This window comes from Leifsonia sp. NPDC058194 (genome assembly GCF_042883605.1).
Classification (GTDB): Bacteria; Actinomycetota; Actinomycetes; order Actinomycetales; family Microbacteriaceae; genus Leifsonia.
On sequence record NZ_JBHVVL010000002.1, the window covers coordinates 1 to 902,864 of the forward strand.

General features: G+C 70.8%; 838 protein-coding genes, 19 tRNA genes, 2 other RNA genes, 5 pseudogenes and 1 riboswitch (1 of these 865 running past the window's edge). Of the genes and pseudogenes, 457 read left to right on the forward strand and 407 right to left on the reverse strand.

Translation table 11 applies throughout. The features are described 5' to 3' along the window. Positions 1 to 112: 112 nt before the first annotated feature. Positions 113 to 1,639 (reverse strand): DEAD/DEAH box helicase, encoded by a 1,527-nt coding sequence (locus ACFVU2_RS06775; RefSeq protein ID WP_387872416.1) that lies wholly within the window; start codon positions 1,637 to 1,639, stop codon positions 113 to 115. Between the two features lie 123 nt (positions 1,640 to 1,762). Here ACFVU2_RS06775 and ACFVU2_RS06780 point away from each other — a divergent pair, with 123 nt between their 5' ends. Next, a complete protein-coding gene (locus ACFVU2_RS06780) occupies positions 1,763 to 2,479 on the forward strand; it encodes a ferritin-like fold-containing protein (protein WP_387872417.1) in 717 nt (238 codons plus the stop codon). Positions 2,480 to 2,523: 44 nt separating this feature from the next. Here the strand turns inward: ACFVU2_RS06780 and ACFVU2_RS06785 are convergent, their stop codons facing one another. Continuing rightward, positions 2,524 to 2,826 carry a hypothetical protein gene (locus ACFVU2_RS06785; RefSeq protein WP_387872418.1) on the reverse strand — a complete coding sequence of 101 codons (303 nt, stop codon included), beginning with the start codon at positions 2,824 to 2,826 and terminating at the stop codon, positions 2,524 to 2,526. Between the two features lie 11 nt (positions 2,827 to 2,837). Further along, positions 2,838 to 3,062: a DUF3107 domain-containing protein gene (locus tag ACFVU2_RS06790; RefSeq protein ID WP_387872420.1), complete on the reverse strand. Its 225-nt coding sequence runs from the start codon at positions 3,060 to 3,062 to the stop codon at positions 2,838 to 2,840. 125 nt (positions 3,063 to 3,187) lie between these two features. On the opposite strand from ACFVU2_RS06790, the gene ACFVU2_RS06795 reads away from it, so the two are divergent. After that, positions 3,188 to 6,361, forward strand: coding sequence for an ATP-dependent helicase (locus tag ACFVU2_RS06795; RefSeq protein ID WP_387872422.1), 3,174 nt, complete (start codon positions 3,188 to 3,190; stop codon positions 6,359 to 6,361). Between the two features lie 82 nt (positions 6,362 to 6,443). Then, complete coding sequence (locus tag ACFVU2_RS06800; protein ID WP_387872423.1) at positions 6,444 to 9,797, forward strand: UvrD-helicase domain-containing protein; 3,354 nt, start codon at positions 6,444 to 6,446, stop codon at positions 9,795 to 9,797. Here ACFVU2_RS06800 and ACFVU2_RS06805 read toward each other — a convergent pair. Then, on the reverse strand, positions 9,728 to 10,801 hold the full coding sequence (locus ACFVU2_RS06805; RefSeq protein WP_387872425.1) for a phosphotransferase: 1,074 nt from the start codon (positions 10,799 to 10,801) through the stop codon (positions 9,728 to 9,730). The two genes, ACFVU2_RS06800 and ACFVU2_RS06805, sit on opposite strands and share 70 nt — an antisense overlap. Before the next feature lie 65 nt (positions 10,802 to 10,866). Here ACFVU2_RS06805 and nudC point away from each other — a divergent pair, with 65 nt between their 5' ends. Together nudC and ACFVU2_RS06815 are read left to right on the forward strand one after the other, a co-directional pair. Further along, positions 10,867 to 11,886 (forward strand): NAD(+) diphosphatase, encoded by a 1,020-nt coding sequence (gene nudC / locus ACFVU2_RS06810; RefSeq protein WP_387872426.1) that lies wholly within the window; start codon positions 10,867 to 10,869, stop codon positions 11,884 to 11,886. Next, on the forward strand, positions 11,883 to 13,652 hold the full coding sequence (locus tag ACFVU2_RS06815) for an ATP-dependent helicase (protein ID WP_387872428.1): 1,770 nt from the start codon (positions 11,883 to 11,885) through the stop codon (positions 13,650 to 13,652). Before nudC ends, ACFVU2_RS06815 begins: the two co-directional genes overlap by 4 nt. A 948-nt stretch (positions 13,653 to 14,600) precedes the next feature. On the opposite strand, the gene ACFVU2_RS06820 is transcribed toward ACFVU2_RS06815, so the two are convergent. Beyond that, complete coding sequence (locus tag ACFVU2_RS06820) at positions 14,601 to 15,944, reverse strand: zinc-dependent metalloprotease (protein ID WP_387872430.1); 1,344 nt, start codon at positions 15,942 to 15,944, stop codon at positions 14,601 to 14,603. 158 nt (positions 15,945 to 16,102) lie between these two features. On the opposite strand from ACFVU2_RS06820, the gene ACFVU2_RS06825 reads away from it, so the two are divergent. The 3 genes from ACFVU2_RS06825 (at position 16,103) to ACFVU2_RS06835 (ending at position 21,674) form a co-directional block, all read left to right on the forward strand. Further along, a complete protein-coding gene (locus ACFVU2_RS06825) occupies positions 16,103 to 17,239 on the forward strand; it encodes a PDZ domain-containing protein (protein ID WP_387872431.1) in 1,137 nt (378 codons plus the stop codon). A 106-nt stretch (positions 17,240 to 17,345) separates the two neighbouring features. Beyond that, a complete protein-coding gene (locus ACFVU2_RS06830; protein WP_387872433.1) occupies positions 17,346 to 20,267 on the forward strand; it encodes a UPF0182 family protein in 2,922 nt (973 codons plus the stop codon). 276 nt (positions 20,268 to 20,543) lie between these two features. Continuing rightward, entirely contained in the window at positions 20,544 to 21,674 is a 1,131-nt protein-coding gene (locus tag ACFVU2_RS06835; RefSeq protein ID WP_387874348.1) for an ROK family protein, read from the forward strand. Between the two features lie 19 nt (positions 21,675 to 21,693). Here ACFVU2_RS06835 and ACFVU2_RS06840 read toward each other — a convergent pair whose 3' ends face one another. After that, positions 21,694 to 22,842: an ROK family protein gene (locus ACFVU2_RS06840; protein WP_387872434.1), complete on the reverse strand. Its 1,149-nt coding sequence runs from the start codon at positions 22,840 to 22,842 to the stop codon at positions 21,694 to 21,696. An 81-nt stretch (positions 22,843 to 22,923) separates the two neighbouring features. Here ACFVU2_RS06840 and ACFVU2_RS06845 point away from each other — a divergent pair, with 81 nt between their 5' ends. Beyond that, on the forward strand, positions 22,924 to 23,442 hold the full coding sequence (locus ACFVU2_RS06845) for an isochorismatase family protein (RefSeq protein WP_387872435.1): 519 nt from the start codon (positions 22,924 to 22,926) through the stop codon (positions 23,440 to 23,442). 7 nt (positions 23,443 to 23,449) lie between these two features. On the opposite strand, the gene ACFVU2_RS06850 is transcribed toward ACFVU2_RS06845, so the two are convergent. The 4 genes from ACFVU2_RS06850 to ACFVU2_RS06865 all read right to left on the reverse strand — a co-directional run bounded on the left by ACFVU2_RS06850 (position 23,450) and on the right by ACFVU2_RS06865 (position 29,362). Next, positions 23,450 to 26,875 (reverse strand): ATP-binding protein, encoded by a 3,426-nt coding sequence (locus ACFVU2_RS06850; RefSeq protein ID WP_387872437.1) that lies wholly within the window; start codon positions 26,873 to 26,875, stop codon positions 23,450 to 23,452. After that, positions 26,872 to 27,621, reverse strand: a complete 750-nt coding sequence (locus tag ACFVU2_RS06855) for a DUF4194 domain-containing protein (RefSeq protein WP_387872439.1) — start codon at positions 27,619 to 27,621, stop codon at positions 26,872 to 26,874. Before ACFVU2_RS06855 ends, ACFVU2_RS06850 begins: the two co-directional genes overlap by 4 nt. Continuing rightward, positions 27,618 to 29,180, reverse strand: a complete 1,563-nt coding sequence (locus ACFVU2_RS06860) for a DUF3375 family protein (protein WP_387872441.1) — start codon at positions 29,178 to 29,180, stop codon at positions 27,618 to 27,620. The genes ACFVU2_RS06855 and ACFVU2_RS06860 overlap by 4 nt, the downstream gene beginning before the upstream one ends. A 105-nt stretch (positions 29,181 to 29,285) precedes the next feature. Continuing rightward, a tRNA-Met gene (locus ACFVU2_RS06865) sits at positions 29,286 to 29,362 on the reverse strand. 134 nt (positions 29,363 to 29,496) lie between these two features. On the opposite strand from ACFVU2_RS06865, the gene ACFVU2_RS06870 reads away from it, so the two are divergent. The 7 genes from ACFVU2_RS06870 to ACFVU2_RS06900 are packed head-to-tail and all read left to right on the forward strand — an operon-like array spanning position 29,497 to position 35,472. Continuing rightward, complete coding sequence (locus tag ACFVU2_RS06870; protein ID WP_387872443.1) at positions 29,497 to 30,561, forward strand: response regulator; 1,065 nt, start codon at positions 29,497 to 29,499, stop codon at positions 30,559 to 30,561. Beyond that, positions 30,558 to 31,556, forward strand: coding sequence for an ATP-grasp domain-containing protein (locus ACFVU2_RS06875; protein ID WP_387872445.1), 999 nt, complete (start codon positions 30,558 to 30,560; stop codon positions 31,554 to 31,556). The genes ACFVU2_RS06870 and ACFVU2_RS06875 overlap by 4 nt, the downstream gene beginning before the upstream one ends. 14 nt (positions 31,557 to 31,570) lie before the next feature. Then, entirely contained in the window at positions 31,571 to 32,329 is a 759-nt protein-coding gene (locus tag ACFVU2_RS06880) for a PHP domain-containing protein (protein WP_387872446.1), read from the forward strand. Continuing rightward, positions 32,326 to 32,481, forward strand: a complete 156-nt coding sequence (locus tag ACFVU2_RS06885) for a hypothetical protein (protein WP_387872448.1) — start codon at positions 32,326 to 32,328, stop codon at positions 32,479 to 32,481. The genes ACFVU2_RS06880 and ACFVU2_RS06885 overlap by 4 nt, the downstream gene beginning before the upstream one ends. Further along, entirely contained in the window at positions 32,478 to 32,864 is a 387-nt protein-coding gene (locus ACFVU2_RS06890) for a response regulator transcription factor (protein ID WP_387872450.1), read from the forward strand. The genes ACFVU2_RS06885 and ACFVU2_RS06890 overlap by 4 nt, the downstream gene beginning before the upstream one ends. Then, positions 32,861 to 34,669, forward strand: coding sequence for a sensor histidine kinase (locus ACFVU2_RS06895; protein ID WP_387872451.1), 1,809 nt, complete (start codon positions 32,861 to 32,863; stop codon positions 34,667 to 34,669). The genes ACFVU2_RS06890 and ACFVU2_RS06895 overlap by 4 nt, the downstream gene beginning before the upstream one ends. Then, positions 34,666 to 35,472, forward strand: a complete 807-nt coding sequence (locus tag ACFVU2_RS06900) for a carbon-nitrogen hydrolase family protein (protein WP_387872453.1) — start codon at positions 34,666 to 34,668, stop codon at positions 35,470 to 35,472. The genes ACFVU2_RS06895 and ACFVU2_RS06900 overlap by 4 nt, the downstream gene beginning before the upstream one ends. Before the next feature lie 9 nt (positions 35,473 to 35,481). On the opposite strand, the gene ACFVU2_RS06905 is transcribed toward ACFVU2_RS06900, so the two are convergent. Then, positions 35,482 to 36,678 carry a pyridoxal phosphate-dependent aminotransferase gene (locus ACFVU2_RS06905; protein ID WP_387872455.1) on the reverse strand — a complete coding sequence of 399 codons (1,197 nt, stop codon included), beginning with the start codon at positions 36,676 to 36,678 and terminating at the stop codon, positions 35,482 to 35,484. A 167-nt stretch (positions 36,679 to 36,845) separates the two neighbouring features. Between ACFVU2_RS06905 and ACFVU2_RS06910 the strand changes: the two genes are divergently transcribed. From ACFVU2_RS06910 to ACFVU2_RS06925, 4 genes are all read left to right on the forward strand, one after another. After that, positions 36,846 to 38,684: a trypsin-like peptidase domain-containing protein gene (locus ACFVU2_RS06910; RefSeq protein ID WP_387872457.1), complete on the forward strand. Its 1,839-nt coding sequence runs from the start codon at positions 36,846 to 36,848 to the stop codon at positions 38,682 to 38,684. Positions 38,685 to 38,802: 118 nt separating this feature from the next. Continuing rightward, a complete protein-coding gene (locus ACFVU2_RS06915; RefSeq protein ID WP_387872459.1) occupies positions 38,803 to 39,846 on the forward strand; it encodes a glycosyltransferase family 2 protein in 1,044 nt (347 codons plus the stop codon). A 2-nt stretch (positions 39,847 to 39,848) separates the two neighbouring features. Then, positions 39,849 to 40,667 (forward strand): CDP-alcohol phosphatidyltransferase family protein, encoded by an 819-nt coding sequence (locus ACFVU2_RS06920; protein ID WP_387872461.1) that lies wholly within the window; start codon positions 39,849 to 39,851, stop codon positions 40,665 to 40,667. Continuing rightward, positions 40,660 to 41,544: a glycosyltransferase family 2 protein gene (locus ACFVU2_RS06925; RefSeq protein ID WP_387872463.1), complete on the forward strand. Its 885-nt coding sequence runs from the start codon at positions 40,660 to 40,662 to the stop codon at positions 41,542 to 41,544. Before ACFVU2_RS06920 ends, ACFVU2_RS06925 begins: the two co-directional genes overlap by 8 nt. Here ACFVU2_RS06925 and ACFVU2_RS06930 read toward each other — a convergent pair. After that, positions 41,541 to 42,485, reverse strand: a complete 945-nt coding sequence (locus tag ACFVU2_RS06930) for a hypothetical protein (RefSeq protein ID WP_387872464.1) — start codon at positions 42,483 to 42,485, stop codon at positions 41,541 to 41,543. The genes ACFVU2_RS06925 and ACFVU2_RS06930 overlap by 4 nt on opposite strands. A 142-nt stretch (positions 42,486 to 42,627) precedes the next feature. Between ACFVU2_RS06930 and ACFVU2_RS06935 the strand changes: the two genes are divergently transcribed. Next, positions 42,628 to 42,930: a helix-turn-helix domain-containing protein gene (locus ACFVU2_RS06935; RefSeq protein WP_387872466.1), complete on the forward strand. Its 303-nt coding sequence runs from the start codon at positions 42,628 to 42,630 to the stop codon at positions 42,928 to 42,930. Between the two features lie 58 nt (positions 42,931 to 42,988). On the opposite strand, the gene ACFVU2_RS06940 is transcribed toward ACFVU2_RS06935, so the two are convergent. From ACFVU2_RS06940 to ACFVU2_RS06955, 4 genes are all read right to left on the reverse strand, one after another. Beyond that, complete coding sequence (locus ACFVU2_RS06940; RefSeq protein WP_387872467.1) at positions 42,989 to 43,195, reverse strand: hypothetical protein; 207 nt, start codon at positions 43,193 to 43,195, stop codon at positions 42,989 to 42,991. A gap of 250 nt (positions 43,196 to 43,445) precedes the next feature. Then, positions 43,446 to 44,180: an ABC transporter ATP-binding protein gene (locus ACFVU2_RS06945; RefSeq protein WP_387872469.1), complete on the reverse strand. Its 735-nt coding sequence runs from the start codon at positions 44,178 to 44,180 to the stop codon at positions 43,446 to 43,448. Next, positions 44,181 to 45,068, reverse strand: coding sequence for an ABC transporter permease (locus ACFVU2_RS06950; protein WP_387872471.1), 888 nt, complete (start codon positions 45,066 to 45,068; stop codon positions 44,181 to 44,183). Between the two features lie 51 nt (positions 45,069 to 45,119). Continuing rightward, the gene (locus tag ACFVU2_RS06955; RefSeq protein WP_387872472.1) at positions 45,120 to 45,812 is read right to left on the reverse strand and encodes an NTP transferase domain-containing protein; all 693 of its coding nucleotides are present in this window, start codon (positions 45,810 to 45,812) and stop codon (positions 45,120 to 45,122) included. Positions 45,813 to 46,193: 381 nt separating this feature from the next. Between ACFVU2_RS06955 and ACFVU2_RS06960 the strand changes: the two genes are divergently transcribed. From ACFVU2_RS06960 to ACFVU2_RS06970, 3 genes are read left to right on the forward strand one after another with little or no spacing between them, the layout of a single operon-like run. Beyond that, positions 46,194 to 47,162, forward strand: coding sequence for an ABC transporter ATP-binding protein (locus ACFVU2_RS06960; RefSeq protein ID WP_387874351.1), 969 nt, complete (start codon positions 46,194 to 46,196; stop codon positions 47,160 to 47,162). Next, the gene (locus tag ACFVU2_RS06965; RefSeq protein ID WP_387872474.1) at positions 47,138 to 48,715 is read left to right on the forward strand and encodes a hypothetical protein; all 1,578 of its coding nucleotides are present in this window, start codon (positions 47,138 to 47,140) and stop codon (positions 48,713 to 48,715) included. The genes ACFVU2_RS06960 and ACFVU2_RS06965 overlap by 25 nt, the downstream gene beginning before the upstream one ends. A gap of 23 nt (positions 48,716 to 48,738) precedes the next feature. Beyond that, positions 48,739 to 49,017 (forward strand): DUF3039 domain-containing protein, encoded by a 279-nt coding sequence (locus ACFVU2_RS06970; protein ID WP_387872476.1) that lies wholly within the window; start codon positions 48,739 to 48,741, stop codon positions 49,015 to 49,017. A 51-nt stretch (positions 49,018 to 49,068) separates the two neighbouring features. On the opposite strand, the gene ACFVU2_RS06975 is transcribed toward ACFVU2_RS06970, so the two are convergent. After that, positions 49,069 to 50,379 (reverse strand): nicotinate phosphoribosyltransferase, encoded by a 1,311-nt coding sequence (locus ACFVU2_RS06975; RefSeq protein WP_387872478.1) that lies wholly within the window; start codon positions 50,377 to 50,379, stop codon positions 49,069 to 49,071. A gap of 52 nt (positions 50,380 to 50,431) precedes the next feature. Here ACFVU2_RS06975 and murI point away from each other — a divergent pair, with 52 nt between their 5' ends. The 4 genes from murI to ACFVU2_RS06995 all read left to right on the forward strand — a co-directional run bounded on the left by murI (position 50,432) and on the right by ACFVU2_RS06995 (position 53,600). Continuing rightward, positions 50,432 to 51,250: a glutamate racemase gene (murI, locus tag ACFVU2_RS06980; protein ID WP_387874353.1), complete on the forward strand. Its 819-nt coding sequence runs from the start codon at positions 50,432 to 50,434 to the stop codon at positions 51,248 to 51,250. A 26-nt stretch (positions 51,251 to 51,276) separates the two neighbouring features. Next, positions 51,277 to 52,017, forward strand: a complete 741-nt coding sequence (gene rph / locus ACFVU2_RS06985) for a ribonuclease PH (protein WP_387872480.1) — start codon at positions 51,277 to 51,279, stop codon at positions 52,015 to 52,017. Positions 52,018 to 52,022: 5 nt separating this feature from the next. Then, positions 52,023 to 52,616 (forward strand): RdgB/HAM1 family non-canonical purine NTP pyrophosphatase, encoded by a 594-nt coding sequence (gene rdgB / locus ACFVU2_RS06990; protein ID WP_387872482.1) that lies wholly within the window; start codon positions 52,023 to 52,025, stop codon positions 52,614 to 52,616. Between the two features lie 81 nt (positions 52,617 to 52,697). After that, the gene (locus ACFVU2_RS06995) at positions 52,698 to 53,600 is read left to right on the forward strand and encodes a cation diffusion facilitator family transporter (RefSeq protein WP_387872483.1); all 903 of its coding nucleotides are present in this window, start codon (positions 52,698 to 52,700) and stop codon (positions 53,598 to 53,600) included. 21 nt (positions 53,601 to 53,621) lie between these two features. On the opposite strand, the gene ACFVU2_RS07000 is transcribed toward ACFVU2_RS06995, so the two are convergent. The 4 genes from ACFVU2_RS07000 to ACFVU2_RS07015 form a co-directional block, all read right to left on the reverse strand. Further along, a complete protein-coding gene (locus ACFVU2_RS07000) occupies positions 53,622 to 54,329 on the reverse strand; it encodes a DedA family protein (RefSeq protein ID WP_387872485.1) in 708 nt (235 codons plus the stop codon). Between the two features lie 140 nt (positions 54,330 to 54,469). Beyond that, positions 54,470 to 54,551: transfer RNA gene (locus tag ACFVU2_RS07005), tRNA-Leu, on the reverse strand. 18 nt (positions 54,552 to 54,569) lie between these two features. Then, on the reverse strand, positions 54,570 to 55,607 hold the full coding sequence (locus tag ACFVU2_RS07010; protein ID WP_387872487.1) for an LLM class flavin-dependent oxidoreductase: 1,038 nt from the start codon (positions 55,605 to 55,607) through the stop codon (positions 54,570 to 54,572). A 78-nt stretch (positions 55,608 to 55,685) separates the two neighbouring features. Continuing rightward, positions 55,686 to 56,951 (reverse strand): MFS transporter, encoded by a 1,266-nt coding sequence (locus ACFVU2_RS07015; protein WP_387872489.1) that lies wholly within the window; start codon positions 56,949 to 56,951, stop codon positions 55,686 to 55,688. 70 nt (positions 56,952 to 57,021) lie between these two features. Between ACFVU2_RS07015 and prfB the strand changes: the two genes are divergently transcribed. From prfB to ACFVU2_RS07045, 6 genes are all read left to right on the forward strand, one after another. Then, complete coding sequence (gene prfB / locus ACFVU2_RS07020) at positions 57,022 to 58,140, forward strand: peptide chain release factor 2 (protein ID WP_387872491.1); 1,119 nt, start codon at positions 57,022 to 57,024, stop codon at positions 58,138 to 58,140. 100 nt (positions 58,141 to 58,240) lie between these two features. Beyond that, a complete protein-coding gene (gene ftsE / locus ACFVU2_RS07025; protein WP_387872493.1) occupies positions 58,241 to 59,341 on the forward strand; it encodes a cell division ATP-binding protein FtsE in 1,101 nt (366 codons plus the stop codon). After that, positions 59,338 to 60,243: a permease-like cell division protein FtsX gene (ftsX, locus tag ACFVU2_RS07030; RefSeq protein WP_387872495.1), complete on the forward strand. Its 906-nt coding sequence runs from the start codon at positions 59,338 to 59,340 to the stop codon at positions 60,241 to 60,243. Before ftsE ends, ftsX begins: the two co-directional genes overlap by 4 nt. Positions 60,244 to 60,314: 71 nt before the next feature. Next, a complete protein-coding gene (smpB, locus tag ACFVU2_RS07035; RefSeq protein ID WP_387872497.1) occupies positions 60,315 to 60,791 on the forward strand; it encodes an SsrA-binding protein SmpB in 477 nt (158 codons plus the stop codon). Positions 60,792 to 60,832: 41 nt separating this feature from the next. Beyond that, a complete protein-coding gene (locus tag ACFVU2_RS07040) occupies positions 60,833 to 61,573 on the forward strand; it encodes a tyrosine-protein phosphatase (protein ID WP_387872498.1) in 741 nt (246 codons plus the stop codon). Between the two features lie 85 nt (positions 61,574 to 61,658). Continuing rightward, positions 61,659 to 62,219 carry a hypothetical protein gene (locus tag ACFVU2_RS07045; protein ID WP_387872500.1) on the forward strand — a complete coding sequence of 187 codons (561 nt, stop codon included), beginning with the start codon at positions 61,659 to 61,661 and terminating at the stop codon, positions 62,217 to 62,219. A 128-nt stretch (positions 62,220 to 62,347) separates the two neighbouring features. On the opposite strand, the gene ACFVU2_RS07050 is transcribed toward ACFVU2_RS07045, so the two are convergent. Beyond that, positions 62,348 to 62,923, reverse strand: a complete 576-nt coding sequence (locus ACFVU2_RS07050; protein ID WP_387872502.1) for an SIMPL domain-containing protein — start codon at positions 62,921 to 62,923, stop codon at positions 62,348 to 62,350. A 127-nt stretch (positions 62,924 to 63,050) separates the two neighbouring features. On the opposite strand from ACFVU2_RS07050, the gene ssrA reads away from it, so the two are divergent. Further along, positions 63,051 to 63,445, forward strand: a transfer-messenger RNA (tmRNA) gene (ssrA, locus tag ACFVU2_RS07055). A 95-nt stretch (positions 63,446 to 63,540) separates the two neighbouring features. Here ssrA and ACFVU2_RS07060 read toward each other — a convergent pair. Next, positions 63,541 to 64,890: an APC family permease gene (locus tag ACFVU2_RS07060; protein ID WP_387874356.1), complete on the reverse strand. Its 1,350-nt coding sequence runs from the start codon at positions 64,888 to 64,890 to the stop codon at positions 63,541 to 63,543. Positions 64,891 to 65,141: 251 nt separating this feature from the next. Between ACFVU2_RS07060 and ACFVU2_RS07065 the strand changes: the two genes are divergently transcribed. Beyond that, positions 65,142 to 66,269, forward strand: a complete 1,128-nt coding sequence (locus ACFVU2_RS07065; RefSeq protein ID WP_387872504.1) for a serine hydrolase domain-containing protein — start codon at positions 65,142 to 65,144, stop codon at positions 66,267 to 66,269. Positions 66,270 to 66,277: 8 nt separating this feature from the next. On the opposite strand, the gene ACFVU2_RS07070 is transcribed toward ACFVU2_RS07065, so the two are convergent. After that, on the reverse strand, positions 66,278 to 67,108 hold the full coding sequence (locus ACFVU2_RS07070) for an alpha/beta fold hydrolase (protein WP_387872506.1): 831 nt from the start codon (positions 67,106 to 67,108) through the stop codon (positions 66,278 to 66,280). Continuing rightward, positions 67,105 to 68,163 (reverse strand): adenosine deaminase, encoded by a 1,059-nt coding sequence (locus tag ACFVU2_RS07075; RefSeq protein WP_387872508.1) that lies wholly within the window; start codon positions 68,161 to 68,163, stop codon positions 67,105 to 67,107. Before ACFVU2_RS07075 ends, ACFVU2_RS07070 begins: the two co-directional genes overlap by 4 nt. A 96-nt stretch (positions 68,164 to 68,259) precedes the next feature. Between ACFVU2_RS07075 and ACFVU2_RS07080 the strand changes: the two are divergent. Beyond that, positions 68,260 to 68,568: pseudogene (locus ACFVU2_RS07080) on the forward strand (DUF2809 domain-containing protein); the annotation flags it as partial. A gap of 37 nt (positions 68,569 to 68,605) precedes the next feature. On the opposite strand, the gene ACFVU2_RS07085 reads toward ACFVU2_RS07080, so the two are convergent. From ACFVU2_RS07085 to ACFVU2_RS07100, 4 genes are all read right to left on the reverse strand, one after another. After that, positions 68,606 to 69,586 carry an NAD(P)H-quinone oxidoreductase gene (locus tag ACFVU2_RS07085; protein ID WP_387872509.1) on the reverse strand — a complete coding sequence of 327 codons (981 nt, stop codon included), beginning with the start codon at positions 69,584 to 69,586 and terminating at the stop codon, positions 68,606 to 68,608. Next, positions 69,586 to 70,827 (reverse strand): ABC transporter permease, encoded by a 1,242-nt coding sequence (locus tag ACFVU2_RS07090; protein WP_387872511.1) that lies wholly within the window; start codon positions 70,825 to 70,827, stop codon positions 69,586 to 69,588. The genes ACFVU2_RS07085 and ACFVU2_RS07090 overlap by 1 nt, the downstream gene beginning before the upstream one ends. Position 70,828: 1 nt before the next feature. Further along, positions 70,829 to 71,704 (reverse strand): ABC transporter ATP-binding protein, encoded by an 876-nt coding sequence (locus tag ACFVU2_RS07095; protein WP_387874359.1) that lies wholly within the window; start codon positions 71,702 to 71,704, stop codon positions 70,829 to 70,831. Positions 71,705 to 71,802: 98 nt separating this feature from the next. Further along, a complete protein-coding gene (locus ACFVU2_RS07100) occupies positions 71,803 to 72,585 on the reverse strand; it encodes an inositol monophosphatase family protein (RefSeq protein ID WP_387872513.1) in 783 nt (260 codons plus the stop codon). Between the two features lie 72 nt (positions 72,586 to 72,657). On the opposite strand from ACFVU2_RS07100, the gene ACFVU2_RS07105 reads away from it, so the two are divergent. After that, the gene (locus tag ACFVU2_RS07105; RefSeq protein ID WP_387872515.1) at positions 72,658 to 73,419 is read left to right on the forward strand and encodes an SDR family oxidoreductase; all 762 of its coding nucleotides are present in this window, start codon (positions 72,658 to 72,660) and stop codon (positions 73,417 to 73,419) included. Positions 73,420 to 73,512: 93 nt separating this feature from the next. Then, positions 73,513 to 73,791 (forward strand): hypothetical protein, encoded by a 279-nt coding sequence (locus tag ACFVU2_RS07110; RefSeq protein ID WP_387872517.1) that lies wholly within the window; start codon positions 73,513 to 73,515, stop codon positions 73,789 to 73,791. A 146-nt stretch (positions 73,792 to 73,937) separates the two neighbouring features. On the opposite strand, the gene ACFVU2_RS07115 is transcribed toward ACFVU2_RS07110, so the two are convergent. Then, positions 73,938 to 74,507, reverse strand: a complete 570-nt coding sequence (locus ACFVU2_RS07115; RefSeq protein WP_387872519.1) for a hypothetical protein — start codon at positions 74,505 to 74,507, stop codon at positions 73,938 to 73,940. Positions 74,508 to 74,525: 18 nt separating this feature from the next. Here ACFVU2_RS07115 and ACFVU2_RS07120 point away from each other — a divergent pair, with 18 nt between their 5' ends. After that, on the forward strand, positions 74,526 to 74,663 hold the full coding sequence (locus ACFVU2_RS07120; protein ID WP_387872520.1) for a hypothetical protein: 138 nt from the start codon (positions 74,526 to 74,528) through the stop codon (positions 74,661 to 74,663). Here ACFVU2_RS07120 and ACFVU2_RS07125 read toward each other — a convergent pair. Further along, positions 74,642 to 75,547 (reverse strand): NAD(P)H-binding protein, encoded by a 906-nt coding sequence (locus ACFVU2_RS07125; protein ID WP_387872522.1) that lies wholly within the window; start codon positions 75,545 to 75,547, stop codon positions 74,642 to 74,644. The two genes, ACFVU2_RS07120 and ACFVU2_RS07125, sit on opposite strands and share 22 nt — an antisense overlap. A gap of 67 nt (positions 75,548 to 75,614) precedes the next feature. Between ACFVU2_RS07125 and ACFVU2_RS07130 the strand changes: the two genes are divergently transcribed. Beyond that, on the forward strand, positions 75,615 to 75,953 hold the full coding sequence (locus ACFVU2_RS07130) for a metalloregulator ArsR/SmtB family transcription factor (protein WP_387872524.1): 339 nt from the start codon (positions 75,615 to 75,617) through the stop codon (positions 75,951 to 75,953). A 29-nt stretch (positions 75,954 to 75,982) separates the two neighbouring features. Here ACFVU2_RS07130 and ACFVU2_RS07135 read toward each other — a convergent pair whose 3' ends face one another. From ACFVU2_RS07135 to ACFVU2_RS07185, 11 genes are all read right to left on the reverse strand, one after another. Next, positions 75,983 to 76,375: a DUF86 domain-containing protein gene (locus ACFVU2_RS07135; RefSeq protein ID WP_387872526.1), complete on the reverse strand. Its 393-nt coding sequence runs from the start codon at positions 76,373 to 76,375 to the stop codon at positions 75,983 to 75,985. Beyond that, the gene (locus tag ACFVU2_RS07140; protein ID WP_387872527.1) at positions 76,350 to 76,655 is read right to left on the reverse strand and encodes a nucleotidyltransferase family protein; all 306 of its coding nucleotides are present in this window, start codon (positions 76,653 to 76,655) and stop codon (positions 76,350 to 76,352) included. Before ACFVU2_RS07140 ends, ACFVU2_RS07135 begins: the two co-directional genes overlap by 26 nt. A gap of 118 nt (positions 76,656 to 76,773) precedes the next feature. Continuing rightward, positions 76,774 to 76,849 (reverse strand) — tRNA-Lys (locus ACFVU2_RS07145). Positions 76,850 to 76,937: 88 nt separating this feature from the next. Beyond that, positions 76,938 to 78,044 carry an AI-2E family transporter gene (locus ACFVU2_RS07150; protein ID WP_387872528.1) on the reverse strand — a complete coding sequence of 369 codons (1,107 nt, stop codon included), beginning with the start codon at positions 78,042 to 78,044 and terminating at the stop codon, positions 76,938 to 76,940. Between the two features lie 107 nt (positions 78,045 to 78,151). Further along, a complete protein-coding gene (locus tag ACFVU2_RS07155) occupies positions 78,152 to 79,225 on the reverse strand; it encodes a glycosidase (RefSeq protein ID WP_387872530.1) in 1,074 nt (357 codons plus the stop codon). Further along, entirely contained in the window at positions 79,222 to 80,247 is a 1,026-nt protein-coding gene (locus ACFVU2_RS07160; RefSeq protein ID WP_387872532.1) for a hypothetical protein, read from the reverse strand. The genes ACFVU2_RS07155 and ACFVU2_RS07160 overlap by 4 nt, the downstream gene beginning before the upstream one ends. A 22-nt stretch (positions 80,248 to 80,269) precedes the next feature. Next, positions 80,270 to 81,136, reverse strand: a complete 867-nt coding sequence (locus tag ACFVU2_RS07165) for a carbohydrate ABC transporter permease (protein ID WP_387872533.1) — start codon at positions 81,134 to 81,136, stop codon at positions 80,270 to 80,272. Continuing rightward, positions 81,136 to 82,092, reverse strand: coding sequence for a carbohydrate ABC transporter permease (locus ACFVU2_RS07170; RefSeq protein ID WP_387872535.1), 957 nt, complete (start codon positions 82,090 to 82,092; stop codon positions 81,136 to 81,138). The genes ACFVU2_RS07165 and ACFVU2_RS07170 overlap by 1 nt, the downstream gene beginning before the upstream one ends. A gap of 2 nt (positions 82,093 to 82,094) precedes the next feature. Then, a complete protein-coding gene (locus ACFVU2_RS07175) occupies positions 82,095 to 83,402 on the reverse strand; it encodes an extracellular solute-binding protein (protein WP_387872537.1) in 1,308 nt (435 codons plus the stop codon). Between the two features lie 36 nt (positions 83,403 to 83,438). Then, complete coding sequence (locus tag ACFVU2_RS07180) at positions 83,439 to 84,461, reverse strand: LacI family DNA-binding transcriptional regulator (RefSeq protein WP_387872538.1); 1,023 nt, start codon at positions 84,459 to 84,461, stop codon at positions 83,439 to 83,441. Beyond that, positions 84,458 to 86,551: a hypothetical protein gene (locus ACFVU2_RS07185; RefSeq protein ID WP_387872540.1), complete on the reverse strand. Its 2,094-nt coding sequence runs from the start codon at positions 86,549 to 86,551 to the stop codon at positions 84,458 to 84,460. The genes ACFVU2_RS07180 and ACFVU2_RS07185 overlap by 4 nt, the downstream gene beginning before the upstream one ends. Positions 86,552 to 86,740: 189 nt before the next feature. Between ACFVU2_RS07185 and ACFVU2_RS07190 the strand changes: the two genes are divergently transcribed. Beyond that, positions 86,741 to 87,862, forward strand: coding sequence for a hypothetical protein (locus ACFVU2_RS07190; RefSeq protein WP_387872541.1), 1,122 nt, complete (start codon positions 86,741 to 86,743; stop codon positions 87,860 to 87,862). Between the two features lie 28 nt (positions 87,863 to 87,890). Here the strand turns inward: ACFVU2_RS07190 and ACFVU2_RS07195 are convergent, their stop codons facing one another. The 3 genes from ACFVU2_RS07195 to ACFVU2_RS07205 are packed head-to-tail and all read right to left on the reverse strand — an operon-like array spanning position 87,891 to position 90,465. Then, a complete protein-coding gene (locus ACFVU2_RS07195) occupies positions 87,891 to 88,394 on the reverse strand; it encodes a DUF2017 family protein (RefSeq protein ID WP_387872543.1) in 504 nt (167 codons plus the stop codon). After that, positions 88,391 to 88,693, reverse strand: coding sequence for an ATP-dependent Clp protease adapter ClpS (clpS, locus tag ACFVU2_RS07200; protein WP_387872544.1), 303 nt, complete (start codon positions 88,691 to 88,693; stop codon positions 88,391 to 88,393). Before clpS ends, ACFVU2_RS07195 begins: the two co-directional genes overlap by 4 nt. Continuing rightward, positions 88,690 to 90,465, reverse strand: coding sequence for a glycoside hydrolase family 15 protein (locus ACFVU2_RS07205; protein WP_387872546.1), 1,776 nt, complete (start codon positions 90,463 to 90,465; stop codon positions 88,690 to 88,692). The genes clpS and ACFVU2_RS07205 overlap by 4 nt, the downstream gene beginning before the upstream one ends. 29 nt (positions 90,466 to 90,494) lie before the next feature. On the opposite strand from ACFVU2_RS07205, the gene ACFVU2_RS07210 reads away from it, so the two are divergent. Then, positions 90,495 to 91,871 (forward strand): glucose-6-phosphate dehydrogenase, encoded by a 1,377-nt coding sequence (locus tag ACFVU2_RS07210; protein ID WP_387872547.1) that lies wholly within the window; start codon positions 90,495 to 90,497, stop codon positions 91,869 to 91,871. 29 nt (positions 91,872 to 91,900) lie between these two features. Here ACFVU2_RS07210 and ACFVU2_RS07215 read toward each other — a convergent pair whose 3' ends face one another. Further along, positions 91,901 to 92,278 (reverse strand): hypothetical protein, encoded by a 378-nt coding sequence (locus tag ACFVU2_RS07215; RefSeq protein WP_387872548.1) that lies wholly within the window; start codon positions 92,276 to 92,278, stop codon positions 91,901 to 91,903. Positions 92,279 to 92,442: 164 nt separating this feature from the next. Continuing rightward, positions 92,443 to 92,661, reverse strand: a complete 219-nt coding sequence (locus ACFVU2_RS07220) for a hypothetical protein (RefSeq protein WP_387872550.1) — start codon at positions 92,659 to 92,661, stop codon at positions 92,443 to 92,445. Positions 92,662 to 92,737: 76 nt separating this feature from the next. Here ACFVU2_RS07220 and ACFVU2_RS07225 point away from each other — a divergent pair, with 76 nt between their 5' ends. After that, complete coding sequence (locus ACFVU2_RS07225; RefSeq protein WP_387872552.1) at positions 92,738 to 93,892, forward strand: SLC13 family permease; 1,155 nt, start codon at positions 92,738 to 92,740, stop codon at positions 93,890 to 93,892. A gap of 32 nt (positions 93,893 to 93,924) precedes the next feature. Here the strand turns inward: ACFVU2_RS07225 and ACFVU2_RS07230 are convergent, their stop codons facing one another. Together ACFVU2_RS07230 and ACFVU2_RS07235 are read right to left on the reverse strand one after the other, a co-directional pair. After that, the gene (locus tag ACFVU2_RS07230) at positions 93,925 to 95,850 is read right to left on the reverse strand and encodes a YhgE/Pip family protein (protein WP_387872554.1); all 1,926 of its coding nucleotides are present in this window, start codon (positions 95,848 to 95,850) and stop codon (positions 93,925 to 93,927) included. Continuing rightward, positions 95,850 to 98,732 carry an MMPL family transporter gene (locus tag ACFVU2_RS07235; protein WP_387872555.1) on the reverse strand — a complete coding sequence of 961 codons (2,883 nt, stop codon included), beginning with the start codon at positions 98,730 to 98,732 and terminating at the stop codon, positions 95,850 to 95,852. The genes ACFVU2_RS07230 and ACFVU2_RS07235 overlap by 1 nt, the downstream gene beginning before the upstream one ends. 128 nt (positions 98,733 to 98,860) lie before the next feature. On the opposite strand from ACFVU2_RS07235, the gene ACFVU2_RS07240 reads away from it, so the two are divergent. Together ACFVU2_RS07240 and ACFVU2_RS07245 are read left to right on the forward strand one after the other, a co-directional pair. Further along, positions 98,861 to 99,532, forward strand: coding sequence for a TetR/AcrR family transcriptional regulator (locus ACFVU2_RS07240; protein WP_387872557.1), 672 nt, complete (start codon positions 98,861 to 98,863; stop codon positions 99,530 to 99,532). A gap of 67 nt (positions 99,533 to 99,599) precedes the next feature. Then, positions 99,600 to 100,472 (forward strand): SGNH/GDSL hydrolase family protein, encoded by an 873-nt coding sequence (locus ACFVU2_RS07245; protein ID WP_387872558.1) that lies wholly within the window; start codon positions 99,600 to 99,602, stop codon positions 100,470 to 100,472. Positions 100,473 to 100,485: 13 nt separating this feature from the next. Here ACFVU2_RS07245 and ACFVU2_RS07250 read toward each other — a convergent pair whose 3' ends face one another. Then, positions 100,486 to 101,283, reverse strand: coding sequence for a sugar phosphate isomerase/epimerase family protein (locus ACFVU2_RS07250; protein WP_387874362.1), 798 nt, complete (start codon positions 101,281 to 101,283; stop codon positions 100,486 to 100,488). A 144-nt stretch (positions 101,284 to 101,427) separates the two neighbouring features. Here ACFVU2_RS07250 and otsA point away from each other — a divergent pair, with 144 nt between their 5' ends. The 8 genes from otsA (at position 101,428) to ACFVU2_RS07290 (ending at position 111,067) form a co-directional block, all read left to right on the forward strand. Further along, positions 101,428 to 102,954, forward strand: coding sequence for an alpha,alpha-trehalose-phosphate synthase (UDP-forming) (otsA, locus tag ACFVU2_RS07255; protein WP_387874364.1), 1,527 nt, complete (start codon positions 101,428 to 101,430; stop codon positions 102,952 to 102,954). Between the two features lie 40 nt (positions 102,955 to 102,994). Beyond that, positions 102,995 to 103,801, forward strand: a complete 807-nt coding sequence (gene otsB / locus ACFVU2_RS07260) for a trehalose-phosphatase (protein WP_387872560.1) — start codon at positions 102,995 to 102,997, stop codon at positions 103,799 to 103,801. Positions 103,802 to 103,882: 81 nt separating this feature from the next. Further along, positions 103,883 to 104,989, forward strand: a complete 1,107-nt coding sequence (locus tag ACFVU2_RS07265) for an acyltransferase family protein (protein WP_387872561.1) — start codon at positions 103,883 to 103,885, stop codon at positions 104,987 to 104,989. Between the two features lie 49 nt (positions 104,990 to 105,038). After that, complete coding sequence (gene ilvD, locus ACFVU2_RS07270; protein WP_387872562.1) at positions 105,039 to 106,733, forward strand: dihydroxy-acid dehydratase; 1,695 nt, start codon at positions 105,039 to 105,041, stop codon at positions 106,731 to 106,733. 54 nt (positions 106,734 to 106,787) lie between these two features. Continuing rightward, positions 106,788 to 108,596 (forward strand): acetolactate synthase large subunit, encoded by a 1,809-nt coding sequence (locus ACFVU2_RS07275; RefSeq protein WP_387872564.1) that lies wholly within the window; start codon positions 106,788 to 106,790, stop codon positions 108,594 to 108,596. A gap of 20 nt (positions 108,597 to 108,616) precedes the next feature. Beyond that, positions 108,617 to 109,126 (forward strand): acetolactate synthase small subunit, encoded by a 510-nt coding sequence (ilvN, locus tag ACFVU2_RS07280; protein WP_025157344.1) that lies wholly within the window; start codon positions 108,617 to 108,619, stop codon positions 109,124 to 109,126. A gap of 75 nt (positions 109,127 to 109,201) precedes the next feature. Continuing rightward, positions 109,202 to 110,230 (forward strand): ketol-acid reductoisomerase, encoded by a 1,029-nt coding sequence (gene ilvC, locus ACFVU2_RS07285; protein ID WP_387872566.1) that lies wholly within the window; start codon positions 109,202 to 109,204, stop codon positions 110,228 to 110,230. A gap of 99 nt (positions 110,231 to 110,329) precedes the next feature. Then, a complete protein-coding gene (locus tag ACFVU2_RS07290; protein WP_387874366.1) occupies positions 110,330 to 111,067 on the forward strand; it encodes a copper homeostasis protein CutC in 738 nt (245 codons plus the stop codon). A 10-nt stretch (positions 111,068 to 111,077) separates the two neighbouring features. Here the strand turns inward: ACFVU2_RS07290 and ACFVU2_RS07295 are convergent, their stop codons facing one another. Beyond that, positions 111,078 to 111,467: a DoxX family membrane protein gene (locus ACFVU2_RS07295; protein WP_387872567.1), complete on the reverse strand. Its 390-nt coding sequence runs from the start codon at positions 111,465 to 111,467 to the stop codon at positions 111,078 to 111,080. A gap of 140 nt (positions 111,468 to 111,607) precedes the next feature. On the opposite strand from ACFVU2_RS07295, the gene serA reads away from it, so the two are divergent. The 3 genes from serA (at position 111,608) to ACFVU2_RS07310 (ending at position 114,984) form a co-directional block, all read left to right on the forward strand. Beyond that, positions 111,608 to 113,200: a phosphoglycerate dehydrogenase gene (gene serA, locus ACFVU2_RS07300; RefSeq protein ID WP_387872569.1), complete on the forward strand. Its 1,593-nt coding sequence runs from the start codon at positions 111,608 to 111,610 to the stop codon at positions 113,198 to 113,200. A 133-nt stretch (positions 113,201 to 113,333) separates the two neighbouring features. After that, positions 113,334 to 113,699: a YciI family protein gene (locus ACFVU2_RS07305; RefSeq protein WP_387872571.1), complete on the forward strand. Its 366-nt coding sequence runs from the start codon at positions 113,334 to 113,336 to the stop codon at positions 113,697 to 113,699. A gap of 34 nt (positions 113,700 to 113,733) precedes the next feature. Further along, on the forward strand, positions 113,734 to 114,984 hold the full coding sequence (locus ACFVU2_RS07310) for an RNA polymerase sigma factor (protein ID WP_387872573.1): 1,251 nt from the start codon (positions 113,734 to 113,736) through the stop codon (positions 114,982 to 114,984). A 51-nt stretch (positions 114,985 to 115,035) separates the two neighbouring features. On the opposite strand, the gene ACFVU2_RS07315 is transcribed toward ACFVU2_RS07310, so the two are convergent. Next, the gene (locus ACFVU2_RS07315; protein ID WP_387872575.1) at positions 115,036 to 115,587 is read right to left on the reverse strand and encodes a TetR/AcrR family transcriptional regulator; all 552 of its coding nucleotides are present in this window, start codon (positions 115,585 to 115,587) and stop codon (positions 115,036 to 115,038) included. Between the two features lie 60 nt (positions 115,588 to 115,647). Here ACFVU2_RS07315 and ACFVU2_RS07320 point away from each other — a divergent pair, with 60 nt between their 5' ends. From ACFVU2_RS07320 to ACFVU2_RS07330, 3 genes are all read left to right on the forward strand, one after another. Then, on the forward strand, positions 115,648 to 117,180 hold the full coding sequence (locus tag ACFVU2_RS07320) for an MFS transporter (RefSeq protein ID WP_387872576.1): 1,533 nt from the start codon (positions 115,648 to 115,650) through the stop codon (positions 117,178 to 117,180). A 72-nt stretch (positions 117,181 to 117,252) separates the two neighbouring features. After that, positions 117,253 to 118,308 carry a 3-isopropylmalate dehydrogenase gene (locus tag ACFVU2_RS07325; protein WP_387872578.1) on the forward strand — a complete coding sequence of 352 codons (1,056 nt, stop codon included), beginning with the start codon at positions 117,253 to 117,255 and terminating at the stop codon, positions 118,306 to 118,308. Between the two features lie 38 nt (positions 118,309 to 118,346). After that, positions 118,347 to 119,477, forward strand: a complete 1,131-nt coding sequence (locus ACFVU2_RS07330) for a branched-chain amino acid aminotransferase (RefSeq protein WP_387872579.1) — start codon at positions 118,347 to 118,349, stop codon at positions 119,475 to 119,477. Between the two features lie 133 nt (positions 119,478 to 119,610). Here the strand turns inward: ACFVU2_RS07330 and ACFVU2_RS07335 are convergent, their stop codons facing one another. Then, complete coding sequence (locus ACFVU2_RS07335) at positions 119,611 to 120,660, reverse strand: aminotransferase class V-fold PLP-dependent enzyme (RefSeq protein WP_387872581.1); 1,050 nt, start codon at positions 120,658 to 120,660, stop codon at positions 119,611 to 119,613. Between the two features lie 82 nt (positions 120,661 to 120,742). Here ACFVU2_RS07335 and ACFVU2_RS07340 point away from each other — a divergent pair, with 82 nt between their 5' ends. The 8 genes from ACFVU2_RS07340 (at position 120,743) to ACFVU2_RS07375 (ending at position 128,289) form a co-directional block, all read left to right on the forward strand. Continuing rightward, on the forward strand, positions 120,743 to 121,687 hold the full coding sequence (locus ACFVU2_RS07340; RefSeq protein ID WP_387872582.1) for a LysR family transcriptional regulator: 945 nt from the start codon (positions 120,743 to 120,745) through the stop codon (positions 121,685 to 121,687). Continuing rightward, positions 121,684 to 122,553 carry a ketopantoate reductase family protein gene (locus tag ACFVU2_RS07345; RefSeq protein WP_387872584.1) on the forward strand — a complete coding sequence of 290 codons (870 nt, stop codon included), beginning with the start codon at positions 121,684 to 121,686 and terminating at the stop codon, positions 122,551 to 122,553. Before ACFVU2_RS07340 ends, ACFVU2_RS07345 begins: the two co-directional genes overlap by 4 nt. Position 122,554: 1 nt before the next feature. Next, the gene (locus ACFVU2_RS07350) at positions 122,555 to 123,322 is read left to right on the forward strand and encodes a fumarylacetoacetate hydrolase family protein (protein ID WP_387872586.1); all 768 of its coding nucleotides are present in this window, start codon (positions 122,555 to 122,557) and stop codon (positions 123,320 to 123,322) included. Between the two features lie 13 nt (positions 123,323 to 123,335). Continuing rightward, the gene (gene gltX / locus ACFVU2_RS07355; RefSeq protein ID WP_387872588.1) at positions 123,336 to 124,853 is read left to right on the forward strand and encodes a glutamate--tRNA ligase; all 1,518 of its coding nucleotides are present in this window, start codon (positions 123,336 to 123,338) and stop codon (positions 124,851 to 124,853) included. An 8-nt stretch (positions 124,854 to 124,861) separates the two neighbouring features. Continuing rightward, positions 124,862 to 125,815: an NAD(P)/FAD-dependent oxidoreductase gene (locus tag ACFVU2_RS07360; protein WP_387872589.1), complete on the forward strand. Its 954-nt coding sequence runs from the start codon at positions 124,862 to 124,864 to the stop codon at positions 125,813 to 125,815. A gap of 58 nt (positions 125,816 to 125,873) precedes the next feature. Then, positions 125,874 to 125,945 (forward strand) — tRNA-Gln (locus tag ACFVU2_RS07365). Between the two features lie 137 nt (positions 125,946 to 126,082). Beyond that, entirely contained in the window at positions 126,083 to 127,573 is a 1,491-nt protein-coding gene (locus ACFVU2_RS07370) for a serine hydrolase domain-containing protein (RefSeq protein ID WP_387872590.1), read from the forward strand. A gap of 20 nt (positions 127,574 to 127,593) precedes the next feature. Then, on the forward strand, positions 127,594 to 128,289 hold the full coding sequence (locus ACFVU2_RS07375) for an SDR family oxidoreductase (protein ID WP_387872591.1): 696 nt from the start codon (positions 127,594 to 127,596) through the stop codon (positions 128,287 to 128,289). Between the two features lie 30 nt (positions 128,290 to 128,319). Here the strand turns inward: ACFVU2_RS07375 and ACFVU2_RS07380 are convergent, their stop codons facing one another. From ACFVU2_RS07380 to ACFVU2_RS07395, 4 genes are all read right to left on the reverse strand, one after another. After that, on the reverse strand, positions 128,320 to 128,646 hold the full coding sequence (locus tag ACFVU2_RS07380) for a hypothetical protein (RefSeq protein ID WP_387872593.1): 327 nt from the start codon (positions 128,644 to 128,646) through the stop codon (positions 128,320 to 128,322). A 116-nt stretch (positions 128,647 to 128,762) separates the two neighbouring features. Continuing rightward, complete coding sequence (locus ACFVU2_RS07385; RefSeq protein ID WP_387872595.1) at positions 128,763 to 130,514, reverse strand: hypothetical protein; 1,752 nt, start codon at positions 130,512 to 130,514, stop codon at positions 128,763 to 128,765. Between the two features lie 158 nt (positions 130,515 to 130,672). Beyond that, entirely contained in the window at positions 130,673 to 132,715 is a 2,043-nt protein-coding gene (locus tag ACFVU2_RS07390; protein WP_387872597.1) for a fibronectin type III domain-containing protein, read from the reverse strand. Positions 132,716 to 132,925: 210 nt separating this feature from the next. Further along, complete coding sequence (locus ACFVU2_RS07395; RefSeq protein ID WP_387872599.1) at positions 132,926 to 133,852, reverse strand: Ppx/GppA family phosphatase; 927 nt, start codon at positions 133,850 to 133,852, stop codon at positions 132,926 to 132,928. A 58-nt stretch (positions 133,853 to 133,910) separates the two neighbouring features. On the opposite strand from ACFVU2_RS07395, the gene ACFVU2_RS07400 reads away from it, so the two are divergent. Beyond that, positions 133,911 to 134,768 carry a siderophore-interacting protein gene (locus ACFVU2_RS07400; RefSeq protein WP_387872601.1) on the forward strand — a complete coding sequence of 286 codons (858 nt, stop codon included), beginning with the start codon at positions 133,911 to 133,913 and terminating at the stop codon, positions 134,766 to 134,768. Positions 134,769 to 134,780: 12 nt separating this feature from the next. On the opposite strand, the gene ACFVU2_RS07405 is transcribed toward ACFVU2_RS07400, so the two are convergent. Continuing rightward, positions 134,781 to 135,452, reverse strand: a complete 672-nt coding sequence (locus ACFVU2_RS07405) for a GntR family transcriptional regulator (RefSeq protein ID WP_387872603.1) — start codon at positions 135,450 to 135,452, stop codon at positions 134,781 to 134,783. Positions 135,453 to 135,735: 283 nt separating this feature from the next. Between ACFVU2_RS07405 and ACFVU2_RS07410 the strand changes: the two genes are divergently transcribed. From ACFVU2_RS07410 to ACFVU2_RS07480, 15 genes are all read left to right on the forward strand, one after another. After that, positions 135,736 to 137,010, forward strand: a complete 1,275-nt coding sequence (locus ACFVU2_RS07410) for a Gfo/Idh/MocA family protein (protein ID WP_387872605.1) — start codon at positions 135,736 to 135,738, stop codon at positions 137,008 to 137,010. Between the two features lie 60 nt (positions 137,011 to 137,070). Continuing rightward, entirely contained in the window at positions 137,071 to 138,315 is a 1,245-nt protein-coding gene (locus ACFVU2_RS07415) for an extracellular solute-binding protein (RefSeq protein ID WP_387872607.1), read from the forward strand. A 65-nt stretch (positions 138,316 to 138,380) separates the two neighbouring features. Continuing rightward, complete coding sequence (locus ACFVU2_RS07420) at positions 138,381 to 139,334, forward strand: carbohydrate ABC transporter permease (protein WP_387872609.1); 954 nt, start codon at positions 138,381 to 138,383, stop codon at positions 139,332 to 139,334. Then, positions 139,331 to 140,197 carry a carbohydrate ABC transporter permease gene (locus ACFVU2_RS07425; protein WP_387872611.1) on the forward strand — a complete coding sequence of 289 codons (867 nt, stop codon included), beginning with the start codon at positions 139,331 to 139,333 and terminating at the stop codon, positions 140,195 to 140,197. The genes ACFVU2_RS07420 and ACFVU2_RS07425 overlap by 4 nt, the downstream gene beginning before the upstream one ends. A gap of 30 nt (positions 140,198 to 140,227) precedes the next feature. Beyond that, positions 140,228 to 141,250, forward strand: coding sequence for an NAD-dependent epimerase/dehydratase family protein (locus ACFVU2_RS07430; protein ID WP_387872613.1), 1,023 nt, complete (start codon positions 140,228 to 140,230; stop codon positions 141,248 to 141,250). Beyond that, positions 141,250 to 142,287: a dihydrodipicolinate synthase family protein gene (locus ACFVU2_RS07435; RefSeq protein ID WP_387872615.1), complete on the forward strand. Its 1,038-nt coding sequence runs from the start codon at positions 141,250 to 141,252 to the stop codon at positions 142,285 to 142,287. Before ACFVU2_RS07430 ends, ACFVU2_RS07435 begins: the two co-directional genes overlap by 1 nt. Then, the gene (locus tag ACFVU2_RS07440) at positions 142,287 to 143,300 is read left to right on the forward strand and encodes a hydroxyacid dehydrogenase (RefSeq protein WP_387872616.1); all 1,014 of its coding nucleotides are present in this window, start codon (positions 142,287 to 142,289) and stop codon (positions 143,298 to 143,300) included. The genes ACFVU2_RS07435 and ACFVU2_RS07440 overlap by 1 nt, the downstream gene beginning before the upstream one ends. Continuing rightward, positions 143,297 to 144,235 (forward strand): Gfo/Idh/MocA family oxidoreductase, encoded by a 939-nt coding sequence (locus ACFVU2_RS07445; RefSeq protein WP_387872618.1) that lies wholly within the window; start codon positions 143,297 to 143,299, stop codon positions 144,233 to 144,235. Before ACFVU2_RS07440 ends, ACFVU2_RS07445 begins: the two co-directional genes overlap by 4 nt. After that, positions 144,232 to 145,155 carry a GNAT family N-acetyltransferase gene (locus ACFVU2_RS07450; protein WP_387872620.1) on the forward strand — a complete coding sequence of 308 codons (924 nt, stop codon included), beginning with the start codon at positions 144,232 to 144,234 and terminating at the stop codon, positions 145,153 to 145,155. The genes ACFVU2_RS07445 and ACFVU2_RS07450 overlap by 4 nt, the downstream gene beginning before the upstream one ends. A 43-nt stretch (positions 145,156 to 145,198) precedes the next feature. Beyond that, positions 145,199 to 146,578 (forward strand): hypothetical protein, encoded by a 1,380-nt coding sequence (locus tag ACFVU2_RS07455; RefSeq protein ID WP_387872622.1) that lies wholly within the window; start codon positions 145,199 to 145,201, stop codon positions 146,576 to 146,578. Beyond that, the gene (locus ACFVU2_RS07460; RefSeq protein WP_387872624.1) at positions 146,575 to 148,746 is read left to right on the forward strand and encodes a peptidase C14; all 2,172 of its coding nucleotides are present in this window, start codon (positions 146,575 to 146,577) and stop codon (positions 148,744 to 148,746) included. Before ACFVU2_RS07455 ends, ACFVU2_RS07460 begins: the two co-directional genes overlap by 4 nt. A gap of 18 nt (positions 148,747 to 148,764) precedes the next feature. After that, positions 148,765 to 150,981, forward strand: a complete 2,217-nt coding sequence (locus ACFVU2_RS07465) for a peptidase C14 (RefSeq protein WP_387872626.1) — start codon at positions 148,765 to 148,767, stop codon at positions 150,979 to 150,981. Between the two features lie 59 nt (positions 150,982 to 151,040). Next, entirely contained in the window at positions 151,041 to 151,826 is a 786-nt protein-coding gene (locus ACFVU2_RS07470; RefSeq protein WP_387872628.1) for an SDR family NAD(P)-dependent oxidoreductase, read from the forward strand. Further along, positions 151,823 to 152,905: an enolase C-terminal domain-like protein gene (locus ACFVU2_RS07475; RefSeq protein WP_387872629.1), complete on the forward strand. Its 1,083-nt coding sequence runs from the start codon at positions 151,823 to 151,825 to the stop codon at positions 152,903 to 152,905. Before ACFVU2_RS07470 ends, ACFVU2_RS07475 begins: the two co-directional genes overlap by 4 nt. Next, positions 152,902 to 153,705: an SDR family NAD(P)-dependent oxidoreductase gene (locus tag ACFVU2_RS07480; protein WP_387872631.1), complete on the forward strand. Its 804-nt coding sequence runs from the start codon at positions 152,902 to 152,904 to the stop codon at positions 153,703 to 153,705. Before ACFVU2_RS07475 ends, ACFVU2_RS07480 begins: the two co-directional genes overlap by 4 nt. Positions 153,706 to 153,742: 37 nt before the next feature. Here ACFVU2_RS07480 and ACFVU2_RS07485 read toward each other — a convergent pair whose 3' ends face one another. Further along, positions 153,743 to 154,078, reverse strand: a complete 336-nt coding sequence (locus ACFVU2_RS07485) for a nuclear transport factor 2 family protein (RefSeq protein WP_387872632.1) — start codon at positions 154,076 to 154,078, stop codon at positions 153,743 to 153,745. 42 nt (positions 154,079 to 154,120) lie between these two features. After that, positions 154,121 to 154,870 carry an SDR family NAD(P)-dependent oxidoreductase gene (locus ACFVU2_RS07490; protein ID WP_387872633.1) on the reverse strand — a complete coding sequence of 250 codons (750 nt, stop codon included), beginning with the start codon at positions 154,868 to 154,870 and terminating at the stop codon, positions 154,121 to 154,123. Positions 154,871 to 154,948: 78 nt separating this feature from the next. Between ACFVU2_RS07490 and ACFVU2_RS07495 the strand changes: the two genes are divergently transcribed. After that, a complete protein-coding gene (locus tag ACFVU2_RS07495; RefSeq protein ID WP_387872635.1) occupies positions 154,949 to 155,926 on the forward strand; it encodes a C-terminal binding protein in 978 nt (325 codons plus the stop codon). An 11-nt stretch (positions 155,927 to 155,937) separates the two neighbouring features. After that, the gene (locus tag ACFVU2_RS07500) at positions 155,938 to 156,795 is read left to right on the forward strand and encodes a fumarylacetoacetate hydrolase family protein (RefSeq protein WP_387872637.1); all 858 of its coding nucleotides are present in this window, start codon (positions 155,938 to 155,940) and stop codon (positions 156,793 to 156,795) included. Here ACFVU2_RS07500 and ACFVU2_RS07505 read toward each other — a convergent pair. Together ACFVU2_RS07505 and ACFVU2_RS07510 are read right to left on the reverse strand one after the other, a co-directional pair. Next, positions 156,792 to 157,709: an SMP-30/gluconolactonase/LRE family protein gene (locus ACFVU2_RS07505; RefSeq protein WP_387872639.1), complete on the reverse strand. Its 918-nt coding sequence runs from the start codon at positions 157,707 to 157,709 to the stop codon at positions 156,792 to 156,794. The genes ACFVU2_RS07500 and ACFVU2_RS07505 overlap by 4 nt on opposite strands. A gap of 70 nt (positions 157,710 to 157,779) precedes the next feature. After that, on the reverse strand, positions 157,780 to 158,571 hold the full coding sequence (locus ACFVU2_RS07510) for an alpha/beta fold hydrolase (RefSeq protein WP_387872641.1): 792 nt from the start codon (positions 158,569 to 158,571) through the stop codon (positions 157,780 to 157,782). A 179-nt stretch (positions 158,572 to 158,750) separates the two neighbouring features. Between ACFVU2_RS07510 and ACFVU2_RS07515 the strand changes: the two genes are divergently transcribed. Continuing rightward, on the forward strand, positions 158,751 to 159,356 hold the full coding sequence (locus ACFVU2_RS07515; protein WP_387872642.1) for a hypothetical protein: 606 nt from the start codon (positions 158,751 to 158,753) through the stop codon (positions 159,354 to 159,356). Between the two features lie 28 nt (positions 159,357 to 159,384). Here the strand turns inward: ACFVU2_RS07515 and ACFVU2_RS07520 are convergent, their stop codons facing one another. The 5 genes from ACFVU2_RS07520 to ACFVU2_RS07540 form a co-directional block, all read right to left on the reverse strand. Next, positions 159,385 to 161,334 carry a collagen binding domain-containing protein gene (locus tag ACFVU2_RS07520; protein ID WP_387872644.1) on the reverse strand — a complete coding sequence of 650 codons (1,950 nt, stop codon included), beginning with the start codon at positions 161,332 to 161,334 and terminating at the stop codon, positions 159,385 to 159,387. Positions 161,335 to 161,407: 73 nt separating this feature from the next. Beyond that, complete coding sequence (locus ACFVU2_RS07525) at positions 161,408 to 161,605, reverse strand: hypothetical protein (protein ID WP_387872646.1); 198 nt, start codon at positions 161,603 to 161,605, stop codon at positions 161,408 to 161,410. A 42-nt stretch (positions 161,606 to 161,647) separates the two neighbouring features. Continuing rightward, positions 161,648 to 163,024 carry an NtaA/DmoA family FMN-dependent monooxygenase gene (locus tag ACFVU2_RS07530; protein WP_387872647.1) on the reverse strand — a complete coding sequence of 459 codons (1,377 nt, stop codon included), beginning with the start codon at positions 163,022 to 163,024 and terminating at the stop codon, positions 161,648 to 161,650. After that, on the reverse strand, positions 163,021 to 164,136 hold the full coding sequence (locus tag ACFVU2_RS07535; protein WP_387872649.1) for an LLM class flavin-dependent oxidoreductase: 1,116 nt from the start codon (positions 164,134 to 164,136) through the stop codon (positions 163,021 to 163,023). The genes ACFVU2_RS07530 and ACFVU2_RS07535 overlap by 4 nt, the downstream gene beginning before the upstream one ends. Further along, positions 164,133 to 164,966 (reverse strand): DUF1684 domain-containing protein, encoded by an 834-nt coding sequence (locus tag ACFVU2_RS07540; protein WP_387872651.1) that lies wholly within the window; start codon positions 164,964 to 164,966, stop codon positions 164,133 to 164,135. Before ACFVU2_RS07540 ends, ACFVU2_RS07535 begins: the two co-directional genes overlap by 4 nt. Positions 164,967 to 165,104: 138 nt before the next feature. On the opposite strand from ACFVU2_RS07540, the gene ACFVU2_RS07545 reads away from it, so the two are divergent. Then, the gene (locus ACFVU2_RS07545) at positions 165,105 to 166,382 is read left to right on the forward strand and encodes a SufS family cysteine desulfurase (protein WP_387874368.1); all 1,278 of its coding nucleotides are present in this window, start codon (positions 165,105 to 165,107) and stop codon (positions 166,380 to 166,382) included. Next, positions 166,379 to 166,822, forward strand: a complete 444-nt coding sequence (sufU, locus tag ACFVU2_RS07550; RefSeq protein ID WP_387872653.1) for a Fe-S cluster assembly sulfur transfer protein SufU — start codon at positions 166,379 to 166,381, stop codon at positions 166,820 to 166,822. The genes ACFVU2_RS07545 and sufU overlap by 4 nt, the downstream gene beginning before the upstream one ends. Positions 166,823 to 167,076: 254 nt before the next feature. Here the strand turns inward: sufU and ACFVU2_RS07555 are convergent, their stop codons facing one another. From ACFVU2_RS07555 to ACFVU2_RS07575, 5 genes are all read right to left on the reverse strand, one after another. After that, complete coding sequence (locus tag ACFVU2_RS07555; protein WP_387872655.1) at positions 167,077 to 167,358, reverse strand: hypothetical protein; 282 nt, start codon at positions 167,356 to 167,358, stop codon at positions 167,077 to 167,079. Between the two features lie 114 nt (positions 167,359 to 167,472). After that, positions 167,473 to 168,492 carry a transporter substrate-binding domain-containing protein gene (locus ACFVU2_RS07560; RefSeq protein ID WP_387872657.1) on the reverse strand — a complete coding sequence of 340 codons (1,020 nt, stop codon included), beginning with the start codon at positions 168,490 to 168,492 and terminating at the stop codon, positions 167,473 to 167,475. 39 nt (positions 168,493 to 168,531) lie between these two features. Continuing rightward, a complete protein-coding gene (locus tag ACFVU2_RS07565; RefSeq protein ID WP_387872658.1) occupies positions 168,532 to 169,320 on the reverse strand; it encodes an amino acid ABC transporter ATP-binding protein in 789 nt (262 codons plus the stop codon). Further along, entirely contained in the window at positions 169,317 to 170,309 is a 993-nt protein-coding gene (locus tag ACFVU2_RS07570) for an amino acid ABC transporter permease (RefSeq protein ID WP_387872660.1), read from the reverse strand. The genes ACFVU2_RS07565 and ACFVU2_RS07570 overlap by 4 nt, the downstream gene beginning before the upstream one ends. Next, positions 170,306 to 170,836 (reverse strand): GNAT family N-acetyltransferase, encoded by a 531-nt coding sequence (locus ACFVU2_RS07575; RefSeq protein WP_387872662.1) that lies wholly within the window; start codon positions 170,834 to 170,836, stop codon positions 170,306 to 170,308. Before ACFVU2_RS07575 ends, ACFVU2_RS07570 begins: the two co-directional genes overlap by 4 nt. Before the next feature lie 156 nt (positions 170,837 to 170,992). On the opposite strand from ACFVU2_RS07575, the gene ACFVU2_RS07580 reads away from it, so the two are divergent. After that, positions 170,993 to 172,999: an FAD/NAD(P)-binding protein gene (locus ACFVU2_RS07580; RefSeq protein ID WP_387872663.1), complete on the forward strand. Its 2,007-nt coding sequence runs from the start codon at positions 170,993 to 170,995 to the stop codon at positions 172,997 to 172,999. Here ACFVU2_RS07580 and ACFVU2_RS07585 read toward each other — a convergent pair. The 4 genes from ACFVU2_RS07585 to ACFVU2_RS07600 form a co-directional block, all read right to left on the reverse strand. Continuing rightward, positions 172,893 to 173,648 (reverse strand): amino acid ABC transporter ATP-binding protein, encoded by a 756-nt coding sequence (locus ACFVU2_RS07585; RefSeq protein ID WP_387872665.1) that lies wholly within the window; start codon positions 173,646 to 173,648, stop codon positions 172,893 to 172,895. The two genes, ACFVU2_RS07580 and ACFVU2_RS07585, sit on opposite strands and share 107 nt — an antisense overlap. Then, positions 173,645 to 174,514: an amino acid ABC transporter permease gene (locus ACFVU2_RS07590; RefSeq protein ID WP_387872667.1), complete on the reverse strand. Its 870-nt coding sequence runs from the start codon at positions 174,512 to 174,514 to the stop codon at positions 173,645 to 173,647. Before ACFVU2_RS07590 ends, ACFVU2_RS07585 begins: the two co-directional genes overlap by 4 nt. Positions 174,515 to 174,535: 21 nt before the next feature. Continuing rightward, on the reverse strand, positions 174,536 to 175,384 hold the full coding sequence (locus tag ACFVU2_RS07595) for an ABC transporter substrate-binding protein (RefSeq protein ID WP_387872669.1): 849 nt from the start codon (positions 175,382 to 175,384) through the stop codon (positions 174,536 to 174,538). A 162-nt stretch (positions 175,385 to 175,546) separates the two neighbouring features. After that, entirely contained in the window at positions 175,547 to 176,041 is a 495-nt protein-coding gene (locus ACFVU2_RS07600; RefSeq protein WP_387872671.1) for a MarR family winged helix-turn-helix transcriptional regulator, read from the reverse strand. A gap of 39 nt (positions 176,042 to 176,080) precedes the next feature. On the opposite strand from ACFVU2_RS07600, the gene ACFVU2_RS07605 reads away from it, so the two are divergent. Continuing rightward, positions 176,081 to 176,998, forward strand: a complete 918-nt coding sequence (locus ACFVU2_RS07605; protein ID WP_387872672.1) for a DMT family transporter — start codon at positions 176,081 to 176,083, stop codon at positions 176,996 to 176,998. Here ACFVU2_RS07605 and ACFVU2_RS07610 read toward each other — a convergent pair. Next, complete coding sequence (locus ACFVU2_RS07610; RefSeq protein WP_387872673.1) at positions 176,908 to 177,876, reverse strand: Dyp-type peroxidase; 969 nt, start codon at positions 177,874 to 177,876, stop codon at positions 176,908 to 176,910. The two genes, ACFVU2_RS07605 and ACFVU2_RS07610, sit on opposite strands and share 91 nt — an antisense overlap. Positions 177,877 to 178,186: 310 nt before the next feature. Between ACFVU2_RS07610 and ACFVU2_RS07615 the strand changes: the two genes are divergently transcribed. Continuing rightward, on the forward strand, positions 178,187 to 179,536 hold the full coding sequence (locus ACFVU2_RS07615) for a glycine betaine/L-proline ABC transporter ATP-binding protein (protein WP_387872675.1): 1,350 nt from the start codon (positions 178,187 to 178,189) through the stop codon (positions 179,534 to 179,536). Further along, the gene (locus tag ACFVU2_RS07620) at positions 179,533 to 181,248 is read left to right on the forward strand and encodes an ABC transporter permease/substrate binding protein (RefSeq protein ID WP_387872677.1); all 1,716 of its coding nucleotides are present in this window, start codon (positions 179,533 to 179,535) and stop codon (positions 181,246 to 181,248) included. The genes ACFVU2_RS07615 and ACFVU2_RS07620 overlap by 4 nt, the downstream gene beginning before the upstream one ends. Before the next feature lie 25 nt (positions 181,249 to 181,273). Here the strand turns inward: ACFVU2_RS07620 and ACFVU2_RS07625 are convergent, their stop codons facing one another. Then, entirely contained in the window at positions 181,274 to 182,470 is a 1,197-nt protein-coding gene (locus tag ACFVU2_RS07625; protein ID WP_387872679.1) for an alpha/beta fold hydrolase, read from the reverse strand. 32 nt (positions 182,471 to 182,502) lie between these two features. Between ACFVU2_RS07625 and ACFVU2_RS07630 the strand changes: the two genes are divergently transcribed. Continuing rightward, a complete protein-coding gene (locus ACFVU2_RS07630) occupies positions 182,503 to 183,378 on the forward strand; it encodes a metal-dependent hydrolase (RefSeq protein ID WP_387872680.1) in 876 nt (291 codons plus the stop codon). Between the two features lie 27 nt (positions 183,379 to 183,405). Here ACFVU2_RS07630 and ACFVU2_RS07635 read toward each other — a convergent pair whose 3' ends face one another. Both ACFVU2_RS07635 and ACFVU2_RS07640 read right to left on the reverse strand, forming a co-directional pair. Further along, positions 183,406 to 184,167: a nuclease-related domain-containing protein gene (locus ACFVU2_RS07635; protein WP_387872682.1), complete on the reverse strand. Its 762-nt coding sequence runs from the start codon at positions 184,165 to 184,167 to the stop codon at positions 183,406 to 183,408. Between the two features lie 65 nt (positions 184,168 to 184,232). After that, positions 184,233 to 184,487, reverse strand: coding sequence for a hypothetical protein (locus tag ACFVU2_RS07640; protein ID WP_387872684.1), 255 nt, complete (start codon positions 184,485 to 184,487; stop codon positions 184,233 to 184,235). 38 nt (positions 184,488 to 184,525) lie between these two features. Here ACFVU2_RS07640 and ACFVU2_RS07645 point away from each other — a divergent pair, with 38 nt between their 5' ends. Continuing rightward, positions 184,526 to 184,789: a hypothetical protein gene (locus ACFVU2_RS07645; RefSeq protein WP_387872686.1), complete on the forward strand. Its 264-nt coding sequence runs from the start codon at positions 184,526 to 184,528 to the stop codon at positions 184,787 to 184,789. Positions 184,790 to 184,834: 45 nt separating this feature from the next. On the opposite strand, the gene ACFVU2_RS07650 is transcribed toward ACFVU2_RS07645, so the two are convergent. Then, positions 184,835 to 186,229: a cryptochrome/photolyase family protein gene (locus ACFVU2_RS07650; RefSeq protein WP_387872687.1), complete on the reverse strand. Its 1,395-nt coding sequence runs from the start codon at positions 186,227 to 186,229 to the stop codon at positions 184,835 to 184,837. After that, entirely contained in the window at positions 186,226 to 186,864 is a 639-nt protein-coding gene (locus ACFVU2_RS07655) for an MBL fold metallo-hydrolase (RefSeq protein WP_387872689.1), read from the reverse strand. The genes ACFVU2_RS07650 and ACFVU2_RS07655 overlap by 4 nt, the downstream gene beginning before the upstream one ends. A 112-nt stretch (positions 186,865 to 186,976) precedes the next feature. On the opposite strand from ACFVU2_RS07655, the gene ACFVU2_RS07660 reads away from it, so the two are divergent. From ACFVU2_RS07660 to ACFVU2_RS07670, 3 genes are all read left to right on the forward strand, one after another. Beyond that, complete coding sequence (locus ACFVU2_RS07660; RefSeq protein ID WP_387872690.1) at positions 186,977 to 189,079, forward strand: copper-translocating P-type ATPase; 2,103 nt, start codon at positions 186,977 to 186,979, stop codon at positions 189,077 to 189,079. Between the two features lie 44 nt (positions 189,080 to 189,123). Beyond that, positions 189,124 to 190,026, forward strand: coding sequence for a diacylglycerol kinase family protein (locus ACFVU2_RS07665; RefSeq protein ID WP_387872691.1), 903 nt, complete (start codon positions 189,124 to 189,126; stop codon positions 190,024 to 190,026). An 80-nt stretch (positions 190,027 to 190,106) separates the two neighbouring features. Next, positions 190,107 to 190,182, forward strand: a tRNA-Glu gene (locus ACFVU2_RS07670). Positions 190,183 to 190,235: 53 nt separating this feature from the next. Here ACFVU2_RS07670 and ACFVU2_RS07675 read toward each other — a convergent pair. From ACFVU2_RS07675 to ACFVU2_RS07685, 3 genes are read right to left on the reverse strand one after another with little or no spacing between them, the layout of a single operon-like run. After that, positions 190,236 to 190,724, reverse strand: coding sequence for an SRPBCC domain-containing protein (locus ACFVU2_RS07675; protein ID WP_387872693.1), 489 nt, complete (start codon positions 190,722 to 190,724; stop codon positions 190,236 to 190,238). After that, on the reverse strand, positions 190,721 to 191,113 hold the full coding sequence (locus ACFVU2_RS07680; RefSeq protein ID WP_387872694.1) for an ArsR/SmtB family transcription factor: 393 nt from the start codon (positions 191,111 to 191,113) through the stop codon (positions 190,721 to 190,723). The genes ACFVU2_RS07675 and ACFVU2_RS07680 overlap by 4 nt, the downstream gene beginning before the upstream one ends. A 57-nt stretch (positions 191,114 to 191,170) precedes the next feature. Further along, complete coding sequence (locus ACFVU2_RS07685; protein ID WP_387872695.1) at positions 191,171 to 191,383, reverse strand: KTSC domain-containing protein; 213 nt, start codon at positions 191,381 to 191,383, stop codon at positions 191,171 to 191,173. Between the two features lie 210 nt (positions 191,384 to 191,593). Between ACFVU2_RS07685 and ACFVU2_RS07690 the strand changes: the two genes are divergently transcribed. The 8 genes from ACFVU2_RS07690 to ACFVU2_RS07725 all read left to right on the forward strand — a co-directional run bounded on the left by ACFVU2_RS07690 (position 191,594) and on the right by ACFVU2_RS07725 (position 199,954). Then, positions 191,594 to 192,682, forward strand: a complete 1,089-nt coding sequence (locus ACFVU2_RS07690) for a TerC family protein (protein ID WP_387872697.1) — start codon at positions 191,594 to 191,596, stop codon at positions 192,680 to 192,682. Further along, positions 192,679 to 193,434 (forward strand): PP2C family protein-serine/threonine phosphatase, encoded by a 756-nt coding sequence (locus tag ACFVU2_RS07695; RefSeq protein ID WP_387872699.1) that lies wholly within the window; start codon positions 192,679 to 192,681, stop codon positions 193,432 to 193,434. Before ACFVU2_RS07690 ends, ACFVU2_RS07695 begins: the two co-directional genes overlap by 4 nt. Before the next feature lie 120 nt (positions 193,435 to 193,554). Beyond that, positions 193,555 to 195,045: a 3-isopropylmalate dehydratase large subunit gene (leuC, locus tag ACFVU2_RS07700; protein ID WP_387872701.1), complete on the forward strand. Its 1,491-nt coding sequence runs from the start codon at positions 193,555 to 193,557 to the stop codon at positions 195,043 to 195,045. Then, complete coding sequence (gene leuD / locus ACFVU2_RS07705; protein ID WP_387872702.1) at positions 195,045 to 195,644, forward strand: 3-isopropylmalate dehydratase small subunit; 600 nt, start codon at positions 195,045 to 195,047, stop codon at positions 195,642 to 195,644. The genes leuC and leuD overlap by 1 nt, the downstream gene beginning before the upstream one ends. Beyond that, positions 195,641 to 197,011, forward strand: coding sequence for a UDP-N-acetylglucosamine 1-carboxyvinyltransferase (gene murA, locus ACFVU2_RS07710; RefSeq protein WP_387872704.1), 1,371 nt, complete (start codon positions 195,641 to 195,643; stop codon positions 197,009 to 197,011). The genes leuD and murA overlap by 4 nt, the downstream gene beginning before the upstream one ends. 58 nt (positions 197,012 to 197,069) lie before the next feature. Next, complete coding sequence (locus tag ACFVU2_RS07715) at positions 197,070 to 197,819, forward strand: lysophospholipid acyltransferase family protein (RefSeq protein WP_387872706.1); 750 nt, start codon at positions 197,070 to 197,072, stop codon at positions 197,817 to 197,819. Beyond that, entirely contained in the window at positions 197,812 to 198,960 is a 1,149-nt protein-coding gene (locus ACFVU2_RS07720; RefSeq protein WP_387872708.1) for an NAD(P)H-dependent glycerol-3-phosphate dehydrogenase, read from the forward strand. Before ACFVU2_RS07715 ends, ACFVU2_RS07720 begins: the two co-directional genes overlap by 8 nt. After that, complete coding sequence (locus ACFVU2_RS07725) at positions 198,857 to 199,954, forward strand: D-alanine--D-alanine ligase family protein (protein ID WP_387872709.1); 1,098 nt, start codon at positions 198,857 to 198,859, stop codon at positions 199,952 to 199,954. The genes ACFVU2_RS07720 and ACFVU2_RS07725 overlap by 104 nt, the downstream gene beginning before the upstream one ends. A gap of 12 nt (positions 199,955 to 199,966) precedes the next feature. On the opposite strand, the gene ACFVU2_RS07730 is transcribed toward ACFVU2_RS07725, so the two are convergent. Further along, positions 199,967 to 200,491: a DUF3515 family protein gene (locus tag ACFVU2_RS07730; protein WP_387872711.1), complete on the reverse strand. Its 525-nt coding sequence runs from the start codon at positions 200,489 to 200,491 to the stop codon at positions 199,967 to 199,969. A gap of 26 nt (positions 200,492 to 200,517) precedes the next feature. Here ACFVU2_RS07730 and thiL point away from each other — a divergent pair, with 26 nt between their 5' ends. Further along, on the forward strand, positions 200,518 to 201,519 hold the full coding sequence (gene thiL / locus ACFVU2_RS07735) for a thiamine-phosphate kinase (protein ID WP_387872712.1): 1,002 nt from the start codon (positions 200,518 to 200,520) through the stop codon (positions 201,517 to 201,519). A gap of 465 nt (positions 201,520 to 201,984) precedes the next feature. Here the strand turns inward: thiL and rsmD are convergent, their stop codons facing one another. Beyond that, on the reverse strand, positions 201,985 to 202,557 hold the full coding sequence (rsmD, locus tag ACFVU2_RS07740; protein ID WP_387872713.1) for a 16S rRNA (guanine(966)-N(2))-methyltransferase RsmD: 573 nt from the start codon (positions 202,555 to 202,557) through the stop codon (positions 201,985 to 201,987). Between the two features lie 82 nt (positions 202,558 to 202,639). On the opposite strand from rsmD, the gene ACFVU2_RS07745 reads away from it, so the two are divergent. From ACFVU2_RS07745 to mutM, 9 genes are all read left to right on the forward strand, one after another. Beyond that, positions 202,640 to 204,859, forward strand: a complete 2,220-nt coding sequence (locus ACFVU2_RS07745) for an ATP-dependent DNA helicase RecG (RefSeq protein ID WP_387872715.1) — start codon at positions 202,640 to 202,642, stop codon at positions 204,857 to 204,859. A gap of 55 nt (positions 204,860 to 204,914) precedes the next feature. Next, a complete protein-coding gene (gene coaD, locus ACFVU2_RS07750) occupies positions 204,915 to 205,397 on the forward strand; it encodes a pantetheine-phosphate adenylyltransferase (RefSeq protein ID WP_387872717.1) in 483 nt (160 codons plus the stop codon). A 13-nt stretch (positions 205,398 to 205,410) separates the two neighbouring features. Next, positions 205,411 to 206,472, forward strand: a complete 1,062-nt coding sequence (locus ACFVU2_RS07755) for an AAA family ATPase (protein WP_387872718.1) — start codon at positions 205,411 to 205,413, stop codon at positions 206,470 to 206,472. Between the two features lies 1 nt (position 206,473). Beyond that, positions 206,474 to 207,781, forward strand: coding sequence for a DUF58 domain-containing protein (locus ACFVU2_RS07760; protein ID WP_387872720.1), 1,308 nt, complete (start codon positions 206,474 to 206,476; stop codon positions 207,779 to 207,781). Next, positions 207,774 to 210,038, forward strand: a complete 2,265-nt coding sequence (locus ACFVU2_RS07765) for a transglutaminaseTgpA domain-containing protein (protein ID WP_387872721.1) — start codon at positions 207,774 to 207,776, stop codon at positions 210,036 to 210,038. The genes ACFVU2_RS07760 and ACFVU2_RS07765 overlap by 8 nt, the downstream gene beginning before the upstream one ends. Positions 210,039 to 210,115: 77 nt before the next feature. Continuing rightward, positions 210,116 to 210,613 (forward strand): YceD family protein, encoded by a 498-nt coding sequence (locus ACFVU2_RS07770; protein ID WP_387874370.1) that lies wholly within the window; start codon positions 210,116 to 210,118, stop codon positions 210,611 to 210,613. Between the two features lie 2 nt (positions 210,614 to 210,615). Beyond that, a complete protein-coding gene (gene rpmF / locus ACFVU2_RS07775; RefSeq protein ID WP_021759817.1) occupies positions 210,616 to 210,819 on the forward strand; it encodes a 50S ribosomal protein L32 in 204 nt (67 codons plus the stop codon). A 13-nt stretch (positions 210,820 to 210,832) separates the two neighbouring features. Continuing rightward, positions 210,833 to 211,561, forward strand: a complete 729-nt coding sequence (rnc, locus tag ACFVU2_RS07780; protein WP_387872723.1) for a ribonuclease III — start codon at positions 210,833 to 210,835, stop codon at positions 211,559 to 211,561. Beyond that, positions 211,539 to 212,450 carry a bifunctional DNA-formamidopyrimidine glycosylase/DNA-(apurinic or apyrimidinic site) lyase gene (mutM, locus tag ACFVU2_RS07785; RefSeq protein WP_387872725.1) on the forward strand — a complete coding sequence of 304 codons (912 nt, stop codon included), beginning with the start codon at positions 211,539 to 211,541 and terminating at the stop codon, positions 212,448 to 212,450. Before rnc ends, mutM begins: the two co-directional genes overlap by 23 nt. 39 nt (positions 212,451 to 212,489) lie before the next feature. On the opposite strand, the gene ACFVU2_RS07790 is transcribed toward mutM, so the two are convergent. Beyond that, positions 212,490 to 213,560 (reverse strand): GNAT family N-acetyltransferase, encoded by a 1,071-nt coding sequence (locus ACFVU2_RS07790; RefSeq protein WP_387872727.1) that lies wholly within the window; start codon positions 213,558 to 213,560, stop codon positions 212,490 to 212,492. Between the two features lie 241 nt (positions 213,561 to 213,801). Between ACFVU2_RS07790 and ACFVU2_RS07795 the strand changes: the two genes are divergently transcribed. From ACFVU2_RS07795 to smc, 6 genes are all read left to right on the forward strand, one after another. Beyond that, positions 213,802 to 215,022 carry a branched-chain amino acid ABC transporter substrate-binding protein gene (locus ACFVU2_RS07795; RefSeq protein WP_387872728.1) on the forward strand — a complete coding sequence of 407 codons (1,221 nt, stop codon included), beginning with the start codon at positions 213,802 to 213,804 and terminating at the stop codon, positions 215,020 to 215,022. A 117-nt stretch (positions 215,023 to 215,139) separates the two neighbouring features. Then, the gene (locus tag ACFVU2_RS07800) at positions 215,140 to 216,147 is read left to right on the forward strand and encodes a branched-chain amino acid ABC transporter permease (protein WP_387872730.1); all 1,008 of its coding nucleotides are present in this window, start codon (positions 215,140 to 215,142) and stop codon (positions 216,145 to 216,147) included. Then, positions 216,144 to 217,388, forward strand: coding sequence for a branched-chain amino acid ABC transporter permease (locus ACFVU2_RS07805; RefSeq protein ID WP_387872732.1), 1,245 nt, complete (start codon positions 216,144 to 216,146; stop codon positions 217,386 to 217,388). Before ACFVU2_RS07800 ends, ACFVU2_RS07805 begins: the two co-directional genes overlap by 4 nt. Beyond that, on the forward strand, positions 217,385 to 218,281 hold the full coding sequence (locus ACFVU2_RS07810; protein WP_387872733.1) for an ABC transporter ATP-binding protein: 897 nt from the start codon (positions 217,385 to 217,387) through the stop codon (positions 218,279 to 218,281). The genes ACFVU2_RS07805 and ACFVU2_RS07810 overlap by 4 nt, the downstream gene beginning before the upstream one ends. Beyond that, a complete protein-coding gene (locus ACFVU2_RS07815) occupies positions 218,274 to 218,981 on the forward strand; it encodes an ABC transporter ATP-binding protein (RefSeq protein ID WP_387874373.1) in 708 nt (235 codons plus the stop codon). Before ACFVU2_RS07810 ends, ACFVU2_RS07815 begins: the two co-directional genes overlap by 8 nt. A gap of 102 nt (positions 218,982 to 219,083) precedes the next feature. After that, positions 219,084 to 222,644, forward strand: a complete 3,561-nt coding sequence (gene smc / locus ACFVU2_RS07820) for a chromosome segregation protein SMC (RefSeq protein ID WP_387872734.1) — start codon at positions 219,084 to 219,086, stop codon at positions 222,642 to 222,644. Positions 222,645 to 222,708: 64 nt separating this feature from the next. On the opposite strand, the gene ACFVU2_RS07825 is transcribed toward smc, so the two are convergent. Then, the gene (locus ACFVU2_RS07825) at positions 222,709 to 223,479 is read right to left on the reverse strand and encodes a CHAD domain-containing protein (RefSeq protein WP_387872735.1); all 771 of its coding nucleotides are present in this window, start codon (positions 223,477 to 223,479) and stop codon (positions 222,709 to 222,711) included. 30 nt (positions 223,480 to 223,509) lie between these two features. Here ACFVU2_RS07825 and ftsY point away from each other — a divergent pair, with 30 nt between their 5' ends. The 3 genes from ftsY to ffh all read left to right on the forward strand — a co-directional run bounded on the left by ftsY (position 223,510) and on the right by ffh (position 226,545). Continuing rightward, a complete protein-coding gene (gene ftsY, locus ACFVU2_RS07830; RefSeq protein ID WP_387872736.1) occupies positions 223,510 to 224,385 on the forward strand; it encodes a signal recognition particle-docking protein FtsY in 876 nt (291 codons plus the stop codon). Between the two features lie 10 nt (positions 224,386 to 224,395). Next, on the forward strand, positions 224,396 to 224,896 hold the full coding sequence (locus tag ACFVU2_RS07835) for a DUF2004 domain-containing protein (RefSeq protein WP_387872737.1): 501 nt from the start codon (positions 224,396 to 224,398) through the stop codon (positions 224,894 to 224,896). An 80-nt stretch (positions 224,897 to 224,976) separates the two neighbouring features. Further along, positions 224,977 to 226,545, forward strand: coding sequence for a signal recognition particle protein (gene ffh / locus ACFVU2_RS07840; protein ID WP_387872738.1), 1,569 nt, complete (start codon positions 224,977 to 224,979; stop codon positions 226,543 to 226,545). A 26-nt stretch (positions 226,546 to 226,571) separates the two neighbouring features. On the opposite strand, the gene ACFVU2_RS07845 is transcribed toward ffh, so the two are convergent. The 3 genes from ACFVU2_RS07845 to ACFVU2_RS07855 form a co-directional block, all read right to left on the reverse strand. Beyond that, entirely contained in the window at positions 226,572 to 227,276 is a 705-nt protein-coding gene (locus tag ACFVU2_RS07845; RefSeq protein WP_387872739.1) for an SGNH/GDSL hydrolase family protein, read from the reverse strand. Between the two features lie 87 nt (positions 227,277 to 227,363). Next, positions 227,364 to 228,071: an SGNH/GDSL hydrolase family protein gene (locus ACFVU2_RS07850; protein ID WP_387872741.1), complete on the reverse strand. Its 708-nt coding sequence runs from the start codon at positions 228,069 to 228,071 to the stop codon at positions 227,364 to 227,366. A 73-nt stretch (positions 228,072 to 228,144) separates the two neighbouring features. Continuing rightward, the gene (locus ACFVU2_RS07855) at positions 228,145 to 229,281 is read right to left on the reverse strand and encodes a glutamate--cysteine ligase (protein ID WP_387872742.1); all 1,137 of its coding nucleotides are present in this window, start codon (positions 229,279 to 229,281) and stop codon (positions 228,145 to 228,147) included. A 182-nt stretch (positions 229,282 to 229,463) separates the two neighbouring features. Between ACFVU2_RS07855 and rpsP the strand changes: the two genes are divergently transcribed. The 3 genes from rpsP to rimM are packed head-to-tail and all read left to right on the forward strand — an operon-like array spanning position 229,464 to position 230,830. Then, positions 229,464 to 229,946 (forward strand): 30S ribosomal protein S16, encoded by a 483-nt coding sequence (gene rpsP, locus ACFVU2_RS07860; protein ID WP_387872744.1) that lies wholly within the window; start codon positions 229,464 to 229,466, stop codon positions 229,944 to 229,946. Positions 229,947 to 229,950: 4 nt separating this feature from the next. Beyond that, positions 229,951 to 230,181, forward strand: a complete 231-nt coding sequence (locus ACFVU2_RS07865) for an RNA-binding protein (protein WP_387872746.1) — start codon at positions 229,951 to 229,953, stop codon at positions 230,179 to 230,181. A gap of 1 nt (position 230,182) precedes the next feature. Further along, entirely contained in the window at positions 230,183 to 230,830 is a 648-nt protein-coding gene (gene rimM, locus ACFVU2_RS07870; protein ID WP_387872748.1) for a ribosome maturation factor RimM, read from the forward strand. 55 nt (positions 230,831 to 230,885) lie between these two features. On the opposite strand, the gene ACFVU2_RS07875 is transcribed toward rimM, so the two are convergent. Beyond that, a complete protein-coding gene (locus ACFVU2_RS07875; RefSeq protein WP_387872750.1) occupies positions 230,886 to 231,548 on the reverse strand; it encodes a GntR family transcriptional regulator in 663 nt (220 codons plus the stop codon). 68 nt (positions 231,549 to 231,616) lie between these two features. Here ACFVU2_RS07875 and ACFVU2_RS07880 point away from each other — a divergent pair, with 68 nt between their 5' ends. Next, the gene (locus tag ACFVU2_RS07880; protein ID WP_387874375.1) at positions 231,617 to 232,837 is read left to right on the forward strand and encodes an MFS transporter; all 1,221 of its coding nucleotides are present in this window, start codon (positions 231,617 to 231,619) and stop codon (positions 232,835 to 232,837) included. Positions 232,838 to 232,847: 10 nt separating this feature from the next. After that, positions 232,848 to 233,534: a tRNA (guanosine(37)-N1)-methyltransferase TrmD gene (gene trmD, locus ACFVU2_RS07885; protein WP_387872752.1), complete on the forward strand. Its 687-nt coding sequence runs from the start codon at positions 232,848 to 232,850 to the stop codon at positions 233,532 to 233,534. A 9-nt stretch (positions 233,535 to 233,543) separates the two neighbouring features. Here the strand turns inward: trmD and map (ACFVU2_RS07890) are convergent, their stop codons facing one another. After that, positions 233,544 to 234,308 (reverse strand): type I methionyl aminopeptidase, encoded by a 765-nt coding sequence (gene map, locus ACFVU2_RS07890; protein WP_387872754.1) that lies wholly within the window; start codon positions 234,306 to 234,308, stop codon positions 233,544 to 233,546. 121 nt (positions 234,309 to 234,429) lie between these two features. Here map (ACFVU2_RS07890) and ACFVU2_RS07895 point away from each other — a divergent pair, with 121 nt between their 5' ends. From ACFVU2_RS07895 to ACFVU2_RS07935, 9 genes are all read left to right on the forward strand, one after another. After that, positions 234,430 to 234,924, forward strand: coding sequence for a hypothetical protein (locus ACFVU2_RS07895; protein WP_387872756.1), 495 nt, complete (start codon positions 234,430 to 234,432; stop codon positions 234,922 to 234,924). Between the two features lie 183 nt (positions 234,925 to 235,107). Next, the gene (gene rplS, locus ACFVU2_RS07900; protein ID WP_387872758.1) at positions 235,108 to 235,455 is read left to right on the forward strand and encodes a 50S ribosomal protein L19; all 348 of its coding nucleotides are present in this window, start codon (positions 235,108 to 235,110) and stop codon (positions 235,453 to 235,455) included. 87 nt (positions 235,456 to 235,542) lie between these two features. Then, positions 235,543 to 236,289 (forward strand): signal peptidase I, encoded by a 747-nt coding sequence (gene lepB / locus ACFVU2_RS07905; RefSeq protein WP_387872760.1) that lies wholly within the window; start codon positions 235,543 to 235,545, stop codon positions 236,287 to 236,289. Continuing rightward, positions 236,289 to 236,951: a ribonuclease HII gene (locus tag ACFVU2_RS07910; protein ID WP_387874378.1), complete on the forward strand. Its 663-nt coding sequence runs from the start codon at positions 236,289 to 236,291 to the stop codon at positions 236,949 to 236,951. The genes lepB and ACFVU2_RS07910 overlap by 1 nt, the downstream gene beginning before the upstream one ends. A 29-nt stretch (positions 236,952 to 236,980) precedes the next feature. Next, the gene (locus tag ACFVU2_RS07915; protein WP_018190696.1) at positions 236,981 to 237,304 is read left to right on the forward strand and encodes a DUF2469 family protein; all 324 of its coding nucleotides are present in this window, start codon (positions 236,981 to 236,983) and stop codon (positions 237,302 to 237,304) included. A 104-nt stretch (positions 237,305 to 237,408) separates the two neighbouring features. Further along, entirely contained in the window at positions 237,409 to 237,765 is a 357-nt protein-coding gene (locus ACFVU2_RS07920) for a YraN family protein (protein WP_387872762.1), read from the forward strand. Continuing rightward, positions 237,765 to 239,306 (forward strand): YifB family Mg chelatase-like AAA ATPase, encoded by a 1,542-nt coding sequence (locus ACFVU2_RS07925; RefSeq protein ID WP_387872763.1) that lies wholly within the window; start codon positions 237,765 to 237,767, stop codon positions 239,304 to 239,306. Before ACFVU2_RS07920 ends, ACFVU2_RS07925 begins: the two co-directional genes overlap by 1 nt. Next, positions 239,303 to 240,553: a DNA-processing protein DprA gene (gene dprA / locus ACFVU2_RS07930; RefSeq protein WP_387872765.1), complete on the forward strand. Its 1,251-nt coding sequence runs from the start codon at positions 239,303 to 239,305 to the stop codon at positions 240,551 to 240,553. The genes ACFVU2_RS07925 and dprA overlap by 4 nt, the downstream gene beginning before the upstream one ends. Positions 240,554 to 240,665: 112 nt before the next feature. After that, positions 240,666 to 241,571, forward strand: coding sequence for a tyrosine recombinase XerC (locus ACFVU2_RS07935; protein ID WP_387872767.1), 906 nt, complete (start codon positions 240,666 to 240,668; stop codon positions 241,569 to 241,571). Between the two features lie 7 nt (positions 241,572 to 241,578). Here ACFVU2_RS07935 and ACFVU2_RS07940 read toward each other — a convergent pair whose 3' ends face one another. Further along, positions 241,579 to 242,103: a murein hydrolase activator EnvC family protein gene (locus ACFVU2_RS07940; protein ID WP_387872769.1), complete on the reverse strand. Its 525-nt coding sequence runs from the start codon at positions 242,101 to 242,103 to the stop codon at positions 241,579 to 241,581. A 333-nt stretch (positions 242,104 to 242,436) separates the two neighbouring features. Here ACFVU2_RS07940 and ACFVU2_RS07945 point away from each other — a divergent pair, with 333 nt between their 5' ends. From ACFVU2_RS07945 to ACFVU2_RS07990, 10 genes are all read left to right on the forward strand, one after another. Next, a complete protein-coding gene (locus tag ACFVU2_RS07945; protein WP_387874380.1) occupies positions 242,437 to 243,873 on the forward strand; it encodes a sugar porter family MFS transporter in 1,437 nt (478 codons plus the stop codon). 254 nt (positions 243,874 to 244,127) lie between these two features. Beyond that, positions 244,128 to 245,063: a 30S ribosomal protein S2 gene (gene rpsB, locus ACFVU2_RS07950; RefSeq protein WP_387872771.1), complete on the forward strand. Its 936-nt coding sequence runs from the start codon at positions 244,128 to 244,130 to the stop codon at positions 245,061 to 245,063. Between the two features lie 44 nt (positions 245,064 to 245,107). Next, positions 245,108 to 245,938, forward strand: coding sequence for a translation elongation factor Ts (gene tsf / locus ACFVU2_RS07955; RefSeq protein WP_387872773.1), 831 nt, complete (start codon positions 245,108 to 245,110; stop codon positions 245,936 to 245,938). 128 nt (positions 245,939 to 246,066) lie between these two features. Beyond that, the gene (gene pyrH / locus ACFVU2_RS07960; RefSeq protein WP_387872775.1) at positions 246,067 to 246,780 is read left to right on the forward strand and encodes a UMP kinase; all 714 of its coding nucleotides are present in this window, start codon (positions 246,067 to 246,069) and stop codon (positions 246,778 to 246,780) included. Positions 246,781 to 246,865: 85 nt separating this feature from the next. Further along, positions 246,866 to 247,420 (forward strand): ribosome recycling factor, encoded by a 555-nt coding sequence (frr, locus tag ACFVU2_RS07965; RefSeq protein WP_387872777.1) that lies wholly within the window; start codon positions 246,866 to 246,868, stop codon positions 247,418 to 247,420. Positions 247,421 to 247,422: 2 nt separating this feature from the next. Then, the gene (locus ACFVU2_RS07970; RefSeq protein ID WP_387872779.1) at positions 247,423 to 248,421 is read left to right on the forward strand and encodes a phosphatidate cytidylyltransferase; all 999 of its coding nucleotides are present in this window, start codon (positions 247,423 to 247,425) and stop codon (positions 248,419 to 248,421) included. Positions 248,422 to 248,433: 12 nt separating this feature from the next. Continuing rightward, the gene (locus tag ACFVU2_RS07975) at positions 248,434 to 248,973 is read left to right on the forward strand and encodes a DivIVA domain-containing protein (protein ID WP_387872781.1); all 540 of its coding nucleotides are present in this window, start codon (positions 248,434 to 248,436) and stop codon (positions 248,971 to 248,973) included. Between the two features lie 71 nt (positions 248,974 to 249,044). Then, positions 249,045 to 249,749 (forward strand): lytic transglycosylase domain-containing protein, encoded by a 705-nt coding sequence (locus tag ACFVU2_RS07980; RefSeq protein WP_387872782.1) that lies wholly within the window; start codon positions 249,045 to 249,047, stop codon positions 249,747 to 249,749. 35 nt (positions 249,750 to 249,784) lie between these two features. Then, positions 249,785 to 250,096 (forward strand): hypothetical protein, encoded by a 312-nt coding sequence (locus tag ACFVU2_RS07985; protein ID WP_387872784.1) that lies wholly within the window; start codon positions 249,785 to 249,787, stop codon positions 250,094 to 250,096. Positions 250,097 to 250,131: 35 nt separating this feature from the next. Then, positions 250,132 to 250,863 (forward strand): alpha/beta hydrolase, encoded by a 732-nt coding sequence (locus tag ACFVU2_RS07990; RefSeq protein ID WP_387872785.1) that lies wholly within the window; start codon positions 250,132 to 250,134, stop codon positions 250,861 to 250,863. Positions 250,864 to 250,871: 8 nt separating this feature from the next. Here ACFVU2_RS07990 and ACFVU2_RS07995 read toward each other — a convergent pair whose 3' ends face one another. Together ACFVU2_RS07995 and ACFVU2_RS08000 are read right to left on the reverse strand one after the other, a co-directional pair. Then, positions 250,872 to 251,909 (reverse strand): AI-2E family transporter, encoded by a 1,038-nt coding sequence (locus ACFVU2_RS07995; protein ID WP_387872787.1) that lies wholly within the window; start codon positions 251,907 to 251,909, stop codon positions 250,872 to 250,874. A gap of 20 nt (positions 251,910 to 251,929) precedes the next feature. After that, on the reverse strand, positions 251,930 to 254,698 hold the full coding sequence (locus ACFVU2_RS08000) for a hypothetical protein (RefSeq protein WP_387872789.1): 2,769 nt from the start codon (positions 254,696 to 254,698) through the stop codon (positions 251,930 to 251,932). Between the two features lie 184 nt (positions 254,699 to 254,882). On the opposite strand from ACFVU2_RS08000, the gene ACFVU2_RS08005 reads away from it, so the two are divergent. The 3 genes from ACFVU2_RS08005 (at position 254,883) to ACFVU2_RS08015 (ending at position 258,620) form a co-directional block, all read left to right on the forward strand. Then, complete coding sequence (locus tag ACFVU2_RS08005) at positions 254,883 to 256,736, forward strand: hypothetical protein (protein WP_387872790.1); 1,854 nt, start codon at positions 254,883 to 254,885, stop codon at positions 256,734 to 256,736. A gap of 73 nt (positions 256,737 to 256,809) precedes the next feature. Then, positions 256,810 to 257,784, forward strand: coding sequence for a tetratricopeptide repeat protein (locus ACFVU2_RS08010; protein WP_387872792.1), 975 nt, complete (start codon positions 256,810 to 256,812; stop codon positions 257,782 to 257,784). Positions 257,785 to 257,834: 50 nt separating this feature from the next. Then, a complete protein-coding gene (locus ACFVU2_RS08015) occupies positions 257,835 to 258,620 on the forward strand; it encodes an SDR family oxidoreductase (RefSeq protein WP_387872794.1) in 786 nt (261 codons plus the stop codon). On the opposite strand, the gene glgB is transcribed toward ACFVU2_RS08015, so the two are convergent. Together glgB and ACFVU2_RS08025 are read right to left on the reverse strand one after the other, a co-directional pair. After that, positions 258,604 to 260,811, reverse strand: coding sequence for a 1,4-alpha-glucan branching protein GlgB (gene glgB / locus ACFVU2_RS08020; RefSeq protein ID WP_387872796.1), 2,208 nt, complete (start codon positions 260,809 to 260,811; stop codon positions 258,604 to 258,606). The two genes, ACFVU2_RS08015 and glgB, sit on opposite strands and share 17 nt — an antisense overlap. 53 nt (positions 260,812 to 260,864) lie before the next feature. Beyond that, positions 260,865 to 262,829: an alpha-1,4-glucan--maltose-1-phosphate maltosyltransferase gene (locus ACFVU2_RS08025; protein WP_387874383.1), complete on the reverse strand. Its 1,965-nt coding sequence runs from the start codon at positions 262,827 to 262,829 to the stop codon at positions 260,865 to 260,867. A gap of 259 nt (positions 262,830 to 263,088) precedes the next feature. Here ACFVU2_RS08025 and glgP point away from each other — a divergent pair, with 259 nt between their 5' ends. After that, a complete protein-coding gene (gene glgP, locus ACFVU2_RS08030; RefSeq protein WP_387872798.1) occupies positions 263,089 to 265,662 on the forward strand; it encodes an alpha-glucan family phosphorylase in 2,574 nt (857 codons plus the stop codon). A gap of 7 nt (positions 265,663 to 265,669) precedes the next feature. On the opposite strand, the gene ACFVU2_RS08035 is transcribed toward glgP, so the two are convergent. The 3 genes from ACFVU2_RS08035 to ACFVU2_RS08045 are packed head-to-tail and all read right to left on the reverse strand — an operon-like array spanning position 265,670 to position 269,696. Beyond that, complete coding sequence (locus tag ACFVU2_RS08035; RefSeq protein ID WP_387872800.1) at positions 265,670 to 266,200, reverse strand: hypothetical protein; 531 nt, start codon at positions 266,198 to 266,200, stop codon at positions 265,670 to 265,672. Next, positions 266,197 to 268,179, reverse strand: coding sequence for a primary-amine oxidase (locus tag ACFVU2_RS08040; RefSeq protein ID WP_387874386.1), 1,983 nt, complete (start codon positions 268,177 to 268,179; stop codon positions 266,197 to 266,199). Before ACFVU2_RS08040 ends, ACFVU2_RS08035 begins: the two co-directional genes overlap by 4 nt. 14 nt (positions 268,180 to 268,193) lie before the next feature. After that, the gene (locus ACFVU2_RS08045; RefSeq protein WP_387872802.1) at positions 268,194 to 269,696 is read right to left on the reverse strand and encodes an APC family permease; all 1,503 of its coding nucleotides are present in this window, start codon (positions 269,694 to 269,696) and stop codon (positions 268,194 to 268,196) included. A gap of 204 nt (positions 269,697 to 269,900) precedes the next feature. On the opposite strand from ACFVU2_RS08045, the gene ACFVU2_RS08050 reads away from it, so the two are divergent. Both ACFVU2_RS08050 and ACFVU2_RS08055 read left to right on the forward strand, forming a co-directional pair. Beyond that, on the forward strand, positions 269,901 to 271,400 hold the full coding sequence (locus ACFVU2_RS08050) for an APC family permease (protein WP_387872804.1): 1,500 nt from the start codon (positions 269,901 to 269,903) through the stop codon (positions 271,398 to 271,400). After that, a complete protein-coding gene (locus ACFVU2_RS08055; RefSeq protein WP_387872806.1) occupies positions 271,397 to 272,071 on the forward strand; it encodes an IclR family transcriptional regulator in 675 nt (224 codons plus the stop codon). Before ACFVU2_RS08050 ends, ACFVU2_RS08055 begins: the two co-directional genes overlap by 4 nt. 71 nt (positions 272,072 to 272,142) lie before the next feature. On the opposite strand, the gene ybaK is transcribed toward ACFVU2_RS08055, so the two are convergent. Beyond that, positions 272,143 to 272,640, reverse strand: a complete 498-nt coding sequence (gene ybaK / locus ACFVU2_RS08060) for a Cys-tRNA(Pro) deacylase (protein ID WP_387872808.1) — start codon at positions 272,638 to 272,640, stop codon at positions 272,143 to 272,145. Continuing rightward, the gene (glgX, locus tag ACFVU2_RS08065; protein ID WP_387872809.1) at positions 272,640 to 274,715 is read right to left on the reverse strand and encodes a glycogen debranching protein GlgX; all 2,076 of its coding nucleotides are present in this window, start codon (positions 274,713 to 274,715) and stop codon (positions 272,640 to 272,642) included. Before glgX ends, ybaK begins: the two co-directional genes overlap by 1 nt. Before the next feature lie 69 nt (positions 274,716 to 274,784). Here glgX and ACFVU2_RS08070 point away from each other — a divergent pair, with 69 nt between their 5' ends. The 12 genes from ACFVU2_RS08070 to ACFVU2_RS08125 all read left to right on the forward strand — a co-directional run bounded on the left by ACFVU2_RS08070 (position 274,785) and on the right by ACFVU2_RS08125 (position 290,108). After that, complete coding sequence (locus ACFVU2_RS08070) at positions 274,785 to 275,963, forward strand: cysteine desulfurase family protein (protein WP_387872811.1); 1,179 nt, start codon at positions 274,785 to 274,787, stop codon at positions 275,961 to 275,963. A 46-nt stretch (positions 275,964 to 276,009) separates the two neighbouring features. Then, entirely contained in the window at positions 276,010 to 277,110 is a 1,101-nt protein-coding gene (gene mnmA / locus ACFVU2_RS08075; RefSeq protein WP_387872813.1) for a tRNA 2-thiouridine(34) synthase MnmA, read from the forward strand. Between the two features lie 65 nt (positions 277,111 to 277,175). Then, the gene (ligA, locus tag ACFVU2_RS08080; protein ID WP_387872815.1) at positions 277,176 to 279,554 is read left to right on the forward strand and encodes an NAD-dependent DNA ligase LigA; all 2,379 of its coding nucleotides are present in this window, start codon (positions 277,176 to 277,178) and stop codon (positions 279,552 to 279,554) included. 231 nt (positions 279,555 to 279,785) lie between these two features. Beyond that, on the forward strand, positions 279,786 to 281,000 hold the full coding sequence (locus ACFVU2_RS08085) for an alpha/beta hydrolase (protein WP_387872817.1): 1,215 nt from the start codon (positions 279,786 to 279,788) through the stop codon (positions 280,998 to 281,000). Positions 281,001 to 281,029: 29 nt separating this feature from the next. Continuing rightward, positions 281,030 to 282,814, forward strand: coding sequence for an alkaline phosphatase family protein (locus tag ACFVU2_RS08090; RefSeq protein ID WP_387872819.1), 1,785 nt, complete (start codon positions 281,030 to 281,032; stop codon positions 282,812 to 282,814). Between the two features lie 62 nt (positions 282,815 to 282,876). Next, a complete protein-coding gene (gatC, locus tag ACFVU2_RS08095) occupies positions 282,877 to 283,173 on the forward strand; it encodes an Asp-tRNA(Asn)/Glu-tRNA(Gln) amidotransferase subunit GatC (RefSeq protein ID WP_387872821.1) in 297 nt (98 codons plus the stop codon). A gap of 2 nt (positions 283,174 to 283,175) precedes the next feature. After that, the gene (gene gatA / locus ACFVU2_RS08100) at positions 283,176 to 284,723 is read left to right on the forward strand and encodes an Asp-tRNA(Asn)/Glu-tRNA(Gln) amidotransferase subunit GatA (protein WP_387872822.1); all 1,548 of its coding nucleotides are present in this window, start codon (positions 283,176 to 283,178) and stop codon (positions 284,721 to 284,723) included. Further along, on the forward strand, positions 284,723 to 286,222 hold the full coding sequence (gene gatB, locus ACFVU2_RS08105) for an Asp-tRNA(Asn)/Glu-tRNA(Gln) amidotransferase subunit GatB (protein ID WP_387872824.1): 1,500 nt from the start codon (positions 284,723 to 284,725) through the stop codon (positions 286,220 to 286,222). Before gatA ends, gatB begins: the two co-directional genes overlap by 1 nt. A gap of 112 nt (positions 286,223 to 286,334) precedes the next feature. Next, complete coding sequence (locus tag ACFVU2_RS08110; RefSeq protein ID WP_387872826.1) at positions 286,335 to 286,892, forward strand: YbaK/EbsC family protein; 558 nt, start codon at positions 286,335 to 286,337, stop codon at positions 286,890 to 286,892. Next, the gene (locus ACFVU2_RS08115; protein WP_387872827.1) at positions 286,889 to 287,806 is read left to right on the forward strand and encodes an oxygenase MpaB family protein; all 918 of its coding nucleotides are present in this window, start codon (positions 286,889 to 286,891) and stop codon (positions 287,804 to 287,806) included. The genes ACFVU2_RS08110 and ACFVU2_RS08115 overlap by 4 nt, the downstream gene beginning before the upstream one ends. 80 nt (positions 287,807 to 287,886) lie before the next feature. After that, on the forward strand, positions 287,887 to 289,620 hold the full coding sequence (locus tag ACFVU2_RS08120) for an APC family permease (RefSeq protein WP_387872828.1): 1,734 nt from the start codon (positions 287,887 to 287,889) through the stop codon (positions 289,618 to 289,620). 53 nt (positions 289,621 to 289,673) lie between these two features. Next, on the forward strand, positions 289,674 to 290,108 hold the full coding sequence (locus ACFVU2_RS08125) for a PaaI family thioesterase (RefSeq protein ID WP_387874389.1): 435 nt from the start codon (positions 289,674 to 289,676) through the stop codon (positions 290,106 to 290,108). 25 nt (positions 290,109 to 290,133) lie between these two features. Here the strand turns inward: ACFVU2_RS08125 and ACFVU2_RS08130 are convergent, their stop codons facing one another. The 4 genes from ACFVU2_RS08130 to ACFVU2_RS08145 are packed head-to-tail and all read right to left on the reverse strand — an operon-like array spanning position 290,134 to position 293,160. Further along, entirely contained in the window at positions 290,134 to 290,538 is a 405-nt protein-coding gene (locus ACFVU2_RS08130) for a VapC toxin family PIN domain ribonuclease (RefSeq protein ID WP_387872830.1), read from the reverse strand. Further along, positions 290,535 to 290,756, reverse strand: a complete 222-nt coding sequence (locus ACFVU2_RS08135) for a type II toxin-antitoxin system VapB family antitoxin (protein WP_387872832.1) — start codon at positions 290,754 to 290,756, stop codon at positions 290,535 to 290,537. The genes ACFVU2_RS08130 and ACFVU2_RS08135 overlap by 4 nt, the downstream gene beginning before the upstream one ends. Before the next feature lie 39 nt (positions 290,757 to 290,795). Continuing rightward, entirely contained in the window at positions 290,796 to 292,484 is a 1,689-nt protein-coding gene (locus ACFVU2_RS08140; protein ID WP_387872834.1) for a long-chain-fatty-acid--CoA ligase, read from the reverse strand. A 10-nt stretch (positions 292,485 to 292,494) separates the two neighbouring features. Continuing rightward, entirely contained in the window at positions 292,495 to 293,160 is a 666-nt protein-coding gene (locus ACFVU2_RS08145; RefSeq protein WP_387872836.1) for an SDR family oxidoreductase, read from the reverse strand. An 86-nt stretch (positions 293,161 to 293,246) separates the two neighbouring features. Here ACFVU2_RS08145 and ACFVU2_RS08150 point away from each other — a divergent pair, with 86 nt between their 5' ends. The 5 genes from ACFVU2_RS08150 (at position 293,247) to ACFVU2_RS08170 (ending at position 296,019) form a co-directional block, all read left to right on the forward strand. After that, the gene (locus ACFVU2_RS08150) at positions 293,247 to 293,552 is read left to right on the forward strand and encodes a DUF6412 domain-containing protein (RefSeq protein WP_387872837.1); all 306 of its coding nucleotides are present in this window, start codon (positions 293,247 to 293,249) and stop codon (positions 293,550 to 293,552) included. Between the two features lie 73 nt (positions 293,553 to 293,625). Continuing rightward, positions 293,626 to 294,399 carry a YidC/Oxa1 family membrane protein insertase gene (locus tag ACFVU2_RS08155; RefSeq protein ID WP_387872839.1) on the forward strand — a complete coding sequence of 258 codons (774 nt, stop codon included), beginning with the start codon at positions 293,626 to 293,628 and terminating at the stop codon, positions 294,397 to 294,399. Between the two features lie 46 nt (positions 294,400 to 294,445). Further along, the gene (locus tag ACFVU2_RS08160; protein WP_387872840.1) at positions 294,446 to 294,772 is read left to right on the forward strand and encodes a hypothetical protein; all 327 of its coding nucleotides are present in this window, start codon (positions 294,446 to 294,448) and stop codon (positions 294,770 to 294,772) included. 1 nt (position 294,773) lies between these two features. After that, positions 294,774 to 295,310 carry a DUF1697 domain-containing protein gene (locus ACFVU2_RS08165; RefSeq protein WP_387872842.1) on the forward strand — a complete coding sequence of 179 codons (537 nt, stop codon included), beginning with the start codon at positions 294,774 to 294,776 and terminating at the stop codon, positions 295,308 to 295,310. A 49-nt stretch (positions 295,311 to 295,359) separates the two neighbouring features. After that, positions 295,360 to 296,019: a hypothetical protein gene (locus ACFVU2_RS08170; protein ID WP_387872843.1), complete on the forward strand. Its 660-nt coding sequence runs from the start codon at positions 295,360 to 295,362 to the stop codon at positions 296,017 to 296,019. Between the two features lie 29 nt (positions 296,020 to 296,048). On the opposite strand, the gene ACFVU2_RS08175 is transcribed toward ACFVU2_RS08170, so the two are convergent. Next, positions 296,049 to 297,053 carry an aldo/keto reductase family protein gene (locus ACFVU2_RS08175; protein ID WP_387872845.1) on the reverse strand — a complete coding sequence of 335 codons (1,005 nt, stop codon included), beginning with the start codon at positions 297,051 to 297,053 and terminating at the stop codon, positions 296,049 to 296,051. An 86-nt stretch (positions 297,054 to 297,139) separates the two neighbouring features. Between ACFVU2_RS08175 and ACFVU2_RS08180 the strand changes: the two genes are divergently transcribed. After that, positions 297,140 to 298,384 (forward strand): DNA polymerase IV, encoded by a 1,245-nt coding sequence (locus tag ACFVU2_RS08180; RefSeq protein WP_387874392.1) that lies wholly within the window; start codon positions 297,140 to 297,142, stop codon positions 298,382 to 298,384. A gap of 30 nt (positions 298,385 to 298,414) precedes the next feature. On the opposite strand, the gene ACFVU2_RS08185 is transcribed toward ACFVU2_RS08180, so the two are convergent. Next, positions 298,415 to 299,332, reverse strand: a complete 918-nt coding sequence (locus ACFVU2_RS08185; protein WP_387872847.1) for an endonuclease/exonuclease/phosphatase family protein — start codon at positions 299,330 to 299,332, stop codon at positions 298,415 to 298,417. A gap of 105 nt (positions 299,333 to 299,437) precedes the next feature. Here ACFVU2_RS08185 and ACFVU2_RS08190 point away from each other — a divergent pair, with 105 nt between their 5' ends. The 6 genes from ACFVU2_RS08190 (at position 299,438) to ACFVU2_RS08215 (ending at position 303,731) form a co-directional block, all read left to right on the forward strand. Continuing rightward, a complete protein-coding gene (locus tag ACFVU2_RS08190) occupies positions 299,438 to 299,767 on the forward strand; it encodes a GerW family sporulation protein (protein WP_387872849.1) in 330 nt (109 codons plus the stop codon). 14 nt (positions 299,768 to 299,781) lie between these two features. Further along, positions 299,782 to 299,892, forward strand: a riboswitch (TPP riboswitch). A 36-nt stretch (positions 299,893 to 299,928) separates the two neighbouring features. After that, on the forward strand, positions 299,929 to 300,549 hold the full coding sequence (locus ACFVU2_RS08195) for an ECF transporter S component (protein WP_387872851.1): 621 nt from the start codon (positions 299,929 to 299,931) through the stop codon (positions 300,547 to 300,549). 17 nt (positions 300,550 to 300,566) lie between these two features. Next, positions 300,567 to 302,090, forward strand: a complete 1,524-nt coding sequence (locus ACFVU2_RS08200) for an ABC transporter ATP-binding protein (RefSeq protein WP_387872853.1) — start codon at positions 300,567 to 300,569, stop codon at positions 302,088 to 302,090. Continuing rightward, entirely contained in the window at positions 302,087 to 302,866 is a 780-nt protein-coding gene (locus tag ACFVU2_RS08205) for an energy-coupling factor transporter transmembrane component T family protein (RefSeq protein ID WP_387872855.1), read from the forward strand. Before ACFVU2_RS08200 ends, ACFVU2_RS08205 begins: the two co-directional genes overlap by 4 nt. Then, the gene (locus ACFVU2_RS08210) at positions 302,850 to 303,455 is read left to right on the forward strand and encodes an ATP-binding protein (RefSeq protein WP_387872857.1); all 606 of its coding nucleotides are present in this window, start codon (positions 302,850 to 302,852) and stop codon (positions 303,453 to 303,455) included. The genes ACFVU2_RS08205 and ACFVU2_RS08210 overlap by 17 nt, the downstream gene beginning before the upstream one ends. 9 nt (positions 303,456 to 303,464) lie before the next feature. Next, positions 303,465 to 303,731 carry a hypothetical protein gene (locus tag ACFVU2_RS08215; protein WP_387872858.1) on the forward strand — a complete coding sequence of 89 codons (267 nt, stop codon included), beginning with the start codon at positions 303,465 to 303,467 and terminating at the stop codon, positions 303,729 to 303,731. Positions 303,732 to 303,779: 48 nt separating this feature from the next. Here ACFVU2_RS08215 and ACFVU2_RS08220 read toward each other — a convergent pair whose 3' ends face one another. From ACFVU2_RS08220 to ACFVU2_RS08235, 4 genes are all read right to left on the reverse strand, one after another. Further along, positions 303,780 to 304,133 carry a metallopeptidase family protein gene (locus ACFVU2_RS08220; RefSeq protein ID WP_387872860.1) on the reverse strand — a complete coding sequence of 118 codons (354 nt, stop codon included), beginning with the start codon at positions 304,131 to 304,133 and terminating at the stop codon, positions 303,780 to 303,782. Positions 304,134 to 304,135: 2 nt separating this feature from the next. Continuing rightward, entirely contained in the window at positions 304,136 to 305,206 is a 1,071-nt protein-coding gene (locus ACFVU2_RS08225; RefSeq protein ID WP_387872862.1) for a hypothetical protein, read from the reverse strand. 45 nt (positions 305,207 to 305,251) lie between these two features. Then, complete coding sequence (locus tag ACFVU2_RS08230; protein WP_387872864.1) at positions 305,252 to 306,022, reverse strand: hypothetical protein; 771 nt, start codon at positions 306,020 to 306,022, stop codon at positions 305,252 to 305,254. Positions 306,023 to 306,340: 318 nt separating this feature from the next. Further along, on the reverse strand, positions 306,341 to 307,603 hold the full coding sequence (locus ACFVU2_RS08235) for an MFS transporter (RefSeq protein WP_387872866.1): 1,263 nt from the start codon (positions 307,601 to 307,603) through the stop codon (positions 306,341 to 306,343). Between the two features lie 73 nt (positions 307,604 to 307,676). Between ACFVU2_RS08235 and ACFVU2_RS08240 the strand changes: the two genes are divergently transcribed. Next, complete coding sequence (locus tag ACFVU2_RS08240; RefSeq protein WP_387872867.1) at positions 307,677 to 308,219, forward strand: ArsR/SmtB family transcription factor; 543 nt, start codon at positions 307,677 to 307,679, stop codon at positions 308,217 to 308,219. Between the two features lie 63 nt (positions 308,220 to 308,282). Here ACFVU2_RS08240 and ACFVU2_RS08245 read toward each other — a convergent pair. The 3 genes from ACFVU2_RS08245 to ACFVU2_RS08255 all read right to left on the reverse strand — a co-directional run bounded on the left by ACFVU2_RS08245 (position 308,283) and on the right by ACFVU2_RS08255 (position 309,857). Beyond that, positions 308,283 to 308,355, reverse strand: a tRNA-His gene (locus ACFVU2_RS08245). Between the two features lie 49 nt (positions 308,356 to 308,404). Continuing rightward, on the reverse strand, positions 308,405 to 309,028 hold the full coding sequence (gene orn / locus ACFVU2_RS08250) for an oligoribonuclease (protein ID WP_387872868.1): 624 nt from the start codon (positions 309,026 to 309,028) through the stop codon (positions 308,405 to 308,407). A 10-nt stretch (positions 309,029 to 309,038) separates the two neighbouring features. Then, positions 309,039 to 309,857, reverse strand: coding sequence for an SGNH/GDSL hydrolase family protein (locus tag ACFVU2_RS08255; protein WP_387872870.1), 819 nt, complete (start codon positions 309,855 to 309,857; stop codon positions 309,039 to 309,041). A gap of 95 nt (positions 309,858 to 309,952) precedes the next feature. On the opposite strand from ACFVU2_RS08255, the gene ACFVU2_RS08260 reads away from it, so the two are divergent. Next, entirely contained in the window at positions 309,953 to 310,255 is a 303-nt protein-coding gene (locus ACFVU2_RS08260; RefSeq protein ID WP_387872872.1) for a thioredoxin domain-containing protein, read from the forward strand. A 147-nt stretch (positions 310,256 to 310,402) separates the two neighbouring features. Here the strand turns inward: ACFVU2_RS08260 and ACFVU2_RS08265 are convergent. Further along, a tRNA-Arg gene (locus ACFVU2_RS08265) sits at positions 310,403 to 310,475 on the reverse strand. A gap of 134 nt (positions 310,476 to 310,609) precedes the next feature. Then, positions 310,610 to 311,914, reverse strand: coding sequence for an MFS transporter (locus ACFVU2_RS08270; RefSeq protein WP_387874394.1), 1,305 nt, complete (start codon positions 311,912 to 311,914; stop codon positions 310,610 to 310,612). A 167-nt stretch (positions 311,915 to 312,081) separates the two neighbouring features. Between ACFVU2_RS08270 and ACFVU2_RS08275 the strand changes: the two genes are divergently transcribed. After that, positions 312,082 to 312,936 (forward strand): LysR substrate-binding domain-containing protein, encoded by an 855-nt coding sequence (locus ACFVU2_RS08275; RefSeq protein WP_290471149.1) that lies wholly within the window; start codon positions 312,082 to 312,084, stop codon positions 312,934 to 312,936. A gap of 19 nt (positions 312,937 to 312,955) precedes the next feature. Here the strand turns inward: ACFVU2_RS08275 and ACFVU2_RS08280 are convergent, their stop codons facing one another. After that, the gene (locus ACFVU2_RS08280; protein WP_387872874.1) at positions 312,956 to 314,173 is read right to left on the reverse strand and encodes a cation:proton antiporter; all 1,218 of its coding nucleotides are present in this window, start codon (positions 314,171 to 314,173) and stop codon (positions 312,956 to 312,958) included. Positions 314,174 to 314,254: 81 nt separating this feature from the next. Between ACFVU2_RS08280 and nadE the strand changes: the two genes are divergently transcribed. Next, positions 314,255 to 315,097, forward strand: a complete 843-nt coding sequence (nadE, locus tag ACFVU2_RS08285; protein WP_387872876.1) for an ammonia-dependent NAD(+) synthetase — start codon at positions 314,255 to 314,257, stop codon at positions 315,095 to 315,097. Positions 315,098 to 315,221: 124 nt separating this feature from the next. On the opposite strand, the gene ACFVU2_RS08290 is transcribed toward nadE, so the two are convergent. Beyond that, a complete protein-coding gene (locus ACFVU2_RS08290) occupies positions 315,222 to 315,908 on the reverse strand; it encodes a hypothetical protein (protein ID WP_387872878.1) in 687 nt (228 codons plus the stop codon). A gap of 219 nt (positions 315,909 to 316,127) precedes the next feature. Between ACFVU2_RS08290 and ACFVU2_RS08295 the strand changes: the two genes are divergently transcribed. From ACFVU2_RS08295 to ACFVU2_RS08310, 4 genes are all read left to right on the forward strand, one after another. Continuing rightward, the gene (locus ACFVU2_RS08295) at positions 316,128 to 316,502 is read left to right on the forward strand and encodes a single-stranded DNA-binding protein (RefSeq protein ID WP_387872880.1); all 375 of its coding nucleotides are present in this window, start codon (positions 316,128 to 316,130) and stop codon (positions 316,500 to 316,502) included. 10 nt (positions 316,503 to 316,512) lie between these two features. After that, positions 316,513 to 317,043 carry a DUF6993 domain-containing protein gene (locus tag ACFVU2_RS08300; protein ID WP_387872881.1) on the forward strand — a complete coding sequence of 177 codons (531 nt, stop codon included), beginning with the start codon at positions 316,513 to 316,515 and terminating at the stop codon, positions 317,041 to 317,043. Positions 317,044 to 317,144: 101 nt separating this feature from the next. Continuing rightward, positions 317,145 to 318,827 carry an energy-dependent translational throttle protein EttA gene (gene ettA, locus ACFVU2_RS08305; RefSeq protein ID WP_387872883.1) on the forward strand — a complete coding sequence of 561 codons (1,683 nt, stop codon included), beginning with the start codon at positions 317,145 to 317,147 and terminating at the stop codon, positions 318,825 to 318,827. A gap of 18 nt (positions 318,828 to 318,845) precedes the next feature. Continuing rightward, complete coding sequence (locus tag ACFVU2_RS08310; protein WP_387872885.1) at positions 318,846 to 319,322, forward strand: acyl-CoA thioesterase; 477 nt, start codon at positions 318,846 to 318,848, stop codon at positions 319,320 to 319,322. 30 nt (positions 319,323 to 319,352) lie between these two features. Here the strand turns inward: ACFVU2_RS08310 and ACFVU2_RS08315 are convergent, their stop codons facing one another. Continuing rightward, positions 319,353 to 319,868, reverse strand: coding sequence for a hypothetical protein (locus ACFVU2_RS08315; protein WP_387872887.1), 516 nt, complete (start codon positions 319,866 to 319,868; stop codon positions 319,353 to 319,355). 6 nt (positions 319,869 to 319,874) lie between these two features. Continuing rightward, on the reverse strand, positions 319,875 to 320,339 hold the full coding sequence (locus ACFVU2_RS08320) for a ubiquinol-cytochrome c reductase iron-sulfur subunit (RefSeq protein WP_387872889.1): 465 nt from the start codon (positions 320,337 to 320,339) through the stop codon (positions 319,875 to 319,877). A gap of 140 nt (positions 320,340 to 320,479) precedes the next feature. Here ACFVU2_RS08320 and ACFVU2_RS08325 point away from each other — a divergent pair, with 140 nt between their 5' ends. Together ACFVU2_RS08325 and ACFVU2_RS08330 are read left to right on the forward strand one after the other, a co-directional pair. Further along, on the forward strand, positions 320,480 to 320,992 hold the full coding sequence (locus ACFVU2_RS08325; protein ID WP_387872890.1) for a sigma-70 family RNA polymerase sigma factor: 513 nt from the start codon (positions 320,480 to 320,482) through the stop codon (positions 320,990 to 320,992). Continuing rightward, positions 320,989 to 321,687 (forward strand): anti-sigma factor family protein, encoded by a 699-nt coding sequence (locus ACFVU2_RS08330; RefSeq protein WP_387872892.1) that lies wholly within the window; start codon positions 320,989 to 320,991, stop codon positions 321,685 to 321,687. The genes ACFVU2_RS08325 and ACFVU2_RS08330 overlap by 4 nt, the downstream gene beginning before the upstream one ends. Before the next feature lie 5 nt (positions 321,688 to 321,692). Here ACFVU2_RS08330 and ACFVU2_RS08335 read toward each other — a convergent pair whose 3' ends face one another. Next, the gene (locus ACFVU2_RS08335; protein ID WP_387872894.1) at positions 321,693 to 322,571 is read right to left on the reverse strand and encodes an acyl-CoA thioesterase; all 879 of its coding nucleotides are present in this window, start codon (positions 322,569 to 322,571) and stop codon (positions 321,693 to 321,695) included. Positions 322,572 to 322,610: 39 nt separating this feature from the next. Here ACFVU2_RS08335 and ACFVU2_RS08340 point away from each other — a divergent pair, with 39 nt between their 5' ends. Continuing rightward, entirely contained in the window at positions 322,611 to 323,297 is a 687-nt protein-coding gene (locus ACFVU2_RS08340) for a hypothetical protein (protein WP_387872896.1), read from the forward strand. Positions 323,298 to 323,325: 28 nt separating this feature from the next. Here the strand turns inward: ACFVU2_RS08340 and ACFVU2_RS08345 are convergent, their stop codons facing one another. The 8 genes from ACFVU2_RS08345 to pepN all read right to left on the reverse strand — a co-directional run bounded on the left by ACFVU2_RS08345 (position 323,326) and on the right by pepN (position 333,086). Continuing rightward, positions 323,326 to 324,993: an FAD-binding dehydrogenase gene (locus tag ACFVU2_RS08345; protein ID WP_387872897.1), complete on the reverse strand. Its 1,668-nt coding sequence runs from the start codon at positions 324,991 to 324,993 to the stop codon at positions 323,326 to 323,328. Between the two features lie 33 nt (positions 324,994 to 325,026). Then, positions 325,027 to 325,434 carry a globin gene (locus tag ACFVU2_RS08350; protein ID WP_387872899.1) on the reverse strand — a complete coding sequence of 136 codons (408 nt, stop codon included), beginning with the start codon at positions 325,432 to 325,434 and terminating at the stop codon, positions 325,027 to 325,029. A gap of 1 nt (position 325,435) precedes the next feature. Next, positions 325,436 to 326,641, reverse strand: coding sequence for a mechanosensitive ion channel family protein (locus ACFVU2_RS08355; protein ID WP_387872901.1), 1,206 nt, complete (start codon positions 326,639 to 326,641; stop codon positions 325,436 to 325,438). A gap of 55 nt (positions 326,642 to 326,696) precedes the next feature. Then, positions 326,697 to 327,374, reverse strand: coding sequence for a response regulator (locus ACFVU2_RS08360; RefSeq protein WP_387872902.1), 678 nt, complete (start codon positions 327,372 to 327,374; stop codon positions 326,697 to 326,699). Then, positions 327,371 to 328,699 carry a histidine kinase gene (locus tag ACFVU2_RS08365; RefSeq protein ID WP_387872904.1) on the reverse strand — a complete coding sequence of 443 codons (1,329 nt, stop codon included), beginning with the start codon at positions 328,697 to 328,699 and terminating at the stop codon, positions 327,371 to 327,373. Before ACFVU2_RS08365 ends, ACFVU2_RS08360 begins: the two co-directional genes overlap by 4 nt. Next, complete coding sequence (locus tag ACFVU2_RS08370) at positions 328,696 to 329,535, reverse strand: ABC transporter permease subunit (protein ID WP_387872906.1); 840 nt, start codon at positions 329,533 to 329,535, stop codon at positions 328,696 to 328,698. The genes ACFVU2_RS08365 and ACFVU2_RS08370 overlap by 4 nt, the downstream gene beginning before the upstream one ends. After that, positions 329,532 to 330,443, reverse strand: a complete 912-nt coding sequence (locus tag ACFVU2_RS08375) for an ATP-binding cassette domain-containing protein (RefSeq protein WP_387872908.1) — start codon at positions 330,441 to 330,443, stop codon at positions 329,532 to 329,534. Before ACFVU2_RS08375 ends, ACFVU2_RS08370 begins: the two co-directional genes overlap by 4 nt. Before the next feature lie 96 nt (positions 330,444 to 330,539). Beyond that, positions 330,540 to 333,086, reverse strand: a complete 2,547-nt coding sequence (gene pepN, locus ACFVU2_RS08380; RefSeq protein WP_387874397.1) for an aminopeptidase N — start codon at positions 333,084 to 333,086, stop codon at positions 330,540 to 330,542. 99 nt (positions 333,087 to 333,185) lie between these two features. Between pepN and ACFVU2_RS08385 the strand changes: the two genes are divergently transcribed. The 4 genes from ACFVU2_RS08385 to ACFVU2_RS08400 are packed head-to-tail and all read left to right on the forward strand — an operon-like array spanning position 333,186 to position 336,758. Further along, complete coding sequence (locus ACFVU2_RS08385; RefSeq protein ID WP_387872910.1) at positions 333,186 to 333,674, forward strand: ribose-5-phosphate isomerase; 489 nt, start codon at positions 333,186 to 333,188, stop codon at positions 333,672 to 333,674. Continuing rightward, positions 333,674 to 334,666 (forward strand): Fpg/Nei family DNA glycosylase, encoded by a 993-nt coding sequence (locus tag ACFVU2_RS08390; RefSeq protein ID WP_387872911.1) that lies wholly within the window; start codon positions 333,674 to 333,676, stop codon positions 334,664 to 334,666. Before ACFVU2_RS08385 ends, ACFVU2_RS08390 begins: the two co-directional genes overlap by 1 nt. Positions 334,667 to 334,674: 8 nt before the next feature. Then, a complete protein-coding gene (locus tag ACFVU2_RS08395; RefSeq protein ID WP_387872913.1) occupies positions 334,675 to 335,313 on the forward strand; it encodes an FMN-binding negative transcriptional regulator in 639 nt (212 codons plus the stop codon). Further along, on the forward strand, positions 335,310 to 336,758 hold the full coding sequence (locus tag ACFVU2_RS08400; RefSeq protein WP_387872915.1) for an amidohydrolase: 1,449 nt from the start codon (positions 335,310 to 335,312) through the stop codon (positions 336,756 to 336,758). The genes ACFVU2_RS08395 and ACFVU2_RS08400 overlap by 4 nt, the downstream gene beginning before the upstream one ends. Before the next feature lie 123 nt (positions 336,759 to 336,881). Here ACFVU2_RS08400 and ACFVU2_RS08405 read toward each other — a convergent pair whose 3' ends face one another. After that, on the reverse strand, positions 336,882 to 337,364 hold the full coding sequence (locus tag ACFVU2_RS08405; protein WP_387872917.1) for a Dps family protein: 483 nt from the start codon (positions 337,362 to 337,364) through the stop codon (positions 336,882 to 336,884). A gap of 230 nt (positions 337,365 to 337,594) precedes the next feature. Here ACFVU2_RS08405 and ACFVU2_RS08410 point away from each other — a divergent pair, with 230 nt between their 5' ends. After that, on the forward strand, positions 337,595 to 338,968 hold the full coding sequence (locus ACFVU2_RS08410) for a sensor histidine kinase (RefSeq protein ID WP_387872919.1): 1,374 nt from the start codon (positions 337,595 to 337,597) through the stop codon (positions 338,966 to 338,968). A gap of 75 nt (positions 338,969 to 339,043) precedes the next feature. Here the strand turns inward: ACFVU2_RS08410 and ACFVU2_RS08415 are convergent, their stop codons facing one another. The 3 genes from ACFVU2_RS08415 to ACFVU2_RS08425 form a co-directional block, all read right to left on the reverse strand. Further along, complete coding sequence (locus ACFVU2_RS08415) at positions 339,044 to 339,256, reverse strand: antitoxin (protein WP_387872920.1); 213 nt, start codon at positions 339,254 to 339,256, stop codon at positions 339,044 to 339,046. 49 nt (positions 339,257 to 339,305) lie between these two features. Then, positions 339,306 to 339,971, reverse strand: a complete 666-nt coding sequence (locus ACFVU2_RS08420) for a response regulator (RefSeq protein ID WP_387872922.1) — start codon at positions 339,969 to 339,971, stop codon at positions 339,306 to 339,308. A gap of 116 nt (positions 339,972 to 340,087) precedes the next feature. Next, a tRNA-Gly gene (locus ACFVU2_RS08425) sits at positions 340,088 to 340,161 on the reverse strand. A 100-nt stretch (positions 340,162 to 340,261) separates the two neighbouring features. On the opposite strand from ACFVU2_RS08425, the gene ACFVU2_RS08430 reads away from it, so the two are divergent. The 6 genes from ACFVU2_RS08430 to clpX all read left to right on the forward strand — a co-directional run bounded on the left by ACFVU2_RS08430 (position 340,262) and on the right by clpX (position 345,299). Continuing rightward, positions 340,262 to 340,336 (forward strand) — tRNA-Pro (locus tag ACFVU2_RS08430). Positions 340,337 to 340,396: 60 nt separating this feature from the next. Next, the gene (gene tig / locus ACFVU2_RS08435; RefSeq protein WP_387872924.1) at positions 340,397 to 341,833 is read left to right on the forward strand and encodes a trigger factor; all 1,437 of its coding nucleotides are present in this window, start codon (positions 340,397 to 340,399) and stop codon (positions 341,831 to 341,833) included. Between the two features lie 93 nt (positions 341,834 to 341,926). Then, positions 341,927 to 342,412, forward strand: a complete 486-nt coding sequence (locus tag ACFVU2_RS08440) for a tetratricopeptide repeat protein (protein WP_387872926.1) — start codon at positions 341,927 to 341,929, stop codon at positions 342,410 to 342,412. A 111-nt stretch (positions 342,413 to 342,523) separates the two neighbouring features. After that, positions 342,524 to 343,120 carry an ATP-dependent Clp protease proteolytic subunit gene (locus ACFVU2_RS08445; RefSeq protein WP_387872928.1) on the forward strand — a complete coding sequence of 199 codons (597 nt, stop codon included), beginning with the start codon at positions 342,524 to 342,526 and terminating at the stop codon, positions 343,118 to 343,120. 30 nt (positions 343,121 to 343,150) lie between these two features. After that, complete coding sequence (locus tag ACFVU2_RS08450) at positions 343,151 to 343,834, forward strand: ATP-dependent Clp protease proteolytic subunit (RefSeq protein ID WP_387872930.1); 684 nt, start codon at positions 343,151 to 343,153, stop codon at positions 343,832 to 343,834. Between the two features lie 190 nt (positions 343,835 to 344,024). Further along, positions 344,025 to 345,299 (forward strand): ATP-dependent Clp protease ATP-binding subunit ClpX, encoded by a 1,275-nt coding sequence (gene clpX / locus ACFVU2_RS08455; protein ID WP_387872932.1) that lies wholly within the window; start codon positions 344,025 to 344,027, stop codon positions 345,297 to 345,299. Positions 345,300 to 345,313: 14 nt separating this feature from the next. On the opposite strand, the gene ACFVU2_RS08460 is transcribed toward clpX, so the two are convergent. After that, a complete protein-coding gene (locus ACFVU2_RS08460; protein ID WP_387872934.1) occupies positions 345,314 to 346,621 on the reverse strand; it encodes an ion channel protein in 1,308 nt (435 codons plus the stop codon). Between the two features lie 116 nt (positions 346,622 to 346,737). Continuing rightward, the gene (locus ACFVU2_RS08465) at positions 346,738 to 348,774 is read right to left on the reverse strand and encodes a M3 family metallopeptidase (protein ID WP_387872936.1); all 2,037 of its coding nucleotides are present in this window, start codon (positions 348,772 to 348,774) and stop codon (positions 346,738 to 346,740) included. Positions 348,775 to 348,849: 75 nt separating this feature from the next. On the opposite strand from ACFVU2_RS08465, the gene ACFVU2_RS08470 reads away from it, so the two are divergent. The 4 genes from ACFVU2_RS08470 (at position 348,850) to ACFVU2_RS08485 (ending at position 351,884) form a co-directional block, all read left to right on the forward strand. After that, positions 348,850 to 349,656: a class I SAM-dependent methyltransferase gene (locus tag ACFVU2_RS08470; RefSeq protein WP_387872938.1), complete on the forward strand. Its 807-nt coding sequence runs from the start codon at positions 348,850 to 348,852 to the stop codon at positions 349,654 to 349,656. 115 nt (positions 349,657 to 349,771) lie between these two features. Continuing rightward, the gene (locus ACFVU2_RS08475) at positions 349,772 to 350,410 is read left to right on the forward strand and encodes an ArsR/SmtB family transcription factor (protein ID WP_387872940.1); all 639 of its coding nucleotides are present in this window, start codon (positions 349,772 to 349,774) and stop codon (positions 350,408 to 350,410) included. Continuing rightward, complete coding sequence (locus ACFVU2_RS08480) at positions 350,407 to 351,702, forward strand: MFS transporter (RefSeq protein ID WP_387872942.1); 1,296 nt, start codon at positions 350,407 to 350,409, stop codon at positions 351,700 to 351,702. The genes ACFVU2_RS08475 and ACFVU2_RS08480 overlap by 4 nt, the downstream gene beginning before the upstream one ends. Further along, positions 351,699 to 351,884: a hypothetical protein gene (locus tag ACFVU2_RS08485; protein WP_387872944.1), complete on the forward strand. Its 186-nt coding sequence runs from the start codon at positions 351,699 to 351,701 to the stop codon at positions 351,882 to 351,884. The genes ACFVU2_RS08480 and ACFVU2_RS08485 overlap by 4 nt, the downstream gene beginning before the upstream one ends. An 18-nt stretch (positions 351,885 to 351,902) precedes the next feature. On the opposite strand, the gene ACFVU2_RS08490 is transcribed toward ACFVU2_RS08485, so the two are convergent. The 5 genes from ACFVU2_RS08490 to ACFVU2_RS08510 form a co-directional block, all read right to left on the reverse strand. After that, positions 351,903 to 352,169 carry a hypothetical protein gene (locus ACFVU2_RS08490; RefSeq protein WP_387872945.1) on the reverse strand — a complete coding sequence of 89 codons (267 nt, stop codon included), beginning with the start codon at positions 352,167 to 352,169 and terminating at the stop codon, positions 351,903 to 351,905. Further along, positions 352,169 to 352,624 (reverse strand): GNAT family N-acetyltransferase, encoded by a 456-nt coding sequence (locus ACFVU2_RS08495; protein ID WP_387872947.1) that lies wholly within the window; start codon positions 352,622 to 352,624, stop codon positions 352,169 to 352,171. Before ACFVU2_RS08495 ends, ACFVU2_RS08490 begins: the two co-directional genes overlap by 1 nt. Positions 352,625 to 352,696: 72 nt before the next feature. After that, positions 352,697 to 353,143 (reverse strand): GNAT family N-acetyltransferase, encoded by a 447-nt coding sequence (locus ACFVU2_RS08500; protein ID WP_387872949.1) that lies wholly within the window; start codon positions 353,141 to 353,143, stop codon positions 352,697 to 352,699. Further along, on the reverse strand, positions 353,140 to 355,749 hold the full coding sequence (gene valS / locus ACFVU2_RS08505; protein ID WP_387872951.1) for a valine--tRNA ligase: 2,610 nt from the start codon (positions 355,747 to 355,749) through the stop codon (positions 353,140 to 353,142). The genes ACFVU2_RS08500 and valS overlap by 4 nt, the downstream gene beginning before the upstream one ends. A gap of 88 nt (positions 355,750 to 355,837) precedes the next feature. Next, the gene (locus tag ACFVU2_RS08510; RefSeq protein ID WP_387872953.1) at positions 355,838 to 357,160 is read right to left on the reverse strand and encodes an MFS transporter; all 1,323 of its coding nucleotides are present in this window, start codon (positions 357,158 to 357,160) and stop codon (positions 355,838 to 355,840) included. 66 nt (positions 357,161 to 357,226) lie between these two features. Between ACFVU2_RS08510 and ACFVU2_RS08515 the strand changes: the two genes are divergently transcribed. From ACFVU2_RS08515 to ACFVU2_RS08545, 7 genes are all read left to right on the forward strand, one after another. Further along, positions 357,227 to 357,835, forward strand: coding sequence for a TetR family transcriptional regulator (locus tag ACFVU2_RS08515; RefSeq protein WP_387872955.1), 609 nt, complete (start codon positions 357,227 to 357,229; stop codon positions 357,833 to 357,835). Positions 357,836 to 357,839: 4 nt separating this feature from the next. Next, positions 357,840 to 358,241 (forward strand): hypothetical protein, encoded by a 402-nt coding sequence (locus tag ACFVU2_RS08520; protein WP_387872956.1) that lies wholly within the window; start codon positions 357,840 to 357,842, stop codon positions 358,239 to 358,241. A gap of 232 nt (positions 358,242 to 358,473) precedes the next feature. Further along, entirely contained in the window at positions 358,474 to 361,812 is a 3,339-nt protein-coding gene (gene ileS, locus ACFVU2_RS08525; RefSeq protein WP_387872957.1) for an isoleucine--tRNA ligase, read from the forward strand. Continuing rightward, on the forward strand, positions 361,809 to 363,185 hold the full coding sequence (locus tag ACFVU2_RS08530) for a bifunctional folylpolyglutamate synthase/dihydrofolate synthase (RefSeq protein WP_387872959.1): 1,377 nt from the start codon (positions 361,809 to 361,811) through the stop codon (positions 363,183 to 363,185). Before ileS ends, ACFVU2_RS08530 begins: the two co-directional genes overlap by 4 nt. Next, complete coding sequence (locus ACFVU2_RS08535; protein WP_387872961.1) at positions 363,182 to 363,616, forward strand: DUF4233 domain-containing protein; 435 nt, start codon at positions 363,182 to 363,184, stop codon at positions 363,614 to 363,616. The genes ACFVU2_RS08530 and ACFVU2_RS08535 overlap by 4 nt, the downstream gene beginning before the upstream one ends. Further along, positions 363,613 to 364,035 (forward strand): nucleoside-diphosphate kinase, encoded by a 423-nt coding sequence (gene ndk, locus ACFVU2_RS08540; protein WP_387872963.1) that lies wholly within the window; start codon positions 363,613 to 363,615, stop codon positions 364,033 to 364,035. Before ACFVU2_RS08535 ends, ndk begins: the two co-directional genes overlap by 4 nt. Before the next feature lie 84 nt (positions 364,036 to 364,119). Beyond that, positions 364,120 to 364,875, forward strand: coding sequence for an SDR family NAD(P)-dependent oxidoreductase (locus ACFVU2_RS08545; RefSeq protein WP_387872965.1), 756 nt, complete (start codon positions 364,120 to 364,122; stop codon positions 364,873 to 364,875). Between the two features lie 46 nt (positions 364,876 to 364,921). Here the strand turns inward: ACFVU2_RS08545 and ACFVU2_RS08550 are convergent, their stop codons facing one another. Beyond that, positions 364,922 to 365,539, reverse strand: coding sequence for a vitamin K epoxide reductase family protein (locus ACFVU2_RS08550; RefSeq protein WP_387872967.1), 618 nt, complete (start codon positions 365,537 to 365,539; stop codon positions 364,922 to 364,924). Between the two features lie 301 nt (positions 365,540 to 365,840). On the opposite strand from ACFVU2_RS08550, the gene ACFVU2_RS08555 reads away from it, so the two are divergent. Further along, entirely contained in the window at positions 365,841 to 368,372 is a 2,532-nt protein-coding gene (locus ACFVU2_RS08555; protein WP_387872969.1) for an Rne/Rng family ribonuclease, read from the forward strand. A 46-nt stretch (positions 368,373 to 368,418) separates the two neighbouring features. On the opposite strand, the gene ACFVU2_RS08560 is transcribed toward ACFVU2_RS08555, so the two are convergent. Next, positions 368,419 to 368,694 (reverse strand): DUF4031 domain-containing protein, encoded by a 276-nt coding sequence (locus ACFVU2_RS08560; RefSeq protein ID WP_387872971.1) that lies wholly within the window; start codon positions 368,692 to 368,694, stop codon positions 368,419 to 368,421. Positions 368,695 to 368,958: 264 nt separating this feature from the next. Here ACFVU2_RS08560 and rplU point away from each other — a divergent pair, with 264 nt between their 5' ends. The 11 genes from rplU to ACFVU2_RS08615 all read left to right on the forward strand — a co-directional run bounded on the left by rplU (position 368,959) and on the right by ACFVU2_RS08615 (position 376,531). Further along, positions 368,959 to 369,267, forward strand: a complete 309-nt coding sequence (gene rplU, locus ACFVU2_RS08565; RefSeq protein ID WP_025155948.1) for a 50S ribosomal protein L21 — start codon at positions 368,959 to 368,961, stop codon at positions 369,265 to 369,267. 30 nt (positions 369,268 to 369,297) lie between these two features. Next, the gene (gene rpmA, locus ACFVU2_RS08570) at positions 369,298 to 369,555 is read left to right on the forward strand and encodes a 50S ribosomal protein L27 (protein ID WP_387872973.1); all 258 of its coding nucleotides are present in this window, start codon (positions 369,298 to 369,300) and stop codon (positions 369,553 to 369,555) included. Positions 369,556 to 369,637: 82 nt separating this feature from the next. Next, on the forward strand, positions 369,638 to 371,194 hold the full coding sequence (gene obgE, locus ACFVU2_RS08575; protein ID WP_387872974.1) for a GTPase ObgE: 1,557 nt from the start codon (positions 369,638 to 369,640) through the stop codon (positions 371,192 to 371,194). Beyond that, positions 371,191 to 372,033: a glutamate 5-kinase gene (proB, locus tag ACFVU2_RS08580; RefSeq protein WP_387872976.1), complete on the forward strand. Its 843-nt coding sequence runs from the start codon at positions 371,191 to 371,193 to the stop codon at positions 372,031 to 372,033. Before obgE ends, proB begins: the two co-directional genes overlap by 4 nt. A 9-nt stretch (positions 372,034 to 372,042) precedes the next feature. Then, positions 372,043 to 373,311, forward strand: a complete 1,269-nt coding sequence (locus tag ACFVU2_RS08585; protein WP_387872978.1) for a glutamate-5-semialdehyde dehydrogenase — start codon at positions 372,043 to 372,045, stop codon at positions 373,309 to 373,311. Between the two features lie 54 nt (positions 373,312 to 373,365). Next, entirely contained in the window at positions 373,366 to 373,602 is a 237-nt protein-coding gene (locus ACFVU2_RS08590; RefSeq protein ID WP_387872980.1) for a hypothetical protein, read from the forward strand. 11 nt (positions 373,603 to 373,613) lie between these two features. Further along, complete coding sequence (gene nadD / locus ACFVU2_RS08595) at positions 373,614 to 374,219, forward strand: nicotinate-nucleotide adenylyltransferase (protein WP_387872982.1); 606 nt, start codon at positions 373,614 to 373,616, stop codon at positions 374,217 to 374,219. Next, positions 374,216 to 375,526, forward strand: coding sequence for a hypothetical protein (locus ACFVU2_RS08600; protein ID WP_387872984.1), 1,311 nt, complete (start codon positions 374,216 to 374,218; stop codon positions 375,524 to 375,526). Before nadD ends, ACFVU2_RS08600 begins: the two co-directional genes overlap by 4 nt. Positions 375,527 to 375,581: 55 nt before the next feature. After that, the gene (gene rsfS / locus ACFVU2_RS08605) at positions 375,582 to 375,959 is read left to right on the forward strand and encodes a ribosome silencing factor (protein WP_387872986.1); all 378 of its coding nucleotides are present in this window, start codon (positions 375,582 to 375,584) and stop codon (positions 375,957 to 375,959) included. Positions 375,960 to 376,033: 74 nt separating this feature from the next. Continuing rightward, positions 376,034 to 376,339, forward strand: a complete 306-nt coding sequence (locus ACFVU2_RS08610; RefSeq protein ID WP_387872988.1) for a zf-TFIIB domain-containing protein — start codon at positions 376,034 to 376,036, stop codon at positions 376,337 to 376,339. A 116-nt stretch (positions 376,340 to 376,455) separates the two neighbouring features. Then, positions 376,456 to 376,531 (forward strand) — tRNA-Ala (locus tag ACFVU2_RS08615). A gap of 66 nt (positions 376,532 to 376,597) precedes the next feature. Here ACFVU2_RS08615 and ACFVU2_RS08620 read toward each other — a convergent pair. Together ACFVU2_RS08620 and ACFVU2_RS08625 are read right to left on the reverse strand one after the other, a co-directional pair. Further along, positions 376,598 to 377,077, reverse strand: coding sequence for a hypothetical protein (locus tag ACFVU2_RS08620; RefSeq protein WP_387872989.1), 480 nt, complete (start codon positions 377,075 to 377,077; stop codon positions 376,598 to 376,600). Between the two features lie 130 nt (positions 377,078 to 377,207). After that, positions 377,208 to 378,644 carry a hypothetical protein gene (locus ACFVU2_RS08625; RefSeq protein WP_387872990.1) on the reverse strand — a complete coding sequence of 479 codons (1,437 nt, stop codon included), beginning with the start codon at positions 378,642 to 378,644 and terminating at the stop codon, positions 377,208 to 377,210. Positions 378,645 to 378,802: 158 nt separating this feature from the next. Here ACFVU2_RS08625 and ACFVU2_RS08630 point away from each other — a divergent pair, with 158 nt between their 5' ends. The 6 genes from ACFVU2_RS08630 to ACFVU2_RS08655 are packed head-to-tail and all read left to right on the forward strand — an operon-like array spanning position 378,803 to position 386,142. Further along, entirely contained in the window at positions 378,803 to 379,765 is a 963-nt protein-coding gene (locus ACFVU2_RS08630) for an ABC transporter permease (protein WP_387872992.1), read from the forward strand. Beyond that, positions 379,762 to 380,697 (forward strand): ABC transporter permease, encoded by a 936-nt coding sequence (locus ACFVU2_RS08635; RefSeq protein ID WP_387872993.1) that lies wholly within the window; start codon positions 379,762 to 379,764, stop codon positions 380,695 to 380,697. Before ACFVU2_RS08630 ends, ACFVU2_RS08635 begins: the two co-directional genes overlap by 4 nt. Next, positions 380,694 to 382,349, forward strand: coding sequence for a dipeptide ABC transporter ATP-binding protein (locus ACFVU2_RS08640; protein ID WP_387872995.1), 1,656 nt, complete (start codon positions 380,694 to 380,696; stop codon positions 382,347 to 382,349). Before ACFVU2_RS08635 ends, ACFVU2_RS08640 begins: the two co-directional genes overlap by 4 nt. After that, positions 382,346 to 383,983: an ABC transporter substrate-binding protein gene (locus ACFVU2_RS08645; RefSeq protein WP_387872997.1), complete on the forward strand. Its 1,638-nt coding sequence runs from the start codon at positions 382,346 to 382,348 to the stop codon at positions 383,981 to 383,983. Before ACFVU2_RS08640 ends, ACFVU2_RS08645 begins: the two co-directional genes overlap by 4 nt. Positions 383,984 to 383,995: 12 nt before the next feature. Further along, the gene (locus ACFVU2_RS08650; RefSeq protein ID WP_387872999.1) at positions 383,996 to 385,120 is read left to right on the forward strand and encodes an LLM class flavin-dependent oxidoreductase; all 1,125 of its coding nucleotides are present in this window, start codon (positions 383,996 to 383,998) and stop codon (positions 385,118 to 385,120) included. Continuing rightward, positions 385,090 to 386,142, forward strand: a complete 1,053-nt coding sequence (locus ACFVU2_RS08655; protein ID WP_387873001.1) for an LLM class flavin-dependent oxidoreductase — start codon at positions 385,090 to 385,092, stop codon at positions 386,140 to 386,142. Before ACFVU2_RS08650 ends, ACFVU2_RS08655 begins: the two co-directional genes overlap by 31 nt. Here the strand turns inward: ACFVU2_RS08655 and ACFVU2_RS08660 are convergent. Genes ACFVU2_RS08660 through ACFVU2_RS08685 form a run of 6 tightly spaced genes read right to left on the reverse strand, consistent with a single transcriptional unit; the run spans position 386,124 to position 392,455 of the window. Continuing rightward, the gene (locus ACFVU2_RS08660) at positions 386,124 to 387,089 is read right to left on the reverse strand and encodes a RimK family alpha-L-glutamate ligase (RefSeq protein ID WP_387873003.1); all 966 of its coding nucleotides are present in this window, start codon (positions 387,087 to 387,089) and stop codon (positions 386,124 to 386,126) included. The two genes, ACFVU2_RS08655 and ACFVU2_RS08660, sit on opposite strands and share 19 nt — an antisense overlap. Continuing rightward, a complete protein-coding gene (locus ACFVU2_RS08665; protein ID WP_387873004.1) occupies positions 387,086 to 388,432 on the reverse strand; it encodes an amidohydrolase in 1,347 nt (448 codons plus the stop codon). The genes ACFVU2_RS08660 and ACFVU2_RS08665 overlap by 4 nt, the downstream gene beginning before the upstream one ends. After that, positions 388,429 to 388,845, reverse strand: coding sequence for an SRPBCC domain-containing protein (locus ACFVU2_RS08670; protein WP_387873006.1), 417 nt, complete (start codon positions 388,843 to 388,845; stop codon positions 388,429 to 388,431). Before ACFVU2_RS08670 ends, ACFVU2_RS08665 begins: the two co-directional genes overlap by 4 nt. Continuing rightward, positions 388,838 to 389,944: an LLM class flavin-dependent oxidoreductase gene (locus ACFVU2_RS08675; protein WP_387873008.1), complete on the reverse strand. Its 1,107-nt coding sequence runs from the start codon at positions 389,942 to 389,944 to the stop codon at positions 388,838 to 388,840. The genes ACFVU2_RS08670 and ACFVU2_RS08675 overlap by 8 nt, the downstream gene beginning before the upstream one ends. Continuing rightward, the gene (locus tag ACFVU2_RS08680; RefSeq protein ID WP_387873010.1) at positions 389,941 to 391,269 is read right to left on the reverse strand and encodes an NtaA/DmoA family FMN-dependent monooxygenase; all 1,329 of its coding nucleotides are present in this window, start codon (positions 391,267 to 391,269) and stop codon (positions 389,941 to 389,943) included. Before ACFVU2_RS08680 ends, ACFVU2_RS08675 begins: the two co-directional genes overlap by 4 nt. Before the next feature lie 13 nt (positions 391,270 to 391,282). Then, positions 391,283 to 392,455 (reverse strand): LLM class flavin-dependent oxidoreductase, encoded by a 1,173-nt coding sequence (locus tag ACFVU2_RS08685; protein WP_387873012.1) that lies wholly within the window; start codon positions 392,453 to 392,455, stop codon positions 391,283 to 391,285. Between the two features lie 273 nt (positions 392,456 to 392,728). Between ACFVU2_RS08685 and ACFVU2_RS08690 the strand changes: the two genes are divergently transcribed. Both ACFVU2_RS08690 and ACFVU2_RS08695 read left to right on the forward strand, forming a co-directional pair. Then, on the forward strand, positions 392,729 to 394,042 hold the full coding sequence (locus ACFVU2_RS08690; protein ID WP_387873014.1) for an LCP family protein: 1,314 nt from the start codon (positions 392,729 to 392,731) through the stop codon (positions 394,040 to 394,042). A gap of 48 nt (positions 394,043 to 394,090) precedes the next feature. After that, positions 394,091 to 395,482, forward strand: coding sequence for an MFS transporter (locus tag ACFVU2_RS08695; protein WP_387873016.1), 1,392 nt, complete (start codon positions 394,091 to 394,093; stop codon positions 395,480 to 395,482). On the opposite strand, the gene ACFVU2_RS08700 is transcribed toward ACFVU2_RS08695, so the two are convergent. Then, positions 395,461 to 396,297: a UbiA family prenyltransferase gene (locus tag ACFVU2_RS08700; RefSeq protein WP_387873017.1), complete on the reverse strand. Its 837-nt coding sequence runs from the start codon at positions 396,295 to 396,297 to the stop codon at positions 395,461 to 395,463. The two genes, ACFVU2_RS08695 and ACFVU2_RS08700, sit on opposite strands and share 22 nt — an antisense overlap. A gap of 75 nt (positions 396,298 to 396,372) precedes the next feature. Between ACFVU2_RS08700 and ACFVU2_RS08705 the strand changes: the two genes are divergently transcribed. The 7 genes from ACFVU2_RS08705 (at position 396,373) to ACFVU2_RS08735 (ending at position 404,627) form a co-directional block, all read left to right on the forward strand. After that, complete coding sequence (locus ACFVU2_RS08705; RefSeq protein ID WP_387873019.1) at positions 396,373 to 397,374, forward strand: LacI family DNA-binding transcriptional regulator; 1,002 nt, start codon at positions 396,373 to 396,375, stop codon at positions 397,372 to 397,374. Positions 397,375 to 397,683: 309 nt separating this feature from the next. After that, positions 397,684 to 399,333: a glycoside hydrolase family 13 protein gene (locus tag ACFVU2_RS08710; protein WP_387874400.1), complete on the forward strand. Its 1,650-nt coding sequence runs from the start codon at positions 397,684 to 397,686 to the stop codon at positions 399,331 to 399,333. 37 nt (positions 399,334 to 399,370) lie between these two features. Next, positions 399,371 to 400,747, forward strand: a complete 1,377-nt coding sequence (locus ACFVU2_RS08715; protein ID WP_387873021.1) for an extracellular solute-binding protein — start codon at positions 399,371 to 399,373, stop codon at positions 400,745 to 400,747. Positions 400,748 to 400,817: 70 nt separating this feature from the next. Continuing rightward, entirely contained in the window at positions 400,818 to 401,756 is a 939-nt protein-coding gene (locus tag ACFVU2_RS08720) for a carbohydrate ABC transporter permease (protein WP_387873023.1), read from the forward strand. Next, entirely contained in the window at positions 401,753 to 402,748 is a 996-nt protein-coding gene (locus ACFVU2_RS08725; protein ID WP_387873024.1) for a carbohydrate ABC transporter permease, read from the forward strand. Before ACFVU2_RS08720 ends, ACFVU2_RS08725 begins: the two co-directional genes overlap by 4 nt. 16 nt (positions 402,749 to 402,764) lie before the next feature. Then, positions 402,765 to 403,949 carry a glycoside hydrolase family 3 N-terminal domain-containing protein gene (locus ACFVU2_RS08730; RefSeq protein ID WP_387873025.1) on the forward strand — a complete coding sequence of 395 codons (1,185 nt, stop codon included), beginning with the start codon at positions 402,765 to 402,767 and terminating at the stop codon, positions 403,947 to 403,949. 126 nt (positions 403,950 to 404,075) lie between these two features. Beyond that, positions 404,076 to 404,627, forward strand: coding sequence for a YceI family protein (locus tag ACFVU2_RS08735; protein ID WP_387873027.1), 552 nt, complete (start codon positions 404,076 to 404,078; stop codon positions 404,625 to 404,627). Positions 404,628 to 404,708: 81 nt separating this feature from the next. On the opposite strand, the gene ACFVU2_RS08740 is transcribed toward ACFVU2_RS08735, so the two are convergent. From ACFVU2_RS08740 to ACFVU2_RS08750, 3 genes are all read right to left on the reverse strand, one after another. Then, on the reverse strand, positions 404,709 to 406,097 hold the full coding sequence (locus ACFVU2_RS08740) for an NAD(P)/FAD-dependent oxidoreductase (protein WP_387873028.1): 1,389 nt from the start codon (positions 406,095 to 406,097) through the stop codon (positions 404,709 to 404,711). Between the two features lie 100 nt (positions 406,098 to 406,197). Beyond that, the gene (locus ACFVU2_RS08745) at positions 406,198 to 407,610 is read right to left on the reverse strand and encodes an aspartate aminotransferase family protein (RefSeq protein WP_387873030.1); all 1,413 of its coding nucleotides are present in this window, start codon (positions 407,608 to 407,610) and stop codon (positions 406,198 to 406,200) included. 2 nt (positions 407,611 to 407,612) lie between these two features. Continuing rightward, a complete protein-coding gene (locus tag ACFVU2_RS08750) occupies positions 407,613 to 408,095 on the reverse strand; it encodes an Lrp/AsnC family transcriptional regulator (protein WP_021763306.1) in 483 nt (160 codons plus the stop codon). An 89-nt stretch (positions 408,096 to 408,184) separates the two neighbouring features. Here ACFVU2_RS08750 and ACFVU2_RS08755 point away from each other — a divergent pair, with 89 nt between their 5' ends. Both ACFVU2_RS08755 and ACFVU2_RS08760 read left to right on the forward strand, forming a co-directional pair. Further along, a complete protein-coding gene (locus ACFVU2_RS08755) occupies positions 408,185 to 409,615 on the forward strand; it encodes a gamma-aminobutyraldehyde dehydrogenase (protein ID WP_387873032.1) in 1,431 nt (476 codons plus the stop codon). 110 nt (positions 409,616 to 409,725) lie between these two features. After that, entirely contained in the window at positions 409,726 to 411,246 is a 1,521-nt protein-coding gene (locus ACFVU2_RS08760; protein WP_387873034.1) for an APC family permease, read from the forward strand. 97 nt (positions 411,247 to 411,343) lie between these two features. On the opposite strand, the gene ACFVU2_RS08765 is transcribed toward ACFVU2_RS08760, so the two are convergent. Genes ACFVU2_RS08765 through ACFVU2_RS08775 form a run of 3 tightly spaced genes read right to left on the reverse strand, consistent with a single transcriptional unit; the run spans position 411,344 to position 415,118 of the window. Beyond that, entirely contained in the window at positions 411,344 to 412,738 is a 1,395-nt protein-coding gene (locus tag ACFVU2_RS08765; RefSeq protein ID WP_387873036.1) for an aldehyde dehydrogenase (NADP(+)), read from the reverse strand. After that, on the reverse strand, positions 412,735 to 413,901 hold the full coding sequence (locus ACFVU2_RS08770) for an acyl-CoA dehydrogenase family protein (protein WP_387873037.1): 1,167 nt from the start codon (positions 413,899 to 413,901) through the stop codon (positions 412,735 to 412,737). The genes ACFVU2_RS08765 and ACFVU2_RS08770 overlap by 4 nt, the downstream gene beginning before the upstream one ends. Next, a complete protein-coding gene (locus ACFVU2_RS08775; protein ID WP_387873039.1) occupies positions 413,898 to 415,118 on the reverse strand; it encodes a CaiB/BaiF CoA transferase family protein in 1,221 nt (406 codons plus the stop codon). The genes ACFVU2_RS08770 and ACFVU2_RS08775 overlap by 4 nt, the downstream gene beginning before the upstream one ends. Before the next feature lie 90 nt (positions 415,119 to 415,208). Between ACFVU2_RS08775 and ACFVU2_RS08780 the strand changes: the two genes are divergently transcribed. The 10 genes from ACFVU2_RS08780 (at position 415,209) to ACFVU2_RS08825 (ending at position 431,672) form a co-directional block, all read left to right on the forward strand. After that, entirely contained in the window at positions 415,209 to 416,000 is a 792-nt protein-coding gene (locus ACFVU2_RS08780) for a FadR/GntR family transcriptional regulator (protein WP_387873041.1), read from the forward strand. After that, positions 415,993 to 416,715 carry a cache domain-containing protein gene (locus ACFVU2_RS08785; protein ID WP_387873042.1) on the forward strand — a complete coding sequence of 241 codons (723 nt, stop codon included), beginning with the start codon at positions 415,993 to 415,995 and terminating at the stop codon, positions 416,713 to 416,715. Before ACFVU2_RS08780 ends, ACFVU2_RS08785 begins: the two co-directional genes overlap by 8 nt. 46 nt (positions 416,716 to 416,761) lie before the next feature. Beyond that, positions 416,762 to 418,036, forward strand: coding sequence for an FHA domain-containing protein (locus tag ACFVU2_RS08790; protein WP_387873044.1), 1,275 nt, complete (start codon positions 416,762 to 416,764; stop codon positions 418,034 to 418,036). After that, entirely contained in the window at positions 418,033 to 418,869 is an 837-nt protein-coding gene (locus ACFVU2_RS08795) for a PP2C family protein-serine/threonine phosphatase (protein ID WP_387873045.1), read from the forward strand. The genes ACFVU2_RS08790 and ACFVU2_RS08795 overlap by 4 nt, the downstream gene beginning before the upstream one ends. Before the next feature lie 164 nt (positions 418,870 to 419,033). Next, complete coding sequence (locus ACFVU2_RS08800; RefSeq protein WP_387873047.1) at positions 419,034 to 420,464, forward strand: serine/threonine-protein kinase; 1,431 nt, start codon at positions 419,034 to 419,036, stop codon at positions 420,462 to 420,464. Continuing rightward, positions 420,461 to 426,400, forward strand: coding sequence for an Ig-like domain-containing protein (locus tag ACFVU2_RS08805; RefSeq protein WP_387873048.1), 5,940 nt, complete (start codon positions 420,461 to 420,463; stop codon positions 426,398 to 426,400). The genes ACFVU2_RS08800 and ACFVU2_RS08805 overlap by 4 nt, the downstream gene beginning before the upstream one ends. 76 nt (positions 426,401 to 426,476) lie before the next feature. After that, positions 426,477 to 427,448: an AAA family ATPase gene (locus tag ACFVU2_RS08810; protein WP_387873050.1), complete on the forward strand. Its 972-nt coding sequence runs from the start codon at positions 426,477 to 426,479 to the stop codon at positions 427,446 to 427,448. Continuing rightward, a complete protein-coding gene (locus ACFVU2_RS08815; RefSeq protein ID WP_387873051.1) occupies positions 427,445 to 428,788 on the forward strand; it encodes a DUF58 domain-containing protein in 1,344 nt (447 codons plus the stop codon). Before ACFVU2_RS08810 ends, ACFVU2_RS08815 begins: the two co-directional genes overlap by 4 nt. Beyond that, positions 428,785 to 431,100: a transglutaminaseTgpA domain-containing protein gene (locus ACFVU2_RS08820; RefSeq protein ID WP_387873053.1), complete on the forward strand. Its 2,316-nt coding sequence runs from the start codon at positions 428,785 to 428,787 to the stop codon at positions 431,098 to 431,100. Before ACFVU2_RS08815 ends, ACFVU2_RS08820 begins: the two co-directional genes overlap by 4 nt. Beyond that, a complete protein-coding gene (locus tag ACFVU2_RS08825) occupies positions 431,097 to 431,672 on the forward strand; it encodes a zinc-ribbon domain-containing protein (protein WP_387873055.1) in 576 nt (191 codons plus the stop codon). The genes ACFVU2_RS08820 and ACFVU2_RS08825 overlap by 4 nt, the downstream gene beginning before the upstream one ends. Before the next feature lie 336 nt (positions 431,673 to 432,008). Here ACFVU2_RS08825 and ald read toward each other — a convergent pair whose 3' ends face one another. After that, positions 432,009 to 433,124 carry an alanine dehydrogenase gene (gene ald / locus ACFVU2_RS08830; protein WP_387873057.1) on the reverse strand — a complete coding sequence of 372 codons (1,116 nt, stop codon included), beginning with the start codon at positions 433,122 to 433,124 and terminating at the stop codon, positions 432,009 to 432,011. Between the two features lie 362 nt (positions 433,125 to 433,486). On the opposite strand from ald, the gene ACFVU2_RS08835 reads away from it, so the two are divergent. From ACFVU2_RS08835 to ACFVU2_RS08850, 4 genes are all read left to right on the forward strand, one after another. Further along, a complete protein-coding gene (locus tag ACFVU2_RS08835; RefSeq protein ID WP_387873059.1) occupies positions 433,487 to 434,701 on the forward strand; it encodes a PotD/PotF family extracellular solute-binding protein in 1,215 nt (404 codons plus the stop codon). After that, positions 434,701 to 435,900, forward strand: a complete 1,200-nt coding sequence (locus ACFVU2_RS08840; RefSeq protein WP_387873060.1) for an ABC transporter ATP-binding protein — start codon at positions 434,701 to 434,703, stop codon at positions 435,898 to 435,900. Before ACFVU2_RS08835 ends, ACFVU2_RS08840 begins: the two co-directional genes overlap by 1 nt. Continuing rightward, on the forward strand, positions 435,901 to 436,821 hold the full coding sequence (locus ACFVU2_RS08845; RefSeq protein ID WP_387873062.1) for an ABC transporter permease: 921 nt from the start codon (positions 435,901 to 435,903) through the stop codon (positions 436,819 to 436,821). A gap of 95 nt (positions 436,822 to 436,916) precedes the next feature. Then, positions 436,917 to 437,693, forward strand: coding sequence for an ABC transporter permease (locus ACFVU2_RS08850; RefSeq protein WP_387874403.1), 777 nt, complete (start codon positions 436,917 to 436,919; stop codon positions 437,691 to 437,693). A 70-nt stretch (positions 437,694 to 437,763) separates the two neighbouring features. On the opposite strand, the gene ACFVU2_RS08855 is transcribed toward ACFVU2_RS08850, so the two are convergent. Further along, positions 437,764 to 438,759, reverse strand: coding sequence for an asparaginase (locus tag ACFVU2_RS08855; RefSeq protein WP_387873064.1), 996 nt, complete (start codon positions 438,757 to 438,759; stop codon positions 437,764 to 437,766). 8 nt (positions 438,760 to 438,767) lie between these two features. Further along, positions 438,768 to 440,123, reverse strand: a complete 1,356-nt coding sequence (gene gabT / locus ACFVU2_RS08860; RefSeq protein ID WP_387873066.1) for a 4-aminobutyrate--2-oxoglutarate transaminase — start codon at positions 440,121 to 440,123, stop codon at positions 438,768 to 438,770. Positions 440,124 to 440,160: 37 nt separating this feature from the next. Here gabT and ACFVU2_RS08865 point away from each other — a divergent pair, with 37 nt between their 5' ends. Continuing rightward, positions 440,161 to 440,634, forward strand: a complete 474-nt coding sequence (locus ACFVU2_RS08865) for an OsmC family protein (RefSeq protein WP_387873068.1) — start codon at positions 440,161 to 440,163, stop codon at positions 440,632 to 440,634. 23 nt (positions 440,635 to 440,657) lie between these two features. Here the strand turns inward: ACFVU2_RS08865 and ACFVU2_RS08870 are convergent, their stop codons facing one another. From ACFVU2_RS08870 to ACFVU2_RS08880, 3 genes are read right to left on the reverse strand one after another with little or no spacing between them, the layout of a single operon-like run. Continuing rightward, positions 440,658 to 441,416, reverse strand: coding sequence for a lysophospholipid acyltransferase family protein (locus tag ACFVU2_RS08870; protein ID WP_387873070.1), 759 nt, complete (start codon positions 441,414 to 441,416; stop codon positions 440,658 to 440,660). A 19-nt stretch (positions 441,417 to 441,435) separates the two neighbouring features. After that, the gene (locus ACFVU2_RS08875) at positions 441,436 to 442,179 is read right to left on the reverse strand and encodes an ABC transporter ATP-binding protein (RefSeq protein WP_387873072.1); all 744 of its coding nucleotides are present in this window, start codon (positions 442,177 to 442,179) and stop codon (positions 441,436 to 441,438) included. Next, positions 442,176 to 443,240, reverse strand: coding sequence for an FtsX-like permease family protein (locus tag ACFVU2_RS08880; protein ID WP_387873074.1), 1,065 nt, complete (start codon positions 443,238 to 443,240; stop codon positions 442,176 to 442,178). Before ACFVU2_RS08880 ends, ACFVU2_RS08875 begins: the two co-directional genes overlap by 4 nt. Positions 443,241 to 443,405: 165 nt before the next feature. Between ACFVU2_RS08880 and ACFVU2_RS08885 the strand changes: the two genes are divergently transcribed. Then, positions 443,406 to 444,611 (forward strand): sensor histidine kinase, encoded by a 1,206-nt coding sequence (locus ACFVU2_RS08885; protein WP_387873076.1) that lies wholly within the window; start codon positions 443,406 to 443,408, stop codon positions 444,609 to 444,611. Continuing rightward, positions 444,608 to 445,234: a response regulator gene (locus ACFVU2_RS08890; protein WP_387873078.1), complete on the forward strand. Its 627-nt coding sequence runs from the start codon at positions 444,608 to 444,610 to the stop codon at positions 445,232 to 445,234. Before ACFVU2_RS08885 ends, ACFVU2_RS08890 begins: the two co-directional genes overlap by 4 nt. A 33-nt stretch (positions 445,235 to 445,267) precedes the next feature. Here ACFVU2_RS08890 and ACFVU2_RS08895 read toward each other — a convergent pair whose 3' ends face one another. Continuing rightward, entirely contained in the window at positions 445,268 to 446,125 is an 858-nt protein-coding gene (locus ACFVU2_RS08895; protein ID WP_387873080.1) for a hypothetical protein, read from the reverse strand. A 10-nt stretch (positions 446,126 to 446,135) separates the two neighbouring features. Further along, on the reverse strand, positions 446,136 to 447,473 hold the full coding sequence (locus ACFVU2_RS08900; RefSeq protein ID WP_387873082.1) for an aminotransferase class III-fold pyridoxal phosphate-dependent enzyme: 1,338 nt from the start codon (positions 447,471 to 447,473) through the stop codon (positions 446,136 to 446,138). A gap of 102 nt (positions 447,474 to 447,575) precedes the next feature. Here ACFVU2_RS08900 and ACFVU2_RS08905 point away from each other — a divergent pair, with 102 nt between their 5' ends. From ACFVU2_RS08905 to ispG, 5 genes are all read left to right on the forward strand, one after another. Then, positions 447,576 to 448,547, forward strand: a complete 972-nt coding sequence (locus ACFVU2_RS08905; RefSeq protein WP_387873084.1) for an FKBP-type peptidyl-prolyl cis-trans isomerase — start codon at positions 447,576 to 447,578, stop codon at positions 448,545 to 448,547. Next, a complete protein-coding gene (locus ACFVU2_RS08910) occupies positions 448,547 to 449,638 on the forward strand; it encodes a 1-deoxy-D-xylulose-5-phosphate reductoisomerase (RefSeq protein WP_387873086.1) in 1,092 nt (363 codons plus the stop codon). Before ACFVU2_RS08905 ends, ACFVU2_RS08910 begins: the two co-directional genes overlap by 1 nt. 47 nt (positions 449,639 to 449,685) lie before the next feature. Then, positions 449,686 to 450,354, forward strand: coding sequence for a hypothetical protein (locus ACFVU2_RS08915; protein WP_387873088.1), 669 nt, complete (start codon positions 449,686 to 449,688; stop codon positions 450,352 to 450,354). Between the two features lie 72 nt (positions 450,355 to 450,426). Continuing rightward, a complete protein-coding gene (locus ACFVU2_RS08920; protein ID WP_387873090.1) occupies positions 450,427 to 451,758 on the forward strand; it encodes a M50 family metallopeptidase in 1,332 nt (443 codons plus the stop codon). Positions 451,759 to 451,835: 77 nt separating this feature from the next. Beyond that, positions 451,836 to 452,975, forward strand: coding sequence for a flavodoxin-dependent (E)-4-hydroxy-3-methylbut-2-enyl-diphosphate synthase (gene ispG / locus ACFVU2_RS08925; protein ID WP_387874406.1), 1,140 nt, complete (start codon positions 451,836 to 451,838; stop codon positions 452,973 to 452,975). A gap of 57 nt (positions 452,976 to 453,032) precedes the next feature. Here the strand turns inward: ispG and ACFVU2_RS08930 are convergent, their stop codons facing one another. After that, positions 453,033 to 454,463 carry an RNB domain-containing ribonuclease gene (locus tag ACFVU2_RS08930; protein WP_387873091.1) on the reverse strand — a complete coding sequence of 477 codons (1,431 nt, stop codon included), beginning with the start codon at positions 454,461 to 454,463 and terminating at the stop codon, positions 453,033 to 453,035. A gap of 59 nt (positions 454,464 to 454,522) precedes the next feature. Between ACFVU2_RS08930 and ACFVU2_RS08935 the strand changes: the two genes are divergently transcribed. Further along, positions 454,523 to 456,289, forward strand: a complete 1,767-nt coding sequence (locus tag ACFVU2_RS08935) for a proline--tRNA ligase (protein WP_387873092.1) — start codon at positions 454,523 to 454,525, stop codon at positions 456,287 to 456,289. Positions 456,290 to 456,312: 23 nt separating this feature from the next. On the opposite strand, the gene ACFVU2_RS08940 is transcribed toward ACFVU2_RS08935, so the two are convergent. The 3 genes from ACFVU2_RS08940 to ACFVU2_RS08950 all read right to left on the reverse strand — a co-directional run bounded on the left by ACFVU2_RS08940 (position 456,313) and on the right by ACFVU2_RS08950 (position 459,588). After that, positions 456,313 to 457,362: an aromatic acid exporter family protein gene (locus ACFVU2_RS08940; protein WP_387874408.1), complete on the reverse strand. Its 1,050-nt coding sequence runs from the start codon at positions 457,360 to 457,362 to the stop codon at positions 456,313 to 456,315. Between the two features lie 15 nt (positions 457,363 to 457,377). Then, a complete protein-coding gene (locus ACFVU2_RS08945) occupies positions 457,378 to 458,457 on the reverse strand; it encodes a winged helix DNA-binding domain-containing protein (RefSeq protein WP_387873094.1) in 1,080 nt (359 codons plus the stop codon). Positions 458,458 to 458,520: 63 nt separating this feature from the next. Beyond that, positions 458,521 to 459,588 (reverse strand): App1 family protein, encoded by a 1,068-nt coding sequence (locus ACFVU2_RS08950; RefSeq protein WP_387873096.1) that lies wholly within the window; start codon positions 459,586 to 459,588, stop codon positions 458,521 to 458,523. 211 nt (positions 459,589 to 459,799) lie between these two features. Between ACFVU2_RS08950 and ACFVU2_RS08955 the strand changes: the two genes are divergently transcribed. The 5 genes from ACFVU2_RS08955 to ACFVU2_RS08975 all read left to right on the forward strand — a co-directional run bounded on the left by ACFVU2_RS08955 (position 459,800) and on the right by ACFVU2_RS08975 (position 463,926). Next, a complete protein-coding gene (locus ACFVU2_RS08955) occupies positions 459,800 to 460,456 on the forward strand; it encodes a TetR family transcriptional regulator (protein ID WP_387873098.1) in 657 nt (218 codons plus the stop codon). Positions 460,457 to 460,642: 186 nt separating this feature from the next. Further along, positions 460,643 to 461,521, forward strand: coding sequence for an ABC transporter ATP-binding protein (locus ACFVU2_RS08960; protein ID WP_387873099.1), 879 nt, complete (start codon positions 460,643 to 460,645; stop codon positions 461,519 to 461,521). Then, positions 461,518 to 462,204 carry an ABC transporter permease gene (locus ACFVU2_RS08965; RefSeq protein WP_387873101.1) on the forward strand — a complete coding sequence of 229 codons (687 nt, stop codon included), beginning with the start codon at positions 461,518 to 461,520 and terminating at the stop codon, positions 462,202 to 462,204. The genes ACFVU2_RS08960 and ACFVU2_RS08965 overlap by 4 nt, the downstream gene beginning before the upstream one ends. Continuing rightward, positions 462,201 to 462,950, forward strand: a complete 750-nt coding sequence (locus ACFVU2_RS08970) for an ABC transporter permease (protein WP_387873103.1) — start codon at positions 462,201 to 462,203, stop codon at positions 462,948 to 462,950. Before ACFVU2_RS08965 ends, ACFVU2_RS08970 begins: the two co-directional genes overlap by 4 nt. A gap of 49 nt (positions 462,951 to 462,999) precedes the next feature. Next, positions 463,000 to 463,926, forward strand: a complete 927-nt coding sequence (locus ACFVU2_RS08975; RefSeq protein ID WP_387873105.1) for an ABC transporter substrate-binding protein — start codon at positions 463,000 to 463,002, stop codon at positions 463,924 to 463,926. Positions 463,927 to 463,935: 9 nt separating this feature from the next. Here the strand turns inward: ACFVU2_RS08975 and ACFVU2_RS08980 are convergent, their stop codons facing one another. From ACFVU2_RS08980 to ACFVU2_RS08995, 4 genes are all read right to left on the reverse strand, one after another. Then, on the reverse strand, positions 463,936 to 464,610 hold the full coding sequence (locus tag ACFVU2_RS08980) for a DedA family protein (protein WP_387873107.1): 675 nt from the start codon (positions 464,608 to 464,610) through the stop codon (positions 463,936 to 463,938). Continuing rightward, positions 464,607 to 465,197, reverse strand: a complete 591-nt coding sequence (locus ACFVU2_RS08985; protein WP_387873108.1) for a TetR/AcrR family transcriptional regulator — start codon at positions 465,195 to 465,197, stop codon at positions 464,607 to 464,609. Before ACFVU2_RS08985 ends, ACFVU2_RS08980 begins: the two co-directional genes overlap by 4 nt. A 78-nt stretch (positions 465,198 to 465,275) precedes the next feature. Further along, entirely contained in the window at positions 465,276 to 466,220 is a 945-nt protein-coding gene (locus ACFVU2_RS08990; protein ID WP_387873110.1) for a M56 family metallopeptidase, read from the reverse strand. A gap of 7 nt (positions 466,221 to 466,227) precedes the next feature. Then, positions 466,228 to 466,596, reverse strand: coding sequence for a BlaI/MecI/CopY family transcriptional regulator (locus tag ACFVU2_RS08995; protein ID WP_387873112.1), 369 nt, complete (start codon positions 466,594 to 466,596; stop codon positions 466,228 to 466,230). A gap of 96 nt (positions 466,597 to 466,692) precedes the next feature. Between ACFVU2_RS08995 and ACFVU2_RS09000 the strand changes: the two genes are divergently transcribed. The 4 genes from ACFVU2_RS09000 to cydC are packed head-to-tail and all read left to right on the forward strand — an operon-like array spanning position 466,693 to position 472,491. After that, entirely contained in the window at positions 466,693 to 468,105 is a 1,413-nt protein-coding gene (locus ACFVU2_RS09000) for a cytochrome ubiquinol oxidase subunit I (protein ID WP_387873114.1), read from the forward strand. Between the two features lie 13 nt (positions 468,106 to 468,118). Beyond that, positions 468,119 to 469,138 (forward strand): cytochrome d ubiquinol oxidase subunit II, encoded by a 1,020-nt coding sequence (cydB, locus tag ACFVU2_RS09005; RefSeq protein ID WP_387873116.1) that lies wholly within the window; start codon positions 468,119 to 468,121, stop codon positions 469,136 to 469,138. 4 nt (positions 469,139 to 469,142) lie between these two features. Next, positions 469,143 to 470,816 carry a thiol reductant ABC exporter subunit CydD gene (gene cydD, locus ACFVU2_RS09010; protein ID WP_387873118.1) on the forward strand — a complete coding sequence of 558 codons (1,674 nt, stop codon included), beginning with the start codon at positions 469,143 to 469,145 and terminating at the stop codon, positions 470,814 to 470,816. Continuing rightward, complete coding sequence (cydC, locus tag ACFVU2_RS09015; protein ID WP_387873120.1) at positions 470,806 to 472,491, forward strand: thiol reductant ABC exporter subunit CydC; 1,686 nt, start codon at positions 470,806 to 470,808, stop codon at positions 472,489 to 472,491. Before cydD ends, cydC begins: the two co-directional genes overlap by 11 nt. Here the strand turns inward: cydC and ACFVU2_RS09020 are convergent. Beyond that, a complete protein-coding gene (locus tag ACFVU2_RS09020; RefSeq protein ID WP_387873122.1) occupies positions 472,466 to 473,260 on the reverse strand; it encodes an aminotransferase class IV in 795 nt (264 codons plus the stop codon). The two genes, cydC and ACFVU2_RS09020, sit on opposite strands and share 26 nt — an antisense overlap. 17 nt (positions 473,261 to 473,277) lie before the next feature. On the opposite strand from ACFVU2_RS09020, the gene ACFVU2_RS09025 reads away from it, so the two are divergent. The 5 genes and pseudogenes from ACFVU2_RS09025 (at position 473,278) to holA (ending at position 481,678) form a co-directional block, all read left to right on the forward strand. Further along, on the forward strand, positions 473,278 to 474,732 hold the full coding sequence (locus ACFVU2_RS09025) for an anthranilate synthase component I family protein (protein WP_387873124.1): 1,455 nt from the start codon (positions 473,278 to 473,280) through the stop codon (positions 474,730 to 474,732). A gap of 124 nt (positions 474,733 to 474,856) precedes the next feature. Then, on the forward strand, positions 474,857 to 477,445 hold the full coding sequence (leuS, locus tag ACFVU2_RS09030; protein ID WP_387873126.1) for a leucine--tRNA ligase: 2,589 nt from the start codon (positions 474,857 to 474,859) through the stop codon (positions 477,443 to 477,445). A 116-nt stretch (positions 477,446 to 477,561) separates the two neighbouring features. Beyond that, the gene (locus ACFVU2_RS09035; protein WP_387873128.1) at positions 477,562 to 478,233 is read left to right on the forward strand and encodes a helix-hairpin-helix domain-containing protein; all 672 of its coding nucleotides are present in this window, start codon (positions 477,562 to 477,564) and stop codon (positions 478,231 to 478,233) included. 65 nt (positions 478,234 to 478,298) lie between these two features. Further along, positions 478,299 to 480,374: pseudogene (locus tag ACFVU2_RS09040) on the forward strand (ComEC/Rec2 family competence protein); the annotation flags it as partial. 323 nt (positions 480,375 to 480,697) lie between these two features. Next, entirely contained in the window at positions 480,698 to 481,678 is a 981-nt protein-coding gene (holA, locus tag ACFVU2_RS09045) for a DNA polymerase III subunit delta (protein WP_387874411.1), read from the forward strand. Between the two features lie 9 nt (positions 481,679 to 481,687). On the opposite strand, the gene ACFVU2_RS09050 is transcribed toward holA, so the two are convergent. The 3 genes from ACFVU2_RS09050 to ACFVU2_RS09060 form a co-directional block, all read right to left on the reverse strand. After that, on the reverse strand, positions 481,688 to 484,084 hold the full coding sequence (locus tag ACFVU2_RS09050; RefSeq protein WP_387873130.1) for a HelD family protein: 2,397 nt from the start codon (positions 484,082 to 484,084) through the stop codon (positions 481,688 to 481,690). A 204-nt stretch (positions 484,085 to 484,288) separates the two neighbouring features. Next, the gene (gene rpsT, locus ACFVU2_RS09055; protein WP_387873131.1) at positions 484,289 to 484,549 is read right to left on the reverse strand and encodes a 30S ribosomal protein S20; all 261 of its coding nucleotides are present in this window, start codon (positions 484,547 to 484,549) and stop codon (positions 484,289 to 484,291) included. Between the two features lie 143 nt (positions 484,550 to 484,692). Continuing rightward, positions 484,693 to 485,583, reverse strand: a complete 891-nt coding sequence (locus tag ACFVU2_RS09060; protein WP_387873133.1) for an NAD-dependent epimerase/dehydratase family protein — start codon at positions 485,581 to 485,583, stop codon at positions 484,693 to 484,695. 70 nt (positions 485,584 to 485,653) lie between these two features. Between ACFVU2_RS09060 and ACFVU2_RS09065 the strand changes: the two genes are divergently transcribed. Beyond that, positions 485,654 to 486,874 (forward strand): amidohydrolase, encoded by a 1,221-nt coding sequence (locus tag ACFVU2_RS09065; RefSeq protein WP_387873135.1) that lies wholly within the window; start codon positions 485,654 to 485,656, stop codon positions 486,872 to 486,874. Between the two features lie 64 nt (positions 486,875 to 486,938). After that, on the forward strand, positions 486,939 to 488,792 hold the full coding sequence (lepA, locus tag ACFVU2_RS09070; protein ID WP_387873136.1) for a translation elongation factor 4: 1,854 nt from the start codon (positions 486,939 to 486,941) through the stop codon (positions 488,790 to 488,792). A gap of 18 nt (positions 488,793 to 488,810) precedes the next feature. Here lepA and ACFVU2_RS09075 read toward each other — a convergent pair whose 3' ends face one another. After that, entirely contained in the window at positions 488,811 to 489,428 is a 618-nt protein-coding gene (locus ACFVU2_RS09075; protein WP_387873138.1) for a dihydrofolate reductase family protein, read from the reverse strand. Positions 489,429 to 489,547: 119 nt separating this feature from the next. Between ACFVU2_RS09075 and ACFVU2_RS09080 the strand changes: the two genes are divergently transcribed. Together ACFVU2_RS09080 and hemW are read left to right on the forward strand one after the other, a co-directional pair. Continuing rightward, positions 489,548 to 490,195 (forward strand): DUF1990 family protein, encoded by a 648-nt coding sequence (locus ACFVU2_RS09080; protein WP_387873140.1) that lies wholly within the window; start codon positions 489,548 to 489,550, stop codon positions 490,193 to 490,195. Then, positions 490,195 to 491,424, forward strand: a complete 1,230-nt coding sequence (gene hemW / locus ACFVU2_RS09085; RefSeq protein WP_387873141.1) for a radical SAM family heme chaperone HemW — start codon at positions 490,195 to 490,197, stop codon at positions 491,422 to 491,424. Before ACFVU2_RS09080 ends, hemW begins: the two co-directional genes overlap by 1 nt. Before the next feature lie 9 nt (positions 491,425 to 491,433). On the opposite strand, the gene ACFVU2_RS09090 is transcribed toward hemW, so the two are convergent. Continuing rightward, positions 491,434 to 491,814 (reverse strand): DUF4870 domain-containing protein, encoded by a 381-nt coding sequence (locus ACFVU2_RS09090; protein WP_387873143.1) that lies wholly within the window; start codon positions 491,812 to 491,814, stop codon positions 491,434 to 491,436. Between the two features lie 126 nt (positions 491,815 to 491,940). Then, positions 491,941 to 492,450 carry a DUF4870 domain-containing protein gene (locus ACFVU2_RS09095; protein WP_387873145.1) on the reverse strand — a complete coding sequence of 170 codons (510 nt, stop codon included), beginning with the start codon at positions 492,448 to 492,450 and terminating at the stop codon, positions 491,941 to 491,943. Between the two features lie 174 nt (positions 492,451 to 492,624). On the opposite strand from ACFVU2_RS09095, the gene hrcA reads away from it, so the two are divergent. From hrcA to leuA, 19 genes are all read left to right on the forward strand, one after another. Continuing rightward, the gene (gene hrcA / locus ACFVU2_RS09100; protein ID WP_387873147.1) at positions 492,625 to 493,644 is read left to right on the forward strand and encodes a heat-inducible transcriptional repressor HrcA; all 1,020 of its coding nucleotides are present in this window, start codon (positions 492,625 to 492,627) and stop codon (positions 493,642 to 493,644) included. 32 nt (positions 493,645 to 493,676) lie between these two features. After that, entirely contained in the window at positions 493,677 to 494,795 is a 1,119-nt protein-coding gene (gene dnaJ / locus ACFVU2_RS09105) for a molecular chaperone DnaJ (RefSeq protein WP_387873149.1), read from the forward strand. Positions 494,796 to 494,799: 4 nt separating this feature from the next. Beyond that, positions 494,800 to 495,528, forward strand: a complete 729-nt coding sequence (locus ACFVU2_RS09110) for a 16S rRNA (uracil(1498)-N(3))-methyltransferase (RefSeq protein WP_387873151.1) — start codon at positions 494,800 to 494,802, stop codon at positions 495,526 to 495,528. A gap of 18 nt (positions 495,529 to 495,546) precedes the next feature. Beyond that, positions 495,547 to 495,909, forward strand: a complete 363-nt coding sequence (locus ACFVU2_RS09115; protein ID WP_387873153.1) for a histidine triad nucleotide-binding protein — start codon at positions 495,547 to 495,549, stop codon at positions 495,907 to 495,909. Positions 495,910 to 495,916: 7 nt separating this feature from the next. Further along, a complete protein-coding gene (locus ACFVU2_RS09120; RefSeq protein ID WP_387874414.1) occupies positions 495,917 to 496,990 on the forward strand; it encodes a PhoH family protein in 1,074 nt (357 codons plus the stop codon). A 7-nt stretch (positions 496,991 to 496,997) separates the two neighbouring features. After that, entirely contained in the window at positions 496,998 to 497,459 is a 462-nt protein-coding gene (gene ybeY, locus ACFVU2_RS09125; RefSeq protein WP_387873155.1) for an rRNA maturation RNase YbeY, read from the forward strand. 8 nt (positions 497,460 to 497,467) lie between these two features. Next, the gene (locus ACFVU2_RS09130) at positions 497,468 to 498,832 is read left to right on the forward strand and encodes a hemolysin family protein (RefSeq protein WP_387873157.1); all 1,365 of its coding nucleotides are present in this window, start codon (positions 497,468 to 497,470) and stop codon (positions 498,830 to 498,832) included. Continuing rightward, positions 498,829 to 499,722 carry a GTPase Era gene (gene era / locus ACFVU2_RS09135; protein ID WP_387873159.1) on the forward strand — a complete coding sequence of 298 codons (894 nt, stop codon included), beginning with the start codon at positions 498,829 to 498,831 and terminating at the stop codon, positions 499,720 to 499,722. The genes ACFVU2_RS09130 and era overlap by 4 nt, the downstream gene beginning before the upstream one ends. A gap of 96 nt (positions 499,723 to 499,818) precedes the next feature. Further along, entirely contained in the window at positions 499,819 to 501,699 is a 1,881-nt protein-coding gene (locus ACFVU2_RS09140; RefSeq protein ID WP_387873161.1) for a sensor histidine kinase, read from the forward strand. Further along, positions 501,696 to 502,388: a response regulator gene (locus ACFVU2_RS09145; RefSeq protein WP_387873163.1), complete on the forward strand. Its 693-nt coding sequence runs from the start codon at positions 501,696 to 501,698 to the stop codon at positions 502,386 to 502,388. The genes ACFVU2_RS09140 and ACFVU2_RS09145 overlap by 4 nt, the downstream gene beginning before the upstream one ends. A gap of 218 nt (positions 502,389 to 502,606) precedes the next feature. Next, the gene (locus ACFVU2_RS09150; RefSeq protein ID WP_387873165.1) at positions 502,607 to 506,398 is read left to right on the forward strand and encodes an ALF repeat-containing protein; all 3,792 of its coding nucleotides are present in this window, start codon (positions 502,607 to 502,609) and stop codon (positions 506,396 to 506,398) included. A 182-nt stretch (positions 506,399 to 506,580) separates the two neighbouring features. Further along, positions 506,581 to 507,261: a hypothetical protein gene (locus tag ACFVU2_RS09155; protein ID WP_387873167.1), complete on the forward strand. Its 681-nt coding sequence runs from the start codon at positions 506,581 to 506,583 to the stop codon at positions 507,259 to 507,261. 63 nt (positions 507,262 to 507,324) lie between these two features. Continuing rightward, positions 507,325 to 507,924: a hypothetical protein gene (locus ACFVU2_RS09160; protein WP_387873168.1), complete on the forward strand. Its 600-nt coding sequence runs from the start codon at positions 507,325 to 507,327 to the stop codon at positions 507,922 to 507,924. Positions 507,925 to 507,947: 23 nt separating this feature from the next. Further along, positions 507,948 to 509,987 carry a cell wall-binding repeat-containing protein gene (locus tag ACFVU2_RS09165; RefSeq protein WP_387873170.1) on the forward strand — a complete coding sequence of 680 codons (2,040 nt, stop codon included), beginning with the start codon at positions 507,948 to 507,950 and terminating at the stop codon, positions 509,985 to 509,987. A gap of 139 nt (positions 509,988 to 510,126) precedes the next feature. Continuing rightward, on the forward strand, positions 510,127 to 510,918 hold the full coding sequence (locus tag ACFVU2_RS09170; protein ID WP_387873172.1) for an ABC transporter ATP-binding protein: 792 nt from the start codon (positions 510,127 to 510,129) through the stop codon (positions 510,916 to 510,918). Then, entirely contained in the window at positions 510,915 to 512,348 is a 1,434-nt protein-coding gene (locus ACFVU2_RS09175; protein ID WP_387873174.1) for an FtsX-like permease family protein, read from the forward strand. The genes ACFVU2_RS09170 and ACFVU2_RS09175 overlap by 4 nt, the downstream gene beginning before the upstream one ends. Positions 512,349 to 512,424: 76 nt before the next feature. Then, the gene (locus ACFVU2_RS09180; RefSeq protein ID WP_387873175.1) at positions 512,425 to 513,738 is read left to right on the forward strand and encodes an alpha/beta hydrolase; all 1,314 of its coding nucleotides are present in this window, start codon (positions 512,425 to 512,427) and stop codon (positions 513,736 to 513,738) included. Continuing rightward, positions 513,735 to 516,338, forward strand: a complete 2,604-nt coding sequence (locus tag ACFVU2_RS09185; RefSeq protein ID WP_387873177.1) for a bifunctional lysylphosphatidylglycerol flippase/synthetase MprF — start codon at positions 513,735 to 513,737, stop codon at positions 516,336 to 516,338. The genes ACFVU2_RS09180 and ACFVU2_RS09185 overlap by 4 nt, the downstream gene beginning before the upstream one ends. Positions 516,339 to 516,472: 134 nt before the next feature. Next, positions 516,473 to 518,248 (forward strand): 2-isopropylmalate synthase, encoded by a 1,776-nt coding sequence (gene leuA / locus ACFVU2_RS09190; RefSeq protein ID WP_387873179.1) that lies wholly within the window; start codon positions 516,473 to 516,475, stop codon positions 518,246 to 518,248. A gap of 68 nt (positions 518,249 to 518,316) precedes the next feature. Here the strand turns inward: leuA and ACFVU2_RS09195 are convergent, their stop codons facing one another. Continuing rightward, complete coding sequence (locus ACFVU2_RS09195) at positions 518,317 to 519,096, reverse strand: trimeric intracellular cation channel family protein (protein ID WP_387873181.1); 780 nt, start codon at positions 519,094 to 519,096, stop codon at positions 518,317 to 518,319. A 45-nt stretch (positions 519,097 to 519,141) separates the two neighbouring features. Between ACFVU2_RS09195 and recO the strand changes: the two genes are divergently transcribed. From recO to ACFVU2_RS09215, 4 genes are read left to right on the forward strand one after another with little or no spacing between them, the layout of a single operon-like run. Then, a complete protein-coding gene (gene recO / locus ACFVU2_RS09200) occupies positions 519,142 to 519,882 on the forward strand; it encodes a DNA repair protein RecO (RefSeq protein WP_387873183.1) in 741 nt (246 codons plus the stop codon). After that, the gene (locus ACFVU2_RS09205; RefSeq protein WP_387873185.1) at positions 519,879 to 520,712 is read left to right on the forward strand and encodes an isoprenyl transferase; all 834 of its coding nucleotides are present in this window, start codon (positions 519,879 to 519,881) and stop codon (positions 520,710 to 520,712) included. The genes recO and ACFVU2_RS09205 overlap by 4 nt, the downstream gene beginning before the upstream one ends. Before the next feature lie 29 nt (positions 520,713 to 520,741). After that, on the forward strand, positions 520,742 to 521,413 hold the full coding sequence (locus ACFVU2_RS09210; protein ID WP_387873187.1) for a DsbA family protein: 672 nt from the start codon (positions 520,742 to 520,744) through the stop codon (positions 521,411 to 521,413). Next, on the forward strand, positions 521,410 to 521,604 hold the full coding sequence (locus ACFVU2_RS09215) for a hypothetical protein (RefSeq protein WP_387873189.1): 195 nt from the start codon (positions 521,410 to 521,412) through the stop codon (positions 521,602 to 521,604). The genes ACFVU2_RS09210 and ACFVU2_RS09215 overlap by 4 nt, the downstream gene beginning before the upstream one ends. A gap of 21 nt (positions 521,605 to 521,625) precedes the next feature. Here the strand turns inward: ACFVU2_RS09215 and ACFVU2_RS09220 are convergent, their stop codons facing one another. Beyond that, positions 521,626 to 522,207, reverse strand: a complete 582-nt coding sequence (locus ACFVU2_RS09220; protein WP_387873191.1) for an endonuclease domain-containing protein — start codon at positions 522,205 to 522,207, stop codon at positions 521,626 to 521,628. A 117-nt stretch (positions 522,208 to 522,324) separates the two neighbouring features. Between ACFVU2_RS09220 and ACFVU2_RS09225 the strand changes: the two genes are divergently transcribed. Beyond that, on the forward strand, positions 522,325 to 522,459 hold the full coding sequence (locus ACFVU2_RS09225; protein WP_387873193.1) for a hypothetical protein: 135 nt from the start codon (positions 522,325 to 522,327) through the stop codon (positions 522,457 to 522,459). 217 nt (positions 522,460 to 522,676) lie between these two features. On the opposite strand, the gene ACFVU2_RS09230 is transcribed toward ACFVU2_RS09225, so the two are convergent. After that, positions 522,677 to 523,195, reverse strand: a complete 519-nt coding sequence (locus ACFVU2_RS09230) for an aminoacyl-tRNA deacylase (RefSeq protein ID WP_387873195.1) — start codon at positions 523,193 to 523,195, stop codon at positions 522,677 to 522,679. A 33-nt stretch (positions 523,196 to 523,228) separates the two neighbouring features. Between ACFVU2_RS09230 and dusB the strand changes: the two genes are divergently transcribed. The 16 genes from dusB to ACFVU2_RS09310 all read left to right on the forward strand — a co-directional run bounded on the left by dusB (position 523,229) and on the right by ACFVU2_RS09310 (position 540,489). Beyond that, on the forward strand, positions 523,229 to 524,419 hold the full coding sequence (gene dusB / locus ACFVU2_RS09235; RefSeq protein ID WP_387873196.1) for a tRNA dihydrouridine synthase DusB: 1,191 nt from the start codon (positions 523,229 to 523,231) through the stop codon (positions 524,417 to 524,419). Beyond that, positions 524,412 to 525,704 carry a deoxyguanosinetriphosphate triphosphohydrolase gene (locus ACFVU2_RS09240; protein ID WP_387874417.1) on the forward strand — a complete coding sequence of 431 codons (1,293 nt, stop codon included), beginning with the start codon at positions 524,412 to 524,414 and terminating at the stop codon, positions 525,702 to 525,704. Before dusB ends, ACFVU2_RS09240 begins: the two co-directional genes overlap by 8 nt. Positions 525,705 to 525,774: 70 nt before the next feature. Next, on the forward strand, positions 525,775 to 526,893 hold the full coding sequence (locus ACFVU2_RS09245) for a DUF4282 domain-containing protein (protein ID WP_387873197.1): 1,119 nt from the start codon (positions 525,775 to 525,777) through the stop codon (positions 526,891 to 526,893). A gap of 59 nt (positions 526,894 to 526,952) precedes the next feature. Further along, complete coding sequence (dnaG, locus tag ACFVU2_RS09250) at positions 526,953 to 528,812, forward strand: DNA primase (protein ID WP_387873199.1); 1,860 nt, start codon at positions 526,953 to 526,955, stop codon at positions 528,810 to 528,812. Positions 528,813 to 529,022: 210 nt separating this feature from the next. Next, positions 529,023 to 530,654 (forward strand): ABC transporter substrate-binding protein, encoded by a 1,632-nt coding sequence (locus ACFVU2_RS09255; protein WP_387873201.1) that lies wholly within the window; start codon positions 529,023 to 529,025, stop codon positions 530,652 to 530,654. Between the two features lie 75 nt (positions 530,655 to 530,729). Then, positions 530,730 to 531,827 carry an ABC transporter permease gene (locus ACFVU2_RS09260; RefSeq protein ID WP_387873202.1) on the forward strand — a complete coding sequence of 366 codons (1,098 nt, stop codon included), beginning with the start codon at positions 530,730 to 530,732 and terminating at the stop codon, positions 531,825 to 531,827. 1 nt (position 531,828) lies between these two features. Next, entirely contained in the window at positions 531,829 to 532,935 is a 1,107-nt protein-coding gene (locus ACFVU2_RS09265; RefSeq protein ID WP_387873204.1) for an ABC transporter permease, read from the forward strand. Continuing rightward, complete coding sequence (locus ACFVU2_RS09270; RefSeq protein WP_387873205.1) at positions 532,932 to 534,620, forward strand: dipeptide ABC transporter ATP-binding protein; 1,689 nt, start codon at positions 532,932 to 532,934, stop codon at positions 534,618 to 534,620. Before ACFVU2_RS09265 ends, ACFVU2_RS09270 begins: the two co-directional genes overlap by 4 nt. 9 nt (positions 534,621 to 534,629) lie before the next feature. Beyond that, positions 534,630 to 535,484 carry an ATP-binding cassette domain-containing protein gene (locus ACFVU2_RS09275; RefSeq protein WP_387873207.1) on the forward strand — a complete coding sequence of 285 codons (855 nt, stop codon included), beginning with the start codon at positions 534,630 to 534,632 and terminating at the stop codon, positions 535,482 to 535,484. A 49-nt stretch (positions 535,485 to 535,533) separates the two neighbouring features. Continuing rightward, positions 535,534 to 536,550, forward strand: coding sequence for a D-isomer specific 2-hydroxyacid dehydrogenase family protein (locus ACFVU2_RS09280; protein WP_387873208.1), 1,017 nt, complete (start codon positions 535,534 to 535,536; stop codon positions 536,548 to 536,550). Positions 536,551 to 536,638: 88 nt separating this feature from the next. Further along, positions 536,639 to 536,714: transfer RNA gene (locus ACFVU2_RS09285), tRNA-Asn, on the forward strand. 110 nt (positions 536,715 to 536,824) lie between these two features. Continuing rightward, the gene (locus ACFVU2_RS09290) at positions 536,825 to 537,061 is read left to right on the forward strand and encodes a hypothetical protein (protein ID WP_387873210.1); all 237 of its coding nucleotides are present in this window, start codon (positions 536,825 to 536,827) and stop codon (positions 537,059 to 537,061) included. A gap of 104 nt (positions 537,062 to 537,165) precedes the next feature. Beyond that, positions 537,166 to 538,347 (forward strand): sensor histidine kinase, encoded by a 1,182-nt coding sequence (locus ACFVU2_RS09295; RefSeq protein ID WP_387873212.1) that lies wholly within the window; start codon positions 537,166 to 537,168, stop codon positions 538,345 to 538,347. Further along, the gene (locus tag ACFVU2_RS09300) at positions 538,344 to 539,006 is read left to right on the forward strand and encodes a response regulator (protein ID WP_387873214.1); all 663 of its coding nucleotides are present in this window, start codon (positions 538,344 to 538,346) and stop codon (positions 539,004 to 539,006) included. Before ACFVU2_RS09295 ends, ACFVU2_RS09300 begins: the two co-directional genes overlap by 4 nt. A 143-nt stretch (positions 539,007 to 539,149) precedes the next feature. Continuing rightward, positions 539,150 to 539,509: an SHOCT domain-containing protein gene (locus ACFVU2_RS09305; RefSeq protein WP_387873215.1), complete on the forward strand. Its 360-nt coding sequence runs from the start codon at positions 539,150 to 539,152 to the stop codon at positions 539,507 to 539,509. A 101-nt stretch (positions 539,510 to 539,610) separates the two neighbouring features. After that, positions 539,611 to 540,489, forward strand: coding sequence for a sensor histidine kinase (locus ACFVU2_RS09310; RefSeq protein ID WP_387873217.1), 879 nt, complete (start codon positions 539,611 to 539,613; stop codon positions 540,487 to 540,489). Between the two features lie 8 nt (positions 540,490 to 540,497). Here the strand turns inward: ACFVU2_RS09310 and def are convergent, their stop codons facing one another. Next, a complete protein-coding gene (gene def, locus ACFVU2_RS09315) occupies positions 540,498 to 541,064 on the reverse strand; it encodes a peptide deformylase (RefSeq protein WP_387873219.1) in 567 nt (188 codons plus the stop codon). 40 nt (positions 541,065 to 541,104) lie between these two features. Here def and ACFVU2_RS09320 point away from each other — a divergent pair, with 40 nt between their 5' ends. The 3 genes from ACFVU2_RS09320 (at position 541,105) to ACFVU2_RS09330 (ending at position 543,505) form a co-directional block, all read left to right on the forward strand. Continuing rightward, the gene (locus ACFVU2_RS09320; protein ID WP_387873221.1) at positions 541,105 to 542,070 is read left to right on the forward strand and encodes a DMT family transporter; all 966 of its coding nucleotides are present in this window, start codon (positions 541,105 to 541,107) and stop codon (positions 542,068 to 542,070) included. Between the two features lie 91 nt (positions 542,071 to 542,161). Continuing rightward, positions 542,162 to 543,412: a glycosyltransferase gene (locus tag ACFVU2_RS09325; RefSeq protein ID WP_387873223.1), complete on the forward strand. Its 1,251-nt coding sequence runs from the start codon at positions 542,162 to 542,164 to the stop codon at positions 543,410 to 543,412. Between the two features lie 16 nt (positions 543,413 to 543,428). Further along, positions 543,429 to 543,505, forward strand: a tRNA-Ile gene (locus tag ACFVU2_RS09330). A gap of 12 nt (positions 543,506 to 543,517) precedes the next feature. Here the strand turns inward: ACFVU2_RS09330 and ACFVU2_RS09335 are convergent. Both ACFVU2_RS09335 and ACFVU2_RS09340 read right to left on the reverse strand, forming a co-directional pair. Further along, complete coding sequence (locus ACFVU2_RS09335) at positions 543,518 to 544,807, reverse strand: MFS transporter (RefSeq protein ID WP_387873225.1); 1,290 nt, start codon at positions 544,805 to 544,807, stop codon at positions 543,518 to 543,520. Between the two features lie 58 nt (positions 544,808 to 544,865). Continuing rightward, positions 544,866 to 545,597 carry a helix-turn-helix domain-containing protein gene (locus tag ACFVU2_RS09340; RefSeq protein WP_387873227.1) on the reverse strand — a complete coding sequence of 244 codons (732 nt, stop codon included), beginning with the start codon at positions 545,595 to 545,597 and terminating at the stop codon, positions 544,866 to 544,868. A gap of 103 nt (positions 545,598 to 545,700) precedes the next feature. On the opposite strand from ACFVU2_RS09340, the gene ACFVU2_RS09345 reads away from it, so the two are divergent. The 7 genes from ACFVU2_RS09345 to ACFVU2_RS09375 all read left to right on the forward strand — a co-directional run bounded on the left by ACFVU2_RS09345 (position 545,701) and on the right by ACFVU2_RS09375 (position 554,317). Then, on the forward strand, positions 545,701 to 547,380 hold the full coding sequence (locus tag ACFVU2_RS09345) for an ABC transporter transmembrane domain-containing protein (RefSeq protein ID WP_387873229.1): 1,680 nt from the start codon (positions 545,701 to 545,703) through the stop codon (positions 547,378 to 547,380). Next, on the forward strand, positions 547,377 to 549,140 hold the full coding sequence (locus ACFVU2_RS09350; RefSeq protein WP_387873231.1) for an ABC transporter ATP-binding protein: 1,764 nt from the start codon (positions 547,377 to 547,379) through the stop codon (positions 549,138 to 549,140). The genes ACFVU2_RS09345 and ACFVU2_RS09350 overlap by 4 nt, the downstream gene beginning before the upstream one ends. A 104-nt stretch (positions 549,141 to 549,244) precedes the next feature. Further along, positions 549,245 to 550,333, forward strand: coding sequence for an iron chelate uptake ABC transporter family permease subunit (locus ACFVU2_RS09355; RefSeq protein WP_387873233.1), 1,089 nt, complete (start codon positions 549,245 to 549,247; stop codon positions 550,331 to 550,333). Continuing rightward, the gene (locus ACFVU2_RS09360; RefSeq protein WP_387873235.1) at positions 550,330 to 551,409 is read left to right on the forward strand and encodes a FecCD family ABC transporter permease; all 1,080 of its coding nucleotides are present in this window, start codon (positions 550,330 to 550,332) and stop codon (positions 551,407 to 551,409) included. Before ACFVU2_RS09355 ends, ACFVU2_RS09360 begins: the two co-directional genes overlap by 4 nt. Then, a complete protein-coding gene (locus tag ACFVU2_RS09365; protein WP_387873237.1) occupies positions 551,406 to 552,242 on the forward strand; it encodes an ABC transporter ATP-binding protein in 837 nt (278 codons plus the stop codon). The genes ACFVU2_RS09360 and ACFVU2_RS09365 overlap by 4 nt, the downstream gene beginning before the upstream one ends. Positions 552,243 to 552,301: 59 nt before the next feature. After that, complete coding sequence (locus ACFVU2_RS09370; RefSeq protein ID WP_387873239.1) at positions 552,302 to 553,279, forward strand: ABC transporter substrate-binding protein; 978 nt, start codon at positions 552,302 to 552,304, stop codon at positions 553,277 to 553,279. A gap of 60 nt (positions 553,280 to 553,339) precedes the next feature. Beyond that, positions 553,340 to 554,317, forward strand: a complete 978-nt coding sequence (locus ACFVU2_RS09375; RefSeq protein WP_387873240.1) for a zinc-binding dehydrogenase — start codon at positions 553,340 to 553,342, stop codon at positions 554,315 to 554,317. 28 nt (positions 554,318 to 554,345) lie between these two features. On the opposite strand, the gene ACFVU2_RS09380 is transcribed toward ACFVU2_RS09375, so the two are convergent. From ACFVU2_RS09380 to ACFVU2_RS09395, 4 genes are all read right to left on the reverse strand, one after another. After that, a complete protein-coding gene (locus ACFVU2_RS09380; protein WP_387873242.1) occupies positions 554,346 to 555,662 on the reverse strand; it encodes a M1 family metallopeptidase in 1,317 nt (438 codons plus the stop codon). After that, positions 555,659 to 559,609 carry a Pls/PosA family non-ribosomal peptide synthetase gene (locus ACFVU2_RS09385; RefSeq protein ID WP_387873244.1) on the reverse strand — a complete coding sequence of 1,317 codons (3,951 nt, stop codon included), beginning with the start codon at positions 559,607 to 559,609 and terminating at the stop codon, positions 555,659 to 555,661. Before ACFVU2_RS09385 ends, ACFVU2_RS09380 begins: the two co-directional genes overlap by 4 nt. A 44-nt stretch (positions 559,610 to 559,653) precedes the next feature. Beyond that, the gene (locus tag ACFVU2_RS09390; protein ID WP_387873246.1) at positions 559,654 to 560,028 is read right to left on the reverse strand and encodes a hypothetical protein; all 375 of its coding nucleotides are present in this window, start codon (positions 560,026 to 560,028) and stop codon (positions 559,654 to 559,656) included. A gap of 66 nt (positions 560,029 to 560,094) precedes the next feature. Next, on the reverse strand, positions 560,095 to 560,574 hold the full coding sequence (locus ACFVU2_RS09395) for an NUDIX domain-containing protein (protein WP_387873248.1): 480 nt from the start codon (positions 560,572 to 560,574) through the stop codon (positions 560,095 to 560,097). 50 nt (positions 560,575 to 560,624) lie between these two features. On the opposite strand from ACFVU2_RS09395, the gene ACFVU2_RS09400 reads away from it, so the two are divergent. Continuing rightward, positions 560,625 to 561,083 (forward strand): NUDIX domain-containing protein, encoded by a 459-nt coding sequence (locus tag ACFVU2_RS09400; protein ID WP_387873250.1) that lies wholly within the window; start codon positions 560,625 to 560,627, stop codon positions 561,081 to 561,083. 26 nt (positions 561,084 to 561,109) lie between these two features. On the opposite strand, the gene ACFVU2_RS09405 is transcribed toward ACFVU2_RS09400, so the two are convergent. Continuing rightward, positions 561,110 to 561,445 (reverse strand): hypothetical protein, encoded by a 336-nt coding sequence (locus ACFVU2_RS09405; protein WP_387873251.1) that lies wholly within the window; start codon positions 561,443 to 561,445, stop codon positions 561,110 to 561,112. Positions 561,446 to 561,555: 110 nt separating this feature from the next. Here ACFVU2_RS09405 and ACFVU2_RS09410 point away from each other — a divergent pair, with 110 nt between their 5' ends. Both ACFVU2_RS09410 and ACFVU2_RS09415 read left to right on the forward strand, forming a co-directional pair. Further along, positions 561,556 to 563,259, forward strand: a complete 1,704-nt coding sequence (locus ACFVU2_RS09410; RefSeq protein WP_387873253.1) for a bifunctional 3'-5' exonuclease/DNA polymerase — start codon at positions 561,556 to 561,558, stop codon at positions 563,257 to 563,259. A 66-nt stretch (positions 563,260 to 563,325) separates the two neighbouring features. Continuing rightward, complete coding sequence (locus ACFVU2_RS09415; RefSeq protein WP_387873254.1) at positions 563,326 to 564,174, forward strand: DUF1684 domain-containing protein; 849 nt, start codon at positions 563,326 to 563,328, stop codon at positions 564,172 to 564,174. Positions 564,175 to 564,184: 10 nt separating this feature from the next. Here the strand turns inward: ACFVU2_RS09415 and ACFVU2_RS09420 are convergent, their stop codons facing one another. Beyond that, complete coding sequence (locus tag ACFVU2_RS09420) at positions 564,185 to 564,751, reverse strand: PadR family transcriptional regulator (protein WP_387873256.1); 567 nt, start codon at positions 564,749 to 564,751, stop codon at positions 564,185 to 564,187. 190 nt (positions 564,752 to 564,941) lie between these two features. On the opposite strand from ACFVU2_RS09420, the gene ACFVU2_RS09425 reads away from it, so the two are divergent. Next, a complete protein-coding gene (locus ACFVU2_RS09425; RefSeq protein WP_387873257.1) occupies positions 564,942 to 565,445 on the forward strand; it encodes a DUF3145 domain-containing protein in 504 nt (167 codons plus the stop codon). Positions 565,446 to 565,590: 145 nt separating this feature from the next. Here the strand turns inward: ACFVU2_RS09425 and ACFVU2_RS09430 are convergent, their stop codons facing one another. The 6 genes from ACFVU2_RS09430 to aceE form a co-directional block, all read right to left on the reverse strand. Further along, the gene (locus ACFVU2_RS09430; protein WP_387873259.1) at positions 565,591 to 566,826 is read right to left on the reverse strand and encodes a beta-ketoacyl-[acyl-carrier-protein] synthase family protein; all 1,236 of its coding nucleotides are present in this window, start codon (positions 566,824 to 566,826) and stop codon (positions 565,591 to 565,593) included. Positions 566,827 to 566,937: 111 nt separating this feature from the next. Then, positions 566,938 to 567,189 carry an acyl carrier protein gene (locus ACFVU2_RS09435; RefSeq protein ID WP_021765217.1) on the reverse strand — a complete coding sequence of 84 codons (252 nt, stop codon included), beginning with the start codon at positions 567,187 to 567,189 and terminating at the stop codon, positions 566,938 to 566,940. Positions 567,190 to 567,244: 55 nt separating this feature from the next. Continuing rightward, on the reverse strand, positions 567,245 to 568,249 hold the full coding sequence (locus ACFVU2_RS09440) for a beta-ketoacyl-ACP synthase III (protein WP_387873262.1): 1,005 nt from the start codon (positions 568,247 to 568,249) through the stop codon (positions 567,245 to 567,247). A gap of 10 nt (positions 568,250 to 568,259) precedes the next feature. Further along, positions 568,260 to 569,180 carry an ACP S-malonyltransferase gene (locus tag ACFVU2_RS09445; RefSeq protein WP_387873263.1) on the reverse strand — a complete coding sequence of 307 codons (921 nt, stop codon included), beginning with the start codon at positions 569,178 to 569,180 and terminating at the stop codon, positions 568,260 to 568,262. 86 nt (positions 569,181 to 569,266) lie between these two features. Then, on the reverse strand, positions 569,267 to 570,475 hold the full coding sequence (locus tag ACFVU2_RS09450; RefSeq protein WP_387873265.1) for a PucR family transcriptional regulator: 1,209 nt from the start codon (positions 570,473 to 570,475) through the stop codon (positions 569,267 to 569,269). 8 nt (positions 570,476 to 570,483) lie between these two features. Next, entirely contained in the window at positions 570,484 to 573,210 is a 2,727-nt protein-coding gene (gene aceE, locus ACFVU2_RS09455) for a pyruvate dehydrogenase (acetyl-transferring), homodimeric type (protein WP_387873266.1), read from the reverse strand. 225 nt (positions 573,211 to 573,435) lie between these two features. Between aceE and ACFVU2_RS09460 the strand changes: the two genes are divergently transcribed. Continuing rightward, positions 573,436 to 573,909: a peroxiredoxin gene (locus ACFVU2_RS09460; RefSeq protein WP_387873267.1), complete on the forward strand. Its 474-nt coding sequence runs from the start codon at positions 573,436 to 573,438 to the stop codon at positions 573,907 to 573,909. 33 nt (positions 573,910 to 573,942) lie between these two features. After that, positions 573,943 to 574,015: transfer RNA gene (locus ACFVU2_RS09465), tRNA-Val, on the forward strand. An 88-nt stretch (positions 574,016 to 574,103) separates the two neighbouring features. Here the strand turns inward: ACFVU2_RS09465 and ACFVU2_RS09470 are convergent. Further along, a complete protein-coding gene (locus ACFVU2_RS09470) occupies positions 574,104 to 575,690 on the reverse strand; it encodes an ABC-F family ATP-binding cassette domain-containing protein (RefSeq protein WP_387873269.1) in 1,587 nt (528 codons plus the stop codon). A 315-nt stretch (positions 575,691 to 576,005) separates the two neighbouring features. On the opposite strand from ACFVU2_RS09470, the gene ACFVU2_RS09475 reads away from it, so the two are divergent. The 4 genes from ACFVU2_RS09475 to ACFVU2_RS09490 all read left to right on the forward strand — a co-directional run bounded on the left by ACFVU2_RS09475 (position 576,006) and on the right by ACFVU2_RS09490 (position 579,256). Further along, positions 576,006 to 576,788, forward strand: coding sequence for a 3-oxo-5-alpha-steroid 4-dehydrogenase (locus ACFVU2_RS09475; RefSeq protein ID WP_387873271.1), 783 nt, complete (start codon positions 576,006 to 576,008; stop codon positions 576,786 to 576,788). Positions 576,789 to 576,825: 37 nt separating this feature from the next. Continuing rightward, positions 576,826 to 577,896 carry a zinc-ribbon domain-containing protein gene (locus ACFVU2_RS09480; RefSeq protein ID WP_387873273.1) on the forward strand — a complete coding sequence of 357 codons (1,071 nt, stop codon included), beginning with the start codon at positions 576,826 to 576,828 and terminating at the stop codon, positions 577,894 to 577,896. 70 nt (positions 577,897 to 577,966) lie between these two features. Beyond that, entirely contained in the window at positions 577,967 to 578,389 is a 423-nt protein-coding gene (locus tag ACFVU2_RS09485; protein ID WP_387873274.1) for a VOC family protein, read from the forward strand. A gap of 24 nt (positions 578,390 to 578,413) precedes the next feature. Continuing rightward, positions 578,414 to 579,256: a class II glutamine amidotransferase gene (locus tag ACFVU2_RS09490; RefSeq protein WP_387873276.1), complete on the forward strand. Its 843-nt coding sequence runs from the start codon at positions 578,414 to 578,416 to the stop codon at positions 579,254 to 579,256. A 7-nt stretch (positions 579,257 to 579,263) separates the two neighbouring features. Here ACFVU2_RS09490 and ACFVU2_RS09495 read toward each other — a convergent pair whose 3' ends face one another. Beyond that, complete coding sequence (locus ACFVU2_RS09495; protein ID WP_387873277.1) at positions 579,264 to 579,752, reverse strand: FBP domain-containing protein; 489 nt, start codon at positions 579,750 to 579,752, stop codon at positions 579,264 to 579,266. Positions 579,753 to 579,996: 244 nt separating this feature from the next. Here ACFVU2_RS09495 and ACFVU2_RS09500 point away from each other — a divergent pair, with 244 nt between their 5' ends. Together ACFVU2_RS09500 and ACFVU2_RS09505 are read left to right on the forward strand one after the other, a co-directional pair. Next, complete coding sequence (locus ACFVU2_RS09500) at positions 579,997 to 580,386, forward strand: RidA family protein (protein ID WP_387873279.1); 390 nt, start codon at positions 579,997 to 579,999, stop codon at positions 580,384 to 580,386. Positions 580,387 to 580,404: 18 nt separating this feature from the next. Beyond that, positions 580,405 to 581,100, forward strand: coding sequence for a hypothetical protein (locus ACFVU2_RS09505; protein WP_387873281.1), 696 nt, complete (start codon positions 580,405 to 580,407; stop codon positions 581,098 to 581,100). Between the two features lie 12 nt (positions 581,101 to 581,112). Here the strand turns inward: ACFVU2_RS09505 and ACFVU2_RS09510 are convergent, their stop codons facing one another. Further along, positions 581,113 to 582,144, reverse strand: coding sequence for an NAD-dependent epimerase/dehydratase family protein (locus ACFVU2_RS09510; RefSeq protein WP_387873283.1), 1,032 nt, complete (start codon positions 582,142 to 582,144; stop codon positions 581,113 to 581,115). A 127-nt stretch (positions 582,145 to 582,271) separates the two neighbouring features. On the opposite strand from ACFVU2_RS09510, the gene ACFVU2_RS09515 reads away from it, so the two are divergent. Together ACFVU2_RS09515 and ACFVU2_RS09520 are read left to right on the forward strand one after the other, a co-directional pair. After that, on the forward strand, positions 582,272 to 583,144 hold the full coding sequence (locus ACFVU2_RS09515; RefSeq protein WP_387873285.1) for a helix-turn-helix transcriptional regulator: 873 nt from the start codon (positions 582,272 to 582,274) through the stop codon (positions 583,142 to 583,144). After that, positions 583,137 to 583,601, forward strand: a complete 465-nt coding sequence (locus tag ACFVU2_RS09520) for a phage tail protein (RefSeq protein WP_387873287.1) — start codon at positions 583,137 to 583,139, stop codon at positions 583,599 to 583,601. Before ACFVU2_RS09515 ends, ACFVU2_RS09520 begins: the two co-directional genes overlap by 8 nt. Here ACFVU2_RS09520 and ACFVU2_RS09525 read toward each other — a convergent pair. The 7 genes from ACFVU2_RS09525 to ACFVU2_RS09555 form a co-directional block, all read right to left on the reverse strand. After that, positions 583,585 to 584,193: a hypothetical protein gene (locus tag ACFVU2_RS09525; RefSeq protein ID WP_387873289.1), complete on the reverse strand. Its 609-nt coding sequence runs from the start codon at positions 584,191 to 584,193 to the stop codon at positions 583,585 to 583,587. The two genes, ACFVU2_RS09520 and ACFVU2_RS09525, sit on opposite strands and share 17 nt — an antisense overlap. Beyond that, entirely contained in the window at positions 584,190 to 585,407 is a 1,218-nt protein-coding gene (locus ACFVU2_RS09530; protein ID WP_387873291.1) for an alpha/beta hydrolase family protein, read from the reverse strand. The genes ACFVU2_RS09525 and ACFVU2_RS09530 overlap by 4 nt, the downstream gene beginning before the upstream one ends. 53 nt (positions 585,408 to 585,460) lie before the next feature. Continuing rightward, positions 585,461 to 586,030 carry a DUF6790 family protein gene (locus ACFVU2_RS09535; protein WP_387873293.1) on the reverse strand — a complete coding sequence of 190 codons (570 nt, stop codon included), beginning with the start codon at positions 586,028 to 586,030 and terminating at the stop codon, positions 585,461 to 585,463. 89 nt (positions 586,031 to 586,119) lie between these two features. Then, on the reverse strand, positions 586,120 to 588,780 hold the full coding sequence (locus ACFVU2_RS09540) for a LuxR C-terminal-related transcriptional regulator (RefSeq protein ID WP_387873295.1): 2,661 nt from the start codon (positions 588,778 to 588,780) through the stop codon (positions 586,120 to 586,122). A 53-nt stretch (positions 588,781 to 588,833) separates the two neighbouring features. Then, positions 588,834 to 589,784: a methyltransferase family protein gene (locus ACFVU2_RS09545; RefSeq protein ID WP_387873297.1), complete on the reverse strand. Its 951-nt coding sequence runs from the start codon at positions 589,782 to 589,784 to the stop codon at positions 588,834 to 588,836. A 79-nt stretch (positions 589,785 to 589,863) separates the two neighbouring features. Beyond that, a complete protein-coding gene (locus tag ACFVU2_RS09550; RefSeq protein WP_387873299.1) occupies positions 589,864 to 590,433 on the reverse strand; it encodes a YbhB/YbcL family Raf kinase inhibitor-like protein in 570 nt (189 codons plus the stop codon). An 11-nt stretch (positions 590,434 to 590,444) separates the two neighbouring features. Then, positions 590,445 to 590,870: a MarR family winged helix-turn-helix transcriptional regulator gene (locus tag ACFVU2_RS09555; protein WP_387873301.1), complete on the reverse strand. Its 426-nt coding sequence runs from the start codon at positions 590,868 to 590,870 to the stop codon at positions 590,445 to 590,447. 169 nt (positions 590,871 to 591,039) lie between these two features. On the opposite strand from ACFVU2_RS09555, the gene ACFVU2_RS09560 reads away from it, so the two are divergent. The 5 genes from ACFVU2_RS09560 to ACFVU2_RS09580 all read left to right on the forward strand — a co-directional run bounded on the left by ACFVU2_RS09560 (position 591,040) and on the right by ACFVU2_RS09580 (position 594,473). Next, a complete protein-coding gene (locus ACFVU2_RS09560) occupies positions 591,040 to 591,684 on the forward strand; it encodes an NAD(P)-dependent oxidoreductase (RefSeq protein WP_387873303.1) in 645 nt (214 codons plus the stop codon). A 10-nt stretch (positions 591,685 to 591,694) separates the two neighbouring features. Next, the gene (locus tag ACFVU2_RS09565) at positions 591,695 to 592,468 is read left to right on the forward strand and encodes a phosphotransferase enzyme family protein (protein WP_387873305.1); all 774 of its coding nucleotides are present in this window, start codon (positions 591,695 to 591,697) and stop codon (positions 592,466 to 592,468) included. A 166-nt stretch (positions 592,469 to 592,634) separates the two neighbouring features. Continuing rightward, positions 592,635 to 593,537 (forward strand): patatin-like phospholipase family protein, encoded by a 903-nt coding sequence (locus tag ACFVU2_RS09570; protein ID WP_387873306.1) that lies wholly within the window; start codon positions 592,635 to 592,637, stop codon positions 593,535 to 593,537. A gap of 148 nt (positions 593,538 to 593,685) precedes the next feature. After that, the gene (locus ACFVU2_RS09575; RefSeq protein ID WP_387873308.1) at positions 593,686 to 593,826 is read left to right on the forward strand and encodes an MBL fold metallo-hydrolase; all 141 of its coding nucleotides are present in this window, start codon (positions 593,686 to 593,688) and stop codon (positions 593,824 to 593,826) included. Positions 593,827 to 593,843: 17 nt separating this feature from the next. After that, positions 593,844 to 594,473, forward strand: a complete 630-nt coding sequence (locus ACFVU2_RS09580; protein WP_387873310.1) for an MBL fold metallo-hydrolase — start codon at positions 593,844 to 593,846, stop codon at positions 594,471 to 594,473. Between the two features lie 22 nt (positions 594,474 to 594,495). Here ACFVU2_RS09580 and ACFVU2_RS09585 read toward each other — a convergent pair whose 3' ends face one another. Continuing rightward, the gene (locus ACFVU2_RS09585; RefSeq protein WP_387873311.1) at positions 594,496 to 595,347 is read right to left on the reverse strand and encodes an aldo/keto reductase; all 852 of its coding nucleotides are present in this window, start codon (positions 595,345 to 595,347) and stop codon (positions 594,496 to 594,498) included. Between the two features lie 58 nt (positions 595,348 to 595,405). After that, positions 595,406 to 596,132 (reverse strand): annotated as a pseudogene (locus ACFVU2_RS09590) (SDR family oxidoreductase). Positions 596,133 to 596,256: 124 nt separating this feature from the next. On the opposite strand from ACFVU2_RS09590, the gene ACFVU2_RS09595 reads away from it, so the two are divergent. Both ACFVU2_RS09595 and ACFVU2_RS09600 read left to right on the forward strand, forming a co-directional pair. After that, the gene (locus tag ACFVU2_RS09595) at positions 596,257 to 597,159 is read left to right on the forward strand and encodes a helix-turn-helix domain-containing protein (RefSeq protein ID WP_387873313.1); all 903 of its coding nucleotides are present in this window, start codon (positions 596,257 to 596,259) and stop codon (positions 597,157 to 597,159) included. Next, positions 597,156 to 597,479 carry a carboxymuconolactone decarboxylase family protein gene (locus tag ACFVU2_RS09600; RefSeq protein ID WP_387873315.1) on the forward strand — a complete coding sequence of 108 codons (324 nt, stop codon included), beginning with the start codon at positions 597,156 to 597,158 and terminating at the stop codon, positions 597,477 to 597,479. The genes ACFVU2_RS09595 and ACFVU2_RS09600 overlap by 4 nt, the downstream gene beginning before the upstream one ends. A 38-nt stretch (positions 597,480 to 597,517) precedes the next feature. On the opposite strand, the gene ACFVU2_RS09605 is transcribed toward ACFVU2_RS09600, so the two are convergent. The 3 genes from ACFVU2_RS09605 to ACFVU2_RS09615 all read right to left on the reverse strand — a co-directional run bounded on the left by ACFVU2_RS09605 (position 597,518) and on the right by ACFVU2_RS09615 (position 599,635). Continuing rightward, positions 597,518 to 598,855, reverse strand: a complete 1,338-nt coding sequence (locus ACFVU2_RS09605; protein WP_387873316.1) for an alpha/beta hydrolase family protein — start codon at positions 598,853 to 598,855, stop codon at positions 597,518 to 597,520. A 130-nt stretch (positions 598,856 to 598,985) separates the two neighbouring features. Then, a complete protein-coding gene (locus tag ACFVU2_RS09610; protein ID WP_387873318.1) occupies positions 598,986 to 599,165 on the reverse strand; it encodes a hypothetical protein in 180 nt (59 codons plus the stop codon). A gap of 62 nt (positions 599,166 to 599,227) precedes the next feature. Beyond that, positions 599,228 to 599,635, reverse strand: a complete 408-nt coding sequence (locus ACFVU2_RS09615; RefSeq protein ID WP_387873320.1) for a hypothetical protein — start codon at positions 599,633 to 599,635, stop codon at positions 599,228 to 599,230. 293 nt (positions 599,636 to 599,928) lie between these two features. On the opposite strand from ACFVU2_RS09615, the gene ACFVU2_RS09620 reads away from it, so the two are divergent. From ACFVU2_RS09620 to ACFVU2_RS09640, 5 genes are all read left to right on the forward strand, one after another. Then, a complete protein-coding gene (locus tag ACFVU2_RS09620) occupies positions 599,929 to 601,383 on the forward strand; it encodes a P-loop NTPase fold protein (RefSeq protein WP_387873322.1) in 1,455 nt (484 codons plus the stop codon). A 40-nt stretch (positions 601,384 to 601,423) separates the two neighbouring features. Continuing rightward, a complete protein-coding gene (locus ACFVU2_RS09625; protein ID WP_387873324.1) occupies positions 601,424 to 601,888 on the forward strand; it encodes a DUF1801 domain-containing protein in 465 nt (154 codons plus the stop codon). Beyond that, positions 601,885 to 602,418, forward strand: a complete 534-nt coding sequence (locus ACFVU2_RS09630; protein WP_387873326.1) for a hypothetical protein — start codon at positions 601,885 to 601,887, stop codon at positions 602,416 to 602,418. The genes ACFVU2_RS09625 and ACFVU2_RS09630 overlap by 4 nt, the downstream gene beginning before the upstream one ends. A 207-nt stretch (positions 602,419 to 602,625) precedes the next feature. After that, on the forward strand, positions 602,626 to 602,832 hold the full coding sequence (locus ACFVU2_RS09635) for a hypothetical protein (RefSeq protein ID WP_387873327.1): 207 nt from the start codon (positions 602,626 to 602,628) through the stop codon (positions 602,830 to 602,832). A gap of 43 nt (positions 602,833 to 602,875) precedes the next feature. Next, positions 602,876 to 603,175 carry a hypothetical protein gene (locus ACFVU2_RS09640; protein WP_387873329.1) on the forward strand — a complete coding sequence of 100 codons (300 nt, stop codon included), beginning with the start codon at positions 602,876 to 602,878 and terminating at the stop codon, positions 603,173 to 603,175. Here the strand turns inward: ACFVU2_RS09640 and ACFVU2_RS09645 are convergent. Both ACFVU2_RS09645 and ACFVU2_RS09650 read right to left on the reverse strand, forming a co-directional pair. Next, positions 603,162 to 603,626, reverse strand: a complete 465-nt coding sequence (locus tag ACFVU2_RS09645; protein ID WP_387873331.1) for a hypothetical protein — start codon at positions 603,624 to 603,626, stop codon at positions 603,162 to 603,164. The two genes, ACFVU2_RS09640 and ACFVU2_RS09645, sit on opposite strands and share 14 nt — an antisense overlap. A 285-nt stretch (positions 603,627 to 603,911) precedes the next feature. Beyond that, positions 603,912 to 605,042 carry an MFS transporter gene (locus ACFVU2_RS09650; protein WP_387873333.1) on the reverse strand — a complete coding sequence of 377 codons (1,131 nt, stop codon included), beginning with the start codon at positions 605,040 to 605,042 and terminating at the stop codon, positions 603,912 to 603,914. On the opposite strand from ACFVU2_RS09650, the gene ACFVU2_RS09655 reads away from it, so the two are divergent. Then, positions 605,041 to 605,190, forward strand: a complete 150-nt coding sequence (locus tag ACFVU2_RS09655) for a hypothetical protein (RefSeq protein ID WP_387873335.1) — start codon at positions 605,041 to 605,043, stop codon at positions 605,188 to 605,190. The two genes, ACFVU2_RS09650 and ACFVU2_RS09655, sit on opposite strands and share 2 nt — an antisense overlap. Before the next feature lie 11 nt (positions 605,191 to 605,201). Here ACFVU2_RS09655 and ACFVU2_RS09660 read toward each other — a convergent pair whose 3' ends face one another. After that, entirely contained in the window at positions 605,202 to 605,612 is a 411-nt protein-coding gene (locus ACFVU2_RS09660; protein ID WP_387873337.1) for a cupin domain-containing protein, read from the reverse strand. Beyond that, positions 605,609 to 606,481, reverse strand: a complete 873-nt coding sequence (locus ACFVU2_RS09665) for a helix-turn-helix transcriptional regulator (RefSeq protein ID WP_387873339.1) — start codon at positions 606,479 to 606,481, stop codon at positions 605,609 to 605,611. Before ACFVU2_RS09665 ends, ACFVU2_RS09660 begins: the two co-directional genes overlap by 4 nt. A gap of 101 nt (positions 606,482 to 606,582) precedes the next feature. Here ACFVU2_RS09665 and ACFVU2_RS09670 point away from each other — a divergent pair, with 101 nt between their 5' ends. From ACFVU2_RS09670 to ACFVU2_RS09680, 3 genes are read left to right on the forward strand one after another with little or no spacing between them, the layout of a single operon-like run. Further along, entirely contained in the window at positions 606,583 to 606,957 is a 375-nt protein-coding gene (locus ACFVU2_RS09670) for a DUF2255 family protein (RefSeq protein ID WP_387873340.1), read from the forward strand. A gap of 11 nt (positions 606,958 to 606,968) precedes the next feature. Beyond that, a complete protein-coding gene (locus ACFVU2_RS09675) occupies positions 606,969 to 607,322 on the forward strand; it encodes a carboxymuconolactone decarboxylase family protein (protein WP_387873342.1) in 354 nt (117 codons plus the stop codon). Positions 607,323 to 607,325: 3 nt separating this feature from the next. Then, positions 607,326 to 608,183, forward strand: coding sequence for an aldo/keto reductase (locus ACFVU2_RS09680; RefSeq protein ID WP_387873344.1), 858 nt, complete (start codon positions 607,326 to 607,328; stop codon positions 608,181 to 608,183). Positions 608,184 to 608,377: 194 nt separating this feature from the next. On the opposite strand, the pseudogene ACFVU2_RS09685 reads toward ACFVU2_RS09680, so the two are convergent. The 6 genes and pseudogenes from ACFVU2_RS09685 to ACFVU2_RS09710 all read right to left on the reverse strand — a co-directional run. Next, a pseudogene (locus tag ACFVU2_RS09685) lies at positions 608,378 to 608,590 on the reverse strand (aquaporin); the annotation flags it as partial. Positions 608,591 to 608,640: 50 nt separating this feature from the next. Next, positions 608,641 to 609,603, reverse strand: coding sequence for a thioredoxin-disulfide reductase (trxB, locus tag ACFVU2_RS09690; RefSeq protein ID WP_387873346.1), 963 nt, complete (start codon positions 609,601 to 609,603; stop codon positions 608,641 to 608,643). Further along, positions 609,600 to 610,262 carry an arsenate reductase ArsC gene (locus ACFVU2_RS09695; RefSeq protein WP_387873347.1) on the reverse strand — a complete coding sequence of 221 codons (663 nt, stop codon included), beginning with the start codon at positions 610,260 to 610,262 and terminating at the stop codon, positions 609,600 to 609,602. The genes trxB and ACFVU2_RS09695 overlap by 4 nt, the downstream gene beginning before the upstream one ends. Positions 610,263 to 610,267: 5 nt before the next feature. Then, a complete protein-coding gene (locus ACFVU2_RS09700; protein ID WP_387873349.1) occupies positions 610,268 to 610,681 on the reverse strand; it encodes an arsenate reductase ArsC in 414 nt (137 codons plus the stop codon). Positions 610,682 to 610,735: 54 nt separating this feature from the next. After that, positions 610,736 to 611,647: a metalloregulator ArsR/SmtB family transcription factor gene (locus ACFVU2_RS09705; protein WP_387873351.1), complete on the reverse strand. Its 912-nt coding sequence runs from the start codon at positions 611,645 to 611,647 to the stop codon at positions 610,736 to 610,738. Between the two features lie 36 nt (positions 611,648 to 611,683). Beyond that, on the reverse strand, positions 611,684 to 612,994 hold the full coding sequence (locus ACFVU2_RS09710; protein WP_387873353.1) for an NAD(P)-binding domain-containing protein: 1,311 nt from the start codon (positions 612,992 to 612,994) through the stop codon (positions 611,684 to 611,686). An 83-nt stretch (positions 612,995 to 613,077) separates the two neighbouring features. On the opposite strand from ACFVU2_RS09710, the gene ACFVU2_RS09715 reads away from it, so the two are divergent. The 3 genes from ACFVU2_RS09715 (at position 613,078) to ACFVU2_RS09725 (ending at position 615,018) form a co-directional block, all read left to right on the forward strand. Beyond that, positions 613,078 to 613,434 carry an ArsR/SmtB family transcription factor gene (locus ACFVU2_RS09715; RefSeq protein ID WP_387873355.1) on the forward strand — a complete coding sequence of 119 codons (357 nt, stop codon included), beginning with the start codon at positions 613,078 to 613,080 and terminating at the stop codon, positions 613,432 to 613,434. 165 nt (positions 613,435 to 613,599) lie between these two features. Beyond that, positions 613,600 to 614,226: a GNAT family N-acetyltransferase gene (locus ACFVU2_RS09720; RefSeq protein WP_387873357.1), complete on the forward strand. Its 627-nt coding sequence runs from the start codon at positions 613,600 to 613,602 to the stop codon at positions 614,224 to 614,226. 177 nt (positions 614,227 to 614,403) lie between these two features. Further along, positions 614,404 to 615,018: an HdeD family acid-resistance protein gene (locus ACFVU2_RS09725; RefSeq protein WP_387873358.1), complete on the forward strand. Its 615-nt coding sequence runs from the start codon at positions 614,404 to 614,406 to the stop codon at positions 615,016 to 615,018. Between the two features lie 99 nt (positions 615,019 to 615,117). Here the strand turns inward: ACFVU2_RS09725 and ACFVU2_RS09730 are convergent, their stop codons facing one another. Together ACFVU2_RS09730 and ACFVU2_RS09735 are read right to left on the reverse strand one after the other, a co-directional pair. Beyond that, complete coding sequence (locus ACFVU2_RS09730) at positions 615,118 to 617,124, reverse strand: S9 family peptidase (RefSeq protein WP_387873359.1); 2,007 nt, start codon at positions 617,122 to 617,124, stop codon at positions 615,118 to 615,120. 9 nt (positions 617,125 to 617,133) lie between these two features. Continuing rightward, on the reverse strand, positions 617,134 to 617,904 hold the full coding sequence (locus ACFVU2_RS09735; RefSeq protein ID WP_387873360.1) for an SDR family oxidoreductase: 771 nt from the start codon (positions 617,902 to 617,904) through the stop codon (positions 617,134 to 617,136). 114 nt (positions 617,905 to 618,018) lie between these two features. On the opposite strand from ACFVU2_RS09735, the gene ACFVU2_RS09740 reads away from it, so the two are divergent. The 4 genes from ACFVU2_RS09740 (at position 618,019) to ACFVU2_RS09755 (ending at position 620,756) form a co-directional block, all read left to right on the forward strand. Continuing rightward, positions 618,019 to 618,537, forward strand: coding sequence for an NfeD family protein (locus ACFVU2_RS09740; protein ID WP_387873361.1), 519 nt, complete (start codon positions 618,019 to 618,021; stop codon positions 618,535 to 618,537). Beyond that, entirely contained in the window at positions 618,534 to 619,520 is a 987-nt protein-coding gene (locus tag ACFVU2_RS09745; protein WP_387873362.1) for an SPFH domain-containing protein, read from the forward strand. Before ACFVU2_RS09740 ends, ACFVU2_RS09745 begins: the two co-directional genes overlap by 4 nt. Beyond that, positions 619,517 to 620,269: a glycerophosphodiester phosphodiesterase gene (locus ACFVU2_RS09750; protein WP_387873363.1), complete on the forward strand. Its 753-nt coding sequence runs from the start codon at positions 619,517 to 619,519 to the stop codon at positions 620,267 to 620,269. The genes ACFVU2_RS09745 and ACFVU2_RS09750 overlap by 4 nt, the downstream gene beginning before the upstream one ends. Before the next feature lie 115 nt (positions 620,270 to 620,384). Then, positions 620,385 to 620,756, forward strand: coding sequence for an RNA polymerase-binding protein RbpA (locus ACFVU2_RS09755; RefSeq protein ID WP_387873365.1), 372 nt, complete (start codon positions 620,385 to 620,387; stop codon positions 620,754 to 620,756). Positions 620,757 to 620,782: 26 nt separating this feature from the next. On the opposite strand, the gene lnt is transcribed toward ACFVU2_RS09755, so the two are convergent. From lnt to ACFVU2_RS09805, 10 genes are all read right to left on the reverse strand, one after another. Then, positions 620,783 to 622,333, reverse strand: coding sequence for an apolipoprotein N-acyltransferase (gene lnt / locus ACFVU2_RS09760; RefSeq protein WP_387873367.1), 1,551 nt, complete (start codon positions 622,331 to 622,333; stop codon positions 620,783 to 620,785). A 57-nt stretch (positions 622,334 to 622,390) separates the two neighbouring features. After that, a complete protein-coding gene (locus ACFVU2_RS09765) occupies positions 622,391 to 624,823 on the reverse strand; it encodes a DEAD/DEAH box helicase (RefSeq protein WP_387873368.1) in 2,433 nt (810 codons plus the stop codon). A gap of 9 nt (positions 624,824 to 624,832) precedes the next feature. Then, positions 624,833 to 625,585 (reverse strand): twin-arginine translocase subunit TatC, encoded by a 753-nt coding sequence (gene tatC / locus ACFVU2_RS09770; RefSeq protein WP_387874419.1) that lies wholly within the window; start codon positions 625,583 to 625,585, stop codon positions 624,833 to 624,835. Positions 625,586 to 625,628: 43 nt separating this feature from the next. Continuing rightward, positions 625,629 to 625,850, reverse strand: coding sequence for a Sec-independent protein translocase subunit TatA (tatA, locus tag ACFVU2_RS09775; RefSeq protein ID WP_387873370.1), 222 nt, complete (start codon positions 625,848 to 625,850; stop codon positions 625,629 to 625,631). Next, positions 625,850 to 626,203 carry a hypothetical protein gene (locus ACFVU2_RS09780; protein ID WP_387873372.1) on the reverse strand — a complete coding sequence of 118 codons (354 nt, stop codon included), beginning with the start codon at positions 626,201 to 626,203 and terminating at the stop codon, positions 625,850 to 625,852. Before ACFVU2_RS09780 ends, tatA begins: the two co-directional genes overlap by 1 nt. Positions 626,204 to 626,212: 9 nt before the next feature. Then, positions 626,213 to 627,187, reverse strand: a complete 975-nt coding sequence (locus ACFVU2_RS09785) for a helix-turn-helix transcriptional regulator (RefSeq protein ID WP_387873373.1) — start codon at positions 627,185 to 627,187, stop codon at positions 626,213 to 626,215. Further along, positions 627,180 to 628,214, reverse strand: coding sequence for a helix-turn-helix transcriptional regulator (locus tag ACFVU2_RS09790; RefSeq protein WP_387873375.1), 1,035 nt, complete (start codon positions 628,212 to 628,214; stop codon positions 627,180 to 627,182). Before ACFVU2_RS09790 ends, ACFVU2_RS09785 begins: the two co-directional genes overlap by 8 nt. Positions 628,215 to 628,233: 19 nt before the next feature. Beyond that, positions 628,234 to 629,136: a peptidylprolyl isomerase gene (locus tag ACFVU2_RS09795; protein WP_387873376.1), complete on the reverse strand. Its 903-nt coding sequence runs from the start codon at positions 629,134 to 629,136 to the stop codon at positions 628,234 to 628,236. A gap of 64 nt (positions 629,137 to 629,200) precedes the next feature. Beyond that, complete coding sequence (locus ACFVU2_RS09800; RefSeq protein ID WP_387873378.1) at positions 629,201 to 630,214, reverse strand: tRNA (adenine-N1)-methyltransferase; 1,014 nt, start codon at positions 630,212 to 630,214, stop codon at positions 629,201 to 629,203. Continuing rightward, on the reverse strand, positions 630,211 to 630,933 hold the full coding sequence (locus ACFVU2_RS09805) for an HAD family hydrolase (protein WP_387873380.1): 723 nt from the start codon (positions 630,931 to 630,933) through the stop codon (positions 630,211 to 630,213). Before ACFVU2_RS09805 ends, ACFVU2_RS09800 begins: the two co-directional genes overlap by 4 nt. An 87-nt stretch (positions 630,934 to 631,020) precedes the next feature. Between ACFVU2_RS09805 and ACFVU2_RS09810 the strand changes: the two genes are divergently transcribed. Then, the gene (locus tag ACFVU2_RS09810; RefSeq protein ID WP_387873382.1) at positions 631,021 to 631,962 is read left to right on the forward strand and encodes a proteasome assembly chaperone family protein; all 942 of its coding nucleotides are present in this window, start codon (positions 631,021 to 631,023) and stop codon (positions 631,960 to 631,962) included. Positions 631,963 to 631,968: 6 nt separating this feature from the next. Here the strand turns inward: ACFVU2_RS09810 and ACFVU2_RS09815 are convergent, their stop codons facing one another. After that, positions 631,969 to 632,832, reverse strand: a complete 864-nt coding sequence (locus ACFVU2_RS09815; RefSeq protein ID WP_387873384.1) for an undecaprenyl-diphosphate phosphatase — start codon at positions 632,830 to 632,832, stop codon at positions 631,969 to 631,971. Between the two features lie 39 nt (positions 632,833 to 632,871). Beyond that, entirely contained in the window at positions 632,872 to 634,176 is a 1,305-nt protein-coding gene (locus tag ACFVU2_RS09820; RefSeq protein ID WP_387873386.1) for a M20/M25/M40 family metallo-hydrolase, read from the reverse strand. A 156-nt stretch (positions 634,177 to 634,332) separates the two neighbouring features. Between ACFVU2_RS09820 and ACFVU2_RS09825 the strand changes: the two genes are divergently transcribed. From ACFVU2_RS09825 to ACFVU2_RS09840, 4 genes are all read left to right on the forward strand, one after another. After that, positions 634,333 to 634,417 (forward strand) — tRNA-Leu (locus ACFVU2_RS09825). Between the two features lie 74 nt (positions 634,418 to 634,491). Continuing rightward, positions 634,492 to 635,442, forward strand: coding sequence for a cation diffusion facilitator family transporter (locus ACFVU2_RS09830; RefSeq protein ID WP_387873387.1), 951 nt, complete (start codon positions 634,492 to 634,494; stop codon positions 635,440 to 635,442). 40 nt (positions 635,443 to 635,482) lie between these two features. After that, positions 635,483 to 636,445, forward strand: a complete 963-nt coding sequence (locus tag ACFVU2_RS09835; RefSeq protein ID WP_387873389.1) for a helix-turn-helix transcriptional regulator — start codon at positions 635,483 to 635,485, stop codon at positions 636,443 to 636,445. A 10-nt stretch (positions 636,446 to 636,455) separates the two neighbouring features. Continuing rightward, complete coding sequence (locus ACFVU2_RS09840) at positions 636,456 to 637,565, forward strand: VIT1/CCC1 transporter family protein (protein ID WP_387873391.1); 1,110 nt, start codon at positions 636,456 to 636,458, stop codon at positions 637,563 to 637,565. Here the strand turns inward: ACFVU2_RS09840 and ACFVU2_RS09845 are convergent. Beyond that, a complete protein-coding gene (locus tag ACFVU2_RS09845; protein ID WP_387873393.1) occupies positions 637,562 to 638,077 on the reverse strand; it encodes a DUF1707 domain-containing protein in 516 nt (171 codons plus the stop codon). The two genes, ACFVU2_RS09840 and ACFVU2_RS09845, sit on opposite strands and share 4 nt — an antisense overlap. 105 nt (positions 638,078 to 638,182) lie before the next feature. Between ACFVU2_RS09845 and ACFVU2_RS09850 the strand changes: the two genes are divergently transcribed. Together ACFVU2_RS09850 and ACFVU2_RS09855 are read left to right on the forward strand one after the other, a co-directional pair. After that, complete coding sequence (locus ACFVU2_RS09850) at positions 638,183 to 638,473, forward strand: DUF6504 family protein (protein ID WP_387873395.1); 291 nt, start codon at positions 638,183 to 638,185, stop codon at positions 638,471 to 638,473. Between the two features lie 99 nt (positions 638,474 to 638,572). Next, entirely contained in the window at positions 638,573 to 639,409 is an 837-nt protein-coding gene (locus ACFVU2_RS09855) for a DUF3097 domain-containing protein (RefSeq protein ID WP_387874421.1), read from the forward strand. Between the two features lie 416 nt (positions 639,410 to 639,825). Here the strand turns inward: ACFVU2_RS09855 and ACFVU2_RS09860 are convergent, their stop codons facing one another. The 6 genes from ACFVU2_RS09860 to ACFVU2_RS09885 form a co-directional block, all read right to left on the reverse strand. Continuing rightward, positions 639,826 to 640,362, reverse strand: coding sequence for a hypothetical protein (locus ACFVU2_RS09860; protein ID WP_387873397.1), 537 nt, complete (start codon positions 640,360 to 640,362; stop codon positions 639,826 to 639,828). A gap of 666 nt (positions 640,363 to 641,028) precedes the next feature. Then, complete coding sequence (locus ACFVU2_RS09865; protein ID WP_387873399.1) at positions 641,029 to 641,262, reverse strand: hypothetical protein; 234 nt, start codon at positions 641,260 to 641,262, stop codon at positions 641,029 to 641,031. 429 nt (positions 641,263 to 641,691) lie between these two features. Next, positions 641,692 to 642,486, reverse strand: a complete 795-nt coding sequence (locus tag ACFVU2_RS09870; protein WP_387873401.1) for a hypothetical protein — start codon at positions 642,484 to 642,486, stop codon at positions 641,692 to 641,694. Beyond that, entirely contained in the window at positions 642,476 to 642,907 is a 432-nt protein-coding gene (locus ACFVU2_RS09875) for a hypothetical protein (RefSeq protein WP_387873403.1), read from the reverse strand. Before ACFVU2_RS09875 ends, ACFVU2_RS09870 begins: the two co-directional genes overlap by 11 nt. Positions 642,908 to 642,926: 19 nt before the next feature. Then, on the reverse strand, positions 642,927 to 649,244 hold the full coding sequence (locus ACFVU2_RS09880) for an RHS repeat-associated core domain-containing protein (protein WP_387873405.1): 6,318 nt from the start codon (positions 649,242 to 649,244) through the stop codon (positions 642,927 to 642,929). Between the two features lie 14 nt (positions 649,245 to 649,258). After that, the gene (locus ACFVU2_RS09885; protein ID WP_387873407.1) at positions 649,259 to 649,927 is read right to left on the reverse strand and encodes a hypothetical protein; all 669 of its coding nucleotides are present in this window, start codon (positions 649,925 to 649,927) and stop codon (positions 649,259 to 649,261) included. Positions 649,928 to 650,183: 256 nt separating this feature from the next. Here ACFVU2_RS09885 and ACFVU2_RS09890 point away from each other — a divergent pair, with 256 nt between their 5' ends. The 3 genes from ACFVU2_RS09890 to ACFVU2_RS09900 are packed head-to-tail and all read left to right on the forward strand — an operon-like array spanning position 650,184 to position 655,834. Beyond that, positions 650,184 to 650,891, forward strand: coding sequence for a hypothetical protein (locus tag ACFVU2_RS09890; RefSeq protein ID WP_387873409.1), 708 nt, complete (start codon positions 650,184 to 650,186; stop codon positions 650,889 to 650,891). Beyond that, on the forward strand, positions 650,892 to 652,445 hold the full coding sequence (locus ACFVU2_RS09895; protein ID WP_387873411.1) for a DNA polymerase Y family protein: 1,554 nt from the start codon (positions 650,892 to 650,894) through the stop codon (positions 652,443 to 652,445). After that, a complete protein-coding gene (locus tag ACFVU2_RS09900; protein WP_387873412.1) occupies positions 652,445 to 655,834 on the forward strand; it encodes an error-prone DNA polymerase in 3,390 nt (1,129 codons plus the stop codon). The genes ACFVU2_RS09895 and ACFVU2_RS09900 overlap by 1 nt, the downstream gene beginning before the upstream one ends. Before the next feature lie 15 nt (positions 655,835 to 655,849). Here ACFVU2_RS09900 and ACFVU2_RS09905 read toward each other — a convergent pair whose 3' ends face one another. After that, the gene (locus ACFVU2_RS09905) at positions 655,850 to 656,575 is read right to left on the reverse strand and encodes a VIT family protein (RefSeq protein WP_387873414.1); all 726 of its coding nucleotides are present in this window, start codon (positions 656,573 to 656,575) and stop codon (positions 655,850 to 655,852) included. An 86-nt stretch (positions 656,576 to 656,661) separates the two neighbouring features. Here ACFVU2_RS09905 and gdhA point away from each other — a divergent pair, with 86 nt between their 5' ends. Then, positions 656,662 to 658,014, forward strand: coding sequence for an NADP-specific glutamate dehydrogenase (gene gdhA, locus ACFVU2_RS09910; protein ID WP_387873416.1), 1,353 nt, complete (start codon positions 656,662 to 656,664; stop codon positions 658,012 to 658,014). 31 nt (positions 658,015 to 658,045) lie between these two features. Here gdhA and ACFVU2_RS09915 read toward each other — a convergent pair whose 3' ends face one another. Beyond that, positions 658,046 to 659,827 carry a DEAD/DEAH box helicase gene (locus ACFVU2_RS09915; RefSeq protein ID WP_387874423.1) on the reverse strand — a complete coding sequence of 594 codons (1,782 nt, stop codon included), beginning with the start codon at positions 659,825 to 659,827 and terminating at the stop codon, positions 658,046 to 658,048. Positions 659,828 to 659,966: 139 nt separating this feature from the next. Between ACFVU2_RS09915 and ACFVU2_RS09920 the strand changes: the two genes are divergently transcribed. Beyond that, the gene (locus tag ACFVU2_RS09920; protein WP_387873419.1) at positions 659,967 to 660,758 is read left to right on the forward strand and encodes an SGNH/GDSL hydrolase family protein; all 792 of its coding nucleotides are present in this window, start codon (positions 659,967 to 659,969) and stop codon (positions 660,756 to 660,758) included. Positions 660,759 to 660,787: 29 nt separating this feature from the next. Here ACFVU2_RS09920 and ACFVU2_RS09925 read toward each other — a convergent pair whose 3' ends face one another. Beyond that, a complete protein-coding gene (locus ACFVU2_RS09925) occupies positions 660,788 to 662,044 on the reverse strand; it encodes a D-alanyl-D-alanine carboxypeptidase family protein (protein WP_387873422.1) in 1,257 nt (418 codons plus the stop codon). Between the two features lie 19 nt (positions 662,045 to 662,063). Beyond that, on the reverse strand, positions 662,064 to 662,888 hold the full coding sequence (locus ACFVU2_RS09930) for a TrmH family RNA methyltransferase (protein ID WP_387873424.1): 825 nt from the start codon (positions 662,886 to 662,888) through the stop codon (positions 662,064 to 662,066). A 117-nt stretch (positions 662,889 to 663,005) separates the two neighbouring features. On the opposite strand from ACFVU2_RS09930, the gene ACFVU2_RS09935 reads away from it, so the two are divergent. Both ACFVU2_RS09935 and ACFVU2_RS09940 read left to right on the forward strand, forming a co-directional pair. After that, positions 663,006 to 663,851, forward strand: coding sequence for a Sir2 family NAD-dependent protein deacetylase (locus tag ACFVU2_RS09935; protein WP_387874426.1), 846 nt, complete (start codon positions 663,006 to 663,008; stop codon positions 663,849 to 663,851). A gap of 43 nt (positions 663,852 to 663,894) precedes the next feature. After that, on the forward strand, positions 663,895 to 664,494 hold the full coding sequence (locus ACFVU2_RS09940) for a histidine phosphatase family protein (RefSeq protein ID WP_387873426.1): 600 nt from the start codon (positions 663,895 to 663,897) through the stop codon (positions 664,492 to 664,494). Here ACFVU2_RS09940 and ACFVU2_RS09945 read toward each other — a convergent pair. Continuing rightward, positions 664,475 to 665,575: a glycosyltransferase family 4 protein gene (locus tag ACFVU2_RS09945; protein ID WP_387873429.1), complete on the reverse strand. Its 1,101-nt coding sequence runs from the start codon at positions 665,573 to 665,575 to the stop codon at positions 664,475 to 664,477. The two genes, ACFVU2_RS09940 and ACFVU2_RS09945, sit on opposite strands and share 20 nt — an antisense overlap. Further along, complete coding sequence (locus ACFVU2_RS09950) at positions 665,572 to 666,516, reverse strand: alpha/beta fold hydrolase (RefSeq protein ID WP_387873432.1); 945 nt, start codon at positions 666,514 to 666,516, stop codon at positions 665,572 to 665,574. Before ACFVU2_RS09950 ends, ACFVU2_RS09945 begins: the two co-directional genes overlap by 4 nt. Positions 666,517 to 666,651: 135 nt before the next feature. On the opposite strand from ACFVU2_RS09950, the gene treS reads away from it, so the two are divergent. The 3 genes from treS (at position 666,652) to ACFVU2_RS09965 (ending at position 669,503) form a co-directional block, all read left to right on the forward strand. Further along, entirely contained in the window at positions 666,652 to 668,361 is a 1,710-nt protein-coding gene (treS, locus tag ACFVU2_RS09955) for a maltose alpha-D-glucosyltransferase (protein WP_387873434.1), read from the forward strand. 69 nt (positions 668,362 to 668,430) lie between these two features. Then, positions 668,431 to 669,114 (forward strand): 3'-5' exonuclease, encoded by a 684-nt coding sequence (locus ACFVU2_RS09960; RefSeq protein WP_387873436.1) that lies wholly within the window; start codon positions 668,431 to 668,433, stop codon positions 669,112 to 669,114. 74 nt (positions 669,115 to 669,188) lie between these two features. Further along, complete coding sequence (locus tag ACFVU2_RS09965; RefSeq protein WP_387873439.1) at positions 669,189 to 669,503, forward strand: DUF4190 domain-containing protein; 315 nt, start codon at positions 669,189 to 669,191, stop codon at positions 669,501 to 669,503. Between the two features lie 84 nt (positions 669,504 to 669,587). Here the strand turns inward: ACFVU2_RS09965 and ACFVU2_RS09970 are convergent, their stop codons facing one another. The 3 genes from ACFVU2_RS09970 to glgA form a co-directional block, all read right to left on the reverse strand. Beyond that, on the reverse strand, positions 669,588 to 669,839 hold the full coding sequence (locus tag ACFVU2_RS09970; protein ID WP_387873441.1) for a type B 50S ribosomal protein L31: 252 nt from the start codon (positions 669,837 to 669,839) through the stop codon (positions 669,588 to 669,590). 125 nt (positions 669,840 to 669,964) lie between these two features. Beyond that, positions 669,965 to 670,765: an ABC transporter ATP-binding protein gene (locus ACFVU2_RS09975; protein ID WP_387873442.1), complete on the reverse strand. Its 801-nt coding sequence runs from the start codon at positions 670,763 to 670,765 to the stop codon at positions 669,965 to 669,967. Positions 670,766 to 670,789: 24 nt separating this feature from the next. Beyond that, the gene (gene glgA / locus ACFVU2_RS09980; protein WP_387873445.1) at positions 670,790 to 671,971 is read right to left on the reverse strand and encodes a glycogen synthase; all 1,182 of its coding nucleotides are present in this window, start codon (positions 671,969 to 671,971) and stop codon (positions 670,790 to 670,792) included. A 46-nt stretch (positions 671,972 to 672,017) separates the two neighbouring features. Between glgA and ACFVU2_RS09985 the strand changes: the two genes are divergently transcribed. Both ACFVU2_RS09985 and serB read left to right on the forward strand, forming a co-directional pair. Beyond that, positions 672,018 to 673,262 carry a glucose-1-phosphate adenylyltransferase gene (locus ACFVU2_RS09985; protein ID WP_387873448.1) on the forward strand — a complete coding sequence of 415 codons (1,245 nt, stop codon included), beginning with the start codon at positions 672,018 to 672,020 and terminating at the stop codon, positions 673,260 to 673,262. Beyond that, positions 673,259 to 673,975, forward strand: a complete 717-nt coding sequence (gene serB, locus ACFVU2_RS09990) for a phosphoserine phosphatase SerB (RefSeq protein WP_387873450.1) — start codon at positions 673,259 to 673,261, stop codon at positions 673,973 to 673,975. The genes ACFVU2_RS09985 and serB overlap by 4 nt, the downstream gene beginning before the upstream one ends. Positions 673,976 to 674,262: 287 nt before the next feature. Here the strand turns inward: serB and fabG are convergent, their stop codons facing one another. Then, complete coding sequence (gene fabG / locus ACFVU2_RS09995) at positions 674,263 to 674,973, reverse strand: 3-oxoacyl-ACP reductase FabG (RefSeq protein ID WP_387873452.1); 711 nt, start codon at positions 674,971 to 674,973, stop codon at positions 674,263 to 674,265. A 64-nt stretch (positions 674,974 to 675,037) separates the two neighbouring features. On the opposite strand from fabG, the gene ACFVU2_RS10000 reads away from it, so the two are divergent. Genes ACFVU2_RS10000 through ACFVU2_RS10010 form a run of 3 tightly spaced genes read left to right on the forward strand, consistent with a single transcriptional unit; the run spans position 675,038 to position 676,439 of the window. Continuing rightward, on the forward strand, positions 675,038 to 675,343 hold the full coding sequence (locus ACFVU2_RS10000) for a DUF3099 domain-containing protein (RefSeq protein ID WP_387873455.1): 306 nt from the start codon (positions 675,038 to 675,040) through the stop codon (positions 675,341 to 675,343). Then, entirely contained in the window at positions 675,340 to 675,579 is a 240-nt protein-coding gene (locus ACFVU2_RS10005; RefSeq protein ID WP_387873457.1) for a hypothetical protein, read from the forward strand. The genes ACFVU2_RS10000 and ACFVU2_RS10005 overlap by 4 nt, the downstream gene beginning before the upstream one ends. Further along, positions 675,576 to 676,439, forward strand: coding sequence for an SURF1 family protein (locus tag ACFVU2_RS10010; RefSeq protein WP_387873459.1), 864 nt, complete (start codon positions 675,576 to 675,578; stop codon positions 676,437 to 676,439). Before ACFVU2_RS10005 ends, ACFVU2_RS10010 begins: the two co-directional genes overlap by 4 nt. Before the next feature lie 73 nt (positions 676,440 to 676,512). On the opposite strand, the gene ACFVU2_RS10015 is transcribed toward ACFVU2_RS10010, so the two are convergent. The 7 genes and pseudogenes from ACFVU2_RS10015 to sufB all read right to left on the reverse strand — a co-directional run bounded on the left by ACFVU2_RS10015 (position 676,513) and on the right by sufB (position 682,260). Beyond that, a complete protein-coding gene (locus tag ACFVU2_RS10015; protein WP_387874429.1) occupies positions 676,513 to 677,574 on the reverse strand; it encodes an ABC-F family ATP-binding cassette domain-containing protein in 1,062 nt (353 codons plus the stop codon). 36 nt (positions 677,575 to 677,610) lie between these two features. Continuing rightward, positions 677,611 to 678,120, reverse strand: a pseudogene (locus ACFVU2_RS10020) (ATP-binding cassette domain-containing protein); the annotation flags it as partial. 73 nt (positions 678,121 to 678,193) lie between these two features. Continuing rightward, complete coding sequence (locus ACFVU2_RS10025; RefSeq protein WP_387873461.1) at positions 678,194 to 678,523, reverse strand: metal-sulfur cluster assembly factor; 330 nt, start codon at positions 678,521 to 678,523, stop codon at positions 678,194 to 678,196. Positions 678,524 to 678,532: 9 nt separating this feature from the next. Next, positions 678,533 to 679,327 (reverse strand): Fe-S cluster assembly ATPase SufC, encoded by a 795-nt coding sequence (sufC, locus tag ACFVU2_RS10030; RefSeq protein ID WP_387873462.1) that lies wholly within the window; start codon positions 679,325 to 679,327, stop codon positions 678,533 to 678,535. A 5-nt stretch (positions 679,328 to 679,332) separates the two neighbouring features. After that, positions 679,333 to 679,659 (reverse strand): non-heme iron oxygenase ferredoxin subunit, encoded by a 327-nt coding sequence (locus ACFVU2_RS10035; protein WP_387873465.1) that lies wholly within the window; start codon positions 679,657 to 679,659, stop codon positions 679,333 to 679,335. Beyond that, complete coding sequence (sufD, locus tag ACFVU2_RS10040) at positions 679,659 to 680,840, reverse strand: Fe-S cluster assembly protein SufD (RefSeq protein WP_387873468.1); 1,182 nt, start codon at positions 680,838 to 680,840, stop codon at positions 679,659 to 679,661. The genes ACFVU2_RS10035 and sufD overlap by 1 nt, the downstream gene beginning before the upstream one ends. 1 nt (position 680,841) lies before the next feature. Beyond that, on the reverse strand, positions 680,842 to 682,260 hold the full coding sequence (sufB, locus tag ACFVU2_RS10045) for a Fe-S cluster assembly protein SufB (protein ID WP_387873470.1): 1,419 nt from the start codon (positions 682,258 to 682,260) through the stop codon (positions 680,842 to 680,844). A 324-nt stretch (positions 682,261 to 682,584) separates the two neighbouring features. On the opposite strand from sufB, the gene ACFVU2_RS10050 reads away from it, so the two are divergent. Continuing rightward, positions 682,585 to 683,529 carry a heme A synthase gene (locus tag ACFVU2_RS10050; protein WP_387873473.1) on the forward strand — a complete coding sequence of 315 codons (945 nt, stop codon included), beginning with the start codon at positions 682,585 to 682,587 and terminating at the stop codon, positions 683,527 to 683,529. Here the strand turns inward: ACFVU2_RS10050 and ACFVU2_RS10055 are convergent. Continuing rightward, on the reverse strand, positions 683,500 to 684,048 hold the full coding sequence (locus ACFVU2_RS10055; RefSeq protein WP_387873476.1) for a GNAT family N-acetyltransferase: 549 nt from the start codon (positions 684,046 to 684,048) through the stop codon (positions 683,500 to 683,502). The two genes, ACFVU2_RS10050 and ACFVU2_RS10055, sit on opposite strands and share 30 nt — an antisense overlap. A 77-nt stretch (positions 684,049 to 684,125) precedes the next feature. Beyond that, complete coding sequence (locus ACFVU2_RS10060) at positions 684,126 to 685,046, reverse strand: heme o synthase (RefSeq protein ID WP_387873478.1); 921 nt, start codon at positions 685,044 to 685,046, stop codon at positions 684,126 to 684,128. A 305-nt stretch (positions 685,047 to 685,351) separates the two neighbouring features. Between ACFVU2_RS10060 and tkt the strand changes: the two genes are divergently transcribed. The 6 genes from tkt to pgl are packed head-to-tail and all read left to right on the forward strand — an operon-like array spanning position 685,352 to position 693,492. Further along, complete coding sequence (tkt, locus tag ACFVU2_RS10065; protein ID WP_387873480.1) at positions 685,352 to 687,445, forward strand: transketolase; 2,094 nt, start codon at positions 685,352 to 685,354, stop codon at positions 687,443 to 687,445. 27 nt (positions 687,446 to 687,472) lie between these two features. Continuing rightward, positions 687,473 to 688,585 carry a transaldolase gene (gene tal / locus ACFVU2_RS10070; RefSeq protein WP_387873483.1) on the forward strand — a complete coding sequence of 371 codons (1,113 nt, stop codon included), beginning with the start codon at positions 687,473 to 687,475 and terminating at the stop codon, positions 688,583 to 688,585. Next, positions 688,582 to 690,192 (forward strand): glucose-6-phosphate isomerase, encoded by a 1,611-nt coding sequence (locus ACFVU2_RS10075; RefSeq protein WP_387873485.1) that lies wholly within the window; start codon positions 688,582 to 688,584, stop codon positions 690,190 to 690,192. Before tal ends, ACFVU2_RS10075 begins: the two co-directional genes overlap by 4 nt. Before the next feature lie 32 nt (positions 690,193 to 690,224). After that, positions 690,225 to 691,766, forward strand: coding sequence for a glucose-6-phosphate dehydrogenase (gene zwf / locus ACFVU2_RS10080; protein ID WP_387873487.1), 1,542 nt, complete (start codon positions 690,225 to 690,227; stop codon positions 691,764 to 691,766). Continuing rightward, positions 691,763 to 692,725 (forward strand): glucose-6-phosphate dehydrogenase assembly protein OpcA, encoded by a 963-nt coding sequence (locus ACFVU2_RS10085; RefSeq protein ID WP_387873489.1) that lies wholly within the window; start codon positions 691,763 to 691,765, stop codon positions 692,723 to 692,725. Before zwf ends, ACFVU2_RS10085 begins: the two co-directional genes overlap by 4 nt. Beyond that, positions 692,722 to 693,492: a 6-phosphogluconolactonase gene (gene pgl / locus ACFVU2_RS10090; protein ID WP_387873491.1), complete on the forward strand. Its 771-nt coding sequence runs from the start codon at positions 692,722 to 692,724 to the stop codon at positions 693,490 to 693,492. The genes ACFVU2_RS10085 and pgl overlap by 4 nt, the downstream gene beginning before the upstream one ends. A gap of 167 nt (positions 693,493 to 693,659) precedes the next feature. On the opposite strand, the gene ACFVU2_RS10095 is transcribed toward pgl, so the two are convergent. The 24 genes from ACFVU2_RS10095 to polA form a co-directional block, all read right to left on the reverse strand. Further along, positions 693,660 to 694,025 carry an RNA polymerase-binding protein RbpA gene (locus tag ACFVU2_RS10095; protein ID WP_025159474.1) on the reverse strand — a complete coding sequence of 122 codons (366 nt, stop codon included), beginning with the start codon at positions 694,023 to 694,025 and terminating at the stop codon, positions 693,660 to 693,662. Positions 694,026 to 694,050: 25 nt separating this feature from the next. Then, a complete protein-coding gene (gene secG / locus ACFVU2_RS10100; RefSeq protein ID WP_021764733.1) occupies positions 694,051 to 694,296 on the reverse strand; it encodes a preprotein translocase subunit SecG in 246 nt (81 codons plus the stop codon). A gap of 90 nt (positions 694,297 to 694,386) precedes the next feature. Continuing rightward, positions 694,387 to 695,190, reverse strand: coding sequence for a triose-phosphate isomerase (gene tpiA, locus ACFVU2_RS10105; protein WP_387873493.1), 804 nt, complete (start codon positions 695,188 to 695,190; stop codon positions 694,387 to 694,389). Beyond that, on the reverse strand, positions 695,178 to 696,395 hold the full coding sequence (locus ACFVU2_RS10110; RefSeq protein WP_387873496.1) for a phosphoglycerate kinase: 1,218 nt from the start codon (positions 696,393 to 696,395) through the stop codon (positions 695,178 to 695,180). Before ACFVU2_RS10110 ends, tpiA begins: the two co-directional genes overlap by 13 nt. A gap of 15 nt (positions 696,396 to 696,410) precedes the next feature. After that, complete coding sequence (gene gap, locus ACFVU2_RS10115; protein ID WP_387873499.1) at positions 696,411 to 697,415, reverse strand: type I glyceraldehyde-3-phosphate dehydrogenase; 1,005 nt, start codon at positions 697,413 to 697,415, stop codon at positions 696,411 to 696,413. Positions 697,416 to 697,517: 102 nt separating this feature from the next. Continuing rightward, positions 697,518 to 698,144, reverse strand: a complete 627-nt coding sequence (locus ACFVU2_RS10120; RefSeq protein WP_387873501.1) for a superoxide dismutase — start codon at positions 698,142 to 698,144, stop codon at positions 697,518 to 697,520. A gap of 126 nt (positions 698,145 to 698,270) precedes the next feature. Further along, positions 698,271 to 699,251: a DNA-binding protein WhiA gene (gene whiA / locus ACFVU2_RS10125; RefSeq protein WP_387873503.1), complete on the reverse strand. Its 981-nt coding sequence runs from the start codon at positions 699,249 to 699,251 to the stop codon at positions 698,271 to 698,273. Positions 699,252 to 699,309: 58 nt separating this feature from the next. After that, a complete protein-coding gene (gene rapZ / locus ACFVU2_RS10130; protein ID WP_387873504.1) occupies positions 699,310 to 700,185 on the reverse strand; it encodes an RNase adapter RapZ in 876 nt (291 codons plus the stop codon). Between the two features lie 34 nt (positions 700,186 to 700,219). Then, positions 700,220 to 701,530 (reverse strand): acyltransferase, encoded by a 1,311-nt coding sequence (locus tag ACFVU2_RS10135; protein WP_387873506.1) that lies wholly within the window; start codon positions 701,528 to 701,530, stop codon positions 700,220 to 700,222. A 135-nt stretch (positions 701,531 to 701,665) separates the two neighbouring features. Further along, on the reverse strand, positions 701,666 to 702,337 hold the full coding sequence (locus tag ACFVU2_RS10140) for a response regulator (protein WP_387873508.1): 672 nt from the start codon (positions 702,335 to 702,337) through the stop codon (positions 701,666 to 701,668). Further along, a complete protein-coding gene (locus tag ACFVU2_RS10145) occupies positions 702,334 to 703,569 on the reverse strand; it encodes a sensor histidine kinase (RefSeq protein ID WP_387873510.1) in 1,236 nt (411 codons plus the stop codon). Before ACFVU2_RS10145 ends, ACFVU2_RS10140 begins: the two co-directional genes overlap by 4 nt. Next, positions 703,566 to 704,258: a DedA family protein gene (locus ACFVU2_RS10150; RefSeq protein ID WP_387873512.1), complete on the reverse strand. Its 693-nt coding sequence runs from the start codon at positions 704,256 to 704,258 to the stop codon at positions 703,566 to 703,568. The genes ACFVU2_RS10145 and ACFVU2_RS10150 overlap by 4 nt, the downstream gene beginning before the upstream one ends. A 75-nt stretch (positions 704,259 to 704,333) precedes the next feature. Then, complete coding sequence (gene uvrC, locus ACFVU2_RS10155; protein WP_387873514.1) at positions 704,334 to 706,331, reverse strand: excinuclease ABC subunit UvrC; 1,998 nt, start codon at positions 706,329 to 706,331, stop codon at positions 704,334 to 704,336. A gap of 8 nt (positions 706,332 to 706,339) precedes the next feature. Continuing rightward, positions 706,340 to 709,216, reverse strand: coding sequence for an excinuclease ABC subunit UvrA (gene uvrA, locus ACFVU2_RS10160; protein WP_387874432.1), 2,877 nt, complete (start codon positions 709,214 to 709,216; stop codon positions 706,340 to 706,342). 237 nt (positions 709,217 to 709,453) lie between these two features. Beyond that, entirely contained in the window at positions 709,454 to 710,005 is a 552-nt protein-coding gene (locus tag ACFVU2_RS10165) for a hypothetical protein (protein ID WP_387873516.1), read from the reverse strand. Continuing rightward, the gene (locus ACFVU2_RS10170; RefSeq protein WP_387873517.1) at positions 710,002 to 711,342 is read right to left on the reverse strand and encodes a DUF58 domain-containing protein; all 1,341 of its coding nucleotides are present in this window, start codon (positions 711,340 to 711,342) and stop codon (positions 710,002 to 710,004) included. The genes ACFVU2_RS10165 and ACFVU2_RS10170 overlap by 4 nt, the downstream gene beginning before the upstream one ends. Continuing rightward, positions 711,339 to 712,340, reverse strand: a complete 1,002-nt coding sequence (locus tag ACFVU2_RS10175; protein ID WP_387873520.1) for an AAA family ATPase — start codon at positions 712,338 to 712,340, stop codon at positions 711,339 to 711,341. Before ACFVU2_RS10175 ends, ACFVU2_RS10170 begins: the two co-directional genes overlap by 4 nt. Before the next feature lie 46 nt (positions 712,341 to 712,386). Continuing rightward, the gene (locus ACFVU2_RS10180) at positions 712,387 to 712,842 is read right to left on the reverse strand and encodes a hypothetical protein (RefSeq protein WP_387873523.1); all 456 of its coding nucleotides are present in this window, start codon (positions 712,840 to 712,842) and stop codon (positions 712,387 to 712,389) included. Positions 712,843 to 712,904: 62 nt separating this feature from the next. Then, complete coding sequence (locus ACFVU2_RS10185; protein WP_387873526.1) at positions 712,905 to 713,633, reverse strand: DUF4129 domain-containing protein; 729 nt, start codon at positions 713,631 to 713,633, stop codon at positions 712,905 to 712,907. A gap of 53 nt (positions 713,634 to 713,686) precedes the next feature. Then, positions 713,687 to 715,753 carry an excinuclease ABC subunit UvrB gene (gene uvrB / locus ACFVU2_RS10190; RefSeq protein WP_387873528.1) on the reverse strand — a complete coding sequence of 689 codons (2,067 nt, stop codon included), beginning with the start codon at positions 715,751 to 715,753 and terminating at the stop codon, positions 713,687 to 713,689. Positions 715,754 to 715,816: 63 nt separating this feature from the next. After that, positions 715,817 to 716,419, reverse strand: coding sequence for a dephospho-CoA kinase (gene coaE / locus ACFVU2_RS10195; RefSeq protein ID WP_387873531.1), 603 nt, complete (start codon positions 716,417 to 716,419; stop codon positions 715,817 to 715,819). Positions 716,420 to 716,566: 147 nt separating this feature from the next. Then, positions 716,567 to 718,009: a 30S ribosomal protein S1 gene (gene rpsA / locus ACFVU2_RS10200; RefSeq protein ID WP_387873533.1), complete on the reverse strand. Its 1,443-nt coding sequence runs from the start codon at positions 718,007 to 718,009 to the stop codon at positions 716,567 to 716,569. 205 nt (positions 718,010 to 718,214) lie between these two features. Further along, positions 718,215 to 719,888, reverse strand: coding sequence for a DUF885 domain-containing protein (locus ACFVU2_RS10205; protein WP_387873534.1), 1,674 nt, complete (start codon positions 719,886 to 719,888; stop codon positions 718,215 to 718,217). 32 nt (positions 719,889 to 719,920) lie between these two features. Next, entirely contained in the window at positions 719,921 to 722,593 is a 2,673-nt protein-coding gene (gene polA / locus ACFVU2_RS10210; protein ID WP_387873536.1) for a DNA polymerase I, read from the reverse strand. Positions 722,594 to 722,659: 66 nt separating this feature from the next. On the opposite strand from polA, the gene ACFVU2_RS10215 reads away from it, so the two are divergent. Further along, positions 722,660 to 723,067, forward strand: coding sequence for a hotdog fold thioesterase (locus ACFVU2_RS10215; RefSeq protein ID WP_387873538.1), 408 nt, complete (start codon positions 722,660 to 722,662; stop codon positions 723,065 to 723,067). Between the two features lie 51 nt (positions 723,068 to 723,118). Here ACFVU2_RS10215 and ACFVU2_RS10220 read toward each other — a convergent pair whose 3' ends face one another. Then, complete coding sequence (locus ACFVU2_RS10220; protein ID WP_025155760.1) at positions 723,119 to 723,724, reverse strand: ANTAR domain-containing response regulator; 606 nt, start codon at positions 723,722 to 723,724, stop codon at positions 723,119 to 723,121. Positions 723,725 to 723,762: 38 nt separating this feature from the next. Here ACFVU2_RS10220 and ACFVU2_RS10225 point away from each other — a divergent pair. Continuing rightward, positions 723,763 to 723,845, forward strand: a tRNA-Leu gene (locus ACFVU2_RS10225). Positions 723,846 to 723,871: 26 nt separating this feature from the next. On the opposite strand, the gene ACFVU2_RS10230 is transcribed toward ACFVU2_RS10225, so the two are convergent. The 6 genes from ACFVU2_RS10230 to ACFVU2_RS10255 form a co-directional block, all read right to left on the reverse strand. Beyond that, entirely contained in the window at positions 723,872 to 724,111 is a 240-nt protein-coding gene (locus ACFVU2_RS10230; protein WP_387873540.1) for a ferredoxin, read from the reverse strand. Further along, positions 724,108 to 725,334 (reverse strand): NADH-ubiquinone oxidoreductase-F iron-sulfur binding region domain-containing protein, encoded by a 1,227-nt coding sequence (locus tag ACFVU2_RS10235; RefSeq protein WP_387873542.1) that lies wholly within the window; start codon positions 725,332 to 725,334, stop codon positions 724,108 to 724,110. The genes ACFVU2_RS10230 and ACFVU2_RS10235 overlap by 4 nt, the downstream gene beginning before the upstream one ends. Beyond that, complete coding sequence (locus ACFVU2_RS10240; protein WP_387873543.1) at positions 725,331 to 725,888, reverse strand: ferric reductase-like transmembrane domain-containing protein; 558 nt, start codon at positions 725,886 to 725,888, stop codon at positions 725,331 to 725,333. Before ACFVU2_RS10240 ends, ACFVU2_RS10235 begins: the two co-directional genes overlap by 4 nt. 8 nt (positions 725,889 to 725,896) lie before the next feature. Continuing rightward, positions 725,897 to 726,898, reverse strand: a complete 1,002-nt coding sequence (locus ACFVU2_RS10245) for an FAD:protein FMN transferase (RefSeq protein ID WP_387873545.1) — start codon at positions 726,896 to 726,898, stop codon at positions 725,897 to 725,899. Further along, complete coding sequence (locus ACFVU2_RS10250) at positions 726,867 to 727,193, reverse strand: hypothetical protein (protein WP_387873547.1); 327 nt, start codon at positions 727,191 to 727,193, stop codon at positions 726,867 to 726,869. The genes ACFVU2_RS10245 and ACFVU2_RS10250 overlap by 32 nt, the downstream gene beginning before the upstream one ends. A gap of 157 nt (positions 727,194 to 727,350) precedes the next feature. Beyond that, a complete protein-coding gene (locus ACFVU2_RS10255; RefSeq protein ID WP_387873548.1) occupies positions 727,351 to 727,878 on the reverse strand; it encodes an FBP domain-containing protein in 528 nt (175 codons plus the stop codon). Between the two features lie 40 nt (positions 727,879 to 727,918). On the opposite strand from ACFVU2_RS10255, the gene ACFVU2_RS10260 reads away from it, so the two are divergent. Further along, positions 727,919 to 728,245 carry a thioredoxin family protein gene (locus tag ACFVU2_RS10260; RefSeq protein WP_387873551.1) on the forward strand — a complete coding sequence of 109 codons (327 nt, stop codon included), beginning with the start codon at positions 727,919 to 727,921 and terminating at the stop codon, positions 728,243 to 728,245. 10 nt (positions 728,246 to 728,255) lie between these two features. Here ACFVU2_RS10260 and ACFVU2_RS10265 read toward each other — a convergent pair whose 3' ends face one another. Beyond that, positions 728,256 to 729,065: a hydrolase gene (locus tag ACFVU2_RS10265; protein WP_387873552.1), complete on the reverse strand. Its 810-nt coding sequence runs from the start codon at positions 729,063 to 729,065 to the stop codon at positions 728,256 to 728,258. Between ACFVU2_RS10265 and ACFVU2_RS10270 the strand changes: the two genes are divergently transcribed. Then, positions 729,064 to 730,137: an LLM class flavin-dependent oxidoreductase gene (locus tag ACFVU2_RS10270; RefSeq protein WP_387873555.1), complete on the forward strand. Its 1,074-nt coding sequence runs from the start codon at positions 729,064 to 729,066 to the stop codon at positions 730,135 to 730,137. The two genes, ACFVU2_RS10265 and ACFVU2_RS10270, sit on opposite strands and share 2 nt — an antisense overlap. A gap of 7 nt (positions 730,138 to 730,144) precedes the next feature. On the opposite strand, the gene ACFVU2_RS10275 is transcribed toward ACFVU2_RS10270, so the two are convergent. Further along, positions 730,145 to 730,597 carry a GNAT family N-acetyltransferase gene (locus ACFVU2_RS10275; RefSeq protein WP_387873557.1) on the reverse strand — a complete coding sequence of 151 codons (453 nt, stop codon included), beginning with the start codon at positions 730,595 to 730,597 and terminating at the stop codon, positions 730,145 to 730,147. Positions 730,598 to 730,739: 142 nt separating this feature from the next. Between ACFVU2_RS10275 and ACFVU2_RS10280 the strand changes: the two genes are divergently transcribed. Continuing rightward, positions 730,740 to 731,681: a hypothetical protein gene (locus ACFVU2_RS10280; protein ID WP_387873559.1), complete on the forward strand. Its 942-nt coding sequence runs from the start codon at positions 730,740 to 730,742 to the stop codon at positions 731,679 to 731,681. Between the two features lie 50 nt (positions 731,682 to 731,731). On the opposite strand, the gene ACFVU2_RS10285 is transcribed toward ACFVU2_RS10280, so the two are convergent. Continuing rightward, positions 731,732 to 732,196: a VOC family protein gene (locus ACFVU2_RS10285; RefSeq protein ID WP_387873561.1), complete on the reverse strand. Its 465-nt coding sequence runs from the start codon at positions 732,194 to 732,196 to the stop codon at positions 731,732 to 731,734. A 60-nt stretch (positions 732,197 to 732,256) separates the two neighbouring features. Here ACFVU2_RS10285 and ACFVU2_RS10290 point away from each other — a divergent pair, with 60 nt between their 5' ends. After that, a complete protein-coding gene (locus ACFVU2_RS10290; RefSeq protein ID WP_387873563.1) occupies positions 732,257 to 733,033 on the forward strand; it encodes an SGNH/GDSL hydrolase family protein in 777 nt (258 codons plus the stop codon). A gap of 6 nt (positions 733,034 to 733,039) precedes the next feature. Here the strand turns inward: ACFVU2_RS10290 and ACFVU2_RS10295 are convergent, their stop codons facing one another. Then, complete coding sequence (locus tag ACFVU2_RS10295) at positions 733,040 to 735,484, reverse strand: phosphoketolase (protein WP_387873565.1); 2,445 nt, start codon at positions 735,482 to 735,484, stop codon at positions 733,040 to 733,042. A 63-nt stretch (positions 735,485 to 735,547) separates the two neighbouring features. Here ACFVU2_RS10295 and ACFVU2_RS10300 point away from each other — a divergent pair, with 63 nt between their 5' ends. From ACFVU2_RS10300 to ACFVU2_RS10310, 3 genes are read left to right on the forward strand one after another with little or no spacing between them, the layout of a single operon-like run. Beyond that, a complete protein-coding gene (locus tag ACFVU2_RS10300; protein WP_387873569.1) occupies positions 735,548 to 736,384 on the forward strand; it encodes an alpha/beta fold hydrolase in 837 nt (278 codons plus the stop codon). A gap of 10 nt (positions 736,385 to 736,394) precedes the next feature. Continuing rightward, positions 736,395 to 736,979, forward strand: a complete 585-nt coding sequence (locus ACFVU2_RS10305; protein ID WP_387873572.1) for a GNAT family N-acetyltransferase — start codon at positions 736,395 to 736,397, stop codon at positions 736,977 to 736,979. After that, the gene (locus ACFVU2_RS10310; protein WP_387873575.1) at positions 736,976 to 737,860 is read left to right on the forward strand and encodes a DMT family transporter; all 885 of its coding nucleotides are present in this window, start codon (positions 736,976 to 736,978) and stop codon (positions 737,858 to 737,860) included. Before ACFVU2_RS10305 ends, ACFVU2_RS10310 begins: the two co-directional genes overlap by 4 nt. A 16-nt stretch (positions 737,861 to 737,876) precedes the next feature. Here ACFVU2_RS10310 and ACFVU2_RS10315 read toward each other — a convergent pair whose 3' ends face one another. The 48 genes from ACFVU2_RS10315 to ACFVU2_RS10550 form a co-directional block, all read right to left on the reverse strand. Beyond that, positions 737,877 to 738,746 (reverse strand): ABC transporter permease, encoded by an 870-nt coding sequence (locus ACFVU2_RS10315; protein ID WP_387873577.1) that lies wholly within the window; start codon positions 738,744 to 738,746, stop codon positions 737,877 to 737,879. Beyond that, the gene (locus ACFVU2_RS10320) at positions 738,733 to 739,671 is read right to left on the reverse strand and encodes an ABC transporter ATP-binding protein (RefSeq protein ID WP_387873580.1); all 939 of its coding nucleotides are present in this window, start codon (positions 739,669 to 739,671) and stop codon (positions 738,733 to 738,735) included. Before ACFVU2_RS10320 ends, ACFVU2_RS10315 begins: the two co-directional genes overlap by 14 nt. Further along, complete coding sequence (locus ACFVU2_RS10325; protein ID WP_387873582.1) at positions 739,668 to 740,741, reverse strand: outer membrane lipoprotein carrier protein LolA; 1,074 nt, start codon at positions 740,739 to 740,741, stop codon at positions 739,668 to 739,670. The genes ACFVU2_RS10320 and ACFVU2_RS10325 overlap by 4 nt, the downstream gene beginning before the upstream one ends. Positions 740,742 to 740,858: 117 nt before the next feature. Beyond that, positions 740,859 to 742,274, reverse strand: coding sequence for a pyruvate kinase (pyk, locus tag ACFVU2_RS10330; RefSeq protein ID WP_387873584.1), 1,416 nt, complete (start codon positions 742,272 to 742,274; stop codon positions 740,859 to 740,861). Between the two features lie 74 nt (positions 742,275 to 742,348). Then, positions 742,349 to 743,806, reverse strand: a complete 1,458-nt coding sequence (locus ACFVU2_RS10335) for a glutamate synthase subunit beta (RefSeq protein WP_387873586.1) — start codon at positions 743,804 to 743,806, stop codon at positions 742,349 to 742,351. A gap of 42 nt (positions 743,807 to 743,848) precedes the next feature. Beyond that, the gene (gene gltB / locus ACFVU2_RS10340; protein WP_387873588.1) at positions 743,849 to 748,426 is read right to left on the reverse strand and encodes a glutamate synthase large subunit; all 4,578 of its coding nucleotides are present in this window, start codon (positions 748,424 to 748,426) and stop codon (positions 743,849 to 743,851) included. 181 nt (positions 748,427 to 748,607) lie between these two features. Beyond that, the gene (gene lgt / locus ACFVU2_RS10345) at positions 748,608 to 749,597 is read right to left on the reverse strand and encodes a prolipoprotein diacylglyceryl transferase (protein ID WP_387873590.1); all 990 of its coding nucleotides are present in this window, start codon (positions 749,595 to 749,597) and stop codon (positions 748,608 to 748,610) included. An 86-nt stretch (positions 749,598 to 749,683) separates the two neighbouring features. Then, positions 749,684 to 750,466: a tryptophan synthase subunit alpha gene (gene trpA / locus ACFVU2_RS10350; protein WP_387873592.1), complete on the reverse strand. Its 783-nt coding sequence runs from the start codon at positions 750,464 to 750,466 to the stop codon at positions 749,684 to 749,686. Continuing rightward, complete coding sequence (gene trpB, locus ACFVU2_RS10355) at positions 750,463 to 751,674, reverse strand: tryptophan synthase subunit beta (RefSeq protein ID WP_387873594.1); 1,212 nt, start codon at positions 751,672 to 751,674, stop codon at positions 750,463 to 750,465. The genes trpA and trpB overlap by 4 nt, the downstream gene beginning before the upstream one ends. Beyond that, the gene (trpC, locus tag ACFVU2_RS10360) at positions 751,674 to 752,444 is read right to left on the reverse strand and encodes an indole-3-glycerol phosphate synthase TrpC (RefSeq protein ID WP_387873596.1); all 771 of its coding nucleotides are present in this window, start codon (positions 752,442 to 752,444) and stop codon (positions 751,674 to 751,676) included. The genes trpB and trpC overlap by 1 nt, the downstream gene beginning before the upstream one ends. Before the next feature lie 3 nt (positions 752,445 to 752,447). Beyond that, positions 752,448 to 752,678, reverse strand: a complete 231-nt coding sequence (locus ACFVU2_RS10365; protein ID WP_387873597.1) for a DUF6704 family protein — start codon at positions 752,676 to 752,678, stop codon at positions 752,448 to 752,450. A gap of 69 nt (positions 752,679 to 752,747) precedes the next feature. After that, entirely contained in the window at positions 752,748 to 753,503 is a 756-nt protein-coding gene (locus tag ACFVU2_RS10370; protein WP_387873598.1) for a Trp biosynthesis-associated membrane protein, read from the reverse strand. 5 nt (positions 753,504 to 753,508) lie between these two features. Beyond that, entirely contained in the window at positions 753,509 to 755,077 is a 1,569-nt protein-coding gene (locus ACFVU2_RS10375; RefSeq protein ID WP_387873600.1) for an anthranilate synthase component I, read from the reverse strand. Further along, positions 755,074 to 755,463 (reverse strand): phosphoribosyl-AMP cyclohydrolase, encoded by a 390-nt coding sequence (hisI, locus tag ACFVU2_RS10380; protein WP_387873602.1) that lies wholly within the window; start codon positions 755,461 to 755,463, stop codon positions 755,074 to 755,076. The genes ACFVU2_RS10375 and hisI overlap by 4 nt, the downstream gene beginning before the upstream one ends. Then, entirely contained in the window at positions 755,460 to 756,224 is a 765-nt protein-coding gene (gene hisF, locus ACFVU2_RS10385) for an imidazole glycerol phosphate synthase subunit HisF (RefSeq protein ID WP_387873605.1), read from the reverse strand. Before hisF ends, hisI begins: the two co-directional genes overlap by 4 nt. Then, a complete protein-coding gene (gene hisG, locus ACFVU2_RS10390) occupies positions 756,224 to 757,063 on the reverse strand; it encodes an ATP phosphoribosyltransferase (protein ID WP_387873607.1) in 840 nt (279 codons plus the stop codon). Before hisG ends, hisF begins: the two co-directional genes overlap by 1 nt. A 63-nt stretch (positions 757,064 to 757,126) precedes the next feature. Continuing rightward, positions 757,127 to 757,390: a phosphoribosyl-ATP diphosphatase gene (locus tag ACFVU2_RS10395; RefSeq protein ID WP_039921834.1), complete on the reverse strand. Its 264-nt coding sequence runs from the start codon at positions 757,388 to 757,390 to the stop codon at positions 757,127 to 757,129. Between the two features lie 41 nt (positions 757,391 to 757,431). Next, positions 757,432 to 758,088: a ribulose-phosphate 3-epimerase gene (gene rpe / locus ACFVU2_RS10400; RefSeq protein ID WP_387873610.1), complete on the reverse strand. Its 657-nt coding sequence runs from the start codon at positions 758,086 to 758,088 to the stop codon at positions 757,432 to 757,434. Between the two features lie 9 nt (positions 758,089 to 758,097). Further along, positions 758,098 to 759,543, reverse strand: a complete 1,446-nt coding sequence (locus ACFVU2_RS10405; RefSeq protein ID WP_387873613.1) for an RsmB/NOP family class I SAM-dependent RNA methyltransferase — start codon at positions 759,541 to 759,543, stop codon at positions 758,098 to 758,100. Further along, the gene (gene fmt, locus ACFVU2_RS10410; RefSeq protein WP_387873615.1) at positions 759,540 to 760,454 is read right to left on the reverse strand and encodes a methionyl-tRNA formyltransferase; all 915 of its coding nucleotides are present in this window, start codon (positions 760,452 to 760,454) and stop codon (positions 759,540 to 759,542) included. The genes ACFVU2_RS10405 and fmt overlap by 4 nt, the downstream gene beginning before the upstream one ends. Positions 760,455 to 760,534: 80 nt before the next feature. Continuing rightward, positions 760,535 to 762,526, reverse strand: coding sequence for a primosomal protein N' (locus tag ACFVU2_RS10415; RefSeq protein WP_387873618.1), 1,992 nt, complete (start codon positions 762,524 to 762,526; stop codon positions 760,535 to 760,537). 2 nt (positions 762,527 to 762,528) lie between these two features. Beyond that, positions 762,529 to 763,722: a methionine adenosyltransferase gene (gene metK / locus ACFVU2_RS10420; protein ID WP_387873621.1), complete on the reverse strand. Its 1,194-nt coding sequence runs from the start codon at positions 763,720 to 763,722 to the stop codon at positions 762,529 to 762,531. A 38-nt stretch (positions 763,723 to 763,760) separates the two neighbouring features. Continuing rightward, a complete protein-coding gene (locus ACFVU2_RS10425) occupies positions 763,761 to 765,044 on the reverse strand; it encodes a bifunctional phosphopantothenoylcysteine decarboxylase/phosphopantothenate synthase (RefSeq protein ID WP_387874434.1) in 1,284 nt (427 codons plus the stop codon). Positions 765,045 to 765,122: 78 nt separating this feature from the next. Continuing rightward, positions 765,123 to 765,380, reverse strand: coding sequence for a DNA-directed RNA polymerase subunit omega (gene rpoZ, locus ACFVU2_RS10430; protein WP_387873623.1), 258 nt, complete (start codon positions 765,378 to 765,380; stop codon positions 765,123 to 765,125). A gap of 108 nt (positions 765,381 to 765,488) precedes the next feature. Continuing rightward, a complete protein-coding gene (gene gmk / locus ACFVU2_RS10435) occupies positions 765,489 to 766,415 on the reverse strand; it encodes a guanylate kinase (RefSeq protein WP_387873626.1) in 927 nt (308 codons plus the stop codon). After that, positions 766,408 to 767,280 carry an orotidine-5'-phosphate decarboxylase gene (gene pyrF, locus ACFVU2_RS10440; protein ID WP_387873629.1) on the reverse strand — a complete coding sequence of 291 codons (873 nt, stop codon included), beginning with the start codon at positions 767,278 to 767,280 and terminating at the stop codon, positions 766,408 to 766,410. Before pyrF ends, gmk begins: the two co-directional genes overlap by 8 nt. Then, entirely contained in the window at positions 767,277 to 770,555 is a 3,279-nt protein-coding gene (gene carB / locus ACFVU2_RS10445) for a carbamoyl-phosphate synthase large subunit (RefSeq protein ID WP_387873631.1), read from the reverse strand. Before carB ends, pyrF begins: the two co-directional genes overlap by 4 nt. Beyond that, complete coding sequence (carA, locus tag ACFVU2_RS10450) at positions 770,555 to 771,733, reverse strand: glutamine-hydrolyzing carbamoyl-phosphate synthase small subunit (RefSeq protein ID WP_387873635.1); 1,179 nt, start codon at positions 771,731 to 771,733, stop codon at positions 770,555 to 770,557. Before carA ends, carB begins: the two co-directional genes overlap by 1 nt. A 1-nt stretch (position 771,734) precedes the next feature. Continuing rightward, positions 771,735 to 772,280: a hypothetical protein gene (locus tag ACFVU2_RS10455; RefSeq protein ID WP_387873638.1), complete on the reverse strand. Its 546-nt coding sequence runs from the start codon at positions 772,278 to 772,280 to the stop codon at positions 771,735 to 771,737. Beyond that, a complete protein-coding gene (locus ACFVU2_RS10460; protein WP_387873641.1) occupies positions 772,273 to 773,595 on the reverse strand; it encodes a dihydroorotase in 1,323 nt (440 codons plus the stop codon). Before ACFVU2_RS10460 ends, ACFVU2_RS10455 begins: the two co-directional genes overlap by 8 nt. 7 nt (positions 773,596 to 773,602) lie before the next feature. Next, on the reverse strand, positions 773,603 to 774,553 hold the full coding sequence (locus tag ACFVU2_RS10465; RefSeq protein ID WP_387873644.1) for an aspartate carbamoyltransferase catalytic subunit: 951 nt from the start codon (positions 774,551 to 774,553) through the stop codon (positions 773,603 to 773,605). Beyond that, positions 774,550 to 775,119, reverse strand: coding sequence for a bifunctional pyr operon transcriptional regulator/uracil phosphoribosyltransferase PyrR (gene pyrR, locus ACFVU2_RS10470; protein WP_387873647.1), 570 nt, complete (start codon positions 775,117 to 775,119; stop codon positions 774,550 to 774,552). The genes ACFVU2_RS10465 and pyrR overlap by 4 nt, the downstream gene beginning before the upstream one ends. Positions 775,120 to 775,198: 79 nt before the next feature. After that, positions 775,199 to 775,906, reverse strand: coding sequence for a DsbA family protein (locus ACFVU2_RS10475; protein ID WP_387873650.1), 708 nt, complete (start codon positions 775,904 to 775,906; stop codon positions 775,199 to 775,201). 25 nt (positions 775,907 to 775,931) lie between these two features. Then, entirely contained in the window at positions 775,932 to 776,351 is a 420-nt protein-coding gene (nusB, locus tag ACFVU2_RS10480) for a transcription antitermination factor NusB (protein WP_387873652.1), read from the reverse strand. Continuing rightward, entirely contained in the window at positions 776,351 to 776,914 is a 564-nt protein-coding gene (efp, locus tag ACFVU2_RS10485) for an elongation factor P (protein ID WP_387873654.1), read from the reverse strand. The genes nusB and efp overlap by 1 nt, the downstream gene beginning before the upstream one ends. Positions 776,915 to 777,018: 104 nt before the next feature. Continuing rightward, positions 777,019 to 777,456 carry a type II 3-dehydroquinate dehydratase gene (locus ACFVU2_RS10490; RefSeq protein ID WP_387873657.1) on the reverse strand — a complete coding sequence of 146 codons (438 nt, stop codon included), beginning with the start codon at positions 777,454 to 777,456 and terminating at the stop codon, positions 777,019 to 777,021. A gap of 5 nt (positions 777,457 to 777,461) precedes the next feature. Continuing rightward, positions 777,462 to 777,854: a hypothetical protein gene (locus ACFVU2_RS10495; RefSeq protein ID WP_387873660.1), complete on the reverse strand. Its 393-nt coding sequence runs from the start codon at positions 777,852 to 777,854 to the stop codon at positions 777,462 to 777,464. Further along, positions 777,854 to 778,939: a 3-dehydroquinate synthase gene (aroB, locus tag ACFVU2_RS10500; protein WP_387873663.1), complete on the reverse strand. Its 1,086-nt coding sequence runs from the start codon at positions 778,937 to 778,939 to the stop codon at positions 777,854 to 777,856. Before aroB ends, ACFVU2_RS10495 begins: the two co-directional genes overlap by 1 nt. Next, positions 778,936 to 779,433, reverse strand: a complete 498-nt coding sequence (locus tag ACFVU2_RS10505; RefSeq protein ID WP_387873666.1) for a shikimate kinase — start codon at positions 779,431 to 779,433, stop codon at positions 778,936 to 778,938. Before ACFVU2_RS10505 ends, aroB begins: the two co-directional genes overlap by 4 nt. A 5-nt stretch (positions 779,434 to 779,438) precedes the next feature. Then, positions 779,439 to 780,647, reverse strand: a complete 1,209-nt coding sequence (gene aroC, locus ACFVU2_RS10510) for a chorismate synthase (RefSeq protein WP_387873669.1) — start codon at positions 780,645 to 780,647, stop codon at positions 779,439 to 779,441. A gap of 50 nt (positions 780,648 to 780,697) precedes the next feature. Next, entirely contained in the window at positions 780,698 to 781,849 is a 1,152-nt protein-coding gene (locus ACFVU2_RS10515) for a shikimate dehydrogenase (RefSeq protein WP_387873671.1), read from the reverse strand. Continuing rightward, positions 781,842 to 783,272 (reverse strand): endolytic transglycosylase MltG, encoded by a 1,431-nt coding sequence (gene mltG, locus ACFVU2_RS10520; RefSeq protein WP_387873674.1) that lies wholly within the window; start codon positions 783,270 to 783,272, stop codon positions 781,842 to 781,844. Before mltG ends, ACFVU2_RS10515 begins: the two co-directional genes overlap by 8 nt. A gap of 65 nt (positions 783,273 to 783,337) precedes the next feature. Beyond that, positions 783,338 to 783,805 (reverse strand): Holliday junction resolvase RuvX, encoded by a 468-nt coding sequence (ruvX, locus tag ACFVU2_RS10525; protein ID WP_387873677.1) that lies wholly within the window; start codon positions 783,803 to 783,805, stop codon positions 783,338 to 783,340. 5 nt (positions 783,806 to 783,810) lie between these two features. Then, positions 783,811 to 786,468, reverse strand: a complete 2,658-nt coding sequence (alaS, locus tag ACFVU2_RS10530) for an alanine--tRNA ligase (protein WP_387873679.1) — start codon at positions 786,466 to 786,468, stop codon at positions 783,811 to 783,813. A 42-nt stretch (positions 786,469 to 786,510) separates the two neighbouring features. Then, on the reverse strand, positions 786,511 to 786,702 hold the full coding sequence (locus ACFVU2_RS10535) for a hypothetical protein (protein ID WP_387873681.1): 192 nt from the start codon (positions 786,700 to 786,702) through the stop codon (positions 786,511 to 786,513). A gap of 77 nt (positions 786,703 to 786,779) precedes the next feature. Next, a complete protein-coding gene (locus ACFVU2_RS10540; protein ID WP_387873684.1) occupies positions 786,780 to 787,160 on the reverse strand; it encodes a DUF948 domain-containing protein in 381 nt (126 codons plus the stop codon). Between the two features lie 132 nt (positions 787,161 to 787,292). After that, complete coding sequence (gene rpsD / locus ACFVU2_RS10545; protein ID WP_387873686.1) at positions 787,293 to 787,916, reverse strand: 30S ribosomal protein S4; 624 nt, start codon at positions 787,914 to 787,916, stop codon at positions 787,293 to 787,295. A 194-nt stretch (positions 787,917 to 788,110) separates the two neighbouring features. Beyond that, a complete protein-coding gene (locus tag ACFVU2_RS10550; RefSeq protein ID WP_387873689.1) occupies positions 788,111 to 789,451 on the reverse strand; it encodes a replication-associated recombination protein A in 1,341 nt (446 codons plus the stop codon). 169 nt (positions 789,452 to 789,620) lie between these two features. On the opposite strand from ACFVU2_RS10550, the gene ACFVU2_RS10555 reads away from it, so the two are divergent. The 3 genes from ACFVU2_RS10555 to ACFVU2_RS10565 all read left to right on the forward strand — a co-directional run bounded on the left by ACFVU2_RS10555 (position 789,621) and on the right by ACFVU2_RS10565 (position 792,411). Further along, positions 789,621 to 790,424 carry a peptidylprolyl isomerase gene (locus ACFVU2_RS10555; protein WP_387873691.1) on the forward strand — a complete coding sequence of 268 codons (804 nt, stop codon included), beginning with the start codon at positions 789,621 to 789,623 and terminating at the stop codon, positions 790,422 to 790,424. 76 nt (positions 790,425 to 790,500) lie between these two features. After that, positions 790,501 to 791,730: a DUF349 domain-containing protein gene (locus ACFVU2_RS10560; RefSeq protein ID WP_387873694.1), complete on the forward strand. Its 1,230-nt coding sequence runs from the start codon at positions 790,501 to 790,503 to the stop codon at positions 791,728 to 791,730. Between the two features lie 87 nt (positions 791,731 to 791,817). Further along, positions 791,818 to 792,411, forward strand: coding sequence for a hypothetical protein (locus ACFVU2_RS10565; protein ID WP_387873696.1), 594 nt, complete (start codon positions 791,818 to 791,820; stop codon positions 792,409 to 792,411). Here the strand turns inward: ACFVU2_RS10565 and ACFVU2_RS10570 are convergent. From ACFVU2_RS10570 to pdxS, 12 genes are all read right to left on the reverse strand, one after another. Beyond that, entirely contained in the window at positions 792,398 to 794,647 is a 2,250-nt protein-coding gene (locus tag ACFVU2_RS10570; RefSeq protein ID WP_387873698.1) for a RelA/SpoT family protein, read from the reverse strand. The genes ACFVU2_RS10565 and ACFVU2_RS10570 overlap by 14 nt on opposite strands. Before the next feature lie 69 nt (positions 794,648 to 794,716). Continuing rightward, positions 794,717 to 795,070 carry a rhodanese-like domain-containing protein gene (locus tag ACFVU2_RS10575; protein WP_387873700.1) on the reverse strand — a complete coding sequence of 118 codons (354 nt, stop codon included), beginning with the start codon at positions 795,068 to 795,070 and terminating at the stop codon, positions 794,717 to 794,719. Between the two features lie 9 nt (positions 795,071 to 795,079). After that, positions 795,080 to 796,099 carry a protein translocase subunit SecF gene (secF, locus tag ACFVU2_RS10580; protein WP_387873702.1) on the reverse strand — a complete coding sequence of 340 codons (1,020 nt, stop codon included), beginning with the start codon at positions 796,097 to 796,099 and terminating at the stop codon, positions 795,080 to 795,082. After that, positions 796,099 to 797,844 carry a protein translocase subunit SecD gene (gene secD / locus ACFVU2_RS10585; protein WP_387873704.1) on the reverse strand — a complete coding sequence of 582 codons (1,746 nt, stop codon included), beginning with the start codon at positions 797,842 to 797,844 and terminating at the stop codon, positions 796,099 to 796,101. The genes secF and secD overlap by 1 nt, the downstream gene beginning before the upstream one ends. A 65-nt stretch (positions 797,845 to 797,909) precedes the next feature. Continuing rightward, positions 797,910 to 798,329 (reverse strand): preprotein translocase subunit YajC, encoded by a 420-nt coding sequence (gene yajC, locus ACFVU2_RS10590; protein WP_387873707.1) that lies wholly within the window; start codon positions 798,327 to 798,329, stop codon positions 797,910 to 797,912. 56 nt (positions 798,330 to 798,385) lie between these two features. Further along, positions 798,386 to 799,423, reverse strand: a complete 1,038-nt coding sequence (gene ruvB / locus ACFVU2_RS10595) for a Holliday junction branch migration DNA helicase RuvB (RefSeq protein ID WP_387873709.1) — start codon at positions 799,421 to 799,423, stop codon at positions 798,386 to 798,388. Continuing rightward, on the reverse strand, positions 799,420 to 800,040 hold the full coding sequence (ruvA, locus tag ACFVU2_RS10600) for a Holliday junction branch migration protein RuvA (RefSeq protein ID WP_387873710.1): 621 nt from the start codon (positions 800,038 to 800,040) through the stop codon (positions 799,420 to 799,422). The genes ruvB and ruvA overlap by 4 nt, the downstream gene beginning before the upstream one ends. Further along, on the reverse strand, positions 800,037 to 800,648 hold the full coding sequence (gene ruvC, locus ACFVU2_RS10605) for a crossover junction endodeoxyribonuclease RuvC (protein WP_387874435.1): 612 nt from the start codon (positions 800,646 to 800,648) through the stop codon (positions 800,037 to 800,039). Before ruvC ends, ruvA begins: the two co-directional genes overlap by 4 nt. Before the next feature lie 17 nt (positions 800,649 to 800,665). After that, entirely contained in the window at positions 800,666 to 801,430 is a 765-nt protein-coding gene (locus tag ACFVU2_RS10610; RefSeq protein WP_387873713.1) for a YebC/PmpR family DNA-binding transcriptional regulator, read from the reverse strand. Between the two features lie 32 nt (positions 801,431 to 801,462). Next, the gene (locus ACFVU2_RS10615) at positions 801,463 to 802,116 is read right to left on the reverse strand and encodes a hypothetical protein (protein WP_387873716.1); all 654 of its coding nucleotides are present in this window, start codon (positions 802,114 to 802,116) and stop codon (positions 801,463 to 801,465) included. Further along, complete coding sequence (gene pdxT / locus ACFVU2_RS10620) at positions 802,113 to 802,715, reverse strand: pyridoxal 5'-phosphate synthase glutaminase subunit PdxT (RefSeq protein WP_387874436.1); 603 nt, start codon at positions 802,713 to 802,715, stop codon at positions 802,113 to 802,115. Before pdxT ends, ACFVU2_RS10615 begins: the two co-directional genes overlap by 4 nt. Before the next feature lie 3 nt (positions 802,716 to 802,718). Continuing rightward, on the reverse strand, positions 802,719 to 803,621 hold the full coding sequence (pdxS, locus tag ACFVU2_RS10625) for a pyridoxal 5'-phosphate synthase lyase subunit PdxS (RefSeq protein ID WP_387873717.1): 903 nt from the start codon (positions 803,619 to 803,621) through the stop codon (positions 802,719 to 802,721). A gap of 87 nt (positions 803,622 to 803,708) precedes the next feature. On the opposite strand from pdxS, the gene ACFVU2_RS10630 reads away from it, so the two are divergent. Continuing rightward, on the forward strand, positions 803,709 to 805,091 hold the full coding sequence (locus ACFVU2_RS10630; protein WP_387873720.1) for an aminotransferase class I/II-fold pyridoxal phosphate-dependent enzyme: 1,383 nt from the start codon (positions 803,709 to 803,711) through the stop codon (positions 805,089 to 805,091). Beyond that, entirely contained in the window at positions 805,088 to 805,939 is an 852-nt protein-coding gene (gene pdxY, locus ACFVU2_RS10635; protein ID WP_387873723.1) for a pyridoxal kinase PdxY, read from the forward strand. The genes ACFVU2_RS10630 and pdxY overlap by 4 nt, the downstream gene beginning before the upstream one ends. Positions 805,940 to 805,951: 12 nt before the next feature. Here pdxY and ACFVU2_RS10640 read toward each other — a convergent pair whose 3' ends face one another. The 3 genes from ACFVU2_RS10640 to ACFVU2_RS10650 form a co-directional block, all read right to left on the reverse strand. Then, on the reverse strand, positions 805,952 to 806,557 hold the full coding sequence (locus tag ACFVU2_RS10640) for an HIT family protein (protein ID WP_387873726.1): 606 nt from the start codon (positions 806,555 to 806,557) through the stop codon (positions 805,952 to 805,954). After that, positions 806,545 to 808,527, reverse strand: a complete 1,983-nt coding sequence (thrS, locus tag ACFVU2_RS10645; RefSeq protein WP_387873730.1) for a threonine--tRNA ligase — start codon at positions 808,525 to 808,527, stop codon at positions 806,545 to 806,547. Before thrS ends, ACFVU2_RS10640 begins: the two co-directional genes overlap by 13 nt. A gap of 87 nt (positions 808,528 to 808,614) precedes the next feature. Beyond that, complete coding sequence (locus ACFVU2_RS10650; protein ID WP_387873732.1) at positions 808,615 to 809,082, reverse strand: GNAT family N-acetyltransferase; 468 nt, start codon at positions 809,080 to 809,082, stop codon at positions 808,615 to 808,617. 106 nt (positions 809,083 to 809,188) lie between these two features. On the opposite strand from ACFVU2_RS10650, the gene ACFVU2_RS10655 reads away from it, so the two are divergent. The 4 genes from ACFVU2_RS10655 to ACFVU2_RS10670 all read left to right on the forward strand — a co-directional run bounded on the left by ACFVU2_RS10655 (position 809,189) and on the right by ACFVU2_RS10670 (position 811,907). Beyond that, positions 809,189 to 809,587: a hypothetical protein gene (locus ACFVU2_RS10655; protein ID WP_387873735.1), complete on the forward strand. Its 399-nt coding sequence runs from the start codon at positions 809,189 to 809,191 to the stop codon at positions 809,585 to 809,587. 132 nt (positions 809,588 to 809,719) lie between these two features. Continuing rightward, positions 809,720 to 810,031, forward strand: coding sequence for a helix-turn-helix domain-containing protein (locus ACFVU2_RS10660; protein WP_387873737.1), 312 nt, complete (start codon positions 809,720 to 809,722; stop codon positions 810,029 to 810,031). Positions 810,032 to 810,034: 3 nt separating this feature from the next. Beyond that, positions 810,035 to 811,435, forward strand: a complete 1,401-nt coding sequence (locus ACFVU2_RS10665) for a type II toxin-antitoxin system HipA family toxin (protein ID WP_387873740.1) — start codon at positions 810,035 to 810,037, stop codon at positions 811,433 to 811,435. A gap of 307 nt (positions 811,436 to 811,742) precedes the next feature. Continuing rightward, the gene (locus tag ACFVU2_RS10670) at positions 811,743 to 811,907 is read left to right on the forward strand and encodes a hypothetical protein (protein ID WP_387873743.1); all 165 of its coding nucleotides are present in this window, start codon (positions 811,743 to 811,745) and stop codon (positions 811,905 to 811,907) included. Between the two features lie 19 nt (positions 811,908 to 811,926). On the opposite strand, the gene ACFVU2_RS10675 is transcribed toward ACFVU2_RS10670, so the two are convergent. From ACFVU2_RS10675 to ACFVU2_RS10690, 4 genes are all read right to left on the reverse strand, one after another. Then, positions 811,927 to 812,061 (reverse strand): hypothetical protein, encoded by a 135-nt coding sequence (locus ACFVU2_RS10675; RefSeq protein WP_387873746.1) that lies wholly within the window; start codon positions 812,059 to 812,061, stop codon positions 811,927 to 811,929. Positions 812,062 to 812,325: 264 nt separating this feature from the next. Then, positions 812,326 to 812,397: transfer RNA gene (locus ACFVU2_RS10680), tRNA-Val, on the reverse strand. Between the two features lie 25 nt (positions 812,398 to 812,422). Continuing rightward, positions 812,423 to 812,493, reverse strand: a tRNA-Cys gene (locus ACFVU2_RS10685). A gap of 70 nt (positions 812,494 to 812,563) precedes the next feature. Beyond that, positions 812,564 to 812,636: transfer RNA gene (locus ACFVU2_RS10690), tRNA-Gly, on the reverse strand. A gap of 177 nt (positions 812,637 to 812,813) precedes the next feature. Between ACFVU2_RS10690 and ACFVU2_RS10695 the strand changes: the two genes are divergently transcribed. Continuing rightward, a tRNA-Val gene (locus ACFVU2_RS10695) sits at positions 812,814 to 812,889 on the forward strand. 113 nt (positions 812,890 to 813,002) lie between these two features. Then, on the forward strand, positions 813,003 to 814,205 hold the full coding sequence (locus tag ACFVU2_RS10700; RefSeq protein WP_387873749.1) for a MalY/PatB family protein: 1,203 nt from the start codon (positions 813,003 to 813,005) through the stop codon (positions 814,203 to 814,205). 81 nt (positions 814,206 to 814,286) lie between these two features. Here ACFVU2_RS10700 and ACFVU2_RS10705 read toward each other — a convergent pair whose 3' ends face one another. The 5 genes from ACFVU2_RS10705 to zapE all read right to left on the reverse strand — a co-directional run bounded on the left by ACFVU2_RS10705 (position 814,287) and on the right by zapE (position 819,974). After that, positions 814,287 to 815,582 carry an O-acetylhomoserine aminocarboxypropyltransferase/cysteine synthase family protein gene (locus ACFVU2_RS10705; RefSeq protein ID WP_387873751.1) on the reverse strand — a complete coding sequence of 432 codons (1,296 nt, stop codon included), beginning with the start codon at positions 815,580 to 815,582 and terminating at the stop codon, positions 814,287 to 814,289. 87 nt (positions 815,583 to 815,669) lie between these two features. Then, on the reverse strand, positions 815,670 to 816,176 hold the full coding sequence (locus ACFVU2_RS10710) for a type II toxin-antitoxin system PemK/MazF family toxin (RefSeq protein ID WP_387873754.1): 507 nt from the start codon (positions 816,174 to 816,176) through the stop codon (positions 815,670 to 815,672). Next, positions 816,091 to 817,317, reverse strand: a complete 1,227-nt coding sequence (locus tag ACFVU2_RS10715) for an ammonium transporter (protein WP_387873756.1) — start codon at positions 817,315 to 817,317, stop codon at positions 816,091 to 816,093. Before ACFVU2_RS10715 ends, ACFVU2_RS10710 begins: the two co-directional genes overlap by 86 nt. A 122-nt stretch (positions 817,318 to 817,439) precedes the next feature. Continuing rightward, the gene (locus ACFVU2_RS10720; RefSeq protein WP_387873761.1) at positions 817,440 to 818,714 is read right to left on the reverse strand and encodes an ammonium transporter; all 1,275 of its coding nucleotides are present in this window, start codon (positions 818,712 to 818,714) and stop codon (positions 817,440 to 817,442) included. A gap of 204 nt (positions 818,715 to 818,918) precedes the next feature. After that, entirely contained in the window at positions 818,919 to 819,974 is a 1,056-nt protein-coding gene (gene zapE, locus ACFVU2_RS10725; protein WP_387873764.1) for a cell division protein ZapE, read from the reverse strand. Between the two features lie 153 nt (positions 819,975 to 820,127). Here zapE and ACFVU2_RS10730 point away from each other — a divergent pair, with 153 nt between their 5' ends. Together ACFVU2_RS10730 and ACFVU2_RS10735 are read left to right on the forward strand one after the other, a co-directional pair. After that, complete coding sequence (locus ACFVU2_RS10730; RefSeq protein ID WP_387873766.1) at positions 820,128 to 821,027, forward strand: sulfurtransferase; 900 nt, start codon at positions 820,128 to 820,130, stop codon at positions 821,025 to 821,027. A 9-nt stretch (positions 821,028 to 821,036) separates the two neighbouring features. Further along, positions 821,037 to 821,471, forward strand: coding sequence for a SufE family protein (locus ACFVU2_RS10735; RefSeq protein WP_387873768.1), 435 nt, complete (start codon positions 821,037 to 821,039; stop codon positions 821,469 to 821,471). 43 nt (positions 821,472 to 821,514) lie between these two features. Here ACFVU2_RS10735 and ACFVU2_RS10740 read toward each other — a convergent pair whose 3' ends face one another. Next, positions 821,515 to 822,702, reverse strand: coding sequence for an alpha/beta hydrolase family protein (locus tag ACFVU2_RS10740; RefSeq protein WP_387873771.1), 1,188 nt, complete (start codon positions 822,700 to 822,702; stop codon positions 821,515 to 821,517). Positions 822,703 to 822,803: 101 nt separating this feature from the next. Here ACFVU2_RS10740 and ACFVU2_RS10745 point away from each other — a divergent pair, with 101 nt between their 5' ends. The 4 genes from ACFVU2_RS10745 (at position 822,804) to ACFVU2_RS10760 (ending at position 828,015) form a co-directional block, all read left to right on the forward strand. Then, the gene (locus ACFVU2_RS10745; RefSeq protein WP_387873774.1) at positions 822,804 to 823,400 is read left to right on the forward strand and encodes a DUF3000 domain-containing protein; all 597 of its coding nucleotides are present in this window, start codon (positions 822,804 to 822,806) and stop codon (positions 823,398 to 823,400) included. Beyond that, positions 823,393 to 824,589: an HRDC domain-containing protein gene (locus tag ACFVU2_RS10750; RefSeq protein WP_387873777.1), complete on the forward strand. Its 1,197-nt coding sequence runs from the start codon at positions 823,393 to 823,395 to the stop codon at positions 824,587 to 824,589. The genes ACFVU2_RS10745 and ACFVU2_RS10750 overlap by 8 nt, the downstream gene beginning before the upstream one ends. A 72-nt stretch (positions 824,590 to 824,661) precedes the next feature. Then, entirely contained in the window at positions 824,662 to 825,870 is a 1,209-nt protein-coding gene (locus ACFVU2_RS10755) for a thiolase family protein (protein WP_387873779.1), read from the forward strand. Between the two features lie 6 nt (positions 825,871 to 825,876). Further along, positions 825,877 to 828,015 (forward strand): 3-hydroxyacyl-CoA dehydrogenase NAD-binding domain-containing protein, encoded by a 2,139-nt coding sequence (locus tag ACFVU2_RS10760; RefSeq protein WP_387873781.1) that lies wholly within the window; start codon positions 825,877 to 825,879, stop codon positions 828,013 to 828,015. Between the two features lie 54 nt (positions 828,016 to 828,069). Here ACFVU2_RS10760 and ACFVU2_RS10765 read toward each other — a convergent pair whose 3' ends face one another. Continuing rightward, positions 828,070 to 828,660 (reverse strand): TetR/AcrR family transcriptional regulator, encoded by a 591-nt coding sequence (locus ACFVU2_RS10765; protein WP_387873782.1) that lies wholly within the window; start codon positions 828,658 to 828,660, stop codon positions 828,070 to 828,072. Positions 828,661 to 828,758: 98 nt separating this feature from the next. Between ACFVU2_RS10765 and ACFVU2_RS10770 the strand changes: the two genes are divergently transcribed. The 4 genes from ACFVU2_RS10770 to ACFVU2_RS10785 are packed head-to-tail and all read left to right on the forward strand — an operon-like array spanning position 828,759 to position 834,881. Then, a complete protein-coding gene (locus ACFVU2_RS10770) occupies positions 828,759 to 830,099 on the forward strand; it encodes an ABC transporter substrate-binding protein (protein ID WP_387873784.1) in 1,341 nt (446 codons plus the stop codon). Next, on the forward strand, positions 830,096 to 830,983 hold the full coding sequence (locus ACFVU2_RS10775; RefSeq protein WP_387873787.1) for a carbohydrate ABC transporter permease: 888 nt from the start codon (positions 830,096 to 830,098) through the stop codon (positions 830,981 to 830,983). Before ACFVU2_RS10770 ends, ACFVU2_RS10775 begins: the two co-directional genes overlap by 4 nt. Next, positions 830,980 to 831,915, forward strand: coding sequence for a carbohydrate ABC transporter permease (locus tag ACFVU2_RS10780; protein WP_387873790.1), 936 nt, complete (start codon positions 830,980 to 830,982; stop codon positions 831,913 to 831,915). The genes ACFVU2_RS10775 and ACFVU2_RS10780 overlap by 4 nt, the downstream gene beginning before the upstream one ends. Next, positions 831,915 to 834,881, forward strand: coding sequence for a glycoside hydrolase family 2 TIM barrel-domain containing protein (locus tag ACFVU2_RS10785; protein ID WP_387873793.1), 2,967 nt, complete (start codon positions 831,915 to 831,917; stop codon positions 834,879 to 834,881). Before ACFVU2_RS10780 ends, ACFVU2_RS10785 begins: the two co-directional genes overlap by 1 nt. Before the next feature lie 79 nt (positions 834,882 to 834,960). Here ACFVU2_RS10785 and ACFVU2_RS10790 read toward each other — a convergent pair whose 3' ends face one another. The 8 genes from ACFVU2_RS10790 to dut all read right to left on the reverse strand — a co-directional run bounded on the left by ACFVU2_RS10790 (position 834,961) and on the right by dut (position 845,770). Then, positions 834,961 to 835,941 carry an aldo/keto reductase gene (locus tag ACFVU2_RS10790; RefSeq protein ID WP_387873794.1) on the reverse strand — a complete coding sequence of 327 codons (981 nt, stop codon included), beginning with the start codon at positions 835,939 to 835,941 and terminating at the stop codon, positions 834,961 to 834,963. Next, the gene (locus tag ACFVU2_RS10795) at positions 835,938 to 836,342 is read right to left on the reverse strand and encodes a MerR family transcriptional regulator (protein WP_387873796.1); all 405 of its coding nucleotides are present in this window, start codon (positions 836,340 to 836,342) and stop codon (positions 835,938 to 835,940) included. The genes ACFVU2_RS10790 and ACFVU2_RS10795 overlap by 4 nt, the downstream gene beginning before the upstream one ends. Before the next feature lie 114 nt (positions 836,343 to 836,456). Continuing rightward, positions 836,457 to 838,394 (reverse strand): 1-deoxy-D-xylulose-5-phosphate synthase, encoded by a 1,938-nt coding sequence (gene dxs / locus ACFVU2_RS10800; protein ID WP_387873799.1) that lies wholly within the window; start codon positions 838,392 to 838,394, stop codon positions 836,457 to 836,459. A gap of 78 nt (positions 838,395 to 838,472) precedes the next feature. Next, positions 838,473 to 841,349, reverse strand: a complete 2,877-nt coding sequence (acnA, locus tag ACFVU2_RS10805; protein WP_387873801.1) for an aconitate hydratase AcnA — start codon at positions 841,347 to 841,349, stop codon at positions 838,473 to 838,475. 92 nt (positions 841,350 to 841,441) lie between these two features. Then, a complete protein-coding gene (locus tag ACFVU2_RS10810; RefSeq protein WP_387873803.1) occupies positions 841,442 to 843,817 on the reverse strand; it encodes an HAD-IC family P-type ATPase in 2,376 nt (791 codons plus the stop codon). Between the two features lie 22 nt (positions 843,818 to 843,839). Further along, positions 843,840 to 844,625, reverse strand: coding sequence for a DUF3159 domain-containing protein (locus ACFVU2_RS10815; RefSeq protein WP_387873806.1), 786 nt, complete (start codon positions 844,623 to 844,625; stop codon positions 843,840 to 843,842). 6 nt (positions 844,626 to 844,631) lie between these two features. Continuing rightward, entirely contained in the window at positions 844,632 to 845,270 is a 639-nt protein-coding gene (locus tag ACFVU2_RS10820) for a DUF3710 domain-containing protein (RefSeq protein WP_387874438.1), read from the reverse strand. A gap of 41 nt (positions 845,271 to 845,311) precedes the next feature. Continuing rightward, positions 845,312 to 845,770: a dUTP diphosphatase gene (gene dut, locus ACFVU2_RS10825; protein WP_387873808.1), complete on the reverse strand. Its 459-nt coding sequence runs from the start codon at positions 845,768 to 845,770 to the stop codon at positions 845,312 to 845,314. Between the two features lie 39 nt (positions 845,771 to 845,809). Between dut and ACFVU2_RS10830 the strand changes: the two genes are divergently transcribed. Continuing rightward, positions 845,810 to 846,256 carry a DUF3093 domain-containing protein gene (locus ACFVU2_RS10830; protein WP_387873810.1) on the forward strand — a complete coding sequence of 149 codons (447 nt, stop codon included), beginning with the start codon at positions 845,810 to 845,812 and terminating at the stop codon, positions 846,254 to 846,256. Between the two features lie 29 nt (positions 846,257 to 846,285). Here the strand turns inward: ACFVU2_RS10830 and ACFVU2_RS10835 are convergent, their stop codons facing one another. Then, positions 846,286 to 846,579: a DUF4193 domain-containing protein gene (locus ACFVU2_RS10835; RefSeq protein WP_387873813.1), complete on the reverse strand. Its 294-nt coding sequence runs from the start codon at positions 846,577 to 846,579 to the stop codon at positions 846,286 to 846,288. Between the two features lie 206 nt (positions 846,580 to 846,785). Between ACFVU2_RS10835 and sepH the strand changes: the two genes are divergently transcribed. After that, positions 846,786 to 847,901 (forward strand): septation protein SepH, encoded by a 1,116-nt coding sequence (gene sepH, locus ACFVU2_RS10840; RefSeq protein WP_387873814.1) that lies wholly within the window; start codon positions 846,786 to 846,788, stop codon positions 847,899 to 847,901. 9 nt (positions 847,902 to 847,910) lie between these two features. On the opposite strand, the gene ACFVU2_RS10845 is transcribed toward sepH, so the two are convergent. After that, entirely contained in the window at positions 847,911 to 849,035 is a 1,125-nt protein-coding gene (locus ACFVU2_RS10845; RefSeq protein ID WP_387874440.1) for an alkaline phosphatase family protein, read from the reverse strand. Between the two features lie 66 nt (positions 849,036 to 849,101). Here ACFVU2_RS10845 and ACFVU2_RS10850 point away from each other — a divergent pair, with 66 nt between their 5' ends. Further along, complete coding sequence (locus ACFVU2_RS10850; protein WP_387873816.1) at positions 849,102 to 851,594, forward strand: DNA topoisomerase (ATP-hydrolyzing) subunit A; 2,493 nt, start codon at positions 849,102 to 849,104, stop codon at positions 851,592 to 851,594. A gap of 75 nt (positions 851,595 to 851,669) precedes the next feature. Here ACFVU2_RS10850 and ACFVU2_RS10855 read toward each other — a convergent pair whose 3' ends face one another. Beyond that, a complete protein-coding gene (locus tag ACFVU2_RS10855; RefSeq protein ID WP_387873818.1) occupies positions 851,670 to 853,754 on the reverse strand; it encodes a type IIA DNA topoisomerase subunit B in 2,085 nt (694 codons plus the stop codon). A gap of 211 nt (positions 853,755 to 853,965) precedes the next feature. On the opposite strand from ACFVU2_RS10855, the gene ACFVU2_RS10860 reads away from it, so the two are divergent. The 3 genes from ACFVU2_RS10860 to alr are packed head-to-tail and all read left to right on the forward strand — an operon-like array spanning position 853,966 to position 856,025. After that, a complete protein-coding gene (locus ACFVU2_RS10860; RefSeq protein ID WP_025155638.1) occupies positions 853,966 to 854,202 on the forward strand; it encodes a hypothetical protein in 237 nt (78 codons plus the stop codon). A gap of 36 nt (positions 854,203 to 854,238) precedes the next feature. Continuing rightward, positions 854,239 to 854,952, forward strand: coding sequence for an alanine racemase C-terminal domain-containing protein (locus tag ACFVU2_RS10865; RefSeq protein ID WP_387873819.1), 714 nt, complete (start codon positions 854,239 to 854,241; stop codon positions 854,950 to 854,952). Continuing rightward, complete coding sequence (gene alr, locus ACFVU2_RS10870; RefSeq protein ID WP_387873820.1) at positions 854,949 to 856,025, forward strand: alanine racemase; 1,077 nt, start codon at positions 854,949 to 854,951, stop codon at positions 856,023 to 856,025. Before ACFVU2_RS10865 ends, alr begins: the two co-directional genes overlap by 4 nt. 49 nt (positions 856,026 to 856,074) lie before the next feature. On the opposite strand, the gene ACFVU2_RS10875 is transcribed toward alr, so the two are convergent. The 5 genes from ACFVU2_RS10875 to ACFVU2_RS10895 form a co-directional block, all read right to left on the reverse strand. Then, complete coding sequence (locus tag ACFVU2_RS10875; RefSeq protein WP_387873822.1) at positions 856,075 to 856,791, reverse strand: type 1 glutamine amidotransferase; 717 nt, start codon at positions 856,789 to 856,791, stop codon at positions 856,075 to 856,077. Then, positions 856,788 to 858,062, reverse strand: a complete 1,275-nt coding sequence (locus ACFVU2_RS10880; protein WP_387873825.1) for a MurT ligase domain-containing protein — start codon at positions 858,060 to 858,062, stop codon at positions 856,788 to 856,790. Before ACFVU2_RS10880 ends, ACFVU2_RS10875 begins: the two co-directional genes overlap by 4 nt. A gap of 4 nt (positions 858,063 to 858,066) precedes the next feature. Further along, positions 858,067 to 859,365: an RNA polymerase sigma factor gene (locus ACFVU2_RS10885; RefSeq protein WP_387873827.1), complete on the reverse strand. Its 1,299-nt coding sequence runs from the start codon at positions 859,363 to 859,365 to the stop codon at positions 858,067 to 858,069. Between the two features lie 241 nt (positions 859,366 to 859,606). Then, positions 859,607 to 860,947: a nitrate/nitrite transporter gene (locus tag ACFVU2_RS10890; RefSeq protein ID WP_387873828.1), complete on the reverse strand. Its 1,341-nt coding sequence runs from the start codon at positions 860,945 to 860,947 to the stop codon at positions 859,607 to 859,609. 35 nt (positions 860,948 to 860,982) lie between these two features. Next, positions 860,983 to 861,912 carry a proteasome assembly chaperone family protein gene (locus ACFVU2_RS10895; RefSeq protein WP_387873830.1) on the reverse strand — a complete coding sequence of 310 codons (930 nt, stop codon included), beginning with the start codon at positions 861,910 to 861,912 and terminating at the stop codon, positions 860,983 to 860,985. Positions 861,913 to 862,017: 105 nt separating this feature from the next. Here ACFVU2_RS10895 and ACFVU2_RS10900 point away from each other — a divergent pair, with 105 nt between their 5' ends. From ACFVU2_RS10900 to sucB, 3 genes are all read left to right on the forward strand, one after another. Then, entirely contained in the window at positions 862,018 to 863,505 is a 1,488-nt protein-coding gene (locus ACFVU2_RS10900) for a leucyl aminopeptidase (protein ID WP_387873832.1), read from the forward strand. 104 nt (positions 863,506 to 863,609) lie between these two features. After that, positions 863,610 to 864,983 carry a dihydrolipoyl dehydrogenase gene (gene lpdA / locus ACFVU2_RS10905; RefSeq protein ID WP_387873833.1) on the forward strand — a complete coding sequence of 458 codons (1,374 nt, stop codon included), beginning with the start codon at positions 863,610 to 863,612 and terminating at the stop codon, positions 864,981 to 864,983. Positions 864,984 to 865,050: 67 nt separating this feature from the next. Beyond that, entirely contained in the window at positions 865,051 to 866,547 is a 1,497-nt protein-coding gene (sucB, locus tag ACFVU2_RS10910; RefSeq protein WP_387873835.1) for a 2-oxoglutarate dehydrogenase, E2 component, dihydrolipoamide succinyltransferase, read from the forward strand. A gap of 5 nt (positions 866,548 to 866,552) precedes the next feature. Here sucB and ACFVU2_RS10915 read toward each other — a convergent pair whose 3' ends face one another. Further along, a complete protein-coding gene (locus ACFVU2_RS10915; protein WP_387873838.1) occupies positions 866,553 to 868,010 on the reverse strand; it encodes a hypothetical protein in 1,458 nt (485 codons plus the stop codon). A 136-nt stretch (positions 868,011 to 868,146) separates the two neighbouring features. Here ACFVU2_RS10915 and lipB point away from each other — a divergent pair, with 136 nt between their 5' ends. From lipB to ACFVU2_RS10930, 3 genes are read left to right on the forward strand one after another with little or no spacing between them, the layout of a single operon-like run. Next, entirely contained in the window at positions 868,147 to 868,809 is a 663-nt protein-coding gene (gene lipB / locus ACFVU2_RS10920) for a lipoyl(octanoyl) transferase LipB (protein ID WP_387873839.1), read from the forward strand. Beyond that, on the forward strand, positions 868,806 to 869,795 hold the full coding sequence (gene lipA, locus ACFVU2_RS10925) for a lipoyl synthase (RefSeq protein ID WP_387873841.1): 990 nt from the start codon (positions 868,806 to 868,808) through the stop codon (positions 869,793 to 869,795). Before lipB ends, lipA begins: the two co-directional genes overlap by 4 nt. Positions 869,796 to 869,844: 49 nt before the next feature. After that, a complete protein-coding gene (locus ACFVU2_RS10930) occupies positions 869,845 to 870,543 on the forward strand; it encodes a DUF4191 domain-containing protein (RefSeq protein WP_387873844.1) in 699 nt (232 codons plus the stop codon). Positions 870,544 to 870,606: 63 nt separating this feature from the next. On the opposite strand, the gene ACFVU2_RS10935 is transcribed toward ACFVU2_RS10930, so the two are convergent. Next, a complete protein-coding gene (locus tag ACFVU2_RS10935; protein ID WP_387873845.1) occupies positions 870,607 to 871,032 on the reverse strand; it encodes an RDD family protein in 426 nt (141 codons plus the stop codon). 137 nt (positions 871,033 to 871,169) lie between these two features. Between ACFVU2_RS10935 and glnA (ACFVU2_RS10940) the strand changes: the two genes are divergently transcribed. After that, the gene (gene glnA, locus ACFVU2_RS10940; protein ID WP_387873846.1) at positions 871,170 to 872,594 is read left to right on the forward strand and encodes a type I glutamate--ammonia ligase; all 1,425 of its coding nucleotides are present in this window, start codon (positions 871,170 to 871,172) and stop codon (positions 872,592 to 872,594) included. A gap of 93 nt (positions 872,595 to 872,687) precedes the next feature. On the opposite strand, the gene ACFVU2_RS10945 is transcribed toward glnA (ACFVU2_RS10940), so the two are convergent. Together ACFVU2_RS10945 and glnA (ACFVU2_RS10950) are read right to left on the reverse strand one after the other, a co-directional pair. After that, positions 872,688 to 875,693, reverse strand: coding sequence for a bifunctional [glutamine synthetase] adenylyltransferase/[glutamine synthetase]-adenylyl-L-tyrosine phosphorylase (locus tag ACFVU2_RS10945; RefSeq protein ID WP_387873848.1), 3,006 nt, complete (start codon positions 875,691 to 875,693; stop codon positions 872,688 to 872,690). A 7-nt stretch (positions 875,694 to 875,700) separates the two neighbouring features. Continuing rightward, on the reverse strand, positions 875,701 to 877,038 hold the full coding sequence (glnA, locus tag ACFVU2_RS10950; protein ID WP_387873849.1) for a type I glutamate--ammonia ligase: 1,338 nt from the start codon (positions 877,036 to 877,038) through the stop codon (positions 875,701 to 875,703). Between the two features lie 81 nt (positions 877,039 to 877,119). Here glnA (ACFVU2_RS10950) and panB point away from each other — a divergent pair, with 81 nt between their 5' ends. Further along, on the forward strand, positions 877,120 to 877,971 hold the full coding sequence (panB, locus tag ACFVU2_RS10955) for a 3-methyl-2-oxobutanoate hydroxymethyltransferase (protein WP_387873851.1): 852 nt from the start codon (positions 877,120 to 877,122) through the stop codon (positions 877,969 to 877,971). On the opposite strand, the gene ACFVU2_RS10960 is transcribed toward panB, so the two are convergent. Next, positions 877,968 to 878,180: an SPOR domain-containing protein gene (locus ACFVU2_RS10960; protein WP_025157580.1), complete on the reverse strand. Its 213-nt coding sequence runs from the start codon at positions 878,178 to 878,180 to the stop codon at positions 877,968 to 877,970. The genes panB and ACFVU2_RS10960 overlap by 4 nt on opposite strands. Before the next feature lie 12 nt (positions 878,181 to 878,192). Here ACFVU2_RS10960 and map (ACFVU2_RS10965) point away from each other — a divergent pair, with 12 nt between their 5' ends. Next, on the forward strand, positions 878,193 to 879,059 hold the full coding sequence (map, locus tag ACFVU2_RS10965) for a type I methionyl aminopeptidase (protein ID WP_387873854.1): 867 nt from the start codon (positions 878,193 to 878,195) through the stop codon (positions 879,057 to 879,059). Here map (ACFVU2_RS10965) and ACFVU2_RS10970 read toward each other — a convergent pair. Further along, positions 879,046 to 880,509: an MDR family MFS transporter gene (locus tag ACFVU2_RS10970; RefSeq protein WP_387873857.1), complete on the reverse strand. Its 1,464-nt coding sequence runs from the start codon at positions 880,507 to 880,509 to the stop codon at positions 879,046 to 879,048. The two genes, map (ACFVU2_RS10965) and ACFVU2_RS10970, sit on opposite strands and share 14 nt — an antisense overlap. A 68-nt stretch (positions 880,510 to 880,577) precedes the next feature. Between ACFVU2_RS10970 and ACFVU2_RS10975 the strand changes: the two genes are divergently transcribed. From ACFVU2_RS10975 to ACFVU2_RS11010, 8 genes are all read left to right on the forward strand, one after another. Then, positions 880,578 to 881,198, forward strand: a complete 621-nt coding sequence (locus tag ACFVU2_RS10975; RefSeq protein WP_387873859.1) for a TetR/AcrR family transcriptional regulator — start codon at positions 880,578 to 880,580, stop codon at positions 881,196 to 881,198. Positions 881,199 to 881,208: 10 nt separating this feature from the next. After that, a complete protein-coding gene (ppgK, locus tag ACFVU2_RS10980) occupies positions 881,209 to 881,964 on the forward strand; it encodes a polyphosphate--glucose phosphotransferase (RefSeq protein WP_387873861.1) in 756 nt (251 codons plus the stop codon). Between the two features lie 214 nt (positions 881,965 to 882,178). Further along, positions 882,179 to 882,268, forward strand: coding sequence for a potassium-transporting ATPase subunit F (locus ACFVU2_RS10985; protein WP_290472258.1), 90 nt, complete (start codon positions 882,179 to 882,181; stop codon positions 882,266 to 882,268). 1 nt (position 882,269) lies between these two features. Next, the gene (kdpA, locus tag ACFVU2_RS10990; protein ID WP_387873864.1) at positions 882,270 to 883,934 is read left to right on the forward strand and encodes a potassium-transporting ATPase subunit KdpA; all 1,665 of its coding nucleotides are present in this window, start codon (positions 882,270 to 882,272) and stop codon (positions 883,932 to 883,934) included. A gap of 4 nt (positions 883,935 to 883,938) precedes the next feature. Further along, positions 883,939 to 886,098, forward strand: coding sequence for a potassium-transporting ATPase subunit KdpB (gene kdpB / locus ACFVU2_RS10995; RefSeq protein WP_387873867.1), 2,160 nt, complete (start codon positions 883,939 to 883,941; stop codon positions 886,096 to 886,098). Between the two features lie 24 nt (positions 886,099 to 886,122). Then, on the forward strand, positions 886,123 to 886,731 hold the full coding sequence (gene kdpC, locus ACFVU2_RS11000) for a potassium-transporting ATPase subunit KdpC (protein WP_387873869.1): 609 nt from the start codon (positions 886,123 to 886,125) through the stop codon (positions 886,729 to 886,731). 2 nt (positions 886,732 to 886,733) lie between these two features. Next, positions 886,734 to 889,223, forward strand: coding sequence for a DUF4118 domain-containing protein (locus tag ACFVU2_RS11005; protein WP_387873871.1), 2,490 nt, complete (start codon positions 886,734 to 886,736; stop codon positions 889,221 to 889,223). Further along, entirely contained in the window at positions 889,220 to 889,912 is a 693-nt protein-coding gene (locus ACFVU2_RS11010) for a response regulator (RefSeq protein ID WP_387873874.1), read from the forward strand. The genes ACFVU2_RS11005 and ACFVU2_RS11010 overlap by 4 nt, the downstream gene beginning before the upstream one ends. On the opposite strand, the gene ACFVU2_RS11015 is transcribed toward ACFVU2_RS11010, so the two are convergent. The 5 genes from ACFVU2_RS11015 to ACFVU2_RS11035 all read right to left on the reverse strand — a co-directional run bounded on the left by ACFVU2_RS11015 (position 889,885) and on the right by ACFVU2_RS11035 (position 894,442). Then, positions 889,885 to 890,268: a hypothetical protein gene (locus ACFVU2_RS11015; RefSeq protein ID WP_387873875.1), complete on the reverse strand. Its 384-nt coding sequence runs from the start codon at positions 890,266 to 890,268 to the stop codon at positions 889,885 to 889,887. The genes ACFVU2_RS11010 and ACFVU2_RS11015 overlap by 28 nt on opposite strands. 34 nt (positions 890,269 to 890,302) lie before the next feature. Then, positions 890,303 to 890,672, reverse strand: an RNA gene (rnpB, locus tag ACFVU2_RS11020) — RNase P RNA component class A. A gap of 51 nt (positions 890,673 to 890,723) precedes the next feature. Then, positions 890,724 to 891,458 (reverse strand): zinc ribbon domain-containing protein, encoded by a 735-nt coding sequence (locus tag ACFVU2_RS11025; RefSeq protein WP_387873878.1) that lies wholly within the window; start codon positions 891,456 to 891,458, stop codon positions 890,724 to 890,726. Positions 891,459 to 891,499: 41 nt separating this feature from the next. Continuing rightward, entirely contained in the window at positions 891,500 to 892,318 is an 819-nt protein-coding gene (locus ACFVU2_RS11030; protein WP_387873881.1) for a Nif3-like dinuclear metal center hexameric protein, read from the reverse strand. Positions 892,319 to 892,336: 18 nt separating this feature from the next. After that, on the reverse strand, positions 892,337 to 894,442 hold the full coding sequence (locus ACFVU2_RS11035) for a cytosine permease (RefSeq protein ID WP_387873884.1): 2,106 nt from the start codon (positions 894,440 to 894,442) through the stop codon (positions 892,337 to 892,339). A 66-nt stretch (positions 894,443 to 894,508) separates the two neighbouring features. On the opposite strand from ACFVU2_RS11035, the gene ACFVU2_RS11040 reads away from it, so the two are divergent. Both ACFVU2_RS11040 and ACFVU2_RS11045 read left to right on the forward strand, forming a co-directional pair. After that, on the forward strand, positions 894,509 to 895,318 hold the full coding sequence (locus ACFVU2_RS11040) for a thymidylate synthase (protein ID WP_387873886.1): 810 nt from the start codon (positions 894,509 to 894,511) through the stop codon (positions 895,316 to 895,318). A 7-nt stretch (positions 895,319 to 895,325) separates the two neighbouring features. Next, positions 895,326 to 895,808, forward strand: coding sequence for a dihydrofolate reductase (locus ACFVU2_RS11045; RefSeq protein WP_387873888.1), 483 nt, complete (start codon positions 895,326 to 895,328; stop codon positions 895,806 to 895,808). Here the strand turns inward: ACFVU2_RS11045 and ACFVU2_RS11050 are convergent. Continuing rightward, on the reverse strand, positions 895,801 to 896,445 hold the full coding sequence (locus tag ACFVU2_RS11050) for a DUF1345 domain-containing protein (protein ID WP_387873891.1): 645 nt from the start codon (positions 896,443 to 896,445) through the stop codon (positions 895,801 to 895,803). The genes ACFVU2_RS11045 and ACFVU2_RS11050 overlap by 8 nt on opposite strands. A 62-nt stretch (positions 896,446 to 896,507) precedes the next feature. Between ACFVU2_RS11050 and ACFVU2_RS11055 the strand changes: the two genes are divergently transcribed. Together ACFVU2_RS11055 and ACFVU2_RS11060 are read left to right on the forward strand one after the other, a co-directional pair. Continuing rightward, entirely contained in the window at positions 896,508 to 897,797 is a 1,290-nt protein-coding gene (locus tag ACFVU2_RS11055) for an aminotransferase class I/II-fold pyridoxal phosphate-dependent enzyme (RefSeq protein WP_387873893.1), read from the forward strand. A 7-nt stretch (positions 897,798 to 897,804) separates the two neighbouring features. After that, positions 897,805 to 898,335 (forward strand): GNAT family N-acetyltransferase, encoded by a 531-nt coding sequence (locus tag ACFVU2_RS11060; RefSeq protein WP_387873895.1) that lies wholly within the window; start codon positions 897,805 to 897,807, stop codon positions 898,333 to 898,335. Between the two features lie 96 nt (positions 898,336 to 898,431). Here the strand turns inward: ACFVU2_RS11060 and dhaM are convergent, their stop codons facing one another. Genes dhaM through trpD form a run of 4 tightly spaced genes read right to left on the reverse strand, consistent with a single transcriptional unit; the run spans position 898,432 to position 901,896 of the window. Then, on the reverse strand, positions 898,432 to 899,142 hold the full coding sequence (gene dhaM / locus ACFVU2_RS11065) for a dihydroxyacetone kinase phosphoryl donor subunit DhaM (RefSeq protein ID WP_387873898.1): 711 nt from the start codon (positions 899,140 to 899,142) through the stop codon (positions 898,432 to 898,434). Continuing rightward, positions 899,139 to 899,771 (reverse strand): dihydroxyacetone kinase subunit DhaL, encoded by a 633-nt coding sequence (gene dhaL, locus ACFVU2_RS11070; protein WP_387873900.1) that lies wholly within the window; start codon positions 899,769 to 899,771, stop codon positions 899,139 to 899,141. Before dhaL ends, dhaM begins: the two co-directional genes overlap by 4 nt. A gap of 34 nt (positions 899,772 to 899,805) precedes the next feature. Further along, complete coding sequence (dhaK, locus tag ACFVU2_RS11075) at positions 899,806 to 900,807, reverse strand: dihydroxyacetone kinase subunit DhaK (protein ID WP_387873902.1); 1,002 nt, start codon at positions 900,805 to 900,807, stop codon at positions 899,806 to 899,808. Between the two features lie 39 nt (positions 900,808 to 900,846). Further along, a complete protein-coding gene (gene trpD / locus ACFVU2_RS11080) occupies positions 900,847 to 901,896 on the reverse strand; it encodes an anthranilate phosphoribosyltransferase (protein WP_387873903.1) in 1,050 nt (349 codons plus the stop codon). Positions 901,897 to 902,028: 132 nt separating this feature from the next. Between trpD and ACFVU2_RS11085 the strand changes: the two genes are divergently transcribed. After that, positions 902,029 to 902,691, forward strand: a complete 663-nt coding sequence (locus ACFVU2_RS11085; protein WP_387873904.1) for a heme-copper oxidase subunit III — start codon at positions 902,029 to 902,031, stop codon at positions 902,689 to 902,691. Positions 902,692 to 902,717: 26 nt separating this feature from the next. Further along, positions 902,718 to 902,864 carry the start of a c-type cytochrome gene (locus ACFVU2_RS11090; RefSeq protein WP_387873906.1) on the forward strand. The gene runs 690 nt beyond the window's last position, so only the first 147 of its 837 coding nucleotides appear in the window; it begins with the start codon at positions 902,718 to 902,720; its stop codon lies off the right edge, out of view.

Here is a 902,864-nt window from a genome sequence, read left to right on the forward strand (position 1 = left end):
GGCGCCGGGCAGTCTCATAGACCTACCGAGGGGCAGGCGCCGCGCCCGCCGCGGGGGGGGGGGGCGCCCCCCCCCTTCCGTGGTCACCGGCGCCGGAGAGACCGGCGCGGGGTCAGTTCGCGGGCGGGGTGCTCGGCGCGCTGGACGCACCGCCGCGCGAGCGCCGGCGGCGTCGGCGCGGGGCGCTGTTGCCGTCGCGGTGCTGGGCGCCGCCGCCGTCGTGGGTGCCGCCGGCGACGTTCTCGCCGCCCTCGGCGGTCGCCGTCGTGGTGCCGGTCGTGTCGACGGCCGCGGCCGACTCGCTCGAACCCTCGCCGCGGGTGCGGCGACGGTTGCGGGTGCCGCCGGCGCGCTCGCCGTCGCGGGAGGAACCTCCGTCACGAGAGGCCCCGCCCGAGCGGGAGCCCTCGGAACGGCCGCCGCCGGAGCGGGAGCCCTCGGTCTTCACGACCGGGGTGCTCTTCAGCCGTCCCTTGGACCCGGCGGGGATGTCGAGGTCTTCGTACAGGTGCGGGCTCGACGAGTAGGTCTCGACCGGCTCCGGCTGGCCCATCTCGAGGGCGCGGTTGATGAGCGCCCACTTGTGCAGGTCGTCCCAGTCGACGAAGGTCACCGCGATACCGGTCTTGCCGGCGCGGCCCGTTCGGCCCGCCCGGTGCAGGTAGGTGTCGTGGTCGTCGGGCACCGTGTGGTTGATCACGTGGGTGACGTCGTTGACGTCGATGCCACGGGCGGCCACGTCGGTGGCGATCAGGATGTCCTTCTTGCCGGCCTTGAACGCGGCCATCGCGCGCTCGCGCTGCTCCTGGTTCAGGTCGCCGTGCACGGCGGCGGCGTTGAAGCCGCGGTCGTTGAGCTCTTCGACGAGCTTGGCGGCCGCGCGCTTGGTGCGCGTGAAGACGACGGTCTTGCCCCGGCCCTCGGCCTGCAGGATGCGGCCGATGACCTCGTCCTTGTCGAGCGAGTGCGCGCGGTACACGACGTGCTTGATGTTCGCCTGCGTCAGGCCCTCGTCGGGGTCGGTCGCGCGGATGTGGACCGGGCGCGTCATGAAGCGGCGGGCGAGGGCCACGATCGGGCCGGGCATCGTCGCGGAGAAGAGCATCGTGTGGCGCGTCGCCGGGACCTGCTGGAAGATCTTCTCGATGTCGGCGAGGAAGCCGAGGTCGAGCATCTTGTCGGCCTCGTCGAGCACGACCTCCTGCACCTGCTTGAGGTCGAGGAGGCGCTGGCCCGCGAGGTCGAGCAGACGCCCGGGGGTGCCGACGACGATCTGGGCACCGGCCTTGAGCTGCTCGACCTGACCTTCGTAGGCCTTGCCGCCGTAGATGCTGACGACGGTCGTGGACCGGTTGGAGGTGGCGAGCTCGAGGTCTTCGGCGACCTGGACGCAGAGCTCACGGGTCGGGACGACGACGAGCACCTTCACGCCGGGGGCCGGGTCGAGGCCGATGCGCTGGATGATCGGGAGGCCGAAGCCGAAGGTCTTGCCCGTTCCGGTCTTCGCCTGGCCGATGATGTCCTGGCCGCTGAGTGCGAGGGGGATGGTCTGCGCCTGGATGGGGAAGGGCTCGACGATGCCCTTCGAAGCGAGGGCGTCCACCATGTCCTGGTCGATATTGAGTTCGGAGAAAGTCAAAAGGTATGCCTGTCGTTCGATACGTAAGGTCTACGCCCTGTTCCTGTCGCAGGCGTAGGAGCCGCCGATCCAACGCCGACGGACAGGAGAAGCCTACTGGACGACCCCGATACACTGCTGTACGTGTCAACCTGGTTCACGCGCCGACGCCCCGCGGTCGAGCTGCCGCGTCTCGCTCCCCGCGCCGATCGCGCACCGGCGGTGCGGGTCGATCTGCACGAGGTCATGCCCGACCTGCTGCCCTATCTGGGTCAGGCGGCGTACATCCAGCTGGAGCAGTTCCAGACCCTGTCGCGGGTCGCGGCGGGCGCCGGCTCGCTCCGCGCGAAGGAGCTGGTCGCGGCCGCCGCGGGACACGCGCTCTCGAAGCACCAGGGCATCGTGGCCGAGATCCGTCGCCGCGGGGACGACCCCGGCGAGGTGATGAAGCCGTTCGCGGACGAGATCGAGGGGTTCAGTGCCCTCATCGTCGGCTCGGACTGGCGCGAGACGCTGCTATCGGCGTTGGTGACCGGCGGACTGCTCGACGACTTCTTCATCCGGCTCGCGGCGGGCCTCCCGGGCGACATCGGACCGCGCGTCGCCCAGCTGCTCGGCTCGGACTCCGGTCAGGAGGGGGTGCTCGAGGTGCTGCGCACGGAGATCGGAGCGGACCAGCAGCTCGCGTCGCGCCTGGCCATGTGGGGCAGGCGCCTCGTCGGCGACACCCTGCTGGTGGCGCGCTCGGCCCTGCACCTCTCGGGCAACCGGATCACCGACGACGAGCGCATCGAGCCGATCTTCACCGAGCTGATCGCCGCGCACACGCGCAGGATGGACGCGCTCGGCCTGACCGCCTGACCGCCTGACAGCCGGCGCGGCGGGCTGCGGCGACCCGGGCCGGGTCAGCGCGCGACGGCACCCTTCGCGAGCGAGTGCAGCAGCTGGTCGTCGTGGCCGGCGCGCACGCGCCCGATCACCAGGTCGACCACCACCGCGATGACGGCCGTTCCGCCGAGGGTGATCCACCAGATCCACCCGCCGTCCCACTTCAGGCCCGCCCACGTGAGCGCGACCCAGAGCGCGCACGCGACGATGACGCCGATCGCGGGGATCAGCACTGCGCCGTGGGTGTGACGGCCGGGGAGCAGGTAACGGGCGCCGAGGCCGAGCAGGGCTCCGCCGAGGGCGACGAAAAGGAGTTCCACGAGACGGGAATCTAGCCGACGAAGCCGATGCGGCGCGACTCCTCGGCGCCGATCTCGACGTAGGCGACGCCCGCGGTCGGGACCACGTAGATGCGGCCCTTGTCGTCGGTCAGGCGCAGCACGCCGGTCCCGCCGGCGATGGCGGCCTCCACCTGCTCGGCGATCTCGTCGGGCGACTGCGCCGACTCGAATCCCAGCTCGCGGGGGGCGTTGACTACTCCGATGCGGATCTCCACGGCGTGCCTCTCAGGTGTTCAGGGCGGTCGCGAAACCGACCGTCCGATGTGAGTTCAGACTACGGCACACGGCTCGCGGCTCCGGGTCACGTTCTCTGTCGGCGGACGCCGATACCGTGAAGGACATGACGACCCGAGGTTTCCGTCCGCGCGCCGACCGGCGCCGTGCGAACGGCGACCCCGTCCTCGACGAATCCCAGGCCGCCGTGCTCGGCCTCGGCGACGGGGCATCGGCGGCCGTCCTGGGAGCCCCGGGCACCGGCAAGACGACGACCCTGGTCGAGGCCATCGCCGAACGGGTGCTCGGCCGCGGGTACGCGACGGACGAGGTGCTCGCGCTGAGCGCCTCCCGGACCGCGGCGACCGCACTCCGGGACCGCATCGCGCTCCGGCTGGGGGTGCCCACCAACGGACCGCTGGCCCGGACCGCCACCTCCCTCGCCTTCCAGCTGGTCGGCGCCCGGGCCCGGCGCACCGGGGAGGACGCCCCGCGGCTGCTCACCGGCGGCGAGCAGGACCAGATCATCGCCGAGCTGCTCGCCGGCCACATCGAGGACGGCACAGGCCCGCACTGGCCGGAGCCCCTGGTCGAGGAGGTGCGGTCGCTGCGCGGCTTCCGCACCGAGCTGCGCGAGCTGATGGCACGCTGCGCCGAGCACGGAATCGGCCCGTCCCGCCTCTCGGAGCTGGGGGCGGTGTCCGGCCACGACGAATGGCGGGCGGCCGCGCGGTTCCTCGCCGAATACCAGACCGTCGTCGACAGCTACCGGGGAGGGTTCGTCGACTCGGCGGAGCTCATCGCCTCCGCCGTCGCCGTCGTGCGTGAAGGGAGTGCGCTCGACCGCCTGCGCGTCGTGTTCGTCGACGACCTCCAGGAGGCGACGGTCGCGACGATCGCGCTGCTGAAGGCGCTGAGCGAGCGGGGGGTTGCCGTCGTCGCGTTCGGCGACCCGGACGTCGCCTCCACCACGTTCCGCGGCGCGGAGACCGGCGCGCTGGGCCAATTGGCCGTGCGCCTGGGCGTCCCGGTCGAGCGCTTCGTGCTCGGCACCGCTCACCGTCAGAGTCCCGCACTCCGCGACCTGACCGTCCGCGTGACGGAACGCATCGGCACGGCAGCCGCGGGCGTGCAGCGTCTCGCGTCCGCCGGGCGGCGTGCGCCCGACGGCGCCGGCGACGGGCCGGAGACCCGAACGGAGACCCCGCCGGAGACCCGAACGGAGACCCCGCCGGAGGTGCTGCGGATCCTCGCGGCGTCCGCGCCGGCCGAGGCGGCCCGACTCGCGCGCCGGCTGCGCGAGCGTCACCTGCTCGACGGCATCGCGTGGGACGAGATGGCGGTCGTGGTGCGCTCGGGAGCCCACGTGCCCGGTCTCGCACGGGCGCTGGCGGTCGCGGAGGTCCCGACCAAGACGAGCATCGCCGGTCGCGCACTGCGCGACGACTACGCGGCGCGCCAGCTGATCACGGTGGCCGGCGTGGAGCTGGGGGCGGTCGAGACCACTCCCGCCGTCGCGACCGAACTGCTGCTGGGTCCGTTCGGCGGGCTCGACGCGGTCAGCCTCCGCCGTCTCCGGCTCGCGCTCCGTCAGGAGGAGCTCGCGGGTGCGGGGAACCGGCCGGGGGACGACCTGCTGGTGGAGGCGCTCGCGGATCCTGCACACCTGGCGACCATCGACTCGTCGCCCGCGCGCCGTGCCGGCCGCCTGGCCGAGACGCTCCGTGCCGGGCGCGAGAAGGCCGCCGCCGGTGCGACGATCGAGGAGCTCCTGTGGCACATCTGGGAGCGCAGCGGGCTCGCCGGACGCTGGCTGGAGCAGTCGGAGCGCAGCGGGATCGTCGCCGACGAGGCCAACCGTCATCTGGACGGCGTCGTCGCCCTGTTCACCGCCGCCCGACGGTTCGTGGAACGCTATCCCGAACGCCCCGCGGCCGATTTCGTCGTCGAACTGCTGGGCGCCGAGGTCCCGGAGGACACCCTCGCGGCCCAGACTGCGGGGCCGGCAGTGCTGGTGTGCACCCCGAGCGCGACGGTCGGTCGCGAGTTCGAGGTGGTCGCCGTCGCCGGTCTCCAGGAGAGCGTCTGGCCCAACCTCCGGCTGCGCGGCTCGCTGCTGCACCCGCAGGAGCTCGGCGATGCCCTCGCCGGGCGTGAGACGGCGACGGAGGACCAGCGCGCCCAGGTGCTCGGCGACGAGCTGCGGATGTTCGCCCTCGCCGTCTCGCGCGCACGCGGCCAGGTGATCCTGAGCGCCACCGCGAACGACGACGAGCAGCCCTCCCCGTTCCTCCGGCTGCCCGGCGACCTCGCGGTCGACGACCGGGACGAGGGCATCCACCCCCTCTCCCTGCGCGGGATGGTCGGCCGGCTGCGGCGCCGTCTCGCGACGACGGGCTCGCCCGACGCGGCGGACGCGCTCGCGCGCCTCGCCGACGCGGACGTCGAGGGAGCCGACCCCGGCACCTGGTACGGCCTCATCGAGCCGTCCACGGTCGATCCGCTCGTCGATCTCGACGACGAGGAGGCCGTCGTCCGTGTCTCGCCCTCGCGCCTCGAGACCTTCGAGAAGTCCCCGTTGGCCTGGTTCGTCGACGCGATGGCCTCGTCGTCGAGCGGCCTGGCCGCCGGTATCGGCACGGTGGTGCACGCGGTCATGGAGGAGGCGAGCACCAGCGACGACCCCGACCTGAGCGTCGAGCGGCTCTGGGGCGGCATCGAGCGCCGGTGGAGCGAACTGACGTTCGAGTCCCCGTGGCTGGAGGAGAAGGAGCGGCGGCGGACCCGCATCCTGGCTCAGGGCGTGTCGGAGTACCTGCGCGACTTCGAACGCGCGGGCGGCGCCTTGCTCGGCTCGGAGGGCGAGTTCGAGTTGCGCATCGGCCAGGCGCTGGTGCGCGGCACGATCGACCGCGTGGAGCGCACGGCCGACGGGACGGTCGTCATCGTGGACCTCAAGACCGGCAATCGCACGCCGACCGCGGCGGAAGCGGTGGAGCACGCCCAGCTCGGGGCGTACCAGCTCGCCCTCGAGCACGGTGCGATCGAGGTCGCCGACGGTCTTCCCTCCGGCGGGGCGAAGCTGTTGTTCGTCGCCAAGGGCGTGCGCGGCAAGGGATACCGCGAGGTCGCCCAGGACCGGGTCGACGCAGCCGGCCTGGAACGGTTGAAGGAGCGCGTCGCCGATGCGGCGACGGGCATGGCCGCGGCGACGTTCGCCGGGGTCGTCGACCTCGGCGACCGCGACCCGCACGCGAAGTACGAGTACCGCATCCACCTCGTTCCGGCGGTGAGCGCCTGATGGGCCGGGCGACGGGGACCGCGGCGAGTGCGAGGACGACGACGGGGACGACGACGGGGACGACGACAGGGATGAGGCGGCCGTGAACGACGAGAACGTGCTCGAATGGGCCGCCGCCGACGCTGATCTGGACCTCGTCGAGCAGGCGCTCACCCTCGACGACCCGACCGTCGAGGAGGAACGCGGTGCGCGTCCCGCGCGCGCGGTCAGCGCCGTCGAGATCGCCCGTGCCCTCGGCCTCCCCGAGCCGACCGTGCAGCAGCAGGCGGTCATCGAGGCGCCGGTGCGCCCGGCGATCGTGGTGGCCGGAGCCGGCAGCGGCAAGACCGAGACCATGGCGAACCGTGTCGTGTGGCTGCTCGCCAACGGGCATGCCCGCGTGCCCGAGATCCTCGGTCTGACCTTCACGCGCAAGGCCGCCGGCGAGCTCGCCGCCCGCATCCGCACGCGCATCGAGCAGCTCGACGGGTCCGGACTGACCGACATCGTCTTCGACCCGTTCGAGTCGCCCGAGGTCGCGACCTACAACGCGTTCGCCAACGCCATCTTCCGCGAGAACGCGCTCCTGATCGGGCGCGAGCCCGAGTCGGCCGTGCTGACGGAGGCGTCGGCGTGGCAACTCGCACGGCGGCTCGTGGTCGGGAGCACCGACGAACGCCTCGTCGACCTGGAGCGCGGGGTGGACGCCGTCACCAGCGCGGTGCTCTCCCTGAGCCGCGCGCTGAGCGAGAACGTCGCCGACGCCGCCGAGGTGGAGCGAATGGTGGCCGGGTTCGCGAGGATCGTCGAGCTGCCCACGGGGAACGGTCGTGTGAAGGATGCGTATGCGTCCGTCCGCACGGCGGTGGGGGCCGTGGGGTCGCTCCCGCCCCTGCTCGATCTGGCCGAGGCGTTCGCCGAGGAGAAGCGCCGCCGCGGCTTCGTCGAGTACTCCGATCAGGTCGCTCTCGCGCTGTCGATCGCGGAGCGGCTGCCGGACGTCGTCGACGACTACCGTCGCCGTTTCCGTGTCGTGCTCCTCGACGAGTACCAGGACACCTCGGTGGTGCAGACCCGGCTGCTGTCCACGCTGTTCGCCGGGCAGGCCGTGATGGCCGTGGGCGACCCGCACCAGTCCATCTACGGCTGGCGCGGGGCCAGCGCGGCCAACCTCGGGCGGTTCTCGGCCGACTTCACCGGTCGGCGGGCAGGATCGGAGCACGGCGGGGCGGATGAATACGCGCTGAGCACGAGCTGGCGCAACCCGACGAGGGTCCTCGATGCGGCGAACACCCTGGTGCAGCCGCTCTCGGCGGCCTCGCCGGTGCACGTCGAGATGCTGCAGCCTCGCCCGGGAGCGGTGGCCGGCGAGCTGACGACGGAGTTCGGCCAGACGGTGGCGGACGAAGCCGAGACGGTCGCCGCATGGCTGGGCGAGCGGATCGCCGCCCGCGACGCGAACGGTGTGCCGCCGAGCGCCGCGCTGCTCTGCCGCTCCCTCAAGAAGATCGACGTCTTCACGGCCGCGCTGGCACGCCGCGGCATCCCGTACCACGTCCTGGGCCTCGGCGGCCTGCTGGAGCAGCCGGCGATCGCCGACCTGGTGAGCGCGCTGCGGGTGATGCACGACCCCACGGCGGGCTCAGAACTCATCCGGCTGCTCACGGGAGCACGCTGGCGCGTCGGCCCCAAGGACATCGCCGGCCTGCGTCGGGTCGCCTCGTGGCTGTCGACGCGCGACCACCGGTTCCAGGAGCTCGACCCGGATGTGCGCGACCGGCTGCGGCGATCGGTCGCGGGGGAGGAGTCCGCCTCGCTCGTCGACGCGCTCGACTTCGTGGTCGAGGCGCCGGAGGGGCACAGCAAGCTCGACGAGATCAGCCCCGTCGGGCTGGACCGGATGCGCGACGCCGGGCGGCTCCTCGACCGGCTGCGCTCGCGCGTCGGCCTCGACCTCCTCGACCTCGTGACCCTCGTGCAGCAGGAGCTCCTGCTCGACATCGAGGTGGCCGCGAACGAGTCCGCCCAGCTCGGGCAGGCGAGCCTGGACGCGTTCGCCGAGCAGGTGGCGTCCTACCTCGCCGCCGACGACCGGGCCACGCTCGGCTCCTTCCTGGCCTGGCTCGCAGAGGCCGAGCAGCGCGACAACCTGGCGCCCCGCAGCGAGGACCCGGAGCCGGGGACCGTGCAGATCCTCACCATCCACGGCTCCAAGGGCCTCGAATGGGACATCGTCGCCGTCCCGCGCCTGGTGGACGGCGAACTGCCCGGCCCGCCGCAGAGCCGGAAAGGCTGGCTCGCCTTCGGCCAGCTGCCGAACGAGTTCCGCGGCGACTCGGCCGAGCTCCCGGTGCTGGCCTGGCGAAACGCCGAGGACCAGAAGCAGATCGACGAGTCGATCGACGCCTTCGAAGCCGAGAACCTGCGCCGGCATCTGGACGAGCAGCGGAGGCTGATCTACGTCGCCGTCACGCGCGCCAGGGAACGGCTCCTGCTGACGGGGTCCTACTGGTCGACGCAGACGAGGCCGCGCGGTCCCGGTGCGTACCTTCTCGAACTGCAGGCCGCCGGCCTGCTCCCGGCCGACGCCTTCCCGGAGTGCGACGAGCCCGACGAGAACCCGCTGTCGCTCACGGCGCAGACCGTCGCCTGGCCGCTCGATCCGCTCGGGACGCGGCGGAGTCGCGTTCTGGCCGCGGCGGAGTCCGTGCGCTCGCGACGCGAGCAGGGCGGGTCGTCGGGGGGCGCCTACAGCCGTGACCTGGACCTCCTGCTCGCCGAACGCGCCAGCCGGGCACAGGACGCCGGGCTCGTCGAGCTGCCGACGCGCATCCCGGCCTCGCGCTTCAAGGACTACATCTCCGACCCGGGGACGGTCGCCGCCACGCTGCGCCGCCCGATGCCCGAGCGGCCCTACCGGCAGACGCGGCTCGGCACCCTGTTCCACCACTGGGTGGAGGAGCGGTTCGGCTCGACCGCCGGCGGCTCCGACGTCCTGGACGCGGCCGCGACCGAGCTCGACGACCCCGCGGGCGAGATGCTGGAGGCGGAACGCCTCGCCGAGCTGCAGGCCACCTTCGCGGCGAGCACCTGGGCCGGCCGTCGGCCGGAGGAGGTCGAGCTCGAGATCCACGTGACCCTCGCCGGCCAGGTGGTGGTGTGCAAACTCGATGCCGTCTATCGCAGCGACGACGGCGTCCACGAGTACCAGATCGTCGACTGGAAGACCGGGAAGGCGCCGCGCGACGCCGCGGACCTCGAGCGCAAGCAGCTTCAGCTCGCGCTCTACCGCCTCGCGTACGCCCGTTACTCCGGCGTCGATCCTGCACTCATCGACGCGGTGTTCTACTTCGTCGCCGACGACGAGGTCGTGCGGCCGGAGCGCCTCTACGAAGAGGAGGAGCTGCGCTCGCTCTGGTCCTCGGCGACCGGCTTCATCCCGCCCGAGCGACCGTAACCGTCGGCGCGGTCGCCGGGGGTGCGGTCGAGCATCGCTTCGACGTCGCCGATCGCCATGATCGGTCCGGTGGCGTTCGAGAGCGGATTGACCGCGTTGCTGTGCACCCGGTCCACCAGCCCGTCGAGCATGAGGACCGCGTCGTCGACGATGCTCTGATCGCGGACCTCGCGGCCGTGGAGCAGCCAGCGGGCGACCTCCAGCTCGGCGTACAGCATCGCGCGCTGCGTGAACTGGCGATCGGTGGCCACCTGGCGCGCCGAGGCGTAGGCGGTGAGGGCACCGTCGGTGGCCTCCGGGTTCATGGCGAGCAGCCAGTGCAGATCGCGGGCCGGGTCGCCCACCCGCAGCGCGGACCAGCCGAGGACGGCGGTCACGGAATCCTCGTCGACGAGGAAGGAGTCCGCGGTGAGGGCCCCGTTGATCACAGTCGGCTGGAATTGCCACAGCGAGTGGTCGGCGGTGGCGTCGCGCCAGCGGTCCCGCAGCGCCGCCGGGAGGAGGCCCGTGGCGGCGGCCGACTCGATGAGCGACGTCGCCGAGCCGAGCGAGTCGGCGGCGGAGAGCACGGGCAGGCCGGCCTCCCCGACGAAGCTCGTGGGCAGGGTGTGGATCGCGGCGATCGCGTGCCCGATCGAGCCCGCGAGGCCGTCGCCCGGCGGCACCTCCTCGACCGTCACGTGGTCACCGGGGAGGAAGTCGTAGACGAGCGCCCGAGTCCCGCCCACCGGCGCCTGGCCGAGGAAGTGGGGGACATCGAACGGCAGCCGGCTGCGGATCCCCGTGGTCAGCGCACGGAGGGCGACGAGGTCGGCGCTCTGCTCCGACTCGGCGGACTGCGACACCGGGACGCGGACGATGCAGACGCGGCCGTCCCGTTCGTCGAGCAGCGCTGAATCGAACTCGCCTGCGCCGTCGCGGGAGTAGCTGCGGGCGCCGGTGACGGCGAGGTCGGGCACGGCCGAAGCGGCCAGCGCGGCTAGAGTGAAGTGGGATCTGGCCATGGTTCCTAGGCTAAATGGACATCCGCGCGTGGGCTCTGATCGCCACGCCTTGAAAGGTTCTCTCGATGTCGTCCGCACCTCCGTCCGCTCCGCTGCTGGACCTCCCGCTCTCGCGTCACGCGGTCGATCGCGATCACGCGGCGCGCTCGCGTCCCGCGCTGTTCGACGAGCTCTGGGAGGAACCGGGCACCCGCGTCCTGGCGCTGTGGAAGGGGCGTGCGCTCCTGACCCCCGAGAGCATTCCGGGGGCGACCCCGTCGGGAGACGGCTGGAGCTCACCGGACGCGGGCGAGACCGCGCTCGACCTGCTCCCCGTCGAACGCGTCACGTCGGCGCTGGTCCGGGTCTACCTCGGTCGCACGCTCGTGGCCGCGCCGACCGAGCCCGTCGGGTCGGCCGTCGTGCTCGAGGTGCTCACCGACGCCGCAGCTCAGGAGCTGGAGCCCGACGAGGCGCGCTGGGGCAACCTGCGCACCGTCGCGACGACCCTCAGCGACCGGGATGCCGGACTCTTCACCGAGGCGCTCGCGATAGCGAACTGGCACGCCTCCCACACCCACTGCCCGCGCTGCGGCACCCCGACGGTCGTCCAGCAGGCCGGCTGGGTGCGGCACTGCTTCGAGGACGGCTCCGAGGTCTTCCCCCGCACCGATCCCGCCGTGATCGTGACCGTGCTCGACGCCGACGACCGTCTCCTGCTGGGCTCGAACGCCATGTGGGAGCATTCGCGGTACTCGCTCCTCGCCGGATTCGTCGAGCCGGGGGAGTCGTTCGAGTCCGCTGTCGAGCGCGAGATCTTCGAGGAGGCGGGGATCCGGGTCGTCGACGCGCGCTACAAGGGCTCGCAGCCGTGGCCGTTCCCCGCCTCCGTCATGGTCGGCATGACGGCTCGCCTCGCCGAGGATCAGGCGCCGTCCGCCCTCGCCCCCGACGGCGAGGAGATCCTCGACCTGCGCTGGTTCAGCCGCCTCGAGCTCTGGGACGCGCGGGAGCAGATCATCCTGCCGGGTCGTTCGTCGATCGCCCGTGCCCTCATCGAGGACTGGTACGGAGGGTCCCTCGACGAGCCGCCGGCGGCACCGTGACCGAGGGGCCAGCCACCCCCGCAGCACTGCTGGCCGGTCTGGACACGCAGCAGCGGGTCGCCGCCGAGGCCCTCTTCGGCCCGGTCTGCATCCTGGCCGGGGCGGGAACGGGCAAGACGCGTGCGATCACGCATCGGATCGCCTACGGGGTCGCCTCGGGTGCGTTCACTCCCAACCGGGTCATGGCGCTGACTTTCACCAACCGTTCCGCAGCGGAGTTGCGCGGCCGCCTGAGGCAGCTCGGGGCGGGCGGTGTCGCCGCGCGGACGTTCCACGCCGCCGCGCTCGCGCAGCTCAACTACTTCTGGCCGCAGGTGACCGGCGGCCAGCTCCCGAGCGTGCTCGACGGCAAGGGCCGGGTGCTGGGGCATGCGGCCGAGAAGCTCTCCCTGCGCCTCGACACTCCGACGCTCCGAGACCTCGCCGCCGAGATCGAGTGGCGCAAGGTGTCGGGTCTGACCCTCGACCAGTACGCCGCCGCGCTCGCCTCGCGCCCGCTCCCCGGAACCCTCACGGTCGACCAGCTGGTCGACCTGCATCGCACCTACGAGGAGCTCAAGGACGAACGCAAGCAGATCGACTTCGAGGACGTGCTGCTCGTCTGCGCCGGCATGATCGAGATGGAACCCTCCGTCGCGATGCAGGTGCGCGAGCAGTACCGCTACTTCGTGGTCGACGAGTACCAGGATGTCTCGCCTCTCCAGCACCAACTGCTCCAGCTCTGGCTCGGCACCCGTCGCGACCTGTGCGTGGTCGGTGACGCCAGCCAGACGATCTACTCGTTCGCGGGCGCACGGAGCGAGTACCTGCTCGGGTTCGAGCGGGAGAACCCGGGCGCGACCGTCGTGCGCCTGGAGCAGAACTACCGATCGACGCCAGGGGTGATCGAGACGGCGAACCGGCTCATGCGCGGGCGGTCCGGCGCCCTCACCCTGAGGGCGGCCGCAGCGGGGCATGCGCGCGACGGCCGGGATGCGGCGGACGTCGCGCCGCCGGCGGCGTTCGACGACGACCGGGCCGAGGCCCGGGCCGTCGCCGAGCAGATCGCGGCCGAGCTGGCGGCGGGCGCCCGCCCGGAGAGCATCGCCGTCCTCTACCGTGTCAACGTGCAGGCGGCCGTGCTCGAGCAGGCGCTCGGCGATCTGGGCATCAGCTACCAGGTCAGGGGCTCGAAGCGGTTCTTCGACCTGCCCGAGGTGCGCCAGGCGATCATGACGCTCCGCGCGGCGAGCGTGGCGGCCACGGACGAGCCCGTCTTCAAGTCCGTGAGCGACGTGCTGCGCACTCTCGGCTGGTCGGTTCAGCCGCCGTCCGGACGCGGCGCCGTCCGGGATCGCTGGGAGTCCCTCAACGCGATCATGGGGCTCGTCGATGAGATGGCGCCCGGCACCACGTTCCGCCGGTTCACGGACGACCTGCTGGCGCGCCAGGCCGGTCAGCACGAGCCCACCCTCTCCGCGGTCACCCTGGCGACGCTGCACGCGGCGAAGGGCCTCGAATGGGAGTCGGTTTACCTGGTGGGGCTCAGCGAGGGTCTCGTCCCGATCAGCTTCGCGACCGGCTTCGAGCAGATCGACGAGGAACGGCGTCTGCTCTATGTGGGAATCACCCGTGCGCGTCAGCGCCTGCGGCTCAGCTGGGCGCATCGCGGATCCCATCCCGGCCGGCCGGTGTCCCGTCAGCCATCGCGCTTCCTGGCGGAACTCGCGGCGCCGGCCCGGCCGGCTCGCTCGATCGACTCCCGGCCGGTGTCTCCTCCGGCGTGACCGGCAGCTGAAGGCACCCGCATTCCGGATGCGGCATATGCTCGCGTGTGCTCCAGTCGCCGGTGGCGGGGTGGAAGTGGCGGCTCAGCGCGGGCGCGGGCATGCGGCCCTCTGTGCCGCCCGGGGCCGTCGTGCGCCTCGTGTCCGTCCCGCTGTCGATCGCCGCGCAGACCATCGCGACGGCGACGGAGGCGACCGCTCCGCAGATGAGTTCGGACTCTCCGGGGTGCGGCCGGGCGTGGAGCTGGGCGGCCATCGCAGGCCACGCGGGCTCCGCATCGGTGCGGTGCAGGTCGACGCACCGGATGCACGGCCCCCGACCGGGGCGGACGAGCGGCCCGACGCCGACACCGCCATCGCTGAAGACGACGGGCAGATGGGGCACGTCGCGGCGCAGCCATCGGCTGTGGCGGGACGGCTCGATCGCGAACGAGCCGACGACGACCGCGAGCGCGGTGCGATCGAGGGCCGGATCGCTCCAGCCGAGCCCGCTGCGGACCTCCACCCCCGCGTCGCGCAGCAGACCGACCATGCGGCCCGCGGTCGGCCCGTCTCCGTCGAGGACGACGAGCGGTGGCGTGCCCCCGCCCTCCGGATCGCGGTCCAAGACCGGGGCGAGCCGTCCGAGCAGCGCGTCCACGACCTGCGGATCGGCGCGCGCACGCTTCGCGATCATGCGCAGCCCCGCCGGCGAGACCCCGTCGGCCAGGGCGGCGATCATGCGCTCCTCGGCGAGGCTCACCCGGTCCAGCACGAGCCGGGGCACATCGACCCCGAACTGCAGGGTCTCCGGGGTGCGCCATACCCGGGGGATGCGGGGATCGAGTGCGAGGACCATCCCGTCATCCTGCCCGGACGCGCGCGCCGTCCCGCGGTTATCCACAGGCGACGAACGGTCGCGCCGATCATCCCCAGGCGGCCGGGAGCCACCGCCGCGTGACGGCCGGGTCAGTCCTCCGCGGGACGCTCGCCGTCACCGCGGAGCAGATCCTCGATCGCCTGATCCAGTTCGTCGCGCTCGGGCTCGGTGCCGGCCGCAGCCGCAGTCAGCCGGGCGACCAGCGCCGACGGGTCGTCGAGGTCGCCTGCCTGGGGGAGGAGGTCGGGGTGCGACCAGAGCCCGTCGCGGGCGTCCTGCCCGACGGCGTCCGTGACCGCCTGCCACATGGCGGCCGCCTCGCGCAGGCGGCGCGGGCGCAGTTCCAGTCCCACCAGTGTCGCGAACGCCGACTCGGCGGGGCCTCCAGATGCCCGTCGGCGCCGCACCGTCTCGGCGATGGCGTCGGCGCGCGGGAGCAGGCGGGTCGCACTGGCGGTGACGACGTCGACCCAGCCCTCGACCAGTGCGAGAACGGTCTCGAGCCGGGCCAGGGCCTCCTGCTGCTCCTCCGTCTTCGGCGGGATGAGCGCGCCGCTGACCATCGCGTCCCGCAGCTCCTCGGGGTTCGAGGGGTCGAAACTCTCGGCGAGCGATTCGAGCCGCTCGGTGTCGATGGTGATGCCCTTCGCGAACGCGGTGATCTGGGTGATCAGCTGCAGCCGCAGCCACTTGGCGTGACGGAACAGGCTCGCGTGCGCCAGTTCGCGCACCGCGAGGTAGAGCTGGACCTGGTCCTCCGGGATGTCGAGGCCCGCGCCGAACTCGGCGACGTTCTGGGGGATGAGCGCCGCCGTGCCGTCGGCCAGCAGGGGGATGCCGATGTCGCCGCCGGAGACGACCTCCTTCGCCAGCTGACCGACCACCTGGCCGAGCTGCATGGCGAAGAGGGCGCCGCCGATCGAGCGCATGAGCTGCCCGGCGTTCTGCAGCATCCCCTGCATCTCTTCGGGCGCCTGCTCGGCGAGGACGCGCGTGAGGGCGTCGGAGATGCTGAGGGCGACCGGCTCGGCCAGCTGCGTCCAGAGCGGCATGGTCTGGCGTGCCCACTCGGCGCGGCCGATCAGCTCGGGCGTGCCGGAGAGCCCGGCGACCGTCGTCGCCTGATCGAGCCAGAGCCCGGCCACGTTGAAGGCCTGGTCGAGCGAAGCGCGCTCGGCCGGGGTCACCGCGTGGGCGCCCTCGCCGGCCAGTGTGCGTGCCTGCTGCTCGGCGATGTCCCAGTTGATGCCGCCGCCCGGGTTGAGGAGGGCGTTCTGCAGCTGCCCGAGCAGCTTCTGGATGCTCGCCGGATCGTTCGGGAGGCCGGCGGCACCGGCGAGCTGGCTCGGGTCGATCGACGAGTCTCCGGAGAGGAACTCGCGCAACATGTCCCGGAACTCGTCGTCCGGCTCCTTGTTCGGCTCGTCGGCCATGGTGCGCCCCTCGTCTCGAATCGATGCCGCTCGCGGTGTGCGGCTTTCAGGCTCGCCATCTACGCTAGCTCCTGATCTCCAAGAGCCGGGTGGGAATCCGCCTCGCTTGCCTCGCGCGCGGTGCGCCCGTGGCGAACACGACCGAAGGGACCACCCGAGTGAGCCTGTTCACCGACGACGAGCTTGCCGCGACGGAGCAGCCGCCATCGATCCGGCCCTCCCGTCGCGTGGTCGTCGGCTGGGTCTCGGTGCTCGCCGCCTTCGCGCTGACCCTCGTCCTCGCGCTCGCGCCTGCGCCGTTCGTCATCGAGATCCCCGGTCCGGTCTTCAACACGCTCGGCACCGACCAGCAGGTCGGCACGGCAAAGAGCGACGACGCGAAGCAGCTCATCACCATCCCGGGCCAGACGACCTACCCGACCTCGGGCTCGCTCGACCTCTTGACCGTCTCCGTCGTCGGCAACCCGGACTCGCGCCCGAACTGGTTCGACATCGTCACGTCGTGGTTCCAGCCGAGCCGCGCCGTGCTGCCGATCGACTCCGTGTTCCCTCCGGGCACGACGACCGAGCAGTCGAACGCCGAGAACGCCGCGCTGATGGTGGACTCGCAGCAGGACGCCGTCGCGGCGGCGCTCAACGAGATGGGCTACGACTTCCCGCAGGCGGTCGTGGTCAAGCAGCTCATCACGGGCTCGCCGGCTGCGAAAGCACTCAAGGAGGGCGACGAGATCACGAGCGTGAACGGCGCCGCGGTGAAGAGCGTGCAGGGTCTGCGGGACGCCATCGCCGCCAATGGCACCGACAAGCAGGCGCAGGTCGGCATCCTGCGCGACGGTGCGGCCAGCACCGTCGGGATCACGCCGGCCGAGTCCTCCGGCGGCGCCGTGCTCGGCATCGGCGCCGGGATGGACTACACCTTCCCCTTCGAGGTGAAGATCCAGCTCGACAACGTGGGCGGCCCGAGCGCCGGCCAGATGTTCGCCCTCGGGATCATCGACAAGCTGACCCCGGGCGAGCTGACCGGCGGCAAGCGGATCGCCGGGACCGGGACCATCGACAACGTGGGCAACATCGGCGCGATCGGCGGCATCCGGCAGAAGATGTACGCCGCCCGCGACGACGGCAAGGCCGCGTACTTCCTCGCTCCCGCCTCCAACTGCGACGAGGTCACCGGGCACATCCCCGCCGGGCTGAAGGTGTTCGCGGTCAAGACGCTCTCCGACTCGCTCGCGGTGCTCAAGGCGGTGAGCTCGGGGGGCAGCACCAGCGGTCTGCCCACCTGCCCCGCCTCCTGACGCGCCCGGGAGTGCACGGCCCAGCGGCGGGCACGGCGTTCTCCAAGCGACGCCCGCCTAGGATGGATGCTGATCTGCACATCACGCGAGAGCAAGAGGGCCGCACGTGAGTTCAACAACCGCCGCACGACCAGCAGGACGCCGCCGTGCGGCCGTCTGGATCACCCTCGGGGTGATCGTCGCCCTGGTGATCCTGTTCTTCGTCTTCGCCGGACTGTACGCGGACATCCTGTGGTACCAGCAGGTCGGATTCCTGAATGTGCTGACAACGCAGTGGTTCGGTGCGATCGCGATGTTCTTCGTCGGGTTCCTCGCGATGGCGCTGCCGCTGTGGGCGTGCATCCAGCTGGCCTACCGGCTGCGACCGGTGTACGCCAAGCTGAACAGCCAGCTCGACCGCTACCAGCAGGTCATCGAGCCGCTGCGTCGTCTGGCGATGTACGGCATCCCGATCGTCTTCGGCATCTTCGCCGGCGTCTCGTCGTCGAGCCGCTGGCAGCTGGCGGCGGCGTGGATCAACGGCACGCCGTTCGGCAAGACCGATCCGCTGTTCCATATCGACATCGGCTTCTACGTCTTCGCGCTGCCCTTCTACCGCAGCGCCGTGGGCTTCGCGTCGGCCGTGGTGCTCATCGCCCTGATCGCGACGCTGGCGACTTGCTACCTCTACGGCTCCATCCGGGTCTCGGGTCGCGAGGTGCGCATCAGCAAGGCCGCCCGGGTCCAGATCTCGGTCATCGCGGCCCTCTACCTGCTCCTGCAGGGCGTGAGCATCTGGCTCGACCGCTATGCCACGGTGACCGATTCGAACGTCAGCGACACGATCAACGGCGCCGCGTACACCGATGTCAACGCGACCATCCCCGGTCGCGCGATCCTCGCCGGAGCCGCGATCTTCGTCGCCATCCTCTTCGTCGTCACGGCGTTCGTCGGCCGCTGGCGGTTCCCGCTGGTCGGCACGGCCCTGCTCATCGTCGCCGCCCTCGTCGTCGGCGCGATCTTCCCCTGGGTGATCCAGCGCTTCCAGGTGGAGCCGAGCCAGAAGACGCTCGAGACGCCGTACATCCAAGACTCCATCGACGCGACCAGAGCGGCGTACGGCCTGAGCGACATCGAGGTGATCCCGTACGACGCCAAGACGGATGCGGAGGCCGGCGCACTCCGCCAGGACGCGCAGACCACCGCGCAGATCCGCATCATCGACCCGGCGATCGTCAGCCCGTCGTTCCGTCAGCTGCAGCAGTTCCGCCAGTACTACGCGTTCCCGAACACGCTCAACGTCGACCGCTACACGGTCAACGGCGCCGAGCAGGACGCGGTGGTCTCGGTCCGCGAGCTCCAGCAGTCCGGTCTCACCAGCGGCAGCAACTGGTACAACAACACCCTCGTCTACACCCACGGCTACGGCATGGTGGCGGCGTACGGCAACCAGCGGTCGTCCGACGGACAGCCGGTGTTCATGGAGTACGGCATCCCGACCCAGGGGACGCTCGGTGAGTACGAGCCGCGCATCTACTTCGGCCAGCAGTCGCCGACGTACTCGATCGTGGGCGCTCCGAAGGGCACCAAGTCGGTCGAGCTCGACTACCCGGGCGGCGCCGACGGTGCCCAGCAGACGTACACGACGTTCAACGGAAACGGCGGTCCCAAGCTCGACAACATCTTCAAGCGCCTCGTCTACGCGCTGAAGTTCCAGGACGAGCAGATCGTGCTGTCCGACGCCGTGAACAACAACTCGCAGATCCTCTACGACCGCGACCCGATCAAGCGCGTGCAGAAGGTCGCCCCGTACCTGACCCTCGACTCGCAGGCGTACCCCGCCGTGGTGGACGGCCGGGTCAAGTGGATCATCGACGGGTACACCACGAGCGACCAATACCCCTACTCGCACGTCGGCAGCCTGAGCGACGCGACGGCGGACACCGAGACGCCGAAGCCGGCCTACGCCTTCGACGACATCAACTACATCCGCAACTCGGTGAAGGCCACGGTCGACGCCTACGACGGATCCGTCACGCTCTACGCGTGGGACGCCAAGGACCCGGTGCTCAAGACCTGGGAGAAGGTCTACCCGTCCACGGTCAAGCCCATCAGCGACATGAGCGCACAGCTGCTGAGCCACGTGCGCTACCCGGCCGACCTGTTCAAGGTGCAGCGCTCGGTGCTCGGGCAGTACCACGTGACCGACGCGGGATCGTTCTACTCCCGCGAGGACGCGTGGACGACTCCGCCGGACCCGACCTCGTCGTCGACCGATCCCACCCTGCAGCCGCCCTACTACCTGACGCTGCAGATGCCGGGGCAGACCTCGCCGAGCTTCTCGCTCTACACGACGTTCATCCCGCAGGCCTCCAGCGAGGCCAGTAGATCGGTCCTGAAGGGCTATCTGGCGGTCGATGCCGATGCCGGCTCCACCAAGGGGAAGGTCGCCGCCGGTTACGGCAAGTTGAGACTCTTGTCCCTGCCCTCCAGCGACACCATACCGGGGCCGGGTCAGGTACAGAACAACTTCAACTCCGACCCCACGGTCTCGCAGGAGCTGAACCTGCTGCGCCAGGGCAAGACGGATGTGATCAACGGCAACCTGCTCACCCTGCCGGTGGGCGGCGGTCTGCTCTACGTGCAGCCGGTGTACGTCAAGTCGACCGGTGAGACGAGCTATCCGCTGCTGCAGAAGGTGCTCGTCGCGTTCGGCGACAAGATCGCGTTCGAGGACACCCTCGACCAGGCGCTCGACTCGTTGTTCGGGGGTGACTCCGGGGCGACGGCCGGCGACAACAACGTGCCGGGCACCGACACCGGAGGAACCGGTACGGGCACGGGGACGGGCACCGGTACCGGAACGGGAACCGGCTCGTCGGGATCGACGACCAACGCGGCCCTGCAGGCCGCGCTCCAGCAGGCCAAGCAGGCCCTCGCCGACCGCGAGACCGCGCTGAAAGCGGGCGACTGGACGGCCTACGGTCAGGCGGACGCCCGCCTGCAGCAGGCACTCCAGGACGCGCTGGCGGCGGAGGGCGGCAAGTAGCCCTCACCGACGATCGCTCCGACGGCGGCCCGTGCGAGATCTCGCATGGGCCGCCGTCGCGTTCGCCGGCACCAATTCCCTCGGTCGCCGCCCTAAGCAGGACGGCGGCCGATGGCGTGCGTCCGCCGAGTCGATGAATTCTCTGCCAATCCAGGGATTTCCCGGGAGCGACGCTTGCCAGAACTTTGATTGTCCACTTTACTAACAAACATGCTCCTCGATGATGTCCGCCGGTCGGCCGCGCTCGACCCGATCCCGCCGGCGTTCGATGGGCCCATGGTGCCCGGCCGCGCATTGCGACCGCGCACCAAGGTCCTCCCGGAGCACGCCCGCAATCACAATCGATCGCTGGTGCTGCAGTCGCTGTATCGCGACGGTCGCGCGAGCCGTGCCGACCTCGCACGGGGGACCGGACTCACGCGGGTGACCATCTCGGATCTGATCGGCGAGCTCATCGCCGAAGGCCTCGTGGTCGAGCTGGGCCACCGTGACGACGCACGCCCCGGCAAGCCCGCCGTCCTGCTGGACATGGATCGCGGAGCGACCCAGATCATCGGGGTGGACCTCAGCGAGCACGCCGTCTTCCGCGGGGCGGTGCTCGACATCGACGGCCGCGTGCTCCAGAGCGCGGAGGTCCCGCTTGCGGGCAGCCGCGGCGACGAGGCGATCGCCAAGGCGCTGGATCTGGTGGCGTGCCTGGTGACCCTCGCGACGGCCCCGGTGCTCGGCATCGGGATCGGTTCGCCGGGAGTGGTCGACGCCTCGGGCACGGTGGTCGCAGCACCGAACCTCGGATGGTCCGGCGTCCCTCTCCAGCAGCTGATCGCCGAGCAGGCGGGCATGACGGTGTTCGTCGCCAACGACGCGAACGCCGCGGTGCTCGCCGAGCACGGTTTCGGAGCGGCCGACGGGGACATGATGCTGGTCAAGGTCGGCCACGGCGTGGGGTCCGGGCTCCTCGTGGCCGGCGCCATGGTGGTGGGCAGCAGGTTCGCCGCGGGCGAGGTCGGACAGGTCATGGTCGGCACCGACGAGGGCGCGGAGGCGCCGTACGACCGCGACCGGGTGCTCGAAGCGTGGCTGGCGGTGCCCCGCCTCGAATCACGCGTGGCCGCGGCCGCCATCGCGGGCGACCCGGTCGAACCGGTCCTCCGTGAAGCCGGTCAGAGGCTCGGGGTCGCCCTCGCTCCCATCGTCGGGGCGCTCGACCTCGCGGAGGTCGTGCTCAGCGGTCCGGAGGAGCTGCTCGACGGCGCGCTGATCGGCGCCGTGCGCACCACGCTCGACAATCGCACGATGGCCGGGTTCCACTCCGCCACGACCGTGAGGATGACGAGTCAGGGCCGGGACATCGTGTTGCGCGGATGCGTCATCATGGTGATGTCGGCTCAGCTCGGCGTCTCCTGACGCGGTCTGCGGTCTGCTGTCAGCGCGACCAGCTGACACCGAAGGTCGACTGCAGGGCGTGCTGCGCCGCTCCGCGGAACGGCTGGTCGATCGCCGAACGTGCGTAGCGGAAGTTCAGCGGCATCGCGGCGCGCACGGGATGCCGGGCGGCCTCCGCGCGCAGATGCCCGATGAAGTCCGGTCCGAGCTCGGCCGACGCCCCGCCGAGGACGACGTTGGGCACATCGAGGGCGGCTCCCACGAGGAGGAGTGCGCGTGCCAGGATCCGCGCGCCGGACGCGATGCGTGCGCGGGCCTCGGACGCCGAGGCGAGGACCGCGATGTCGACGGCTTCGAGGTCCGCGCCGTGGGGGAGCCCGAGCAGGCTCGTGACCGAGACCACCTCTTCGAGGCAGCCTCGGTTGCCGCAGGCGCAGACCGGTGCGTCGTCGCCGAAGAGCACGGGGACGTGCCCGATCTCGCCGGCCCGGTGCGCCGCCCCGGCGACCACGACGCCGTCGACGATCACCGCGGCACCCACTCCCGTGCTCAGGGAGACGAAGAGCCGGTTCGCCCCGAAGCCGTCGTCGGCGGACGTGTCGGCGATGGCCTCGGCATCGGCGTCGTTGACCAGATGGATCGGGGCGTCGACCACTCCCGAGAGGGCAGCGGCGAGATCGAGATCGCTCCAGCCGAGCTGCACGCTCTCGCGGATCAGCGGGCCGTCCGCGATGCCGGGAACCTGGACGCCGATCGCCGCCACCCGTGCGCCGGTGGAGGCGGCGGAGGCGGCGAGCCTGCGGATCACCGTGCGGATGTCGTCCACCGAGCCCGGCGCCGACGGGCGGTGGGAGAACCGGTGGAGCTCGTCGCCCAGCATGCTGAGGACCGCGCCGCGGATCAGGGCCGGCTGCACCAGGACCGAGAGCAGCACCTGCCGCTCCGTGTCCACGCGGAGGGTGGTGGCGCGTTTGCCGCCGGTGCTCTCCGCGAGGTCGCCTTCGGCGACCAGTCCGTCGGCGATCAGTCCCGCGAGCAGGGACGACACCGTCGCCGACGTCAACCCCGTGCGGCGGGCGATGCTCGCCCGTGTCGCCGCCCCGTTGCCCGAGAGCACGAGCTGCAGGGCGGTCGTCAGGTTCTTCTCGCGGACGGCGGCCTGCGTCGCCTTGCCGTGATCGTCTGCCACTGCTCCTGCCATCCTCGCCGTGCGCCGATCGCGGCGCGTCCTGCCCTTACGACCCTAGCGAATGGGGCGCAAGATGGGGTCATGGGGTATGGACTGATGCTCGTGGACGTGCAGCGCAACATGCTGGAGGGCGCGACGGCGATCCCGGGTGCCGACGCGTTCCGGGCAGCGCTGGGCGCCCTCCTCGAGGCCGCACGCGACGAAGGCGTCCCGATCGTGCACGTGGCGAACGACGGAGGTCCTGGCGAGCCGGACGAGCCGGGCACCGCCGGATGGGAGTTCGTGTTCGCTCCCGAGCCGGGCGAGCCCGTGGTGCGCAAGGACGACCCGGACACGTTCCTGTCGAACCCGGCCCTCGCCGACGTCCTGCACGCGATGGGCGTCGACACCCTGGTCGTCGCGGGGCTGCAGAGCGAGCGCTGCGTGCAGGCGACGGCCCTCGGCGCGCTGGAGCGCGGCTTCGCGGTCGTCGTCCCCTCCGGGGCTCACGCGACGTTCGACGGGGGTGCGCCCGCCGCCGAGGTGATCGCCCAGGTGACGCTGGAGCTGGACGCCGCCGGTGTCGAGGTGGTCGAGCTCGACGAGGTGATCTTCCGCTGACGGTGCGTCAGACCGCGTCGCGCTCCAGCTCCACCGCCTCCCGGATGCTGAGGGCGTAGATCCGCGACCGGCCGGGACGCGACGGGTCGCCGGTGACGTAGGCCACGGACTCGACGTGCTGCTCGAACGCGTTCACCTTGTCGCGCGGGGCGCCGACGATCAGCTGGAACCCGAGGCTGCGCAGGGCGGACAGGGCCCGGCCCGTGTACTCGTTGTCCGCCTTCACGAAACCCTCGTCGAGGACGATCGGGGCGTAGACGGGGACGCGGTCGGTGCCGTCGCCGAGGCGGTAGCGCAGGGCGGCGCCGAGGACGAACGCGATTAGCTCCTGGCCTTCGCCTCCCGATTTGCCTGCCACCCCTTCGTGCACGATCTGGGCGCCGTCGCGACGCGTCTCGATCGCCCGGAACTGGAAGTGCTCGCGGGCGTCGAGGACGCGCCGGCGCCAGGCCTCCCCGACCCGCGAGCGCTCCTCCAGACGTCCGAGGTCCGCGCGGAGGGACAGGAAGTCGCGCTCCACCCGCACCGGGTCCCGGGTCGTGCCCGGTTCGGTCGCGGTGTGCTTGCGCAGCGTGCGCTTGAACTCGGCGAGGTCGCTGTTGGTGGAGGGGCGCGGATCGATGTCGAGGGTGGATCCCTCGCGGAACTCGATGCCGTGGAGCGCCGCCGAGATCGGGCGGACGCCGCGGCGGATCGCGCGTCCGTCCTCCTCGATCTGCGTCAGCAGCGCGCGCAGGCTGTCGCCCATGCTCGCTCCGGCCTTGGCGAGCCAGTCGGCCTTCGCCCGCGGAAGGTCGTCTTTCACGAGCGAGCGCTGGAGGGCGAGGGCTGCGGGAAGGCTGTCGATCGAGGCGTCGAGCTCCGCCGACGGGTCCAGCTCGCGGAAACGCTCGAAGGCGCTGATCAGCAGCGTCTGGGACTGCTCGAGCGTGCGGTCGTGCGCGTCGATCTGGTCGCGGACCAGCCGTTCTGCGTCGGCGTAGCGGCGGCGGACGTCGGCGACCTCGCGCGGAGCGGCGAACGGCAGCGAGCCGAGCAGTGCACGCTCGGCGTCGTCGAGCACGGTGGCGTCCAGGTGGTCGGCCACCTCGTCCTCGATGTCGGCGAGAGCCGCGTGCTCGGCGTCGAGCTGGTCGATCACGCGCTGGATGCCCGCGCCGCGCCGTGCCGCGGCCAGGCGGGCTTCGTCCTCGCGGTCGGCCGTCGCGGTGAGCTCGGCGACCTCCGGACGCTCCACGGCGACCCGCTCCAGACGGGCGGCCAGCTCCGCGACGCGTGCCGCGGCCGGCGCGACGTCGATCGACGCCCAGTCGATCTCGGCCACCGAGGTCAGCGCCTCGCGGCGGTGCCGTTCGCCGGCGAACCGCGTCTCGGCCGCGTCGGAGGCCGTCCGCGCCTCCTCGAGCTCGGATTCGAGGCGTTCGATCTCGGCGGCCAGGTCGACGATGCGGGGTGCGTTGTCGAGGCCGATCCAGGAATCGACGGCCCGGTCGTCCTTGATGACGCGGTCGCGCGAGCCGGTGCGGAGTCCGGTGCGGGTGACCGCGCCCTTGACACCGGCCGGGAGGGTCGCGTCCAGCTCGTCCGGGGACTCGACGCAGAGCATGCTGCGGTCGGCGACGATCTCGTCGTGCAGCCAGCCGTGGAACGGACTCTGCTCGTCGAACGACAGCATCGCGGGGACTGTGCCGTGCACAGCCGTCCGCTCCGCCGGAGCGCCGACCGCGGCGGGCACCAGGACGACACGACCGCGCATGTCGTTGTCGTTCACGTACCGGCGCGCGGCGGCGAACCGGCTCTCGTCCACGACGAGGTTCGTCGCGAGATCGCCGAGCACGCGCTCGACGGCCCGGGTCCAGTCCCGGCTCCCGGCGGCGACCTCGAACAGTTCGCCTGCGTACGGGAGGGCCTCGGGGGCGACGCCGATCCCGTCGGCGATCCGTCGACGGCGGGCGTCCGCCTCGGGCGGAACGTTGCTGCGGCGTCGCTCGTAGGACGCCTTCTGCGCCGTCTTCTCCGCCAGGGAGCGCTTGACCGTGTCGACCCGGGCCGCGAGCTCCCAGCGCTGCGAGCGGTCGTCGGCGAGCTCGGCCGTCTCGCTCAGGATGGCGGCGGCGCGTTCCTGCGATGCGACGAGCTCGTCGGCGGTGAGCGGCAGGTCGAGGCCGGCGCTCGTCAGGACGCGCGCGGCGCGGTCGCGTTCGCGTTCCAGCTGCGCGAGCATCATGCCTGCGACCTCCTGCTCGCGGCGGATGCCCTCGGACGGGTCGCCGCCGACGGCCGCGAGTGTCTCGAGCGCGTCCTTGTGCGCGCGGTGCGCAGCGGACTCCTCCTCCGCGGCGGCACGACGGAGAGCCTCCTGCTCGCGCTTGGCGTCGCGGACGCGATCGACCTCGACCCGGACCCAGTCCGCGACCTTCGCCGAGAGCCAGACCCAGAGCCGACTGCTCTCCTCGTCAGAGAGCGGCGCGAGGAGCCTCCGCTTGCCGGTGCCGTCCTCCAGGGCCGCGCGGTACTGCTCCGCACGCGCCGGGACGTCGGCGAGCACGTCGAGCTTGCGACGCGTGGTCTCGAAGACGTCGTAGAGGGCCGAGGCCTCACGATAGCTGCTGAGCGTCGTCTCCCAGCGGGAGAGCGCACGCGGCTCGGTGAGCACGAACTGCTTGAAGAGGTCGTCGATCGAGAAGACGCCCTTCGACGCCTGCGCGCGGCGCAGCAAGGTCAACGCCTTCAGCTGCGACTCGTCGCTTCCGCCGATCCCGAGCTCTTCGCACAGCCGGACGCGGAACTCGGGCTGCGAGCCGGTGGCGAGGTCGCGGAGCGGATCGATCAGCCGGCCGAGCGACCCGCGGGTCAGCGGTGACGAGCTGCCTGGCTCGGGGCGGAGCTCCGCCAGGCGGGTGAGCGGGAACTCGCCGTGCACGAGCAGGTACACGGTGGAGGCGGTGACCTCGTCCTGAGTGGCGGTGTCCCGTCCGAGCCAGGCGAGGCGCGCGGCGGTGATGGTCTCGCCGAGCTCCGTGCGCCACGTGATGGCCGCGCCGGAGGCGAAGGCCGTTCCCAGCGGGCGGAGGAAGTGGGTGGTCGTGACGTCGGAGCCCGCCTCCCGCACCTCGTCGGTCTTACCGCGGGCGTAGCTGTACACCGTGCGCTCGGATCGCTGACGGGTGTCGTCCCGGGCGGCGCGGTTGAACTCCTGCGGATTGGGCATGATGACGGCGGCCATGGCGTCGAGCACGGTCGACTTGCCGCGACCGGTCGGCCCGAGGATCGCGAGCCCGCCGCGCCCGACCGGCATGGTGTGGAGGTCGTCGTAGCTGCCCCAGTTGAGGATCTGCACCTGCTCGATGCGGAACTGGCCGCTGTGGATCAGTCCGTCCGCCGGCGGCAGATCGTCCACGTCTTCGTGCTCCGCCGTGATGAGGTCGGTCACTCGTCCACCTCCGGGGATTCGTTGCGGGTGCGTTGCGTGTCGGGTGCGTCGTCGTCGCGCGCGTCGGTTCCGCTCGCCTCCTCGAACAGCCGCGTGAGATGCGCCAGTTCAGTCGTGGTGACGAGCGGCACGACGGCGGGGGAGACCACGTAGAGATCGGGGTCGTCGCTCTCGGCCAGGAGCAGTCCGAGGCGCTCCATGGCGGCGATCGCCGCCCGGATGCGCCGGTCGACGCGCACTTCGTCGTGCACGGCGTCCGTCTGGAACCGGCCGAGGAACTCGGCGATGTGATCGCGGCTGACGGTGACGGCCTCGTCGGAGGCGTCGGTGTAGGCGTGCTCCTGACGCAGGAGCACGAGGAGCAGCGATGCGTCGCGCGACAGGGGCTTCTCGCGGCGGAGGAGGACGGGCGCCCCGTCCTCCTCGCTCTGCCGCTTGAACGCGACCTCATGGTCGCGGTCGATGGTCAGCGTGAGGAAGAGCTCGTCCAGGCGGGCTCGCACGTCGTCCTCGTAGTCGATCAGCCCGGCCCAGGCCTCGGGCTGCGCGGCCCGGGTGATGAACCGGCTGGTGAGGAGCGTGACGAGGGCGCGCCGCGCCGGCATCGGGAGACGGTCGTCGGGGGAGTCCCCGAAGGCGTCGGCGCCGTCGTGCGAGACGTCGGCCAGGGCCTGTTCGGTCTGCTCGCCGGCCTGCGCGCCGGTCTGCTCGCCGGTCTGCTCGTGGTGGGTGGCGATGTCGGTCACCGGTCCGTCCTCTCGCCGCGCAGCGCGGCCGTCTCGTCGTCCGCGCCGCCGAAGCGGGTCCGCGGGAAGGTCACGTCGCGCTCCGCCTCGCCGGCGACCGCGATGCGTACGGTGTCGTCGCCGTCCAGCACCGAGTCCGCTTCGGCCGCGCGGTCCAGCAGGCTCACCAGCAGGCCCAGCCGGCGGAACTCCGGCGGCGTCGCGGCGTAGACGTCGGCACCCGAGACCTGCGGACGCTCGGCGAGGAGCCGGTCGATCGTCTCCTGCACAGCGTCGGGGCTGGTGCCGACCGCGAGTCGCAGGGCGGCGCGCTCCGAGTCGGGAAGGGCGTCGCGGCTCTCCGTGACGGCGACCCCGATGTCCGGGCGCTCGCTCCCGCGCCACGGCTGCGTCTGGGTGACGTCGGTGAGAGCCCACGGGCCGAGCCCCAGCACGTCCTCCGGCACCGCGACGGGACCCGGGCGCACCCGGGCCCACTCCGAACCGGCCGCCAGGGCGCGATCAGCCAGCGACAGGAGGCGCTGGTGCTTCGCGGCGCCCGACCGGCTGAGGAACCGCCGCAACGACGACATCCACCGGACGTAGGTCTCCTGCACGGTCTGCTCCTCGGCGAGCAGCGAGCCGATCAGCGTCTCGAGCTGCAGGCGCTGCCGCTCCGTCATCTCCTCGATCGCGACCGGCTGGCCGAGTACGCGCTCGAGGTCGGCGCGCATCCCGTCGAGCCCGTTCGACGAGAGCATCGACGCGAAGCTGCGGTAGGCACGACCTTCCGGAGTCTGCTCCAGGAGGTCGTTGTCGCGCAGGTATTGCTCCACCAGGGCGCCCTTGCCCACCTGCTCCTCGGTCGCCCGCCTCGCCACCTCTCGATGACGCTGCTCGACCATGGCGCTCAGCCGGCGGAAGTCCTCGGGGAGGGAGGCGGTGAGGCGCAGCACCTCGCGCAGCTGGCGGCGCACGGCTTCGCCCGAGGCCGGCTCCACTCCGCCGGCGGCGATGCCGTCGCGGCGCGCCTGCAGCCGGGCGATCTCCTCGTCGATGCGGGCTAGCTGGGCGTCGGCGTCCGGGTCGGTCATGTCGGCCAGCTGGTGGACCGCGTGGGCGATGCTGCCGAAGCGCGCCTCGGAGACGACCGAATCGGCGTCGACGAGCTCGCGGACCATCCGGAGCGCCTGCAGCGAGTACTGCGAGAGCCGGTATTCGGCCCGGCCCTCGCGGCCGTGGGGACGGGACCGGACGAGCCACCGGTTGTCGACCCAGCCGCGGCAGTAGTCCGCGGGCGCCGAGCGACGGGAGAGGGAAGTGTCGGGGAGGGCGGCGTCGTCGAGGGAGGCGTCGGCGACGTCGAGGGCGACCGGGACCGCCTCGCCGTCGGAGACCGAACCGAGGGCCTCGGCGACCTTCTGATGGAACCAGTCCGCCGAGACGGGGCCGTCGGCGAACTCGAGATGGCGGGAGAAGAGGGGGAGGATCCAGCGGCCGTTGTGACTGCGCAACAGCGCCCAGGTGGGATGCTCCTCCCAGGCGTCCGCGACCGGGTCGGCGGCGAGGGCCTCGTCCATGTTCCTCCGCGCTGGGGTCTCGCCCGAAGCGCCGCGGACGGCGCCACGGGGCCGGGATCGAAAAAAGGCCCGGACCGGGGATTTCTCCTCGAGTCCGGGCCTGACTGGTTGCGGGGGCAGGATTTGAACCTACGACCTCTGGGTTATGAGCCCAGCGAGCTACCGAGCTGCTCCACCCCGCGTCACAAGAGATGACTCTATCACGGTGCTGAGGGGCCGGGAAATCGAGCCCGGATCCCGGGCGCGTCCGGCGTGCTCTTCCGCCAGGTAGACCGTCCGTCCCACTAAAGTCGGGTGCAAGACGTAGGGGAAGCGTATGGCGAGTAGTGCTCAGAAGTACCGGGTGGTCGTGATCGAGGACGACCCGGATGTGGCCTTCTTCATGAAGACCGTGCTCGAGAAACGGGCGGACGCGATGGTGATCGCCGTCACCGATCCGTCTCGAGCCCTCTCCACGATCGCGGACTTCGAGCCCGATCTGGTCCTCACCGACATCGAGATGCCGGGCATCTCCGGGCTCGACCTGCTCAAGGAGCTGCGCGCGCAGTACCCCGGCATGCCGGTCGTCGTGATGACCGCCCACGTCTCGGTCGACTACGCGGTCGCGGCTCTGCGCAGCCAGGCGGACGAGTTCCTCACCAAGCCCGTCGCCTCCGCCGACCTCGTGGCGATCGTCACCCGCCTGGCCGAGGAGGGGCGGACCAAGCGGTCCGCTGCCCGCCCCCAAGTCGTGCTCGCGATCGGCGCGCACCCGGACGACGTCGAGATCGGCGTCGGCGGCATCCTCGCCGCACACCGCGACGCGGGCAACCAGGTCGTCATCCTCACCCTCTCCCGGGGCGCACGCGGCGGGGACGCCGACGACCGGCAGCACGAGTCGCTCGCCGCGGCCGAGCTCCTCGGCGCGCGGCTGTTCCTGGAAGACCTCGAAGACACCCACATCTCGGCGGCCGATCCGACCGTGTCCATCATCGAGCGCGTGGTGCGGGAGGTCGAACCCGACATCGTCTACACGCACTCCGCCCACGACCGCCACCAGGACCACCGCGCCGTGCACGCCGCGGTCAGCGTGGCGACCAGGAACGTGCGGACGGTCTGCTGCTTCCAGAGCCCGAGCGCGACCATCGACTTCCGCCCCACGCGCTTCGTCCCGATCGACGGCTTCACCGACGCCAAGCTCGCCCTCATCGACTGCTTCCGCTCGCAGGACCTGCGCGCCTACCTCGAGCACGACTTCGTGCTGGCGACCGCGCGCTACTGGTCCCGCTTCGGGGGCGGCACGATGTGCGAGCCGCTGGAAGTGATGCGGGACACCGCGGACATCTCCATCCCCGCCTCGACGATCACGACCGAGGCCCGACTCAAAAGGACCGCCGAATGACCAGAGTTCTCGTGACAGGCGCGGGCGGCCCCGCCGGTGTCGCCGTGATCCGCTCGCTGCTCGCGAGGGACGACGTCGAGGTGCTCGCCGCCGACATGGACGGCTGGGCGAGCGGCCTCTACCTCGTGCCCTCCGCGAATCGCCGGATCGTGCCCGCCGGCCGCTCGGAGACCTTCGTCGACGAGCTCATCGCGATGTGTGGGGCCGACGGAGTCGACGTGCTGTTCTCGACCGTCGACGTCGAGCTGCCCGGGCTGGCTGCACGGCGCGACGAGCTGCAGTCGGCCGGTACCGCGCTGGCCGCGCCGAGCCACGACACCCTGGTCACCTGCCTCGACAAGTTCCAGCTCGCCCAGCGGGTGGACGGCTCCGCACGCATCCCGCGCACCCGTCTGCTGACGGCGGAAGGTGTCGCGGAGGACTGGGACTTCCCGGTCATCATCAAGCCGCGCAGCGGTGCCGGCTCCCGCGGCGTCCGGCTCATCCCGGACCGCGAGTCGCTCGAGGCGCTGACGCCGGACGACAGCATCCTGATCCAGGAGAACCTGCCGGGCGAGGAGTTCTCGGTCGACGTCCTGGCCGGGCTCGACGGCGGAGTCATCGCCGCGGTGCCGCGTTCGCGCGAGCGGGTGGACTCCGGCGTCTCGATCGCGGGGCGCACGGTCAAGCGCGCGGAGCTGTCCGAGACGGCCGCCGCGGTCGCCCGGGCGATCGGGCTCACGGGCGTCGCGAACGTGCAGCTGCGCTACAGCGTCGAGGGCGTCCCGGCTCTGCTGGAGGTCAACCCCCGATTCCCCGGCGCCATGCCGCTCACGATCGCGGCCGGTGTCGACATGCCGTCCCTGCTGCTCGACCTCGTCCTCGGCCGCCCGGTCCCCGCCTCCATCGACTTCCGCGAGCTCGCCAACGTGCGCTTCCTGGAGGACGTCTTCCTCGACCCGGCCGACGTGCTGGTCTCGGAGAACGCCGCGCACGCCGACGAGCTCGACGAGTGACCGCGGCGCCTGCGATGCTCGACGTCCCTGGGCTGCTCCGTGGCGACTTCCACGTCCACTCGACGTTCTCGGACGACGCCGTCAGCACCCTCGCGGAGAACATCGCCGCGGCCGGAGCAGCCGGTCTCGAGCGGCTCCGGCTGAACGATCACGTCCGCGCCTCGACGACCTGGGTGCCCGAGTTCGTCGCCGCCGTCGCCGCCGAACGCGTTCCGGCCGACCTCACCCTGCTCACGGGGGTCGAGACGAAGCTGCTGGATGCGACTGGAGCCGTCGACATCCCGGCCGACCTGGTCGTCGGGCCCGGCGGCGTCGACACGATCGTGATCGGCGACCACCAGTTCCCGGGGACGGACGGTCCCTGGTCGCCGCAGGCGACGCGCGACCGGCTCGCCGCGGGGCTCTCCGCCGACGACGCGCTCGACCTGCTGGTCGGCGCGAGCATCCGCGCGATGGAGCGGACCCCGCACGCGCAGCTCGCGCACTGGTTCTCCATCCTGCCGAAGGTCGGTCTGGCGGAGACCCGGCTCGGTGCGGACCGGCTCACCGCCTGGGCACAGGCTGCCGCCGCCACCGGCACCATCGTCGAGGTGAACGAGAAGTGGGCGTGCCCCGGGGTCGACGCGATCGTCGCGCTCCAGCGGGCGGGAGCGCGTATCGTTGCCTCCACCGACAGCCACATCGCGACCGACGTCGGCCGGTACGACCGGGTGACCGCGCTCCTCACGGAGGCGGCCGGCAGGCTCGCGACCGAGGGTGAGGACGAGGGATGAGCCCCATCGAACTGAATCGCGCGCAGCGCACCGAGATGCAGCGCGAGATCGATCAGAACCGTCGCTGGGAGCTGCGCCTGCCGATTTACGCCGGGATCGCCCTCCTGGTACTCGCCGCGATCGTCGTCGTCCGGGTGGTGTTCTTCTCGTGACCGAACGCGTGCCCCGCATCGTCATCGCAGACGACGACGACGACATCCGCGGCCTCATGGTGATCGCCGCCAACCGCGCCGGCGTCGAGGTCCTGGCCGCGGTGGACAACGGCCGCTCGGCTCTGGACGCGCTCCTCGCCGACGAGGTCGACCTCGCCGTCCTCGACATCTCCATGCCCGGGCTCAACGGGGTGGAGGTCGCCGAGGCGGTCCGCGCCCAGCGGCCGCAGACCCTGATCCTGATGGTCTCGGCGTCGGTGCAGCTGCTCACGGATCACGGCGTCGTCGCCGAGCGGTCGGACAGCTTCATCATCAAGCCGTTCAGCCCGCGCGTGCTGACCGAGCGCATCCGGCAGATGCTCGGGATCGAGGTCAGCGCGTGACGCTCGACCGCTGGCTCGGCCGGCTGCCCATCGACTCGCCGTCGGTCCTCATGAAGCAGCTGCCGACGCTCGTCGGCTTCGTCCTGGCGCTCGCCGTCGCCTTGATCCCCGACTTCGTGCCGGTCGACCACCCGGACTACGTGTGGGCGTCGATCGCGCTCGTCGCCGTCGCGACGATCCTGGCGGCAGCGATCCGGTGGCCGCGCATCCACCCCGGGTGGATCGTGATCGTGCCGCTCCTGTCGATGCTGGCGATCGGGCTGCTGCGTCTCGGGACGGGCGGCTCGACCTCCCCGATCGGCGTCATCCTGCTGCTGCCCTTCGTGTGGATCGCCACCGAGGAGGGGCGCCGGAACATCCTGGTCGCCACGCTCGGGATGTTCGTCGTCCTCCTCGCCCCGCTGTACGCCGCGGGCGTGCCCGGTACCGCCGTCGACCTGGTCCGGGCGCTGTTCTCGCCGGTCATCTACTTCATCCTCGCGACGGTGATCAACGAGATCGCCCACCGCCTGCGCTCGCAGCTGGCGGCGACGAAGGCCGCCGCCGAGCAGCGGGCGGAGCTGCTCGCCCAGGCGGTGAACGCCCAGGACGAGCTGGTCCTCAACGAAGCCAGGCTGAAGACGGCCAACCGCCTCATCCAGAGCATCTGGAACGCGGTCACCGAGCAGTCGGTGATCGGCACCGATCTCGACGGCCTGATCGACGTGTGGAACCCGGGCGCGGAGAAAATGCTCGGTCTCACGGAGAAGCAGGTCGTGGACGGCGACCGCCACATCGTCGAGTTCCACCTCGAGTCCGAGTTGGAGGAGCGGCTGCGCGACATGGACGCGCGCTTCACCACGGTGGCGAGTGCGGACGACTTCTCGGCCCTCGTCGACACGGTGCGCGCCGGGTACGCGGACGTCCGGGACTGGACGTACATCCGTGCCGACGGCAAGCAGGTCCCCGTCCAGGTCGCGGCGACGCCCCGCCTCGACGAGAACGGCCATCGCGTCGGCTTCATCTTCGTGGCCACCGACATGACGCAGGCGCGCGAGTTCGCGCGACTGAAGGACGAGTTCGTCGGCCTGATCTCGCACGAGCTGCGCACGCCGCTCAGCTCGATCCTCGGCTACCTCGAGCTGATGCGCGACGACGAGGAGTCGCCGCTGTCGGAGGAGCAGCTGCAGTACCTCGCCGTCGCCGAGCGCAACGCCCACCGGCTCCTGCGGCTCGTCGGGGACCTCCTGTTCACGGCTCAGGTCGAGTCGGGACGGTTCCCGCTCGACATCAAGGACGTCGAACTCGGTTCGGTCGTCGCGGCGTCGATCGAGACCGCGCGCCCGATCGCCGGTGCGGCCGGCGTGACACTGGTCAGCGAGGTGCCGGAGGGGCGGGTGGAGGTACGCGGCGACGCCGTCCGCCTGGGCCAGGCGGTCGACAATCTCATCTCGAACGCGGTCAAGTTCACACCCTCCGGAGGCACGGTCACCGTGTCCCTGCGACCGGGTACCGCGGAGGCGGTGATCGCCGTGACCGACACGGGCATCGGCATCCCCGCCGTCGAACTGAGCCAGCTCTCGCAGCGGTTCTTCCGCGCGTCCACCGCCACCCGCAACGCGGTCCCCGGCGTCGGGCTGGGGCTGACCATCACCAAGGCGATCGTCACCGCGCACGGGGGGCGCCTCGACATCGCGAGCGAGGAGGGCGTCGGCACCTCGATCAGCCTGGCCTTGCCGGTCGAGACCCCGCAGCCTGTCGTGGACGCGCTCCCGGGTGCGGACGCCGTGCCGGCGGCGGGCTCGGTGCGCGGGGCCGCGTCGTGACCACCGTGTCCGTCGCGGTGGTGCAGTTCGCACCGGGCGACGACCGGGTGCACAACCGCGAGATCGTGACGGGTCTGATCGCGGTGGCGGCAGAACGCGGAGCCCGGCTGATCGTCCTCCCCGAGTACTCGTCCTACTTCACCGACCCGCTGGGGCCGTCCTTCGCGCACAACGCGGAACCGGTCGACGGCGAGTTCGTCACGGCGCTGGCCGGCGCCGCGCGCGACCACGGCGTCCACGTCGTCGCGGGGCTGGTCGAGCGCACGGGGGAGCGGCACCGCTTCGCGAACACGCTCGTCGCCGTCGATCCCTCGGGGGACGTGGTCGCCACGTATCGCAAGCAGCATCTCTACGATGCGTTCGGTTCGCGCGAGTCCGATTGGGTCGTACCCGGAGAGACGGGCGAACCGGAGCTGTTCGAGGTGGACGGACTGCGGGTCGGGCTGCAGACCTGCTACGACCTCCGCTTCCCGGAGGTGACGCGCCTCCTCGCGGATGCCGGAGCCGATCTCGTCGCCATCCCGGCGGAATGGGTGCGCGGACCTCTCAAAGAACACCACTGGTCCACCCTCCTGCAGGCGCGAGCGATCGAGAACACCCTGTACGTGGCGGCAGCGGACCACACCCCGCCGATCGGCGTCGGCGCGAGTGCGATCGTCGACCCGATGGGCGTCGTGGTGGCCGCGGTCGCGGAGGTCGCGGGCATCGCCGTCGCCGAGGTGTCGGGCGAGCGCATCGCCCGCGTGCGGGAGGTCAACCCGGCGCTGGCTCTGCGCCGGTACCGGGTCGTGCCGCGCGACTGAGCCGGTCGCTCAGCCCCGGAGGGTGCCGAGGCGCGCGGCGGCCTCCTCGAGGACGTCGATCCGTTTGCAGAAGGCGAACCGGACGAGCGATGCCGTGCGCTCGGCGTACTCGTCCCGGCAGAACGCGGCGAGAGGCACGGCGACGACGCCCGCGAGGTCCGGGAGCGCGCGACAGAACTCCACCGCGTCCCCGTGGCCGAGCGGCGCGGCGTCGGCGACGACGAAGTAGGTGCCCTCGGTGGGCAGCACGCCGAAGCCCGCCGCCCGCAGGCCGTCCGACAGGATGTCGCGCTTGTGGGCGAGCCCGGTGGCGATGCCCGTGAAGTAGGCGTCGGGCAGAGCGAGTCCGGCGGCGATCGCGGGCTGGAGCGGTGCGGCATTCACGTAGGTGAGGAACTGCTTCACCGCGAGGATCGCCGTCACGAGCTCCGCAGGCGCCGTGAGCCAACCGACCTTCCACCCCGTCGTGTTGAACGTCTTGCCGCCGGAGGAGATGCTCACCGTCCGCTCCTTCGCGCCCGGCAGCGTCGCGATCGGGATGTGCTCGGGCCCGAAGGTGAGGTGCTCGTACACCTCGTCCGTGACGATGATCGCGTCGTGCCGCTCCGCGAGCTCGACGATCGTCTGCAGCAGCTCGCGGTCGAACACCGTCCCCGTCGGATTGTGCGGTGTGTTGACCAGGATCACGCGCGTGCGATCGGTCACCGCATCCCGCAGCCGTTCCGGATCGGGCAGGAACGCCGGCGGCTCCAGGGGGACCGTGACGTGGCGGCCGCCGGCCAGGGCGATCACCGCGCCGTACTCGTCGTAGAAGGGCTCGAAGGTCACGACCTCGTCGCCGGGCTCGAGCAGGGCGAGAAGCGTCGCCGCGATCGCCTCGGTCGCCCCGGCGGTGATGAGCACCTCGCGATCAGGGTCGGGATCGAGGCCGTAGAAGCGACGCTGGTGGTCGGCCACCGCTCGGCGGAGCAGCGGGATGCCGGTGCCCGGCGGGTACTGGTTGGCTCCGTTCCGGATGGCCTCCACCGCCGCGTCGAGGACTGCGGCAGGTCCGTCCTCGTCGGGGAACCCCTGACCAAGGTTGATCGCGCCGGTGCGGGCCGCGAGTGCGCTCATCTCCGCGAAGATGGTCGGCCGGACCGATCCGTCGGCGCCGAGCAGCCCCGCTCCGCCGGCTGCCCGTCGCCACGCTCCCGAGACCGTCATGTCCACCTCTTCCTTGTGTGCGCCTCCAACCTAACCGCCCGCGTCGTCGCGAACCCGTCGAGTACGTTAAGGAGAGTCATCGACAGGCGGAAGGCAGCCCACAGGGGGCGCAAATAGAACACCCAGGTTCGCGTCCCAAGCTGTTCCTGCTTGGAAGGAGCAACACCATGACCGACACCCCGATCACCCCGGAGCCCGCGAAGGCCCAGCACGACGCCGACACCGACGCGGTCGTGGATGCTGGCACCACCGCCTCCACCGACGCCGTGAACGCGGACGCCCCTCAGGCCGAGGCCGCGCCCACCGTCCCGGCAGCCCAGACCCCGGCCGCAGACGTGCCGGCCACTCCGGCCGCCCCGGCCGCTCCGGTCGTCGAGACTCCGACGCCGCTCGTCGTCGAGCAGCCCGCCGCGCCGGCGGCCGCAGCCCCGGCCGCCCCGGCGCCTGCAGCGCCCGCCGGATGGACCGCTCCCGCGGCCGAGCAGGCAGCCCCGGCGGCCCCGTCCGCTCAGCAGACGCAGCCCACCCAGCCCCTCGCGCCGCAGCAGCCGTACGGCTCCCACCCGGCGCAGCAGCCGACGGCGCAGCAGCCGACCGTGCCGCAGCCGACCGCGCAGCAGCCCGACTACGGCAACGGCTCCTTCGGCCAGCCCGCCTACGCGGGCGCCGCTCCCGCCGGCCCCTACGCGCCGCACCCCCACCAGCACGCCTACGCCGCGGCCCCCGGCACGCCTGCGCCCGGAGCTCCCGGTGCGCCCGCCGCCGACCGCCCCGCGAAAAAGCGCAACACGGGCCTGATCATCGCGACCCTCGCGATCGGCGCGCTCGTCGGCGGCCTCGCCGGCGCCGGGGCAGGCGTCGGCATCTACTCCGCCGCCAACTCCAACAGCGCGACGATCAAGACGGTCTCCGGCCCGCAGAACATCACCGTGAACGACGCCAACAACGCGACGACGGTCACGGCGGTCGCCGCCAAGGCGTCGCCGAGCGTCGTCACCATCTCGGTGACGGCCTCCAGCGAGGGCGGCACCGGGTCCGGCATCGTCCTCACCTCTGACGGCTACATCCTGACGAACACCCACGTCGTCACGCTCGACGGCGCCGCCTCCGACGTCTCCATCAGCGTCACGGACAACGACGGCAAGATCTACTCGGCGAAGATCGTCGGCACCGACCCGACGACCGACCTCGCGGTGATCAAGCTCGACGGCGCGTCCGGGATGACCCCGATGACGTTCGCAGACTCGAGCAAGCTCAACGTCGGCGACACGGCGGTCGCGATCGGTGCCCCGCTCGGACTCTCCGGCACGGTCACCGACGGCATCGTGAGTGCCCTCAACCGCAGCATCAGCATCGCCTCCTCGGCTGCGCCGAAGTCCAGCGACGGCTCGTCGAGCGGTGACGGCAGCTCGCAGAACCCGTTCAACTTCGACTTCCCGGGGCAGGGCGGCAGCGGCTCGCAGCAGCAGCAGACCACGACGCAGGGCACGATCTCGCTTCCGGTCATCCAGACCGACGCCTCGATCAACCCCGGCAACTCGGGCGGCGCTCTGCTCAACAGCAAGGGCGAGCTGATCGGCGTCAACGTCGCCATCGCCAGTGCCAGCGGCAGCAGCAGCGGCTCCAGCGGCCAGTCCGGCAGCATCGGCGTCGGCTTCGCGATCCCGGCCAACCTGGCCAAGCGCGTCTCCGACGAGCTGATCAAGAGCGGCACGGCCTCCCACGGCCTCCTCGGCGCATCCGTCGCCGACGCCAGCTCGGACAGCAAGGCGACCACCGTCGGCGCCCTGATCAAGGACGTCACCTCGGGCGGCGCCGCCGCGAACGCCGGTCTGAAGGCCGGTGACGTGGTGGTCAACTTCAACGGAGTGCCGATCACCGACGCCACCGACCTCACCGCCCAGGTGCGGGCTCTCGCGGCCGGCGCCTCCGCCGAACTGACCTACACCCGCGACGGTCAGACGAAGACCGCCACTGTGACGCTCGGCTCGCTCGCGACCGACTGATCCGCCCCGCAGACGGAAGGCCGTCCCGTGTTCGCACGGGGCGGCCTTCCGTCGCGTCCCGGAGCCCTTCAGGCCCCGGCTGCTAGGCTCGTGCGGACCCGAATCACGAATGGAACACATGCCGGACGACACCCCGAACACCCTTCCCGGTGTCTCGTACGTGATGCCCGTGCTCAACGAGGCGACGCACGTGCGCGCCGCCGTCGACAGCCTGCTCGAGCAGGACTACGCCGGACCGATCGAGGTCACGATCGCGCTGGGCCCGAGCATCGACGGCACCACCGAGCTCGTCGCCGAACTCGCCGCCGTCGACCCGCGGATCCGCGTCGTCGAGAACGTCGTCGGCTCGACGCCCGCCGGTCTGAACCTCGCGATCCGAGAGTCGCAGTTCCCGATCGTTGTCCGAGTCGACGCGCACAGCGTGCTCCCTGCCGACTACACGCGCATCGCGGTCGAGACCATCCTGGAGACGGGCGCCGACAACGTCGGCGGCCTCATGGACGCCCAGGGCACCACGGACTTCGAGCGCGCCGTCGCCCGCGCCTACGGCAGCCGTGTCGGCCTCGGCGGTACGAAACTGCACGTCGGGGGAGCGGCCGGCCCGGCCGAGACGGTCTACCTCGGCGTCTTCCGGCGCGATCGTCTGCTGGAGGTCGGCCTGTTCGACGAGGAGATCAAGCGCGGGCAGGACTGGGAGCTCAACCGGCGCATCCGTGGCGCCGGAGGAACGGTCTGGTTCACGCCGCGGCTGACGGTCACGTATCGGCCACGTCCCAACCTGTACCGCCTCGGACGCCAGTTCTTCTCGACCGGCATCTGGCGGGGCGAGCTCGCCCGACGGTACCCGGCCTCCAACGGTGTGCGGTACTTCGCACCGCCCGTCATGGTCCTCGGCGTCGCACTCGGCATCCTGCTCGGGATCGCCGGCCTCGTCCAGGATCTGCTCGGAGCCACGCCCTGGCTGCTCTGGGGGTTCGCCGCCCCGGTCTTCTACATCCTGATCGTGACCGTCTCGGCGCTCCTCTGGGGCCGACGTGACGGTTTTCGCTCGTTCCTCTGGTTTCTCGTAGTCTTGCCGTGCATCCACTTCTGCTGGGGGATCGGGTTCGTCCTCGGATACCTCTCCCTCACGCGCAACATCACGGCCCACACGGGAAGGTAGGCATGTCAGCACAGGGAAGCGGGGCGCGGACCACGCGGCCGGCCTCGATCGCCGAGTTGAAGGCGGTGGCACAGCCGCCCGAGGTCCGCGGCCGACGCAACGCCGAGCACTGGACGGCGTCGCTGTACCTGCGCAACCTGTCGCCCTACCTCACCTGGATCCTGCTCAAGACGTCGATCTCGGCCAACGGCGTGACCGGCCTGATGATCCTGACGGGATGGGCCACCGCCGCGAGCCTGCTGATCCCCGGCATCGGTGGAGCGGCGCTCGCACTCGTCCTCGGCCAGCTGCAGATGCTCGTCGACTGCTGCGACGGAGAGGTCGCGCGCTGGCGCAGGACGTCGTCCCCGGCGGGGATCTTCCTCGACAACGTGGGCCACTACACGACGGAGACCCTGATCGCCATCGCCCTCGGCGTGCGGGCCGCAGGCTTCCCGTTCGAGGCGCCCCAGGACCTCCTCTGGACGAACCTGGGCACGTTGCTCGCACTGTTCATCGTGCTCAACAAGGCGCTGAACGACATGGTCCGCGTCGCGCGTGCGAACGCGGGGCTCCCCAAGCTCGCGGACACCCAGGCCGCCTATGCGCCGACCAACGGGCTGGTCGCGCGCCTGCGCCGGGCGGCCCGCTTCCTCCCGTTCCACCGGCTCTACCATTCGGTCGAGCTGACCATCCTGATCTTCGTCTTCTCGATCGTCGGCCTGTTCATCGGACCCGTGCTCGCCGACCGGATCCTGCTCTCCGCCCTCGTGCCCCTCGCTCTTCTCGCGGTCATCGGGCACTTCGTGGCGATCATGTCCTCGCGGCGGGTCCGTGGCTGAACCGCCCACGGTCGGCGTCGTGGTGCTCACCCAGGGCACCCGTCCCGTCGAGCTCCGGCACGGACTCGAATCCGTCCTGGCGCAGCAGGGCGTCCGGACGGACATCGTGGTCGTCGGCAACGGGTGGGATCCGGCCGCATCCGATCCGCCCCTTCCCGACGGGATCGCGGGCCTCGCTCTTCCCGAGAACATCGGAATCCCAGCGGGCCGGAACCGGGGGGTGCCGCTGGTCGCTGGGGACTGGCTGTTCTTCCTCGACGACGATGCGAGCATCCCGTCCTCGACGTTCCTGGCTGACGCGATCGCGACCATCACGTCCGACCCGTCGATCGGCATGCTGCAGCCGCGGCTCGCCGATCCGCAAGGAGGGGAATCCCCCCGCCGCTGGATCCCGCGCATCCGCAAAGGCGACCCCACCGACTCGAGCAACGTCTTCTCCGTGCTCGAGGCGGCGATCGTGCTGCCACGCGCGGTCTTCGAGCGTGCCGGAGGCTGGGCGGACCCCTTCTTCTACGCTCACGAGGGCATCGACCTCGCCTGGAAGGTGTGGGATCAGGACCGTCGCGTCTGGTACGCCGGCGACCTCCTCGCCGAGCACCCGTCGGTGTCGCCCACCCGACACGCCTACTACTACCGGCTCAACGCCCGCAACCGGGTGTGGCTGGCGCGGAGGAACCTTCCCGCGGTGCTCGTTCCGCTGTACGTCGGCTCCTGGACCGGCATCCAGCTTCTGCGCTGGTTCCGCAAGCCGGCGGTGCTCCGTGCCTGGTTCTCGGGCTGGGCCGAAGGGTGGCGAACCGACCCGGGTGAGCGCAGACCCATCCGGTGGCGCACCGTGTGGCGCATGACGGTCGCGGGCCGGCCGCCCATCGTCTAGCGTGCGCCGACCGCGGGCGGCTCCGGGTCATTCGTGCCGGTGGGCTCCTGCTCCTTCGGATCGACGCTGTTCTCGAGCTCGCGCGGCGGCGTGATCGCAGCCCGTGCGCGCCGTCGGGGGAGTGCGCCGCGGACGACGGAGCCGACGCGTACGACGCGCGCTCCGGTCGCCCGCCCGAGCCGGAGGGCGACACCGGGGCCGTCGGACGGCAGCAGGACGTCGGGGACGACGAGAGGAGCGGGTCCGAACGCGAGCCGGGAGTTCTGGACGACCCGGCGCCCGAGGATGTTGTTGCCCGCGCCGCCGATCACCGCGCCGACGCCGAACGGGATGGCTCTGGCGATGATCCCGGCCCCGCCGCGGACGGCGAACTGGCGCAGGAAGACGCTCTTCAGACGGTCGACGAGGGGGCCGACCACCATCGACGGCAGCGTCGACGTCACGAGTTCGCCCCAGTAGGCCGTCCGCGTGACGCTCGCTCCGCCGACCTGCCCGGCGAGCTGGCGCACCAGATCCGAACCTTCCTTGCCGAGCATCATGGTGAGGACGAGCGCGCGCGCCCGTCGGGGGTCGTCGACGGCGATCCCGTGCAGTTCGCTGAGCGACTGCGCGTACAGTGCTGTCGCCTCCAGGAACGCGGCTGTCTCGACGCCCGAGAGCGCGAGGGTGATACCCGTTCCGATCGCCGGGATGACGGCGGTCGCGCCGACGGCCGCTCCTCCGGTGGTGACCGCCGCGAGATAACGCCGTTCGAGGATGGCCGCGAGCTCGGGGCCCGACGCGTCGGGATGGCGACGGCGGAGTCCTCGGAGGTGCGCGATGACCGCAGGGCGCTGGATGCCGAGGAAGCGGTCGAGGGTGGCATCGACGAGTCGGGGAGTGTCTCCGCCGCGCGGAGGACCGCCCGTCATCGAGACGTATGGTTGCTGTTTCTTGGCCATCCGTATCGAGTGTAGGCGTCGATCCGCCCGTGCCCTCACCCCTTGCCAATACTTGTGTTTCATGTACTTGCATCCTGAGGCTGGAGCGGGGGAGGCTCTTCCGCTCTGGTTCGGCCCGACCGGCGTCACTAGTAATAGATGGATGATCGAACCACTCTCACCAGCCGCTCGCATGTTCGGAGACCGCGTCCGCAGCGCTCGTCTGGAGCTCGGGCTCAGCCAGGAGGCTGTGGCCGAGCTCGCCCAGATGCACGTCACCAACTTCGGCAAGGTCGAACGCGGCACGGCGAACCCGAGCTTCCTCACCGTGCTCCGGATCGCCAGTGTGCTCGGTCAGGATCTCTCGGCGCTCACCGACGGGATCACCGCGGAGCACTTCCCGGATGAGTCGACCGTGCTCACGGCAGCCGACTTCATCGGGGCTCGCGAGCGCGCGCGGGACTGAGCGGCGGAGTCCGTGCGGTGCGGGCGCCGTACGCGGGATCCCGCACCGCACGGGGTGATCAGAACGCGATCTGCCAGAGGTACTCCCGTCCGTCCGGCGGGAACCACCGGACGACGAGGAGTGTGTCCCGAGCCGGATCGCGCCCGGTCACACTCGCGCGGACCGACTCGCCGGGGTGGACGGATGCGGGTGCGCTGACGCGCAGCCGGGAGCTTCCGGCGACGCTGATGCTGACGCCCCGGAGCACCTCGCGGCTCGTGTTCACGAGGCGATAGTGAGGCGCCGCACTCCGGTCGACGTACCAGGGGACCGGGTAGGCGATCCGGCGGAGTCGGGGAGCGGGACGGGGGCTGCGAAGGATTCGTAGGTGTCTCATGCCGCCGACGTTAGCCACCCCGTCCGACGCTCCTGGCCTCAAATCGGGCAGTTAAGCCTGATCGGGGGACAACCCGGCGGAATCTTTTCTGTGGAGGGTTTCGTGCCTCCGTGAAAACCTGCCCTGATCAGGCTTTCGATCAGCTGCCGTAGTCCTGGTTGTACAGGTCGAGAACGTCTTCGATCGGGCCGTCCAGCATGAGCTGACCCTTGTCCAGGTACAGTCCCCGTGCGCAGAAGCGTCGAAGATCCTTCTCGTTGTGGGACACGAAGAAGAGTGTCCTGCCTCCCGCGAGGAGCTCGTCGATCCGGCGGTAGCACTTCTCCCGGAATCCGCGATCGCCGACGGCAAGCACCTCGTCGACGAGGAGGACGGGCTCCTCGAGCTGCGAGATGACGGAGAACGCGATGCGCACCTTCATGCCGCTGGAGAGATGCTTGTACGGTGTGTCGACGAAATCGCCGATCTCGGCGAAATCGATGATCTCGCCGAATCGCGCGTCGATCTGTGCGCGCGTCATGCCGTGGAGTCCGGCGGTGAGGTAGACGTTGTCCCTGACGGTGAGGTCGTCGACGAACCCGCCGGTGATCTCGATCAGGGGGGCGACGCCCTCGTGCACCCGCACCGTCCCCTCATCGGGGAGCAGAACGCCCGCGACGAGCTTGAGGAGGGTCGATTTGCCTTGGCCGTTGCGGCCCACGACGCCGATGGCCTCGCCGGCCTCCACCCGGAAGCTGACGTTGCGCAAGGGCCAGAAGTCGTCGGGCCGTGTGCGGCGCTGACGGGACGCGAAGAGGTCCTTGAACGAGCGGCGTGCGCCGCGGTTGCGGCGGAAGCGCACCCCGAGTCCGCTGACATCGATGACGGCGGCCACTCAGATCTCCTTCAGCACGTCGCGCTCGAAGCGCTTGAACACCAGCCAGCCCACGAGGAGGAACAGCACCGACATCCCGGCGCTGACCCCGACCAGGAACCAGTCGAGCTCCTGGGCGAAGAACGTGGCGCGGTACAGGCTGAAGATACCGGTGAGGGGGTTGAACGCCGACCAGAAATGCAGGGAGAAGAGGGTGTCGGCCTGCGCCCCTGGATTCGCCGCGACATAGGCGGCGCAGTGCTTCGCCGCCACGGTCGCGCCTCCGCAGCCCCCGGGGAGGTCGCGGGCGCTGTAGATGATCGGCGATGCGTAGAAGAGGAAGCGCAGCGCGAGCTTCACCACCCGCTCGAGGTCGCGGAAGAGGACGACGAGGGGAGCGATGAGCAGTCCGATGCCGACGGTGAGAACGGTCTGGATGAGCACGGCCAGCGGGAACAGCAGGATGTCGAAGTTCACCTTGGCGCCGGTCGCGATCGCGAACACCGCGAGGACGGGCAGCGAGAGGAGGAACTCGATTCCCTTCGATGCGACGATCCGATTGACCCAGATCGACCGGGGGATCATCGTCGAACGGATCAGCTTCGCCTCACGCAGGAACGCTCGCGTGCTGTCCGACACGGCTCCGTTGAACCACATCCAAGGGAGGAGCGCGGCCAGCAGGAAGACGATGTACGGGTCCTCGCCGACTCCGCGATGGAAGATCACCGTGAAGACGAACCAGTAGATCCCGCTCATCACGAGGGGGTCGAGGATCGACCACACGTAACCGAGGGCGCTGGTGGAGTAGCGGACGCGCAGATCGCGTTTGGTCAGCAGCCAGAGGGAGTGCCGGTAGCGCGCGAACGGCGTCCGCTGCGCAGGGCGCACCTCAAGGGAAGAACTGGTCACGAGTACACATCGTATTGATCGAAGCTGCGTGAGGCGTTCACGCGGCGACGACTACACGAAAAGATTCGCGCGCTCCAGGTCCTCCTGGAAGTCGACCTCGACGGCGTAGAGATCGGAGATGTCGACCGGCTCGGCCAGGAGGCGGTCCTGCACGATGGCGAGCTCGATGCCGCGCTCGAAGTAGTCCTGGTCGGCGACCCGCTGCAGCTGGCGCAGCAGGGCGGCCTTGTCGGAGCTGGAGACGTAGTTGATCCCGACCGCCTCGCCGAGACCGCCCTTGACGGTCTTCGAGAGCTCGTGGATGTACCCCTCGGGGCCGGTCGTGTACTTGACCTCCTCGTCGGCCACCGACGAGGTGTTGACGGTCACGAAGGTCTGGTCGCGGTTCACCATCGCGGCGCCGCGGACGAGGACGGCCGGGTCGAAGACGACGTCGCCGTTCATCCAGAGGACTCCGCCGGGGCCGGAGGCCTGGAGTGCGCGCATGAGGCTTTTGGACGTGTTCGTCTGGTCGTACTGCTCGTTGTAGACGAACTCGGCGTCCGGAAACGCCTCGATGATGTGCTCGAGCTTGTACCCGACGACGATCGTGACCTTCACATCCGTGCCGAACGCGGCGTGGATGTTGTCGAACTGCTGCTGCATGATCGTGCGGCCGTCGTTCAGCTCGGTCAGCGGCTTCGGAAGGCTGCGGCCGAGGCGGCTGCCCATCCCGGCCGCGAGGATCACTACCTGGGTCGTCACAATCATCTCCTTGGGATCCGCGCGGACGGGCGGTGCGGCTCCATAGCCGTTCGCCGGGACTGGGATGGGTTCACCCAGGGTTCATCTGCGCTTACGCGTATCGACACCCCTTCATGCCTCGACCAGAATACCGGCGACCCCTTTCCGGGGGCAGGGGTTGACGGATCTCGTTGTGGGGTCGTTATGTTCCTCACAGGGGTTTCGGAGGTGCGCCGCCGCGCCGGAATCGTTCGGAGGGGTCCCCAAGAGCGAGCGTCTTGGTACGTTAGCGGGGTGAGTTTCGAGCGCGCGCAACAGGACGACGCCGAGCCCTCCGAGGGCGCGGCCGTCTCCGTCGAGGGCGCGACCGCCACGGGGGATGCAGGGAGCACGGGGGAGAGCATGACCGAGAGCACGACCGACGGGGCGGACGCCCCGGCGAAGCCGCGGGCGGCGCCGAGGCGCACGCCCGCGAAGACGGCCGCGGCGGCGGCGGGCACCAGTACGCGCGCGCCCCGCAAGCGGACCGCGCCGGCGAAGCCGCGAACCGCGGCGAAGGTCGCGGAGGAGCCGGCGCCTGTTCCCCCGGCGGCCGTCGTGCCGGATCCCCGGCCCGCTGTGCTGACGGTCACCGGACTCCGCAAGCGCTTCGGCGACACGGTCGCCGTCGACGACGTCAGCCTCGACGTGCGAGAGGGCTCCTTCTACGGCATCGTCGGCCCCAACGGCGCGGGCAAGACCACGACGCTCTCGATGGTCACGGGCCTGCTGCGCCCGGATGCCGGATCCGTCGTCGTCCACGGGGTGGACGCCTGGGCCGAGCCCGTTCGCGCCAAACATGTCATCGGGGTCCTCCCCGACCGCCTCCGGCTGTTCGACCGCCTGACCGGCGCGCAGTTCCTGCAGTACGCGGGAACCCTGCGCGGGCTGAGCGCCAAGACGGTGCGGGCACGCTCCGGCGATCTGGCCAAGGCCTTCGGGATCGAGGACGCGCTCGATCGTCTCGTCACCGACTATTCGGCCGGGATGACCAAGAAGATCGCTCTGGCGGCCGCGATGATCCACTCGCCGCGCCTCCTCGTCCTCGACGAGCCGTTCGAGTCGGTCGATCCCGTCTCCGCCGCGAACGTCGTCGACATCCTCCAGCGCTACACCGCGGCAGGCGGCACGGTGGTGCTCTCCAGCCATGGCATGGACATGATCCAGCGCGTGTGCGACAGCGTCGCCATCATCGTGCGCGGCAAGGTCCTCGCCGCCGGCACCATCGACGAGGTCCGCGGCGAGCAGACGCTCGAGGAACGGTTCGTCGACCTCGCGGGCGGGCGCAAGGCAGCGGAGGGCATGGAGTGGTTGCACAGTTTCTCGGACTGAAGCTCCGGCTGATGGCCAACGCCTTCCGGCGCAGCCCCTGGCAGGTGTTCGGGCTCGTGCTCGGGATCGTCTACGGGGGCGTCATCACGGTGCTCGCGGTCTCGGCACTGATCGCGGCCCGGCTCGTGCCCGACGTGGGCGCGGTCAGCGATGTCCTCGTCGTGCTCGGCGCGATCGTGGTGGTCGGCTTCCTCCTCCTGCCGCTGATGTTCGGGGTGGACGACTCGCTCGACCCGCGCAAGTTCGCCCTGTTCGGCATCCCGAACCGCGTGCTGTCGACCGGGCTGCTCCTCGCCGGCCTGATCGGCATCCCCTCGTTCGTGCTCATCGTGTGCAGCGCCGCGACCGTGGTGACGTGGTCGCGCGACCCTGCCACGACGGTGATCGCCGTCGTGTGCGCCGTCCTCGTGGTGCTCACGTGCGTGCTCGCCTCGCGTGTCTCGACGGCGCTGGCCTCGTTCCTCCTCGCGACCCGCCGCTCACGGGAGGCCGGCGGCGTCATCGCCGCCCTGCTCCTGGTGCTGCTGGCGCCCGCCATCCTGCTGCTCGTGACGGTCGATTGGGGCCGTGACGGTCTCGCCACCGTTTCGCGGACCGCCGCCTGGCTGGCCTGGACCCCCCTCGGCGCCGTGTGGGGCGCTCCGGGTGCGGCTGCCGCAGGCGACTGGGGAACCGCCCTGCTTCAGCTGCTGATCGCCGCGGCGACCGTCGGGCTGCTGTGGCTGGTGTGGGATGTCCTGGTCCGGACCGTGCTGGTGAGTCCTCCTCGACAGTCGCGCGCGAAGTCGTATCACGGCACGGGCTGGTTCGGTCGTCTGCACGGCGGCCCGACCGCCGCCATCGCCGCCCGGTCGATGACGTACTGGGGGAGGGACCCGCGCTACTGGGTCTCGCTCGTCATGATCCCGGTGATCCCGGTGTTCGTCCTCGTCGCGCTCCTGCTCGCCGGGCTGCCGGCGCACTACGTCTCCCTCGTCCCCTTGCCGCTCGTCTGCTTGTTCCTCGGCTGGAGCGTCCACAACGACATCGCCTTCGACGGCACGGCCATCTGGTTGCACGTGGTCTCGGGCACCCGCGGCATCGCCGATCGGGTGGGGCGCATGTTCCCGCCCATCGTGGTCGGAATCCCGGTGATCGCCGTCGGCTCGATCGCGACGACGATCGCGTACGGCGACTGGGCGATCCTGCCGACGGTGGCCGCGCTCAGCGGTGCGATCCTGGTGATCGGACTCGGTCTCTCATCGATCTCGTCCGTGCTCTTCCCGTATCCGGCAACCAAGCCGGGGGACAGCGCCTTCACGCAGCCGCAGACCTCCGGGGCCTCCGCGGCGCTCGTGCAGTCGTTGAGCTTCTTCGCCATCCTCGTCCTCGCCTCGCCGGCGATCGTCTTCCTGGTGCTCGGTCTGACCATCAATCCGTTCTGGCTGGGCATCGCCCCGGTCGTGGCCGTGGTCATCGGCTTCGCCTCCCTGTTCGGAGGCCTCTGGGCGGGTGCCCGTCTCTTCGATCGCCGCGGCCCGGAGCTGATGGCCTTCGCCACGCGCAACGGGTGAGCAGGCGCGTCTACACTGGAGGGATGAACGAGGCGAGCATCTCCGAACCTGGCGGCCTGCCCACCGGTGGCGGTGCGACGACCCTGGATCGCGAACTGGAGGAGCTCCTCCAGAACGTCGAGCCGGGCGACCACGAACGCTTCTCGCACTATGTGAAGAAGGAGCAGATCCTCGAGTCGGCGATCACCGGCAAGCCGGTGAAGGCGCTGTGCGGCAAGATGTGGACTCCGGGCCGCGACCCGGAGAAGTTCCCCGTCTGCCCCACCTGCAAAGAGATCTACGCGAAGCTGCGCGACGAGTAGTCGTACGGGCAGTGGTCCTCCGGGGCAGTAGTCCGCGACGGGCCGGCCCGCTCATTCGAAGATCGTCGGAAGCACCGGGTCGCCGCGGCCCACGCGGAACGCCTGCTCAGGCAGCTCCTTCATGGCGAGCTCCCGGTGCTCGCGCGCCCGGCGCGTGCCTTCGGCGCCCAGGTGCTCCCGGTGGACTTCACCGGCGGTGACCAGCGGGACCAGCAGATCGCGGCCGGTGTCGTCGGGGCGATCGCCGCTCTCGACGATGTGCACGACTTCGGCGATCGCGACACCGCGTTCGTCGAGTCGGCGGATCGGGTGCTTGCGCCCGCCGACGCTCGCCTTGCCGTCCGACTTCTTGGCGACCGGGATCCACTCGCCGGTCCCGTCGACGGTGCGGTGGGCGACGAGCTTGTAGACCATGCCCGAGGCGGGGGAGCCGGAGCCCGTGACGACCGAGGTCCCCACACCGTACGAGTCCACGGGGGAGGCCGCCAGGGCGGCGATGGTGAACTCGTCGAGATCGTTCGTGACGGTGATGCGGGTCCTGGTTGCGCCCAGGGCGTCGAGCTTGTCGCGCACGCGGCGGACGAGTTTGGGGAGGTCGCCCGAGTCGAGCCGCACGGCGCCGAGCTCGGGACCGGCGACTGCGACGGCCGTCTCGATCGCCCGATCCACGTCGTAGGTGTCGACGAGCAGCGTCGTGCCGGGACCGAGGGCGTCCACCTGCGCACGGAAGGCGTCCTCCTCGCTGTCGTGCAGCAAGGTGAACGCGTGTGCGGCGGTCCCCATCGTCGGGACGCCCCAGGTGCGGCCGGCCTCGAGGTTGGAGGTGGCGCCGAAGCCCGCAATGTACGCGGCCCGGGCCGCGGCGACGGCGCTGCGTTCATTGGCGCGCCGGGACCCCATCTCGGCGACGGGTCGCCCGCCTGCCGCGGAGACCATGCGAGCGGCGGCGGACGCGACGGCCGAGTCGTAGTTGAAGACGCTGAGGATGAGGGTCTCGAGGATCACACCCTCCGCGAACGGTGCGTCGACGATCAGGAAGGGGGATCCGGGGAAGAACACCTCGCCTTCGCGATAGCCGTGGATGGTGCCGGAGAAGCGGTACCCGGCGAGCCAGTCGAGCGTCTCGGAGCGCACCACGGCGTTGTGGCGCAGATACTCCAGCTCCTCGTCGCGGAACCGGAAGCCTTCCAGGAGTTCGAGCAGCCGCCCGGTGCCGGCGAGCACGCCGTACCGTCGCCCCGCGGGGAGCCGGCGGGTGAAGGCCTCGAACACGCACTCGCGGTCGTGCGTGCCCTTGCGCAGGGCGGCGTCGATCATGGTGAGCTCGTAGCGGTCGGTCAGGAGCGCGGATGACTCGGTCACGCTGTCAGCCTACCGGCGTGCCGTCGCGGGCGGCGGGGTAGGCTGGATGGCTGTGACGGATGCGCCGATTGGGATCTTCGACTCGGGAGTCGGCGGGCTCACCGTGGCGCGCGCCATCCGCGATCAGCTCCCCAACGAGTCGATCCTCTACGTCGGGGACACCGCCCACTCCCCGTACGGCCCGAAGCCGATCGCCGACGTGCGCCGGTACTCGCTCGAGGTGCTCGACCTCCTGGTCGAGCAGGGCGTCAAGATGCTCGTGATCGCGTGCAACACCGCCTCCTCCGCCATGCTGCGCGACGCACGCGAGCGCTATTCCGTTCCGGTGATCGAGGTCATCCAGCCCGCCGTGCGCCGGGCGGTCGCCGCCACCCGCACGGGCAGGGTGGGCGTCATCGGCACGGCCGGCACGATCGCCTCGCGCGCCTATGAGGACGCCTTCGCCGCGGCGCCGACGCTGGAGCTGTTCACGCAGGCGTGCCCGCGGTTCGTCGAGTTCGTCGAGGCGGGGATCACCAGCGGTGCCGAGGTGCTGCAGGTGACCGCCGAGTACCTCGAGCCGCTCCGTCGTGCGGATGTGGACACCCTCGTCCTCGGATGCACGCACTACCCGTTCCTGAAGGGCGCGATCTCGTACGTGATGGGGGAGGGCGTCTCCCTCGTCTCCAGCGACACCGAGACCGCGAAGGACGTCTACCGCACGCTCGTCGGCGGCGGGCTCGAACGGCGCTCGGCGGAGCCGCCGACCGTTCACTACGAGGCCACGGGTCTCGACGCCGACAACTTCCTGCGCCTCGCGCACCGCTTCATCGGTCCGGAGGTCTCCCGGGTCGACCTGGTGCAGACCGGCGTGATCGACCTTCCGCTCTGACCCACCCACCACACGAGGAGAACCACGTGACCGACATCATCCGCGCTGACGGGCGCACCGCCGACCAGCTCCGCCCGGTCACCATCGAGCGCGGCTGGAGCAAGCAGGCGGAAGGATCGGCCCTGATCTCCTTCGGTGAGACGCGGGTGCTCTGCACGGCGTCCTTCACCAACGGGGTGCCCCGCTGGATGTCGGGCAAGGGCCGGGGCTGGGTCACCGCAGAGTACGCGATGCTCCCGCGGTCGACGAACGACCGCATGGACCGCGAGGCGGTCAAGGGACGGATCGGCGGCCGCACGCACGAGATCAGCCGGCTGATCGGCCGCAGCCTCCGCGCGGTCGTCGACATGAAGGCCCTCGGCGAGAACACCATCGTGCTCGACTGCGATGTGCTCCAGGCCGACGGCGGGACGCGCACGGCCGCGATCACGGGCGCGTATGTGGCCCTCGCCGACGCCCTCGAGTGGGGTCGCGAGCACCGCTTCATCGGCCAGAAGGCGACTCCGCTCATCGACTCGGTCTCCGCGGTCTCCGTCGGCATCATCGACGGCACGCCGATGCTCGACCTCGCGTACGTCGAGGACGTGCGTGCCGAGACCGACATGAACGTCGTCGTCACCGGCCGCGGCCTGTTCGTCGAGGTGCAGGGGACCGCCGAGGGCGCGCCGTTCGACCGGAGCGAGCTCAACTCGCTGCTCGACCTCGCGCTCCTCGGCACGACCGAGCTCGCGGGTGTGCAGACCGCCGCGATCGGCGCAGAGGCCTGACCGGGATGGTCCGCGTCGTCCTGGCCACCCACAACAGCCACAAGGCGCTGGAGTTCCAGCAGATCCTCGGCGACGCCGTGCCCGGCCTCGAGATCGTGCGCTACGACGGTCCCGAACCCGTGGAGGACGGCTCGACGTTCGCCGAGAACGCCCTGATCAAGGCGCGCGCGGCGGCCGACCACACCGGGCTGCCCGCGCTCGCGGACGACTCCGGGATCTGTGTCGATGTGATGGGCGGTTCGCCGGGGATCTTCTCGGCGCGCTGGGCCGGGCACCACGGGGATGCCGAGGCGAACCTGCAGCTCCTGCTCGATCAGCTGTCGGATATGCCGGAGGGCTCGCGGTCCGCGCACTTCACCGCGACGCTGGCGCTCGTCGTGCCCGGCGCGGAGCCGACCCTGGTCGAGGGCGTCTGGCCGGGAAGCATCGCGCGGCACGCGCGGGGCGGTCATGGACACGGGTACGACCCGGTGTTCGTGCCGGAGGGGTACGACGCCACGGCGGCCGAGCTGGGACCCGACGTGAAGAACCGGGAGAGCCATCGTGCGCGAGCCTTCGCCGCGATCGTCCCCGCTCTGCGCGCGCTCGCCGAGCGCTGACACGCCAGGTGAGAACGGCACTCATTCCTAACTAGCGGGAACGCTGGCGCCGCGGCGTCCTCGGTGTCTACCGTAGAAGCGATGAGTCACGACCACGGGCATTCCGCCAACCGCAACCGCCTCCTGATCGCGATCGGCATCGTATCGGCGGTGCTGGTCGTGGAGATCGTCGGCGCCTGGCTGAGCGGTTCGCTCGCGCTCCTCGCGGACGCGGGTCACATGCTGAGCGACCTGACCGGCCTCATCGTGGCGCTCGTGGCGACCATCATCGCCGCCCGCCCGGCGACCGACCGGCAGACGTTCGGCTACCGGCGCGCCGAGGTGTTCGGCGCGCTCATCAACGGGCTCATCCTGCTGGTCGTCGCCGTCGGTGTCACGATCGGCGCGATCGGGCGCCTCGTGGGCGGCGAGTCGGAGGTGCAGAGCGGGCCGATGCTCGTCGTCGCCGCGATCGGGCTGGTCGCCAACCTCGTGGCGCTCCTGCTCCTGCGGCCCGCGGCCGGACATTCGATCAACATGCGCGGGGCGTACCTCGAGGTCTTCGGCGACCTCGTCGGCTCGATCACGGTCATCGTCGCCGCGATCGTGATCATGACCACCGGCTTCGGCCCGGCCGACGCCATCGCGTCCCTCCTGATCGCGGCGTTCATCGTGCCGCGCGCCTATCTGCTGCTGCGCGATGTCGTGCATGTGCTCAGCGAGGCTGCGCCGGCGGACACCGACGTGGCGCAGATCCGGGACCACATCCTGCGGGCGAAGGGCGTGGTCGCCGTGCACGATGTCCACGTGTGGGCGATCACGTCGGGCGCGCCCGTCTTCACGGCGCACGTGGTAGTCGAGCAGGAGGTGTTCCGTTCCGGCGGGACCGGCGCCCTGCTCGACGAGCTGTCCGGCTGCCTGGCCGAGCACTTCGACGTCGAGCACTCGACGTTCCAGCTGGAGCCCTCGGAGCACGCCGAGCACGAGGACGAGTTCCACCGCTAGGCGGTCGCCGGGGGAGCGGCGTCAGACCTCCGGGGTCGGTGCGGGGTGCGCGGCCGCTTCGTCGGCTTCGGCGAGTCGCTTCTTCTTGGCCTTGCGCAGCGACTGGAAGTAGTGGAAGAGCGTCGGGATGAGCGTGATGACTACGGCCCCGATGAGGATGATGTCGATGTAGCTCGACACGAAGTGCGCGACCGGCGGGATGTAGCCGATGAGGAAGCCGAAGAGGGTGAGGCCCGCACCCCAGATCAGCGCGCCGATGGCGTTGTAGAGCGAGTACTTCTTGTAGTTCATGTGGCCGACGCCGGCAGCGACCGGGGCGAAGGTGCGCACGATCGGGACGAAGCGCGCCAGGATGATCGCGAGCGCGCCGAAGCGGTCGAAGAACGCGTTGGTGCGGCGCACGTTCTCCATGCTGAAGAGACCGCTCTCCCGGCGCTCGAACACACGCGGGCCGGCTTTGTGGCCGATCAGATAGCCGACCTCCCCGCCGAGGAACGCGGCGAAGGCGATCGCCAGGCACACCCACCAGATGTCGACGCCGAAGACGAGGGAGGTGTGGGTCAGCAGGCCCGAGATGACGAGCAGCGTGTCGCCCGGCAGCAGGAATCCGATCAGGAGCCCGGTCTCGGCGAAGATGATGCCGCACACGACGACGAGCGCCCACGGCCCTGCGGCCGTGATGATGGTGTTCGGGTCGAGCCACGGGATGAGGCCGGCGTGATGGATCAAGACGCTCCAGACGGGGTTCGGGGTGTGGAGCCGAGTTTAGTGTCCGGAAGCTGCACGAACCGTGCGAATTCGTCACGCGCGGGCGAAGATCATCCTGTGGTCTTACTGTGCGGCTGCTTTGCCGGTGCGATGGTCTGATGTGCGGGAGAAGGGACTCGAACCCTCACGCCGTGAAGCACAGGAACCTAAATCCTGCGTGTCTGCCAGTTTCACCACTCCCGCGGCGCGCGCTGGGCGCGGCTACGACAATAGCTCATGCACGCGCGGGGCGACCTCGGTGCCATAGAGCTCGATGGCGCGCATCAGGTGGTCGTGGCCGAGCGTCCCGTTGCTTATCTTGAGGTCGAAGCGCTCGATCCCGAGCCCGCGGGCCGTGTAGGCGATCTTCTTCGCGACGGTCTCGGGCGAGCCGACGACGAGGGCGCCGTCCTCGCCGGCCTCGTGCTCGAAGCGGGCGCGGGAGGCCGGCGGCCAGCCGCGCTCGCGGCCGATGCGGTTCGTCATCGCCTCGTAGTGCGGCCACAGGATCTCCTTGGCCTCCTCGTCGGTCGCAGCGATGAATCCCGGGGAGTGCACACCGATCGGGAGAGTGGTGTCCTGTCCGAACTGGTCGAGCGCCTTGCGGTAGAGCTCGGCGAGCGGCTGGAAGCGCATCGGTCCACCGCCGATGATCGCGAGCATCAGCGGAAGGCCGTAGTGCGCGGCGCGCACCACCGATTCGGGGCTGCCGCCGACGCCGATCCAGGTCTTCAGCTGCCCCTGCTCGAGGTGCGGGTACACCGACTGGCCGGTGAGTGCGGGACGGAGGCTGCCCTCCCAGGTCACCGGCTCCTGCTTGCGCAGTTCGGCGAACAGGTCGAGCTTCTCGTCGAAGAGCTCCTCGTACTGTCCGAGGTCGAGCCCGAACAAGGGGAACGACTCGATGAAGGAGCCGCGTCCGAGGATGACCTCGGCGCGCCCGTTCGAGACGCCGTCGAGTGTGGCGAAGCGCTGGAACACCCGCACCGGGTCGTCGGAGCTCAGGACGGTGACGGCGGATCCGAGGTGGATGTGCTCGGTGCGGCCGGCGATCGCCGCGAGCACGACCTCCGGTGCCGAGACGGCGAAGTCTTCACGGTGGTGCTCGCCGACGCCGATGAAGTCGAGCCCGACCTGGTCGGCCAGCACGCCCTCCTCGACCACGTTGCGCAGCACCTGCGCGTGCGTCAGGGGTGCGCCGTCGGCGTCGCGGGTGACGTCTCCGAACGTGTCGATGCCGAGTTCGAGCGTGGTCGCCATGTCAGTCCTCACATTCATGCGTTTGCATGAAGCCGAACGGCCTCGGCCCCGAGCCTATTCCCGCGGGCCGTCGGACGGTCAGGCGGGACGGAGCTTCCGCGGCACGTAGCGCGGGATGTAGCGGGCGAGCATCCCGGCCCCCACGAGGCCGAGGACGCCCATCACCCCGCCGGCGAACGAGATGGAGACGACGGCGGTGAGGAGCGAGACGACGAGTGGAGCCACGGCCTGGCCGGCATCGCTCGAGAACCGCCAGGCCCCGAGGAAGGCCGCAGGCGTCTCCCGCGGCGCGAGGTCCGCGCCGAGCGTCATCACGATCCCCGAGCCGATGCCGTTCGCGACGGAGAGGAACAACGAGACGCCGATGTACCAGGCGACCCGTGCGTCCAGCTCGTGGGTGAACGAGAGCGCGAGGAAGCCGGCGCCGAGGCCGATCATCGACGGGATGGCGCTCCACATCCGCCCGAACCGGTCCATGATCTGGCCGCTCGCGTAGAAGAGGGCGAAGTCCACTGCTCCCGCCAGGCCGATGATCAGAGCCGTGTTCGCCTCGCTGAGCCCGATCGAGACCGCCCAGAGCGGCATCAGGACGGTGCGGGCGGAGCGCACCGCGCTGACGAGCGCGACACCGGACCCCATGCGCACCAGCACGGCGCGGAACGCCCAGATCGTGCGGAACAGGCCGTGCGTCCGCTCCTCGGCCTCCTCCTCGCCGGCGGTCACCCGCTCACCGGCCGCATCGGTGGTGCGCGTGCTCGGCCCGAACATCTTCTCCGGGTCGGGGAGGGCGATGAGCACGACGACCGCGCCCACGCAGCCGATGACGAAGATCCAGAAGACCGACTGCGTCGAACCGGTCAGGGCGATCACCGCGGACGCGATCAGCGGACCCACGAACCAGCCGCAGCGGAAGATCCCGCCGAGGGTCGAGAGGGCTCGCGCGCGGTAGCGCTGCGGCACGTAGGTGGTCATGAACGCGTGGCGGGCGAGGGCGAACACGGCGGTGGCCAGGCCCACCACGAAGATCCCGACCATCAGCACCCAGTAGTTCGGCGCGAGCAGGCAGACCGCGATGCCGCCGATCGCGACCGCGGCCGCGGCGATCATCGACCGGCGCTCGCCGAAACGCGAGACGATCCAGCCGCTCGGGATGTCGCCCGCGAGCTCGCCGAGCATCACCATCGAGGCGATGAAGCCGGCCATCGCGAGCGAGGCGCCCAGGTTGCCCGCCGCGATGGGGATGATCGGGATGATCGCCCCCTCTCCGATGGAGAACAGGAGCGTGGGCAGGAAGGCCGCGAGGGCGACGGAGCGGAAACTGAAGGGGCGCTCGTCGGAAGTCATATCGTTAACACCGTACAACTTCCTCGCGCCGCCCCCGCGCGGACCACCGGCCGGTAGGCTGGACGCCGACATGATTGAACTGGACCTCACCCCGCAGATCGGCGAGCTGCGCTCGACCCTGAGCGACATCACCGCCGTCGTCAACCCGGACAAGCTCCGCGCCGACATCGCCGCACTGAGCGAGCAGGCAGGTGCACCCGATCTCTGGGACGACACCGCGAACGCGCAGAAGGTGACCAGCGCGCTCAGCCACCGGCAGTCGGAGCTCGGCCGCATCACCGCGATCGAGCAGCGGCTCGACGACCTCGAGGTGCTCGTCGAGCTCGCCAACGAGGGCGACGACGAGGAGTCGGCCGCGGAAGCCCGCGCCGAGCTGGAGGCGCTGCAGAGGGCGCTCGGTGCGCTCGAGGTCCAGACCCTCCTGAACGGCGAGTACGACGAGCGCGCCGCCATCGTGACCATCCGTTCCGGCGCCGGCGGCGACGACGCCACCGACTTCGCCGAGATGCTGCTGCGCATGTACCTGCGCTGGGCCGAGCGCCACAAGTACCCGGTCAAGGTGATGGACACCTCCTACGCCGAGGGAGCGGGCATCAAGTCCGCGACCTTCGAAGTCGACGTGCCCTACGCCTTCGGCACGCTGTCCGTGGAGGCGGGCACGCACCGCCTCGCGCGCATCAGCCCGTTCGGCTCGGCGGACAAGCGCCAGACGTCGTTCGCCGCCGTCGAGGTCATCCCGCTCATGGAGGAGGCCGTGCAGGTCGACATCCCCGAGGGCGACATCCGGGTCGACGTGTTCCGCTCGTCCGGCCCCGGCGGCCAGTCGGTCAACACGACCGACTCGGCGGTCCGCCTCACCCACCTCCCGACGGGCATCGTCGTCTCCATGCAGAACGAGAAGTCGCAGATCCAGAACCGCGCGGCCGCGATGCGCGTGCTCCAGACCCGTCTGCTCCTGCTCCAGAAGGAGGAGGAGGCGGCCAAGAAGAAGGAGCTCGCCGGCACGATCACCGCGAGCTGGGGCGACCAGATGCGGTCCTACTTCCTCTACGGCCAGCAGCTCGTCAAGGATCTGCGCACCGGATTCGAGTCCGGCAACCCCAGTTCGGTGTTCGACGGAGACCTCGACGGCTTCATCGCGGCAGGCATCCGCTGGCGCGCCGGAGCCAAAGCGGAGGCTCAGGCCTGATCGACCGCGCATCGACCGCGCGCACGGCGCGCTGTCAGGCTCGCGCCACGCCCAGGCCGATACGCCGGATAGCCCGGATGATGCATAGTCTCTACACGTCATGATCCGGTTCGAACACGTATCCAAGCAGTACTCGGGCACGACCCGTCCGGCGCTGAACGGCATCAACCTCGAGGTGCTGCGTGGTGAGTTCGTCTTCCTCGTCGGCGCGTCCGGCTCGGGCAAGTCGAGCTGCCTGCGCCTCATCCTGAAAGAGGAGAAGCCCACCAAGGGCAACATCCACGTGCTGGGGCAGGACCTCGGCTCGATCTCCTCCCGCAAGGTGCCGTACTTCCGCCGCAACCTCGGTGTCGTCTTCCAGGACTTCCGCCTCCTTCCCAACAAGAACGTCTTCCAGAACGTCGCCTTCACCCTGCAGGTCATCGGCAAGTCCCGTGGCTTCATCCAGGAGGCCGTCCCGGACGTGCTCAAGATGGTCGGGCTCGACGGCAAAGCGCAGCGCCTGCCGCACGAGCTGTCCGGCGGTGAGCAGCAGCGTGTCGCGATCGCACGCGCCGTCGTCAACAAGCCGCAGATCCTGCTTGCAGACGAACCGACCGGCAACCTGGACCCGGCGACCAGTGCCGGGATCATGGGCGTGCTCGAGCGGATCAACGCCGGTGGCACCACTGTGCTCATGGCGACGCACGAAGCGGCGATCGTCGACCAGATGAAGCGCCGCGTGATCGAGCTCGTCGGCGGACAGATCGTCCGTGACGAGCGTCACGGCGGCTACGGTGTGACCGCGGCGGTGCCGATCCAGCGCGAGCAGGTCGTCGCCGCGGCTCCGGCCCCCGCCGTCCCGGTGGGAGCGCCCCCGGCGGCCCCGTTCGCGTCGGAGCCGATGGCCCGGCCGCACGCGCCCGTCGGCAACCCGACCGGCCCGGTCTCCGTGCCGCAGCCGACGGGGCCGCAGCCGTCCGTGCCCCAGCAGCCGGCGTATCAGCAGCCGGCCTACCAGCCCGCGTACCAGCAGCCTGCTTACCAGAAGCCGGCCGTGCAACAGCAGCCGGTCGCGCCGACCCCGCCGGTCGAGCCCGCACCCGCCCCCGCTGGCGAGGCGCTCCCGGACCACCTCAACTTCACCGCGAACCTCGACCTGCGAGGCCTGCGCGAGAACACCGACCGCGACGGCGAGCAGAATGTGGGGCCGACCAAATGAGATTCGGCCTGATCTGGTCCGAGGTCGGCAACGGCCTGCGGCGCAACCTCTCCATGGTGATCTCCGTCATCCTGGTGACCTTCATCTCGCTGACCTTCGTCGGCACGGCCGTCCTCCTCCAGGTGCAGATCACCCAGATGAAGACCTACTGGTACGACCGCGCGCAGGTCGCCGTGTACATGTGCACGGAGGCGGACAACTGCCAGGGCGGAGCCGCGACCGATCAGACCGTCGAGGCCGTCAAGAAGCAGCTGGAGTCGCCGGAGCTGTCGCCGTACATCCAGAAGTTCTACTTCCAGAACCAGCAGCAGGCGTACGACGAGTTCAAGCAGCAGTTCAAGGGCAACCAGATCGCCGACTTCGTCACGCCGGACATGATCCCGCAGACGTTCTGGGTCAACCTCAAGGACCCGAACCAGTCGGCCGTGCTCACGGAGACCCTGGCGGGTTCGGCCGGGGTCCAGAGCGTCGTCGATCAACGCAGCTATCTCGACCAGATCTTCAACATCCTCGGCGCCGCCAGCGCCACGGCGCTCGTCGTCGCGGTGGTGATGCTGGTCGCGGCGGTCCTCCTCATCGCCACGACCATCCGGCTCTCCGCGTTCTCGCGACGGCGGGAGATCGGGATCATGCGGCTCGTCGGGGCTTCGAACAGGTTCATCCAGACGCCGTTCATCATCGAGGGGGTGCTCGCCGCCCTCATCGGCGCGGTGCTCGCCGGGACCGTCCTGGTCCTGATCGTGCAGTTGTTCGTGCGCGGTCCGTTGCAGAACAGCATCCAATCGATCAACTTCGTCTCGATGTCGCAGGCCTGGCCGGTGATCCCGTTGATCGTGCTCATCGGAGTCCTTCTGGCGGCGGCCTCGGCCAACTTCGCGATCAAGCGCTACCTGAAGGTCTGACGCACGATAGACTGGTCTGCTGCCCGGCGATGCGCCGGGCAGCACCATCGTCTGAACGTCAGGAGTGAGCCGTGCCCAGGGAACAGGGACAGAAGGTCGTCGCGACCAACCGTCGCGCCCGCCACGACTACCTCATCGAGGACACCTTCGAGGCCGGTCTCGTCCTCACCGGTACCGAGGTGAAGTCGTTGCGCATGGGACGGGCGTCCCTCGTCGACGGCTACGCCTTCGTCGACCGCGGAGAGGCCTGGCTCGACGCCGTGCACATCCCCGAGTACGCGGACGGCACGTGGAACAACCACGCTCCGCGCCGCAAGCGGAAGCTGCTCCTGCACAAGGCCCAGATCGTCAAGATCGAGAACAAGGTCAAGCAGGGCGGATACACGATCATCCCGCTGCAGATCTACTTCAACGACGGCCGTGCGAAGGTCGAGATCGCCGTCGCGAAGGGCAAGAAGGACTACGACAAGCGTCAGGCCCTCCGCGAGCGTCAGGACAACCGCGAGGCCGAGCGGGCGATGTCGAGCCGGCGCCACCTCGGCGAATAGCGCGCGACCCGGTAGGTGGCGCACCCTGGCAGACTGAGGTGATGAGCACCCCTCCGCAGCGCATCCCCGTCCACGGCACCTACAACTTCCGCGACGTCGGCGGATACCCGCTGGCGGGCGGCGCGACCCGGAGCGGGAAGCTCTTCCGGGCTGACGCCCTCGGTGCGCTCGGCGATGAGGGCAAGGAGACCCTGCGGGGACTCGGTGTCCGGGTCGTGATCGATCTGCGCGACGACTTCGAGATCGAGGTCCGCCCCGATGATCTCGCCGGGCTGGATGTCTCCGTGCTGCGACTGCCGGTGTTCGAGGGGTCGGGGGCGTCGCAGGCGACCATCGGAGCGACCCTGGCCGACCTGTACGAGAAGATCCTCCTCCAGCACCGGGACGTCGTCGTGCGTGCGCTCCGCGAGATCGCCGACACCGGCGACGAGCCCGTGGTCGTCCACTGCACCGCAGGCAAGGACCGCACCGGGATCGTGGTCGCCCTCGCGCTCCTCGCTGTCGGCGTGGACCGCGAGACGGTCCTCGACGACTACGCGGCGACCGAGCAGAACCTCGCAGGTGAGTGGCTCGACGGGATGCTGACCCTCGTCAGGAACCACGGCGTCGAGGTGACGCCCGACCTCCGGATCATCATGGGCGGCAGCCCGCGGGAGGCGCTGGAGGCTGCACTCGACCTGCTGGACCGCGACTTCGGGGGTGCCCGCGCCTACCTGCTCGATGCGGGTCTCGACGAGGTGGAGCTGGCGAAGCTGCGTTCGGTGCTGGTGCAGCCGGCCTGACCCTCTCAGACTCCGCGCGGGATTCACAGCGAAGTCATCATGGCCTCGCAGTCCGATCGCGGGCTCCGCATGCTTTCCTGTGATCATGGACGAGAACCGACCGACGGAGCCGCTGCCTCCCACGCCACCCGCGCGTGAGCCGTTCTACAAGCGGCACGGCCTCGCGTTCGCCATCTCGACGCTCGTGCTCGGCATCGTCGTCCTGATCGGCGTCGTCGGCGTCGGGACCGTCGTCGCCGTGAACGTCGTGACCCACTCGGTGTCGGCGTTCGCGCACAACCCGCCACGCGACGGGACCGCCCCCGGCCGGCAGGACGGCCGCCCGGGCCAAGGAGGCACCGGCAGGAACGGTGGCACCGCCCAGCGCGAACTCGTCCGCGGCACCCTCGAGTCGGAATCCGGATCGTCCTGGACGGTGAAGACGGCCTCCGGTTCGACCGTGACGGTGAAGGTCACGTCGTCCACCGCCTACGGCCTGCCGAACCAGTCGGCGTCCGCCTCCGACTTCGCGACGGGCGACGAGGTGGTCGTCGTCGGCTCCGATCGCACCGGGGACACGATCACCGCCACCCGGATCCTGAAGCTCACCGACTTCCCGCGCCCGCCGTCGACGCCCGGCCCGACGCCCGGGTCGGGAGCGCCCTGAACCGGCGCGCTCTGATCCGGAGCGCCGCTCGGGACGTCAGGAGGCGGCGAAGCGGGCGTGCACCTCGACCGCCACGTCGATCTCGGCCGGCTTGAGGGCCAGCGGGGAGCCGCTCACGTCGGCCGACATCATGCGGGCGGCGAACGGAGGGGCGGCCTGCGGGGGAGCGGATCCCTCGCCGAGCATGCCCGGGTCGCTGAGTGCCACCGGCCGGAGGCCGTCAGGCCGAGGCTGCTCGCGTAGCGTCGTGCCTTCGCCACCGCGTGCTCGACCGCGCGACGGGAGACCTCCTCGGTGAGGGCGGCGAGCGTCTCCTCCGAGAGGGACCACGTCACTCCCTCCACCGTGACACCGTCGCGCAGGGAGACGGAGCCGACCCAGTCGGACAGGGCGGCGGTGTCGGAGAACTCGGCTTCGACACCGACCTGGGCGTGATGCACGATGGGGAGCTGTTCGCCGGTCTGGCTCCACGGGCGATCGCCCCACACGCGCAGCTGATCGGACGACCAGCTCAGGAGGGGGCCCGCGCTCGCGCCGTGGATCTCGCGCAGACCGGCGGCGAGCTCCGCATGACGCTCGGTGGTCAGCGCCAGCGTCTCGTGACGGGACTCGCCGTCGTATGTCACCAGCACCCGCGCGACGCCGCGCTCGGCCGCCCGTCGCTCGCGGTGTTCGCCCTGGACCGTGATGATCGTCTCCGACATGGACCGATCGTGGCATAGAAGGGCGTTCGCCGCTGTTGTATGATGAGAAGCTCGTCGGCAACGGCGAGACCAGCACCTCCACAACTCAACAGCGCGCGACAGCGACCCAGCCTTTTCGGCTGCGCATGGGGATGATCGGTTTCGACATTGTCTGCGTGACTGTGAGAAGCGGGTCGAGGATGCATGCTTATCTCGTTAACGATGCATGCAAAACCATAAGTGCCAATTCCAAGAGCACTGTCTCGGCCAAGGCCGACTTCGCCCTCGCGGCGTAAGTTCTCCTCCGCCATTTAAGAGACCGTCAGACCGGGAACCGTCTTCTACCCGGATCCTGGCGTCATTCAGAGGACTAGCTTCTGTGTTGAGTGTCAGGGCACAGAGGGACTCGAACTGATGCTGGGCCCGTCGGATCAGGTGCCAGTGGCAAGATCCGGGGCCGAGAACACGCCTTCACTGGCTACACCCGTAGAAGGCACATGACCACAGCAGTGGACGGGGGTTCGATTCCCCCCATCTCCACCATCAGGCCGCTGTCGCGCGTTGTTCAGACCTGGAGCCGCAACGACGAAGGCCGCCCGTGTGATCACACGGGCGGCCTTCGTCGTTCGCGGGAGGCGTCAGTCGTCGTCCTTCCTGATCGCCTTGTTGAAGCCGGTGACCGGCTGGGCCTCGTCGAAGGCGGCCGCCTTGCGGCGGAAGCCCCGGGTGAGCACGAGGAGGTAGACGAAGCCGATGGCCGCCCAGATCACGCCGCCGACGAGCGCATCCACATGGAGGTTGGCCCACAGGACGCCGGTCATCAGCATGCCGATCCCGGGCAGCACGATGAAGGTGAAGATGTCCTTCGGGGTCTTGCGGCGCCCCTTGCGGATGGCGAACCAGGCGATCACCGAGACGTTGACGAACGTGAACGCGATGAGGGCGCCGAAGTTGATGAAGGCTGCGATGAGCTCCAGGGTGAAGGCCGCCGCCAGGAGGCTGATGACACCGACGAGGACGATGTTGAAGGTCGGCGTGTGCGTCTTCGGGCTGATGTAGCCGAAGAGGCGCTTCGGGAGGACGTTGTTGCGTCCCATCACCAGGAGCATGCGCGACACGGATGCGTGCGAGGCGAGTCCCGACGCGAGGGTCGCGGCGAAACCGGCCGCGGTGAGCACGGCCTGCAGCACCGGACCGCCGACCTGGAGGCCGATCTGCGGGAGCGTGCTGTCCTCGATCGCGTCGGTCGGGAACGCCGACGACGACGGGAACCGCAGCTGCGTGAAGTAGGCGGCGATGAGGAAGATCGCGCCGCCGATGATGACCGTGAAGAGGATGGCCTTCGGCATGATGCGCGGGTGCTTCGCCTCCTCCGCGTACATGGTGACGGCGTCGAAGCCGATGAACGAGAAGCAGACGATGGTCGCGCCCATGAGCACGGCTCCCAGCGTGACGCCGTCGTGGAAGAACGGCTGCATGGAGGCGACGGTGCCGGCTCCCTGGCCCTGGGCCAGCTGCGCGATGACCATGATGACGAACACGGCCATGACGACGATGGAGAACACCAGCAGGAGCATGTTCATGTTCGAGGTGCCGCGCATCGTCAGGTAGATGACCGAGGTCACGACCGCGCAGTAGATGACCACCCAGATCCAGCCCGGCACGTCCGGGAAGATGGCCTCGAGGTAGCTGCGGATGATCAGGCAGTTGACCATGGGCAGGAGCACGTAGTCGATGAGCGACGTCCAGCCGACCATGAATCCGACGTTCGGATGGATGGACTCCCGCACATAGGTGTACGCGGAGCCTGCGCTGGGGATGGCGCCGGCCATCTTGCCGTAGCTGATGGCGGTGAACATCATCACGACCAGCGCGACGAGGTAGGCGGCGGGGACGACGTTGTCCGTGTCGCGCGCGACCATTCCGAACGTGTCGAAGACGACGGTGGGGGTCATGTAGCCGAGACCCAGGCCGACGATGGCCCACAGTCCGAGGCTCCGTTTGAGGTTCCCGGACTTCGGGATCGCGGGGGCGGATGTACTCGTCAAGGCGTCTCCTTACCGACAGGGCGCGGACGCAGTGACCCACCACTCGTCCGCGAGCAGTGACAGCCATCATGGCAGAGCCGGAGACGGGGCCGCACCACACACTCCGCCCGGATGACGGGTGAAACCCGGATGATCTGACCGTCTGCGGACGGTCCTTGCGGTGCGCGACACGCGCAGGCCACGATGAAAGAATGAAGAACCGCCACGCCGGTGCCCTCGCCGCCGCCCTCGTCGTCCTGCTCGCAGCGGCGGGATGCGCCGCCCGGCCGGAGGCGGAGAGCACGCCGGCGGACGCCTGGCAGCACGCGGCGCAGTCCGCGTTGGAGGACGCGCTCCGCACGACCGGGATCCCCGGCGGGGCGATCACCGTCACCCACGGCGACGCCACCTGGACCGGCGTCGCCGGTCTCGCCGATGTGGCGACCGGACGTGAAGTCACGGCCGACGACCGCTTCTCCTTCCGCAGCATCACCAAGTCGTACACCGTCACCGCGATCCTGCAGCTCGTCGACGAGGGCAGGCTCTCCCTCGACGACCCGGTGTCGAAGTATGTGGACGGCGTGCCGGAGGGGGACAGGATCACCCTGCGCGAACTGGCGCGAATGAGGTCCGGCCTGCCGAACTACTCCGCGACACCCGCGTTCCAGGACGCCCTGCGGATCGACCTGACGAGGGACTGGACCGACGCCGAGATCCTGCAGGCGGCCTTCTCCGAGCCCAACGACTTCGCCCCCGACGCGCGCTACGAGTACTCGAACACGAACACCATTCTGCTCGGGGAGGTGCTGCAGAAGGTCACCGGCCGGCCCTGGTACGAGGTGGTGCAGGAGTCCATCCTGACTCCGCGCGGGCTCAGCACGACGACGTATCCCGACTCCGACCCCATCCCGTCGCCGCTGGCCGAGCCCTACCAGGGCGGCGGCGAGGGGCAGGATCCGGAGCTCCTGCCCGCCATCCCGGCCAACTCGCTCTCGGCCGCGGGCGGTTTCGCCGGAACGATCCGCGACCTCGGCCGCTGGGCGCGCATCCTCGGCACCGGCGAACTGCTCGACGAGGCGACCGCGGCGCAGCGCACCTCGGACGCCGCGCTGTCGCCGACGACCGACGACCCGAACAGCCCGTTCTACGACGCCTACGGCATGGGGATGGGCGAGATCGACGGCTGGATCGGCCACACCGGCAACGGGCTCGGCTATCAGGCGTTGGCCATGTACGACCCGGCGACGGGGGACAGCGTCGCCATCGTGATGAACGGCACGGGCGACGACCACGACGCCCCGGCCCATCTGCTGCAGAAGCTGCTGCCCGCGCTGGGCTGAGCAGTGCGCTAGCGGTCGGTCGCCCAGCCCAGGGCCACGCCGAGACCGGTCAGCACGGAGACGTGGCCTTCGCGGGGGCGCAGCCAGAGCTCGCCGCGTGCGAGGCGCTCGAGCTGGAGCGCAGCGTGCCCGGGCGGGACGACGCGGTCGGCTCCGCCCTGGACCAGCAGCACCGGGCAGCGCACGGCGGCGAGGTCCACGCCCCACGGCGACACGTAGGCGACATCGTCGTCGACCTCGCCGTCGGGTCCCTCGGCCGCCCCGGCACCGGCATCCGCGCCGAGCGGACCCCAGTCGCCGTTCAGGGCCTCGTAGTCGCGGGCGGTGAACGAGTCGGGATCGAACTCCGCCTTCTCCGCGTGCGCGAGGCGGGCCTCCCGGCCACCGAGCGCTGCGCCGAGGCCCGACGGGTCCGCCATGCCGGTGAACCAGTCGGGCGTCGATGTGTACGGCGCGATCCCGGCCAGCACGACCGCAGCACGCACCCGCTCGGGAGCGAGGGCGGCGAGAGCGAGGGCGTGCGGTCCGCCGCCGGACGCGCCCGCGGCGACGACCTCCGCGATGCCGAGTTCGTCGAGCACCGCGACGACGTCACCGGCGGCATCGGCGACGGACCGCCCCGGGAGCGGGTCGGAGCCGGGGTAGCCCGGCCGGGCGCACGACACGACGCGCAGCCCGTGCGCGGCGGCCGCGGAGGCGACCGGCGCGATGACGGCTCCGGTCTGCGGGGTGCCGTGGTGCCACACCAGCACGGGGGCGTCGGCGGCGCCTCCGGTGTCGAACCAGCGGACGAGGCGCCCGTCGGCGGTCGTCAAGGATCCTGCAGTGCTCGCGTTCATCCGCGCCACGCCTCCAGCTCCGTGATCAGCTCGGCCTTGCGCCGGTCATCGGCGAACGACGCCTCGATGGAGTTGCGGGCGTAGCGGGCGGCCTGCTCGGCGGTCAGCCCCAGGGCGTCGCGCACCGCGATGAAGTTGTCGCCGACGTAGCCGCCGAAATACGCCGGATCGTCGGAGTTGATGGTGACCAGGACCCCCGCCTCGTCGAGCCGGTGCAGCGGGTGGTCGGCGAGGTCGGGCACGGCACGCAGGCGTACGTTCGACAGCGGACAGACGGTGAGCGCGATCCGCTCGGCGGCCAGACGGGCGAGGAGCGCAGGGTCCTCGATGGACCGGATGCCGTGGTCGACCCGCTCGACCTGCAGCAGATCGAGCGCTTCGACGACGTAGGCGGCCGGTCCCTCCTCGCCGGCGTGCGCGACGACGCGCAGGCCGGCCTCACGTGCGCGGCGGTAGACGGCCTCGAAGAGGGCCGGCGGGTAGCCGACCTCGGCGGAGTCGAGACCGACCCCGACGATCCGGTCGGTGTGGCTGAGCCCGGCGCTCAGGATCTGCTCGGCCGACTCGACGGGCTCGTCGCGGAGGAAGCAGAGGATCAGGCCGCTCGTGATGCCGAGATCGCGCTCCGCCTCGTCGAGGGCGGAGCCGATGCCCGCGATGACCTCCCCGATGCGGAGACCCCGCGCGACGTGCGCCTGCGGGTCGAAGAACAGCTCGACGTGCCGCACCCCCTGCTCCGCGGCGCGAGCGAGGTAGCGGCGCGTCAGCTCGGCGAAGTCGTCCGCCGTGCGCAGCACATCCATCGTCGCGTAGTAGAGGTCGAGGAAGGACTGCAGGTCGTCGAACTCGTACGCACCGGCCAGCTCCTCCACCGACGCGAACGGCAGCGACACCCCGTTGCGACCCGCCAGCTCGAAGGCGAGGTCGGGTTCGAGCGTCCCCTCGATGTGCAGATGGAGCTCGGCCTTCGGCAGGGCCAGCAGGGCGGCGTCGGAGGGGGAAGCGTGAGGGGCGGTGGAGGAAGCGGGGGAGACGGCGGGTACGGCATCGGTCATGCAACGATCCTCCCACCTGCGACGGGGTCGGATCATCCGGCGAGATCATCCGTCCGGCCGATGCCCGTCGCCCACCGCGGTCGGTAGCGTCGCAGGATGCGCCGACTCCTCCTGCTCAGCTGCGCCATCGTGGTGCTGGCCGCCGGGCTCGCCGTGTACGAGTGGGTGCCGGGCGCCTTCGGCGCCTTCACCGGGGACGCGCTCTACGCCGTCCTCGTGTTCCTGCTCGTCTCGCTGGTCGCCCCGCGCGCGCCCCTCCTGCTGACCGCGGGTGCCGCGCTGGTGTTCTGCTGGGGGATCGAGCTGCTCCAGCTCACCGGCGTCTCCGCCGCGCTGTCCCGAGCGGTGCCGGGGGCGTACCTGGTCCTGGGAAGCACCTTCCAGACGATCGACCTCCTCGCCTACGCCGTCGGCGTCGGCGCGGCGGCCGGAGTGGACGCCCTCAGCCGACGCGGAGCAGGATCTTCCCGAGGTGGGCGGACGACTCCATCCGCCGGTGCGCCTGTGCCGCATCCGCCAGCGGGAACACCGAGTCCACCACCGGCCGCAGCCGGCGATCGCCCAGAAGCGGCCACACCCGCCGCTCGACGTCGGCGATGAGCTCCCGCCGCTCCGTCAGCGGACGGGCCCGCAAGGTCGTCCCGTGGACGAGAGCGCGCTTGCGCATGAGGAGTCCCACATCGAGCGAGGCGGGCTCCCGTTCGCGGGTCGCGATCGACATGATGCGCCCGCCGACGGCCAGCGCGTCCAGATCGCGGGCGATGTACGAGCCGCCGACGATGTCGAGCACGACGTCGGCGCCGCGCCCGTCGGTGAAGGCGAGCACGGCCGCCACGAAGTCCTGGGTGCGGTAGTCGACCGCCGCATCCGCACCGAGCTCGCGGCAGAAGGCCGTCTTCACCGCGCTCCCGGCCGTGGCGACGACCCGGGCGCCGTGCGCCACCGCGAGCTGGATGGCGGTGCTGCCGATGCCGCTGGACCCACCGTGCACCAGCAGTGTCTCTCCGGCGGTGAGCCGGCCGAGGCGGAACACGTTCGACCAGACCGTCGCGACGGCCTCGGGCAGTCCGGCCGCCTCGACGAGGTCGACCTCCTCCGGCACGGGCAGCACGAGCCCGGCGTCCACCGCGACGAGCTCGGCGTAGCCTCCGCCGGGCAGGAGAGCACAGACGCGGTCCCCGACCCGCCACCGCTCGACGCCGTCGCCGACGGCCGAGATCGTCCCGGAGACTTCGAGTCCCGGCCACGCGGGAGCGCCCGGCGGCGGGGGATAGTGCCCGCGCCGCTGGCTCAGGTCGGCGCCGTTGATGCCCGCGGCGACGACGCGGATGAGCACCTCGCCCGCACCGGGCTCGGGGTCCGCGACCTCGCCGAGCCGGAGGACGTCCGGGTCGCCAGGTTCGGCGATGGTCACGGCCCGCATCAGCGCGACACGCGCTCCGCGTCGCTGCGCGCGCTGAGCACGTCGCGGATCTTGACCCGGCTCGAGTACTGGATCGAGCCGTAGCGGAACAGTCGCACGGCCAGGCGCAGCACGATCGCGGCGAGGACGAACAGCTCGACGATGATCACGATCGCCTGCCAGAGCGGCAACGAACCGAAGGCGTTCAGGATCAGGGCGGTGATGGGAGCCGTGTACGGGAAGAACGCGAGGATCTGCACGATCGGCGACTCGGGTGCGCTGACGGCGAAGCTCGACGCGTACAGCGGGATCACGACGGCGAAGATGACCACCGAGAACACCGGGGCGGCGTCCTTCGCGGTCGGCATGACGGCGCCGACCGCCACGAGCGTGCCGGTGAACAGGGCGAAACCCCCGATGAGGATCAGCGATCCGACGATCATCTTCTGCGGGTCGAAGACCAGCCCGCTGAGATCGAGGTTCGGGATGTTGAGCTGATCTCGGAAGAACAGGTACCCGATCAGGACCGGCAGCGCGAACACCGCTATCTGGATGATGCCGACCGCGAACAGCGAGATCACCTTGCCGATCAGCAGGTTCGTCGGGTTGATCGTCGTCAGGATCATCTCCGTGACGCGGTTCTCCTTCTCCTCCAGCGTGGAGTTGAGCATCTGGTTGCCCAGGAACACGATCACGATGAAGAACGCCGCCAAGAAGATGAGCGCCGGGATGATGGCCTCGAAGCCGGGGGCGACGGCGCCGTCCTTGAACGTCGTGGTGGAGGTGTTCACCTCCCCGCGCAGCACAGCCACATCGGTGGGGGAGTCCAGCCGTTGCTCGACGCTCGCCGACAGCAGGGACTCGGCGACGGAGGAGTACTTGCCGTTCTGGAAGACGCCGGCGTCGGCGCCGTAGACCTTGATCGTCTCGGTCTTCGGGTCGGCCGGGTAGTCGAAGTAGGCCTTCGTGCCGCCGATCTGGACCTCTTCGACGCCCTCGGCGTCGCTCTCGATCAACTTGCCGCCGTATTCGCGGGCGATCGTGGGGTTCACGAGCCCGGAGGCGTCGCTGTAGAGGAAGTCGAAGCGGGCGTTCTTCTGCTGGTCCGCCGAGTTCGACGTCGAGACGTTGGCCGAGATGATCAGCGCGCCGAGGCCGAACACCAGGAGGGGGAGGATGAGGGTGACGACCCAGAACGACCGCTTCGTGACGGTGCGCTTGAACTCGAACGAGATGACGGTGGAGAGATTGTGGCGGGCCATGTCAGTCCTCCTGGCGGCTTTCGGCGCCGTAGACCTCGACGAAGATGTCGTCGAGCGACTTGCGGGTGGGGGCGAAGCGGGTGATGTTCAGGCCCGCGTCGAGCAGGCTGCGCAGGATCGCGGCGTCGTCCGCGTCGTTGCCGACCTCCAGCTGGGCACGACCGGCCGCGTCCGAGGCGATCCGGTAGGCGGGGGAGTCCGGGACGACACCGTCGTGGTCCACGTGGATGATCGTGCCGCCGAACTGCTCCTGCACCTCCGGCACCGTGCCGTAGGCGCGCGAGACGCCGTCCTTCAGCAGGATGACGCGGTCGCAGAGGCGTTCGACCTCCTCCATCTGGTGCGTGACCATCATCACGGTCGAGCCGGCGCGCTTCTGATCGGCGATGATGTCCATCAGCAGGCGCCGGTTGACCGGGTCGAAGCCCTTGGTCGGCTCGTCGAGGATCAGCAGCTCGGGGTCGTTCATGATCGTCACGCCCAGCTGCACCTTCTGCTGCTGGCCGCCGGAGAGCTTGTCGAGACGCGTCTTCTCCTTGTCGGCGAGACCGACGCGCTCCAGGTACTCCCGCGACCAGTGGCGGGCCTGCTCGGCGCCGAGGCCTTTGAGGCGGCCGAAGTAGACCATCACGTCGATGACGGACTCCTTCTTGTAGAGCCCGCGCTCCTCGGGGAGGTAGCCGAGACGTTCGCCGGTCTCGGGCGAGAACGGCTTGCCGTCGATGTGCAGCACGCCCGCGGTCGGCTGGTAGATGCCGAGCAGCGCGCGGATGGTCGTGGTCTTGCCGGATCCGTTGCTGCCGAGGAATCCGAACGTCTCGCCGCGCACGATGTCGAAGGAGAGGTCGCGGATCACCGTGGTGCGGCCGAAGTCCATCCGGAAGCCCTGGATGTGGACGAGGGGTTCGAGTGTCGATGCGCTCACGCGTCCAGCCTAGGGGCGGCCCGCGACGGTGCGCCGGGGCCACGCCCGGTTCAGGCGAGCGCGGAGAGCAGGGCGGGGTGGAGGCGTCCGTTGCTGGCGAGCGAGGATCCGTTGCCCGGACCCGGGGTGCCGTCGACCGAGGTGAACACACCGCCGGCCTCCTCCACGATCGGGATCAGGGCCGCCAGGTCGTACGTCTTGACGTCGAACTCGCCGACCGCGTCGAGGACGCCCTCGGCCAGCAGCATGTACGACCACATGTCGCCGTATGCGCGGTCGCGCCACACCAGGCGCGTCAATGCGATCAGCTTGTCCAGGTAGCCGGCGTCGTCCCACTGGGCGATGCTCTGGAAGCTGATGGAGGCGTGCTCCAGGTCCGCGACGCCGGACACCTGGAGGCGACGGGGCTCGCCGGCCGCCTCGTCCGCGGTCCAGGCCCCGTCGCCGGTGGATGCCCACCAGCGCCGGCCGAGGGCCGGGGAGCTGACCACGCCCACGACGGGGACGCCGTCGACGGCGAGGGCGATCAGCGTGCCCCAGACCGGCACGCCGCGCAGGTAGTTGGCGGTGCCGTCGATCGGGTCGATGATCCACTGCCGGGCGCCGTCCCCCTCCGTCCCGTACTCCTCGCCCAGGATGCCGTCGGCCGGTCGTTCCGCGGCGATCAGCTCCCGCAGCGCCCGCTCGACGGCCAGGTCGGCCTCGGTCACGAACGATCGGTCGGGCTTCGTGTCGATCTGGAGGTCCTGGGCACGGAAGTGCTCGGACGAGATCCGGTCGGCGGTGTCGGCGAGGCGCAGGGCGAGGGCGAGGTCGTCGCTGTGGCGGGTCACGGATCGAGCCTATCGTCCGCAGGTCGAACCGGCCCCCTGGTTTCCCGGCGGCGCGGAGGTACAGTGCACAGCGTGACGACGACGATCGCCCTGGTGACCGGGGCAAACAAGGGAATCGGCTACGAGACGGCCCGGCGGCTCGGCGAGCTCGGGATGACCGTGCTCGTGGGGGCGCGCGACGAGGAGCGCGGCAGGGCGGCGGAGGCGGCGCTGCGCGCGGGTGGCGCGGATGCCCGGTTCGTCTGGCTGGACGTGACGGACCCGGAGTCCATCGCGGCCGCGGCCCGCTGGATCGACGCGGAGTTCGGCCGCCTCGACGTCCTGGTGAACAACGCCGGCAGCGCGACGATCTCGCGCCAGCGGGCGCTCGCCAGCGAGACCTCCCTGGAGGACATGCGGGCGGTCTACGAGATCAACGTCTTCGGGCTGGTGGCCGTGACCAACGCGATGCTGCCGCTCCTGCGCCGTGCCGACGCCGCGCGGATCGTCAACGTGTCGAGCGAGGTCGGCTCGATCGGGTCGCAGTCCGACCCGGCCAGCCCGCTCTACCCGATGCCGGCCTCGGCCCAGTACCCGTCGTCCAAGGCGGCGGTGAACATGCTCACCGCGATGTACGCGCGAGAGCTGAGGGACACCCCGATCAAGGTGAATGCGGCCAATCCGGGCTTCACGGACACCGACTTCAACGACCATCGCGGCATCCGGTCGGTCGAGGAGGGTGCGGAGCCGAGCGTGCACCTCGCGACCCTTCCCGCCGACGGCCCGTCGGGCATCCTCTGGGGTCACCTGTGGCTCGCGGACCGCGAGGGCGGCTACGGCGTGCTGCCCTGGTGACGACGCGCGATCCGGAGGTGCGCGAGGTGCGCAAACGCGGACCGCGCGCGATCCCAGACGGCTCGGTGCGGATGAGGGCGGCGCCTTCCGCCGGTGCGGCAAACTCTCCTGTATGTACGGCGAACTCGCGGCGCTCATCGCGCTCTGCTGTGCGTCATCCCGTACAACGCCGACCTCGCTCCGGCGACCCTCCCGCTGGATGCGCGTCAGCTGCTCGCTGCGGCGGTCACGGCGTGGGTGTTCGGTGGTGTGGGATCGTGGAACGACATCGGGTTCGCCAACACCGCTCGCCGATCCGGGCATGACCCGCTGACCGACACTCTCTATCGCAGCGTCCTTGCTGCCCTCGTGGCCGTAGCCGTGACCGACTGACCGCTATCGTGCGCGGAACGGAGGCTTCCGCGATCGTGGCAACGACCGCCCTCGAGTACATTCCCTCTCACGGCCAGCGGTGCAGGGTCGTAGGCGCGCGGTCAGTAGTTCATCCAGACGAACGCGATCGATCCACGGGAACGACGCTAGATCTCATCGTCCAGACCGAACGCGAGAAGCGACCACGGTGGACAGATCCGCGGATCCACGCCGTCCACGGAGTGCGCCGCACGTCCCGCGCCGAATTCACGCTGGACGTAGTCCAGCACATCTCGCCCGTAGACGATGACGTCCGTCTGCCACACCGAGAAGACCGGGGCATTCCTGCCGGCCGGCGATGCAGGCACGAAGCGATGGCCATACAGCGGGACAAGGGTGGGCCATGTCGCGATCTGCTCGTAGGCACGTCGTAGACGATTAGGCAGGCTAGGCGGAGCCTCACCCCATGACCGTGGCCAGAAGTCATTCTCTTCGACGTCGAACATGACGCCCTCGGCGGGGCGGGAGAGAGCTTCCTGGATCGCCCGATCGTCGCCACGCCAATCTATCCAGCCCTCACCCTGGGGCGCCGCGATCGACAAGAAGTCGCGATGATCCGGATTGAACTCGAAACCGAAACGCGATTCGATCGCCGAAATCTCCGGTGCGGTCAGTCCGGGAGCGAGCCGAACCCCGCGCGCTCTGAGCAACTCGATGCTCTCGGGTGCGGCGACCATGCACGCAGCCTACCGATCGTGGACGCGGAAGTGGAGGAAGGCGCCGAACCGAGCGTGCATCTGGCGACCCTGCCCGCGAACGGCCCGTCGGGCATCCTCTGGGGTCATCTGTGGCTCGCCGACCGGGAGGGCGGCTACGGCGTGCTGCCCTGGTGACGACGTGCGATCCGGAGGTCGTCCCGAGTGAACCGTCCGGTGGGCAGTGCGGCGCGGATGCTCGCGTCGTCGAAGGGCCGTGACGGGCGGATCCCCTCCGGGGCCTCGGGCGCGGGCGGCGCGGCCTCGCTGACGCCTTCGTCGAGCATCCGCGCCTGGGCCTTCGCAACGAGCGGGACGACCATCGTCCACTCCGTCAGCTGCGCGAGCAGACGGATGGTCCAGACCGGGGCGGGGAAGAACACGGGCCGCCGGCCGGCCACGCGCGCGATGCGCCGGACGGCCTCGCCGAGGCTGGACTCGTCGGCTCCCATCACCGCCACCGTCGGCTCGGCGATGCGTCCCTCGAGGGCGGCGACCAGCACATCCACCGCATCGTCGACCGGGACCGGACGGACCGTCCGCTCGCGGAAGCCCACGGTCGCGAACAGGGGCACGGTCCGCACGGCACGTGTCACGTGGTCGACCATGTGATCGCCGGGACCGTAGATCATCCCTGACTTCAGGATCGTGTGGTCGATGCCAGACTCCCGCACGAGCTCTTCCGCGGCCCATTTGGTCTCGTGGTACGGGGAGCCGCAGTCGGGCCGTGCGCGCAGGAAGCTGACCATCACGATCCGCTTCACTCCTGCTCGCTGCGCCGCTTCGACCACGGCGCGCGTCCCTTCGACGTGGACGCGCTGAAAGGTCTGGTCGCCGACCTCACGGTTGATCCCGGCGCAGTGCGCGACGGCGTCGCAGCCCGTGAACGCCTCCGTCAGGGCGGCCACGTCGTCGATCTCGACGCCCGTGCGCCGGGAGACGATCACCGTCCGGTCGCGGCCGAGCTGGTCGGCGAGGTGCCGGCCGACGAACCCGGTGCCACCCGTGATGGCTACGCGCATGGTGTTGCTCCTTCGCTTGTTAGCAATGTAGCTAAACTGTATATAGCAATGGTGCTATATTGCAACCATGACCGACAGTGCGACCGATGTGTTCGCCGCCCTCGCGCATCCGACGCGGCGGCAGATCCTCCAGGACCTCAAAGACGGCGAACTCGCCGCGGGCGAGATCGCTTCCCGGTTCAACGCCACCGGCCCTACCATCTCGCGTCACCTGAGCGTGCTGCGGCAGGCAGGGCTCGTCAACGAGCGCCGCGACGCCAACCGCATCCTGTACTCCCTTGCGGGGGACCGGCTCGCCCTCTCGGTCGGCGACTTCCTCTCCACCGTCTGCCCCGAGCAGATCGTGCTGCGCGAGGTGCGCAAGCGCGGGCCACGCGCGGGGACCGAGCGGGCGGTCGAGGCGTAGCGCGCCGTTGCAGAGTCGGGAGCAGGTGGTCAGGCTTCGGGATCCGAAGTCTGCGCCTCCATCGCGTCGACCTCGGCGAGCAAACCATCGAGAACCGGGATCAGCACGGGGAGGTCGTCGGTCAGTATCTCCCATACGCGCCGCTGATCCACCTGCGCGTACGCGTGGACGAGGATGTTCCGCGTGGCGATGATCGCGTGCACATCCGGGATCCGAGCAGCTGTCTCCGCATCGGCCGATCGCACGTTCTTGAGGGCTTCGCCGAGAACCTCGAGTTGGCGCTCGACCGCGGCCTGAAGAACCCAGTCGGCGAGGTACGCCGCCCGGCTGTGGACGTGGGAGACGGATACCGCCTTCGTAGCCGCGTCCCGGGCGTCCCAGAGGAGTGCGGGTGACTCAGGCCGCATAGACGTCCTCGGCACTGGTGAATGCCGATCGTGCGAAATACGGGTTGCGCACGGCGCCGGCATCGACGAGATCGACTCCGCGCCCCACGATCCGTTCGAGCTCTTCCTTCAGGTTGAAGTAGTCATGAAAGAGTCCGCCGCGGCCCGGCAGGAAGTCGACGAGGAAATCGATATCGCTCGTCTCCCTGTCGAACCTGTCGCCGAGTACCGACCCGAAGATGCGCAGGCGTTCGACTCCGTGCTCTTCGCAGGCGCGGGCGATCGCCTCGACGTCGACGGGCACTGCGGTGATCATGGAGCAATTGTCCCATGGCGACGAGTTCGACCGCCGGACAGGCACACCCGCCGGGCTCCCTGTCCAACGAAGAAGCCCCCGATCCCACTGTTTCCAGGGGATCGGGGGCTGTTCTCTGTGGTGCGCCCCCTCGGACTTGAACCGAGAACCCATTGATTAAGAGTCAATTGCTCTGCCGATTGAGCTAGAGGCGCATTCGATCCGGTAACCCGAACCGAGGCTCAACATTAGCATCGGTTTCAGCCGCTCCGCCAATCGAGCGATCCTCGGGTGTGTCGGGTGTCAGCGCAGTTCCTTGCGGGGCATCACGATCTCCTTGATGATCAGGATGATGCCGGCGGAGATCGGGATGGCGACGAGCGCGCCGGGCAGGCCGAAGAGGGTCGAGCCGGCGAGGGCGGAGATCAGGACGACGGAGCCCGGCACCTGCACCGCCTTGCCCATGACCTTCGGGGTGAGGATGTACGCCTCGACCTGCATGTAGACGAGCATGAAGATCAGGACGATGATCCCGCTCACGGGGGAGTGGATGAGGGCGAGCACGGTCATGATCGCGGTCGTCAGCACTGTTCCGATGAGCGGGATGAGGGTGATGAAGAAGGCGGCGAGACCGATGAGGAACGCACCGGGGACGCCGGTGACGACCAGCAGGATGGTGCTGTAGACGGCGTTGAAGAACGCCAGCACGACCATCCCGCTCAGATACTTGCCGAAGTTCTGCAGGATCCGCTCGGTGTACTTCGTGAAGCTGTCCCGGTGCGACCGGGAGACGAGCCGGTAGAGCGACGCCTTGGTCGCGTCGTAGGAGGCGATGAAGTAGAGGGTCAGGATGGCGATGAAGAACCCGGTGGTGAGGCCGTTGACGATGGACAGCCCGAAGCCGACCAGGCCGGAGCCGACGCTCGCCCACAGCTGCGGATCCTGAGCCTCCTTCGCGATCCAGTTGAGCGCTGCGGCGAGTGTGCCGTTGCTGGTCTCGTTCGCAGGATCGAACCAGCCCTGCGCCTTGAGCGCGGAGATCTGCTTGGGGATCGAGACCGCGAGCGACTGGATCTGCTCGATCACCAGGGGGAGCACGACCCAGATGATCGCGACGATGACACCGATGAGCAGCAGGCTGACGGTCACGATCGCCCAGCCCCGCTTCATGCCCCGCCGCTGGAACCAGCGGATCAGCGGGTCGAGGCCGACGGTGGCGAACGCCGCGAGGAACACCGAGAAGATGATCGACCGCAGGCCGTACAGCATGAGGCCGGTGAGCACGGCGCCGACCGCGCCGAGCGTGATCAGGTACCCGAAGAGCAGAGGGCTGCGGTTCAGGAGCGGTTCGGTGCGGCGCTCCTCGATCGCGCGGGTGGCCGGGGTCGCCGGCGGACGGGTGAAGCGCATCGCGCCCTCCTTCAGGTTCGGCACTGAGCGTATGGGTCGCGCGTCGTGCGCGACAACTCCGACACGCTCGCCGGACGAGCGGGGTCAGGCGGTGCCGCGCCCACCCATCATGACCCCGCGTCGGTCCGCGACAGGCGGGCGACGCCGATCTTCGAGTCGGCCATGCCGTAGAACACCCAGTCCGTGCCGTCGATCCGCTCGATCGCCGTCGGGAAGACGACGTTGGGGACGATGCCGCTGCGCTCGTCGTCGGTCTCCGCAGCGAGCAGGGGCTCCGCCGTCCGCTGCAGGACCCGCCACGGCTCGTCGGCGTCGAGGATCATGGCGCCGGCGGCGTAGTTGACGTTCTGCTGCTGCGCCACCCCGGTCTCCAGCCGTCCGGTGACACCGTGGTGCAGCAGCAGCCAGCCCTCCGGCACCCGGATGGGCGCCGGTCCCGCGCCGATCTTCAGCTCTTCGAACGGGTGCTCGGGTCCGGCGAGGAAGCGGTTCTGCCGCCACCGGGTCAGCTCGCGCAGATCGTCGAGCACGGCGTCCAGCGGCAGGAACGCGATCCAGATGCTCGGCCGTCGCTCGCCGAGTGCCGCGGGCGGATGTGCGCCCTCGCCGGCCCGGATGTCGTCCAGATCCCACACCGGCCGGTGCAGCACCGCGAGGCTCGGTGTGCCGTCCGGGGCGGTGACGGGCTCGGGGAAGAAGACGGTGTCCTTGTTCGGGAAGAGGGCCAGGTCGACGCCGATCGCATCGTCGTACTCGAACGTCGCAGGGCCCAGCCGCCGCCAGTGGCGCAGATCGTCCGACACCGCGACCGCGGTGCGTGGGCCGAGCGGGCCGTAGGCGACATAGGTCATCACGTGCAGGCCGAGGCGGGGGATGAACGTCACGCGCGGGTCCTCGACGCCCGCATTGCTCGTCCCGCGCTCGAACTCGCGATCGGGCTCGAGCACGACGCCCTCGCGGTCGACTCCGACCGGTGCTCCGCCCTCCAGCCGTACGCGCGCGAGCCCGACCCGGGAGACGTTCCCGGCGGCGACCAGCCGCGGAAGCAGGTAGACGGCGCCGTCGGGGGCGCGACCGGAGGCGGGGTTGAGCACGCCCTCGACCTCCAGCGGGTCGCCGGGGGCCGGCGTCATCACCACCCCGGAGCGGACGAGGCGGTAGGGGAACGGCGTGCCGGTCATCGGAGGACCTCCCGGTAGAAGAAGAGTTCGCGCTCGCCGGGGGCGGCATCCCACCCTTGGGCGAACGACCAGCGGCCGTCGAGCTTCTGGAGACCGCCCCACGCGAGCGAGCCGCCGCGGTTCAGCGCGAGCTGGGTGAACGGATCGTCGAGCGCGTAGAGCGCCTGCGCCGCGGCGAAGTCGCCGTCCGCGTCGGCGTAGAAGAAGTCGAGCACCATCCGGTCGCCCTCGACGGCCGCGCAGGCGACCTCGTACAGGGTTCCCGGCAGCGGCGAGAGATCGAGGTACGGCTGCTCCTCGAAACGCCAGGACAGCAGGTCGTCGGAGTGGCCGACCATCGGGCGGCCGCCGCACCCCTCGGAGAGGAACATCAGATACTCGCCGCCGATGCGCACGGCGCTGCCGTGCTCGTCCCGCGGCACGACCGCTCCCTTCGCCCACCGCTGCGACACCGTGTAGGGGACGGCGAGGCCGAGGCGGTGCCAGGTCGTCAGGTCGTCGGAGACGGCTGACATCACGTCGCACGCGACCTCGCCGCCGTCCGTGCGCCAGATCGCGTTGTAGAACAGCACGTAGCGGCCATCGGCCTCGTAGATCTTCGGGTCCTCGCAGCCGAGCGCTTCGTTCGCCGTCATCGGGCGCACCACCGGGTTGGCGGGATCGTCGTGCCACGCGCCGTCGCGGTGGACGGCGTGCCCGATCCGGCTCGCCGTCGACTCCTTGCGGGGGGACGCGCGGTAGAAGAGGTGCAGCTCGCCCTCCGCTTCGATCACGGTCGGATTGAAGACGGAATCGCTGGTCCAGCCGACTCCGGTCGGGTCGGCCCACTGTCCCTCGGGCCGGAAGGTGAGGCGGTCGTCCCGCTCGAACGGGCCGATCGCCCAATCGGGCCGCTCGTCGTACCGCGCCGAGAACTGGTCGGTCGAGATGCGGTCGGTCAGGGCGTTCGTGTGCTCGAGCGCCTCCCGGTAGCTGGCGCGCAGGGCGTCGATGGTGACGGGGACGGTGTCGACGGTGTCCACGGATCTCCTTGGGGTGGTCGGCTCAGCCCTTGACGGACGAGCCGATATCGGTCGAGGTGAAGTAGCGCTGGAAGACGATGAACAGCACGACGACGGGCGCGGCGAGCACGACCGCTCCGGCCAGGATGGCGCCGAACGGGTTGCTCGTGGAGGCTGCGACAGTGCTGATGTAGTTCGCCAGCGAGACGGCGAGCGGCTGCATGCTCGCCTCCTTCGTGATCAGGAAGGGCCAGAGGAACTCGTTCCACGGGCCGATGAAGGTCAGCAGCACGACCGTCACGAGCGCCGGCCGCACGAGCGGGAGGGCGACCCGCCACAGCACGGTGAACTCGCCCGCCCCGTCGATCCGCGCCGCGTCGAAGAGCTCACGCGGCAGCTGCAGGAAGTACTGACGGAAGATCAGCACGGCTGCGGAGTTGATCGCGAACGGGAGGATCATCCCGAGATAGTTGTCCGCCAATCCGTAGTTGCGCGCGATGAGCACGTAGAGCGGGATCATCAGCAACTGGAACGGGACGGTCTGCACCAGCAGGGCGAGCGCGAACGTCGTGCCGCGCCCCTTCCACTGCAGAACGGACAGCGCGTACCCGGCCAGCACACCGAAGACGACGGTGCACAGCAGCACCCCGCCGGTGAAGATTCCTGAGTTGGCGAGCCCGGACCACAGGTTGATCCGGGAGTTGATGGCCCCGTAGTTCTGCAGCGTCAGGTTCGCGGGATTCGGGAACGCGCCCGCGATCGAGGTGTCGGGGGTCGCCTGCAGCGAGCCCACGAGCATGTAGTAGAAGGGGAACAGGAAGGCGATCGCGCCGATCGTCAGGACGACGCCCTGCAGGATCGCCTGCGGCCGGCTGAGCGCTCGGGATGCCGCCAGGTCTTTGCGTGCCATCAGTCTCGTCCTCCCGCGAATCGGTTCTGCAGCCAGCCGATGATCAGCACCAGGATGACGAGGACGACGCCGATCGCCGCCGCGTAGCCGGGGTGCCCCTGCTGGATGCCCTGTTGGTAGATGAGCAGCACGGGCGAGGTGGAGTGGCCGTCCGGGCCCCCGCCTCCCGTGAGCAGGTAGGGCTCGGTGAAGAGATTGGCTCCGGTGATGGTGGAGAGCAGCAGCACCAGCACGGTCGCGGGTCGTACCCCCGGCACCGTGACCGAGAAGAACTGGCGCACGCGTCCCGCGCCGTCCGTCGAGGCGGACTCGTAGAGCTCCCGCGGCACGTTCTGCAGGGCCGCGAGGTACAGCAGGATGTACAGGCCGAGCTGCTTCCAGGTCACGTAGATCGCGATGGTCGGCATGGCGAGCCACGGGTTGACGAACCAGGTCGGGTTCGGCGCCAGCGGCCCGAGGATGTGGTTGACCAGGCCGTTCCCACTGAACAGGAAGAGCCAGACGCCGATGATCGCGACGCTCGCCGTGACGTAGGGGACGTAGTAGCTGACCCGCAGGAACGTGCGGAACCGCGTGATGCTGTTGAGCCCGCTGGCGAGCACCAGCGACAGGATCACCGTGAGCGGCACGTTGATGATCAGGAAGACGCCGACGTTCAGGAACGACTGCAGCACCGCCGGGTCGGTGAAGACCTGCACGTAGTTGTCGAAGCCCACGAAGGGCTGGTTGACGTTCGCGCCAGGGGCGGCGAAGAAGTAGTCGAAGAACGAGATGTAGACCGCGTAGCAGAGCGGGTAGGCGAAGATCACCAACACGAACAGCAGGTACGGCGCGCCGAACAGCCAGCCCAGCGGGTTCTTCCCCAGGATCCGCTGGACGAGCGGGCGCCGCCGTCGGGGCGGCGGCCCGGCGGCGGGCGTGGTGCCCGCCGCCGGGGGAGCGGAGACGGTGCTCACGGCTACTTCTGCGCCTGGAGCTTGTCGATCTTGTCGGAGGCGGCCTTGAAGGCGTCCTCGACCGAACCGCTGCCGTTGATCACGGCCTTGCTGTAGGCGTCGCGGAGCGCCTGCATCTGGGCGATGGTGTTGCTCCCGGTCGGGTCGTCGACCGTCCGCGCGCTCTGGTCGCCGAACTCCTTGTAGTCCGGGTGGGACGTGAAGTAGTCGGCGTAGGTGGTGGCCAGGTCGGTGCGGATCGGCATCTGGCCGGTCACGTCGAGCAGCTTGCCGTCCTGCTCCTGGCTCGTGGCGAACTTGAGCACGTCCCAGGCCGTGCCCTGGTTCTTGCAGGAGGAGTACATCCCGATGTTCTTGGCGTCCGGGAAGGTGTACACCTGGTCGGCCGGCTTGCCTTCCTTGGTCGGCACCGGCACGGAGCCCCACTGGACCTTGTCGCCGTAGTAGGCGATCGCCCACGGTCCGACGATGGCCATCGCGGCCTTGCCGTCCGCGAACGCGTCGCCCTGGTACTGCTCCTTGCCGGCGAGTCCGTCGCTGTAGACGGTCTTCCAGAAGTTCGCGACGTCGAGGGCGTCCTGGCTGGTGATGGCGGCCTTGCCGTCCTCGATGAAGGTCTTGCCGCCGGTCTGGGCGGCCAGCAGGGGGAGGTAGTCGAAGTTCACCTGGAAGAACTCGCTGGTCGGCGCCGGGTAGATCGCGTAGGGCGCGGCTCCCGAGGCCTTGATCTTCTGGGCGGCGGCGAGGAACGAGTCGTACGTCGCCAGGTCGGGGTTGTTCGGGTCGAGGCCGGCCTTGGCGAAGATCGCCTTGTTGTAGAAGATCATGACCGGGTTCTGCTTCCACGGCATCTGGTAGAAGTCGCCGTCGGAGGACGTGTACTGGTCGGCGGCCTTCCCGCTGCGGTCCTCGATGTACTTGGCTCCGTCGGGGAACTTCGACAGGTCGACGAGTCCGCCCTGCTTCTGCCACTGGCCGGTGGCGGCCGGGAGGTTGTTGAAGACCAGGCACGGGGTGGTGCCGGCCGTGATCGCGGCGCCGATCACCTCTTCCGTGCTCTTGCCGGCGGGCACCTCCTGCGCCTTGATCTGCTCCTTGGGGTGCGCGGAGTTCCAGGCCGACACCATCGACTTGCCCCACTGCACCTCCTGCTCGTTGTTCGAGTACCAGATGGTGATCGGTCCGTGGGCTTTCATGGCGTCGGATCCGCCGCCGCCGCTGGATCCGCAGGCGGCCAGCGTTCCGGCGACCATGCCGGCGGTGACGATCGCCAGGGCGGCCCGGGTGAGGGCTGTTCTGTGTGTTCGCATGAGTTGTTCTCTTTCGTGGGTGGGGTGTTCGTCTGATCAGTCGGTGGCGGGAGGGGCGGTGGAGGCGCGCACCACCAGCCGCGCCGGGGGCAGGTCGACATCGGCCGGCTCGTCGTGCTCCACCAGCCGCAGCAGTGCGGTGGCGGCGGCGACGCCCCAGCCGGCCGGGTCGTTGTCGAGGGTCGTGAGGGCGGGGTAGATGTAGGTGCCGATCTGCGAGCCGTCGAGGCCCGTGATGGACAGGTCGTGCGGGAGCCGCAGGCCGCGCTCGTGGGCGACGCCCATCCCGGCGATGGCCATCGGGTCGTTGCCGTAGACGATGGCGGTCGGCGGTTCGGGCGCGTCGAGGAGCGCCTTCGTCGCGGCGGCGCCCTGCTCGGGGGAGAAGTCGGTCGGCACGATGACGGGCTCGAGGCCCGCGGTGCGCATCGCGCTCTCGAACCGCTCGCGCCGGCGTAGTCCGTGGAGCATCCGCTCGTCGCCGGAGACATGGACGATGCGGCGGTGCCCGAGGGCGACGAGGTGGGCGACGAGCTCGTCGATCCCGGCGTCGTAGTCGCGGGTGATGACCGGGAAGGCACTGCCGCCGACGGGTTCGCCGAGCGACACCGCCTGGGAGCCGAGCCGCTCGATCAGGCCGATCCGCTCGTCGGCCGCCAGGAGGTCGGTGAGGAGGAAGCCGTCGACCCGCTTGTCCGAGGCGAGCCGCGTGTACGCGCGCTCCTCGGCCTCCCGGTCGGCCACGACCGTCAGCACGAGCACCTGGCCGCGCTCGGCGAGGACGGTCTCCACCCCCGCGATGAAGGCCGCGAAGAACGGGTCGACCTCGATGGTGCGCGCCGGGCGGCGCAGGATGAGACCCACCGCGTAGGCACGTCGCGTCGTCAGTCCGCGGGCGCTGGGGTTCGGCGTCCAGCCGAGCTCGCGCGCCACGGTGAGGATGCGCTCGCGGGTCTCGGCCGCGACTCCCGGCCGCTCGTTCAGGGCGAGGGAGACGAGGCCCTTGCTGACGCCGGCGGCGCGGGCGACGTCGTTGATCGTGACGGCGGACGGGTTCATCGCGGCACCACCGTGGTGAAGCCGCCGGGCTCGACCGCGACGAGGCCGCGCGGGCCGACCGTCTGAGCGGCGCCGACCTGGCGACCGGCACTGTCGAAGCGCGTGACGGTGACCGGGACGGTCGTGCTCAGCCGCTGGGGGACGGGCAGCTTCGTGGCGTTGACGTAGAGGTCGAGGCTCGACGCACCCGCGAGGGCGAGGTGCGACACGATCGGCTGCACCAGCACCGCATCCAGTTTGGCGGTGCCCGAGACGTGCGCCGTGATCGATCCCGTCGACGCCGTCACCGCGAGGGTCAGGGTCTGCGGCAGCAGGAAGACGGGGCTCGCGCCGCTGCCCTGGGTCGCGCCGGCGCGGACGTTCGCGGTGCTGCCGAGCGGCACGGAGAGCCGGCCGAGCTGAGCTGTCCAGCGCGTGCTCCCGGAGCCCGCGGGCAGTCCGGTCGTGGGGTCGCCCGGTCCCAGGTCGGCGATGGGCAGCAGTCGGGAGGCGGAGTGGCCGGCCGGCAGGTCGATCGTCACGGTCGATCCCGCGTTCGCAGCGACGTACGCGCCGCCGGACCAGTTGGCGGATCCGGTCCAGGCGGAGGCGGGCGTGACCACCGAGGCCGCCCCGGTGAGCCGGCCGGACTCGGCCTCGATCACCTGGAGGCCGTCGGCGGTGGTCGTGCGGGTCAGCGCGGTCGCCGTGCGGGCGATGGCGGGATGGGCGTCGAGAGCGAGCATGGTGAGCTGGGTGTGGATGGCCGACTCGGCACCGCAGTTGCGGTTCACCGTGCCGTCGGATGCGATCCCGTCCACGCAGACGCCGGTGGCGGGGTCGTATGCCGGGGTGCCGGCGGGGTTCGCACCGAAGAACCAGGCGGCCTGAGCCCCCGCGAGGGCGGCGAGACCGCCGGCGCCGGTCGCGTCTGCTGCGGCGACGAGCCCCTCCACCCGCGAGTCGACGCCGTAGGCGATCTGCGTGCGGTCGGCCGGGGTCGGCGTCCAGCCGTTGTCCGGGCCCCCCGAGGTCAGCAGCTGCGCGGTGAACTGCGCGAGATCGGTCGTCGCCGCCTTCTGGAGCGACGGGTCGCCGAGCGTCTGCGCGGCGGCGGTGAGCGCGGCGGGCTGCATCGCACCCCAGGCGTGCCAGAACGTGGGGGAGTTCGCCTCCGGGAGCAACGCGCCGAACGGCCACTGACCGACACCGCCGCTCGCGAGCTTCGCGATCCCCTCGGAGTACCGGGCGAGCGCCGTTCGCGCGGCCTGGTCGCCGGGAGCCGCCGCACTATACGCGCTCAAGCCCAGGACGGCCTCCGCCGTCGGGCTGGCGCTCCCCGAGATCAGCCAGCCCGGCACGGTGACCCCGTTGGCGGTCGTCGTGGTGCCGTATTTCGCCAGCGACTGCCGGCCGAGCGCGCCGAGCGCGAGACCGAGCCGGTCGGCGAGGAAGCCGGCGAACTGCGGATCCGCGTCGCGGAACCCGGCGTAGCCTTCGCCGAGCGCCCACACGGTTCGCGCGAGCCAGAACGACTCGGCGGAGTCGCTCGGGTCGGGCAGCTCGACGGGGATCGCCGAGGGGTTCAAGGTGCCGTCCGACTGCTGCCAGAGCACGACGTTCCCGGCGTTCGGGCCGGAGTCCGTCTGCAGGTAGGTGAGCGAGCGCAGGAGCTCGTAGGCCGACTCCCGGCTCGAGGCCGTGCCGTTCTGCTTCCAATCGCGCAGGTAGACGACGGCGGCGCGGGAGATGTCGTCGGCGTCGAATGCTCCCTGCGCGTACCAGCCCTTCGCGACGTCCGTGATCGGGCCGCCGCCGACGCGCGTGAACGAGCCGTCGGGCTGCCGGTCCGCGTAGACCCACGGAGCGCGTGCGGTCGGTTCCGCATCCTGACGGTAGGTCGTGTGCCCGGCGACCTGGGGGAGGAGGGGGACGTCGCCGAGGAGGAAGTCGAGGTGCGAGAGATTCGTCAGGTGCGCCGGCACGGCAGACCCGCTTCCGCTGGCCGCGGAATGCGACGGCGACGGCGCGGCGACGGCCGCGGCCGGCAGCGCGAGCGCTGCCGTGACGATGGCCGCGGTGGCGGCGGCGAGCAAGGTGATCCGCTTCATTGCGTGTCCTTCATGCGAGAGGTCGACCGATGTCTAAACCGGTTTAAAGCACGGTAGGCGCGATCCGCCGATCTGTCAACGGCCGTTCTCGCACGAGGACCTCGCGGGGCTTGTGGCACCGATGGCGGACGGCGAGACTGGGCAGACCGGTCGCGGACGACCGCGACCGGCGACGACCGAGGAGGAACCGTGGAGTACAAGGACATTCCCACCAAGGCCGACATCGAGAGGATCGCCGCTCTGCGCGAGCCGGGGTGCGTCAGCATCTACCTGCCGACGGGCACGACGCCGCCGGAGGCGGATCGCGCGCGCATCGAGCTCAAGAACCATCTCAGCCAGGCCGTGCGGGCGCTCGAAGCGCTCGGGGTGGCGAAGGCCCGCATCGCAGCAGTTCAGGCGGAGGGGGAGGTGATCCTCGAGGACCGCGACTTCTGGCGCTACCAGTCCCGCTCCCTCGCCGTCTTCCTCGACGGGGAGGTGGCCGAGACGTTCCGGCTCCCGAACCGCCTGAACAGCGTGTGCGAGGTCGCCGACCGCTTCTACGTGAAGCCGCTGCTGCGCGCGGTGACGTTCCCGCAGTCCGCCCTGATCCTGGCCCTCGCCCAGAACTCGGTCCGGCTGATCCGGATCGCCGCGGAGGCGCCCGCCACGCTCGTCGAGGTCGCAGGGATGCCGCACGACGTCGCGGCGGCCGCCGGCCTGTCGTCGATCAGCGGGCGTTCGCCGGACGGCCGCATCCAGGGCTCGGAGGGGCAGAAGGTGCGGATGCTCGAGTACGTGCAGGCGATCGACCGCGCCCTCCACCCGCTGCTCGCGAACAGCAGCGAGCCGCTCATCCTCGCCGCGGCCGAGCCGCTGAGCGGGATCTTCCGCGGGGCGAGCGCGTACCCGCACCTCGTCGAGGAGACCATCGGCGGCAACCCGGAGGAGAAGACCGAGGAGGAGCTCTCGACCGCCGCTCGCGGCGTCCTCGACGCGGTCTACGCCCGCAAGACCGCCGCGCTCAAGGAGGACTTCGAGGCCAGGATCGCGGCCGGCACGGCGCTCGTCGACCTCAGCGACATCGCCCGGGCGGCGACGTTCGGCGCCGTGGAGGCGCTGATCTTCGACATCGACCGGCGCGTGCCGGGAACGGTCGACGACGAGTCCGGGGCGATCAGCCTCGCGCCCGACGACGCCCCCGGGCACTACGGAGTGGTGGACGAGATCATCCGCCGGTCGCTGGGCTCCAAGGCGAAGGTCTACGCCGTGCGGTCGGAGGACGTGCCGGGCGGTGGCGCGGTCGCCGCCGCCGTGCGCTTCCCGGTCTGACCGGCTGAGCGGCTGCGCGGCTGCGCGCCTAGCGGCGGCCGAGCGACAGCACGAGGGACTCCTGCACGACGGCGAGCCAGTCGAAGACCGTCCGACGGATCTGCGACTCCTCGTCGTGCAGGTCTCCCTCGTCGCCGTCCTGCACGATCCCGAGCCGTGCGGCGAGCACCAGTCGGATGTCGGTGAGGCACCGCAGCCAGGCACCGGCCTGCGCCTCGTCGAGCGTGACATCCACACGGGAGGCGTCCGACCGGGCGAGGCACTCGACGACGATCCGCGCGTTGAGGGCCTTGCGCTCCGCGAGGCCGTCCGCGGTGAACCGGCGGAACTCGGCGGACGCCGCCGGGTCGCCCGGGTAGGCGTCGGGCATCAGGCGGATGATCGCCGGATCGCTGCGGGCGTCGTCGTCCTCCAGGGCTGCGGCGGAGGCGAGCTCGGCGGCGTCCGTGGCCAGCCGCAGCAGCAGCTCCGCCTCCTCCGGCTCGAAACGGGCGGTGACGCGGCCATGACCGACCGGGTGGAAGAGCCTCATGCGTCGGCCTTCGTCAGGGTCGCCCACAGCCCGTAGTCGTGCATGGCCTCCACGTGACGCTCCATCTCCTCGCGGGTGCCGGTCGCCACGACGGCGCGTCCCTCGTGGTGGACCAGCATCATCAGCCGCTCGGCCTCCCTGTTCGGGAAGCCGAAGTAGGTCCGGAAGACATGGGTGACGTACGACATGAGGTTCACCGGGTCGTTCCAGACGATGGTGACCCACGGCGAGCCGAGTTCCAGCCTCTCCTCGAGCACGACGTCCGCATCCGTGCGTTCCGCCGGCCGGGCGTCAGTCACCGCTCCGCCTCCGCGATCGCGTCCGCCGCCCGGACGAGCGTGAGGTGCGTCAGCGCCTGTGGTGTGTTCCCCGCCTGGGAGCGGCCGTCGACGTCGTACTCCTCGGACAGCATCCCGACGTCGTTGGCGAGCGAGACCAGCCGGTCCATCAGGCGCCGGGCGTCGGCGAGCCGGTGCGACTGCGCATACTGCTCGACCAGCCAGAACGAACACGCGAGGAACGGGTGCTCGCCCGGCGGCAGGCCGTCGACGCCCTGCTCGGTGCGGTAGCGCAGCACGAGGCCGTCGCGCAGCAGGTCCTCCTCGATCGCGCGGACCGTGCCCAGCATCCGTGGATCCTCCCAATCGCAGTAGCCGACCTGGGCGAGCTGGAGCAGCGAGGCGTCGACCTCGCGCGTGCCGTAGTGCTGCACATAGGTGCCGCGCACGGCATCGAAGCCGTTGGCCTCGATGTCGGCCCGCACCTCGTCGCGCAGCGTGCGCCAGCGGACGACCGGACCTTCCAGGCCGTCGCGCTCGACCGCGCGCACGGCGCAGTCGAAGGCCGCCCACACCAGGGCGCGAGAGTGGGTGAAGGTCTGCGGCTCGCCCCGGATCTCCCAGATGCCGTGGTCCGGCTCGCGCCAGTGCTCCTCCAGATACCCCATGAGCGCACGCTGGAGCGCCCAGGAGAAGCGCGTCTCACGGGCGCCCACGGCGCGACCGCGGTCGAGGCCGATCATGACCTCGCCGATCACGTCGGCCTGGAACTGCGTCGACGCCCCGTTGCCGACGCGCACGGGATGGGCTCCCTGGTAGCCCGGCAGGGTGGTGAGCTCGCGCTCGTCGAGGTCGCGCTCGCCCGAGAGCCCGTACATGATCTGGAGGTCGGCCGGATCGCCGGCGATCGACCGCAGCAGCCAGTCGCGCCAGTGGTCGACGTAGTCGTCGTAGCCGTGCGCCAGCAGCACACCGATCGTGAGCGAGGCGTCCCGCAGCCAGACGTAGCGGTAGTCCCAGTTGCGCTCGCCGCCGAACGCCTCCGGGAGCGACGTGGTCGCAGCCGCGACGATGCCGCCGGTCTCCAGATGCGTCAGCGCGCGCAGCAGCAGCAGCGAGCGGACGACCTCGTCGCGGTAGGGGCCGTCGTGGTCGCAGCCCTCCGCCCAGCGGGTCCACCACGAGCGGGTCTGCGCGAGCGCGCGGTCCACGTCGAGGGCTTCCGGGGTGGATCGGTGCGACGGGAACCAGGTGAGGCTGAGGTCGACCGTCTCTCCGGCCTTCACGGTGAACTCCCCGTGGTGCGAGTGGTCGGCGGCGTGCAGCAGCGGCCCGCGGACGACGATGGCGTCGGGGCCGGCGACGGCGACGAGCGCGGACGGATGCTCCGACGTGTCCTTGCGCACCCAGGGCACGGCCGAGGCGTACCCGAACCGGATGCGCAGCTCCTGCTGCATGCGCACCGCGCCGCTGACGCCCCGCACCCGCCGCACGATGTCGGCGCGGTGGTCGCCCATCGGCATCGCGTCGGTGACCTCCACCTCGCCGTCCGCCGTCCGCCACCGGGTGACGAGGATCATGGTGTCGGCCTCGTAGTGCCGCGTGCTCGCGACGGAGGCGTCGGCGGGGGCGACCAGCCACCGGCCGTGGTCCTCGGTGCCGAGGAGCGCCCCGAACATCGACGACGAGTCGTAGCGGGGCAGGCACAGCCAGTCGATGCTGCCGTCCTTGCCCACGAGCGCTCCGGTGAAGCAGTCACTGATCAGGGCGTATTCCTCGATGGGGAGCGACATATCCCCAGTATGGCCGTACTGTGAAGTCCATGACGCAGACCGTCGACACTCTCGCGATTCTCGGAGCGAGCGGCGATCTCTCCGCCCGCCTGCTCCTCCCCGCCATCGGCCAGCTGCTCTCGGATCACCCGGACCGCCGGTTCCGGCTGGTCGGCGCCGGTTTCGAGGACTGGACCGACGCGCACTGGCGATCGGTGGTCCGTGCCTCGTTCAAGACGATGAAGGCGTCGGGTCCCGCGGTGGACGAGGTGCTGAAGCAGACCGTGTACGTCCAGGCGGATGTGACGGATGCCGCCGACCTCGAGCGGATCTTCGCCGCCTGCGAGGGCGCGCCGGCGCTCTACTTCGCGCTCCCGCCCGCGATCACCGCGAAGGCCTGCGGCGTGCTCGGCACGATGGACCTCCCGCGCGGGCTGACGCTCGCCCTCGAGAAGCCGTTCGGCACGGACAAGCGCAGCGCGATCGCGCTCAACAAGCAGCTCGCCACCCTGGTGCCCGAGGACCGCATCCACCGCGTCGACCACTTCCTCGGCCGCTCGACCGTCTTCAATCTGATCGGGCTGCGGTTCGCGAACAGCATCCTGGAGCCCCTGTGGAACGGCGACCACATCGAGCGCGTCGACATCGTGTACGACGAGTCCCTCGCCCTCGAGGGCCGTGCGCGGTACTACGACAATGCCGGCGCGCTGGTCGACATGATCCAGAGCCACCTGCTGCAGGTGCTCGCCGTCGTCGCGATGGAGCCGCCGTCCACCCTCGACGCGGTCGACCTGCGCGACGCCAAGGCGACGGTCCTGCGGGCCACCCGCATCTGGAACGACAGCCCGGTGGAGTCGAGCCGGCGCGCCCGCTACACGGCCGGCCAGGTCGACGGGGAGACCGTGCCGTCGTACGTCAAGGAGCCGGGCGTCGATCCCTCCCGCGGAACGGAGACGCTCGCCGAGGTGACCCTGCAGATCGACACCTGGCGGTGGGCGGGCGTGCCGTTCACGCTGCGTTCCGGCAAGGCGCTGGGGGAGCGGCGGCGGGAGGTCGTGGTGACCTTCAAACCCGCCCGCCACGTGCCGAAGGGACTGAAAGGCACCCGTGAGCCCACCAAGCTGCGGATGATGCTCGCACCGGACGAGATGTCGCTGGAGATCAACGTCAACGGCCCGGGCGACCCGTTCGAGATCGAGCGCGCGGCGCTCAGCGTGGAGTTCGGTCCCGGGCAGCTGCTCGCCTACGGCGAGGTGCTGGAGGGGATCCTCGACGGGGACCCGGCGCTGTCGGTGCGCGCGGACACCGCGGTGGACTGCTGGCGGATCGTGGCACCGGTCGTGACGGAGTGGCGCAAGGACGACGTCCCGCTGCAGAACTACCGCGCGGGATCGGGCGGGCCGGCCTCCTGGAAGCGGATCGGCTGACCCGGATCGGCTGACGCGGGCCGGCGGGGTCAGGCCGCGTTGCGCTCGACGATCGCGGGGATCTCGCCGGTGACGGGCTTGCGGAGGTCCGTCCAGATGGTGATGGGGGCGGGCTCCCATCCGAACGCCGCCGGTTCGTCGGCGACGTGCTCGGCGGCGCTGTCGCCGGCGGGAGCGGTCTCCGTCGGAGCGAGGTGCTGCGGCTCGGTGACGGCGCCGATCTCACCCGACTCCAGTCGACGACGCGCATCGACGAGGGCGGCGGCGATGCCGACCGACACGGACTGGGCCAGCACGGAGTGGAAGATGGTGTCGGTGTCGTCGGCCGAACGGCGCGAGACCGTCCACTCGCCGTCTTCACCGATGAGCTCGGCGATCTTGCCGTGCACGATCTCGAGGATCTGCACGTCCGTCAGCTGAGGGACCGGCGCCGCCGGAACCTCAACGGCGGCGTGCCGCCTGCGTCCAAACATCGCGATACCCCTTCCCTGGCTACCCGTCGGTACCAGTGTCGGGGAGGAACGGGCTGTCTGCGGCGCGGACACGCCGGTTGATCAGCGGAATTCCGCGGTCAGGAGCCTTTTCGGGAGCCCAGCGGCTTCGCTTCGCGCTCGGCGGCGTCCCGCGACTCCTCGACCACGGTGCCGATGGCGATCGCCAGGGACAGCGCAGCGCTGATCCACAGCAGGGGGACGCGCCAGTCGCGGACACCGTTCCTGGTCGACTGGATGGTGGTCCACAGGCCCATGATGGCCGAGATCACCGCGCCGTTGAAGACGAACTTGCGCATCCGCATCCTTTCGCTCTTCCCGTAGCGTACGCTGCCTACGGCGCCGGGGGCACCCGGCCCGGCGGAAGGGAACCGGATGCGCACTGCCGTCGTAGGGGTCGTCCTGCTCGTGCTCGGGGCGATCGCCGTCGGGGTCGGCATCCTGCCGCTGCCGGAGGTCGCGGTGCTGTGGGATCGCGTGTGGCCGATCCTGCTGTTCGTCGTCGCCGTCACCGTCGTCACCGAGCTGGCGGCCGAGGCGGGGCTCTTCACCTGGGTGGCGCAGCGTACGGCGCGCTGGGGGCGCGGGCGGGCGTGGATCCTCTGGCTGCTCGTGGTGCTCGTCGCCGCGCTGTGCACGATCTTCCTCTCGCTCGACACGACGGCCGTGCTGCTGACGCCGGTGGTGGTCGTCCTGGCCCGGCACGCGGGCCTGAACCCCCTGCCGTTCGCACTGACCACCGTGTGGATGGCGAACGCGGGCTCGCTCCTGCTGCCGGTCTCCAACCTCACGAACCTGCTGGCCCAGCACGCGATGGGGGATCCGTCTCCCGCGGCGTTCGCGGGCCTGATGTGGGCGCCGGCGCTCGTCGCGATGGCGGTGCCCATGGTGGCGGTGTTCGTGATCTCGCGGCGCACACTGCTGGTGAGGTACGAGCCGGGGGAGGAGGAGCCCGTGCGCGACCGCGTGCTCTTCGTCGCCAGCGCGGTGGTCGTCGTCGCGCTGGTGCCGCTGCTGGTGTCGGGGCTCCCGGTGTGGATGCCGGCGTCGGCCGCGGCCGTCGCCCTGGGCGTGGTCTTCCTCGTCCGGCGGCGCTCCGTGCTGCGTTTCGGCCTCGTCCCGTGGCAGCTGGTGGTGCTCGCCTCCGGGCTCTTCCTGTTCATCGAGGCGCTGCACTCGCTCGGTCTCGACCAGCTGCTCGCGGTCGTCTCGGGCACCGGGGAGTCGCCGCTCGCGCTCCTGCGCCTCTCGCTGACCGGGATGGTCGGGGCGAACGCGATCGACAACCTCCCCGCCTACCTCGCGCTGGAACCGGTCGCGGGTTCGCCGCTGCGTCTCGCGGCCCTGCTGATCGGCGTCAACGCCGGCCCGCTGATCACGCCGTGGGCGTCGCTGGCGACGCTGCTCTGGCACCAGCGGCTGACGTCCTTCGACGTCGAGCTGCGCTGGAAGCGCTACGTGCTGCTCGGGGCCGCAGTCGCGCCGCTGACCGTGGTGCTCGCGACCCTGGCGCTCGCGGTCACCGCCTGATCGGCGGCCGCGAGGCCGGGGAACGACGAAGGCTATTCGGCCGGGAGCAGCTGGGACGCGCGGACGACCCTCCTGCGCGCGATCGCGACGAGCGCGAGCCCGAAGCCGAACGCCGCCCAGAGGAGCAGGCCGCCGAGCCCCCGCCACACGTCCGAGCTGCCGGCCACCACGCCCTGGAGGGCTGTGATCGCCGGTGACGTGGGCAGCCAGGGGATCGCGCCGTCGAAGAACGCGGGCGCGGTGGAGACGATCCCGGAGGCGAGCGTGATCACCACCACGAGCATCGAGAGGAAGCGCCCGACGCCGCCGAGGAGCGCGACCAGGCCGTGGTTGACCGCCGCGAAGGCGACCCCGACCCCGACCGCGACGGCGGCGAACCCGATCCAGCGCCCGGCGTCGAGCGACAGCGCGGGCTGCATGATGGCGGCGACCAGCACGCCCTGCACGGCGCCGAGGACGGCGGCCGGTACGAAGCCGTCGAGGGCGATGAGGCCGGCGGCGCGCGAGGTCAGCAGCGCCCGGCGCGAGACCGCCTGCAGCACCAGGAACGAGGCCAGGGCACCCAGCCACAGCGCCACCGACGCGAACAGCGGGATGCTGGTCGAGCCGAACGCGGCCGTACCGTCGGCCTTCTGCGTCACCGGCTCGGAGGCGACCGAGGCCAGGTTGGTGCGCTCGCCCGAGTCGTAGCTCGGCAGCTGGGCGACGGCGGTCTTCAGCCCGGAGGCGAGGGAGGCCGCGCCCGACGCCGACTGATCGGCCCCGGTCGCCAGCGGGGTGATGCCCGATGCCAGCTGCGCGACGCCGTCGGAGAGCTGCGCGGCGCCCGAGGCGCTCTGCGACGCGCCGTCGGCCAGCTGCGCGGCCCCGGCGGCGGACTGCTGCGCGCCCGTGGCGAGCTGCTGGGCCCCGGAGGCGCTCTGCGCGATGCCGTCCGTCAGTGCGGGCATCCCCGCCGCGAGCTGCGCGGCTCCGGCCGCGATGCCCGCCTGACCCGGCACTCCGTTGACCGTCGCGGCCTGCGTGGCGATGTCCGTGCAGAGCTCGGCGCTGCCGCCTTCCTTGACGCACAGTTGAGCGAGAGCCGAGAGCTTCGTCCCGACGCCCGCGATGGCACCGGAGAGCTGCGCGGTCTGTGCCGGCAGAGCGGTGGTGCTGCTCTGCAGCCGGCCGAGCCCCGTGGCCAGGCCGGACGCACCGGTGGAGAGCTGGGAGACGCCGCCCGAGAGTGCCGATGCCCCTGTGCTCAGCTGCCCGATCCCGCCGGAGAGCGATGACGCGCCCGTCGCGAGCTGCCCGGCCGCGTCGTTCAGCTGGTGCGTGCCGCTCGCCAGCTGGGTGAGCCCGTCCGAGAGCGAGGCGGCCCCGGTCGCGGCCTGACCGATCTGGTCGTGCAGGGTGTTGAAGCCCACGTACACGTTCTCCAGGTAAGTCGAGGTGAGCTGCTTGTTGAGCACCGTGGTCGCCGTCGAGGTCACCACCTGGCTGATGGCCGGGTCCACGAGCTTGGACGTGGAGCTGGTGCGCACGTCGATGGTCGCCTGGGTCGCGGCGGCCGCATCCCCCGACGGCGAGGTGGCGGCCTTCGAGAACGACTTCGGGATGGTGACCACGGCGACGTAGCGGCCGTCGGCGATTCCGCTCTCGGCATCCTTCTGGTCGGTGAGCACCCAGCTGAAGTTGTCCTTCGTGCTGTCCAGGAGGCCGGCGGAGAGCTGCCGGCCGAGCGGCACGGTCTGGTCGCCGATCTTCACCGGCTGGTCGAGGTTGACCACCGCGGCCTTGACGTCGCCGAGGCGGTCGGTCGGGTTCCAGAGTGCCCAGACGAGCAGGCCGCCGATGGCCAGCGGCACCAGGACGATCCCGACGATCGTGAGCCAGGTGATCCGCTTGTCGGAGCGCATCCGCTCCAGGGAGAACAGGGATCCGGGGCGGCGGAGGGGGGACGGGCTGGTCATCAGGCGTTCGCCTTCTCGAGGTGGGCCGGCAGATGGGCCGGGTGATCGGGGAGTGCGGAGGGGTCGTCCGGCAGCAGTACAGTGCCGGTCTCGACGCCGTCGGGCAGGAGGTCGTCGAGTCCCGCGGGGTCGACGACGCTCACGACGAGAGCGAAGGGGCGCTGCTCGACGTGCGAACGGCTGAGCGCGGCCGAGAGCTCGGAGCGGATGCGGCGGCGCTCGACCGGGTCGGTCACCGTGTCTGCGGCGTCGAGCGCGAGAAGCTGCGGGCGACTGGCCAGTGCCCGTCGCACGTCGTCGACGGGGGTGTCGGACGTGCCCAGACGGACGACCGAGGTGCGGCCGCGCACACCGGATCCGCGGGTGGGGAGCACGAGGCCGGCCACCTTCATCGTCCCGGCGTCGGGCTTGGTGCGCCCGGTCATCGCCATCAGCAGGGTGAGGGCGGCCATCCGGTCGCCGCCGTGCACGACGAGCACCTCGTGGTCGCCGAGGCGGAAGGACACGTCGCGCAGGACGGCACGGCCTCGCACGCTGACCGACAGGCTGTCGGCCGCCGCGACGAACCGCGCACCCGGCTCCGGCCAGTCGGCCAGCTCCAGTTCCTTCTGCAGCCCGTCGCCCTCCACGTCGAAGGAGGGGAGGAGGCGGTCGAGCCAGCGCGGCATCCACCACGCCTTGTCCCCGAGCAGCTGGAGGACGGCCGGAACGAGCGTCATCCGCACGATGAATGCGTCGACGAACACGCCGACGGCGAGGCCGAGGGCGATGGGTTTGATGGAGGTGTCGCCCTCTGGCACGAACGCGGCGAAGACCGAGATCATGATGATCGCGGCGGCCGTGACCACCTTCGCCGATCCCACGAAGCCGCTCTGCACCGCGCGGCGCGCGTCGCCGCCGTGCACGTAGTCCTCACGGATGCGACTGACGAGGAACACCTCGTAGTCCATCGCGAGCCCGAAGAGCACGCCCATCAGGATGATCGGCATGAAGCTGATCACCGGGCCTGTCTTGTCGATGTTCAGCGCGTCGGCGAACCAGCCCCACTCGAACACGACCGTGACCGCGCCGAAGGCGGCCCCGACCGAGAGCAGGTACCCGAGCGCGGCCTTGATCGGCACCGCGATGGAGCGGAACACCATCGTGAGCAGCACGAGGGAGAGTCCGACGACGAGGATGCCGAAGGGGAGGAGCGCACCGGCCAGCCGGTTCGAGACGTCGATCTGGGCGGCCGTGGTGCCGGTCACCTTCAGATCGACGCCGTACTCGTCGAGGAAGTGCTGGTGCTTCGCGCGCAGCTCGGCGACGAGGTCGGCGGTGCGCTGGTCGTCCGGGCCCGTGGCCGGGATGACCTGCACGATGCCGGTGTCCGCGGTCTCGTTGGGCGTGGAGAGCGGCACGGCGGCCACGCCGGGCAGCTCGGCGATCTCGGCACCGATCTTGTCCATGAGTCCGACCGGATCGGTGCTCGAGATGATCGAGCCGGTCACGATGAGCGGGCCGTTGTAGCCCGGACCGAAGTGCTCGGAGATGAGGTCGTAGGTGATGCGGGCCGGATCGTCGGCGGCGTGCGAGCCGGCGTCGGGGAGGGCGAGCCTCAGCTGCAGGGCGGGGACGGCCGCGATCCCGAGCGCGACGACGACCGCGACCACGGTCACGATCGGGAAGCGCGTGACGGCGCGCACCCAGCCCCGGAAGAAGCCCTTCGGGATCTCCGCGGTGGCGGCGTGGGCGAGGCTCGGGGCCGCTGCGGCCGGTCGCTCGACGGGAGCGGAAGCGTCGGCCGGAGCGTCAGCGGGAGCACCCGCGCCGGCCGCAGCCCGGGCGGCGCGCTTCGCCGCGCGACGGGAGGCACGGCGCCCGGGGGTGATCCGGGCGCCCGCGAAGCCGAGGAACGCGGGGGTGAGGGTGAGCGCCACGAGCACGGCGATCGCCACCGCCGCCGAGGCGGCGAGTCCCATGGTGGTGAGGAAGGGGATGTTGGCGACGGCGAGGCCGGCCAGCGCGATGATCACCGTGATGCCCGCGAAGAGCACCGCCGATCCGGCCGTGGCCAGGGAGCGCGCTGCCGACTCCTCGGGATCGACTCCGGCCTTCAGCTGGCTCTGATGGCGGGAGATGATGAAGAGCGAGTAGTCGATCCCGACGGCCAGCCCGAGCATGAGGGCGAGCAGCGGGGTGGTCGACGAGATCGGCCCGAAGATCGTGGCGATGAAGATGAGGGCCATCGAGAGCCCGACTCCGAGGAGTGCGGTCGCCAGCGGCATCCCGGCCGCGATGATCGACCCGAAGGTCAGGATGAGGACGACCAGCGCGATCCCGACGCCGACCAGTTCCGTGACCGAGAGCGTCGGGAGGCTCTGCGAGAACAGCTGACCGCCCACGGCGACCTGCGAGCCATCGGGCAGCTGTTTCTGCAGGTCGGCGCCGGCATCCTTCAGCGCGGTCTTGGTCTCCTCCGTGACCGTCGTCTGCTGGCCGGTCAGCTGCACCGTGACGATCGCGGCCGTCCGGTCGTCGGAGATCAGGTTCTTGACGGTCGTGCTGTACGGCGAGGTGGCGCCCGAGACGCCGTCGACCTTCGCGAGATCGGCGACGGTGCTCTCCACCGGCGTCTCGATCGACGACTGGTCGACCGTCTCGCCCTTCGGTGCGACCACGACGATCTGCGCGCTCGTGCCGCTGACCTGCGGGAACGTGCGGCTCAGCGTGTCGAGCGCCTCCTGGGATTCGGTGCCCGGGATGCTGAAGGTGTTGTCGGTGCCCTGGTTGAACGCGATGGCGCCGCCGGCGACCAGCACGAGCAGCAGGAGCCACAGCGAGACGACCAGCTTGCGGGCGCGGAAGGCCCAGCGGCCGATCGAATACAGGAGTGAGGACACGCGTTCTCCAGTGGTGATGTGACCGGGGGTGTCACAGGAATGAAGGGCTTCGATACACTGTTGTATCCGATGCTCGACTGTATCGGATACACTCGTGTATCTGGAACTCGACTCAGGAAGGTTTCAGCTTGGACAGCACAGCTCTCAGAGACGGTCGCGACGACGCGCCCGCCGAGTCCGCGCGCCGCCGCCGCACCCGTGAGCGGCTGCTCGACGCCGCGTTCGACGTCTTCGCCGAGCAGGGCGTCCGCGCGGCGAGCGTCGAGACCATCGCCGAGGCGGCGGGCTTCACCCGGGGCGCGTTCTACTCCAACTTCTCCACCAAGGAGGAACTCTTCTTCGCCCTGATGGAGCGCGAGAAGACGATGCGGCTCGCACAGCTCGACCAGGGCCTCGCCCAGCACCTCGCCCCGTTGGTCGAATCCGGCGTCACCGAGATCGACGACGCCCAGGTGATCGACATCGTCACCAAGATCCTCGAGCTGCAGTCGGACGACCGGCGCTGGTGGCTCGTGCAGTCCGAATTCCAGCTCCTGGCGCTGCGCGATCCGGCGATCGCGGGAGGCTATCTGGCGTTCCAGGACGGCTTCTACCGCGACCTGACCGAGATCGTGATCGCGGCCCTGGCGAGCGCGCACCGCCGCTTCACCATCGACCCGGCGGAGGCCGTGCGGGTCATCGCCGAGCTCTGCGCCAGCGGCGAGGCGCACGCGCTCCTCGCCGGCGACGAGCGCAAGTTCGCCGAACGCCTCTCCGAGAGCGTGCCCGCCGTGCTGCTGGCCCTCACCGAACGGATCTGACCGCCTCCCGCCGACCTCCCGGCTGGATCGGACCGAACGCCAAGGCATCTTCGGTACGCTCGATCAGATGCGACGCAGAGCCCTCCCGACCGCGCTCGCCGGTGCACTGGCCGCCGCGGTGCTGACACTGGTGGCCGCCTGCGCCGGCCCGTCCGCCGTCGCCCCGGCGGCGACCGCGCAGGCGGAGTCGACCGCGACGCCGTCCGCCACGCCGGACCCGTTCCCGCGGCAGCCCCTCACGGCGAAGACACGGTACGTCGCCCTGGGCGACTCCTTCGCGGCAGGGATGGGAGGCGGCGGCGAGACGGGCAAGTGCCGGTCGAGCTCTGCGAGCTACCCGTCGGTCTTCACCCGCGAGTCCGGCGTCGACCTCGTCGTGAACGCGTCGTGCTCCGGCGCCACCACCTCGGACCTCCTGCGCAAACAGCTGATCTCCCTCGACGACCGCACCGACCTCGTCACCGTCAGCATCGGCGGCAACGATCTGGGCGTCGCCGCGATCGCGGCGGACTGCGCGGCGGGAAAGGCGGCCTCGTGCCGCAGCCAGCTCACGTCCGCGCTGTCGCTCCTCAACGTCCTCCCGGAGCGTCTCGCCACCGTGTACGACGCGATCCTGCAGGCGGCGTCGAACGCGCGGGTCGTCGTGACCGGGTACGCCCTCATGTACGACGCCTCCGACCCGAACGCCAAGGACTTCGGCATGGCCGCGGCGATCAACGCCGCGACGATCGGCCTCAACCAGGTGATCGACGACGCGGTCGACGCCGAACGGGCCAAGGGCGCGCCGATGACCTTCATCGGCGTCGACTTCGCCGGGCACGCCATCGGGGACGCGAAGCCGTGGGTGCACACGAGCGGCGTCGACGCGTTCCACCCGACTGCGGACGGCTACGCCGAGTACGCGCGGCAGCTCGTCCGGCGCCTCGGCACGGCGGGCTGAGCGGGCCGTTCGGCTAGGGGGCCGCTGCGCTGCTGTGCTCGCGGGCGAACTCCAGCGTCTCGCGCAGCAGGTCGAGCCGCTCCGGCCGGGTGCGCGCCTTGCGGGTGTTGACCTCTGCCACCACCGAGCCGCTCCAGCCGGTCGCGGCGAGCAGTCGCAGCACCTCTGCCACCGGCTGCGTTCCCCTGCCCGGGACCAGGTGCTCGTCGAAGACCCGGGAGTCGTCGAGGGTGCCCGAGCCGTCGCACAGGTGCACGTGGCTCAGCCGCGTGCCGAGCTCCTGTGCCAGACGCAGGCCGTCGACACCGCTCAGGGCGGCGTGCGAGAAGTCGAGCGTGACCGCGTCGCAGTCCATCCCCAGAGGATTCCAGCCGGGGGAGTAGGCCGCCATCGAACGCCCCGCGACCTTCCACGGGAACATGTTCTCGACCGCGACGGTCACCCCGGACGCCGCCGCCGTCCCGCGCACGATCCCGAGGAAGTCGTCGGCGTACCCGGACTGCCAGCGGAACGGCGGGTGCACCACGACGGTCTCCGCGCCCAGGTCCGCCGCCAGCGCGGCCGAGCGCTCGAGCTTCACCCGCGGATCGCGGCCCCAGACGAAATGGGTGAGCAGCAGGACGGGGGCGTGGATGCTGAGGATGGGCATCCCGAACCGCTCGGACAGCGCGCGTAACGGCGCGGCCGCCTGGGTGGCGTCGTCGCGGGTGACCATCACCTCCACGCCGTCGAAGCCCAGCTCGGCGGCCGTGCGGAAGGCTTCTTCGGGGCCGAGGGGGTAGACGCAGGTCGTTCCCATGCCGATGCGCATCACGGCCGAACTCTAGCCCCGGGCACTGAACGACGCGTGTCGTACCGCCGAACGGCGTCCCCGTCCAGGCCCCGGACCGCCGGGAGCGACGCTGGTACTGTGGCGGGAAGCCACCCCCACCGACGCCGAGGGAGAGGATCCACCATCTCAGCGAAACCCGACACCGCATCCGCCACCGAAACCTACGATCTGGTCATCGTCTCGAACCGCCTGCCGGTCGACCGGGTGATCGACGACGACGGGAACGCGGACTGGCGCCCGTCGCCCGGTGGTCTGGTGGCGGCGCTGGAGCCGGTGATGCGGTCGCAGGACGGGATCTGGATCGGCTGGGCCGGCGTCTCCGGCGAGGAGGTCGAGCCCTTCGAGGCCGACGGGATCAACATCCTGCCGGTGCCGCTCAGCGAGCAGGAGCTGCAGGAGTACTACGAGGGGTTCTCGAACGACACCCTCTGGCCGCTGTACCACGACGTGATCGCACAGCCGAGCTTCCACCGCGAGTGGTGGGAGAGCTATGTGAAGGTCAACCGCCGGTTCGCCGACGCCGCCGCCGGCGCCGCCGCACGCGGCGCCGTGGTGTGGGTGCACGACTACCAGCTGCAGCTCGTCCCCGCGATGCTGCGCGAGACGCGGCCGGACCTCGTCATCGGCTTCTTCAACCACATCCCCTTCCCGCCCTACGGCATCTACTCGCAGCTGCCCTGGCGCCGCCAGATCATCGACGGGCTGCTCGGAGCCGACGTCATCGGCTTCCAGCGCGTCGCCGACGCGGGCAACTTCTCGCGCGCCGTCCGCCGCCTCAAGGGCTACGAGACCCGCGGGCCCATCATCGAGGTGCCGATCGACAGCGACGACCCCGAGGCCGGTTCGCACCGCCACGTGACGACGAACCGTCACGGCGGCCTGGCGCGCACCGTGCTCGCCCGGGCCTTCCCGATCTCCATCGACGCGGACAAGTACCAGGAGCTCGCCCGCCGCCCGGACATCCAGGCCCGTGCCCGCGAGATCCGCGAGGAGCTCGGCAACCCCGAGACGATCATGCTCGGCGTCGACCGGCTCGACTACACCAAGGGGATCGGCCACCGGCTCAAGGCGTTCGGCGAGCTGCTGCGCGACGGCGACCTCTCGGCCGAGGACGTGACGCTCGTCCAGGTGGCGAGCCCGAGCCGGGAGCGCGTCGAGACCTACCGGCAGCTGCGCGACGAGATCGAGCTGACGGTCGGTCGCATCAACGGCGACTACTCGACGCTCGGCCACAGCGCGATCGCCTACCTGCACCACGGGTACCCGCGGGAGGAGATGGTCGCCCTCTACCTCGCGGCGGACGTCATGCTCGTGACTGCTCTGCGCGACGGGATGAACCTGGTCGCCAAGGAGTACGTCGCCTCGCGCGTCGACGACGACGGCGTCCTCATCCTGAGCGAGTTCGCGGGTGCCTCGGACGAGCTGCGGCAGGCCCTCCTGATCAACCCGCACGACATCGAGGGGCTGAAGGAGTCGATCCTCCAGGCCGTCGCGATGCCCAAACGCGATCGCACGCGCCGCATGCGCGCACTGCGCAAGAAGGTGCTGACGAACGACGTCGCACGCTGGTCGGCGTCGTTCCTGGACGCCCTGACACGCGCCGCGCACGGCGACCACCCCCTCCAGAACCCGATGGTGAACCGCCGCTGACCCGGCGTGCCCGACCTCCCGCACCGAACCGGAAAGCCGCATGACCGACTCCACGCCGTCCTTCCCGCCCGACTCCGCCATCGCGATCGCCGCCGCCGTGCGCCGGCTGGCGGAGGCCGACCGGCTGCTGCTCGCCCTCGACTTCGACGGCACGCTCGCACCGTTCGTCGACGTCCCCCGCGGCGCGCGCGCCCTGCCGGAGGCCAAAGCCGCGCTCGACCGGCTCGAGAAGCTCCCGGACACCTGGGTCGCCTACGTGTCCGGCCGGCCGCTCGAGAGCCTGGAGGCCGTGACCGAGGCGGACGAGGACGCCCTGCTGATCGGATCGCACGGCGTGGAGATCCGGTTCGGCCGCGACGGCGTCTCCCTCGACCTGAGCGACGACGAGCGCACGACGCTCGACCGGCTGGGGGAGACCCTCGGCCGGCTGGTGGACTCTGTCCCCGGGACGAAGCTCGAGGTCAAGCCGGTCGGCTTCGGCGTGCACTACCGCACGGTGGAGGGCGACCGCGGCGCCGAGGTCGTCCGGCGGGCCTACGAGGCCGCCGGCGAGGTCAGCGACGCCCTGACGGTGCGCGACGGCAAGGACATCATCGAGTTCTCCGTGCGTGGCGCCGACAAGGGGGACGGCATCGAGCGGCTGCGCGAGTACACCCGGGCGACGGCGGTGCTCTTCGCGGGCGACGACGTCACCGACGAGGACGGCCTGCGCGTGCTGCGGCCGCACGACGGAGACGTGGGCGTCAAGGTCGGGGAGGGGGAGACCGCGGCCCAGTACCGGGTGGCCGACGAACGTGCGATCGCCACACTGCTGACGCTGCTCGCGGAGGCGCGCGCCTCGCGCTGAACGACGGTCGCCGCGGCGTCGATGCGTCGCTGGCGATAGAGTCTCTGCGGCGGTAGAGGGGTTCGGACGCGGGGGAGAGTCATGACGGAGGCCATTGAGGCGCGGGCGGTCGTCGCCGAGGGTGCGCACAGATCACGGATCGACGGGCTCGACTATCTCCGGCTCATCGCCGCCCTCGCCGTCGTCGCATTTCACTGGATCTACTACGGCCCGTGGGTGGGGATCATCCCCCTGCGCACGTCCTTCGTGCTCGGCGCATCGTATGGTGTGCTCGGCGTCGAACTCTTCTTCATCATCAGCGGGTTCGTCATCGCCACGTCGATCCACGGTCGCGATGCCGGTGGATTCTTGGCGAGCCGCGCCACGCGTCTGTATCCCGCCTATTGGGCAGGATTGATCGTCTCGGTAGGGGTTCTCGCGCTCACGAACGGACTCGGGATCCACGGGGTCAAGCAGATCCTCGCCAACGTGACGATGTTCGCGCCGCTTCTGGGGTACGAGAACCTCGAGGGCGTGTATTGGACGCTCCAGATGGAGCTGCTCTTCTACATCATGGTCGCCGTGTTCGTCTTGGCGGGCAAGCGCAGCTGGCTCGACCTCTTCTTCCCCATCTGGGCCATCGGCATGCTCGTCTCGACCATCCTCCTGCCGCTGGTCTCCGAATTGCCGCTCCTCGGGTATCTGAACCTCTTCTTCGCCGGAGGCGCCGTGATCGCGGGAGGAGCACGCAGCGGGTGGACGCCGTTGCGTATCGCGGGATTGGCCGCGGCCGTGATCGGCGGGGCGATCGCCGCGGTCCGGCACGGTCTCAAAGGCCCCTTGGTGCCGTGGGAGCCGGCGATCGTCGTCGCGGTGGTGGTGGGCATGTTCGGCGTCGTCCTCCTCCTAACCGTTCCGCGTATCGCCCGTGCCCGCCTGCCCGGCAGCCGTGTCGCCGGTGCGATCACCTATCCCCTCTACCTCGTGCACTGCGCGATCGGCTATGCGCTCATTGCGGCGGTCGCGACGCCGGAGACCGCGTGGTGGGTCACCGGCGCCTGTCTCGTCGTGGTGCTCGGTGTCTCCTATCTGATCCACCGGCTCGTCGAGCAGTTGCCGGCGGGGATCTGGCGCACGGTGTTCGGCGTCTGTATCGCACGGCCGGTGCGGAGACTGCAGACCGTGTTGACAGGAGGGGCGGACCGCTAATTCCGCGGACATGAACGGACGAGCATTCGAGACGTCCTAGAGTTGTCCCATGCCAGAGATCGATTGGAAGCCGCGTTCACGCGTCGTCACCGACGGAATCGAAGCCACGACGAGCCGGGGCATGCTCCGCGCGGTCGGCATGGGCGACGCCGACTGGGAGAAGCCGCAGATCGGCATCGCCAGCTCGTGGAACGAGATCACCCCCTGCAACCTCTCCCTCGACCGGCTCGCCCAGGGCGCCAAAGAAGGCGTGCACTCCGGCGGCGGCTACCCGCTGCAGTTCGGCACCATCTCCGTCTCGGACGGCATCTCGATGGGCCACGAGGGCATGCACTTCTCACTCGTGTCGCGTGAGGTCATCGCCGACTCGGTCGAGACGGTCATGATGGCCGAGCGTCTCGACGGCACCGTGCTGCTCGCGGGCTGCGACAAGTCGCTGCCCGGCATGCTCATGGCCGCGGCGCGGCTCGACCTGTCGGCCGTGTTCCTCTACGCGGGCTCCATCGCTCCGGGCTGGGTCAAGCTGTCGGACGGCACCGAGAAGGACGTCACGATCATCGACTCCTTCGAGGCCGTCGGCGCTTGCAAGGCGGGCAAGATGAGCGAAGAGGACCTCAAGCGCATCGAGTGCGCGATCGCTCCGGGCGAGGGCGCCTGCGGCGGCATGTACACCGCGAACACGATGGCCTCCGTCGCCGAGGCGCTCGGGATGAGCCTCCCGGGCTCGGCCGCCCCGCCGTCGGCCGACCGCCGGCGCGACTACTTCGCCCACCGCTCGGGCGAAGCCGTCGTCAACCTCCTCAAGCTCGGCATCACCGCCCGCGACATCCTCACGAAGGAGGCGTTCGAGAACGCCATCGCCGTGGCCATGGCGTTCGGCGGCTCGACCAACGTCGTGCTCCACCTGCTCGCCATCGCGAACGAAGCCGAGGTCGAGCTCACGATCGACGACTTCAACCGCATCGGCGACAAGGTCCCGCACATCGGCGACCTCAAGCCCTTCGGCAAGTACGTGATGAACGACGTCGACCGGCACGGCGGCGTCCCGGTGGTCATGAAGGCCCTGCTCGACGCGGGACTCATCCACGGAGACTGCCTCACCGTCACCGGCAAGACCGTCGCGGAGAACCTCGCCGAGATCAACCCGCCGGCTCCGGACGGCGAGGTCATGCGCACGCTCGACAACCCGATCCACGCCACAGGCGGCATCACGATCCTCAAGGGATCGTTCGCCCCCGAGGGCGCCGTCGTGAAGACCGCGGGCTTCGACGCCCAGGTCTTCGAGGGACCGGCGCGCGTGTTCGAGCGCGAGCGCGGTGCGATGGACGCCCTCACCGAGGGACGTATCAACGCCGGCGACGTGGTGGTCATCCGCTACGAGGGCCCCAAGGGCGGACCGGGCATGCGCGAGATGCTCGCCATCACCGCGGCCATCAAGGGCGCGGGCCTCGGCAAGGATGTACTACTATTGACGGACGGACGATTCTCAGGCGGCACAACCGGCCTGTGCATCGGCCACATAGCACCCGAAGCGGTGGACGCAGGTCCCATCGCCTTCGTGCGCGATGGTGATCTGATACGGGTCGATATCGCGGCTCGCTCCCTCGACCTACTTGTCGACGAGTCTGAGCTGAATGCCCGCCGTGAAGGCTGGGCTCCTCTTCCTCCGCGCTATACCCGTGGCGTTCTCGCGAAGTACTCCAAGCTCGTGCGTTCTGCAGCAGAAGGCGCGGTCACGGGGTAGTCCTTCGCCTCTCCAGCAGTATCAACCGTTTCGTACGTAAGGGACCGATAAGGCATGTCCTCGGATGCAACCCCCAACACCGTGTTGCCCTCCGCGACGCCGGGCAAGGCGTCGCCCGAACAACTGACCGGATCGCAGTCCGTCGTCCGCACCCTCGAGCTCCTCGGCGTCACCGACGTCTTCGGGCTCCCGGGCGGGGCGATCCTGCCGATCTACGACGCGATCGTGGACTCGTCCAAGATCCGACACATCCTCGTCCGCCACGAGCAGGGCGGCGGCCACGCCGCCGAAGGCTACGCGGCGGCCTCCAACAAGGTCGGCGTCGCCATGGCGACCTCCGGCCCCGGTGCCACCAACCTCGTCACCGCGATCATGGACGCGCACATGGACTCCGTCCCCGTCGTGTTCATCACCGGCCAGGTGTTCTCGACCCTGATGGGGACGGACGCCTTCCAGGAGGCGGACATCGTCGGCATCACCATGCCGATCACGAAGCACTCCTTCCTGGTCAAGCGCGTGGAGGACATCCCGGCCACCATCGCCGCGGCGTACCACATCGCCGGAACGGGCCGCCCGGGCCCGGTGCTCGTCGACATCACCAAGGACGCACAGCAGAACACGGCACCGTTCGTGTGGCCCCCCAAGGTCGACCTCCCCGGCTACCGGCCGATCACCAAGGCCCACGGCAAGCAGATCCTCGCCGCGGCCCAGCTGCTCGTCGAGAGCAAGAAGCCGGTCCTCTACGTGGGCGGCGGCGTCATCCGCTCGCGCGCATCGCAGGAGCTGCTGGAGCTCGCCGAGACGATCGGCGCCCCCGTGGTCACCACGCTGATGGCGCGCGGCGCCTTCCCGGACTCCCACCAGCAGCACCTCGGCATGCCGGGGATGCACGGCACGGTCCCGGCCGTGCTGGCGCTCCAGGAGTCCGACCTCATCGTGTCGCTCGGCGCGCGGTTCGACGACCGCGTCACCGGCAACACCTCCCTCTTCGCGCCCAACGCGAAGATCGTGCACGTCGACGTCGACCCTGCCGAGATCTCCAAGATCCGCATCGCCGACGTCCCCATCGTCGGCGATGCCAAGGACGTCATCGTCGATCTGACCGCCGCGTTCCAGGACGCGTCCGCGTCGGCCGGTGCGCCCGACATCGTCGAGTGGTGGACGTACCTGAACGGGCTCCGCGAGGAGTTCCCGCTCGGGTACAGCGAGACGAGCGACGGCCTCCTGGCCCCGCAGTTCGTGATCAAGCGCATCGGCGAGCTGACCGGACCGGAGGCGATCTACACCGCCGGCGTCGGACAGCACCAGATGTGGGCCGCTCAGTTCATCAAGTACGAGCGTCCCAACTCGTGGCTGAACTCGGGCGGCGCCGGCACCATGGGCTACTCGGTGCCCGCCGCGATGGGCGCCAAGGTCGCCCAGCCCGACCGCACGGTGTGGTCGATCGACGGCGACGGCTGCTTCCAGATGACCAATCAGGAGCTCGCCACCGCCACGCTCAACAACATCCCGATCAAGGTCGCGATCATCAACAACTCGTCGCTCGGCATGGTGCGGCAATGGCAGACGCTGTTCTACGACGGTCGCTACTCGAACACCGACCTCAACACGGGGCACGACACCGTGCGCGTCCCGGACTTCGTGAAGCTGGCCGAGGCGTACGGCGCCCTGGGCATCCGCGTCACGAAGGAGGAGGAGGTGGACGCCGCCATCGCACTCGCCCTGGAGACGAACGACCGCCCGGTCGTCATCGACTTCGTCGTGAGCGCCGACGCCATGGTGTGGCCGATGGTGCCGCAGGGCGTCAGCAACAGCTACGTCCAGTACGCCCGCGACCACAGCCCCGCCTTCGGAGAGGAGTGACCCCCGTGAGCACGACCGGTATCACCACCCATGTCCTGAGCCTCCTCGTGGAGGACAAGCCCGGCCTGCTGACGCGGGTCGCCGGCCTGTTCGCCCGGCGCGGGTTCAACATCCACTCGCTCGCGGTGGGCACCAGCGAGGTCGAAGGGCTCTCGCGCATCACCGTTGTCGTCGACGTCGAGGGCCTGCCGCTCGAGCAGGTCACCAAGCAGCTCAACAAGCTGATCAACGTCATCAAGATCGTGGAGCTCGACCCGGCCCAGTCGGTCCAGCGCGAGCACCTGCTCATCAAGGTGCGCGTCGACAACTCCACCCGCTCCCAGGTCCTGGAGGCGGTCAACCTGTTCCGCGCCCGCGTCGTCGACGTGGCCACGGACGCGCTCGTGATCGAGGTCACGGGCGACTCCGGCAAGACCCAGGCACTGCTCAAGGTGCTCGAGCCCTACGGGATCAAGGAGATGGCCCAGTCGGGCCTGCTCGCGATCGGACGCGGTTCGAAGTCGATCACCGAGCGCGTCTTCAAGAACTGACCCGCCTCCCCGGCGGCGGCAGAAGCAGTCCGAACTCAGAAGCAGTCAGAAACACGTACGAAGGAGAATCCCCCAGTGGCTGAGATCTATTACGACAACGACGCAGACCTCTCGATCATCCAGGGCAAGAAGGTCGCCGTCATCGGCTACGGCTCGCAGGGTCACGCGCACGCGCAGAACCTCCGCGACTCGGGCGTCGAGGTCGTCATCGGCCTGAAGGACGGCTCGAAGTCGAAGCCGAAGGCCGAGGAGGCGGGCTTCCGCGTCCTCAGCGCCGCCGACGCCGCCAAGTGGGCCGACGTGGTCGTCATCCTCGCCCCGGACCAGGTGCAGCGCCACCTGTACGCCGAGGACATCCAGCCGAACATCGAAGAGGGCAACGCACTCGTCTTCGGTCACGGCTTCAACATCCGCTTCGGCTACATCGAGGCCCCCGAGGGCGTCGACGTGATCATGGTCGCCCCGAAGGGACCGGGCCACACCGTGCGCCGCGAGTACGAGGCCGGCCGCGGCGTCCCCGTGATCGTCGCCGTCGAGAAGGACGCCACCGGCAACGCGTGGCCCCTCGTCCTCAGCTACGCCAAGGGCATCGGCGGACTGCGCGCCGGCGGCATCAAGACCACCTTCACCGAGGAGACCGAGACCGACCTGTTCGGCGAGCAGGCCGTGCTCTGCGGCGGTGTGTCGCAGCTCGTCCAGTACGGCTTCGAGACCCTGACCGAGGCCGGCTACCAGCCGCAGGTCGCCTACTTCGAGGTGCTGCACGAGCTCAAGCTCATCGTGGACCTGATGTGGGAGGGCGGCATCGCCAAGCAGCGCTGGAGCGTCTCCGACACCGCCGAGTACGGCGACTACGTCTCGGGCCCGCGCGTCATCGACCCGCACGTCAAGGAGAACATGCAGGCCGTCCTCGCCGACATCCAGTCCGGCGCCTTCGCCGAGCGCTTCATCGCCGACCAGGACGCCGGCGCGCCGGAGTTCCTCGCGCTGCGCAAGAAGGGCGAGCAGCACCCGATCGAGGCGACCGGCCGCGAGCTGCGCAAGCTGTTCGCCTGGAACGCGTCGAACGACGACGACTACGTGGACGGCGAGGTCGCGCGCTGACCCAGCGCACCGACCGGCGCCGCTCGACGGCGCACTAGTCTGAGGGGTGCCGTGCTCGACAGAGCACGGCACCCCTTCGTCGTCGAGAGGAACAGCACCATGGGCCGCCCCGCCGTCGAGATCGCCGTGCAGGACCTGCCGGGCATCCGCATCGCCCTCGCCGAAGGAGCCGACCGCATCGAGCTCTGCTCGGCTCTCGGGCTCGGCGGGCTGACGCCGTCCGCCGGACTGCTGCGCGGCGCGGTCGCGGCGGCCGAGGCCGCATCCCGGCCGGACTTCGTCCACGTGCTGGTGCGACCGCGCGGCGGGGGGTTCGTCTACGACGAGGACGAGCTCGCGACGACGGTCGCCGACATCCGGTTCGCCCGGGAGTCCGGGGCATCCGGCGTCGTCGTCGGCGCGCTGGACGAGCAGAACCGGGTCGACCTCGCGGCCGTGGAACGCTTCGTCGCCGCAGCCGATGGGGCGGCGGTCACCTTCCATCGGGCGCTCGACATCGTGCCGGACCCTCTGGAGGCCCTCCAGCACCTGGCCGATCGCGGCGTGACCCGGGTGCTCACGTCGGGCGGTGCCGCCCGCAGCATCGACGGGCGGGACGGGCTCGCCGCCCTCGCCGACCGCGCGGCCGGCCGCATCCAGGTGATGGCGGGCGGGGGAGTGCGGGTGGAGGACATCCCCGCGCTCGTCGCGGCCGGCGTGGACGCAGTGCACCTGTCGGCGCGCGACACCGTACACGGCGCCCCGAGCGGCCCGGGAGGCGGCGAGGCCGTCTACGACATCACCGATCCGACGACCGTGCACGCGGCGGTCGCGGCCGCCCGCGCTGCGCGCGACTAGACCGCTACCGTCAGAGCGCGCAGACCACGCAGAGCGCGATCAGGACCAGCTGCAGCAGCGCGCGCGGGATGAGCGGCGTCCCGAACGCGCCGAACTTCTGCGGGTGCCGCGCGGCGTACGCGTTCGCCGGGAACACCGCGATCAGGAAGACGACCAGGCAGATCGCGGCGGCGACGCGCGTGGCCGGGACCAGCAGCCCGACGCCGCCGGCCAGCTCGCAGACACCGGTGAACGCCACCAGCACGGGCGGCGCGAGGACGCCCGACCCGCGCAGGGCCGGCGGGATCATCGCCGCCATTCCCCGTGCCGGCCCCGGCACGAAGTGCAGCACCCCCATCACGACGAAGACGACGGCCAGGGCCAGCCGGGTCACCAGCTGCACGATCTCGAAGACGGTCACCGGCCCATCCTCTCCCGCGCGGGCGTAACGCGGCGAAAGCACGCCCCGCGCGCCCGCTAGAGTTAAGCCGGACTCGCGCCCCGACGCCTGCGGCGCTCTTCTCTCCCAAGTCAGCCCTGCACCTCGAAGGAATCTGCCACGTGACAAAGCCGGTCGTCCTGATCGCCGAAGAACTCTCGCCCGCCACCGTCGACGCCCTCGGGCCCGACTTCGAGATCCGCTCCGTCGACGGCACCGACCGTCCGGCTCTGCTCTCCGCCGTGGCCGATGCCGACGCGATCCTGGTCCGTTCCGCCACCAAGGTCGACGCCGAGGTCATCGCCGCCGCCCCGAAGCTGAAGGTCGTCGCCCGCGCGGGCGTCGGGCTCGACAACGTCGACATCAAGGCGGCCACCTCGGCGGGCGTCATGGTCGTGAACGCCCCGACCTCCAACATCATCTCGGCCGCGGAGCTCACGGTCGGGCACATCCTGAGCCTCGCCCGCCACATCCCGCCGGCGCACAGCGCGCTCGCGCAGGGACAGTGGAAGCGCTCGAAGTACACCGGCGTCGAGCTCTACGAGAAGACGATCGGCATCATCGGCCTCGGCCGCATCGGCGCGCTGATCACCGCCCGCCTGCAGGCGTTCGGGACCAAGGTCATCGCGTACGACCCCTACGTCACCTCGGCCCGCGCCCAGCAGCTGGGCGTGCAGCTCGTCACCCTCGACGAACTGCTCGCCGAGGCGGACTTCATCACGATCCACATGCCGAAGACGCCGGAGACCACCGGCATGATCAGCGACGACCAGCTCGCGCTGATGAAGGAGACGGCGTTCATCGTGAACGTCGCCCGCGGCGGCCTGATCGACGAGGACGCCCTCTACCGCGCGCTGACCACCGGCTCGATCGCGGGCGCAGGGCTCGACGTCTTCGTCAGCGAGCCCCCGACGGACTCGCCGCTGCTCTCCCTCGAGAACGTCATCGTCACCCCGCACCTCGGCGCGTCGACCGACGAGGCGCAGGAGAAGGCGGGCGTCTCGGTCGCCCGTTCGGTGCGCCTGGCGCTCTCGGGCGAGCTCGTCCCGGATGCGGTGAACGTCGCCGGCGGTGTGATCGACCCCTACGTCCGCCCCGGCATCCCGCTCGTCGAGAAGCTCGGACAGGTGTTCTCGGGCCTCGCCGAGAGCCCGCTGACCAGCATCGACGTCGAGGTGCGCGGCGAGCTGGTGGACTACGACGTCAGCGTGCTGAAGCTCGCGGCGCTCAAGGGCATCTTCACCAACATCGTCAGCGAGACCGTCTCGTACGTGAACGCGCCGCTGCTGGCGGAGCAGCGCGGCATCGAGGTCCGGCTCATCACCGACTCGGTGAGCGAGGAGTACCGCAACCTGATCACGCTGCGCGGCGCCCTCAGCGACGGCTCGCAGGTCTCGGTCTCGGGCACGCTCACCGGGACGAAGCAGATCGAGAAGATCGTCGAGATCAACGGCTACGACGTCGAGGTGCCGGTCGCCCAACACCTCATCGTCATGGTCTACGACGACCGCCCGGGCATCGTCGCGGTCTACGGCCGCGAGTTCGGCGAGTCGTCCATCAACATCGCCGGCATGCAGATCGCCCGCACCTCGGCCGGCGGCAAGGCGCTCAGCGTCCTGACCGTCGACTCGCGGGTGCCGGAGGGGCTGCTCGAGAAGGTGCGGGTCGCCATCGACGCCGATCTGATGCACGAGATCGACATCACCGAGGCCTGATCGATCCCGATCGACCGTACGACAGCCCGCCGGAGAAGTTTTTCCGGCGGGCTGTCGATTTCCGTGGTCGACTGACGTCGTACTGGTGTTCACATCAGAGAGCGCGCATGCGCGCGAGACGTAAGGAGACATCATGTCCGAGGAGTACGTCCTGCTCATCCGGGAGCCCGACTGGGATCCGGCGTCGATGAGCGCGGAGGACTGGGAGGCCGGGATGGCCGGTCACCGGGCGTTCCAGGAGGCGGTCGCAGCGGCGGGGGAGAAGATCCTCGCGATGAACGCCCTGCAACCCGTCAGCGCCGCGACGAAGATCACCCCGCGCGCCGGCGGCGCGCCGCTGATCACGGACGGCCCGTTCGGCGAGACCCGGGAGGTCGTGACCGGCTTCTACGGCTTCACCGCATCGAGCCCGGAGCAGGCGCGCGAACTCGCGGCGCTGGTGCCGACCGCCGGCTGGGTGGAGCTCTACCCGGTGCTCGTCCTCGACCGCGTGAACTGATTGTGCCGGTGGTCGCAGCTTGTTTGAATGAGCTGTGACCACCGCCATCGAGCGCGCGTACCGCACCGAGGCGCCGCGCATCCTGGGCGCCGTCGCCCGCACCACCGGCGACCTGCTGCTCGCGGAGGACGCCGTGCAGGAGGCCTTCGCGCGCGCCGTCGCCGAGGAGGCGGCCGGGCGGGAGCCCGCGAATCCCGCGGCCTGGATCACCACCGTCGCGCGGCGGATCGCGGTCGACATGCGTCGCCGCGAGTCCACCGCGCTGCGCGCCCTTCCCGGGCTGGCTGCGGACGAGGCCGGGCGCGCGGGCCTGATCGGATCGGCGGAGGCCGACATGCTGGCCGATGATGTCTTCACGGGCGACGAACGGCTCGAGCTCATCCTCCTGGTCTGCCATCCCGAGGTGGCCGAGGAGACCAGGGTCGCACTCGCGCTGCGGTTCGTCTGCGGGGTGCCGACGGCCCAGGTGGCCGAGGTCTTCCTGGTGCAGGAGCCGACGATGGCCGCACGCCTCACCCGGGCGAAGAAGCGCATCCACGACTCACGGCTCCGTTTCGCCGCGGACGATCAGGGCGACCTGACCGCCCGGCTGCCGGACGCGCTGACGACCGTGTACCTGCTGTACACGATCGGGCACGCGCGCGCCGACGGTCGTCTGCGCTCGTACGCGATCGAGCTGGCGCGGGATGCGCACCGGCTGCGGCCCGACGATCCGGAGGCGACGGCAGTGCTCGCCCTGCTGCTGCTCACGGAGGCCCGGCAGACGGCGCGACTGTCGGTGCCGGACGACTTCGTCACGCTCGCGGATGCCGACCGCTCCCAGTGGGATCGCGGGATGCTGGCCGAGGGCGAACGGCTCGCGACCGGCGCGTTGACGACGGTGACGGAGGAGGGCCCCGGCCGGTTCGCGATCCAGGCGGCCATCGCGGGCCTCCATGGGATCGCCCGCACGTGGGAGGCCACCGACTGGCCGGCGATCGCGCGGCTGTACGACGGCCTGGTGAGCCGGTGGCCGTCGGCGACGGCGCAGCTCGGCCGGATCGTCGCGCGCGGGTACAGCCCGGACGTCGGGCCCGACGCGGCTCTCGCCGAGCTCGACGCGCGACCGGAGGTGTTCGACGGCGTGGTGGCGGGCCAGGCGCTGGCGGTGCGGGCGGATCTGCTGCGCGCCGGCGGGCATCCTGCACGAGCCGAGGAGGCCTACGCCCGCGCGATCGACGCGACCTCGGACGAGCGGGTCAGGCGGTTCCTCCTCCGCCGGCTCGCCGAGGTACGCGGGGCGTGACGGGCCGGCGGGCGTGTAGGTGGTCCCACCGGTGGTCCCACCGGCGTCGGGTCAGACGGTCGGCCCGTCGGCGAGCCGCTTGACGAGCTCGATCACGCGGTCGAGATCGGTCTCGCTGCGCAGGACGGCGTTCGTGTCGGGGAGCAGGGCGGTGTTGTAATACATCCCGTCGCCGATGAGCATGATGATCCGCGCCACCAGCGGATCGCCGACCGACGACTCGAGGATGTCGAGCCAGGAGCGCTGCATGGCGGCGAGCGCGTCCCTCGCCCGGCTGTCCGAGCTCTGCGCCAGGCGCGCGACCGCGACGATCGAGCGTTCGAGGTCGTTGTCGGTGGGGATGGAGGTGCGGATGAAGTAGTCGACGGGCCCCTCCGGCGCGGTGCGCATCCGCTCCAGGTCCGTCTCGACCTGTGCGGTCAGGCGGGCGAGCACGCCGTCGACCATCGCGTCCTTCGAGGCGAAGTGGTACAGCAGGCCGCCCTTGGAGACGCCCGCGCGCGCCGCGACGGCATCCAGCGTCGCCGCTCGCTCGCTCTGCTCGCCGAGGAGCTCCTCGAAGGCGTCGAGGATGCGGTCGCGGGCGGAGGGGGTTTCGGCCATGCCGCCATGCTAGCCGCTCGAGCTTGATTGCTGTACCGTCCAGACGGTACAGTAGATGCCATGTCCACGCCGAACATCACCCTGCCCGCGCCCTCCGTCGCCCCGCGCGCCGGTGCGCGCGAATGGGTGGCGCTCGCCGTCCTCATGCTCCCGGTCCTCCTGGTCTCGATCGACAACACCGTCCTGAGCTTCGCCCTGCCCGCGATCTCGCAGGCGCTCGAGCCGAGCGGCACCGGGATGCTCTGGATCATCGACGCCTACCCCCTCGTCCTCGCCGGCCTCCTCGTCTCGATGGGCAGCCTCGGCGACCGCATCGGCCGTCGCAAGTTGCTCATGATCGGGGCGACGGGATTCGCCCTCGTCTCGGTGGGCGCGGCCTTCGCGCCGACCACCGAGCTGCTGATCGCCGCTCGCGCGAGCCTCGGCTTCTTCGGTGCGATGCTCATGCCGTCCACGCTCTCGCTGCTGCGGAGCGTCTTCACCGACCGCGAGCAGCGCCGGCTGGCCATCGCGGTGTGGGCATCCGGGTTCGCGGCGGGATCCGCCCTCGGGCCGATCGTCGGCGGCCTTCTGATCGAGCACTTCTGGTGGGGCTCGGTGTTCCTGCTGGCCGTGCCCGTGCTGATCCCGCTGCTCGTCCTCACGCCGCTGCTGGTGCGCGAGTCGCGTGATCCCAACCCCGGGCCGATCGACGTGCCGAGCATCCTGCTCTCCCTGCTCACCATGGCGCCCGTCGTCTACGGCATCAAGACGCTCGCGTCGGACGGCTTCTCGGTCGCCGGGATCCTCGCGATCGCGATCGGCGTCGTCGCGGGCTGGCTGTTCGTGCGCCGCCAGCTGCGCCGACCCGTCCCGATGCTCGACATGCGGCTCTTCCGGCGCGCGTCGTTCAGCGGAGCGGTGCTCATCAACCTGCTGAGCGTGGTGTCGCTCGTCGGCTACCTGTTCTTCGTGTCCCAGCACCTGCAGCTCGTCCTCGGGCTCAGCCCGATCGAGTCGGGGCTCGTCCTCATCCCGGGACTCGCGACCATGATCGTCGCCGGCCTCGTCGTCGTTCCGATCGCCCGACGGGTGCGGCCCTCCGTGGTCGTGCCGGTCGCGCTCACGATCTCGGCGACCGGCTACCTCGTGATCGCGCTCTCGGGAGGCGATGCGCAGGCCGGGACGCTCATCCTGTCGTTCGTGCTGCTGGGGCTCGGGATCGGTGCGGCGGAGACCGTGTCGAACGAGCTCATCCTGACCAGCGCCCCCGCGGAGAAGGCCGGGGCGGCCTCCGCCGTTTCCGAGACCGCGTACGAGCTGGGCGCCGTGCTCGGCACCGCGACGCTCGGCACCATCCTGACCGCGTCGTACCGATCGGCGGTGGTGCTGCCGAGCGGGCTGACCGAGGCGCAGGCGCACGCCGCGGGGGAGACCCTGGGCGGTGCGACCACCGTGGCCGGTCAGCTGCCTGCGCCGCTGGGCGAGCAGCTGCTCGCCTCGGCGCGCGAGGCCTTCGACTCCGGTGTCGGTCTGACCGCCGGGATCGGCGTCGGCCTGATGGTCGCGGCCGCCGTGCTCGCCGTGGTCTCGCTGCGCAAGCTGCGCGGCTGAGACGGCGCCCGGCGGGCCGCGCCCGGCCGGTAATGTGGGGGTGTCCGCCCGCCTCGACCACGCAGGAGTGCCATGTCCCAGACCGTCAAGCTCGCCGTCATCCCCGGAGACGGAATCGGCCCGGAGGTGATCGCGGAAGCGGTCAAGGTCCTCGACGCGGTGAGCGCCGGGAGCGACCTCGCATTCGAGAAGACGCACTTCTCGCTCGGGGCCGACCGCTACCTGGCCACCGGCGACGTGCTGACGGACGACGACCTCGCGGCGATCTCGGCGCACGATGCCATCCTGCTCGGCGCCGTCGGCGGCAAGCCCGGAGACCCCCGGCTGGCCGGAGCGAACATCGAACGCGGCCTGCTGCTGAAACTGCGCTTCTCGCTCGACCACTACGTGAACCTGCGCCCGACGACGCTCTTCCCCGGCATCGCCAGCCCGCTCGCGGACCCGGGAGAGGTCGACTTCGTCGTCGTCCGCGAGGGCACGGAAGGGCCGTACGTCGGCAACGGCGGGGCGATCCGCCAGGGCACACCGCACGAGATCGCGAACGAGGTCTCGGTGAACACCGCGTACGGTGTCGAGCGGGTCGTGCGCTTCGCCTTCGAGCAGGCCGAGCACCGCAGGCGGAAGCTGACGCTGGTCCACAAGACGAACGTGCTGACCTTCGCGGGCGGCCTGTGGAAGCGCATCGTGGACTCCGTCGCCGCCGAGCACCCCGGCGTCGCCGTCGACTACCTGCACGTCGACGCGGCGACGATCTTCCTGGTCACCGATCCTGCTAGATTTGACGTGATCGTCACGGACAACCTCTTCGGCGACATCCTCACCGACCTCGCGGCCGCGATCAGCGGCGGCATCGGGCTGGCAGCGTCGGGCAACATCAACCCCGCCGGCGCATTCCCGAGCATGTTCGAACCGGTTCACGGATCGGCTCCGGACATCGCCGGCCAGCAGAAGGCCGACCCCACCGCCGCGATCCTCTCCGTCGCACTCCTGCTCCGCCACCTCGGCGCCCAGGAGCAGGCGACCCGCGTGGAGCAGGCGGTGTCCGCCGACCTGGCCTCCCGCAGCGGGCCGCAGCGCACGACTTCCGAGATCGGCGACGCGATCGCCGCCCGGGTGGCGCAGAATTAGATCACCCTGCTACCACGCATGCAGCGCAAAGGACTCTCATGACTTCTACCAGCATCTCCCTCACCAGTGGCCCGACCGAGACCAGCGGCCTCCTGTGGCAGGTCACGCGCAATGAGGCGGCCCGCGCCGCCGCCGAGCGCGAGGAGATCCTCGCCGACCCCGGGTTCGGCAACCACTTCACCGACCACATGGTCGACATCTGCTGGTCGGCGAAGGGCGGGTGGCACCGGCCGCGCGTCTCTCCGTACGGTCCCATCCAGCTCGACCCCTCTGCCGCCGTGCTGCACTATGCGCAGGAGATCTTCGAGGGGCTGAAGGCGTACCGCCACGAGGACGGCTCGATCTGGACCTTCCGCCCGGAGGCCAACGCCGCCCGCATGCAGCGCTCGGCCTACCGGCTCGCGCTGCCCGAGCTGCCGGTCGAGCACTTCCTCGACTCACTGAAGCAGCTCGTCGCGGTCGACGGGGACTGGGTGCCGTCGGCTCCCGAGACGAGCCTCTACCTGCGCCCGTTCATGTTCGCCAAGGAGGCCTTCCTGGGCGTGCGCCCGGCCAACAAGGTCGCCTACTACCTGATCGCGAGCCCGGCGGGCGCGTACTTCAGCGGCGGCGTCGCGCCGGTGTCGATCTGGCTCTCCGACCGCTGGTCGCGTGCCGGCCAGGGTGGCACGGGAGCCGCGAAGACCGGTGGCAACTACGCCTCCAGCCTCCTGCCGCAGGCCGAGGCCTCCGAGCACGGCTGCGCCCAGGTGCTGTTCCTCGACTCGGTCGAGGGCAAGTACCTCGAAGAGCTCGGCGGGATGAACGTGGTGCTCGTCTACAAGGACGGCACCGTGGTGACCCCCGAGTCCGACAGCATCCTCGAGGGGATCACGCTCGACTCGATCCTGCAGCTCGCCCGCGACCGCGGCCACACGGTGGAGCGCCGCCGGGTGACGATCGACGAGTGGCGCGACGGTGTGGAGAGCGGCGACATCGTCGAGGTGTTCGCCTGCGGGACGGCCGCGGTGATCACCCCGATCGGCGAGCTCAAGTCGGACACCTTCACCGTGGGCGACATCACCGCTCCCCCCGGGGAGCTGACGATGGCACTGCGCCAGGAGCTGACCGACATCCAGTACGGCCGCGTGCGCGACCGTCACAACTGGATGATGCGCCTCGACGGCTGAGCCGGCCGCTAACGGAGGAGTCCTCGCCCGGCGCGCCGGGCGAGGGCAGGCAACGGAGGAGATCCCGCCCGAAACGGGCGGGATCTCCTCCGTTGCGTGTGCCGGGCGCGCGTCGCGGCCCGGATCTCCTCCGCTACCGACGGGCCTCCGCCAGGAGCACGCTCAGGGCGGCCTCCACGTCGTCCGGCGTGTTCCAGAGGTGGAAGGCGACGCGGGCGCGCCCGGCTCGTCCCGAGGCACGCAGACCGCCGGCGGTCAGGGCCGCCAGCGCTGCGCCCTCCGGGTCCGGCCACGTGACGATGGCGCGCCCGCGCGCGCCGAGGCCGAGCCCCTCGGCGAAGGCGTCGCCCAGCGCGGTCGCGTGGGCGTGGACCTCCACCGGGTCGAGCTCGTCGAAGAGGGCGAGCGCAGCGGCGGTGCCCGGCCACACGGGCCACGCGGGGGAGACGTCGAAGCGGCGCGCGTCGGGGGCCGGCACGGCGAGGGCGCCGTAGCACGAGGTCCACGGGTCGTCTCCCGCGAACCAGCCCGCCTGCACGGGCACGAGTGCGTCGAGCAGGGCGTCTCCCACCGTGAGGAAGGCCGAACCGCGCGGGGCGCACAACCACTTGTAGGCGTGGGTGACGGTCGCGTCGAACCGGGAGGCGTCGACCGGCAGCCAGCCCAGCGCCTGCGTGAGGTCGGCGAAGGTCCGGGTGCCGCTACGCGTGCAGGCGTCGAGCAGCGCGTCCGCGTCGGCGATCGCTCCGGTCGCCGACTGGACCAGCGAGAACGCGACGAGCCAGACGGTCTCGTCGACCGCGTCCGCCAGGCGCTCGAGCGGCGCCGAGCGCACGACGACGCCGCGATGCGCCTGGGCATGGAACGGCTCGACCATCGAGGCGAAGTCGCCTTCGGCGCAGAGCACGGTGGTCCCGTCGGGAACCGACGCCGCCACGAGCGCCGCCAGCACCGAGACCTGCGAGCCGATCGCGACCGCCTCCACCGGCACTCCCGCGAGGCGGGCGAACGAGGCGCGCGCACGGCGCACCGCCTCGTCGTAGCCGGCGGGGGAGGACTCGCCGGCCGCCCACCGGTCCAGGTCGGCTCTGCCTGCCGCGACGGTCTCGTGGGTCGGCAGCCCCTGGGTGCATGCGGCGAGATAGCCGGTGCCGGCGGGGAAACGGTGCTGAACGGTGAGCATGGAACAACGGTGCGGCATCCGTCATACATCGCGCCAGGGCAGGTATTCAATCGAACACATGCACTGTGCTTATGATTGCCGCATGCTGCCCGACGACCTCGACTCCCACAGCCTGCGCGTCGTCCGCGCCATCGCCGACGAAGGGTCGATCACCCGCGCCGCCGATGCCCTCGGCTACAGCCAGCCCGCGATCAGCCAGCACCTGCGCCGGCTCGAGGCGCGCATCGGCCTCCCGGTCGTCTCCCGGGCCGGACGCGGGGTGCGGCTGACCGAGGCCGGGCGCGTGCTCGCCCGCCACGCGCTCACCGTCACGACGGCACTCGACGCGGCGGCCGGCGAGCTCGACGACCTGCGCGGGCTCCGCACCGGTCGCGTCCGGCTGGCGGGATTCCCTTCCGCGTCCTCGTCGATCGTCCCGCGCCTGCTGAGCACCATGGAGGCGACCCATCCCGGCGTGCGGATCACCTACCTGGAGGCCGAGCCTCCCGAAGCCGTCGCGGCCGTGCGCGCGCAGACCGCCGACCTGGCCATCACCTTCAGCTATCCCGGCGACCGTGTCGATCCGCACCGCGAAAGCGCACGCGGCCTCGCCGTCGCCCCGCTGTGGGACGACGAGATGCTGGTCGCCCTCCCGGCCGGCCACCGACTCGCCGCGGCTCCCCGGGTGGACCTCGCCGACCTCGCGGGGGAGTCCTGGATCGGCGGCTGCCCGCGGTGTCGCGGGCACCTCCTGGAGCTGACGGCCGGCCGTGGCTACGAGCCGCGCATCGCCTACGAGACCGACAACTTCGTGGCGGTGCTGCGCATGGTGGCCGAGGGGATGGGCGTCGCGCTGCTGCCGGGTCTGGCGGTCGGCTCGGCCGGTGCGCAGCCCGGTGTCGTGCTGCGATCGACGGGCAACCGCGACCGCCGCACGATCAACCTGGTCGGTGCGGCGGGAGCCGATGTCGTGCCCGCCATCGCAGCGACGGCCGAAGCGATCACGGCCCTCGCCGTGGACGAGTGGCGGCTAGCATCGGTGGGATGAGCGACGACACGGTTTTCGCGGTGGTCGGACCCGGCGCGGTCGGCGGCCTCCTGGCCTGGCTGCTGCATCGGGCAGGGCACGACGTCGTGGCCGTCGGTCGGCCGGCGACGGTCGAGGCGTTGCGCGCGGACGGCATCGAGGTGCGCAGCGCGCAGTTCGGCGACGGGATCCAGCGCGTGCCGGCGGCCACGCAGGTCCCGGCCGGCGCGAGCGTCCTCCTCGCGACGAAGGCCTACGGTCTGGAGGCCGTGCTGCCCGACGTCGCGGCCTCCCGGCCCGTCGAGGTCGTCTCGTTCCTGAACGGCGTCGAGCATGTCGGGCCGCTGCGCGCGGCGCTCCCGGGGATCCCGGTGGCGGGGGCCTCGGTCGCGGTCTCCGCGCTCCGGCTCTCGCCGACGGTGATCGACCACCGCAGCCCGTTCGTGAACATCGAGGTGCCGGAGGCCGCTGCCGGGTTCGCCGCCGTGCGGGCGCTCGAGGGCGCCGGCCCGCGGGTGCGCGCCCAGGGCACGGAATCGGAGGTGCTCTGGGCGAAGTTCCGGATGCTGTCCACCCTGGCCCTGCTCACGTCGTACTGGCGGCAGCCGGCAGGCAGCGCCCTGAGCGAGGACCCGGAGCTGACCGAGGCCGTCGTCGCCGAGATCGTCGCGTGCTCGACGGCGGAGGGCGTGCCCGCCTCCGCTCTCGATCTCATGCGGGTGCTCGGCACCGTCCCGGGCGGGATGCGCACGTCGCTGCAGGAGGACCTCGCCGCGGGCACGCCGAGCGAGCTCGACGCCATCGGCGGCGCGCTGCTGCGGATCGGGGAGCGGGACGGCGTGCCGACGCCCGCCATCGCCCGGATCGTGGCGGCGCTAGGCTCGTAGGGTGAAGATCGCACGGTTCAGCCACGAAGGCGCCATCGACTACGGAATCGTCGACGAGGACGCCCTCGTCGTCCTCGCCGGAGACCCCATGTTCTCCGGCTTCGACACCACGGGAGAGCGCGTCCCGCTCGGGAAGGTCGGTGCGCTGCTCGCGCCGGTCATCCCACGCTCCAAGGTGGTCGCGGTCGGCAAGAACTACCGGGAGCACGCCGCCGAGATGGGCGGGGAGGCCCCCGAGGAGCCCCTGCTGTTCCTCAAGCCGAACACCGCTGTGATCGGCCTGGGCGACGCCATCCTGCTGCCGCCGCAGTCTCAGCAGGTGGAGTTCGAGGGCGAGCTGGCCGTGGTGATCGGCAAGATCGCGCGCAACGTGCCCGCCGAGAAGGCGCACGAGCACATCTTCGGCTACACCGTCGCCAACGACGTCACCGCCCGCGACCTGCAGAAGAAGGACGGGCAGTGGGCGCGCGCGAAAGGCTTCGACACGTTCTGCCCGCTCGGCCCGGTGATCGAGACCGAGCTCGACCCGGAGGCGTTCCTGCGCACGCGCGTCAACGGCGAGCTCAAGCAGGAGGCGCGCCTGTCGGAGATGGTCCACGACATCCCGTCGATCATCGCCTACGCGTCGAGCGTCTTCACCCTGCTGCCCGGCGACGTGATCCTGACCGGGACGCCCGCCGGCGTCGGGCCGCTCGTTGCCGGCGACACGGTCGAGGTGGAGGTCGAGGGCGTCGGCTCCCTCGTCAACCCGGTGCGCGCTCCCAAGTAGGATTGGACGCGGTATGTCAGACAACGCCTCGCACCCCTTCTCCACGGCCACCGGCTCGGACGTCCGCGTCCGCTTCTGCCCGTCGCCGACCGGCACCCCGCACGTCGGGCTGATCCGCACCGCGCTCTTCAACTGGGCGTACGCGCGGCACACCGGCGGCAAGCTCATCTTCCGCATCGAGGACACCGACGCGGCCCGCGACAGCGAGGAGAGCTACGGGCAGATCCTCGACGCCCTCACCTGGCTGAAGCTGGACTGGGACGAAGGGGTGAACGTCGGCGGCCCGCACGAGCCGTACCGCCAGTCGCAGCGCGGCGGCATCTACCGGGAGCTCATCGAGCGCCTGGTCGCCTCCGGCCACATCTACGAGAGCTTCGCCACCGGCGAGGAGATCGAGGCGCGCAACGTCTCGCTGGGCCGCGACCCGAAGCTCGGCTACGACAACTTCGAGCGCGACCTCACCGACGACCAGAAGGCCGCCTTCCGCGCCGAGGGCCGCGAGCCCGCCCTGCGCCTGCGGGTGCCGGACGACGACCTCAGCTTCGACGACCTGGTGCGCGGCGAGATCACCTTCCCGGCCGGCTCGTTCAGCGACTTCGTGGTGGTGCGCCCGAACGGGCAGCCCCTCTACACGTTCGTGAACCCGGTGGACGACGCGCTGATGGGCGTCACGCACGTGCTCCGCGGCGAGGACCTCCTCTCGTCCACCCCTCGCCAGATCGCGCTGTACCACGCGCTGATCGACGCGGGTGTGACGACGTTCGTGCCGCGCTTCGGCCACCTCCCGTACGTGATGGGCGACGGCAACAAGAAGCTCTCCAAGCGCGACCCGGAGTCGAACCTCTTCCACCACCGCGACCGCGGGTTCATCCCCGAGGGCCTGGTGAACTACCTCGCGCTGCTCGGCTGGTCGCTCAGCCACGACCGCGACGTCTTCTCGACGGCCGAGATGGTCGCCGCATTCGACGTCGCCGACGTGAACCCCAACCCGGCCCGCTTCGACGTGAAGAAGGCCGAGTCGATCAACGGCGACCACATCCGGCTGCTGGAGGTCGGGGACTTCGCCGAGCGCACCATCCCGTACCTCGTGGCCGCCGGCGTGCTGACCGAGCCCCTGACGGACACGCAGCGTGCCGTCCTCGCGGAGGCGGCCCCGCTCGTCCAGGAGCGCATGCAGCTGCTGGGCGAGGCGCCGGGGATGCTCGGCTTCCTGTTCACGGACGCCGCCTCCCTGGTCGTGGAGGACGACGCGCGCGCCTCCCTGCCCGCCAACACCGGCGAGGTGCTCGCCGCCTCCCTCGGCGCCCTCGAGGACATCCCCGAGGCCGAGTGGATGCACGACGCGATCGAGAGCGCTCTGCGCGACGCCCTGATCGAGACGATGGGCCTGAAGCCCCGCGTCGCGTTCGGGCCGCTGCGGGTCGCCGTCTCGGGTCGTCGCATCTCGCCTCCCCTCTTCGAATCGATGGAGATCCTCGGCAAGGCCGACACCATCGCGCGGCTCGACCGGCTCTCGGCGTCCCTGGTCTAGGGGGAGCGGTGCCCGAGCAGAGCGAGCACGCCGCCTACGAGGTCGTCGTCGTCGGCGGGGGCCCGGCCGGGCTCTCCACCGCCCTCAACCTCGCGCGCGCCCGCCGGCGCGTGCTCGTGGTCGACGGGAACCGTCCGCGTCACGCCGCGACCCTCATCGCGCGGGGCTTCCTGACCCGAGACGGCGTGTCTCCGCTGGAGCTGCGGCGTCTCGGCCGCGAGGAGGTCGACGCCTACGACAACGCGCAGGTCGTCTTCGCGCAGGTCGGCTCCGTGGAGGTGGACGGCTCCGGATTCCGCGTGCGCGCACGCGGGGTGCGCGGGGGAGCGGATGTGGACGCCGTCGCCCAGACGCTCGTGCTCGCCACCGGCGTCACCGAGACGATGCCGGCCATCCCGAGCCTGCGCGCCTACTACGGCACGCAGCTCCACAGCTGTGTCGAATGCGACGGCTTCGAGAAGGCCGACAAGCCCCTCGCGCTGATCGGCGAGTCCGCCGACCTCGCCGAGCGCGCCCTGCTGCTCACGCAGTGGACCGACGACCTCATCGTCTTCACCAACGGCGTCGCGCCCGTGAGCGCCGACGAGGAGCGCGCCCTGGCCCGCCTCGGCGTCGGTGTCGAGCGGCGCCCGATCGACGACGTGGTGGGCGACAAAGGCGTCATGTCGGGTGTGCGCCTGGGCGACGGCACCGTCGTCGAGCGCGCAGGCGGCTTCGTCCGGCCCGGCTGGGCTCCGGCGCTCGGCTTCGTCGACGACCTCGACCTCGACCGGGACACGGACGGCTACCTCGTGACGGACCGGCACGGCCGCACCTCTCTTCCCGGCGTCTACGCCGCGGGCGAGACGACGGCCCCCGGCCCGCAGCAGCTCATCGTCGCGGCCGGCTCCGGAGCGGTCGTCGCGGCCGCCGTCAACCGCGACCTGATCGGCATCCAGGTCGACGAGCGCGCCGTTTTGTAGTTCATCGCGCGCGTAGGCTAGAGTTGTTTCTCGTGCCCGGGTCTAGGCCCGAAGCCCTTGGGGTATGGTGTAATTGGCAACACGGCGGTTTCTGGTACCGTTGTTCTTGGTTCGAGTCCAGGTACCCCAGCAAAATCAAGCTCCGGTTAATCCGGGGCTTTTTTGCTGTCCGGCGCGACTAACCGATGGGCGATTCGTGCCGAATGTGGGGTTTGGGCGTTGCGTTGTCGACATTCGGCACGAATATGCGCGCGAAGGAGGTCCGCCGTGATCCCTCGTCCCACGAGACGTCGCCGTTCCCGTTCCGTCGCCGCGGCCCTCGCAGCGGCCGCGATGGCCGGCCTGGCCACGTCCGCGGCGGCCCCGGCCGCCGCGGTGGACGCGACCCCGGTGTCGGTCGTCCGGATGACGCCCGCGCTGCACGACGAGATCCAGCGGAGGGTCGAGGCGTTCCGCGCCGACAACGGGCTCCCCGGTCTGTCCGTGGCCGTGGTCACGCCGGACCCCGACGGGCAGGGGCCGGTCATCACGACGTTCGCCGCGGGCGTCCCGACGCTGGGATCGCCGACACCGGTCGACGCCTCGACCCAGTTCGAGCTCGGGTCCGAATCGAAGATCTTCACCGCCGACCTGCTCGCCTTCCTCGTCGCCTCCGGCCGGGTGGCGCTCGACGACCCGGTGCAGGACTTCGCGCCACCCGGGATCATCGTTCCCGACTGGACGGATCCGGACACCGGGGCGAAGACCCGCATCACACTGCGCGATCTCGCCACCCACCAGGCGGCGCTGTCGGATCTGCCGCCGAACTTCGAGCGCGGGTGCGAACCCGCCACGACGTGCGCGAACCCGCGCCCGGGCTACACCCAGTCCATGCTCTGGGATGCCGTGCAGGGGTACACCCTGCCGTGGCGGCCGGGCACCGACTGGCTCTACTCGGACTGGGGCTTCGGCCTGCTCGGGACGATCCTGGCGAACGTCGTGCAGGCCGTGCCCGAGCCGCAGCCGCCGGCCTACCAAGCGGCGCTCGACGGCGTGTTCCTGGATGCGCTGGGGCTGTCCTCCACGATGCTCGAGATCCCGGGACCGCGCCTCGCGACGCCGTACGCCGACGATGGTCAGCCGGCATTCCCCTGGGACAACACCAACGCCCTGAGCGGAGGAGGCGGGCTCATCTCCGACGCGACGGACATGGGCACCTGGGTCGCCGCACACCTCGGGTACCTCCCGGCCGGCGCACCGCTCGGCGTGCGCACGCTGGAGGACACGCTGCAGCCGGTCAGCACCATCACGCGGTCGTGCACCTCCACCACGCCGCCTCGCGGCTGCACGACGGTCGACTTCCGGATGGGGCTGGGGTGGGAGCTCAAATCGGCCGCCTCCTGGCAGGTCGGCGTCCCGTGGGCGTTCAAGGACGGCGACACGGCCGGCTCCAGCACCGACACCGCCCTCGCCCCGAGCTTGCGTGCGGGTGTCACGACCATGTTCAACAAGCACCGGGAGACGGGTGAGCAGCTCGCCATCCCCCTGCTCGCCCTGCTGGTCGCCGACGGGACGCCCGGACCGGAACCGCAACCGACCGCCCCGGCGACCGACCCGGCGGCGGCAGCGGCGCCCGCGGAGCTGGCCGCGACGGGGGTGACGACCTCCGGGCTGATCGGCCCCGCCCTCGGCGCCGTGGCGATCCTGGCGATCGGGATCGCGGTGCTCCGGCGGGACCGCAGACGACGCGCGACGCGGTACGGCGGTTCCGCCCGCTGACGGTCGCCTAGGCTCGAGGGATGACCTCGACCTCGCTACCCCTCGCCCTCGTCACCGGCGCCTCCCGCGGCATCGGCGCCGCCATCGCCCGCGATCTCGGCCGCACCCATCACGTGCTCGTCGGCGGGCGGGATGCGGCGGCGGTGGATGCGGTGGTGGCGCAGCTGCCGTCGGGGGAGCCGTTCGTCGGTGATCTGGCCGCAGACGATCTGCCCGAGCTGCCGGGCCTGCCCGAGCGGCTCGACGTGCTCGTCCACTCGGCGGGTCTCGAGGACGGCGGAACGGTGCAGGACACCGATCTGGCGACCTGGCGGCGGCTGTTCGAGGTGAACGTGTTCGCGGTGGCCGAGCTCACCCGCCGCGCGCTGCCCGCGCTGCGCGCCGCGCAGGGTCTGGTCGTCGTGATCAACAGTGGCTCCGGCCTCACGAGCGGGGCCGGAGGCGGACCGTACGCGGCGTCGAAGTTCGCGGCGCGAGCCCTGACGGATGCGCTGCGCGAGGAGGAGAGGCCGCACGGCGTCCGCGTCAGCAGCATCCATCCGGGCCGCGTGGACACGGACATGCAGCGCGCACTCGTCGCCCGGGAAGGACACGCCTACGACGCGGCGTACACGATCACGCCGGAGATGGTCGCGGCGACGGTGCGGACCGTCGTCGACCTGCCGCCGGCGGGGACGGTGGAGTCGCTCAGCGTGCGGCCGATGCGGCGCCGCTGAGCGATCCGGCCCGGCCCCGAGGGGCCGCTGTCAGCCGATCAGGCTCTGCACGGCCGCGAAGCCGCCGAACGCGATCACGAAGATCGCCAGCAGGATCCAGACGCCCATCGCGAGCAGATTGAGGGCGATGCCCCAGCCGGCACGGCCGCGGGCGTACGGCTCGCGACTCCGGGACGAGACGCCCAGGATCAGCCCGATGACGGGGGCGAAGAAGGTCCAGCCGACCAGCAGCGAGCAGATCCCGAGCACGAGGCTCGCGGTCCCGCGCCCGGTGCCCGGCTGGGGCGCGATGCCGGCCTGGGGCCGGGTGCCGGAGGGGGCGGACGCAGTGGGGTGGGGTGCAGTAGTGGCGGTCATGTCTTCCACGCTACGGACGATCACCGCCGACCGGATCGGCCGGAGGTGCCGTCGACGTCGTACCGGGAGACGACCTGCGCGGCCGGCCGCGTCATCCCGGCGTCGCGGCGGGAGTGCTAGGGCGTCGTCGTGATGAGCCGCACGAAGCGCACGGCCAGATCGTCCGCACCCGTGTCGAGCGAGAGCCGGATGCGCAGGTCTTCGGACGAGCCGGCCGAATGGCGGATGCCGGGGAGCGACACGGTCGCGGTCTTCCACTCCCCGTCGCCGGTGCGCGGGATGTCAGCCGATCGGCCGCCGGGATAGTCGACGCGGAACGAGCCCGAGCCGCTGTCGCGGAACGTCACCTTCAGCACGAGGTGGTCGCCGGCCGTGGCCGCGGCGAAACGGTCGTCGACGGTGAAGACCAGGCCTGTGTCCCCGTCCGCCGTGCTTGTCCGCAGCCCCTCGTATGCGGTGCCGTTGTCCGGCTCGAACACCTTCCGGTGAACGTCGGCATCGCTGCGGTGGGCGACGGAGCCCGGGACGTCGGTCTGCACCAGCCAGCGCTCGAGGTTCCGCACGTAGGGCCGGTCGATCCAGGTCGCGGGGTCGGCGAACCGTCCGGTGGGCTCGCCCGCCCAGTACGTGTCCTCCGCGTCACGGAGATCCGCCCACGCGTCGGCCGAGGTGGCGGCCGTCTTGCCGAGGGAGAGCCGCACCCAGTCCCAATGCGGGGCGTACTGCCGCAGGTAGGAGTCCGTGGGGACGACGTACATCCAGTTCACCCGCAGCTGCAGCGCTTTGAGGTTCGACTGCCGCACGGCGTAGTACGGGTCGTCGGTGGTGTAGCCGCAGGCGGTGTAGCACTCGTTCTCCGTGGCGACGACACGGGAGCCGTCGTGGATCGGCAGCGACTCGTCGACCACGAGGTGACCGTTCGGGAGGACGGACGACCCGTACGACGGGGCCTCGCTGAGATGGAAGTTGGAGAGCTCCGTGATGCCGGTGCGGATGCCGAGGCCGGCGTCCACGGCCTGCCGTGCCAGGAGGTCGTCGTCGGCGCCGAACGGACCGAACGGATAGTCCTCGCCGGTGAAGACGAGCTTGTCGGAGTCCGCACCGAAGATGTCGACCAGATCGGTCCAGGCGTGGTCGTACCACGACCGGTAGGTGGCGAGGTCCAGGCTGCCGTCGGCCGCGGCCGACCCGATGATGTCGTAGTCGAACTCGGCCCAGGTGAAGGCGCCGGGCACGTACACGAAGCGCAGGCGCGGGTCCGCGGCAAGGCCCTGCGTCTGGAAGAGCTCGCGGTAGGTGTCGAGCAGCGCCGACCACACGCACTCGTTCCAGATCGGCAGGTGCATCTGCCCGTCGTAGTCGGGCCCGATCGGGGTGACGCCGCAGCGCTCGGCGACCCACGTCGGCGCCCAGTCCTCACCGCTCGCGAACAGGCGCATCCAGAACGGTCCGTCGGTGGCGAGCTGGTCGTTCAGCGATGCGAACTCCATCTCCTGAGCCCCGCCGGTCGCGTCACGATCGATCGGGCCGCCCTGTGCGGGCTGCACTTGGCGCCACGTCGCATCGACCGAGCGGACGGCGACGCGGTCGGCGGGGGACGCCTGCTCGGAGAAGAACCCCGACGCGGCGGTCGGACGCACCCCGGCGGGGAGGGTCCAGTCGTCGCCCTCACGGACGGTCACCCCGGAGGGACCCGCCGTCACGAACGGCCGATCCGGGCCGTCGTCCAGACGGGGCGAGCCGCTGGTCGCCGTCGACGGAGGGGGCGCGGACGGGGTGCAGGCGACGAGCGCCATCGTCGCTGTCGCGAGAAGCGCAGCGGCGACGAGCAGTCGGGTGCGGGGGCGTCGGGGTCTCGGGGAGGCCATCCCCGGACACTAACGGGCTGGTGCGAAACGGTCCACGGAACGCAGGAAAATGCGCACCGACGGTGAGCGTCCGCGGCCCGGACCGCCGCACGACGAAGCGCCCTCCCGTGCGGCACGGGAGGGCGCTGTCCGGGAATCGGACGCGACGTCGAACGGCCTCAGCTGTGACCGTGGACCGACCGGCGGCGGCGGAGCACCGCCACGACGCCGGTGGCGACGGCGGCGAGGGCGACCAGCGCGGCGGGCAGGACCCAGCCCGACTCGGAGCCGGTCTGCGCGATCTCTGTCGTGACACCGGGCGTCTCGGCCGGCGGGTCGACGACCGGGGGAGCGGCCTTCGCGAGCGTGATGCGATCCACCTCGGTCATGTCCGTCGTCCGGTACGTGGTGAACGTCACCGTATTGCCGCTGAACGCGACGTTCGAGACGTTCGCGACGTACTCCTGGTTCTTCACCGCGACGTAGTCGAAATCGTGGTCCTCGACGACGTCGTAGAACTTGTGCCCGCTGGAGTTGTTGCCCGTGATGTAGAGCACTTCGCCGGGAGCAGGTGTGAGGGTCCCCTCGAGCGACCGGTTGCTCGGCTCCGATCCGTTCATGAGGAAGGTGCGCGTGTAGGTGTGGTCGTGCCCCATCAGGACGAAGTCGATCCCGAGTTCGCTGAACACGGGAGGGAGCTCGGCGCGCCGCTTGATGGTGTCGTCGTCGAGAGCGTGGTCGGCGACGCTGAACACGGATTGGTGGAACGTCACCACCTTCCATCGCGCTTTCGCGCCGTGCTCGGCGACGACCGTGCGGAGGAACTCGGCGTGGTTGGCGTTGTCCTCGTTGTTGGTGTTCAGCGACAGGTAGAGGACGTCGTTGTAGGTGAACCAGTAGTCACCTCCCGAGCCTTCGCCCGCGGAGGCGCCGCCGTAGTTGTCATCGATGTTCGGCATGAAGAAGTGCTGCCGGTAGGCGATGCTCTCGTTGTCGTGGTTGCCGATGTTGGTCGCGAGCGGGGTGGTCCGCATGAGTTCCGGAGCGAGGAAGGCCGAGGTCTGCGCCTCGTTCCCGGCGTTCTCGCCCTGGTCTCCCGCCGAGAGGATGAAGCTCGATCCGGGGAACGTCGCGTCGGCCTTCGTGATGGTGTCGGTCCAGCCGGCCTGATCGTCGACCAGGTCGGTGGCGCCGATCTGCGGGTCGCCGACGAACGTGAAGTGGTAGTCGGACGAGAACGTCCCCGTGCCGAACCGGTGGGAGCGTGACCAGCCGTGATCGGCGCTGCCGACGCGGTACAGGTACTCGGTGTTCTCCATGAGACCGGTGACGGTGGAGTGATGCCACTGCTGCGAGTGCTTCGCATCGCCCGAGGTCGACGGGAAGGCCTGCACCGCTCCTGCGGGGAACGACTCGGCATCGGCGACGGAGGCGGGCACGACCTGCACGACCTCGTCGGCACCCGAGTCGGAGTACCAGGTGAGGTTCCGCTGGGTCTCGTCGGAGCCGACCTGGAGACTGAGGGCGGAGATCTGCGACGGCGCGGACCGGCTGACTGCCCAGAGGGTGTCGAACTCGAAGAAGACGTCCGGGCTCTCGGGCGTCGCCTGGTGGACGGCCACGGCCACGGTGTTCGTCCCGGGCCGGAGCACGGACGCGTCGATCGCGAAGTCGGCCACGGCCGGCGCGTCGATCTCACGGCTGCCGTAGGTCAGGTTGCCCGTGACCCCGTCGTCGTTCGCACCGCCGACCTTCACCCCGTTGATGTAGACCTCGAGGGCGTCGTCGTAGACGACGGACGCCTCCAGTCGCGCGATGTCGGCCAGCCGCTCGTCGGTGAGGTCGAAGCTGGAGCGAAAGAACAGGGCGGGGATGTTGATCGTGTGGGCGTCGTCGACATACTGTGCCGTCTGGGTGCGGATGCGGTAGTCGCTCCCGATGTCCTCCGTCGCACCGTACGCGGAGCCGAAGCCCTTGACGCCCTCCAGCCAGGCGGAGTCGTCGTAGTCTCCGCGCGTCCACGCGAGCGGATCGGTCGGGGTGCCGGGATCGACGTTCGTGTCGAGGTAGCGCCAGCGCGTCGTGTCCTTGAAGAGGAGGGGCTCGGACTCGCCGAGCGCGCTCGCGGAGGTGCCGGCGGCGATGCCTGCAGCGGCGGCGACGGCCGCGACGATGAGCACGATGGTGGGGCGTCGCCAGTGACGCCGGGGGAGCAGGTTCATGTGTGTCCTCTCAGGAACGGGCAAGGTGCGACCGAGTATCCCGAGAGGGGTTTTGCGTTGTCCACGGTTCGGGCGAAGCGCACAGCGGCGCTGCGCGCTTCGCGCAGGAGGGGTGATCGAAGGTCACGGTTCGGCCGCGATCCGAGCCGGGGCGGGCCCGTCGGTCGTACGCTGTCCGTTTGCGCGCCGGGGGACCCGCCCTGCGGACGCTCAGTCCAGATGGTCGAGGTAGCGGAGGATGACGCCCTCCCGCAGGGCCCAGGGCACGACCTCCAGCTCGTCGACGTCGAAGGCGCGCATCGTCTCGCGGAGCACGATGCCGCCCGCGACGATCTGGAACGTGCGGTCGGCGGTGATCCCCGGCAGGGCCGTGCGCGATTCGGCGTTCATCTTCGCCAGGCGGGGCACCCAGTCGGCGAGGTCGGTGCGGCGCAGGACGGTGCGCTCCGTGCCGCCGGGGCCGGCGACGGTGGAGCCGGCCAGACGGGCGAGGGAGCGGATGGTCTTGGAGGTGCCGATGACATGCTCGTCCGAGCGACGCTGCGAGAAGAGCTCGACCGCGCCGGCGAGGGTCGCCCGGGCGTGGTCGCGCAGGGCGTCCAGCTGGTCGTCGCGAGGCGGGTCGTCGGGGAGGAACCCGATCGTGCTGCGCCCGGCGCCGAGTGGGACCGACACCGCGACCTCCGGGTACTCGTCGGAGCCGGACGCGATCTCCAGCGAACCGCCGCCGATGTCGAGGAGCAGGATGCTGCCCGACGACCACCCCGACCAGCGCCGGACGGCCAGGAAGGTCAGGCGTGCCTCGTCCTCGCCGGAGAGCACCTGCAGGTCGACGCCGGTCTCGGTGCGGATGCGTTCGAGCAGTTCGGGACCGTTGGCGGCCTCCCGGATGGCGGAGGTGGCGAACGGGAGGAGCTCGTCGATGCCCTCCTGCTCGGCGACCCGCATCGAGGCCGCGATGGCGTCGAGGATGGCAGCGCACCCCTCGGGGCTGATCGATCCGTCGGGGGTGATGTAGCGCATGAGCCGCAGCACCGACTTGTGCGTGGCGGCGGGGATCGGCCGTGCGCCGGGGTGCGCGTCGACGACGAGGAGGTGGATGGTGTTCGAACCGACATCGAGGACTCCGAGGCGCATGGTTCGACAGTAGTGCGCTCTCGGGATACCGAAATACACCCGCGATACGATCGAAAACATGACCCTTCCGCTCTCCGACGCCCGTCCTCCGCGCCCGGCCCGCTCGCAGCACGTCTTCGAGGTGGTCGGTACCGAACGGCTGACCCCGCATCTCGTGCGCGTCGTGATCGGCGGTCCGGCGTTCGACGCGTTCATCGCGGAAGCGGACCCGGCGAAGTTCGCGACGACGGACACGTACGTCAAGCTGCTGATGGCGAAGCCCGGGCTCGGGCTGCGCCCGCCATACGACCTCGACGCCCTGCGCGGTGAGCTGGCCCCGGAGGACCTCCCGGTGCGCCGCACCTACACCGTGCGCGAGATCGACGCGGCGGCCAAGACCCTCGCGATCGACTTCGTCGTGCACGGCGACGAGGGCGTCGCGGGACCGTGGGCCGCCTCGGCGCAGCCCGGCGACCTGCTGGCGCTCTCCGGCCCGGGCGGGATGTACGCGCCGACCGAGGACGAGTCGGTCGAGCACCTCCTGATCGGCGACGACAGCGCCCTGCCCGCGGTGGCGGCCGCCCTCGACGGGATGCCCGCGCACGCGCGCGGACTCGCCGTGATCGAGGTCGGCGGCGCGGCGGACCAGCTCGAGCTCGCGCACCCGCAGGGCATCGAGGTGCGCTGGGTGCACCGCGGCGACGCCGTGGCGGGGGAGCGGCTCGTGGAGGCCGTGCGCGGCCTGCCGCGCCCGGCCGGCCCGGTGCAGGTCTTCGCCCACGGCGAGCGGACGGCGATGAAGGGTGTGCGCGCCGTGCTGCAGGGCTGGGGGCTCACCCGCGACGACTTCTCGCTCTCCGCCTACTGGGCGCTGGGCCGCGCCGAGGACACGTTCCAGGCCGAGAAGCGGCTGCCGGTCGGCGACCTGTTCGCCTGACCGGGCGGTCCGTCAGCCGGCGGAGTCGCCCGCGCCGGCGGGATGGGACACCGCGTTGATGCGGTCGGCGGCGATCTCGACGTGGTCCGCCATCGCCGCTTCGGCGCGCGCGGGGTCTCCGCTGGCGAGCGCGTCGACGAGGGCCTCGTGCGAGCGGGCGTGTGCGACCAGCTCGTCGGCGGCGAGCGAGCCGTTGGCGGCGCGCAGGAACCCGTTGATGCGACTCCGCAGCTGGGACGCGATGGTGAGGAGGGTGCGGTTGTCGGCCATCTCCCACAGGGTCTCGTGGAACCGGCTGTCGAGGGCGAACATGCTCTCGAGCTGCTCCTTCTCGGCGGCGGCGACCATCTGCTTGACGATGCGCCGCAGCGCCTGATCGGACTTCGCCGTCCAGGCCTGCTGCACGCTGCGGGCGACGTACTGCTCCAGCACGATGCGCAGGCCGGTGATCTCCTGCAGCTCCTTGTCGCTGAGGGAGGCCACGCGCGCTCCGCGACGGGGGGTCCGCTCGACGAGCCCCTCTTCGCTGAGCTTGGCCAGCGCCTCCCGCACGGGGATGTGGCTGACGCCGAGGCTGTCGGCGAGCTTGCGCTCCACCAGCCGTTCGCCCGGCTCGAGCCGGCCGTTCTGGATGGCGTCGCGGAGCTCGTCGGCGACTTTGGCCGAGATGTTCCGGTCGGACACGCTCCCGATTGTCATGGCTCTCCCTCCTGAGTCGAACGGTCCCTGGCGTGGGTGGTTCCGCTACAAGCTATAGGACGCGAGGATGGATTCGCGCAATACACCGTTCGTGTCCTCTGGCCGCGAGGCCGATTGTTTCGGGCGGGTAAAGCTTTCATCCTCAGGTCGTCATTTGCTACATGCTATAGCAATAATGCTATCGTGGGAGCGTTCGACGGCGAACCGCTCCCAGCGAAGCCGTCGGCCCGGATCACCGGGCACAGCAGATGAGAGAGCGCGAGGAACGATGCAGCACACGCCCGTAGTCGGCCGCCCGGTGCGGATCGCCGTGATCGGCGCCGGCAACCGCGGCCAGTCGTACGCGAAGTGGGTCCACGCCAACCCGGACCGGGCGCGCATCGTCGCCGTCGCCGACCCGCGACCGTTCCAGCGCGGAGTGATCGCCGTCGGAGACCCCGAGGTGCGGCATTTCGACGACTGGCGCGATCTGGTCGCCGAGCCGGAGCGCGTGGCCGACATGGTCATCGTCTCGACCCAGGACCGACTGCACGTCGAGCCCGCGGTCGCCTGCGCCGAGCGCGGCTACGCCATCCTGATGGAGAAGCCGCTCGCGCCGACCGAGCAGGAGTCGAGGCGCATCGTCGCCGCGATCGAGTCCGCCGGCGTGCTGTTCGGCGTCTGCCACGTGATGCGGTACATGCCGTACACCGACCTGGTGAAGAGCGTCGTCGACTCCGGAGTGCTGGGCGACATCATCAATGTTCAGCATCTCGAGCCGGTCGGCTGGTGGCACATGGCGCACTCCTACGTGCGCGGCCCGTGGCGCCGCGAGGACCTCGCGACGCCGATGCTGCTGGCCAAGTCCAGCCACGACCTCGACTGGATCCGCTACGTGACCGGCAAGCGAATCGCGACGGTCGCGAGCTTCGGCTCACGCCACCACTTCCGTCACGAGAACAAGCCGGCGCTCGCCGCCGACCGCTGCCTCGACTGCCCGCTCCAGGAGTCCTGCCCCTATGCGGCGCAGAAGCTCTACCTGCCCGTCGTCCGGGAGGAGGGCGCGGTCTGGCCGGTCACGGTCATCACCGACGATGCGACCGAGGAGGGCGTGATCGAGGCGCTCCGCACCGGGCCGTACGGCGTCTGCGTCTACGGCGCGGACAACACCGTGGTGGACAACCAGGTCGTCGCCCTCCAATTCGAGGACGGCACGGCCGGGACCTTCACGATGACGGCCTTCAGCGAGCAGGAGCACCGCAAGACCCAGCTCTTCGGCTCGCACGGGATGCTCGACGGCGACGGCGAGCGCGTGCGGGTCACCGACTTCCGCACCGGCGAGTCCACGGTCCACGAGACCGGGCCGACGGGAGCGGCGAACGCCGGAGGCGATCACGGCGGCGGGGACGGCGGCGTGATGAGCGCCTTCGTCGCCGCCGTCGCCGCCGGCGACCCGGGCCTCATCCGGTCCGGTCCGCGCGAGTCCCTCGACAGCCACCTGGCGGTGTTCGCGGCCGAGCGCTCGCGGCACGCCGGGACGGTCGAGGCGGTCCCGCGCTTCTAGCAGCACCACCAGCACCAGCGGCATCCGCCGCCCATTCCCACCCACGCACGAAGGAGCAGCATGCGGTACACGAAGACGATCACGGCGGCCGCCGTGGCAGCCACGGCGGCGCTCGCGCTGGCCGGCTGCAGCGGCAGCTCCGGCGGCTCGGACGGCTCGAAGAAGACGGTCACCATGTGGATCTATCCGGTGATCGCCGACGAGGCGAAGCACAAGACGTTCTGGGACGACACCGTCAAGGCGTTCGAGGCCGAGCACAAGGACATCACCGTCAAGTACGAGATCTACCCCTGGGCCAACCGCGACGAGTCGCTGTCCACGGCGATCGCGGCCGGCAAGGGACCCGACCTGGTCTACCTGATCCCGGACCAGCTGAGCACCTACCAGAAGTCGATCGAGCCGATGGACTCCTACCTGCCGAGCGCGCAGAAGAAGGACATCCTCGACAACGTCGCGGAGTCGATCACCATCGACGGCAGACTGATGGCCGCGCCCATCCTGACCAGTGCGAATGCGCTGATGTGCGACGCGAAGGCATTCGAGGCGGCGGGCGTCACCGAGTACCCGAAGACGTGGGACGACCTGGAGAAGCTGGCCCCGACGTTCAAGGAGAAGGGCATCTACGTCACGCAGTACTTCGGCTCGCCGGACGTGACGCTGAACATGACCTTCTACCCGCTGCTCTGGCAGGCCGGCGGCTCGGTCTACAACAAGGACGGCAGCAAGGTCGCCTTCGACAGCAAGGCCGGCGAGAAGGCGCTCGGCATGATCTCCGACTTCGCCGCGAAGGGTTACATCGAGAAGGACCTGATCTCGACCATGCCCGCGCTGGAGCAGACCGCGCTCGCGACGAACAATGTGGCGTGCACCTGGCAGTCGGGTCCGAGCGACGTCACGAGCTTCTGGGGCGAGGACGCGATCAAGATCCTGCCGCCGCTGACCGACGAGAAGCAGGTCTCCTACGGCACGGTCGGCTCGCTGGCCATGCTGAAGGGCGCCAAGGACAAGGACGCCGCCGGCGAGTTCGCCGCGTTCGCGACGGACGCCGAGAACTCGAAGAAGTTCGACCTCGCATCCAACTTCTTCTCCCCGCTGAAGTCGACCGGCGAGCTCTACGCCGACAACCCGATCCAGAGCGCGATCGAGAAGACCATCCCGACCAGCAAGGTCGGGGAGCTGCAGCCGAGCGCCCGCGCCGTCATGGGCGTGCTCGCGCCGGAGATCCAGGCGGCCCTGCTCGGCACGAAGACGCCGGAGCAGGCGCTGAAGGATGCGGCCGCCGCCGCCCAGCCGCTCATCAAGTGACCGACGGGACCGGACGGGGCGTGCGACGCGCTCCGTCCGGTCCCGGGACCCGAGGAGACGCCCCCGTGACCACCACCCCCACTCAGCCACGGCCGCCCGCGGTCGGCGGACGACCGGACGGCGAACGGCGTGATGCCCGCCCGCCCGGCCTGACCAAGCGTGTCCTGGCGCGCCGGGAGGCGCGGATCGCGCTGCTCTTCGTCCTGCCGGCCTTCCTGCTCTTCCTGGCTTTCCGGTTCGGGCCGGCCATCGCCGGTGTCGGGCTCAGCTTCTTCGACTACGACATCTCGGGCGAGCTCGACTGGGAGGGGCTGAAGAACTTCGAGCGGATGCTCTCCGACCCGACGTTCTGGCAGGCCCTGGGCGTCACGCTGGCGTACTCGGTCCTGGCCGTCCCGATCTCGCTCGCGCTGTCGGTCGCGATGGCGCTCGGGGTGCGCCGTGCGTTCCGCGGTTCGCGGTTCTTCCGCTCGGTGTTCTTCCTCCCGGTGATCACCTCCCTGGTGCTGGCCGGCGCGATCTTCAAGTGGATCTTCTCGACCGACGGCCCGTGGTCGGCGATCATGACGCCGCTCGGCCTCGGGGGCTCGTGGCTCAACTCGACGGTGCTCGTCATCCCGGCTCTCGTGATCGTCGGGGTCTGGTCGCGGTTCGGCTACGGGATGCTCATCGTGATCGCCGCATTGCAGGACGTCCCGCGTGAGCACGAGGAAGCAGCGCTGATGGACGGCGCCGGGGCGTGGAACCGGTTCCGGTACATCGTGCTGCCCCGCCTGAAGCCGACGCTGTTCTTCCTGGCGGTGATCGAGACGACCGCGTCGTTCCAGGTCTTCGACCTGGTCTACGTGATGACGCAGGGCGGCCCGGCGCATGCCAGCTACTCGCTCGTCTACATGCTCTACGACCAGGGCTTCAAGTACACCGACTACGGGTATGCCGCCGCCATCGGCGTCGCCCTCTTCGTCATGACACTCGTCGTCGCGCTCATCCAGCGCCGCGTCATCGGGAGGCAGAAGTGACCACCGCGACCCCGCGCATGAAGCGCCCGCGCTCGTTCCGCGCTCTGGAGCCGACCCGCGGCGGACTCGTCGTCCGCTACATCTGGCTCTCGATCGCCGCGGTGCTCGCCTTCTTCCCGTTCTACGCGATGGTGGTGCTCAGCCTGAAGCCGGGCCTCGCCGTGCAGTTCCCCCAGAGCCTGATGCCGTGGAACCTCTCGACGGCCTCGTACGAACAGGTCCTCGGCGGCCAGAACCTGCTGGTGTGGCTCGGCAACACCCTGATCTACGCGATCGTGAGCGTCGTCGCGGTGCTGCTGCTGTCGGCGATGGCCGGGTACGCGTTCGCGAAGAAGCGGTTCCGCGGCAAGGAGACCATGTTCTGGTCGTTCCTCGCCATGGTGATGGTGCCGTTCCACGTGACCCTGATCCCGACCTTCATCGTGCTGGCGAAGCTCGGCGGCGTGGACACCTACTGGGGGCTCATCCTCCCGACGCTGGCGAACGCGCAGGCCGTCTTCCTCATGCGCCAGTTCATCGAGGGGCTGCCCGACGACTTGTTCGAGGCGGCGCGGATCGACGGCGCGGGGGAGTTCCGCATCTTCCTGACGATCGTCCTGCCGCTCTGCAAACCGGTGCTGGCGACTCTCGGGATCTTCATCTTCCTCTGGCACTGGAACGACTTCCTCTGGCCGTTGATCATGGCCAAGAGCTCCGACATGTGGACCCTGACGGTCGGCATCGCATCGCTCCAGCAGCAGAATGTGCCGCTCAGCGTGATGCTCGCCGGTTCGGTGGTCGCACTCGTCCCCATCTTCTTCGCCTACCTCGTGGCCCAGCGCTACGTGCAGGAAGGCGTCACCTCTGCGGGGATCAAGGGCTGACGCCCGACCCGACCGATGCGAAAGGCAGACATGTTCACCAGTGAGAAGGAGCTCGAGGAGGCTCTGGCGACGCCGAGCGCGGCCCTCGTCGCCGACCTGGCGGAGTCCCGCGGCGACCTGGTCGTGCTCGGCGCCGGCGGCAAGATGGGCCCGAGCCTGTCGGTGCTCGCCCGTCGAGCGCTCGACGAGGCCGGGCGCGGAAGCGACACCGTGTACGCCGTCTCGAGGTTCTCCAGCGACGACGCACGACGCTCCCTCGAGGCCGAACGGGTGGAGGTCGTGCCGTTCGACCTGCTCTCGGACCGGGATCTCGGCGAGCTGCCGGACGCCCCCAACGTCGTCTTCATGGTCGGCGCCAAGTTCGGCGCGGCGACCAACGCCTCCTGGGCGTGGGAGGTCAACGCGGCGCTTCCGGATCGGGTCGCCCGACGCTACCGCGACAGCGCCATCACGGCGATGTCGACCGGCAACGTCTACCCCTTCGTGACCCCGGGTTCGGGAGGCTCGGTCGAATCGGACGCCCCCGGGCCGGTCGGCGAGTACGCGATGTCGTGCCTCGGCCGTGAGAGGGTCTTCGAATTCGGCGCGGTCACCCGCGGGACCCGCGTGTCGATCGTCCGGCTCAACTACGCGGTCGATCTGCGCTACGGCGTGCTCGCCGACATCGGCGCGACCGTGCTGTCGGGGGCGCCGGTCGATCTCACCACCGGGGCTGTGAACGTCGTGTGGCAGGGCTACGCGAACGAAGTGGTGCTCCGTTCGCTCGGCCACGCCAGCGACGCCGTCTTCACCGTCAACCTGACCGGGCCCGAGCTGCTGAGCGTGCGCGGGATCGCGGAGCGCTTCGGCGCCCTGTTCGACCGGGAGGTGTCCGTGGTGGGCGAACCCGCCCCGTCCGCGCTGCTCAACAACGCCGGGCGCTGCTTCGAGCTGTTCGGCTACCCGGGCGTCCCCGCGGGGACGCTGATCGAGTGGCAGGCCGATTGGCTCCGTCGCGGTCTGCCCACCTCGGGCAAGCCGACCAAATGGGCCGTCCGGGACGGGAGGTTCTGATGGGCGCAGAGCTTCTCGCCGAAGGGCTCGTCGTCCCCGCGCATCCCCTCGCCCTCACCGCGGAGCGCCGGCTCGACGAGCGCCGCCAGCGCGCCCTGACCCGCTACTACCTGGCGGCGGGGGCCGGTGGCGTCGCCGTCGCGGTGCACACGACACAGTTCGAGATCCACGAGCCGGAGCGCGGCCTCCTGGAGCCCGTCCTCGCCCTCACCGCCGACGTGCTCGACCGCGAAGCGGATCGGGAGCTGGTGCGCATCGCCGGAGTGGTCGGTCCGACCGCGCAGGCCGTGGCCGAAGCGGAGCTCGCGGCCGGCCTCGGCTACGACGCGGTGCTGCTGAGCCCGCGCCTGGCCGGGGCGACGGAGGACGCGCTGATCGAGCGCGCCCGCGCGGTCGGCGACGTGCTGCCGGTGATCGGTTTCTATCTGCAGGAGGCCATCGGCGGTCCGGTGCTGTCGCGCGCGTTCTGGCGGCGCTTCGCCGACCTGCCCGCCGTGGTCGCCGTGAAGGCGGCGCCGTTCGACCGCTACCGCACGATCGAGCTCGTTCGCGGGGTCGGCGAGTCCGACCGCGCCACCGACGTGGCGCTCTACACCGGCAACGACGACGCGATCGTCGCGGACCTCACCGCGGTGCACCGTGTGCAGGCGGCGACCGGTGCGCGCGAGCTGCGCTTCCGCGGCGGCCTGCTCGGCCAGTGGGCGGTCGGCACCCGTGCGGCGACCGGCGTGCTCGCCCTCGCGAAGCAGGCTCAGGCCGGAGACGGCGCCGCGGCGCTCGAGCTCGCGGACCTCGCCGCCGATCTGACCGACCTGAACGCCGCGGTCTTCGATCCCGGCAACGGGTTCGCGGGAGTGATCGCGGGCGTCCACGAGGTGCTCCGCCAGCAGGGGCTGCTGGAGGGCATCTGGTGCCTGGATCCGGACGAGACGCTCTCGCCCGGACAGGCGGCGGAGATCGAGCGGGTGCGTCTGGCGTACCCGCGGCTCAGCGACGACGCGTTCATCGCCGAGAACCGGGACGCGTGGCTGCGCTGATGGCCGCTCCCGTCGTGCTCGTCGCGGTCCCCGCCGTGTTGCGGCCGCAGTTCTTCGCCGACGGCGACGAGGCGCGGCTCGCGGAAGCGGCGACGCGACTCGGGGGAGGCCTCGCGTTCGCGGAGTCGATGGCCCAGGCCCGTCACGCGCTCGACCTCGCGGCCGTGCGCGTGCTCGTCGTGGCGTGGGGCGTCCCTCCGCTCGATGCGGCCCTCCTGGACCGGATGCCGGGACTGGAGGTCGTCGCGCACTGCGGTGCGAGCATCCGGCCGTTCGCGACCCCGGAGCTGTTCGCGCGCGGAGTGCTCGTCACCCAGGCGGGCGCGGCGATGGCGCGATCGGTGGCGGAGGTGTCGCTCGCCTTCACCCTCGCGCTGCTGCACCGACTCCCGCGCTTCGACCACGCGCTGCATGCCGGGGCCGAGTGGGAGGTCGCGGAGAGCGCGCCCGCACAGCACGAGCTGCTCGGCGCGCCGATCGGCGTCGTCGGCGCCTCCCGCACCGGCCGCGCCTATCTGGCCCTGCTCGTGGCGCTCGGAGCGCGACCGCTGCTCGCCGACCCGACCATCGGCGACGACGAGGCCCGCGCCCTCGGGGCGGAGCCGGCGGCGCTCGACGCGCTGCTCGCGAACAGCCGGATCGTCGCGCTGCACGCCCCGAGCCTGCCCGAGACCCACCGGATGATCGGTGCCCGCGAGCTCGCCCTGATGCCGGACGGCGCCGGCCTGGTCAACACGGCACGGTCGTGGCTGGTCGACGAGGCGGCACTGCTCGCGGAGCTGCGCACCGGCCGCCTCGACGCCGCCGTCGACGTCTTCGACGACGAGCCGCTGCCCGCCGACAGCCCGTTCCGCGGGCTTCCGAACGCGCTGCTCGTCCCGCACAAGGCCGCCGGGACCCGGGAGGGCCGGCTGCGCCAGGGCTCGACGGTCGTGGGCGAAGTCGAACGCCACGCCAGTGGCCGCCCCCTCGAACACGCGATCTCCGAGCAGGACCTGGAGCGGATGGCATGAGCGCGCCCACGGTGGCGTTCGCAGGCGCGGCGCACTCCCATCCCTTCGCTGACGCGGCGAACCTGGTCGCGCGCGGCGCGCACGTGACGGGCGTATGGGAGGCGGACGACCCCGAGCGGAGCCGTGACTTCGCGACGCGGTTCGCCACGACCGGGCACGACACGCTCGACCGCCTGCTCGCGGACCGCCCCGATCTCGTCGTCGCCACGCCCCGCACACCGCGCGCCCCTTCGGTGATGGCGGCCTGTTCCGAGGCGGGGATCCCCGTGTTCTTCAACAAGACCGTCGCCGCCTCCGTCGACGCGCTGACGACGTTCGACGCGGCAGCCGCATCCGGCGCGCGTGTCTCGACGTCGTCCGTGCTGCGGTTCGCGCCGGCGGTCGCTGCCTTCGCCGCCGGCCTCGCCGGGAGTCGCGTGCGGGCGGTGGAGGTGGTCGCCCAGCATGACATCGCCGGCTTCCTCGTGCCCGAGCGCGCCTGGCAGGACGATCCGGCCGCCGGCGGCGGCACCCTGATCTCGATCGGCGTCCACGCCGTGGACCTCGTCGACGCGGTGCTTCCGGCGTCGGAGGGTGCGGCGCTCGCGGGGGCGACGCTGGTCGACGCCCACGCCGCGACCGGTGACCTCCCGACCCGGTCGGAGTCCGTCGCCGTGGTGCGTGCGGTCACCGCCGACGGCATCCCCGTGACCGCCACGGTCAGCGGCGTGCCCGGGCCGGACCGTTACGCGGTGCGCGTCGTGGCCGACGACGGCCTGCACGAGCTGGCGCTGGGCGACGGCGACGACCTCGGCTACGCCGGTCTCGCCGACGCCCTGATCGCGTTCGCCTCGGGAGGCCCGGCGCCGGTTCCGTGGCTCCGGACCTCCGCCGGCTACCGGCTGCTGCTCGCCGCGGCGGCGCGCACGCGCGGGAACGAGGAGGCGGCCGGATGACGGACATCCGCGTCGCGACCGCCACCGACGAGCCGGGCATCCTGGCCGTCTGGGACGAGGCCTTCGGCGAGCCCGACATGGCCCCGCGCTGGCGCCTCGACCCGAACCGCCGATCCTGGACCCTGGTCGCCGTGGACGGCGAGGAGGTGCTCGGCGCGGTCTCCCTCGTCGACCAGCGACGGCGCAGTGCGAACGGCCGGATCGCCCCCGTGCTCGGTCTCGCCAACGTCGGCGTCGCCGTGCGCGCCCGCGGGCGCGGGATCGCGCGTGCCCTGACCGACGCGTCGGTCGCGTTCGGTCGCCGCGCCGGGTACGACTGGTCGCTGCTCTTCACCGCGACCCCGGCCGTCTACGCGCCGAGCGGCTACGAGCAGTTCGCGCAGCGGCGCCGCCGCAGCGGAACGCTGATGGCGAACGCGGCGGCGCCGGGACGACCCGCGCGGCTGCGCGCGGGAGGCGTCGAACTGCTCAGCGTCCCCGGTATCGCCGCGCTGCACGACCACGATGCGGACCGGCCGCTGACCGCCGTCCGCGACGAGCTCGGCTGGCGCCGGACCCGCTTCTGGTACGCGGGTTGCCGGGTCCACGTGCTCGACGGGCCCGGCGGCACCCCGACGGCATACGCCGTCACGCGGTCCGGCGGCGAACCGGCCCTGCTGGAGGCGGCGGGGGACCGAACGGCGCTCGCGGTGCTGGGGCACGTGATCCGCGCCGACCTCCTCCGCTCCGGCGCCGCGACGGTGTCCATCGAAGTGCCCGTCGGCGAGCCCTACGACGATCTCGTCGCCCAGCTCGTCGCCGATCCCGCGCCCGTCCCCGACGACACCGGGATGTTCCACCCGCTCGACGCCGACCCGTCCGTCGTGCGCGAGACCCTCGACCATCCCCGCGCCTTCCACTGGACCGGGGACTACCTGTGACCGGCACCCCCGCCTCATCCGACATCGAACGAACGGAGCACGCATGACCGAGCTGGGCGCACGCCTCGCCGTCCCGCGCACCGATGCCCCTGTGGGCGTCGCCCGGCGGGACGTCACACCGCCGACGGGCATTCGGGCGAAGAACTGGGGACCGGCCGACTGGGAGCGTTCCGAAGGTGCGCACCGGCCCTTCACCGCGACGGCCCTCGCGCTCGGCGCGGACGATCCGCTGGTGCTGGTCGCGGTCGACGGGACGTGGTGGCGCCGCGTCGACGACGAGCGTGCCGTGCGCGGCCGGGTGCTCGACGCGCTCGGTCTGAGCGAGGAGCGCCTGATCATCGCGCTGTCGCACACCCATGCCGGAGCCGTGCTCTGCAGCGCCGACGCCGGCCTTCCCGGCGGGGAGCTGATCCCGGGCTACCTCGAGTCGCTCGCCGACGGCATCGCGGCCGCCGCGCGCGAGGCGCTCGAGGGCCGCGTGGCCGGTCACGTTGATTGGACGACCGGCCGCTGCGCGCTCGCCGCTGATCGCGAGCTCGACATCGACGGTCGCGCCCTGGTCGGCTACAACCCCGACGCCGCTCCGGCCGACGACACGGTGCTGGTCGGCCGGATCACCGACGCCGCCGGACGACCCCTCGCGACGATCGTCAACTACGCGTGCCATCCCACGACACTCGCCTGGCAGAACCGTCTCGTCTCGCCGGACTACGTCGGGGCGATGCGCGAGCTCGTGGAAGCGCAGGCGGGCGCACCCGTGCTCTTCCTGCAAGGGGCGTCGGGGGAGCTGGCCCCGCGCGAGCAGTACACGGGCGACACAGGCGTCGCCGACCGTCACGGGCGCGCACTCGGCCACGCCGTGCTCGCCGCGCTCGAACTGCTGCCCGCACCCGCGGCCGAGCTCGAGCTGAGCAGCGTGGTGGAGTCGGGCGCACCGCTCGGGATGTGGACGGAGGCGGAGCAGGAGCCCGCCACGGCCATCGCCGCCGTGCGGGCGCAGGTCGAGCTGGAGCTGAACGAGCTGCCGACCCTCGACGAGCTCGCCCGACGGTGGGCGGACATCGACCCGCGCAGCCGCGAAGAACGTCTCGGCCGCGCACGCAACCTCCGCGACGGATACATCGACGGTCCGACCGTGCAGCATCCGTTCTGGGCCTGGCGGCTCGGCGATGCGCTGCTCGTCGGTCATCCCGGGGAGGCGTACTCGGCGTTCCAGACCGGCGTGCGGGCTGCGGCCGGCGACCACCCCGTCGTCGTGCTGAACCTCGCGAACGGGCCGGGGTTCGTCTACCTCCCGACCGACGAGGCCTACCGCCGCGGCGCCTACCAGGCCTGGCAGACCCCGCTCGCCCCGGGCGGCCTCGACCGCCTGACGGCCGCCGTGTCCACGACCCTCCACGAGCTCGTGGGAGGGGAGCGATGACCGACGGCACGCGTCGGGGCCTGCTCGTCGGCCTCGGCGCGGCGGCCCTGGGCGGCGCCGGCATCCTCTCGCAAGGGCCGGCGGGGCCCGCGGCTGCAGCGGTGCCCGCGTCCGACGGGGGAACGGGAGCCCCGACGATCGTCCGCACGGTCGCCGACCTGGGCCGCCGGAAGGCGCAGACCGGCCAGCTCGCGATCGCATCCGGCTACCGATCGCCGGGCGACGCCGGGACACTCCTCTACGTGGGCGCTCAGCGCTCCGATGCACGGCCGAACGGCGGCACGATCGTCGCCGGGCGCAACGGCACGGTGTGGCGGCTGCTGCACGACGGCACGGTCGACTTCCGCGTGTTCGGCGTGCTAGGGCCCGAGGCCCCCGCCGACGATGCGCTCGACGCCCTGCTCGCGGACCCGGCCGTGCAGCGGATCGAGGCGCGCACCGACCTCCATTTCGTCCGGCGGCACACCTCCACCCGCTCCGGGATCGAGCTCGATTTCGGCGGCCACCTCGTCACCACCGACGGCATCGAGCCGAACACGCACGACAATCCGTTCGGCGCCGTGTTGTTCTTCACGGGGAAGCCGACCGGAGCGAACGTCGAGTACGCGCTCGCGGAGGCATGGCCCGAACGGACCGACGCCGTCGCGGTGCCCGACGCGAGCGCGTTCCCGATCGACTCGTGGTGGGCCGTCCAGTGCGACGAGGTCGCCGGCGGCGGGGCGGACGAACGCGAGCTCCAGCGCTTCGTCCGCGTCACCCAGCGGATCGACGCGACGCACGTGCGCGTCGACTACCTCAACGGCTGGCCGCTGGAGAAGGGTCGCCGACTGCGCTGGCGCGGTGTCGCCCCGGTCGAACGGGTGCGCATCCACGGCATGCGCTTCGTCGGCGCGGGGCCGTTCGACGGACCCTCCGACGGCTCGCTGCCCGACTCCCGAGAGATCACCGGTTCGCACCCCGTCGCGTTCGAGTACGCCGTGCACTGCGACGTCGCCGACATCCACGCGTCGCAGACCTGGTGGCCGGTGATCATGCGCCGCTGGAACAGCCACTTCGTCACCGAGCGCTGCTCGCTGGAGAACCCGCCGACCGTCTTCTACGGCGGCGCCGGGTACCTCACCCAGCAGATCTACTGCCTCTACGGCACGGTGCGGGACTGCCGCAGCTCCAACGCGCGCCACCTCAACGACCTGACGGCGAGCGCGTACTGCCTGGTCGAGAACTGCCACGGCGACGGCGACGACCAGGGCGGCAACCCGTTCACGACGCACGGCCAGTACGAGCACGACCTCACCTTCGTCGGCAATTCGGGCCTGATGGACATCGCCAACTCCGGAGCGCAATGGGGGACGAGCGCCAAGCGGATCACCGTGCGCGACCACACCTGCTCGTGGTTCGTGGCGAGCACCAAGATCACCGACCTGACGCTGGAGAACGTGCACGTCCTCCCGCGCAGCACGTTCGACCCGCAGGCGACGCTGACGATCAACGCCGACGGCGCCCAGCTGCGCGGCTGCACGGCCGGGCTCTTCGCCGTCGGCCAGCGCAGCAGCCGGTCCTCCCGTCCCACGGTGATCGAGGACTGCACGTTCTCGCTGCCCAAGGGGCAGGTGCTCGTCCAGACCCCCGTCACCGCTACGGTCACCTTCTCGGGCTGCCGCATCGACGGCGTGGACGGCACGGTGGCCCGCGGTCCGGGCGCGCTGCGGTTCGTCGACTGCTCCCTGAGCGGCCCGGCGTCGGGCGACCCGTTCCAGATCGCGAGTGCCGACCTCACGATCCGGGGCGGGAGCGCGGACGGCGTCGCCCTGGTCGCCACCGCCGTCCGCGACCAGCGCGTGACCGTCGACGGCACCCGCTTCTCCACCACCCGCACGTCCGCGCCGACCGTCGCCCGCGGCGACGGTCCCGGCACGGTCTCCTGGCGGATCGACGGGATCGCGTCCGACGCGCCCGCCGGCACGCCGCATCTCGCGATCGAGCGCGGGACGAACCACCTCCGCCTCACGGGCGCCGAGCTCACCGGCGGCGGCCTGAGACTCCCGGCGGCGGGGTTCGGCTCCGGCTCGACCCTGCTCTACGACGGCGCGACCGAGCGCCGCGTCGAGCGGACCCTACCCGAACCGACGAACCGCATCCTCGTCGGCGACGTCGTCGTCGCCGACTGATCGAAAGGACCCTGCTTCATGACCAGCTCCTCGGTTCCACCCACCGGCTCCCGCCGCACCCGCGTCGGCCGGCGTGCCGACGCCGCCGCGACCACTCCGGACGTGCCCCGCTCCGGCAGTCGTCGCGGCCTCCTCGTCGGCCTCGGCGCCGCCGCCATCGGCGGCGTGACCGCCGTCGGCGGCCTGGGCCCGGGGGACCCCGCCACTGCCGCCGCCGTGCCGGCGACCGCCGCCGCCTCCGGGTCGCTCCGACAGGTGCGCGTCGTCGGCGACCTGGCGAAGGTCAAGGCGAAGGACGGCGAGATCGCCATCGCCTCCGGATATCACCAGCCGGGCGACGCCGGCGGCCTGATCTACCGCGGGGCCTCCGGCCAGGGCAAGACGCCCAACGGCGGGACGGTGCTGGCCGGCAAGAACGGCACTGTGTGGCTGCTCGTGCACCAGGGCACGGTCGAGTTCCGCCAGTTCGGGATCATGGGACCGGACGCCCCGGCCGACGCCGCACTGGAGGCGATGGTCGGCGACGCCTCCATCGCCCGGATCGAAGGACACACCGACCTTAATTTCGTGAAGCGCCACAAGCTGGTCCGCTCGCACCTCGAGCTCGACTTCGGCGGCCACCTGATGACGACCGAGGGCATCGAGAACGCCGGGAACGACGACCCGTTCGCGGCGGTGATGTTCTTCCAGGGCGTCCTGTCGTCCGAGACGCAGACCGCGACGCTGTCGGCGACCATCCCCGACCTCGGCGACATCTTCGAGGTGGCCGATTCGTCATGGTTCGCCGTGGACTCCTGGTACACCGCCGAGGTGAACGCGCTCAGCGGGCGCTGGGAGCGCGAGCTGCAGAAGCTCGTGCAGGTGACCCAGATCGTCGACGCCACGCACATCCGGGTCGACTACAAGAACGGGTGGCCGCTGGCGAAGGGCCGCACGATCACGTGGACGCGAGTCAAGCCGGTCGAGGGCATCCGCATCGCCAACCTCGTCTTCCGCGGCAAGGGCACCGACCAGTTCACCGGCTCGCACCCCATCGCGTTCGAGTTCGCGGTGCGCTGCGACGTGGAGAACATCGTCGGCTCGCTGACGTTCTGGCCGCTGATCATGCGGCGCTGGAACACCTTCTACTCGACGATCGGCTGCACCCTCTCGAATCCGACATCCGTCACCTACGGCGGCGCGGGCTACCTGACCCAGCAGATCTACTGCCTGTACGGCTACGTGGCGAACTGCCACACCTCCAACGCCCGGCACCTCAACGACTTCACCGCGAGCGCGTACTCGATGGTCGAGAACTGCCACGGCGACGGGGACGACGAAGGCCCCTTCGTCACGCACGGACAGTACGAGCACGACCTCACCTACACCGGCAACTCGGGCCTGATGACGTTCGCCAACTCCGGTGCGGCGTGGGGATCGGCGGCCAAGCGGATCACCGTGCGCAAGCACGTCTGCTCCTGGTTCGTCGCCCGGGTGAAGATCACCGACCTCACGCTCGAGGACGTGCGCGTGATCGGCAAGCCGAGCCTGGCCGGCTCCGGGATGCTGTGGATCAACGCCGACGGCGCCCGGCTCACCGGCTGCACGGCCGACAGCACCCTGGTGATCACCCAGTCGTCGACGGCCTCCACCCGGCCGACCGTGATCCGCGACTCCTGGTTCGGATTCGCCGCGCCGGGCAGCCTGACGGACGCGAGTGTGAAGGTCCCGGTGACCTTCGAGAACACGACGCTCGAGAACGTCGGCGGCATGAAGATCCTGGGCGCAGGCGAGGTCACGTTCCGCGGGTCGACGCTCAGAGCCCCGGCCGGGTCGGATGCGGTGCAGACGGCCTCGACGCGCACCCGGTTCACCGGGACGACGCTCGACAACGTGTCGATCCAGGCGGCCGGGACGGCGGAGCAGACCATCGAGGTCACCGCCGGCAGCGTCGTGACCGGCGCGGGCGGGACCGCGATCGGTCGCGGCGGGGACAAGGCGCTCACCCTGCTGCTGGCGGACAGCTCGTTCGCCCGCTCCGAATCGGGCAGCAAGCACGTGTCCCTCACCGGCGGCTCGAACCACTACCGTGCCACGGGCTGCCGCTTCGAGGGCGGTGCGCTCGAGCTCACGTCCGGTGGATTCGGCGGGACGTCGACCCTGCTGCACACGGTCAACGTGGAAAGCTCGGTGACGCGCAGCGGATTCCCCGCGGACTCCGCACGCGTCGTGACCGTCGGCAACCTCACCGTCTGAACCACCGCTCCGACCGCGGCCTGAACCGCCGCGCCACGGCACCACTGGAAGGAACCCCCATGCCCGCATCCGCATCCGCAGCGGCCGCCCCCGCTCCCGTCGCCCTCGTCACCGGAGGTGCGGCCGGCATCGGCTGGGAGATCGGCAGACGACTCGTGGCCGACGGCTATCGTGTCGTCGCCGCCGACCTCGTACCGGGGCTGACCGCGACCGAGCCCGAGGCGGGGATCGTGCACAGGCGGCTCGACGTCACCGACCCGGTGGACGTCGAGACCGTGTTCGGCGGCGTCGTCGCCGAGTTCGGGAGGCTGGACGCCGTGGTCAACAACGCGGGCATCCAGCGCCACCGCGCGATCGAGGACCTCGCGTGGGACGAGTGGAAGGCCGTCGTGGACGTGAACCTGCACGGCGTCTTCCTCTGCCTCCAGGCCGCCGGCCGGCACATGCTGGCGGCCGGCGGCGGGCGGATCGTCAACATCTCGTCGATCTCGTCCCGCGGTTCGGCCGGCCGGGCGCCCTACGCCTCGACCAAGGCGGCGGTGATCGGTCTGACCGCGACGGCGGGCGCGGAGTGGGCGGCCCGGGGCGTGCGCGTCAACGCGGTCGCGCCGGGCTACGTCGACACCGGTGTCTTCCGGCAGGGGGTCGCGGCCGGGACGCTGAGCGAGGAGACGATCCTCGCCCGCATCCCGGCCGGGCGGCTCGCGCAGGCGGCCGAGATCGCCGCGACGGTGTCGTTCCTGCTCTCCGACCAGGCGAGCTACTTCGCCGGGCAGACCCTGTACGCCGACGGCGGCTTCATGGTCGACTACGGCGTGCCGCTCGCGTCGGTGCCGAAGCCGTGACGCGGGAGCTGCGCACCGCGACGACCGCGCTGCCGCTGCCCGCCCCGCTCCAGCTCGGAGCCATGACGGTGACGCGCCGCGAATTCGTCGCGGTCCGGGTGGAGGAGGGCGGCGAGGCCGGCATCGCCTACGGCCTCACCCGCGAGGCGCCGATGGCGGAGATCGCGGAGCGGCTGATCGCGCCGCACGTGCTCGAGGGCGACCTCGACCCGGAGGCGCTCTGGGAGCGGGCGTTCCGCGGCAGCGCGATCGTCGGCCGGGTCGGACTGGTGCGTCGCGCGCTGGGACTGGTGGACGTCGCGCTGTGGGACCTGCACGCGCGTCGGCTAGGCGTCCCGGTCTGGAGCCTCCTCGGCTCCGGGGACGCGCCGCGACCGGTCATGCTCGTGGCCGCCTACCCGACGCCGGGCCGGACCGTGGACAGCCTGGTGGAGGAGGTCGTCGGCCAGGCGAGGGACGGCTGGCCGCAGGTGAAGATCTCCCGCTCGCCGGATCGTGCGCTGATGCGCGCCCTGCTCGCCGAGCTCGACCGGGAACTCCCGGACGACTGCGGCCTCGTGGTCGACGTGGGCTTCGGCTGGCGCGACGCCGACGAAGCCCTCGAGGAGATCGCGGACTGGGGGAGTCCGCGGCTCGCCTGGCTGGAGGACCCCCTGCTCCCGGAGGACGTCGCAGGCTGTGCGCGCATCCGCCGGGAGACCGGGCTGACGGTCGCGGTCGGCGACGAGGTCACCGACCCCACCGTCCTGCAGGCCCTCGCCGAGGGCGGCGGCATCGACCTGGCGCGGCTCGATGTCGTCGCCCTCGGCGGGATCACCCCGTCCCGGGCGTTCCTCTCCTGGGCGGCGGAGCGGGGCCTGCCGGTCTCGTGCCACATCGGCCCCGAGATCAGCGTGCACCTGCCGGGCGTGCAGATCGAGACGTTCGCCCGCGGGCCGCTGCCGAACCCGTACGATCCGTCGCCCGTGCTCGTCACGGGCGGCCCGGCGTTCTCCGGAGGACGCGCGACGCCGCCTCCCGGCGCCGGACTCGGTTTCGGCTTCGCTCCCGGTACGTTCGACTTCGGGAGGTCGTCATGAACAGTGGTGCAGCGCAGCCGCGCAGCGTCGTCGTCACCGGGAGCGGCAAGGGGATCGGCCGCGGCATCGCCGAGCGGCTCACGGCGGACGGCTGGATCGTCGTCGGGGTCGAGCGCTCGCCCTCCGACACGGTGGACGCCGGATTCTGCGCCGCCGTCGTGCACGGCGACTCGGCCGAGCGCGACGTCCACACGCGGGCGGCCGACCGGGCCATGGAGCTCGCCCCGCTCGCCGGCTGGGTCAACAACGCCGGCATCACCGTCCGCACACCGCTGCACGCCCTCGACGAGGACGAGGTGCGACGGGTCGTCGAGACGAACGGTCTCGGCTACCTCTGGGGCTGCTCGGCCGCGGTGACCGCGTTCACCGGTCAGGCGTCCGGCGGCGCGATCGTGAACGTGGGCTCCATCCACGGCCGGGCCAGCTTCGTGGACCACGCGGCGTACGAGTTCACCAAAGGCGGGATCGACGCGCTGACCCGCAGCGTCGCGGTGACGTACGGCCCGTTCGGCATCCGCGCGAACACCGTCGCACCGGGCGGTGTGCGCACGCCGCACCTCGACGCCCAGATCGCGAACGCCGCGGACCCGGCGGCGGAGGAGCGCGGCCTCGCCGAGGGGCCGCCCCTGCGCCGCGTCGCCACGGTCGCCGAGGTCGCCTCCCTCACGGCGTACCTGCTCGGCGACGAATCCTCGTACATCAGCGGGCAGTCGATCGCGGTGGACGGCGCGTGGACGTCGGCCTTCGGCCGCCCGGAGCCCGACCCCGACCTGGCGGAGCGCTACGGGCTCGATCGCTGAGCTCGCCGTCGCCGCCTCGGCGTCACCGCCCGGCGGCTCAGGCCTTGACCATCGACGCGCGCCGGATCAGACCGTCGCGCACGTCGAAGGTCGCGATCGTCTCGGTCGCGACGCCGTCGCGGACCACGTGCTCCTGGGCGATCACCCACCGTTCGCCGAAGAGCGTGTGGGCGGCGATGGTGCAGCTCAACGCCGGATGGTCGAGGCGGTCGGCGTAGAACGCCCGGATGGCGTCCCGTCCGGTCAAGGGAGCAGCGCCGACGCCGGTCACGACGGCGTCCTCGGAATAGGTGGCGACGAAGGCCTCGAGGTCGTGCGCGTTGAATGCGTCGACCTGCTCGGTGACGACGCGGAGTGCGTCCAATGCGGTCATGGGGGTCCTCCGGGGATGGGTGGGCGAGGGGACGGGGCGCCGTCAGTCGATCCGGACGCCGCCGTTGACGTCGTAGGTCGCGCCGGTGACGAAGCCGGCGCGCGGGGACGCGAGTGACGCGATCGTCCAGGCGACATCGGCCGGCGCCCCGAATCGGCCCAGTGGGATGGACGACTCGAGCGCGTCGTGGCCCTCCGTGCTCAGCTGATCGGTGATCGCGCTCGTCACCGGTCCGGGCGTGACGGCGTTGACCCGGATGCCTTCGACGGCGAGATGCCGGGCGAAGCTGCGGGTCAGAGCGAGCAGGGCGCCTTTGCTCGCCGCGTAGTGCATGCCGGTCTGGAGTGCTCCGAGCTGGCCCGCGATGGACGAGAGGTTGATCACGCTGCGGTCGCCCGACGCGGCGCGCAGCAGGGGCAGCATCCCGCGGGTGAGCAGGAACGTGCCGCGCACGTTGGTCTCCATCACGGAGTCCCATTCGTCGAGCTCGATGTCCTCGTAGGGGCGGTAGGGGCAGACGCCGCCGTTGTTGACGAGCACGTGGAGTTCGCCCCACTCGGCCGCGACCTCGTCGATCAGCTCGGTGACGGACTCCGGCGAACGGAGGTCGAGCCGGCTGACGCGGACGTCCGGGGCGCCGGCGGCCCGGCATTCGGCGGCGACGCGCTCGGCGGCGGGTCCGCCGGATGTGAAGGTGAGCCAGACGGCGTTCCCGGCGGAGGCGAGTTCCACGGCGGTGGCGGATCCGATGCCGGAGCTGGAGCCGGTGATGAGGCTGCGACGGAGTGTCATGGGAAAACGCTATAGCAACCAGGGGTCGCAGGGCCAGCCGACTGGCCTGAAAACGCTAGATGCTATAGCGTTTTGGGCATGACTTCCGATCTCGTTGTGATCACCGACTGCGATCTGCCCGGCACCGCCGCCGACGACGCCCTGACCGCCGCCGGCCTGCGCGTGCGGCGGGCGGCCTCGGCGTCGGCCGCGGACATCGTCGCCGCCGCGGCCGACGCGTCCGCGCTCATCGTGCAGTGGGCGCCGATCACGGCCGACCTGCTCGACCTCCTCCCGAACCTCCGGTTCATCAGCAGACTCGGGATCGGCTACGACATGATCGATGTCGAGGCGGCGACCGAGCGCGGCATCCTGGTCGCCAACACCCCCGCCTACTGCCTCGACGAGGTCGCGACGCACACACTGGCCATGATCCTCGCGCTCGGCCGCGGGCTGGTCGGGTACGACCGAGCGGTGCGGGCGGGCGAGTGGTCGGCGGTGGATGCGCGGCCCATGGGCTTCCGTCCGGCGGCGACGACCGTGTCCGTCATCGGCTACGGCCGTATCGGTTCGCTGGTCGCACGGCGCTGCGCCGCACTCGGCTTCCATGTCGTGGTCGCAGACCCCCTGGTGCCCGATGCGGACATCCTCGCCGACGGGCTCGAGCCCGCTCCGCTGGCCGACGCGATCGCGCGCGCGGACGTGCTGACCGTGCACGCGCCGCTCACCGAAGCGACCCGGCACCTCGTCGACGCCGCGGCGATCGGCACGATGAAGCCGAGCGCCGTGATCGTCAACACGTGCCGCGGGCCGCTCGTCGACGAGGTGGCGCTCGCCGATGCCCTGGAGGCGGGACGACTGGCGGGTGCGGCGATCGACGTGTTCGAGAACGAGCCGCTGCCCGCGTCGAGCAGGCTCCGGGGCCTGGAGAGCGTGCTGCTCACCCCCCACGCCGCGTGGTACTCGCCGCAGGCTCTCCTCGACCTGCCGCTCCACGCGGCGGACAACGTCATCGACCACCGGGCGGGGCGACCCGTGCCCGCCGTCGTCAACAGGGCCGCGGTCGCGGCAGACTGAAGGGACCTCCGATGCGATTCCTGCGCCTGGGCCCCGCCGGGGCCGAACGTCCGTTCGTCCGCTCCGAGGGTCGGCTCTACGAGCTCGACCTCATCGCTCCCGACATCGACCCGGCATTCTTCGCGTCGGACGGCGTGGCACGGACCATGGTCGCGCTCCAAGCCCGTGAGCTGCCCGAGGCGGCTCCCGGGGCCGCTGCGCTGCGCATCGGACCGCCGGTGACGCGTCCCGCCGCGATCGTGTGCATCGGCCAGAACTACGCCGCCCACGCGGCCGAGTCGGGCGCGGCGCCGCCGGAGCACCCGATCGTCTTCTTCAAGCACCCGAACACGCTGGTCGGCCCGAACGACGAGATCCTCCTGCCGCCGGGGGCGGAGAAGGTCGACTGGGAGGTCGAACTCGCCGTCGTGATCGGCCGCCGGGCGCGCTACCTCGACACCGACGAGCAGGCGGAGGCGTGCATCGCCGGCTTCGCCGTCTCGAACGACGTCTCCGAGCGGGCCTGGCAGCTCGACGTCTCGGGCGGCCAGTGGTCGAAGGGCAAGAGCGCAGAGACGTTCAACCCGTTCGGTCCCGAGCTGGTCACCCCTGACGAGGTCGACCACACTCGTCTGCGTCTCTCGTCCTGGGTCGACGACGCACCGCGACAGGACTCGTCGACCGCCGACCTGATCTTCGGTGTCGCGGCGCTCATCCGCGACCTCAGCCAGCACCTCGTGCTGGAGCCCGGCGACATCGTGAGCACCGGCACCCCCCAGGGCGTCGCGCTCTCGGGGCGCTTCCCGTACCTGGTGGAGGGGAACACGGTCCGCGTCGCGATCGAAGGACTCGGGGAGCAGCGCAGCCCGGTGCGGCGCGCGGTCCGCTAGCCGGCGCGGTACTCGGGCTGCGGGAGGCCGCGGGCCTCCACCTCGACGGTGAACAGGGCGCCCGAGGCGGGGGAGCCGGCGAGCTCGGCGGCATCGAGCCCCTCTCGCGCCGTCGTGATCACGAGTGTGCGCAGCTCCGGCCCGGCGAAGGTCAGGCTGGAGGTGTGGGGTGCGTCGACGGCGACCGTGTCGACGACGTTTCCGGAGGCGTCGTAGCGGCGCACCTCCCCGGCGCCCCAGAAGGCGATCCAGAGCAGCCCGTCGGCGTCGGCGCACATCCCGTCGGGCATCCCGCCCACCAGCTCGCGACCGGTGAGGTGCGCTCGGCGCTGACTGGTCGCGCCGGTGCCGACGTCGTAGTCGCGCGCCCAGACGGTCGAGGTGAGGGTGTCCACGGAGTACAGCGTCCGGCCGTCCGGCGACCAGCAGAGTCCGTTCGACAGCAGCAGGTCGTTGTCGAGCACACGGACCTGCCTGCCGTCGACCTGGACGAGAGACTCCGGCCCCTCTCCGCCGTCGAAGGGGTGCGTTCCGACGAGGAGTCGGCCGGCGGGGTCCACGGCGGCGTCGTTCGTGCGGCTGGCGACGCCGGCCGGCACCACCAGCGCGCCCTGCTCGACGCCGGCGTGCGCGCCGTCGTCCGTCCCGTCGTCTGCCCCGCCCGGGGCCAGCAGGATGCGGTCGCGCGCGACGACCGCCAGACGGCCGTCCTGCACGGGCAGCACCGCCCCGACGGGGCCGGCGAACGCGCGACTGCCCGTGACCGTGATGCCGTCGCCGTCGAGGCGCCCGGTGAGCACCGTCCCGGCGAGGATGTCCACCCACAGCAGCCGGTCGCGCGGGCCGTCCCAGACGGGCCCCTCCGCGAGCTCGTACGTCTCGGTCGTGGCGCGACGGGCGCGGTAGAGGGTCATGCTCCGATCCTGGCAGAGCCGGCCGCGGCCCCGGGCCCCGTCAGGCCATCCCTGTCAGGCCGATCCACTGTCAGGCCGATCCACTGACGAACTGCGTCAGCACCGGGCCGTTCGCGTCGGGCTGCACGTCATGGGTCTGGTCGGGGAGCGCGACGTACTGCCCGTCGGCCGCCTCGGCGGCGATCGTGTGCGCCCCGTAGTGCAGGAACGCCGGGCTGGCGGCGCCGGCGATCCCGAGCACCGGCACGCGGAGGGCCGCGACGATCTCGTCGGGCACGAGCGAGTCGCCGAGGGCCGCGTCGTCGTACGCCAGCGTCGGCGCGAGCGCGGTGGTCGCCGGCCAGTGGGGCGACTGCCGGAGGCCGGGGAGCTGCTCCTCGGGAACGCCCACCCGGCGGAAGAACAGCTCGACCGCTGCGTCCCGATCCCCGCGAGCGAGGGCGTCGCCGAGTGCGGCGGTGTAGGCCAGCGCCGGAGCCTGGGCCTCCTCCGGCAGGTACGGCGGCTCGTACACCGCCAGTCGGGTGACGGTGTCGGCGCCGAGCGCGGCGGCCGCGGTGAGGGCGAGCGCCCCGCCCGACGAGAACCCGACGACGGCCGCCGAACCGCCCTCCGCGTCGATCAGTGCTGCGATGTCCTCGATCTCGCGCTCGACCGCGAACGGCAGCGTGTCGCCGCTCTCCCCGCGGCCGCGCCGGTCGTAGACGACGACGGTGAGGCGCCCGGCGAGGGCGGCCGCGATCTCGCGAGAGCGGCCACCCGCACGGTAGGCGGAGGCTCCGTCGACGAGCACGATCGTCGGTCCGGAGCCGACGGTCTCGTACGCGATCGTCGTGCCGTCGGCCGAGGAGACGGTGGGCATGGGAGGCTCCTTCCTCGCGCGCAGGGGCGCGCGGAGCGATCACGGCCGAGTCTAGGCAGCCTCCCGCGCCACCACCAGAGCCGGTGGCCGGGTCCCTCTCCCGCAGGCTGCGCTGCGCGGGTAGTGTGGCCCCACACGGTCCGTCCCTGCACCCGAGCGGCGGACGGATGGGGGTGTTCATGAGGTTCTTCCCCGAGCGCGAGCAGCGCTCTGCGGACCGCCGCGGCGCGCAGCGGGACCGCTCCCCGCGGTGGTCGCGCCCGCCCGAGGACGAGCTGCCGCATGCGCTGGGCGAGACGGCCGTGCTCGCCACGACGGAGAACCTGGCCCTGCTGCTCTGCGGGGTGCGCGCCTATTCCGACGGCGCCCTGTTCCTGGTCGAGTGGAGGCTGCGCCGGCTCGACGAGGACGACGCCGCCTGGGCATCGCTCGTGCGGCGGGTCGGCGGTCCGCGCCTGCCGGGCGAGCAGGAACTGGGCTCCTTGCGTCTCGGGGTGCAGCTGGCCGACGGCGAGAGGCTCGTGGCCGACGGCGACTCGTGGTGGCTGCCCGGCGAGCTCTCCGAACCCGACCGGCACGTCCTCGGCATGGCGAATTGGAGCGGTGGCGGCAGTGACGACACGCAGATATTCGCGGGCGACCTCTGGCTCTGGCCGCTGCCGCCCGAGGGGCCTCTGACGCTGGCCTGGGAGTGGCCGGCATTCGGTCTGACCGAAGGGACCAGGGAGCTGTCCGGGGGGCTCATCCGGGCCGCCGCGGGTCGCGCGCGCCCGATCTGGGAGTGAGGTCCTAACGGGCTGAGATCGGCGGCCGTCAGCCGCGGCCGGAACGGATCCGTCGCGACCGCCGGGTGCCGAGCAGCAGTGCGGCTCCGCCGAGACCGAGGAGGGCGGCAGCGGCCGCGAGCGGGGCGCCGCCCGCCGAGCCGGTGTCCGCCAGTCGGTCCGTCGTCGACCCGTCGGAGGCCGAGGAGACGCCGTCCGTCCCTCCCGCCGGCGGTGTCGGTGCGACGGGGACGGCCGTGACCGCGAAGTCCTGGCCGGTCACGGCGTCGCCCGCGTCGGTGATCGTGACGGCCCGCGTGAGCGGGCCTGCCGCCGTGTAGCCGTCCGGCAGGGTGAGGGTGATCGTATAGTCGCCCGGCGGGAGGTCGCCCAGGCCGTAGGTCCCGTCTCCGGCGGTCGTGATGGTCGCTGTGCCGTCCGGTCCGGCGATCGCGACGGCGGCTCCGGCGACAGGGCCGGTCCCGGCCGTCACGGCCCCGGCGAGCGATCCGGTCTTGGCGAGGGCGAAGTCCACTCCGGTGACGTCGGTCGCCGCCACGGTCGCGTCGCGTTCCGCGGGCCCGCTGACGAGGTATCCCTCGGGTGCGGCGACGGTCACCGTGTACGCCCCGGGGCCGACCTTCGGCAGCGAGTAGGTGCCGTCCGCGCCCGTGACCGTGCTGACGGTGCCGTCCGGCCCGGTCGCGCTGATCACGACGCCCGCGACGGGTCCGGCCGCATCGGTGACCGTCCCGCCGAGGCTCGGATTCTCGCGGACGGTGAAGTCGACTCCCATGATCGGCGTCTCCGACCCCGGCGGGACGGTGACGGGTTGCCCGGGCGTGACGACGGTGTATCCGGCCGGGACGCCGGTCACCTCCACCGTGTACGGGCCGACCGCGGCGTGGTCGAACAGGTACCCGCCGTCCGGGCCGGTGATCGTCGTGACGCCGGGCGCGAGCTGGACGGTCGCTCCGGGTACCGGGTTGCCGCCGGTGTCGCGCACCGTGCCTCCGATCGCCACCGGCACGATCACGTGCATGGCGAAGTCGGCGACCGCGTCGGTCGCCGAGAGGTCGGCGGGCCGCGACAGCGGGGTGTCCGCGATCCATCCCGAGGGAGGTGTGATCGACACGGTGTACCCGGAGGTCGCCTGCACCCCCGGGAACGCGTAGGAGCCGTCGGGCCCGGACGTGGTGGTGCCGACGACGGTTCCGTTCGCGTCGGTCAGCGTCAGGGTCGCGCCCGCGGGGCTGCTCGCGTCCGTCGTCGACACCGTTCCGGTGATGTCCCGGGCGAGGGAGGCGAACCACGTCTGATAGACGGGGAATCCCGAGCGCTGGGTGTAGACGAACGTCAGGGCCGAGATCGGGGTGTTCGGTTCGAACCAGCCGGCGGCTCCGTTGGTGTCGGTGGCGGTCGGGTTGCCGGTGAGCGTCTGCGTCCCGGCGTCCCACGACGGGATGTCGGTCGCGGATCCCGTGCACGAAGGCTTGCCGGCGACCCCCGGGGCGCAGTAGTTGAACCCGCCGTTGAAGCCGAGCTGCGCGGCGGTCAGGGCGGTGCCGTCCGGGCCGACGGCACGGACCTGCACCTTGTCGGCGTCGATGTCGCCGAGCACGAACGTCCATCCCGAGGTCGGGGTCGGCTCGGCGAACGAGTAGGTGGTCGTCGAGGGCGAGGCCGCGTTGTCGGCCTTGGGCCGCAGGTTGAGATAGGAACGGCCCTGGCTGGACCCGTACTTCGCACCGACCGGTGTGCCCTGCCCCAGCCAGGTCGAGGCGCCCGAGATGACACCGATCTGCCCGGTCCGGGAGTCGGTGGCGACCGTCGCCGTCATCGGCGGGGTGTTCGCGACCTGCACGGTGTACGCGGTCGGGCTCGTGGTGCCCCATCCCGCCCACAGGCCGGTGGTCGCGGCGGAGGCCGGAGTCGCGGCGACGAGCGGCAGAAGGGCGAGGGCCGCGACTGTCGTGAGAACCGGCAAGCGAGAGCGCACGACGCGACGGTACGCCCCGGCCTCCGGCCTGTCCAGCAGGGCGGGAGAGCCCGACGGGATGCGCGCCTCGCGGTCAGCGGCCGTGGCGCCTGCGGATGCCGAACCCCAGGAGCACGGCGCCGCCGATCGCGACGAGCACCCCGGCGCCGCGGACGAGCCACTGAACCTGCCCGAGAGCCGCGTCGACCAGGAGCGGCACGGCCAGGCCGAGGGCGATGAGCGCGATGCCGGCGATGAAGAACCAGGGGGAGCCGTTCGTGCGTTCGACCATTCACACAGCCTACCGAGCGGCACGCCCCGTGGCAGTCCGGCCTCAGGCGCTCTGGGCGGCCCTCTCGCGCCTGGTCAGCGGCGGGCGGAGCCCCAGGTTCTCCCGCAGGGTGGTCCCGGCGTACTCCGTCGGGTAGATGCCGCGCTCCTGGAGCTCGGGCACGAGCAGGTCGACGATGTCGTCGAGACCGGAGGGGATCAGCCAGGGCGTGATGTTGAACCCGTCGACGATGCCCGCATCCGCGTAGCGCTGGAGGGTCGCGGCGACCGAGCCGGCGCTGCCGACGAAGCCGCGCGTCGAGTTGAGCGCGATGACGAGGTCGCGGATGGAGAGCCCCTCGGCCTCCGACCGTTCGCGCCAGGCGTCGGCCGTCGTCTTCGCCTGCGCCGCGCGGAAGGCGGTCCCGCGCGTCTCGCCCGTCGTCTCCTGCACCGGGTCGAACGCGGGCAGCGGTCCGTCCGGATCGAGCGCGGAGAGGTCGGTGCCCCAGATGTTCTCGATGAAGGCGATCGCCGTCTGCGGGGAGATCTGGGCGCGGCGCAGCCAGCGCGCCTTCTCCTCCGCCTCGGCGTCGGTGTCCGCGATCACGAACTCCTGACCGGGGAAGATCTTCAGGTCGTTCGCGGGCCGGCCGGCCTTCAGGGTGCGCTGCCGGATGTCGGCGGCGAAGGCCTCCGCCGCGTCGAAGGCGCTGTGCGCGGAGAAGATGACGTCGGCCTGCCGTGCGGCGAAGTCCCGGCCGTCGGGGGAGTCCCCGGCCTGGAACAGCACCGGGTGGCCCTGTGGACTGCGGGGGAGGCGCGTGGCGGCCTCGGCGGCGTAGTGCGCGGTCTGGGCCGTGACCGTGGCCGAGGTGTGACCGGACGGTCCGTGGTGCGACCAGGTCGCGGCGTCGGGGGACTCCGCGATCTCGGCGTCCCACGCGTCCCACAGTGCCTTGGCGGCGACGACGACCGCTTCGGCGTGCGTGTACCGGTCGGCATGATCGAGGTAGCCGCCGCGACGGAAGTTCGCGCCGGTCCACGCGTTGTCCGTCGTCACGATGTTCCAGGCCGCGCGGCCTCCCGACAGCAGGTCCAGGCTGTTCAGACGATGCGCCAGGTCGAACGGGTCGTTGTAGGTCGTGTTCTGCGTGGCGACGAGCCCGATCCGCTCGGTCACGGCCGCCAGGGCGGCCAGCTGCGTCTGCGCGTCCGGCCGGCCCGCGACGTCGAGCTGATGCAGTCGTCCCAGGTGCTCGCGCAGCCGGAGCCCCTCGCCGAGGAAGAAGGCGGAGAAGAGCCCGCGCTCGGCGGTCTGCGCCACGCGGCGGAAGCTCTCGAAGTCGATCTGCGACCCGCTCGCCGGGTCCGACCACACGGTGCTGAAGTTGACGCCCTGGAAGAACACGCCGAAGCGGAGGACGGTGGGCGCGGTCATGCTGACTCCTCGAGTCGGTCGGCGGATCCGGGGAGGCGGGCGGCCTCCGGGAGTCCCAGGGTGGTGCGGAGGGTGTCGCCCGCCCGCGGCGTCGCGACGGGGATGCGCGCGCGCAGGGCGGGGACGACGGCGCGGCCGAGCTCCTCCAGATCGACGTCGAGCACGGCCGGATGGAGGCGGACGCCGTCGACGACGGTGGCGAGCGCCGCGAGGAGCTCGACGAGGGCGGGAGCGGCGCCGGTGAAGCGCGCGCGTGTCCGTGCCCACGGCGCGTGCGCGTCGAGGGCGGCGACGCGGGAGGCCGCGGGGACGCCGGCGGCGTCGAGGGCGACCTCGAGGTCCAGCACCGCGAGGCCCGTGCCGCGGGAACGCAGGGTGGAGGCGAGGGCGGAGGCTGCCGAGACGAGCTCGTCGGGATCCCCGGACACGACGTCGAACAGTGCGACGTCGAGGTCGATGCGCTCGGCCAGTGCGGCTGACCCGAACACCGGCAGGAGGCCCTGCGGCGGCCGGGGGACGATCGACGGACCGATCACCCGGTAGTCGTCGCCGTCGAAGTGGATGTGGCGCACTCGTTCGCGGTCCAAGTACCGTCCGGTCGGGACGTCCGCGATGACCGCGTCGGGCTCCCACGAGAGCCAGAGCCGTCGCGAGACCTCGACGGCGTCGGCCGCACGGTCGGCTGCCGTCGACGACGGCACCGCGGGACGGCCGAAGGCGGCGGCGGCACGCGCATCGGCGTCGGCCGCGACCAGCCAGCCTCCCCGGCCGTGCGAGGCGTAATCGAGGCTCGCCAGCTGGGTGCCGATGTGGAACGGCTCTCCGTAGACGCCGTGCACGGTCGGGACGATCCCGAGCGCTGAGGTGAGCGGGGCGACATACGCCGCGCGCAGCACCGCGTCGAGCCGCGCCTGCGGTCCGGCGGCGTCGGCCGGCGCGACCGGGGCGTCGTCGAAGGTGGCGAAGGCGAAACCCGCGCGCTCGGCGAGCTGCGCACGGTCGGCGACGACGCGCCCCGTCACCAGCTCGGCCGGGGTGTGCGCCGATGCGCGCCAGGCGGCGGGATGCGCCCCGTCGCCGTCCAGCTCGACACCGAGGACGAGGCCGGTCATGCGTCGGCCCGCTCTCCGCCGCGCTCGACCGGGATGCGCTCGCCGGCCGTCACCGCGAAGGGGAGCCGGTTGCCGGCGGGCGGCAGCGGGCAGGTCGCGAAGTCGGTGTACGCGCACGGCAGGTTGACCGCGCGGGTGAAGTCGAGCACGACGGAGCCGTCCGCAGCGGGTGCGGCCACACCGAGCGACCGGTTCGCGGCGTACGTGGTCACGCCGCTCGTCGCGTCCAGGAACAGCACCAGCAGGGAGCCGGGGGTGCGGCCGTCGAAGGCGATCAGGCGGTGCTCGGCGCCGTCGTGCTCGAACACGACCTCGCCGGGAGCGGCGTACACATGCTCGAGGCCCTCGGCGGCCGAGCCGACCGTCACCTCCCGGGGCTCGTCGAACGGCTCGAAGCGGCCGGCGACCGCCCAGCGCTCGTCCGGCGCGTACGTCGGGGTGCCCGCGTACGAGGTCCGCAGCGCGGCGTCGGGGTGGCGGGGCCGCACGATGTCGGAACCGCCGCGGCGGGCGACTTCGACGACGGCGTCGCCGAACGCCGCGGTCCGCTGATCCCGCTCGGCGATCGGGCCGAACGCGTACCGGCCGGTCACCGGTGCTCCGTCGACGATGAGCTCCTCGCCCTCGCCCAGCAGGACGACCGGGCCGTCCTCGCCCGTCGACCAGGCGCCGGGCACGTCGTCGAAACGCTCGGGCTCCGCTGCCAGCCAGCGGAGGGAGGTGACGGCGAGGAACCCGTGGGCGTCGGCGCGCGCGGTCTCGTGCGCGTCGTGCCAGGCGGTCCACGCGGCAGTGAAGGCGGTGGTGTCGGTCTCGGTTGCGATGCTCATGGCGCAGGACGCTACCCGCCGGGCACCGGGGGTCGGCAAGGGCCGCCGACACGCGGCGTAACCCCCGTCACGCGGGGTCACGCGGGTTGCATGACGCACGGCGGGATTGCAGGAGCCGCTTGTATGGTTGAGGACCGTATGCGCACCGACATCCTCGACACGGCCCGCCTGCGCGCGGACTTCCCGATCCTCGCCCGCGAGGTGATCGGCCACCCCTTCGTCTACCTCGACTCCGGGGCCACCTCCCAGAAGCCGCGGCAGGTGCTCGACGCCGAACGCGCGTTCGCCGAGACGTACACGTCGGCGGTCCACCGCGGCGCCCACACGGTCGCCGGCGAGGCCACCGAGCTGTTCGAGCAGGCCCGCGAGCGGGTGGCCCGCTTCATCGGCGCCCGCCCTGACGAGCTGGTCTGGACCTCCAACGCCACCGAGGGGCTCAACCTGATCGCGTACGGGATGTCGAACGCCTCCCTCGGCCGTGGCGGCCCGGAAGCCGCGCGGTTCCGGCTCGGCCCGGGCGACGAGATCGTCGCGACCGAGGCCGAGCACCACGCCAACCTCATCCCCTGGCAGGAGCTCGCCGCCCGCACCGGCGCGACCCTCCGGATCATCGGCCTCCACGACGACGGCACCCTGCGCCTCGACCAGGCCGCCGAGCTGATCGGCCCGCGCACGCGCGTCGTCGCATTCGCCCACGTCTCCAACGTGCTCGGCGCCGTCGCCCCGGTGGAGGAGCTGGTCGCCCTCGCCCACGAGCACGGCGCCCTCGTCGTCCTCGACGCGTGCCAGTCCGTCCCGCACCTCCCCGTCGACGTCGCCGCGCTCGACGTCGACTTCGCCGTGTTCTCGGGCCACAAGATGCTCGGCCCGACCGGAGTCGGGGCGCTCTACGGGCGCGCCGGCCTGCTCGACGCCCTCCCGCCGTTCCTCACCGGCGGCTCCATGATCACGACCGTCACGCTCGAGAGCGCCGAGTACCTCCCGGCGCCGCAGCGCTTCGAGGCCGGCACGCAGCGGGTCTCGCAGGCGGTGGCGCTCGCCGCGGCCGTCGACTACCTCGATGCGGTCGGCATGGCGGCCATCGCCGAGCACGAGGAGGCCCTCGGCGGCCGCATGCTCGCAGCACTCGGCGAGATCCCCGGGGTGCGGGTGCTCGGCCCCGGTGCCGGCACCCCGCGCGTCGGCCTCGCCAGCTTCGTCGTCGAGGGCATCCACTCGCACGACGTCGGGCAGTTCCTCGACGACCGCGGAATCGCCGTGCGCGTCGGCCACCACTGCGCCCAGCCCGTGCACCGGCGTTTCGGCGCCACCGCGAGCACGCGTATCAGCACCTACCTGTACAACACCGCGGACGAGGTGGATGCGGCCGTCGCCGCCGTCGCCGATGCCCGCGCCTTCTTCGGAGTGGCCGCATGACCTCCAGCGATCTGCAGAACCTCTACCAGCAGGTGATCCTCGATCACGCGCGCGAGAAGCACGGCTACGGCCTGCGCGACGACGCCGCGGCGAGCTCGCACCAGCTCAACCCCACCTGTGGCGACGAGGTGACGGTCGGCGTGCATCCCGGCGCCGACGGCCGCATCGCCGCGATCAGCTGGGAGGGCCACGGCTGCTCGATCTCGACCGCGTCGGCGTCCCTCCTGAGCGACCTCGTGGACGACGTCGACCGCGAGCAGCTCGGGACGGCGGTGGCCGCGTTCCGCGAGCTCATGCAGTCCAAGGGCGCGCTCGAGGGCGACGACGAGCTGCTCGGCGACGCGGTCGCCCTGGCGGGCGTCTCGAAGTACGTCACGCGCATCAAGTGCGCCATGCTGCCCTGGGTGGCCCTCGAGGACGCCCTCCTCAAGTCCGCCTGACCGCGCGCTAACGCGTCACCGAGCCGCACGCCTCGACGGCCGAGCGGCTATCGGAGGAGATCCGGGTGCGAAACTCGGGATCCCCCTCCGGTGCCGGTCTCCGGCCGGCGTGTCGCCCGTGATCTCCTCCGTTGCCGCTCCCGTGTATCCAGCGGAGGAGAACCAGGCGGAACACGGCACGAATCGCGGGTAACGGAGGAGATGCGGGCGGGCTGGGCCGATCGGTCCTCCGCTGCGGCGTGGCTTCTCGCGCGCTAGGGGACAGGGGCCAGGTCCACTTCGTCGGCGATCGCCTCGAGGGCGGAGGGCAGCGACGGGAAAGTCGTGCCGTAGATGAGGCCGGAGGGGCCTGCGGCCGTCCACGCGGCCGAGCCGCGCTCGACGGTCCCGACCAGGTAGCGCTTGTGGCCGCCGAGCACCTGGCGCTGCGCGATGGGCAGGGTCAGGGGGAACGCGTACACGTCGCCCTGGGGGCTGACGACCAGCTCCCACCGGGCCTTGCCGGGATTGAATTTACTCGTGAAGATGCGCGACATGATCGAACCGTTTCTACCCTCCTGACGGGGTCGGCCGCCATGTACATGACGACCTGTTGCAGACGGCCCGGCCGCACGGTGCGATGATCCGTGCGGCCGGTCCGTCCGCGGGGGTCACTCGTTGCTGAGCGGGAGTCCTGCCGGGTTGACCTCGGAGGTCGTGACCGACTCGTTCTCGAGGTTGTAGGCCTTCAGGACCTTCGCGTACTGACCGTGCTCGATCACGTAGTTGAACGCCTCCGCGACGGGTTCGGCGAGGCCGCTGCCCTTCTTCGAGGTGGCGGCGATGAGTCCCTTTACCGTCTCACCCGCACCCGAGAAGGTGCCCGCCGTGCGGATCGGGTTGGCGGTCTTGGCCGCCTGGGTCTCCTGGTAGGCGACGGAGGGGTTGGGCGTGAAGTACGCGTCGATCTTGCCCGAGTTGAGGGCGAGGAAGACCGTGTTCGCGTCCGGGTAGTACTTGATGTCGAGCGTCTTGCCCTCCGCCTGGAGCTTCTGCTGCCACTCGAGCAGGATCTTCTCCTGGTTGGTGCCGCGGTCGGTCGCGACGGTCAGGCCGGCGAGGTTCTGGTAGTCGCCGTCGAACTCCCACGCGCTCTTCTTGGGCACCGCGAACGCGAGGATGTCCTGGCGGTAGGAGGCGAAGTCGTACTTCTGCTTGCGCTCCTCGGTCACGGTGATGTTCGAGAAGCCGGTGTCGATGGTGCCGTTGTCGATGCCGATGAACAGGTTCTGCCAGGTCGCGTTCTTGAACTCCGGCTCCAGCCCCAGCACCTTCGCGACGAGGCGCGCCAGGTCGGGGTCGGTGCCGGTGTACGTCTTCTGGTCGTCGCCGACGTAGGCGATCGGCGGGAAGCCGGACGGCAGGGCGCCGAGGCCGATGACGAGCTTGCCACTCTTCTTCACGCTCTCGGGGAGCTTGTCGCGGATGCTGTCCACCTGCTTCAGCTCGACGGTCGTCTCGGTGGCGACGCCGTTCGAGTGGGCGCCGATGGCGATGGAGTCGGAGCCGCCGCTGGTGCTGCTCGCCGACGCCTGTCCGGAGCAGGCCGCGAGGGAGGCGACGAGGGCGGTGGCGACGAGCGCGGCGGACACGATGGTCCGTCGGCGGCGCCGGGGGAGGTGCTGTGACATGGGTTCTCTCCAGGGGTGCGGGTTCGGTGTGGATGGTGTTCAGAGCACGCGGCTCAGGAACTCTCTGGTGCGCTTCTCGCGCGGGGCGTCGAGCACCTGGGACGGGGTGCCCTGCTCGACGACGACGCCCTCGTCGAGGAAGACGACGCGGTCGGCGACTTCGCGGGCGAAGCCGATCTCGTGGGTGACGACGACGAGCGTCGTGCCGCTGCCGGCGAGCGAGCGGATGACGGCGAGCACCTCGCCGACCAGCTCGGGGTCGAGGGCGCTGGTCGGCTCGTCGAAGAGCAGCACCTCCGGCTCCAGAGCCAGCGCGCGGGCGATCGCCACGCGCTGCTGCTGGCCGCCGGAGAGCTGACGCGGGTACGCCGACTCCTTCTCGGCCAGGCCGACGCGGTCCAGGAGGGCGCGGGCGCGTTCCCGGGCGGCGGCCGGCTGGACGCCCTGCGCGATCGGCGCCTCGGTGACGTTCTCGAGGATCGTGAGGTGCGGGAACAGGTTGAAGCTCTGGAAGACGAAGCCGATGCGGGCGCGCTGGGCGAGGATCCGCCGTTCGCTGAGCTCTTTCAGGCGTCCCCGGTGCACGTGCACGCCGATCAGCTCGCCGCCCACGACGACGTACCCTTCGTCGAGCGGCTCCAGATGGTTGATGGCGCGCAGCAGCGTGGACTTCCCCGAACCGGACGGCCCCAGGATGACCGTGACCGTCCCGGCCTCGATGGTGAGGTCGATCCCGCGCAGGACGGGCTTGTCGCCGAAGGCCTTGGTCGCGTTGGCGATCTCGATGCCGGCGCTCCCGATGCCGGCGCTCCCGATGCCGGCGCTCACAGGGCACCGTCCTGACGGTTGTTCGCCCAGCCGCGCAGCCGCTGAAAGGGCGTGGGCGGCAGAGCCCGGACCGAGCCGCGGGCGTAGTACCGCTCGATGTAGTACTGGATGGTCGAGACGATGCTGGTGAGCACGAGGTACCAGATCGTGGCGACCACGAGCAGCGGGATGATGTCGCCGGGATAGGTGCTCCCGATGCTCTGCACGACGCCGAAGAGGTCGAGGAGCGACACGTAGAACAGCAGGGAGCTCGCCTTGAGCAGCCCGATGATCTGGTTGACGTACGCCGGCACGATCGAGCGCAGCGCCTGCGGCATGATGACGCGGCGGAACTGCCGCCCGCGGGGGAGGCCGAGGGCCTTGGCGGCCTCCTGCTGGCCCGGGTCGACGGCGAGGACGCCGGCGCGGACGACTTCGGAGGCGTAGGCGATCTCGCTCAGGCTCAGGCCGATGACGCCGAGCGTGAGGTCCGACAGCACGGTCACCGTCGGCACCGTGATCTGCGGACCGAACGGGATCCCGATACCGATCGACGGATACAGGTTGCCGAGGTTGTACAGGAAGATCAGCACCAGGATGAGCGGCACCGATCGGAACAGCCACACGTAGAGCCAGCTCACCGAGTTGAGCACCGGATTCGGGGAGAGCCGGCCGAGAGCGATCACGACGCCGCCGACGAAGCTGACGACCGCGCTGATCGCGGTCGCCGTGAGGGTGAGCTGCAGACCGGTCAGGATCGCCGGGCTGAACAGCCATTTGCCGACCTTCGCCCACTCCCACGACGGGTTGGTGAAGAGCGACTGCCCGGCGTTGACGAGCAGCAGGACCACCAGCGCCGCGCCGATCCACCGGCCCGGGTGCCGGAGCGCGAGCACCGGGCGGTCCGCGAGCCGGCGGAGCTCGGCCGCGGACGGCAGGGGCGTGCGCGCCTCCGCGACGCCGGGGGTGGTGGCGACGCTGTCGACCGCCTCCGCCGCCGTCGTGCTCATCGTCGACCTCCCGTGGCCCGGGGCGCCGCGGCGGACAGGGTCTTCTCGAACGGATGGATGCCGACCTCCTCGGCGGGCAGCGCCGGGTCGTACAGGGGCGTGTACCCCGCCGCCAGGTACAGGGCCTTCGCCTCCGGCTGGCGCGGACCCGTGGTGAGGTAGACGCGGGTGTAACCGCGGCGCACGGCCTCCGCCTCCAGCTCGGCGACGACCAGGCGGCCGAGTCCCTCACGGCGATGCGCCGAGCTCGTCCAGATGCGCTTGAGCTCGGCGGTGCGCTCGTCGTAGCGCTTGAACGCGCCGCCGGCGATGGGCGCACCGGCGCGCAGCAGGAGCACGAAGGCCCCGTGCGGCGCCGCGAAATCCTCGGCGGGGTAGCGGCTCAGCTCGGTCGAGGCGCGCTCGCCGAAGAAGTCGCCGTACCGGGTGTCGTATTCGAGCTCGAGCTCGGCGAGGAGCGGGCGGGCCAGCTCGTCGGTGGCGTCGACGTAGCGGAACTCGTCAGCGATGACGGGGGATGCGGTCATCGACGGGCCTCCAATCGGATGGGGAGCGGAACGGTTGCCGACGACCGTATGGGCGGGCGTCAAGCGGGCGGGAGCTCCCGTTACGGATTGCGACGCGCGCGTCACACGGCGAAACGCAGGCTTGGCGCCCGGCGCCGGCCGCGGGACGCTGCTCGGATGCCGACCACCGATCCCATCGCCTCCGTCGCCCTCGTCGGGGCCGGTCCGCGTGCGGCGGGCTGGCTCGAGCGCTTCGCTGCGGCGCGGTCCGAGCGGGCCGATCCGCCGCCCGTGACGGTGCATCTCGTCGACCCGTTCCCGCCCGGTGCCGGACGCATCTGGCGCCGCGACCAGTCACCGCTGCTGAAGCTCAACTCGATGGTCGAGGACGTCACGATGTTCACGGACGACTCGTGCACCATCGCGGGCCCGGTCCGGCCGGGTCCGTCGCTTCTGGAATGGGTGGAGGGTGTGCGCGACGGCAGCATCGGCGACCTGCGCATCGACGACCCGATCGTGGCGGCCGAGCTGAGCGGGCTGGGCCGCGGCGACTTCCCGACGCGCCGGCTTCAGAGCCACTACCTCGACTGGTTCCTGCGCCGGGCGGTCGACGCGCTCGACGACGGCGTTTCGCTCGTGGTGCACCGCGACGCGGTGCGCGCCGTCGAGGGCGACGACGGGCCGCAGACCGTGCGCCTGGCCGGCGGTGGCAGCCTCACCGTCGACGGGGTCGTCTACGCGCTGGGCCACGCAGGGAGCGACCCGGTAGGGGATGCCGACCGGTTCTCCGCGTTCGCCGCCCGCCACGGCTTGGACTACCTCGCGCCGGCCTTCACCGCCGACGCCGATCTCGACGCGTTCGGCCCCGGCCGCACCGTCGCCGTCCGCGGCTTCGGGCTCGCGGCGGTCGACCTCCTCGTGCTCCTCACCGAGGGGCGCGGAGGCCGCTACTCGCGTGACGGCGACGGCGACGGCGGCGGCGTGCTGCGGTACACGCCGAGCGGGCTCGAGCCGCGACTGCTGATCGGCTCGCGCCGTGGCGTCCCGTACCGCTCGAAGATCTCGTCCCGGCTGGTCGGCGCCCCTCCGGCCCTCCACCATCTGACCCCGGAGGTCGTCGCGCACCTCGCGGCGTCACCCGAGCGACTCGACTTCCGGCGCGACGTCTGGCCGCTGATCGCACGCGAGCTCGTCCACGGCTACTACCGCGAGCTCTTCACCGGGCATCCCGAGCGCGTCCGCGTCGCGTGGCCGGAGTTCGAGACCGCCCTCGACCGCGTCGGCCCGGACGGCGACGAGTACCGCGCGCTCGTCTCCTCCGCCGTGCGGGATCAGGCCGACGAGCTGCATCTGGACGCCTTCGACCGCCCGCTCGACGGCCTGCGCTTCGACGACGCGGACGTGCTGCAGGAGTGGCTGCGCGGCCACTTGCGTGACGATCTGCATCGCCGCACCGACCAGGGTCACAGCGCCACGCTCGGTCTGTTCACGGCGCTGCTGCACGCATTGTTCGCGATCGCACCGCATCTCGCGGGGGAGTTGTGGACCGAGGAGTCCCGCCGCCGCGACGTGGTCGGCTGGTGGCCCGGCTACTTCAGCTACGTCGCCTCCGGCCCGCCCGGGCATCGCCTGGAAGAGCTCGTCGCCCTGTCCGAGGCGGGCATCGTCACCTTCGCCGGGGCCGGGATCCGCGTCGAGGCGGACGACGAGGCCGGCGTGTTCCGGATCGGCAGCGCGAGCGTCGCCGGCGAGACCGCGGTGACGGCGCTGATCGACGCCTGGCTGCCGGCGGCGTCGGCCGAGACGAGCGACGAGCCCGCATTGCGCGACCTCGTGGAGTCGCGGGCCGGGACGGTGCGCCACGGGCAGGTGCGCGTCTCCGAGGACGACTCGCGGCTGCTCCGCCCGAACGGCGAGCCGCATCCCGCGCGCTGGGCGATCGGCCCGTTCACCACCGCGCCCTTCGCCGGAGCCTTCTCCCGCCCGCGCACGAACGCGCTGGCCTTCCGCGAGAACGACCGGGTCGCCCTCTCCGTGCTCGACGCGCTGACGGCCTGGGCCGTTCGACAGGCAGCGGCTAGGGAGCCGACGGCGTCCAGCCCGAGAACCGCGCCAGGAACTCCTTCGTCCGCTGCTGCTGCGGTGCCCCGAACAACTGAGCCGGGGGCCCTGCCTCGGCGATGACGCCGTGGTCGAGGAACACGACGCGGTCGGCGACATCCCGGGCGAACGCCATCTCGTGCGTCGCCATGATGATCGTGGTGCCGCCGGCCTTGAGCTGCCGCACCAGCTCCAGCACTTCGCCGACGAGTTCCGGGTCGAGCGCGCTCGTCACCTCGTCGAGCAGCAGCAGCTCGGGATCGGTCGCGATCGCGCGGACGATCGCCGCACGCTGCTGTTGCCCGCCGGAGAGCCGGTCGGGGAACTCCTTCGCCTTGTCGCCCAGGCCGATCCCGTCGAGCAGGTCCCGCGCCCGCTGCTCCGCCTCGCGGCGCGGCACGTGGTGCACCCGGCGAGCGGCGAGCGTGACGTTGTCCAGCACCGAGAGGTGCGGGAACAGGTTGTAGTGCTGGAAGACGACGCCGATGCGTGCGCGCACCGCATCCGCGTCGGCCCGCGGGTCGCTGATGTCCTCGTCGCCGAGGTGGATCTGCCCGTCGTCGATCGGCTCCAGGAGGTTGATCGCGCGCAGGAGGGTCGACTTGCCGGACCCGCTGGCCCCGATCAGCGCCACCACCTCGTGCCGGTCGACCGTCAGGTCGATGCCCTGCAGCACCTCCGTCTCGCCGAACCGTTTGCGGACGCCTGCGAGCCGCAGCACCGCCGCGCTCATATGATGCTCCCGATCTGCTCACGGCGGCGCACGCGTGCCGAGTACCAGTCGGTCAGGCGGATCATCGGCAGGGCGAGCACGACGAACAGGAGGCCCGCCAGCACGTAGGGCGTGAAGTTGTAGGTCGCGGCCGTCTCGATCTGCGCGGCGCGCACGGCATCCACCGCGCCCAGGATGGAGATCAGGCCGACGTCCTTCTGCATCGCGACGAAGTCGTTCATCAGGGCGGGCGTCACCTTGCGGACCGCCTGCGGCAGGATCACCAGACGCAGGGTCTGGTAGTGGCTGAGTCCCAGGCCGCGCGCGGCCAGCCGCTGCGAGGGGTGGACCGCTTCGATGCCCGCCCGGAAGACCTCGGAGACGTAGGCGGAATAGACCAGGACGAGCGCGATGGTGCCCCAGAACTCGGGTGGCAGGCGCGGGAAGACCCCGAGCCCGGGGAGTCCGAAGCCCACCAGGTACAGCACGATGATGAGCGGGGTGCCGCGGAAGAGGTCGGTGTAGCCCGCCGCAAGGGCGCGCAACGGGAAGAAGATCGGCCCCCGCAACGTGCGGACCGTCGCGATGACGATGCTCACCACCAGCACGCCGAGAGCGGCGACGATCAGAACGCGGATGTTGAGCAGGAGTCCGTCGAACACTCGCGGCCACGCCTTCACCGCGACGGCCGGATCGAAGAAGGTCTGCTGCACGCTCGCCCATCCCGGCGTGTTGATCACGAAGAGCCAGGCCAGCACCGCGACCACGGCGGTGCTCGCCAGGCTGATCAGCACGGATCGCGTGGTCTGCGTGCGACGGTAGAGCCGGCGGTCGACCTCGACCGCGCTCGGGGCGGGCGCGGAGGCGGGGGGACGGGTGGTGCTCACCGTGGCGGGAGGGTCTCGGCGCTACTTCAGGACGGGCGCGTCGCCGTCGGCGGCCAGCCACTTCTCGGCCAGGGCGTCGAGCGTCCCGTCGGTGCGGAGCGCATCCACGGCCGCGGTCACCTTCGCCGTGAGCGGGCTGCCCTTCGGGAGCACCAGGCCGAACTGGTCGCCCTGCTGGCCGTCGACCTTCGGCAGCTGGCCGACGATCTTCCCGCCGGTGAGCTCGGCGTCGCGCAGGTAGAAGGCGGTGGGGAGGTCGACGACGATCGCGTCCACCTGCTTGTTCTCGAGGGCGAGCTTGGCGTCGTCGTTGGAGTTGAACGCCTGCACGCCGCCCGACGGGGCGATCTGCTTCTCGGCGGCGGCGAAGCTCGTCGTGCCGGTCTGCGCCCCGATGACGAGCGACTTCAGGTCGGCGAGCGAGGTCGCCTTCGATGCCGGCGACGCGTCGATCGTGACGACCGCCTGCGTCGTCTCGTAGTACGGAGACGAGAAGTCCACGGCCTTCTTGCGCTCAGCGGTGATCGAGAACTGCTGCAGGTTGAAGTCGAACGTCTTCGGGCCCGGTGCGATGGCCTGGTCGAAGGTGGTGCGCACCCAGGTGACGTCACCCGCGGCGAAGCCCAGCTTCTTCGCGACGGCGTAGGCGACGGCCGCCTCGAATCCCTTGCCGGACTGGGGCTTGTCGTCCTGCACCCAGGGAGCGTAGGCCGGTTCGGCGGTGCCGATCGTCAGCGTTCCGGCGGTCAGGTAGCCGGCATCGGCCGCGTCGCTGGAGGCGGATCCGGAGCCTGCGGAGCAGCCGGTCACGGCGAGGGCGGTCGCGGCGAGTGCGGCGGCGACGGCGAGAAGGCGGCGCGGACGGGACATGGCATCCTCCGAAGGTGGGGGCACTGGTGGTGAGGGACGACCAGCCTCGCGCACGCCTGCAATCCCGGCAACTTTCGGTCGCCGTGTTACGCGCGAGACGTGACTGGTTGCGGGTCCGCCCGCGCTCTGACCCGCAACGACTCACCTCTCGCGGCGTCGGCGTCAGGGTTCCAGGGTCGCCAGCCAGCGGGTGAGGATGCGCTCAAGGGCGGCCGCGTCGGCCGGGTCGAGCTCCTCCACCAGCCGCTTCTCGTTCGCCATGTGGGCGGTGAAGGCCGCGTCGATGGCCGTTCGACCCTGCGGGGTCAAGGCCACCACCCGGCCGCGTCCGTCGCCCTCGGCGGCGCGCCGCGCGACGAGACCGCTGCGTTCGAGGCGGTCGAGGCGTTTGGTCATGCCGCCGGTGGTGATCATCGTGTGCTCGGCGAGCTCGCCCGGGGTCCGTTCGTACGGTTCGCCCGCGCGCCGGAGGGCGGCGAGCACATCGAAGTCGCCTTCGCCCAGCCCGTGCTCGGCGTACACCGTCGCGAGCTCGTCGGTCAGCCGCGCGGCGACGCGGTGCAGCCGGCCGATGACGCCCTGCGGGGCGACGTCGAGGTCGGGGCGCTCGCGGCGCCACTCCTGCTGGATGCGGGAGACGTGATCGGGGTGCTCCATGTGTTCACAATACCTTCCACGGAAGCTAAAGTAGCTTCCATGGAAGCTAAATGGGGTTGGATCGCCCTCACCGCCGTCGCGCCGATCGCGTGGGGGTCGACCTACGTCGTTACCCGGGCCGTGCTCCCGGGCGAGCCGCTCTGGGGAGCCGTGCTGCGCGCACTCCCGGCGGGACTGCTCCTGCTGCTGGTCAGGAGGCGCGGGCCGCGGGGAGCGTGGTGGTGGCGGTCGGCGGTGCTCGGCATCCTCACCTCGGGCGGCTTCTTCGCGCTGGTCTACGCGGTGGCGCACCTCCTGCCCTCCGGGGTCGCCGCGACGGTGATGGCGGGGTCGCCGCTGGTGATGATGGCGCTGGCGTGGATCGTGCTGGGCCAGCGGCCACGCGTTCTGGCACTCGCGGGCGGGGTCGCGGGTGCGGCCGGGGTCGCGGTGATGCTGCTGGGCGCTGCGGACGGCGTCGATCCGCTGGGCGTCGTCGCGGCCGTCGCGGCCATGCTCCTGTCGTCCGCCGGCTACGTGCTCGCCACCCGCTGGGAGGGGGAGGTGGACGTGTTCTCGACGACCTCGTGGCAGCTCATCGCGGGCGGGCTGCTGATGCTGCCGCTCGCGCTCGTCGTCGAGGGGGCGCCTCCTGCGCTCGACGGGCCGGCGCTCGCCGGCTTCGCCTACGTGACGGTCATCGCGACGGCGGTCGCGTTCCTCGCCTGGTTCACCGGGCTGCGCCATCTGGGACCGTCGACGGTCGGTCTCATCGGCCTCCTGAACCCGGTCACCGGGGTGCTCCTCGGCGCGCTGATCGCCGGTGAGACGCTGACCGCGCGCCAGCTGCTCGGGCTGGGGATCGTGCTCGCCGGGATCGCGGTCGGTCAGTCGGCCAGCGCCTCCAGGAAGCCGCGCGTCGGGGCGAAGAACGTCGTGCCGGTCGCGGCGGTCGAGAAGTCGAGGATGCGGTCGTAGGAGCCGACCGGGTCTCCGACGAACATCCTCTCCAGCATCCGCTCGATCACCCACAGCGCGCGCGAGTAGCCGATGAAGTAGGTGCCGAACTCGGCCTGACCGGGCCGGCCGAACGGCATGTTGTCGCGCAGGATGTCGTGCTCGACGCCGTCCTCCCCGGTGATCGTGGCGAGCGTCTTGTGCGCCTTGCGGCCCTCCGTCACGTCGTCGAGCTCGACGTTGTCGATCTTGGTGCGGCCGATGACGGCCTCCTGATCCGGGACGCCGATCGCGTTCCAGGCGTCGAGGTCGTGCAGGTACTTCTGCACGACGACGTAGCTGCCGCCCGCGTGCACCGGGTCCTCGTCGCCGACGATCGAGGCGTCGTCCATCTCGGAGCCGGTCGGGTTCGCGGTGCCGTCGACGAAGCCGAGCAGGTCGCGCGAGTCGAAGTAGCGGAAGCCGGACACCTCGTCGACGACCGTCACGGAGTCGCCGAGCGCGGACAGCAGCAGGCGCTCGAACTCGAACGTGAAGTCGCCGCGCTCCGCCCGGATGTGGAACAGCAGGTCGCCCGGGGTCGAGACGGCCGTGTGGACCGGTCCCGCGATCTCCCGGAACGCATGCAGCTCGCGCGGCGGGGCGACGTCGGTGAGCCGCGGCCAGAGCGCTGCGCCGACGGCGACATTGCACGACAGATGGGCGTTCAGATCGCGGAAGCCGACGGTCTTCACCAGCCCGGAGAGATCGCCGAGGACGTCCTTCACCGTGCCGACGGCCTCCGGCGAATCACCCACCGTCACCACGAGGAACACGGCGGCGCGGGAGAGCGGCGCATCGACGCTCTGCGGCTCGATCGGGACACGCTGACGGCTGCGATCTGCGGTGGTGTCGGGCATGACGACCACTCTGCCGTATCACGTCCCCCGCCCGGAAGCCATTTGGCCTCGACCCCCGGGCGGCTGATAGCGTCGAAGAGCCCCGGTGTGCTCCGACAGCACGGAACGGGGCCGTGAACCCAGCCCGCGACCAGGGCGCGCGGCCGTCACCAGCGGCCCGCCCTGGACGTACGGTCGGCTGGGCGTGGGTGCACCCCGATGGTCGCGCCGGCGGTGGCGATTCGCGCGGAAGGTCCGCGCTCGAGTCGCCCGGATACCGCAGCACGCCCACCACCCGGGCGCAACCACCGGCCGACATCGTGCCCGTGCGATGCGTGCCTGCGGAGAACAAGTGAGCGAGTCTGTCGCCGTCGAGGCGAGGAACATCTACAAGGTATTCGGGCGCAAGCCCCAGGAGGCGGTCCGCCGCCTCCGGGACGGCGCCACCAGGCAGGACGTGTCCGGCCAGGGGACCGCTGCCGTGATCGACGCGGGCCTGACCGTCCGCCGCGGCGAGATCTTCGTCGTGATGGGGCTGTCCGGCTCCGGCAAGTCCACCCTGATCCGGCTGCTGAACGGCCTCTTGGAGCCGACCGCCGGGGAGGTCGAGGTGATGGGGACGACCATCACCGGCCTGACCGGCAAGCGGCTGCGGGAGGTGCGCCAGCGCCACATCTCGATGGTCTTCCAGCACTTCGCGCTGTTGCCGCACCGCACCGTGCTCGACAACATCGCCTACGGGCTGGAGGTGCGCGGCACGCCGAGCGCCGAGCGCCGTGCCCGCGCCGAAGAGGTGCTGGAGCTCGTCGGCCTGGGCGGCTGGGGCGACAAGCTCCCGAGCGAGCTCTCCGGCGGGATGCAGCAGCGCGTCGGCCTCGGCCGGGCGCTGGCCGCCGACACCGACGTCCTGCTGATGGACGAGGCGTTCTCGGCGCTCGACCCGCTGATCCGCCGCGAGATGCAGGAGCAGCTGCTCGAGCTGCAGGGCACCCTCGGCAAGACGATCGTCTTCATCACCCACGATCTCAACGAGGCGATGTTCCTCGGCGACCGCATCGCCGTGATGCGCGACGGCCGCATCGTGCAGACCGGGACGCCGGAGGAGATCCTCACCGATCCCGCCACCGACTACGTCGCCAGCTTCGTGCAGGACGTGGACCGCGCCCGTGTGCTCACCGCCGCGAGCGTGATGGAGCCGGCCCGCGCCCTGGTCACCGTGGCGGGCGGCCCGCGGGCCGCCATGCGCACGATGCGCGACCTCCAGACCTCCGCTGCCTTCGTCGTCGGCCAGGGACGCACCCTGCTCGGCGCCGTGCGCGACCGCGACGTGATGCGTCAGGTGCGCGAGGGGCGCAGCGACCTGCGCGAGGTCATCCGCGAGGACATCGCCTCCGTCGACCGCGACGAGGTGCTGAGCGAGCTCGTCGAGCCGTCGGTCGGCAGCGACCTGCCTCTCGCAGTGATCGACGACAAGCAGCGGCTGCTCGGGGTCATCCCGCGCGTCACCCTGCTCGCCGCCCTCGGCAACGTGTCCAGCGACACGATGGAGATCCCCGTGATCGTGGAGCCGCCGGCGACCGTGTCGGTCGACGCGATGACGCTCGCGCTCAGCGAGACCGCCGGCGACGAACCGTCCGGTCGCGACGAACCGTCCGCCCGCGGTGAGGAGGTGCCCGCGTGAACGGCATCCGCCTCCCGCTCGGCGAGTGGGCCTCCCACGCCGTCGACTTCGTCACCACCACCCTCGGCGGCTTCTTCGACGTCGTCCGCGTGATCTTCACCGGCATGTACGACGGCATGGACTGGCTGCTGCAGACCCCGCCGTTCTGGGGCATCATCCTCATCATCGCCGTCCTGGCCGTGTGGCTGCGCGGCGGGGTCTTCGGGGCCGGCACCGTCGTCGGGCTGCTCGTGATCGTGAGCGTCGACCAGTGGTCGAACGCCATGGACACGCTCGCGCTGGTGCTCGTCTCGGCCGCCATCGCGATCGCGATCAGTGTGCCGCTCGGCATCCTGGCCGCGCGGTCCAAGACCGCGTCCGCGATCATCCGCCCGGTGCTCGACTTCATGCAGACGATGCCCGCCTTCGTCTACCTGATCCCCGCGCTGATCCTGTTCCGCGTCGGTGTCGTGCCGGGCATGGTCGCGACGATCGTGTTCGCGATGGCTCCCGGTGTGCGGTTGACCGAGCTCGGCATCCGCGGGGTGGACAAGGAGCTGGTGGAGGCCGGACGCGCGTTCGGCTCGCCGCCGCGCCGCATCCTGCGCCAGATCCAGCTGCCGCTCGCCATGCCGTCGATCCTGGCCGGCGTCAACCAGGTCATCATGCTCTCGCTGTCGATGGTCGTCATCGCCGGCATGGTCGGCGCGGGCGGTCTCGGCCGTGACATCGTGCAGGCGCTGAGCCGAGTCGATGTCGGGCTCGGCTTCGAGGCCGGTGTCTCCGTCGTCATCCTCGCCATCATCCTCGACCGGCTCACCGCGTCGGTCGGCCGAGCGCGCCTGCGCATGCCGAAGCGCGCGCTCGCCGTGCTGGGCGCCGCCCTGATCGTCGTCGTCGGCGGGACCGCGGTCACCGCCGCCTCCACCGCCTCCGGGGGCGACAAGGGCACCGTCAAGGTCGCCGTGTTCAACGGCTGGCCCGAGGGCGAGGCCGCCTCGTACCTCTGGAAGCACGTGCTCGAGAAGGAGGGGTACACCGTCGACTTCGAGTACGCCGACGCCGGCCCCGCGTTCGCGGGTCTCTCGACCGGCGACTACGACGTCGCGTTCGACGGCTGGCTGCCGACGACGCACGAGGCGTACATGAAGAAGTACGGCGACAAGCTGACCGACCTGGGCGCCTGGAACACGGAGGCCAAGCTGACGATCGCCGTGAATAAGGACGCGCCGATCGACTCGCTCGACGAACTGGCCGCCCATTCGGCGGACTTCGGCGACCGGCTGGTGGGCATCGAGCCGGGAGCCGGGCTGACCGAGGCGACGCAGAACAAGGTGATCCCGGAGTACGGTCTGGGCTCGATGGACTTCGTCACGTCGTCGACCCCCGCCATGCTCGCCGAGCTGACCGCCGCGATGAAGAAGGGCGACGACGTCGCCGTGACGCTGTGGCGGCCGCACTGGGCCTACGACGAGTTCGATCTGAAGGATCTGAAGGATCCGAAGGGTGCGCTCGGCGAAGCGGAGTCCATCCACTCGATCGGCAGCGCGGGCTTCGAGAAGAAGTTCCCCGAGGTCGCCGGGTGGGTGAAGGGCTTCGCGCTCGACTCCGACCTGCTCTACTCGCTGGAGAACGCCATGTTCAACAGCGGGGCGCAGTCGTCCCAGTACGACGGCATCGTGTCGAAGTGGATGGACGAGCACGCCGAGTACGTGGACTCGCTGACGTCGTAGACCCGGCACGTCCGCGATGAGGAGCTCACGTCGCGGACGTGCTCGTCCCGCTCACTCCGACACTGTGCAACCAGTCGAAGAGCGAGCGGAGCGAACGCAGCGCGACGGTGGCGTGCGTCGCACCGGGGATCCGGTCGTACGTCACCGTCGTTCCGTCGCCTTTCGCTCGCGCGACGAACGCGTCCGTGGCGGAGGGGCGCACCAGCTTGTCGCTCTCGCCCTGGGCGACGAAGAGCGGCATCGCGAGTGCGCTCCCGCCCGGCGTGTTCTGCGCGAGCAGCCCCGACCACGGTTCCGTGGTCTCCGGGTCGGAAGTCAAGAATCGGCCGACCAGCGGCTGCGCGATCGTGTGCAGCGCCTTGTTCTGCGTGAGCAGGCAGAGGTCGTTCATGGCCGGCAGCGCCGTGATCGCGTGCGGGGTGAGGATGGTGGTCAACGGTTCGTCGTAGACCGTCGAGTAGGCCTGGAACGCGTACGAGCCGATGGTCACGCCGGAGATGTCGCCGATGTCGTCCCGCAGCAGCGAGGCGAGGTCGGTGGCCGGTGCCGCGACGGCGGCGGCCTCCACGTCGAGCTCCGGGGCGTAGCTGCGGGCGAGCTGCGCCGCGAAGAGCACGGCCTGGCCGCCCTGGGAGTGGCCCCAGAGCACCACCCGGTCGCTGACCGTGCTCCCGAGCACGTCGCGCGCCGCGCGGGCCGCGTCGAGGATGTTGCGTCCGGCGGTGTCTCCGACGAGGTAGGAGTCCGGCCCTGCCGTGCCCATCCCGGTGTAGTCGGTGTAGACCACGGCGTAGCCGCGGTTCAGGAAGTCCGTGAGACCCTCGACGCTTGCGTACGGGTCGAGTGCGCGCGAGGGCGCGCATCTCTCCGCGACGCCGGTCGTCGGGTGCCCCCACGAGACGATGGTGCGGCCGCCGGCGGGGGCGGGGGAGTCGGGCACGACCAGCAGTCCCGAGTTGACGACGGGCCGGCCGTTCAGGTCCGTCGAGCGGAACAGGATGCGTGTCGCGACGGAGCCGGGAGGGGCGCCGAGCACCGGCGCCGACCGGATGACGCTGCCGGGCTCGCCGGACGGCAGCGGATCCGGCTGCGTGTAGAAGGCCGTGACCCCCGGTGCCGAGTCCACGTCCTCCTGCAGCCGGGCCGTCTGGATCGGCGAGCACGCGGCGAGCAGCCCCACGGCCGCGATCATGGCCACGGCGGAAGCTGCTCGTCGGATCACGGCGTCAGCCTAGCGGCCCGTACGCTGGAGGGATGACCCTCCCGCGGACCGACACCGTCGTCACCTACCCCTCCGGCGACCTCACCTCGACCGGAACTGTCCTCCACACCGTGCCGCTGCCCGACGGCCGCACGGCCGTCGTGCTCGATCGCACGGCGTTCCACGCCGTCGACCCGGTCTGGCCGGACCAGCCCGCCGACGTGGGGACGATCGCGGTCGACGGCCGCGCCCGCGCCGTCGTCGACGCCGTCGTCGGCGCGACCGACGGCGACGTCTTCCACGTCGGCGACGCTCCGGTCCGTACCGGAACGGAGGGCTGGTCGTTCGTCGTCTGCCACCTCGTCGACGACGCCGCAGGACTGACGCCCGGCAGCCCCGTCACCGTCGACGTCGATCCGGAAGCCCGCCGCGCCCTCTCCGCCGGTCACACCGCCTGCCACCTCGCCTCGCTCGCCCTCAACGAGGCGCTCGCACCCCTCTGGACGAAGGAGGTGCCGGGCGACGGCCGCGGGCGCCCCGACTTCGACCGGCTGGCGATCGTCACGTCGCGCATCCTCCCGGACGCCTCGCGCGACGAGTACCGCATCGGCAAGAGCCTGCGCAAGAAGGGGTTCCCCGCCGCGGAGCTGCCCGCACGGCTCGACGAGATCGTCGCCTCGGCCAACGCCCTGCTGGCCGAGTGGGTCGCGACCGGCGCCGCCGTGTCCATCCAGCGCGAGTCGGAGGGCCTCGGCGACCGGCGGCTCTGGACGTGCGCGCTGCCCGGCCGCACCGCGTCCATCCCGTGCGGCGGGACGCATCTGCGCTCGCTCGCCGAGCTGAGCGGCGTGGAGATCGCGCTGGAGGCGGTGGAGGCCGAGGGTGCGCTGACCGTCGTCATGACCACGACGGCGCATCCCGCGTTCTGAATCCCCCCGGCTGAGAGGACGCCGGACTCAGCGCGGCAGGAACGGCAGCGCCACCGCGACCAGGGCGAGGGCCGCCGCGACCGCCCAGCCGGCGCGGACCAGGCGGGCGCTGCGCACCTCGCGCTCGATCCGGTCGAACCGGTCGGCGACGTCGGGGTGGAGGTCGGCTTCGCGCCAGGTGCCCGGCGCATCGACCAGGCTCGCGACCGCGGCCACGGTGGCCGGGTCGAGCACGGGCGGGCGACGGACGAGCCAGCGCACGAGTCCCTCACCGCGCACGACGTCCACCGTGCGCGGCCGTGCGCGCACCCGCAGCTCCTTCGCCCCGACGACGGCGACGACCGCACGCACCGGCGCGTCGATCCCGGCTCCCGCGAGCAGCCCGCGCACCCGCGACGTCTCGAGATCGGCGTTCCGCAGGTAGGGCTTCTTGGCGCCGTCGACCAGCACGGCCCGTTCGGCGACCCAGACCCGGGCCCCCCGATGATGCTTGGTGTTCACCACGAAGACGCCGCCGGGCCCGACCACCAGGTGATCCAGATCGGCATCGCCCGACCCGACCGGAAGGGCATGGAAGACCCGCCAGCCGTCCGGCAGGTGCGCCAGCCGCTCGCCGACCTCCCGCTCGCCGAGGGCACCGACGAACCACGGGACCGTCTCGTCGTCGAGCGGGGCGATACCGAGCGCCCGGGCGAACGCCGAACGGGGCGGGGCCGCGTCGTGCAGGCGCACGACCTGCGCCATCACCGCTGCTCCCGGTGCCCGCTCGCTCATCCGTCCGCCGTCCATCGCGCCACGCTATCGAGCGGTGCGCGGGTTCCGGGAGTCCCCCCTCCGGGCCGCTCCGGAGCGGCCTACCCCTGGTCGGGGGAGCGGGAGGCGCCGCCGCTGTGGTCGTCGCCGGGCAGCCGCTCCTCCAGCGACGTGTTGCGCTCGGCGACCGTGTCGAGCTGGTCCTCCGGCGTCTCCCCGAGTCCGGCGACGGCGTCGAAGAGGGCGTCCGCACTCGTCGCGGTCGGATCGTCGCCGTCGCCGATGCCGGCGTCGGTGTCGGCGTCGGCGGAAGCGGGGGCGGGGATGGGGGCGGGGGTCTCGTCACGATCGGTCATGCGGCGCACAGTACCCCCCGCGGAGTAGCATGCGGCCCATGAGCCGCATCGAAACCGGGATCGTCTCCTACACCGTCTCCGGCGACTACTTCGCCCGCGTCGGCGCCGACTTCGACGCGGAGGCGGTCGACGACGCCATCCTCGCCGAACTCAACCGCCGCCTGCCGAACGGCATCGTCGTGGAACGCAGCGGCAAGGTCCTCGCCGAGGAGGCGCAGGCGGACGAAGCGCGCGCCCTCGACTGGGGTGCGCTGCTCGCGAGCATCGACGTGGACCAGATCCTCGCCGAGCACGGGCGCTGACCCCGTACGGGCCGCGCCTCTCGCCCCTGCTTCGGCGCTTCGTGCTCACCGCGCCTTCTTGACGGCGTCGAACGCGGCCAGCGCCGCCCGCCGGGTCTCGGCGAGGTCGACGATCGGCTCCGGGTAGTCCGCCGTGTCCCACTCGGGGACCCAGCGGCGCACGTAGTCGCCGTGCGGGTCGAACTTCGTGCGCTGGAGCTCGGGGTTGAAGACGCGGAAGTACGGCGCCGCGTCGGCGCCGCTGCCGGCGACCCACTGCCAGTTGAACGGGTTGCTCGCCGGGTCGGCGTCCACCAGGGTGTCCCAGAACCATTGCTCGCCGCGTCGCCAGTCGATGAGCAGGTTCTTGATCAGGAACGACGCGACCACCATGCGCACGCGGTTGTGCATGGTCCCGGTCGTCCACAGTTCGCGCATTCCCGCGTCCACGAGGGGGATGCCGGTGCGACCCTGATGCCAGGCCCGGAGAGCCGCAGGGTGCAGGCGGGGCCAGGGGAAGGAGTCGTACTCGCGATGGATGTTGACGGTCGCCAGCTCGGGGTGTTCGAAGAGCGTGTGATACGCGAACTCGCGCCAGCCGATCTCGCTCAGGAAGGTGCTCGCGCCCTCGGCGTTCGACCGGTCGCGCGCCTCGGCGGTCGCGTGCCAGACCTGGTGCGGGCTGAGCTCGCCCCAGCGCAGATGGGGGGAGAGCCGGGAGGTCGCATCGATGCCCGGGGTGTCGCGATCGTCGCGGTAGCGGGCGACGTCGTCGTCGAGGAACTCGGCGAGCCGCCGCCGGGCCGCCTTCTCGCCCGGCTCCCACGCATCGCGGAGTCCGCCTGACCAGTCGGGGTCGGTGGGCAGCAGCTCCAGCGCGTCGATGCTCTCGCCGTCGAGCGGGGCGGCGGGCGTCAGCTCGCGTGGTGCCGAGAGCGGTCTGCGGGGCGGGGGCGCAGCGAGACAGGCCCGCCAGAACGGCGTGTACACGGAGAACGGCGTGCCGGCTCCCGTGCGGATGGTCCAGGGTTCGAAGAGCAGCGAGCCCGCGAAGCTGGTCGCTTCGATCCCGCCTGCGCGCGCGGCCGTCTTGACGGCCTCGTCGATCCGTCGTTCCGCGCCGCCGTAGCGCCGGTTCCAGACGACGGCGCCCGCCCCCGTCTCGCGCAGGACCTGCGCGACGACCCGCTCGGCCGGGCCGCGGCGCACGGTCAGGCGCGCGCCGATCCCTTCGAGGTCGGCGGACAGCGCCGTGAGCGAGTGGTGCAGCCACCAGCGTGCGGCGCCGCCGGGGGGCCGCACGCCCTCCGACTCCTCGTCCCAGACGAAGAGGCAGAGCACCGGCCGCCCGGAATCCGCGGCCGCGCGCACGGCGGGGTTGTCCGCGATCCGGAGGTCGTCGCGGAACCATACGACGACCGGCGCGGCCGACGTGTCGTCGGGGGAGGGCGTACCGCTCACAGATCGAGGGTGTCGCCGGGCTCCAGGGCGAAGTGCTCCCCGCCGTTCTGCTCGGTCGCCCAGGCGATCCGCGCGTTCGACATGTCCTTGCTCGCACGCGAGAGCACCATCTCGTGCGTCGGGAAGCTGCGCTTCGGCTTCACCGCGAGCACGTAGTCCATCACCTCGGCGACCTTCATCCACGGAGCCCCGGCGGGCGCCGCGAGCACGTCGACCTCGACCCCCTCGGGAATCGTGAAGGAGTCGCCGGCGTAGTAGAGCTCGTCATTGATCAAGACGCCGAGGTTGTCCACCGTCGGGATGCTGGAGTGGATCACCGCGTGGACGCCGCCGAAGAACCGGAGGGTGAACGGACCGGCCTCGACAGTGTCGCCGGCGTGCACCACGGTGACGTCGAAGTCGGCCGCCGCCCGGGCCACGCCCTCCGGGGCGAAGATCGTCGCCTCGGGGTTCAGGTCGAGCACGCGGGTCAGCTGCTCGGGGGTCCAGTGGTCGGCGTGCTCGTGGGTGATGACGACGGCGACCGTGTTGGCCGTGTCGGTCAGGGGCGTGGTGAAGCTGCCCGGGTCCACGAACAGCTTCTTTCCGGAGTCCTCCAGGAGCAGGGCGGCGTGTTCGAACTTGGTGAGTCTCATGCCCCAAGGAAATACCGATCCGGCGGCGCGTGCAAGCCGGGGCGGGGATGCGCGGCGGCATCGGGTCACGGGGTGGTGGAATATACCCGGGAGGGGTATCGTTCGTGGTGTCATGGACAGCAGCAGCGCACACCAGGATCAGCACACCTCGCACCGTGGCGCCGAGACGGCCGAGCACACGCAGGTGCACGGCCACGGCGAGCACGACCACCACGACCGCGAGGATGGCGGCGGTCACGACCACTCCGGACACTCCGGACACGATCCGGCGATGTTCCGGCGCAAGTTCTGGCTGACGCTGGTCCTGACCATCCCGACGCTGGTCTTCTCGCACGGCCTCCAAGAGATCCTCGGGCTCTCCGGCCCCCGGTTCCCGGGCAGCCAGTACATCCCCGCCGCGTTCGGCATCGCGATCTTCTTCTACGGCGGACTCGTCTTCCTCCGGGGCGCCGTCGACGAGCTGCGCGGGCGTCGGCCGGGCATGATGACGCTCATTTCGCTCGCGATCGTCGTCGCGTTCGGGTACAGCCTCGCCGTCACTCTCGGCCTCCCCGGCATGGACTTCTGGTGGGAGCTCGCCACTCTCATCCTGATCATGCTGCTCGGGCACTGGATCGAGATGTCCGCGGTGATGGGCGCCCAGGACGCGCTGGGCCAGCTGGCGAAGCTCCTCCCGGACACCGCCGAGCGACTCGCCGACCCGCACGCCGACCCCGAGGTCGTCCCCGTCGCGGCGCTGGTGGTCGGGGACCTGGTCCGGGTGCGCCCCGGCTCCGCTGTCCCGGTCGACGGCGAGATCGTCGACGGACGCAGCGACCTGGATGAGTCCCTGCTGACCGGCGAGTCCAAGCCGGTCACCCGCGGACCCGGCGAGCAGGTCGTCGCCGGGAGCATCTCCGGCAGCGGCTCCCTCGTCGTCCGCGTCGGACGGACCGGCGGGGACACCGCCCTCGCCGGCATCATGCGTCTCGTCTCCGACGCGCAGGCGAGCAAATCGGGCACACAGGTGCTGGCGGACCGTGCCGCGGCGTGGCTCTTCTACGTGGCGCTCGCCGTGGCGACCGTCACCCTGGTGGTGTGGATCCTGCTGCGCCCCGGAGACCCGGCCTTCGTGCTCGAGCGGGTCGTCACCGTGCTGGTGATCGCCTGCCCCCACGCCCTCGGCCTCGCCATCCCGCTGGTCGCCCAGATCTCCACCGCGATCGGCGCCCGCAACGGCCTCCTCATCCGCGACCGCCACGCCATGGAGGACGCCCGGCGCATCGACGTCGTCCTGTTCGACAAGACCGGCACGCTCACAGAGGGGCGGCAGGGCGTCGCCTCCGTCGCAGCCGAGGACGGCGACGAGGACGCCCTGCTGGCGCTCGCCGCCGCCGTCGAGACTCCGGCCGAGCACCCCATCGGGCGCGCGATCGTGACCGCCGCCCGGGAGCGCGGCCTGTCCATCCCCTCCGTCGGCGACTTCGAGGCGCTGGGCGGCCGCGGGGCGGCGGGACTGGTCGAGGGCGAGCGCATCGTGGTCGGCGCTCCTCGTCTGCTCGCCGAGCGGGGAGTGTCGGCGGGAGCGGCCGTCTCGGCCGCCGCCGACGAGGCCGCCCGGTTGGGGCAGACGGTCGTCTACGTGCTGCAGGGCGATCGGGTGGCCGGAGCGATCGCCCTCGCCGACGTCGTCCGTCCCGAGTCCGCGGAGGCGGTCCGGGCGCTGCGCGACCGCGGAATCCGCGTCGCGATGCTCACCGGCGACTCCCGTGCGGTGGGGGAGGCCGTCGCCGCCGGCCTCGGCATCGACGAGGTCTATGCGGAGGTCCTCCCCGGCGACAAGGCGGGGACGGTCGCGCGGCTGCAGCGCGACGGCTCCCGCGTCGCGATGGTGGGCGACGGGGTGAACGACGCACCGGCGCTGGCGCAGGCGGACGTCGGCATCGCGATCGGAGCGGGGACCGATGTGGCGATCGAGTCCGCCGGGATCGTCCTGGCCTCCAGCGACCCGCGGGGGGTCGCGAAGGTTGTCGAGCTCTCGCGGGCGACCTACCGCAAGATGCTGCAGAACCTGGCCTGGGCGACCGGCTACAACGTCGTCGCGCTCCCCCTCGCCGCCGGAGTCGCGACCGGCATCGGCGTCGTCGTATCGCCGGCGTTCGGCGCCGTGCTCATGTCGGTCTCGACGATCGTGGTGGCCCTCAACGCGCAGCTGCTGAGGCGCGTGCGTCTCTGAGTCGTGCGTCCGCGGGGTGCGGTCGTGTGCCATCATCGTGCACTATGGCCGCACCCCAGAGAACCGTCGTGGTCGCGGTCAATCCCATGGCGTCGTTCGGGCACCACCGCGAGGTGGGGCCTCTCGCCGTGGAGCGCCTCCGGGCCGCCGGGTACGCGGTGGTCGCCGTGGACGAGGCGAACATCGAGCTCCTCCGGCGCGAGACCGCGCACGCCGTCGAGGCGGGCGCCGACGCGCTGGTCGTCGTCGGCGGCGACGGGATGGCCAACCTCGGCATCAACATCGTCGCCCAGACCTCGACGCCGCTGGGCATCGTCCCGAGCGGCACCGGCAACGACCTCGCCGACGGCCTCGGGATCCCGGTGGGCGATGCGGAGGCCGCGATCGCCCACCTGCTGTCCGCCCTCGACCGCGAACCGCGCACGATCGATGCCGGCGTGGTGCGGCACGGCGACCTGTCGACGTGGTTCGGCGCCGTGCTGTCGGCGGGCTTCGACGCCACCGTGAACGAGCGGGCCAACCTGATGACACGCCCGCGCGGCCGCAGCCGCTACATCCTCGCCCTGTTCCGCGAGCTGGCGACGCTCGCGCCGCGCCCCTACCGCATCGTCGTCGACGGCGAGACGCTCGACGTGGAGGCGATGCTCGTCTCCGTCGCCAACAACCGCTCCCTGGGCGGGGGGATGCGCATCGTCCCGCACGCCGCCCTCGACGACGGCCGACTCGACCTCTTCATCGTGCGCCGCATGTCCAAGGCGCGGTTCCTCCGGATGTTCCCGAAGGTGTTCCGGGGCCAGCACGCCGACCTCGCCGAGGTGTCGTTCCGGCCACTGAGCAGCGTCCGGATCGAGGCGGAGGGTGTCGTCGCCTACGCGGACGGCGAGCGCATCGGGCCGCTCCCGGTCGACGTGAGCGTCGTGCCGGGCGCCCTCCGCGTCCTCGCCTGACGGCCGCGACACACCCGGATTTCGCCCTCGTTTTGGAGGAAGAACCCGAACTGTGGCATGATCATTGAGTTGTAAAACACGGCCCCATCGTCTAGCGGCCTAGGACGTCGCCCTCTCACGGCGGTAACGCGGGTTCAAATCCCGCTGGGGTCACCACTCAGAAAAGCCCTCTCGGACCATGTCCGGGAGGGCTTCTTCGTTGTGCGGGCTCAGCTCACGACCATCGCCTCGTAGTCCGGGGTGAGCTCCTTCCAGCGGGGCTGCCACGCGGAGTCGGCTCCCGACAAGGTGCGTGCCAGGTCCTCGAGGTGGGCCTGCCAGCCCGCGCCGTGGAAGTGCAGGACCTCCAGCGGCAGCCCGCGCTCCTCCACGACGAGCCGGGTGCGGTCGCCCTCGGCGGTGAGTCGGGCCTCGATGGCGGTCTCGTCGTCCGCGCCGGGGGAGAGGGTCACGACGAGCCGGTCGGGCGCTTCGCAGGCCTCGACGCGCGCCGGCCCCTCCCATCCGCTCGTGAAGGCGGCACGGAACGTGTCTCCGAGCGTGGGCTCGCCCTCCACGGCGGCGACCCACCTGGCGAGTCTCGCGGGTTGCGTGATGGCCGCCCACAGGTCGTCGATCCCGGTGTCGTAGACGTCCTCCACGCGGACGGCGCCGTGCTGCTCGTCCAGCCGGCGCATGGTGCCGATGATGCGGTTCACTGTGCTCTCCTGTTCTGATCCGGTGCGTTCGGATCCGGTGCGTTCTGTTCAGGCGCGTCCTGCTGCGCCGCGGGATCCCGGTGGTGCGTGCCGCGGGCGATCTCGGTGTGCAGGGCGTCGAGCCGGTGCTCCCAGATCGTGCGGTACCCGTCCAGCCAGGCGTCCAGCTCGACGAGCGGCTCCGGCCGGAGCCGGTACACCCGCCACTGGGCCTGCTGGTCGACGTCGACGAGCCCGGACTCGCGCAGCACGCGGAGGTGCCGCGACACGCCCGGCCGTGCGATCGGGAGCGCCTCGGCCAGCTCGCCCGCCGTCGCCGGCCCGCTCCGGAGCCGCTCGAGGATCGTGCGCCGGCTCTCGTCGGCCAGTGCGTGCAGCAGTGCGTCCATGGCCTTCAATGTACCCGCATTGGTACGTAACCGATAGGGTACGCGGCGCGAAAGGTGTCAGGGCAGCCATTCGGTCGGGAAATGGTCCCGGATGCGCTCCGCGAAGTAGCGGCCCGCCGACGGCGCCGAACGGAATTCACGCCAGATGCGGTCCGAGACGAGGCGGTACCGGTAGTGCGCGCCCGACATGAAGACGATCTCGAGCAGGTGCTCGCCGTCGTCGAAGCCCGCCGCCGCGACCACCGCGCTCTCGAACTCGACCCACTCCACGGGCGGCACTGTACGCGCGTGACCGGAGCCCCGGGGAGTCCGGTAGAATAGGTCTTCGCGAAGGGGAGTATCCCGGACGGTCGCGGTGCACGCACCGCCGCCGGCGCTGTGAACGTCATCACGGTCCACTCGGACCCGGGCACGGCGGCACCCGACAGGGTGCGGGAGAGACTTTCGGCTCTTTTACGATGCCCTTCGAAAGGTCCCTCCATGGAACTCGCCCTCCCGCTCTGGTTCGAGATCGGCTCGATGGTCGTGCTGCTGCTCGTCCTCGCGTTCGACCTCCTGATCGTTTTCAAGCGGCCGCACATCCCGAGCCCGAAGGAGTCGGCGCTCTGGGTGTCGTTCTACGTCGCGCTCGCGCTCGTTTTCGCGCTGCTGATGCTCCTGATCGGAGACGCGGAACACGCCGGGCAGTTCCTCGCCGGCTGGCTGACCGAGTACAGCCTCAGCATCGACAACCTGTTCGTGTTCGTGATCATCATGGGCCGGTTCGCGGTGCCCAGGAAGTACCAGCAGGAGGTGCTCATGGTGGGCATCATCCTGGCGCTGATCTTCCGCGGGATCTTCATCGTGCTCGGGGCGAGCCTCATCGCGAGCTTCAGCTGGATCTTCTACATCTTCGGCGCGTTCCTGCTCTGGACGGCCATCAACCAGGCGTTCGGCAACCACGACGACGAGGGCCAGAAGGACAGCTGGTTCATCCGCTTCTCGCGCAAGCGTCTCAAGGTCTCCGACCAGTACGAGGGCAACAAGCTGCGCACGACGGTCAACGGCCGGCGGATGTTCACCCCGCTGATCATCGTCTTCATCGCCCTCGGCACGACCGACCTGCTGTTCGCCCTCGACTCCATCCCGGCGATCTTCGGCATCACCCAGAGCCCGTTCATCGTGTTCACCGCGAACGTGTTCGCCCTGATGGGTCTGCGCCAGCTGTACTTCCTGCTCGGCCACCTGCTCGACAAGCTCGTGTACCTCAAGTACGGAATCGCCTTCATCCTCGCCTTCATCGGGGTGAAGCTCGTGTTCCACGCGATGCACGAGAACGAGCTGCCCTTCATCAACGGCGGCCACCACATCGAGTGGGCGCCCGACATCGACACCTGGACGTCGCTCGCGGTCATCGTGGGGTCGATGCTTGTCGCTACCATTGCAAGTCTGGTGAAGCTGCGGATGAGCGGCTCCACCCTCGCCGAGGCGATCCACGGCGAGGACGACGACGAGGCCGACGAGGCCCCGCGGGCCGGGACCGCCGAGGTCGTGGTCCCGAGCGATCAGCAGGAGGACCCCCGCACATGACCTCACACGTCGGCGTGAGCGCCCGGAGCGACATCGGGGCGGTACGCCACGTGAACGAGGACGGCTTCCTCGCGGAGGACCCGGTCTACGTCGTCGCCGACGGCATGGGAGGCCACGCCCGGGGCGATCTCGCCAGCCGGACGGCGGTCGAGAGCCTGGCCCGGACCCTGCAGCCGGGCAGCCGGCCGACCCCGGACGAGGTCGTCGCCGCGATCGACGAGGCCAACGCCGCGGTGCGGGCGCTCTCGGGCGCGGACGAGTCCGGCGCCGCGGTCGCGGGCACGACGCTCGCGGGCGTCGTCCGCGTGCGCGTGCCCGAGAAGGCTGTGGAGCAGTGGATGGTCGTGAACGTCGGCGACTCGCGCGTCTACGCCTGGGACGGCACGGCCCTGACCCAGCTGACCGTCGACCACTCGGCGGTGCAGGAGCTCGTGGACGCCGGGCTGATCACCGAGGCCCAGGCCGCCGTGCATCCCGAGCGCAACGTCATCACCCGCGCCCTCGGTGCGGAGGACTTCGTCGACACCGACACCGAGCTGCTCCCGGAGGCCGACCGCCGCACCTTCCTGGTGTGCTCGGACGGACTGACCCGCGAGCTCAGCGACGCGCGCATCGCGGCGATCCTGGCGACGCAGCCGGACGATCCGGCGGGCGAGCTCGTGGAGGCCGCGGTCGAGGCCGGCGGCCACGACAACGTGACGGTGCTGGTCATCGCGCCGGACGAGGCCGAGGGACCGTCGGTGATATCCTGACTCTCGTGCACGCGGGTCTTCTCCTCCTTAGCCGCCGCGGCGAGTCCTAGTCCTCAGGCCACTCTCGCCGCGGAGTCCGTCGACGGCTGATCCGCACGCAAGCTAAGGAGCACGAGCACAATGACGACCGAAAACGATCGCTCTCCGCTGACCCTCGCAGAGAAGGTCTGGCGCGACCACCTGGTCGTGAAGGGCGAGGACGGCTCGCCCGATCTGATCTACATCGACCTGCACCTCGTCCACGAGGTGACCAGCCCCCAGGCCTTCGACGGCCTGCGCGTGGCCGGCCGCCCGGTGCGACGACCGGACCTCACGATCGCCACCGAGGACCACAACACCCCGACCATCGGCATCGACCGGCCGATCGCCGACCTGACGAGCCGCACCCAGATCGAGACGCTGCGTCGCAACGCCGAGGAGTTCGGCATCCGCCTGCACTCGCTGGGCGACATCGAGCAGGGCATCGTGCACGTCGTGGGCCCGCAGCTGGGACTCACCATGCCGGGCATCACCGTGGTCTGCGGCGACTCCCACACCTCGACGCACGGCGCCTTCGGTGCGATGGCGTTCGGCATCGGCACCAGCGAGGTCGAGCACGTCATGGCGACGCAGACCCTGCCGCTGAAGGCGTTCAAGACCATGGCCATCACGGTCGAGGGCGACCTGCGCCCCGGCGTGACCGCGAAGGACATCATCCTGGCGGTCATCGCCAAGATCGGCACCGGCGGCGGCCAGGGGTACGTGCTCGAATACCGCGGCAGCGCGATCCGCGCCCTCTCGATGGAGGGCCGGATGACGATCTGCAACATGTCGATCGAGGCCGGCGCCCGCGCGGGCATGGTCGCCCCGGACGAGACCACCTACGCCTACCTGAAGGGCCGCCCGCACGCTCCCGAGGGGGCCGACTGGGACGAGGCGGTCGCGTACTGGGACACCCTCTCCACCGACGACGCCGCCGTCTTCGACGCCGAGGTCTACCTCGACGCCGCCGACATCGAGCCGTTCGTCACCTGGGGCACCAACCCCGGCCAGGGCGTCTCGCTCAGCGAGTCCGTGCCGGATCCGGCGCAGATCGCCGACCCGAACTCCCGTGCCGCCGCCGAGCGCGCGCTGGAGTACATGGACCTCGAAGCCGGGACGCCGATGAAGAGCATCCCCGTCGACGCCGTCTTCATGGGCTCCTGCACCAACAGCCGCATCGAGGACCTCCGTGCCTTCGCATCGCTCATCAAGGGCCGCACGAAGGCCGAGAACGTGCGCGTCATGGTCGTGCCGGGAAGCGCCCGTGTGCGCATCGAGGCCGAGGCCGAGGGCATCGACAAGATCGTCGAGGAGTTCGGCGCCGAATGGCGTTTCGCGGGCTGCTCGATGTGCCTGGGCATGAATCCCGACCAGCTCGCACCGGGGGAGCGCTGCGCCTCCACGTCGAACCGAAACTTCGAAGGTCGCCAGGGCAAGGGAGGCCGCACGCACCTGGTCTCGCCGCTCGTCGCGGCGGCGACCGCGATCCGCGGCACCCTGTCCAGTCCCTGGGACTTGGATAACGATGGCGGCGACACGCCGAGCGGCGGCGACGCGGACACGCGCGCCGGAGAGAAGGTGAACGCCTGATGGAGAAGTTCGAGACCGTGACCGGCGTGGCCGCCCCGCTGCGCCGTTCCAACGTGGACACCGACCAGATCATCCCGGCGGTGTTCCTCAAGCGCGTCACCAAGACCGGCTTCGAGGACGCCCTGTTCCACGGGTGGCGTCAGGACCCGGACTTCGTCCTGAACCAGGAGCCGTATCAGGGAGCCTCGGTGCTGGTCGCCGGCGCCGACTTCGGCACCGGCTCCTCCCGCGAGCACGCGGTCTGGGCGCTGCGCGACTTCGGCTTCCGGGTCGTGCTCAGCCCGCGCTTCGCGGACATCTTCCGCGGCAACTCGGGCAAGCAGGGACTGCTCGCCGGCCAGATCACCGAAGAGGACGCCGAGCGTCTCTGGGCGGCCATCGAGGCACAGCCGGGAATAGCGGCGACCGTGGATCTGGTTGCCAAGACTGCGACGATCGGTGAGGTCCAGGTGTCTTTCGACATCGACGATTACACTCGCTGGCGTTTGCTCGAAGGGTTGGACGACATCGCTCTGACCCTGCGCGATGAGGCGCGCATCTCCGAATACGAAAGCAGCCGCGCTGGTTGGCGGCCCAAGACACTCCCGGTGAAACTTTGAACTCACTTCTTCAGGACGCTCAGGCAGCTGGAGCGCGCGTCGGCCTCAAGGGCGACCGCATCACGATCAACGGCGGCATCCCCCTCCGGGGCCGCATCGAGGTCCGCGGGGCCAAGAACTTCGTCACCAAGGCGATGGTGGCCGCGATCCTCGGCGAAGGCCCGAGCGTCCTGCGGAACGTGCCCGACATCAGCGACGTGCGCGTCGTGCGCGGGCTGCTCGAGGTGCACGGCGTCAAGGTCACAGACGGCGGCGAGGACGGCGAGTTGCTGCTCGACCCGAGCGCCGTCGAGTCGGCCCACATGGCCGACATCGACGCGCACGCCGGCTCCAGCCGCATCCCGATCCTGTTCTGCGGGCCGCTGCTGCACCGTCTGGGCGAGGCGTTCATCCCCGACCTCGGCGGATGCCGCATCGGCGACCGCCCGATCGACTACCACCTCGACGTGCTGCGCCAGTTCGGCGCCGTCGTCGACAAGCGCCCGACCGGTATCCGCCTCAGTGCCCCGAACGGCCTCCACGGTGCGAAGCTGTCGCTCCCGTACCCGAGCGTCGGCGCGACCGAGCAGGTGCTCCTCACGGCCGTCCGCGCCGACGGGATCACCGAGCTCTCCGGAGCGGCGATCGAGCCCGAGATCATGGATCTCATCAACCTCCTGCAGAAGATGGGCGCCATCATCTCGGTCGACACCGACCGGGTGATCCGCATCGAGGGCGTCAAGAAGCTCGTCGGCTACAGCCACACGGCCCTCTTCGACCGCAACGAGGCCGCCAGCTGGGCTGCTGCCGCGCTCGCGACGAACGGCGACATCTACGTCGGCGGCGCCCGCCAGCCGGAGATGCTGACCTTCCTCAACGTCTTCCGCAAGGTCGGCGGCGCGTTCGAGATCCACGACGACGGCATCCGCTTCTTCCACCCCGGTGGCAAGCTCAAGCCCGTCGTGATCGAGACGGACGTGCACCCCGGGTTCATGACCGACTGGCAGCAGCCGCTCGTCATCGCGCTGGCGAAGGCCGAAGGCGTGTCGATCGTGCACGAGACCGTGTACGAGCAGCGGTTCGGCTTCGTCGACGCGCTGATCGACATGGGCGCGAAGATCCAGGTGCACAAGGAGTGCCTCGGCGGGCACGCCTGCCGCTTCGGCCAGCGCAACTTCAACCACTCCGCGGTGATCATGGGCCCGACGGACCTCAAGGGCGCCGACATCGAGATCCCGGACCTGCGCGGCGGCTTCAGCCACCTCATCGCGGCGCTGACCGCCGAGGGCCGCTCGACCGTCAGCAACGTCGGGATCATCAGCCGCGGGTACGCGAACTTCATCACGAAGCTGGAGCAGCTCGGAGCGGACTTCGTCCTCGAAGGGTGACGGCACGGATAATAGGGATGTGTCACATCCCGAAGATCCCGCCGTCCAGCGTCCCCCGGTGAAACGTCAGCGTTCGGAGAAGAGCCGCCCGTCGATCTTCTGGGTCCTCGCCGGGCTCGTCGTCCCCATCGGCAGCCTGATGGCCGGTTTCCGCATCGTGGACCGGGAGAAGATGCCGCGTCACGGCGCGTACATCGTCGCCCCGAACCACTACAGCGAGATCGACCCGGTCATGGTCGGCATGGTGCTGTGGAAGCTCGGACGGCTCCCGCGCTTCCTCGCCAAGGAGAGCCTGTTCCGCATCCCGGTCGTGGGCTGGTTCCTGCGCAAGTCCGGCCAGGTGCCGGTGGCGCGCGGCGGGGGCGCCCGCGGTGCCACGACGCTCGACGCCGCGCAGAAGATCATCGAGGAGGGGCGCATCGTCGTCGTCTACCCCGAAGGCTCGCTGACGCGCGACCCCGACATGTGGCCGATGCGCGGCAAGACGGGCGCGGCCCGCATGGCGCTCGAGCACGGCATCCCGGTGATCCCGATGGCGCACTGGGGCACGCAGCAGGTGATGGCGCGGTATTCGAAGAAGATCAGCTTCTTCCCGCGCAAGACGATCGACGTGAAGATCGGCGACCCCGTCGACCTCTCGGCGTTCGAGGGGCGCAATCTCGACGCCGCGACGCTGGCCGAAGCCACCGCGGTCATCATGCAGGCGATCACCGCGCTGCTCGAAGACCTGCGCGGCGAGAAGGCCCCTGCGGAGCGCTGGGACCCGACGCAGCACAACCAGAAGGAGACCGGCCGCTTCGATGGCTAAGACGGCACGCAAGGCCCCTCCCACGCCGCCGCGCCGCATCGCGGTGCTCGGCGCCGGAAGCTGGGGCACCACGTTCGCGAAGATCCTCGCCGACGGCGGATCGGACGTCGTGCTCTGGGCGCGCCGCCCGGAGCTCGCCCGCGAGATCAACGAGGTCAAGCGCAACAGCGACTACCTGGAGGGCATCAACCTCCCGCGCACCCTGCGGGCGACCTCGAAGCTCAGCGAGGCGATGCGCGACGCGGAGGTCGTGTTCATCTCCATCCCGAGCCAGACCCTGCGCGACAACCTGGAGGCGATCAAGCCCTATCTCGGGCCGTCGACGATCGTCGTCAGCCTGATGAAGGGCGTCGAGAAGAGCACCGGGATGCGGATGAGCGAGGTGATCGCCCAGGGCCTGCCGATCGAGGCCGAGCGCATCGCCGTCGCCTCCGGTCCGAACCTGGCGCTGGAGATCGCGCGCGAGCAGCCGACCGCGGCCGTGGTCTCCTCGGTGAGCCTGGAGACCGCGCAGACGGTCGCGATGGCCGCCACCAACCGCTACTTCCGCAGCTTCGTGAACACCGACGTGATCGGCACGGAGTTCGGCGGCGTGCTCAAGAACCTGATCGCCGTCGCCATCGGCATCGTGGACGGCGTCGGCTACGGCGAGAACACGAAGGCGTCGATCATCACGCGCGGGCTGGTCGAGATGACCGATTTCGCCGTGGCGTACGGCGCCGAGGCGCAGACCCTTTCGGGCCTCGCGGGCCTCGGCGACCTGATCGCGACGTGCGAGTCGTCGCTCAGCCGCAACAACACCGCCGGGCGGCTGCTCGGCCAGGGCTACAGCTTCACCGACGTGGTGAAGCAGATGAACCAGACGGCGGAGGGGCTGGCCTCGGTCGCTCCCGTGCTGAGCCTGGCGGAGGCGCGCGGCGTGGAGATGCCGATCGTGCGGCAGGTGAGCCAGGTGCTCGCCGGCACGCTCGATCCGAAGGACATCGCGCCGCACCTCACGACGGACTCGGACGAGCCGCAAGGCGAAAGGACGACGGATGACGGACACGGCCGCAGTGGCTCTTCTCTTCGGGGGGCGTTCAAGCGAGCATTCGATCAGCTGCGCAACGGCGGCCGGGGTCCTGGCGGCGATCGACCGTAGCGCGTACCGCGTCATCCCGATCGGCATCACCCACGACGGCGCCTTCACGCTGCAGCCGGACGATGCCGCACGCTTCGCGCTGAACGCGGAGGTGCTGCCCGAGGTCGAGGACAACGGCACCCGCGTCCACTGGCCCGAGAGCGTCGCCACGCGCGAGCTGACCGTGACGCATCCGGACGGCACCGTGGAGTCGCTCGGCGACGTCGACATCGTCTTCCCGATCCTGCACGGCCCGTGGGGCGAGGACGGGACCATCCAGGGGCTGCTCGAGCTCGCCGGCCTGCCGTACGTCGGCAGCGGCGTCCTCGCCAGCGCCCTCGGCATGGACAAGCACTTCACGAAGTCCGTGCTGCTGCAGGCGGGCATCCCGGTCGCCCCGTGGCAGACGGTGACCGCCCACCGCTGGCGCACGGCGCCCGACGCCGTGCGCGTGGAGGCGGAGACCCTCGGCCTGCCCGCGTTCGTGAAGCCCGCTCGTGCCGGGTCGAGCGTCGGGGTGACCAAGGTCAAGGAGTGGTCCGAGCTGGATGCGGCCATCGAGATCGCCCTCGCCGAGGACGACCGCGTGCTCATCGAGTCGGCGCTGGTCGGCCGGGAGGTCGAGATCGCCGTCCTCGGCGGGCGGCCAGGGGAGCCGGCGCGCGCGTCGGTCGCGGGCGAGGTGGTGGTGTCGGGACGCGACTTCTACGACTTCGCGGCGAAGTATCTCGACGCTCCGGGCATCGACCTCATCTGCCCGGCCGACCTGAGCGACGCCGAGCTGGCCGACATGGCGGATCTCGCCGTGCGCGCCTTCGACGCCATCGGCGGCGAGGGGCTCGCCCGCGTGGACTTCTTCCTGACCGCGGACGGCTTCGTGATCAACGAGATCAACACGATGCCCGGCTTCACGCCGATCTCGATGTTCCCGCGCTGCTGGCAGGAGTCGGGCCTGTCGTATCCGGACTTGATCGACGAGCTGATCCAGGTGGCGCTGGCGCGCGCCGCGGCCTGAGCCCGATCGCGGTCAGCCGGCGGGAGTGGTGGTCGGCGTCGGCGTCGGCGTCGCGGTGGGCGTGAGGCTCGTGTCCAGGGTCGAGAGGCACTGACGCGTCTGCTTGATCGTCGACACCGCCGATGCGAACTCGGGCAGGACGGACGAGTCGGAGACACCGGCGACGTGGTCGATCACGACATCGGTCGCGGGAGTGCGGCCGAAGGTCTGATAGACGATGGTCTTCGCCGTCGGCTCGGTCATGAGCACCCAGTCGACCCCGTTGACGTTGACGCACGGCTGCGTGGTCGGCCCGATCGGCGGCACGCCGCAGCGCAGGATGACCGCGGCCGGGTCTCCCCAGGCGCCGGTGGCCTGGGCGTCCGTGACGCGCTTGTCCTTGTCGGCCACCGTGTCGGGCAGGCGCACGCTGATCTCGGCGCAGCCCGGGTCGTTCGCGGCGGCGCCGGGCTCGAGCGAGACGGTGGGCGCGCAGCCGGCGAGGGCGAGAGCGGCGGCGGCGAGGACGGCGGCGAGGGCGGTGCGGCGTACGGACACAATGATTCAGGCTAGCGTTTCCAGACATGGGAATGTCTGAGAGCACGGCCGCCGGCGCGACGATGGGGGAGACCTCCGAGCGCGAGGCGCTGCGCCGCATCTTCCCGCGGCTCCCCGCCTCGGCGGCGACGCTGGTCGGCCCGGGCGACGACGCGGCCGTGCTGGCGGCTCCCGACGGCCGCTATGTCGTGACGACCGACATGATGGTGCACGGGCCCGACTTCCGCCTCGCGTGGTCGTCGCCCGAGGACCTGGGGTGGAAGGCCGCCGCGACGAACCTCTCCGACGTCGCCGCGATGGGCGCCGTCCCGACCGCGCTCGTCGTCGCGATCGCCGCCCCGTCCTCCATGCCCGTCGCCGATCTGGAGGCCGTCGCCGACGGCTTCCGCCTCGCGTGCGAACAGCTCGCACCCGGCTGCGGGGTCGTGGGAGGGGATCTGTCGGTCTCCGAGACCCTGACCTTCGCGGTCACCGCGTTCGGCGACCTGCAGGGGCGCCCTCCCGTCCTGCGCAGCGGCGCGCGGCCCGGGGACGTCGTCGCGGTCTCCGGAGCGCTCGGGGCCGCGGCGGAGGGGCTCCGGCTGCTCTTCGCGGAGGGCGTGGATGAGGTAGGGGTGCCGAGCCGCGAGCGGTTCCACGCCGTCGCCGCGACGCATCCCACGGCGGTCGGCGCCCAGCTGCGTCCGCGTCCGCCGATCGCCGACGGGCCGTCGGCAGCGGAGGCGGGCGCGACGGCGATGCTCGACCTCAGCGACGGGCTCGCCCTGGACGCCCGCCGGGTGGCCGAGGCCAGCGGTGTCGCCATCGATCTCGACCCCGCGCTGCTGGGAGACGACCCGCGGGCCGCACTGACGGGGGGAGAGGACCACAGCCTGTTCGCCGCGTTCCCGGCCGGCACCGCTCTGCCCGGCGGCTTCCGCCGCATCGGCACGGTGCGGGAGGGCGCGGGCCTCTTCGTCGCCGGCCGACCCTTCGACGAGCGCGGCGGCTGGGACCCCTACCTCGAATGGGATGGCGCCGCCGGCTGACCCGGTCCGACCCGACCGCGCCTCCGCGCCCGCGACTCCGAGCCTGTGCCTCCGAGCCCGTGCCTCCGCGCCCGCGCCTCCGCGCCCGCGCGCTTGCCTCGCGCCGCGATCCGCGCTGACCACTCGATCCAGTGGTCGCAACACGCCGCGGCGGCACCTGCAAACGCGGCGTGTCGTGACCACCGGTTTTCGAGGCGCGGCGTGTTGTGACCACTGGCTTGCGGATGGCGGCGTGTTGCGACCACTGGATCTCGGGATGCAGCGGTTCGCGACCAGCGTGCTGTGCGCCGCGATCCGCGCTGACCACTCGATCCAGTGGTCACGACACGCCGCGGCGGGACCTGCATACGCGGCGTGTTGCGACCACCGGTTTGCGGGTGGCGGCGTGTTGCGACCAACAGTTGCGCGCGGCGCGGGCCGCGCTGGCCGCGGGCCGCGCTTGCCCCGCGCCGCCCGAGACGCGGCTCAGGAGGCCGTGGGCTCCAGCCAGAAGAGGACCGTCTCGCCGTAGTCCTTGCGGCGTGCGAGCTCCAGACCCTCGGGGAGGGACGGTGTGCCGGTGCGGGTGCTGCGCTCCACGCAGACCGACGCGTCGGGGGAGAGGAGGGGGACGAGCGCGGTGAGGACGCCGAGCAGCTCGACGTCGTCGACGTCGTACGGCGGGTCGACGAACACGAGGTCGAAGGGCCCGGCCGCCCCGCCGAGAAAGGCCTGGACGCTCGTCGCGCGCACCTCGACAACGGGGCGCGCGGACGCCGGTGCCGCCCGGGTGACCGCGGCGGCGTTGCGGCGGCAGATCTGCGCGGCGGCGGCACTGCGCTCCACGAGGGTCACGGCGGTCGCGCCGCGGCTGGCGGCCTCGAGCCCCAGCGCACCTGAGCCGGCGTAGAGGTCGAGCACGCGCGCGCCGTGCACGGAACCGCGGGCGTCGAGGGCCGAGAAGGCCGCCTCGCGCACCCGGTCGCTCGTGGGCCGGGTGCCGCTCTTCGGCACCTGGAGGGTGAGGGAGCCGGCGTATCCGGAGACGATTCGGGTCATGGCCATCCGAGCCTATCCGCATCCCGCTCCGACCCCCGGGTCACGCCCCCGCGCTGACGGCGGCTGCGCCTACGATCGAATCATGACCAACGCCTCCGCCCCGGCACCCGAGGGCGCGATCACCCTCGACTCGCGGCTCAGCGGAGTGCTCGGCGGCCGCACGGCCTCCGCCTTCGAGAAGGCCTTCGGGATGCGCACGGTCGGCGACCTGCTGCACCACTTCCCGCGGCGGTACGCGCGCCGCGGGGAGCTGACCGCCCTCGCCAACCTGCCGCTCGACGAGAACGTGACGATCATCGCCGAGGTCCTGCGGGTGCAGGAGCGGTCGATGCGGGCACGGCGCGGCTCGATCCTCGAGGTCAAGATCTCGGACGGCGAGGGCATCCTGACGCTGACCTTCTTCAACCAGTCGTGGCGTTCGAAGGATCTCGTCCCGGGCGTCCGCGGGATATTCGCGGGCAAGGTTTCCGCGTACCGCGGAGCGCTGCAGCTCGCGCATCCCGACTACGAGCTCTTCGAGCCCGATTCCGCGAACGCGGTCGTCCCCGGCAGCGCCGCCGCGAAGGAATGGGCGCAGACGCCGATCCCGATCTACCCGGCGACGGGGACGGTGGCGAGCTGGCAGGTGCAGAAGGCCGTCGAACTCGCCCTCGACGCCCTGGACTCCGCGCCCGATCCGGTGCCGGCGTCGGTGGCCGCCGAGCGCGGGCTGGTGTCGTACCGGGACGCGCTGGAGGGCGTCCATCGCCCGCAGAAGGACTCCCAGTGGCAGCGCGCACGGGATGCGCTCCGGTTCCAGGAGGCGTTCGTGCTGCAGGCCGCACTGCTGCAGCAGCGTGCCGCAGCGCGGACCGTGGCGTCGACGCCCCGGCGCGCGGAGCCGGGCGGCCTGCTGGAACGGTTCGACGCCACCCTGCCCTTCACCCTGACCGACGACCAGGCCCTGGTCGGCAGCGAGATATCCATCGACCTGGCCGGCACGGCCGCGATGCATCGGCTGGTCCAGGGCGAGGTCGGCTCCGGAAAGACCCTCGTCGCGTTGCGGGCGATGCTCGCGGTCGCCGACTCCGGCGGCCAGTCCGCCCTGCTGGCGCCGACCGAGGTGCTCGCGGCGCAGCACCTGCGATCGATCGCGGCCATGCTCGGCCCCGACCTCTCGGCCCAGCTGATGCCGACCCTCCTGACCGGCCAGCTCGGCGCCCAGGAGCGCAAACGCGCGCTGCTGCGCACGGTCTCCGGGCAGGCCCGCATCGTGATCGGCACCCACGCCCTGCTCGGCGACGCCGTCACGTTCTTCGATCTGGGGCTCGTCGTGGTGGACGAGCAGCACCGGTTCGGCGTGGAGCAGCGGGAGGCGCTCCGGGCGAAGGGCGGCACTCCGCCGCACGTGCTCGTGCTCACCGCCACGCCCATCCCGCGCACGGTCGCGATGACCGTCTTCGGCGATCTCGACATCTCCACGATCGCCCAGCTCCCCGCCGGCCGGCAGGGGATCGAGAGCTTCGTCGTGCCGCTGGCGGACCGCCCCGGATGGGAGCGGCGGATCTGGGAGCGCGCCTCGGAGGAGATCGCGAAGGGGCGGCAGGTCTTCGTCGTGTGCCCGGCGATCACCGGCAAGGAGGCCGAGGACGACGGTGAGGGTCCGGCCGCCGCGGACGGCGCCGAGGGTGCGGAGGGGCCTCCGCGCGCCGTCGCCAGCGTCGAGTCGGTGGCCGCGCAGGTGCAGGCCGACCCGCTCTTCGCCGACACCAGGATCGCCGTGCTGCACGGCAAGCTCCCGAGCGACGCGAAGGACGACGTCATGCGGTCCTTCGCCGCGGGAGGCATCGACCTGCTGATCGCCACCACGGTGATCGAGGTCGGCGTCAACGTGCCGAACGCCTCGGCCATGGTGGTCCTCGACGCGGACCGATTCGGCGTCTCGCAGCTGCACCAGCTGCGCGGCCGGGTCGGGCGCGGCGACATCCCGGGCCTGTGCCTGCTGGTCACGGCGGCAGAGGAGGGATCCCTGGCCCGGGAGCGGGTCGAGGCCGTCGCCGCGACGCTCGACGGCTTCGAGCTCGCGAACGTCGACCTCGAGCTGCGCCGCGAAGGCGACGTGCTCGGGAGCCGTCAGTCCGGCGGGCGTTCGTCGCTCCGGCTGCTGCGGGTGGCGTCGGACGGCGACCTGATCGGCGAGGCCCGCGTCGCCGCTGCCGAGACCCTCGACACCGAGGGCGGTCTCGGCGCGCTCCCTGCGCTGCAGGCGGCGCTGGCCCGGCGGCTCGACGAGGCCGAGCGCGCCTACCTCGGCAAGTCGTGAGAAGGTAACGGATTCACAACGAAATGCCGGGTACTGCGGGATAGTCTGGTGCCCTATGAACAGGATCGCCGTAGTCCCTGGATCGTTCGACCCGGTCACCCTCGGTCACCTCGACGTGATCGAGCGCGCCGCGCGGCTCTGGGACGAGGTGCACGTCGTGGTGGTCCACAACCCGGACAAGTCGGCTCTGCTGCCCATCGCCCAGCGGGTGGCCCTGCTCGAGAAGTCGATCGAGGAGGCCGGGATCGTCGGCTCGATCGTCGTCGCGTCCTGGTCGATGGGCCTTCTGGTGGACTACTGCACGGACGTGGGGGCGAACGTGCTGGTCAAGGGCATCCGCTCGCAGGTCGACGTGGCGTACGAGACGCCGATGGCCATCGTGAACCGGCACCTCGCCGACGTCGAGACGGTCTTCCTGCTCCCCAACCCCGCCAATGCGCACGTCTCCAGCTCGCTGGTGCGTCAGGTCTCTGCGCTCGGCGGCGACGTCAGCCCGTACGTCCCGCCCGCGGTCTTCGAACTGCTGTCATCGAGATGAGAGTGCAGGAGCCATGAACAGCTACGCGACGCGCCAGCCCACGGAACCCTCGGTCGCACCGGAGGAGGAGCACGGCCGCGCCGCGCCCAGCATGGACCTGGTCGGGCTCCGCCGGGCGGCGGAGCAGATCACCGCGAACGTGGAGTCGGTGATCGACGGCAAGCACGAGGCCGTGCGCACCGCGCTCGTGGTGCTGCTGGCCGAGGGGCACCTGCTCATCGAGGACGTTCCCGGCGTCGGCAAGACGATGCTCGCGAAATCGCTCGCCAAGTCGGTCGACTGCACCGTGAGCCGGATCCAATTCACCCCGGACCTGCTCCCGAGCGACGTGACGGGCGTGTCGGTGTACAACCAGGCCGAGCGCCGGTTCGAGTTCAAGCCGGGCGCCGTGTTCGCGAACATCGTCATCGGCGACGAGATCAACCGCGCGAGCCCGAAGACGCAGTCCGCCCTGCTGGAGTGCATGGAGGAGCGTCAGGTCACCGTCGACGGGTCGACGTATCCGCTCGCGGCGCCGTTCATCGTCGTCGCGACCCAGAACCCGGTGGAGATGGAGGGGACGTACGCCCTCCCGGAGGCGCAGCGCGACCGCTTCATGGCACGGATCGCGATGGGCTATCCCGACGAGGAGTCGGAGCTGGCCATGCTCACCACGCGCGACACATCGAGCCCGCTCTCGCGCATCGGGCCGGTCGTCACCTCGGAGCAGCTGCGGTCGATGATGACGACGGCGCGTAGCGTCTTCGCCTCCACCCCGGTGAAGCAGTACGCGGTCGACCTCACCCGGGCGACACGGGAGGACCGCGACCTGCGCCTCGGGGCCAGTCCTCGCGCCACGCTGCAGCTGATCCGCGCGGCGAAAGCGCTCGCCGCGCTCGACGGCCGCGACTTCGTGCTGCCCGACGACATCGACGTGCTCGCGGTGCCCGTGCTCGGCCATCGGCTGCTGCCGACGAGCCGTGCCCTCGGCCACCACCACGAGAGCGCCCCGGTGATCGCCGACATCGTGCGGCGCATCGTCGCCTCGACACCGGTGCCGGTCGGCTCCGGCGCGATCGGTTCGGGCGGGCGGTAGCGTGCCGTCCCGCGGACGGGCGTCGAGCCCGCTCACGAAGCCGCGGCCCACCGCGCGCGGGTGGACCCTGGGCGTGATCGGCGTCGTCGCCCTGGCGGCCTCGGCCTTCCTCGGCCGGACCGACGTGCTGTTCGTCGGCGTGTTCCTCACCGTCCTGCCGCTGGCGGCGATGATTTCGGTCACGTGGGATCGCCCGCGGCTCGGCGTCTCCCGGAGCTTCCACCCCGACGTGGTCGCGGTGGGGGAGAAGACCACGATCGTGACGACCGCCCGCAACCTGGTCGGCCGGCCCAGCCCAGCGGCCCGCTGGCGGGAGTTCGCCCCTGCCGCCATCGAGGTGCAGCGCCGGGCCCCGTTCCCGCGGCTCGGCCCGCACGAGCCGAACGCCGTGCACGGACGCGACACGGCCGTCCTCCGTCAGGATGTCGTGGCCGACAAGCGCGGCTCCCACCCGATCGGACCGCTCGTGATCAGCCGTACCGACCCGTTCGGCATCGCGTACGCGGAGTACGCCCTCGGCCAGCCCCGTACGCTGCTGGTGACCCCGCGGGTCGTGCCGCTGGCGCACGGCGAGCTGGACATCGCGCACAGCGAGGGCACCGAGCACGAGCTGCTGCGGCACAGCATCCCGAGCGCCGACGAGCTGATCGCCCGCGAGTACCGTCCCGGCGATCCGCTCCGCCGCGTGCACTGGCGGGCGACGGCGCGCCACGACAAGCTGATGGTGCGGCAGGAGGAGCAGCGCAGCAACCCGGAGGCCTGGCTGCTGGTGGACACGCGTGGCTCTCTGGCGGGGGAGGCGGTGTTCGAGGCGCACATCGATCTGATCGCCTCGGTCGGGGTGCACCTGCTCGACGAAGGGTTCGCGGTGAGCGCGGTCGAGACGGCGGAGCGGCAGCTCAACGGACGCAGCGGCGCGGGACGGACCGGCACCCTCGGCGGCACCAGCCCGACCTACGACCTCGGTGGCGCCGACCGGCTCCTCCTGGCGGACCTCGCCGCCGTCGAGGCGGGCGAGGATCCTCGAGACGACGCGGTCGCGGAGCTCGCGACGGGTCTGCGTCGCGCCGGACGGTCGGTCCCGGTGTTCGCCTTCCTCCTCGGCGGCACGCGCGAGCTCGGCTCGCTGGCGGCTCTGCGGTCGATGGGCGATCCCGCCGTCGCCTTCCTCGCCTCCTCCACGCCACCGGAGGTGGAGGAGGTGCTCGTGGACGCGGGCTGGCTCTGCGTCCCGTACGGACCGGACGACGATCCCGCCGCCTGCTGGCAGCGGGCTCTCGTGCGACAGCGGGCGGCCGCGCATGGTTAGCGAGTCCGTCGCGGTCGCCGTGCCGCGGACGATCCGGCGCCGGGTGGGCTATTGGCGGCTCACCGGCGCCATGATGCTCCAGATGCTCGCGGTGAGCGTCGCCCTCGTCGGGCTCATCCAGGGCGTCGGCTGGTGGTTCGCGCTCATCGTGACCTCCGCCGTCCTCCTCGTCGCGGGCGCGGGGTTGCGCACGCTCGGAGTGCACCGGGGCATCGTTCCCGTGCTGGAGCTGGCACTCGGCGCGATCATCATGACCGCTGTGTTCGGCGGTGGCACGGGACTGCTCGGCCTCCTCCCGACTCCGGCGACCTTCGCGCACTGGTGGGGGCTCCTGCAGCAGGCGATGCTCTCGATCTATCAGCAGGGGACGCCGGCTGAGAGCCTGCCCGAGTTCCTGTTCCTCGTCATGGGCGGCGCGTGCCTGATCGCCGTGATCCTGGACACTCTCGCGGTCGCGATCCGCGCGCCGGCCTTCACCGCCGTGGGAGTGGGCGCCGTGCTCGTCGTGCCCGGCGCGCTGCTCGGCGACGGTCTGGACCCGAGCGCGCTCGCGCTCTCGGCCATCGCCTACCTCTGGCTGCTGCGCGCCGACGTGCGCACCCGCAGGCCGGGCTCCCCGCGACCGGGCGCAGCACTCGCCGTCGGCGCCTCTGCGACCGTCGTCGCCGTGCTGCTCGCCGGCACCGCCCCGGGCTTCGACCGTGGAGGCGCCGCGTCCTTCACCGCGGGCGGCATCAACATCGGCGGGACGGTGACCCCGCTGATCGACCTCGGCAAGGACCTGCGGCGCCCGACCGCCGTGCGCGCGCTCACGTACACGACGACGGCACCGACGGGCCAGTACCTCAAGCTCGCGTCGCTCGACCAGTTCACCGGCTCGGTCTGGAAGCATCGCGAGCGCGACACGAAGCGGCTCGCGGAGGGGACGCCGATCGGGCCGGTCGCCGGGCTGTCGGACCAGGTGCCCACCACGAAGATCACGACCACCGTGTCGATCGACAACATGCAGAGCCGGTGGCTGCCGGTGCCCGCGCCGGTGCAGTCGGTGAAGGGGCTGACCGGCACCTGGTCGTGGGATCCGGACGACCTGACGATCGGCGGTATCAACACCACGACGCAGGATCAGAAGTACACGGCGACCAGCCTCCTGCTCCAGCCGACCGCCGAGCAGCTGAAGACGGCAGGGGGATCCATTCCCGAGGACGTCCAGCGCGATCTCTTCCTGCCCCCGAACCTGCCGTCCATCATCGAGAAGACGGCCATCTCGGCCACGGAGGGCGCGACCTCGGAGTACGAGCAGGCGGTGGCGCTGCAGGACTACTTCCGCGACAACGGGTTCGTGTACTCGACCCAGACCCCGCTCAAGCAGGGCTACGACGGCGACGGCGCCCGGGTCATCGCCGCGTTCCTGGAGGCGAAGAGCGGATACTGCGTGCACTTCGCCTCCGCGATGGCGCTCATGGCGCGGTCGCTCGGCATCCCGTCGCGCGTCGCGGAAGGCTACCTGCCGGGCGCCACGGGAGGCGGCTCGGCGAACAACCCGGGCGAGTACACGGTCACCAGCGACGACCTCCACGCCTGGCCCGAGCTGTACTTCGCGGGCGTCGGCTGGGTGCCGTTCGAGCCGACGGTCGGCCGGGGCACGATTCCGAGCTACACCCGGGCGGACGCCGCGGCGGCCGCACCGACATCGGCACCGGCCGCCGGCGCGACGTCGGCGCCCAAGCGGATCGTCCCGACCGACCCGGCGCAGGTCGCCGGGGCGACCGGGGCGACGGCGGCCTCGCCTCTCGAACCGGTCCTCTCCGGCCTCGGGATCGCCGTCCTGGTGATCGCCGTGCTCCTCATCCCCGCCGTCGCCCGCCGGGTGCGGCGCCGACATCGACTGAGACGGCTGTCGGAGTCGTCCGGCGGCGCGGCCGTGGTCTGGGCCGAGCTGCGCGACACGGTGCGCGATCTCGGCTGGACGGCCCCCGAGACGGAGACGCCGCGCGTGTTCGCCGAGCGGGTGGCGGACGCGGTCGCCGGAACGTCGGGGGAGGAGGCCGTCCGCCGGCTCCTCGCTGTCCGCGAACGCGATTCCTACGGGCCGCCCGTGCGCGGCTCGACGGTCGGCCTGCGCGACGACCTCGTGCGCGTGCTCGACGCGGTCGAGGGGCGCGCCGGCGCGGGGAGGCGCGTGCGCGCAGTGCTGCTGCCTGTGTCGTTGCTGCCAGCAGGCTGGCCGGTCGCTGCGAGCCCGGGAAGTGCCGCGTAGACTGGCCGACCGTGACCTCGTTCAAGAACACCCCATACACGGTCAACGTGTACGACCTCGTGCACCGTCCCGGCTCGATGAAGGAGCAGGAGCTCAGCATCCCCGTCCGGGAGAAGCTCGGCGAAGGCCTGCTCTCGATTCCGGAGGGCGCGAACCTCGACCTCGACCTCCGGCTGGAGTCCGTCCACGAGGGCATCCTGGTCACGGCGGAGGGGGCGACGACCGCCACCGGCGTCTGCGGACGATGCCTGATCGACATCGAACAGCCTGTCCAAGTCGATTTCCAGGAACTTTTCGCGTATCCTTCTGGAGAAGCTTTCGATTATGAGGTTCACGACGACCACGTGGATCTTGAACCTCTGATCAGGGATACGGTGGTGTTGTCACTGCCGTTTCAGCCGGTGTGCCGGCCGGATTGCCCAGGTCTCGACCCCGAGACCGGCGAGCGGCTGGCGGATCAACCGGACCAGGAGCCCACTCAGACCGTCGATCCCCGCTGGTCTGCGCTTGCGGCTTTCCAGGCTTCCGACACCGATGAATCAGCCCCGTCCACCGGGAACACAGAAGAGAGATAGTCATGGCCGTTCCGAAGCGGAAGCAGTCTCGCGCCAACACCCGCGCCCGTCGTTCGCAGTGGAAGGCCGAGGTCCCCACGCTCGTCAAGACCGTCGAGGGCGGCAAGGTGACCTACAGCCTGCCGCACCGCGCCAAGGTCGTCGAGGACTCGGCGGGCACCGCCCTCTTCCTCGAGTACAAGGGCCGCAAGGTCGCTGACGTCTGATCGTCCCTCAGCAATGAGAGGGCACGATCTGGTCGGGGAGAACTCCGACCGCACTGCACTCATCGAGAAGCTCGGGGTCGATATCGACCCCGAGCTTCTCGGGCTTGCGCTGACGCATCGTTCGTACGCGTACGAGCACGGCGGCATCCCGAACAACGAGCGTCTCGAGTTCCTCGGCGACTCGATCCTCGGGCAGGCCGTCACCGTCAAGCTGTACCGCGAGAACCCCGACCTCGACGAGGGTGAGCTCGCCAAGCGCCGCGCCAGCCTGGTCAGTTCCGTGGCGTTGGCGGAGGTGGCGCGCGGCATCGGACTCGGCGAGTACCTGCTGCTGGGCCGCGGCGAGAACCAGAGCGGCGGGCGGGACAAGGCGTCCATCCTCGCCGACACCGTCGAAGCGATCATCGGTGCCGCCTATCTGGACCTCGGCGGCAGCGACGCGACCGCTCTCGTGCTGCGCCTCGTGGAGCCCCTTCTCGGCGACCCGGCGCGGTTCGGCGCGGCGATGGACCCGAAGACGAGCCTCCAGGAGGCCGCCGCCCACCGCGGCGCCGGACTCCCGGTCTACACGGTGACCAGCACCGGGCCCGACCACTCGAAGGTCTTCCACGCGTCCGTCTCGGTCGGCGACCTGGTCACCGCCGACGGCGAGGGGACCAGCAAGAAGCAGGCCGAGATGGCCGCCGCGCTCTCCGCCTGGACCGAGCTGACGAGACGACGTGCCCGAGCTCCCCGAAGTTGAGGTCGTCCGCGCCGGTCTCGCTCCCGCGGTGTCCGGTGCGACCATCCTCGGCGTCGAGGTGCTCGAGCCCCGCTCGCTGAAGCGGCACGACCCCGTCGACGGCGAGTTCGAGGCGCTCCTCACCGGGAGTGTCATGCGCGCTCCGGTGCGTCGCGGCAAGTTCCTCTGGATCCCCCTCGACGGGGAGCCGCGCCGTGCGATCGTCGCGCATCTCGGGATGAGCGGTCAGATCCTGCTGCGCGATCCGGGTGCGGTCGAGGCGGGCCTCCTCCGCATCCGGCTGCACATCGAGACGACGCCCGCGGCGGACGGCACGCGCCGCGAGCTGTGGGTGCATTTCGTCGACCAGCGCATCTTCGGTTCGATGGCCGTCGACGCGCTCATCCCGACCGTCGATGGCGCAGCGGGCGGTCTCGGCACCGACGAGCCGCTCGTCCCCACGCAGGTCGCCCACATCGCCCGCGACCCGCTGGACCCGGCTTTCGACGACCGCGGCTTCGCCACCGCGCTCGCTCGCAAGCACACCGGGATCAAGCGCGCCCTGCTCGACCAGACCCTGGTGAGCGGGATCGGCAACATCTATGCCGACGAGGCGTTGTGGGCCTCTCGCATCCATTACGCCCAGCCGACGTCGTCGCTGAGTGCGGCGAAGGTGCGGACGCTGCTCGCCGAGGTGCGCCATGTGCTGGAGAAGGCCCTGGCGGAAGGCGGCACCAGCTTCGACGCGCAGTACGTCAACGTGAACGGCAACTCCGGCTACTTCGCCCACAGCCTCAACGCGTACGGCCAGGAGGGCCGCCCGTGTCCGCGGTGCGGGACGCCGATCGTGCGCGAGAAGTTCATGAACCGCTCGTCGCACTTCTGCCCGCACTGCCAGCGCCTGCGCTGAGGGCGCCGGTCGTGAGGGCGCTGTTCGTGAGGTCGCAGGTCACTCCAGCGTCTTCTGCCACGTGCCGGTCAGGGCGTGGGGGCGGAACCCGAACGCCCGGTTGATCGCGATCATCGGGGTGTTCTCGTCGGCGTTCCACGTGAGCAGCCGGCGGATGTGCGGCGCGTGCTCGGCGAGCTCGTGGATGTTGTGGAGCTTGACCAGCGTCCCGAGCCGGTGCCCGCGGTGCGCGAGCGCGACCAGGGTGTCGTACTGCTCGGCCTTCTCGCCGTCCGACGGGACCGCGATCTCGGTGTAGGCGGCGAGGTCGCCGGTGGGTTCGTGCTGGGCGACGGTCACCAGGAGGGGCTCTCCTCGGGCGGCGAGCTCGCGCTCCTGGGCGCGCACCCGATCGGCGGTCCAGGCCTCCCGGTCGAGGGCGATCCCGCTCTGGGGGACGTCGACGACCATGCGTTCCTTGAGCGCGGCGAACGCCTCCACGAGATCGGCCGGCGCCGTGCCGAACCACGAGACGACGCGGTAGCCGTGCGCGGTGGCGGCGGTGCTGGAGAGCGCCACCTCGCGCACCGGCGGCAGCGGCAGCACGAGTTCGCTCGAGCGCTCGATCTGCCCGAGCCGGTAGCCGTGGCGCAGCGCGAACCGCACTCCGGGGTCGTCGGCGGGCAGGCCCGCGGAGCCGACCGGTGCGTGCACCCACGACCCCTCCTCGGGGAGGGCGTGCACGGGATGCTCGGTGTAGGTGCTCACCACGGTGCGGCCGCCCTCCGCTGCGAGCTCCTCCCCGGCCGCAAGCAGGGCGGAGCCGATGCCGCGACTGCGGAGCGCCGGCACGACGTCCACGAGCAGGGAGACCGTCTCGGCCTCCTCGTCCAGCGGGAAATCGGCCTCGACCCGGCCGACGATGGCACCCTCGACGACGGCGACCAGGATGATCTTCTCGTGGTACTCCTGCTCACGTAGAGCGGCCAGGGCCTCCTCGGTGGTCTCGACGAAGTCGTCGTCGCCCCACAGGTGGAAGACGATGCCGTTCAAGACGCCGATCAGCTCTTCGAACGCGGCCGACTCGGGCGTGCCGAGCCGCTCGGGAGGGGGGAGCCGACGGATCTCCAACGCGCACCACCTCCCCCTCGAAGGTCCGTACCGGGCAGCGTCGCCGGGCCGGAACGCCCCAGCCTATTCCGCTGGAAGCCGCGTGTGAAGAGCATGGACCGGTTTGGTTTCGATCGTGTAAATCCCGGGCATCCAGCCGGTTGCAAAAGCTTGCACAGCATGTAGTCTCAGCACACATATTCGTGGTGCGACGTGGCAACTACGCCACGTTCGTGACGCATTTCACGTCGAGAGGCAGAAGATGTTACGAAAGAAAGTCACCATCGGAGCGGCCGTTGCAGCGTCGGTCGCGCTCCTTCTGGCTGGTTGCGCCAACCAGCCGTCCACCGGCGGATCCACCAGCAACGGGTCCAAGGTCGACATCCCGGCGATCACCTCGATCGACACCCCGAAGGACGCGGTCCTGCCGGCCGGAGACGGCAAGGCGACCTGTCCCGCGGGTCTGACGATCGGCTACGTCGGAGCGGAGACGGGCCCCAACGCCCAGCTCGGCATCAACATCTACAACGGCATCCAGCTCGCCATCAACCAGCACAACGAGGCGAATTCGGGCTGCCAGGTCGGCTTCAAGAAGTTCGACACCGAGGGCGACCCGAACAAGGCGACCGGCCCGGTGACCCAGGCGGTCAACGAGGCCGACATCGTCGGCGTCGTCGGCCTCCCGTTCTCGGGCGAGTCGAAGGCCACCGGCAACATCTTCGAGCAGCAGGGTCTGGTGCACATCACCCCGTCGGCCACCAACCCCGGCCTGACGCAGAACGGCTGGAAGACCTTCTTCCGCGGCCTCGGCAATGACGCCGTCCAGGGCCCGGCGGCAGCGAAGTTCCTCACGGACCAGCTCAAGGCCAAGAAGGTCTACCTCGTGCAGGACGACTCCGACTACGGCATCGGCCTCGGCACGCAGACCTCCCAGGCCCTGGGCGACGCGCTGGTCGGCACCGACAAGGTGACCACCGGGCAGAAGGACTTCTCGGCCGTGGTCTCGAAGATCCTGAACGCCAAGCCCGACGCCGTCTACTACGCCGGCTACTACGCCGAGGGCGCCCCGTTCGACCAGCAGCTGGTCAACAAGGGCTTCACCGGCACGTTCGTCGGACCGGACGGTGTGAAGGACGACCAGTTCATCAAGCTGGCCGGCGATGCCTCGAGCAACGCGTACTTCACCTGCCCCTGCATCCCGGGTGAGCTGATCCCCGACTTCGAGTCCGCCTACAAGAAGCTCGCGAACGCCGAGCCGGGCACCTACTCGATCGAGGGCTACGACGCCACCACCGTCCTCCTCGCCGGCATCGACAAGGGCAAGACGACCCGCGCCGACCTGCTCGACTGGGTGAAGAACTACGACGCCGACGGTCTGAGCAAGCACTACAAGTGGGACGACAAGGGCGAGCTCCAGGCCCCGACCGTCTACGGCTACAAGGTCGACGGCGGAAAGATCGTGCCGATCGGCACCATCGGATAGCGCGACAACAGGAGGATGCGGCGGGTCGCTCCGCGCGGCCCGCCGCATCCCTCGTCCCTACTGTCCGCACCGAAGGGGATCGACGCTGATCCCCTCACGATGGATCTGGATGCCTGAATGCTCGAAACCCTTGTCCTCCACCCGGTCATCGACAACTCCTGGATCAACTTCGACGTTCCGTCCCTCATACAGAACTTCTGGGGCGCCACCTTCGACGGCCTCACGTTCGGCGCCATCTACGGCCTGATCGCCGTCGGCTACACCCTGGTCTACGGGGTGCTGAACCTGATCAACTTCGCCCACTCCGAAGTGTTCATCGTCGGCGCGTACGGCGTCGTCATCACCCTCACCTCGCTCGGCTTCGGCCCGTCGATCCCCAACCTGTCGCTCGCCGCGATCGTCGGGGACCTCCTGCTCGCACTGCTCGTGGGCATGCTGGCATCGGCCATCACGGCCTTCCTGCTGGAACGCATCGCATACAGGCCGTTGCGAAAACGGAATGCGCCTCGATTGGCGTTCCTGATCACCGCCATCGGCGCCTCGTTCGCCATCCAGTCGCTGATCTTCGTGATCCGCGGAGCGAACGCCGAACCGGCCGTGACCATGTTCCGCCCGATCGCCGTCTTCGACGTGTTCGGCACGATCATCAACAACCAGTCGCTGATCATCGTGATCGCGGCGGTCGTCCTGATGATCCTCACCGACATGTTCATCCGTCGCACCCGGACCGGCCGCGGCATCCGTGCCGTCGCGCAGGACCCGGACACCGCGACCCTGATGGGCGTGAACAAGGAGCGGATCATCGTGATCACGTTCGTGCTCGGCGGCATCCTCGCCGGCGCGGCGGCCCTCTTCTACGTGATGCTCGTCCCCTCGGGCGTCATCTACACGGGCGGTTTCGTGCTGGGCATCAAGGCGTTCGCGGCGGCGGTGCTCGGCGGCATCGGCAACGTGCGCGGCGCCCTGCTGGGCGGCCTCCTGCTCGGATTGATCGGAAACTACGGACAGATCCTGCTGGGCGACTCGCAGTGGACCGACGTCATCGCCTTCGTGGTGCTGGTGCTCGTGCTGCTGATCAAGCCCACGGGAATCCTCGGTACCTCGCTGGGGAGGAGCAGAGCATGAGCACGTCAGACGGACCCCGGGTGCTCCCGGATGCGCGCAGCGACCAGGCCATCGACGCCGCGGAGGCGCGCACGAAGAAGGGCGGCCCGCTGCAGGGCTTCCGCGATCGCTGGAACAGGCTTCCCCGCCCGATCCAGTGGTTGTGGATGCTCATCGTGGTCGCGATCGCCTTCGCGCTGCCGTACCTGAACTTCTTCCCGCTGACCACGGAGCCGGGCAACGACTGGGCGCTCGCCTGCTTCAGCATGGCGGTCTACGCGCTCATCGCGGTCGGCCTGAACGTGGTGGTCGGCTACGCCGGACTGCTCGACCTGGGCTATGTCGCGTTCTTCGCGGTCGGGTCGTACACGGCGGCCATGCTGACCAGCCCGGACTCGCCGTTCGTCAAGATCCCGTACCTGTGGACGATCCCGGTGGCGATGGTCGTAGCGATGATCTTCGGCGTCGTGCTCGGCGTCCCGACCCTCCGGCTGCGCGGCGACTACCTCGCGATCGTGACGCTCGGCTTCGGTGAGATCGTGCGCATCCTCGCCACGATCATCCCGGCGCTGAAGGGCCAGGTCGGTTTCCAGAACGTCGGGCACCCGCCGGGGGAGGACGCGAAGGGCATCCCGATCTTCTCGAACTCGAACGGCATCCCGTGGTACTGGCTGACGCTGGTGATCATCATCATCGTGCTGCTGCTGGTCGGCAACATGGAGCGCAGCCGCGTGGGCCGCGCCTGGATCGCTATCCGGGAGGACGAGGACGCCGCCGAGATCATGGGCGTCCCCACCTTCAAGTACAAGGTGTGGGCGTTCGCGATCGGCGCGGCGGTCGGCGGTCTCTCCGGTGCGCTGTTCGCCGGGCAGGTCGGCTTCGTGAACAACCAGAAGTTCGACGTGCAGACCTCCATCCTCTTCCTGGCGGCGGTCGTGCTCGGCGGCACGGGCAACAAGGTGGGAGCGCTGCTCGGCGGCGCGATCGTGGCCTACATCCCGTTGCGCTTCACCGCGATCGCCGACTACAAGTACCTGATCTTCGGCGTCGCCCTGGTGGTGCTGATGATCTTCCGGGCGAAGGGCCTCGTGCCGGCGAAGCAGAGACTGCTCGCCTACGGCCGGAACGCGTACAAGTACCTGGTGAGCAAACCGACGCCGCCTGGGACGGGCAGCACGTCGACGGGCAGCACCCCGGCGTCTCCGCCGGGACCGCCCTCACCGCCGACCACCCCAGCCACGCCGAACGGAGGCGCATCATGACCGACGCACGCGACGAGCTGCCCGACGGCGCCGACCCGGAGGCCCTGGCCGACCTCGACGTCGACCTGGAGGTGGCCGCGGCCGCCGCTCCCGACCGCGAGATCGCGGTGGACGTCGGCGACAAGCTGGTGGAGGTGAAGAACCTCACGGTGAAGTTCGGCGGCCTCACCGCCCTCGACGACGTCAGCTTCGACATCAGGCGCGGCGAGATCCTCGGCCTGATCGGGCCGAACGGGGCGGGGAAGACCACCTGCTTCAACGCGATGACCGGCGTCTACAAGCCCACCAGCGGCGACGTGCTGCTGGAGGGGACGTCGATCAAGGGGCAGAAGCAGCACCGGATCACCCGGCTCGGTCTGGCGCGCACCTTCCAGAACATCCGCCTCTTCGGCGAGATGAGCGCCCTCGAGAACGTCGTGGTCGGACTGGACGCGCGCCACCGCACCAGTGTGCCCGGCGCGCTCGTGCGCTCCCCGCGGCACATCCGCGAGGAGAAGTCGTCGATCGAGCGCGGGATGGCCCTGCTCGAGTTCGTCGGCATCGCCGACCTCGCGAGCACGGCGTCGCGCCAGCTGCCGTACGGCTACCAGCGCCGGCTCGAGATCGCGCGGGCCCTCGCGACGGACCCGAAGGTGCTCTGCCTCGACGAGCCGGCGGCCGGCTTCAACCCCGCGGAGAAGGAGGACCTGATGGACCTCATCCGCACCATCCGCGCCGACGGTTACACCGTGCTGCTGATCGAGCACGACATGCGCCTGGTGATGGGAGTCACGGACCGGATCGTGGTGCTCGAGTTCGGCCGCAAGCTGGCCGACGACGTCCCCGTCGCCATCCGCAACGACCCGCGCGTGATCGCCGCCTACCTGGGGGAGCCCGAAGATGACGTTGCTTGAGCTGAAGAACGTGAGCGTCTCGTACGGGCGCATCGAGGCGATCCACGACATGTCGTTCTCGGTCGACGAGGGCGAGATCGTCAGTCTGATCGGTGCGAACGGCGCGGGCAAGTCGACCACGATGAAGACGATCTCGGGCATCCTGAACCCGTCGCAGGGGAGCATCCACTTCGACGGCCAGGACATCACGAAGATGAAGGCCCACATCCGTGTGGTCCGCGGGATCTCGCAGGCGCCGGAGGGCCGGGGCATCTTCCCCGGCATGACGGTGATGGAGAACCTCGACATGGGCGCCTTCGGCCGCAAGGACCGCAGCGGGATGGCGGCCGACTTCGAGCGCGTGTTCGGCCTGTTCCCGCGCCTCGCGGAGCGCAAGACGCAGGTGGGCGGCACGATGTCCGGGGGCGAGCAGCAGATGCTCGCGATCGGGCGCGCGCTCATGTCGAGCCCGCGTCTCCTGCTGCTCGACGAGCCATCGATGGGGCTCGCCCCGCAGTTCATCAAGCAGATCTTCTCGATCATCGCGGAGATCAACGAACAGGGCACCACAGTGCTGCTGGTCGAGCAGAACGCGAACCAGGCGCTGGCGCGGGCCCACCGGGCGTTCGTGCTCGAGACGGGCAGCATCACCCGCTCCGGCACCGGGCGCGAACTGCTCGCCGACCCGGCCATCAAAGAGGCATACCTGGGCGTCGGCTGATGCCGCGGCGTGGGTCGCCGCCTGCCGCCGTCCGGCGGCGTAGGCGGCGACTCACGCCCGGTGAACGCGGTGTGGCGCAGTCGTTACGGTAAATTCACCTGCGTGTATCTGAAGAGTCTGACGCTCAAGGGCTTCAAGTCGTTCGCCCAGCCGACGACGTTCGCCTTCGAGACCGGTGTCACCTGCGTGGTGGGCCCGAACGGCTCCGGCAAGTCCAACGTCGTCGACGCTCTGGCGTGGGTGATGGGGGAGCAGGGCGCCAAGACTCTTCGCGGCGGCAAGATGGAGGACGTCATCTTCGCCGGCACCTCGACCCGCGGTCCGCTGGGGCGCGCCGAGGTGCAGCTCACCATCGACAACTCCGACGGCGCGCTGCCCATCGAGTACTCCGAGGTCACCATCTCGCGCACGCTCTTCCGCAACGGCGGCAGCGAGTACGCGATCAACGGCCAGTCGTGCCGGTTGCTCGATGTGCAGGAGCTGCTGAGCGACTCGGGCCTCGGGCGCGAGATGCACGTGATCGTCGGTCAGGGCCAGCTCGATGCCGTCCTGCGCGCGAGCCCCGAGGAGCGCCGCGGCTTCATCGAAGAGGCGGCCGGCATCCTCAAGCACCGCCGCCGCAAGGAGAAGACCCTCCGCAAGCTCGACGCCATGCAGGCGAACCTCACCCGGCTGAGCGACCTGGCGGGGGAGGTGCGCCGTCAGCTCAAACCGCTCGGCCACCAGGCCGAGATCGCCCGCGAGGCCCAGTCCATCGCCGCCGTGGTGCGGGATGCGCGCGCCCGGCTCCTGGCCGACGAGGTGGTCGGACTGCGCCGCGTGCTCGACGTGCACACCCGCTCGGAGGCGGAGCGGCATTCCGAGCAGATCGTGCTGCAGGAGCAGCTCGAGCAGAAGCAGTTGCGGCGCACGCGCCTCGAGCAGGCGCAGATCGGCGACGCGGTCGACGCCGCCCGCAGCACGGCCTTCGCACTGGAGTCGGTGCAGGACCGCCTGCGCTCCCTCTACACGCTCGCCACCCAGCGGCTCGCGCTGCTCGGCAGCCAGCCGGACTCCACGGACGACGGGCCGCGGGTCAGCCCGCAGATGGTGCAGGACGCCCAGGACGAGACCGCCCGCCTGCGTGCCGTCGTCATCGAAGCCGAGGCCGCGTGGGCGGCGGCGCAGGCCGCGACCCGGGCCTCCCGCGAACGCCTCGACGCCGTCGACGACGAGATCGCCGCCCAGAGCGCACTCGTCTCGCGGCACGACTTGGAGATCTCCAAGCTGAGCGGTCAGGCCGACGCCGCGTCTCAGCGCCTCGCCGCGGTGCGCGGAGAGGTCCTGCGCCAGCAGAACGCCCTCGATGCCGCCGCAGAACGACTCGCCCAGGCGCAGGCCGCGTTCGAGCAGCGCGAAGCCGAGGCGGAGGACTCCGACGCGGGGGCCGGGACCCTCGACGAGACCTACGAGCTCGCGCAGGCCGACGTGTTCGAGGCGGAGGGTGAGATCGAACGGCTCCGGGAGGAGCTCCACACGCTCGAGCGGGAGCGCGACGCCCTCGCCGCCCGCACGGGCGCGCTGTCGCTCGCGCTCGACCAGAAGGACGGCTCCGCCGCCCTGGTCGCGGCCCGGCTGTCCGGGGTCCGCGGGCTGGTCGCGGAGCACATCCGGGTGCATCCCGGCTTCGAAGCAGCCGTGGCAGCCGCACTCGGCTCCCTCTCCGACGCCGTGCTGGCGGAGGATCGCGCGTCGGCGTTCGACGCCGTGGCGCACGCCGCACGGGACGACCTCGGCCGGGTGGAGGTGGTCCTCGCCGAAGCCGCCGTGCCCGACGTCGACCTCACCGGCATCGCGGGCGTCGTGCCCGCCCGCAGCGTCGTCGACGCGCCCGCCGGCGTGCTCGGCCTGCTGGCGTTCACCGCCGTCGCCGACGACCTGGATGCAGCCCGCGCCGCCGCGGATGCGTTCGCCGCACGCGACCTCGGCGGCCCGGTCACCCTGATCACCCGCAGCGGGGACGTGCTGACCAGTTACGTCCTGCGCGGCGGGTCGGGAGCCAAGCAGAGCCGCATCGAGCTCATCGCCGAACGCGACGCCGCAGCCGATCGGCTGGGCGAGGTCACCTCCCTCCTCGAGCGGGCCGGGTTCACGCTGGCCGAGCAGCGCGGGGTGCTGCAGGTGGCGAAGGAGCAGTCCCAGGCCGCGCTCACCGCCCTCCGCGAGTTCGATGCGAAGCTCGCCGCGCGGACGGAGCAGCTCAACCGTGTGAAAGTGCAGCTGGAGGGTGCGCTCGCGGAGTCCGAGCGACTCGGCAAGGCGCACGAGCAGGCCGCCGAGCGGGTCGCCGAGGCCGAGGCCGCAGCCGACCGGGCGAAAGCCGAGCTGGAGACCGCCCGGTCCCGGCCCCGGCCGATCCTCGACGTCAGCGCGCGCGACGCCCTCTCGGGCGAGCTCGACGGCGCGCGCGAAGCCGAGGTCGAGGCCCGGCTCGGCGTCGAGACGGCCAAGGAGCGCGTGCGCGCCGAGCAGGCGCGCGGAGAGGCGCTCGGCCGGCAGCTCGAGGCGGAGCGCGCCGCCGCGGAGGAGGCGGCCCGGCGCGCCGTGATCCGCCGCCGCCAGCTCGACGCCGCGCAGGGCGTCGTCGACGCCCTGCCGCCCGTGCTCGCCTCCGCCGATCGCTCGGTGGCGCAGGCTCGGCTGGAGCTCGCCACGGCCGAAGCGCAGCGCGCCAGCCAGAACGAGGAGCTGGCGAACGTCCGCCGCGACGAGAACGCGCTCCGCGAGCGCCTGCACGGGGTCACCGAGAACGTCCACGGGCTCGAACTGCAGATCTACGAGAAGAAGCTGCACCTCTCGAGCCTGCTCGAGCGTGTCGGCAGCGAGCTCGGCCTGGTGGAGGACGTGCTCGTGGCCGAGTACGGACCCGAGGTCGGCATCCCGGTCGAGGGCGACGCCGGCCTGCAGGCCGAGCAGGGCGACGCGGCCGTGTCGGAGCAGGAGCAGCCCACCATCCCCTTCGTCCGGGAGCAGCAGCAGAAGCGGCTCGCGTCCGCGGAGCGCAAGCTCGCGCAGCTCGGGCGGGTCAACCCGCTCGCGCTCGAGGAGTTCGCCGCGCTCGAGCAGCGGCACAAGTTCCTCACCGAGCAGCTGACCGATCTCACCAGCACCCGCGCCGACCTCCTGACGATCATCGAGGAGATCGACGAGAAGATGCAGACCATCTTCGAGTCGGCGTTCGCCGACACCAAGGAGGCGTTCGGCCGCGTCTTCCCCATCCTGTTCCCCGGAGGCACCGGGAGCATCGAGCTCACCGACCCGGGCGACCTGCTCACCACGGGCATCGAGGTGTCCGTGAAGCCGGCGGGCAAGAAGATCGAGCGGCTCTCCCTGCTCTCCGGCGGCGAGCGGTCGCTCGCCGCGGTGGCACTGCTCATCGCCATCTTCAAGGCGCGCCCCAGCCCCTTCTACATCATGGACGAGGTCGAGGCCGCGCTCGACGACGCGAACCTCGGCCGCCTCCTCACGATCTTCGAGGACCTGCGCGAGAGCAGCCAGCTCATCGTCATCACCCACCAGAAGCGCACGATGGAGATCGCGGACGCCCTCTACGGCGTCTCGATGCGACAGGATGGGGTCTCGGCCGTCGTCGGACAGCGCGTCGCCCAGGAGGCGGCGTCATAACAGCGGGCACACGTTCCGCCTCGGCCAGCACGATGGCGAGCGCGACGCCTCCCGCTGACCCGGGTCAGAAGTCGATGGCCGCGAGCTTCGCCTCGAGGCCCTCGACGGCATCCTGCGCGCGATCCTCGCACCGGATCGCCGCCTCGCCGAGCCCGCGTTCGCGGAGGTACACGGCCAGCAGGACCGCGTCCCGGTGCGTGCCGAGGGCGTCCTGCACGGCCTCCGCGGCTGCGGCGAGCCGCACCGCGTCGCGCCCGAGATCGTCGGCGACCGCCTCAGCCGCGTAGCGCAGCCGCCGGGCGGCCTTGCGGGTCGTGTGCCGGTCCTCGAGGGAGTCGCTGCGCGGGGCGCGCACGCGGTCCACGGCCTTCGCAAGGCCGTGCGTGGTGATCCGCCGGGGGTGCGAGCGACCCGCCCGGGTGAGCGGAGGGTCCGCGACGAAGACCTGGAGATCGGCGAGCAGTCGCCGATGGGCCCGGCCGCGCAGGTGCTCCAGCAGGGCGACGAGCTCGCGCGCGTGTTCGGCGCGCGCCTCCGCCGCGAGAGCCTCGACGCCGTCGATCAGTGCGGGGTCGTCGTCCGCGAGGAGCACGCCGTCCAAGGCGGACGCCCGGACCTCGCGATCCCGCACCTCGCCGAGCCGGGCTCCGAGCGCTTGCAGCCGCGCGCGCAGCCGTCGCGTCTCCTCCGGCTCGAACGCCCGCTTGTACACGCCGAGGATGCTCCGCAGCCGGCGCACCCGGGTCCGGGCCTGATGCACGGCGTCCTCCCCGCCCGACTCGATCGCGACCAACTGCTCGGCGAGCTCGGCCGACACCGCCACCAGGGAGAACATGGCCCCACGCTAGCAACTAGTCTGAGTGGCATGGCAGACCGCACCCCCTGGTCTCTGTCGGGCGCCCTCCGCGGGCTGTTCGCCAAGAAGACCATCGACGAGAACACCTGGGACGACCTGGAGGCGGCGCTCATCACGGCCGACTTCGGGCCGGACGTGACCGAGGCGATCGTCGCCGACCTCCGCGCCAACGTCGAGCGCTTCCACACCACCGACCCGGCCGACCTGCAGCGGATGCTGCGGGAGACCCTGGAGGAGCGGCTCTCCCGGTTCGACACCACCCTCAAGCTGAGCGAGCGCCCGGCGATCGTCCTCGTCGTCGGCGTCAACGGCGTCGGCAAGACGACCACCATCGGCAAGTTCGCCAAGTTCCTGCGCACCTACGACCGCACCGTCGTCGTCGGGGCGGCCGACACGTTCCGCGCCGCCGCGGTCGAGCAGCTCGCCACGTGGGCCGAGCGCGCGGGCGCCTCCATCGTCCGGCCGCAGCAGCAAGGGCAGGACCCGGCCTCGGTCGCCTTCCAGACCGTCGAGAAGGCCAAGAACGACGGCACCGAGATCGTGATCATCGACACCGCCGGCCGCCTCCAGACCAAGGGCGGGCTGATGGACGAGCTCTCGAAGATCAAGCGCGTGGTCGAGAAGCAGGCGCCCATCGCGGAGGTCCTGCTCGTGCTCGACGCGACGACCGGTCAGAACGGGCTGGCGCAGGCGGAGGCCTTCCTCGAGCACGCAGGCGTCACCGGACTGGTGCTGACGAAGCTCGACGGCTCGGCCAAGGGCGGCTTCGTCCTCGCCGTGCAGGAGCGCACCGGCATCCCGATCAAGCTCGTCGGCCAGGGCGAGGGCATCAACGACCTCACGGGCTTCACCCCGCACGTCTTCGCACAGCAACTGGTCGGGTAGGGCAGCGCACATGGCGATCGAGCACGACTACTTCGGCATCATCGACGAGACCGCGTCGGGCGGCCTGGCCTGGTCCGACACGGTGGACATGGCCGATCAGGCCGTCGAGGTCGAGCTGCTGGCCGACGACGAGACGGCGGTCACGGAGTACGCCCTCGACTCGGCCGCGGCGCTGATCCAGGCGCTGGAGGGCTTCGACGCGCGCGCCAGGGACGCCCTGATCGCGGAGCTCAGCTCCCGGCAGTCCGCGACCACCACTTACATCGACCGGCACGTCGACGCGATGGGGGAGAGCCTGATCGACCTCCTGGTGCACAACTCGGGGGACATCGCCGTGGACGTCCTGCGGTCGCTCCAGCTCCTCCACGTCGTCCTCCAGCCGGACGACGCCCGCGAGGACGAAGTGTTCGCCACGTTCGACTACTCCATCAGCCCCGACGACACGGACGCGATCCTCTCGGTCGCGTTCGACGTGCGCGGCGACGTCGTGGCGGTCGACACCCAGGGGTGATCCCGGTCCGCCCACAGCGGACACCGGGCGGCCCGGCACACGGCGGACGCCCGGTCCGCTCCCGGTAGACTTGTCGGATCATGGCTACTTTCGGCACGCTGTCCGACCGTCTCGCGGACACCTTCAAGAACCTGCGCACCAAGGGCAAGCTGTCGGCGGCGGACGTCGACGGCACCGTGCGCGAGATCCGTCGCGCCCTGCTCGACGCCGACGTCGCGCTCGACGTGGTGAAGGAGTTCACCGGCAAGGTCCGCGAGCGCGCGCTGAGCGACGACGTGAACAAGGCCCTCAACCCGGCGCAGCAGGTCGTCCAGATCGTCAACGAGGAGCTCGTCGCCATCCTCGGCGGCGAGCAGCGCCGTCTGCAGTTCGCGAAGAAGCCGCCGACGGTGATCATGCTCGCCGGTCTCCAGGGCGCCGGTAAGACGACCCTCGCCGGCAAGCTCGGCAAGTGGCTCATCAAGGACGGCCACACCCCGCTCCTCGTCGCGGCCGACCTCCAGCGCCCGAACGCGGTGACCCAGCTGCAGATCGTGGGCGAGCAGGCCGGTGTGCCCGTGTACGCCCCCGAGCCCGGCAACGGCGTCGGCAACCCGGTGAAGGTCGCGAAGGACGCACTGAAGTTCGCCGAGACCAAGCAGTACGACACGGTCGTCATCGACACCGCCGGCCGGCTCGGCGTCGACGCCGAGCTGATGAAGCAGGCGGCGGACATCCGCAAGGCGACCGATCCCGACGAGGTCCTGTTCGTCATCGACGCGATGATCGGCCAGGACGCGGTCGCGACGGCGAAGGCCTTCCAGGACGGCGTCGACTTCACCGGCGTCGTGCTCTCGAAGCTCGACGGCGACGCGCGCGGCGGCGCCGCGCTCTCGGTCGCCTCCATCACGGGCCGTCCGATCATCTTCGCCTCCACCGGCGAGGGACTGGACGACTTCGAGCCGTTCCACCCCGACCGCATGGCGTCGCGCATCCTCGACCTCGGCGACATCCTCACCCTCATCGAGCAGGCCCAGGAGGCCTTCGACGAGGAGGAGGCCCGCAAGGTCGCCGAGAAGTTCGCGACGGACAGCTTCACCCTCGACGACTTCCTCAAGCAGATGCAGCAGCTGCGCAACATGGGCTCCATCAAGAAGATGATGGGCATGCTCCCGGGCGCCGGGCAGATGAAGCAGCAGCTCGACAACTTCGACGAGAGCGAGATCGTCCGCACCGAGGCGATCATCCAGTCGATGACGAAGGCCGAGCGCACCACGCCCAAGCTCCTCAACGGCTCGCGCCGCCTCCGCATCGCGAAGGGCTCCGGAACCACGGTGACCGAGGTCAACCAGCTCGTCAACCGCTTCGAACAGGCGGCGAAGATGATGAAGACGGTGGCCAAGGGCGGCGTCCCGAACGTCCCCGGCATGGGTCCGATCCCGGGCGCGGGCTTCGCCGGCCGCAAGCCGCAGGCCAAGAAGAAGAAGGGTTCCCGCTCGGGCAACCCGGCGAAGCGTGCCGCAGAGAACGCCGCGATCGCCCAGGGCGTCGACCCCAACGCGACGTCGGCTCCCGCCGGCAGCGGCTTCGGCCTCGGCGGAGGGGGCGGCCAGAAGGGCGGCCCCACCGAGGAGGAGCTGGCCTCGCTGCAGAAGTTCCTGGGCCGCTAGCTCCGCCCGCTAGGCCCCAGGCCGCTCTAGAGTGTTGCGGCGAGCGGCGCCAGGCGATTCTCGATGCGGGCGGCGACGGCCCGCTGGCCCGCGGCGTTCGGATGGATGCCGTCCGGCTGCAGGAGGTCGGCCTTGCCTTCCAGCGGCCGTCCCAGGTCGAGGAAGTCCCCGTCGACTCGCTGCACGGCGGCGCCGACGATCTCGTCCACGCGATCCAGGGTCGCCGGCTGGGCATCGGCTCCCCAGATCCCCGTGATCCCGATGATGTGCGCGTGCGGGAAGGTGTCGCGCAGCTCCCCGAGCAGCCGGTCGGCCGACGCCGTCACGGCGGCAGGATCCTGGTCGCGGTCGTTGCGCGTCGCCGCGATGAGGATGAACTCGGGGTGGAGCTTCAGCGCGCGGTCCACCTGGTCGCGGTACGTCATGCCGTTCCAGCCGGCCTTCACGAAACCCGAGCCGGAGACGGCCAGGTCGTCGAGCCGCCAGCCGTGCTGCTCGGCGACGAGGGCGGGCCACGACTCATCGGGGGCGACGCCCTTGCCGAACGCGATGGAGTCGCCGATGGCGACGGCGGACGGCCGCTCCGCGGCGGCCGGTGCTGCCGCGGATTCGGCGGCGACCGGACGAGCCGTCGCCGCGCAGCCGGCCAGCGCCGTGACGACGACGCTCAGGGCGGCGAGGGCGATGGCGCTCCTCAGAGCGCGACGCGCGCGCGGGCGGGTGATCTGCACGAAGCGAGGATAGATCCCCGAAGTTGCGTGAATGCTGAGTGCCGCCCGGCGCGTCCGATTCCCCGGTCAGGCCCGTATTCCGTGCGGTCAGGCGTGCGGTGTCGCCGTGCCGGCGGCGCGTGCCTCCAGCAGGCCGTCGAGCTGTGTCAGAGCGACGGCCGCGATGGCCTGCTGACCTGCCACGGTCGGGTGCTCCCCGTCCGCCTGTACGAGCCCGCCCTGGTCGCGGTAGGGCTCGCCGAGGTCGATCCAGGTGCCGCCCTCGGCCGTCACCGCGGTCTCGAGCGCCAGGTCGAGGGGAGCGAGGTCCTCGTCGGATGCCGCCCCGCTGAGCGCGTCGTAGCCCAGGATCCGTGCGTGGGGGAGTGCGGTGTGCAGTTTGGTCACCGCAGCGGTCATCGCGGCCGACACGGTCGCCTCGTCCTGGCCGAGGTCGTTGTCGGACGCGCCGATCAGCACGAGCTGCGCGTCGTCCGCGATCGCATCGTCGACCTGGGCGTCGAACGTGGCTCCATCCGAGCCGGTCGCCACGAAGCCGGCGCCGGAGACGCTCAGGTTGTCGAGCACCCAGCGCCGGTCGACGGCCAGCAGCTCGGGCCACGCCTCGTTCGATTCGAGTCCGAGGCCGGCCTCGATGGAGTCTCCGATCACCGCGACGCGGGTGTGCGCGTTCGCCACCGGGGAGGCGACGGCGGCCTGCGGGGCCGCGCTCGAGCATCCGCTGAGCGCCACGGCACCGATCGTCGCCACCGTGACGATGGCGGCGAGGGCGGTGAGTGGACGATGAGTGAGCATGGAGGAGAGCCTACGAACCCAGGCTATGCCTTCCCTATGCGTGCCCGAGGTCGTCGCTGTGCGCGGCCGGTGCTCATCGGCCCAGACCGCCGCGCAGCTCGTGCGTCAGCGAGCTGACGACCGCCTGGAGGCTGCCGCCGTTCGCGGCCGCGACCGCGAGCTGCCGCTGGTAGCTGGCGCCGCCGTCCAGGATCCGCGTCACACCCTCCAGCTCCTCCACGCAGCCGAGGCGGTCGGCGGTCGGGCGCAGGTCGTCGACGAGCTCGCGCAGGGCCTCCGAGACGAGCCGCTCACGGCCGTCCGGTGCCACGATGATCTCGGCATCGAGCCCGTATCGGGCGGCGCGCCACTTGTTCTCCCGGACGAACCAGGGCTGCAGGGTCACCGGCTCCACCCCGTCGTCGAGGTCGCCCGCCATCCGGTCGGTCAGGCAGTGGATGAGCGCGCCGACCGCCCCCACCTCGTCCGCCGTCGACAGCCCGTCGCACGCGCGCATCTCGACGGTCCCCCACTTCGGCGACGGCCGGATGTCCCACCGGACCTCGGAGTGGTCGGTGACCACGCCCGTCGTCACGAGATCCTGGACGTACTCCTCGTAGTTCGCCCACGAGCCGAACTGCCAGGGCAGGCCCGCCGTCGGCAGCTGCTGGAACATGAGGGCGCGGTTCGAGGCGTACCCGGTCGCCGCCCCCGCCCAGTACGGGCTCGACGCGCTGAGGGCCTGCAGGTGCGGGTAGTAGGTGAGCAGGCCGTTGACGATCGGCAGGGCCTTGTCGCGCTCGTCGATGCCGACGTGCACGTGGACGCCCCAGATCATCATCTGGCGCCCCCACCACTGCGTGCGGTCGAGCAGGCGGTCGTAGCGCTCGTTCGGCGTGACCTTCTGGTCGTACCACTGGGCGAAGGGATGCGTCCCGGCGCACAGCAGCTCGACGCCGAGCGGGTCGGTGACCTCCCGCACCATCCCCATCAGCTCCTGCAGGTCGGCCACGGCGGCGGGGACCGTCCGGTGCACCCGGCTGACGAGCTCCACCGTGTTCAGGAGCAGCTCGTGGGTGATCTGAGGGTGCTCGCGGCCGTCGGGTGTGCCCAGCTCGCGGAGCACTTCGTCGGCGATGTGGACGAGGTCTCCCGTGGCGCCGTCGACGAGGGCGATCTCCCACTCGATTCCGACGGTGGAGCGCTCGGACTCCGAGAATTCGATCTGCAAGGGTGTCGTCCCGTCCGTCCGATTGTTCAAAGCAGGGCAGTATCTGACAGAATAGCTAGTTGAGTTCCGCCTTACCCGACCCTCTATCCGGTTCGGCGGGATACCAAAGACCTCCTGCCGAGTGTGCCCCCACGCCCGCGGCAGTCAGTTCGACGAAACTCACTCATCAACACAGGAGAATTGTGGCTGTCAAAATCCGTCTGAAGCGCCTCGGCAAGATTCGCGCTCCGTACTACCGCATCGTCGTCGCCGACTCGCGCACCAAGCGCGACGGTCGCGTCATCGAGGAGATCGGTCTGTACCACCCGACCGAGGAGCCCTCGCGCATCGAGGTCGACTCCGACCGCGCCCAGTACTGGCTCAGCGTCGGCGCTCAGCCGTCCGAGCAGGTCCTCGTGCTCCTCAAGCTCACGGGCGACTGGGGCAAGTTCAAGGGCGACAAGGACGCCGTCTCGACCGTGAAGACGGCCGACGAGAAGGTCGCCTTCGTCGCCGACGAGAAGAAGAAGCCGGTCCTCAAGCCGAAGGCCGAGAAGCCTGCTGCCGTCGCCGCCGAGGCAGAGGCCGTCGTCGAGGCCGAGGTCGTCGCCGAGGAGGCCGCTGAGGCCGAGGTCGTCGCCGAGGCCGAAGAGATCGTCGCCGAGGCCGACGGCGAGAAGGCGTAACACCTTGCTCGCACCCGCGCTCACGCATCTGGTCAAGGGCATCGTCGACCACCCGGACGACGTGCACGTCGTGGCCAAGAATTCGCCGCGTGGCGAGGTCCTCGAGATTCGTGTGAATCCCGAGGACCTCGGCCGGGTGATCGGTCGCTCCGGTCGTACGGCCAAGGCGCTTCGCACGCTCGTGTCCGCGCTGGCCGACGGCCGTCGCGTCCGCGTCGACGTCGTCGACGACTGAGGTGGCCGACCACAAGCTGCCCCGCAAGGACGTCGCTCCGCGACCTGATCAGACCGAGCTCCGCATCGGGCGGCTCACGAAGGCCCACGGGCTCAAGGGAGCCCTCAAGCTGGAGCTGTTCACGGACGAGCCGGAGAAGCGGTTCGTCCCGGGCGCCGAGTTCACCCTCCAGGTGCCGACGGCGTCGAAGTGGCACGGCAAGACCCTCCGGCTCACCGAGCTGCGCTGGTACAACGGCCACGCCGTCGGGTTCTTCGAGGGCGTCGACGACCGCGACGAAGCCGAGACCCTGGTCAAGGCCATCCTCTGGGTGAGTCAGGACGTCAAAGAGCTGCCCGAGGAGGAGGACGCCTGGTACGACCACCAGCTGGTCGGCCTGAGCGCCGTCCGCGACGGTCAGCCGGTCGGAACGGTCGCCCGGGTGGATCACCTCCCGGCGCAGGATCTGCTGGCGATCAAGACCGACGCCGGCGAGGTCCTCGTGCCGTTCGTCAAGGCGATCGTGCCCGAGGTCGACCTTGCCGCCGGCACCGTCATCCTCACTCCGCCGACGGGGCTCTTCGAAGAGATCCCTGAGGTCGAGGAATCGGCGCCCGAGGAATCGGACACGGAGGATTCCGCCACCGAGGAGCCGTCGGCCGACAGCTGACCACGCATCATTCGACGCCAAGCGCCCCGACCGGACGGTCGGGGCGTTTCGCGTCTCAGCCGACGATCGCCAGCCCCCGCGCGCGGAGCCCTCGCGCATCCGTCCCCAGTGCGCCGGCGAGGCGCTCGTGGGTCGCGACGATGTGCCGGTGGATGTACTCCGCCGCGGCGTCCGCATCCCGTGCGGCGACCAGGTTCATAATGCTGCGGTGCTCCTCCCAGGCGGTCCGCCGGGATTCCTCGCTGCGGACCTCCAACCAGCGCGTGCGCGACAGCCGCGTCATGGCGGAGTCGACCGAGTCGGCGAAGAAGTGGTTGCCGCTGAGGGCGGCCAGGCGCACATGGAAGCCGGTGCCCGCACCGATCGCGTCCTCGTGGGTGCGCCCGAGGTCGTACTTCCCGAGTCGCTCGGCGAGAGCGGCGATCTCCTCGTCGGACGCCCGCGCGCAGGTGAGGCGGACCGCTGCCGTCTCGAGGGCATCGCGGAGCTCGCTGAGCCGCCCGATCTCGCCCAGGTCGATGGGGGAGACCTGCCAGGCGCGCCCGTCGCGCGAGACGAGTCCTTCGCCCTCCAGTCGCATCAGGGCGGCGCGCAGGGGGGTGCGGGAGACCCCGAGGTCCGTCTCGAGTCCGCGCTCGGTGAGGCGTGATCCCGGCACGCGGTCGAGGTCGAGGATCTCGGCCCGCAAGCGTTCGTAGGCGGTCGGCTGCTCGCTCATGGCGTCCTCTCGACGTCGACTGCCGGTTTGGTGCACCGGCTTGGTATACCACTAGGGTATACCGCATGATGCCCGTTCTCCAACGATCCGGCCCGCGACGTCCCCGCCCGTGGCTGATGCTCGGCTTCGGCGTGCTCGCCCAGGCGAGCTCCACCGTGTTCGTCTCGACGCCGGCGTTCCTCATCCCGCTGCTCCACTCCGAGCGCGGGCTCAGCCTCGCCCAGGCGGGGCTGCTCGCCTCCGCACCCACACTCGGGCTGGTGCTGACGCTGATCGCGTGGGGCGCCCTCAGCGACCGCATCGGGGAGCGCTGGGTCATCGCCTCCGGGCTCGCCCTGACCGCGCTGGCCGGACTGGGCGCGATGTTCGTCTCGTCCTACGTCGCCCTCGGCGTCTTCTTCCTGCTGGGCGGGATGGCTGCGGCCAGCCCGAACGCGGCGAGCGGCCGGGTCGTCATCGGCTGGTTCCCCAAGGAGCGCCGGGGACTGGCCATGGGCATCCGGCAGATGTGCCAGCCGCTGGGCGTCGCCATCGCGGCGATCTCGATCCCCGTGCTCGCGAGCGCCGGGGGCGTCGCTGCGGCACTCGTCGTCCCGACCGTGCTCTGCGCCGTCTCCGCCGTGCTGTGCGCCGCCGGGATCGTCGACCCGCCCCGTCCGCCGCGCACGGCGCGGGCCGGTGAGGCGCCGCACCAGCAGGCCGTCTGGCGCCCGTATCGCGAGACGTCGCTGCTCTGGCGCATCCACGGTGTGTCGATGCTGCTCGTCGTGCCGCAGTTCACCATCTCCACCTTCGGGCTGGTGTGGCTCGTCACCCAGCTGCACTTCTCGTCGCTGGCGGCGGGAGTCGTCATCGGCGTGAGCCAGTTCGCCGGCGCGATCGGGCGGATCGGGGTGGGCGTGCTGAGCGACCGGGTCGGCAGCCACCTGAGGCCCCTGCGCTGGGTGTCGTTCGCCGCCGTCGGCGTCATGCTGCTCATGGCGGCGGCCTCGGCCCTCGGCTCCGTCCCCGCCGCCGTGATCCTGATCGTCGCCGCGATCGTCACCGTCGCCGACAACGGGCTCGCCTACACCTCGGTGGCCGAGATCGCCGGGCCGTTCTGGTCGGGACGCGCGCTCGGGGCGCAGAACACCGGTCAGTTCCTGGCGGCCTCCGTCGTAGGGCCGGCGGTCGGCGGTCTGATCGGCTGGCTCGGCTATCCGGTCGCGTTCGCGCTGGTCGCGCTCTGCCCCGCGGTCGCCACCCCCCTGGTGCCGCGCGATCGGGAGCTGGCCGTCGTGCCCGAATAGACTCGACTCCATGCGCATCGATATCGTCACGATCTTCCCGACGTTCTTCGATGTGCTGGACATCTCCCTGCTCGGCAAGGCGCGCCAGTCCGGCATCATCGAGCTCGGCGTCCACGACCTCCGCGACTACACCCACGACCGGCACCGCACGGTCGACGACACCCCGTACGGCGGCGGCGCCGGAATGGTGATGAAGCCGGAGCCCTGGGGCGAGGCGCTGGATCACGTGCTCGGCGACGGTGCGGACGACCCCGTCGTGATCTTCCCGTCTCCGGCGGGGGAGGTCTTCACCCAGGCCATCGCACGCGAGCTCGCCGGCGAGCAGCACCTCGTGTTCGGCTGCGGCCGCTACGAAGGGATCGACCAGCGCGTCTTCGACGACACGTCCGCTCGGGCGCGGGTGCGGTTGATGAGCATCGGGGACTACGTGCTCAACGGCGGCGAGGTCGCCACGATGGCCATGATCGAGGCGGTCGGGCGACTGATCCCCGGGGTCGTCGGCAATCCGGAGAGCCTCGTCCAGGAGTCCCACGAGGACGGCCTGCTGGAGTACCCGAGCTACACCAAGCCCGCCGAATGGCGCGGCCACCCGGTGCCGCCCGTCCTGCTCTCGGGCAACCACGGGGCGATCGCGACCTGGCGGCACGACCAGCAGATCGAGCGCACCCGCCGCGTCCGGCCCGACCTCCTGCCGTGACCTGCCGCGCTACGGCGCGGAGAGGATCAGCGGGCCGGCGTCGGTGATGGCGACGGTGTGCTCCGAGTGGGCGCCACGTGAGCCGTCCGCACTGCGCAACGTCCAGCCGTCGGGATCGGTGAAGATCTCGTCGGTGGTCTCGAGGAACCAGGGCTCGATCGCGATGACGAGTCCGGGCTTCAACGGGAATCCCCGTCCGGCGCGGCCGTCGTTCGGCACGTGCGGGTCGCCGTGCATCGTGCGGCCGACGCCGTGGCCGCCGAACTGCGTGTTGATCGAGTAGCCCTCGGCGTGCGCGACAGCGGCGATCGCGGCGGAGATGTCGCCGATCCGTCCGCCGGGCTGCGCGGCGGCGATCCCCGCGGCGAGCGCGCGGCGGGTGGTGTCGATGAGGCGGAGGTCCTCGTCGCGAGCCGACCCGACGACGATGGAGATCGCGGAGTCGGCGACCCAGCCGTCGACGCTCGCGGCGAAGTCGAGGCTCAGGAGGTCGCCGTCCTGTAGACGGTAGTCGTGGGGGAGGCCGTGCAGCACGGCGTCGTTCACCGAGGTGCAGATCACCTTGCCGAACGGGCTGGCCCCGAACGACGGGTGGTAGTCGATGTAGCAGGACTCGGCGCCGCGCTTCCGGATGAGCGCGTGCGCGATGCGGTCGAGCTCCAGCAGGTTGACGCCGACCGTGGCGGCCGCGGCCGTCTCGGCCAGCACCTCGGCGACGAACCGGCCGGCCGGCCGCATCTGCTCGATCTCCGCGGGGGTCCTCAGCTCGATCACGGGTGCGTCCTCCTCCGGTCGCCGCGCACGTCGTGCACGGGCGGATCCCAGTCTTCCACGGCGATTCGGCCCTCGGCGAACCCGCAGCCGCCGCACAGGCGCGCGCGGCTACCCTGAAGGCGTGATCATCCGCAAGGCGTTCTACTGGTGGCTCTTCCCGTCCGCCGTGGTGCTCCCGGTGTGGCTGCTGATCGGCTGGGCGTCGTTCAGCCAGGGCAGCGGCTGGAGCTTCCTCGGGCTGCTGATCCTGTGCCCGATCCTCTTCCTCGCCCAGCTGGCCGTCGGCGGCATCACGGTCGCCCGCCGCAGCGCGCGCGATGTCCGTGCGGTCTCCTGGGCGGACGTCGCCCTGCTGACCGGGTGGCACGCCTCCGTCATCGCCTTCGGGTTCTTCCCGGCCGGGGCGACGGGCTGGCTGGCGGTGCTCGCTGTCGTGTTCTTCCTCGGGACGTTCTGGCTCGTGCTCTGGGAGCTCGTCACCGACATGCGTGCGCGCGTGCAGGAGACGTTCGCCGCGTACGAGCGCGCTGCGCAGCCCCAGCAGGTGCACCGCCCGGACCCCCAGTTCGACAGCGTGGAGTACATCGTCGTCGAAGAACGGCACGACGAGCGCTGACCCGCTTTGGCGGTTGAGGCCTCGGCATGGCAGAATTGATACTTGTGCCGCGGCCAGGCTCTGCCACAGGGGAGCCAGCATCTCTCGCGCACACCCCAACCGAATGAAACGGCCGGCCGCGCGCGAGCCCGGAGGCCCCGAATCCGTCCCCGACCTGTCGGCGGGTGCAGAGAGCGAACATCCATGCATATCCTCGACCAGGTCGACGCCGCGTCCCTCAAGTCGGACGTCCCCGCGTTCCGCGCCGGCGACACCGTCAAGGTGCACGTCAACATCATCGAAGGCACGCGCTCGCGTGTCCAGGTCTTCCAGGGCGTCGTCATCGGCCGCTCGGGCGAGAGCGTCCGCGAGACCTTCACGGTCCGCAAGATCAGCTTCCAGGTCGGCGTCGAGCGCACCTTCCCGGTGCACTCGCCGGTCATCGACAAGATCGAGGTCGTCACCCGCGGTGACGTCCGTCGGGCCAAGCTCTACTACCTGCGCGAGCTGCGCGGCAAGAAGGCGAAGATCAAGGAGAAGCGCGACAACTGAGCTGCCCCCAGCAGCGACTCGCGCGGCATCCGCCGCCGTCATCCTGAGCTCCCGGTCCTACACTGGACCGGGAGCTCAGGCGGTTAAATGACGGAAGAGACTGTTTCCCCGAGAGCGCAGCGAGCGCCGGGGGAGGAGCGCGACAGGCAGCGCTCGGTCGTGCGATTCGTCCGGGACATCGCCGTCATCGTCGTGGTGGCCCTGCTGGTCTCGTTCCTGGTCAAGACCTTCGTCGTCCGGTCCTTCTACATCCCCTCCGGGTCGATGGAGAACACCTTGCAGATCCAGGACAAGATCATCGTCAACGAGCTGCAGCCGTCCCTGTTCCCGGTGGCCCGCGGCGACGTGGTCGTGTTCCGCGATCCGGGCGGGTGGCTGCCCCCTGCGGCACCCACCCACCAGAACGCGATCGGGCAGGCCGTCGACACGGCGTTGACCTTCGTCGGGCTCTCCGCCTCGGACAGCGACGACCATCTGGTCAAGCGGGTGATCGGCCTCCCCGGCGATCGGGTCGCGTGCTGCAGCGCCACCGGACGGCTCACGGTGAACGGGGTCGCCATCGACGAGCCGTACATCATCATCCCCTCCGGGCAGCAGAACGCCGCGACCCTCGCGTTCGACGTCACCGTCCCTGCCGGCGAGCTGTGGGTGATGGGGGACAACCGGTACGGCTCGCAGGACTCCTCCCGCAATCAGGGCCTGCCGGGCCACGGGTTCGTCCCCCTGGCCAATGTGGTCGGGCGCGCGTTCGTGATCAGCTGGCCGGCGAGCCGGTGGACCTGGCTGGACGACTATCCTGAAGTCTTCGCACGTGTGGAGGAGAAGTCAGGATGATGGCCCCGGTGACGCCGACGCTGCGCTTCGAGAAGGCGCTGTACCGCGACGGTGTGACGTCGATCGTCGCCGTTGACGAGGTCGGGCGCGGCGCCCTCGCCGGCCCGGTCGCGGTCGGCATGGTCGTCATCGACACCGCGGTCAAGCGCATCCCCGTCGGGCTGCGCGACTCGAAGCTGCTGCCGGAGCCCGCCCGCGAGGCGCTGGAGCCCGCGTGCCGTCGCTGGAGCCTGTTCCACGCCGTCGGGCTCGCCTCGGCCGCCGAGGTCGACTCCGTCGGAATCATGAAATGCCTGGGCCTCGCCGGCGCGCGCGCCCTCGCGCAGCTGGAGGAGCAGGGCGCCGACGTGCGAGACAGCACGCTGATCCTCGACGGCAACTACGACTACCTCAACCCGTCGCTGATGCGGCCCGCCCGCGTCGTCACACGGGTGAAGGCCGACCGCGACTGCGCGTCGGTGGCCGCGGCCTCGGTGATCGCGAAGGTGCATCGCGACCGGCTCATGATCCAGCACGACACGCAGTACCCGGGCTACGGCTGGGCGAGCAACAAGGGCTATTCCTCCCGCGAGCACTTCGCCGCGCTCTCCACGCTCGGGCCGAGCGCACTGCACCGGCTCACCTGGCTCAAAGAGAGCTCCATGCTCGACATTCCGCTCTGAGGCCCGGACCGGCATAGACTTGGCAGACGATGGATGAAGACGAGTTCGACGACTACGACCGCGAGGTCGAGTTGGCTTTGTATCGCGAGTATCGGGACGTCGTCTCGCAGTTCAAGTACGTGATCGAGACGGAGCGGCGGTTCTACCTCGCGAACGAGGTGGAGTTCGTGCGCCGGGACACCGAGCACGACTTCTACTTCGAGCTGACGATGAACGACGTGTGGGTGTGGGATGTGTACCGCGCCGACCGGTTCGTGAAGTCCGTGCGCGTGCTGACCTTCAAGGACGTCAACATCGAGGAGCTCTCGAGCAAGGAGTTCGAGCTCCCCAAGGAGCTCGCGCTCGACGAGTAGCCCGATTCCCTCCACAGGGGGTCTCATCTAACGGTTCTGCACTGATCCGCATCCACCCTCAGCCCTGAACGACCTCTCCGCCGAAGCTGGTGGCGGGAGGAAACATGGCAGAGAAGGATGAACTCGGTCGACGCGGAGAGATCGTCGCGGCCCGATGGCTCGAGGCGGCGGGATGCGTCGTGATCGAACGCAATTGGCGCTGCGCGAGCGGTGAGATCGATCTCGTGCTGCGTCAGGGCACGACCACGGTCTTCGCCGAGGTGAAGACGCGCACGTCGCTCGCCTACGGTCATCCGTTCGAGGCGATCACCCGGGCCAAGCAAGCGCGGCTGCGCCGGCTGGCCGCGGAATGGTGTCACGAGAACGGGCCGGTACCCGGCGAGATCCGGATCGACGCGGTCGCAGTAATCGACGCGTGGAGCGCCGAGCCGTCCGTCGAGCACCTGGCCGGAGTCGTCTGATGGCTCTCGCGCGTGCCTTCGCGGTGGCGTTGACGGGAGTGCGCGGCGATATCGTCGAGGTCGAGGCCGACATCTCCGCCGGTCTCCCGGCGTTCGTCCTGATCGGGCTCCCGGACGCCGCGCTCGGGGAGTCCCGCAAGCGGGTAAGTGCGGCCGCCGTCAACGCCGGGAGTCCGCTCACCCAGCGCAAGCTGACAGTCAACCTGTCTCCGGCATCCCTTCGAAAACAGGGGAGCGGCTTCGACCTGGCGATCGCCATCGCGGCTCTGGCCGCCGCGGGCGACGTGCCCGCCGCATCCGCCGCTCGCGCCGTCCATCTGGGCGAGCTCGGACTCGACGGGCGTCTGCGTCCGGTCCCCGGGGTGCTCCCGGCCGTGCTCGCCGCACGCGACGCGGGGTTCGGGCGGGTGCTCGTCCCGACCGCCAATGCGGCCGAGGCGCAGCTGGTCGACGGAGTCGAGGTGGTCGCGGTGACCGGTCTGCGTGCGGCGGCCATCGCACACGGGGCCGATCTCGACCCGATCGACGTGGATCCCGTCGACGGTCCCGCGGTCGAGGTGTCGCAGACGTCCGAACCGGATCTCGCCGACGTCGCGGGGAACGACGAGGCCGTCGACGCTCTCGTGGCCGCAGCGGCGGGAGGACATCATGTGGCGATGGTCGGACCGCCGGGTGCGGGCAAGACCATGCTCGCGCGCCGGCTCCCTTCTCTCCTCCCCGACCTGACGGGAGAGGAGGCGTTGGAGTCGACGTCCATCCGTTCCCTCGTCGGTCTCGGCGTCGGCGGAGGCCTCGTCCGTCGGCGGCCGTTCGAGGCGCCCCACCACACCGCCAGCGCTGTGTCGCTCATCGGCGGCGGGAGCGGCCGCATCGTTCCCGGCGCGATCGTCCGCGCCACGAACGGGGTGCTCTTCCTCGACGAGGCCGCCGAGTTCCCGCCGTCCGTCCTCGACGCACTGCGGCAGCCCCTCGAGTCCGGTGCGGTCAGCATCCACCGAGCGAGCGGGGCGGCGACGTTCCCGGCGCGGTTCCAGCTCGTCCTCGCCTCGAACCCGTGCCCGTGCGGCCGGTACGGATCGGTCGACGAGGAGTGCACCTGCACGCCCATCGCCCGACGGCGCTACCTCGCCCGGATGTCCGGCCCGCTTCTCGACCGTGTGGACATCCATCTCACGGTGCGACGACTGGGTCTCGCGGCGCTGCGAGCGGGGTCGGACGGCGACCGGAGCCCGCGGACGAGCGCCGCGCTCCGCGAACGTGTCGAGGTCGCCCGGGCCGCGGCCGTCGCCCGACTGGCCGGGACCGGCTGGCGGCGCAACGCGGATGTCGCCGGGACCTGGCTGCGCTCCGGAGCCAGGCGCGTGGGGGCGGCGGCGATCGGGCCCCTCGACCGGGCGCTGGAGCGAGGCTCGATCACCATGCGCGGCTACGATCGTGCCCTGCGTCTCGGTTGGACCCTCGCCGACCTCGACGGCGAGGCCGCGCCGACGGCGGAGCACATCGGCCGGGCGCTGTTCCTCCGCCGGGGGATCGGCGCATGATCGGCACATCCGCCTTCCTCGGCATCCCGCATCGACGGATCGCGACCCTCCTCGACGCGGTCGCACCGGAACCCGGCTCCTCAGGGCGATCGGCGGAGTCGGAGGCCCTCGAAGCACGGTTCGCCCGGGCCGTCCTCAGCACGATGATCGAGCCCGGCGATACCGACGCCGGCGCCCTGATGGGCGCGCTCGGGCCGATCGAGGCGGCGAGGTGCGTCGTCGACGGGGTCGATGCGGCCGATCTGCTCGCCCGGGTCGGCGCCGACCCGTCCAGTGCTCGGCAGCGCTCCCGTCTGACGGGTGCCCTGGAACGGTGGCGAGCCCGCGGCTCGGCGGAGGCCGGGGCCCGGGCGCTCGAGATGGCGGCGCACGTCCATGCGCGCCTGCTCGCACCCGAAGACGCGGGATGGCCGCAGGGCCTTCCCTCACTCGGCGCAGGCGAGCCGGTCGCCCTGTGGGTGCGTGGCGACCCGACGAGGCTCGAGCGTCTCGACCGGTCCGTCTCGCTGGTCGGCGCTCGTGCTGCGACCGGATACGGCGAGCACGTGGCGATGGAGAGCGCGGCAGGGCTCGGCGATCGGGGCTTCGCGGTGGTCTCGGGCGGCGCCTACGGCATCGACGGTGCCGCGCACCGGGCCGCGGTCGCGAGCGGGCACGTCACCGTGGCGTTCCTGGCCGGGGGAGTGGATCGGCTCTATCCGGCCGGTCACAGCGACCTGTTGCGCCGAGTGGGCGACACCGGCCTCCTGATCGGCGAGCTCCCGTGCGGTTCGACACCCACCCGGTGGCGCTTCCTCATGCGCAACCGGCTCATCGCGGCGGTGAGCGGGGCGACCGTGGTCATCGAGGCGGGTCATCGCTCCGGATCCCTCAACACGGCCGGGCACGCGGCAGAGATGGGCCGACCGCTGGGAGCCGTGCCGGGGCCAGTGACCTCTCCTGCATCCGCCGGATGCCACCGACTCATCCGCGAGTACGCGGCGACGTGCGTCACCACGGTCGACGAGATGGCCGAACTGGCCGACCCGATCGGCGCGGGACGGGACGCCGGGTACCCGGAAGGAGCAGACCCCGACAGCCCGGACGGTGTGGTCCTCTCGGCGGTGAGGGCCGGACGTGGAGGCGATCCCGAGGACCTCGCCCACACGACGGGCCTGGCGTCGAGACACGTGGTCGCCGCGCTGGGGAGACTCGAACTGGCCGGCGCCGTCAGGCTGACCGGACGGGGATGGGAGGCCGCGCCCTGACCTCAGGTCCGCCCCTGCACGAAGGCCGATCCGCCATCCGCCGATCCGCCATCCGCCGATCCGCCGAGGGTCGCTGCGCCGATCGAGGACCGCGGCGGGGGATGCTGGAGAGGTGAAGTTCACGGACGCGATCGACGGGTACGCGCGACACCTCCAGGTCGAGCGCGGATACTCGGCGCAGACGGTGCGGGCCTATCGGTCCGACCTGGCGTCGCTGGCCGCGTTCGCCGCAGGGCGCGACACGGACGACACGGCTGCGCTCTCGCTCGAACTGCTCCGCGATTGGCTGTGGGAGGGCGCCCAGCGCGAACTGGCGAAGGCGACGCTCGCGCGGCGATCCGCGGCGGCGCGCGGGTTCAGCGCCTGGCTGACACGCGCCTCGGGGGAGCAGAGCGACCCCGCCGCACGGCTGCGCGCCCCGCGACCGGACAAGACGCTCCCGCGCGTGATCACCCGCGCTCAGATGGACGAGCTGCTCGCCGGCCTCGCCGCGCGCGCGGACGACGGAGACCCGGGCGCCCTGCGCGACCTCACCGTCATCGAACTCCTCTACGCGACAGGGATCCGCGTGTCCGAGCTGACGGGACTCGACGTGGACGACGTCGACCTCGACCGGCTGACCGTGCGGGTGCTGGGCAAAGGGGCGAAGGAGCGCGTCGTACCGTTCGGCGTCCCGGCACGCACCATCCTGCGGCGCTACCTCGGCGACGCCCGGCCGGCGCTGGCCGCCGATCGCTCGGGCCCGGCCCTCCTCCTCGGCGCGCGAGGCGGACGCCTCGGCTCCCGCGCGGTGTACGACCTCGTCGCCGGCCTCTTGCAAGAGATCCCCGGCGCAGGGCCGGCCGGTCCGCACACGCTGCGCCACACGGCAGCCACCCACCTGCTCGACGGCGGCGCGGACCTGCGCGCCGTGCAGGAGATCCTCGGCCATGCCAGCCTCGGCACCACCCAGATCTACACGCACGTCTCGACGGAGCGGCTCAAGGAGAGCTACCGCCTCGCACACCCGCGCGCCTGAGCCAGGCTCACCCGCCGCGGCCGAGGGGCAGCAGCACAGACGGGGGCACGCGGCCGAAGAACAGCAGGGGCGAGACGTATGCGCCGTCCACCCGCACCCCGACGTGGAGGCATCCTCCGCCGCAGTGCCCGCCCGACGCCACGAGCCCGACGGCAGCGTCACGCGCGACCGGCTGACCGGCGACGAGCTCCGTCGCGAGCGGCTCGTAGCTCGAGAGCACTCCTCCGCCGTGATCGAGGGTGAGCACCGGCCGGTCCACCACCACCCCGGCGAAGCGGACCGTCGCGTCGGCGGGCGCGGTCACGGGCACCTCGGGCGTAGCCGCCAGGTCGATGCCGCGGTGTCCGGCGGCGTACGGGCTCGGGGGAGCGGCGAACGCTTCGACGACCCGGGCAGGGACGACAGGCCACGCCCACCGCGCCGCGGAGTCGGTCGGGAATCCCGTCGCAGGACCAGGCGCGAGCACGGCCGCGGCGCCCGGCGGTACACCGGTCGCCCCCACTCCCGCCACCAACAGGAGGAGCGCGCTCACGCGCCATGCCCGTCTCCCGCAGCCGGCACCACCGAGGGTCCGGCGTCCCCGTCGTCCCATCGCTCGCTCCTTCCGCCACCTCCACCCTCGCGGGCAGGCGGCAGCGCACGGGGTGGCGAGCGCGAACGGTGGAGAACGGTCATTCTTCACATCCGACGCATGTCGATGTTGCCGAGCGCCGATCCGGGCGTACCGTGTCTAGCGCCGGTTCGCGCGCGCCCGGGCGGGCCGGCGGATCGGCGGCGGCACACAATCGAACAAGGGGAACTCATGTCTGGACAACGCAGCACCGATGACGCGGGGAGCGACACCGGATATCAGCCCACCTCGGCGATGAAGCGCCGGGTGGTCGGACTCGCGGTCTCGGCCGCGATCGGCGGATTCCTGTTCGGATTCGACTCGTCGGTGATCAACGGCGCCGTGGACTCGATCCAGCACAACTTCGCGCTGAACGCCTTCGTGACCGGCTTCATCGTCGCGATCGCCCTGCTCGGCTGCGCACTCGGCGCCTACCTCGCCGGACGGCTGGCGGACCGCTGGGGCCGACTCAAGGTCATGCTCCTCGGTGCCGTCCTGTTCCTCGTGAGTTCGATCGGCGCCGGTCTCGCCTTCTCGGTCTGGGACCTCGGCCTCTGGCGTGTGATCGGCGGCCTCGGTATCGGCATCGCCTCGGTGGTCGCTCCGGCCTACATCGCCGAGATCGCGCCCAAGCGGTCGCGCGGCGGCCTCGCCTCGCTGCAGCAGCTCGCGATCACCATCGGTATCTTCGTCGCCCTCCTCTCGGACGCCCTCCTCGCCGGCACGGCGGGCTCCGCGTCCAGCCAGCTGTGGTTCGGGCTGGAGGCGTGGCGCTGGATGTTCCTCGTCGGCGTCGTCCCGTCGGTCGTCTACGGCATCCTCGCCCTGACCATCCCGGAGTCGCCCCGCTACCTGCTCGCGACCGGCAAGCGCGACGAGGCGCGCGCGATCTTCGCCACGCTCGTCCCGGAGAGCGAGGTCGACCGGCAGATCGCCGACATCGAGCGCGCGATCGCGGAGGACAAGGAGGGGGCCAAGGCGTCGCTGCGCGGCAACCGCTTCGGTCTCAAGCCGATCGTCTGGATCGGCATCATCCTGTCGATCTTCCAGCAGTTCGTCGGCATCAACGTGATCTTCTACTACTCGACGACCCTCTGGCGCGCCGTGGGCTTCACCGAGAGCAACTCGCTGCTCATCACCGTCATCACCTCGGTCACCAACGTCGTGGTGACGATCGTCGCCATCCTGCTCGTGGACCGGGTCGGCCGGCGCCCGATCCTGCTCACCGGCTCCGTCGGCATGGCGCTGTCCCTCGGGGTGATGGCGCTGTCGTTCGCCTTCGCCACGAAGGTGCACGGCGAGGTCTCGCTCCCCGACCCGTGGGGACCCGTCGCGCTGGTCGCGGCGAACGTCTTCGTGGTCTGCTTCGGTGCGTCGTGGGGGCCGCTGGTCTGGGTGCTGCTGGGCGAGATCTTCCCGTCGCGGATCCGTGGAGCGGCACTCGGCGTCGCGGCGTCGGCCCAGTGGATCGCCAACTTCCTCGTCACGGTGTCGTTCCCGCCGATGTCGGACTTCTCGCTGGTGTTCACCTACGGGATGTACGCCGTCTTCGCCGCACTCTCGTTCTTCTTCGTGTTCTACAAGATCCCGGAGACCAAGGGCATGGCGCTGGAGCAGGCGGAGACGCTCTTCACGAACGCGAAGGGGCGCGGACGCGGGCCGCAGGTGCGCGCCGGCGGCGACATCGTGTGACCGTCCGTTCCTGATAGGATGTGCGGAGCACTCCGCTCGTCGGAGTGACTACGCGTGCCCGGACACCCGCAGGGTGGGGCGCACTTCCACCGGTCTCCCTCACAGCTCACCGCGGTCCTTCCGCGCGGAGCGTGCCGGGAGCGGACGTGCGCGGGGCACCAGGAGCGGTGGCCGCCGGCCGCCGTGGACAACCGCATACCGCACCCGGACGACGCACGCGTCGCCGGGCGCGTCAAACACAAGGAGAAACGGCAATGGCCGTCGTCACCATGCGCCAGCTGCTCGACAGCGGCGTCCACTTCGGACACCAGACCCGCCGCTGGAACCCGAAGATGAAGCGATTCATCCTCACGGAGCGCTCGGGCAGCTACATCATCGACCTGCAGCAGTCGCTCACGTACATCGACAAGACCTACGACTTCGTCCGCGAGACGGTCGCCCACGGCGGCACCATCCTCTTCGTCGGCACCAAGAAGCAGGCGCAGCAGGCCATCGCCGAGCAGGCGACCCGCGTGGGCCAGCCCTACGTCAACCAGCGCTGGCTGGGTGGTCTGCTGACCAACTTCCAGACCGTGTCCAAGCGCCTCGCCCGCATGAAGGAGCTCGAGGAGCTCGACTTCGAGGGCACCACCAGCGGCTTCACCAAGAAGGAGCTGCTGATCAAGAAGCGCGAGCTGGACAAGCTGCACAAGTCGCTCGGCGGCATCCGCAACCTGACGAAGACCCCGAGTGCGCTCTGGGTCGTCGACACCAAGAAGGAGCACCTCGCGATCGACGAGGCGAAGAAGCTGGGCATCCCGGTCATCGCCATCCTCGACACGAACTGCGACCCGGACGAGGTCCAGTACCCGATCCCGGGCAACGACGACGCCATCCGCTCCGTCGGCCTCCTCACCCGCATCGTCGCCGACGCCGCGGCCGAGGGCCTGATCCAGCGTCACCAGAAGCCTGAAGAGGGCACCGAGCCGGCCGAGCCGCTCGCCGAGTGGGAGCAGGAGCTGCTGCAGGGCCAGGCCGAGGTGCAGTCGAGCGCCGAGACCGAGAAGGCCGCTGACGCCGACCTCGCCGAGGCCGAGGCGGACTCCGCCGAGGTCATCGCCGAGGGCGAGGCGGACGCCGAGGTCGCCGCGGAGACCGAGGTCGCTGCTGAGGACGAGGCCGCGGTCGAGGCCGAGGCCGAGACCAAGTAGTCCCCACCCCACCCGCTTTCGACTAGAAGGTTCCAGTTACGAACATGGCAAACATCAGCATCGCTGACATCAAGGCCCTGCGCGAGCAGCTCGGCACGGGCATGGTCGACACCAAGAAGGCGCTCGAAGAGGCCGGTGGCGACATCGAGAAGGCGACCGAGATCCTGCGCCTGAAGGGTGCGAAGGGCAACGCGAAGCGTGCCGACCGCTCCACCAGCGAGGGACTCGTCGCCGCCAAGGAGAACGGCAGCGGCACCGCCACCATGATCGAGCTCGCGTGCGAGACCGACTTCGTGGCGAAGGGCGAGAAGTTCATCGCCCTGGCAGACAAGGTCCTGGACGCGGCGTCCGCTGCGGGCGCGACCACCGTCGAGGAGGCCCTGGCCGCCCCCGCCGGCAGCCAGACCGTCGCCGAGCTCATCGGTGACGAGGCCGCCATCCTGGGCGAGAAGGTCGAGCTCCGCCGCGTCGCCTCGATCTCGGGCGAGCACTTCGCGATCTACCTGCACAAGACCTCCAAGGACCTGCCGCCGCAGGTCGGTGTCGTTGTCGGCTACGCCGGCGACGACGCGGAGACCGCCCGCAGCATCGCGCAGCACATCTCGTTCGCCAACCCGACCTACCTCACCCGTGAGGACGTCCCGGCCGCCGAGGTCGAGAACGAGCGTCGCATCGTCGAGGAGATCTCGCGCAACGAGGGCAAGCCGGAGGCCGCGCTCCCGAAGATCATCGAGGGTCGCCTCGGTGCGTTCTTCAAGCAGGTCGCCCTGCTCGAGCAGGAGTACGCCCGCGACAACAAGCTGACCATCTCCCAGGTGCTGAAGGACTCGGGTCTCACCGTGTCCGGCTTCGCCCGGTTCAAGGTCGGCGCTTAGCCCACCGATGAAGGAGTCCGGATCGCTCGTGAGCGATCCGGACTCCTTTTCTGTGCGCGCACCCATATGCGCACGACGCACCACGCACTAGCGTAAGAACGAAAAACCCCAGGAAGGACCATTCACGCATGTCGGCAGCTACCAAGAGGCGCAGGGTCCTTCTCAAGCTCTCCGGAGAGGCGTTCGGCGCCGGTCAGCTGGGGGTCAACCCCGACATCGTCAGCGGCATCGCGCGCGAGATCGCCCAGGCCGCCGGGGACGTCGAGATCGCGATCGTGGTCGGCGGCGGCAACTTCTTCCGTGGAGCCGAGCTGTCCCAGCGCGGCATGGACCGCGGCCGCGCCGACTACATGGGCATGCTCGGCACCGTGATGAACTCCCTCGCCCTCCAGGACTTCCTCGAGCAGGCCGGAGCCGAGACGCGCGTGCAGTCCGCCATCGCGATGACCCAGGTCGCCGAGCCGTACATCCCGCGCCGCGCCGAGCGCCACCTCGAGAAGGGGCGCGTCGTCATCTTCGGCGCCGGCGCCGGACTGCCGTACTTCTCCACCGACACCGTCGCCGCGCAGCGCGCACTCGAGATCAGCGCCGACGTCGTCCTCGTCGCCAAGAACGGCGTCGACGGGATGTACGACGACGACCCGCGCACCAACCCCGACGCGCGCAAGATCGACCACATCAGCCACCAGGAGGCGCTGCAGCAGAACCTCAAGGCCGTCGACTCGACCGCCCTGAGCCTGTGCATGGACAACGGCATGCCGATGCGCATCTTCGGCATCGAGCCGGCCGGCAACGTCACGGCCGCCCTGCTCGGCGCGGAGATCGGGACCCTGCTCGGCTGACCGCGCCCGACGCGGGTGCCCGGCCGCAGCGTGCGGCACCAGGGCTCTAGACTAGACAGCGATTGACCGATCTGAAGGAGAAACCGTGATCGCCGATGTGATTTCCGACGTCCGCCAGCGTATGAGCAAGACCGTGGACGCGGCGAAGGAGGACTTCGGCACCGTCAGTGCGGGCCGTGCCAACCCGGCGCTCTTCCAGAAGGTGCTCGTGGACTACTACGGCTCGCCGACCCCGCTGGCCCAGCTCGCCGGTCTGCAGAACCCCGAGGCCCGCGTCCTGCTCGTCACGCCGTACGACAAGTCGGCGCTGAAGGAGATCGAGAAGGCCATCGTCGCGATGCCGAGCCTCTCGGCCAACGTCGGCAACGACGGCGAGATCGTGCGCGTCACCCTGCCCGAGCTCACGGAGGACCGCCGCAAGGAGTTCGTGAAGATCGTCCGCGGCAAGGGCGAGGACGCCAAGGTGGCGCTGCGCAACATCCGCCGCAAGGCGAAGGACGACCTGGACGCCCTCAAGGGCGAGGTCGGCGACGACGAGGTGGCGCGCGGTGAGAAGGAGCTGGAGAGCATCACCCGCACGCACGTCGAGGCCGTCGACGAGGCGTTGAAGCGCAAGGAAGCCGAGCTCCTCGAGGTCTAGCCATGAGCGAGGGGAGCGGCGCCGGCGCGCCCCACACGCCGGAGACGGGGCGGCGGGGGAAGCCGCGGTCGCGTGAAGAGCTGCGCGCCCAGGTGCAGGCCACCCGTGCCGACTTCGAGCGGCAGGTGCAGGCGCGCAAGGCGCAGCTCGACGCGACGAACGAACTGATCGAGCAGCGCACCGGCCGCAACCTCATCCTGGCGATCCTGATCGGCCTGGTCGCCGGTGTGATCGTCGTCGGCAGCCTCGTGTTCATCAAGGAGCTGTTCATCCCGTTCGGGATGGCGATGGCGGGTTTCGCCGCGTTCGAGCTGACGCAGGCGTTCCGAGGGGCGGGGCGGCACATCCCTCGGATCCCGACGGTGCTGGCCGCCGTGGCGATCATCCCGGCGTCGTTCTGGTTCCACGCGGGCGGGCAGCTCGTCGCGCTGTCGGCGGGCATCGCGTTGGTCGTCCTCTGGCGCCTGGTGGAGGAGCTCGCGGTCCCCGCGCGCCGCGCCGGCGCCGCCGCCCTCGGCCGCGATCTGACCTGGGGGATCCTCGTCCAGCTCTACGTGAGCCTGCTGGCGAGTTTCGTGCTCCTGCTGCTCGCCGAGCCGGGAGGCGAGTGGTGGGTGCTGGCGTACGTCATCATCGTCGTCGCGGTGGACACCGGCGCCTACGCGGCCGGGCTCTCCTGGGGCAAGCACCCCATGGCGCCGACCATCAGCCCCAAGAAGACCTGGGAGGGGTTCGCGGGTGCGGCGGCGACCTCCATCGTCGCCGGTGTGCTGCTGTCCCTGTTCATGATCGATCAGCCCTGGTGGTTCGGCGTCGTCTTCGGCGTCGTGCTCCTGCTCACCGCGACGGCGGGGGACCTCGCGGAGTCGCTGATCAAACGCGACCTCGGCATCAAGGACATGAGCTCCTGGCTGCCCGGGCACGGCGGGTTCCTCGACCGGCTCGACTCCATCCTGCCGTCGGCCGCGGCGACGTACGTGCTGTTCCTCATCTTCCGATGACAGAATGAGCGTGTGAGCACCTTCCCCCGCACCCCGAAGAAGCAGGGTTACGACGTCGAGCAAGTGGACGCCTTCCTGCAGACCGCCCGGCGCGCCTACGACGACGACGGCACGGCGCCGTTGACGTCGGCCGACATCCGTCGCACCGCCTTCTCGATGCAGAAGGGCGGATACTCGACCACGCACGTCGACGCCGCGCTCGAGCGCCTGGAGGACGCCTTCGCGCAGCGGGAGCGCGACCTCGCGCGCCAAGCGGCCGGCGACGAGACCTGGTTCGCCGACGCGCGCAGCACGGCGCAGGTCGTGCTGAACCGTCTCGACCGCCCGGTGGGCCACCGGTTCGAGCGGGTGAGCGTGCTGACCCTCGGCTACAACCGTCAGGACGTCGACCGGTTCGCGAACCGGCTGGTCAAGTACTTCCAGGACGGCCGTCCGATGAGCGTCGACGAGGTGCGCACGGTGACGTTCCGCGAGCAGCGCGGAGGCTACCGGGAGGTGCAGGTCGACCTGCTCCTGGACAGCGTCACCGACGTCATGCTGGCGGTCCGGTGAGGCTGGCCGTTGCCTGAGGGCGGGCCCAGTTTCTTGGATTGTCCGCCGAAGTCCGTTATGGTCTTGTGATCGTGGGTAGACGAGAAGCAGCAGAGATCGTTCCGCTGACGCCGGCCAACCCGGTCGGAGTCGCGTTCAAGCGATCCCGACGACCGCACATCCGGTCGCGAGCCCTCCTGTGGGGGTTCGCATTCAGCGCCGCCGTGGGCTTCGCCCTGGTGAACGTGGTGGACCCGTATTCGGGTTCCGCCGCCACCCCGGCGTACGCGGACACGCTGCCGAGCCCGCAGACCAGTTCGCGGTTCGGAGGCGCGCCGACGCAGTCGCTGACCGCGCCCGACTCGTACACCACCACGGTGGAGCGCGACACGGTGAGCGTGAAGGCGAAGCCGATCCCGACGCCGACTCCGACTCCCACACCGACCGCGTCGAGCAAGTCCTCCTCGGCGGCCCCCGCCGTCGGCACCCCCGACCCCGGTACGGCTCAGGCGATCGCCTACGAGATGCTGCAGGCCCGTGGATGGGGCGACGACCAGTTCAGCTGCCTCGTGGCGCTTTGGAACCGCGAGTCGCACTGGAACGTCTACGCGCACAACGGCAGCAGCGGCGCCTACGGCATCCCGCAGGCGCTCCCCGGCAGCAAGATGGCCTCGGCGGGCGCCGACTGGGAGACCAACCCGGCGACGCAGATCACGTGGGGCCTGGGCTACATCACCGGCCGCTACGGCACCCCGTGCGGCGCCTGGGATCACTCCGAGAGCTCCGGCTGGTACTGACCCGAGGGCCGGTCCGGTCCGCATAGACTGGACCGATGCCGCGCAGCAACCGTCACCGAGGCCGTCACGGCCAGGGGCGCGGCCACGTTGACGACAGCCGCGAAGACGCCTTCGACCGCATGCTGGCCGGGTGGCGACGCACGGAGACCCGCCGTGGCGCGACCTGGAACGTCCAGCCGGTGTCGGCGGCGCAGGCGCAGAAGAGCTACGTGTGCCCCGGCTGCGGACGCGAGATCGCCCCGGGCGTCTCCCACCTCGTCGCCTGGCGCGCCGACGGCGTGCTCGGTGACACCGCCGACCTCGCCGCCCGGCGGCACTGGCACGAGGCGTGCTGGAAGATCGCCTGACGACGCATCCCGCACCGAGAGACGAGAAGGACCACGTGACGACCACCGAGATCCGCGGAGGCATCGAGCTGCCCGCCCGCCGGGAGGACATCGAGCTGCACACGCGCGACGGGCTCACCCTCGTCGGGGAGCTGGCCGGCCCGCTGGACCGGGAGCCGGTCGCGACGCTGGTCACCCTGCACCCGCTGCCGACCGGCGGCGGGTTCATGGACTCGCACATCCTGCGCAAGGCCGCCGGGAGACTGCCCGCACTGGCCGACATCGCCGTGCTGCGTTTCAACACGCGAGGCACGGCCTCTCCGCGCGGGCGCAGCGAGGGGGAGTTCGGGCACGGCGTGGACGAGCGCTACGACGTGGAGGCGGCGATGACGTTCGTCACCGAGCGCGGCCTCCCGCACCCGTGGCTGCTGGGCTGGTCGTTCGGCACGGAGCTCGCGCTCATGTACGGCCGCGAGTGCCCGGTCGACGGCGTCATCCTGCTCTCGCCTCCGCTGCACCGGGCGAAGCCCGAGCACCTCGCCGCGTGGGCGGGGGACAACCGGCCGATCGTGGCGCTCATCCCGGAGCACGACGACTATCTGCAGCCGGCCGAGGCCGCGCAGCGGTTCGCACCGCTGCCGCAGATCGAGCTCGTCGATGTCGCCGGCGGGAAGCACCTCTGGGTCGGTGAGACCCAGACGCGGCGTGTGCTCGACGAGATCGTCGCGCGCCTCAATCCCGCAGCGTCCCCGCTGCCGACGACGTGGGACGCGCCTGAGACGGCCTGACCGGCGCGCTAGAGCTCGTTCTGCCGCGGGATGACCACCTGCTTGATGATGAGCAGGAGGGCCGCGGCGAACGGGATCGCGACGAGCGCGCCCAGGATGCCGAGGAGGGTGCCGCCCGCGAGGGCCGCGACGACCACGAGGGCACCGGGCACGGCGACGGCGCGGTTCATGATGCGCGGGCTGAGGACGTACGCCTCGACCTGCATGTAGACGATGTAGTAGATCGCCGCGGTGATGGCCGTCGCCGGCCCCGACAGGATGCAGACGGCCACGATGATGATCGAGCCGGTGATCGTGCCGACCAGCGGGATCAGCGAGAAGAAGAACGCGATCGACGCGAGCAGCACGGGGAACTTGGCGCCGATGATCGTGAGGAAGATCGCGCTGAGGATTCCGTTCACGAGGGCGAGGGACACCTGCCCCATGACGTACTTGCCGACGGAGTCCGTGATCTGGTCTCCCAGGTCGGCGAACCGCGAGCGGCGCGAGGCCGGGACCAGCTGGTACGCCGCGCGCTTGATGCTCGGCAGCGACGCGGTGAAGTAGATCGTGAGGATGGTCACGATGACGACCCCGAACGCGCCCTGGACGATGCCGGTGGCGGTCTGCAGCACCTTCGAGGTGATGTCGGGGAGGTTTTGCTGCAGCCACTGCGTGACGGTGTTGATGTTCGCGTCGTTGATCACGGACGGGAACTGGTGCTGGAGGGTCTGGAACCAGTCCTCGGCGGCGCCGCTGTTCACCCACGAGATGGTGTTGTTGACCAACTGGGTCGCCTGAGAGATGGCCACCGGGACGATCGCCCAGATCAGGCCGACGAACGCGCCGATGATCACGACGAGCGCGACGACCAGGGCGAGCCAGCGCGGGAAACGGCGACGCTCGAGGAAGGTGATGAGCGGCTCGATCCCCAGGGCGAGGAACAGGGCGGCGCCGATGTAGGTGATGATCGTCGCCAGGCTGACGATCGACGTCAGGATGAGGATGCCCAGGCCGACGCCCAGCGTGCCGATCAGTCCGACGCGGAAGGCGTTCTGGATCTTCATGATTCCCCCGACCCGGTCGTTCAGTCGCGCTCGGTGGTGACGCTCTCGGCCTGCTGCAGCATGCCGCGGAGGTTCTCGAAGTAGCCGGCCACCGCATCGCGCTCGATCTTGATCTGCGCGAGCCGCTCCTCCGCATCGGCGGCGAGCCGTGCGGTGCGCTCCTCGGCCTCGGCGAGCTGGGCCGCTGCGCGCTCCTCGGCGTCGCGCACGATGGCGGAGGCGGTCTTCTCGGCCTCCTTGCGCGCCTTCTTGACGGTGTCGCGGGCCTCGGCCTCGAACGCCTCGCTCTCGGAGCGCGCCTGAGCCGTGCGCTTCGTGGCGTCCTGGAGCTGGGCGTTCGCGTCGTCGAGGTACTTCTGGGTCTGGGCGACGGCCTCCTGGTGCCGGGCGAGGTACTCCTTCTCGGCCTCGTCGCGGCGGGCGCGGAGCTCGACGTCGAGGTCGATGCGCGCCTGCTGGACCTCGTGGGTCCGTGCGTCGAGTTCGGCGAGCGTGCTCGTGCGCAGCGCGGTCAGTTCGGCCTCGAGCGCGGTGCGCGCGTCGGCCGCCTCGTGCTCGAACTCGGCCGTCCGCTGCGCGATCTCGGCGGCGAGGGCCGTGCGGGCCTCGGCGACCTCGGCCGCGAGGGCGGTCTGCGCGTCTCCGGTCTCCTTCTCGAGCGCGACCCGGGCCTGCTGCGTCTCGTCCGCGAGGGTCAGCCGGATCTGGTCCGCCTCGGATGCCAGGGCGATCCGCTGCTGCTCGCGGTCGTCGGCGAGCTCGTTCGCGGTGGACTCGCGCAGATCGGCGAGCTCGACGGAGGTGCGCCGGACGTCCTCGGCGAGGGTCGTGCGGGTGCGCTCCGTCTCTTCGGCGAGCCGCGAACGGGTCTGCTCCTCCTCGGCGGCGAGCGCGGACTTCGTCTGCTCGACCTCGGCCGCGAGGGCGGACTTCGTGGTGGCGACCTCGGTCTCGAGGGCGGATCGTGCCTGTTCGGTGTCCGCGGCCAGCTTCGTGGTGGTCTGCTCGACCTCGGCTGCGAGGGCGGACGTGCGCTGCTCCTCCTCGGCGGCGAGCGCGGACTTCGTCTGCTCGACCTCGGCCGCGAGGGCGGACTTCGTGGTGGCGACTTCGGTCTCGAGAGCGGACTTCGTCTGCTCGACCTCGGCGGCCAGCGCCGCCCGGGTCGACTCCGTCTCGGCCGCGAGCTGTGCCTGGGTCGACGTGACTTCGGCCTGCAGGGCGCTGCGGCCCTGGGCGAGCTCGTCCGCGAGGGCCGTGCGGGCGGCGTCCACTTCGCCGGCGAGGTCGGCGCGGAGCTGCGCGGCCTCGGCGTCCAGTTCGCGTCGCCGCCGTTCGGTCGAGGCCTCGAGCTCGGCGCGCGCCGTGTCGGCGGCGGCGGCGAGCTCGCTTGCGCTGCGCTCGCGATCGGCCGCGAGCGCAGCCGCCGTCGCGGTGCGGTCGGCCTCGAGGGCCGTGCGCGTCTCGACGGACTCCTTCTCGAGTGTCGTCCGGGTCTGGAGGGTGTCGTCGGCGAGCTGCTTCGTGGTGCGCTCGACCTCGTCCGCGAGCTCGGACTTCGTCTTCGTGACGTCGTCGGCGAGGGCGGACTTCGTCTGCGTGACCTCGTCGGCGAGGGCGGATTTCGTCCGCGTGACTTCCTCGGCGAGGGCGGACTTGGTCCGTGCCACCTCGTCGGCGAGCTCGGTCCGGGTCCGGTCGGCCTCGTCCGTGAGGGCGGAGCGCGTCGTGGTCACCTCGTCGGCGAGCGCGGAGCGGGTCTGCTCGGCTTCGGCGGCCAGAGCGGCCTTCGTCTGCTCGACCTCGAGCGCGAGGGCCTTGGTGGTCTGCTCGACCTCGGTCTTCAGCGAGAGCCGGGAGGTCGCGTCCTCGTTCGCGAGGTCGGCGCGCGTCTGCGCCGACTCGGCGGCGAGAGCCGCCCGCTGCTGCTCGACCTCGGCGGCGAGGTCGGCGCGGGCCTGCGCGGCCTCGGCAGCGAGCTCCGCCCGCATTCGCGCCTCGTCGGCGGCGAGCCGATCGTCGGTCTCGGCGACGCGGCGCTCCAGGTCCAGGCGGATCTGCGCGGCCTCGCGCTCGAACGCGGCACGATCCTGGGCGAAGGCGCCCTCGAGCTCTCCGCGCCGGGTCTCGATGGTGCGCTCGAGCTCGGCGGCCTCGGCGCGTGCGGCGGCGGCCTCGCGCGAGGCGACGGCCTTCAGCTCCGCGGCCTCGCGGTCGGCCTCCGCGCGCACGGCGGCGGCCTCGCGCTTGCTCGTGGCGCGCAGCTCGGCGGCCTCGGTGGCCACCGCTCCCCGGATGCCCGCGGCCTCGCGCATGGCGTCGTTGAGGAGGGTCTCCTTGTCGGCACGGGTCTTCGCGAGGAGCTCGGTGGACTCGATCTGCGCGTCTTCGAGCGTGGTCGTCGCCCGGGCGGTCGCGTCGGCGATCACACGCTCCGCTTGCTGGGCGGCCGCCTTCTTGACCTTCTCGATCTCGCCGGCGGTTCCCGCGCGCAGCTTCTCGGCGTCGATGTCGGCCTGGGCGATCAGGCGCGTCGACTGCTCCTCGGCGACCCGGAGGGTGTTCTCGAGCTTGGTGCCGAGTCCGGAGTACGTCGGGCTGCCGACCTCCTCGATCTCGGCGTTCAGCTCGTCGATGCGCAGCTGGAGGCGCTTGATCTCCTTGGTGGAGTCCGCGGACTGCGTGTTCGACTTGATCAGCTCGCGCCGCAGGTCCTGGACGGCCTTGTCGACCTCGTCCTTGTCGTACCCGCGGAAGACCTGCGTGAAGTTCGATTCATCGGTGGCCACGTGTGTTACTCCTGAGAATGTCCGGACGCGAGCTGCTCGCACGCCGCATCGATCTTACATTTGGCGCCGGGTACCCGCATGGGGGACTGCAGGGTCGTGCAGGTAACGGTTAGATGCCTTTCAGGGTGCTCGACTATCGTGGAGTGTCTGTGCCCGCCCCCTCCCGGCACATGAGGAGATCTGTTTGCGTTTCGTACTCGCCATCGTCGCGTTCGTGGTGGCCGCCGTCATGATCGTCGCCGGCATCGCCCAGCGGACGGTGTTCGCGCCCCCTTCGCAGCTGACCGCGAGCGCTACGGTGCCCGACGACGCCCGCTATGTCGTCATCGCCGGCTCGGCGCTCAACGCCCACAGCGGGCAGCAGACGCTCTCCGTCGCCGGCGCGCCGGACATGAAGACGCAGGTCGTCGCGATCGGGCGCACCGCCGACGTCACGGCGTGGCTCGGGACGGAGAAGTACGTCTCCGTCGGGTACGACTCCACCACCGGCAAGCTGACGACGCGCTCGGTCACCCCGAAGGCGGCGAGCGGCTCGACGGCCACTCCGACGCCCGCCCCCTCCGCCACGGCGGACGCGGGCGCTGCTTCGGGCACGGCCGCCGCCGGGCCGAACCCCACCGGCTCCGACCTCTGGCTGGAGGAGTACGACGGTGTGGACGCCCAGGTCACCCGCATGAACATCCCCGACGGGGTGAGCGTGCTGGTCGCGTCCGACGGCACGAAGCCCGCGCCGTCGACCATCACGGTCACCTGGCCGGTGGACTCCAGCACCCCGTGGGCGTTCCCGCTGATCATCGGCGGGCTCGTCCTCCTCGTCATCGGAATCGCCCTCTACCTCTGGGGGCTCTACACCCACCGCAGAGCGCGCGGACCGCGCCGGAAGAGCGGACCCAAGATGCCAAAACTCCCCAAGGCCCCCAAGTACAAGCCGAGCGCCGACGTCGAACCCACCTCGCGCGGGCGCCGCTCCACACGTCGCTCCCGGGTGATCGCACCCGCCGTGCTCGTCGGAGCGCTGACGCTCTCGGGCATCGGCGCCGGAGCCGCGTTCGCCGACGAGACGCCGACGCCGACTCCGACCCCCACGTCGACCTCCACCTCGACGTCGGTGCCGAAGCCGGTGAACCAGCTGCCGCCCGCGGTGACCGTCCCGCAGCTCGAGCGGATCATCAAGCGGATCTCGGTCTCGGCCGCGAACGCGGACGCGAAGGCCGACCCGAGTCTCGCCAAGGAGCGCTTCACGGGCGCGGCCCTCGCCCTGCGCGAGGCGAACTACGCCATCCGCGCGAAGAAGGCCGACCAGCCGGCGCTCCCCGCCATCCCCTCCGACCCCATCGTCCTCTCGCTGCCGCAGTCGACCGACTCGTGGCCGCGCACGGTCGTCGCGGTCATCGAGATGCCCAAGGACGCCGCGGGCAAGGACCAGGCCCCGCAGGCGATCACCCTGGTGCAGGATTCGCCGCGCGACAACTACATGATCGAGTACGCGATCTCCCTGGAGCCGAAGGCGAAAGTCCCGAACCTGGCGCCCGCGAGCATCGGAGCCGCGGCCGTGCGGCCGGACTCCAAGCTGCTGGCGCTGCCGCCGGACCAGGTCGCCGCCGCATACGGCGACGTCCTGATGAACGGCGACCAGAGCACGTACGCCAGCCTGTTCAGCCCGGACGGGGACACCCTCCGCACGGCGGTCGGCGCCGAGTGGAAGGCGCAGCAGAAGGCCGCCGTCCCCGCCACCGCCTCGCTCACGTTCACGACCGCCGTCGGGCCCAGCCCGGACGTCGCCATGGCGACGAACGACTCCGGCGCGATCGTCTGGGTCGACCTGCAGGAGGCGCAGCAGCTCAAGGTCATCGAGGCGGGCGCCGAGGTGAACGCCGGACCGACGGCGGCCGCGCTCGGCGTCGCGAGCTCCAAGACCGGGATCGAGACGACCTACGGGTACCAGCTCGCGTTCTACGTGCCCCCAGCCGGCTCGGACGCGAAGATCACCCTCCTCGGTTTCGCTCAGGGCATGATCGGGGCCAAGGAGATCCAGTGATCCTGCGGCCCCGCGCCGCGTATCGTTGAGAGTTGTGCCGACGCGGACCCCCGGTCCGCCTTCTGGAGGTGTCATGAGTCAGATCCCGCCCCCGCCCACCAACCTGCGGGGCGCCGTCGACCTGAGTTCGCTCGTCGACCGCCCGACCGCCGCCGCTCCCGTTGGGGGAGCCGCACCGGCCGCGGCCGGGGAGGCGCTCGCGCTGCCGAGTCTGTACTTCGAGGGCACCGACGCCAACTTCAACGACTTCATCGACCTGTCGATGCGGGTGCCGATCGTCGTCGACCTGTGGGCCGAGTGGTGCGAGCCGTGCAAGCAGCTCAGCCCGATCCTCGACCGGATCGTCGCGGACTACGCGGGCCGGGTCGTGCTGGTCAAGGTCGACGTGGATGCGAACCCGCAGCTCACCCAGGCGTTCCAGGCCCAGTCCATCCCGGCCGTTGCCGCGCTCGTCGGCGGACGCCCGGTGCAGCTCTTCGTCGGGGCCCTTCCCGAGCAGCAGGTGCGCGACGTATTCGAGCAGCTGCTCGAGCTCGCGGCCCAGAACGGGGTGACCGGCACGGTCGCCGTCGACGGCGACGCCGGTGCTCCCGCGGACGCGCAGGGCGAAGCGGCCGAGCCCGAGCCGGAACCGCTGCCCCCGCACCACGCCGAGGCCTACGAGGCGATCGAGCGCGGCGACTACGACACGGCCATCCAGGAGTACAAGACGGCCATCGCGCAGGACCCGCGCGACGCCATGGCGGTGGCCGGCCTCGCCCAGGTGAGCCTCCTGGCACGGCTCGCCGGCAAGACCCTCGACGCGATCCGCGGCGCGGCCGCGGCCGACCCGTCCGACGCGCAGGCGCAGCTCGACGTCGCGGACCTCGACCTCTCCGGAGGCCATGTCGAGGACGCCTTCGACCGGCTGCTCGCGCTCTACCCGACGCTCGACGCACCGGGGAAGGAGACGGTCCGCACCCGGCTGGTCGACTATTTCGAGATCGTCGGTGTGGAGGACCCCCGGGTCGCGAAGGCGCGGGCTAGGCTGACGTCGCTGCTGTACTGACGTCCCCGATGCGGTAGGCGGCGCACCGTCCCCCTCGCGAAAGGCAGCGCATGCCCCGTGTGCTCGTCGTCGGCGGCACCGGCCTCGCCGGACGCGCCGTCACCTCCACGGCTGTGGACCGCGGTCACGAGGTGGTGGTGGCCGCACGGCGGGTTCCGGACGACGACGCGCCCGCCTACGTGGAGGGCGTCCACTACGTGACGGCCGACCTCGTCGGCGGCGCCGGCCTCGAAGAGGCCGTCGACGGAGTCGATGCGATCATCGACACCAGCAACGGATCGGGCAAGCAGGCGGCACGGGTCTTCGCGCTGGGCTCCCAGAACCTGCTGCACACGGCGGCGCGGTTCGGCGTCGGCCGGGCCGTGCTGCTCTCCGTCGCCGGGATCGACGGCTCGCGCTACCCGTACTACCGCGCCAAGCTCGCGCAGGAGCGGATCTATGCCGAGTCGCACCTGGAGACGCACGTCGTGCGGGCCACGCAGTTCCACGACTTCGTGACGGCGGTCTTCGAGCGCGGCCGCCCGTTCGGCGCCCTCATCGCGCCGGCGGGGACGCGCTTCCAGCCGATCTCCGTCGACGACGTCGCCCGCGCCCTCGTGGACGACGCCGAACTCGTCGGAGCACCCGACTCGCTGCGCACCATCGGCGGCCCCGCCGTCGAGTCCGCCCGCTCGCTCGCCGAGCAGTGGAAGGCGGCCAGCGGTTCGCGCCGCCCGATCCTCCCGCTCCGCCTCGGCGGCCCCCTCGGCGCCGCCTGGCGCGCCGGACGCAACCTGGCGCCCGAGCACGCCGTCGACGGCGCGGACTACGCCGCCTGGCTCAGCGCCGGGGCCTGAGCCAGAGCGCGCCGAGCGGCGGCAGGGTCAGCACGGCCGATGCCGGGCGTCCCATCCACGATTCCTCTGCGGCCGTCACGCCGCCGAGGTTGCCGACGCCCGAGCCGCCGAAGTCGGCGGCATCGGTGTTGAGCAGCTCCTCCCACTCCCCGGCGAAGGGGAGCCCGAGGCGGTAGCCCTCGTGCGGAGCGCCGGAGAAGTTGAAGACGGCGACCAGCGGGGAGCCGTCGCGATCCTTGCGGACGAACGCGATGACGTTGCCTGCGGCGTCGGAGCCGTCGATCCACTCGAACCCGGCCGGTTCGTTGTCGAGCGCCCAGAGCTCGGGATGCGCGCGGTAGACCGCGTTGAGCTGGGCGACGAGGTTCCACAGACCGCGGTGGGCGGGCTGGTCGAGGATCCACCAGTCGAGGCCGCGCTCCTCGCTCCATTCCGACGGCTGCCCGAACTCCTGACCCATGAAGAGCAGCTGCTTGCCCGGGTGCGACCACATGAAGGCGAGGAAGACGCGCACGTTCGCGAGCTGCTGCCAGTGGTCGCCCGGCATCTTGCCGAGCAGCGACCCCTTGCCGTGCACGACCTCGTCGTGACTGATCGGCAGCAGGAAGTTCTCGCTCCACGCGTACACGAACGAGAAGGTGAGCTCGTTGTGGTGGTACGACCGCCACATCGGGTCCTCGTGCATGTACTGCAGCGAGTCGTGCATCCAGCCCATGTTCCACTTGAGCCCGAACCCGAGACCGCCGGAGGACGTCGGAGCGGTGACGCCGCTGTAGCTCGTGGACTCCTCGGCGATCATCACGGTGCCGGGGTTGCGCTTGTAGGCGGTCGCGGTGACCTCCTGCAGGAAGCCGATCGCCTCGAGGTTCTCGCGGCCGCCGTGGATGTTCGGCTCCCACTCGCCCTCGTTGCGGGAGTAGTCGAGGTACAGCATCGAGGCGACCGCGTCGACCCGGAGCCCGTCGACGTGGAACTCCTCGAGCCAGTAGAGCGCGTTGGCGACGAGGAAGTTGCGCACCTGCGAGTTGCCGTAGTCGAAGATGTAGGTGCCCCAGTCCTTGTGCTCTCCGCGCCGGGGGTCGGGGTGCTCGTAGAGCGCTTCGCCGTCGAAGCGTGCGAGCGCCCAGTCGTCCTTGGGGAAGTGCCCGGGGACCCAGTCCATGATCACGCCGATGCCCGCCTGGTGGAGGCGGTCGATCAGATGCTTGAGGTCGTCGGGGGAGCCGAACCGGCTGGTCGGGGCGTAGTACCCGGTGACCTGGTAGCCCCAGGATCCGCCGAAGGGGTGCTCCGAGAGCGGGAGGAACTCGACGTGCGTGTAGCCGAGGGCCACGACGTAGTCGATGAGCTGATCGGTCGCCTCGCGGTAGCCGAGACCGGGGCGCCAGCTGCCGAAGTGCAGCTCGTAGATGCTCATCGGGCCCGAGTGCGGGTCGCTCTCGGCGCGGCGGCGCATCCACTCGCCGTCCGCCCAGGCATGGTGGGAGGTCGTGACGACCGACGCGGTCGCCGGCGGGATCTCGGCGGTCTGCGCCATAGGGTCGATCTTGCGCTTCCAGGCGCCGTCGCGGCCCAGGATGTCGAACTTGTAGAGCTCGCCGTCGACCAGCCCCGGCACGAACAGCTCCCAGACGCCGGAGACGCCCATCGTCCGCATCGCGTGCTGCGTGCCGTCCCAGCCGTTGAAGTCGCCGACCACGCGGACCGCCTTGGCGCGCGGCGCCCACACGGTGAACGCCGTGCCGACGACGCCGCCGAGGTCGCGGACGTGGGCGCCGAGCGCCGTCCAGAGCTGCTCGTGGCGCCCCTCCCTGATGAGGTGGAGGTCGAGCTCGCCGATCGTGGGCGAGAAGCGGTAGGGGTCGTCGGCGGTCCAGGTGCTGCCGTCGGCGTAGCGTGCCTCGATCTCGTAGGGCCCCGGGCCGAGGATGTCGACGCCCTGCCAGATGCCGTGCGCGAGGTGCGCCAGCTCGAGGTGCGCGCCCGTGGGGAGGATGGCGAACACCTCGGTCGCGAGCGGCCGCAGCACGCGGATGACGGTGATCGCGTCGGCGACGCCCGGCGCGCTCACGCGGTGCTGGCCGAGCACGGCGTGCGGGTCGTGGTAGGCGCCGGTGGCGACGGCCAGGAGGAGGCCGTCGTCCAGCGCGGGCAGGTCGACGGCGGCTGCGCCTTCGGGGATCGGGCTCATCGTGCTCCTTCTGGGGTGTGGTCGACCGCGGGCGGCCGGAGACGGACCGTCGCTCAGAGCGGCTTGACGACCAGGATGTGCACGGGCTCGGCGAAGGCGTCGAGACGGACGTAGTTGTCGGCCCCCCACGTCCAGCGCTGGCCGGTGACGACATCCTTGACCTCGAACGTCGAACCCGGCGCGAGGCCGAGCGCTGCGACGTCGAGGTGGACGATGGTCTCGCGGACCGAGTGCGGGTCCACGTTGGCGACCACGAGCACCGTGTCGGCCTTGCCGCTGCGGGTGAACGCGCCCGGCAGGTGCTTGGAGTAGACGAGGATGGCGTCGTCCTCGCTGCCGTGCACGTGCAGGTTGCGCAGCTGGCGCAGCGCGGGATGCTCGCTGCGTGCGCGGTTCAGCAGGGTGAGGTACGGGGCGAGCGAGCGGCCGAGCGTCTGCGCACGGGTGTAGTCGCGCGGCCGGTACTCGTACTTCTCGTTGTCGATGTACTCCTCGGCGCCGGGGCGGGCGACGTTCTCGAACAGCTCGTAGCCGGAGTAGACGCCCCAGGTCGGTGCGCCGGTCGCGGCGATCGCGGCGCGCACCTTGAAGGCCGCCGGTCCGCCGAACTGGAGGTACTCGGTGAGGATGTCGGGGGTGTTGACGAACAGGTTCGGCCGCAGGAAGTCGGCCGTCTCGGTGGCGAGGCCAGTGAGGAACTCCTCGAGCTCCTCCTTGGTGTTGCGCCAGGTGAAGTACGTGTACGACTGCTGGAACCCGGCCTTCGCGAGGGTGTGCAGCAGGGCGGGGCGGGTGAACGCCTCGGCGAGGAAGACCACGTCGGGGTCGGTGGCGTTGATCGTGCGGATCAGCCACTCCCAGAAGTGCAGGGGCTTGGTGTGCGGGTTGTCGACGCGGAAGATGCGCACGCCCAGCGCCATCCAGTGCCGCACGATGCGCAGCACCTCGGTGCGCAGGCCCTCGTAGTCGTTGTCGAAGTTGATCGGATAGATGTCCTGGTACTTCTTGGGCGGGTTCTCGGCGTAGGCGATCGTGCCGTCCGGGAGGGTCGTGAACCACTCGGGGTGCTCGGTGACCCAGGGGTGGTCGGGGGAGGCCTGCAGCGCGAGATCGAGCGCCACCTCGAGACCGGCCTGCTTGGCCTTGCCGAGGAAGTGCGCGAAGTCCTTCTCGGTGCCGAGGTCGGGGTGGATGGCGTCGTGACCGCCCTCGGCGGAGCCGATCGCCCACGGCGAGCCCGGGTCGTTCGGTCCGGCGTCGAGGGTGTTGTTCGGTCCCTTGCGGAAGGTGCGGCCGATCGGGTGGATCGGTGGCAGGTAGACGACGTCGAAGCCCATGGCTGCGACCTCGGGGAGGCGCTTGGCGGCCGTGCGGAAGGTCCCCGACTTCCAGGAGCCGTCCGCGAGCTTCTTGGCGCCCTCCGAGCGCGGGAAGAACTCGTACCAGCTGCCGACGCCCGCCCGCGTGCGTTCGACGGTGATGGCGCGCGTCTCGGAGAGCGACGGGAGGCTGACGATCGGGCGTTCCGTCAGGATGCGCACGATGCGGTCGTCGACCGCGGCGGCGAAGCGGGCCTCCACGGTCGCAGCGGTGTCCGCGACGACCTTCGCGGCCTCGCCGAGGTGGCGGCGCTCGGCCGGGCTGCGGCGCTTGTCCTTCGCGGCGGCCGCGAGCAGCTCGCGGCCCATGGTCAGCATGAGCTCGACGTCGATCCCGGCAGGGACCTTCACCTCGGCGTTGTGCTTCCAGGTGGCGTAGTCGTCGGCGTAGGCCTGCACGCGGTAGCGCCAGAGGCCCTCGGTCTCGAGCTGGACCTCCACCTCCCACCGGTCGGTGCCGGGGGCGATCGGGTGCATGTGGTGCTCGGTCTGCACGCCGGTGGGGTCCAGCAGCAGGAGGTCGACGCCGATGCGGTCGTGGCCCTCGCGGAACGAGGTCACCCGGAAGGGGACGACCTCGCCGCGGAAGGCCGTGGCGGGCCAGTGGCCCTCGTCGACCTGCGGCGAGAGCCCGAGGATCGGGATGCGGGTCAGCAGCGGCACGTATTCCGTCGGTGCAGTCTCCGTCGGTGCAGTCTCCGTCGGTGCGGGCGGCACGGAGCCGGTGGCCGCGGGATCGGTGGCCGGCGCCGCCTGCTGCACCCCCTCGTCCGGGAGACGGTCGACGGTGGCCTTCTGCGCCGCTGCGGCGGACGGATTGGTCGCTGCGCTCTTTCCCACAACCCCGACCGTACACTCATTAACCTCCCCGACATGAGCCTCCCGTAGGGTGGGGCAGGTGAAGGCCATCCGTAGATTCACCGTCCGAGCCGTCCTGCCCGAGAACCTCTCCGCACTGGAGGAGTTGGCGGGCAATCTCCGCTGGTCGTGGCACGAGCCGACCAAGGAGCTCTTCGCCCGCATCTCGCCGGAACTGTGGCACCAGGTCGAGCACGATCCGGTCGCGCTCCTCGGCGCCGTCGACCCCGGCAGGCTGGCCGAGCTCGCCGCCGATCAGGGGTACGTCGACTGGGCGAACCACACCCGCGACGAGCTGCGGGCCTACCAGAACGACCCGCGCTGGTACCAGACGCTGGGCGAGAGCGCTCCGCGCACGATCGCGTACTTCTCGCCGGAGTTCGGCATCGCCGCTGCGCTGCCGCAGTACTCGGGCGGTCTCGGCATCCTCGCCGGCGACCACCTGAAGGCGGCGAGCGACCTCGGGGTACCGCTGGTGGCGGTCGGACTCTTCTACCGGGCCGGGTACTTCACCCAGGCGATCACGCCCGACGGCTGGCAGCAGGAGAGCTACCCGTCGCTGGATCCCGACGGCCTCCCGCTGAGCGTTCTGCGCAATCCGGATGGCACGCCCGTCGAGATCTCGCTCGCCCTGCCCGACGGCGTGCTGCACGCGCGGGTGTGGCAGGCGGCGGTCGGGCGGGTGCGGCTGCTGCTGCTCGACACCGACATCCCCGAGAACGAGGAGCGCCTGCGCTCCGTCACCGACCGGCTGTACGGCGGGGGCGGCGAGCACCGTCTGCTCCAGGAGCTGCTGCTCGGCATCGGCGGCGTGCGCGCGCTCGAGGCGTGGTCGGAGCTGACCGGCGCCGCGGCCGCCGAGGTGTTCCACACCAACGAGGGCCACGCCGGCTTCCTCGGCCTGGAGCGCATCGCGAACCTCATCGGCGACGGTCTGAGCTTCGACGAGGCCCTGCAGGTGGTGCGCGCCGGCACGGTGTTCACGACGCACACCCCGGTTCCCGCGGGCATCGACCGGTTCGACCGGCCGCTCGTGGAGCGCTACTTCTCGACCTCCCTGCTGCCGGGTGTCGAGGTGCAGCAGGTCCTCTCGCTCGGCGCGGAGGACTACCCCGGCGGCTCGCCCGACGTGTTCAACATGGCCGTGATGGGCCTGCGCCTCGGCCAGCACGCGAACGGCGTGTCCCAGCTGCACGGCGAGGTCAGCCGGCAGATGTTCAGCGGCCTCTACCCGGGCTTCGACCCGCAGGAGGTGCCGATCGACTCGGTCACCAACGGCGTGCACGCGCCGACGTGGACCGACCCCATGCTGCGCGCGCTCGCCCTGGAGCGCCTCGGCACCGACGACACCACCCACGCGGACTGGGCGAACTCCGGTGCGGTCGGCGACGCCGACCTGTGGTCCGTGCGCAACCGGATGCGGGAGCAGCTCGTGCAGGACGCACGGCTGCGTCTGCAGGCCGCGTGGGAGGAGCAGAACCCCGGCGGCATCGCACCCGCGTGGATGAGCGACCTCCTCGACCCGAACGTGCTGACGATCGGCTTCGCCCGCCGCGTGCCGACCTACAAGCGGCTGACCCTCATGCTGCACGACCCGCAGCGGCTGCGGAACATCCTGCTGCACGCGGAGCGCCCGGTGCAGTTCGTGATCGCGGGCAAGTCGCACCCGGCAGACGACGAGGGCAAGCGGCTCATCCAGAAACTCGTGCAGTTCGCCTCGGAGCCCGAGATCCGCAGCCGGATGGTCTTCCTGCCCGACTACGACATCGGCATGGCGCAGCTGCTGTACCCGGGCACCGACATCTGGCTGAACAACCCGTTGCGCCCGCTCGAGGCGTGCGGCACCTCCGGGATGAAGGCGGCGCTCAACGGGGCGCTCAACCTGTCCATCCTCGACGGCTGGTGGAACGAGTTCTACGACGGCGAGAACGGCTGGGCGATCCCGTCCGCCGACGCCGCCGGAGACGGTGCGGAGCGCGACGCTCTCGAGGCCGAGGCCATGTACGACCTCATCGAGCACCAGATCGCACCGCGCTTCTACGACCGCGACGGGGACGGGGTGCCGTCCGCGTGGGTCGGGCAGATCCGCCACACGCTCGCCACCCTGTCGCCGTCGCTGAGCGCCGAGCGCATGGTGAAGGAGTACGTGGAGCGGCTCTACATCCCGGCCTCCGGGTACGAGGAGCGGCTGAGCGCGGACGGCTTCGCCGCCGCCCGCGGGCTGGCCGCCTGGAAGGACCGCGTGCGTGCGGCGTGGCCGGGGGTCAACGTCGCCCACGTGGACGCAGGTGGAGTGGACGCCGTGCCCCAGGTCGGCGACCAGCTGCACGTGCGCGCGCTCGTGCACCTGAACGGCCTGAAGCCGGAGGATGTCGAGGTGCAGGTCGTGTACGGCCGCAGCCAGGAGGGCGACGACCTCGTCGACGTGCGGCACCAGCGACTCGACCTCGACCACGGCGTGCCCGGGGCGGACGACCCGTCCGTCGCGCACGAGTACGTGGGGACGGTCACGCTCTCCTGGGCGGGATCGTTCGGTTACACGGTGCGCGTCGTCCCGGTGAACGATCTCCTGCTGTCGACGGCCGAGCTCGGACTGGTCTCGGTCGCCTCCTGACGCCCGGCTAGGCGACGAGCGGCAGCGCCATCAGCGCGATGGAGACGGCTCCCAGTGCCGCCTCCATCCGCGGGAGCACGGGCAGGCGACGGCGCAGCGCGATGGTCGTCGAGGCGGCCGCGAACGCGAGTGCGGCGACGGCGACCACCGCGACGACCGGGAAGCCGTGCTCGCCGTGCCCGTCGTGCGGCGGCGATCCCGGGGCGTGGTGACCGGAGGCCAGCAGGATCAGGCCCGCCATCACCACGGCCTGGAGTGCGCGGTGCGCCGCCATCGTGCGCACCGGATGCGCGGTCGCGCCCGAGTCGGCGCGCAGCCGAAGCCGGATCGCGGAGGCGAGGGCGAGTGTCACGAGCACCGCGGACCAGACGACCGGTGCGATCACGGGACGTGCGAGGAGCATGGTGTCCGCCATCGCCGCGAGCATGGTCAGCATCCCGAGCCAGGCGAGCGGGGAGCGGCGGTCGGCGCCGCCCGCCACGCAGCATGCCCCCAGCGTGGCCGGGAGCATGCTGCCGAGGTGGAGGGCCTCGATCATCCGTGGTGCGCGTCGTGGCCGTGGTGTCCCGGTGCGCAATGCGCGGGAGCCTCGGCGGGCACGTTGAGGGCGGGGTTGCGGCCGAAGAATCCGTACGGCTTCAACGTGAACTTCGCGTAGTCCACCGGCATCACCGGCCAGTCCTCGACCCGCGGGAAGTGGGTGGGCCCGAAGGTGTGCCAGAGCACGATGTCCTCCCCGTCGAGCGGCCGGTCGGCGGCCATGTACGCGGGCAGGCCGTCGCCGCCCGGGTTCTGGTTGACGAACTCGCCGGCCGGGTAGCGCTCGTCGCTCGCGTACTGCGTCACCCACACCTGCTTGGTCGTGAACGCCGCGCGTGCCGTGACCGTAGCCGACGGGTCGGCCATCAGGGTCGGGTTCTGCTCGGCGTGCAGGACGTAGCCGGTCGGCTGCCCGAGACGGTTGGTCTTCTCGGTGTTGACGATGTGCCAGGTGCGCGCCACCGAGGCGTCGGCGTCGCGGGCGCCCTCGGCCTCGCTCGCGATCCGGGTGGCCCGCTTGGTGAAAGCGTTGCCGTACGGGTTCGACGCGCTGATCGGCAGACGCACCGCATCGACCTCCTCCACCGCATTCGCCAGACCGTCGACCATCATGTCGAGGCGTGCCGAGAAGAGGTGCTGGTGGTACGGCGCGCCGAGTCCCGGAGCCACCTGGCTCGCGGTGGCCGATCCCTCCACATAGGCGGAGGTGAACAGGATGCCGGTGAGCTTCGCCTCGCACTCGATCGTGCCGTCGAGGTACAGGTACCAGTAGAACCCGTAGTCGTAGTTGCCGACGGTGGTGAAGAACGAGATCACCAGCCTCCGCGACCGCCGCACCTCGTTGGCCGAGGTGAACATGTCCGTGTGCTTCCAGAGCGTCCCGTAGTCCTCCTCGTGCATGCAGATCGCGTTCTCGACGGTCTTCGGCCGCCCGAACTCGTCCGACATCACGGCGTCGAAGTAGCGGATCTCACCCAGGCAGTCGCAGCCGAGGGTGAGGGAGTTCGCGAAGCGGCCGAACAGGTACTCGCCGGTGTCGAAATAGTTCTGCCAGTAGCGCGTGGGCGACGGGTCGGCGTACGGCACGACCATCTCGGCGATGGAGGCGCGGTAGACGACCGGCCGCACCGCGCCGCCCTGATCCGGGTCGGCGAACGCGAGATCGCGCAGGATCAACCCTTCGCGGGCGTCGAAGCCGAGCGAGAACGACCAGTTGGCCCACGTGACCGTGTCCCCGTCGACCGCGAAGCTCGGACCCTCCGGCTGGGTGATGGAGATCGGCTTGAGCGTGTCGAGCGGCGCAGGGCGCTCGGACTCGAGGTGGAAGTTGCCCGGCTCCTCCGGGACGGGGAGCTCGGCCGCATCCACCACCTGGATCACCTCGCGGGAGATCACGTCGACGTAGGCGCACAGGCCGTCGACGGGGTGCGCCCACGGGTGGTCCTCGGCGTGATCCATCCGGAAGGCGAAGACGCGGATGATCCGCCGCCCCTCCTCGCCGGGGATGTCGTAGGAGCCGGGGGAGAGCGGCGCGTACACGACCTGCTCGACGGTCAGCCCACGCTTCTCGAGGGCGGCCGACCAGCCGGAGTCCGCGACCAGGATGCCGCCGATCGCCTCGAACTCCTCCTCGAGGATGGGCACCTGGCCGCGGGCGCCGTCGATCGGTACCAGGGCGACGACCTCCCCGCGGGTCAGGGAGACGGCGGCGTCGATGCTGTCGCCGGTCGCGACGTCGAGCAGCAGGACGCGCGCCTCGCGGTCGGGCGCCGGCGCGTCGCCGGCGCGGGCCGCCAGCACGTCCGCCTTGTCGGGCTCCAGGAGGCCGACGTAGACGAAGCGCGTCGAGTCGGTCACGGCGCCGGCCGCGCGCAGGATGCGGGTCGCCGCCTCGATCTCCGCAGCGGTGAGACTCGACAGCGGACCGGATGCGGCGGTGTCGTCGGCGGGCAGGGTCAGGGGAAGCTCGGTGGTCATGGTGCTCACGTCTCCTAGGCGCTGATGGTGTCGATGATGTTCTCGTAGGCGTCGCGCTTGCTCCGGCGCAGGACGAGGGCCTGCACCACGCCGATCACGGGGAAGGCGAGCATGGCGGCGAAGAAGACGATGGAGAGCGGACCGAGCACCGGGGTGCCCTGCGCATCCACATCGCCGATGAGGAGGGGGAAGTTCTCGACGATGATGACGGTCACGCCCAGCAGGCCGATCAAGCCGATCACCGGGGCGATCACCGTGCGCCACAGGCCCGCGCCGGTCTTGGCGCGTGCGAAGTAGACGATCACGGCGAGACAGGTGAGCGCCATGAGCACCACGATCGCCAGCGTGGCGATACCGCTGAACCAGGTGAACACCTGCAGCACCGGGTCCAGCCGGAACAGCGCGAACACCGCGATCAGCACCACGGCGGTCACCGTCTGCACCAGGGACGACACGTACGGCGACGAGTGCTTCCCGTGCACCCGCCCGAGACGCGCCGGGAAGACCGACGCGTTCGCCATCGAGTGCTGGTACCGCGTCACGACGTTGTGGAACGACAGGACGCACGCGAAGAGGCTCGTGATGAGCAGCACGTTCACGATCACGCCGCCCACCGACCCGAGGTAGTGCACGGCCGTGTTGACGATGAAGCCGCCCGTGTCCTTGGCGACGACGTCCACGATCTGCGCCGGGCCCCAGCCCATCACCAGCGCCCACGACGCGAACGTGTAGAAGACGCCGATCGCGATCACCGCGATGTACGTGGCCCGCGGGATCGTCTTCTCCGGCTCCTTCGCCTCGTCGCGGAAGATCGCCGTCGACTCGAACCCGATGAATCCGGCCAGCGCGAACATCAGCCCGATGCCCGGCGACCCCGACAGCACGGTGCTCGGCTCGAACGGCGCGAGGGAGAGACCGTCGGCCCCACCCGTGCCGATGATCACGACGCTCAGGACGACGACGATGCCGACCTCCGCGATCAGCAGCACACCCAGCACACGCGAGCTCAGCTCGATGTGCCGATACCCCAGCACCCCCACCAGGGCGACCATCGCCAGCGAGTACACGTACCACGGGATGTCCGGCCCGCGTAGCGAGACCACCGACGACTCCAGCGTCGCCCCCAGATAGCCGTACACCGCGACCTGGACGGTCGTGTACGTCAGCAGCGCCAGATACGCCGCCGACAGCCCCAACGGACGCCCCATCCCATACCCGACATACGTGAAGAACGCCCCCGGACGCGGGATGAACCGGCTCATCGCACTCAACCCGACCGCGAAGAACAACAGGATGATCGCCCCGATCGCGAACATGCTCGGAACACCCGCCCCGTTGCCGAGCAGGACCGCGACGGGGAAACCGCCGCCGATCACCGTGAGCGGAGCCGCCGCTGCGACGACCATGAAGACGATCGAGCCGACGCCGAGCCGGCCCGACAGCTGACGCGACGCACCCGAACCGCGGATCGCGATCGGATCGCCGAGCAGAGCCTGAGGCTCCTGTGCTGCGGTCATGAGTTCCTCCAAAGGGGAGAGACGGGAAGGGGATGGATGCGGCCAGTCTCACCACGCGGTGTTGCGCCGCCGTTCCACCCGCGTGAAGAGTCGGCGCTCGCCGAATGGGACGCCACGTGTCGCATTCGACGGTCACGCTCCCGTGACGCCGCGGAAACCCGGACGCAACACATGGGACGTAGCCTCGCGAGCGAGGAGCACTCCGTGACAGCACAGCCACCCGTGACGGCCCTGAGCCGGGCGATCGCCGATCCGCGGCCGGTCGACGGCCTCCCCGTGCGCTCGCCGCTGGCCGGCCTCGATCGCCGCAGCCTCGGATTCCTCGACGTGCTGGCCCAATCGGTCGGGGCCGTCGCCCCCTCGGCCGCCGCGGCGACCTGCCCCGTGCTGGTCGCCGCGCGCGCCGGGTCGGGGACGCTGCTGGCCTTCCTCCTCGCGGCCGTCCTGATGACCCTCGTCGCCTCCGCGGTCAACCAGTTCACCCGGCGGATGGCCGCCACCGGCTCCCTGTACACGTTCGCCGCGCGCGGCCTCGGGGTGCGCGCGGGGTTCGCCACGAGCGCCGCCATGCTCGTCGGGTACGGCTTCGTCGCGATGTTCGCCCTCCTCGGAGCGGCGTACTACACGCTCACGCTGCTGTCCCACGCATCCCCGGGCCTGGCCGGCTCGCGCCCGCTGGTGCTGGTGCTGCTCGCCGGCTTCGGCGCGCTCTGCCTGCTGGTGCTCTGGCGGGGCATCCGGCTCTCCACCCGGGTCACACTGGTCATCGAGCTGCTGTCGATCGGCGCCATCCTCGTGCTCATCGCCGTCCTGCTCGTCCGCGTGCCCAGCACCTCCTTCTGGAGCGTCGCCCTGCCGCACGACGTCGGCCTCCCGCAGCTCGCGGCGGGGACCACCGTGGCGATCACCGCCTTCGTGGGCTTCGAGAGCGCGGCCACCCTCGGAGCGGAGTCGCGACGGCCGTTCGCGACGATCCCACGCACCATCCGCTGGACGGTGATCGCCGCCGGAGTCCTCTACCTGCTCTCCGCGTACACGCAGCTCGCGGGCTTCGACGCCCTCGGCGGAGACCTCGCGGCCAGCGACAGCCCCGTGAACGACCTCGCCGCACGCGCCGGAGTCGAATGGATCGGCCTCCTCCTCGACGGCGCCCTCGCGTGCTCCTTCCTGGCCTGCGCGCTCGCCTCCACCACCGCACTCGCCCGCGTGCTCTTCTCGCTCGGCCGCGAAGGCATCGCACCGCGCGCCCTCGGCCGCACGCACCGGCGGTTCCGGACGCCGCACATCGCGCTCGCCGTCGGCCTCGGCGCCGAAGTGCTCGTGCCCGCCGTCCTGGTCGTGTGCGGGATGGGCGCCTGGCAGGCGATGGGCGTCATCGTCGTCTGCGCGGCCGCCGGCTACATGACCGCCTATGCGCTGGTGTGCGTCGCGACGCCGTTCTTCCTGCGCCGGATCGGCGAGCTGACGATCGGGCCGGCCGTCGCCGCCACCGTCGCCGCGCTCGGCCTGGTCGCCGCGCTCGGCCTCGACCTCTGGCTGGAGGTCTCCGGGACGCGCGCGCTCGCCGTGCTGCTGCTGGCCGTCGTCGCCGTCGTCGCCGTGATCCTGTACCTGGTGTGCCGGCGCCGGCGGTCGGAGGCACTCGGCAGGATCGGCCTGTACGACGAGCCGACGACGGGGGACGTGCTCGGCGGGTCGCCATGAACGCCATCCCGGAGCTGAGCGGTCGCCAGCCCGGCGCGGTCCACAGTGCGCTCACGGTGCTGGAGGAGGTGGCGCGCTCCGGTCCGGGGATCACCGCCCAGCAGATCTCGGTCCGTCTGGGACTCCCGCGGGCCACGGCCTACCGGCTCCTCAACCTCCTGGTGCAGGACGAGTACCTGGTGCGCATGCCCGATCTGCGCGGGTTCGCGCTCGGACGTAAAGTCGCCGAGCTCGCCGACGTCGCCCAGGCGCAGGATGCCGCGGCGACGGCGCGCCAAGCGGTCACCGACCTGCGCACGCACATCCGCGGCGGGGTGCATCTCGCGGTGTACCGCGACGGCCGCGTCGTGCCGGTCGATGTCGACCCCGACTTCCCGCTCTCCGATCCGAAGCGCATCGGCAGCGATCTCAGCGTCTCGGCCCTCGGCCGGCTGCTGCTGGCGGAGCAGGCGGCGCGCACCGTCCCGTCGCCGACCCAGTACGCCACGCAGGAGGGGGAGCTCACGCCCGGCTTCGGGTGCCTGGCGGTCCCGGTCCGGGGCGACGACGACCGCCTCATCGCCGGTCTCGCGCTGGCCGTTCCCGCCTCGCGGCTCGCCGACCGCGACGGCCTCGTCTCGCTCGTCGCCGACACCGCGATCCGGCTCGGCTCACTGCTTCAGCGGGTCTGATCAGGCCGCGCGCACGAGGCGGACCACCTCGACGTCGGCGGGGACGGCCTCCGGAGACGAGGGGCCGACCGTCATGCGGTCTCCTTCGCGATCGCGGCGAACGTGCCCCCGGTTGCCTGCACGAGGGCGTCGGGGGCGAGCTCGATGTCGAGACCGCGCTTGCCACCGGAGACGAAGACCGTGTCGAACAGCTGGGCGGTCTCGTCCACGACCGTCGTGTGCCGGGTCTTCTGCCCGATCGGGCTGATGCCGCCCACGACGTACCCCGTGCGGCGCTCCGCCACGGCCGGGTCCGCCATCGTGGCGCGCTTGGCACCGACCGCCGAGGCGAGGGCCTTCAGGTCGAGGAGGCCGGTCACCGGCACGACGCCCACCACCAGCCCGATCTCGGTGTCGGCGAGCAGCGTCTTGAACACGCGCTCCGCCTCCACGCCGAGCGCCTCAGCGGCCTCGAGCCCGTAGGAGGCGGCGGCGGGATCGTGGTCGTACGGGTGCAGTGCGAAGGGCAGACCGGCCGCCGTCAGCGCGACGGTGGCCGGTGTGCCCGCCGAGGCCTTCTGCTTCGCCATCAGTCAGCGGGCCCGGAGACGCGGGGGCCGTTGGCGCGGAAGAGCTGCATGGAGGCGCCGCCGACCAGTCGCGTCGCACCGGGGAGCAGGAGGGCCGGGTCCTCCGGGATCGGCACCTCGGTCGCGCTGTCCCAGAGCAGCTGGTACGACTCCACGCCGGGAGCGACGGGCAGCGACACCTCCACGTCGTCCTCCACTCCGTGCACGATCAGGAGCACCCGGTTGAACTCCTCCGTGTCGGGGGTCGAGGCGACGAGGTACTGGAGCGTGCGGTTCTCGGGGGAGTTCCAGTCCTCGTCGTCCATCCCGGTGCCGGAGGCGTCGAACCAGTCCATGTGGCTGGCGTTGGGCGTCGTCTCGCCGTAGACGGCGTACCGGCTGGGGCGCAGCGCCGGGTTGGTGCGGCGCAGCTCCAGCAGGCGCTTCGTCGTCTCCACGAACTCGCGCTCCTCGCGGGAGCGCAGCCAGCTCAGCCAGGTGAGCTCGCTGTCGTGGCAGTACGCGTTGTTGTTGCCGCGCTGCGTGCGGCCGTACTCGTCGCCCGCGGTGATCATCGGCACACCGGCCGAGAGCAGCAGCGTCCCCATCAGGTTGCGCATGGCCTTGTGCCGGTCGAGCAGCACGCTCTCATCCACCGTCGGGCCCTCGACGCCGTGGTTGAACGAGCGGTTGTTGTCCGTCCCGTCGCGGTTGTCCTCGCCGTTGCCGAGGTTGTGCTTGACGTCGTACGCCGTGAGGTCGGCCATCGTGAAGCCGTCGTGCGCCGTGACGAAGTTGACCGACGCGAGCGGGCCGCGCTCGGGCGAGAACGTGTTCGACGATCCGGCGAGGCGTGTGGCGAAGCCGCCGATGCCGACCGGCGCCTGGCCGTGGCGGCGCGCCTCGGCGATGTCGGCGAGCCAGAAGTTGCGCACGCGGTCGCGGTAGCGGTCGTTCCACTCCGACCAGCCGTCCGGGAAGTTGCCGGTCTGCCAGCCGCCGAGGCCGACATCCCACGGCTCGGCGATCATCTTCACGTCCTGCAGCCCCGGATCGTCGAGGGCGGCGTGCAGGAGCGGATGGTCGGGGGAGTACGCGGCGTCGGCGCCGCGCCCGAGGGTCGCCGCCAGATCGAACCGGAAGCCGTCGATCTGCATCTCGTTCGCCCAGTACCGCAGGGAGTCGAGCACGAGGCGCTGCGGGACGGGCCGCCCGAAGTCGACCGTGTTGCCGCATCCCGTGACGTCGATGTAGACGCCCTGGTCGTCCTGCCGGTAGTACGTGGCGTTGTCGATGCCGCGGAAGCTGGTGCGCGGCCCCCCGATTCCCTCCTCGGCCGTGTGGTTGTAGACCACGTCGAGGATGACCTCGATGCCGGCGAGGTGCAGCAGCTTCACCATGCCCTTGAACTCGGCGATGACCGCCTCGGGACCCGCCGCCTGCGCGGCGCGCGACGCGTACTGCGCGTGCGGGGTGAAGAAGTTCAGGGTGTTGTAGCCCCAGTAGTTGGTCAGACCCTGCTGGATGAGGCGCTGCTCCGAGACGAAGGTCTGGACGGGCAGCAGCTCGACGGCGGTCACCCCGAGGTCGCGCAGGTAGCCGATGGACGACTCGTGCGCGAGCCCGGCGTACGTGCCGCGCAGGTCCTCCGGGACGGCCGGGTTGACCTTGCTGAAGCCGCGCACGTGCGCCTCGTAGACGACCGTGCGATCGAGCGGGGTGGCGGGCTTTCGCGCCTCGCCCCAGTCGAAGCCGTCCTCGATGACGACACCGCGCCAATGGTCGGAGCCGGCCCGGACGATGCCGCGGGCGTATGGATCGAGCAGCAGCGTCTCGGGATTGAAGGTGTTCTGCGGCGACGTGGGCCCGGAGACGCGGATCGCGTACCGGCTGCCCACGGTCAGCGAGCGCGAGCGCACCGACCAGACGCCGTTCGCATCACGGGTCATCGGCCGGGTCTTCACGAGCCAGTTGGGGTCGCGCTCGTCGAAGAGGCACAGCTCCATCGCGTCGGCGTGCGCCGAGAACACCCGCAGCTCGCCGCCGTTCGGCCCGACGCGGACGCCCAGATTGCGGAGAGGATCGGCGGAGGTCATGCGATCTAGAGTAGTGAGTGGCGCGCGGGCATCCGCTGCCGCCGCACCCGCGAACCGAGGAGGGCACCGGTGCCGGTCTATCTCGACCACGCCGCGACGACCCCCATGCGCCCCGAGGCCATCGCCGCCTACGTCGACGCGATGGGCGTCGTCGGCAACCCGTCGAGCATCCACAGCCAGGGCCAGCAGGCCAAGCGGATGCTCGAGGAGGCCCGCGAGACCGTGGCCGCCACGCTCGGCTGCGACCCGATCGAGGTCGTCTTCACGTCGGGCGGAACCGAGTCGATCAACCTCGCGGTGAAGGGTCTCTACTGGGCACGCAACGCCGCAGCCGTCCGGCCGAGGATCCTCGTTCCGGGCGGCGAGCACCACGCCACGACGGACACGGTCGACTGGCTCGAGCGGGCGGAGGGCGCGCGGCCCCAGTGGCTCGCCCTCGACGCCGAGGGGCGCATCGTCCCGTCGCCGATCGAGGCGCCCGACGAGACCGCGCTGCTCACGTTCCTGGCCGTCAACAACGAGGTCGGGACCATCCAGCCGGTGCGGGAGCTGACGGACCGGGCCCGGGAGGTCGGGGTGCCGGTGCACGTCGACGCCGTCTCGGCCTACGGCCACCTGCCCATCGACTTCGCGGCCTCGGGCGCGGACGCCCTCAGCGTCTCCGCCCACAAGATCGGTGGACCGGCCGGCATCGGCGCTCTGGTGCTCGCCCGCACCTCCACCGTCGTGCCGCTGATCCACGGCGGAGGGCAGCAGCGCCAGGTGCGCAGCGGCACGCAGGACGTCGCCGCGGCGGTCGCCTTCGCCGTCGCCGCGCGCGCCGCCGAGACCGAGCGCGCGTCGGAGGCGGCGCGGTTGTCGTCGCTGCGCGACCGGCTCGTCGACGGGGTGCGTGCCGCCGTCCCGGAGGCCCTGCTCAGCGGACCCGGAACCGCATCGGGGGACCGCGTCGCGTCGAACGCGCACTTCGTCTTCCCGGGCGCGCAGGGGGACTCGCTGCTCTTCCTGCTCGACATGGCCGGCCTCTCGGTGTCGACCGGATCCGCCTGCACGGCCGGCATCCCGGAGCCGTCGCAGGTACTGCTCGCGATGGGCCGCAGCGAGCTCGACGCCCGCAGCGCCCTGCGGTTCACCCTGGGCCGGACGTCCACCCAGGCGGATGTCGACGCGCTGATCGCCGCCCTCCCCGGCGCCTACGCGCAGGCGGGGCGCGCCGGCCACGCGGAGCGCGCCTCCCGTCTCGCCTGAGCGGCCACCGGGCCGACCCCCAGCCGCGGCGGCGTAGAATCCCGGGGTGAAGGTTCTGGCGGCGATGAGCGGGGGTGTCGACTCCGCGGTGGCTGCTGCGCGCGCCGTCGAGGCCGGACACGACGTGGTCGGGGTGCACCTGGCCCTGAGCCGGATGCCCGGCACGCTGCGCACCGGCAGCCGCGGCTGCTGCACGATCGAGGACTCGATGGACGCCCAGCGCGCGGCGAACATCATCGGCATCCCGTACTACGTGTGGGACTTCTCCGAGCGCTTCAAGCTCGACGTCGTCGACGACTTCATCGCCGAGTACGCCGCCGGCCGGACCCCCAACCCGTGCATGCGCTGCAACGAGCGGATCAAGTTCGCCGCCCTGCTCGAGAAGGCCCTCGACCTCGGCTTCGACGCCGTGTGCACCGGTCACTACGCCGCCATCCTGACCGACGAGCACGGCAACCGCGAGCTGCATCGCGCCAGCGCGTGGGCAAAGGACCAGTCCTACGTGCTCGGCGTGCTCACCGCCGAGCAGCTCGCGCACGCGATGTTCCCGCTCGGCGCCACGCCCTCGAAGGCGGAGGTGCGGGCGGAGGCGGAAGCGCGCGGGCTGAGCGTGGCCAACAAGCCCGACTCCCACGACATCTGCTTCATCCCCGACGGCGACACGCGCGGCTGGCTCGCCGAGCGGGTCGGCGCGGAGACCGGCGACATCCTGGACCGCGAGGGAAACCGCATCGGCAGCCACGAAGGCGCGCTCGCGTTCACCGTCGGGCAGCGGAAGGGCCTCAACATCGGCTACCCCTCGGCGGACGGGCGCCCCCGCTTCGTGCTCGAGGTGCGTCCCAAGGACAACACCGTCGTGGTCGGCCCGAAGGAGGCGCTCGACATCGCCGAGATCGGCGGCTCGCGCTTCACCTGGGCCGGTCTCGCTCCGGAGGATCCGGCGACGCCGTTCGAGTGCGACGTGCAGATCCGCGCGCACTCCGACCCGGTCCCGGCCGTCGCCTGGGTCGCGGACGGCGAGCTCGTCGTGCGCCCGCACACTCCGCTCGACGGGGTCGCGCCCGGCCAGACGGCCGTGGTCTACGTGGGCACGCGCGTGCTCGGCCAGACCACCATCGACCGCACCGTCTCGGCCGTCCCGGCCTGAGCCCGCGCCGCACGGGCCCGGAGCGCCCGGGGAGCGGTGTCGGCGGCGCTCCCTAGACTTGGTCCGTGAGCGAGATCTCTGAGACGAGTGACACCCCGGCCGAGTTCGGCGACCTCGACCTCGATTTCGATGCGGCACGAGCCGAGGCCGAGCGCCTCGCCGAGCGCATCGAGGGCGCGCGGGTCGCGTACTACGGCGACGGCGACTCGGCCCTCTCCGACGCCGAGTACGACGCCGACTTCCACCGGCTGGAGGCGATCGAGCGCGCGTTCCCCGAGCTGGCGGGGCAGGACAGCCCGACGCAGCAGGTCGGCGCGGTGGTGGCGTCGGTCGGGTTCCCGGAGCACGAGCACGCCGAGCGGATGCTCAGCCTCGACAACGTCTTCTCGATCGAGGAGTTCCGCGAGTGGGCCGCCAAGACGGCCGCGGCGGCCGGGCGGCCGGTCCGCTGGCTCACCGAGCTCAAGATCGACGGGCTCGCGATCAGCCTGGCGTACCGCGACGGCGAGCTCGAGACGGCGACGACCCGCGGAGACGGCCGGGTCGGCGAGGACATCACGGAGAACGTCGACTGGATCCCGACGATCCCGCGCCGCCTGTCCGGGAGCGGTTACCCGGCGTTCTTCGAGGTGCGCGGCGAGGTCTTCCTGAAGACGGCCGACTTCGAGGCGCTCAACGACCGGCAGCGCGCGCTGCAGGCGGCCTTCGAGACGGAGGAGCGCGCCAAGGGCCGCCCCGAGGACCGCATCAAGACCCGGTACCCCGAGTTCGCGAACGCCCGCAACACCGCGGCCGGCAGCCTCCGTCAGCGCCGCGAGAACAAGAACGCCTTCGAGCTGGAGCTCATGCGCGAACGTCTCGGGAGGCTGTCGCTCTACCTCCACGGGATCGGCGCCTGGCAGCACCCGGAGGTGGTCGCCCAGTCCGAGATCTACGGGCTCCTCGCGGGCTGGGGCCTGCCGGTCTCCCCGCACTCGCGCGTGTTCGACTCCGTCGACGACGTGGCCGGCTACATCGCCGACCGCGGCGAGCACCGGCACGACGTCGAGCACGAGATCGATGGGATCGTCGTCAAGGTCGACGAGCTCGACCTGCACGTCGAGCTCGGGGCGACGAGCCGGGCCCCGCGCTGGGCGATCGCGTACAAGTACCCGCCCGAGGAGGTCCACACGAAGCTCCTCGACATCGTCGTGGGCGTGGGGCGCACCGGTCGTGCGACCCCGTACGCCGTGATGGAGCCGGTGAAGGTCGCCGGGTCGACCGTCCGCCAGGCCACGCTGCACAACCAGCAGGTGGTCCGCGCCAAGGGCGTGATGATCGGCGACACCGTCGTGCTGCGGAAGGCCGGCGATGTGATCCCCGAGATCCTGGGCGCCGTGGAGCAGCAGCGCGACGGCACCCAGGTCGAGTGGCACATGCCCGAGGTCTGCCCGGAGTGCGGCACCCCGTTGCGCCCGATGAAGGAGGGCGACATCGACCTCCGCTGCCCGAACGCGCAGTCCTGCCCCGCGCAGGTGCGCGGCCGGGTCGAGCACATCGGATCCCGCGGCGGCCTGGACATCGAGGCACTCGGCGAGGTCACCGCGGCGGCGCTCACGCAGCCGGTCGTCCCGGCCACGCCGCCGCTCGTGACCGAAGCCCGGCTGTTCGATCTCGACATCGACGAGCTCGTCCCGGTGGAGGTGCTCGTGCGCGACTCCGAGACCGGGGAGATCAAGCTCGACGAGGTCACCGGGGAACCGATCCGGCGGCTGCCGTTCCAGCGGCTCGGCGCGAAGACCTATCCGCCCGGCACCGAGGACCTCGACCCGGCCGAGCGACGCCGGCTCGGCATCCGCAAGGACCACCAGGTCGTGCTGCCGTCGGAGGCCGCGACCAAACTGCTCGCAGAGCTCGAGAAGGCGAAGACGAAACCGCTCTGGCGCATCCTGGTCTCGCTCAACATCCGGCACGTCGGCCCCGTGGCGGCGCGTGCGCTGGCCGACTACTTCGGCTCCCTCGATGCGATCCGCGCGGCGACGCGCGAGGAGCTGGCCGAGGTGGACGGCGTCGGCGGCATCATCGCGGACGCCGTGATCGACTGGTTCGGCGTCGACTGGCACATCGACATCGTCGACCGATGGACCCGTGCGGGAGTGCAGTTCGCGACGCCCGGGCATCCGGGTCCGGGCGCCGCCGCGGAGGCCGGCGGGGTGCTCGCCGGGCTGACCGTCGTCGCCACCGGCTCTCTGGAGGGGTATACCCGGGAGGGTGCGCAGGAGGCGATCATCGCGGCGGGCGGCAAGGCCGCATCGAGCGTCTCGAAGAAGACCGATTTCGTCGCCGCCGGACCCGGCGCGGGGTCGAAACTGGCCAAGGCGGAGGAGCTCGGCCTCCGGGTCCTCGACGCCGCTCAGTTCCGGATTCTCGTCGAACAGGGTCCGGAGGCGCTCGACAACGCCTGAAACGGTCAGCCAAAGCGCGGACAGGATCCGAAGTCTCCCCCTGAATCGGGGGTAGAACGCCCTGCCGACGTCCATGTTTTCCCCGGTAGTCTTCAGGGGTGCGCTCACCCGGTGCGCACTGCAAGGGCTTAGCTCGCTCGCTCTCGGAGGGACCCGGACGGAGTGCTGGTCGGCTTTGCAGCTGTTTCCATTGTTACCTCGGCAGTCTCGGGACTGACCGGGGCCTTCGTCATGCCTGCGGATGTCGTCGCCGTCTCCGCTTCCCCGACGGTCGCCGTCGCCGGGGTGACCTCCGATTCGACGACGGGCACGGCGAGTGCGGCGGCGTCGTCCGCTCTCGGGCGCCTCGCCGGCATCAGCGCCTCGGCCCTGCCCGCCTACCTCACCGGGCACCGCGCCGAGATCGACAAGCTCATCTCCGACCCGCCCGCGGCGAGCGACGTCAGCCGCGTCTGGTCCATCCTCGACGGCACGCAGCAGTCCGTGCTGCTGAAGGAGGCGCCGCACCTGATCGGCAACCTCGAAGGCGTGCCGTACAGCGTGCGGGGCAAGGCGAACGCCCTCGACCTGAAGCGGACCATCGCGACTGCGAAGGCCGACCTGAAGACCGAGCGGGGGAAGACCGAGCGCCTCGCCATCCAGCGGCAGCTGACGACCCTCGGCAACGTGAAGTCGGCGCTGTCGAAGAAGGACGGCGTCACCCGCACCCTCGTCTCCCTCGACACCTCCGCCGACGCCAAGGCCGCCATCGTCGTCGGCGACCTGAGCACCGCGAAGTACGTGAGCGTGCTCGTCCCCGGTATGTACATGTCCGTGGGAGAGCAGATCGAGGCGTGGGCGGAGGTCGCCCAGGACCTCCACGACCAGGAGACCGGCTTCCTGGGGCGCATCCTCGGCCCGCGCAGCGGAGCAAGCCCTCCCGGAGTCGCCGTGGTGGCGTGGATCGGCTACCAGACGCCGGTGCTGACCAACATCGGCGGCCTCGCGCTCGCGCAGCAGGGCGCCGACAGCCTCGAACGCACACTGGAGGGCATCAAGAGCCTGCGCGCCGACGACCCGCCGTACCTGAGCGTCTTCGCGCACTCGTACGGCTCGACGGCCGCGCTCCTCGCGCTGGAACGCGGCACCGTGGAGGTCGACGCCCTGGCCCTGATGGGGTCGCCCGGCAGCGACGCGCAGTCGGTGAAAGACCTCTCGGTGCGCGGCGGGAACGTGTGGGTCGGCGAGGCTCCCATGGACCCGATCGTGGACAGCGCCTTCTTCGGCAGCGACCCGGGCTCGCCGTCGTACGGGGCCAAGAAGATGGGTGTGAGCGGCGCCGTCGACCCCCTCACCCACCGCACGCTCGCGGGATCCACCGGCCACAACGAGTACTTCACCTCGGGCACGGAGTGCATGCGCAACCTCGCGATGATCGGGATCGCCCAGGGGCGCCTCGTTCTGTGACCGGTCCGCGCCGACGCATAATGGACGGGATGGGATCGGACGACGCGCAGCAGGACGCCGGGCAACAGGACGTCGAGCAGCAGAACGAGAGCCGCGGTTCGTCGCGTCGCTCGTTCTTGAAGGGCGCCGGCCTCGTGGCGGCGGGCGCCGTCACCGGCGGCGCCGGGGGAGCGGCCGCAGGGGCCGCCTACGCCTCCCGGCCGGTTCCGGGCGAGGCGCCGCGCGCCGAGCCCGGCGAGGAGTACCCGCCGTTGCCGCCGCGGTCGCGGCCGGGCTTCGACCACCTGGTCGTGCTCATGTACGAGAACCGGTCGTTCGACAACCTCCTCGGCTGGCTCTACGACGAGAAGAACCTGCCGAAGGGCAAGCGTTTCGACGGGCTGGCGTTCGGCGAGTACAGCAATCCCGACCCGAACGGCGGCGCGGACATCCCGGTGCACGCCTACGAGGGCACGACGGACTTCGTGATGCGGCAGCCCTCGCCGGATCCGGGTGAGGTCTATCCCCACGTCAACACCCAGCTCTTCGACATCGTCGACCCGCCGTCGAACGCCGACGCGCTGGTGAAGGACATGCTGCCGCCCTTCAACGCGCCTCGGCCCGGCCAGAAGCCGACGATGGACGGCTTCGTGCGCGACTACATCGGCGTGCTGCGCAAGGACACCGGCCAGGAGCCGGGACTCGACGACTACCGCCGCATCATGGGCGCGTTCACCCCGGACATGCTCCCGGTGTTCTCGACGCTCGCCCGCCAGTTCGCGGTCTACGACGACTGGCACTGCGCTGTGCCGTCCCAGACGTTCTGCAACCGCTCGTTCTTCCATGCCTCCACCTCGCACGGCTACGTCGACAACGGGGGAGACGGCGGGCTGCGCAAGTGGTTCGACCCGGCGAACGACGCCCCCACGATCTTCAACCGGCTCGAAGAGGCCGGGCGCACCTGGCGCGTGTACTACGACGACCGCCAGCTGATCTCGCTGACCGGTTTCATCCACGCGCCCGCGCTCGAGCCGTACTGGCGCACCAACTTCCGGACGATGTCGCACTTCTACAAGGACGTCGAGGAGGGCACGCTCCCCGACTACGCCTTCGTCGAGCCGCGCCTGCTGTACGACCACAACGACATGCATCCGCCGGGCGGCCCCGAGACGGAGGCGGACGTCGCAGGCGAGGTCGTCGTCGGCGGCGCGATCTCCGATGTGCGCGCCGGCGACCTGCTGCTGCACAATGTCTACTCGGCGATCCGGTCGTCCCGCAGCGCGCAGGGCTCCAACGCGCTGAACACGATGCTGCTCGTCACGTTCGACGAGCACGGCGGGACGTACGATCACGTGCCGCCCGGTCCTGCGACGCCGCCCGACCAGAGCGGTCCGGGCGAGAATGGCTTCCTGTTCGACCGGCTCGGCCTGCGCGTCCCCGCGATCGCCATCTCGGCGTACACCGAGCGCGGGTCGATCCTGCATGAGGAGATGCACCACGCCGCCGTGATCGCCACCCTCTGCGAGAAGTACGGGCTCGACAACCTGACCGAGCGCGATCGCGGAGCGCGCACCCTCCGCGACGCGATCAACCTGACCGCGCCGCGACAGCCCGGCACCTGGCCGGACACCCATCCGCAGTACCTTCCTGCGAACCCTGAGGCCGACGCTCCCGCACCCGGCGATCAGGACCGCCCGCTGAGCCCGCCCGGCGTCGGTCTGGTCGGGCTCCTCACCGCGCGCTACGGGCGGGCGGGGGATGCGATCCCGGTGACGTACCAGGAGGCGTACGACGCGGTGCACCGTCTCGGCCTCGGGCTCTTCGGCGAGCAATAGAATCGTTCCAGGCCGCCGGGCGCACCCGCGGCACCTCAACACACCAGCACCGACGGAGACGTATGTCCGAAATCAGCGCAGAACAGGTCGCGCACCTGGCGAGTCTCGCCAGGATCGACCTCAGCCCCGAAGAGATCGAGAGCCTCACGAGCGAGCTCGGCCAGATCGTGGAGTCGGTCGCGAAGGTGCAGCAGGTCGCCGGACCCGACGTCCCGGCCACCAGCCACCCGCTGCCGCTGACGAACGTCTTCCGGCGCGACGAGATCGCACCGTCGCTGACGGTCGACCAGGCGCTCTCGGGCGCCCCCGCACGCGACGGCGACCGCTTCAAGGTCGCCGCCATCCTGGACGAGGAGTGACCATGACGGATCTGACCCGGCTCACCGCCGCCGCCCTGGCCGACCTGCTCACGGCGGGGGAGGTGTCGTCCGTCGAGGCGACCCGCGCCCACCTCGAGCGCATCGAGGCCGTCGACACCGACGTGCACGCCTACCTGCACGTCGCGGGCGAGAAGGCGCTCCGTACCGCCGCCGAGATCGACGGCCGCCGCGCCGCGGGCGACGCCCTCGGCCCGCTCGCGGGCGTTCCCGTCGCGATCAAGGACGTGCTCGCCACCAACGACATGCCGTCGACCTCCGGATCGAAGATCCTCGAGGGCTGGCTGCCGCCCTACGACGCGACCGTCGTGCGCAGGCTGCGCGAGGCCGACCTGGTGCCGCTCGGCAAGACCAACATGGACGAGTTCGCGATGGGCTCCTCCACCGAGCACTCCGCATACGGCCCCACCCGCAACCCGTGGGACCTCGAGCGCATCCCGGGCGGCTCCGGCGGCGGTTCGGCCGCTGCGGTGGCCGCCTTCGAGGCGCCGTTCGCGCTGGGCTCCGACACCGGCGGCTCGATCCGCCAGCCCGCGGCCGTTACCGGCTCGGTCGGCGTCAAGCCGACCTACGGCGGTGTGAGCCGCTACGGTGCGATCGCGCTGGCCAGCTCGCTCGACCAGGTCGGTCCCGTCTCGCGGACCGTCCTCGACGCCGGTCTGCTGCACGATGTGATCGCCGGGCACGACCCGCTCGACTCCACCTCGCTCACCGACACCTGGCCGTCGATGGCCGACGCCGCACGCGCCGGCCTGGCCGAGGGGGCGTTGCGCGGGGTCCGCGTCGGCGTGATCAAGGAGATCGCGGGCGAGGGCTTCCAGGCCGGCGTCAAGCAGCGCTTCGACGAGGCCGTCGCCCTGCTCGAAGGTGCAGGCGCCGAGGTCGTCGAGGTGAGTGCACCGAGCTTCGAGTACGCCGTCGCCGCCTACTACCTGATCCTCCCCGCCGAGGCGTCGAGCAACCTGGCCCGTTTCGACTCGGTGCGGTTCGGCCTCCGGGTCGACCCCGAGGACGGCCCCGTGACCGTCGAGCGCGTGATGTCCGCGACCCGCGACGCCGGTTTCGGCCCCGAGGTCAAGCGCCGCATCATCCTCGGCACCTACGCGCTGAGCGCGGGCTACTACGACGCCTACTACGGCAGCGCGCAGAAGGTCCGCACGCTCATCCAGCGCGACTTCGCGTCCGCGTTCGAGCGGGTGGACGTGCTCGTCAGCCCGAGCGCGCCAACCACCGCCTTCAAGCTCGGCGAGAAGCTCGCGGACCCGATGGCGATGTACCTCAACGACATCACCACCATCCCGGCGAACCTCGCGGGCGTGCCCGGGATGGGCCTGCCGATCGGCCTCGCGCCGGAGGACGGCCTCCCCGTCGGCATGCAGCTGATGGCTCCGGCCCGCGCCGACGCCCGGCTCTACACCATCGGCGCCGCGCTCGAGCGGCTGCTGGAGGAGAAGTGGGGTCGCACCCTGCTGAGCCAGGCTCCGGACCTGGCCGCCACCGAGATGTTCGCGAGCGAAGAAGGAGCCGTCTGATGGCCGGTGCGGATCTGATGGACTTCGACAAGGCCCTCGAGCTGTTCGAGCCGGTGCTCGGCTTCGAGGTGCACGTCGAGCTCAACACCAAGACGAAGATGTTCTGCGGCTGCGCCAACGAGTTCGGCTCGGGCGCCAACACGAACACCTGCCCGACCTGCCTGGGTCTGCCCGGCGGGCTGCCGCAGGTGAACGAGAAGGCGATCGAGTCGAGCATCCGCCTGGGCCTCGCCCTGGGCTGCGGCATCGCCGAGTCGAGCCGCTTCGCGCGCAAGAACTACTTCTACCCGGACACCGCGAAGAACTTCCAGACCTCGCAGTACGACGAGCCGATCGCCCACGACGGCTCGGTCACGATCGAGCTGGAGTCCGGCCGCGAGGTGACGGTGCTCATCGAGCGCGCGCACATGGAGGAGGACGCCGGCAAGCTGACGCACGTCGGCGGCGCCGCCGGCCGCATCCAGGGCGCCGACTACTCGCTCGTGGACTACAACCGCGGCGGCGTCCCGCTCGTCGAGATCGTCACGCGCATGATCGAGGGCGCCGAGGCCGACGCGCCGGAGATCGGCCGCACCTACGTGCGCGCGATCCGCGACATCGTGAAGGCGCTCGGCGTCTCGAACGCGCGCATGGAGGAGGGCAACGTGCGGTGCGACGCCAACGTCTCCCTCCGCCGCCGCGGCTCGGGGACCCTGGGTACCCGCACCGAGACGAAGAACGTCAACTCGCTGCGGTCGGTGGAACGCGCCGTGCGCTACGAGATCCAGCGGCAGGCCGCCATCCTGGACGCCGGCGGCACGATCATCCAGGAGACCCGGCACTGGCACGAGGACACCGGCACCACGAGCGCCGGCCGCCCGAAGAGCGACGCCGACGACTACCGGTACTTCCCCGAGCCCGACCTGGTGCCCGTCGCCCCGAGCCGCGAGTGGGTCGAGGAGCTCCGGGGCACCCTCCCCGAGCAGCCGTCCGTGCGCCGCAAGCGTCTGCTGGCCGAATGGGGCGTCACCGCGCTGGAGTTCCAGGACGTCGAGAACGCCGACCTGCTCGACGAGGTCGAGGCCACCGTCGCCGCCGGCGCGAACCCCACCGCCGCACGCAAGTGGTGGACCGGCGAGATCGCCCGTCTGGCGAACGCGTCCAACGTGCCCGCCGGCACCCTGGTGAGCCCGGTGCACGTCGCCGAACTGGCCGCCCTGGTCGAATCGGGCACCCTGACCGACCGGCTGGCCCGTCAGGTGCTCGAGGGCGTCGTCGCCGGCGAGGGCCGCCCGCAGGAGGTCGTCGACGCACGCGGTCTCGCCGTCGTCTCGGACGACGGCGCGCTGATCGCAGCCATCGACGAAGCCCTGGCGGCTCAGCCGGATGTGCTCGCGAAGATCCGCGACGGCAAGGTGCAGGCCGCGGGCGCCGTCATCGGCGCGGTCATGAAGGCGATGAAGGGCCAGGCCGACGCCGCACGCGTGCGGGAGCTCGTTCTGGAGCGCGCCGCTCAGTAACGACACCGGTCGAGCCGACGCCACGCGCCGTGCGAGCATCCGCTCGCACGGCGCGTCGCATTCTCCGGAGTCTCGCGTGGACACTCTCAGCAACCCGCGGCAGAGTAGGGGCATGGGCGTCTTCACACTGGGCGGGTTGACCTCGGTCCCCGCCGCCTCCCGCAGCGATCTGCTCGCACCCGCCGCGCTCGATGCGCTGACGGCCCTGGGCTGGCTGGACGAGGTGGGCGTGGTCGAGATCGACCCCGACGTCTCGGACACCGCGGCGACGCGGGAGGAGTTCGGGCTGGACGCCGCGACGCTCGCGAACTGCGTCGTCGTCGGCGGCAAGCGCGAAGGGGTGGAGCGCATCGCCGCGTGCGTCGTGCTCTCGACCACGCGCGCCGACGTCAACAACACGGTCAAGCGGCTCCTGGACGTGCGCAAGGCGTCGTTCCTGCCGATGGACAGGGCCGTGGAGCTGACCGGGATGGAGTACGGCGGGATCACCCCGATCGGGCTCCCCGCCGACTGGCCGGTGCTGGTCGACGCTCGGGTCGAGGGGGCGGAGGTGGTGATCGTCGGCTCCGGCGTGCGCCGCTCGAAGATCCTCGTCCCGGGGCGTCTGCTCGCCGCTCTGCCGCAGGCCCAGGTCATCGACGGTCTCGGGCTGGAGATCCCCGCCGGATGACCGGACTGCTCCAGCCCGTCCGCTCGCGCCTGATCGAAACGCTCGCAGGCCGCTCGGACGTCGTCCCGCAATGGATCCTCGACCTCGAGCAGGGCGACGACGCGGGATACTTCGGTCCGGGGAGCGCCGCGTGGGTCGTGCACGGCGGGATGCCGACGCTGGTCGCGGGCATCCGGGCGCTGCTGCTGCAGGCCCTGCACCCGGGCGCCTTGGCGGGGGTGCGCGAGTTCTCCCGGTACCGGGAGGATCCGCTCGGCCGTCTGGCCGGCACGATCCGCTGGATCCACACCGTCACGTACGGCAGCACGGCGCAAGCGGTAGCGGGGTCGGAGATGGTGCGGGCGCTGCACAGGCGGGTCGCGGGGACCTTCGTCGACGGGCACGGCGCCACGCGTCCCTACGCCGCGAACGACCCGGAGCTGGCGTCCTGGGTCCACCTCGCGTTCACGGACGCCTTCCTGACGGCGCACGAGCGGTGGGGCGGCCCGATCCCGGGAGGCGCCGACGGCTATGTCGGCGAATGGACCCGGGCCGCACGGCTGATGGGCGTCGACGACGCGCCCGCCGCGGCCGCCGAGTTGCGCGCGAGGATCGCGGCGGCGACCGACGCGGGCGACCTGCGCGGCGGTCCCGAGGTCGACGAGATCGTGCGGTTCATCCGCCGGCCGCCGCTGCGCCGGATGCTGCGGCCGTCGTACCGGGTGCTCTTCCGCGCCGCGGTGTCGACGCTCGAACCACGACATCGCGAGATGCTCGGCTTCCGTCCGCGCGGATCGGACCGGCTCGTGCCGATCGATCGCGCGACGGCGGCGGTGCTCCGCGGAGCCGGCGCGCTGCTCGGGCCGTCTCCGCAGGCGGAGCTCGCGGCTCGCCGCAGGCTGAAAAGACTGACAGACGAGCCCGGCCGCGCATAACCGCTCAACGGGCCCGATCGGAGTTACGCTGAGTCCTGCGCCCGCCCATAGATGAGCGGACCTCAGTTGTGGAGGTGCACATGACCGCGACAGTCCCCTCGAAACCGGACGACGTCGAGTCGAAAGGCCTGAAAGACGGCGCGCTCGGGCTGGTGTCCAGCGTCGTCGTCGGAGTCGCATCCACCGCTCCGGCGTACAGCCTGGCGGCGAGCCTCGGCTTCATCGTCGTCGGCGGCACGCTCGCCGCCGGGGTGAAGGCGCCCGGCATCGTGCTGCTGGCGTTCATCCCGATGTATCTGATCGCGGTGGCGTACCAGGAGCTCAACAAGGCCGAGCCGGACTGCGGCACGACCTTCACCTGGGCGACGAGGGCCTTCGGGCCGGTCACCGGCTGGATGGGCGGCTGGGGGATCATCGTCGCCGACGTGATCGTGATGGCGAACCTGGCGCAGATCGCCGGGTCGTACTCCTTCACCTTCGTCGGGAGCTTCGGACTGCCGGCCGTCTCCGCCTTGGCGGGGAACGTGGTGGCGACGACGATCGCCGGTCTGCTGTGGATCGCGATCATGACCTGGATCTGCTATCGCGGCATCGAGATCTCGGCGCGGCTGCAGTACGTGCTGCTGTCGTTCGAGGTCATCATCCTGATCTTCTTCGCCGTGTTCGCCCTGGTGCGGGTGTACACGGGCAACGCCGAGCCGTACTCGCTCATCCCGCAATGGGACTGGTTCAACCCCTTCACCCTCGACTTCGCCAAGACGATCGCCCCGGCCATGCTGACCGCGATCTTCATCTACTGGGGCTGGGACACGGCGGTCTCCATCAACGAGGAGACCAAGGACCCGGGCAAGACCCCCGGCCGCGCCGCCATCATCAGCACGCTGCTCCTGCTGGCCACCTACGCCGTCGTCACGGTCGCGACCGTCGCGTTCGCGGGGGTCGGGGACAAGGGCATCGGGCTCGCGAACCCCGCGAACTCCGGTGACGTGTTCTCGGCCATCGGCCCGACGCTGTTCGGCGGGGGAGTCGTCGGGTCGATCCTGATGGCGCTCCTCGGCTTCTCGATCCTGACGTCCGCGTCCGCGTCGACGCAGACGACCATCCTCCCGACGGCCCGGACGGCGCTCTCGATGGCGGCGTACAAGGCCATCCCGACGCAGTTCGCCCGCATCCACCCGAAGTTCCTCACGCCGACCTGGGCGACGATCGGGATGGGCATCGTCTCGGCGGTGTTCTACCTCGTGTTCACGTTCATCAGCTCGTCGCTGCTGAACGCGCTGATCGGGTCCATCGGCCTGATGATCGCCTTCTACTACGGCCTCACCGGGTTCGCCTGCGTCTGGTTCTACCGCAAGACGCTCTTCACGTCGTTCCGGCACGTGGTCATGCGCGGACTGTTCCCGTTCATCGGCGGCGTGATGCTGCTGGCCGTGTTCGTCTACGGCCTGATCAGCTTCTCCGCACCCGACTGGCTCACCGACGACAACGGCAAGAACGTCACCATCTTCGGCATCGGGGCCGAGGCCGTGGTGGGCGTGGGCGGTCTGCTGATCGGCGCGGTGCTCATGCTGATCTGGTGGTGGCGCAAGCCCGACTACTTCCGCGGCAAGACCCTCCCGATGCGCTCCCACGCGCTCGTGCTGGCGCCCGCCGGCGTGCCGACCTTCGGTCTGCCCGACTCGACGCCCGCGCGCACCGTCATCGCCCCGGACCGCTCGAATCTGCCCCCTGGGCAGATCCCGCTCAATGCTGAGACACTGGAGCCGGTCGAGCCGGACGACGGCACGACGACCCCGCGAGAGGACGGCACGTGACGGAACGCCAGCGCATCGTCGAATGGGAGGACCCGGCGCCGGGACTGGCGGTGATGCCCACGCTGAGCGGTCTCGACTATCTGCGGGCGATGATCGACGGGGTGCTCCCGCCTCCGCCGATCGCGAGCCTCATGGACATGACGCTCGTGGAGGCGGCACCGGGCACGGCGACCTTCGTCTGCGAACCCGACGAGTCGCACTACAACCCGATCGGCACGGTCCACGGCGGCCTCGTGTGCACCCTGCTCGACTCGGTGCTGGGCTGCGCGGTGCAGACGACGCTTCCGCAGGGGCAGGGATACACCTCGATCGAGATCAAGGTGAACTACCTGCGGCCCGTGCTCGCGGGATCCGGGCCGCTCACCTGCGTCGGCACGGTCACCAAGCCGGGCAACCGGGTCGCCTTCGCCGACGGGGTCGTGACGGACGCGTCGGGCAAGGTGGTGGCGACCGCGACGGGGTCCTTGCTGGTCTTCCCGATCGGCTGAGACGCCGCTATCGGCTGAGGCGCCGCTAGGCTCTGACGAATTCCTGGCGGAGGGCGCCCTCAGTGGCGCTCTCGATGCAGCCGAAGTCGCGGTCGGAGTTCAGGACGACGGCGCCGTTCGCCACGGCGTACGCCGCGATGAGGCAGTCGAACGCGCCGGCGGCTCTCGGCATCCCGCTGTTCCACAGCGCATGCTGGATGTCGAGGACCGCCTTCTCGGCCGGATGCGCCCACGCGGCGAGCAGGTCGTCCATGTCCTCCCGCAGCTCCGCATACTCTTGGGACGTACGCGCGGAGTGGCAGTATTCGAGGACCTGAGGAGGGCAGGTGATGATCAGGTGGTGCGGCGAGATCTCTCGAAGTCGCGCGGCGATGGTGGGGCTGGTTCCTGCTCGCTGCCAGATGCTGTTGTCGACGAGGTAGGTCGTCACGATGCGGGGCGATGCGCAGCGGGTGCGGTGGTGCCCGCATCGATCTGGTCGGGATCGAACCGGCGGCCGATGATCCGCTCGACCGCGGCCGGCTGGCGCCGGACGGCGATCAGCGTGCGGAGCGCGAGATCGACGGTCTCGCGGTTCGACGCGGCCCCGGTCAGCTCCTTGGCTTGCCGGAGTTCATCCTGATCGATGTCGATCGATGTGATGGCCATGGCGCCCTCCTCGCTTATATAGGCGAGTATATAGCGAGGCTAGCGGCCGAGCAGCTGGTCGCGGACCTTCCGGCGGATCACCTTGCCGACGATCGAGCGCGGCAGGTCGTCGACCTGCACGACGGACTTCGGAACCTTGTACGCCGTGAGCGAGTCGCGGGCGAAGGCGCGGATCGCGGCCTCGTCGAAGGACGCGCCGGGCTGCATGACCACGGCGGCGACGACCTTCTCGCCGCTGTGCGCGTCGGGGAGCCCGACCACGGCGACGTCGGCGACGCCCTCGAACGACCGCAGGGCGTCCTCCACCTCGGTCGGGGCGATGTTGAAGCCGCCGGAGATGATGAGCTCCTTGATGCGGTCCACGATGCGCACGAAGCCGTCCTCGTCCATCGTGGCGATGTCGCCGGTGCGGAACCAGCCGTCGGGGGCGAACACCTTGGCACTCTCGTCGGGCTTGCGCCAGTAGCCGGAGAAGACCTGCGGACCCCGGGCGAGCAGCTCGCCCTCCTCGCCGAAGGCGCGGTCCGTCGCCGGGTCCTCCGGATCGACGATGCGCAGTTCGGTGCTGGAGAGCGGGAGGCCCACGGTGCCGGCCTTGCGCCCGTCGCTGACCGGGTTGGCCATGAGCACGGGGGAGCACTCCGAGAGGCCGTAGCCCTCGACCAGGTAGCCGCCGGTGCGCTCCTCCCAGCCGCCGACGATGTCCTGCGGGAGGCTCATCGCGCCGGAGATGGCGATGCTGATGCCCTCGAGCGAGACGCGGCGCTTGTCGGCGGCCTGCACGAGGCGGTCGTAGATCGGAGGCACTGCGGGAAGGAACGTCGCGGGGCGCTTCTTCACCACGTCGAGCACGAGGTCCGGGTCGAACTTCGGGAAGAGGACGAGGCGGGCGCCCATGCTCATCGCGAACGTGAGGCAGAGGGTGAGGCCGTAGGCGTGGAACAGCGGGAGCACCGCGTACACCACGGACGTGCCGCGCTCGACCGAGGGGACCCAGGCCCGTGCCTGCGCCGCGTTCACCGTGAGGTTGGCGTGGGAGAGCATGGCCCCCTTGGGCAGACCCGTCGTCCCGCTGGTGTACTGGATGAGCGCGAGGTCGTCGGCCTGCGGGCGCGGTGAGGACGCCTTGAGCTTGCGGCCGGAGACCAGCTGCTCCCAGGTCACGGTCCCCGAGACCTTCGTGGTGAGCGCGTCGCGCGACTCCCGCGCCTTCCGGATCGGCAGGCGCAGCGCGAACCGCTTGGCGGCCGGCATCGCCGTGGTCATGTCGACGGAGATCACGGTCGTGACGCCGAGGTCGGCCGGGAGGTCCTGCACGGTCGCCGCGACCTTGTCCCAGACGATGGCGACCGTCGCTCCGTGGTCCTCGAACTGGTGGCGCAGCTCTCGCGGCGTGTAGAGCGGGTTGTGCTCGATCACCACAGCGCCGAGCCGCAGGGCCGCGTAGAAGGCCACCACGTGCTGCGGGCAGTTCGGGAGGACGAGCGCCACGCGGTCGCCTTTGCGGACGCCGCGCTTGCGCAGCCCCTCGGCGGCGCGCGCGATCTGGTCGCCCAGCTCGGCGTAAGTGGTCGTCGCGCCGAAGAACTCGAGCGCGACATGGCTGCCGTAGGTCGAGACGGACTCGTCGATGAGGTGGGCGAGGGATCCGGTGGGGACGTCGACGTCTGCCGGGACGCCCGGTGCGTAGTTCGCGACCCAGGGGCGCTCGCTGTAGATGCTGCTCACGGCCGCAAGCCTACGCGGGCGTGACGAGGGCCCGCACGGCCTCCGGGATCGGGGTGTCGCCCGCGACGGCCTCCCAGGTGCGCCCGATGGTGCCGGGCTCGCCGAGGCACGCGGCGATCAGGCGCGCGACATCCTCACGGGGGATGCTGCCCCGCTCCACGGATTCGCCGAGGGCCACGAGACCGGTGCCCTCGTCGAACGTCAACGCTCCCGGCCGCAGGATCGTCCAGTCGAGACCCGACTGACGCAGTGCCGTGTCGGCGTCGCGCTTGGCGTCCACGTAGGCGCGCCAATCGGCCGTCGCATCCGCGGCCACGGGGGAGTCGACGCCCCAGGCGGAGACCTGGACGAACCGGCGGATGCCCGCCTTCGCCGCGGCTTCGGCGGCCTTCACGGAGCCTCCGAAGTCGACGGTCCGCTTGCGCTCCACTCCGGACCCGCCGCCGGCGCCGGCCGTGAAGACCACGGCGTCGCAGCCGGCGAACGCCTCGGCGAGGGCATCGGAATCGGCCGACTCGATATCGAGAAGCACCCCTTCGCCTCCCAGGCGGTAGACGTCGTCGGCGTGCTCGTCGTTGCGGACGATCCCGACGAAGTCGTCCCCCTGGTCGTACAGCACCCGCATCAGCTGCTGCGCTACTTTTCCGTGGGCACCGACGATCGCTACTCGAGACATGACTCCATCTTGCTCCCTGCAGGGGCGGGTGCGCTCACGGCGAACGCGCACAGACATCCAGCCGATTCTTTGTTACCGTCGGCAGCATGTCCGCCGTCCTGGAGCTCCTCGCGCACCTCGTCGCGTCCGCTCTGGGCACCGCGTGGACCGCGGGCGGTCCGGCGAGCGTGCTGACCGCCGCCGGTCTGGCGGGTGCGTTCGGCCTGGTGGCCGTCCTCGCGGCAGCCACCCTGCGGTCGGTCGCCGCTCAGGCGGCCTCGCTGAACGGGCGCCCCGTGTGGTCGCCGCCGGCGGCGCCGGAAGTCGACGGGCGTGTCGCCACGCCGTCCCACCCCGACACCGACGGACGCCCGCGTCCGCGCGCGCCGGGATCCTCCCTGCCGGCCGTGTAGCGCACGGGGCGTGTCGCCCCTGCCCGCGGCCAGACGACTCCTCGTCCGTCCGACAGCAGGGAAAAAACACACCATGGACCTCTTCTCCTGGCCGCCGATCGCGGCCATCCTGGACGCGGCCTACCGCCTCGTCACCGGCCTCTCCGCCGCGGTCGAGCCGGTCGCCGGCACCGCGGCCGGCATCGTCGCGATCATCGTGCTCACGATGCTCGTGCGCGCCCTCCTCCTCCCCGTGGGCATCAGCCAGGTGCGCGCCGAGTACACGCGTCGTCGCCTGGCTCCACAGCTGGCCGAGCTGCAGAAGAAGCACGGCAAGAACCGCGAACGGCTCACCGAGGCGACGATGGAGCTCTATCGCCGCGAGCGCACGTCGCCGTTCGCCGGGATGCTGCCGCTGCTCGCGCAGATCCCGGTCATCTCGCTCGTGTACGCCGTCTTCACGCACCCGGTGATCGCGGGGCATGCGAACGACCTCCTCGGCGAGCGTGCCTTCGGCGCGCCGCTCGGCACGAGCTTCGTCGGGCTGACCGGCGCGGGGCCCGTCTGGCCGGCGATCGCCGTCTACCTGGCGGTGCTCGCGCTGATCGCGGTCGTCACGACGGTGTCGCGCCGGGTGCTCGCGCTCCCGCAGCCGGAGGGCGGCACGGCGCCGGCGGGCATGCTTCGCGCCCTGTCGTTCCTGCCGTACGTGACCGTGGTCTTCGCGGCGTTCGTGCCGCTCGCGGCCGCCGTGTACATCCTGACCTCGACGGCCTGGACCGTCGCAGAACGGTGGACGTTGCGCCGCCTGCTCGATCCCGCGCGAAAGGGACCGGAGGGCCGGCCGACGCCGTCGACGTCGCACTGAGCGCGTTCCCGGCGGCCGCGGGGCGTCTCGATGGGATGCTTGTCGTATGTGGAGACGCAAGGACAAGCCCGATCACGACGACCCGCGGGGGACCGCCGTGGCCTCCGGCACCGGTGCGCTCGGCGTCGGCGTGCAGGTGTACGTGCGCGAGAGCGACCCGCCGGCCGGGGACGACTGGGTCGGGGAGCCGACGGGCGTGATCGTCGCGCCGGGGGAGCGCAGCCTGCGCAGCGTCTCGCTCCCCTCCGACCGCCTGACCACGTGGGTCGTCGCGTTCGTCGAGCCGCGGTACCGCCGCGACGGCCGCGGACCGGCCGAGACGGCGACCGTCCCCGCCTCACGCCTGGTCGCCGCCGAACCCGTGGCGGACTGACATGCTCGGTGTGGGGCTGGTGCGCGGGATCAACGTGGGGGCGTCGACGCGCGTCGCGAAAGGCGACCTCGCGGGCGCGTTCGAGGATGCCGGGCTTCAGGAGCCGGTGACATTGCTGCAGAGCGGGAACGTGGTGTTCGCTGCCGAGCACCCGCCGACCGCCGCGACCGCGGCGTCCGTGGAGTCCGCCCTCGAGTCGCGCTCGGGCGTGGCGGCGCGGGTCCTCCTCCTCACCGAGGAGCGGTTCCGTGCCGTCGCGGCGGCGAATCCGCTGGTGGAGGTCGCCGACGACGATTCGCGGCTCGTGGTGACCTTCCTCGATCACGACCTGCCGGACGGGCTGGAGCTGCCGGCCGAGGAGCGCACCGCGCCGGAGGTGATCCGGGCCGGCGACCGGGCGCTCTACCAGTGGTGCCCGCTCGGCGTGTCGAAGTCGGTCGTGCCCGCCGCGTTCTGGCGCGAGGTGGGCGCGGTGGCGACGGCACGCAACCAGCGCACGGTCGCACGGCTGCTCGCCGAACTCGACCGGCGCAGCTGAGACGCGGACACCCCTGTTCCGGTGCGCCGGGCACTCCTACAATTGCGGCATGTTCGTCGAGGGCACGCTTCGATGGCAGGTCACCGAGGACTGTCCCTGGGACCTGCTGCTGGCCCTCGCCGTGCGCGATCTCGCCGGCCTGGGGGCGGCCGGGGAGCCGTCCCTGCCGCGGCTCACCCCGGCGCCCGCACCGGTGATCCGGGCGAACACGGGGGCGCATCCCGTGCTGCCCGCGCCGACCGCGCACCACCGGCGTCCTGCCGCCGAGACCGGTGAGCCCGGAACGCTGGCCGAGCAGTGGCGCGCGTGGTTCGACGTGGCGGTCGACCGGGAGCGCCGGCCGCCCGGGGGAATGGTGCACCCTCCCCATTTCGCCGTGTTCGACCGCGCGATCGAGCTGCAGGATGTCGTGATCGACCACTACGACGAGGCCGCGGCATGGGCGCACCAGCGGCACGCCGAATACGTGCAGGCGAGCCTGCTGAACCATGCGCGACGCGCAGCCGACATCGTCGACGTGGTTCGTGAGCGGGAGCACGAGCTGCGTCGTCAGGCGGGGTACTTCCGGCTCGACATCGATGTGCTGCCGCTGTCGATCCCGGGCGCGTGGATCGTGGGGCCGCACACCGTGGTCATCAGCGCCAGCCTGCGCGACGACTCCCCGGCGTTCCGCGACTGGTTCCGGCCCCTAGTGTCCGCTCTCGTCTGAAGCGGGGCGCCAGGGGCCGGGTCGGCCGGTCAGGCCGGGCGCTTCGCCGGCGAGATCGTCTGGGCCGGGTCGGTCTCGGCGACGTCTCCCACGGCCTCGTCGATGCGGGCCAGCACGTCGCCGGAGAGGCGGATGCCCGCAGCCGCGGCGTTGGAGGCGACCTGCTCAGGGCGCGACGCGCCGACGATCGCACCGGCGACGTTCGGGTTCTGCAGCACCCAGGCGACAGCGAGTTGCGCCATCGTGATGCCCAGCTCGTCGGCGATCGGGCGCAGGCCCTGGACGGCGGTCAGCACGTCGTCGCGCAGGAAGCCCTTGATCGCGTTCGCACCGCCCTTCTCGTCGGCGGCGCGGCTGCCGTCCGGCGCCTGCTCGCCGGGCAGGTACTTGCCGGTGAGCACACCCTGGGCGACGGGCGACCAGACGATCTGCGAGATCCCGAGCTCGGCCGACGCGGGCACGACCTCCTTCTCGATCACGCGCCACAGCATCGAGTACTGGGGCTGGTTCGAGATGAGCTGGAAACCGAGCTCCTTCGACAGGGCGTGGCCGGCGCGCAGCTGCTCGGCGTTCCACTCGCTGACGCCGATGTAGAGCGCCTTGCCGGCGCGGACGACGTCGGCGAACGCCTGCATCGTCTCCTCGAGGGGCGTCTCGTAGTCGTAGCGGTGCGCCTGGTAGAGGTCGACGTAGTCGGTGCCGAGCCGCTCGAGGGAGCCGTCGATCGACTCGAAGATGTGCTTGCGCGAGAGGCCGACGTCGTTGTGCCCCTTCGGACCGGTTGGCCAGTAGACCTTCGTGAAGATCTCGAGCGACGCGCGGCGCTCGCCTGCGAGCGCGTCGCCGAGCACCTTCTCGGCGGCGGTGTTGGCGTACGCGTCCGCCGTGTCGAACGTGGTGATGCCGGCGTCGAGCGCGGCTCGCACGCTGCGGGCGGCGATGTCGTTCTCGACCTGGGAGCCGTGGGTCAGCCAGTTGCCGTAGATGATCTCCGAGATCTTGAGCCCGGAGTTGCCGAGGTATCTGAATTCCATGCCGATCACGCTACCCGTCGCGGACGCTGTCAGGGGACGGTGGCATGCTGGTCCCTGTGGGACGTGCGGACGGCAGCGATCGGCGGGTGACGACCGCGGACGTCGACGACTCCGCGGCCACCGTGCTGCACGTCGACATGGATGCCTTCTTCGCCTCCGTCGAGCTGCTCGACCGCCCCGACGCCCGCGGCAAGCCCGCGATCGTCGGCCACGCGGGAGGCCGCGGCGTCGTGACCAGCGCGACGTACGAGGCGCGCCGGTTCGGCGTCCGCAGCGCGATGCCGATGTCGCAGGCGCTGCGGCTGTGCCCGACCGCGATCATCCTGCCGCCGCACTACGAGAAGTACACGGAGTACTCGGCCCGGGTCATGGAGATCTTCCACGAGGTCACGCCGCTCGTGGAGCCGCTCAGCATCGACGAGGCCTTCCTCGACGTCGCCGGGGCGCGACGACTGCTCGGGTCGCCGCGGCGGATCGCCGAGCTCATCCGGGCGCGCGTCGCGGAGGAGACCGGGCTCACCTGCTCCGTCGGGGTCGCGGGCACCAAGTTCATGGCGAAGCTCGCCTCCGGGCGCGCGAAGCCCGACGGACTGCTCGTCATCCCTCCCGCCGACACACTCGCCTACCTGCGCCCGCTGCCCGTCGGAGCGCTGTGGGGAGTCGGCGCGAGCACGCAGGCGTCGCTGGAACGGATGGGCATGCGCACCGTCGCCGACCTGGCCGACGCCCCGATCGCCGTGCTCCAGCGCGCGGTCGGCGATGCCGGCGCGCGACGCCTCCACGACCTCGCGAACGGCCGGGACGCCCGCCGTGTCGTCACGGAGTCGCGCGAGAAGAGCGTCGGGCACGAGAACACCTTCGGCGTCGACGTCGACGACCTCGACACCCTCCGTCGCGAGCTCCTCCGGCTGTCCGGACGGGTGGGTGAGCGGCTGCGCAAGCACGGGCTGGAGGGGCGCACGGTCGCGATCAAGGTGCGCTTCTCCGACTTCCGCACCATCACCCGGTCGCGCACGCTCGCCGAGCCCACGAACGTCGGCCGACGCCTGTTCGAAGAGGCCTGGCAGATCTTCGAGGCGCTCGACCTCGACGTGCGAACCACGCCCATCCGGCTCATCGGCGTGCGGGCCGAGCAGCTGCTCGACGCGGGCGGCGACGCCCTCGCCCTCTGGGACCCGGACGAGGAGTGGCGTGAGACCGAGCGCGCGCTCGACGCGGTGAGCGCACGCTTCGGCCGGGGGACGATCGGTCCCGCATCCCTGGTCCGCCGGTCGAAAGACGCCGACGACGAGTCCAAGGACGGCCGCAACCCGCGCTGGGTCACCGACTGAGCATCCGGGCTCGGCACCGGGAGTCCGGGGTCAGCGCAGTCCGACCGCGATTCCGCGGTGGTCGCTCCCGTTGGCGGGGAGGACCGTGCTGCTGACGGTCGAGAGGCCGCGGACCAGCGCGTGGTCGAGGCGCGCGGCGGGGAACGCGGACGGCCAGGTGAAGCCCAGGCCGAGCTCGCTGTCGGGCTTCTCGCCCAGCTCGGCGAAGAGCGGCGCGAGCGTGCGGTCGGTCGTCGCGGTGTTGAAGTCGCCGACCACCAGGAGCCGCGACGAGTCGTCCTCCGCGACGGTGTCGGTCAGCTCGCGCAGCATCTCGTCGCGGGTCGCGCTCTCGCCCGGCCGCACCGACGCGAGGTGCACGGCGTAGACGCGGGTGGTGCCCCCGGGGGTGTCGACGTCCACGCTGAGCGCGCGCTCCCAGCCCAGGCCGAGATCGAGGCGCTGCTCGTCGTGGAGGGGGTGGGTGCTCCAGAGACCGACCGTCCCGACGATCGCGTGGTACGGGTAGTCGGTATCGAGCACGCCGGAGACGGCGTCGCGGTTCGTCGCGTCGAGCTCCTGCAGGGCGATGAGATCGGGATCGCGGCCGGCGAGGTCTCGTGCGATCTCGGCCGCCTTCGGGTTCGCGGCGTGAAGGTTCTCGCTCACGACGGTGAAGTCGGGCGCGCCGACGGAGGCCGCGGGCAGCAGCGCGGTGCCGAACAGCGACCACCACACGGCCGCGGCGGCGGCCACTCCGAGCCCGGCGAACAGCGAGAGCCGGAACAGGGCCGAGAGGCCGAGCACGGCGATCAGTGCGGCCGCCCAGGGCAGGAACGACTCGACGAGGGAGGCGGCGCCGCCGACGTCCGGCAGCATCCCGTGCCAGAGCAGTAGGGCTGCGACCGCGAGTGCGGCGATCCCGGTGAGGATGCCGCGGGGACGGCGGCGGGATCGGCTCGGTGACACCCGATCGATTATTCCGGCCCTGTCGCTGAGAACCCGCCGCGAACGCCGGGAGGAGCCTGGCAACCGCCCTGGTCATGCTGGGAGCGCGGCGGGTACGGTGAAGGCATGACCAACATCTCGCTCAAGCTCGCCGAGACCATCAGTTCGTCCGGCATCAAATCCGTCTACGGCGAGCCGGTCGTCATCGACGGCACGACGATCGTCCCCGTGGCCGCTGTGCAGTTCGGCTTCGGCGCCGGCACGGGCTCCGACAGCGAGGACGGCCCCGGCGGCGCCGGCGGCGGCGGCGTCTCCATCCCGTTCGGCGCCTACGTGAGCGACGCGGCCGGCGTGCGCTTCCGGCCGAACCTCATCACCCTGCTCGCCGTCGCCATCCCGTTCGTGTGGGTGGCCGGCCACGCGTGGTCGCGTGTCATCCGCGCGCTGAAGAAGTGATCTCGCACTAGACTGATCGCGAACACGGGAGTCCGGTGAGCCGGGCTGAGAGGAAGCTTCTCCAAGCTTCGACCGTCGAACCTGATCTGGATCATGCCAGCGCAGGGAGGCCATCTCACAATCCCGTGCCCTCTTTTCCACTACGCGAAAGGGCACGAACAGTGCACGCAACCATCACCTCGTCCGAGACGCGCCAGGCGCGCGTCCTCCGCTGGCGCGTCGTCGACATCGTCGTCGCCAGCGTCGTCGCAGTCGCCGCCGGCGTCGTCTTCTGGGTCTGGGGACAGGTCCAGAACCCGATCTCCGGCCCGGTGAGCGCTGTGCTCCCCGGCTTCCAGGGGCTGCTGAACGGCCCCTGGCTGTTCGCGGGCGTCCTCACCGCGCTGATCATCCGCAAGCCGGGAGCCGCGCTCTACGGCGAGCTGGTGGCGGCGATCGTCTCCGCCCTGATCGGGACGCAGTGGGGCTTCGCCACGCTGCTCTCGGGTGTCGTGCAGGGCCTCGGCGCCGAGATCGTCTTCGCGATCTTCCTCTACGCGAACTGGAAGATCGTGCCGGCCATCCTCGCCGGAGCGGGTGCCGGCCTCGCAGAGTCGATCCTCGATCTCCTCTACTGGTACCCCGGAGCGAAGCCGGAGTTCGCCGCCGTCTACACGATCACGACGACCGTCTCGGGCGCACTGGTGGCCGGGCTGCTCTCGTGGCTGCTGGTGCGCGCCATCGCGAAGACGGGTGCGTTGAGCCGGTTCGCGGCCGGGCGCGAGGCGACGGGACGGGTCTGACCATCGCTCACGATCCCGTGACCCAGGGACCGCCGGTCCCGGCCGCCGTTCGGGTCGGCGGCTGGGGCTGGCGCTATTCCGGCCGGGCGGCGTGGGCCGTGCGCGACCTCACCCTGAGCATCGAGCCGGGGGAGCGCGTGCTCCTCCTCGGCGCCTCGGGTGCGGGCAAGAGCACGGTGCTCGCCGGCCTGGCCGGCGTGCTCGGCGGGGACGACGACGGCGAGACGGAGGGGGACCTCGCGGTCGGCGGTCGTGCGCCGGCCGCAGCGCGCGGTAGCGCAGGGCTCCTGCTGCAGGACCCGGACGCACAGGTCATCCTCGCGCGTGTGGGCGACGACGTCGCGTTCGCCTGCGAGAACCTCGGCGTCCCGCGCGACGAGATCTGGCCGCGGGTGCGCGCCGCGCTCGACGCGGTCGGGCTCGCCGTGCCGCTCGAGCATCCCACCGCCCACCTCTCCGGCGGCCAGAAGCAGAGGCTCGCCCTGGCCGGTCTGCTCGCGATGAGGCCCGGCCTGCTGCTCCTGGACGAACCGACGGCGAACCTCGACCCGGAGGGTGTGCTCGAGGTGCGGGACGCGGTCGCCGCCGCCGTGGAGGCGACCGGCGCGACCCTGATCGTCGTCGAGCATCGCGTCGCCGTCTGGCGCGACCTCGTCGACCGGGTGATCGTGCTCGCGGCGGACGGCGGTGTGCTCGCGGACGGGCATCCCGACAGGGTGCTCGCCGATGCGTCGAGCGCCCTCCGCCGGGCCGGCGTGTGGCTGCCCGAGTCACTGGCGCCGGGGGAGACGGTTCCGGAGGCGGAGCCCGTCGCGCGCGGCGCGGGCCTGCTCACCGCTCACGACCTCGCATTCGGCCGCGGGCCGGCCGTCGCGCGTCGCCGCCGGGCCGGACGTCGCGCGCCCACCGGCACCGCCCTCCCCGGAACCGTCTCGCTCGAGCTCGCCGAAGGATCCGCGCTCGCCCTGCTGGGTCGCAACGGCGTCGGCAAGTCCACGCTCGCCCTCACCCTGGGCGGACTCCTCCCCGCCCTCGGCGGAACGCTCCGCGCCGAGCCGGAGCTCGCGGGCGCCGCGGGACCGTCGCCGCAATCGTGGCGGTCGCGCGAGCTCCTCACCCGCATCGGGAGCGTGTTCCAGAACCCGGAGCACCAGCTCGTGGCATCGACCGTGCGCGACGAGCTCGCGACCGGGCCGCGGGCGCTCGGTCTCGGCGCGCCGGAGATCGCCGAGCGCGTCGACGACCTCCTGGAGCGGCTCGCCCTCACCACCGTCGCCGAGGCCAACCCGTTCACCCTCTCCGGCGGTCAGAAGCGGCGGCTGTCGGTCGGGACCGCCCTCGCGACCCGGCCCCGGCTCCTGGTCTTGGACGAGCCGACGTTCGGCCAGGATGCGAACACCTGGCGCGGCCTGGTGCGCACCATCGCCGAACTGCGTGCTGCGGGTCACGCGATCGTCACGGCGACGCACGACGCCGAGTTCGTGACCGCGATCGGCGCGACGCGGCTCGAGCTGGGCGCGGCGCGGGAGGTCGCCGCATGACCATGCTCGAACCCGTCCGCACCGGCCCGCTGGCGACCCTCAACCCGGTCGCCAAGCTCGGCGCCGCGCTCATCGTCACGGTCGTGCTGCTGGTCTCGATCGACCCGGTGTCCGCCGCGGTCGCGCTCGTCCTCGAGCTCGTCCTCGTCGCCTTCGCCGGCATCCCGCTACGGCTGCTCGCCCTCCGCACCGCGCCGATCTGGATCGCGGCACCGCTGGCCGGGCTCACGACGGCGCTCTACGGTCGTGCCTCGGGCGTCGTGTACGTCCAGTGGTGGGCGGTGGAGGTGAGCGACGGATCGCTGCAACTGGGCCTGGCGACGATGCTGCGCATCCTGGCCATCGGCCTGCCCGCGGTGCTGCTGTTCATCACCATCGACCCGACCGATCTGGCCGACGGGCTCGCGCAGCTGCTCCGCCTGCCGGCGCGCTTCGTGCTGGGCGGTCTCGCCGGGTTGCGACTGGTCGGGCTCTTCGCCGAGGACTGGCGGGCGCTCACGCTCGCACGCCGGGCACGGGGCGTCGCCGAGACCGGGGCGCTGCGCCGGATGCTCGGCCAGTCGTTCTCGTTGTTCGTCCTGTCCATCCGACGCGGCAGCAAGCTCGCCACGGCCATGGAGGCCCGCGGGTTCGGATCGTCGGCTCCGCGCACCTGGGCGCGCCCGTCGGTCTTCCGCGGCCGGGACTGGGCGGCATTGGCCGTCGCGGCGCTGGTCGCCGGGCTCGCGGCCGCGGTCGCAGTGGCAGTGGGGAGCTGGAATGTCCTGGGCCGCTGAGCGGACGCGGCTCGACGCCGTGGTCCGCGAGGCCGTGGCCGGAGCGCGCGACCACGCGCCGGTCGTGCTCATCGACGGCCCGAGCGGAGCGGGCAAGAGCTCGCTCGCGGACGACCTCCTGCGCGAGTGGCCGGCGGCGGGCTCCCCGCGGCTGGTGCGGATGGACGACCTGTACCCGGGCTGGGATGGCCTGGACGACGGGAGCGCGGCCCTCGGCCGCGACCTCCTGGAGCCGCTCAGGAACGCGGGCGCGGGCCGGTGGCGACGGTGGGACTGGGCCGGCGAACGGCCGGCCGACTGGGTCGAGGTGCGGGGGAGCGACCCGGTGATCGTCGAAGGCTGCGGCACCCTGGCCCGCGGGAACGTCGCCGCCGCGGACCTGGCTCTCTGGCTCGACGCGGACGACACCCTGCGCAAGAGGCGGGCGCTCGACCGCGACGGGGAGACGTTCGCGCAGCACTGGGACCGCTGGCAGGCGGAGTTCGAGTCGTACCTCGCCCGCGAACGCCCGAGGGAGTCGGCCTCCCTCGTGCTGGATGTCACCGACTGGCCGCTGGGCGCGGCCCGCGTGCCGGGCGCAGAGGACTAACGTGGCCTCATGAGCGATTCACAGGCCCACGATCCCGAGTACATCGTCGAATACGCCGACGGCCCGCTGGTCGGCACGGCTGAGCGCCGCTACCTCGTCGGCGGCAAGGTCGACCAGCGCATCGGCGCGGTGGCGGCCGTCGAAGGCCTCGAGTCCCTGTTCTGGTACGTGGCCGGCGCCGAGCGCGAGGTCAACGGCGAAAAGTACGTGAGCTACCACTTCGACGCTCCGGACAGCGACCCGGTCGAGGCGGAGAAGGACGAGGAGTCCCTCTAGGCGCTCCGTATCGGCGGACGCCTCGAGAGGTGCGGTCGGCTCGGTCGGCTACGCCCAGCCGAGTTCGTGCAGGCGCTCGTCGTCGATGCCGTAGTAGTGCGCGATCTCGTGCACGAGCGTGATGTGGATCTCGTCGCGCAGCTCGTCGACGGTCTCGCAGATCGCGAGGAGAGGCTCCCGGTACAGGATGACCCGGTCGGGCATCTCGCCGAACCCGTACGAGTCGCGCTCGGTGAGGGCGACGCCGTCGTAGAGGCCGAGGAGATCGAGTGAGCCGTCCTCGGGGCGGTCCTCGACGACGAACACCACGTTGTCGAGGCCGTCGATCATCTCGTCGGGCAGTTCGTCCAGCTCGTCCGTGACGAGGGCCTCGAAGGCCTCCTCGTCCAGTTCGAGGGGCACGGTCACCACGCGCCCGCGACGGCGGCGTGCAGGTCCAGCAGACCGGCGGTGCGCTCGCTCGGCCCGCGCCCGAAGCCGCACTCGGTCGCGATGCCGAAGCGCGTCACGGCGGTGGCGGCGGCCGCGACCCGTCGTGCGGCACCCTCGACTCCGTCCTGGTGGTGGAGCAGCCCGAGGTACAGCTCGGTCTGCGACGGCAGGTCGACCTCCGCGAGCGGAGCGAAGTATTCCGGGTCCTCGCGCTCGATCGGCACCGGAAGGTGGACGAACGCGATCGGCCGACCGGCCCGTTCCAGGATGCCGCGGGTGACGGCCGCCAGCCAGCCGGCGTCGGCGGGCTGCACGAAGTGGGACTCCTCCACGTCTCCGTAGCAGAGGTGGTAGCCCACCTCGACGTCCGACGGGACGGCCTGGGCCTGGCGCACCGCGCGGGCGACGACCCCGTCGAGCACGTCGTCGAACCACGGCTCGATGCGGCCCTCCAGCAGGGCGAACTCCACCGCGGTGTCCCACTGGATCGCCAAACGCTCGTGCGGGATGCCATCGACGATGCGTGCCAGCTCACCGAGCAGGGCGCGCTCGTAGGCCGGCTCGAAAGCGGCGCGGTCCTGAGGGACGACGAAGGCCCCGGCGATGGCGGCCGGGGTGGGCAGCGAGACCTGGAACCGGGTGCCCGGCGCGAAGACGCCCTCGGCGGAGAGCCGTTCGAAGGTCGCGTACGACGCCAGTGCGGCCTCCGCGTACCCGAGGTCGGGGAAGGCGAGGTCATCGGCGCTCGTACCCGCGTCGAGCTGGAACGGGCGTGCGTCGAAGGTGTCGCGCAGATAGTAGGGCTCGACGGCGATGCGAGAGAGGCCGGTCATCGTGTCGAACCGGCCGGTCTGGAACTGGATCCAGTAGAACCGCTCGCCGACCTCGCCGTCCGGGATGCGCCGCATCCGGTCGCCGAGGCGTCCGCCGACCGTGCGGAGGACCGTCTCGGCATCGGGCAGGTTGACGCTGCCGACGAGATGAGCGCCGCGGACCTCCGCGGCGGCGGGGGCGGGGGACGAGGGAGGAGGGACGGTGCTCACCCGCGCGATTCTACCGGCGTCGCGCGGGCGAGCCCTGTGGGTCGCTCAGTACCAGTTGACGGACTGCGAGTGCGACCACGCGGAGCACGGAGTCCCGTACGAGCGCGAGATGTAGTCGAGGCCCCACTTGACCTGCGTGGTGGCGTTCGTGGCCCAGTCGGTGCCGAACGTCGCCATCTTGCTGCCAGGGAGGGCCTGCGGGATGCCGGTCGCGCCGCTGCCGCCGTTGGAGGCCTGATAGTTCCAGTTCGACTCCTTCTGCCACAGGTTGCTGAGGCACTGGAACTGGTCGTCGCCCCAGCCGTACTGCGAGGAGGCGATGGAGCGGGCGGCGGCCTTGGCGCCGTCGGGCGTGTTGGCGGCGGCGGCCGCGGCGGCGGCGGCTTCGGCGGCCACGCGGTCGGCTTCGGCTCCGGCTGCAGCGAGTGCAGTGGTGGCGGCGTTGGTGCTGTCGATGGTGGCGCGGAGCTTGCTGTCGTCGAGCTTCGTGTACGTGCCGAGACCGGCGATGGCGGTCTTGGCGGCCGACGCGTCGGTCTTGGTCTCGTTGGCGGCGACGGTGGCCTGCGCGGTGGTGAGCGTCTGCTTCGCCTCCGCCTCGAGGCGGTCGCGCACGATCTTGTCGTAGATCGAGAGCTGCTCGTGGTGCATCCCGGTGGACTCCGAGAGTTCGCGCGTTGCGCGCTCGCTCTGCTGCTGTGCGCTGAGAGCGGGGCCGATGAGGCTCGCCGACATGAGGACGGCGGCGGCGCCGGTGACGATGCGCCCGAAGGGGACGCCGGTGTTCTTGATGGCAGTGCGAAGGGTGCTGAGCATACGCTTCCTGGGTCGGGCTTCCCCGCCTGGCGGACCGCCCGCGATTCGCGGGCGGTCATGGCCGTGCCGCGTGGGTGCGCGGACGGGCGGGCTGGCACCCGCGCCGGTACGCACGGAAGCACCCGATGGACCCGTGGTCCGGAAGGGCGCGGCGTGCGGCGCGGGGTGTGCAACGCGGTCAGTGGCGTCCCGGGTGATGACGGGGTGGGGGAGGGCGCACGCAGCGTGACACGGACGGCGTTCGATGCCGTCGACGGACTACGCTAAGCCGTCACTCTGGACGGTTCGGGTGCGATCCCTGGCAAAGTCGTGTACGCGTCACCTTTCGGCGGTCTCGGCAGCCGTGTCGGGGTCTGCCTCCAGCACGGCGCGCTCCGCCTCCTCCATGCGCTTGTCCGTAACCCAGATCATCCCTGTGAGGAGGCACAGGACGACGACGCCGGCGCCGATGAAGACGACGGGGATCCCGAACAGCTGGGCGACGATCCCGCCGGCCGCCGCCCCCAGCGGGATCGTTCCCCAGGCGAGCAGCCGGTATGCGCTGTTGAGCCGGCCGAGGAGGCGGTGCGGAGTCACCCGTTGCCGCAGGGAGACTGTGATCACGTTCCAGATCGCGACGGTGATGCCGCCGACGAAGAACGCGGCGCCGATGATCCACGGGCTGGTGGTGAACGCCGGAGTCGCGACCGTCAGCACCGATCCGGCGATCGTCAGGGTGAGTGCGCGGGCGCGCCCGAGCAGCCGCTCCGCGCCTTCGGCGAGGAAGGTGCCGAGCACGCTGCCGAGCGCGGATGCCGTCAACAGAGCTCCGTACGCCGGGTCGTCGAGCCCCATCGGCGAGGTCGGGCCGACGGCGTAGAGCACGAAGACGGTGAACATCGCGTTGCTCGCGAAGTTGAACCCGCCGACCATGAACGCGAGCACGCGCAGGAGGGTGCTGCTCCAGAGGAAGCGGAGCCCCTCGGCGATGTCCGCGCGGATCGTCGTCGTGCCCGAGTGTCCCGCGCGGAATCGTCCGCGGACGAGCAGGAGGAGCCCGACGGCGACGAGCCAGAGCGCCACCGGCGTGCCGAAGGCCAGCCCCACCCCGGCGGCGACGAGGAATCCGCCCAGCGGCGGACCGATGAACTGGTTGGCGGTGAGCTCCGCCGCATAGAGCCTGCCGTTCGCCCGCGAGAGCGCGTCGCGGCCCACCAGCTGGGGGAGGATCGATTGGGACGACGTGTCGTAGATCGTCTCCGCGGTCCCGACGAACACGGCGGCGATGTACAGCACCCAGATGGAGCCGAAGCCGGCGACGGCCGCGACCGTGAGCGCGGCGAGGAGTGCGGCGCGAGCGAGGTTGGCGCCGATCATCAGCCGGCGGCGGTCGAAGCGGTCGGCGAGCGCGCCGGCGGTGAGGGCGAAGAGCAGCCAGGGCAGCGAGAAGGCGAACGCGAGGCCGGCGATCAGCAGCGGGGAGTCGGTGTACCGCACGGCGATCAGCGGCAGGGCGACCTTCATCACGCCGTCGGCCAGGTTGGAGAAGCCGGCCGAGCTCCAGAGCGTCCAGAACGGAGCGCCGAGTCGTTTCGAGGTCACGACAGCAGCATCGCACACTGATTGAGAGAACTCAATCGATGCGAGACAACTCCATCGTCGCTACCATGGGCCCATGGAACGCGACCCGGGAATCGACCCCGATGCGAAGCGCAGGCCCGCCACGGTCAAGGAGATCAAGGCGATGTCGCATCCGCTGCGCGTGCGCATCCTCCGCCTGTGCGCCGATCGGGAACTGACGAACAAGCAGCTCGCCGATCGTCTCGACGTCGATCCCGGGACGGCGCTGTACCACGTGCGTCAGCTCGTCGAGGCGGGGTTCCTCGAGCCGGTCGCTGCGCGCACGGGGGAGAGCGGCGCCCTGGAGAAGCCGTACCGGTCGACGGGTCGCAGCTGGTGGCTCTCGGTGGGTCTCGACGCGTTCGATGCGGAGGAGGGGCTGGCGCCGCTCGACGCGTTCCAGCAGGAGCTCGCGGAGGCCGGCCCGCGGTCGGTGGCGACCTACGCCCGCTTCGCCCTCCATCTGTCGGAGGAGGATGTCGCCGAGCTCGATCGCCGTATCGTCGCCGTCATCGACCAGTTCGTCGAGACGGACGCCGAGCGCGTGCACCTGCCGCTGCACGGCGGCCTCTTCGTGCTGCACCGCTCCGCGGAGTAGTGGTCGGATCACGTACGGCAATTGCGAAACGCCCCGGTCGATATGACCGGGGCGCTTCTTCGGGGTGAGTAACGGGGCTTGAACCCGCGACCTCCTGGACCACAACCAGGCGCTCTACCAGCTGAGCTATACCCACCATGTCCTGCGACCGTTTCAGGTGACCCGGTCGAGGCAACTCATCGATTCTAGTACATCCGCGGGGCCCATTTTTCCACTACGGCCGCGGCGACCTCCTGAGTGTGCTCCGTGGTGGGTCCTGGCGCCTCGATGAACGCGGCCGCGCGGTAGTAGTCGAGCTCGCGGATCGACTCGAGGATGTCGGCCAGGGCGCGGTGTCCGCCGTTCTTCGCGGGGGCGTTGAAGTAGACGCGGGGGAACCAACGGCGGGCGAGCTCCTTGATCGAGGAGACGTCGACGCTGCGGTAGTGCAGGTGGTTGTCCAGGCGCGGCATGTACTTGGCGAGGAACATGCGGTCGGTGCCGATCGTGTTGCCGGCGAGCGGGGCGGTGCGCGCGTTCGGGGCGAATTTGAGCACGTACTCCAGCACCTCGTACTCGGCTTCGCCGAGGCTCTTGCCGTTCGGGATCTCTTCGATGAGGCCGGACGTCGTGTGCATGTCCCGCACGAAGTCGTTCATGTTCTCGAGGGCCGACGCGTCGGGCTTGATCACGATGCTGAGCCCGGGGTCGAGCACGTTCAGCTCGAAGTCGGTGATGACGACGGCGATCTCGACCAGCTCGTCGACCTCGAGGTCGAGCCCGGTCATCTCGCAGTCGATCCAGACCAGTCGATCCGAGGAGTTTGACATGCCTTCGAGTCTAGTGCGGGCCTCCGACGACCCGCGGCACGGGGCGGGGCACGGGGAGTTTGGGGTCCATCCCGTCGCCGGCCGAGATGTGGCGGAGGCGGCGTCCGGCCCAGGGGATGGCGTAGACGCGCAGCCATGTCCGGAACGGGATCGTGTCGGGGCCGCGGCCGGGCCCCGGTTCGGCGGTCGGCGCCGACTCCTCTCCGGGCAGCGTCGTCTCGGCGTACGGGACGCCGAGGGTGTGGGCGGCGAGGCTGGCGAGCACCCGGTGTCCGCGGGAGCTGAGGTGGACGCGATCGGACGCCCACATCCCGGGTTCGCGGAACTCGCGGACGCCCCAGACGTCGAGCACGGTCGCCTGCTGGTCGCGCGCGATGCTCCAGATGTTGGCGTTGAAGACGGCGGCGCGTCCGCGGAACGGTTTGAGGAAGAACGCGAACTGCGGGTCGAACAGGTTGGCGAGCAGCACGGACGAGCCGGCGGCACGGAGCGCTCGGACTCCGGTCTCGAGCTGTGCGGCGAGGGCATCCGGGTCGGCGGTGGGGCTCATCAGGTCGTTGCCGCCGATGAGGACGGACACCAGGTCGGGACGCAACGCGACGGCGTGCGGCACCTGGTCGGTGACGACGTCGGTGATGCGCCGCCCGCGGACGGCGAGATTGGCGAATTCGAGAGTGTGCCCCGCGAGGTGGGCGTCGCCGTCGAGGATGCCGGCGAGGCGGTCGGCCCAGCCCAGCCAGGACCCCTGCGGGTTGGGCGCGGCGTCGCAGAGCCCTTCGGTGATCGAGTCTCCGAGGGCGATGTACCGAGAGAAGCTGGACCGGCTCACGGGGCGATTGTCGGCTCCGCGGATGACGAGCGGGTGACATCGCGCCGTGGATGGCGGGATCGTCGTCGCGCGTTCGCCGGACGTACACTGACAACGTGGATTCGTCACCGTCCGTTGCCCGGGACGTCACCGAGGGCATCGCGCTCACTCTGTACACGTCGGCGTTCTGCGAGCCGTGCATGCAGACCCGCGCCGTTCTGGCCGAGGCGGCCCGGCTCGTCCCGTCCCTCCAGGTCACCGAGCTCGACGTCACGCGGGCGCTGGAGCGCGCGGAGCGCGACGGCATCCGCTCGACGCCGACCGTGATCGTCACCGGCGCGGACGGCGCCGAGGTCTTCCGTGCGGAGGGCGTCCCGACGCTGCAGCAGGTGCTGGTGGCGGCGGCGAAGGCGGTCTAGGGGGCCCGCCGTTCGACTGTTGTCGGGCAGGGGCGACGATCACTGGTGACGGCAGAGGGGTGCCCCCGGCAGGAATCGAACCTGCGACCAAGAGATGAGAAGCACCGCGAGAGCTGTTCGGGGTGGGTGCGGGTGATGGCACAGGGGTGCCCCCGGCAGGAATCGAACCTGCGACCAAGAGATTAGAAGGCTCCTGCTCTATCCGCTGAGCTACGGGGGCGCGACCACAACGATACCGCAGCCCGCCACCCCGATCTGTGCGCCAGGCGAGACGTCACGACACGCCCTTCCCGGCGCTGAGTGGCCGCAGAAGAGGGCGTGTCGTGACGTTTCAGCAGATCATCGGCCGACGGATCAGAGGGTGGCGCCGCTCTTGCCCGCGCGTGTCACGATCGCGATGACCGGGCGGCGGCCGCGGAGCCCGAAGCGGAGGCGGAGGCTGGCCTGGCGGGCGATGAGCACGCCGATCACGATCGCGGCCAGGGCGGGGACGATCCCGGAGATCATCATCGCGATGTGCGGGCCGATCGCCTCCACGAGCCAGCCCATGACCGGGCCGCCGATGGCCTGGCCTCCGAGGAGCACGAGGATGTAGAGCGAGATCACGCGGCCGCGGATCTGCACGTTGGACGACATCTGCACCAGCGAGTTCGCGGCGGTGATGAACAGCAGGTTGCCGACGCCGATGCAGACGAGGAGCACGCTGAACGCGATCTCGGTGGGGGCGAATCCCGCGAGCGCCTGCACGACGCCGAGCGCTGCCGCCGTGCCGACGACCATGGAGAGCCGCACGCTCATCCGCCGGGTGGAGGCGAGGGCGCCGGCGAGGGCTCCGGCGGCGACGAGCGCGTTGAAGAGTCCGTAGCCCTGCGCTCCGACGTCGTAGACGTCGTTGGCGTATGCCGCGAGGAAGACCGGCATGTTGAAGGCGAACACGGCGATGATCGCGACCATGACGACGGTCCAGAAGATGACGGGCTTGCGCCGCACGTACCGCATCCCCTCGGTCAGCTGGCCCTTCGTGCGGGGTGCCGCAGGGGAGTGGTGGAGCTGGTCCCGGCGCAGGGTGCAGAGGGCGCCGACCACGGCGAGGCAGGCCGCGGCGTTGATCACGAACGACCATCCACCACCGACGGCGGTGATCAGGAGGCCTGCGGCGGCGGGCCCGATGAGGCCGCCGAGCTGGAAGATCGACGAGTTCAGGCTGATCGCGTTGCGGAGGTACTTCGGCCCGACGAGCTCGTTGACGAAGACCTGGCGGGCGGGGTTGTCGACCACGGTCACGAGGCCGAGGAGGAACGAGATCAGGTAGACGTGCCACACCTGGACGCTGCCCGTGAGGGTGAGGACGGCCAGCGAGACGGCGAGGGCGGAGGCCGCCGACTGGGTGATGATGAGCAGCCGCTGCTTCGAGTAGCGGTCGGTCAGGACGCCGCCGTAGAGGCCCAGCACCAGCATGGGGGTGAACTGCATGAAGACGGTGACGCCGACGGCGGCGACGCTGCCGGAGAGCTGCAGGACCAGCCAGTCCATCGCGATGCGCTGCATCCAGACGGCCGTGTTGGCGACGAGGTTGCTCGCGGCGAAGATGCGGTAGTTGCGGACCCGGAGCGAGACGAAGGTCTCCCGCCAGGGTGGGCGCGTGCTGAGCACGGGCATGGGGCCGGTCGGCGGGGCTGCTGCGGTGGAGGTCGCCACGAGTGTCCTTGCGTGTGTATCGAAGTGTCTGGTTCCGTATGCGGGCTCCTTCGACCATACGTCGCGGCGGGGTATTGTTTGGTCCAATCGAAGCTATAACTCCTATTGGTTTTCCGAATGGATGGACGATGTTCGACCCCGTTCTGCTCCGCACCTTCCTCGCCGTCGCCGATACCCGCAGCTTCACGCGCGCAGCGGGGCGGCTCGGCATCAGCCAGCCCACCGTCAGCCAGCACGTGCGGAGGCTGGAGGAGGCCGCGAAGCGGCAGCTCGTCGCCCGCGACACCCGGGAGGTGCGCCTGACGGACAACGGGGACGCGATGGCCGGGTTCGCGCGCACGATCCTGGCGGCGCACGCCGAGGCGGATCGCTACTTCAGCGGGTCGGCGATGCGCGGCCGGCTGCGGTTCGGTGCCGCCGACGATCTCGCGATCACGACGCTGCCGCGCATCCTGCGGCACTTCCGGCAGCAGCATCCGCAGATCAACCTGGAGCTGACCGTCGATCAGTCCGGCCCGCTGCACCGGCGCCTGAAGGCGGGCCACCTCGACCTCATCTTCATCAAGCAGAACCCGGGCACGACCGAGGGGACCGTCGTGGCGACCGACGAGCTCGTGTGGATGGGGCAGGAGAAGACGGTCTTCGATCCCGACCAGCCGCTCCCGCTCATCGCCTACCAGGGCACGAGCCTCAGCCGTCAGATCGCGATCGACGCGCTGGAAGAGGCGGGGCGCACCTGGCGCATCACCTGCAACACCCGCGAGGTCAACGGCGTGCTCGCCGCCGTGCGGGCGGGGATCGGCGTGGCGGTGTTCCCGCGCTCGCTCATCCCGACCGATCTGGTGAAGGTCACGAACCGCTTCTCGCTTCCGGAGCTCGGGCACGTGGACTTCACGCTGCTCTCGAACCCGGCCGCGGCGAGCGAGCCGATCGAGGCGCTGACGACCGCGATCCTGGCGCGGGCGGTCACGCGCGTCCCGTAGTCCCGAGGTCCGGGACGGGTCAGCCGACGACGGGCACGTGATCCGGATCCGCCGGCCGGGGGCCTCCGCCGGCGGAGCGTCTGCGGAGCACGAGCGCGAGAAGGGGGAAGAGCAGCACCGACAGCATCCCCGCGCCGACGAGCGCGGTCGCCGCGCCCACACCCAGCTCGCCCGCGTCGACGCCGATGGAGGTGACGGCGACGATGATGGGCAGGCCGGTGGCGCTGAACAGCGTCAGCGAGGCGCGGTCGGCGAACGTCGAACCGGGCGGTGCCGCCAGCGATCCGGGCAGACCGCGCACGACGAGCAGCAGTACGAGGAAGATCGGAAGCAGGATCAGCGCCCGCGGGTCCGACAGCAGGGCGTGGAGGTCGAAGCCGACGCCGGTCGCGATGAAGAAGACCGGTACCACGACGCCGAACGCGACTGCCTCGAGCTTGCCTTCGATCTGCCGGGAGTCCTCCTCGTCGCCTCCGGAGAGGAGGACGCGGCAGATCACCCCGGCCGCGAACGCGCCGAGCAGCATGTCCAGCCCGAGTGCGAGGCTGAGTCCGACCAGCGCGGCGATCACCAGGACGACGAAGCGCACCGCGAACTGGCCGCTCGTGTGCAGGGTGGCCCGCACCAGCCGGTGGAAGCCGCGGTGGGCCCCGCGCGACGCGAACCAGATCGCGGCTCCGGCGATGACGGCGAAGCCGATCAGGACCAGGGCGGCGGCGAGCGGGCGGCGCCCGCTCAGGAACAGGGAGATCGCCAGCAACGGCCCGAACTCGCCGACGGCGCCGACGGCGGTCACCGCACGCCCGAACGGCGTGCGCAGCTCTCCCGCGTCTCGGAGGACGGGCATCAGCGTGCCGAGGGCCGTGGAGGTCAGTGCGATGCCGATGTACACGGCCGTGACGAACGACGGGGAGAGCAGAACGGCGATGAGGACGCCCGCAACGAGTGAGACGAGCCAGCCGAGCGAGGCCCGCCGCAGGGGCCGGCCCTTGATCGCCGCGAAGTCGATCTCGTTGCCCGCCATGAAGAAGAGGAAGGCCAGGCCGAAGTTCGAGAACGCCTCGAGCGCGTCGCTCTTCGGAACCCAGCCGAGCACGCTCGGCCCGACCAGCAGGCCGAGCACGATCTCGAAGACGACGAGGGGGATCGCCGCCACGCGTCCGACGAGGCCCGCCAGCATCGGCGCCGCCACCGCGAGGAGCGGGACGAGCACGATCGTGGCGATGTCGGGGGACATGGGCCGATGCTAACGGTCGGTAGCGGCGATCTGGAAGGGGGTGTTCACACAGCCGAAACGCGCCGGGGATATCGTGGGGGGATGCGCGAACTGCAGGCACGGATCATCGACGAACTGAACGTCAGCCCCACCATCGACGCCGCCGCCGAGGTCGAGAAGCGGGTCGACTTCCTCGTCCGCTACCTCCAGGCGACCGGCGCCGCCGGCTTCGTCCTCGGCATCAGCGGCGGGCAGGACTCGTCCCTCGCCGGCCGCCTCTGTCAGCTCGCCGTCGAGCGGCTCGCCGAACGCGGGACCGACGCCGAGTTCATCGCCGTCCGCCTGCCCTACGCGGTCCAGCACGACGAGGACGACGCCCAGCTCGCGCTCTCGTTCATCCGGCCGCAGCGCGTCGTGACGTTCGACATCCAGCGCGGGACGGACGGCGTGCAGGCCGAGTACGCGGACGCCCTCGGCGACGCGATGACCGACTTCACCAAGGGCAACGTGAAGGCCCGCCTGCGGATGGTCGCCCAATACGCGATCGCCGGCCAGCGCCGGCTGCTGGTCGTCGGCACGGACCATGCGGCGGAGGCGGTGACCGGGTTCTTCACCAAATACGGCGACGGCGGAACGGACGTGCTGCCGCTGACCGGTCTGACGAAGCGACAAGGCAAGGCCCTCCTGCAGCACCTGGAGGCTCCCGCCCGGCTCTACGAGAAGGCCCCCACCGCCGATCTGCTCGATCACACCCCGGGTCAGACGGACGAGGACAACCTCGGGCTCAGCTACGCGGTCATCGACGACTTCCTGGAGGGGCGCGACGTGCCGGACGAGGACGCGTCGGCCATCGAGGCCCGCTACCTGGCGACGGAGCACAAGCGCCGCGTCCCGGCGAGCATGTTCGACTCCTGGTGGCACCAGCGCGGCGACTACTCCGTCTGACTTCTGACGCGGTCCGAACCACCGCGGGAGGTCCGTGGAACGCGAGAGGGGCGCCGGCACGTAGCCGGCGCCCCTCTCGCGTGGGTGGAGTCGTGTGCCCGCCGACGAGACGGGCCGGGTCGGGTCAGACGGGCTGGCCGAGCCGCGTGGTCGGAGCCGTGTCGTTGTCCTCGCCGGTGGAGGCGGGGGTGGTCAGGACGCTGAGCGGGCCGCTGTCCGCGGACGCCTGCTGCGCGGGCGCCGGCGTGTACTGCTCGTGGTGCTGCTGGGCGACCCAGGCGTCCTGCTGCTGGAGCAGGTTGCGTTCGCCGTCGGTGTTCTCGAAGCGCCAGCGCTCGAGGTCGTTCTGGAAGATCTTGCGCGCACGGCGCGGCTTGTTCTGCCATTCGATCAGGCGGTCGCGGAACTCGGCGATCGCCGGGTCGAGCTGGTAGCCGAAGGTCGCGGAGGCGCGCTTCATCTCCGCGAGCTGGTGGCCGGCCCAGTTGGCCGCGATCCCCGATCCCTTGATCGGGAGGAGCCGCACCAGGATGTCGGCCTGGCCCACAGCGCGGTCGGACAGGATCTGCTCGGCCGGGGTCAGCGAGTTCCAGACCGAGGCCTCGGTCGCGGCGTCGACGAGTGCGGCGATCGCGGAGGCCTTCTGCTGCCGGTCGGTGCGCGAGAGCAGCCCGCGGAGGGCGCCTCTCGCGATCCAGGCGGCGAGCAGTCCGGACACGATGACGGCGGCCGCGAGGACCGCGCCGTAGAAGATGACCGGCCGCGTGGCCGGCGCGAGGAACCAATCGACGAAGTCATTCCACCACTGCATGCGCCGATGGTAACCGCGGGCGGGCCTTGGACGGCGCAGCCGCGGCGCTGTGTCGCGCATCCGTGCGATGCCATTCACAGGAGGCGGCCTGCGGCGGTTCTCCACGGATGCTCGGACGGGCGGGGATCGCAGCGCCGCATCGCGCAGTCTGGGACCGCATCCCGCGGCAGGCGGGGCGTGGAGCTGACAACGGGGGAGAACGGATGAACAGGAGGACGGATGGATGGATGGTTCACGGTGCGCGGGATCGTCGCCACGCGACCGAATCATGTGGTGACGGCGGACGGGATGGCGGTCACCAGCTTCCGGCTGCTGGCCGCACCGGCGTCGCGCGACGCGAGCTGGTACACCGTGAGCGCGTTCCGGGAGCTCGCGATCGCTGCCGCCGGATCGTTGCAGGCCGGGGACCCGGTCCTGATCACCGGGCGGCTCGTCGTCCGGCAGCTCGCGGGGCCGCAGGCGGGTGCCACGGCCGAAGTCGAGGCCGAGGCCATCGGTCACGAGCTGGGCCGGGAGCGGGACCGGGGCCCGGAGCAGGACCGATCCCTTCGCGACAGTGCGTCTCCCGACGCATCCCCAGCGAAGGATCGATAACGTGTACCCCATGACGCGACGCCCCGTACTCCGCAGCCGGCCCACGCACCGTCCGCGGAACGCCGGGGCTGCGGCCTCGGGAGTGCCCGTGGCCCTCGCCGCCGCCGTGGTGGCCCTCGCCCTGGCGGGCTGCACGCCGGGCACAACACCGACGGCGACCCCTTCTGCGACCCCGACTCCGACCGCCACGGCCACGGGAGCCCCGGCGCCCGAGCTGGTCCCCGGCGGCACGGCGCAGCAGAACCTCCCGTTCTTCAACAAGGTGAACACGGCGACCTTGGCCGCCAACCCGGACGCGAAGGGTCGCGATTTCATCGACGCGCTCGTCGCGGCGGGATTCACGAAGGCCGACATGCAGGTGACGGTCGACACCACCACCATCGGCCTCAAGGCGAACAGCATCCAGTTCTCGGTGAAGATGGGCGACACCTGCCTCATCGGCCAGAACGGCGCCGACGCCGGCGGATACAACAGCATGACGACCCCGGTGCTCTCGACCGGGGCGTGCCTCATCGGGCAGACGCGCCCGATCGACTGGTAGCGAGGGGTTCCTCCGCACCGCAGCCGGTATCCTCGTACAGGGCGCCGCACGGGATGCATCCCGCGCGCGCCGAGCGGACGACAGGGAGTTAGAGAAGAAACGTGGCCGAATACATTTACTCGATGGTGCGCGCCCGCAAAGCGGTCGGCGACAAGGTCATCCTGGACGACGTCACCATGGCGTTCCTCCCGGGCGCCAAGATCGGTGTGGTCGGCCCGAACGGCGCCGGTAAGTCCACGATCCTCAAGATCATGGCCGGGCTCGACACGCCCTCCAACGGCGACGCGAAGCTGAGCCCGGGCTACACCGTCGGCATCCTCATGCAGGAGCCCAAGCTCGACGAGAGCAAGACGGTGCTCGAGAACGTCCAGGAGGGCGTGGGCGACATCAAGGGCAAGGTCGACCGCTTCAACGAGATCTCCGGCCTCCTGGCCGACCCGGACGCGGACTTCGACACGCTCCTGGCCGAGATGGGCACCCTGCAGGAGCAGATCGACGCCGCCGACGCGTGGGACCTCGACTCCCAGCTCGAGCAGGCGATGGACGCGCTGCGCTGCCCCCCGGGCGACTGGCCGGTCAACACCCTCTCGGGCGGTGAGAAGCGCCGCGTCGCGCTCTGCAAGCTCCTGCTCCAGAAGCCCGACCTCCTGCTCCTCGACGAGCCCACCAACCACCTCGACGCCGAGAGCGTGCTCTGGCTCGAGCAGCACCTGGCCAAGTACCACGGCGCCGTGCTCGCCGTCACCCACGACCGGTACTTCCTCGACCACGTGGCCGAGTGGATCGCCGAGGTCGACCGCGGCCACCTCTACCCGTACGAGGGCAACTACTCGACGTACCTGGAGAAGAAGCGCGAGCGCCTCGAGGTCCAGGGCAAGAAGGACGCGAAGCTCGCCAAGCGCCTCTCGGAGGAGCTCGACTGGGTCCGCAGCAACGCCAAGGGCCGCCAGGCGAAGTCCAAGGCCCGGCTCGCCCGCTACGAGGAGATGGCGGCGGAGGCGGAGCGCACACGCAAACTCGACTTCGAAGAGATCCAGATCCCGCCGGGACCGCGTCTCGGCCAGATCGTGATCGACGCGAAGAAGCTCGAGAAGGGTTTCGGCGACCGCAAGCTCATCGACGGCCTGACCTTCACGCTCCCGCGCAACGGCATCGTCGGCGTGATCGGCCCGAACGGCGTCGGCAAGACCACGCTGTTCAAGACGATCGTCGGTCTCGAGCCGCTCGACGGCGGCGAGCTGAAGGTCGGCGAGACCGTCCAGATCTCGTACGTCGACCAGACCCGCGGCGGCATCGACCCGAACAAGAACGTCTGGGAGGTCGTCTCCGACGGCCTCGACTACATCCAGGTCGGCAAGACCGAGGTGCCGTCGCGCGCCTACGTCTCGACCTTCGGCTTCAAGGGTCCGGACCAGCAGAAGAAGTCCGGCGTGCTCTCGGGCGGTGAGCGCAACCGACTGAACCTCGCCCTCACCCTCAAGCAGGGCGGCAACCTGCTGCTCCTCGACGAGCCGACCAACGACCTCGACGTCGAGACCCTGTCGAGCCTCGAGAACGCGCTGCTCGAGTTCCCGGGCTGCGCCGTGGTCATCACCCACGACCGGTGGTTCCTCGACCGCATCGCCACGCACATCCTGGCGTACGAGGGCACCGAGGAGGACCCGGCCAACTGGTACTGGTTCGAAGGCAACTTCGAGGCGTACGAGGAGAACAAGATCGAGCGCCTCGGACCGGACGCCGCGAAGCCGCACCGCTCCGCGTACCGCAAGCTCACGCGCGACTAGTCCCACCGGAGGAGACCCATGCGACTGCACGTACCGATCAAGCTCCGCTGGAGCGACCTGGACGCGTACGGGCACGTCAACAACGCCGAGATGCTGCGCCTCCTCGAGGAGGCGCGCATCGAGGCGTTCTGGGTCACCGACGACGCCGAGGCGGCGGTCGGCGGCTCGACCGCCGTCCTCGACGGGCGCCCCGGCGCCGACACCCTCACCCTGATCGCGCGCCAGGAGATCGAGTACCTCGCGCCCATCCCGTACCTGCGGCCGCCGCTCGACGTGCAGCTGTGGATCGGCCGACTCGGCGGCGCGAGCCTCGAAGTCTGCTACGAGGTGTGGTCGCCCGAGAGCGCCGAACCGCGCACGATGTTCACGCGTGCAACGACGACCATCGTCCTGGTCGACGCGGCGAGCCAGCGCCCGCGACGCATCAACGACACCGAGCGTGCGGCCTGGACCCCGTACCTCGACGACCCGGTGCAGTTCACCAAGCGCGGCTGAGCCGTCCCGCGCCCGGCCGTCCCGCGCCCGTCAGGGCGTCGGTGTCGGTGTCGTCGGCAGCGGCGTGGGCGAGAACGAGTTCTCCCAGATCGCGCGCGAGCCGGCCTCGCCGATCAGCACAACGTCGACGATGGTCCCGGCCGCCAGAACGGCCGCGACGACGGCCAGCACCACGATCACCACGATGCGCACGCGGCGCGAGGGACGCCGTACAGAGCCCTCGCGGTCGACGAAGAAGAACCACGCCCACTGCAGCGCGGTGAACACGAACAGGGCGATCACCCACGGGTACAGGCTCTGCCCGAGGGCGGCGTGCTCCCGGATGAGCGGCGTGGATGGCACGCGCGCCTCCAGCCACTCTCCGGCGTCCGTCACGATCGGCACCAGCACGACGTTCGCCAGGGCGAGCAGCGGGGTGACGATGCCGAGTCGGCGCCGTGCGGCGGGCCAGAGCGGCACCACGAGGGCGCACAGGGCGGTGAGGGGCACCAGCACGACGACGAAGTGCACGAGGAGGACGTGCAGGGGGAGCCCGTTGACCTCCATGGCCGGTTAGCTCGTGACCGTGACCGTGTCGCCGCTCACGGTCGCCTTCAGCTTCGGCAGCGGGTCGCGCGCCGGACCGTTCAGCACGTCGCCGGTCGCGGCGTCGAACTTCGACCCGTGGCAGGGGCAGTCGAACTCCTTGCCCTGCGGGGCGACCGTGCAGCCCTGATGGGTGCAGACGGCGCTGAACGCGACCACCGATCCGGCGGAGGGCTGCGCGACCACGATCGGCGCCGACCCGATCGAGGCGGAGACGGCTCCGCCGACCGGGATCGACGAGAGGGCGACCGTGGTCGTCCCGCCGCCTCCGGAGCCCGAACCGCCCGAACCGCCCGAGCTTCCGGAACCCGATCCGGAGCCGTCCGCTCCGCCCGGGGTGCAGGCCGCGAGCAGCAGCGTGCCGGCGCCCGCGGCCGTCACACCGCCGATCTGGAGGAGGGTGCGACGGGTGAGGGGTGTGGCGTCGTTCATGCGTGGTCCTCTCGGTCGGCGTAGCGTCTTCTTCACCATAGGCACGGATGCGCGTGCCGAACGGTTCATCCGATCTGCGGATCCGTGAACTTTTCGCGCGCGCACACCGTGTCATCCGTGACCAGGAGTGGAGGTGAGGCATGCCGGACGACGACGCGCGTCTGCTGCGTGAGCTGCACGAGCAGCATTCGCAGGCCGTGTGGCGATACGTGGTGCACCTCACCGGCGACCGTGCCCTGGCGGACGACGTGGTGCAGGAGACCCTGCTGCGCGCCTGGCGCCGCCCCGCCGTGCTCGACCAGTCGCAGCACTCGGCGCGAGCGTGGCTGTTCACGGTCGCGCGCAACCTGGTCATCGACACGAAGCGCAGCGCCCACGACCAGCACGAGTTCGGCACGGACACGCTCCCCGAGGTGGTGTCCGCCGCGAGCGAGTCGGACGCGGTGCTCGACGCCTGGCTGGTCTCGGACGCGCTGGCCGAGCTGTCGACCGAGCACCGGGCGGTGATCGTCCACGCCTACTACGGCGGCCGGTCGATCGCCGAGATCTCGCGTGAGCTCGATGTGCCGGAGGGCACGGTGAAGTCCCGCCTCCACTACGGTCTGCGGGCCCTGCGGCTCGCCCTGCAGGAGAGAGGAGTGACGGAGCGATGACGACGCACGACGAGTTCGCGACGTGGGATGCGGCCTACGTCCTCGGTGCGCTGTCCCCGGCGGATCGGAGGGCCTACGAGGAGCACCTGCGCGAGTGCGACCGGTGCTCGGCCGCGGTCTCCGAGCTGGCGGGGATGCCCGGGCTGCTCGGGCGTCTGCCGCGCGAGCAGGGGATGGCCGCGCTCACCGCCGCCGCGCCGGAGCCGGGTGGGCCCGGGGCCGAGGTCCTGCCGCTCCTGGTGAAGCGCGCCCGGCGGCATCGTGTCCGCGTGCGCTGGCTCACCGCCGGGATCGCGGCCGCCGCGGCCGTCCTCCTGGTCGGTGTGCTCGCGTTCGTCCTGCCGTCGGCGCTCTCGACCTCGACTCCCGAGGCGAAGCCGATCACGATGGAGCAGGTGGAACCCAGCGCCCTGACGGCCGATCTGCGGCTGACCGCGGAGCCGTGGGGCACCCGGATCGACTCCCGGTGCAGCTACGCGCAGGTCGGCGACGATCACGGCACGCACTCGTGGACGTACGCGATGGTCGTCACCGATCGGGAGGGACGTCAGACGCAGGTGTCCACCTGGACGGCTCAGGAGGGCACCACCGTGGTGCCGACGGCGACGACCAGCGTCGCCCTCGCCGACATCGCGACGATCGACATCCGCTCGGCCGGCGACGGCACCGTGCTCCTGCGCAGCAGCTTCGGCTGACGCCGCTAGTCGCGCTCCTCGGCCGGAACCCGCACCATCGCCTCCTGGGCGACGCTCGCGACCAGCCGGCCGTCGCGGCTGAAGATGCGGCCCTGGGCGAGGCCGCGGCCGCCGCTCGCGCTCGGCGACTCCTGCATGTACAGCAGCCATTCGTCGACGCGGGCGGGCCGGTGCCACCACATGGCGTGGTCGAGGCTGGCGGCCTTGAGCCCCGGGGTCGCCCAGGCGACGCCGTGCCGGCGCATGATCGACTCCATGATCGTGTAGTCGCTCGCGTAGGCCAGCGCCGCGCGGTGGAGGGACGGGTCGTCCGGCAGCTCACCGATGGCGCGGAACCAGACGGCCTGCTGGGCGACGTGCGCCCCCTCGACGCTCAGGTAGACGGGCGAGGTGACGTGGCGCATGTCGAACGGCCGCTGGCTCGCCCAGTACTGGGCGACCGGGTTCTGCACCTCCTCGAGGGTGTCCGCGGAGGACGGCAGCGACTCCGGCTCCGGCAGCCCCTCGGGCATCGCGACCTGGTGCTCCAGGCCGTCGTCCTCGTCCTGGAACGACGCGATCATCGACAGGATCGGCTGGCCGTTCTGGTAGGCCTGCGTGCGCCGGGTCGAGAACGACCGGCCGTCGTGGATGCGGTCGACCGAGAAGGTGATCGGCAGGTTCACGTCGCCCGGCCGCAGGAAGTAGCCGTGCATCGAGTGGATGCCGCGGTCGTCCGACACCGTCCGGGTCGCCGCGACGATGGACTGCGCGAGCACCTGTCCGCCGAACACGCGGCCCAGCGGCATCCACTGCGACGGGCCGGTGAAGATGTCCTCGCTGGTGCGGGCTCCGGTGTCGGTGAGATCGAGTGCGGTCAGAAGGGATGCCAGTGGCTCGCTCACAGTGTCTCCGTCCGATGTCTCTAGTAGTTTAGAGGTCCGATGAATCAGTCCTTCTCCCTCGTAGACAGCCTCGCCGTCGCCGACCTCCAGACCTATCTGTCGAGGGCGGCCCGAGTCGAGGAGGGGTCCGTGCGCCTGATCGCCGGATCCGGCGTGCTGGCCGTGTACACGGCCATCCTCTATCCGCGGGGGCTGCTCGATCAGACCCCCACCGTGCTCGGCCTGCGCACCTTCGCGACCGACGACGAGGTGGCGTTCGACGCCGTCGTGCCGATCCGCTCGCTGCTCGACCGGCTCGCGCGCGTCCGCGAGGCCGCCGAAGCCGATGACGCTCCGGCCGGCCCGGTCGGGGTGCGTCTGCCGCTCGAGGTCTCGACCGTCACCTGGGCGGGCATCTCGCCGCCCCGGGGCGGGTGGCGACCGGTGGGGGAGACGACGTACGAGCTGATGGAGGCCACGGCCCAGGCCGGCATCGCCGAGGTCGCGGACGCCCTCCCCACCGGCACGGGCGAGCAGCTGGTCCAGCGGGTCCGCGCCGAAGTGTGGGGCCGGCCGATCGACGGACTGGAGTACGTGCCGGGCGGCGCGGCCTTCGCCGCGGAGAGCCTGGGCTTCCTCGACCCGGAGGAGCCCGTGTCGGTGCTGGAGACGGGCACCTGGACGCGCCTCACGACCCAGCGCGGGCACACGCTCGTCCGCCGTCAGGCCTGGTCTCTGCGGATGTGATCCGGCGGCCCGGCAGGCGGCCCGCGGCTCAGACGGCCCGCGCCGCCGCTCGTCCCGCCGTGCGTCCCGAGAAGAGGCACCCGCCGAGGAAGGTCCCCTCGAGCGCCCGGTAGCCGTGCACGCCTCCGCCGCCGAACCCGCTCGCCTCGCCGGCCGCGTACAGGCCCGGGATCGGCTCGCCGTCCGAACCGAGCACGCGCGCATCCAGGTCCGTCTCGATGCCGCCGAGGCTCTTGCGGGTGAGGATGTGCAGCTTCACCGCGATGAGCGGCCCCGCTTTCGGGTCGAGCAGCTTGTGCGGGCTGGCGACCCGGATGAGCTTGTCGCCGCGGTAGGCGCGCGCGGCACGGATGGCGGCGAGCTGGAGGTCTTTGCCGAAGTCGTTGTCCAGCTCGCGGTCGCGTTCGCGCACGTGCCGGGTCACCAGCTCCGCGTCGAGCGGCACCCCGCTGAGGCGCTGCATCCCGGCGAGCAGCTCGTCCAGGGTGTCGGCCACGACGAAGTCGGCGCCCTTCTCCTTGAACGCCTCCACCGGGCCGGGTGCGCCCGGCGCGACGCGTTTGGCGAGCAGGCGCAGGTCTTTGCCTGTCAGGTCGGGGTTTTGCTCGCTGCCCGAGAGCGCGAACTCCTTCTCGATGATCTTCTGGGTGAGGATGAACCAGCTGTAGTCCGAACCGGCGCGGCGCAGGTGCTCCAGCGTCCCGAGGGTGTCGAAGCCGGGGAACAGCGGTGCGGGCAGCCGTTCGCCGCGCGCGTCGAGCCAGAGCGACGACGGGCCGGGCAGGATGCGGATGCCGTGCCGCTGCCAGACGGGGGCCCAGTTCTGGATGCCCTCCGTATAGTGCCACATGCGGTCGCCGTTGATGAGGTGGGCGCCCGCGGTCTCCGCGATCCCGAGCATCCGGCCGTCCACGTGAGCGGGCACGCCCGACAGCATGAAGTCGGGCGGCGTCCCGAGCCGCTCGGGCCAGGCGGCCCGCACGAGGTCGTGGTTGCCGCCGATGCCGCCGCTGGCGACGATGACGGCGGGCGCGCGCAGCTCGAAGTCCCCGGTGACCTCGCGGTTGCTGGCAGCGCCCCGGGCAGCCGTGTCGGGGGCGAGGACCGCGCCGCGCACTCCTGTGACGCGGCCGTCCTCGACGATCAGCTCGTCGACGCGATGCCGGTGCAGGATCCGCGCGCGACCGGCCGCGACGCCCGCCTGCACCCGGGTCACGAACGGCTCGACCACGCCCGGTCCCGTTCCCCAGGTGATGTGGAACCGCGGGACGGAGTTGCCGTGGCCGCCGGCGTCGCCGCTCCCGCGCTCCGCCCAGCCGACGACCGGGAAGAAGCGCACGCCCTTCTCGTGCAGCCAGGCGCGCTTCTCGCCCGCGGCGAACTGGAGGTACGCCTCGGCCCAGCGACGCGGCCAGTGGTCCTCGGCGCGGTCGAACCCTGCCGAGCCGAACCAGTCCTGGCGGGCGAGGGCGAGGGAGTCGTGCACGCCCATCCGGCGCTGCTCGGGGGAGTCGACGAGGAAGAGACCGCCGAACGACCACCAGGCCTGACCGCCCAGAGACGCCGCGGGCTCCTGCTCGACGATGGTGACGCGACGGCCGGCGTCGAGGAGCTCGGAGGCCGCGACCAGGCCGGCGAGGCCGGCGCCGACCACGAGGGCGTCGGGTTCGGCTGAGATGGCGCGTTCAGACGGCATGGCGTGTCTCCTTCGGCACGTCGGGCTCGAGGGCTACTCCTCGAATGTGTTGACCATAGCGAACGCGGCGCGCTCCAGGTAGCTCCAGAGGGTCTCCTCCTGCAGCGGGGGCAGGCCGAGCTCGTCGACCGCCGCCCGCATGTGGGCCAGCCAGCGATCGCGGGCGTCCGGGTTGACCTTGAACGGCATGTGCCGCATGCGGAGGCGGGGGTGACCGCGCTCCTGGCTGTACGTCCCCGGACCGCCCCAGTACTGCTCGAGGAACAGGGTGAGCCGCTCGGCGGCGGGCCCGAGGTCCTCCTCCGGGTACATGGGCTTCAGCACGGGGTCCGCGGACACTCCGCGGTAGAACGCGTCGACGAGCCGGCGGAAGGTGTCGTGACCGCCGACCTGCTCGAAGAAGGACGGCCCGGAGGGCGGCCCGACGGGGATGGTGGTCATGTCACTCCGCGGGAGGCTCGGTCGGTGGCTTGGGGGAGGTGCGCGGCTTCGGCGGCGGGGCGGCGGCCGGCTTGGTGGCGGCCGGCTTGTCGGCGGCCGGTTTCTCGGCAGCAGGCGGTTTGGGGGCGCGCGGCGGCACGACGGCTGCGGACGCTCCCGGCGTGATCCGGATGGCGTTGGGGTTCGCGGCCGCCTTCTTGGCGGCGGCACGCGCCTTGCGCCCGGTGAGCGGCACCTCCTGCACGGCCTGGACCGGCCGGGTGCGCGGCGGCTTCGCCCCGCTGACGCTCCCCGCGCTGTCGAAGCCGCTCAGGACGACGGCCGAGAGCGACGGCAGTTTGACGCCCATCTCGTCGAGGGCGTGCTTGAGCTGGGCGCGCAGCTCGCGCGAGACGTCGTCCTTCGCGGTCGTGCGCGTCTTGAGGACGATGCGGATGATCATCGCGTCGGCCGAGATGGACTCCAGCCCCCACAGCTCCGGCTTCTCGAGGATGCGCGAACGCCACTTGGGGCTCGTCGCCAGCGCCGTCGCGGTGGCGAGCATTTTCTCCTGCACGGCCTCGATGTCGGTCTCGTAGGGCACGGCGAGGTCGATGATCACGCGCGACCAGCCCTGCGACATGTTGCCGACCCGCACGATCTCGCCGTTGCGCACGAACCAGAGCGTGCCGTTGACGTCGCGCACCTGCGTGATGCGGATGCCCACGGCCTCCACGACGCCCGTCGCCGACCCGAGATCGACCACGTCGCCGACGCCGAGCTGGTCCTCCATCACCATGAAGAGGCCGTTGAGCACGTCCTTGACGATGTTCTGCGCGCCGAAACCGAGGCCGGCGCCGATCGCGGCCGTGAGGAGCGCGAAGGAGCCGAGGGCGTCCTTCGCGAAGATGTTCAGGATCAGGATGATCGCGATGATGCCGATCGTCACGTTGACGATGTTGCTCAGCACCGAGCCGAGGGTGCGGGTGCGCTGAACGACGCGCACGGCGGCGAGCGGCGACGCGACCAGCGCTTGCGTGTCGGTGACGCTCTGCCCCTTCTTCACCCCGCTGACGATCTGCTTGACCACGCGCCGGATCAGCACGCGCAGCAGCCAGCTCAGCACGAACGCCCCGACCACGATGAGTGCGGCGTTCAGGAGGTTCCACCCGGCGGTGACGGCCCAGGTGCCGAGATCGGTCCAGAATGTGCTCTTCAGAATTCCCATACCGGTCCGAGCCTACCGAGCGCCGCCTTGGTGCGCGCTGGATCGGAGGTGGGAGTCACCGGTCGATGAGCCCGTTGTCGTAGGCGAAGATCACCGCGTGCACGCGGTCGCGCAGCTGCAGCTTCGACAGCACGCGGCCGACGTGGGTCTTCACGGTGGACTCGGTGAGGAAGAACTTCGCGCCGATCTCGCCGTTGGTGAGGCCGTCCGCCATCGCCAGCAGGATCTCCCGCTCTCGCGGCGTCAGAGCGGAGGTCGCGTCGTCCTGGTCGGGCACGGCGGCCGAGCCCTGCGGCAGGCGGTCGGCGAAGAGTTCGAGCATCGATCGGGTGACCCGGCCGGTGACGGCGGCGTCGCCGGCGGCCACGGCGCGGATCGCGGCGATCAGCTCGTCCGGGCGTGCATCTTTCAGCAGGAATCCGCTGGCGCCCGCGCGCAGTCCGCCGAACGCATACTCGTCGAGGTCGAAGGTGGTGAGGATGATGATCCGGGCGTCCGGGTTGGCCGCGACGATGCGCCGCGTCGCCTCGATGCCGTCCATCGACGGCATGCGCACGTCCATCAGGATCACATCGGGTCGCGTCTCGACGGCGAGCCGGACGGCCTCCGTCCCGTCGGCGGCCTCACCGACCACGCGGAAGTCGTCTTCGGCCTCCAGGACCATCCGGAAGCCGAGGCGCACCAGTGCCTGGTCGTCGACCAGCAGGATGCGCAGGGGAACGGTGTCGGTCATGAGGTCTCCTCGGTGATGGTGCCGGTCGTGCCGGTGGACGTTTCGGTGCCGACGTTCGTGCGGGATGCGGCGGCAGCAGGGGACCGCACGGCGTCGAACTCGGCGTGCAGTCGCCACCCGGCGGGGGAGCGCGGACCCGCATCGAGCGTCCCGCCGTAGAGCGCGACGCGTTCGCGCAGCCCGATCAGTCCGCGACCCGAGCCTCCGATCGCCTCCGCGTGCACGGCGGCGTCGTCCTCGACGGTGATCGCGATCCGGTCCGCACCGTACTGGATGGTCACCTCGACGGTGTCGGCGAGGGGCCCGTAGCGGAGGGCGTTGGTCAGGCCCTCCTGCACGACCCGGAAGACCGTGAGCTGCTGCCCGATGTCGGTCGGCGGCTCTCCGGAGACCGTCACGCGCACGGCCATCCCGGCGGCGCGGAAGCGCTCGACGAGCTCGGTCAGCTCGCCGACCCCGGGCTGCGGCTGGTGCTCGGCGAGCTCGCCGTCGTCCGATCGCAGCACGCCGAGCAGGCGGCGCATGTCGCCGAGCGCCGAGCGGCCGGTCTCGGCGACCATGCGCATCGTCTCGGCGGAGCGCTCCGGTGCCGTCTCCGCCAGACGCGCGGACCCCTCCGAGAGGGTGATCATGACCGTCAGGCTGTGCGAGACGATGTCGTGCATCTCGCGCGCGATGCGGCTCCGCTCGGCGGAGGCCGCGATGACGGCTTGCTGGTCGCGCTCGCGGGCGAGCTGGCGTGCGCGGTCGATCAGGGCGGTGAGGTAGCGGCGCCGGCCGCCGATGTTGTTGCCGATGAGCACGGCCACCAGCGAGAACGAGAGCACGGTGAAGGCGGAAGTGGTCGGCTCCGTGTGGTCGGAGCCGTAGAAGCCGGCGCTCTCGAGCAGCGCCAGCACGCCGAGCGACGCGACCGTCGCGACCGCGGTGATCGCGAACGCGATCCAGGCCGACCGGGTGGACCGGTAGACGGCGAGCGCGTAGAGCGCGAAGAGCAGTGGGATGAAGTCGATCGTCTCGCCGATGACCGTGCTGCCGACGAGCGCGATGGTCGCGACGACGAAGAGGAGCCGGGGACGGTAGCGGCGGAAGTAGAGTGCGGCGCCCGCGAGCACCACGAGCACGATCGCCAGCGCCGCCCCGACCGACGGGGTCATGATCTGCGTGACCACGGTGAGCAGGATCGACGGTACGAAGTACACCGTGACGACGGCGGTGTCGAGCAGCAGCGGATGCGCCGCGAGGAAGCGCCGGATGACCCCGGGCGGTCTGGGGAGTTCCAGACCGGCCGGGGCCGTTTCCGACGCGGGGAGGGGCTGGGTCATGCGTCCCGACGCTGCAGCAGGATCGCGCCGACCACGAAGGACACGGCGGCCCAGACCACCACGGTGAGGACGTTCTGCCACGGTTCGAACGTGCCGTTGGTCAGCCCCGACATGCCCTGCCCGGCGTTGCCGATCAGATAGTGCATGGCGTCGCCGATCCACTTCGCGGTCGGCAGGAGCGACTGGACGATGTTCGCGACGATCGGGAGCAGGAACAGCACCCCGAGTGCCGCGGCGATGCCGCCGGCGCTGGCCTTGACGATCGTTCCGAGGCCCAGGGCGAAGACGGCGACCAGGCCGAGGTAGGCCGAGGCTCCGAGGATGGCCCAGACGGTGTGCGCCGAGATCAGGTCGCCGGTGTAGCCCTTGCCCGTCATGAGCGGGACCGCGATGGCCCAGGAGGCGGCGAAGCTGACCAGGCCGACCACGAACGAGGTGAGGAAGAGCACGATGGCCTTCGCCGCCAGGACCGGGAACCGGCGCGGGACGGCCGCGAACGACGACCGGATCATGCCGGTCGAGAACTCGCCGCTGATCACGAGGACGCCGAGCACGGCGATGACGAGCTGAGCGAACGTCAGGCCGGCGGTCGCGGTGCTCGTCACGAGCTGCGAGAGCTGGTCCTTCGGGACGCGTTCGCCGAGTGTCGACGCATCGGGCACGAACGACGCGAGCAGGGTCGCGAAGCCGACGACGAGGACGACGACGCTGACGAGCGTCCAGAACGTCGAGCGCAGGGTGCGCAGCTTGATCCATTCGGATCGCACGACGCGCGGGAAGCTGAGGCGGCCGAGCGTGGAGTGCTCGTGCGGGCGGGTGGGGGCTGTCGTGGTCACTTCTCGACCTCCGTGCGGTACTCGACCTCGTCGTGGGTGAGCTCGAGGTAGGCCTCCTCGAGCGAGGCGCTCAACGGCGTGAGCTCGTGGAGCACGATGCCCGAGCGGGCGGCCGCCTCGCCGACCTGGGCGGCGGTGAGACCGGAGACCTCGATGAGCTGGGACTCCACGCCGGTCACGGTGACATCGGCGGAGGCGATCGCGCGGGACAGCTCGTCGACCTGGGGCGTCCGCACGCGCACGGCGTTCCGTGTCGCGCCGGCCAGGATCTGGTCGACCGGGGCGTCCGCGAGGATGCGTCCACGGCCGAGCACGATGATGTGGTCCGCGGTCAGCGCCATCTCGCTCATCAGGTGCGAGGAGAGGAAGACGGTGCGTCCCTGCGAGGCGAGGTGCCGGGCGAACTGGCGCACCCAGAGCACGCCCTCCGGGTCGAGGCCGTTGACCGGCTCGTCCAGGATGAGCGTGGCCGGGTCGCCGAGCATCGCGGCGGCGATGCCGAGCCGCTGCCCCATCCCGAGCGAGAATCCGCCGACGCGCTTGCTCGCGACCGAGTCGAGGCCGGTGAGGCCGATCACCTCGTGCACGCGGCTCTTCGGGATGCCGTGGGTCGCGGCCATCGCCAGCAGGTGGCTGTAGGCGGTGCGGCCGGTGTGCACGGCCTTCGCGTCGAGCAGGGCGCCGACCTCGGTGAGGGGGGAACGCAGGTCGGCGTACCGCTTGCCGTTGACGGTCGCGCCGCCGGAGGTCGGGCGGTCGAGACCCATGATCATGCGCATGGTGGTCGACTTGCCGGCGCCGTTCGGGCCGAGGAAGCCGGTGACCTTGCCGGGCTGGACGGTGGCGGTGACGTCGTCGACGGCCGTCTTGGGGCCGAACCTCTTGGTGAGGCGGTCGAGTTGAATCATGGTTCCAACGTAGAGGGAGGGACCCCCGTCCGCCATCGGCCCGTGGTACCAGGCCGGGTCGGACGAGGGTCCCCTCCTCGACGCCGTTCGGTGCGACTACGCCTTCGCGTCGCGCTCCTGGGCGGCGAGGGCGCGCTCGACGCCGGCGAGGTTCTCCACGACGAGGCGGCGCAGCGCGGCCGGCTCGGGGTTCGCGTCGAGCCAGGTGCGCGTCGCGTCGCGGAGCTCCGCGTTCGCCAGGGGCGCCGGGTACATGCCCGCGACGAGGTACTCCGCGATCTTGTAGGAACGCGAGGCCCAGACGTCCTGCAGCGCCGCGAAGTACGGCGCGACGAAGCCGGCCAGCACCTCGTGGTCCGCGGCCCGCTGGAAGCCGATCCCGGTGAAGCGCACGATCGTGTTCGGGAGGTCGTCCGAGCCGAAAACCGAGTCCCACGCCGCCTGCTTGCCCGCGGCGGTGGGGATGCTCGCACGGGCCTGGGCGGCGAACTGACCGCCGTTGGCGGTGTTGTCCGCCTCCAGGGCCGCGTCGATCTCCGCCGCGCCGGCCGCGCCTCCCGCGACGAGGGCGATCAGCAGCTCCCAGCCGAGGTCGGTGTCGACGGTGAGGCCGTCGAGCGACTGCGAGCCGTCGCGCAGAGCGGCGATCTCGGCGAGGTGCTCGTCGGTCGACGCGTACGCCGCGAAGAACTTGACGAACTGGAACTGGGCGTCGCTGCCGGCCTCGGCCTGCTTGGCGAGCTCCCACAGTGCGGTCGCGACCGTCTGAACGGTCTCCTTCTGACGCTCCGGTGCCACGTAGCTCCCGGCCGCGAGGCCGAGCTGGTTCAGCGTGGTGCGCAGCGTCGTCGACTCGGTCTCGGTCGCGATGTTGCCGAGCACGAGGCGCACGTAGTCACTCGCGCTGCTCTCGGCGTCGCGCGTGGCATCCCACGCCGCGCCCCAGACGAGGGAGCGTGCCAGGGGGCTCTCGATCTCGCCGAGGTGCTCGATCGCGACGGCGAGGGAGGCGTCGTCCAGACGGATCTTCGCGTACGCGAGGTCGTCGTCGTTGAGGAGCACGAGGGCCGGGCGGGCACGGCCGACCAGCTCGGCGACCTCGGTGCGCTCCCCGTCCACGTCGAGCTCGACGCGGTGATCGCGCACGAGGACGCCGTCGCGCAGCTCGTAGAAGCCGATGGCCAGGCGGTGCGGACGGATGGTGGGGTAGTCGGCCGCCGCGGTCTGCAGCACTGCGAACGAGGTGATCACGCCGTCGGCGTCGACCTCGATCTCGGGCCGGAGCGTGTTGACGCCCGCGGTCTCGAGCCACTTGGCCGACCAGTCGGTCAGGTCGCGGCCGCTCGTGGCCTCCAGCTCGACCAGCAAATCACGCAGCTCGGTGTTGCCGTGCGCGTGCTTCTTGAAGTAGTTCGAGACCCCGGCGAGGAAGTCGTCCTGTCCGACCCAGGCCACCAGCTGCTTGAGCACCGAGGCGCCCTTCGCGTACGTGATGCCGTCGAAGTTGACCTGCACGTCCTCCAGGTCGTTGATGGTCGCGACGATCGGGTGCGTCGAGGGCAGCTGGTCCTGCTTGTACGCCCAGCTCTTCTCCATCGCGGCGAAGGTGGTCCACGCCTCGTGCCACTCCGTGGCCTCGGCGGTGGCGAGGGTGGAGGCGTACTCGGCGAACGACTCGTTCAGCCACAGGTCGTTCCACCACTTCATCGTGACGAGGTCGCCGAACCACATGTGGGCGAGCTCGTGCAGGATGGTGACGACCCGGCGCTCCTTGATAGCGTCCGTGACCTTGGAGCGGAAGACGTAGGTCTCGGTGAAGGTCACCGCGCCCGCGTTCTCCATCGCACCGGCGTTGAACTCCGGCACGAACAGCTGGTCGTACTTCTCGAACGGGTACGGGACGTCGAAGCGCTCCTCGTAGAACGCGAAGCCCTCGCGGGTCTTCTCGAAGATGTAGTCGGCGTCGAGGAACCCGGCGAGGCTCTTGCGGGCGTAGACGCCGAGCGGGATGGTGCGGCCGTCGCTGCTGGTCAGCTCGCTGTGCACGGAGTCGTACGGGCCGGCGATGAGCGCGGTGATGTAGGACGAGATGACCGAGGTGGGCGCGAACGTCCAGGTCTTCTTCCCCTCCCCGGCCGAGACGGGCTCGGGTGTGGGCGAGTTGCTCACGACGGCCCAGTTCTCGGGGGCGGTGACGGTGAACGAGAAGGCCGCCTTCAGGTCGGGCTGCTCGAAGACCGCGAACATGCGGCGGGAGTCGGGCACCTCGAACTGGCTGTAGAGGTACACCTCGCCGTCGACCGGGTCGACGAAGCGGTGCAGGCCCTCGCCCGTGTTCGTGTAGATCGCGTCGGCGTCGACGGTCAGCTCGTTCTCGGCCTGGAGGCCGTCGAGCCGGATGCGGACGCCGTCGGCGACCTGCGCCGGGTCGAGCTCGACGCCGTTCAGCACGACCGAGTGGACCGTGCGGGTGATCGCGTCGATGAACGTCGACGCGCCCTCGGTCGCGGAGAAGCGCACGGTCGTCGTGCTGCGGAAGGTCTCCGGGCCGGTCGTCAGATCGAGGACGACGTCATAGGCGTGGGTGCGGACGAGCGACGCGCGCTCCTGGGCTTCGATGCGGGTGAGGTTTTCTCCGGGCAACGGTGACTCCTTGAAGACGAGATTCGCGTGGATCGTGTCCACCCGATCCACCTTAGTGACCCGCGCGAGGAGGTCGGTGGGCTTCCCTAGACTTGCTCCATGCGCATCCACCTCGCCACCGACCACGCCGGCCTCGACTTCAGCAGGCACCTCCAGGAGCACCTCGCGGCCGCCGGGCACGAGGTCGTGGACCACGGACCGGTCGAGTACGACCCGATCGACGACTACCCGGCGTTCTGCATCAACGCGGCGAAGGGCGTCGTGCGCGACCAGCAGGCCGGCGTCCAGGCGCTCGGCGTCGTCTTCGGCGGCTCGGGCAACGGCGAGCAGATCGCCGCGAACAAGGTGCTCGGCGTGCGCGCCGCGCTCGTCTGGAACGACAGCACCGCGCAGCTGGCCCGCCAGCACAACGACGCGAACGTGATCTCGATCGGCGCACGTCAGCACACCGTCGAGGAGGCCACGCGCTTCATCGACCTCTTCATCGCCGAGCCGTTCTCGCTCGAGGAGCGCCACGTGCGCCGCATCGCGCAGCTCGCGGAGTACGAGGCCACCGGCGACATCGCGGGCCGGAACGTGGATCGCTGATGCCCGAGGGCCACTCCGTCCACCGCATCGCCCGGCAGTTCGCGACGAACTTCGTCGGCCACCGGGTGGCGGTCTCGTCGCCGCAGGGCCGGTTCGCCGAGGGCGCCGCGCGCATCGACGGCCAGGTCATGACCGCGGCGAAGGCCGTGGGCAAGCAGATGTTCCTGGAGTTCGAGAACGGGCTCTGGCTGCGCATCCACCTCGGCATCTACGGCGCCTGGGACTTCGCGGGCGAGATCAGCGTCGACCCGACGATCGCCTCCGCCAACGGGCGGATGGGCCAGACGAACCAGCGTGGCACCGTGTCCGACGCGGCACGCGTCTACGACGACGCGGGCGAGAACTCGCTGCACTCGATCGGAGCGCCCCGGCGCACGCGGCTGCGCATGGCCGAGTCCGAGAAGCTCCAGGACGAGATCACGACGTTCCCGCCCGAGCCCGTCGGCCAGGTGCGCGTGCGGCTGCTGACCGACACGGCCGTGGCGGACCTGCGCGGCCCGACCGCGTGCGAGGTCCTCGACCCGGCCGAGGTGGATGCCGTGATCGCGAAGCTCGGACCCGACCCGCTGGTCGACGACGGCCCGGAGGCCGAGGAGCGGTTCGTGTCGGCGGTGCGGCGCAAGCCGACGGCCATCGCGCTGCTGCTGATGGACCAGAGCGTCGTCAGCGGCATCGGCAACGTGTACCGCGCCGAGCTCCTGTTCCGCGCCCGGCAGAACCCGCACACCCCGGGCAAGCAGGTCCCGGAGGACACGGTGCGCGCACTCTGGCACGACTGGGTCGGGCTGCTGCGCATCGGGGTGGCGACGGGCCAGATGATGACCATGGACGACCTCGACGACGAGGGCTACCGCAAGGCCATGGCCAGCCGCGACGACCGCCACTGGGTCTACAAGCGCGAGGGTCTGCCCTGCCGCGTGTGCGGCACGAACATCGTGATGGAGGAGCTGGGCGGCCGCAAGCTGTACTGGTGCCCTCAGGATCAGGCCTAGGAGACGGCATGCGACAGAACCCGAGCTTCACCCTCACCGAAACCGAGGAGCTCAAGCGCCTCGTCCGCGAGAACCCGTGGGCGACCTTCGTCAGCAGCACGGAGGCCGGCCTGGTCGCCTCGCACTACCCGGTGATCCTGGACGACACACGCGACGGCATCAGCCTCCTGAGCCACGTCGGACGCCCCGACGAGCAGCTCCACGAGCTCGGCTCCCACGAGCTGATGGTGATCATCCAAGGTCCGCACGGGTACATCTCGTCGAGCTGGTACGACGACAAGCCCGCCGTCCCGACCTGGAATTTCATCTCGGCGCACTTCTCCGGCGTCCCGGAGATCCTGAGCGACGAGGAGAACCTCGACGTGCTGGCCCGTCTCGTCGACCACTTCGAGCGCGAGCTGCCGGAGCCGCGGCAGATGGCGGGCACCGAGGCCGACTCGGCGTACGCCCAGCGCATCTCCTCAGGGACGGTCGGTCTGCGGCTCACCCCGACGAAGATCACCGCCAAGCAGAAGATGAGCCAGAACCGCCCGGACCACATCGTCGACCGCATCCTGCTGGAGCTCGCCGGCGATGGCCCGTACGCGAGCGACGGGCTGCTGCGCGAGATGACGATCGTGCACGACCGCCGCCGCGCCGCTCGATGAGCCTGCTGCTGGCCGGTGCGCGCCTTCCCGGGTCGGACGGCGTGGTGGACGTGCGCATCGACGGCGGCCGGATCGACGCGGTCGATCTCGCCGGACGTCTCGACCCGCGCGGCTCCGAGCGCCTCGACCTCGGCGGGCGCTGGATCGTCCCGGGACTCTGGGACCAGCACGTCCACTTCACCCAGTGGGCGCAGACCGCGCGACGCCTCGACGTCTCCCGAGCCGCCTCCGCAGCGGAGGCCGCCGAGCTGGTGCGACGCCGCGCGCTGGCGGAGCCGGGCGACGAGCTGCTCGTCGGCTTCGGCTTCCACGACGCGCTGTGGGCCGACCTTCCGACGCGCGCGCTGCTGGACGCCGCGGCGGGGGAGCGTCCGGTCGTGCTCATGTCGGGCGACCTGCACTGCTCCTGGCTGAACTCGGCCGCCGCCCGCCGTCTCGCCCCGGGATCGCACGAGGCCATCCTGCGCGAGGATGCGAGCTTCGCCGTGACGAGCGCGCTCGCGGCCGCCGACGACGCGGTGCTCGACCGGTGGGCCGCCGACGCGGCCTCCCTCGCGGCGGCCCGGGGAGTGGTCGGCGTCGTCGATCTCGAGTACGGCTGGAACCTCGAGACGTGGACGCGGCGGTTCGCCGGCGGCGACCCGTCGCTGCGCGTCGAGTTCGGCATCTACGGCGACGATCTGGAACGGGCGGCCGCGCTCGGCCTCCGCACGGGGCAGCCGATCGAAGGCACGGACGCCCTCCTCACCGGCGGACCGTTCAAGGTCATCTCAGACGGCTCGCTCAATACGCGCACCGCGCTCTGCACGCACGCGTACCCGGACGGCGGTCACGGCGTCGCGAACCTGGACGAGCGCGAGCTCGTGGAGGCGATGCGGTTCGCCGTCGACCACGGCATCGAGCCGGCGGTGCACGCCATCGGCGACGAGGCGAACCGTCGGGCGCTGGATGCGTTCGAGCGCGTCGGTGCCCGGGGCCGCGTCGAGCACGCGCAGCTCGTCGCCCCGGAGGACGTGGCGCGCTTCGCCCGGCTGGGCGTGACCGCGAGCGTTCAGCCCGAGCACGCGATGGACGACCGGGATGTCGCCGACCGTCTCTGGGCGGGGCGCACCGACCGTGCGTTCCCGCTCGCCGACTTCGTGCGTCATGGCGTGCGGCTCGCATTCGGCTCCGACGCGCCGGTCGCGCCGCTCGACCCGTGGGTGGCGATCTCGGCGGCGGTGGGCCGGGCGCGGGAGGGGCGCGAGCCGTGGCATCCCGAGCAGCGCATCCCGTTGTCGGCGGCGCTGGAGGCATCGGTGCGCAGCCGCATCGGCGCCGGGGAGCCGGCCGACCTGGCCGTGCTCGACGCCGACCCCGCCGCGCTGTCGGCCGGGGAGCTGCGCACGATGCCGGTGGCGGCGACCCTGCTGGCCGGGCGGTTCACCCACGACACGGTCCGCTGAGCACGCGATCCGTTGCGCGCTGCGCGCTGCGCGCTGCGCGCTGCGCGTCGCCGGCAACGGCGAAGGGCCGCCCTCCGGGATGGAGGGCGGCCCTTCAGGCGCGTTGGTGGCGCGGTGACGTGCCTACTCGCTGATGTGGGCGAACAGGAACCAGCGGTCCTTGTCGAGGCCGCGTGCGATCTCGATGGCGACGTCCTGGCTGGTCTGGTCGAGCTCGTCGAGCTCCTTGACCGCGGTGTTGACGGCCGCGAGGGCGGCGTCGATCTGTGCGATGACCTCGGCGATCGTCTGGTTGGCCGGGCGGAAGCCGGCGGTCAGCTCGGGGGTGGTCGTCTTCGCGGCAACCGTGCCGAGGCGGCCGTCGACCGGGAGCCCCAGGGCGACGATGCGCTCGGCGGCCAGGTCGGCCCACTCCTGCGCGTGGTCGACGATCGTGTCGAGCAGTTCGTGCACGCCGATGAAGTTGGAGCCGCGCACGTGCCAGTGCGCCTGCTTGCCGTTGACGACGAGCGCGGTGAGGTCGATGACCACCGGGCTCAGGAACTGGGCGACTCCGGCGGCGACGTCCGGGTTGGAAACACTCTGGCTTGCGGCGATGTCCGTCATTGTTTGGCGTCCTTTCTCGTGCCTGCTTCAACGCTACTCAGCTCCCGGAATTCCGCAACGAAGCTGAGCCTCCGCTAACTAAGCTGAGCCTCCCCTGGGCGGTCGCCGTGCGGGGACCGGGGGATAACCCCCGCACGGATCGGCCGGGCACCCGCATACCGCGCCGGCCGCGTCGACGGGAGGCTGGAGTCATCGTCCCCGACTGCAGAAGTCCCCGACTGGAGAAGCCCATGACCGCCGCACCATCCGCCATGCTGGATCCCGTGACCGCCCGCCCCGCACCTCCCGCCGACCGCACCACCTACGGCACGCTCTGGCGCGGCGTCCCGCGCGAGCTGGGCTTCCTGCTGCTGACCATGCCGATCGCCATCGTCGGGCTGTCCGTGCTGCAATCGCTGTTCTGGACGGGCGTCGGCACCATCGTCATCTACGTCGGCCTGTTCATCCTGATCGGCACCTTCTACACCGCGCGCGGTTTCGGGGCGGTCGAAGTCGAGCGCTTGCGCTGGGCCGGTCGGCCCGAGATCCAGCGGCCCGTGTGGGAGTCCACCGGGAAGCCGCGCACCTTCTGGCGCGCCGCCTTCGGCCCGTTCGTCAACGGGCACTACTGGCTCTACCTGCTACATGGCATGGTGATCAACCCGATCGTCAGCATCGTGTCGTGGAGCATCACCATCACCTGGGCGGCCACTGCCCTCGGCGGCCTGACCGGGTGGATCTGGGAGGGCTTCCTCCCGCACGACGGGCAGACGGTGTTCCTGTCGCGGGTGATCGTGGACTGGGCGTCGCAGTCGAGCTCGACGTTCGACCCGATCGTGGGCGACCGCATCCTGTACTTCATCGCCGGGGTGCTGTTCGCGGCCACCCTGCCGTTCGTCACCCGTGGCCTCACGCTGATGCACGAGGGCATCGCTCGCGGGCTGCTCGGGGCGTGGCGGTCCGAGGCGCTGCAGCAGGAGGTCGCCGACCTGTCCGCCTCCCGGGGCGCCGCCGTGGCCGCGGAGGATCAGGCGCTGCGCCGCCTCGAGCGCGACCTGCACGACGGGCCCCAGCAGCGGCTGATCCGCCTGCAGATGGACATCGCCGCCGCGGAGCGCAAGCTGACCGACGACCCGGAGGCGGCGGCCGCCCTGCTGTCCGAGGCGCGGCAGCAGGCGGGCGACACGCTCGAGGAGCTGCGGGCGCTGTCCCGCGGGTTCGCCCCGCCGCTGCTGCAGGACCGCGGGCTGGTGGCTGCGGCCGAGTCCCTCGCCGCCCGGAGCACCGTCCCGATGCGCGTCGAGTCGTCGCTGGCGCCGGGGGAGCGGTTCAGCCCCGAGACCGAGCGGAACGCCTACTACGTGCTGGCCGAGCTGGCGACGAACGTCGCCAAGCACTCGGGCGCGACCGAGTCCCGGCTGTTCCTGGACCGCACCGCCGACCCGTCGGGCGCGCACTGGCTGAGCGTGTGGGTGACCGACAACGGCGCCGGGGGAGCGACCCTCGTAACCGGGCACGGTCTCAGCGGGCTGAGCGAGCGCGTACGGGGGATGCGCGGCGAGCTCGTCGTGGACAGCCCCGCCGGCGGTCCGACACGGATCGGGACGCGCCTCCCGCTCACCTGAGCCACCGCGGGCCAGAAGACGGCGAAGGGCGGGTGACGGTCGAACCGTCACCCGCCCTCCGTCGTGCGATGGCCGCTATTCGGTGCCGACGGCCTTGTCCGCGGCGTCGCGCGCGCCCTTGATCTGGTCGTCGAACTTGCCGCCGGTGACCTTGCTGGCGGCGTCGGCGACGCCGTCGAGGAGCTTGTCGCTGATGTCCTCGGCCTGCTCGGACTTCAGCGCGTTCTTGACGTTGTCGTTGTCGAGGAACTCTTTGGCCTTGTTGGTGATGTCGTCCAGTCCTGCCACGGTGCACCTGCTTTCGTCGTCGATGAGCGGTTCACGCGCCATTCTGTCCTCACCGCTGCAGGAACGCCAGTACCGCCAGCACCCTGCGGTGGTCGTCCCCGGAGTCCTCCAAGGCGAGCTTCTGGAAGATCGCGGTGACGTTCTTCTCCACCGCGCCGACGCCGATCACGAGCTGAGCGGCGATCGCCGAGTTCGTCCGTCCCTCCGCCATCAGGCCCAGCACCTCGCGCTCGCGCGGGGTGAGCGCCGCCAGCGGGTCCGTGCGGCGTGTGAGCAGCTCTCGCACGACCTCCGGGTCGAGCACCGTGCCGCCCTGCGCCACCCGGGTCACCGCATCCCGCAGCTCGTCGAGCGACGCGATGCGGTCCTTCAGCAGGTACCCGGTGCCGCCCTGCCCGCTCGCCAGCAGCTCCTGCGCGTAGGTTCCCTCGACGTACTGGCTGAGCAGCAGCACCGACACGCCCGGGTGCTCGGCACGCAGCCGCAACGCCGCCCGCACGCCCTCGTCGCGGAACGTCGGCGGCATCCGCACGTCCAGCACCGCGACATCCGGTGCCAGTCCGCCGACCTCCGCGAGCAGTGATTCCGCATCCCCGTAGGCGCCGACCGTCTCGAACCCGGCCTCGTCGAACAGCCGGATCAGCCCCTCCCGGAGCAGCACGGAGTCGTCGGCGACGACGAGGCGGAGGGGAGCGGAGGCTGTTTCCGATGACACGGAACCAGCCTATTGGGGCACAGCGACGAGTTCCCGCGTCGAGATTTGGACCGAATGCCGCTAATGAAGGCCCGTAACGCCACATTTGGTCCAAATGTGGGGTGAAGAAGTGGGGGTGGAGGGGATGACGGGAATCGAACCCGCGTAATCAGTTTGGAAGACTGAGGCTCTACCATTGAGCTACATCCCCGAAGCCGTTCGTTCTGCGGACGGCCGACGACCATCGTAGTACACGCGGGGGTCACCTCGTGTGCAGTAGACTTGCGCGTGGTCTTTCGCACCGTTTTAGCCGGGGCGTAGCTCAGCTTGGCTAGAGCGCCCGCTTTGGGAGCGGGAGGTCGCAGGTTCGAATCCTGTCGCCCCGACGAGGACCTCGTTCCTTGCGAGAAGACCATCGTTCGAACATTCAGGAGAACCCAGACATCGTGAAGACCACGGTCGAGAAGCTCAGCCCCACCCGCACGAAGCTCACCATCTCGGTGACGCCGGAGGAGCTGAAGCCTTCCATCACCCACGCGTACGAGCACATCGCCGAGCAGGTCAGCATCCCCGGCTTCCGTAAGGGCAAGGTCCCGCCGGCGATCATCGACCAGCGGGTCGGCAAGGCCGCCGTCCTGGAGCACGCCGTCAACGAGGGACTGGACGGTTTCTACCGTGCGGCCGTCGAGGAGAACGACGTGCGCCCGCTCGGCCGCCCCTCCGCCGACATCACCGAGTGGCCGGCCGAGGCCGACTTCTCGGGCGACCTCCTCCTCACCATCGAGGTCGACGTCCGCCCCGAGGTCACCCTCCCGAACCTCGACGACATCACCATCACGGTCGATGCCGCCGAGATCGCGGAGAGCGACATCGACGAGGAGCTCGACACCCTGCGCAGCCGCTTCGGCACGCTGGTCACCGTCGACCGCCCGGCCAAGAAGGGCGACTTCGCCCAGATCGACCTGACCGCCGAGATCGGCGGCGAGGAGGTCGACACCGCCGCCAACATCTCGTACGAGATCGGCTCCGGCGAGCTCATCGAGGGCATCGACGAGGCGCTCGACACGCTGACCGCCGGCGAGACCACCACCTTCGAGGCCCCGCTCATGGGCGGCGACCACGAGGGCGAGAACGCGCAGATCACCGTCACGCTGAACGCCGTCAAGGAGCGCGAGCTGCCGGAGGCGGACGACGACTTCGCCCAGATCGCCAGCGAGTTCGACACCATCGCCGAGCTGCGCGACAGCCTGCGCACCCAGGTCGAGCGCAGCAAGTCGTTCGGCCAGGGCACCTCCGCCCGCGACCAGCTCGTCGACACGCTCCTCGAGCTCGTCGAGATCCCGGTCCCCGAGCAGCTCGTCGAGGACGAGGTGCACCGCCACCTCGAGCAGGAGAACCGCCTCGAGGACGACGTGCACCGCGCCGAGGTCACCGAGTCGAGCCAGAAGACCTTCCGCACGCAGATCCTCCTCGACGAGGTCTCCAGCGCCGAGGACATCAAGGTCAGCCAGGACGAGCTCACGCAGTACCTCATCCAGGGCGCCGCGCAGTACGGCATGGACCCGAACGAGTTCGTGAAGATCCTCAGCGAGAACGGCCAGATCCCGTCGATGGTCGGAGAGGTCGCCCGCAACAAGGCCCTCGCGATCGTCCTCGGCAAGGTGAAGGTCGTCGACAGCAACGGCAAGCCGGTCGACCTCAGCGAGTTCACCGCCGTCGCCTCGGGTGACGACGAGGACGAGACCACCGATGAGGCGACCGAGGCTCCGGCCGAGGAGGCCGCCGAGGCCCCCGCCGCCGAGGAGAAGCCGAAGAAGGCTCCCGCCAAGAAGCCGGCCGCCAAGAAGGCTCCGGCCAAGAAGAAGGCTGCGGACGCGGAGTAACCACACGACGACGACGAAGGCCGGGTGCATACGCGCCCGGCCTTCGTCGTCTCCGCACACCGCTTCCGCGAATACAGACGAGGGGACACGACGATGGACGACTGGCAGCAGCGCGTCGACGCGATCTGGGACGACGCGGCGGAGCGCGGGGAGGAGGCGACCCTCGCGGCGATCCTGGCCCTCGCCGCCGAACGGCCGTCCGGCGATCCGCTGGCCCTGTCCGAGAGCGCGGGCGCGTACGACTACGCCGGGCGCGAGGCCGAAGCCGAGCCCCTCTACCGCGCCGCGCTCGACGCGGGGCTCCCGGAGCCGGAGCGGTCCCGGGCGACCATCCAGCTGGCCAGCACGCTCCGCAACCTCGACCGGCCCGAGGAGGCGGTCGAGCTGCTGCGGGACCTGCTCGCCGACCGCCCGCACGACCCGCTCGCGGCCGATGCGCGCGCCTTCGCCGCCCTGGCGCTCTTCGATCTCGGGCTCGGCGCCGAGGCGCTGCGGGAGGCCCTCGCGGCGCTCGTGCCGCACCTGGCCCGCTACGGCCGCGCGGTCTCCGCATACGCGGCCGAGCTCGACGACGAGTGACCCGTGCCGGCCGCCTCCCGCGCCGCGCCACTCTGCCCAGGGCGAACAGCACGGAAATGGCCGTGGCGCTCCGATAGATTCGTCACGAAGCGACAAGGAAACGGAGCGAACATGGCCGACATGGGTATCCAGCCCAATGTTTTCGACAGACTGCTGAAGGACCGCATCATCTGGCTCGGGTCCGAGGTCCGGGACGAGAACGCGAACGAGATCGCCGCGAAGCTGCTGCTCCTGGCCGCAGAGGACCCGAAGCGCGACATCTACCTCTACATCAACTCGCCCGGTGGATCGATCACGGCCGGCATGGCGATCTACGACACCATGCAGTTCGTCCCGAACGACATCGTCACCGTGGGCATCGGCATGGCGGCCTCGATGGGCCAGCTCCTGCTCACCGCGGGCACCAAGGGCAAGCGGTACATCACCCCGAACGCGCGCGTCCTGCTGCACCAGCCGCACGGCGGCTTCGGCGGAACCGCGAGCGACATCCAGACCCAGGCGCAGCTCATCCTCGACATGAAGAAGCGCCTCGCCGAGATCACCGCGTCGGCGACCGGCAAGTCCGTCGAGCAGATCAACGCCGACGGCGACCGCGACCGCTGGTTCACGGCCCAGGAGGCGCTCGAGTACGGCTTCGTCGACCACATCCGCGAGTCGGCGCTCGACGTCGCAGGCGGCGGCGGCACCGACCAGGACTCGGCCAAGTAGCGAAACGCCGGAAGGATTAAGGACACGACAATGAACATCCCCATGCTCGGCGGGGCCGCCAACGGCGGCCAGGCCCTCGGCGGTGTGCAGGCGCCCGGCGCCCGCTACATCCTGCCCAGCTTCGAGGAGCGCACGGCCTACGGCTACAAGCGCCAGGACCCGTACGCGAAGCTCTTCGAAGACCGCATCATCTTCCTCGGCGTGCAGGTGGACGATGCGTCCGCCGACGACATCATGGCCCAGCTCCTCGTGCTCGAGAGCCAGGACCCGGACCGCGACATCGTCATGTACATCAACTCGCCCGGTGGCTCGTTCACCGCGATGACGGCGATCTACGACACGATGCAGTACATCCGCCCGCAGATCCAGACGGTCGTGCTCGGCCAGGCCGCCTCGGCCGCCGCCGTGCTCACCGCCGCCGGCACCCCCGGCAAGCGTCTGGCCCTGCCGAACGCCCGCATCCTCATCCACCAGCCCGCCGTCGGCGAGGCCGGACAGGGGCAGGCGTCCGACATCGAGATCCAGGCCCGCGAGATCCTGCGAATGCGCACCTGGCTCGAGGAGACGCTGGCGCGTCACTCGAACCGGCCGCAGGAGCAGGTCAACAAGGACATCGACCGCGACAAGATCCTGTCGGCGGAAGAGGCGCTCGAATACGGCCTGATCGACCAGGTGCTCACCAGCCGCAAGTCGCTGCCGGCACTGGTCAAGTAGCAGCTCCAGCGCAAGGGCGGGGTGGTCGTCACGGCCACCCCGCCCTTCTGCATCCGTCACGCGGCCCAGGATCGCGATCTGCTCTCGGCAGAACGCCGTATGACGCGATCGACCCGCCGGTGCGCGCCATTGTCGCTCGCACAGGTTAGGCTCGTGACGCAAACACTTGTGTAGTAGGAGGGGATGAGGGATGGCACGAATCGGGGAGAGCGCCGACCTGCTCAAATGCTCCTTCTGCGGCAAGAGCCAGAAGCAGGTCCAGCAGCTGATCGCCGGGCCGGGCGTCTACATCTGCGACGAGTGCGTCGAGCTCTGCAACGAGATCATCGAGGAGCGCCTCGCCGAAGCCGGCGAAGAGGCGGCCAGCGAGTTCGACCTGCCGAAGCCGAAGGAGATCTTCGGGTTCCTCGAGGAGTACGTCATCGGTCAGGAGCAGGCCAAGCGCTCGCTCGCGGTCGCGGTGTACAACCACTACAAGCGGGTGCGCGCCAAGCAGACCATCACCTCGGCGGACGCCATCGACGACGTCGAGATCGCCAAGAGCAACATCCTGCTGATCGGCCCCACCGGCTGCGGCAAGACGTACCTCGCGCAGACCCTCGCCCGTCGACTCAACGTGCCGTTCGCCGTCGCCGACGCCACCGCGCTCACCGAGGCGGGCTACGTCGGCGAAGACGTCGAGAACATCCTCCTGAAGCTGATCCAGGCCGCCGACTACGACGTCAAGCGGGCCGAGACCGGCATCATCTACATCGACGAGGTCGACAAGATCGCCCGCAAGGCCGAGAACCCGTCGATCACCCGCGACGTCTCCGGTGAGGGCGTGCAGCAGGCGCTCCTCAAGATCCTCGAGGGCACCGTCGCCTCCGTCCCGCCCCAGGGCGGCCGCAAGCACCCGCACCAGGAGTTCATCCAGATCGACACGACGAACGTGCTGTTCATCGTGGCCGGCGCCTTCGCCGGGCTGGAGGAGATCATCTCGTCCCGCGCGGGCAAGAAGGGCATCGGCTTCGGCGCCCCGCTGCACTCCAAGGGCGACGACATCAACCTCTTCAGCGAGGTGCTGCCGGAAGACCTGCACAAGTTCGGGCTCATCCCCGAGTTCATCGGCCGTCTGCCCGTCGTCACGACCGTCACGCAGCTCGACCAGAGCGCGCTCATGCAGATCCTGACCGAGCCGAAGAACGCGCTCGTGCGCCAGTACCAGCGCATGTTCGAGCTCGACGGCGTGCAGCTCGAGTTCGAGCACGCCGCCCTCGAATCCATCGCCGACCTGGCCGTGCTGCGCAAGACCGGTGCCCGCGGCCTCCGCGCGATCATGGAGGAGGTGCTCGGCCCGATCATGTTCGAGGTGCCGTCCAGCTCCGAGGTCGCCCGCGTGGTCGTCACCAAGGAGGCCGTGCTCGAGAACGCGGCGCCGACGATCGTCCCTCACCGCCCGCGTCGCGAAGAGAAGTCCGCCTGATCACGTCCGGCTGATCACGCCGTCGGCTTGAGGGCCGGCGTTGCGAGACCGTCCGCGTCCGCACGCGACCGGATGAGCCATTGCGGCGACCGCGTGACCACCAGCCACGCCGGCAGCACCGCGAGGCACATGATGGGCAGCACGGCGACGCTCTGCGTGACCGCGAGCGCGACGAAGATCGCGATCCAGCCGTCCCGCGCGACCGCGACGGTCATCCCGAGCACGCCCGACGCGATCGCGACGGGCAGCGGGATGCCCGGGACGAGCGAGGTGGCGATCAGTCCGATCGCCGCGCCGATGAAGACGGCCGGGAACACGCGTCCGCCGCGGAAGCCGGCACTCGCCGCGACCAGCAGCGCGCCGACCTTCACGAGCACGATCACCACGAGCTGCAGGGTCGTGTACTCGGCCCGGTCGTGGATCAGCTGTCCCATCTGCTCCAGCCCCTTGAAGAGGGTGATCGGGCCGCCGATCACGCCGAGCAGTCCGAGCACGGCGCCGCCGGCGAGGGAGACCAGCAGCGGGTTCCGCAGACTGTGGAACGCCCGGTGCACCGTGGGGAAGACCGTCGCCCCGGCGACGCCGAGCAGGGCAGCGGCGGTGGCGATCACGAAGGCGGCGATCACATCCGGCCAGTGCACGTCGGTGTAGGCGGGCATGGGGACGCCGAACTGCGGATGCGCGAGCAGTGTCATCGTCTCGGATCCGGCCGCCGCCGCGACCAGCGGCAGGAACAGGCGGTCCCACAGTGCCCCGCCGCCCGGTGCGGCCGCGACGATGCCGGTGAAGACCAGAGCGGCGGCGACGGGAGTCCCGAACATGGCGCCGATCGTGGCGGAGGCGGCCATCAGCAGCACCAGCTCTGTCGGCACCTTCTTCCAGACTCGCGCGACGAGAGCGACGAGCACGCTGGCGTTGATCGCGATGATCGGGTTCTCCGGCCCGAGGCTCACGCCGCCCGCGAGGCCGAGCACCGCGGTCAGGGCCAGCGACGGCACGACGGCGGGCGGCAGCGGAGCGGTCACCAGCTCGGTGGTCGCGGAGTCGGGGCCGCCGTGACCGGGGAGCAGCCAGACCGTCAGGCCGACGGCGGCACCGGTGACGGTCAGGACGAGGAAGATCCACCAGCCCGAGGCGCCGTCGACTCCGATCGCACTCGGGAGGGCGGTCCACACCGCGTCTTCGAGCAGACCCGCGATGCTGTCCAGCAGCCACAGGGAGAGCGCCGAGAGCACGCCGATCAGCAGGGCCGGGATGCTCAGCAGGAGCAGCGTGCGCACGGTCGGAGCCGGCATCGGACGCGCCGGGCCGGCTGCGCTCATGGCGGCCCCCTTCCCACGGAGTCTGCGCTCAGGCTAGGGCCTGGCGTGGGAAGGGGGCTAGCCCTGGCGCGTCACGGAGCCTGCACCACAGGGCCTGCCGGCCCGGAGTCCGCCTGCTAGTCGCCGAGGCCGCGGCGCTTCAGCAGCGGCTCGATGACGGCAGGGCGGCCGCGGAAGTCGCGGTAGGCCTCCAGCGGGTCCTTCGAGCCGCCGACGCCGAGGAGCCGGGAACGGAACCGGTCGCCGTTCGCGCGCGAGAGCCCGCCGTTCTCCTTGAACCATTCCACCGTGTCGGCGTCGAGCACCTCGCTCCAGATGTAGGAGTAGTAGCCCGCGTCGTAGCCGCCCGAGAAGGTGTGAGCGAAATACGTGCTCGCGTAGCGGGGAGGCACCGCCGGGGCGTCGAGGCCGACCGAGGCGAGGGCCTGCGCCTCGAACGACGCGACATCGTCCACGGCGTCGTCCGCGGTGATGGAGTGCCAGGCCTGGTCGAGCAGGGCGGCGGCGAGGTACTCGCTGGTCGCGAAGCCCTCGTTGAACGACTCGGAGGCGTGCAGGCGGTCGACGAGCTCCTGCGGCATCCGCTCGCCCGTCTCGTGGTGCACGGCGTAGTTCTCGACGATCTCGGGCCAGAGCATCCACATCTCGTTGACCTGGCTCGGGAACTCGACGAAGTCGCGGAACACGTTCGTGCCCGCGAACTTCGGGTAGGTCACGTGGGCGAACAGCCCGTGGAGCGCGTGCCCGAACTCGTGGAAAAGCGTGTTCGTCTCGTCGTAGGTGAGGAGGGTGGGCTCGCCCGCGGCGGGCTTCGGCACGTTGAGGTTGTTGACGACGACCGTCGGAGTACCCAGGAGCTCCGACTGCGAGATGAGCGGGTTCATCCAGGCCCCGCCGCGCTTGGAGTCGCGCGTGTAGAGGTCGAGGATGTAGAGCCCGAGCGCGCTGCCGTCCTCGTTGCGCACCTCGAAGACGCGCGCCTCGGGGTGGTACGCGACGAGCTCGGGACGCTCCTCGAAGGTGATGCCGTACAGGCGGGTGGCGGCGTGGAAGACGCCGTCGCGCAGCACGCGCTCCGCCTCGAAGTACGGGCGCATCGCCGCGAAATCGACGTCGTACTTCTCTTGCCGGACCTTCTCGGTGAGGTGGGCCCAGTCCCAGCTCTCGACGGAGTCGCCCTCCGGCAGCTGACGTTCGAGATCGGCCTGCTCGACGCGGGCGTTGCGGGCGGCGGGAGGCGCGAGCCGTCCGAGCATGTCCGCGACCGCCTGGGGGGTGCGTGCGGTCTGGTCGGCCGTCACGAAGGCGGCGTGCGTGTCGAAGCCGAGCAGCCGTGCGCGCTCGGCGCGCAGCCGGGTGATCTCGAGGACGAGCTCGCGGTTGTCGTGCTCGCCGCCCCGGATGCCGCGCGCGCGGGAGGCGGCCATGATGCGCTCCCGCACGTCCCGGCGCGTCAGCGACGCGAGCCACGGGTGGCCGGTGGGCAGCACCAGGGAGACGACGAATCTGCCGTCGAGGCCGCGTTCGCGTGCGGCTTCGGCGGCAGCGGAGATCTCGCCCTCGCCGAGACCGTCGAGCTCGTCGGCCGAGTCGAGCACCACCGCGAGGTCGTTGGTGTCGGCGAGCAGGTTCTTCTCGAAGCGCGTCGTCAGAGTCGACAGCCGCTGGTTGTACTCGCGCAGGCGCTCCTTGTCGGCGTCGTCGAGGCCCGCGCCGGCGAGCGTGAACTCGGTGTGGTAGCGCTCGACGAGGTAGCGGGACTCGGCGTCCAGTCCCAGCGCGTCGAGCTGTGCGTGGACCGCCGCGATGCGCGCATACAGCGCCGGGTTCAGCAGGATCGCGTCCTGGTGCGCGGCGAGCCGCGGTGCGTACTCCTCTTCGAGGGCGTTGGTGAAGTCCGTGCTGTCGGACGAGCTCTTGTTGAAGAACACCTCGGCGACCCGCTGGAGCACGCCGCCCGAGCGCTCCAGGGGCAGGAGCGTGTTCTCGAAGGTGGGCGGCTCGGGGGAGGCGGTGATGGCCTCGACCTCGGCGAGCTGCTCCTCGAACCCGCGCTCGAACGCCGGCCGGTAATGCTCGTCGCGGATCTCCGCGAACGGCGGCAGCTGGTAGGGGAGGGTGCTGGGGGAGAAGAACGGATTCGTGTCTGCCATCGCCCCAGCCTACGGCCAGCGGGCGTTCACGTAACGTTGCGGGGGACCGGTGCCCGGCATGCATACGATGGCGGAATGGATGCTCACCAACGCTATACGCACGGCCATCACGAGAGCGTGCTCCGGTCGCACGAGTGGCGCACGCTGGAGAACTCCGGCGCCTATTTCGCGGACCTCCTGACCCCGGGCGCGGCTGTGCTCGACGTCGGCAGCGGGCCCGGCACGATCACGTTCGACATCGCGGAGCGGATCGCTCCCGGCGCCGTGATCGGAATCGACGCGAGCGCCGACATCGTCGCGCACGCCACCCGGTCCGCCGCCGACCGCGGTGTGAGGAACGCGTCGTTCGCCGTCGGCGACGCGTATGCGCTCGACTTCCCCGACGCGACCTTCGATCTCGTTCACGCGCACCAGGTGCTCCAGCACATGGGCGACCCGGTCGCGGTGCTGCGGGAGCTGCGTCGCGTGACAAAGCCGGGCGGTCACGTTGTGGCCCGCGACGTCGACTGGGGTGGCACGATGTGGGCGCCGCTGCTGCCCGGCCTCGGCGAGTGGATGCGGGTGAACCAGGCCGTCCAGCGGGCGAACGACGGCGAGCCGTACGCCGGGCGGCTCCTGCGCGACTGGGCACTCCAGGCGGGATTCGCCGAAGTGCGCAGCTCGGCGTCGATCTGGTGCTTCGCCTCGGACGAGGACCGTCGTTGGTGGGGCGAGTCGTGGAGCGTGCGCGTCGTCGACTCCGACTTCGCCCGTCATGCGCGCGAGCACGGGATCGCGGATGAGAGCGACCTGACCGCGATCGCGGATGCGTGGCTCGAGTGGTCGCGGACGCCATCCGGCTGGTACGGCATGCCGCACGGGGAGATCGTCGCGCGGGTCTGACGCCGGCTACGACCGCAGCGCCCACCGCAAAGGTCTGATTGCAAAGACCTGCTTGCAAAGACCTAATTGCAAAGAAGTACTTGCAAAGAGATCTTTGCATCGGTACTCTCGACACATGAGCACCGAACACGAGCACGACGCGACCCCTGCCGAGCCGAAGCCGGCAGCGATCTCGCACCCGATGCACGACGCCCTCGGCATGGAGGCGCTGCGCGCGTTGGCCCACCCGCTGCGCGTCGAGATCATGAACGAGCTCTCGGACTTCGGTGCTGCGACCGCCAGCGGCCTCGCCGAGCGTCTGGGGGAGTCCAGCGGTTCGACCAGCTACCACCTCCGTCAGCTCGCCAAGCACAACATCATCGTCGAGGACACCGAGCGCGGCTCCGGCCGCGAGCGCTGGTGGCGGATGGCCCCCGGCGGCGTCACCATCGGATCGCTGGAGACGCTGGCCACTCCCGCCGGTCGGGAGGCCAACGAGCTCATCTCGCGTGAGTGGCAGCAGAACAACGAGCGCCGCCTCACCGCCTTCCTCCGCCGCGGGCTGGACGTCTACGGCACGGAGTGGATGCAGGCGAGCACCCTTTCGACCTCCCACCTCGAGCTGACCATCGACCAGCTCGCCGAGTTCGGGCGCGAGTACTACGCGCTCCAGGAGCGGCTCCGCGAGCAGTGGAAGACGCAGGACACCGACGGCCGGCTCCGCGTGCAGGTGCAGTTCAACGCGTTCCCGCTGGTGGAGGCGAGCGAGCGATGACCGCCGCCGCCGAGCCGCGGGTGCGCCGGACGCCGATGGGCGCCGGGTTCAACCGGCTGTGGACCGCGGCGATCGCCAGCAACCTCGCCGACGGCATCGGCCGCACCGCGGTCCCGTTGATCGCGACCACGCTCACCCGCGATCCGGCGCTGATCGCCGGGCTGACCGCCGTCACGTTCCTGCCCTGGCTGCTGTTCGGCATCCCGGCGGGGATGCTCCTGGACCGGGTGGACCGCCGTATCGCGATGGCCGTCGCCAACAGCCTGCGCTTCGCGGTCGCCGCACTGCTCGCCGGGCTGATCGCGGCCGACGCCCTGACCATCTGGTGGCTCTACGCGTGTGTGCTGCTGTTCGGGTTGGGGGAGACGGTCTTCGACAACGCGACCACGACCGTGGTGCCGAGCCTGGTCGGTCGCGACCAGCTCGACCGCGCGAACGGCCGGATGCAGTCGGCCGAGATCGTCGTGCAGAACTTCATCGCCACCCCGATCGCCGGCTTCCTCTTCGCGGTCGCCCTGGTGCTGCCCGTGTGGCTCACCGGCTCCGGCTTCCTCATCGCCGGGCTCCTCGCGCTCACCATCCCCGCCGCCGCCGCGCGAGCGTTCGGGCAGCAGACCGCGGCGGACGAGGGGGAGGAGCCGGCCGAGCGCCCGGGAATGGGCGCGGTCGTGCGCTTCCTCGTCGGCCACCGCTTCCTGCGCAAGATGATCGTGCTCACCTCGCTGACGGCGTCCGCCCTCGCGTTCGCGCAGGGCAGCGTCATCCTCCTGCTCCTGCAGACCTTCTCGGTGCCGGAGGCGCTCGTCGGCGTCGTGACGGCCGGGGTCGGCATCGGCGCCCTCGCGGGAGCGCTGATCTCGAGCTCGCTCGTCGCGCGCTTCGGGCGCGGACGGATCATGTTCTGGTCCATCCTCGTCAGCGGTGTCGGCGTCCTGGGCGTCGGCGTGACCGCGAACGTCGTGGTGGCCGTGCTCAGCTACGCCATCGGCGCGTTCGGCGTCGCGGTCTGGAACGTGCCCTGGGGTGCGCTCCGCCAGGCGCTCATCCCGGGCGACATGCTCGGCCGGGCGATGGGCATCGTCCGCACGATCGGTTGGGGGCTCACCCCGATCGCCACCGTGCTCGGCGGGTTCGTGGCCCGCATCGACCTGCGGCTGCCGTTCGTGATCGGCGGCGCCGTGGTGATCGTCCTCACCCTGGTGTGCACGCGGCTCCTCTTCAGCGCCCGCACCTTCGACGCGCGCTCGAGTGAGCCCGCGCCCCGACCCGTACCGGAAGGATCCGCCTCATGACCGTCTACGCGCTCCCAGCCCACCGGCCGTGGACCCACCGCACCGCGCTCCGCCTCGGCACCGCCCTCACCGCGTGGGGCACCCGCCCCGTCCGCCCGTCGTCCGGCTACGCCGAGCGCGTCGGCCTCGTCGAGGCCGCGCGGGACGGCGCCGCTCGCACACTGCCGCAGCTGCCTCGCTAGAGGGCGCGGCGCGGACCGTCAGACCTCGTCGTAGTCCGTGGCCTGCTGCTCGACCGGCTGGGTGATCGTCGCGGAGTCCTCTTGCGGGTTGTACCGCACGACCGTCCCGTCGTCGAGCTCCACGACGGGGCGGCCTTCCAGCCAGGTGAGGGTCCAGCGCCAGCCGTCCGTCGCCACATCGGTGGCGACGAGCTCCTCCTCTACGGTCGACACCGCGTAGGAGACGACCTCGGGGAGGTTCTCCGGTGGTGTCGCGCCGACGGCCCAGCGGGTTCCGAGCTGCATCAGCGTTGCCCGGCCAGATCGATCTCGTACGTCACCCACGAGGTGCGGGCGGCGACATCGTCGTAGACGCGCTGGGCGTTCGTGTTGTCGTGCGCGGTGATCCACTGGACGACGCCGAGACCGCGCTGCTCGGCCAGCGAGCGCACGTGCTGGATCAGGGCGCGGCCGATGCCCGCCCCGCGCTCGCTCTCCAGGACGAACAGGTCGTCGAGGAAGAGGCCGCGGTCGCCCTCGAGCGGCCGCGCGAACTCGCGCACGTGGGCGAGGCCCACGAGACGGTCGCCGTCGACCGCCACGAAGCCCTGCTCCTCGTGCTCGGGAGCCGTCAGCCACGACCACAGGACGAGCGCCCTCTGGTCGGTCAGCTCGGTCTCGTAGAACTCCGCGTACTTCGTGTACAGCTCAAGCCAGGCAAAGAAATCTCCGTCCCTGACCGGTCGGACCTCGATCGTCATGGGTTACTCCGTTCGCCTTCCCCATACGGCCGCGAGAGCCGCCTGCGTGTTCTGACCATATCCCGATCCTGATCAGGGGACGAGATCGTAGGTCACCCACTTGGTCTTCTGCGCGACGGCGTCGTAGAGCCGGCGCGCGGTGTCGTTGTCCTTCGCGGTGATCCACCGGACCACCGAGAGCCCGCGGTCGCGTGCCGCGTCGCGGAGGAACTCGAGCAGCTGCGTGCCCGCGCCCTCGCCCCGCGCGTCCGGCGAGACGAAGAGGTCGTCGAGGTAGAGCCCCTTGCTGCCGTCGAGCGGGCGGACGAACTCGCGGACGTGGGCGACGCCCACGGGAGCGCCCTCCTCGTCGATCGCGAAGTACGCCTCGAGCTCGTTGGAGGAGTCGGTGATCCAGCTCCACACGAGCAGTGCCTTCTCATCGGTCACGGGGTTCTCATAGAACTCGCCGTAGCCCGCATAGAGGTCGAGCCAGGTGAAGAACTCGTTGTCCTCCACCTTCCGGACGGTCGCCGTCATCGTTTCTCCTCGCTCGGGGCCTGAGAGAGCAGAATATCGGTGACCGCCAGGTCGTCGGCGGCTGCGAAACGCAGTTCGGCGATTCTGCCGACCGAGCGCAGATCCGCGGCGGCCGACTCGATCGCGGCGATCTCGGCCGCGGGACCGGCGATCACGGCCGAATCGACGGCCGTGCGCTGGGATGCCTTGGCGGCCGTCTTGGCTCCGCGGATCGCCGTCAGGGCGCGCCCGACGATGGCGAGCACGGACCGCTGGTCGGCGGTCTGCGGCGCGACGTCCGCCGCGGTCGGCCACGGCGCGACGTGCACCGAGCCCTCGGCGGACCAGCTCCACGCCTCCTCGGCCGCGAACGGCAGGACGGGGGCGAGCAGGCGCAGGAACGCCGACAGGGCGACGCGCAGGGCGACGACGGCCGAGACCTGCTCGGCGTTCGCCTCGCCGTACGCGCGCTCCTTCACGAGCTCGAGGTAGTCGTCGCAGAATGTCCAGAAGAACGTCTCGACGATCTCCAGGGCGCGCGCGTGGTCGTAGGCGTCGAGCGCGGCGGTGGCGTCGGCGATCACGTCGGAGAGGTTCTGCAGCATCCCGACGTCGAGCGGGCTGGTGACCTGCGCGAGATCGAGCGAGGCGGGCGCCTCGAAGCCGAGGATGAACTTGGCCGCGTTGAGCAGCTTGATGGCCAGACGGCGGCCGATCTTGATCTGCGTCGGGTTCTGCGGGTCGAAGGCGGCGTCGGTCCCGAGGCGCGACGAGGCGGCCCAGTAGCGCACGGCGTCCGAGCCGTGCCGCTCCAGGATGTCGGCGGGCGTGACCACGTTGCCCTTCGACTTCGACATCTTCTTGCGGTCGGGGTCGACGATGAAGCCCGAGATGGCGGCGTTGCGCCACGGGACGACGTCGTTCTCGAGCTGCGAGCGGAGGAGGGTCGAGAAGAGCCAGGTGCGGATGATGTCCTGGCCCTGCGGGCGCAGGTCGAACGGGTATACGGCGTCGAACAGCTCGCCGTCGCGCTCCCAGCCGCCCGCGAGCTGTGGGGTGAGGGAGGAGGTCATCCAGGTGTCCATGACGTCGAGCTCGCCGATGAAGCCGCCGGCCTGGCCGCGCTGGGCCTCGTCGTAGCCGGGGGCCGGGTCGGACGACGGGTCGACCGGCAGCTGCTCCTCCGTGGGGAGGATGGGCTCCTCGTGCACCGGGTTGCCGTCCGCGTCGAGCGGGTACCAGATCGGGATCGGCACGCCGAAGAAGCGCTGGCGCGAGATGAGCCAGTCGCCGGTCAGGCCGTTGACCCAGTTCTCGTAGCGCACGCGCATGAACTCCGGGTGCCAGTCGATCTCGCGGCCGAGCTCGATGAGGCGCTGGCGGAGCTGCTCGTCCCGGGCGCCGTTCTTGACGTACCACTGGCGGGTGGACACGATCTCGAGCGGCTTGTCGCCCTTCTCGAAGAACTTGACGGGGTGCTGGATGGGCTTCGGGTCGCCGATCAGGTCGCCCGAGGCCCGCAGCAGTTCCACGACGGCCTGCTTGGCAGAGAAGATGGTCTTGCCCGCGAGCTCGGCGTAGGCGGCCTTGCCCTCGGGGCTCTTGATCGCCGCCGGCGGCTCACTGATGATGCGGCCGTCGAAGCCGATGATCGCGCGGTTCGGCAGGTCGAGCTCGCGCCACCAGACCACGTCGGTGATGTCGCCGAACGTGCAGATCATCGCGATGCCGCTGCCCTTGTCGGGCTGGGCGAGGTGGTGGGCGACCACGGGCACCTCGACGCCGAAGACGGGGGTGCGGACGGTCGTGCCGAACAGCGGCTGGTAGCGCTCGTCGTCCGGGTGGGCGACGAGGGCGACGCAGGCGGGGAGGAGCTCAGGGCGGGTGGTCTCGATGTAGACCGGGCCGTCGGCGCCGTGGAAGGCGACGCGGTGGTACGCGCTCGGCTGCTCGCGGTCCTCCAGCTCGGCCTGGGCGACCGCGGTGCGGAACGTGATGTCCCACAGCGTCGGGGCGAGGGCCTGGTAGGCCTCTCCGCGCCGGATGTTGCGGAGGAAGGCGAGCTGCGACGTCCGCAGCGACTCGTGGCCGATGGTCCGGTAGGTCTGCGACCAGTCGACCGAGAGGCCGAGCGAGCGCCAGAGCGCCTCGAACTGCTTCTCGTCCTCGACGGTGAGCCGCTCACACAGCTCGATGAAGTTGCGGCGCGAGATCGGCTTCTGGTCGGCCGCTTTGCTGCTCTTGTTGTCGCCGCCCTCGAACGGCGGGACGAAGTCCGCCTCGTAGGGGAGGGTCGGGTCGCAGCGCACGCCGTAGTAGTTCTGCACCCGGCGCTCGGTGGGCAGGCCGTTGTCGTCCCAGCCCATCGGGTAGAACACGTGCTCGCCGCGCATGCGGTGGTAGCGCGCGACGACGTCCGTGTGGGTGTAGCTGAAGACATGGCCGATGTGCAGCGAGCCGGAGGCGGTCGGCGGCGGCGTGTCGATCGAGTAGACGCCGTCGCGGCCGGCGGCCAGCGCGGAGTCGCGGTCGAAGCGGAAGGTGCCCTGCTGCTGCCAGCGGTCGCCCCACTTGGCTTCCAGCCCCTCCAGTGCGGGCTTCTCGGGCACGGGGTTCGCGGCGCTCATGGTCCTCCGGTTCGATATGTGCGGCACCGTGTCATCGGGGTGCCTGAGTGTGCGACCGTACAAGCGTACCGGAGGACCGCGCCGGCGATCAGACCTCGTCGACGATGGGCGCCCTCCGGGACGCGATCAGCGCGGCCACCAGGGTGATGGCGCTCATGAGGGCGAGCACGATGCCGGGGTGCCACCAGGCGTTGCCGGTCGCGCCGCCCAGGAGGAGCGTGAGCGCGGGCACGAACGCGGTCAGCAGCGCGGCGAGGCTGTACGCAACCGACAGCCCGCTGTAGCGGACCTCGCTCGGGAACAGGTCGGACATCAGGCCGCCGAGACCGGCCCACGACAGCGTCGGCAGGATCCCGCCGATGATCATGCTGCCGACGAGGATGGGGAAGGTCGCGTACTGCAGCAGGAAGTACATCGGGAACGCGATCACGAGCGTGCCGATCGCACCAATCATGACGACCCGTGCCGAGCCGATCCGGGTCGCCCAGACGCCGAAGAGCGGGATCGTGACGAGCTGAAGCAGGCCGCCGACGGTGGTCGCGATGAGCAGGTCCTGGAAGCTGAAGCCGAGCGTCGCGGTGCCGTAGTCGACCATGTACGTGTTCATGAGCGAGTAGGAGCCGATGCCGAGCACGGCCGCGCCGATCGCGATCACGAAGCCCGACGGCGCCTTGCGGAACACGTCGAGGACGGGGAAGCGGTCGCGCGTGCCGGTCTCGAGCAGCTGCTTGAAGACCGGGGTCTCGTCGATCGACCAGCGCAGGTAGAGCGAGACGAGCAGGAGGGGGATGGCGGTGAGGAACGGCAGGCGCCATCCCCAGGCCGCGATCTGGTCGGCCGGGATCAGCGCGGTCATCGCGATGAACACGACGGCGCTCAGGATGGAGCCGACCGGAGAGCCGAGCTGGGGGAGTGCCGCGTAGAAGCCGCGCCGCTTCGGGTTGGCGTACTCCGTCGCGAGCAGGATGGAGCCTCCCCACTCGCCGCCGAGCGAGAGGCCCTGCACGAGGCGGAGCACCACGAGGGCGATGGCGCCGAACCAGCCGGCCTGGGCATAGGTGGGCAGCACGCCCACGAGGCCGGTGCCGACGCCCATCATGGCGATGGTGATCAGGAGGGTGGGGCGGCGGCCGATCCGGTCGCCGAGGTGGCCGAAGACGATCGCGCCGATGGGGCGGATGACGAAGCCGGCCGCGATCGTCAGGAAGCCGGCCAGGACGCCGCCGAACGTCCCCAGCGGCTGGAAGAACAGCGGGCCGACGAAGAATGCGCTGAAGTAGGCGAACAGGTAGAAGTCGTACGATTCGAGGGCGGTCCCGACGAACGAGGCGATCGTGACGCGGCGTGCGGTGCCGGGCGTGATGCCGGGGCGATCCGTCTCGCTGCGCACGGCGGTGGGGGTGGTTGTCACGGGCGTCCTTCGCAATCGTTGATAAGTGGACCGGGTCCAATAATAGGCATTCGAGAGGAACACCCGATGGCGTCTCCGCATTCCGGCTCCGGTCGGCCCCGTGCCTCGTCCAAGCGGATGCTGGCCGAGGCGGCGGGCGAGCTCTTCCTCGAGCAGACGTACGCGCGCACCACGATCGACGACATCGCGCGGCGCGCAGGCGTGAGCCGTGCCACTTTCTTCAACTACTTCCCCGCCAAGAGCGACCTGCTCTGGCTGGAGGTCGACGAGTCGCTCGACCGCTTCGCCGAGGCGCTGAGCGCGGCGGACGACACCCTGGCGCCGATGGATGCTGTCCTCGACGCGGTCGTGCGCCTGGCCGAGGGCTTCGGCCCCGACCGGCTGCCGCTCGCCGTGACGCAGGTGGAGCTGATGGGGACGGATGCGGAACTGCAGGCCTCCGGCCTCCCGCGCTTCCTCGAGCTGGTGCGGGTGGTCGCCGCCGCGGTCGCGACGCGGATCGGCGAGGACCCCGACGCGCTGCTGCCCCGGTCGGCCGCGACCGCGGTCGTCGGGGCGGCCGTCGCCGCCGCCACCGTGTGGGCGCGATCCGGCGTGCGCCGCGGCCCGCTCGCCCCGCTGGTCCGTTCCGCCGTCGAGCCGGTCTGCCGGGGCTACGCGGTCGCGCTAGCCTGAGCCGGTGCCTTCGACGACATCGCCCGCGATCGTGCACGCCGTGCGCTTCAGCAACACTGTCCGCGCCCTTCGAAGGCTCGGTGTGCGCTATGCATTGGGTCTACCGTTCACCTTTCTGATCCTGGCGGATGGGGAGCGCTTCACGCTCGTGCCGCGCGAGGGCGATGAACCGTTCGCGGCCTTCGATGCCTCCAGGATCGGGCCGATTACCGTCGCAGAGCGCCGGGAGAGAGGCCTCCATCCGCAGGTGGCACTCGCTCTTATCGTTCCGGTGTCGACCGCTCGCGGCGTCGTCGAACTCCCTGTCGTGCCGATCGGTGACGACGGGCGTCGTTCGTTGCTGTGGCACGACGCTGAGGTTCGCGCCTTGGCCAATCGAATCACGACCGCACTCCGCGGCAGTTGAGCCTGTAGAATCGACGGCAACGACTTCGACCCGGCCATCACCGGCGAGTCTTCGGAAGAACCGCGTCGCTCCGGCGGCGCGCACTAGAACCGAACGGGGCCGGCCCGTCACAGCCGAAGAAGGAGAGGTTCCGTCCGGCGACGCCGGTGGGCGGGGCAAGCGGGGTGGTACCGCGACGGGCGTGCGAGCGTCCGGCGTCCTCGTGCAGACCAGCGAACCCGCCAGGAGTGAGATGCCGTACCCCCAGTCCGCACCGGACGCGTCCGAGCCCGAGCGCACGGACGCCCAGAACCGCCCCGAGGTGGCGGCCAGCCCGGCGTTCCCCGAGATCGAGACGGGCATCCTCGCGTTCTGGAAGAAGGACGACACCTTCCGCGCGTCCGTCGAGAACCGCGAAGGGGCGCCCGAGTGGGTCTTCTACGACGGCCCGCCCTTCGCCAACGGCCTCCCGCACTACGGTCACCTGCTGACCGGGTACGCCAAGGACGTCTTCCCGCGCTTCCAGACCATGCGCGGCAAGCAGGTGCACCGGCGCTTCGGCTGGGACACCCACGGGCTCCCCGCCGAGCTCGAGGCGGAACGGCAGCTCGGCCTGACCGACAAGAGCCAGATCGAGGAGATGGGCATCGCCGCCTTCAACCAGGCGGCGAAGGACTCCGTGCTGCGCTACACGAAGGAGTGGCAGGAGTACGTCACCCGTCAGGCGCGCTGGGTCGACTTCGACAACGACTACAAGACGCTCGACGTCACGTACATGGAGTCGGTGATCTGGGCCTTCAAACAGCTGCACGAGAAGGGCCTCGCGTACGAGGGCTACCGCGTGCTCCCGTACTGCTGGCGCGACCAGACCCCGCTCTCCAATCACGAGCTGCGGATGGACGACGACGTCTACAAGATGCGTCAGGACCAGACGGTCACGGTCACCTTCCCGCTCGTCGGGTCGAAGGCGGAGGCGCTCGGGCTCACCGGCGTGCGCGCCCTGGCGTGGACGACGACGCCGTGGACCCTCCCGACCAACCTCGCCCTGGCCGTCGGCCCCGCGATCACCTACGTCGTCGTGCCCGCCGGCCCGAATGGCGCCGCAGACACGCACGGCGGCTCCGAGGACGACGTGCTGAGCGGCGAGTACCTGATCGCCGTCGACCTGCTGGGCAACTACGCGAAGGACCTCGGCTACGAGTCCGCCGCCGACGCCCAGGCCGCGGTCTCGCGCAGCATCCTCGGCTCCGAGCTGGAGGACGTGCACTACGACCGCCTCTGGGACTACTACGCCGACGCGGAGGCCTACGGCACGCAGAACGCGTGGCGCATCCTCGTCGACGACTACGTCACCACCGAGGACGGCACCGGCATCGTGCACCAGGCGCCCGCCTACGGCGAGGACGACCAGCGCGTCACCGAGGCCGCCGGCATCCCGATGATCATCTCCGTCGACGACGGCGCGCGCTTCCTCCCCGCGGTGAGCGACGTCGCGGGCCTGCAGGTGTTCGACGCGAACAAGCCGCTGACGAAGCTCCTCAAGGACCAGGGCCGGCTGCTGCGCCAGGCGAGCTACGAGCACTCGTACCCGCACTGCTGGCGGTGCCGCAACCCGCTGATCTACAAGGCGGTCTCCAGCTGGTTCGTGCGCGTCACGGAGTTCCGCGACCGGATGGGCGAGCTCAACCAGGAGATCAACTGGGTCCCCGAGAACGTCAAGGACGGCCAGTTCGGCAAGTGGGTCGCCGGCGCACGCGACTGGTCGATCTCGCGCAACCGCTACTTCGGCTCGCCGATCCCGGTGTGGAAGAGCGACGACCCGGCGTACCCGCGCACCGACGTCTACGGCTCCCTCGAGGAGCTGGAGCGCGATTTCGGCCGCCTGCCGCAGAACGCCGCGGGGGAGCCCGACCTGCACCGCCCGTTCATCGACGACCTGACCCGGCCGAACCCCGACGACCCCACGGGCCGCTCGACCATGCGCCGCATCACCGACGTGCTCGACGTGTGGTTCGACTCGGGGTCGATGCCGTTCGCGCAGGTGCACTACCCGTTCGAGAACCGCGACTGGTTCGACACCCACAGCCCGGCGGACTTCATCGTCGAGTACATCGGCCAGACGCGCGGCTGGTTCTACCTGCTGCACACGCTGTCGACGGCGCTCTTCGACCGCCAGGCCTTCAGCAACGTCATCAGCCACGGCATCGTGCTCGGCAGCGACGGGCAGAAGATGTCGAAGTCGCTGCGCAATTACCCGGACGTCAACGAGGTCTTCGACCGCGACGGCTCGGACGCGATGCGCTGGTTCCTCATGTCGAGCCCGGTGCTGCGCGGGGGCAACCTCGTCGTCACCGAGGAGGGCATCCGCGAGGGCGTCCGCCAGGTGCTGCTGCCGCTGTGGAGCACGTGGTACTTCTTCTCGCTCTACGCCAACGCGACCGGTTACGAGGCGAAGCGCTCGGTGGACTCCACCGATGTGCTCGACCGGTACCTGCTCGCCAAGACCCGCGACCTCGTGGAGGCCGTGACGGCCGACCTGGAGAGCCTCGACTCGACGCTGGCCGCCGCCAAGCTGCGCGACTTCGCCGACGTGCTCACCAACTGGTACGTGCGCCGCTCGCGCGACCGGTTCTGGACGGGCGTGGCCGAGGACGGCACGGGCGCCGAGGCGTTCGACACCCTCTACACGGTGCTCGAGACCCTCACCCGCGTCGCGGCCCCGCTCCTCCCGCTCGTGTCTGAGCAGATCTGGAAGGGGCTCACCGGCGGGCGGAGCGTGCACCTGACCGACTGGCCCGACGCGGCGGAGTTCCCGGCGGACGACGCGCTCGTCAACGCGATGGACCGCATCCGCACCATCAGCTCCACCACGCTCTCGCTGCGCAAGCAGGCAGGGCTGCGCGTGCGCCTTCCCCTGGCGGCGCTGACCGTCGTCGCCGAGAACGCGACCGCGCTGCGTCCGTTCGAGGCCATCCTGCGCGACGAGCTCAACGTCAAGTCCGTCGAGCTCGTCGAGCTGGAGGAGGACAGCGCGGCCGCCTACGGCATCACCAGCAAGCTCACGGTGAACGCCCGCGCCGCAGGCCCCCGCCTCGGCAAGCAGGTGCAGCAGGTGATCGGCGCCGCCCGTGCCGGCGACTGGAGCGAGCACGACGGCGTCGTGACCGTCGGCGGCATCGAGCTGGCCGAGGGAGAGTACGAGCTCGTGCTCGAGACCACTCAGGCCGACGAGGGATCGTCCAGCGCGCTCGCCCTGCTGCCGGGAGGCGGCTTCGTGCTGCTCGACACCGTCACCACCCCGGAGCTGGAGGCCGAGGGCCTGGCCCGCGACATCATCCGCGCCGTGCAGGACACCCGCAAGGCGGCAGGGCTCGACGTGAGCGACCGCATCCGGCTCGCCCTGACGTTCGAGCACGACGACGACGCCCGCGCGCTCGACCTCGCCGCCGACGTCGACATCGCGAACGAGACGCTCGCGCTGGAGCTCGTCGTCGGTGCTGCCGTCTCCGGATACGAGAAGGCCTTCACGGCCGGACAGTTCGCGAACGCCGGCGGATTCACCGTCGGCGTGACCAAGATGGAGGAGTCGTGAGCGACGAGATCCCCGAGGACGACTGGCGCGACCAGGCGGAGTCGGTCTACCAGGCCCTGCTCGCCCGGGTCGGCGAAGGCGCTCCCGAGCGCCGCCTCGACGCGACCCGACGGGCGGTCGAGCTGCTGGGCGACCCGCAGCGCGCCTACCCGATCGTGCACATCACCGGCACGAACGGCAAGACGTCGACGAGCCGCATCGTCGAGAGCCTGCTCCGCGCCTACGGGCTGCGCACCGGCCTGCTGACGAGCCCGCACCTGGTGAGCTTCGCCGAGCGGATCGTGATCGACGGCCAGCCGATCTCCGACGAGGAGCTGGTGCGCAACTGGGACGACGTGCGGCCCTACCTCGAGATCGTCGACGCCGAACTGGAGGAGCAGGGCAAGGCGCCGCTGACGTTCTTCGAGGCGCTGACGGCTCTGGCCTACGCGATCTTCGCCGACTCCCCGGTCGACGTCGCCGTGATCGAGGTCGGCATGGGCGGCGAATGGGACTCGACGAACGTCGGGGACGGCCAGGTGGCCGTCTTCACACCGATCTCGCTCGACCACACCCGGGCGCTGGGCGACACGATCGAGGAGATCGCGCGCACCAAGTCCGGCATCATCAAGCCGTCCGCCGACGTCGTGACCTCGGCGCAGACTCCTGAGGCGCTCGACGTGCTGCGGGAGGCCGCTGCGCTGACCGAGTCGAGCCTCGCCCTGCAGCCGCGCGACTTCGACGTCGCGTCGACGAAGGTCGCCGTCGGCGGCCAGCTCGTCACGGTGCGCGGCCGAGCCGCGACCTACGAGGACGTCTTCCTGCCGCTCTACGGCGATCACCAGGCCCAGAACGCCGCGGTCGCGGTGGCGGCGGTCGAGACCTTCCTCGGCCGGGGCTCCCAGCCGCTCAACGCCGACCTCGTCGAGGAGGGCTTCGCCACGGCCACCTCGCCCGGCCGCCTGCAGCTCGTGGGGATCGAGCCCACCATCCTCGTCGACGCCGCGCACAACCCGGCCGGCGCCGCGACCCTCGCGGACGCGCTGCGCCGCTACTTCCACTTCGACGAGCTCACGTTCGTGCTCGGCGCCCTCGCCGACAAGGACACCCGCGGGGTCGTCCGGGCGCTCGCGCCGGTCGCCACCCAGTTCTTCGTCACCGAGCCCGCGAGCGAGCGGGCGCTGGAGGCGGAGGAGCTCGGCGACATCGTGCGCGACGAGGTGGGCGACGAGGCGACGATCGTGTACAGCGACGCGCTCGACGCCCTGGAGGCGGCCCGCGAGTGGGCGGGCGAGTCGGACCGGCGCGCCGTCGTCGTGACGGGCTCGATCGTCCTCGTCGGCGCCGCGATGGCGTACGCCGCCGAGCAGGAGTGGAAGGGGGCGGGCGCGTGAGCGACGCTCCCGGCCCCACTTCGGAGCCCGCCGCTCCCGAGGGGTCCGCACCGGCCCCGCGGGTCCGCCGCCGGCGGAGCCTGCGCGAGAGCCTCGGCTCCATCCTGCTCGCCTTCGAGCTGGTGATCGTCTTCCTCGGCGCGCTCGTGCTCTTCGGGCTCGGCGCACTGCCGCCCGCGGTCGCGCTCGGCGGGGGAGCGGCCGTCATCGTGCTCATGATCATCGCCGTCGGCACACTGCGCTGGCCGATCGGCGTCGTCCTCGGCTGGATCGTGCAGCTGACGGTCGTGGCCGCCGGCTTCCTGGTGCCCGCCTTCTTCATCGTCGGGGCGATCTTCACGGCCATGTGGACCTACTGCATGATCGCCGCCGCCCGCATCGACCGCAACCAACGGGCCGCAACGGCCCACAACGGAACGGAGAACCCATGACCACCGCCGTCGAAGAGACCCTCGTCCTCGTCAAGCCCGACGGAGTCGCCCGCAGCCTGACGGGGGAGATCGTCCGCCGCATCGAGGCGAAGGGCTACTCGCTCGTCGACATCCGGATGCTGCAGGCCGACCGCGAGCTGCTCGCCAAGCACTACGCCGAGCACGAGGGCAAGCCGTTCTACGAGCCGCTCGTCGAGTTCATGGAGTCGGGCCCGATCGTGGCCCTGCGCGTCGCGGGCAACCGCGTGATCGAGGGCTTCCGCTCCCTGGCGGGCACGACGGACCCGACCACGGCCGCACCCGGCACGATCCGCGGCGACCTCGCCCGCGACTGGGGTCTCAAGGTTCAGCAGAACCTGGTCCACGGCTCCGACTCGCCCGAGTCGGCGCAGCGCGAACTCGCGCTCTGGTTCGACTGAGAGCAGTGTCCCCTGCGGTCGTCGCAGCACCGGACGGTGTCCGTGCTGCGACGACCGCGTCGGACGCGGGTTGAGGCTGACGGGATGAACGTCCAGGAGCTCTTCGCACTCGACGGGCGCACGGCGCTGGTCACCGGAGGGAGTTCGGCGATCGGCAAGGCCATCGCCTTCGCCCTCGCGGGGGCCGGTGCGCACGTGCTCGTCGCGGCGCGGACGGTCACGGCGATCGAGTCCACGGTGGCGGAGATCCGCTCGTGCGGCGACTCCGCCGACGGCGTCCGGGCCGACCTCTCGACCCGCGACGGGGCGCACGCCCTGGCTGATGTGGCCGGCCACGTCGACATCCTGGTGAACTCCGCCGGCATCAATCTGAGGCCGCCGATGCCGGAGCTCGACGAGGCCACCTGGGACGCCACGATGGCGGTCAACCTGGATGCGCCATTCATCCTCGGGCAACGGCTCGCGCCGGGCATGGCCGACCGCGGGTACGGGCGCTTCATCCACATCAGCTCGCAGCAGGCGCACCGGCCGTTCGCCTCGAGTGGCGCCTACGGCGTCTCGAAGGCGGCGCTGGAGGCGCTCGCCCGCTCGCAGGCCGAGGCCTGGTCGGCCTCGGGGATCACCGCGAACGTCCTGATCCCGGGATTCGTCCAGACCCCGCTGAACCGCAGGCTCAGCTCCGATCCGGAGACGGTCGAGCGACTGGCGGCGCGCACCCTGGTCGGACGCAACGGGAGGCCCGACGACTTCGCGGGCGCCGCTGTGCTCCTCGCCGGTCCGTCGTCCGCCTACATCACCGGTCAGTCGATCGCCGTGGACGGCGGGTTCTCCGTCCACTAGCGCGCAGAGCGCTCAGCGGAACGCCCAGCCGAACGCTCAGACGAACTCAGACGAACGCGCGGTGGATCCAGTCGAGCTGGATCTGCGCCAGGATCGCGACGATCGCGTAGGTGACGATCGTGATGAGGGGCACCCAGCTGTAGGCCGCGGCGAAGAACCGGCGTGCCCGCTCCGGCACGGGGATGTTGCCTTCTTTGAGGTTGTAGAGGGTGACGGCCCAGAAGGTCGGGATCGTCACGAGCCAGGTGACCATGCACCACGGGCAGAGCACGTTGAGGACGGTGAGCGACTGCGTGATCAGGAAGATCACCAGGGCGAGGGCCAGCACGACGCCGACGTTGAATGCGATCCAGTACCAGCGGGCGAAGCGGCCGCGCACGGCGAACAGGCCGACGCCGACGGCGATCGTCGCCGTCCACCCGCCGAGCCCGAGCACCGGGTTCGGGAAGCCGAGCAGCGAGCCCTGCCAGGAGTTGAGGTTCTTCGAGCAGCCCACCAGGACGCTGAAGTTGCACGAGAGCTGGGCGTCGGGGTTCGCGAGCAGGTGGAACTTGTCCACCGTCAGCATGAACGCGGCCCAGAGGCCGATGGCACCCGCGACGATCAGGAAGATCGCGAGGACGGTCGGGCGGCGGTAGGGCGCCGCGACGGCAGGTTCAGACACCCTCGGATTATGGCATGCGCCACGCGGGTGGTCCTGGGAGCACCGGCATCCGATCGCTCATCATGCGATAATCGTCACTGGACGTCGATCCGGCCCTGCCGGAGGCGTACGAATAGAAGGCTTGAGGGCGCCGCAGGCGCCCGGTGAGGGCCGGCCGTGAAGGCCGGAGACAGAGCCGGATGTGTGCCGCGCCACGAGCCGGCCGCGTCCGAGCAAGGATTACGGGGCAGGCCGAGTGTCGGCTCCGACGGAGAGTACCCGGTGAGCGGGGAACCGCAGCCGGTCGAGGAGTGCACCAGCGATGGTGGAAAACGAGAATATCGACAGCAATGGCAACGACACGGAGACGGGAGGGCGCAAGCGCAAAGGGCTCTTCGGAGCGCGACGCGCGGTGAAGCGCACCACCGATTCCCCCGTGCAGCAGGCGGGCGCCACGGCGGCACCCGAGGCGCAGACGCCCACGGGCGCCGTCGGCGACCCCGTCGTCCCGGCCGAGTCCGCGGCTCTGCCGGTGGAGGCGACGGCAACGGAGGCCGCGGTCACCGCGGAGGCCGCCGTCACCGCTGTGGCGGTCGCCGAGCGTGCCGCCCACGAGCCGCCCGCGCTCCCGGAGCCGATCGCCGAGGACGAGCCGGCGCTCGCGGGCGCCCCCGGGCTCCCGCCGACCACCCTGCTCTTCCAGGCGCCCGACATCGTCCCGCTCCCGCCCTTCGCGGGCGACGACGAGGAGCCGGCAGGCGGTGTGCGCCGCCGCTCGCGTCGCCGCGCGGGCGAGACCGGCCGCGAGGGCGCGAACGACCCGGCGAACACCGTGGTCAAGGTGCGCACCCCGCGCGAGCCGGAGCTGATCACCGAGCCGCAGAAGGTCAAGGGATCGACCCGCCTGGAGGCGAAGAAGCAGCGCCGTCGCGACGGTCGCGACGCCGGCCGCCGCCGCCCCGTCATCACCGAGGCCGAGTTCCTCGCCCGCCGCGAGTCGGTCGACCGCCAGATGATCGTCCGCGAGAAGAGCGGCCGCATCCAGATCGGCGTCCTCGAGGACAAGGTCCTCGTCGAGCACTACGTCGCCCGTTCGCAGGAGGCGTCGCTCATCGGCAACGTCTACCTCGGCCGCGTGCAGAACGTCCTCCCCAGCATGGAGGCGGCGTTCGTCGACATCGGCCGCGGACGCAACGCGGTGCTGTACTCCGGCGAAGTGGACTGGGACGCCGTCGAGACCGGCAACCAGCCCCGCCGCATCGAACTGGCGCTCAAGCCCGGCGACCGCGTGCTCGTCCAGGTCACCAAGGACCCGGTCGGCCATAAGGGCGCCCGCCTGACCAGCCAGATCTCGCTGCCGGGCCGCTACCTGGTCTACGTGCCGAACGGCTCGATGAACGGCATCAGCCGCAAGCTCCCGGACACCGAGCGCTCGCGCCTGAAGAAGATCCTCAAGGAGGTGCTCCCCGAGAGCGCCGGCGTCATCGTGCGCACCGCCGCCGAGGGCGCGACGGAGGATCAGCTGACGCTCGACGTCAACCGGCTCACCGCGCAGTGGGCCGACATCAGCAAGCAGGTCGAGAACCAGTCGGCCCCCGCCCTGCTGCACAGCGAGCCCGACCTCCTGATCAAGATCATCCGCGACGTCTTCAACGAGGACTTCCAGAAGCTCGTCATCGCCGGCGACGAAGCGCGCCAGACCATCGAGAACTACCTCCGTCAGGTGGCGCCGGACCTCCTCGACCGCGTCGAGGCGTACACGGGCGATCGCGACGCTTTCGACGAGCACCGCATCACCGAGCAGATCGAGAAGGCGCTGGAGCGCAAGGTGTGGCTGCCCTCGGGCGGCTCCCTGGTGATCGACCGCACCGAGGCGATGACGGTCGTCGACGTCAACACCGGCAAGTTCGTCGGCTCCGGAGGCAACCTGGAGGAGACGGTCACCAAGAACAACCTCGAGGCGGCCGAGGAGATCGTGCGCCAGCTGCGCCTGCGCGACATCGGCGGCATCATCGTCGTCGACTTCATCGACATGGTGCTCGAGTCGAACCGCGACCTCGTGCTGCGCCGCCTGATCGAGTGCCTGAGCCGCGACCGGACGAAGCACCAGGTCGCCGAGGTCACCTCGCTCGGGCTCGTGCAGATGACCCGCAAGAAGCTCGGACTCGGGCTGCTGGAGACCTTCAGCGAGGCCTGCGAGGTCTGCGCCGGCCGCGGCGTCGTCGTGCACCACGACCCGGTCGTGAAGCACCGTCAGCCGCAGCAGCAGGCGCCGCAGGGCGAGCGCCGTCGCGGTCGCGGCGGCAACGGAGGCGGGTCGAACGCCTCCGCTCCGTCGAGCTCGGCGTCGCACAGCGGCAACGGCGGCACCCACGCGATCACGGACGACGCGAAGAACGCGCTGGCCCAGATCGCCGCATCGACCATCCACCCGCACCAGGTGGAGGCGGAGGCCGCCCCGGTCGCCGCCGAGCCGCCCGCGGCGCCCAAGCGCCGCCGCCGCAAGGGCAAGGGCGCAGCCGCTTCCGAGGGCGACGCCGTGCCGGCGACCGAGTCCGTCGCGACTGAGCCCGCCGAGGCGCAGCCGGTCGCAGCTGTCGAGCCCGCAGCCGTCGAGACCGCCACGGAGGCGCCGGTCGCCGAGGAGGCGGTCCTCCCGCTCCTCGACCTGCCGGAGCCGCACGAGCCGGCCGCACCCGCGGTCCGCCCGACCCTCGCGGAGACCGAGCAGCTGCTCGGGTCGGTGCTCGACTCCCTCCCGCAGCCGAAGGAGCCCGGACAGGGCCGCAACCGCAGCCGACGGGCCAGCACGGCCGTCATCGCCGGCGGCGAGATCGCTCCGCCGGCGGAGTAGTCCGCAGCAGATCCTCCCGCGACCGCGTGCGGAGGCGCCGACCGAGTCAGTGCCTCCGGACGCGGTCGCGTGCTTTCACGCGCAGGCCGCTGGCGATGAGCCGCGACACGAGCTCCTTGCCGGGCACGGCCAGGGCCCCCGCGGTCACCAGCTCGCCGTAGCGACGGTCCGGGACGTCGTAGTGGTCCAGGTCGAAGGCGCGCGCCGGGACGTCGTTCGCGGCCGCGAAGGCGTGGAGCTCGTCGAGCGACGCGTCGCTGACCAGATGCGACCACAACATGCCGTGGGCGGGCCATGCCGGGGGATCGATCAAGACCGTCATACAATGATTGTAGGAACGGCGCCATCGACGGTGCCGCACGGTCCTGGAGCCCCCGCGTTGAATTGACGTGACGAGCGGCCTCAGGTAAAGTTGACCGCTGGTGTGTGTTGGGCGTCGCCCGCATTGCCATCATGGTTTTCTGAGAGCCGCTCCCGGTCCCCGGGGCGTCGGACTCGCCAGTGACTTCCGAGAACAGTAAGAGTAGGACCAGGTCCGGGCCGTCAGGCCGCCGGGAGCTGTTCCCCGACGAAAAGGTACGTGAGAGTGGTTTACGCAGTTGTGCGCGCCGGTGGCCGGCAGGAGAAGGTCGAGATCGGAACCATCGTCACGATGGACCGCATCAAGGCCGACAAGGACGGCAACGTCGAGCTGGCTGCGGTGCTGCTTGTCGACGGTGACAAGATCACGTCGGACGCCAAGTCCCTCGCCAAGGTGAAGGTCACGGCGGAGGTCCTCGGCGACCTGCGCGGTCCGAAGATCGTCATCCAGAAGTTCAAGAACAAGACCGGTTACAAGAAGCGTCAGGGCCACCGCCAGGAGCTCACGCGCGTCAAGATCACCGGCATCAAGTAGTCGACCCGGACCTCCCGAGGAGAAGAAGACATGGCACACAAAAAGGGAGCGAGCTCCACTCGCAACGGCCGCGACTCGAACGCGCAGCGCCTCGGCGTCAAGCGCTTCGGCGGCCAGACCGTCAACGCTGGTGAGATCCTGGTCCGCCAGCGCGGCACGCACTTCCACCCCGGCGTGAACGTCGGCCGTGGCGGCGACGACACGCTGTTCGCCCTCTCGGCGGGCGCCGTCGAGTTCGGCAACAAGGGCGGCCGCAAGGTCGTCAACATCGTGGCGGTCGAGGCGTAGCCTCCACCACGAGCACCACTTTCCGGATGGGCGGGCTTCGGCCCGCCCATCCGCCGTTTGGGACACAAGTAGGGAGCACCACATGGCGACGTTCGTTGATCGCGTGACGTTGCATCTGCGCGCCGGCAACGGCGGCAATGGGTGCGTCTCGGTCCGTCGTGAGAAGTTCAAGCCGCTGGCCGGCCCGGATGGCGGCAACGGCGGCAACGGGGGCGACATCGTGCTCGTCGCCGACCCGCAGGTCACCACGCTGCTCGGCTACCACCGCCACCCGCACCGCTCCAGCGACAACGGCGGCTTCGGGATGGGCGACCACCGCAGCGGGAACACCGGCGAAGAGCTCGAGCTGGCCGTGCCGGTCGGCACCGTCATCAAGGGCGAGGACGGCGAGGAGCTCGCCGACCTGAACGAGCCCGGGATGCGCTACGTCGCGGCCGCGGGCGGCATCGGCGGCCTCGGCAACGCCGCGCTGGCGAATCAGAAGCGCAAGGCGCCCGGTTTCGCCCTGCTCGGCACCCCGGGCTGGGAGGGCGATGTCTTCCTGGAGCTGAAGACCGTCGCCGACGTGGCCCTCGTCGGGTATCCGTCGGCCGGCAAGTCGAGCCTGATCGCGGCGCTCTCGGCCGCCAAGCCGAAGATCGCCGACTACCCCTTCACGACCCTGCACCCCAACCTCGGCGTCGTCCAGGCGGGCGACGTGCGCTACACCGTCGCCGACGTCCCCGGCCTCATCGAGGGCGCGAGCGAGGGCAAGGGCCTCGGCCTCGAGTTCCTGCGCCACGTCGAGCGCTGCTCGGCGCTGCTGCACGTGCTCGACTGCGCCACCCTGGAGCCCGGCCGCGACCCGCTGAGCGACCTCGAGGTCATCCTCGGCGAGCTCGCCGCCTACCCCGTCCCGGAGGGGCAGCTCCCGCTGCTCGAGCGCCCCCAGCTCATCGCCCTCAACAAGATCGACGTGCCCGAGGCCCGCGACCTGGCCGAGCTCGTGCGCCCGGACCTCGAAGCGCGCGGGTACCGCGTGTTCGAGATCTCGACCGTGAGCCACGAGGGCCTGCGCGCCCTGTCGTTCGCCCTCGGCCAGCTCGTGGAGACGTCGCGCGCCGAGCAGGCGGCCCTCGAGGAGGCCCGCCCGCGCATCGTGATCCGCCCGCAGGCCGTCAACGACTCCGGCTACGTGGTCAAGGTCGAGGGTGGCAGCGACGGACCGGTGTACCGCATCCTGGGCGCCAAGCCCGAGCGCTGGGTCGCACAGACCGACTTCGCCAACGAGGAGGCCATCGGATACCTCGCGGACCGGCTCGCGAAGCTCGGCGTCGAGGACTCGCTCTTCAAGGCGGGCGCCGTGGGTGGCTCGACGGTGGTCATCGGCCGCTCCAACGGCGTGGTCTTCGACTGGGAGCCCACGCTGACCTCCACTGCCGAGCTGATGACCGCGCCCCGCGGCACGGACGCGCGACTGGACGCCAACAACCGGCCGACGCGCAACCAGCGCCGCGAGGAGTACTTCGAGCGGATGGACGCGAAGGCGGAGGCCCGCGCGGAGCTCCTCCGCGAGCGCGAGGCCGGCCTCTGGCAGGACGACGAGTATAACGACAGCGTCGACGGCGGCGCCGGCAGCGAGGAGACGGGCAAGGAATGACCATCGACGACCGCAGCCGGATCCCCGCAGCCCGACGCATCGTCGTCAAGGTCGGCTCCTCCTCCATCAGTGGGGAGAACGCCGGGCAGATCCAGCCGCTCGTCGATGCGCTTGCCGAGGCCCACGGGCGCGGCACGCAGGTCGTCCTGGTCTCGTCGGGCGCCATCGCGACGGGCATCCCGTTCCTCGCGCTGCAGGAGCGTCCCACCGATCTCGCCACCCAGCAGGCGGCGGCCGCGGTCGGGCAGAACCTGCTCATCTACCGCTATCAGGACAGCCTCGACCGGTTCGGCATCGTCGCCGGCCAGGTGCTCCTGACAGCGGGCGACATGGAGACCCCGACCCACCGCTCCAACGCCAAGCGTGCGATGGAGCGGCTGCTCGACCTCCGCATCCTGCCCATCGTCAACGAGAACGACACCGTCGCGACGCACGAGATCCGGTTCGGCGACAACGACCGCCTGGCCGCGCTGGTGGCGCTGCTGATCGAGGCGGACGTGCTCGTCCTGCTGTCCGACGTCGACGCGCTCTACACGAAGCCTCCGCAGGAGCCCGGTGCCGAACGCATCGAGCGCGTGGAGTTCGACGACGAGCTCGCCGGCGTGGAGATCGGCACCACGGGCCTCTCGGGTGTCGGGACCGGGGGAGCCCTCACCAAGGTGTCGGCCGCCCGGCAGGCCGCGGAGCGCGGCACGGCGGTCGTGCTGACGTCGACCGCGCTCGTCGCCGAGGCGCTGCGCGGCGAGGCCGTCGGCACGTGGTTCGCGCCCGCGCCCGATGGCGTTCCGAGCGTCACCGGTGCGCTTTCGGCCGTCACCCCGGGCACCGCCGCGTCCTAGACTGGGACCATGTCTCAGACCACCGTCGCGCCCGTCGCCCTCGCCGACAAGCTGGCCGCGGCCAAGCACGCCTCGATCGCCCTCGCGACGGCCACCACGCTGCAGAAGAACGCCGCACTGACCGCGATCGCCGACCGGGTCGTCGGGTCCGCGAGCGAGATCCTCGCGGCGAACGAGCTCGACCTGGCGAACGGGCGCGAGAACGGGCTGACGGCCGGACTCCTCGACCGGCTCACCCTCTCCGCCGCACGCCTTCAGGGGCTGGCGGAGGCGGTGCTCGAGGTCGTGGGCCTGACCGACCCGGTCGGCCAGGCGGTGCGGGGGAGCACGCTCCCGAACGGCGTCGCGATCTCGCAGGTGCGTGTGCCGTTCGGCGTCGTCGGCGCCATCTACGAGGCCCGCCCCAACGTGACGATCGACATCGCCGCCCTCGCGATCAAGAGCGGCAATGCGGCGGTCCTGCGCGGGGGCAGTGCGGCCATCGAGACCAACCGCGTGCTGGTGGGCGTCATCCAGTCCGCCCTCGCGAGCGCGGGCCTCCCCGCCGACGCCGTGCAGACGATCGACGAGTTCGGCCGCGCGGGTGCGGGCGAGCTGATGCGCGCCCGCGGATACGTCGACGTGCTCATCCCGCGAGGGAGCGCCGACCTGATCCGCACGGTCGTCACCGAGTCGACCGTCCCGGTCATCGAGACCGGAGCCGGCGTCGTGCACATCGTCCTCGACGAGAGCGCGCGCGAGGACTGGGCCGTGGACATCGTCCGCAACGCCAAGGTGCAGCGACCGAGCGTCTGCAACGCGGTGGAGACCCTGCTGGTGCACCGCTCCGCCGCCGAGCGACTCCTCCCGCAGGTGCTCGGAGCCCTCGCCGAGTCCGGCGTGACGGTGCACGCGGACGAACGCGCGCTGCCCTTCGCGACGAACGGCGTGCCCGTCACCGAGGAGGACTGGGCCACCGAGCACATGAGCCTCGACATCTCGGTCAAGGTCGTCGACGACCTCGACGAGGCCATCGAGCACATCCGCCGCTACTCGACGCAGCACACCGAGTCGATCATCACGAACGACCTCGCCAACGCCGAGCGGTTCCTGGCGCAGGTCGACTCCGCGGTCGTGATGGTGAACGCCTCGACCCGCTTCACCGACGGAGGCGAGTTCGGCTTCGGGGCCGAGGTCGGCATCTCGACGCAGAAGCTGCACGCGCGCGGGCCGATGGGCCTGCCCGAGCTGACGAGCACCAAGTGGATCGTGCGCGGGTCCGGCCAGATCCGCGGCTGAGCGCCCGCTAGACTGATCGGCGGGCCAGCGCCCACCGGAAAGGAAGAACCCCCGATGTCATTTCTGACGACCGTCCTCGCGGAGGCCGAGACCCACGTCGAGCTGCCGATGCCGACCTGGGCGTACGGCGCCATCGCCATCACCATCTTCGCCGTGCTCGCGATCGTGGTCTTCAGCTACAAGGACGTCGCCAACCGGCACAGCCACAAGGCCGCCTCCGACGCCGCCTCGCACGCCGGTGCGCCGGGTGCCACGCACCACGGCAGCGGTCACCCGAACCAGGGACACTGACCCCTCCGGGCATGGAGCTCACGGAGAAGAGCCGGCGGCCGCGCATCGGCGTGATGGGCGGAACGTTCGACCCGATCCACCACGGCCACCTGGTCGCGGCCAGCGAGGTGGCGCAATCGTTCGACCTGGACGAGGTCGTCTTCGTTCCCACCGGTCAGCCCTGGCAGAAGGGCCCGGTCACCGAGGCGGAGCACCGGTACCTGATGACCGTGATCGCCACCGCCTCCAACCCGCGCTTCACCGTCAGCCGCGTGGACGTCGACCGCGCCGGGCCGACCTACACCATCGACACCCTGCGCGACCTGCACGAGCAGCGCCCGGACGCGGAACTCTTCTTCATCACCGGAGCCGACGCCATCGCGCAGATCCTCAGCTGGCGCAACGTGGAGGAGCTCTGGAAGCTCGCCCATTTCGTGGCTGTGAGTCGTCCGGGACATGACTTGAGTATTTCTGGATTACCTACGCAAGACGTAAGCTTGTTGGAAGTCCCGGCCCTGGCGATCTCGTCGACCGACTGCCGGAGCCGGGTGAGTAGGGGATTCCCGGTCTGGTACCTCGTGCCGGACGGTGTCGTCCAGTACATCTCGAAACACCACTTGTATCGGAGTGTTGCATGACTTCGTGGCCCGAGCAGCCCGCAGACGGCCAGCCGCCGCTGACCCGGCGACAGGCCCGTGAGAGCGAGCGCACCGCCGCGCGCCAGGAAACGCGACGTGCCGGAACGGCCGAGCCGACTCCCGGCGGCGAGATCCCCACCTTCACGACTCCGGCGTCCGCAGCCGGCCGCGCCGATCGTCCCGACGACGCCGCATCCGCCGCCCCGGAGCGCCCGTCCATCCCCGCGACGGCCTTCGCCGAGCCCGGCGTGCTGCCGCCTTCTCGTCCGTCCGCATCCGGCGGCGACGACTTCGACGCGCTCGTCTTCACCGCGCCCGGCGGCCCGGCCGCCGATGAGACAGAGGCCGCGCCGTCCTCACTCTTCCGTGAGGCGTCCGATCCTTCGACGCCCGAGGCCGTGACCCAGCCGGTCTCCATCGTGGCGTCGGGCGACGCCGCCGCAGGGATCGTGCCGGAGCGCACCCTGACCCGCCGTGAGATGCGCGCGATGATGCAGGCGCAGGAGGCGAACCAGCAGGCCAACCACACGCCGCACCTCGCCGAGCCGGTCGTGCCGATCGCGTTCGACGCACCTCCGGCTGCGACGCCGGAGCAGCCCGCAGGGGCACAGGAGCCGAGCTTCGGCGCCCAGCCCGAGGCCGCCGTCGCCGACGACACGAAGAAGGCGTGGCCGTTCGCGCCGCTGACGCCCTCGTCGTCCGGCGAGGAGGCGGAGAAGAAGCCCGCGTTCGCTCCGAATCCTGCCTTCGAGGCTCCCGCCTTCGCGCCGGCTCCCGCTGCGGCGCAGCCGGCACCGACGGACGATGTCTCCGCTGAGGAGCGCCGCCCGTTCACGCCGCCCACCGGCCACTGGTCGACGGCGGCCGACGTGGAGGACGTGAGCGAGCCGATCATCTCGCGCAACGTGGGGCAGTCCACCGCTGCGACGACCACGAACGCCCTCATCCTGCCGTCCATCCCTCGCCCGGATGCGACCGCACCACTCACGAGCACGGGGGAGATCCTCGTGACCGGCTCCATCGACCTGCCGCGCGGCGTCGGGTCGACCGGGCTCAACCCGGAGCACCTCGACTCCTCGGACATCGACAACCTGCTCGATGGCGAAGAGAACGAGTTCAACACCTCGGAGGTCGCCCCTGTGCGCGCCTCCCGTGCGATCAGCACGCACACGTCCACGCGCGGTGTCATCACCCCGCCGAAGAAGCGCGGAAACGCTCTGCCGACCGTGCTCATCATCACCGCGGGCGTGCTCGCGGTGGGCGTCATCGGACTGCTCGTCGCCGCCTACTGGCTGAAGGTGTTCTGATCCTCCGCTCCGCCATCTCGACATCAGACATCGTCACCGCACCGGAGGCACGACCGTGACCGCATCCCCGCACGCCCGAGAGATCCTGCAGATCGCGGCCATCGCCGCCGACTCCAAGGGCGGTGAGGACCTGGTCGCGCTCGACGTCTCCGGGCCGCTGCCCCTGACCGACGCGTTCCTGCTCGTCAGCGGGCGGGTGGAGCGCAACGTCATGGCGATCGCGGGCGAGGTGGAGGACCAGCTCAACGAGGCGGGCGTGCGTACCCTGCGCCGTGAGGGCCGCTCGGAGGGGCGCTGGGTGCTCCTCGACTTCGGCGACCTGGTGGTGCACGTCTTCCACGAGGAGGACCGCATGTACTACTCCCTCGAGCGCCTCTGGAAGGACTGCCCCGTCCTCCCGATCGAGCTGCCCGTCCACGACGCGGCCCAGTAGTCCGCGAGCGTCGTCACGGCGGTTTCCCGGTTCCGCATGAGAGTTCTCTCATGTTGGCCTTGTTGACTGTGGCCATGAAGTGTCCCACCGACAACGCGACCCTGGTCATGAGCGAGCGCAACGGCATCGAGATCGACTACTGCCCCGAGTGCCGAGGCGTCTGGCTCGACCGCGGCGAACTCGACAAGATCATCGACCGTGCGGGATCGGCGGCTCCGGCTGCCGCGCCGCGGTACCAGGAGCCGGCGTACGGGCAGCAGGGCGCCGCGCAGCCGGGATACCCGCAGCCCGGGTACGCCCCGCAGTCCGGGTACGCCCCGCAGGGCCAGCGTCCGTACAAGAAGAAGCGCGAGAACTGGCTCAGTGACCTCTTCGACTGACCCCGTATTGCCCGACGCGCCCGGGGGAGTTTCAGGATTTTTTCCTGGGCGCGTCGGTGTAGTACGCTGGATGAGTTGTCGCGGGAAGCCGGGGCGGCGAAACAAGAACTGAACATGGGTCTGTGGCGCAGCTGGTAGCGCACCTGCATGGCATGCAGGGGGTCAGGGGTTCGAGTCCCCTCAGATCCACCAACGAAGCCCGACTTCCGCGTGATTACGCCGAAGTCGGGCTTTTTCATGTAGGCGCAGTGTGCAGGCTCAGCGTGCGGGGCGCGGGGGCGGAACGTCGGACGTGCCGTCGCTGCCGGTGTCGATGCGGGGCTCCGCGTGCGCTTCCGTACGAGGCGCGTCCGTAGGTGGCGCTTCGGTGCGATGCTCGGCGACCCGATTGCCGTCGCGGTCGGTGCGGACGTCCGGGTCGATCGCGTCGGCCTTCGCCAGCTTCTCGTCGATGGACGAGCGGGCCTCGGCGGCCTCGGTGGCGTGCGCCTCGGCGGAGCGGCGGCGCTGCTCGGCTTCGACCTCCGCCTGCTTGGCGTCCGCGGTCGCCTGCGCGGCCTTGGCCTCACGCTCGCGAGCGGCCAGATCGTCGTCGCGCGCGTCCGCCCGGAGCTCCTGCGCGCGCAGACGGTCGTGCTCCTGCTTGCGGCGACGCCCGGCGGTGAGGGCGACCACGATGATCGCGATGACGATCACCACGATGACGACGATCAGAATGATCCATCCGGTTGTGTTCATGCCGGGCCACGGTACGCCTCCCACGCGGCGGGGATAGTGGTCACCGCGCGGCCGCCGACATTCGTGACGAATGTCGTGAAAGCGGCGTTCGCAGTCGCCATTCGTGCCGAATGCGGCGGCTGTGGCGTCGTCAGCCGCGCCGCAGTTGAGCGCGCACGGAGGCGAGGGCGCGCAGGGCGGCGACACCCTTCCGGAGCTTCGATGGCGGGCGAACCGTCCCGAGGGCGTCGGCGGGAAGACCCGTGGAGGCGAGCCGGCGTTGCAGCTCGCGGAAGCCGTCCACCTGCCGGGCGAGCACCCCCACGTCGACGGCGCGCTCCGTCAGCTCGGCGAGGAGGTACTCCGGGGCCGTGACCAGGGCGACGGCCGGGATGCGGTGCTGGAAGAGCGGCTCGCCCTCGCCGAAGTGGATGAGCGGAGCGGGCTTCGCGACGGGCACCGGCCCTCCATCGACTTCGGGCCACGACAGCCGGACGAGCGTGGCGAGCTCGGCGGTCGTCGCGTAGAGGAGCTCGGGCTCGAGCGCTCCGGTGGGCCGGTAGGCGCCGGTGGTCGGATCGACCGCGAAAGCACGAGCGCCGAGATGCTCGATGGCGAGGCCGGCGACGGCCCGCATCCCGCCGGGACGGCCGTCCCACAGCTCGGGATGGGCGCGCAGCCACACGGTCGTCGCCTGGCCGTGCTCGGTCACGGCCGGGATGCGGAGGTGGCCGGTGACCGCGGCGAAGACGATCGTGCGGTCGTGCGGGGCGGCGACGGCGTCGCGGGCGAGGGCGAGGAGGCCGATGTGGCCGTTCTCCTCGACCTCGTTCGAGCCGTCGGTGTGCGTGACCACGACGACGGACTCACCGGCGACGGTCCCGGGCGACACGGCCCACACCGTGTCGGTCGGCACCCCGGGGGTGAGCTCCGCCGTGAGCCGGAGACGGGCGGTGGCGCCGCGTTCGGCCGCCTCCCGCAGACGCACCCGCTCGCTCTCGGGCGCCCACAGGGCCGGGAGGTCGCGGTAGGGCTGGGTGAACGGGACGTACTGGCCCGTCGCGACGGCGTCCGGCAGCCCATCCCAGACGGCGATGACCGCGAGCACGCCGGCGGCACGCGCGGCGGCGAGGTCCACTCCGCCGAGCTCAGCGGAGAGGACCGGGTTGCTCACGGTCGGACCGAGGGCGGCCCCGCCGTCCCAGCTCGCGATCACGGCCGCAGACGGGACGCGGAGGTGGGCGACCTCGACGACCGCGATCGCCTCTGCCGCCTCCGCCCAGCGGAGCCGGCGGCCGGTCAGCCGCACCAGCCGGCCGGTCACGCCGTCCTGTCCGGTGACGCCGGAGTACGGCCAGGCGGACGCCACGGCGACCGGTGCGCCGCCGACGTCGAGCCCGACGCTGCCGGGGCCGGCCTCCCAGCGATCCAAGACCTGCCGGTCGCGCTGCACCGCGAGACCGAGGGCATCGAGCTCGGCCGCGATGGAGTCGACCAGCTCGGTGTGCGCGGCCGACCCGGTCGTCCGCATCCCGAGCCGGGCGAGCTGGTCGAGCTGACGGGTGTACCGAGGGACCTCGTTCTCCATCTCCCCATTCTGCAGGGCGCGCGTAGCGCAGCAGCGGCGCCGGGCGCGAGGGCGGCGGTAACGGCACGTAAGAACGGACACAGTCGGTAATCGGATGGGGCCGGATCCGCGCCGTCCTGCGGGAATGGCTCCATCACCTCCCAGCGAAAGGAGCCGACATGGGCAGGTACATCCTGCGCCGTCTCGCACAGGCGGCCCTGGTGCTCGCCGTCGCCTACGCGGCCAGCTACCTCGTGCTCTGGGCGCTGCCCGGCGACGCGCTCGCCAGCGTCACCGGCGGTCAGTCCAGCGACCTCACGGCGGAGCAGGTCGCCGCGATCCGCACGGAGTGGGGGCTCGACCAGCCGGTGCTGGTGCGCCTGCTGACCTCCGCGGCACACGCCGTGACCGGCGACTTCGGCCGCTCGTTCGTCTCGGGACGCCCGGTGTCCTCCCTCATCGCCGAGAGCCTCCCCGCGACCGCCCAGATCGCAGGGCTCGGATTCGTCTTCGCGCTGCTGCTCGGAACCGGCATCGCCCTGGCGGCGACGCGCACCCGGGCCCGCCGGCTGCGGGGGCTGCTCCTGAGCCTGCCGCCGCTCGGCGTCGCGATCCCGTCGTTCTGGCTCGGGCTGCTCCTGATCCAGTTCTTCTCGTTCCAGCTGGCGCTGTTCCCCGCCACGGGGAACGGCCCGGGGAGCGCGGTGCTCCCCGCGATCACGCTGGCGATCCCGACGAGCGCGCTGATCGCCCAGCTGCTCGCGCAGGGGCTCGATCGCGAGCTGGCGCAGCCGTATGCCGACACGGCCCGCGCCAAGGGCGCGTCGGTCTCGCGAGTGCAGCTCGGGCACGCCTTCCGCAATGCGGTGCTGCCCGCCCTGACGATCGCGGGACTGGTGGTCGGCAACCTGCTGGCCGGATCCGTGGTGACCGAGACCGTCTTCGGCCGCACCGGCCTCGGACGGACGACGGCCGACGCGGTGGCGGCGCAGGACATCCCGGTCGTGCAGGGCGTGGTCGTCTTCGGGGCGCTGGTGTTCGTGATCGTGAACCTGATCGTCGACCTCGTCTATCCGCTGCTCGACCCGCAGATCGTAACGGCACGGTCTCGCGTCCGCATCCCGGCGGTGACCGCATCATGACCGAGACGCTCTCCCTCGACCGTGGGACGGCGACCACGCCCGCACCCCCTGCGACCCCGCCGGCCGGCGCGCCAACGGCGGCACGCTCGCGGCGCATCGCCCGCCGCCGCTCCGCGGTCCGCGACATCATCGCGCGCCCCGGCCTGGTCGTATCGGGCGTGTGGATCCTGCTGCTGCTGGTCGCCGCCGTGGCGCCGACGCTCTTCACCGCGGTGGACCCGCTGGCGACGACCGGACCTGTGCGGCAGGCTCCGTCCTTCTCACACCTCTTCGGCACGGACGCGATCGGCCGCGACCTCTTCTCGCGCGTCGTGCACGGGGCCGGGCTGTCGCTCGGCGCGGCGGCGATCGCCGTGGTCGTCGGACTGCTCGCGGGCACGGTCATCGGGTTGATCGCCGGTTACCGCGGCGGCTGGGTGGATGCGGTGCTGATGCGGTTCACCGACGTCCTGCTTGCCATCCCGGGGCTCCTCCTCTCGCTGGCGTTCGTGGTGGCCCTCGGCTTCGGGACGGTCAACGTCGCGATCGCCGTCGGCGTCACCTCGGTCGCCTCCAACGCGCGGGTACTGCGGTCCGAAGTGCTGCGCGTGCGCTCGAGCGTGTACGTCGAGGCCGCGGTCGCCGGCGGCGCCGGGCGAACGCGGCTGCTCCTGCGGCACGTGCTGCCGAACTCCGTCTCGCCGCTGCTCGCGCTGGTGGCGCTCGACTTCTCCAGCGCCATCCTCGCGATCTCGGCCCTGAGCTTCCTCGGCTACGGCGCCCAGCCGCCCACGCCCGAGTGGGGTGCCCTCGTGGCGAACGGCCGCGACTTCCTGGCGACGGCGTGGTGGATGACGACCATCCCGGGCCTGGTGATCGCTCTGACGGTGCTCGCCGGCAACCGGATCTCGCGCGGCCTCTCGCGCGTCGGCACGGCGGGAGGCGCACGATGACCGGGGCGGAGCTGTTGAGCCTGGAGGACCTGCGGGTCGGCTACCGCACTCGCGGCGGCGTGGTGGAGGCCGTGCGCGGCATCGGCTTCACGGTCGCGGCCGGTGAGCGTGTCGCCGTGGTGGGCGAGTCGGGATCGGGCAAGTCGACGACCGCCGCGGCGATCGTGCGGCTGCTGGCGCCGAACGCGGCGGTCGGCGGCACGATCCGGTTCGAGGGGCAGGACCTCGGCGCTCTGCGGGGAGGGGCCTTCCGCTCCCTGCTCGGCCGGCGCATCGGCTACGTGCCCCAGGACCCGACGGTCTCGCTCAACCCCGTCACGACGATCGGGCAGCAGGTGGCCGAGGTGCTGACCATCCACCGCCTGGCCGACCGGCGTACGGCGCAGCTCGACGCGATCGAGGCGCTGGAACGCGCGGGCATCGACCGGCCCGAGCTGCGCGCCCGGCAGTACCCGCACCAGCTGTCCGGCGGCCAGCGGCAGCGCGTCCTCATCGCGATCGCCCTGGCCGCACGCCCGGCGCTGGTGATCGCGGACGAGCCGACGAGTGCTCTCGACGTCACGGTGCAGCGGCGCATCCTGGACCAGCTGGATGCGCTCACGGACGAGGCGGGTGCATCGACGCTCCTGATCACCCACGACCTCGGGATCGCCGCCGAGCGGGCGGACCGGATCCTCGTGCTGTCGGACGGAGAGCTGGTGGAGCAGGGCACGCCCGCGAGCGTTCTCGGAACCCCGCAGCACCCGTACACGCGCTCGCTGATCGCAGCGGCTCCGAGCCTCAACACGACGGGCGGGACGTTCCTCACCCGGGCCCGGGGACGGCACGCCGGCGCGGGGGAGTCGCGGGACCGGGCAGACGTGCTCCTGCGCGCCGACGGGCTGGTCAAGGAGTTCGGCGGGGTGCGCGCCGTCGACGACGTCAGCGTGGCGATCGAGCGCGGCCGGACGCTGGCGCTCGTGGGGGAGTCGGGCTCGGGCAAGACGACGACCGCCCGGCTGATCCTGCGTCTGGAGCAGCCGACCGAGGGGCGCATCGAGATCGACAGGCAGGATGTCACGGCGCTGTCGGGAGGCCGCCTGCGACAGCTGCGCCGGCGCATCCAGGTCGTCTACCAGAACCCGTACGCCTCCCTGAACCCGCGCCTCGCGGTCGGGGACGCGATCGCCGAGCCCCTGCGTTCGCTGCGGGTCGGCGACCGCCGCTCGCAGCTCGAGAGGGCCCGGACGCTGCTGGACGAGGTCGGGCTGCCCGGCGCCGCGTTCGACCGCAGACCCGCCGAGCTCTCGGGCGGGCAGCGGCAGCGCGTGGCGATCGCGCGCGCCCTCGCGCTCCGCCCGGAGCTGATCGTCCTCGACGAGGCGGTGTCGGCGCTCGACGTGCGCGTGCAGGCGCAGATCCTGCAGCTGCTCGCCGAGCTGCAGGCCGAGCACGGCGTCGCCTACCTCTTCATCAGCCACGACCTCGCGGTCGTGCGACAGATCTCCGACGAGGTGGCCGTGCTCCGTGCCGGCCGCGTCGTCGAGACCGGGCCGGTGGACGCCGTGTTCGGCGATCCGCAGCACCCGTACACCCGCGACCTGCTGGAGGCCATCCCGGGTCGCGACCCCCATCCCACCAGCACCAGCACCAGCATCAGGAAAACAGCATGAGAACACCGACCCTCCGCCGGCTCGCCGCCGGCATCGCCACCACGGCGGCCGCAGCCCTGCTGCTCTCGGCCTGCGCGGGAGCCGCGACCCCGGCCGCCTCGTCGTCGGCGAGCACCCCCGTCGACGGCGGCGCGCTCACCTTCGCTCTCGGCAACGACCCGATCACGCTCAATCCGACCGCGACGGGCAGTGGCAACGACACGCTGTACGTCGAGCGACAGCTGTTCGACTCGCTCATCGAACAGGACCCGAAGACCGGTGCGCTCGTGCCGTGGCTCGCGACGAAGTGGGAGGCGAACGCCGACGCCACGCAGTTCACCTTCACGCTCCGCCCGGGCGTGACGTTCTCGGACGGTGCTCCGTTGACGGCGGCCGTGGTCAAGGCCAACTTCGACGACATCGCGGCCAACGCGACGAAGGCGCTGAGCGCGATCACGGCCCTCCCGAACTACGCGGGGACCACCGTCGTCGACGACTCCACCTTCACGGTCGCCTTCTCCAAGCCCAACGGCGCCTTCCCGCAGGCCGCGTCGTCGGTCGCCCTCGGCCTGCTGTCGCCGAAGTCGCTCGCGATCCCGTACGACGACCGGGCGACCGGCGCGGGTCTCAGCGGCACGGGACCGTTCGTGCTGAAGAGCTACACGAAGAACACCTCGGTCGTGCTCACCAAGCGCGACGGCTATGCCTGGGCGCCCGAGGACTACTCCAACCGCGGCGCCGCCCACCTCGACACCGTGACGTTCACGATCGTGCCGGAGGCCGGCGTCCGGACCGGCAGCCTGAGCTCGAAGCAGGTCGACGCGATCGGCGGCGTGCTGCCGCAGGACATCGCGGGCCTGCAGGCGCAGAAGACCCCGCTGGTGATCCGCGCCAACCCGGGCATCGCGTTCGGCCTCTCGACCTACATCAAGGAGGGTTCCGCCCTCGCTGACGTCCAGGTGCGGAAGGCGCTGCTGACCGCCCTCGACCGCGACCTCATCCAGCAGTCGGCGCTCACGCCGGAGTTCGCAGTCGCGACGAGCGTGCTCGCCGCCAACACGCCGGGCGCGGTCGATCTGAGCGCGAAGCTCGGCTACGACGCGAAGGCGTCCGCGAAGCTCCTCGACGCCGCCGGGTGGAAGAAGGGCAGCGACGGGATCCGCGAGAAGGACGGCACGAAGCTCTCGCTGAAGCTCGGCTACATCGCCAACTTCAATCCGAACCAGTCGATCATCGAGCTCATCCAGCAGCAGCTGAAGGCGATCGGCATCGAGGTCGAGGTCTGGACCGGCACGGTGCCGCAGTACCTCGCGGAGGCGAGCGCCGGGCACTTCGACCTCGCCTACGGCAACCTGTCCCGGGCGGACGGCGATGTGCTCCGCACGCAGTTCTCGTCCGCCCTGCCGAGCAACGCGGCGAAGGGATACACCGATCCCGAGCTGGCCCAGGATCTGACCGACCAGCTCGCGACGGCCGACCAGACGAAGCGCGCCCAGATCGCTCAGAAGGCGAACGCGCGCATCATCGACCTGGCTTACTACATCCCGGTCGTCGAGCTCACCACCGTGCTCGGCACCGCCTCGAACGTGCACGGCATCGTGCTGGGCGCCGACTCGCGCCTGGGCTCGCTGGTCGACGCGTACAAGACCAGGTAGCAGGAGGCCCCCGTGAAGTTCATCGGACTGGATCTGATCGCCAACCCGCCCCGGCATCCGGGTGAGGAGCCGCCTCTCGCCGCCGAACGGTTCGGCGAGGTCGTCGACAACGCGGTGCTCTTCGAGCAGCTCGGCTTCGACGGGTTCGCCGTGGGGGAGCGTCATCATGCGCCGTTCCTCTCGAGCTCGCCGACCGTGCTGCTCGGATACCTGGCCGCGGCGACGAGCCGGATCCGGCTCTTCACGGGGGTCACCCTGCTCTCGGTGCTCGACCCGGTGCGCGTCGCCGAGGACTACGCGACCCTCGACCACCTCTCGGGCGGCCGGCTCGAGCTGATCATCGGCAAGGGGAACGGCCCGGAGCAGGCCGAGCTGTTCGGCATCGGGCGCACGCAGGCGTGGGAGACGCTGCGCGAGAACTACCTGCTGCTGCGGCAGCTCTGGTCGTCGCGATCGGTGACCTGGGAGCCGACGCCCGGGATCCCGAGCATCCGGACCGCACCGCTGGTGGATGCCGACATCCAGCCGCGCCCGCTGCAGGAGCGCATCCGTATCTGGCACGGCTCCGCGACATCGGAGGCGTCGGTCGAACTCGCCGCCCGCCACGGCGACCCGATCTTCTCGGCGAACGCCATGAACCCGATCGAGCAGTACGCCGTGCTCGTGCGGCACTACCGGGCGGTGTGGGCCGAGACCGGGCGCGATCCCGCACAGGCGACGGTGGGCGCGGGCCACGCCCTCCACGTGGCACGGACGTCGCAGGAGGCCCGAGCGGCGTACCGGCCGGTGTACGAGGAGTTCGCCGCCGCGGTCGCGAAGACCGACCACTCGCTGCCCGGGACGCGCACGGACTACGCCGACTACGACGACTACCTCGCGCGGTCGTCGGCACTGGTCGGCAGCCCGCAGGAGGTGATCGACAAGGTCGGCCGCTACCACGAGGCGTTCGGCAACAGCGTCATCTCGATCCCCGGCCATCCCGGCCATCTCGGCCGCACGGCGTGGGCCGACTCGCTCGAGCTCTTCCAGGCGGAGGTCGCCCCGACGCTCCGCGACCGCATCGGCGACCCGGCCTGGCCGGCCGCCACGACCCCGAAAGGCCGCGCATGGCAGCCCTCCGCAGCATCTCGTTCCTGACCCCGGGCAACTACGAGGACGACGACCCGGCCGGCGGGCTGGAGCAGACGCTCCGGCTGATCGAGTACGGGGAGCGGGCCGGCTACGACGGCGCCTGGGTGCGGCAACGCCACCTCGAGCACGGCATCTCGTCGGCGGCGGTCGTGCTCGGCGCCGCATCGCAGCGCACGAGCACGATCGAACTCGGCACCGCCGTCATCCCGATCGGCTACGAGAGCCCGTGGCGGCTGGGTGAGGACCTCGCCACCGCCGACGTGGTCTCGGGCGGCCGGCTCGCAGTGGGCCTCAGCGCCGGCACCCCTCCGCACGCGGAGCTGCTGGGCGAGCACGTGTTCGACGGCGACTGGAGGTCGTACGACCTCGGGCACGGGCGCATCGAGCGGCTGAAGCACCACCTCTCGGGCGGCTACCTCGGTGACGAGGACACGGTCATCCACTCGCCCGGCAACGTGCAGCGACCACGACTGCAGCCGCACAGCCCCGGACTCGCAGACCGGCTCTGGTACGGCGGCGGCAGCACCCGTTCCATCCGCTGGGCGGCCGGGCACGGACTCCACCTGCTCACGGGCAACGTCATCTCCGGGGAGGGGACCGACGACTTCGTGACGGCGCAGGTGGAGCTGATCCGCCTCCACCGCTCCCTCACGACGAGGCCCGACGACCTCCGTGTCGCGCTGGGACGGGTGATCCTGCCGACCGACGGCGCCGACCGCGCATCCGCCGAGCGCTACCGGGAGTACAAGCGCGAACGGGATGCGCGCGTCGGGATCGCGCACGGCGAGCGCCGGACCCTCTTCGCACCGGACATCGTGGGGACCGCGTCGCAGATCGTCGAGACGCTGCTGGCCGATGCGGCGGTGGCGGAGGTCGACGAGCTGCGGCTGGAGCTCCCGTACGAGTTCGCCGAAGAGGATTACGAACAGGTGCTCCACGATGTGCTCACCCTGGTCGCGCCCGCTCTCGGGCGCGAGGCGGGCGCGGCGGCTCAGCCGGGCGCGGCGGCTCAGCCGACCGCGGCGTAGAGCGCGGCCAGCTCGCGCCCGAGGAAGCGGGCGATCTGCCGCGGCCCCGACGACGGGGCAGCGGCCTCGACGTCGGCGTTGTAGTTCGTGTTGGTGTTCACGTCGTACGTCACCGCGCGGCCGTCGACGGTCTCGATGAACTCGATGCCGGCGATCTCGATGCCCGTGCGCCGGGCGAAGTCGCGGTACTGCCCGACGAGGGGATGGTCGAAGCCCTCCCGCAGGCTGAACAGCTGTTGCGGCAGTTCGGTGCCGGTCTCGGGGTCGATCACGCAGGCGTCGGCGGGGCAGAGCTGGAATCCGCCGAGCCCGGTATCGGCGCGAATCGCGTAGACGAGCTCGCCGTCGACGAGCTCGACGCGGGTGATGGCGGGTTCGGCGGCGACGAGCAGCTCCTGCAGCAGCACGATGCCGTCGACCGGGGTCTCGAACAAGCCCGCCCCGATCGTCTCGGCCAGCTCGTCCGCGGAGTCGAACCGCTGCACGCCGAGCCCCTTTCCGCCCTGGTTGTGCTTGGTCAGGAAGGGAGTCGGGAAGGCGCGCGCGGCCTCCACCAGGCGATCGACGCCGACGACGGCGACCGTGCGGGGAGTGTCGATGCCCGCGGCCCTCAGAGCGGTGAGCTGGTCGACCTTGCTGACCTCGAGCTCGAGCACCCGTCGCCCGTTGACCGTGCGGCGTCCGTGCGACTCCAGCCAGGCGAGCACACTGCGCGCGTAGTCCTTCGAGAGGCCGTGGCCGCGGGTGTGCGACGAGGCGCTGATGCGCGACCAGAAGACGCCCTCGGGCGGCACCGCGTCGAGGTCGAGCGTCCCGTCGACGAGGAGCCACTCCACCAGCGGCACCCCTTCGTCCTCGAACGCCTGGCGGAACGGCCCGAACCAGTCGGGGTTCTCGTGCAGGGCATAGACGGCCGGGGCGCCGTGCGCGCGGGAGGCGATGGTCATGCGAAGTACCTTTCGACGTCGAGGGGGCCGCCGGCAGCCGCGAAGTCCTCCGCGGCAGCGACACGGAGGCCGGGGTCGGTGAGGAAGTCGAGGGCGGTGAGCGCGAGGCCGTGTGCGGCATCCACCGCGGCCCGGTCGCCCGCCTCCCCGCCAGCGTACGACGCGAACTCGGCCGTATGCAGGGCGACCTCGGGAGGCGCGACCGCGATGACCGGGTGGATGCCCGGGATCCGGACGCTGACGTTGCCGAAATCGGTCGAGGCCGCTAGCTCGGACGGCACGACCTCCCGGGTCAGCACGCGACGGCCGCGAGTGGCCTGGTTGACGGCCCAGCGCTCGCTGAGCGGGCGGTTGAACCGGGTCGGGAGGGTGAAGGGGAGGGGGTCCCACTCGAGCTGCACGCCGGTACCGGTCGCGATCGCGATGCCCTCCGAGATCTCGGTGAGGCGTTCGCTGAGCTCGCGCAGCGTGGCGGCGTCGGGGGAGCGGAGGTAGTACTCCAGCGTTGCGGCGGCCGGGACGACGCTCGGGCGGTCGCCGCCGGCGAGGACGCCGTGCACGCGATCGCCCGGCGGAAGGTGCTGGCGCAGTTGCGCGACGGCCTGGTAGTGCAACGTCGCGGCGTCGAGGGCGTTGCGCCCCATGAACGGCGTGGCGGAGGCGTGTGCGGGCACACCGAGGTAGCGGACGCGCAGGATGCGCCGGCCGATGAACGGATGATCGGCGGCGTCGTAGCCGAACGGGTGCGCCATGATCGCCGCGTCGAGGCCGTCGAACGCGCCCTCGCGGGCCAGGAGCTCTTTGCCGCTGCTGCCTTCCTCGGCGGGCGTCCCCAGCAGGACGACCTGCCCGTCGAACCGGTCGGCGACGGCGGCGAGGCCGAGAAAGGCGCCGACGGCCGCCGCGGCGATGATGTTGTGGCCGCAGCCGTGGCCGATGGCGGGCAGGGCGTCGTACTCCGCCAGGATGGCGATGCGGGCGCCGACGGCTTGGCCGCTGCTCGCGCGGCCGGCGACGGCGAGCACGCTGGTGGGGAGGCCGTAGCGCCCGATCTCGACGTCGTGCCCGTCGGCGCGGACCTCGTCGGCGACGGCGGCGGCCGAGCAGTGCTCGGCGAAGGCTTCCTCGGGCTCGGCGAAGATGCGGCGCGAGAGGGCGACGATGCGCGGCTCCCGGGCGGAGACGGCGTCGCTCACGGCGATGCGCAGCTCCTCGGGCGCGCCCGTGTGCGGCGAGGCGAGCGGCGGGGCCTGCAGGGCGCGCTGCGCGGTTCGCTCGCGCAGCGCGTCGAGATAGGTGGTGCTGGGTGCGGTCGGACGGCCGAGATCGCGACGGGCGTTCACGCCGCGGGCTCCAGGAGGGCGCGCAGGCGACCCAGCCGGAGGTCGAGGTCGCGCTGTGCGGCCGCAGCCGCCTCCGCCGGGAGATACCAGTGGATGGCCGCGAGACGCGTCGAGCCGTCCTCCGGCGCGAGCGTCAGCTCCAGCCGCGAGCCCGGTGGGAAGGCGGGCGGGGCGTCCGCCGACGCGGGTTGCGCCGGATCCCACGCGATGAGGAGGCGGCGGGCGGGGACGACCTCCAGCACATGGCCCGTGGTGGTCACGCCCGCGTCCGTCGACGCGACCCGGCCACCGGCCCGCGACTCGAACTGCACCCGCTCGCCGAGCCATCTGCTCAGTCGGGCCGGGTCGGTCAGCGCGGTGAACACGGCCGACGGCGAGCGGTGGACGTCGATCGCCGCACGCACCTCAGCCACGAGCGGCCCACTCCCGGGCGATCGCCTCGTGGCTCGCGGCGCGGGCGTCCGGGTCGTGCGTGATCGTGGTCAGCACGAGCTCGTCGGCGCCGGTGGCGTCCCGCAGCGTCTCGAGCCGGTCGGCGACGGCCTCGGCCGTCCCGACGAAGCGGGTGCGCACGCGGTCGCTGACGAGGCGCTCGTCCTCGGCCGACCACGCGATGGCGGCCGCCTCCGCCGGGGACGGGTACGGGATGGCACCGACTCCGGTGCGGATGCTGCGGACCCAGGCGCCGTACCCGGACGCGAGTTCCTGAGCGCGCTCGGCGGTCTCCGCCGCGACCACGTCGGCGGAGACGACGACATGGGGACGGGCGAGACGTGGGGAGGGGAGGAAGCTGCGCCGGTACTCCTCGACCGAGACGAGCACTCCGCTCGGTGCGCTGTGGTAGTTCGCCGCGAACGGCAGGCCGAGGCGGCCGGCGAGCCGGGCGGTGAGCGTCCCGCTGCCGAACAGCCGCAGCTCGGGCCCCGCTCCGGCCACGCCGAGGGCGACCCGCTCCTCGCCGGCGCCGACGCCGTCGCCGAGAAGGGCGAGCACCGTCTCGATCTGATCGGCGAAGTCCGCGCCGCCCTCGCCGCGGGTCAGGAGCGCGCCGAGCGTGCGGTACTTCGGGGCGGCGAAGATCCGCTCGAACCGGAAGGGCTCCGGGATGAGCAGGCCACCCGCGGTGACCGATTCCGCCGTCGTCGCGGGAGCGCTCGGACCGCCGGTGGCGAGCCCGGAACGCCCCACCCCGAGATCGATGCGGCCGGGGAAGGCGGCATCGAGCAGGGCGAACTCTTCGGCGACGGTGGCCTCGGTGCTCTGCGGGCCGAGCTGGATGGCGCCGGAGCCGAGCCGGATGCGCTCGGTCGCCGCCCCCGCGAGCGCGATGAGCGCGGCGGGGGACGACCCGATCACTCCGGGATTGAAGTGGTGCTCGGCGAACCAGTAGCGCGTGTATCCCGCGGCTTCGGCGCGCCGCACCAGCTCCAGGGAGGCGGCCACGGCCTCGCGCGGGCCCGAACCGCTCGACACCGGGACGAGGTCGAGGACGCCGAGCGGGATGGCCGTCACGATGCCGCCTCCACCCGCGCCGAGGTGCTGCCGGAGGGATCGCCCACGCCGAGGTTCCCGCGCAGCGTCGACTGCTCGTACTCCGTGCGCAGCACCCCGCGCTCCTGGAGCAGGGGCACGACCCGGTCGACGAACTCGTCGATCCCGTGCGGGACGACCGCACCCGACAGCACATAGCCGTCGGCCGCGCCGGTCTGCGCCGCATCGTCGAGCTGGGCGGCGACGGAGTCGGGGGTGCCGACGAACTCGTGCCGCGTCGTCCGCGCGGCGACGAGCTGCCGGATGCTCCAGTCGCGCTCCTGCGCGAGCGCATGCCACTCCCGGGCGGCGGCGAGCGGGTCGTCCACCCGCCGCGCCTGACCCTGGGTGAGCTGTTCGCCGGCCTCGGCCGGGGGAGCGGGCACCGGCCCCTCCGGGTCGTGGGCCGACAGGTCGGTGCCCCAGATCTGCTCGAGCAGATGGATCGCGGTCTGCGGGGTGACCTGCTGGAGGGAGAGGTCGTGGGCGCGCTCCGCGGCCTCGGCCTCGGTGTCGCCGAGCACGATGCTCACCGCGGGGATCACGAGGATGCTGTCGGGGTCCCGTCCGGCTGCCAGCGCACGCGAGCGCACGTCGGCGCGGAAGGCACGCCCGTCGGCGGGCTCGCCGTGCCGGCTGAAGATCACGTCCGCAGTCCGGATGGCGAAATCGCGCCCGGCGGGGGAGTCGCCCGCCTGCACCAGCACCGGCCGGCCCTGCGGCCCCGGCTCGACCGGGAACCAGCCGTGGGTGTCGAAGAACTCGCCCGAGAACCGGTACGGCTCCGGCCCGTCGGCCGACCAGCTGTCCCAGAGCAGCGTCGCGAGCTCGACGAACTCCTCCGCACGCCGGTACCGGTCCTCGTACGCCAGGTAGCCTCCGCGGCGGAAGTTGGCGCCGGTGAATGCGTCGGAGGACGTCACGATGTTCCATCCCGCCCGCCCGGCGGAGAGATGGTCGAGGGAGGCGAGCTTGCGGGCGAGATCGTACGGTTCGTTGAAGGTGGCGCTGGCCGTGCCGACGAGTCCGATGTGCTCGGTCACGGCGGCGACGGCGGCGAGCACCGAGAGGTTGTCCGGCCGTCCCGCGACGTCGAGCTCGTGGATGCGGCCCTTGTGCTCGCGCACGCGCAGCCCCTCGGCGAGGAAGAAGTAGTCGAAGAAGCCGCGCTCGGCCGTGCGGGCGACGTGCTCGAACGTGCTGAAATCGATCTGGCTGCCCGCGCCGGGCGCGCTCCAGACCGTCCAATGGTTGACGCCGGGGACGCCGGCCGCCAGCCGGAGCCGGCGCTTGTTCTGTGCTGTCATGGTTCTCCTCGGGTCACGCGGCGAAGCGGTTGCGGGGGCGGTCGAGACCGAGGCGGTCGCGCAGGGTGCCGCCACGGGGGTGCTCGGGCAGGAGGCCGCGGCGGCGCAGGGCGGGGACGAGCAGGTCGCCGATCGCGGGCAGGTCGCGGTGCGCCGAGGCGGGGCGGAGCCGCACGCCCTCGATCCCGGCCGCTGCGAACGTTCCGATGAGGTCGGCGAGCGACTCGGGATCCGTCGCGTGCACCGGGGTGTCGCTCACGAAGGCCTCGCCGTCGAGCGCATCCCATTCGGCGAGGCGGCGCCGTGCGTCTCGTGCGTCGGGCTCGAGGACGATCACGATGTCGGCGAGGATGCGCACCGGCTCGGGCTCGAACCGCTCGGTCGCCTCGATCGCGCGGATCTCCCGCACGATGCGAGCCGCGTCGGCGGCATCGGCGGGTGTGACGTAGACCACGTCGGCGGAGCGGGCCGCGAGACGGTACGGGATCTCGGCGTGGGCGAGCACGGTCACGACCGGCTGCCCCTGCGGAGGACGGGGCGTGATCGAGGGCCCCGCGATGCGGATTGCGGCGCCCTCGACGTCGACGTGGTGCAGCTTGTCGCGGTCGAGGAAGCGGCCGGTCGAGACGTCGCGGATGACGGCGTCGTCCTCCCAGCTGTCCCAGAGACGGCGCACGACGGCGACGAACTCGCCCGCCTCGTCGAACAGGCGGGCGAGCTGTTCGGGCCCATCGGGCGCGGTGAGCAGGGCGGGCCCGAGCTCGGGCAGGGAGCGGCGCCCGACGTTGGCGCCCTCGCCCGGCCTCCCGAGCTGCACCTTCCACCCCGCGCGCCCCTCGCTGGTGTAGTCGAGGGTCGCGAGCTGGGTGGACGCGTGGAACGGCTCGGACTCGAGGACGCTGGTGGTCGGCACCAGGCCGATCCGGTCGGTGCGCCGGGCGACGAAGTTCGCGAGCTGGAGGGCGTCGAGCCGACCGCGGATCCGGTCGGTGCGTGTCGGCGTCGCGACGCTCAGGGCGTCCTCGAAGGTGAGGAAGTCGGCTCCGGCGGCCTCGGCGCGCCGCGCCTGCTCCACCCAGTAGGACGGCCGGAACACGGTGGACGCGGGGATGCCGGCGTCCCTCCATGCGGCCGGGTGCCATCCCGCTCCTTCGAGCGCGACGGCGAGGATCAGCTGGTCGCTCATGTCTGGAACCACCCTCCTGTTCGTACGGTTGCGAGGCAGGTTCGCAGAGCGCCCGCGCCCGGGTCGAGGGCGGCTGTCACGCGGCGTCACGAGCGTCACCGTGGGTAACGCGGGCTTGCGCGCGCGGGGACGGGCACCATCCACGCCTGACCCCTCACCCCCCGGATCGGGGGTCGGCACGTGACGGCCCGGGGCGCGTCTCGCAGCCGGTCGAAAGGATTCATCGCTAGTATTTCCCGCATCCCCCGTGATCCCGACCCCGAAAGGCATGGCATGACGGACCTGCCGCGACGGCACCAGCGAGCCCGAGGCCCGCTCCCCGTCCGCCACGGCCGGTTGCAACGCCGCCGGGCGGTGGGCCGCGTCTTCGCCCTCCTGGCAGGCACGCTCGCGGTCGTCCTGGTCAGCGTCGGCGGAGTTGGGGCGTACGCGGTGTGGGATGTCGCCCGATCGGTCAAGACCGGCGTGAAGCTGGTCTCGCTTCCGGGACACACGCAGCAGGCGATCCCGGACGTCGCGGCGATGGAGGGCGGCATCAACGTCCTGATCGCCGGCACCGACAGCCGTTCCGGTCTCGGCGGGATCTACGAGTCCTCCGACGAGCAGGACGCCAGCAGCGGCGAAGGCAACAACGACGTCACGATGCTGCTGCACATCGCGCAGGACCACAAGAGCATGATGGTCGTCAGCTTTCCCCGCGACCTGATGATCGCCATCCCGGACTGTCCCTCGCCGAACGGCGGGACGGTCGACGGAAGCGACTACGCCCAGTTCAACACCGCGCTCTCCCGTGGCGGCCTGGCCTGCGTCGTGCTCACGGTCGAGAAGATGACCGGCCTCACGATCCCGTTCGGGGCCGTGATCAACTTCGCCGGGGTGAGCGGGATGTCGACCGCGGTCGGCGGCGTCAGCGTGTGCCTCGCCTCGCCGGTCGTGGACAAGTACACGAACCCGCCGCTCGACCTGCCGGCCGGGACCAGCGAGCTCGTCGGCGACGAGGCGCTCTCGTTCCTGCGCAGCCGTCATGGCGTCGGCGACGGCAGCGACCTCGGCCGCATCTCGAACCAGCAGGTGTTCCTGTCCGCCCTCGCCCGCAAGGTCGTGAGCGGCGGCGTGCTCTCCAACCCGGTGCAGCTCTACGGCCTGGCGAAGGCGGCCGTGGACAACGTCACGCCGTCGGAGAGCCTGAGCAACCCCACGACGCTGGTGCAGATCGCGTTGGCGGTCAAGGACACCGGCCTCGAGAACATGGTGTTCGTGCAGTATCCGGCGGTCACCGACCCCGACAACGTGAACCGCGTCGTGCCGCAGACGTCCGCCGCGCGGGCGCTGAACGAAGCGCTGGTCAACGATGTCGCGGTGAAGCTGACCGGATCGACGGGGCGCGCGGCGGAGGATCCGAACGCGACGAACACGCCGACCCCGGGCGACACGACCTCCTCGGACGCCCCGACGGCCGATGCCGGCGCGACGACCGACGCCGCCGCGACGCCCGCGCCGGACGCCACCTCGTCCGCCGTCGAGCTGCCGTCCTCCATCACCGGCCAGACCGCCGCGCAGCAGACCTGCACCAAGGGCAACGAGTAACGCTCCCGCACGCTTGCACCGGCGGCCCCGGGGCCGTTGAATGAGTCCATGGCCGCCGAACGCATGACCTCCCTTCAGCTGAGAGTCCTGATCATCGCCATCCTGGCGAGCTTCGTGGCCTTCCTCGACGGCGCCGTGATCAACGTGGCGCTGCCGGCGATCGACAAGGAGCTGGGCGGCGGACTGCCGCTGCAGCAATGGGTGGTCGACGGCTACCTGGTCACGCTCGGCTCGTTCATCCTGCTCGCCGGCTCGCTCTCGGACGTGTTCGGCCGCAAACGCGTGCTGTACGCGGGTCTGATCGGGTTCGGGATCACGTCACTGCTCTGCGCCTTCGCGCCGACGGGGGTCTTCCTCGTCGTTGCGCGTGCGCTCCAGGGCGTCGCGGGCGCCCTGCTGGTGCCGAGCTCCCTGGCCATCATCATCTCCCGGTTCGACGGGGCGGCCCAGGCCAAGGCGATCGGCCGCTGGACGGCGTGGACCGGCATCGCGATGATCGCGGGACCGGTGATCGGCGGGGTCTTCGTCGACACGCTGTCCTGGCGCTGGGTGTTCGTGATCAACGTGATCCCGATCGCGATCACGCTCGCCCTGATGTTCACCCTCAAGGAGAACGATCACGGCACGGGCGGCCGGGTGGACGTGCTGGGGGCGATCTTCGGATCCGTCGGCCTGGCCGGCACGGTCTTCGCGCTGATCGAGCAGGGCGCGTTCGGCTGGGGGAGTCCGCGGGTGTGGATCCCGCTGGTCGTCGGCCTGCTCTCGCTCGCGGCGTTCTTCGTCGTCGAGAACCGCGTGGCACAGCCGATGCTCCCGCTCGCCCTGTTCCGGGTGCACAACTTCTGGGTCGGCAACATCGCGACGGCCTTCGTCTACGGCGCACTGTCCTTCGGTCCGCTGATGGTGACGCTGTTCCTCCAGCAGGTCGCCGGGTTCTCGGCGATCGCAGCCGGGTTCGTGTTCATCCCCTCCACGCTGTGCATGCTCCTGCTCTCGGGGTTCTTCGGCGGCCTGGCGGGCAAGTACGGGCCACGGTTCTTCATGGCCGTGGGGCCGGTGGTCGCGTCGGTCGGGTTCCTCTGGCTGCTGCTGGCCGACGCGCACGTGAGCTACTGGGTCGGGCTGCTGCCGGCCGTCCTGCTCTTCGGCGTCGGGCTCTCGATGACCGTCGCTCCGCTGACGAGCGCGATCCTCGGCGCCATCCACCCGGTTGAGGCGGGGATCGCCTCCGCCGCCAACAACGCGGTGTCGAGGATCGCCGGGCTGATCACGGTGGCGATGGCCGGACTGATCATCGGGCAGCAGCTCGATGTGGACGGGTTGCATCGCGCGATGATCGCCACCGCTGCGCTCCTCCTGGCCGGGGGCATCGTCTCGGCCGTCGGCATCCGCAACAAGGAGCCGGTCGCCGAGCCGGTTCAGGCGGTCACGACGGACTGACCCGCCAGCGCCAGCATGACGACGTCGATGAGGGCGCACGTCATGATGAGCTGCATCAGGAGGCGGGTCGGGCTCCGGCGCAGCAGCAGCACGACGCCGACGACCACGGCGGCCAGACCCAGCAGCAGGCCGATCAGGAGCACCGGACGCACCGGCCATCCCGGGCCGAAGGCGACGAGGGCGGTGGCGACGGCGAGGCAGGCGAACGCCGCGAACCCGCTGCGGCGGGCGCCGAGACGGTGGGGCAGCCCGCGGATGCCGGTCTCGGCGTCGTCGGCGAGATCGGGGAGGACGTTCGTGATGTGGGCGGCGACCCCGAGCAGCGCTCCGGCGGCGAGCACCCAGAGCGCGGGAGGCGCCGGCGTCTCCTGCCCCAGCGTCGCGATCGCGGGCAGCAGCCCGAAACTCACAGCGAACGGCGCGAACGACCAGACGGTCGACTTGAGGCCGAGGTTGTAGGCCCATCCGCCCGCGATCGCCACCGCGTGCGCGGCGAGGGCCGCCGGGCCGAGGAGCAGGGTGACGAGCAGCGCCAGCACGAGGGCGGTGAACGCGGCCGCGCGCACGGCGACGACCGGGATGTCGCCGCGGGCGGCCGGCTTGTCCGCGCGGGAGACGGCACGGTCGCGCGCGGCGTCCAGCCAGTCGTTCGACCAGCCGATCGACAGCTGGCCGAGCAGGATGGCGACCGCGAGCACGAGAAGGCGGCCCGGCGGGTAGCCGAGGCCGAGGCCGAGACCCGCTGCGACCGCCGTGACGACGAGAGTGGGTCCCGGGTGCGAGGCGAGCAGCAGGGAGGTCACGCGGTTCGCCATGCCCGTCATCGTAGACCGCGGGCGCGTTTGCAAGAGACTTGCGCGGATTTGCAACGTCTTGCGTAGACTCTCGGCATGTCGAAACGTCTCGCCGAGGTCGCGCGCAAGGTCGGAGTCAGCGAAGCCACCGTGAGCCGCGTGCTCAACGACAAGCCCGGCGTCTCGGACGCCACCCGCCAGGCCGTCCTCACCGCCCTCGATGTGCTGGGCTACGAGCGGCCGACCAAGCTCCGGGGGGAGCGCGCGCGGCTCGTCGGCCTGGTGCTCCCCGAGCTGCAGAACCCGATCTTCCCCGCGTTCGCCGAGATCATCGGGGGCGCCCTCGCGCAGAACGGGTACACGCCCGTGCTGTGCACCCAGACGGCCGGCGGCATCTCCGAGGCGGACTGGGTCGAGCTCCTCCTGCAGCAGCAGGTCTCCGGTGTCGTCTTCGTCGGCGGCGCCTACGCGCAGGTCGGTGCGTCGCACGAGCACTATGACCGGCTGCGCGATCTCAACCTGCCGACCGTGCTGGTGAACGCCCCGGTCGACGAGCTGCACTTCGCCACCGTCTCGTGCGACGACTCCGTCGCGACGGCGCAGGCCCTGGGCCACCTGCGTTCGCTGGGGCACGAGCGCATCGGCCTGCTGCTGGGGCCGCGCGACCACGTGCCCTCGATGCGCAAGCTCGCCGCGGCGCGCCGGCTGACGGCGGAGTGGGGGACGCCGCTCGACGAGGGCCTCGTCGTGCACTCCCTCTATTCGCTCGAGGCGGGCCAGGCCGCGGCCGCCCGGCTGCTGGCGGCCGGCGTCAGCGCGATCGTGTGCGCGAGCGACCCGATGGCGCTGGGGGCCATCCGCGCGGCCCGCCGTGCCGGGCTGTCGGTGCCGCGGGACGTCTCGATCGTCGGCTACGACGACTCGGCGCTGATGAACTGCACCGAGCCGCCGCTGACCACCATCCGTCAGCCGATCGAGCCGATGGGGCGCACGGTGATCGAGCTGCTGCTGCGACAGATCTCGAGCGACTCGGCGATCCGCGACGAGCTCTTCTTCGAGCCGGAGCTCGTCGTCCGAGGGTCGACAGCGCCGGCCTGATCGGCTCCGCAGCGTGCAATCCGCTGCAAAAGTACGCAAGCGAATTACTCATTGTTGAGTTCTTGCATCATCTTGTCGCGTTAGCTACATTTCGGTGAGCAGCGACGATGCCGAGGGCAGCGTCGCGACCGACGCGGCCCCATCGAGAGGGCCGCCCGATGCGAAGGGCTCACCGTGGACCTCTCCGTGCTGACCGGCTCCGATGCCGGGCACCGCACCGCCGACGCGGCCGCCGCCGGCGTCGCCGCCGCGCAGACGCCGTCATCGGCGCCCGCGGCCGACGACGCCTCCTGGTGGCGCAGCGCGGTCATCTACCAGATCTACCCGCGCAGCTTCGCCGACGGGAACGGCGACGGCGTGGGAGACCTGGCGGGCGTGCGGCAGCACCTGGACTACCTCAAAGACCTGGGCGTCGACGCGCTCTGGTTCACGCCCTGGTACGTGTCGCCCCTCGCCGACGGCGGCTACGACGTGGCCGATTACCGCCGCATCCACCCGGCGTTCGGCGATCTCGCGGAGGCGGAGGCGCTGATCGCCGATGCGCTCGCCCTCGGCATCCGCACCATCATCGACGTCGTCCCGAACCACGTGTCGGACCAGCACCCCTGGTTCCAGGCTGCCCTCGCCGCCGGCCCCGGGTCGCCGGAGCGCGACCGCTTCTGGTTCCGCCCCGGCCGGGGGGAGACCGGGGAGCTGATGCCGACCAACTGGGTCTCCAACTTCTCGGGCGACACGTGGACGCGCACGACGGATCCCGACGGCACGCCCGGCGAGTGGTACCTCCACCTCTTCAGCCCCGAGCAGCCCGACCTCAACTGGAACCATCCCGATGTGCGCCGGGAGCACGAGGAGATCCTGCGGTTCTGGTTCGACCGGGGCGTGGCCGGGGTCCGGATCGACTCCGCCGCCCTCCTGGTCAAGGATCCCGCGCTGCCCGAGGTGCCGGAGGCGCCGGCGGCGGGGGAGCACCCCAACCAGGACAGGGACGAGCTGCACGAGATCTACCGCTCGTGGCGCGGGATCGCCGACTCGTACCCCGGCACGCGTGTGCTGGTGGGGGAGATCTGGCTGCCCGACATCGACCGCTTCGCGATGTACCTGCGACCGGACGAGCTGCACACCGCCTTCAACTTCGACTTCCTCGCCCGGCCGTGGGAGGCCACCGAGCTGCGCGCCTCGATCGACGAGACCCTCGCAGCACACGCGCCGGTGGGGGCTCCGAGCACCTGGGTGCTGTCGAACCACGACGTGACCCGGCCCGTGACCCGCTATGGCCGCGAGGACTCGTCCTTCGCCTTCGTCAAGAAGCGCCGGGGCACCCCGACGGACCTCGAGCTCGGCCGACGGCGCGCCCGCGCCGCCGCCCTGCTCACCGCGGCGCTGCCCGGTTCGCTCTACCTCTACCAGGGCGACGAGCTCGGCTTGCCGGAGGTCGAGGACCTGCCGGCCGAACGTCTCGAGGACCCGATGCACTTCCGGTCCGGCGGGGTCGACCCGGGGCGCGACGGCTGCCGCGTGCCCCTGCCCTGGCGCGGCGCGACCGCCCCCTTCGGCTTCAGCCCGAGCGGATCGGCGGCCGAGCCGTGGCTCCCGCAGCCGGCCGGGTGGGCCGCCCTGACCGTCGAGGCGCAGCAGAGCGACCCCGGCTCGATGCTCTGGCTCTACCGGCAGGCGCTCCGCCTCCGCCGGACGGAGCCGGGCCTCGGCGACGGCCCCTTCGCGTGGCTCGACGCACCGGACGGCGTCCTCGCCTTCGCTCGCGGCGAGCGCTTCGTCAGCGTCACCAACCTCTCGGCGCGGTCCGTCCCGCTCCCGGACAACGACGCCATCCTGCTCAGCAGCAGCCCTCTCGACGAGGGCCTGCTGCCTCCCGACTCCACGGCGTGGCTACGAACACAGCACCGGCCGCCGGAGCCCAGCACCACCAGCACCACTCACACCACCAGCACCACTCACTGAGAGAACCCCTCACCACTCACTGGAAGGAACACCGACAATGAAGTCACCACGCACGATCGCGGCCGTCGCCGCGGTCGCCCTCGCCGGGGCCGGCGTCCTGGCGGGCTGCTCGTCCGCCGGCTCCGACTCGAGCGACGGCAAGACCCACATCACCGTCGCCAGCCTCATCCCGGGCAGCGACAAGGCCGCGTTCAAGGCGTTCGACGACCGCGTCAAGGAGTTCGAGAAGGCCAACCCCGACATCGTCGTGAAGTCGGAGGAGTACCAGTGGACGGGCCCGACGTTCGCCACGCAGCTCGCGGGCGGGACCCTCCCGGACGTCTTCAACGTGCCGTTCACCGATTCGCAGTCGCTGATCCAGGCGGGCCAGCTCGCGGACATCACCGCCGAGGTGAACAAGCTCCCGTACGCGTCGAAGTTCAACGAGAACGTGCTCGCGGTCGCCAAGGACGGCGACAAGATCTACGGGATCCCCTACGGCCCGTACGCGATGGGACTGTCGTACAACCGCGACATCTTCACCAAGGCCGGCCTCGACCCCGACAAGCCCCCGACGACGTGGGACGAGGTGCGCGCCGACGCCAAGACGATCTCGGAGAAGGTGCCCGGCGTCGCCGGCTACATGCAGATGACGCAGGGCAACACCGGCGGCTGGGAGCTGACCACCACCGTGTACGCCCGCGGCGGCCGCATGGAGACCACCGACGGCGGCAAGACGAAGGTCACCACCAACAACCCGGTGACCAAGGAAGCCCTGCAGTGGCTGAAGGACCTGCGCTGGAAGGACAACTCGGTCGGCAGCAACTTCCTGCTCGACTGGTCGGGCATTAACCAGGCGTTCGGCGCCGGGCAGATCGCGATGTACCCGTCCGGCTCCGACGTGCTCACCTCGCTCGTGCAGCAGAACGCGGTCGACCCGAAGAACTACGGGCTGACCATGCTGCCGATCGACAGCAGCAACAAGGACGCCGGAGTGCTCGCCGGCGGCAACGTCGCTGCCGTCAGCCCCAAGTCGTCGCAGGCGCAGAAGGACGCCGCAGTGAAGTGGATCGACTTCTACTACATGCAGAAGCTGCTCAACCAGGACCAGGCCGTCGCCGACGCCAAGGTGCTGGTGAAGTCCGGCCAGCCCGTCGGCGTGCCGACCCTGCCGGTCTTCGACAAGGCCACCTACGACCAGAACATGGAGTGGATCAAGGACGAGATCAACGTGCCGCAGGAGAACGTGGCGCCCTTCACGGACAAGATCTTCGACGCGAACCTGGTCCCCGAGCCGAACAAGCACACCCAGGAGCTGTACGGCGCGCTCGACACGGTCGTCCAGGCCGTGCTGACGGACCAGAACGCCGACATCGATCAGCTGCTGACCAAGGTCGACTCCGACATCCAGAAGCTCGTCGACGCCGACAAGTGACAGCGACGGGAGGCCGGCGGCGCAGCGCGCGCCGCCGGCCGCCCGCACAACGCGAGAGAGTGACCCGCGCATGACCGCGATCGACCGATCCCGCCCGGCCGTCCGCCGGGCGAGACGCACGCCCCTGACCTGGATCCGCGGCGGCGGACTCAGCTCCCTGCTCTTCCTGCTGCCGATGCTCGTGATCTTCGGCGTCTTCTCCTGGTGGCCCATCGTCCGCAGCGTCGTGATGAGCTTCCAGCACACCAACCTCGTGACGCCGCCCACGTGGGTCGGCTGGGACAACTTCGTCGAGGTGGCGAACGACCCGCTGTTCTGGACCGCCGTGGGCAACACCGCCTGGTTCGCGCTGCTGGCGCTCATCCTCGGCTACCCGATCCCGCTGATCGCCGCCGTGCTGATGAGCGAGGTCAAGCGCGCCAAGGGCCTCTACAGCGCCCTGGCCTACCTGCCGGTGGTGGTTCCGCCGGTCGTGGCCGTGCTGCTCTGGAAGTTCTTCTACGACGCGCGGCCCACCGGCGTGTTCAACACCATCCTCGGCTGGGTGGGCATCCCGCCGCAGCCCTGGATCCAGGATGCGACGCAGGCGATGCCGTCGCTCGTCGTCGAGGCGACCTGGGCGGCCGCCGGCGGCACGATCATCATCTACCTCGCGGCGATCACCGGTGTGGCGCCCGAGCTGTACGACGCGGCGGAGGTGGACGGCGCGAGCATCTGGCGCAAGATCTGGCACGTCACGCTCCCGCAGCTGCGCGGCGTGCTGCTGATCACGCTCATCCTGCAGATCATCGGCACCGCCCAGGTGTTCCTCGAACCGTTCCTCTTCACCAGCGGCGGCCCGGTCAACTCGACGGTGACGATCCTGCTGCTGATCTACCGCTACGCCTTCCAGAACTCGCTCGGGGGCGACTACGGCGCCGCGACGGCGCTGAGCCTGATGCTCGCCGCCTTCCTGGCGGTGCTCTCCCTCGTGTACTTCCGCCTCACCAAGTCCTGGAGCCAGAATTGAGCACGTCGACCCAGCTGCCGCCCGAGGTCGCCTCCGTGGTGACCGCCGTCGTCGAAGAGGGCGCGAGCCCGGAACCGCCCCGCCGCCGACGCCGGCGGCGCCGACCGCAGGCGGACGCCGACCGCGGCATCCTCTCGATCTCCGACCGCCGCAAGCGCGGGGTGCGCTGGAGCTCGCGGGTCATCAACACGGTGCTCCTGATCGTGCTGATCGTCGTGGGCCTCGGCCCGCTGCTCTGGCTCGCCAAGTCGGCGATCACCCCGACGGCAGACACGCTGAAGACGCCGATGGCGCTCTTCCCCAACGGAGTGGACTGGGCGAACCTGTCCACCGCCTGGTCGACGGTCCACATCGACGTGCAGTTCGTCAACACGATCTGGGTCGCCGCCGGATCCTGGGCGGCCCAGGTGCTGGTCGCCACCACCGCCGGCTACGCGCTCAGCGTGCTCCGGCCGAAGTACGGCAAGGTGCTGTACGGGATGATCCTCTGCACGCTGTTCGTGCCGTCCGTCGTGTTGCTGGTGCCGCTGTACCTCACCATCCTGAACCCGCCGCTGCTCGGGCAGTCGCTGATCAACACCTTCTGGGCCGTCTGGCTGCCGGCCGGGGCGAGCGCCTTCAACGTGGTGCTCGTCAAGCGGTTCTTCGACAACCTGCCGCGCGAGGTGTTCGAGGCGGCGCGGACGGACGGGGCCGGGCCGTTCCGGCTGTTCTGGTCGATCGTGCTCCCGATGTCGAAGCCGATCCTCGGCGTCGTGTCGGTGTTCGCGATCATCGCGGCCTGGAAGGACTACCTCTGGCCGCTGCTCGTGCTGCGCGATCCGGGCATCCAGCCGCTGTCGGTGCGCCTGCCCACATTGCAGGCGGCGATCCAGCTCGACGTGTACCTCGCCGCCCTGGCGATCTCCACGCTGATCCCGATCGTGCTGTTCCTGATCTTCCAGGGGCTGTTCCTGCGCAGCGCCGGGCTCGGAGGCGCCGTCAAGGGGTGACGGTTAGCATCGGGGGATGCGGACGACGAAGCGGTGGACGGTGCTGGGCGCCGTCGCCGCTCTCGTCGCCGCCTCCGTCGGGCTCGCGGGCTGCGCGTCGGCGGGCCCCGCACCCGTGTCCACGACGCGCGCGGCGACCGACTCGTCGACGCCCACACGCACGCCGACGCCGACGCCCGATCCCGTCGCCGCCTACGCGGACGCCCGGCTGGCGAACATGACCCTGCGGCAGAAGGTCGCGAGCCTCTTCATGCTGCACGCCTCCGGGACGGATGCCGCCGCTCTCCGCGGGTTCCTCGACCGGTACGGGCTCGGCGGCATGATCCTGATGGGCGACAACATCCCCGCGACACCGGAGGCGTTGGCTGCGCAGACCGCGACGATGCGCGCCTCCGACCCGGCCCTCCCGCCGCTCATCGGCATCGACGAGGAGGGCGGCGACGTCACGCGACTGCCCTGGGACGGCCAGCCCGGCGGGGAGGGGCTGCGCGGCCAGGACCCGGATGCGGCCCGGCGTGCGTTCTCCGCACGGGCGGCCCTGCTGCGGCAGGCGGGCGTGAACCTCAATTTCGGCGTCGTCGCCGATGTGACCGCCGACCCGCACTCGTTCATCTCCGATCGCGTGCTCGGCACCGACCCGAGTGCCGCCTCCGCCCGCGTGGCGGGTGCCGTGGCCGGGGAGCACGGCGCGGTGCTGAGCACCCTGAAGCACTTCCCCGGGCACGGGGAGACCGATGCGGATTCGCACCTCACCGTGCCGACGACGCCGGTGTCGCGTGCCGAGTGGGAGGCGCGCGACCTCCCGTCGTTCCGGGCCGGCATCGACGCGGGCGCCGAGGTCGTGATGTTCGGCCATCTCGTCTACAGCCAGGTCGACGCCGAACCCGCCTCGCTCTCGGCGACGTGGCACCGCATCCTGCGCGACGAGGTGGGCTTCCACGGCATCACGATCACCGACGACCTGCGGATGCTGCAGGACACCGGGCTGCCGAAGTACCAGGACGCCGGGGCCAACGCGGTCGCCGCGATCGCCGCGGGCAACACGATGGTCCTGATGGTGCAGGGGGCCGGCACCGACCCCGGGGCGATGATCGACGCGGTCGTCGCGGCCGTCGCGGACGGTCGCATCCCGGCTGCGCAGATCGACGCGGATGCCCGCGCGCTGCTCGTCCTCCGGCACTCGCTCGCCACCGAAGAGTGACGCGTCAACTTTTTTTCGCGGAATCGGAATAGACCGAGGGTCCATACGCTTGCATGTACCTGAGCGGGGCGTAGCGTCGTCCGCCGCTCCGCAGCAGAGACCACCGATTCTCAAGGAGATCAGCGAATGACCATCGACATCCCCGGCTACAAGGCGGGCACCTGGACCATCGACCCCACGCACAGCGAGGTCGGCTTCAGCATCCGCCACCTCATGATCAGCAAGGTCAAGGGCACGTTCGAGAACTTCGACGCCACCTTCGTCACCGCCGAGAACCCGCTCGACTCGACCGTCACGGCCAAGGCCGACGTCGCCTCGGTCAACACGAAGAACTCGGACCGCGACGCGCACCTGCGCACCGGCGACTTCTTCCTCGCCGAGGAGCACCCGACCATCGACTTCGTGTCGACCGGCGTGCGCCACGAGGACGGCGACTTCCTCGTCGACGGCGATCTGACGATCAAGGGCGTCACCAAGCCGGTCACGTTCGAGTTCGACTTCGGCGGCTTCGGCCAGGACCCGTACGGCAACTACAAGGCCGGCGCGACCGCGAAGACCAAGATCAACCGCGAGGACTTCGGCCTCACCTACAACGCCGCCCTCGAGACCGGCGGCGTGCTGCTGGGCGAGGACGTCACCATCACGCTCGAGCTCCAGGCCGTCCTGCAGCAGGCCTGACCTCCTCCGCGCGACAAGCCGCCGAGCACGCAGATCCCTGCGCGCTCGGCGGCTTTTCGTGCACCCCGGGGCGAGGCGACCTCAGTGGCCGATGAGCGGCCCGAGCGCACGGGCGAGGAGGGAGGAGCGGCCGGTCGCGTGCTCCTCGAGGTCGGCCCCCTCCATCGCCACCAGACCCGCGTTCGCGCCGAGGAAGCGCAACGGCTCCGGTTCCCACTCGCGGGAGCGGTGACCGACCCAGGGCAGGGTCGTGAGGGCGGACTCCCGGCCGGCGATCAGATCGGCGAGCGTGCGGCCGGCGAGGTTCGTCGTGCTGAGGCCGTCGCCGACGTAGCCGCCGGCCCAGGCCTCCTTGCGGGCGGCGTCCACACCGACACTGGCGTGCCAGTCGCGGGGGACGCCCAGCGGGCCGCCCCAGTGGTGGGTGACGCGGGCTCCCGCGGCGTCGGGGAACATCTCGAACAGGGTGCGCACCAGATGGTCGCGCACGGTGCGCGATCGGTCGTACTCGGTGCGGATGGCGCTGCCCAGGTGGTAGCGCGCGCCGCGGCCCCCGAAGGCGAAGCGGTTGTCGGCGGTCCGCTGACCGTAGACGATGAGGTTGCGGAAGTCGGTGAACGTCTGGCCGTGATCGATGCCGATCCGCTCCCAGACCGCGTCCGGCAGCGGCTCGGTCGCGATCATCAGCGAGTAGAGCGGGAGGATGCGGCGCCCGACCTGCCCGATCTGCGACCCGTATCCCTCGGTCGCGTTGACCACGATGCCGGCGCGCACCGTGCGCTCCGCACCGGCCGATCGCACGCGGACGACCCCGTCCGCCCACGAGACCACCTCGGTCTGCTCGGCGATGGTGCCCCCGGCGCGCTCGACGGTGCGGGCGAGGCCGCGCACGAGCTTGCCCGGATGGATGCGCGCGCAGTCGGGGGTGGAGGTCGCGGCGATCGCGTCGGGCACGCCGAACCGGTCGCGCACGGTCTCGGTGCCCCAGAGCGCCACCCGGTCCACGCCGTACCGCTCCGACTCCGCGAACTCGGCACGGGCTGCGTCCAGCTGCGGGCGCGAGCGTGCGAAGGTGACCGTCCCGCCCAGCCGGTAGTCGCAGTCGATGCCCTCGGAGTCGGCCACCCGGCCGACCTCGTGCACGGTGTCGACCATGGCGCGGCGCTGAGCGACCGCGGCGTCGAAGCCGTACCGTTCCTCCAGCTTCGACGCGGACCACGGGAAGAGCGCGGAGCACCAGCCTCCGTTGCGGCCGGACGCCCCGAACCCGGCCACCTCCTTCTCCAGCAGCAGGACGCGCAGCGACGGGTCGGCCTGCAGCAGGTAGTACGCGGTCCAGAGGCCGGTCAGCCCGGCGCCGACGATCGCGACGTCGGCCTCGGCGTCGGCCGCCAGGCCGGGGCGCGGCACGAAGCCGCCTTCCGCCTCCGCGATGGAGTCGAACCAGAATCCGGTGCTGCGGTAGTCCATGCTTCTCCCTGTCGGATGGAATCGTCCACGGTGCGAGAAACGGGTCCGGCCTCCGCTCGCGCGGAGGCCGGACCCGCCTCGTGCAGTCGGGTACTGCGTCTTACAAGTGGTTGCTCGCCTCGGTGAGGACGGATTCGAGGATCTGGCGGATCTCGACGAACTCGTCCGGGCCGATGGTCAGCGGCGGGGCGAGCTGCACCACGGGGTCGCCGCGGTCGTCGGCACGGCAGTAGAGGCCCGCGTCGAACAGCGCCTTGGAGAGGAACCCGCGCAGCAGCCGCTCCGACTCGTCGTCGTCGAACGTCTCCTTGGTGTTCTTGTCCTTCACCAGCTCGATGCCGAAGAAGTAGCCGTCGCCGCGCACATCGCCGACGATCGGCAGGGTGAGGAGCTTCTCGAGCTCGGCGCGGAACAGCGGCGAGTTCTCGCGCACGCGCTCGTTGAGCTTCTCCTCCTCGAAGATGTCCAGGTTGGCCAGCGCGACCGCGCTGGAGACCGGGTGACCGCCGAAGGTGTAGCCGTGATAGAACGACGTGTTGCCGTGCTTGAAGGGCTCGTAGACCTTGTCGCTGATGATCGTCGCGCCGATGGGGGAGTAGCCGGAGGTCATGCCCTTGGCGCAGGTGATCATGTCCGGCACGTAGCCGTACTGGTCGCAGGCGAACATGTGGCCGATGCGGCCGAAGGCGCAGATGACCTCGTCGCTCACCATCAGCACGTCGTACTTGTCGCAGATCTCGCGCACCCGCTGGAAGTAGCCGGGGGGAGGCGGGAAGCAGCCGCCGGAGTTCTGCACCGGCTCGAGGAAGATCGCCGCGACGGTCTCCGGACCCTCGAACTGGATCATCTCCTCGATGCGGTTGGCGGCCCAGACGCCGAAGTCCTCGATGCTCTCGGTCGGTGCGCCCATCTCGCCGGCGCGGTAGAAGTTCGTGTTCGGCACGCGGAACCCGCCCGGGGTCAGCGGCTCGAACATCTCCTTCATGGCCGGGATGCCGGTGATCGCCAGGGCGCCCTGCGGGGTGCCGTGGTAGGCGACGGCGCGGGAGAGCACCTTGTGCTTGGTGGGCCGGCCCTGCAGCTTCCAGTAGTACTTGGCGAGCTTGAAGGCGGTCTCGACTGCTTCGCCGCCGCCGGTGGAGAAGAACACGCGGTTGAGGTCGCCCGGCGCGTAGTGCGCGAGCCGGTCGGCCAGCTCGATCGCGTTCGGGTGGGCGTACGACCAGATCGGGAAGAAGGCCAGCTGCTCCGCCTGCTTCGCCGCGACCTCGGCCAGCCGCTTGCGGCCGTGGCCCGCGTTGACCACGAACAGCCCCGAGAGGCCGTCGAAGTAGCGCTTGCCCTTCGAGTCCCAGATGTGGTGGCCCTCGCCGCGGGTGATGATCGGCACACCTTGGCCGTCCTCCATCACCGACTGGCGGGCGAAGTGCATCCAGAGGTGGTCCTTGGCCTTGGCCTGGAGCGTCGCCTCGTCGGAGGTGATCGGCTCGCCGAACGTTTCTACGGTTGTCATGGTTATCGTGTTCCCCAGTTGTAGAACTGTTTGTGGAGTTTGAGATAGACGAACGTCTCGGTCGACAGCACGCCGTCGAGCGTCCGGATCTCGGAGTTGAGCATCGTGATCAAGTCGAGGTCGTTCTCGCACACCACCTCGGCGAGGATGTCGTACGTCCCGGCCGTGAGGACGACGTAGTCGACGGCGGGCATCGCTGCCAGCTTGTCGGCGACCACGCGCGTGTCCCCGGAGACCCGGACGCCGATCATCGCCTGGCGGTAGAACCCGAGTTGCATCGGGTCGGTCACGGCCACGATCTGCATCACACCCGACTCGGTCAGCTTCTGGACGCGCTGGCGCACCGCCGCTTCGCTCAGACCGACGGCCTTGCCGATCTCGGCGTACGACTTGCGGCCGTCCACCTGGAGCTGCTCGATGATCGCCTTGGAGACGTCGTCGATCTGCGGAGCCTTCGCGCCGTTCGTTGCCCGAGGGGTACTCATGGAGCGATTCTGTCAGTGACAATGCACTCTGGCAAGCGATTCCGCACATTCCTGGCGCATTCGATGACGGAATCAGTAGACTCCCGGCCATGACCGAGCTGAAGAACTTCGTGAACGGCACGCATGTCGAGGCGCGAGGGGAGTCCTCCCTGCCCCTGATCGACCCGGCGACGGAGGAGGTCTACGCGACCTCCCCGGTCTCCACCGCCGACGACGTGGCCGACGCCTACCGCGCCGCGCAGACCGCATTCGAGACGTGGGGGAGCACCACCCCGGCCGAGCGCCAGCTCGCCCTCTTCCGCATCGCGGACGCGATGGAGGAGCGCGCCGAGGAGTTCGCCGACGCCGAGTCGCAGGACACGGGCAAGCCGCGCTCCACCCTGGTCGACGACGAGATCCTGCTCTCGGTGGATCAGATCCGCTTCTTCGCCGGCGCCGCCCGCAACCTGGAGGGCCGGTCGGCGGGCGAGTACATGCGCGACCACACCTCGTTCATCCGGCGCGAGCCGATCGGCGTCGTCGGGCAGGTCACCCCGTGGAACTACCCGCTGAACATGGCGGTCTGGAAGTTCGCGCCCGCGCTGGCCGCGGGCAACACGACGGTGCTGAAGCCGTCGGACACCACGCCCCTCTCGACCCTCCTGCTCGCCGAGGTGGCGGCCGAGTTCGTCCCGGCCGGCGTGCTGAACGTCGTGCTGGGCGACCGCAGCACCGGCGCCGCGATGACCGAGAACCCGATCCCGCAGCTGATCTCGATCACCGGGTCCGTGCGCGCGGGGATGGAGGTGGCCCGTGCCGCCTCCTTCGACCTCAAGCGGGTGCACCTCGAGCTGGGCGGCAAAGCGCCGGTCATCGTGTTCGACGACGCCGACATCCCGAAGGCCGTCGCGGGCATCGTCGCCGCGGGCTACTTCAACGCCGGCCAGGACTGCACCGCCGCCACCCGCCTGCTCGTCCAGGCCGGCATCCACGACGAGTTCGTCGCGGCGCTGGCCGAGTACGCGCGCGCCAACGCCCTCACCGGCGGACCGCGCGAGGACGGCATCCTGTACGGCCCGCTCAACAACGCGAACCAGCTCGCGCAGGTCAGCGGCTTCGTCGACCGCCTGCCCGACCACGCCACCGTCGAGCTCGGCGGCCGGCGCCAGGGCGACCGCGGGTACTTCTGGGAGGCGACGATCGTGTCCGGCCTGCGGCAGGACGACGACGCTGTCCAGAACGAGATCTTCGGACCGGTGCAGACCGTGCAGCGGTTCACCGACGAGGCGGAGGCGCTGCGCTGGGCGAACGGGGTGCAGTACGGTCTCGCCTCGTCCGTCTGGACGAAGGACCACGGTCGCGCGATGCGGTTCGCCAAGGGCCTCGACTTCGGCTGCGTGTGGATCAACACCCACATCCCGATCGTCGCCGAGATGCCGCACGGCGGCTTCAAGCACTCGGGCTACGGCAAGGACCTCTCCCAGTACGGCTTCGAGGACTACACCCGCATCAAGCACGTCATGAGCTACATCGGGGAGTGACGCTGCGCTGTTCGGGATTTAATCATCCTGTCCTATAGGTATTCGGCCCCGCCCTCCGCTACGCTGCCCACACACACATCGTCGTGTGGCGCTGATCCGGAAGGCATCCGATGTCCGCAGAACCCTCGACCTCGTCGGAGCTCGGGGACGGCGAGCACCTCGCCGTCCTCGGCTACGAGGACTCGTTCAACCGCTCGATGAGCCTGTGGGCGAACTTCGCCCTGGGCTTCACCTATCTCTCCCCGCTGGTGGGCGTGTACTCGCTCTTCGCCGTGGCGATGGCCACCGGAGGACCGCCGTCGATCTGGTGGATCGTCATCGTCGGCGCCGGCCAGTTCACCGTCTCGCTGGTGTTCGGCGAGGTCGTCTCGCAGTATCCGATCCACGGCGGCATCTACCCGTGGGCCCGGCGGCTCTGGGGGCGGCGCTACGCGTGGATGGCCGCCTGGGTCTACATCTGGGCGATGATCGTGACCATCACCGCCGTCGCCGAGTTCGGCAGCGGGTTCCTCGCGAGCCTGCTGGGCCTGCCGGTGACGAAGGAGGTCACGCTGCTGCTGACCGTGCTGCTGCTGGTCGTGGCCCTGGCCCTCAACTTCACCGGGACCAAGACGCTCGCCACGGTCGCGCGCATCGGGCTGGCGGCCGAGCTGATCGGCGTGATCGCCGTCGGCCTCTACCTGCTGATCTTCCAGCGCAAGCAGGAGTTCTCGGTCTTCTTCAACTCGATGGGGGTCGAGGGCAACGGGTCGTACCTGGCCGCGTTCCTCGGAGCCGCGCTGGCCGGCCTGTTCCTGTTCTACGGGTTCGAGGCCTGCGGCGATGTGGCTGAGGAGGTCGCCAACCCGGCGCGCCGCATCCCCATCGCGATGATGATGACGATCCTCGTCGGCGGTGTCTCGGCGCTCTTCGCCTTCGGAGGCTACGTGCTCGCCGCTCCCGACCTGCAGAAGATCGTGGCCGGTCAGGACGTCGACCCGATCCCCGAGATCCTGCAATCGTCGCTCGGGCCCGTCGGTGCGAAGATCTTCCTCGTCGTGGCCGTGACCGCGTTCCTGTCCTGCGTGCTCAGCCTCCAGGCCGCCGCGAGCCGTCTACTGTTCTCGTTCGCGCGCGACGGGATGGTGCCCGCGCACCGCTGGCTCGCGAAGGTGCCGCCACGGAGCAAGGTGCCGGTGAACGCCCTGATCGTCGCGTGCTCCATCCCGGTCGTGATCAGCTTGATCGTCTACGTCGGGCCGGACAGCCTGATCACCCAGGTGACGGCGTTCGCGGTGCTCGGGATCTACGTGGCGTTCCAGTCGGTCGTGCTCGCGTCGTTCCGGCAGCGGCTGCGCGGCTGGCGTCCGGCGGGGCCGTTCTCGCTCGGCGGCGCCGGGATCGTGATCAACGCGGTCGCGCTGCTCTACGGCATCTGCGCGATGATCCTGCTGGCGTGGCCGACCTCGACCGGCAACGTGTTCAACGACTGGATCGTGCTGATCGGCCTCGGCATCGTGGTCGTCACGGGCGGGCTCTACCTGCTGATCGCGCGTCCCGACCGCAAGTCCGATGCGCCGGAGGGCGACGCGATCCGGGTCGCCGAGCTGCTGCGGGCGCACCGCTCGGGCGCGGGCGTCACGCGCGGCTGACCCACGGCGGGCCGCCATCCGTCGCCCCGCTTCGGCGCGGCGACGGATGGCGGCTCTGCAGTGCTGCTCTGTCGTGCGGCTCGCGACTCGGGGCGGCTCAGGATTCGCGGCGCGGGATGCCCAGCGGGTTGCCGTCGCGCAGCTCCGCCGGCAGCACCTCCTGCGGGGCGTCCTGGTAGGCGATGGGCGTGAGCCAGCGCCGGATCGCGGTGGCGCCGACGGACGTGTGGATGGAGGCCGTCGTCGCCGGCCACGAACCGCCGTGGTGCTGGGCCCAGCCGATCGCCACACCGGTGGGCCAGCCGTCGAAGAGCAGCCGGCCCGCGACGGCGGCGAGCGTTGCCGCGAGAGCACCGACGTCCTCGCCGGGTGCGCGGTGGATCGTCGCGGTGAGCGACGGCTCCAGTGAGGCGACCAGGCCGTCCAGCTCGGTGTCGCGATACCGGACGATCACGCTGACCGGGCCGAAGCATTCGGCGAGGAAGACGTCGGTGTGCGCGAGGAACGTCGCGGCGTCCGTCAGCACCAGTGCGGGTGCGGACTCGCCGTCCGCCGCTGTGCCGCGCGCGACCTCGACGCCGTCGAGCGGGTCGAAGGCGTCGACGCCGGAGGTGTACGCGTCGGTCATCCCGGTGGTCAGCTGCCGCGACGCGGGCGCGGTGCCGAGCGCCTCGCGGGCGGCCGTCTCGACCGCGCCGCCGTCGGGGACGAACACGAGACCCGGCTTGGTGCAGTACTGGCCGGCGTCGCGGGTGAACGAGCCGACGAGCCCGGCGCCGATCGCCGGCCCGCGGGCATCCGCTGCCCCAGCCGTGACGACCACGGGGTTGATGCTGCCGAGCTCCCCGTAGAAGGGGATGGGATGTGGGCGCGCCGACGCGAGATCGAACAGGGCGCGGCCGCCGCGCTCCGATCCGGTGAAGCCCGCGGCGGTGATCGCAGGATGCTGCACCAGGGCGACGCCCGCCGCCATCCCCTCGACGAGGGAGAACATGCCGGCGGGGAGCACCGACTGCGCCAGGTCGGCCGTGCGGCGTGAGAGGCCGGGGTGCCCGGGGTGGGCCTTCACGACGATCGGGCAGCCCGCCGCGAGGGCGGAGGCCGTGTCGTTGCCCAGGACGGAGAAGGCGAAGGGGAAGTTCGAGGCCGTGTAGACGGCGACAGGCCCGAGCGGGCGGAGCATCCGGCGCAGATCGGGGCGCGGCGGGATGAGCCCGGGGTCGGGGGAGTCGAGCGTCGCCTCCAGATAGCCGCCCTCGCGGACGACGCCCGCGAAGAACCGCAGTTGCGCGGCCGTTCGGGTCACCTCGCCGTCGAGTCGGGCGGTGGAGAGGCCGGTCTCGGCGGCGGCGAGGCGCACGAGCTCCGCACGGTCGGCGTCCAACTCGAGTGCGAGGGCTTCCAGCCAGCCCGCCCGTTCTGCGCGCGTGGTGACGGAGCGGGCGGCGATGACCGCCGCCTCGACCGCCGCCTCGACCGCCGCGTCGGTCATGCGAAGGCCGCCAGCCCGGTGAGCGCGCGGCCGAGGACGAGCGTGTGGATCTCGTCGGTGCCCTCGTAGGTGCGCACCGACTCGAGGTTGGCCATGTGGCGCATGACCGGGAACGCGTTGGTGATGCCGTCGCCGCCCAGGATGGTGCGCGCCTCGCGGGCGATGGACAGCGCCTCCCGCACGCTGTTGAGCTTGCCGACGCTGATCTGGGTGGGCGTCAGCCGCCCGGCCTCCTTCAGCCGCCCCAGGTGGAGTGCGAGGAGCACGCCCTTCTCGTACTCGACGAGCATGTCGGCGAGCTTCTGCTGGATGAGCTGGGTCGCGCCGATCGGCCGGCCGAAGACCTGGCGGGTGGTGGCGCGCTCGATCGACACCTCGAGGCAGTCGCGGGCGGCGCCCATGGCGCCCCACACGATCCCGTAGCGCGCCTCGTTGAGACAGGAGAACGGCCCGGAGAGGCCGCGTGCCCCGGGGAGCTGGGCCGACGCGGGCACGCGGACCTCGTCGAGCACGACATCGCACTGCACGGAGGCGCGCATCGACAGCTTGCCGTCGATCGCGGTCGCGGAGAAGCCGGGAGTGATGGTCGGCACGAGGAATCCGCGGACGCCGTCGTCGGTCGCCGCCCAGACGACCGCCACATCGGCGAGCGCGGCCAGGCCGATCCAGCGCTTCACGCCCGTGATCACCCAGTCGTCGCCGTCGCGCCGGGCGCGGGTGCCCATCGCCGCCGGATCGCTGCCCCCCTCGGGCTCGGTGAGTGCGAAGCAGCCGATCCGTTCGCCGCGGGCCATGGGCGGCAGCCACTCGGCCTTCTGCTCGTCCGACCCGAACTTCGAGATGGCGCTCATCGCGAGCGACCCCTGCACGGAGACGAAGGTGCGCCATCCGCTGTCGGCGGCCTCGAGTTCGTGGCAGACCAGGCCGTAGCTGACGGCCCCGGCGCCGGCGCAGCCTTCGTCCGTCAGGTGCATGCCGAGGAAACCCTGCGCGCCGAGCTCGGCGACGAGCTCGCGGCGGAAGTACTTGTCCTCGAAGTCCTGCTCGATGACGGGGCGGATGCGGCCGGTGGCGAACGCGCGGGCCTTGGCCGCCCACGCGCGCTCGTCGGCGCTGAGCAGATGGTCGATGCTGAAGGCCTCGTCGAGGGAGGAAGCGGTCACGGTGTGTCCTTGTCGTCGGTGGCGGTGGCGGTGGCGGTGGCGGTGGTCGTCGGGGTCGTGGAGGTGCGGGGGCCGGGCGCCTCGTCCCTCCAGCGCGCGGTGTGCTCGCCGAGCAGGGGCGGCGGGGTGCGATGCTCGGCCGGCGCCGTGTCGAGCCTGATCGGAGTCGCGGGCTGGCGGCTGCTGCGCCCGGTGGCCGGGTCCCGGGTCTCGACGACGGGGGAGAGGCCGAGGGTGTCCGCGAAGGCGAATGCCTCGGCGACCGAGTTCACCAGACCGGCGGGGACCCGGGCGCGGCCCAACGCCTCGACCCAGTCGGCCGCGGGGCGGGAGGCGAGCGCCGGTGCCAGGAGGGCGCGCAGCTCTGCGCGATTGCCGACCCGGGCCTCGTTCGTCGCGAACCGCGCGTCGGTCGCGAGTGCGGGCAGGGCGATGGCCGCGGCGAAGGCGGCGAACTGGCGGTCGTTGCCGACGGCGACGACCAGCTCCCGGTCCGCAGCGTGGAAGAGCTCGTACGGCGCGATGCTGGGGTGCGCGTTGCCGAGCCGGGCCGGGGGAGTCCCGGTGGCGAGCGTGCTGGACGCCTGGTTCGTCAACGCGGCGAGCAGCGAGCCCAGCAGGTCGACATCGACGCGGGAGCCGCGTCCCGTCTGATCCCGCGAGCGGAGCGCGAGCAGCATCCCCGCGAGCGCGTTCTGACCGGTGAGGATGTCCACCAGTGCGACGCCCACCTTGCTGGGATCGCCGTCGGGCGCCCCGGTGATCGACATCAGGCCGCCAACGGCCTGGACGAGCAGGTCGTAGCCGGGAAGGCCGGCCCCGGCTTCGCGCCCGAAACCGGTGATGGAGCAGTACACGAGGCCGGGGTTCCCCGGCCGCAGGGAGTCCTCGTCGAGGCCGAAGGACTCCATGACGCCGGGCCGGAAGTTCTCGACCACGACGTCCGCGGTCGCCGCGAGGCGGCGGGCGTCGGCGAGCCCGGTCTCCGTGCGCAGGTCGCACACGACGGAGCGCTTGTTGCGGTTGACGGAGGCGAAGTAGGTGGAGCCGCCGTCCGCGTCCACCGGAGGGCGCCAGGCCCGAGTGTCGTCGCCGGCGGGACCCTCGATCTTCACGACGTCGGCGCCGAAGTCGGCGAGCATCATCGTGGCGTACGGGCCGGCGAGCACGCGGGAGAAGTCCGCGACGCGCACCCCGGCGAGCACTCCGTCGGCCATGTTGCGCTCCGTTCCGTCCCGGGCGCATCCCCGCGCCGCGATCGTGGATTCATCCTATACCGAATGATTGCGGCGGGATATCGTGGGCGGGTGAGCAGCGCGACCGAACACTCCGGGACGACCGGGCCCGCCCGGGTGTCTCCCGGTGCACGGGACGCCGTCTTCGCGCAGCTCGCCGACGTGGGGCGCGCCGAGCAGGTCTCGCGCCGCATCGCCGACGCGATCGTGCTCGGGGTCCTCGTGCCCGGTGAACGGCTGCCGAGCGAGGCGGAGCTGGCCCGGCGCTTCGGGGTCGCGCTCGTGACCGCGCGGGAGGGGCTCGGGATCCTGCGCGAGGCCGGCCTCGTCGACACCCGACGCGGCCGCGACGGCGGCAGTTTCGTCGTCGCCCCGGACGGCGGGGAGGACGCCTTGCTCGCCGCGCGACTGCGCGGCCTGTCACAGGTCGAGCTGGCCGATCTCGCCGTCTACGTGTCCGCGATCGCGGCCGGGTGCGCGGACCGGGCCGCCGAACGGGCGACACCGGCCGACGGCGCACGACTGGCGGCCTGGCTCGACACCGCCTCGTTCGGCACGGCGGCCGATGCCCGCCGCAACGCCGGCGGGTTCCTGCTCGAGCTCGCCGTGCTCAGTCAGTCGGCGCGACTGGTGCGCGAGCAGATCCGGCTGCAGGCCGAGTACGGCCCTCTGCTCTGGATCGGTCTGCACGATCCCCGGCCACGGGAGGAGGCGCTGGCGTCGATGCGGGCGACGGCCGCCTCCGTGGCGACCGGGAACCGTCCGGCGGCGCGCGACGCGGTGACGGCCCTCGTCGGTTCCGTCACGGAATGGCTGCTGGCGGCGAAGGCGCGCCTGGAGCGCGGGGGAGGCCTCGATGCCTGACTCCGAGATGGATCTGGACGTGGCGGCCGCCCGGGTCGGCGCACTCTTCGCACGCATCCAGGACACCCTGGCCGGCTGGCGGGAGGCCGTGCTCGCCGACACTCCCGAACGGCCGACGACGGCCGCCCTCGACGCGACCGTCGCGGCCTTCGTGCTCCCGGAGCTCGACGACCCGGGCGCCCTGGTGATCGGGGCCGGGTTCATCGCGGCGCCGGAGCTCACCGGCGCCGACGCGGTCCACTTCTCCTGGTGGCTCGGCCCCCTCGACGAGAACCCCGTCTACGGCGCGACGACCGGGCCGACGAAGCTCGACCTCGGCACGCGCTCGTACACCGACTACCTGCGCGACTTCCGCTCGCTCGAGTGGTACCGCGTCCCGCAGTCGACGCATCGCACGCACGTGACCGGGCCGTACGTCGACCACCTGTGCACGTGCGACTACATCGTCACGGTGACGGCGCCGGTGGAGCGGGAGGGGCGGATGATCGGGGTCGTCGGCGTCGACGTCTTCGTCAAGCGCCTCGAACGCGAGCTCCTTCCCTCCCTCCTCGCCACGCGGACGCCGCTCGTCCTGGTCAACGACGACGGCCGGGTCCTGGTCTCGACCGACCCGGCCGTGCTGCCCGGCGCCGTGCACGCCGAGGCGCGGTCGCCCCGCGCCGTGCCGTGCCCGGGAACCCCGTTCCGGCTGGTCCCGACGACTACACTCGAATAGGCCGCCGCGGCACACTGCCGCCGAGACGACGAGAAGGGGGCGACGCGTGAGTCCGGATCCGGCAGCGTCGGACGCGCGCAGCGCCGAGACCGCGAACGGCTACGTGCGCTATGCGCCGATGGCCGGCCCCTCCCGCTGGCTCCTCGTCGCCGGCCGCCGCTTCGTCGCCGCCGTCGAGAGCACCGTCTCCGATTCGATCATCGACGCCGTGTGGTGGCTGGCCGGATCGGAGCTCGCGACCATCGAATCCGTCGTGGGGGCCTTCCCGCTCGCCGGCCCAGACAGTGTCCGCTCGTTCGCCGTCGCGGAGATCGGCCGGCCCGGCGCCACAGGCGACGTCGTGGTGACGGCTGTGGTGCGCGGCTCGGCCGCGATCGACGTCTTCTCCGTCGGAGGCTCCCGCCGCTTCGCGTCCGCGGGCGTCCAGCCCTGGGTGCTGGCCGAGTTCCGCAGCGTGACCGGTCTCGTGCTGGGCGGCGACGACGCGCCGACCGGTCCGGTGGCGCGCCTCGCGATCGGCTCCCTGCCGCTCGGGTCCGGCGTCGTCGACGGCGAGCTCCTCACCTGGTCGCTCTCCCCGATCGAGCGGGTGGAGCGCAGCGCCGTTCCCGAGACGGACGCCGAGCCGGTCGCACGCCCGGCCGCCTCCGCCGCCGAGGCCGACGCGGCCGCGGGCGAGACCATCATCCCGCAGCGCGGGGGCAGCCTGTTCGGCCACGTGCCGACGCCTCCGCCCCCGGCTCCGTCTCCGTCGCTGGGGCAGGACGGCGAACTCGCCTCGGCCCCGGAGCTCCCGGTTCCGCACGAGCTGCCCGGTGCCGTCGACATCGAAGCCCCGGCCACCGCCGGCGACACGCCCGATGCGTTGACGTTCGCGACGGCCGAGACGGCGCAGCCGGCCACCGAGCCGTTGGTGCTCCCGCCGGCCCCGGCGACCTTCGCCGTGCGCCTCGGAGCGGGGGACATCCTGACGCTCGACACCCCCGTGGTCTACGGGCGGCACCCGTCGGCATCGCGCGTTGAGTCGGGCGTCGCGCCGAGGCTCGTGCCGGTCGTGTCGGCGACGCAGGAGGTGTCGGGCACCCACGTCCGGATCGAGCAGTCGGGGGACGCTGTGGTCGTCACCGACCTGCGATCGACGAACGGGACGCGGGTCGTCCCACCCGGTGGATCGGCCTTCCGGCTGCGGCCCGGCGAGTCCACCGTGGCGCTGGCCGGGACCACGGTCGAGATCGGCGACGGTAATATCATCGAGATCACCGCCGTGCCGGGCGGCACCGGGGGGACGGACCGGCACCGAGACGAAGAAGGACGCGAGTGACCCAGATAGGTCGCAGCAACAGGCGCCACACCGTGGCCGTCCCCGGCACGCCCGACGCGCGCATCAGCCTCGCGTGGGCGGCGCTGAGCGACAAGGGATACCGGCGCAGCGTCAACGAGGACAGCCTCCTCGCGCGGTCGCCGATCTTCGCCGTCGCCGACGGGATGGGCGGGCACACGGCCGGGGACTTCGCGTCCACCGCCGTCGTCACCCGCCTCGCCGAACAGGTCGCGAGCCCGTTCATCGGCGAGGAGACCCTGACCGGGGCGCTCCGCTCGGCCGTGGACGACATGGGGCGCGGCGTCGGCCACACCGATCTCGGCACGGGCACGACGGTCACAGGGCTCGCCCTCACTCTGGTGGACGGCGCGCCGTACTGGCTGGTGTTCAACATCGGCGACTCGCGTGTCTACAGCTTCCGCGACGGGACGCTGGAGCAGCTGACGGTCGACCACTCGATCGTGCAGGAGCTCCTCGACGCCGGCGCGATCACCCCGGCGGAGGCCGAGGTGCACCCGCACAGCAACGTGATCACGCGCGCGGTGGGCTTCAACGAAGACCCCGTCCCCGACTTCTTCCTCTTCCCGATCGTGGCCGGCTCGCGGCTGCTCGTCTGCTCCGACGGCCTGACGAAGGAGCTCACCGAGCACGGCATCCGCTACTTCCTGGGCGAGGGATCGTCCCCGCTCGACGCCGCCCAGCAGCTGATGGATGCGGCGCTCGGCAACGGCGGCCGCGACAACGTCACCGTCGTCGTCGTCGACGTGCTCGCGACGCCCGAGAGCGGTGCGCACCGCGAGGGTGCGTCGCGACGGGGCGCCCGCCGCCACTGAGCACGGCTTCCGGCCGCCTCCGCGGGCATCGCCGATGGCCCCCGGAGTGGGGGTGCGCCCGGCCCTGTTGTACGGGTTCCGCCCAGCGGAGCGCGTGTTCGCGCTGCCTACAATTGGGGAACGCTCGCGCCCGCGAGCGCTGTCGACGCCGAACGGAGGAGCCCGTGGCCAGGCGCTTGCCGTCACAGCCGCCGAACCTCCCCGGCTTCTCGTACGTCCGGGTCCTCGGGTCCGGCGGCTTCGCCGACGTCTTCCTCTACGAGCAGAACATGCCGCGCCGTCAGGTCGCGGTCAAGGTCATGCTCGCCGAGGTGGTCACGAGCCAGGTCAAGCAGATGTTCCAGGCCGAGGCGAACCTCATGGCCCAGCTCAGCACCCATCCGTCCATCCTGACGGTGTACCAGGCGAGCGTGTCGGGGGACGGGCGCCCGTACCTCGTGATGGAGCTGTGCTCGTCCGCGATCGGTCAGCGCTACCGCAGTGAGCCCCTGTCGGTCCCCGAGGCGCTCGGCGTCGGCGTGCGGATCGCGAGCGCGGTCGAGACGGCCCACCGCTCGGGGGTCCTGCACCGGGACATCAAGCCCTCCAACATCCTGACCACGGCGTACGGCCACCCCGTGCTCAGCGACTTCGGCATCGCCGCCACCCTGAGCGAGGCCGACGTCACCGAGGCGATCGGCCTCTCGATCCCGTGGTCGGCGCCCGAGGTCCTGCTCGACGAGACCAGCGGGACGATCGCGAGCGAGATCTGGTCGCTCGGGGCCACCGTCTACTCGCTGATCGCGGGACGTTCCCCGTTCGAGGTCGCCGGCAAGGAGAACACCTCCGCCGAGCTGATCCACCGCATCACCAAGGGGCGTCCCCAGCCGATCGACCGGCCCGACGTTCCGCCGCGCCTGGAGCAGGTGCTGCTGCGCTCGATGGCGCGCCGGCCGTCGCAGCGGCAGCGGTCGGTCCTCGAGTTCATCCGGGAGCTGCAGGCGGTCGAGCAGGAGCTCGGTCTGCCGCAGACCCCCATCGAGGTCGCCACGGACGACTGGGCGCTCGCGGCGGCGGGCGATCCGGAGGACCGCACCCGGGTCAACGGCGTGGTCGCGGTCGACCCGGCCGGTTCCCCCCGACGACGCCGGCGCGCTCCCGCGTCGGCGTCGGTGACCCGCGCACCGACGCGGACCGTCGTGCGCGAGAGCGCCGGGAGCGCCCCCGGCACCGGTCCGGTGGTGGCGGCCCGGGCTCCGCGGGCCCTGGTGTACTCCCTGATCGCCTGTGCGGTGCTCGTGGTGGTCCTCGGGGTCATGGCGTCGATCGTGCTGGTGCGCGCGGGCGCATCCGACGACATCCCCGCCGTCCGCGACCTCAGCGGCCGGGTCGACGGGAGCACGATCGTGTTCAGCTGGAGCGACCCCGGCGTGCAGTCCGGCGACATGTACCAGGTGACGGTGGACGACCAGCCGCCGTCGAGTCAGCGCTCCACGGAGTTCCGGGTGGACGCGCGCGCGGGCCAGACCGTCTGCGTCACCGTCACGGTCAACCGCGACGGCAAGACCGGGTCGGCGAGCGGGCAGAAATGCGTCGAACGGAGCGGCGGGTCGTGAGCCGGCTGGGCGCCGCCTGGACCTGGGTCGCAGCGCACAAGTCGATCGCCGCCACCGCGGTGAGCGGCACGGTCGTGGCGGCCCTGGTGACGACGCTCGCGGTGGTGTCGGGCGGCTACAGCGCCCAGCACCTGCAGCTCGACGACGCCTCCGTCTGGGTGGCGAGCGACGCGAAGAAGGCCGTCGGCCGCGCGAACACCGAGATCGACAAGCTCAACTCGGTCGTCGCCGGCACCGGGGAGGCCCTCGACGTCGTGCAGGACGGCGAGAACGTCCTGCTCATCGACCGCGAGGCGAACACCGTATCGGTCGTGGATCCCGCCACCGCCGAGGCCGGCAAGTCGGTCGCCCTTCCGCCCCGCTCGCCGGAGGTGTTCCTCGCCGGCGACCGGGTGGCTCTGCTCTCGCAGACGACGGGTCAGCTCTGGCTGACGACGGTCGCGCAGCTCGACCAGTTCAACTCGGGGTCGGCCGCGACGGTCGACCTGGGCGGTCGCACGGTCGCGGCCATGGACCCCACCGGGGCGCTCGTCACGTATCAGCCCTCGACGCGGTCGGTCGTGCGCATCCAGCTGAGCGGGAGCGAGCCCTCCACGACGACGACCAAGGTCCCGACCAGCGGGGACGGCGCGAACGTCTCCCTGACGGTCGTCGACGGGCACTGGGCGCTGCTCGACCCCGACGAGCGCCGGCTCTGGCTCGACGGCCGCCCGGTCAGCCTCACCTCGCGTCTGGACGCGAGCTCGGACCCCGTGCTCCAGCAGCCGTCGGCGACGGGCACGGCCGTGTGGATCGGCTCCACGAGCGGCGTGATCCGGGTGCCGCTGGACGGCACCGCGACCTCCACCCCGTTCTCCGCCGCCTCGGGCGCCGCTGCCGCTCCGGTGACGGTCGGCGACTGCACCTACGCCGGGTGGAACAGCGGCACCGCCTGGCGGTCGTGCGACACGGCCGGGTCGGGGCAGCGCACCACGCTCGCGGACGTCCCCTCCGGCGCGACGCTCGCCTTCCGCATCAACGGCGATCGGGCCGTGCTGAACGACACGCGCTCGGGTGTGTCGTGGGCGGTGCAGAGCGGGAACACCCGCATCGACAACTGGGACGAGCTGGTGTCCAAGAAGACGACGCAAGAGCTCGTCGACCAGTCGAAGCAGGACACGGCGCCGCAGTTCGAGAAGCAGGAGCAGCCGCCGGTCGCCGTCGACGACCAGTTCGGCGCACGACCGGGACGCGTGACGCCCCTCCCGGTGCTGCTCAACGACTACGACCCCAACGGCGACGTGCTGACGATCGACTCGTTCACCGCGATCCCGGACGACCAGGGGTCGATCGAGCTCACGAACGCCGATCAGCAGCTGCAGATCTCGCTGCCGGAGACCGCGACCGGGACCATCGCCTTCGACTACACGATCTCGGACGGGCGGGGCGGGACCGCGACCGCGCACGTCGTCGTGACGGTGCGCGGCCCGCAGGAGAACTCGCCGCCGGTGTGCGTGCGCAATGCCAAGGCCGTCGTGCAGACCGGCGGCCGGGTGACCGCATCCGTGCTGGGCGACTGCTACGACCCGGACGGCGACTCGTTCTACCTGGCGGGCGCGACGGTCCCGGCTCCCGACACGGTGACATACACCCCGCAAGGCCAGGTCGCCTTCTCCGATCACGGCGGCGGGGGAGACGTCACGGACGTCGCGCTCGTCCTCTCCGACGGCCGGGCCGAAGGCACCGGGTTGCTGGCCGTCACGGTGCGTCCGCCCGGCCAGGTGCCGATCATCGCCGACCCGTTCGCAGTGCTCGCCTACGAGAGCCAGGAGGTCACGATCCGACCGCTCGACCACGTGCGGGGCGGCAACGGGACGGTGCGGCTGGCGACCGTCCCCACGAAGGCGGACGCCACGATCACCCCGGACTACCAGGGCGGCACCTTCCGGTTCGACTCCGACCAGCCCGGCACGCACAACATCGAGTACTCCGTCACCGACGGCGTTGTGACGACGACCGGGCTGGTCCGCGTCGAGGTCAAGGCGCCGCCCGGCGCGAAGACCGCGCCGATCGCCGTGCCCCACACCGCCTTCATCCGGGAGCAGTCGTCGCAGGATGTGGATGTGCTCTCCACGGACATCGACCCGTCCGGCGGCGTGCTGCTCGTCACCGGCGCGACCGAGCCGGAGGCGAGCGCGGGCGTCCACGTGCAGGTGCTCCAGCAGCGCACCCTCCGAGTCACCCTGAGCCGCCCCTTGAGCGGCCCCGTCGACTTCCACTACCGGCTCAGCAACGGCCTCGCCGAGACGACGGGCACGGTCACCATCGTGCAGCTGCCCCCGCTCACGGTGCATCAGCCGCCGATCGCGGCGCCGGACTCCGTCGCCGTGCGCGTGGGAGACGTGGTGGACATCCCGGTGCTGGCGAACGACGTGCAGCCCGACGGCGACAAACTGACCCTCGATCCCACGCTCGCCTCACCCCTGCCCGCCGGCGCGGGCCTCCTGTTCGCCAGCGGCGACCACCTGCGCTACCTCGCCCCGACGAAGCCGGGCAACTACACGGCCGCCTACAAGGTCGTCGGGGAGGACGGCCAGTGGGCGACGGCCGAGGTCACCATCGCGGTGCGCGAGCGCGACCCGGCGACGAACAACCCTCCGGTGCCCAAGACGGTGACCGCGCGCGTGCTCGCCGGCGACGTCGTCCGGATCACCATCCCGCTCTCCGGGATCGACCCCGACGGCGACTCCGTGCAGTTCGTCGGGCAGGAGACGAACCCGCAGAAGGGCGCCGTGATCGCCTCCGGGCCCGACTGGATGGACTTCCAGGCGGGCGACTACGCGGCGGGCACCGACAGCTTCACCTACGCCGTCGTCGACGCGCTCGGAGCCCGGGCCACCGGCACCGTCCGGGTCGGCATCGCCGCCCGCGTGGAGGGCGCGCGCAACCCCGTCGCGGTGGAGGACGACGTCACCACCCGGCCCGGCAAGACGCTGAGCGTCCAGGTGCTCGCGAACGACAGCGACCCGGACGGCAGCCCGCTCGCCGTGACGGCGGTCACCTCCCTCGACGGCGCGGCCAAGGCGAAGGTCAGCGGCGACATCGTGGTCGTCACCGCACCGCAGAAGCAGGGCGTCTACGGGTTCCTGTACACGATCCAGAACGAGCGCGGAGGCACGAGCCAGGCGTTCCTGCGGGTCACGGTGGATGCGAACGCGCCACCGGCCCGGCCGATCGTGGACGACACCACGCTCGGGCTCTCGGACATCCTGGGCAAGGACCACGTCGACGTGAACGTGCTGGCCAACGTGTTCTTCGCCGACGGGGCCGTCTCGACCCTGAAGCTCTCGGTCGTGCCCGGCTACGGCGACACGGCGCAGGTCACCTCGGGCAAGCGCATCCGCGTGCAGATCGGCGCGAAGAGCCAGATCATCCCGTTCGCCGTCGCCAATCCCGAGGACGCCTCGGTGGTCGCCTACGGGTTCGTCCACGTGCCCGGCTACGACGACGCCCTCCCGCAGGTGAAGCGCGGTGCACCGAAGCTCACGGTGGTGAGCGAGAAGACGCTGACCATCCGGCTGAACGACTACATCGTGGCCGTCGGCGGCCGCAAGGTGAAGCTGACGGACGCGGCGACCGTCCGGGCGACCCACGCCAACGGGGACGACCTGGTGGTCAGCGGCGACACGCTGCAGTACACGTCGTCCGCGCGCTACTTCGGGCCCGCCTCCATCTCGTTCCAGGTCACCGACGGATCGAGCGCCACCGACCCGCAGGGCAACGTGGCGACCATCGTGCTGCCGATCGAGGTGACCCCGCGCGAGAACCAGCCGCCGGTCTTCACCGGCGCCCTGATCGACTTCGAGCCGGGTCAGAGCAAGACGCTCGATCTGACCAAGCTCACCAGCTACCCGTACGCCAAGGACCAGGGCGAGCTCGTCTACGCGGTGCAGAACCCCCAGCCGGCGGGGGTGAGCACCTCCCTCAACGGGCAGAAGCTCACCGTCTCGGTGTCGGCCGGAGCCCAGAAGGGGTCCACGCCGTCGATCTCCATCGGCGTGAAGGATGCTGTCAACGCCGGGCAGGCGGGGCGCATCGACATCAACGTCGTGCCCTCCACCCGGCCGTTGGCGAGCCCGCAGCCCGACCGGGTGATCGCACCGCGGGGCCAGACGACGACGGTGGACGTGCTCGCGAACGACGCCGCCACCAACCCGTTCCCCGGCAAGCCGCTGCGCGTCCTCGCCGTCCGCGGGCTGGGCGGGTCGCTCCCGACCGGCGTCGGCATCGTGCCGAGCGCCGACAACTCCACGCTCGCCGTGACCGTCTCGGCCACGGCCGCGCCGGCGGACACCACGCTGCAGTACGAGGTGGCCGACGCCACCGGCGACCCCGACCGCTACACCTGGGGCACGATCACGATCTCGGTGCAGGACCGGCCGGCGCCGGTGTCGAACGTCCAGATCACGGCGATCGGCGACCGCAGCCTCACCGTCGGCTGGATCCCGGGCGCGTTCAACAACTCGCCGATCACCGGTTTCGAGGTGACCATGTCGTCGGCCGCCACCGGCGCGACCCTCTCGACCACGACGTGCACGACGACGACGTGCGCGATCCAGACGCCTGGCAACGGGCCGGCCAACGCCGTGCAGCTGAGCGTGCGCGCACGCAATGCGCTGGGCCTCTCCGACCCGACGCCGTACGCCGAGCCGACCTGGTCGGACGTCGTGCCGAACGCCCCGGCCGCCGTCGCATCCACCCCGCTCAGCAACGGACTGCGGGTGACGTGGACGAAGCCCGCGAACGCCGCTGGGGCCAGCCCGATCACCTCCTACCTCCTCACGGTCGGCGGGGTGACCAACTCCCTGCTCGTCTCGGGATCCGACCCCGTCGGCACGGCGTACTCGATGAACGTGACGGATGCGACCCTCGCCAACGGCGTCTCCGTCGGCATCACGGTCGCCGCGCGCAACGACTTCTACCAGGGCCGCACGACGTGGAATCAGACGCAGAGCAGCGGCGTCCCCGCCGGCGCACCCACGACGACCAGCGTGGCGCCGGTGGCGTCTCCGAACACGGCGGACGGGCGCTCCGCGACCCTCAGCTGGCCCAACGTGTTCTCCGACAACGGCAAGGCGATCATCACCTACTACGCCGGGGTGTTCCAGGGGACGGCCCAGCCCGCCTGCTCCGTCACCGGCGTCGAGAGCGGCGCCCCCGTGCTGCACGTCGACCCGCCGTCCGACTCGTTCAAGAAGGTCCAGGCGGGAAGTGTCGGCTTCAGCGGCCTCCAGCCCAACCAGACCTACAACTTCGTCGTCTACGCCTACAACGGGCAGGGCTGCACGGCGAGCGCCGTCGTCTCGGCGACCCAGCGGCGCGCGCCCGGCCAGGTGTCGGACGTCTCGGCGAGCTCGACCCTCGTCTCGAGCGCGCAGAACCTCTGGGACTTCTCGCTCACCGGTGTCTCGTACGCGCAGGGGAGCGGCACGACGGCCTCCGTCTCGTACACCCTCACCTCGGGCGGCAACGCGGTCGACAGCGGGGTGCTGGGCGGCACGAGCGGCCTGGTCGCGGGCGCCAACGGCCCGCACTACGGGATGGACCTCGCCATCATCATCACGAAGATCTGCGAGACGTACTCCGACGGGTCCCAGCTCTGCACCGGTCAGGATCCGAACAGCTTCCCGCTCGGCGTCGCCGTGAGCACGGCGATCGGCGGTCAGCGCTACGACGCCGCGACACGCACGTTCACGTGGACGTCGTGGCCGACCGGGCCGGGGTACTCCGCGGTCCGCTTCGACTGCGGCGCAGGGGCGACCGACATGCCGGCCGTCGGGCAGACGGCCAGCTGCCAGGCGCCGGGAGACGACCCGAATCCCACGCTCGTGATCTCCGTCACCCGCAGCGCCGGCGACACGTACAGCGCGCCGTATCCCGCTTCGAGCATGCAATGACCCGGCACCGTCATACTGATCTCCGGACGGACCGCCTGCCGCCCGCACCCCGTACCCCGTTCCGAGAGGCCCGCGCATGACGATGACCCCAGAGCAGGCCACCTGGTTCGCGGGCGTGTTCGACCGGCTGGTGCAGAACATCGACCGCGTCCTGCTGGGCAAGTCGCACGTCATCCGCCTGGCGCTGACCGCGATGCTCAGCGAGGGGCACCTGCTGCTCGAGGACGTCCCGGGCACCGGCAAGACCTCCCTCGCGCGCGCCATCGCCGAGAGCGTGCGCGGCTCGACCAACCGCATCCAGTTCACCCCCGACCTGCTGCCCGGCGACATCACGGGCGTGAACATCTACGACCAGCGTTCGGGTGCGTTCGACTTCCACCGCGGTCCGATCTTCGCCAACATCGTCCTCGCCGACGAGATCAACCGGGCCAGCCCCAAGACGCAGTCGGCGCTGCTCGAAGTCATGGAGGAGCAGCAGGCCACCGTCGACGGCGTGCGCCACACGGTGTCCGCGCCCTTCATGGTGATCGCCACGCAGAACCCGATCGAGCAGGCGGGCACCTACCGGCTGCCCGAGGCGCAGCTCGACCGGTTCCTGATGAAGGCGTCGATCGGCTACCCGGACCACGAGGCGACCCTGCGCATCCTGGAGGGGGCGGAGCACCGCGCCCACGAGGTCGTCGTGCCCGAGGTGGTGTCGGCGGCGACCGTGGTCGAGATGGCGACGATGGCGCGCGGCGTGCACGTCGACGCCACGATCAACGACTACGTCGCCCGCCTGGTGGACGCGACGCGCGGCGCCGAGGAGGTCCGGCTGGGCGTCAGCGTGCGCGGAGCGCTCGCCCTGGTGCGCACCGCGAAGACGCTCGCCGCCTCGAACGGGCGCTACTACGTGACGCCGGACGACGTGAAGGCGCTGGCCGAGCCGGTCCTCGCGCACCGGCTGGTGCTGGATCCCGAGGCCGAGTTCGAGGGCGTGTCGGCCTCCAGCGTCGTCGGGCAGCTGCTCATCGAGGTGCCGCCGCCGAGCGATCGGGCCGCCGTGTGACCAGCACCGTCACCCGCACGCCGACCGAGCTCACCAACGCGCGCGCCCGGATCGTCGGGGAGCGAGAGGGCGCGCTGGCCGACGCGATCGTCTGGATCGTGCGCACGTCCTCGACCGCCGGGCGGGCCGTCGCACGGGTCGGCCGACGCGCCGGCTCCGTGGTGACCCCGCTGGGCTGGTCGCTGGCCGTCGTCTCGGTCGTCGCACTGGTGCTCGGCTACGTCTTCGGCTGGACCGAGTCCGTCGTGGCGGGGTGGACGGCCGTCGCGCTGCTCGTGATCGCCACGGGATACCTCGCCGGACGGATCGCATTCGACGTCGGGCTCTCGCTGCCGTCGAACCGGGTCGTCGTCGGCGATCGCGCGCCGGGCGAGGTCGCGGTGCGGAACCCCGGACGGCGACGGCTCTCCGGGGTGCGGATCGAGGTCCCCGTGGGTGAAGGGCTCGCCGAGTTCGCGTCGCCCGCCCTCGGCGCGGGCGAGGAGCACTCGGAGGTCTTCGTGGTGCCCACCGCCCGCCGGGGCATCGTGCCGATCGGCCCGGTCCGGACCGTGCGCGCCGACCCGCTGGGGCTGCTGCGGCGCGAGGTGGTCTGGGCCGAGTCCCTCGATCTCTTCGTGCATCCGCGCACCGTCGCCATTCCGAGCATGAGCACCGGGTTCGTCCGCGACCTCGAAGGGGCGCCGACCCGCGACCTGACGGCGAGCGACATCGCCTTCCACGCCGTGCGCGAATACCAGCCGGGCGATGAGCGCCGCAACATCCACTGGAAGAGCACGGCCAAGACCGGCAGCTACATGGTGCGGCAGTTCGAGGAGACCCGGCGCAGCCACCTGCTGGTCGCGTTGAGCCTCTCGGCCGCCGACTACGCCTCCGACGAGGAGTTCGAGCTCGCCGTGAGCGCGACCGGTTCCCTCGGCGTGCGGGCGATGCTCGACTCGCGCACGGTCTCGGTGGTCGCCAGTGCCGCCACCCCCGACTTCGCCAAGCGGATGGTGCTGAGCGCACGGCACCTGAGCACCATCAACCGGGGCCGCCTTCTGGACGACCTCGCGGGCGTCGAGACGGCGGAGTCCGCGCTGCGCCTGCCCGAGCTCGCGCGTGTCGCCGTCGACGACGCGGCCGGGATCTCGATCGCGTTCCTGGTGGCCGGGTCCGCCCCGACTCCCGCGCAGCTGCGCGCCGCTGCCGCGCACTTCCCGCTCGGAGTCGACGTGGTCGCCATCGTCTGCGATGCCGGGGCCGTCCCGTCGCTGCGCCGGGTGGCCGACCTGAGCGTGCTCACGATCGGCTACCTGGAGGATCTGAAGCACAGCCTGGCGAAGCGGCTCGCGACATGACGGCGCGCGTGCGGCCCGGCACGGCCGCCATCGACACGGCGCTCGCGCTGGCGGCCGTCGGGCTCGCCGCCTGGTCGTTCTGGCCGGTCTACCAGTCGACCGCTTTCATCGTGCTGCTCGGTGCCACGCTGGCGCTCGGGGCGGTCGTCGCGGTGCTCGGCGCCGCCTTCCGCTGGCCGAGCATCGCCGTCGCCGCCGCGGTCGTCGCGGTCTACCTCGGCGCGGGGGTCCAGCTGGCCGTCCCCACCGAGGCCACCGCAGGCGGGCTCCTGCCGACCGGTCCCGGGTTCGTCGACCTCGTGCAGGCGACCTGGCTGAGCTGGAAGCAGCTCGTCACGATCTCGGTGCCGGTCGGGTCGTACCAGGCGCTGCTGGTGCCGGCCTTCATCCTCGTCCTGCTGACGACGGTCGTCACCGTGAGCATCGCGCTGCGCGCCCGGGTCCCGGAGGCCGCCGCCCTGCCGCCCGCGCTGCTCCTGGTCGCGGGCATCGTGTTCGGATCCGGCACTGCTGCGGTGCCGCTCTGGGTGGTCCTCGGCCTGCTCGCCCTCCTGCTGGTGTGGCTCATCCGGTTCCGCCTGCGCCGGCGGAGCGCGGCGCTGCGCACACTGGGGGAGCAGAGCGGCCTCGCGATGGAGACGCCGCGCGAGCGCCGGTCGACCGCGATGCTGACCGGGGTGGGCGCCCTCGTGATGCTGGTCGGGGCCTCCGCCGTCGGGATCGCCGCCGCGGCCGTCATCCCTCCGTCCTCGGACCGCCAGGTCGTCCGCACCGCCGTCGAGCAGCCGTTCGATCCCCGCGCGTACCCGAGTCCGCTCAGCGGGTTCCGGTCGTATCTGGAGGATCCGCGGGCCGACGAGCCGATGCTCAGCGTCTCGGGGCTGCCGTCGGACGGGCGCCTGCGGATCGCCGCACTGGACACCTACGACGGGGTGACGTACTCGGTGGGCAGCGACGGGACGACCAGCGCCTCCGGTTCGTTCACACGCGTTCCGTACCGTCTCGACCAGTCGGGGGTGCGCGGGACCGAACACGCCGTTACGGTCACGATCCGCGACTACCGCGGGCCGTGGATTCCGGGCACCGGGCAGTTGCAGCAGATCTCGTTCGCCGGGGACGACGCCTCGACCCTCGCCGGAGCGTTCTTCTACAACGACGTGACGGGCACCGGGGCGGTCACCACGGCACTCCACTCCGGTGACAGCTACACCGCCGACTCGGTCGTCAAGCCTACGCTCACGGCCGCCGCGCTCGAGAAGGTCGAGCCGGGCTCCGACACCGTCCCGAAGCCCACGGTGGTGCCCGACGAGCTCACCTCCGTCCTGCAGAAGTACACGGCCGGTGTGGCCGGCGCCGGCAACAAGCTGGCGGCCGCGCTCCGCGGCCTGGCGCAGGACGGGTACATCAGTCACGGCATCGGCCCGGACGAGCCGGCGAGCCGCTCCGGGCACGGGGCCGACCGCATCACGGAGCTCCTGACGGATGTGCCGATGCTCGGCGACCAGGAGCAGTACGCGGTCACCGCCGCGCTCATGGCGCGCCAGCTCGGGTTCCCCGCCCGCGTCGTGTTCGGATTCGCCGCCCCGGCGGGCTCCGCGACGTCGGCCACGGTCACGCTGACCGGCTCCGATGTGTCCGCGTGGATCGAGGTCCAGACGACCGACGGCTGGGTGACGGTCGACCCGACTCCGCCGGTGCGCCCGGTGCCGCCGAAGCAGCCCGAGCAGCCGACGGAGATCTCCCGCCCCCAGACGAACGTGCAGCCTCCGGTCGACGAGAACCCGCAGCAGAACGACGAACCTCCGCAGGCACAGGTCGACAGCACCGACCAGCAGCCGCCGAATCCGCTGGTGGAGACCCTGCTGGCGATCCTGGTCGTCGTCGGGTGGACCCTCCTGGTGCTCGCTGTGCTCGCCGCGCCGTTCCTGGCGGTCATCGCGGCGAAGTGGCGGCGGCGTGCTCTGCGCCGATCGGCCGGGACGGCGGCCGAGCGGATCGTCGGAGGGTGGCGGGAGTTCGCGGATGCGGCGGTCGATCACGGCTACGAGCCTCCTCCCGCCGCGACGAGGGTGGAGTTCGCGCAGACCATCGGCGGCACGCGGGCCGCGGCTCTCGCCAAGGTCGCCGATCGTGCGGTCTACAGCCCGACCGCGCCGACGCCGGACGAAGCCGATTCCGTGTGGAAGGCCGTCGACGACCTGCGCGGCCAGCTCGATCGGCGCGACACGCGCTGGAAGAGGCTGCTGGCGGCGGTCTCCCTGCGTTCCCTCGGATACCGTGGGGGGAGGCGCGAGAGGAGAGACGGGCGATGAACTGTCGGGTGTGCGGGACCGAGCTGAGCGAGGGGACGCTGTTCTGCGGCCGGTGCGGGAGCTCGGTGACCGCCTCACGGGTGCGCGAGCCCGAGGTGGCCGATCCCCGGCCCTCGGACACGACGATCGTCGAACGCCTCCCGAAGCCCGCCGTCGCGGGGCAGTTCCTCGACGAGGACGGCCTGCCGCCGACGCAAGCGGTCGAGATCCTGCCGATCGAGACGGCGCCGCCCGCCGCCTCCGCCGTGGTCGCCTACACACTGAGCTTCTCGACCGGTGAGAGCGTGACCGTCTCCGGCTCCGGCCTGGTGGGCCGGCGTCCGATCACGCAGCCGGGGGAGGAGGTCGACCAGCTCGTGGTCGTGTCCGACCCGGCGCGCAGCGTCTCGAAGACGCACCTCGAGTTCGGAATGGAGGGCGACGACCTCTGGATCTGCGACCGGTACTCCGGCAACGGCACGGTCGCCCGCCCTCTCGGCGGCACAGCACGCCAGTGCGAGTCCGGCCGCCGGTACCGTGTGACCCGCGGAACCCGGGTCGACATCGGCGACCAGTGGTTCGACGTCAGCTGAGCAGACGTGAGCCCGCTTGACCCTGACCCGACCTGACCTGACCTGACCTGACCGGGCGCGGCCGCCCTGAGCGTGGCCGACCATCGGAGGAGATCCCGCCTCGATTCCGCTCGATCACCTCCGCTCCCGGCGTTCGCCCGGCGTGTCGCCCGAGATCCCCTCCGTTACCTCCACTGCGTCGTGTGGTCGCCACCGGAGGAGAAAGGCGCTCAGAACCCCCCGAAATGTGACGAAGGGAGGAGCTCCGCGCCTGAACTGCGCGGATATCCTCCCTTCGCAACGCTTCCCTTCGCACGCCGGTGGGCGGTGCCGCGAGACGAGCGCCTGGATTCACACCTAGACGAGCGCCTCGGCGATCTCGGCGGCCTGGAGGCCGTGCGCCTCGGCGACGCCCGCGTTCACGACCTGCCCGGCGTGGACGTTCAGCCCGAGGCCGAGCGAGGCGTCGGCGCGCAGGGCCTCCTGCCAGCCGCGGTTCGCGATGGCGCGCGCGTACGGCAGCGTCGCGTTCGTGAGTGCGTAGGTGGAGGTGTGCGGCACCGCGCCGGGCATGTTCGCCACGCAGTAGAAGAGCGACTGGTGCACGGTGAAGGTCGGGTCCGCGTGGGTGGTCGGGTGCGAGTCGGCGAAGCAGCCGCCCTGGTCGACCGCGATGTCGACGAGCACGCTGCCCGGCTTCATGCGCGAGACGAGGTCGTTGCTGACGAGCTTCGGCGCCTTCGCCCCGGGCACGAGGACGGATCCGATGACGAGGTCCGACGCGACGACGGCCTTCTCGATCTCGAAGCTGTTGGATGCGATGGTCTTGATGCGTCCGGCGTAGAGCGCGTCCAGCTCGCGCAGCCGCGCGATGTTCGTGTCGAGCACGGTGACCTCGGCGCCGAGACCGACGGCGACCGAGGTCGCGTTGGTGCCCGCGACTCCGCCGCCGAGCACGGTGACGACGGCCGGGTGGGTCCCGGGGACGCCCGGGACGAGGAGGCCGGGACCGCCGTTGGGCTTGAGCATCGTGTTGGCGCCGACGATCGGGGCGAGCCTGCCGGCGACCTCGCTCATGGGGGCGAGGAGCGGCAGCGAGCGGTTCGGCAGCTGCACCGTCTCGTAGGCGATGGCGGTCACGCCGGAGGCGATGAGCGCCCGCGTGAGCGCCTCGTCGGCCGCGAGGTGCAGGTAGGTGAAGAGCACCAGGCCGTCGCGGAAGTAGCCGTACTCGCTCGCGATCGGCTCCTTGACCTTCAGGATCAGGTCGCCGGCCGCCCAGGTGGCCGCAGCGTCGGGGAGGATCGTCGCGCCCGCGCCCGCGTAGAGGTCGTCCGGGATGGACGAGCCGACTCCCGCACCCGCCTCGACGTAGACCTCGTGTCCGGCGCCCACCAGGTCGTGGACTCCGGCCGGGGTGATCGCCACCCGGAACTCGTTGTTCTTGATCTCGCGGGGGATCGCGACCTTCATGGGATTCCTCTCACATCGACGTGGTGATTCCCTCTCACCATAGTCGCCTCGACGGAGGATTTCGATAGTGGAGTCGATCCGTCTGTGCTGATTCCGTATTCAGACATGTTGTGCGACGCGGATATCGTCCGTCATGTTCCCCGTGACGATCCGTCCACGGCGCGAGCTGCGGTTTCCCGCCCGAAACGGCCGGATCGGAACGGATTTCGTGACGATCATGTTTCCGATCCGACGTTCTGCCCTCTTTTTGCTGCGCGTCGATGCGTCCTGTGCCAGTATCGACCCACCGCGACGACACGCCGTAGTGTCTCGTCTCCGGCGTCGCCCAGTGGTCCGTGTTCGAGCCCCGAAGGAGCACCGCAGTGAATCCCAGGCCCCTCCCGCAAGACCCGATGATCCGCCAGCTCGTGCAGTCCGCACGGGCGTCCCAGCTCTCGCGCCGCGGCCTGCTCGCCGGTCTGAGCGCCGGCGCCGCGACACTCGCCCTCGCGGCCTGCTCCACCGGGGGCGCCTCGGGCAAGCCGACGGCCGCGAAGGACACCTCGTCGACGGATAAGACGATGACCTGGGCCAACTGGCAGGCGTACCTCGACCAGGACGAGAGCGGCGGGTACCCGACGCTGGACGCCTTCCAGAAGCAGAGCGGCATCAAGGTCAAGTACGACGTCGCGGTCGACGACAACAACACGTACTACGCCAAGGTGAAGGACCAGCTCGCGCTCGGCAAGGACATCGGCGCCGACACCGTGTGCCTCACCGACTGGATGATCGCCCGGTGGATCCGGCTCGGCTACGTGCAGTCGTTCGACGAGAGCACCATCCCGAACAAGAAGAACCTGGTCAGCAACCTCCAGGACATCGACTTCGACCCGGGACGCACGAAGTCCCTCCCGTGGCAGAGCGGCTTCGCCGGCATCTGCTGGAACAAGGAGAAGCTGCCGCAGGGTCTGAAATCGGTCGACGACCTCTGGAAGCCCGAGCTCAAGGGCAAGGTCGGAGTGCTGAGCGAGATGCGGGACACGATGGGTCTGCTGCTGCTGCAGCAGGGCGTCGACATCTCCAAGACGTTCTCCGACGCCGAGTTCGACAAGGCGATCGACACGCTCACGAAAGAGGTGAGCGACGGTCAGATCCGCAACATCAAGGGCAACTCCTACCTGAACGATCTGAAGAGCGGCGACACGCTCGCCGCGATCTGCTGGTCCGGAGACATCACGCAGCTCAACGCCGAGGCCGGCGACAACTGGGAGTTCGTCCTCCCGGAGGCCGGCGGCACGCTCTGGAGTGACAACTTCGTCATCCCGATCGGCTCGCCGCGCAAAGCGAACGCCGAGAAGCTGATCGACTACTACTACCAGCCCGAGGTCGCGGCCGAGGTGGCCGCGTGGGTCAACTACATCACCCCGGTCGAGGGCGCCAAGGAGGCGGCCGTGAAGATCGACCCCGATCTGGCCGACAACCAGCTGATCTTCCCCGACGCGGACACGCTCTCGCAGGCGCACATCTTCCGCTCGCTCAGCACGGCCGAGGAGCAGAAGTACCAGGCCGCATTCCAGAAAGTGATCCTGGGCGCCTGATGGCCAGGGGAGTCTTCGCCGAGTCCGGCGCCGACCTGCGTCTCGACGGCATCACCAAGCGTTTCCCCGGGTTCACGGCGATCGAGGAGCTCGACCTGACCATCCCGGCCGGCTCCTTCTTCGCCCTGCTCGGTCCGAGCGGCTGCGGCAAGACGACGACTCTGCGCCTGGTCGCCGGGCTCGAGGAGCCGACGGCCGGACGGATCGTCATCGGCGGCCGGGACGTCACCGCGACGAAGCCGTTCCAGCGGCCCGTGAACACCGTGTTCCAGAGCTACGCGCTCTTCCCGCACATGACCATCCTGGAGAACGTCGCGTTCGGCCTGCGTCGCCGCAAGATCGGCGATCCCGTCGCCAAGGCCCACGAGGCGCTCCGCCTGGTCGAGCTCGACCACCTCGCCGCCCGCCGGCCCTCGCAGCTCTCGGGCGGTCAGCAGCAGCGCGTGGCGCTGGCCCGCGCGATCGTGAACCGGCCTGCGCTGCTCCTGCTCGACGAGCCGCTCGGCGCGCTGGACCTGAAGCTGCGGCGGCAGATGCAGCTCGAGCTGAAGTCCATCCAGACCGAGGTTGGCCTCACGTTCGTGCATGTCACCCACGACCAGGAGGAGGCCATGACCATGGCCGACACCGTCGCGGTGATGAACAAGGGCCGGATCGAACAGATGGGGGCTCCGGAGGTGCTCTACGAACTGCCGGCGACGGTGTTCGTCGCGAACTTCCTCGGCCAGTCGAACCTGTTCGTCGGGCCGGTGCAGGAGTCCGCGGCGGACGCGGTCGGCGTGGAGGTCGGTGGCCACCGCATCCGCATCCCGCGCTCGCGGGCACAGCGCGACGCGGGGCTGGTGACCGTCGGGGTGCGGCCGGAGAAGCTGACGCTGCACGAATCGCCGGAGACCATCCCGTCGGGCGCGAACAGCCTCGGCCCGGGACGGGTGACCGATGTCTCGTTCAGCGGTGTGAGCACGCAGTACCTGGTCGACATCCCGGGCCTGGGCTCGGTCATCGTGTTCGCGCAGAACATGCACGCCGGGCCGGTCGCCTCCCTGGGCGCGTCCGTCTGGGTCGCGTGGGACGCCGCGCACACCTTCGTGCTCGCCGACGAGCCCCCGGCGGACGGCCGCTTCGCCGACGATGCGGACACCCAGGCCATCGCCGCACAGGCGCGCGAGCGGATGCTCACGGAGCTGGAGGAGGCGTAGATGGCCCTCGCCGCCTTCACCGGCGCACCCCCGACGCAGGACGCCGAGCCCGCGGTCCGCCGCAAGAGCGGCATCGCGCTCGTGCTCCTGCTGCCGGGTGTCGCCTACCTGGTCCTGTTCTTCCTGACGCCGCTCGTCTCGCTCATCATCACGTCGTTCCAGACGCCGGTACCGGATGGCGACATCGGTCAGTACCAGGCCGCGTTCCAGTGGACCAACTACACGGACGCGATCTCGGAGTACTGGCCGCAGATCATCCGCTCGTTCGCGTACGCGCTGATCGCGACGGCCGCGGCGCTCGTGATCAGCTACCCGCTCGCGTACTTCATCGGGGTGAAGATGCGCGGGCGCCCGCTCGTGCAGAACCTGCTCATGACGCTGGTCATCGCGCCCTTCTTCATCAGCTTCCTGCTGCGCACCCTGGCGTGGAAGTCGATCCTGAGCGACGACGGGGTCGTGGCCAGCGCGCTGCGCGCCATCTCGGTGCTGCCCCCCGACGCGCACATCACCGGCACGCCCTTCTCGGTCATCTTCGGACTCACGTACAACTTCATCCCGTTCATGACCCTCCCGCTGTACGCGACCCTGGAACGCCTGGACGTCCGGCTCCTGGAGGCGGGGCAGGACCTCTACGCGAACGCGTGGACCACCTTCCGCAAGGTGACGGTGCCGCTCTCCCTCCCCGGGATCGTGTCGGGCACGTTGCTGACGTTCATCCCCGCGGCGGGCGACTACATCAACGCGTCGCAGGACTTCCTCGGCGCGGCGGACACCTCGATGATGGGCAACGTCATCGAGAGCAACTTCCTCGTGCTGCAGAACTATCCGGCGGCCGCGGCGATGTCGGTCATCCTGATGGCGGTCATCCTGCTGATCGTCGGTCTGTACGTGCGCCGGAGCGGAACGGAGGACCTGCTGTGACGACGCCCCTCTCGCCGGACCCGGCGCCCGCCGCGGCGACACCGACCCGGCGGCCGACCCAGCGGCCGCCCCGGCGGCGCTTCGCGGGCCTCGGGCTGGGCGTCTACGCCTTCCTGGCCCTGGCGTTCCTGCTCATCCCGATCGTCTACACGTTCGTCTTCTCGTTCAACGACGCGATCAAGAACAACATCGCCTGGCGCGGCTTCACCCTGCGCAACTGGACGAACGTGTGCGACGCAGCGGGCATCTGCGACGCGTTCATGGCGAGCATCGTGATCGGCCTGATCTCGACGGTGATCGCGACCGTGCTCGGCACGATGATCGCGATCGCGCTGATGCGCTACCGCTTCCGGTTCCGATCGCAGACAAGTCTGCTGCTGTTCCTGCCGATGGCGAGCCCGGAGGTCGTGCTCGGCGCCGGGCTGGCGGCCCAATTCCTGAGCCTCGGCGTGAACAAGGGCTTCGGGACGATCATCATCGCCCACGTCATGTTCTGCATCAGCTTCGTGGTCGTCACGGTGAAGGCGCGCGTCGCGAGCCTCGACCCCGCGCTGGAGGAGGCGGGGCGCGATCTCTACGGCTCGCCCAACGCCGTCTTCTGGCGGATCACGTTCCCTCTGCTGCTGCCCGGGATCCTGTCGGCCGCGCTGCTGTCGTTCTCGCTCAGCTTCGACGACTTCATCATCACCAACTTCAACGCGGGCGCGGTGACGACCTTCCCGATGTACATCTACATCGCGGCGTCGCGCGGCATCCCGGCCCAGGCGAACGTGATCGCGTCGGCCGTGTTCATCCTGACGATCCTTGTCGTGCTCATCTCGCAGCTGAGCGCGGCGGCACGTGCCCGGCGGCTTGCGCGCGCGACGCAGTAGCCGCGAACAGACCCCTGAAGCCGCACGGCCCCGTCAGCGTGAGCTGCCGGGGCCGTCCGGTGCGCGGGCTTCAGACGTAGGAGGCGCGGATCTCGCCGACCGGCTCGCCGCGGCCGAGGACGGCCAGGTCGAGCTTCGGGGCGAGCGCGTCGACGGCGGCGCGGTCGACCGCTCCGGCGTCGGCCAGAAGCGAGAGCGCCACGACGGTCGCGGCGCGGAGGCTGCCGTCGAGCATCTTGAGTGTGACGGTGGTGCCGTCGGGCGCCGCCATGATCATCACGCCCTCGGCGCCGCCCTTCGCGAAGACGCCGAGCTCATCGATCACGACCGTGTTCGCGCGCCCCGGGCCGTCGATCGCCCAGCCGTCGGCGAGCACCGCGTTCTTCAGCAGGGCCGCATTGCGGTAGAGGGCGAAGGGGGAGCCGTCCGACGCGGTCGCGATGCGCTGGATCCCGCGGGCGAGGGCGACGAGCGACATCGCGTGCACGGGGGCGCCGCAGCCGTCCACACCCGTCGCGACGACCTTCTCGCCCGTGAGGCGCTCGACCGTGTCACGGATGTGCTGCTGCAGCGGGTGCTGCGGGTCGAGGTAGCTCTCCAGCTGCCAGCCGTTGACGCGGCAGGCGACCAGCATCGCGGCGTGCTTGCCGGAGCAGTTCATGAACAGCGGCTGCTTCTGCTCGCCGGCACGGATCGCGTCGTCGCGCGCGGCGGAGTCGAGGGGCCAGTCCGGCGGGCAGAGCAGCGCGTCGGTGGTGAGCTGCGCCTGGGCGAGGATGGTGCGCACGACCGACAGGTGCGCCGGGGTACCCGCGTGGCTGGCCGTGGCGAGCACGGCGCGCGCGCCTTCGAGGGCGACGCCGGCGCCGAGCACGGCGACCGCCTGGAAGGGCTTCATGGTGGAGCGCGGGAAGACCGGCTTCTCGGGGGCGCCCAGGGACCGGGCGACGGTGCCGTCCGCTCCGAGGACCACCGCCGAGCCGACGTGGCGCGACTCGACGAAACCGCTCCGCTCGACGACCGCGAGCTCGACGGCCTCCTCGCCGGAGAAGACCGCGGGGGCCACGGCCGGGCTCACAGGGCGGCGAACGCGTCGTCGATGACCGAGAGCGCGTCGGCGATGAGGGCGTCCGAGACGGCGAGGCTGGGCAGGAAGCGCAGCACGTTGCCGTAGGTGCCGGCGTTCAGCAGGAGCACGCCCTGCTGCGCGGCGAAGGCCACGATTTTCGAGACGGCCTCGGCGTTCGGGATTTTCGTCGTCTCGGCCGTGCCGGGCTGGACGAGCTCGATGGCGACCATCGCGCCGATGCCGCGCACCTCGCCGATGATGTCGTACTTCTCCTGCAGGCGGCGCAGGCCGGCGGTCAGCGACGCCTCGATCCGGCGGCCCTCGGCGAGGAGGTCGTTGCTCTCGATCTCGTCGAAGACGGCGATGGCGGCGGCGGCCGCGACCGGGTTGCCGCCGAAGGTTCCGCCGAGACCGCCCGGCTGGGCCGAGTCCATGATCTCGGCACGCCCGGTGACCGCGGCGAGCGGCAGGCCGCCCGCGATGCCCTTGGCGCTGAGCACCAGGTCGGGGACGAGCCCGAAGTGCTCGCTCGCGAAGTACGCGCCGGTGCGGGCCATCCCGCTCTGGATCTCGTCGGCGATGAAGACGACGCCGTTGGCGGTGCACCATTCCTGGAGCGCCGTCAGGTAGCCCTCGGCGGGCACCATGAAACCGCCCTCGCCCTGGATCGGCTCGGCGACCAGGCAGGCGAGGTCGGAGGAGCCGACGACCTTCTCGAGGTACGCGATGGTGCGCGCGGCGGCCTCGGCGCCGGTCAGGCCGTCGCGGTAGGGGTAGGAGTTCGGGGCGTGGTAGACGTCGCCGGCGAACGGGCCGAAGCCGGTCGCGTACGGCGCCGCCTTGTAGTTCATCGCCATGGTCAGGTTGGTGCGGCCGTGATAGGCGTGGTCCAGCACGGCGACGGCGCGGCGGCCGGTGTGCTTGCGGGCGATCTTGACCCCGTTCTCCACGGCCTCGGCGCCCGAGTTGACCAGCACGGTCTTCTTGGCGTGGTCGCCGGGGGTGTGCGCCCCGAGCAGCTCGGCGACGCGCACGTACTCCTCGTACGGGGTGATGGTGAAGAGCGTGTGGATGACGTCCTGCAGCTGCTCCGCGGCCGCCGCGACCACCGCGGTCTCGGTGTGGCCGACCGTGGTCACGCCGATGCCGGCGCCGAAGTCGACGAACTGGTTGCCGTCGACGTCGACCAGGATGGCGCCGTTGGCGCGGGCGATGTACACGGGCAGCGCGGAGGAGACACCCGTCGGCACGACGGCGAGACGGCGCTGGTGGAGCGCCTGGGAGGCCGGGCCGGGAACGGCGGTGACGATGCGGCGTTCCTGAGGAACGGTGTAGACGGGCGCGTTGAGGGTGTCAGTCATGATGGATCGATTCTAACCGCGGTGTCAGAATCGATCCATGAGACTCGAGCACAGCTACGCGATCGACCTGCAGTGGACCGGCAACCGCGGGACGGGCACCAGCGGCTACAAGGACTACGGCCGCGATCACGTTCTCACGGCGGAGGGCAAGCACCCGCTGGAAGGGTCTGCCGATCGGGCGTTCTTCGGCGATCGCGACCGCTGGAACCCCGAGGAGCTGCTGCTCGGTGCGTTGGCGCAGTGCCACATGCTCAGCTATCTGGCGGAGGCGGCGCGCGCCGGCGTCGTGATCGTCGGCTACAGCGACGCCGCGACCGGGACCATGGAGCAGACGGCGAACGGAGGGGGCCACTTCACGTCGGCGACCCTCCACCCGCGCGTCACCGTCGCCGACCCGGCGCAGCGCGAGCTGGCGGCGGCCCTGCACGGTCCGGCGTCGGAGAAGTGCTTCATCGCGGCGAGCGTGAACTTCCCCGTGCATCACGAGCCGGAGCTGCTCACCCTCGCCTGAACGGGCGGCGGATCCGAGCGGGACTAGAGCCGCTCCGGGTGCAGCGCGCGCTTGACGCGCTCGACCGGGTTGGCCGGGGGAGCCTCGTTGTAGGTGCCGGCGAGCTCCTGCCCGGTGAGGGCGTGGATGGCCGCCATGATCTCGTCGGTGGCCTGGCGGCGGGCGCGTCCCGACTCGGGCGGCCCGTAGTGGGCGAGGTCGAGCGGCTCCCCGAACGCGACCGTCACGCGGCGCACCCGCGGGAACTTCGCGCCGACCGGCTGCATCTCGTCGGTGCCGATGAGCCCGACGGGGACCACCTTCGCACCGGTGGTGAGCGCCAGCCAGCCGACGCCGGTGCGTCCCTTGTACAAGCGGCCGTCGAGGGAGCGGGTCCCCTCGGGGTAGAGCGCGAACGCGGCTCCGGTGTCGATGATGCGGCGGGACTGTTCGAGGGCCTCCTGAGCCGCCTGACCCGCGCCGCGCTTGACGCCGACGGCGCCGATCCCGGTGAAGAACGAGCGCGAGATGCGGCCCTTCAGGCCCGTGCCCTCGAAGTAGTGCGACTTCGCCAGGAACTGCACTCGGCGCGGCGACATGAGCGGGATGAGGATGGAGTCGATGAACGACTGGTGGTTGCTGGCGAGGATGACCTTGCCGTGGCGGGGGACGTTCTTGCGGCCGATGACGCGAGGCCGGTAGACGATCTTGGCGATGGGAGCCATGATCCAGCGCCCGAGATAGTAGGTGAAGCCGGGCCGCTGCACCGGGGCCTGCCCGTCGTCGGGTTCGTGGATCGTCACCTTTCGAGGGTAGTGCGTTTCATATTCCGTGGCGCGCATGCGCGTGCGGGAGGTCGACAGCGTCGCGGACGGGGTCGTCCGGCCGTCCGTCGACCAGCCGTCCGTCGACCAGCCGGACCACCCGGTGCATGCGCGGCAGGTGCACGACGTCGTGGGTGACCAGCAGGGTCGCGGCGTCCCGCTCGGCGCTCAGACGGAGGAGCAGCTCGATGATCTCGGCGCCCCGCTCCTGGTCGAGTGCGCTGGTGGGCTCGTCGACGAGGAGCACGGCCGGGTCGTTCATGAGCGCGCGGGCGATGTTGACGCGCTGCCGCTGGCCGCCCGAGAGCTGGTGGGGCCGGCGGTCCCGCTGGGCGGAGAGTCCGACGGCGTCGAGGAGCTCGTCCGCACGCCGGAGGGTCGCTGCGCGGGCACCCGGTGCACGGCGTCCACCGAGCTCGCCCATCACACGCAGCTGCTCGCCCGCCGTGAGGGAGGGCAGCAGGTTCGACTGCTGGAACACGATCCCGATGCTGGTGCGCCGGAGCTCGGCGGCCTCCCGCGCGTCGAGTGCCGTCGTGTCGACCTCGCCGACGGTCACGGTGCCCGAGTCGGGTCGGATCAGCGTCGCCGCGACGGCGAGGAGGCTCGACTTGCCCGATCCGCTGGGACCGGTGACCGCGGTCACGGTTCCGGGACGCGCGGTGAGGCTGACGTGGTCGACGGCGGTGACGCGGGCGTCGCCGTCGGGGAAGGTGAGGGTGACATCGTCCAAGCGGATCATCGGTTGCTCCCGAGTGCGGTGAGGGGGTCGGCGGAGGTGACCGAGCGGAGCGCGAACGCGGCGCCGGCGAGCCCGAGCACGACGAGGAGCGCGCCAGGGACGAGGGTGGTGAGCGGGCTGAGCAGGAAGGGAAGCGCGCTTCCGGCGAGGGCGCCCGCCCCGGCGACGACGGCGAGTCCGACGGCGATACCGGCGACGAGGACGATGAGTGCCTGGCCCAGTGCGTCGCGGACGAGCGCGGGCGTGCTCGCGCCCAGGGCCTTGAGCACGGCGACGTCGCCCTTGCGCTGCATGGTCCACACCGTGAAGAACGCGCCGACCACCAGCCCGGAGATGCCGAAGAGCAGGGCGATCATCATCAGGAGCGAGCCGATCTCGGAGCGGAAGGCGCTGAGCGCGGTGAGGGAGCCGATGGTCGTCTCGGACACGGTGCCGGTCGCCGCGTCGGCGGCGGACCAGTCGGGGTCGCCGGAGACGGCGAGAACGGTCGCGTAGGCGTCGGGGCTGCCCGTCTCCGCGGCGTAGGCCCGCCAGTCGCCGAGCGTCATCCGGATGACGGGGGTGTGGCTGTACCAGCCGTCGCCCGCGACCGTGTCGACGGTGTAGGACCGGGATCCGATCGTGATCGCGTCGCCGGGCGCGGCGTCGAGGGCGGCGGCGGCCCCGGTGGAGAGGGAGACGGATCCGGTCGAGAGCTCGCCGCCGTCTCCACTGTCCATCCCGAACAGGGCGACCCCGGTGCGGGTGCCGTCGGCCTCCGCCCGGGACTGCGTGATGCCGATCGGTTCGACGCTGCGGACGCCGGTCTCCGCGGACCAGCCGGCGGCCTGTTCGGCGGTGACCGCGGAGTCGGCGAAGCTGGCGCCGGAGTCGCCCGCCTCGGGCGCAGAGAAGACGAGGCGATCACCGGGAAGCGCGAGGACGGCGGAGATGTTCTGCGTCGCCAGGCCGCCGGTGAGGCCGCTGAGGAAGCCGACGAGCACGGTGATGAGGGCGACGACGGAGCCGATGAGGAGGAAGCGGCCGCGGGCGAATCGCAGGTCGCGCAGGGCGACGAACATGGGTGGCCTTTCGAGTAGGGAGCGGACGGGAGGGTGCTTCCAGCCTCGCTGGGACGCCCCTTCCGGTCATCGGCCGCGGGGACGGTCGCCGCCGACTGTTCTGTCGAGACGGCGTTCCATCTTTCGGACGATGCCGCACCCGCCCCGGCCGCGTAGAGTCCAGGCATGGCCCACACCGCGCTCACCCCGGTCTTCGTGGGTCTGCGGACCGGGCTCCACGTGCTGTTCCTGGTGCTCGCCGGTCTGGTGATCGTGCGGGCGATCGTCGTGCCGACCACCGCGAGCCTGGCGGTCGTGGCCGTCGCCCTCGTGCTCGTCGCGACCTATGCCGTCGGCGCGTTGCTGGCCCGCGGTTCCGGGCGGAGTGGCCGGGCGTCCGGCCTCGGAGGCTCGGCCGCACTGCTCTGGCTGGCCGTGCTGACCGTCGAATGGGCGGCACTGCTCTGGCTCAGCACCGAAGCCGCCTACCTGGTCTTCCCGCTGTTCTTCCTCTACCTGCACCTGCTGGGCGGGCGATGGGGGGCGGTCGCCATCGTGCTCGCCACGGCGGCGTCGATCGTCGCCCTCGGCCTCCACGGAGGCTGGACGGTCGGTGGGGTGGTCGGTCCCCTGGTGGGTGCCGGGGTCGCGCTGCTCATCGGGCTCGGCTATCAGGCGCTGGCACGGGAGGCGGCGGAGCGTGAGGCGTTGATGCGCGAGCTGCTCGACACGCGTGACCAGCTCGCCGTGACCGAGCACGAGTCCGGTGTGCTGGCGGAGCGCTCGCGTCTGGCGCGCGAGATCCACGACACCCTGGCGCAAGGGTTGTCGAGCATCCAGCTGCTGCTGCACGCCGCCGAGCGCGCCGACCCGGAGGGCCCGGGTGTCGAGCACATCCGGCTCGCCCGCGAGACCGCGGCCACGGGTCTGGCCGACGCACGGCGGTTCATCCGCGAGCTCGCACCGCCGGACCTCGACGACCAGGGGCTCGGGGGCGCGCTGCGCCGGCTCGCCGCCACGCAGTGGGCCGCGCAGGGTCTCACCGTGGAGGTCCGGGTCGCCGACGCGGTCCCGCTCCCGATGCACGTCCAGACCGCGCTCCTGCGGATCGCCCAGGGCGCGATCGCGAACGTCGTGCAGCACGCGCACGCCGGGAAGGCCGTGATCGAGCTGGTCTCCGGCGCGGACGGGCTGCGCTTCAGCGTCTCGGACGACGGAGACGGCTTCGACCCGCGTGCGCAGACGGGCGAGCCCGCACCGACGTCCGACTCGTTCGGGCTGCAGGCGACCCGCGAACGGGTGCAGCAGCTCGGCGGCACGCTCGTCGTCGATTCCACGCCCGGCCGCGGCACCGTGCTGACGGTGCTGCTCTCGGCGGTGACGGCCCCGTGATCCGCCTCGTCATCGCCGACGACCATCCCATCGTGCGCGCCGGGCTCGTCGCGCTCTTCGCGTCGGAGGACGATCTGACGGTGGTCGCCGAAGCGGGCACGCCGGCCGAGGCGGTCGCCGCCGCGGAGCGCGAGAACCCGGACGTCGTGCTGATGGACCTGCAGTTCGGTGCGGGCGAGACGGGCGGGGGAGCGGACGCGACGCGCCGCATCCGTGCGCTCGACGCCGCGCCCTACGTGCTGGTGCTGACGAACTACGACTCGGACGCCGACATCCTGGAAGCCGTGGAGGCGGGCGCGAGCGGCTACCTGCTCAAGGACGCACCGCCGCACGAACTGACCGCCGCCGTCCGCGCGGCGGCGGCGGGGGAGAGCGCACTCGCCCCGGTCATCGCCTCTCGACTGCTCGACCGGATGCGCACACCGCGCGCGAGCCTGAGCGTGCGCGAGATCGAGGTGCTCCGGCTGGTGGCGGAGGGACGCACGAACACGGAGGTCGCCTCGGCCCTCTTCGTGAGTGAGACGACCGTCAAATCGCACCTCGCGCACATCTTCACCAAGCTCGGCGTCAGCTCGCGGACCGCCGCGATCGCCGCCGCCCGCGAGCGCGGCATCCTGCGCTGAGCGCAGGGCCGAGACCGCGTGGACGTGTGGAACTCAGCCGCGCAGCCCCGGGACCGGGTCGCAGCCGAAGCCTCCGGCGTAGTTCAGGCAGGGCAGGGCGAAGGCGGGGTAGCGCACGGCGAGCGGGTCGCCGAACCAGGTGTTGTAGAGCCGGGAGAAGTTGAGGTTGCCGTACGTCGAGCAGTCGCCGGCCGGGCCGGTCGGTGCGGCGAGCGTCTCGTCGTTGGGCTGGTACGGCGTGTAGTTGTAGAGGTTCGCCGTCGCCTGGTCGACGATCGTCACGCGGCTGGAGCCGCACGAGGCGTCCGGGTGGAACTGGATGTCGTTCTTCCCGACGCGGTATCGCCAGTCGCCGGGGTGCACGGTGTACTCCCGGAACTGCCAGGCGGCCCGGTAGACCTGGTTGACGAAGCCGAAGTAGCGCTTGTCGCATTCGGTGGTGTCGGGGCAGGCGTATCCGGTCGCCTTCTGATAGCCCGACGGGCTCGGCGCCGTGAGGAGCGACTGCTCCTTCTGGAGGAGCACCAGCAGCACCCGCGGGCTGATCGTGCAGGCGGCGGCGACGCGCGCGATGATGCTGCTCGCCCGTTCGGCCTTCTTCGCGGGCAGAGCGGTGCAGCGCTCGGCCGACGCCGGGATGCGCGGGACGTCGACCCGGTAGTCGGCGAGGCACGGCGCGCCGTCGACGGGTTTGCAGGTGCGGTCCTCGAGGAACGACTGGATCTCGCCCGCCGTCATCGCGTCCGGGTTGAAGAAGCTGTCGTCGCTGATGATGTCGCCGGGGTCGAAGGCGGCGCGCTCGGCGCCGAGGACCCCGGTCGCGGGCACGAGGGCGAGCGCGATCGCGGTGACGGAGGCCGCCGCGAGCGCGCGCCAGCGCCTGATCAGCATGACGTGGACCTCAGCCGAGCTTCGCCAGAGCCTCTTCGATGACCGTCGCCGCATCGTCGATCAGCTCGTCGCTGATGACCACCGACGGCAGCAGGCGCAGGACGCTGTCCCAGCTGCCGGCGTCGAGCGGGATGACGCCGTTGGCCGTCGCGTGCGCCAGCACGGCCTTCAACGCCTCCGGGTTGGGCTTCGTGGTGCCGGGGACGACGAGTTCGATGCCGAACATCGCCCCCTTGCCGCGCACCTCCCCGACGACCGCGAACCGCTCGGCCCAGTCGCCGATGCGCGCCCACAGGGCGGCCTCGACGCGTCGCGCCTCGGCGAGGAGGTCCTCGGACTCGAACGCCTCGAACACCGCGAGGGCCGCGGCGGTCGACACCGGGTTGCCGCCGAAGGTGCCGCCGATCCCGCCGGGCTGGACGGCGTCCATGATGTCGGCGCGGCCCGTGACCGCGGCCAGCGGGAAGCCGCCGGCGATGCCCTTGGCGCTCGTCACCAGGTCGGGGACGACGCCGTGGTGCTCGATCGAGTACCACGTGCCTGTGCGCCCGATGCCGGCCTGGATCTCGTCGGCGACGAAGACGATGCCGTTCTCGGTGCAGAACTCCGAGAGGCGGGCGAAGTAGCCGGGAGCCGGGATGATGATGCCGCCGTCGCCCTGGATCGGCTCGACGAAGAGCGCCGCGAGCTCGGTCGCGCCGATGTGGGTGCGGATGTAGTCGATCGTGCGTTCGGCGGCCTCCTCGCCCGTCATCCCCTCCGGGTCGCGGAACGGGTAGCTGATCGGCACGCTGTAGATCTCACCGGGGAAGGGACCCATCCCGGCGCGCTCCGGCCAGGGGCGGTACGTCATCGCCATGGTCAGGTTGGTGCGGCCGTGGAACGCGTGGTCGAGGGTCGCGATCGCGCGGCGACCGGTGAACTTGCGCGCGATCTTCACGGCGTTCTCCACGGCCTCCGCCCCGGAGTTGACGAGGATGCTGCGCTTCTCGAAGTCGCCGGGGGTGATCTCGGCGAGCTTCTCGGCGACGCGCACGTAGTTCTCGTACGGCGTCACCGTGAAGAGGGTGTGCGTGAGCTTCGCGGCCTGCTCGGCGGCGGCCGCCGCGACCGCGGGGTGGGCGTGGCCGATCGTCGTGACGCCGATGCCGCAGCCCAGGTCGATCAGGCGGTTGCCGTCCACGTCGACCAGGATGGCGCCGGAGCCCGACTCCATGTAGATGTTCGCGAGGGTCCCCGCGCCGCGGCTCACGGTCGCCTCGCGGCGGCGCTGCAGCTCCAGCGAGCGCGGGCCCGGGAGGGCGGTGACGACGTGGCGGGACTGGGGAACCGAGAATTCGCGAGTCATGCCTCCATCGTAGGCGGCGACCGGCGCGGAGCCCGCCCGGGCGGCGCGCCTCCGACCGGACTGTCAGCGGAGCCCTAGGCGGATACGGCAGACTGTTCGATCGTGCGCAGATCACTCTCCCTCCTCACCGCCGCCCTCGTGGTCGCCGGACTGGCCGCTTGCAGCTCCTCCTCCCCGGAGCCGTCCGCCACGAGCACGACGGCCGCGGCCTCGTGCCAGAACCTGAAGGCGGGCGACGCCTCGAAGGCGGTGAAGGTGGAGGGCGACTTCCGCAAGGCTCCGACCGTGACGTTCTCCACCCCGCTGAAGGCCACCGACCTCCAGCGCAGCGTCGTCATCACCGGCAAGGGGGCGGAGGCCAAAGCCGGCTCGACCGTCGACATCGCACTGGCCGCCTACAGCGGGGCGACGGGCAAGGAGCTCACCGCCGCCGCCGGATTCGACGACCAGGCCGCGCAGACCATCACCGTGGACGACAAGCAGTACGTCCCCGGGCTCGTGCGCGCTGTCGAGTGCCTGAAGGTCGGCTCCCGCGTCGTGCTCACCGGTACGGCGAAGGAGGCGTTCGGCAACGCCGACCTCACCCAGCTCGGTCTGAAGGCGGCCGACACCGTGGTCTTCGTCGCCGACCTCGTCGACCTGCCCCCGACCCGCGCCAACGGCACTCCTGTCGCGCCCAAAGCCGGCTTCCCGACCGTGAAGCTCTCGAAGACGGGCGAGCCCACGATCACCATCCCGAAGGCGGACCCGCCGACCCAGACCGAGCTCGAAGTCCTCAAGCAGGGCGACGGTGAGACCGTCCAGCCGGGCGACACGGTGACCGTGCAGTACAAGGGCGTCATCTGGCGCGACGGCGAGATGTTCGACTCCAGCTGGAGCCGCGGAGCGCCGACGTCGTTCCCCACCACCGGGGTCGTGGCCGGCTTCAAGAAGGCCCTCGAGGGCCAGAAGGTGGGCTCTCAGGTGCTCGTCGTGATCCCACCCGCGGACGGCTACGGTGACGCGGGCAACGGCGCCATCAAGGGAACGGACACCATCGTGTTCGTCATCGACATCCTGAAGACCGCGCGCTGATGACCGGGGGACCGCGGCGCGTCATCCTCCTGGGTTCGACCGGTTCGATCGGCACCCAGGCGCTCGACGTCGTCGCGGCCAACCCCGACCTCTTCACGGTCGTCGGCCTCACCGCCGGCCGCAATGCGGAGGGGCTGGCCGCGCAGGCGGAGCGGTTCGGCGTCGCGGAGACGGCGCTCGGCGCCGACGGCTCCGAGCGGCTGGTCCGCTCGGTCGAGGCGGACGTCGTGCTCAACGGGATCACCGGCTCGGTCGGGCTCGGCCCGACGCTGGCGGCGCTCGAGACGGGCGCGAGCCTGGCGCTGGCCAACAAGGAGTCGCTGATCGTGGGCGGCGAGCTGGTCAAGCAGGCCGCGGCGCCCGGTCAGATCGTGCCCGTCGACTCGGAGCACTCCGCGATCGCGCAGGCGCTGCGCTCGGGTGCGCCGCGCGAGGTGCGCCGGCTCGTCCTGACGGCGTCCGGCGGCCCGTTCCGCGGGCGCAGCAGAGAGTCGTTGCGCGATGTCACGCCGGCCGAGGCGCTCGCCCACCCGACCTGGGACATGGGCCTGGTCGTGACGACGAACTCGTCGACGCTGGTCAACAAGGGTCTCGAGGTCATCGAGGCGCACCTGCTCTTCGACGTCCCGTACGACCGGATCGACGTCACGGTGCACCCGCAGTCCGTGATCCACTCGATGGTGGAGTTCGTGGACGGCTCGACGATCGCCCAGGCGTCCCCGCCGGACATGCGCCTGCCGATCTCCCTCGGGCTCGGCTGGCCGGACCGCGTGCCCGGTGTCGGCGAGCCGCTCGACTGGACGGCGGGGCACACCTGGACCTTCGAGCCGCTCGACGGCGACGCGTTCCCCGCGGTCGCTCTGGCGAAGCGCGTCGGAATCGCCGGGTCGACGTATCCCGCGGTCTTCAACGCGGCGAACGAGCAGGCGGTCGCCGCCTTCCACGCGGGCGCGATCGGCTACCTGGCGATCCTGGAGACGGTGGAGCGCGTCGTCGACGCCCACGAGCCCGCCACGGAGCTCACCCGCGAGTCGCTCGACGCCGCGGAGCGCTGGGCCAGGTCGGCGGCGGACGCCCTGATCGCTGGCTGATAGCCTTCTCAGGAAGGGTCCGGAGGGGACCGGATTTCGGGGGTTTCGTGAAGAAGATCGTCGCGCTCGTCGGAGCGCTCGCACTCGTTCTCGGCATCGCCGGATGCACCGGCGCCGCCTCACCGGGCGCCTCCCCGTCCACGACCGCGCCCACGGCTGCGCCCGCGGTCACGGCGATCGTGATCGGTGGCGACGCGCTCCGCTTCGTCGACGCTTCCGGTGCGGAGCGGCGGATCGGGTACACCGAGCCGCTCGCCGACGTGCTGAGCGCCGTGGAGGATGCCGTGGGACCGCAGACCGGCACCACGGAGTTCCCGGCGACGAACCACACGGTCCCGGCGACGGCGCACGAATTCGGTGCCCTCACGATCACCGAGAACCACTACGAGGGCGCCGTCGACGACGACGTGCTGGTCGCACCGGTCTGGACCGTGTCGACGACGGCCGCCGCGGTCCAGGGCGTCGACATCGCGGCGTCGACCGGTGTCGCGGTCGGCTCGGCGGTTAACGACATCCCGGGGCACGCGGACGCCGACCGGCTGGACGTGGTCACGGTCGACGGCGCCGCCTCCGTGTACATCCTGGTCGAGGCGTCCCCGGGATCGGTCCTCGTCCCCGACGCCACGAGCACGGCCGTCGGCGTCCTCGCCGCGGCCTCGCCCTGGCCGGGCCCGATCACCCGGCTGAGCGCACCGTCGCAGTTCGGCGGCGCGTGACCACGCACGACGTGATCGCGCACATAGCCGGCTAGCGGCTGGCTCCAAGCTGGACAACAGTACCCTGAGTCCGTGGAAACCGTGCTCCTGTTCGTCCTCGGCGTCGTCATCATCCTGATCGGCCTCGCGCTCTCGATCGCGCTCCACGAGATCGGGCACCTGGTGCCCGCCAAGCTCTTCGGCGTCAAAGTGACGCAGTACATGATCGGCTTCGGCAAGACCCTGTTCTCGTTCCGCCGCGGCGAGACGGAGTACGGCGTCAAGGCCATCCCGCTCGGCGGCTACATCTCGATGATCGGGATGTTCCCGCCCGGCAAGGACGGCGGCGCCGGCCGCAACGCGACCACCGGGTTCATGCAGTCGATGGCGCAGGATGCGCGCACGGCCAGCGCGGAGACCGTCCTCGTCGGCGAAGAGGATCGCACGTTCTACAAGCTCGCGGTCTGGAAGCGCGTCATCATCATGTTCGGCGGCCCGTTCATGAACCTCGTGATCGCCGTCGTGCTGTTCGGTGTGCTCCTGATGGGCTTCGGGACGCCGCAGAACTCGACCACGATCGCCTCGGTGAGCCAGTGCGTGCTCCCGGCCTCCAGCACCAGCCAGACCTGCTCCGCGAGCGCCCCGCAAGGTCCCGCGGCGGCGGCCGGATTGAAGCCCGGCGACACGATCGTCAGCATCGACGGCACGCCGATCACGACGTGGGCGCAGTCCACCGAGATCATCCGCGACTCCGCCGGCCGTTCGCTCTCGGTCGTGCTGCGGCGGGACGGCGAAGAGCGCACCGTCACGCTGACGCCGACGACGAACAAGGTCGCGAAGACCGACGCGTCCGGCCAGGTCGTCAAGACCGCCGATGGAGCGGTCGCCACCTTCACGGCCGGGTTCGCGGGGATCGGCGCCGTGCAGGAGCTGGTCCCGCAGCCGATCACGTCGGTCCTGCCCGCCGTCGGCACGCAGGTCGGCGCGGTCTTCAACGTCTTCATCCACCTCCCGGAGCGCATGGTCGACATCTGGAACGCGGCCTTCGGGTCGGGGCAGCGCGACGCGAACGGCCCGATCGGCGTCGTCGGCATCGGTCGCGCCGCCGGCGAGCTCACGGCCCTCGACGGCGTCCCGGTGGTGGACAAGGCCTACACGATGGTCGGCATGCTGGCCTCCCTCAACATCGCGCTGTTCGTCTTCAACCTGGTGCCGCTGCTCCCGCTCGACGGCGGTCACATCGCCGGCGCGCTCTGGGAGGGCATCCGGCGCACGTTCGCGAAGATCTTCCGCCGCCGCGACCCGGGGCCCGTCGACATGGCGAAGCTCATGCCTCTGACCTTCGCGGTGGTGATCGTGCTGGGCGGGATGAGCGTCCTTCTCGCCTACGCGGACATCGTGAAGCCGGTCAACCTCTTCGGCTAGAGCCCGCTCCCCGGCGACGTCCAGCCCGTTCCCACCCGTCCGCGTAGGATTGTTGGGTGGCAGCAATCAATCTGGGGATGCCCAAAGTCCCCGAGACCCTCGCACCCCGTCGCAAGTCCCGTCAGATCCGTGTCGGCAAGGTCCTGGTCGGCGGCGACGCTCCCGTCAGCGTCCAGTCGATGTGCACGACGCCGACGACGAACATCAACGCGACGCTGCAGCAGATCGCCGAGCTCACCGCCTCGGGCTGCGACATCGTCCGCGTCGCCGTCCCGAGCCGCGACGACGCCGAGGCGCTCCCGATCATCGCCAAGAAGAGCCAGATCCCGGTGATCGCGGACATCCACTTCCAGCCCAACTACGTGTACGCGGCCATCGACGCCGGCTGCGCCGCGGTCCGCGTCAACCCGGGCAACATCCGCAAGTTCGACGACCAGGTCGGCAAGATCGCCGCCTACGCGAAGGCGGCGGGCGTCTCCCTGCGCATCGGCGTCAACGCCGGTTCGCTCGAGCCGAGCCTGTTGCAGAAGTACGGCAAGCCGACGGCGGAGGCGCTCGTCGAGAGCGCCGTCTGGGAGGCCAGCCTGTTCGAGGAGCACGACTTCCACGACTTCAAGATCTCCGTCAAGCACAACGACCCGATCGTGATGGTCAAGGCCTACCGCCAGCTCGCCGAGCGGGGCGACTGGCCGCTGCACCTCGGCGTGACGGAGGCCGGCCCGGAGTTCCAGGGCACGATCAAGTCGGCGACCGCGTTCGGCATCCTGCTCTCCGAGGGGATCGGCGACACGATCCGCGTCTCGCTCTCCGCCCCGCCGGCGCAGGAGGTCAAGGTAGGCCTGCAGATCCTGCAGTCGCTCAACCTGCGCGAGCGCAAGCTCGAGATCGTCTCCTGCCCGAGCTGCGGCCGTGCGCAGGTGGACGTCTACACTCTCGCGAACGATGTGACGAGCGGGCTGGAGGGCATGAGCGTCCCGCTGCGCGTCGCCGTGATGGGCTGCGTCGTCAACGGACCGGGCGAGGCCCGCGAGGCCGACCTGGGCGTCGCGAGCGGCAACGGCAAGGGCCAGATCTTCGTCAAGGGCGAGGTCATCAAGACGGTGCCGGAAGCCGAGATCGTCAAGACCCTGATCGAGGAGGCCAACCGCATCGCCGCCGAGATGGGCGACGAGGGCGGCCCGTCGGGCGAGCCCGTCGTCACCGTCGGAGCCCACTGAGCGCGCGAAGCAGCGGCCTCCCGCGCTGAGCCGAGGTGCCGACCGGCCGGCGACAGGTCAGTCGACCGCGTCGAAGCGGACGGTCCCGCTCGGGATGTCCGCCGCGACCAGGTGGACGCGCAGGCGGTCGCCCGGGCGTACGCCGTCCGGTCGCGCGAGCGAGGCGGTGACCACCGGGTCCGCGAGCTGCACGCTCACCGTGCCGTTGCGGACGGCGAGCACGGTCGCCTCGAACACCGCGCCGATCCGCGAGGCGAGCAGCGCGGCCTCCACCCGGTCGAGCGCGCCGGAGTCGAGTCGTGCCGCGAGCCGGATGGACGCCCCCATGATCGAGGGGAGCTCGCCGAGCGAGTCCCGCGCCCACACGGGCACCGGGAGTCCGGCGCAGAGCGCCTCGCAGATGACGAGGGCCCAGCGGTCCACCAGCCGGCGGAGGGGCGCCGTCGCGTGCGCGTACGGGGCCGCGATGGCGGACTGCTCGGGATCCGCGGGCGCTTCGCCGTCCATCGCGACGTAGCCGGCGCCGCGGAAGAGCCCGGCCGCGGCCTGCAGCACGGCGGCGGCCCGCGGTTCGCGGTGGTCGAGCGTGCGCAGGTACTCGCCGTAGTCCACCGCGGGCGGCCAGGGCAGGCCCAGCGCGACGGTCTGCGCTCGGAAAGCGTCGACCGCCTCCGCAGACGGCGCCGGCATCGTGCGCAGGATGCCCACCTTCGCGTCGAGCATGACGCGCGCCGCGGACATCCCCGTGAGCAGGGAGAGCTGGGCGTTCCAGTCCTCCACGGGGAGGGTGGCGCGCCGCTCGATCGCGTAGGCGCCGTCGCGGAAGACGATCTCCTCGTCGGGCCGGTTGAGGCTGGCCCCGCCGCGTGCGCGCTCCTGCTCGATCCGAGCGGGGCCCACCTGCGCCAGCAACGCGAGCGGCTCCGGCGCCGTACCGGCGTCGAGCGCCTCCTGCGCTTCGGCGTACGACCACTGACGCCGCGAGCGGATGCGGGCGCGGGCCACCGAGGCCGACACCTCCCGGCCGTCCCCGTCCAGCACGATGTCCCAGACGTACGCCCCGCGGACCGCATCGGGCAGGAGCGACCCGGCGTGCTCCCCGATGGCGCTGGGATGCAACGGCACGCGGCCGTCGGGGGCGTAGAGCGTCTGGCCGCGCCGCCGCGCCTCCTCGTCGACCGGGCCGTCCGGCGGGACGAGCGCCGGGACGTCGGCGATGGCGTAGCGCAGCCGGTGACCGTCGCCGTGGCGCTCCAGATGCAGCGCCTGGTCGAGATCCGTCGACCCGGGCGGGTCGATGGTGAGGAACGGGATGCCGGTCAGGTCCGTCACCGGGAGGTGCGGGGCGTCCGCCGCGCGCCGCGCCGCCTGTTCCACCTCCGGTGCGAACGCGTCGGGGAGCCCGAGCGACGCGCGCAGGTCGGCCAGCGAGCGGGCGAGCTCGGTCTGGGCCGCGGACGGGGCGATGGAGGTCCGGCGGTCGGGCATGGCGCCACCCTATGCCCCTCGCCGCAGGAATACTCCTCCGCGCCCCCTAACATGGAACGGTGCCTACACGCCTGACGAACTACTTCCTCCGCACGCTCCGCGAAGACCCCTCCGACGCCGAGGTCACCAGCCACCGGCTGCTGGTCCGCGCCGGCTACATCCGACGCCAGGCGCCGGGCATCTTCGCGTGGCTGCCGCTCGGCCTGCGGGTCAAGGCCCGTATCGAGACGATCATCCGCGAGGAGATGGCCGCCGCGGGCGCGCACGAGGTCCACCTCCCGGCGCTCCTCCCACGCGAGCCGTACGAGGTGACCAACCGCTGGGAGGAGTACGGCGACGGTCTCTTCCGGCTCCAGGACCGCAAGGGCGCCGACTACCTGCTGGCGCCCACGCACGAGGAGGTCTTCACTCTGCTGGTGAAGGACCTGTACTCGTCGTACAAGGACCTCCCGCTGACGATCTTCCAGATCCAGGACAAGTACCGCGACGAGGCACGGCCCCGTGCCGGCCTCCTGCGCGGGCGCGAGTTCACGATGAAGGACGCCTACTCGTTCGACGCGAGCGACGCCGGGCTCGAAGCCAGCTACCAGGCTCAGCGCGACGCGTACGAGCGCATCTTCGAGCGCCTCGGTCTGTCGTACGTCATCGTGCAGGCGGACGCCGGAGCGATGGGAGGTTCGCGCAGCGAGGAGTTCCTGCACCCGACCGTCGTCGGCGAGGACACCTTCGTCCGCTCGGACGGCGGCTACGCCGCCAACGTCGAGGCGTTCACCACCATCGCGCCGCCCGCCCGCGGCTACGAGAAGCTCACTCCCGCGGAGGTTCTGGAGACGCCGAACACCCCGACGATCCAGACCCTGGTCGATGTGGCGAACGAGAAGCACCCGCGCCCGGACGGGCGCTCGTGGACCGCGGCCGACACGCTCAAGAACGTCGTGCTCGCCCTCATCCACCTCGACGGCAGCCGCGAGCTGGTCGTCGTCGGGCTGCCCGGCGACCGCGAAGTCGACATGAAGCGCGCCGAAGTCGCCTTCGCCCCCGCCGAGATCGAGCCCGCCACCGAGGCCGACTTCGCGAAGCACCCGGGCCTGGTGAAGGGCTACATCGGTCCGTGGTCGCCCGCGGGCGCCGTGCTCGGCGAGGAGTCCGCGACCGGCATCCGCTACGTGGTCGACCCACGCGTCGTGGACGGCTCGGGCTGGATCACCGGCGCCAACATTGACGGCAAGCACGTGTTCGGGCTGGTGGCCGGTCGCGACTTCGGCTGGGACAGCGTGGTCGAGGTCGCCGAGGTCAAGGCCGGCGACCCCGCCCCGGACGGCTCCGGCCCCGTCGAGCTGGCGCGCGGGATGGAGATCGGCCACGTCTTCCAGCTCGGCCGCAAGTACGCCGAGGCGCTGGGGCTCAAGGTCCTGGACGAGAACGGCAAGCTCGTCACGGTGACGATGGGCTCGTACGGCATCGGCGTGACCCGCATCCTCGCGATCATCGCGGAGGAGAACAACGACGACAAGGGCCTGATCTGGCCCGACTCCGTCGCTCCGTTCGATGTGCACGTGGTCGCCGCCGGCCGCGATCAGGCCGCGTTCGACGTGGCCGAGCAGGCCGCCGCCGCGCTCGAAGGGGCCGGGCTGGAGGTGCTGCTGGACGACCGCCCCAAGGTCTCGCCCGGCGTCAAGTTCGGCGACGCGGAGCTCATCGGCGTCCCGCGGGTCCTCGTCGCCGGTCGCGGCGCCGCGGACGGCGAGGTCGAGCTCTGGAACCGCCGCACCGGCGAGCGTCAGACCCTCCCGCTCGCCGAGGCGATCGCCGAACTGATCGCGTAGACCCCGGAGGCCGGCGGGGCCGCTCAGGCGGCCTCGTCGTCCCCGGTGATCTCGGAGTGGATGCGCCGGAGATCCTCCACGAGCGAGCCCAGCAGCACCCAGTGCCGCGGGTCGGGCGTCGAGATCACCAGCGGAGCCGTCAGCGCCGGGATGTTGGCCGTCGCGGTCTCGGGCTCCACGATCGGGGAGTCCGGGTCCCGGCTGAGCAGTCGCAGGTCGTGCGCCGCCCGGCGCAGCTCCTCGGCGATGGCCACCATGGTCGGCTCCCCGGTGAGCCCGTCGTCGTAGTGGTCGTGGAAGGCCCGGGTCATCCCGACGGCGCGGGTGACGATGGGCTTGAGGCGGGCGAACAGGGCCTCGTCGTGGGCGAGCACCAGCCGGTGCTTGCCCTGTCGCGGGTTGAGCGTGAGGCTCTCCTCCGCGGCCGTGAGCGCGCCACCCGCCTTCGTCTCCATGGGCCGCAGCAGTCGCGCTTCGATCAGGAGCGCGTCCAGCTCGCCGGGGGTGAGCGTGCTGGTGATGGCGCGGGCGAGCCGGTCGAGGGTCGCGGCGAGCTCGTTGCCGAGCGCGAGGACGGCCGTCCGGGCCGGTGCCGTGAGCACGGGAGGGACGACCGCGATGTTCACGATCACGCCGATCACGGCGCCGACGATCGTCTCGCCGATGCGCGCGAACGCGTACTCCGGGTTGGAGGCGCCGATGGCGAGGACGAGCATCGCGCTGATCGGCACCTGGTTCGCGCTGCCCGGGGTCAGCTTGAGCACCCAGGCGAGCAGCACGGACACCACCACGGCGACCAGCACGATCCAGCTGTTCATCCCGAACGCGAGCCCCACGGCGTAGGCGACGAGCACGCCGACGATCACGCCGAGCGAGCGTTCGATGGCACGGCCGACGGACTGGTTGACGCTCGGCTGCACGACGAGCAGGGCCGCGATCGCCGCGAAGACGGGCAGCTCGCCGGGCACGATCAGGCTCGCCGCGAGCCACGCCAGGATCATGGCGACGGCGGTCTTGAGCACCTGCAGGAACGGAGTGCGGCTGGTCGCGCGGATGCTCGCGGGGAGTTTCAGTGCCACCGTCCCAGGCTAGTCCGCGTAGCGGGCGTAGGACGCCGCGGCCCGCGCGACCGCTGCGGTGCGGGTGGGGCTCGTCGCCTCGAACGGGCGCGCGTCGACCTGGTCCCCGCTGCGCCGCCACGTTCCGGCGACCCGCCCGTTCACCACGATGATGGGGGAGAAGACGCCGTTCTTGCCCGGCACCACGCGTTCGAAGTCCCGCTCGTCGATGACCGGCGCGCGATCCTGGTAGCCGAGCAGATACTCGTCGAAAGCGGGGAGCAGGCGGACCGCGTCGCGCTCGGCCCGCGTTGCAGGGCGGGCGGCCGCCTCCTCCGCCAGTTCGGCGGTGACCAGGTACGGGACGCCGTCGACGTCCAGCGTCCGTATCGCGTCGCCGAGCACCGCGACGGCGGCGCGCGCTCCGGCCACCGTGCCCTTGGTCCACCAGACGAAGTCCTTGAGCGTTGCGGGGCCATGGCCCTGCAGGTAGCGGCGCAGGTACTCGGCCACCGCTTCGTCCGGTGCCAGTTCGCGGGCACGCGAACGCGGAGCCCACTCGTCGAGCAGCACCACCGCCTGCTGGGTGCGGTGCGTCGGGCCCCAGCAGATCAGACCGGTCTGCGCCAGGTAGTACAGGAGGTGGTAACCGCGCTCGCCGCCGGTGGGAATCCCGGCGTTCTCCCACAGCTCCATCACGTCGGCGCGGCCGAGGGCGCGGCCGCCGGAGAGCGCGTCCGTCAGCAGGTCGCGGGCGCGGCTGAAATCGGGGGCTCCGAGCTCGAGCTCGCGGTGCCGGCGCGTCAGGCCGGCGAGCATGCGCTCGGTGGTGACGGCGAGCATCCAGCGCAGATCCTCCGGCGGGACGAAGTGCAGGGTGCCGCGCATGGGCCACGAGCGCACGATGCGTCCGGCGTCGAGGTCGGCGAGGACCGCCTCCCGGGAGGGGGTGAGCGTACGCAGCGCCAGCGCCCAGCAGGCGGCGGCGAAGTCCTGGGCCTGCACGGCGAGCAGACGCCGGGTGACCGCGGCGGGGTCGGGCTCGCGATCGCCGTCGATCGCGTGCGCCAGGCGGCGCATCCGGAGCAGGTCGGCGCGGCTGGCTGGCATGCCGTCAGTCTGCCGCAGCCCACCGACGGTGCCGCGCGCGCCGCGCGCGTATCCCGTGACGGCTCAGGGCAGGATGCCGAGGTCGCTCAGCTGCTCGCTCAGCCCGGCGCCGTCGGGCGCGTAGACCCAGGGCACGCCCGAGAGCTCGCTGTGCTTCTCGGCCTTCGAGCGGCCCCCCGCGAGCACGGCCTCCTGGCCCGAGAGCTGGCGGATGGCGACGCCGGTGACGTTGTCGGGATGCGCCGTCGTGAACTCGCCGTACAGCAGCTCGTCGTGCTGCCCGTCGTCGCCGATCAGCAGCCACTTGAGACCGGGGAACTCGGCGGCGAGCCGCTCGAGGCTCGTGCGCTTGTGCTCGCGGCCGCTCCGGAAGATCCGGTCGTGGGTGGGCCCCCAGTCGGTCAGCAGCAGCGGTCCGGAGGGGAAGAGATTGCGCGAGAGGAATCGGCGGAGCGTCGGCGCGACGTTCCAGGCACCGGTCGAGAGGTACACCACCGGCGTGCCGGGGTGCGTGGACGCCAGGCGCTCGAGCAGCACGGCCATCCCGGGCGTCGGCACCCGTGCGTGCTCGTCGAGCACGAAGGTGTTCCAGGCCGCGAGGAGGGGCCGGGGGAGCGCGGTCACCATCACCGTGTCGTCGACGTCGGAGATGATGCCGAACGTCGCCTTCGGGTCGACGATGTAGATCGGGGCCTCGAAAACACGGGCCGACTCCACCGTGGACATGCGGACCGTGTGCCATCCGGGAGCGAGCTGGACGGGGACGACCGTGTCGATCACGCCGCCGCGGTCGGGCCGCACGGTGTGCGTCTCGCCTTCGATCTCGATGACCACCGCCACATCCGAGACGGGGACGCTGACGAACGAGCGCCAGCCGCGGATCGACTCCTCGCGCTTGCGGTGCTTGCGCTCGGCCCTGCTGCCCGGCTTGGGCTCCTTGGCGAGCACGACGCGGCCGAGGATGCGCACCCAGGTCGGTGCGCCGTAGCCGGTGTAGGGCAGCACGGTCGCGAGATAGCCGCGCTTGCGCGCCCTCCGGGCCCGGAACTCGTGGAAAGCGTCCTCGATGCGCGCCGCGCGATGCATGATGGGCTCCACGGCGGCGCCACGCTTGTCGGGAGTTGCGGTCATAGAGGTTCAAGTCTCTCATGGAGTGCAGGATCGATTTCCACAGTCCCCAGATCTGGGGGCGATCCCTCGGCGAGTTGCAGGGGATTCCCCGCAATAAGTGAGGTTTCCCCGAATATGATCGATCCCAATGGAGTGCGCGACGCGCGGCGTCGCGCATGGGTTGGGGAACCGCAACACGTAACGTAGTCACCGGAAAGAAGGAGTTGCGATCGTGCCCATCAACGACCTCGTCGCTGGACAGAACACCGTCGGACCCGCGCTCGTGCGCACCGAGCCGATCCAGGAGCGCAGCGCCGCCCGGGTCGACGCGCTGCTGGACGCCGCCGCCGAGGTGGTCGACGAGATCGGGTTCGACCGGCTGACCACGGCGATGGTCGCCGAGCGGGCCGGCGCCTCCATCGGCACCGTCTACCGGTACTTCCCGGATCGGATCGTGCTCCTCCAGGCCCTGCGCGACCGCGCCGTGCTGCGCTACCGGCGCGCGGTCGTCGCCGCCATCCACGAGCAGCAGCCCGAGCACTGGTGGAACGCCGTCGAGGCCGCCATCGACTCGTTCGTCACGATGTTCCGCGAGGAGGCCGGGTTCCGGATCATCCGGTTCACCGACGCCGAGCGGTCGGGCGTGCCCGGCGAGGAGGTCGTCCGCGACGTCTCGTTCGCCGCTCAATTCGCCGACATCCTGGCCGACGAGTACCGCCTCCCGGCCGGCGAGGACCTCGCGTTCCGTCTCGAGATCGTCGTCGAGGTGATGGACTCGCTGATCAACCGTGCGTTCCGGGACGACCCGATGGGCGACGAGCGCTACATCGCGGAGGCCCGCATCGTTGCACGCGAGTACCTCGAGAAGCGGTACGGCAGCGAGAGCTGATCCCGCTTCGCGGGAATGTCGGTGGTCCGCGCGACGCTGACATCCATCGACGGCTGTGCTCCGAACACTCTCCGTGACGGGGAGAGCGTGTGATTTTCGCCACAAATGGACGCATCCGTTGCCAAACGGGCAGAACGCTGTTTGGGTGGAATGGATGGACTTGACCGACAGAAATGGGCCGCAGCGATGATCGAGTTCCGTTCGGTGACGAAACGGTTCCCCGACGGGACCGTCGCGGTCGACGACTTCTCGCTCGTCATCCCCTCGCGCAAGATCACCGTTCTCGTGGGTTCGTCCGGGAGCGGCAAGACGACGATCCTCCGCATGATCAACCGCATGGTCGACCCGACGAGCGGCACGGTGGAGATCGACGGTGAGGACGTCCAGAGGCTCCAGCCCGTGCAGCTGCGACGCAGCATCGGCTACGTGATGCAGAACTCGGGGCTGCTGCCGCACCGCAAGGTGGTGGACAACATCGCCACGGTCCCGCTCCTGCGCGGCGTCAAGAAGAAGGAGGCGCGTGAGCGCGCCCTCGAGCTGATGGACACCGTCGGCCTCGAACGGTCCCTCGCCGACCGGTACCCCAGCCAGCTCTCCGGCGGCCAGCAGCAGCGCGTCGGGGTGGCCCGCGGGCTCGCCGTCGACCCCAACATCCTGCTGATGGACGAGCCCTTCGGCGCCGTCGACCCCATCGTGCGCGACGAGCTGCAGAACGAACTGCTGCACCTGCAGCGGGAGCTCGACAAGACCGTGGTGTTCGTCACGCACGACATCGACGAGGCGTTCCGTCTCGGCAGCCAGGTCGTCATCTTCCGCAAGGGCGGCATCGTCGCCCAGCAGGGCACCCCGTCCGAGATCCTCGCCGACCCGGCGGACGAGTTCGTCGCCTCGTTCATCGGGGCCGACCGCGGCCGGCGTGCGCTTCACGTGGAGCAGACCCCGACCGGCTCCGTGCTGGTCGACAGCGAAGGACGGCCGGCCGGCGTGCTGACCCCGTCCGATGAGACAAAGGCCATGACCCTCCCGGTCGTGGGTGCTTCGGCGCAGGGTGAGGAAGCGTCGTGAGCTGGCTGTGGTCGAACCTCGGCCTCGTCTGGGATCTCACGGTCGCTCACGTGACGTTGAGCGTGTTCCCGATCGTCCTCGGGTTCCTGATCTCGATCCCGATCGGCTGGGTCGCGAACCGCTACCGCGCCAGTCGGGGAGTGCTGCTGACGATCGGCGGCATCCTCTACACGATCCCGTCGCTGCCGCTCTTCGTCGCGATGCCCGCCCTGATCGGCACGCAGATCCTCGATCCGATCAACGTGGTGATCGCACTGAGCCTGTACTCGCTCGCCCTGATGGTCCGCACGACCTCCGACGCCCTGGCGAGCGTGCCGGGTGACGTGCTCCAGTCGGCGACGGCCGTGGGCTTCAGCACCTGGCGGCGGTTCTGGTCGGTCGAGCTCCCGCTGGCCGGTCCGGTGCTGCTGGCGGGCCTCCGGGTCGTCTCGGTGAGCACGGTGAGCCTGGTCAGCGTCGGCTCGCTCGTCGGCGTGAGTAACCTCGGAACGATGTTCGTCCAGGGGCTGAACCAGTACAACAACGCCGAGGTCGTCACCGGCATCGTGGCGATCGTGATCATCGCCCTCGTCTTCGACCTCGCACTGGTGCTGCTCGGCAGGCTCCTGATGCCCTGGACCCGGCTCGGCACGACCAAGCGCGCGAGCCGCCGGGCCGCGCTGAAGGCGGTGACGGGCGCATGACCGACATCCTCGCGGCATTCGGCTGGGTGTTCGACCCGGCGAACTGGGGAGGCCCCAGCGGCATCGGCGCGCGACTCGGCGAGCATGCCTGGTACTCGCTGCTGACCCTGATCCTGGCCGCCGTCATCGCGCTCCCGATCGGTCTCGCGATCGGGCACACCGGCCGGTTCCGCGGGCTCGCGGTGGGCGTCTCTGGAGCGCTCCGCGCCATCCCGACCCTGGGCCTCGTCGTCTACCTCGCACTCATCACGCTCAACCTCAGCATCGTGCCGCCCCTGATCGCACTGACCATCCTGGCCATCCCGCCGGTGCTCGCCGGAGCGTACTCGGGGCTGGAGTCGGTCGACCGCCGGACGATCGACGCCGCCCGCGCGGTCGGCATGACCGAGTTTCAGATCCTCGTCAAGGTCGAGATCCCGCTCTCGCTCCCGTTGATCATCGGCGGGATCCGCTCGGCCGCCCTGCAGGTGATCGCGACGTGGACCGTCGCGGCGATCCTGCCGGTCGGCGGTCTCGGCCGGTTCCTGTTCGACGGTCTCGCCGTCCAGCGGTACGACGAGATGCTCGGCGGCTCGATCCTCGTGATCGCCCTCGCCCTCGTCACCGACGGCGTCTTCGCCCTCGTGCAGCGCCTCGTGGTGCCGCGCGGGGTCACCGCCGGAAAAGTCCAGGACGTCCGGTCGAAGGACCAGAGCCGTCCCCTCGACCCCTCCGTCGCCGACCAGCCGGTCGGAAGCGGTGTCTGACCCCCGAACCCACCAAGATCCATAGCACCCACGAAAGAGAGAAACCAACATGTTCGCATCCAAGAGAGGCCGCATCGCGGCCGGCGTGGTCGCGGCGGGAGCCCTCCTCGCTCTCAGCGCGTGCTCGTCCGGCGGCGGCGCGCTCGGCGGCAACACCTCGACCTCGTCGAGCGACAGCGTCACGATCGGCTCCGCCGCGTTCGGAGAGTCCGAGATCCTCATGCAGGTCTACGGCCAGGCCCTGGTCGCCAACGGCGTGAAGGTCAACTACAAGCCGAGCATCGGCCAGCGCGACGTCTACCTCAAGGCGCTGCAGGACGGCTCGATCGACCTCATCCCCGAGTACAGCGGCAACCTGCTGCAGTTCTACAAGAAGGACTCGACCGCCACGTCGAGCGACGATGTCTACACCGCTCTCAAGTCGGCGCTGCCGAAGGGCTACGAGGTGCTCGACCAGGCGCAGGCGCAGGACGCCGACTCGTACAACGTCACCAAGGAGTTCTCGGACAAGTGGGGCGTCACCAGCCTCGCGGACCTCTCCAAGGTGACCGAGCCCCTCACGGTGGGCGCCAACCCGGAGTTCGAGACGCGCCCCTACGGCATCCCGGGCCTCAAGTCGGCCTACGGCGTCACCGCGACGCTCAAGCCGATCAGTGACTCGGGCGGCCCGCTGACGGTCACCGCGCTGAAGAACGGCGACGTGCAGCTGGCGGACATTTACACGACGACCCCGGCCATCAAGGACAACGGCTTCGTCACCCTGAAGGACCCGAAGAGCCTGATCGCGGCGCAGAACATCGTTCCGCTGATCAACAGCTCGAAGGCGTCGTCGAAGGTCAAGGAGGTCCTCAACAAGCTCTCCGCCGAACTGACGACCGATGACCTGATCTCGATGAACAGCGAGAACCAGGGCGACAGCAAGACGGCGCCCGACGTGGTGGCCAAGAACTGGCTGAAGGACCACCCGGTCAAGTAAGAGCGGGGTTCACTCTTCGTCGTGCGGCGGCTCGGGCGACCGGGCCGCCGCACCCATGTGCGCCGCCTCGCGCTTCTGCAGGATCTTCTTCACCAGGAAGACCAGCAGGACGAAGACCGCGATGATGGCGACGAAGATGTACCCCGCCCAGTGCAGCTCGCGCGAGAGCTCGCGGTAGCTGCCGGCGGCGAGGGCGCCGACGCTCACGTAGGCGAACGCCCAGAGCACGCAGGCGGGCGCGGTCCACGCCATGAACGTCCGGTACCGCATCGGGCTCATCCCGACGGTGAGCGGGATCAGGGAGTGCAGCACCGGCAGGAACCGGGACAGGAACACGGCGATGCCTCCGCGACGGGCGAGATACGCCTCCGCCTTGTCGAAGTTGTCCTGTCCGAGGCGACGGCCCAGCTTGCTCGCCCGGATGCGCGGTCCGAACCAGCGGCCCAGGGCGAAGCCGATCGACTCGCCGCAGAGCGCGCCCACGACGACGGCCACGACCATCGCGATGTACTCCACCGGCCCGTCGACCGCCGTGCTCGCGACGAGGACGACCGTGTCCCCGGGCACCACGAGGCCGATGAGGATCGACGTCTCCAGCATGATCCCGACCCCGGCGAGCAGCGTGCGGAGGACCGGGTCGACGTTCTGGACGAGGTCGAGGAGCCAGTTGAGGGCGTCGTTCACGTGACGGGAGCCGTCCGCACGAGGCTCCAGAACGCGGTGAGGGCATCGGCCATGTCGGCCGACGGGTCCAGCATCCACTGCACCTGCATGCCGTCCGCCACGGCGATGCCGAGCCGGGCGAGCTGCTTGGCGTCGACGGCGTCGGTCATCCGCCCGGCGGCCTGCTCGGCGCGCAGGTACTGCTCCAGTCCGCCGACGATCTTCTGGTAGCGCTCGACGAAGTAGTCGTGACCGGGGTGCTCCGGGTCGGCCGCTTCGGCGGAGAGGGTGGCGTAGAGCTGGACGAGCCCCGGGACCTGCGCGTTGTGCCGGATGACGCGGACGAGCCCGTCGACCGCGTCCGTCCAGTCGTCGCCGAGCGCGGCCTCGCCGGTGTCGACCTCGTCGCGCTTGCGCAGCACCTCGGAGAAGAGCTCCTCCTTCGACGAGAAGTGATGCAGGAGCCCGGCCTGGCTGAGCCCGACCGACTCGGCGATCTCGCGCAGCGACGCGCGACGATAGCCCTTGTCGGCGAACACCTCCAGAGCGCGGGAGAGGATCTCCTCCCGTTTGGCGATTCCCTTGGCGTACGAGCCCTTCTTCGGCATAGGGACGATGCTACTGGGCCGCGCCTGGGAGAGCCGGTCGTCGGGGCCGGTGGTCGGAGCCGATGGTCTGCGCGGTCGTCAGCTGGTGAGGACCAGGACCGGCGGCACGACGACGAGCAGCACGGTGACGAGGGCGATGGTCGCACGCAGGGCCGGGCCGACGGTGCGCCGGCCGGCCGTCAGCCGCGCCTCCCGGGCGAGGAGCGCGTCGCGCCGCTGCTCGGGGGTGCGGCGGTCCTTCGGGGCGCCGAGGGCCGTGCCCGCGGTGCCGGTCTCGTCCACGATGCGGATGGCCTCGGCCAGCACCGGGTCGCCCGACGCCCGGCGCGCCGTGTCGTCGGCGAGCATCTCGAGCAGGAGCGCCACCGCATCCTGGGCGCGCGTCGCGATGGGGAACCAGGGGAGCGCGCGCTTCCAGGAGCGGAAGGCGTCGAGCAGCAGGTGGTGCTTCTGCCGCAGGTGAGTGCGCTCATGGGCGATGACCGCGTCGAGCTCTTCCGGGCTGAGGAGCGCGATCATCCCTTCCGACAAGACGGTGACGCTGCGCGCGCCTGGGAGGCAGTAGGCGGCGGGAGCCGGGTGGTCGATGACGCGGGTGCTCGGGACGTCGGGCAGCGGCGAGCTGAGAAGGCGCAGCAGCTCCATGTGCTGGTGCCGCTGGCGCCGGCTCCGCACCGAGGTGAGGGCGAGGTTGAGGAGCAGATGCGCGGTGAGCAGCACCGCCGCACTCAGCAGGAAGGCGTTCAGGAGGCTGACGCCCGACGGCAGCGGGCCGCTGAAGAGCGTCGCCGCCGCCCCGCCGATCCTGCTCCACAGGTCGTCGCCGAACGGCTGCAGCCCGGCCAGCAGCAGGGACCCGATCATCGAGATGCCACCGGCGAGGGCGATCGACTGCCACAGTGCGACCGCGAGGACCGGAGCGGCCGGCGGCCAGGTCGCACGGGCGAGCAGCAGCGGCACGGGCCACGCGAGGGCGATCGCCAGCAGCCCGAGGGCGATGGCCGTCTCGTTGACGGGGAGCACGGTCGGGTCAGGTGGTGCGCGCGTCGAGCAGGCGGCGCAGCATCTGCGCCTCCGACTCGTCGACGGTGCCGACGAAGTAGGCGAGGGCCTCGGTGCGGTCGGACGACGACTCCAGCACTTCGCGCATCAGATCGGCGACGTGCCCGGCGCGGCTGAGCGTCGCGAAGTACACGTGGGGGCGGACGTCGCGCTCGCGATCGACCATGCCCTTCTGCTCGAGCCGCGAGAGCACGGTGAGCACCGTCGTGAGAGCGGGAGTCTTGCCCTCGCCACGAGCGGCCGATAGCTTGTCGCGTAACTCGTTGGCGGTGATCGGGGCGTCGCCCGTCCACAGGGCGTCCATGACAGCCCTTTCCAGTTCTCCGAGATTCGCCACGGATCAAGAGTACCGCGAAGAGGCTGAGAATGTTCTACACTCTGTAGAAGACGCACTTCTACACCGTGTAGAAGACCGATCGAAGGGTGAGACGCCGTGCACGATCTCTTGGACCCGCTGCTGCTCTCGCGGTGGCAGTTCGGGCTCACAACGATCTACCATTTCCTGTTCGTGCCCCTGACGATCGGCGTCGTCACCGTGGTCGCGATCTTCCAGACGTGCTGGTACCGCACCGGCAAGGTGCACTACCTGCAGCTGACCCACTTCTTCGGCAAGATCTTCCTGATCAACTTCGCCATGGGCGTCGTGACGGGAATCGTGCAGGAGTTCCAGTTCGGAATGAACTGGTCGGACTACTCGCGATTCGTCGGCGACATCTTCGGCGCACCGCTCGCGCTGGAGGGCCTGCTGGCCTTCTTCCTCGAGGCGACGTTCATCGGTCTCTGGATCTTCGGCTGGGACAAGCTGCCCAGGGGGCTCCACCTCGCGACGATCTGGCTCACCGCCGCCGGCAGCATCCTCTCGGCGTACTTCATCATCGCGGCCAACGCGTTCATGCAGAACCCGGTCGGCTACACCCTGAACCCGGAGCGCGGCCGGGCGGAGCTCACGGACATCTGGGCGGTGCTCACCAACAAAGTGGCCCTCGCGGCGTTCCCGCACACGATCTTCGGCGCCTTCATGGTCTCGGCGGGTCTGATCATCACGGTCGCCGCGTGGCACCTCTCGCGCAACCAGCATCTGGAGACCATGCGGCCGGCGCTCAAGTTCAGCCTCTGGATGATGGTCGTGGCCGGCGTCGGCACCGTGCTCAGCGGCGACCAGCTCGGTCTCGCCATGGTGGAGACCCAGCCGATGAAGATGGCGGCGGCGGAGGCCTTGTACAAGACCTCGACGGGCGCCGATGCGTCGTTCTCGATCTTCACCCTGGGGACGCCGGACGGCGTGCACGAGCTGTTCTCGATCCGTGTGCCCTATCTGCTGTCGTTCCTGTCGACGCACACGCTGAACGGCACGGTCGAGGGCATCAACGACCTGCAGGCCCAGTACGTGCAGCTCTACGGGCCCGGCGACTACACGCCCACCATCTGGATCACCTACTGGGCGTTCCGCTGGATGATCGGCCTCGGCATGCTCCACGTGCTCGTCGCCGTGGTCGGCCTCTGGCTGACCCGCAAGGGCCGCATGCCGCGGCACCAGTGGCAGTGGAAGCTCGCCATCTGGGCGATGCCCCTGTCGCTCGCCGCGATGATCGTCGGCTGGATCTTCACGGAGATGGGCAGGCAGCCCTGGATCGTCTTCAGCCTCATGAAGACGGCGGACGGCGTCTCGCCCAACACCACCGGGCTCGAGGTGCTCATCTCGATCATCGCGTTCACCCTCGTCTACGGCGTCCTCGCGGTCGTCGAGTTCAAGCTGATCAAACGCGCGGCCCAGAAGGGACCCGCCCCCGTCGAGGAGCATCTCGACGAAGAGGGCAAGCACGTCCCGGTCGCGACGGTCTACTAGGAGGAGACGGAAAATGGATCTTGCAGTTCTCTGGTTCGGCATCGTCGCCTTCTTCTTCGTCGGCTACTTCGTGCTCGACGGGTTCGACTTCGGCGTGGGGATGGCGCTGCCCTTCCTCGGCAAGGACGACGTGGACCGCCGCGTCATGATCAACACGATCGGCCCCGTCTGGGACCTCAACGAGACGTGGGTCATCGTGGGCGGCGCCGCGCTGTTCGCGGCGTTCCCCGAGTGGTACGCCACCCTGTTCAGCGGCTTCTACCTGGCGCTGCTGCTCATCCTGATCGCGCTCATCCTGCGCGGGGTGTCGTTCGAGTACCGTCACCAGCGCGACAGCACGCGGTGGAAGAAGTGGTTCGACGGCATGATCGTCTTCGGCTCGGCCGTCCCGGCGTTCCTCTGGGGCTGCGCGTTCGCGAACATCGTGCAGGGCGTCGCACTCGACTCCGGCTACAACTACACGGGCACGCTGTTCGACCTCCTGAACGCCTACGGGCTGCTGGGCGGCCTGACGACGCTCCTGCTGTTCTTCACGCACGGTGTCGTGTTCATCTCGCTGAAGACGGACGGTGCGATCCGCGAGCGGGCCCGCAAGCTCGCCGTGAAGTCGGGTGCGGCGGCGATCGTCGTGGCCGCGGCCTTCCTGCTGTGGACGGGCATCGCGCACTTCTCGGTCCTGTTCCTCATCCTGGCCGCACTGGCCGCCGTCGCCCTGATCGCCTCGTGGGTCGCGAATCTGCGCGGGGCGGAGGGCTGGTCGTTCGCCTTCATGGCCGCGACCATCGCCTTCGCGGTGATCTCGCTCTTCGCCGCACTGTTCCCGAACGTGATGCCCTCGTCGCCGAACCCGGAGAACAGCCTCACCATCGCGAACGCGTCGAGCACGACGGCGACCCTCACGGTGATGACCTGGGTCGCGGCGATCTTCCTGCCGCTGATCCTGCTCTACCAGGGCTTCACATACTGGGTCTTCCGCAAGCGGGTCACCCGGGCGAGCATCCCGGACGAGGCCCCCGAGCCCGTGGCCGCCTGATCCCGTGAAGCCCTTCGACCCCCGACTGCTGCGGTACGCGACCGCGACCAGGGGAACCCTCGCCGCCGGCGGTCTGCTCGCCATCGTGCAGACCGCCGCCGGCCTGGCCTTCGCCTGGCTCGTCACGCAGCTGATCGTGTGTGCGATCGCGGGGGAGAGCCTCGCCGCCCTCAGCGGGCTCGTCGCCGCCCTCGTGCTCGTGGTCATGGCGCGCGGTGTCGTGCTCTGGCTGGTGGACGCGGTCGCGGCCCGCGGCGGCGCCCGGGTCGTCGGGCAGCTGCGCGAACGGCTCGTCTCCGCCGTCGCGACGCTCGGGCCGCGCTGGACGGCCTCCCGCAGCTCGGCGGATGTGACGCTGATCGCCGGCCGGGGGATGGACGCGCTCGACGGCTACTTCGGCAAGTACCTGCCGCAGCTCGTCCTGACCGCTGTCGCCACGCCGATCCTGGTGCTGGTGATCGCCTGGCAGGATCTGACCAGCGGCATCATCATCGTGCTCACGCTGCCGCTCATCCCGCTCTTCATGGTCCTCGTCGGGTGGGCGACGCAAGCCGCCCAGAAGCGCCAGTGGACGGCGCTCTCGACGCTGTCGCGCGGGTTCCTCGACGTCGTCGGCGGCCTGTCGACCCTGAAGCTGTTCGGTCGCCAGCACCGTCAGGAGGGCCGGATCCGCTCGGTGAGCGAGGACTACCGCGTGCACACGATGAAGGTGCTGCGGATGTCCTTCCTGTCCGGATTCGTGCTGGAGCTGGCCGCGAGCCTCTCGGTCGCCCTCGTCGCGGTCACGATCGGCCTGCGCCTGGTCGCGGGCGACATGGAGCTCTCCGTCGGTCTCTTCGTGCTGCTGCTCGCCCCGGAGGCCTTCCTCCCCCTGCGCAACGTGGGCGCGAGCTACCACGCGGCGGCCGAGGGCATCGAGGCCGCCGACAACGCGTTCGCCGTGATCGAGGCAGCAGAAGCCGTCGAGGCAGCGGAAGGCCTCGAGGCAGCGGAAGCCTTCGAGGCAACGGCGGGAGCACCGTCCCGCGCGGTCGCGGAGCCGGCGGGCGGTCTGGTCTTCGGCGACGTCGTCGTCGGCTACGACGGCGTCCCCGTCGTGGGGCCGTTCACCGGAGCCGTCGCGCCCGGGGCACTCGCCGCGCTCAGCGCACCGAGCGGCGCAGGCAAGTCCAGCCTCGTGTCGGCGGCACTGGGGTTCGCCGAGTCGTCCGGGGCGATCTCCGCCGGCGGGCGCGCCGACGTCGACGGGCGTCGTTCCGCGATCGCCTGGGCGGGCCAGCGTCCCGGTCTCATCGCGGGCACCGTCGCCTCGAACATCGCCCTCGGCGATCCCGAGCCCGACCGCGCCGCCGTCCTCGACGCGCTCCACGATGCGGCAGCGGGCGAGCTGGATCCCGACGCGACCGTCGATGCCGGGGGAGCGGGACTCTCGGGCGGCCAGGCGCAGCGCGTCGCCGTCGCGCGTGCGCTCTACCGGCTGCGCACCCGCGCGTGCGCCGTCCTCATCCTCGACGAGCCGACCTCCGCGCTGGACGCCGCGACCGAGTCCGCCCTCGTGGCGAGCCTCCGCCGCATCGCGGACGACGGCACGGCGGTCCTGGTCGTCAGCCACCGGGAGGCCGTGGTCTCCGCGGCCGACGTGATCTTCGACGTGGAGGCGATCGCCCGTGTCCGCTGACGTCCGCCGCATCCTCCGGCTCGCCCTCCCGCCCGTTCGCCGGCTGTGGGCGGCCATCGCGCTCGGCTCGCTGAGCGCGGCCTGCGCGGTCGCACTGCTGGGCGCATCCGCCTGGCTGATCACTTACGCCGCCGAGCAGCCGCCCGTGCTCTTCCTGTCGATGGCCGTCGTGGGCGTGCGCGCCTTCGCGCTCGGCCGGGCCTTTTTCCGTTACCTCGAGCGGCTCGCCGGCCATGATGCGGCGTTCCGTCAGCTTCCCGCGATGCGGTCGTCGCTGTTCGCCCGACTGGTCCCGTTGGCGCCCGACGGGTTGCGCGGCGCGCGCGGCGGCGACCTCCTCTCGCGCGTCGCCGACGACGTCGACGAGCTGCAGAACTACTCACTGCGCGTGGTGCAGCCGCTCGTGACATCCGGACTCATCGCGCTGGTGAGCGTCGTCGTCGCGTTCGTCCTGCTGCCCGAGGCGGGCGTCGCCCTGCTGGCGATGCTGGTGATCGCCGCCGTGGCGGGCTCCCTGGTGAACACCTGGGCGTCGGGAGCGGCCGAGCGCAGGATCGCCCCGTTGCGGGCCGAGCTCTCGGATGCGCTCCTGGATCTGGTGCGCAACGTGGACGTCCTGACGGCGTTCGGCGCTCTGGAGGGCGCCCAGTACCGGGTGCGGGAGGCGAGCGAACGTCTCACGAGCGCTGTGCGCGCCCGCGCCACCGGCCTCGGGCTGACGGCGGGCGCTGTCTCTCTGCTCGCGGGCGGGGCCACCGTCCTCGGTCTCGTCGGCGGCGTCCCCGCGCTCGGCGCGGGACGCATCGAGGGGCCGGTCCTCGCCGTGATCGCGCTGCTGCCTCTCGCCGTCTTCGAGGTGTTCGGGATGGTGCCGCTGGCGCTCGGCGCATGGCGGCAGGTCGCGGCCAGTGCACGCCGCATCGCCGACGCCGCACCGGAGACCGTCCCCGACGGCATCCCGGTCGACGGCGCCGACGCGCCCGGGCTCGCGGTGCAGGGCGTGCCGGCGGTGCGGCTCTCGGGCGTGTCCGCGCACTGGCCGGGTGTGGAGCAGCCGGTTCTGCGCGACATCGACCTCGACCTGCAGCCGGGGGAGCGTGTTCTCCTCACCGGCCCGACCGGGGCCGGGAAGACCGCCCTCGCCCACGTGCTGGTGCGATTCCTCGAGCACGACGGCAGCTACCTGGTCGACGGCACCGAGACGCGGGACGTCCGGCAGGACGACGTGCGCCGGGTCGTCGGGCTCTGCGAGCAGCAGCCGTACCTGTTCGACGCCGACCTGCGGCAGAACCTCCTGTTCGCCTGCGACACGGCTTCGGACGATGAGCTGCGCGCCGTGCTCGAGCGCGTAGGACTCGCCGACTGGGCGGACGAGCGCGAGGGGCTGGCGACCAGCGTCGGAGAACGGGGTGCGCTGGTGTCCGGCGGTCAGGCCCAGCGGATCGCGCTGGCGCGCGCTCTGCTCGCCGACTTCCCCGTGCTGGTGGTGGACGAGCCGACGGCGAACGTCGACGCGGCCGTCGCCGACCGTGTCGTGCGCGACATCCTGCGCACGGCGGAGGAGGACGGCCGGACCGTGCTGCTCATCTCGCACACGGCGGTGCCGAACGAGCTGATCACCCGCAGCATCGCCCTGGAGGACGGCCGGATCACCGGCGCGGCGGCAGCGGCCTAGCCAGAGCGGCGAAGCGCGACCGCCACGCCTCGATGCGAGCGGGATCCTGGGCGAGCGCTGGTCCGTCGATCCAGGCGCTGACCGACCGGATGCCGTGCAGGGAGTTCACGGCCCAGACCACGGCGCCGTCGAGCTGCGACGGCCGCACCTCCTCCTCGTCGACGGGGACGCGCAGGGCGGCGGCGACGCCGCGCACGGTGCGCGCCGCGACGCTGTCGACGCGGGCGAGCGACAGGGGTGGAGCGAACAGGGTGTCGCCGCGCCACCAGAGAAGAGCCGTCGTCGCGCCGTCGGAGACGAAGCCCTCATCGAGGAGGACGGCCTCCTGAGCCCCCTGCGACTGCGCCCGCTGCCGGAGCACGGAGAGCCGATCGATGTCCGGCCCCTTGATGTCGGGTGCACGACGCGGATCGGTGGCCGCCGTCGCGACGACGATGGAGTCGCCGAGCGGCGGCGCCGTCCGTAACCGGAACCGGAGGCGCAGGGCATCCCGGGTGCGGACCAGCTCGAACCGGGGGAACCAGGATCCCTCGCGCGGCAGCTCGGCGACGCCGGCCTCCCAGAACCGCTGGAGCTCGGCGCGGTCGGGGTGGCCCTGCAGACGTGCCGAGTCCTGGAAGCGGGACGCGTGCAGCCCCAGGGCGAGTGCGGCGCCGTCGGTGACGAGGAAGGAGTCCGCGACGAGCAGTTCGGTCTCGACGACCTCGCAGGAGTCGCGGGCGAGAAGTGCGCCGCCCGCCCAGTCGAAGAGGGTGCTGCTCGCGTCCATTCGCCTAGGCTAGCCCAGTGGTTCTCCCGCTCCGTGCGCAGCAGCTCGACGACTGGGTCGATCCGGCGGACGCCTTCGTCGCCCTCTTCGGCGACCCCGCCGCGGCCGGCGGCGCGCCCGCCGTCTGGCTCGACAGCGGCCCGGATGCTCACGAGGGCCGCAGCGTCATCGGGACCGGTCGGCGGGTTCTCTCCGCGTCCGCAGCCCGGGGGACGGTCTCCGTCGACGGTGTCGAGCGGTCGGGCGAGATCCTCGACGCCCTGCGCGACGACCTCGCCGGCAGGGAGGCACCGAGCATCGCGGGCGCACCGCTCGGCTGGGTCGGCTGGCTCGGCTACGAGAGCGGGGCACGGCCCCTCGGGGTGCCGTACCGCGTCGGCGACGGCGCCGACTCCGCCCTGCTGCTGGTGGACCGCGCCGTCGTCTTCGATCACGAGTCCCGCCGGGTGGAGATCATCGCGTCCGCCGCCGCCGCCTCCGACGACGACGCCACCGACGCCGACGACGGCCGATCCTGGTCCGACCGGGTTCGCGCGACCCTGGCAGGATGCAGCGGTCGCGCGCAGGAGTACGCGGCCGCCCATCCCGTCCCTCCGGCGACCGCGACGTGGCGCCACAGCGACGACGAGTACCTGGGCCTGATCGGCGCGTGCCTCGACGCGATCACCGCCGGGGACGCGTACCAGCTGTGCCTGACCAACCTGGCGACGGCGCGGACGGCGGCCGACCCGCTCGCGGTCCACCTGCGGCTGCGCGCGGCCAGCCCGGCGCACCACGGCGGGTTCCTCCGGATCGCGGGGGAGACGCTGGTCAGCTCGTCCCCCGAGCAGTTCCTGCACGTGACACCGGACGGCCGGGTGCGCACCAAGCCGATCAAGGGCACGCGCCCGCGCGGCGCGACGCTCGCGGCAGACCTCGCGCTGCGTGCGGAGCTGGAGGCGAGCGAGAAGGAGCAGGCGGAGAACGTGATGATCGTCGACCTCATGCGCAACGACCTCGCCCGGGTGTGCGAGGTCGGCTCCGTCGAGGTGCGGCATCTGCTCTCGGTCGAGAGCTACGCGCAGGTCCACCAGCTCGTCAGCACCGTCGAAGGGCGGCTCCGCGACGGGCTCGGGGCCGTGGACGCGATCGCCGCCGCGTTCCCCGCCGGTTCGATGACGGGGGCGCCGAAGCTGAGCGCCATGCGCATCCTGTCCCGCCTCGAGGACGGCCCGCGCGGGGTCTACGCCGGCTGCTTCGGGATCGTCGGGCTCGACGGATCCGCCGATCTCGCGATGGTCATCCGGAGCCTCCGCTTCCGCGACGGGGAGGTGCGCATCGGAGCGGGAGGAGGCATCACCGCGCTGTCGGTGCCCGTCGAAGAGCTCGACGAGGTCCGGGTGAAGGCCGCTGCCCTGCTCCGAGCCGCCGGGCTCGGCGTCGCCGCCGACTCGGAGCCCGCTGGGAACGGACTGGACGCCTCCGACGTTTAGTAGTCTGGAGTCCCGGGCTTGTGCCCGGAGTCTGCTTCGCCAGCCACCCCGCCCGACGGTCCGCCGTCGCGGTGCGGTCGAGCCGGCGGTATCGACACAGCGCTAGCGAGAAAACAGGAGTCCCGTGGCACACGAGCACGATTCAGGGAGCACGCCCGTCGAGGGCGCGCAGTACGACTTCGCCGCGATCCAGAGCAAGTGGCTCCCGATCTGGGACGAGCTCAAGCCGTTCGCCACGGCCGACCCGGACGACAAGCGTCCGCGCAAGTACGTGCTCGACATGTTCCCCTATCCCTCCGGCGACCTGCACATGGGTCACGCCGAGGCGTACGCGCTGGGCGACGTCATCGCCCGCTACTGGCGTCAGCAGGGCTTCAACGTGCTGCATCCGATCGGCTGGGACGCGTTCGGCCTGCCGGCAGAGGGCGCCGCGATCAAGCGGAACCTGGACCCGCGCGACTGGACCTACGACAACATCGCGCAGCAGAAGGCCAGCATGCGCCGCTACGCACCCAGCTTCGACTGGGACCGCGTCATCCAGACCTGCGACCCGGACTACTACCGCTGGAACCAGTGGCTGTTCCTGAAGCTGTACGAGAAGGGCCTGGCCTACCGCAAGGCGAGCCAGGTCAACTGGTGCCCGTTCGACCAGACGGTCCTGGCGAACGAGCAGGTCGTCAACGGGCGCTGCGAGCGCTGCGACAACCTGGTCACCAAGAAGAAGCTGACGCAGTGGTACTTCCGCATCACGGACTACGCGGACCGCCTGCTCGACGACCTGAAGCAGCTCGAGGGCGCGTGGCCGTCCAAGGTGCTCAGCATGCAGCGCAACTGGATCGGCCGCTCCAGCGGTGCCGACGTGCAGTTCGCGATCGAGGACCGCGACGAGCCCGTCACCGTCTACACGACCCGTCCCGACACGCTGTACGGCGTGACGTTCATGGTGGTCGCGCCGGACTCCGATCTGGCCGCCGAGCTCGTCGAGGGCGCGCGCCCGGAGGTCCGCGAGCGCTTCGACGAATACCTGGCGGCCGTACGCGGGACCACGGAGATGGACCGGCTGAGCACCGAGCGCGAGAAGACCGGGGTCTTCCTGGAGCGCCACGCGGTCAACCCGCTGACCGGCGAGCGCATCCCGATCTGGGCGGCGGACTACGTGCTGAGCGACTACGGTCACGGCGCGATCATGGCCGTGCCCGCGCACGACCAGCGCGACCTGGACTTCGCACGGGCGTTCGACCTCCCGGTCCGCGTCGTCGTGGACACCAACCAGCCGGTCACCGGCGTCATCCCGGTCATCCCGGTCGACCCGGAGACGGGCGAGCCGATGATGCCGGAGGACGCCCCGCTGGAGAACCCGTCCGAGACGGGAGTCGCGCTGACCGGGGAGGGCCGGCTGATCAACTCGGGTCCGTTCGACGGGCTGAGCAAGTCGAACGCGATCCGGCGTGTGACCGAGGCGCTGCACGCGTCCGGGCTGGGCGAGACGGCGAAGAACTTCCGGCTGCGCGACTGGCTGATCTCGCGCCAGCGGTACTGGGGCACGCCGATCCCGATCATCCACTGCCCGGCGTGCGGCGAGGTGCCCGTGCCCGAGTCGGAGCTGCCCGTGCTGCTGCCGCCCGCCGAGGGTCTCGACCTGAAGCCGAAGGGCACCAGCCCGCTGGGTGCGGCGGAGGACTGGGTCAACGTGTCCTGCCCCACCTGCGGCGGACCCGCGAAGCGCGACGCCGACACGATGGACACCTTCGTGGACAGCTCGTGGTACTTCCTGCGGTTCCTGAACCCGAAGGACGACACCCAGGCGTTCGACCCGCGCGAGGCCGAGAAGTGGGCGCCCGTCGACCAGTACGTCGGCGGGGTGACCCACGCCATCCTGCACCTGCTGTACTCGCGGTTCATCACCAAGGTGCTGTTCGACATGGGCTCCATCAGCTTCACCGAGCCGTTCACGGCACTGCTCAACCAGGGCATGGTGCTGATGGAGGGCTCCGCGATGTCCAAGTCGCGCGGCAACATCGTGAAGCTCTCGGAGCAGCTCGACGAGCACGGGGTGGATGCCGTGCGCCTGACCATGGCGTTCGCCGGTCCGCCGGAGGACGACATCGACTGGGCGGACGTGTCGCCGTCGGGCAGCGCGAAGTTCCTCGCCCGCGCCTGGCGCGTGGCGCACGACGTCACGAGCGCGCCCGACGTCGTCTGGAAGACCGGCGACGCCGGGCTGCGCCGGGTGACCCACCGCTTCCTCGCCGACGCGCCCGGTCTGATCGAGGCCTTCAAGTTCAATGTGGTCGTCGCTCGGCTGATGGAGCTGGTGAACGCGACACGCAAGGCGATCGACACCGGCGCCGGCCCGGCCGATGCGGCCGTCCGCGAGGCGGCCGAGGTCACGGCGATGGCTCTCAACCTGTTCGCGCCGTACACGGCCGAGGACATGTGGAACATCCTCGGCTACGACGCCTCGGTGGCGCTCGCGCAGTGGCGCAAGGCCGACCCGACCCTCCTGATCGAGGAGTCGGTGACGGCCGTCGTGCAGGTGGACGGCAAGGTGCGGGACCGCGTCGAGGTCTCGCCGAAGATCTCGGGCGACGAGCTCGAGGCCCTGGCGCGCGGCTCGGAGGCGGTCGTGCGGTCGGTCGGCGACCGCGAGATCGTCAACGTGATCGTGCGCGCGCCGCGCCTGGTGAACATCGCGACGCGGCCGAAGGGCTGACGCCGCGATTCTGCTGAGCGGTCGGCGGTCCTCCACAGGAGGGCCGCCGATTCGCGTTCTGCACCGGTCGCGCGGGAGTCGATGGCCGACCTGCGACGCGTTCCTAGCGTGGAGGGATGCGACATCGAGCCGATCCCTCCGAGGCGGAGCCGGGCGCGCGTCGACGGCTGCGGCTGGGAGTCGGCGCCGCGATCGTGCTCGTGCTGGGCGCGTTCGTCGTGGCGATCCTGACGTCCGCGTTCGCGCAGCGGGGGAGCGAGGTCGCGGTGCCGCCGCCTTCGGGAGCGCCGCCCTCGGGGTCGGCGGCCGTCGTCGGCGGAGGTGGTCCCGGCGACGACGCGACGGCCGGGCCGGGGGAGGTCTTCGTGCACGTCTCCGGCGCCGTGGTGGAGCCGGGCCTGGTGACGCTCGGTCTCGGTGCGCGGGTGGTCGACGCGATCGCGGCGGCGGGAGGGCTCACGCCCGAGGCGGACCCGGCCGGCGTCAACCTCGCCCGTCTGCTCTCCGACGGCGAGCAGCTGGTCGTGCCGAAGCAGGGCGAAGCCCCGGTGCCGGCGGCGGGCGCCGGAGGCGGCGGGGGCACCGCAGCGGCGCGCGGCGCGGTCAACCTCAACACGGCGGGCCTCGCCGAGCTCGAGACGCTGCCGCGCATCGGCCCGGCGCTGGCCCAGCGCATCCTGGACTGGCGTGAGGCCAACGGCCGGTTCACCGCGGCGTCCGACCTGATGAAGGTGACCGGCATCGGCGACAAGGTGTTCGACGGCCTCAAAGACCAGGTGACCGTATGATGCCCGACCTGCGTCTCGCCCTGCCGGCGGCCGGGCTGTGGGTCGCCTGCGTCGTCGGCGTCGCGATGCCGGAGGCGGCGGCGATCGGCGCGGTCGTCGCCGCCGTCGTCGCGGTGCTCGCCGTCGGCGCGGGATTCCGCCTGGAGCGGCGGCGCGGTGCAGTCGTCCTGACCGGTGTCGTGGTCGCTGCGATCGCGGTGGGGTGCGCTGCGACGGCCGTGCGAGCGCCGGGGCGAAGCGCGGAGGTGCTCGAGCGTGCGGCCGAGACGAGGCAGGAGCTCGCTCTGCGGGTGCGGGTGGAGGGGCCGGCACGGCCGGTGACGGCCTCGTTCGACGGAGCGGAGCGCTGGAGCTGGAAGGGCACGGCGCTGGCGGTGCTGGGCACGTCGGCTCCGAACGCCGTTGCGGGAGCCGAGACGGCGGTGAGCGTGCCGCTCACGGTGTTCGCCCGAGGCGCCGCGGACGGATCCAGCGGCGTGCCGCCGTTCGGCGCTGTCGCATCCGTGACGGGCACGCTGCGCACGAACGAGCTAGGGGAGTCGACCACCTTCCGCCTGTCGGCCGCCGGCGAGGTCGTCACCGTCGAGGATCCACCCGTCTGGCTGGCGTGGACCCAGCCGGTGCGGTCGAGCTTCGCGCGGGCGGCGGCCGGCACCCCCGGCGACGGCGGTGCCCTTCTGCCTGGTCTCGCGATCGGCGACGAGTCCGGCGTCTCCACCGAACTGGACGCGGCGATGAAAGCGAGTGCGCTGAGCCACCTGACGGCGGTGTCCGGCGCGAACTGCGCGCTCGTCACGGGTCTCGTCTTCTTCGTGGCCGCGCGACTCGGGGCCGGCCGCCGGTCGCGGGTCGCCATCGCCGGGGCCGCCCTGCTGGGCTTCGTCGTCCTGGTCGGGCCCGGAGCGAGCATCCTCCGGGCCGCGGTGATGGCGGCCGTCGTCCTGCTCGCCCTCGCCCGGGGCCGACCCGTGGACGGTGTGCCCGCGCTCGCTCTCGCGGTGATCGTGCTGCTCCTCCATGATCCGTGGATGTCGCGCGACTACGGGTTCGCCCTGTCGGTGGCGGCCACGGCGGGGCTGCTGCTGCTCGCCGGGCCGCTCGCACGGCGGCTCACCCGCTGGATGCCCCGGAGCCTGGCGCTGGGGATCGCCGTGCCGACCGCCGCCCAGCTCGCCTGCCAGCCGATCCTGCTCCTGCTCACGCCGACCATCCCGCTGTATGGGGTCGGCGCCAATCTGCTCGCGGAGCCCGCCGCGCCCCTGGCGACGGTGCTGGGCTGTCTGGCCTGCCTCACCCTCGGGTGGGCGCCGGGCCTCGGAGAGCTCTTCGTCCGGCTCGCCTGGCTGCCTTCGGCCTGGATCGCGCAGATCGCCCACACGGCCGCGGCGATGCCGGGAGCGTCGCTTCCCTGGATCGACGGCGCCCTGGGAGTGCTGCTCTGCATCGCCGCCCTCGCGGCGGTGGCCGTCGTGACCGCGCGCGGGCGCGTCCCCCGGGCGCTCGTCACGACGGCGGGACTGGGGTTGGCCGTGTCCGTGACGGCCTACGCGGGAGCGCTGGGCGGCGGGCTCGTCGCCCGGTCGGTCGGGATGCCCGGCGACTGGCAGATCGCGGCGTGCGACGTCGGGCAGGGCGATGCCCTCCTCCTCCGCGACGCGGACGCCGTCGGCATGATCGACGTGGGGCGTTCAACTGAGGCCGCGGCCGCGTGCCTCGACGTCCTGGGGGTCTCGCGCATCGACCTCCTCGTGCTCACCCACTACGACGCCGACCACGTCGGGGGTCTGGCGGGGGTCGTCGACCGGGTGGCGCGAGCGGTGGTCGGGCGCGCCGACGGGCCGGCGGACGACCGCGTGCTGGCCGTTCTGGCAGCGCACGGGGTGCAGACGGAGCAGGCCGTCGCAGGGCTGGCCGGATCGCTGGCGGGCCTGCACTGGGAGGTGCGCTGGCCGCACGGTGACGTCTCCGGCATGCCGACGGGGAACGACGGAAGCGTCGTGATCCGGACCTGGGGCGCAGGCCTGACCGGCCTCTTCCTCGGAGATCTGGGCGAGCGCGCCCAGGAAGGCCTGCTGGCGGCAGGGGGTCTCGGTCCCGTGGACGTGGTCAAGGTCGCCCATCACGGCTCCGCCGACCAGAGCGCGCGTCTCTACGAGGCGGTGACACCGCGGATCGGTGTGCTCTCCGTCGGTGCGGACAACGGCTACGGCCATCCGACCCGGCGCGCGCTCGACATCCTGGACCACGTCGGCGCGGTCGCGGTGCGCACGGACACGAGAGGTCTCCTCCTCGTGTCTCCCGGCGCGCAGGGTCCCACCCTCTGGACCGAGCGTACCGAGACGTCGGATGCCGGTGGTCGCCCGTATCCTGGAGGGGAACGAGGAGGAATGTGGCGACCAGGAACACCGGCCGCAGCGGCGCGAGCCGCTCCGGAGCCAGCAAGGGCCGTGCGGTCGCGAGCGCGATCCCGCAACTCGCCTGGAACCAGATCCGCCCCGCCCCGGTGGTGCTGGTGTCGGGCACGGAGGGGTTTCTCGCCGACCGTGCCATCCGCAGCCTGCGCGATGCGCTCAAGACCGCCGACCCGAGCCTCGAGATCAGCGACGTCTCGGCGTCGGACTACGCGCCCGGCGAGCTCGTCACCCTCGCGAGCCCCTCCCTCTTCGACGAGCCGCGGCTCATCCGCGTCGACGCCGTCGAGAAGTGCACCGATGCGTTCCTCACCGAGATGATCGAGTACCTCTCGGCACCCGCGGAGGGCACGGTCGTCGTTCTGCGGCACGCCGGAGGCGTGCGCGGTAAGAAGCTTCTCGACACGATCCGCTCCGGAACCGGCGGTGCCGTCGAGGTGGTCTGCACGGAACTGAAGAAGGACGCCGAGAAGTACGAGTTCGCCCAGGCGGAGTTCGCCGGCGCGGGCCGCAAGATCACCGCCGGTGCGCTGCGGGCCATCACGTCCGCCTTCTCCGACGACCTCGCCGAGCTCGCCGCCGCCTGCCAGCAGCTCATCTCGGACGCCGCGGAGCAGATCACCGAGGCTACGGTCGACAAGTACTACAGCGGCCGCGTCGAGACGAACGCGTTCCAGGTCGCCGACGCCGCCATCGCCGGACGCCACGGGGAGGCGCTCATCACGATGCGCCACGCGCTCGCCTCGGGTGCCGATCCCGTCCCGATGGTCGCCGCCTTCGCGAGCAAGATCCGCACGATGGCCAAGGTGGCGGGCGCGCGCGGCGGCTCCGGCCAGCTGGCACAGCAGTTCGGCCTCGCCCCGTGGCAGGTCGACCGCGCCAAGCGCGACCTCCAGGGCTGGACGGAGGACGGCCTCGGACGCTGCATCGAAGTACTGGCGGAGACCGATGCGAACGTGAAGGGCGGAGGCCGCGACCCGGTGTTCTCCCTGGAGCGGATGATCCGGATCGTCAGCGCCCGCGGACGCGGCTGAGCGCCGAGCTCAGCCGCGAGCTCGCCCCACGCCGCCCAGGATCACGAGCTGGCCTGTCGTTCGTGTCATCGCCACGTAACGATCGACGGCGGCTTCGATCGATTCGACGGGGTCGACGGAGTCGTCCGGATCGTGCAGGACCACCAGATCGAACTCGAGTCCCTTGGCCTCCACCGGCGTCAGGGAGCGCACCCGCGCCGTCGGGACGAAGGACGGGTCGCCGATGACGCACGCCGTCCCCTCGTCGTGCGTTCGGAGCCACTCGCCCAGCACGTGGTCCCGCTGTGCTGGCTCGGCGAACCGTACGGGGATGCCGCTCTCGCGGATCGACGTCGGGACGTTCGCGTCGGGCAGCACCGCGCGGATCACCGGCGCCGCCACGGCCATCACCTCGGCGGGAGTCCGGTAGTTGATCGTCAGCGAGGCCACCGTCGCACCCTCGAGCCCGACGTCGGCCAGCCGCTCCTCCCAGGTCTCCGTGAAGCCGTGCCGCGCCTGCGCGCGGTCGCCGACGACCGTGAAGCTCCGGGAGGGGGTGCGCCGCACGAGCATGCTCCACTCGGCCGCCGTCAGCTCCTGCGCTTCGTCGACGACGATGTGCGCGAACGGACCCGCGAACCGGCCGGCGTCCGAGAGCTCCGGAGCGGCGGCGGTGTCGAGCGCACTGCGGAGGTCCTGTCCGCGCAGCATGGACATGAGCTTCAGATCCGAATCGTCGGTCGCGATGAGCCCCTGCACGACGTCGTCCATGACCGCGCGATCCGCAGCGGCCTCCGCGGCCGCCCTCCGTCGCTGTTCGGCGGCCTCCGGATCGCCTGCGCGGAGGGCCGCCGCGTCGAGGAGCGGCAGGTCGGCGGACGTCCACGGCGATCCCGGATCCCTCTGCAAGAGCTCGGCCTCGCTGTCCCCGAGCCAGGGCGCGCACTCCCGCAGGAGCGCGGGCGAGCTCCAGAGCCGCCGGACGATGCCGGACGGGTCCAGCAGCGGCCAGACGGTGTCGAACACGGCCCGCAACGGGGTGTCGCGCGTGAGCCCGACGCGGATCGCCTCGGTATCGGCATCCGGGGCGTTCAGCCCGTAGGCGTCGAACTGCTCCTCGTCGTCGAAGCCCAGGCGTACGTCGTCGCCCGGGTGGTCGTGCTGTCCCGCGGCTGCGGAGCCCGCGTCGCCCCATCCGGAGCCGTCCCAACGGTCGCCGCCCGAGCCTGCGTCGCCCCAGCTCGCGCCGCCCCAGCCCGCGTCGCCCCAGCCCGCGTCGCCCCATGGCTCCTCGCCCCCGCGCGAGGACCGGGAGCCGGCCGACACCTGGTCGACGAGGATGTCGAGCAGCGCGCGCCAGATGTCCTCCCGCGCCTCGTTGTGCGACGAGGCAGGATCGGCGGTGGCGAACGCCTCGGCCCATTCGGCCGGGCCGACCCGCAGCTCTCCCCAGGCCGTGTCGATCGGTGTGGCGCGCACCGGCACCCGCTCGGACCGGAGGATCGCGGCGTCGACGGCACCGGGCATGCGGCCATCGGCCTTCAGCGCCGCGACCCGCCTGTCCGCCTCCGGCTCCGCATCCCGGGCCGCAGGCACCAGATCGGCCAGCGTGCAGGTGCGTACGCCGTCCTCGCCGAGCCCGGGGAGGATGTCGCCGACGTAGTCGGTGTACACGCGCGACGGCCCGACGACGAGCACACCGCCGTGTCCGCTCGTCAACCGCGGATCGGAGTATTGCAGGTACGCCGCGCGATGCAGGGCCACCACCGTCTTGCCGGTGCCCGGTCCGCCGTCGACCACGAGCGTGCCGCGGCCGTCCGCGCGGATGATCGCATCCTGATCGGCCTGGATGGTGCCGAGCACATCCCGCATCCGCGGCGACCGGCTCGCGCCCAGACTGGCGATGAACGCCGACTGATCGTCGAGTGCGGCGCCGGAGGCGGCTGCTGCGCCGTCCAGCACCTCGTCCCAGAAGTCCGCGATCCGGCCGTCGACCCAGCGGTAGCGACGCCGCGCGACCGCCCCCATCGGGTCGGCCAGGGTCGCGCCGAAGAACGGCTCGGCGGCGGGAGCGCGCCAATCGACGAGCAAGCGCTCGCCCGCGGAGTCCACGAGGCCGACCCGCCCGATGTAGAGGCTCGATGTCGCGGAGTCGATCCGCCCGATGCACAGATCGAGACCGAACCGCCGCAGCAGCCGAAGCCGACGTACGAGCCGCCGGACCTCGAGGTCGCGCTCATAGGCGCCCTGCCCGCTCCCAGCGGGCGCTTGCAGCTCCGCACCGAGTCGCGCTTCGAGCTCGTCGATCTGCGCGGCGAGGGTGGACTCGATGCGTGCGAGCTGCCGGACGTCCGCATCGAGGAGGGCGGGAACGGCCTTCGCGGGATGCGCGTCGAGAGCGAACGGGAACGGGGAGGAGACGGTCATGCACATCCATTCAGTAGGGGGAGGGCATGAGTCTGCCGCACGACGGGGGCCTTGCAGCAAGAGGGGTGCGTCCCGCTATCCTGGAAATGCGAGCACAGGCGTGAACAACGAGCGCCCATGCGAAGAGCCCCCGTCCTCCGACCTCACGGTCGTCGGAGCGGGGGCTCTTCGCTGCGCGGGATCAGGTCCCGCGGGGTCACCGGCTCAGAGAGCGGCGACCTGCTTGGCGATGGCCGACTTGCGGTTCGCCGCCTGGTTCTGGTGGATGACGCCCTTGCTGGCCGCCTTGTCGATCTTCTTGGAGGCGAGGCGCAGCGCCGCGGTCGCCTTGTCCTTGTCGCCGGCGACGACGGCCTCACGAGTCGCGCGGATGGCGGTCTTGAGCTCGCTCTTGACGGCCTTGTTGCGCTCCTGCGCCTTCTTGTTGGTGCCGTTGCGCTTGATCTGCGACTTGATGTTTGCCACGAATGGTTACTTTCGTTCGAAGTGAGTATCGGATGTGCCGTTCAGCGAGAGAGGGCGCTTCCCGGCGTTCGTGCGGGTACACCCACACGCAAGCCAACAAACAACTTTACCAGTAGGGTCCGCCTGCGCCAAATGCTGGTGCCTCAGTCGGCGGCGACGGCCTCCGGCGCGTACGAACCCGAGACGATCTCGTCGAGCAGGGCGGGCCCGTTCGGCTCCCAGCCGAGGTCGATGCGCGCCTTCGATCCGCGAGACTGCTGGTCGAGCAGCAGGGCCTCGGTCAGACCGGCGCCCAGCCGTGCGGCGGTCTCGTCCACGGTCTCGGCGACCACGCCGCCGACGACCCCTGCAACGGCCGCGGCGGCTTCGCCGAGCTCGCGCACGGTCGGGTTGACGCCGCTGGCGCCGAGGTAGATCGACCCGGCGTCGCCCTGCTCGAGCGCGAGCACGTAGAGCGCTGCGAGGTCGTCGACGTGCACGGTCGCCCAGTGCTGCGATCCGTCTCCGATCAGATGCAGCGCCGGCGCGACCTCGTCGCCCCGGGGCGCGTCGACGATCACGCGGGCGAGCCCCGCCCCGCGGCCGTACACGATCGAGGGGACCACGACCATCCCGCGGACGCCCTCGGCCCCGAGGACGACGGCCTCGTTCGCGCCCCGCCACGCGGTGATCGCCGGCGGTGCCGACGGCGAGTCGTCGACGATGTCGGCGTTGGAGCCGTAGGTCCAGATGCCTCCGGTGTGCACGAAAGGCTTGTCGCTGCCCTCGAGCCCGCGCAGCACGGCGGCGATGAAGACGGGGTCGACGTCCTGGCCGGAGGCGAGGTGGATGACGCCGTCGCTGTCGAGCGCGGCCCGGGCGACGAGATCGCTGTCGGCGGCGTCGCCGATCAGCGCGGTCGCTCCCGCGGCCTCCACGATCGCGGCCTTCGAGGCGTCGCGGACCAGCGCGGTCACGCTGTGCCCCTCCTCGATGAGGCGGGGGAGGACGGAGGTGCCGATGTAGCCGGTCGCGCCGGTCAGGAGGATGCTCATGCAGTTCTGCAACGCGCTCGCGCCCGGGGCATTCCCCGGCACCCGGCCCGCCGAGCGTAGGCTCGGATCCATGACTGCTTCGACCATCGCCATCGTCAACGCCCGCGTCGTCCCCGTGCTCGGGGAGCCCATCGAGGGCGGCACCGTCCTCATCCGCGACGGCGTGATCGAGGCGGTCGGGGCCGCAGGCGAGGTCGCGGTGCCGGACGACGTGCCCACGTTCGACGCGACCGGCAAGTGGGTGCTGCCGGGCTTCGTCGAGTCCCACGGACACGTGGGCATCCACGAGGAGGCCAATGGCCCGGCCGGCGACGACACGAACGAGATGACGACGCCGAACACCGCGGGCGTCCGCGCGATCGACGCCGTGAACATCGACGACGAGGGCTTCCGGGACGCGCTATCGGGCGGCGTCACCTCCATCGTGGTCAAGCCCGGCTCCGGGAACCCGATCGGCGGGCAGACCGTCGCGATCAAGTCCTGGGGCGGGCGCACGATCGACGAGCAGGTCATCAAGGCCGCTGTGAGCGTCAAGTCGGCCCTGGGGGAGAACCCGAAGCGCGTGTACGGCGCCAAGAACGTCACGCCGAGCACCCGCCTGGGCGTCGCGCTGATCATCCGTCAGGCGTTCGTCGAGGCGCAGAACTATCGTGCGCAGCGCGACGAGGCCGAGCGCGACGGCAAGGCGTTCGCCCGCGACCTCACGAAGGAGACGCTCGTCCGCGTGCTCGACGGCGAGCTCTACTGGGACCAGCACACGCACCGGCACGACGACATCGCGACCGCGCTGCGCCTGGCCGACGAGTTCGGCTACAAGCTCGTCGTGAACCACGGCACCGAGGCGCACAAGATCGCCGACGTGCTCGCCGAGCGCGACATCCCGGTCATCTTCGGCCCGATGTTCACTTCTCGGTCGAAGGTGGAGCTGCGCGACCGGGCCATCGCCAACCTCGCCACGCTCGCAGCGGCCGGCGTGCGCGTCGCCATCACGACGGACCACCCGGTCGTCCCGATCAACTTCCTCGTCTACCAGGCGGCCCTCGCCGTCAAGGACGGCCTGCCGCACCAGACGGCGCTCGAAGCCCTCACGGTCAACCCGGCGGCGTTCCTGGGGCTGGACAAGCGCGTCGGTGCGCTGGCTCCGGGACGCGACGGCGATGTGGTCGTCTGGTCCGGCGACCCGCTCGACGTGACCTCCCGCGCCGAGCGCGTCTTCATCGAGGGGACCGAGGTCTACCGCTGGGAGGACGGCGCCGGTCGCGTCGTCGAGCGCTCGGAGCGCTTCGCCTGACGCGTGCGAGGCCGGACCCGGTGGTTCGGAGGCGTCCGGTCGTTCATGGGAGAATGGCGGCACGATGTCACCACGAGCTTTGACGGCCCTCGAGCCCGCCGCCACCGACCCCGCGTCCCTGCGCAACTTCTGCATCATCGCGCACATCGACCACGGCAAGTCCACCCTGGCCGACCGCATGCTGCAGATCACCGGCGTGGTCGCCGAGCGGGACATGCGCGCCCAGTACCTGGACCGCATGGACATCGAGCGTGAGCGCGGCATCACGATCAAGAGCCAGGCGGTGCGCATGCCCTGGGCGCACGAGGGCTCGACCTTCGCGCTCAACATGATCGACACGCCCGGGCACGTCGACTTCACGTACGAGGTGTCCCGGTCCCTGGCCGCCTGCGAGGGCGCCATCCTGCTGGTCGACGCCGCCCAGGGCATCGAGGCGCAGACGCTCGCGAACCTCTATCTGGCGCTCGAGAACGATCTGACGATCATCCCGGTGCTCAACAAGATCGACCTCCCCGCCGCCGATCCCGAGAAGTACGCCGCCGAACTGGCGAGCCTCATCGGCGGCCGCCCCGAGGACGTGCTGCGCGTGTCCGGCAAGACCGGGATGGGCGTCGACGCCCTCCTCGACCGCGTCGTGCAGGAGATCCCGGCCCCCGTCGGAATCGCGGACGCGCCCGCGCGCGCCATGATCTTCGACTCCGTCTACGACAGCTACCGCGGCGTGGTGACGTACGTGCGCATGGTGGACGGCAAGCTCTCCCCGCGCGAGCGCGTGCAGATGATGTCGACCAAGGCCACCCACGAGATCCTGGAGATCGGCGTCTCCTCTCCCGAACCCACCCCGTCGAAGGGCCTGGGCGTCGGCGAGGTCGGCTACCTGATCACCGGCGTGAAGGATGTGCGCCAGTCCAAGGTCGGCGACACGATCACGACGGCTGCGAAGCCGGCGACCGTCGCGCTGCCCGGCTACACCGAGCCCAAGCCGATGGTATTCTCGGGTCTCTACCCGCTCGACGGCAGCGACTACCCGGAGCTGCGCGAGGCCCTCGACAAGCTGAAGCTCTCCGACGCGGCACTCGTCTACGAGCCCGAGACCTCGGTCGCTCTCGGCTTCGGGTTCCGCTGCGGCTTCCTCGGCCTCCTGCACCTGGAGATCATCACCGAGCGCCTGTCGCGCGAGTTCGGCCTCGACCTGATCACGACCGCGCCGAGCGTGGTCTACGAGGTCACCACCGAGGACAAGAAGGTCATCACGGTCACCAACCCGAGCGAGTTCCCGGGCGGCAAGATCGACAAGGTGGAGGAGCCGATCGTCAAGGCGGCGATCCTCGCACCGAAGGACTACGTCGGCGTCATCATGGAGCTCTGCCAGAGCCGTCGCGGCACGCTGCTCGGCATGGAGTACCTCGGTGAGGACCGGGTGGAGATCCGCTACACGATGCCCCTCGGCGAGATCGTCTTCGACTTCTTCGACAACCTGAAGAGCCGCACCGCCGGTTACGCGTCGCTCGACTACGAGCCCGCGGGAGAGCAGGAGGCCGACCTCGTCAAGGTCGACATCCTGCTGCAGGGCGAGGCCGTCGACGCCTTCAGCGCGATCGTCCACCGCGACAAGGCCTACGCGTACGGCACGATGATGGCCGGCCGTCTGCGCGAGCTCATCCCGCGCCAGCAGTTCGAGGTGCCCATCCAGGCCGCCATCGGCGCCCGCATCATCGCGCGCGAGAACATCCGTGCGATGCGCAAGGACGTGCTCGCCAAGTGCTACGGCGGCGACATCACCCGCAAGCGCAAGCTCCTCGAGAAGCAGAAGGAGGGCAAGAAGCGCATGAAGATGGTCGGCCGCGTCGAGGTCCCCCAGGAGGCGTTCATCGCCGCGCTCTCGGGCGACACCGAGACCAAGGACGCCAAGAAGTAGACGCCCGGGACGCCAGCGTCAGCCTGCGTCGTTGCGCCGATAGGTGTTGATCTGGACCCCGGACGCCAGGGTCTTCGTCTCCGCCAGCGAGAGCGTGGTGCGGGGGAATCCGTCCGGGAACAGCTTCTTGCCCGTGCCGAGCACGATCGGGTAGACCATCAGGCGGTATTCGTCGACCAGGTCGTGGGCGCCGAGTGTCTTGATGAGGCCGGCGCTGCCCCAGACGCGGATCTCGCCGCCCGGCTGCTCACGCAGGGCGGCGACCGCTCCCGCGACGTCGTCGCCCAGCAGCTGCGAGTTCTTCCAGCCGAGCTCGGTGAGCGTGCGCGAGGCGACGTACTTCGGCACCCGGTTGTAGCGACGGGTGAACTCGCCCTGCAGTCCGGGCGCGTCCTCGGGCCACACGCCCCACGCCTGCGCCCAGATCTCGTAGGTGCGGCGGCCGAGCAGCAGCGCCTCGGTCCGTTGCTCCCACTCCAGGATGACGTTGTCGTCCTGGTCGCTGCCGTGCTCGCGATCGAAGTCCATCTGCCAGCCTCCGTACGGGAAGCCGCGCTCGTCGTCCTCGGTCGATCCTCCCGGCGCCTGGATGACGCCGTCCAGGGTGATGAACTCCTGCACCACGATGCTGCTCATGCGATCCTCCTCGATGGCCTGTCGCACCAGTGTCGTCCCGGGTCGCGGATGGCGCCAGGCCCCGTGACGATCCGGGTCCCGGTTCGCGCTGCCGGGCGGATTGGCGGAGGATAGACCTCATGCGTCGCTCCACCTTCACCGATCAGCCCGTCACGTACGGCGCCGTCGGCGGAACGCAGGCCCCCGACCTGCTCTACTACCCACCGAAGGGCTACCGGCCGCTGCAGAAGAAGATGCGGCTCGGTTCCGGCGAGGAGCGGTTCGAGACCGCCGCCTCCGCCCTGATGACGTGGGGCGTGCAGCGCGGGAGCGGCATCCTCGTCACCGATGTCGCCGAGGGCACGGGCGTGCAGTACGAGGGCATCGAGTACGACGTCGACGGCTCGCCGAAGGGCATGCGCGAGCACCGCCCCGACGAGGACGTCTTCGCCGACGACGGCTCGCCCTTCATCCGCAACGGGATGACCGCCGTCATGAAGGTGCCGTTCGGCCCGTTCAAGGTGTCCGCGCCGATCCGCGTCGTCTACGTCATCGACGAGCCGGACCGGAAGGGGTTCGCGTACGGCACCCTGCACGGGCACCCGGAGAGCGGCGAGGAGGCGTTCATCGTCGAGCTGCGCGAGGACGGCACGGTCTGGTTCGTGCTGCGCTCGTTCTCGCGGCCGTCGACCGGGTTCTACCGGCTCGTGTCGCCCGTACTGCGAGTGATGCAGAACCGGATCACCGCGAAGTACCTGCGTTCGCTCCTGCCGGCGCGGTCCGCCTGATGCCGAGCGCCCTCCCGCTCGGCGATCCCGCACCCGCCGACGGCGTCCTTCCCGTGTCGGCGCGCGAGGGCACGTCCGAGCGCGACTTCGGGGTCTACCTGCACGTGCCGTTCTGCCGGGTGCGCTGCGGCTATTGCGACTTCAACACCTACACGGCGACCGAGCTGCGGGGCGTGAGCCAGTCGGACTACGCAGGGCACGCGGTCGCGGAGGTCGCTTTCGCCGCTCACGCGCTGGAGAGGAGCGGACTGCCGCACCGGGAGGTCTCGACCGTCTTCCTGGGCGGCGGCACGCCCACGCTGCTTCCGCCGGACGACCTCGGGGCGATGCTCGGCGCGGTGCGCGACGCGTGGGGTCTCGCGCCCGGCGCGGAGGTCACCACGGAGGCGAACCCCGACTCGGTCGACGCCGGCGACCTGCGTCGGCTGGCCGATGCCGGCTTCACGCGGGTCTCCTTCGGGATGCAGTCCGCGGTGCCGCACGTGCTCGCGACGCTGGAGCGGACCCACGATCCCGAGCGCATCCCCCTGGTCGTCGACTGGGCGCGCGACGCCGGCCTCCAGGTGAGCCTCGATCTGATCTACGGCACGCCGGGGGAGTCGCTCGCCGATTGGGAGCGGAGCCTCGACACCGCCCTCGCCTGCGCACCGGACCACCTGTCGGCGTACTCGCTGATCGTCGAGGGCGGCACGAAGCTGGCGCGCCAGATCAAGAGCGGTCAGGTGCCGGAGCCCGACGAGGACCTCCAGGCGGACATGTACGAGCTCGCCGACGCGCGACTCGCCACGGCCGGCTACGACTGGTACGAGGTCAGCAACTGGTCCCGCGACGACGCCCACCGGTCCCGTCACAACCTCTCCTACTGGCTCGGCCACGACTGGTGGGGAATCGGCCCGGGCGCCCACAGCCACGTGGGCGGCGTGCGCTGGTGGAACGTGAAGCATCCCGCCGCCTACGCCCAGCGCGTGCTCGCGGGAGAGTCCCCGGCCGCAGGCCGCGAGACCCTGGACGCCGAGACCCGGCGGGTCGAACGCGTACTGCTGCTCACCCGCATCCGGGAGGGCATTCGCACGGCCGAGCTCTCCGCCGAGGGCCGCCGGGAGATCGCGGGACTCATCGCCGATGGCCTGATCGACGGAAAAGCCGCCCTCGCCGGATCGGTGACCCTGACCCTGCGAGGACGGCTTCTGGCGGACGCCGTCGTGAGACGGCTGCTCGCCGAGGTGTGATCGGGAGCGTCAGCTCACGAACTTGATGGCGATCGGGTACGTGTAGTACTGACCCTGGTTGGCCTTCAGCGCGGCGATGATGCTGAACACGATGTTCACGACGAACACGGCGAGCAGGATGATCAGGCCGATGCCGACGAAGCTGGTGATCCAGCCGATCGCGTAGGCGATGAAGAGCGTGATCTGGAAGTTGAGCGCCGTCGCGGTGTGCGAGCGGACGAACGGCCCCCGATCCTTGAGGACGAGGTAGCCGATGAGCGCGGGGATCCAGTTGAACAGGATCCCTCCGATGTGGACGAGGGTCGCCCAGAGCTTCTCGTCGGCGGGGCTCAACTGCTGAGAAGCGCCTCCGTACGGCTGCTGAGGCGGCGGTGGGGGCGTTGCGGACATGGAGTCTCCTTGCAAAGAGCCCGGGCGCGCCGGGCTGATCGACGGACGATTACCCAGACAGCCTAGGGCCGGAGACCCGAATCTGAGAAGACGCCGAGAGCGTTCCGGCCCCGCTCATCCGGTGCGCTACTTGATGAAGCGGAAGTTCACCGGGTAGCGGTAGGAGCCGCCGCTGTTCACCTTCACGAACCCGAGGATCGAGAACACCAGGTTCACGATGTAGAGCACCCACGGGATGAGCAGCCCGAACAGCAGGTAGCCGATGCCGACCGTGAAGGTCCCGATGATGATCCCGAGGATCTGCGAGGCGACCCACGCGATGATCCAGGTGATCTGCCAGTTCAGCGCCTCCTTGGCCTCCACGTTCGTCTTCGGCCCGCGGTCCTTGAACACGAGCCAGATGATCAGGGACGGGAGGACCCAGAGGATGCCGCCGAGGTGCGCGAACGACGCCCACTGCTTGTCCTGGGTCGCGTCCAGTGGCGCGGCGGGCGCGGCGTACGGCTGCTGGGGCGCGCCGGCGGGCTGGGCTCCGTAGGCGCCGGGCGGCGGTCCCGCCGGCTGCTGCGGGGGCACGTACGGCTGCTGCGGAGGGACGCCGTCGGCCGGGTCCACAGGCTGGTTCGGATCGGACATCGTGTTGCCCTTTCGTGATCGGATGCGACGGAGTCGACCCGTTGCGTTCACGGTACCGCTGACGGTGCGCGCGGACAATAACTCGTGTCCGCCGATCGCGCGATATGATTAGCACTCAGGAACGCTGAGTGCTAAGTGTTTTGCCGGAGCGAACAGGGTGAACGGGAGGGTCGGATGGTCTCGGAGCGCAGCCTCGAGGTCCTGCGGGTGATCGTCCAGGACTATGTCGCCTCCCGCGAGCCCGTCGGCTCGAAGAGCATCGTCGAACGCCACTCGTTCGGCGTGTCGGCCGCGACCATCCGCAACGACATGGCTCTCCTCGAGGAGGAGGAGCTCATCGCGGCTCCGCACACGTCCTCCGGCCGGGTTCCGACCGACAAGGGCTACCGGCTCTTCGTCGACCACCTCTCCGAGATGCGGCCGCTCACACCGGCCCAGCGCACCGCCATCGAGGCGTTCCTGGGCGAGTCGATCGACCTGGACGACGTGCTCGCACGCACGGTGCGCCTGCTGTCCCAGCTGACCAACCAGGTCGCGCTCGTGCAGTACCCGTCGGTGTCGCGCTCGCGCATCCGGCACATCGAGCTCGTCTCGCTGGCCCCGCACCGTCTCCTGAGCGTGCTCATCACGGACTCCGGGGCGGTCGAGCAGCGCGTGATCGAGCTCGGCGCCGAGCTGACCGACCCCGAGATCGCCGAGATCCGCGGGGCGATCAACGGAGCGGCGGCGGGGCTGTCGCTTCCCGACGCGACCGCCCGGCTGCGCCAGCTGCCCGATGCCCTCACCGAGCGCACCCGCGAGCTGGTCTCGCCGGTGGCGAGCGCCCTTCTGGACCAGATCGCGGCCAACCGGCAGGAGCGGCTCGTGATGGCCGGTGCGGCCAACCTGGTCCGCACCGAGACCGACTTCCCCGGCACGATCACCCCCGTCCTGGAGGCGATCGAGGAGCAGGTGGTGCTGTTGCGCCTCTTCGACGAGATGGCGCACGACCAGCACGGCGTCGCCGTCAGCATCGGCCGGGAGAACGCCGTCCTCGGGCTGAGCGAAGCCTCCATCCTGTCGAGCGGCTACAGCGCCGCCGGCTCCGACGTGGCCCGCATCGGCCTCCTCGGCCCCCTCCGCATGGACTACTCGGGCAACATGGCCGCGGTCCGCGCGGTCGCCCGCTACCTCTCGCGCCTCCTCGGCGACTAGAAACACGACAAACGACAAGGAACGCACCTTACGTGGCCGACCACTACGAAGTCCTGGGCGTTGAGCGCAACGCCACCCCCGACGAGATCAAGAAGGCGTACCGCCGGCTCGCGCGCGAGCTGCACCCGGACGTGAACCCGAGCTCCGAGGCGCAGGAGCGCTTCAAGCTCGTCACGCACGCGTACGACGTGCTCAGCGACCCCCAGCAGCGCCAGCAGTACGATCTCGGCGGTTCGACCGGGTTCGGCGGAGGCGGAGGAGGCCAGGGCGACTTCGCCGGGTTCGGCGACATCTTCGAGACCTTCTTCGGGGGAGGCGGGGGAGCCTCCCGCGGGCCCCGCTCCCGCCGCGAACGCGGACAGGACGCCCTGCTGCGCGTGGAGATCGACCTCGACGAGGTCGTCTTCGGCACCCACCGCGAGCTCGAGGTCGACACGGCCGTGGTCTGCGAGACCTGCAACGGATCGTGCTGCCAGCCGGGCACCGCACCGGTGACGTGCGACATCTGCCACGGGACCGGCAGCATCCAGCGCTCCGTCCGCTCGCTGCTCGGCAACGTGATGACGTCGAGCCCGTGCGGCAGCTGCCGCGGGTACGGCACCGTCATCGCCACCCCGTGCGTGACCTGCCAGGGCCAGGGGCGCGTCCGCGCCCGCCGCACGGTGCCGGTCGACATCCCCGCGGGCGTCGACACCGGGCTCCGCCTGCAGATGCCGGGCAGCGGCGAGGCCGGCCCCGCCGGCGGCCCTAACGGCGACCTCTACCTCGAGATCAAGGTGAAGCACCACGACGTCTTCAGCCGCGACGGCGACGACCTGCTCTGCACCCTCGAGGTGTCGATGGTGGATGCGATCCTCGGCACGACCGCGTCGGTGAAGGCCCTCGACGGCGACATCAGACTCGAGCTGAAGGCCGGCACGCAGAGCGCCGACATCGTGACCGTGAAGGACCGCGGCATCACCCACCTGCGCGGCAGCGGCCGCGGAGACCTCCGGGTGGGCATCCAGGTCGTCACGCCGACGAAGCTCGACCACAAGGAGAAGGAGCTCATCAAGAAGTTCGCGGCGACCCACCACTCGGTGGAGCCCTCGCTCGCGCGCTTCCAGCAGGGGCTCTTCGCCAAGCTCCGCGACCGGTTCCTGAACTTCTGATCCGATGAGCTCGCTCTATCTCCGCGAGGACCTCGACGCGGCCGAGCCCGGCTCCCGGCTGACCCTGACCGGCTCCGAGGCCAAGCACGCCGCGACCGTGAACCGGACCCGCCCCGGCCAGACCGTGCTGATCGGCAACGGCCGCGGGCTGGTCGCCTCCGGCGAGGTGCTGGTCGCGACCGGCGCAGAGCTGACGATCGAGGTGGCGTCCGTCGAGCACGCCGAGCAGCCCAGCCCGCGCATCACGCTCGTGCAGGCGCTGGCCAAGGGCGACCGGGATGAGCTGGCCGTCCAGGCGGCGACCGAGCTGGGCGTCGACCGGGTCGTCCCGTGGTCCGCGTCGCGCTCCGTCTCCCGGTGGGAGGGCGCGAAGGTCGCCAAGGGGCGCGAGCGCTGGTCCGCGATCGTGCGGGAGGCCGCGAAGCAGTCGATCCGCGCGTGGGTGCCGGAGGTGGGCGAGCTGGCGATGACGGCGCATGTCGCCGGCCTCGCCTCGGCGTCCGACGTGCTGGTGCTCGAGCCGACCGGGGACTCCGCCCTGACGGCGTTCGTGCCGGGGGACCGGGACATCGTGCTCGTCGTCGGTCCGGAAGGCGGCATCGCGCCGGCCGAGCTGGAGGCGCTCCGGGCTGCCGGGGCGCGCATCCTGCGCCTGGGCGGCACGGTGCTCCGCACCTCCACCGCCGGCCCCGCCGCCCTCGCCGTGCTGAACGCCGCCCTCGGTCGGTGGTAGCCGAATAGGATGGATGCCATGGAAAGCGCACAGCCCTCGATCTTCTCGCGCATCGTCGCGGGCGAGATCCCGGCCGACATCGTCTACGACGGCGAGCGCATCATCGCGTTCCGCGACATCGCGCCCAAGGCGCCGGTGCACCTGCTCGTGGTCCCCAAGACCGAGCAGTACCGCGACGTGACCGAGCTCGCGGCCGGGGACCCGGCCCTGCTCGCCGAGATCGTCGCGGTCGCGAAGCGCCTGGCGGCCGAGGCGGGCGGCGATTTCCGATTGGTCTTCAACACGGGTGCAGGGGCGGGACAGACCGTCTTCCACGTCCACGCCCACGTACTGAGCGCCGGCCCCGGCGGGTCGCTCGAGGAAGGAAGCCTTGCCGACTAGCGAACCGATGCCCGAGGCGGGCGCCGCGTCGAACGGGGCCGCCGAGGCGCGTCTGCATGTCGACGGCGTCCAGATGGTCCGTCTGCTCGGACCGCAGGACCGCCTGCTGACCACGCTGGAGCGGCAGTACCCCCTCGTCAGCGTGCACGTGCGCGGCAACGAGATCACCCTGAGCGGCGACGCGACGCAGGTCGAGGCCGCGCGCAGGCTGCTGGAGGAGCTGCTGCAGCTGGTGCGCAACGGCCAGGACATCAGCCCGGCCGAGGTCACCACGTCGGCGAAGATCCTCGACACCGACACGAACCTGAACCTGGCGGACGTGCTCGGCCAGGCGATCCTGACGGCGCGTGGCAAGGCGATCCGCCCGAAGACACTGGGGCAGAAGAAGTACGTCGACGCCATCGACGAGAGCACGATCGTGTTCGGCATCGGCCCCGCGGGAACGGGCAAGACGTACCTGGCGATGGCGAAGGCGGTGCAGGCCCTGCAGCGCAAGGAGGTCAGCCGCATCATCCTGACGCGCCCGGCGGTCGAGGCGGGCGAGCGGCTCGGGTATCTGCCCGGCACGCTCACCGACAAGATCGACCCGTACCTGCGTCCGCTGTACGACGCCCTCAACGAGATGATGGATCCGGAGCTGGTACCGAAGCTGCTCGCGGCGGGAACGATCGAGGTCGCCCCGCTGGCGTACATGCGCGGGCGCACCCTCAACGACTCGTTCATCATCCTCGACGAGGCGCAGAACACGACGCCCGAGCAGATGAAGATGTTCCTCACCCGCCTGGGGTTCGGCTCGCAGATGGTCGTCACCGGCGACATCACGCAGGTCGACCTCCCGAACGCCGCGAGCGGCCTGCGGCTCGTGACCCGGGTGCTCAAGGACATCGACGACATTCACTTCGCCCAGCTCACGAGCGACGACGTCGTGCGGCACACGCTGGTCGGCCGCATCGTCGACGCCTACACCGAGTTCGACGCCAAGCAGCAGGCGCGGCTGTACGAGCGCGAGAAGGCGGCCGAGTTCGCCAACCGCGCCGAGCGCCGCGGTGCCGCGCGCGACCACCTCCCGAAGCGACGATAGGGCCGCCATGAGCATCGAGATCAACAACGAGTCCACGATCGCGGTGGACGAGGCCGCCCTTCAGCGCCTCGCCGCGTACGCGTTCGACATCATGCACGTCCACCCCGACGCGGAGCTGGCGATCGTGCTGGTCGACGAGGCCGCCATGGAGCAGCTGCACGTGCAGTGGATGGACGAGCCCGGCCCGACGGATGTGCTCAGCTTCCCGATGGACGAGCTCCGCCCCGGCACCGAGGAGGAGCCGTCGCCCGCCGGCCTGCTGGGCGACGTCGTGCTCTGCCCGCAGGTCGCGCAGGTGCAGGCCGAGACGGCCGGGCACACGCTGATGGACGAGCTGTTGCTGCTGACGACCCACGGCATCCTGCACCTCCTGGGCTTCGATCACGCGGAGCCGGCCGAGGAGCGCGAGATGTTCGGGATCCAGCGCGACATCCTGGTGGGCTTCGCCCGCTACGACCGACAGCGCTAGGGGGCCGGATGCTCCCGGCGCTCTTCTTCGTCGTCGCGTTCCTGCTCGTCGCCTTCGGCGGCCTGATGGCGGCGGTCGACTCCGCCCTCGGGGTGCAGTCGCGCGGCGACATCGCCGACCTCGCGGAGACCTCGCGGTCGAGGAAGGCGCTGCTGGCGATCGCCGACGATCCCGGCCCGTACCTCAACGCCGTCAACTTCAGCCGCATCATCGCGGAGACGACCGCCGCCGTGCTGGTCACCCTGGCCTTCGAGCAGATCTTCGAGGAGTGGTGGATCTCGCTGATCCTGGCCGCCCTCATCATGACGGGCGTGTCGTTCGTGCTGGTCGGAGCGAGCCCGCGCAGCGTCGGGCGTGCCAACTCGACCGTGCTGCTTCGCGCGACCGCCGGGCTGGTCCGGTTCGTGCGCGTCGTGCTCGGGCCGATCCCCGGCGGACTGGTCGCCCTCGGCAACCGGGTGACGCCGTCGCGCGCGCGGTCCGCCCCGGTCACGAGTGAGGAGCAGCTGCTCAGCATCGTGGACGAGGCGACCGAGTTCGACGTGCTGGAGGAGGACGACCGCGAGCTCATCCACTCCATCTTCGAGTTCAGCGACACCGTCGTGCGCGAGGTGATGATCCCGCGCACGGACATGATCGCGCTCGACACGTCGGCCGGTCTCGGCACGGCGATGGGGCTGTTCTTCAGCAAGGGCGTCTCGCGCATGCCGGTGATCGACGGCGACCCGGACGAAGTGGTCGGCGTGCTCTACCTGCGCGACGTCGCCAAGCTGAGCTTCGAACGACCGCTCGGGGCCGACGAGCTGACGATGGGGGAGATCGCGCGCCCGGCGCTCTTCGTGCCCGAGTCGCAGAAGGCGGATGCCCTGCTGCGCGAGATGCAGCGGGAGTCGAACCACCTGGCGATGGTGGTGGACGAGTACGGCGGCATCGCCGGGCTCGTCACCCTGGAGGACCTCATCGAGGAGCTGGTCGGCGACATCTCCGACGAGTACGACCACGAGGTCGAGTTGGTCCAGCCGCTCGGTGAGGGACGCTACCGCATCGCCACCCGTCTGCCGCTCGACGACCTCGGCGAGCTCTTCGACCTCGAGATCGACGACGAGGACGTCGACAGCGTCGGCGGTCTGGTCTCCAAAGCCCTGGGCCGTCTCCCGGAGGTCGGCTCGACGGTCTCGTTCGAGGGTCTGCGGTTCACCGTCGACCGCATCGAGGGCCGCCACAAGCACGTCAGCAGCGTCTTGGTCGAGCGCGACACCGCGCTCCTCCCGGCGCCCGACGAGCGCGTGCTCGCGCGCCGCCCGGACGAGAAGCGCCAGAAGCAGGACAGACACGAGAAGCACGACAGACACGAGAAGGAAGTACGCCCGTGACCGAGTACCACGCCGGATTCGTGTCGTTCGTCGGCCGCCCGAACGTCGGTAAGTCGACACTCACCAACGCCCTCGTCGGCGAGAAGGTGGCGATCACCAGCTCCAAGCCGCAGACGACCCGCCGCGCCATCCGCGGCATCGTGCATCAGAAGAACGGCCAGCTCATCCTGGTCGACACGCCGGGCATCCACCGCCCGCGGACGTTGCTGGGCGAGCGCCTGAACACGCTGGTCCAGTCCACCCTCGGCGATGTCGACGTGATCGGGTTCTGCGTCCCTGCGGACGAGAAGATCGGCCCAGGCGACCGCTTCATCAACGAGCAGCTCGACGACTACCCCTCGGCGAAGAAGGTGGCCATCGTCACCAAGATCGACAAGGCGAGCCGGCCGCAGGTCGCCCAGCAGCTGCTCGCCCTCGCGGAGCTGCGCGAGTGGGAGGCGATCGTGCCGATCTCCGCCACCAGCGCCATCCAGCTCGACACCCTCGCGGGCGAGCTGATGAAGCTTCTGCCCACGTCTCCCGGGCCGCTGTACCCGGACGACGCGATCACCGACGAAGGGCTCGAGGACCGCATCGCCGAGTACATCCGCGAGGCGGTCCTGGAGGGTGTGCAGGACGAGCTCCCGCACTCGCTCGCCGTGACGATCGACGACATCGTCGAGCGCGACGACAAGGACATCGTGGAGGTCTACGCCAACCTCTTCGTCGAGCGCGACAGCCAGAAGGCCATCGTGATCGGCAAGGGCGGCAGCCGTCTCCGCGACGTCGGCGCCGCAGCCCGGGAGCCGATCGAGGCGCTGCTCGGGCGGCACGTGTTCCTGTCGATCCGGGTCAAGGTGGCGAAGGACTGGCAGCGCGACCCGAAGCAGCTGGGACGGCTTGGGTTCTGACGCGGAGTGCATCAGACGTGCATCCGGCGTACATCCGGAGGATGATTCGCGCTTCCGGATGCGTCGCGCGTGCGCCCGGGACCGTACCGTAGAGGCATGCCCGACCGCACCCGCCTCCTGAGCGCGCTCGCTCCGCACCGCTGGGTGCTGGAGCCGGCCGTCGCGGCGCTGCTGTTCGTCTCGTGGCTGCTGGCGGGGCTCCCGACCGCGCTGTCGGGGCTCGCCGTGCTGTTCTATTGCGCTGCCGTCGCGCTGTCCCGGGTGCTCCCGGGTGTCGCTCTCGGAATCGTGTGGACCGCGATCCTGCTGGAGCTGACCGAGCCGGATCCGCTGCCGGGAGCGTTCCGCGTCATCGGCGCGGTGGCGGTGTTCGCCACCGTCTTCGGCATCGCCGCGCACGGCGGACGGGTGCTCCGCTGGTTCGCTTTCGGCTCGGCCATCCTGATCGGTCCGGCGATGGCCTACCTGTTCACGGTGCGAGGGGAGCTCAAGTTCCTCCAGTTCGGCCCGGTCATCGCGGGTTACTACACCAGCCAGGGCGTCGGGCTGCTGCTCATGAGCCTCCTGATGATCGTGGCGTTCCTGATCGCCTGGCTGCTCGGTTACCTCGTCGCCCGTCAGCGCGCGTTCGATCCGGCCGGGGCCACGGCGGGCGGCGCGACGCAGCGCGGCTCGGTGCTGGTCTGGCTGGCGTCGTCGGGCGGTGCGATCGTCCGGGACGGCGACCCCGACCGGCCGGGGCTGGTGCGCCGGCTCAGCCGGGCGCAGCTGACGTTCGACATCGCCGGGGCCGCGGCGTTCGCGATCGTCTGCCTGGTGATCGACACGGCGAACGTGCTCGGTGCGAGCGCCGACGGCAGCCGCTCCGGTGTGGTGGTGCTGGCCGTGTTCACCGTGGCCGTCGCCCTTCGCCGCATGTCGCCGGTCGTCGCGCTGGCGTTCGCCTGGCTCGCCGCCGTCATCCAGATGACGACGGGCAACACCGTGCTCGCCAGCGACTTGGGCGTCCTCCTCGTGCTGTACGCGACGGCGGCCTACGGCGATCGCGTCGTGCGCTGGGTGGGCCTGGTGTCCGCCGGCCTCGGGGCGCTCGTCGCCGCACTGTACCTGTCGGTGACCAGCGCGCTGTCGCAGAATTACTACGACCTGCTCTCGACGGCGATCACCAGCATCGCACTTCAGTTCGCCTTCCTGTTCGTCGTCAGCGCGACCGTGCTCGGGCTGTCGTGGGTGCTGGGACTGCTGATGCGCACGTGGCGGGCCGCCCGGTTCTCGCGCTACGCGCAGACCGTCGCCGAGCTCGACCGCAACCGCGCGGAGGAGGTCGTCGTCGTCGAGCAGGAGCGCACCCGCATCGCGCGCGACATGCACGACGTGGTGGCCCACTCGCTCGCCGTCGTGATCGCGCAGGCGGACGGCGCCCGGTACGCGCGGCACGCCGATCCCGACGCGGTCGACGAGGCGCTGACCACCATCGCCGCGACCGCCCGATCGGCGCTGGGCGACGTGCGCATCCTGCTCGCCGAGCTGCGCCAGTCGCAGCCGGAGGGCCCGCAGCCGGGCCTCGACGACGTCGTCCAGACCGTCGACCAGATCCGGGCGGCCGGTCTGCCGGTGGTGCTGGAGCGGCTCGGGTCGCACGACGGGCTCGGCTCCGCCCAGCAGATCGCCGCGTACCGCATCGTGCAGGAGGCGCTCACCAACGCGCTCCGGCACGGCGACACCGCCCATCCCGCCGTCGTCGTGCTCGCCGAAGCCGCTCCCGGCGACGGCGGCCCCGGCATCGTCATCACCGTGAGGAACACCATGAAGCACCCGTCCACCGAACAGACGTCGACCGGGATGCTCCCGCGCATCGGCCACGGCCTGCCCGGGATGCGGGAGCGCGCCTCCCTGGCCGGGGGCACGCTCTCCGCCGGTCCGGCCGACGGCGTGTTCGTGGTCTCCGCGTTCCTTCCCGCGGGCGGCGCCGCATGAGCGGCAGCGCGACCGCCCCGATCCGGGTGCTCCTGGTCGACGACCAGGCGCTCTTCCGGGCGGGCGTGCGGATGCTCGTCGGCTCGCAGCCCGACCTCGAGTTCGCCGGCGAGGCCGCGAACGGCCAGGAGGGGGTGGAGCTCGCCCGCACCGTCGCACCGGACGTCGTCCTCATGGACATCCGCATGCCCGTCATGGACGGCATCGCCGCCACCGCCGCGATCATCGCCGAGGCCGAACGGGAGGGACGCACACCGCCGCGCATCGTCGTGCTGACGACCTTCGACCTCGATGAGGCCGCGGCGCGGGCGATCCGTGGCGGAGCCAGCGGCTTCGTGCTCAAGGACGCCGAGCCGGAGTTCCTCCTCGCGGCGATCCGCACCGTCCATGCCGGCAGCGCGGTGATCGCCGCCGGCGCGACCCGGGAACTGTTCCAGTACTTCTCCGAGGGGCGGGCGGAGCGACCGCAGCCCGTCGAGTTCGCCACCCTCACGGCGCGTGAGCGCGAGATCTTCGTCCTCGCCGCGCGCGGGCTCAGCAACGCCGAGATCGCAGGCTCCGAGTTCCTCAGCGAGGCGACCGTCAAGACGCACATCAGCCGCATCCTCGCCAAGCTGGGGCTGCGCGACCGGGTCCAGATGGTGGTCTACGCGTTCGAGCACGGGCTGACCGGGGGTGCGGGGGACTGACGGACCGCCTGGTCAGAGCGGGTCAGTCATCGTTCGGGCGGGCTCTGTCTGCGCCTGTTGCAAACATTATGTGCGTTCTCTCATGAACTGCTATGTTTCCTCTGGTGCTGAGATGCAAGATGGGGGAGCACGTGGGTACGAGGGCTGCTCGAAAGCGCAGAAAAGTGAGAGCCAGACTGGGCATCGCCGCAGTCGCGATCGGCGCGATAGTCGGATCCTTGATCCCGGCTCAGCTGCTCTGGCAGACGTCGGCTCCCGCGGTGGCGGCGACAGCTCCGGCGACTTCGCTGTTCGCCGTGGTCGCACCCGCGACTGACCGAGCGGGTGCGCTCCGTCTTTGGAAGCAGGGCGGAACCGCCACCGCCGCGGCCGCCAGCGAGGCGTTGAGCGGGTCGAACCAGGCGTTCCAGCAGTTCCTTGATGAGGGCCAGTACGCGGCGATCGTTCAGGACTATCGCGCGCTTGCGATCCAGATGTCGCTTGCCGGCCGGTCCTTCACGCGCGAGGCTGCGCGCAAGGCCGTCGCCGCCGGCACTCGTGCGGCGCTCGAGGCGTTCGTCGCGACGGAGTGGCAGAAGGCGTGGTACCTCGACGATCGGGCCGAAACGGCCCGGCTCGCCACTTCGGGTCAACCGATCGTGAAGCAGGCGGCCGCCAAGGCCATCAAGCTCGGGACCGACGCCGCCATCCAGAACTTCCTATGGAATCAGCGGGACGCAGCGGAGTACACAGACCTGCGCAAGGAGGTGGCCAAACTTCTCAACGCGTCGCCCTCGGTCGCCGCGGGCGCGCAGGAGGCGTTGGACCGGGAGGACGACCCGGATGGCCTTCGTGCCTACCTGCGATACGGGCAGTTTGTCGCTGCCGCGCGTGATGACGAGGCGACCACCATCGGCACGCTCGTCGCTCAGGCGTCCCGCGCATCCGCCACGGCGGTCGAGCTCTCTGCCCAGGCACAAGAGATGTCGGCCCAAGCCATTGAGGCCGCGCGACTAGCGAAGGAGGCAGCCGAACGTGCTGCCACAGAGGCGCTGGCCGCCCAGGGGGCAAGTGAGCGCGCTGGCTCCGCAGCGTTGCGCGCGGCGTCGCTGGCTGAGCAGGCGGCGACGGCCGCAGCGCAGGCGGTGAACGCGGCGCAGCAGGCACGCGCGGCGCTGGGCCAGGCCGCGCAGGCGTCCGCGAATGCGGCCAGCGCGGCTGCTCGTGCGTCCGAGGCCGCCGCCTCCGCACAGCAAGCGGCGGCGAGCGCGGCGACGGATGCGACGAACGCCGCCGGAGCCCGCACGGCGGCGGAGAACGCGCGAGAAGCGGCACGCGGCGCTCAAGCGGCGGCGGACGCTGTCGATAAAGCGCTTGAAGCGACGAACGCGGCGACCGCTGCGGCGACCTCGGCTGCGAGCGCCGGCCAGAACGCAGCGGCGGCGGCGACCGCGTCAGCAACGGCAGCGGAGGCTGCAGGTGTCTCGGCGGAGTTTGCGCAGCAGGCGCGTGCTGCCGCGGCGCGGGCCCAAGCAGCTGCCGCGCGGGCGCAGACCGCCGCCGCTTCCGTCGACTCCCTCGCGGCGCAAGCGCGGAGCGCAGCTCAGGACGCACGTCGGGCCGCGCTCGACGCTCGAGACCACGCGAATGCAGCCGCAACTGCCGCCGATGAAGCGGCGGCGCACGCAGGGAATGCGCAGATAGCTGCCGCGAAATCGACCGAGTACGCGAACGGTGCCACGGAAGCCGCTGATGACGCTACGACGGCGGTGGCCAAAGCGCGGGAAGTATTCGACGTGGCGCGGACTGCCGAACAGGACCGTCTCGCAGATGAGCGCGCCTTCCTCATCGCGGCGGCGTCGGAAGAACGTGCGGCCGAAGAAGCGAAGTCCGCGAAGGCGAAAAGCGCCCGCGAGGCGTCGATTGCCGCTGCAGCGGACAGCCGACGCCTGCTTGACGAGCTCTCTGTTCCAGGCACAGATCTGGGTCAGAAGGTCGTCGAGATGCGGCGCGCGGTTGCAGGCGTGGCCTCCGCCGGTGAGGGAGCGGCTTCGCGTGCCGCGGCAGAGCGGGCTCTCGTGGGTGGGCCGGAAGCGCTGAAGGAGTTCATCGTCGCAGGCATGGCGGCGGCGCAGCGTCAGGATCGTTGGACCAGGACCGTCCTCCTGGTGGAGCACCCGAATCCGTCGGTGTCACTTGCGGCTCAGGAGGCCGTCGAGGGCGGCGACGACGTCGTGGACGAGCTGCTCGACACGGAGCTCGCGAAGCTCACGATCGCCGACGATCGAGCCACGGTTGCGGCCATGCTCCAATCGCCGGGGTCGGCGGTCCGGGAAGCGGCGGAGCGGGCGCTGGCATCGCCGTCGCCGGCCGCCGTCCGCGAGTTTCTGTCGAGCGGCCTCGCAGCCGCTGAGCTCGTCGATCGTCGCCGCGCGACCGCGGCGATGCTGCCCAGTGCTGGCCCCGAGCTCGAAGTCGCGATCGAGGTGGCTCTCGCTGGCACCGACTCCGGCTTGATCGAGTTCCTCGCAGACGGCCGCCACGAGGCCTCCTCGCGCGATCAGGCCAGCGCGTCGCATGTTGCGGCAATGGAGGGGCTCCTGGCTCAGGGTGCGGCAGATGCTGCGATGGCTCATCAGGCTGCAGCAGTAGCGCAGGAGGCTGCGGCCAAAGCGCGCAAGGCCGCCGCCGATGCCGCTCGCTACGCCGCCGAAGCACGTGAACACGCGAATGCGGCACAGGTCTCAGCCGCGCAGGCGGATGAATACGCCAATCAGGCGCAGGCATCGGCTGAAGCGGCAACAGCATCTGCCACACAGGCGCGTCAGGCTGCAACCCAGGCGCGCGCCGATGCGGCGGCGGCAGCAGCCGAGGCCGCTACGGCCGCTGCCTACTCCCAGCAGGCGGCTTCGTCGGCGCAAGCTGCGTCCGCTGCTGCGTCCGAGGCGGCGGCATCGGCGACACGGGCCGGAGAAGACGCGACAGCCGCGGAGAAGGCGGCAACGGAAGCGACGGCGATCGCGGACGAGAAGAAGCGTTCCGAGGACGAAGCGAATCGGTACACGACAGTAGACGCGAAGACTGCCGGTGACAAGCCGACCGACGCCGAACTCGCGGCAGTTCAGGCTTCGGGCGGAGCCACAGCGGTCGACGAGTTGCAGAAGGCCTACGAGACGCTGAAAAAGGGTGACGTCTGGCAGATGATCCTCAAGGAGGGCGGCCAGCTGCTCCTCGACGTCATCGGCGTCACCGACATCATGAACTGCGTCACCAAGGGTGACATCGGCGCATGCATCATGGCCCTCGCCAGCGCCATCCCGATCGGCAAGCTCGTCAAACTTGGCTCCGTCGTTGCCCTGCTCGCCAAAATCGCGCCCAAGATCGTCAATCACGCGGCAGATTACGCGCGAGCGCTCGAAGCAATCAGCAGTGCGAAGGGCAAGGCGAAGACGATACCGGGCACATGCGCTGTCCCTGGTGCTTCCTTCCGATTCGACAACGGGTCAGGCGCGACTGCGCAGACAGCTGGTTACTGGACCTCCGATCGCGCGGCCGCCGAGGTGCAAAGCGTCGCGGCGAGCTGCCGGTTCCCGCCACCGTCGGTGCCGAACCCGGGCCTGGCTCCCACCGGGAAGAAGAACTCGAACCAGATCGGGCAGTGGGGCGAGGCGGAGATGCACTCGAAGATCGAGAAGGCGCCGGGGGGCTTTGGGATTCCCAACTTGGATCGCTATACCCCACGGTTCGGGTATCCATCCGCGTCAAGGCCGGGGACTGTGCGAATCACCGACGGGTGGTACTCAGAAGGAGGCATGCGAGCCATCTTCGAATCAAAGAATGTGGCTCGCCTCAGCGGGCCGAACATCGAGTCTCAAATCCGGGACGCGATCGATTTCATTGCGAAGGGCAGCCAAACCGGCAGCTACCACCTCTTTGTGAGATGTGGAAGCCAGCCCACGAAGATAGGCGCAGGCGTGGCAAGCGCGCTTGCCAGCAATGCAAGCGTCAATGTCCTAACTCACTGCTTATAGCCAACATCCAGAGTGACGAGAGGTACGAGCCCGTGTTAAAGGGATTGGAAGGTCTGTATCACGAGATCGAATCTCAAGGACTGCGAGCGCTTGACGCCGGAACCCACGCAATCTATCGAGAGTGGGCAGACGACTTGCAGAATCGGTTGGATCCGGATGAGATCGAGTCCTTCTGTATTGACGTGAGCATTGTCCTCTCACGGACAGGAAGGGATGCCGAAGCTACACGGTTCTGGATCGGTGTGTTTAGGCGTGTCATTGACGGAGCGACCGATGTGGATACGGATGCGGGGTGGCAACTCATGTCCGGCATATCGCACGTAGCGACAGCCGAGAACTTCGACGAACTCGCGGGCCTGGCAGCAGTTCCGAGATATCTGCCCTTGATGCCGATGATCTATGACAACTTCTTCGCGAAATCAAGGAACCCCGCGATCTCAGATGTTGTGAGACTGCTGCTGAAACCTGAGGGCTTGCGATACCCCGGTTCGCTAGAGCGCGCTGCCAGAATTGCTGTGAATCGCAAGCTCGTCGACCTCATTCCGGACATCCAGAGTCTCCTCTCTTCGACGACCGAGGACTGGCCCGATCGCCCCTCAATTGCGAGGGTCGAGGACGCTCTGTATCGCCTCCGAAGGACTCGATATGAGCAGGAGACTCAAAGCGCCGGCGTCACGGCCCTGCTCGCCGATCTCGACGGCGCCGACTTCCAGCGCGCCGCATTCGCCGCAAATGCCCTTGGTTCGCGTAAGGCGACAGAGGCCCTTCCCAGACTTCGCGAACTTTCCCGGAGTCCGGATGATCGGCTAGGCAGCGAAGCCAAGGCGGCGGTGAAGAAGCTGGAGAAGATCCACGTCGGATAGACGAACCCGTGATAATCAGCGACCGACCAGACGGTGCCGCTGCGCGCAAATGAGACAAGGAATATGAACACGAAAATGAGAAGGGCGCTGGCATTGCTCTTGGCCGGCACAGCCTTGGCGTTCTGTGGCATCGCGATGCCGCTCGCCGCCTATTCCGCCGAAGACGAGCAGGCGGCGGTTCGAGTGGGATCGCTTTCGGACGTGCAAAGCACGTCAGCGGGCGGTGACGCGCCCGGCTACACGGTCGAACGTGCGAATTCTGCGCCGCTCGAGGCCGGTTTCACGGTGGAGAACTTCCAGCATCCCGGTGCGGGCCGGATCGCTGTCGAATTCAACATCCTTCTCAAGGAGGGCGACGGCAACATCATTCATCAACCGTGCGACCCGTTGAAGGAACAGATCACGGTCGAGAGTTCTACTGGCGACTTCAGTCGGGACGACTATCCGAAGCTGTGTTTCGGGCTCACCGGCGACAAGGGCTGGTTGACGATGGAAATCCCCGGTTCGTACCTGGTGAAAGCCCCTAAGAAGCACGCCGTCACGGCGACGACGACCGATGACCTGACGACCCGAACCGTGGTGGTTCCTGCCGACAAGCCCGTCTACGTCGACACCAGCGCCGAGCAGACGGGTGTCGTCGTCGTCGAGCTCCGAGTCGGATGACGAACAGCATGAGGAAACGAGAGATGTCCAGAACAACCAGACGCAAGTACGTTGTCGGTGCCGCGATCGTCGGCGCCATGGTCGCGGGAGCTGTAATCGCCCCTGCCGCGGCATTGACCAATGGAACAGCTGTGCCCAACGATCAGACCCCTAGCGTTGTCAAAGTCGTGACCGCTTATGGAACGTGCACAGGTGCAGTGGTCGACCTCTCGTGGGTCGCCACTGCAGCATCCTGTTTCACGCCGAACCCCGAGGATCATCAATTCCTGAGCGACGGAAAGCCGGAGCTCGCTGCTAAGGTCCTCCTCGGCAAGGACGCGTCCTGGCGTGACAACAAGGGCATCGCCGTCACCGACCTCAGGAGATACCCGGCGTCTGATGGTCGTGACTTGGTCCTGGCCCGTCTCCAGACACCTGCACTCGATGCCGTCCCGTACCGCATTGCGCAGTCTGCACCGGCTCCCGGTGAGCAGCTCGAGTTCACGGGGTATGGGCGGACGAAGACCGAGTGGGTGCCGAAGCAGCCGCACAAGGCGGTGTTCGCGATCGCCAGTGTGGAGGCAGGCGAGATCGAGGTATCCGGCGGAAGCGACGCGAGTCTGTGCCTCGGAGACAGCGGTGCGCCCGCGATTCGCACGACTGCAAACGGTCCCGAGCTTGTTGCGCTGAACAGCCGCTCCTGGCAGCAGAACTGTATCGGAACGACAGATCAGCAGCACAATGGCGCGTTCGCGACACGCCTTGACGGCACTGGTGACTGGATCGCGGGAGTCGCCGATGACATTCAGCCCATCGCGACCTTCGACGACCGACGCGGAATGGTTTTCACCAACGTAGCCACGACGGGTCGCACCTTTACGTGGGAGCTTCGGGAGGTCGCACCTCAGATCTTCCTGCTGCGCGATCCGCAGACCGACCGTTGCCTGACGAGGTCGCCCGCCGCAGCGAGCTCGGAATTGGTGTTCCAAGCCTGTGCCGCCGACAGCAGCGCTCAGCGATTCGAGTTCCTTGCCGTCGCGGTGAAGGACGCCGTCGTGATTCGACATGTCGAATCCGGTCTGCTGGTAACAGCGGGTGCGCAGGCCACATCTGCGCCGATCTTGGGCGCTCCGTCGAGCGCTGCGAACAAGCAGTGGACCGCCGCCACGACGGTGCTAGCGGATCGGGTTGCGGCCGTGGACCGGTTCACCACCGCTGTCGAGGTCTCGAAAGCGGGATTCCCTCAGACCGCCCCGGCCGTCTACGTCGTCTCCGGCGAACAGTACGTCGACGCGATCTCCGCCGGAGCATCCGCTGCCAAGCTCGGTGGTCCGCTCCTACTCACGCGGTCCGACGTTCTGCCTGACGCGACGAAGGCGGAATTGCAGCGACTTTCGCCCGCGCAGGTGCGCGTCGTTGGAGGGACGATTTCGGTCACAGACGCCGTACTCGCGTCGATCAAGTCTGCGGTTCCCGCCGCAGCGGTTAGTCGTATCGGCGGCATCGACCGTTTTGAGACTTCCCGCGCGACCATCCGCTCCGCCTTCACGTCGGCGCCTCTGCTTTACGTCGTCGACTCGATGGATTGGGCGACAGCACTCGTCGCAGGTAATGAAGCGATCTCGAGCAAAGCCCCCGTACTCGCAATCAACGGCGCCGTCGGTGGTCTCGACCAGGCGTCGATCGACTTCATCCGCGCGATGGGTACCACGGAGATCCGTGCAATCGGCGGAACATCCAAAATCAATGCGTCGGTATTCTCGGGTCTGAAGTCCGTTGTCTCGACGACCACGCGACTCGATGGCTCCGACACCTACGACCTGGCGAACAAGTCGATGGCACGGGCTTTCCCGAACACATCGTCGGTCGCATACCTGGTAAGCGGACTGGGCTTCCCTGACGCGCTCGGCGCAGGTGTCCTCGCGGGCACGGCAACGTCGCCGATCTTCTTCTCGCCGCAGGAATGTGTGAAGAAGGCGACGCTGGACGCGCTGAAGAAACTGGATGTGAAGAAGGTGGTCGTCATTGGCGGCACGGCGTCGCTGTCTGACAACGTGGCGGCACTGAAGCCCTGCGCGAGCTGACCACTCGCTGACGCCCTCCGGGCCGGGCCCTGTCCGGCCCGGAGGGTCAGGTTCGCCAACACGGAATCATCCTCCCGACGGATACAGGATGGCCCCGCAGCGCGATTCACGCGGAGGCGCGGGTTCCTAGCGTGGAGGTATGACTGAGACCTCCGCACAGCCGCCCGCCTCCACCTCTGCGGCTCCTGCCGCCGCTCCAGTCGCCCGCGTCGAGGCGGCGACCAAGACGTACGGATCCGGAGCCGGACGGGTGGCCGCGCTCGACGGCGTGACCATCGGGATCCCGGCGGGCCGGTTCACTGCCATCATGGGGCCGAGCGGATCGGGCAAGTCGACGCTGATGCACGTCATGGCCGGGCTCGACTCGGTGACGAGCGGACGCGTCTTCCTCGGCGACACGGAGATCACGGCGCTCCCGGACGCCGAGCTCACGCTGCTGCGGCGTCGGCGGATCGGGTTCGTGTTCCAGTCCTTCAACCTGGTGCCGACCCTGGACGTGCGGGCCAACATCCACCTCCCGTTCGAGCTGGACGGCCGCGCGCCGACCGCGCCGCAGCGCGAGTGGATCGACCACCTGATCGAGTCGCTCGGCCTCGGTTCGCGGCTGACCCACCGTCCGCACGAGCTGTCCGGCGGTCAGCAGCAGCGCGTCGCGATCGTGCGTGCGCTGGCGACGCGGCCGGACCTGATCTTCGCGGACGAGCCGACCGGTAACCTCGACTCCCGCACCGGGCGCGAGGTGCTCTCCGTGCTGCGGGAGGCGGCGCACACCTACGGGCAGAGCATCGCGATGGTCACCCACGATCCGATCGCGGCGAGCTTCGCCGACCGCACCGTCTTCCTCGCCGACGGACGTGTCGTCGCCGAGCGCGAGCGTTCGACCGCCGAGGAGATCTCGTCGTACATGCTCGGGATGGAGGCGTCGGCGTGATCCGGGCGTTCCGCGCCAATGCGCGCGAGCATCGCGCGAGCATCCTGGTCGCCGCCCTGAGCTCGGCCTTCGGCGTCGCGCTGCTCGCCTGCACGAACGTGCTCGGCGCGTACATCGCGGCCACCGACTTCGGGGCGAGCACGACCGCGCAGATCGCGCTGTCGATCGTCTCCGGCATCTTCTTCGTGATCGCCGTCTACGTCGGGGCGATCGTGACGACGAACACGTTCGCCACGATCATCGCCGGCCGCACCCGGACGATCGCGCTGCTCCGCCTGATCGGCTCGAGCGCGCACGCGCAGCGCCGTTCCGTCGCCGGAGAAGGCCTCACGGTCGGCGTGATCGGCGCGATCGCCGGAGGGGCGGGCGCCGCGGCGCTGTCGCTGCTCGCCACGCGGCTGCTCACCGCGACGGGCGTGCTGCCGGACGTGCCGTACCCCGTGCTCACACCGTCCCTCCTCGTGCCCGTCGTCGTGGTCGCGCTGACGACCTGGCTGGCGTCGTGGATCGGCAGCCGGCGGGTGCTGGCCGTGTCTCCCATCCAGGCCCTCGGCGCGGCGGAGGAGCGACCCGTGGCCGCCATCCGTTCCCGTGCACGCATCGCGGTGTCGCTCGGCCTGATCGTCGTGGGGGCTGCGCTGCTGCTCGTCGGCGTCCTGCTCGGACTCCGGGTGTTCGCGGGTACCCCCGGACTGGAGGGACTCGGCCCGTACGGCGTGCTCGTCGCGCTGCCCGGAGGCATCCTCTCGTTCACGGGTATCGTGCTCGCGGCGCCGCTGTTCCTGCCCGTGGTGCTCCGGCTCGCCGGTCTGCTCCTCGGCCGCGGGGCCGCGAGCCGCCTCGCGGCGGCGAACGCCACCCGCAACCCGGAGCGGAGCTCGCGCACTGCGATCGGGCTCGTCATCGGGGTGACGCTGGTCACGATGTTCGTGGTCGCCGCGCAGTCCTGGCTCCAGATGATCCGCGACGCCGCGAGGGAGCAGCCCGAGGCCTACGCCGGTGTTGAGAATGTCCTCACCGTGGTGATGGTGGTCTTCAGCGTGCTGGTGGGCTTCTCGGCCATCATTGCAGCGGTCGGCGTCGTCAACAGCCTCGCCCTCAGCGTGCTCCAGCGCGCGCGGGAGCTCGGGCTCCTCCGGGCGCTCGGCTTCACGGGAGGGCAGGTGCGCAGGATGATCCTGGCGGAGAGTGTGCAGATCACGGTCGCGGGCGTCGTCACGGGGCTGCTGCTGGGGAGCGTCTACGGCTGGGCGGGTGCCCAGTCGCTGCTCGGGGGCATCCCGGGCGGCGGGTTCGTGATCCCCGTGCTGCCCTGGGCCTACCTCGGGCTGGTGGCGGGTGCGGGCGCCCTGCTCGCCGTGCTCGCCTCGCTCGCCCCGACGCGCCGGGCCACGCGGATCACCCCGGTCGCCGCCCTCGCCGTGGAATAGCAGCCTCCGAGTTTCCTGAACCTGAACACGGCTCCAGCCCTGGACCACCTGTGACCCGGATAATGGCAGCGCACCGATGAGAGGAACCGCCCTGAACTGGCTCATGACGCTGAGGATCGACAAGCCGCCCTTCCTCATCACCCTCGACATCGTCGCCGCGGTGCTGGCGCTCTACCTGCTCCTGCGCCCCACGGCGCGCCGCACGGCGGCCGGTCTGATCGCCGCCGTGGTCGGCGGTCTGGTCGGCTGGCTCGTGGTCTGGCTGGCGGACGACGTGTTCAACGTCTTCGGCGTCGGACTGACCCCCGTGACGACGCTCTGGGCGGTGCTCGGCTTCGCCGGGGTGAGCCTCGCGATCGCGAACCTGTTCCGCTCGCGCTGGTGGCGCAAGCTCATCGCCATCGTCAGCATCCCGGTCTTCCTCGTCACCGCCGCGGCGGGCATCAACGTCGACTTCGGGGCGTACCGTGATCTCAACGACGCGCTGGGGGTCGTGCCGTACAAGGCGCTCGACCTGCACGCGCAGCGGGGGGAGGTGCTCGACATCGGCACGGACTACGCCTCGACGGCGACGCCCGGCCAGACGATCCCGGCCAAGGGGGAGGTCGGAACGGTGCGCATCCCGGCGTCCGAGTCGCACTTCCCGGCGCGCTCGGCCGTCGTCTACCTGCCGCCGATCGCACTGACGGACAAGCCGCCGGCACTGCCGGTGCTGTACGCGCTCTCCGGGCAGCCCGGGGCGCCGGCCGACATGTTCACCGCGGGGCGGATCGCACCGGCGATGGATGCGTTCGCCGCCGCGCACGGCGGGTACGCGCCCATCGTCGTGGCCGCCGATCAGCTGGGCGGTCCGGGACGCAACCCGATGTGCGTCGACTCCCGGGCGTACGGGAACTCCGCGACGTACCTGCTCACCGATGTGCGCGCCTGGGTCTCGTCGCACCTGCGGGTCAGCAGCGACCCGGCGGCCTGGGGCGTGTTCGGCTACTCCCAGGGCGCGACCTGCGCGGTGCAGTTCGCGACCGGGCATCCCGAGCTGTTCGGCTCCGCCCTCGCCTCGTCCAGCGAGCTCGGTCCCACCCTCGGCGATCGCACGCAGACGATCGACACCGGGTTCGGCGGGTCGGCGAAGGCCTACGAGGCCGCGCAGCCGCTCGCGATGATGGCGGCCAAGGCGCCGTACAAGGATTCGACGATCGTGTTCGGCGTCGGCCAGGAGGACACCAAGTACACCGCGTTCGCCCGGACCCTGGACGCCGCCGCGACGAAGGCGGGCATCCACAGTGAGCTGCTGATCTCCCCGGGCTCCGCCCACGACTGGAACACGGTGCGCCACACCCTGCAGTTCGGGTTCCCGGCCATCGCCCGGCAGATGGGGCTCGAGGGATGAGCGAGCAGGAGCCGAACCGTCCGCCGGATGAACGGGCGGAGCAACAGGCGGAGCAGGGCGGGGCCGAACGGCCGCGGGAGCCGCTGCCGCTGACCGGCGCCCTGGCCATCCAGACGGGCGAGCGTCCACTCGAGCGCGTCGGACGCATCGTCGCGCGCTATCCGTTCACGCTCGGCGTCACGGTCCTCGTCCTCGTGCTCGCGCTCGTCACCGGTCCGCTCCACGGGCCGCACCGGCCCCTGCGGATCTGGGTCGGAACCGGCGCCGCGCAGATCGCGGACGGCCACTGGTGGTCGCCGCTCACCTCGGTGCTGTTCACGAGCGATCTCGCCGAGCTCATCCTCGGCCTCGTGCTGCTGGTGCTCCTGGTCGGCGCGTCCGAGCATCTGATGCGCACCTGGCGCACCGCGCTCGCGTTCGTGGTCACCCCGGTGGTCGGCATCGTCGTCGGCTCCGCCGTGCAGCTGATCGGGAGCCAGACGGGCGAGATGTGGGCGCGCAACGTCCACGGCCTCGTCGCCCTCGACGTCTTCACCGCGATCGCCGGCACGATCATGACGGCCAGCGCATTCGCAGGGCCGCTGTGGCGTCGCCGCATCCGCGTCCTGACGCTGCTCATCGCGATCATGTTCGTGCTCTACTCGGGGTTCCCGTCCGACCTGGACCGGCTGCTCGCGGTGCTCGCGGGCCTCGCCCTCGGCTCCCTCCTGAACCGCGGCGCACGGGTGCGGGGCTGGCGGCGCAGCTCCCACCACGAGATCCGGGTGCTGCTGGCCTCCGCCGTGGCCGTCACCGCCATCGGCCCGGTGATCGGTCTGCTGACGCGGTCGCGCTACGGCCTCCTCTCGCCCATCGCCCTGCTGTTCAGCGACGACGTCGCGAACCGGGGCAACGTGCTCGAGCGCTGCCAGGCGTTCGCGGTGACCCGCGACTGCGTTCGCGACATCACGCTCGAGCGGATCAACGGACTCGGACCCGTGCTGCTGTCGGTGCTCCCGCTGCTGGTCCTCCTCGTCGCCGCCTTCGGACTGCTGCGCGGCCGCCGGTTCGCCGTCTGGCTCGGGGTCGGCGTGAACGGTCTGCTCGCGGTGCTCTCGATGCTGTACTTCGGCATCCTGCCCGTCGCCGGCGGCGCGCGCGCCGCCGTCTCGCCGCGCTACTGGGAGGTCACGGCGATCCTCGCCATCTCGGCGGCCGTCCCCCTCGTGATGGCGATCCTCCTGATCGTGCTGCGCCGGCACTTCCCGGTGCTGCCCACGGCCCGCGCCGTGCGACGGTACCTGTTCACCGTGGTGATCGCCGGCCTCGGCCTGGCGGCCCTGTACGTCTTCGTGGGCTGGCTGCAGCGCGACACCGGGTTCACCCGGCCGATCGACATCGGCGACCTGCTCGACGACGTGTTCGAGCGATTCGTCCCGGTCAGCTTCCTGCGCCGCGAACCGGTGCAGTACCTCCCCACCACCCCGCTCGCGACCATCGTCTACCACAACATCGGAACGCTGTTCTGGCTGATCGTCATCGTGGCGGCCATCCCGCCGATGCTCGGCCGCAGCGTGGTCGGCCGATCCGCCGACGAGGCCGCCCGGGTGCGCGGGCTGCTCACCCGCGGCGGCGGCGATGCCCTCTCCTTCATGGCCACCTGGCCGGGCACGAGCCACTGGTTCGACGAGACGGACGGGGGAGCCATCGCCTACCGCGTCGTCGGCCGTGTCGCGATCACGACCGGCGGACCGTTCGGCGCGGCCCCGCCGCACGAAGGCGCGATCGAGCGCTTCGCCCGCTTCTGCGACGACAACGGCTGGATCCCCGTCTTCTACAGCGTGGAGGACGAGTACGAGCCGTTGTTCGAGCGGATGGGATGGTCGACCATGACCGTCGCCGAGGAGACGGTCATCCGGCCGCAGAACTGGGCGACCACCGGCAAGAAATGGCAGGACGTGCGCACGTCCATCAACCGGGCGCAACGGGCCGGGATCCGTGCGGAGTGGACGTCGTACCCGGCGCTCCCGCTCAGCGCGACCGTCCAGATCTCGGACATCTCCGAAGAGTGGGTCGCCGAGAAGGACCTCCCCGAGATGGGCTTCACGCTCGGCGGCATCGACGAGCTGCGGGATCCCGCCGTGCGCCTCATGCTCGCGATCGACGAGGACGGCCGCATCGAGGGCGTCACGAGCTGGCTGCCGACGTGGCGCGACGGCGTCGTCATCGGCTGGACCCTCGATTTCATGCGCCGCCGGCCCGGGAGCATCAACGGCGTGATGGAGTTCCTCATCGCCGAGGCCGCGACCCGGATGAAGGCCGACGGGGTCGAGTTCATGAGCCTCTCGGCTGCGCCGCTGGCGCACACCGCGGGGACGCCCGACGCCGAGAAGAGCGGCATGGACCGGATCCTGGGCTACCTGAGCAGCTCGCTCGAACCGGTCTACGGCTTCCGCTCGCTGCTCAACTTCAAGCAGAAGTTCCAGCCGGAGCTGCACCCGCTGATCATGGCGTACCCGGATCCCGTGGCCCTGCCCGAGATCGGCATCGGCCTGGTGCGCGCCTACCTCCCCGACCTCTCGGTCGGGCAGGCGGCCTCGCTCGCGCGGGGGCGCTCGTGAGCGACCGTGGTACCCTCGATGCTGTGTACGGTCTGCTCCTTCTTAGCTGCCGCGACGAGTCCTAGTTCCGGGCCTCCCTCGTCGCGGAGTTCGTCGTCGGCTCTCCACACCACCCCGCGAGGAGAATTCAGACCATGAAGAACACGCAGGCGCCGAGCGCCATGCCGATCCACAAGTACCGTCCGTTCCACGAGCAGATCCGTGTCGACCTGCCCGATCGTACGTGGCCGGCCAACCGCATCACCGAGGCGCCGCGCTGGTGCGCGGTCGACCTGCGCGACGGCAACCAGGCCCTGATCGACCCGATGAGCCCCGAGCGCAAGCGGATCATGTTCGACCTGCTGGTGCGCCTGGGCTACAAGGAGATCGAGGTCGGCTTCCCGAGCGCGAGCCAGACCGACTTCGACTTCGTGCGCAGCCTCATCGAGGAGGGCGCCATCCCGGACGACGTCACCATCCAGGTGCTGACCCAGGCGCGTGAGCACCTGATCAAGCGCACCTACGAGTCGCTGGTCGGCGCCAAGCAGGCCATCGTGCACCTGTACAACTCGACCAGCATCCTGCAGCGCGACGTCGTGTTCCGCACCGACCAGCAGGGCATCGTCGACATCGCCCTCGCCGGAGCGCGCCTCTGCCGCCAGATGGAGTCGATGGTCCCCGGCACCGACATCTACTACGAGTACTCGCCCGAGAGCTACACCGGGACTGAGCTCGAGTTCGCCGCCGACATCTGCAATCAGGTGATCGAGATCTTCGAGCCCACTCCCGACCGCAAGGTCATCATCAACCTGCCGGCGACGGTCGAGATGGCGACCCCCAACGTCTACGCCGACTCCATCGAGTGGATGTCGCGCCACCTGAACCACCGCGAGAACGTCATCCTGTCGCTGCACCCGCACAACGACCGCGGCACCGCGGTCGCGGCCGCGGAGCTCGGCTACATGGCCGGTGCGGACCGCATCGAGGGCTGCCTCTTCGGCAACGGGGAGCGCACCGGCAACGTCGACCTGGTGACGCTGGGCGTGAACCTGTTCACGCAGGGGATCGACCCGCAGATCGACTTCAGCGACATCGACCAGATCAAGCGCACGGTCGAGCACTGCAACCAGCTGCCGGTTCACGAGCGCAGCCCCTGGGGCGGCGACCTGGTCTTCACCGCGTTCAGCGGCTCGCACCAGGACGCCATCAAGAAGGGCTTCGAGGCGATGGCCGCCGAGGCCGCCGCGGCGGGCAAGGACGTCGACGACCTGGTCTGGGCCGTGCCCTACCTGCCGGTCGACCCGAAGGACCTGGGCCGCAGCTACGAGGCCGTCATCCGCGTCAACTCCCAGTCCGGCAAGGGCGGCGTCGCCTACCTGCTGAAGACCGACCACGCGATCGACCTGCCGCGCAAGCTGCAGATCGAGTTCTCCGGGGTCGTGCAGGCGAAGACCGACGCCGAGGGCGGCGAGGTCACGAGCGAGCAGATCTGGGACGTCTTCCAGGACGAGTACCTGCCGGCTCCCGCCACCGAGGCGGACGCCAAGTGGGGACGCTTCGAGCTCGGCAGCACGTCGACGACGAACGAGTCCGGCGACCACGTGACCCTCACCGCGACCCTGCGCGACGGCGACACCGTGTCGAAGGTCACCGGAGAGGGCAACGGGCCGATCGCGGCGTTCTTCGACATCCTGAACGCACGCGGCATCAACGCCCACCTCTACGACTACTCGCAGCACACGCTCTCGGCCAGCGAGTCCGCTCTCGCCGCGGCGTACATCGAGCTCGACGTCGACGGTGTGCGGCTGTGGGGCGTCGGGATCGACGCCGACACCACCACCGCATCGTTCAAGGCCGTCGTCTCCGCCGTCAACCGCGCGGTGCGTGCGTCGGCGGGGCACACCGAGGATGCGGAGCTCGTCTCCGCCTGAGCAGCAGGTCCCCGGAACGCCGTCCGCCTCGCGGGCGGCGTTCCGTCGTTCCGGTCGTTCGTTCGTCGTCAGACGTCGGTGTCGGGGTCCGGCTTGTCGATGCGGTAGCGCGGGATCGCCCCGGTGTCGGTCCGCTCGTCGACGTGCGTCTCGCCCGGGCGGCGGACGAGGCGCGGCCAGCGCACGCGGGGAAGGCGCCCGAGCTCGCGCTGCTCGGGCAGACTCCAGCCGAAACGGACGGCGAGCAGGCGGATGGTCAGCGTGACGATCACGCAGGTGAGCGCGGCGATCGTCAGCGGCACCCCGAGATCGACGAGGATCACGAGCGCGACCGTCCCCGCTCCCGCCGCGACGGCGTACAGGGAGCCGACGTGCATCAGCGCGATCGGGAGGTTCAGGAGCACGTCGCGCAGGATGGACCCGCCGACCGCCGCGACCACGCCCACGAAGATCGCCGGGACCTCCGGCAGCCCCAGCGAGAGCGCCTTGCTCGCGCCGATCGCGCCGAACAGGCCGATCGTCAGCGCGTCGAGGAAGGTGATGAGCGGATCCAGCCGGCGGAACAGGCGCACGAGCAGCATGCCGAGCAGTGCCGCGACGACCGTCGCCGGCAGGTACCAGTTCGACTGGAGGGCGACCGGAGTCACGTTGAGGAGGAGGTCGCGCAGCAGACCGCCACCGACCCCCGTCGCCACGCCGATGATGGCGATACCGAGCAGATCCAGCCGGCGATCCCGGAAACCGGACGCGAACATCGCCCCTTGGAGGCTGCCGATACCGACAGCGACGAGGTCTCCCCACAGGGGGATGGTCAGGGCGGCGGTCGTGCTCACAGTCACTTCTACCATGCGGTGCTGCGCCAGGCTGTCGGCTGGACGCGAGATACTGGAGGGGTGCCTGTCTACCGTGATGAAGCCGTCGTGCTGCGCACCCACAAGCTGGGTGAAGCCGACCGCATCGTCACGCTGCTCAGCCGTCAGCACGGCAAGATCCGCGCGGTGGCCAAAGGCGTGCGCCGCACGGCCTCCCGCTTCGGCTCGCGGCTCGAACCGTTCATGGTCGCCGACCTGCAGCTCTACGAGGGCCGCACGCTCGACGTCATCACGCAGGCCGAGTCCCTCGGCGCCTACGGCGCGCTGATCGCGGCGGACTACGCGAGCTACACGGCGGCCAACGCCATGGTCGAGACCGCGGACCGGCTCACCGACGCGGAGGCGTCGCTGCAGCAGTACCTGCTGCTCGTCGGGGCGCTGCGGTCGTTGTCCCGCAACGAGCACCCGCCGACGCTCACGCTCGACTCGTACCTGCTGCGCGCACTGTCGCTGGCCGGCTGGGCGCCCAGCTTCCTCGACTGCTCGCGCTGCGGCCGCCCCGGCCCGCACGACCACATCGTCGTGCAGCTCGGTGGCGTGGTCTGCCCGGAGTGCGCGCCGAGCGGCGCCCCGCGCGTCGACGCCGCCACCATCGCCCTGCTCGGCGCGCTGCTGACCGGCGACTGGGCCGCGGCGGAGGCGGCCGACGACGCGACCCGCTCGAAGGCGAACGGCGTCGTATCCGCTTACACCCAATGGCACCTCGAGCGCGGCCTCCGGTCGCTGCAGCACGTGCACCACGATGAGAAGGGGAGCGCATGAGCCCCAAGCCGTTCACCCACAAGGACGCGGTCGAGTACCGCCCCCTCGACTGGACCGGTGTGTACCCGCCCGCGATCCCCGCTTCTGCGGTGCCGGAGCATGTGGCGATCGTCATGGACGGCAACGGGCGCTGGGCGAACCGTCAGGGGCTCACCCGCATCGAGGGCCACCGCGCGGGGGAGGCGTCCCTGCTCGACGTCGTCGCCGGTGCCATCCAGCTGGGAGTGAAGCACCTCAGCGTGTACGCCTTCTCGACGGAGAACTGGAAGCGCTCGCCCGACGAGGTGCGGTTCCTCATGGGGTTCAACCGCGACGTCCTGCACCGACGACGCGATCAGCTCAACGAGTGGGGCGTGCGCGTGCGCTGGGCCGGCCGCAAACCGCGGCTCTGGTCGTCGGTCATCAAGGAGCTGCAGTACGCGGAGCGGCTCACCGCGGGCAACGACGTGCTCACTCTCACCATGTGCGTCAACTACGGCGGCCGCACCGAGATCGCGGACGCGGTGCGCAGGATCGCCGAGGACGTCGCTGCGGGCAGGCTGAAGCCCTCAGCGGTCAGCGAGAAGACCATCCAGCGCCACCTCTACCTTCCGGACATGCCCGACGTCGACCTGTTCGTCCGCAGCTCGGGGGAGCAGCGCACCAGCAATTTCCTGCTGTGGCAGAGCGCGTACGCCGAGATGGTGTTCCTCGACCGGCTGTGGCCGGATTTCAGCCGCACCGATCTGTGGGAGGCCGTCGACCTGTACGCACGTCGCAGCCGCCGCTTCGGGGGTGCGGTGGACACGCCGACGGTGGATTCCCCGGGCATCTCGGTCACCGCGGAATAGGTGCAGCGCTGCATGACGTTGAACCCGACGTGAGCGAACCCATCAAGATCGACATCTGGTCCGACATCGCGTGCCCGTGGTGCTACATCGGCAAGCGCAAGTTCGAGGCGGGCACCGGCCTCTTCGCGGGCGCGGGCGTCGGCCGCGGCGTCGAGGTCGAGTACCACTCCTTCGAGCTGTCCCCAGACACCCCCGTCGACTTCGACGGCAGCGAGGTCGACTTCCTCGCCGGGCACAAGGGCATCCCTGCCGATCAGGTCGGGCAGATGCTCGAGCGCGTGAGCGGCATCGCCTCCTCCGTCGGACTCGACTACGACTTCGACAGCCTGAAGCACACCAACACCGTCAAGGCGCACGAGCTCCTGCACTTCGCCAAGGCGAACGGCAAGCAGCTCGAACTCGCCGAGCGCCTCTTCAAGGCCTACTTCGTCGAGGGCGGCCACGTCGGCCGCGTCGAAGACCTCGCCGACCTCGCCGCCGAGGTCGGGCTCGACCGCGCGGCGGCCCTCGCCGCCCTCGAGTCCGAGCAGTACCTCGCCGACGTCCGCGAGGACCAGCGCACGGCGACCGAGTTCGGCATCAACGGGGTCCCGTTCTTCGTCATCGACGGCAAGTACGGCGTCTCCGGCGCTCAGGACGCCGCGACGTTCGCCCAGGTGCTCGAGCAGGTCTGGGGCGAGCGCGAGGTGGCGTCCGCATGAGCGGCGCCCACACCGACGGCATCGCCACTGACGGCGTAGCCGCTGACGGCATCGCCAGTGACGGCGCCCTCACCGTCGGCGACCAGACCGCGACGGGCGGTGCGCCCGTCGTGGCGCCGTTCAGCCTCATCCCGCTCGGTGACGTCTCCGCCGCGGCCTGCGACGGCGACTCCTGCGCCCTCCCTGCGTGAGCCGGACGTCGCGACACGTCCTCACCGTCCCGTGGCGGACGACGTGTCGCGGCGGCTGGATGCCAGTGCCGCTCTGATCCGGGTGATCGCGCTCTCCGCACCGTCAGCGAGATGGGTGCGGTTGACGCGGACGATCTGCCAGCCCGCCGCCTCGATGCTCCAGAGCCGGTCGATGTCCGCCTGATACTGCCGTCGATCCAGGCGATGCTGCTCTCCGTCGTATTCGATCGCGAGGCGCGCCCACGGGTAGGCGAGATCGGCGTGGTAGTTCCTGTCCGCCGCGTGGATCACGTGGTTGACGTTCGGTTCGGGAAGTCCCGATCTCACGATCGCCAGGCGCAGCACGGTCTCCATCGGGGAATCCGTTCGCGCCCGCACCAGAGGGAGGGCGACCCGCAACCGGCGTATCCCAGGACGGCCGGCGGCCCCCTCCACCGCGGACCGCAAGGTCGGCAGGTCGGCGAGGGGACCGTCTCGCCGTACGAGCGCATCCCCAGCCACGACGAGGTCCTCGACCGTCAGCATGGAGGACAGCTGCACCCAGGTCTCAACCGGGTCGGCGAGGGGGAGTCCATGGTGTCCGATCGGCTGGACGACGTCCAACTGGTGACCTGAGACGCCGGACCTCCGCATCGCCCGAGACGGACGCGCCACGGACACATGGATGCTGTGGAGTGTGCGCGCCGGTACGGGCAGGCCGTGGAGTGCCGCCGCTGTCGCGTGACTGAACATCCCGCGATCTGGCAGCACGGGACGCAGCGTGCGGCATCGCGCGAGGAGATCGCCGCCGTCAGGGCGATGGGGCGCACGAACGCCGTGGAAGGGGTGCTCGAGATCCGCTCTCCGGAGGCGTGACGGCGAGACGCCGGCGTTTCGTGCGGCTGAGACGGAGAAGGCGTGGTTGCGGAGTTCCGGTGGCAATGGCGATGGCTGCATTGCGCCACCTTGGCATGGGCGGGACGGTCGGAGGCGGGTTATCCACAGGCCGGGAATCCGGTTGTCACGACATGCCGTCGGAGAGGATGGGAGACGGCGTGTTGCGACAGATGGTTCGGCGGCCGAGGCGGCGGGGCTACTCGGGGTCGGTGATGTCGGCGACGGTGGCGGCGTAGGCGCGGATGACGTCGTCGGCCTCGACGAAGAGGGAGTAGCCGTGCTCGCCCGCGCCCATGGAGACGCGGCGGCCGGCGATGGAGGCATCGGCGACCACGGGCCAGGCCGTGGTGCTGCCGAAGGGCGTGATCGTGCCCCGTTCGTAGCCGGTCGCGGCCAGGGCGATCGAGGCGTCGGGGAGCTGCAGCTTGTTGACCTGGAGGAGAGTGCGGAGCTTCGGCCAGGAGATCTTGCGGCCGCCGGGGACGAGGGCGAAGACGAACGTGTCGTCGCTGCGCTTGACGACGAGGGTCTTGACGATGTCGCCGGGCGCGATGCCGAGCAGCGCCGCGGCCTCGTCGAGGCTGCGGGCGGCGGGGCGTTCGACGATCTCGACCGGGACCCCGCGGGCGGCGGCATCCGCCTCGACGCGGGCGCGTCCACTCTCCACAGGAGCGCTCGGAGCGCCGTTCTCCACCGTTTCGGGGCTCTCGGCCATGATTCAGCACGCTTTCTGGGAGAATCGAGTCAGATGTCTACCACTGCCACCCTAAGCCACGCGCCCCAGCTGACCATCGGTCCGCTGGCCCTCGACGTCCCCGTCGTGCTCGCACCGATGGCCGGGATCACGAACACCGCGTTCCGCCGCCTGTGCCGCGAGTACGGAGCGGGCCTCTACGTGAGCGAGATGATCACATCCCGCGCGCTCGTCGAGCGCACCCCGGAGTCGCTGCGCCTCATCACCCACCACGAGTCCGAGACCACGCGCTCGATCCAGCTCTACGGGGTCGACCCGACGACGGTCCGGGAAGCCGTCACGATGCTCGTGGCCGAAGACCGTGCTGACCACATCGACCTCAACTTCGGGTGCCCCGTCCCCAAGGTCACCCGCAAGGGCGGGGGAGCGGCGCTCCCCTGGAAGCTCGGTCTCTTCCGCGAGATCGTCGAGGGGGCGGTGAAGGCGGCGGGCGACATCCCGCTCACGGTCAAGATGCGCAAGGGCATCGACAGCGACCACCTCACCTATCTGGAGGCGGCGAAAGCGGCCGAGGGCGCCGGAGTGGCGTCGATCGCCCTCCACGCGCGCACCGCGTCCGAGTTCTACTCGGGCCACGCCGACTGGTCGGCGATCACGAAGCTCAAAGAGACCATCACCTCCACGCCGGTGCTCGGCAACGGAGACATCTGGTCCGCCGCCGACGCCCTTCGCATGGTCGACGAGACCGGCTGCGACGGCGTCGTCGTGGGGCGGGGCTGCCTCGGCCGGCCGTGGCTGTTCGGCGACCTCGCGGCGGCGTTCCACGCGCGGGCCGGCCTGATCACGGCGGAGGAGGCCGAGCGCGCGCTCGCGCACCCGACTCTCGGTGAGGTGGCGGCGGCGTTCCGGCGACACGCCGAACTCCTCGTCGAGTTCTTCGACAGCGAGGAACGCGGCTGTCGCGACATCCGCAAGCACGTCGCCTGGTACTTCAAGGGATACCCGGTCGGCGGCGACCTGCGTGCGAGTCTCGCCACGGTCGACACGCTCGCGCACCTGGACGATCTGCTGGCCACGCTCGACGGCGACCAGCAGTACCCGGGCGAGGCCGCCGAGGGGCAGCGCGGTCGCGCCGGTTCGCCCAAGCGGACCGCCCTGCCGGACGGGTGGCTCGACTCGCGGGAGGTCGACGGCGCGCAGCGTGTGGAGGTCGCCGAGGCGGAGGTGCACAACAGTGGTGGATAGCGCGCTCGCCCACGCGGCGGGTCACGCCGCAAGTCCGGCAGACGAGCTGGGGTACACCGAGCGCGATCGCGACCGATGGCTCCCCGAGCACCACTCCAGCCGGCGCAGCGATTTCGCTCGCGACCGGGCGCGTATGCTCCACTCCAGCGCACTCCGCCGGCTCGCCGCGAAGACGCAGGTGCTGAGCCCGACGGCCGGCCTCGACTTCGCCCGCAACCGGCTCACGCACTCCCTGGAGGTGGCGCAGGTCGGGCGCGAGCTGGCCGCGAGCCTCGGCCTCGATCCCGACATCGTCGACACGGCGTGCCTGGCGCACGACATCGGGCACCCGCCGTTCGGCCACAACGGCGAGCGCGCCCTGAGCGCCTGGTCCGCCGACATCGGCGGGTTCGAGGGGAACGCGCAGACGCTCCGCCTGCTCTCCCGCCTCGAGCCGAAGGTCTTCGGGCGAGACGGGCGGCCGTACGGCCTCAACCTCACGCGAGCCAGCCTCGACGCGAGCTGCAAATACCCGTGGCCCGCCTCCACGTCCGTGGCGGACCCAAGCGGCCGTGCGAAGTTCGGGTTCTACGCCGACGACGAGCCGGTCTTCGCCTGGCTGCGCGAGGGCGCCCCCGAGCGGCAGCAGTGCATCGAGGCGCAGGTCATGGATCTGTCGGACGACATCGCCTACTCGGTGCATGACTTCGAGGATGCGATCGTCAACGGGTACATCGACGTGGCCGCGCTCAGCAGCCGCGTCGACCACGACGACCTCGTGCGCTCGATGTACGAGTGGGTGGGCGGCGAGATCGGGCACGACGAGCTGATCGCCGCGTTCGACCGCCTCGACAGTCTCGACATCTGGCTGGAGGACTGGGACGGCAGCCGTCGCGCCCAAGCCCACCTGAAGAACCTCACGAGCCAGCTGATCGGCCGCTTCGCGCACGCCGCGGTGCACGCCACCAAGGCAGCATCGGGCAGCACCGGCCTCATCCGCTTCGGGGCCGACGTGGTCGTTCCGGAGGGGATCCGCGCCGAGATCGCCGTGCTCAAGGGCATCGTCGCGACCTTCGTGATGTCGCGCAACACCCGCCAGCCGATCTACGCGCAGCAGCGGGAGATCCTCACCGCGCTCTCGGACACGCTGTACGAGCGCGGCGAGCAGGCGCTCGACCCCGGATTCGCCGAGGACTGGCGCCTCGCCGACAGCGATTCGCAGCGCAAACGGGTCGTCGTCGACCAGGTCGCCAGCCTCACCGACCAGTCGGCGCTCAGCTGGTTCGAACGACTCGTTCAGCAGTGACGCGGCGCGCGGGCTTGTATACCCGCCGCAGGTGCAGAATGCTGGAGGTCACGGCATCGGAAGGACATCAATGAGCACCCCACAGCCCCCGTCGAACGGCGACCGCCCGGACGAGGCCGACCTTTCCGCACCCGCCGAACCGGCCGCGGAAGCACCCGATACCGCACCCGCCGACCCGACCGGACCGGCGGCGACCCCCGCGAGGAAGACACCGGCACGCAAGCCCGCCGGCACCGCCTCCACCGCCTCGCGATCCACGAGCGCGAAGACCCCGGCGGCGAAGACCCCGGCAGCGAAGGCGCCTGCAGCGAGAGCCGCGGCCACCAAGACCACCACACCGCGCAAGCGGAGCACCGCGAAGGCCGCGCCGCCGTCTCCCGTCGGCGAGGCGCCGGGGATCATGGACGCGACGCTCGGCACCTCGACGCCGCTCGCACCGGCTGCGCCCGTCGTGCCCCCGACCTCCGAGCTCACGGACGCCGAGCCGTCGACTCCGTCGCCCTCATCGACCCCGGTGTCGTCGGTGGCCGCTTCGGTTACTCCGTCCCCGGCTACGTCGACCCCAGCCGTCGCGCCCTCCGCTGCACCGGCCTCCGCTGCACCGGCCTCCGCTGCACCGGCCTCCGCTGCACCGGCCTCCGCTGCACCGGCCTCCGCTGCACCGGCTTCTTCGGCACCGGCCTCTGCGAACGCCGCCCCGTCGACGCCCGATGCCTCGATCCTGACGGATGAGCCGGTCACCGCTTCGGCCAGCGACGTCCCTCCGGCAGGGGGAACCGAACCCGCCGAACCCGCCGAACCCGCGGATGCCGCCGACGCGCACGCGGAGGAGGCCCGGCGCCGCAGCGTCGTGGAGCTCGCCGACCGTCTCGACGACTCGCGCTTCTTCTCCGCGCTCTTCGACTTCACGTTCACGGCGTACGTGACGCGGAGACTCGCGGGCCCGGTGTACGTGGTCGGTCTCGTGCTGATCGCCCTCGGCATCCTGGTCGGGTTCTCGCAGAGCCTCGCGATCGCGGTGTCGACCCAGTCACCGGCCGGCGCGTTCGCGTTCCTGCTGGGCGTGCTGGTGACGCTCGTGGCGGCGATCCTCGCCGTGCTGCTGCTGCGCGTGGGCATCGAGGTGTTCGTCGCGATCATCGAGATCGCGCAGAACACGCGTGGCCGGCGGCGGCCTCCGCGCGACTGAGCGCGGTCGAACAGGCCCCGGCGCGAACCGGAGTCGGTGCCGCTCACTAGAATCGACGTATGGCAGGCCGGATTCGACAGAGCGACATCGAAGAGGTCAAGTCACGCACGAACATCGCCGACATCATCGGCGACTACGTCAGCCTCAAGACCGGTGGCGTCGGCGCGCTCAAGGGCCTGTGCCCCTTCCACGATGAGAAGAGCCCCAGCTTCTACGTGCGACCCGGCGTCGGCCGGTACCACTGCTTCGGCTGCGGCGAGGGCGGGGACATCTACGAGTTCCTGCTCAAGATGGACCACGTCTCGTTCACAGACGCGGTCGAACGGCTCGCCGGGCGCATCGGCTACCAGCTGCACTACGAAGAGGGCGGTGCGCCGACCGAGGGCGGAGGCGGCAACCGTGCGCGGCTGCTCGCGGCGAACAGCGCCGCCGAGGAGTTCTTCCGCGACCGGCTCACCGCGCCCGACGCCGAGCCCGGCCGGCGCTTCCTCGGCGAACGGGGATTCGACGCCCTCGCGGCCGCGCAGTTCGGCGTCGGCTTCGCACCGAAGAGCTGGGACGAGCTGACCAAGCACCTCCGGGCCAAGGGCTTCACGCAGGACGAACTCGTCGCTGCCGGCCTGGTGTCGCAGGGCGACCGAGGCGTCTACGACCGGTTCCGCGGGCGGCTCGTGTGGCCGATCCGCGACGTGACCGGCCAGACCATCGGCTTCGGCGCCCGGCGCCTGCTCGACGACGACAAGGGGCCGAAGTATCTCAACACCCCCGAGACCGCCGTCTACAAGAAGGCGCAGGTGCTCTACGGCCTCGACCTGGCCAAACGCGACATCTCCCGCAACGACCAGGTCGTGGTGGTCGAGGGGTACACCGATGTGATGGCGTGCCACCTCGCCGGCATCACGACCGCCGTCGCGACCTGCGGAACGTCCTTCGGCGTCGACCACATCAAGGTCATCCGCCGGGTCATGGGGGACGACACCAGTCAGGGGTCGGTGATCTTCACCTTCGACCCCGATGCCGCCGGCCAGAAGGCGGCGGCCCGCGCCTTCGGCGAAGAGCAGCGGTTCTCCGCCCAGACGTACGTCGCGGTCGGCCCCGACGGCCTCGATCCATGCGACCTGCGTCTGGCCCGCGGGGACGACGCGGTGCGCCGGATGATCGACGCCAAGAAGCCGATGTTCGAGTTCATGATCCGTCAGGTCGTCGAGCGTTTCGACCTCGACAGCGTCGAAGGCCGTTCCGGCGCCCTGCGCGCCGGCGCCCCGATCGTCGCGACGATCCGGGATCCCGCCTCCCAGAGCGGCTATACGCGCGAGCTCGCACGCCTGTCGGGCGCCGACCTCCAGGACACGATCCGCGCGGTGCGCTCCGCACAGCGCGGCTCGCGGAACGAGCAGCTCGGCCGCGGCCCACGCGAATCCGGCGCTCAGGAGGACGGCGCCGCGCCCATCCCCGTCCCGGCGATCGACTCCACGGACCCGACCCAGCGCACCGAGCGCGAATGCCTCATGGTTCTCCTGCAGCTGCCCGGCGAGGTCGGCCTCGAGCGCGCCTCGCGCGCCGTGCAGGTGCCGTTCGTGAACCCCACCCACGCGGTGGTGCGCGACGCGATCGCGACACAGCTGACCACCATGACGGACAACGGGTGGGTGGAGCGCGTGCTCGCCGAGGTGCCCGCCGCCTACGCACCGACCGTCAACGGGCTCGCCGTCGCGGCGCTCCCGCAGGCCGGCGGCGATCTCGGCCGGTACGCCCGGTCCATCCTCGACGGCCTGATCGACCGCGACCTGCTGCGCGAGAAGGCCGAGCTGACGTCCCGGCTGGCGCGCACCGATCAGAAGGACGCCGAACTGCGGCGCTCCCTGCAGGTGGCCCTCTCGTCGATCGACCAGGAGCGGATGCGCCTGCGCGCAGAATAGCCGCGCTGCGCTGCTCCTCGACGGATTCCGTGCCGCCTCGCGCGGATGAGCGACGAAATGTTGCGCGCACGTAAAGAATTCGGCTCGATCCGCTCCCGGATGCCTGCCTCACGCCTGATCCGTGCTAGGAAATGGGTACGCGATTCGGCATCGAGGCTCTCGTGTGCCTCGCCGTGTCGGTGAATCCACACCAGGAAGAGGTATTCGGATATGAGATCCGCACACATCCGCGGTCGGCGCCTTCTGGCCGTCTCCGCCGCGTTCGCGGCGTCGGCGCTGGTGCTCGCCGGCTGCTCCGGGAGCAACAGCAGCTCCGGCGGCAGCGGCGGCACGCTGACCATCGGCACGACCGACAAGATCACGTCGATCGACCCGGCCGGCTCGTACGACAACGGCTCGTTCGCCGTGATGAACCAGGTCTACCCGTTCCTGCTGAACACGCCGTACGGCAGCCCGGACGTCAAGCCCGACATCACCACGAGCGCCGACTTCACGTCGCCGAACGAGTACACCGTCAAGCTCAAGAAGGGCCTGAAGTTCGCCAACGGGCACGACCTGACGTCCTCCGACGTCAAGTTCACCTTCGAGCGCCAGCTCAAGATCAACGACCCGAACGGTCCCGCGTCGCTGCTCGCGAACCTCGACAGCGTCTCGGCGCCGGACGCGACCACGGTCGTCTTCAAGCTGAAGGTCGCGAACGACCAGACGTTCCCGCAGGTGCTGTCGAGCCCCGCCGGCCCGATCGTCGACGAGCAGGTCTTCTCGGCAGACAAGGTCACCCCCGACGCCGACATCGTCAAGGGCCACGCGTTCGCCGGCCAGTACGACATCAGCAGCTACGACTTCAACAACCTGATCGCGTACAAGGCGAACCCGAACTACGACGGCCTGCTCGGCAAGCCGGCGACGGACAAGGTCAACGTCAAGTACTACGCGGACTCGTCGAACCTGAAGCTCGACATCCAGAAGAACTCGATCGACGTCGCGTTCCGCAGCCTGTCGGCCACGGACATCGAGAGCCTGGGCACGGACAAGAACGTCAAGGTCGTCAAGGGCCCCGGCGGCGAGATCCGCTACATCGTGTTCAACTTCAACACGCAGCCCTACGGCGCGACCACGCCGGAGGCCGACGCGGCCAAGGCGCTGGCCGTCCGCCAGGCGGCAGCCGACCTCGTCGACCGCGCGGCCATCGCCAAGCAGGTCTACAAGGACACCTACACCCCGCTGTACTCCTTCGTCCCGGAGGGCCTCACCGGCGCCACCACCGTGCTGAAGGACCTCTACGGCGACGGCAACGGCGGACCGAGCCTGGACAAGGCGAAGCAGACCCTCCAGGCGGCGGGCGTCACCACGCCGGTCGCACTGAGCCTGCAGTACAACCCGGACCACTACGGTCCGTCCTCCGGTGACGAGTACGCGCTCGTGAAGGAGCAGCTCGAGAAGGGCGGCCTGTTCAAGGTCAACCTGCAGTCGACCGAGTGGGTCCAGTACTCCAAGGACCGCACCGCGGATGTCTACCCGGCCTACCAGCTGGGCTGGTTCCCGGACTACTCCGACGCCGACAACTACCTGTCGCCGTTCTTCATCAAGGACAACTTCCTGGCGAACCACTACGACAACCCTGATGTCCAGGCCCTCATCGAGAAGCAGCTCGGCACCACCGACAAGGACGCGCGCACCAAGCTCATCGAGGAGATCCAGGCCAAGGTGGGCGCCGACCTCAGCACCCTGCCGCTGCTGCAGGGCGCTCAGGTCGCCGTCGTGGGCAAGAACGTGTCGGGCACCGACAAGACGCTCGACCCGTCGTTCAAGTTCCGCTACGCAGCCCTCTCCAAGGGCTGAGCCAGAACCTGGCAACCGGGGGCGGTCCGCCGAGTGCGGGCCGCCCCCTCCCACGAACCACCACGATTGGCTTCCATGACCGCGACAGTCAGCACGCCGGCGTCCGGGACCGCTCCCGAACCCGGACGCACGAAGGCGAAGCGCGAATCGGGAGGCGGTCTCGGCCGCTATCTCGTGATCCGTGCGCTGCTCATCATCCCCACGATCTTCATCCTCGTCACCGTCGTCTTCTTCCTGATGCGCTCGACGGGCGATCCCATCACCGCCGCCCTCGGCGGCAAGCTTCCGCCGGCGCAGCTCCAGGCCCGCATCCACGAGGCCGGCTACGACCGGCCGCTCATCGTCCAGTACTTCGACTACCTGGGGCAGATCCTCCGCGGGGACTTCGGGACGACGTTCACCGACCACCAGCCGGTCACCCAGGTGCTGATCACCTACGGCGCCGCCACGCTCGAGCTCGCGTTCTACGCCCTCATCGTCGCGTTCATCGTCGGCATCCCGCTCGGGATGGTCGCCGCCTACTTCCGCGACAAGGGCCAGGACGCCGTCCTCCGTGTGTTCGCGATCATCTGCTACGCGACCCCGGTCTTCTTCGCCGGCATGCTGCTGAAGCTCGTCTTCGCGGTCTGGCTGGACTGGCTCCCGGTCGCAGGGCGCGCATCCACCGGCTCCGAGATCGAGATGCAGACGCTCGACAGCAAGACCGGCATCTATCTGATTGATGCCTTCCAGACCGGCGATCCGGCGGTGGTCGGGGATGTGCTCTCGCACGCGATCCTGCCGGGCATCGCGCTCGGACTGCTGACCGCCGGCGTCTTCCTGAGGCTGGTGCGCACGAACGTGATCGGCACCCTCTCGACCGACTACGTCGACGCGGCGCGCTCGCGCGGAGTGCGCGAGAGCAGGCTCGTGCGCAAGCACGCCTACCGCCCCGCGCTCATCCCGATCATCACGGTCATCGGCCTGCAGATCGCCCTCCTGCTCGGCGGCGCGATCCTGACGGAGAAGACGTTCGAGTGGAAGGGCCTCGGCTTCCAGCTGTTCCACTACCTCTCCGCACGCGACTTCGTCGCCGTCCAGGGCCTGGTCGCCCTGCTCGCGGTCATCGTCGCGCTGACGAACTTCATCGTCGACGTGATCGCGGCGCTCATCGACCCGAGAGTGAGGTACTGAGATGTCGACCGACACCGAGACGCACCCGGGCACCGACCCGGCCGAGAGCACCGGGCGGGCGCCGAAGCGCTCCCTCTGGTCGCGGCTCCCCGTCATCCACCAGCTGCGCCAGAGCGTCGGCCTGCAGCGCGGGATGCTCGTCGCCGGCCTCGTCATCACGGGCGTCTTCGTCCTGGTCGCGATCTTCGCGCCGGTCATCGCCCCGTACGGGTACTCGCAGCTGAGCGGCCCAGGAGGGCAGTTCGGTTCGCAGAACCCGCCCAGCGCCGCGCACATCTGGGGCACGACGGTCGGCGGCTACGACGTCTTCTCCCGCACGATCTGGGGCGCTCAGACCGCTCTCCTCGTGATCATCGTCGCGGTGATCCTGTCGATCTTCGCCGGTGTGGTGCTCGGACTCGTCTCCGGGTACTTCGGCGGCTGGCTCGACCGGGTGCTCGTCGTGATCTGCGACGCGATCTACGCGTTCCCGTCGCTGCTGCTGGCGATCATCGTGGCGATCGTGGTGAGCGGCGGCCAGTCGAGTCTGTGGGGAGGCATCCTCGCGGCGGCGATCTCGATCACGGTGGTCTTCATCCCGCAGTACTTCCGCGTCATCCGCGCCGAGGCCGTGCGCATCAAGTCGGAGGCGTACGTCGAGTCGGCGAAGGTCGTCGGGGCGAGCAACACGCGCATCATGTTCCGGCACGTGCTCCGCAACTCCACGCGCACGCTTCCGCTGATCTTCACGCTCAACTCGTCGGAGGCGATCCTCACGCTCGCCGGCCTCGGCTTCCTCGGCTTCGGCATCGAGCCGACGGCCGCGGCCGAGTGGGGCTACGACCTGAACAAGGCGCTGTCGGACGTGACCAGCGGCATCTGGTGGACCTCGGTCTTCCCGGGAGTCGCGATCGTGCTCGTGGTGCTCGGCATCACGCTGGTCGGCGAGAGCCTGAACGACCTGGCCGACCCGCGTCTGCGCGGCCGCCGCCGGGCGGCTGCGGCCTCCGGCCTGGTGGCCGAGACGTCGGTGGTCCCGGGCGGCCCGCTCAGCGCGGGACCGGCGGGGCTGGATGGACTGGAGGGCGGCGAGTCCTTCGACGACCACGGAATCGAGGTCAAGCCATGAGCGATGTCGTGGAGATCGACAACCTGTCGGTGACGTTCGCGACCGACGCCGGCCCGGTGAAGGCCGTCGACGACGTGACGCTGAGCGTGGCGCCGGGGGAGGTGCTCGCCATCGTCGGCGAGTCGGGGTCGGGCAAGACGGTGACGGCGAAGACCATCCTGGGCCTGCTGCCCGAGACCGCGACCGCCTCGGGTGCGGTCGTGCTCCGCAGCAAGGACGGCTCGAGCAGCGCCGACGTGGTCAGCCTGACCAAGCGGCAGCTGCGCGCGGTGCGCGGGACGGACGTGGCGATGGTGTTCCAGGAGCCCTCGACCGCGCTCAACCCCGTCTACCCGGTCGGCTGGCAGATCGCCGAAGGGCTGCGCGCCCACGGCTCGCTGTCGAAGAAGGAGGCCCGGGCGAAGGCCGTCGAGATCCTCGGCCGGGTCGGCATCCCGGAGCCGGAGAAGCGCGTCAAGTACTACCCGCACCAGTTCTCGGGAGGGCAGAAGCAGCGCATCGTCATCGCGATGGCGCTGGTGCTGAACCCTGGGCTGATCGTCGCGGACGAGCCGACGACCGCCCTCGACGTCACGGTGCAGGCCGAGATCCTCGATCTGCTGCGGCGCTGCCGCGACGAGTTCGGTGCGGCGATCGTGCTCATCACCCACAACATGGGCGTCGTCGCCGACCTCGCGGACCGCGTCGCCGTCATGTACCAGGGGCAGCTCGTCGAGCAGGCCGATGTGCGGACGCTCTTCGCGTCGCCGCAGGCCGACTACACCAAGAAGCTGCTGGCCGCCGTGCCGAAGATCGGCCAGGGGGCGGTGCAGACCCGGGAGCGGGCGACCGCGCGCGAGGCGGCGCCCGACGCCGCCCCGGTCGTGGCGGCGAAGGATCTGCGCATCCAGTACCCGGGGAGGCTCGGGCGACCGGGGTTCGTCGCGGTGGACGGTGTCGACTTCGAGATCCGGCCCCGGGAGGTCCTCGGCCTCGTGGGGGAGTCCGGGTCGGGCAAGACGACCATCGGCCGGGCGATCGCCGGCCTCAACAAGGTCAGCAGCGGATCGCTGAACGTGCTCGGGATCGAGATGAACGGCGTCCGCGAGCGGGAGTTCCGGCGGGTGCGCAGCGACATCGGGTTCGTCTTCCAGGATCCGGCGTCGAGCTTCAATCCGCTGCTCACGATCGCGGACTGCGTCGCGGAGCCGCTGGTCGTGCACGGCCGGGCGGACTCGCCGGCGGACGCTCGGATGCGCGTCGACGAGCTCCTGGAGGCCGTGCAGCTGCCGCGGAGCTACGGCGACCGCTTCCCGCACGAGCTGAGCGGCGGCCAGCGTCAGCGCGCCAGCCTGGCCCGCGCCCTCGCGCTGGAGCCGTCGCTGCTCATCGCGGACGAGCCCACCTCGGCGCTCGACGTCTCGGTGCAGGCGCGGGTGCTGGAGCTCTTCGCCGAGCTGCAGCGCGAGTTCGGGTTCGCGTCGCTGTTCATCAGCCACGATCTGGCGGTCGTCGACCTGCTCGCCGACCGGATCGCCGTGCTGCATCACGGGCGGCTGGTCGAGGAGGGGACGGGTGAGCAGGTGCTCGTGAACCCGCAGGACGCCTACACCCAGCGCCTGCTGGCGTCCCTGCCGGTGCCCGATCCGATCGAACAGGCCGAGCGGCGCGAGGCGCTCCGCGCTTTGCGGGAGCAGAGCGCCTAGGGTCGATATGTGAGTTCCGATCCCGCCGCCGCCGTCGTCGTCAGCGACCTGTCCGTCGAGTATCCCGCGCGGGGCGTCAGCCCGTCGTGCGTCGCCCTGCGCGGGATCAGCTTCCGGCTGGAGACCGGCCGGATCCTCGGCGTCCTCGGCGAGACGGGCTCGGGCAAGAGCACGCTCGCCGAGGTGCTCGCCGGACATGTGCTCCCGGCCCGTTCGGCCGATCCCGGTCCGCGCATCAGCGGTGGGGAGGCCACCGTCCTCGGACATCCGCTGCGCAAGGCGCGCAAGCGCGATCTGGCCGAGGTGACCTTCCACGTCGGGTACCTGCCGCAGGATGCGGGAAGCACACTGGAGCCGTCGCTGACGGTGCAGGACAACGTGACCCTGCCCATCTTCGAGCGCGACCAGCACTACTCCCGTCGGGCCGCCGGCGAGCGGGCCGCGACCATCCTGGACACCGTCCATCTGCCGCTGAGCGTGCTCTCCAAGTACCCCTACGAGCTGAGCTCCGGTCAGCGCCAGCGCGTCGCGCTCGCGCGCGCCCTCGTGCTCGGCCCGAGCGTGCTCGTCGCCGACGAGCCCACGGCCGGGATCGACGCGACCGTGCGCGACGCGGTCATCGACCTGCTCGCGCAGCTGCGCGGGCACGAGGGCTTCTCCGCCGTGATCGTGAGCCACGATCCCGCGGTGCTGCGTCGCGCCACCGATTCGTGCCTGGTGCTGCAGGCGGGCCGGACGGTCGGCTACGGACCGATCGAGGATGTGCTCGCCGATCCGACGCATCCCTTCGTCGCGGGTCTCGCCCGCGCCCTGGGCACGACCTCCCGCCGCACGGAGCGCCGTCCGCAGCGCTCCGCCGACTGACCGGCGAGCGCGAGCCCGCACTCCCGCCCCCACGAATCAGGAGCCCGACATGTCCGCACCATCCACCGGCCCTGGCGCAGGGCAGCACCGCGCCGTCCTCGCCGTCGAGGTGGAGGCCCTCCCCGCCGAAGAGCGTCCGGAGCCCGGGCCGATCGCCGTTCTGCCGAACGCCGAGCCGGCGTTCGTCGACGCGGTCGAAGCGTCCGGCGGGAGGGTCGAACCGATCTCGGAGCGCACCCGCGGCCTGGTCTGGCTCGACTACCGCGACCCCGACGGCTTCGCCGCGGCGCTCGAGGCGCATCCGTCGATCGGCTGGGTGCAGCTGCCGTTCGCGGGCGTCGACGCGTTCGCGCGCACCATCGCCGCCGAGGCCCGGCCGGGCCTGATCTGGACGAGCGCCAAAGGCGCGTACGCCCAGCCGGTCGCCGAGCACGCCCTCACCCTGACGCTCGCGCTGCTGCGCGTCATCCCGACGCGTGTGCGGGCCCGCAGCTGGGGGACCGTGCCCGAAGGCCGCTCCCTGTACGGGATGGACGTGGTCGTCATCGGCGCCGGCGGCATCGCCTTGGAGCTCATCCGCCTCCTGCAGCCGTTCGGGGTGCGCATCACGGTCGTGCGCCGCTCGGCTCACGACGTCGACGGCGCCGAGCACACTCTCACGACCGATCAGCTCCGGGGTGCGCTGCCGACGGCCGACGTCGTGGTCGTGGCCGCCGCGCTGACCGGGGGGACGCGTCGGCTGCTCGGCGCGGCCGAGCTGGCTCTGATGAAGCCGTCCGCCGTCCTGGTCAACATCGCGCGCGGCGGCCTGGTCGACACCGACGCCCTGGTGCAGGCGCTGCGCGATGGCACGCTGGCGGGAGCCGGTCTGGACGTCACGGACCCGGAGCCGCTGCCGGACGGCCATCCGCTGTGGGACGAGCCGAACTGCCTGATCACGCCGCACCAGGCGGACACCCCGGAGATGGTGGCGCCGCTGCTCGCCGAGCGGGTGCGGCTGAACGTCGCGGCCTTCCTCGGCGACGGACGATTCGTCGGCCTGGTGGACCCGGAGGCGGGCTACTAGCCGCCCGCTCACGCGACGCGCGCGAGATGCGGACCCGATTTCATACCCGGCCCGATTCCTTGCTACAGTGGCTTCGCTGATCAAGCATTCCTCGATAGCTCAATTGGCAGAGCAGCCGGCTGTTAACCGGCAGGTTCTTGGTTCGAGTCCAAGTCGGGGAGCCACCGGGTCCCGGTCACCCGCCCTTCAGGGCAGGTGACCGGGATCTTCGTTTCTCCGCATGCCGCGAGCGGAATACATCCGCCGTTCACCGAACGGGTCTAGCCTCCGCGCCATGAGCGATGAGCAGAGCCGCACGACGCCTGACGGTTCCGGTGGAGCCGACGGATCCGACAGCGCCAACGGGCCCGAAGAACCCGATGCGCCGTACGAGGACTACGAGAACGGCACCCGCGAAGCCGACGAGGCCCGGGCCGAGGAGGCAGGGCTGACGTCGTTCGGCGGTCCGGCCTTCGGCACGCTGTACGAGCCGGTGGACGACGGCGGATTCGACGCCGAGCGCAATCCGTGAGCCGACCGGTAGCGGGCTGCGTACTCCCGGGGGAGTAGCCGGGAGTATCGCCGTGACGCCCTCGGGCGCACGAGCGCGCCTCGTCGCGTGATTAGCATGGGGAGATGCCCTTTCCCGCGCGCGACGAGACCCCCTCGGATCCGCGCGCGTCCGCGTGGGCGGACCGGGGCCGGCCGCGGGGCTCGCGCTGGTTCCCGGTGGTCGTGGCTGCTTTCCTGCAGGTCCCCGGCCTGCTGTTCGCCCTGTTCGACACGTCGGCACATCCGTTCACCGCTGCGGCGATGCTCGTCGCGTTCCTGTCCTCCGGGCTGCTCGCTCTCGGACGGAGCCGCCCCGGTGCGGTCGTGGTCGCCATCGCCGCACTCTGCACGCCGGCGATCGCACTGACGACCGGCCCGCCCGCCGCCGCGCTGCCCCTGGCCTTCGCCGTGGTCGGCGCCGTGGTGCGGGGCGCCCGCGTCTGGGCGTGGTGGACGCTCGCGGGATTCGCCGTGGTGGCGCCGCTCGCGGCCTTCCTGCTGACCGAGCGTCCGACCTCGATGATCCGTCCGCTGATCCTCGCGCTGTTCCTGTGCCTGCTGCTGGGCGTCGGGGAGGCGATCCGCAACCGGCGTGAGCGCTACCGCGAGCTCTCCCGCACGCTCGCGGCGCGACGGGAGTCCGCAGCCGAGGCGGAGCGGTTGCGCATCGCGCGCGAGCTGCATGACGTGCTCGCGCATTCGCTGTCGCAGATCAGCGTGCAGGCGGGTGTCGGGCTCCATCTCTTCGACTCGCGCCCGGAGAAGTCCCGGGAGGCGCTGGAGGCCATCAAGACGACCAGCGGACAGGCCTTGGAAGAGGTGCGCGGCGTGCTCGGCTTCCTGCGCTCCGACGGGTACGCGGACCGGTCGCCCGAACCCGATCTGTCGCGCATCCCGGTGCTCGTGGAGACATACCGGCGCGCGGGGCTCGACGTGACCTACGCGAACGACCTTGCGCACGGCGCCTCGGCGGCGACGGGGCACGCTCTCTATCGCATCGTGCAGGAGTCGCTGACGAACGCAGGCCGTCACGCGCAGGCGCGGCGGGTCGACATCGCCATCGCCGAGCGCGACGGCTGGTACGTGCTGACCGTGGCCGACGACGGGCGCGGGCGCTCGGACGACGCCCTCACCGAGGGCAAGGGGATGCTCGGGATGCGCGAGCGCGCCGAGCTGCTCGGCGGCCGTTTCACCACCCGGCCGACGGCGGGCGGCGGGCTCACGGTCGAGGCGCAGCTGCCGGCGCGGCCGGCGGAGGCCGCGTGATCCGCGTCCTGCTGGCCGACGACCAGCACCTCGTCCGGGCCGGATTCCGTGCGCTGCTCGAAGCCGAGGACGGCCTCGAGGTCGTGGGCGAGGCCTCCACCGGGCGGGAGGCGGTCGACCTCGCACGGCGCACGTCTCCGGACGTCGTGCTGATGGACATCCGCATGCCCGACGGCGACGGGCTCTGGGCGACGGGACAGATCGTCGCCGACCCGGCCCTCGCCGGCACGCGGATCGTGATCGTGACGACGTTCGAACTGGACGAGTACGTCGCGCAGGCGATCGTCGCCGGCGCCAGCGGGTTCCTCGTCAAGGACACCGAGCCGGTCGAGCTGCTGCGCGCGATCCGCGTCGTGTCCGAAGGGGACGCCCTGCTCTCCCCGGGCGCGACCAGGAGGCTGATCGCACGGGTCGCGGGAGGCCTCGGCCCGGCGCCGGACCTCGAGCGGCTCGCGGTGCTGACCGAGCGCGAGCGCGAGGTGCTCGCGCTGGTCGGCCACGGGCTGACCAACACCGAGATCGCCGAGCGCCTCTACCTCTCGCCGCTTACGGCTAAGACCCACGTCTCGCGGATCATCGCCAAGCTCGGCGCCCGCGACCGCGTGCACCTGGTGGTCCTTGCCTACGAGACGGGGCTGGTTCGCGCAGGCCGGAGCTGACCGTCGTGCACCCGGGGGAGGTCGTGCTCCCGGGGGAGTAGGGCAGGTCACTCCAGGGGGCGGATTCGCCCGGACGGCGCGGCGACGAGGCTGATGTCATCGTCCGCGAGAGCCGCGGACGGCATCGACCGATTGGACGAACCATGTTCAGCTCCTCCGTCGCGGCCGCACTGGCCGCCGCTCCCTGCACCGTCTGGGCCGGACCCGGGTTCGGATTCGGATGGTGGTGGATCTTCATCCCGATCTTCTGGGTCGCCGTGTTCGTGCTGATCTTCGGGTTCGCCGGTCGCCGGTGGCGTCGTGCGGCCGCAGCGCGCGGCGGGTACGCCGGGTACGGCGGTCCGGGCTGGGGACCGCACTCCGCTGGTCAGTCCGCCTCCCAGTCCGCCACCCGCGCCGCCGAGCAGACGCTCGCCCAGCGCTACGCGAACGGCGACATCGACGAGGTCGAGTACCGGGCGCGACTGGAGGTCCTGCGCGCGAACCGCACCGACGGGGCCTGACCCCGGCGGCGCCTGAACGCCCCTGCAGCACCGCCTTCGCCTCTCCGCGCGGCCCGGGATAGGATCATCCGGGCCGCGCAGGCGGCCGAGGAAGGACCGTGATGACCCCGCTCGCCCTGATCGTCGGCGTCGTGCTGCTGGTGGTGGCGCTCGCGTTCCTCACCCTCTGGCTGCTGGAGCGACGCCGGCACCGTCGCCTCCGCGACTCCCGCGAGGAGTCCGAGTGGGACCGCATCGACCGCGAGCTCGAACTCGCCGAGCAGGCCGGGCGCTTCCGGATCGCCGGCGAGCTCGGCGACGTCGCAGTGCAGACGGTGACCCGCCTGCTCGCGCAGGCGGAGGGCATCCGCTATGCCGCCTCCACCGACCCGGCCGCGGCGGCCCGGTCCACTACGGCCCTCGAGACGACGGCGCGGGACGCGCTCGGCGACCTGCGACGCCTTCAGAACCTGGTGCGGGAGGGGGAGGACGCCTCCCAGCCGCAGCCCCGGCTGCATTCAGCCCGCGACCTCTTCCGGATCATGCGCGAGGCGGGCATCGAGGTGTCCTTCACCGAGACGGGCGAATCGTTCGCCCTCCGCCAGGGGGCGGAGCTCGCGGTCTTCCGCATCCTGCAGACGAGCCTGGAGAACGCGCTCAAGCACGGCGGTCCCGGCACGCGGGTGAGCGTCTCGTTCGCCTGGACGCAGGACGGCCTGCAGGTGACCGTCGACGACGACGGAATCCGAGCCGCCGCCCGGCGCCAGGGTCTGGACCGTGAGGGCGTCGACGCCGCGACCGCCTACTCCATCGAGGAGGACCTGCGCGCGGTGACCGAGCAGTACGAGGGCGTCGGGCTCACCGAGCTGCGCGACCGCGCCGCCCTGTTCGGCGGGGTGCTGAACGCCAAGACGGTCCCCGGTGTCGGGTTCACCCTCTCGGTGGTGTTCCCCGCGCTGCGCCACCACAACGGCGTGCACGGCGTGGAGCTGCGCCGCTAGTTGCGCCGCTAGTCCTCCAGGTGGTCGCGACCCGGCAGCCAGCTCAGCCCGGGGACGCCCCAGCTGTTCTTGCGCTGCGTCTTCAGCGCCGTCTTCGCGAAGGGGTGGGCGAGACGGTCGACGTAGAGCACTCCGTCGAGGTGGTCGTACTCGTGCTGGAAGATGCGGGCGAGCCAGCCGTCCGCCTCGATCTCGTAGGGTTCCCCGGTCGCATCCAGGGCGCGCAGGATGACGCGGTCGGCCCGGCGGAGCGGGAACCGCTCACCGGGGAACGACAGGCACCCCTCCGACTCCTCGTCCTCGTCGAGCTCGTCGATCGAGAGCGGGCTCTGCCAGAGCTCGGGGTTCACGGCCACCCCGCGGTGCAGCACGTCGTCGTCGTCGGTCCAGCCGAAGACGAACAGCCGCAGCGGCACGCCGACCTGCGGGCCGGCCAGCCCGACGCCGGGCGCGGCGTCCATGGTCTCGAACATGTCCTCGACGAGCTGCCGGAGGTCGTCGTCGAAGTCCGAGACGGGGGCTGCGGGGGAGTGGAGGACGGGTTCACCGGTGATCCGGATGGGGAGGACGGCCATTCGGCAAGACTATCGGCTGCATGTTGGGTAGGGTCGTGGGGTGGGTACGGAACTGATGGACGCGCTCGAGCTGACGTACCAGCCGAGCCAGCTCCTCGGCATCCCCATCGCCCTCGTCGGCGCCTGCTTCCTCTCGATCGGTGCGCAGCTGCAGCATCACGGGGTCGCCAAGGTCGAGGCGCAGACCACCGACGCCTCCTCCGGCCTCAACGTCCGCCAGCTCGGGCTGCTGCTCGCACGGCCGTCGTGGGTGATCGGGACACTGCTGCTCGGCCTCGCGATCGTCTTCCAGCTGGTGAGCCTCAAGCTCTCGCCGCTGATCCTGGTGCAGCCGCTCGGCGTCGTGGGCCTCGTGATCACGAGCATCCTGAACGCGCGCGTCAGCGGGGTGCGGCTCAACCGGCGCTCGGTCGTCGCCGTGAGCCTCTGCGTGGGCGGTGTCGGTGCGTTCGTGCTGATCGCGGCTGTCTTCGCCCGGGATGTGCCGGTGACCAGCCGATCGCTCATCGTCATCCTGATCATCCTCGCCGTCGTGCTGCTCGTGGCCGGCGGTCTGTTCTTCTTCCTCCGCCATCGCTTCAAGGCGATCATGTACATCGTCGGCGCCGGGGTCCTCTACGGTTTCGTCGCGACGCTGGCGAAGGTCGTCATCGACCGCGTCTCGAACAACGAGTGGGACTGGCTGCTGGTGCTGTGCATCGTGGCGCTCCTCGCGGCCGCTGGACTCGGAGCCTACTTCGTGCAGAACGCCTACTCGTCGGGCCCACCCGACCTGGTCATCGCCGGCCTGACGGTGATCGACCCGCTCGTCGCCGTCACGATCGGGATCGTCGTGCTCGACGAGGCCGCGGGTGCCCCGTGGTGGGCGATGGTCGGCTTCGCACTGACCGGCGCGGTGGCCATGTACGGGGTGTTCCAGCTCGCCAAGTACCACCCGCAGTCCGGTGCCGAGACGCCGCTCGCCGCGCGCGTCGCAGAGACCTCCACGGAATCCGGCCTAGACTAAGCCGTTGAATCGGCCGGAGCGGACCACCGCCCGGCACGCCGAAACCGTCGCCGGACCACCGACCCGGCCCACGACAGTAGGGACCAACCACGTGCCAGATCCGAGCGGAACGAACGACACCCCGCCCGCCCCGGCCCGCAAGCCGCTGACCATCCTGATGGGGTGCGACACCTTCGCCCCCGATGTGAACGGCGCCGCCCGCTTCGCCGAGCGCCTCTCCGCCGGCCTCGTCGAGCACGGCCACGACGTGCACGTCGTCGCACCCGCCGCCGGCCGCAAGCACGGAACGTGGATCGAGGAGCACGAGGGTCAGAAGATCACCGCGCACCGTCTGCGCAGCTGGCGCTGGTACCCGCACGACTGGCTGCGCTTCGCACTGCCCTGGACGAGCAAGGCCAATGCGCGGCGCGTGCTCGACGAGGTGAAGCCCGACGTCGTGCACTTCCAGTCGCACATCGTCGTCGGCCGCGGTCTCGCCTACGAGGCGCAGAAGCGCGGAATCCGCATCATCGCGACCAACCACGTGATGCCCGAGAACATCATCGAGTTCACCCGGCTGCCGAAGTTCCTGCACCAGACCTTCGTCGACATCGCGTGGCGCGACGCCCGCAAGAGCTTCGACCGCGCCGAGGCGATCACCACGCCGACGCAGAAGGCCGCCCAGTTCTTGCAGAAGGCCACGGGCCTGCGCGGCGTCCACGCGATCTCCTGCGGCATCGACGCGCAGAACTACACGCCCGACTTCACCCCGCGCACGGCCAACCGCATCCTCTTCGTGGGTCGGGTCACCGGCGAGAAGCAGATCGACGTGCTTCTCAAGGCGATCACCCTCCTGCCGGCGTCGCTCGACGCGCAGCTGGAGATCGTCGGAGGCGGCGACCAGTTCAAGAACCTGCAGGCGATGGCCGAGAGCCTGGGCATCGCCGACCGCGTCACCTTCCTCGGCTACGTGACCGACGAAGAGCTCCGCGCCGCGTACACCCGCGCCACGGTGTTCGCTATGCCGTCGATCGCCGAGCTACAGTCGATCGCGACGATGGAGGCCATGGCCTCCGGGCTGCCCGTCGTCGCCGCCGACGCGATGGCGCTGCCCCACCTCGTGCACGACGGCGAGAACGGCCACCTGTTCCGCCCGGGCGACGCGCAGGACCTCGCGGACAAGCTCGAGAGCGTGCTCACCCTGCCCCAGGAGGAGCTCGACGTGCTCAAGAACGCGTCGCTGCGCATCGTCGCCTCGCACGACATCCAGCGCACCATCTCGACATTCGAGAGCCTGTATCGTGGTGAGCCGGTGGCCGACCCGGTGACGGACGCGGCCGACAGCGTGCCCAGCCCCGAATAGCGGGCGGCACACGACCGGGGCGGTAGCTCAGCTGGTTAGAGCATCGGACTCATAATCCGCCGGTCACGGGTTCAAGTCCCGTCCGCCCTACCAGAATGAGCGCGCTCAGGAGACGGGCGCGTCGGCGGCGTCCTCGTGCCGGGCGGTCCGCAGCGGTGACAGAGCGACGATGAGCGCTGCGGCGGCGAAGGCGATCGCGGCGATGCCGATCGTCGGACGATACCCCGCGACCGTCACGAGGAGTCCCGTGAGCAGGGCACCGACGAAGAACACGACGCGATTCACGGTGCGGATGGTCGAGTTCATGCGGCCCTGGATGCGGTCGGGTGCGACGGCCTGCCGGTAGCCGATGTCGTTGGCGTCCTCGATGCCCATCGACAAGCCGTAGAGGAACTGGATGGCGGACACGACGGCGACGAGGGCCGGGAGCCCGCTCGACGCGGTGAGCGGTGCGACCGCGAGGACGAGCCACGGCACGACGACGAGAACCCGGCCCGCGAGGATCGCCCGTCCCGCTCCGATCTGCGCGCCGAGCCGGGGCGCGAGCACCGCCCCGAGGAACCCGCCGACCCCGCCGAAGGCGAGAGCGACGCCGAAGGCCCAGGGCGGCAGGGAGAGCTCTCGCAGGACGAAGACGGCGAACACGGTCGTCGCGATGCTGTTCCCGAGAAACCACACGTGGACGGAGAGCGCGAGCGGACGGAGGGTGCGGTGCCGGTAGGTGTACCGCATGCCTTCGACGATGTCGTGCCCGATGTGGCGCCCGCGCGGACGCGGCTCGGGCGGCGCCTCCCGCACGTCGATGCGGGACTGGAGGATCGCGGCCACCGCGTTCACCGCGGCCTCAAGGAGGAAGAGCACCGGTGCGCCGAGCACACCGAAGAGCGCGCCACCGAGAGCCGGGCCGGCGGTCGTGGCGACGGTCGCGCTCTGTCCCAGCCGGGAGTTGGCCTGGACGAGCGAACGGCGCGGGACGATGTGGGGGAGGAAGGGCTGGGCTGCGGAGTCCGCGAAGAGGGTCAGGACGCCGAGAACCAGTACGACGGTCGCGAGCGACCAGAAGGTGAGCGTCCCGGTGAGCAGGAGGACCGGGATCGCTCCGAGGGTGACGACGCGTCCGATGCTGGTGATGACGAGCGTGCGCTGACGGCGCCAGCGGTCCATCAGTGCGCCGACGATCAGACCCAGGAACAGGTAGGGGACGACGCTGAGAGCGCTCAGGACGCTGATCTGCAGCGGGGTGGCCCCCAGGACTGTGACGATCAGGACCTGGAAGGCGACCGCGGCGATCGCGCTGCCGAACGCACGGATCGTGGTGGCGCTCCAGAACAGGGCGAAGGCCGGGAGACGGAGCACCTCGCCCGGGCCGCCCGACTGTCCCGCGCCCTCGCTCACCCGCCCAGTGTATGGCGACCCTCATGATCAGGCGGCCGCCTCCACGGCGGACTCCCGGCTAATGATCGGCGGCGAAGTAGGCGCCGGGTGTCTGACCCGCGACCCGATGGAACGCCGAGATGAAGGCGCTGGGGGTGCTGTACCCGACGCGGTAGGCGACCCGCGAGACGGTCTCGCCCTCGGCCAGCAATGCCACCGATGCCTGCAGTCTGGCGTGCGTGCGCCAGGTGCCGAAGCTCATGCCGGTCTCGGCCTGGAAGAGCCGGAGGAGCGTCCGCGCGCTGGCGCCCACGTCGCGGCCGAACTCGTCGAGGCTGCGACGGTCGGCCGGATCGGTCAGCAGCAGCCGTGCGACATCCCGTGCGCGCGGATCCGCGGGCAACGGCACGGCGATGGCCCGCTTGCCGACCGGGCGCAGGGTGTCGATCAGCACGCGCTCGGCGCGGGCGCGCTCGTCGGTGCCGAGGTCGTCGCCCAGATAGGCGACGAGCTGCTGGCTGAGCGGGCTCATCCGCACCACAGTGGGCTCCCGCCAGGCGACGGGCGTGCGCGCAGGGTCGAAGTAGATGCCCTCCATCACGGACTCGCGCACGGCGAGAGGGGCGTGGAGGACGCCGGCCGGCATCCAGAGCCCGAGCGTCGTCGGGAGCACCCAGAAGTGACCCTCCACCTCGACCGTCAGCACACCCGAGGAGGCCCAGATGAGCTGGTGGTCGTCGTGGCTGTGCGGCTCGAAGCCCTCGCCGCGGTCGAGCGCGAAGCGGTGCAGCTCGATGACGTCGGTGCTCACTCTGGGTTCCTCTCCGGCGCCGATCGGCGGGTTGGCGGATGCGCGCTATGCATTGTCAGCATAACGTTCAGCCGTCAGCGCTCCACGCCCGTACGGTCGGTCTATGTCCTCCTCGCTCCCGGGTACCCCGCGCGCCCTGCTCGCCTGGGCGGTCGGTGCGCGCCGCGGGGACATGCTTCTCGCCTGCCTGTTGTACAGCACCCACCAGGTCGGGGAGGCGCTCGTCCCGGTCGTGATCGGCGCGACCGTCAGCGGGGCGATTGACGGCGGCAGTCCGATCGAACTGGGGCTCGGGCTGACCGTGCTCGCGGCCGACTTCGTGCTGCTGTCGACCTCGTACCGGTTCGGCGCCCGCGCGAGCGCCCGGGCCAAGCAGCACGCCGGCCACACGCTGCGGATGCGCGTCGTCGCCGGGGTGCTGGACGGGCCCGGTGGGCCCGGCGGGTGTGCGGGCGAGACGGGCGAGCACGCGCCGGGCGAACTCCTGACCCGTGCCACGAGCGACGCGGACCGGGTCGGCGGCTTCGTCGGGGTCATCGCCTCGGCGCTGGCCGCGGCGGTCGCGCTGGTGGCGGCCACGACGGTGCTCCTGGTCTCGTCGCCTCCGCTGGGCTTGGTGATCGTGATCGGGACGATCGCAGTGCTCGGCGCGAACGCGGCCATCGCCCGGGGGCTGGAGACACGCAGCGGCGATGAGCAGCATGCGGCGGGCCGGGCCGCGGTGCTCGCGGAGGATCTCGTACGCGGGCTGCGCGTCGTCGCGGGGCTCGCGGCCGGCGCGAGCGCCTCCCGTCGTTATGCGGAGGCGAGCCGTTCGGCGACGGCGGCCGCGAAGCAGGCGGTGCGAGCGCACGCGCTCCGCGACGGAGTGACCGTGATGACCACCGGACTCTACCTGCTGGTGGTGGTCGGGATCGGCGGGTGGCTCGCTCTGAACGGGACGCTCTCGCTCGGCGGCCTGATCGCGTCGCTGGGGCTCGCGCAGTTCCTCGCGGGGCCGTTGCAGACGCTCGCCGCGGCGCCCGGTGCCGCTGCGCGGGCCCGCGCCTCCGCGTCCCGGCTCCTCGCGCTGCTCCGCGCCGCCGACGACTACGCCGACGACTCCGCCGCCGCTCGCGCCGATGTGGACGATCTGGCGGCGAGCCTGCGGGATCGGGCTCGGCCTCCCGTCGGCGACCTGGTGGTGGACGGCCCGGGCACCACGTTCACGGTGCGTGCCGGCACGATGTTCGGCGTCGTCACCTCGACGGCCGCCGATGCCCGGCGGGTCCTGGGCGCGTTGCGGGTCGCGGGCGACGGCCGCCCCGGGGACGTCCTCATCGCCCCGCACGAGTCCGCCTTGTTCCAGGGCTCGCCGCGCGACAACGTGGCGGCGGTCGGTCCTGCGGGGCTCGTTGACGCGGCACTGCGCGCCGCCTTCGCGGACGAGATCGTCGCCGACGAGGTGGGGGAGGCGGGCCTCCGGCTCTCCGGCGGTCAGCGGCAGCGCCTCTCCCTGGCCCGCGCACTGGCGGCGGACCAACCGATCCTGGTGCTGCACGACCCGACCACGGCGATCGACGCTGCGACGGAGGATGTGGTCGCGGAGCGCGTACGGGTGCTGCGCCGGGACCGGACGACGATCATCGTCACCACGTCGCCCGCGTGGCTGGCCCGTTGCGACGAGGTCCTCGCCGTCGGTGCTGTGGAGACCGCAGATGCTGTCGAGACGGTCGATGCTGTCGAGACCGTCGATGTGGCCGCTGTCGCCGATGCCGCATCCCGTGCCGAGGCGACTCGATGACGCGGCCGGCGCTCCTCCCCGTCGCGACTCCGCGCGAGGTGCGGCGGTTCGCCGCCGCGGCACTCGGACACTCGCGCCTGACCCTGCTCGGCACGGCGGTCGCGCTCGTGGTCGGCGCCGCAGCCGGGCTCGGCATCCCCGGCAGCATCGGCTGGATCGCCCAGCTGCTGAGCGATCGGGCAGCCCCACTCGCCCTCGCGGGTCCTCTCGCGCTGCTGGCGGCGTGCGCGGTCGTCGGGGGATTGGCGGCGTGGATGTCGGGCGTCCTGCTCGCGCACGCCGTGCTCCCGCCTCTCGGACGACTGCGCGAGGAGGTCGTGGATGCGGCCGCGACGCTGCCCCTGGCGGAGGTCGAGGCCGCCTCGGGCGATCTCGTCTCCCGCGTGACCGACGACGTGGAGCAGGTCGCGGAGGTGGCGCAGGGTGCCCTCGGACGGCTGCTGACGGCCGCGGTGACGATCGCGGTCACCCTCGTCGGGCTGGCCGGACTCGACCTCCGGTTCGCCCTCGCAGCTCTCGTGGCCGTGCCGGTGCAGGTGATCACGGTGCACTGGTACCTGGGCCGGTCCGGTCGCATCTACGCGGCCGGACGCGCCGCGGCCGGCCGCCGTGCGGCCACCCTGCTCGAGACGTTCGCCGCCCTGCCCACCGTCCGCGCCTTCCGGCTGAACGCGGAGCGGACGGGCCGAGCACGTGCGGCATCGGGGGAGGCGGTGGAGGTCGAGCTCGAGGCGACGCGCACGATGACACGGTTCTACGGCCGGCTGAACCTTGCGGAGTTCCTCGGGCTCGGCGCCATCCTGCTCGTGGCCTTCCTGCTCGTCCGCACGGCGGGCGCGGACATCGGCCAGGCGACCGCTGCGGCGCTCTTCTTCGCGGGCCTCTTCAATCCGATCAACGACGCACTCGGCACCGCGGACGACCTCCAGCGCGCCTCGGCCGGGCTGGCGCGCCTGGTGGGAGTCGTGGACGCCGGCGCGCGGGTCGTCCGCGGCACGAGCGCTGCGCCACGCGGGGGAGCGGTCGAGCTGCGGGAGGTCCGGTTCGGCTACGACGGCATCCCGCTGCTGGAGGGTGTCACGCTGCGCATCGAAGCGGGCCGCCACGTCGCGGTGGTCGGGACCACTGGCAGCGGGAAGAGCACCGTCGCCGCGCTGATCGCGGGGGTGCGCTCCGCGGGCGGCGGGTCGGTCCTCGTCGGCGGCGTGCCGGTCGGGACGATCGATCCCGCGCTCCGGGCGCAGGCGGTCGCGATGGTGTCGCAGGAGACGCACGTCTTCGCCGGGTCGGTGGCGGACAACCTGCTGCTCGGGGCGCCCGCCGCAGGGGAGCCCGAGGTCCGCTCCGCGCTCGAAGCCGTCGGCGCGGCCGGGTGGGTCGACGGGCTCCCGGACGGCGCGTCGACCCGGGTCGGCGCCGGCGGTCACGCTCTGACGCCGCAGCAGGCCCAGCATCTGGCCCTCGCCCGGCTGCTGCTGATCGACCCGGCTGTCGCGGTGCTCGACGAGGCCACGGCGGAGGCGGGCAGCGATGCTGCGCGGACGCTCGACGAGGCGGCCCGAGCGGCGATCGCGGGCCGAACGGCCGTCGTGGTCGCCCACCGTCTGGATCAGGCCGCGGAGGCCGACCTGGTCGTGGTCATGGAGCAGGGCGCGATCGTCGAGGTCGGCGCGCCCGGCGACCTGATCGAACGCGGCGGCCACTTCGCCGCTCTCTGGAACGTGGCGGCTTCACGACACGACGTGTCCGATCGCCGATAGCGCGACCGTCGCCGGGTGGCATACGCTGACCTCTGGCCCACTTTGGTTAGCCTTACCTAAGTAGCTTGGCCAGCCTCCCGACGACGCCCCTCAGAAAGTCCTCCGTGCCCGCTCGCGCCCCGCTCGCCCCGTCCCCGTCGCGGCGCACACGCACCGCGCGGCCCGAGCGTACGACGCGGCCGGAACGCACGACGCGGCCCCTGACGTGGCGGCTCGGCTGGCTGCTCGTCGCCATCGCCCTCCTCGTGATCCTGCTCGGGGCGAGCATCGCCATCGGCGCGAAGGCGATCCCGCTCGACCACGTGCTGCCCGCCCTGCTCGGCCAGGGCCGATCGGACGACGAGCTCGTGATCACGGGTCTCCGCGTGCCGCGCACGCTCCTCGGCCTGCTCGCCGGTGCCGCGCTGGGCGTGGCGGGCGGGGTGATCCAGGCGTTCACCCGCAACCCGCTCGCCGACCCGGGCATCCTGGGCGTCAACGCCGGGGCCGCCCTCGCCGTGACGGTCGGCGTCGCACTGCTCGGGATGCGCGACATCGGCCAGTACCTCTGGCTCGCGCTGCTGGGGGCGGTCGTCGCCACCGTGGTCGTCTCCCTCATCGGGATGAGCGCACGCGAGGGCGCGACCGCGTTGCGGATGACCCTCGCGGGGATCGGTGTGGCGGCCGTGCTCGGCGGCATCACCTCCGCCATCCAGCTCCTGAACCCGACCGCCTTCCAGCGCATGCTCGGCTGGTCGGCCGGCAGTCTCGTCGCCCAGCCGCTGCAGGCGGCACTGATCGTCTCCCCGGTCGTCCTCGCCGGGCTGGTGGTCGCCGCGATCGCCACGCGCGGGCTCAACGCGCTCGCGCTCGGCGACGATCTCGCCGCCTCCCTCGGCAGCCGCGCCGCCGTGACCCGCACGCTCGCCGTCGTCGCCGTGACCCTCCTCGCGGGCGGGGCGACGGCCGCCGTCGGACCGATCGCCTTCGTCGGCCTGATGATCCCGCACGTCGCCCGCGCCATCGTGGGCCCCGACCAGCGCTGGATCCTGGCCTACTCGATCGTGCTCGGCCCGGTGCTGCTCCTCGGCGCGGACATCCTGGGCCGGATCGTGATGAGCCCCGCCGAGCTGCCGGTCGGCCTGGTGACCGCGTTCGTCGGGGCTCCGGTGCTGATCGTGCTGGTCCGCCGATCCCGGGCGGTGGCGCTGTGAGCACGAGACCGCACGTGACGGGCGTGCCCGAGCGCAGCGTGGCCTTCGGCCGTCGCCAGGTCGTGGTGCGTCGCGGCCGGACGTCCTTCCGCGTGCCGCGCCGGACGGTCGTGACCGTCGTCGTGCTCGCGGCCCTCGCGGTGGCGATCGGTCTGCTCTCGCTCGCGACGGGGTCGTACGGCCTCGGCCTCGGCCAGGTCGTCGGCGCGCTGACCGGGCGCGAGTCCGGCATCGTGCACACGATCGTCGTCGAGTGGCGTCTGCCGCGCGTCCTGGTGGCTGCCCTGTTCGGCCTGGCCCTGGGCGCTGCGGGAGCGATCTTCCAGTCGCTCACCCGCAACCCGCTCGGCAGCCCCGACATCATCGGCTTCGACACCGGCGCCTACACCGGCGCGCTCATCGTCATGCTCGGGCTGCACGCCGGATCGTCCCTCGCCGTCACGGGGGGAGCGATCGCCGGCGGCCTCGTGACCGCGGGCGTGGTCTACGCGCTCGCCTACCGGCGCGGGATGCAGGGCTTCCGGCTCATCGTGGTCGGCATCGGCGTGACCGCCATGCTGACCTCGGTCAACACGTGGATGCTGCTGCACGCCGACACGATGGAGGCGATCGGCGCGGCGTTCTGGGGCGCCGGATCGCTCGAGCGCGCCGGCTACCCCCAGCTGCTCCTCGCGTGCGAGATCTTCGTGATCCTGTTCCCCTGCGCGGCCCTGCTGGCCCGCGGTCTCGGGATGCTGGAGCTCGGCGACGACGCCGGCGCCCAGCTCGGCGTCTCCGTCGAGCGCACACGCCTGGCCGCGACCATCGTGGGCGTCGCCCTGAGCGCGACCGTCACCTCCCTCGCCGGGCCGATCGCGTTCATCGCATTGAGCGCCCCGCAGATCGCGCGCAGGCTCGCCGGCACCGCGGGCGTCACGCTCGGGGTGTCGGCGGCGACGGGAGCGGTCCTGCTCCTCGCCGCCGACTGGGTCGCGCAGCATGCCCTGCCGTCCGCCGTCCCCGTCGGACTCGTCACCGTCGTGCTCGGCGGCGGCTACTTCGTCTGGCTCCTGATCGCGGAAGGGCGACGCCGATGACCGCAACCACCCCGCCCGACGCACCGCTGGCCGTATCGGGTGCGACGCTCGGCTATGACGGGCGCACCATCTCGCATGACCTGAACGTCGCCATCCCGGACGGGTCGTTCACGGTGATCGTCGGGCCGAACGCGTGCGGCAAGTCCACGCTGCTCCGCGGTCTCGCGCGACTGCTGCGCCCGACGGCCGGGCAGGTGCTGCTCGACGGGCGCGACATCCACGCCTACCGCACCAAGGAGGTCGCCCGCCGTCTCGGGCTGCTCCCGCAGTCCTCCCTCGCCCCGGACGGCATCACGGTCGCCGACCTCGTGGCCCGTGGCCGCCACCCGCACCAGAACGCGTTCCGCACCTGGAGCCGGGACGACGAGGCCGCGGTGGCGGCGGCCCTCGAGGCCACGAACGTGACCGAGCTCTCCGGCCGCCGGGTCGACGAGCTGTCGGGCGGTCAGCGGCAGCGGGTCTGGGTGGCGCTCGCCCTCGCGCAGCAGACGGGGATCCTGCTGCTGGACGAGCCCACCACCTTCCTCGACATCGCCCACCAGTTCGAGCTGCTGGAACTGTTCCACGAACTCAACCTGGAGGGGCGCACCCTCGTCGCCGTGCTGCACGACCTCAATCAGGCCAGCCGCTATGCGACCCACATCATCGCCATGAACGACGGCCGCATCGTCGCCCAGGGGGCACCGGCGGACGTCGTGACGGCCGACCTCGTCCACGACGTGTTCGGACTGCCCGCGCACGTCCTGCCCGATCCCGTCTCCGGCACTCCGCTCGTCGTGCCGCTCGGCCCGCCCGGCCGCGTGTTCGCCGCCCGCGCGACCGACGCGCGCTGACCATCCTCACCTGACCTGCACCTTCCCCCTCCCTGCTCCACCGACCGATCGAAGGACCCATGACACAGCACCCCCACCGTCGTCCCCGCCTCCGCCGCGCCGCCCTCGCCTTCACCGGCGCCGCACTCGCGCTGGCCCTCGCCGCCTGCAGCGCCCCGGCCACCGGCGACGCCGGCAGCAGCGCGCAGACCCGCAGCGTCTCGACGCCCGAGGGCGAGGTCACGATCCCAGTCCACCCGACGCGCATCGTCTCCGTGCACTCCTGGACCACGGAGTCGCTGCTCGACTTCGACGTGGCTCCCGTCGGCGTCGAGAACAGCGGCGAGCAGTACGTGCCCGGGCGCTACCTGACCGACTGGAAGAAGACCGACAAGGTCACGGACGGCGGCACCATCGACTACGAGAAGATCGCCGCGCTGAAGCCGGACCTGATCGTCGGCGTGGACGTGCCGTACCTGAAGGACGCCTACTCGAAGCTCTCCGCCATCGCTCCGACGGCGTTCGCTCCGTTCGACGACGACTCGACCTGGCAGGACTACCCGAAGTACACGGCCGACTTCGCCGGCGCGACCGCCCAGTACGACGCGCTGAAGAAGAAGTACGACGCCCGGGTCGCCTCCGTCTCGTCGACCTATGCGACCCAGCTCGCGAGCGTGAAGTGGGACGTCATCCAGGGCGGCTTCGACGCCGGCAACTACTGGATCTACAGCGACACCTCCCCGGTCGGCGCCATCCTGAAAGAGCTCGGCGCGCAGTTCGCATCCGCGTCCGCCGCGACGAAGGCCGGCGAGAACCAGTCCGTCTCGTACGAGAAGACCGACCTGCTGACGGACGCGGACGCGCTGATCTACTACACGAACAACGACGGCACCCCGGCCAACAACATCGACAAGCTCTTCGCCCTGCAGAGCTACCAGGATCTGCCCGCCGTGAGCGGTGGTCACGCGGTCGGCACCCCCGACTTCCTGCCCGGCTCGTACTCGGACGCCCTCGGAGTGATCGACGCGGTCGAGAAGAACCTGAAGACCTTCCAGTAGACGGACAGGGCGCGCGGCCTAGGCTGGGATGGACCTGTCCCCTCGAGCCAAGGAGCTTCCATGCGCGCTCTCGTCCAGCACGAATTCGGTGACCCTGCCCGGGTCCTCGGTGTGGAGGAGCGGCCGCTCCCGGCGCCGGGGCCCGGGCAGGTGCGCGTGCGCACTGTGCTCTCGCCCATCCACAACCACGACCTGTGGACGGCGCGCGGCACGTACGGCTTCAAGCCCGAGCTTCCTGCGCAGGCGGGAACCGAGGCCGTCGGCGTGGTCGACGCCCTCGGCGAGGGCGTCGAGTCGCCCGCGGTCGGCCAGCGCGTCGTCACGGGCGGCACGTTCGGCGTGTGGAGCGAGTACTTCGTCGCGCACGCCGCGGGCCTCATCCCCGTTCCCGACGCGCTCGACGACGAGACCGCGTCCCAGCTCGTCGCCATGCCGTTCAGCGCCCTCAGCCTGCTCGACTACCTCGAGGTGGAGCCGGGCGACTGGATCATCCAGAACGCGGCGAACGGCGCCGTCGGCCGCCTGCTCGCGCAGTTCGCGGCCACCCGCGGCGTGAACGTCGTCGGGCTGGTGCGCCGGGAGGCCGACGTGAAGGTGCTCGCCGAGACGGGAATCGGCAACGTGGTCGCGACCGCGCACGCCGACTGGCGGACCCACGTCGCCGAGATCACGGGCGGCGCACCGATCTCCGCCGCCGTGGACTCGGTGGGCGGCGAGTCGAGCGGCGACCTGCTCCACCTGCTCGCCGAGGGCGGCACCCTCGTCTCGTTCGGCGCGATGGGATCCGACACCATGTCGATCTCGTCCGGCGACGTGATCTTCAAGCAGGCGACCGTCAAAGGCTTCTGGGGCAGCAAGGTCAGCGCCGCGATGGCGTCCGACAAGCGGCGCGCCCTGTTCGGCGAGCTGATCCAGGCCGCCGTGACCGGAGCCATCACGCTGCCGGTCGCGGGCGTGTACCTGTTCGACGACATCCACGACGCCGTCCACGCCAGCGACCGTCAGGGCCGCGTCGGCAAGGTGCTTCTGAAGCCGTAGTCCGGGGGCGTCCCCCCGACGCCGTCGCTCAGGCGGAGAGCGACGGCAGGCGCGTCTGGCGCAGCCACGCGTCGAAGAAGTCGTCGAGCGGCTCGTCCGAGTACGGCGCAGCGAACGCCTCGAACGTCGCCGTGTCCACGGTGCCGAAGCGGTGCCCGCCGCACCAGTCACGCAGCAGGGCGAAGAACCGCTCGTCGCCGATCCGCTTGCGCAGGGCATGCAGCGTGCACGCGCCGCGCTTGTAGACCCGGTCGTCGAACATCGTGTCGGGGCCCGGGTCGGCGAGCACCAGGTCGTGCGCCTTCAGGCGCAGGATCGCGTGGTGCGTGCGCGCGAGGGTGTTCGCCGACGGCCCGCCGGACGCCTCCGACCAGATCCACTCGGCGTAGCACGCGAATCCCTCGTTCAGCCAGATGTCGCGCCAGCTCGCCAGCCCCACGCTGTTGCCGAACCACTGGTGGGCGAGCTCGTGGGCGATCAGGCGCTCCGAGCCGCCGCGGCCGTCGACGTGCGATTCGCCGAAGGTCGCCATCGCCTGCGCTTCGAGCGGGATCTCGAGCGCGTCCTCGGTCACCACGACCGTGTACGAGGGGAAGGGGTAGGGCCCGAAGCGCTCCTGGAAGCAGTCGAGCATCCGCGAGAGCGGTGCGAAGTCGGCCAGCACCCGCCGGGCGAGGGACCCCGGGTACGCGAGCACGACCTCCACGTCGCCCGTGCGCCGGGGCTCGAGCGTGTACCGGCCGATCTGCACGGCCGCCAGATAGGTTGCGGTCGGTTCCGGCCGCTCGAAGAGCCACATGCCGCGGCCCGCGCTCACCCGGTGCTCGATCAGCTCGCCCGTCGCGACCACGGTGTAGGCCGCCTCGGTCGTGATCCGGATGCGGTACGACGCCTTGTCCGACGGCCGGTCGTTGCACGGGAACCAGGTCGGGGCGCCGGAGGGCTGGGCCGCCACGATCACGCCGTCGGTGAGCTCCTCCCAGCCGAGCGTGCCCCACCGGGTGCGCCGGGGGGCGGGGGAGCCGTCGTAGACGACCTCCACCTGGAACTCGCTGCCGGCCTCGATCGGCGTGGCCGGCGCGATACGCAGATGGGTCGCGTTCTGCGAGTGCTTCGTCCGCTTCTCCCCGGCGAGCCGCACCTTCTTCGCCCGCAGATGCACGAGGTCGAGCACGATCGCCGTCAGCCGTGTCTCGGCGCGGGCGGTGATGACCGCGACGCCCTCCAGGCGGTTGTTCGCGACGCGGTAGTCCAGCGTCAGGTCGTACGAGACCACCGCGTAGTCGTCGGTGCCCGAGCGGGGGAGGTAGACGTGGGGAGCCGAGGCGGCGAGGGCGCCGCTCATCGGGCCGCCCGCGTCTGGTATTGCCGCACCACGACCTCGCGCCACGGGCCGATCGGGTTGCCGCTCCAGCGGCTGCCCGTCGGCACGGTCTCGCCGCGCATGACCAGGGAGGCGGGTCCCACCGTCGCCTCCGCACCGATCGCGGCCGCCGGGAGGATGACGCTGTGCGGCCCGAGGGTCCCGCCGCGTTCGATGATGACCTCGTCCATGCTCATGATTCGATCATGGAACAGGTGCGTCTGCACGACGCAACCCCGGTTGACCGTCGTCGCGTCGCCCAGCGAGACCAGGTCGGCCTCCGGGAGCCAGTAGCTGTCGATCCACACGCCGTGCCCGATCCGGGCGCCCAGACTGCGCAACCACCAGACGAGCGCCGGGGTGCCGGCGGCCGCCCAGGCGAACCAGGGAGCCGCGACCATCTCGGTGAAGGTGTCGGAGACCTCGCTGCGCCAGATGAACGACGACCACAGCGGATGCTCGCCCGCACGCAGGCGCCCGAGGAGGGCCCACTTCGCGGCGGAGCTGATCGCCGCCGCGCCCGCCCCGGCGGCGAGCAGCACCGGCCCGCTGAGCAGGACCGCCCACCAGAGGCCCCACGCCTCGACGATGGCACCCAGCCCGAGCAGGACCCCGAGCCCGATCGCGCACGTGACGAGCACCGGCACGATGCGCAGCAGCTCCCAGGTGGTCCGGGCGACGCGGAGGCCCAGCGAGGGGGCGTACGTGCGCGAGAGATCGGCCTCCTGCGGTCGACGTCGCAGCTTGACCGGCGGGGAGCCCAGCCAGGACGATCCGGCCTTCGCCTTGCGCGGCGCGACCGAGAGCACGGCCACGAGACCGTCGCGGGGTACGCGGTTGCCGCCGCCCGCCATCCCGGAGTTGCCGAGGAAGGCCCGCTCGCCGATCTCCACCCGGGCGATGCGCACGTACCCGCCGCCGAGCTCGTACGAGGCGACGAGCGTGTCGTCGGCGAGGAACGCACCGTCGCGGATGCGCGTCATCGCGGGCAGCAGCAGTACGGTCGACGCCTCGACGTCCGTGCCGACCCGGGCGCCGAGCATCCGCAGCCAGACGGGCGTGAACAGGCTCGCGTATAGCGGGAAGAGGATGGTGCGGGCCATGTCGAGCAGTCGCTCGGTCGACCAGACCTGCCAGCCGACGCGGCTGCGCACGGCGTGCACGCCCTCCTCCACGCCGATCCCGAGCAGCCGGACGAACAGCACGACCAAGGCGGCGAGGACGACGCCGGCGACGAGGGTGCCCGGCACGAGCGCCGCGAAGGCGCGGGCGGCGACCTCGGCCATGTCGGAGGCGCCCCGGACGACCGCGGCGAGGACGAGCGCTCCGGCGGCGAACGCCACCGCCGGCGCGAGGGAGACGACGAGCGACCCCGCCGCGTACGCGAACACCCAGCGGGTGCGCCGCGGCGGCCGCTCCTTCGGCCACCACTCGTGCGACCGGCCGACGCGCACGGCGGGGGATCCCGCCCACGTCTGACCCGCGGGGACCCGCCCGAAGACGGCCGAGCCCGGGGCCACTGTCGCTCCGCGCCCGATCTTCGCACCGGGCATCAGCGAGCTCCGTGCACCCACCGAGCTCCCGGCCCCGATCCGGAGCTCGCCGATGCGCACGAGGTCCCCGTCGATCCAGTACCCGGCCAGGTCGACCTCGGGCTCGATGGAGGCGCCGGCGCCGATGCGCAGCATCCCGGTCACCGGAGGGAGCGTGTGCAGGTCGACCCCGGGGCCGATCTTCGCGCCGAGCGCCCGGGCGTAGTAGCTGATCCACGGGGCTCCGGCGAGGCTCGCGGCCCCGATCTGGTGCGCCACCTGCTCGGCGAGCCACAGGCGCAGGTGCACACCTCCGCCGCGCGGGTAGTCGCCGGGCTTCACCCCGGCGAGCAGCAGACGCGCGGCGACGACCGCGATGGCCATGCGCCCCCACGGCGTCACGAAGACGATCAGGCCGACGATGAGCCAGGGCAGGTTCACCTCCGGGAGCGCATCGAACCCGCCGAACGGACGCAGGATGGCGGAGGCCGTCAGCAGGTAGATCAGCCAGCGCACGCCGTTGAGGATGAACAGCGGGAGTCCCAGCACGGTCTGCAGGATCTGCATCCGCCGCGGCGTGCGCGGCACGACGTGGGTCGACGCCGCCGAGGGCGACGGAGAGCTCTCCGCGAGCGCCTGTGCCATCGCCGCGAACCGGGGATGCGCGTACACATCGGCGACACTGATGTCGGGGTGCCGCCGGCGCACCAGCGAGACGAGCTGGGCGGCGGCGAGCGACCCTCCGCCGAGGTCGAAGAAGTTGTCGTCCGGCCCGCTCACGGGCAGCCCGAGCACGCTGCGCCAATCGGCGGCCAGGAGCTCGGCGACGGGATCGTCGCCGACCGGGGAGGCCGCGTCCGCGGAGTCCTCCAGCGGCCAGGGCAGCGCGGCCCTGTCGACCTTGCCGGAGGTCCGCACTGGGAGGTCGTCGACGACCGCCAGCAGCGGAACGAGGGCCGCCGGCAGCTCCTCCCGCAGCTGCTGCAGCGCCAGCGCCCGGTCGAACGCCTCGCGCTCCGGCACCGCGAGGTAGCCGACCAGGATGTCGTTCCCGGCCGCGCTCCGGCGCACGGCGGCCGCGGCTCCGGAGACGCCGGGCAGCGCCTGCAGCGCGGCCTCCACCTCGCCGAGCTCGATGCGGCGTCCGCCGACCTTGACCTGGTCGTCGGCACGGCCCAGGTAGAACAGGCCGTCCGGGTCGAAGCGGACCAGATCGCCGCTGCGGTAGGCGCGGTCCCAGCCGAGGGTCGGCATGGGCGCGTACTTCTCGGCGTCCTTGGCCGGATCGAGGTAGCGGGCGAGACCAACGCCGCCGATCACCAGCTCGCCGCTCTCGCCGTCGCCCACCGGGTTGCCCTCGGCATCGACGACCGCCAGGTCCCACCCGTCGAGCGGGAGGCCGATCCGCACCGGCTCACCCGCCGTGAGAGCGGTGCCGCAGGCCACGACGGTGGCCTCGGTCGGGCCGTAGGTGTTCCAGACCTCGCGCCCGTCGACCGCCAGGCGGTTCACGAGCTCGGGCGGGCACGACTCGCCGCCGAAGATCAGCAGGCGCACGTTGTCGAGCGCCTCCGGCGGCCACAGCGCGGCCAGCGTCGGCACGGTCGAGACGACGGTGATGCGGTGCGCCTCCAGCCACGGCCCGAGGTCCATGCCGGTCCGCACGAGCGAGCGCGGCGCCGGCACCAGGCAGGCGCCGTGGCCCCACGCGAGCCACATCTCCTCGCACGAGGCGTCGAACGCGACCGAGAGGCCGGCGAGCACGCGGTCCTGCGCGCCGATCGGCTCGTCCGTCAGGAAGATGCGCGCCTCGGCGTCGACGAAGGCCGCCGCCGACCGGTGCCGGACCGCGACGCCCTTCGGCGTCCCCGTCGAGCCGGAGGTGAAGATGATCCAGGCGTCGTCGTCGGGCGTCGGCGGGTCGATCAGGGGCACCGAGGACGTGCTGGGGTGCGGCACGCTGGCGTCGAAGAGTGCGACGGCGCTCTCGTAGCCGCTCGCCCGGTACCCCTCGTCGCCGATGACCCCGCGCACGGCGGCCTCGCCGAAGACCAGGTCCGCGCGCTCCTGCGGGTCGTCGGCGTCGACCGGCACGTAGGCGGCGCGCGCGGCGAGGATCGACAGGATGGCGAGGTACAGCTCCCGGGTCCCCGAGGTCATGCGCACGCCCACCCGGTCGCCGGGGCGCACGCCGGCCTGGCGCAGCCGGCCCGCCGTGGCGAGCACGATCGCCAGCAGCTCCCGGTACGACAGCGCGCCGCGGGCGTCCTCGATGGCGGACGCCTCGGGGTCCTCGGTCACCGAGGCCCGCAGGATGTCGATGAGGGTGCGCGGAGCCGGGGCGAGCGCGGAGCGCAGCAGCAGGCCGGGAGCGGCGGATCCGTCGGGGTCAGTCACGGGCGTTCACGCTAGGCCGATACGGTTACCGGCCGGTGAACGGCTCAGCCTTCGCCGAGCGCGTGCAGCAGCTGCGCCTTGTTCATGCGCGAGTACCCCTGGATGCCCTGCGCCTTCGCGCGGTCGCGCAGCCCGTGGAAGGTGGGGATGCCCGTGGACGGAGCCGCGGCGGTGCCGCCGGCGGAGGCGGGCTCCGCCTGCGCTGTGCGGGCCGCCTTCTCGGCCTTCTCGGTCCTCTCCGTGCGCTTGACCGCCTTCTTCGCGTCCTTCGCGGCCTGCTCCAGCCGGGCCGACAGCTCCTCGGCCTCTTTGCGGGAGCGTTTGTCGAGCTTCTTCACCGCCCGCTCCGCCTCGTCCACGGCGGCCCGGGCGGCGACCAGCGCCCGTTCCGCGTCCTTCTCCGCCTTCTTCGTGCTCACGGCTCCTCCTTGCGCGTTCCGGGTACCGGACAGCCCTGTCGCGCTCACCATACGTCCACTCGGGGGTCATGCGCCCTCCCCAGTCGCGAGAACTTCGCGGAGCGCGTCCAGAATGGGCCGCTGGCCCTTCGTCAGTTTCGCGGCGGCGACGTCGAGCGGGAACCATCCCGCCGCGTCGATCTCGGGAAAGCTCTGCGTGCGACCGGAGTGCGGCGGCCATTCGAGGTCGAACGTGTTGCTGCGCACGTCCGCGAGGTCGAACCCGGGCGCCGCACCGGCGAACACGACGATCACCTTGCCGGAGGTCCGGAAGTCGCCCAGCGGCACATAGGCGGCGTCCGGCGACGGCACCCCCATCTCCTCGGCGAACTCGCGCCGGGCTGCGGCGAGCTCGTCCTGGTCTCCTTCCTCGACCAGACCCTTCGGCAGCGACCACGCCCCGTCGTCCTTCCGTGCCCAGAACGGGCCGCCCATGTGTCCCAGCCAGACCTCCGGACCGGCGGGGGAGGAGCGGTGCAGGAGGAGCGCGGCGCTGCGGACGGTCATACTGCGACCCTACGTCCGCATCCCCTCCATCAGGCGGCTAACGTGGAACCGTGAACTCAGGTGACGCGTGGGTGGAAGGCCCCCAGGGCGAACGCTTCTGGGGACGGTTCGGTGCCGCCGGGCTGCTGGTGCACGATCTCGGCCGCGGGATCCTGCTGCAGCACCGCGCGGACTGGAGCCACTTCGGCGGCACCTGGGGCCTCCCGGGCGGCGCGCGTCACGAGGGGGAGAGTGCGGTCGACGGAGCGCTGCGCGAGGCCCACGAAGAGGCGGACGTGCCGCCGGACGCGGTGCGGGTGCTCTTCGAGAGCGTGCTCGACCTCGGGTTCTGGTCGTACACGACGGTCGTCACGCAGGCGGTGCGCCCGTTCGAGGCGCGCATGGCCGACGTGGAGAGCATCGAGCTCCGCTGGGTGCCGGTGGAGCAGGTCGCCGATCTTCCGCTGCATCCCGGCTTCGGCGCGTCGTGGCCGGAGCTGCGGGCGCGGTTGTCCGGCCGCGCGGACTGACCGGCGTTCCGCGTCCTCGACGCGCGTCAGGAGGCGAGGCGCGGCCAGAGCAGCGCGCCCGCCACGTCCTCGCAGCCGGCGGGCAGGCTCACGAACGCGGCGGCTCCGGGGTACGCGGCCTGGCCCGGATAGCCGGGAGCACCGGGATACCCCGGGTCGCCGCGGTAGCGGTGGCCGTCCTCGGTGAAAATCCGGTCGCCTCGCACCGTGCCCAGGTAGCCGCCGCCCGGGGTCACGACGTCGTCGTCGTCCCACGGGAACCAGCCGATCCAGTCGCCGTCGGGGTTGAACAGGTACCGCCCGCGCGGGTCGCTGCGGAACGCTATCCAGACTCCCTGACTGTCGTGCAGATATACGGTCATCGTCGATCGCCTTTCGGGTCGGCATCGTCGTTGGATGAATTATCCTCATGATCCGTCGACTCGGCAAGCGACGCGCGGAGGATGTCGTCCGCTCACCCGACAATGGGAGGGTGCACATCGTCCTCGAACGCGTCGGTCGCGACGCGATCCGCGCCCACCCCTCACCGGGCGGCGACGCGGGCGAGGCGATCGCGCTCACCGACGCCGAGCTGCCCGCCTACGTGGCCAGGAAGGAAGCCGGGAACGAGCGCGGCCCGGCGGACGGCGAGCGGCCGCGCTGGGTCTGGAGCGACACCCGCGCCTGGTATCCGGCGCTGCTGTCCGCCGGGGTCCGCGTCGAGCGCTGCATCGACCTGACCCTGTCGCACACGATCCTGCGCAACTCGTCGCTGAGCGCCGCATCCACCCTCGCCACGGCGCCGTCCGGCCCGTGGGACGCCGCGTCGGTGCTCGACGAGGCGCCCGAGCCGACGCACTCCGCGCTCTTCGACCTCGACACCGGTCACACCGACGGCGACGCCGCGTCGTCGGCCCTCGCGGAGTTCGCCGCTCAGCAGGACGCCGTGGCCGGCAGCGCCGATCCCGGCCGGCTGCGCCTGCTGCTGGCCGCCGAGTCCGCCGGTGCCCTCATCGCCGCGGAGATGCGCTTCTGCGGCCTCCCGTACAGCGTCGAACGGCACGACGAGCTGCTCACCGGTCTGCTCGGCCCCCGGCCCGCCTACGGCCGGCCGCCGGTCCTCGAAGAGCTGGCGGCGCGGGTCCGCGCCGAGCTCGACGCCCCGGAGCTCAACCCGGACAGCCCGCCGTCGCTGCTGAAGGCGCTGCAACGCGCCGGTCTGCTGGTCGCGTCGACGAGCTCGTGGGAGCTCCGTGAGATCGACCACCCGGTGATCGAGCCGCTACTGCGCTACAAGAAGCTCTCGCGGCTGCTGACCGCCAACGGCTGGACCTGGCTCGAGAGCTGGGTGCACGACGGCCGGTTCCGGCCCGACTACGTGCCCGGCGGCGTCGTCACGGGGCGCTGGGCGACGCGGGGTGGAGGCGCTCTGCAGCTGCCCAAGCAGGTCCGCGGCGCCGTGGTGGCCGATCCGGGGTGGAAGCTCGTCGTTGCGGATGCCGCGCAGCTCGAGCCGCGCATCCTGACCGGGCTGTCGGCCGACACGGCGATGGCCGCGGCGGGCCGGGGCAAGGACCTCTATGCGGGCATCGTCGCCTCCGGTGCGGTCGACGAGCGCGCGCACGCGAAGGTCGCGATGCTCGGCGCCATGTACGGCGCGACCACCGGCGAGAGCGGCCGGCTCATGCCGCGCCTGACCCGGGCCTTCCCGCGGGCGATCCGTCTCGTCGAGGAGGCCGCTCGCGCGGGGGAGCGCGGGGCGGTCGTGACCTCGCGGCTCGGTCGCAGCTCGCCGCCGCCGAGCGGCTCCTGGCGCTCCACCCAGTCGGCCGCCTCCGCCGCCGAGTCGACCGCGGCGGACGAGCGGCGCGCGCGCAGCCAGGCCCGCGACTGGGGCCGGTTCACCCGCAACTTCGTGGTCCAGGCGAGTGCGGCGGAGTGGGCGCTGTGCTGGATGGCCGAGCTGCGCAACCGGCTCACCGCCCTCGCTCCCGGGCGTCCGCTCGCCGAGTCGCCCCACCTGGTCTACTTCCTCCACGACGAGGTGATCGTGCACGCGCCCGCCGAGCTCGCCGAAGCCGCGGCCGTCGCGGTCGAGGAGTCCGCGCGCGGGGCCGGGCGCCTCCTCTTCGGCGCCTTCCCCGTCGACTTCCCGGTGACCGCCGCCATCGTGGACAGCTACGCGGAGGCGAAGTGAGCTCCAGCCGGAATTCCCGGGTGTCGGAGTTGGTTGTCAGAGACGACCTGACCGAGGATGGAGACCATGACTGACACCGCCGCCGCCCCCACCGACCCCGACGCCGTCCTGGCCCGGTACCGCCAGCGCCGCGAGCAGGCGGTGACGGCGCCGCAGGGCAATCTGGCGCTCGTCAACACGCAGTGGATCACCGGCGACCCGGAGGCTCCCGCACAGCCCGTCTGGGGCGTCCCCGGCCTGTGGTCGCCCCTCCCCGCCGGGCAGTCCGGCCTGAAGGTCACAGCGACCGCCGCCGACGGGATCACGGTCGACGGCGTCGTGGTCGACGGCGGGGCGATCGTGCGCGGCAAGGACGACGCGAACCCGAGCGCCATCGTCTTCAGCGACGGCGTGACCGGCTTCGTCATCGCCAGCGAGGAGGGCGACTACGCCCTGCGCGTGTGGGACGCACAGTCCGAGGCGATCCAGGAGTTCGGATCCATCGACGCCTTCCCGTTCAACCGGGAGTGGATCATCCAGGCGGCCTTCACCCCGATCGAGGGCGGCAAGTCCGTCGGGTTCGAGCACCTCAAGGACGACGGCAAGACCCGCGAGATGGTCATCCCGGGCGAGATCACGTTCGCGAAGGACGGCGTGGAGTACAACCTCGCCGCCTTCAAGGCCGGCCGCGCCCTGCAGCTCGTCTTCGCCGACACCACGAACGGCGACAGCACCTACTCGGTCGGGCGCTTCCTGTTCGTCGTCCCGAACGAGGACGGCACGGTCACCCTCGACTTCAACCTCGCCGTCCTGCCGCCCTGCGCGTTCAGCTACAACTTCAACTGCCCGCTGCCGCCGGCGCAGAACCGGTTCGCCGTCGCCATCGAGGCCGGCGAGAAGAACGTCCTGAACAAGGAGGGCGCCCTCCTGCACTGAGGGCGGCTGGTCAGACCGCGTCCCCCGCGGGACGGCGCCCACGGCGCGGACGCTCGGGGGAGCGGGGCTGGAGGAGCACCTCCGGGTGCGAGGCCAGCACGGCGGCGACCTCGTCGAGCCATTCGATGGCGGCGTTCGCACCGAGTTCGGCGGCCCGGTTGGCGGCGAGCAGCGCTCGCGAGTCGGCGTCGTGCGTCAGCTCCCGGATGCGCTCCGCGTACGCCGTACGGTAGTCGGCCACGATCGCGGCCGCGTCCGCTCCGGCGATGGAGGCGGCGAGCAGCACCTGGTCCTGCATCTCGTCCCAGTCGGGCTGGGCGTCGGTCGGGCCCGAGGTGAGCCAGGCCCGCGCCGACGACTCGCCGTCGGCGGTGAGCGCGTAGAGCGGGAGGCCGTCGTCGGTCGTCCCGGCCGGATCGATCAGGCCCTGATCGACCATCCGGTCGAGCGTGGAGTACACCTGCCCGGCGTTGAGCTGCCGCCGATGCGCGGCGCGGGCGAGGAACTCGTTCTGCAGCTGCGAGCCGTACGCGGGGCCTTGCGTCAGCACGGCGAGGAAACCATTCTGAACGGACATACTCGGTATGCTATTCCGCCGATCCCGGCACGGCACGCGGGAATCGCCGAATCACAATCTTGTAACTCCGGCGCGTTGTCCGGCATAATCAGGGGCAGCGGCCCGCTTCGGGCCCGAGAACTTCACACGCAGTCATGACACACCGTTCGTTGGTCGTTGGGGAAGACGCACCAAGCGATCGGAGGAAATCATGACGGGTCACGCAAGTCGAGGAGTGCTCTACGTGCACTCCTCACCTGGCGCGCTCTGCCCCCACATCGAGTGGGCGGCGGGTCGCGCACTGGGTCGCGCCGTGAACTTCACCTGGGAGACGCAGCCCGTGCTCAAGGGCGCCCAGCGCGCCGAGTTCTTCTGGGACGGCCCCCAGGGCACCGGTGCACGCCTGGCGACGGCTCTCCGCGGCTGGGAGCACCTGCGCTTCGAGGTCACCGAAGACGCCGGACTCGGCGCCGACGGCGGCCGGTGGATGCACACCCCCGACCTCGGCGTGTTCTTCGCCCAGACCGACACCGTCGGCAACATGGTCGTGCCCGAGGACCGCATCCGCTACGCCATGGAGCTGGCGGGAGGCAACCCGCAGGAGCTGCAGCGCGAACTGCGGCTGGCGCTCGGTCAGGCGTGGGACGACGAGCTGGAGCCGTTCCGCCATGCACACGACGACACGTCGGTCATCTGGCTGCACAAGGTCGGTTGACGAGCGTGTCGGTTGAGGAGCGCGTCGGATAAGGGTGGCTGTCGACTGAGAGGATCCCGCGGCGGGCCCGGCTGATGCCGCCCGCTGGCGGTGAACGAGAACGCCCCGGTCCACTGGACCGGGGCGTTCTCTCGTTCCTCGCCGATCAGACGGAGCGGAAAGCGACGACGGCGTTGTGGCCGCCGAAGCCGAACGAGTTGCTGATCGCGAGCTGCGGGCCGTCGCCGAGCGGCTGCACCGATCCCGAGACCTGCAGCGGGATGGCCGGGTCCTGCTCGGTCAGGTTGATCGTCGGCGGGGCGACGCGGTCGCGCATCGCGAAGATCGTGAACACGGCTTCGAGGGCGCCGGTGCCGCCGAGCAGGTGGCCGGTCGACGCCTTCGTGGCCGACACCGGGATGGTGTGGACGCGATCGCCGAAGACCTCGCGCAGTGCGACGTACTCCGCCGGGTCGCCGACGGGCGTGCTGGTCGCGTGCGCGTTGATGTGGGTGACCTCGTCGGGCGAGGCGCCGGCCTGCTCGAGCGCCAGGCGCACGGCACGGCTGGCGCCGCGTCCCTCGGGGTCGTTGGCGGTGATGTGGTACGAGTCGGCGGTGACGCCGCCGCCGACGACCTCGGCGTAGATGCGCGCGCCGCGTGCGAGGGCGTGCTCCTCGGTCTCGAGCACCAGCGCGCCGGCGCCCTCGCCCATGACGAAGCCGTCGCGGTCGACGCTGTAGGGGCGGGAGGCGGTCGCGGGGGCGTCGTTGCGGCGCGAGAGCGCCTGCATCGACGAGAACGACGCGATCGTGATCGGGTGGATGGCGGACTCGCTGCCGCCGGCGATGACGATGTCGGCGAGGCCGGCCTGCAGGTGCTCGTACGCGTTGACGAGCGACTCCGTGCTCGACGCGCAGGCGGAGGCGACGGTGCGGGCGAACGCACGGGCCTCGAAGTGCATGGAGATCGCGGCCGATGCGGCGTTGGGCATCAGCATCGGCACGGTCATGGGGAGCACGCGGCGGGGGCCGCGCTCGCGCAGGGTGTCCCACGCGTCGAGCAGGGTCCAGACGCCGCCGATGCCGGTGGCGTAGTCGACGCCGAGACGCTCGGGGACGACGTCGGGGGAGCCCGCGTCGGCCCAGGCCTCCATCGCGGAGACGAGCGCCAGTTGGCTCGACGGGTCGAGACGCTTGGCGACGGGGCGCTCCAGCACGGTCTCCGGGCGTACCTTGGCCTCCGCGGCGAAGGTGACGGGCAGCTCGTACTTCTCGACCCACTCGTGCTCGAGGGAACGGGCGCCGGATTCACCGGCGAGCAGGCCCTGCCAGCTCTCCGGGGCGGTGCCACCGAGCGGGGAGGATGCGCCCACGCCGGTGACGACGATCTTCTTGGTCATAACGACAACTCTCCGTAGTTCGGTACGTCGGGCCCGCGCAGGCGCACGAGCGCTCGCGCGGGCGGCGGCCGATGGGCGCGCCGCCCGCGCGGAGGACGATTCTTGCGGGGTCTAGGCGTCCTGCGCCTTGACGATGAACTCGACCGCGTCGCCGACCGTCTTGAGGTTCTTGACCTCCTCGTCGGGGATCTTGACGTCGAACTTGTCCTCGGCGTTGACCACGATGGTCATCATCGAGATGGAGTCGATGTCGAGGTCGTCCGTGAACGACTTGTCCAGCTCGACCGTGTCGGTCGCGATGCCGGTCTCGTCGTTGATGAGCTCGGCCAGGCCGGCAAGAACTTCTTCGGTGGACAATGCCATGGTGTTTTCTCCTTGAGGGGTGTCGTTTTGACCGTTGATCAGTCTAGGGCAGGGCCTACGGCAGCACGACGACCTGCGCGCCGAAGACCAGACCGGCGCCGAAGCCGATCTGCAGCGCGAGGCCGCCCGAGAGCTCGGGGTGCTCCTGCAGGAGCCGGTGCGTCGCGAGCGGGATGGAGGCGGCCGACGTGTTGCCGGTCGTCTCGATGTCACGAGCGATCGCGACGGTCTCCGGCAGCTTGAGCTGCTTGGCGAACTCGTCGACGATCCGCATGTTCGCCTGGTGCGGGATGAACGCGGCGAGCTGGTCGGGCGTCACACCGGCCGCGTCGAGCGCCTCCTTGGCGACCTTCGCCATCTCCCACACCGCCCAGCGGAAGACCGTCTGGCCCTCCTGGCGCAGGGTCGGCCAGGGCTGCTCGCCGTCGCGGAACTCGGTGAGCGTGTTCGACATGCCGACGGCGTCGGCCTTCGACCCGTCGGAGCCCCAGATGGTCTTGGAGATGCCGGGGAACTCGCTCGGGCCGACGACCACCGCGCCCGCGCCGTCGCCCAGCAGGAACGAGATTGTGCGGTCGGTCGGGTCGACGACGTCCGAGAGCTTCTCGGCTCCGACGACGAGCGCGTAGTGCGCGACGCCGGTGCGGATCAGCGCGTCCGCCTGGGCGATGCCGTAGGCGTAGCCCGCGCAGGCCGCGTTCATGTCGTACGCCGCGGCGGGATTCGCGCCGACGCGGTCGGCGAGTACGGCGGCCAGCGACGGGGTCTGACGCGAGTTGGAGATCGTCGCGACGATGACGGCGTCGATCAGCTGCGGGTCGACGCCGGACTTGGCGATGGCCTCCTTCGAGGCCTCCGTCGCGAGGTCGACCGCGTCGATGTCGTGGCTGGCGCGGGTGCGCGTGACGATGCCGGTGCGCTGGCGGATCCACTCGTCCGACGAGTTGATCGGGCCGACGAGGTCGTCGTTGGGGACCACGAGGTCGCCGCGCGCCGCGCCGATCGAGAGGATGCGGGTGTACTGCGGACCGTGCGACTGCTGCAGGGTGGGGTGGGTCATCCGGGTCCTCCTAGGCGGCCTGGTCGATGAGGTCGAACGCGGCGGGCAGATCGTCCGGCGTCTTGATGGCGACGCTCGGCACGCCTTTCAGGCCGCGCTTGGCGAGGCCGACCAGCGCGCCGGCGGGGGCCACCTCGATGATGCCGGTCACGCCTGCGTCCTGGAAGGCCTGCATCGTGAGGTCCCAGCGGACGGGGGAGGAGACCTGTCCGACGAGCAGGCGGAGGAACTCCGCACCGTCGGTCACCCGGGAGCCGTCCTTGTTGGTCCAGAGCGGCAGTGTCGGGTCCTGCGTGGCGAGCGTCGCGGCGAACGCCTCGAGCGCGGGCACGGCCGGGGCCATGTAGCGGGTGTGGAACGCGCCGGCGACCTGCAGCGGGATGACCCGGGCGCGGGCCGGCGGGTTCTCGCTCAGGGCGGCGAGGGCGTCCAGTGCGCCGGCGACGACGATCTGGCCCGCCCCGTTGTAGTTGGCGGGGGAGAGGCCGAGCGATTCGAGCTGCGCGAGCAGTTCGGTCTCATCGGCGCCGATCACGGCGCTCATGCCGGTGGGGGTCTCTGCCGCAGCGCGTGCCATCGCCGCACCGCGCTCACGGACGAACGCGACGGCGTCGGTCTCGCTCAGCACGTCCGCGCCCGCAGCCGCCGTCAGCTCGCCGACCGAGTGCCCGGCGATGCCGCCGACCTTCTCACGGCGTCCGTCGGCGAGGAGCGCCGACAGGGTCAGCAGCCCGGCGGAGACGATGAGCGGCTGCGCCACCGCGGTGTCGCGGATGGTTTCGGCATCGCTCACGGTGCCGTGGGCGACCAGGTCGATGCCCACCGCGTCGGAGATTCCGGTCAACTGGTCGCGGAACGCCGACTCCGTCAACCACGGGTCGAGGAATCCGGGGGTCTGGGAGCCCTGGCCCGGGCACACGATCACAATCACTTGACTTAGTCTGCCAATCTTCCGCCGCGCGGATGTGTCGAATGGATACGAAGTATCGGTAAAAGCTTTGTGGGAGTCTACAAGCGCTACGAGCGGCGCGCTGCCTCGGGCTCGTTGATCGAGCCCACGATGAGCGCCGCCTGCAGGATGAGCGCCTCGCGCGCGCCGGTCGCATCCCACCCGATCACCTCGGAGACGCGCTTCAAGCGGTACCGCACGGTGTTGGGGTGCACGAACAGCTCGCGCGCCGTCGCCTCGAGCGAGCGCCCGTTGTCGAGGTAGCACCAGAGGGTGGTCAGCAGCTCGGCGGAGTAGGCCTGCAGCGGCTTGTAGATCCGGCTGATCAGGGTCGTCCGCGCCAGGCCGTCGCCCGCGAGTGCGCGCTCGGGGAGCAGATCGTCCGCGTGGACCGGGCGCGGGCAGTTGCGCCACGCCTTCGCCACGGCGAACCCGGCGAGGGCGGCCTTCGCGCTCTTCGACGCGTCGACGAGGCTCGAGACCTCGTGGCCGAGCACCAGGTGCCCCTGGCCGAACTCCGGCTCCAGCTGCTGGGCGATCTCGAGGAAGCTGACGGCCGGTGTCGCGCCGATCGCGTCCTCCGGGACGCTGTCGCTGGGCCACGCGCGCCCGATCACCAGTACGAGACGACTGCCCTGCACTCCGATCAGCACATCCGCGGACATGTGCCGGGCGGTGCGCCGCAGCTGATCCACGTCGAGCATGCGCGGGGCGGTGCCGACGAGCACGCTCACCTCGCCGTGCCCGTGCCAGCCGAGCGCGGCGATCCGGCTCGGGAGCTCGTCGTCGTACTCGCCGGTCAGGATGCTGTCGACGACCAGCGCCTCGAGCCGCGCGTCCCACAGGCCGCGCGCCTCGGCGGCGCGCGCGTAGACGTCCGCCGCCGCGAAGGCGATCTCGCGCGAGTAGAGAAGGATCGCCTCCCGCAGCGCCTCGCCGCCGGCGACCTTCACGCGCTCCTCGACCACCTCGACGGTGATCTTGATCAGCTGGAGGGTCTGCTGGAGGCTGACGCTCCGGAGCAGCTCACGAGGAGCCGCCCCGAAGACGTCGGCCGCGATCCAGGGTGTCGAGCGCGGGTCGTCGAACCACGAGATGAACGACGAGATGCCGGCCTGCGCGACAAGCCCGACCGCACTGCGGCGGCCGGGCGGCATGTCGCGATACCAGGGGAGCGTGTCCTCGAGCCGCTTGAGCGTGGTCGTGGCGAGCTCGCCCGAGATCTTGCGCAGCCACGCAAGAGTCTCGGCCTTGGTCCTCTCGACTTGCTTCGGCACGGGGGTCGTCAGGACTCGCCGCCCGCGCTGCCGGTAGTGCCGGCGTTGACGTCGTGCAGCAGGTACTTCTCGATCGCCCAGGCCGGCGCGTTCGGGTCCACCTGGCCACGGGCTGCGAGCAGCTCGAGGGTGCGGACGACGAGCGAGGGACCGTCGATCTTGAAGAACCGGCGCGCGGCGGCGCGGGTGTCCGAGAAGCCGAAGCCGTCGGCGCCGAGCGTGGCGAACTCACCGGGCACGAACGGACGGATCTGGTCCGGCACGGCGTGCATGAAGTCGGTCACGGCGACGAACGGACCATCGGAGCCCTCGAGCTTGCGGGTGACGTACGGCACCTGCTTCTCCTGCTGGGGGTAGAGGAAGTTGTGCTCCTCGGCCGCCAGACCGTCGCGGCGCAGCTCGCCCCACGAGGTGACGCTCCAGACGTCCGCCGACACGCCCCAGTCCTGTGCGAGCAGGTGCTGGGCCTCCAGCGCCCACGGCACCGACACACCCGAGGCGAGCAGCTGGGCCTTGGGTCCGGCGACGTCGGACGTGCTGAGCTTGTGGATTCCGCGGACGATGCCGTCCACATCCACGCCCTCCGGCTCGGCCGGCTGCACGATCGGCTCGTTGTAGACCGTCAGGTAGTACATGACGTTCGGGTCCGGGTGGTTGCCGCCGTACATGCGCTCGAGGCCGGCGCGCACGATGTGCCCGATCTCGTAGCCGTAGGCCGGGTCGTACGAGAGCACGGCCGGGTTGGTCGAGGAGAGCAGCAGCGAGTGGCCGTCGGCGTGCTGCAGGCCCTCACCCGTGAGGGTGGTGCGGCCCGCGGTCGCGCCGATCATGAAGCCGCGCGCCATCTGGTCGCCGGCCGCCCACATCGCGTCGCCGGTGCGCTGGAACCCGAACATCGAGTAGAAGACGTAGACCGGGATGAGCGGCTCGCCCTGCGTCGCGTACGAGGTGCCCACGTTGGTGAACGCCGCGAGGGCGCCCGCCTCGTTGATGCCCACGTGGATGATCTGGCCCTGCGGGCTCTCCTTGTAGGCCAGGAGCAGCTCGCGGTCGACCGACGTGTAGTGCTGGCCGTTCGGGTTGTAGATCTTCGCGTTCGGGAAGAACGCGTCCATGCCGAAGGTGCGCGCCTCGTCCGGGATGATCGGGACGATCCGGTGGCCGAAGTCCTTCGCGCGCAGCAGATCCTTCAGCAGTCGAACGAACGCCATGGTGGTGGCGATCTCCTGCGTGCCGGAACCCTTCTTGGCGATGGCGTACGCCGAGTCGTCCGGGAGGTTCAGCTGGGTGTACTTCGAGCGGCGCTCCGGCAGGTAGCCGCCGAGTGCGCGGCGACGGTCGTGCAGGTACTGGATCGCCTCGTCCTGCGGTCCCGGGTTGTAGTACGGGGGCAGGTAGGGGTTCTCCTCGAGCTGCGCGTCGGTCACCGGGATGCGCATCGCGTCGCGGAACGTCTTCAGGTTGTCCAGCGTCATCTTCTTCATCTGGTGGGTCGCGTTGCGGCCCTCGAAGCTCGGACCGAGGCCGTAGCCCTTGATGGTCTTGGCGATGATGACGGTGGGCTGGCCCTTGTGCTCGACGGCCGCCTTGAAGGCCGCGTAGACCTTGCGGTAGTCGTGGCCGCCGCGCTTGAGGCCCCACACCTCGTCGTCGGTGAAGTCCTCGACGAGCTTGAGGGTGCGCGGGTCGCGACCGAAGAAGTTCTCGCGCACGTAGGCGCCGTTCTCGGTCTTGTAGGTCTGGTAGTCGCCGTCCGGCGTCTGGTTCATCAGGTTGACCAGCGCGCCATCCGCGTCGCGGGCGAGCAGGTCGTCCCACTCGCGGCCCCAGATGACCTTGATGACGTTCCAGCCGGCACCGCGGAAGTAGCTCTCGAGCTCCTGGATGATCTTGCCGTTGCCGCGCACCGGGCCGTCGAGGCGCTGGAGGTTGGCGTTGATGACGAAGGTCAGGTTGTCGAGCTTCTCGTTCGCCGCCACCTGCAGCTGGCCGCGGGACTCGACCTCGTCCATCTCGCCGTCGCCCAGGAACGCCCAGACGTGCTGGTCGGAGGCGTCCTTGATGCCGCGGTTGGTGACGTACTTGTTGAGCTGGGCCTGGTAGATCGCGTTGATCGGGCCGAGACCCATCGACACCGTCGGGAACTGCCAGAAGTCGGGCATGAGGCGCGGGTGCGGGTACGACGAGAGGCCGCCGCCGGCGTGCGACTTCTCCTGGCGGAAGCCGTCGAGCTGGTCGCCGCTGAGGCGGCCCTCGAGGAACGCGCGGGCGTAGGTGCCGGGGGAGGCGTGGCCCTGGATGAAGATCTGGTCTCCGCCGCCGGGGTGGTCCTGGCCGCGGAAGAAGTGGTTGAACCCGACTTCGTAGAGGGCCGCGCTCGACGCGTAGGTCGAGATGTGGCCGCCGACGGCGATGCCGGGTCGCTGCGCACGGTGCACGAGCACGGCCGCGTTCCACCGGATCCACCGGCGGTAGCGGCGCTCGATCTCCTCGTCGCCGGGGAACTCCGGCTCGTTCTCGGGAGAGATGGTGTTGATGTAGTCCGTTGTCGGGACCATCGGAACACCGAGGTGCAGTTCTTTGGAGCGCTTGAGCAGGCTCAGCATGATCTCACGAGCACGCTCGTGGCCGTGAGCCGCAACCAGTGCGTCGAGGGATTCCTGCCATTCGGCGGTCTCCTCCGGGTCCGAGTCGATGTTGTTCACCGAGTACGGGTCCTGGTCGTTTACAGTCACCCTCGACCTCTTTCTTGTGTCGGATGGATCGTGGACGGCTCGCACCGCTGTCGGTTCACGACAAAGGGGCGGGCACCATCGTTCAGCCTAGCCTCACTCCGGGCCTCCTCGTGACCGCGTCCTTGGCACTCGGAGCGGACGGGTCTAGGCTGTCTCCTCGTGCGCTTGCGCGAGGCTCCGCTCCTGCGAGGGCGACGCGGGCGACGAAAGGACGAAACACACCTCATGGCTCTGGAGAACGACACCCAGGCTCCCGACTTCGAGCTCCTCAACCAGCACGGTCAGCCCGTGCGGCTCTCGGACTTCCGCGGCCGCAAAGCGGTCGCGCTGGTCTTCTTCCCCCTCGCGTTCTCCGGGACGTGCACAGGCGAGCTCTGCGCGCTGCGCGACAACCTCGCGCTGTTCGACGACCACCGCGTCGAGCTCATCGGCATCTCGGTCGACTCGAAGTTCACCCTGCGCGCCTGGGCCGAGCAGGAGGGCTACGACTTCAGCCTGCTCGCCGACTTCTGGCCGCACGGCGAGATCGCCAAGGAGTACGGCGTCTTCCTCCCCGAGAAGGGCTTCGCCAACCGCGCGACCTTCCTGATCGACGAGTCGGGCATCATCCGCGCCTCCTTCATCACCGCGCCGGGCGAGGCCCGTTCCATCGACGCCTACCGCGCCGCGTTGGATCAGCTGCCCGTCCGCGTCGGCTGACGCCGCAGCCTTCGCTAAACTGGGGCGGCACCCGGGCCTTTAGCTCAGCTGGTAGAGCGCCACGTTTACACCGTGGATGTCGTCGGTTCGATCCCGGCAGGGCCCACCTCTCGCCCCGATTCGTGTTCTCGATTTGGACCGAATGTGGGGAATGGAGCTCGCTTTCCCCACATTCGGTCCAAATCGCCCGTCTCTCAGGCCAGGCGGCCGGTGGCGTCGAGGGCTATCGTCGCGTCGATGCCGATGCGGTCCAAGAACTGCTCGTCGTGGCTCACGATGAGCAGCGCGCCACGGTAAGCGTCGAGCGCCTCGGCCAGCTGCTCCACGCTCGCGATGTCGAGGTTGTTCGTCGGCTCGTCCAGCACCAGGAGCTGCGCCGGCGGTTCCGCCAGGAGCAGGCGGGCGAGCGAGACCCGGAACCGCTCGCCGCCCGAGAGGGTGCGCACCGGACGGTCCGGGGCCCCGCCGCGCAGCAGCAGCCGGGCGAGCTGGTTGCGGACGTCGCCCGGCGCCGACCGGGGAGCCACGGCGCGCACGTTGTCGATCGCGCTCACGTCGTCGTCCAGGCCGTCCAGCCGCTGAGGCAGGTAGCCCACACGGTCGACGAACAGCTCCGCCTCCACCAGCGAGGGCGCCGAGGAGGCGCCGCCCAGCAGCCGGTCGATCAGGGTCGACTTGCCTGCGCCGTTGGGGCCGACCAGGGCCACGCGCTCCGGCCCCTGGATCACGATGCTGCGCCCGTCGCCGCGGAACTCCGCGATGCGGCGCCCGCGCGGCACGTCGGGATCGGGCAGTACGAGGTGGATGTGCTCCTCCTCCCTCACGCGTGCGTCTGCGGCGTCCAGCGCCACCTGCGCGCTGCGCACCTTGTCGTCGAGCGTCCCCCGGAGCGACCCGGCCGACGCCTGGGCCTTGCTCGCCCGGGCGCCCGCGAGGATCTTCGGGATTCCGCCGTCGCGCTGGGTCTTGGCCCCGGTGCGCTCGCGCCGGGCGAGCTTCACCTCGGCCTCGGCTCGCTGGCGCTTCTCGACCTTCAGCGTCTGCTGCGCGGAGCGCGCCGCCTGCACCGCGGCCTCCTGCTCGCCCTCCTGGTGCTCCTTCCAGGCGCTGTACGGGCCGCCGAACGACGTCAGCCGGCCGGCGTGCAGCTCGGTCGTGGTGTCCATGCGTTCGAGCAGCTCCCGGTCGTGGCTGACGACGACCAGGGTGCCCGGCCACTCGTCGACGAGCTCGCCCAGCATCGCCCGGGTCGGCCGATCGAGGTTGTTCGTCGGCTCGTCGAGCAGGGTGACCTGTGTGCGCGCGATCCGGAGACCGGTGAGGGCGATGAGCATGGCCTGGCCGCCGGACACCTCGGCGACGCGCCGATCGAGGTCGGAGGCCGCGAAGCCGATGCGGTGGAGGGCCTCGTCGGCGCGCGCCTCGACATCCCAGTCGTCGCCGATGGTGTCGAAGTGCCGCGGATCGACGTCTCCGGCCTCGACGGCGGCGATCGCTCCGAGCACGCGATCGATGCCGAGCAGTTCGGCGATCGTCGTCTCGCTGCGCAGCGTGAGGTTCTGCGCGAGGTAGCCGACATCGCCGACGGTGTCGATGCGGCCGCCGGTGGGCTGGAGGAGTCCGGCGACGAGCCGGAGCAGGGTGGACTTGCCCGCCCCGTTGCGGCCGACGAGTCCGGTACGACCGGGCGTGAAGGTGCCGCTGACGCCGGCGAGCGAGACCGCGCCGTCCGGCCACTCGAAGGAGACGTCGTGGAGGGTGATGGATGGTCTGCTGGACATGGTGGATCTGGACATGGAGAGCTCTCTGCGCGACCCGCTGGCGTGCGGCGGGTGAAGGTGTCGAGGGCGCGCGACGGCACGACGGCAGGGAGCCGACGGGGAGGCCGCGCGGAACGGGGCGACGGAGCGGCGCCCCGCCGACGGTCGACGCCGAAGCGGCGGACTCGGATCGGGAGGCGGCCCGGGAAGGGGCGGTCACCGGCGCGGGAGCAGCCCTCCCGCGGGTGGAAGCCACCGGCGCACCGGTGGCTAGAGTCTGTCGACCTCGATCTCCATGCCTGAAGCCTAACAGCCGGCGGTGGCTAGACTCGCGGCATGCCCGAGGGAGCGTACCGCTGGTTCGTCTACGCCGAGCTCGCTCTCGCGCTGGTGACCTTCGTCGCGCTGTGCTTCGTCGTCGCTCCGTACGGCGGCAGGCACGGCCGCTCCGGCTGGGGTCCGACGGTGCCGGCGCGCGTGGGTTGGATCGTGATGGAGAGCCCGGCGTCGGTGCTCTTCCTGGTCTTCTACCTGCTGGGGGAGCACCGCGGCGAGCTCGTCCCGCTGCTCTTCCTCCTCCTCTGGCAGGCGCACTACGTGCAGCGGGCGTTCGTGTATCCGCTGCTCATGCGCTCGGGCTCGCGGATGCCCGTGGCGGTCATGCTGCTGGCGATCCTGTTCAACCTCCTCAACGCCTGGGTCAACGCGCGCTGGATCTCGGAGTACGGCACGTACCCCGTGGCCTGGTTGGCGGATCCGCGGTTCTGGATCGGCGTCGTCCTGTTCGCGGGAGGCTACCTGCTCAACGTGTCCTCGGACCGCATCCTGCGCCGGCTTCGCGGCGACGGCTCCGGCGGCTCCGGCGGGTCCGCCAGTTCCGGCGGGTACCGCATCCCGTACGGCGGCGGGTTCCGCCTGGTCTCGAGCCCGAACTATCTCGGCGAGATCGTGGAGTGGACGGGCTGGGCGGTCATGACGTGGTCGCTCGCGGGCGCATCGTTCGCGCTCTACACGATCGCGAACCTGGCGCCGCGCGCGATCGCGAACCACCGGTGGTACCGCGACACGTTCCCCGACTATCCGGCGGACCGGCGGGCCCTGCTGCCGTACGTGCTGTAGCCGCGCCGATGACGGTGGCCGGACGTAGGGTGGCCGCGTGCCGGAGAACGTCGAGCAGTGGTGGGCGCGCCGCCAGTGGTCCAAGGGGGCCGCGGTGCCCTACGCCATCGGGCGCTATCGGCCCGACTGGGAGCGGTATCCGACGCTCGTGCGGCAGTACCATCCCGACCTCAACCACGGCATCGTCCTGACGCAGGTGCCCCCCGCCGCCGACGTCTACCTGCTCTGGGAGTGCGACTCCGGGCACCGGTTCATCGCGACGCCCGCCGAGCAGCGGGCGCGGCCCCGGGGCACGCGCCGCCGCTCGGCCTGGTGCCCGTTCTGCTCGGAGGCGGCCGCTCCGCGACGGGTGCGCCCGGCCGCCGACCCGGAGAGCCGGCCGCACGTGTGCGGGCACGCCCGGGACCCGCGCCGCCTGGAGAGCGACCCGGACGACGACCGCTGCTGGCTCTGCCGCCGGCTCGACCGCACCAGCATGACGCGCGAGCAGCTCGTGGCCCTCGCCGCACCGGGTTCCCGCATCTCGGTGTCCGCGGAGAACAGCTCGGCCGCGACCCACTCGTGGCAGTGCGCCGAGGGGCACCCGGCGTTCCGCGCGAGCATCGAGCGGATCATCGACGGCCGCCGCTGCCCGGTCTGCCGTCACGCCCGGGAGGGTGCTGGCGCACTCCCGGTCGGGACCGCGTTCCACAGCCGGTACGCGCCCAGGCCGGCCTCCGCGGCCGAGCCCGAACTCAAACGCCTGCTCGCGGACCGGCTCGACGTCGATCTGTCGCTCAACGCCGTGCGGGTCGCGCGCCCGTTCCACTCCCATCTGGAGGTGTGGCCGGACATCCTCATCCCCGAGCTCCAGGTGGCGATCGAGTACGACACGACCGGCCGGCACGGGCTCGAGCACGTCGGTCCGCGTGAGGTCTCCGACCGCAGCAAGGACCGTCTGCTGCGCGCCGCGGGATGGGAGGTGGTGCGGGTGCGCTGCGGCAGGCTCCAGCCGCTCGGACCCTACGACGTGGTGCCGGGAGGGGTGTCGGCGAAGGTCGCCGACCGCATCCTGGACCGCCTCGGCGAGATCCGCGGCGAACTGCTCGTCGCGGCCTACCGTCGCTGAAGTTGCCACTCGTGCAGGGCAGGGCCGCTGGCTACGCTGGAGCCGAACCGACCGGACGAAGGAGACCCCGATGCCATCGACGCTCAACCCCTACCTCAACTTCCGCGGGCAGGCCCGCGAGGCCATGGACTTCTACGCCGGCGTGTTCGGCGGAGAGGTCACCCGCAGCACGTTCGCCGAGTTCCAGGTGAGCCAGGAGCCCTCCGAAGCCGAGTGGATCATGCACTCCCAGCTGACGACGCCGGCCGGGTTCACGCTGATGGCGGCCGACGTGCCCTCCCACATGGACCTCAACCCCGGCTCCACGATCTCGGTCTCGCTCAGCGGCGACGACGAGGCGGAGCTCACCGGCTACTACGAGAAGCTGGTCGACGGCGGCACGGTCATCGAGCCGCTGTCGAAGGCGCCCTGGGGCGACAGCTTCGGCATGGCGGTCGACCGCTTCGGCACCCAGTGGCTCGTCAACATCTCCGGAGCAGCCGCGCAGGGCTGACGCCCCGCCGGGAGGTGATGGCCGATGTGCCGCTGGCTCGCCTACTCGGGGGAGGCCTTGAAGCCCTCCGTGCTCATCCTGGACGCGCAGCATTCACTGGTCGCCCAGTCGCTCAACTCGCCGCTCGGCGCGGAGACGGTCAACGGCGACGGGTTCGGCTTCGGCTGGTACCCCGAGGGGTCGGTGGCCGGCAGCAGGCCTGCGCTTTTCCACAGCATCGAGCCGGCCTGGAACGACGAGAACCTGCGTGAGCTGACCAAGTCGATCGCCAGCCCGATCTTCTTCGGCCATGTGCGTGCCGCCGGTGGTCCGCCGATCCAGCGGACGAACTGCCACCCGTTCCGCCACGAGAACTGGATGTTCATGCACAACGGGTTCCTGAGCGGGTTCGAGGCGATGAAACGCGATCTGACCTTCGCGGTGGACCCGTCGCTCTACCCGCTCATCCGCGGGACCACCGACTCCGAGGTGCTCTTCTACCTCGCGCTCACCCTGGGGCTGCAGGACGACCCCGTCGGAGCGTTGGGCCGCGCGGTGCGCCGCGTCGAGCAGGTCGGCAAGGAGAAGGGGATCGCCTTCCCGATGCAGGGCACGATCGCCCTCTCGGACGGGGCGACGCTGTGGGCCTTCCGCTACTCGACGTCGCATCGCAGCCGCACGCTGTTCCACTCCGTGGCCATCCCGGCACTGCGTGAGATGTACCCGGAAGCCGATCGCCTCCACCTGTTCGGAGACCACGCCAAGGTGGTGGTCTCCGAGCCCCTGAACGACCTGCCCGGTGCGTTCGTGGAGGTGCCGGAGTCGACGGTCGCGATCCTCGACGACTCCGGCTACCACCACGAGCAGTTCCTCGACGGCGGCGAGTGACGGGAGGTCAGTCCTCGCCGAGCACCCGGCGCACGAACGCGTCCACCCGTTCGCGCAGGGTGTCGATGCGCTGCAGCCGCGCCGCCTCCACATCGAAGCCGATGTAGGCGGTCGCCGGCCGCTTGCGCGCGTTGACCGAGCACTCGAAGCCGGCGCACACGAGGGTGCCGAGGGTGTTGCCGTCGCGTCCGGCCTTGCCCGCGCGCTTGGCGATGAAGAACACGACCTCGTTCGGGAGGTGCACGTCTTCGCACCAGGAACACTGCGGCCGCGCGCGGACCGAGCCCTCGGCGCGGCGCAGCAGCACGCCGACCGGTTCGCCGTCGATCTCGGCGACCACGTAGCCGACGTTCGGGAGCTTGCGGTCGCGCCAGCCGAGGAAATCGATGTCGTCCCAGGCGACGGCATCGAGGTCGGGGAGCGCGAGCTCCTTGCGCTCGCGCTGGGAGGCGTTGACGAAGGACGCGCGGATGCGCGCGTCGGTGAGGGGATGCATGAGTGTGCCTTACGTGTAGAGAGAGCTGTCCTGTGGAGCGGGCGCGCAGAAGCGCACCCGGTGGTGCCGGGTGGGGACGGGGCTATCTCACGCCGGCGCGCAGGGCGCCGACGACCTCCAGACGCCCGGAGGGCCGAAGGGGAGGGGTGGAAGACACGACGACGAGCATACGCCCCCTCGGTGGACAGGTGCTCCCGTCGGTGGTCGGCGGGAGAATGGGCGCCATCCAGCGAGAGGAGACATCATGTCCGGCCTTCCCACCCCTGTCGACCCGCCCGCACTCGTCCGCAGCCCGGCCTTCGCCCAGGGGATGATCGCACCCGCCGGGCCGACCCTCTACGTCGGCGGCCAGAACGGCATCGACGGCAACGGCGTGCTGCGCGAGGGCCTCGGTCCGCAGACGGAGCAGGCGCTGCGCAACGTGCTCGCCGTGCTGGAGGCGGCGGGGTCCGGGCCGGAGTTCGTCGTGAAGCTCACCATCCACCTCGACCCGTCCGTCGATCCCACCGACGCCTACGCCGCGACCGGGGCGGTCTGGGGCGCCCACCGCACCGCGGTGACGGTGCTCGCTGTCGCTCCGGCCAATCCCGGAGCCCTGGTCGAGATCGAGGCGGTGGCCGTGCTCCGCGACTGAACGGCGTAGGGTCGCGTCGTGGACGAAGACGACAGCAGAGCGCGCGACGTCGCGCCGGAGCACCGCTGGCCCGCCGTGATCGCGACGCTCCTCGCACTCGCCTCCTACGCCTTCCTCCCGAGCGTCGTGCCGGCCCTCGAGCGGTACCTCGTCGTCGGTGTCTGCCTGCTCATGCTCGTCGCGCTCGTCGTCTACAACCCGCATCGGCTGTCTCGGGAGTCGCGGTGGTCGCGGTGGCTGGAGTTCGCCCTGGCGCTGCTGATCCTGGTGGCCAACCAGGTCGCATTCGTCGAGACCGTCATCCGCCTGCTGAACAAGAGCGGCAACGGGTCCGAGATCCTGCTCGCGTCCGTGCAGGTCTGGGTGACCAACGTGATCGCGTTCGCGCTGGTGTTCTGGGTGATGGACCGCGGCGGCCCGGTCTCCCGGGTGACCCGGCCACGGCACGCGCTGCCGCTCGCCGACTTCCGCTTTCCGCAGGACGAGGACCAGGACACGGTCGAGGAGGTGGCACGCGGGTCGAGCCGGACGCTCGACTGGGGGCCCAACTACATCGACTACTTCTACAGCTCGCTGTCGAACTCGATGGCCTTCAGCGCCACCGACGCGATGCCCCTCTCGCACCGGGCGAAGCTCCTGATGGCGCTCGAGTCGTTCTCGGGCTTCGTGCTGCTCGCCCTGGTGATCGCCCGGGCGGTGTCGCTGATCGGCTGACGCCCTCAGGCGTCAGTCGAGCCCGCGCGCGATCATGCTCTCGCCGGCGGCGACAACCGCCTCCTGCCAGGTGCGGGGCCGGAACCCGAGGATGTCGCGCGCCTTCTCGCACGACACCTTCTTGCGGTAGCCGAGCTCCGCGGCCATCGGGCGCATCCCCGGGTTGCTCTCGGCGGCGGCCCGCACGGCCTCCGAGGGAAGCATCGCAGTCGGAATCCTCGGGGCGCGGTCGCCGAGTGCCGCACGGAGCTCGGCTCCTACATCGGCGAGCGGCACCGCGTCCTCCTGGCTGGTCAGCAGGAAGCGCCGGCCCGCCGCGTCCGCTGCGGTCAGCGCGGCGATGTGCGCCGCGGCGACGTCGCGCACGTCGACGAAGGGCACGGCGACATCGGGATAGCCCGGCAGCTCGCCCGTCAGCACCCGGCGCACCAGATGGTTCGCGCCCGAGATCCCGTCGCCGAGGAGCGGTCCGACGACGGCGACCGGCAGCATCGTGACGAGCTCGGTGTCGCCTCCTTCTGCCGCGATGACGTCCCAGGCCGCACGCTCGGCCAGCACCTTGCTGCGTCCGTAGGCGTCCATGCCCGGCCCGTCGAGCACCGACCAGTCCTCCTCGGTGAACGCGCGCTCGAGCGGGGGATGACCGAACCCGGCGGCGTGGAAGGCCGACGTGACGACGATGCGCGGCACCCCCGCGTCCCGTGCGGCGCGGAGGGCCCGCAGGGTCCCTTCGCGCGCCGGGGCGATGACCTGCTCCTCGTCGTCCACCGGCCCGAGGTGCACGGGCGACGCCACATGGAGCGCGCCGTCGACGCCCTCGACGGTCGCCGGCCAGCCGGCGTCGTCGAGCAGGTCGGCGGCCACGAACTCCAGAGCGTCGTCGCGGGTCATCCCCGCCTCCCGGAGCGTGGCCCTGACCTGGGATTCACGATCCAGCGAGCGCAGCGTCGCCCGCACCGATGCACCGCTGTCGAGGAGCTGCAGGATGATGTGTCCGGCGATGAAGCCGGAGCCTCCGGTGACGAGGATGCGCGGTGCGGTCATGGTCTGTCCCTTCGAGATGTGCTGACAGTCCGATCGTTCCCCTGCGGGGCGTGTCGATCCAGTGCTCCCGTGACACTGGTACCGCCAGGGGCAGGCACGGCGCGGGTGCGGTGGGTAGCGTGGGCGCATGGACGGCGAGCAGAACCCGGGTGATCTGAACCTGTTGGGGGAGTTCCTCCGTGCCCGGCGAGAGCTGGTCTCGCCCGGGACGGTGGGCATCCCGGTGCACGGCACCCGGCGTGTGGCGGGCCTGCGGCGGGAGGAGGTCGCGATGCTCGCCGGTATCAGCGCCGAGTACTACCTGCGGCTCGAGCAGGGCCGCGACCGCAACCCGTCGGGGCAGGTGCTGCGGTCGGTCGCACGCGTGCTGCAGCTCGACGACGAGGCCACCGCGCACCTGCTGGGTCTCGTGCGCGCCGACGACCTGCCGCGGCGCCCGCGGCGCACGCGGGCGGAGTCCCTGCCCGCCGGAATCGCCGCGCTCGTCCCGCAACTGCCGTTCCCCGCGTTCGTGGAAGGACGGTACCTCGACGTGCTGACCGCGAACCCGCTCGCCACCGCGCTCTCGCCACGTCTCGTCGCCGGCCGCAACCGGATGCGCGACGTCTTCCTCGATCCGGCCGAGCAGGCGCTCTTCCCCGACTGGGAGGCGGCGTCGGCCGTGCTGATAGCCGGGTTCCGCCGGTCGGTCGGAGCCGACGCCGACGACGCGCGCGTCGTCGAACTGGTCGGCGAGCTCTCGATCGCGAGCCCGGCCTTCCGCCGGCTGTGGAGCCGCCACGACGTGCGCGAGAGGCAGGGCGGCACCCTGACGTTCGAACATCCCGTGGTCGGCGCTCTCAGCGTGCACCGAGAGAAGCTGCAGGTGACCGGGACGGACGGGCTCGTCCTCGTGCTCTACCACCCGGCGACGGTGGAGGCGGGGGAGAAGCTCGCCCTGCTCGGGTCGCTGCAGGCGACTATCGTGGTTCGAAAGACGGCTGGGAGGCCACATGCGTGAGATCGTCGATTTCGTGACCGTGTCGACGGCGGGGCTGGAATCGAGCCCGGTGGCGGACGCGCTCGCGGGCCTCCGGGCCAACGAGGCGCGCTACTACAAGAACAAGTACGACCACGACTTCGCGGTCGGCCCGGCCGCGGAGGAGACCGAGGCCGTCGAGCGCCTGACCCGCGTGCTGGCGGAGGAGCGCGACATCCACATCGCCTCCCGCCCGCTGGAGGCAACGACGTTCGAGGTCGACGGGCTGCGGATGGACTACGTGTTCTACGAGTCCGGGCTCGCGATCAACGTGATGTACGCGATCGACCCGGCGGGCAAGCGCGCCGTCGGCTTCAAGCTCTCGCAGGGCATGGAGGTGCCGGCTGAGCTCGCGGAGCGCTTCAAGTTCGCCCGTCAGCGCTCGAAACTCGCCGGCGAGATCCGCGGGTCGTTCTTCGTGATCAAGGGCGAGTACTGACCGTCGGGTCCGCCGGAGCGGATCCCGTGGAGCCCGCGGCGGTTGCGGTGCGCGCGGTGTACTTGATGGTGGCGACGATCGCGGCGATCGGCACTCCCCAGTTCAGGATCACGACGAGCCCGGGGAACGCGGCGCCCGAACCGACCAGCGCGGACGCCAGCAGGTGCCCGACGGACATCGCCAGCACGGCCAGGCCCCACATCAGGCTGATCCGTCGGTTTGTCGCGACGAACCGCAGACTCCTCCAGTACTGCTTCGCGACACTCTGACGCGCGTAGGCGGCCGTGAACGGTGCGAAGGGCGCTGTACCGAGGATGAACAGGGCCAGCAGCAGGGTGGCGAGCCCGCGCCCGTAGTCACCGACGAAGGCGACGACCGGCGGCGCGGCGAGGAATCCCACGAGCGCCAGGCCACCGAGGATGACCACTCCGGCGGCGGGGACCGCCTTCACCCCGCCGCGGAGGTCGAGGAGCACGGCCGCGATCGCCGCCGCCATCCCGATCAGCGCCGCCGGCCCGACCGGCATGGCTGTCGCGAGGAGCTGGAACAGCGCGAACGGGATCAGTCCCAGGACGATCCGGAGGGGGCTCATGCGCGTGCCAGCCGGCTGTCGAGCCAGTCGAGCATGCGCTGCGCGGTCACGGTGCGCGCCAGCGGCTGGCAGTGCCCGTCCGCGCCCTCGGCAGCGGTGAACCGCGCGAGCGTCGACACGCCGGGTGCGTACTGCGCGAGCTCGTCCGCCTGCCCGGGCCAGAACTGCTCGCTCTCGGGATCGGTGATGAAGACGGGCGTCGTGATGCGGCCGGCCTCCTCCGGCGTGATGCGGTACGCCCGCACCGCCTGGATGGTCTCGGCGTAGCCCGTCGTCCCGTAGGGCCGGGCACGGAACTGCCAGGTGCGCGCGGTGCCGGGGGAGAGCTTCAGCCCGAGCGCCATCTCCGCGTCGAACTTCTCGGTCTGACCATCGTCGAGCGCCTTCAGCAGGACCTTCGGGAGATGCCCGGTCCAGGAGGTCGACACGTCGACGACACCGGGATCGGTGATCGCCGCAGCGAAGCGGTGCTCGAAGACGAGCGCACGGGCGACCCAGTAGCCGCCCTGGCTGATGCCGTAGAGGCCGATGCGCGACGGGTCGACGCCCTGCTGGCGCGCGACGAAGTCGTAGACCGGTGTCAGCACGTTCTCCCAGTCGGGGCGGAAGAACGAGTTGCGTTCGAAGAGCTGCGACTGCTGTCCCGGCCCGTCGAAGACCAGCACGGTGTAGCCGCGCTTCACCGCGGGCGACACGCAGGTCGCCCAGAGGGCCGCGAGCGACCCGTCGCTGCCGTTCACCGCGACCAGGGTGGCGCCGTTGGCCTGCGCGTCCTGGGACGGACGGAACAGGTAACCGGGCAGGGAGCCGAGCCCGAACGGGATGTCGACGCGCTCGGCGCGCACGGCGGTGAGCGACACGAACGACTCCCAGGCCGCACGCTGCGCGCGGAAGGTGGTGCCGAGCTCGTCCGAGTCCGGCAGGGCGCTCAGCGCGTTCACGGCGACGCCGAAGTAGGTCGACGCGCGCAGGTACGCCTCTGCGGCGCTGACCCGATGCCCGGCCTGTGCGGCCTCGTCGGCGACCGCTGCGGTGCGGGTGGCCAGGTCGTTCCAGGCGGCGAACCAGGCCGCGTGACCGTCCTTGCCGATTCCGGCCGTTGCCGCGAGAACCTCACCGGGTTCGGTGGCACCCTCGACGGCGAGACCCAGCGCGGTGCGGATCTCGAAGTCGTGGTCGGGGTCGGGGGAGAAGGGGGCGATGGTGTGCTTCATGGGGACTCCTCGGGTCAGGTGTTCGGGTGGTGCGCGCGGCTGAGGTCAGGGATTCAGGCGACGCGGACGGGCTCGGCGTGCGTGGACTCGGCGTCGGTGGTGTCGGTCTCGCGCCCGACGGCGATCGCATGCCAGATCACGAAGGCCAGGCCGACCAGGTTGATGACGATGTCGGAGATCAGCAGCAGGCCGGTGTTGTTCGCCGCGTAGTCATGGTTGGCGATCATCTGGTACACGTGGCCGCCTGCTGCTCCGAGGCCGAAGATCACCGTCGCGATGACGACGGCGGCCTTGCCGATGAGAGGGGCCATCCGGCGGCCGAGGATGAAGGCCATCACACCGACCCCGAGACTGCTGACGGCGAGCTCCCACTGGAACGGGCTCTGCGCCCAGCCGATGGTCTTGGCGGCGTAGTCGCCGAAGACGGAGTGCATCACGAAGTTCACGGTCTGCGCGACGCCGACGCCCCAGATCACGAAGGAGTTGAGGAAGGTGCCGCTGACGAACTCGGCGCTGCGCGGCCCGCGATGGGCGAGCACGCGCACCAGGGCGACGATGAGTCCGACGACGAAGAGGGTGGTCATGTAGTTGCCGATGAGTCCGGCGATGATGTCCGCGATCATGGGGAGGCCTTTCGGTTATGGAAGAGGGATGCCTCCAGTCTCCCGAGCGGCGCGGCCGGACCGACTGTGCGAAGTGCACAGTCCTCCGCCTAGGTGTCGCCCCGGCGAGCGGCGTCGACGAGTTCGTGCCGGGAGTTCGTCCCCGTCTTCGCGTAGATGCGCGACAGGTGGAACGAGACCGTGGATCGTGTGATGAAGAGCTCCTTGGCGACCTGGGAGTAGCTCAGCCCTTCGAGGATCAGCGCGGCGACCTCCCGCTCCCGATCGCTCAGCTCGCCGAGCACGGACGCGGCGGGCGCACTCGCTCCGGGTTCCGAGCCGGCGACGGCCGGGAGGCTGTCGGCCAGGAGGTCGGCACCGAGATCCCGGAGGGCGTCGTCGGCCGATCGACGCAGCGCCGTCGCCTGCGGTCCCGTCGGTGTTCGGACGGCCGCGTCGTACCGGAGGAGCGCGTCGATCGCGGGGAGCGCGGGCACGCCCCGCGTCGCGATCCGGGTGAGCTGTGCCGCGCCGTCCGGGGTCCGGTCGGCGCGGGCCTCCAGCCAGTCCGCGACGACGTCCGACCACGGCGGGGGATCGACCGTCCGCAGGAGGGCCGCCCATCGGGGCGCCGCCTCCGGTTCTCCCGCCCACTCGGCTCCGATTCCCTGCGCCACGTACCAGAGGTGCGGGACCTGCTCGGCCGCCCAGTCGTCCGGCGAGCCGAGGTCGCGGGTGCGGCCCGCGAGCCACCCCGCCCGCTCCTCATCCGTGCCCAGGTAGGCGAGCGTGAGCACGTCCACGATGTCGCCGGCGTGCACGGCGGCCGGCTGCGGTCCGTCGACACGGATGCGCCGCGCCGCGGCGAGCGCCGCCCGCGCGCGTTCCGGCTCCCCGGCGACGACCGCGGCCAATGGTTCGATGGCGGCAGTGAGCGGGGCCGCATGCCGCAGGCGGCCCGCCCGCGAGAGGTCGATCATCATGGCCGCGCGCGGCCACTGGCCGTTGACGAAGTGGGCGAACCCCTGCAGGGCGTGAAACACGCCGTCGGTGAAGTCCATCAGCCCGTCGCCGAAACGGGAGGTGACCAGGCTCAGATCACCGATCGCCTCCTCGGGCATCCCGGTCAGCGACATCACGGCGCCACGCCATGCCAGCCCGACCGTCCCTTGCGGAGTGGAGGCCATCTGCGCGCGGTCGACCGAGAGCAGACCGGGGAGCGACATCCGCTCCTCGACCGGGGCGACCCGCTGGGCGGCCTGTCCCTGGGCGAGTGCGAGATATCCCTGCACAGCCGGATCGGCGACCGGGCCGCTGCGGGCGGCGGCGAGGTCGTCGAGGGCGCGCTGCGCCGACCTGCCGGAGGCGACGAGCGACCACGCACGCAGCACGCGGGCCCGGTAGGCCGTGAGCGGATCGAACGCGTCCAGGTCGTCCTCCGTCAGGGTGTCGAGCAGATCGCTGGACTGCACGAAGCGCTTCTCGGCCGCGAGTTTCGCGCCGGCGACGAACCGTCCGCGCGGTGCGAGCGAGACGTCGTCGGCGGTGACCGTGACGTCCTCCAGATCGAGGGCGAGGATGGACTCGAAGTCGGCCTCCAGCGTGTCCGCCGTCGACACGCCGGGGTCGGAGTCGAGGTGCGCCGCCTGCCTGCGGAACCGGGACGCCTCGCGGTAGCGCGAGCGCTCGTGGAGTGCGTCGGCGAACATCCGCAGGTCGAGGGCGAGTCCGTCGTCGGCCCCGCGGGCGGCGGCGACGCGATGCCGGAGCCGGTCACCGGGGTTCGCCACGCGAGCGGCCGCGACCGAGTGCATGCGGTCGCGCGTGGCCGGTGGGATGTTGTCGTAGACCGCTGCGCGCACGACGCCGTGGAAGATCCGGGCGCGAGGCATCGGCCCCGTCCGGTCGACGATCACGAGCCGATCGCGCGTGAGCAGGTCGAGCGCCGGTGCGATGTCGGGCACGTCCGCGACGGCGCTCAGGACGAAGGTCTCGGCGCCGTCTCCGCCGAGCACGGCGATCGCGCTGAGGGTGGCGACCGCATCCGGGTCGAGCCGGGCCAGGCGCTCGCCCATGGTCGCGACCAGCTCGCTCGACGCCGGGAGCTCGTTGCGCTCGGCGAGGGCGGCCAGCTCGGCTGCGGGGTGCTCGTGCAGCAGTGACCGCAGGAACAGCGGGCTGCCCCCGGTGTGGGCGCGCAGGGCCTGAGCGAGCTCGGGTGATGCCTCCGGTGCGGTCTCCCGGATCAGCTCGAGCGTGGCGTCGTCGTCGAGCCCGTCGAGTCTCACACGGACCACGGAGGGCGCGTCGGCCAGCCGCGCCGACCAGCGCGCGTGGCGCGACCCGGCCGGCCGATGGGCGGCGACGACCAGTACGCGGTCGCCGGCCATCCGATCCATCAGCACGCCCACGGCGTCGAGGGACTCGGGGTCGGCCCAGTGCAGGTCGTCCAGGACGATCACGATCGGGTCGTCGTCGGTCAGGACGTCGAGCGCAGCTCCGAGCGTACGCGACGCGCTGAGGGCGTTCGCCGGCAGGCCGGCCGTCTCGACGCCGAGCTGCTCCAGCAGACCGAGCGGGTCGGACTGCGTGTCCTCGTACGCGGTCGCGCGCAGCGTGGCCCCGCCCGGGAAGCGCTGGGCGACCGCGCGCGCCAGCTGCGTCTTGCCGAACCCCGCCAGGCCTTCGATGTCGAGGATGGTCGGGGTTCCGGAGGCCGCTCGCGCGACGGCCTCGTCCACTGCCGCTTCGACCCCCGCCGACCAGTACACGCGTGCCTCTCGCTGCCGCTCACCGGTGCGGTGCCGCGATCGCACCACCGCTCTCAGGCCGATTGTAGCGATTCAGTCGCGGGCGTCCAGGGCAGGATCCGCGGGATCCAGCAGCGCACGTTGGCGCGGTAGCGTGCGAACTCCGCGCCGAAGCGCTGCTCGAGGTCCGCCTCCTCGAACGGCCGCACCAGCAGGTTCCAGACCAGCGAGCCGATGAGCGCGTAGACGACGACCATCCACGACTGGAGCACCAGCCCGACCGCCACCGCCTGCACGATCCCGGCCAGTGCCATCGGATTGCGCACCCAGCGGTACGGCCCAGCGACCACGAGCAGATTCGGCATCGCGGCCGGCAGGGGAGTGCCGTCGCCGAGCGCCGACATGATCGCGCCCGACCAGATTCCGAGGGCGCTGGCCAGTGCGAGGACCACCAGCCCCGTCACGACCGCACCCGGAGGGAAGCTCATGTGGAAGCCCCAGCGCTCCTCGAGGAATGCGATCACGGCGGGCAGGGCAGCCAGGAAGAAACCCCAGAACGCGGCGATCTGCGCGAACGTCGCCACGACATGCGCGGCGGCGGACCTGCGTGCGGTCGCGGGACGGAACCGGAACGGCCCGCTCACGACCCATTCGGCCGGGAGGCGGCCCAGAACGACCGAGCACAGCGCGAGCACGGAGAGTCCGGATGCCGCCAGCATCAGCAGGACACCCCATCCCGCCGCACCGGTGACCGTCGCGTAGACGCCGAGCCCGACGGTCACGAGGATCGTCCAGCCGGTCGCGACGACGGCGGCCACCCGGCTGCCAAATGCGGCGACCGCCGAGGAGACGACGAACAGGGGGATGTCCAGAACCGCGACGACGAGCGGTTCCAGCCCGCCGAGAGTCGCGTTCCGCACCGGGGGCGACAGGAACACGGCGATCCACCACGCGCCGCCCGCCGCCGCCTGCAGCGCGAAGTACGCCCTGCCCCAGCGGCGCGGTACGGCGAACGAGACCCCCATCGGCCTCATTCTCCCCGGGGCGGACAGGGCGTCGCAACACGCCCGTTCGCGGGTGCCGACACGCGCGGTAGTGAGCAGATCAGGTGGTGCGCGTCCCGAGGAGGGTGCCCGATGCGAGGACGTGCCCGTCGACCGCGGCGGGCAGCTGGGACGTGCCGGCGACCTGGCCGAGGTCGACGACGGCGTCGAGCGCGTAGAGGTGGAACCGGTAGCGGTGCGGGCCGTGGCCGGGCAGCGGGCGCGGCCCGGCGTACTGTGCGCGACCGAAGCGGGTGGGGAGGAAGCGGACGCGCGGGTCGTCGGTGCGCAACGCGCCCTCCGCGAGACCGCCCCTGGTCGGGGCGAAGGCGACGACCGTGTGCAGGCCGGGCGTGCCGCCGGGGATGTCGAGGTCCTCCATGACCAGGAGCAGGTCCGCCGTCTCCGCCGGCACGGCACTCCACTCGAGCGCGGGACTGATGTTGGCGCCGATCAGCGGGCCGCAGTGCTTGGCGGGGATCACCTCGCCGTCGGCGAAGGAGGGGGAGGTGAGTGCGAGCCGTGTGGACGTCGCGAACGCGGGGTCTTCGGCGAGGCTCAGCGCTTCGTCGGGCCGCCGGTTGCGCAGCGCCCGGCCCAACGGGACGAAGAGGGCTTCGACGGGGTGCATGGTGCTCCTGTTCAAGAATCGGCGAGACGGAGGAGGAGAGGTGCGACGTGTGCGATGCTCGCGCGCTCGGCCGGGGTGAGCTCGGCCAGGCGGCCGTTGAGCCAGTCCTCCCGGTGCAGGCGCGAGGCCGTCGCCGCGGCGGCGCCGTGCTCGGTGAGGCGGAAGATGACCGTTCGACGATCCGCCGTGCCGCGTGATTTGGCCACGAACTCCGACTGCTCGAGCCGCCGCATCGTCTGGCTCATCGAGCCGAGCGTCACGTGCGCGGCCGCGGCCAGCTCGCTGAGGCTCAGCTCGCCGCGCTTCGACAGCACCATGAGCACGAGCAGCGCGGCATCGGAGACCTCGCCGTCCGCCCGCTCCGAGCGGAACCGACTGTAGAGCCGGCTGACGGCGCGTCGCAGTTCTGCGCCCACCTCGCCGATGTCGTCGGTCATGCCACCTCCATTTACTTAGTACACCATAGCATTAAGATGAGTACTACTAAGCACATTCGACGACGCCCACTGAGCGGATCCACAGGCTCGGGGCATCGCGCTTCCGGATCGGCTGCCTAGGCTGGAGCTGCACGACGCTCCACGCACACGATCGAAGGGTTCGTCACTCATGCGCATCACCATCCTCGGAGGCACCGGTTTCACCGGCACGAACCTCGTCCGGGAGGCCGCCGCACGCGGCCACGATGTCACCTCGTACAGCCGGTCGACGCCCGCCGAGCCCGTCGACGGCTTGCGCTACGAGACGGGTTCCCTGCTCGACGACGCGGTGCGCCGCCGTGCCGTGACGAATGCGGACGTCGTCATCTCCGCCCTGTCGCCGCGCGGCGAACTCGAGGGAGAGCTGCGCGGAATCGATGCCCGCCTGGCCGAGCTCGCCGGCGAGGAGGGGGTTCGGCTCGGGGTGATCGGCGGGTTCAGCGGCCTGCGCCCCGCGCCCGGCGCGCCCCGCTTCGCCGAGGGGGACGACGTTCCTCCCCAGTTCGCCGCAGAGGCACGCGAGATGACCGAGGTGCTCGAGGACCTGCTCGCGTCCGCCCCGGCGGACCTGGACTGGTTCTTCGTCAGCCCCGGCGCCGCGTACGGCGCGTACGTGCCAGGCGAGGCCACCGGCCGCTACCGGATCGGGGGAGAGGTCGCGCTCCTCGACGCCGACGGGCAGTCGGCGATCTCGGGCGCCGACTTCGCCCTCGCGGTCATCGACGAGGTCGAGAAGCACGAGCACCGGCGCGCGCACATCTCGGTCGCGTACTAGACGACACGTCGTGGCCGACGAGACCCCGCTGGCCGGGGGAAACGCATCCGCCGGCGTGGTGCGCTCCGGCGAGACGGTGCGCAAACCCTGGATTGCATCCACGCCGGCCGTGATCGACTACGTCACCCATGTCGGCGCTCACGGCGTGGACGTCCCGCGCCCGCTCGGTCGCGACGGACGCGGGCGCCAGATCATCGAGTTCGTGCCCGGCCGACTCGCGCTCGGCGGCGAACCGCTGGACCACGCCGGGCTGGCGCGCGTCGGGCGGCTGGTGCGCGCGATCCACGACGCGTCCGCGGACTACGCCGCACCGACCGGAGTGAAGTGGGATGTGCTCCTCCCGGCTCCCGAGGCCGATCTGGTCAGTGCCGATGTCCTCGGTGCCAATCTCATCTGTCACAACGACCTGGCCCCGTGGAACCTGATGACGGGGGAGCGATGGGTGTTCATCGACTGGGACGGCGCCGGCCCGAGCACCCGCCTGTGGGACCTCGCCTACGCGGCCCAATCGTTCACGCTCAACGACACGAGCATCCGACCCGACGTGGCCGCCGGACGGCTCGCGGCGTTCGTCGACGGATACGGCGCCGACGCCGCCCTCCGCTCGGCGCTGCCGACCGCCGTGGCCGAGCGAGCCGCCGCGATGCACGACCTGCTGCGCGAGGCGCACGAGACCGGTCGCGAGCCCTGGGGCACCATGTACCTCCACGGGCACGGCGAGCACTGGCGCACGGCAGCGGACTACGCCGCCGCTCACGTGGACGTCTGGCGTCGCGCACTGTGACGGCCAGGGGCGCAGCGGGGGTATGCTTCTGCTCGAACGTGACACGATCCGAGGGGGTGAGCCCGATGCACACACTGTCCATGACGGGCGCTCCTTCGAGTTCACGATCCCGCGACTGACGTAGCCGTCGCAGGGAGCGCCCCGCACTCCCGAGAAAGCTACGACCATGAATCCTTCCCCTCAGAACCACCCGGATCTCCCGCGCACCGCGCTCGTCCTCGGCGGAGGCGGCTCCGCCGGCAACGCCTGGCTCATCGGCGTCATCGCCGGACTGCACGACGGCGGCCTCGACGTGTCCGACGCCGACCTGATCGTCGGCACCTCGGCCGGATCGACCGCCGCGTTGCAGATCACGGGCGCCCCGCCCGCCCGCCTGTACGCCGACATCGTCGACGCGCCTCCTCGGCCGCGCCCCGCTACCGGCGGTGCGCACCGCGGGCCCATCCCGGTCGACCACCTGGCGCGGACAGCCGCGATCATCGCCGCATCGACAGGCCTGGAGGACATGCGCCGCCGGATGGGCGCGGGCGCCGTCGAACTGCTCGATGCCTCCGACGGAACCTGGAACGACCAGTGGCGCGCCACGGTCGCCACCCGGCTCCCGAGTCCGGACTGGCCCGGCCGGCGCATCCTGATCACCGCCGTCGACGCCGACACCGGCGAGCCGGTGGTGTTCGATCGCGCGAGCGGAGTGTCGCCCGTCGACGCGGTGGCGGCGAGCTGCGCCGGCGGCCTGCCCTTCGCCATCGGCGAGCGCCGGTACATCGACGGCGGCTACCGCACGAATGCGGAGAACGCCGACCTGGCGGCCGGAGCTCGGCGGGTGCTCGTGCTCTCGCCGTTCGGCGGACGGTCGCGGCTGCCGCAGGAGTGGGGCGCCTGGCTGGAGGCGCAGCTCACGGAGCTGCGCGCGCGGGGGAGTGAGGTGGACACGATCTACCCCGACGCCGCGTCGCTCGCCGCTTTCGGCGACAACATGATGGACCTGGCGACGCGCATACCGGCCGCCCGCGCCGGGCATGCGCTGGGTCGCTCCCTCGCCGAGACGCTCGGGGCGTTCTGGCGGTAGCCGCACTCCACGCTCGTCCTCCGCTCTCGTCCTCCGCCCTGGCCCTCCCGCGCGGGCGGGGGATGAGGCGGCCCGGCGGAAGAGAACGCAAGAGGTCAGAGCCGAGTAGGCTGCGCGGCATGATCGCTTCCCGCCCTCGGGTCCGCTCGTGCTGAGCACGGTCGCTCCCGGCGTGTCCGTGCACGAGAGCACGTTCTGCCAGAGCAACACCGTGGTCGTGGAGGGGGCGGGCGGCGTGCTGCTCGTCGATCCGGGCTCCTCGGCGACGAGCTGGAGTGCCTCGCGCTAGACCTCGGCGACCAGGTCGTGCTCGCCGGGTTCTCGACGCACCCGCATTGGGACCACCTGCTCTGGCATCCCGCCTTCGGCACCCCGCCGCGATACGGCACCGCCCTGGCCGCGACGACGGCCCGGGAGCGACTGGCCGGCGGGATCGACGGCCGCCGCTTCGGCATCCCGGAGGACACGCCACTCGACCTGCTGGGCGACCTCACCGCGCTCCCGGACGCGGCCGCTCGCATCCCGTGGGACGGGCCGGAGCTCCGCATCGTCGAGCACCGGGCGCACGCGCCCGGACACGCCGCCCTCCTGATCGAGGAGAGCGGGGTCCTGGTGGCAGGGGACATGCTCTCCGACGTGCTGATCCCGATGCTGGACCTGTCCGGCGCCGCCGACCCGATCGGCGACTACCTCGGCGCGCTCGACCTGCTCGAGCGTGCGGCGGGCGATGCGACCGCCGTCATCCCGGGTCACGGATCCGTCGGAGGCGTCGGTCAGGTGCGTGCCCGGATCGCCGCCGACCGCGCGTACGTCGACGCCCTGCGCTCCTGTCGCGAACCCGACGACTCCCGGATCGGCCCGGCGGCCGCGCCCGGCTGGGAGTGGGTCGGCGAGGTGCACGCGCGTCAGCGGGATCGGCTGCAGCAGCTCGGCTGATCGCGGGCGACCGCTCCGGCGATCAGCTCTCGAGACGCCGCGCGCTGAGCCACCGGACCATCTCGGGGTCGGCGTGGTCGAAGAACTGCGACTGCCCGGTGTGGAGTTCGGCGATGCGGGCCATCTCGTCCTCGGTGAGTTCGAAGCCGAACACGTCGATGTTCTGCGCCATCCGGCCCGGGTCGACCGACTTCGGGATGACGACGATCTCGCGCTGGATCATCCAGCGCAGCACGACCTGGGCGACCGACACGTCGTGTGCTGCACCGATCGCGGTCAGGACCTCGTTGGAGAAGAGCCCGTTCTTGCCCTCCGCGAAGGGCCCCCACGACTCGAGCTGTACCCCTTCGGCCCGCATCAGCTCCTGGTACTCGACGTTCTGCCGGAACGGGTGCGTCTCGATCTGGTTGACGGCCGGGACGATGTCGTTGTTGATGATCAGGTCGAGCAGTTGATCCGGCGCGAAGTTGGAGACGCCGATCGCGCGGGCGCGGCCCTCCCTGTTGAGCTCCTGCATGGCCCGCCACTGCGCGTAGTAGTCGCCGAACGGCTGGTGGATGAGGTACAGATCGACATGGTCCAGGCCCAGGTGCGCCAGGGAGGCGTCGAACGCACGCCGGGTGTTTGCCTCGGCCGGGGCGTCCTGCACCCAGAGCTTGGTCGTGACGAACAGCTGGTCGCGCGGGATTCCGGAGGCGGCGATCGCCGCGCCGACGGCCCGCTCGTTGCCGTAGGCGGCCGCGGTGTCGATCGAGCGATAGCCGGCGGCGAGCGCGGCCTCGACCGCCTGCTGGGTCTGGTCGTCGGCGATCTGGAAGACGCCGAAGCCGAGGATCGGCATCTCGACGCCGTTGTTCAGAGTGACTGCGTGCATGAGGGTCCTTCGTCGTTCGCGGGGTTGGATGTCCGGGTCGGTGGCAGGGGCGCGGAGGTCAGAGCTGCTGCCCCGCCGGCCGCAGGAGCACCTCGTGGATGGCGAGGCGCTTCGGCCGGCTGACCACGAACTCGATGACATCGGCGACGTCGTCCGCGGTGACCTCGACCTGGCTGTACGCCTGCTCGGCGCCCGCTTTCGTCGCCGCGTGGGTGATGTGCTGCGGCAGCTCGGTGGCGACCGCTCCCGGCTCGATGAGGGTGACGCGCACGTCGGGGAGCAGCTCCTGGCGCAGCGACTCCGACCAGCCGTTGATGCCCCACTTGGTGGCCGCGTAGACCCCGTTGCCGGCGCGCGCGGTGCGTCCGGCGACCGACGAGATGTTGACGAGTTCGCCGCCGCCGTCCGTCAGCTGGTCGAGGAAGACCTCGGTGGTCGTGATCGCGCCGAGCAGGTTGGTCTCGATCATGGCGCGGTAGTCGTCGCGCTGCTCGGGGCCGAACGGGCCGAGGAGCATGACCCCGGCGTTGTTGACGAGCACGTCGACACGCCCCATCGTCGCGCACGCGCTCCGCTGCCGCGACGAGCCCGTCGCGGTCGGTGACGTCGGCCTGGACGGCGATGGAGCCGTTCGCGAGCTCGTCGGCCACCGCGGTGATCCGATCGAGGCGGCGCGCGAGCAGGGCGATGCGGTAGCCCTTCGCCGCCAGCGCGCGGGCCGTGGCCTCGCCGATGCCGGAGGACGCTCCGGTGATGACGGCGACGGGAGTCGAGGAGTCGGTCATGGTGTTTCCGTTCTGATCGTGGACACCCCCAGTCCACCCCCGTTCCCAGCCGCGCGACAGGGGGCCGTCTTACCGGTACTGGCAGACCCTCCTTCCCGGGAGCATCCGGACGTAGCGTGGAGGCATGGACAACGAGACCGAGGTGCGCGACTTCCTCACCAACCGGCGCGGTCGCCTGGCCCCGGAGCAGGTGGGACTCATCGGCGGCGGCCGGCGACGCGTGCCCGGGCTGCGCCGAGAGGAGGTCGCCCTGCTCGCCGGGGTGAGCTCCGACTACTACGTGCGGATCGAGCGGGGGAGCCTGGCGGGCGTCTCTCCGGAGATCCTCGACGCGATCGCCGGCGCCCTGCAGCTCTCCGACGCCGAGACCGAGCACCTGCACGACCTCGCCCGGGCCGCGGCCCCGGCCCCGATCCGGCGGAGGACCCGTACGGCCGAGCCGACGGTCCGTCCCTCCGTGCAGTGGATGCTGGACGCCATCACGGCTGCGCCGGCCTGGGTGCTCAACCCGCGCAAGGACACCCTCGCGATCAACGCCCTCGGCCGCGCATTGCTCGGGCCGATGCTCGACGATCCGGCGACGCAGGGCAACGGCGCCCGGTTCCTCTTCCTCAGCCCGGCGTCGCGGCTCTTCTATCCGGATTGGGAGCGCTCCGCCGACAGCACCGTCGCGTCGATGCGGATCGCCGCCGGCCAGAATCCGCACGACAAGGGCCTCACCGACCTCATCGGCGAGCTGGTGACCCGCAGCGACGCCTTCCGGCACCGCTGGGCGAAGCACGACGTCCGCCACCACCGCACCGGCCCGAAGCGCATCGTCCACCCCGAGGTCGGCGAGCTGGAGTTCACCTTCGAGGGGATGGACCTGCCGGGCACACCGGGCTGGTCGCTCTTCGTCTTCACGGCCGAACCCGGATCCGCGACCGAGGAGCGCCTGACGCTTCTCGGAACCCTCGCCGCCTCGCACGACACCGTCGCAGCGTCCGCCCCAACGGCAGCATCCATGACAACGAAGGAAGCCTCATGACCGGCACCAACCCGCGCGTCGCCCCCGACCTCATCCGGCAGCACGCCCCGAAGCTCGCCGACCTGACCGACGACGTGCTCTTCGCCGACGTCTGGGAGCGTCCCGAGCTCTCGCCGCGCGACCGCAGTCTCATCACGGTGGCGGCGCTGGTCTCGCTCGGCCGGGACGCGCAGCTCTCCGGCCACCTGCGCCGGGCGCTCGCCAACGGGGTCACCGTGGAGGAGCTGGCCGAGACGATCACCCACCTCGCGTTCTACGCCGGATGGCCTGCAGCGATGAGCGCCACGGGGGTGCTCGCGAGCGTCACCGACGACGAGTAGGTGGCTCCGAGTCGCGCGTCCGGCGGCGGACGGCCGGTTCAGCCGACGGACCCCAGACGGCTCAGTGCCCGGGTGTCGATCGGCCGCACCGTCTCGACCGCGGTGACCAGCAGGAGCGTCGCCTGCGCCGCGCGGCGTGCACCGTCGGGACCGTCGGCACCCGTGATCCCCGGTACCGGGCCGATCAGGCGTCCCGCATCCATCATCCCGAGGTGGGCGACGCCGTCGAGGGTCACGCGCGCGCCGACAGCGCCTGCGAGGATGCCGTCGAGCGCCGTCTGGTACTCCGGGTTCGAGTCCATGTCGCCGGCGACGACGGCCAGCAGCGGCCGGTCCAATCGGGTGTCTGCGGGGGAGCGCGGCATGCCGTCGACGTCGACCACTCCCGCGATCCGGTCGTCGAGCCGGGCCGCCTCCACCGCGGTCGCGCCGCCGGCGGAGTGCCCGGCGGCGATGATCGTGCTCCGGTCCGCGCCGGCCAGCTCGGGAGTGCTCGCCGCGACGCTCTGCAGGTGGTCGATGACGGCACGGACGTCCGCCGCCCGGACGCCGACCGCGCGGTCCGCGGCGGCCTGATCGGCCGCATCGTCGCCGGTCGACTCCGCCTCGTCGACGGCGGTGGTCCCGTCCGCGAGCTCGGTCGCGGCGGCGTCGTACGGATGGTCGACGGCGATCACGATCACGCCGTTGCTGGCGAGCTCTTCCGCCCAGGAGGTGAAGAACCAGCGCGTGCTGGCGAAGCCGGGCGACGCGACGACGACCGGGAAGGACCCGTGGGCGGCCGCGCCCTGCCACGTCGCCGGGCTCGTCGCACGCAGCAGGCCGTCGAACAGGATGCGCGGCAGGCCGTACTGCTGGGCCAGAGCCTTCGTGAGCGCGATCGACGCCGCGTCGCGCGGGAGGTACGGGGACGACGGGCCGGGTTCTGCCGCCGGATACCAGATGGTCACCGGCAGCGAGCGTTCCTGACCGGGAGTGCTGCCCCCGTGCGCGTCGCGGGACGGGTCGGTCCAGACATGCGCGCTGACGCCCACGGCGTGCGGTCCGCTCGGGGTCGGGACGGACATCGGCGGGAGTGCCCACGCGACGCCGCCGACACCGACCGCGCCGAGCACCACGACGGCCACGCCGGCGATCGCGAGCTTCGGCAGCCTCCCGGAGCGCGCCCACACCACGACGCCGGCGGACGCGACGGCGACGAGGCCCGCTGCGACCAGGGGAGGCCGTGGGCCTTCGAGTGCGAACGCGACGGCGAGGAGCACCACGGCTGCGCCGCCGGTGATGGCGCCGGGGAGCACACTCCGGCGTCGAGTGGCGACGCCGACGACGAGCGCGGCGATGACGAGGGCGGTTGCGGAGAGATCGATCCAAGGCACATCGTCACCGTAGATTCGCGGCACCGGCGTCCGCGTCCGTCCCGGGATGCGCTCGCGTCATTCCTCCGGATGATTCGCCGCGCGTTGACGGTCAGCCGGTCGACGGCCCGCATGCCGGTTCTCCCGTGCGCTACGGCCGGTACTCGTCCTTGGGTGGCAGGTAGAGGTCTTTCGCGCCGGGCTCGGCGCCGTGCCCGCCGTTCATCCCGCTGACGACGCTGGTCAGCACCGTCGCCACCCGCTCGAGCAGCCGGGACGCGAATCGACCCACCGCCGCGAGGATGCGCCGCACCCTGTTCCAGAACCCCATCGGTACCCCCGTCCGTTGGGTCGAGGGTACCGGGATTCCCCTCGTCGCCACGAGGGCCGGTGTCAGTCGCCGCTCGGCGCGACGTCCTGGCTCGCGGCGCGGCGGCGCAGCCGCGTCCACGCCCAGCCCGCCCCGAGGGCGACCACGAACAGGGGGAGTGCCTCCATGATCGGGATCGCCGACCCCGCGGCGACCTCGACGACGCCGATCGTCGCGATCGCCGCGAAGGCGGCGAGCGAGACGAGCCCGCAGGCCACCGTCCAGACGATCAGCCGGCGATGCTCCCGCGCCGTCACGATCACCACGCGCACCCAGGTCGAGTCGGTCGCGCGCCACCGGACGCCGTCCAGGTCCAGCGCGACCGATCCGGGCTGCACGTCCTCGGCTTTCGGCAGGCCGACGGGGGCTGCGGGGAGTCCGTGGCGCAGTCCGCCCGACAGGAAGACCGGGTCCGGCTTCTGATCGGTCATGCGCGCGCCTTTCCACCTGCTCGTCGACGCGCGGAAGTCGCCGCGCGCATTACCAGTATGCGTCCGCCGACCGGTGACGATCGGCCGTTTGCGCCCTCGCCCGCTGAGAGGTGCGGCCGACCAGAATTCCTGCGTTCACGGATCCACCATCCGGGGTCGGAACTGCCCCTTGCCGGGAGTCCCTCCCGCACCATGTTCCCTCCCCGCATCATGACCCCTCTTCGTCCGCTCGAGGGCCCCTCCCGGGGTCCGCTACACTCGGCCATCGGCCGCACCACTCACCAGGAGGTCCTGTGCACGTCGCCAATCGGATCGTCGCAGATGTGCCCACGTCGCGCCCAGGATTGGGATTCGAGGACTACGCGGAGGCTCTCGCCGAGGCCATCTTTTCTGCGGCGGAACCGCAATTCACCGTCGGACTTTACGGCAAGTGGGGGAGCGGCAAGTCGTCGCTGCTGAAGGCCATCGAACGGCTGCTCGGCGATCGAGCAGACGTTCTCACGGTCGAGTTCGATGCGTGGCGGTACCAGCGAACGCAGGAGATCGTCATCCCGCTCCTGCACGCGGTCCATTCCGCGGCACAGGCCAGCGACCCCGCCTTGGCGGCGTCGATCTGGCGGCTGGTGAAGGCGTTCGGCAAGAGTCTCGGCTTCAAGATTCCGGTCGTCGGCGCCGAGTTCTCCATCGACGATGTGGCGAAGGCCTGGAATGACGAAGGTGAACCAGCCGTCGCGCTTGACGATGCGTTCGCGCGCCCCTTCCACGAACTTCGGCGCGTGGGCGAGGAGCTTGGGGAGCGACGCATCGTCATCTTCGTCGACGATCTGGACCGTTGCACGTCTGAGAACGTGGTCGCGATGCTCGAATCGATCAATGTGATCACTGATGTGCGCGGGTTCGTCTTCGTCCTCGCACTGGACTACGACGTACTAGTCCAGGCAGTGAAGAACCGCTACCCGCATGCGAGCGGACACGAGTTCATAGAGAAGATCATCCAGGTTCCCTTCCGCATCCCTCGGATCGCGAGCGACGATCCTGCTGCGCTCGAGACGCTCGTTCCCGGTTTCCAGACGCTCGATCATCTGGTGGGAATCCGCGATCAGCTGCAAAATGCCGCCGATATCGTGTTCCTGGGCAATCCCCGTTCCGTCAAGCGGTTCATCAACGCGTTGACCCTCTCGATGAGGGTCCTCTCCGCCCGGCGGATCGAGTTCGATGCCGGCACGCTTTCCCAGCTGCTCGCGCTCGAATTGCGCTGGCCCGACGAGTTCCGAGATGTCCGCACAGCGGTCAGCGCGGGCGACGCCGACCCCCTGCAGGTTCTCAGGGAGAGCGAGGATGACGCGTTGCGCTCGTTCGCGGGCCAGGTCCCGCTGTCGACCGCGGACGCCCTCGACCCCCTCCTGCGGTTCACAGCCTCCGTGGCCGAGACCGTCTCGGCCCCGGAGAGCGTCGAGGTCGAGGCAGAGGAACGCCTCACCCGCTCAGAGATCGGCAGAGAGCGCGTCGAGAGCGAGCTCGCCGACCTCGGCTTCGAACTGCATTCCCGGAGCAGCAGCGCGTACTACCACGCGCAGGTGGCGGGTTTCCGGGTCGTCGTCGCGAAGCAGGTCGTTCGTATCGAGCGAGAGCTGGGAGACCGGAACAGCGGCCGACCGTGGTCCCTGGTCGCCTCCTACCGCTTCACGACCGAGCTCGAGACCGGCTTGGAAGCGATTGCCGCCCTTCTGCCGGGACCGACGCCGTGAGCGCTGCCGCACGACCGCCGCGCCGGACTACGATCGCGCCATGACGCGCGATCGAATGGATGGAGACTCCTCCGGCGGCGCAGCGCTTCCCCAGGCGATGACCGGCCGTGCGAGCCCGGCCAAGGCCGCGGTGGGCGACAAGCCGGTCTTCGCGTACATCGCGAGCCTGCCGCAGCCGCAGCGGGGGATCGCGGAGGCGGTCGACGCGCTGGCCGCCGCGACGCTTCCCGGCTTGCAGCGCTCGGTGAAATGGGGCATGGCCTACTACGGCGTCGGCGACGGCTGGTGCTTCAGCTGCGGCGGATTCGCCGTTCATGTGAAGCTCATGTTCATCAACGGCGTCGACCTCGACCCGGTCCCTCCCGTCACGCCCGTCGGCATGGGCAAGGCCACCCGGGGTGTCGAGCTCGCCTCCCTCGACGAGATCGACGACGCCCAGCTCGCGACCTGGATGCGACAGGTCACGTCCGTACCCGGGGTCGGGGGAGGGAAGCGGAAGGCGTGAGCGATGTCCCGACGTCAGGAGGCGAGGTGAGCACCGCCGGGCTGGACATCGTGAGCGGCCCACGGCTGGAGCCGCGCCCGGCCGTCGCGACCCTCGGCATCCGCGAGACCGTCCCGTTCCGGACGATGCTCTCGAACCGCGACCGGATGCTGGCAGAGCTGATCCAGTGGCTCGACGATCATGGGGTCGAACCACGCGGGCCCTTCTTCCTGCGACTCCACGTCGTGAACATGTCCGACCGGATGCAGATCGAGGTCGGCGTCGTGGGGGAGTCCGCTGCCGCGGACGGCCGCGTCGAGGCCGGCCTCATACCGGCGGGGGAGTATGCCGTACTCGCGTACCGGGCGAAGTCGCTCGCCGCGAATCGGCTCCTGCACGCCTGGGTTCGCGAGCAGGGTCTCGTCCTGGACACGCAGCCGCACCCGGAGGGCGAGGCGTTCGCCGCCCGCTGCGAGATCTACCTGACCGACCCTCGCACGGAACCCCGCAAGACGCGCTGGGTCGTCGAACTTGCGTTCCTCACCCGCTGACCGTCGGTTCGCGCGAGACCGATGTCACCCACACCGCGATGAGCGCGGCGCAGTTGACACCAGACCGCGTCCGGGAACTGGATGAGCAGGCCGATCACCTGTCGCCTCAGGCGATGACGCGAAGGAATCGGCATGAACTCTGGGAAGAGATTGGCTGGAGTGGGCGCGGTGACCGTCGCACGAGCCGAGTCGGCTCATGCGCCTCTGATGGGGCGGTGTCGAGATCGCCCGCAGCTGGCCGGCTCGGTCTTCTTCGTGGCGTTCGGGGTCGGCACGTACGTCGAGCTGATCTCCGTCAACGTGATCGCTGCGATCCCGGTGCCGCACTTCGCCTGGGCTGCAGCCTGGCTGACGTTCACCCGAGCGCTGCGGACCCGCGCTCGACGGCGCATCGATCACCCGAACGACATGTGAGGCAGGGGAGTGCACGGCTGCATGGGACACGACGGAGGCCATCGTGACGGAGCCGATACGCGAACTCGAGTCGATCGTGCGCGATATCGAAGGCGAGTTCGCCGACGCTGTTGCCGGTCCGCGCACCTTCGACGGCTACGACGACCCTGACCGCGGAGCGGATTGGGCTCTCGGCGTCGTGCGCGACGTGGCTCGCCTCGGACTGCGCACCGAGCGTCGGACGCGCTGGGGCGTGCCGTGGGGGAGCGCGACCGTGCTCGGAGCCGAACCCGGCGACGCAGCGGCAGTGCGCAGCATCACGGTCGTCCGATCCTGGACGCCGTGGATCCTTACCGGCCGGTAGGCATCGTGGCCGCCGCGGCCGCAGGCATCGGGAACGCATCCACCAGGATCCAGCGGTGGCCCTGATCGTCGGTCTCCCGCCGCAGCTGCAGGAGCACGCCTGCAGGGGAGGGGACCAGGGGGTGCTTGCCGCTCAGCAGCTTCTTCGCCGGGGTTCCGCCGTGCCCGAAGCGTGTCAACGCATCGTCGAGCTCCCGGCGGGTCGCGGACTGGTAACCGAACGCGATCATGGCGCAGACGAATCCGATGACAGCGACGAGGATCCACAGTGCGAGAGCGATGAAAATGGGGGAGAAGTCGCGAGTCGACATCGTGATCGGCCAGAGCAGCAGCGTGGCCAGCGCCCCGGCCACCGTCAGACACTGGAACACGATCTGCGCGATCAGCCACCCCCTGGTCTTTCCGGACCGTGGATCCGGGATGGCGATTCCGCTCGTCGCTGGTTGGATCATTTCCCCCGCCTTTCACCGCCGTGGCGCTGTGGTCAATCTACCGGGTCCCTGTTCTCGCGGTGGGCTCGGCGGTAGCTGTCGTTGTCCCGCTGCCGCGGTGCGCGCAGATGCGAAGATTGCCTTTTGCGGCTGGGCGGTCTGGCAGTGTGCGGCGTCGTACATCGCATCGCGCCACCATGCGTCGAGTGGTGAGGTTTCCTATTCGTGAGCGGCGTATTCGTGCGGGTCGAAGCCAAGATGGATGTCGCCGATCATCCGCTGATCGGGGAGGCACGCCTGTAGCCGTCAGCTGCGTGGCTTGGGGCTGCGCGCGGCGACGAGGGTAACGAACCACGCGACCGCGGCGAGGGCTGCGTAGCCAGCCGTGATCGCTGGGAGGGAGACGATGCGGCTGAGCTGCCCTGAGATCAGCGCCGGGATGGCTGAGCCGGTGTAGCTGATGGCATAGATGACCGCGAGGAGTCCCGCTCGCTCGACTGGTTCGGCCTCAGGGAGAAGCGTGCTCATGCTTCCGGCGGTTGCGAGTCCCATGCCGATACCTCCGAGGACCCCGGCGGTGAGGAAGAGAGGGAGGAGTCCCGCCGCGCTGGCGAAGGCGAGGCCTGTGCCTGCGACGGCGACGATGGTCATGCCGATCCGTTGCGCGGTGGCTGGGTTGAAGCGGCCGGCCGCGATTCCTCCCACGACGCTGGGCGCCATGTAGGAGGCGAAGACCGCGGCGGCGATCAGCGGGCTGTGGGATCCGAGGTCTTCTGCTGCGATCGAGGGTCCGAAGGAGTTGAAGTAGCCGCCGAACGCCCAGGTCGCTACGAAGATCGCGGCCGCCACAGGCAGGTAGGGGCGGGAGACGGCCGGCACTCGAAGCCGTGGGATGAGGGCTGCGAGCGCGCCTGGTGTGCGGGCGACGGTTTCGGGGCGCGTGCTGAGGGCAACGGCGCATCCTATGAGGAGTACCGCGAAGAGGATGTAGCTGAGTTCTCTGGGTGCTGGAGCGAACTGCACGAGCGCGGCGGAGATGAAGACTCCCAGGGCGAGGCCGACGGTCGAGGCCGCGGTGGCTACGGTCGCCACCAGCCAGCGTGGCCGGCCGGCGGCGGTGTCGACGGCGTAGGAACCGATCGCGCTCGAGGCGATTCCGGCGGCAAGTCCCTGCAGGGCGCGGCCGATGAGCAGCACGAGGAAGCCGTGCACGAAGAGAAGGGTGACGCATCCTGCTGTGGCGATCAGCAGCGCAGCGACGGAGACGGGGCGGCGGCCGTGATGGTTTGAGAGCCGTCCGAGTACGAGCAGCGCAAACACGGCGCACGCGAAGTACGCGACGGCGACGAGGGAGAATTCGTCGGGCGTGAGGCCGTCGACCCGACCGTACGTGTCGTAGAGAGGGATCGGGGTGGCGCCGGCGGCGAACACAGCCATGAAGGAGATCGTTGCAGCGATGAAGCCGCGTGAGGTCGCGTGGGGCACGGTGTCGGCAGAGGAGGAGGAAGTGGAGGTGGTGGTCATGTCATCCGCGAAGGGGACGAGCCCCGGAAGGAGGGGGCATCCGGGGCTCGTCGTCGAGTGAATCGGTAATGGTCAGGCTTGGGTGGTCCCGTTGAACTCGTCGTCGGTGATGTGCGCGAGCCAGGTGGTGGTGTCGGCGGGGTCGTCGGCGTTTTCGAGCATGGCGATGTGCTCCATGAAGCAGCCGGGGGCGGCGGCGTGCCAGTGCTCTTGTCCGGGCGGGGTGTAGAGGGTTTCGCCAGGGTGGACCTCGATGATCTGCCCGTCGCGGGTGCCGAAGCGGCCGACGCCCTGGGTGACGCGGAGGTACTGGCCTCTGGCGTGAGAGTGCCAGGCGGTGCGGGCGCCGGGTGCGAATCGGACGGTGGAGACGATCATACGCTGGTCGTCGTCGTGGGGGAGGGCGATCGGGTCGAGCCAGACGTCGCCGGCGAACTGTTCGGGCGGGTTCTTGGAAGTCGGGGTGCGGGGTTCGATGTTCATGCGTTCTCCTTCTTCGCCGAGGATGCGGCTTCGGTCGCGCCCCAGGACGCGAGGAGGCGTAGCCCGTCTTCGGAGGGCGTGCCGGGGTCGGCGCTGTAGGCGGTGAGGGTGAGGCCTGGCGCGCTCGGGATGTCGAGCGCGTCGAAGGCGAGGTGGAGGTCCCCGACGGCGGGGTGTCGGAAGTCCTTGTGTCCACCGCGGTGCAGGCGCACGTCGTGGCGGGCCCAGCGGGTGCGGAACTCGTCGGACCGGGTGGAGAGCTCGCCGACCAGGTCGGTGAGCGCCTTGTCGAACGGGTCTCGTCCGGCTTCGGTGTGGAGGATGGCTACGGCGGTGTCCGCGGCCTTCTCCCAGTCGGGGTAGAGGTTGTGGGAGCGGGGGTCGAGGAACTCGAACCGGGCGAGGTTCACCGGGTTCGTGCCGCTCGCATACGCCTCGGAGTAGAGCGCACGGCCGAGAGGGTTGACGGCGAGGATGTCGAGCCGACCGTTACGGACGAACGCGGGAACGCCTGCCATTGAGTCCAGAAGCCGCTGAATGCTCGGGGTGACTCCCAGGGCGGTCTTGCGACGCGGCCTGGCCGAGGGTGCCGCGGTGCGGGCGAGGTCGTACAGGTGTTCGGTCTCGGCTTCGTTCAGCTGGAGCGCGCGAGCGAGGGATTCGAGCACGCTGTCGGAGACCCCGCCGAGCGCGCCGCGTTCGAGCTTGGTGTAGTACTCGACCGAAACTCCGGCCAGCAGTGCGACCTCTTCGCGGCGGAGCCCGGGGACACGGCGAGTGCCGCCGAAAGTCGGTAGGCCCGCCTGCTCGGGGCTGAGCTTCGCCCGCCGGGTGGCGAGGAACTCGCGGATCTCGCTGCGGTTGTCCATGCGACCACGCTATGGCTGCGTTGTGCCTCCTGGGAGTCTCTGTCAGTACCTGTATCGGCAGAGTCTCCCGCGTGCCCCCGGACGAGGCGTTCACTGGAATCATGACCGATTGGACACCCGACGAATTGGAGCGTATCGGCTCCACCGACGACTTCCACATCTCGCCGTTCCGCGCCGATGGGACGACACTTGGCACCCCGACCTGGATCTGGTCGGTGGTAGTGGATGCCACTGTTTACGTGCGCGCCTACAACGGCACCGCCTCCCGCTGGTACGGCTCCGCCTCCACGCAGCGTGCGGGCCGCATCACCGCCGGCGGGCTCGAGAAGGACGTTCTCCTCACGCCCGGCCACGACGCGCAGCTCGATGCTCGCGTCGACGCGGCATACCAGGCGAAGTACAGCGACAGCCCCTACCTGCCTCCCATGCTGACCGACCGGGTCCGCGCGGCCACTGTCCGCGTCGACCCCCGCTGAAAAGGAACCCGATGACCGACAAGACGACAGGCTGGACCGGCGGACAGCGCGCATTCGGGGACTTCGCTCCCGGGCTGGTGCACTACACCGACAAGGTGCTGTTCGACGAGGTGTGGGAGCGGCCGCAGCTGTCCAAGCGCGACCGCAGCCTCGTCACGGTGGCGGCCCTGCTGACCGCGGGCAACGTCGAACAGCTGAACTTCCACCTCGCGTTCGCGAAGCAGAACGGCGCAACCCAAGAGGAACTGATCGAGGCGATCACGCACCTCGCCTTCTACGCCGGCTGGCCCAAGGCCATGTCGGCGATGACCGTGGCGAAGAACGTCTTCGCCGATGACAGCAACGACAACGAGCAGGAGAACTGAATCATGACGATCCTCGCCGAGACTTACACCCTCTCCAACGGTGTCCTGATCCCGAAGCTGGGATTCGGCACCTGGTTCATCGATGACGAGCGGGCCGCGCAGGCGGTCCGTGAGGCGATCGAGGCCGGCTACCGCAACATCGACACCGCGCAGGCATACGGCAACGAGCGCGGCGTGGGCGAGGGAGTCCGCACCAGCGGCGTCGCTCGCGACGAGCTGTTCGTCTCGACCAAACTGGCCGCCGAGATCAAGGACTACGAGGGCGCCGTCGCCGCGATCGACCGCTCGCTGGAGACCCTCGGGCTGGACTATATCGACCTGATGCTCATCCACAGCCCGCAGCCGTGGGACGACTTCCGCGGCGGCGACTACTCGGAAGGCAACCGCGCCGCCTGGCGCGCGCTCGAAGAGGCCTACCGAGGTGGCACGCTGCGCGCCATCGGCGTCTCCAACTTCCAGAACGCGGACATCGACAGCATCCTCGAGGGATCGACCGTTGCCCCGCACGCCAACCAGCTGCTCGTACACGTCGGCAACACCCCGGACGAGCTGCTCGCGTACGCGGCCGAGCACGACATCCTCGTGCAGGCGTACTCGCCGTTCGGCCACGGCGCGATCCTGAAGAACGACGAGCTGACCGAGATGGCGGACCGCTACGGCGTTTCGGTGCCGCAGCTCGCCCTCCGGTACACCATCCAGCTCGGCACGGTCCCGCTGCCCAAGACCGAGAACCCGGAGCACATGCGCAGCAACGCGGCGCTCGACTTCGTCCTCTCGGACGAGGACATGGCCAGCCTGCGCGGGCTCCACATTCGCGACTACGGCGACGACTCGGTCTTCCCGGTCTACAGCGGCAAATAGTCCATCAGTCGGTCGGGGCACGGGGAACGACCACCGTGCCGCGGCCGACTCTGTCATCGAGTGGCAACCTCACCACCAATCGTGCACGCCTTCGGCTACGCCGGCGGGCTGGTCCGGCTGGGGAGCATCGGTGAGGGAAACGTCGCGTTCACGGCGCTCGACGATCTGAAGATTTTCCATGTCGGTGCGGCGGCGTCGACGAGGGTGACGACCGGGTTGAGGTGGACAACGGAGCTGGGCGAGAAGACCAGGATGAGCACGGTCAGTCCGAGCGCGGTCGCGAGGGCGTTCTCGAGCAGTTGGAGGCCGGTGTCGTTCGAGGTGAGGTGCTGGGCGGCGATTCCCGACCCGACGACGACCGCCGTCAGTCCCGCGCTGCCGACGAACTCAGCCAGGGCTGGTCGGATGGTTGCAACGGAGGGCAGCCGGACGCGTTCTGTGCTCTGGGCGGCCGCCGTCACGCGGGGACCGCCGTCGACTGGCCGGTGACCGGGGCGCGCCCGGCGAGGTAGTGCTGGGCGTCGAGGGCGGCGGCGCAGCCCGTGCCCGCGGCGGTGACGGCCTGCCGGTAGCGACGGTCGACGAGGTCGCCGCAGGCGAACACGCCGGGCAGGTTGGTCGCGGTGGTGGGGTGGGCGACTTTCACATACCCGTCGGGGTCGAGGTCGACCTGTTCGGCGACGAGGGCGCTCCGGGGGTCGTGTCCGATCGCGACGAACAGGCCGGTCGCATCGAGCGTGTCGGGCTGTCCGGTGACGGTGTCGCGAAGGGTGAGCCCGTTGAGCTTGTCGTCCCCGTGGGCTTCGGCGATCCGGGTGTTCCACCGGACGGTGATCTTCGGGTTCGCGAGCGCCCGGTCTTGCATGATCTGGGAGGCGCGAAGTTCGTCGCGGCGGTGGATGAGGGTGACGGAGTTGGCGAACCGGGTGAGGAACATGGCCTCTTCCAGTGCGGAGTCGCCGCCGCCGGCGACGGCGATGTCCTGGTCGCGGAAGAATGCGCCGTCGCATGTCGCGCACCAGGAGATCCCGTACCCGGAGAGCCTGTCTTCACCGTCCACCCCGAGCTTGCGGTGCGCGGACCCCATCGCGAGGACGACGGCGTGCGCCTGGTAGGTGTCGCCGCCTCCGGTGGTGATGGTCTTGATGTCGCCGGTGAGGTCGACGGCGGTGGCGTCATCGTAGACGAGGCGGGCGCCGAAGCGTTCGGCTTGCTGGCGCAGGTTCTCCATCAGGTCGGGGCCTTGGATGCCGTCGATGAAGCCGGGGAAGTTCTCGACCTCGGTGGTGGTGACCAGGGCGCCGCCGATGTCGACGGAGCTGGTCAGCACGACCGGGTCCAGTCCGGCGCGGGCGAGGTAGATGGCGGCGGTGTAGCCGGCGGGGCCGGAGCCGATGACGACGACGTTCTCGACGCTCATGCGGGCGTCACCTCCAAGCTTTCCAGCAGCTCGCGCACGCGCTGCTCCACCTCGGTGCGGATCTGCCGCACCGTCTCGATCGACTGCCCGTTCGGGTCCTTCAGCTCCCAGTCCTGGTAGCGCTTGCCCGGGTAGATGGGACAGGCGTCGCCGCAGCCCATCGTGACCACGACGTCCGCGGCCTGCACGACATCGTCGGTCAGGGGCTTGGGGAACTCGCGGCTCATGTCCAACCCGACCTCGGTCATCACCTCGACCACGGCCGGGTTCAGCTCGTGGGCGGGCATCGACCCGGCAGAGCGAACGTGGATGCGGCCGCCGGAGAGTGCCTCGGTGAGGACGGCGGCCATCTGGGAGCGGCCGGAGTTCTGCTCGCACACGAACAGCACCTCGGGCCCGGTCACGGGGAGGGCGCCCTTGGCCTGGGCGAGTGCGGTGAGTCGTTCGGTGGCGAAATGGATGGTGCGGGTCGCCAGGTGCGCCTTCACGGTCGCGGTGCGCAGCAGGGCGGCGTAGGACTCCAGCACGTAGCGTTCGACGGTCTCCCGGTTGAAGATGCCCGCGAACTTGGCTGCCAGCTCGTCGGCGAGGCGGCGCAGATACTGTTCCGGGTAGGCGAGCTCTGGCTGGGCTCGGCGCCCCGTCGCGTCGATGGTCATGGGTCTCACACCGCCGCAGGGAGGAGCTCAGCGAGGAGATCCTGCACGCGCTGCTTGATGTCGTCGCGGATCGGGCGGACCTCCTCGACAGGCCGGCCGGCCGGATCGGTGAGCTCCCAGTCCTCGTAGCGCTTGCCGGGGAAGATCGGGCAGGTGTCGCCGCAGCCCATCGTGATGACGACGTCGGATTCCTTGACGGCTTCGGTGGTGAGGATCTTCGGCTGCTCGCCCGCGATGTCGATACCCTCCTCGGCCATGACCTGCACGGCGACCGGGTTGATCTGATCCTTCGGCTCGGAACCGGCGGAGAGGACCTCGACGCGGCCTCCCGAGAGCTCCCGCATGAATCCGGCGGCCATCTGGGAGCGGCCGGCGTTGTGGATGCAGACGAACAGGACGGTGGGGGTGGTGACGGTCATGATGCGGTCTCGCTTTCTCTCACAAGAAAGCATAGACGCACATCTATGGTTTCTCTAGTCGGTGGTCGTGGCGTTCACGAGCCGTTCACGAACGATGTGCTCCAGGAGGTCGCGGACCCGTCCTTCGATGTCGTCGCGGATCGCACGAACGGCGGTGATGGGCTGTCCGACGGGGTCGGGGATGTCCCAGTCCAGGTATTCGCGGCCGGGGTAGATCGGGCATGCGTCGCCACAGCCCATCGTGATCACATAGTCCGCCGCACGGACCGCCTCGTCAGTCAACGGCTTCGGGAACTCGCCGCCCAGGGGAGTTCCCACCTCATCGAGTACCGTCACGATCGTGGAGCGGACCGTGTCGGCGGGTTCGGAGCCGGCGGTGCGGACGATGACCCGGTCACCGGCAAGCTGCCGCAGGATCGCCGAGGCGAGCTGGGAGCGGCCGGCGTTCTGCACGCAGACGAACAGCACCTCCGGTTCCGCAGACCTCTCGCCACGCGCGCGCAGCACGGCGTCGAGCCGGGAGACGGCGAACGCACTGGTCAGCGAGGCCCGGTTCTTGCGGCCGTCGAGGCGGTCGAAACTGTCGCGCACATACTGGTCGATACTCTCAGGAGCGAGGATGCCCCGGTACCGCGTGGCGAGGTCGGTCACGATCCGGTCCAGGGCGGCCGCATCGTCGGAGGGCTGGTCTTCGTGGACGAGCTCGGCGACGCGGTCGACTTCGGCGGGGGTGATCGAATACCAGGCGGTGCGTCCGTCCTGGGCCCGGACCACCAGGCCCTCCTCGCGCAGCAACTTCAGGTGATGGGACACGGTGGGTTGCCGTAGCTCGAGCCGCTCGGCCAGCCGGGTGACCGACCCGCGACCGTCGGGCGCCTCCAGCAGGAGTCGCAGGATGCGCGCCCGCGTGGGATCGCTGATCCGCTTCAGGCTGCGTAGCGTGTCGACCTCCGGCGCCCCATCCATAGACGCCAGTCTATGCGGTTGGGGCGCCGGGTGTCACTAGGAGCAGCAGGAAGATCCGGTTGCGCCGGTGGAACACACCCCGGTCGCCGGGAGCACCAGCTGGACGTTGCTCGCCGCGGCGATGTCGCCGGCGAGGAAGGCGCTGATCGAGCGGACCTGCTCGTACCCGGTGGCGAGCAGGAAGGTCGGGGCACGGCCGTAGGACTTCATCCCGGCGAGGAAGAAGTTCGGTTCGGGCTGCTGCAACTCGGCGAACCCGTGCGGCTCGACGGTGCCGCAGGAGTGCAGGTTCGGGTCGATCAGTGGGGCGAGCCGCTTGGGTGCTTCGACGATGTCGTCGAGCCCGAGGCGGATCTCGCGCAGCATGTCGAGATTCGGGCGGAATCCGGTTGCGTTGACGACGACGTCGGTCTCGTGGTCCACGACCTCACCGGCGCGGTGCCCGGTGAGCCGGACGCCGACCGCGGCGGGGGAGAGGCGGAGGATCTCGAACCGGTCCAGCTGCTCGATGGCGCCTGCCTCGATCAGTCGCTCCACTCGCTGGCCGATCGCCGCACGAGTGGCGAGTTCATCATCCGGGGACGTGCTGACCCGGACGGCGGTCGCGTTGCGGATGAGCCAGGTGATCTGGGTCGCGGGCTCCTCGCGCTTGAGGGCGGCGAGGTTCAGCAGGGTGTTCGCGGCCGAGTGCCCGGCGCCGACGACGGTGACGCGTTTGCCCGCGAAGCGCGCCCGCTCGCTGCCGAGCACGTCGGGGAGGGCATGGGAGATGTGTTCGGCGACGGCGGGGAGTCCGAGCGGGTCGAGGCCGGAGGACGCCAGGCTGTTCGGGCTCAAGTAGGTGCCGGACGCGTCGATGACCGCCCGTGCCGTCACCTCCTGGACGCCGTCGGCGTCGGTGATCCGGAGCAAGAACGGGGTGTCCGCGCGGCCGGCGGTTCGCGTGCGGTCCATGCCCTCACGACTGACCGCGTCGACCGTCACCCCATAGCGGATGCGTGGCGCGATCGCTTCCAGCTGCGAGAGGGGTTCCAGGTAGGCCGCGACGAACTCCCCGCCACGGGGGAGCGCCTTGCCGTCCGGCACGGTCCGGCCGGCTGCTTCGAGGAGCCGCCGGCAGGCCGGGTCGATCAGGTGCTTCCACGGGGAGAAGAAGTGAATGTGCGACCACTTCTGAATACTGGAGCCCGCGTTCGCGCCCGTCTCGTAGATGACGAAGTCGATGCCGCGTTCGGCCAGGTTCGCGGCCGCGGCGAGCCCGATCGGGCCGGCGCCGATGATCGCGACGGGCAAGCCGTCGAGCCGGCTGCTTCGCGCAACTGGGGTGGTCAGGTCGATGAGTGTCATCGTCTCCTCCATTGAAGTTCTTCGATGCACCGAGTCTGACCTCATCCATCGACGTTTGTCAATATTTACACTAGGATGGGCCCATGAGCACTCTGGAAGCACTCCCTCTGACTCCGGTGGGCTCCTGCTGCACGCCCGTCACCGAGAACGTGCTCTCCGCCGAAGACGCCGAGGCGATGGCGATCGCGTTCAAGGCGCTCGGAGACCCCACCCGGCTCCGGCTGCTCTCGATCGTCGCCGCTGCCTCGGGGGAGGAGGCATGCGTGTGCGACCTGACCGAGCCCGTCGGCCTCAGCCAGCCCACGGTGTCCCACCATCTGAAGATCCTGATGGACGCCGGCTACCTGACCCGCTCCAAGCGCGGCACCTGGGCCTACTACAAGCTCGTCCCGGGCAGCCTGGATCGTGTCGCTGCACTCCTCGCCACCGCAACGGCCTGACCATCGCCTGGACAACCCCGGGAGGGGTACGGGCCGAGTTGCCATGTGATAATCACGGGTATCGGCCCTTCGCAACCTGACATAATGTGCATTATCAGCGAAGCAAACAAGCACAGCGCGTAGCCTGGGCTCACGTCCGCTCAGTACGAACCACGGAGGTTCCTGGTGCCGTTTCCCCGTCCCGACGAAGCCGTACCGGAGGTCCTGCGCACGGATGCGTTCCTCCTGCGACCGATCACCGCCGACGACGCGAAGGCCGACCACGAGGCCGTGATGCAGACGCGGGATCTTCTCCGGCTGTGGGAGCAGACGTCCTGGCCGGCGGACGACTTCACCGTGGCGGACAACCGCGAGGATCTCGTCGAGTTGGCGGAACGCCATTCTGCGGGCCGGGCGTTCACGTTCACCGTGCGGGATCCTGGAGACTCGCGCTGCCTCGGCTGCGTGTACATCTTTCCCCACGACGCCGCCTTCCTTGCTCGTGCGTCCGTGACCGCCCGCGGGAACGTCGACTGGGCGACGGTGGATGCCGTCGTGTACTTCTGGTTGCGCACGGGCTTCGCGGACGACGCATCGGATGCGAGCCTTCTCGACGCGCTGCGCCGCTGGTTCTCCGACACGTGGCATCTGACCCGCGTCGTCTACGTGACCAGCGAGCTCGTCACCCGTCAGACCGCACTCCTCGAGCAGGCCGGGCTCCCCGTCTGGTTCGAATTGCGTGAACCGGGCAAAGCGGCGCCCTATCGCGCATACGGGGATCCGGTGCCGCTCCCCCGCGCATCCGGCGATTGAAACGTATCAATGAACGCTCCCGAGAGACCGCAGGCCTGACGAATGGCGGGGTCGTCCGCGCCCGCTGGCCCACGCAGGACACGCCGTCGAACACGTGCCTTCGGCGGATCGCTCCGGAGCGCTAGTGTCGAGCCTGGAACGCATCCCCCGCGCGCCTACCACCGAAAGGGTTACCCGATGTCTGCCACCGATCCCGTCGACACCGTACTGCACGACTTCTCGCTCGACGCGAAGAACCTGACCCGCTCCGCCATCAACGGCATCCGTGCGACGATCGGCATCACCGGTGGCGTCGCCGTGATCCTCGGCATCGTGCTGCTGTTCTGGCCGGTCAAGACGATCGCCGTGCTGGCCGTCTTCCTCGGCATCTACTTCGTCGTGGCGGGCGTCATGCGCCTCGCTATCGGCATCTTCAGCAAGGGCATCGGCGGCGGTCTGCGCACGCTGAACATCCTGCTCGGCGTCCTGCTCGTCATCGCCGGCGTCGTCTCGCTGAAGAACGTCGCCACCGCCGCGGCCGTGCTCGTGATCTTCGCCATCGCCTTCGTCGGCGTCGGCTGGATCATCGACGGCGTCATGGCGCTGGCCGAGTCGGGCCGCACGCCCAACTCCGGCTGGGCGATCGCGTTCGGCATCCTGAGCATCCTGGCGGGCATCGTCGTGCTCGTCCTGCCGGCATCGTCCGCCGCGTTCCTCATCCTGTTCTCGGCGATCGCCCTCATCGTGCTCGGCGTCATCGGCGTGGTGCGCGCGTTCACGTTCGGGCGCGACGTGCTGGCCGCGGCCGAATAGTCGCACGCAGCCACAAACACAGCCACAGACACAGACACAGACGCAGAACGGCCCCGCCTCGAGAAGAAGCGGGGCCGTTCCGCGTGTGCCGCTCCCCCGCTAGGCGCTGTTGCGCACGGACGGCAGGTGCTTCGCCCACCACTCCAGAATGAGGTCGAACCGCTCCTGGCGGTGCCGCGGGCGTCCGCTGCGGCTGAGCTCGTGATCCTCCCCAGGGAAGACGACCAGCTCGGCCTCGGCGCCGTTGCGCTTCAGCGCGGCGTAGTAGCGCTCCGCCTGCGGCAGCGGGCACCGCAGATCCTGCTCCGAGTGCACGATCAGCGCGGGTGTCCGCACCTGGTCGACCACGGCCTGCGGACTCTGCGACCGCATCAGCTCGGGGTCGGTGCCGGTGTACTCGTCGCCGAAGAAGCTGCCGATGTCGCTCGTGCCGACGAAAGCGTCCGGGTCGAGGAATCCGCGCTCGACGATCGCCGCTGCGAAGCGGTGGTCGTGCGCGATCGTCCACGCGGTGAGGTATCCGCCGTACGACCCGCCCATGATCCCGACGCGCTCCGCGTCGGCGCCCGGGGTCGCAGCGACCGCTCCATCGAGGAAGTCGAGGACGTCGGTGAGGTCGACGGTGCCCATCCGCTGACGGATGACCCGGCCGTGCTCCTGCCCGTACCCCGCGGATCCGCGCGGGTTGCACATGGCGACCACGTACCCGGCGTCCACGTAGACCTGCGCCTCGTCGAACAGCGCGCCGGTGTAGGCCGCATACGGCCCGCCGTGGATGACGAGGAGCACGGGGTGCGGCCCCTCCCCCTCCGGCGCGAGCACCCAGCCGTGCACGGGGTACCCGTCGCGGGCGGTGATCGTCAGCGGGCGCGGCTCCACGATCCCGGTCGCCCGCAGCGGGGCCGAGAAGTCGGTGAGCCGGCGCACGCCGTCGGCCGTGAGCAGTGCCACGTCGCCCGCGGTCTCCGCGTCGGAGACGCTCAGGACGACGACGTCGCCGGCCGTCCCGACGCCGCCGACGACGGTGACGTCGTCGGTCAGCCGCGTCGCCGTGCCGTCGGCGGTCACCTCGGTGAGGACCAGCGCGCCGCGGCTGCGGTCGCGCACGAGCACGGAGTCGTCGCGGTAGGCGACGATGTCGGACTCGGTGAAGTCCAGGGTCTCGGCGTCGGTGAGCCGCCGCGGAGCCGCACCGGCGCCGTCGATGACGTACAGTGCGGCGTTCCGGCCGACGAAGTCGCGACCGCTCTCCCCCACGTCCTGCGCGGTGAAGTAGAGCGCGCCGTTCAGGCCGTAGGCGAGCTGGTCGGCGGAGAAGTCCCCGTGCGCCCCGGTCGCATCGACCGGGTCGCCCGAGCCCGTGGATCCGCCGACGGGGAGCAGGAACACGTTGGCGCGGAGGTCGTCGTCGCGGCTCTCATGGCGTGCGGAGACGAACGCGAGGGTCGCGCCGTCCGGCGAGAACGCGATCGAACCGTCGTCCCACGGGCCGTCGGTGAGCTGGGCGGCCTCCAGGACCGCGGCGACGGTGTCCGAGGAGCCGTCCGGCCGCGCGACCGGGGTCACGGCGGGCTCCGCCCACACATCCGGGACGGCGACCAGGAACACGTGGGCGCGACGGTCCGTGATGTAGCCGAGGCCGTTCGCCCGGTAGTTCAGCGTGTCGAACCGACGCGGCCGCTCGCTGCCCGGGTCGATCCCCTCGACCGTCCCGTACCGCCCCTGCTCGGGCACGCGGCTGACGAAGGCGATCGAGCGGCCGTCGGGCGCCCAGGCGAACTCCGAGACGCCGAGCTTCCGGTCCGTGACCTGCACCGGCTCGCCGCCGGCGGCATCCACCACGTACAGCTGCGGCGCGGACTTCGGCCCCGAGCGGACGAATGCGAGCAGCCGCCCGTCGGGCGAGAACCGCGGAGCCCCGTCGCGGAAGCCTCTGGTCAGACGCCGCGGGGCGGCGTGGCCGGTCAACGGGATGCTCCAGAGCTGCCCGACCGCGGCATCCGCCGCGAGGGAGGGGTGCGTCACCGAGACGACCGCGCGCCCGCCTCCGGGGTGCACGGTCGGAGCGGAGACACCGGTCAGGAGGTCGAGGTCGCTCGCCTTCATCGTCGCCCCTTACTCGTCGACCGGCGTGAAGCTGGAGACGTCTCCGACGAGCCGCGTGTGCCCGACCGGGACCGGGTCGACCGCCGCTGCCGCGACCTCGGCGGCGAACTCGCTGACGTTGTAGAGCTTGCCGGCCGCCTCCTTGCGCGCATCGATGGCACCCGGGTTCAAGCGGTTCAGGAGGGTCGCCGTGATGGTGCCCTCGATCATGTCGCCCGAGACGACGACGAACTCGACGCCCTTCTCCTCGAGTGCCGGGAGCTGGGCGCGCAGCGCGTCCTCGCCCGCACGCTTGCTCAGCGCCACGGCCTCGTACTCGGGCATGGTCGGCGTCGTGCGAATGAAGTGCGCCTGGTGACTGGTGACGAAGACGACACGCGAGCCGGCGCCGAGCAGCGGGAGCGCCGCCGCCAGCACGTTGACCTGCGCATCCCGGTTGAGCTGCATGGCGTAGTCCTCGGCCATGCCGGACTCCATGCCGCCGGAGGCGTTCAGCACCAGGATGTCGAGGCCGCCCCACTCGGCGGCCACGGTGTCGAGCATCGCGCCGACCGACGCCGGGTCGGTCAGGTCGGCTCCGACGGTGAGCGCGGTGGCGCCGTTCGCCCGCAGGGAGTCCGCGAGCTTCACCGCGCGGGCCTCCTTGTTGCGGTAGTTGATGACGACGCTCGCGCCGGCCTCGGCCAGGTACTGCGCGGTGTCGGCGCCGATCCCGCGGGACGAGCCGGTGACGAGGGCGCGCTTGCCAGCGAGCGAGCCGGGGGCGAGGGGGTTGGACACGAAGACTCCTAGAGTGTGCGGAAAACTGCATCCTGAGACTACCAAGTGGGTTCCGGCTGCTCGGTCCCGCACCTGATAACGTCGAGTCAGGACGCGCAGGGAAGGGGCCCGATCATGGACATCACATCCTTCGCATGGATCGCCTGGCTGGTGCTGATCCTCATCTTCATCATCATCGAGATGCTCACCCTCGACTTCGTCTTCCTGATGATCGCCGTCGGCAGTGTCGGCGGCCTGGTCTCCGGCCTCGTCGGCACCCCGTGGTGGGGTCAGCTGATCGTCGCCGCCGTGCTCTCGGTGCTGCTGCTGTTCTTCATCCGCCCGCCGCTGCTGCGTGTGCTCAAGCGCGGCGCCGATCCGGCCAAGAGCAACGTCGCCGCGCTGATCGGGATGGGCGGCCTCGTCGTCTCCACGGTCTCGCGCACCGGCGGCCTGGTGAAGCTCGCGGTCGGCGAGACCTGGACGGCCCGGCTCGCCACGGCTGCGGACGGCGCGATCGCGGTCGCCCCGCCGGCCGAGCTCGTTCCCGGCGAACACGTCGTCGTCCTGTCCATCGAGGGTGCGACGGCCGTCGTCACCCCTGCCCCGGTGTCCTCGGGCGCCGACGGCATCACCGAGAGGAGTGCATCGTGACCGACACCAGCCAGCTCGTCACGACCATCGTGGTCATCGTGATCATCGCGATCATCGCGATCTTCGTCCTGGTCACACTCTTCCGGGCGATCCGCATCATCCCCCAGGCGCGCGCCGGGGTCGTGGAGCGGCTCGGCAAGTACCACAAGACGCTCCTCCCCGGCCTCAACGTGGTCGTGCCGTTCATCGACAAGGTGCGTCCGCTCATCGACATGCGCGAGCAGGTCGTGTCGTTCCCGCCGCAGCCGGTGATCACGGAGGACAACCTCGTCGTCTCCATCGACACCGTCGTCTACTTCCAGGTGAACGACGCCCGAGCGGCGACCTACGAGATCGCCAACTACCTCGGCGCCGTCGAGCAGCTCACCACCACCACACTCCGCAACGTGGTCGGCGGGCTCAACCTCGAGGCCGCGCTGACCAGCCGCGACAACATCAACGGCCAGCTGCGCGTCGTCCTCGACGAGGCCACCGGCAAATGGGGCATCCGAGTATCCCGCGTCGAGCTGAAGGCGATCGACCCGCCCCTCTCCATCCAGGACTCGATGGAGAAGCAGATGCGTGCCGAGCGTGACCGCCGCGCCGTCATCCTCACCGCCGAGGGCACCAAGCAGTCCGAGATCCTCAACGCCGAAGGGCGCCGGCAGGCGGCGATCCTGAGCGCGGAGGGCGACGCGAAGGCGGCAGTGCTGCGGGCGGAGGGCGAGGCGAAGGCCATCACGACCGTGTTCGGCGCCATCCACGAGGGGAACCCGGACAACCTCCTGCTCGCCTACCAGTACCTGCAGACCCTGCCCAAGATCGCCGAAGGCCCGGCCAACAAGCTCTGGATCATCCCGAGCGAGCTGACCGATGCGCTCAAGGGCATCGGCCAGGCGTTCGGCGAGAAGGGTGCCGCCGCTGCGGCTGCGGCTGCAGGTGCGGGCGAAGGCGCGGCAACGGGAACCCCCGCTCCCCCGGCTCCCCCCGCTCCCCCGGCGTGAGCTTCCTCGACGGCCCGCGGCCGCGCGTGATCGCGCACCGCGGGCTGGCCATCGACGCGCCGGAGAACACGCTGCTCGCGTTCCTGAAAGCGCTGAACGCGGGTGCCACCCATCTGGAGACCGACGTCCACGCGTCCGCCGACGGGGTCGCCGTGATCAGCCATGACCCCGGGCTGGACCGCGTGGCGGGTCGCCCCGGGCGCGTGGACGGCATGCTGATGAAGGAGCTGCGCCGCGTCGAGCTCGGGCACGGCCAGCAGTTCGCCTCACTCGCCGAGGCCCTCGACGCGTTCCCCGAGGCGCGGTTCAACATCGACGTGAAGGACGAGCGTGCTGCCGCGTCGACGGTGACGGCGATCCGGGAGGCGCGCGCGACGGACCGCGTCCTCATCACCAGCTTCTCGAAGGCGCGCCGCCGCGCGGTCGCCGACGAGCTCCCCGGCGTCGCCACCTCGCCCTCCGTGCCGGAGTTCGCTCCCGCACTCGCCGCGGCGAAGGCGGGGCTCACTCCCCTCGTGCGCCGGTCCCTGCGCGGCTTCGCCGCCGTCCAGGTCCCCGAGCGCCAGGGCGCGGTGCGCGTCGTCAGCGCCCGCACCGTCCGCGCCATCCACGCCGCCGGCGCCGAGGTCCATGTGTGGACGGTCGACGACCCCGCCGACATGGCCCGGCTGCTCGATCTCGGGGTCGACGGGATCGTCTCCGATCGGTGCGATCTGCTGGCTGACCTGGTCTCTTCCCGTCGCAGCTGACCTGGGAGTCTTCTGGGAGGCTGTGAGCGTCCTGAGAGAAGGGGCGGCCCGGAAAGACAATCCCCAGCTTGACGGTTTATAACTGTGAGGATTCGCGCGAAGAGGAGACCACACGATGGCAGATCGCAGTTTGCGCGGAATGAGGCTCGGCGCCCAGAGCTTACAAAGTGAAGAAGGCGTCGTCTACTCTCCGCGTACCCGTTACACCTACCTGTGCCCCGAATGCGGCAAAGAGACCGAGACCGTGTTCTCGTCCGAGGCCGAGGCACCCGACACCTGGGAGTGCCGCCACTGCGGCCACGAAGCCCGGAGACTGGTCGGCGACACCCCTGTCGAGGTCGACCACTCCGACGTCAAGGCGCCGCGCAGCCACTGGGACATGCTCCTGGAGCGCCGCACACGCGCTGAGCTGGAAGAGCTGCTGGAGGAGCGTCTGCAGTACCTGCGGGCGCGCCGCGGCACCGGGGAGCGCAAGCACAGCGCCTGACCCCACCGGCGACCCGAAGGCCGCTCTCACCGCATCGGTGGGAGCGGCCTTCTCCCGTCCGGGGCCGGGTTGCGGCGCGCACCGGCGGCGATCAGCAGCCCGAAGAGGCCGAGACCGGCGACCAGGAACTCGATGCCGCGACTGAGCAGGGTGGCCGGGGTGGTGGTCGTGCCCAGCGGCACGTCCGCGATCATGTGGCCCGGGGTGAACGGCGGGATCTCCGAGATGGTCCGCCCGTCGGGCGCGATGATCTGGCTGCTGCCCACCGTCGAGATGTTCACGAGGGCGCGACCCGACTCGATCGCCCGCAGCCGGGCGATGGCGAGCTGCTGCTGGTTCTCGTCCGTCTGGCCGAAGTCGGCGTTGTTGGTCTGCGCCAGGATGACCTGGGCGCCGCCCTTCATCATGTCGGTCAGCAGCTGGTCGTCGACGATGTCGAAGCAGATCGAGATGCCGGCCCGCACGCCGTCGATGTCGAACACGTTGTCGCGGGTGCCCGGGGTGTAGTCGCGACCGATGAGGTCGATCAGGTCCGGGGCGAACGGCCGCCAGAACGCGCGGTCCGGCACGTACTCGCCGAACGGGATGGGGTGCTTCTTGTCGTAGTAGTCGACGGCCCCCTTGCCTGCCTCCCATTGCAGGGACGTGTTGAAGTACTTGCCGTCGCGGTACGTGATCGTGCCGACGACGAAGGTCGCGTCCATCGAGCGGCTCAGCGCGTCCAGGATCGCGGCAGACGACGGATCCCGGGTCGGGTCGGGTTGGGCGACGCCTTCGGGCCACACCACGATGTCGGCCTTCTCGTGCGCGATCTTCAGCGTCTCGGCCACCTGCGAGTCGAGCACCGCACCCTCCGGCGCGTCGTCGAAGTAGCCGGCGGGACCGTTGCCCTGCACGGCCGCGATGCGCGTGGTCCCGTGCGTCGGCGTCGGCCAGGCGGGGATCACCAGCACGAGGGCGACGGCGCCGATCGCCAGGACACCCCGCGAGACGGCACGCAGGTCGATCGCGAACGCCAGCTCGACGAGCAGGGCGACCAGCCACACCATCACGAAGCTCAGCCCGGAGATGCCGAGCCAGGCCGCCAGGGGGGCGAACGGGCTCTCGGACTGCGACTCCGCCACCCGCCCCCAGGAGAAGCCGCCGTACGGCCAGTTGCCGGTCACGTACTCCCGCAGCACCCAGAGACCCGCCACGATGACGGGAAGCAGCCCTGCACGGCCCCACAGGCCCGGCCACGCGCGCGGGACCCAGCGGTAGGCCAGCGTGATCAGGATGCCGCCCACGCCCCAGAAGAGCGCCTCCAGCGTCGCGAGGGCCACCCACGGGATCGGCCCGAGGTAGAGGGCCGTCCACGCCACGTGGACGAGGTAGAACGACTCCCCCGCCAGCCACCCGATCAAGAACGCCGAGCCCGCACGTCGTCCGCGCAGAGCGAGCAGCACCATCCCGATGCCGACGAAGGTCAGCGGCCACCAGTCCTTGTCCGGGAAGCCCGCGTCGAGCACGGGGCCGGCGGCGACCGCCACGACCACGGCGAGCCAGAGCGGGAGCGGGGCACGGGACGTTCGGGTCACGAAGGGAGAGCCTATGGCATCCGGCTCGGGGTCCCGCTCAGGCAACCGGGCCAGGCCTCACGCGACGGCGGAGTACGCGACGATGCCACGACGGATCGCGTCGAGCGCCTGACGCGCGGTGCGGCCGACGTTGCCGGGTGCGACGAGCGAGAGCTGGTCGAGCAGGTCGATGGTCTGCTTCGTCCAGCGCACGAAGTCGCCCGCCGCCATATCGGCCTCGCGCAGCACCGAGTCCAGCGCGCCTCCGCGCGCCCACTGGTACATGGCCAGGGCGAGCGCCGTCGACGGCGGCTCGCTGCCCGCGAGCCGGTTCTCGCGCTCCAGGTCGTCGAGGCGGCTCCACAGCTCGATCGTGCGATCGAGCGCCGGGCGGAACGCGCCGCGCGGGAGGGAGCGCTCGTGGGCGAGGCCTTCGTCGCGCCGCGGTTCGAACACGAGGGCGCAGGCCATCGCCGCGAGGCTCGGCGCGTCGAGCTCCTTCCAGGCGCCGCGGCGCAGGCACTCCGCCACCAGCAGATCGCGCTCCCCGTAGATGCGCTTGAGGGTGCGCCCGTGCACGGTCAGTGCGATACCGGACTCCTCCTCGGCGAGGTAGCCGAGCTCCAGCAGCACGTCGGACACCCGGTCGAACACCTTGGCTACAGCGCCGGTGCGCGACTGGATCTGCGCGCTCAACCGGTCCGTCTCACGCTTGAGCTTCCACCACCGCTCCGCCCATCGGGCGTGCTTCTCGCGGTCGGGGCAGCGGTGGCAGGGGTGGTCCTTCATCCGCTTGCGCAGCGCTGCCAGCTGCCGTTGCCGCTTGTCGCGGTCGGCGCGGGAGGCGTTGTCCAGCTTGGCGCCCTTGCGTTCCAGGTCGGTCAGCTCGCGACGGATGCGCGAGTACTCGCGGAAGTCGCCGAGGTGGCACGTCATCGCCTCCTCGTACCCGGTGAGCGACTGCTCCTGCTGCCGGACCTTGCGGGCCAGGTCGACCACGGCGCGGTCCGCCTGGAACTGCGCGAACGACGACTCGAGGATCTCGCGCGTCCGGGCACGCCCGAACTGGTCGATGAGGTTGACGGCCATGTTGTACGTCGGCCGGAAGCTGGAGTTCAGCGGGTAGCTGCGACGGGAGGCCAGCGACGCCACCGACTGCGGGTCCAGGCCGTCCTCCCACTGGATGACCGAGTGGCCTTCCACGTCGATGCCGCGGCGCCCGGCGCGTCCGGTGAGCTGGGTGTACTCGCCCGGCGTGATCGGCACCCGGGCCTCGCCGTTGAACTTCTCGAGCTTCTCCAGCACGACCGTGCGCGCCGGCATGTTGATGCCGAGCGCGAGGGTCTCCGTCGCGAAGACGACCTTCACCAGCTTGCGGCGGAACAGCTCCTCGACGACCTCCTTGAAGGCCGGGAGCATCCCCGCGTGGTGGGCGGCGACTCCCCGCTCCAGCCCCTCCAGCCACTCCCAGTAGCCGAGCACCGCGAGGTCCTCGTCGAGCAGGGTGCGGCAGCGCTCCTCCACGATCGCGCGGATCTCGTCCCGTTCGTGCTTCTCGGTCAGGCGCACGCCCGACCGCAGGGTCTGGCGCACCGCCGCGTCGCAACCGTTGCGGCTGAAGATGAAGAAGATGGCGGGCAGGAGGTTGCGCTCGCGCAGCAGCTCCACGAACGCCGCGCGCTCCATCCGGAACGAGTCCGGCCGGCCGCCCTTCGAGTGGTAGCGGCCCACGTCGCGGGTCTGCCTGCTGCTCAGCACCCGCCCGCCGTAGCGTGCCATCTGGACGAGCTCGGGGTTCACCCGGTTCGTCGCGGCGAGTCCCGACGAGTCGAACAGGTCGATTAGCTTCGACCGCATGAGGATGTGCTGCTCCAGCGGGACTGGCCGCTCCTCCGAGACGATCACGTCCGTCTCGCCGCGCACCGCCTGCAGCCAGTCGCCGAACTCCTCGGCGTTCGACACCGTGGCGCTGAGCGAGACCATCCGGACCTCCGACGGGAGGTGGATGATGACCTCCTCCCAGACGGCGCCGCGGAAGCGGTCGGCGAGGTAGTGCACCTCGTCCATCACCACGTAGGCGAGGTCGGAGAGCAGATCGGAGTCGGCGTAGAGCATGTTGCGCAGCACCTCGGTCGTCATCACGACGATGCGCGCGTGCGAGTTGATGTTGGTGTCGCCGGTGAGCAGGCCGACCGACTCCGCCCCGTACGCCTCCACGAACTCCTGGAACTTCTGGTTGCTCAGCGCCTTCATCGGCGTGGTGTAGAACACCTTCGCGTTGGCCTCGCGCATGGCGAGGAAGACGGCGAACTCCGCCACGATCGTCTTCCCCGCGCCCGTGGGGGCGGCGACGAGCACACTGCGGCCCTCCTCCAGGCTCGCGCAGGCCTGCCGCTGGAACGGGTCGAGGTCGAAGCGCAGGCCGGCGCGGAAGGTCTCGATGAGCGGCTGGCTGGCGCGCTGACGAGAGGCGGCGAAACGCTCGGCCGGGGAGAGCTGCTGGTCGGTCACCCGTCCAGACTATGCCGCCAGCTCGGCCTCCAGCCGATCCGCGACCTTCGCCGCGCGGCGGTCGTGCAACCAGGCGACCCCGTAGGCGGCGAAGTACAGCCCGACCATCGGGATGGCGAGCAGGAACATCGAGAGCACGTCGGCCGCCGGCGTGGCGATCGCGGTGAACAGCACGATCAGGATGAGCGCCCAGCGCCACGAGGCGATGATGGACTTCGCGCTCAGGATCCCGATGAAGTTGAACAGCACCAGGAACACCGGCAGCACGAAGGCGATCCCGACGGCGAGCACCAGCTTCATGATGAAGTCGAAGTACGTCTTCGCTCCGATGATCGCGGCGTCCTGCTCGGGCGCGAAGCTCGTGAGCAGGCTGACGATGTGCGGGACGAGCATCCAGCCGACGATGCCGCCCGCGATGAACAGCGGGACGGCGGTGAAGAAGAAGCCGAAGGCGTACTTCAGCTCTTTGCGTGTCATGGCCGGCACGAAGAAGGCCCAGATCTGGTACAGCCAGACCGGGCTCGAGATGATCGCGCCGATCGTCACCGCGACCTGCATCTTCAGGTCGAAGGCACCCGTGATGCTGTCGTAGTTGAGAGTCGCGTCCCGGCCCTGCTGCTCGGCGATCTGGGTGATCGGGCCGCGCAGGGCGTCCATGACGAAATCGGCGAGGAACCAGCCGATGACGGCGCCGACGAGGAGGGCGAGCGCCGACCGGAAGAGGCGTTTGCGAAGCTCGACGAAGTGCTCTGCGAGCGACATCCGCCCTTCGCGGTTCTTGCCTCGCTTGGTGGAGGCCACCGCGTTACGGCTTCGGCTTCGTCTCGGCCGACGAGTCCGTGGCCGGCGACTCGGTCGAGGCGTCGGCGTCCTTGCCGTCCTTCTTCATCTCGTTGACCTCGCCCTTGAAGATGCGCATCGACTGGCCGATGCTCTTCGCCAGGGCGGGGAGCTTCGGCGCGCCGAAGAGGAGCAGGATCACTGCGAGGATGATGAGCAGATGCCATCCGGTGAGTCCACCGAGCATTATGGAGTCCTTCGAGTCACGTGTTCAAAGCGCGAGGGGTCCGCTTTGATGAGAAGCTTACCTCGCCGCACGCGCGCATCCCTGCGAGCTTGCTTTGCGAACTCGCGGTCGGCTCGGGCCTGGGTGCGCTCCTGACGGAGCTCGGCGGCGTCGGCGAACACGGCGGAGTGGAACCTCTCTTCGCGCAGATCGTCCACCCGCACCTGCAGCACTTCGGCCTTCTCGATCAGCGCGGATGCCTCTCCGGCGGCCGCCATCAGCTTGCGGAACAGGCTCCAGGCGAAGTACGCGAGCATGCCGAGCAGACCGAGCACCAGCACGGTCCAGATCACCAGCCACGACCACCACGGCATGCGGAAAGCCTACCGGTACCGCTCTGCTCCGCCCGCCGCCCACTCGGCCACCACGCGTCGCGCCTCGGGCGGGTCGAGCACGGTGAGCACCCCGGAGAGGCCGCCGACGAGCCGCTTGAGGCCGTGGAAGTGCGCGACTCGGACACTCGTGCGCACCACGCCGTCGTGCTCGCGCCGCTCGGCGCCGTCGGGGATGTAGTCCTCGATCAGCGGCACCGCGGACGCCGAGACCTCGATCGTGACGAGCTGGTCGTCCGGCGTCCCCTCGAAGAGCGTCTCGGGCAGCGTCACGTCGCCCGGGCGGTAGGCGATGGGCACGTCCGTCGCCGTGAGCCCCTCGATCCGGTCGAGCCGGAACGTGCGCAGGGCGGTGCGGGCATGGTCCCAGCCGCGCAGGTACCAGTCCTGGTCGATGGACTCCACCCGCAGAGGGTCGACCCGGCGGCGCTCTCTCTCGCCCCGGGAGTTGCGGTAGTCGAAGTCGAGGCGCGTTCCGGCGACGACCGCATCGCGGATCACCGCCAGAGCCTCGTCGGTCTCGGACCGCGCGACGGCCACCTCGCTCGGAGCCCCGGAGGCGCCCCGGGCGAGCTTCGCCATCAGCGAGCCGATCACATCGCGGTCGCCGTTCTCGGGGAGGGAGGTCAGATACTGGAGGCCGGCGATGAGCGCTGCCGCCTCGCGGGCGGAGAACCGCGGCGAGTCGTCGATCGCGACCTGGTGCGTGAGCACGATCCGGTCGTTGTCCTCGAAGTCGTCCCAGGCGATGTCGAAGAGGTCCCCGGGCTGGTAGGCGTTCGTCTCACCCGGGATGCCCGACACCGCGATCAGCCGCACCGCCTCGCGCAGCTGCTCGGGCTCGACGCTGAAGTGCGCGGCGGCCTCGGCCACGCTCACGCGGTCGCGGTCCATCAGATACGGGACGAGGGCCAGCAGGAAGGCGAGCTTGTCCTGCGCCTGCATCGGACGGCGTCGCTCAGCCATCGTGCTCCTCCCCTGCGCCGTGGGCGCGCGCTGTGGCGAGCAGCCTCTCCAGAACCTGGTCACGCAGCTCCGGCGGCGAGACGACCAGCACCTCGGGCCCGAAGCTCGCGAGCTGGTCGGCGAGGATGTTGATGTCGGAGAAGTTCACCGTGAGGCTGAAGGCCTCACCCTCTCCGTGCGCCGGAACCGCGTCCCCGTATCGCTTGCGCAGCCGGGTCGCCGCATCCGTGCCCGCATCGACGCGGATCTCGGCGACGTTCGCCTCCCAGATCGCGGCGAGATCGGCGAGGGCGCGCTCGGCGAAGCCGTCGCCCTCGGGCTCGAAGGTGCGGTTGGTGACCTTGACCGGGCCGACCATGCGCGAGAGGAGGAACGTGCGTGAGCCCTGCGCATCCTGATCGATGCCCTGCAGATGCCAGCGTCCCTGGTGCTGCACGAGCGCGAGCGGTGCCACCGTGCGCAGCCGCGATGCCGTCTCACCGGGCTTCAGGTACGGGAACTGGACGATCGCGTGACGCTCGAGCGCCTGGCTGAGCGGCTCGAACGCCGCCTCCCGCACACGCAGCCGCGGGGCGTAGCCGACGATCGGTTCGTCCGCCTCCACGCCGAGCGAGCGCAGCTTCATGAGCGCGCGGCGCGACTCCCCCGACAGGGATCCCTCGCGCCAGACCGTCGCGGCCAGACCGAGCAGCGTGATCTCCTCCGGGGAGAAGACGACGTCCTGCGGCAGGTCGTACGCACCCTTCGGGATGCGATAGCGCAGCAGCTGGTTGTTCCCCGACGCCTCGGGCGACTCCACGGTCTCCAGCGGGACGCCCAGTTCGCGGATGTCGTCCTTGTCGCGCTCGAACTGGCGCTCCAGGCTGCTGTTGTCGCCGTGCGCCGCGAAGCGCTGGCGATACCCCTGGACGGTCGACAGGATCTCGTTCTTCGTCAGCCCCGTCTCCGTCGCGAGCAGCGCCAGCACAAGGCTGAACAACCGCTCCTCGACGGGGACGCGCGACGGCGAGGACGAGGATTTCGGCACCCGTCCATCCTAGTCGCGGCTAGCGGACTCCGAGGATGTCGACGACCCACGCCGCGGCGGGGAACGCGCTGTCCTTGGGCGTCTCGATGACGACCTGCGAGCCCACCTTCTGGCCGACGAGCTCCTTCAGCATGGCCTGCGGGAGGACGGAGCTGCTCTGGTTCTGGAGCGAGCTCTGACCGGTGGCGATATCGACGAGATCCGGGGAGGTCGTCCAGCTGCTCGTGACGACGTTCTTCTGCTCCCAGCCCACCGCGGTGTACTGCAGGACCGCCTGGCTGTCCTTCTTGACCACGGCGCCGTCGCCCTCCTTGAGGAGTTCGCTGCGCACCTTCGTGGGCGCCGAACCCGACGACGGGATGGTGATGCCGGGCTGACCGGTCGGCGCGAGCACCACGGTCGGGAAGCCGGAGACCGAGGGACGCACCGCGCCGTCGGCGGCCGGGAGGTAGGCCTTGACCACGTCGATCACGTAGATCGGGGACGGCGAGCCGGAGCCCGCATCCGCACCGGAGTCCTTCGGGGAGACGACGATCGCGACACGCGAGCCGACCGGGGCGCAAAGGAGGCCCTTGCTGACGGCGTCGGTGCCGGTCGCGTAGAGCTGCTTCGACGAGCTGCTGCCCGCGACCTCGCCGGTCTCGCCGTTGACCACGCTGTACGTGACCTCGAGCATCTGGTTGCGCTGCACCTTCTCGCCCGTGCCCTCGGTGAGGATCGTGCGCTGCGAGGTGGTCGTGTCGACCGGCGCGGGGACCTTCACCGTCGGCGTGCTTCCGAGCTTGCCGGTCGCGGTGACCAGGTCGGAGGCCTTGCCCGACGGGAGTGCCCCGTCGCAGCTCGCGTTCGGGTTCGACGAACAGCCGGTCAGCGCGACGGCCAGAAGGCCGGCGGCCACGACGAGTGCGGTAGCTCTGCGCACGGGTCCTCTTTCGATGCGAATCGGTGGGGAGGCCGTCAGGTACGAGACCGACGACCTCCTCATGCTAGTCGACGGTCGGGGCGTCCTCGTCCGCACCGTCGCGGGCCTTGGCGAGCTCGGCGCTCGTCGCGGCCTCCCGCACCCGCTTGCGCAGGCTCTTGGGGCTGGACTGCCGCTCGCCGAGCGCGCCCGGCGTCCAGGCCTCGACATCGGCGTCGGAGTAGTCGCTCTTCGACGGACGGCGCTTGAGCTCGGGCAGCACGGTGTCCGGCGCGAGGCGGCGCGCGGTGAGCAGGAAGCCCGTGTGCGCGATCATCCGGTGGTCCGGGCGCACGGCGAGACCCTCGACGTGCCAGCCGCGCACCATCGTCTCGCTCGACTGCGGGTGCGTGTAGTGCCCGGTCGCGCGGATCGCCTCGGCGACGCGGGAGAGCTGCGTCACGGTGGCGACGTAGCAGATGACGACGCCGCCGGGCTTGAGCGCCGAGGTCACCGCCTCCAGCGTCTCCCAGGGCGCGAGCATGTCGAGCACGACGCGGTCGACGGTGCCGGGCTCCACGGCGGCGGGCAGCGCCTCCTGCAGGTCGCCGACGGTGACCGTCCAGTTCGCCGGGTCCGAGCCCAGGAACGTCGCCGCGTTGTCCCGTGCGACGTCTGCGAACTCCTCGCGCCGCTCGAACGAGTGCAGGCGGCCCTCCGGGCCGATCGCCCGCAGGATCCAGAGCGAGAGCGCGCCCGAGCCGACGCCCGCCTCGACGACGGTCGCGCCCGGGAAGATGTCGGCCAGCGCGAGGATCTGCGCGGCGTCCTTCGGGTAGACGATGGCTGCGCCCCGCGGCATCGACATGACGAAATCGGTGAGGAGCGGGCGCAGCGCCAGGTGCTCGACGCCTGCGTTGTTCGCGACGACGGAGCCGTCCGGCAGGCCGATGATCGCATCGTGCTCCAGCACGCCGCGATGGCTGTGGAACAGTTTGCCCGGCACCAGCGTGATGGTGTTCATCCGGTTCTTCGGGCCGGTCAGCTGCACGCGGTCGCCCGCGCGGAACGGGCCGGAGCTGCGGGGGGTCTCGTTCATCGGGATGCCTCTGCCTTCGGAGTCTGTGTGCGCGCCGCGGCGACCGCGGCGATGTCGTCGGCCGTGCGACCGGCGAGGGTGGTCCAGAGAGTGTGCTCGTCCGACTCCGGGATCGGCACGATGTGCGGTACGCCGATGGCCATCGCCCCCGACGCCACCGCCGACGCGAGGCCGACCAGCGAGTCCTCGATCGCGACCGCATCGCGCGGATCGATCTCCAGCAGCCGCGCGGCACGGAGGTACGGCTCGGGATGCGGCTTCGGCTGCTCCACCTCGTCGCCGCTGACGATGAGGTCGAACGCGTCGAACGGGATCTGCGCCACGATCTGCTCCGCCATGCGCCGCACCGACATCGTCACGAGCGCGGTGCGCACGCCCCGCTCGCGCAGCGACGACAGCAGCTCGCGCGCTCCGGGCCGCCACGGGACGCCCTCGGTCTCGAGCTTGTGCTGCACCCGGTCGGTCAGCCACGAGACGATCGCGTCCGCCTCCATCTCCACGCCGTGCGAGCGCAGGATCTCCGCCGACGTCCAGAGGCCCTGGCCGACGAGCAGCAGCGCGTCGTCGTGCGTCCAGTGTCCGCCGAAGGAGGAGACCAGCTCCTCCTCGGAGGCCATCCAGTACGGCTCGGTGTCGACCAGGGTGCCGTCCATGTCCCAGAGCACGGCGGCCGGGAGGTGCGAGCGGTCGGAGGCGGTGGCGGGGAGCGGTGAGGTCACGGGCCACAAGTCTATCCGCACGCGCTCGGGCCTATTCTGGAGGGACGGCGGTCGAACGGTCGCACGGAGAGGACCAGGTAGAGCTCAGTGACTGACGCAGACAGCATTCTCGACGGGCGCATCCTCGTGGTCGCCTTCGAAGGCTGGAACGACGCCGGCGAAGCGGCCAGCGGGGCGGTGAAGACGCTCAAGGAGCAACTCGACGTCGTGCCCGTCGCCGAGGTCGACCCCGAGCTCTACTTCGACTTCCAGTTCAACCGCCCCGTCGTCGAGGAGGAGGACGGGCGCCGGCGTCTGGTCTGGCCGTCCGCGATCGTCTACGGGCCGGCGATCCCCGGGCGCGTCCCCGAAGACCTCGCCGACGACGCCGAGCTGAGCGTGACCGGCGACAACGCCGGCAACATCTTCCTGCTGGTCGGCACCGAGCCCTCCCGCAGCTGGCGCAGCTTCACCGCCGAGATCATCGACGTGGCGCTCGCCGCCGACGTCGGCGCGATCGTCTTCCTCGGCGCGATGCTGGCCGATGTGCCGCACACCCGCCCGATCTCCGTCTTCGCGTCGAGCGAGAACGCGACCGTCCGGGCCCAGCTCGGCGTCGAGCGCTCCACCTACGAAGGGCCGGTCGGCATCCTGAGCGCGCTCGCCGAGGGCGCGGAGGACGTCGGCATCCCGACCATCATGATCTGGGCCTCGGTGCCGCACTACGTGCACAACGCGCCCAGCCCGAAGGCGGTGCTCGCTCTGATCGACAAGCTCGAGGAGATGGTCGACGTGACCATCCCGCGCGGTTCGCTGGTCGAGGAGGCCGGAGCGTGGGAGGCCGGGATCGACGCCCTGGCCGCCGACGACGAGGAGATGGCGGCGTACATCCAGCAGCTCGAACAGGCGCGCGACACCGTCGACTCCCCCGAGGCGAGTGGCGAGGCCATCGCCCAGGAGTTCGAGCGCTACCTGCGCCGGCGCGACGGCAAGGACGGCCGCGACGGCGGCACCGCCGGGCGCGCCCCGGATGACCCGCGCCGCGGCTGAAGCGGCTCAGGCCGCGAGCACGCCCGTGGCGAGCAGGATCATCAGCAGCACGCCGAGCGCGACGCGGTAGATCACGAACGGCAGGAAGCTGCGCCGGGAGATGTATCCCATGAAGAACGCGATGACGGCGAGCCCGACCACGAACGCGACGAGCGTCGCCGCCGCGGTCTCCGCCGGTCCGAACACCTCGACGGTGCAGGTGCCCGCCTTCGCGAGCGCGTCGGCGCAGGGCTCCTTGATCGCCTTGTACAGCTGGTAGAAGCCGCTGCCGAAGACCGCGGGAAGGGCCAGCAGGAACGAGTAGCGGGCGGCCGCGCGGCGCTGGTAGCCCATGAAGAGCCCGGCGGTGATCGTCCCGCCCGAGCGCGACACGCCCGGGATCAGTGCGAGCGCCTGCGCGAAGCCGAAGATGATGCCGTGGCCCCAGGTCAGCTCCTTGAGCCGCCGGGTCTTCGCGCCCACCCAGTCGGCGATGCCGAGCAGGATGCCGAACACGATCAGCGTCGTCGCCACGATCCAGAGCGAGCGGAACGTCGTCTCGATCGCATCCTGGAAGAAGAGACCGAGCACCACGATCGGGATGCTCCCGAGTATGACCAGCCAGCCCATCCGGGCGTCGGGGTCGTTGCGCGGGATCTTCCCGAACAGGGCCAGGAACCAGCGCGAGACGATCCGCGTGATGTCCTTCCAGAAGTACAGGAGGACGGCCGCCTCGGTGCCGAGCTGGATGATCGCGGTGAACCGCGCACCCGGGTCCGCACCCGTTCCGAGCAGTTCGCCGACGATGCGGATGTGCGCGCTCGACGAGATCGGGAGGAACTCCGTGAGCCCCTGGACGAGCCCGAGGATGAGGGCGTTGATGAACTCCATGCGTCGCTTTCGCCTGGTCGGTGGATCGGGGGGCGCGGCTCAGTAGCTGCTGAGCAGGTCCCGCAGCACGGCCCTACCGAACACTAGCGCGTCGAGCGGGACGCGCTCGTCGACGCCGTGGAACATTCCGGGGAAGTCGAGATCCTTCGGCAGCCGCAGCGGGGCGAAGCCGTAGCCGGTGATCCCGAGCTTGCTCAGCGCCTTGTTGTCCGTTCCGCCCGAGAGCAGGTACGGCAGCACGGGCGCGCCCGGATCGTGGCGCTCCAGTGTGCCGGTGATCGCGTCGATTAGCTCGCCGCCGAAGTCCGCCTCCAGGCCGATGTCGCGGTGCATGATCTGCACCTCGACGTCGTCGCCGATCAGGCGCCGCACCTCGGCGAGCACGCGGTCCTCGTCGCCGGGCAGGGTGCGGATGTCGACCAGCGCCTCCGCGGTGTCCGGGATGACGTTGTGCTTGTAGCCGGCGTCGAGGAGCGTCGGGTTCGTGGTGGCGCGCAGGGTCGCGAGGATGAATCCCGCTGCCGTCCCGGTGCGCAGCACGACCTCGTCCGGACCGACCTGCTCCGGGTCGACGTCGAGCAGACGGCCGAGCTCGTCGATCAGTCGCGTGGTGGTCGCAGTGAGCTGGATCGGCCAGTCGGTGCGGCCGATCGCGACGACGGCCTCCGCCAGGCGGGTGATGGCGTTGTCGCGGACCAGCCGCGAACCGTGCGCGGCCGTCCCGCGGGCGATCAGCTTGATCCAGACCAGGGACTTCTCCCCCGTCTGCAGCAGATACGCGCGGCGTCCGTCGAGGTCGATCGAGTAGCCGCCCACCTCGCTGATCGCCTCGGTCGCGCCGGCGAAGAGCTCGGGATGGTTGTCGACGAGGTGGTGCGAGCCGCGGCGGCCGCCGTCCTCCTCGTCGGCGAAGAAGGCGACGACCAGGTCGCGCTCGGGCTGCTCCCCCGCGTTCAGGATGTCGCCGACCGCGGTCAGGATCATCGCGTCCATGTTCTTCATGTCGACCGCGCCGCGGCCCCAGAGCAGGCCGTCCTTGATGACACCGCCGAACGGGTCGACGCTCCAGTTGCGCGGGTCGGCGGGGACCACGTCGAGGTGACCGTGCACGACGAGGGCCGGCTTGGCCGGGTTGCGTCCGGCCACGCGCGCGACCACGCTCGTGCGCCCGGGGTCGGAGTCGAACAGCTGCGGCTTCAGCCCCAGTGCCGACAGCCGCGCCTCGACGTACTCGGCGGCGTCCGTCTCGCCGTTGGATTTGCCCTCCCCGTAGTTCGTCGTGTCGAACCGGATCAGGTCGCGGGCGATGATCGCTGTCTCGTCGAGCTTGGAGTCGTCGGTCATGACCTCCACGCTACCCGGCGACGGCGCCGCGGCCGCCGCGCCGTGACGGCGAGTGACGCGCCACGCCCGGGATGCCCGGCCGATGTGAATCCGGGCCCGGTATCCGTGCTAATGTCTTTCTTCGGCAGCCGGTTCGTCCGGAAGCCGAAAACACCCGTCCGGGTGGCGGAAATGGCAGACGCGCTAGCTTGAGGTGCTAGTGCCCGTATAGGGCGTGGGGGTTCAAGTCCCCCCTCGGACACAGAAGAAGGCCCCAGTCGAGAGACCGGGGCCTTTCTCGTTCTCGCGGCGTGAGCGGGGACTATCGTGACCGCCATGGCCTCGAAGCGGGAATCCTCCAGCGTCTTCACGGTGATCCTCGCGCTCGGCGCCAACGTGATCGTGGCGATCGCGAAGACGGTCGCCGCCGCGCTCACCGGCTCCGCGTCGATGGTCGCCGAGGCCGCGCACTCGTGGGCCGACTCGGGCAACGAGATCTTCCTGCTGCAGGCGGAGCGCTCGGCCGCCCGCCCCCGCGACGACGCGCATCCGGGAGGCTACGGCCGGGAGTCGTACGTCTGGAGCCTCTTCGCGGCGGTCGGGCTGTTCACCGCGGGCGCCGTCGTGTCGATCATGCACGGCGTGTCGGAACTGGGCTCGAACGAGCCCGAGGCCGACTACCTGATCGCCTACCTCGTCCTCGCCGTGTCGTTCGTCTTCGAGGGGATCTCGTTCCTGCAGTCGTACCGGCAGGCGCGCGCACTGGCGTCCGAGCGCGGAACGGGCACGGTCGAGCAGGTGCTCATGACCTCCAACCCGACCTTGCGTGCGGTGTTCGCCGAGGATGCGGCCGCGCTGATCGGGCTCGTGATCGCCTTCGCCGGCATCCTGCTGCACCAGCTCACCGGGCAGGCGGTCTTCGACGCCCTCGGCTCGATCCTGGTCGGAGTGCTCCTCGCGGTCGTCGCCGTGGTGCTGATCGACCGCAACCGCCGCTTCCTGCTCGGCGAGCCCGCCCCCGAGCGCGCCCATCAGGCCGTGCTCGCGGGCCTCCTGCGCCACCCGGAGGTCGAGAAGGTCACCTACCTGCACCTGGAGTTCGTGGGTCCGGAGCGACTCTTCCTCGTCGCGGCCGTCGACCTCGTGGGCAACGACCGGGAGTCGGACGTCGCGTCCGATCTGTCCCTCGTCGAGGACGACCTCGAACGCGATCCGCACATCACGGAGGCCGTGCTCACCCTCTCGCGCCCCGGCGCCCCGGCCCTCCAGCCGCGCACCTCCGGATAGCGGCCACAATCCGGCCGCATCCCGGTGCACACTGGGAGGCATGGCAAGCACCGGATCGCGCACCCTGCAGCTGCTGTCGCTGCTGCAGACCCACCGCTACTGGCCGGGCACCGAGCTGGCGGACCGGTTGGGCGTCTCGCCGCGCACCCTCCGCCGCGACGTGGACCGGCTCCGCGATCTCGGGTACCCGGTCGACGCGACGCGCGGAGTCGCGGGAGGCTACCAGCTCGCCGCCGGCGCCTCCCTGCCGCCGCTCGTCGTCGATGACGACGAAGCGGTCGCCCTCGCCGTCGGTCTCCGGACTGCGGCGCAGAGCGGGATCGCCGGAGTGGAGGAGGCGTCGGTCCGCGCGCTCGCCAAGGTGGTCCAGGTCATGCCCCCGCGGCTGAAGCGGCGCGTCGACGCCCTGCGCGTCGCGACGCTGGCGACGGCGTTGCGTGGCGGCCCGGTCGTCGACGCCTCGACGTTGACGACCGTCGCGCAGACGTGCCGCGACGAGGAGCGGCTCGAGTTCACGTACGTGGCCCGGGGCGGCGAGGAGACGCGGCGCACCGTCGAACCGCATCGTCTCGTGTCGGTCGGGCGGCGCTGGTACCTCGTCGCCTACGACCTGAGCCGGTTCGACTGGCGCAGCTTTCGGCTCGACCGGTTGAGCGAACCGCGTGCGACCGGGGCGCGGTTCCGTCCGCGCACCCTGCCGGCGGAGGATGCCGCGGAGTACGTCCGCGCCTCCCTCTCCCCCGCCTCCGAACAGCTCGTCGTCGACGCGCTGGTCCACGCGGACCCCGCCCGGGTGGAGGAGGCGATCGGCCGCTGGGCGACCGTCACGCCCGTCGATGCGGAGACCGCTCGCGTGCGGCTCGTCGTGGAGAGCCCGGAGTGGGCCCTCTTCGGGCTCGCGGCCGCAGGCGCCCCCTTCTCCATCGAAGCTCCGGATGCGGTGCGCGAGCTCGCCGCCGTATGGGCGGAGCGCTTCCGCGCCGCCTCGGCGGGGGTCGCCTAGACTTCTGGCGATGACGACCACCGAGCGCACCCCGACCCCTGCCGACATCCGGCGGTGGCGGCGCTACCTGGCCGACGAGCGCGCCGAGGCCGCCGTCTACCGGGACCTCGCCCAACGCCGCACCGGCGAGGAGCGCGAGATCCTCCTCGCTCTGGCCGAGGCGGAGGGCCGCCACGAGCAGCACTGGCTCGACCTGCTCGGCGACCAGGTGGGCAGACCGCTCCGCGGCGACGTGCGCACGCGCATGCTCGGCTTCCTCGCCCGCCGCTTCGGCTCCGTCTTCGTGCTGGCGCTCGCTCAGCGGGCCGAGGCGCGGTCACCCTACGCGACCGACGTCGACGCCACCCCGCAGATGGCGGCCGACGAGCAGGTGCATGAAGAGGTCGTGCGCGCGCTCGCGGCGCGTGGCCGGCAGCGCCTCTCCGGAACGTTCCGCGCGGCCGTCTTCGGCGCCAACGACGGCCTGGTGAGCAACCTCGCCCTCGTCCTCGGCGTGAGCGCGAGCGGGGTGGCGACGCACGTGGTGCTCTTGACGGGAGTCTCCGGTCTGCTCGCCGGCGCCCTCTCGATGGGTGCGGGCGAGTACGTCTCGGTACGCTCCCAGCGCGAGCTGCTGGAGGCGTCGAGCCCCAACCCGGCGACGCGCTCCGCCCTCCCGCACCTCGACGTCGATGCGAACGAGCTGACGCTCGTCTACCGCGCCCGGGGCATGTCAGCGGAGGATGCCGCCGCCCGGGCCCGCGAGACCTTGCAGACTCTGCAGGCGTACACGAGCGAGATCCCCGTCGGCGACGTGGCGGCCGGGACCGCGGCGGCACCGGAGGTGGACGAGCACGAGGCCGTCGGCAACGGGTGGAGCGCCGCCCTGTCGAGCTTCTGCTTCTTCGCCTCCGGCGCGCTCGTGCCGATCATCCCTTACCTCTTCGGCCTCGGCGGCACCACGGCCGTGCTCGTGTCCGCCGGCCTGGTCGGCATCGTGCTGCTGGCGACCGGCGCCGTCGTCGGCCTGCTGTCGGGCGGGTCGCCGCTGAAGCGCGCGCTGCGCCAGCTCGCGATCGGCTTCGGCGCCGCTGCGGCGACCTACCTGCTCGGACTGCTGTTCGGGACCGCGCTGGGCTAACGCCTCCGCGGGCCGTCGATCCCGTAGACCAGGGCGCCCGCGAGCGGGATGAGCAGGAACCACAGCCAGCTGTACTGGTAGCCCCAGATCCCGCTCGTCACGAAGAACAAGATGACTGCGATGAACGGCATCACTGAGACGACGAGGAGCCCCCAGCGGTTCGTCGGCCGATAGCGCTGGTCCGCGTACGGGTCGCCGGGGGCGTACGTCGCGCCCGGGTCGTAGGCCGCCGCCGGCGGGACCGGCGGGGCGGGCTGCGTCGGCTGGGCGGGCTGAGCCTGAGCGGGCCGTCCCGCGTGGTCGTCGAGGTGCAGGCCACCGGGCAGATCGGCGAACAACGGGGCCAGATCGCCGCGTGTGACGGCCGAGCGGGCCGACGCGACACGCGACTGCAGCTCGGCGTCGTCGAGCCTCCCCGCCGCCGCATGCGACTGCAATGCCGCAACGGCACGCTCGCGCTCGTCGGTGCTGAGGCGCAGCGACGCGCCGGACGGGTCGTTGAGGTCGGTCATGCGGCCAGTATGCCAGGGGTGGGACGCACGGTACAGGATGCGCGTGTCGGCCGTCCGGTCTACACTCACATTCGAACATTCGTTCGAATCGAGGAGGTGACTGCGATGACCGACGTCGACGAAGCGGTCGCCGTGTGGACGACCGACGACGGCATCCCGCTGCGATTGGTCTGGCGTTCCACCCGTTACCGCGTGAGTGACATGCCGACCGTCTGGGCGGTCGCGCCGGCGTGGTGGCGGCCGTTCGGGGAGCACCGCTACGACGTGGGCGCGCTCCCGCGCGAGATCGGCGGCTGGCGGTTCCAGGCGACCAGCGACTCCGGGGTCGCCCACGTGTTCGATGTGCGGCACGACGCCGTGGACCGCACGTGGCGGCTGGTGCGGGTCTTCGACTGACCGCTGCGATCGCACCGGGCGGGTTCAGCGGGCGGGCGTCGCCGCGGGCGGGCGTGCCTCCCGCCGTCGTCCGGCGGTATCGCATAGCCTCCTGGGGTGATGGACGACCGCTACGGATCCGATGTGCTCGCACCGGGATGGAAGACGGCCGGGCGCAAGCCCGTCCCCGATGTCGAGGCCGTGCGCGACCTCGTGGTCGAGGAGGCCGCCACCGGCTTCTGCGGGGCGGTCACCCGCCTGGAGGCGCAGACCATCGAGCTGGAGGACTACTTCGGCACCAAGCGCGTCTTCCCGCTCGGATCCGCGTTCCTGATCGACGGTGAGCCCGTGCGGCTCGTCGTCCCGAAGCGCGCGAGCGGCGGCACCGGGCGCACGGCGTCGGGTTCGTTCGCCGTCGGTGAGCAGAAGGCGCGTATCGCGCGAGCGAGCCGCATCTTCGTCGAGGGGCGGCATGACGCCGAGCTCGTCGAGCGTGTGTGGGGAGACGATCTGCGCGTCGAGGGCGTCGTCGTCGAGTACCTGGAGGGTGTGGACGACCTGGACGCGATCGTGCGCGAGTTCGCTCCCACCCGGGAGCGCCGGATCGGCGTGCTGGTGGACCACCTCGTACCGGGCTCCAAGGAGAGCCGGATCGCCGAGACGGTCGCGCGCGGCCCGTTCGGGGCGCACGTGCTCGTGGTCGGTCACCCATTCATCGACATCTGGCAGGCCGTGAAGCCGGCCAGGGTCGGCCTGGAGGCGTGGCCGTCGATCCCCCGCTCGATCGAATGGAAGCGCGGGATCTGCGCGGCACTCGGCCTCCCCCACGAGAACCAGGCCGACATCGCCCGGGCGTGGAAGCGCATCCTGGGCCAGGTGCGCACCTTCGCCGACCTCGAGCCGGAGCTGCTCGGCCGCGTGGAGCACCTGATCGACTTCGTGACCGAGCCGGCGTAGGTTCAGCGGGCGCTGAGCGGGCTGCGAACGCGCGGCGCAGGGGGCTGGGCCTGAGCCCTGTGGCTGCGATCGAATCACCGCCCCAGGTGTGTCCCCTCGCTCGCATCTCGAAGTGCTCCGATGCCACAGGGCTCCCCCGGTTTCCCCGCACCAAGCCAACCCGATCGAGGCCTCCCACTCGGTCCTGCCGCCGCCATTTGCGTGGGCGTCGTGCCGACATTCAGTGGACGAGACGGTCTCCCTGCGAGGTCGAGGCTGTCGATCTCCGGGGTCTGCTTTGCAGGTACTTCGCCGAGTGCAGGCCTGGTCGCACAGCGTTGACGTTGCCAATGGTCACTTCAGGAGCAACGAACGTGGATTCCAACCCGAGCGGAGGGTGCGGGTGCGCTCAGGAATTGCGATCGCGTCGATCAGACTCATGGGGCGTCCCACCCGTTTGACTCGAACGCCTGGCCGCCCCAATCGTCACACGACGCCAACTGGGTGATCGATGCGCCGGTGATGCCGGCGATCGTCGAGCCCAGACCGTCCAGCAGGTCCCAGGTCGCCTCACCGGATGCGGTGACGTGCTCGGCCAGCGCGCCCGCAGCATCCCGCACCAACGTCGTGGTGCCCTGGGTCGAACTCGTCGACTGCGGCATGCTCGTGCCGTCGAACACGTTCGCGGTCGTCTCCGCCACCGACTGCGACACCCGGTTCCCGGCACGGTCATACGAATACGACGCCACACCACCGGACACCCCACGACCGGCACCCGACGTGTTCGACCGGGTCAGCTGGTTCGAGTCGTTGAACGCGGCGGTCTGGGAGAAGTTCCCGTCGGCGGCACCCGAACACGTCCACCCCGTCCGGTTACCCGCCGGGTCGTACGCGTACGTGTTCTTCTCACCCGACGAGGCGGTCGAGGAGGCCAGACGGTCCACACCGTCATACCCGTAACTCGTGGAGGTCACCTTCGCCGTCGCCGGCGGCGTCGCTCCCGACGGCACACCTGGAACCGACGACGACGCTCTCACGAGCTTGATACCACCTGCGCTGCTAGAGATTTCGGAATCGCCTCTCGAGCAAGCCAAGCGGAGAATCGCGAGACGGTCAGGATCGCGGGGCGGCTCGACACCGACACCCCCGCTGCGCCGATCCGCCTCACGATCTCGGTGCGCCGACTACCCAACACACTCACCCAGGTGATGAGGCTCAGCGCTGCAACGAGCGCCAATAGGGCGTTCAGAACACCGACCACCTCAGTCGCCACGCCCAGTGCATGCAAGACTCCAGTTATCCACGAAATAGCTATCGGCACAGCGCCGACAAGAAGGGGGAGACGACTGCGAAACAGTCTGCGTGCGAATACCCTTCCAACGAACGGGGCCCAAACTTCAACAAATCGTCGCTTCATAAAGGCAACTCCGTTTCTAGTAACTGTCCTTGCGCGGGACCTGAGATTCTCGCCCAGGCGGTAACGATGATCGCTACGTCTGCGTACTTCACCACTTGGTATCCGCCGTAGGGCACGACGGTTACGATGCCTGCCCCGAATGAGCCAACGGCCTCTGGTTCGACACTCCCTGTTGCGTTCACCCGTCCGATTGCCCATGGATGAAGCACATCGACGCCGCCGTCTAAGCGATGATGGCGGAAATCACTACACCCAGCCCGATAGCAGCCCAGCCGAGACCAAGCGCGAGCATCATCCCAGGGGTCGATCGACGGGACCCCGCTTGGCCTGCGCCGAACCTTGCCTCAATATTCCGTCGGTTGCGGTCGGCCAGCGGTACTCGATAGGCCACCGCCGCAAGCCCTCCTACGATTCCGGCGAATCCCATGACCAACATGATCACGTTGCCAATTGTCATCGACGCTCCTAGAAGAACCACATCATGTATCCGGAGCACCCTGCTCCGCCTCCGGCGGCAATCCCTGAGTCAGCTGAGTCGCGACCCAACCAGTCGCGCGAGTAGGAGGCGTACACTCCTCCACCGTCGGCGGCCAAACATGTGAAAGGGTGTGCATCAGGCCCTGGGACACATCCTGGACGCGACCGGTGTAACTCTCGGGCGCATCCCACCCGTCGGTCTCGAACGCCTGGCCGCCCCAATCGTCATACGACGCCACCTGGGTGACCGATCCGCCGGTCACACCGGCGATCGTCGAGCCCAGACCGTCCAGCAGGTCCCAGGTAGCCTCACCGGACGCTGTGACGTGCTCAGCCAACGCGCCCGCCGCATCCCGCACCAACGTCGTAGTGCCCTGGGTCGAACTCGTCGACTGCGGCCGGCTCTCCTTCAGTCTTCACGACCTTCGAGTTTGGCCCGCTGAAACGCGCGAACCTTCTCCATCGCTCGCTCCCAATCCTGGCGCGACAAATCCGGCTCACCAGCGCGCCGCATCACAACTCCAGTAGGGGAATGAACCCGAGCAACCTCGTTGTTGCCTTGCGCAGCGGTCGTATAGCCAGCCTCAAGTTCACGCTCTTCTTTACGATTTCCCGCCAGATAGCAAAACCACACCCAGGCAAAGCCCACGACAAGAACCACCAGGAAGCCAAGAGTGAGCGGGTCCCACTGCTTGGTTCGCGAGACAATGATCAGCGCACAGGTCGCTGCTCCCAGCATTCCGACAGCGAGCATTGCAATTCCGAAGAGACCGACCCGGCTCCACTGCTTAACCGTGCGGCCGGGGAGAAGCTCACATAGTTCCCAATCTTCACTCATTTGCTCACCATCCTTGGGCAACACCGAAAGCATCGCCCGAGACGCCGAGCTCTCCATGCCGTACTCCGTCTGATTCGTGGACGACGCCTGCCGGCCGAGACCGTCATACGCGTACGACGTCTGCCGGCCATCGCGGCTCACCTGTGTCGCCTGGCCGGACGGGTTGTACGAGAACGACGTCCCGACACCGGCCACCGACTGCGAGGTCCGGTTGCCGGCACCGTCGTACGAGTACGACGCGATGCCACCGGAGACCCCACGACCCGAGCTGAAAGTATTCGACTGGGTCAGCTGGTTCGCGTTGTTGAAGGTAGAGGTCTGGGAGAAGGTGAAACGAAGGTGCCGACGGCTCAATTCAGCTTCCATGCTCCTTGCCCCGTGATCCTTCAAAAGCGCGAACGCGGACCATGGCCGACTCCCACTCGGACCTAGTGAGGTTCGGCTGACCTGCCTGACGCATCACAACGCCGGTCGGAGAATGCCGTCGCTCTACCTCGTAATGCCCCTGTGCCATCGTCGTATATCCCGCGGCCACTTCCTTTTTGGCTTTGAAGGCCGCCATCCGATCACCGAACACGAGGACAGCGAGACCTAAAGCGAACAGAGCAAGGAAGCCAATCGTGACAGGATCCAGTCGTTGGTTGATTCGCACGATCGTCAGCCCGCAGATGACTCCGCCAATCGATCCGACGAGCCAGAGCGCACCCCCGCCCAGGCTGACTCCCGACCACCAGTTGGCGCTGTGCCCCGCTAACAACTCCCGCCTTTCGATCTCGTCTGATGGCATAGTCCCTCCGTCCTCGTCGTCATCGTGTCCCCGCCAATTGCGCCACGCCCAGCCCGTCTGCCGAGATCCCGAGGGCAGCGAAGGCCTGCGCAACCGCGTCCGAAATCCAATCTTCTACCTTTCCGCGCAGGGCCTTCCCCAAGAGTTTCCCTCCCCCAGGAATCGCCGTGGTGATAATGCCAATCACGCAACCGCCAATACGCTCACCGCCTACGACGCAGTTGTAGATCGTGCTTGCAACGCTTGCCACCAAGGCGATCGGCGCAAGCCACTGCATTCCGGGGATGAGTGACAGGAGGCCTGCAGCAGCGCCGATCCATCCGAGCACGTCGAAGAAGGTGCCCCAGTTCGCCGCTTGTTGCTCCAGCGCAGCGTTCGACACACAGCTCGAGGAGGTGTACGAACTCGCGTACATCGTCTGACCCGCCGGGCACATGTGGCGGTCCTGCTCATCGTTCTGGTCGTTGGGGCCGTTGGGCGTGGGCTTGCTCGGCTTTGACGGCGTGCTGGGCTGACTTGTGGGTGGCATGTTCACGTTGTCCCACGCCTGGGCCGGCGGCGCGCCACATCCAAGCGGTAGCGCGTCCGACGTCCCCGACCTTTGTGCGCACCGGTGACCGTCCGGGTCCCAGTTCGTGGTCGGGCTAGTGAACGCGTACTGGTAGCGGGCCAGCGACTTCGGTTGCGTCAGAAGGCCGCGCCAGGTATCCGGGCTCGTCCACGTTCCGGTTGACACGTCGTACGAGCGGGCGAAGGTGTGCATCAGGGCCTGGGTCGGGTCCTGGGGGTGACCCGTGTAGCTTTCCGGGGCGCTCCACCCGTCGGTTTCGAAGGTCTCACCGCCCCAATCGTCATACGACGCCAGCTGGGTGATCGACCCAGCGGATACTTCGGCGATCGTCGAGCCCAGACCATCCAACAGGTCCCAGCTCGCCTCACCAGACGCGGTAACGTGCTCGGCCAGGGAGCCAGCTGAATCCCGCACCACCGTCGTAGTGCCCTGGGTCGAACTCGTCGACTGCAGGAAGGAGGCGCCTGCGTAGACCCTTGCGGTCGTCTCCGTGCCGTACTTCGTCTGATCCGTGGACGACGCCTGTCGGCCGAGACCGTCATACGCATACGACGTGGAGCGGCCGTCACGAGTCACCTGTGTCGCCCGACCGGACGGATTATAGGAGAACAACGTCCCGACACCCGCCACCGACTGCGACACCCTGTTCCCGGCACCGTCATACGAGTACGACGCCACACCACCGGATACTCCCCGACCCGAACCCGACGTGACCGACTGGGTCAACTGGTTCGCGTTGTTGAAGGAAGCGGTCTGGGAGAAGTTCCCCTCTTTCGCGCCCGTGCGAGTCCACCCGGTCCGGTTACCCGCCGGGTCATACGCGTACGTGTCTTTCTCGCCGGACTTCGTCTTCGAGGAGGCCAGACGGTCCAGGCCGTCGTAGCCGTAGCTGGTGGACGTCGTCTTCGCCTTCGCAGGCGGAGCGACGGCGGACGGCACACCGGGCACGGTGGACACAGCACCGGACCCGTCCGTCGTCGCTGCGATCGGCGGCGCCGGGGTGATCGTGCGGGTCGCCTTCGTCAGGTTGCCGTCGGGGTCGTACCCGTACTGGTAGCGCAGGGCGCCACCATCGGCGACCGGGTTCTCCGGCGTCGGGAGGGTGCGGCCGTTCAGATACGTGTTGGTCTGCTTGCACTTGCCGTTCTCGCCCGCGGCTGGTGCGGACCGTGCGCTGAGGTAGCCGGCGACGGAGGCGCATTTCTCGGACTGGACGTCGCTCGCGGCGAATGCGGCGGGCGACGCAGACGGCGATTGGGATGCCGGCGTGGCCGACTCCGGGGTCGTGTGCAGCACGTCCACGACCCGGTTGACGGCGTCGTACGAGTAGCTCGTGGCGACGCCGGTGGAGCGGGCGAGGTCGGTGAGGTTGCCTGCCGCATCCCACCCGTACGTCAACGCACCCCACGGCGAAGTCTGCGACGTGACGTTGCCCGCGGCATCGTAGGTGTAGTCGAGCTTCTGGCCGGTGGGAAGGGTCATCCGAGTGGTCTGCCCGGCTTTGTCGTAGCTGGTCTTCAGGTGGCCGCCGGTCAGGTCGATCTGGGTAGTGGTGCGGCCGTCCTTGTCGTAGGTCCAGCCGGAGGTGCCGGTCGGGTCGGTCATGGCGATGAGCTGCTGGTTCGCCGAGTACTCGTAGGTGGCGACGGCTCCGGCCTGGTTTTGGCGGGAGAGGTCGCCGCGACCGTCATACGCGTAGGTTGTGCGCGCTCCGTTGCCGTTGACCAGGGAGGCCAGGCGACCCGCGGCAGTGTACGACCAGGCGGTGGTGGTACCGACCGGGTCGAGCTCCTTGGTGGTGCGGCCGGCGGCGTCGACCTCGTATGTGGTCGTGTGGCCATTGGGGTCGGTGACACTGGTGAGCGCGCCGTCCGCGTCGTAGGCGTACTTGGACACGACGTTCACGTCAGGGCCGGGAGACGCTCCCGCCTCGTAGCCCTCCATCACCTGAGAGAGCTGCCCGGCCGGGTCGTAGCCGTAGCGGGTGGTGTGCCCGTTGGCATCCGTCATCGACGTCTGATTTCCGGCCGCGTCCCAGCCGTATGCGGTGACGGCGCCGGTGGCGTCCGTCGTCGAGGTCTGGTTGCCGTCGACGTCGTAGGCGAACGAGGTGGTGTGACCGTTCGGGTCGGTGATGGACGCGGTGCGTCCGTTCGGGTCGTACGCGTACGAGGTGGTGTTGCCGGCCGGGTCGGCGGTCGACGCGAGCCGGTCCAGGGTGTCGTAGGCGTTCGTGGTGGTGCGTCCGAGCGGATCCGTCACGGCGGTGAGGTTGCCGTCGGCGTCGTACGCGTAGCTCGTCACCTCACCGAGAGGAGTCTTCGTGGTGAGGAGCTGCCCGGCCGCATCGTAGGTGAACGTCCACGGGTTGCCCTGCCGGTCGACCACGCTCGTCACGTTGCCGTCGACGTCGTAGGCGAGGTCGGTCCGCTTGCCGAGACCGTCGATGATGCGGACGATGCGGTCCATCGCGTCGTACTCGTACTTCGACACGACGCCATCCGGGTCGGTCTGGGTGATCAGGCGACCGACGGAGTCGTACACGGAGGTCGTGGTGCCGCCGGTCGGGTCCTTCTGAGTCAGGAGGTGGCCGTTGCTGTCGTAAGTGAAGGTGGTCTTCGCACCCGACGGGACGGTGGAGCTCAGGAGATTCCCCACACCGTCGTAGGTGTACCGCCATTCGCCCCCGTTGGGGTCCACCGTCGTGATGACCCGGTCCCGGTCGTCCATCCTGTTGGTGGTCGTCGCACCGAGCGGATCCGTCTGCGACGACAGGGCGTCCTCGGCGGTGTACCCGTACATCGTCACACCGCCGGAGGGGCTGGTGGAGTCGGTCAGGTGGAACATGGCGTCCCACGAGTACTTCGTGACGGCCCCCGTGGGGTCGGTCAGGGTGGCGAGGTGGTCATTCGGCTCCCAGCCGTAGCCGAAGGCCGCGCCGGTCGCATCGGTGGCGGTGACCATCCGGTCGCCAGAATCCCACGCGTACGAGGTGGCGTGGCCTCCGGGATCGGTCTGGGCGGTCATCCGCCCGGCGGCGTCGTACGCAAATGTCGTGGTGCGGCCGACCGCGTCGGTGCTCGAGGCCAGATGGCCGGCGGCGTCGTACGCGTACGTCGTCACCGCCCCGGACGGCTGCGTCGTCCTGACGACGTTGCCCGCCGCGTCGTACGCGTTGGTGATCGTGGTGCCGTCCGGCTGGTGGGTCGCGACGAGGTGCCCGGCGCCGTCGTAGTCGTACGACCAGGTGCGCTGCGAGCCCTGCGGCGCATGCCCGGAGGCCGATCCCAGCAACGGGCCGCCGGTGTCGGTCTTGGTCGCCACCAGGCCGGTCGGCGTGTAGGTGTACTTGGTGACGATGCCGTCCGGGGCAGTCTCCGTCGTGAGGTTTCCCGCGGCGTCGTACCCGTAGGTCGTCTTCTTCCCGTTCTCATCGGTCGAGGAGAGGATGTTGTAGTCCGCATCAAACGAGAAGCTCGCCGTGGTCCCGTCCGGATGCTGTACCTTCGTGATCCGGAACCGGTCGTCGAAGAAGTAGACGCTCGTGCGACCCAGGTTGTCGGTATAGGTGGTCTGCCCGGCGGTCGAGTAGTCCAGGGTGCGCAGGTTGCCCTGCACATCCCACTGCTTCACGATGCGGCCCTGGTCGTCGTACTGGTTCTTCAAGTACGTGGCACCGGTCGCATCCGTGCCCGTCAGCAGCTGGTGCTTGTCGTCGTAGCTGAACTGCTTCGTGCGGCCGTCCGGCAGGGTGATGGTGGTCAGGTTGCCGGCGCCGTCGTAGGAGAGCGACCAGCGGTCGCCGCCCGGGCGAGTGAAGCCGGTGACGCGGCCCAGGGCGTCGGAGTCGACCTGGATGGTCTGACCGGCGCTGTCCGTGATCGAGGCGAGCGGGTAGAACTGGGTCGTCTTCGGATCGGCGGGGGCACCGTAGGTCAGCGTCGTCGTGCGGCCCTCGGTGTCGGCGTGCTGGATCAGGTTGCCGATGCCGTCGATGTTGGCGGTGTCGAACACCCAGCTCTCGCCGGAGACGTCGGTGAGCTTCAACCGCCCGCCGCCCGCCTCCGTCAGGGTCTGGTGGACGCCGGGATCGGAGGTCGCGTAACCACCGTTCCCATCGCCGGTGAACACGAACGAGGCACCGTCGTCGCGGACCACCATCACGGACCCGTCGATGAACCGCTGGGCGCGAGCGCCCATCCCGAACGACCAGCCCGCGCCGACGCGGGAGAGGCGGCCGTCCTGACTGTTGTAGAAGAGTGTGATGTCGGTGCTCGAACCGCCCGCGCCGGGGAGGGAGAAGAGCTTCTCCCGCTCGAAGAGGTTGCCGGTGGAGAACGCGAACGGCTCGCCGCCGTAGGTCAGGTAGCTCTGCAGGCCGAGCATGCGCCAGCGCGCGAAATCCGCAGCCGAGGGAGGAGTCGGCCATCCCCCGGTCACCGGGTCGGTGCAATCGAACCCCTGCGTCTCGAGGTACTTGCCGAGACCCGTGAAGACACCATCGGCGAGGTGAGGCATTCCGCCGTTGTCGATGTAGCTGCGGTCGTAGTGGTTGTCGAGATAGAGGGCTTCGAGATGAGTGAAGGCGTTCGGGACACCGGCGAACTCGCTGCCCGGGAAGTTGCCGTTGTCGCCCATGTTGGTGGCTGGGCGACCGGTGTAGGTCGGCAGGTTCCCGACCAGCGAATCGGAGACCGCGCTGTCGGACGAGCCGCCCCGGGTGTAGACCTGCGAGCCGCCCTGCTCAGGGTGCTCTCCGCCCCAGGCGACACCCTCCCACGTGTTGAAGCCGATACCGAGGGACAGGGTGGGGTTCCATGCCGCCATCTGCCCGGCGCGGATCTCGCGGGGAACCATCGGAACGCCCGGATCCTCACGAGTGATGTGCACCGTCGCGAGACACAGATTCTGCAGCCGGGATGCGACCTGCTGGGCGAGCTGGATGTTGTACGACAGCTCCGTCACCGGTGGCGCCGGTGTGGTGACGTGGCCCTCGTCGTTGTCCGGGTCGAGGACGATCACGGGTCGGTCGGGCACGGGGAAGGCGTCACCGATGACGACGAACTGCGAGAGGTGGGTCGAGACGCCCTTCACCACGCCCGCCTTCGCGTCGTAGTACGACGGCAGCACCGTCCACGGATCGCCCGCGCTCTCGCGGGTGTAGATCTGCAGGGTCGCCGGATCCAGGTCGTTGGACGTCACGAGATCGAGGTCGGGCTTCAGCTCCAGGGCGACGCCGGGGACGACGTCGGAGACGATCGGGCCCTTCTCGCCGCCGCCGCGCGTGTTGACCGCCTGCGCCGGGAACCGGGTGACCTGCTTGCCGTCGGCATCCTCCGCCGTGATCTCCACCGGGTCCGACACCGGGGTACCGCCGCCGGGCTGCTCGGAGCGGGCTGCGCGCAGCGCGTTGGCCGGAGCCCCACCGACGGTCACGGAGAGCTTCGATTCGACCTTGTTGCCGGAGAAGGTCACCGAGGCGCCGAGATCGTTCGCATCGATGGTGGACTTCTTGCCCGGATCGATGCTCCCGGAGGCCGCAGGCGCCGGAGCCTCCGTCTCGGCCTTCACCCGCGCGTCCTGCACCGCGGCTGACGCCCGCACCTCGGCCAACGTCGCCGCCGCGGTGCGCCGCGCCAGCTCCGCCGGAGACGCCTCGGCCGGCGTCACCGTGACGACCACGGTCAGGCCCACGACGGCCACCGAGGCCAGCACACCCATCACGACGCGCGCCCGCGTCAGGCGGGTGACGAACCGACCCCGCATCCGTCGCGCCCGCATCAGGCAGCCGCCCCCTGATCGAGCGCCGCGGAGTACAGGCCACGCCGGCGCGAGAGGACGATGCCGGTGCCGATCAGCGCGGCCGCCAGAGCGAGGATGACGCCGATCGCCAGCATCGAACCGGTGGACGCCAACGGGTTGCGCGGGGTGACGCAGGAGGCGAGCATGATCGCGTCCGAGACGCCGTCGGCGTCGTAGTCCTCGTGGCCGGTCGCGCACCCGGTGGTGCCGCAGATGACGACGGACGCCCACTTCGGCACACCGTGCGCATTCACGTCGGCGTTGTCCGTCCAGCAGGTCGCCGACCCGCACACGATCTGGCGGGCGTAGTCCGGGATGCCGTCGCCGACGCTGTCCCTCGTCGGCGACGCGCACGTCGTCGTGCCGCACGCCATGACCTCGACCCAGTCCGGGATGCCGTCCTCGTCGCGATCCTCACGACCGGTCGCGCACGTGGCCGTGCCGCACACGACGCGTTCGACGATATCCGGAATCGTGTCGCCGTCGGCATCGCACGACGACACCTCGCCCTGCGCCGGGCACGGGACATGACTGCGCGCATCGACGGTCGCGGTGACCGCCGTCGGCGCTGCAACGGCCGCGTCCGCCGACACCCCCGCGGCCAACGGCGCGAGCGCCAGCGTCAGCGACGCCACGACCCCCAGCACCCAACGAACACGATCACCTGCACGCCCCCGATATTTCACGAGCGCCAGCTTGGCCGAGCAGAAGGGCGCGGTGGAGGCGGATCGGGAAGGTTCCGTACGGTTCCGCGCAGACTTCAGTAGACCGGGTCGTCCGGGTCAGTACGACGCTGGGCCAGCGGCGTCATGGCACGCGCATCGGTCCGCATGGCGACGAGACGCCGCGCAACGGCCCCTCCGCGCACTTGCTTCATTCGAACATGTGTTCGAAAATGGATGCATGTCCCCGGCCTCCGCACCCGCCTTCGCCGACCAGGTCTCCGACCCGGTCGCCGACCGGGCGCAGGTGCACGAGCTGCAGTCGCGCATCCGGCAGATGCAGGCGACGAAGCTCGAGAGCCGCACGTTCGAGACGCATCCCGCGCTCGGCCCCCTGCTGCCGGGCGGGGCGCTGAAGGCCGGCGCGGTCTACGCCGTCCACGGCTCCACCACCCTGCTGATGGCACTGCTCGCCGGCCCGAGCGCTGCGGGCGCCTGGTGCGGGGTGGTCGGCATGCCCGACTTCGGCGCCGATGCCGCCGGCCGGTTCGGGATCGACCTGGACCGGCTGGTGCTCGTGCCGCACCCCGGCGACCAGTGGCTGACCGTGACGGCGGCCGTGGTCGACGTGCTATCCATCGTGGTGGTCGCACCGCCCGCCCGGGCGAAAGACGGCGACGTCGCCCGGCTGAGCGCACGGCTGCGTCAGCGGGAGTCGACGCTGATCGTCGCGGGCGACTGGCCCCAGGCCGAGGCGACGCTCTCGGTCGCACGCAGCGGCTGGGACGGCCTGGGCACCGGAGCGGGCTACCTCTCGTCCCGGAGGGTGACCGTCGAGTCCGCACCGCGCGGCGGCTCCGGCCCGAGGCGGCGGGCCGAGCTGTGGCTGCCCGCACCCGACGAGAGCTTCCGCCCGTCCGGCCCGACGCGCCTGGAGGCGGTGGGCTAGATGCGCGAGGTCACCCGCGCGATCGTGCTCTGGTGCCCGGACTGGCCCGTGGTCGCCGCCCGCCGGGCGGACCCGGCCCTGACCGACGACACCCCGATCGCCCTGATGCAGAAGGGCATGGTCTTCGCCTGCTCGGCCGCAGCCCGTGCCGACGGCGTGCGCCGCGGACTGCGGATGCGCGAGGCGCAGTCCCGCTGCCCGCAGCTGGAGGTGCTCCCCTACGACCCGGTGCTCGACGAACGGGCCTTCGAGCCGATCCTGGCCGCGATCGAGGAGATCGCACCCGGGGTGCAGCCGCTGCGCCCCGGCACCTCGCTGCTGCGGGCACGTGGCCCGGCCCGCTACTACGGCGGCGAGGAGCAGGCTGCCGCCGAGCTGCTGCGCTGCCTGGAGGCGCTCGGGCTGCCGGACGCGCGGGCCGGCATCGCCGACGGACCGTTCGCCGCCGGGCAGGCCGCCCGCTCCACCGGATCCGCCCGTGTGCGCCTGATCCCGCCGGGAGCCTCCGCCGCCTTCCTCGCCCCGCTGCCGGTCGCCCAGCTCGGTCTCACCGAGCTGACCCCGCTCCTGCGCCGCCTCGGCCTGCACACCCTCGGCGACCTCGCCGCCCTCGACCGCCTCGACGTGCGCGAACGGTTCGGGGAACGCGGAGAGCACGCGCACGACCTGGCCGGCGGCTTCGACGGAGCCGCGATCGTGCCGCGCACCCCGCCGAAGCAGCTCGACCGCACCATCGAGTTCGAGCCTCCCCTCGACCGCGTCGACCAGGTCACCTTCGCCGTGCGCGGCACGGCCGAGCAGTTCGTCGGCGGCCTGACGAAGGCCGGGCTCGTCTGCACGACGCTGCGGGTGGAGGTGACCGACGAGTCCGGGCGGATCAGCGAGCGCAGCTGGCTGCATCCGCGCCTGTTCTCCGCGGGCGATGTGGTCGACCGGGTGCGCTGGCAGCTGCAGGGCTCCGGGGGCGCCGACCCCGGGCTCGCCTCGCCGATCGTGCGCGTCGGCCTGGTGCCGGAGGCGGTGGACGACATCGGCCACCACGAGGACGGCCTGTGGGGCGGCGGCGCGGACGAGCGCATCCACCACGGCCTCACCCGCGTGCAGAGCATGCTGGGGCACGAGGCCGTGCTCACCGCCACGATCGGCGGCGGCCGCGGGCTCACGGAGCGACAGGTGCTGGTGCCGTGGGGCGACCGGCCGGTCGGGGCCTCCCGCGCCGAGCAGCCCTGGCCCGGGTCGCTGCCGGCCCCCGCGCCGTCAACCGTGTTCGAGGTGCCGCGGGCGGTGGCCGTGCTGACGGCGGAGGGCGATGCCGTCGAGGTGACCGACCGGGGCGACCTCACCGCCCCGATCGCGCTCTTCTCCCCCACGGGCAACGTGCGCGACGCCCGCCAGGTGGGGTCGTGGGCGGGGCCGTGGCCCGTACGCGAGCGCTGGTGGGACGCCACGCTCGCCCGGGCGATGCACCGCTTCCAGCTGGTCGACGCCGACGGGACGGCCTGGCTGCTGCGCCTGGCCGCCGGCGGCTGGCTCGCCGAGGCGAGGTACGACTGATGGGCTGGAACAACCCGCCGATCCCGTGGGCCGAGTTCGAGCGCCGGCTCTCGGGGCGCCGCACCGGCGAGCAGGCGGTCGAGCGCCCGTCGTCCCGCAAGCGGCAGAAGTACGTGCCGCCGCCCCTCCCGGAGGAGCCGGAGGGCGGGCACGTCGCGTACGCCGAGCTGCACGCGCACAGCAACTTCAGCTTCCTCGACGGCGCGAGCTCGCCCGAGGAGCTGCTGGAGGAGGCGACCCGGCTGCGCCTGCACGGGCTCGCCCTCACCGATCACGACGGCCTCTACGGCGTCGTCCACCTGGCCGAGGCCGCCGAGGCGTACGAACGGGTGAAGACCGTGTTCGGCGCCGAGCTCTCGCTCGCCCTCAGCCGGCCGCAGAACGGCGAAGCCGACCCCGAGGGCAGCCACCTCGTCGTGCTCGCACGCCGCCAGGAGGGCTACCACCGCCTGGCCGCCGCGATCACCGCCGGGCAGCTCGCGGGCGGTGAGAAGGGCCGCCCGCTCTACGGCCTGCCCGAACTGGCCGAGCAGGCCGCCGGCGAGTGGATGGTGCTGACCGGCTGCCGCAAGGGCGACGTGCGCCTGGCGCTCGCCGAGCAGGGCGAGCGCGCCGCCGAGCACGAGGTCGCCCGCCTGGCGGAGCTGTTCGGCCACGACAACGTGCTCGTCGAGCTGATCGACCAGGGCAACCCGCACGACACGACCGACAACGACGCACTCGCCCGCATCGCCGACCGGCTCGGTCTGCCCGTCGTGGCGACCAACAACGTCCACTACGCCTCCCCCGCCCAGTACCCGCTGGCGACCGCGGTGTCCGCGGTGCGCGCCCGGCGCAGCCTGGACGAGATGGACGGCTGGCTGCCCGCCTCCGCCGCCGCCCATCTGCGCAGCGGCACCGAGATGGCCGCCCGGTTCGCCCGTTACCCGGGCGCGGTGGAGCGCACCGTGGAGGTCGCCGACGACCTCTCCTTCCGGTTGCGCAGCGCCCGTCCCCGGCTGCCCAAGCAGGAGGTCCCGGAGGGGCACACCCCGATGAGCTGGCTGCGCGAGCTGACCTGGCGCGGCGCCGCCGAACGCTACCGCGATCTCGATCGGCACCCGCAGTGGCGGGAGCGCATCGAGCGGGAGCTCGACGTGATCGAGGCCAAGGACTTCCCCGGCTACTTCCTGATCGTGCACGACATCGTGCGGTTCGCCCGCAGCCAGGGCATCCTCTGCCAGGGGCGCGGTTCGGCGGCGAACTCTGCGGTCGTCTACCTGCTCGGGATCACCGCGGTCGACTCGATCAAGTACGACCTGCCGTTCGAGCGGTTCCTCTCCAGCATGCGCGAGGAGGAGCCCGACATCGACGTGGACTTCGACTCCGACCGTCGTGAGGAGGTCATCCAGTACGTCTACGCCAAGTACGGCCGGCACAACGCCGCACAGGTCGCCAACGTGATCACGTACCGGCCGAAGAACGCGGTGCGCGACATGGCGAAGGCGCTCGGCCACTCCACCGGCCAGCAGGATGCCTGGAGCAAGCAGATCGACTCGTGGTCGCACGTCTCGACCACCGACGACCACGACATCCCCGACGCCGTGGTGGAGCTGGCGCAGCAGGTGCTGAAGTTCCCCCGGCACCTGGGCATCCACTCGGGCGGCATGGTGCTCACCGACCGGCCCGTCGGCGAGGTGTGCCCGATCGAGCACGCCCGCATGGTGGGGCGCACGGTGCTGCAGTGGGACAAGGACGACTGCGCGTGGATGGGCCTGGTCAAGTTCGATCTGCTGGGCCTCGGGATGCTGAGCGCCCTCGACTACTCGATGCGCGCGATCGCGTCGGCCCTCGGCGAGGAATGGACGCTGGAGAGCATCCCCAAAGAGGAGCAGGGCGTGTACGACATGCTCTGCCGCGCCGACTCGATCGGGGTGTTCCAGGTGGAGAGCCGGGCGCAGATCGGCACGCTGCCCCGGCTGCGGCCCCGCTCCTTCTACGACCTCGTGATCGAGATCGCCCTCATCCGGCCCGGCCCCATCCAGGGCGGCGCCGTTCACCCCTACATCCGGCGCAAGCTCGGCCAGGAGGAGGTAACCTACCTGCACCCGGCGCTGGAGCCGGTCTTGAAGCGCACGCTGGGCGTCCCGCTGTTCCAGGAGCAGCTGATGCAGATGGCGGTCGCGGTGGGCGACTGCACGGCGGAGGACGCCGACCTGCTGCGCCGGGCGATGGGCTCCAAGCGCGGGGTGGAGAAGATCGGCGCCCTGCGCGAGAAGCTCTACACGGGCATGGAGCACAACGGCATCACCGGCGACGACGCCGACGCGATCTACGCCAAGATCGAGGCGTTCGCCAACTTCGGGTTCGCCGAGAGCCACGCGATCAGCTTCGCGCTGCTGGTCTACGTCAGCTCGTGGATGAAGCTGCACTACCCCGGTGCGTTCCTCGCCGCCCTGCTGCGTGCGCAGCCGATGGGGTTCTACTCGCCGCGCACCCTCACCGCCGACGCCCGCCGGCACGGCGTGGTGGTGCAGCGGCCCGACATCCAGCGCTCCGGCGTGTTCCCCGTGCTGGAACCGCTCGACGGCGACCGCCCCGGGCCGACCGGGATGGACCCGTGCCGGGTCGAGGAGCAGCCTCCCATCGCTCCGTTCGACCCGGCCGTCCCGCTCGACTACGCAGCGCATCGCCGCGACGCCGGCCACACCGTGCGGCTGGGACTCGCCGGAGTGACCTCCATCGGCGAGAAGCTGGCCGAGCGCATCGTCGCCGAGCGGGAGGCGGGCGGCGCCTACCGGGACCTCGCCGACCTCTCACGCCGGGTCGGGCTGACCGTCGCACAGCTGGAGGCGCTCGCCGCGGCGGGTGCGTTCGAGGGATTCGGGCTCGACAGGCGGCAGGCGATCTGGGAGGCGGGCAACGCGGCGCAGGACCGGCCGGAGTACCTCGCGGGCACCGCGATCACCGTGCAGCCACCCCTGCTGCCGCTGCTCAGCCCGGCCGAGCAGCTCGCGAGCGATCTGTGGGCGACCGGCATCTCGACCGACGACCACCCGATCCGCTTCCTGCGGCCGGCCCTCGCCTCCCGCGGCGTGCGCACGGCCGAGATGCTCGCGACCTCGGAGTCGGGCCGCCGCATCGAGGTGGGCGGAGTGGTCACACACCGGCAGCGTCCGGCGACCGCGGCCGGCGTGACCTTCCTCAACCTGGAGGACGAGACCGGGTTGGTGAACGTGGTCTGCCCGGTCGGGGTGTGGAACCGCTACCGGCGGGTCGCACGACAGGCGCCCGCGATGATCGTGCGCGGCATCCTGGAGCGCAGTGAGGAAGGCGTGGTCAACGTGATCGCCGACCGGCTGGAGCCGCTGCAGACGGGGATCCGCACCGCCTCCCGAGACTTCCGCTGAGGGCGTCCGCCCGGATCACACCACCCCGGTCGTCCCGAGCAGCGCCCCGATCGCGAAGGTGACCGCCAGCGCGATCGCACCGCCCACCACGACGCGGACGATGGCCCGGCCGCGCGGGCTCCCGCCGATCCAGGCGGCGACGTAGCCGGTGATCGCCAGCGCGACCAGCACCACCACGAAGGTGACCGGGATGCGCACCGCCGCCGGCAGCAGGATGGTCAGCAGCGGCAGCAAGCCGCCGACCGTGAACGCGACGGCAGACGCCAGCGCCGCATGCCACGGACTCACCACGTCGTCCTGGTCGAGACCGAGCTCGACCGACAGGTGCGCGGAGAGGGCGTCCCGCTCGGTGAGCTCGAGAGCCACCTGCCGCGCGGTCTCCGGCCGCAGCCCCTTCGCCTCGTACAACCCGGCGAGCTCCTCGAGCTCCTCCTCCGGCATCTCGGCGAGCTCCCGGCGCTCCTTGGCGATGAGCGCGTGCTCGCTGTCGCGCTGGCTGCTCACCGACACGTACTCCCCCAGCGCCATCGAGATCGCGCCGCCCACGAGCGCCGCGATGCCGGCCGTCAGGATGGCCGGGGTCTCGGGGGTCGCCCCCGCGACGCCGACCACGACCGCGGCGACCGAGACGATGCCGTCGTTCGCCCCCAGCACGCCCGCGCGCAGCCAGTTCAGCCGCTGGGCGAGCCCTTCGCGGTGCGGCTCGTCGGGGTGCTGCCGCGTGTTCGTCGTCTCCGCCATGACGCCAGCTTAGGAAACCCGCGCGCCGTAACGTGCCGGAAACATGAGAGTAGACTCAGAAATCTTGTGCGAAAGAAGGTACGCGTTTGACCACGGCTCTCACCTCCCTGCTCGACGACGTCCTCCGGCGCAACGCCGGAGAGCCGGAGTTCCACCAGGCGGCCCGGGAGGTGTTCGGCTCGCTCGGGCCGGTCATCGACCGTCACCCGCGCTACGCCGAGGCGGCCGTGCTCGAACGGCTGACCGAGCCGGAACGTCAACTGATCTTCCGCGTGCCGTGGACCGACGACGAGGGGCGCGTGCGCGTCAACCGCGGATTCCGGGTGGAGTTCAACTCCGCCCTGGGGCCGTACAAGGGAGGGCTCCGCTTCCACCCGAGCGTGACGCTGGGCACGGTAAAGTTCCTCGGCTTCGAGCAGATCTTCAAGAACGCGCTCACCGGCCTGCCGATCGGCGGCGGCAAGGGCGGCAGCGACTTCGATCCCAAGGGCAAGTCCGACGGCGAGGTCATGCGCTTCTGCCAGTCGTTCATGACGGAGCTCTACCGGCACCTGGGCGAGCACACCGACGTCCCCGCCGGCGACATCGGGGTGGGCGGTCGCGAGATCGGCTACCTGTTCGGCCAGTACAAGCGCATCACCAACCGCTACGAGTCCGGGGTGCTGACAGGCAAGGGCGTCGGCTGGGGCGGCTCGCTCGTCCGCACCGAGGCCACGGGCTACGGAGCGGTCTTCTTCGCCCAGCGTATGCTCGCGACCCGCGGTCGCGACCTCGACGGCGCGCGCGTGCTCGTCTCCGGCTCGGGCAACGTGGCGATCTATGCGATCGAGAAGGTCCACCAGCTCGGCGGCACCGTGATCGCCTGCTCCGACTCCTCCGGCGTCGTGCACGATCCGGCCGGGATCGACCTCGACCTGCTCCGCCAGATCAAGGAGGTCGAGCGCGGTCGCCTCAGCGAGTACGCCGCCCGCCGCGGCGGCGATGCCGAGTACCTCCCGAACGGCGACATCTGGGCGCTCGCCGCCTCCACGCACGTGGATGTCGCGATGCCGTGCGCGACGCAGAACGAGCTCGACGCGACGGCGGCCACGGCCCTCGCCACCCACGGCGTCGCCGCGGTCGTCGAAGGCGCCAACATGCCCTGCACGCCCGACGCGGTGCACGTGCTCCGCGCCGCGGGCGTGCTGTTCGCCCCCGGCAAGGCGGCGAACGCGGGCGGGGTGGCCACCTCCGCACTCGAGATGCAGCAGAACGCCTCCCGAGACGCCTGGACGTTCGAGTACGCCGAGCAGCGCCTCTCGGACATCATGACGAACATCCACGACAGCTGCGCCGAGACGGCCGCGGAGTACGGAGAGCCGGGCGACTACGCGCTGGGCGCCAACGTCGCCGGCTTCGTCCGCGTCGCCGACGCGATGCTGGCCCTCGGCGTGATCTAACGCGCGAGACCCACCTCACGGCTCGGCCGGCTCAGTGCCGGCCGAGCCGTTTGCGCAGGTACTCGATGCGCGACTGCAGCTGCGAGACGCTCGCCTGAGCCACCGCGGGACCGCCGCAGACGCGGCGCAGCTCGGCGTGGATGAGCCCGTGCGGCTCCCCCGAGTTCTTCGAGTACAGGCCGACCAGGCTGTTCAGGAGCTGCCGCTGCTCCTTCAGCGTGCGGTGCAACGGCGCGGGAGGGTGTCCCTCCGCCGCCGCCGGCCGTGCGGACGACCGTCGCGATTGGCGCTGCTGCCGCTGGAGCAGCAGCTCGTGCACCTGATCGGGCTCCAGGATGCCGGGCAGGCCGATGAAGTCGTGCTCCTCGTCCGTTCCCGGCACCGCGTAGCTGCCGAACTCCTTGCCGTCGAACACGACCCGATCGAAGTTCGCCTCCGAGCCGAGCGCTTCGAACGCGAACTCCTCCGTCAGCGCCTCCGACGCCCGCTCCTCACGGTTGGCCTCGGCCATCATCGCGTCTTCGGGGTTCCACAGGTCGCCTTCGGCGTTCTCGTCGGTCGGCCGGTCGAGCGCGTGGTCGCGCTCCAGCTCCAGGGCGCTCGCGAGCGCCATCAGCATGGGCACGTTCGGCAGGAACACCGACGCGGTCTCGCCGCGCCGTCGCGCACGCACGAAGCGGCCGATCGCCTGCGCGAAGAACAGCGGGGTGGAGGCGCTGGTCGCGTACACGCCGACGGCCAGCCGGGGCACGTCGACGCCCTCGGACACCATCCGCACCGCGACCATCCAGCGGGAGGTGCCGGCCGAGAAGGCCTCGATCCGGTCGCTCGCCTCCTTCTCGTCCGAGAGGACGACGGTGACGGGCTCCCCGGTGATCTGTTCCAGGATGTCGGCGTAGGCCCGCGCGGTGTAGTGGTCGGTGGCGATGACCAGGCCGCCGGCGTCGGGGATGGCGCCGCGCACCTCGGTGAGCCGGCGGTCCGCCGCGCTCAGCACGGCGGGGATCCACTCGCCGCGCGGGTCGAGCGCTGTGCGCCAGGCCTGCGAGGTGATGTCCTTGGTGTTGCCCTCGCCGAGGCGCGCCTCCATCTCGTCGCCGGTCTTGGTGCGCCAGCGCATGTGCCCGGCGTAGACCATGAAGATCACGGGCCGCACGACGCCGTCGGACAGGGCGCGGCCGTAGCCGTAGTTGTAGTCGGTGAGCGAGGTGCGGATCCCCTGCCGGTCGGGCAGGTAGGTGACGAACGGGATCGGAGCCGTGTCCGACCGGAACGGCGTCCCGGTCAGCGAGAGACGGCGTGTGGCGCGCTCGAACGCATCCCGGATGCCGTCGCCCCAGCTCAGCGCGTCGCCGCCGTGGTGCACCTCGTCGAGGATCACGAGCGTGCGGTTCGCCTCGGTGATGTCCTTGTGCAGGCTCGGGCGCATGGCGACCTGGGCGTAGGTGACAGCGACGCCCTTGTAGTGACGGGCGTACCGGCCGTCGGCGTTCTTGAAGTCGGGATCGAGGTTGAGGCCGACCCGCGACGCCGCCTCCGCCCACTGGCGTTTGAGGTGCTCCGTGGGTGCGACGACCGTCACCCGGTCGATCGTGCGACGGGCCAGCAGCTCGGTCGCGAGCCGGAGCGCGAACGTGGTCTTCCCGGCGCCGGGGGTCGCCGCGGCGAGGAAGTCGCGCGGCTCGTCGCGGAAGTAGGTGTCGAGCGCTTCCGCCTGCCAAGCGCGCAGCTTTCCCGCCGTGCCCCAGGCGGCGCGCTCGGGGAACGAGGGCGACAGGTGCTCGGCCGCGAAGCTGCCCGCGTGTACCCCGATGGCATCCGGCTCGTCGCCGGACTCGGCGTCCGGTTCGAACCCGGGGAGGGGTGCAGCTGTCGTTTCCACGTGGATCAAATCTACCTGTTCGCTCCGACATCCGCCTGGACGCGATGGCGAGCGGATGCAGAATGGAGGAATGGTCGAAGCGCAGCATCCCTGGTCCCGCTACGTCGCCCTGGGCGACTCCTTCACGGAGGGCATCGGCGACCCCGAGCCCGCCAGCCCCGGCGGGCACCGCGGCTGGGCCGACCGTGTCGCCGAGGTGCTGAGCAGCCAGACCGACGACTTCGCGTACGCGAACCTCGCCGTGCGCGGCAAGCTGATCAAGCAGATCCTGGACGACCAGGTCGAGCCGGCGCTCGCGCTGCGGCCCGATCTCATCACCCTCTCCGCCGGAGGCAACGACGTCATCCGCCCCGGCACCGACCCGGACCAGATCGCCGTCCTGTTCGACGAGGCGGTCGCCCGCCTCAGCCGCGACGGCGCGACGATCGTGGTGTTCACCGGCGTCGACGTCGGCTTCTCCCCCGTGTTCCGCGGCATCCGCGGCAAGGTGGCGATCTACAACGAGAACGTCCGCGCCATCGCCGCGAAGTACGACTGCATCGTCGCCGACCAGTGGGCGCTCACCGAGATCCAGGACCAGCGGATGTGGGCTCCGGACCGCCTGCACCTCGCGCCGCTCGGGCACCACACCGTCGCCCGCATGGTGCTCGCCGCCCTCAACGTGGAGAACGACCTCCAGCCGCTCGAGCCCGAGCCGCTGCCCGCCCGCACCTGGCGGCAGGCGCGCTCGGAGGACCTCTCCTGGGCGCGCGCCTACCTCGTGCCGTGGGTCGTGCGCCGCATCCGCCACCAGTCGTCCGGCGACCACGTGCTCCCGAAGCGGCCGGAGGCCGGTCCCTTCCTCATCCGCACGGAGGACTGACCGCGCAGGCGGTCAAGTGCCCGGTCGTCTCAGGTGCCGAGCCCGCCCGGATGCGCCAGGCGCCAGCCGAAGCCCGGGTCGGGCACGTCCTTCGCCAGCGCGAGCTCCGCGGTCTGCGTCTTCCCGTTCGAGGTGAAGGTCACCCGCCCCACCACATCGCCGGCGAAGCCGGACTGCACGGGACGGGTCTCCAGCGCCACCTCGATCGGCCGGTCCGACCACACCACGAAGCTCGTCGCGGTGGTCGCGACCAGGTCGGAGCTCGCCTTCCACGGCGTGCTGTACGAGCCGAACACCTGTCCCTTGGTCGATGCGCTGACCTCGTGGAAGCCCGCCTTCACGCTGGTGAGGAGCGCCTTCACGCCCGCCCACAGGTCGTCGTGGGTGGGGGCGCCGAGCACGACGCCCAGCACGCGCACTTTGGACGAGCCGACCGCGACCTCCGCCGAGAACAGCAGGCAGTTGCCCGCCTCGTCGGTGTTGCCGGTCTTCAGACCGTCGATGCCCTCCCACCCCAGCAGGGTGTTCGTGTTGTCCTGAGCGCCGGCACCCGGGAGGGTCGCGGTCTTCTGCGACACGATCGATGAGAGCGCCGGCGAGTCCAGCACCAGGTAGCCGAGACCCAGGAGGTCCTTCGTGCTGCTCACGTTGCCCGGGTCGAGCCCGTCCGCGCTGACGATCTTCGTCCCGGTGAACCCCTTGGCCGCGAGCCATTTGTTCGCCGCCTCGACGTACGCCGAGGTCGAGCCGTACGCCCAGTTCACCAGCGAGATGGCGTAGTTGTTGGCCGAGGGCAGGAGCATCGCGGTGAGCGCCTCCTTCTCGGTCATGGAGGTCCCGGCCTGCACCGGCGCCCACGAGCCGCCCTCGGCGATCACCTCGTTCCAGATGTCGACGTCCTTCTGGGTGAACGAGATCGTCGGCCCCTGGGCGTCACCGTCCAGGGGCTTCGCGTCGAGGACGACGAGCGCGGTGACCACCTTCGTGACGCTCGCGATCGGCACGCTCGCATCGCTGCCGTTGTACAGGGTGGCACCGTCGTAGTCCGGCGCGGTCACCCCGGCCGAACCGTATCCGGGCCAGGCGAGCTGCGCGGCCGGCTGCACGATCGACTTCTCGTGTGTCACCGCCGCGGCAGTGGCGGGGACCGGGGTCAGCAGGGATCCGGCGACGTAGAGGAACGCGAGCAGCAGCGTCCCTCCGATACCGAAGACGACGAATCGGCGACGGCGGTACACCGTCCGGGAGGCACGGCGCGGCGGATCGACAGGCACTTGCGGGGACACGCGGAAAGTCTAAGCGCGCCTACTCAGGCAACGCCTGAGAACGCGCCCGCAGCGCCCAGAGCGCGACCGCGCTCGCCGACGCGACGTTCAGCGAGTCGACCCCGTGCAGCATCGGGATGGTGACCACCGTGTCCGCGGAGGCCAGGGCGCGACGGCTGAGCCCGTCGCCCTCCGATCCGAGGACCATCGCGACGCGCTCGGGAGGCGCGGCGGCGTACTCGTCGAGCGTGACCGCGTCGTCCGCCAGCGCGAGGGCGGCGATGTCGAACCCGGCGTCGTGCAGGATCCCCGTCGCCTCGTCCCACTCCGGGATGCGCGTCCACGGCACCTGGAGAACGGTGCCCATGCTCACGCGCACACTGCGCCGGTAGAGCGGGTCCGCACAGCGCGGGCTGACCAGCACCGCGTCGGCACCGAGGCCCGCGACGGAGCGGAAGATCGCTCCGACGTTCGTGTGGTCGACGATGTCCTCCAGCACCACGACCCGCCGCGCCTCCCGCAGCAGTTTCCGCGGATCCGGCAGCTCGGGACGGTGCATCGCCGCGAGAGCTCCGCGATGGAGGTTGTAGCCGGTGAGCTGCTCGAGCAGCCCGGCCGCCCCGACGTAGACGGGCACGTCCGGGTAGTCCGCGAGCAGCGGCTCCACATCGGCCAGCCACTGCTCCTGCAGCAGCACCGAACGCGGGCGGTGCCCGGCCGCCAGTGCGCGCGTGATCACCTTGGTCGATTCCGCGATGTAGAGGCCGCCTTCCGGCTCGCTCACCCGCCGCAGAGCGACGTCCGTCAGGCGGGAGTAGTCGGCAAGGCCGTCGGCGGTCAGGTCGGTCACACGATGGATCTGCACCCCCCAAGAGTGCCAGAGCCCGTGCCGGAGCCAGTGCCAGCGGCATTGCCAGTCGCCGGAAACAATTCGGAAAACTGAGGTGTTTAGACTCAGGAGGGTAACGACCGGGAGGTGCCTGTGGACACGCTGACGACGGAGCTGCCGCCCGAGCTCGCACGCGGGATCGACCAGACGGTCGCGCTGCTCGCCGGCCGCCGCTTCGCAGTGCTCACCGGCGCCGGGGTCTCGACCGACTCGGGGATCCCCGACTACCGCGGCGAGGGCGCGCCGAAGCGCACCCCGATGACCTTCCAGCAGTTCCTCGCCGACGACCGCTACCGCAAGCGCTACTGGGCCGGCAGCCACCTCGGCTACCGCCGGTTCGCCGCCGCCCGCCCGAACGACGGGCACCGCGCTCTGGCGGCCCTCGAAGCCGCCGGCGCCGCCAACGGAGTGATCACGCAGAACGTCGACGGCCTGCACAAGCAGGCGGGCTCGCAGCGCGTGGTCGACCTGCACGGCGCGATGGACCGGGTCGTGTGCCTCGTCTGCGGCCAGGTGTTCGCCCGCGAGGCGATCACCGCCCGCATCGACGCCGCCAATCCCTGGATCGACACGGAGGGCGCCGTGGAGATCGCGCCCGACGGCGACGCGATCGTCACCGACATCGACTCGTTCGAGGTGCCCGACTGCACGGTGTGCGGCGGCCGCCTCAAGCCCGACGTCGTCTTCTTCGGCGAGTTCATCCCCGCCGAGAAGTACCGCGAGGCCAGCGCGCTCGTGCGCTCGTCCGACGCGCTCCTGATCGCCGGCTCCTCGCTGATCGTGAACTCGGGCATCCGCCTGCTGGAGGAGGCCCGCCGACGCCGGCTGCCGATCGTCATCGTCAACCGCGGCGAGACGAAGGGCGACCTGCGCGCGACCATTAAGCTGGAAGGCGGGACGACGGAGACGCTCGTCGAGCTCTCCCGCCGGCTGGCGTAGCGCTCACCCGCAGCCTCGCGCGTCCCGCAGCGAAAGGACGCGCGTGACCTCCATCTCCCTCGTTCGGCACGGCCAGACCGACTGGAATCTCGCCCGGCGCATCCAGGGCTCCAGCGACATCCCCCTGAACGACACGGGACGCGGGCAGGCGGAGGCCACCGGTCGCGCCCTCGCCGGCGGCAGCTTCGACGCGATCTACGCGAGCCCGCTGGGCCGCGCGTTCGAGACCGCGCGCATCATCTCCTCGCACCTGGGCCTGGGTGAGCCCCGCGCCCTCCCGGCCGTCGCCGAGCGCAACTACGGCGACGCCGAGGGCCTGACCGGCGCCGAGATCCTCGAGCGGTGGCCGGAGGGCACGCCGGTCCCCGGGCGCGAGTCGCGCGAGCAGGTCGTCGAACGCGCCCTGCCCGCCCTGCTCGAGCTCGGCGAAGCCCACCCGGACCAGAGCGTCATCGTGGTGAGCCACGGCGGCGTCATCGGTTCCCTCGTGCGCCACGTCACCGATCACGCGCTCCCCGGGCCCGGCGAGGTCATCCCGAACGGATCCGTGCACCGGTTCGTCTACGACGACGGCGTGCTGCGGCTCGATCGCTTCAACCTCGGCCCGGAGGACCGCGACCTGCTCACCGCTTCCGTGATGTGACCCGCTCGGCGCGCGCGGCCGTCGCGGTCAGCACGGTCAGCAGATGCTCGGCCGACGCCTCCCACGTGAAGCGCGCCGCCTCGGCGCGTGAGGCGGCCGAGCGCTCGGCCCAGACGCCGTCCTGCTCCAGATGCCTGACCTGCTCGGCCAGCTTCTCGGGTGCGTCCGCCGGGAAGTACAGCGCTGCCTCTCCCCCGATCTCACGGAAGATGGGGATGTCGCTGACGATCACCGGCGTCCCGAGCGTCATCGACTCGACCAGCGGGATGCCGAAGCCCTCGTCTCGGGAGGCGGTCACGAGCGCCGTCGCCGCCGCGAGCGTCTCGGCGTACTCCTCGTCGCTCGCCCCGTCGTGGAAGACCAGGTGCGCGGCCGGGGCGAGCGCGGCGAGCCGCTCCTTCTCGGCGTCCGCGACGCGGCTCATCAGGTGCAGCTCGTACCCGGGCAGCAGCGCGACGGCACGCACCAGCGTGTCGACGTTCTTGTACGGCATGAACGACCCCATGTAGACGAGGCTCTTCGTCTCGGCCGCGGTGCGGGAGGCGCGCGCCACCGGGATCGCCGGCATGTCCGCCGCGTTCGGGACCACGTACACCGGGCGCTTCGTCAACCGGTGCTCGGCGATCAGGCCCTTCGTCGTCTTCGAGACCGTCACGACCGCGTCCGAGCGGTTCAGCAGCAGCCGCTGCGGCCACCAGGCCAGGTGGTACAGCCGCCACAGACCGCGCACGAACGCCGGCAGGTCGCGCGGCGGCGTGGGGTGACGGTAGTAGATCAGGTCGTGCACCGTCAGCACCAGGCGGTAGCGCCGCCCGAAGCCGCCCATCGTCTGCATCGGGGTGAACACGATGTCGGGGTCGAGCCGGTTCACCTGGCGGGCGACCCACGGCTCCCCCATCGCCGTCGGCGAGCCGATGAGCTCCCAGGGCAGGTCGGGCAGCATCTCCAGCTGACGGCGGTCGCTGACGAGCATGGTGACGGCGTGGCGCTCCGCGAGCGCCGTGACGAGCCCGGCGGTGTACCGGCTGATCCCGTCGTGGCGGCCGATGCGGGTGTACCGGCAGTCGAACAGGACCTTCACGCGGCGCCCTCCCCGTCGTGGCCGTCGTTCCCGATGAAGGTGCGGATCGCGTCCGCCGCCTCGACCGGCTTCTCGTAGTGGATCAGGTGCCCGACGCCCTCGATCTCGACCAGGCGCGCGTCGGGGAACAGCGTCTGCAACCGGCGTTCGGCCTCGATCGGCGTGATGTCGTCGTCGACGGCGGCGACCAGCAGCGTGGGCTCGGGGATGCGCGCGGCGAACTCGCTCACGTCGTGCGACACGGACGCGCGGAACGCCTCCAGCACCACCCGTCGGTCCCCGAAGGCCGAGAAGTACCGGTGGTGCTGGTCGTGGATCCACGACCGCAAGCTGCGGTCCGTGGTCTTCGCCATCGCCTCGCTCATGACGCGCACGATCATCCGGTTGCGCAGCAGCGCGAACCCGAGGCGCTCCGGCAGCACGGCCGCGAGCCAGTAGTAGAAGATCGCGAGCCGGGTCAGGATGCCGCGGGGACCCTTCAGAGCCGGCTGTCCGATCGGGTTGACCAGGATGACGGACTCCGGTCGCAGGGCGTCCCCGGGAGCCCGCGTGGCGAGCGTCCCGGCCACCACGATCGAGCCGAACGAGTGACCGAGCAGCACGAGCCGACCCGGGAGGTCCAGCCCGCCGACGAACCCGTGCAGCCAGCGGCCATAGCCGTCGATGTCGTGCGCCGCCTCGGTGAGCGGCGTGGACTCGCCGAAGCCGGGCAGGTCGGGCGAGATCATCCGCAGTCCGGGCAGCTGCGCGACCACGGGCTCCAGGCCGTGGTGGTCGCCACGGAAACCGTGCACCACAACGACCGTCACGGCCGCGTCCGGGTCGCCGTAGTCCCAGTACCGCGTCGTCCCCCCGAGGAGGTCGATCTCGCCGCGGCGCACCGGTATGCGGTCGAGGGCGTCGGCGTATGGTGAGGCTGTGTTCCTCGTCGAGGTGGTCATCGCAGTCAAGTCTAGGCAAGCCGCAGGCATCCACTTCGTGAATGTCCCGTCAGGACTGGACAGCCCACTGCGCAGACCCCCTAGACTTCACTGGTTGTAACCGCTTGCATACGGCCTCGCGCCAGAAGGAGAACCGTGAGTTTCACCGCGCCCATCACGCTGCCCGGGCTCACCCTCGACCCCCAGTGGTACCGCCGCGCGGTGTTCTACGAGGTCATGGTGCGCTCGTTCGTCGACAGCAATGGGGACGGCTCCGGCGACCTCGCCGGGCTGACCTCCAAGCTCGACTATCTGCAGTGGCTCGGCATCGACGCCCTCTGGCTCCCGCCCTTCTTCCAGTCGCCGCTGCGCGATGGAGGCTACGACGTCTCGGACTTCAAGGCGATCCTCCCGGAGTTCGGGACGATCGACGAGTTCCGCGACCTCGTCACGAAGGCGCACGAGCGCAACATGCGCATCATCATCGACCTCCCGATGAACCACACCTCCGACCAGCACGAGTGGTTCCAGCAGTCGCGCTCCGACCCCGAGGGTCCCTACGGCGACTTCTACGTGTGGAACGAGACCGACGACAAGTACCCGGACATCCGGATCATCTTCGTCGACACCGAGGACTCCAACTGGGCGTTCGACGAGGCCCGGCGGCAGTACTACTTCCACCGCTTCTTCTCGCACCAGCCCGACCTCAACTTCGAGAACCCGGCCGTGCACGACGCGATGTACGACATCGTCCGGTTCTGGCTCGACCTCGGCGTCGACGGCTTCCGTCTCGACGCCATCCCGTACCTCTACGAGTCCGAGGAGGGCAACGGCGAGGGCGAGCCCCCGACGCACGAGTTCATCAAGAAGCTCCGCGCGATGGTCGACCGCGAGTACCCCGGCCGCATGATGATCGCCGAGGCGAACCAGTGGCCCCGCGAGGTCGCGGCCTTCTTCGGCAGCGAAGAGGAGCCCGAGTGCCACATGGCGTTCGACTTCCCCGTCATGCCGCGCATCTTCTACGCCCTCCGCTCGCAGCAGGCCACCGAGCTCGTCCGGGTGCTCTCCGAGACGACCGACACGCCCGAGGGCGCCGCGTGGGGCGTCTTCCTGCGCAACCACGACGAGCTCACCCTCGAGATGGTCAGCGAGGAGTACCGCCAGGCGATGTACGGCTGGTACGCGTACGACCCGCGCATGCGCGCCAACGTCGGCATCCGCCGCCGCCTTGCGCCGCTGCTCGACAACTCGCGCGCCGAACTCGAGCTCGCGCACGCCCTGCTGTTCTCGCTCGCCGGGAGCCCGTTCCTCTACTACGGCGACGAGATCGGGATGGGCGACAACATCTGGCTGCCCGATCGCGACAGCTCCCGCACGCCCATGCAGTGGACCCCGGACCGCAACGGCGGGTTCTCGACGGCCGACCCGGGCAAGCTCTTCCTGCCCATCGTGCAGTCGCTCGTCTACCACTACAACCAGGTCAACGTGGAGGCGCAGCTCGCGCAGTCCCGCTCGCTGCTGCACTGGGTGCGCAACGTCATCCACGTGCGCAAGGCCCACCCCGTCTTCGGTCTCGGCGACATGCGGGTGCTCCAGACCGACCACGAGTCCGTGCTCGCGTTCGTGCGCTCGTACGAAGGCAGCGGAACGCACTTCGGCGACCAGCCCGAGGACGTGCTCTGCGTGTTCTCGTTCGCGCACAACCCGATCTCGGTGACGCTGGACGCACCCGAGTTCGCGGGTCGCGCGCTGTACGACATGTTCGGCGGAGCCGAGTTCCCGACGGTGGCGGAGGACGGCCGGTTCACGCTCACGCTCGGCACCCAGAACTTCTACTGGCTGCACATCGAGCCACGACGCGACTGATCGCACGGGTCGACGACCCGCCCGGAGTGGCGACCGGGCGGTGTCGGCCGCTCCTCGTACCCTGAAGTCATGGGTTGGCATCACGAGCTCGGCGTCTTCGATCTGGAGACCACCGGCATCGACGTCGAGACGGCCCGGGTCGTCACCGCGCACGTCGGCCTCCTGAACGAGCAGGGCGATGTCGTCCACGGCCGGTACTGGCTGCTCGACCCCGGCGTCGAGATCCCCGCGGAGGCGACGGCCGTGCACGGCATCACGACCGAGCTCGCGCGCGAGAAGGGCATGGCGGCCGCCGCCGGCGTCGCCGCCATCGTCGACCAGCTGCGCCGGCTCTTCGACCGCGGCATCCCCGTGGTGGCCTACAACGCCCCCTACGACTTCACGCTGCTCGACCGCGAGGCCAAGCGGCACGGCGTCGAGCCCCTCGACTCCCCCGGCCCGATCGTCGATCCGCTCGTGATCGACCGCGCCGTGGACAAGTTCCGCCCCGGCAAGCGCACCCTCACGGTCGCCGCGGACCACTACGGCGTGTCGCTGACCGACGCCCACGATGCGGGAGCCGACGCGATCGCCGCCGGCCGGGTCGCGCAGGCCATGGCCCAGCGGCACGCCGAGCACCTCTCGATCGAGGCCGCCGAGCTGCACCTCAAGCAGATCGACTGGTGCCGGGAGCAGGCGGCCGACTTCCAGGAGTACATGCGCCGCGTGCGCGACCCCGAGTTCACCGCGTCAGGCGACTGGCCGCTCCGCTGAGGCACCCCTCCACTGACGCACCCCTCCCGGGCTGGGGGTTCTCTCCCAAGTCGCTGGACGCTAGTGTCGTCGGCATGAGCGATCCCAACCTGAACCCTCAGCCACTCCCGCCGCAGCAGCAGCCGCAGTACGCTGCCGCCCCGCCCGCGCAGCCCGGCTACAACACGCTGGCGATCGTGGGCTTCATCCTCGCGTTCTTCGTGAACGTCGTGGGCGTCATCCTGGGCTTCGTTGCACTGTCCCAGATCAAGCGCACCGGTGAGCAGGGTCGCGGCCTCGCGATCGCCGCGATCATCATCGGCCTCGCGGAGATCGTGCTCGGCATCATCTTCACGATCATCATCGTCGCGTCGCTGGGCGTCGCGGCCGCCAACTACAACAGCTACTGACCGGGAATCCACCGGTCGCACACGAGAAGGCCCCCGTCGCAGGACGGGGGCCTTCTCGTGTGCGCGGCACGGGGCCGCGGCGGCTTACTTGCCGAACGCCTTGTAGCGCGAGTTGAACTTCTCGACGCGGCCGGCCGAGTCGAGGATGCGCTGCTTGCCGGTGTAGAACGGGTGCGACTCGGACGAGATCTCGACGTCGATCACCGGGTAGGTGGTGCCGTCCTCCCACTCGATCGTCTTCTCGCTGGAGACGGTGGAGCGGGTGAGGAACGTCGCGCCCGAGGCCAGGTCGCGGAAAACAACCGGAGCGTAGTCGGGGTGGATGCCAGTCTTCATCAGGACTTCCTTGTTGCGTTGGTTTCGGTCGGTCAGTGCCCGCACAAGAGGAGCACGGACGGAAAGTTCTCGGCCACCACGAGTCGGAACGACTCGGGAGCCAGCTATCGAGTTTAGCAGATGAGTCAGCCTGCGGTGGTCTGACGCGCCCGGGCGGTGTACCGGCCGTCGGTCTCGGTCAGATCGATGTCGAGTCCGAACGTGTCGCTCAGGCTCTCGCTCGTCAGAACGTCGCCGATCGCACCCTGGGCGGTGACGGCGCCGTCCTTCAGCAGGAGTGCCCGGTTGAAGCCGAGCGGGATCTCCTCGACGTGGTGCGTGACCATCACGATGGCGGGCGACTTCGGGTCGCTCGCGTACCCGCCGAGCAACTGCACGAGCTCCTCACGGCCGCCGAGGTCGAGGCTGGCCGCGGGCTCGTCGAGCAGCAGGATCTCGGGATCGGTCATCACCGAACGCGCGATCTGCACGCGCTTCTGCTCGCCGTCGCTCAGGCTGCCGAAGGTGCGCTGGGCGAGGTGGTCGAGGTGCCATTCCGAGAGGACGCGCAGGGCGCGTCGCTCGTCGATCTCCTCGTACAGCTCGTTCCAGCGCCCGGTCACGGCGTACGCCGCGGTCATGACGACGTCGAGCACGGTCTCGTTGCGCGGGATGCGGCGGGCCAGCGCGCTCGATGCGAACCCGATGAGCGGGCGCAGTTCGGCGAGATCGCTCTGGCCGAGGGTCTCGCCGAGCACGACGGCCTCGCCCGACGACGGGTGGAGGGCGGCGGCCGCGATCTGCAGCAGCGTGGTCTTGCCCGCGCCGTTGGGACCGAGGACGACCCAGCGCTCATCCGGCTCCACGGTCCAGTCGACGCCTTGGAGGACGGTGTTGCCGTCCCGGGTCACGGACACGTCTGAGAGCTGGAGAACGCTGCTGGCCATGCCTCCTAGCCTACCCACTCGGCGCTAGCTCACCGACCGGTAGATGTCGCGCGTCTGCTCGGCGATGGCCGACCAGCTGAACGACGTCTCCGCGCGCTCCCGGCCCGCCGCTCCCATACGGGCGGCGCGCTCCGGATCGCTCACGACCTCGGTCAGAGCGGCGGCGAGGTCGCGCACGAAGGCCTCCGGCTCCGTGGGTGTCCCGGTGCCGTCCTGCGCCTGCTCGATCGGCACGAGCCGGCCGGTGACGCCGTCGACGATGACCTCGGGGATGCCCCCGGTCGCCGTGCCGACCACCGGCAGACCGCACGCCATGGCCTCGAGGTTCACGATCCCGAGCGGCTCGTAGATCGACGGGCAGACGAAGACGGTGGAGGCCGTGAGCGCGATGCGCAGCTCCTCGTTGGTGAGGAGCCGGTCGATCCAGACCACGCCGTCCCGCTCGGCCTGCAACTGCTCCACGAGACCGCTCACCTCGGCGAGGATCTCGGGCGTGTCCGGCGCGCCGGCACAGAGCACCAGCTGCACGTCGGCGGGCAGCAGACGGGCCGCCCGCAGCAGATACGGCAGGCCCTTCTGGCGCGTGATGCGCCCCACGAATACGACGGCGGGGCGAGAGGGGTCGATCCCCAGCGCGCGTGCCCGGTCGTCGTCGGAGAGCGGCGTCCACCGCTGCAGGTCGATGCCGTTGTAGACCACGGCGACACGCCCGGGGTCGAGCGACGGGTAGGAGTTCAGGATGTCGCGGCGCATCCCCTCGCTCACGGCGATGACCGTGTCGGCCGCCTCGAAGGCGGTCTTCTCGGCCCAGGTCGACACCCGGTAGCCGCCGCCGAGCTGCTCGGCCTTCCACGGCCGCAACGGCTCGAGGCTGTGCGCGGTCACCACGTGGGGAACGTCGTGCAGCAGCTTGGCGAGGTGTCCGCCGGCGTTCGCGTACCAGGTGTGCGAGTGGACGACGTCCGCTCCCCCGCAGTCCTGCGCCATCTGCAGGTCGACGCCCAGCGTCGCCAGCGCGCCGTTCGCCTCCCGCAGCTCCGCCGGCACGCGGTAGGCGACGGTGTCGGGCGCGTCGCGCGGCTCGCCGAAGCACCGCACCACCACCTCGATGTCCGCGCGCAGGGCGCGCACCAGCTCGGTCACGTGCACCCCGGCGCCGCCGTAGATGTCCGGCGGGTACTCCCGGGTCAGAAGATCAACGCGCATGACCTGAACGCTAGTACAGCCCCCCGGTTGCCTCTACTGTGGTGGCATGGCAGCAGGCAGGAAGATCTTCGGCATCGTACTCGCGGGCGGGGAGGGCAAGCGGCTGATGCCGTTGACGGCCGACCGTGCCAAGCCCGCCGTCCCGTTCGGCGGCCAGTACCGGCTCATCGACTTCGCCCTCTCGAATCTGATCAACTCGCAGTTGCGCCAGATGGTCGTGCTCACCCAGTACAAGTCGCACAGCCTCGACCGGCACGTGTCGCAGACCTGGCGTCTCGACGGGATGCTGAACTCGTACATCGCCTCGGTCCCGGCTCAGCAGCGGCTCGGCAAGCGCTGGTTCAGCGGGTCGGCGGACGCCATCCTGCAGAGCCTCAACCTGCTGCGCGACGAGAAGCCCGACATCGTCGTCGTGGTCGGCGCCGACCACGTCTACCGCATGGACTTCGCCCAGATGATCCAGGCGCACATCGACTCCGGCGCGGCGGCGACCGTCGCCGCCATCCGCCAGCCGATCTCCCTCGCCGACCAGTTCGGCGTCATCGAGGTGGATGCCGCGCATCCCGACCGCATCGCGGCCTTCCGCGAGAAGCCGAGCGACCCGGTGGGCCTGCCGGACTCGCCGACCGAGGTGCTCGCCTCGATGGGCAACTACGTCTTCGACGCGGACGCCCTGATCGACGCGGTGATCCGCGACGGCGACCGCCCCGACTCCAACCACGACATGGGCGGCGACATCATCCCCGACTTCGTGGCGCGCGCCGAGGCCGGCGTCTACGACTTCAGCCGCAACGACGTCCCCGGCTCGACGGACCGCGACCGCTACTACTGGCGCGACGTCGGGACGATCGACTCGTTCTTCGAGGCCCACCAGGACCTCATCTCGGCCCTCCCCGTCTTCAACCTCTACAACCGCGAATGGCCGATCTTCAGCCAGGTGCTCAACTCGCCGCCGGCGAAGATCGTGCGCGACGGGCGCGGCGCCCTGGGCACGACCATCGACTCCATCGTCTCGCTGGGCTCCGTGATCTCGGGGGCGCACCTGGAGCGCAGCGTGCTCGGCCCGTGGGCGAAGGTGGACTCCGGCGCCAAGGTCGTGGACTCCGTCGTCTTCGAGCGCGCCGTCATCGAGCCGAACGCGTTCGTCGGGCGTGCCATCCTGGACAAGGACGTCGTGGTGGCCGAGGGCGCCCGCATCGGCGTGGACCCGGCCAGGGACCGCGCGCGCGGCTTCACCGTCACGGAGTCCGGGATCACCGTCGTCGGCAAGGGAGTTCACGTCGTTCCATGACGTCAGCACGTACACAGCAGCAGACCTCCGGACCGTCCGTCCAGCAGCACCCCGAGCACTCCCGTGCGGAGGGTTCCGCGCGGTTCCTCGTCGTCCTCGACGCGGACTCGACCCTCATCCACGACGAGGTGATCGAGCTGCTCGCCGAGGAGGCGGGCGCTCGCGCCGAGGTCGCCGAGATCACGGAGCGCGCGATGCGCGGCGAGCTCGACTTCGCCCAGAGCCTGCGTGAGCGCGTCCGCGCCCTCGCCGGCCTGCCGGTGTCGGTGTTCGAGCGCGTCGGGGAGCGCATCCGCGTGACGGACGGCGTCCCCGAGCTCGTGGCGGGCGTGCAGGCCGCCGGTGGGCGCGTCGGCGTCGTCTCGGGAGGCTTCCACGAACTCCTCGACCCGCTCGGCGAGCGTCTCGGCCTCGACCACTGGCGGGCGAACCGTCTCGCGGTGCGCGACGGCCTCCTGACCGGCGAGGTCTCCGGCCCGATCGTCGACGCCGCGGCGAAGGCGGAGGCGTTGCACGAGTGGGCCGCCGCTTCGGGAGTGCCGGTGCGCCGGACGCTCGCGATCGGCGACGGGGCGAACGACCTCTTGATGATGGCCGAAGCGGGTCTCTCGATCGCGTTCAACGCCAAGCCGCGCGTGCGCGCGGAGGCCGACCTGGTGATCGACCGTCAGGACCTCGCCCAGGTCCTCCCCCTGCTCGGCCTCCGCGGCTGAGCGGGTCGCCCTGGTTCCCGGGTCTTCCCGATCCCGTCTCCGCGCACCGCGTCCTCGCATCGCGTCGCCACGGGAGGAGTTCGCGCGCATTCCGTCAGGGATCCCCTCCGCAACCCGCCATTGCCGGGCGTGTCACGACATGTCTCCTCCGTTTCCGACAGCGCGGCAACGGAGGAGATGTGGACGCGTTTGGGCCTAGAACGCAGGGAACGGAGGAGATCAGCCGGGGTACGGGCCGATCATCCTCCGTTCGGGGCGTGCCCGGGCGTGCGCGGTCGCGCGGGAGGCTAGTGCCCCATCCCGAGACCGCCGTCGACCGGGATGACCGCGCCCGAGATGTAGCCGGCGTCGTCGCCCGCGACCCAGGCGACGACCTTGGCGACCTCGCTCGGCGAGGCGAAGCGCCCCGCCGGGATGCTCTTCTTGTACTCGGCCTGCTGCGTCTCGGGCAGCGCGGCCGTCATGTCCGTCTCGATGAAGCCCGGCGCAACGACGTTCGCCGTGATGCCGCGCGCACCCAGTTCGCGCGTGATCGACCGCGCCATGCCCACCAGGCCGGCCTTCGACGAGGCGTAGTTGACCTGCCCGGCGCCGCCGAAGAGGCCGACGACGCTCGAGATGAGCACGATGCGACCGAACCGGGCTTTCAGCATGCCCTTGTTCGCTCGCTTGACGACCCGGAAGGCTCCGCCGAGGTTGGTCTCGATGACGCTGTCGAACTCCTCGTCCGTCATGCGCATGAGCAGGGTGTCCTTGGTGATGCCGGCGTTGGCGACCACGACCTCCACCGGCCCGAGCTTCGCCTCGATCTCGGTGAACGCGGCGTCGATCGACGCGGTGTCGGTCACGTCGGCGCGCACGGTGAGCGCTCCCTCCGGCCCCTTGCCCGACCGGGCGGTGACGGCGACGCGGTGGCCCTGGGCCACGAACTCCTCGGCGATCGCATAGCCGATCCCGCGGTTTCCGCCGGTGACGAGCACGGTGCGCTGCGTGGTCATGTGGTGATTTCCTCTCGAATCGAACGGGTACCAGTCTATGGACGTACGCTTGAGGGGAATCCTCATGAAGACCACACGCCCCACGATCACGAACCTCGGCCTCTCGCCGGACGAGGAGCGGCATCACCGGATGATCAGATACTCGGTGGCGATGGGCATCCGTGTGGTCTGCCTCATCGTCGCCGTGCTGGTGCCGGGCTGGTGGGCGGCCGTGCCGATCGTTGCGGCGATCTTCCTGCCGTACATCGCGGTGGTGCTCGCGAACGTGCACACCGACCCGCGTCGAGGAGAAGCCCAGCGTCCGGGCAATATCCTTCCCATGACACCTCCGCCGCCCGGCGGGGGCGACCCGAAGCAGGAGGGCCCGTGATCGGACTCGGAGAGCCGGATCCTCTGACGTGCTCGCGTGCAGGATGCCGTGAGACGGCCGCCTGGCGCATCGAATGGCGCAACCCCAAGATCCACACCGCCGACCGGGTGAAGGTCTGGCTGGCGTGCGACGAGCACCAGGAGTTCCTGCGGGAGTTCCTGGCGGCCCGGGAGTTCCCCGTCGCCGTGAAGCCGCTGGCGGCCGACGACGACGCTGCCGAACGGACGTCCGCATGAGCGCGGGCGGAGGCTGGCGGTTCGCGTTCTCGAAGCGCTGGCTCGGCTACCTCGCCTTCGCGATCGCCTTCGCGATCGCCTGCGGGTTCCTCTCCAACTGGCAATTGGCGCGCAGCAAGGAGGCCGCGGCTGCGAACGCTCTCATCGCCGCGAACTTCGACTCGAAACCGGTCCCGCTCACCAGCGAGCTGCCGACTCTCACGTCGTACTCGAAGGGACAGGAGTGGACACGGGTCACCATGACCGGCACCTACGAGCCCGACCTCCAACTGCTGGCGCGCAACCGCCCGTTCAACGGCAACCCGGGCTTCGAGGTCCTGACGCCGCTGCGCACAGCGGACGGCTCGCTCTTCATCGTCGACCGCGGCTGGGTGCCGACGGGCAACGACTCCGACGACCCGGACCACGTCCCCGCTCCCCCGACGGGGACGGTGACCGTGGTCGCGCGCCTCAAGGCCAGCGAGCCGGCCATCGACGGGCGCACGGCGACCGGGCGTCAGGTCGGCACCATCCAGCTCTCCGTGGTGAAGCAGAAGCTCGGCACGGACGACGTCTACACGGGCGCCTACGGCCTCCTGGACACCGAACAGCCCTCCCCGGCCTCCGCGCCCACGTCGACCGTGTCCGTGGCGCCCACACAGGACGAGGGCCTGCACTGGTCGTACATGATCCAGTGGATCATCTTCGCCCTGATCGGCTTCTTCGGACTGGGCTATGCGCTGCGCACCGAGTACCGCAAGCTCAACGAGAACGACCCGGCCGAGAAGGCGCGGGCCGCGGAGCGCGATCGCAAGCGTGCGCTCAAGCGCACCGACTCCGACGTCGAGGACGAGCTGCTCGACGCCACCTCCCCGCGCTGACCCCGCGCACATTGGTGCCGAATGTCGGCTCTGAGCGTCTCAGAGTCGACATTCGGCACGAATCGCAGAGGGGCTATGCCAGAGAGATCAGGTCGAGGTAGTCGCGGTTCCAGTGATCCTCGACGCCGTCCGGGAGGATGAGCACGCGCTCGGGGTTCAGCGCCTCCACCGCTCCCTCGTCGTGGCTGACCAGCACGACCGCGCCCTCGTAGTGCGCCAGCGCGTCGAGGATCTCGTCGCGGCTCGCGGGGTCGAGGTTGTTGGTCGGCTCGTCGAGCAGGAGCACGTTGGCGCCCGAGACGACGATCATCGCCAGAGCGAGTCGGGTCTTCTCACCGCCGGAGAGGACCCCGGCCGGCTTGTGCGCGTCGTCCCCGGTGAACAGGAACGAGCCGAGCACCTTGCGCGCCTCGGTCTCGGTCAGGTTCGGCGACGAGGACACCATGTTCTGCAGCACGGAGCGCTCGACGTCGATCGTCTCGTGCTCCTGCGCGTAGTACCCGACGCGAAGGCCGTGGCCCGGCTCGACCTGCCCGGTGTCCGGCTTGTCGACGCCGGCGAGCATCCTCAGCAGCGTGGTCTTGCCCGCACCGTTGAGGCCGAGCACGACGACCTTGGCCCCACGGTCGATCGCGAGGTCGACCGCGGTGAAGATCTCGAGCGACCCGTAGCTCTTCGACAAGTCGGAGGCCGTCAGCGGGGTGCGACCGCAGGGCGCGGGGGTGGGGAACCGCAGCTTGGCGACCCGGTCGGCCTGCCGCACCTCGTCGAGCCCGGCGAGGAGCTTCTCCGCGCGCGCCACCATCTGGTGGGCCGCGGCGGCCTTGGTCGCCTTCGCGCCGAACTTGGCGGCCTGCAGCTGGAGGGCGCCGGCCTTCTTCTCGGCGTTGGCGCGCTCCTTCTTGCGGCGCTCCTCGTCGGCGGCGCGCTGGCGCTGGTAGTTCTTCCAACCCATGTTGTAGACGTCGATGACCTGGCGGTTCGCATCCAGGTAGAAGACGCGGTTCACCGTCTCACCCACGAGCTCCACGTCGTGCGAGATCACGATGAAGCCGCCGGAGTATCCCTTCAGGAACTCGCGCAGCCAGATGACCGAATCGGCGTCGAGGTGGTTCGTCGGCTCGTCGAGGATCATCGTGCGGGCGTCCGAGAACAGGATGCGCGCCAGCTCGATCCGGCGGCGCTGGCCGCCGGAGAGCGTCTTGAGCGGCTGGTCCAGGATGCGGTCCGGGAGGTTGAGGTTGCTCGCGATGGACGCCGCCTCGGCCTCGGCCGCATACCCGCCGAGCATGTGGAACTGCTCCTCGAGCCCCCCGTACTTCTTCATCGCCGCCGCGGAGACCGCCGCGTCGTCGCTCGCCATGTCGAGCGTCGACTGCTGCATCCCGAGCACGATCGACCCGAGGCCGCGGGCGTCGAGGATGCGCGTGCGGGCCAGGTCCTCGAGGTTGCCGGAGCGCGGGTCCTGCGGCAGGTAGCCGAGCTCCCCGCTGCGGTCGACCTTCCCGGCCGTGGGCAGGAGGTCGCCGGCGAGCACCTTGGTGAGGGTGGTCTTGCCGGCCCCGTTGCGGCCGACGAGGCCGATCTTGTCGCCGTCGGCGACGCGGAAGCTGACGTCCTCCATCAGCAGGCGGGCGCCGACGCGCAGTTCGAGGCCCTGGACGCTGAGCACGATGAATCCTTGTCTGATCAGAAGTCATCCGCCCCGGACCATGCGGTCCGGGACGGATGGAGGTGAAGTGGTGGGGTGCGGGTCAGATGGCGAACCCGAGCGCACGCATCATGTCGCGCCCGTCGTCGGTGATCCGCTCCGGACCCCACGGCGGCATCCACACCCAGTTGATGCGGAACGCCTCGACGATGCCGTCGAGCGACTCGGCGGTCTGCTCCTCGAGCACGTCGGTGAGCGGGCAGCCGGCGCTAGTCAACGTCATCGAGATGATGAGCGCGTCGTTCTCGTCGTCCCAGGCCAGATCGTAGATCAGACCGAGGTCGACGACGTTGATCCCGAGCTCGGGATCCATGACGTTCTTCAGCGCCTCTTCGACCTGGTCGAAGAGCGCCGGGCTCAGCGTGGCGGCCATGGTGGGAGCCTACGCCTCGGCCAGGTCGCCGGCAGTGGCGCTGGCGGACTCGGGAGCGTCGACGTAGCGGTCGTAGCCCTCCTCCTCCAGGCGCTCGGCCAGCTCGGGGCCGCCCTGCTCCGCCACCTTGCCGGCGACGAACACGTGCACGAAGTCCGGCTTGATGTAGCGGAGGATGCGCGTGTAGTGCGTGATGAGCAGGATGCCGAGGCCGGTGTTGGCCTTGGCCCGGTTGACGCCCTCGGAGACGATCTTCAGCGCGTCGACATCGAGACCGGAGTCGGTCTCGTCGAGAACGGCGAACTTCGGCTTCAGCAGCTCGAGCTGGAGGATCTCATTGCGCTTCTTCTCGCCGCCCGAGAAGCCCTCGTTGACGTTGCGCTCGGCGAACGAGGAGTCCATGCGCAGCGCGGCCATGCTCTCGCGCACGTCCTTGACCCAGGTGCGGATCGCGGGCGCCTGGCCCTCGATGGCGGTCTTGGCGGTGCGGAGGAAGTTGGTGTTGGTCACACCGGGGATCTCCACCGGGTACTGCATGGCGAGGAACAGACCGGCGCGGGCGCGCTCGTCGACGGTCATCGCGAGGACGTCCTCACCGTCGAGCGTGATCGTCCCGCCGGTGACGGTGTACTTGGGGTGACCGGCGATCGTGTACGCCAGGGTCGACTTGCCCGAGCCGTTGGGGCCCATGATCGCGTGGATCTCGCCTTCGCGGATGGTCAGGTCGACGCCGTTGAGGATGGGCTTGGTTCCCTGGTCCGTTTCGACGGTGACGTGCAGGTCGCGGATCTCGAGGACAGACATGGTGTTCAAATCTCTTTCGTAACGTTCGGGTCGATGTAGACGTCGCCGCCGATCAGCTCGACCGCGTAGACGGGGACCGGCTCGTACGCCGGGAGGTTGAGGGGCTTGCCGGTGAGGAGCGAGAACTGCGAGCCGTGGGCCCAGCACTCGAGCGTCTCCCCCTCGACGAACCCTTCGGACAGCGAGATCTCGCCGTGCGTGCAGGTGTCGCCGATCGCGTGGACGTCGCCCGCGGAGTCCTTGACCACCGCGATGGGCACGCCGTCGACGACGACGCGGGAGGCCTGGTTCTCGACCAGTTCCGCCACGGCGAGCACACGGGAGGCGGCCATCAGCCGGCCGCCACGACGGATGCCGTCAGCTCCGCCTCGATCGCCGTCTGGAGGTGCTCCTGGAGGGCGGGCGAGCCGATCTTCTGGACGATCTCGAACAGGAAGCCGCGCACGACGAGGCGGCGCGCCTCCTCTTCGGTGATGCCGCGCGACTGCAGGTAGAAGAGCTGCTCGTCGTCGAACCGGCCGGTGGCGCTGGCGTGGCCGGCACCGACGATGTCGCCGGTCTCGATCTCGAGGTTCGGCACCGAGTCGGCGCGGGCGCCGTCGGTGAGGACCAGGTTGCGGTTCTGCTCGTAGGTGTCGGTGCCGACGGCCTTCGGCCCGATCAGCACGTCGCCGATCCACACCGTGCGCGCACCCTCGCCCTGCAGGGCGCCCTTGTAGGTGACGCGGCTGCGGGTCTCCGCGCCGTCGTGGTGCACGTACACCTGCTGCTCGAGGTGCTGGTGCGCGTCGGCGAAGTAGGCGCCCAGGAGCTCGGCGTCCGACCGGGCGCCGGCGAGGTGCGCCGACGGGTTGAGCCGCACGACGGAGCCGCCGAGGGTCACGGCCACGTGCTTCAGTCGCGCGCCGTCGGCGAGCTTCGCGAAGTGGGCCGCGACGTGGACGGCGTCGTCGTCCCACTCCTGCACCGTGACGACGGTCACGTCGGCGTCCGCTCCGACCAGGAACTCGACGTTCTCGGCGAGGTGGGCGGGGCCGCTGTTCTGCAGGATGAGCGTGCCGCGCGCGCCGGCGGCGATGTCGACCACCGTGTGGGCGGCGCGAGGGGCGCCGCCGAGCGCGGTGCGCGTGACGGTCGCCTCCTTCGCCTCGTCGCCCGCGAAGGTGACGAGGAGCGCCTGCTCGAACGCGGTCCACGCGTTGGCGGACACGCGGTCCTCCGGGAGGCCGGCGGAGCCGATCCGGGCGTCGTCGCGGGCGATCCACGACGTGGCGACGCCGGAGGCCTCGACCGTGTCGTAGGGGTACGGGGAGCCGTCGAGCTCACCCGTGAGGAGTTCGCCCAGGCGGGCGACCGGCGTGTACTTCCACATGACCTCGCGGCCGGTGACCGCGGGGAAGTCGGAGACGTCGGTCGAGGTGAAGCGCTCGGAGCGGGTCTGGACGGGGACGGGGGCACGCATGTGGGAGGGCGCGACCGCCGACTGGTCGATCGTGGGGGTGCTGGACGTCATTTCAGCCGACAGAGCCTTCCATGCCCATCTCGATGAGCTTGTTGAGTTCGAGTGCGTATTCCATCGGGAGCTCACGAGCGATCGGCTCGATGAATCCGCGGACGATCATGGCCATGGCCTCGTCCTCCGGCATGCCCCGGGACATCAGGTAGAAGAGCTGCTCCTCGCTCACCCGCGAGACGGTCGCCTCGTGGCCGAGCTGCACGTCGTCGACGCGGATGTCGATCGCCGGGTAGGTGTCGGAGCGGGAGATGCTGTCGACCAGCAGCGCGTCGCAGCGCACGGTGTTCGCGGCGTGGTGCGCGTTGGCGTCGACGCGGACCTCGCCGCGGTAGCCGGCCCGTCCTCCGCCGCGCGCGATCGACTTCGAGACGATCGACGACTGCGTGTACGGCGCCATGTGGATCATCTTCGCGCCGGCGTCCTGGTGCTGGCCGGGGCCTGCGAAGGCGACGGAAAGGGTCTCACCCTTGGCGTGCTCGCCCATGAGGTAGATGGACGGGTACTTCATCGTCACCTTGGAGCCGATGTTGCCGTCGATCCACTCCATCGTCGCGCCCTCGGCCGCGGTCGCCCGCTTGGTCACGAGGTTGTAGACGTTGTTCGACCAGTTCTGGATCGTCGTGTAGCGCACGCGGGCGTTCTTCTTCACGATGATCTCGACGACGGCCGAGTGCAGGGAGTCCGACTTGTAGATCGGCGCGGTGCAGCCCTCGATGTAGTGCACGTAGCTGCCCTCGTCGGCGATGATCAGCGTCCGCTCGAACTGGCCCATGTTCTCCGTGTTGATGCGGAAGTAGGCCTGGAGCGGGATCTCGACGTGGACGCCCTTGGGCACGTACACGAACGATCCGCCCGACCACACGGCGGTGTTCAGGGCGGCGAACTTGTTGTCGCCCGAGGGGATGACCGTCCCGAAGTACTCCTGGAAGATCTCCGGGTACTCCTTGAGGGCGGTGTCGGTGTCGAGGAAGATGACGCCCTGCTCCTCCAGGTCCTCGCGGATCTGGTGGTAGACGACCTCGGACTCGTACTGGGCCGCGACGCCGGCGACGAGGCGCTGGCGCTCCGCCTCCGGGATGCCGAGCTTCTCGTAGGTGTTCCGGATGTCCTCGGGCAGGTCCTCCCAGCTCTGGGCCTGCTTCTCGGTCGACCGGACGAAGTACTTGATGTTGTCGAAGTCGATCTCCGACAGGTCCGCGCCCCAGGTGGGCATCGGCTTGCGCTCGAAGAGCTGGAGCGCCTTGAGACGGCGCTGGAGCATCCACTCCGGTTCGTTCTTCAGATCGGAGATGTCTTTCACCACCTCCGGCGAGATGCCGCGACGCGCGGAGGAACCCGCGCTGTCGGAGTCGGCCCAGCCGAACTCGTACTGCCCAAGGCTCTCGAGTTCTGGCCGGTCGATCAGGATGTCTGACATATCTACCTCGTTTCCTACCACTCGTAACCGGATATCAGTCCGGCTCATTCCTCCCGGACGGACGGCATGCGCCTGCCGTTCGGGCGTCCTGATTGTGCGGGTGGCTGGTGTGCGTACCTAAAATGATCGAGGACGACGGGCGACTGTGCCCCGACCGCCCTGCGTCGGACTGCCGTTCTCGGCAGGGGCGCAGTGCGGGCACGCGCACAGTGAGCGCGCGTTCTCGAACCCATCGATTCTACAGGTGCGGACCGGTAAAAGTAGAGACGCGCCCTGCGCGTTGGCCGAGTATCCGATTCCCACTGAGAAAGCCCCTAGGAAGACATGAAGCGCATCATCGCCTGGCTGCCCGACCGCGTCGACACCCGGCTGAAGGTGATCGGATGGGTCTACCTCGTCGGGCAGATCGTGCTCGTGGGCACGGGAGGACTGGTCCGGCTCACCTCGAGCGGCCTCGGCTGCCCGACCTGGCCGAAGTGCACGGACGCCTCGCTCGTGAACACGCCGGAGATGGGCATCCACGGCTTCATCGAGTTCGGCAACCGCCTCCTGGGCGTGCTGCTCGGGATCATCGCGATCGTCGCCTTCCTGGCCATCCTGAAGCTCCGCCGCTCGCGCCCGGAGCTGTTCTGGCTCACGCTCCTGGCCGGTCTCGGGATCCCCGCGCAGGCCGTCATCGGCGGCATCAGCGTGCTGACCGACCTCAACCCGTACGTCGTCGGGCTCCACTTCATCGTCTCCACCGTGCTCGTGGCCCTCTGCACCGCCTTCCTGCTGCGCCTCTACGCCGTGCCCGGCCCCCGGGTGCGCGCCGTGCCCGGCTGGTTCGCCGGGATCGCCCACCTGACCAGCTTCGTCGTGGCGGTGACGATCGTCGTCGGCATCCTCACCACCGGTTCCGGGCCGCACTCGGGCGACAGCAAGGCGACGCGCAACAACCTGAACCCCGAGATCCTCGAGCACGTCCACGCCATCCCGGCGTACGTGACGTTCGCTCTGACGCTCGTGCTCGTGATCGCCTCCCTGCGCATCCGCACGACGCCGGTGCACCGCTACACGATGTACCTGCTGGCCGTCGAGGTGCTGCAGATCGCGGTCGGGCTCATCCAGGCGAACACCGGCCTCCCGGGCATCCTGGTCGGCATCCACATGATGCTCGCGGCGACCCTGGCCGCCGCGATGACCGCGGTGATCATGTCGCTCAAGGCGCCCGTCGCCGCGGACAGCACCCCGGAGGGGTCAGCCGTCAGCGGCGCCGTCGCCGCGTAGCAGCACGCCCACGAGCGCGTCGCGCTCCTCGTCGTGGAACCGGATCCGGTGCGCGACGGCGCCCGCGAAGTCGAAGCCGACGGCTTCGGCGAGGTGCCGGCTCTGCTCGTTGCCCGGCAGATACTCCCAGCGCAGGCGGGAGAACCCCAGCCCGTCCGGCGCGAGCGCGTGGGCGGTCACCGCGACGAGCGCCTCGTGCATCATCCCGTGCCCCCGGGATTCCGGGGCGAGCCAGCATCCCAGCGAGGCCGAGCCGGCGGATTCGTCGCGCCGCACCTCGACCGCCCCGATCAGCGGCTCGTGCTCCCCCGGCCGCATCGCCCAGACGGTGTACTGGCCGCTCGCGAGGCCGTGCGGGCCGTAGCTCCGCACGAAGAACTCGGCGCTGGCGCGGGTGTAGGGATTCGGCAGCGGCACCCAGCGCAGCGTCTGCTCGTCCTGGCAGGCCGCAAGGACCGCGTCGATGTCGCTCTCCCGAGGCGCGTCCAGCACGAGCCGCGGCGTCCGGAGGGTCAGCACCCTGCCGACGCTAGCAGCGCATGGTCAGCGCACACCAGACCGTGTCGGACGGACCGTACCGCAGAGCCCGAGGGAGGTCAGAACGGCAGCAGCGGGTCGATCGCGACCGCGAGGAAGATCAGCGTCAGGTAGGCGATCGAGCCGTGGAAGACGCGCATCGGCGACACCGACTCGTGGCGGATCGCGAGGTTGTAGAGGCGGTGCGACTCATAGAGGAACCAGCCGCCCGTCACCAGCGAGATCGCGGTGTAGAAGAGCCCCATGTGCGCGACGGGGATGAGCAGCAGCGAGCACGCCACCATCGCCCACGCGTACAGGATCACCTGCAGGCCGACGGCGGCGCGGCCGCGGACCACGGCGAGCATCGGGACGCCCGCGTCCTTGTAGTCGGCGCGGTACTTCATCGACAGCGGCCAGTAGTGCGGCGGCGTCCAGAGGAAGATGATGCCGAACAGGATGAACGGGGCCCAGTCGAGCGAGCCGGTGACGGCCGCCCAGCCGATGAGGACGGGCATGCAGCCCGCAATGCCGCCCCAGACGATGTTCTGCGGGGTGCGGCGCTTGAGGATGAGCGTGTAGAACACGACGTAGAGCAGGATGGCGACGACCGAGAGCGCCGCGGCGAGCCAGTTGGTGAAGACGGCGAGCACGACCACCGAGGCGATCCCGAGCGCCCACGAGAAGACGAGCGCCTCGCGGTCGCTCAGCTCGCCCGTCACCAGGGGCCGGTTCTTGGTGCGCCGCATGACGCGGTCGATGTCGCGGTCGATGTAGCAGTTGAACGCCCCGGCGGAGCCGGCGGACATGTAGCCGCCCACCACGGTCGCGAGCACGAGCCAGAGGTTCGGGATGCCGTTCGCGGCGAGGATCATCGTCGGCACGGTCGTGACGAGCAGCAGCTCCACGACGCGCGGCTTGGTCAGCGAGATGTACGCCTTCACCTTGCGCGCGAGGCCGATACGGCCCGGATCGACACGGCTCTCTACAGCGACGTCCATTGCTCCTCGTGATGTTCGCTCGATCGAAGTACCGCTGATCGCAGTCCCGATCAAGTCTACGACACCTCTGCGGCGCTACCCCGCTCCGCACTCCTTCACAACCCGCTGAGGGAAGACGGCACGTTTCGTGCGTGTTACCTATACTTGGAGGTGCTCGCCAGCCGGAGCCCGTTTCCCGTGCGGCCGTTTGTAGGACTCATCACGCAGACGAGGACCCGGCGCCGATGACGTCCACGGCGCGCACTACCTCAACCGGTGCGGGTTCACGACGACCCTCACCACATCTACGAAGGGTCAGTTTTCACGTGGCAGCTCTGCAGTGGGATCCCATTGACAACAAGGCGGTAGACACGGCGCGCGTCCTCGCGGCCGATGCGGTGGAGAAGGTGGGCAACGGTCATCCCGGCACGGCGATGAGCCTGGCCCCCGCCGCGTACCTCCTGTTCCAGAAGGTCATGCGCCGCGACCCGCACGACCAGCACTGGCTGGGCCGCGACCGCTTCATCCTCTCGGCCGGCCACAGCTCGCTCACGCAGTACGTGCAGCTCTACCTGGGCGGCTACGGACTCGAGCTCGACGACCTCAAGGCGCTCCGCACCTGGGGCTCGCTGACCCCCGGCCACCCGGAGTACGGCCACACCGACGGCGTCGAGATCACCACCGGCCCGCTCGGCCAGGGCATCTCCTCCTCGGTCGGCTTCGCCTACGCGGCCCGCTACGAGCGCGGCCTGTTCGACCCCGAGGCCGAGGCGGGCACGAGCCCGTTCGACCACTTCGTCTACGTGATCGCCGGCGACGGCGACCTGCAGGAGGGCGTGAGCTCCGAGGCCTCGAGCCTCGCCGGCCACCAGCAGCTCGGCAACCTGATCGCGATCTACGACAGCAACCAGATCTCGATCGAGGACGACACCAACATCGCCTTCACCGAGGACGTCAAGGCTCGCTACGAGGCGTACCACTGGCACGTGCAGGTCGTCGACTGGAAGAAGACCGGCGTCTACACGGAGGACGTCCAGGCGCTCAACGACGCGATCGTCGCCGCACAGGGCGTGACCGACAAGCCGTCGCTCATCATCCTCAAGACCATCATCGGCTGGCCGTCGCCCAAGAAGCAGAACACCGGCAAGATCCACGGCTCCGCCCTCGGAGCCGACGAGCTGCGCGCCGTCAAGGAGGTGCTCGGCTTCGACCCCGAGCAGACCTTCGAGGTCGCGGACGAGGTCATCTCGCACACCCGCAAGGCCGTCGAGCGCGGCGCCGAGCAGCGCGCCGAGTGGCAGAAGGGCTTCGACGCCTGGGCTGCCGCGAACCCGGAGCGCAAGCAGCTCCTCGACCGTCTGCTCACGGGCGAACTGCCCGAGGGCGTCGAGGAGGCCCTGCCCGTCTTCGAGGCCGGCAAGGACGTCTCGACCCGCGCCGCGAGCGGCAAGGTCATCAACGCCATCGCGCCGATCATGCCCGAGCTGTGGGGCGGCTCCGCCGACCTGGCCGAGTCGAACAACACCACGATCGAGAGCGGCGCGTCGTTCGTCCCGAGCGAGCACTCCACCCACGAGTGGACCGGAAACCCGTACGGCCGCGTGCTGCACTTCGGTATCCGCGAGCACGCGATGGCCGCGATCCTCAACGGCATCGTGCTCCACGGCCCGACCCGCCCGTTCGGCGGCACCTTCCTGATCTTCAGCGACTACATGCGCCCGGCCGTCCGTCTGGCCGCCCTCATGCAGGTGCCGTCGATCTTCGTGTGGACCCACGACTCCGTCGCCCTCGGCGAGGACGGCCCCACGCACCAGCCGATCGAGCAGCTCTCGACGCTGCGCGCCATCCCGCACCTCGACGTCGTGCGCCCCGGTGACGCGAACGAGGTCGCGTACGCCTGGAAGACCATCCTGGAGCGTCGCAAGGGACCGGCCGGCATCGCGCTGACCCGTCAGAACCTCCCGGTGTTCGAGCGCGGCGAGGGCGACGCCACCGGCGACACCCTCGCGTCGGCGAAGAACGTCGCGAAGGGCGCCTACGTCCTGGCCGAGGCGCCGAACGGCACCCCGGACGTCCTGTTCATCGCCACCGGCTCCGAAGTGCAGATCGCGCTCGAGGCCCGCGAGGTGCTGAAGGGCGAGGGCATCAACGCCCGCGTCGTGTCGGCGCCGTCGCTCGAGTGGTTCCACGAGCAGTCCGCCGAGTACCAGGAGCACGTCCTCCCCGCGTCCGTGAAGGCCCGCGTCTCGATCGAGGCCGGCCTCGCGCTCAGCTGGGACAAGATCGTCGGCGACCACGGCCGCAGCGTCTCGATCGAGCACTTCGGTGCCTCGGCCGACTACAAGACCCTGTTCCGTGAGTTCGGCATGACCACCGAGCACGCCGTTGCCGCCGCGAAGGAATCGCTCGCGTCGCTCTGAGCGCGGGCATGAGGAGATAGAAGAGAAATGACCGACACCACTCCCACCGCACAGCTCTCCGCCGCGGGCGTCAGCATCTGGCTCGACGACCTGTCCCGCGAGCGGATCGCCACCGGCGGCCTGCAGAAGCTCATCGCCGAGAAGAACGTGGTCGGTGTGACCACCAACCCGACGATCTTCGCGGCGGCCCTCACCAAGGGCGAGGCGTACGCCGACCAGGTGAAGAGCCTGGCCGCCGCCGGCACCAGCGTCGAGGACGCGATCTTCGAGATCACGACCGACGACGTGGCCGCCGCCAGCGACATCTTCCACGAGGTCTACGAGCAGACCGAGGGCACCGACGGCCGCGTCTCGATCGAGGTCGAGCCGGGCCTCGCGCACGACGCCGCCGGCACCATCGAGCAGGCCAAGAAGCTCGCCGCCAAGGTCGACAAGCCGAACGTGCTCATCAAGATCCCCGCGACGGTGGAAGGCCTCGAGGCCATCACCGAGACGATCGCGGCCGGGATCAGCGTCAACGTCACGCTGATCTTCAGCCTCGACCGCTACCGCGGCGTCATCGACGCGTACCTGACCGGACTCGAGAAGGCCAAGGCCGCGGGCATCGACCTCTCGGGCATCCAGTCGGTCGCCTCGTTCTTCGTGTCGCGCGTCGACACCGAGATCGACAAGCGCCTGACCGCCATCGGCACCGACGAGGCGGCCGCGCTCAAGAGCAAGGCCGGCATCGCCAACGCCCGCCTGGCCTACGAGGTCTACGAGCAGGCCTTCGCCTCCGACCGCGCCAAGGCCCTCGTCGCCTCGGGCGCCAACGAGCAGCGCCCGCTCTGGGCCTCGACCGGAGTCAAGGACCCGAGCCTGCCCGACACCCTCTACGTGACCGAGCTCGTCGCGCCGAACACGGTCAACACCATGCCGGAGAAGACGCTCGACGCGACCTTCGACCACGGCGTGATCACCGGCGACACCGTCACCGGCAACTACGCCGACGCGAAGGGCGTGCTCGACGCGCTCGCCGCTCTCGGCGTCGACTACGACGACGTCACCGCCACCCTCGAGCGCGAGGGCGTCGACAAGTTCAACGTCTCGTGGTCCGAGCTCGTGGAGACCGTGAAGACGGCTCTGGAGGCGGCCAAGTGACCTTCCGCATCCACGTCACCGGGCCGGCCGCCGAGGCGGTCGCCTCGGTCGTGCCGCAGCTCGTGGCCGACAAGGTCGCCTCCGGCATCACCGCGCTGGACCCGGCCCTCTGGGGCCCCGACGCGGAGGCCGAGGCGTCGAAGCGCCTCGGCTGGACCGAGGCCGTCGCGATCTCCCGGCCCCTCGTCGCCGAGATCGTCGCACTCCGCGAGGAGCTGCACGGCCGCGGCGTCGACCACATCGTGCTCGGCGGCATGGGCGGCTCGTCGCTCGCCCCCGAGGTCATCACGCGGACGGCCGAGGCCGAGCTGACCGTGCTCGACTCGACCGACCCCGGCCAGGTTCTCGCGGCCCTCCGCGACCGCCTCGACCGGACCGCCGTGGTCATCTCGTCGAAGTCGGGCTCGACGCTCGAGACGGACAGCCAGAAGCGCATCTACGAGAAGTGGTTCCGCGACGCGGGCATCGACCCGACCGAGCGGATCGTCATCGTGACCGACCCGGGCTCCCCGCTCGACGAGTCGGCGCGCGCCGCGGGCTACCGCGTGTTCAACGCCGACCCGAACGTCGGCGGACGCTACTCGGCGCTGACCGCGTTCGGCCTCGTGCCGTCCGGTCTCGCCGGGGTGGACATCGCGGAGCTGCTCGACGAGGCCGAGGCCACGTCGATCGAGCTCGCGGTCGACCGCGAGGACAACCCGGGCCTGGTGCTCGGCGCGGCCATCGCCGGCACGAACCCGCTCAAGGACAAGCTCGGAATCGTCTCCGACGGCACCCACATCGTTGGCTTCGCCGACTGGGCCGAGCAGCTGATCGCCGAGTCCACCGGCAAGGAGGGCACGGGCCTCCTCCCGGTCGTGCTCGACAAGCTGGCCCCCGAGCTCGAGCAGAAGCCGGCCGACCTGCAGATCGTCCGCCTCGTCGCGAACGCCGAGGCGCACCACCTGTTCCCGGCCGACCGCCACGAGGGCGAGATCCTCGTGTCGGGCAGCCTCGGCGCGCAGCTCCTCGTCTGGGAGTACGCGGTCGCCGTCGCGGGCCGCCTGCTCGGGATCAACCCGTTCGACCAGCCGGACGTGGAGGCCGCCAAGGCCGCCGCACGCGCGCTGCTCGACGACCGCCCCGAGACCGCTGCTCCGGCCTTCACCGCCGGGGGCATCGAGGTCCGCGAGACCGGCACCTTCCTCGCCGGCGCGACGACCCTCGACGCCGCCGTGGACGCGCTGCTCGCGCAGCTCGGCCCGGACGGCTACGTCTCGGTGCAGGCCTACGTGGACCGTCTCGCGCTCCCCCAGCTCGAGGGCGTCCGCGACCTGCTCGCCGCCAAGGCGAAGCGTCCCGTCACCTTCGGATGGGGTCCGCGCTTCCTGCACTCGACCGGGCAGTTCCACAAGGGCGGCCCCGCCGTCGGCGTGTTCCTGCAGATCACCGCGGCCGCTCCGGAGGACCTCGAGATCCCGGACCGTCCGTTCACCTTCGGCCAGCTCATCCAGGCCCAGGCCGCCGGTGACGCCAGCGTGCTCGGCACGCACGGCCGCCCGGTGCTCACCCTCACGCTCACGAACCCCGAGGCCGACGTCGTCTCGCTGTTCGAGGCCGTCAACTGACCAGCGGCGCCCCGCGCCGACCAAGGAGATCGATGTCCCCGGTGGAAATCACCCCGGAGTTCAACCCGTTGCGGTTGGCCTCCGATCGACGCCTCAACCGCATCGCCGGCCCCAGCAGTCTCATCATCTTCGGTGTGACGGGAGACCTCTCCCGCAAGAAGCTGATGCCGGCGGTGTACGACCTCGCCAACCGCGGCCTCCTGCCGCCCGGGTTCTCGCTCGTCGGGTTCGCCCGGCGCGACTGGGAGGACCAGGACTTCGAGAAGGTCGTCCATGACGCGGTCAAGCAGTACGCCCGCACCCCGTTCGACGAGGACGTCTGGAAGCAGCTCGCACAGGGCATCCGCTTCGTCCCCGGCGAGTTCGACGACGACGACGCGTTCGCGCGCCTGAAGCAGACCGTCGAGGACCTGGACCGCGAGCGGGGAACCATGGGCAACCATGCGTTCTACCTCTCCATCCCGCCGAAGGCGTTCCCGATCGTGACCGAGCAGCTCAGCCGCTCGGGTCTCGCCGACCAGTCCGGCGACGGCTGGCGCCGCGTCGTGATCGAGAAGCCGTTCGGGCACGACCTCGAGTCGGCGCGCGAGCTGAACTCGGTCGTGGAGTCCGTCTTCCCGCCCGACTCGGTGTTCCGGATCGACCACTACCTCGGCAAGGAGACGGTCCAGAACATCCTGGCGCTGCGCTTCGCCAACGAGCTGTACGAGCCGATCTGGAACGCCAACTACGTCGACCACGTGCAGATCACCATGGCCGAGGACATCGGCGTGGGCGGCCGTGCCGGCTACTACGACGGGATCGGCGCCGCGCGCGACGTCATCCAGAACCACCTCCTGCAGCTCCTCGCCCTCACGGCGATGGAGGAGCCCATCTCGTTCGACGCGGCCGATCTGCGCGCCGAGAAGGAGAAGGTGCTCGCTGCCGTCCGCCTGCCCAAGGACCTCGCGAAGGCGACGGCCCGCGGGCAGTACTCCAGCGGATGGCAGGGCGGCGAGAAGGTCGTCGGCTTCCTCGACGAGGACGGCATGAACCCCGAGTCCTTGACGGAGACGTACGCGGCCATCAAGCTCGACATCGGCACGCGCCGGTGGGCGGGCGTGCCGTTCTATCTCCGCGCGGGCAAGCGCCTCGGCCGCCGCGTCACCGAGATCGCCGTCGTCTTCAAGCGTGCCCCGCAGCAGTTGTTCGCGGAGTCGCAGACGTCGGCGCTCGGCCAGAACGCGCTCGTCATCCGCGTCCAGCCGGACGAGGGCGTGACGATCCGCTTCGGCTCGAAGGTGCCCGGCGCCGGCATGCAGGTGCGCGACGTGAGCATGGACTTCGGCTACGGCCACGCCTTCACCGAGGCGAGCCCGGAGGCGTACGAGCGACTCATCCTGGATGTGCTCCTCGGCGACCCGCCGCTGTTCCCGCGACACGAAGAGGTCGAGCTCTCGTGGAAGATCCTCGACCCGATCGAGGAGTTCTGGGAGAGCCAGGGCCAGCCCGAACAGTATCGCCCCGGCACGTGGGGCCCGAAGTCCGCCGACGAGCTCCTCGCCCGCGACGGACGCGTCTGGAGGCGCCCATGATCGTCGATCTGCCCGACACCACCGTCAGCAACATCTCCAAGACGCTGGTGAAGATCCGCGAGGAGGGCGGCGCCGTCGCCCTCGGTCGCGTGCTGACCCTCATCATCGCCACCCACCTCGGTCAGGAGGAGGAGGCCATCGAGGCCGCCAACGACGCCTCCCGCGAGCACCCGATGCGCGTCATCGTGGTCTCGACCGAGGAGGAGCGCAGCCACAACGGAGAAGGACGTCTCGACGCCCAGATCCGGGTCGGCGGCGACGCGGGCGCGAGCGAGGTCATCGTCCTCCGCGCCTACGGCGAGACCGCGAGCGACGAGGAGGGACTGGTCACCGGCCTGCTCCTTCCCGACGCTCCGGTCGTGGTCTGGTGGCCCGGCATCGCGCCGGCCAAGGTCTCGCACTCGCCGCTCGGCCGCATCGCGACCGTCCGCATCACGGACGCGTCCGCGCAGCCGAACCCGCAGGAGGCCCTGTACCACCTGGCCGAGACGTACGCGCCGGGCGACACCGACTTCGCCTGGACCCGCCTCACCCTGTGGCGCGCCCAGCTCGCAGCGGTGCTCGACCAGCCGCCGTACGAGCCGATCACCTCGGTGGAGGTCGCCGGCGCGGCGGACTCCCCCAGCACCCTCCTCCTCGCCGCATGGCTGCGTCTGCAGCTGCAGGTGCCGGTGCAGTACGACCTCGCCTCGCGCGCGGTCGGCTCCGGCGGCATCCACGGCGTCCGTATGGAGCGTGCGTCGGGCACGATCGAGCTGGAGCGCGAGGTGCCGAACGTCGCCCGCCTCTCCCAGCCCGGTCAGCCGTCGCACGATCTCTCCCTGCCGCGCCGCAGCCTCCGCGACTGCCTCGCCGAGGAATTGCGTAGGCTGGACCCGGACGACCTCTACGGCGAGGTGATCACCCAGGGTCTCGGGCTCCTCGAGACCACCGACGAAGGAGCGGGCGCGCGCGCATGACGAATGAACGGCGGGTGCTCGTGCACCCCGACAAAGAGGCCCTCACGGCTTCGGTGGCCGCACGGTTCCTGACCAAGACCATCGACATCCTCGACGACCTCGACGGGGCGAACATCGTACTCACCGGCGGGACGATGGGCATCGCGGTGCTGGAGGCGGTCAACGCCTCCCCCGCCCGCGACACCATCGACTGGTCGAAGGTCCACTTCTGGTGGGGCGACGAGCGGTTCGTCGAGAAGTCCAGCGACGACCGCAACGAGCGCCAGGCCCGGGAGGCCCTGCTCGACCACATCGCGGTCCCGCCGGAGAACGTCCACCCGTTCCCGGCGTCCGACGAGATCGCCGACATCGACGAGGCCGCGCGCGTCTACGCGGCCGAGCTCGAGGCGTTCGCGTCGGAGGGTCTGGCCTTCCCGCGGTTCGACATCACGTTCCTGGGCGTCGGACCCGACGGCCACATCGCGTCGCTGTTCCCCGACCGCCCGGGCATCCGCGAGACGGAGGCCACGGTGATCGCCGAGCGCGAGTCGCCGAAGCCGCCGCCGCTGCGCCTCAGCCTCACGCGACCGGTGCTGAACGCCTCCGACCGCATCTGGCTGGTGCTCGCGGGCACCGACAAGGCGAGCGCCCTGGGCCTGGCCCTGGCCGGCGCGAGCTACACCGAGGTGCCGGTCGCCGGCGCCAAGGGCCGCAAGCGCACCGTGTTCTTCGTGGACAAGGATGCCGCGGTCGACGTGCCGGAGAACCTCATCGCGCCGAGCTACTGACGCAGAGAAGTACTGACGCACAACGCTGAAGCCCCGCCGGTCATCGACCGGCGGGGCTTCGTCGTCCGCCCGTGCGGCACCTGCGCTCTGACGGCGCTGCGGATACGAGAAGAGCCGCTCACGCGAACGTGAGCGGCTCTTCTGCGACGGGATGCGTCAGTGTTGCGTCAGTTGCTGGTCGGCTTGCCGCGACGCGTGCGGAGCTGGTTGAGGGCGTCCTCGAGCAGCTGCTCCGCCTCCTCCTCCGAGCGGCGTTCCTTCACGTACGCGAGGTGCGTCTTGTACGGCTCGGCCTTGGCGACCGACGGAGGGTTCTCCTTGTCGCGACCGGCCGGGAGGCCGCTCGACGGGGAGTCGATCGTCTCGGGGATCTCCTCTTCGGGCAGGTTCGCCGCGAAGTACCGGACGGTCTCGTTGCCGAGGGCGTCCCAGTACGAGACGGCGACGCGGTCCGCGTGGAACCCGCGGTCCTGTTCGCCCATCGGGCCGGCGCCGACGCGCGACCCACGAATTGCACTTCCTCCGGAAGCCATGGTTCTCCTCTGGTGAAGGCGCTGACTAGGCGCTGAACTTGGTGATCAGCCCGAGCACGACGATGCAGGTGATCCAGATGATCCCGAGAACGACCGTGATCCGGTTGAGGTTGCGCTCAGCGACGCCGGACGCGCCGAGGTTGGAGGTGACGCCGCCGCCGAACATGTCGGAGAGACCGCCGCCGCGCCCCTTGTGCAAGAGGATGAGCAGGGTCAGCAGGAGGCTGGTGATGCCCAGCAGCACCTGCAGGACGACCTGGAGAATCTGCACGAGTTACCTTTCGCGTAACAACACCCGGGAGAATGCCCGGGGAAAGCCAACGACCAGTATATCCGCACCGGTCGGGAACGGCGGAACGCCTCAGATACCGACGTGCTTCTGGTACCGGATGATGCTCGAGAACTCGGCCACGTCGAGGCTCGCACCGCCGACGAGCGCGCCGTCGACGTTCGGCTCGCGCATGAACGCGGCGATGTTGCCCGACTTCACCGATCCGCCGTAGAGGATGCGCGTCTTGGCCGCGACGTCCTCCCCCAGCAGCTCGACGATCACGGCACGCAGCGCCGCCGCGACCTGCTCGGCCTGCTCGGGCGTGGCCGCCTGGCCGGATCCGATGGCCCAGACGGGCTCGTACGCCACGACGAAGTCCGCCGCGGAGTCGACCTGCGCGAGAGCGGCACGGAGCTGAGCGACCGGGACGGCGCTGGCGCCGTGCACCTCGAGGTCCTCCGCGGTCTCACCGACGCAGATGATCGGCGCGATGTTGTGCGCGATCGCCTGCGCGGTCTTCGCCGCGACCTGCTCGTCGGTCTCGCCGTGCAGCGTGCGCCGCTCGGAGTGACCGATGATCACGTAGCGGCATTCGAGCGCAGCGAGGAACGCGGCGGAGATCTCACCTGTGTACGCACCGGAGACGTGCTCCGAGACGTCCTGGCCGCCGAAGGCGATCGGCAGTTTGTCGGCCGACACGAGGGTCTGGACGCTGCGGAGATCGGTGAACGGCGGGAAGACCGCGGCCTCGACGGCCGAGAAGTCGTGCTGGGCGTCCTTGAGCGTCCACGCGAGCTTCTGCACGACGGCGATCGCCTGGAGGTGGTCCAGGTTCATCTTCCAGTTGCCGGCGATGAGCGGGACGCGCCGCACCGAGGGGTTCACTGCTGCCATCCGAGGACCTCCAGACCCGGGAGGCGCTTGCCTTCGAGGAACTCGAGGCTCGCTCCACCACCCGTCGAAATGTGACCGAACTGATCGTCCGTGAAGCCGAGCGCGCGGACCGCGGCGGCCGAGTCGCCGCCGCCGACGACGCCGAGGCCGTCGACCTCGGTCAGCGCCTGTGCGACGGCCTTGGTGCCGGCCGCGAACGGGGCCAGCTCGAACACGCCCATCGGGCCGTTCCAGAACACGGTGCGCGCACCGCGGACGTACTCTGCGAAGACCTGCGCGGTCTCGGGGCCGATGTCGAGCCCGAGACCGGAGGCACCCCACTCGGTGTCCTCGATGCCGTCGATCGGACGCACAACGTGCTCCGCGTCGGCGCCGAACTTCGAGGCGACGACGACGTCACGCGGCAGCACGATCTCGACGCCGCGCTCCTTCGCCGTGGCGAGGTAGCCCTTCACCGTCTCGATCTGGTCGGCCTCGAGCAGGCTGGAGCCCACCTTGTGACCGAGCGCGGCGAGGAAGGTGAACAGCATCCCGCCGCCGATGAGCAGCGAGTCGACGCGCGGCAGCAGGTGCCCGATGACGCCGAGCTTGTCGGAGACCTTCGAACCGCCGAGGACGACCGCGTACGGCCGCTCGGGGTTCTCGGTCAGCCGGTCGAGCACGTCGAGCTCGGTCGCGATGAGGAGGCCGGCGGCGCTGGGCAGCGCCTGCGCGAGCTCGTAGACGCTGGCCTGCTTGCGGTGCACGACGCCGAACCCGTCGGAGACGAAGGCGTCGCCGAACGCGGCGAGCTTCGCAGCGAACGCGGAACGCTCGGCGTCGTCCTTGCTGGTCTCCCCCGGGTTGAAGCGGAGGTTCTCGAGCAGGGCGACGTCGCCGTCCTGGAGGCCGACCACGGCCGCCTCCGCGCCGGAGCCGGCGGTGTCCTGGGCGAAGGTCACCGGCTTGCCCAGCAGCTCGCTGAGCCGCTGGGCGACCGGCGCCAGGCTGTACTTCGCATCGGGGGCGCCCTCAGGGCGCCCGAGGTGGGAGATGACGACCACCTTCGCGCCCTGATTGATCAGGGCGTTCAGGGTGGGAATCGACGCTCGCACACGGCCGTCGTCCGTGATCTGGCCGTCCTTCAGAGGGACGTTCAGATCACAGCGGACGACGACGCGCTTGCCGGCGAGCGAACCGAGTGAATCAAGGGTGCGGAGCGTCACGTCGGTTCCCTGGTGTTAGAGGCGCTCGGCCACGTACTCGGTCAGGTCGACGAGACGGTTGGAGTAGCCCCACTCGTTGTCGTACCAGCTCGAGAGCTTGACCTGGTCGCCCAGGACGCGGAGCAGACCGGCGTCGAAGATCGACGAGTGCGGGTCGCTGACGATGTCGGAGGAGACGATCTCGTCCTCCGTGTACTTGAGGATGCCCTTGAGCTCGCCCTCGGCGGCCTCCTTGTAGGCGGCCTTGACCTCGTCGACGGTGACCGGGCGCGAGGCGGTGACGGTCAGGTCGGTGATCGAGCCGGTGGGGACCGGCACGCGCAGCGCGAAGCCGTCGAGCTTGCCCTTGAGCTCCGGGAGGACCAGCCCGATCGCCTTGGCGGCGCCGGTCGAGGTCGGGACGATGTTGATGGCGGCGGCGCGGGCACGGCGGAGGTCGCTGTGCGGGCCGTCCTGCAGGTTCTGGTCCGCGGTGTACGCGTGGACCGTGGTCATGAGACCGCGCTCGATGCCGAACTTGTCGTTGAACACCTTGGCGAGCGGCGCGAGGCAGTTCGTGGTGCACGAGGCGTTCGAGATGATGTTGTGCGCGGCGGGGTCGTACAGGTGCTCGTTGACACCCATGACGAACGTGGCGTCCTCATCCGTCGCCGGAGCGGAGATGATGACCTTCTTGGCGCCGGCCTCGATGTGCTTCTTGGCGTCGGCGGCCTTGGTGAAGCGCCCGGTCGACTCGATGACGATGTCGACGCCCAGGTCGCCCCAGCCGAGGTTGGCGGGGTCGCGCTCGGCGAGGACCTTGATCGGCTTGCCGTTCACGACGATGTTGTCGCCGTCCAGCTCCACCGTGGCGTCCAGGCGGCCCGTGATCGAGTCGTACTTGAGCAGGTGTGCGAGCGTCTTGTTGTCGGTGAGGTCGTTCACCGCGACGACCTCGAGGTCGCTGCCCTTCGCGAGGGCCGCGCGCAGGTAGTTGCGACCAATGCGACCGAACCCGTTGATTCCGATCTTTACGGACACAGATGTCTCCAGTTACTTGATGGGCGCCGGACGGCGCAGAGGTGGGTGGGTGAAACGGACGGCGGCGTCCCGGGAGGTGTCCTCCCGGGACGCCTCGCCTGATTAAGACAGTAGCAGCAGGCCCGAGGTCTTTTCACGCGCCCGGACGAAGCGGTCCTGGACGTCGGACCAGTTCGTGATGTTCCAGAACGCCTTGACGTAGTCGGCCTTCACGTTCACGTAGTCGAGGTAGAACGCGTGCTCCCACATGTCGAGCAGCAGGAGCGGGACGGTCGCCGCAGCGAGGTTGCCCTGGTGGTCGTACAGCTGCTCGATGATGAGCTTCTGACCCAGCGAGTCCCACGCGAGGATCGACCAGCCGGAGCCCTGGATGCCGAGCGCCGACGCGGTGAAGTGAGCGCGGAACTTGTCGAACGAGCCGAAGAACTCGTCGATCGCGGAGGCGAGCTCACCGGTCGGCTTGTCACCGCCGTCCGGGGAGAGGTTGTTCCAGAACACCGTGTGGTTCACGTGCCCGGCGAGGTTGAACGCCAGGTCCTTCTGGAGCTTGTTCACGTTGCCCAGGTCGTCCGCGTCGCGGGCCTCGGCCAGCTTGGCGATCGCGGTGTTCGCGCCATCGACGTACGCCTTGTGGTGCTTGTCGTGGTGCAGCTCCATGATCCGACCGCTGATGCTCGGCTCGAGCGCCGAGTAGTCGTACGGAAGGTCGGCGAGCGTGTAGTCAGCCATTACTCATCTCCTCAGGTGTGTCCCGGCGCCATTGCAGTCCGCCGGGAGCGGGCGACTTTTCCAGTCTAGTGACGGCAACCCCGGCGGCGTCCGGATGCTTCCCGGTCGGCGCCTTCGCCACGGAACCTACACCTCGTCGAGGTCGGCCGGGAGGTTCGCGTCGGTACCGGGAATGCCGAGATCGGAGGCACGCTTGTCCGCCATCGCCAGCAGGCGGCGGATGCGGCCGGCGACGGCGTCCTTCGTCATGGGCGGGTCGGCGTGGTGGCCGAGCTCGTCCAGGCTCGCGTCGCGCTGCGAGAGGCGCAGCTCCCCCGCGTAGCGCAGGTGCTCGGGCACCTCGTCGCCCAGGATCTCGAGGGCGCGCTCCACGCGCGAGCACGCGGCGACGGCGGCCTGAGCGGAGCGGCGCAGGTTCGCGTCGTCGAAGTTGACCAGGCGGTTCGCCGTCGCCCGCACCTCGCGACGCTGGCGCAGCTCCTCCCAGTTGGCCACGGTCTGCGCAGCGCCCATCTGGACGAGCATCGCGCTGATGGCCTCGCCGTCGCGGATGACGACGCGGTGAACGCCGCGGACCTCGCGGGCCTTGGCGGCGATCCCGAGCCGGCCGGCGGCGCCCACGAGGGCCATCGCCGCCTCGTTGCCGGGGCAGGTGACTTCGAGGGCGGCCGAACGGCCCGGGTCGGTCAGCGAACCGTGGGCGAGGAAGGCACCCCGCCAGACGGCAGCGAGCTCGTCGCGCGAGCCGGTGGTGAGACGGTTCGGGAGGCCGCGGATCGGCCGGCGACGGGCATCGAGCAGACCGGTCTGGCGGGCGAGCGTCTCACCGCCGTCGAGCACGCGGACCAGGTACTGCGGGCTGCGGCGGATGCCGGAGGCCGAGATCACGGAGCCTTCGCTGCGGACGCCGTACAGCTCCGCGAGGTCTTTCCGGACTCGCGTGGCGAGCTCCGGGGTGTCGAGCTCGCTCTCCACCGCGATCCGGCCGCCGATGAGGTGCAGGCCGCCGGAGAAGCGGAGGATGGTGGCGAGCTCGGCGGCGCGGACGGTCGTCTTGCTGACCTGCACCTTCGTGAGCTCGTCCTTGACGTCGGCAGTGAGAGCCAATCGGATTCCTAACTGTTGAGCGACGGCGTGGATGGCGCCGTGAAGCGGTCGACCGGCGTCATTCACGGCCGAGGTCGCGGTGTTTTGTGTTCACCGCGAGACCCGGGAAATTGCGCAACCGTGCCGCGAGCTCTTCCGCAATCGCGACGGACCGGTGCTTCCCTCCCGTGCAGCCTATCGCGATCGTGGCGTGCCGTTTGTTCTCCCGCTGGTATCCCTCGAAGATCGGCCGCAGCGCGCTCGTGTACGCGGCGACGAATTCCTCCGCTCCGTTCTGCGAGAGCACGAAGTCGCGCACGACCTCGTCGAGGCCGGTGTGCGGCCGCAGCTCCGGGTTCCAGAAGGGGTTGGGCAGGAAGCGCATGTCGGCGACGAGATCGGCGTCGGGCGGCAGCCCGTACTTGAACCCGAAGCTGAGCACGGTGACCTGGACGCCCGCGGTCCCCTCCGACGCGAAGGTCTCGGTGATGTTCGTCGCCAGCTGGTGGATGTTCAGGTCGGAGGTGTCGACGATCAGGTCGCTCGCCTCCCGGATCTCGCGCAGGCGGGCGCGCTCGGCGGTGATGCCGTCGAGGATGGTGCCGTCGCCCTGCAGCGGGTGCGGCCTGCGCACCTGCTCGAACCGGCGGACGAGCACCGAGTCGGCGGCCTCCAGGAACAGCACCCGGACCTTCGTCCCCTCGCGCAGGCTCTGGATCATCTCCCGCAGGTCGGCGAAGAAATTGCGTCCGCGCACATCGACCACCGCTGCGATGCGCGGGAGGCCGGAATCCGCGCGGTTGGCGAGCTCGATGAGGGGGCGCAGCATCTGCGGCGGGAGGTTGTCGACGACGTACCAGTCGAGGTCCTCGAGCGCGTTGGCGACCGTCGAACGGCCCGCCCCCGACATGCCCGTGACGATCAGCACTTCCTGCTGCGCGGTGTCGGTGGCCACCTGTTCTCCTCCTCGCGATGCGTGTCCGCCCAGCCTACCGAGTGACGGCGCCCCGGATGTCCGATCGGCGCAGAATCCGCAGGGCCAGGGTGGCGAGCGCGGCCGCGACGACCCAGGCCGCCAGGGCGGACCCCGCCACGAGGACCAGCAGGATCCCGCCGGCACCGGCAGCGGCGGAGGCGAGCGCACGCGGGCCGGGTGTCGACGGCCCGCGCGCCGTGCCGCGCGAACCGGCCTCGAAGCGCCCCGTCGCCGCGACGACGCCCGCCACCGCCGCCAGTACGGCGGCGAGCCAGAGGGGTCGCGACAGCCACCATTCCGCGCTCACGGGCTCGGGCAGCGCCGCCCCCGAGACGAGCAGGGCGCCGGCGAGCACGATCAGCACCGGCATGTGCCAGAGGTAGACCGTCATCGCCCGAGCCGAGACCCAGCCCACCGCACGCCCCACGACCGGACCGTCGGCGACCGCGCGCAGTGCGGGCGCGACGAGCAGGAAGACGGCGAGCTGGACGACGGCCAGGACGAGGAGCGCGCACGTCGGCGGGTTGAGGTTCGCGAGCATGTCGAGTGAATAGACCCCTGCCGCGCAGAGCAGCACGAGGAACGCGCACGCGCCCGCCGCGACCAGCGCGAGCGTGCGCCGCGACGCGCGTCCCGGCCAGCCGGTCGCGAGCCAGAACCCCAGCTGCTGGACGCTCAGCCAGACGAAGAGCAGGTTCGCGAACCCGATGGCCGTGACACCGGTCGCCCCGCGCACGATGTCGACGGCGAGGGCGAGAGCGGCCGGGACCAGCACGCCGGTGACGGGAGCACGCCGGTGCAGCGCGAGCAGCGGGGGGACCGCGGCGGTGCACAGCACGTAGACGCCGAGGAACCACAGCGGCTGGCTCATCCGGAACCCGGCCGTCGCGACGACGGCGCCGGGGACGCCGGCGAGTGCGAGCACGCCGATCAGGATCGCGACGGCGACGAGCGCCGCCGTCGCCGGGATGAACAGGCGCCGCATGCGACCCGCCAGGTAGTCGCCGTAGCCTGCTCCCCGCTCCCGCATCCGCTCCCACTGCGTGTGCGCCGAGAAGCCGCCGAGCAGGAAGAACAGCGGCATCACCTGCGCCACCCAACTCAGCGGGGCGAAACCGAGCCAGCCCTCCATCGCGTTCCGCAGGATCGGGCCGTGTGCACCCCAGGCGACGCCGACCATGAGAGCGTGCAGGAGCACCACGACGACGAGACAGGCCGCCCGGGCGATGTCGACGGCCGGGTCGCGGTGCGCGCCCGCGGGACGGGTGGACGGCGGCGCCGGGAGTCGGCGCGGCGCTCGTGCGCTGGTGAGGGTCTGGGTCATCGTGGCTCCTTCCGAGCGGTCCGGCGGACCGTCGGCCAGAGCGTGTCAACAGGGTCGGCGACCCCGCGTCACCCCCTGGAGCCAACCTCGCCCCTACCGAGGTAGGGGGCGACCCGAAGGGCTCGGGGACCCGCCTCAGGGGCTCGGCTCGACGAGGCCGGCGTCGAAGGCGAGGATGACCGCCTGCACGCGGTCGCGCAGCCCGAGTTTCGCGAAGACCCGGCTCACGTGCGTCTTCACCGTCTGCTCGGCGATGAACAGCTCCGCAGCGATCTCCGCGTTCGAGAACCCCCGCCCGATCAGGACGAGGATCTCGCGCTCGCGCTCGGTCAGGTCGGCGAGGCGCTGGGCTTTCGCCCCGCCCGCCGGCCGCAGGGAGCCGAAGCGCTCGAGCAGCCGTTTGGTGACGCGCGGTGCCAGCAGGGCATCCCCCGCGGCGACGACCCGGACCGCCTGGGCCAGGTCTGCGGGAGGAGCGTCCTTGAGCAGGAACCCGCTCGCGCCGGCGCTCAGCGCGTCGTAGACGTACTCGTCGGCGTCGAACGTCGTGAGCACGAGCACGAGGGGGCGGTGCGGGTCGCCCCTGCTCGGCCGCACCAGCTCGCGGGTGGCCTCGATGCCGTTCATCACCGGCATGCGGACGTCCATGAGCACGAGATCGGGACGCAGGCGGCGAGCGAGCTCGACGGCTTCGGCGCCGTCGGCCGCCTGGCCGAGCACCTCGATGCCGTCCTGCGCGGCCAGGATGGCGGCGAATCCCGCCCGCACCATCGCCTGGTCGTCCGCGACCAGCACGCTGATCGTCACGACGCGTCCTCCGGAGCCGGGAGCGGAAGCGTCGCGCGCACGCGGTACCCGCCCTCCGGTCGCGGGCCGGCGTCGAGGGATCCGCCGAGCAAGTCGGCACGCTCCCGCATCCCCCGGATGCCGTGGCCGCCGCTCTCGGGGGCGGGAGCGGACGCGGGGCGACCCGGTGCCGGATCGTTGAGGACCTCGACCACGAGCCCGGCGGCGGTCCGCTCGATCACCACTTCGGCTCCCGCACCGGTCGCGTGGCGCGCGATGTTGCTCAGGGACTCCTGCACGATCCGGTACACCGCGAGCGAGAGGACGGGTTCGAGCGCGTCGGACACCGCCGGCCCGAGACGGTTGTCGAGGCGGACCGTCCCGCGCCGCCCAGCGGCCGTGACCAGGGCCGCCACGTCGGCGATGCCCGGTTGCGGCGCGGTCTCCACCGCCACGTCCTCGCTGCGGAGGACGCCGAGGAGCATCCGCATCTCCCCCATCGCGCTGCGCGCCGTCGCGGCGAGCTCGTCGAACTCGGCCACCGCCTCCGGTGTCAGACCGTCGAGCCGGTACCGTGCGCTCGACGCCTGCACCTGGATCGCCGACATGCCGTGCGCGACGACGTCGTGCAGCTCCCGTGCGATGCGGGTGCGTTCCTCCGCCACCTCGCGCAGCGCCTGCTCGGAGGCCGAGATGCGCTGCTCGCGCAGGAGCTGGCGGCGCACGTCCTGCCACCGCGCCACGAGAAGTCCGCCGAGCAGCGCCGCTGCGCTCACCGCGGCGAAGACGACGAGATCGGCGGTGACCGCGCCGATCGAGGCAGGCGCGCGCAAGCCGATCGAACCGATGACGGTCGTCGCCGCCACGGCGATCGCCCACACGACGGCCGCCGCGCGCCACGCCGAGTACGCCACCGCGAGGCCGAGTGCGGCCGAGAAGGCGATCGTCGACGGCACGGCCACCGGCCAGGGGCTGCCCGACTGCGGCGATCCGACGAGGGCGAGCAGGATCACGGCCGCGGCGGACAGCGCGACCGCGGCGGACGGGCGCACGAGTGCCAGCGGGATCGCTCCGCCGAGCACGACCGAGAGGAGCAGGGCGACGATCACGGGGACGCCGTACAGGGTGGCCGACAGCGCGGCCGACACCGCGAGGAGTGCGACCGCCGCCGTGGCGGTGCCGCCCCAGAGGAGCACCCGGACGCGATCGATGCGCACGGGGGCCGTGGACGAACCGGGCATCGTCGCGGTCATCGGCGGGCCTCCTCGGGCTGCGGTGCGGCCTGCGTCGCGCAGGCGGTGACAGGTGCGGTGGCGGGAGTGGCCACCCGGGCCGCGGCGTGCCGGTCACGACGGCGGGCGACGGCCCGCAGGGCCGCGTCGATCGCGATGCCGGCCGAGACCCCCAGCGCGATCCCCACGATCATCGCCAGGAGGGCGTTGCCGCCCAGCCAGTGCGCCGCGATCACCCCCACAGTAACCGAGTAGAGGGCCCATGACGCCCCCGCGAGAGCGGACAGCAGCAGGAACCGTCGCGGAGCGATCCGCGACGCCCCGGCCATCAGGTTCACCGCGACCCTCCCGACCGGCACATAGCGCGCCGAGAGGACGAGGACGCCCGCCCGCTGGTGGATCCCGGCACGGGCGCGGTCGAGCGCGGCGGCCATCCGGGGCCCGCGCAGGAAGCGGATGCGATCGAGCGGGACGCTCCTCCCCACTGCGAAGGTGAGGTTGTCCCCGGCGATCGCTCCCGCGGCGGCGCACGCGATCACCAGCGGGAGGCTCGGAGTGCCGACCGCGACGGCGGCGGCGGCCGCCGCGATGACGACGGACTCGCTCGGCACCGGCGGGAAGAAGGCGTCCACCAGCACCACGGCGAAGACGACCAGGTAGACCCACGGTGAGGCGGCGGCCTGGGCGATGAACTCGTTCACGGCTTCCATACCTCGACGCTAAAGACGAGGGTCGCCGCCGCGCGTCACCCACCGGTACCTTCCACCCCCTACTCCAGAGGGAGATCAGCGCTCGGCGAGGCGCGTGAAGACGGCGGCCGCCAGCGTCGGGCCCACGCCGCGGACCTCGGCGATCTGCTCCGGGGTCGCCTGCTTGAGCTGCGCCACCGAGCCGAAGTGCTTGAGCAGCTCCTTCACACGCGCCGGGCCGAGCCCCGGCACATCGCCCAGCACGGTGCCGATGTCGCGCTTGCGGCGCGCCCGCTGGTAGGTGATGGCGAAGCGGTGGGCCTCGTCGCGGAGACGCTGGATCAGGAACAGCGCGTCGCTGTTGCGGGGCAGGATGACCGGGAAGTCGGAGTCCGGCAGCCAGATCTCCTCGAGACGCTTGGCGATGCCCGCGAGCTGGATGCCCTGCACACCCGACTCCTCGAGCGCACGCTGGGCGGCCGCGACCTGCGGCTGACCGCCGTCGACCAGCAGGAGGTTCGGCGGGTACGAGAACTTGCGTCGCCGCTTCTCCGCGGCCTCCGCCAGCTCGGCGTCCACGTCGATGGTCGGGTCGTCCCCGCCCTCGGACGGGGCGGGCTCGACGGCGCCCCCGACCGGGTCCGCCTCGATCGGCGCGTCATCCTTGAGATACGCCAGTCGCCGGGTGATCACCTGGTAGATCGACTCGGTGTCGTCCGTCGACTCCGGGATGCTGAACCGCCGGTACTGGTCCTTACGCGGCAGGCCGTCCTCGAAGACGACCATCGACGCGACGATGTTCGTGCCGCTGAGGTGCGAGACGTCGTAGCACTCCATGCGGAGGGGGGCGTCGTCCATCCCGAGCGCCTCCTGGATGTCGGAGAGCGCCTTCGACCGCGCCACGAAGTCGGCGCTGCGTCGCGTCTTGTAGAGCACGAGGGCGTTCTTCGCGTTCATCTCGGCCGTCTGTGCGAGCGCGGCCTTCTCGCCCCGCTGCGCGACGCGCAGCTCGACACGGCCGCTGAGGCGACCCCGCGTGGCCGCCGGATCGCTGACGCTCCCGCCGCTGGTCTCGTGCCGGCGCGCGGTGAGCCACTGCTCCAGCTCGGTCGCGTCGTCCGGCAGCTCGGAGACGAGGATCTCGCGCGGCGGCACGTCCGCCCCCTCGTACGCGTTCTGCAGGACCGTCTCGATGAGCTCGCCGAGCTCCATGTCGAGCTCCTTGTCGACGACCCAGCTGCGCACACCGCGGATGCGGCCTCCGCGCACGATGAACTGCTGCACCGCCGCGGCCAGCTCGTCGTGGGCGATGCCGAACGCGTCGAGGTCGACCGTGTCATGCAGGACGACCGCGCTCTTCCCCATCGCCGCCTCGAGGGCCTGGATGGAGTCGCGGTGCCGGGCCGCCGCCTCGTAGTCCATCGTGCTCGCCGCCGACTTCATCTTGTCGGTCAGCTCGCGGATGTACTTCGTGTCGTTGCCGGCCATGAACGAGACGAAGTCCTCGGCCAGCTCGCGGTGGTCCTCCGGCGAGATGCGCCCGACGCAGGGCGCCGCGCACTTGCCGATGTCGCCCAGCAGGCATGGGCGCCCGGTGAGCTCGGCGCGACGGTACACGCCATCGGAGCAGCTGCGCACCGGGAAGGCCTTGAGCATGAGGTCGACCGTGTCGCGGATCGCCCAGACCTTGGTGTAGGGCCCGAAGTAGCGGGCATCCTTCACCCCGCGGTTGCGGGTCACCATCACCCGGGGGATGCGGTCGCCGAGGGTCACCGCGAGGTACGGGTACGACTTGTCGTCCCGGAACTGCACGTTGAACGGCGGGTTGAACTCCTTGATCCAGGTGTACTCCAGCTGGAGCGCCTCGAACTCGCTGGCGACCACCGTCCACTCGACGGAGGCCGCCGTCGTCACCATGCGGCGGGTGCGCTCGTGCAGGCTGCGCAGGGGCTGGAAGTAGTTGCTCAGCCGTGCCCGGAGGTTCTTCGCCTTGCCCACGTAGAGCACGCGACGGTTCTTGTCGCGGAAGCGGTAGACCCCCGGTTGCGTCGGGATCTCGCCGGCCTTCGGCCGGTAGCTGACGGTGTCGGCCACGCGCTGCCCTACGCGGCGCCCTGGGCGCTCTCGCCCTGGAGGATCTCCTTGAGGAAGTACCCCGTGTGGCTGCCGGGAGCCTCGGCCACCTGCTCCGGCGTGCCCGTCGCGATCACCTGACCGCCGCCCGCACCGCCCTCGGGACCCATGTCGATCAGCCAGTCCGCCGACTTGATCACGTCGAGGTTGTGCTCGATGACGATGACGGTGTTGCCCTTGTCGAGCAGCCCGTTCAGCACCAGCAGCAGTTTGCGGACGTCTTCGAAGTGGAGTCCCGTGGTCGGCTCGTCGAGCACGTACACGCTGCGGCCGTTGGAACGACGCTGCAGCTCGGTCGCGAGCTTGACGCGCTGCGCCTCGCCGCCCGACAGGGTCGTCGCGCTCTGGCCGAGTCGCACATAGCCGAGCCCGACGTCGACGAGGGTCTTCAGGAAGCGGTGGATGGCCGAGATCGGCTCGAAGAACACCGCCGCCTCGCTGATCGGCATGTCGAGCACCTCGGCGATGTTCTTGCCCTTGTAGTGCACGGAGAGGGTGTCGCGGTTGTACCGCGCTCCCCCGCAGACCTCGCACGCCACGTAGACGTCGGGGAGGAAGTTCATCTCGATCTTGATCGTGCCGTCGCCCGAGCACGCCTCGCAGCGCCCGCCCTTGACGTTGAAGCTGAACCGGCCCGGCAGGTAGCCGCGCATCTTCGCCTCGGTCGTCTCGGCGAAGAGCGTGCGGATGCGGTCGAACACGCCCGTGTAGGTCGCCGGGTTCGACCGCGGTGTGCGGCCGATCGGGGCCTGGTCGACGTGGACGACCTTGTCGAGGTTGTCGAGCCCGGTCACCGTGCGGTGCTTGCCCGGCAGCTTGCGGGCCCCGTTGAGCTTGTTGGCGAGCACCCGGTAGAGGATGTCGTTCACGAGCGACGACTTGCCGGAGCCGGAGACTCCCGTCACTGCGACGAACGCACCGAGCGGGAAGTCGACCGTCACCTTCTTGAGGTTGTTCGCCTCGGCGTCCACCACGCGCAGCACGCGCTTCTTGTCGATCTTGCGGCGCTTCGCCGGGATCGGGATCTCGCGCCGCCCGGCCAGGTAGTCGCCGGTCAGCGAGTCGGTGTTCGCGAGCAGCTCGTCGTACGAGCCCGAGTGCACGACATGGCCGCCGTTGACGCCCGCTCCCGGACCGATGTCGACGATCCAGTCGGCGGTGCGGATGGTGTCCTCGTCGTGCTCGACCACGATCAGCGTGTTGCCGAGGTCGCGGAGCGCGACCAGGGTGTCGATCAGGCGCCGGTTGTCGCGCTGGTGCAGGCCGATGCTCGGCTCGTCGAGGACGTAGAGCACACCGGTCAGACCGGAGCCGATCTGGGTCGCCAGACGGATGCGCTGCGCCTCGCCGCCGGAGAGGGAGGCGGCCGCGCGGGAGAGGTCGAGGTAGCTCAGGCCGACCTGGATGAGGAAGTCGAGGCGGATCTTGATCTCGCGCAGCACCTGCGCGCCGATCTTCTGCTCCCGCTCGGTCAGGTGCAGCTTCTCCATGAACGAGCGCGCGTCGCTGAGGCTGAGCTGCGAGGCGTCCGCGATGCTCGCGCCGTGAACGAGCACGGCCAGCACCTCGGGCTTGAGCCGCTTGCCCTTGCAGACCGGGCACGGCACCTCGCGGAGGTACTCGGCCCAGCGGGCGCGCTGGGTGTCCGTCTCGGCCTGCAGGTACTGGCGCTCGATGTACGGCACCACGCCCTCGAAGCCGGAGGTGTAGGACATCTCACGGCCGTAGCGGTTCTTCCACCGCACCTTCACCTCGAAGTTGTCGCCGTGCAGCACGGCGTCCTTCACGGTGTCCGGCAGCTTCTTCCACGGGGTGTCGAGCGAGAACTTCAGGTCGCGCGCGAGGCCGGCGAGGAGCTTCTCGTAGTAGTTGAAGAGGCCCTTGCCCTGCGTCGTCCACGGCACGATGACACCCTCGGCGATGCTCTGGGTGTCGTCGCCGAGCAGCAGGTCGTCGTCGACCGACATGCGGGTGCCGAGGCCGGAGCACTCCGGGCAGGCGCCGAACGGCGCGTTGAACGAGAACGTGCGCGGCTCGATCTCGGTGAGCTGGATCGGGTGGCCGTTCGGGCACGAGAGCTTCTCGCTGAACGACTGCCACGCCTCCGGGCCCTCGCGGTCGACGAAGTTGACCTGCACGAGGCCGTCGGTCAGCCGCAGTGCGGTCTCGAGCGAGTCGGTGAGGCGGGTCAGGATGTCCGGTCCGGCGACGAGACGGTCCACGATGACCGAGATGTCGTGCTTGTACTGCTTCTTGAGCGTGGGCGGCTCCGAGAGCTGGATCATCTCGCCGTCGACGAGGGCGCGCGAGTACCCGCTCGCGGCGAGCTCCTTGAAGAGGTCGACGAACTCCCCCTTCTTCTGCGACACGACCGGGCTGACGACCATGTAGCGCGTCCCGGCCTCGAGCTCCATGAGCTGGTCGGCGATCTGCTGAACGGTCTGGCGCTGGATCTTCTCGCCGCAGACGGGGCAGTGCGGCACCCCGATGCGCGCCCAGAGCAGGCGCATGTAGTCGTAGATCTCGGTGATGGTCCCCACCGTCGACCGCGGGTTGCGGTTGGTCGACTTCTGGTCGATGGAGACCGCCGGGCTCAGCCCCTCGATGAAGTCCACATCGGGGCGGTCGACCTGGCCGAGGAACTGCCGCGCGTAGGCGGAGAGCGACTCGACGTAGCGGCGCTGGCCCTCCGCGAAGATCGTGTCGAAGGCGAGCGACGACTTGCCCGACCCCGAGAGGCCCGTGAAGACCACCAGCGAGTCGCGTGGGATGTCGAGATCGACGTCGTGGAGGTTGTGCACACGGGCGCCGCGGACGCTGAGATGCGAACCCGTCGTCCGGCCGATGCTCCCCTGCCCGTGGGTCGCGTGACCCTGGAGGTTCTGCCCCTGAATGCCCTGCCCCTGAATGCTCACTCGTCCCATTCTCCGCTAAATCCCTGGCCGCTCGACCGATGTTCGCCGTCCGCGCACGGGCGTCGTTCTTTCGAAGTTGTGTTCGATTCTAGCGCGCCCGCGGCGGACGCCGGTCCGCACGCGCGAGTCTAGGCGCGACCACCGACATCGGCGACGGGCGTCCTCGGGTCAGGCGCGCGACCGGCGCAGGAGCACGGTCCCGAGCGCGACGGCCAGGGCCAGGACGGCGATCCCGGCCGCGATCGCGGACAGCCCGCCCGTTGCCGGCTGCCGGAGGGCGAGGATCGCGACGGCGACCGCTTGCGCCGGGACCTGGACGACCAGGAACCGGCGCGCCCCGGGAAGCAGCGCGGCGGGCTGCAGCCGGGCCCGGGCCGGCACGGCGAGCATCCACGCCGCCAGGAGGTGCAGGGCGTGCACCCCCGCGATGAGGCCCAGGATGCGCACGGATACTCCCGTGGCGGGCTCCAGCAGCGCTGAGAACGCCAGCACCGCGACGAGCAGCCACGCCGTCCGCCACCGCGGCATCGCGATCGTCAGGGAGACGAGGACGACGCAGAGCACCGGCCACGGCCCGCTCGGCGCGGCCGTCAGCGCGAGCGGGAGGGCGACCGCGGCGAACGCGACGCGGAGCATCCACCCCGGCACGGTGCGGGGCAGTCCGGGGACGACGCTCCGCACACGGCCCCGGCCGTCCGCGGCGGTTGGCGAGCGGCTCATGCCGGCCTCCCCGAGACCGCCCGGCGCTGCGGCGCTGCCAGCCGCTTCAGGCGCGCGTCCCGGTCCGCCGACGCCCACACCAGCAGCTCCGCGCCCGCCGCCGCGAGTCGCTGGAACCGGACGTCCCGCTCGGCGGAGACCAGTCGCAGCGCGATCCGGTCCCGTTCGGCCAGTCCGCCGGTCGTCGGCACCGGCAGCACGTCCACCACGATCACGCGATGCCCGGCGGCTCGCCAAGCCAGCGCGAGGCGAACGGGCTGGTCGTCGAGGAAGGTGGACAGGATGTACACCAGGGCGCCCGGCGCGAGGCGTGGTGGACGCACCCGTTCGGCCACGGCGCCGCGCGCCGCCGTCGTCTCGATCGACCGCAGCACGGCGTGCCGATGACGAGCACCCGCGCGGGGAGGCAGCGCCCGCGACGGGGCCGCCAGGTCGTCGAACCCGACGCGGTCGCCGGCAGCGGCGTAGGCGGACGCCAACGATGTCGCGGCCTCCCGGGCGATGTCCAGCGACCGGATGCCGGGCCGCGGGTACGGCACGGCCCAGTCCGCGACCTCGGCGGGGAGGTCGTCGCGCGCGTCGATGACCAGCTGCACGGCGGCGTCCGACGTCGCCGTGGTGCGCCGCACGTACAGCTCGCCGGGACGCTGAGCGCGCCGGGCGGTCGCCTTCCAGTCGATGCGGCGCAGCCGGTCGCCGGCCCGGTAGCGGTCCACATCCCGGAACTCTCCGCCGTCGCCCGGGCGTGCGGAGACGTGCGGCCCGGTGAGCCCGAGCAGCCGCGCGGGCAGCGGGAGGCTGCGAACGTGGACGGGCACCGGCCGCACCACGCGCTCGACCACCGCGTCCCCGCCTCCTCCCGCCGGCTCCCCCGTCCACGACGCGTCGGCGCCGAGCGCGCGCGCCTCCACCGACAGCACCCGCTGCGGACCGGAGTGGCCGACGGCGACCTCCAGCCGGAGCCGGGCCGCGGCCCGGAGCGAGAGGACGACGTCGAACGGCGGACGATCTGCGGCCGCCAGGCGCAGGTGGACCGCGTCCGCCCGCGTCCCCGGGGCCGCCTCGGCCTCGACGGCGACGACGACCGTCGGGCGGGACGCCTCGCCGATCGGCTCGGTCGCGGCGACCGGCCGCACCGCGGCGTCGGCGCCGTCGTCGGGCCGTCGCGCCCGGTCGACGAGAGCGGTGACGGCCAGCGGCGCGGCGATGAGCACCAGCTCGACCCGGCCGAACAGGAAGGCCGCGACCAGGCAGACGACGGCGACCAGTGCGGCTCCGGTCTGCGCCGGACTGGGCCGCCACCCGACCGCTGCGTGCGACGGATCGGGAGCCGTCATCCCTGCGCGGCCTGCCGCTCGCGCGTCCCGACCGCGGGCGGCCCCGGCACGGACGCGACCACCTCGGCGACCACCTCCTGCGGGCTCACCCCGCTCGTCCACGCCGCCACCGTGAGGGTCAGCCGGTGCGCGAGCACCGGGACGGCGACCCGCTTGACGTCGTCCGGGAGCACGAAGTCGCGCCCGGCCAGCACGGCCAGCGCACGTGCGACGAGCAGGAGGCCCTGGGATCCGCGCGGCGACGCTCCGACCTCCACCGACCGGTGCCGGCGCGTCGCGGTCGCGAGGGCGACGCAGTACGCGGCGATGTCGGGGTCCACATCCACCAGCTCCACACCCGACTGCATCGCGAGCAGGGTCTCCGCATCGGTCGCCGGCTCCACCGTCGCCACCTCGTGCCGGCGGGCGACGCGCGCGAGGAGCACGCGCTGCTCCCCCGCCGCGTCGGGGTAGCCCACGCTCAGCCGCACCATGAAGCGGTCGAGCTGCGCCTCGGGCAGCGCGTAGGTGCCCTCCGACTCGATCGGGTTGGCCGTCGCGACGACGTGGAACGGACGCGGGAGGGGGAAGCTGCTGCCCTCGACCGACACCTGCCCCTCCGCCATCGCCTCAAGCAGCGCGGACTGCGTCTTGGGCGACGTGCGGTTGATCTCGTCGGCGAGGAACAGCCCGGTGAAGACCGGCCCGGGACGGAACTCGAACTCCGCCGACTGCGGCAGATACACGAACGAGCCGGTGATGTCGGACGGCAGGAGGTCGGGCGTGCACTGGAGGCGGCGGAAGTCGAGCCCGACCGCCGAGGCGATCGAGCGCGCCGCCAGCGTCTTGCCGAGGCCGGGGACGTCTTCGAACAGCACGTGCCCGCCCGCGAGGATCGTGGCGAGCGCCAGCGTGAGCGGCTCGCGCATCCCCACCACGACGGATTCGACGCGGTCGAGCACGTCGGCGCCGAGCCGGGCGACCTCGGAGACGGGCAGCGGGGCGGGGATGTTCGGCATGGGACTCCAGTTCGTCGTGTAGCGGGTGCGGTCGGAACAGCGGCCGTCAGCCTCCACCACGGTCGACGGCGGATCCCAGCGCCTCGATCCGTGCGAGCGCCGCGACGAACGCGGCCGTGCTCGGCGTCTCCCCGCTTCCGCGTCGCAGCAGCGCAGCGGTCTCCTCGCCGAGCAGGCCGGCCACTGCCTCCCGGGAGTCAGGGTCGTCGAGGCCGATGCCGCGCAGTGCGAGGGCCTCCGCCGCGAGCCCGCGGAGACGGCGCACGGCGTCCGACGACGCCCGGCCGCCCCGGAGCCCGCGAGCGCCGACCGCGACCGACCAGCCGAGCTGCGCCACATCCCGGCGCGAGCCGGGGCGCGACACCGGGTCCGGCGCCGACCAGGCGACCTCGGACTGCTCCCCGACGAGCGCGAGCGAGCCCGCGAGGGCGATCGCGACCGCCGCCAGGCCGACCGCATGCGGCGCGTCCATCCCGAGCAACCAGGCCACGGAGCCGATCACGAGACCCAGTCCAACGCACCCGATCCCACGCCACCACATCCGCCGACGGCTCATCGCGGGGCTCATCGCGGCGCCCCCGGAACCGTCGTCGGGGAGCTCCAGGATGCGCGCAGCGCCGACAGCGCGTCGCGTGCCGCCTGCACATCCGCCGCCGTCACGGGCCCGTCGCCGAAACGCGCGCGCTGGTAGATCTCGAGGAGCGTCCGCGCCGCGGCCCGCTCCGGTGCGACACGGGCAACGACCCGGGTCACGAACTCCCCCGGCGTCTCGGCCGGGAGGCGACGGACGCCCGAGTCCGCTGCGCCTTCTTCGAGCCCGAGCCAGGCGCGCTCGATCGCACTGCGGGGCTCGCGCCCGGCGTCGAGCGCATCGAGTGCGCGGTCGAGGCCGCGTCTCACCGGCGCGGGCAGCGGCTCCTCGCTCGCCGGCGGCGCCTCGCCGAGCGCGACCGGGCCGAGGTCGGCGGTCGGCGGCTCCGGTGCACGTCGCAGGCGACGCCGGAGGTAGCGCCACACGAGTGCCGCGATCACCACGAGCGCGAGGACGATCAGAGCGACCGCCACCCAGCTGAGATCGAGGTGCACGACCCGCGGCGCATCCTGCGGCTCGGGCGTCCCCGTCGTCACCTCGGTGCCGACGCGGGACGGACGCAGGTCGGCGTCGGGCAGCGTGATGCGCGGCGGGCTGTACGTGGGAGCACCCTGCGTCGCGACGGCGACCGCGGCCACGACGAGCAGCACGGCGCCCGCAGCGGGAACGATCCACCGCTTCCACGACGCGTGCGAAGTCACCCTGCCACCGTAGCGCGCCCGCACGCTGCCGACCGGACGACCGCGCCCGGCGGTCAGCCCAGGTGCCCGGCCTTCTCCATCTGCCTCAGGTCGCGCTTGAGGTCGGAGAGTTCGTCGCGCAGACGTGCCGCCAACTCGAACTTGAGCTCGCCGGCCGCCGCGAGCATCTGCTGGTTGAGGTCGGCGATCAGACCCTCCAGCTCCGCGGCACCCTGCGCCGCGATGCCGCCGTTGCGCAGGTTCGGCGTCGGGCTCTTGCGCTTCTGCTCGCGTCCGGCGAGCATCCGCGCCGTGTCGGCCTCCTCGCGGGCGAGGACGTCGGTGATGTCCGCGATGCGCTTGCGCAGGGGCTGCGGGTCGATCCCGTTGACCCGGTTGTACTCGAGCTGCCGATCGCGTCGGCGGTCGGTCTCCTCGATGGCGTTCTTCATCGAGTCCGTCAGCACGTCCGCGTACATGTGCACCTCGCCAGAGACGTTGCGGGCGGCGCGGCCGATCGTCTGGATGAGCGACGTCGACGAGCGCAGGAACCCTTCCTTGTCCGCGTCGAGGATCGCCACGAGCGAGACCTCCGGCAGGTCGAGCCCCTCGCGGAGCAGGTTGATGCCCACCAGCACGTCGTACACGCCGGCCCGCAGCTCGGTCAGCAGCTCGACACGGCGCAGGGTGTCGACGTCGGAGTGCAGGTAGCGCACCTTCACCCCGGCCTCGGCGAGGAAGTCGGTCAGCTCCTCCGCCATCTTCTTGGTCAGCGTCGTGACCAGGATGCGCTCGTCGCGCTCGACCCGCACCCGGATCTCCTCGAGCAGGTCGTCGATCTGGCCCTTGGTCGGCTTGACGACGATCTGCGGATCGACCAGGCCCGTCGGGCGGATGATCTGCTCGACGATGCCGTCGGCGATCCCCAGCTCGTACCGGCCCGGCGTCGCCGACAGGTAGACCGTCTGCCCGACCCGGTCCTTGAACTCGTTCCAGCGCAACGGCCGGTTGTCGAGGGCGCTCGGCAGGCGGAAGCCGTGCTCGACGAGCGTGCGCTTGCGCGACGCGTCGCCTTCGTACATGGCGCCGATCTGCGGCACGGTCACGTGCGACTCGTCGATCACGACCAGGAAGTCGTCGGGGAAGTAGTCGAGCAGGCAGTTGGGCGCCTCCCCCGCCTGCCGGCCGTCGATGTGGCGCGAGTAGTTCTCGATGCCCGAGCAGAAGCCGATCTGCTCCATCATCTCGAGGTCGAACTGCGTGCGCATGCGCAGACGCTGGGCCTCGAGAAGCTTTCCTTCGCGCTCCAGCTCGACCAGCCGGTCGTGCAGCTCGGTCTGGATGGTGCCGATCGCCCGCTGCATCGTCACCGGGCTGGCGGCGTAGTGCGTCGCCGGGAACACCGAGACCGCGTCGAGCTTGGTGATGACGTCTCCGGTGAGCGGATGCAGGGAGTAGAGCGCCTCGATCTCGTCGCCGAACATCTCGATGCGGATCGCGTGCTCCTCGTAGACCGGGATGATCTCGATCGTGTCGCCGCGGACGCGGAACTTGCCGCGTGAGAAGTCGACGTCGTTGCGCTCGTACTGCATGTTGACGAAGCGGCGGATGAGCGCGTCGCGCCCGATGCTCTGCCCCACCTGCAGGGCGACCATCGCCTCCAGGTACTCCTCGGCCGCGCCGAGGCCGTAGATGCACGACACGGTCGACACCACGACGACGTCGCGGCGGCTGAGCAGGGAGTTCGTGGTGGAGTGCCGGAGCCGCTCGACCTCGGCGTTGACCGAGGAGTCCTTCTCGATGAAGGTGTCCGTCTGCGGCACGTAGGCCTCGGGCTGGTAGTAGTCGTAGTACGACACGAAGTACTCGACCGCGTTGTTCGGCATCAGCTCGCGGAACTCGTTGGCGAGCTGCGCGGCCAGGGTCTTGTTGTGCGCGAGCACCAGCGTGGGCCGCTGGACCTGCTCGATCAGCCATGCGGTGGTCGCCGACTTGCCGGTACCGGTCGCTCCGAGCAGCACCACATCGGTCTCGCCGGCGTTGATCCGGCCCGCGAGCTCCGCGATCGCCTGCGGCTGGTCACCGCTCGGCGAGTACTCGCTCACGACCTCGAAGGGGCGGACGGCGCGCGTGGGTTCCATGCCATCCAGCCTAGGCCGGACCACCGACAGCGCGGACGGCTCTCGCTCAGAGCGGAACGCCGGTCAGGCCCGCGCTCGCAGGCGCTCCCAGAGGGCGTCCACCTGGCTGCGGGTGTGCTCCAGGCTGCCGTCCGTGTCGATCACGACGTCTGCGACGGCGAGGCGTTCGGCGTCGGTCGCCTGCGACCGGATGCGGCGCTCGGCCTCGGCCCGATCCATCCCGCGCAGGGCGACGAGCCGGTCGACCCGCGTTCCCGCCGCGGCGTGCGCGACCACGACCAGTTCGAACGGGTACTCGTTCGCCGACTCCACCAGCAGCGGGACGTCGTAGACCACGATCGCATCGGGGTCCGCCGCCCCGGCCGCCTCGAAACGCGCCGTGGACTCCGCCAGCACGGCCGGATGGGTGATGGCGTTCAGCGCGAGCCGCGACTCCTCGTCGGCGAAGACGATCGCGCCGAGCGCGGGGCGGTCGAGGCTCCCGTCGGCCGCGAGCACTCCCGTCCCGAAGCGCTCGGCGATGGCCGCCAGAGCGGGCCTCCCCGGTTCGACGACCTCGCGGGCGATACGGTCGGCGTCCACCACCACGGCGCCGTGCTCGGCGAGACGGGAGGCGATGGTCGATTTTCCGGAGGCGATCCCGCCGGTGAGTCCGATCAGCTGCACACGACCAGCCTAACGGCCGGAGAGCTCGCGGCCGGAGGCCTCCCGGCCGCAGGGAGGCCGGAGGCCTCCCGGCCGCAGGGTTAACGGCCGGACGGCCGACCCCGTAGGGCCGGCCGTCCGGTGAGACGTGCTCCGAGGAGCGCGACGTCAGTTGTTGGAGCTGAGCTTCTCGCGCAGGGCGGCGAGGGACTCGTCGTCGGCGAGGGTTCCGCCGTTGCCGGTCTCGCTCGAGAAGGACGAGGTACCGCTGTCGGCGGCGGCCTCCTCCAGGCCCTTGGCGACCTGGCGCTTGTGCGCCTCCCAGCGAGCCTGGGCGGCAGCGTACTGCTGCTCCCACTCGTCGCGCTGGGTCTCGAAGCCTTCCTTCCACTCGTTGGTCTCCGCGTCGAAGCCCTCGGGGTACTTGTAGTTCCCCTGGTCGTCGTACTCGGTGACCATGCCGTAGAGGGCCGGGTCGAACTCGGTGCCCTCGGGGTCGACGCCCTCGTTGGCCTGCTTGAGGCTGAGCGAGATGCGGCGGCGCTCCAGGTCGATGTCGATGACCTTGACGAAGACCTCGTCGCCGACCGACACGACCTGCTCGGCGAGCTCGACGTGCTTGCCGGAGAGCTCGGAGATGTGCACCAGACCCTCGATGCCGTCCGCGACGCGGACGAAGGCACCGAACGGAACCAGCTTCGTGACCTTGCCCGGCGCGACCTGGCCGATCGCGTGGGTGCGGGCGAAGACCTGCCACGGGTCCTCCTGGGTCGCCTTGAGCGACAGCGAGACGCGCTCGCGGTCCAGGTCGACCTCGAGGATCTCGACAGTGACCTCCTGGCCCACCTCGACGACCTCGGAGGCGTGCTCGATGTGCTTCCAGGAGAGCTCGGACACGTGCACGAGGCCGTCCACGCCGCCGAGGTCCACGAACGCACCGAAGTTGACGATCGAGGACACGACGCCCTTGCGGACCTGGCCCTTGTGCAGGTTGTTGAGGAACGTGGTGCGCGACTCGGACTGCGTCTGCTCGAGCAGGGCGCGGCGCGAGAGGACCACGTTGTTGCGGTTCTTGTCCAGCTCGAGGATCTTGGCCTCGATCTCCTGGCCCAGGTACGGGGTCAGGTCGCGGACGCGGCGCAGCTCGATGAGCGACGCCGGGAGGAAGCCGCGCAGACCGATGTCCACGATGAGACCACCCTTGACGACCTCGATGACCGTACCGGTGACGACACCGTCGGCCTCCTTGATCTTCTCCACGTCGCCCCACGCGCGCTCGTACTGCGCACGCTTCTTGGACAGGATGAGGCGGCCTTCCTTGTCCTCCTTCTGGAGAACGAGCGCCTCGACGGTGTCGCCGACCTCGACGACCTCGGTGGGGTCGACGTCGTGCTTGATGGAAAGCTCGCGCGAGGGGATGACACCCTCGGTCTTGTAGCCGACGTCGAGGAGGACCTCGTCACGGTCGATCTTGACGACGGTGCCCTCGATGAGGTCTCCGTCGTTGAAGAACTTCAGCGTCTTTTCGACCGCGGCAAGAAAGTCCTCTGCGGACCCGATGTCGTTGACGGCGACCTGCTTCGGTGCCTTGTCGGTCGTTGCGGTTGTCATGTAGTGGATGCTCCGTAATGGACAGAAATCAGGCCGGACGCGAACTCGAAGTCGTGTTTCCCGCGAACGGCAGGTGAATATGGATGTCACACAAGTGACGGTCTAGTCTACCCAGCCCAGGCCCCGTGCAGCAACCCGAGGCCCAGACGGCACGGGCCGGGACGCGTCGGACGCGTCCCGGCCCGTGCCGGAGGTGTTGCGCGGTTCAGTCGAGCAGCGCCGACTTCAGCGTGTCGAGGCCGACGCCGCCGATGTCGAGGGCCTTCTTGTGGAACGCCTTGATGTCGAACGAGGCGCCCTCGCGGCGGGCGTACTCGTCGCGCAGCTGCTCCCAGATGCGCTGGCCGATCTTGTACGACGGCGCCTGCCCCGGCCAGCCGAGGTAGCGGTTGACCTCGAAACGCACGAAGCCGTCGTTCATGTTGACGTTCTCGCCCAGGAACTGGAAGGCGTACTCGCCGGTCCACGGCCCGGAGCCGTCGGGGAGCTGCTTCTCGAGGTGCACGCCGATGTCGAGGACGACGCGGGCGGCGCGCATGCGCTGGCCGTCGAGCATCCCGAGCCGGTCGGCCGGGTCGTCGAGATAGCCGAGCTGCTCCATGAGCCGCTCCGCGTAGAGCGCCCAGCCCTCGGCGTGGCCCGAGGTGCCCGCGATGCGGCGCCACGAGTTCAGCTGCGCCTTGTTGTAGGTCGCCTGCGAGATCTGCAGGTGGTGGCCCGGGACGCCCTCGTGGTACACGGTCGTCAGCTCGCGCCAGGTGTCGAACTCGGTGACGCCCTCCGGCACGCTCCACCACATCCGGCCGGCGCGCGCGAAGTCGTCGCTCGGGCCGGTGTAGTAGATCCCGCCTTCCTGTGTCGGCGCGATCATGCACTCGAGGCGGCGGATCTCGGCCGGGATGTCGAAGTGCGACTTCCCGAGCTCCTCGATCGCGCGATCGCTCGTCTGCTGCATCCACTTCTGCAGGGCGTCGGTGCCGTGCAGCTTGCGGGCCGGGTCGCCGTCGAGGAAGGCGATGGCCTCCAGGACGCTCGCGCCCGGCTTGATCTCCTTCGCCACGGCCTCCTGCTCGGCGACCATGCGCGCGAGCTCCTCGATGCCCCATTCGTAGGTCTCGTCGAGGTCGACGGTGGCGCCCAGGAAGCTGCGCGACGCGAGCGCGTACATCTCGCGCCCGACCGCGTCCTTCTCGGGTGCGTGGGCGGCGAGCTCGTTCTGAAGGAAGTCGGCGAGCTTCGCATAGGCGCCGGCGGACTCCTTCGCCCCGGCGGCCAGGTCGGACGCCAGCGACGCCGGCAGTTCGTCGTCGCCCGCCTTCGCTCCCGCGGCCAGCTCGAAGAAGAAGCCGGTGTCGGCGACCTGCTTGTTGGCCTGGGTCAGCACCTCGCGCACCTGGCGGATCGCCGGGACATTGCCTGCGGCGATCCCGCTGCGGAGCGTCTCGATGTAGCCGTCCATCGCCGCCGGGAGGTTGTGGAGCCGCTTCGCGACGTTCGCCCAGTCGTCCTCTGTGGCGGTCGGCACCAGGTCGAAGATGTCGCGCAGCTCCTGCGCCGGGGACGCGATCACGTTGAGGTCGCGCTGGCCGAAGCCGGCCTCGTGCTTCTCGACCGTGAGCTGCAGCTCGCGGGTGAGGTCGAGCTTGGTGACGCGGTCGATCTGGTCCACCGGCTCGGCGGCTTCGATGGCCGCGAGGGCCTTCTTCACCTCGCCGACGGCGTTCTCCGCGCCGGCCGGCGAATAGTCCGCGTACTCGCCCTCGCGGCCGGGTCGGCCCAGCCACACGTGGAACTCGGGGTACAGCTCGAGTTGGGTGTCGACCCATGCCTCAGCGATCGTGTCGATCGGCGTGGGTTCGCGCTTCTCTGCGTTCGTCATGCTCCGAGCCTAGCCGGGAGCGCCGGACCGGGTCAGTGCCCGGCGGCGTCCCAGTCGACTCCGCGGCCCACCTGGACGTCGAGCGGCACGCGGAGGTCCGCCGCGCCCGACATGCGCGTGCGGACGATGCCCGCGAGCACGTCCCACTCACCGGGGGCGACCTCGAAGATGAGCTCGTCGTGCACCTGGAGGAGCATGCGCGACTCCAGCTGCTGGTCGATGAGATCGCCGGAGATCCCGAGCATCGCGATCTTCATGATGTCGGCGGCCGAGCCCTGGATCGGCGCGTTGAGGGCCTGGCGCTCGGCGTTCTCGCGCAGGACGCGGTTCGTCGAGGTGAGGTCGGCGAACGGCCGTCGCCGACCGAAGATCGTCTCGGTGTAGCCGTCGACCCTGGCCTTCTCGACCACGTCGCGGAGGTAGTCGCGCACGGCGCCGAACCGTTCGAAGTAGCCGCTCATCAGCCCGCGGGCCTCGGCGGTGTCGATGCGGAGCTGCTTCGACAGGCCGAACGCGCTGAGCCCGTACGCCAGGCCGTACGACATCGCCTTCACCTTCGTGCGCATCAGCGGCGTGACGTCCGCCGGCTCGACGCCGAAGACGCGGGCGCCGACGAACCGGTGGAGGTCCTCGCCCGCGTTGAACGCCTCGATGAGCCCCGGGTCCTCCGAGAGGTGAGCCATGATCCGCATCTCGATCTGCGAGTAGTCCGCGGTCAGCAGGGTGTCGAAGCCTTCGCCGCGGACGAACGCCGAGCGGATCTCGCGACCCTCCTCCGTGCGGATCGGGATGTTCTGGAGGTTCGGGTCGTTGGACGAGATGCGTCCGGTCGACGTCCCGGTCTGGTCGTACGTGGTGTGGATGCGGCCGTCGCCGTTCACCGAGCGCTCCAGCGTCTCGACGATCTGCTTGAGCTTGGTCGCATCCCGGTGCTGCAGGAGCAGCCCGAGGAAGGGGTGCGGGTTCTTCTCCTGCAGGTCGGCGAGCGAGGCGGCGTCGGTCGAGTAGCCGGTCTTCGTCGCACGGGTCTTCGGCATCTGCAGCTCCTCGAAGAGGACCTGCTGCAGCTGCTTGGGCGAGCCGAGGTTGATCTCGTGACCGATCTGCGCGTACGACTGGGCGGCGAAGTCGTTGGCCTTGTCGGTCAGCTCTCCGCGGAGGCGGGAGAGCACGGCGGAGTCGATCGCCACGCCGTTCAGCTCCGTCTCGGCGAGCACGGCGACCAGGGGCAGCTCGATGTCGTCGAGCACCGCGCGCGTCCCCTCGTCGAGGGCGATCATCTGTCCCTCGGCGACGCGCCGGATGTACCAGGCCTCCGTCGCCGGGCTCACCGCGTCGGTGAGCGGGACGAGCTGGTTCGGGTCCGACACCGGCAGCGTCTCCCCCAGCACCTCGTACACCTGCTCCGCGAGCGACTGCGGGGCCGCCCCCGGCTTGACGAGCCAGGAGGCGATGCGGGTGTCGAAGGCGAGGCCGTCGACGATGAGGCCCGCGCGGCTGAGCGCCTTGAACTGCGGCTTGGCGTGGAAGACGTACTTCGGCGCGGCGCTCGCGAGCCATTCCTCCAACGCCTGGTAGTCCTTGCGTCCGGCGGCCCACGGCACGTAGACGGTGTCGTCGGCCGCGGCCAGCCCGAAGCCGGTGATGCCGGCCGGGCCGAGCTCCACCTGCACGGCGATCGCGTTGTCGTCCGCCGACGCCTTGGCGAGCCAGTGGGCGAGCTCCTCGTCCACCAGCGTGCGCACCACCGGTGCCTCGACGGCGCCGGCGTCGCCCGCATCGGCGACCGAGCCCGTGCCGTCGAGCAGCCCCTCCTCCGCCGCCGTCTTCATCAGCCGGTCGAGCAGGGTCTTGAACTGGAGGCGGGCGAAGATGTCGCGCACGGCCCCCTCGTCGAGCGGCTTGCGCTCCAGATCGGCGGGACCGACCGGCAGCTCCACGTCGTCCAGCAGCTTGTTGAGGCGGCGGTTGCGGAGCGCGTTCTCCTGCTGGTCGCGCAGGTTCTGCCCGACGACGCCCTTGATCTCGTCGGCGTGGGCGACGATGTTCTCGACCGTGCCGTACTGCTGCACCCACTTGACCGCGGTCTTCTCGCCGACCTTGTCGATGCCGATCAGGTTGTCGCTCGTCTCGCCGACGAGCGCCGCGATCTCGGGGTACTGGTGCGGCTCGACGCCGTAGCGCTCGCGGACGGCGGCGGGATCGTAGACCTTGAGCTCGGAGACGCCGCGCACGTTCGGGTAGAGCAGCGTGACGTCGTCGTTGACGAGCTGGATGGTGTCGCGGTCGCCCGAGACGACGAGCACCCGGTAGCCCTGCTCCGCACCCTGGCGCGCGAGAGTGGCGAGGATGTCGTCGGCCTCGTAGTCCTCTTTGGCGATGGTGGTGATGTTCATCGCGTGCAGCGCCTCTTCGAGCAGCGGCACCTGGCCGGCGAACTCGACCGGGGTCTCACCGCGCGTGCCCTTGTACTCCGGGTACTCGCGGGTGCGGAACGAGTAGCGCGAGATGTCGAACGCCACGGCGAGGTGGGTGGGACGCTGCTGCTGGAGCAGGTTGATCAGCATCGCGATGAAGCCGTGGATCGCGTTCGTGTGCTGGCCCTCGCGGTTGACGAAGCTGTCCACCGGGAGGGCGTAGAACGCCCGGAAGGCCAGCGAATGGCCGTCGATGATCAGAAGGGTAGGCTTTTCGGAGTCTGACACCGCACCAGCCTACAAGCCGCCGGTGACACTCCAGGCGACGACCGAAGACGGTGAGGGAAGGCCGAGATGACCGAGGACGCGCTCGCGTACGTGCAGCAGAGGGGGCTCGGCGCACTGGCCGAGAAGATGGGCATCGAGATGCTCGAGTTCACCGTCGAGCGGGCCGTCGCGCGCATGCCCGTCGAGGGCAACACGCAGCCCGCCGACCTCCTGCACGGAGGGGCCTACGTCGTGCTCGGCGAGTCGCTCGGCTCGATGTCCGCGAACCTGTACGCAGGGGCGAACCGGCTCGCCGTCGGGATCGAGATCAACGCCTCGCACACCCGATCGGCGACGAGCGGCTACGTCACGGGCGTCTGCACGCCCGTGCACCTGGGACGCACGCTGACGACTCACGAGATCGCCGTGACGGACGATCAGGGACGCCGCTGCTCGACCATCCGCATCACGAACCTCATCAAAGAGCTCCGCTGAGGCGCAGTGCTCCGCTGAGTCACCGAGCTTCGCGGAGGCGGCGCCGCCCGCCTACTTCTTGGCGGCGAGCTGCTCGATGATGGCCTGGGCCACATCGTGCATGGTGAGGCGGCGGTCCATCGACGCCTTCTGGATCCAGCGGAACGCCTCCGGCTCGGAGAGGCCCATCTTCTCGTTGAGCAGGCCCTTGGCCCGGTCGACGAGCTTGCGGGTCTCGAACCGCTGCACCATGTCGGAGACCTCGGCCTCGAGGGCGATGATCTGCTGGTAGCGGGCGAGTGCGATCTCGATGGCGGGGAGCAGGTCGTTCGGGGTGAACGGCTTGACGACGTACGCCAGCGCGCCGGCCTCCGTCGCCCGCTCGACGAGCTCCTTCTGGCTGAACGCGGTGAGGAGCACGACCGGGGCGATGTGGCCCTTCGACAGGCGCTCGGCCGCCGAGATGCCATCGAGCTGCGGCATCTTGACGTCCATGATCACCAGATCGGGGCGCAGCTCGGTCGCCAGGGCGACGGCGGTCTCACCGTCGCCTGCCTCTCCCACGACCTCGAATCCGTTGTCGCGCAGGGTCTCGACGATGTCGAGGCGGATCAGCGATTCGTCCTCCGCCACGACGACGCGGCGGGGGGCGGTTGGGGTGGTTTCCTGGTCAGTCACGCATGAAAGCCTACGGTATTGTTCAGGTGTTGTTGTGCGCCGCTGTGGCGGAATGGCAGACGCGGAGCACTCAAAATGCTTTGTCCGGAAGGGCGTGTGGGTTCGAGTCCCACCAGCGGCACGACGAAAATACCTTGCGATGCTCGGTCAGGGACGGCTCCGTGCGAGTCGGAGGGCCAGCACCGGGCACAGCGCCACGGCGTCCTCCGCCGCCTCGCGCTGGTCGTCTCCGATCGGGATGTCCGAGCGTGTCGCAGCCGGCTCTCCCGTCGCGAACGGGTAGCCCCAGTCGTCGCGCGCGATCGTCCCGTCGAGCAGTTCGGCACACAGCCCGCGGCCGTCGCAACGGGTCCAGTCGACGTGCAGGGCGAGACGTCCGGCCGTCATCGTTCCCCCTCCCCCGTTCCGACGCAGCGCCCGGACGCGTGGGCCAGGACATCGGCCGCGAAGACGCGGAGCGCGCTGCGGGCCAGGCGCGCCGTCCCGTCCGGATGATGGCAGGAGCCCCGGCCGTCGACCAGGTCGGCGAGTCGAACTGCTTCTGCGGCCGCCTCCGCCGTGAGCCGGCCTCCCGCGATCTCCCCGAATCGGGCGGCCAGGGCGGGAAGACCGAACCGGCACGGCCCGCACTGTCCCGCGGAGGCGGCCGCCAGCTCCTGGAGCACCGTCGCCGTCGCCGCCAGACCGCAGCGGTCCGGGGCGAGCACATGGACGACACCCGCGCCGGGTGCCGCACCCCACGGGGCGAGGCCGACGACCGACAGCGCGGCGCCGAATCCGGCGGCAGGCACCCACACTCCGTGATAGCCGCCGATCAGAGCGGCCCCGGCGTTCGCAGGCTCGCCTCCGGCGAGCCGGATCGCGTCCGCGATCGTCGTCGTGCTCGGCGCCTCCACGACTCCGGGATCCGGGACGTCCCCGCCGACGGTCAGGAGCCTCGTGCCGGGGTCCGCAGGAGAACCGGACGAACGGAACCACGCGCCGCCGTAGCGGGCCACCAGGGCGAGCTGGGCGAGCGTCTCCACGTTGTGCACGAGCGTCGGCCGTCCATCGAGGCCCGCCTCGGACAGCCGCCGGGTGCGGTCCGCCGGCTTCGCCACGCCGGTCCGGAGGTATCGGACCACGGCGCTCGCCTCTCCCGCGACGAATCCCTCGGCCGCCGGGACGATCTCCACGCGGGCAGCGTCCCGGCGTTCGGCGAGCGCTCCCCTCACGGCATCGAGCGATCCGGAGCGCACGGAGAGGATCGCCCGACCGGCACCGAGCGCATCCGCAGCGATCAGGAGTCCGTCGATCACGAGGTGCGGGGCGTTCTCGAGCAGCACGGCGTCCTTCGCGCTCCACGGCTCCCCCTCGCCTCCGTTGCCGATCACGACCGCACCACGGCGGCCACCGGTCGCGGCGAGTTTGCGGTAGGCGGGGAAGGATCCGCCGCCGCGACCGGTGAGTCCGGCGAGTTCGAGCTCGTCCAGCAGGACGTCGAGCACCGGACGCGGGCGCGGGCCGAAGACGGCGGCGTGGCGGTCGGCCCCCGCGGTCGGCCCGGCCGCCAGCAGGCGCGGGGCGCTCGTGTGTCGGGTGTCGGAGTACTCCTCGGCGATCATGGTCATGACAGCTCCCCTCTGCGGATGCGGGCGTTCTCGATGAATCCGGCCGAGAGCCGCCACAGGACCGCTCCGCCGACGAGGGCGATCGAGGCGGCGGACAGGACGAGCATCCAGACGCTGGTCCCATCGGTGCCCGCCCCGATGCCGTGGGCGAGGGCGATCGGCCACAGGGCGTAGGCCGCCCAGTGCACGACGCGGAACACCCGTTGCCCGAGGCGGCGGCGCAGCAGCGCGGTCACCACCACGGCGATCAGGAGGTCGAGCGCGACGGTCCCGAGTCCGAGCCAGAACGGGTTCCACGCACCGACGAACGGGACCACGACATCCACCAGGGTCAGCTTCGCGTAGCTGTCGAAGAGGAGCGTCACCACGTGCAGCGCGAGGAACACGACCGCCAGGAGGGACACGTTGCGGTGGACGAGCGTCACCGAGAAGCGGGGCAGCCTGGCGAGGGGCCGGCCCGAGCGGGTGACGACGCCGAGCACGACGGCCAATGTGAAGAGGACGAGGGAGGCGACGCCGCTGCCGCGGCCGACGGCCCAGAGCATCTCATCCATGGCGAATCTCATCCATGGCGCACCTCGTCCACACGGGTCTCCCGGGGCCAGGCCCCCGTGCGCACGACATCGCCCTCGATCGTGACGAGACGGGCGTCCGCGCCGCGCGAGGAGAGCCAGCCCACAGCGGAGGGCCCGCGGACGATCGCGGCCGTGCTGAGCGCGTTCGCGGTGACGCACCGGCGCGCGGCGACGGTCACCGACCGCCATCGTGCGTCGACCGGGCTGCCGAGACGCGGGTCCAGGATGTGATGGACGGTCCCGCCGCCGGACCTCCAGCGGCGCTTGCGCGTGCTGGACGTGGCGATGGCGGAGCCGTTGGGGATGGAGACCTGCTGGGCCGGGTCCTCCGGGCGGTCCTGCACGAGGACCTCCCAGCGCCGGCGGGAGGAGCCGGCCGTCGCGAGGTCGCCGCCGAGCGAGACGAGCACCGACGTCCCGGTCGCGTCGGCGACGAGGTGGGCGATGCGGTCGGCGGCGTGCGCCTTCGCACTGGCCCCGAGGTCGAGGCGCAGTCCGGGCGGGAGATGGAGCCTGCCGCCCTCCAACCGCGTCCGGTACCAGCCGGACACCCGTGGACGCACCGCGATCGTGACGTGCTCGGCGCCGTCGGATGCCGGCAGGCCGGCAGGCGCCGGCAGGCGGGCGAAGTCGCGGTCGTAGCCGAGCGCCTCCAGGTCGGCGCCGAGTGTCGGATCCACAGCGCCGTCCGTGTCCGCCGCCACCGCGAGAGCGGTCTCGAGGTACTCGGCGAAGAGCGGGCTGACCGGGATCCCGTCCGCGGGTCTCGGCCCGCTGTTCGCTCGCGAGAGTTCGGAGTCGGGCTCGAACCTGCTGCACACGGCGGTGGCGGCGGCGAGCTCGGAGTCGGCGAGGCGACGTGCCGCGGCGAGCGCCGCCGGGTCGTCGACGACGATCGCGGCGGCGACGCCCCAGATCTCCCAGTCGAAGCGGGCTTCGGTGCGGTCGGCAGGGGCCTCAGGAGCCGGATGACGTTCCACTGGAGGCACCCCCTCCGCTCTGCTGGACTCCACTGCCCGTGCCGGTGGAGGAGGACCCTGAATCGGTGGAGGAGGATCCGGAGCCGGTGGAGGAGGACCCGGAGCCGGTCGACGTCGACTCACCGGACGTCGAGCTGCCGCTGTCAGAGGTCGAGGTCGAGGTCGTCGTCGTGTCGGACGCGCTCGCCGCGTGGGTCCCGTTGAGCAGGACGCCGGTCAGCACCCCGGTCACGGCGAGTCCTGCCGCCCCTGCTGCGACGGTCGCGCCCAGCGCCGCCTTCCGTCCTCGCGTCCGCGTGCTCATGGTGCGCCTCCCGTGTCCGTCGTCTGTTCGTGGGATCAGACTGGCGGGTCCGCCTCGGTGCGGCCTTTCCCGGGGCGGTGAACGCTCTGCGGGCGTCCTATGGGTCCGCTATGAGCGGCGGGAGGCGGGAGGCGGGCGGCTGTGCGTGCGGGTGCGTTCAGATCCGGGCGCCGACGACGGTGGCGGCGAAGCGCCGCGCCCGTTCGGCGAGTCCGGCGATGCGGTCCGCGACGGCGGCGTCGGCGTCGAAACCGACGAACTGCGGCGGAGGGACCCTGCGCACGTTCACGCTGCATTCGAACTCGCCGCACACATGCGTGCCGACGGTGTCGCCGTTGCGTCCGGCCTGGCCGGCGCGCCGGGCCGACCAGAAGTACACGTCGCGCGGGTAGTGCACCTCTTGGCACCACCCGCACATGGAGGGCGCGTGGGAGCGCATGGAGGCCTCCGACGCCCGGAGGAGGATGCCGACGGGTCCGTCGTCGGTCGGCACGACGATGTAGCCGCGCTGCGGCAGCCGAGGGTCGCGCCAGCCGAGGTACTCGCGTCTGGCCCAGTCGATCTCGTGCATCCCGGGCGGCAGCGGCATGTCGTCGGCTTCGCTGCGCGTGCAGTTGACGAACGACTCGCGGATCTGCTCTTCGGTCAGGCTCTCCATCTCCACCTCCGGCTTCCATGCTCGCACAGGTTGACCTTGCCGCCGGGGCAGGGCTTAGCGTGCCGACATGACATCCATCGACAGCGTCACCGACGCCACCTTCGCCGCCGAGGTGCTCGCGGCTCCCGGCACCACCCTCGTCGAGTTCTGGGCCGAGTGGTGCGGCCCGTGCCGTGCGCTCACCCCGGTACTCGAACAGGTCGCCCGCGAACACGGCGGCACGTTGCGGATCGTCAGGATCAACGCGGACGACAACCCGCGCACGGCCGCCGAGTACCGTGCGCTCGCGCTGCCGTTCATGAAGGTGTTCCGCGACGGCGAGCCGGTCGGCACGATCGTCGGCGCGAAGCCGAAGCCTGCGATGGAGATGGCGCTGGCGCCGTACCTGGGCTGAGCCAGCCGCGTCAGGTGAGATGGTCGTACGCCCCGCTCAGCCAGCCGATGTGGCGTTCCGCCGATCGCAGCACCGCCTCCCGCGCGTCGGACGGGATCCGATTGCCGAAGTTGCCGTACATCCGCTCGAACGGGCGGTCGCACACCGTGTCGGCCACGCGGCGGACGACGGCGGCCGACAGCGGGATGTCGTTGGGGAAGCTGCGCTTGAACGTCACCCAGCGCTGCGACGGCCCGGGGAAGATCGTGTCGCCGCTCAAGACCACCCCTCGATCCCAGTGGACGATCGAGCTGCCGGGGAAATGGCCGCCGACCGTCCGCAGGAGCACGCCGGGGAGGACTTCGCGCTCGCCGCGCCACGTCTCGATGGCCGGGGCCTCGCGCTGCACCCAGTGGCGGTCGGCGGCGTTGACGAGCACCGGGACGTCCCCGAGCAGTCGCGACCAGCTCGTCTGCGCACCGAACATGTGCGGATGGCTCGTCGCGATCACGGCGGCCCCGCCGAGGTCGAGCACGGCGGCGGCCGCGGCGTCGTCGACGTACCCGGTCGGATCCCACAGAAGGTTGCCGTCGGGGGTGCGCAGCAGCAGCGCCAGCTGGCCGATCCCGACCTGCGGTTCGCTGCGGAGTCCGTAGAGGTCCGGCTCGAGCTCGATCACGACGACGCGTGCGCCGTCGCGCTGGAGCCGCTGGAGGCTCGTCCAGCTCTGGGCGCCCGGCGGGACGTACTGCCGTTCGTCCTCGCAGATCGGGCAGGACGCGGGCGGATCCTCCACCTCGGGCTGTTCGACAGCGCACGCGGCGCACAACCAATCGGCCATGCTGGGGACTGTAGACGGAATACCTCCGACCCGCCACGCCTTGCACACGGGTGTGAAGAAGATCGGTTTCCTCTCGTTCGGGCACTACCAGGAGGTGCCCGGCTCGGTCGTGCGCACCGCCGGCGACGCGCTGCGGCAAAGCATCGAGCTCGCCGTCGCCGCGGAGGAGCTGGGGGCGGACGGCGCGTTCTTCCGCGTCCATCACTTCGCCCCGCAGCTGGCGTCCCCCTTCCCGCTGCTGGCAGCCATCGGCGCCCGCACGAACCGTATCGAGATCGGCACGGGCGTCATCGACATGCGCTACGAGCACCCCCTCTACATGGCGGAGGATGCCGCAGCGGCCGATCTCATCAGCGAGGGGCGTCTGCAGCTCGGCGTGAGCCGCGGCTCACCCGAGACCGCGTTGCGCGGATACGAGTCGTTCGGCTACTACCCGGACGGCGAGGAGACGGACGCCGATCTGGCGCGCCGCCACACCGAGCTGTTCCGTGCGGCGATCGCGGGCGCCGGCATCGCCCAGGCCAACCCGCAGATGACGGGACGCACCGGTGCGCTCGCCATCGAACCGCAGTCCCCGGGACTCGGGGACCGCATCTGGTGGGGCTCCGGCACCCGGCAGACCGCGGTGTGGACGGCGGAGCAGGGGATGAATCTCATGAGCTCGACCCTGCTCACGGAGGACACCGGCGAGGCGTTCTCGGACCTGCAGGCCGAGCAGATCCAGCTCTACCGCGACGCGTGGGCCGCCGCCGGCTGGGAGCGCGAACCACGCGTCTCCGTCAGCCGCAGCATCATGCCGATCACGACCGACCTCGACCGCCGCTACTTCGGCGCCTCCGCCCAGGCGGACCGCCGCGACCAGGTGGGCCATCTCGACGGCGGCATCGCCCGCTTCGGCAAGAGCTACGTCGGCGAGCCCGACGCCCTGATCGAGGAGCTGCGCACGGACGCGGCGGTGGCGGCGGCGGACACGCTGCTCCTCACCGTCCCGAACCAGCTCGGCGTCGACTACAACGCGCACCTGCTCGAGACCGTGGTGACGCAGATCGCCCCGGCGCTCGGCTGGCGCTAACGCGAGCTCAGCCCCGGAATCGGACGAAAGACCGCAGCGGGTCCGGCCGGATGTCGTGTACTTCGGTGAAGCCCAGTGCTTCGTAGAACGCGCGCTGACCCGGCTCCGCGTCCGTGAGCAGGACGTGCTGCCGAACATCGTCGAAAGGGGCGAACACCGCGTCGACCAGCCGGGCACCGACGCCTCTCCGCTGGAATCCCGGATGCACGAGGACGTCCTGGAGGTAAGCGATCGTCACCCCATCGCCGACGACGCGCGCCAAGCCCACCAGAGTGCTCCCGTCGGACCAGCACACCGCTACGCCCAGCGACTGCTGGACGGCACGTTCCAGTCGCTCCGGGTCTTGTGTGTACGCCGACCAGCCCACCGCGTCGTAGAGCGACACGAGGTCTGCGGGATCCGGCACATCGTCGACATCGAAGTGGAGCCCATCGTGGGGCTCCTCCGCTGAGTTGCGCATCCCGCACTGTACCCCGACCTCACCGTACCCCGCCCGATGTACCCCGAAGTGAGGCTGTACCCCTCGCCGGAATACTGAAATGATTGCATCGCTGCACACCCGAATCTGCAGCGCATTCAGTGTTCCGTGCGAAGGGTGTGCCATGCGTGTTCCACGACTCCGGTCCTCGCTCCTCGGTGGCGCCGTCGCGCTCGCTCTGGGAGGGTCGCTGATCATGACCGCCGCCCCGGCCGCCGCCGCCGACCTCGCACCGAAGGCCACCTCCTCCGGATCGGCGCTCACCGCCATGTGGGCATGGGGCAACCCCATCGACCCCGCCGTCGACGCACGCGGCGAAGGCGACCCGGAGTTCGCCCCGAAGGCGCTCGCCGCATTCGCGAGCGCGCACAAGCTGAAGACCGTCTACCTGTCCGTGCCGTGGGCGGCGGACGAGGGTCCGTTCTCCGCCTGGCTCAAAGCCTCCATCACGGCCCTCCACAAGGCCGGAGTGAAGACGGTCGCCGCTCTCGGCGGCGACCCGGCCTGGGCCGACCAGCCCGATCTCGCCGCCACATGGACGCGCTCGGCGCTCGCTGCGGCCCCGTTCGACGCCATCCAGTTCGACGTCGAGCCGTGGGTCGACGCGGCCGAGGACGAGCTGCCCGGGATCGTCGACAAGCTGGCCACGATGTACGACGCGGCCGCCGACGAGGCCGGCTCCGTCCCGGTCGGCGCCGACCTCCCCTGGTGGCTCGCCGCCAAGCAGAGCCCGTCCGGCGGGACGCTGTTCGACGCCCTGCTCCCCCACATCGACTCCGTCGCCATCGTCGCGTTCGTCGACCACGCGCGCGGCGACGACGGCATCATCGCGCTGGCCGGTCCCGCAGCCCGGGCGGCGAGCGCCGCCAAGACCCCGTTCAGCATCGGCGTCGAGACGGACACCCCCGCTGTCGCGGGCGGTCCGGCTGCGACGTTCGGCGACGACAGCGCGCAGCTCCTGGAGTCGGAGACGGCCATCGTCCGCTCCACCTTCTCGAAGCTCTCCGGCTACGGCGGCGTGACCGTCGAGCACCTGCTCAGCTGGCAGGCGCTGATCGCGAAGTAGCGCCGGGCGATCGGCCTCTGGGGCCGGGCCGCCTCAGCAGCTGGTCGACCTCAGGACGCGTCGGCCGCCGCCTCCAGCGCCGCGATGTCGATCTTGCCCATCGTCAGCATCGCCTCGTTGGCGCGGCGGGCGCGCGCGGGATCGGGGTCGCGCTGCAGCTCCATCAGCCGCTTCGGCGTGATCTGCCAGCTCAGGCCCCACTTGTCCCGGAGCCAGCCGCACTGGCTGGGCGCACCGCCGTCGGCGATGAGGGCGTCCCAGAGCCGGTCGACCTCGGCCTGATCGTCGCAGAGGACCATGATCGAGGCGGCCTCCGTGAAGGGGAACTGCGGCCCGGCGTTCATGGCCTGGTACTCGATTCCGGCGAGCACGAACCGCACGAGGAACACCGTGCCGCCGTCGCCGCCCATCCGGTCGACCGAGAGGATGCGGGAGTCGGGGAGCAGCGACGTGTACAGCGTCGCGGCATCCTCCGCCCCGTCGTCGTACCAGAGGAACGTGGTGACCTTCTGCATCGTGCTGCTCCTTCGCGTCGCGGTGCGGCCCATGGTACGCGCGACGGGTAGCGTAGCGGTGTGTTCACCTCCTACATCGCGATCGGGGACAGCTTCACCGAGGGCGTCGGCGACGATCTGCCGGACGGCCGGGTGCGCGGCTGGGCCGACTTCGTCGCCCTCGGCCTCGCGGCGGCGTCGCCGGAGCCCGTCCGATACGCCAACCTCGCGATCCGCGGCCGCAAGCTCGGCCCCATCGTCGCCGAGCAGATCGAGCCGGCCATCGCGCAGCGCCCGCAGCTCGTGAGTCTCAACGGCGGCGGCAACGACATCATGCGTCCACGCGTCGCCATCGCGGATGTCGCGCGCATCCTCATCGACGCCGCCGACCGCGTCACCGCTTCCGGCAGCCACATGCTGCTGCTGAGCGGCGCGAACCCGTCGGCGCACCTCCCGCTCGGCGGTCTCGTCCGCAGGCGCGGCAACGACCTCGCCCGCGAGGTGCGCGCGATGCTCCCCCGCGACGGCATCACGTTCGTCGACAACTGGGCGGACGAGGGCCTGGAGCACATCCGCTACTGGTCGGAGGACCGTCTGCACCTCAACGCGCTGGGCCACGCCCGCGTCGCGAGCAACGTGCTGACGGCCTTCGACGTGCCCGTCCCCGCCGAATGGGGCGTGGACGAGGTGGCCGCCTCATCCGGCGGCGACCGCAGCCGGCGTACGGCCGAGTACTACCGGCGCTTCGTGCTCCCGTGGATCGGCCGCCGGCTCACCGGACGGTCGTCCGGCGACGGCCGTGCCGCCAAGATCGCCGAGCTGACCGTCGTCGACCCGGCGGGCGCCCAGCCGCTGTAGCCCGCCTCAGTCGTTGTCCCCGCCCGTCGAGTCCAGGCGGGGTCCCGACGTCTCCCCGCCCCAGGTCCACTCCGCCACGACGGGGATGTCCTCGCCGTGCTCGCGCGTGTACTGGCGGGCGGCCAGGCGGGCGTCCTGCATCTCCTGACGGAACGCCGTCTCCCGCGCCGCGAGGCCGGGCACGCGGTCCAGCACGTCGATCACGAGGTGGTAGCGGTCGAGGTCGTTCAGCATCACCATGTCGAAGGGCGTCGTCGTGGTGCCCTCCTCCTTGTAGCCGCGCACGTGAAGGTTGCCGTGGCCCTCGCGCCGGTAGGTCAGCCGGTGGATGAGCCACGGGTAGCCGTGGTAGGCGAAGATCACCGGCTTGTCGGTCGTGAAGAGCGCGTCGTACTCGCGGTCGTTCAGCCCGTGCGGATGCTCCCCCTCGCTCTGCAGGCGCATCAGGTCGACCACGTTCACAACCCGCACCTTGAGCGCCGGGAGGCGGTGGCGCAGGATGTCCGCCGCCGCCAGCACCTCGAGCGTCGGGATGTCGCCGGCGCAGCCGAGCACCACATCCGGTTCCTCGCCGTCGACCTCGGTGCCCGCCCACTCGAACACGCCGATGCCGCGCGTGCAGTGCGCGATCGCCTGGTCCATGGTCAGCCAGTTGGGAGCCGGCTGCTTGCCCGCGACGACGACGTTCACGTAGTCGGTCGAACGCAGGCAGTGGTCGTACGTCGACAGCAGGGTGTTCGCATCGAACGGCAGGTAGACCCGCACGACGTCGGCCTTCTTGTTCACGACGTGATCGATGAATCCCGGGTCCTGATGCGAGGCGCCGTTGTGGTCCTGGCGCCAGACGTGCGAGCTGAGCAGGTAGTTGAGCGACGCCACCGGGCGGCGCCAGGCGATCGCACGCGACGACTTCAGCCATTTCGCGTGCTGGTTGAACATCGAGTCGACGATGTGGATGAACGCCTCATACGAGGTGATCACACCGTGGCGCCCGCTCAGCAGGTAGCCCTCGAGCCAGCCCTGGCACTGGTGCTCGCTCAGCATCTCCATCACGCGGCCGCTCGGGACGAGATGGTTGTCCTCGTCGATCGGCCAGTACTCGGCGTTCCACTGCTTTCCCGTGACCTCGTAGACCGCCTGGAGGCGGTTGGACGCCGTCTCGTCGGGGCCGAAGAGCCGGAAGTCCTCCGGGTTCGCGCGCATGACATCCCGGAACCACTCGCCGAGCACGCGCGTCGCCTCCGCCACGGAGCCGCCCGGTCGCGGCACGTCGACGGCGTAGTCGCGGAAGTCGGGGAGCCGCAGATCCTCGCGGAGCAGGCCGCCGTTCGCGACGGGGTTCGCGCTCATCCGACGCTCCCCGTCCGGCGCCAGCGCGGTCACCAGGGCGACCGGCGCACCCGCTTCGTCGAAGAGCTCCTCCGGCCGGTACGACGCGAGCCAGCTCTCCAGCAGCCGCGTGTGCGCCTCGGTGTCGCGGGCGTCGGCGAGCGGCACCTGGTGCGAGCGCCAGTTGTTCTCGGCGGGATGCCCGTCGATCACCGCCGGGCAGGTCCAGCCCTTCGGCGTGCGCAGGATCAGCATCGGCCACGCGGGCCGTCCGTCCAGCTCGCCCGCGGCCGCCGCCCGTTTGATCTCCGCGATCTCGTCCAGGATGATGTCGAGCTCGACCGCCATGCGCGTGTGGACCGCGCGGGGGTCCTCGCCGTCGAAGCCGCCCGACACGAGGTGCGGCGTGTAGCCGTAGCCGCGCATCAGGTCCATCAGCTCGGATTCGGGGATGCGCGCGAGCACCGTCGGATTCGCGATCTTGTACCCGTTGAGGTGCAGGATCGGCAGCACGACGCCGTCCGTCACCGGGTCGAGGAACTTGTTCGAGTGCCAGGCCGTCGCGAGCGGCCCGGTCTCGGCCTCGCCGTCGCCGACGACGGCGGCCACCAGCAGCTCCGGGTTGTCGAAGGCCGCACCGTACGCGTGCGACAGGGAGTACCCCAGTTCGCCGCCCTCGTGGATGGAACCGGGGGTCTCCGGAGCAGCATGGCTCGGGATGCCGCCCGGGAACGAGAACTGCCGGAACAGCCGGCGCATCCCGTCCACGCTCTGATCGATCGCGCTGTAGACCTCGCTGTAGGTGCCGTCCAGGTAGGCGCTGGCCACGACACCCGGTCCGCCGTGGCCGGGGCCCGCGATGAAGATCGTGTCGAGGTCCCGCTCGCGGATCGCACGGTTGAGGTGGGCGTAGACGAAGTTCAGGCCCGGGGTCGTGCCCCAATGGCCCAGGAGGCGCGGCTTGATGTGATCCCGCGAGAGCGGCTCGCGCAGCAAGGGGTTGTCGAGCAGGTAGATCTGCCCGACCGAGAGGTAGTTGGCGGCACGCCACCACGCATCCAATCGGTCCAGGGTCTCCTCACTCGGCTCGAGACGGTCGATGGATGCAGTGGATGCGTTCACGGTGTCTCCCCTCGGGGCAAGCCTACGGGCGCTCCGCTCCGAACAACAGGCGTGGACAAGACGATGGTGAACACCCGGTGCGGACTGGTCGCGGTCCGGCACACGGAGCGACGGACGCGCACGGCGACCGTGCTGCTGCACGGCGCGGCCGGCTCGTGGACGACCTGGAACGCCGCCATCGCGGCCGCCGAGAGCGGCGGCGACATCTCGGACCTCGTCGTCCCCGACCTGCCCGGCTGGGGCGACTCCCCCGCCGACGTCGCCCACCTCGACGCGCCGAGCCTGGCCGCCGCGGTCGCGGTGACCGTGCGCGCCCTCGGCTACGACCGCTGGCGCCTGGTCGGTCACTCGCTCGGCGGCTTCGTCGCCCTCGAGCTCGCCGCGCAGGAGCCCGCCGCCACCGAGTCGGTGCTGCTCGTCTCGGGCACGACGTTCGGCGGACTCGGCGACCGGATACGGCTCCCGCAGCTGGTCGCCCGCTACGCCCCGCTGATGACCCTGCTCGTCGTCATGCGGGTGCTGGCCGCGCTCGGCCCCGGGATCGCCTCCCGCTTCGTCGCCGCCCTCGACCGTGCTCATCTGCTCGGCCTCCTCACCGCACCGCTGTTCGGGCACCATGTGCCGGAGGCCGTCACCGATCTGGCCCGCGATCTGCGTCCTGCGGCCTTCGTGCGGGCGGTGGCCTCCGCCCGCACCTACCCTGCCGAGGAGCGCTGGCGTCTCATCGGCTGCCCCGTCGTCGCCGTCCACGGTGACCACGACCTCTTCTCCCCCGCTTCGGACGACCTGCCGCTGGCACGCATCATCCCGCAGCTGCGTTCGCTCACCGTCCCGGCGACCGGGCACTTCGCCCACGTCGAGCACCCGAGCCTCCTGGCGGGAGCGCTGCACGCGCGGTAGCGTCGAGCGCATGGTGGACGACGTGGTCATCCGGTCGGTGGACGCCGGCTCCTGGGAGGACATCCGAACGGTCTTCGGCACGGTGGGCGATCCCAGCGGATGCTGGTGCCAGTGGTTCAAGCTCCCCCGCTCGGCGTGGGACGGCGGCACGCGCGCCGACAAGGCCGAGCTCCTGCACGCGCAGGTCGACGCGGGCTCGCCCGGCGTCCTCGCCGTCCTCGACGGCGAGCCGGTCGGCTGGGCTGCGGTCGAACCGTACACGGCGTATCCCTCGCTCGCGAGGTCCCCCATCACGCGCCGCCGGGAGGACGATCCCGCCGATCCGTGGGCCGTCACCTGCTTCGTGGTCCGCCCGGAGTTCCGGCGGCGCGGCATCGCCGGCGCGCTGCTCGCCGGAGCCGTCGGCCACGCGCGCGATCGGGGAGCGACAGTGGTCGAGGGGTATCCGGTCGATCCGGAGCAGCGGCCGTCGCTGTCGGCCGCCGAGCGCTATCACGGCACGGTCGCGCTGTTCCGCGACGCGGGCTTCGCGGTCGTGCGCCGCCCGTCGGCGACACGGGCGCTCATGCGGCGCGGGCTAAGCTCGACGGAGTGAACTCCAGACGCGATCGGGCCATCGGCGCCGGCACCCAGATCGCGACGGAGGTCAGCATCAACTTCGGTTCGTCCATCGCCGGGCTCCTCATCCCCGTCGTCGGATCGATCGTCGTCGTGGCGGCGCGCCAGCTGGTGACGGCGATCGCGGTGCTGCCGTTCTACCGGCCCCGCCGTTCCGAGCTGACCTGGCGGCGTCTGTGGCCCGCCCTGGCGCTCGGTGTGGTGCTGGCCGCGATGAACCTGAGCTTCTACGAGGCGGTCGGGCGGCTCGGTCTCGGCATCGCCGCGACGATCGAGTTCCTCGGTCCGTTCGCGCTCGCGCTGCTCGGTTCGCGCCGGGTGCTCGACGGCGTGTGCGCCGTGGTCGCGGCGGCGGGCGTGCTCCTCCTCACCGCGACCGAGGGCGACCTGGATCCGGTCGGTGTCGTGCTCGCTTTGACGGCCGCCGCGGCCTGGGCCGCCTACATCCTGCTCACCCGGCGGGTCGCGACGGGGCTCCCGGGGCTGGAGGGTCTCAGTGTCGCCAGCGTCGTCGCCACCGTCCTCACCGTGCCGATCGCCCTCGTGGTGATCGACTACACCCGTGTGGACTGGGGTGTTCTCGGGCTGCTGCTCGCGCTCGGCGTGCTGTCGTCCGCGTTGCCGTACAGCCTGGACACGTTCATCCTGCGCCGCATCTCGCCGCGCCTCTACGCGATCATCACCAGCTTCGGCCCGGTGGTCGCGACCGTCTTCGGGGTGCTCGTGCTGCGCGAGTCCTTCACGCTCGTGCAGCTCGTCGGCATCGTGGTCGTCTGCGTCGCAGCGGGCGCCGCCATCGCCACGCAGCGGGAACGGCCGCGCTCCGAGCTCGAGGCCGCCGCCGAATCCATCCCGTGATCGCACGCGCCGACGGCTACGACAGGATGTCCTTGGTCGTGAAGCGCCCCACCGCCAGCGCTCCGAACACGGCGACGTAGCCGAGCTGCAGGAGCGCGTTCTGGCCGAACGCGTCCCATGAGACCGGGTCGCGCAGCAGATCGCCGAAGCCGAGCCAGTAGTGCGAGAACAGCCACGGATGCAGCGCGGAGAGCTGCGGGAGCTGGTCGAGCACCTGGGAGACGACGGCGAGCACCGCGGTCGCCGCCATCGCCCCGACGGGAACGTCCGTCAGGGTCGAGAGGAACAGGCCGATCGCGCACAGCCCCAGGAGCGAGACCACGACGAAGGCGGCGATCAGCAGCATCCGGAGCAGCGCGTCGCCGATGCCGACCGTCGTGCCCGACAGGAGGGTCACCGGGCCGATCGGGAACAGCGCCGCTCCGATCGCGGCACCCGCGAGGGCGACGATGAGGGCGCCGGCGACACTGAACGCAGCGGCCCCCGCATACTTCACGGCGAGCAGCCGCAGTCGCCCCGCCGGGGCGATCACCAGGTAGCGCAGCGTCCCGTGGCTCGCCTCGCCGGCGATCGTGTCGCCGGCGACCACGCCGATCGTCAGGGGCAGGAAGAGCGGCATGCAGACGACGAGCGCCGTGAACGCCACGAAGAGGCCGTTGTCCGTGATCTGGCTGAGGAACCCCGGCCCACGACTCGATCCGCCGGTGATGCGCACGGCGACCGCGATGAGCACGGGCACCGCGGCCAGGGCGGCGAGCATCGCCCAGGTGCGGATGCGACGGAACAGCACCGACAGCTCCGAGACGAGAAGCGCCCATCCGCCGGAGGGGCGGGGGCGGCGGGCCGTCAGCGCAGGGGCGGCGGGAGCGGCGTCACTGCTCGACATCGAAGCCCTCCCCGGTCAGCTCCACGAACCGCTCCTCGAGACTCGAGGAGCGCACAGCGAGGCCGCGCACGCGGACGTCGCCGCGCACGAGCGCGGCCGTCAGCTCCTCCGCCGGAGGTGCCGCCGCCCCGAGCGGCGCCTCGACGCCGTCGGTCGTGTGCTCGGGCCGGAGTCCCAGACCCGCGAGCACCTCGGTCGCGAGCATCGCATCCGGAGTCTCGACCACGACGCGCGGGCCGGATCCGCCCCGGAGGTCGTCGAGGGCTCCCTGCGCGACGAGCCGGCCCGCGCGCATGATGGCGGCGTGCGTGCACATCTGCTCGATCTCGGCGAGCAGGTGGCTCGACACGAACACGGTCGTGCCGCCCGCGGCGAGGGAACGCACCAGGTGGCGCACTTCCCGGGTCCCCTGGGGGTCGAGCCCGTTCGTCGGCTCGTCGAGCACGAGCAGCTCGCGATCCGTCAGCAGAGCGCCCGCGATGCCCAGCCGCTGCTTCATGCCGAGCGAGTACGCGCGGACGTGCTTGCCCGCGGCATGGCTCAGACCCACGCGCTCCAGCGCGGCCTCGACCCGCTGCGCGCGGGTCTCCCCCGGCGCGTACCGGTCGGCGGTGTCGCGGCGCACGAGGTTGGCCGCGCCCGACAAATAGGGCGCGAAGGCGGGCCCCTCGACCAGCGCGCCCACGCGCGGGAGGACGGTGGCTCCGCGGTCCGGCATCCGCTCGCCGAGCACCCGCGCCTCCCCCGCCGACGGAGCGACGAGACCGAGGAGCATGCGGATGGTCGTCGTCTTCCCGGATCCGTTCGGGCCGAGGAAGCCGAACACCGACCCGCGCGGGACCTCCAGGTCCAGCCCGTCCACCACCGCGCGCGATCGGAAGCGCTTCGTCAGCCCGCTCGTCGCGATCGCGGCGGCATCGCTCACTGCGCGGCGGCCTGCAGAGCCGAGACCGGGACCGCGCCGACGAGCACGCGCCCGTCCGCGGTGACGAGCACCGACACCAGCGACGTGCTCAACGCCCGCCCGCCGGCCACGCTCGTGGTCAGCTGCGCGAACAGCGGGTCGGTGGTGAGAGAGGCCGGTGCCGAGCCGGCCGGCAGGGTGGCGATGCTCGCCCATCCCTCGCCCGTGACCTGCGGCTTCGGGTGGTCGCCGTGCTCCGTCGCCTTCGCGGCCGAACGCTCCGGAACGGACTGCTCGGTGACCTTCGCGTTCGCCGGCGGGGTGAAACGGAACACGCTCGCGTCCGGGCGATCCGTGCTGAACGTGGTGAAGCCGGCCTCGAACGCAGGAGCCGTCGCGCCCGTCGCGATCACCTGCACGCGCAGCGGGATGCCCGTCGCGCCGTCCACCGCGATCCGCACCGAGCCGACCAGGGTCGCGTCCGTCTTCGGAGTCAGCACGAGCGAGTACGCGTCGCGCCCGGCGACGCTCGACGGGGCGCCGAGGGTGACCGTCGTGCTGGGGTCCGCGGCGGCGAGCAGCTTGTCGGCCAGGGCCTGCGGGGTGGTTGCCAATGGGGTCGGCGTCGCGCCGTCCGTGCCGCTCGGCGAGCGGTCCGGGAGGGTCACGTGCGTCGCGCTCTGGGCCTTCGAGTCGTACAGCCACACATCGGACCCGTTGCGCACGGCATCGCGCTCTGCCAGCTGGTCGAGCACCTGGACGCGCTGTCTGGTCGCGCCGTCCACGTACACCTTCGCCGTGTGGTCACCGGTCAGCAGCTCCAGCGCGCTCTGCTCGCCCGCCGAACTCGAGTCCGACGACGCGGACGAACCCGACACCGCCGGAAGGCTCGGCAGCCCGAGTTCGGAGCTCTGCTCCACTGTTCCCGAGAACGTCTTCGTGTCGCTCGCGGCGACCAGGCGGATCACGTCGGCCGGGGACTTCACCGGCAGATCGGCCGCGCCTGCGGCGAGCGGCACCACGATCACGCCGGTGGCGATCACCGCGGGGACGGCGACCGCGGGAACCCAGCGGATCCATCGGTGCTTCATATCGTCAGGATACGCTCCGACCGCCGCCGCCACCCTGCGAGCTGACCGGGAATAACCCTCCCGGGCAGGCGGAAGGCCCCGCGTCGATGCGACGCGGGGCCTTCACATCCATCCGATTCAGAGCACGTCGCCGACGCGGTGGACGCGGATGTCGTTGGTGGTTCCGGGGATTCCGGGAGGGGAACCCGAGATGATGATCACCTTGTCGCCGTTCGCGGCACGACCGGTCGACTTGAGCGCCTCGTCCACCTGGGCGACCATCTGGTCGGTGTGGGTGACACGCTCGACCACGAAGGACTCGACGCCCCAGTAGAGCGCCATCTTGCGACGGGTCGACTCCTCCGGGGTGAAGGCGAGGATCGGGATCTTGTTGCGCAGACGCGCCATACGACGGGCGGACTCGCCCGACTCCGTGAACACGCAGAGGTACTTCGCCTCGACGAAGTCCGCGACCTCCACCGCCGCCAGGGTGATGGCGCCGGACTGGGTGCGGGGGCGCGTGCCGAGCGGCGCGATGCGGTCCAGACCGTGCTCCTCGGTGGAGGTCACGATGCGGGCCATGGTCTGCACCGTCACGGTCGGGTACTCGCCGACGCTGGTCTCGCCCGAGAGCATGACCGCGTCCGCGCCGTCGAGGACGGCGTTGGCGACGTCGGAGGTCTCCGCGCGGGTCGGGACCGGGCTGGAGATCATCGACTCGAGCATCTGCGTGGCGACGATGACCGGCTTGGCAGCACGGCGAGCGAGCTCGACGGCGCGCTTCTGCACGATCGGCACGGCCTCCAGCGGAAGCTCGACGCCCAGGTCGCCGCGGGCGACCATGATGGCGTCGAACGCCTCGATGATGCCCTCGAGCGCCTCGACGGCCTGCGGCTTCTCGATCTTGGCGACTACGGGGACGCGGCGTCCCTCCTCGGCCATGATCTCGTGCACGCGCTCGATGTCCGAGGCGTTGCGCACGAAGGACAGCGCGATGAGGTCGGCGCCGAGCTTGAGGCCCCAGCGCAGATCGGCCTCGTCCTTCTCGGACAGCGCAGGCACGTTGACCGCGACGCCCGGGAGGTTGATGCCCTTGTTGTTGGAGACCGGACCGGCGACCACGACGCGCGTGGTGACGACGGTGCCGTCGGTCTCGAGCACCTCGACGCGGACCTTGCCGTCGTCGATCAGCAGGAAGTCTCCGGCCTTCACATCCTGGGGAAGACCCTTGAACGTGGTGGAGGAGATCTCCTTGGTGCCGATGATGTCCTCGGTGGTGATCTTGAAGATGTCGCCCTCGGCGAGCTCATAGGGACCGGCCTCGAACTTGCCGAGGCGGATCTTCGGTCCCTGCAGGTCCACCAGGACCGCGACCGGCTTGCCGGCGTCCGCGGCGGCCTTGCGCACGTTGGCGTAGACCCCTTCGTGGACGTCGTAGCTGCCGTGGCTCAGATTCATCCTGGCCACGTCAACACCCGCGTCGATGATCGCGCGGATGTTGTCGTAGCTGGACGTCGCCGGCCCGAGGGTCGAGACGATTTTCGCCCTTCTCATGCTTTTCGTTGCTCCGATGTTCGTGCGCCCCTGACGGCGCGCGGTTCGTGGTGATGCCCGAAGAGGGCATCGGGTCAGACGAGGATGCCCCGGTCGGTCGGACGGACCGGGGACGGCAGTTGCGTCTCCCCCTCAAGATACCGGTCGACGGCCGCTGCCGCCGCCCGGCCCTCGGCGATCGCCCAGACGATGAGCGACTGGCCGCGCCCGGCGTCGCCCGCGACGAAGACGCCCGGCTCGCTGGTCTGGTACTGCCCGTCGCGCTGCACGTTGCCGCGCTCGTCGAACGGGAGGTTGAGCTGCGCCGTGAGGTCGTCCTGCTCGGGGCCCGTGAAACCGAGGGCGAGGAGCACGAGGTCGGCGGGGATCTCGCGCTCGGTCCCGGCCTTCGGCACGCGGCGTCCGTCGAGGTACTCGGTCTCGGCCACGCGCAGCGCACGGACCTCGCCGAACTCGTTCGAGAGGAACTCGACCGTCGACGCGAGGAACTCGCGCTGGCCGCCCTCCTCGTGCGCCGACTGGACCTCGAAGAGGGTCGGCGTGGTCGGCCACGGCTGGTGCCCCGGGCGCTCGGCCGGCGGCTGGACGCCGATCGCGAGGTTGGTCACGCTGGCCGCGCCCTGGCGGTGCGCGGTGCCGATGCAGTCCGCACCGGTGTCGCCGCCGCCCAGCACGACGACGTGCTTGCCGTCCGCCGTGATCTGGCCCGACACGTCGTCGCCGGCACCGGCCTTGTTCTGCTGGACCAGGTACTCCATGGCGTAGTGCACGCCGGCCAGGTCGCGGCCCGGGATGGGGAGGTCGCGCGGGACCATCGCACCGGTCGAGACCACGACGGCGTCGTAGCGCGCACGCAGGTCGTCCCAGGTGATGTCCACGCCGATGTTGACGCCGGCGCGGAACCGGGTGCCCTCGGCCATCATCTGGTTCAGTCGCGCCTCGAGGTGCTTCTTCTCCATCTTGAAGTCCGGGATGCCGTAGCGCAGCAGACCGCCGATGCGGTCGTCGCGCTCGTACACGGCGACGGTGTGACCGGCGCGCGTGAGCTGCTGGGCGGCCGCCAGGCCGGCGGGGCCGGAACCGACGACCGCGACCGTCTTGCCGGTGAGGCGCTCCGGCGGGTGGGGCTGCACCCAGCCGTTCTGCCAGGCCTGGTCGATGATCGAGACCTCGACCTGCTTGATCGTGACGGCCGGCTGGTTGATGCCCAGCACGCACGACGACTCGCACGGGGCGGGGCAGAGACGGCCGGTGAACTCCGGGAAATTGTTGGTCGCGTGCAGGCGGTCGATCGCCTGGCGGCCCTCCCCGCGCCACATCAGGTCGTTCCACTCCGGGATGAGGTTGCCGAGCGGGCAGCCCTGGTGGCAGAACGGCACGCCGCAGTCCATGCAGCGGCCCGCCTGCCGGCGCAGCTGCGCCGGGTCACCGGCCTCGTAGACCTCTTTCCAGTCCATGAGGCGCACGGAGACCGGGCGCCGCTTGGGGAGCTCGCGCTCCGTGGTCTTCAAAAAGCCTTTGGGATCAGCCACCATTCACCTCCAATTCGACGGAAACCTCGGGATCAGGCAGCATCATCCGCCCGTCACCTCCAAGATCCGGTTCCACACGATGTCGCCGTCGGGGTCGAGGCCCTCGTCGACGGCTTCCTGACGCATCTGCAGCACGGCCGCGTAGTCGCGAGGGAGCACCTTCACGAACTTCGCGACGGTCGCGTCGAAGTCCGCGAGCAGGCGCTCGGCGAGGGCCGAGCCCGTCTCCGCGAGGTGCTTCTCGAGCAGGTCGCGCACGATCTCCACGTCGGCGCTGCCCAGCGGCAGCAGCTCGAGCTCGCCCGAGGCGAGCGAGTCGCGGTTGACGCGGTCCTCCTTGAGCTCGTACACGTAGGCGGTGCCGCCCGACATGCCCGCGCCGAGGTTGCGCCCGGTGCCGCCGAGGATGACGGCGAGCCCGCCGGTCATATACTCCAGCGCGTGGTCGCCCACGCCCTCGACGACCGCAGTCGCCCCGGAGTTGCGGACCAGGAAGCGCTCGCCCACGATGCCGCGGATGAACATGCTGCCCTGCGTCGCGCCGTACCCGATCACGTTGCCCGCGATCACGTTGCGCTCAGCGGCGAACACGGCCTCCTTCGGCGGCCGCACGACGATCTGGCCGCCGGAGAGGCCCTTGCCGACGTAGTCGTTCGAGTCGCCGACGAGCCGCAGCGTGATGCCGCTGGGCAGGAAGGCACCGAGCGACTGGCCGGCCGAACCGGTCAGCGTGATGTCGATCGATCCGTTCGGCAGGCCGTTCTCGCCGCGGGCCACCGTGACGGCGTGCCCGAGCATGGTGCCGACGGCGCGCTCGGTGTTGCGGATCGGCAGCGACAGCTCCAGCGTCCCGCCCTCCGCGAGCACGTCGCGTGCAGCCTCGATCAGCTGGTTGTCGAAGTGCTGCTCGAGCTCGTGGTCCTGGTCGCGCCCGTGCTTGCGCGGGGCGGAGTCCGGGAACTGCGGACCGTGCAGGATCGGCGACAGGTCCATGCCGGACGCCTTCCAGTGCTGCACGGCGCGGTCGACGTCGAGCAGCTCGGCGTGCCCGATGGCCTCGTCCAGGCTGCGGAAGCCGAGCTCGGCGAGGTACTCGCGCACCTCCTGGGCGATGAACTCGAAGAAGTTCACGACGAACTCGGGCTTGCCCGAGAACCGGGAGCGCAGCTCCGGGTTCTGCGTGGCGACGCCCACCGGGCAGGTGTCGAGGTGGCACACGCGCATCATGATGCAGCCGGAGACCACCAGCGGAGCGGTCGCGAAGCCGAACTCCTCCGCGCCGAGCAGCGCGCCGACGATCACGTCGCGACCGGTCTTGAGCTGACCGTCGACCTGGACGACGACGCGGTCGCGCATCCCGTTGAGCATCAGCGTCTGCTGCGTCTCGGCGAGGCCGAGCTCCCACGGCGTTCCGGCGTGCTTGAGCGAGTTGACCGGGGAGGCGCCCGTGCCGCCGTCGTGGCCGGAGACCAGGATGACGTCGGCGAGAGCCTTGGCGGTGCCCGCGGCGACCGCGCCGATGCCCGACTCCGACACGAGCTTGACGTGGATGCGCGCACCCGGGTTCGCCCGCTTCAGGTCGAAGATCAGCTGCTTGAGGTCCTCGATCGAGTAGATGTCGTGGTGCGGGGGCGGTGAGATCAGGCCGACGCCCGCGGTCGCGTGCCGGGTGCGGGCGACCCACGGGTAGACCTTGGTCGGGGGCAGCTGGCCGCCCTCGCCCGGCTTCGCGCCCTGCGCGAGCTTGATCTGGATGTCGTCCGCGTGCGTCAGGTACATGCTCGTCACGCCGAACCGGCCCGAGGCGACCTGCTTGATCGCGCTGCGGCGCTCGGGGTCGAGCAGACGGTCGAGGTCTTCGCCGCCCTCACCGGTGTTCGACTTGGCGCCGAGCCGGTTCATGGCGATCGCGAGCGTCTCGTGCGCCTCCTTCGAGATGGAGCCGTAGCTCATCGCGCCGGTGGAGAACCGCTTCACGATGGACTCGACCGACTCGACCTCGTCGAGCGGCACCGGTGTGCGCGCGCCCGACTTCAGGGCGAACATCCCGCGCAGCGTCATGAGCGACTCGGCCTGGTCGTCGACCAGCTTCGTGTACTCGCGGAAGACGTCGTAGCGACGGGTGCGGGTGGAGTGCTGGAGGCGGAAGACCGTCTCCGGATTGAAGAGGTGCGGGGCGCCGTCGCGGCGCCACTGGTACTCGCCGCCGGTCGCGAGCCGCTCGTGGGCGACGATCGCGCTCTCGGCCGGGTACGCGCTCTCGTGGCGCGACAGGTTCTCCGCCGCGATCACGTCGATCCCCACGCCGCCGAGCTTGCTCGTCGTGCCGGTGAAGTAGCGGTCGACGAACGCCTGGCTGAGGCCGACGGCCTCGAAGGCCTGCGCCGCCGCGTACGACGAGACGGTCGAGATGCCCATCTTCGACATGATCTTGAGCACGCCCTTGCCGAGCGCCTTGATCACGTTCTTGACGGCCTTCTCGGGCGAGACGCCCGCGATGAGGCCGGAGCGGACGAGGTCCTCGCAGGTCTCCATCGCGAGATACGGGTTGATCGCGGAGGCGCCGTAGCCGATGAGGAGGGCCACGTGGTGCACCTCGCGGACGTCGCCCGCCTCGACGATCAGGCCGACCTTCATGCGGTTCTCGGCCCGGATCAGGTGGTGGTGCACGGCCGCGAGCATCAGAAGGGACGGGATGGGCGCCAGGTCCTTGTTCGAGTCGCGGTCGCTCAGCACGATGAACTGGGCGCCGGCCTCGATCGCCTCGTCGACCTCGTCGCACATCTCTGCGAGTCGCCGCTCCATGGCGTCGGTGCCCGCGTCGAAGCGGTAGAGGCCGCGGACCGTCGTCGTGAGCCGGCTGCCCGGGCGCGGGTCCATGTGCTGGATCTTCGCGAGCTCGTCGTTGTCGATGACGGGGAAGTCGAGGACGACCTGGCGTGCATGCTCCGGGCCGGCCGAGAGGAGGTTGCGCTCCGGGCCGAGACCGAGTTTCAGCGAGGTGACGACCTCTTCGCGGATCGAGTCCAGCGGCGGGTTCGTCACCTGGGCGAACTGCTGCGTGAAGTAGTCGAACAGCAGCCGCGGGCGCTGCGAGAGCACCGCGACGGGCGTGTCGGAGCCCATCGCGCCGAGCGGCTCGGCACCGGTGGTCGCCATCGGCTTGAGGAGGATGCGGACCTCCTCCTCCGTGTAGCCGAACGTGCGCTGACGGCGCGTGATGGAGGCCGGGGTGTGCACGATGTGCTCGCGCTCCGGCAGGTCCTTGAGGTTGATGCGACCTTCGTCGAGCCACTCGCCGTACGGCGCGTTCGCGGCGAGCTCCGACTTGATCTCGTCGTCCTCGATGAGACGGCCGGCGACCGTGTCGACCAGGAACATCCGGCCCGGGCGCAGACGGCCCTTGCGCACGACCCGGCTCGGTTCGATGTCGAGCACGCCGATCTCGGAGGCGAGCACCACGAGGCCGTCGTTGGTGACGACGTAGCGGCCGGGGCGCAGCCCGTTGCGGTCGAGCGTCGCGCCGACGACGGAGCCGTCGGTGAAGACGATCGCCGCCGGGCCGTCCCACGGCTCCATGAGCATCGAGTGGTACTCGTAGAAGTCGCGGCGGACGGGGTCGATCTCGGTCTGGTTCTCCCAGGCCTCCGGGACCATCATCATCACCGCGTGCGGCAGCGAGCGGCCGGTGAGCGAGATGAGCTCCACGACCTCGTCGAACGACGCGGAGTCGCTGGCGCCGGGCGTGACGATCGGGAAGACGGGCGACAGGTCGCCGAGCAGCTCGCTCTCGAGCTGCGACTGACGGGCACGCATCCAGTTGCGGTTGCCCTGCACGGTGTTGATCTCGCCGTTGTGGGCGATCATCCGGAACGGCTGCGCCAGCGGCCACGACGGGAACGTGTTCGTCGAGTAACGCGAGTGCACGAGCGCCAGCTTCGAGGCGAACCGCTGGTCGGACAGGTCCGGATAGAAGGGCTCGAGCTGGAGGGTCGTGACCATGCCCTTGTAGACCAGGGTGCGGCTCGACAGCGACGGGAAGTAGAGGTCGAGCTCGCGCTCGGCGCGCTTGCGCAGGAAGAACGTCAGCCGGTCGAGCGCGATCCCGGACAGCGGCTCGCCCGCCTCGTCGGTGCGCGTGGCGGCGACGTAGAGCTGCTCGATCACGGGCATCGCATCCCGGGCGAGCGTTCCCAGCTCGTCGGGGCGCACCGGGACCTCGCGCCAGCCGAGCACCGTCAGATCGTGCTCGGCCGCGATCGCCGCGACCGCGACCTTGATCGCCGCGCGCTCCTCCGCCGAGGTGGGGAGGAAGGCGTTGCCGACCGCGTAGCGGCCGGCGGCCGGCAGCTCGAGGCCGGACACGGCGCGCAGGAACACGTCGGGCACCTGCGTGATGATCCCGGCGCCGTCGCCGGTGCCGGCGTCGGAGCCGATGGCGCCGCGGTGCTCGAGGTTGCGCAGCGCCTGCAGCGCCGCATCGATGATGTCGTGACCGGCGGTGCCGCGCAGGGTCGCGACCATGGCGAGACCGCAGGCGTCCTTCTCGTGGGCGGGGTCGTAGAGACCCTGCTGGGCAGGAAGGGTGCTGAACCGGGTTCGGGGAGGCGTGAACGCCATCTTTCGACCGTCCTCACAGTGTCGTGGATGTGGGGATGTGATGTCGGGGACGCCATCGGCCCTGAGAAGGAGGTGGATCCGCCGCGCTCCCGGGCTGTGTGCGGCCCGGTGGCTCGGTGCGGTCGGTGATGCTTTCGGGATTGCCTCGACAGACGTTACGGGTGGTGCGAGCCGACGGGGTTCAACCGTTCGATGGGCTTGTGGCCTTGGCTCCTGAGGATCCGGCGGGCACCCCGTCGTCCTCGTCGGGGACCTCGTCATCCGAGTCCGTGTCGTCAGAGTCTACCTCAGCATCCGGTCGCACCCATTCACGACCCGGCCGGTACACGCTCGGCTCGAGTCCCGGGTGGCGACGGGTCTGCACGATGAAGATCACGATGCCGAGCACGACGGCGAGGAACGCCGCCCAGACGTTGGTCGGGATGCCGAGGATGTTGAACTCGCTCGGGTCGATGCGGATCGACTCGAGGTAGGAGCGGCCCAGACCGTACCAGATGAGGTACACGGCGAGCGTCTTGCCCCAGCGCAGCTGGAACTTCTTCTCCAGGGCCAGGATGACGATCACGCCGATGACGTTCCAGATGATCTCGTACAGGAACAGCGGCTGGAAGAGGGTGTCGTCGGGCAGGCCGACCGGGATGGCCTTGTTGCCGGCGTCGATCTGCAGACCCCAGGGCAGGTTGGTCGGCAGGCCGAACAGCTCCTGGTTGACGTAGTTGCCGAGACGGCCGATGGCCTGGGCGAGCAGCAGGGCGGGTGCGAGGGCGTCCGCGAACGACCAGAACCGGACTCCGGTGATGCGCGAGGCGATCAGCACGCCGACGGCGCCGCCGATGAGCGAGCCGAAGATGGCGTTGCCGCCCTCCCAGATCGCGAAGATGTTCAGGGGGTTCGCCCCCGCGTAGAAGTAGTCGCCGGGGTGCGTGAACACGTGGTACAGGCGGGCTCCGATGATGCCGAGAACGACGGCCCACAGCGTGAAGTCGAGCACCACGCCCGGTTCGCCGCCGCGCTTGCTGAGTCGGCGCGAGGTCCACAGCACCGCCACGACGATCCCGATGAGGATCATGATCGCGTAGGTCTGAATGCGCCAGTGCCACCCGAACAGATCGATCGGGATGTTCTGCCACTCGGGCCCCGGGCTCGGGATGCTGGCGTACCAGCTGCTCATCGTCGCAAACACCCGAAGACTCACCTTTCGTTCGCATCAGGCCGTCGCGGATCGCCGCGCGGCCTCCATAGTCTAAGACGACGGCGCTACCGCGCCGTGCCACCCGCCAGTTCGGCCGCCGTGCGGGCGACCGCCCCGACCCCGCCGTCGGCGAGTGCCTTCACCAGCGCGGAGCCGACGATCGCGCCGTCCGCGTACTCCAGCACTTCGCGCACCTGGGCGCCCGTCGAGATCCCGACGCCGACGCACGCGCTGGTGGCGCCGGCCTCGCGGAGGCGGCCGATGAGGGTGCGGGCCGCGGCGTCCACGTCGGAACGCGCTCCCGTGATGCCCATCGTCGAGACCGCGTAGACGAAGCCGCGGCTCGCCTCGACGGTCTGGCGCAGGCGCTCGTCGGTGGAGGTCGGCGCCGCGAGGAACACGCGGTCGAGGCCGGCCCGCTCCGATGCGGCCAACCAGGCCTCCCCCTCGTCGGGGATCAGGTCGGGCGTGATCAGTCCCGCTCCCCCGGCGGCCGCGAGGTCGTCGGCGAAGCGGTCGACGCCGTACTGCAGCACCGGGTTCCAGTAGGTCATGACCAGCACGGGGACGTCGGCGCGCTTCGTGATCTCCCGCACGGCGGTGATGCCGTCGCGCAGGCGGAAGCCGTTCGCGAGAGCCTGCTGGGTCGCGGCCTGGATGACGGTGCCGTCCATGACCGGGTCCGAGTACGGCAGGCCGAGCTCGATGATGTCCACGCCGTTCTCGGCGAGGGCGACCGCGGCGTCGATGCTCGTCTCGAGATCGGGGAACCCGGCGGGCAGGTAGCCGATCAGTGCGCCTCCGGCCTCCCGGTTGCGCTGGGCGATGGTGTCGGCGACACGGCTCACGACTGCACGGCTCCTTCGTCGATCAGGCCGAAGTAGCGTCCGGCGGTCTCCATGTCCTTGTCCCCGCGGCCGCTGAGGTTGACCAGCACGATGCCCTCCGGTCCCAGCTCGCGGCCGAGCACGAGCGCGCCGGCGAGGGCGTGCGACGACTCGATCGCCGGGATGATGCCCTCGGTCAGGCTGAGGAGGCGCAGGGCCTCCATCGCGTCGGCGTCCGTCACGGGCCGGTACTCGGCGCGGCCGATGGACGCGAGCCACGAGTGCTCCGGACCCACGCCCGGGTAGTCGAGACCGGCGGAGATCGAGTGCGACTCGATCGTCTGGCCGTCCTCGTCCTGCAGCAGCAGGCTGCGGGCTCCGTGCAGGACGCCGGGGCGCCCCTTCGTGATGGTCGCGGCGTGGCGCGGCGTCTCCGCCCCCTCGCCGCCGGCCTCGAAGCCGACCAGGCGCACGTCCTCGTCGTCCAGGAAGGCGTGGAAGATGCCGATCGCGTTGGAGCCCCCGCCGACGCACGCGGCGACGGCGTCGGGCAGCCGGCCGGTCAGCGCCAGCACCTGCTCGCGGGCCTCCTCGCCGATGATCTTCTGCAGATCGCGGACCATGGCGGGGAACGGGTGCGGGCCGGCGACCGTGCCGAAGATGTAGTTGGTGGTCTCGACATTCGTGACCCAGTCGCGCATGGCGTCGTTGATCGCGTCCTTGAGGGTGCGCGAACCGGTCTTCACCGCGATGACCTCTGCGCCGAGGAGGCGCATGCGGGCGACGTTAAGCGCCTGCCGCTCGGTGTCGACCTCGCCCATGTAGATGGTGCACTCGAGCCCGAAGAGCGCGGCGGCGGTCGCGGTCGCGACGCCGTGCTGGCCCGCGCCGGTCTCGGCGATCACGCGCTTCTTGCCGATGCGCTTGGTGAGGATGGCCTGGCCCAGCACGTTGTTGATCTTGTGCGACCCCGTGTGGTTGAGGTCCTCGCGCTTGAGGATGATGCGCGCGCCGCCCGCGTGTTCCGCGAAGCGCGGGACCTCGGTGATGATCGACGGGCGCCCGGTGTAGCTGCGCTGCAGCTCGTCGAGCTCGGCGTGATACGCGGGGTCGGCCTTCGCCGCCTCCCACGCCGCGGAGAGCTCGTCGAGGGCTGCGACGAGCGACTCGGGCACGAAGCGGCCGCCGAAGTCGCCGAAATAGGGACCGGTCTCGGAACGGAGGGACATCAGACTCCCAGGAACTCGCCGAGCGTGGCGACGGGGTCGCTCGTGACGAGCGCCTCGCCGACGAGCACGACGTCCGCGCCCCCCGCCCGGTAGTGCGCGACGTCGGCCGCCGAGAGGACGGCGGACTCCGCGACGCGGATGGTGCCGGACGGGTACCGGTCGGCCAGGCGGCCGAACAGATCGCGATCCAGCTCGAACGTGGAGAGGTTGCGGGCGTTGACGCCCACGAGCTTCGCGCCGGTGTCGAACGCCCGGCTCAGCTCGTCCTCGGTGTGTGCCTCGACCAGCGGGGTCATGCCCAGCTCGACGATCAGGTCGTGCAGGGAGACCAGGGTCTGCTGGTCGAGTGCGGCGACGATGAGGAGCACGAGGTCGGCGCCCGCGGCGCGCGCTTCGAGGATCTGGTACGGCTCGGCGACGAACTCCTTGCGGAGCACCGGGATCGAGACGGCGGCCCGCACCGACTCGAGGTCGGCGAGCGAGCCGCGGAAGCGGCGCTCCTCGGTCAGGACGCTGATCGCGCTCGCACCGCCGGTCTCGTACGCGGCCGCGAGGGCCGCAGGGTCCGGGATGTCGGCGAGGGCGCCGCGCGACGGGCTGGCGCGCTTGACCTCGGCGATGACCTTGATGCGGTCGGTCGGGGCGAGCGCGGCGAGGGCGTCGAGCGCGGGGGCGCGGTCGAGGGCTGCGGCCTCGACGACGGCGAGCGGACGCTCGGCACGCCGCCGTTCAGCATCCTCGAGCGCGCCGGCGACGAGGTCGGCGAGCACGCGTCAGTGACCCTTCGGGGTGTACTTCGCGCCGCCGACTCCGTAGCCGGCCCGCTTCATGAACCAGCCGACGATGAGACCGATCACGGCGAGGCCGGCCGACGCCCAGACGACGATCGGGGCGTCGAAGAAGAACGCGACGGCACCGATGGCGAAGGCGACCAGCATGATGATCACGGCCGTCCACGCCGCCGGCGAATGACCGTGGCCTGGCTCGACTGACTCGGTGCTCATGGGACTCCTGCACGTCGGGTGCGCGCCGACGGGCACGCACGGGAATGGGAACGGATCAAGTCTAGTGGCTCACCGCGTGGGATCGTCGCCGCGGCTCAGCTCGTCCCAGCTGTCGATCGCCGTGTCGCGATCGAGCACGACGGGTTCGGCGGGGGTGTCGTCCTCCGCGACCGCACGCGCCTCCTCGTCGTCCGTCTCGGGCGCGTCGGAGACTCCGAGCACGGCGGACGCGTCGCGCCCGTCCTCGCCGGCGAACCGCGTCTGATACTTGCGCGAGGAGCCCGGCCACAGGCGCGAGAAGACCACCACGGCCGCGCTCGCCAGGACGATGAGCGCGCCGCCGACGACCGCGAGCCACGGCCAGAACTGCACGTCGACCGCATCGACCAGCTTCCGCACGGACGCATCCCCTGCGACGCCCGTCGCCGCCGTGATGGCGGACGACGACGCGCGCAGGGCATCGCCCAGGGCGCTCCCCGACGAGATCAGCACGGAGACCCCGAGCAGCACGCCGAGCAGCGCGAGCACGATCCGGAAGACCGGTCCGGCGATGGCGAGAGCGGCGGTGAGCGCGAGCCCGGCCAGCGCGAGCGCGGTGAGCGCGGGAGCGGCTGCCGAACCGGCGACGCCGACCGTCGTGGCATGGCTGGCGACATCGGTCAGGTGAACGCTGAACCAGGTCTGCGTCGACGACAGCAGGGTGAACCCGCTCCCGGCGACCAGCGCCAGCAGCGCGACGTACTTGGAGCGACGGTTCACGGGCCGTGCGGCATCCTCCTCCGTCGCGACCTCGTCGGGCTGTTCGTCGGGCTGTACGTCCGCCATGGTGGTCAGCGCCCGCCGTCCGTGTCGCCGGTCACCCGGCGCATCGCGTTCGCCACGGCGACCGCGCGCAGCGGAGCCGCCGCCTTGTTCTGGGACTCCTCGAACTCGTTGCGCGGGATCGAGTCCGCGACCAGGCCGCCGCCCGCCTGCACGCGCGCCACCCCGCCCATGATCGTGGCGGTGCGGATCGCGATGGCGAGATCAGCGTCGCCGGCGAAGTCGAAGTAGCCGATCACTCCCCCGTAGACCCCGCGCTGCGCAGGCTCGAGCTCGTCGATGATCCGCAGCGCCATCGGCTTCGGCGCACCCGACAGCGTCCCCGCCGGGAACGTCGCGCGGAAGACGTCGATCGCCGACGCCTCGGGCAGCAGATCGCCCTCGACCGAGGAGACGATGTGCATGATGTGGCTGAACCGTTCGATGCGCATGAACTCGGTCACCTCGACGGAACCCGCCGCACAGACCTTGAGCAGGTCGTTGCGGGCGAGGTCCACGAGCATGAGGTGCTCGGCGCGCTCCTTGTCGTCGGCGAGGAGCGAGGTCTCGAGGTCGAGGTCCTCTTCGGGCGTGGCGCCACGCTGACGCGAGCCCGCGATGGGATGCGTGAACGCACGCCCGTCCTGGACCTTCACGAGCGCCTCGGGCGACGAGCCGACGATCTGGAAGCGCGCGTCGCCGTCCGGTCCGCCGTCCGGCCGCTCCAGGGAGAGCAGGTACATGTACGGGCTCGGGTTGAGCGCGCGCAGCACGCGGTAGACGTCGATCGCGGACGCCGTGCACTCCAGCTCGAAGCGCTGCGAGATGACGACCTGGAAGATGTCCCCCGCGACGATGCGCTCCTTGGCGACCTCCACCGAGGCGAGGAAGTCCTCCTCGCGCGTGCGGGAGACGGGATGCGCCGCCGTGGCGAGGTCGACCTCCGCCAGCCACGCCTCAGACGGCTGCGCCAGCTCGCGCTGCATGCGGTCGAGGCGCGCCTGCGCGTCGGCCCAGAGCGTCTCGGCCGGCTCCGCGCCGTCGGCGAGGGCGTTGGCGATGAGCTTCACCGTGCCCGACCGGTGGTCGATCACGGCGAGGTCCGCCGCGAAGGCCATGGCCTGGCCCGGGATGTCGTAGTCGGCCGGAGGCTGGTCGGGCAGCCGCTCGATCTGGCGGATGGCCTCCCACCCGATGAAGCCGACCAGCCCGCCCGTCAGGGGCGGGAGGCCGGGGATCCGCGGTGTCTGCCAGCGCGCATGCAGCGCCGCGAGGGCGTCGAGCGGCCGCATGGCGGTCTCCCCGCCCAGGGCGCGTTCGGCCGACAGGCCGTAGTCGAGCCAGCGCACCTCGTCGCCCTGCTGGGTGAGCACCCCGAAGGACGCCGCCCCCACGAACGAGAAGCGCGACCAGATGCCGCCCTGCTCCGCTGATTCGAGGAGGAAGGTGCCCGGTCGCCCCGCGGCGAGCTTGCGGTAGATGCCGACCGGGGTCTCCCCGTCGGCGAACAGCTCGCGCACGACCGGCACGACGTGGTGGCTGCCGACGAGCGCGTCGAAGTCGTCGCGGGTGGTGGAGGCGGCGGAGGTCGCGATCACAGGTCCGACCTCATCTCCGCCGCGTCGGCGGCGCCGTCCCCGACGACCGGCTCGAGCTGGTCGGCGTCGAAGCAGGTGCGCGTGCCGGTGTGGCACGCGGCGCCGATCTGGTCGACCGTCACGAGCAGGGTGTCGCCGTCGCAGTCGAGCGCGGCGGACTTCACGAACTGCACGTGCCCGGACGTGTCGCCCTTGCGCCAGTACTCCTGACGGGAGCGCGACCAGAAGGTCACCCGCCCCTCGGTCATCGTGCGCCGCAACGCCTCGGCGTCCATCCATCCCATCATGAGCACCTCGCGGGTGTCCCACTGCTGGATGATCGCCGGGACGAGCCCGGTCTCGGTGAAGCGGATGCGATCGAGCACCGCGCGCTGGTCGTCGCTCATGAGCGGACCTCCCGTCCTGCCTGGGCCAGAGCCTCCTTGACATCGCCGATCGTCAGCTCGCCCGAGTGGAACACACTCGCGGCGAGGACGGCGTCGGCGCCCGCCTCGATGGCGGGCGCGAAGTCGGCGACAGCGCCCGCTCCGCCCGACGCGATCACCGGGACGCTGCTGATCGCGCGCATCTCGCGGATGAGCTCCAGATCGAAGCCCTCCTTCGTCCCGTCGGCGTCGATCGAGTTGACGAGCAGCTCCCCGGCGCCCAGCTCGATCGCCCGGCGCGCCCAGTCGAGGGCGTCGATCTCGGTCTCCGTCCGGCCGCCGTGCGTCGTCACGACGAAGCCCGACGGGGTCGCCGCCGAGCGCTTCACGTCGAGGGAGAGCACCAGCACCTGCGCGCCGAACCGGTCGGCGATCTCGGCGACCAGCTCCGGGCGCGCGATGGCCGCCGAGTTCACGCCGATCTTGTCCGCCCCGCTGCCGAGCAGCCGGGCGACGTCCTCCGCACTGCGCACGCCGCCGCCGACTGTGAGCGGGATGAAGACCTGCTCGGCGGTCGCCCGCACCACGTCGTAGGTGGTCGAGCGGTCGTCGACCGTCGCCGTCACGTCGAGGAAGGTGAGCTCGTCGGCCCCCTGCTCGTAGTACGTGCGCGCCAGCTCGACCGGGTCGCCCTGGTCGCGCAGGTTCTGGAAGTTGACGCCTTTGACGACGCGGCCGGCGGCCACGTCGAGGCACGGGATGACGCGGACCGCGACGGACATCAGATCCGCGCCGCGTGGATGGAGGTGACCAGGATGGCCCGCGCGCCCAGCTCGTAGAGGTCGTCCATGACGCGATTGGTCTGGTCCTGCTTGATCATGACGCGCACGGCCACCCAGTCGGGCTCGCCGAGCGGCGACACGGTCGGGGACTCGACCCCGGGGGTCAGCGCGACCGCGCGGTCGAGCAGGACCGCGGGCAGGTTGTAGTCGACGAGCACGTACTGGCGTGCGACCATGACCCCCTGGAGGCGGCGCAGCAGCGTCTCGACGCCCTCGGCGGGCGCGGGCGACGAGATGAGCACGGCCTCCGACTGGAGGATCACCGGGCCGAAGATCTCGAGCCCCTGCTTGCGCAGCGTGGACCCGGTCTCGACCACGTCGGCGACCGCGTCGGCGACGCCCAGGCGCACGGCGGACTCCACCGCGCCGTCGAGCTTGATGAGGGCGGCCTCCACACCGCGCTCGGCGAGGAACGCGCCGACCAGGCCCGGGTAGCTGGTCGCCACCCGCTTGCCGTGGAGGTCGGAGAGCTCGCTGAAGCCGCCCGCCGGGGCAGCGAAGCGGAACGTGGAGGCGGCGAAGTCGAGCGACGCGATCTCGCCCGCCGGCGAACCGGAGTCGAGCAGGAGGTCGCGACCGGTGATGCCGACGTCGAGCGCGCCCGAGCCGACGTAGGTGGCGATGTCGCGCGGGCGCAGGTAGAAGAACTCCACCCCGTTGCGCGCGTCGGTGACGATGAGCTCCTTGGGGTCGCGGCGGCCGACGTAGCCCGCCTCGTGGAGCATCTGCGCCGCGGTCTCGGAGAGGGAGCCCTTGTTGGGGACGGCGATCTTCAGCATGTGTGGGTTCTTTCGTGACGTGACGGGTGCGGGAGGCGCCTCACGGCGCGTTCGAGGGCAGCGTCACAGATGTCGGTACACGTCGGCCGGCGTCAGGCCTTTGGCCAGCAGGAGCACCTGGAGGTGGTAGAGCAGCTGCGAGATCTCCTCGGCCGTCTCCTCGTCGGACTGGTACTCGGCGGCCATCCAGACCTCGGCGGCCTCCTCCACGATCTTCTTTCCGATGGCGTGCACGCCCGCATCAAGCTCGCGAACCGTACCGGAACCCTCCGGACGGGTCGCGGCCTTCTCGCTGAGCTCGGCGAAGAGGTCGTCGAAGGTTTTCACCATTACAGCGTAGCGGTCGCGGCGACCCCCGTGCGCCGCCGTCAGTGCGCGTGCGCGGCCACGGCCGCCCGGAGTCCGGCGATCTGCTCCGCGGGCTCGCCGCGGAACACGCTGGAGCCCGCTACGAAGGTGTCGGCTCCGGCCTCGGCGGCGATGACGATGGTCTCGGCGGTCACTCCCCCGTCGACCTGCAGCCAGACGTCGAGCCCGCGCGCCTCGACCGTCTCGCGCAGCGCGCGCAGCTTCGGCATGGTCTCCGGCATGAACGACTGACCTCCGAAGCCCGGCTCCACGGTCATGACGAGCACCTGGTCGAACTCCGGCAGGAGGTCGAGGTACGGCTCCACGGCGGTGCCGGGCTTGAGGGCGATCCCGGCGCGGGCGCCGATCGCGCGCAGCCGCCGGGCGAGGGCGACGGGCTCGGCCGCCGCCTCCGCGTGGAAGGTGACCGAGTAGGCGCCGAGCTCGGCGTATCCCGGGGCCCAGCGGTCCGGGTCGTCGATCATCAGGTGCACGTCGAGGGGGATGGCGCTGACGTCCTGGATGCGCCCCACCATCTGCGGGCCGAAGGTGAGGTTCGGGACGAAGTGGTTGTCCATGACGTCCACGTGGACGAGGTCCGCCGTGGCGATCCGGTCGAGATCGCGCTCGAGGTTGACGAAGTCGGCGGCGAGGATGCTCGGGTTGATGCGGGCCATGCGTCCAGCCTATTCGGCGCGCTTGGCGAGCAGGGCGATGAACATGGCGTCGGTGAGGTGCCGGTGCGGCCACAGCTGCACCATCTCCTGGTCGTCGGCGAGGTCCAGACGCTCGCCGGCGAGACCCTGCACGACGTCTGCCGTGCCGACGGCCTCGAGTTCGGGATGCCGCTCGAGCGCCGCCGCGACGATGCTCCGCGTCTCGGCGATGTGCGGCGAGCACGTGACGTAGGCGAGCAGACCGCCCGGCGCGAGGGCGCCGACGGCGGAATCCAGGAGCCGGGTCTGCAGGGCGCTGAGCTCCGCGACGTCCTTCGGCTCCTTGCGCCAGCGCGCCTCGGGGCGACGACGCAGGGCACCGAGCCCGGTGCAGGGGGCGTCGAGCAGGATCCGGTCGAACGCAGCGGGGTGCTCGTCTCCGACGACCGTGCCGTCCTCCTCCCACACGGGCACCTCGAGCGGCACGGCCGCGAGCGCCTTGCGGACCAGTTCGGCGCGGGCCGGGATCAGTTCGTTGGCGACCAGGTCGGCGCCGCCCGCCAGTGCCTCGGCCGCGAGCAGGGCGGCCTTGCCGCCGGGCCCTGCGCACAGGTCGAGCCACCGTTCGCCCGGCCGTACCGGGCGCGCGCGCGTCAGTGCGAGCGCCGCGAGCTGCGAGCCCTCGTCCTGCACCCGGAGCCGCCCGCCCGACGATTCGACGAGCCCGAGAGGGTCGCCGCCGTCTCCGGTGAAGCCGACGGGCGAGAAGCGGTCCGGACGCGAGCCGGACGGCGCGTCGACCAGCCCGGGGAGCGCGACGAGGTTCACCCGCGGGGCCGCATTGTCGGCGTCCAGCAGGGCTTCCAGCTCGTCCCCGCGGCCCTCCGCGACCAGCGAGCGCCGGAACGCCCGGATCACCCAGGTGGGGTGCGAGGTGAGGGCGGCCAGCCGGTCGTCCTCGTTCTTCGCGTCGGCCGCGACGCGCTCGCGCCACTCCTCGGGGGTGTGCCGACCGATCTCGCGCAGCACGCCGTTCGTGAACCCGGTCGCGGATCGGCTGCCGACCATGCGGGCGAGGGCGACGGACTCGTTGACGGCCGCGTGCGACGGGATGCGGGTGGAGAGCAGCTGATGCGCTCCGAGCCGGAGGACGTCGAGGATGGGTGGGTCGATGCGGTCGACGGGGCGGCCGGCGGCCTGCTCGATCACGCGGTCGTAGTAGCCCTGCATCCGCAGCGTGCCGTAGGTGAGCTCGGTGGCGAGCGCCGCGTCGGCCGTGGAGAGGCGGGCGCGCGCGATGCGACCGGGCAGCAGGAGGTTGGCGTAGGCGTCGGAGTCGCTGACCGCGGCGATGACGTCGTAGGCGACCTGCCGGGCGGGCTGGACGGCGGGCGGAGCGGGGCGGTTCGTCCGGGGGCCGTTCGTGCGGGGGCGGTTCGTGCGGGGGCGGTTCGAATCGGGGCGACGGTCGCTCACGAGAGCACCGCCTCTCCCGCGGCGCCGCGCCACCAGTCGGCGGCCGCCATGGCCCGCTTGCCGGCCGGCTGCACCGTCACGAGCTCGAGCGGGGTCGTCCCCGTGCCGACGAGTACGCGCCGATCGTGCAGCCCGATGCTCCCCGGTGGCAGCGCGCCATCGGCGGCCGGGGCGCGGCGGGCTTCGGCGATCTTGAACCGCTCGCCGTCCAGCAGCGCGAAGGCGCCGGGCTCCGGGGTGACGCCGCGCAGTCGCGCGTAGACCTCGTCGGCCGGGCGGGTGAAGTCGAGGTGGGCGTCGTCGAGCACGAGCTTCGGAGCGAGCGTGGGCACGCCCGCCTGGGGCCGCGCGACGGCGGTGCCGTCCGCGAGGGCATCCACGGTCCCGGCCAGAAGGTCCGCGCCCGAGAGGGACAGCGCCTCCAGGACTTCTCCGGCGGTCTCGTCAGGGCCGATCGGGCGCTGCAGCTCGGAGAAGACGTCCCCGGCGTCGAGGGCGGGCACCAGCTGGAACACTACGGCGCCGGTCTCGGCGTCGCCGGCGATCACCGCGTGCTGCACGGGCGCGGCCCCGCGCCAGCGTGGGAGCAGGGAGAAGTGGAGGTTGATCCAGCCCAGCCGGGGAAGGGACAGCAGCGGCTCCCGCACCAGGCCGCCGTACGCGACGATGACGCCGAGATCCGGCGCCAGCGCTGCGACCCGCTCGGTGACCTCGTCGCCCAGGCGGTTCGCCTTTATCGTGGGGAATCCGAGCTCCTGCGCGGCACCGGCCACCGGCGACGGCGTGAGCACGCGCTTGCGACCGAGCGGGGCGTCCTCCCGGGTGATCACCGCCGCGATGTCGTGCCGTGCCGCCAGGGCACGCAGCGAAGGGAGGGCGACGGCAGGGGTGCCGGCGAAGACGAGGCGCATGCGAAGGTTCTTCCGGAGGGTGGGCGGAGCGGGTGGACCGCCGTCGAGTCTACCCGCGACCGTCGGAGGATCCCGGGTCGTCAGAGGATCTCGGGGTCGTCGAACCGGACCCGGAGCGTCGGCGCCGGCCGGAAGCCGCCCCGGCCCGCGGGAGCCTTACGACGCCTGGTCGCGTTGCGCACGACCGACGCGCGCACGGCCGCCGCGACCTCGGCGCCCCGCGCGTACTCGAAGCGCAGGATCCCGCGCACGAGCCGGTCGTCCACGGCCGCCGGCCCGAGCACATCGATCAGCAGGTCGGGGTCGACGGCACCGATCACCCCCTGGACCGCCTCCGCCGTCCCCGTCACCGACGCGAGCCGGACCGCGGGCGGGAACCTCAGCTCGCGCCGATCGGCGAGCTCCGCCCGGGCGAAATCGACCAGCCGACCGGTGGCGAACGCACGCGCGAGCGGACCGGACACCCCGACTAGCACCGTGGGAGCGCCCGCGGCAGCCAGCGTCGCGGCGCTCGACCACCAGCGCAGGCAGTCCTCCGCGACGTGCAGCGTCTCCCGGGCGAGCATCCGCTCGCCGTCGAGGAGCAGCACGGCCTGGTAGCCGCCTTCGGCGATCGGCTCGGCCCCCCGGGTCGCCACGACGAGGGCCGGCGCTGAACCGATCCGCTGCACCGGGTGCTCGCCGTCCGCCAGGACGACACGGACGCCGGGGAACGCCCGCCCCAGCTCCTCCGCCGTCCGTCCCGAGCCGAGGCTGACCATCCGGAACCGGCGGCCCTCGCAGCGCTCGCACTGCCACTCGGTCGCCAGGGCTCCGCACCACCCGCACGACGGCGTCGCGCCCGCATGCGTCTGCCCCAGCGGACCTTCGCAGCGGTTGCACCGGGCGGCCTGACCGCAGCTGACGCACGCCAGTTGCGGCACGTAGCCGGGACGGCCGACCTGCACCAGTACCGGCCCGGCGGGCCGGCCGCTCTCCCCCGTCAGCGCCTCCCGGGCGGAGCGCCAGGCGAGCGAGGGGATGCGGGCGGCCCGGGCGGCGTCCTCCGTGGCCTGCTGGTTCGCCGTCAGCACGACCTTCGGCGACACCGAGCGTTCGGGTGCGACGTCGCGGAGCCAGCCGAGCTCGACGAGTCGCTGGGTCTCGACGCTGCGCACCAGCCCCGAGAGCACGAGCGCGCAGCCTTCGAGCTCCTGCCGCACCAGTGCAGCGTCGCGAGTGTGGACGTACGGGCTCAGCGGCTCGGCGTGGAGCGGATCGCTGTCCTCCCAGACCACGATCAGCCCCAAGCGCTCGGCGGGCGCGTAGACCACCGAGCGGTTGCCGATCACGATCCGCGGACCGCCGAGGGCGGAGAGGAACGACCGGTACCGGTCGGCATTGGCCTGCGACGCGTCGGCACGTACGACCGCCTCCGCCGGGGCGATCGCTCCGAGCGCCGCCGCGAGCTGCTCGAGGTCGCGATGGTCCGGGACGGCGACGATCGCCGTGCGCCCACCAGCCCAGCACGCGGCGGCGAGGGTGGCGAGGGTGACGGCCCACTCGCCGACCCACGTGCCGTCCGGCAACGGGCTGAGGCGCGGGATGGCCTGCAGCGCGAGACGCTCGTCCCGCGCGACCGCGGCCTCCAGCACTCCGTCTCCGTAGCCCCGGACAGCGAGGGCCGGCGGCCGGGGCGCCGGTGTGCGCTCGTCGTCGGAGAGCGCGAGCCAGGCCTTCTCTGCACGCACCATGCGCGACGGCACCGCGAGACGGAGGATGTCGCTCGCCGTCCCGGCGCTCCGGTCCGCGAGTCTGCGCGCGAGAGCCCAGACACCGGGGGTCAGCACCGGGACCGGCGAGACGACCGTCTCGATCGGGCTCAGCGTCCCCTCGTATCCCTCTGCGGGGTCGGCGAGTTCGACGAGGTATCCGTCGGCGATGCGTCCGGCCGTCCGCAACGGAACCCGCACCCGTACCCCCGGGACGGCGTCCGCGGCGAGCTCGTCGGGAACGGCGTAGTCGAAGAAGTGATCAAGTTGCGGGAGCGGTGAGTCCAGGACGACGCGGGCGATCCGGCCGGCCGCCGCCACCGTTACAGCCCCGCGGCCGACCGCAGGTCGTCGACGCGGTCGAGCCGCTCCCAGGTGAAGTCGGGGAGCTCGCGGCCGAAGTGACCGTACGTCGCCGTCTGCGCGTAGATGGGCCGCAGCAGGTCCAGGTCGCGGATGATCGCGGCCGGGCGCAGGTCGAAGACCTCGCGGATCGCGGCGATGATGCGGTCGTCGGGCACGGTTCCCGTGCCGAAGGTCTCGACGTAGAGCCCGACCGGCGCCGCCTTGCCGATCGCGTAGGCGATCTGGAGTTCGAGTCGGTCGGCGAGCCCGGCCGCCACGGCGTTCTTCGCCGCCCAGCGCATCGCATAGGCCGCCGAACGGTCGACCTTCGACGGGTCCTTGCCCGAGAAGGCCCCGCCGCCGTGACGGCTCGCTCCGCCGTAGGTGTCGACGATGATCTTTCGACCGGTGAGCCCGGCGTCGCCCTTCGGACCGCCGATCTCGAACCGGCCGGTCGGGTTGATGAGCGTGCGGATGTGCGAGGTCTCGAGCCCCGCCGCGTGCAGGACCGGCGCGATGACCTCCTCGATCACCTCGGCCTGCAGCTGCTCGTTCGACACCGACGGCGCGTGCTGCGTCGAGAGGACGACGGTCTGCACCGACTTCGGCACGATGCCCTCGTACCCGACGGTGACCTGGGTCTTGCCGTCCGGACGCAGGTAGTCGAGGGTCCCGTCCTTGCGGACCGCGGCCAGTCGCTCGGAGAGACGGTGCGCCAGCCAGATCGGGAGGGGCATGTACTGCGGGGTCTCCGTCGTCGCGTACCCGAACATGATGCCCTGGTCGCCGGCGCCCTGGCGATCGAGGTCGTCCTCGCTCTGCTCGGAGCGCGTCTCGAGCGCGTTGTCGACGCCCTGGGCGATGTCCGGCGACTGCGCGCCGATCGAGACCGAGACGCCGCACTGCGTGCCGTCGAAGCTGACGTCGGACGAGTCGTAGCCGATCTCGACCAGCTTGTCGCGCACGAGTGCCGGGATCTCGACGTAGCCGCGGGTGGACACCTCGCCGGCGACGTGCACCAGGCCGGTGGTGACCAGCGTCTCGACCGCGACACGGCTGTTCGGGTCGACGGTGAGCAGCGCGTCGAGGATGCTGTCGGAGATCTGGTCGCAGATCTTGTCCGGGTGTCCCTCGGTGACCGACTCGGACGTGAAAAGGCGCAGATCTGCCATTGTTCTCCTAGGGTCCAGCGGGGGCGTCGCGACAGGCGTCAGGCGATGACGTCGAGGATACGATCGGCCACCGACAGCTTCGTGCCCGAGGCCTCCATCACTATATCTCCGCCCTTCCGCAGGACGACGACCTCATTGCTCTCCGTTGCGAAGCCCTGTGTCCAGCCCACCTGGTTGAGCACGAGGAAGTCGCAGCCCTTCGCGGCGAGCTTGCCGCGGCCGAGCTCGATCAGGGCGGACGGGTCGGGTTCGGTCTCGGCGGCGAAGCCGACCAGGACCTGGCCCTCGCGCGCGCCCTCCGCCAGCCCGGCGAGGATGTCGGGGTTCGCGACGAGCTCCAGGGTGAGCGTCTCCCCCGCCTCCGACTTCTTGATCTTCGCGTCGCGCGTCTGTGCCGGGCGGTAGTCCGCGACGGCCGCCGTCATGACGACGATGTCCGCCGAGCGTGCGGCCGCGACGACCGCCTCCTGCAACTCGAGCGCGGTCTGCACCTCGACCAGCTCCACGCCCTCCGGCGGGTCCACCTCGAGGTGCGCGGCGATCAGGACGACCTCGGCGCCACGGGCCAGAGCCGCACTCGCGAGCGCGACGCCCTGGCGCCCGCTGGAACGGTTGCCGAGGAAGCGCACCGGGTCGAGGGGTTCGCGCGTGCCGCCCGCGGTGATGACCACGCGGCGTCCGGCCAGGTCGACCCCGCCCCGAGGCAGGCGCGCGGCCTCGTTGGCGCGGCGGCGCTCGGAGAGCACCACCACGTCGGCCACGGGCTCAGGGGCGGGAGCAGCGGCCGGCCGCGGCGACACACCCGCTGCTCGCAGTGCGGCGCGGGCGATGACCTCGGGCTCCTCCATCCGGCCCGGGCCCGAGTCGGCTCCGGTCAGCTGACCGCTCGCCGGACCGACGATCGTGACGCCACGGGCGCGCAAGGTCGCGATGTTCGCGACCGTCGCAGCGTTGCGCCACATCTCGGTGTGCATCGCCGGGGCGATGACGAGCGGGGCGGTGGAGGCCAGGACGGTGTTGCCGAGGAGGTCGTCGGCGATGCCTGCGGCGAGCTTCGCGATGGAGTTCGCGGTCGCCGGGGCGATCACGATCAGGTCGGCGGACTGCCCGATGGCGACATGCCGCACCTCGGCGACGCCCTCGTAGAGGTCGGTGGCGACCGGGTTGCGGCTGATCGCCTCGAGCGTCGGCCGTCCCACGAAACGCAGCGCGGCCTCCGTCGCGACGACGTGCACCGAGTGCCCGTCGAGGACGAGCGCCCGGATGACGCCCACCGCCTTGTACGCGGCGATGCCTCCGGTCACTCCGACGACGATGGTCAAACGTGCGCTCACGGCGCCACCCCCTCAACGGCAGAGTCCTGCTGCGGCCGGGCCGTGCCCGGCGATGTCGTTGCTCTGTTACTCGGCGATCGGCTTGACGACGAGCTTGTCCTCGTTGATCTCGTGCATCGCGACCGACAGCGGCTTGTCGTCGACGGACGAGTCGACCAGCGGGCCGACGTTGTCGAACAGGCTGCCCTCGTGCAGGTCGGCGTAGTAGTCGTTGATCTGGCGGGCGCGCTTCGACGCGAAGATCACGAGGGCGTACTTCGACTCCACCTTCGCGAGCAGGTCGTCGATGGGCGGGTCGATGATGCCGTTGTTGCTGGTTGCCATGCGGAGGGACTCCTTCAGCTGTTCTGTGGGAAGGCCGTGGTCGGCCCGGGTCGTTCTGGGCGGTCGACGTGAGGCGACCGGCGCCGGGTGCGGCGCGACGAGAGCGGTCTACGGACGAGACGGCGCCGCGCGGACCTTCATCAAGTCTACGACCTCGCGGGCGGCCTCGGCGACGTCGTGGTTCACGACGCGGTGATCGAACTCGTCCTGGGCGGCCAATTCGACCTTCGCGGTCTCCAGACGGCGCGCCTGTTCGGCGGAGTCCTCGGTGCCGCGGCCGATCAGCCGGCGCACCAGTTCCTCCCAGGTCGGCGGCAGGAGGAAGATCAGCCGGGCCTCCGGCATGCTCTCCCGCACGCTGCGCGCGCCCTGCAGGTCGATCTCGAGCAGCACGCTCCGTCCGGCGTCCAGCGCCTTCTCGATCGGGCCGCGCGGGGTGCCGTACCGATAGGCGTTGTGCACGGTCGCGTACTCGAGGAGCTCGCCCTCCTCGATCATCCGGTCGAACTCCTCGTCGTCCACGAAGTAGTAGTTCACCCCGTCGACCTCGCCCGGGCGCGGCGCGCGGGTCGTGGCCGAGACGGAGAGGAGCACGTCCGGGTAGTTCTCGCGGATGTACGTCGAGACCGTGCCCTTGCCGACCGCCGTCGGGCCGGCCAGCACGACGAGCTGGTTGCGCTGGCGCCCGGCCTTGTTCTCGCGCTCGATGAGGAAGTCGCGCAGGCGCAGACGCTGGTGCCGCCCGAGGCCGCCCAGGCGCTTGGCGGGCGAGATGCCCAGCGCGGAGAGGGCCTCCTGCATCTTGGTGGTCCCGATCGCGGGCACGCTGAGCAGGAACTCGGTCACGCGCAGGCGCCCTTCGACGCCGTCGGGCTGCGCGGTCGCGTGATCGAGCACCGTGAGAGGCGACACCTCGCGCGATGCGATCGACCGCTTCACCGCGGCGCGCGCACGGCGGGCGGCGACGGCGGCCTGCGAGGCGGCGAGGCGGTCCACCTCGGGCGGCGCCGGGCGGCGGGAGACGGACTCAGCCATGGCTGACGCGCACCTCCTGGGCACGGCGCGACACGGCATCGGCGAGGCCGCCCGGACCGGCGGCCAGCAGGCCGCGCGACTCGCTCACGATCACGCCGGGCGCGAACGCTCCGAACAGGCGCGGCGCGTCCTCGACGCGGGCTCCCTGATGGCCGAACCCCGGCGCCAGGACGGGGACGGCGGGGGCGGAAGGGGCATCGACCGTGTCGATGCCGTAGGCCGCGAGGTCGACGGTCGCGCCGAGCACGAGCCCGACGGTGCCGTAGGCGTGCTCCGGCTGCTGCTGGTTGAACGCGTGCACGTCTTCGATGATCGCACGGGCGACGGTCATCCCCGCATGCCCGCCGGAGGCGACGACCGCCTGCTGCAGGGAGGCGGCCTCGGGATTCGACGTCGCCGCGAGCACGAACAGGCCCTTGCCGTGCTGCTCGGCGAGCCGCATCGGATCGGCGAGCGACCCGACTCCCTGGAAGGCGGAGACGGTCAGCGCGTCGGCCTCCAACGGAGATCCGGGAGTGAGCCACGAGTCCGCGTACGCGGTCACGCTGGTGCCGATGTCGCCGCGCTTGGCGTCGGCGATCACCAGCAGGCCCGCTGCGCGTGCCGCGGCGATCACCTCCTCCAGAGCCGCGTAGCCCGCGGAGCCGTACCGCTCGAAGAACGCCACCTGCGGCTTGACCAGCCCGGCCCGGCCCGCCGCGGCCTCGACCGCGATCAGGCCGAACTCGCGCACGCCCGCGGCCGAGGCCGGCAGGCCCCAGTCGGCGAGCAGGTGCGCGTGCGGGTCGATGCCGACGCAGAGGCGCCCGCGTTCGGCGAACGCCTCCGCGAGGCGATCGCCGAACGCTGCGACGGCTCCGCTCATGCGCGCGACGCCCGCTGGAGGGCGTACTCCTGCAGCGACGTCACCTCGAAGCCCTCGCGCACCGCGTCGAGCGAGGCCACGGCCGCGCTCAGCTCGGCGATCGTCGTGAACAGCGGCTTGTCCCCCGCGACGGCCGCCGCACGGATCTCGTAGCCGTCGGCGCGGGTGGTGCCGCCGCTCGGGGTGTTGATGACGACGTCCACCTCGTTGCGCGTGATCAGGTCGACGATCGAGTCGTCCTGCGATTCGCTGTACTTGCGGACGACGCTCGCGGCGATCCCGTTGCGGTTCAGCACCTCCGCCGTTCCCTCGGTCGCGAGGATCTCGTAGCCGAGCTGCTTCAGCCGCAGGACGGGCAGGACGATGGCGCGCTTGTCGCGGTCGGAGACCGAGACGAAGACCGTGCCGGTCAGCGGCATCCCGCCGTAGGCCGCCGCCTGGCTCTTCGCGAACGCGGTCGGGAAGTCCTTGTCGATGCCCATGACCTCGCCGGTCGAGCGCATCTCCGGGCCGAGCACGGAGTCGACGATCTTGCCCTCGCGGGTGCGGAAGCGCTTGAACGGAAGCACCGCCTCCTTCACGGCCACCGGCGAGTCCATCGGGATGACCGAGCCGTCCTGCTCCGGGAGCAGACCTTCTGCGACCAGCCCGTCGACCGTGGCGCCGACCATGATGCGCGACGCCGCCTTGGCCAGCGGGATGCCCAGCGCCTTCGACACGAACGGTACGGTGCGCGACGCGCGCGGGTTCGCCTCCAGCACGTAGAGGACCCCGGCGCCGATCGCGAACTGCACGTTCAGCAGGCCGCGCACGCCGATGCCCTCGGCGATCTTGAGGGTCGCCTCGCGGACGCGGTCGATCTCCCGGCGCCCCAGCGTGATCGGAGGGAGGGTGCAGCTCGAGTCGCCGGAGTGGATGCCGGCCTCCTCGATGTGCTCCATGACGCCGCCGATGTAGAGGCGCTCCCCGTCGTACAGCGCGTCGACGTCGATCTCGATCGCGTCGTCGAGGAAGCGGTCGACCAGCAGCGGGTGGGACGGGCCCACGATCCCCTGCCCGGCGACCCGCTCGAAGTAGTCGGCCAGCGACGGGGTGTCGTAGACGATCTCCATCCCGCGGCCGCCCAGGACGAAGCTGGGGCGGACCAGCACCGGGTACCCGATCTGCTCGGCCGCCTGGGCCGCGCTCGGGAAGTCGACCGCGGTGCCGTTGCGCGGGGCGAGCAGGCCGGCGTTGTCGAGGATCTCGGCGAACAGTCCGCGCTCCTCCGCCAAGTCGATCGCCTCCGGCGTGGTGCCGAGGATCGGCACGCCCGCCGCTTCCAGGCCCTTCGCGAGGCCGAGGGCGGTCTGGCCGCCGAGCTGCACGACGACGCCGACGAGCTCGCCGGACTGCGACTCGGCGTGGATGACCTCGAGCACGTCTTCGAGCGTCAGCGGCTCGAAGTACAGACGGTCGCTCGTGTCGTAGTCGGTCGAGACCGTCTCGGGGTTGCAGTTGATCATGATCGTCTCGAACCCGGCGTCGTGCAGCGCGAAGGACGCGTGCACGCAGGAGTAGTCGAACTCGACGCCCTGGCCGATGCGGTTCGGGCCGGAGCCCAGGATGACGACCTTGCGCTTGTCGCTCGGGGCCACCTCGGTCTCCAGGTCGTAGCTGGAGTAGTGGTAGGGCGTCAGCGCCGGGAACTCGCCGGCGCAGGTGTCGACCGTCTTGTAGACCGGGCGGACGCCGAGGATGTGCCGGACCTCCCGCACATCCGCCTCGCCGAACCCGCGGAGCTCGCCGATCTGCGCGTCGGAGAACCCGTGGTCCTTGGCGTAGCGCAGCGTGTCGGTGTCGAGGGTGTCCGCGTCGCGGATCTGCTCGGCGACCTCGTTGATCAGCACGATCTGGTCGATGAACCAGGGGTCGATCTTGGTCGACTCGAAGACCTGCTCCGGCGTGGCGCCGAGGCGCAGCGCCTGCTGCACGTCGACGATGCGGCCGTCGGTGGGCGTCCGGATGGACTCCAGCAGCTCCTCCACCGTGCGGGTCTGAGCGCCCCAGTGGAACGACGAACCGCGCTTCTCGAGCGAGCGGAGCGCCTTCTGCAGAGCCGACGAGAAGCTGCGGCCGATCGCCATCGCCTCGCCCACCGACTTCATGGTGGTGGTGAGCGTGGGGTCGGCGGCCGGGAACTTCTCGAACGCGAACCGCGGCACCTTCACCACGACGTAGTCGAGGGTGGGCTCGAAGCTCGCCGGGGTGACGCCGGTGATGTCGTTCGGGATCTCGTCCAGGCGGTAGCCGATCGCGAGCTTCGCCGCGATCTTCGCGATCGGGAAGCCGGTCGCCTTCGAGGCGAGAGCCGACGAGCGCGAGACGCGGGGGTTCATCTCGATGACGATGATGCGCCCGTTCTCCGGGTCGACGGCGAACTGGATGTTGCAGCCGCCGGTGTCGACGCCCACCGCGCGGATGATGTCGATGCCGATGTCGCGCAGCTTCTGGTACTCGCGGTCCGTGAGCGTGAGCGCCGGGGCCACGGTGATCGAGTCGCCGGTGTGCACGCCGACCGGGTCGACGTTCTCGATCGAGCAGACGACGACGGTGTTGTCGGAGGTGTCGCGCATGAGCTCGAGCTCGTACTCCTTCCAGCCGAGGATCGACTCCTCGAGGAGCACCTCGCTGGTGGGGCTCTGGTGGATGCCGTCGCCGACGATGCGGCGCAGCTCGTCCGGCGTGTACGCGAAGCCCGAGCCGAGCCCGCCCATCGTGAACGACGGACGGACGACGAGCGGGTAGCCGAGGTCCTCGGCGAACTCGAGCGCCTCCTCCACCGTGTGCGCGATGTGGGAGCGCGCGACCTCGGCGCCGGCCTCGATGACCAGCTCCTTGAAGATCTGGCGGTCCTCGCCCTTCTGGATCGCCTCGAACTTTGCGCCGATGAGTTCCACGCCGTACTTCTCGAGGATGCCGTGCTCGTGCAGCTGCATGGCCGCGTTGAGCGCGGTCTGGCCGCCGAGGGTCGGAAGGATGGCGTCCGGCTTCTCCTTGGCGATGATGGTCTCGATGACCTGCCAGGTGATCGGCTCGATGTACGTGGCGTCCGCGAAGTCGGGATCGGTCATGATCGTGGCCGGGTTCGAGTTCACCAGGATGACGCGGACGCCCTCCTGCTTGAGCACACGGCACGCCTGCGTGCCGGAGTAGTCGAACTCGCAGGCCTGCCCGATCACGATCGGGCCGGAGCCGATGACCAGGACGGATGAGATGTCGGTGCGCTTGGGCATCAGGCGCCGGCCTCCTTGGTGGGCTCAGCGTCGGTGGTCTCGCGACCGGTGATCATGCTGAGGAAGCGGTCGAAGAGGTAGTTGGCGTCGTGCGGTCCGGCCGCCGCCTCGGGGTGGTACTGCACGCTGAAGGCGTTCAGGTCGAGGCAGTTGAGCCCCTCCACCACGTTGTCGTTGAGGCTGAAGTGGCTGACCTCGACGCGGCCGAAACCGGCCGGGGAGTCGAACTCGGCGTCGATCGGCGCCTTCACGGCGAAGCCGTGGTTCTGCGCGGTGATCTCGACGCGGCCCGTGCGCTTGTCGAGCACGGGCTGGTTGATCCCGCGGTGGCCGAACGGGAGCTTGTAGGTCGAGAGCCCGAGGGCGCGACCCAGGAGCTGGTTGCCGAAGCAGATGCCGAAATACGGCAGCCCGGCGCGCAGGGTCTCCTGGAGGAGCGCCACATGACGGTCGGAGGCCTGGGGGTCGCCGGGGCCGTTGGAGAAGAACAGCGCCGAGACGCCGAGGTCGAGCACATCCTGCGCCGACACCTGCTGCGGGAGGACGTGGACGTCGAGCCCGCGCCCGGCGAGGTTCTCGAGGGTCGACTTCTTGACGCCCAGATCGAGCACGGCGACCGAGCCGACCTTCTCGCCCACGGCGGGCAGCGTGTACGGCTCGACCGTGGACACCTCCGCCGACAGGTTGCGTCCGCTCATCGCCGCCCCGCTGCGCACCAGCTCCAGCTGCTCGCTGTCGGAGAGCTCGAAGTCGGCGCCGGAGAAGATGCCGGAGCGCATCGCACCGGCAGAGCGGATGTGGCGCGTCACCGCGCGGGTGTCGATGCCGCTGATGCCGACGACGCCCTGGGCGACCAGGTCGTCGTCGAGGCTGCGCTGGGCGCGGTAGTTGGACACGATCCGGCTGGGCTCGCGCACCACGTAACCGGAGACCCAGATCTGGCGGGACTCCATGTCCTCGTCGTTGGTGCCCGTGTTGCCGATGTGGGGTGCCGTCATGAGGACGATCTGCCCCGCATACGACGGGTCCGTCAAGGTCTCCTGGTAGCCGGTCATGCCGGTCGAGAAGACCGCCTCGCCCAGCGTCCGGCCCACGGCCCCGTAGGCCCGGCCCACATACCGCTTCCCGTCTTCGAGGACGAGCACCGCCCGTCCTGCTGTCACGTCGCCTGCGGCCACGTCACACCTCCTGATCTTCCGGGCCCTCGGGGCCCGTCGTGCTCCCCGTCGGCGTCGCGCCGGGGAGGATGTTCTGAATGGCCGCGGTCACCGCGTCGCGGCCGGCCGGGTCGACGACCCGGAAGTAGCTGTCGGCGGGGACCCCGCCGCTGGTGGTCCAGCCGAACCGGAGCAGTCCGTCGCGCTCGACCACCCGGTCGATCGTGAAGGTGGCCGCGCCGACGCCGGTGAGCGTCGAGGCGGGCACGAAGACGGGAGGCTCCCCGGCGACACGGATCGAGACCCCCTCGGGCGAGACGCTGAGCGACCCCTTCCCGCGGTAGGCCAGACCGGGCAGGACGAGCCGCTCGAGCTGCTCCCCCGCCTTCGTCGTCGCGACGTACAGCACATCGGCCGCGGCGATCGGCGCGCCGAGCTGGGCGGGGACCGGGTGGCCGCCGCCCGCGGACGCGTCGCGCCGCCCCCGTCGTCGCCAGCCCCACAGCGCGAGCAGCAGGACCAGGACGATCACGATCGCGACGCCCAGGGTCGGCAGGAACTTATCCACGGGCGGCCTCCAGATCGACGACCGCGCCATCGAGCACGGTCGCGTAGCCCCGGTGGAACGTCGCGACGACGCGCCCCGGGAGGGTCATCGACAGGTAGGGCGAGTTCACGCCCTTCCCGGCGAGGTCACCGGTCGCGAACGAGCGCGACGCGGTCGGGTCGTAGAGGAACAGCTCCGCGGGCGCGCCCGCCTCGATCGGCGTGCCGTGCCCGGCGAGGCGCCCGATGCGGGCCGGGGTGGCCGAGAGTACGCGTGCGACGTCGGCCCAGTCGAGCAGTCCGGTGTCCACGACCGACGCGTGCACGACGGACAGGGCGGACTCGAGCCCGACCATGCCGAACGCGGCGGCGTCCCACTCGCAGTCCTTCGACTCGACCGGGTGCGGCGCGTGGTCCGTCGCGACGATGTCGATCGTGCCGTCCGCGAGCCCGGCGCGCAGCGCCTCCACGTCCTCCGCGCGTCGCAGCGGCGGGTTCACCTTGAAGCGTGCGTCGTAGCCGGCCGCCAGATCCTCGGTCAGGAGGAGGTGATGCGGCGTGACCTCGGCGGTGACGTCGATCCCGCGGGCCTTCGCCCAGCGGATCACGTCGACCGAGCCGGCCGTCGAGACGTGACACACGTGCAGGCGCGAGCCGACGTGCTCCGCCAGCAGGACGTCGCGGGCGATGATCGACTCCTCGGCGACGGCGGGCCAGCCGGCCAGGCCGAGCTCGCCCGAGAGCGCCCCCTCGTTCATCTGCGCGCCGACGGTCAGCCGGGGCTCCTGCGCGTGCTGCGCGATCACGCCGTCGAAGGCCTTCACATACTCCAGGGCCCGGCGCATGAGCAGCGGGTCGGACACGCACTTGCCGTCGTCGGAGAAGACGCGGACCCGGGCGCGGGAGTCGGCCATGGCGCCGAGCTCGGCGAGCCGCTCGCCCTCGAGCCCGACGGTCACGGCGCCGATGGGGCGCACGGTCGCGTACCCCGCGGCCTCCCCCAGGCTCAGGACCTGCTCGACCACACCGGCGGTGTCGGCCACCGGTGAGGTGTTCGCCATCGCGAAGACGGCGGTGAAACCGCCCGCGGCCGCAGCGCGCGTGCCGGTCAGGACCGTCTCGCTCTGCTCGTAGCCGGGCTCGCGCAGGTGGGTGTGGAGGTCGACGAGGCCCGGCAGCGCCAGGAGCCCGTCGGCGTCGATCCGCGACGCGCCCGCGGCGGACAGGCCGGAGCCCACCTCCGCGATGCGGCCGTCGTCGATCAGGAGGTCGGCACGCGTGCCGTCGGCGAGCGTCGCGCCCGCGATCACATACTTCTCGGCCAGTTTCTCGTCCATCGTCGTCTTATGCCTCACGCTCTCCACCGGACAGCAGGAGGTAGAGCGCCGCCATCCGCACGGACACGCCGTTCGCCACCTGCTCCCTGACTGTCGAGCGGGGCGAGTCCGCCGCGGCGGCGGAGATCTCCAGCCCTCGGTTCATCGGGCCCGGGTGCATCACAATGCTATCGGTGCGCAGCCTCCCGAGCCGTTCGTCGTCCAGCCCCCAGCGCCGGGAGTACTCGCGCGGGTTCGGGAAGAACGCCGCGTTCATGCGCTCGCCCTGGATGCGCAGCATCATGACGACGTCGGGATCCGCATCGATCGCGGCATCCAGGTCGTACCCGATGGAGGCCGGCCAGCCCGAGACGTCGACGGGCAGCAGGGTCGGCGGGGCGACCAGGGTCACCTCGGCGCCGAGCGTGCGCAGCAGCCAGACGTTGGATCGTGCGACGCGCGAGTGCAGGATGTCGCCGACGATCGTCACCGTGACACCGTCGAGGTCGCGACCGCGGGACGCCGTCCCGTGGAGGCGCCGCCGCATGGTGAACGCATCGAGCAGGGCCTGGGTGGGGTGCTCGTGCGTCCCGTCCCCCGCGTTGACGATCCCCGCATCGATCCACCCGCTCGTCGCGAGGGTCTGCGGGGCGCCGGAGGAGCCGTGCCGCACGACGACCGCGTCCGCGCCCATCGCCGCGAGCGTCTGCGCGGTGTCCTTCAGGCTCTCGCCCTTCGAGACGCTCGAGCCCTTGGCGGAGAAGTTGATGACGTCGGCCGAGAGGCGCTTGGCGGCCGCCTCGAACGAGATGCGCGTGCGGGTCGAGTCCTCGAAGAACAGGTTCACGACCGTCTTGCCGCGCAGCGTCGGGAGCTTCTTGACCTCGCGCTCCTGCACGTCGGCCATGTCCTCGGCGACGTCGAGCAGCCGGATGGCCTCGTCGCGCGACAGGGTCTTGGTCGAGAGGAGGTGCCTCATGCGCCGGCCTCCGCCTCATCCTCGGGCGACTCGATGGTCACCGATTCCTCGCCGTCGACACCGGCCAGGCGTACGTAGATGCGCTCCGACGCCGCGGACGGCAGGTTCTTGCCGACGTAGTCCGCACGGATCGGCAGCTCTCGGTGGCCGCGGTCCACCAGCACGGCCAGCCGCACGGCCCGGGGACGCCCCAGGTCGTTGAGGGCGTCGAGCGCCGCGCGGATCGTCCGGCCCGAGAAGAGCACGTCGTCCACGAGCACGACCGTCTTGCCGTCGATGGGCCCGGGAAGCGAGGTGGGCTGCGGCGTCCGGATCGGATTGCGCGCCAGATCGTCGCGGTACATCGTCACATCGAGTGCGCCGACGATGTCGGCGGGCGACGAGACGGCCTGCGGTTCGATGCGCTGGATGGTGTCGGCGATCCTCCGGGCCAGTTCGACGCCGCGGGTCGGGATCCCCAGGATCACCAGATCGTTCGTTCCCCGGTTGGACTCCAGGATCTCGTGCGAGATCCGGGTCAACGCCCGGGCGATGTCAGCCTGTTGCAGCACGGTGCGCGCTGTCATGCCGACCTCCTTCCCCGCCTCACAGGACGGCTCATTAAAGGATGTCTACCGAGAGCCGAGCATAGCAGCCCGGCCTGCGTCACTTGTCGTTCAGGAACTTCTGGAACGCGTCCGCGTCGCTGATGCTCCCGGTGTACTGCTTGCCGTCCACGAGAACGGTCGGGGTGCCCTCGATCTTGTCGAGCACCTTCTTCCCGTCGACCTCGATCGGCCCGCTCTGCGAGTGCGCCGTGTTCGCCTGCGCCCACGCCTGGTACGGGCCGCTGCGGGCGATGCAGCCCGAGATGTCCGTGATCCCGAGGTCGGTGGCCCGCTTCGCGAGCTCGTCGTCGGTCAGACCGCTCGAGTTCTCCTCCGGCTGGTCGGTGAACAGTGCCTGGTAGTAGTCGAGCACGCGCGACTTGTCGTGGACGCCCACGCAGGTCAGCGCGGCCGCTGCCCGGGTCGAGTACCCGGTGCCGCTGGAGGCCCGGTCGAGGAAGGTCAGCGGGTGCAGGCGCAGCGTGATCGAGCCGTCCTTGACCGCCTTCTCCAGCGTGTCGCCGTTCGACTTCTCGAAGGCGCCGCAGATCGGGCACATGGCGTCGAACCAGATGTCGACCTTCTTCTGCCCGGTGCCGGCGGAGATGTAGCGGTCGTCGAAGTTCACCGCGCCATCGACTCCGGTCGGCGGCTTGTCGGTCGCGACGGGCACCGAGGTGTCGCCGAACATGGAGCAGGCGGAGACGCCGATCGTCAGTGCGACGGCGACGACGGTGGCGGCGAGGATGCGGCGAGTGCGCTTCACGTCGTCCCTTCGGTAGTGGGTGGTGCTATTTCGTCGTATTGCTCTGGGCGATCTTCGCAAGCAGCCCGTTGACGAAGCCGGCGCTGTCGTCGGTCGACAGTACCGTCGCCGCCTCAACGGCTTCTGAGATCGCGACGCCCTCGGGGACGGCGTCGTTGAAGAGCAGCTCCCAGACGCCGATGCGCAGGATGGCGCGGTCGACGGCGGGCATCCGCGCGAGGGTCCAGCCCTGCGCGTAGGTCTCGATCTGCTCGTCGATCTCGTCCTGGTGGTCGATCACGCCGTCGACGATCTCACGCGCGTACAGCCACGACGCTTCACGCGTGGGCTCGTTGGCTGCGCGCTCCGCTTCGGTGGCCAGTGCCTGCCGGAGCGGCTGCTGGCGCAGATCGGCGCTGTAGAGCAGGTCGAGGGCGCGCTTGCGGGCCTTGGTCCGGGCGCTCACTAGTCGTTGACGCGGCCGAGGTAGTCGCCCGTGCGGGTGTCGACCTTGACCTTGGTGCCGGTCTCGAGGAAGAGCGGGACCTGGATCTGGTAGCCGGTCTGGACGGTGGCCGGCTTGGTGCCGCCGGTCGAGCGGTCGCCCTGCAGGCCCGGCTCGGTGTACGTGATCTCGAGGACGACCGAGGCCGGCAGCTCGACGTAGAGCGGCGAGCCCTCGTGCAGCGCGACGGTCACGTTCTGGTTCTCGAGCATGAAGTTGGCGGCGTCGGAGACGACCGGGCCCGGGATGGTGATCTGGTCGTAGTCGCTGGTGTCCATGAAGACGAAGTCGGCGCCGTCCTGGTACAGGTACTGGTACTCGCGGCGGTCGACGTTGGTGATGTCGATCTTGGCGCCGGCGTTGTACGTGCGGTCGACGGTCTTGCCCGTCGTCACGTTCTTGAGCTTCGTGCGGACGAACGCGCCACCCTTGCCCGGCTTCACGTGCTGGAACTCGATGACGCTCCAGAGCTGTCCGTCGATGTTGAGGACGATGCCGTTCTTGATGTCAGCGGTCGATGCCATGCGCGAGTTCCATTCAGTTTGCGAAAGAGTTCCGGGTGGATTCCGCGGGCGTCAGCGGTCCACATCGCCGCGCGCGAAGCGACGGCCAGGAAAGATTCTAGACGTCAGCGCCCGTTTCGGCGAATGTGCGCCAGCGCGAGGCGGTACGACTCGAAGCCGAATCCGGCGATCACTCCGGTCGAGACGGCCGAGATCACGCTGGTGTGGCGGAACTCCTCGCGGGCATGCGGGTTCGAGATGTGCACCTCGATCACGGTGCCGCCGGCCGTGGTGACCAGCGAGACCGCGTCCCGCAGCGCGTAGGAGTAGTGCGTCCAGGCGCCGGCGTTCAGGATCACGGGCGTCCCGCTGTCGGCGGCGGCGTGCAGCCATCCCAGGAGCTCCGCCTCGGCATCCGTCTGCCGCAGATCGATCTGCAGCTCCGGGGCGTCCTCCTGCAACAGGAGGCGCAGGTCGTCGAGGGTCTGCGAACCGTAGACGCCGGGCTCGCGGGTGCCGAGGCGGCCGAGGTTCGGGCCGTTCAGGACGAGGACGCTGCTCATGCCGCTCACCCTACCGGTGTCTCGTCGCCGGTCAGCGGACGGACGCGCACGGCCGACCACACCTCGTCCACCGACACGTTGCTGATCGGTCGCCAGCCGAACGCGCCGGACTCGCGGATGATCGTGTCGCGGTTCAGGTCGGCGCGGTTGCCCTTCGGGTAGACGAACCAGACCGCTCGCGCGCCCGCCAGCGCCGGCAGCTCGGAACCGAAACGGTCGAGCAGCTCCTCGCGGCTCTCCACGAACAGCACGGCGACGGACGCCTCGGCCGCCGGCCCCTCGCTCACCCCGTCGGGGATCGCGCCGAGAAGCGCCGCGAGCCCAGGCGCGCGCGCGTCGACCGCGAGGATATCACCCGCCCTCAGCAGGAGCTTCTGCGCGATCGAGCGTTCGGCCATCAGGAGGCGATCTCCTGGTACGCCGCGAAGAGCAGGCTCTGGTCGGGGCCGGCGAGGACGGTCGGGCGCGCGATGTCGTCCAGCACGATGAAGCGCAGGAGGTTGCCGCGGGCCTTCTTGTCCCGCTGCATCGTCGCGAGCAGGGTCTGCCACCGCCCGAGCGGGTAGGTGGTCGGCAGCGTCAGGGACTCCAGGATGCGGCGATGGCGGTCGACCGCCTCGTCCGAGAGCCGTCCGCTCAGCCGGCCGAGCTCGGCCGCGTAGACCATGCCGACGGCGACGGCCGCGCCGTGCCGCCACTGGTAGCGCTCCGCGTGCTCGATGGCGTGCCCGAGGGTGTGTCCGTAGTTCAGGATCTCGCGCAGGCCCTGCTCGGTGAAGTCCTCCCCCACCACCCGGGCCTTGATCCCGATCGAGAGCTCGACGAGGCGGCGGAACTCCGGCGACTCGGGGTCGGTCGCCACGGCGACGTCGCGCTCGATGATGTCGAGGATCTCGGGCTCGGCGATGAACCCGTACTTCACGACCTCGCCGAAGCCCGCGAGGATCTCGTTGCGGCCGAGGGAGGCGAGAGTGTCGAGGTCGCAGACCACCGCGGCCGGCGCGTAGAACGCCCCGACGAGGTTCTTGCCCTCGGTCGTGTTGATGCCGGTCTTGCCGCCGACGGCCGCGTCGACCATCCCGAGCAGCGTGGTCGGCACCTGGATGAGCTTCACACCGCGCAGCCACGTCGCCGCGGCGAAGCCCGCGAGGTCGGTCACGGCGCCGCCCCCGAAACCGACGACCGCGTCGGACCGGGTGAAGTCGGCCTGGCCCATGATCCCCCAGAGGAAGGCCGCGACCTCGACGCGCTTCGCCGCCTCGGCATCCGGCACCTCCGCGAGGAGGACCTCGTAGCGGCCGAGCAGCGACTCCCGCAGCTCCGCGGCCGCGGCGCCGAGGGTCGGCGGGTGGACCAGGAGCACCTTGTTGACCTTGTCGCCGAGGTGCCCGGCGAGGTCGAATCGCACGCCGCGTCCGACGATGACCGGGTACTGGTCGTCACCTGCGACGAGGATCTCGGTGGGGGTGTCGGCGTCGGTCATCGATGTCCTTCCTCCTGCTCGACCCACTCGGCGATCTCCTCCACGATGGAGTCGATCGGACGGGTCGAGGTGTCCGCGGTGTAATCCGCGAGCGATGCGTACAGCTCGGCGCGTTCGGCGACGAGCCGCTTCCACGATTCGATGTCGGTCACCAGGGGGCGCTTGCCTCCGGTGATCCGCTGGGCGATGGCCTCGGGCTGCACCGTGAGCAGCACCACCCGCAGCCCGGACAGATCGGCGCGCGTGTCGGTGTCGAGCACCGCGCCTCCGCCCAGGGAGACCACTCCGCCCTCCCGGAGCGCCGCGGCGACGGCGGCGCGCTCCAGGGCGCGGAAGTGGGGTTCGCCGTGGTCGGCGAAGATCTCGGAGATCGGGCCGTGGTCGGCGACGACGCGCGCGTCGGTGTCGACGAACGCGAGCCCGAGCCGCTTCGCCAGCCGCTTGCCCAGACGGGACTTGCCCGCCGCGGGCGGGCCGATCAGGACGACCGTCACGGCGTTCAGGCGGAGGGCGCGCCGACGCGCTCGGTCGCCAGGTTCTGCGGGATGGCGTCCAGGTAGCCGCGCAGGTTGCGGGCCGTCTCGGGAAGCGAGTCGCCGCCGAACTTCTCCAGGACGGAGTTGGCGAGCACGAGCGCCACCATGGCCTCGGCGACCACGCCGGCCGCCGGGACCGCGCAGACGTCGGAGCGCTGATGGTGCGCCGCGGCGGCCTCGCTCGTCGCCACGTCGATCGTGCGCAGCGCGTGCGGCACGGTCGCGATCGGCTTCATCCCGGCACGGACCCGCAGGATCGTCCCGGTGCTCATGCCGCCCTCGGTGCCGCCGGCGCGGTCGCTGGCGCGCACGATCGTCCCGGCCTCGGCGAGCAGCTCGTCGTGCGCCTCCGAGCCACGGCGGGTGGTCGTCAGGAAGCCGTCGCCGACCTCCACCCCCTTGATGGCCTGGATGCCCATGAGGGCGGCAGCGAGCTGGCTGTCGAGGCGACGGTCCCAGTGGACGTGCGAGCCGAGTCCCGGCGGGACGCCGTAGGCGAGCACCTCGACGACGCCGCCGAGGGTGTCGCCGTCTTTGTGTGCCGAGTCGACCTCCGCGACCATCCGCTCGGACGTCGCGGGGTCGAAGCAGCGCAGCGGATCCGCGTCGAGCGCCTCCACGTCGGACGGCGTCGGCAGCGGCGCGCCCTCGGGGACGCGCACCGGGCCGATCGAGAGCGTGTGGCTCACCAGGGTGATCCCGAGCTCCGCCAGGAACGAGCGCGCGACCGCGCCCAGCGCGACCCGTGCGGCGGTCTCGCGCGCGCTGGCGCGCTCCAGCACCGGGCGCGCCTCGTCGAAGCCGTACTTCTGCATCCCGACGAGGTCGGCGTGCCCCGGGCGGGGCCGGGTCAGCGGGGCACCGCGCCCTCCGGCGAGCTTCTCCGGATCGACCGGCTCCGGGTTCATGACGTCGACCCACTTCGGCCACTCGGTGTTGCCGACGCGCAGGGCGATCGGGCTGCCGAGGCTGGAGCCGTGGCGGACGCCGCCCGAGATCTCGAGGGCGTCCTGCTCGAACTTCATCCGTGCGCCGCGCCCGTAACCGAGCTTGCGGCGGGCCAGGTCGGCGCGGATGGCGTCGAGCGAGACCGGGACCCCGGCAGGGAGGCCCTCCAGGACGGCGATGAGTTCGGGGCCGTGGGATTCCCCGGCGGTGAGCCAACGAAGCATGCTTCGATTCTGGCACAGCGGCCGGGGGCCGCCGCGCCCTGTGACGGCCCTCAGGCCTCCAGCGGGACCCCTGCGGCGTCGATGCCGACCGCGTCGAGCATGGCGGCGAGCACGGCATCCTCGTCGGCGAGCGGCTCCAGCGGGTCGCCGGACACGAAGATCCGCACCTGCAGCAGGGCCTGGTGCACCAGCATGGCGAGTCCCGAGACGACCGTGCCGCCGACAGCGGCCCAGGCCGTCGCGAGCGTGCTCGGCCACGGCTCGTACGCCACGTCGAACAGCACCGCCCGGCGCCGGGTCGAATCGGTGTACAGGACCTCGGGCCGCGTGCCGCCCGGGAGGGTGCTGATCACGAGTTCGGGCACGTCCAGCGACCGGTCCGCCTGGGCGAGGGACCGCAGCCGCACCATCAGTCCGAGCTCGTGCGCCAACGGCTCCAGCCAGACGCTGCGGGTGAGGTCGCGCACGTGCACATCGACGCGCTCGGCGCCGAGCTCCGCGGCGGCGACCAGCGCGGATGCCGCGGTGGCGCCTCCGCCCAGGATGTGGACGTACCGGGCCGAGGCGACCCCGGCACCGGCCAGCGCCCGGACGATCCCGGCGACGTCGGTGTTGAAGCCGCGCACCGCCTCCCCGTCGAGGAGCACCGTGTTGGCCGCACCGGTCTGCTCCGCGACGAGGTCGACCTCGGTGAGCAGCGGCAGAACCGCCTTCTTGAGCGGCATCGTGAGCGACAGTCCGCGCCATTCGGCACCCAGACCGTCCATGAACCCGGCGAGGGTCTCCTCGGTGACCTCGACCGGCTCGTACGACCAGTCGAGCCCGAGCACCCCGTAGGCGGCCTTCTGCAGGGCCGGCGACTGCGAGTGCGCGATGGGCGAGCCGAGCACGGCGAGCGAGCGGCGCGCCGGGGGCTTCTTCGACGCAGCGGCCTTCGCAGCCGGGGCGGCCTTCGCAGCCGGGGCCTTCTTCGCCGGTTCGGGCGTCGCAGGCGCCGGAGGGTCGGCCACCGTCTCGTCGTCCTGCGGCTCCTCGCGTTCGGCGGCGTCCTCGGCCTCGGCGACCGCGGCCTCCTCGGCCTCCAGCGCCCGCTCGGCCTCGACCAGCCCGGCGATCGAGGCCTCGGCGGAGGCCTCCGACACGCCGTCCTCGACCGACGCTCGCTCGTCGCTCTCGTTCGGGCTCTGGGGGGTGTCACTCATAGCCGGGGTTGTCCTTCATCCATTGCTGCCATTTCGCCACAGCGGCCTCGTGCTCGGCCTCGGTGGTCGAGAAGATCGTCTCGCCGGTCTGGAGGTTCCACGTCACGAAGAATATCCACGGGCCGTCGGCAGGGTGCACCACCGCATTGATCGCGAGGTCCCCCGGGTTGGAGATCGGCCCGACCGGGAGGCCGGGGTGGACGTACGTGTTGTACGGGTTGCTCGCGTCCGCGCGCTCGGCATCCGTCGTCTCCACCCGGTGGGTGTTGCCCGTGCCGTAGGCGACCGTCGCGTCGGACTGCAGATCCCAGCCCTGCTGGATCCGGTTGAGGAACACCCGCGCGACCTTCGGATAGTCGTCCTTGAGCCCCGCCTCGCGCTGCACGATCGATGCCAGCACCACGGTGTTCCAGCGGTTCTCGGGCGTCACGCCGGCGGCGTCGAGCGACTGGAACATCCGGTCGACCATGGTCTTGATCGCGTCGTGGGCCGTCGTTCCCGGGGCGAAGGTGTACGTCGCCGGGAAGAGGAAGCCCTCCAGCGTCTTCGCTTCCGCCGGGAGGCCGTAATCGGCCGGGTTGGCCGCGGCCGCCTGGAGGTCCGCGATCGGGATCTTCGTGACATCCGCCACGGTCTGCAGCACGTCGACCTCGGCGGTCCCCTCGGGGATCACGGCCGTGTTCTCGACGCGGTTCGCAGGGTCCTTCAACGCGATGAGGGCCGCGCTCGCACTCATCTGCTTCTTGAGCTTGAAGGCGCCCGGCTGGAACTCGACCTCCGGCTTCTGCCGGAGCAGGAGGGAGTAGAACGCGTCGTAGGACTTCGTGACGCCCGCCTTGTGGAGGTTCGTAGCGATGTCCGACCCGGTGTCGCCCGACACGATGGTGAACATCACCTCGCCCGTCCCGTCCCCGGGATAGTCGTCATCCTTCGGAGTGAGGGAGGCGACGAGCTGTGCGACCTGCGGCTGGAAGATGGCGTACGCCGCGCCCGCCATCCCGCCGAGGACGGCGAGGATGACGACGGTCACGATCAGTGGCTTGACCCAGCGCCGCTTGCGCTTGGGCTCCGCGTGCGAGAGGTAGTTCTGCTGCCGCCAGGCCAGCGGCGACTCCCCCGTCTGCGGTGCCGGCTCCCGATCGGCCGGCTCGTCCGCGAGTGCCCCGAAGAGCGCACGTGCGGGATGGTCGGCCGCGAGATCGTCCGAACCGTGACGCACCGCCGCTCCGACGGGCTCCGGCTCGGGTTCCGGAACGCGGTCGATCGGGCCGGTGATCACCGCGTCGAAGTCGAGGCGGTCGAGCGCGTCGCTCTGCTGCGGCTGCGGTGTGCGCACCTCATCGTGCGATGCCGGCTGCTGAACGCCGTCCGTCTCGCCCGCGCCGCCCGCCTCGCGGGCCGCGCGCGCTTCACGACGGGTCATCGGCTGCCGGTTGACGGCCGGTAACACGGGGGGTTCCGGTCGCTCCTCGGGGTTCTTCGACAAACTCAGGGTCCAATGCTCGATTCGACGGGGTGGCCCGGCGGGCGGCCGGAGGCGCGCTCCGCGTCGAGGGCATGCTGCAAAATTATCGTGGCCGCCACCTGATCCACCACTGGACGCGCGCTTTTCGAGTTCTTGCCGGACGCGCGGAGGGCCGAGTGGGCCGACACGGTCGACAGCCGCTCGTCGACGAGACGCACCGGGACGTCGAGTTCCGCATCCAATGCCTCCGCGAACGCCACCGCGTCCTCGGTGGATGCGGTGCGGGCGCCCGAGAGCGCCAACGGCAACCCGACGATAATCTCGAAAACTCCGAGTTCTGTCACAATGGCGCCGATTCTCCGGCGATCCGAAGCGTCTTCGGAGCGTGCGACGGTTTCGACCGGCGTCGCGATCATGCCGTGCGGATCGGATCGGCTGACACCGATCCGCACCTTTCCGACATCGATCCCGAGCCGGACTCCGGGGCGCATCCGCCCTATCCGATCGCCGAGACGACCGCGCTCAGAGCAGCCGGGATCGCCGCCGCGTCGGGTCCGCCGCCCTGCGCGAGGTCGGCCTTGCCGCCTCCACCGCCGCCGAGCACGCCCGCCGCCGTCTTCGCCAGGGCGCCGGCATTGGCGCCGGCGTCACGTGCGGCCTGGTTGGTCGCCACGATGACGACCGGCTTGTCCCCGGCCTGTGCGGCCAGGGCGACGACCGCCGGATCGGAGCCGAGTCGCTCGCGGACCGTGGTCACCAGCAGTCGGAGGTCGTCCGCGGAGTTCAGGGTGCCCGCGTCCTCCGCCACGACGGTGTACGAGCCGTGGCGGGACGACGCCGCGACGAGCGCGGGGACCTTGTCGAGCACGGCGCGCGCTTCGAAGGCCTGGATCCGCTTCTCCGCCGCCTTGAGGTTGGCCAGCAGGTCCGCGATCTTCTCGGGGAGATGCTCGCGGGGGGTCTTGAGACTGCCCGAGAGCTGCGACACGATCGTGCGCTCGACGGCGAGGTCGCGGAACGCCTCCAGACCGACGAGCGACTCGACGCGTCGGTTGGTGGACCCGACGGACGATTCGCTGACGAGGTTGATCATCCCGATCTCGGCACTGGTGGAGACGTGCGTCCCCGCGCAGAGTTCGCGCGACCACGGGCCGCCGATGTCGACGACGCGCACGACATCGCCGTACTTCTCACCGAAGAGGGCCATCGCCCCCAGCGCCTTGGCCTCGTCGAGCGGAAGCTCGCGCGTCGTCACTTCGAGGTTCTGGCGGATCGCGTTGTTCGAGATCTCCTCGATCTCGCTCCGCGTCTCGGCCGAGAGCGCCTGGTTCCACGAGAAGTCGAGGCGCAGGTAGCCCGCCTTGTTGAACGATCCGGACTGGTGCGCGTTCGCGCCGAGCACCTGTCGCAGAGCGGCGTGGATGATGTGGGTGCCGGAGTGCGCCTGGCGGGCGCCGCGGCGGTACTCGTGGTCGACGAGGCTCGTCGCCGGAGCGCCGACGCCGACCTCCCCGCTGCGGACCAGCACCTTGTGGCTGATGAGGCCCTTCACCGGCTTCTGCACGTCGAGCACGTCGAGCTCGTAGCCCGGCCCCACGATGGTGCCCGCATCCGCGTCCTGGCCGCCCGATTCGGCATAGAGGGAGGTCGCACCGAGGATGATCTCGGCGACCTGGCCCTCGCGAGCGACGGCGACCGAGGCGCCGTCGACGATCAGACCGAGCACGCTCGACTCCGTCTCGAGCTCGGTGTAGCCGGTGAAGACCGTCTCGCCCTGGGCACGGAACGCGCCGTAGACCGAGAGGTCGGCCAGCGCCGTCTTCTTCGCCTTGGCGTCGGCCTTCGCGCGCGACCGCTGGTCAGCCATCAGGGTGTCGAAGGCCGCGCGGTCGACGCTCAGGCCGGCCTCCTCCGCCATCTCCAGAGTGAGGTCGATGGGGAAGCCGTAGGTGTCGTGCAGCAGGAACGCGGTGTCTCCGGCGAGCTGGCCCTGGCCGGCCTTGCGGGTGTTCGACACCGCCGTGTCGAGGATGCTCGTGCCCGCCGCGAGCGTGCGCAGGAAGGTCTCCTCCTCCGCGTAGGCGAGCTGCGAGATGCGGTCGAACTCGATCGCGACCTCGGGGTACGCCGCCTTCATCGCATCGCGGGAGGCCGGGAAGAGCTCCGGGAAGGTCGCGGTCTCGACGCCGAGCAGACGCATCGCGCGCACTGTGCGGCGCAGGAGGCGGCGGAGCACATAGCCGCGGCCCTCGTTCGACGGGGTCACGCCGTCGGCCATCAGCATGAGGGCGCTGCGGACGTGGTCCGCGACGACGCGCAGCCGCACGTCGTCCTCGTGGGCCTCGTTGCCGTACGGCTTGTCGGCCAGCTGCGCGGCGCGGTCGAGCACCGGGCGCACCTGGTCGATCTCGTACATGTTGTCGACGCCCTGCTTGATGAACGCGACGCGCTCGAGCCCCATGCCCGTGTCGATGTTCTTCTTGGGCAGGTCGCCGAGGATCTCGAAGTCCTTCTTGCCGTCGCCCTCGCCGCGGAGGTACTGCATGAAGACGAGGTTCCAGATCTCGACGTAGCGGTCGTCGTCCGTCGCCGGGCCGCCGTCGATGCCGTAGGCCGGGCCGCGGTCGAAGAAGATCTCGGAGCACGGGCCCGCGGGGCCGGGCTGGCCGGTCGACCAGTAGTTGGTGTCCTTGCCGAGCCCCTGGATGCGCTCGGGCGGGAGGGTGGAGACGCGACCCCAGATCTCACGAGCCTCGTCGTCGTCCTCGTAGACCGTGACCCACAGGTCCTCGGGGGCGAAGCCGAGGCCACCCTCGTCCTCGGAGGTCGTCAGCAGGTCCCAGGCGAACGTGATCGCCTGCTCCTTGAAGTAGTCGCCGAACGAGAAGTTGCCGCACATCTGGAAGAACGTCCCGTGACGCGGGGTCTTGCCGACCTCTTCGATGTCGAGCGTCCGGATGCACTTCTGCACGCTGGTCGCACGCGGGTAGGGCGCCGGGACGACTCCCGTCAGATAGGGGACGAACGGCACCATGCCCGCGACGGTGAACAGCAACGACGGGTCGTCGCTGACGAGGGAGGCGGAGGGGACGACGGTGTGGCCGCGCTTCTCGAAGAAGTCGAGCCAGCGGCGGTGGATTTCAGCGGTCTGCATGGTTTCCGGTCGTTCGAAGCTGGGGGTGGGCGGTGATGCGGGTCAGTCGCCGTCGATCGCGGAGCGGATCTCGGCCTCGCGCTGACGGTAGCCGTCAGAGACGGCGTCTCCGAAGTCGCGCGCCTTCTGGTCGAGCGAGCTGAAGAACTCGCGACCCTTCGACGTCTCGTTGACCTTGTGGGCGACGACGAAGCCGATCCCGACGCCGACGAGGAGCCACAGGAAACTCTTCATTGCTGTTCTTCCCTCCGTGTCCGGTGCGCGAGCACACCTGATCGAGTCTAGTGGCAGCCGCCGAGGAGCGGGCCGCTCTACTCGGAGCGGTCGCGGCGCCCTCGGCGTGCGCCGCCGACGGTCGCGAAGGCGGCCCTGACCGCCGCGCTGAAGCCGGCGAGCTTGATGAGCGGGCCTCCGACGGTGGCCGCGAAGAGCGACACGAGGGCCGAGACGTTGCCGGTCACGTCGGCGACGTTCCTGGTGATCGTGTCGACGCGGGCGAGCTGCTTGTTGGTCTCGCGCAGCGTCGTCGCCGTCTCGTCCAGGATGGGCGTGATGCCGTCGCTGGCGTCCTTGATCGAGTCTCGGGTCTGATCGAGCACCCGGCCGAATTTGAGGAGCGGCACGGCGATGAAGCCGACGAGGACGGCGAACACGCCCGCCGCGATGAGCCCTGCGATGTCTCCACCCGACACGAGTCGTCCTTCCATTCCGTCACCGGCATACTGCTCCAGCGTAGCCCCGCACGGCGGCGTGCACAGCGCCGGAGACGACGGAACGGGGTCGCGGCCGAAGCCACGACCCCGTTCCGGGAGTCTCGCGGAGCCTTAGCGGGCCGCGTAGTACTCGACGACCAGCTGGACCTCACAGGTCACGGGGACCTCGGCACGCTTCGGGCGACGCTCGAGGCGGGCCTGGAGCTTGTCGATCTCGACGTCGAGGTAGGCCGGGACCTTGGGGAGGACGTCGACGTGACCGCCGGCGGCCGCGACCTGGAAGGGCTCGGTGCCCTCGGAGCGGGCCTTGACGTGGATGAGCTGACCCGGCTTCACGCGGAAGGAGGGACGGTCGACGATCTTGCCGTCGACGAGGATGTGACGGTGCACGACGAACTGGCGGGCCTGCGAGATCGTGCGGGCGAAGCCCGAGCGGAGCACGAGCGCGTCGAGACGCATCTCGAGGATCTCGACCAGGTTCTCACCGGTCAGGCCCTGGGTGCGACGGGCCTCTTCGAAGGCGATGCGGAGCTGCTTCTCGCGGATGCCGTACTGGGCGCGCAGACGCTGCTTCTCGCGCAGACGCACGGCGTAGTCGGAGTCGGCCTTGCGCTTGGTGCGGCCGTGCTCACCGGGGGCGTACGGGCGCTTCTCGAGGTAGCGCGCGGCCTTCGGGGTGAGCGCGATGCCGAGGGCACGCGACTCGCGGGTCTTGCTGCGGGAACGTGAGGACACGGTTTCCTTTCAATGGTCTCTCTAGTACATGGACTGCGGGACGCGACAGAGGCGCCCGCGCGCACGACGAGTGCGCTGAGAGAGGGATTCAGTGCCAGGGGCGCCCGGCTACAGGACTATCCCCTTCGAGAGCGTGGTGAGCGCAGCCGCACGCCGCACACGCTTCTAGGCCCATCGAGTGTATCAGAATGCGGTCATCGTCCGCGCACGATGCGGCGCAGCTTCGCCAAGCGCGCGGAGAGGTCGCGTTCGTTGCCGTGATCGGTCGGCGTGTAGTACGTCGTGTCCCTCAACTCGTCCGGCAGGTACTGCTGCTCGAGGACGCCGAGGGCGTCGTCGTGCGGATACTTGTACCCCTTGCCGTGACCGAGCCGCTTCGCCCCGGGATAGTGCGCGTCGCGCAGGTGCTTCGGGACGCGGCCGATCTTCCCCGCGCGGACGTCGGCGATGGCGGCGTCGAGGGCCATGTAGGCGGCATTGGACTTCGGGGCCGTCGCCAGGTGCACGACGGCCTGCGCGAGCGGGATGCGCCCCTCCGGCATCCCGACGAACTGCACGGCGTCCGCCGCGGCGATCGCGACGACGAGCGCCTGCGGGTCGGCCATGCCGATGTCCTCCGAGGCGGAGATGATGATGCGCCGCGCGATGAAGCGCGGATCCTCCCCCGCCTCGATCATCCGGGCGAGGTAGTGCAGGGCGGCATCGACGTCGGAGCCCCGCACCGACTTGATGAAGGCGCTGATCACGTCGTAGTGCTCGTCGCCGTTGCGGTCGTAGCGCAGCAGGGCGCGGTCGACGGCCTGAGCGACGATCTCGGCGGTGATCACCGGCTTCTTCTTCGCTGTCGCGGGCGTGACGGACGCCGCCGAGACCGACGCCGCCTCCAGAGCGGTCAGCGCGCGGCGCGCGTCGCCGGAGGCCAGCCGGATGATCGCCGCGCGCGCCTCGTCGGCGAGGGTGTAGTGGCCGCCCAGACCGCGGTCGTCGGTCACGGCGCGGTCGACGACCACACCGAGATCGTCGTCGCTCAGCGTCTCGAGGGTGAGCAGCAGGGAGCGGGAGAGCAGCGGCGAGATCACCGAGAACGACGGGTTCTCCGTCGTGGCGGCGACGAGGATCACCCAGCCGTTCTCGACGCCCGGGAGCAGCGCGTCCTGCTGGGCCTTCGTGAAGCGGTGGATCTCGTCCAGGAACAGCACGGTGGAGACGCCGTAGAGATCGCGGGTCGACAAGGCCTCGTCCATGACCAGGCGCACGTCCTTCACCCCGGCGGTGACGGCCGACAGCTCGACGAAGCGACGACCCGACGAGTGCGCGATGGCCTGGGCGAGCGTCGTCTTGCCGGTTCCGGGCGGACCCCAGAGGATGACGGAGACCGAGCCGGTCTCGCCCGACTGGTCGGAGGCGAGCGCCACGAGCGGCGAGCCGGGCCGGAGAAGATGGCGCTGACCAGCGACCTCGTCCAGCGACGTCGGCCGCATGCGCACGGCGAGCGGCGTCGCTCCCGTACGGAGCCCGGGTTGCACATCGACCATCCCACCAGGCTACCGGCCGCCACCGACATCGAGAGCCGCCCCAGCCACGCTCCCCCGGCGCGCTGGTTTGGGTGTCCATAGGTGCTCCGGATAGGGTTCTCCTGACCCGCGGACCGGTCCTCCCCAGGACACCGGCTCCCCGCTCGACGGCGCCCCTCGGAGGACACACGTGGCACCCAGCAAGCCGAACGACCGCGACGCCCGGCAGGCGCGAGAGCGCCTGCGCGCCTACCAGGCACGGCAGACCGTGCACGAGACGAAGGTCAAGCGCCGCAAGCGCGACAACTGGATCGCCGGCATCGCCGTCGTGGTCGTCGTGGGTCTCGCCGTCGCGACGCAGCTCCTCTACTTCACGGGAGGCCCCGGGGCGCCGACCGCGTCGGCCTCGCCGTCGGCGACCAGCTCTCCCACCCCCTCTCCCGCCGCCACCGGCGCGAACACGGGCGACGTGCCGTCGTCGAGCATCGCCGAGGGCCGCGACTGGAAGGGCTCGCTCGTCATCAACGGGATCGACCTCGGCGTCACGCTCGCCGGGAAGAAGGCCCCCCAGGCCGTCTCCTCCACGATCTCGCTCGCCCAGAAGGGCTTCTACGACGGCCTGACCTGCCACCGTTTGACGACCTCCGGGATCTACGTGCTCCAGTGCGGGGACCCGAACGGCGACGGCACGGGCGGCCCCGGCTACTCCTACGGCCCGGTGGAGAACGCGCCGACCGACGGCGTCTACCCCGCCGGCACCATCGCGATGGCGCGCCAGAGCGGCAACGGGTACAGCCAGGGCAGTCAGTTCTTCATCGTCTACAAGGACAGCCAGATCCCCTCGGACGCTGCGGGCGGCTACACCGTCCTCGGCACCATCACGAGTGGTCTCGACACGCTCGACTCCGACGTCGTGGCGAAGGGCGTCGACGGGGGCGGCACGGACGGCAAGCCCGTCGTCGCGACCAAGATCGACAGCTTCACGCTGCAGTGATGCGGCGCGTGCAATAGGCTGATTCCACCGTGGGGCGGGCTCTCCGCCCTGACCGCACAGCAGCAAGGTGAGACTCTTGGCTACTTCTGAACAGCACCCCTGGGGTCGCGTCGACGAGACCGGTACCGTGTACGTCCGCGAGGGCGACGCGGAACGCGAGGTCGGCCAGTACCCGGACGGCACGCCCGAGGAGGCGATCGCGTACTTCGAGCGCAAGTACACGGACCTCGCCGGGCAGGTCTCCCTGCTGGAGCAGCGCGCCCGGCGCGGTGCGCCCGCCGGCGACGTGGCCAAGTCCGTCTCGAACCTCCGCTCATCGGTCGAAGGCGCGAACGCCGTCGGCGACCTGTCATCGCTCCTGACGCGTCTCGACGCGCTCGGCGGCACCGTCGAGGAACTCACGGAGCAGCAGAGCGCCGAAGCGAAGGCAGCGGTCGAGTCGGCCATCGCCGAGCGCACGGCCATCGTCGAGGAGGCCGAGGCCCTCGCCGCACAGGATCCCGAGCGGACGCAGTGGAAGCAGACCACGGCGGCTCTCGACGAGCTGTTCGGCCGGTGGCAGTCCCATCAGCACGACGGACCCCGGCTGCCCAAGAACGAGGCCAACGATCTCTGGAAGCGGTTCCGCGCCGCGCGCTCGACGATCGAGCACAACCGCAAGTCGTTCTTCGCCGACCTGGACAACCAGCACCGCGACGTGCGCAGCCGCAAGAACGCATTGATCGAGCAGGCCGAACGCCTCATCCCGCAGGGCGCCGAGGGAGTGCCGGAGTACCGCCGCCTCCTCGACCAGTGGAAGCTCGCCGGCCGGGCCGGCAAGAAGAACGACGACGCGCTCTGGGCGCGGTTCAAGGCAGCGGGCGACGCGATCTACTCGGCGAAGGCCGAGGTCGACGCGCGCGACAGCGTCGAGTACGAGGCCAACCTGCAGCTCAAGCTGGCCCTGCTCGACGAGGCCGAGCCGCTCCTGAACGAGAAGAACCGCGACACCGCCCGCAACGCCCTGATCTCCATCCAGGAGCGCTGGGATGCGATCGGTCGCGTGCCGCGCGAGCAGGTCCGCCCGATCGAGGACCGCCTCCGCAAGGTCGAGACGGCGGTGCGCCGCCTCGACGAGGAGCACTGGGAGCGCAACAACCCCGAGAAGAAGGCGCGCACCGAGGGGCTGGCCAGCCAGCTCAACGCGGCCATCGCCAAGCTCGAGGAGGAGCTCACGGAGGCCAAGGCGGGCGGCGACGCCGCCAAGGTCAAGGCCGCCCAGGAGGCGCTGGACGCCCGCAGGATCTGGCTCGACGCGCTCGGCTGATCCCCCACAGGCGGAGCCGGGACCGGGCTTCTCCACAGATCGTCCGTTCGGTCGTCTCCTCGGCGTCGCTCACGCCACGCTGGGGAGATGACCGAGACACTGTGCCCCACCCTCCTCGACCGCCGCATCCTCCCGCTCGCCGAGCTCCTCGCGCTCTGCCTCGACGGCCAGCTCTACCGTGTTGGCGAGTCGTTCGCCACCACGGACACACCTGACACCCCGGCTCTCCGGGCGCAGGCACTCGCGGCGACCGTGCCGCGTCGGGCGATCGCCGAGCGTGGAACGGCCGCGTGGATCCATGGAACGCGGAGCAGCCCGCCGCCGCGCCCGCAGATCTGCCTCGACCCTTCTCGTCGCGGCACCCGGGTGCCGGTCGCCGTCGACGGCCGTCAGCGCACGCTGAAGCCCGGTGAGGCGCGCCCCATCGGTCCGATCGCAGTGACGACTCCCCTGCGCACCGCCGCCGACCTCTTGCTCTCCGCGCCGGTGTTCGACGAGCCCGAGGCGCTCGAGGTGCGCCATCTCCTCGCGCTCGACGCAGCGATGCCGGAGTCGCTGGCCCGCTTCGTCCCCCGAACCCGTCGAGGCGGGTCGGTCCGGGCGCTGCAGCGGATCCGGTCCGTCGAACGCGCCCGGCTCCCCCTCATCGATGCCGGAGCGCGCGATGTCAGCCCGCGCTGACGCGGTAGACGTCGTAGACGCCGTCGATGCGCCGGACCGCGTTGAGCACGCGATCCAGATGCGTGGTGTCGCCCATCTCGAACACGAACCGGCTCAGAGCCAGCCGGTCGCTGGAGGTGGTCACGGTCGCCGACAGGATGTTCACGTGATGCTCCGAGAGCACGCGGGTCACGTCGGAGAGCAGACCGGAGCGATCGAGGGCCTCGACCTGGATCTGCACCAGGAAGACGCTCTTCGAGCTCGGGGCCCACTCCACGTCGATCATCCGCTCGGGCTCCTGCAGGAGCGACTGCACGTTGTGGCAGTTGGCCTGGTGGACCGAGACACCCTGGCCGCGTGTGATGAAGCCGACGATCGGGTCGCCGGGCACCGGAGTGCAGCACTTCGCGAGCTTCACCAGGATGTCCGGGGCACCGCGCACGAGCACACCGGAGTCGCTGTTGCGCAGCTGTCGCCCGCGCCCCTTGACGGGGATGTCGAGCTCGCCCTCCGACTCGACCTCGCTCTGCAGCGACGCGACGACCTTCTCGATCACCGACTGCGTCGACACGTGCCCCTCGCCGACGGCGGCGTAGAGCGTGGACACGTCGGCGTACTTCAGCGACGACGCGACCTCGACGAGCGCATCCTGCGTCATCAGCTTCTGGAGCGGGAGGTTCTGCTTGCGCATCGCGCGCGCGATGGCGTCCTTGCCCTGCTCGATCGCCTCGTCGCGGCGCTCCTTGGTGAACCACTGACGGATCTTGTTCCGCGCACGCGGGCTCTTGACGAAGTTGAGCCAGTCCTGGCTCGGGCCCGAGTCCGGGTTCTTCGAGGTGAAGATCTCGACGACGTCACCGGTCGCCAATGTGCTCTCGAGCGGGACCAGGCGGCCGTTCACCTTGGCGCCCATCGTGCGGTGACCGACCTCGGTGTGCACGGCATAGGCGAAGTCCACCGGCGTCGCACCCGCGGGGAGTCCGATCACCCGGCCCTTCGGCGTGAAGACATAGACCTCTTTGGCTCCGATCTCGAATCGGAGGGAGTCGAGGAACTCCGAGGGATCGGCCGTCTCGGCCTGCCAGTCCGAGATGTGCGCGAGCCAGGCGAGGTCGGTGTCGTCCTTCACCGGACCGCCCGCGCTCTTGCCCGTGGTCTGCTCCTTGTACTTCCAGTGCGCCGCGACACCGAACTCCGCGCGCTGGTGCATCTCCTCGGTACGGATCTGGATCTCGACCGGGCGGCCCTGCGGACCGATCACCGTCGTGTGGAGCGACTGGTACAGGTTGAACTTGGGAGTCGCGATGTAGTCCTTGAACCGCCCGGGCATCGGAGTCCAGCGAGCGTGGATCTGTCCGAGCACGGCGTAGCAGTCGCGCACCGTGTTGACGAGCACACGGATGCCGACCAGGTCGTAGATATCGTCGAACTCACGGCCGCGGACGACCATCTTCTGGTAGATCGAGTAGTACTGCTTGGGGCGGCCGACGACCTTGCCGCGGATGCGGGCTGATTTGAGGTCGTCGTTGATCGCGTCGATCACCTGCTGGACGAGCCGCTCCCGCTCCGGGGTCCGCTGCTTCACCAGGCTCTCGATCTCGGCGTAGAGCTTCGGATAGAGCACGGCGAAGGACAGGTCTTCGAGCTCCCACTTGATGGCCTGGATACCGAGCCGGTGTGCGAGCGGGGCGTAGATCTCGAGGGTCTCGGTGGCCTTGCGGGTCGCGTTCGCCGCCGGCACGAAGCCCCAGGTGCGGGCGTTGTGCAGGCGGTCCGCGAGCTTGATGATGAGCACGCGGATGTCTTTCGACATCGCGACGATCATCTTGCGCACCGTCTCGGCCTGCGCACTGTCGCCGTACTTCACCTTGTCGAGCTTCGTCACGCCGTCGACGAGCATCGCGATCTCGTCGCCGAACTGATCCCGCAGCTCGTCGAGGGTGTACTCGGTGTCTTCAACCGTGTCGTGGAGCAGGGCTGCGGCGATGGTCTTCGCGCCGATCCCGAGGTCGGCGATGATCTGCGCGACGGCGACGGGATGGGTGATGTACGGCTCCCCCGAGCGACGCTTCTGTCCGCTGTGCGCACGCTCGGCGACGGCGTACGCCCGCTCGATCAGGGAGAGGTCCGCCTTGGGGTGATGCATCCGGACCGTGCGGATGAGCGTGTCGACCGCGCCGGCGGGCTGCGCACGGGAGAAGATGCGTGGCACGAGGCGGCGCAGCGAGGCGGACTGTGGTGTCGAAGTATCAACCATGTTCACGCCTCCTGTGGTCCATTATCGCTGCATCACGGGGGCGTTCCGGCCGCAGTCCGCTCGCAGCGATCAGCGGGAGGCCTCCGTCGGGCTCGCACCGCGCTCGATCGGAGCGCCGCTGGACTCCCATGCGATCATGCCGCCCGCGACGTTCGCCGCCGGGATGTCGGCGCGCAGCAGGGCGTCTGTGACCATCCGCGACCGGCCGCCGGAGTGGCAGATCACGATGATCTGCTGGTCTTCCGGCAACTCGTCCTGACGGTCCTGCAACTGCGACAGCGGGATGAGGTGCGCATCCGGAGAGCGCACCTCCTCCCACTCGAACGGTTCGCGCACGTCCAGGAGCCAGCCGTCGCCGGCCGCCACGAGCTCGTGGGCGCGGGCAGCGCTCACCTCGTCTTCGGAGAGATAGGGGCCGCCCATGCGTGTGCTCTACTCCGCCGCGACCGCTTCGGGGGCCGCCGCCGCGGCCTTCGGACGGATGGCCCGCACCTTCTGGTCGTGCTTCTTGACGGCGGGCTCGCCCTCACGGAACTGCGAGTACATCGGTGCAGCCAGGAAGATCGTCGAGTACGTTCCGACGATGATTCCGATCAGCAGTGCGAGCGAGATGTCCCGCAGCGTTGCCGCACCGAGCGCATAGGCGCCGATGAACAGGATCGAGGCGACGGGCAGCACCGCGACGACCGCGGTGTTGATCGAGCGCACCAGGGTCTGGTTCACCGCCAGGTTGACCGACTCGGCGAACGTGCGCCGCGTCAGTTCCATCTCCTCGCGGGTGTTCTCGCGCACCTTGTCGAAGACCACGACCGTGTCATAGAGCGAGTAGCCGAGGATCGTCAGGAAGCCGATCATCGTCGCCGGCGACACCTCGAAGCCGACCAGCGCGTAGATGCCGGCGGTGATGATCAAGTCGTGGAACAACGAGATGATCGCCGAGGCCGACATCTTCCACGTGCGGAAGTAGAGGGCCATTGCGATGAAGGCCAGCAGGAGGAACACCACCAGGCCCTGGATCGACTGCTGCGTCACATCCGCGCCCCAGGACGGGCCGATGAAGGTCGACGCGATCTCGGAGTCCGGCACGTCGTAGGCCTTCGCCAACGCATCGGCGACAGCCCTCGTCTGAGTGTCCGACAGCTGGTCGGTCTGCACCTGGACGGCGTTGGACCCGACGACACTGACGTGCGAGACGGCGTTCGGGACGACGCTCGTCACGGCGTCCTGCGCCTTGGTGGTGTCGGTGTTCTCGACATTGGTGATCTGGAACTGCGAACCACCGCGGAACTCGATCGAGAAGTTGAACCCGCCCTTGACGATCGGGATCAGGATCGAGACGACGACCATGACGGCCGCGATCACGTACCAGATCTTGCGCTTGCCGACGAAGTCGAACGAGCGCGCACCGGTGTAGAGGTCGTTACCGAACTTTGTGAGGCGACTGGCGGCCATCAGGAGTCCTTCCCATCGGTCGATCGATCGGAGGAGGACGAGGACGAGGCCGAGGCGCCGCTCAGCTCCGCGGCCTTGCGCTCGGCGATCGTCTGGCGGCGGGCCGCCTCCTTGCTGCTGCGAGCCGCCGTGCCGGCGCCCACCTTGGCAGCGGTCGGGGAACGGAACTGCGCCGCTCCCCGGTACACGGCGCCGAGCGCCTGCGGGTCGAGTCCGGACCACGAGTGGCCGGTGCTGAAGAACCGGGTGCGCCCCAGCAACTGCAGCGTCGGGTGGGTGAACAGGAGGACCACGATGACGTCGATGATCGTCGTCAGACCGAGCGTGAACGCGAACCCGCGCACGTTCGCGGCGGCGAGGATGTACAGCACGATGGCGGCGAGGAGGTTGGTGGCCTTCGATGCGTAGATCGTCCGGCGGGCACGCGCCCAGCCGGCCTCCACCGCCGATTCGAGACTCCTCCCGTCTCGCAACTCGTCGCGTATTCGTTCGAAGTAGACGATGAACGAGTCGGCTGTGAACCCGATCGCGACGATCAGACCCGCGACGCCGGCCAGCGACAGACGGTAGCCGTAGTGCCACGACAGCAGCGAGATCGTCAGCCAGGTCAGCACACCGGCGACGACGAGCGAGAAGATCGTGACGAGACCGAGGAGGCGGTACTGGAAGAAGGTGTAGATCGCGACCAGGATCAGGCCGATGAGGCCGGCGACGAGACCGCTGATCAACTGAGCAGAACCGAGCGTCGCCGAGATCGTGTCCTGGCTCTGCACCTTGAAGCTGAACGGCAGCGCGCCGAACTTCAGCTGGTCCGCGAGCGCCTTGGCCGTCGTCTCGGTGAAGTTGCCGCTGATCTGCGGCTTGCCGTCACTGATCGCGGCCTGAGTGGTCGGAGCCGAGATGACCTTGCCGTCCAGGACGATCGCGAACTGGTTCTGTGCGCCGGTCAGGCCGACGAGGCGCGTCGTGACATCGGCGAACTGCTTGGTGCCGGTGGAGTCGAAGACGATGTTGACAGCCCACTGACCGTTCGACGCGCCCTGCGAGGTCTGCATGAGCCCGGCAGAGGCGTCACTGATGTTCTGGCCCTTCACCTCGACCGGCCCGAGCAGGTACTTGACCTGGTTCTGGTCGTCACAGGTGATGAGGGGCTGGTCCGTCGGCGCGGCACTGGTGTCCTGCGACGAGTTCGAGGCGCACGAGTACGCGTTGAAGTCCGCCTGGAGCTTCGGCGTCACCCAGGCCAGGTCGCTGCCGTTCGTCGGCGACGTCGACGGTGTCGACGCGAGCCCGGGCTCCGGGGTCGGTGCCGGAGTCGACTTGCCGTCCGCGCCCACGACCTCGTTGGTCGGGCCGCCCGAGATGAGCACCGGGCGGAAGTCGAGACGTGCGCTCGACTTCACCCGGTTGAGGGTCGCCTCGTCGGGCTTGCCCGGGAGGGAGACCACGATGTTGCGTGAGCCCTCGGTGGAGATCTGCGCCTCCGAGATGCCGGAGGCATCGATGCGCTGACGGATGATCGAGACGGCCTGGTCCAGCTGCTGCTGCTGGATCTGCTGTCCGTTCTCGACCTGCGGCGTCAGGATCACCTGGGTGCCGCCCTCGAGGTCGAGGGCGAGCTTCGGCAGCCACGTCGCGTTGCTGAACAGCACGCCGGCGGTGAGGGTCCCGAGCAGGACCACCACCAGCACGCCGAGCCATGTCAGGGAACGCCAGGCTTTCTTGGCCGGAGTCGACTTTGCCACCTAGGAACTCAGCTTTCTACGAGTGTTCCGCGCGCGCAGAAGCGCCGCGGCCCACGGGTCGGGAGTTAGTCGTCGCTCTTCGCGCCGGGCTTCTTCGAGGCGTCGTCGACCCGCTCGCCGTACTCCGGCTCGTCGTGGCGGATCGCGTGGTCCTCGTTGAGCTCGGCGGCGCCGGTGGTGAGCTCCGCGTCGGAGTCGGCCTCGGCCGGCTCGGCGACGGTGGGCTCCACGACGCGGGCGAGCACCTGGCGGTGCACCTTGAGCACGTGCCCCGGGCTGGTCTCGATGAGCGCGGTGTTGTCGTCCTCGTCGACGGACAGCAGCGTGCCGTAGAGACCGAAGTTCGTCATGACATCGGCGCCCGGCACCATCTTCGAACGCGTCTCGGCCTGCTCGCGCTGGCGCTTGCGGCTGTTGCGGAACATGAAGAAGATGAGGGCCGCCAGGATGACGACCATCACAATAGTCAGCGGATCAATGGCCATGAATTTCTGCCGAACCTTCCGGTGGGGAGTCTGAGGGGCCGAACGGCCACCTCACATCATAAGTCATCGATCAGGGAAGGTTGCTCCGAACGGGCTTGGTGCGGGCCGGGAATCCCGAAGTGGCGCCAGGCGGCGGGCGTCGCGACCCGTCCTCTGGGGGTCCGCGACAGCAGCCCGATCCGCACGAGGAAGGGTTCGACGACCGATTCGATCGTCTCCGACTCCTCGCCGACGGAGACCGCGAGCGTGTTCAGGCCGACCGGTCCCCCGTCGAACCGTTCCAGGATCGCGTGCAGCACGGCGCGGTCGAGGCGGTCGAGCCCGAGCGGGTCGACGTCGTACAGTTCGAGCGCGGCGTGCACCGCCGCGAGGTCGGCCTCCCCGCCGTGGACGAGGGCGTAGTCGCGAACGCGGCGCAGCAGACGGTTGGCGATCCGCGGAGTGCCGCGGCAGCGGCCGGCGATCTCGGCCAGCGCCTCCCGATCGATGTCGAGCTCGAGCATGGTCGCTGCGCGCGCGAGCACCTGGGTCAGCTCGCCCTCGTCGTAGAACTCGAGGTGCGCGGTGAACCCGAAGCGGTCGCGCAGCGGGTTCGGCAGCAGACCCGACCGCGTCGTCGCTCCCACGAGGGTGAACGGCGCGAGGTCGAGAGGGATGGACGTCGCGCCCGCTCCTTTGCCGACCATGATGTCGATGCGGAAGTCCTCCATCGCGAGATAGAGCATCTCTTCCGCCGAACGCGCCATCCGATGGATCTCGTCGATGAACAGGACCTCGCCGGGCGTCAGCGACGACAGCAGCGCCGCGAGATCGCCGGCGTGCTGGATCGCCGGGCCGCTGGAGAGTCGCAGCGGACGGCCGCTCTCGTGGGCGACGATCATCGCGAGGGTCGTCTTGCCGAGACCGGGAGGGCCGGCGAGCAGGATGTGATCGGCGGTGCGGTCCTGCATCTTCGCCGCGGTGAGCAGGAGCTGGAGCTGGCCGCGCACCTTGGCCTGGCCGACGAACTCCGCCAGCGACCGGGGACGCAGGGCCCCCTCGAAGGCGAGCTCCGATTCGGACTCGAGCTCGGGGTCGGTGAGGTCGTCGCTCATCGGGCGCCCTGAGCGGCCGGGCCGAGCTGGGACAGCGTCAGCCGCAGCAGAGCCGGGACCGAGTCGCGGGCGGACTCGTCCGTGCCGGCGACGACGTCGGCGATCGCCTCCGCCGCGATGCGCTCGGGCCAGCCGAGGCCGACGAGCGCGATCAGCACGCTGTCCGCGACGGAGGACGGAGCACCGGAGGTCTTGGCTGCCGGCGCCGCCCGGCGCGTGGCCACGAGCTTGCCCGTCAGCGAGACGACGATCAGCTTCGCCGTCTTCGGCCCGATCCCTGAGACTTTGCGGAACGGGGCGTCATCGTCGGAGGCGACGGCGTCGGCGATCTGGTCGGGCGACAGCACCGACAGCACTCCGATCGCCGACTTCGGCCCGACGCCGGTGACCCCGGTGAGCAGCTCGAAGACGTCGAGCTGCTCGCGATCGACGAAGCCGAAGAGCTGGAGCGAGTCCTCCCGCACGATCATCGAGGTGTGGACGAACGCCTCGTCCCCGAGGCGGAGCGAGAGGACGTGGTCGGGGGTCAGCTGCACGGCGAAGCCGACACCACCGACCTCGATCACGGCGGCGCCGCCGCTGGCGGAGAGGACGGTGCCGCGGAGAGAGGAGATCACCTCGCCAGCCTACGGGGAGCCGCCGACGCGCGGGCGGAGCGCTCCGCGGCGAGCCATGCGGCCTGGGCGGGGGTCTGCGGCGCGTCCGCGGACGGCGCATCGCCCGTCCCGCGCGCGGCAGGACGTGCGGCGGCCGGTCCGCCGCGCCAGGCATGGCAGATCGCGATGGCCAGCGCATCGGCGGCGTCCGCGGGCTTGGGCACCTCGGCCAGGCCGAGGATGCGCGCCACCATCGCCTGCACCTGCTTCTTGTCCGCCGACCCGTAGCCGGTCACGGCGGCCTTCACCTCGCTGGGTGTGTGGAGGGCGACGGGGAGGCCGCGCTTGGCTGCGGCGTGCAGAGCCACCCCGCTGACCTGGGCGACACCCATCACGGTGCTCAGGTTGTGCTGGGCGAAGACCCGCTCGATCGCCACAGCGGCCGGCCGGTGCTCGTCGAGCAGTCGCTCGATGCCGTCGCCGACCGCGAGCAGACGTTCCTCGATCGGCATCCCGGGCGGGGTGCGGATGACCGTCACCTCCACCAGCGCGGCGCGACGATCCGAGCGCACGTCGACGATTCCGACGCCGCATCGTGTCAGACCGGGGTCGATGCCGAGCACCCGGATCGACATGGCGGGGTCGCTTACTCGTCGTCCTCGTCGAGCTGCGCCTGGACCTCGGGGGTCAGGTCGAGGTTCGTGTAGACGTTCTGCACGTCGTCCGAGTCCTCGAGAGCGTCGATGAGCCTGAACACCTTGCGGGCCACGTCGGCGTCGGCCTCGACGTTGACGGTCGCGACGAACTCCGCGTCGGCCGAGTCGTAGTCGATCCCCGCCTCCTGCAGCGCGGTGCGCGCGGCGACGAGGTCGGTGGCCTCGGTCAGGACCTCGAAGCTCTCGCCCCGGTCGGTGACCTCTTCCGCTCCGGCGTCGAGGACGGCCGTGAGCACGGTGTCCTCGTCGACGCCGGCGGCGTGCGGGACGACGATGACGCCCTTGCGGTGGAAGTTGTACGCCACGCTGCCCGGGTCGGCCATGGTGCCGCCGTTGCGCGTCATCGCAGTGCGGACCTCGGCGGCGGCGCGGTTCTTGTTCTCGGTGAGGCACTCGATCAGCAGGGCGACGCCGCCGGGGCCGTAGCCCTCGTACATGATCGTCGTGTAGTCGATGACCTCACCGGTGAGACCGGCGCCGCGCTTGATCGCGCGGTCGATGTTGTCGTTGGGGACCGAGGTCTTCTTGGCCTTCTGGACGGCGTCGACCAGGGTCGGATTGCCGGACATGTCGGCTCCGCCGGTCTTGGCCGCGACCTCGATGTTCTTGATGAGCTTGGCGAACGACTTGGCACGGCGTGCGTCGATGACCGCCTTCTTGTGCTTGGTCGTGGCCCACTTGGAATGCCCGGACACTGCTGCTCCCTCGAGTTACGTTCTGAACCTGTCTATAGTAATGCGGCCCGCCCGTCGCGCAGGACCATCCCCCGCTCGGCGTGGAACCGGGCGAACGTCTCGACATCGGCCGTCGCGTCCGCCGCCATCTCCGCGATGCCGGACGGGTTGTGGAAGATGAAACGGTCCCCCTCCCGGCCGTGCACGAGCACCAGATGCCCTCCGCGCCGCTCGTTCGGGCGCTGGGGCCACCGGATCTCGGGCGAGACGGAGGCCAGGACGACCTGGCCGGGCCGCACGAGCGGGAGGAACCCGGCCGTGGGCGTCCGCTCGACGACCTCCCCGTCGATTCCGAACTCGTCGGCGATCCACGCCAGGAACGGCCGGTAGTAGAGACCGTCGACCGTGTCCTCCCGCCGGACCAGCGCGCCGGCGCGGACGGCGCCCTCGATGAGCTCCGCCATCGGCACGATGCCGAGCTCCGGCCGCCACGCGCGCAGGACGGAGCGCAGGCAGGCGAGCCCGCAGACGTGCGCCGCCCAGAACTCGTACTCGGTCTCGGACGCGTACCCGTCCGCCCTCCAGTCGTGATGACGCCCCGGCGCCTCGCCGCGGACGATCAACGGCTCGTTGTACTCCAGGTCGCCCCACTGCGACTCGTAAGGGAAGCACTCGTGGGGGAAGACGGAAGGGCTGGGCGAGGTCACCCGCGCGAGCGTACCTTGCCGAGGAAGTACTCGTGGAAGCGGGTGTCCCCCGTGATCTCGGGATGGAACGACGTCCCGAGCAGATCGCCCTGCTCCACCGCCACCACGCGACCGTCGCCGACCCGTGCGAGAGCGGTCGCACGGTCGCCGAGGGACTCGACGATGGGCGCACGGATGAACACGGCGTGCAGCGGGCCGCCACCGATCGCCGGGATGTCGAGGTCCGTCTCGAAGGAGTCCACCTGCGAGCCGAACGCGTTGCGGCGCACCGCCACATCCAGACCGCCGAGGCTCTGCTGGCCGGCGATGCCGTCGACGATCGTGTCGGCGAGCATGATCAGCCCGGCGCACGTGCCGTACACGGGCAGACCGCCGGCGATGGCCTCCTTCAGCGGCTCCGCCAGCCCGAACGCCCGGGACAGCTTGTCCATGACGCTGGACTCGCCGCCGGGGATGACGAGCCCGTCGATCGACGCGAGCTCCTCGGGCCGCCGCACGGGCGACGCGTCGGCGCCCAGCCCCCGGAGGACCGCGATGTGCTCGCGGAAGTCTCCCTGGAGGGCGAGGACGCCGACGCGTGCCGTCTGCTGACCGGTCAGCACTTACCAGCCACGCTCGGACAGGCGGTGCGGTGCTGCGAGGTCGGCGACGTTGATGCCGACCATCGCCTCGCCGAGGCCGCGCGAGACCTCCGCGACGACCTTCGCGTCGTCGAAGAACGTCGTCGCCTTGACGATGGCGGCGGCGCGCTGCTCCGGGTTGCCGGACTTGAAGATGCCGGAGCCGACGAACACGCCGTCCGCGCCGAGCTGCATCATCATGGCCGCGTCGGCCGGAGTGGCCACGCCGCCTGCGGTGAACAGCACGACCGGGAGCTTCCCGGTCTCCGCGATCTCGGCGACCAGCTCGTACGGCGCCTGGAGCTCCTTCGCGGCGACGTAGAGCTCGTCCTTCGACATCGATGTCAGGGCGTTGATCTCGGAGGTGATCTTGCGGATGTGCTTGGTCGCCTCGGAGACGTCGCCGGTGCCGGCCTCGCCCTTGGAGCGGATCATCGCCGCGCCTTCGTTGATGCGGCGGAGCGCCTCGCCGAGGTTGGTCGCGCCGCAGACGAAGGGCACGGTGAACTTCCACTTGTCGATGTGGTTGACGTAGTCGGCCGGCGACAGCACTTCGGACTCGTCGATGTAGTCGACGTCGAGCGCCTCGAGCACCTGCGCCTCGACGAAGTGCCCGATGCGCGCCTTCGCCATGACCGGGATGGACACCTCGGCGATGATCGCGTCGATCAGGTCGGGATCGCTCATGCGGGCGACACCGCCCTGTGCGCGGATATCGGCGGGCACGCGCTCGAGCGCCATCACGGCGACCGCACCGGCGTCCTCGGCGATCCGGGCCTGCTCGGGGGTGACGACGTCCATGATGACGCCGCCCTTCAGCATCTCGGCGAGCCCGCGCTTGACGCGGCTCGATCCGGTGGAGGTGCGCTGGTCCTGGTCTGTCATGGTCGCCCTTTCATGCGGAACGTAATTCTCTTTGGCCTATGCCGAACCATAGCATCATCGGCCCGGCTCACTAGACTCGGAGGCGACATGGACGAACTGACCATCACGGGCACCACGGCGGCCGAGATCGCGGCGAGCGTGCGCGCGCTGCACGAGCGCGGCGCACTCCGCCGGGGCGACGCCCTCCCGCCGGTCCGGGAGCTCGCCGGCCGTCTCGGCGTGAACCGCAACACCGCCGTGGCCGCATACCGTCTGCTGGCACAGGCCGGGGTCGTCGTCGCGCGGGGACGCGCCGGTACGGTCATCGCCGGCCTCGACGTCGTCGCCCAGGACGGGTACGCGGCGGACAGCGTCCTCCACGACATCGGGACCGGCAACCCCGACCCCCGTCGCATCCCGGACCCCTCGGCGGCGCTGGCCGGCGCGCTGGGACGCCCGGTGCTCTACGGCGAACCGGTAATCGACCCCGCGCTCGACGAGCGCGCCCTGGCCTGGGTCCACGACGACCTCCCGGATCGGGATGTACGGATCACGGTCACGAACGGTGCGGCGGACGCCGTCGAACGGCTGCTGGCCCAAGCCCTCCTGCGCGACGACGCCGTCGCACTCGAGGATCCGTGCTTCCTCGCCAGCATCCACACCGTCCGTCTGGGCGGTTACCGGGCCGTACCGGTGCCCGTCGACGCGGAGGGCATGACCGCAGCGGGCCTGCGGGCCGCCCTCGACGCCGGCGTCCGGGCCATCATCTGCACGCCGCGCGCCCAGAACCCCACGGGCGCGACGCTCTCCCCACGGCGCGCCGCCGAACTCCGCGGGATCCTCGCCGACCACCCGTACGTGCTCATCATCGAGGACGACCACTACTCGATGCTCTCCCAGCGCTCCTACGAGACGCTCATCGGGCCGGGCCACCTCCGGTACGCGCTGGTCCGCTCCGTGTCCAAGTTCCTCGGGCCCGACATGTGCCTCGCCGTGGCGGCGACGGATCCGGAGACGGCGGACCGGCTCGCCTTCCGGCTCAGCCCGGGCACGACCTGGGTCAGCCACATCCTGCAACGGCTCGTGCTCGCCCAGCTCACCGATGCGGACGCCATGGAGATGGTGGCCGCAGCGGGCAGGCACTACGCGGAACGCAACACGGCGTTCGCCGCGCTCCTCGCCGCACGCGGCCTCCCCGCCGAGGCCGCGGATGGGCTCAATCTCTGGGTCGAGCTGCCGATCGAGGCACGGCAGGTCGCCGACCGGCTGATGCGGCGCGGCTGGCTCGCCCGCACGGGCGACGAGTTCGTGCTCGCGGAGAACCCGCTGCCCTCCCGGCATCTGCGTCTGACCGTGCACGACCTGACGGACGAGGAGGCCGCGCGTCTCGCCGACGACCTCGCCGACGCGGCCGGTGCCGGTGCGGGCGCCCGTGTCGGCCCCGCCGAGCGCACGAGACACGTGCCGGGAGGTGAGAGGATCGAGGGATGAAGATCCTCTCGATCCAGTCCGCGGTCGCCTACGGTCACGTCGGCAACTCCGCCGCCGTGTTCCCCCTCCAGCGGATCGGCGTCGAGGTGCTCCCCGTCTACACGGTGAACTTCTCCAACCACACCGGGTACGGGGCCTGGCGGGGCCCGCTCATCGCGCCGGACGACGTGCGTGAGGTCATCACGGGCATCGAGGAGCGCGGGGTGCTCGGGCAGGTCGACGCGGTCCTCTCCGGCTATCAGGGCGGCGAGGGGATCGGCGACGTGATCATCGACGCGGTCGCCCGCGTGAAGGCCGCGAACCCCGATGCCGTGTACGCGTGCGATCCGGTGATGGGCAACGCCAAGTCCGGCTGCTTCGTCGCGCCCGCCATCCCCGACCTGCTGCGCGACCGCGTGGTGCCGGTCGCCGACATCATCACGCCCAACCAGTTCGAGCTCGGCTTCCTCACCGGGACGACGCCCGACACCCTCGAGTCGACCCTGGAGTCGGTGGACGCCGCGCGCGCCATGGGTCCGCGCACCGTGCTCGTCACCAGTGTCGAGCGCCCCGACCAGCCGGACGACACGATCGAGATGCTCGCCGCCGACGACGCGGGCGCGTGGATCGTGCAGACCCCGCGCCTGCCCATGAAGGCGAACGGCTCGGGAGACGTCACCGCGGCGCTGTTCACCGCGCACTACGTGCGCACCGGCGACGCCGAGACCGCTCTGCGCAAGACCGTGTCGAGCGTGTTCGACCTGCTCACCCGCACCCTGGAGTCCGGCGACCGCGAGCTCCAGCTCGTCGAGTCGCAGGAGTTCTACGCGAACCCGCGCGAGCAGTTCGCCGTGCGCCGCGTGCGCTGACCCCGCGCAGCCTCAGGCTGTCGGCCAGGCCGCGGCGAGGGAGGCGCGCACGTCGCCGAGCAGCTGCGGGAGCGCCTTGGTCTTGGCGATGATCGGCAGGAAGTTGGCGTCCTGCGCCCAGCGCGGCACGATGTGCTGGTGTAGGTGCGCGGCGATGCCCGCGCCCGCGATGGCTCCCTGGTTCATCCCGATGTTGAAGCCGTCGTTCTTCGACACCTCGCGGATCACCCGCATCGCCGTCTGCGTGAGGGAGCCGATCTCGGCGACCTCCTCGGGCGTCGCCTCGTCGTAGGTGGCGATGTGGCGGTACGGGCAGACGAGCAGGTGGCCGCTGTTGTACGGGAACAGATTGAGCAGCGCGTACGCGTGCTCGCCGCGGGCGACGATCAGGGCGTCCTCGTCGCTCATGCTGGGCGCGACGCAGAACGGGCAGTCGTCCTTGCCCGGCTGCTGGCCGTGCTGGATGTAGACCATCCGGTGCGGGGTCCACAGGCGCTGGAACTCATCGGGCACCCCGACGAGGTACGACGGGTCGTCGACGCGGACCTCGTCCGCGCCGACGCCGTCGTGACCGTCGCCCTCGTGGGCGGCGTAGTCGTCCAGACTCAGTCGAGCCATGCGGTGTCGACCAGCTCGTGGCTGCGGATGCTCCCGACGATGCGCTCGATCGCGTCCTCGACCGGGACGCCGTTGAGCTGGGTGCCGTCGCGGAAGCGGAAGCTGACCGTGCCGGCGCCCGCATCCTCCTCGCCCACGATGAGCTGGAACGGCACCTTCGCCTTGGTGTGCGTGCGGATCTTCTTCTGCATGCGGTCGTCGGAGTGGTCGACCTCGGCTCGCACGCCCTGGGCGCGGAGCTTCGCGATGACCTCGTCGAGGAACGGACCGTACGCGTCGGCGACGGGGATGCCCACCACCTGGACCGGCGACAGCCAGACCGGGAAGGCGCCCGCGTAGTGCTCGAGCAGGATCGCGAAGAACCGCTCGATCGAGCCGAGCAGCGCCCGGTGGATCATCGCCGGCTGCTTGCGGGTGCCGTCGGCCGCGTTGTACTCCAGCTCGAACAGCTCCGGCTGGTTGAAGTCGAGCTGGACCGTCGAGAGCTGCCAGGTGCGACCGATCGCGTCGCGCGCCTGCACCGAGATCTTCGGGCCGTAGAACGCCGCCCCCGCGGGGTCGTCCACGAGCTCGAGACCGGACTCGACGGCGACCTCCCTCAGGGTCTCCGTCGCCGTCTCCCAGCTCTCGTCGCTGCCGACGTACTTCTCCGGGTCCTTGGTGGAGAGCTCGAGGTAGAAGTCGGTGAGACCGTAGCCGCGCAGGGTCTCCAGCACGAACTGGAGCTGGCTGGCGACTTCGTCCTTGATCTGGTCGTCCGTCACGTAGATGTGGGCGTCGTCCTGGGTGAGGCCGCGCACGCGGGTGAGGCCGGACAGCGTTCCCGACTTCTCGTACCGGTAGACGGTCCCGAACTCGGCCAGGCGGAGCGGGAGCTCGCGGTAGCTGCGGCCGCGCGCCCGGAAGATCAGGTTGTGCATCGGGCAGTTCATCGGCTTGAGGTAGTAGTCCTGCCCCTGCCGGGTGATGTTGCCGTCCGCGTCGTGCTCCTCGTCGAGGTGCATGGGCGGGAACATGCCGTCCTTGTACCAGTTGAGGTGCTGGCTGGTCTCGAACAGGTGCGCCTTGGTGATGTGCGGGGTGTTCACGACCTCGTAGCCGTTCGCGATCAGCCGCTCGCGCATGTAGTCCTCGATCTCCTTGCGGATGATCCCCCCGCGCGGGTGGAAGACCGCGAGACCGGAGCCGATCTCCTCGGGGAACGAGAACAGGTCGAGCTCTGCGCCCAGCTTGCGGTGGTCGCGCTTGGCGGCCTCCTCCATGCGGGTCTGGTAGGCGCGGAGTTCGTCCTTGGTCGGCCAGGCGGTGCCGTAGACGCGCTGCAGCTGCGGGTTCTTCTCCGAGCCGCGCCAGTACGCGGCGGCGACGCGGGTGAGCGCCCAGCCGTTTCCGATCATGCGCGTGTTCGGCAGGTGCGGGCCGCGGCAGAGGTCCTTCCAGACCGTTTCCCCCGACTTCGGGTCGACGTTGTCGTAGATGGTCAGCTCGCCGCCGCCCACCTCGACGTTCTCACCGGAGTCCGATGCGACCGTGTCGCCGTCGGAGGCGGAGCCCTTGAGGCCGATCAGCTCGAGCTTGTACGGCTCGCCCGCGAGTTCCGCGCGCGCCTCGTCGTCGGTGACGACCCGGCGCACGAAGCGCTGGCCGGCGCGGACGATGCGCGACATCTCCTTGTCGAGGGCTTTGAGGTCCTCGGGGGTGAAGGGTTCCGTGACGTCGAAGTCGTAGTAGAAGCCGTCGGTGATGGGCGGACCGATGCCGAGCTTGGCCTCCGGGTTGACCGCCTGCACGGCCTGCGCGAGGACGTGGGCGGTGGAGTGGCGCAGGATGTTGAGGCCGTCCGCCGAGTCGATCGTGACCGGCTCGACGACGTCGGTCGTAGTGACGGTCGTCGCGAGGTCCTTCAGTTCGCCGTTGACGCGCATCGCGACAACGGAACGGTCGGTGAAGAGCTCGAAGCCGTCGGCCACCTGTCCACTCCTTATTTCGTCGGTAAAGGGAACGGATCAACTCTACTGGGGGCGGCGGACCGCTCGGGACGCAGGAGGCGTCGGGCGTCAGTCCCCCAGCGGCCGAGTCATGAACACGCTGTTCGGGTCGGGCAGATACGACGCGAACGGCTCGCACTCGGCGAATCCCGCCTGGGCGTACAGCCGCCGGGCGGGAGCGAAGAACTCCTGCGACCCGGTCTCGAGGGACACGCGCTGCACGTCGCGATCCTGGGCATCGACGAGCACGTGCACGAGAAGGCGGGCGGCGATCCCCTCACCTCGTCGCTCCGGTGCGGTCCGCATACTCTTGAGCTCCTCCCAGCCGTCCTCGATCGGGGCGAGGGCGGCCGTCCCGATCACCGCATCCCCGTCGATCGCCGTCCAGACGCGCACCCCCGGCCGCTGCAGGCCCTCGAGATCGAGAGCGTGCCTGCTCTCCGGAGGCGCCGTCGGCTCCATGTCGTCGAGGTGTGCCTGGAGGAAGTCGCGGAGCGCGGTCGAGCCGAAATCGGCGGAGGTGATGGTGAAGCTCATACGTCGACTCTAGGGAACGTGGATGTCGGGGGTGTTTCAGAACTCCCTGGGGATCTACCCCGCTAGGCTCGGCTGCGAAAGCTGGCGGAGTCTTGTGGGGGCGTCGATGACCGAGCGAAATGCGGATAGTCCGCTGCTGGCGTCGAAACCTCGCACGCCTGCTCCGATACGAGCGGCCGTCAATCTGATCGGCGTCGTCGGACTCTTCCTCGCACCGATCGGGATGTGTGCCGTCGCTCTCCTGCGGTTCTTCGCGTCCGCGTACACGATCTCTTACGGCACCCGGCAGGAGGCTCACGACGCCGCGGTCGCCGCGTTCGGGTGGATCGCCGCCGCCGGGGTCCTCGTTGTGCTCAGCGCGGTCGCGATCGCGGTGCTGCGACTCACCGTCCGCGCCCGATTCGTCGACGGGACCGTGTGGACGGCGGTTGGCGCCCTGATGGTGCTCGTCGCCATCGGCCTGTGGCGCCTGTCCGGCTTCTGGATCGACCAGTATCCGGCGTAGGTCCCCGCGAACAATCGAGGACACCCGCAACGGGAAGTCGCGCCTCGGACCCGCTACGCCATCGACCACCGTGTAGCGTATATACGCCAAATCCGTTAGCCTTGACAGGTATAACCGCCACGGGGGACGCAAATGGTCAGAAGGCAATCGCCGGCACGCGACAGGCTCCTCGCTGAGCTCGGCTCCAACATCGAACGCTGGCGGAAGCTGCAGGGCCTCAGTGCCGTGCAGCTCGCTGAGCGTGCTCACGTCACCCGCGACACTCTGCGTGCCCTTGAGCAGGGCTCAGGCTCACCTCGACTGGACTCCGTGCTGGCCGTCCTCACGTCGCTTGGCATCGCGAACACGCTGGTGGAGAGTACGGACCCGTGGAAGTCCCCTGCCGGCCGCGCCCTCATGGACGAGGAAGTCGGCGTCCAGACTCAGGACCGTGAAGGGAGATAGATCATGGCCGGCGAACCGACGCAGTTGCACGACGCCGTCGACGTCTTCCTCGATGAAGGGGCTGGCGCGCCGGTGCTCGTGGGCTCTCTGCGTGCCTCCTTCATGGGCGGGCGCACCCTCGCGGGCAGCTCGTTCGAGTACGCCGCGTCCTACCTGGCCAACCCCGCCCGCTACGCGCTCTCCCCTGACCTGCCGCTCGTTTCCGGACGCCAGTACTCCGGGGGCGACACTACGCTCTTCGGCGCGTTCGCCGACGTGACCCCCGATGACTGGGGCACTGGCCTGATCGACGCCGAGTACCAACTCCAGCGCGGCGAGAGTCAACCGCGCGCGATCGGCGAGTTCGATCACCTGGTGCAGCAGAACGACCTCACGCGCATGGGCGCGCTGCGCTTCACTGCGCTTGGAGCAACGCCTGCGCCTGGGGGAACGCCCGGGCCATACCAGTGGCTCACCGCTGCCCAGCACACGGCCCCGACCCAGCACAGCGTGCGGCGCATCGCGGAGGCCGCAGCGCGCTTCGAGGAGTACGAGGCGACCGACGACGACATCGAGATCCTTCGCTTCGCCGGCTCCAGCCTCGGCGGCGCACGCCCGAAGGCGACGATCAGGGACCCCGACGGCGCCCTCTGGATGCTGAAGCTGCCCTCCAACCGCGACCGGCGCTCGGACCTCGAGGCATGGGAGGCTACCGCACTCGACATCGCCGAGCGGGCGGGGCTTCGCGTCCCGAGGCACAGGCTGGTCCGGCTCGCCGAGCACGAGTCGTCACTGCTCATCGAGCGCTTCGATCGCGTCGGCGCACCCGACCCCCACCAACACAGAGTCGGCTTCATCTCCGCCATGACCGCGATGCAGCTCACTCCACAGAACCAGCGAGCCACCTACGCCGACTTAGCGGACGCCGTCGACCACCTCGCGCCTGAGTACTCGAGAGAGGAACTTCGCGAGCTGTTCCAGCGCGTGGCGCTCACGGTGCTCGTCGGCAACGTCGATGACCACTGGAAGAACCACGGCTTCCTCCGCGAGGGGTCCAGTTGGAGGCTGAGCCCGCTCTACGACGTGAATCCCACCCGGGCGGGAAACCTGGTGCGCTCTCGTGCGATCAGCGACCGTGACGATCCGGCGAACCGGGACATCCGCCACCTGATCGAATCGAGCCAGGTCTACCGGATGAACGCCACGGATGCCGCCGATGCCCTCATCCCGGTACTCGGCGCCGTCGCCACGTGGCCGGTGCTCGCAGTCGGCAACGGCATCAGCCGTGCGGAGATCGACAGCATGGCCTCGGCCTTCGACGAGACACAGTTCGGGTACGCCGAGAAGTTCGCCGTCGCACACGAGTCCCGGAACGGCACATCGAGCCACGCCGGCCGTCGCCGACCCTTCCCCGAGTTGTACTAGGACACCACGGGTACCGCAGGCCCAGAGGCTGAGCTCGACCGCGACTGAGCCATTCGGCGTCGGTAGTGCGATGGTGCAGGCGTGACCTACTTTGACGACGGCGAGGTCGGGGAACACCGTTCGAGCGCACAACGTAACCGCGCTCACACCGCAGCGTGGGTCTTCTTCTGGGCGGGGATGGCTCTTATCGTCACAGTCGGGTCGGCGTACGGCGAATAGAGGCACGCTTGGCTGGCCTGGTCCCTATCGGAGCGAGAATGCTGCGCTGAACGGCGGCGAGACGATCTGGAAAGCCCAGCTCTGGAGCGTGCTGTCGATCTTTGTGGTGATCGGCACTGCGATCGGCGCCGGCTTCGCTGCGCGGGCTGCCCGTCAGCGGGCCTGGCTGGTCATCCTCGTCGGGGTGAGTATCACGCTCGGTGCTGCGCTCATGATCGCGGTGCTGCTCACTCCCGTCCCCGCATCCTCGTAGCCGGGCCGAACGACAGTGCTCAGTCCGTTGCGATCACATTGTCAGACAGCCGAGTCCAGCCCGGCTTGACGTCCTCGGCCGTGACCCCGCGCCGGTAGAACTCTGCGCTGAAGTGGACGGGCGCCCACCCCACGGGCTCGACTGCCTTCGTCACGACGAGACCCACCCCGTCGGGCGAGATCACTCGTCGCCGGGTCGATTCCGCTCCATCCGGTCACGTTCGTTCTGCCTAGAAGGTCATCTCGTGCGTAGCTAGCTTTTCGCCGTCTAGCGACGCCCGCATAGGCTTCGGGATCGGGTATCACCTCGTCGCGCGCAGCTCCGCCGCTGCTACATAGGGACACGACACACGCGACAATATCTGCAATGACGACGGCAGAAACGACGAAACCCCCGGTAACCCGGGGGTTTCTCTCGGTGGGCGATACTGGGATCGAACCAGTGACCTCTTCCGTGTCAGGGAAGCGCGCTACCGCTGCGCCAATCGCCCAGAGCCTGAACCAGGTTCAGGATCGAGGTGGATACGGGATTCGAACCCGTGTATACGGCTTTGCAGGCCGCTGCCTCGCCTCTCGGCCAATCCACCGAAGCCAACAACACGGATAAAACCGTACCGTATCGAGAAGCCCGGCATCTGACGAGACCGGGCCCACTCGAGCGGATGACGAGATTCGAACTCGCGACCCTCACCTTGGCAAGGTGATGCGCTACCAACTGCGCTACATCCGCATTTCGTTCCGCAGTTCCCTGCGGCACTTGAATGACTTTAGCCGATCCTTTCGCCGAAACCAAAACGGGACACGCCTCCCGGGTGTGTCGCCGCGCCCGGGTCCGCCGATGTGCGAACGGCGCCCTGCGTCGGCTAGTATCGAATCTCGCAGCCGGGTGACCGGCCGCGGAACACACGGGCGATTGGCGCAGTTGGTAGCGCGCTTCCTTCACACGGAAGAGGTCATCAGTTCGAGTCTGGTATCGCCCACCACAATGAAGGCCCCCGGTTCGCCGGGGGCCTTCTCGCGTTCGGCGCTCGCGCATTGCTACGCCGCGTGACGGGTCCGCTCGCGTGGCGCGCCGGGCTGAGGCACCCTGAACTGCATGAGCTTCGGACCGGCACGTCCCCTGGAGCAGCTCTATGCGACCAGGTCGAGTATCAAATGGCGCCGCTACCCGGCGGACGTCCTCCCTGTCTTCGTGGCGGAGATGGACTTCGACGTGGAACCGGCCGTGCTCGACCGTGTCGCGGAGACCCTCCGCAACTCGGACACCGGCTACCTCGACTCCGCCGGTCCGCTCGCGCCGGCATTGGCCCGCTTCGCCCAGGACGCCTGGGGTTGGGACGTCGACACGGACTGGGTGCACCTCGCGACGGATGTGACCGTCGGCGTGGTGGAGGCCCTGCGCCTGGCGCTGCCGGAGTCCGGTGGCCGGGTGGTGCTCACTCCCCCGGTGTATCCGCCGTTCTTCGAGATGATCGAGGAGGCCGACGCCGTCGCCGTGACCGTGCCGCTCCTCGAGCACGAGGGCTGGTCGCTCGACCTCGCCGGCATCGAGCGGGCGTTCGCGGGAGGCGTGGACGCGCTGCTGCTCTGCAACCCGCAGAACCCGACCGGCCGATGTCACAGCCGCGCCGCCCTGGAGGCGCTCGCTCGGCTCGCCGCCACGTACGACGTGTTCGTCGTCAGCGACGAGGTGCACGCCCCGCTCGCTCACCCCGGCACCGTCTTCACCCCCTTCGCCCCCGTCGCGCGCGCTGCCGGAGCCCGCGCCGTGACCGTGACCTCCGCCAGCAAGGCGTGGAACCTCGCAGGCCTCAAGTGCGCCGTCGTCGTCGCCGCCGACGAGCGCTCGGCCGAGCTCCTGACCGGGCTCCCCGAGGAGCTCGCCGCACGCACCAGCATCCTGGGCCTGCACGCCAACGTCGCCGCCCTCTCCTGCCTGGACTGGCGCGACGGCCTGCTCGACCTCCTCGTGTCGAATGTGCGGCTGCTGGAGGCCGAGCTCGCCGCGCACGCGCCGTCCGTCCGCGCGATCCGCCCCGACGCGGGCTACCTCGTCTGGCTCGACTTCCGCGCCACCGGGCTCGGCGACGATCCTGCGCGCATCCTCATCGACGAGGGCCGCGTCGCACTGAACTCCGGGCTCGCCTTCGGAGAGCCCGGCCGCGGGTTCGCCCGGCTCAACCTGGCATGCGACCCGTCAACGGTCGTCGAGGCGGTGCGCCGCATCGCCGCCACCGTCGACGCCCGCACCGCTCGTGCCGCTCGCGCCTCCGCCCCGGCACTCGCCCACGCCGTCTGAGGCGCCCGCGAAACGCCGTTCCGTGTGAACCGGAACGGCGTTTCGTGATCCGCTCCCGGCGGACGGGCCGCCGACCGTCGATCAGTCGCCGGCGGCATCCAGGGCGGCCGAGAGGTCGGCCACGAGGTCGCGCGGGCTCTCCAGGCCGATCGAGAGCCGGATGAGCCCGGGCGTGATCCCCGCCGCCGTGCGCTCCTCCGGCGTGAGTTTGGCGTGGATGGTGCTGGCGAGGTGGATCGCGAGGCTCCGCACGTCGCCGATGTGGGTCATCGGCGTGACGAGCTGCAGTGCGTCGATGAAGCGGCGAGCCGCCTCCCGCCCGCCGGCGAGCTCGAACGACACGATCGACCCCGGCCCCTTGGGCAGGTACTTCTGCGCGAGCGCGTGACCGGGGTCATCCTCCAGACCCGGATAGAACACGCGGGCGACCTCAGCGCGGCTCTCCAGCAGCTCTGCGACGGCCTGCGCGTTGGACACGTGCCGGTCCATCCGCACCGAGAGAGTCTCGATCCCGTGCAGCAGGAGGAAGGTGCTGGACGGCGGCACCGTCGGGCCGTACTCGAGCACGATCACGGTCCGCACGTACGCCAGGTACGCGCCGGCGCCGAAGCGCTCGACGAACGACGCGACGCCGGCACGCGGCGGCTCGGTCAGCTGCGGGAAGCGGTCCGCGTGCGCGGACCAGTCGAACCGTCCCGCGTCGACGATCGCGCCGCCCAGCACCGCGCCGTGCCCGGCCAGCCACTTCGAGGTCGAGTGGATGACGATGTCCGCACCGTTCTCGATCGGCCGCCACAGATACGGGGTCGGGACGGTGTTGTCCACCACGAGCGGCAGCCCTGCGCTGTGGGCGATCCGGGCCAGCCGCTCGATGTCGACCACGTGGTTGAGCGGGTTCGGCAATGTCTCGGTGTAGACCGCCCGGGTGGTCGGTCGGACCCGCGCGGCCCACTCGGCGTCGGAGGCGTCGTCGGCGACGTACTCGAACTCGATGCCCTGCCGGGCGAGCACGCCGCGGAACATCTCCCGCGTGCCTTCATAGAGGGACCGGGTCACGAGCACGTGGTCGCCCGAGGCCGCCAGGGCCGTGAGCGCCGCGGCGATCGCGGCCTGCCCGCTCGCGACGACGATGCCGTCGACGCCCCCCTCGAGGTCGGCGATGCGACGACCGGCGACGGCATTGGTGGGGTTCTCGTTGCGCGAGTACGCGCGGTAGGCGCTCCGCCCGGCGAAGCGCGCCTCACCGTCGTCGAAGTCGTCGAAGACGTAGCCGGCGGTCTGGTAGATCGGCGTGACGCGGGAGCGCGTCTCGGCGTCGATCACCGCCCCCGCGTGGATCTGACGCGTCTCGAAGTCCCAGGTACAGTCCTCTGGCATGCGGCAACACTAGTGTCCGCATCGCGGCGCGGCACGGTCGCATTGCGCCGTGCGACGCGCTGTGACGAACCGTTTCGCCAGGAGGCCTCAGCGCCAGCCGTACCGCTTCCGCAGGGCCGCACGCACGGCGTCGAACGGCACGCGGTCGAGGGCGGCCGCCTCCCGCCGCATCCCGCCCTGATGGACGCGGTAGACGCGGTCGACGCGTGCGTAGCTCGGGCGGTGCTTGCCGTCCCAGGCCCCCGCGCCCACCGGCACGTACTCGGGGCGGCCCGGGTGCTCCTGACTGGTCAGGGCCACCGCCAGGACGGTGCTGCGGTTCTCCGCGGCGACGACGAGGACCGGGCGGTCCTTGCCGCGGCCGTCCGCCTCCTCGAACGGCACCCACGTCCAGACGATCTCCCCCGGGTCGGCGTCGCCGTCCGTGTCCGGCACGTACGACGTGCGGATGGCGCCGAGCCGCCGCGGATCGACCTGCTCCGTGGCAGTCGCGCCGGAGCGACCCGGCTCAGCGGCGGGGGCGGAGGGTGCGGGGCGCGGGCTCGGCCGGAACAGCCGGGCGAGCGCGCTCAGGAATCGTCGAGGGGAGGCCACCCTCCGCACCATAGCGGACGCGGGTCAGGCCGATCGTGTAGCGCAGCAGCAGGGCGATCAGCAATGCCACCACGAACGCGTAGACCAGGACGGCGACCGCCGAGACGCCCTGCGCGATGAAGAGGTCGAAGTTGCCGCTCTCGACCATCCCGCCGCCCGCTCCGAACAGGCCGGCGAAGAGGAGCCCGACGACGCTCCCCACGATCATGATCACGCAGAGCGCGAGCGCGGGCCCGAAACGTGCGCGCGCCGCCACGTCGACCATGGTGGCGCAGGCGAGGGCGGCGAGGGCGCCGAGGAGGAGGGACCAGCCGAGGGTGAGGACCCCGGACGCGGGTGTGATCGCCACCAGCCCCGACGCCGCACCGCAGAACACGCTGACCAGGGTCGGGCGGCGCAGGAGGACGCGGTCGACGAGCATCCACATCAGGCAGCCCGCCGACGCGGCCAGGAAGGCGTTGATCGCGATCGGTGCCGTGTACTGATCGACCGCGCCCTCGGAGCCTGTCACGAGCCCGAGCCAGCCGACCCACACGAGCGTCCCGCCGATCGCGACGATCGGGAGGCTGCGCCCGCTCTCGGCCGGATGCTCGCCGCGCCCGCAGGCCACGATCACACCGGCGGCAGACGCCCCCGCGGCGAGCCCGACCGGCAGTGCGCCGCCGTAATCGACGACGCCCAGCAGGGACACCGCCCAGCCGTCGCCGAGCGCGAACACCGCGTACCCGGCCGGGAAGAGCACGAGCGCGCTCCACAGCACGCAGAAGGCCAGCCAGGCGCGCAGGGTGATGCGGGAGGCCACCGCGGCGCCGACGACGGCGATCGCCACCGCGCAGACGGCGATCAGGGCTCCGGCCCGGGCGAGCGCGTACGTCCCGTGCTGCCCGGCGAGGCCGACGTCGGGGACCCCGACGAGATGAGGGACGAGCGGGTCGCCCGCGATCATCCCGTAGCCGCCCAGCACGCAGAGGAGGACGACGACCGCGGTCCCCGAGAGGACGAACAGCAGCGCCCGTCTGGCCCGCTCCCTCCCCGCGAGCCCACCGACGAGGAAAGCCAGGCCCGGCACGACGAGCAGTGTCAGCGCGCCGCAGAAGAACAGCAGGAGGGCATCCAGCTGCTCGCTCGTCGCCGTCGTCATCCCGCCCCTTCGCCTCGAAATGCCAGCATCACCCTAGCCGAGCCGCTCGTGCCGGAACGCCGAACGGGGCGCCGCCCGCAGGCGGCACCCCGTTCGGTGTGCTGTGTTCTCGGACCGAGTGGTCAGACCGTCTCGAGGGCGTAGCCCTCTTCACCGTGGACCACGGTGTCGACGCCGGCCAGCTCGTCCTCGTTGTTGATGCGGAATCCGATCGTCTTCTGGATCGCCCAGCCGATGGCGTAGGCCAGGACGAAGGAGTAGATCAGCACGGCCGCGGCGCCGAGCGCCTGGACGCCGAGCTGCTGGAAGCTGCCGCCGTAGAGCAGGCTCGAGAAGGGCTTGCTGGCGTCGCCGTCCACGTGGGTGAAGCCGAAGAAGCCGATCCAGAGCGTACCGATGATGCCGCCGACGAGGTGGATGCCGACCACGTCGAGCGAGTCGTCGAAGCCGAGCTTGAACTTCAGGTCGACCGCGAGGGCGCAGACCGCACCGGCGACCACACCGAGGAGGATCGCCCAGCCCGGGGTGAGGATGTTACAGGCCGGGGTGATCGCGACGAGGCCCGCGACCGCACCGGATGCGGCGCCGATGGAGGTCGGCTTGCCGTCGCGCAGCTTCTCGACGATCAGCCAGCCGATCGTGGCGGCGGCCGGGGCGGCGAGGGTGTTGACCCAGGCGAGGGCGGCCACGCCGTCCACCGCGGCCTCGGAGCCGGCATTGAAGCCGAACCAGCCGAACCACAGGAGCGCGGCACCGAGGAGGGTGAGCGGCACGTTGTGGGGCTTGCTCATGCCCTTCTGGAACCCGACGCGCTTGCCGAGGACGAGGGCGAGGGCGAGACCGGCCGCACCGGCGTTGATGTGGACCGCCGTGCCGCCCGCGAAGTCGTTGACGTGGAGGCCGGCCGCGATCCAGCCGTTGGAGAGGTTGAAGACCCAGTACGCGACCGGGAAGTACACGACGGTCACCCAGATGCCGGCGAAGATCATCCACGAGCCGAACTTGGCCCGGTCGGCGATCGCGCCGGAGATCAGTGCGACGGTGATGATCGCGAACGTGGCCTGGAAGCCGGCGAACGCGAGGCCGCCGAGGTCGGGGGTGAGTCCGTCCTTGCCCATCAGGCTGCTCAGGAACCAGTCCGGCGTGCCGAGGACTCCCTTGATGGACTCGGGCCCGAACGACAGGCCGTAGCCGTAGACGACCCAGAGGACGCCGACGAGGGCCATCGCGCCGAAGCTCATCATCATCATGCTGACGACGCTCTTGGCTCGGACCATGCCGCCGTAGAAGAAGGCGACACCGGGGGTCATCAGCAGAACGAGGGCTGCGGCGACCAGAAGCCACAGGGCGTTGACCGTCCCGGCTTCTGCGTAGTCCGCTGCTGTGTGGAGCACCATGCGAATTGTCTACCTCTCTGTGCGTGCCCCGGCTCTCGTGCGCTCCCAATTCGGGGCGGGAGCGCTTCGGGGTGGAGCCAGTCTGAACGCGAGAGGTTTCGGTCGCAGGCAGCGCGTGTTTCGCGGGTGTTACGCATCCGACGCGTGTGTAAACACTGTGTTTCCGCGCCCTTCCGATGTCCCGGACAGGCGGTGGGAGTGCGCTTAGGCGTCGTGCGGAGGCAGTTCACCCGCGGTGAGGGCGATCATGCGCGACACCGAGCGCAGGTACTTCTTGCGGTATCCCCCGCCCAGCATGTCGTCGTCGAAGATGTCGTTCAGCGGCACCCCGGTCTGCACGATCGGGATTTCGGCATCGTAGACGCGGTCGATGAACGCGACGAGGCGCAGGGCGGCCATCTGGTCGTGGAGCACGTGCACGCCGTCGAGGCCGATGACGTCGACGCCCTCGAGGATCTTGATGTAGCGGGACGGGTGCACGGTCGCGAGGTGGGCGATGAGGTCGTCGAACGTGTCGGAGGTCGCGGTCTCGCCGCGCGCGGCGAGCGCCGCCAGCACCCGGGAGTACTCGTCGTCGCCGACGGTGACGGCGCTGCCGGTCGTGTCGCGGCGGCGGTAGTCGAGGCCGTCGATGCGCAGGGTCTCGAAGTTGGCGGAGAGGGACTGGATCTCGCGGAGGAAGTCGCTGGCGGCGAACCGGCCCTCGCCCAGGGCGTTCGGCGGGGTGTTGCTGGTGGCGGCGATGCGCGTGCCGGAGGCGACGAGCTCACCGAGCATCCGGGTCATCATCATGGTGTCCCCCGGGTCGTCGAGCTCGAACTCGTCGATGCAGATGAGGGTGGAGCCGCGCAGGAGGTCGACCGCGCCCGCGTAGCCGAGGGCCCCGACGAGTGCGGTGTACTCGATAAAGGTGCCGAAGTATTTCGGTTCCGGTGCCTCGTGCCAGAGTGCCGCGAGGAGGTGGGTCTTGCCGACGCCGAAGCCGCCGTCGAGGTAGACGCCCGGCTTCATCGCGGCGACCTTCTTGCGGTTGCGGCTGAACAGCCCGGCGGGGCGCTGCGGCTCCCACGACTTCACGAAGAGCTTGAGGGTGGAGACCGCCTCGGCCTGCGACGGGTAGTCGTGGTCGGGACGGTAGTTGTCGAAGGAGGCGCGCTCGAACTGCGACGGCGGGACCAGGCTGGCGGCGATCTCCGCCCCGGTGATCTGGGGCGAACGGTCCGCGAGGCGCGGCAGCGCGCTGGTCTGATCGAGGGTCATGGCGGGAGGGCACCTTCGTGGTCGGGAGCGAGTGGAGGTCGCAGTGTTTCACTGTGTGAGCGCTCGCCTGTCACGGCCGGTCCGCGCCGCGTAGCCTGAGACTGCGTTCCCTGCTATTCGCAGGATCCCAGCCTATCCCGGAGGAAGAACAGCATGGCCATCGAGACCGACCCGTCGACCGACTTCGCCGACTACGCCCACCCGGAGCGCCTCGTCTCCACCGAGTGGCTGGCGCAGCACCTCGGCGAACCCGGGCTGGCGGTCGTGGAGTCCGACGAGGACGTGCTGCTCTACGACACCGGGCACATCCCCGGCTCGGTCAAGATCGACTGGCACACCGACCTCAACGACCCGGTGGTGCGCGACTACGTGAGCGGCGAGCGCTTCGCCGAGCTGCTCGGCTCGAAGGGCATCGCTCGCGACACGACGGTGGTGATCTACGGCGACAAGAACAACTGGTGGGCGTCGTACGCGCTCTGGGTGTTCACGCTCTTCGGCCACGAGGACGTCCGCCTGCTCGACGGCGGTCGCGACAAGTGGATCGCGGAGGGACGCGAGCTGACCCGTGACGTCCCGGTGCCCGCTGCCGTCGAGTACCCGGTGGTGGAGCGCGACGACAGCCGGGTGCGCGCCTTCAAGGACGACGTGCTCGCCCACCTGGGCAGCCCCCTGATCGACGTGCGCTCCCCCGAGGAGTACAGCGGCGAGCGCACCGAGATCCCGGGGTACCCGACCGAGGGCGCCCTGCGGGCGGGTCACATCCCGTCGGCCGCCTCCGTCCCGTGGGCTCGGGCGGCGGCTCCGGATGCGACGTTCAAGCGCCGTGCCGAGCTGGAGTCGATCTACCTGGGCGACGCCGGCCTCAAGCCGGGCGACGACGTGATCGCGTACTGCCGGATCGGGGAGCGCTCCAGCCACACCTGGTTCGTGCTCACCCACCTGCTCGGTTTCGAGAACGTGCGCAACTACGACGGTTCGTGGACGGAGTGGGGCTCCGCGGTGCGGGTGCCGATCGCGACCGGCTCCGAGCCGGGCGAGGTCCCGGCGAAGTAGCCTGGGACGATGACCGAACTGACCGGCGTCCTGGCCGAGATCCGCGACGACTTCCTCGCGCTGGAGCAGCCCGACCGGCTGCAGCTGCTGCTGGAGTTCTCGGACGAGCTGCCCGCTCTGCCCGAGCGCTATGCGGATCACCCCGATCTGCTGGAGCGGGTCGAGGAGTGCCAGGCGCCGGTCTTCATCTTCGTGGAGGTCGACGAGGCGAACGTGGTGCACCTGTTCGCGACCGCGCCGCCCGAGGCCCCGACGACCCGCGGCTTCGCGTCGATCCTGGTGCAGGGCCTCGCCGGCCTCACGGCCGAGGAGGTGCTCGCCGTGCCGGACGACTTCCCGCAGACGCTGGGACTGACCCAGGCGGTGTCGCCGCTGCGCATCCGCGGGATGTCCGCGCTGCTCGGGCGCACGAAGCGTCAGGTGCGGCTCAAGCTCGCAGCGTGATCGGCGGCACGGGCGCGGCTCCCCGGCTCACCGGCTCCCCGGCTCACGGAAGGGTCGCGGCCAGCCACTGCGTGATGGCGGCGTTCCATTTGCGCTCGTCGTAGTTCCAGAGCTTGGTGTGGAGCGCGATCGTGAACGGCACCAGGGTGACGATGTCGCTGCGTGCCTCGGCGAGCGCTCGCGACGACGTCGACGGCACGAACCCGTCGTCGTCGCTGTGCAGGATCAGCGTGGGCAGCGTGAGATCGGCCGCCCGGGCGACGAAATCCATGCTCGCGAGGTCGATCGGTGCGCCCTGTCCGGTGATCGGACCGCTCCAGGTGGACTCGATGAGCCGGATGGCGCCCTGCGCGATCGGGTCGGGCAGGCGCAGGAGGTGGGCCTGGTACTCCAGCGTGTCGACCCAGTCGACGACCGGCGACTCGAGCACGATGCCGGTGACGCGGTCGAGCTTCTGTGAGCGGGTGATCGTCTGCAGCACCACGGCTCCGCCCATCGACCAGCCCATGAGCACGATCGAACGGGCGCCGTTCTCCAGTGCGTAGCCGAGGGCGGCGTCGATGTCGTGCCACTCCGTGCCGCCCAGCCCGTACCGGCGGTCGGCGCTGTCGGGCGCGTCGCCGTCGTTGCGGTACGAGGCGAGGAGGCACGTGTAGCCGGCGTCGTGGAAGGTGCGAACGGCACGCAGCCCCTCCTGCCGGCTCGCCCCCCAGCCGTGCACCTGGATCACCCAGCGGCCCGCGTCCGCCGCGGAGGCGTCGGCCGGGAACACCCAGGCGGGCGCCTGCCCGAGCTCGGTCGGGATCTCGACGCTCGCGACGGGGAGGCCGAGTTCTTCGGGCTGCAGGTAGTAATAGCCGCTGATGCGGGCGCGGCCGGGCTGCAGGTCGCCGAACTCGACGCGCTCTAGCTCGCGGGTCACGGTGCTCTCGTCGACGGACAGCAGGCCGCCCACCTTCGCGTGGCCGCTCTCGGACCCGAACCAGACGCCGAAGCGGCCGGGCATGCGACTGTCGGGGGTGGACGCCAGCGTGATCGTCCCCTGCTCGCTGTCGACCGCACGGATGCTCTGGTTCTGCGGTCGCCTGCGCACCGGGGTGATGACCGTCCGCGCCACCCGGCTGATCACGTATGCGGCGCCGGCCGCTGCGGCGAGCGCCAGCCCGCCGGCGACGATCGCCGATACGGCGAGCGCCTTCACGAATCCGCCGGACCTGTTCTCGCTCGCCATGTCCGTCAGCGTAGCCGCGCGGGTCGGCCGCGGCCCTCAGGAGTTCCCCAGGCGGCGTGCCTTACCGTCGCCGACCCGCAAAGGCTTCTAGTGTTCGTACCGTGTCGACTCCACCCGCCACCCCGCACGTGCCGGCCGCGTTCGCCGCTGCCCTCGCGTCCGTCCGTGCCGCTCCGGCCCGCCCCGAGCTCACGGTCACCGAGATCCCCGCGCCCGCCCAGCTCGCGCCGTACGCCGTCGCACTGGCCGCGGACGTGCGTCCGGCTCAGCACGGCGACGACTCCGAGCTCGGTACGGGACGGTTCATCCTCCTGTACGACCCGGACGAGCCGGAGGCCTGGGGAGGCCCGTTCCGCATCGTCTGCTTCGCGCAGGCGCCGTTGGAGACCGACATCGGCCTCGACCCCTTCCTCGCCGACGTGACCTGGTCGTGGCTGGTCGACGCCCTCGACGCCCGGCAGGCCCGCTACACCGCGGCCAGCGGCACAGCGACCAAGATCATCAGCACCGGTTTCGGCGAGCTGGCGGCGCAGGGCGACGGTTCGCAGATCGAGCTGCGGGCGTCCTGGAGCCCGCTCGAGACCGACATCTCCGCGCACGTGGAGGGATGGGGCGAGCTGCTGTGCATGCTCGCCGGACTCCCGCCCACGGGCGAGGGAGTGAGCATCCTCGCCACGAGACGGAGCCCGCGTGCCTGACCGTTCCGTCATCGACACCCGGGCCGGCTACCTCGGCGCGGTCGACCTCATCGCCGCGGGCTCGGGTCCGATCGCCGTCGACGCCGAGCGCGCCAGCGGCTTCCGATACTCTCAGCGCGCCTACCTGATCCAGGTGTTCCGCCGGGGCGCGGGCACCTTCCTCTTCGATCCGCCGGCCGTCGGCCGGTTCGACGAGCTGAACACGGCCATAGCCGACGACGAGTGGGTGCTGCACGCGGCGACACAGGACCTGACCTGCCTGCGCGAGGTGGGGCTCGACCCGGCCCGCATCTTCGACACCGAGCTGGCCGCCCGTCTGCTCGGGATGCCGAGGGTCGGTCTCGGGACCGTGGTGGAAGAGCTGCTCGGCGTCCACCTGGCGAAGGAGCACAGCGCTGCCGACTGGTCGACACGCCCGCTCCCGGAGCCGTGGCTGGTCTATGCGGCCCTCGACGTCGAGCTGCTGCCGGATCTGCGCGACGCGATCGCCGCTCTGCTCGACGAGTCCGGCAAGACCGCGATCGCCCAGCAGGAGTTCTCGTCCGAGCTGACCCGCGACCTCACCCCGGTGCGCAGCGAGCCGTGGCGGCGGCTGTCGGGCATCCACTCGATCCGCGGCCTGCGCAACCTGGCCGTCGCCCGCGAGCTGTGGCTGAGCCGCGACGCCCTGGCGCGCGAGCTCGACACGGCGCCCGGCCGGCTGGTCCCCGACGCCGCCCTCACGGCGGCGGCGAAGGTGCTGCCCGACACCAAGCGGTCCCTCGCGGCGCTCCGGGAGTTCACGGGCCGTGCCAGCCGGACGGAGCTCGACCGCTGGTGGGGCGCGATCGAGACCGGCCGCACGACGGACGACCTCCCCGTCCTGCGCGGCAGCGGCGACACGCTCCCTCCGCCCCGTGCGTGGTCGGATCGCAACCCGGAGGCCGACGGACGACTGAAGGCCGCCCGCGCGGCCCTCACGGTGCTGTCGGAGGAGCGCAGCATCCCGCTGGAGAACCTGCTGACGCCGGAGACCCTCCGTCGCGTCGCGTGGACGCCGCCCGCCGAGATCTCGCCGGCGTCGATCGCCGATGCCCTCGCGTCGCACGGGGCCCGTCCCTGGCAGATTGAGGCAACCTCACAGTCGATCGCCGATGCGTTTGTGGAAAGTAGCCAAACGCCCGACGAGGCGCCCGAAACCGATTCGTAGAAAGAATCAAACGATTCCCGTCGGCACCGGCGGCCTCCCTAGGATCGACACGGACCTGAAATGGGAGGCATTGTGGCCGAAAGAACCGATGTCGTGTTCGTCGACGGAGTCCGGACTCCGTTCGGACGGGCCGGCGAAAAAGGGCAGTACTGGAACACCCGGGCGGACGACCTGGTCGTGAAGGCGATCATCGGGCTGCTCGAGCGCAATCCGAACGTGCCCAAGGACCGCATCGACGACGTGGCCATCGCCGCCACGACGCAGCAGGGCGACCAGGGTCTCACCCTCGGCCGCACGGCGGCACTGCTCGCCGGGCTGCCGAAGTCGGTCCCCGGGTTCGCGATCGACCGGATGTGCGCCGGCGCCATGACGAGCGTCACCACCCTGGGCTCGGGAATCGCGTTCGGCGCCTACGACCTCGCGATCGCGGGCGGCGTCGAGCACATGGGCCGTCACCCGATGGGCTTCGGGGCCGACCCGAATCCCCGCTTCCTCTCGGAGCGCCTGGTCGGCGAGGACGCCCTCAACATGGGCATGACGGCGGAGCGCATCCACGACCGCTTCCCCGCCCTGACCAAGGAGCGCTCCGACCGCTACGCGATGCTGAGCCAGCAGAAGACCGCCGCCGCGTACGAGAACGGCAAGCTCCAGCCGGACCTCGTTCCCGTCGCGATCCGGTCGGAGTCGGGCTGGGGCCTGGCCACGCGCGACGAGGGCATGCGCCCGGAGACCAACATGGAGTCGCTCGCGACCCTGCGCACGCCGTTCCGTCCGCACGGGCGGGTGAGCGCGGGCAACGCCTCGCCGCTCACCGACGGCGCCACGGCGAGCCTGCTCGCCTCCAGCGACGCGGTGAAGGAGTTCGGCCTCACGCCGAAGATGCGCATGGTGAGCTTCGCGTTCGCCGGGGTCGAGCCCGAGATCATGGGCCTCGGCCCGGTCCCCTCGACCGAGAAGGCGCTCCGCAAGGCGGGCCTCACCATCGACGACATCGGCCTGTTCGAGCTCAACGAGGCGTTCGCCATCCAGGTGCTCTCGTTCCTCGACCACTTCGGCATCGACGACGAGGACCCCCGCGTCAACACGTGGGGCGGCGCGATCGCGATCGGCCACCCGCTCGCCGCCAGCGGCGTCCGCCTGATGATCCAGCTCGCCCGCCAGTTCGAGGAGCACCCGGAGGTCCGCTACGGCGTGACCGCCATGTGCGTCGGTCTCGGCCAGGGCGGCACGGTCATCTGGGAGAACCCCAACTTCGACAAGCGCGCAGCACGGAAGGCCTGAGGACGAGTGACCGACTACAGCAAGATCGACTTCTCCCCGCTCGTCGCCCTCACCTCCGACGAGGTCGTGACCCACTCGTTCGTGAAGGACGTCCCGCTGCCCAGCGGCAAGACACTCGCGCTGGTCACCCTCGACAACGGGCGCGACCACACGCGGCCGAACACGATGGGCCCGGCGACGCTCCTCGAGCTCGGCACGACCTTCGACGAGCTGACCGAGCGCGCGCAGCGCGGCGAGATCGACGCGGTCGCCGTCACCGGCAAGCCGTTCATCCTCGCCGCCGGTGCCGACCTCAGCCGGGTCGGCGACATCCCGAGCGTGGAGGTGGCGAAGCTGCTCCCCCAGCTCGGCCACTACGTGCTCGGCAAGCAGGCCTCCTTCGGGGTGCCGTCGTTCGTGTTCACGAACGGCCTCGCGCTCGGCGGCGGCGTGGAGATCGGCCTCAACGCCGACTACCGCACGATCGATCGCAACGCGGCCGCGTTCGCCCTCCCCGAGGTGTTCCTCGGCCTGATCCCGGGCTGGGGCGGCGCGACCATCCTCCCGAACCTGATCGGCATCGAGAACGCCCTCAAGGTCATCATCGAGAACCCGCTCAAGCAGAACCGGATGCTGAAGCCGCAGGACGTCTTCGACCTCGGCATCGCCGACGCGATCTTCGACTCGGCGAACTTCCTCGAGGAGTCCCTCCTCTGGGCGGACAAGGTGCTCACCAAGCAGATCGAGGTCAAGCGGCCGAACGTCCCGGGCAAGGTCGAGCGCATGGTCAAGTGGGACGCCGCCATCGGCATCGCCCGCAAGATGCTCGAGAGCCGCATCGGCACCGTCCCGAAGTCGCCCTACAAGGCGCTCGACCTCCTGAAGGCCGCCAAGTCCAACGACCGCGCCGCCGGATTCGAGCTCGAGGACGAGGCGCTGGCCGAGCTCATCTCGGGCGACCAGTTCCAGGCGAGCATCTACGCCTTCAACCTGGTCCAGAAGCGGGCGAAGCGCCCCGCCGGCGCCCCGGACAAGAAGGTCGCCAAGAAGGTGACGAAGGTGGGCGTGATCGGCGCCGGCTATATGGCCAGCCAGTTCGCGCTGCTCTTCGTGCGCCGGCTGCGCGTGCCCGTGGTCATCACCGACCTCGACCAGGCGCACGTCGACAAGGGCGTGGGCTACATCCACGACGAGATCGGCAAGCTGCAGGAGAAGGGCCGCATCTCCCCCGACGAGGCCAACCGCCTGCGCGCCCTCGTCACGGGCACGACCGACAAGGCCGACTTCGCCGACTGCGACTGGGTCATCGAGGCCGTCTTCGAAGAGCTCACCGTCAAGCAGAACGTCTTCGAGGAGGTCGAGCAGTACCTCTCCGACGAGGCGGTCATCGCGACCAACACGTCCTCCCTCTCGGTCGAGCAGATCGGCGCGAAGCTGAAGCACCCGGAGCGCCTGGTCGGCTTCCACTTCTTCACTCCGGTCGCGGTCATGCCGCTGATCGAGGTCGTCAAGACGCCGCACACCGACGAGGCGACGCTCTCCACTGCGATGGTCACGGCCGCCGCCCTGAAGAAGAACGCGGTCATCACCGCGGACACGCCCGGTTTCGTGGTCAACCGCGTGCTGGCCAAGGTGCTCGGCGAGGCGATGCACGCGGTCGACGACGGCACGTCGTTCGAGACGGTCGACGAGGCGTTCGCGCCGCTCGGCCTGCCGATGCCGCCGTCCGCGCTGCTCGACCTGGTCGGGCTGAAGGTCGGCGCCCACGTGCTCGACACCCACCATGCCGCCTTCCCGGAGCGCTTCTACCGCAGCGAGAACCTCCACAAGCTCGCCGAGTACGGCACGCTGCTCGAGAAGGACAGCAAGGGCAGGATCAAGGGCGTCGACAAGGGCGCGGCCAAGATCATCGCCGGCGGAAAGAACCCGTGGACCAAGGAGGAGATCCTGCGGCGGCTGGAGGACGGCCTCGCCGACGAGATCCACCGCATGCTGATCGACGACCACGTGGTCGAGGCGCCGGAGGACATCGACCTCTGCATGATCCTCGGAGCGGGCTTCCCGTTCCAGATGGGCGGCATCACGCCGTACCTCGACCGGGTCGGCGCCTCCGAGCGAGTCTTCGGAGACACCTTCCAGCACCCGCCCGTGAAGGGCGTCGCGTGACCGCGACCCGTCCTGCGTGATCGAACGCCCCGCTCCTGACGAGCGGGGCGTTCGTCATGTGATGATCAGATCGAGGTACGCCCGAAGGGTCCTCGCGGCGTCGATCGTGTCGGGCGCGTACAGCCACTGCAGCTGGATGCCCTCCCACAGCGCCACGATCGTCGCCGCCGCGACCTCCGGCTCCACGCCCTCGTGCAGCCTCCCGGCATCGCGGAGTGCGGCGAGCTCGCCCGCGTACTCGGCGCGGAGCTGGTCGTACCGGCCGAGGAAGTAGTCGCGGCCCGGGTGGTCGGCGGTGACGGCCTCCGCCGAGAGAACGCTGTACAGCGCGATCAGCCCGGGGATCGCCTCGTTGCGCTCGGCCTGGGCCACGATGTGGTCGCCGAACGAGCGGTCGCCGGGCTCGGGCGGCCCGCCGCCCAGCTCGTCGCGACGGGCGAGGACGGCGACGAGGAGGTCGTCCTTGCTCACGAAGTGATGCTGGAGGTTGCCGAGGCTGATGCCGGCCGCGGCGGCGATCTCCCGCAGCGAGCTGCCGTGAAAGCCCCGCGTCGCGAAGAGGCGGTAGGCCTCGTCCACGATCTGCTGCCGGCGCTCGGCGGACTTCGCGTACGGGCCGCGCCGGCGGATGCTCTGCTCGGTCACATCCCCTCCTCGGAATCGCCCGACCCAAATTAGGTCACATGCATTTTTTTCGGCTACCGTCGATGGTAACCGACTCCCGCCACGACGAAGTGAAGGACATGACGGAACTCACACGACGATCACTCCTCGGTCTCGGCGCCGCTGCCGCGACCACCGCCCTGCTGTCCGCGTGCACGACCCCCGGCACCACCTCCGTGAACAGCGCGCCGGTCATCCGGCCCGCGGCCGCCGGAGAGAGGATCACCCTCACCTACTGGGCCTGGCTCAAAGACCTGCAGAAGGTCGCCGACGTCTGGAACGCGACGCACCCGGACGTCCAGGTGGAGGCGGTCTGGATCCCCGGCGGGAACGCCGGCGGCTACCAGAAGCTCTACTCGGCGCTCGCGGCCGGCGGCGGACCGGACATCGCCCAGGTCGAACTGCGCAGCGTTCCGGAGTTCATGCTGGTGAACGGCCTGGTCGACCTCTCGCGCTACGGCGCCGACCAGTACGCGGACCGCTACGACCGGACGCTGTGGAACCAGGTCAGCTACGTGGACGGCGTCTACGCCATCCCCCAGGACTCCGGCCCGATGGCGATCTACTACCGCCCCGACCTGATGGAGAAGGTCGGAGCAGGCGCACCCGCCACGTGGGACGACTGGGCGGCGACCGGTCGCGAGCTGAAGAAGGCGGGCGTGTACATCGACGCCTTCAACTACTCGGACCCGTCGTGGTTCGCCGCCATCGCCGCACAAGCCGGGGCATCGTGGCTGCGTGTCGACGGCGACCGGTGGGTGATCGACATGACCGACGAGGCGACCCTGCAGACGGCACGGTTCTTCGACAGGGCCATCGACGACGGGATCCTCCAGACCGGGTACGGCGCCTTCACGACGGGCTGGTTCGCCGCCGCCGCGAAGGACGGGTTCGCCGGCTGCGTCAGTGCGAGCTGGGGCGACGCCCTGCTCCAGGGGGTCTCCGGCGGCGAGGGCAAATGGCGGGTGGCGCCGCTGCCCCGCTGGTCCGCCGGCGGCTACGGGTCCAGCGCCCTCGGCGGCTCGACCGCCGCGATCCTCGCGAACAGCAAGCACCCGAAGGAGGCGATGGAGTTCGCGGTCTGGATGACCACCAGTCCCGAGGGCATCGACGCGATGATCGAGCACTCCGGCATCGGCTGGTCCCCGGACGACGACTACATCGGCGCCGCACGCACGAAACCGTCGAAGTGGTTCGGCGGCCAGAACTACAACGAGGAGGTCTTCCTCCCCGCCTCGAAGGAGCAGAACCCCGACTGGTCGTGGTGGCCGATCACGCAGCAGTCGTTCAACATCCTGGCCGACGGCTTCCGCAAGAAGCCCGGCGGCCTGACCCTGGTGGACAGCATCGCCCAGAGCGAGAAGAACATCATCGACGCCTTCCGCAAGAAGGGTCTGACGATCGAGAAGGCCCGCTCGTGAAGGGCGTGCGCACGACCTGGGCGCCGTGGACGCTGCTCGCACCGTTCCTGGCGCTCTTCGTCCTCACGTTCCTGCTGCCCATCATCGTGGCCATCGGCTCCAGTTTCACCTCCGTCACCCGCTCGGGCGTCTTCGGCGAGAAGGGCGTCACGACCGAGTTCGCCTGGTTCGCGAACTATGCGCAGGCCCTGGGCAATCCGAACTTCATCGCGTCCATCGGCCGGATGCTGCTCTTCGGCGTCGTTCAGGTCACGCTGATGATCGCCCTCTGCACCGCACTCGCGCTGCTCCTGGAGTCGGCGTCGGCCCGCTGGCCCGGGTTCTTCCGCGCCGTGTACTTCCTGCCCTACGGCATCCCGGGCGTGATCGCCACCATCCTGTGGTCGTTCCTCTACGTCCCCGGGCTCAGCCCGCTGGTCGACCTCGGCTCCGCGTTCGGCCTGCAGCTCGACTTCCTCGGCCCGAACACCGTGCTCTGGTCGATCGCCAACATCGTGACGTGGACGTACACCGGCTACAACATGATGATCATCATCGCGCAGCTGAAGTCGATCCCCACCGAGGTCTACGAGGCGGCGAAGGTGGACGGCGCCGGCCCGTGGCGGGTGGCCCGCAGCATCCAGCTGCCGCTGATCCGGCCCGCGCTGACGCTGACGATCGTGTTCTCGATCATCGGGACGCTGCAGCTGTTCGCCGAGCCGCAGGTGCTCCAATCGGTGGCGCCGGCGATCGACAGCGAGTACACCCCGAACCTCAGCGCTTACACCACGGCGTTCGCGTACAACGACTACAACGTCGCTGCGGCGCAGTCCGTGCTCATCGCCCTGGTGGCGTTCCTGCTGTCGTTCGCCTTCCTGCGCCTGACCAACCGGAGGTCCCGATGACGTCGACCGACACCACCGACCCCACGCCCACCTTCTCCGTCGGCGCACAGGCGCCGCGTTCGGCCCACGACCGCTCCGCCGGACGGGGCCGCGGCCGCCGGTCGGGCACGCGCATCCTCGTCACGGCCATCCTGGTCGTCGTCGCGGTGTACTTCCTGGTGCCCGTCTACTGGGTGGTGGTCGCCGCGACCAAGACCACGCAGGATCTCTTCGCGACCAACGGCTTCGTGTTCTCCGGCGATTTCGCGCTCTGGAGCAACCTCGCCGAGGTGCTGAACTTCCAGGACGGCATCTTCCTGCGCTGGTTCCTCAACTCCGTGATCTACGCCGGAGTCGGGGCCCTCTTCGCGACGTACTTCGCCGCGGCAGGCGGCTACGCGCTCTCGAAGTACGTCTTCCGCGGCCGCGGCTTCGTCTTCGGGCTGATCCTCGGCGGGGTGCTCGTGCCGGGCACGGCGACAGCGCTGCCGCTCTTCCTGCTGTTCAGCGAGCTCGGTCTGGCGAACACGTACTGGGCGGTCCTGCTGCCCTCCCTCGTGTCACCCTTCGGGCTGTTCCTCTGCCGGATCTATGCCGACGCGACGGTGGACACCGCCCTCCTGGAGGCCGCACGCCTGGACGGCGCCGGCGAGCTGCGCATCTTCCACACCGTGGGCCTGCGCATCATGACACCCGCGCTCGTGACCGTGTTCCTGTTCCAGCTGGTCGGCATCTGGAACAACTACTTCCTCCCGCTCGTCATGCTCTCCGACGACCGCCTGTACCCGATCACGCTCGGCCTCAACTCCTGGCGGTCGCAGACGGATCGCCTGCCCGAGTTCTACGAGCTGACCACCGGCGGCGTCCTGCTGTCGATCATCCCCCTCGCCATCGCCATGATCGTCCTCCAACGGTTCTGGCGCGGCGGCCTCACCGAAGGATCCGTGAAATAGTGCCCGTACCCGCGTACCTCCACGACACCGCCCCCGGCCACGGAGCGCGCGTCACGCCCCGCGCCTGGCTGCGGAGCGACGCTCCGATGCTGTCGCTCGACGGGACCTGGCGGTTCCGGCTCTCGCCGACCGCCGACCTCCCCGACGACGTCGCGGAACCCGCGCTCGACGACTCCGGGTGGGACTCCCTCCCGGTCCCGGCGCACTGGGTGCTGCAGGGCGACGGCGAGTACGGGCGGCCGATCTACACCAACGTGCAATTCCCGTTCCCGCTGGACCCGCCGTACGTGCCCGACGAGAACCCGACCGGAGACTACCGGCGCACGTTCGAGCTGCCCGCGGACTGGCCGGCGGATGCGCGCATCGTGCTGCGGTTCGACGGCGTGGAGTCGCTCTACCGGGTTTGGCTCAACGGCACGGAGGTCGGGATCGCCACCGGCAGCCGGCTGGCCCAGGAGTTCGACGTGACCGATCTGGTGCACGACGGCACGAACCTGCTCGCCGTGCGCGTGCACCAGTGGTCGCCGGCGAGCTACCTGGAGGACCAGGACCAGTGGTGGCTGCCGGGCATCTTCCGCGAGGTGACGCTCGCTGCCCGACCCGCAGACGGCCTCGGCGACGTCTGGCTTCGGACCGGATGGGCGGACGGCACCGGCTGGATCGAGCCGGAGGTGATCGCCGGTGACGCCGCCTTCCCCATCACCCTCCGCATCCCGGCGCTCGGCGTGGAGACGGTGTGGACCGGCCGGGAGCAGATCGGACGCGTCGAGGTCGGGGCGGTGGAGCCGTGGACGGCCGAATCCCCCACGCTCCACGACGCCACGATCGGCTCCACCGGCGAGACGGTGTCGCTCCGGCTCGGGTTCCGCACGGTCGAGATCCGCGGAGACCGCTTCCTGGTGAACGGCGAGCGCGTCGTCTTCCACGGGATGAACCGGCACGAGGCGCACCCCGTGCGCGGCCGGGTGTTCGACGAGGCGCACGCGCGCGAGGACCTGGCCCGGATGAAGCGGTTCAACGTGAACGCGATCCGCACGAGCCACTACCCGCCGCACCCGCGCCTGCTCGATCTGGCCGACGAGCTCGGCTTCTGGGTGATCCTCGAGTGCGACCTGGAGACCCACGGCTTCGAGAAGAACGGCTGGAGAGGCAACCCGAGCGACGACCCGGCCTGGCGCGAGGCCTATCTCGACCGGATCGAGCGGACCGTCGAGCGGGACAAGAACCATCCCAGCATCGTGATGTGGTCGCTGGGCAACGAGTCGGGCACGGGCGCCAACCTCGCCGCGATGTCCGCCTGGGTGCACGCCCGCGATTCTTCGCGCCCGGTGCACTACGAGGGCGACTACACAGGCGAGTACACCGACGTCTACTCGCGCATGTACTCGACCGTCCCCGAGACGGAGCAGATCGGCACCGACGGCTCCACCGCTCCTCTGCTGGGCTGCACTCCGGCGCAGGGCGCACGCCAGCGCACCAAGCCGTTCCTGCTGTGCGAGTACGCGCACGCGATGGGCAACGGCCCCGGCGCGCTCGACCAGTACGAGGCACTGGTGGATGCGCATCCGCGCCTCCACGGCGGGTTCGTGTGGGAGTGGCGGGACCACGGCATCCTCTCGCGCACCGCCGACGGCACGCCGTTCTACGCGTACGGCGGCGACTTCGGGGAAGTGGTGCACGACGGCAACTTCGTGATGGACGGGATGATCCTGAGCGACGACACCCCCACGCCCGGCCTGTACGAGTTCGCCGCGGTCGCGGCACCCGTGCGCTTCTCCTTCGACGCGCGCGATGGTGTGACGATCGAGAACCGGCGGCACAGCTCGTCCACCGGCGACCTGCGTTTCGGCTGGCGGGCCGAGCACGACGGCCGGGTCGTCGCGAGCGGCGTCCTCGACGCTCCCCCGATCGCCGCAGGAGAAGCGGTGACGGTCCAGCTGCCCACGGTCCCCGTCGCCACCGATGCGGAGACCTGGGTGACGGTCGAGGCGGTCCTCCGGACGGAGGCGGCGTGGGCGCCGGAGGGACACGTCGTCGCCTCCGCCCAGCACGACCTCTCGGAGCGACCGCTCGAGTACGCCGCGCAGCCCGCTCCACGGCTCGACGGCTGGCGCGACGCGGACGGAACCGTGACCCTCGGGACGGCCGACTTCGAGCGCGGACGGCTCATCCGCCTCGCCGGCCGTGCCGTGAGCGGCCCGCGGCTGGAGCTCTTCCGTGCACCGACCGACAACGACGAGGGCGGCGCGTACAGCGACCCCGCCGGGAGCGACGGAAGCGTGCCCGGGGTGTCCAGCGCCTCCCTCTGGCGAGCGCACGGGCTCGACCGCCTGGTCCACCGGCTGATCGCGGTGCAGGAGGCCCCCGGGGCGCTCCGCACGCGGACGCGCGTGTCGGCCGCCGACTCCGCCCTGTCCGTGACGGTGGAGACGGTCTGGGCGATCGTCGGCGACGAACTGGAGCTGCGTGTCGAGATCGAGCCCTCCGCCGGCTGGCCGACGGTCTGGCCGCGCATCGGCGTGCGCTTCGACCTCCCGGACGGCGACGACCCGATCGTGGGCGCGGAGTGGTTCGGGCTCGGGCCGCGGGAGTCCTACCCCGACAGCATCCGCTCCGCCCGGGTCGGCCGCTACGCCGCGACGACCGAGGAGCTCTCCGTCCCCTACGCGCGACCGCAGGAGACCGGGCACCGCACTGCGGTGCGCGAGCTGACCGTGGGCCCGCTGGCGCTCCGCACCCTGCCCGACGGCCGGGGGCGTCGCCCGGGCTTCGTGCTGACCCGCCACACACCGCAGCAGGTCGCCGCCGCGCGGCACCCGCACGAGCTGCCCGCCTCCGACACGACCTACCTGTTCGTCGACGCCGCGCAGCACGGGCTCGGCTCGCGCGCCTGCGGTCCCGACGTCTGGCCGGAGTTCTCCCTGCGCCCGGAGGCCCGCACGCTCCGGGTCCGCTTCACCGGCTGACGGCAGGAACGCGAAACGCCGCTTCGATCGTGTCGAAGCGGCGTTTCGTCTGTCCTGTGCGGAAGGCGGCCGGATGGCGTCAGCGGTTGAGCGGCGTCATGTCCGCGTAGCGGTCGCCCACCGGCGCTGCGACGGCATCGAGCCGTTCCAGCTGCTCGGGGCTCAGCTCGACGTCGACGGCCTCGACGTTCTGCTCCAGGTTCTCGACGCGGCGCGTGCCCGGGATCGGCACGATGTCCTCGCCCTTGGCGAGGAGCCACGCGAGCGCAACCTGGCCGGCCGTCGCGCCGGCTTCGCGTGCCACAGCGTCCACCTGCTCCACGATACGGATGTTCGCCTCGAGGTTGTCGCCCTCGAATCGCGGGTTGAACCGGCGGAAGTCGTCGGCCGAGAGGTCGTCGAGCGAGCGGATCGTGCCGGTCAGGAACCCACGGCCGAGCGGCGAATACGGCACGAAGCCGATCCCGAGCTCGCGGACGGTCGGCAGGACCGCCTCCTCCGGGTCGCGCGTCCACAGGGAGTACTCGGTCTGGACGGCGGTCACGGGGTGCACGGCGTTCGCCCGGCGGATGGTCTCCGGGGCCGCCTCCGACAGTCCGTAGTGGAGGATCTTGCCCTCCTCGATGAGCTCCTTCAGGGCTCCCACCGTCTCCTCGATCGGCGTGCCCGGATCCATCCGGTGCTGGTAGTAGAGGTCGATGCGGTCGGTCTGGAGGCGCTTGAGCGAGCCCTCGACCGACAGGCGCACGTTCTCCGCCGACCCGTCCATTCCGCGCTCGTCGTTCTGCCGGTGCAGGATCGTGCCGAACTTGGTCGCGATCACGACCTTGTCGCGCCGGCCGTCGGCGAAGGCGCGGGCCAGCAGCTCCTCGTTGGCGTAGGGGCCGTAGATCTCGGCCGTGTCGAAGAACGTGACGCCGAGATCGATGGCCCGGTGCAGGGTCCTGATCGATCCGGCGTCGTCCTGGCCGGCGCCCGTGTAAAAGGCGGACATGCCCATGCAGCCGAGACCCAGCCGCGAGACCTCGAACTTCTCGGTGCCGAGTGTGGTCTTCTTCATGCGTTCGACTTCGCTTTCTTCGTCGTGGATGCGGCCTGTTCGTACAGGCCGATCTTGTGGTCGATGGCGGCCAGGCTCGCCGTCATCTCCTCCAGCTGCCGGGCCACCGTCATGCGGTGGACGAGCAGGAGCTCCAACCGCTCCGCCGTCGTCGCCTCTCCCTGACGGGCGAGCTCGACGTAGCGGCGCATCCCCGCGATGGGCATCGCCGTCGACCGCAGCCGGGTGAGGAAGACGACCCAGGTGAGGTCGGCCTCCGAATAGCGGCGATGGGACGACGAGGCGCGCTGGACCGGGCTCAGCATGAGCCCTTCGCGCTCGTAGTAGCGCAGAGTGTGGGTGGAGAGCCCGGTGCGCTCGGCGACGTCGGAGATGGACATCCCCGTGATGCTGTCGGTCATACCGCCACGATAAGACTTCGAGTGCACTCCAAGTCAACCGGGAGGCGCCGGCACATTCGTGCCGAATGTCGCGTCAGCGCCTCGGATACGCGACATTCGTGCCGAATGTCGCGCCTAGCCCTCGGCGGTCCGACGGGAGAGCTCCTGCTCGGGGAGCGGACGGGCGATCGGGACCCGGCTGCCGAGCACCTGGGCCACGAGGTCGCGGGCGATCTTCTGGGCCGTCAGGCCGGCCTCGTCGAGGATCTGGTCGCGCGTCGCGTGGTCGATGAACTCGTCCGGGAGCCCCAGCTCGTCGACCGCGGTGTCGATGCCCGCCTCGCGCAGGTCCTGGCGCACGCGGGTGCCGATGCCGCCGACACGGATGCCGTCCTCGATGGTCACGACGATGCGGTGCTCCGCCGCGAGCGTCAGGACGCTCTTCGGCACCGGGACGACCCAGCGCGGGTCCACGACCGTCGCGCCGATCCCCTGGGCGGCCAGCCCGTCGGCGACCTTCAGCGCCAGGTCGGCCATCGGGCCGACCGCGACGAGGAGGACGTCCTTGCGGTCGTCGTCGCGGAGCACGTCCACGCCGTCCGCCAGACGACGGACGGCCGCGATGTCCGGCTGCACGCTGCCCTTCGGGAAGCGCAGCACGGTCGGGCCGTCGTCGACGGCGACGGCCTCCGCGAGCTCCTCGCGGAAGCGGGCGGCGTCGCGCGGCGCCGCGAGGCGGATGCCGGGAACCACCTGCAGGATCGCGAGATCCCAGATGCCGTGGTGGCTCGGGCCGTCCGGTCCGGTCACACCGGCACGGTCGAGCACGAACGTCACGCCCGCCTTGTGGAGTGCGACATCCATCAGCACCTGGTCGAAGGCGCGGTTGATGAACGTCGCATAGATCGCGACCACGGGGTGCAGGCCGCCGAAAGCGAGACCGGCGGCGCTGGTCGCCGCGTGCTGCTCGGCGATGCCCACGTCGTGCACCCGGTCCGGGAACCGCTCGGCGAACTTGTGCAGGCCGGTGGGCCGCAGCATCGCGGCCGTGATGCCGACGAGCTTCGGGTCCTTCTCGGCGAGGCGGACGATCTCGTCGGCGAAGACGCCGGTCCAGCTGGGCTTGCTCGAGCTGTCGATCGGCTCGCCGGTCTCGGGGTCGATCTGCCCGACCGCGTGGAACTGGTCCGCCGCGTCGCGCAGGGCGGGCTCGTAACCACGGCCCTTCTGCGTGATCGCGTGCACGATCACAGGCGCGCCGTAGTTCTTCGCCTGCAGCAGCGCCTCCTGCATCGCCTGGATGTCGTGGCCGTGCACCGGGCCGATGTACTTGATGTCGAGGTTCGAGTAGAGCGCCTCGTTGTTCGAGAACCGGCTGAGGAAGCCGTGGAGGCCGCCGCGGACCCCGCGGTAGAACGACCGCCCGGGAGCACCGAGCTTGTCGAAGGCGCGCTGGCTGGTCAGATACAGGCTGCGGTAGGCCCGGCGCGTCCTGACCGTGTTCAGGAATCGAGCCATGCCGCCGATGGTCGGGGCGTACGAGCGGCCGTTGTCGTTGACGACGATGATCAGACGGCGGTTGTTGTCGTCCGAGATGTTGTTGAGCGCCTCCCAGGTCATGCCGCCCGTGAGGGCGCCGTCGCCGACGACCGCGATCACGTGGCGGTCGTCCTGCCCGGTCATCTCGAAGGCGCGCGAGATGCCGTCCGCCCACGAGAGGGACGAGGAGGCGTGCGAGCTCTCGACGATGTCGTGCTCGGACTCCGAGCGCTGCGGGTAGCCGGCGAGGCCGCCCTTCTGGCGGAGCTGCGAGAAGTCCTGACGACCGGTGAGGAGCTTGTGCACGTACGACTGGTGCCCGGTGTCGAACACGATCGCGTCGCGCGGGGAGTCGAACACGCGGTGGATGGCGATCGTCGTCTCGACCACGCCCAGGTTGGGCCCGAGGTGCCCACCGGTCTTGGCCACGTTCGCGATCAGGAACGCGCGCACTTCCCCGGCGAGCTGGTCGAGCTCGCGGTCGGTGAGCCGATCGAGATCACGGGGCCCGTGGATCGTTTCGAGGATGCTCATGGATTCGAGTGTAGGGCCGCTGAATCGAGAGGAGGCTCGGAACCGGCGATTCCGAGCCTCCCCTTGACAACGGTCTGATTACACCAGGCTCCGGAGGACGTACTGCAGGATTCCGCCGTTGCGGTAGTAGTCCGCCTCACCCGGGGTGTCGATGCGGACGACCGCGTCGAACTCGATCGTCTGCTTGCCGGCGGCGGAGTCCGCGCTGGGCTCGGCGACGACGTGGACGGTCTTCGGGGTGCGGCCTTCGTTCAGCTCCTCCAGTCCCGAGATCGAGACGACCTCGGTGCCGTCGAGGCCGAGCGACGCCCAGCTCTCGCCGGCCGGGAACTGCAGCGGGACGACGCCCATGCCGATGAGGTTCGAGCGGTGGATGCGCTCGAAGCTCTCCGTGATGACCGCGCGGACGCCCAGGAGGCTCGTGCCCTTGGCCGCCCAGTCGCGCGACGATCCGGAGCCGTACTCCTTGCCGCCGAAGATGACGAGCGGGGTGCCCTGCGCCTGGTAGTTCTGCGACGCGTCGTAGATGAACGACTGCGGGCCGCCCTCCTGGGTGAAGTCGCGTGTGTAGCCGCCCTCGACGCCGTCCAGGAGCTGGTTCTTCAGTCGGATGTTCGCGAACGTGCCGCGGATCATGACCTCGTGGTTGCCGCGACGCGAGCCGTAGGAGTTGAAGTCCTTGCGGTCGATGCCGTGCTCGTCCAGGTAGCGGCCGGCGGGGCTGTCGGCCTTGATGTTGCCGGCCGGGCTGATGTGGTCGGTGGTGACCGAGTCGCCGAGCTTGGCCAGCACGCGGGCGCCGGAGATGTCCGAGACCGGAGTGGTCTCGAGCGTCATGCCGTCGAAGTACGGGGGCTTGCGCACGTAGGTCGACTTCTCGTCCCACTCGAAGACGGAGCCCGTCGGGGTCGGGAGCGACTTCCAGCGCTCGTCGCCCTCGAACACGCTGGCGTACTCGTGGGTGAACATGCCCTCGTTGATCGAGGAGTCGATCGTCTCCTGCACCTCGGCCGCGTCGGGCCAGATGTCCTTGAGGAAGACGTCGTTGCCGTCCTGGTCCTTGCCCAGAGCATCGATCTCGAAGTCGAAGTTCATCGACCCGGCCAGGGCGTAGGCGATGACCAGCGGCGGGCTCGCCAGGTAGTTCATCTTCACGTCGGGGTTGATGCGGCCCTCGAAGTTGCGGTTGCCCGAGAGCACCGCGGTGACGGCGAGGTCGTTGTCGTTGACGGCCTGCGAGATCTCGTCGATCAGCGGGCCCGAGTTGCCGATGCACGTGGTGCAGCCGTAGCCGACCGTGTAGAACCCGAGGGCCTCGAGGTCCTTGGTGAGTCCGGCCTTCTCGTAGTAGTCGGTGACGACCTTCGAGCCCGGGGCGAGCGTGGTCTTGACCCACGGCTTCGACGTCAGGCCCTTCTTCGCCGCGTTGCGGGCGAGGAGCCCGGCCGCGAGCATGACCGACGGGTTCGAGGTGTTGGTGCACGACGTGATGGCCGCGATCGCGACGGCGCCGTGGTCGAGCGTGAACGAGGTGCCGCTCTCGGCGATGGTCACCGGGGTCGGGCTCGACGCCGTCTTCGGCGCGTGGCTGTGGTGGTGGTGCTCGTGCGTGCTGCGCGAGTCCTCCGGGCTGAGCTCACCGGGGTCGGAGGCCGGGAACGACTCCGAGATGGTCAGGTCGACCAGGTCGTGGGAGACGTCCGCGTAGTTCGTCAGGTCCTTCTCGAACTGGTCCTTCGCACCGCTCAGCTCGATGCGGTCCTGCGGGCGCTTCGGGCCGGCGATCGACGGGACGACGGTCGACAGGTCGAGCTCGAGGTACTCGCTGAAGACCGGCTCGGTCTCCGGGTCGTGCCACAGGCTCTGGGCCTTCGAGTACTCCTCGACGAGCGCGACCTGCTCGTCGCTACGGCCGGTGAGGCGCAGGTAGTCGAGGGTCACGTCGTCGATCGGGAACATCGCGGCGGTCGAGCCGAACTCGGGGCTCATGTTGCCGATGGTGGCGCGGTTGGCGAGCGGCACCTCGGCGACGCCCGCACCGTAGAACTCGACGAACTTGCCGACGACGCCGTGCTTGCGCAGCATCTCGGTGATCGTGAGGACGACGTCGGTCGCGGTGACGCCGGTCGGGATGGCACCGGAGAGCTTGAAGCCGACGACCTTGGGGATGAGCATGGAGACGGGCTGGCCGAGCATGGCCGCCTCGGCCTCGATGCCGCCGACGCCCCAGCCGAGCACGCCGAGGCCGTTCACCATCGTGGTGTGCGAGTCGGTGCCGACGCAGGTGTCCGGGTAGGCGAGCAGCTCGCCGCCGACCTCGCGCGTCATGGTGACGCGGGCGAGGTACTCGATGTTCACCTGGTGGACGATGCCGGTTCCCGGCGGGACGACCTTGAAGTCGTCGAACGCGGTCTGGCCCCAGCGGAGGAACTGGTAGCGCTCGCCGTTGCGCTCGTACTCGATGTCGGTGTTGCGCTCGAGGGCGTCGGCCTGACCGAAGAGGTCGGCGATGACCGAGTGGTCGATGACCATCTCGGCCGGAGCGAGCGGGTTGATCTTCTTCGGGTCGCCGCCGAGCGCCGAGACGGCCTCGCGCATCGTGGCGAGGTCGACGATGCAGGGCACGCCGGTGAAGTCCTGCATGATCACGCGGGCCGGGGTGAACTGGATCTCCGTGTCCGGCTCGGCCGCCGGATCCCACGACCCGAGGGCGCGGATGTGATCGGCGGTGATGTTCGCGCCGTCCTCGGTGCGCAGGAGGTTCTCGAGCAGCACCTTGAGGCTGAACGGCAGCCTCCGGTAGCCGTCGACGGTGTCGATCCGGAAGATCGTGTAATCCTTCGATCCGACGCTCAGGGTGCTCTTCGCACCGAAGCTGCCGAATGCGGAACCTGTTGTCGCTGACACGTTGCCCTCTCCTTCATCGGCAGGCGATGTAACGCGAGCCTCATCCATCTTGGTTGTCCGTCGAAGCGTGTTTCCAGCAAGGTAAGCCTAAGTCGTCGGCACCGGGATTTATCTTGACGTCAAGATAAAATCTATCACGTTCACTGCCGGTCGAAGACCAGGGCGCGCCGCTTCGCGAACCGGTAGAACAGCTCGATCCCCGCCGCCCCCACGGCACCGACCGAGAGACCCCACAGCAGGCCCCACGAGAGACTCAGATGCATCTGGAAGAACTCCGCCGTGGCCGGGATGGCGCACACCAGCACGAAGGCCGCCGCGACCGCGCCGAGCAGGGCCCAGCGCGGGCCGGTCAGCGGCCGGGTGAGGACGCAGAGGATCCAGAGGGAGACGCAGAAGAGCGTCACCGTCGTGATGCTGCGCGCTTCGTGGAGGGGCAGCGTGCGGTGGATCGGCGCGTACGAGACGACGGCGGCGAGGCCGGCGATCACACCGGTCGGCACCGAGTACTTCAGGATGCGCGGCAGCACGCCCGGCGTGTAGATGCGCCGGTTGGGCGCCAGCGCGAGGAAGAACGACGGGATCCCGATGGCCAGCGACGACACGAGCGTCAGCTGACGCGGGAGGAACGGGAACGGCCAGAGCAGCGCGGCGCTCACCAGGGCGAGGAGGATCCCGTAGACGGTCTTCGCGAGGAAGATGTTCGAGACGCGCTCGACGTTCGCGATCACCCGGCGACCGGAGGCCAGCACGCCCGGCAGCCGGTCGAAGCGGTTGTCGAGCAGCACCAGCCGCGACACCGCCTTGGTGGCCGCGGTCGCCGACCCCATCGCGATCCCGAGGTCGGCGTCCTTGATCGCCATCGCGTCGTTCACGCCGTCGCCGGTCATGGCGACGGTCCTCCCCTGGGCGCGGAGGAGCCCCACGGCGGTGCGCTTCTGCTCGGGGCTGACGCGACCGAGCACATCCGCGCTCCGCAGCGCCGCATCGAGCTGCTCGTCGGTGGTCAGGGTCGACGCGTCCACGGCGTCGCCCGTCAGCTCCAGTTCGCGGGCGATCGCACCGACGGTGACCGGGTTGTCCCCCGACATCACGACCACGCGCACGTCCTGCTCGGCGAAGTAGCCGAGCGTGTCCCTGGCCTCCGGGCGCAGGGTCTCCCCCAGCACGATGAGCGTCGCGGGCTGGAGCGGGACGCCGGTCAGCGAGATGTGGGCGCCCTCGGGGAGCGGGGCGGATGCGCGCGCGAGCGCGAGGGTCCGGCGGCCGGTCGCCGCGATCTCGGTGGCGCGGGCCAGCTCCACGGGATGGCCGGCGAGCACCCGCTCCGGCGCGCCCAGCACCCACGAGCTCTCCTCGGCGCCGATCCGGATCACCGCGCCGCTGTACTTCGTCGCGGAGCTGAACGGGATGCGGCGGAGCACCGTGTACGCATCGCTGCGGAAGGTGCCGCTCAGGATCCCCGCTGTCGCATTTCCGGCGTCGTCCGCCCCGAAGGCCGCCAGAGCGATGTCCGCCTGCTCGGCGAGTGCACCGTCGCCGAGCGCCTCCGTCCCCTCCAGCTCCAGTTCGCCGCTCGTGAGCGTCCCGGTCTTGTCGAGGCAGAGGACGTCGACGCGGGCGAGCACCTCGACCGCGGCGAGCTCCTGCACCAGGACTTTGCGCGAGGCGAGCTGGATCGCGGCGACACCGAAGGCGAGACTGGTGAGGAGCACCAGCCCCTCCGGGATCATCCCGACGACGGCGGCGACGGCGTCGACCAGGGCGCGCCGCCACCGATCGTCGACGAACAGCGTGCGGAAGCCGCCGTACGCGAGCACCCGGCCGACGAGCGTGATGACGATCACCGGCCCGAGGATCCACGAGAGGTACACCAGGATGCGGTTGGTCGCCTCCCGCAGCTCCGACCGCACCAGCGAATGCCGCTTGATCTCGCTCGTCAGCTTGCTCGCATACGAGTCGGCGCCGACGGCGGTCACTACGGCGTATCCGGTCCCCGTGACGACGTGCGAGCCCGAGAGCAGCTGGGCATCGGCGTCCTTGAAGACCGGATCCGACTCGCCGGTGAGGAGGGACTCGTCGAGCGCCAGGCCGGTGCTCTCGGCGACGACCGCGTCCGCGGGGATCTGGTCGCCGGGTCGCAGCACCAGCAGATCGTCGAGCACGACGTCCTCGAGCGGCACGGCGACCACCGCGCCGTCCCGGCGCACCCGGCTCTCGGGAGCCGCGAGCAGCGCCGCACGATCGAGCACGAGCTTCGCCCGCACCTCCTGCACGATGCCGATCAAGGCGTTCGCGACGACGACGCCGTAGAAGAACCCGTCCCGCAGATCGCCCAGCAGCAGCACCGCGACGAAGCACACGGTGAGGATGCCGTTGAAGAGGGTGAAGATGTTCTCGCGGAGGATGTCGCCGATCGAGCGAGAGCTGGACTGCCGCTGCGCGTTGTGACGGCCGTCCGCACGACGCTGCGCCACCTCTGCGGCCGTCAGGCCCTCGTTCACGCGCGCGTCGCTCATGCCTCCCCCAGGATCCGTCCGCCTACGTGCCCGTGGGCTTCGGCGTGTTCTGAGGCGGCGTCTTCTGAGGGAACTGGCCCCGCACCACGAAGTACGTCACGAGGAGCAGAGGCGCGTAGAGCGGCACGCCCATAAGCAGCTTGGTGAGCGCGAGCGCGCTCGTCGCCTCCGGCGAGTGCGCCAGGTACAGGGGCACCTGCACGAGGAGCCGGGCGGCGAACAGCAGGAACCAGAGGAAGGTGAGCGCCTGCATGACCCGGAACTTCGAGCGCACGCTCCGCCACGCGAGTCCGTCGCCCATGAGGTAGCCCGCGGCGAGCCCGATCAGCGGCCAGCGCACGAGGATCGAGACGAGCAGGGCGGCCCCGTAGGCGGCGTTCGTCCAGATCCCGAGCAGGAAGTTGTCCTCGCCGCGCCCGGTGATGAGCGCGAGGATGGCCGACACCCCGACGCCGATCAGGCCGGCGATCGCCTGGGTCACCGGCGTCTTCCCGACGATCCGCACCACGGTGAAGATCACCGCGACGAGCACTGAGCAGCCGATCGACAGCGGCACGTTCTGCGTGAACGTGAAGAGGATCAGGAAGACGAGGCCCGGGAGGATGGTCTCGGCGAGGCCGCGGACGCCGCCGAGCGCACCGAGCAGCGCGGCACCGGTGGGCGCATCGCCCTCGGTGAGCTGGCCGAGCCCGGACTTGCGCGCGGCACGGGCGAGGCTCTCGCCGACGCTCGCGGCGACCTCGTCCTTCTGCGTGCGGTCCTCGTCGAGCGCGTCCTGATCCGGCTTCCGCGGTTCCTGATCCGTCATCTCCGCCTACAGGGAGGTGTAGCTGTTGTCGGCGCCCGCGGTGGGAGCGGCCGGCATCCGCAGCGGGATGAGGTCGCGCGGGGGCATCGGGACGGAACCGCGGACCACGACGATGCTGCGGAAGAGGTCCTCGACGAGCGCGGCGGCCTCGGGCTTGATGGCCGCGTCGCCGGCGATCACGCCGCGGAGGAACCAGCGCGGGCCGTCGACGCCGACGAAGCGCGCGACCCGGGTCTCGCCCGGCTTGCCCTGCGGGGCGGCGACGGGGATCTCGGCGATCAGCTCGGGGCCGAAGACGCCGTCCCGCTCGCTGATGCGGCCGCCCTGACGCTCCACCTGCTCGGCGATCTGGCCGCGGATCTCGTGCCAGAGACCGCTCGAGCGGGGCGCGGCGAACGGCTGGACCTGGAGCGTCGAGTTCGCGTAGTCGAGGCCGACCGCGACGACGCGCTGCGACTCCTCCTCGACCTCCAGCCGCAGGTGCAGGCCCTCGCGCGGCAGGATCTTCACTCCGCCGAGGTCGACGTACGGGCGGACGGGGTTCGCCTCGCTCTCGTCGAGCGGTCCCTCCGTCTCGCGGTCCTCGGGGGCGGACTTCGCGTCGTCCGGGGCGTCGGTCTCGGGCACGAGCTCGTCGGCGCCGATCTCCGCGGCGTCGTTCTCGCCCGGGGTGTCGCTGGTGTCGCTCAAGCGTGGTCTCCTGACTGGGTCACGGTGTATCCGGACGAGCCGAAGCCCGCGGTGCCGCGGTGGCTGTCCGGCAGGGTGTCGACGGGGATGAACCGGGCGCGCGTGACCGGCATGACGATCAGCTGGGCGATCCGGTCGCCGACGGCGATATCGTACGGCATCGATCTGTCCGTGTTGAGGACGGTCACCCGGATCTCCCCGCGGTATCCGGCGTCCACCGTCCCCGGCGAGTTGACGATCGTGATGCCGTGGCGCATGGCGAGACCGCTGCGCGGGACGACGAAGGCCGCGTACCCGTCGGGGAGGGCGATCGAGACGCCGGTGGCCACGGTGTGGCGCTCCCCCGGGGCGAGCGTCACCGCCTCCGCTGCACAGAGATCGGCCCCGGCGTCGCCCGGGTGGGCGTAGGTGGGGAGCAGCCCGGCGATGATCGGGACGTCGACGGAATCGGTCACGTGTCGAGGGTAGTGCAGAAGTCTGATCGAATAGGGACCATGGACCTCTACCGTGAGCGGCTCTGGGCGACCCCCTGGCTCTTCATCTCCACCCTGCTCGTCATCCCCGCGGTCATGCTCGTGTTCGCACCGATCAACTTCAGTGTCGGCGTCGTCCTGGCGATCGTGTTCTACGTCGCCATCGTCGTGGCGCTGATCGCCTCGGCGCCCACCTTGAAGGTGACGAAGGACGAGCTGATCGCCGGCCGCGCACGCATCCCGCTGTCGCTCACCGGCACCCCCACCGGGTTCGACGGCCCCGAGGCGACGCTCGAACGCGGACAGCGCCTCGACGCGCGGGCGTGGCTGCTCATCCGCGGCTGGATCAAGCCGGTCGTCAAGGTGCCGGTGGCCGACCTCGACGACCCGACGCCGTACTGGCTCCTCTCAACAAGAAACCCGGACCAGTTGGTCCGGGTTCTCGAGGAGGCTCGCCAGAGTTCCTAGGGGACTCCGACGTCCGTGAGGCGCGTCGCTCAGGCGGCGCACTCCACGCAGATCGGTCCGAGCTTGCTGTCGTGGTCGATCTGCGAGCGGTGCTTCACCAGGAAGCAGCTCACGCAGGTGAACTCGTCCGCCTGCGGGGGCAGCACCACGACGTCGAGATCGAGGTCCGAGAGGTCGGCCCCGGGGAGCTCGTAGCCACCCGGGTTGTCGGCGTCTTCGACGTCGACAACTCCCGACATCTTGTCCGGAACTCGCTCCTTGAGGGCCTCGATCGACTCGGAGTCGTCCTCGGTCTTCCGCGGTGCGTCGTAATCCGTTGCCATGCCCATCCACTTCTCGTACGTAACGGCCGATTCTCGCAATCGGCGGCGATAGTTTGCATCAATCGCCAAGGAATAGCAAAACCACTCGGAAAGCTCTCAGCGATTGCGGAGGTATCAACTTCCGGCACGCCCGGCGTATTCCCCGTCCCACCCCCGTTCTCGTGGCATCCTGACCGGGTACGCACGCGAGTTCGGAAGGCATCCACATGCAGGATTTGAAGGTCATCGGGGTCGAGAACGGTGCGATCGTCGCCGTCGGCGACGACGGTGAGCGATTCCGCATCGCCGTCGACGACGCCCTGCAGTCGAAGATCCGCCAGGTGCGGCAGCAGAGCTCCGCCGCGGGGGTCAAACTGTCGCCGCGCGAGGTCCAGGCGCACATCCGCTCCGGCATGTCCGCGGAGGACGTGTCCGCGGTGACCGGCGCCCCGCTGGAGTACGTCCAGCGGTTCGAGGGACCGATCGTCGCCGAGCGCGAGCACATGGTCGCGAGCGCCCTGAGCGTCCCGGTCCGCACCGCCGTCGAGGTCGACCCGCTGGGCGAGCCCGACACGTTCGGCTCCGTCATCCGCGACCGTCTCGCCTCCCTCGGCGTGGTGGGCGAGCGCTGGGCGAGCTGGAAGGACTCCGAGTCCGGCTGGATCGTGAAGCTCGAGTTCACCGCGGACGAGATCGACCACGACGCTCGCTGGTCGTACGACGCCCGCAAGCACGGACTCGCGCCGCTGAACTCCGAGGCGACCACGCTCTCCCAGGCCGGCGAGCTCCGCGGCGGGACGCTCATCCCGCGACTGCGTGCCGTGCTGCCCGACGAGGGAGAGCCCGACACCTCCCGTTTCGACAGCGGCGCCTTCACCTTCCCCGAGCCGGTCGCCGACCTGCTCGGACCCGAGATCACCACCCCGATCGAGCCGCTCCCCGTCGGCCGGACGGGTGCGAGCAACTCGATCACCGTCTCCGCGATCAACCGCGCCGACGACGAGACGCCGCGCGATCTGCACCAGACCGCCGATCTGCTGGAGGCGCTGCGACGTCGCCGCGGAGAGCGCGAGGCGGCGAGCTACGACGAGAAGCCGGAGGCGCCCGCACTGCCGACCGCGCCTGCTCCGGCCGAGGACGCGACCCCCGTGTCGGCCCCGACCCCGTTCCGCATCGTGGACGAGGCGATCGCCGCCGCCGAGCCGGTGACCACGCCCGACGACCGGCTCTCCGCCTCCTCCGACCAGGCCTCGAGTGCCGGCGGCCGCCGCAAGGGCCGCGCCGCCATGCCGAGCTGGGACGAGATCGTCTTCGGCGCGCGCACGGACGACGACCTCGTCTGACGGCGCCCGCTAGGCCGCCGCGCCGAACCGCAGCAGCGGGACGCGGGTCTCCTCCGCGGTGAGCGAACCGTGCTGGCCCACCATATTGCGGCCGGTCCGGGAGGCGTCCCGACCGTCGTAGTAGGCGATGCGTTTGCGCGTGGCGACGAGAACGTCGCCGATGCGCGGGGCCACGGCCGCGTCGACGACCGGACCGAACCAGCCGGCGTCGACCGCCTCGGCCCGGGTCGCGATCCAGGAGCGCTCCCCCTCGACCGTGCGCCAGCGCTCGGCGATCGCCTCGGGGTCCGCACCGGGGTCCGCGTAGAGGTGGAGGAACCGCGGCTCGCCGGCGACGCCCGCAACATCCTGGAGCAGCTCGGGAGCGGTGTCGAAGAGCACGTGGCCGCTCTCGGGAACGTCGACGACGCCGTGATCGGCCGTCAGCAGTGCAGCGCGTCCGGGGCCGAGACGGCGGGCGAGACCGGCGACGAGGGCATCGAGCGTCTCCAGCGCCGCTGTCCAGTCCGGCGACTCCCATCCCTTCGCGTGGGCGAGCTGGTCGAGTTCCGCCACGTAGAGGTACGTGAGCCCCGGCCCGGCGGCAGCCGCCACGGACTCGGCGATCGCGAACCGGTCGGCCATCGTCCGGCCCCCGACGAACTCCGCCCCGCGGAGCGCCGCAGCAGTGAATCCCGACTCGGCGTACTTGGGCAGGCCGATGGCGCGCGCAGCGACACCCTGCTCGACCGCGCGCTCGAAGACCGTGCGGGAGCGCTGCCAGGTCGCCGGGTCCATCCGGTCGTCCCAGCCGCTGAGCTGGTTGGTCAGGCGACCGGCCGCATCGCGCACGCGGTAGCCGACCATCCCGTGCTCCCCCGGGTACCGCCCGGTGGTCAGGGTGGTGAGCGCCGCGGCGGTGGTCGTCGGGAATCCGGCGTCGATCGTGGTGGTCTTGCCGAGCAGCGGCGCGAGGGTGCGGGCATGACCGGAGCGGGCCCGGAGGGAGGCCGCCCCGAGCCCGTCGACGACGATCACCACGGCGTGCTCCAGCGCGGGGAGCCCCAGCTCGTTCGTCTCGCCGCGCAGCGCCGCCAGCGAACTCGGCAGAACCGCGGCCAGGCTCGTCCTCGTGGTGAACGCGGCCGGTAGCATGGGGGACATCCGGCCCAGTCTGGCACACGCAGGCGGAGCCCCACCGCCCTTCCCGAGAATGCACGAATGACACCAGCAGACGACCAGACCCCGGCCGGCATCACCGAACGCATCGAAGACGTCGACGTCACGACCGAGATGCAGGGCTCGTTCCTCGAGTACGCCTATTCGGTCATCTACTCCCGCGCCCTCCCGGACGCGCGCGACGGCCTCAAGCCCGTGCAGCGTCGCATCCTCTACATGATGACCGAGATGGGGCTGCGGCCCGATCGCGGCCACGTCAAGTCCGCCCGCGTCACGGGCGAGGTCATGGGCAAGCTTCACCCGCACGGCGACAGCGCCATCTACGACGCCCTCGTCCGCATGGCCCAGGACTTCACCCTGCGCGTGCCGCTCGTCGACGGGCACGGCAACTTCGGCTCGCTGGACGACGGGCCCGCGGCGGCCCGCTACACGGAGGCACGCCTCACGGCGGCGGCCCTGGCCCTCGCCGAGGACCTCGACGAGGACGTCGTCGACTTCGTCCCCAACTACGACGCCCAGCTCATGCAGCCGGACGTGCTGCCCGCCGCCTTCCCGAACCTCCTGGTCAACGGCGCGAGCGGCATCGCGGTGGGCATGGCCACCAACATGGCCCCCCACAACCTCATCGAGGTCGTGGGCGCCGCCCGTCATCTGCTCGAGAACCCCGAGGCGACGCTCGACGACCTGATGGCCTACGTCCCCGGCCCCGACCTCCCGTGCGGCGGCACCATCGCCGGCCTGGCCGGTGTGCGCGACGCCTACGCGACGGGACGCGGCAGCTTCCGGATGCGCGCCAAGGTCGCCGTCGAGTCGATCACCGCCCGCAAGAGCGGCCTCGTCGTCACGGAGCTGCCGTACATGGTCGGCCCCGAGAAGGTCATCGAGAAGATCAAGGACGGCGTCGGCGCCAAGAAGCTGAACGGCATCTCCGACGTCACCGACCTGAGCGACCGTCAGAACGGCCTCCGCCTCGTCATCGGCATCAAGACCGGGTTCAGCCCGGACGCCGTGCTGGAGCAGCTGTACCGGCACACGCCCCTCGAAGAGGGCTTCTCGATCAACAACGTCGCGCTCGTCGAGGGCGGGCCGCAGACCCTCGGCCTGCGCGAACTCCTCTCGGTGTACCTCGATCACCGGGTCCGCGTCGTCACCCGCCGCTCCGAGTTCCGGCTGGCCCGCCGCAAGGAGCGCCTGCACCTCGTAGAGGGTCTCCTGATCGCGATCCTCGACATCGACGAGGTCATCCAGGTCATCCGCACGTCCGACGACACCGAGCAGGCACGCACCCGCCTGATGCAGGTGTTCGACCTGAGCACGCTGCAGGCCGACTACATCCTCGAACTGCGACTGCGCCGGCTCACGCGCTTCTCGCGCATCGAGCTCGAGGCGGAGCGCGACCAGCTCCGAGCCGAGATCGCCGAGCTGGAGGCCCTCCTGGCGAGCCGGCAGCGGATCAACGAGCTGGTCTCGGACGAGCTCGAGCAGGTCGCCGCGAAGTTCGGCACCCCGCGCCGCACGCTGCTGACCGAGGCCAAACCCTCCATCGCCGGCGTCTCCGGCCGGGGCAAGGCCGCGCAGGTCCAGCTCGAGGTCGCCGACGTCCCGTGCCGGGTGTTCCTGTCGACCACCGGCCGGATCCTGCGGGTGGACGAGCCGGCGCCCGCGGAGGGCGTGGAGCCGGGCGCTCTCGCCCGCATCCAGCCGCCGGCCCGCCGGAGCAAGCACGACGCGATCCTCTCCCAGCTCGACACCACGAGCCGGGCGGAGATCGGCGCCGTCACGAACACCGGACGCCTGATCCGCTTCTCCCCCGTGGACCTCCCGGCCGCTCCGCTGAACTCCATCCAGCTCGGCGCCGGCGTGAAGATCGGCGACTACCTCGCTCTCGCGGACAAGAAGGAGCGGATCCTCGCGATCGTCTCCCTCGACGACGCACGCACCATCGCTCTCGGAACCCGCCAGGGCGTCGTGAAGCGCGTGGTCGCCGGCGACTGGGCCAACAAGCCGGAGTTCGAGGTCATCGCGCTCAAGCCCGGCGACGAGGTCGTGGGCGCCCTGCAGATCGACGACACGGACGAGCTCGTCTTCGTGGCCAGCGACGCGCAGCTGCTGCGCTTCCCTGCGGCATCCGTGCGGCCGCAGGGCCGTTCGGCGGGAGGCATGGCCGGCATCAACCTCGGCGACGGCGCACGCGTGCTCTCGTTCGGGGCGGTCCCGGCGGAGGAGAAGGAGGCGACGGTCGTCATCACCATCGCGACCGGCGGCCAGACCCTTCCCGGCACCGATCCCGGCAGCGGCAAGGTCAGCGATCTGGCCGAGTTCCCCGCCAAGGGCCGCGCCACCGGCGGTGTGCGCGCGCAGCGTTTCCTCAAAGGCGAGGGCGAGCTCTCGCTCGCCTGGGTCGGCCGTGGACCCGCCCTGGCCGTCGGCACCGACGGTGCGGCGCGCACGCTCCCCGAGGGCGGCGCCCGGCGTGATGCCTCCGGCACCCCCCTCGACATGGTCGTGGGCTCGGTCGGCCGTCAGATCGGCTGACCCGCTCCCCCGCGAGGTGTGAGTTGCTGCGGGTCGGGCACGCCCGGCACCCGCAACGACTCGCCTCTCGCGAGATCAGGCGTCGATGCGCGCCCGGCTGAGGTCGTCGGCACCCGCGATGATGAACTCCTTGCGCGGTGCGACCTCGTTGCCCATCAGCAGTTCGAAGACACGGGAGGCCGCCTCGGCGTCCGGAACCCGCACCCGTCGCAGCGTCCGGTGCGCGCGGTCCATCGTGGTGGTGGCCAGCTGGTCCGCGTCCATCTCGCCCAGGCCCTTGTAGCGCTGGATGGGCTCCTGGTGCTTCTTGCCGCGCTTCGCCAGATCGGCCAGGACGGCGTTCAGCTCGGCCTCCGAGTACGTGTAGATCGTCTCGTTCGGCTTCGAGCCCGGGTTCTGCACGATCACCCGGTGCAGCGGCGGGACCGCGGCGAACACCCGGCCCTCCTCGATCATCGGCCGCATGTAGCGGAAGAACAGCGTCAGCAGCAGGGTGCGGATGTGCGCGCCGTCCACGTCGGCGTCGCTCATGATGATCACCTTGCCGTAGCGCGCCGACGAGAGGTCGAAGCTGCGCCCCGAGCCGGCCCCGATCACCTGGATGATCGCAGCGCATTCGGCGTTCGAGAGCATGTCCGAGACGGACGCCTTCTGCACGTTCAGGATCTTGCCGCGGATCGGCAGCAGCGCCTGGTACTCGCTGTCGCGAGCGCGGCGGGCGGTCCCGAGCGCCGAATCGCCCTCGACGATGAACAGCTCGCTGTTGGCGACATCGCTCGACCGGCAGTCGACCAGCTTCGCCGGAAGCGAGGAGGTCTCCAGTGCGTTCTTGCGGCGCTGGGTCTCCTTGTGCGCGCGGGCCGAGATGCGGGACTTCATCTCGGCGACGACCTTGTCGAGGACGAGCGCGGCCTGGGCCTTGTCGTCGCGCTTGGTGGACGTGAACCGCGCCGTCAGCGCCTTCTGGATCACCTGCGCGACGATGTTGCGAACGGCAGGAGTGCCGAGGACCTCTTTCGTCTGCCCCTCGAACTGCGGCTCGGGGAGGCGCACGGTCAGGACGGCGCTGAGGCCCGCGAGCACGTCGTCCTTGTCGAGCTTGTCGTTGCCGACCTTGAGGCGGCGGGCGTTCTGTTCCACCTGGGCACGGAGGAACTTGAGCAGCCCCTGATCGAACCCGGTCTGGTGGCTGCCGCCCTTCGGGGTGGCGATGATGTTGACGAAGCTGCGCATCACAGTGTCGTAGCCGGTCCCCCAGCGCAGCGCGATGTCCACCTCGCAGGTGCGGGTCAGCTCGGTGGGGACCATGGCGCCGCTGTCGGAGAGCACGGGCACGGTCTCGGTGAAGGTGCCTTCGCCCTGGAGCCGCCAGGTGTCGGTGATGGGCGCATCGGGAGCGAGGAACTCGACGAACTCGGAGATGCCTCCCTCGTACTGGAAGGTGGTGCGCTCGCCTTCGGGGCTGCGCTTGTCGTCGATGGTGATGGCGAGACCCGGCACGAGGAACGCGGTCTGCCGCGCGCGGCCCACCAGATCCTCGACGGAGAACGCCGCTCCCTTGGTGAAGATCTGCCGGTCGGCCCAGTAGCGGACGCGGGTGCCGGTCTTGGCCTTCGCCACCTTGCCCGCCACACGCAGCTCGCTTCCGCTGACGAACGGCGAGAACGCGGCATCGGGGCTGGCGTCCTTGCCGTTGTCCGCGAAGACGCCCGGCTCGCCGCGGTGGAACGACATCGCCCAGGTCTTGCCGTCGCGGTCCACCTCGACGTCGAGGCGCTCCGAGAGGGCGTTGACGACGGACGCGCCGACGCCGTGCAGCCCACCGGAGGCGGCGTACGAGCCGCTGCCGAACTTGCCGCCCGCGTGCAGCTTGGTGAAGACGACCTCCACGCCGGTCAGGCCGGTCTTCGGCTCGACGTCGACCGGGACGCCGCGGGCCGTGTCGCGCACCTCGACGCTGTCGTCGGGGTGCAGGATGACCTCGATGGCGGTGCCGAAGCCCGCCAGCGCCTCGTCGACGGAGTTGTCGATGATCTCCCAGAGGCAGTGCATGAGGCCGCGGGAGTCCGTCGAGCCGATGTACATGCCGGGGCGCTTCCGGACCGCCTCGAGCCCCTCCAGCACCGACAGATGCCTGGCCGAATAGTCTGAGCTCGCCACGAGTGCTCCTTGCGTTCCGATGCCCCCGGAGGATGCGGGCGCACTGCTCTCTCCAGCGTAGACAACGCCGGCGCCGCCCTCCGCCACCGACACCCTTCGCGCGCGAGGCTACGCGTTGAGCGAAATAGCAGGCAATGCGCGACGGATTACCCGCTGGGCGTGGTTCTATAGAGGTACCGAGTTCACCGGTTGCGACTGAAAGGAGCATCACATGTCGACGATCACTTCGGAGAACGATGCGGTTGACGAGCTCGCTTCGGGGCCGCAACTCACTGCTGCCGATCGGTGCGACAGCTGCGGAGCGCAGGCCTACATCCGCGTCGTCGTGAACAACGGCGAGCTGCTCTTCTGCGCCCACCACGGCAAGAAGCACCAGGAGAAGCTCTCGGAGATCGCCCACAGCTGGCACGACGAGAGCGCTCGACTGTTCGAAGAGCAGCGCGCGTAGCGCGGCCGCGTCGCGATCCGCGAGGCTGACCGGGCGATGACAGCAGGGCATGGCGTGCGCAGGCGCGCCACGATCGACCTCGCCGTCGTCCGCTCCACCGCCGCGACGCTCACCGCGTCACTCCACGACTCCACCGCCGATCTCCGCGCGGACGCCTACGGGCACGGGCTCATCCCCGTCGCCCGCGAGCTGTCCGCCGCGGGGGTCGGCGGTTTCGTCGTCTCCCGCATCGAGGACGCCGCAGCCCTCGCCGATGACGGCGTCGACGCGCGCGTCGTCGTCGGGGGCCCTGGCCCCGGCTCGGGTGCGCTGCTCGGCCCGGCGCTCTTCGGGCTGGATCCCGACGTCGACACGCCTCCCGCGATGCGCCTGGAGGGCGAGATCATCGCCGTCAAGCGCGTCGCCGCCGACCGGGGCGTCTCGTACGGCTACACCTACCGCACGGAACGGCCGACCACACTCGTCCTCGTCGCCCTCGGCTATGCCGACGGCATCCTCCGCGTCGCATCGAACAAGGCGCCCGTCCAGGTCGGCCCGACGCGCGGCCGGGTGACCGGCCGCATCGCGATGGACCAGTTCGTCGTCGACATCGGCGACGGTGAGGCCGAACCCGGCGGCCCGGTCGTGCTGTTCGGCGATCCCGCCCGCAACGAGCCGACCGTCCACGACTGGGCGGATGCGCTCGGCGTGGCCGCTCCGGTCCTGACCAGCCGGCTCGGCCGGCGCATCGAGAGGGTCCACCGCGCATGACGATCGTCGACGCCATCGCCGAGCCGCTCCCCCGCGCCGTCATCGACCTCGCCGCGCTCCGCCGCAACGTCTCCCACCTGGCGTCCGTCGCCGCACCCGCCGAGGTGATGCTCGCCGTGAAGGCCGACGCCTACGGCCACGGGCTCCTCCCGATCGCCGAGGCCGGGCTGGAGGCGGGGGCCGCCTCCCTCGCCGTGCTCGAGGTCCCGGCCGGGCTGGTCCTGCGGCGCGCCGGCATCACGGCGCCGCTGCTGGCGTGGCTGCACGGACAGGTCACCGACTGGCGGGCCGCGATCGAGAACGACATCGAGCTGGGCATCTCCGCCCGCTGGCAGCTGGAAGCGATCGCCGGGGCGTCCGCGGACCGGCCTGCCGTCGTGCACCTCAAAGTCGACACCGGCCTCAGTCGCAACGGCGCGACCCGGGCCGACTGGCCGGCACTCGTCGACACCGCGCTCGCCCTCCAGGAGCAGGGCGTCGTCCGCATCCGTGCCGCGTGGTCCCACCTCGCCGACGCTTCCCTCGAAGAGGATCGCCGCGCACTCGCCGAGTTCCACGAAGCCGTGGCGGAGGCCGAGGCCAGGGGCGCCCGATTCGAGATCCGGCATCTGGCCGCGAGCTCGGCCGGCATCCGGATGCCCGAGGCGCGCTTCGATCTGGTGCGGTTCGGCATCGCCGCCTACGGCTTCTCCCCGTTCGACGACGCGAAGGGCAGCGAGCTGGGCCTCGTGCCCGTGATGCGGTTGGAAGCACCGGTCACCGAGCTCCACGTCGACGGCACGACCCGGGTGCGCATCGGGATCGGCTACGGCGACGGAGTCCCGACCCTCGGGATCGCGAAGGCCTCGGTGCAGCTCGCCGGTCGCCGGTGCCCGGTCATCGCCGTCGAGGTCGACTCGATGGTCGTCGACGCCGGCCCGGCGCGCGTCCGCCTCTGTGACACGGCGATCCTCTTCGGTCAGGGCGACTCCGGCGAAGCAACCGCCGAGACCTGGGCCGACTGGGCGGAGACGATCGCCGACGAGATGATCACCGGCGTCGCGTCCCGGGTGCCGCGCGTCTACGTCGGCTGACCCGAGGCAACGCACCGCGGGTCGCTTCGGGCAGCGGAGGACCGTGTGGCTACAGTGTGACGCCGAGCCGATCCGCGATCGCGCGACGCGCGTTGGTCGCGTACCGGTCGACGCGCTCGGTCTGTGTCACCGGGGGCAGTTCGGCGCGCAACGCCGTCGCCAGCATCCGGTCGGCGAGCACGGGGTTCATCGGCAGGACCGGGCCGTGCAGGTGCGTCCCGATCGCAGCCCCGACGGTCACGCCCTCGGTCGCGCCGTCGTTGCCGGTGCCGCTCAGCACGCGGCCCAGCGGCTCGCCGCCCTCCAGCTCGGTGCGGGCGGAGTGGTTCTCGAAGCCGGCGAGGGTGCCGGTCTCCGTGCTGCGCACGACGATCTCGCCGACGTGGCGGGCGGTGCCCAGCACCGCGCGGCTCGGGAACACACCCGCCCCGGCGAGGGTCTCCCCCTCCGGGGTCACCAGCTCGCGGCCGAGCAGCTGCCAGCCTCCCGCGACGGCCAGGATCGGCACTCCGGCATCGCGCCAGTCCCTCAGCCGTGCAGCGATGCGGAGAACGTCGTCGTGGACGGCGCGCTGGGCCGAGAGCGGGCCCGACCCGATGTGGACGATGTCGACGCTCGGCGGCAGTTCGCCTCCCGGCGAATGCGTCACGATGTCGGTGTCGAGGCCCCGCCATGTGGCTCGCTCGGCGAGGGCCAGCACGTTGCCGGCGTCGCCGTTGATGCCCAGCTCGCGGGGGTACAGGTGCAGGATGCGCAGCACGCTCACCGCTCGCCGCCTTCCAGGTCGAGGAACCCGAGCTGCTTGCGGATCAGCATCATCTGCTCGTAGTTGACGATCATGGTCTTGGTGCCGCGCGCCGGCTTCGGCAGGGCGAGGAACGCGGCGAGGGCCGGCTTCAGCTCGGGCACGACCTGGTCGACCTGGATGCCTGCGTACGCGAACCGGGTGGCGAACTGCCAGGCCTTCGTTCCGGAGACGATGTGCACCTGCTCCAGCTTCGAGAGGTCGATGTCGTAGACCCAGGACGGGTCGGGCGTGCCCTCGTCGACGGCCACGAAGACCTGCTCGGGCGATTCGGCGAGGTAGTCGAGGTTGAGCTGCAGGCTCGGCGGGTTCTTCATCATGATGATCTCGATGTCCTCGTCGCCGACGCGCAGGGTCTCGCCCCGGCCGTACACGGTGCGCAACGACGCCATCGCGGCGACGACCGAGGTGGGCTCGAACCGATCGCCGAGGAGGCGGCGGGCCATCGCGGTCGCGCCGGCCGCATCGACCGCGTAGTGCAGGCCGCGCGCGGGCAGTCCGATGCGCACGTGCTCACCGCCGATGGTGAGCTGGGCGCTCTGCATCTCCAGGGCGGAGACGAAGACCGAGGGCACCGGCAGCGCCCCTGCGGCGAGCCCGCTCAAGTCCTTCACATTGGCCAGCCCGTTCGGGGCCGACTCGATGATGGAGGGGGCGACCGCGAAGGTCGACACATCTCGGCCGGCGGCGGCCAGATCGGCGCCGACACGGGCGAGACTGTCGTCGTCGGCATTCACCACGACGAACTCGGACGACGTCTCGGCGATGGACCGCAGCATCCCGACGACCCGCGTCGGCTCGAAGAACCTGTTGAGCTGGTCGATCTGCACATTGAGCAGCAGGGAGCCGCGCGGCTTGAGCAGGGTGGCGAGGTCGACTCCGTACGCTTCGTCGACCTCGATCACCCCGACGTCGCCGCGCACGTACCCGTCGAGCGGGACGTCCGCGAGCAGCGCCGATGCGATCCCCTGCGGGAGGTTGCCACCCGAGGGGTTCGTGAAGACGTCCAGACCGTGCTCGCGCAGGATCGCCGTGAGCATGTTGGTGGTCGTCGACTTGCCGTTCGAGCCGGAGACGAAGACCACGCCGAGCGGCAAGCGGCTGACGGCGCGTTCGAGGAACTGCGGTGCGATCGCGAGCGCGACCCTGCCGGGCACCGCCGACCCCCCGCCCCGCAGGCGCAGAAGCCAGCGGGCGAGGCGGCCGGCGACGACCGCCAAACGATATCGCACCGGTTTACTCGAGGTAGTCGCGCAGCGACTGCGAGCGGGACGGGTGGCGCAGCTTCGCCATCGTCTTCGACTCGATCTGGCGGATGCGCTCGCGCGTCACGCCGAAGGTGTCACCGATCTGATCGAGGGTCTTGGGCATGCCGTCGCCGAGCCCGAAGCGCATGCGGATCACGCCCGCCTCGCGCTCGGACAGCGAGTCGAGCAGACTCTCAAGCTGCTTCTGCAGCATGGTGAAACCGACCGCGTCGGCCGGGACGACCGCCTCGGTGTCCTCGATCAGGTCGCCGAACTCGCTGTCGCCGTCCTCGCCGAGCGGGGTGTGCAGCGAGATGGGCTCGCGTCCGTACTTCTGGACCTCGATGACCTTCTCCGGGGTCATGTCGAGTTCCTTCGACAGCTCCTCGGGGGTGGGCTCGCGGCCCAGGTCCTGCAGCATCTGGCGCTGCACGCGGGCGAGCTTGTTGATGACCTCGACCATGTGCACGGGGATGCGGATCGTGCGCGCCTGGTCCGCCATCGCACGCGTGATGGCCTGGCGGATCCACCAGGTCGCGTACGTGGAGAACTTGAAGCCCTTGGTGTAGTCGAACTTCTCGACGGCGCGGATGAGACCGAGGTTGCCCTCCTGGATCAGGTCCAGGAACTGCATCCCGCGGCCGGTGTAGCGCTTGGCCAGGCTGACCACGAGACGCAGGTTCGCGCCGAGCAGGTGGCTCTTGGCACGCTGGCCGTCGCGGGCGACCCATCGCAGCTCGCGCTCGAGCTCCTTGGGCATGCTCGGCGTGTTCGCGAGCTTGTCCTCGGCGAAGAGACCCGCCTCGATGCGCATCGCGAGTTCGACCTCCTCCGCGGCGTTGAGCAGCGGGACCTTGCCGATCTGCTTGAGGTAGTCCTTGACCGGGTCGGCCGTCGCACCGGTGATGGTGCTGGAGTAGACCGGGATGTCGTCGTCCTCGTCGACCGCGCGCAGCACGAGCGCGTCGGTCGGCAGCGGCGCAGCGGCGACCGCAGCGGCTGCGGCGTCCGCCGGCTTCTGAACGGCGTCGTCGGAATCGTCGGAGTCGTCCGTGTCGGGCGTCTCGACCTCGTCGATCTCGACCTCGGCGTCCTCGTCGACCTCCTCGTCGTCGTCGGCCGCACGTCCCTTGGGCTTCGTCGTGCCCTTCTTCGCGGCCGGCTTCTTGGCCGCGGTCTTCGTCGTCGTCTTCTTCGCGGCCGTGGTGGTGGCCGCGCTCGCGGCGCCCGCCACCGTCTCCTCGACCGTGTCGGCCTCCGGGGCCTTCGTTGCTGCACGGGTTGCCATGTGAACACCTTTCAATACCAAGCGGAGACCGGATTCCTCGTGGTTCCGTCGTGGCTCAGGGTTGCGTGCGGACATTACTAAGACCCATGTCAAGTCCTGGGGGGAACGTCGGGCATCGTCGAATGCTCCGACCCACAGGATATGAACGGGTCCAGACATCAATTATTGCACGATTCACGCGCTCCACCGACCACGTCGGCCAGTGGATTCCCACGGGATCGCCTTCTCCCAAGCCGGGCGGTCAGCGCCCCTCGCGGCCGCTGCGTCTCCGCCATGCGTCGGATAGTGCAACCCAGATCGGGGCCACTTCTATTCCCTCGTCCTCCTGCATGCGCCGCCGCGTGCGGCGGCGGGCGCGAACCAGGAAGACGACGCCGGCCCCGATGATCAGGTACTGGATCGCGAAAGCCCAGCGGAAGGAGTCGAGCGCGTAGAGGTCGGAGGCGGCGCCCGCCGCGACGCGCGCGCCATTCTGGAGGTCGAGCGCGACCCCGATGAGGAACATCACGACGAAACTGGCCAGGAACCCGCCGACGTTGACGATCCCGTTCGCCGACCCGAGGCTGTGCAGCGGGTTGGAGGTGCGGGCGAAGTCGAACCCGATCAGGGAGCCCGGGCCGCCGATCCCGATCGCGACGAGCAGCAGGATCAGCAGCCACACCGGCGGGACTCCCGGCCAGAGCAGCACGACGGCCCAGATGATCCCCATCATCGCCACGATCCCGAGGACGAGGTTGCTGCGGCGCAACGGATAGCGTGCGGTCAGGAGGCCGAGGAGGGGTCCGGCGATCAGGCCGGTCACCACCGACACGATCAGCAGGCCCGACGCCTCCGCGGGATCGATGCCCAGGGCGAAGACCATGAACGGCAGACCCCACATCAGGCTGAACACCGTGCCGGAGGACTGGGTGACGAAGTGCGACCAGAATCCGAGCTGGGTACCGGGGCGGGCGAGACTGATCCGCAGCTGCCGGATCGAGTCGGCCCACGTCGCCGGCCTCGGGCCTTCGGAGGACCCGACCGGACGGTCCGCGATGGCGATCGCGATCGCGACCAGGGCGACCACGGAGAGCGACGCCGCCGAGAGGAAGGCGGTCGTCCAGCCCGATTGATGCAGGATCAGCGCGAACGGGATGGCCGAGAGCACCTGCCCCAGCTGACCGATGTTCCCGATCCACTGCGAGAGCTGCGGGACGAGGCGTCCACGGAACCAGGAGTTCGTGAGACGCATCACCGAGGTGAACACGGTGGCGTCCCCCGCACCGACGAGGATGCGTCCGAGGATCGCGATCCCGATGCTCGGGGCGAACGCGACGGCGATCTGCCCGGCCACCATCAGCGCCGTGCCGATGAGCATGAGCCGCCGGGAGCCGATCCGGTCGATCAGGACGCCGACCGGGATCTGCATCGCCGCGTAGACGATCAGCTGCACGACGGCCAGGGTCGAGAGCACCGACGCCGAAACGTGGAACCGCTCCGTCGCCGCGACGCCGGCGACACCGATGCTCGTGCGCTGCATCACCGCCACGAGATAGGCGAAGGCGCCGATCCCGAAGACGAACCAGGATCGCTGCGAGTTCACCTCACGAGTCTAGGCCGCGGGCGCACCCAGCCGCCTCAGCGGTCGCCGAGCCCGTTCTCCTCGTCACCGTGCCGACGGAACGCCAGGAAGTTCTCCAGTTCCGCTGCGATCTCGTCCGCCGAGGGCAGTTCGCCGTCGCGGTCGGTGAGCGGCGACCGGAGCTGGTTGTCCTCCATGTACGTGTCGTGCCGCTCCTCGAGCGTGCCGACGAGCTTCGCGAGCTCGGGGTTGCCTGCGACCTGCTCGTCGATGTTCGCGATGAAGTCGCGGTCCTCCTGCCGCAGCCGGTCGCTCGGGAAGATGAGGCCGGTGGCGGCGCTGATCGAGTCGAGCCCGGCGATCGCGGCGGCCGGGTACTCGGTGTCGGCGAGGTAGTGAGGAATGAGCAGCACGAACCCGGCGATCGGGTGCGAGAGCGCCTGGAGGCGGTACTCCAGCAGGTGCAGCGCATTGCCGGGCACCTGCGTCTGCGGCTTCCACACCGACATCGTCTCGATCAGGTCGGCGCGGTTGCCGCTGACCGTCACACCGATCGGGCGCGTGTGCGGGACGGGCATCGGGATGGCGTGCACCCAGGTGACGCTGCGAACCCGGTAGCGCTCGATCAGCCCCAGCACCGCCTCGGTGAACGCCTCCCAGCGGAAGTCGGGCTCGAACCCGGAGAGGAGCAGGAACGGCTGGCGCAGCTCGTCGTATGCGAGATAGAGCTTGAGCGTGGCCGGCTGGTAATCGGCCAGGTGATCCTGGTCGAAGTAGATGATCGGCCGGCGGGCACGGTAGTCGAGCAGGATGTCCGCGTCGAACGTCGCGACCACCTCGTTGTCGAGGGTGCCGAGCAGATAGGTCCCCAGCTGGCTGACGCCGGCTCCTGCGTCGGCGAACCCGGTCAGCCCGGCCACGAGCGGGAGGCCCTCGGGGACCTCGACGGCCGGGTTGAGCTCGAACAGATCGGCGGGGTGTCGCATGCCTCAACTCTAGGCCGACCGGATGCGCCCGGCCCGGCCTGCGAGCCCCCTCGCAGCACGCCCACAGCGAACAGTGAGAAGCGCAGCGCGCGTTAGGGTCGGATCATGACGGTTCCCGCTCTCTCGCTCGCGTCCGATTCCTCTTCCCTGACCTCCGCCGACGTGCTCGTGATCGGCGCGCGCGTCGCGCGCGACGAGATCGCGGTGCTCTCCGGTTCCGCCCCCGCCGGCCTCGCGTCGCAGCTCGCCGCCGTCGGCTTCGGCGGCGGACGGGACGAGCTCGTGCGCCTCCCCGGCGCGGAGGGCGGACCTTCCCTCGCGGTCATCGGCCTCGGCGACGACGTCGACGCGGACGCCCTGCGGTACGCCGCGGGCAGCGCCGTCCGGCAGCTCGCCGGCACCGCGCGCGTCGCACTCGACCTGCCCGCCGACGGCGACGCGCTGCTCGGCGCCGTGCTCGAAGGCGCCGCACTGGGCTCCTACGCCTACACGGAGTACCGCGAGAAGAGCACGGCCAAGACCCCGGTGGCGTCGATCACGGTGATCGGAGCACCCGCCTCCGCAGCGCCCGACGCACTCGTCGGCCGGGCCGCCGCCGTCGCCGGTGCGGCGACGCTGGTCAAGGACCTGGTCAACATGCCTCCGCTCGACCTCTACCCCGAGACCTTCGCCGAGCGCGCCCAGGAGGCTGCTGCCGGCCTCCCCGTCGAGATCACGGTGTGGGACGAAGCTGCGCTCGCGGAGGGCGGCTTCGGCGGCATCCTGGGGGTCGGCCAGGGCTCCACGCGGCCGCCGCGCCTGGTGAAGGTCGACTACGACCCCGCCGGCGCCGCCCGCCATCTCGCCCTGGTCGGCAAGGGCATCACCTTCGACTCGGGCGGTCTCTCGCTGAAGCCCGCCTCGGGCATGGTCGGGATGAAGTACGACATGACCGGCGCGGCGACCGTGCTCGCTGTGGCGATCGCCGCCGCCCGTCTCGCCCTCCCCGTGCGTGTCACGGCCTGGCTCTGCCTCGCCGAGAACATGCCGTCCGGGTCGGCCATCCGCCCGAACGACGTGCTGCGCATCCGCGACGGCCGCACGGTCGAGGTGCTGAACACCGACGCCGAGGGGCGTCTCGTGCTCGCCGACGGCCTCGCCGCCGCGAGCGAGGAGCATCCGGACGCCATCGTCGACGTCGCGACCCTCACCGGCGCGGCCATGGTCGCGCTCGGCACGCGGTATGCCGCCGTGATGGGGTCCGACGGACTCGTGGACGACGTGCTCTCGGCGGCGCGCGCCACCGGCGAGCTGCTCTGGCCGATGCCGCTCTCGGCCGAGCTGCGGGCCACGATCAACTCCGAGGTCGCCGACATCGCGAACGCCAACCCCGGCCAGACCGCCGGCGGGATGCTGCTGGCCGGCGTCTTCCTCCAGGAGTTCGTCGGACGCACCGGCGACGAGGACGACGCTCCGCGCATCCCGTGGGCGCACCTGGACATCGCCGGACCCGCCAAGGGGCCGGCCTCGCCGTACGGCTTCACCGGCAAGGGACCGTCCGCCGTCAGCGTACGGGCGCTCATCCGTTTGGCCGAGGAGTTTTCCGGGAAGTAGTAGGGTCGTATGGGCGAGAAGATCTCGCCCATACAACGCCTGCCCGGAGTCACCCCTCGGGGCAGGATCGTGTCACGAATCCTGATGCGCGAGGGAGTAACTGGGTGTCTGAGCAGAACTTTGACATTGTGGTGCTCGGCGGTGGGAGTGGAGGCTACGCAGCAGCGCTGCGTGCGGCCGAGCTCGGTTTCACCGTGGGCATGATCGAGAAGGACAAGGTCGGCGGCACCTGCCTGCACCGCGGCTGTATCCCGACCAAGGCGCTGCTGCACGCGGCCGAGGTCGCGGACTACTCCCGCGAGTCGGCGAAGTACGGCATCATCACCCAGCTCCAGGGCATCGACATCAACGGTGTCACCGAGTACCGCCAGGGCATCATCGCCAAGAAGTACAAGGGCCTGCAGGGCCTGGTGAAGGCCCGCGGCATCACGGTCATCGAGGGCGAGGGGCGCCTGACCTCCCCGACGACCGTCCAGGTCGGCGAGGACACCATCGTGGGCAAGCACGTCGTGCTCGCCACCGGCTCCTACTCGCGCAGCCTCCCCGGTCTCGAGATCGGCGGGCGCGTCATCACCAGCGAGCAGGCACTCGAGCTCGACTTCGTCCCGAAGAAGGTCGCCGTGCTCGGCGGCGGTGTCATCGGCGTCGAGTTCGCCAGCGTCTGGAAGTCGTTCGGCGCCGAGGTCACGATCATCGAGGCCCTCCCCCACCTCGTCCCCAACGAGGACGAGTCCATCAGCAAGTCGCTGGAGCGCGCGTTCCGCCGCCGCGGCATCGACTACCGTCTCGGCGTCCGCTTCTCCGGCGTGACCCAGAACGAGAACGGCGTGGTCGTCTCGCTCGAGAACGGCGACACCGTCGACGCGGAGCTCCTGCTCGTCGCCGTCGGCCGCGGCCCGCAGACCGCGAACCTCGGCTACGACGAGGTCGGCATCACGATGGACCGCGGCTTCGTCATCACCGACGAGCGCCTGCACACCAACGTCCCGGGCGTCTACGCCGTCGGCGACATCGTCCCCGGCCTGCAGCTCGCGCACCGCGGCTTCCAGCAGGGCATCTTCGTCGCGGAGGAGATCGCGGGCCTGAACCCGATCGTCGTCCCCGACGTCAACATCCCCAAGGTCACCTACTGCGACCCGGAGGTCGCATCGGTCGGCCTCAGCGAGGCCAAGGCCGTCGAGCAGTACGGTGCGGACCAGGTCAGCAGCTACGACTACAGCCTCGCCGGCAACGGCAAGAGCGAGATCATCGGCACCAGCGGCACCGTCAAGGTCGTCCGCGTGAACGACGGCCCGGTCGTCGGCGTGCACATGATCGGCGCTCGCGTGGGCGAGCTGATCGGCGAAGCGCAGCTCGCCGTCAACTGGGAGGCGTACCCGGAGGACATCGCTCCGTTCATCCACGCGCACCCTACTCAGAACGAGTCGCTCGGCGAGGCCTTCCTGTACCTCGCGGGCAAGCCGCTGCACACCCTCTAAGTCCGAGCCGCGCTCGATGCGGCTGCAATAAGCTACTGAACATCAGGTTTTGAAGGAGAGAGAGCTCATGAGCGAATCCGTCAGCCTCCCGGCACTCGGCGAGAGTGTCACGGAAGGCACGGTCACCCGCTGGCTGAAGAACGTTGGCGACCGTGTCGAGGTGGACGAGCCCTTGCTCGAAGTCTCGACCGACAAGGTCGACACCGAGATCCCGTCGCCGGTCGCCGGCGTCATCGAGGCGATCCTGGTGCAGGAGGACGAGACCGTCGAGGTGGGTACCGCGCTCGTGACCATCGGTGACGGCTCCAGTGCCGGCGCCGAGGCTCCGGCCGCGCCCGCTGCCGAGGCTCCGGCCGCTGCTGAGGCTCCGGCTCCGGCCGCTGAGACTCCGGCTCCCGCTGCTGCCGAGGCTCCGGCTCCCGCCGCTGCTGAGGCCCCCGCCGCTGCACCGGCACCGGCAGTTGCCGAGACTCCGGCTCCCGCTGCCGCCGAAGCTCCGGCTGCTGCTCCGGCCCCCGCCGCCGCCGAGGCTCCGGCCCCCGCTGCTACCCCGGCTCCGGCCGCTGCTCCGGCTCCGGCTCCGGCTGCTGCCGCCGCTCCGGCTCCGGCCGCCGCTCCGGCTCCGGCCGCTGCCCCGGCTCCGGCCGCTGGTGGTGCGCATGCGGGCAACGCGGGCTACGTGACGCCGATCGTGCGCAAGCTCGCCAACGAGCAGGGCGTCGACCTCGCCTCCGTCACCGGAACCGGTGTCGGCGGACGCATCCGCAAGGAGGACATCCTCTCCGCTGCACAGCCCGCAGCCGCCGCGGCTGCTCCGGCCGCTGCTGCGCCCGTCCTCGAGGTCTCGCCGCTGCGCGGAACCACCCAGGCGATGTCGCGTCTGCGCAAGGTCGTCGCCGAGCGTGCCGTGGTCTCGATGCAGTCCACCGCCCAGCTCACCTCCGTGGTCGAGGTCGATGTCACCAAGGTCGCCAAGCTCCGCGACAAGGTGAAGGGCGACTTCCTCGCCAAGACCGGCGTGAAGCTCTCCTTCCTGCCGTTCTTCGCACTCGCGGCCTCCGAGGCGCTCAAGGCCTACCCGGTCATCAACGCCACGGTCGACGGTGACAACATCGTCTACCCGGACCACGAGAACCTCTCGATCGCCGTGGACACCGAGCGCGGACTGCTCACCCCGGTCATCCGCGACGCGTCCTCGCTCGACCTCTCCGGTCTCGCGAAGGAGATCGCGGACCTGGCCGAGCGCACGCGCGACAACCGCCTCAAGCCCGACGAGCTCGCCGGCGGCACGTTCACGCTGACCAACACGGGCTCCCGTGGCGCGCTGTTCGACACCCCGGTCGTCTTCCTCCCGCAGGTCGCCATCCTCGGCACCGGCATCGTGACGAAGAAGCCCGTCGTCATCACCGCGGACGGCACCGAGTCCATCGCGATCCGCTCCACGGTGTACCTGGCCCTCTCGTACGACCACCGCATCGTGGACGGCGCCGACGCGGCGCGCTTCCTCGTGGCCGTGAAGAACCGCCTCGAGAGCGGCGACTTCGAGGGCAGCCTCGGGATCTGATCCACTCACGAGTACACCGCTCGTACCAGCCAGCCGGCCTCGCCCCTCACCAGGAGGAGCGAGGCCGGTTCGCTGTGTCCGCTCTCCCCTTCTGCGGCAGGCTCGACCCGCACCAGCACGGCTTCCCCCCAGCGCTGCGTGACCTCCGCGTGCAGGTTCGCCGATGATCCGGCACCACCGCGCGACGACAACCAGGCCAGCGCCGCCGCGGCCGGGTCGTCCGCCTCCGCCGGTGTGCACACCGGCGCCGAGGCGTCACCGCCAGGTCCCCCGGTCGCGACCTGCGATGCGCCGTCGCCGGTCAACTCGAAGACATCGGGTTCGCCGCAGCCCGCAGAATCGGCCGCCCCGTCCGGGAGGACGCCCGACACTGCATCCGATGGCGTGCTGGAGGGAACCGCCGTCGTCGAGTGCTCCGCCGCGACGGTGTCGGCTCGTCCGTGCGGGACGACCGCCATCCCGACGATCGCAGCGACCAGGGGCACGGACACGGCGAGGACCGTCTTCGGCCGTCGCCGCATCGCGCGCACGACCGCGGAACGCGCTTCGCGCACCGGGCTCCCGTCCAGCGCCAGCTCCCAGGCGGCGCTCCGACGCTCCGGCGATGGTCCCGGTGTCTCTCGGCGGAACGCGCCGTCGCCGCCCCCGCGTGTGCGCCGTCGCCGCGCCCGTCCCCGATCCGTCGTCCGTCCCCGGGTTCCGCGTGGACCGCGGTCCCGGCGAAGGGCCGGCGGCTGTCCCTCCGGCGGCGACGACGCCCCCGCCTCGCCCGTCAGGCGGCGCACGGCGGCCGGGGACGCCTCGGCGAGGACGGCCTCCCGGAGCCCTCCCCCTCCTCCCCGGAAGACATCCTCGATGCGGCTCAGCAACGACGCCCCACGACCATCCGGGACCGCCAGGGCCACGCGGCGGGCCAGCGAGAGGAAGGCGCCGGCGTCTGCCTGCGCCCTCTGCTGGGTGAGCGCGCCGACGCGGTCGACCTCTGTCACGACCGGGCATCCGTCGACCCGGAAACGGACGCGATCAGCAGACGGCTCGACGCCCCCGAAACCGGCATGGTGCGCCGCGTGCAGCACGTCGACCACGGCCAGGAGGATCGTCACGGCTTCTCCGACCTCGAGCGGACCGGACGAGATCCGGTCGTCCAGGCTCCCCGCCGGTAGCCGCTCGACCGTTCTCGCAGCGATCACGGCTCCGCGGACCCGGCGGGACGGCAGCGCCCGGACTTCCTCCAGGTGCTCCGAGACGACCGCCCGCCTCAGGGCGTCGTCCGCGAATGCAGCGCCGTCGGCGAGAACCAGCACCGCCGGCCGGACGAGGTCGCCGCCATCGACGACGACTCTGAGAAGGCCAGGCGGTGCCTGAAGGCGTTCTCCCACCTGCACCCCGAGCTCCCGCGCCACCGCCGCGGCGTGCGTCTGCAGATCGGGCCCGTTCCGACGGCCTCGCTGATCGATCCTCATGGCATCCATCCCACCGCGGGAGCAGCGCTGCGGGTCGACGCCGACGATATCGGTGGAACACGTCGCGATCCCGCCGAGTGTGGAGCATCTCGTGACGATCTCGGATTAATAGACTGAGTCCATATATGCTGACCTGGTGACTACGTACGACTTCGCGGGACTCACTGCCACCCCGGTCCCGTATGACGAGGCCCTCCAACAACAGCGCGCGGTGCACGCTGAGGTCGTCGCCGGCCGGGCGCCCGACACCGTCCTCCTCCTGGAGCACTCGCCGGTCTACACCGCGGGCAAACGCACCGAACCCGATGAGCGTCCCACCGACGGCACCCCGGTGATCGACGTCGACCGCGGGGGCAAGATCACCTGGCACGGGCCCGGACAGCTCGTCGGCTACCCCATCCTGCGCCTTCCCGACCCGATCGACGTCGTCGGCTACGTGCGACGACTGGAAGGGATGCTCATCGACGTCCTCGCCGGGCTCGGCGTCCGGGGCCAGCAGGTCGAGGGGCGCTCCGGCGTGTGGATCCGCGAAGACGGTCGCGACGAGAAGATCGCCGCCATCGGCATCCGCGTCGCCGAAGGCGTGACGATGCACGGCTTCGCCCTGAACTGCTCGAACGACCTCGAGCCGTACGAGCACATCGTCGCCTGCGGCATCCGCGACGCCGGGGTCACCACGATCTCCCGCGTCCTCGGCCGGACCGTGACCCCGCAGGACGCGGCTCCTCTCGTGGTCGCGGCCTTCGATCGCGCGACAGCCGCAGCGACGGCACCGGCCTCCGCGGGAGCCGCCGCGTGAACGCCGTTCCCGAGGGCCGCCGGATGCTGCGCCTCGAGGTCCGCAACGCCCAGACGCCGATCGAGCGCAAGCCGGAATGGATCAAGACCCGCGCGAAGATGGGGCCGGAGTACCGACAGCTCCACTCGCTGGTGAAGTCCGAAGAGCTCCACACGGTCTGCCAGGAGGCCGGCTGCCCCAACATCTACGAGTGCTGGGAGGACCGCGAGGCCACCTTCCTCATCGGCGGCTCGCAGTGCACGCGTCGCTGCGACTTCTGCCAGATCGACACCGGCAAGCCCGCCGAGTTCGATAGGGACGAGCCGCGCCGGGTCGCCGAGTCCGTCTCCCGCATGGGGCTGCGGTACTCCACGGTCACCGGCGTCGCACGCGACGACCTCGAGGACGAGGGCGCGTGGCTCTACGCCGAGACGATCCGCGAGATCCACCGGCAGAGCCCGGGCACCGGCGTCGAGATCCTGGTCCCCGACTTCACCGGGCGCCCAGAGCTGCTCGGCGAGATCTTCTCGGCCCGGCCCGAGGTGTTCGCGCACAACGTCGAGACGGTCCCGCGGATCTTCAAGCGCATCCGACCCGCATTCCGGTACGAGCGGTCGCTCGACGTGCTCACGCAGGGGCGCACGGCGGGACTGATCACCAAGTCCAACCTGATCCTCGGCATGGGAGAGGAGCGGCACGAGGTGAGCCAGGCCCTCCGCGACCTCCACGACGCCGGCACGGACATCATCACCATCACCCAGTATCTGCGGCCGAGCCCGCGTCACCTTCCGGTCGCCCGCTGGGTGCATCCGGACGAGTTCGTCGAGCTGAAGGAGGAGGCGGAGGCCATCGGATTCCTCGGCGTCCTGGCCGGACCCCTGGTGCGCTCGTCGTATCGCGCCGGACGCCTGTGGGCGCAGTCGATGCAGGCGAAGGGCCGCGCGGTGCCCGCCGAGCTGCAGCATCTCGCCGACGCGTCGCTCGGGTTCGCCCAGGCCGTCTCCTGACGGCGAACGGCGTCTGCCAGACCGCCTCCGGGACGGTATCCTTGTGCGTATGGCACGCAAGGACAAGTCCACCAAGGAGCCCGGTCGGCTGAAGCAGATGTGGCAGGTCTTCCAGATGACCCGCCGCTACGACGACCGCGCGCTGCTCTACATCATCCTGGGCTTCGTCCTCCCGATCGTCGCGGGCGTGATCCTGGCGATCTTCCTCTCCGGCGGCAACGTGTTCACGATGGTCCTGTGGATCATCGCGGGCGTGTTCGGCGGCGTGCTCGCGGCCCTCATCATCCTCGGCCGTCGCGCCGAACGGGCCGCGTACTCGCAGATCGAAGGCCAGCCGGGCGCCGTTGGCGCCGTGCTGCGCAGCTCGCTCAAGCGCAGCTGGCGCGGGTCCGAGATGCCGGTCGCCGTCAACAGCAAGACGCAGGACGCGGTCTACCGTGCCACCGGCCGCGGCGGCGTCGTGCTCATCAGCGAGGGTCCGAAGACCCGCACGCAGCGCATGGTCGACGAGGAGCGCCGCAAGGTGACGCGCGTCCTCCCGAACGTCCCGGTCACCGTCATCAGCGTCGGGCCCGACTCCGACGCCGTGCCGCTGCACCGGGTGCCGCGCACCCTGGCGAAGATCAAGCCGACCCTGACCAAGGCCGAGGTGCTCGCGATCAGCAACCGGCTGCAGTCGCTCGAGAACGCCCTGCCGATCCCGAAGGGCATCGACCCGATGAAGGTCCGCGCGCAGCGCGCACGCTGACCCGCACGCTTCGACACGAACGCGCCGCCCCCGTCGGGAACGGCGCGTTCGTTCGTTCGCGGCTCAGCCGCGGAGGAGGACGGTGCCGGCGATCTTGTCGTGGAAGCCGCGCTGGTCGGAGTCCCACACGAGGGCCGGGATGACGATGCAGAGGAGGACGGTGCGCACGATCGGACGCCACACCCCCACCCATCCCCCGCGCACGGCGACCAGTCTCAACCCGAAGATGCGGTGGCCGATGTTGCCGCCGATGGTCGGGATGAACACGATCTGCAGCACCGCGAACACGGCGATGTTCGCCCACGCGTCGTAGTGGAAGAACGCGAACGAGAGGAACGACGCGATCGCCCAATCCACCACGATCGCCCCGAATCTCCGGCCGAGGCGGGCGACGGAACGCGGGCCCGCCTCCGGAAGACCCAGTCGTTCACCGGGATAGCGGCTGGGGGCGATGTCGCCGGAGCGGTTCGTCGGGGGGTTCTGTGGCACCCGATGAGTTTACCCGGGGCCGGTACACGTAACATGCCGGAAACATTTGCGTCACCCCGGGGAAACGGCCTCCCCCTACCGTGGGGGTGGGACTGCACGCGCAGTCCGGTCACCGCAAGCCATTGGGAGTCCTCCGTATGTTCCGTGATTCTTCCGAGGTGCTCAAGTTCATCAAGGACACCGACGTCAAGTTCCTTGATATCCGCTTCACCGATCTGCCCGGTGTGCAGCAGCACTTCAACATCCCCGCCTCGACGGTCGACGAGGAGTTCTTCTCCGTCGGCCAGCTCTTCGACGGCTCCTCGATCCGCGGCTTCGCGTCGATCCACGAGTCGGACATGCAGCTCATCCCCGATGTCTCGACCGCCTACATCGACCCGTTCCGCGTCGAGCGCACGCTGATCATGGTCTTCGACATCTACAACCCGCGCAACGGCGAGATCTACTCGAAGGACCCGCGCCAGGTCGCCAAGAAGGCGGAGAAGTACCTCGCCTCGACCGGCATCGCGGACACGGCCTTCTTCGCCCCCGAGGCGGAGTTCTACATCTTCGACGACGTGCGCTACGAGGTGAACCAGCACTCGTCCTTCTACTCGGTGGACTCCGAGGAGGGCGCCTGGAACACCGGCCGCGTCGAAGAGGGCGGCAACCTCGCCAACAAGACGCCGTACAAGGGCGGCTACTTCCCCGTGAGCCCGGTCGACAAGCAGGCCGACCTGCGCGACGACATCTCGCTCAAGCTGATCGACGCCGGCCTCATCCTGGAGCGCGCGCACCACGAGGTGGGCACCGGCGGCCAGGCCGAGATCAACTACCGCTTCGACACGATGGTCGCCGCGGCGGACGACATCCTCAAGTTCAAGTACATCGTGAAGAACACGGCCGAGCAGTGGGGCAAGGTCGCGACCTTCATGCCGAAGCCGCTCTTCGGCGACAACGGCTCGGGCATGCACACCCACCAGTCGCTCTGGAGCGACGGCAAGCCGCTCTTCTACGACGAGTCCGGCTACGGCGGCCTCTCGGACATCGCCCGCTGGTACATCGGCGGCCTGCTCAAGCACGCCCCGGCCGTCCTGGCCTTCACCAACCCGACGGTGAACTCGTTCCACCGCCTGGTCCCCGGCTTCGAGGCCCCGGTCAACCTGGTCTACTCGGCCGGCAACCGTTCGGCGTCGATCCGCATCCCGATCACGGGCACCAACCCCAAGGCCAAGCGCATCGAGTTCCGCGCGCCGGACGCCTCGGGCAACCCGTACCTCGCGTTCGCCGCCCAGCTCATGGCCGGCCTCGACGGCATCAAGAACCGCATCGAGCCGCACGAGCCGGTCGACAAGGACCTCTACGAGCTGCCGCCCGAGGAGGCCAAGAACATCCCCCAGGTCCCCGGCACCCTCGCCGAGGCCCTCGACGCGCTCGAGGCCGACCACGACTTCCTCACCGCAGGCGGCGTGTTCACCCCGGAGCTCATCGAGACCTGGATCGAGTACAAGCGCGAGAAGGAGATCAAGCCCCTCGCGCAGCGTCCGCACCCGTTCGAGTACGAGCTGTACTTCGGCGTCTGACGCTCGGCGATACACCGCGAAGGGCCGCATCCCACTCGGGATGCGGCCCTTCCGCGTTTCCGGCTGCGCACGACCGTGCTGTCGTGACCTGCCTCACCCCGTCGGCGTCGGCCGCTCCTGCACCCCGTAGAACGAGCGCTCGAAGACGGCGCGGGCACGGCGGGTGACCGCGAGGTAGTCCTCCTCCAGGCGCGACGCCGAGCCGGGCGGGTACTCCATCAGGCGGGCGACGCCGTCGAGGGCGACCCGGTCGGACGGGAGGACGTCGGCTGTCTTGTTCGTCCACAGGGTCATCGCCGAGCGGGCGCGGGAGGCGAACACCCAGGCCTCGCGCAGCTTGGCGGCGTCCTCCTCCGAGACGAAGCCGTGCTCCGCCGCGACGGCCAAGGCGTCGAGCGTGCTCGGCGTGCGGAGCGCGGGGATCGCGGCCCCGTGCTCCAGCTGCACGAGCTGGACGAACCACTCGACGTCGCTGAGCGATCCACGGCCCAGCTTGAGGTGGCGGGACGGGTCGGCCCCCTGCGGCAGCCGCTCGTTCTCGACGCGTGCCTTGATGCGCTTCACCTCGCGGATCTCGCGGTCACCGATCGCCGCGGGATACCGCACCTCATCGGCGAGTGCCCCGAAATCGGCGAGCAGCGCCTGGTCCCCCGCGACACCGCGCGCCCGCAGCAGCGCCTGCGCCTCCCAGGTCAGCGACCAGCGCTGGTAGTACGCGCGATAGGAGTCGAGCGAGCGGACCGGCGTGCCGTTCTTCCCCTCCGGGCGCAATCCGATGTCGAGGTCGAGCGGGAGGATGTTGTCCTCCGTGAGGCGCGACAGGTCCGACACGATCGCCAGAGCAGCACGATGCGCCTCGTCCTGTGGAGCGGCCACCGGCCGGAAGACGTACATGACGTCGGCGTCGGAGCCGAAACCGAGCTCGCGGCCGCCGAACCGCCCCATCCCGATCACGGCGAACTCGAAGGCGTCCCCGTCCCCGCGGGATGCCCGGATAGCGGTCAGGACGCCGGTGATGACGTTCTCGGTGACGGCGCTGAGTCCGTGGGCGAGCTCTTCGATGGTGGCGAAGCCGAGGATGCCCGAGAACGCCAGCCTCAGCACCTCGCGACGCCGCACCGCACGGAGCGCGGCGGCGGCGGTCTCGGGCGAGTCGTGGCGTGCGAGGATCGCCGTCGTCTCGTCACGCAGCAGCTCTGCGGAACGCGGACGCAGCTCGTCCTCCGATTCGAGCCAGGCCACCGATTCCGGGATGCGGCCGAGCAGCTCGCCGGCGAACCGCGACCCGGACAGCACCCGGGTCAGACGCTCGGCGGCACCGGTGGAGTCGCGCAGCATCCGCAGATACCAGTGCGTGGAGCCGAGGTCCTCGCTGAGGCGGCGGAAGGTCAGCAGGCCGTAGTCGGGGTCCGCTCCGTCGGCGAACCACTGGAGCATCACGGGCAGCAGGTGGCGCTGGATGGTCGCCCGGCGCGAGACGCCGGAGGTGAGCGCGCCGATGTGGGCGAGCGCGCCGCGCGGATCGCGGAAGCCGATCGCAGCGAGACGCGCCTCGGCCTGTGCGCTGGTGAGGGCGAAGTCCTCGCTGGGCATGGAGGCGACGGCGCTCAGCAGCGGCCGGTAGAACAGGCGCTCGTGCAGCCCCCGCACGCGGTGCTTGATCTCGTTCCAGCGGGTGAACAGCTGCTGCGCGCTCGGCGCGAGACCGGTCGCCCGGGCCAGGATGCGCTGGTCGCCCTCGTCGCGCGGCATCAGGTGCGTACGGCTCAGGTGCCGCAACTGGATGCGGTGCTCCATCAGCCGGAGGGTGCGGTAGTCCTGCGAGAACGCCGCGGCCTCCTCCCGCCCGATGTATCCCTGGGCGGCCAGGGCCGCCAGGGCCGACAGGGTGTCCCGCTGCCGCACCTGGTCGTCGGTCTGCCCGTGCACGAGCTGGAGCAGCTGCACGGTGAACTCCACATCGCGCAGGCCCCCGGGCCCGAGCTTGAGCTGGTAGTGCACTTCGTCGTCCGGGATGTGGTCGGTGACGCGCTCGCGCATCCGCTGGACGGACTCGACGAAGTTCTCGCGGGACGCGCTGCTCCACACCTTCGGCGCCAGAGCGGCGAGGTAGCGGTCGCCGAGACTCCGGTCACCGGCGAGCGGCCGAGCCTTGAGAAGGGCCTGGAACTCCCAGCCCTTCGCCCAGCGGTCGTAGTACGCGATGTGGGACTCGAGCGTGCGGACGAGCGCGCCGTCCTTCCCCTCGGGCCGGAGGTTGGGGTCGACCTCCCATAGCCCGGGCTCGATGGCCGGCTCGTGGATGCCGCGCATGGTGAGCATCGCGAGGCGCGTGGCGATGTCGACGGCGCGACCCGGACTCAGGCCGGCCTCCTCGTCGCCATCGGTGACGAAGATCACGTCGACGTCGCTGACGTAGTTGAGCTCGCGTGCGCCGGCCTTGCCCATCCCCATGATCGCGAACGGTGTCGCACGGACCTCGGCCTCGGGGAACCGCCCCGGCCCCGTGCCGCTGGTCTGGCGGCGCGCGACGGCCAGGGATGCCTCCAGGGCGGCGGCCGCGAGATCGGAGAGCGCGGCGGCGACGGCGTCGAATCCCGACACGGGATCGTGCTGCTCGAGATCGAAGCTGGCGATCTGCACGAGGCGGCGGCGGTACCGGACGCGCAGCGCCGTCAAGGCTTCGTCCTCGACGAGCTCGGAGAATCCGTCCACCGCGCGGACCGAGGCGAGCAGGTCCGCTCGCAGCTCGTCCGCCGAGGGGAGGGCGGTGACCGGGTGATCGAGCGCAGCGAGTTCGGCGGGCTGGCGCAGGAAGAACTCGGCTGCGCCCTCCGACGCTCCGATCACCCGGAGGACGCGACGGGCGTCGTTGCGCGACGGCACGTAGCGGGAGGCCTGCACCGGCGCATGCTGCAGGAGCCGCAGCGCGAGCGTCAGCGCGTTGTCGGGATCGGCGGCCGCGCCGAGGGCGGGCAAGAGATCCTCCACGGGGAAACCCGTGAGCTCCACCAGCTCGTCGAGCTGTGCGCGGACCGAGCTCAACCCGACGAAGCCGGCACGCGCCAGCACGGTCAGGGAGAGCTGCTCGCGCGTCACGACCAGGTCAGAGGATCTCGAGGTTGGACCGCAGCTCGTACGGGGTCACCTGCGCGCGGTACTCCGCCCACTCCTTGCGCTTGTTGAGGAGCACGTAGTTGAAGACCTGCTCCCCCAGCGTCTCGGCGACGAGCTCGGAGTCCTCCATCAGCGAGATGGCGTGGTCGAGGCTCGCCGGCAGCTGGCTGTAGCCGAGCGCGCGGCGCTCCGAGTCGCTGAGCGCCCACACGTTGTCCTCCGCCTCCGGCGGCAGCTCGTACTGGCCCTCGATGCCCTTGAGGCCGGCGGCCAGCATGAGCGAGAAGGCGAGGTACGGGTTGGCCGCGGAGTCGATCGCCCGGTACTCGACGCGCGAGCTCTGCCCCTTGTTGGGCTTGTAGAGCGGCACGCGCACGAGCGCGGAGCGGTTGTTGTGGCCCCAGCAGACGAAGCTGGGCGCCTCGTCGCCGCCCCACAGGCGCTTGTAGGAGTTGACGAACTGGTTCGTCACCGCCGTGATCTCGGGGGCGTGCTTGAGCAGGCCCGCGATGAACTGCCGGCCGACCTTCGAGAGCTGGTACTGCGCACCGGCCTCGAAGAACGCGTTCGTGTCGCCCTCGAAGAGCGACATGTGGGTGTGCATCCCGCTGCCCGGGTGACCCGACATGGGCTTCGGCATGAACGTCGCGTAGACGCCCTGCTCGATCGCGACCTCTTTGATCACGGTGCGGAAGGTCATGATGTTGTCGGCCGTGGTGAGCGCGTCCGCGTAGCGGAGGTCGATCTCGTTCTGGCCGGGCCCCGCCTCGTGGTGGCTGAACTCGACCGAGATGCCGAGGTCTTCGAGCATGCGCACCGACCGGCGGCGGAAGTCGTGCGCGGTGCCGCCCGGCACGTTGTCGAAGTAGCCGGCGGAGTCGACCGGTTCGGGCCCGTCCTCGCCGAACGACGACGACTTGAGCAGGTAGAACTCGATCTCCGGGTGCGTGTAGAAGGTGAAGCCACGGTCGGCCGCCTTCTCGAGCGTGCGCTTGAGCACGTTGCGCGGATCGGACACGGACGGCTGGCCGTCGGGCGTCGTGATGTCGCAGAACATCCGCGCGGTCGGATCGATCTCACCGCGCCACGGGAGGATCTGGAACGTCGTGGGGTCGGGATGGGCGAGGAGGTCGGACTCGTACGCGCGCGTCAGGCCCTCGATCGCGGAACCGTCGAAGCCGAGGCCTTCGCTGAACGCGCCCTCGACCTCCGCCGGTGCGATGGCGACGGACTTGAGTGTGCCGACGACATCGGTGAACCACAGCCTCACGAACTTGATGCCACGTTCCTCGATCGTCCGAAGAACGAAGTCGCGCTGCTTGTCCATCCTGCCCCTTTCGTCAGCCTCTCCAGACTAGTGGTTCCGGGGCTGCGAACGGGCTCGGGACGCGTCACTAGACTGAGGCGCATGACCGAGCAGTCACCCGTTCCGAGCGTCCACCCCGCCACACCGTCGATGCAGTCGCTGAAGCGGGTGCGCACACGGCACTTCCAGGCGGCGAAGGACGAGGGCTCGTCGTTCACCGGCCTCACGAGCTACGACATGCTCACCGCCCAGATCTTCGACGAGGCGGGCATCGACTTCCTGCTCGTCGGAGACTCGGCCGGCAACAACGTCCTCGGCTACGACACCACGCTGCCCGTCACCGTCGACGAGCTCATCCCGCTCACCCGCGCGGTCGCGAAAGCCGTCAAGCGCGCGTTCGTCGTGGCCGACATGCCGTTCGGCTCGTACGAGACCGGCGCCGAGGAGGCCCTGCACACCGCCGTGCGCTTCATGAAGGAGACGGGCGCGCACGCGGTCAAGCTGGAGGGCGGGGTGCGCAGCTCCGACCAGATCCGCCGCATCGTGGACGCGGGTATCCCGGTCATGGCGCACATCGGCTTCACCCCGCAGAGCGAGCACGGACTCGGCGGACACCTCATCCAGGGTCGCGGCGAGGGCGCCGAGCAGCTCCTGGCCGACGCGCACGCCGTCGAGGACGCAGGCGCGTTCGCCGTCGTCCTCGAGATGGTCCCGGCCGCGGTGGCCGAGCGGGTGACGCAGGAGCTGCGCATCCCGACCATCGGTGTCGGTGCCGGCCCGCACGTCGACGGTCAGCTGCTGGTGTGGACGGACTGGGCGGGGTTCACCACCGGTCGCGTCCCGAGCTTCGTCAAGCAGTACGCGGATCTGAAGACCGTGCTGTCGGATGCGGCTGCCGCTTACAAGGCCGACGTCCAGTCGGGCACGTTCCCGGGCCCGGAGAACAGCTTCTAGCGGTTCTCCGCGGCGTCATCCTCGGCCCACTTGGCGCTGTTCTCGCGCAGCTTCTCGAGCGCGTGCTCGGCTTCGTCGCGGGTGTCGAACGGGCCGACGCGGTCGGGCGCCGGCGAGAGGAATCCCTGCTCCACCGCGCCGGTCTTCATGTTGTACCAGTACTTGTGCTCTGCGTCCTGCGCGATGCCGTACTCGTTCTCACCGGTCATAAGGTTGATCCTATGCCCAAGGATTCCGCCGGTCACCTGATCCCCGGTCGCGTCAGCGCGATGCGTCCCGTGCCCTCCCGCATCCCACGACCGGAGTACGTCGGACGGCCGTCGCCCGCTCCGAACACGCGCGGCGACGTCTACTCGGCCGACGAGATCGCGCTGATCCGCGAGTCCGGACGCATCGCGGCCCAGGCCATCGCCCTCGTCGGCGAGGCGGTCCGGCCGGGCGTGACGACGGAGGAGCTGGATGCCATCGGCCACGAGTTCCTGCTCGCGAACGACGCCTACCCCTCGACCCTCGGCTACCGGGGATACCCGAAGTCGATCTGCAGCTCGGTGAACGAGGTGGTGTGCCACGGCATCCCCGACGACACCGTGATCGACGAGGGCGACATCGTCAACATCGACATCACCGCGTACAAGAACGGGTTCCACGGCGACAGCAACCAGACCTTCATCGCCGGCACGGCGAGCGACGAGGTGACGCTGCTGGTGGAGCGCACGCGGGAGGCCCTGAACCGCGGGATCAAGGCGGTGGCCCCGGGTCGCCAGGTGAACGTGATCGGCCGTGCCATCGAGTCGTACGCCAAGCGGTTCGGCTACGGCGTGGTGCGCGACTTCACCGGCCACGGGGTCGGGGCGACCTTCCACTCCGGGCTGATCATCCCCCACTACGACTCTGCGCCCGTCTACGACGACGTGATGGAGGTCGGGATGGTCTTCACCATCGAGCCGATGCTCACCCTCGGAACGCACGAGTGGGACATGTGGGCGGACGACTGGACCGTCGTCACCCGCGATCGCAGCATCACCGCCCAGTTCGAGCACACCCTGGTCGTCACCGAGCGCGGCGCCGAGGTGCTCACGCTCCCCTGACGGCGCCCTGCCCGCTCGGCTCCGACACCGGTTCGGGGACCGGCGCCGTGCCCTCGGCGACGGCCGACCGGCGCTTCGGGCCGCCGGGGAGCACGAAGGCGATCGCGACACCGAGCACGGTGACGCCGACCGCGACCCAGAACGCCGTGTCGAACGCGCCGCCGAGGGTCGAGCCGCCCAGCACAGCCGCCTGGAGCAGCACGGCGAAGATCGCGGTGCCGAAGGAGCCGCCGAGCTGCTGCGCCGTGCGGGTCAGGATGCTGGAGTGGGCGATCTGCTCGCCGCTCAGCCCCTGGTAGGAGGCGACCATCAGGGGCATCGTCACCGCTCCGAGCCCGAAGCCGCGGACGAAGAGCGCGACGAGCAGCAGCGGATCGGCCGACGACGGCGGCCCGAAGGCGAAGGGCACGGTCGACACGGCGACGATCGCAAATCCGACGACCGTGATCCAGCGCGCACCGATCCGGTCGATCAACCGCCCGGCGAGCGGGCGGCAGGCGAGGGTGCCGAGACCCTGCGGCACGAGGAGCAGACCCGCACCCAGCGCATCCGTGCCGCGCACCTGCTGGAAGAACAGCGGCAGGAGCAGCATCGCACCGTAGAGGGCGACGCCCGAGAGGAAGAGCAGGGTCGAGGCCGACCACACGGATCGGATCCTCAGCAGGCGGATGTCCACCAGCGCGTCGCCCCGGCGGTGGAGCGCCCAGAACGCGAACGCCGCCACCAGAGTCGCCCCGGCCACCAACGGGATCCAGGCGTCGAGGCGGGCGAAGCCCCCGTCGAGCACGGAGTCCGACAGGCCGAGCAGCAGTCCTGCGAGTCCCGGGACGAGGAGCAGCACGCCCACGATGTCGAGCCGGCGACGAGGGTCGCGGCCTCGATCGGACGGCAGCATCCGCCAGGCCAGGATGAGTCCGGCGACGCAGAAGGGGATGTTCACCCAGAAGACCCAGCGCCAGTCGCCGAACGCGAGGATCAGACCGCCGAGCACCGGCCCCAGCACCGGGCCCGCCATGGCCGGCAGGCCGATCACGGCCGAGACGCGGCCGAGCTGCTTGCCGCCGGCCACCTCCATCACCATCGTGGTCATGACCGGCAGCATCAGTCCGCCTCCGACTCCCTGGAGCACCCGGAAGGCGATCAGGCTGTCGGCGTTCCAGGCGAGCCCGGAGAGCACCGAACCCACGAGGAAGATCGCGAGGGCCACCATCCAGACCCGCTTGCCGCCGAAACGGGCCAGGCACCACGCCGACAGGGGCACGGTCGCGGCGAGCGCGAGCAGATAGCCGGTGGTCACCCACTGGATGTGCGCGACATCCGTGTGCAGGTCCGTCGCCAGCGAGTGCAGGGCGATGCTGAGGATGGTCGTGTCGAAGACCACCGCGAGTGCCCCGACGACCAGCGCCGTCGCCGTGCGGACGACCGTCCTGTCGAGCTTCTCCGCTGCCATGAGCCCCTCCTTAAGATGCCTGTCTGTATCTAATCGCCGACGATACGCCGATCGGATAAGATGCGCAAATGGACCCTAATTCGCCTCCCGCCCGCCGCCGACGCGGAGCGGAGCTCGAGGACGCGTTGCTCGACGCGGCGTGGGAGGAGCTCGACGCCAACGGCTACGCGGCCCTGACGATGGAAGCGGTCGCCGCACGGGCGGGAACGAGCCGGCCCGTCCTCGCCCGCCGCTGGCCCAGCCGCAGCGACCTCGCCATGGCCGCCATCCGGCACCGGTACGACGGGGATCCGATCGACGTGCCCGACCGCGGCAGCCTCCGCGAGGACATGCTCGACCTCCTCCGCCAGTTCAGCGCACGGCGCAGCGGTCTCGTCGTCCTGATCATGCTGCGGTTCTCCGGGATCGTGAGCGAGGCGGAGGGCGGGATGGCGGGCCTGCGCGAACGCCTCATCACACCGGGCCCCTCCCTCCTCGACGAGATCCTCGACCGTGCGGACGCACGCGGCGAGATCGACCGCGGCCGGCTGCCCGACATCGTCGCCGGTCTGCCGACGATGGCACTGCGCCACGAGATGCTGATGACCCTGCGCCCACCGGAGGACGCCACGCTGGTGGCGATCGTCGACGACCTCTTCCTGCCGCTCGCCACGGCCACGCGCACCCCGCCCGGGCACGACCCGCGGTAGATTCGTGGGCATGAGCGGTCAGAAGCACGCAATCGGCATCGACATCGGCGGAACGGGGATCAAGGGAGGGCTGGTCGATCTCGAGACCGGCGAGCTCGTGAGCGACCGGATCAAGCTGCCCACCCCCGAGGGCGGCGAGCCGGACGGCATCGTCGAGGTCACGAAGGAGATCGTCGACCAGCTCGCGAAGGAGGAGCCCGACGCCCCCGTCGGCGTGTGCTTCCCGGCGATCGTCAGTCACGGCGTGACCCTCTCGGCCGCGAACGTCTCGAAGAAGTGGATCGACCTGCACGCGGAGGACCTCTTCGAGAAGGCCCTCGGCCGCGACATCCACTTCGTGAACGACGCGGACGCCGCCGGCTACGCGGAGACGCGTTTCGGTGCGGCGAAGGGCAAGGACGGCCTGGTCATCATGACCACCCTCGGCACCGGCATCGGGTCGGCCCTCATCTACGACGGCGTCCTCATCCCGAACGCCGAGCTCGGCCACCTCGAAGTCGACGGCCACGACGCCGAGTCCCGGGCGGCGTACTCGGCGAAGGAGCGCGAGGACATGAGCTGGGAGAAGTGGGCCAAGCGTCTCCAGAAGTACTACTCCACCCTCGAGTTCCTCTTCACCCCCGATCTCTTCATCGTCGGCGGCGGAGTCTCCAAGAACTACCAGGAGTTCCTCCCGCTGCTCGACCTCAAGACGATCATCGTGCCCGCCGTGCACCGCAACAACGCGGGCATCCTGGGCGCCGCGGCCCTCGCCGTGAAGGGGTAGCGTCAGCAAGCCGCAAGGATTCCGCGGCGGGGCGTTAGGGATGCGTTAGGACGGGCATCCCGCGGCCCACGCGGGTGTGGACTCTCTTCTGCCGCGGCCGACTGGCCGCGGCATCCTCACGGATGGAGAGAGTCTTGCTAGACGTCGTCTACCTGCTCGGAGTGGTCGTGCTCGCGGTGATCGTGGGCATGGCCGGCCGGGGGGTCGAGAAGCTGTGATCGTGATCAACGTGGTCGCGGCGCTGCTCGCTGTCGCCGCGATCGCCTACCTGGTCGTCGCCCTCGTGAAGCCGGAGCGGTTCTGAGATGGGCCCGGACTCCGTGACGGGCACCTGGCTGTTCGTCGCCCAGCTGGCGACGCTCGTGCTGCTGCTCGCCGTCGCGTACCGCCCCCTGGGCGACTACATGGCGCGCATCTACACCTCCGACCGCGATCTCGCCGTCGAGCGCGGCGTCTACCGTCTCATCGGCGTGGACGCGCGTGCCGGTCAAGCGTGGCCCGCCTATCTGCGGGGCGTGCTGGCGTTCTCGGTCGTGGGCATCCTGCTGGTGTACGCGCTCCAGCGGTTGCAGCAGGTGCTGCCCTACTCGCTCGGGCTGCCCGCGGTCCCGGAGGGGACCGCCTTCAACACGGCGATCTCGTTCGTGACCAACACGAACTGGCAGTCGTACTCCCCCGATGCCACCCTCGGCTACACCGTGCAGTTCGCCGGCCTGGCCGTGCAGAACTTCGTCTCCGCCGCGGTCGGCATGGCGGTCGCGGTCGCTCTGGTGCGCGCATTCGCCGCACGGTCGAGCGGGACGATCGGCAACTTCTGGGTGGACATGATGCGCGGCACCGTGCGCATCCTCCTCCCGCTCTCCCTGATCGCGGCCGTCGTGCTCATCGCCGGCGGCGCCATCCAGAACGTCAACGGGTTCGAGCATGTCACGACCCTCACCGGCGCGGCGCAGTCGATCCCCGGCGGGCCCGTCGCGTCGCAGGAGGCGATCAAGCTGCTCGGGACCAACGGCGGCGGCTTCTTCAACGCGAACTCCGCGCACCCCTTCGAGAACCCGACCGCGTGGACGAACCTCGTCGAGGTGCTGCTGATGCTGGTCATCCCGTTCTCGCTGCCGCGCACGTTCGGCACGATCGTCGGCGACAAGCGCCAGGGCTACGCGATCCTCGCCACGATGGCGGCGCTCTTCACGGTCTCCCTCGTCGCGATGACCCTGTTCGAAGCGTCCAGCGGATCGATGGAGGGCAAGGAGGCCGCGTTCGGGGTGCTGGGATCGACCCTGTTCGACACCACCAGCACGGCGACCTCCACCGGCGCGGTGAACTCGATGCTCGACAGCTACAGCCCGCTTGGCGGGATGATGGCGATGATCAACATGATGCTCGGGGAGATCGTGCCGGGCGGCGTCGGCTCCGGACTCTACGGCATCCTGGTGATCGCCGTGATCGCGGTGTTCGTCGCGGGCCTCATGGTCGGTCGCACGCCGGAGTACCTGGGCAAGAAGCTCGGTCCGCGCGAGATCAAGCTGGCCAGTCTGTACATCCTGACCACGCCCACGCTCGTGCTGATCGGCACCGGGCTGAGCTTCGCGATCCCGGCGGTCCGCGCCGACATCGAGAAGACGTCGATCCTGAATCCCGGGCTGCACGGCTTCAGCGAGGTGCTCTACGCGTTCACCTCCGCCGCCAACAACAACGGCTCGGCCTTCGCCGGCCTCACCGCGGCGACGCTGTGGCTCAACACCGCCCTCGGCGTCGCGATGTTCCTCGGCCGGTTCCTGCCGATCGTCTTCGTGCTCGCCCTCGCCGGTTCGCTCGCCCAGCAGGGCCGCATCCCCGCGACCGCCGGAACGCTGCCCACCCACCGGCCGCAGTTCGTCGGCCTCATGGTCGGCACGATCCTGCTGGTCTCGGCACTCACCTATTTCCCCGTTCTCGCGCTGGGTCCCCTGGCGGAAGGGCTGCAGTAACACCATGACGACGCTCACCCCCCACCGCAGCACCCGTGCTCCGAAGGAACGCGCGACGACGGCCGGCGCGTTCAGCGGCGCCCAGCTCGTCGCCGCCCTCCCCGGCGCGCTGCGCAAACTCGATCCGCGCCAGATGTGGCGCAACCCGGTCATGTTCATCGTCGAGGTCGGCGCCGCGCTGACGACCATCGTCGCCCTCGCTCAGCCCTTCCTCGGGGCGGGCGGCACCGGACCGGCGACGCTCGCCTTCACCTGGAGCATCGCCGTGTGGCTGTGGCTCACCGTGGTCTTCGCCAACCTGGCGGAGTCGGTGGCCGAAGGCCGGGGCAAGGCCCAGGCCGCGACCCTCCGCTCGACGCGGTCGACCACGCTCGCGAACCGGGTCGCCGGGTACGACGAGCGCACCGATCCGGACGCCGTCCATGCCCCGCTCTCCGCGGTCGCGTCCAGCGAGCTGGCGCTCGGCGATGTGGTCGTCGTCGTCGCGGGCGAGCTCATCCCGGGAGACGGCGACGTGATCCGCGGGATCGCCACCGTCGACGAGTCGGCGATCACGGGCGAGTCGGCTCCCGTGGTCCGCGAGTCGGGCGGTGACCGCAGCGCCGTCACGGGCGGCACGCGCGTGCTGTCGGATCGCATCGTCGTGCGCATCACCTCCAAGCCCGGCGAGACCTTCGTCGACCGGATGATCGCCCTCGTCGAAGGGGCGTCGCGGCAGAAGACGCCGAACGAGGTCGCGCTCAACATCCTGCTCGCGAGCCTGTCGATCATCTTCGTGATCGTCGTGCTCGTGCTGCAACCGGTCGCCGGCTACTCCGACGCCGCTCCGACCGTGCCGGTGCTGATCGCCCTGCTGGTCTGCCTCATCCCCACCACGATCGGCGCCCTGATCTCGGCGATCGGCATCGCGGGGATGGACCGCCTCGTGCAGCACAACGTGCTCGCGATGTCGGGCCGCGCCGTGGAGGCTGCGGGCGACGTGACGACGCTGCTGCTCGACAAGACCGGGACGATCACGTACGGCAACCGGCGGGCGAGCGAGTTCGCCGCGGTCGGAGGCGCGGACCGCGACACGCTCGTCCACGCCGCCGCGCTCTCGTCCCTGAGCGACCCGACACCCGAAGGCGTCTCGGTCGTCGAGCTCGCCGAGACCCTCGGATATGCGCGGCCCGAGAAGGTGGACGGTGAGATCGTCCCCTTCACCGCCCAGACCCGGATGAGCGGGGTCGACCTGCCGGACGGCTCACAGGTGCGCAAGGGGGCGGCGAGCGCCATCGTCTCGTGGGTCCGTGAGGCCGCGGAGACGGCCGGCACGCTGCCGCCCGCGGCGAGTGCACTTCGCGAGCTGGATGCCGAGGTCGAGCGCATCTCGCAGGTGGGCGGCACCCCGCTCGCGGTCGCGACGCGGGACGCCGACGGGACCGCTGCGGTCCTGGGCGTGATCTACCTCAAGGACATCGTCAAGGACGGGCTCGCCGAGCGCTTCGCGGATCTGCGCCGGATGGGGATCCGCACCGTCATGGTGACGGGCGACAACCCGCTCACCGCGAAGGCCATCGCGGCCGAGGCGGGCGTCGACGACTTCCTCGCCGAGGCGAAGCCGGAGGACAAGCTCGCGCTGATCCGACGCGAGCAGGAGGGCGGCGCGCTGGTCGCGATGACCGGCGACGGGACGAACGACGCACCCGCTCTGGCCCAGGCGGACGTCGGTGTGGCGATGAACACGGGCACGTCGGCGGCCAAGGAGGCCGGCAACATGGTCGACCTCGACTCCGATCCCACCAAGCTGATCGACATCGTCCGCATCGGCAAGCAGTTGCTGATCACCCGCGGTGCGCTCACGACGTTCTCCATCGCCAACGACGTCGCGAAGTACTTCGCGATCATCCCGGCCATGTTCGTCGCCGCGTTCCCCGGGCTGGCGGCGCTGAACGTCATGGGGCTGCACTCCCCCGCGTCCGCCATCCTGTCGGCCGTGATCTTCAATGCGATCGTGATCGTGGCGCTCATCCCGCTCGCGCTGCGCGGGGTGCGATACCGCCCCTCCGCCGCCTCGGCGCTGCTCGGCCGCAACCTGCTGATCTACGGCCTCGGCGGGATCATCGCCCCCTTCATCGGGATCAAGCTGATCGACCTCGTGGTCGCGCTGATCCCCGGATTCTGACACGCACGGAAAGGACGCACGACAATGAACCGGATCCGCGGCGCCTGGCGCCAGTACTGGGTCGCCCTGCGCGCGATGATCGTCCTCACGGTCGCACTCGGCATCGGATACACCTTCGTCGTCACCGGGATCGGGCAGCTCGCACTGCCGGCCCAGGCGAACGGCTCGATCATCTCGGTCGACGGGAAGCCCGTGGGCTCCGCGCTCATCGGGCAGAGCTTCACCGACAAGGACGGGGCCGCCCTGCCGCAGTGGTTCCAGTCCCGGCCGTCCGCGGCCGGGGACGGCTACGACGGCGCCGCCTCCTCCGGCAGCAACCTCGCCGCCTCGAACCCTGCTCAGCAGAAGGCGGTGAAGGAGCGCACCGCGGCGATCGAGACGTCGGACGGTGCGAGCCCCGGGAGCATCCCGAGCGACGCCGTCACCGCCTCCGGGTCGGGCCTCGACCCGCACATCTCGCCGGCGTACGCCCTGCTCCAGGTCGACAGGGTCGCGGCGGCGCGCGGCCTCCCGGCCGACCGCGTGCGTGCGCTGGTCGAGTCTAGGATTCAGGGACGGGACCTCGGTTACCTCGGGGACCCGACCGTGAACGTGCTCCAGCTCAACCTGGCCCTTTCGGAGATGGACAAGTAGACATGCCTCGTGGCCGCCTGCGGGTGATGCTCGGTGCGGCACCGGGCGTCGGCAAGACGTACGCGATGCTCGAAGAGGGCAAGCGGCTGCGGGCGCTCGGCAAGGACGTGGTGGTCGCGGTCGTGGAGACCCACGGCCGCGCCGCCACCGCCGCGATGCTCGACGGGTTGGAGGTCGTGCCCCGGCTGACGGTCGAGCATCGCGGCGTCCAGCTGACGGAGATGGATCTCGATGCCGTCCTCGCGCGGGCCCCGCAGCTCGCACTGGTGGACGAGCTCGCCCACACCGACGCACCCGGCACCGCGCACGAGAAGCGCTGGGAGGACGTCGACGCGATGCTCGACGCCGGCATCGATGTGATGTCGACGGTCAACATCCAGCACATCGAGTCGCTGAACGACGTGGTCGAGCAGATCACCGGCGTGCAGCAGCGCGAGACCATCCCGGACGCCGTGCTCCGCCGGGCCGATGTGATCGAGGTCGTCGACCTGGCCCCGCAGGCGTTGCGCGATCGGCTCACCGAGGGCGATGTCTATCCCGCCTCGCGTATCGACGCCGCCCTCTCCAACTATTTCCGCCTGGGCAACCTCACCGCGCTGCGCGAGCTGGCGCTGCTCTGGCTGGCGGACGAGGTCGACAGCGCCCTCCAGAAGTACCGCGCCGAGCACGGCATCGCGGGAAAGTGGGAGGCCCGCGAACGTGTCGTCGTCGCCCTCACCGGCGGCGCCGAGGGCGAGACGCTGCTACGCCGGGGCGCCCGGATCGCCGCGCGCTCGGCGGGCGGCGAACTGCTCGCCGTGCACGTCACCAGCGAGGACGGCCTGCGGACCGGGGCGCCGGGCACCCTCGCGGCGCAGCGCGCCCTCGTCGAGCAGCTCGGCGGCAGCTACCACCAGGTGGTCGGCGCCGACATCCCGCGCGCGCTGGTCGAGTTCGCGCGCGGGGAGAACGCCACCCAGCTCGTGATCGGCGTCTCACGGCGCAGCCGGCTCGCCGCCCTGCTCACCGGCCCGGGGATCGGCTCCACCGTCATCCGCGAGTCCGGCGACATCGACGTCCACATCGTGTCGCATTCGCGCGCCGGAGGCCGCTTCTCCCTTCCGCGGCCCCGCGGCGGCCTCACCCTGCGGCGCCGCGTGCTGGGCTTCGTGCTCGCGATCGTCGGCGGCCCGCTCCTGACCCTGCTGCTCACGAGCGTGCGATCCGGGGAGTCGATGACCGCCGACGTGCTGAGCTACCAGCTGCTCGTCGTGGTCGTCTCCCTGGTCGGCGGCATCTGGCCGGCCCTGTTCGCGGCGCTGCTGTCGGGCCTCACGCTCGACTACTTCTTCGTGGACCCGCTCTACACGATCACCATCAACGAGCCGCTGCACCTGCTCGCCCTGGTGCTGTACGTCGTGATCGCCGCCCTGGTGAGCCTCGTCGTCGACCAGGCGGCGCGCCGCACGCGCTCGGCTCAGCGCGCCGCCGCGGAAGCGGAGCTGCTGGCGACGATCGCGGGCGGCGTCATCCGCGGGCAGGACGCCCTTCAGGCGCTCGTCACGCGGACGCGGGAGGCGTTCGGCCTGACCGGGGTGCGCCTCCTCGACGGCGGGGAGGTGGTGTCGACCGACGGCGAGCCCGCCGACTCCGCGCACACCCAGCGGCTCCCAGTCGGCACGCGCGGCACCCTCGAGCTCTCCGGGCGCGACCTGGCGGCGAGCGACCGCCGCCTGCTCGGCGCGATCGTCGCGCAGCTCGACGCCGCCCTCGAACACCGCGACCTGGCGGCGACGGCCTCCGAGCTCGGACCGCTCGCGGAGGCGGACCGGGTGCGCAGCGCCCTGCTGGCGGCTGTCGGACACGACCTGCGGCGACCGCTCGCGGCGGCGACCGCTGCGGTGACCACCCTCCGCCAGACCGACCTCGCCCTCAGTGACGACGACCGGGAGGCCCTGCTCGAGACCGCGGAGGACAGCCTCTCCGGACTCGCGGGGCTCGTGACCAATCTGCTCGACGTCAGCCGGGTCGAGGCGGGAGTGCTGGGCGTCTCGATCGCACCCACCGAGCTGGACGACGTCGTCTCGCCCGCTCTCGACGAGCTCGGGGCCGGGCCGGCCGACGTGGAGCTGGACATCGCCCCCGACCTCCCCCTGCTCGCCGCGGACGGCGTCCTCCTGCAGCGCGTCGTCGTGAACCTGCTCGGGAACGCCCTGCGCTACAGCCCCGCCGACCGCCGGCCCGTGCTCGCCGCGAGCGAGTTCGGCGGCACGGTCCAGGTGCGCGTGATCGACCACGGCCCCGGGATCCCGGGTGAGCGCAGAGAAGCGGTCTTCCTGCCGTTCCAGCGCCTCGGCGACACGGACAACGACTCGGGGATCGGGCTGGGACTCGCCCTGTCCAAGGGCTTCGTCGAAGGGATGGGCGGCACGCTCGACGCCGAGGACACGCCCGGCGGAGGCCTGACGATGGTGGTGTCGCTCCCCGCGGCCGTGGAAGGGACCCGCTCGTGAAGATCCTGATCGCCGACGACGACCGGCAGATCCTGCGCGCACTGCGCATCCTCCTGACCGCCCGCGGGTACGACGTGCTGACCGCGAGCACGGGCGCGGAAGCCCTGTCGGAGGCCGTCGAGCACCATCCCGACCTCGTGATGCTCGACCTCGGCATGCCCGAGCTGAACGGGATCGAGGTGATCGAGGGCCTGCGCGGCTGGTCGGCCGTGCCCATCCTCGTCGTCTCGGGCCGCACGGGTTCGGCCGACAAGGTGGACGCGCTCGACGCGGGAGCCGACGACTACGTCACCAAGCCGTTCGCCGCCGACGAACTGCTCGCGCGCATCCGGGCGCTCACCCGCCGCCAGACGGCCGGAGCCGACGAGCCCGTGGTGACCTTCGGCGAGGTGAGCGTCGACCTCGCCGCCCACCAGGTCACCCGCGCCACCGCGTCCGGGTCGGAGCACGTGCGCCTCACCCCGACCGAGTGGGCGATCCTGGAGCTGCTCGTGCGCAACCCGCGCCGCCTCGTCACCCGCCAGGCGCTGCTGACCCAGGTCTGGGGGCCGCAGTACACGAGCGACACCGGATACCTGCGCCTGTACCTCGCGCAGCTCCGCAAGAAGCTCGAACCCGAGCCGTCCCGGCCGCGCTATCTGCTCACCGAGCCGGGGATGGGCTACCGGTTCTCCCCCGATGGCGATTGAACCGACGGCGGCTGAACCGACGCGCTCAGCGCCCCGAGCGCCCGCAGCGCCCGGCCCGCGAGCAGGGTGATGACGATCGCGATCCCGATCACGACGACGGTGGCGGCCATCCAGTAGCCGAGGGACATCGTCGACATCCGGAACACGTCGTCCATGGTGTCCGCGAAGGAGGAGCCGCCGACGGTCCCCGAATCGAGGAGGTCGCCGCCGATCGACCAGAACATCGGCTCCGGCACGATCGACGGGCAGACCAGGAAGATGGCCAGGCACGACCCGTAGCCGACCCCGACCAGCGCGAACACGCAGATGGCAAGGGCGCCGGCGCGCGACACCAGCCGGGCCGAGCGCTCCTCCATGCTGTGTCCCCTCGGCCGACGGCTTCGTGTGCAGGGAATGGGCCGGCTGCTACGCCGGGTTCTGTCACGGCACCGAAGTGCCGCGGACGGCCATCTCTCTCGGGGCGACGTCGCCGCCGCCCTCCAGCGGTCTACCCGGGGACTCGGCGAGCAGCCTCATCGTCCCCTGTCTGACCTTGCTCCGGGCGAGGTTTACCGAGCCGACCGGGTCACCCCGGCCGCTGGTGGTCTCTTACACCACCGTTTCACCCTGACCACCGGCCGGAGCCGGTGGCGGTCTGCTTTCTGTTGCACTGTCTCGCGGGTTGCCCCGGGTGGGTGTTACCCACCACCCTGCTCTGTGGAGCCCGGACGTTCCTCGGCGGTCCGCCCTCGCGGACCGACGCGACCGTCTTGCCGACCCATTCCGCGCTCAACGATAGCGCAGGGCGCCTGTGCGCCAGGTCAGAGTCCGCTCAGAGCCCGGACTCCTCGTTGCGGATGAGGATGGCGCTGCTGTCGGGGCAGAGGACGACGTCGTCCGCAGCGGCCCGGCGGATGTCGGCGAGATCCGACTCCGTCAGCTTCACGTTCGACCCCATCGAGACACCGCGGAGCAGCACGGCGGCACCCAGGCCGTAGCGGGCGCGCTGACGTTCGTAGAGCGCGACCAGATCCTCCGGGAGGGCGGAGGCGATGGTGTGCCGGTCGGCCGCGAGGGCCGAGCGCTGCACCGCGAGCTTCTCGGCCTCCACGTCGCGCGCCGCCTCGAGGGTGCCGACGCGTGCGGTGAGCTCGTCTCGCTCGGCGTCGACGGCCGCGAGCGCCTTCTCGAGCCCGTCCACCTTCTCCATGACGGTCAGCTCGATCTCCTCGAGATCGCCCTGGCGCTTGGCGAGGGAGGCGAGTTCGGCCTCCAGAGCCTGCACGTCCTTCACGGAGGCGGTCTGCTGCACCCGGTCGTTGTCGCGCGTGATGCGCGCCTCGACGACCGCGACGTCCGATTCGATCCGCTTGAGCTCGGTGCGGGCGTCCTCCAGCTCTCCGGTCGCGGCGATCCAGCGCGCGCGCAGGGATTCGATCTCCGGCTGCAGCGCGGCCAGCTCCGTGATCTGCGGCAGCGTGGTGGCCGCGTGGTCGAGCTGGGCGAGGCGGGTGTCGGCGGACTGCAGGCGCAGCAGTTCGTTCTGGTCGGCGGGGCTGGCTTTCACGTGTGGTGCTCCATCTTCGTGGGTGACGGTTTCTCCAGGGGCTACTGGAGGATGGCGAAGTCCCAGGGGTCGGTGCGCAGTTCGCTCACCGCGACCTCCACTCCGGGAAGGGCCGCGCGCAGCTGCGTCGCAGCGGTGTCCAGCCACAGCCACTCGCTCGCCCAGTGGGAGACGTCGAGCAGGGCCGGGCCGCCGCCGAGGATCGCCTGCTCCCGTGCCTCCGAGGCGGGGTGGTGGCGCAGATCGGCGGTGATGTAGACGTCGGAGGAGCGCACGGCGTCCGAGCCGAGCAGGGAGTCCCCGGCTCCGCCGCAGACGGCCACGCGCGAGACGGGCTGATGGTAGTCGCCGGCGGCGCGCACCCCTCCGGCGGTCGGCGGGAGGAGGTCGGCGAGCGCACGGGCGAGGGCGCCGAGCGTCGTCGGCTGCGGCAGGGTGCCGACGCGGCCGATGCCGGTGACGCCGTCGGGCGCCGGGGTGATCGGAGTCGTGCCGGTGAGGCCGAGGCGCCCGGCGAGCACCGCACTGGTGCCGTCCTCGACGACGTCCGCGTTGGTGTGGGCGGCGATCAGAGCGCAGCCCCCGCGGATGAGCCGGGCGAGGAGGGCGCCCTTGTAGCGGTCCTCGGCGACGCTCGTCACTCCGCGCAGCAGGAGCGGGTGGTGGGCGAGCAGCAGGTCGGCGCCGGTGCCGACGGCCTCGTCGACGGTCGCGGCGACGACGTCCACGGCGAGCAGGATGCGCTCGACCGGGGCGTCCGGATCGCCCGACAGCAGCCCGGGTGCGTCCCAGCCCTCGGCGCCCGAGAGCGGCCAGAGCCCTTCGACGGTCTCGCGGACGGAACGGAGGGTGTGCTGCACGGGATAGAGCCTACGGGATCAGGCGGCGCCCTGCTCCTGACGGCGCACGGCGCGCGACCCCACCACGAGCGGTGTCAGCAGGCCGAGGGCGAGGGCGACGATCACGCCGATGTTGCTGGCTCCGATACCGGCCTGCGGATCGATCCCGAGGAGCCGGAACAGGTACCCCTCCCACGCCAGCCAGGGCAGATCGGAGCTCACGAGACCGAGACCGATCACCGTGGCCGCGACGAGCATGCCGAGGTTCACCCAGCGCCAGTCGGGGTAGACGCCGCCGGAGGCCAGGAGGGACGGCTGATGGAAGCGGCGCACGCGCAGCATGGTCTCGGCCGCGAAGAGCCCCGTCCAGGCGGCGACCGGCACGGACAGGGCGGTGGGGACGCCGCGCACGACGCTGTCGAGGTCCGTCACAGTGAGCGCGAGCACGATCCCGGCGAGCGCGATCGGGCCTCCGGCGAGCACGGTGCTCCACTGCCGCCCGAGCCGCACGCCGAGGGCGTCGAGAGTGAATCCCGCCGAGTACATCGTGAGCACGAGAGCGGAGATCAGGCTCAGACCCACCGCCAGGAGCAGCGGCACCGGGTACCACCACGGCAGTCCGAGGCTCACGAAACCGGCGACGGGGTCGCTCGCCAGTCGTTCGGCGAGGCCGGGGTGGGAGGCCGCGAGGAGGCCGCCGTACGACACCAGCACGAACGGCGGGACGGCCGCGCCGAACGTCGCCCACAGCATCGCGGCGCCTCCGGACGAGGTCGGCCGCTGGTAGCGCGCCACCTCGGCGCTGCTCATCGCCCACGCCAGCCCCAGGTAGCTGAACACCAGGACTGCGCCCGTCACGACGTGCGTCCAGAGCGCGTCGGGGACGGCGAGCGCCCGGGCGAGATCGACCTTGTTCCACGTCCCCGCGACCATCACCGCGATCAGGACGCCCGACGCGATGGTCAGGATCAACTGCACCCGCGCGACCAGCGAGTAGCCGAAGAAGGCGACGACTCCGGCGACGAGGATCGCCACGAGGAGCGCGACGGCCGTCGGGGTGGCCCGATCGTGCGCCCACCCGCCCGCGACCGTGAGCGACCCGGCCGCCGAGCCGGCGAGCCAGAGCAGCACCGCGCCCCAGAACAGCTTGGTGATCAGGGCGAGGACGGTGGGGATGGCGTTGCCGCGCACACCGAACGTCGCGCGCGAGACGACCATGGTGGGCTGACCGCTCCATTTTCCGGCGAGCGTCCCCAGTCCCAACGGGAGGAAGGAGAGCGCCACGCCGACCAGGGTCGCCACGAGAAGTTGGCGCAGGCTGAGGCCGAGGGTGAAGAGGGTCGCGCCGACGCCGATCGAGATCAGGGACGACGTGCCGGCGAACCAGAGCCAGAACAGGCGGGCGGCGCGCCCCACGCGCCGGTCGAGCGCGGTCGGTTCGAGGTCCGCCTCCTCGACCTGGAACAGCGGGGCAGGCACCGGCTCCGCGCCGTAGAGCACCGTCTCGTCCAGGGCGACCCGTGGCGACGCGCGCGGGGTCGGGGCGGTGCCACGGACGTCGTCGGCGTCGTCGTGCAGGTCGGTGTCGATGTGGTCGGGCGTGCCGCCGAGGGGCCCGACGTCGTGCGTGACGACCGGTGCGGTACCGGTCGGCTGGGGCAGCGACGGGGCCATCGCGATCACGGGGACGATCGGTGGCAGAGGCTCGACGGACTCCGACGCCGGCTCCGGATCGAGGGCCGTCCCGGCCGCCGGCGGCACCTCGGCGACGAGCGGCACGGGCTGCGAGTCCCTCGGCGCCAGCTCCGGAGGCACGTACGACAGCGGCTCGGCGCGCGAGGGAGCGGGTGGCTCGGGAGGCTGCGGCGGCTCGGGAGGCTGCGGTGCGGCCGCCCCCACCCACGCGCTGAAGGTCGGCTGCGGACCCTCCACCGGTCGCCGCACCGGCAGATCCTCGAAGCTGATCGCCTGCGTCGGCGGCCCAACCCAGTCCTCGTCCGGCTCGTCCGGCTGCTCCGGCTCGACCGGCCGCTCCTGCTCGACGGAGACGACGGGGATGGCCATCGTGATGCGCGCCACCTCCTCCTCGAGGGCGCTGGCGAGCTCGTCGTCGCTGTGACGATCGCCGTCGGAGCCGGTCTCCATGTCGAAAGACTACGACTCGCACCCCGCGGGGGTCAGGGGCGGCCGAACGGAAGTACCATCGACTCGATGAGCGAGACGATCCCGACCCCGTACGAAGACCTGCTGCGCGACGTCCTCGCGAACGGCAGCCGCAAGTCGGACCGCACCGGGACGGGCACGCGCAGCGTGTTCGGCCGTCAGCTGCGCTTCGACCTCGCCGAGGGGTTCCCCCTCATCACGACGAAGCGCGTGCACTTCAAGTCGATCGCCTACGAGCTGCTCTGGTTCCTCCGCGGCGAGAGCAACGTGGGCTGGCTGCGCGAGAACGGCGTGACCATCTGGGACGAGTGGGCCGACGACCGCGGCGAGCTCGGCCCCGTCTACGGAGTCCAGTGGCGTTCGTGGCCGGCTCCCGACGGCTCGCACATCGACCAGATCGCGCAGGTGATCGACCAGCTGCGCCGCGACCCCGACTCGCGCCGCATCATCGTCTCCGCGTGGAACGTCGCGGACATCCCGAGCATGGCGCTCGCCCCCTGCCACGCGTTCTTCCAGTTCTACGTCGCCGACGGCCGGCTCTCGTGCCAGCTGTACCAGCGCAGCGCCGACATGTTCCTCGGCGTCCCCTTCAACATCGCGAGCTACGCGCTGCTCACGCTCATGGTCGCCCAGCAGGTGGGCCTGGAGCCCGGTGAGTTCGTCTGGACCGGCGGCGACTGCCACATCTACGACAACCATGTGGAGCAGGTGGAGGAGCAGCTCACGCGCGATCCCTATCCGGCGCCGCGCCTCCGCTTCGCCCGCACCCCGGAGAGCATCTTCGACTACCGGTACGAGGACTTCGTCGTCGAGGACTATCGGCACCACCCGGCGATCCGCGCCGCCGTGGCCGTCTGATCCCGGCATGGCGCTCGCTCTGATCTGGGCCGAGGCCCACGACCGCGTCATCGGTGCAGACGGCGGCATCCCGTGGCACCTCTCCGAGGACCTGCGGCATTTCCGCGAGCTCACCTCCGGGTCGCCCGTGATCATGGGCCGCCGCACCTGGGACTCGCTCCCGGAGCGATTCCGCCCGCTTCCCGGCCGCACGAACGTCGTGGTCACCCGGCAGCAGGACTGGTCGGCCCCCGGCGCGGAGGTGGGGCACAGCGTCGAGGAGGCGCTCGCGCTCACCGCCGCCGCCGAGACGACCTGGGTCATGGGCGGCGCGCAGCTCTACGAGTCGGCCCTCCCCCTCGCCGACCGCGTGGAGGTCACCGAGGTGGACCTCGCCGTCGGCGGCGACACGCGCGCACCCGAGCTGGGCGACGGATGGACGGCCCACCCCGGCGCCTGGCAGGAGTCGTCCGACGGCGTGCGCTTCCGGTTCGTCCGCTACCTCAGGTGAGGCCGGCGACGAGGTTCACCGTCGTCGCCAGGATGACCGAGCCGAACAGGTAGGACAGCAGCGTGTGCCGGAGGATCGCCATCCGGATGTACGAGCTGCTGATGTTCGTGTCGGACACCTGGAACGTCATCCCGAGCGTGAACGCCAGGTAGGCGAAGTCGCTGTAGCGCGGCTTCTCCTTCTGGTTGAAGTCGATGCCGCCGTCCTTCCGGTAGTACATCCGGGCGTAGCGCAGGGTGTACACCGTGTGGACGAGCGCCCACGAGAGGGCGACGCTCAGAACGGCGAGCAGCGCCACGACGAGCTGCGGAGCCCCCTTCAACTGGCGCGCGTCCACCACGATGTACACCACCGCCACCACGGAGGCCACGGAGGCCGCGAGCAGGATCACATCGCTGACGCGCCGCCCCGGGTCCTCGAGCGTCGCGTGGTCCTGGGTCTGCTTCCCGTCGAGCCGCCACACCTTGGCCCACACCCAGACGATGTAGACGACGCAGGCTCCCGCCCATCCGGCGATCACGGCGTAGTGCCACGCGTCGAGCAGCCCGACCACGACGCCGACCACGACGCCCACCCCGAGGGCGACGAACATCCTCGGACGCGACAGCGCGCGGCCCTTCTGCACTTCGTCGGTCACACTCAGGATGTTCGCACACGCCGTCCGCGACGCCGCCCTGCCCGCGCCGGTACGATCGGAACGTGACCTCCCCCGCGACTCCTCTCACCGACCTGGACACCGAGGCGCTGCGCGCCGCGCACGCCGAGTTCTCGCGTGCATACGACGAGCTGAAGGCCGCCGGCCTCTCCCTCGACCTCACCCGAGGCAAGCCGTCGGCCGAGCAGCTCGACCTCTCGAACGACCTGCTCCACCTCCCCGACGGCGAGTACCGCGATGCCGCCGGCACCGACCTGCGCAACTACGGAGGCCCCGACGGCCTGCCCGAGCTGCGCGCGATCTTCTCCGACGCCCTGCGGGTGCCGGTCCCCCAGCTGCTCGCACTCGGCAACGCCAGCCTCACGCTCATGCACGACGTGATCGTGCAGGCGCTGCTCTACGGCGTCCCCGGGGGCGAGCGCCCGTGGGCCGGGCAGTCGATCAGCTTCCTCGCCCCGGTGCCCGGCTACGACCGCCACTTCACGATCTGCGAGCGGTTCGGCATCCGTCTCATCCCCGTTCCGATGAACGACGACGGGCCCGACATCGAGACGGTCGCCTCCCTGCTGGCGACGGACGACAGCATCAAGGGGATGTGGTGCGTCCCCGTGTACGCCAACCCCACCGGGGCCGTGTACAGCGAGGAGGTCGTGCGCGCGCTCGTCTCCCTGCCCGCCGCCGACGACTTCCGGCTCATCTGGGACAACGCGTACGCCGTGCACCACCTGACCGACGAGCGGCCGGAGCCGATCGACGTGCTGGCGCTCGCGGCCGAGGCCGGCAACCCCGACCGCCCGCTGGTCTTCGCCTCCACATCGAAGGTCACCTTCCCCGGCGCCGGCGTCGCGTTCGTCGGCGCGTCCGAGGCCAACGTCGCCTGGCTGCAGCGCAACCTCGGCGCCCAGAGCATCGGGCCGGACAAGATCAACCAGCTGCGCCACGTGAAGCTGCTCGGCGATGCCGCCGGGCTGGCCGCGCACATGGAGAAGCACCGCGCGATCATCGCCCCGAAGTTCGACGCGGTCGACGAGACCTTCCAGGCGCGCCTCGCGCCCTGGGGCGGCGGCACCTGGAACGCCCCGAAGGGCGGCTACTTCGTCAGCCTGGATGTGCTCGACGGCACGGCCGCGCGCGCCGTCCAGCTGGCCAAGGAGGCCGGGATCGGCGTCACTCCCGCCGGCGCGACCTTCCCGTACGGCGAGGACCCGCGCGACGCCAACATCCGCATCGCCCCGACCTTCCCGCCGCTCGGCGAGCTGCGGACCGCCCTCGACGGGCTGTGCACCGCGATCCTGCTCGCCGAGGCCGAAGCGCTGCTGGCCGAGCGGGGCTGATCCGGCGGTGACAGGCGCGAGCACGTCCGACGACGCTCGGGCGGACTGGACCGTCCGCCCGAGCGTCGAGGACGACTGGCCGGCCTACCGGGCGCTCCGGCTGGAGATGCTGGAGGGCGCGCCGCTGGCGTTCCTCGAGACGCTGGAGACCGCGCTCGCCCACCCCGAGGAGCACTGGCGCCGCCGCACGGCGGGCGCCACCACCTCCACGCGACTGTTCGCCGCGGTGTCGCCGGACGGGAGCTGGCTCGGCAGCATGGGAGGCCACCAGGCGCCCGGAACGCACGACCCGTATCTGGTCGGCGTCTACGTCACCCCGCGCTACCGCGGCCGCGAGGCGGGGATGACCGACGCGCTGCTCGACGCGGTCATCGACTGGGCGCGCGGACGCGGGGAGCGTCTGCTCCTCGACGTGCACGAGCACAACCCGGCCGCCATCCGCTACTACGAACGGCGCGGGTTCGACTTCACCGGTCGCACGCAGCCCTACCCGCTCGATCGCAGCACGCTCGAACGCGAGATGGCCCTCCCGCTCTGACCTGCGCCGGCCGACCTGCTCCGCACTGACCTGCTCCTGGCCGACGAACGCGGGAGGGCCGCACGGATTCCTCCGCACGGCCCTCCCGAGAACTGCTCAGACCTCGCCGAAGCCCGACTCGACGAGCGCGACGAGGGCGTCGACCGCTTCGGGCCCTGCCGGATCCTCCGAGGCGATCCGCGCGGTGGCTCCCGCGATCAGGCCGAGGGACATCACCCCGAGCAGGCTCTTCGCATCCTTGCCGTTGACTGTGACCTTCACCGGGAACGTGCTCGCCAGCTTGACGAAGTCGGCAGCGGGACGCGCGTGCAGCCCCTGGGGGTTGCGCACGAGCACCTCGCGCTCGTACGGGCCGCCCTCGACCGCGGCAGGTGCCGAAGCGGATGCGGCCGGCGCCCCCTCCGGCTCTGCTGCAGGCCAGGCGCCCCGCGCGCTCTCGGCCGCCGCCGCGACCGCCGCGAGGTCCGCACCCGTCTCGGCGGCGACCGATGCGGCGATGCCGCCCTCGACGTACGGCACGTCGACGACGCGCACGCGGGCGCGCTCGTCGTCGGAGAGCATGTCGAGGACGGTCTCCGCCGTCAGGAGCGCGGAGCCGAGATCGCTGATGACCACGACGCCCGCCCCGGAATCCGCGGCGCCGACACCGGCCATCACCTTGGCGAAGCTGGTGCCGATCCCGTCGTCGTCCGTGCCGCCGGCCGCGACCAGGCTCACCGACGGCGCCATCTGCCCGGCGAGGGCGACGGCGCCGTCGGCGAGGAGGACGCTGTGCGAGACGAAGACGATCCCGACCCGCTCCGTCATCCCGCCGCCTCCGCGGCCGCGCGCAGGAGCAGCGCGGTCGACTGCGAGCCGGGATCGCGGTGTCCCGCGGATCGCTCGCCGAGGTAGCTCGCGCGGCCCTTGCGGGCGACGAGCGGCTCGGTGGCCGCCGCCCCCTGCTCGGCCGCGTCCGCTGCCGCGGCGAGGATCTCCGCGGGCGATGCACCGGACTCCTGGGCCGCGGCCGCCGCGTCGACCGCAGGGGTCCACGCGTCGACCATGGTCTTGTCGCCCGGCTCCGCTTTGCCGCGGGACACGATGCCGTCGCGGGCGGCGGTCAGCAGCGCCACCAGGGTGGCGCCGTCGATCTCCGTCCGGTCGCCGACCGGCTCGGCCGCCTTGAGGAAGGCGGTGCCGTAGAGCGGACCCGACGCGCCTCCCACCGTCGAGATGAGGGTCATCGCGACCGACCGCAGCGCCGCGTTCGGGGTCGCATCGTCCGGGAGCTTCCCCAGCGCCTCCACGGACGCACGCAGGCCGCGGTCCATGTTCTCGCCGTGGTCGCCGTCGCCGATCTCGCGGTCGAGGGTGTTCAGCTCCTGCTTGTGCTCCCCGATGGCCGCGGCCCCGGCGGTCAGCCAGGCCGAGACCCAGTTCGTGTCCAGCGCCATCTGCGCCTCCTCCTCGTGTCGTTCGTCGTCGTGGCTAGAGTCCCCAGCGGAGCGCGGCCGTGTGCACCGGCGCGTCCCACAGGGCGGTCAGCTCGTCGTCCAGCTTCAGCACCGAGATCGAGGCGCCCTGCATCTCGAGCGAGGTCACGTAGCTGCCGACCAGCGACCGCGAGAGGGTGATGCCCTTCTCGTCGAGGATCTCCGCCGCCCGCCGGAACAGGATGTAGAGCTCCGACAGCGGCGTGCCGCCCATCCCGTTGACGAACAGGAGCACCTGGTCGCCCGACGAGAACGGCAGGTCGGTCAGGATCGCGTCCATCATCCGGTCGACCAGGCGGTCCGCCGGCTCGATCTTGATCCGCTCGCGCCCCGGCTCGCCGTGGATGCCCACGCCGAACTCGATCTCGTCCTCCGGCAGCACGAAGCCCGGCTCGCCGGCGTGCGGCACGGTGCCGTCGGTCAGCGCGAGGCCGATCGAGCGCACGTTGGCGTTGACCCGTTCAGCGATCGCCGTCACGCCGTCGAGGTCGTCTCCGCGATCGGCGGCGGCGCCGGCGATCTTCTCGACCAGGACCGTACCCGCGACGCCACGGCGTCCGGCCGTGTAGAGCGAGTCCTGCACCGCGACGTCGTCGTTGGTGACCACGGCGCGCACCGGGATGCCCTCCGCACCCACCAGGTCGGCGGCCGTCTCGAAGTTCAGGACGTCGCCGGTGTAGTTCTTGACGATGTGCAGCACGCCCGCACCGCCGTCGGCGGCCTTGGTCGCCTCCACGATGGGCATCGGCGTCGGCGAGGTGAAGACCTCGCCCGGCACGGCCGCGTCGAGCATCCCCTTGCCGACGAATCCGGCGTGGAGGGGCTCGTGGCCGCTACCGCCGCCGCTGATCAGGCCGACCTTGCCCCGCACCGGGCCGTCGGCCCGCGACACGAAACGAGGATCGTCCGACACCGTCACGATGTCGGCGTGAGCTCGGCCGAATCCCGCCAGGGACTCCGCCACGACGTCGGGTACGCCGTTGATGAGCTTCTTCATTGAATACCCTTCCTTCCACAGCAGTCGGTACTTGCTACATCAGTGCGTCGCCGCCACCCACTCGTCGAGCTTCGCGGCCGCGGCCCCGGAGTCGACGGCTTCGGCGGCGACCGCCATCTGCGAACGGAACCGATCCAGGATGGAGTCCTGGACCCTCGACGGGTCGGACGCGAGCTCGTAGGACACGAGCCCGGCCGCCGCGTTGAGCAACACGATGTCGCGCACGGGGCCTTCTTCGCCCGCGAGCACGGCACGCACGACCGCCGCGTTGTACGCGGCGTCCTTCCCGAGCAGATCGTCGATCCTCGCGCGCGGGATGCCCAGGTCGCGCGGGTCGATGTCGTGCTCGGTCACGAGGCCTCGGGAGACCTCCCAGACGTGGCTGTGACCGGTGGTCGACAGCTCGTCCAATCCGTCGTCGCCGCGGAAGACCAGGGCGGTCGCGCCGCGGGTCTGGAACACGCCGACGATCAACGGGATGCGGTCGAGCGTCGCCACGCCCACCGCCGACGCCTCCGGCCGCGCGGGATTGCACAGCGGGCCGAGATAGTTGAAGACGGTCGGCACCCCGAGCTGCGAGCGCACCGGCCCGGCGTTCGCGAAGCCGGGGTGGAAGGCGCTGGCGTAGGCGAAGGTGATGCCCGTCGACGTCAGGACCTCTGCGACACGCTCGGCGGGCAACGCGAGATCGATGCCCAGTGCCGCGAGCACATCCGACGAGCCCGACGACGAACTCGCCGCCTTGTTGCCGTGCTTGATCACGGGCACGCCCGCCGCGGCCGCCACGATCGAGGCCGTCGTGGACACGTTCACCGTGCCGAACCGGTCGCCTCCGGTGCCCACGATGTCCAGCGCCATCGGATCCACCGGCAGCGGGACCGCGTGATCCAGGATGGCGTCGCGGAAGCCGACGATCTCGTCGACGGTCTCGCCCTTGACCCGCAGGGCGATGAGGAATCCGGCCAGCTGGGCGTCGGTCGCCCGCCCCGTCATGACCTGATCCATCGCCCACGCGGCATCCGCCACGCTGAGGTCCTCACCCGCCAGCAGCGAAGTGAGCACGGACGACCAGGACTGTGATTCCGTCATGAAACGATCCTATTGCGAGGCGGTGGGCCGCGGCGAGCCACGCTTCTCGGCTCGAACTAAGGGCAGCCTAACCACTCTGGGGGCGAATTCAGACCCTTCAGGTGAGAAAACCACGGCTTGTTTTCAGCCATAATGGGTTACGTGACGAGCACCTCCCTGAACTCATCGAACTCACTGGCCCCTGGAGCGAGTGCGCCGGCGATCAACCGGCCCAACGTCGTGGCCGTCGGCACCATCGTCTGGCTCGGCTCGGAGGTGATGTTCTTCGCGGGACTGTTCGCGATCTACTTCACCCTCAAGTCCACCTCGCCGGACCTCTGGGCTGCCGAGACAGCGCACCTCAACATCCCGTACGCGGCCACGAACACGACCATCCTCGTGCTCAGCTCCGTCACCTGCCAGTTCGGGGTGTTCGCCGCCGAGCGGCTGCAGGCGCACCGCACGGGCGGCCTGTTCCAGTTCTGGAAGTGGGGACTGGTGGAGTGGTTCCTGCTCTCCTACGCCCTCGGCGCCATCTTCGTCGCCGGCCAGATCCTCGAGTACGCCACGCTCGTCAGCGAAGGCATCTCCATCCACTCGAACGCCTACGGATCGGCGTTCTACCTGACCACCGGCTTCCACGGACTCCACGTGACCGGCGGCCTCATCGCCTTCCTCCTCGTCATCGGCCGCGCGTTCGCGGTCAAGCACTTCGGCCACAAGGAGGCGACCAGCGCGATCGTCGTCTCCTACTACTGGCACTTCGTCGACGTCGTGTGGATCGGACTGTTCGCGGTCATCTACATCATCCGTTAGTAGAAATCAGGAGCTGACCCCACCCCATGCGTCCCCGACACTCCGGAACAGCACAGAACCGCAGCAAGGCGAAGCCCGTGCGCAAGAGCGGTCGCCGCCACCCCCTGGCCACCGTCGCACTCCTCGCGATCGGTCTGGGCCTGACCGGCGGCGCCTACGCCGCCTTCACCACC

Bases quoted from the DNA above. Each gene is read 5' to 3' on its own strand.
- rpsB (WP_387872771.1), top strand. From the start codon at position 244,128: ATGGCCGTCGTCACCATGCGCCAGCTGCTCGACAGCGGCGTCCACTTC.
- trpD (WP_387873903.1), bottom strand. From the start codon at position 901,896: ATGACGGAATCACAGTCCTGGTCGTCCGTGCTCACTTCGCTGCTGGCG.
- ACFVU2_RS06820 (WP_387872430.1), bottom strand. From the start codon at position 15,944: ATGGCCGACGAGCCGAACAAGGAGCCGGACGACGAGTTCCGGGACATG.
- ACFVU2_RS07040 (WP_387872498.1), top strand. From the start codon at position 60,833: ATGAGCACCCCTCCGCAGCGCATCCCCGTCCACGGCACCTACAACTTC.
- ACFVU2_RS08400 (WP_387872915.1), top strand. From the start codon at position 335,310: ATGAGCCTGCTGCTGGCCGGTGCGCGCCTTCCCGGGTCGGACGGCGTG.
- ACFVU2_RS10025 (WP_387873461.1), bottom strand. From the start codon at position 678,523: ATGGCCGCCACGCTGAGCCCGGCGCTCTTCGACCAGGTCGAAGAGGCG.
- ACFVU2_RS09215 (WP_387873189.1), top strand. From the start codon at position 521,410: ATGAGCGGCGCCCACACCGACGGCATCGCCACTGACGGCGTAGCCGCT.
- ACFVU2_RS07410 (WP_387872605.1), top strand. From the start codon at position 135,736: ATGCAGCACACGCCCGTAGTCGGCCGCCCGGTGCGGATCGCCGTGATC.
- ACFVU2_RS11035 (WP_387873884.1), bottom strand. From the start codon at position 894,442: ATGGAGACCGGCTCCGACGGCGATCGTCACAGCGACGACGAGCTCGCC.
- ACFVU2_RS10280 (WP_387873559.1), top strand. From the start codon at position 730,740: ATGCGTGTTCCACGACTCCGGTCCTCGCTCCTCGGTGGCGCCGTCGCG.
- ACFVU2_RS08345 (WP_387872897.1), bottom strand. From the start codon at position 324,993: ATGCCGTCTGAACGCGCCATCTCAGCCGAACCCGACGCCCTCGTGGTC.
- trxB (WP_387873346.1), bottom strand. From the start codon at position 609,603: ATGAGCGTCGAGAACGTCGTCGTCATCGGCTCCGGCCCCGCCGGCTAC.
- ACFVU2_RS07220 (WP_387872550.1), bottom strand. From the start codon at position 92,661: ATGCGCAAGTTCGTCTTCAACGGCGCGGTGATCTCGGCCATCATGGGC.
- ACFVU2_RS09970 (WP_387873441.1), bottom strand. From the start codon at position 669,839: ATGAAGACTGGCATCCACCCCGACTACGCTCCGGTTGTTTTCCGCGAC.
- cydB (WP_387873116.1), top strand. From the start codon at position 468,119: ATGGATCTTGCAGTTCTCTGGTTCGGCATCGTCGCCTTCTTCTTCGTC.
- ACFVU2_RS07530 (WP_387872647.1), bottom strand. From the start codon at position 163,024: ATGACCGCGCCCACCGTCCTCCGCTTCGGCGTGTTCTTCCAGGGCGTC.
- ACFVU2_RS09425 (WP_387873257.1), top strand. From the start codon at position 564,942: ATGACGGGTCACGCAAGTCGAGGAGTGCTCTACGTGCACTCCTCACCT.
- ACFVU2_RS07315 (WP_387872575.1), bottom strand. From the start codon at position 115,587: ATGGCCGAAACCCCCTCCGCCCGCGACCGCATCCTCGACGCCTTCGAG.
- sufD (WP_387873468.1), bottom strand. From the start codon at position 680,840: ATGACGTCCAGCACCCCCACGATCGACCAGTCGGCGGTCGCGCCCTCC.
- ACFVU2_RS07640 (WP_387872684.1), bottom strand. From the start codon at position 184,487: ATGACCGATCGTGACGAGACCCCCGCCCCCATCCCCGCCCCCGCTTCC.
- ACFVU2_RS08695 (WP_387873016.1), top strand. From the start codon at position 394,091: ATGGCCGCCGAACGCATGACCTCCCTTCAGCTGAGAGTCCTGATCATC.
- alaS (WP_387873679.1), bottom strand. From the start codon at position 786,468: ATGCAGACCGCTGAAATCCACCGCCGCTGGCTCGACTTCTTCGAGAAG.
- ACFVU2_RS08360 (WP_387872902.1), bottom strand. From the start codon at position 327,374: ATGACCGACACCGTTCCCCTGCGCATCCTGCTGGTCGACGACCAGGCA.
- glnA (WP_387873849.1), bottom strand. From the start codon at position 877,038: ATGGACAAGCAGCGCGACTTCGTTCTTCGGACGATCGAGGAACGTGGC.
- ftsX (WP_387872495.1), top strand. From the start codon at position 59,338: ATGAGATTCGGCCTGATCTGGTCCGAGGTCGGCAACGGCCTGCGGCGC.
- ACFVU2_RS09165 (WP_387873170.1), top strand. From the start codon at position 507,948: ATGTCCAGAACAACCAGACGCAAGTACGTTGTCGGTGCCGCGATCGTC.
- ACFVU2_RS11045 (WP_387873888.1), top strand. From the start codon at position 895,326: ATGGCGCTCGCTCTGATCTGGGCCGAGGCCCACGACCGCGTCATCGGT.
- ACFVU2_RS08885 (WP_387873076.1), top strand. From the start codon at position 443,406: ATGGCCCACACCGCGCTCACCCCGGTCTTCGTGGGTCTGCGGACCGGG.
- ACFVU2_RS08405 (WP_387872917.1), bottom strand. From the start codon at position 337,364: ATGACGGACATCGCCGCAAGCCAGAGTGTTTCCAACCCGGACGTCGCC.
- ACFVU2_RS08035 (WP_387872800.1), bottom strand. From the start codon at position 266,200: ATGATCGAGGCCCTCCACCTCGGCAGCATGCTCCCGGCCACGCTGGGG.
- ACFVU2_RS08840 (WP_387873060.1), top strand. From the start codon at position 434,701: ATGGCCAGGGGAGTCTTCGCCGAGTCCGGCGCCGACCTGCGTCTCGAC.
- ACFVU2_RS09680 (WP_387873344.1), top strand. From the start codon at position 607,326: ATGACGATCCTCGCCGAGACTTACACCCTCTCCAACGGTGTCCTGATC.
- dxs (WP_387873799.1), bottom strand. From the start codon at position 838,394: ATGAGCATCCTCGAAACGATCCACGGGCCCCGTGATCTCGATCGGCTC.
- ACFVU2_RS10930 (WP_387873844.1), top strand. From the start codon at position 869,845: ATGGCACGCAAGGACAAGTCCACCAAGGAGCCCGGTCGGCTGAAGCAG.
- ACFVU2_RS11015 (WP_387873875.1), bottom strand. From the start codon at position 890,268: ATGGAGGAGCGCTCGGCCCGGCTGGTGTCGCGCGCCGGCGCCCTTGCC.
- ACFVU2_RS07485 (WP_387872632.1), bottom strand. From the start codon at position 154,078: ATGACCGCATTGGACGCACTCCGCGTCGTCACCGAGCAGGTCGACGCA.
- ACFVU2_RS08210 (WP_387872857.1), top strand. From the start codon at position 302,850: ATGTCCTGGGCCGCTGAGCGGACGCGGCTCGACGCCGTGGTCCGCGAG.
- ACFVU2_RS09780 (WP_387873372.1), bottom strand. From the start codon at position 626,203: ATGCCGTGGTGGTCGTGGCTGGTGATCTGGACCGTGCTGGTGCTCGGT.
- ACFVU2_RS08630 (WP_387872992.1), top strand. From the start codon at position 378,803: ATGGGCAGGTACATCCTGCGCCGTCTCGCACAGGCGGCCCTGGTGCTC.
- ACFVU2_RS09730 (WP_387873359.1), bottom strand. From the start codon at position 617,124: ATGAAGGCGAGCGACCTCGACCTCCTGACCGGTGTCTCCGCTCCGACC.
- thiL (WP_387872712.1), top strand. From the start codon at position 200,518: ATGGGAATGTCTGAGAGCACGGCCGCCGGCGCGACGATGGGGGAGACC.
- ACFVU2_RS09550 (WP_387873299.1), bottom strand. From the start codon at position 590,433: ATGCACCCCGTCGAAGCCCTCTTCGTCCCGTTGGGCCGGGCGCTGCGC.
- ald (WP_387873057.1), bottom strand. From the start codon at position 433,124: ATGAAGGTCGCGATCCCCCGCGAGATCAAGAACAACGAGTTCCGGGTG.
- nadE (WP_387872876.1), top strand. From the start codon at position 314,255: ATGCGCGAACTGCAGGCACGGATCATCGACGAACTGAACGTCAGCCCC.
- ACFVU2_RS10970 (WP_387873857.1), bottom strand. From the start codon at position 880,509: ATGGCAGCGGAGAAGCTCGACAGGACGGTCGTCCGCACGGCGACGGCG.
- ACFVU2_RS07340 (WP_387872582.1), top strand. From the start codon at position 120,743: ATGCTGCCCGACGACCTCGACTCCCACAGCCTGCGCGTCGTCCGCGCC.
- ACFVU2_RS07180 (WP_387872538.1), bottom strand. From the start codon at position 84,461: ATGAACCCGTCCGCCGTCACGATCAACGACGTCGCCCGCGCCGCCGGC.
- ACFVU2_RS07345 (WP_387872584.1), top strand. From the start codon at position 121,684: ATGAGCGACGACACGGTTTTCGCGGTGGTCGGACCCGGCGCGGTCGGC.
- ACFVU2_RS07375 (WP_387872591.1), top strand. From the start codon at position 127,594: ATGACCTCGACCTCGCTACCCCTCGCCCTCGTCACCGGCGCCTCCCGC.
- ACFVU2_RS10640 (WP_387873726.1), bottom strand. From the start codon at position 806,557: ATGGCTCGACTGAGTCTGGACGACTACGCCGCCCACGAGGGCGACGGT.
- ACFVU2_RS09650 (WP_387873333.1), bottom strand. From the start codon at position 605,042: ATGGCTGTGTTCGCCGCCGGCGCCACCCCGATCCCTCTCTACGACACG.
- ftsY (WP_387872736.1), top strand. From the start codon at position 223,510: ATGGCAGACCGCACCCCCTGGTCTCTGTCGGGCGCCCTCCGCGGGCTG.
- ACFVU2_RS08315 (WP_387872887.1), bottom strand. From the start codon at position 319,868: ATGGAGGTCAACGGGCTCCCCCTGCACGTCCTCCTCGTGCACTTCGTC.
- ACFVU2_RS07400 (WP_387872601.1), top strand. From the start codon at position 133,911: ATGACCCTTCCGCTCTCCGACGCCCGTCCTCCGCGCCCGGCCCGCTCG.
- ACFVU2_RS07065 (WP_387872504.1), top strand. From the start codon at position 65,142: ATGAAGAACCGCCACGCCGGTGCCCTCGCCGCCGCCCTCGTCGTCCTG.
- ACFVU2_RS08295 (WP_387872880.1), top strand. From the start codon at position 316,128: ATGGATGGATGGTTCACGGTGCGCGGGATCGTCGCCACGCGACCGAAT.
- kdpC (WP_387873869.1), top strand. From the start codon at position 886,123: ATGAACCGGATCCGCGGCGCCTGGCGCCAGTACTGGGTCGCCCTGCGC.
- ACFVU2_RS09420 (WP_387873256.1), bottom strand. From the start codon at position 564,751: ATGTCCGTTCAGAATGGTTTCCTCGCCGTGCTGACGCAAGGCCCCGCG.
- ACFVU2_RS09660 (WP_387873337.1), bottom strand. From the start codon at position 605,612: ATGAACATCGAACCCCGCACCCCGACTTCCAAGAACCCGCCCGAACAG.
- ACFVU2_RS08115 (WP_387872827.1), top strand. From the start codon at position 286,889: ATGACCGGACTGCTCCAGCCCGTCCGCTCGCGCCTGATCGAAACGCTC.
- ACFVU2_RS09500 (WP_387873279.1), top strand. From the start codon at position 579,997: ATGTCCGGCCTTCCCACCCCTGTCGACCCGCCCGCACTCGTCCGCAGC.
- obgE (WP_387872974.1), top strand. From the start codon at position 369,638: ATGGCGACGTTCGTTGATCGCGTGACGTTGCATCTGCGCGCCGGCAAC.
- ACFVU2_RS08810 (WP_387873050.1), top strand. From the start codon at position 426,477: ATGACGATGACCCCAGAGCAGGCCACCTGGTTCGCGGGCGTGTTCGAC.
- ACFVU2_RS09050 (WP_387873130.1), bottom strand. From the start codon at position 484,084: ATGACCGTCTCCTCCCCGTTCCCGTTCGCTCTCGACGCGCATCCCGCG.
- ACFVU2_RS07075 (WP_387872508.1), bottom strand. From the start codon at position 68,163: ATGACCGATGCCGTACCCGCCGTCTCCCCCGCTTCCTCCACCGCCCCT.
- ACFVU2_RS10270 (WP_387873555.1), top strand. From the start codon at position 729,064: ATGCTGGGGACTGTAGACGGAATACCTCCGACCCGCCACGCCTTGCAC.
- ACFVU2_RS09290 (WP_387873210.1), top strand. From the start codon at position 536,825: ATGAGCGATGAGCAGAGCCGCACGACGCCTGACGGTTCCGGTGGAGCC.
- ACFVU2_RS08395 (WP_387872913.1), top strand. From the start codon at position 334,675: ATGCGACAGAACCCGAGCTTCACCCTCACCGAAACCGAGGAGCTCAAG.
- ACFVU2_RS07690 (WP_387872697.1), top strand. From the start codon at position 191,594: ATGGAACTCGCCCTCCCGCTCTGGTTCGAGATCGGCTCGATGGTCGTG.
- ACFVU2_RS07635 (WP_387872682.1), bottom strand. From the start codon at position 184,167: ATGGACGGCGGACGGATGAGCGAGCGGGCACCGGGAGCAGCGGTGATG.
- ACFVU2_RS07575 (WP_387872662.1), bottom strand. From the start codon at position 170,836: ATGACCGCATCCCCCGTCATCGCTGACGAGTTCCGCTACGTCGACGCC.
- ACFVU2_RS08985 (WP_387873108.1), bottom strand. From the start codon at position 465,197: ATGCCGAAGAAGGGCTCGTACGCCAAGGGAATCGCCAAACGGGAGGAG.
- ACFVU2_RS09855 (WP_387874421.1), top strand. From the start codon at position 638,573: ATGGACGACCGCTACGGATCCGATGTGCTCGCACCGGGATGGAAGACG.
- ACFVU2_RS09785 (WP_387873373.1), bottom strand. From the start codon at position 627,187: ATGGCTGAGCGACGCCGTCCGATGCAGGCGCAGGACAAGCTCGCCTTC.
- carB (WP_387873631.1), bottom strand. From the start codon at position 770,555: ATGCCCAAGCGCACCGACATCTCATCCGTCCTGGTCATCGGCTCCGGC.
- ACFVU2_RS10205 (WP_387873534.1), bottom strand. From the start codon at position 719,888: ATGACGAACGCAGAGAAGCGCGAACCCACGCCGATCGACACGATCGCT.
- ACFVU2_RS07835 (WP_387872737.1), top strand. From the start codon at position 224,396: ATGGCGATCGAGCACGACTACTTCGGCATCATCGACGAGACCGCGTCG.
- ACFVU2_RS09850 (WP_387873395.1), top strand. From the start codon at position 638,183: ATGACCGACGTCGACGAAGCGGTCGCCGTGTGGACGACCGACGACGGC.
- ACFVU2_RS09120 (WP_387874414.1), top strand. From the start codon at position 495,917: ATGCCCGAGGCGGGCGCCGCGTCGAACGGGGCCGCCGAGGCGCGTCTG.
- panB (WP_387873851.1), top strand. From the start codon at position 877,120: ATGACCGAGCAGTCACCCGTTCCGAGCGTCCACCCCGCCACACCGTCG.
- ACFVU2_RS10885 (WP_387873827.1), bottom strand. From the start codon at position 859,365: ATGGCAACCCGTGCAGCAACGAAGGCCCCGGAGGCCGACACGGTCGAG.
- ACFVU2_RS10730 (WP_387873766.1), top strand. From the start codon at position 820,128: ATGGCCATCGAGACCGACCCGTCGACCGACTTCGCCGACTACGCCCAC.
- ACFVU2_RS07095 (WP_387874359.1), bottom strand. From the start codon at position 71,704: ATGGACTTCGGCCGCACCACGGTGATCCGCGACCTCTCCTTCGACATC.
- ACFVU2_RS09595 (WP_387873313.1), top strand. From the start codon at position 596,257: ATGGACAACGAGACCGAGGTGCGCGACTTCCTCACCAACCGGCGCGGT.
- ybeY (WP_387873155.1), top strand. From the start codon at position 496,998: ATGAGCATCGAGATCAACAACGAGTCCACGATCGCGGTGGACGAGGCC.
- ACFVU2_RS08320 (WP_387872889.1), bottom strand. From the start codon at position 320,339: ATGAACGACGCCACACCCCTCACCCGTCGCACCCTCCTCCAGATCGGC.
- ACFVU2_RS09615 (WP_387873320.1), bottom strand. From the start codon at position 599,635: ATGACCGATCAGAAGCCGGACCCGGTCTTCCTGTCGGGCGGACTGCGC.
- ACFVU2_RS09095 (WP_387873145.1), bottom strand. From the start codon at position 492,450: ATGTCCGATCCGAACCAGCCTGTGGACCCGGCCGACGGCGTCCCTCCG.
- ACFVU2_RS10215 (WP_387873538.1), top strand. From the start codon at position 722,660: ATGACCGAGGACGCGCTCGCGTACGTGCAGCAGAGGGGGCTCGGCGCA.
- sepH (WP_387873814.1), top strand. From the start codon at position 846,786: ATGCAGGATTTGAAGGTCATCGGGGTCGAGAACGGTGCGATCGTCGCC.
- ACFVU2_RS07385 (WP_387872595.1), bottom strand. From the start codon at position 130,514: ATGGCCTCCCCGAGACCCCGACGCCCCCGCACCCGACTGCTCGTCGCC.
- ACFVU2_RS07125 (WP_387872522.1), bottom strand. From the start codon at position 75,547: ATGCGCGTAGCCATCACGGGTGGCACCGGGTTCGTCGGCCGGCACCTC.
- ACFVU2_RS10575 (WP_387873700.1), bottom strand. From the start codon at position 795,070: ATGGGCGGCCCCTATCTCTCCGAAGACGAGGTGAGCGCTGCCCGCGCC.
- ACFVU2_RS10895 (WP_387873830.1), bottom strand. From the start codon at position 861,912: ATGCGACACCCCGCCGATCTGTTCGAGCTCAACCCGGCCGTCGAGGTC.
- ACFVU2_RS09610 (WP_387873318.1), bottom strand. From the start codon at position 599,165: ATGGGGTTCTGGAACAGGGTGCGGCGCATCCTCGCGGCGGTGGGTCGA.
- ACFVU2_RS08325 (WP_387872890.1), top strand. From the start codon at position 320,480: ATGCCGGACGACGACGCGCGTCTGCTGCGTGAGCTGCACGAGCAGCAT.
- ACFVU2_RS07195 (WP_387872543.1), bottom strand. From the start codon at position 88,394: ATGAGGCTCTTCCACCCGGTCGGTCATGGCCGCGTCACCGCCCGTTTC.
- ACFVU2_RS08365 (WP_387872904.1), bottom strand. From the start codon at position 328,699: ATGACCCAGCCCCTCCCCGCGTCGGAAACGGCCCCGGCCGGTCTGGAA.
- ACFVU2_RS07655 (WP_387872689.1), bottom strand. From the start codon at position 186,864: ATGAGACTCACCAAGTTCGAACACGCCGCCCTGCTCCTGGAGGACTCC.
- ACFVU2_RS08760 (WP_387873034.1), top strand. From the start codon at position 409,726: ATGTCCGCAGAACCCTCGACCTCGTCGGAGCTCGGGGACGGCGAGCAC.
- ACFVU2_RS08645 (WP_387872997.1), top strand. From the start codon at position 382,346: ATGAGAACACCGACCCTCCGCCGGCTCGCCGCCGGCATCGCCACCACG.
- ACFVU2_RS07085 (WP_387872509.1), bottom strand. From the start codon at position 69,586: ATGCGGGCCGTGACCATCGCCGAACCTGGCGACCCGGACGTCCTCCGG.
- ACFVU2_RS09090 (WP_387873143.1), bottom strand. From the start codon at position 491,814: ATGTCCGCAACGCCCCCACCGCCGCCTCAGCAGCCGTACGGAGGCGCT.
- ACFVU2_RS09270 (WP_387873205.1), top strand. From the start codon at position 532,932: ATGAGCGATGTCGTGGAGATCGACAACCTGTCGGTGACGTTCGCGACC.
- ACFVU2_RS07395 (WP_387872599.1), bottom strand. From the start codon at position 133,852: ATGCGCCTCGGAGTCCTCGATGTCGGTTCGAACACCATCCACCTCCTC.
- rsmD (WP_387872713.1), bottom strand. From the start codon at position 202,557: ATGACCCGAATCGTCTCCGGATACGCCGGCTCCCTCACCCTCCAGGTG.
- ACFVU2_RS09710 (WP_387873353.1), bottom strand. From the start codon at position 612,994: ATGACACTCATCGACCTGACCACCCCAGTTGCGCGAAGCAGCCGGCTC.
- ACFVU2_RS09435 (WP_021765217.1), bottom strand. From the start codon at position 567,189: ATGGCATTGTCCACCGAAGAAGTTCTTGCCGGCCTGGCCGAGCTCATC.
- ACFVU2_RS09975 (WP_387873442.1), bottom strand. From the start codon at position 670,765: ATGGCCAGCAGCGTTCTCCAGCTCTCAGACGTGTCCGTGACCCGGGAC.
- ACFVU2_RS09415 (WP_387873254.1), top strand. From the start codon at position 563,326: ATGACTGACACCGCCGCCGCCCCCACCGACCCCGACGCCGTCCTGGCC.
- ACFVU2_RS10240 (WP_387873543.1), bottom strand. From the start codon at position 725,888: ATGGATGAGATGCTCTGGGCCGTCGGCCGCGGCAGCGGCGTCGCCTCC.
- ACFVU2_RS07230 (WP_387872554.1), bottom strand. From the start codon at position 95,850: ATGACCAGCCCGTCCCCCCTCCGCCGCCCCGGATCCCTGTTCTCCCTG.
- ACFVU2_RS07825 (WP_387872735.1), bottom strand. From the start codon at position 223,479: ATGTTCTCCCTGGTGGCGGTGTCGGCCGAGCTCGCCGAGCAGTTGGTC.
- ACFVU2_RS10740 (WP_387873771.1), bottom strand. From the start codon at position 822,702: ATGGCGAGCGAGAACAGGTCCGGCGGATTCGTGAAGGCGCTCGCCGTA.
- ACFVU2_RS07150 (WP_387872528.1), bottom strand. From the start codon at position 78,044: ATGCGCTTCACCCGTCCGCCGGCGACCCCGGCCACCCGCGCGATCGAG.
- ACFVU2_RS09370 (WP_387873239.1), top strand. From the start codon at position 552,302: ATGACACAGCACCCCCACCGTCGTCCCCGCCTCCGCCGCGCCGCCCTC.
- ACFVU2_RS09180 (WP_387873175.1), top strand. From the start codon at position 512,425: ATGAGAGGAACCGCCCTGAACTGGCTCATGACGCTGAGGATCGACAAG.
- rplS (WP_387872758.1), top strand. From the start codon at position 235,108: ATGCATATCCTCGACCAGGTCGACGCCGCGTCCCTCAAGTCGGACGTC.
- ACFVU2_RS10490 (WP_387873657.1), bottom strand. From the start codon at position 777,456: ATGAGCAGCGTCCTCGTCCTGAACGGCCCGAACCTCGGCCGCCTCGGC.
- ACFVU2_RS10235 (WP_387873542.1), bottom strand. From the start codon at position 725,334: ATGACCATGATCGCCGAGGAGTACTCCGACACCCGACACACGAGCGCC.
- ACFVU2_RS07745 (WP_387872715.1), top strand. From the start codon at position 202,640: ATGACCAACGCCTCCGCCCCGGCACCCGAGGGCGCGATCACCCTCGAC.
- ACFVU2_RS07225 (WP_387872552.1), top strand. From the start codon at position 92,738: ATGCGCACTGCCGTCGTAGGGGTCGTCCTGCTCGTGCTCGGGGCGATC.
- ACFVU2_RS06920 (WP_387872461.1), top strand. From the start codon at position 39,849: ATGTCAGCACAGGGAAGCGGGGCGCGGACCACGCGGCCGGCCTCGATC.
- ACFVU2_RS08775 (WP_387873039.1), bottom strand. From the start codon at position 415,118: ATGGCCGACGGAGTGCTCGCCGGGGTGCGCGTCGCGGACTTCTCCCGC.
- ACFVU2_RS10535 (WP_387873681.1), bottom strand. From the start codon at position 786,702: ATGAAGAGTTTCCTGTGGCTCCTCGTCGGCGTCGGGATCGGCTTCGTC.
- ACFVU2_RS10720 (WP_387873761.1), bottom strand. From the start codon at position 818,714: ATGGTGCTCCACACAGCAGCGGACTACGCAGAAGCCGGGACGGTCAAC.
- glgA (WP_387873445.1), bottom strand. From the start codon at position 671,971: ATGCGCGTTGATCTTCTGACCCGGGAGTACCCGCCGGACATCTACGGC.
- ACFVU2_RS10830 (WP_387873810.1), top strand. From the start codon at position 845,810: ATGGACCTCTACCGTGAGCGGCTCTGGGCGACCCCCTGGCTCTTCATC.
- ACFVU2_RS09495 (WP_387873277.1), bottom strand. From the start codon at position 579,752: ATGCATCCCCTCACCGACGCGCGCATCCGCGCGTCCTTCGTCAACGCC.
- ACFVU2_RS07210 (WP_387872547.1), top strand. From the start codon at position 90,495: ATGACGCAGACCGTCGACACTCTCGCGATTCTCGGAGCGAGCGGCGAT.
- ACFVU2_RS08515 (WP_387872955.1), top strand. From the start codon at position 357,227: ATGGCGTCTCCGCATTCCGGCTCCGGTCGGCCCCGTGCCTCGTCCAAG.
- ACFVU2_RS08970 (WP_387873103.1), top strand. From the start codon at position 462,201: ATGACCGACATCCTCGCGGCATTCGGCTGGGTGTTCGACCCGGCGAAC.
- ACFVU2_RS08880 (WP_387873074.1), bottom strand. From the start codon at position 443,240: ATGTTCGTCGCCCTGCGCGACCTGCGATTCGCCCGCGGCCGCTTCCTC.
- ACFVU2_RS09035 (WP_387873128.1), top strand. From the start codon at position 477,562: ATGCGACATCGAGCCGATCCCTCCGAGGCGGAGCCGGGCGCGCGTCGA.
- ACFVU2_RS09295 (WP_387873212.1), top strand. From the start codon at position 537,166: ATGCCCTTTCCCGCGCGCGACGAGACCCCCTCGGATCCGCGCGCGTCC.
- ACFVU2_RS09195 (WP_387873181.1), bottom strand. From the start codon at position 519,096: ATGGTAGAAGTGACTGTGAGCACGACCGCCGCCCTGACCATCCCCCTG.
- ACFVU2_RS08350 (WP_387872899.1), bottom strand. From the start codon at position 325,434: ATGACCACCATCCCCGTCGGGCCGCCCTCCGGGCCGTCCTTCTTCGAG.
- ACFVU2_RS09560 (WP_387873303.1), top strand. From the start codon at position 591,040: ATGCGCATCACCATCCTCGGAGGCACCGGTTTCACCGGCACGAACCTC.
- ACFVU2_RS09080 (WP_387873140.1), top strand. From the start codon at position 489,548: ATGCGTCGCTCCACCTTCACCGATCAGCCCGTCACGTACGGCGCCGTC.
- ACFVU2_RS09260 (WP_387873202.1), top strand. From the start codon at position 530,730: ATGACCGCGACAGTCAGCACGCCGGCGTCCGGGACCGCTCCCGAACCC.
- ACFVU2_RS08620 (WP_387872989.1), bottom strand. From the start codon at position 377,077: ATGAACACAACCGGATGGATCATTCTGATCGTCGTCATCGTGGTGATC.
- gltB (WP_387873588.1), bottom strand. From the start codon at position 748,426: ATGGCGTTCACGCCTCCCCGAACCCGGTTCAGCACCCTTCCTGCCCAG.
- ACFVU2_RS07130 (WP_387872524.1), top strand. From the start codon at position 75,615: ATGACCGACAGTGCGACCGATGTGTTCGCCGCCCTCGCGCATCCGACG.
- ACFVU2_RS09800 (WP_387873378.1), bottom strand. From the start codon at position 630,214: ATGAACGAGACCCCCCGCAGCTCCGGCCCGTTCCGCGCGGGCGACCGC.
- ACFVU2_RS07555 (WP_387872655.1), bottom strand. From the start codon at position 167,358: ATGTCGCGCATCTTCACGAGTAAATTCAATCCCGGCAAGGCCCGGTGG.
- ACFVU2_RS09440 (WP_387873262.1), bottom strand. From the start codon at position 568,249: ATGACCCACCCCACCCTGCAGCAGTCGCACGGTCCGCAGTACACCCGC.
- ACFVU2_RS10810 (WP_387873803.1), bottom strand. From the start codon at position 843,817: ATGAGCGACGCGCGCGTGAACGAGGGCCTGACGGCCGCAGAGGTGGCG.
- ftsE (WP_387872493.1), top strand. From the start codon at position 58,241: ATGATCCGGTTCGAACACGTATCCAAGCAGTACTCGGGCACGACCCGT.
- ACFVU2_RS08845 (WP_387873062.1), top strand. From the start codon at position 435,901: ATGGCCCTCGCCGCCTTCACCGGCGCACCCCCGACGCAGGACGCCGAG.
- rdgB (WP_387872482.1), top strand. From the start codon at position 52,023: ATGGTCCGCGTCGTCCTGGCCACCCACAACAGCCACAAGGCGCTGGAG.
- ACFVU2_RS09280 (WP_387873208.1), top strand. From the start codon at position 535,534: ATGTCCGCACCATCCACCGGCCCTGGCGCAGGGCAGCACCGCGCCGTC.
- fabG (WP_387873452.1), bottom strand. From the start codon at position 674,973: ATGACCACGCAGCGCACCGTGCTCGTCACCGGCGGAAACCGCGGGATC.
- ACFVU2_RS09460 (WP_387873267.1), top strand. From the start codon at position 573,436: ATGGCTCTGGAGAACGACACCCAGGCTCCCGACTTCGAGCTCCTCAAC.
- ACFVU2_RS08875 (WP_387873072.1), bottom strand. From the start codon at position 442,179: ATGATCCGCTTGGACGATGTCACCCTCACCTTCCCCGACGGCGACGCC.
- ACFVU2_RS08820 (WP_387873053.1), top strand. From the start codon at position 428,785: ATGACGGCGCGCGTGCGGCCCGGCACGGCCGCCATCGACACGGCGCTC.
- ACFVU2_RS06870 (WP_387872443.1), top strand. From the start codon at position 29,497: ATGGCGAGTAGTGCTCAGAAGTACCGGGTGGTCGTGATCGAGGACGAC.
- ACFVU2_RS10815 (WP_387873806.1), bottom strand. From the start codon at position 844,625: ATGACGGATCAGGAACCGCGGAAGCCGGATCAGGACGCGCTCGACGAG.
- ACFVU2_RS06935 (WP_387872466.1), top strand. From the start codon at position 42,628: ATGATCGAACCACTCTCACCAGCCGCTCGCATGTTCGGAGACCGCGTC.
- ACFVU2_RS07680 (WP_387872694.1), bottom strand. From the start codon at position 191,113: ATGGACGCACTGCTGCACGCACTGGCCGACGAGAGCCGGCGCACGATC.
- ACFVU2_RS08720 (WP_387873023.1), top strand. From the start codon at position 400,818: ATGACCGCGATCGACCGATCCCGCCCGGCCGTCCGCCGGGCGAGACGC.
- ACFVU2_RS09625 (WP_387873324.1), top strand. From the start codon at position 601,424: ATGACGCGCGATCGAATGGATGGAGACTCCTCCGGCGGCGCAGCGCTT.
- sucB (WP_387873835.1), top strand. From the start codon at position 865,051: ATGAGCGAATCCGTCAGCCTCCCGGCACTCGGCGAGAGTGTCACGGAA.
- ACFVU2_RS09310 (WP_387873217.1), top strand. From the start codon at position 539,611: ATGACCCCGCTCGCCCTGATCGTCGGCGTCGTGCTGCTGGTGGTGGCG.
- ACFVU2_RS09600 (WP_387873315.1), top strand. From the start codon at position 597,156: ATGACCGGCACCAACCCGCGCGTCGCCCCCGACCTCATCCGGCAGCAC.
- lgt (WP_387873590.1), bottom strand. From the start codon at position 749,597: ATGAGCAGCTGGTACGCCAGCATCCCGAGCCCGGGGCCCGAGTGGCAG.
- ACFVU2_RS10700 (WP_387873749.1), top strand. From the start codon at position 813,003: ATGAGCTTCGGACCGGCACGTCCCCTGGAGCAGCTCTATGCGACCAGG.
- ACFVU2_RS09865 (WP_387873399.1), bottom strand. From the start codon at position 641,262: ATGACAATTGGCAACGTGATCATGTTGGTCATGGGATTCGCCGGAATC.
- ACFVU2_RS08390 (WP_387872911.1), top strand. From the start codon at position 333,674: ATGCCCGAGGGCCACTCCGTCCACCGCATCGCCCGGCAGTTCGCGACG.
- rnc (WP_387872723.1), top strand. From the start codon at position 210,833: ATGAGAGGGCACGATCTGGTCGGGGAGAACTCCGACCGCACTGCACTC.
- ACFVU2_RS07480 (WP_387872631.1), top strand. From the start codon at position 152,902: ATGAACAGTGGTGCAGCGCAGCCGCGCAGCGTCGTCGTCACCGGGAGC.
- ACFVU2_RS06860 (WP_387872441.1), bottom strand. From the start codon at position 29,180: ATGGACGAGGCCCTCGCCGCCGACCCGGTCGCGGACGCCTGGGAGGAG.
- ACFVU2_RS09485 (WP_387873274.1), top strand. From the start codon at position 577,967: ATGCCATCGACGCTCAACCCCTACCTCAACTTCCGCGGGCAGGCCCGC.
- ACFVU2_RS07175 (WP_387872537.1), bottom strand. From the start codon at position 83,402: ATGCGAACACACAGAACAGCCCTCACCCGGGCCGCCCTGGCGATCGTC.
- orn (WP_387872868.1), bottom strand. From the start codon at position 309,028: ATGTCAAACTCCTCGGATCGACTGGTCTGGATCGACTGCGAGATGACC.
- ACFVU2_RS07290 (WP_387874366.1), top strand. From the start codon at position 110,330: ATGGGCCGCCCCGCCGTCGAGATCGCCGTGCAGGACCTGCCGGGCATC.
- ACFVU2_RS09755 (WP_387873365.1), top strand. From the start codon at position 620,385: ATGGCAGATCGCAGTTTGCGCGGAATGAGGCTCGGCGCCCAGAGCTTA.
- ACFVU2_RS09695 (WP_387873347.1), bottom strand. From the start codon at position 610,262: ATGACCATCGACGCGACGGGGCGCCGAGCCCAGCCAGAGCTCGCCTAC.
- ACFVU2_RS08375 (WP_387872908.1), bottom strand. From the start codon at position 330,443: ATGATTCAACTCGACCGCCTCACCAAGAGGTTCGGCCCCAAGACGGCC.
- ACFVU2_RS08705 (WP_387873019.1), top strand. From the start codon at position 396,373: ATGTCGAAACGTCTCGCCGAGGTCGCGCGCAAGGTCGGAGTCAGCGAA.
- ACFVU2_RS09570 (WP_387873306.1), top strand. From the start codon at position 592,635: ATGAATCCTTCCCCTCAGAACCACCCGGATCTCCCGCGCACCGCGCTC.
- dhaM (WP_387873898.1), bottom strand. From the start codon at position 899,142: ATGACGGAGCGGGTCGGGATCGTCTTCGTCTCGCACAGCGTCCTCCTC.
- efp (WP_387873654.1), bottom strand. From the start codon at position 776,914: ATGGCATCGACCGCTGACATCAAGAACGGCATCGTCCTCAACATCGAC.
- ACFVU2_RS08450 (WP_387872930.1), top strand. From the start codon at position 343,151: ATGAACATCCCCATGCTCGGCGGGGCCGCCAACGGCGGCCAGGCCCTC.
- ACFVU2_RS08585 (WP_387872978.1), top strand. From the start codon at position 372,043: ATGTCTCAGACCACCGTCGCGCCCGTCGCCCTCGCCGACAAGCTGGCC.
- tsf (WP_387872773.1), top strand. From the start codon at position 245,108: ATGGCAAACATCAGCATCGCTGACATCAAGGCCCTGCGCGAGCAGCTC.
- ACFVU2_RS08610 (WP_387872988.1), top strand. From the start codon at position 376,034: ATGAAGTGTCCCACCGACAACGCGACCCTGGTCATGAGCGAGCGCAAC.
- ACFVU2_RS09870 (WP_387873401.1), bottom strand. From the start codon at position 642,486: ATGGAAGCTGAATTGAGCCGTCGGCACCTTCGTTTCACCTTCTCCCAG.
- serB (WP_387873450.1), top strand. From the start codon at position 673,259: ATGACGTCAGCACGTACACAGCAGCAGACCTCCGGACCGTCCGTCCAG.
- ACFVU2_RS08340 (WP_387872896.1), top strand. From the start codon at position 322,611: ATGAATCAGTCCTTCTCCCTCGTAGACAGCCTCGCCGTCGCCGACCTC.
- ACFVU2_RS08660 (WP_387873003.1), bottom strand. From the start codon at position 387,089: ATGACCATCGCCTCCCGCGCGCACGGCGCCCCGGCCGTCTATGCCCTG.
- ACFVU2_RS09645 (WP_387873331.1), bottom strand. From the start codon at position 603,626: ATGATCCAACCAGCGACGAGCGGAATCGCCATCCCGGATCCACGGTCC.
- hrcA (WP_387873147.1), top strand. From the start codon at position 492,625: ATGGTCTCGGAGCGCAGCCTCGAGGTCCTGCGGGTGATCGTCCAGGAC.
- ACFVU2_RS09535 (WP_387873293.1), bottom strand. From the start codon at position 586,030: ATGATCGCGGACATCATCGCCGGACTCATCGGCAACTACATGACCACC.
- ACFVU2_RS08910 (WP_387873086.1), top strand. From the start codon at position 448,547: ATGACCGGGGGACCGCGGCGCGTCATCCTCCTGGGTTCGACCGGTTCG.
- ACFVU2_RS07185 (WP_387872540.1), bottom strand. From the start codon at position 86,551: ATGAAGCGGATCACCTTGCTCGCCGCCGCCACCGCGGCCATCGTCACG.
- ACFVU2_RS07615 (WP_387872675.1), top strand. From the start codon at position 178,187: ATGCGTGCCTGCGGAGAACAAGTGAGCGAGTCTGTCGCCGTCGAGGCG.
- ACFVU2_RS09555 (WP_387873301.1), bottom strand. From the start codon at position 590,870: ATGACCGACGACATCGGCGAGGTGGGCGCAGAACTGCGACGCGCCGTC.
- pyrF (WP_387873629.1), bottom strand. From the start codon at position 767,280: ATGAGCGGAGCCGTCGCAGCGTTCGGCGATCGCCTCGCGGAGGCGTTC.
- acnA (WP_387873801.1), bottom strand. From the start codon at position 841,349: ATGGATGAGGCTCGCGTTACATCGCCTGCCGATGAAGGAGAGGGCAAC.
- ACFVU2_RS07970 (WP_387872779.1), top strand. From the start codon at position 247,423: ATGAGCGAGGGGAGCGGCGCCGGCGCGCCCCACACGCCGGAGACGGGG.
- ACFVU2_RS07545 (WP_387874368.1), top strand. From the start codon at position 165,105: ATGCGCACCGACATCCTCGACACGGCCCGCCTGCGCGCGGACTTCCCG.
- ACFVU2_RS09950 (WP_387873432.1), bottom strand. From the start codon at position 666,516: ATGACCACCTCGACGAGGAACACAGCCTCACCATACGCCGACGCCCTC.
- ACFVU2_RS06970 (WP_387872476.1), top strand. From the start codon at position 48,739: ATGAACGAGGCGAGCATCTCCGAACCTGGCGGCCTGCCCACCGGTGGC.
- ACFVU2_RS08190 (WP_387872849.1), top strand. From the start codon at position 299,438: ATGACCAACATCTCGCTCAAGCTCGCCGAGACCATCAGTTCGTCCGGC.
- ACFVU2_RS08290 (WP_387872878.1), bottom strand. From the start codon at position 315,908: ATGCAGTGGTGGAATGACTTCGTCGATTGGTTCCTCGCGCCGGCCACG.
- ACFVU2_RS10175 (WP_387873520.1), bottom strand. From the start codon at position 712,340: ATGCCGAACATCCCCGCCCCGCTGCCCGTCTCCGAGGTCGCCCGGCTC.
- ACFVU2_RS07595 (WP_387872669.1), bottom strand. From the start codon at position 175,384: ATGTCCCGTCCGCGCCGCCTTCTCGCCGTCGCCGCCGCACTCGCCGCG.
- ACFVU2_RS09345 (WP_387873229.1), top strand. From the start codon at position 545,701: ATGTCCTCCTCGCTCCCGGGTACCCCGCGCGCCCTGCTCGCCTGGGCG.
- ruvB (WP_387873709.1), bottom strand. From the start codon at position 799,423: ATGAGCGACGACCTCACCGACCCCGAGCTCGAGTCCGAATCGGAGCTC.
- glgB (WP_387872796.1), bottom strand. From the start codon at position 260,811: ATGAGCCCGATCCCCGAAGGCGCAGCCGCCGTCGACCTGCCCGCGCTG.
- ACFVU2_RS09895 (WP_387873411.1), top strand. From the start codon at position 650,892: ATGCGCGAGGTCACCCGCGCGATCGTGCTCTGGTGCCCGGACTGGCCC.
- rpsA (WP_387873533.1), bottom strand. From the start codon at position 718,009: ATGACAACCGCAACGACCGACAAGGCACCGAAGCAGGTCGCCGTCAAC.
- ACFVU2_RS07875 (WP_387872750.1), bottom strand. From the start codon at position 231,548: ATGAGCGAGCAGCCGACCGCCTACGAACGCTTGCGGGCCGAGATCCTC.
- ACFVU2_RS08355 (WP_387872901.1), bottom strand. From the start codon at position 326,641: ATGGGAATTCTGAAGAGCACATTCTGGACCGATCTCGGCACCTGGGCC.
- ACFVU2_RS07265 (WP_387872561.1), top strand. From the start codon at position 103,883: ATGACGGAGGCCATTGAGGCGCGGGCGGTCGTCGCCGAGGGTGCGCAC.
- pyk (WP_387873584.1), bottom strand. From the start codon at position 742,274: ATGAGAAGGGCGAAAATCGTCTCGACCCTCGGGCCGGCGACGTCCAGC.
- ACFVU2_RS10120 (WP_387873501.1), bottom strand. From the start codon at position 698,144: ATGGCTGACTACACGCTCGCCGACCTTCCGTACGACTACTCGGCGCTC.
- ACFVU2_RS09725 (WP_387873358.1), top strand. From the start codon at position 614,404: ATGTCTGCCACCGATCCCGTCGACACCGTACTGCACGACTTCTCGCTC.
- leuD (WP_387872702.1), top strand. From the start codon at position 195,045: ATGGAGAAGTTCGAGACCGTGACCGGCGTGGCCGCCCCGCTGCGCCGT.
- dnaG (WP_387873199.1), top strand. From the start codon at position 526,953: ATGGCAGGCCGGATTCGACAGAGCGACATCGAAGAGGTCAAGTCACGC.
- ACFVU2_RS06835 (WP_387874348.1), top strand. From the start codon at position 20,544: ATGGTGCCCGGCCGCGCATTGCGACCGCGCACCAAGGTCCTCCCGGAG.
- ACFVU2_RS09510 (WP_387873283.1), bottom strand. From the start codon at position 582,144: ATGACCGCACCGCGCATCCTCGTCACCGGAGGCTCCGGCTTCATCGCC.
- ACFVU2_RS10085 (WP_387873489.1), top strand. From the start codon at position 691,763: ATGATCGTCGATCTGCCCGACACCACCGTCAGCAACATCTCCAAGACG.
- sufB (WP_387873470.1), bottom strand. From the start codon at position 682,260: ATGTCAGACATCCTGATCGACCGGCCAGAACTCGAGAGCCTTGGGCAG.
- ACFVU2_RS10060 (WP_387873478.1), bottom strand. From the start codon at position 685,046: ATGGACGTCGCTGTAGAGAGCCGTGTCGATCCGGGCCGTATCGGCCTC.
- ispG (WP_387874406.1), top strand. From the start codon at position 451,836: ATGCCCAAAGTCCCCGAGACCCTCGCACCCCGTCGCAAGTCCCGTCAG.
- ppgK (WP_387873861.1), top strand. From the start codon at position 881,209: ATGAGCGGTCAGAAGCACGCAATCGGCATCGACATCGGCGGAACGGGG.
- ACFVU2_RS07995 (WP_387872787.1), bottom strand. From the start codon at position 251,909: ATGAAGATCCAGAACGCCTTCCGCGTCGGACTGATCGGCACGCTGGGC.
- ACFVU2_RS09490 (WP_387873276.1), top strand. From the start codon at position 578,414: ATGTGCCGCTGGCTCGCCTACTCGGGGGAGGCCTTGAAGCCCTCCGTG.
- ACFVU2_RS10250 (WP_387873547.1), bottom strand. From the start codon at position 727,193: ATGAGCACGCGGACGCGAGGACGGAAGGCGGCGCTGGGCGCGACCGTC.
- ACFVU2_RS10165 (WP_387873516.1), bottom strand. From the start codon at position 710,005: ATGAGCCGCTCGCCAACCGCCGCGGACGGCCGGGGCCGTGTGCGGAGC.
- ACFVU2_RS08680 (WP_387873010.1), bottom strand. From the start codon at position 391,269: ATGACAGCACAGAACAAGCGCCGGCTCCGGCTGGCGGCCGGCGTCCCC.
- ACFVU2_RS10495 (WP_387873660.1), bottom strand. From the start codon at position 777,854: ATGGCCGAACGCTCGATCGCGCAGAAGCTCCTGCTGAGGGCGGGTGAT.
- ACFVU2_RS08640 (WP_387872995.1), top strand. From the start codon at position 380,694: ATGACCGGGGCGGAGCTGTTGAGCCTGGAGGACCTGCGGGTCGGCTAC.
- ACFVU2_RS09700 (WP_387873349.1), bottom strand. From the start codon at position 610,681: ATGACCGTCACCACCCCCACCGTCCTGTTCGTCTGCATCCACAACGCC.
- ACFVU2_RS08600 (WP_387872984.1), top strand. From the start codon at position 374,216: ATGACTTCGTGGCCCGAGCAGCCCGCAGACGGCCAGCCGCCGCTGACC.
- ACFVU2_RS10365 (WP_387873597.1), bottom strand. From the start codon at position 752,678: ATGAGCACCGAGTCAGTCGAGCCAGGCCACGGTCATTCGCCGGCGGCG.
- clpX (WP_387872932.1), top strand. From the start codon at position 344,025: ATGGCACGAATCGGGGAGAGCGCCGACCTGCTCAAATGCTCCTTCTGC.
- ACFVU2_RS10000 (WP_387873455.1), top strand. From the start codon at position 675,038: ATGAAGACCACACGCCCCACGATCACGAACCTCGGCCTCTCGCCGGAC.
- ACFVU2_RS08090 (WP_387872819.1), top strand. From the start codon at position 281,030: ATGGGATCGGACGACGCGCAGCAGGACGCCGGGCAACAGGACGTCGAG.
- yajC (WP_387873707.1), bottom strand. From the start codon at position 798,329: ATGGCCATTGATCCGCTGACTATTGTGATGGTCGTCATCCTGGCGGCC.
- ACFVU2_RS07810 (WP_387872733.1), top strand. From the start codon at position 217,385: ATGACCGACGCACGCGACGAGCTGCCCGACGGCGCCGACCCGGAGGCC.
- tpiA (WP_387873493.1), bottom strand. From the start codon at position 695,190: ATGGCAGCAGTGAACCCCTCGGTGCGGCGCGTCCCGCTCATCGCCGGC.
- otsB (WP_387872560.1), top strand. From the start codon at position 102,995: ATGACCGACTCCACGCCGTCCTTCCCGCCCGACTCCGCCATCGCGATC.
- ACFVU2_RS07660 (WP_387872690.1), top strand. From the start codon at position 186,977: ATGGACAGCAGCAGCGCACACCAGGATCAGCACACCTCGCACCGTGGC.
- lepA (WP_387873136.1), top strand. From the start codon at position 486,939: ATGTCACCACGAGCTTTGACGGCCCTCGAGCCCGCCGCCACCGACCCC.
- ACFVU2_RS07325 (WP_387872578.1), top strand. From the start codon at position 117,253: ATGTCCCAGACCGTCAAGCTCGCCGTCATCCCCGGAGACGGAATCGGC.
- ACFVU2_RS06930 (WP_387872464.1), bottom strand. From the start codon at position 42,485: ATGGCCAAGAAACAGCAACCATACGTCTCGATGACGGGCGGTCCTCCG.
- ACFVU2_RS08475 (WP_387872940.1), top strand. From the start codon at position 349,772: ATGAGCACCGAACACGAGCACGACGCGACCCCTGCCGAGCCGAAGCCG.
- ACFVU2_RS08410 (WP_387872919.1), top strand. From the start codon at position 337,595: ATGACCGCCGCACCATCCGCCATGCTGGATCCCGTGACCGCCCGCCCC.
- ACFVU2_RS08975 (WP_387873105.1), top strand. From the start codon at position 463,000: ATGTTCGCATCCAAGAGAGGCCGCATCGCGGCCGGCGTGGTCGCGGCG.
- kdpB (WP_387873867.1), top strand. From the start codon at position 883,939: ATGACGACGCTCACCCCCCACCGCAGCACCCGTGCTCCGAAGGAACGC.
- ACFVU2_RS08015 (WP_387872794.1), top strand. From the start codon at position 257,835: ATGCCCCGTGTGCTCGTCGTCGGCGGCACCGGCCTCGCCGGACGCGCC.
- ACFVU2_RS10010 (WP_387873459.1), top strand. From the start codon at position 675,576: ATGAGCGCGGGCGGAGGCTGGCGGTTCGCGTTCTCGAAGCGCTGGCTC.
- ACFVU2_RS09140 (WP_387873161.1), top strand. From the start codon at position 499,819: ATGCCCGACCGCACCCGCCTCCTGAGCGCGCTCGCTCCGCACCGCTGG.
- ACFVU2_RS08635 (WP_387872993.1), top strand. From the start codon at position 379,762: ATGACCGAGACGCTCTCCCTCGACCGTGGGACGGCGACCACGCCCGCA.
- ACFVU2_RS09185 (WP_387873177.1), top strand. From the start codon at position 513,735: ATGAGCGAGCAGGAGCCGAACCGTCCGCCGGATGAACGGGCGGAGCAA.
- ACFVU2_RS09265 (WP_387873204.1), top strand. From the start codon at position 531,829: ATGTCGACCGACACCGAGACGCACCCGGGCACCGACCCGGCCGAGAGC.
- ACFVU2_RS10145 (WP_387873510.1), bottom strand. From the start codon at position 703,569: ATGACCGCGACGATGCCCGGTTCGTCCACGGCCCCCGTGCGCATCGAT.
- ACFVU2_RS10865 (WP_387873819.1), top strand. From the start codon at position 854,239: ATGACAGCAGGGCATGGCGTGCGCAGGCGCGCCACGATCGACCTCGCC.
- ybaK (WP_387872808.1), bottom strand. From the start codon at position 272,640: ATGGCGAAGCAGAAGGCCTCGGCGGGCACACCGGCCACCGTCGCGCTG.
- kdpA (WP_387873864.1), top strand. From the start codon at position 882,270: ATGGGCCCGGACTCCGTGACGGGCACCTGGCTGTTCGTCGCCCAGCTG.
- pyrH (WP_387872775.1), top strand. From the start codon at position 246,067: ATGTCGGCAGCTACCAAGAGGCGCAGGGTCCTTCTCAAGCTCTCCGGA.
- ACFVU2_RS07580 (WP_387872663.1), top strand. From the start codon at position 170,993: ATGCCGACCACCGATCCCATCGCCTCCGTCGCCCTCGTCGGGGCCGGT.
- ACFVU2_RS07305 (WP_387872571.1), top strand. From the start codon at position 113,334: ATGTCCGAGGAGTACGTCCTGCTCATCCGGGAGCCCGACTGGGATCCG.
- sufU (WP_387872653.1), top strand. From the start codon at position 166,379: ATGACCTCCAGCGATCTGCAGAACCTCTACCAGCAGGTGATCCTCGAT.
- ACFVU2_RS07805 (WP_387872732.1), top strand. From the start codon at position 216,144: ATGAGCACGTCAGACGGACCCCGGGTGCTCCCGGATGCGCGCAGCGAC.
- ACFVU2_RS09545 (WP_387873297.1), bottom strand. From the start codon at position 589,784: ATGGGGGTCTCGTTCGCCGTACCGCGCCGCTGGGGCAGGGCGTACTTC.
- ACFVU2_RS07945 (WP_387874380.1), top strand. From the start codon at position 242,437: ATGAAGCGCCGGGTGGTCGGACTCGCGGTCTCGGCCGCGATCGGCGGA.
- ACFVU2_RS09525 (WP_387873289.1), bottom strand. From the start codon at position 584,193: ATGAGCCCCCTCCGGATCGTCCTGGGACTGATCCCGTTCGCGCTGTTC.
- ACFVU2_RS09900 (WP_387873412.1), top strand. From the start codon at position 652,445: ATGGGCTGGAACAACCCGCCGATCCCGTGGGCCGAGTTCGAGCGCCGG.
- ACFVU2_RS10660 (WP_387873737.1), top strand. From the start codon at position 809,720: ATGGTCAGAAGGCAATCGCCGGCACGCGACAGGCTCCTCGCTGAGCTC.
- ACFVU2_RS07490 (WP_387872633.1), bottom strand. From the start codon at position 154,870: ATGACACTCCGTCGCAGCCTCATCACCGGCTCCAGCTCCGGCATCGGA.
- ACFVU2_RS08625 (WP_387872990.1), bottom strand. From the start codon at position 378,644: ATGGAGAACGAGGTCCCTCGGTACACCCGTCAGCTCGACCAGCTCGCC.
- dusB (WP_387873196.1), top strand. From the start codon at position 523,229: ATGTCTACCACTGCCACCCTAAGCCACGCGCCCCAGCTGACCATCGGT.
- ACFVU2_RS10655 (WP_387873735.1), top strand. From the start codon at position 809,189: ATGACCGAGCGAAATGCGGATAGTCCGCTGCTGGCGTCGAAACCTCGC.
- ACFVU2_RS09665 (WP_387873339.1), bottom strand. From the start codon at position 606,481: ATGGACAACCGCAGCGAGATCCGCGAGTTCCTCGCCACCCGGCGGGCG.
- ACFVU2_RS07165 (WP_387872533.1), bottom strand. From the start codon at position 81,136: ATGGCACGCAAAGACCTGGCGGCATCCCGAGCGCTCAGCCGGCCGCAG.
- ACFVU2_RS08125 (WP_387874389.1), top strand. From the start codon at position 289,674: ATGCCCACGCTGAGCGGTCTCGACTATCTGCGGGCGATGATCGACGGG.
- ACFVU2_RS08480 (WP_387872942.1), top strand. From the start codon at position 350,407: ATGACCGCCGCCGCCGAGCCGCGGGTGCGCCGGACGCCGATGGGCGCC.
- ACFVU2_RS07665 (WP_387872691.1), top strand. From the start codon at position 189,124: ATGGCCGCACCCCAGAGAACCGTCGTGGTCGCGGTCAATCCCATGGCG.
- ACFVU2_RS08275 (WP_290471149.1), top strand. From the start codon at position 312,082: ATGTTCGACCCCGTTCTGCTCCGCACCTTCCTCGCCGTCGCCGATACC.
- ACFVU2_RS07390 (WP_387872597.1), bottom strand. From the start codon at position 132,715: ATGAACCTGCTCCCCCGGCGTCACTGGCGACGCCCCACCATCGTGCTC.
- hisI (WP_387873602.1), bottom strand. From the start codon at position 755,463: ATGAGCGACGACCAGCGCGCGGTGCTCGATCGCATCCGCTTCACCGAG.
- hisF (WP_387873605.1), bottom strand. From the start codon at position 756,224: ATGTCCGTCGCGGTCCGCGTCATCCCGTGCCTCGACGTGGCCGCCGGC.
- ACFVU2_RS07560 (WP_387872657.1), bottom strand. From the start codon at position 168,492: ATGTCACAGCACCTCCCCCGGCGCCGCCGACGGACCATCGTGTCCGCC.
- ACFVU2_RS08900 (WP_387873082.1), bottom strand. From the start codon at position 447,473: ATGACTCGCGAATTCTCGGTTCCCCAGTCCCGCCACGTCGTCACCGCC.
- ACFVU2_RS09905 (WP_387873414.1), bottom strand. From the start codon at position 656,575: ATGGCGGAGACGACGAACACGCGGCAGCACCCCGACGAGCCGCACCGC.
- glnA (WP_387873846.1), top strand. From the start codon at position 871,170: ATGTTCCGTGATTCTTCCGAGGTGCTCAAGTTCATCAAGGACACCGAC.
- ACFVU2_RS08135 (WP_387872832.1), bottom strand. From the start codon at position 290,756: ATGGCCATCACATCGATCGACATCGATCAGGATGAACTCCGGCAAGCC.
- ACFVU2_RS07090 (WP_387872511.1), bottom strand. From the start codon at position 70,827: ATGGCCCGCCACAATCTCTCCACCGTCATCTCGTTCGAGTTCAAGCGC.
- ACFVU2_RS08040 (WP_387874386.1), bottom strand. From the start codon at position 268,179: ATGACCACCGAGCTTCCCCTGACCCTGCCCGCCGACGACACCGCCGCA.
- ACFVU2_RS08385 (WP_387872910.1), top strand. From the start codon at position 333,186: ATGCGCATCCACCTCGCCACCGACCACGCCGGCCTCGACTTCAGCAGG.
- ACFVU2_RS08310 (WP_387872885.1), top strand. From the start codon at position 318,846: ATGCGACTGCACGTACCGATCAAGCTCCGCTGGAGCGACCTGGACGCG.
- tatA (WP_387873370.1), bottom strand. From the start codon at position 625,850: ATGCTCGGTGGACTCACCGGATGGCATCTGCTCATCATCCTCGCAGTG.
- ACFVU2_RS07800 (WP_387872730.1), top strand. From the start codon at position 215,140: ATGCTCGAAACCCTTGTCCTCCACCCGGTCATCGACAACTCCTGGATC.
- ruvX (WP_387873677.1), bottom strand. From the start codon at position 783,805: ATGCGCCCCGGAGTCCGGCTCGGGATCGATGTCGGAAAGGTGCGGATC.
- map (WP_387873854.1), top strand. From the start codon at position 878,193: ATGCCCAAGGATTCCGCCGGTCACCTGATCCCCGGTCGCGTCAGCGCG.
- ACFVU2_RS07510 (WP_387872641.1), bottom strand. From the start codon at position 158,571: ATGCCCACCGTCTCCTCGGCCGACGGCACGACGATCGCGTACGAGACC.
- ACFVU2_RS07205 (WP_387872546.1), bottom strand. From the start codon at position 90,465: ATGTCGCTCCCCATCGAGGAATACGCCCTGATCAGTGACTGCTTCACC.
- ACFVU2_RS10035 (WP_387873465.1), bottom strand. From the start codon at position 679,659: ATGGCCGCCTCCCGTGTGCTCGCCGTGGCGGAACTGGTCGAGAACCAG.
- ACFVU2_RS08945 (WP_387873094.1), bottom strand. From the start codon at position 458,457: ATGCCAGCCAGCCGCGCCGACCTGCTCCGGATGCGCCGCCTGGCGCAC.
- ACFVU2_RS07320 (WP_387872576.1), top strand. From the start codon at position 115,648: ATGTCCACGCCGAACATCACCCTGCCCGCGCCCTCCGTCGCCCCGCGC.
- ACFVU2_RS10275 (WP_387873557.1), bottom strand. From the start codon at position 730,597: ATGCGCAACTCAGCGGAGGAGCCCCACGATGGGCTCCACTTCGATGTC.
- ACFVU2_RS07495 (WP_387872635.1), top strand. From the start codon at position 154,949: ATGACTTCCGATCTCGTTGTGATCACCGACTGCGATCTGCCCGGCACC.
- ACFVU2_RS09110 (WP_387873151.1), top strand. From the start codon at position 494,800: ATGAGCTCGCTCTATCTCCGCGAGGACCTCGACGCGGCCGAGCCCGGC.
- dhaK (WP_387873902.1), bottom strand. From the start codon at position 900,807: ATGAAGAAGCTCATCAACGGCGTACCCGACGTCGTGGCGGAGTCCCTG.
- ACFVU2_RS10325 (WP_387873582.1), bottom strand. From the start codon at position 740,741: ATGAAGCACCGATGGATCCGCTGGGTTCCCGCGGTCGCCGTCCCCGCG.
- ileS (WP_387872957.1), top strand. From the start codon at position 358,474: ATGCCGTACCCCCAGTCCGCACCGGACGCGTCCGAGCCCGAGCGCACG.
- ACFVU2_RS08765 (WP_387873036.1), bottom strand. From the start codon at position 412,738: ATGACCGACGCGGCGGTCGAGGCGGCGGTCGAGGCGGCGGTCATCGCC.
- ACFVU2_RS10230 (WP_387873540.1), bottom strand. From the start codon at position 724,111: ATGACGGCCGGACGTCTCGCCCTGCACGTCGACTGGACCCGTTGCGAC.
- ACFVU2_RS08240 (WP_387872867.1), top strand. From the start codon at position 307,677: ATGGAACGCGACCCGGGAATCGACCCCGATGCGAAGCGCAGGCCCGCC.
- ACFVU2_RS08745 (WP_387873030.1), bottom strand. From the start codon at position 407,610: ATGACAACCGTAGAAACGTTCGGCGAGCCGATCACCTCCGACGAGGCG.
- ACFVU2_RS07570 (WP_387872660.1), bottom strand. From the start codon at position 170,309: ATGAGCACGACGGCGGCGGAGGCGGTCGACAGCGTCGCCACCACCCCC.
- pdxY (WP_387873723.1), top strand. From the start codon at position 805,088: ATGAAGATCCTCTCGATCCAGTCCGCGGTCGCCTACGGTCACGTCGGC.
- ACFVU2_RS10150 (WP_387873512.1), bottom strand. From the start codon at position 704,258: ATGGAAGCCGTGAACGAGTTCATCGCCCAGGCCGCCGCCTCACCGTGG.
- ACFVU2_RS07045 (WP_387872500.1), top strand. From the start codon at position 61,659: ATGGACGAGAACCGACCGACGGAGCCGCTGCCTCCCACGCCACCCGCG.
- ACFVU2_RS06915 (WP_387872459.1), top strand. From the start codon at position 38,803: ATGCCGGACGACACCCCGAACACCCTTCCCGGTGTCTCGTACGTGATG.
- ACFVU2_RS09740 (WP_387873361.1), top strand. From the start codon at position 618,019: ATGGACATCACATCCTTCGCATGGATCGCCTGGCTGGTGCTGATCCTC.
- gltX (WP_387872588.1), top strand. From the start codon at position 123,336: ATGTCAGACAACGCCTCGCACCCCTTCTCCACGGCCACCGGCTCGGAC.
- ACFVU2_RS10915 (WP_387873838.1), bottom strand. From the start codon at position 868,010: ATGAGGATCGATCAGCGAGGCCGTCGGAACGGGCCCGATCTGCAGACG.
- lepB (WP_387872760.1), top strand. From the start codon at position 235,543: ATGACGGAAGAGACTGTTTCCCCGAGAGCGCAGCGAGCGCCGGGGGAG.
- ACFVU2_RS08085 (WP_387872817.1), top strand. From the start codon at position 279,786: ATGCCTGCGGATGTCGTCGCCGTCTCCGCTTCCCCGACGGTCGCCGTC.
- ACFVU2_RS07275 (WP_387872564.1), top strand. From the start codon at position 106,788: ATGTCCTCGGATGCAACCCCCAACACCGTGTTGCCCTCCGCGACGCCG.
- ACFVU2_RS09230 (WP_387873195.1), bottom strand. From the start codon at position 523,195: ATGGCCGAGAGCCCCGAAACGGTGGAGAACGGCGCTCCGAGCGCTCCT.
- ACFVU2_RS08895 (WP_387873080.1), bottom strand. From the start codon at position 446,125: ATGCTGATCAGGCGCTGGCGCGCGCTCGCGGCGGCCTCCGTCACCGCG.
- rpmA (WP_387872973.1), top strand. From the start codon at position 369,298: ATGGCACACAAAAAGGGAGCGAGCTCCACTCGCAACGGCCGCGACTCG.
- ACFVU2_RS09065 (WP_387873135.1), top strand. From the start codon at position 485,654: ATGACTGCTTCGACCATCGCCATCGTCAACGCCCGCGTCGTCCCCGTG.
- ACFVU2_RS10285 (WP_387873561.1), bottom strand. From the start codon at position 732,196: ATGCAGAAGGTCACCACGTTCCTCTGGTACGACGACGGGGCGGAGGAT.
- ACFVU2_RS09115 (WP_387873153.1), top strand. From the start codon at position 495,547: ATGGAAAGCGCACAGCCCTCGATCTTCTCGCGCATCGTCGCGGGCGAG.
- ACFVU2_RS08730 (WP_387873025.1), top strand. From the start codon at position 402,765: ATGCGGACGACGAAGCGGTGGACGGTGCTGGGCGCCGTCGCCGCTCTC.
- ACFVU2_RS10300 (WP_387873569.1), top strand. From the start codon at position 735,548: ATGGTGAACACCCGGTGCGGACTGGTCGCGGTCCGGCACACGGAGCGA.
- ACFVU2_RS11005 (WP_387873871.1), top strand. From the start codon at position 886,734: ATGCCTCGTGGCCGCCTGCGGGTGATGCTCGGTGCGGCACCGGGCGTC.
- ACFVU2_RS08825 (WP_387873055.1), top strand. From the start codon at position 431,097: ATGAACTGTCGGGTGTGCGGGACCGAGCTGAGCGAGGGGACGCTGTTC.
- ACFVU2_RS07630 (WP_387872680.1), top strand. From the start codon at position 182,503: ATGACCCTCCCGCGGACCGACACCGTCGTCACCTACCCCTCCGGCGAC.
- ACFVU2_RS08950 (WP_387873096.1), bottom strand. From the start codon at position 459,588: ATGACCGCAACTCCCGACAAGCGTGGCGCCGCCGTGGAGCCCATCATG.
- ACFVU2_RS07140 (WP_387872527.1), bottom strand. From the start codon at position 76,655: ATGATCACCGCAGTGCCCGTCGACGTCGAGGCGATCGCCCGCGCCTGC.
- ACFVU2_RS07015 (WP_387872489.1), bottom strand. From the start codon at position 56,951: ATGACTTCCGACGAGCGCCCCTTCAGTTTCCGCTCCGTCGCCCTCGCG.
- ACFVU2_RS10900 (WP_387873832.1), top strand. From the start codon at position 862,018: ATGACGGTTCCCGCTCTCTCGCTCGCGTCCGATTCCTCTTCCCTGACC.
- ACFVU2_RS10770 (WP_387873784.1), top strand. From the start codon at position 828,759: ATGACGGAACTCACACGACGATCACTCCTCGGTCTCGGCGCCGCTGCC.
- ACFVU2_RS07505 (WP_387872639.1), bottom strand. From the start codon at position 157,709: ATGACCCTCTACCGCGCCCGTCGCGCCACGACCGAGACGTACGAGCTC.
- ACFVU2_RS07115 (WP_387872519.1), bottom strand. From the start codon at position 74,507: ATGGTCGCCGCACCCGAGAGCATCGAGTTGCTCAGAGCGCGCGGGGTT.
- gatC (WP_387872821.1), top strand. From the start codon at position 282,877: ATGTCCGAAATCAGCGCAGAACAGGTCGCGCACCTGGCGAGTCTCGCC.
- pyrR (WP_387873647.1), bottom strand. From the start codon at position 775,119: ATGACAGCGCGCACCGTGCTGCAACAGGCTGACATCGCCCGGGCGTTG.
- ACFVU2_RS07755 (WP_387872718.1), top strand. From the start codon at position 205,411: ATGAACAGCTACGCGACGCGCCAGCCCACGGAACCCTCGGTCGCACCG.
- ACFVU2_RS11085 (WP_387873904.1), top strand. From the start codon at position 902,029: ATGGGTTACGTGACGAGCACCTCCCTGAACTCATCGAACTCACTGGCC.
- hisG (WP_387873607.1), bottom strand. From the start codon at position 757,063: ATGCTGAAGATCGCCGTCCCCAACAAGGGCTCCCTCTCCGAGACCGCG.
- ACFVU2_RS08280 (WP_387872874.1), bottom strand. From the start codon at position 314,173: ATGTCCCCCGACATCGCCACGATCGTGCTCGTCCCGCTCCTCGCGGTG.
- ACFVU2_RS08755 (WP_387873032.1), top strand. From the start codon at position 408,185: ATGACCGAGCTGAAGAACTTCGTGAACGGCACGCATGTCGAGGCGCGA.
- ACFVU2_RS09985 (WP_387873448.1), top strand. From the start codon at position 672,018: ATGGCAGCAGGCAGGAAGATCTTCGGCATCGTACTCGCGGGCGGGGAG.
- ACFVU2_RS07450 (WP_387872620.1), top strand. From the start codon at position 144,232: ATGACGGACATCCGCGTCGCGACCGCCACCGACGAGCCGGGCATCCTG.
- ACFVU2_RS07720 (WP_387872708.1), top strand. From the start codon at position 197,812: ATGGCTAAGACGGCACGCAAGGCCCCTCCCACGCCGCCGCGCCGCATC.
- ACFVU2_RS10975 (WP_387873859.1), top strand. From the start codon at position 880,578: ATGGACCCTAATTCGCCTCCCGCCCGCCGCCGACGCGGAGCGGAGCTC.
- ACFVU2_RS10170 (WP_387873517.1), bottom strand. From the start codon at position 711,342: ATGACGGCTCCCGATCCGTCGCACGCAGCGGTCGGGTGGCGGCCCAGT.
- ACFVU2_RS11040 (WP_387873886.1), top strand. From the start codon at position 894,509: ATGAGCGAGACGATCCCGACCCCGTACGAAGACCTGCTGCGCGACGTC.
- ACFVU2_RS07465 (WP_387872626.1), top strand. From the start codon at position 148,765: ATGACCAGCTCCTCGGTTCCACCCACCGGCTCCCGCCGCACCCGCGTC.
- aroC (WP_387873669.1), bottom strand. From the start codon at position 780,647: ATGCTTCGTTGGCTCACCGCCGGGGAATCCCACGGCCCCGAACTCATC.
- ACFVU2_RS09470 (WP_387873269.1), bottom strand. From the start codon at position 575,690: ATGTCCAGCAGACCATCCATCACCCTCCACGACGTCTCCTTCGAGTGG.
- ACFVU2_RS09815 (WP_387873384.1), bottom strand. From the start codon at position 632,832: ATGGAGTTCATCAACGCCCTCATCCTCGGGCTCGTCCAGGGGCTCACG.
- ACFVU2_RS10835 (WP_387873813.1), bottom strand. From the start codon at position 846,579: ATGGCAACGGATTACGACGCACCGCGGAAGACCGAGGACGACTCCGAG.
- ACFVU2_RS06805 (WP_387872425.1), bottom strand. From the start codon at position 10,801: ATGGCCAGATCCCACTTCACTCTAGCCGCGCTGGCCGCTTCGGCCGTG.
- prfB (WP_387872491.1), top strand. From the start codon at position 57,022: ATGATTGAACTGGACCTCACCCCGCAGATCGGCGAGCTGCGCTCGACC.
- gatB (WP_387872824.1), top strand. From the start codon at position 284,723: ATGGCCGGTGCGGATCTGATGGACTTCGACAAGGCCCTCGAGCTGTTC.
- ACFVU2_RS07435 (WP_387872615.1), top strand. From the start codon at position 141,250: ATGGGCGCAGAGCTTCTCGCCGAAGGGCTCGTCGTCCCCGCGCATCCC.
- ACFVU2_RS08655 (WP_387873001.1), top strand. From the start codon at position 385,090: ATGGCAGCCCTCCGCAGCATCTCGTTCCTGACCCCGGGCAACTACGAG.
- ACFVU2_RS10650 (WP_387873732.1), bottom strand. From the start codon at position 809,082: ATGAGCTTCACCATCACCTCCGCCGATTTCGGCTCGACCGCGCTCCGC.
- ACFVU2_RS10315 (WP_387873577.1), bottom strand. From the start codon at position 738,746: ATGTCGAGCAGTGACGCCGCTCCCGCCGCCCCTGCGCTGACGGCCCGC.
- mltG (WP_387873674.1), bottom strand. From the start codon at position 783,272: ATGACCCGTCGTGAAGCGCGCGCGGCCCGCGAGGCGGGCGGCGCGGGC.
- ACFVU2_RS09820 (WP_387873386.1), bottom strand. From the start codon at position 634,176: ATGACCGACGACTCCAAGCTCGACGAGACAGCGATCATCGCCCGCGAC.
- pgl (WP_387873491.1), top strand. From the start codon at position 692,722: ATGACGAATGAACGGCGGGTGCTCGTGCACCCCGACAAAGAGGCCCTC.
- ACFVU2_RS09830 (WP_387873387.1), top strand. From the start codon at position 634,492: ATGGCCTCGAAGCGGGAATCCTCCAGCGTCTTCACGGTGATCCTCGCG.
- ACFVU2_RS10050 (WP_387873473.1), top strand. From the start codon at position 682,585: ATGAAGCGCATCATCGCCTGGCTGCCCGACCGCGTCGACACCCGGCTG.
- ACFVU2_RS07430 (WP_387872613.1), top strand. From the start codon at position 140,228: ATGTTCACCAGTGAGAAGGAGCTCGAGGAGGCTCTGGCGACGCCGAGC.
- ACFVU2_RS09255 (WP_387873201.1), top strand. From the start codon at position 529,023: ATGAGATCCGCACACATCCGCGGTCGGCGCCTTCTGGCCGTCTCCGCC.
- ACFVU2_RS07050 (WP_387872502.1), bottom strand. From the start codon at position 62,923: ATGTCGGAGACGATCATCACGGTCCAGGGCGAACACCGCGAGCGACGG.
- ACFVU2_RS09430 (WP_387873259.1), bottom strand. From the start codon at position 566,826: ATGACCAAGAAGATCGTCGTCACCGGCGTGGGCGCATCCTCCCCGCTC.
- ACFVU2_RS07070 (WP_387872506.1), bottom strand. From the start codon at position 67,108: ATGAACGCGAGCACTGCAGGATCCTTGACGACCGCCGACGGGCGCCTC.
- ACFVU2_RS10570 (WP_387873698.1), bottom strand. From the start codon at position 794,647: ATGGTTGATACTTCGACACCACAGTCCGCCTCGCTGCGCCGCCTCGTG.
- ACFVU2_RS10370 (WP_387873598.1), bottom strand. From the start codon at position 753,503: ATGGCGGACGTACAGCCCGACGAACAGCCCGACGAGGTCGCGACGGAG.
- ACFVU2_RS09170 (WP_387873172.1), top strand. From the start codon at position 510,127: ATGACTGAGACCTCCGCACAGCCGCCCGCCTCCACCTCTGCGGCTCCT.
- ACFVU2_RS07330 (WP_387872579.1), top strand. From the start codon at position 118,347: ATGACTTCTACCAGCATCTCCCTCACCAGTGGCCCGACCGAGACCAGC.
- ACFVU2_RS07155 (WP_387872530.1), bottom strand. From the start codon at position 79,225: ATGACCGGCACGCCGTTCCCCTACCGCCTCGTCCGCTCCGGGGTGGTG.
- ACFVU2_RS09585 (WP_387873311.1), bottom strand. From the start codon at position 595,347: ATGCACGCAGTCACTCTGAACAACGGCGTCGAGATGCCGATCCTCGGC.
- ACFVU2_RS08330 (WP_387872892.1), top strand. From the start codon at position 320,989: ATGACGACGCACGACGAGTTCGCGACGTGGGATGCGGCCTACGTCCTC.
- ACFVU2_RS09130 (WP_387873157.1), top strand. From the start codon at position 497,468: ATGCTCCCGGCGCTCTTCTTCGTCGTCGCGTTCCTGCTCGTCGCCTTC.
- nadD (WP_387872982.1), top strand. From the start codon at position 373,614: ATGGAGCTCACGGAGAAGAGCCGGCGGCCGCGCATCGGCGTGATGGGC.
- ACFVU2_RS07540 (WP_387872651.1), bottom strand. From the start codon at position 164,966: ATGAGCATCGCAACCGAGACCGACACCACCGCCTTCACTGCCGCGTGG.
- ACFVU2_RS09960 (WP_387873436.1), top strand. From the start codon at position 668,431: ATGGGTTGGCATCACGAGCTCGGCGTCTTCGATCTGGAGACCACCGGC.
- coaD (WP_387872717.1), top strand. From the start codon at position 204,915: ATGAACAGGATCGCCGTAGTCCCTGGATCGTTCGACCCGGTCACCCTC.
- secF (WP_387873702.1), bottom strand. From the start codon at position 796,099: ATGGCCGCCAGTCGCCTCACAAAGTTCGGTAACGACCTCTACACCGGT.
- ACFVU2_RS10845 (WP_387874440.1), bottom strand. From the start codon at position 849,035: ATGCTACCGGCCGCGTTCACCACGAGGACGAGCCTGGCCGCGGTTCTG.
- rpoZ (WP_387873623.1), bottom strand. From the start codon at position 765,380: ATGGCAACCAGCAACAACGGCATCATCGACCCGCCCATCGACGACCTG.
- ACFVU2_RS09205 (WP_387873185.1), top strand. From the start codon at position 519,879: ATGAGCCCCAAGCCGTTCACCCACAAGGACGCGGTCGAGTACCGCCCC.
- ndk (WP_387872963.1), top strand. From the start codon at position 363,613: ATGACCACCGCCGTCGAAGAGACCCTCGTCCTCGTCAAGCCCGACGGA.
- ACFVU2_RS07770 (WP_387874370.1), top strand. From the start codon at position 210,116: ATGAAGGAGCAGGAGCTCAGCATCCCCGTCCGGGAGAAGCTCGGCGAA.
- ACFVU2_RS10790 (WP_387873794.1), bottom strand. From the start codon at position 835,941: ATGAAGAAGACCACACTCGGCACCGAGAAGTTCGAGGTCTCGCGGCTG.
- ACFVU2_RS07525 (WP_387872646.1), bottom strand. From the start codon at position 161,605: ATGGTCGAACGCACGAACGGCTCCCCCTGGTTCTTCATCGCCGGCATC.
- ACFVU2_RS08300 (WP_387872881.1), top strand. From the start codon at position 316,513: ATGACGCGACGCCCCGTACTCCGCAGCCGGCCCACGCACCGTCCGCGG.
- ACFVU2_RS08230 (WP_387872864.1), bottom strand. From the start codon at position 306,022: ATGCTCAGCACCCTTCGCACTGCCATCAAGAACACCGGCGTCCCCTTC.
- ACFVU2_RS08560 (WP_387872971.1), bottom strand. From the start codon at position 368,694: ATGACGGTCTTGATCGATCCCCCGGCATGGCCCGCCCACGGCATGTTG.
- ACFVU2_RS08865 (WP_387873068.1), top strand. From the start codon at position 440,161: ATGAGACTCGAGCACAGCTACGCGATCGACCTGCAGTGGACCGGCAAC.
- ACFVU2_RS10550 (WP_387873689.1), bottom strand. From the start codon at position 789,451: ATGGTCGATGTGCAACCCGGGCTCCGTACGGGAGCGACGCCGCTCGCC.
- ACFVU2_RS09020 (WP_387873122.1), bottom strand. From the start codon at position 473,260: ATGGACGCGAGCAGCACCCTCTTCGACTGGGCGGGCGGCGCACTTCTC.
- ACFVU2_RS09380 (WP_387873242.1), bottom strand. From the start codon at position 555,662: ATGAGCGGCGCCCTCGCCGCCTCGGCTCCCCACGTCTACCTCCCCCGC.
- ACFVU2_RS06960 (WP_387874351.1), top strand. From the start codon at position 46,194: ATGACCGAGAGCACGACCGACGGGGCGGACGCCCCGGCGAAGCCGCGG.
- ACFVU2_RS07605 (WP_387872672.1), top strand. From the start codon at position 176,081: ATGGAAGCTAAATGGGGTTGGATCGCCCTCACCGCCGTCGCGCCGATC.
- ACFVU2_RS09520 (WP_387873287.1), top strand. From the start codon at position 583,137: ATGCGTGAGATCGTCGATTTCGTGACCGTGTCGACGGCGGGGCTGGAA.
- ACFVU2_RS08700 (WP_387873017.1), bottom strand. From the start codon at position 396,297: ATGGCGAACCGCGTGACCTCCCTGCTGCTCGCCTCGCACCCGGGACCC.
- ACFVU2_RS06880 (WP_387872446.1), top strand. From the start codon at position 31,571: ATGCTCGACGTCCCTGGGCTGCTCCGTGGCGACTTCCACGTCCACTCG.
- ACFVU2_RS08500 (WP_387872949.1), bottom strand. From the start codon at position 353,143: ATGACGGCGACCGTCCGGAAGGTGGAGGACAACGAGTTCTTCACCTGG.
- ACFVU2_RS07010 (WP_387872487.1), bottom strand. From the start codon at position 55,607: ATGGCGACCACGCTCGAACTCGGCATCGACACGTTCGGAGACGTCACC.
- leuA (WP_387873179.1), top strand. From the start codon at position 516,473: ATGAAGAACACGCAGGCGCCGAGCGCCATGCCGATCCACAAGTACCGT.
- ACFVU2_RS07915 (WP_018190696.1), top strand. From the start codon at position 236,981: ATGGATGAAGACGAGTTCGACGACTACGACCGCGAGGTCGAGTTGGCT.
- ACFVU2_RS08010 (WP_387872792.1), top strand. From the start codon at position 256,810: ATGAGTCAGATCCCGCCCCCGCCCACCAACCTGCGGGGCGCCGTCGAC.
- ACFVU2_RS08930 (WP_387873091.1), bottom strand. From the start codon at position 454,463: ATGCCCGACCGCCGGACCTCCATCGCCCCGTCCGCGGCCCAGACCGAG.
- ACFVU2_RS08120 (WP_387872828.1), top strand. From the start codon at position 287,887: ATGACCGCGACAGTCCCCTCGAAACCGGACGACGTCGAGTCGAAAGGC.
- ACFVU2_RS08045 (WP_387872802.1), bottom strand. From the start codon at position 269,696: ATGACCGCAGCACAGGAGCCTCAGGCTCTGCTCGGCGATCCGATCGCG.
- ACFVU2_RS09965 (WP_387873439.1), top strand. From the start codon at position 669,189: ATGAGCGATCCCAACCTGAACCCTCAGCCACTCCCGCCGCAGCAGCAG.
- ACFVU2_RS10780 (WP_387873790.1), top strand. From the start codon at position 830,980: ATGACGTCGACCGACACCACCGACCCCACGCCCACCTTCTCCGTCGGC.
- ACFVU2_RS08470 (WP_387872938.1), top strand. From the start codon at position 348,850: ATGGATGCTCACCAACGCTATACGCACGGCCATCACGAGAGCGTGCTC.
- metK (WP_387873621.1), bottom strand. From the start codon at position 763,722: ATGGCAGATCTGCGCCTTTTCACGTCCGAGTCGGTCACCGAGGGACAC.
- ACFVU2_RS09670 (WP_387873340.1), top strand. From the start codon at position 606,583: ATGACCGATTGGACACCCGACGAATTGGAGCGTATCGGCTCCACCGAC.
- ACFVU2_RS09160 (WP_387873168.1), top strand. From the start codon at position 507,325: ATGAACACGAAAATGAGAAGGGCGCTGGCATTGCTCTTGGCCGGCACA.
- ACFVU2_RS06885 (WP_387872448.1), top strand. From the start codon at position 32,326: ATGAGCCCCATCGAACTGAATCGCGCGCAGCGCACCGAGATGCAGCGC.
- ACFVU2_RS08170 (WP_387872843.1), top strand. From the start codon at position 295,360: ATGTTCGTCGAGGGCACGCTTCGATGGCAGGTCACCGAGGACTGTCCC.
- ACFVU2_RS08160 (WP_387872840.1), top strand. From the start codon at position 294,446: ATGTGGAGACGCAAGGACAAGCCCGATCACGACGACCCGCGGGGGACC.
- dprA (WP_387872765.1), top strand. From the start codon at position 239,303: ATGATCGGCACATCCGCCTTCCTCGGCATCCCGCATCGACGGATCGCG.
- ACFVU2_RS10715 (WP_387873756.1), bottom strand. From the start codon at position 817,317: ATGACGACGGCGACGAGCGAGCAGCTGGATGCCCTCCTGCTGTTCTTC.
- ACFVU2_RS09845 (WP_387873393.1), bottom strand. From the start codon at position 638,077: ATGACCGACCTCAACGACCCGTCCGGCGCGTCGCTGCGCCTCAGCACC.
- ACFVU2_RS06905 (WP_387872455.1), bottom strand. From the start codon at position 36,678: ATGACGGTCTCGGGAGCGTGGCGACGGGCAGCCGGCGGAGCGGGGCTG.
- ACFVU2_RS10095 (WP_025159474.1), bottom strand. From the start codon at position 694,025: ATGGCTTCCGGAGGAAGTGCAATTCGTGGGTCGCGCGTCGGCGCCGGC.
- ACFVU2_RS07645 (WP_387872686.1), top strand. From the start codon at position 184,526: ATGAGCCGCATCGAAACCGGGATCGTCTCCTACACCGTCTCCGGCGAC.
- ACFVU2_RS08055 (WP_387872806.1), top strand. From the start codon at position 271,397: ATGAACGCCATCCCGGAGCTGAGCGGTCGCCAGCCCGGCGCGGTCCAC.
- ACFVU2_RS06910 (WP_387872457.1), top strand. From the start codon at position 36,846: ATGACCGACACCCCGATCACCCCGGAGCCCGCGAAGGCCCAGCACGAC.
- ACFVU2_RS07335 (WP_387872581.1), bottom strand. From the start codon at position 120,660: ATGCTCACCGTTCAGCACCGTTTCCCCGCCGGCACCGGCTATCTCGCC.
- ACFVU2_RS06795 (WP_387872422.1), top strand. From the start codon at position 3,188: ATGACGACCCGAGGTTTCCGTCCGCGCGCCGACCGGCGCCGTGCGAAC.
- ACFVU2_RS08495 (WP_387872947.1), bottom strand. From the start codon at position 352,624: ATGACGATCGAGGTCCGACCGGTCAGGGACGGAGATTTCTTTGCCTGG.
- ACFVU2_RS07765 (WP_387872721.1), top strand. From the start codon at position 207,774: ATGGTTAGCGAGTCCGTCGCGGTCGCCGTGCCGCGGACGATCCGGCGC.
- tatC (WP_387874419.1), bottom strand. From the start codon at position 625,585: ATGTCGCTCGCAGAGCACTTCGTCGAGCTTCGCAAACGCCTCTTCCGG.
- ACFVU2_RS07925 (WP_387872763.1), top strand. From the start codon at position 237,765: ATGGCTCTCGCGCGTGCCTTCGCGGTGGCGTTGACGGGAGTGCGCGGC.
- ACFVU2_RS09060 (WP_387873133.1), bottom strand. From the start codon at position 485,583: ATGAGCATCCTCCTGACCGGCGCGACCGGCTACATCGGCACCTCCGTC.
- ACFVU2_RS08165 (WP_387872842.1), top strand. From the start codon at position 294,774: ATGCTCGGTGTGGGGCTGGTGCGCGGGATCAACGTGGGGGCGTCGACG.
- ACFVU2_RS08735 (WP_387873027.1), top strand. From the start codon at position 404,076: ATGACCATCGACATCCCCGGCTACAAGGCGGGCACCTGGACCATCGAC.
- ACFVU2_RS09245 (WP_387873197.1), top strand. From the start codon at position 525,775: ATGAGCACCCCACAGCCCCCGTCGAACGGCGACCGCCCGGACGAGGCC.
- hemW (WP_387873141.1), top strand. From the start codon at position 490,195: ATGCCGAGCGCCCTCCCGCTCGGCGATCCCGCACCCGCCGACGGCGTC.
- ACFVU2_RS09530 (WP_387873291.1), bottom strand. From the start codon at position 585,407: ATGAAGCACACCATCGCCCCCTTCTCCCCCGACCCCGACCACGACTTC.
- ACFVU2_RS07445 (WP_387872618.1), top strand. From the start codon at position 143,297: ATGAGCGCGCCCACGGTGGCGTTCGCAGGCGCGGCGCACTCCCATCCC.
- ACFVU2_RS08150 (WP_387872837.1), top strand. From the start codon at position 293,247: ATGTCCGCCGTCCTGGAGCTCCTCGCGCACCTCGTCGCGTCCGCTCTG.
- ACFVU2_RS08740 (WP_387873028.1), bottom strand. From the start codon at position 406,097: ATGGACTACCGCAGCACCGGATTCTGGTTCGACTCCATCGCGGAGGCG.
- ACFVU2_RS07985 (WP_387872784.1), top strand. From the start codon at position 249,785: ATGCCGCGCAGCAACCGTCACCGAGGCCGTCACGGCCAGGGGCGCGGC.
- gatA (WP_387872822.1), top strand. From the start codon at position 283,176: ATGACGGATCTGACCCGGCTCACCGCCGCCGCCCTGGCCGACCTGCTC.
- ACFVU2_RS08485 (WP_387872944.1), top strand. From the start codon at position 351,699: ATGACCGTCTACGCGCTCCCAGCCCACCGGCCGTGGACCCACCGCACC.
- ACFVU2_RS07380 (WP_387872593.1), bottom strand. From the start codon at position 128,646: ATGACCGCCACTACTGCACCCCACCCCACTGCGTCCGCCCCCTCCGGC.
- ACFVU2_RS07695 (WP_387872699.1), top strand. From the start codon at position 192,679: ATGACCTCACACGTCGGCGTGAGCGCCCGGAGCGACATCGGGGCGGTA.
- nudC (WP_387872426.1), top strand. From the start codon at position 10,867: ATGTCGTCCGCACCTCCGTCCGCTCCGCTGCTGGACCTCCCGCTCTCG.
- zapE (WP_387873764.1), bottom strand. From the start codon at position 819,974: ATGACCCTCGATCAGACCAGCGCGCTGCCGCGCCTCGCGGACCGTTCG.
- ACFVU2_RS10665 (WP_387873740.1), top strand. From the start codon at position 810,035: ATGGCCGGCGAACCGACGCAGTTGCACGACGCCGTCGACGTCTTCCTC.
- ACFVU2_RS10795 (WP_387873796.1), bottom strand. From the start codon at position 836,342: ATGACCGACAGCATCACGGGGATGTCCATCTCCGACGTCGCCGAGCGC.
- ACFVU2_RS07610 (WP_387872673.1), bottom strand. From the start codon at position 177,876: ATGCCCGACACCACCGCAGATCGCAGCCGTCAGCGTGTCCCGATCGAG.
- ACFVU2_RS10305 (WP_387873572.1), top strand. From the start codon at position 736,395: ATGGTGGACGACGTGGTCATCCGGTCGGTGGACGCCGGCTCCTGGGAG.
- ACFVU2_RS08445 (WP_387872928.1), top strand. From the start codon at position 342,524: ATGGCCGACATGGGTATCCAGCCCAATGTTTTCGACAGACTGCTGAAG.
- ACFVU2_RS08215 (WP_387872858.1), top strand. From the start codon at position 303,465: ATGAGCGATTCACAGGCCCACGATCCCGAGTACATCGTCGAATACGCC.
- ACFVU2_RS07535 (WP_387872649.1), bottom strand. From the start codon at position 164,136: ATGACCGGCCTCGTCCTCGGTGTCGAGCTGGACGGCGACGGGGCGCAT.
- ACFVU2_RS09075 (WP_387873138.1), bottom strand. From the start codon at position 489,428: ATGAGCAGCATCGTGGTGCAGGAGTTCATCACCCTGGACGGCGTCATC.
- ACFVU2_RS08750 (WP_021763306.1), bottom strand. From the start codon at position 408,095: ATGAGTACCCCTCGGGCAACGAACGGCGCGAAGGCTCCGCAGATCGAC.
- ACFVU2_RS10850 (WP_387873816.1), top strand. From the start codon at position 849,102: ATGACACCAGCAGACGACCAGACCCCGGCCGGCATCACCGAACGCATC.
- gabT (WP_387873066.1), bottom strand. From the start codon at position 440,123: ATGACTGACACCCTCAACGCGCCCGTCTACACCGTTCCTCAGGAACGC.
- ACFVU2_RS08270 (WP_387874394.1), bottom strand. From the start codon at position 311,914: ATGCCCGTGCTCAGCACGCGCCCACCCTGGCGGGAGACCTTCGTCTCG.
- ACFVU2_RS09350 (WP_387873231.1), top strand. From the start codon at position 547,377: ATGACGCGGCCGGCGCTCCTCCCCGTCGCGACTCCGCGCGAGGTGCGG.
- ACFVU2_RS07250 (WP_387874362.1), bottom strand. From the start codon at position 101,283: ATGCGCATCGGCATGGGAACGACCTGCGTCTACCCCCTCGGCCCCGAA.
- ACFVU2_RS07585 (WP_387872665.1), bottom strand. From the start codon at position 173,648: ATGAGCGCGGCGGTGCTGCGGCTCGCAGGCGTCCGCAAACGGTTCGGC.
- ACFVU2_RS10960 (WP_025157580.1), bottom strand. From the start codon at position 878,180: ATGACCGGTGAGAACGAGTACGGCATCGCGCAGGACGCAGAGCACAAG.
- ACFVU2_RS08155 (WP_387872839.1), top strand. From the start codon at position 293,626: ATGGACCTCTTCTCCTGGCCGCCGATCGCGGCCATCCTGGACGCGGCC.
- ffh (WP_387872738.1), top strand. From the start codon at position 224,977: ATGGCTACTTTCGGCACGCTGTCCGACCGTCTCGCGGACACCTTCAAG.
- pdxS (WP_387873717.1), bottom strand. From the start codon at position 803,621: ATGACAGACCAGGACCAGCGCACCTCCACCGGATCGAGCCGCGTCAAG.
- ACFVU2_RS09305 (WP_387873215.1), top strand. From the start codon at position 539,150: ATGTTCAGCTCCTCCGTCGCGGCCGCACTGGCCGCCGCTCCCTGCACC.
- ACFVU2_RS08175 (WP_387872845.1), bottom strand. From the start codon at position 297,053: ATGGAATTCAGATACCTCGGCAACTCCGGGCTCAAGATCTCGGAGATC.
- ACFVU2_RS08690 (WP_387873014.1), top strand. From the start codon at position 392,729: ATGACGGACCTGCCGCGACGGCACCAGCGAGCCCGAGGCCCGCTCCCC.
- ilvD (WP_387872562.1), top strand. From the start codon at position 105,039: ATGCCAGAGATCGATTGGAAGCCGCGTTCACGCGTCGTCACCGACGGA.
- zwf (WP_387873487.1), top strand. From the start codon at position 690,225: ATGTCCCCGGTGGAAATCACCCCGGAGTTCAACCCGTTGCGGTTGGCC.
- ACFVU2_RS07600 (WP_387872671.1), bottom strand. From the start codon at position 176,041: ATGGAGCACCCCGATCACGTCTCCCGCATCCAGCAGGAGTGGCGCCGC.
- ACFVU2_RS07500 (WP_387872637.1), top strand. From the start codon at position 155,938: ATGCGATTCCTGCGCCTGGGCCCCGCCGGGGCCGAACGTCCGTTCGTC.
- ACFVU2_RS09840 (WP_387873391.1), top strand. From the start codon at position 636,456: ATGACGACCACCGAGCGCACCCCGACCCCTGCCGACATCCGGCGGTGG.
- ACFVU2_RS08490 (WP_387872945.1), bottom strand. From the start codon at position 352,169: ATGCAGCTCGGAACCCGCTGGGCCGTCGGCGCGACACCACCGGAGAAC.
- ACFVU2_RS08685 (WP_387873012.1), bottom strand. From the start codon at position 392,455: ATGAGCGACCAGCTGATCCTCGCCGTCGCGCTCGAAGGAGCGGGATGG.
- ACFVU2_RS10630 (WP_387873720.1), top strand. From the start codon at position 803,709: ATGGACGAACTGACCATCACGGGCACCACGGCGGCCGAGATCGCGGCG.
- ACFVU2_RS08590 (WP_387872980.1), top strand. From the start codon at position 373,366: ATGTCATTTCTGACGACCGTCCTCGCGGAGGCCGAGACCCACGTCGAG.
- ACFVU2_RS09515 (WP_387873285.1), top strand. From the start codon at position 582,272: ATGGACGGCGAGCAGAACCCGGGTGATCTGAACCTGTTGGGGGAGTTC.
- ACFVU2_RS08460 (WP_387872934.1), bottom strand. From the start codon at position 346,621: ATGAGCGCAGCCGGCCCGGCGCGTCCGATGCCGGCTCCGACCGTGCGC.
- dhaL (WP_387873900.1), bottom strand. From the start codon at position 899,771: ATGGCGCTGGACACGAACTGGGTCTCGGCCTGGCTGACCGCCGGGGCC.
- uvrB (WP_387873528.1), bottom strand. From the start codon at position 715,753: ATGGAACCCACGCGCGCCGTCCGCCCCTTCGAGGTCGTGAGCGAGTAC.
- tal (WP_387873483.1), top strand. From the start codon at position 687,473: ATGACCGACACCACTCCCACCGCACAGCTCTCCGCCGCGGGCGTCAGC.
- ACFVU2_RS09890 (WP_387873409.1), top strand. From the start codon at position 650,184: ATGTCCCCGGCCTCCGCACCCGCCTTCGCCGACCAGGTCTCCGACCCG.
- ACFVU2_RS07460 (WP_387872624.1), top strand. From the start codon at position 146,575: ATGACCGACGGCACGCGTCGGGGCCTGCTCGTCGGCCTCGGCGCGGCG.
- trmD (WP_387872752.1), top strand. From the start codon at position 232,848: ATGCGCATCGATATCGTCACGATCTTCCCGACGTTCTTCGATGTGCTG.
- ACFVU2_RS09875 (WP_387873403.1), bottom strand. From the start codon at position 642,907: ATGCCATCAGACGAGATCGAAAGGCGGGAGTTGTTAGCGGGGCACAGC.
- ACFVU2_RS09920 (WP_387873419.1), top strand. From the start codon at position 659,967: ATGGTCGAAGCGCAGCATCCCTGGTCCCGCTACGTCGCCCTGGGCGAC.
- ACFVU2_RS10735 (WP_387873768.1), top strand. From the start codon at position 821,037: ATGACCGAACTGACCGGCGTCCTGGCCGAGATCCGCGACGACTTCCTC.
- valS (WP_387872951.1), bottom strand. From the start codon at position 355,749: ATGAGCGCCGCGAACCCCGTGCCCGAGAAGCCCGCACTGGAGGGGCTG.
- ACFVU2_RS09365 (WP_387873237.1), top strand. From the start codon at position 551,406: ATGACCGCAACCACCCCGCCCGACGCACCGCTGGCCGTATCGGGTGCG.
- ACFVU2_RS08205 (WP_387872855.1), top strand. From the start codon at position 302,087: ATGACCATGCTCGAACCCGTCCGCACCGGCCCGCTGGCGACCCTCAAC.
- ACFVU2_RS09635 (WP_387873327.1), top strand. From the start codon at position 602,626: ATGGGGCGGTGTCGAGATCGCCCGCAGCTGGCCGGCTCGGTCTTCTTC.
- ACFVU2_RS07470 (WP_387872628.1), top strand. From the start codon at position 151,041: ATGCCCGCATCCGCATCCGCAGCGGCCGCCCCCGCTCCCGTCGCCCTC.
- ACFVU2_RS10860 (WP_025155638.1), top strand. From the start codon at position 853,966: ATGTCGACGATCACTTCGGAGAACGATGCGGTTGACGAGCTCGCTTCG.
- ACFVU2_RS08555 (WP_387872969.1), top strand. From the start codon at position 365,841: ATGGTGGAAAACGAGAATATCGACAGCAATGGCAACGACACGGAGACG.
- def (WP_387873219.1), bottom strand. From the start codon at position 541,064: ATGGCCGTCCTCCCCATCCGGATCACCGGTGAACCCGTCCTCCACTCC.
- fmt (WP_387873615.1), bottom strand. From the start codon at position 760,454: ATGCGCCTCGTCTTCGCCGGCACCCCTGCCGTCGCCCTCCCTTCGCTG.
- ACFVU2_RS09405 (WP_387873251.1), bottom strand. From the start codon at position 561,445: ATGACCGTATATCTGCACGACAGTCAGGGAGTCTGGATAGCGTTCCGC.
- ACFVU2_RS07415 (WP_387872607.1), top strand. From the start codon at position 137,071: ATGCGGTACACGAAGACGATCACGGCGGCCGCCGTGGCAGCCACGGCG.
- ACFVU2_RS10260 (WP_387873551.1), top strand. From the start codon at position 727,919: ATGACATCCATCGACAGCGTCACCGACGCCACCTTCGCCGCCGAGGTG.
- rpmF (WP_021759817.1), top strand. From the start codon at position 210,616: ATGGCCGTTCCGAAGCGGAAGCAGTCTCGCGCCAACACCCGCGCCCGT.
- ACFVU2_RS08440 (WP_387872926.1), top strand. From the start codon at position 341,927: ATGGACGACTGGCAGCAGCGCGTCGACGCGATCTGGGACGACGCGGCG.
- ACFVU2_RS07850 (WP_387872741.1), bottom strand. From the start codon at position 228,071: ATGCTCACTCATCGTCCACTCACCGCCCTCGCCGCCATCGTCACGGTG.
- rpe (WP_387873610.1), bottom strand. From the start codon at position 758,088: ATGGCCCGCATCAACCCGAGCATCCTCGCCGCCGACTTCGTCAACCTC.
- ACFVU2_RS10015 (WP_387874429.1), bottom strand. From the start codon at position 677,574: ATGATCCTCGACGAGCCGACGAACCACCTCGACGCCGATTCGGTCATC.
- ACFVU2_RS08110 (WP_387872826.1), top strand. From the start codon at position 286,335: ATGGGCGTCTTCACACTGGGCGGGTTGACCTCGGTCCCCGCCGCCTCC.
- ACFVU2_RS06875 (WP_387872445.1), top strand. From the start codon at position 30,558: ATGACCAGAGTTCTCGTGACAGGCGCGGGCGGCCCCGCCGGTGTCGCC.
- leuC (WP_387872701.1), top strand. From the start codon at position 193,555: ATGACGACCGAAAACGATCGCTCTCCGCTGACCCTCGCAGAGAAGGTC.
- proB (WP_387872976.1), top strand. From the start codon at position 371,191: ATGACCATCGACGACCGCAGCCGGATCCCCGCAGCCCGACGCATCGTC.
- ACFVU2_RS07245 (WP_387872558.1), top strand. From the start codon at position 99,600: ATGCGACGCAGAGCCCTCCCGACCGCGCTCGCCGGTGCACTGGCCGCC.
- ACFVU2_RS06995 (WP_387872483.1), top strand. From the start codon at position 52,698: ATGAGTCACGACCACGGGCATTCCGCCAACCGCAACCGCCTCCTGATC.
- ACFVU2_RS07920 (WP_387872762.1), top strand. From the start codon at position 237,409: ATGGCAGAGAAGGATGAACTCGGTCGACGCGGAGAGATCGTCGCGGCC.
- ACFVU2_RS10565 (WP_387873696.1), top strand. From the start codon at position 791,818: ATGACCGAGACACTGTGCCCCACCCTCCTCGACCGCCGCATCCTCCCG.
- ACFVU2_RS07795 (WP_387872728.1), top strand. From the start codon at position 213,802: ATGTTACGAAAGAAAGTCACCATCGGAGCGGCCGTTGCAGCGTCGGTC.
- ACFVU2_RS09835 (WP_387873389.1), top strand. From the start codon at position 635,483: ATGGCAAGCACCGGATCGCGCACCCTGCAGCTGCTGTCGCTGCTGCAG.
- ACFVU2_RS09475 (WP_387873271.1), top strand. From the start codon at position 576,006: ATGCCCGAGGGAGCGTACCGCTGGTTCGTCTACGCCGAGCTCGCTCTC.
- alr (WP_387873820.1), top strand. From the start codon at position 854,949: ATGACGATCGTCGACGCCATCGCCGAGCCGCTCCCCCGCGCCGTCATC.
- ACFVU2_RS08785 (WP_387873042.1), top strand. From the start codon at position 415,993: ATGCCTGACTCCGAGATGGATCTGGACGTGGCGGCCGCCCGGGTCGGC.
- sufC (WP_387873462.1), bottom strand. From the start codon at position 679,327: ATGTCTGTCCTCGAGATCCGCGACCTGCACGTCACCGTCGAAACGGAC.
- ACFVU2_RS10460 (WP_387873641.1), bottom strand. From the start codon at position 773,595: ATGGACGAGAAACTGGCCGAGAAGTATGTGATCGCGGGCGCGACGCTC.
- ACFVU2_RS08960 (WP_387873099.1), top strand. From the start codon at position 460,643: ATGATCGAGTTCCGTTCGGTGACGAAACGGTTCCCCGACGGGACCGTC.
- ACFVU2_RS09145 (WP_387873163.1), top strand. From the start codon at position 501,696: ATGAGCGGCAGCGCGACCGCCCCGATCCGGGTGCTCCTGGTCGACGAC.
- ACFVU2_RS10515 (WP_387873671.1), bottom strand. From the start codon at position 781,849: ATGAGTGACACCCCCCAGAGCCCGAACGAGAGCGACGAGCGAGCGTCG.
- ACFVU2_RS10265 (WP_387873552.1), bottom strand. From the start codon at position 729,065: ATGGCCGATTGGTTGTGCGCCGCGTGCGCTGTCGAACAGCCCGAGGTG.
- ACFVU2_RS10705 (WP_387873751.1), bottom strand. From the start codon at position 815,582: ATGCCAGAGGACTGTACCTGGGACTTCGAGACGCGTCAGATCCACGCG.
- ACFVU2_RS10465 (WP_387873644.1), bottom strand. From the start codon at position 774,553: ATGAGGCACCTCCTCTCGACCAAGACCCTGTCGCGCGACGAGGCCATC.
- ACFVU2_RS08145 (WP_387872836.1), bottom strand. From the start codon at position 293,160: ATGTCTCGAGTAGCGATCGTCGGTGCCCACGGAAAAGTAGCGCAGCAG.
- ACFVU2_RS08545 (WP_387872965.1), top strand. From the start codon at position 364,120: ATGAACGTCCAGGAGCTCTTCGCACTCGACGGGCGCACGGCGCTGGTC.
- ACFVU2_RS10135 (WP_387873506.1), bottom strand. From the start codon at position 701,530: ATGACCCAGACCCTCACCAGCGCACGAGCGCCGCGCCGACTCCCGGCG.
- ACFVU2_RS09880 (WP_387873405.1), bottom strand. From the start codon at position 649,244: ATGCGGGGTCGGTTCGTCACCCGCCTGACGCGGGCGCGCGTCGTGATG.
- ACFVU2_RS07880 (WP_387874375.1), top strand. From the start codon at position 231,617: ATGCCCGTTCTCCAACGATCCGGCCCGCGACGTCCCCGCCCGTGGCTG.
- ACFVU2_RS06845 (WP_387872435.1), top strand. From the start codon at position 22,924: ATGGGGTATGGACTGATGCTCGTGGACGTGCAGCGCAACATGCTGGAG.
- ACFVU2_RS07910 (WP_387874378.1), top strand. From the start codon at position 236,289: ATGGCCCCGGTGACGCCGACGCTGCGCTTCGAGAAGGCGCTGTACCGC.
- ACFVU2_RS07455 (WP_387872622.1), top strand. From the start codon at position 145,199: ATGACCGAGCTGGGCGCACGCCTCGCCGTCCCGCGCACCGATGCCCCT.
- ACFVU2_RS07725 (WP_387872709.1), top strand. From the start codon at position 198,857: ATGACGGACACGGCCGCAGTGGCTCTTCTCTTCGGGGGGCGTTCAAGC.
- ACFVU2_RS08465 (WP_387872936.1), bottom strand. From the start codon at position 348,774: ATGGCAGACACGAATCCGTTCTTCTCCCCCAGCACCCTCCCCTACCAG.
- ACFVU2_RS09395 (WP_387873248.1), bottom strand. From the start codon at position 560,574: ATGACCGTCCGCAGCGCCGCGCTCCTCCTGCACCGCTCCTCCCCCGCC.
- glgX (WP_387872809.1), bottom strand. From the start codon at position 274,715: ATGACCTCCGCCGATCCTCTCCGCAATCTGGGCGTCCGCGTCGGGCCG.
- gmk (WP_387873626.1), bottom strand. From the start codon at position 766,415: ATGGCTGAGTCCGTCTCCCGCCGCCCGGCGCCGCCCGAGGTGGACCGC.
- ACFVU2_RS09375 (WP_387873240.1), top strand. From the start codon at position 553,340: ATGCGCGCTCTCGTCCAGCACGAATTCGGTGACCCTGCCCGGGTCCTC.
- ACFVU2_RS07440 (WP_387872616.1), top strand. From the start codon at position 142,287: ATGGCCGCTCCCGTCGTGCTCGTCGCGGTCCCCGCCGTGTTGCGGCCG.
- ACFVU2_RS08715 (WP_387873021.1), top strand. From the start codon at position 399,371: ATGAAGTCACCACGCACGATCGCGGCCGTCGCCGCGGTCGCCCTCGCC.
- ACFVU2_RS09715 (WP_387873355.1), top strand. From the start codon at position 613,078: ATGAGCACTCTGGAAGCACTCCCTCTGACTCCGGTGGGCTCCTGCTGC.
- aroB (WP_387873663.1), bottom strand. From the start codon at position 778,939: ATGACCGACGCCGACACCCCCACCGAGATCCTCGTCGCAGGTGACGAC.
- ACFVU2_RS09705 (WP_387873351.1), bottom strand. From the start codon at position 611,647: ATGGATGGGGCGCCGGAGGTCGACACGCTACGCAGCCTGAAGCGGATC.
- ACFVU2_RS09675 (WP_387873342.1), top strand. From the start codon at position 606,969: ATGACCGACAAGACGACAGGCTGGACCGGCGGACAGCGCGCATTCGGG.
- ACFVU2_RS09655 (WP_387873335.1), top strand. From the start codon at position 605,041: ATGAAGGAGATCGTTGCAGCGATGAAGCCGCGTGAGGTCGCGTGGGGC.
- ACFVU2_RS07515 (WP_387872642.1), top strand. From the start codon at position 158,751: ATGAGGTTCTTCCCCGAGCGCGAGCAGCGCTCTGCGGACCGCCGCGGC.
- trpB (WP_387873594.1), bottom strand. From the start codon at position 751,674: ATGTCCCTCCGTTCCGAGACCGGTCCCTATTTCGGCGACTTCGGCGGC.